A 652,478-nucleotide genomic window follows, 5' to 3' on the forward strand; every position below is an offset into this window, starting at 1 on the left:
CTTTTTTCGTGGTCCCACCTGGGCTCGAACCAGGGACCACCTGATTATGAGTCAGGTGCTCTAACCAACTGAGCTATAGGACCGCATTTTGCGGATGCAATATTAGTGTTTATTTTTCTACAGCGCAAGATTTTCCCGCTAGCCCTCTTTTATTTCTTGGCATAGCTCCACCAAAACGCCATTCGTACCCTTGGGGTGCAAAAAAGCCACCAGCTTGTTGTCAGCCCCTTTCTTGGGCGTTTCGTTCAAGACCACAAAGCCTTCACCCTTCAATCGCTCCAGTTCCGATACAATATCCTCCACCGCAAAAGCAATATGATGAATGCCTTCCCCTTTTTTCTCCACAAACTTGGCAATGGGGCTATCGGGTTTTGTGGCCTCCAACAATTCAATTTTATTGGGGCCCGATTTAAAGAAGGAAGTCTTTACCCCTTCCGAGGCCACTTCTTCCACTTTATAGTGCGGTACACCAAAAAGTTTGGCAAACAGGGCGTTGGAAGCCTCCAAATCCTTTACGGCGATTCCGATGTGTTCAATTTTGTCCATAGAAGTATCCATAGCTTTAAAATACGCAGCTTTTTTCAAAATTACGCACTGTAAATGGTTAATCCTGTGACGTTAGTCATTAATTCGCTTATTTTTGCAGTATGGAGGAAACACAAAGACAGAAAAAAATAGCGGGAATCATTCAAAAAGATTTGGCCGATATCCTGCAACGTGCCGCTACCGACGGTGGTCTTAAGGGAACTTTGATCTCTGTGTCCAAGGTTTCCGTCACCGTGGACTTGTCCTTGGCCAAAGTATATGTCAGCATTTTTCCGAACAAAGGCGCAAAGGAGCTGTTGGCAGGTATCAAAGAAAGCCAGGTGGCCATCCGTTATGAACTGGCGCAACGTACCAAACACCAATTACGGCGGGTGCCGGAACTGAATTTTTATCTGGACGATTCGCTGGAGTACATCGAAAAAATCGAGAAATCCCTGAAGCGAGAGGAAAACCCTATCGAGAACAGGGACCTGCTCGACAAACGCAAGAAATCCTAATTTTGAACTTTCCCCTGTATATCGCAAAGCGCTACTTGCGTTCCAAAAGCAGCCAGAATGCGGTGAACATCATCAATTTCATCACTTTTTTGGTAATTGTGATCGGTTCTGCGGCGCTTTTTATCGTGCTTTCCGCTTTTGCAGGGCTACGGACCTTCAGCCTTTCCTTTTCCAACACCTTTGATCCCGATTTAAAGGCTTCGCCGACCCTCGGGAAACATTTTACCGTGTCAGCGGATGAAGAATCGGCCCTTGCCAATATCGAGGGACTGTCCAATTATTCCAAAGAATTGGAAGAGCGGGCCTACCTTACCTATAAAGAGAAAAGTACCATTGCCTACATTAAAGGAGTGGATGAGCATTACCGAGCGGTTACCGGGGTCGACAGTACCCTGATTTTTGGGAATTGGGGTTCGGATGTCTATAATGGCGTCATCGGTATCGGTATCTATAATTTGCTGGGCGTTCCGATGAACAACCGAACCGCGATGGAGGTCCTGGTGCCCAAACCTGGCGAAGGGTCCTTTTCCCAACAAGGCCTCAATGCCAAACCGTATGATGATTTGGCCCTAGTGGTAAGCGGGGTGTATGCCGTGGAAGAAAGCTTGGATAAAAAGTATGTGTTTGCCCAACTCCCCATTGTGCAAGAGCTGCTGCAAAAGGACTCTACCGAGGTTTCCGGCATCAATTTTAAATTGATGGAAAAGGCCTCTGCGGATGATGTCCGAAGTGCCATAATGGAAGTCTTGGGCGATAAGGTGTCCGTTTTAACGCGTAGAGAGCAAAATACCTCACTATATCGGATGCTGAACACCGAAAATTTAGCTACCTATTTGATTTTTACCTTGGTGTTGATCATTGCCCTTTTTAATGTGGTCGGTGCCATTATAATGATGATTTTGGACAAACAACAGAACTCCAAAACACTGTACAGCTTGGGAACCACCATTAAAGAACTACGGCGCATCTATTTTATCCAAGGCATCTTGGTCACTTCCTTTGGTGGATTGATCGGGGTGTTGATCGGTATGTTGCTGATCGGTTCCCAATTGGCATTCGGATGGTTAAAGATTACACCTACCCTGGCTTATCCCGTAGAATTCAATATTATCAATATCTTGATTGTTATCGGAACGATTATGGTATTGGGCTTTATCTCCTCAAAAATCGCGAGCAGCCGAATCAACGAAAAATTGATTTCCGCTTAAGCGAACTGGAAATCGCCGAACTTCTCCTCTACCTCATCAAAAGCAGCGAAAACATCGGCAGCATCATCACTGGTCACCATTTTCATGCGGTATTCCTTAAAGTGTGGTATGCCCTTAAAATAATTGGTGTAGTGCCTACGGGTTTCAAAAACGCCTAGTTTTTCCCCTTTCCAGTCAATGGCCATCTGTAAGTGCCTACGGGCGGCATCCACCCTTTCCTGCATGGAGGGAGGTGCCAAATGCTCTCCTGTTTTAAAGTAGTGTTTCACCTCATTAAAGAACCATGGGTAACCGATACTTGCCCTGCCGATCATGGCTCCGTCCAGTCCAAATTCGTCCCGCATTTTCACTGCTGCTTCTGGCGTATCCACATCCCCGTTGCCAAATACTGGAATGTGCATACGTTGGTTGTTCTTCACCTCGGCAATGGGTTTCCAGTCGGCTTCGCCCTTGTACATCTGCACACGGGTACGTCCGTGAATGGAAATGGCCTGTATCCCAACGTCCTGTAAGCGCTCTGCGACCTCAACAATTTTAATGGAACTGTTGTCCCATCCCAATCGCGTTTTTACGGTAACGGGCAATTTGGTTCGCTTTACAATTTCTTCGGTGAGTTTGACCATCAAAGGAATGTCGCGCAAAATACCGGCCCCTGCATTTTTACAGACCACCTTTTTTACGGGACAGCCAAAATTGATGTCGATGATGTCGGGGTTTGATTTTTCCACAATATCCACCGCCTGAAGCATCGAATCCAATTCAGCACCAAAAATTTGGATACCTACCGGCCGCTCTTTTTCGTAAATGTCGAGCTTAATGACACTTTTGGCGGCGTCCCTGATCAATCCTTCCGAAGAGATAAACTCCGTATACACCACATCGGCACCCTGCTCCTTGCACAGTTTTCGAAAAGGAGGGTCGCTCACATCTTCCATGGGAGCTAGAAGAAGCGGAAAATCAGGTAGTTCTATGTTTCCAATTTTTGGCAAATCCTTTGTTTTTTGGACTGCAAAAGTACAAAATAGGCGGCAAATCCAAACTTAGTTCTGCGATTGCAGTCGGTCGCGTTCGTTTTTATCGATACCTCTTTGGTTATCCTCCAACCTAAAGTTCCCAAAATTATAGGTGAATCCAAAACGGATGAACTGTGTTTCGGGGCGTCTACGATAAAAATTGTCCTGATTCAGGTATTGCGAACGATAGGTGGGCACATACTGCTCCAAGATATCCTCTGCGGCAAGTGAAAGCACTATCTTATTGTCAAACAAGGTCTTGCGAAGGCCAAGCGTCAAATTAAACTGCTCATCGGACACGTAAGAGCCAAAGAGAAATTGCGATACATAGGTGGCGGCGACTTCCCCGGTAAAAGTTCCATCTTTGGAAAGGGTCAAGTAATTGCCCAAATAAGCGTAGACCCCATTCACCTCGTTGGTGAAGGGTACATTGCCGCTTTCCTCGGCCAAAAACGTTTCCTCTTCGTGAAACAACGAAGTATAGGCGTACAGGAACCACGGATTCAAAATGGACTTGCTCAAGGTAAAATCCAATCCGTAGGATTTACTTTCCAGTACGTTCTGTTTCAACTCTACCAAGGTTTGGTTCTCATTGTCCTGAAATACCAGATAGGCTATGTTCCGGCCATTATCGCGATAGTATACATCAAAGAAGTACTCACTGTTGAGCGTGTAGTTGAAATTGAAGTTATTGCTAAAACTTGGCCTCAAACCCGGATTTCCTTCCTCAAAGTCGTTCTCGTTGTAAAAAAATCGGAAAGGATTCAGGTCGTTGTACTTGGGTCGGTTAATATTTCTTCCATAATCAAAGGAAAAGCTATGCTTATCCGATGGCGAGTAAAGCACATACAAAGAAGGGAAGGGCTCAAAAAAGTCCTGCGTATTTACCTGATCTAAGGTCTCGGAAATACCTTCGGCCTGTGTCAACTCACCGCGCACACCCAATTTCATGGACCATTTTTCCCAGTTCTTCACAAAGCTCAAATACGCAGCGTAGACTTTCTCGTCGTAGGTATACTCATCGGAGAGGGAGGCATCCACCGTATTGCTAGAACCGTTGAAATTGAAAAAATCGAGCTTGTTTTCGGAATATATCGATGAATATTTCACTCCCGATTCAAAAGAGGCATTTCCGATGGGCGTAGCGTAGTCGATTTGACCTGTAAAAATTTGAATGTTTTGGTCGGTTTCCGAATCAAAACCAAAATCCCTTAAAAAAGTGCCATCAGCATCAAAATAATCGGAGGCCAATCGTTGGAACGTCTCCCCGTTAAAATAGGTGTAGTGACCGTTGGCCCGAATTTGCGCACCGGGCTTTTTGAGTTTGTGCACGTAAGTAAGGTCAAAAGCCAAGTTGGTGTTATCCATATTGGCGTTGTTTTGGGTGGTAAAGGTGGAATCCAACTCAGCCTGCGCATTGCTGATTTCGTTCCTGAGCAGGGTTTGTTGCTCTTGGTCCAGATTGAACAACAGGTTGGAGGTCAGATTGAGACTATTGCGGTCATCAAAATCATAATCGAGGATAAAACTGGCATTTTGCGACTGCGAGCGGTCCGTTTGATTGTAATCTGTGTCCCAAAAGGAGAAAATCGAATTGGTATCATCGATAAAATTGATGCCCTTTTTGGTTTTATTGACCTCTTTTTTGGGGTTGATGGTGTAATTGGCAAACAGATTGAGTTTATCTGTTTTGTAATAATGACTCGTTCCTATACTGTACTTTGGGAATACCGCCTGGGTGAAGGTTCCATTTACACTGCCCTTATAGCCGGGAACAATGTTTTTGCTAGTGACAATGTTCAAAATCGGTCCACCCTCGGCATCATAGCGGGCGGGTGGATTGGCTATCACTTCCACCGACTTGATGTTGGTTCCCGAAAGCCCTTGCAGCAGATCCTGTACCTCCTGACCTGATAGCTGCACCTTTCTATCGTTGAGGTAGACCGTGGCATTTTGGCCGCGTATCATCAAATTATCCTGATTGACGATAACACCCGGAGTATTTTTAAGGATATCCCATGAGGTTCCCTGCGAAACTACCGTGTTTTCCACCGTAAAGACCAGTCTGTCCGGCAATCGTTGGAGTTTGGGGCGCTGAGCCGTGACCACTACCTCATCCAATTCATTAGTCTCCATGGGAATGATCAAAGCGCCGAGGGATACGTCCTTTTTAATGTCCAATGCTCTGGGTTCGGAGCCCCTGCCCACATAACTCGCTTGCAGCAGATACAGGTTGGGCTCGACTTGCAAAAGCTCAAAAAAGCCTTCCTCATTGGCCGAACTTCCTTGAACAAAGGTGGAATCCGTAGCCTTTAACAGCAAAATATTGGCGTAAGGTATTACCTGGTTCTGCTCGTCCACCACCTTTCCGGTAATCTTAAAGGTTTGGCCATAAGCGCCACCTAAGGATAGGAGCACCCATATAAGTACGGTGGTGAGGTTCTTCATTAGAGGTTTGGGTTGAACCTCAAATCTAAGAAATTATTTTTGAGCGAAATAGCCCCTTATTTTCTTATTGATAAAAAACCCTTTATGGGTATGTAAAACAATTATATTTGCAGTTGATAAAATCCCTTTTTTAGGGTATCTTATTATTGTTATGGAGAAGATCAGGAATTTTTGCATCATTGCACATATTGACCACGGTAAAAGTACCTTGGCCGACCGTTTGTTGGATTTTACCGGCTCGGTGACCGAACGCGAGAAACAGGACCAATTGCTCGACAGCATGGACCTGGAACGCGAACGTGGAATAACCATTAAGAGCCACGCCATTCAAATGGATTACGAGCACAACGGTGAAAAGTATGTGCTCAACCTGATCGACACTCCCGGACACGTTGATTTCTCATACGAAGTGTCACGTTCCATTGCGGCCTGCGAAGGAGCGCTTTTGGTGGTAGATGCCGCCCAGAGTATTCAGGCTCAGACGATTTCCAACCTATATTTGGCGCTGGAAAACGACTTGGAGATTATCCCCGTACTCAATAAAGTGGACCTTCCCAGCGCAAACCCAGAGGAAGTTACCGATGATATTGTGGACCTTTTGGGCTGCAAGCCTGAAGAGGTGATTCCAGCCAGTGCCAAAACAGGGTTGGGTATTGAAGAAATATTAACTGCGATCATCGACCGTATTCCCCCACCAAAAGGGAACCGTGACGAGCCGTTGCAGGCCCTTGTTTTTGATTCCGTGTATAATCCTTTTAGAGGAGTGGAAACCTATTTTAGGGTAGTAAACGGAGAAATCACCAAAGGCCAAAAAATTAAATTCGTCGCTACAGGAAGATCCTACGAAGCGGACGAAATTGGTACCCTAAAACTGACCCAGCATCCCAAAAACAAGATTTCGACAGGGGATGTGGGCTATTTGATCACCGGTATAAAAGATGCACGCGAGGTAAAAGTGGGTGATACCATCACCGATTCGGCCAACCCCACCAAAAACCCCATCAGTGGTTTTGAGGATGTAAAGCCCATGGTTTTTGCTGGAATCTATCCAGTAGACACTGAAGATTTCGAGGATTTGCGGTCTTCCATGGAAAAATTACAGTTGAATGATGCTTCGCTGGTCTTTACCCCAGAAAGCAGTGCTGCTCTGGGCTTCGGTTTTCGTTGTGGATTCTTGGGCATGTTGCATATGGAGATCATCCAAGAGCGTTTGGAACGTGAGTTCGATATGACCGTGATCACTACGGTGCCCAACGTAAGCTACCACGCCTACACCACCAAAGGTGATGAAAAACCCATTATCGTTAACAATCCCTCCGATCTACCGGACCCATCGACCATTGACCGGGTAGAGGAGCCCTATATAAAGGCGACCATTATCACCAAGGCCGACTTTGTGGGCAATGTGATGTCACTTTGCATTGAAAAGCGTGGACAAATCGTTAACCAGACCTATTTGACCACAGAGCGTGTCGAGTTGATCTTTGATATGCCCTTGGCTGAAATCGTTTTTGATTTTTATGACCGCTTGAAGACCGTTTCCAAAGGATATGCTTCTTTTGACTATTCGCCCATTGGCATGCGCACCTCCAAATTGGTGCGGGTGGACATCCTGCTGAATGCGCAACCCGTCGACGCGCTTTCTGCATTGGTTCACTTTGACAATGCCTATCACATTGGTAAAAAGATGTGCGAAAAACTAAAGGAACTCATCCCAAGACAACAGTTCGATATTCCGATCCAGGCCGCCATCGGTTCCAAGATCATTTCAAGGGAAACCATCAAAGCCTTGAGAAAGGATGTAACGGCCAAGTGTTACGGTGGAGATATATCGCGTAAACGTAAGCTTTTGGAGAAGCAGAAAAAGGGTAAAAAGAGGATGCGCCAAGTAGGCAATGTGGAAATACCACAGCAAGCCTTTATGGCCGTTCTTAAATTGAACGATTAATCCTCCTCTGTAGGCTCTTCTGCCTCTTCTTCGTCATTTTCCAATATTTTGCCTAGGTACACCAGCTTGTAGCCTTCCCCTTTGGGTGTAAAGTCCTTGCTGTTTGCAGGGATAATCTCGATACTGCCATCAGGGGATTTGGTAAATAAGGGCACAATATCGCGGTCTTCGTACGTAATATCGATAAGCTTGTCGTAATGTTCTTTGTCCTCCAGTTCGATTTCGTGGATGGTAGGATGCTTGCGAACCGTGTCCATTAACTGGATAAAATCGTCCGTGTGGGAAAACAGTCCCTCCTTCGGATTGTTATCAGGATCGTTTACCTCCTCAGTGTTCACCAAGCGGAAAGCTCCATTTTCACCAAATTGCCTTTGGAATTTTTTGATGGCAAATTTGTTGATGTCCGAATTGCCGGTCAATGCCATCAAATAACCCATATCGTTCAGTTCGATGTTATCCGTTAGCGTATCGGAAAAAATATTGGCCGTTATGGCTTCCAAGCCCAGTTTTTTGGCCTTGTCCACATTGTTTTGGTTGTTGTCTATCAACACCACGTGCCTGTTGTTCTTTCTAAGGTAGTTCCCTATCAATCTCGAGAGTCTGGAAGCACCGATAATCAATATACCTTCGGACTTCTTCAGAAACACTCCCACTAATTTTGCGAATACACGGGCGGTGGTCGCATTCAACAGTACCGTTCCCAACACGATCATGAATACCAAAGGGGTAATATATTCGGCTCCGGGTTCGCCCCGTTGCATCAGTTTTGAACCAAAAAGGGAAGCAATACCGGCCGCAACGATTCCTCGAGGCCCTACCCAACCGATAAAGAGTTTTTCGTTGAACTTTAAATTGGACCCTTGCGAACTCAGGAACACCCCTATGGGCCTTATGAGAAAAACAATGACCGCAAAAAGGATGACTGTGTTCCAATTGTAGATCAACTCCATATCACTGATGTTGATATTGGCCGCCAGCAGGATAAAAAGGATGGAAATCAAAAGTACGCTCAATGATTCCTTAAAATAAAGCAATTCTTTTAGGTTCGGCAGGTTCATATTGCCCATCACCATACCCATGACCACAACGGCCAATAGTCCCGATTCGTGCGCAAACAGGTCCGATTCCACATACACCAATAGTACTGTTGACAGGGAAACCACGTTCAGCAAATAATGCGGAATAAAATCCCTTTTGATGGCAAAGGCCAACGCATGCGCAAAGGTGAATCCGAAGGTGGTCCCAAAAAGGATGATCTTTCCAAACTCCACCAAAGCGGTCTGGGTAAAGGCCTGCCCCTCTCCCACACTAATAAACTCAAAAACCAATACCGCAACCAACGCTCCGATAGGGTCGATTAGGATACCTTCCCACTTTAAAACGGCAGAGACATCCTTCTTTAAGGGAATGTTCCTTAAAATCGGGGTAATTACCGTCGGGCCGGTTACAATGATCAGACCGGAGAACAAAAAGGAAATCTGCCATGAGAGGCCAAAAATATAATGGGCCGCAACACCGGCGCCAAAAAAGGTAACGATGGTACCAACGGTAATCAGCTTGGTGATCACGGGCCCCACATTGGATATTTCAGCTCTCTTGAGCGTTAGGCCACCTTCAAAAAGGATGACGCTAATGGCCAACGAAACAAAGGAATAGAGCCCTTCCCCGGGAAACAGGCCTTTTTCACCGTTCCAGATAGGTTCTATCAATTTTGATCCGTCTTCGGTATATAGGGTGGCAATAGGCCCTACCAACAAACCAATCAATATCAAGGGCAAAATTGCGGGCAATTTAAATCGCCAGGCCACCCATTGTGCAATAATTCCAAGAATTATGATTCCTGCAAGTTCGAGCATGGTCTAAGTTTTGTGGAAATTTACTGTTTTTCTTTTAGATATGGCCACTTTACCCAACGCTCTACTGTTTCCCTTCACCAATCGCTTGATCGTTTTGGGAACGACATTCATTTTTGGCCTTTACTGGTCGCTTTTTTGTTAAATTACGGCCAATATATCTTTATTTTTTCGGCATTTGGGGCGTGCTTTTCTTATTTTGCAGCCCATTTTACTTTCAGAATGACAATTTATCCCATTGAGACCGGTAATTTTAAGTTGGATGGCGGAGCCATGTTCGGTGTGGTGCCCAAATCCATTTGGAACAGGACCAATCCTGCCGACCAAAACAATATGATCGATTTGGCCGCCCGCTGCCTTTTGATTGAGGATGGGGACCGACTTATTTTGATCGACAACGGTCTTGGGAACAAACAATCGGACAAGTTTTTTAGCTATTACTATCTCTGGGGAGATCATACATTGGACAGATCTTTGGAAAAAGCGGGCTTCCACCGTGATGATGTCACCGATGTTTTTTTGACCCACCTGCACTTTGACCACTGTGGGGGCAGTATCCAATGGAACAAAGACCGAACAGGCTACGAACCTGCTTTTAAAAATGCCAAGTTTTGGACCAACAAGGACCACTGGGAATGGGCCACCAAGCCCAACGCCCGTGAAAAGGCCTCTTTTTTAAAAGAGAACCTTTTGCCCATGCAAGAGAGCGGCCAGCTCCATTTTGTGGACCGAAATGATGGTTCATTCCTAGAAAAATCCGAACTTGGTTTTGGCATCCACTTTGTGGATGGGCATACCGATAAGCAAATGTTGCCCCACCTCCAATACCAAGGTAAAACCCTTGTGTTTGTCGCCGATTTGATTCCAACCGTCGGTCACATTCCCCTACCCTACGTCATGGGCTACGATACCCGGCCATTATTGACACTGGAGGAGAAAAGCCGTTTTTTGAATCAAGCTGTTGAAAATGACTGGTTGTTGCTTTTTGAGCACGATGCCCACAATCAAATCTGCTCCTTGCAGCAAACAGAAAAGGGGGCGCGCCTCGATCGGGTCTTTACTTATCAAGAATTATTCAATACACCATAACTCTTTTTTATTCCAAAACAATTTATGAATTGCACATATAACAAACTATCGTTCCTTTCGCTTTCTGCGGCCCTTGTTTTGATGGGTTGTGGATCAACCACATTGGTTTCCACCCCTGTGGAGAACATCGATGCCGTTCCTTTAAAGGTTTCAGAACTTACCGAAGCAGAAAAAAAGCATTGGGGACACCTAGACCTTATCCAAGACACCATTCCCGGAATGAGCGTGGACAGGGCCTACAATGAAATCATCAAAAACAAAAAAGGAAAAACCGTAGTGGTCGCCGTTCTGGATTCAGGGATGGATTTGGACCACGAAGATCTAAAGGGTGTGCTTTGGACCAATTCCGATGAAATTCCCAACAACGGGAAGGACGACGACGGCAATGGTTATGTGGACGATATTCACGGCTATAATTTTCTTGGGGATTCCTATAATGAGCAATTGGAATATGTGCGTATGCTTCGCCTGAACATTGGTGATGCCTCACAAAGAGCCGAAGCGAGGCTTCTTTTGGATAAGAAATACCCTGAAGCCCTTCAAAACAAGCAGCAATACGAACAAATTTTTCAAGTGGTCAAAGGGGCCGACCAACTCGTTCAAGACGAACTTGGTAAAGAAACCTATACCAAGGAAGATTTACTTTCCATTGAACCCAAGACCGCCCAAATGGAGCAAAGTGTTGCCGTGTTGACACAAATGTTTACCTATGGAGATAGTATTTCCGAAGTATTGGAAGAACTTGAGGAAGGAATTACCTATTTTACCGAGCAGGTCAACTATAATCTGAACAAGGACTTTAACGGTAGGGCTCCTGTGGGCGATGACCCTTACGACATTACCGATGTGCCCTATGGCAACGGAAACCCGGACAACCAAGTAGAAAGCGAAAGCCATGGTACGCATGTAGCGGGTATAATTGCCGCACAGCGAAACAACGGAATTGGTGTAAACGGCGTCGCCAAAAATGTGGAACTCATGAGTATTCGTGCGGTGCCAAACGGGGACGAATACGATAAGGATATCGCTTTGGGTATCCGATACGCGGTGGACAATGGAGCTTCCATCATCAATTGTAGTTTTGGAAAATCCTTCTCCCCAAAAGCAGAATGGGTCTATGAGGCCATCAAATATGCAGCCTCCAAGGACGTATTGATTGTTCATGCAGCTGGTAACGATGGAGAGGACCTGGAGCTTCCGGAAAACAGAAATTATCCCAATGATGACATGGACACCGAAACTGAGTTTGTGGACAATTTGATTACCGTAGGTGCCTTGACCAGTAGTTATGGTTCCGAAATGATCGCTTCTTTTTCCAATTATGGCAGTCAACGGGTGGACGTTTTTGCCCCTGGAGCAGAAATTTATTCCACCATGCCCAACAGTGCATACGAATTTCAAGGAGGGACTTCCATGGCAGCACCTGCCGTGGCAGGTGTCGCGGCGTTGATTCGCTCGTACTATCCCGACCTGTCGGCATCACAAGTAAAAAACATTATCATGGAATCCGGTCTAAGGACCAAAACCTCCGTAATTGTGTCCGGTGACGAAACCAAAGCCACCACTTTTGATAAAATTTCCAAATCGGGCAAAATGGTGAATGCCTACAATGCCTTAATTTTAGCAAACAACGTCTCAAACGGCAAAATGACCTTGGACAGTAATTCAAAATAATTTATGAAACGTTTACGAGTATTTCTTTTTTCAGCCCTTTTAGGGAGCAGTCTTTTTTTGAGTGCCCAAAATACGGGCTACTGGCAACAACATGTAGATTACACCATGGATGTGAACATGGATGTGGAAACCTATCAATACACCGGGAACCAAAAATTGGTCTACACCAATAACTCCCCTGATCAATTGGACCGTGTTTTCTATCATTTGTACTACAATGCCTTTCAGCCTGGTAGTGAAATGGACATTAGGCTGCAAAACATCAAAGATCCCGATAAAAGAATGATGGAAGATGGCAAAAGTAGAATTGCTTCGCTTTCCGAAAGTGAAATGGGCTACTTGCACGCTACATCCCTTACCCAAGATGGCCAGCCTGTTACTTTTACGGAAGAAGGGACGATTTTGGTAGTGAATTTGGCACAACCCATTCCTCCCGGTGGAAAAACCACTTTTGATATGACTTTTGAAGGTCAGGTTCCGCTGCAAATCAGACGTTCTGGAAGAAACAGCAGGGAAAACGTAGCGCTATCCATGAGCCAATGGTATCCCAAACTTTCCGAATATGATTTTGAGGGGTGGCATCCCAACCCATACATTGCTCGCGAGTTCCATGGGGTTTGGGGCGATTTTGATGTCAAAATTACTTTGGACAAGGACTACACGGTTGGAGGTTCTGGATATCTTCAGAATCCACAAGAAATCGGTCACGGGTACGAAGCGCCCGGCACCAAGGTGAAGACCAAAGGAAAAACATTGACCTGGCACTTTAAAGCGCCCAACGTCCATGACTTTATGTGGGCGGCCGACCCAGAGTACATTCACGACACGTACGAAATGGAAGATGGCCCAACTCTACATTTCTTTTACAAGGACAATCCAGAATTCAACGAAAACTGGAAAAAACTTCAGCCCAAAACAGCTGCGGCCATGAAATTTTTTAGCGACAACGTCGGGAAGTACCCCTACGAACAATATTCTGTGGTTCAAGGAGGCGATGGCGGTATGGAATATGCCATGAGCACCTTGATCACCGGTGAACGCGAATTTGGCAGCTTGGTCGGGGTAATGGTGCACGAAATGGCGCACTCTTGGTTCCAGCATGTACTGGCTACCAACGAATCTGAGCACGAATGGATGGATGAGGGTTTCACCTCTTTTATCAGCAGCTTGTGTATGAACCAGATTATGGAGCAGAACAAGGAGAACCCTTTTGAAGGCTCCTACAGAGGTTACTACGCTTTGGTAAATTCTGGCCTGGAAATGCCACAAGCGACCCACGCGGACAGGTATACCACCAACTTCGCTTACGGTGTTTCAGCCTACAGCAAAGGATCCATTTTTCTTTCGCAATTGGGCTATGTTATTGGGCAGGACAAGCTTATGGAAACCATTCAAAAGTACTTTGAGGATTTCAAGTTCAAGCACCCTGTGCCCAACGACATCAAAAGGACCGCAGAAAAAGTATCCGGAATGGAGCTTAACTGGTACCTTAAAGATTGGACCCAGACCACCAATACCATCGATTACGGAATCAAAAGTGTGGAGGCTGATGGAGAACACACCAAAGTGACCATGGAGCGCATTGGCGAAATGCCCATGCCCTTGGATATTTTGGTAGTGGGCAAGGACGGCACCCAACAAACCTATTACGTTCCCTTGCGCATGATGTTCGGGGAAAAAGACAACCCATACCCTAATTTAAAGCGCACTATTTTGGAGGATTGGCCTTGGGCGTATCCCACTTATGAATTTACCTTGGACATGCCGCTGGAGAACGTGCAGGCCATTATGATAGACCCATCCCAGTTGATGGCCGATGTTAATGGAGAAAACAACGTTTACCAAGCTGAGGAATAGCCCTCACGAATGGAAGAATCTTGAAGGGCGGCCATTGTGCCGCCCTTTTTTTATCTATCATGAACAACTGTCTCCTTGAGGGGACCTTAGGGGTGTTACTTGAACAATTATTCTTGATATATTTGGGTTCGTTCGTATGAAAAACAAGATTATTCCATATAATCCCAAGTTAAAAGAATTTGCAAGGCAACTGCGTAAAAACAGTACGCTCTCCGAGGTCCTTCTTTGGGAAAAACTAAAGCAACGTTCAATAGGGGTTCAATTTCATCGACAGGTTCCTTTACTTGAGTATATTGTTGATTTTTATTGCCACGAATTACAGCTTGCCATAGAAATTGACGGGGTATCGCATGATTTCAAATATGACAAGGATCAACAAAGAGAACATCAACTAGAAAAAGTCGGCGTACATTTGCTCAGGTGGCAGGATCAGGAAGTTAAAAGCAATATGTTCAGTGTTTTGATGAGCATAAAAGAAACGATAGCTCAAATGCAATACAAAGACCCTAATTTGAATGCAGAAAAAACACCCCTAAACTCCCCTCAAGGGGACAATTCCTTTCCAAAAAAGGAGAAGCTCACCCATAAAACCGTTTTTGAAAAGCTTTTTTCCAAAGGAAAAACACTAAAGGAGTTTCCAATCAAACTAATATACCTCAACACCTCTTTTCCTGATGCTGTCCCGGTGAAGGTGGCCGTGGTCGCCCCAAAGAAAAAGTTTAAAAAAGCCGTGGAACGCAACCGTATCAAACGGCTGTTACGGGAGGCATACAGGCTCAACAAACCCCTCATTTTTAACAACATTGAGGGAAATTATGCGTTCATATTTTTATACCTTGGCAAGAAAGACCCCGATTTTGAGCAGGTCGAAATTGCTATGAAAACGCTGTTAAAGGCATTTGTAAACAAAGAATTCCATGAAAAGATTGATTAAGAAGCAGCTGTTGATTCCCGTGTTGGCCGTAGTCGTTTTGGTGGGTGCCAGCAGTTTTAAGAGTGACTTTTTTGAGATTGCCAAGCAAATAGAAATTTTTACAACGCTCTTTAAAGAGCTGAACATGAACTATGTGGACGAGACCAATCCAGCTGCGCTGATGGATTCCGCCATAAAGAATATGCTGGAAGAGCTAGATCCCTATACCCAGTTTTTAAACGAACAGGATGTGGAATCCTACCGTATCAATAATGCTGGTGAATATTCCGGTATTGGGGCCTTGGTACGGACCAGTGACAGAAAATTGGTTATCGTTGAAACCTATCAAGGCTATGCAGCAGACAAGGCTGGGCTAAAAGCCGGGGATGAAATCATTAAAATTGGGGAGACCAACGTTGCTGATTTTGACGACAACGCCGGGGAACTGCTCAAGGGAGCCAACAACTCCACGGTCGATGTTACATTTCTAAGACAGGGAAAAACCCAAACCGCCACAATCACCCGCGAAGGGGTTGAGGTCGATGCCGTGCCGTTTTATGACATGATCGACGAAAAAACAGGGTACATTGTGCTTTCCCGTTTTAATCGCAAGGCGTCCAAACAAACCCAATCCGCCATGCAAGACCTCAAGGGCAAAGGGGCAGAACGTTTGATTTTGGACCTTAGGGGCAATCCCGGAGGCCTGCTTTCGGAAGCTATTAATGTGACCAATCTTTTTGTGCCCAAAGGCGAATTGATCGTCACCACAAAATCCAAAGTCAAAAAATTTAATCAGGAATACCGAACCAAAAACCAGCCAGAGGATGAGGAAATTCCGTTGGTGGTATTGGTGGATGGCAAAAGTGCCTCGGCCAGTGAAATTGTTTCCGGTGGATTACAGGACTTGGACCGCGCTGTAATCGTGGGTGCGCAGAGTTTTGGAAAGGGACTGGTGCAACGCCCGTTAAAATTGACTTATGGAACACAATTGAAAGTAACCATCTCCAGGTATTATACGCCATCAGGAAGGTGCATACAATCCTTGGATTATTGGAATCGAGATAAAGAGGGCAATGCGGTTCGAAATACCGAGTTCAATGAGTTTACTACCAGAAATGGCCGAAAGGTCTGGGATGGCGGAGGCATCATGCCCGATGTGACCATCGAATCCCTTAAAACCAATTCCCTGATTGATGCTCTTGAAGATAATCAACTGGTTTTTGATTTTGCTACGGATTATTTCTATGCCCACGATTTCAATTCGGTGGACAATTTCCGTTTCTCCGGTAGCGATTATTCCGAATTCAAACGCTTTGTAAAATCGGAAAACTTCACCTTTCAGACCGAAACAGAAAAGATTTTGGAAGAATCCATCAATACGGACGATACGTTATTGGGCTCCGAAGTCCAGGAAAAGTACAAAGATCTACTCATAGCGGTTAACCGTGGTAAAATTTCGGCCTTGGACAGCTATCAAAAGGAAATCACCAAAAAGCTGGAGGACGAGATCATCACCCGATATTTTTATCGCGAAGGCCTTTACAAATATTATCTGGACCACGACGATGCCATCTTGACGGCCAAAGAACTCTTGGCCGACTCCCAAAAATATGCCAGTATTTTGAGGTAGTTTTTGTGAGGTTTTTGATAGCCTGAATTTTTCATCCGTCAATTCAAAACCCCCATCCGTCAATTCAAAAGCATCAACCGTCAATTGGTGGGCCAAACTTTTCCTTTGGCGTCATATCTTAACTGAAAATTTTGCATATGACCTACACTGTGCTCACCTTGTCCCTGATCGGCCTTGTTCTTTTTTATTGGTTGTACAATTTGATGAGCAATTGTTTCTCAAGGGCGTTCTGCATTGTGCGTAATCGGAGAAGCGGATCCGTTACCAAAGAAGCCTCCATCATAACCGTAACTACCATTAAAGGCGGAAAAAAACCATTACTGGAGCTGTTGTTGCTGTTCGAGAATTTTTCCGGTCATCATATACACCGAAAAATTCGGGTATGGGACACCAAACCCCATTTACGACGGTTTGAAACCGATAAAACCATCGAAATTGGCCTTAATATTGCCCGAAAACCCAAAAATCCCATCTTCCTTTCCCAAAAACCTTGTCGGTTTTCATTTGTATTTGTCATCATCTGCAGCCTAAAAATCATTGTTTATGTGATAGGGAGCTATATCTTGATGGGCGAGGCTATGGAACGGATTTTCGCTGCACCGAATACCTATGAGCAACTCTTTAAAACGTCGTATACTTGGCAAATTGGGCTAACGCTCATTGTCGTGAGCATCTTCCTCTATCTGTTATTGCAAAAGATTGGGGTTTTGGTGGATAAAAAATCCTTGGAATACAACTGGAATCTCTTGTTCTATGGAATTGGGGCGACGGCAACAGTATCAGCTCGGAAAAATACGGGAACCTTGGTCAAGGCGGAACCTGTTTTTGATTTTTCCTATTTGTTTAGGTCCCAAAATGGGGAGAAAATCAAAGGAAATGATAAAAAAATAGCGGAAAATGCCCAGTCTGCTGAAGAAATGGACCATGTAGAGGTAATGTACCTCCCCGGAAATCCCGATGCTTCCAGAATCACCGAAAATTTGGAAAATCAGGATTTTTCGCGATTCTTGAATACCATCTTTATGGTCGTGGTCTTTATTTTTTCCGTTGTATTCCTGCTATCTTTTTACCAAACCGTCTTTGATTCATCCATTAATGGTTAAAAAAGAGGGAATAAATTCTATTTTTGGGCATGCAACAACTTAAAGTGTGTGAACTTTTTGCAGGGGTTGGCGGTTTTCGCCTTGGTCTGGAACGCACTAACCGTTTCGAAGTGGTCTGGAGCAACCAATGGGAGCCTTCCACCAAAATGCAGCACGCTTCCTTGGTCTACGAAGCTCGGTTTGGCAAGGAGAACCATTGCAATGCGAATATCGAGACTGTGAAAACCGAAGAAATCCCAGACCATGATATGTTGGTCGGAGGCTTTCCTTGTCAGGATTACTCGGTGGCCACTTCCCTGAAAAACTCCAAGGGGCTTATTGGTAAAAAGGGGGTTCTTTGGTGGTCCATTCACCGAATACTTTCCGAAAAGAAAAACAAGCCGAATTATCTGTTTTTGGAAAATGTGGACCGCCTTTTAAAATCGCCTTCCACACAACGTGGTCGGGATTTTGCAGTGATGTTGCGTAGCCTGTCGGATTTGGGCTATGCCGTGGAATGGCGCGTAATCAATGCGGCCGAGTATGGAATGCCTCAGCGCCGAAGGCGCGTTTTTTTTCTGGCGTATTTTAAGGGGTCCAAAATCCATCAAAAAATGAAAAATTCGCATCCAGAAGATTGGATGCTTCGCGATGGTATTTTCTCCGAAGCCTTTCCCGTCGCCCCAACCCATCAAAAACCGACTGTATTTGATTTGGATGAAGATTTGGTGGAACTATCCTCCAATTTCAACAGTGAAAAAGGACTATCTCCTTTCCTGAATACCGGAATCTGTGTAGATGGCAAGGTAACTACCTTAACCACCTCCGCTTCTTACGATGGAAATAGAACGATGTTATCGGATATTTTGGAGCAGGGTAACATTCCTTCCGAATATTATATTGATGAGGCCGATTTGCCCAAATGGGATTATTTAAAAGGCTCCAAAAAAGAAATACGCAAGACCAAAGCTGGTTTTGAATACCATTATAGCGAGGGAAGCATGGTCTTCCCTGATGCTCTTGATCAACCTTCCAGAACTATTATAACCGGTGAGGGCGGGAAATCCCCTTCGCGGTTTAAGCACGTGGTCCAAACCTCCAAGGGACTGCGAAGACTCTTACCTGTTGAATTGGAACGGTTGAACATGTTTCCGGACCATCATACCCAATTGGAGGGCATTTCGGATGCCAAACGCGCCTTTTTTATGGGCAACGCTTTAGTGGTGGGCATTGTGGAAAAGATTGGTGCTTCCCTGTTCCGGAAAATTGACCAACTTGAAAAGCAACTTCAAAACTGACTTATCCAAAGAACAACGATTAACCCCATTACTGGATACCTATTATCAAAAACACCTCAAAAATTATGAATTTGAGCGTGTTTCAAATCTTAAAAAACAACGGCAAGGAATCGATTTAATCCTTAAGGACAACCGATCGGGGAATACCTATTTTGTGGACGAAAAAGCCCAGTTGGACTACATTAACGAAAGTTTGCCCACTTTTGCCTTTGAGCTCTTTTACACGAAAAACGGGGTGCAAAAGCAGGGTTGGCTGTTCGATGTTTCCAAAAAGACCCATTTTTATGCATTGGTCACCAACATTTATTCGGATGAAGCGGATGTGTTCACCAGTTGCAACATCACTTTTGTGAATAGGGAAAAACTGATTTTGCGTTTACATGAACTGGGTCTAAATCAGTCTCTATTAGAGCAATTGGCCCTTAATCAAAAAGAGGTGAATGGAAAGTTGGTGCTGGAGCGTCTTGATCCCAAGAAAGAAGGCTATCTATATTTTTCCAGTACAAACAAAGTGGAAAAGCCCGTGAATCTTATTCTAAGACTAGAATTTTTGAATCGAATTGGAGTGGCGAAGAGGTTAATTTGAATTCACTTCTTCAACATTCTTCGATGCGGAATGCCATCTTCCAAATATTCTTCGCCAAAGGCAGAAAAACCAAGATCTGTATAAAACTTTAATAAATAGGATTGTGCGGAAATTTCGATGGGTTTGTTGGGAAAACGTTGATCAATAGCTGCCATCGTTGCCAACATAATCTGTTTGCCCAAGCCGTATTTTCTTTGGTCTTGACGTACCACCACCCTGCCGATACTTACATTATCAAAATAATCGCCTGGTTTAAAAACCCGGGTATAGGCAACCACTTCATCTTCTTTCAAGCCTATGACATGGTGTGCTTTTTGGTCCTTATTGTCCACATCTTGGTACACACAGTCCTGCTCCACCACAAAGACCTCACTGCGGAGGCGTAGAATTTGATAGAGCTCATGAATGGCCAGTTCATCAAATGTTTTTATGTATACTTGCATCAATCTTGGACTATTACACTTTTGGAATCACATTTATCAAACTCTGGCTGTATGTTAACATGGTTGATACCGTGCTTGTGGTACACATGTTCTTCTATTTTTTCGAGAATGGCATCAAATTCCGACAGTCGTATGTCTTCCTTAAAATCAATATGGGCTTCCATGTGCACTTCTTCCTCATTGAGCTGCCAAATATGGACATGGTGGACATTTTTCACAGGTTCAATGGTACAAATGGATTCCACGATATCTTGGATCACTACTGATTTCGGTGTAAATAACATCAATACTTTGGTGGATTCCTTCAACAAATCATAACCCATATAAATCAAATAGACCCCAATAATCATGGTGAGGATGGCATCTACCCAATATACCTGGAAATATTTCATCAGAATACCACCTATCAACACAGCCACGGAGGCCATCATATCGGTAAGCAAATGCAAATAGGCGGATTTCATGTTCATATTGTGGTTCGAATCCTTTTTAAGGAGCAATACGCTGAATCCATTTCCAACTATGGCTATCAGTGCCAACCAAATAACCAAGTTGGATTCAATTTCTTGTGGTTGCATCAACCGTTCCACAGCCTCTTTCATTAAAATAATGGCAACGACCACCAAAGTCGCCGCATTGATGAAAGCCGCCAAAATTTCCGCTCGCTTGTACCCGAAAGTTTTAAGGCTGGATGCTTGACGCTGCCCCAATCTACGGGCACCATAACTAATGACCAAGCTAAGTACATCGCTAAAATTATGCAGTGCATCGGACAGCAGTGCCAAACTTCCCGACAGCAATCCACCCACAATTTGAGCCAGGGTGATACCTATGTTCAAAAAGATGGAAATAAGCAGATTCCTTCCCTTTAAATCGGGATGTGCGTGGGAATGTGAATGTCCATGGTGGTGATGGTGACCCATAGGGTTTATCTACAAGGTATTTTTTCGATTCTACGCTCATGTCTGCCTCCTTGGAACTCGGTATTCAAAAAGGTCTGTACCATATCAAGGGCTTGTGGTAAAGCAATAAACCGAGCTGGCAGGCTTAAAATATTGGCGTCGTTATGTTCCCTGGCCAACTCTGTAATTTCTTTGTTCCAACAAAGCGCTCCGCGAACGCCTTGGTGTTTATTAATGGTCATGGTAGCGCCATTACCACTACCACAAATAACAATGCCAAAATCGACATTGCCTTCTTCCACATCTTGTGCAACGGGGTGCACAAAATCAGGATAATCCACACTATCGGTACCGTCGGTGCCGTAGTTAACAACTTCAATTCCTTTAGATTTGAGAAGACCTATAATCGCTAGTTTATAATCGGTACCAGCATGGTCATTTCCAATGGCTATTTTCATGGTGTTCATTTAAAAATGGGTATGTCACAAAGGTACGATTTCTTTTCCTGTTGGGCTGTTTATAAAATCATCCAGATTTCTGCATTTGACTAGAAAACAACTGCTTACCAAAAACAAGGTTTTGTTAATTAATTACAAAAAACTAATGGTAATGAAATTTTGTAATACCGAAAAAATAAACCATTAGGAAATATGATTTAATGTTGGGGTAATATTCCATTAAAAATTAATCAACCTAAATCAACGCTTTTTGGAAGGTAATTAACATTAAAAACACATCTACTTTTCAATAAATTGATGTTGATAACGGTTATTAAAATCGGTGTACAAAAAATCTAATCCATTGATTTTTAAATTTATTCTGTTCTGACAAATTGTGAACAAAATTTTTAATCGGTTCAAAGCAACTTTTTGGATAAAATTTTATTCCACATTTCAACGATCCATCATCATCATCATTTTTATAAATTTTAAAAAAGAAGAAAAGAGATAGTATTGATTATTGTTGATAAAGTTCACTTTGTTTTGGATTACTCTTCCTTTCTTTGTTGCTCAAGAATTATAATTCGTATTTTTCAAAAAAATAAGGACGTTAATGTCAAAGAAAAAGAAGAGGGCAAGCAGTCAGCGAAAGAACGAGATAACCAAGGGCATTTTCACCGTATTGGAAAAAGAACCTTCCAAGACCTTCAATTACAAGCAGATAGCTTCTAAATTAGGGATTACAGATACGCAGGATAGAAACTTATTGATCAAACGATTGGGACAGTTAAAGGCCAGTGACCGTATTGTGGAACCCGAAAGAGGCAAGTATCAAAAGAAACCATCGCTCCATACCTACTTTACCGGAAGGGTAGATCTTACCAGCAGTGGCAATGCCTATATTGTGGTCGATGAGCTGGAGGACGATATTTTTGTGTCCAATAACAACCTCAACAAAGCATTCCATGGCGATACGGTAGAGGTATTCATAAAACCGAGGCGCAAGAGCAAGAAAATGGAGGGTGAAATCTCCAAGGTAATCGATAGAAAGAAAACCTCCTACGTGGGTATTGTGGACAAGCAAAAACGTTTTGCTTTTGTTCGCCCCACCGATTCTAGAATGTACACGGATATTTTCATTCCGCCGGAAAAGCTGAAAAAGGCCAACGACGGAGACAAGGTTTTGGTCAATTTGGGCGATTGGCCGGATGATGCCGATTCCCCGTATGGTGAAATTGTGGAGGTGTTGGGGAGACCCGGCGAACATAATACCGAAATCCATTCCATTTTAGCGGAATATGGACTTCCCCATGAATTTCCTTATGAGGTGGAACAGTACGCCAAAACCTTGGATACCAGTATAAAGGAATCCGAAATCGCTAAGCGAAGGGATATGCGCGATGTATTGACCTTTACCATTGATCCCAAGGATGCCAAGGATTTTGATGATGCACTTTCTTTTCAAAAATTGGAAAATGGCAATTATGAAATAGGCATCCATATCGCGGATGTTTCCCATTATGTGCAGCCCGATACCATTTTGGAAGAAGAAGCTTACGATAGGGCTACATCGGTATATTTGGTGGACCGTGTGGTTCCCATGCTCCCGGAAGTGTTGTCCAACCAAGCCTGTTCTTTGCGTCCCAACGAGGAAAAATACACCTTTTCGGCCGTTTTTGAGATGAACGATAAGGCTCAGTTGGTCAAACAATGGTTTGGTAGAACGGCCATCAATTCCAACGAGCGTTTTGCTTATGAGGAAGCGCAGCACATTATTGAGACGAAACAGCATCAAATACCAAAAGAAATTTCCATTCGAGGAAAGGCATATTCTGTTTCGGATGAAATCGTTGAAGCCGTTCTCACTTTTGATCGATTGGCAAAGATCATGCGCAAGGCGCGTATGGATGCTGGTGCCATTTCTTTTGATAAGATTGAGGTGAAGTTCAACCTTTCGGAGGACAATGAACCCGTAGGTGTATTTTTCAAGGAGTCCAAGGACGCCAACAAATTGATCGAGGAATTTATGCTGCTGGCCAACAGAAAAGTGGCAGAGTTTATCGGGAAGCAGAAGAAAACCTTTGTGTACCGAGTGCATGATAAACCCGATGATGATAAATTAATGGCCCTGAACGGCGTTATTTCCAGATTTGGACATAGTATCAACCTAAAGGACCGAAAGACCATCAATCAATCCCTAAATAAGTTGTTGGAGGACGTTAAGGGCAAAAAAGAACAGAATTTGGTGGATACCTTGGCCATACGAAGTATGAGCAAGGCTATTTATACCACTGAAAATATTGGCCATTATGGTCTTGGGTTTGACTACTACACCCATTTTACGTCTCCCATTCGACGATATCCGGATGTGATGGTGCACCGATTGCTACAGCATTATCTGGATAAGGAAAAGACACCAAAAGCTACGTTTTACGAGGAAAAATGCAAGCATTCTTCCGATATGGAGCTATTGGCCGCGAATGCGGAAAGGGATTCCATCAAGTACATGCAGATCAAGTTTATGGAAGACCATAAGGACCAAGAGTTCTTAGGGGTGATTTCCGGGGTCACCGAGTGGGGCATCTATGTGGAAATTGTGGAGAACAAATGTGAGGGCATGGTACGGATCAGGGATATCAAAGATGATTATTATGTTTTTGACGAACGCCAATATGCCATTATTGGGGAACGGACCAAACGAATGTACCAATTGGGAGATGAAGTGTACGTGATGGTGAAGAGTACCGATTTGATCAAAAGACATTTGGACTTTTCCTTGATCGGTAAAAAGAAATAATACTATTTTGGAACAAAGTTTGTTATCCTATTGAGAACCAAATTTTTATAACATGAGAATATGTACGATTGTTATGTTGTTCCTTTCACTTCAATACAGTGAAGCCCAGGATGCTACCATTACCCAAAACCTACAAAAGTTTACCGAAGTCAAGGGATTTGATGGAATTTCCATTAATTTAATCAAGTCCAATGAAAATAAAGCGGTGATTACAGGAGCCAACACCAGTAATGTGGCCATTGTCAATAATGAAGGTGTGTTGAAAATTCGAATGGAAATCGTTAAAATATTCAGTGGGTATAGAACCTATGTTGATCTGTACCATTCGGAAGAATTGGTGGTGATCGATGTGAATGAAGATGCCAGGATATCATCCGATCACACCTATGTGCAAGATGTTTTGGAACTGAAGGCACAGGAGGGTGGTGAATTGGAAATCAACTGTGAGGTGGACCAATTATTGATCAAGTCCATATCTGGAGGTAAAATATTCGCTGCAGGATTTTCCAACAACCAAGATGTGATCATCAATACGGGAGGTACATACAACGGTCGAACCTTTAAAACCAAATTTACCACGATAAGTGTGAACGCAGGGGGACATGCCGAAATCCATGCAACCGATTATGTAAAGGCCAATGTAAAAGCTGGTGGCGAAGTGCTGGTGTATGGAGATCCAAAGACCATGGATGAACGAACCCTCTTTGGCGGAAAAATAAAAAGAGTAGATTAAAAAATGATTGACGACATCCAAGCTGCAATCCCTTTAGGGCTTCTGTTGAGCTTTATGATCGGTCCTGTTTTCTTTGTTTTATTGGAAACCAGTGCCACAAAGGGCTTTAGGGCAGGGGTAAGTTTGGATCTAGGGGTAATCTTGGCGGACATCGTTTTTTTATTGATAGCCTATTTCAGTAGTTTTCAATTGTTGGAGAATTTGAGCAACGAGCCCGGGCTGTTTGTGTTCGGTGGGATGATTCTGTTGGTCTACGGAATTTTTCTATTTGTGAAGAAGGCAAAAAAAAAGACGAATGTCAAAGCCACCAAAGGAACCTATTTGGGACTCTTCGTAAAAGGTTTTCTGTTGAACTTTATCAATATTGGGGTATTGGCCTTTTGGTTGGGCCTGATTATAGTGGTGGGGCCCAGTTTGGAAAACAACCCCAACAGAATGGTGGTCTTTTTTGGAACGGTATTAATGGTCTATTTCGGAATTGATGTACTTAAAATAGTGTTGGCCAAACAGTTGAAACGCTATTTGACCCAAGAACGGATCGTACTGATAAAAAAGGGATTGGGCATAGTGCTCATCATTTGCGGAATCGTATTGATTACCAAAGGATTTTTGCCCAAGGATAGATTTGATATACAGGAAGAAATCGAAAAAATAGAGAATCTATAAACAAAAAACCCAGCACATTGTACTGGGTTTTGAGGCATCGAGCGGATTCGAACCGCTGTACAAGCTTTTGCAGAGCTCTGCCTAGCCACTCGGCCACGATGCCAATTGGATCGCAAAGCTAAAAATATTTTGCGAATTTTTGTCCAGTATTCCTTTAAATAAACTTATCGGCTGGAACTTAGTTTTACGGATACACTTTCCACATCGCCACCGATGGGTGGATTAATCTTGGCTACTTCTACCTCGACCTCCGTTACTTCCTTGATTTCTTTAAATATGCGATCAATGATGCGTTTGGCCACATGTTCCAAAAGGTTGGAACGCACCGTCATCTCTTCTTTTATGATGTTGTTCAAGTGTACATAATCCACGGTTTCACTAAGCTGGTCGGAATTGGCTGGTTGGGATAGATCGGCAGAAATTTCCAAATCTACCCTATAATCGCTCCCAATGAGCATTTCTTCCTTCAAGCATCCGTGGTTGGAATGTATTCGAACGTTTTTTAACCTAATTTTTCCCAAAGCCTTTGATTAAGAAAGGGCAAAAGTACGGGAAATGAGTAGAATCTAGTACATACATCTACAGTTACTTATTCCTTGGAACAGATCCATACCAACGGTCAATACATGCGTTCCCGTGCTGTAGCCCAAAATTTCGTTGGTGATGACCTGATAGGAATAGCCAAAATAGAAGTTACTCTTTTTAAATCCTGCAATGGGTGCAATGTAAAGCGGCTTACCTAACTGATCGTTCAAAAAACGATAGGTTACCCCCAAATAATAATAGTCCTCAAAATCACGGAACCGGAATTTGGTGTTCAAATCGGTTACGGAACGCCCATCACTTTCAAACCATTGAAAGAATACGGAAGGCTCTATTTCCAGTTTGCTGTTCTTGCTTTTGGAAAAGCTATAACCCGAGTAAACATAATAGTTTCTAAGTTTATTGGGCTCAATGGTAATAACATCCGTATTAAAATTGGTCAGGTCTTTATTTAAAACGTTGCCTGCATTTAGACTGAAAAAGAATTTATCGTAACGATAGAGTACACCCAAATCAAAATTATGGTTGGTAGTGGCTTTATCATCAGCGGGAAGCTGTCCATTACGCTCCTCAAACTGCTCAACGTCGATTCGAAATTGGTTGAAGTTATAAGAGATTCCAAAGGAAAGGAAGATATCGTCATACCTATCCAAGGTCAAATGGTGGGCAAAGGACACTCTGGCTCCCCGTTGCCGGGTGAAACCATTACTATCATTGTACAATAACATGCCTACTCCCGACCTGTTTCCAATCCGTGCATCTGCGGCCAAGGTTTGGGTATCCGGTGCATCTTCGATACCCACCCATTGGGTAAGGCCATTGAGCCTTACCTTGATATGGTCACCTATTCCCGCATAGGTTGGGGACATCAAAAAGGGATTGTCCGCAATATACTGGGATAGTTGGGGTACAGTCAACTCTTGTGCTTTGGCAAAGCATGCCAACAGAACAAATAAGATGGTTGCGTATACTTTTTTGAACATGGGGTTAAAGTAGGTTAAGCGTTATTATCGGTATAGGGTAAAATGCCCTACAAATTCTCTGTTATCCTGTTCACCTTGTAATTGAACAACGTACCAGTAGTCACCAGTTGGCAATGGTTTGCCATCATAATTTCCATCCCAGCCCTTAACATTTCGGGCCATTACTTCCACTACTCTACCATAACGATCGTAAATCTTGATTAGTACGTCGGGGAAGCCCTCAATGTTGTCTGGCAGCCATAAATCGTTGCGACCGTCACCATCTGGGGTGAAGAAATTCGGGAATTCTACATCTATGAACTCCATAAAGATTTCTGCCGTGGCCTCACAACCATTTTCATCGACAACGGTTACCGTATAGGTATCTGTCCTATTGATAAAATAGGTATTGTCACTACCATTGTCCACTCCATTGAAATAGAATGTATAATCTTCCACACCACCTTCGGCCACGGCCGTAATCTGGTTGATGGTGTTGTTTTCCAACGTCAATGTCAAAGGTTCAAAGGAATCGATGGTAAAGTCGTAGGTTGTCATACATCCATTCGAATGTGCAATGGTAATGTAATGGTCTCCAGGTGCCATGTTGGTAAAGTTGGCCTCCAACTGCATATCTGCAGGATCGGTGGAATCCAAGGCGTACATCAAATCGTTGGCAATGGATTCATCTTCCATTACAATGTCCAAATAATTATCTGGGACATTACCGGTACATTCATACATTGGCGTAACTGTAGCGGCAAGGTTTACTCCCGGGTTTATTTCCACAATTACGTTTGTTTCACAACCTTGGGCATCCCTTACAAACACTACATGTGTTCCGGCAGGCATGTTTTGGAACAAGAACTGATCTTGTACAAAGTTGGAATCCGCAGTGGAATTTAAACTTGTTTCGTAAGGTGCTGTACCTCCAGAAACTTGGAGTTCGAAGGAGCCATCACCACTTTCAAAACAGACCTCATCCATAATGTTGATAGCTTCGGCCACCACAGGATCGGGTTGTGTAATTTCAAACTGGAACGTGATGAAACATCCGTTCACATCCTGTGCGATAACATCATAGATGCCGGGTTCTAGATCAGTAAAGGTGTTCATCGTATCAAACTGATCTAGATTAGGTGAAATAGCGTATAGAATTTCACCTGTTCCCCCCGACACTTCAACTGTAATGGTACCGTCGTTCTCTCCTGAGCAAGTGATATTTGTAAATTCTTCTCTCTCCACTACCAATGGTTCGGGGTCTACAATGGTAATCACTGGAGATACCTCAACACAATCGTCACTGGTAACCCTTACATAGTAATCACCTGCCATCAAACCACCAAAGGTTCCGCTGGGTTGTGGACCATTGATCAAGTTGGTCAAAGCTGCATCGCCGAACAATTCGTAGCTATAGTTACCGAGTCCACCTGTAGCTTGGGCAGTGATGGTCGCAGATGCCTCTCCCATACAATTGATCATCGCAGCAGAATCGTCAATGTTCAACGTAAGTGGTGGAACCGCGTCAACAGTAACTTGGTTGGAAATCAAAGCATCACAACCATTGGCATCCCTTACGTAATATTGATACGCTCCCGGACCTACATTGAACGTATGGGTATCACCACCGCTCATTGCTGTAAAGTTGATACCATCAGTACTGTAGAAATAAGGAGCAGTTCCTCCTACGGCACTCAACATAATCTCTGCATTATTGTTACAAGTCATGGCACTCACTTCAATAAGGCTGGCCATTACCTCGGTAGGTTCCGTAATGGTAACTTGAGGAGTTTCTATACCGCAATTCCATCCATCGGATACCGTGATACTGTAGATACCTGCACCCAATCCGTTAAAGGTATTGCTACTTTGCTCACCTGTTGTGAAAACGATATTGGCGCCTGTTGCGTCGTAATAGTTTAACTGATATACGTAAGAACCGCTTCCACCGGCAACATTATGTGCCCAAACTGACGCACTCTCTGCACCGTAGCACAATAAATCTATTGGAGCAGCATCAATGTCCGCAGTAATAGGAGTTGGTTCTATTAATGTAATCATCCTATCTTCAGTACAACCTCCATTATCCGTAACGCTTACCGTATAATCTCCTGCAGATAAACCTGTGAACACATAGCTGGCTACATTGTTCATGGTATACACTTGGGATGTGGTAGTATTGGTCAAAACAATATCATAAGGTGCGTAACCTCCTGTTGGGGCTATTAAAATTTCACCTTGATCATTGGTACAGGTTACATTGGCCACTTCTTGTGGGGTGTAATCCAGTGCAGAACTTGGGGAAACAATGGTTATTGTGCCTGATACTGCCGGACAGAAAGGGGCATTGGTTCCCACGATTTCCACATAATAGTTTCCACCGACCAAAGCAGCGGTCGGATCGGGAATCTGGAACGGATTGGTACTTGTATTGCCACTTCCGGTAACCCCTGTTGTTGTTCCATTTGCTTGGAATACTTCATAGTCGTACGCTCCAACGTAGCCTGAAACGTTGATTTCAATAGTTCCTGCATCACCAAAACAGATAGCAGGTGATGTTGCCGTAGCCACTACATCAATGGTATCGTAAGGTGCAATTGTATGCGTAGTTTCTACATAGCATCCAGTGGTGTCATTGGTGGCCCTAAAGGTATAACTACCGGGTTGGGTCAAATCAAAGGTAGCTGTTGTAGTTGTTGAAGCTGTCATTGATCCAAAAGGATTTCCAACAGGCAACAGTTCAAATGTATAGGTATCTCCACCAATACTTTCCGTAACGGTCAATGTTACCGTTTCTGGATTTGCACAAGTGATAGCCACATCTTGATTGATACCCAAGGTAAACGTGTTTAATGGCTGAACGATAATACTGTCCGGATATTCACAACCATTGGCATCTCGCACCACATAGTTGATGGTTTGGGCAGTTCCATTATCCACAATATCAAAAGCGGCACTGGATGTAAAACTGTTTCCATTGAAACTGTACGCGTACGGAGCGGTTCCACCTGCTGCCACAACGGTGATGGTCGATTCATTAACCGAGTTGCTTGGTGAACAAACAAATGGTGTTGCCGTTGCGTTTGCGTTTAGAACAGTTGGTTCATCTACAGTAGCATCGAAAGTGTCATCACATTCCCTAGATGATATTACCCTTACTCGGTAATCACCGGCTGGAAGGTTATCAAAAACCGGGCTCGATTGTGCAAATCGGTATGGATTTACCAAATCGGACATTTCGTAAAGCTCATAAGTGTATACAGGATCTACCACAGTTGCTGGATCTAGTACCACGGTCAAACTTCCATCAGACCCTCCAAAACAGTTGACATCATCTACCAAAACATTGTCAATGACGGGGTCAACTTTGTCATCAAGCTCTTGTGTTACGACATACGTACAAGGTGTTGCTGTATTGTTGTCGGTTACCGTAAAGGTGTATACCCCTGGTTGTGTAAGACCTGTAAATACTCCTGTTGTATTGGAATCAGTTGTTATTCCATCTGGGTAGACCACATCAAATGTTAGGTTGGAAGATCCTCCCGATACATTTACGGTGATTTCGCCCCCAGGGTTCAAGGTACAATCGATGGGTTTATCTACAGTGGTGGTTGCTGTCATGGCATCTGTAAGCACTACTGGCCCAACCGTTGTGGTACAAGACCACTGATCGGCTACAAGTACTTCGTAAGAACCAGCACCAAGACCGGAGAAAACAGTACTTGTTTGTGGAGAACCTACAGTAGCGCCGTTTCTGATCAATTGATAGGTGTAGTTGCTCCCTTGGCCACCAGCGGTTCCAACCACTTGGATTTCTCCTTGCAGGTTGGTACAGTTTTCCACATTGATCTGTAAAGTTGCTGTAATTGGAGTTGGATCTACCAGCACAGCGGTGTCCACCAATTGCTCACAGCCACTGGAATCGATGACCCAAGCTTCGTAGGTACCTGCACTCAATCCAGTGAAATTTGGGCTGGCGACATAATCTCCCGGGCCAGTTGGTGAAGTAATTCCTACATAGTAGGAGTATCCACCCCATCCACCGGCAACGTTGGTAATTTGAATGGCACCATCATTACCTAAACAGGTGATATCGGTTACCACAGTAGCTCCGGTAATGGCGGCAGCGGGGCCTGCAATCGTGAACGATTCACTATACAGACATGCTGATCCTGGAGGATTGGTGTCGGTTACTTCGATGTAATACGTACCAGCTGCCAATCCTGTGATGGTAAAGCTGCCATCGGCATCGGAACCTGTTGTCACAGTATCATCAGAAGTATCTGTAGGCGTGTTATTGGTATCGTAATAAAGTGTATAGCTAGTTGCACTGGCATAGGTAACAGAGGAGCTGTCTACCAAATTCAATTCAACAGCACCATTGGTATCACCAAAACAGGTGATATCCGTGGTGTTTACGATGTTTAAATCCAACACCTCTGGATCGGCCACTTCGTGGGATACGGTAATGATACATCCTGTTACCGTATTTCTAACTTCAAAATTGTGAGTGCCAACACTCAATCCAGTGAAACTTCCCGAAGCCTGGAAGGTACCTGAAGGCAACTCCCTGAACTCATAATTGGCTGGATGTGTATTGGAATTGGTGATGGAGCCAACTGCGGTAATCGTAATATCCTCACCGGTGACACAAGTGGCCACTGCATCTACGGTTACTGTTGCTGAGTCCAAACTATCGAATGGAGCAATTACAGCTGTTGTAGTTCCCAAACAACCATTGGAATCATACACATTGATGGTATAGTTTCCACCATTAATATCGGTTGAGGTATACACAGGATTGCTTCCGGATTGGACTACTACGGAACCTGCATCGTTGATAAATTCATAGCGCACATAGTTTCCACTACCCCCGGTTATGGAGGCTGTATCAACCGTAATGGTGGCATTGTTTGTATTGTTTCCTGCGGTACACGCAAATTCGACCACGCTAGGAGCTGGCACGGAAATGGGCGCAGGTTCGTCAATTACGATTCCTGTGATATCAAATGGACAGTTGTTTGACCCTACAGCACGAATGTCATAAGTTCCTGCCGGTAGGTTTTCAAAGGTGTTGCCATTCAATACGGCACCAACGGGCATTGGGGTAAGTGTGTAGGTCAACGGTAATATGCCATTGTCAGTAGCAGTCAAGGTTATGCTTCCATCATTTCCTCCAAAACAAGACACATCAACATGGGTCTCTGTAAAATCTGGAATTGGAGCATCAGGCACATTTATTGTAATGGTCTGCGGACAGTTTGGTGGTGCTGTTCCCATATCGAATACAATAACATCATAACTTCCAGCTGCGGCAGCACCAGTCCACGTAAACTGATTGGAAGCATCCAAGGTTAGCACACTTCTGGCCACATCATTGGAACCAGGACCATCAATCATGTATTCATAGTTACCTGAGCCTGATATAACTTCTATTAGTAATTCCGCATTGGCCGCAGCTCCCGGTTCACAGTCCAAGGCGACGGTTTGCGTTACCGTGAATTCGAGTGGTGGAGAAATATTGAAGGTATCTGTATCGGCACAACCGTTCAAATCTCTTACAGCAATGGTCTGACCGCTACCAGAGCTTAATCCAGAAACGGTGTATTGATTGCTTCCATTAAAGCTGAAGTTTTGGTATGCCGAGCCATTCACACTTATTTGGAATGGGGACATGGCCACCCCAGGATTATCCAAGGTAATCAAGACTTCGAACATACCTTCTTCTACACATTCATCCACAATGGATAGTGTGATTTCCGGTCTTGGGTCCTCATGAACGGTAATAGGTCTTTGGAAAATACATCCGTAAGCATCCATGACGTAGACAATGTAGTCACCTGCTTCCACGTTGGCAGAAGTATTGTTTGTCCACCCTGCACTTGCGGCAGTAGGTGCGGGATCAGTATCCAACAGGTATTGATACGTATAAGGCGCGGTACCGAACCTACCTGTTGCCGTAATTACTCCAGCATTGGGGTTACAATTATCGTTTTGTGGGCTAGCTACATCCAAATCAAGTGGATTGACGGATTCACGAATGGTAAACTCACCTCCGTTCACAGAACATCCGTTGATGGGGCCACCTACTTCTGTCAGAAGCAAGTAATACTCTCCAGGAGGTAGGGTGGCAAAATTGTTAACGGTCACCGTGGTAGGTGCGTTTACAGTAGCGGTTCCACTATGCCCTGTTGAGACATTGGATTGTCTATTGAATATTTCGTAATCTACAGCGGTTGCCCCCACATCAAACCCAGTGAAGGTAAATGAGATATTGCCATCAGCAGACCCTGTACAGCTCACATTGTTCACAGCATCCAAGGTAGCCGTCATCGCAGAAGGCGTATTAATGGGTGCTGCTGCTTCTTCAAAATAATAGCAGTTGGTGGTAAGGTCGTATACCACGAAGGTGTACGTGATACCAGGAGTAAGCCCGGTAAAGGTAGCGGTATCTCCACCAACCGTGTCAGGTGCTTGATAGGTGCTCGAATAAGGAGCAGTATAGTTTTCCAAAATGGCAAACTCGTAATTACCACTTCCTACAGCGGAACCCACAGTAACTATAGCTGTACCTCCGGAGACACAATCTGCGGTTGCGGTGCTCACATCAATATCCAAATCATTAGGTGGCGATGCAATAATCTCTGTGGTGAACGATGCGCATCCATTGGCATCCACTACGTCAATTTGATAGATTCCAAATTCCAGTACGGTGAAGGTATGGTCCCTTGCGCCAGAAGTGGTGGTATAGGTTTGTGGCGCAATACCATTATTGGCCGTAAGGATGTATGTATATTCTGCTGTTCCGCCAGAAACACCGGAAACAGTAATGGAACCTGGATTGGTGACTCCCGAACTTGAATCACAAGTAATCGGAACATCAGATGTGGTGTATGTAATCGGACTAGGTTCAGAGATTACAGCGGGAAATGGTGCTGAAACACAACCTTTGTCGTCAGTAATCGTAACTTCGTACGAACCAGCTGGCAATCCTGTTGTTTGGGTTCCATAAACAGTGCCACTGATGGTCTCCACTACATTAATGGTGTATGGCGGCACTCCAACAGAAGTGTCTATAGTAATATCCAAACTACCTGTGCTCTCTCCGTTACACAATATGTCGGTGGGAGTAACACTGCTGATAACAGGCGGCACTGCTGGAGTAATTATAATGCTATTGGTTATAACACTACAAGCTGGGGTGGAAGTATCAGTTACTCTGAACATATAGGTGCCATCCACATTGGTGTTGAATACATTGCCAGTAAATCCAGTTGAATTGTAGTTGGTTCCTCCATCATTGGACCATTCATACGTATATGAACCTGAACCTCCATTTGCATTGACGGTGACAGTAGCATCAGCCAAACAAGTCAAATCATTATTAAGGAAAGCAGATGCCGTCAACGCTGGATTGATGGTAACTGTGTCCTGCAACGAACAACCGTATTGGTCGCGCACATCTACGGTATAGGTTCCGGCCACCAGATTATTGAATGTGTAGGTGGTAGCTGTTGAAGGGGATGGTGTGATCCACGCTCCGCCGTTCAAGCTAAACTGATAATTGCCATTTCCAGCGGTAACATCCACCTGAATACTACCGTCGTTATTTCCGCTATAACATGCTGTTGGGGTTGCATCAAAGGCAAGAATTTCAAAAGGATCTACCGTAATAGGTGTTGTATCCTCACAAGCATTGGTGTCTCTTACTCTAATTACATAGTCACCATCGGTTAAGCCGGTAAATACATTGGACGATTGGTAAGGAGTAAGTATGGCGCCTAAGTTATCTTCCAATTGATATTGATACACTGGTGTTCCACCGATAGCCGTTGCCGTTATGGTTGCACCGCCATTGGTACAAGTGAGTTGGGTGGTAACCGAAGCAGTAACGTCAACCACATCTGGTTGTGATAAGGTTTGATTAAGTACCACTGAACATGCAGGGTCTCTCAAGTCAACAATTTCGATGGTATGTGCTCCTGCGGATAAACCGTTTACGGTTATAGGACTGGCAAATTGTGCCGCTGAAACAGCACCACCATCCACTTGATAGGTAAATCCGATGGCTGGATCAAAGTTTTCAGCCTCAAAAGTGATGGTGCCATCGGCAGCTCCGTTACAAGTCAGGTCGGTAAATGCCGTAATCGCACCGTCAAAGGCACGTCCGTCCTCCACATTCACATTAATGGTCAACGATTCCGTACACACTTCTGGGGTTTGGAAGGCTTCAATGTCATCTATGGCAATATCATTTCCTCCGGTTACTGCCGAATTGGTACGAATTACGATATCCAAATTGGTGTTTCCTCCCGGGTTAAGGGTCACGGAGTAATTCTGCCAATCGTTGGCCCCATTGTTTTTGGGAACGTTTCCTGTGGTTGTACTGGCAATTACGGTACCGCCGCCATCTACCAACTGAATGTCAATATCTGGGTCGGCTCCACCAGTTCCGTTTCTCAATAGGTTAAATGCCCAAAGTGAAATGGTAATATCCCTATTGGGAACTACCTCAATGCCTCTTTTGGCATAGATAATACCATTGGGCCCTACTGCACCACCAACGTTCATGGCCAAGAAGCGACCATTGGGCAAACCTGAGTGGTCATTTGGACTCAACCATGAACCATAAGGATTCACGATGTTTTGCGTCACAGAGTATTCCCCGTCTTGGATTCTGTTATTAATCGCCCATCCACAAGAATTTACGGTTCCGTTTTGAGGCTCGTAGCAGTATGCCGGGTCCACTTCGGGAATACTGGTGTTGGGTCCCGTTCCAAAGTTTTCGGTAAGTAGAATACTTGGGGAAGGGGCTATATTGCTGGTATAGTTAACCGTTATGGTGTGGTTTCCAACGGGCACATTGCTGAACACGTTGGAAGTGTTCGGTGTATTTGGGGTTCCGTTGATTTCATAGGTATAATCAAAATCCGTACTACTTGTTGTTACGGTAATCGTTCCTTCTCCATCACACTCATAATCTATGGTCGGTGTTGCCGTAGGAGGGGTTGGTTCCGGGTCAATGGTAACCGTCATTGGATAGGTACACAAATTGGCATCCCTAATGAAAAGGGTATGGGTTCCTGGCAATAGGTAGCCGATAGCACTTGCGCTATAATTGGAACCGCCATCAAAGCTATATTCGTAGGGAGCTGTGCCCCCAATTGCGTTGGTAATCCTTACCTCTGCACCCATACCGGGGTAACATTCGGCCAAAGCTGTAACTGCGGCGGATGCAGATAGCGTTAGAGGCTCGTTTATCGTATAGATTTCGGTTACTTCACAGTTGTTGGCATCCCTTACACGGATATTGTAGCTTCCCGCGGGAAGGTTTACAAAGGTGTTCGAGGTTTGATAGGTAGACCCATTGTTGATACTGTACGTATACGGTCCCTCTCCACCAGACGCCGCAATAGTAATTTGAGCTTGTGCTTCCCCACTACAAAGAATATCTGTATTGGTCACATTAATGGTCAATAGGGGATCTTGGGCAATGGTGATATCATAATTTGCCTCACAATAGCCTGAAGCTCCACCATTGTCGCGTACATATACATCGTAGTCTCCAGCACTTGTAACGGTAACAGGATTTGTAGTTGAAAAATCTCCAGTTGTTGGAGTGGCCCCATTGGCCACCACGGCATACACGTAGTTGCCGTCACCACCGGCAGCGGTGATGGTTATATCTGTATCTGTAGCACATGCAGTAATATTTGGAGCGGAAGCCACCACGCTCAGCTCGGGGTCTATGGTAATGGTTTCCGAGTCGGTACAGTCATTACCGTCCCTCACATCTATGGTATGGGTTCCAGGGCCCAAGCCTGTAAATACATTGCTGGTTACAAATGGACCTCCGTTAAGGCTGTATTCATAATTTCCATCCCCTCCAGAGATTACATTGGCCGTTAGGGTAAGACCTGTAGCATCATCATAGCAAATATCATTTGGAACAATGTCCAAAGCGGGTGCTACTGCTTCGTTAATGACAAAGTCATCTGTATATACGCATCCGTTGGCGTCGGTAACGGTAAAGGTATAGGTGCCGCCAATGTTCAAACCAGCAAACAAACCATTGGTCTGTGGTGCAGGAAGGGTATAGCCTGCTGGGCCCGAAGTGATTTCATACGTATAGCTTCCCCATCCTCCAGCAGCGGCAATGGAAACGGAGCCATTGGCCAAACAGGTGGGCTGAGTAATGGTAACGGGCGCTGTAATAGCTGCTGGGGGAGCAGCTACGGTAACGCTTGCCGTGTCGGTACAGTTGGTAAAGTTATCGGTTACAGTAATAGTATAGGTTCCTTCAGCCAATCCATTTAATGAAACGGTTCCGCTTGTCTCCCCTGTTCCAGAGAAGCTGGCGGGCCCTGTAACGGTATAATTGTAATCTGTGTTAAAGTTGTAAACCGTGTATTGGATCTCACCATCACTATCGCCCAAACAGGTAATGTTGCTAATCAGCTGACCAGTAACGGAGATTTCCGTTACAGGGGCTATGGTGTAGCTTTCATCATAGGTACACCCTGCATTGTCGGTTACACGGAAGAGGTATGTTCCGGGCAACAAACCTGTAAAAGTGTTGTTGTTGCCATTGTTAACGGCACTTCCTGCAGGAGAGATGATTTCATATACCAAATTTGGCTCGCCTCCGGTTACGGTTAGGGTTACATCGGAAGTAAAGGTTGGACAAAGTGGATTGGTAGCTGCAAAATCGATATCCGTTGGTGGATCTAGCGGGTCGATTGTGATAGGAGTCGTTGTGAAGACACATCCAACGGCATCACGAACGGTTACTGTGTAGGTTCCATCCGTAAGGTTGTTGAACGTTGAAGCACTTCCAAAATTCACCCCGTCAATGCTGTATTCATAAGGAGCGGTCCCTCCTGTTACATTTTGAACCTCAATGATGCCTTCTTGTAAACAGGTATAATCCTGTGTCAACACAGCATCGGCATCCAAAGCAAAGGATGGAGCTGAGATAGTGGAATACTCAAAATAATCACATGAGGCACTACCTTTACGTTGGTTAATCACCACCACGTAATCCCCATCGGTCAATCCTGGGAAATTCCCAGAAGTGTTTGTGGCCAAGGCATTATTTAGATCATAATTGTCCTCATCAAAACCCGTTGCATCAAACAAATAGTAGGTAAGTTGATATCCATTACTGCTGATGAGGTTAAAAGTTATGGAGCCAGTAGCATCACCATAGCAAAGTACATCGGTCACGGTGGTTGGATCAAAATCAGCGGCAGGTCGAAATTCGATAGTAACTGTATTCGAAATATCGTAGCAGTTGTTTCTGTCCACCACCACGAAAGTATATTGTCCGGGATCGTAAATGTCAAATATTTGACTGGTTTGATAGGCAGAAGCAGGGACGTCGTTTACAGATGGATAAGAAATTTGGGTAACCCCACTTTCATCCACAAAGGACCAAATAGCGTAGGTGTGCGGCGTTCTTCCTCCCGTGGACTCCATCAAAATATTACCTTCCCTACATGTAATATGCTGGGAAATCCTGGCGGTAAGTTCTAGGTCTGTAAGATCTTGTATGGTTACTTGTTCCGTATAGTCGCACCCGTCATCCGTGGTAACGGTTACGTCATAGATACCATCGTTAAGGTTTTCGAAGGTGTAATTGTTATCGTTGGTTGGGCCATGGGTATCGACTACGGTTCCTCCTTGGGATATTTCATAGTAATACTGCGCTTCTACATTAAGTACAGAGATTGCGATTTCGCCCAGACCGTTACAGTCTGTGTCCTGAGGAACTACATCCACTTGGAAATCCCTGTCTAGTATACCAATATTGTCCAACACAAAAACACAACCATCGGTTACGCCTTGTTGTCTCATCTCTACCATATAGGCGCCGTTGTTTTGAATTGTAAAACTTGGGCTAGACTGATAGGGCACAACAATGTTACCCGTGGCCTGGTTTACAAGTTGGAACTCATAGGTCAACGGCATATTGGTCACGGTAATGTTACCGGGTGTGTCACAAATAATATCGCTGGAAGTATACTGAGGGTCTAACGGGTTTTTATAAATATTGAAATAGAATCGACTAAAACAGCCATTTTGATAGTTAATGACCAGTCGATATTGGCCTGTGTTTTCGGCCAAAAAGTCGTTTCCAGTGTCCACGGTGTTCCAGGTACATCCCGTATTGGTGTTGGCACAACCATCTACGGAAGCACCACAGCTGGCCTCATCCAATTGCTCCCACACAATGCTCGTGGCATCGGGAATATTGATTTGGATAAGCTCCGCATCATTCAATCCACAAAGGAAAATCTCGGGAAGCTCGCTACCATCGTTGGGGCATATTTCAATATCACCATCAATGGTGTTCGAGGTGTCGTTGATCAAAGCAGTTATGGGGTTGGACTGTACAGATCCAAACAGTTCCACAACAATGATTTCTTGGAAATCTTTACATGGGTCGGCCACTTGTTTGTCCACAAGATATGTTCCGACTTCACTTACCAAAAGGGTACTCGGGTCGTTGTCCGCATCCCCATCAGTGATTACAGTGTCTGTACCAACATCAATAGTATTGTTCCCATTTTCATCGCGGTACCAAATGTAGTTGTCAAAGTTGTCCCCGGCATCAAGGAGTACGTCTTCACCACATAATTGTACGGTTCTGGTAAAATTACAGGCACTTAGATCGTCCAATAGAAAGTTGGTGGCTCCGGGCGTACCAAAACCACAATCATCAAAGTCATAAACGCTGGGGTCGTCCGTGATTTGGTTTGGATTTATAATTCCCTGATAGGTGGAATATGCCAAGTTTTGGATGACATCGGTACAGGCATCAATAAAGTCGAAACAGTTCTGGGCCACTTGTACCCGCATTCTTATTTGTGAAATAGGGTCGCCAATCTCAATAAGGTTGTCAGGAATACTGAACATCACTTCCCTAGTGGCTGCGTCGTAGGTATAGGTAACACCTGCTGGCATAGTGATGGAAGATTCGTCCAAACTAACGTTAACGGGCAATATGTCCCTAATGGTGTAATTGGTGGCGTCGTCGTTCCCTGTATTTTGGAAAGAAAGCACATAATCCAAGGTTTGACCAAGATTTACCCCGGCTCCGGTAATATCGTTCCCTCCAATGTCCTCGACTGTTTTTTCAAGGACAATGTTTGGTTCGATTACTTCGATACCAAAGGTCACCAAAAAAGCGCCATAGCCATCCCCTTGTGTGTAAAGACGCAAGGTGGCATCGGTTTCGCCATTGTCTATAATGCTGTTGGAGGGGTTGTTGATTTCAAAAATATCCGCATCGTAGCCAAGGGTGTTTGTCGCATATATGTTCCTGTTGGTAACATCTGCACCATCAATGGTAATGTTTGAATTAAAGAAGTTATTCGCAGGGTTGGAACCGTTGGATAGGTTGGTAAAACCGGGGTTCATTGGAGTTTGGATTCGGAACGCATCTCCTGTGATGCTTCTATCTCCCTCTACGACACTTGCCCCCAAACGGGCCCTTACTGGTCCGGATGGAATGGTATTGAATCCAGACACATTGATATCTGCACTTGAAGTACCGGAAACACCGGCGTATCCATCAAAAACAGAGATATATTTTCCAGAAAGCGTTGGGTTCTCGTAGATGACAACCAATGTCCATCCACCAGCGCCGCCAACACTTCTACCTCTGGTCGCCCTAACATTGGCCACCGTGTATTCCCCAGCAGGATTGGCCAAGGCTTGAAGCTGGTTCGTAACGTTGGCAAAACAGGTATAAGGGGAGTCCTTGAAGTTGACATCATCATGGATTACGGCATCTTCCTCTCCTACGGGGTCAGGGTTGTTATCGGCTACAATATCAATGTAACTTCCGCCAGGGACCTTGAATTTGATTTCTCTAAAATCCAGTCTTCTTGAATCGTTCGCAGGAAGGCTTGAGATTTGGCTGTTGTTCAGCACCTCTTGTTGGTAATTGGCCGACCAGTACAGTCCGGCCCAGTAGATTCTGGAGCAATCTGGCAAGGTTAGGGTAGAGCTACTGGAGCTAAAGGTTGTTGGGTCTCCATCAATATCAATATAATCCCTATGAAAACCATTATTGTTGTTGTTGCCATTATAGGGGTCGTTGGCCGTATTGCTACCATCCACTCTATTTATAATGGAGTTGGCCAAAAAGGTATAATCTCCCTTGATGTTTATATAGGAATTGTCCAACCTTGGGGTAAAAGGTACCTCCACTTGAGCATGAAGTGCAGAGCTAAGAAGCCCTATGCCCAGTAGGCAAACAATGGATTTGAATAAGACTTTGGTCATGGTTAGCTATTAGTGTTTGGTTTTATGCGCATGATCCACATATCGTCATCATACGAAGCGTTTAGTTTGGTGTAATAAGAGGTCAAAGCATTGTTCCAGGTTTCGTGCTTTTTTAAGTACACGTACCTGTTTTTGTCGGCGGGACTTACGAAGTAGCTCGCGTGCAATCCTTTGGAATTAAGTTCTTTAACAAAGGCTTTGGCACTGGCCGAATTGTCAAAAACATTGGCAATAATGTAATAGCCCTCTGGCAATCCGTCGCCGGATTGTGTTTGGAGCACTACATGCTTGTTGCCTTTTGCTAGGGTATTGTTTGCTACGTTTTTGGAAAGCACATTGTTGTTGTACTTGGACTTTGCGGCCAAAGTTCCGTCGTAGCCCGCAATGGGCGAACCGCCATTGTTCACGTTCATCACCCAAGCGTCACCTTGGTAGGTGCCGTTCATCTTGGTACGATAGGCTTCCAGAGCTTCAGTCTTGTTGTTAAAGTCTCCGATGTACACGTAGTTGAGACCATTCTTTGGGTTTTGGAAGTAATCGGCTTCAATACCTTGGGCACGAAGTTTTTCAATAAATGCGTTGAGGTTGTTGGTATCCCTGAACACATTGGCAATCAAATAGTGGCCGCTTTCCACATTGGGAACAGCATGGGATTTGAACCCTGTTGTCTTCTTGCTTTTTACCGACCTATAGGTGTTGTCCTTTTTTGAGGAGGTATTGGAAGCATAGGCAGCGCTGGTATTCGCTTTTGTTTCGTTGATTTTGATTACCTTTTTGGTGGACGTGCTGTTGGATAGCCCATGGTTGGCCAAAGGCTGTGTTTTGCGGGTAACAATATCCGCGCTGTCCATATCGGCAAAGTAGACCTCTTTAGCCCTTTGTTCCAATGCAGGGTTTTGCCCACGTGTTTCCCGCTGAACCATTTTCATTACGGTTTCGAAGCGTCGTTCAAGGTCTTTTTTTCGAGTAGTTTCAATCGAATCCTGGCGCATCAGCAATTCGTCCAAAATGGCATCGTTTTCAGCCAATTTGTCCTGCAGGCGGGCGATTTCCAAATCTTTATCAGTAATGCTCAAGCTATCTTGTGGTACATCTTCCTCATTGGAAACCAGTTCTTCGCCTTCTTTTTCCAACATAACCCTATCCTCGGTGAGGTTGGGCGTAAAGGAGTATGCCAAGGAGATTTCATGGGTTACCCCAAAGTTTTCAAATTGGTTGGACAAGCCTTTTTCCACGGTATATCCCAAGGAAATATTTTTTGTTAGGTTAAACCCAAGTCCGGCGGAAGCACCATAAAAGTCATCGTAACCAGCCTGTACCCAGCCCAGTTTGGGAAGGTCTAGGATAAGGTTTCCTCCTAGGGTAAGGTTTTCTTCGCCAACTTTACGGACCCTTGCCAAGGGCATCAAACGGGCCTTTTCCATGATTCCCGTTCCATTTTCAAACTGATGGGTATATTGCAAGTGACCAGAATAGGTCTTTTCATTGAAATCAGTGACAGACTCACTGGTTTTTAGGTTGTAGTCGAACAAGTTTTCTGCAAAACCTCCAATATCAAACTTACCAATAGAGAAGTTGAACCCAGGCTGAAAGCTCACCAAAGAACTGCTTTCCAAGGTGTTCAATAGCGGGTCAACCTCAACAGAATTTACCCTATCTTGATTAAAGGCACTTTGATAATAGCTTACGTTGGCACCAAAGGTGAAGGTGCTTTTTGGGCTCAAGCGAACGCCATAGGCGTAGTTGGCGTGAACACCGAAGTTATTGAAGAGGCCTTCTCGGTTAGTGAACAAACTAAGACCAACACCACTTCTATCGCTCACCCTACCACTATAGCTCAAGAAGTACACTTGGTTATTGTCATCAAAAGATACCGACTGGTTTCTATGAAATAGGTTTATGTACGATTTGTCTTCCCTTACCGTAGAAAAGGTAGGGTTGAGCAAGAACCTATTGAACTTCAAAAGGTTCTGTGATGGTACGTTATAGGGTACATAGGCTTCTTCCTCTTGTCCGCGGATTCCGGAAAGGGCAAGTAGCAAGAAGGCAAGTAAGAGTAGAGGTTTTTTGGTCTGCATTGCTGCTTATTTAATAACAGTGATGGTTCCTTGTTTCAGGCTTTTGCCACCACGGGTAATCTTGTAATAGAAAATCATGTTTTGTTTGTTGAAAGTTGTGGTGGACTGCGGCCAATTGTTTTCGTAGCCGGCTTGGCTAAACACTTGCTCCCCTCTTTCATTGAAGATGGTCACAAGTACGTTCGGATCTCTGGAATAGGTGTTGGGCAATACCCATAAATCGTTAATACCGTCGCCATTGGTGGTAATAACATTTGGTATATTGAACATATCCCTGTAGGTAACAGTAATGACTTTGCTCACGGTACAGGTTCCGAAATAGGCCACGAGTAGGTATTCCCCTTCCTCGGTAAAGTCGTAAAAACTTCCTGAGGAAATAAGGTTGTTCCCTGCATCGTACCACTCATAGGAATCTGCACCGCTAGCGGTAAGGGTTTGGGTTTCTCCCTCAATAATGATGAGGTCTTTGGGTTTATCAAGTACCAAAAGCGAATCGTCAAAAGCGCTAATGGTGATTTCGTTGGATACTAATGGACATTCGTTGGAAGTGATAACAAGTTGATAGACACCTGTTTCGCTCACCGTGAAAGCGTCGGATGAGGAATCAACAACAGCTCCGTCCTTTTTCCATTGGAAGGTTACATCGGTCAAATCTTTGGAAGTTTCCAGAACGATGGCCTCTTCTCCTTCACAAAGTACATTGCCGTTGGCTGTAATCTGTAAGGTTTCATTGGAAGACAATGTCACGGCCAAGCTGTTGGACAGGGCCTCAAAGGCATCAACGGAACCCAATAGGGTATATTCGCCGTTGTCTTCCTGATTGGATAGGGTAATGGTCTTTGATGTTTCCCCTGAAATGTTGGCTCCATTCAGTTTCCATTGATAATCAAATGAATTTTGTAGGTCTGCGGTCACATCCGTTTTGGCACCACTATCGCTTACTGCATTGATAGCGGTCAAGGTCAGCGTAGCATCAACACTTTCACAAGAAGTGTAATTGCCCACATAATCGACCACAAACTCAAAAGAGTCTGGAGATACTACCGTGGTGGTTGCAGAGGCAATGGGCTCGGGCGTACAAGGACCGCCATTTTCCGTGACTGCTACGTAATATTCGCCAACTTCGCTTATTACAAGGCTATTGCTGGTGGCGTCTGGAATGGCAGCACCATTTCTATACCATTGATAGCTGGCACTTGTGGCCGAGGTTGAGACGGATAAGTTTTTCGTCTGTGAAGGAAGCAAGACTATATTTTCGTTGTTGTTCAATGTAATGTCGAACGAACCGGTTCTGGAGATAGTGACAGGGGCCGATCTTTCGGTACAGACTCCTGTTCCAGAGATTTCAACCTCATAGGAACCCTCAAAGCCTGTTATGCTTGAGTTTACGTTAAATGTGTTGGCATCAACAGTAGGACCGTTTACGACGACTCCATCTTTGTACCAAGTATATTTTAGTCCCATACCGGAAATACTGGCCTCCAATACCTGGGATTCTCCAGGGCAAATGGCAATGCTGCTTGGGCCGTTGATGGCCAAGCCTGCACTGGTGCCAGTGGATATTTCAATGGTGTTGGATAGGGTGTTGGCAGACCCGGAACAATCCCCATAATCGAGTTCCACGTAGTACATGCCCGGTTCAGAAACGGTGATGCTTTCTGATTTTGTGGGCAATAATGTACCACTGCGGTACCAGTTATAGATATAGGTAGAGGCATTTGGAATGTTGTGCGGCTTTAGTGTGACCGCTCCACCACCACAAATTTGAATCAACCCCCCAGAAGGAATGGATCCGCTTCCGTTTTCACTGATCAGCAAGGGCGCATTGTAATCGATAAAATACATGGAAAAGGCATCAGAAGCAGGACTGGTCTTGGCCGGACTCGTGCTTCGAACCCGCATTTTATAGCTGCTACCACGCATTTCCGAAGGAAGTGCAAATTGAAACTCAAAGTCAAAAGTTGTGTTTTTATCACTGACTCGGGCCAGTTCTGTTGGATCGGAGAAAAAGCCGTTGGCATCCGATAGCTCTAGAACAAATTCGTTGTTGCTGTTCACCAAGGGCGGATCCCAGGTAAAGTTCACAAAATATTCGTTAAAGCCTGCGGAAGCACAGACAGCGGTCCAAGCGGAATTTCCAGCAAGGTTGGGGTTGTCGGCCGGTACGGGCTTGTGTAGAATCTGGGCTTGCGAAGTAAGGGTACCAAGTAGCACAAAAGCCAAGGCCAGAACAAGAACGCTATAGGTTGAATTACTTTTTCTCATCACCGTTAGTATTTAAGAGGTTATGGGCCATATAGCCCTGTTAGTTTGTGCCCCTTAATTGTAATAATCGTAATTCCTTCGGAGAGACGGTGTTCAGGCGTCTCCTTTTCATATAGTATTCCAATAACAAATATGTCGCTATTTTCGACGAACGGAAAGATAATGTTGTAGCCCATAGGAAATCTGTTGTGAAATGGCCTACTTTGTATACACGGAAGCAGGAAAAATAGCTATCAACATGGGATTTTACTACATTTGCGCATCAAATTACTGGTATGTCAGAAGAAGCTAGATCGCTCAACTTTATAGAACACATTATTGAGGAAGACCTTAAGAAGGATTATTCCAAAAATGACCTTAGGTTTCGTTTTCCACCTGAACCAAACGGCTATTTGCACATTGGTCACGCCAGCTCCATTTGTCTCAATTTTGGACTTGGACTACGGTATAATGCCCCGGTGAACCTTCGTTTCGACGATACCAACCCGGCCAAAGAGGAAAAGGAGTATGTGGAGGCCATCAAGGAAGATGTGCGCTGGCTCGGCTTTGAGTGGGCTTCGGAATGCTATGCATCGGATTATTTCCAACAATTGTACGATTGGGCGGTTGAGCTCATCAAAAATGGAAAAGCCTATGTGGACAGCCAATCTTCAGAAGAAATAGCGAGCCAAAAAGGGACTCCAACGGAACCAGGGAAGGAAAGCCCTTACCGGAATCGTTCCGTGGAAGAAAACTTACGCCTTTTTGACGGTATGAAAAATGGGGAGTTTAAGGATGGAGGCCATGTGCTTAGGGCCAAGATCAACATGGCTTCCTCGAACATGCTTATGCGTGATCCTGTCATGTATCGAATTTTGCACAAAGCACACCACCGCACAAATACCGATTGGTGTATTTACCCTATGTACGATTGGACTCATGGGGAAAGCGATTATATTGAACAGGTGTCCCACTCCCTTTGTACATTGGAGTTTTTACCGCACCGGGAGCTGTACGATTGGTTTTTGGACCAAGTGGTATCTTCGGATAAATTACGCCCGAAACAGCGAGAATTCGCTCGAAGAAACCTAAGTCACACCGTGGTTAGCAAGCGAAAGCTGCTACAGTTGGTTCAAAATGGAATTGTGACTGGGTGGGATGATCCCCGCATGCCCACCATTTCAGGGTTGCGAAGAAGGGGGTTTACGCCCGAATCCATCAGAAATTTTGCCGATACCATCGGAATTGCAAAGCGTGACAATGTGGTCGATGTGTCCTTGTTGGATTTTCACGTAAGGGAACATTTGAACAAAATTGCGCCGAGGGTGATGGCGGTACTGAATCCTTTAAAATTGGTCATTACCAATTACGAAGAAGGAAAAGAAGAATGGTTGGAAGCAGAGAACAATCCAGAAGATCCTTCAGCAGGAAGCCGAAAAGTACCTTTTTCACGAGAATTGTACATAGAGCAAGAGGACTTTCGAGAAGAGGCCAACCGTAAATTCTTTAGACTGAAACTTGGAGGAGAGGTCCGTTTAAAGAATGGATACATTATAAAGGCTGAAAGCTGCACCAAAGATTCAGAAGGAAACATTACCGAAGTACAGTGTACGTATGACCCCAAAAGCAAAAGTGGTTCAGGTACCGAGGAAAGTTTACGAAAGGTGAAAGGAACTTTACATTGGGTTTCCATTGCGCATGCCATTACTGCCGAAGTACGATTGTACGATAGATTGTTCACGGATGCCACACCTGATAGTCATAAAGACAAAGATTTTTTGGATTTCATAAATCCGGATTCGTTGCAAAAGGTAACCGGTTATTTGGAACCGAGTTTAAAAGACGCCAAGATTGGCGATCAAATGCAGTTCCAACGTCTCGGTTATTTTAATGTCGACAAAGATGCTACGTCCGACCAATTGGTGTTCAATAGAACTACGACCTTACGCGACACTTGGGCCAAATTGGAGCAAAAGGAGTAACATAATATTTTCTTATTAAACTTTGCCCCGCCATTGAATTGCCTTATTGAAAACGGCTTTTTTTGGCGGGTTTCTTTTGACTAATTTTTAAAGGCCGACTACAGGCATGGAAGTGAGCAAAAGATGGCTTGTAGCGCCTTATTTGCAATATTTCATCAAAATTTAGCTAAAGCGTTAACGTTTCCACCGTTTGAATTGATCCGTGCACTCGTGCACCATTACTTTTGGATAAATCCGATTCAGTAATCATTTAAATAGGTTACGATTCGGTATCACTGAAGTTTAATCAAAAATCAAAAAAATTATGTCAAATAACACAGGAAACGTATTAACCGCATTATTAACTGGAGCTGTTGTTGGAGCTGGAATTGGAATTTTGTATGCTCCGGATAAAGGAAAGAAAACCAGAAAGAAAATCAAAAAGAGTGCTGTAAAGGCCAAAGATGATATCACCCAGAGTCTAAGCAATGCCAAAGAAGAATTCACTAGAACGGCGGATGCCAAAAAAGTGGAATTCGAAGAAAAGCTGGAGGATACATTATCTACCATGAGCTATAAGGCAGATGATATTTTGGTTGCCTTGGAAAAGAAGCTCGAAGATTTGAGAAGTAAGAACGCCCAATTGCAGAAGTAATCCATGGCATTTGAAGAAATTAAAGAACAGATTGGCGATGTGGAGGATGGGGTAAAGTCCTATGTGAAGAATAGTTTGGACTTTTACCGCCTCCAAAGCTTTAAGTCCATGATGAAGGGAATCACCATGGCCACCAAAGTCTTGGTTATTGGCGGTGTGGTTTCCATGGCCCTTTTGTTCCTTTCCATAAGTTTGGCCTTCTGGTTTGCGATGTTGTTAAACAACACGGCCCAAGGATTTTTATTGGTTGGCGGTATTTATGTACTGATTGGTCTAATATTATGGTCTGTTCGCAAAAGGTTTGAAAAGCCATTATTGAAGAGTTTTTCTAAATTTTATTTTGACGAGATATGATACAAGGAACATATACATCATTTGACGAAATCGATCGGGACTTGAAAATTCTCAAATTGCAACGACAAATTGAGGAAGAAAAAGTGAAGCTTGCCGTTCAGAATACGAAGAACGAGCTCTATCCGACCAATATTTTGGGAGGATTGGCCCCCTTGCTTCAAAAAGTTGCTATATCCTTGGTCGCCAAAAAGATATTGAAGAAATTAGATTGAGGTCGCAAAGCATTGATTAAAAGAAAAAGGCTCCGTCTTCGGAGCCTTTTTGTATGGGGAACAGGTTTACGAATCGTTATCCGTACCTTTTTCGTTTTTCTTGCGCTTCATAGCTTCTCCAATTTGGTTACTTGCAGTAAAGGAGGCCACCATATTGTTTAGCATGTCGCTTCCGGCCTGCGGAGAGTTTGGCAACAAAATCAAGTTAGTATCGGTTTCTTCACCAATGGCTTGCAGGGTATCGTAGTGTTGGGTAACCACAATGAGGGCAGAGGCTTCTTGGGAATTGATGCCCACCTTGTTTAACACTTCTACGGATTCTTCGAGACCGCGGGCAATTTCCCTTCGCTGGTCGGCAATACCTTGACCTTGCAAACGCTTGCTTTCCGCCTCGGCCTTTGCTTTTTCCACAATCAGGATGCGCTGCGCGTCACCTTCAAATTGTGCCGCGATTTTTTCACGTTCTGAGGCGTTGATGCGGTTCATGGCGGCTTTAACCTGCGCGTCCGGGTCGATATCCGTCACTAGAGTCTTGATGATGTCAAAGCCATAGTCCAGCATCGCATCTTGCAGCTCTGCCTTTACTGCGATTGCGATGTCATCTTTTTTAACGAAGACATCGTCCAGTTTCATTTTAGGAACCTCGGCACGGACCACATCAAATACGTACGAAGTGATTTGATCGTGTGGATATTCGAGTTTGTAAAAGGCATCATAGACCTTGTCTTTTATGACAACGTACTGCACAGAAACTTTTAGCTTTACGAATACATCGTCTTTGGTTTTGGTCTCTACGATAACATCCAACTGTTGAATTTTCAGGCTCAATCGGCCTGCAATACGGTCCACAATCGGGATTTTCATTTGAAGCCCGGAGTTTCGGATGCTATGGAATTTTCCAAAGCGTTCCACAGCCACAGCGGTTTGTTGCTTCACAATAAAAAAGAACTTAAAAAGGATAATCAGCGCTATAAACGCAATCGGTATTAGATAATAGTTGCCCATAGTGTTTAGAATTTATGTTAGAAATGGAAATTACGAAACTTGACTACATTATTAGTAGTCAATTTTCAAATAATGTTACATTTCCAATAATCCTATAAGTGGGCGATGGCGGTCTGTATGCGGGAGATACTTTCTGCTTTGCCAATAAGCGTCATGATATCGAACAAATGCGGTCCTTTCATGTCACCAACGATTACCAAACGTAAAGGAGGCATCACTTTTCCGAAGGAAAGTTCCTGTTCGGAAATCCATGCTTTCACCTGTTGTTCGATATTTGTTGATGAAAAGTCGTTCAATTTTTCTAGTAGGGAAACTAGCTGTTCCATGATTTCAGGGGTATCTTCCTTCCATTGTTTTTTTACCGCTTTTTCGTTGTAGGAGTCGGGAGCTTGAAAGAAATAATCGGAAAGTTCCCAAAAATCGGTAACGAAGGAAGCTCTCTCCTTAATCGATGATACCACTTTCACAACATAATCCATTTCTGCAGTAATACCTTTTTGGGCAAGTTCCTTTGTGTATAGTTCTGCCAACTCGGCATCACTTTTTTTCTGTAGCCATTGTTGATTATACCAATTGTTTTTTTCGGGGTCAAAACGGGCTCCAGATTTATTGACCCGCTCCAAGGTAAAGCTTCCTACCAGCTCATCCAAGGTGAATATTTCTTGTTCTGTGCCGGGGTTCCAACCCAATAACGCCAAGAAATTAACAACCGCCTCGGGGAAAAAGCCGGCTTCACGGTAGCCTTCGGATTGGTTCCACGTGAGCGGAAATATGGGGAATCCCCCTTTTTCGCCATCTCTTTTGCTCAATTTTCCTTTCCCCACGGGCTTCATGATCAATGGAAGGTGTGCAAATTGTGGGGCATCCCAACCAAATGCGTCATATAGAAGTTGATGCAAAGCCAAGGAAGGCAGCCACTCTTCACCACGAATCACATGGGTAATTTGCATCAGATGGTCGTCCACAATGTTTGCCAAGTGATAGGTGGGCATACCATCGCTTTTAAACAATACCTTATCATCCAACACATTGGTATCGATGTGAATTTCTCCACGGATGATGTCTTTTAGAACAAGATTTTCATTTTCAGGGGACTTAAAACGGATGACATAGTCTTCGCCTGAATCTATTTTGGCCCGCACCTCTTCATTGGAAAGAGAGAGGGAATTGGTCAGTTTTAATCTGTTGTGCCAATTGTATATAAATGTTTTACCCTTGGCCTCATGGTCTTTTCGATGTTGGTCGAGGGCCTCTGCCGTATCAAAGGCATAGTAAGCCTTTCCTTTTTCTACCAATTCTTGTGCATAAGCTTGATACAATTGTTTACGCTCACTCTGACGGTATGGTCCAAAGTCTCCTTCTTTTCCCGGTCCTTCGTCAAAAGGAATCCCGCTCCAGTTAAGGGCCTCAATGATATATGCCTCGGCCCCTTCCACAAATCGGTTTTGATCGGTATCCTCTATTCGCAAAACGAAGTCACCATCATGTTTTTTGGCAAACAAATAGTTGAAAAGCGCCGTGCGCAATCCGCCAATGTGCAATGGACCGGTAGGACTGGGTGCAAATCGGACTCGTACTTTTTGACTCATAATCGACCTTGATTAGGCTGCAAAGATACATGGATGCGGTTGAACAGAAAAGGGTGCGTGCATCGGTTTAAACCAAGGTTTAACAAATTTTTTCTTTTCAATTGGTAAGGATCGGGTAATTTGGTAATAATTACTATTGATTTTGAGCACCTACGATACCATTCTGGAGAAACTGGAACGCTTTATCAACCGCTTTTATGTGAAGCAATTGGTAAAGGGAACATTCCTGTTTTTGACTTTAGGCACTATTTTTTGGATTGTCATTACCTATTTTGAATATGTACTTTGGATGAACGAGTCGTGGCGATTGACCATGTTTATCTTGTTTGTGGTTGTAGAATTGTTTCTGCTGTACAGGTATATCCTTATTCCGTTGCTTTTTCTTTTCAAGGTTCGTAAGGGGATCGACCACAAGTTTGCCTCTCGAATGATTGGGAAGCATTTCCCCAACGTTGATGATAGACTTCTTAATTTGTTGGAGCTTTCGGAAAATCCAAAAAAGTCTGATTTGCTCATGGCTAGCATAGAGCAGAGGGCAACGGATTTAAAAAACGTGTCCTTTGTGGATGCAGTGAATGTTCGGGAGAGTCTAAAATATTCGAGGTACGTCCTGATTCCATTGGGTATTTTAGCTGTTATTTGGGTAACCGGGGATGTGGTCTCGTTCTTCAATTCCCACAAAAGGGTTCTAAATTACGATATGGCTTATGAACGGCCTGCTCCTTTTGTGTTCGAGGTGCTGAACACCGATTTGGAGGTATTGGACAACGAAGCTTTGACCATTGAAGTGAGAACTATTGGAGAGGTTCGCCCGAGCGATGTTCAGATGGTTGTAGACAACGAACTTTTAGTGATGCAAGGGCGTAATGGGGTTTATGTGTATACGTTTCAACCACCTGTTGGCAACTTTAGTTTTTATTTAACGGCCAATGGATGGGATTCCAAAAGGTATCAAGTAAGCACATTTGAAACACCTACTTTGGTTGATTTTTCCTTGCAATTGGATTATCCTTCTTATTTGAAAAGAAGTTCTGAGGTACTATCTGGGACAGGTAATGCCGAGGTTCCGGAGGGTACGCGGATTACATGGAAAATTTCCGGGAGCAATGTTGAGGAGATTGATATGATTACCAAGGACACCTTACAATCCTTTCAACGGGAGGGTTCTGTGTTTAGTTATCAAATGCGACTATTTGATGAAGTAGAGTATGAGTTAACCACATCCAATAAAAAGGTACGTGACTTTGAAAGGCTTGCGTATCTCCTAGGTGTGATTAGTGATCAAAAGGCGACTGTGCAGGTGAACCAAATCATGGACTCACTCAATCCGAATGAGTCTTATTTTGCCGGACAAGCGGCCGATGATTATGGTTTAAGGGAGATTAGGGCCGTGGTTTATCCATCCGACGATAAACAAAGTGTGCAACGTCTTGTTTTGGATTCGCCAAAAGGCAATGTCACTCAGTTCTATTATACGTTCCCGTCCGGTTTAGCGATTGAAGCGGGTAAAAGCTATAAGATTTACTTTGAAGTGGTTGATAATGATGGTATTAGGGGCGGAAAGGTAACCCAAAGCGAGGTATTTGACGCTGTTCTTTATGATGATAATCAACTGAATAACAAGGAGTTGGAGTTTCAGAATACGACATTGAACAAACTTGGGGAATCCTTGAAGTACATGCAAGAACAGGAAGAGAAGCTTTCCGAAATCAATCAGCTGCAGAAGGAAGAGAAGGCCTTGAATTTTGAGGAGAAAAGTCAGATTAAAAATTTCCTGCAACAACAGCAAATGCAAGAGCAGTTAATGGAAAAGTTTAGCCAGGATTTAAATAAGAGCATTGACAAGAATGAGGAAGATTCCGAAATGAAGCGGATGATACAAGAGCGGTTGGAGCGACAAGAAGCAGAGGCTCGCAAAAATGCCAAACTGTTGGAAGAGTTGGAAAAGATTGCGGAGAAAATTGATAAGGAGGAGCTACAACAACGCCTTGAAGAGTTGGGTAAGAATCAAGGTAAAAATACACGCAACCTAGAGCAGATTTTAGAGTTGACGAAGCGTTACTACGTTACGGAAAAGGCATCACAAATAGCTAAGGAGCTGAAAGAATTGGCGCGAAAGCAAGAGACCTTATCAGAGTTAAAGTTGGGAGAGGATTTTAGTGACAAAGAGCAAAAAAAGCTTAATGAGGAATTTGAAAGTTTGGAAAATGAGATTCGGGATTTGGAGAAAGATAACCAAGAGTTAAAGAAACCCATCGAACTTGATACGGATGAAACGAAGACCGGAACCATAAAACAAGACCAGCAAGATGCTCTTGAGGAAATAAATAAGCATCAGGGAATGGAAGAGTCTTCACAATCCAAGGAAAAGGAGGATGCTGGCAATAATGCCACCAAAAAGCAAAAGTCTGCAGCGCAGAAGATGCGTGAAATGAGCGAATCATTAAAGTCAGGTGCTTCAGGGGGCGGACAGTCGGATGCTGAAGATGCTGAAATGCTCCGGCAGATATTGGACAATTTGGTCACATTTTCTTTCAAGCAGGAAAACCTTTTTGATAATATCCAAAGTGCTGATGTCGATATTTCCCAGTTTTCAAAAACCGTCAAAGGCCAGCAGGATCTTCGTAGATTGTTTGAGCATGTAGATGATAGTTTATTTGCCCTCTCACTTCGTAGGGCCGAATTGTCTGAGTTTGTGAATGAGCAAATCACAGAGGTGTATTATAACATAGATAAGTCTTTGGAAAGTATTGCCGATAATCAGATTTATCAAGGTGCCTCGTATCAACAATATGTGATCAATGCTACAAACGCTTTGGCAGATTTCTTGGCAAATGTTTTGGATAATATGCAGCAGAACATGAGTCCGGGCCAAGGCAGCGGAGAAGGGCAGGATTTTCAGTTACCGGACATCATCAAAGGCCAACAAGGGATACAGGAGAAAATGAATGGATCAGGAAAGCAGGGTCAGCAATCAGATGGTGAGGGCGAGCAAGACGGAAAGAATGAAGGTGGCAACAAGCAGGGCGAAGAAGGAAATACGGGTGAAGGTAAGAATGGCCAAAAAGGGCAAAGTGGAAAGACGGGAGAACAAAATGGCACATCTGAATCAAACGGGAATGGTTTAGGAGAAATGGACCTAAATGAAGTATATGAAATTTACAAAGAGCAACAGTTTTTAAGACAGAATTTAGAAAGGCAACTGGAGAACATGATTAACGAATCTGATAGGAATTTGGCAAAGAAACTGATGCAACAGATGGAAGACTTTGAAAATGACCTTTTGGAGAATGGGATTACAAATAGGACGCGGAGTAAAGCAAACAACATTCAGCACCAGTTGATGAAATTGGAAAATGCGTCACTAGAACAGGGTCAAAAAAAGGAACGGGAAAGCAAGAGTAATTTAAAACAATACTCCAATCCGATTACCACGAAACCGGAGTTGCTGGAAAGGTATCAGAACGATGTTGAAATATTAAATAGACAAGCCTTACCTTTGCGCAAAAATTACGAGCGCAAAGTAAAGGTATATTTCGACAATGATAGAGTTCCATTTCAAAAGTGATTTTTTGATAAGCAACACATCCGACTACTCCGATTGGGTAAATAGGATAGTGCATTCCGAAGGTTACATTTTAGGCCAGGTAGATTATATTTTCTGCACGGATGAATACTTGTTGGAACTTAACATGCAATATTTAAATCACGATACGCTTACCGATATTATCACCTTCGATTATACGGATGGCAACTGGATAGCTGCCGACATCTTTATTTCTACAGAGCGGGTCAAAGAAAACGCTGATGTATTCGGGGTGGATTTCGAAACGGAACTTAAACGGGTGATGAGTCACGGAATTTTACATCTTGCTGGATACGGCGACAAAAACGACGCTGAAAAGGAAGTGATGCGAAACAAAGAAGAAGAAAAGATTAAAATGTTCCACGTGGAACCATAGTTATGTTTGAAAAGGAATATGATGTTATTGTTGTAGGTGGGGGTCATGCAGGGGCAGAGGCAACAGCGGCTGCCGCAAACATGGGCTCTCGCACCTTATTAGTGACCATGAACCTGCAAACCATTGGCCAGATGTCGTGCAACCCGGCTATGGGAGGTATTGCAAAAGGACAAATTGTCCGTGAGATAGATGCTCTTGGCGGGTATAGCGGCATTATTACCGACAAGTCTGCCATACAATTTAAAATGCTGAATAAATCCAAGGGGCCTGCCATGTGGAGCCCGCGAGCGCAGAACGATAGAATGCGTTTTGCCGAGGAGTGGCGCATGGCTTTGGAGAATACCCCAAATGCCGATTTTTATCAGGAGATGGTGAATGGATTATTGATTGAGGGGGATAAGGTCGTAGGAGTTAGAACAAGCCTTGGTTTGGAAATTAGAGCCAAAGCCGTTGTACTTACTAATGGGACATTCCTAAATGGCTTGATCCATATTGGAGAAAAGCAGCTAGGTGGTGGAAGGGCTGGTGAAAAAGCGGCCACAGGAATTACTGAACAATTGGTTGAGCTGGGTTTCGATAGTGGGCGCATGAAAACCGGAACACCACCAAGAGTTGATGGAAGGTCTTTGGATTATTCCAAGATGATTCCACAACCAGGCGATGATCAACCTGAGAAATTTTCTTATTTGGATACCCCCATTTTGCAAACGCAGCGCGATTGCCATATGACGCATACGAGTAAATTGGTTCACGATTTGCTTAAGGAGGGTTTCGAAAGATCACCAATGTTCAATGGCAGAATTAAGAGTATAGGGCCGCGATATTGCCCATCCATTGAGGACAAGATCAATCGTTTTGCAGATAAGGATTCGCACCAAATATTTGTCGAACCAGAGGGTTGGAATACGGTGGAAGTTTACGTCAATGGATTCTCCACTTCCCTTCCTGAAGATGTTCAATATCGTGCTTTGAAGTCGGTAAAGGGATTTGAGCGCGTTAAGTTTTTTAGGCCAGGATATGCAATTGAATACGATTATTTTCCGCCGACGCAGTTAAAGCATACGCTGGAAACAAAATTGGTACAGAACCTATATTTTGCTGGACAGATTAATGGGACCACGGGATATGAGGAAGCAGCTTCCCAAGGTTTGATAGCCGGAATAAATGCCCACTTAAAAATCAATGAGAAGGAGCCATTTATACTCAAACGAGATGAGGCTTATATAGGTGTGTTAGTAGACGATTTGATTACCAAGGGCACTGAAGAGCCATATCGTATGTTTACATCAAGGGCAGAATATCGGACCTTGCTTCGACAGGATAATGCCGATCTGAGACTTACCCCCAAAGGCTATGAAATTGGTTTGGCCAAAGAGGAACGTTTGCGAAGGATGGAGGAGAAGATGAACAAGTCTGACAATTTTATTGACTTCTTTAAAAAGACAAGCTTCACCACGGAGGAAATAAACCCCATTTTGGAGTCCTTAAATTCGGCACAAGTAAAGCAATCCGATAAGTTGTTCAAGGTGTTTTCTAGACCAAAGGTTACCATGAAGCATATGCTCGAATTGGAGTCGGTTTCAGAATTTGTGAAGGAGCACCAATTGGATGCAGAGGTATTGGAGCAAGCCGAAATACAAGTGAAATATTCGGGGTATATCGAGAAGGAAAAAACAAATGCCGATAAGTTACAGCGGTTGGAGAATGTCCGTATCCCGGACAATTTTGATTACTCTAAGTTGAAATCACTATCCTATGAAGCGAGGGAGAAGCTGCAGTCCATTCAGCCCGTTACCATCTCACAAGCCTCGAGGATAAGCGGTGTTTCTCCCGCAGATATTAGTGTGTTGTTGGTGTATTTGGGGAGATAGTCGCCTGAACCGTTCCACGTGGAACATGAAATTTTGGGTTCTGATTCATCTAGAACGGCTCGATTTTTGATTCGCTATATCAAACACTAAGCCAGATGAAACGAATACTCTTAATCCTTATGTGTGGGTTGTTGTGCCAGTCTTGTATCCCTTTGCGCATTGCTCCAAACATTAAAGATTATAAAACTGCAAAAGGGAAACGCTTCAAAAAGGGCCTTCCCAAAAAGAATGTTTTCGTTTTTGAAGACCCTAAAGAGGCTGACGAGTTTTACCACTACGTCAACACAAAGTTTCAATTGAATGATTACTATGTAGACGTTCAGGTTCCTTTTTTGATTGAGGATACAACCTATTATTTTTCCTTTTACGAAGTAGAGATTCCAACAAAGACTATCAACCTTATTCCCTTGGCTTTGGATGTTGCCTTGAACAAGGCTACCGATATGGAACCCGTTTTTGATGATATCCATACCTCTAGAACAGGTAATTGGTATATTGCAATAGAAGTCTTTACTGATACAGAAAAGGACTGTTTGTCTGAAGAGTCGGTTTCGCAGCAAAAGGTTTTGTCCTATCTTCGGAACCTGAAAAAAGAATATTTGGCTACCGATAACTACAATGAACTTGTTTTTAAGAACTAAGGATTATGCTGTTTCTGGAGAGCAGTTTGAATTGCACCGGGATGAAAGTTTGGATATGCTCATAACCCAGCCCCAACCAGAAAAACTATCAAAGTACTACGATAGTGAGGATTATATTTCCCATACAGATGCCAAAACATCGTTTACAGAACGGCTATATCACTGGATTAAAGCTGTGAACCTTAAAAACAAGCTTCAAACTGTTGAAAATCAGATAGATAAACCTATAAACTTGTTGGATGTAGGTGCTGGAACGGGAGATTTTCTCATAACTGCTCAAGATGCTGGCTTTAAAGTCACCGGAGTTGAGCCAAATGATAAAGCAAGGGGCTTGGCAAAGGAAAAGGGCATGGAACTATGGCCTACCTTGGATAAACTTGCTGTCCAGAAGTTTCAGGCCATTACCTTATGGCACGTTTTGGAGCACTTGCCGAATTTACAGGAGCAGGTTTCCAACTTGGTTGAACTTTTAGAAGATGATGGAGTTTTGGTGATTGCCGTTCCCAATTTTAAATCTTGGGATGCCCAACACTATAAATCCTTCTGGGCTGCGTATGATGTTCCCAGACACCTTTGGCATTTTTCAAAAACAGCGATTTCTAAACTTTTTGCCCCCCATGGTCTGCAAGTAGTCCAGACCAAACCGATGTGGTTCGATGCATTTTATGTCTCTCTGCTTTCCGAAAAATACAAAGGAAACAGATTCTACTTCATCAAAGCTTTTTTCATCGGATTATGGTCCAACCTTAAAGCCGTTTTTACCAAGGAGCCCTCGTCCTTGATTTATATTCTCAAAAAGGGGAAATAAGTTGTTTTAAGGCTCTCTGGGTTGCGAACTCCGCCTTTTAAAGGGAATCGTATTGGCACAAAAAGATGCCGCGAGAAAAGCGGATTTTATGCCGTCTTAAAAATAATCAGAATCAATTGCCTCAGACTTTAAGGATAGATTTTGTTTATTTATCTTTTTTGAGGTCGATTAACATCACAAAAAGTTAATGATTGCCTTTCCGAAAGCTTTCCTATTTTTGCGCATCGATAAAAAGTAAATAATGAAAAAATTAGTAGTGCTTGCGATTGCCGTGACGGCCATGGCATGTCAGCAAAACAAAATCGGCTATGTGGACAGTGTAAAGATCATGGACGATTATCAAGAGAAAATAGATGTAGAAGCGAGGTTTAAGACCAAAGCTGATGCCATGGGCAGAAAAAGGGACAGTATTTCCCAAGCCTTTCAAATGGAACTGCAGCAGTTCCAGAGCAAAGCTCAGAGCATGTCACAGCAAAGCGCACAGGAAGAATATGCCCAATTACAACAACGTGGCCAACAAATTGGTCAGCGTCTTCAACAAGAAGAGCAACAGTTACAGCAGAATAGCCAGACCCAAATGGATAGTTTGGTGAAAAAGGTGAAAAAGGAAATCCGTGCTTATGGAAAAGCAAACGGATATACCTACATCCTTGGTGGAGGTGAAGGAGGTTCTGTAATATATGGCGACGATGCCAATGATGTGACGAACGAGATATTGAAGATATTGAACGATAAGTACGAAAACTAGTACTGTATCCACACAAATAAAAGAGACCCTCTAAAAAGCTTTACTATTGGAACGTTGTCAGGTTGAGCGCAGTCGAAACCTATTGACGTCCAACGCGTCTTAAGTTCTCGACTGCCTGTCTGCCGCAGGCAGGCGCTCGAAATGACATACAAATTGCTTTTTAGAGGGCCTCTTTTTTGTTTAAGGAGTTGTCAGGATAAGACAGCCCTTATTTCATGTTATTGAAAATCAATTTCTGGAAGCAGCTATGATTTAATTTCGATATTTAATTGTCTACCTTCCACTTCCGCTTTTTTGTCCATTCGGGCACCCATTGCCAGCCCGATGAACATCCCCACCGGCAGTCCGAGGCCTAATAATCCCATATTGCCCAAGCTAAGACCGAGCGCCGTTCCCATTGGGAGCCCAAAAACGGTCATGCCCAAAACAAACCATGTTTTTCGGTAATAATTAATGGGCACTATTTTCAGTTTTTCCGCTAAAAGACCAACAATCTTGGATTGTGTCTTTTGGATTTCAGACTTTAATGCCTTGTCGGTATCCGAGACTTGGTTCAATGTATCAATGCGATTATTGATGACCGTTACCAAATCACTTGGCAATTTCCTTTTCCGTATCTCCAAGATGAGATGCTGGAATTGGTCGTAATATCTTTGTGTTTTTTCGGGAAGCTGTGTTCTTTGTTTAGGTGCAGCAATCATGATTGAAAAGCGTTTGTCATTGCATCAAATACACCAAGAAAACGGTGGGGATAAGGTAAACCACTATGGTTTTGGCTCCCTCATAATCCATAGCAACTCGCTGCCCCAGCAACAACATCAACAACGTAACTGCGGAGGATATCGCACCGTAAAAGCCGATGGTACTTTCGCCATCAATGGCAAATTGAAAAATTCCGACCCCGCAAAGAATCCCGGATAACATCTCCATCACCAAGATAATGGCAAGCAGCAGAGGCACCGAGCCCTTAAAAAGAGATTTGGAAAAATGCCCTGTAAGCCAGCTTAGATTACCTTTCCAATGGAGCAGTTTATCGATGCCGCTCTGCAAAAAAACAATGGTCAAAAAAATCAGCAATAGGATTTCCGTGATGTTTGAAATTATATGGTTCATACGCTGTTTGGTTTAAGCGGCCTTGACGTGCAATAGCCGTGTCAGTTTAATGGACAAGTCCGTGAAAATCAATTTGGAATTACCATTCCGTTCCACGTGGAAAATGGCTTCTTCCAACTCTTTCACAATATCCAAAATATTGTTTTCATGTACAAAGGGAGCAAACTTGTTCAAATCAAAACCTTCCATATGCACTTTGGTGTAGACCAATTCCTTGGCCTTGTAGTTGAGAAGAAGTGCCTGCCGCATCATGGTGAGGCAATAGTTAAGGAATTTTTTTTGGACCTCGCGCCCGGTCTTGGAAACCTCATCGCTCCATAAAATCAGCTCCTGAATGGCACCTTTATTTCCTTTGGCTTTAAAGGCGCTCCGCACCCATTGAACAAACCATCGTTCAAAGACCAAGTCCTCCGAATCCTTGTTGAGCAGGTCCAACGCCTTGTTAAAATTGCCATTGGCTTCCAAGGCAATGGTAAGCGCCTCCGTTTGCGCAACGCCCCTGGCCAAAAGTTCGTCGGTAATCACTTGTTCCGCCAAAGGGGGAAAGTTCAGGATCTGGCAACGAGAACGTATGGTGTTGATAATCTGTTCTTCATCTTCGGCCAATAAGAGCAACACCGTTTTATTGGGAGGTTCTTCGATCAATTTCAAGAGCTTGTTGGCTGCTGAAACGTTCATCTTTTCGGCCATCCAAACAATGAGTACCTTATAACCGCCTTCGTAGGACTTCAAGGATAATTTTTTCACCATATCCTGTGCTTCGTCCACCCCAATCTGGCCCTGCTTTTTTTCAATACCTATAAGCCGGTACCAATCGAACAAATTACCATAAGGCTGCTCCGAAACAAACATCCGCCATTCTTCCAAATAATGGTCACTTACCGCATGCGACTTAACTTTGTCCGAATTGGAAACGGGAAAAGCAAAATGAAGGTCAGGATGCGTCAGCGAATTACATTTGGTATTGCACACCGTGTTTTCACCTTCGTTTTCCCCTCCAGTGTTTCCACAGAGAAGGTACTGCGCATAGGCAATGGCCATGGGCAACACCCCAGAGCCTTCTGGGCCCACAAATAACTGGGCGTGGGCCACCCTTCCGGTTTCCGCCGTGGTCACCAAATGACTTTTGATGTGTTCGAGCCCTAAAATGTGTTTAAAAAGCATGTCTCAAAGATACATTTTTTAACCGCTGAAGTTTCCCATGTGCTCCATTGGGACGCTTCTGGATGTAACATATAGTAACAAAAAGGTTAAAATCACCTTAACTTTTAAATATCGGGTCGCTGCGACAGCGGAAAAAGCAGGAAATCTTTACATTTGAAATTCTCAAAAAAGAACACAAAGATGAAAACGATAGACGATTTTAATTTCGAAGGCAAAAAAGCACTGATCAGGGTTGATTTTAATGTACCGTTGGATGGTGACTTCAAGGTAACCGACACCAGCCGAATCGAAGCAGCCAAGCCAACCATACTAAAGGTCTTGGAAGATGGCGGTTCTGCTGTACTGATGAGCCATTTGGGCAGGCCAAAGGGCAAGGCCAATCCAGATATGTCCCTTTCTCATATCGTCGATACAGTATCCGACATTATCGGGGTGCAGGTGAAATTTGCTGAAGATTCCGTTGGAGCAAAAGCAGATGATGCCGTGGCCAGTTTAAAGAACGGAGAGGTGCTACTGTTGGAAAATCTTCGTTTTCATTCTGAAGAGGAAGCAGGCGATGAGTCCTTTGCAGAAGCACTGTCCAAACACGGGGACATTTATGTGAACGATGCCTTTGGAACAGCGCACAGGGCGCACGCCTCTACGACCATCGTGGCCCAGTTTTTCCAAGAAAACAAATGCTTTGGCTACTTATTGGCCAAGGAAATCAAGGCCATTGACAAGGTTATGGAAACTGGCGAAAAACCTGTGACCGCTATTTTGGGCGGGGCAAAGGTGTCTTCCAAGATTACCATCATTGAGAATATATTGGATAAGGTTGATAACCTGATCATCGGCGGCGGGATGACCTACACCTTTGTAAAAGCCAAAGGGGGAAAAGTGGGTGATTCCATCTGCGAAGATGATAAAATGGAACTGGCATTGGATATCCTAAAACAGGCCGAAGCCAAAAATGTAAGCGTGTACTTGCCAGTCGACGTACTCGCCGCCAACGATTTTGACAACAGTGCCGAGACCCAGTTTGTCGACGTGGATAAAATTCCCGATGGCTGGCAAGGACTGGATGCAGGACCAAAAACCTTGGAAATCTTTAAACAAGTGATTCTGGCCTCTAAGACCATATTATGGAATGGACCCGTAGGCGTTTTTGAAATGGAAAACTTCGCCAAAGGAACCATTGCCCTGGGCAACTATATTGATGAAGCCACACAGGGCGGGGCATTTTCCCTTGTTGGCGGCGGGGATTCCGTTGCTGCCGTGAAGCAGTTTGGTTTCGAGGATAAAGTAAGCTATGTATCTACAGGAGGAGGAGCCATGTTGGAGAGTTTGGAAGGAAAAACCCTTCCGGGCATCGCTGCAATATTGAGCTAAGTTACACGTTGTGAGTTATTAGGGGAAAACGTTAAAAGACGGCAAATTTTGGTTGTGCACTTTAGTATGTCAGAAAAAAAAGCCAATTTAGTTAGCCCCAAAAAAATCAAACCGTTTCCAAATGAACCAAAGATTGAAAATAGCTGTATTTGCGGCCATGTTGTCCGTAGCGCCTTATTTGAGTGCGCAACAGGATGGTAAGCAAGAGGAGGAGAAGGATTCCATAATGCTTCAAGAAGAGGAAGAAGGGGTTGTTGCTGTATCCAACATTAAGATTGACGGGCAGCTCATGGCCTTGGAAACCCACGAAGATGGTAAGTTTAAGCTACGGGACCTTGAAGAGGCTTGGCGATACGACAGCCTTTGGCTGAACGAACTCCATAGCAATGCCGAGCTGTTCAGCGATATGCTTTTGGAGGTTCAAAACGGGCCGGGGCAAGATTCCATTTTTGTAGTGGACCTGCCAACCGATACCCTCAAGGCCAGATTGGCCAGAATGAACGAGAAAACACCGTTCAACATTACATATAATTCTTCTTTGGAAAGCGTTATCAAATCGTTTTTGACGCGCAGAAGGGATTTGATGCAACGGATGATGACGGCCAGCCAATTTTACTTTCCCTTGTTCGAGCAGGAACTGGACAATCAAAACATCCCATTGGAAATTAAATATTTGGCAATTGTTGAATCTGCCCTTAATCCAAAAGCCATGTCCAGAGTGGGAGCAAAGGGATTGTGGCAGTTTATGTACAGCACCGGAAAAATGTACGGTTTGGATGTAAGCAGTTATGTAGACGAGAGGCACGACCCGATTATGGCTACCAAAGCGGCCAGCAAATATCTAAGCAGATTGTATGATATTTTCGGAGATTGGGATTTGGCTTTGGCAGCCTATAATTCCGGACCCGGAAATGTGAACAAAGCCATCCGACGTTCGGGCGGTTACGAGAATTATTGGAACATTAGACCATTTCTTCCACGTGAAACAGCAGGATATCTTCCAGCGTTTTTGGCGACCATGTACATTTTTGAGTATGCCGAAGAGCATGGCCTGCAATACAAAAAGGCGGAGCGACCCTATTTTGAAACGGATACCATCCATGTCAAAAACTTGATCACTTTTGACCAAATCTCCAAATTGGTCGATATCAGTACAGAAGAATTGGAAATGTTGAACCCGGCCTACAAGCTCAACATCATACCCAAAGTGGAAGGGAAGAATTACGCCTTGCGACTGCCCACATCCAAAATTGGAAAGTTTGTGGCCAACGAGGAGGAAATTTATGCCTTCGTTAAAAAGGAACTGGACTCTTTGGAGAAGCCGTTACCGAGCATGATTACCGCACAGGACCAGATCAGATATCGCGTAAAAAGTGGTGATTATTTGGGCAAAATTGCAGAACGCTACGGGGTTGGAGTCAGCCAGATCAAACGGTGGAACGGTCTTAGAAGCAACAATTTGAGAGTAGGGCAGCGCTTGACCATCTTCCCGAGAAAACCCTATGTGGCCGAAACAAGCTCCAAGAGCAGTGCGTCCAAGTCTTCAAACACCGTTGCCAACGGGGCCAAGGTCCATACGGTGCAGTCTGGAGATTCACTTTGGACGATTTCCAAAAAATATCCAGGAGTTACCATAGAAAATTTACGGGAATGGAACGGTATTAGTGGTAATAACCTAAAACCGGGCACAAAACTTAAATTGTGTGATTGTTCTTCGTAAATTTAACACAAGATGAAAAAATTAGGAACACTACTGCTTGCCATCTCATTGGTGGCATTATCAGCCTGTAAGAACTCAGGCTCCAAAGAAAAATTTTTACCACCCTCTACCGGGGGAATCAACTCGCTGATGGTCATCATGGACACCGAGCTCTGGAGAGGGCCGGTCGGGGAAAAGATACGGGACGAATTTGCGGCACAGATTATCGGGTTGCCCCAAATAGAGCCATTGTTTACGCTCACCCAAGTGCCTCCAAAGGTTTTTAAGGGAACTACCACACATGCGAGATCCATTCTCTATGTGGAGCAGGATTCCACCTCTTTGGCCCATATTAAGGACGACGCCTATGCAAAGCCCCAAAAGGTAGCGGTGGTCACCGGCCCTACCGAAGAGGTCATGATCAGGAATTTGGATTCCCTGGCCGACAGAGCGATAAAGGAGTTCAAATCCAACGAAATTGCCGAGGCCCAGCGAAGGTTTGAGCGTTCCTTGAGTAAAGATGAGGCATTGGAAGAGGAGTTTGGCATAAAACTAAACGTGCCATCGTTGTATAAGGTTGGCAAAAGAGAAGATAATTTTGTGTGGATGGACATTCAGATTCCGAAGGGCACCATGAATGTAATTGCTTATGAAATGCCTTGGGATTACTTCAGTAACGATTCCACTTTTGTGGACGACATCGTTCGGATGAGGGATTCCATTGGCGAAAAATATATTCCAGGCCCGTACGAAAATACCTTTATGATTACCGAAAAGGCCTTTTCGCCCTATGTGTTTCCTGCGGAGATTGGCGGCAAAAAAGCGGCCGAGGTGAAAGGGGTTTGGGAAATAAGCGGTTATCCGATGGCGGGACCGTTTTTGACCTATATCATAAATGACAAGGAAAATGACAGAAAAATGGTCATCGAAGGGTTTACCTTTGCACCATCCGAAGCCAAAAGGGACTACATGTTCGAACTGGAGGCCATTTTAAAGACCATTGAGTTTTTACCATCAAAAGACACGTCCGATTAGATAACTAACAATAGGAAAAAACAAAAAGCCCCGAACCAATGGTTCGGGGCTTTTTTTTATGATGGATATGATTTAGTCAAATGCAAAGCCAGTGGCAATTCGATATACGAAGGCATAAAGTACCACAAAGAACATCACGAAACTAAACCAGGCGAATATCTTGAAATATTTCTCCACCAAAAAGTGGCCCAAGTTTCGGAAGCCTTCAATATATATTTCCTTAACGAGTAGTAATTTTTTCATAAGTATGTTTTTTAAGATTTAAGCTGAGACAAAGTTTTGTTTTTAAAGGGTGGATGAAAAAACTAAAGGGCAAAAAGTTGTTTTTGAACGACGAAAACCATACTCTTAAGTCGCTAATCCTTAAAGGAATGGGTTTGATCGACAAACTACATATTGCTGCCGATCGATGGAAGGCATGGATGACCGATAAACGGCACCTAGAGTGCGAAAATCAACTTGAAAATAGACATAAAAGGAGTCGTAGGAGCGATTATTCGGAAATCAGTATGAATTCCGACCTCCTGTTCAAACGGTGTTGTGTGGGAGAGCAGGGAACCCCATCGGAACAGGGGTTGAGCAACCTTTCTTCACCATATCCTACGGCACTTATAATTCTGGACGGGTCCACGCCTTGGGATACGATGTATTGTTTGGTAGATTTTGCCCTTCGGTCCGATAGAAGCCTGTTGTAGGCCGCAGGGCCTCTTGCGTCGGTATGGGAAGCTATCTTTAGGGAGAGACCTTCGTTTTCTTTGAGCACTGCAACCAGTTTATCCAGCTCTTCCGCTGAACGTGCAGTAATTTCCGAACTGTCAAATTCAAAATAAACATTGTTGGGTTCAAACATCTCCACAACGGTACTGGGCTCTGTTCGTTTCAATTGGCGCAAGTATTGCGAAACGGAAACACCTTCGTTTTCCTTGGTGCGTACTTGTAAACTATCGTTGATATAGCCCTCTTTTTGGGCCACCACGGTATAATCTGCATTGGAACTTAAGTTTTTAAAGCTATAACCGCCTGCGGTATCGGCCATGGTTTCAAAAAGCAGGGCGCCAGTAGCACTAAACAATGCAATATGTGCCCGCTCAAGAGCCTCCTCGGTCTCCGCTTCTGCAACAAAGCCCGTGATGGCGTTGAGGTTGGCTTCAAGAACAAAGGAATAAATGTCGTCGTCGCCCTTCCCTCCTTTTCTGTTGGAAGCAAAATATCCTTTTTCCCCGGCAGCATCAATAATATAGGAGAAATCATCCCTACTACTGTTAATGGGTTTGCCCAAATTGACCCCAATGCTAAACATATCGTCCACGCCCTCTGACTTATATATGTCTAGCCCTCCAAAGCCCATGGGCCTATTGGAGGAAAAATAAAGGGTGTTTTCGGTGACGTACGGGAACATTTCCTTTGCCGCGGTGTTGATGGTCCTACCCAAGTTTTTGGGCTCTGAAAAGCCGCCATCGGGATAGATGTTCACCACATAAATATCCGTTTCGCCAAAACCGCCAGGTCTATCGGAAACGAAATACATTTTAGTACCATCTGGACTAACGGTGGGGTGCCCAGTGGAATAGTCTTCGCTGTTAAACGGTAGCTCTTCGGCCTTGGACCACTCCCCGTTCACCAATCGGGAGCGATAAATCTTTAAGTGATTGATACCATTTTTCCCTCGCTTCAATCTTTTTCCGTAGTTGTTTCGTGTGAAATAAATGGTTTCGTTATCGGGAGAAAAGGCCATTGAAGCCTCATGGTATTTACTGTTGATGCTTTTGGAGAATTTCTTGGGTTGTGTCAGGTCTCCTTCATCATTCTTTCGCTTGGCCTCGTAAATATCCAAAAAGGGCTGGTTGGTCCATTTGTACCGGCGTGTGATAAAAATGGATGAATCTTTGGCAGAGGAGTAAACAATACCGTTGCCGTGGAACATGGGAGAAAAATCCGAATAGGGAGAGTTTATCCCCAAATTCTTGATTTTGACCGTGTAGGCATCCTCCCAATTGGAGTCGTTTTGTTTTTGGAGTTCCTTTAAGGGCTCTTCCCTCTTTTGGCGTAAAATCTTGGTGATTGCCGCCGCTCTTCGGTATTTGCCAGTTCCCTTTAAGGTTTGGGTGTATTTGAAAACAGTTTCGTCGGACACATCATCGGAAAACAATTGATAAAGTTCATTGTACCATTTGTAGGCCTTCTCAAGGTTCCCGATAAAATAATGAGAGTCACCGGCCTTTGATAGTAGGGATGAGGTGTGTTTTGCGTCCGTTTTTTCAAGTACCATATCATAAATGCGCGCCGACTCGGCATACCACATTTTGTCGTAGTACTCGTTAGCCTTTTCGATAAGTTTATCTGCAACACCACCCTTGCGAAGGTATTTGGCCAGCTTTTTGTCGCTTAGGCCATCTACGTGTTTCACAACATCTGCATTGTTGGCGTTAGATTCACTAATGCTGTTTGTATACAAAGGAATAGCTGCATCATTTGAAGACACAGCAAGGTCTTGGGCATATATTCCCAAACAACCGAGAAAGAAAAATAGCAAGGTCAGTTTTTTCATTACCACTCCATCTGCACAAATGAACGGTTGGGTCCATTTGGAGGTTAAGCATTGTGAGGGCTTAACAGTTTAGTTGAACCGCTAAAATAGGATATGGTAAGTGGGGTATTAAGTTTTTGTTGTGAAAGGTTGAATTTGCGACGTTGAATGCCTAAAAAATGTTGTTGTTGGTCGATGAACCATTAAAAAACAATAGGGTTCAAGGCTTAAATACTAAACTGTTTTAGGACTTGGATTCTTTGCTTTCGCCTTCCAACTTATCGTCTTCCTTGGTAGCGTCCTTGAATTCTTTAATCCCACTTCCCAAGCCTCTCATCAACTCTGGAATCTTTCTGCCTCCAAAAAGCAAAACCACCACGGCAACGATCAATACAATCTGCCAAGGGCCTAACATACCAAGAAATATTGTTTGAGCAATCATATCTACAAAAGCTTTAATTTAGAAATGTAAAAGTACTAAAAAGATGCGGAAGAGTGTGATCGATTAACTAAAATTAGCATTTGGGAATGATTTTTAGGAACTTAAGCAACCTAGCTTTTTAAAAAGCTTAACATCCATATTAAATTGTAAGACTATCTTTGTTGATTATGGCAAAGGACAAAAAGAAAAGAAAAGAGATCAGGCGTAAGCTGCTGCACAAGTACCGGTTGGTGATCTTGAATGAAAGCACCTTTGAGGAAAAGATATCCTTTAAGCTGAACCGGTTGAACGTTTTTGTGACCGGCACCCTTTTCATTATTGTACTGATTGGAGTCACCACATTGATCATTGCCTTTACCCCACTACGAGAATACATTCCAGGTTACTCATCCACCAAATTGAAGCGACAGGCCACGGAGCTTACCTATAAAACGGACTCTTTGGTCACTGTGCTCAATTATACCAACAGGTATTTGGATAACGTTCGGAAAGTATTACGAGGGGATATCGAAAACAATCAGACTAACCGAGACTCCCTTTTTGAACAATATAAGTTAGATCCAGCATCGGTAGATCTCACCCCAATACGGGAAGATCTGCTCTTAAGGGAAGAGGTGGAACTGGAAGACAAATACAATCTTTTTGAGCGAGACATCGAGAACTTGGGTACGCTTTTCTTTTCGCCGGTCAATGGCACCCTGTCCCAAGGGTTTGATCAAAAGACAAAGCATTATGCAGTGGATTTAGTGGCACCTAGGGACACTCCTGTCAAGGCAATCGCCGACGGTACCGTATTGTTTGCAGAGTGGACCACCGAAACAGGATATGTCATTATCATTGAGCACCAAGAAGGAATTACCTCCGTTTACAAACACAATGGCTCTTTGAGCAAGTCCCAAGGAGATTTAGTAAGAGCTGGAGAAGTGATTGCATCCATCGGAAATACGGGGGAACTCACCACAGGCCCACATCTTCACTTTGAACTCTGGAGAAAAGGCAAACCGGTAGATCCACAGAACTATATTGATTTTAACTAATGTCCTTAAAAGCATTTGCAGCCAAAATATTTGCCAACCGGATAGCGAAAAAGACGAACAAGTGGGTAAACCGCCCGGTGCACACCCAGCAGAAAGTCTTTAATGAATTGGTGGCCAAGGGAAAACAGACCCTTTTTGGCAAGGACCATCACTTTGATTCCATCAATTCACATCAGGACTTTGTGGAACGCGTCCCGATCAGGGATTACGAAGACCTGAAAGGGTATGTTCAACAGATCATAGATGGCAAGACAGATGTGCTTTGGCCGGGTAAGCCCATTTATTTTGCCAAAACATCTGGCACCACCTCCGGAGCCAAATACATTCCCATCACCAAACCGTCCATTAAGAATCAAGTAGAAGCCTCAAGGAATGCCATTTTGAATTATATCCATGAAACAGGGAACGCCGATTTTGTGGATGGGAGGATGATTTTTTTGCAGGGAAGTCCAGAGTTGGAGGAAAAAAACGGTATCAAATTGGGACGTCTTTCGGGCATCTCGGCCCATTATGTGCCCAACTACCTTCAAAAAAACCGATTGCCCAGCTGGGAAACCAATTGTATCGAAGATTGGGAGACCAAAGTGGAAAAAATTGTTGAGGAGACCCAAAACGAGAATATGACTGTAATCGCAGGCATTCCCTCTTGGGTACAGATGTATTTTGAAAAGCTGAACTCCAAGACGGGAAAAAAAGTAGGGGAGCTTTTTAAGGAATTCCAACTTTTTATTTATGGCGGGGTGAATTACGAGCCTTACCGGGCCAAGTTTGAAAACTTGATTGGAAGAAAAGTAGACAGTATCGAACTCTTTCCCGCAAGCGAAGGATTTTTTGCCTATCAAAATTCCCAAAAGGAAAAAGGGATGCTCTTGTTGCTCGATGCGGGTATTTTTTATGAGTTTGTAAGAGCCGACGAATTTTTTGATGAACAGCCCAAGAGACTGACCATTGCGGATGTGGAATTGGATGTGGATTATGCCATGGTGATTTCTACCAATGCAGGGCTATGGGCCTACAATCTGGGGGATACCGTTCGGTTTATTTCAAAAGACCCCTATAAAATTGTGGTTTCTGGACGTATCAAACACTTTATCTCTGCCTTCGGGGAGCACGTAATCGCCAAGGAAGTGGAAGAAGCCTTGCGGTTGGCCGTGGAGCAGACCGATGCCCTTGTAAATGAATTTACCGTTGCCCCACAAACCGACCCCGAGGAAGGAGAGCTGCCCTATCACGAATGGTTTATCGAATTTGAGAGGGAGCCATCTGACCAAGAAAAGTTTGCTTCCATTATCGAAGAAAGCATGAAACAGCAGAACAGTTATTATTTTGATTTGATTGACGGCCATATTCTTCAACCTTTGAAAATAAGAAGCATCAGCACCAACGGCTTTCAAGATTATATGAAATCCATTGGAAAGCTTGGAGGTCAGAATAAGGTACAGCGGCTTGCGAACGACCGAAAAGTGGCCGATGGACTTCAGCCATTTAAAATTAGTTAAGTTATAAGGGCTTATCTTTCATAGGAATTCACTTATTTTTGCCAGAAGTTATGATGGCAACAGAAGTAAAACAGACCACTAGGGCGCAGGAGTCCACCAACGCAATCGAACGGTTGTACATCACCATGCGCCATTTGCTCAACAGGGGATTCTACAAACCCTCCGGCGTTTCCGGTAATGCTTTGCGGACCGCTTTATTGTTGCTTAGGCCGGAAATTTATGGCACCATTGCCGACGATAAGGCAGAGTTGAACGGTTTGATTTACGTGTTGGAACGACTTCCCGAAGGCATCGAGGAATGTCGCTTCATCAACCTCACCTCCGATGAAGGTTTTGCCAAATCACATCTAAAACCAATTGTTCCTCCCAAACGGAGAAGGAATTGTTATCGTATTGATGACGAGCAGATGAACGTGGAGATTACCCGTGGGAGAAGTGATATTTATGATATTTTGACCCACTTGACCTTCTTGTTCATCGAATCCGGAAAAATATGCAGAAGGGTATTGGTAGACGATGGGACCTCGACCATAAGGGACTGGGACAAGCTTACGGAATTTGTGCTATCGGAAGAAAAGACCTCCGAACAACGTGAGGTGGCATTGATTCACTGCGCCAACATCTTGAGCAGGACCTTTGATGAGGTAGTGGAAATACAAAACAAACTAAAGACCCCGGAAGACCCCGACCGCTTTTTGAACGTTATCCATTGGTTGGGCAAATTGGCCATCGAGGAAGAGACCACGGGCAATAAAAGGACCATTACCTTCAGCCCCTTGTTGCGGGAGCGATTGGGGCACCATATCCATGGTGAAAAATGGGCAGATAGAATCAAGGCCACGCTGAAAAACCATAATCTGCTGCACAGGCCACTTCATATCATCAGTGCCAATATGCACAGTGTGATGAATTCCTTGTTTGCCAAAAAAGCATTGGCAGATGAATTCCCGGATAACGACTCCTTGGAAATTTATAAGGCACTGAGCTCGGATAAAAACAAGTCTCTCAATAAAAAGGTCAAAAACCATGCACTGAGCAATGGTATGATTATGTTGGAGGATGAATCCGGAGCGAATATCGATGTACAGATTTTTGACACGGCCAAGTTCGGAAACGGCAGCTGTTGTTACACACTCCCAAATGATATCGCAAAGGATGAAAAACCCGTTATCTTTGTGATGGACTATGCCTTTGGCGAGCAGGCTTATGAGACCATAGACGAACTTTTAAAGCCAATGGAAGAAGGCCAACAAAAAACATTTTTAAATGTGGATTCAGTTTCCATCATGGGAAAAGCCGGTATTTTGGAAGGGGGCAAGGGAGATATTATGATTCCCTCGGCGCATATTTTTGAAGGAACCGCCGACAATTATCCCTTCGAGAATGAACTGAAAGGTTCCGATTTTGAAGGACATGGATTAAAGGTAACGGAAGGAACTATGGTGACCGTTTTGGGAACATCCTTGCAAAACAGGGATATTCTCCAGTTTTTTCATGAGTCTACATGGAACGTTATCGGCTTGGAGATGGAAGGGGTGCATTACCAAAAGGCGATACAATCGGCATCCCAAATTCGAAAGAGCATTAAAAAGGAGGTTAAGGTAAGATACGCATACTATGCCTCGGACAATCCATTGGAGACAGGGAGCACATTGGCTTCAGGAGGTTTGGGAACAACAGGGGTGAAACCCACGTATTTGATTACGGACAAAATTTTACAACAAATATTCAATTCATAAGGCATGGCAGACCAACCGGTACAACAGAACAATTCGGATGAAATAGATTTGGGACAATTGTTCCAAATGATAGGAAGGGGCTTTCAAAAGTTCTTCAATTTCATCGCAAGTATATTCAAGAGCGTTTTCCACTTGATTATGTTGTTTCTATTATTTGTTCAAAAGAACATCATTGTAATCGGAGCAGCAATAATTATAGGTGGTGTTGGAGGCTTTATTCTGGATAAAATCACACCAGAAAAATATATTTCCCGAATGGTTGTGGAACCCAACTTCAACAGTGTCCAACAATTGTACAACAATATTGCCTTTTACAACGATTTGGCGAAGGCTCAAGATTCAGTTGCACTAGCCACGGCATTGAATATTACCGAACATGAGGCTGCCAGTATCAAAGAAATTTTCACGGATTCCTATTCGGACGAGAACCAGAAGATAAAACTTTTTGACCAATTCATAAAAGAGTTGGACACCACTACAATTAAAGCAATTGACTACGAAAATTATTTGCAGAACTTCAATTCCATGGATGCTAGGTTCCACCAGATATCATTGATTAGCACGGATAATAGAGTGGCCAAAAAAGCGCAACCGGCCATTATCAATTCGATTTCTGTAAACCAGTATTTTAAGTTACAAAAACGTATTAATGATGAAAACCTAGACCTTCAGGAAGAAATATATAGAAATCAGTTGGCCGAAATAGATTCACTACAAAGTTTGTACAGAACAGTTATGGTGAAGGAGGCTGATAAGCCAATGCAGGGTACCAACATCAATTTAGCAGAAACAGGAGAATCAAGGGGCCGAGAACTTGCCCTAGTGCAGGAAAAGGATGTGCTGAAGGAGAAGCTGGTAGAACTGAACGAGGAACGGGCCAACAAATCGACCATTATCAATGTAATTAGCGACTTCCCAACAAGGGGCGTGGAATTAAAGGGAATTTGGAACAGCTATAAATTTAAACTCCCAGCATTGTTGCTAATTTTGGTCCTTGGGGTTTTAGCTTTGCTTGAACTAAACAGATACCTTAAAACGTATAATCAAAAGTAAGGAGCAAAAGTGTTTTTTTGGTCACCAATAAAATGAGAGATAATGGTTAGCGTTTTAGTAACCGGTTCCAAAGGGCAACTCGGACTTACTTTTCAAGACCTAACCCTCGATTTCCCAGAAGTTTCCTTTGATTTCAAAGCTTCAAAAGAACTTGATATAACACAAAGAGACCAAATCGCTGAAGCTTTTAGAAAAGGAAACTACAACTTTTGTATCAACTGTGCTGCCTTTACCAACGTGGAGGCCGCGGAAAGTAACGCTGAAGAAGCTTTTAAGGTCAATGCGGAAGCTGTGGAAGATTTGGCTCAGATTTGTAAGCAGCATGGCGTGGTTTTGATCCATATATCAACCGACTATGTTTTTGATGGGGAAAAGAAGGATGCTTACACCGTGAAAGACAACCCCAATCCGATAAATGAGTATGGTAAATCCAAACTGGCGGGAGAAACATTGATTCAGGAATGGCACCCCGAACATTACATTGTCCGCACGTCTTGGTTGTACAGCAAAAGACATGGACACAACTTTTATAAAACCATCCTTAAAAAAGCGCAGGCGGGGGAGGAACTACATATCACAGATGCCCAAAGGGGCTGCCCAACCAATTCGGAGGCATTGGCCCATTTTATTTTGAACGAAATTGTATTGGGCAATAAGCCCTTTGGAATCTATCACTTCGCAGATGGTGACCCGATGACTTGGTATGCATTTGCAGAGCAGATACTTCAAGAAAATGGTTTGATTGAAACCGCCAAACTTGTTTTGGACACGAATTATCGTACTTTAGCAAAGAGACCTAAAAATAGTGTTCTCCGTTAACCTAACCATTAACAAAAAGATAAGGGGACTACTGGTATGGAAAAGCAGACTCCCAAAAAAATTTTAATCACAGGAGGGGCGGGATTTATTGGTTCCCATGTGGTGAGAAGATTTGTTTCCCGATATAATAACTACACGATTTATAATCTGGACGCACTCACATATGCGGGAAATTTAGAAAACCTAATAGATGTAGAGGACGCTCCCAACTACCAATTTATCAAGGGAGACATCACAGATTCCGAGTTCATCAACGAACTATTTTCCAAATATAAGTTTGATGGGGTGATTCATTTGGCAGCGGAATCCCATGTGGATCGGTCCATTTCCGACCCTATGTCCTTTGTACGCACAAACGTTTTGGGAACCGTCAATTTATTGAATGCCTCCCTGTCGTTGGCACGCAACAACAAGGACTTTCTATTTTATCATATCAGTACCGATGAGGTTTTCGGAAGTCTGGGAGAAAATGGCTTTTTTACGGAAGAAACGGCCTATGATCCAAATTCGCCCTATTCTGCATCCAAGGCGAGTTCTGATCATTTTGTAAGAGCATACGGCGAAACCTACGGACTGCCTTATGTGGTTTCCAATTGCTCCAACAATTACGGGCCCAATCAGTTCCCAGAAAAATTGATTCCCTTGTTCATTCACAATATCATACAGAATAAGACGTTGCCCGTGTATGGTGATGGAAATTATACCCGCGATTGGCTATTTGTAAAAGATCACGCTAGGGCCATCGACCTTATTTTTCATGGAGGAGAAAAAGGGGAAACCTACAATGTTGGAGGTTTTAATGAATGGAAAAATATAGATTTGACAAGATTGTTGTGCGGATTGCTGGACGAAAAATTGCACAGGGAGGAAGGAACATCGGCCAAATTGATAACCTTTGTCAAAGACCGCCCAGGTCATGATGTAAGGTATGCCATAGATGCCTCTAAAATCAATCGAAATTTAGGTTGGGAGCCCTCCGTCACCTTTGAGGAGGGGTTAAAAGAGACAATAGATTGGTATTTTGATAACCAACAATGGCTGGACCATGTGACATCCGGGGATTATCGAGAATATTACCAAAAACAATATCAAGAACACAACTCATGAAGGGAATCATCTTGGCAGGGGGAACGGGAAGTAGATTGCATCCACTGACTTTATCTGTGAGCAAGCAGTTGATGCCTATCTACGATAAGCCGATGATTTACTACCCATTGTCCACCTTAATGTATGCTGGCATTAGGGACATATTGATTATTTCCACTCCCAAAGACCTACCTTTATTCAAAGATTTATTGGGCGACGGCACCCAGTACGGGTGTTCGTTTGTTTATGAGGTTCAAGAGGCACCTAATGGGTTGGCGGAAGCTTTTATCATTGGAGAAGACTTTATAGGAACGGATGAGGTAGCCCTTGTTTTAGGGGACAACATTTTTTATGGGTCTGGGCTATCAGATCTGATGCAAAAAAACAATGACCCGGAGGGTGGCATCATCTACGCATACCGGGTAAATGACCCCGAGCGGTATGGAGTGGTGACTTTTGATGAAGAGGGCAAGGCCATCAGCATAGAGGAAAAACCCAAAGAACCCAAATCCAACTATGTGGTGCCCGGAATCTATTTTTACGACAATGAAGTCGTTTCCATAGCCAAAAACATACAACCGAGTACTAGGGGTGAGTTGGAGATTACCGATGTAAACCGTGCTTATTTGGAAAAGGGGAAGCTCAGAGTCAGTATTCTGGACAGGGGTACCGCTTGGTTGGATACAGGAACTTTCCAGGCACTCTTGCAAGCCTCCCAGTTTATCGAAGTAATCGAGGAGCGGCAAGGACTCGTTGTGGGCTCTATTGAAGCGGCAGCTTTTGAGATGGGATATATTGACAAAACCCAATTTAAAACGTTGGTGGAGCCTTTGATGAAAAGTGGTTATGGAATAAGATTAATGGGAATTTTGAATAAAAACCTATGATCAAGGCAACAGAAACAAAGCTTAAAGGATGTTTTGTGTTAGAACCACAAGTATTTGAAGATGAGCGTGGTTATTTTTTTGAAAGCTATAACCATAAAGCATTTTGTAAGGCCATAGGCGAAGAGGTACATTTTGTGCAGGACAACCGATCTTTTTCGAAAAAGGGGGTTTTAAGAGGACTCCATTTTCAAAAAGGGGAACATGCCCAAGCCAAGTTGGTTACGGTGCTCTCGGGAAGAATTCAGGATGTGGTGGTGGATTTGCGTAAAGATTCTCCTACCTTTGCCCAGCATTTTTCCATAGAACTGGATGCTGCAAGTAAAAAACAGCTTTTTGTTCCAAGAGGTTTTGCTCATGGTTTTTTAACGTTGAGCGAGTCAGCAGAGGTTTTTTATAAATGTGATAATTATTATAACAAAGAGGCTGAAGGGGGCATTAAGTATGATGATTCTGTGCTAAGTGTGAAATGGATTTTAAAAGAAGATGTAATATCCACCTCACCTAAAGACAAGACATTAAATACCTTTAGTAACAATATTATTCGATAAGCTCGGTAGCAATAAAACCTAGGTTTTATTGTTTTTTAAAATAAAAACTGTCTTTTAGACCGCAGTAAAACACTTATATTTAATACGATTGTAAACAAATCACAATTTAATGGATTTTGAAGGAAAATCAATTTTAATTACAGGAGGAACTGGTTCGCTTGGGAAAGCGTTAACCAAACATATTTTTGAAAAACATCCTGATGTTCGTAGACTAATAATTTTTTCAAGAGATGAGCAAAAGCAATTTCAAATGGCTCAGGAATATCCTCAAGAAAAATTTCCGCAGATACGATTTTTCATTGGGGATGTAAGGGACAAGGACAGGTTGATAAGAGCTTTCAAGGGAGTTGATTATGTAATACATGCAGCGGCCATGAAACACGTCCATCTGGCAGAATACAACCCAGAAGAATGTATCAAAACAAACATTGGAGGGGCACAAAATGTTGTGGACGCTTGTTTTGAAACCAATGTCCAACGGGTAGTTGCCTTGTCAACGGATAAAGCATGCGCACCTATTAACTTATATGGAGCAACAAAACTTACCTCCGATAAATTGTTTATCGCGGCAAACAACATTAAAGGTCACAATCCAATAAAGTTCTCTGTTGTAAGATATGGAAATGTCATGGGCTCTAATGGTTCGGTTATACCTTTCTTTATCAAAAAGAGAGATCAGGAGGGGGTTTTGCCCATCACAGACCCAGAGATGACGCGTTTCAATATTTCTTTAATGGGCGGCGTTGAAATGGTCATGCACGCCTTGGAGCATGCTTGGGGAGGAGAACTATTCGTCCCAAAAATACCTTCATACAGAATAATGGACGTTGCTGAGGCCATAGGACCCGATTGTGAGAAACCTATTGTGGGAATAAGACCGGGAGAAAAAGTTCATGAAGAAATGATAACTCCGTCTGATTCATTTTATACTTATGATTTGGGCAAGTACTACGCTATACTACCTTCAACTCCAAATTGGAGCATGGAAGAATTCATTGAATCGTTTAACGCCAAAAAGGTGCCAAAAGGTTTTAGTTACAACTCAGGGAACAATGAAGTTTGGGAAAGTGTCGAAACCTTAAGAGAGTTGATAAAAAATCATGTAGACCCAACATTTTCTGTATAGATGAAATCAATGGACCCAATACCCTATGGAAGACAGGACATATCCGAAGAGGATATTGAGGCTGTGGTCTCCACATTGAAAGCAGATTTTTTAACACAAGGACCAAAAGTACAGGAGTTTGAAGAAGCTTTTGCTAATTATGTGGGGTCTAAATATGCAGTTGCGGTAAATAATGCAACGTCGGGACTGCACCTTGCGGTTCTTTCTTTGGGCCTGAAAAAGGGCGACCGAATCATAACGACTCCAATAACTTTTGCTGCTTCCGCTAACTGTGCCAGATATGTAGGGGCGGAAGTATGGTTTGCGGACATTGACCCTGAAACTTATTTATTGTCCTTGGACAATACTAGAAAGCTACTGGAAAGTAAGCCAAAAGGGTTTTTTAAGGGGATAATTCCGGTGGATTTCGCAGGTTTACCAGTAGATGTTGAAGCATTTAGAGAACTTGCAGATGAGTTTGGCCTATGGATTGTTGAAGATGCGTGTCATGCTCCTGGAGGTTATTTCATAGATTCTTCTGGAAAACGGCAAATGTGTGGCAATTCAAACTATTCAGATGTATGCGTATTCTCTTTTCATCCCGTTAAGCATATAGCTTGTGGTGAAGGAGGAATGGTAACAACTAACGATGAAGAGATTTACAATAAGCTTTCTTTGTTGCGAACCCATGGCATAACCAAAGACAGAATGGAAGAAGATCATGGTGGGTGGTTTTATGAAATGCAACAATTGGGGTTCAACTACAGATTAACTGATATTCAGTCTGCACTAGGCATAACGCAACTGAGAAAAAACCCAGTTGGCGTGCATAAAAGAAATCAAATTGCGGAGCGTTATAAAGAGGCTTTTGAAGGAAAGATAAAATACCAGAAAGTTCCTCAAAATAGTTACAATGCGCATCATCTATTTGTAATTGAGGTAGAAGACCGAAAAGGCCTCTATGACTATTTAAGGCAGCACAACATATTTGCACAGATCCATTACATCCCAGTGCATAAACTGCCCTACTATAATCGAATTGGCTATAGTGACGCTGATTTGTCAAACGCAGAAACCTACTATTCAAGATGTATTAGCTTGCCTATGTATCCTACTTTGGAGGAAAAAGAGCAAGAATTTGTGATTGAAAAAGTACTTGATTTTTGTGATGAGTAACCTATGTATAATACCAGCAAGGGGTGGAAGTAAAAGAATACCACGTAAAAATATAAAGTCTTTTTTGGGAAAACCTATCATTGCATATTCTATTGAGGCTGCATTAATGAGCAATCTGTTCGATGAGGTTATGGTTTCTACGGATGATAAAGAAATTGCTTCAATTGCTGTCAAATATGGAGCAAAAGTTCCTTTTCTTCGCAGCAAAGAGAATTCGGATGATTTTGCGACTACATTCGATGTAATAAAAGAAAGTTTAGACAATTATAATAGACAGGGTAAGTTTTTTGAGCATGTATGTTGTCTTTACCCGTGCGCCCCTTTTGTTACTTCCAACAGCTTAAAAAATGCTCTTTTAAAATTAAATGACGAAAGTCAGGCCGTTATTCCGATTGTGAGGTTTTCATTTCCTGTTCAGAGGGCCTTTAAGATAAGAGGAACCTACTTAAAGTATATTTATCCTGAGTTTGAAAAATCAAGAAGCCAAGATTTAGAAGTAACCTACCACGACGCAGGTCAATACTATTTTTTTAAACCCCAAGCCATTTTAAATCAGAAAACCTTGATGCCAACAAACACAACTTTTATTGAACTGGATGAATTCCATGTCCAGGACATTGATACAGAGATGGATTGGAAATTGGCTGAATTAAAATATCAACTTAGTCAGAATGAAATTTCCTAATGCATACCCATTTCTAGAAAAAAGCAGCATCTTCTTTGAAGACTTTGCTTTAGTGCCGATTAGATACCAAGACAGGGTTAATATTATGAAGTGGCGAAATGAACAGATTTACCATTTAAGACAATCTGAACCACTAACCAAAAAAAATCAAGATAAGTATTTTAAATCCGTTGTCGCTAAACTGTTTATACAAGAAAAACCTGATCAAGTACTTTTCTCGTTTCTTAAAGATGATATTTGTATTGGTTATGGTGGGCTGGTCCACATAAATTGGATAGATAAACATGCAGAGATTTCGTTTATAATGGACACAAGTTTGGAGAAAATCGATTTTCACAAAAACTGGTCCATCTTTTTGTCTTTGATTGAAGAAGTGGCGTTTAAAGGATTATTTCTTCATAAGATTTTTGTTTATGCATTTGATTTGCGGCCACATTTGTATGAAACATTAAAAAAGAGCAATTATTTTTTGGACGCAAGATTAATTGAGCACTGCTATTTTGATGGTAGTTTTAAGGATGTTGTTATATATTCAAAATTATCGGGGCAATGAGGTTAGGGCTTTTGATTAGTGGAGGTTTGGGAAGCATTGTATTGAGCCAATTGCAAAGGTCGCACCAATTGATTTTTGTAATGACAGATAAAAGGTCTTCTGAGATTATCAACTTTTGCGAAAAATCAGGTATAAAAACCTATATAGGTAACCCAAGACGTGGAAATTGTTCAGAGTTTATTCGAAATGTCGACATCGACGTTTTGATATCCGTAAATTATTTGTTTCTTATAGAGGCGGACTTAATTAATTTACCTAAAAAATGTGCATTCAACATACATGGGTCTCTATTGCCCAAGTATAGGGGCAGAACGCCACATGTTTGGGCCATAATAAACGATGAGAAGTGGACTGGCATCACGGCCCACCTTATTGACGAGGGATGTGATACGGGAGAAATTCTTGAACAACATAGAATAAGAATTGAACCAAATGATACAGGTGCAAGCGTTTTGGAAAAATACGCTAACGCATATCCGGTTTTGCTTAACTCGGTTTTAGAGAGCATTAGTAAGAACCATTTGAAACCAAGACCCCAGAAGGTTGAGGAGGCTACTTATTTTGGAAAAAGAACTCCAGAAGATGGACTGATAAACTGGGATTGGCATAGAAAGAGAATCCATAATTGGATTCGCGCACAGTCACCGCCTTATCCTGGCGCCTTTAGTATTGTCAACAATAGGAGAATAGTTTTTGAATCAAGTACCTATAGTAACCTTGGATTTCATTATGAAACAAAAAACGGCACTATTTTATCAGTATCGCCTTTGATTGTTAAAACGCCCAATGGCGCATTAGAATTACATTTACATAAGAAGTCAGATGCTCAAATTCTTAAAGTGAATCAGCAATTTGAATGATAATACATAAAACATGAAAATAGATAATTTTGAAATAAATGAAACGTCCCCTTGCTTTATCATTGCTGAATTATCGGCTAACCATAATGGGGATATTGAGATAGCCAAGAAAACAATAATTGCGGCAAAAGAGGCAGGAGCTAACGCGATAAAGCTCCAAACATATACTCCTGACACATTAACAATCGATTGTGACAACGAGTACTTTCAAATTCATGAGGGAACTTTATGGGATGGAAAGACACTGTATGAGCTTTATGGTGAGGCCTATACACCTTGGGAGTGGCATGAAGAACTTTTTAAATTGGCAAAGAGTGAAGGAATGATTTGCTTCTCGTCTCCTTTTGATAAATCTGCGGTTGACTTTTTGGAAGAATTAAATGTTCCTGCATACAAAATTGCTTCTTTTGAGATCCAAGACATCCCGCTTATAGAATATGCTGCGTCAAAGAACAAACCAATGATTATGTCCACAGGAATTGCAAATTTAGAAGACATACAATTGGCAATTGACGCATGCCATAAAATGGGTAACCGTGAAATAATCTTGTTAAAGTGCACTTCTTCATATCCTGCTCCGTTAGAGTTAGCAAACCTTAAGACAATACCTGATTTAAAGGAAAGATTCAATGTTAAGGTTGGATTTAGTGATCATACTTATGGTAGCTTGGCCCCTACGGTAGCTGTTACCTTAGGAGCACGAGTCATTGAAAAACATTTCATTCTTGATAAATCCATTGGAGGTCCAGATGCAGACTTTTCATTGGATATGAATGAGTTCAAAGATATGGTTGATAAGGTTCGGGATACGGAAAGGTTATTAGGTACGGTTTCGTATGAAATTTCAGAAAAAGTCAGAAAAAACAGGAAATTCGCACGTTCTCTTTTTTTGGTTAGTGATGTAAAGGCGGGTGAAAGAATTACAGAGAACAATGTCCGGTCCATTAGGCCAGGTTATGGGATGCACCCAAAATTTTTGAATGAAGTACTGGGAAAAACATTTAGAGAAGATTATTTGAAAGGAACTCCTTTAAATGAGAAGATGATAAAATGAATATCTCGAGCTCAATCTGAGAACGGGAAGTTATTGTCTTTTTTCATATTTCCGACTTTGCTTGGTAAGGTCCTTTTTATTTTTAAAATAATGAAGCAAAAGATTGCAGTTGCGACGTTGAGAGGCCTATCCATGGGATTCAAATTTCTCTTGCTAATTTATCTTTCCAAAGAGTTGGCAGTGGACGAATATGGAACAATAAATCTTTTTTTTACTTCGATAACATTTTTCTTATTTATTGTAGGATTTGATTTTTACAATTATTCGCATAGAGAGATTTTGGAAAATGAAGAAGAACAGGTGGGCATGCTAATTAATCAATTGTTGTTCCATCTGTTTTGTTACGTCGCAATTGTTCCACTACTTTTTGTTTTGTTTTTAAATAATTTTATTCCTTTGGAGTATGGTATTCTTTTTTACCTAATATTGATTTTTGAGCATTTGTGTCAAGAAGCATTTAGGCTTTTTAATCTATTCAATAAATTCCATCATGCAAACTTTACTCTGTTTTTAAGAACAGCGGGTTGGATTGGCCCACTGGCCGTCCTGAACATTACGGGGTATTTGGGAGATTTAACCATCAAGAAAACATTGTTTTTTTGGCTGCTAGGTTCCGTTCTAAGTTTTATGTTCTGCGTTATTTATGTATTAGCTAAAAAAAAGCAGTACCTTATTCAAGGGCAAAAACTTTCAATTAGATGGAGATGGCTAAAAAAGGGAGTTAGAATCAGCACACCCTTTTTTATAGGTACTATTGCATATAAAGTGATCGAGTATTCTGATAGATTCGTAATAGATTATTTTTTAGGAAAAGAAAGCGTAGGTGTATACTCATTTTATGTGAATTTCGCTAACATCATCAATATAGTCGTTACTACTTTGACTTTCACCCTTTTGGTTCCTAATTTATTGAGGACAATTGCAGCAAAAAACGAAGTGGAAATCGAAGCAAAGATAAAGGCTTTGAAGAAGGAATTAACACGCACCACTTTGGTAGTAATTGCCATAGTAAGTATTAGTATTTTTCCGGTATTATCATGGTTGCAAAAACCAGAGTTCTTAGAAAGCTATCCTGTTTTTTTTATTACGGTTTTTAGTAACGGTATGCTAAACGCTTCCCTCTTTTACCATTATCTGCTTTATGGTTTTAAAAAGGATAAAGAAATATTTTACCCCATCTTAATAAGCTCTGTTCTTAATATTCTACTTAATTTATTGTTCATTAAAGCATTTGGAATATACGCGGCGGCAGGCTCTACTTTACTTAGTTATGGAGTCTTATGGTTTTTAAAAAGAAATAATTGGTTACATATAAGAAATAACTATGAGTAGTAAAATAAACAATGTTGCGGTCTTTATTGCTATTTCTCCAAGCCATATTAGCAGTTTTCAAAGTCTGATTAAATTTACCTTGAAAGAAACTCACCTTATCCTGCTAAATCCTGGCAATTTCAATTTTAATGAAAAACTATGGGATAAGGTTGTTCAGGGAGACTTAAATCTTAGGTACAGACCTAGGTCTTTTGTTAAAAAAGCGTTATTTCAGATAGAAAAGTTAAAAGGATATAAGAGATTTTATATCAAAGCTAAAAATATCATTGGGCAATCAAGCGTGAACCTATACTTCTGCCATTTTGAAGATGTTATCACAAATCATTTTGCCAATGAACTTTTAAAGAATAACCAAAATGAATTTTATGTGGTTGAAGACGGGATTCTAAATTACTACATGCCTAAAGTCAACTACAGGAGTTTGTTTTTTAAAAAGATACTTTGTTCGTTAATTGGATTAAAATTCAAAATATTCTACGATCATCCCACACAAATATTCAAGAGCTGGGTCAATGCACAATACGTTAGAATGCCAGAGAAAGCAATATGTCCGGATAAATCCATATTCTTACCTTTTGAGCCTATTGACTATCAACCCAATTCGGAAAACGTTTTAATTATTGGCCAAGATATTAGACAAGAGATTGATGGTAAAGAGGAGTATTCTCAAAAATTGGAAAAGCTCTTTAATCATGTTCTCGATAAAGTAGGAGACAGAAAAATTTATTACAAACCTCATAGAAATGGAGACGTTAAAACGGCAGAGAACCTTCTGAAAAAGGTTTTTGGCCAATACCTACTTTATGATGACCCTACTCCTGTTGAAGAGTGCTTGGGCCAATTGCTTCCCAAAAACATTTTCTCTTTTGAATCAACGGCAATCCTTAATATAAAACTGGCATTAAAGCGGGATAACGTTAACTTGTATGTGTTTCCTTATATGGATGATTTTCCTGAAATAGGAGAACTGTATAAAAACCTTGAAATTTCTATTTTGAATGACATTAGCCATTAATGTTACGGTCCTTATATGTTTAATTATCTTTTTGTATTATACAATAAAGACAAAGTGGAAGCTATTTTTCCTATATGGAATGTTGGTTTTCCAGGCGTTGACCATTATACCTTCATTAATTTATATCGAAGAAGGAATATATATAAGCGAGCAAGGGCGAGATAGCTTTTTTGTTGGTGCCACATTCTTCTACTTATTATATTTTGTTTTCACCTTTTTTTTTATATCACTTACTTTCAATAGCTTAAGGTCTTATGATATTTCGGCAATAAAGATTAAACTTGGCAAAACTAATATTGATTCAAAAGTTGTTCTCTTAGTTGCATTATTGTCCTTGTTCATATTATTGGTTAATGCTGCACAGTCCAAGCTTCCAATTTTTGATGATTCGGTGACACGATTCACGTATTGGAAAAATTCGCAATACCCATTCTTAAATAAAATTTTCGGAAACGTTTCGGTTTTTATTCCTTTTTGCCTAGGAATTGTTTTTAAGAAGCATAGGAAAACAGCTATTTTTCTTATGGTGGTGTACTTTGCTTATAATTTTACAATAGGGCAAAAGTTTTCTCCCATTGTTTCGGGACTTTATGCGTTTATTTTACCGAATGCGCTAACCTATGCGCCAGAAAAGGTAAATCTTAGAAAATTCATTAATATAAAGACGATAATCGCTGTAATCCTAATTTTTGGATCGTCATATTATGTCATCTACAAGCGATATGAAAATAATCCCCCGTACAGATATATAGGCATTAGCAATCCAAACGAAGCAATTGTTTATAGAGCATTTGGCCTTCAGGGACATTTATTTTGGGGAACCGTTGAAACCTACATGGTAAATTCCGGTGAGCACACATATGACCTAAGTGATTTGGAATATGGTATGCATGAATTAATGTATCAGTTCATGCCCAACAGGGAAGTCCTTGACGAGGCAAAACAGAAAGGGGCTAGCTATACAAATGGATATCCAAGTATACTATTGATGATTTACCCTGCTTGGCTTGCTTTACTAGTCCATATATTTTTTTCAATAACAATTTTAGGGTTGCTAGGTTGGTTGTTGTACAAGTTCATAATTAAAGAAGCATATATTGTATCAGTAATTACGTTTCAGTTTTTTAATTGGGCAATGTATGCCTTTACTATGGGGTATTTTTACAAACTAAAAATTCCGATACTGTTTATTCTGATTTACCTGTTTTTAGCGTTTATTCTTTTTCGTATTAAAAAGAAGGAAAATATAATTCCAACAAATTGATTTTGACGAAGAGCAAATAACGAATCGTAAGAACTAAAACACATGATAAATACCAATCGATTAGTTAGTTATTCTTTTATTCTTCTAATGGCCACGCTGCCTTTCCCGATGATTTTGGCCCCTCTTGCGCTTGCAATTTTCGTTTTGATGGTAATTCTTGATTTCAAAAGGGATGAATCACTCCAGGTGCCTAAGCACAACAGATTTTTTTATGTGTTTTACATATATTACTTATTGATTGTAGTTGGACTTTTTTACTCCTATGAGGAGGGCTTAAAATATAGTAGAATCGCCTCTCAACTACCAATGCTTGTATTGCCAATGACTATTTCAGTGGCTCGGCTATCAAGCAATCAAATACAATTGGCTAAAAGAATTTTCGTTTGGAGTTGTTTTCTTTTTTGTTTAGTGGCCTTTATAAGTTTGGGGTATAATTTTTATGTTAATCACGAACATAGATTGAACTACAATTTTGTGCAAAGATCAATGTATCACTTTCATTACCCATATGATGCATTGTATATCAATATTGCTTACGTTTTCCTGCTGACAGAGAGGAAGCTCAAACAATATATTGAGATAATGGCGTTAGTCTTTTTTATTTTCATTTTTCTTTCGGGTGTAAGAATAGGGGCCTTTAGTTTTTTGTTGATTAGTATTGTTTATTTTGGCAGAAATTGGAAAACGATAATAAAGCCAAGTTTTTTTTTGAAAATAGCTCTTTTACTAGTTGTTGCAGTTGTTGCTTTAAACTCATCTAAGTATGCTAAGGACAAGCTTTTTGACACCTTGTCCAACTTGGGATTTGGAACTGAAGAGTATGTTTCTGAAGTTGGAGAAGATTATCACAAAATGTCTCTTCGCACTAAACTTTGGAGTAGTTCAATTTCTTTAATCGAGGAAAAGCCTTTAATGGGATACGGACCCAATGGGTCTCAGCGTTTTTTGGATGAAAAATATATTGAGAATGGTTATGGGGACTTGAAAGGGCTTAATTCTCACAATCAATTTTTAACAACAACATTAAATCATGGAATATTGGGGTTAATAACTTTATTGTCCATTTTTTTGCTAACCTTAAAAATTGGAGTTAAACAAAAAAGTATGCAAACTATACTTTGTGTAATGGTGTTGTTTTTAGCTTTTATGACCGAATCTGTCTTGATAAGACAAAAAGGCGTATTCCTTTTTGCGATTATTATGAGTTTGATTCTGAAAACAAGAATGGAAGTTCATAAAACGTAAATCGAATTACTCCTTCTTTAATGAGACAGTAAAATAGAACAAATCAGCATCTTCGTTTTTTATGTGTGAACCCTGTTTTTCAGGGTCATGAATTTTTGCATCGGATATAATGTACAACCTCTTGTCCCTGGTCAAATCAATACTTTTTGGATATCCGTAGAACCAATGATCTGAGGGAATAGGGCGGGCAATAGAAGTGCTTAAGTCATAAGCTTTAGAATCCTTTAAGACCGCCTTAGCTGATTGAGTATATATTCTTATGCTGTTTTTCTCATTCTTGCTGGTTTGATATAAGTATCGAGAATTTCCCATAACCTCCAATATCTTGTCAGATTCAGAATAGGTTAGTGAAATAGGACTTCGAACTGAATATTCGAAATCATCAAAAATGTTGGTCGGTCCATCATATTTATAGTCAACCCCATTTTTTGAGCTGAACTGAAAAAAAGAGGGTTCACCTAAATCACCCTTACCGTTTCTACATAGAATTATACTTTGGTTATTGTCTAGCAAAACCTCAAAAGGTTCCTGCAGATTTTTGTCTGGAGCGTGGATTATTGTTTTCTCTGAGAGATTAACAACGAAATTGTCATTTGAATGGTATTTTTTTATGACACCGTTTTCAAACGCAATTAAAAATGAATTCGTTTTGCCACTTTGACCTATTGTTCCAAATGGTTGGTTAAATACACCCTCCGTATTACGTATTGGTTTGTAATTGCCCCAATCGAGGCCATTTTTACTTTTAATGTAGCCAGCATCTATGGTTTTTTGTCTTTGATCATCATATCTTCTAAAAACAACAATAACCTCTCCAGAAGCTAACTGACCCACCACAAGGTTTCGATCATCATATTTGCTATTGTAAACAGCAAATTCATCTCCCCAACTATTGCCGTTATCCTCGGATAGCTTACCCATTATTTCCCCAGAATTACTTACATGGGAAAAACTAGGGTCTTTTCTATACAATACCAAAATATTGCCATTAGGTAACCTTGCAAGTCCTCCTTCTGCAACATGCCCTTCAGAGGCCAAGATTTTAAGATCGCTTATTTTGTATTTTTCGGTGTTTTGTAATGCTTTATTATCTACCGTATGGCATGAAAAAAAAGTTGACACGAAAAAAATCACAAAAAAACTAGAATAATTCATTTAGGAATCTATTGCATTGGTATAAATTGCTTTTAAGCTCTCGAAATTTTTCTTTTGGTCAAACATCTGATTACACCGGTCCACTGAATTCTTCCCCATTTCCAATAAAACATTTTTTTGGTGACGAAGCAAGTTTAAATGCTTAACAAAACATAGTGAATCATCACATAAAAAGCCGTTATACCCATTTTCAACTGCATCTTTATTGCCAACTACATTTGTGGCGATAATTGGCTTGCCTAGCGCCATAGATTCAATTATGGTGAATGGCAATCCTTCCCACAGTGAAGTTTGAATATAAACGTCAAATGTGTTGACCAACTTCATGGCCTCATCATGAGTCTTCCAACCGGTTACATGTATATTTTTTGAAGTCAACTCAGTTTGTAATTGACCGGCACCAATCCATATGAACTCAATTTCTGGTAGTTTCTTGGCAATTTCATTAAAAAGCTTAGGGTTTTTCTGTGGGCTTAATCGCCCCATAGTACCCACCCTAAACTTGTTTTTTTCAATTACGGTATTATACTTTAACAATTTATTTGGTGAGACACCATTTCTTACCAATTTAGCCTTTCCAATTCTTTTAGCATGTTCATATTCGGTATCTCCACAGGCAATGGTTGTCCCTCCGAAAAATTTAGTAATCCACTTTTCAACTAGAAAGAAGAACCTTTTTTTACCTTTTCCGATATCTTGGCGTAAAAAGGAATACCCATTGGGAGTATAGTAAACTTTGGCTTTTCCATAAAAAACGGATGCTATCCTGCCTAAGATGCTTGCCTTTGAAGAATGAAGGTGAATAACATCAGGCTGTATTTTTCTAATCTCCTTAATAAGGGAAACAATGGCTTGGTAATCAGACTTGATATCTATTTCCCTAGACATGGGAACCTGCTTTAAAGTAGTGCGCTGGGAAAAATCCTTCTTTATTTTTTCAAAGTCTGTTCCATTTCTGTTCGGACTATATATTACATAACTTTCAAATCTGGATTCATCGTCAAAAAAGCTGCATATTTCCTTAACATAATTATAGACGCCCGCGGCAAAAGGTTCTGTTATATGTAAAACTCTAATTTTTTTCATACAGACAAAAATAAACTATTTTTAACCCGAAAAATTGAACATGAAAAGCAAAACGGCAATAATTATTGGAGGTTCTGGCTATATTGGAACAAATCTGCTTAAACATTTACTTGCGAACAACAGATTTGAGCACTACATCGTCATGGACATAAAACCTCTGAAAGGGTTTGAGGATGAAATTAGCTCTGGAAGATTGGAATACATGTTCGCCGATGTGCGAAAAGAACTACCGAACTTAGGGAGGGTTTTGGACGGCAAGAAGTCTTGGGTCTTCAATTTTGCAGCTGTTCATCGGGAACCTGGTCACGAATTTAGAGAATATTTTGACACCAACGTTCCTGGAGCAATTCATATAAATGCCTTTGCAGAAAGATTGGAGATAATGAATATCTTCTTTACCAGTAGTATAGCCCCTTATGGTAGGTCAATGAATCAAAGTACCGAAAAAACAAATCTGTATCCTGAAACAGGCTACGGGATTTCTAAGGCATTGGCCGAACAGACACATCAAAAATGGCTTGAACGTGACAAGCAGAATAGAAGGCTGATCATCGTTAGACCAAGTGTGATATATGGCCCGAATGACCCGGGGAATGTTTATAGAATGATTAAGGCGCTGAAAAGAGGGACTTTTATCTTACCTAATGGAGGAAAAGTGATTAAGGCATATGGTTATGTTCACGGCCTTATAGATAGTATGTTATTTACAATGGACACCATTGACGAGCCTCAAATTATTTATAATTATGCGGAAAACCCACTTGTGCCGTTAAAGGAAATGACAAAAATAGTTAAACGAAAACTGGGCTATTCAAAACCTACACTTTCGGTTTCAACTACTATTTTGGCTTTAATTGCCAGTGTTTATCAAATACTCGTAAAGCTAACGGGAAAAAAAACCGATATTCATCCAGTTAGGGTAAAAAAGGCTGGTTTTCCAACCAACATAAAGCCACAGTACTTAATCGATAATGGCTTTGAGTTTAAGTATGGCTTTGAAAAGTCTTTGGAGCATTGGAAAACAGTTGCGCCAGAGGATTTTTAATTATCCGTACTTCTAAGTGCCTTTACGTAGCATTGTTTACTATTATTGATATAAAACAACTTTTAATTTGTTCTTTAGCAACCATAGATATTCCGGACTTATAGTCCCTATTTCACTTATCATCGACTTGATGGTAATCAACCTATTGGCCTATTACTTACCACTTCAATTTAGGTACCCATTGCTTTTTCACTCATATGTAACAGTGGCATGGACGGTTATTGCATTCAAAGTTCAGTTTTATTCAATATATAGATATAGCAAGGTTACTCATGTTTTGGCGCTTTTGTTCCGTCAATTTTTCTTCTTCTTTTTAATTCAGTATGCGTTCATTGGTTTTTTTAAGCAACCCAATATGAGTCGTTTGGCCATAGCCGAGTACCTTTTGATTTCACTCGTTTTAGTTTCTACTATTAAGTTTTTGAACTATTACATATTGATGAAATATCGGGAACGAATAAAAGGCAATATTAGAAATGTGGTTGTCTTGGGTAAGAACAAAAAGACCGACCAACTGATTTCAGTATTTAAGGAACACCCCGAATATGGCTACAATTTTGTGAAACAGTTTTCCTTAAAAGATGAGGATTATAATGTTGAGACATGTTTTGAATTTATTCTGAACAATAAAATTGACGAAATATACTGCTCCGTGTCAGAAGTAAGTAATAGTCTTACAATAAAGATTATCAATTTTGCCGATAACAATTTAAGAACGGTTAAGTTCTTGCCCGACAATAAAAACATATTTTCCAAGAAACTAAAGTTCGAATATTACGATTATATCCCTGTACTTTCCTTAAGGGACATTCCTCTGGACAATCCCATAAATGCCTTTATTAAAAGAACCTTTGATATTGCTTTCTCCTTATTGGTCATTCTAGGCCTACTATCGTGGTTGACCCCAATTTTGGCACTACTGATCACACTGGAATCCAAAGGTCCTGTTTTTTTTAGGCAAACAAGAAACGGAATCGACAACAGAGAATTCTATTGTTATAAATTTAGGTCCATGGCGCCCAACAAAAACGCCGATGATATTCAAGCCACCAAAAATGATATGCGGGTCACCAAAATCGGCAGATTTATTCGAAAAACAAGTATAGATGAACTTCCCCAGTTTTATAATGTATTGTTCGGAACCATGTCCGTGGTAGGCCCGAGACCGCACATGGTAAAGCATACCAATGAATATGCCAGCAGTGTGGACAAATACATGGTTCGTCATTTTGTAAAGCCAGGTATTACGGGGTTGGCTCAGGTAAGAGGCTATAGGGGAGAAGTGGAGACTGAATCTGATATCCAAAACCGTATTAAATTTGATATATTCTATATAGAAAACTGGTCCATTTTCTTGGATTTAAAGATTATTGTACAAACCATTCTAAATGCCTTTAAAGGCGAAGAGAAAGCTTATTAAACCTGAAATTTTGAATACTTGACGATAAAACTTTTATCCCGTGTTTGTAAAGATTATGTTTGTAAAATAAAGAACCGTATTCAATTAAGATAAATGAAAAGAATCCTTATCACCGGTGCAGCAGGTTTTCTCGGCTCCCACCTTTGCGATCGATTTATTGCAGAGGGCTATGATGTTATCGCCATGGACAACCTTATCACCGGAGACCTCAAAAACATAGAACATCTGTTTCCGTTGGAGCGGTTTACTTTCTATAATCACGATGTAACCAATTTCGTGCATGTTCCCGGGAAACTGGATTATATCCTGCATTTTGCCTCGCCAGCCAGCCCAATCGACTACCTCAAGATACCCATTCAGACCCTAAAAGTTGGCGCATTGGGAACGCACAACCTTTTGGGGCTTGCCAAAGAGAAGAATGCTCGTTTTATGATCGCTTCCACCTCGGAAATATATGGCGATCCATTGGTACACCCACAAACGGAGGAATACTATGGGAATGTGAACACCATTGGCCCAAGGGGAGTGTACGATGAAGCCAAGCGCTTTCAGGAATCCATCACTATGGCATATCACCGTTTTCATGGGTTGGATACGCGCATCGTCCGTATTTTCAACACCTACGGCCCCAGAATGCGACTGAATGATGGACGTGTGATTCCAGCTTTTATGGGACAGGCACTTCGCGGTGAAGACTTGACCGTTTTTGGTGATGGTTCACAGACACGCTCTTTTTGTTATGTGGACGATGAGATAGAAGGTATTTACCGTTTGCTCATGAGCGATTATACCTTACCTGTCAATATCGGGAACCCGAACGAGATTACCATAAAGGATTTTGCCGAGGAAATCATCAAACTAACGGGAACCGATCAAAAAATTGTGTACAAACCTTTACCAAAGGACGACCCCATGCAGCGTCAACCTGATATTACCAAAGCCAAAGAGATTTTGGGATGGGAACCTAAAGTTGGTCGGGAAGAGGGTATGCGAAAGACCTTTGAATTCTTTAAAGGATTGTCCAAAGAAGATTTGGAAAAAACCGAGCACAGGGACTTTACCCATCACAACAAAAAGTAATTTCATTATCAAAAACATAAAAGGCCCGATAAACATCGGGCCTTGGTAATTTTGTGTATGATATATGGTATACTACCGCGCTGTAGTGACTTCGCAACAATTTGTGGGAACTGTTTCAGAAGTAAGCCTAAATCGCCCATAAATAAGACTTCAATTAAATTTGAATTACATTATTTTTGCCAAAACGACGAACCATGAACATTCTTGTCCTAGGGTCCGGTGGTCGCGAGCACGCCATATCCCTTAAAATTTCCCAAAGTCCCAAAACATCCAAACTTTTTGTAGCGCCAGGCAATGCGGGCACTGCACAGATTGCCACAAATGTGGAGGTGGGTGTCAACGATTTTGAGGGCATCAAAGCATTGGTGTTACAGGAAAACATCGAATTGGTGGTAGTGGGACCGGAAGATCCTTTGGTCAATGGAGTGCACGATTTTTTTCTAAATGATGCCGAGTTGAAATCCGTTCCAGTAATCGGACCGCAAAAAGCAGCCGCCGAATTGGAAGGCAGCAAAGAGTTCGCCAAGGAGTTCATGATGCGCCACAACATTCCAACGGCAGACTACCAAAGTTTTACAAGGGAGACCCTACAGGAAGGCCAAGCCTTCTTGGAGACACTACAACCTCCCTACGTGCTAAAGGCCGATGGTTTGGCCGCAGGCAAGGGTGTTTTGATTTTGAAAGATTTACAAGAAGCCAAAGACGAGCTCAAATCGATGCTGCTCGACTCCAAATTTGGAAACGCCAGTGCCACCGTTGTGATCGAGGAGTTTTTGGACGGTATAGAATTGAGCTGTTTTGTGCTCACCGACGGTACCAACTATAAAATCCTACCAACTGCCAAAGACTATAAAAGAATAGGTGAGGGCGATACCGGACTCAACACGGGCGGAATGGGGGCCATTTCCCCGGTTCCTTTTGCCGATACCGCCTTTACGGACAAGATAGAGCATCAAATAGTGAAACCGACCGTAGAAGGCCTAAAAATGGATAATTTGCCTTATGTGGGCTTTATCTTTATCGGTTTGATCAAAGTGGGAGACGAACCCAAGGTAATCGAGTACAACGTGCGCATGGGCGATCCGGAAACCGAGGTGGTCATCCCAAGGCTCCAGAGTGATTTGGTTGAAGTATTGCTAGCGATGGCCAAAGGAACACTGGACCAAATCGACCTAAATATTGATGAAAGAGCTGCAACCACCGTAATGGCGGTTTCTGGCGGATATCCCGAAGCCTATGAAAAAGGAAAGGAAATCACGGGAACGGAGAATATTAAAGATTCCCTCGTCTTTCACGCAGGAACCAAAATATCAGATGGAAAGGTTGTGACCAACGGCGGCCGTGTCATAGCTATTACTTCCTTCGGAAAAGATTTTAGGGAAGCGCTAAGAACATCCTATCAAAACATGGAAAAACTCCATTTTGATGGCATGTACTACCGAAAAGATCTAGGCTTCGATCTATAGATAAGAGTGTGAGCTGATGCTCTTATCTTCCTCACCGCTTTCGTTGAAAATTTTCAACTGGCCCATCCAATAGACCATGGCCACAAAGCCAATGATCATAAAGATCCAGTTAATGGTATTGGAGCCCCACCAGCTGTGCATAAAACGCAACGAATCCAGTGGTGCAAAAAGATAGTTTACAAATAAGTCCTCTATACCGTAAAAAAACTTGCTCATCTTGGCTATATTTACTTTACAAAAGTAGCAAAAGATAGGATGATTTCAAGCTTTTTCGGAAAAACTAAACCCATAAACTACATTGTTCTCGCCATCGTCCTGTTCCTTTTCTATTTTACCCACCTATTTTTCGCGCTTGGCGAACAAAAGATCAGCCAAGTCATAGGACGCGAGCTGGTCTTGTTTATCGGACTTTTACTGGCTGTTTTTATCGTCAATCAAATCGTACGCACCGAGAAAGCAACGGAGTCCAACTCGTATGCCATGCTGTTTTTCCTATTGCTGATTATAAGTTTTTCCGACGAGCTCGTTCTTGACCAGGTCATTTTTGCCAACTTTTTTCTACTTCTGGCTTTTTGGAGAATATTGTCCGTAAAATCAACTAGGAACGTAAAGCACAAAATATTCGATGCCTCATTGTTGATTTCATTGGCCAGTTTGTTCTACGATTGGGCGCTTGCCTTTATGCTGCTCGTTTTTTTTGTGATCGGAGTATATGACCGTAAAACGGTTAAAAACTGGTTGGTGCCTTTTTTGGGAATTTCCACCATATTTATGTTGACATTCACGGTGCTCAAAGTACATGGGTCTTTGGAGTTTTTTGAGGAGCACTACCAATTTTCCTTAGGGCTGTTTACTACCAAATCCTTTTTTCAGGTACTCAATGTAAAAACATTGATTTATTTAATTTTGACCATCTTGGTTTCCATGTTGGTTTTCGTAAGACTTCGAAACGTGAGTGGGGGAAAGCTGCTCCTACTACGGATTGTATTTCTCATTTTCATTTTGTCCACTGGGATTATGCTGTTCACACCGGCCGATGCATCCCCTGTTCTGATTACCTTTTTTCCCGCTGCCGTGTTCTTTACCAATTATTTTGAAGGCATCAAAAAAGAGAAGTTTCAAGAGATTGCACTTATGGGCAGCATTGTCTTGGCCTTCGCTCTTTTTGTCTTCCACCTGAACTAAATACGCCATAAAGCAATATCTTTGAACAAATTTTAGATTATGTTCAGCGATTTTGCCTTCAATATCTTTCAAGAAAGTATAGACACCTATCACATTAAGGACGATGTGAACCAGACATTCACCAATCCGTACCCAAAAGATCAAATAGAACATTTGCTTTACCGGAAAAACTGGATAGATACTGTACAATGGCATTATGAAGACATTATCCGAGACCCGGAGATTGAACCAAAAGCCGCTTTGGAGCTGAAACGGAAAATTGATGCGAGCAATCAGGATAGGACGGACTTGGTAGAGTATATTGATAGCTATTTTTTGAATAAATACCAATCAGTACAAGTAAAGGACAATGCAACCATCAACACGGAAAGTCCTGCTTGGGCCATAGACCGATTGTCCATTTTGGCATTGAAGATCTATCACATGCAAGAGGAGGTGAACCGTACCGATGCCTCCGCAGAGCACACCCAAAAGTGCAGTGAAAAGCTAGCGGTACTTTTGGAACAAAGAAAAGATCTTTCTACGGCCATAGATCAATTGTTGGCCGATATCGAGGCTGGAAATAAGTACATGAAAGTCTACAAACAGATGAAAATGTACAACGACGAAGAGCTAAACCCAGTACTCCGTGGACAAAAAGGGTAAATACACCCATATATTGATCATCCGCTTGTCGGCCATGGGCGATGTGGCCATGACGGTACCGGTAATCACAGCCCTCTTGCAACAATATCCCCATCTTAGGCTCACCTTGCTTACCAAAAGAACATTTGCCCCTATTTTTGATGGTCTGGATAACGTGCAAGTGTATGCAGCTGATGTGAAAAACAGACACAAAGGTCTAAAGGGCCTATGGCGATTGTACAAGGAACTGAAACCTTTGGAAATCGATGCCGTTGCAGATTTGCACAATGTACTGCGAAGCAGGGTACTTAAAAAGTATTTTGGCCTGGAACGCATCCCTTTTGTTCAAATTGACAAAGGCAGAAAGGAGAAAAAAGCACTTACAAGGACTAAAAACAAGGTTTTTGAGCAACTTAAAACCACTCATGAACGCTATGCCGAGGTGTTTTCAAAACTGGGTTATCCAATAGATTTAAGCTCCTCACCACCACTTGAAAGACTTCCGCTTTCCCCGAAAGTACTCGATTTGGTACAGCAGGATACAAAGAAATGGGTGGGAATTGCCCCATTTGCTGCCCACGATGGGAAGATGTATCCTTTAGAATCAATGGAAACGGTAATTCAAGAATTAAATAACACCAATAAGTATAAAATATTGCTCTTTGGAGGAGGCGAGAAGGAAGTCACAGTATTGGAAGATATGGCCAACTCCTTCAATAATGCACTTTGCATGGCAGGCAAGCTCCAATTGTCCGAAGAGCTTCAGCTTATTTCCAATTTGGATGTAATGTTGTCCATGGACAGTGGGAATGCGCATATGGCTGCGAATTATGGTATTCCTGTGGTGACGCTTTGGGGCGTTACCCACCCTTATGCAGGGTTTTATCCCTTTGGGCAGCCGATGGACAATGCTTTGACGGCCGACCGGGAAACCTACCCCTTGATTCCAACTTCCGTATACGGAAACAAGGTGCCCCAAGGCTATGAAAACGCTATGCAAACCATTGAACCCGCCGATGTGCTGAACAAGCTGTTTCAACTGTTGACAAAGGTTGATTAGAAATGAGATGCAAAGCATTGATTGAGAAATCCAGTGAAAAACTCAAGCATCAAGTTCATCAAAGGTCATTTCGAGATGAGGAGCGGAGTGACGATTGAGAAATCTGTTTGAAAACTCAAGTTCGAACTCAAAGGTCAAGTTCAAGTTTCAAGTTCAAAGTTTAAGGTTTAACCTCAAAAGGGTATTTCAAATGACAAAGAACCCTATTGGTGCTAATTCGTGAAATTAGTGTCAACGCCCAATTGACTTCTGACTTCTTATTGTCGCTTCGACTCATTTCGACTACGCTCAATGACCGCCGCTCAGCGACCACTGCCGACTGACTTCCGACTCCCGATTGATTTCTCACTTCGTTTCGAAATGACACCTTATCCAGCATTTTAGGTTTACTGCCCGCAGCCAATAACCAAGTCTATTTTCTATGGTCTTTTCTCCCCAGAGTCTTGATTCTTGGCTCTTGGCTCCTCACTGAACTAGGTTCTCGATACATTTTTTGTCTCTTTTTTGCAAAAACAGCCAAAAAACACTCGAACTGACATCTTAAACCAAAACCCGAAACCCCTAACCCTAAACTTCCGACCTCGGACTTCGGACTCCCACAAAGATTTCTCGACTTCCCTCGAAATGACATCATAACTCGCAACCTGAAACCCGAAACCCATAACTCGTAACTTACCACTCCCGACTCCCAAAATCCCATTCCCAACCCTTAAAATCCATCCCCCAAAAAAATCCGTCAGATCAAACAGGGCATCCGTCAGATCGCACCAAATTATTCTTCCCATTTGTGCCAACTTCTCCAAAATTCAGAAACAAAAGGAGGGTTTTCATATGGAAGAATTTCAACACATCATCATTACACGGTTCAATTTAAGGAACCATCAATGGACCAATCGAACCAAAAACGACACTCCCATTTTAACGGAGTCTTGGCTAGAGGATCGTTTTGATTTATTTGAGAACTTTTGTTTTCTCTCGGTCAGGAACCAAACCAACACCAATTTTCAATGGTGGGTGTTTTTTGATACCGAAACACCAATGCGTTTTAGGGACCGCATAAGCGAATTCGAACGGAGATTCCACCGCTTCACAGCGCTATTTGTGGATGGGATGGACGCTTTTTTGCCTGCGGTTCAACACAGGTTGGCGTTGTGTAAAGCGCCATACATTATGACCAGCAGATTGGACAACGATGATTGTTTGCACAAAGATTATGTTCAAAGTGGTGCAGCAACAGTTTGCCCATCAAACGTACTTGGCTTTGGATATTATTGACGGGTTTACCTTGCAAGTGCAGCCCGAAGTGAGGCTAGGGTACCGAAGACATTTGTACAATCCGTTCATTACGCTGATCGAGGAGAATGTGAATGCCAAATCGGTTTGGGATCGGACGCACAGTGACTGGAAAAAGGAAAAGCGCCTTAAACGTATCAAAGGGGAAAGGTTGTGGATGTCGGTAATCCATCATGACAATAAAGTGAACGAATATCATGGCTTTGGCACTCCCGATTTTGACGATACTTTAATGGATTTCGGCATTAGGGGCGCAAAGAAGAGCGAATTGCGAGAGCGCCTTACCCACTCCAAAAGGCTCAGTTTTAAATATTGGTGCGAGGCCATACTTTACAATGGATTCAAGGACTTCAAAAAAACAATAGGGCTATACTCTTACAAATAGTTTCATCACTATAATCCAAAACGCAAAGTCAAAAACTTAGTTTATGAATCCTAACAACCGTCAACGAATAACTAAAATTGGAAATATGCTCTTGGAAGGACCATCGTCCATCATCCACAAAACGAGTGGTGATTGGCTCAAAAAAGATTTCCAATTGATACTGCACCAGCCGAAATCTGGCACATTGAAATCCTATTCGATTTGGAGCGATGATACCTGGAACAAGGAAGCTGATTTTTTACCTCCCATGATACGAACGGTGGTCTGGGACAGACAAAAGGACATGGAACACCTTAGAAAATCTGAAGATTTAAACTTTCCAAGTATCGATGTGGCTTTGGGAACCATCAAAAGCGAAAAATTTAACGAGTTGAACAAAAAACTTGTCCAACTCCAGAACGCTATAGTAGATAATCACGGCTATCAGCCATTCAAAATAGCTACAGCAAGGGAAGCTGCTATCATTGATGTTGATTTTGACAAAGGATTTTTGGATTATGCCCTCTACCTCAACAATGGGAATCAAACTTTTGAACTGAAATCCAGTAGAAATTTAGACCAGCCTTTGGTGGTCGATTTGATGGACATAGCAACACAGCTGAGCGAATCCATGCAATTAATTGATCCTTCTCCTTGGAAAGAGCGATATACTGGAATCACAAAAGCATCATTGGATGATGATGGCCTGGATTGGAACTATCAAAATCGATTTTGAGGTTAACACCCAAAGCAGCTACGCAACCGTACCCTGACAACTGCTCCCAGCTCCAGCCGTACATCCATAGCAATGCTGTGAAATCACAATCTCACGGTCGTTCAACAGGTCATCGTTGTAATCTTTGATATGTTTGACCTTGCTCGCCACTTTAAGGTCCAGCATCTGATTGAAATCACAATCGTACAACCAGCCGTCCCAACTTACGGAAATGGTGTTGGTACACATCACATTTTCCACGGCGGCAGGATTGTAGGCTTCTACCAATGAGTACATATAATCTTCGTAATTGTCCGACGCAATAAGGTAGTCCAAAAAGCGCGAAATGGGCAAGTTGGTAATGGCGAACAGGTTGTGGAAGTCGATATCAAAATCTTCTTTTAAAGCCTTTTTAAAATCCCGCTCCATCGCCGCTTGGTCGGACGGCAAAAATGCCCCGGAAGGATTGTACACCAAGTCCAAACGCAAATCGCTATTAGGTTTGCCATAGCCCACCTCGTTGAGCATTTGGAGTGCTTTTATGGATTTGTCAAAAACCCCATCCCCCCGTTGCTTGTCGGTTTTTCCTCGGGTATAGTGCGGCATGGAAGAAACCACATGTACGTTGTGTTTTTTGAAGAACTCCGGCAAATCATGGTATTTTTTGTTCGCCAAAATAATGGTGAGATTGGACCGAACGATAAAGTCTTGGATGCCTGCTTTGGACGCTTCCTCCACGAACCACCTAAAATCGGGGTTCATTTCGGGGGCTCCTCCGGTCAAATCCAAGGTGTGTGCCCCAGTATTTCGAATCACCTCAAGACACTGTTCCATGGTTTCCCGGGTCATGATTTCCTTTCGGTCTGGCCCCGCATCCACATGACAGTGGGCACAAACCTGATTGCACATATACCCCACATTGATCTGGAGTACTTCCAACTTTTTGGGTTTTAGGGGAAATTGGCCCGATTCGGCAATCTTATCCTTAAAATAGGGCAGTTCACCACTCGAAAACAACTCCCCATTCAGCACTTCCAATTGCTTTTGGGTGTTCGCGAGCTCGTCTTCCCTGGCTTTAAGGGACTTTTTGGCTGCTTTTTTTATATCTGTGAGTATGCTTTGCGTCATGCTATAGGTTATCTAATCATTTTAGGAAAAGTTCATTTTCCTTCCGATACATTGATGTTCAATACTAGGGGACGTTCAATTATAAGCGAAGTAAGCCGAAACTACATCGAAAGCTTTTCGTACTTGTTCATCATTTGTACTCCATGAACGAGTGTCGCTCCGCTCTCAATGGCAGCCCCCGCATGAACGGCTTCCATCATTTCTTCTTTGGTAATGCCTCGCTGCAGCCCGTCTTTGGTGTAGGCATCAATGCAATATGGACATTTCACCACATGCGCTACCGCCAGGGCGATAAGTGATTTTTCGCGGGCACTCAATGCGCCTTCTTCAAAAACCTTTCCGTAGTAATCAAAAAACTTCTTGCCAAGTTCCTCGCTCCATTCTGTAATGTTTCCAAATTTTCTCAGGTCCGCTGGGTCATAATAGGAGTTCGCCATGTTTTTCTGGATTTGATGTTTTTACTTAAACATACAACAAATATCACTATTGAATTAGGTCGAAAGGATTTGCGAATGATTACACTTATCGGCATAAAATTGCCTCTAAGTCCATAAACAATTGTTTTGTAGTCGGTTATAAGGAATCAGAAGCAAAAAGAGCGGCAAATGCCGCTCTTTTCCTAACTCAAAAAATTAACAAAGATCTTTACTTACGGAAGCACAACAGTGTCCACAACATGGATCACACCATTAGATTGGTTGACATCTCCAATGGTCACGGTGGAAACATTTCCAGAACCGTCCTTGATCATGATCATGTCGTTTTCCATCATGGCAGTGAGCTTGGCTCCGTTTACTGTAGTAAGTTCGGCCATGCCTTTTCCTTTTTTGATCCATTTCATTAAATCCTTTGCACTGTATTTGCCAGCTACCACGTGATAGGTAAGCACTGCTTGCAATTTGGATTTGTTTTCTGGCTTCAACAGGGTGGCCACGGTTCCTTCGGGCAGTTTTTCAAAAGCGCTGTTGGTAGGGGCAAATACGGTAAAAGGCCCATCGCCTTGCAGGGTCTCCACCAATCCGGCCGCTTTAACGGCAGCGACCAAAGTTGTATGGTCTTTGGAGTTCACGGCATTGGAAACAATGTCCTTGCTCGGGTACATGGGCGCGCCACCAACCATTTTGGTCTGTGCGGATACATGGGTTACGGCCATCAAGCCAATACAAGAAAATAATAAGGTAATTGTTTTAAAAGATTTCATGTGATGTAATTTTTAGTTTATACACACACTTACGGAGTTTTGACGGGGGTGGTTTGGTTTTTTTTTGATGGGGATGTTGTTTTTAATCGAAATACAACGATAGGGCAACCTTGGCATTCCATCAAAATAGTACCTTTACACCTACAACCAATTGATTTAATAAACAGATGCTCAAGGATAAATCCATAGGATTGGTACTTTCTGGCGGTGGCGTTCGTGGAATGGCACATATTGGGCTTATCAAGGCCCTGCGGGAACACCAGATTGAAGCCAACGTAGTGGCCGGAACCAGTATTGGAGCCTTGGTTGGGGCGCTGTATGCCAATGATAACTCCGTGGAGGATATGCTCAAGTTCTTTAAGGAGACGCCGCTATTTCAGTACAGTTTTTTTGCCATCAACAAACCTGGTTTCATCGATACCGAACGATATTTCAGTATTTTCAAGGATTTTTTCCCCGATGATAGTTTCAAAAGTTTGAAATGCCCACTTTTTGTGGTGGCCACGGACCTGTTAAAAGGCAACGAAAAGGTATTCTACGACGGAGAGCTCATCAAACCATTATTGGCGTCGGCAGCATTACCACCTGTATTCAGTCCGGTTACCATTGATGATGTGCTTTATGCGGATGGTGGCATCATGAACAATTTCCCAAAGGAATATGTGGACAACCTTACGGATTTTATCATTGGAAGTAACGTTTCCATAACCGCTCCCTTGCAGAAAAAGGACCTCAGAAATTCATTTCAGCTTACGGCCAGGGTCACCAGTTTGATGATTCACGCCTCCAACCACGAAAAATTACGGCAATGCGACCTGTTTATAGAACCCAAAGAATTGGATACCATTGGGGTGCTCGATAAAAAGGGTATTGAGAACGCCTTTAAAATTGGGTATGACCAAGGCAGCAGGGCATTGGAAAAAATGATGTCCCAAACTTCTTAGTGTAATAATCCAGTTTTATACGTCGTCGTAATCGATTTTGATCTTGGCACTTATCGGGTGCGATTGACAGGTAAGCACAAACCCTTCTTCAATCTCGCTGTCCGTTAAGATCTGGTTTTTCACCATCTCCACTTTTCCTTCGGTAAGGCGAGCAATGCAGCTGCTACAAACACCACCTTGACATGAATACGGCGCATCGATATCCTGCTTTAATACCGCATCGAGTACCAGTTCCTTTTTGTCCATAACAAAGGTAAAGGTCTCATCGTCCACAAGTACTTCTACCTGTGTTTTACCTTCCAGTTCTTCGGCCAACTCATCTTCCGTATCCGAGCTAGTGAACAGTTCAAAATGGATTTTGTTCTCGGAAATGCCATTCTCTTTTAAGGTGTTAGACACCTGATTGATCATCTCCTCGGGTCCGCACAAGTAAAAGGCATCGAATGCAGTTTCTTTGAATTTGTTCTTTAAAACAAAGTTTACCGTTGATTTTTCGATACGTCCAAAAAGGGCGCCTTCTTCGCTGGACCTACTGAATACATATTGCACAAAAAGTCGGTCACCATAACGCTCCTTTAGGGATTGGATGGTTTTGAAGTACATGGTCTCCTCAGGCGTCTGGTTTCCGAATACGAGCACAAAGCGATTATCTGGATGGCTCTCCAAAACGGTTTGCGCAATGCTCATAATAGGAGTGATTCCGCTACCGGCAGCAAAGGCAGCTATGGTTTGTGGATCTTGGGAGTCGAACACAAAACGTCCCTCTGGCACCATGACTTCCAAGGTGTCCCCGGCCTTCAGTTGTTCGTTGGCATAAACAGAAAACGTTCCGCCTTCCATTTTTTTGATGCCGACCGTTAGTTTTCCCGATGAGGGCGCGGAAGAAATGGAGTAGGCCCTACGGAGTTCCTTTCCATTGACTTCGTGTTTTAGGGTAATATATTGTCCGGCTTTAAATGTAAATGCTTCTTTAAGGTGCTCCGGAATGTCAAAAGTGAGGGCTACGGCATTCGGGGTCAATTGGTCTACCGCAGTTATTTGTAAGGCATGAAATTGGCTCATGTATAAATTTTTGCTGCAAAATTAAGCATTACACTCCTTTTGTACAGCTATTTTTACAAAAAGCATTTCCACTGTGTAACAAATCCGATAAATTAGATACCAACAAAAAAAATACACCGACCATGATCAAACATTTTATTGGGCTCCAGTGGAAGTCATTTTTTAGATCGGCAACCTTCAAGACCGAAATATGGTTCAAGATCTTGATGGCTTTGGGGGCATTGTACTTCATCGCTCTGTTCTTGGGAATGGGTGTTGGGGCCTTTTTTATCATCGAGAAAATGGGAATCGGCGATCCGTTAAGGGTCATCAACCGTTTTATGATCTATTATTTGGCATTCGACCTCGTATTCCGGTACATGCTGCAAAAAATGCCGGTCACGAACATCAAACCCTTGTTGTATTTGCCCATCAGCAAAAGTAAAGTGGTCCATTTTTCCCTCGGAAAAACGGCCATTTCTTTCTTCAATGTGGCCCATGCCTTTTTCTTTGTACCGTTCAGTATTGTTTTGATCGCCCAAGGATACCCTGCAATACAGGTCATAGGATGGCACTTGGCGATGATGGCGTTGCTCTATTGCAACAACTTTATCAATGTGATGGTGAACAACCAGAACGTTGTTTTTTATGTGTTTGCGGCCCTCTTCATCCTGGCCGGTGCATCGCAATACTATCAATGGTTCGATATCACCTTCTACACCCAACCCATTTTCGACTTTTTCTACGATTTGCCATGGACGGCGATTATCCCTTGGATGGTTTTGGCAGGCTTGTACTATGGTGCCTTTGCCTATTTCAAAAAGCACATGTATTTGGATGGCGGACTGGCCAAAAAACATACCGAGGCTAAGACCGAAAACTTGGAATGGTTGGACCGCTTCGGGAATTTGGGCACTTTCCTCAAGAACGACATCAAACTGATCAAGCGGAACAAACGCTCACGCTCGGCGGTAATAGCAGGATTCTTCTTTATTTTTTACGGACTGCTCTTTTTTACCAATGCCATCGAAGTCTACGACGGGCCTTTCTGGAAAATCTTCGCAGGTATTTTTGTTACGGGAGGGTTCCTGTTCAGTTTTGGGCAGTACGTGCCCAGTTGGGACAGTAGCTACTATCCGCTGATGATGAGCCAAAACATCAAGTATCGGGAATACCTTTCCTCTAAATGGTATTTGGTGGTTATTGCGACTATTATCTCCACTTTTCTTGCCACGTTTTACCTCTACTTTGGATGGGAAGCCTACGCCGCAGTACTTGTGGGGGGCATCTATAACATTGGGATAAACAGTTACCTGGTGCTTTGGGGAGGGGCTTATGTAAAAACGCCCATTGAGCTTACCTCGAACAAGAAAGCCTTTGGCGACAAGCAGGCCTTTAATGCCAAGACATTGTTGCTCACCTTGCCCAAATTGGTGCTGCCCATAGCTATTTATGCCATTGGCCACTTTTTGATCAACCCCACGGCAGGGTACATCTTTGTAGCCGTGTTCGGCATACTCGGATTTGCTTTCAAAAACAAGGTATTTACCATGATCGAGGGCATTTACAAAAAGGAAAAGTACAAGACACTACAAGCATACAAACAGAAATAAAAAACCATTAACAGAAAAATACATGATCACAGTTCATAATTTGACCAAGACTTACGGAGACAAAACCGTTTTGAACATTGACCATTTAGAAATTCCCAAAGGACAGAGCTTTGGCCTTGTTGGCAACAACGGCGCCGGAAAAACAACCCTGTTCAGTATTTTGTTGGATTTGATACAGCCTTCTACCGGTCATATCATCAATAAAGACATACGGGTGGACGAGAGCGAAGCATGGAAGCCCTTTACCTCTGCATTTGTTGATGAGACCTTCTTGATCGGGTACCTTACTCCCGAAGAGTACTTTTACTTTATCGGCGAACTACGCGGAAGGAACAAAGCAGATGTGGATGCGTTATTGGCCAATTTTGATGACTTCTTCCATGGAGAAATCCTCAACCAGAAAAAATATCTCAGGGACCTTTCCAAAGGAAACCAAAAAAAGGTGGGCATCGTGGCCAGCTTTATTGGCAACCCCGAAGTGGTGATTTTGGACGAACCTTTTGCCAATTTGGACCCGACCACCCAAATTCGATTAAAAGGAATTATCAAAGATTTGGCAGCAAAAGAGGGCGTTACCGTACTGGTTTCTAGTCACGATTTGATCCACGTAACCGAAGTTTGCCAGCGTATCGTGGTGCTTAACAAAGGTGAAATTGTGAAAGATCTTCATACCTCTGCGGAAACCATGAAGGAATTGGAAGCTTTCTTTGCAGGTTGAGGCAATAAACAGGTTCAGCAGAATTCTTGCATTTTATCGATAAGCCTTATAATAATCCGCTCATTTTTGAGTTTAAGGTTACACAAGATTATTGATAATTTTGAAGCTTCATCACACATTTTTGGGCCTATTGGTTTTGGGAGGACTTGCATTTAATGCCTGTTCCACCCAAAAGGACAAGTTCATCAACCGAAATTGGCACGCCCTCAACACCGAGTACAACACTTTGTACAACGGAAATTTGGCCTTTCAAAAAGGGCTGGATGAAATCAATTCGACCTATCGGGATGATTATTGGGAAATACTGCCCGTAGAACGCCTAAAAGTGACCGATGAGGTAAAACTGGACTCCGAGGACAACAACCCCAACTTTCTTATTGCGGAGGAAAAGGCTACCAAGGCTATCCAAAAGCACAGCATGGACATTAAAGACGAGGAGCGAAACCCGCAAATTGATGAGGCCTTTTTGCTTTTGGGAAAATCCCGCTACTTTGACCAGCGCTATATCCCTGCTTTGGAATCCTTCAACTATATCCTGAGAAAATATAGCAAAAGCGACAAGCTGAACGAAGCGACCATCTGGCGAGAGAAAACAAATATGCGTTTGGATAATCCCGAGGTGGCCATCAAAAATCTAAAGCGACTTTTTAAGTACGAAAAACTCAAGGACCAGGAATATGCCGACGCCAACGCAGTTATGGCCCAATGCTATATCAACCTGAACGCCCCCGACACCGCCATTCAAAAATTGAAAATATCCCAGGCCTACACCAAAAAGAATCCGGAAAAGGGAAGGTATTTGTTCATCATAGGTCAGTTATACGACCAGTTGGGGCATAAGGACAGTGCCAACTACGCCTACAACAAAGTCATTGAACTCAACCGCAAATCCCCCAGGGTGTACATGATCAATGCGCATCTCAAAAAAATACAGAACATAGAACTTACCGAGGGCAACCGAGAGGAAATGTTGGAATACCTTACCGAACTCGAAGAGAATCGGGAGAATCGCCCCTTTTTGGACAAGATTTATCGCCAAGTGGCCGAATTTCATATGGCTTACGAAGAGGATAGTCTTGGATTGGCCTATTATAACAAATCCATTCAGGCAACCCAAGGCGAACGCAAGTTGAATGCCCTCAACTATCAAAGTCTGGCCGATTATTATTTTGACAAGGATGAATACCGAATGGCGGGTTCGTACTACGACAGCACTTTGACCAACTTGAACGAGAACACCCGCAAGCACCGAAACATTAAAAAGAAGCTGGACAACCTTGAGGATGTGATCAAATATGAGGACATTGTGCAGCATGCCGATAGCGTGATCACCTTATATCAAATGCCGATAGCTGACCGTACAGCTTATTTTGAGGACTACATAGCCGAAATGAAGCGAAAGGAAGAAGCGGCTGCCGAAAAAGAAAGAGAGCGCACCACCGCCGGCTTCGCTACTTTTGCCAACAGCAAAGGGGGCAAGGAGAACCAAGGCAAGTTCTACTTTTACAATATTACCAGTTTGGGCAATGGCAGAAACGATTTTAGGACACGATGGGGCACCCGGACTTTGGAAGACGATTGGCGATGGAGCAATAAAACCAAAATCTCCATTTCGGAGGCTACCGGGGAGGTGGTTGCCGCGAATGATGAGGTACTGACCGAAGACCAAAAATATTCTGTTGACTTTTACTTGGAGCAAGTTCCTACGGATGTTGCCGTAATAGATAGTTTAAAAGGCGAGCGCAACTTTGCCAACTATCAATTGGGTTTGATTTATAAGGAAAAGTTCAAGGACAACATGTTGGCCGCCGCCAAATTGGAGCGGGTGTTGTCGTCAAATCCCGAAGAGCGGTTGATTTTACCCTCCAAATACAATTTGTACAAGATTTATGAGGAAACGGGTAGTCCGCTGGCAGTGAACATGAAACAGAACATCATTGCCAATCATCCCGATACGCGCTACGCGGAAATTTTGTTGAACCCACAGGCGGTACTGGACGGGGATACGGACAGCCCCGATGCCCGATATGCAGCACTGTTCAAAAAGTACCAAGAACAGGAATTTTTGAACGTGATCACCCAGTCGGAGGAATACATCAATAAATTTACCGGCGATCCCATTGTACCCAAGTTTGAAATGCTGAAAGCGAACGCCATTGGACGTTTGCAAGGTTTTGAGCCGTTTAAGGAAGCCTTGAACTATGTGGCACTGACCTACCCCAACAACCCCGAAGGCAAAAAGGCCGAGCAGATGGTGGAGGAGCAGCTGCCCAAATTGGAAAACAAGGAGTTTTCCCCAGAAACCGGTTCTACGGGCGCGGGCAACTGGAAAGTAGTTTTTCCGTTCAAAATAAGAAATGATGAAAATGCCATCAAGCTCAAAAACCGTTTGGAAAAAGCCATCAAGGAGCTGAACTATAAAAACATTGTTTCCAAGGACATCTATAATTTGGAAGATGAATTTGTAGTGGTACACGGTTTCCCTTCGCAAGACTTTGCCTTGGGCTTCGCGGAGCTCATAAAAAACAATAGGGACTATCTGATTAAAGATGAGAATTTTGTAGTTTTATCGGATAATTATAAAATCATACAGGTCCACAAGAACTTAGAATCATACAAAGCGCAATTTTAACCCCAAAACCCTAGAACACAATGTTTTCTGACAACAAAAAACCCCGGCCTATGAATGAATTTGGCGGACAGCCCAACAGAATCGAGAAGAACACTAAAATTAAGGGTGACATCACCTCCGAGGCCGACTTCAGGATAGACGGTAAGTTGGAAGGCAATGTGACCACCTCTGGTAAAGTGGTCATTGGAAAGGATGGCTACATTAACGGTAAGGTAGAGTGCGTGAACGCAGATATCGAAGGAAGGTTTAACGGAGAACTTATGGTTAAGGACCTATTGTCGTTGAAATCCTCCGCAACGATTGAGGGTACGGTAACGGTAGCCAAATTGGCGGTAGAACCCGGTGCCACCTTTAATGCGGCGTGCACCATGGGCAAAGGTGCTTCGGCTACGCCCAAAATGCAGTCAACCAGCAAAAATGAGCCAGCAAAAGCCTCCTAAGAAAGACTACAACAAAACACTCAATACAGCCGCCCGTTTGTCTGGTTCCGCCATTCAAATGGGCGTTGTTATTTATTTGGGCGTTTGGGGCGGCAAATGGTTGGACGGGCATTTTGGGACTGAAAAAGTATTCTTGCCCATTTGTACCATTTTGGCCGTGGCGATTTCTATATATTTGGTCCTCCAACAAATCAAAAAAATCAACGATTGACGCAAAGGGCTTATCCAATTCTTTTTACCTTCATCCTCCTTTTGGGCCTATGGGGACTGTTCTTTCTCCAATCATGGGTTTTGGAAGACCGGGGATATGAGCTTTCGTCCCTACAGCTCACAAAAAGCTACGTGCTCAATGCCATTATGGCGCTCATTGTTTTTTTTGCGATTTACTTTTTCCGCAATAAATATCGCGACTTGTTGGGATTCTTTTTTCTAGGGGGAAGCCTTGTAAAGTTTACGCTTTTCTTCATTTTTCTATATCCCGCATTCCATCAAGATGGTGTCTTGGAGCAATTGGAGTTCCTTGTCTTTTTTGTCCCATATGGATTTGCACTGATATTGGAAACCTTCTTTTTGGTGAAACTGCTTAATACTGTGTGACAAAGCCCCAAAACAGACCTGAAAAATTCAATAAAAAAATAATACTGGAAAAAGCTTTTTTCTTTTGAAGGAGGAATGTATTTTTGCACCAATTTTTGAGGACCCATAGTTGGATCATATGCGATATTCTTTTTTCAGTAAAAAACTAGTTGCCGTAATTTTTTTGATTGCGGGATTTGTATCGGCCCAAAACCAAGAGGGAGAAGAAGTTGAAACCGGTGCCCATGATTTAAAGACACAGATTAAGGAATACATCGACCACCACCTTTTGGATTCGCATGATTTCAATCTTTTTTCCTATACCACCGAAGAGGGCGAGCACAAATATTTTGGGTTTCCACTTCCTGTGATTCTTTGGGACAATGGATTGAAGGTTTTTCTTTCTTCCGAGTTGGAGCATGGAGAGTCCGTGGCAGAAGTAGACGGTAATTACTACGCACTTTATCACAATAAAATATATAAGACGGATGCCGAAGGAACCATCAATTTTGGTGGACATCATGGCGAAGAAACCCATACCGAAGATGCTTTTGGGGAGAATTTGGTGGTAGATGATGCACATCCCACCAACGAAAAGCCCTTGGACTTTTCCATAACCAAGAATGTGGTCTTTATTATGGCCGTAGCCCTTTTAATGTTCTTGGTGTTCCGTTCCATGGCCAAGAGGTACCAAAAAAGCACCATGCCACGAGGTTTGGGAAGATTTTTGGAGCCATTGGTACTTTTTGTGCGTGACGAAATTGCCATACCAAACATTGGTGAGCATAAATACAAAAGGTATATGAGCTATCTGCTTACTGTATTCTTCTTTGTATGGGTCATCAACCTTTTGGGGTTGACACCGCTAGGAGTGAATGTCACCAACAACATTGCAGTGACTTTTGCCTTGGCCATGATCACCTATCTTATTACAACATTTACTGGGAACAAGAACTACTGGAAGCACATCTTTTGGATGCCAGGCGTGCCGGTTCCCATGAAAATTATATTGGCGCCCATTGAATTGTTGGGGACATTCATCAAACCATTTTCGTTGATGATCCGTTTGTATGCCAACATCACTGCGGGTCACGTAGTGTTAATGAGTATTATCGGGTTGATGTTCATATTTAAAAACTGGATCGGAAGCCCATTGTCCTTCTTGTTGGCATTTGCACTTTCTTTATTGGAATTGTTGGTGGCCGCATTGCAGGCATATATTTTCACCATGTTGTCCGCCCTGTATTTTGGTATGGCGGTAGAAGAAGATCATCATTAATTAAGAGTAGAACGTTTAATATTTAAATTCATATATCATGACAATTCCAAACATCGTAGGTGCTGGTTTGATCGTAATCGGAGCAGGATTGGGTATCGGTAGAATCGGTGGTCAGGCAATGGAAGCCATTGCTCGTCAACCTGAAGCTTCTGGTAAGATCCAAACAGCAATGTTGATTGCAGCAGCCCTTATTGAAGGTATCGGTTTCGCCGCTCTTTTTGCAGCTTAATAACCGTAACAGTATTGATGAAGGCCATGGCGGTTGGCTATGGCCCTTCATTGATTTTAAAGTGATATAGTTTAAAAGCATTAATATTTTAAGATAAATGGAAAAGTTAATAGAGGAATTTTCCTTTGGCTTGTTTTTCTGGCAGTTGCTCCTTTTCGTGGGCCTATTGTTGTTGTTGAGAAAATATGCCTGGAAGCCCATTCTTGGAGCGGTAGAAAAGCGCGAAGAAGGAATCAAAGATGCCCTTGAAGCTGCTGAGGCCGCGAAAAAGGAAATGCAGAACGTAACTGCCGATAGCGAAAGATTGTTACAAGAGGCCAGGGCAGAACGGGACGCGCTGTTAAAAGAAGCCCGCGACATCAAAGCCAACATTATCTCCGAAGCCAAAGAACAGGCTCAGGCTGAAGGCGACAAGATGATCAAGCAGGCCCAAGCTACTATTGAAAGTGAAAAGAAAGCTGCTGTGGCAGACATCAAGGCACAAGTAGCTAACCTTTCCGTGGAAATTGCGGAAAAGGTAATCAAGGAAGAACTGTCCGACAAAGGCAAACAACAGAAGTTGGTCGAGGACATGTTGGGAGATATTAAACTGAACTAAACGGACCATGAACCAAAATAGGGCAGCCATACGCTACGCAAAAGCAACCTTGGATTTCGCAGTCGAAAAGAAAGCGGCAGATGCCGTGGAAAAAGACATGCGGGGGATAGCTGCTACCATTTCCGAGAACGTGGAGCTTCAACGCATGTTGGAGAGCCCTATCATCAAATCGGAGGTAAAAAAAAGCAGTTTGTTGGAAATTTTTAAGGATGCCAACGAAATCACCAAAGGTCTTCTTCAAACCTTGATCAGTAATAAAAGAATTGCGATGTTGCAGGAAGTGGCCTTCAAATACATCATCCTTCACGAAAAATTGAAGGGCGAAGAAGTAGCTTACGTGACAACCGCCGTTCCATTGACTTCCGATTTGGAGAAGAAGATATTGGAAACGGTCACCAAGGCAACAGGAAACAAGGTAACCCTTGAGAATAAAATCGATGAGAGCATCATCGGAGGATTTGTACTACGGGTAGGAGATACCCAATACGATGCAAGCATCGCAAACAAATTGAACGGATTAAAAAGAGAATTTACAAATAGTCTATAAAAATGGCAGGAGTAAAAGCCGCTGAGGTATCAGCAATTTTGAAAAAACAGTTATCAGGTTTCGAAGCATCCGCTTCCTTGGATGAAGTAGGTACCGTATTGCAAGTGGGTGATGGTATTGCCCGTGTGTATGGACTTTCCAATGCCCAGTACGGGGAGTTGGTCGAGTTCGACGGCGGTATGCAAGGAATCGTTCTTAACCTGGAAGAAGACAACGTAGGTGTTGTATTGTTGGGCCCATCCAAAGAGGTTGTAGAAGGTGCAACCGTAAAAAGGACCGAGCGTATCGCTTCTATCAACGTTGGTGAAGGAATTGTTGGCCGGGTTATCGACACCTTGGGCAAGCCTATCGACGGTAAAGGTCCTATTTCGGGCGAAACCTATGAGATGCCTTTGGAACGTAAAGCTCCTGGTGTAATTTTTAGACAACCTGTAAATGAGCCATTGCAAACTGGTATCAAGGCTATCGACGCCATGATTCCCGTAGGACGTGGACAAAGGGAGTTGGTGATCGGTGATAAGCAGACTGGTAAAACAACCGTTTGTATCGACACCATCCTGAACCAGAAAGAATTTTACGATGCCGGTGAGCCCGTTTACTGTATCTACGTTGCCGTAGGTCAGAAAGCATCAACGGTGGCCGCTATCGCCAAAACTTTGGAAGAAAGAGGTGCATTGGCCTATACAACCATTGTTGCCGCCAACGCTTCCGATCCTGCACCGATGCAGGTATATGCACCTTTCGCTGGTGCCGCCATTGGAGAGTACTTTAGGGATACAGGGCGTCCGGCCTTGATTATCTATGATGACTTGTCCAAGCAAGCTGTAGCTTACCGTGAGGTGTCCTTGTTGTTGAGAAGACCTCCAGGACGTGAAGCATATCCTGGTGACGTTTTCTTCTTGCACTCCAGATTGTTGGAGCGTGCGGCTAAAGTGATTGCCGATGACGAGATTGCAAAGAACATGAACGACCTTCCAGAGTCCTTGAAGCCGATGGTAAAAGGAGGAGGATCGTTGACTGCACTTCCTATTATTGAAACACAAGCAGGTGACGTTTCTGCCTATATCCCAACCAACGTAATTTCCATTACCGATGGTCAGATATTCTTGGAGCAAGACTTGTTCAACCAAGGGGTGCGTCCTGCGATCAACGTAGGTATCTCCGTATCGCGTGTGGGTGGTTCCGCTCAGATCAAATCCATGAAAAAAGTAGCCGGTACCTTGAAATTGGACCAAGCCCAGTTCCGTGAACTGGAAGCTTTTGCCAAGTTCGGTTCCGATTTGGATGCCGCTACCTTGAACGTTATCGAGAAAGGACGTAGAAACGTAGAGATCTTAAAACAAGGTCAGAACGATCCATTTACTGTTGAAGACCAAGTAGCTATCATCTTTGCAGGTTCCAAGAACTTGTTGAGAAATGTGCCAGTGGACAAAGTAAAAGAATTCGAAAAAGATTACTTGGAGTTCTTGAACGCCAAGCACAGAGATGTTTTGGACACCCTTAAAGCGGGTAAATTGACCGATGAGGTTACCGAGACCTTGACTGCTGTTTGTAAAGATCTTTCAAGCAAGTACAAAGCATAACAATTGTCATTTCCAAGGTGCCCTTCGACTACGCTCAGGGCACTGTAGGAATCCATAACCAAAAAGATTTCGCATCAAGTGCGGAATGACAAAGTAGAATATGGCGAATCTAAAGGAAATACGTAACAGAATATCATCCATCTCATCAACGATGCAGATTACCAGTGCCATGAAAATGGTATCTGCCGCAAAGTTGAAGAAAGCTCAGGATGCTATTACGGCAATGCGTCCCTATTCCGATAAATTGACCGAGCTCCTGCAAGGGCTTAGCGCCAGTTTGGAAGGAGATGGTGGAAGCGAGTACGCCGACAAAAGGCCCGTAAACAAGGTTTTGGTGGTTGCCATAACGTCCAACAGGGGACTATGCGGTGGTTTCAACTCCAACATCATCAAGCAGAGCAACCATTTGGTCTCCAATATGTATCCGGGAAAGCAGGTGGATTTCTATACCATCGGTAAAAAGGGGCACGACATCCTTAGAAAAAGGCATACTATTTTGGGCGACCAAAGCAAGGTATACGATGATTTGACCTTTGACAATGTTGCAGAAATCGCTGAATTGTTGATGCGTTTGTTTACCAAGGGCGATTACGATAAAATCGAATTGGTATACAACAAGTTCAAAAATGCCGCTACCCAGATTGTGATGACCGAGCAGTTTCTGCCGATAGTAGGAACTGAAGGGGACAAAGCTATCGCTGCTGACTACATTTTTGAACCTTCCAAAGTGGAAATTGTAAAGGAGCTGATTCCAAAATCCTTGAAGACACAGTTGTTCAAGGCCGTTCGGGATTCCTTTGCCAGTGAGCACGGAGCGCGTATGACCGCAATGCATAAAGCGACGGATAATGCTGCCGAATTAAGAAACGAGTTAAAATTGACTTACAACAAAGCCCGTCAAGCAGCGATTACCAACGAAATCCTCGAGATTGTTGGTGGTGCAGAAGCGTTGAACAATTAAGGTTCCATAATAATACTATCAAAAGGCCACCGAATGGGTGGCCTTTTTGTTTTTCTTAGGATAATAAGGTTTAGGTAATTACGGCTTTTGCGTAACTTGTAGCCACCTAACTTGGGTCTTTAAAGAAGCAACACCTATTGAATCCACTAAAGCGGCTTTTTAAACAAACATTTATCTACGGTCTGGCCACGGTAATGCCAAGGGTCATCTCTTTCTTTTTGTTACCGTTGTATACCGCTGTATTTGAGAATGCTTCAGGTTACGGACAGTACACGAACATCTATGCCTGGATAGCTATTTTTAATGTGTTTTTGGCCTATGGTATGGAAACGGCATTTTTTCGGTTTTACCATAAAAGCGGGGATAAGGCCAAAGTGATATCTACTTCACTGATATCCTTACTGAGTTCTTCCATACTGTTTCTGATTCTTGCCCTGTCGCTTAGGGAATGGTTGTCCAGCGTAACCAATATCAACGCGGATTACCTTAAGTTCACCACCTATATTTTGGTTCTTGATGCCGTGGTCATTATTCCGTTTGCGCTGCTAAGAGCGAATGAAAAACCAATGCGCTATGCGGTCCTAAAGACCATTAATGTGGCCATAAACTTGGCTTTTAACATATTTTTTCTGTTGGTACTCCCAAAAATGGCACAGGAGGCGGACACTGGATTTTTCGTATCCCTTTACAAACCCAATTGGGAAATCCATTATGTTTTGATCTCTAATGTAATCGCCAGCGGAGTAACCTTATTGATTTTGTTGCCCACCTACCTAAAGGCATCGTACACGTTCGATTTGGGTGTTTGGAAACAAATGATGAAGTATGCAGGACCCATTCTTGTAGCTGGAATCGCTTTTACCATCAACGAGGTATTGGATAAAATTTTGCTTACCGAACTCCTTCCATCCAAAATTGCCGAAAGTGAAGTGGGCAAATATGGTGCCTGCTACAAACTGGCCCTGTTTATGACGCTGTTCGGGACCGCTTTTAGAATGGGGGTGGAACCCTTTTTCTTTAGTCATGCCAAGAGCGAAAAACCCCAGAAAACGTATGCGCAAATCACCAATTACTTTGTAATCCTTGGAAGCATAATCTTATTGGGAGTTATTGCTTTTATCGATGTACTGGGCAGACTGTTATTGCACAACCCTGTGTATTGGGAGGCTTTGGATGTGGTTCCTATAATTCTATTGGCAAGCTTCTGTCTGGGAATTTACCACAACCTCTCTGTTTGGTATAAAGTAACGGACAGAACCAAATTTGGCGCTTATATTTCTTCAGTTGGGGCCATCATCACTTTGGTCATTAATATAAGCTTGATTCCAAAAATAGGATACATGGCTTCGGCCTTGGCCACCTTGGCCGCCTATGGTAGTATGATGCTCCTCTCCTATCACTTTGGAAAAAAATACTACCCTGTACCCTACAATATGCGAAAGATTGTGTTTTACCTATCTGTATCGCTGGTGTTTTCCATACTTTCGTTCTATGTTTTTAATAGAAATTTAATAGCGGGCAGCCTACTGTTTTTGTTATTTTTGGGGCTGGTGTACAAGATGGAAGGAGATAAATTACGAAGCATATTTATAAAACGTGAAGATTAAGATCATCAACAAATCAGGCCATAAGCTGCCACATTACGAAACCCTTGCCTCCGCAGGAATGGATTTAAGGGCGGATTTGGAATCCCCCATTACCTTAAAACCACTGGAAAGGGCCATTGTCCCCACTGGACTATACATGGAGCTCCCTGTGGGCTATGAGGCCCAAGTACGGCCACGTAGCGGGTTGGCGGCCAAAAAAGGAATCACCGTGTTAAACGCCCCTGGAACGATTGACGCCGATTATCGTGGAAACGTTGGGGTAATACTGGTAAATCTTTCCAATGAAGATTTTACTGTGGAAAATGGTGAACGTATTGCCCAGATGGTCATCGCAAAGCACGAACGTGCCGAGTGGGTAGAAGTTGAGGCCCTTTCTGAAACGGACAGGGGCGGGGGCGGATTTGGGAGTACTGGAACTAAGTAAAATTCCTGCGAAGGCAGGAATCTCTTAGGGAAGGACACCTACAAAACCTTTTTAAGAAGGTTCGTCCAAATACTATTGAAATTATGAAATTTTGGAATGTTTACATAATGACTAATAGACCTGATGGAGTACTTTATGTAGGCGTTACCGATAATCTGGACGAAAGAGTAAAAGAACATAAATTAAAAGCTTTTCCACAGTCCTTTACCGCAAAATACAATTGTGACAAGTTGGTCTATTTTGAACAGTTTGAAAATGGAGAAGAAGCTGTAAAACGAGAAAAGCAAATGAAAAAGTGGAAGAGAGCGTGGAAAATCAATTTAATAAAAGAGTTTAACCCAAACTGGGTTGACATCAGTCTTAACTGGAAATTGAATTATAATAAACTAAGATAAACCTTGTTGAATCAAGGAGAAAGTATTAACTGCTAAAAAGGAGACACCTGCCTTCGCAGGTGTGTAACATATGAAAATAATCGTACCCATGGCAGGGAGGGGATCCCGCTTAAGACCACACACACTTACCGTTCCAAAACCGTTGATTCCTGTTGCAGGAAAACCCATAGTGCACCGTTTGGTCACCGATATTGCTAAAGTATTGGGCGAACCAATCGAGGAAGTTGCCTTTATTTTGGGTGATCCTGCCTTTTTTGGGGATGATGTGGTGGAAAGCTTAATGGCATTGGCGGACGAATTGGGCGCTAAAGGGTCCATTTATCGACAAGATCAACCGCTTGGAACTGGGCACGCCATCATGAGCGCCAAGGAATCCTTGAGCGGTCCTGCGGTAATCGCATACGCCGATACATTGATACGAGCCGATTTTGATTTGGATAAATCGGCCGATAGCGTGATTTGGGTGAAGCAAGTGGAGCGCCCCGAAGCGTACGGAGTGGTCCAGTTGAACGATGACCATCAAATCGTGGAATTGGTTGAAAAACCTCAAGAATATGTATCTGACCTCGCTGTAATCGGTATTTATTATTTCAAGGATGTTGGAGTGCTCAAAAATGAGCTGCAGCATGTTTTGGATCATGATATCACCCATGGTGGGGAATACCAAATCAATGACGGTATCAAAAGGATGATGGAAAAGGGCATGAAATTTGTTCCGGGTAAGGTGGATGAATGGATGGATTGCGGCAACAAAAACGTGACCGTGGAAACCAATCAGCGCATGTTGGCCTTCTTGGAAAAGGAGGGCGAAAACATGATTGCCGATTCCGTGACACAAGAAAATGCCAATATAGTCGAACCCTGTTTTATTGGAGAGAACGTAGTGCTCAAAAATACCACGATAGGGCCATATGTTTCGGTTGGCGCGAATACCGTTGTGGAGAATTCGACCATAAAAAACAGCCTCATCCAGAGCCATAGCAGGATTACCAATGCCAATTTGGATAATGCCATGATCGGGAACCATGTATTTTATAATGGTAATTTTGAGACCATTAGCATTGGAGATTATTCTGTTTTGGAATAACTTTAGAACACATTTTTGGTGGGATGGGGACTTAGGACGTTACTATGAAAAGGAAACTGCTGGTTTGGTTGATTGCGGGAGCATCAGTACTGATGCATAATCATACCTATGCCCAAGAAGAACAAGAAGGTGCCGATGTCTACCTCGAAGAATATACCGATGAGTTTCAAGAAAATTTCTTTGAAGCCCTCAAACAGAAAGGCATCCAAAACTACGATAGGGCGGTCGACCTTTTCTTGAAATGCAAGCAACTGGAACCCAACAACAGCGTAGTGGATTACGAATTGGGCAAAGCCTATATGCTCGATAAAAAGTACGTGCAGGCGCAAGATTATGCGATTGAGGCTCTACTATCGGAACCAGAGGACTATTGGTATTTGGACAATTTGCTCACCATTTTGGAGAAACAAGGAAGTCCCTTGGAGACTATCAAAGAACGAATTCCTTACAGTAATACAAAGCTTAGACAGAACATGGGGCTGTTCTACTTCAAAATGAAGCAGTACAAGGAAGCCACCGAGGTTTTGGAGGGCTTGCCAAGTTCTTCCCTAAAATCGGAGCTAAGCCGGAAGATTAAGGATTCACTCCAAAAAAGGGAAAGTATAGAAGAAGTCACGCCCATAGTGCAGAACGTTGAGGAAACCAAAAGTGACCCTATATCCCAATTGAAAAAAACAATGGAGGAATACATCGCAGCTTCCAATTATACTGCCTTGTTAACGGAATCCAAGGAGGCATTGGATACGTATCCTTTGCAGCCCTATTTTTATTATGCCTATGGAACAGCGTTGAACAACACCGGCAATGCCAGCAAGGGCGTTGAAGTGTTGGAGAGTGGACTTGATTATATATTGGATGACAGTACGCTTCAAAATAAGATGTACAAGCAATTATCCGAAGGGTATTCCAAGATTGGGAATGCACAAAAAGCCAATGAATATTTGAACAAGATCAATTCAGGATTGTAATGAACCTACATAAATATATATACAAAGCAAGCGTTGCCATTTTGATGTTGGCCACCCTAGGTTCTTGTAAAAGTACCAAGTCGATTACGGGGGGAGAGGCCAATTCAAGACTTTCCGCAAAAAACATCGTCAATGCCCATTACTCCAACCAACCCAAATTCCGAACCCTGAGGGGACGCGTTAAAATCGACTACACCAACGGGGACGATTCGCAAGGTGTCAACGTAAGCTTACGCATGGAAAAGGACAAAGTGATTTGGATGAGTGCACCACTCGGTGTTGTAAAGGCGCACATTACCCCCAAAAAAGTATCGTTTTACAACAAGCTGCAAAATGAGTATTTTGATGGAGACTTTAGCTATTTAAGCGAGTTGTTGGGTACAGAACTGGATTTTGAAAAAGTACAGAACCTACTTTTGGGAAACGCAGTGCTCGACCTCAGAAAAGAAAAACTCAATTCGGAAGTATACAACGGGAACTACCAATTAAAACCTAAGAAAGCCCAAGAACTTTTTAAGATTCTCTTTCAATTGGAACCCAAAAACTTTAAAATAGCCAGTCAGGAAATATCACAGCCCGTAAGCGCAAGACATTTATTGGCAAAATATACCTATCAAGATGTTTCTGGAAATGTGCTTCCGGAGGATATACAAATCGTGGCCGAAGAAAAAGGTGAATTGACTACGATTGACTTGAGTTTTCGTAACTTGGAGCTTAACAAACCCATGAGTTTTCCGTACAAAGTCCCCAAAGGCTATGATAAAATTACATTAAAGTAATATGAAAGGTAAAATTTCATATCTTATTTATTATACGATACTTACAGTGCTTACTTCGGTAACTTCATTTGCTCAAACCGGGGAACAGAAGGTGCTGGAGGCCAAACGGGAACGCTTGCAAGAGGAAATCAAGGAAATTAACCGTCTGCTGTTCGCCGAGCGCAAAGAAAAGGGTACCGTTTTGGACCAAATGGAAGCCTTGGACAATAAAATAAATGTTCGGCAAGAGCTGATTCGGGTTACCAATCAACAATCGAATTTGCTGAGTAGGCAAATCAACGTCAATATTAGAAGCATCAGCAAGCTTCGGGAAGATTTGGAAGTTCTTAAGGAAGATTATGCAGAACTAATCCAGAAAACCTATCAGAACAAGTCGCAGAACAATCGATTGATGTTCCTGTTGTCCGCAGAAAACTTTTTTCAGGCCTTAAAAAGGCTTCAGTACATGAAACAATATGCCAAATACAGAAAGAAGCAAGGGGAAGGCATCGTTCAAAAAACCGAGGAACTCAAAACCTTGAACCAAGACTTGGTGCGTCAACGAAAGGAAAAGGACCAATTGGTCGCGGAAAATCAGAAAGCGAAAGAAGAACTTAGCAAAGAAATTGAAGCGCAGCGCAGTCTTTTAACGAGCATTAAGCAGAACGAGGCCAAATACACGGCCGCCATTGCGGAAAAGCAGAAAGAGGCCCGTAGAATAGACAATGAAATTGAACGGATGATCAAAAGTGCGATTGCCAGCTCCAACAAAAGCTCGGGCAAATCCACAAGCAGTGCCACGTTTGCCCTTACTCCAGAAGCCAAGTTGTTGGCAGACAATTTCTCTTCCAACAAGGGAAGATTAATATGGCCGGTGGAAAAGGGAATTAAAAGTCAGGGCTATGGAGTTTATGCGGACAAGTTGTACCCCGGCATCAAGCACCGGAACAATGGCGTAACCATCACCACGGACAAAGGGAGCAAGGCGAGGGCCATTTTTGAGGGCGAGGTCATTGCCATTCTATCCGTTCCCGGAGGGAACAAAGGCGTTCAGATCAAACATGGAAATTACATCAGCACCTATTATAACCTTTCCAATCTCTATGTAAAAAAAGGGGATAAAGTCGCCGCCAAAGAAGTGCTGGGCGAAATAAATACCAATCGGTTGGACGGCACCACAAAGTTGAAATTTTACCTGTACAAGGATTCCGACCGCTTGAACCCCGAGGATTGGATCTATCAACTTTAACACTATGAAGAAAATAACTGATTTACAAGGCTTTTTTGAACTACACAATGGGGTCCAGATGCCCTATTTTGGATTGGGAGTGTATCAATCCGAAGATGGAAGCGAAGTCATAAATGCCGTAAAAGCAGCACTTGATCATGGCTACCGCCATATCGATACCGCTGCCATTTATCACAATGAAGAAGGCGTGGGTACTGGAATCCGCGAAAGCAGCGTAAGCCGTGAGGATGTTTTTTTGACCAGCAAGGTGTGGAACACCGATCAAGGCTATGACAGCACAATCAAGGCATTTGAGGCCAGTTTGGAGCGCTTGGGAACGGATTACCTGGATTTGTATTTGATTCATTGGCCCAAAGGGGACCTATCCAAAGAAACATGGAAAGCTTTGGAAAAACTCTACAAGGAAGAACGGGTTCGTGCCATTGGGGTCAGCAACTTTTTACAACACCATCTGGAGGATTTGTTGCCCTCGGTAGAGATTGTGCCCATGGTGAACCAAATGGAGTTCCACCCCTACTTGGTGCAGCAGGATTTGATTGATTTCTGTGCGTCCAAGGGCATTCAGTATGAGGCATGGTCACCTTTGATGCAGGGCCATATTTTTGAATTGGATGTGATGAAGGACTTGGCGGCGAAATACAACAAGACCATTGCACAGGTAGTACTGCGGTGGGATTTGCAAAAAGGGGTGATTACTATTCCAAAATCATCCAAACCAGAACGAATCAAGGCCAATGCTGACCTTTTTGATTTTGAATTGTTAGATGAAGACGTGCAATTATTGGATAGCTTGGAAAAGGACAAACGATTTGGACCAGACCCCAATAATTTTGATTTTTAATCAAATAATTGATGTAACTTTCAGCCAACCAAATCTTTACTTAAGTAATGAGAAGAAACCTACTTGTTTTCATTATAGGCATAATTATATGCTCATGTGAGTTGACCTATGAGGACAATACCCGCCTTTTGGTTGATGGCCAAGTGATTTCCTTTGAAAGTACAGTAATTCCGGAACTTCCCGTAGATGTTTATGCCTTAGGAACTTTCACTTCTTTTCCCTCAAGGAGGGAGCAAGTAGCTTTGATAGGCGAATCAAAATTAAGGTCAGATGGCCAATACCAAGTCATTACCATCTCACCGGAAAACAGTGATTTTATTTCAGTGGCAATCAATGATATCGGTAAAAATGGGCACAATGCATTCTGGCCAACATTAGAAATTAATGGGCTGCAACCATTTTCATTAGAAAACTTCAAATACCAAGTTCCTGACATTGCTATTGGACCTTTGGAAAATACAAGCGTATTAATCAATCGGGTGGCCAATATGCAAGACACGCTGTCCTATGGCATATCTTACAATTCTACCCTAAAAGAGGTCAATTTAAATTTCGGTGAGTTCGACGACGAAGTGTTCCAAAGGCAACTATTTGGGGAATTATACCCATCGGATATGACGAGGGAAATCCCATTAAGGATCATACAGGGAGACTCCATCAAAATCAGTTATTCATTGATCAATAACGGAATAGTTGGGCGAGGAGAAATCAAAATTCAATACAATACTGATGGGTATACTTTTGATTTTTAAAAGGATTGCATTGATTTCAATGCTCTTTCTGCCGCTATCCTTATTATTCGGGCAAGAAGAGCAAAAAGAATTGCAATGGGATATCTTAGGCGAGCTAAGTATTGCATATGGTATACCCTCCAGTTATGGGAATAATTTTTTGGCCGAAGGATATGACCTCAGAAATGCCACAAACATCACAGCAAATGTTTTGGAATCGCCAAAATGGTTGATTGGAGGGCAATGGAGCTTTTTTAAAGGAGATGTTGTTGATATTAGCAAAGTTGGAGGTATAGATAACTCTAGAATAACGCATTTGTATGTTACAGGTAGCTACTCCATATTGGAACACAAAAAAAGAATCATCCTAAGAACAGGTTTGGGCATAGGTTATGCCCTTTATAGACATGAGAAAGATGCTGCCAAGTTCAGGGATGATGGGTTTTCCATACTGGCCAAAATCGACCTTGGGTATAGAATAAGCAATTCGTTTGGCGTATTTCTTAAACTGGACCATTACTTGGATTTTTTAAGTATAGATACCGCTCCAGAAATAGAGAATTCCTTGAAACGAACCCAAACTTTTGTTCCCTTTGTGGGAATAAGACTCTACACTTTCTAGTTGTTCAAGAAAAGTGCCTTAAGCTCGGTGGCATCGGCAGGCTTCATTTTACCAGCCAGTACCAAGCTCAACTGTTTTCTTCGTAGGGCAGCAGCGTAGCGCTCCTTTTCCAGTTCCGTTTCAGGCTCCAAAGGCGGTACCTCGGTTGGTTTTCCTGTATCATCTACGGCAACAAAGGTATAAATGGCCTCATTGGCCTTGGTGCGCTCCCCAGTAAAACGATCCTCTATCCATACATCCAAGAAAATCTCCATCGAAGTGTTGAACGCCCGCGAAACCGATGCCTCTACGGTAACCACGCTCCCCAAAGGAACAGCACTATTGAATGCCACATGGTTCACCGAAGCGGTCACTGTAATACGGCGGCTGTGCCTCCGTGCCGAAATACTGGCCGCTCGATCCATTCTGGCCAAGAGCTCGCCTCCAAACAGGTTGTTCAAGGGGTTGGTTTCACTGGGCAATACCAAATCGGTCATTACCGTGCGGGATTCACTGGGTTTTTTAGCGCGCATACCTCTTTACATTTTGCGCAAAGATATTGAAGTAAGAAATGCTTTTTAAAGGAAAGTGGGATTATTTCTCAGAAAGCAACCAAGCATCTCGGGAATCCTCGGCTTTTACCTTTCTCAAAAATACTAGGGCCTCCTTGGGGTCCTCAAAGCTATCGTAAGCTACTTGGTGAAGACCATAGGCATTGGTGCCCAAATAAAAGGCATTGTACCCTTTTTCTTTGAGCTGGCTCACACGTTTTTCAGCGTTTTTTTCTTCCCTAAAGGCGCCAGCGATTACGTGATGTTTGCCTAATTGCTTTTTGGTCACCTTTATGTTGATGGCTGGGAGTTCCAAGGGTGCACTTTCAAAAAAAGTAGCCTCTTGGATAAGGCGGGAAACCTCTTGCTGGGCATCTTGTTGGGCGGCTACCTCCCTTTCCTGAAGGTCACCATAGGTTTTGTACGACGTAGCTCCCAAAGAAACGGCCAACAGAATCACGGCGGCGTACTTGAGCCAAGGTCGGAACGAGCTCTGCTCCCGTTTTTCCGGAGTGATCATAAACGGAATGCGCTCTTCCAACTCCTCCACTTCTTCCTTGATCACTTCACGCTGAATCGGAGTAGCGGTAAAAGCAGAGAGTCCAAAAGAAGCTGTCAAAAAATTGACTTTTTCTTCCGGTTGAAATTGGATACGTTGCTCGGAGTTATGCCACAAGGTCCCGATGCCAAAAAGCTCGATGCGCTCGCCTTGGGCCAATCTTTCTTTCCAATCTTGGGCCACGTTCTCCACTTCTTTCAACAGTTCTTCATATCCTAATTGCTTTTCTTTGGCAATATGGGATACCAAAAGACCGTCATTTTTGGAAAGTTGGGCATTAAAGGAGATGACTTTGCTGGGCGGTACCAAAGTGTTGGTGGCCCTATCGATTGCTGCGGATGTACCATGGGCCAAGAATGCCCCGAAACCGGGTACTACAACACAATTATAATCAAACAACAATTTTTCTATGTGTGCATCTATCCGCATAGCCACAAATATTGTAAAAAATGGGGGAGTACAAAATAAGCCGGATAACTTTTTATTAACATTTGAAAAGCTGTATTTTGTGGACAACTTTGACGCCCAAATCAAATGACTGAACCTGAAATTATTGCGGCTTTGCGGCTGCAAAACATTCCCAATATCGGGGATGTGACCGCAAAAAAATTAATTGCGCACTGCGGAAGTCCATCGGCCATTTTTGAGGACAAACCGCACCATCTCCTCAAAATTGACGGCATTGGTAAAGTGACCTTAAAAGGACTTCACGATACCCTATATTTGGATGAAGCCCAACAGGAGTTCGAATTTTTGTCCAAAGAGAACATTGAGGTTTCCTATTTTATGGAGGATACCTATCCTGAACGCCTTAAGCATTGCTTGGATGGTCCCATTCTTTTGTTTCAAAGGGGCAATATCGATTTGAAGCAGCAAAAAATTATCAGCGTGGTGGGCACGCGGAATGTGACCAGTTACGGGAGCTCCTTTGCCCAACAGTTTATAGCCGAATTGGCCCCGTTGAACCCCATTATCGTGAGTGGATTGGCTTATGGTGTCGACATAAAGGTGCAAAAAGCGGCGATGGACCACGGATTGCAGACGATTGCTTGTATGGCGCATGGCCTGAATCAGATTTACCCCAAAGCACACGCCAAATATCAATCCAAAATCGAGGCCAATGGTGGTTTTTTAACCGAATTCTGGAGCAGTAGTCAACCCAATCGAGAGAATTTCCTAAAGCGAAACCGAATCATTGCAGGAATCAGTGAAGCAACCATTGTCATAGAGTCTGCCGAAAAAGGGGGTAGTTTGGTGACCGCTGATTTGGCCCATGGCTATAATCGTGAGGTGTTTGCCGTTCCGGGCCGGGCCACCGACAAATGGAGCAAGGGCTGCAACGACCTTATCAAATACCAAAAGGCGCATTTATTGACCTCTGCCGCGGAGCTGATTTATCTCCTGGGATGGCAAATCGAGGAAGAAAAGCAGGAAAAAACGGTACAAAAACAGCTGTTCGTCGAGTTGGACGAAACAGAACAGTCAATCTACTCTTACCTGCAATTGAACGGGAAACAGTTGCTGGACACCGTGGCTTTGGAGTGTAAATTGCCCATTTTTAAGGTTTCGTCCACTTTGGTGCAAATGGAAATGAAAGGGGTCGTCCGTCCATTGCCCGGTAAACTGTTCGAAGCAGTGTAGGTTTAGTTGGTGTGAAGGAGTTAGGAGTCCGAAGTCCGAAGTCGGAAGTTTAGAGTTAGGGGTTTCAGGTTTCAGGTTAAGACGTCAGTTCGAGTGTTTTTTGATGAGTTTTTGAAAAAAGTAGACAAAAAATGTATCGAGAACCTTGTTCAGTGAGGAGCCAAGAGGCAGGAATCAAGAATCAGGAGAGGAAAGGCGATAGAAAATAGACTTGGTTTGGTGGGCAGTTGGAAGACCGAAGACCGAAAACCGAAGTCGGAAGTCGGGAGTTGTGAGCTTAGAGTTGCGTGTTTCGTGTTGCGAGTTAGGATGTCATTTCGAGCGCAGTCGAGAAATCTGTCGGAAGTCAGTCAGCAGTGGGCAGTCAGCAGTCGGCAGTTGGCAGTGGGCATCGGGCAGTTGAACTAATATCAGGAATTAACACGAATAAGGTTCTTTGTCATTTGAAATGACCTTTTGAAGTTAAACCGCAAACATTAAACCCTAAACCATTGAACCTTTAACCCTAAACCTTAAACTTTGAACTTGAAACTTGTACTTGCGTTTTCCCATTTGATTTCTCCATCGTTACTTCGTTCCTCATGTCGAAATGACCTCTTACCGTCACGCTGAACTTGTTTCAGCGTCTCACTCAGATGGGATTCCGTATCATGCTTCGACTACGCTCAGCAACCGCACGGAATGACATCCCGCCCGAAAGGATGAGATTCCGCATCATGCTTCGACTACGCTCAGCAACTGTGCGGAATGCAAAAACCACCGGAAACCCGAAGGCCGCCGGTGGCTCTGTTTGCCCTGTATGGGACGAGGGCTAATGTATAAAAAAGGTGTATTATGGGCAATTGGGGTCTACACCAGCGTCTTGGATGACCCATCCATTTTCTCCAATGAGAAAAGTGTTGCGCGCAAGTAAAGTTCCAATGTTACCACAATACGTGAGCTCAGTAGCTCCCAAGGTAATATTATTCGGAATGTTATCGGCACCCTTATTGCCCCATCCTGATAAAGTGGCACTATAGTTTTCCGGGCTCATCCCACAATTGTAGAGCATGTCAGTCATATTGGTGACACTACTGATGTCCCAAGCTCCCAAACTTTGGTCGAAAGCATGGGTTCCTCCCTCATTGTAGAACATAAAGGACATATCCGTTACATTACTGGTATCCCATGAACTTAAGTCTTGGTTAAAAGTATGAATTCCTCCTCCCTCATTGTAGAAAATAAAGGACATATCCGTTACATTACTCGTATCCCATGAACTTAGGTCTTGGTTGAAAGCATATTCTGCTCCCCCATTGTAGAACATAGAGGACATATCCGTTACATTACTGGTATTCCATCCGCCTTCGGTTTGGAACAAAGGTTGGTTAAAGGCATGGGCATCTTCAAACATTCCAGACATATTGGTTACATTGCCAGTATCCCAACCACCAATATCTCCGTTGAATATGTTGGAACCATGAAACATATCGTGCATATTTTTAGTCTCTGACAAATCAGGACTGTCAGTAGCGCTGAATTCAACCAGTTTTGTGCAAAATTTAAACGCATATTCCATATTCTGCCATTTTTGAGTGCCCCATTGAACCACGTCAATTATAAAAAGTCTTCCTGAAATCACGGGAAAATCGGGATCCCACATTTTAAATGCAGGAAAATTCCCTTTTATGGCCACAGTGTAGGTTCCAGCATTTTGATAAACGTGGGTTGGATAAAGATCATCCTGGGTCAACCCAGCTTCAACTGTTCCATCTCCCCAGTCTATGGTATAATTATATTCATAGGTATATGGATAGGTACCAATGTTCAATTCTTCTCCCGGAGTATCTATATCAAACTTTAGTATTAAGGAAGCAGGGTCCTCAAACAGGGTATCGATGACATTGGTCACTTTTACGGTCACTGTAAACTCCACGGGCTCGTTGGTGCCGTCGCTCACAGTAAGCGTTAACGTATGCTCGGTGGCGGTCTCAAAGTCAAGGTTCTTGCCCTCGGCCAAGGTAATTTCACCGTTCTCGGCCACTTGGAAGAGTTCGCTCTCGTCGGTCACCAGGGCAAAGGTCAGTTCGTCGTCCTCGGGGTCACTGCCTTCTACGGTGCCTACCACGGTCTGGTCCTCGGCCACTTCAATGCTCTGGTCTGCCGCGGTGGGCGCTTCGTTTACATCGGTCACGGTAAAGTCCTTGGCGCTTATGGCGGTATTCCCGCCTACGGTCACGGTCACCTTGGCCGTGATGGCACCTGTGGGCACGGTGGCCTTGAGCTGGGTGGCCGTAGCAGCGGTTACGGTAGCCGTAGCGGTGCCAATCTTTACGGTGTTGCTCGCCACCGTGGTGCTAAAGTTGGTACCGTTAATGGTAATTTCAGTGCCCACTGGCCCGGATTCGGGGGTGAAGTTGGCAATGGTCGGCGCAGCTGCCGGAGGTGCTGGGTCGTCGTCCTTTCCACAGGACCACATTACGGTAATGGCCAAAAGCGACCATAACAATTTTCTCAATGTCATAATACTAGATTTTTAGATAAATAAGGAGCAATATGCTTCATTTTGGGTTTACAAAAGGGTACGATCTGACGGATGGTGCTTCTGATCTGACGGATTTTTTTGGGAGGGTAGATTTTTGGGGTTGGAAATGAGATTTTAGAAGTTGGGAGTTAGGAGTTTAGAGTTACGTGTTTCGTGTTTCGTGTTGCGAGTTATGGGTAAAAAATCGGGAATCAGTGTGCAGTTTGCAGTACGCAGTTGAAATTGTTGGTTTTGTAAGAGGGTTTGTCAGTTCGAGTGTTTTTTGGCGGTTTTTGAAAAAAAGAGACAAAAAATGTATCGAGAACCTAGTTCAGTGAGGAGCCAAGAACCAAGAGCCAAGACCCAGGAGAGAAAAGACGATAGAAAATAGACGGGAATAGATGAGGAGTTATGGGATACGTGTTTCGGGTTGCACGATGTGATTCAAAGAGCAGTTGGCACTAATTTCACGAATTGGCACGAATAGGCTTCTTTGTCATTTCGAACGAATGTAAGAAATCTGTCGGGAGTCCGAAGACCGAAGTCGGGAGTTTTGAGTTGCGTGTTTCGTGTTGCGAGTTAGGATGTCATTTCGAGCGCAGTCGAGAAATCTATCGGGAGTCAGTCGGCAGTGGGCAGTTGGCAGTTGACACGAATTTCACGAATTGGTTCTTTGTCATTTGAAATACCCTTTTGACGTTAACCCTTAAACTTTGAACTTGAAACTTGAACTTGAAACTTGCACTTGACCTTTGAGTTTGAACTTGAGTTTTGCAAAGAGATTTCTCCATCGTCACTGCGTTCCTCATGTCGAAATGACAAGAAACAGCGCAGTTTTGAACTATTTCGAGGCCAGTTCAACCATAAAGACACAAACAGAACAGTCGCCCTGATTTTGGTTGTTGTTCATCGAAACTTTACCACGGTAAATCGAGGTTTAATCGGTCTTGGAAGAAAAATCAAGGGGTTTACAAGTATTTGTAGGGTTGCTGGTTTCCCCGTCGACGGCTCTAATTTAGGATGAACTGCTAATACCCCAACTTTTCACGTACCCTTGCCAGTACCCCATCGGCCACTTTACGTGCTTTTTCGGCGCCAAAGGCCAAGGCTTCGTCCACTTCGTTGGTGTGGGTCATGTAATACTCGAACTTTTCGCGGGGTTCTTCAAATTTTTCCAAGATCAGTTCGTACAAGGCTTGCTTGGCATGGCCATAACCGTAGTTTCCGGCCAAATAGTTGGCACTCATTTCTTCGATTTGCTCGGGAGCTGCCAAAAGCTTGTAGAGGGCAAAAACATTGTCCGTGCTAGGGTCCTTGGGGTCTTCCATGGGTGTACTATCGGTAACGATGCCCATGATCTGCTTGCGCAATTTTTTGTCGGGTTGGAACAGATTGATGAGGTTACCGCGGCTTTTGCTCATTTTTTCACCATCGGTCCCGGGAACGTACATGGTTTGTTCGTGCACCTTGGCTTCGGGCATCACAAAGGTTTCGCCCATTTGGTTGTGGAAGCGGGCAGCCACATCGCGGGTCATTTCCAGGTGCTGCAATTGGTCTTTCCCTACGGGAACTATGTCGGCATCGTACAGTAAGATATCGGCTGCCATCAACATCGGATAGGTAAACAGGCCTGCGTTTACATCTTCCAATCGATCGGCCTTATCTTTAAAGGAGTGTGCCAGCGTCAATCTTTGATACGGAAAAAAACAGCTCAGGTACCAGGCCAGTTCTGCGGTCTGTGGAATATCGCTCTGTCGGTAAAAAACGGTTTTTTCAATATCAAGGCCAAAAGCGAGCCATGCGGCGGCAATGGCGTAGGTGTTGTTGCGCAAAAGTTCCCCGTCCTTGATTTGGGTAAGGGAGTGCATATCGGCAATAAAGAGAAAGGAATCGTTCTTGGGGTCTTGGGCCATGTCAATAGCAGGCATAATGGCCCCTAAAATATTCCCCAAATGGGGTGTTCCTGTACTTTGTATCCCGGTCAGAATTCGCGCCATGCTTCCTTTTTTGCGCGTAAAAGTAAGCATCCCCTGCGTATTAAAAAAGTAGTAGTTTGTCTAAAAGATAGGCTATGTGCCGAATGAAAATTCCGAAATACTTTACATTTGGCCCCATGTTAGGTGTGGTGAGAAATGTGGGGCATGTTTTGTACCGGGTATGGTTCTATATCCTGGTTACCGTACCTATACTGTTGTTTTTTCCATTATTGCTGCTTTTTACGATTTCCGAAAAGACCTATCATCAATTTTTTTGGCTGGCACGTAACTTTTGGGCCGTGCCTATTTTGTACGGGATGGGCTGTTTTCCCAAAATTGAACGGCAACAGCGTATGGAACAGGGCAAAAGTTATATGTTGGTGGCCAACCACACCAGTATGCTCGATATTATGCTGATGCTCATCGTTAGCCGCAATCCCTTTGTGTTCGTGGGCAAAAAAGAACTGGTAAGTATTCCCATCTTCGGATTTTTCTATAAAAGGGTCTGTATTTTGGTGGACAGGGACAGCGTAAAGAGTAGAACGGGCGTGTACCGAAGGGCCCAAAAACGACTGAACCAAGGCTTGAGCATCTGTATTTTTCCCGAAGGCGGTGTCCCGGAAGAAGAAATTGTTCTGGACCAATTTAAGGATGGCGCTTTTAAAATGGCGATTGCCCATAAAATCCCAGTGGTACCCATCACCTTTCTGGACAATAAAAAGCGGTTCTCCTTTACCTTTTTGAGCGGTGGACCAGGAAGGATAAGGGCAAAGGTGCATCCATTCTTCGAAACGGGCATTTTGAGCGCGGAGGATACTTCCACGTTGCGCGAAGAGGTAAGAACCGTAATTTTGAAGGATTTGGCCTAAACCAAATTCGGGAGTTGTAACAAGATGCTTTTCTTGTACATTCCCTTGGCCTGCACACTGGATGTTTGGTGGGCGATGCTGTAGCCTTTGACCGTATTCAAAAGTCGAACTTGGTCTTTCCACTTTAGGATATCTTCCCGGTAATCCAGATTTTTTGGAACATGGGGATCCAAATTTTTACAATGATACTCCACCTTCAGGATCACGGATGTTGAGGTTGATTTAATATCGATATGGAAATGTTGGTCAATTTCTTGGTTGATGGATGATTGTTCCACAATGTTCTCAAAGAGCATCAAGATGATGAAAGATGGAATAATGGCCTCCTCGATATTGTGATTGTCCTTTTCTATGGAAATGGTGTAGGCAAAAGAGTCATCATACCTCAGCTTTTGAAGCTTTAGGTACCAGTGCAGCATATCGATTTCGTGATACAATGGCGTGGTGTCCTCTCCCAATTGTTTAAGGTAATATCGGACCAAACGGCTAAAGGTGGAAAAGTAATCCAAGGCCAGCTTGGTTTTTTGTGCAGTTATAAAATACTGGATGGCATTGAGCGAGTTGAAAATAAAATGGGGGTTCAACTGTGAATTCAGGGCTTTCAACTTTAGCTCCATCATTTCCTCCCGTATCTGAAAAAGCTTGTCCTGCTTTTCCAAAAGCTCCAGATTGGCGCGCACACTCTTAATTTTTATGGCGCAAATGGAGGCAATGGCGGATAACATCTTGAGGTGGCGCTCCGTAAAAAATCCTTTTTCGGGGTGCTCACAATCGATAACGCCGTAGAGTTGGTCCTCATAGGTAATGGGGACACAGATTTCGGAAAGCCGGTTGTCATCATCCTCGATATATCGGGGGTCTTGGGAAGTGTCCACAATCAATTCCGCTTGACGTGTTTTGGCCACCGCCCCAGTGATTCCGTGCCCAACGGGGATTTCCACCGGGTTGTGCAAGGTACGGTCTTTTGGGTTCTTGGGACCGTAGGCTGCCTTTTGAATAAGGACATTGTTGTGGTCGACCAAGTAGACCACGCAGTCCACAAAGCCCAGTTTGGCGATACAATTCTTGGCGACATCCCAAAGAATATCCTCTTCGTTTTCCTTTCCCATCAACGATTTGGAAAAGTACACAAGGATGTCCTCAAAATTCTCAGCGGTCACAGTATCAATCCTTTGGTTAGTGTTGATGTGGAAAAAGTAAGAAAAATATGCGAATGTTTTATAAAAAAAAGCGCCCTAAGGATAGAGCGCTCGAATGATTGCTTAAAGGAGCAATCTTCCTAACCAACGTCTTAGATGCTAGAACCTGAAACTAAATCCGCTGTACACACCAATGGAATATGGCCTAAAGTTGCCGGAAACATTGGAAAAGGTGTTCAATTGGTATTTGAACACAGGTTCTACATTGATCTGTATTTTGGGCGAAAACTTGTAGTTGAGCCCCATACCAAAATTGGCACTAAAATTCATCGAATTAATGTTGTTGGCTTCGCCCACTTCGGTGATGAGTTCATTGGATTCCAGCAATACGGCATTGTCTACCAAAAACAGGGAGCTTACCCCACCGATAAGATCAACTCCAAATCTTTTATCCACAACTGCGTAATTCAACTCCAAGGGAACTTCAATATAGCCCAGTTGTTGTACCATGGAACCATCAAAGGCGGCTGCTTCGTTCAGGGCAATTTCCTTGGAATTGACGGCCAGTGCATCTTTTGCATTGTTTTTACTCTCTACAACGATGGATAGGGCGTTTGGATCGTAATTGATGTTTTCGATCCTGTCGTTGGAGGCGGATCTCAAGGTAGAGGAAAACACAACATCATTGGTGTTGTATCCAAAGTTGACCCGATGCACCCCTGATCGTATTTTTAGCTTTTTTCCCACCTCGTAGGCCACGTTAACACCATAACTCAAGTTAACCTTTCCTGATTTGGAGTTGGATGCAAAACTGGGGTCTATGGGCGAGCCATCGCCTGAGGCGTCAAAGTATACAGTCGCCACCGAGGGCCCAACGGACCATTTGCCAGACTTGTTTTGGACGACGGCCTCCTCAATTTCGTTCTGCTCGGCTATGGCATCATAAATGGACTGCTTTTCAGTCACCTGCTGTTCCTCGTCAATCGCTGCCATTTCGGCTGCGGCTGAAGCCGTTTCATTGTTGGACTGATTTTTAGGACTTTCAGAAGACACAATACCTTCATTACCGTCCATAGCAGTTCCCTTAGTGGTCTGCCCATCATTTTCGCCCAAAGCATACCGATTGGTTTTATTATTGGCCTTTAAACGGTTTTCAAGCGTGTTCTGCTCGGCGTTCTGGGCCAAGGAGGCCTGGTTTTTATTTAAATTGTTGTTGGGCAGCGGCTTTTCTTTGTTGATAGTGGTTCCATCATCAGTATTGCTCACCAAACCCTCTTGATTTTCAGGAGTTGCTTTCGTGTTTGTCCCATCTTTGGTAATATCGGATTCCGACTTGTCCATGGTTTTGGGCGATGCAACGTTTTCCTTTTCAGAAATCACCTGTGGTTCTATGGTGTCTTCCGTAAAAGGGTTTGCTACCAGTAGCAACAAAACCAATGCAGCAGCAACGCCGCCAAGGCTCCACCAAATGGGAAAGGCGCGTTTCTTTCTTTTTTTCTGGTCCAAGGAAGCTTCGATGGAGGCCCAGACCTTCGGGTCGGGCGCCTCATGGAAATCGCTAAAGCGTTCCTTGAACAATTGCTCTAAATTCTTTTTCCCCATTGTCATTTCGTTTAAGCAATGTTTATTTTGGTTTTTTCTATTTTTTCCCTCAAAATCGCCTTGGCCCGAGCCAAATTTGATTTGGAAGTTCCGGTGGATGTCCCTAACATCTCACTTATTTCCTTGTGGCTATAACCGTCCAGCACATAAAGGTTGAAGGTGAGCCGATATTTGTGCGGCAGTTCCTGAATGTATCCCAGTAAAGTGGAGAGACTGATGTCGGTACCATCGGTGTCCACATCTTCCTCATCTTCGGTATTCTCGGAAACTACATTTAGGTGTTGGTCCTTTCTGTATTTTTGAAGAACGGTGTTTACCGTAATCCGTTTAATCCAGCCTTCAAAAGATCCTTTGAAACCGTATTGATCGATCTTGTCAAAAATGGTCATAAAACTATCGTGCAGATTGTCTTCTGCCTCCGTTTTGTTCCGAGAATACTTGAGGCACATCCCGAAAAGAATACCGGAATATCTCCGGTATAGTTCAGCTTGTGCCTGTCGGTTTCCCTTTTGACAATGATATATCAGTTCTTCAAGATCCAAATGTTGGTCAATGTTGGATTTTTGTTGTTATTGATTTGTGTTCTCCGTTTCTGCAATCGGGACGGTGTACTCCAAAAAGGTCGGGTTGCCGTCTTCATCATCGCCCGCATAAAATCGGAAGACATAGTCTTTGGTGTAAATTACATTAAATTTTAAGGTGGCCACAACTTCTTCTACAGCTTGCGTACATACAGTGTCCTCATCGGTGAGCACGGAGCCTACCACGACAACATCGCGACCGGTTTCTGCCGTTTGTGACACATTAAAGCCTTCAAAAAAGGTACAGCCATTTGGCCTTAGGTAGGTTACTTCAATATCGTAGGTTTCCCCAAACTCGAACGATTCGGGCATTTGGGCCTCGACCGTGGTCAGCGAGGTAAAGTAAAAATTGGGGGAATCATCGTCCACCTCACAGGAGATGAACCATGAGCATGCCACAATCAATAAGAAGGGCATCAGCACTTTTTTCATAATTAATCCTTTTTCCCTAAGATGTATGGTATACACAAGGGTTGCGTAGGATTTGAAAAGGCCAATGTCAATCTGCCAGAAAAATCGATAAAAAGATTACTGGTTTACTGCGGCAATGGCTTCCTTGATCTTGGCTTCCAATTCTTCTGCAAGCTCTGGATTGTCCAGCAAGAGCGATTTTACGGCATCCCGGCCTTGTCCAAGTTTTGTATCGCCATAACTGAACCAAGAACCGCTTTTCTTCACGATTTCGTAAGCTACTCCCAAATCGAGTATTTCCCCAATCTTGGAAATTCCTTCTCCGTACATGATGTCGAATTCAGCCGTTTTGAAGGGAGGTGCCACTTTGTTTTTGACCACCTTTACCCTAGTCTTGTTTCCTTGGACTTCGCCGTGCGTATCCTTAATCTGGGTAGACCTTCTAATATCCAATCGCACCGAAGCATAAAACTTTAGGGCGTTACCACCCGTGGTCGTTTCAGGGTTACCGAACATGACCCCGATTTTTTCCCGTAACTGGTTGATGAATATTACGGTACATTTTGTTTTGCTGATAGTGGAGGTAAGTTTTCTCAAAGCTTGCGACATGAGCCTCGCATGCAATCCCATTTTGGAATCCCCCATTTCCCCTTCGATTTCACTTTTTGGGGTCAAGGCAGCCACGGAATCCACAATAACAATGTCGATGGCCCCAGAACGGATCAGGTTGTCGGCAATTTCCAAAGCTTGTTCCCCATGATCGGGTTGGGATATGATCAAGTTGTCGATATCCACCCCTAATTTTTTGGCATAAAAACGGTCGAAAGCGTGTTCAGCATCAATAAAAGCGGCAATACCTCCTGCTTTTTGTGCTTCGGCAATGGCGTGTAAAGTCAGCGTAGTTTTACCCGAGGATTCAGGACCGTAGATTTCCACTACCCTTCCTTTGGGGTAACCGCCCACACCTAGGGCAATATCCAGTCCCAATGAGCCGGAAGGAATCACTTCAACATCTTCCACAACACTGTCCCCCATTTTCATGACAGCACCTTTACCGTAGGTTTTGTCCAACTTGTCCAGGGTTAGTTTAAGGGCTTTTAATTTTGCTTCTTTCTCGTTGCTCATGGTAAAAAATATTAGGAAGGCTAAAATACCATTTCTTTCCACATGAAAAAAAGGGCACGCAACCTTTTTAATAACATTACATCCTTAAAGTACTAACTCATCTCCATAGAGCCTTTTGGCTCGCAATTGCTATGAGAAAGAGAACGCTGCTATGAGAAAGTAGTAATGGATTAAAGGGGCCTTCGCGGCCCTTTTAGTTTGCTCTCCCTTAATTTTCTATCTTTGCCGCACATTTAAAAGAACCATTCTTAAAACTTAATCCGGTATAGCATGCAACTGTACAACACATTAAGTGCAAAGGAAAGGGAGGCGCTTATTGAGGAGGCCGGGAAAGATCGGCTTACCATCTCTTTCTACAAATATGCACACATAGGCAATCCACAGATTTTACGAAACCATCTTTTTTTGGCTTGGGACCAAATGGAAGTTCTCGGGCGCATTTATGTGGCCCACGAAGGAATCAATGCACAACTTTCGGTGCCAGCAGATAATTTCAATAGCTTCAAGGAGCATTTGGACAGCATCACCTTTTTGGAAAATGTAAGATTAAACATTGCCATTGAGCAGGACAACAAGTCCTTTTTGAAATTAAAGGTTAAGGTACGCGATAAAATCGTGGCCGATGGATTGAACGATGATACCTTTGACGTCACCAATAAGGGCATACACGTAGGTGCGGAACAGTTTAATCAGCTTATCGAAGATGAAAATACCGTTCTGGTAGATATGCGCAACCACTACGAAAGCGAGATAGGGCACTTTAAAAATGCCATTACCCCAGATGTGGATACCTTCCGCGATTCGTTGGACATCATCGAAAAGGATTTGGCCGCACACAAAGAGGACAAGAACCTCGTGATGTACTGCACCGGAGGCATCCGTTGCGAGAAGGCCAGTGCCTACTACAAGCACAAAGGCTTCAAAAACGTTTTTCAACTGGAAGGCGGCATTATCGAATATACCCGACAAGTGCGCGAAAAGCAATTGGAAAACAAATTCTTGGGCAAAAACTTTGTTTTTGACCATAGGCGCGGTGAACGCATCTCCGAAGATGTGATCGCACATTGCCATCAATGCGGAAAGCCTTGTGATACCCATGTCAACTGTGCAAACGAAGCATGCCATTTGTTGTTTATCCAATGTGATGATTGTGCCAAGGAAATGAACAATTGTTGTTCGGTGGATTGTATGGAAGTGCATGCACTGCCCTACGAGGAACAAAAACGTTTGCGTAAGGGCAAGGGAGCCAGCAACAAAATATTCAAAAAAGGACGCTCTCCCGTGTTGAAATACAAGAAGTAGCATTTCACTACTGCCACAAATTGTACTATATTTACATCAAGTAATTTTTTATGAACCCTATTGGGGCTGCTCAAACAGTGTAGCAAAACAGGTTCTTTCATCGGCGTGGTGGATGTATGGTTTGGATTTCCCTATGTAAGATGGACTTCCGGTCCGCGCTAGAACAGACAGTTTGCTTTTTTTGGCTCCCCAATCAAGATATTAAATATGGCGTGTAGCAGTTGTTCAACCGGCAAGGATGGACAACCGCGTGGGTGCAAGAACAATGGTACTTGCGGCACTGATGGTTGTAACAAGCTCACAGTCTTTGACTGGCTTTCCAATATGTCGTTGCCCAACGGTCAAAAACCTTTTGATTGCGTTGAGGTACGTTTTAAAAACAGCAGAAAGGAATTTTTCAGGAATACGGAGAACCTCACCTTGTCCATTGGTGATGTGGTGGCCACCCAGGCCAAATCCGGCCACGATGTTGGGGTAGTAACCCTTACCGGAGAGCTGGTTCGCATCCAGATGAAACGAAAAAAAGTTTCTCCGGACGATAAGAACCTTCCAAAAGTTTACAGAAAGGCCAGTCAACGGGACATTGATATTTGGCAAAAATGTAGGGACCGCGAAGAGGAAATCAAAAAGCGTTCGCGGGAGATTGCCATTTCCCTAAAACTTGAAATGAAACTGAGCGATGTGGAATTCCAAGGAGATGGTTCCAAGGCCACCTTTTACTATACTGCTGAGGACCGTGTGGATTTTCGACAATTGATCAAGGATATGGCGAAAGCCTTCGGTATCCGGATTGAAATGCGCCAGATAGGATATAGGCAAGAAGCCCAACGTTTGGGAGGCATCGGGTCCTGCGGTCGGGAGCTTTGCTGTTCCACTTGGTTGACCGATTTTAGGTCGGTGAGCACGGCATCCGCCCGGTACCAACAACTGGCCCTCAACCCACAGAAATTAGCGGGCCAATGCGGTAAATTAAAGTGCTGCCTCAATTACGAGCTCGATATGTATTTGGAAGCGCTCAAAAACTTCCCGCCGTCCGATTGTAAGTTAAAAACACAGAAGGGCATCGCATTTTGCCAAAAAGCCGATATTTTTAAAGAAACACTTTGGTTCTCTTACAAGGATGAACCTGCTACTTGGCATACGCTTTCCAAAGATCAGGTACTGGAGATTTTGGAACTCAACAAAAAGAACCAAAAAGTGGCCAGTCTCGAAGAATATGCCGCGGACAATGTTACCGAGGATAAAACCACTTTCGAAAATGTGGTCGGGCAAGACAGCCTTACCCGATTTGATCGGCCAAACAGAAAAAAGCGTAGAAAAAAGAAGCGCAGAAAACCAAAATCTAAAGCATCTCCAAATGCGAAATAAATTGCTGTTGCCACTGGTGCTGGTTCTTGCATTATCATCCTGCAATGAACTATTGGTCTACTCGGATTACCAACCCATCACCGACGGTAAATGGCAGATGGATCAAGGAGTTGATTTTCAATTCTCTGGACTGGACTCCACCCAAACCTATAATGTGTTCATCAATATTAGAAATGATGACACTTTTGCCTTTAGCAACCTATTTTTGATTACCGAACTGGAATATCCTAGCGGAAACACCGTTAAAGATACATTGGAGTACCGCATGGCCGAGCCGAGCGGCGAATGGCTGGGAAAAGGAATGGGAAGTATCAAGGAAAACAAACTTTGGTACAAGGAAAAGATCGATTTTCCGGATTCTGGCGTATATAAGGTGAGCATTTCCCACGCCATGCGCAAAAACGGCGATGTGGAAGGCCTTCACATTTTGGAAGGCGTAACAGATGTTGGTTTGGAAATAGAAAAAGCACCCAAATTATAATGGCAAAAAAGCGTCAAAAAAAACAGCAGCAAAACTTTCTCCCCTTTATCAAATGGTTTTGGATTTTGTTCGGATCAGGAGTATTGGCCGTGGTCCTTATCTTTTTATTGGCCTCATGGGGGGTGTTTGGCGAAATGCCAACCTTTGAGCGTTTGGAAAACCCGGAGACCAATTTGGCCACCGAGTTTATTTCTTCCGATGGCGAAACCTTGGGAAAACTCTATTTGGACGACAACCGTACGTGGGTGGATTATGAGACCCTGCCCCAAAATATAGTCGATGCTCTAGTAGCTACCGAAGATGCCCGTTATTATGACCATTCCGGAATAGATGCCAGAGGATTTGCCAGAGCTTTGGTGTATTTGGGAACCAAAGGAGGCGCCAGTACCATTTCCCAGCAGCTGGCCAGACAGCTTTTTGTTGGGGTCAGATCACGAAACTTATTTGAGGCAGTTACCCAGAAAATCAAGGAATGGGTGATAGCCACACGCTTGGAACGGAATTATACCAAGGAGGAAATCATAGCGATGTACTTGAACATTTATGATTTCAATTACAATGCCGATGGTATCCGTTCCGCTGCAAGAATTTATTTTGGAAAGGAACCCGCCGACCTAAGAACCGAAGAATCTGCGGTATTGGTGGGCATGCTGAAGAACTCATCCCTTTACAATCCCATCCGTAGAGAAGAACTTGTATTGAACCGCAGGAATACGGTATTGGGGCAAATGGCCAAATACGGTTATATCTCCGAAAAAGAAAAAGATTCCCTTCAAAGTTTGGAGATGAAAATCAATTTTAACCCTGAATCCCACAGGGAAGGTCTTGCCACCTATTTTAGGATGTACATGCAACGCTTCCTAAACCAATGGGTGGAAGAAAACCCCAAACCGGATGGTGAGAAATACAATATTTACCTCGATGGGTTAAAGGTCTACACTACCATAGATTCCAGAATGCAACGCAATGCGGAAGAAGCGGTTCAGGAGCACATGAAAAACCTTCAGGCCGAGTTTTTCCACCAAAATACCCCCGACCGAAATCCCACCGCACCCTTCTTGGATGTGAGTAGAGGAGCCATTGATACGATTATGCGCAGCGCCATGAGACGTTCTGCGAGATGGCGCCACCTTAAACGCGAAGGACTGTCCGAAAAAGATATCGAAGCCACCTTCCGGGAAAAAACGGAAATGACCGTTTTTGATTGGAACAGCGATTCTTTTGAAAAGGACACCATCATGACCCCAATGGATTCCATCCGATACTATAAAACTTTTCTACGTACCGCCATGATGTCAATGGAACCACAAACAGGTCACGTAAAGGCATGGGTAGGAGGAATCGATTACAAGCACTTTCAGTACGACAACGTAATTCAAGGATCTAGACAAGCGGGTTCATTATTTAAGCCCTTCGTCTACGCTGCGGCCATAGACCAATTACGCTATTCGCCATGTTATACCCTGCCCGATAACCAATATTGCATTGAACCCGGGAAACATGGGAATATGGCTGCGTGGTGCCCAAAAAATTCGGACGGAAAGTACTCCGGTGAGGATATGACCCTTAAAAGTGCATTGGCCAATTCTGTCAATACCATTACAGCCCAGCTTATTGATCGGGTTGGACCTGGGTCGGTGGCGTCCATCGCAAAAAGTATGGGGGTTACCAAAGAAATTCCCGAAGTGCCTTCCATCGCATTGGGTACGCCCGATGTGAGCGTCTATGAAATGGTCGGCGCATTTGGAACCTATGCCAATCAAGGCGTTTACGTGAAGCCTGTCATGGTGACCCGTATTGAGGACAAAAACGGAACGGTACTTTTTGAGTACACACCAGAGACGAAGGATGTATTGAGCAAAGATGTCGCTTACGCCATGGTGAACCTATTGGAAGGAGTTACCGAATATGGTTCGGGCGGAAGATTACGGCACACCTACGGAAAAAATCAAACCGTATACAAAGAGATTATCACTGGATATCCGTACGAACTCACCAATCCCATTGCAGGTAAAACCGGAACCACACAAAACCAGAGTGATGGCTGGTTTATGGGGATGGTGCCGAATCTGGTCACAGGTGTTTGGGTCGGCGGAGAAGACAGATCTATACACTTTAACCGTCTTTTGTACGGACAAGGGGCATCTATGGCATTGCCTATTTGGGCACTCTATATGAAGAAGAACTACGCCAACGAAGAACTGAATGTATCCAAGGAGGAGTTTGAAGCACCCGAAGAGCTGTCCATCAACATTGATTGCACAAAACAACAGGACGAAGAAGAAGATTTAATCGATACAGAAGACGATCTGGACGACTTGGATTTTTAAACAAGAACTTATTTCTTAACAAAGCCTCAAGCATATCTTAATTTGCTTGGGGCTTTTTTATTTAAATCGTAATTTCAGGGCAAATAAATACGAATTCTATGATCAATAAAACAGTTGCCAACGTTTCTGAGGCTTTGAAGGGGGTAGAAGATGGAATGACCTTCATGCTGGGGGGGTTTGGCCTATGTGGAATACCGGAAAATGCCATTGACGAATTGGTCCGTTTGGGCATCAAGGACATCACCTGCATCTCCAACAACGCAGGAGTGGATGATTTTGGCCTTGGACTCTTGTTGCAAAAGCGTCAGATCAAAAAAATGATATCATCCTATGTGGGCGAGAATGATGAGTTTGAACGACAAATGTTGAGCGGTGAACTGGAAGTGGAACTGACCCCACAGGGGACCTTGGCCGAAAAATGTAGGGCCGCCCAAGCTGGCTTCCCTGCTTTTTACACTCCTGCAGGCTACGGTACCGAAGTGGCCGAGGGCAAAGAGACAAGGGAGTTCGATGGAAAAATGTATGTACTGGAACCCGCCTTCAAAGCGGATTTTGCCTTTGTGAAAGCGTGGAAGGGCGATGAGGCCGGAAACTTGATCTTTAAGGGAACAGCAAGGAACTTTAACCCGTGCATGTGTGGCGCAGCGACCATTACCGTGGCTGAGGTGGAAGAACTGCTGCCCGCGGGGAGCTTGGACCCCAACCAGATCCATATTCCAGGAATATTTGTGCAGCGTATCTTCCAAGGTAAAAACTATGAGAAACGCATTGAGCAGCGAACCGTCCGTGAACGGAAATAGCAATTGTCCCTTTGAGAGGACTTTAGGGGTGTTTTACAAAAGAAAATAATATGTTAGATAAAAACGGAATAGCAAAACGAATTGCAAAAGAGGTCAAGGATGGTTACTACGTCAACCTCGGTATCGGAATACCCACCTTGGTGGCCAATTTTGTCAGGGACGACATCAGTGTGGAGTTCCAAAGTGAGAATGGGGTTTTGGGCATGGGTCCATTCCCGTTTGAAGGAGAGGAAGATGCCGATATTATCAATGCCGGAAAACAGACCATAACCACCTTGCCGGGAGCGTCCTTTTTTGACTCTGCCTTGAGTTTTGGCATGATTCGCGGGCAACATGTCCACCTCACCATTTTAGGGGCCATGGAAGTAGCGGAAAATGGTGATATCGCCAACTGGAAGATTCCCGGGAAGATGGTCAAGGGAATGGGAGGCGCCATGGACTTGGTAGCTTCGGCAGAAAACATTATCGTGGCCATGATGCATACCAACAGAGCGGGAGAATCCAAATTGTTGAAGCGCTGTACCTTGCCCTTGACAGGGGTCGGTTGCGTAACCAAGATAGTGACCAATCTGGCCGTGTTGGAGGTAACACCGGAGGGCTTTAAACTATTGGAGCGGGCACCGGGAGTTTCCATTGAAGAAATTCAAGCAGCTACCGAAGGTAAACTGGTCGTGGAAGGTGAAATTCCAGAAATGCAAATTTGATACTAAACGGCTTAATTTATACAACATAATATTGCCATTACACAACAATAGTTTTATATTGCCATTCAACGATTATATATTTGGTTATAACGAAATTGTTACCCAAATTAACCACAAACCGATTGAACCATGGCACTAAAATCTAACACTACGATGAACGAGAATGTTCAAGTTTACAGAAACGATTTTTTCACAGGTTTTATGCTTTTGATCAAAAAGCTGTTCATGCTTTAGGTCATCCAGTTTAAATCCCCCTGAAAAATATGGAGCCAACGTATTGTTCGGCTCTTTTTTTTGCGATAATTTTAGGCAAAACCAACCCTATGCACCTATCGCTTCGCAAATGTACCTTGACCGATCTGGATGATCTGGTGGAAATGTCCAAAACTACCTTTGCCGAAGCATTTGAAAAAGACAATAATCCAGAGGACTTTAAGGCATATCTTCAAAAAGCCTTCCACCCCCGGAAACTTGCCAAGGAATTGTCCAATATCTACACCCATTTTTATTTTGTACACAACTCATCCAAACGGGTAGCCTACATGAAACTCAATGTAGCTTCCGCCCAAACGGACGTGCATCATCCGCGAGCGATGGAAATAGAGCGCATTTACGTGGCCCGGGAATATCAAGGCATGCAAATTGGTGCCTGGATGTTAAATGAAATCGAGTCCATTGCAAAAAAATTCCATAAAGAATTCATTTGGCTAGGGGTTTGGGAGCATAATCCAAAGGCCATAGCCTTTTACAAACGCCATGGGTTTGTCAAATTTGGTGAGCATCCCTATTACATTGGAAACGACAAACAGACCGATTGGCTCCTGCGCTTAGACCTTAAGTAAGTTGCTCAAGAACATAATGTCCCCTTCGGCCTGCAATTTGTAGGCAAAGGAATTTTCAAAAGCCGCATGGATGAGCAAGGAAATCGCCATTGCGTTCACTTTGGTCAAGCTGTTGGTACGGTACACCACATCCCGAATGGTTGAAAAGCTTACATTGCTCTGAATAGCAATATTGGCAAAATCGTTTTTGGTTGCATTACGGCGGAGCACTTGGGACAGTCGCTCGCTGATCGGTTTTCCGTAATCCTCTTCCGTAAAAATGGAATCTTTTTCTAGAAATGGCCCTAGGCCTTTAATGGAACCCATATATAATTCGAGTTTAAATAATTATATGTTGGGGTCAAATCCTATTTTCTATATTTGGCCTGTAACCCAATTACAGAAAACTAGAGAAATTGCTGCGTTGAGCGCTTATTGCGTAACAATATTACACAATATAGAAATAAATGTATATAATTAAGCAATTAAGACGAAAAAATAATATTAGTCAATCGCAATTGGGTGAGGAAATTGGCGTGAGTTTACGCACGATTCAGCTCTACGAAAGAAAGGATGCCAACATTCCTATAAAAAATTTGACCAAGATTGCCGAATATTTTGGTCTTACCATCGCCGAGCTCTACATGCACGAGGTGAACGATATGGGAGAGGCCTATACCCGACGACAACCGTTTACCAAACATGGTAGTGTATTCTACCCCTTGGAGCATGGAAAATATTTGGTAATGGCTCCTTTGGTGCTGGTGGAGTGGCATCAAAAGTATATCAAATCATTAAAGACGGACAAATTCACCAATCCATTCCAAGGAGGGTTCATTATTGATTTCTTGACCGAGGAACCCCATCGTATTTTTGAAGTCTCCGGCGACTCCATGAACGACTCCAGCGCTGCATCCATTCCCAACAAGTCGTATGTCCTTGGATTGGAAGTGAAAAAAGAGTCCTTGGCCCGGAACAAGGAGACCTTTTGGAACGAATCTTACATACTTGTTTGTTTGGACCGGATTATCTGTAAGCGGCTTACAGGGTATAACAAGGACAAAAGGGCCTTGCTTTGCCATAACCTAAACACTTCGCCGGAATTTCAGGATTTTGAGTTGCCGTTGGACGATGTGTTGCAGGTGTTCAGGATTGTGAAAAAGCAGCTTTGACTTGATTGAGGTGGGTAAGCACCTCTTCGAGGCAATCGTCCAAGTTTTTCTTTACTTCCGTTTCCCAAAACCGAAACACCGTGTAACCCTTTTCTTTTAAGGCTTGATTTACCTCATGGTCACGCTGCATGTTCCGTTCGATTTTTGGAATCCAGAACTCCCGATTCGTTTTGATTTTCTCCCTGCGCTTCTCCCAATTATGGCCGTGCCAGTATTCCCCATCAATGAAAATGACGGTTTTATACTTTTTAAGGGCAATATCTGGCTTACCGATAAGCTTTTTATAATCGATGCGGTATCGGTAGCCCGATTGCCACAATGCTTTCCTAAAGGCGAGCTCCGGCTTGGTATTTTTACCACGAATTTTTCCCATAATCTTGGAGCGCTGAGGAGTGGTGTAAAAACCTGATTCCTCGTTGAAACGGGGTACTTTAATGCGTTCTTTTGGATACTCTTTGGACATACCATAATATAACAAAAAACCCAAACTCCTTTTGGAATTTGGGTTCTCTATAATAAAATATGATACGATTTATCCTTTCAACGTAGCGGATAAGTATTCGCGGTTCATACGTGCAATGTTCTCCAAAGAAATACCTTTAGGGCACTCTACTTCGCAAGCACCAGTATTGGTGCAGTTACCGAATCCTTCCAAATCCATTTGGCGCACCATGTTCTGAACGCGCTCTGCAGCTTCTACCTGTCCCTGTGGCAATAGGGCAAACTGGGATACTTTGGCTGAGGTAAACAACATGGCACTCGCATTTTTACAAGCGGCCACACAGGCACCACAACCAATACAAGTAGCGGCATTAAAGGAATCATCGGCATGCTCCTTTTCAATAGGAATGGCGTTGGCATCCACTGGTCGTCCCGAAGTGTTTACGGAAATATAACCACCAGCCTGTTGGATGCGGTCGAAAGCACTGCGATCTGTAATCAAATCCTTGATCACAGGAAACGCTTTGGCCCTCCAAGGTTCAATTACGATTTCGTCCCCATCATTAAAACTTCGCATGTGCAGCTGACAGGCCGTAATCAAAGAATCTGGACCGTGGGGACGTCCGTTGATCATCAACGAACATGTACCACAGATACCTTCGCGGCAATCGTGGTCGAATTCCACAGGCTCTTCACCCTTGGCGATCAAATCCTCGTTTAAAATATCCAACATCTCCAAGAAGGACATGTCCTTTTCTACCCCATCAAGGGTGTAGTCGACCATCGCTCCTTTGGAGTTCGCATCTTTTTGACGCCATATTTTTAAATATAATTTCATAGCAATTTTATTTATATGAACGTGTCTTTACTTTGATATTCTCGTATTCCAAATCTTCTTTGTGCAATTTGGCATCTTTGGGCTCGCCTGCGTATTCCCAAGCGGCCACGTATTTAAAGTTTTCGTCATCACGAAGGGCCTCGCCTTCTTCTGTTTGATACTCTTCACGGAAATGTCCTCCACAGGATTCATTTCTATGCAGGGCATCCTTCGCGAACAACTCGCCCAGTTCCAAGAAATCGGCCACACGACCTGCTTTTTCCAATTCTTGGTTCTTGGAATCCGGTGTTCCGGGAACTTTTACGTTTTCCCAGAAATCCTTGCGCAAGGCGGCGATTTCTTCAATGGCCTCTTTGAGCTCTTTTTCGTTTCGGGACATTCCACATTTGTTCCACATGATTTTACCCAATTTCTTATGGTAATAATCCACCGTGTGGATACCGCTACCCGACATCAATTTTTTGATGCGCTCACGAACATCGTTTTCCGCTGCATCAAATTCAGGAGAGTCCGTAGGAATGGGTCCAGTTCTAATATCATCAGACAAATAATCCCCGATGGTGTATGGAAGCACGAAATATCCATCGGCCAGACCTTGCATCAAAGCCGATGCACCCAAACGGTTGGCACCGTGGTCGCTAAAGTTGGCCTCTCCTGCGGCATAACACCCAGGAATGGTGGTTTGCAGGTTGTAATCCACCCAAAGACCTCCCATGGTGTAGTGCACCGCTGGATAGATCTTCATAGGAGTTTTGTATGGGTTTTCGTCCACAATCTTTTCGTACATCTGGAAGAGGTTACCATATTTCGCCTCCACTATTTTTTCACCGAGCTCGCGAATGGTTTTGTCGTCTGCATCCTTCATTCCAGAGGTCATTGCTTTTTCCCTTCCATAACGCATTATGGCCGAATCAAAATCGAGGTATACTGCCTCGCCAGTTTTGTTCACGCCGAATCCAGCATCGCATCGTTCCTTGGCAGCTCTTGAGGCAACGTCCCGTGGCACCAAGTTACCGAAGGCAGGATAACGTCTTTCCAAATAGTAATCCCTATCCTCTTCCGCCAATTCGGTAGGCTTTAGACGACCCTCGCGAATGGCTTGGGCATCTTCCAATTTTTTGGGCACCCAAATACGACCGTCGTTTCGCAGTGATTCGGACATCAAGGTCAATTTGGATTGATGGTCTCCCGAAACCGGAATACAGGTCGGGTGGATTTGTGTGTAACACGGGTTGGCGAAGAAAGCACCTTTTTTGTGTGTTCTCCAGGCAGCCATAACGTTGGCGCCCATACAATAGGTGGAAAGGTAAAACAAGTTTCCATATCCTCCGGAAGCGATGACAACGGCATGCGCAGAATGTCTTTCGATTTCACCGGTCACCAAGTTCCTGGCAATGATGCCTCGGGCCTTACCATCTACTAAAACCAAGTCCAACATCTCATGACGCGTGTACGATTTGATTTTACCTCGTTGGATTTGACGGTTCATGGCGGCGTAGGCACCCAACAATAACTGTTGACCGGTTTGCCCTTTGGCGTAGAAGGTCCTGGAAACCAAAACCCCTCCAAAGGAACGGTTGTCCAATAATCCCCCATATTCCCTTGCAAAGGGAACTCCTTGGGCAACACATTGGTCAATAATGTTGGTGGATACTTCCGCTAAACGGTACACGTTGGCCTCTCGGGAACGGTAGTCACCTCCTTTGATGGTGTCGTAGAAAAGACGGTAAACACTGTCGCCATCCCCTTGATAGTTCTTGGCTGCGTTCACGCCTCCTTGGGCCGCAATGGAGTGCGCCCTTCTAGGCGAATCTTGATAACAGAATGTTTTTACATTGTAGCCCAGCTCTGCCAAAGTGGCTGCAGCGGAGCCCCCGGCCAATCCAGTACCAACGACAATAATATCAATGTTTCGCTTGTTGGCGGGGTTGACTAGGTCAATTTCATTTTTATGCTTGGTCCATTTGTCCGCTAAGGGTCCAGATGGAACTTTGGAATTCAATATGCCCATACTTAATGTGTTATTGGGTTAAGGTGGTGGTAAACGGCGATGAATGCAAAGGCCAAGGGTACCACGACCGCGAATATTTTAGCAAATTTTTTAAATCCAGCAGTGTACTTGTTGTTTACACCCATGGATTGGAAAGAGGAGGCGAAGCCATGCCATAAATGAAGGGCCAGCAGCACAAAGGATACCGCATAAAGCACGGTTCTCCAAACTGGAGCGAACTTTTCAACGGTTTCGGCGTAGTAACGCGTTGGGTCCTGTGGGTTGGCCTCGATGTACTTGTAGGCCATCTCGTGCACCCAAAAATCGTAGAAGTGCAACGCCAAAAAGGCCAATACCACCAAACCTGAGTAAATCATGTTACGGGAAGCCCATGGTGCATTGGCAGCGCCATTATACTTTACATAGCCCACATCCCTAGCTTTTCTGTTCTGGATTTCCAACACAAAACCCATCACAAAGTGGATGATTACCCCAGCAATCAAAATGGGTTGAAGTACAAATTGCACCAATGGATTGTAGCCCATAAAATGGGACCAGGAGTTAAAGGTTTCCGGGTCAATGACCGAAGTAATGTTGATAGTAAGATGTTGCGTGAGAAAAACAACCAAAAAAAGACCCGATAGAGCCATTACGTACTTTCGGGCCAACGAAGATTTTATCAAACTCATTAGAAGTCAGTTTTTACACAAATTTACGGCACGAAGGAGTTTTTAACAAGCTTTCAACATCGTAAAGCAGGTTATTTAGATTCATTTTAAGCTAATGTGATTTAAACCCTCGATATCGCCATCCCGGAAATTTGACCGATATTACCAATGAATCCAAAATCAAACAAAAAAACATGGATGTTGCCATTTTATCCGTAAGCCTTAACGTGTATTCCACGGCTAGGATTGCTGAGGAGTTTGAGCGGGCCGGGCATTATGTGGAGCACGTGGACCATACCAAATGTTCGGTGCAGTTGGGCGGGGACCGTCCCGAGATTTATATAGGAACAGAGAACATCACCGACGAGTTTGATGCCATTGTACCACGAATTGGGACTACGGTAACTCGGCACGGATCGGCTATCGTAAAGCAGTTTGAGCTGAACCATGTGTTCACCACCGCCAAATCATTGGGCATTACCCGAGCACGGAACAAAGTCGCTACCCTACAGATGATGTCCCAAAAAGGCATTCCTGTCCCCAAAACGGTGTTTTCCATCAATCCCTACAATGTAGAGGACCAGATTGAGCTTTTGGGCGGAGCGCCGGTCATTATAAAACTGCAAGAGGGCACCCAAGGCAAGGGTGTTATTTTGGCGGAAAGCAAAAAGTCGGCAAAATCGGTAATCGATACCCTCTACAACATGAACACGAGTATTTTACTCCAAGAATATATTGCCGAGGCCAATGGGGAAGACCTTCGGATTATTGTAGTGGGCAAAAAAATTGTCGCCAGCATGAAACGTACCAGCGGCTTGGACGACTTTAGGTCCAATGTGCACCGAGGAGCCGCAGTGGAAGCCGTACAATTAACACCACGCGAAAAGTTCATAGCCATTAATGCAACCAAACACTTGGGATTGGGCGTAGCAGGTGTGGATTTGATTCGATCAAAAAATGGCCCTTTATTGATTGAGGTAAACGCGTCTCCGGGTCTTCAAGGGATAGAGGCCGCCACGGGTATCAACGTGGCTAAGCACATTGTACGTTATGTAGAAAAGCACGGAAGAAACAGTCGCAAATAATTTTAGATTCAGGCCGACATGTTCATTTTTTCACTGACCTTGGCCAAGCTCCATTGTACGGCATCTTCCAAATCGGAAAACTGCTTGATTTTGTTTCTGAAGAACATCTTTTCCAAAATAACACTGGCCAAACCGCTTTTATTATAGGCCACAATGGAGTAGAACTCTAGATGATGTCGGTTTTTGTAGAACTTGAGCCAGTCCGTGGGCACCACGGAGTAGTCATGGATTCGATTGCTGATGTAAGCCACAGGTTTATCCTTTCCTAAAATTTCGTAGGCCACGCTGATTATTTTTTCGGCCTTGTCCCAATCGAAAGTGGCACCTTCACTCATTTCGGAGATGACCAATCCATCAAAAAAGTAAAAGACACCGAATTCGTACTCCCGGACCTCCTTTATTTTTTTAAAAATTGCCAAATCCCTTACCTTTTGCATAATTGTTTACGTCTGATACATCTATAATGATGGATCAAAGGTACATGGGGCTAAAGGTATTTTTGGGCACCGATTGACCGATGCGCCTTCCGAATTGACGTATGGGCCTTTTCAATTGACGGATGCTATTTTGGGAGAAATGAAATACGTAAAATTCCTACACATCTGGTTGGAATCCCGTATTATTTCTCCATGTTTTTGAGCTGAATCCCCAAGGCTTTAGTGGAAAGTTGTACTTCTAGAAGGGAAAGGATCAAAGAAATCATCAAAAAAACCAGACTGATGCCAAAAATTACATTGGCCCAGACCCGCATTTCCACATAGATCAAGAACATGGTAACGGCGGCCAACAAAAAACTCACGATGGCAGTGGCCTGCATGTTCTTGATGATGCCCAATCGCGTCCGCAATTGGTTGATTTGTTGTTTTAGAGGTGGCGCCGAAGTTTCCTCAAACTGCTTGTGCAACTGGCGGATCAATGCAGCAATGGCCAAGTAACGTGCGTTGTAAGCCAACATGGTCAACGAAATGGCGGGAAAAAGCAGTGCGGGAATACTAAGGTTGAGCTCCATTTTTTCAATTTGATTGGGAAGGTAAGGATTTGTCTTCGGTAACGCAATTACCTACATTTGAGCAAATCAAATCACAACTATGAAATACACTCAGATAGACAGCAACCTTTTTATAAAGAACCGTAAAAAATTCGTGGCACAAATGCGGCCAAAGAGCATTGCGGTCTTCAATTCCAACGATATTTATCCCATTGGTGCGGATAGCACCTTGCCTTTTGAGCAGGACCGGGACCTTTTTTATCTGAGCGGTGCTGATCAAGAGGAAACGATTTTGCTGCTTTTTCCCGATGCCATGGATGCCAAGCACAGGGAAATTCTGTTTGTGCGGGAAACCAACGACCATATTGCCGTTTGGGAAGGAGCAAAACTCACCAAGGAAAAAGCAACGGAGGTTTCAGGCATTGAAACAGTGTATTGGCTTACCGAATTTGACAAGATATTTTTTGATTTGATGACGGAGGCGGATACCATCTACTTCAACACCAATGAACATTACCGCCAAGCAGTGGAGACCCAGACTAGGGAAGACCGCTTCATCGAAAAAGTAAAAAAGGAATACCCTGCCCACCAATGGGCCAAAAGCAATCCCATTTTGCAAAATATTCGCGGGGTAAAGGAACCAGAGGAAATCGAATTGATGCAAAGGGCCTGCGACATTACCGAAAAAGGGTTTAGAAGAGTGCTGGAATTTGTGAAGCCTGGCGTATGGGAACACGAAATTGAGGCCGAATATCTGCACGAATTTATTCGGAACCGCTCCAAAGGGTTTGCCTACAGTCCCATCATTGCATCGGGCAACAATGCGAACGTGCTCCACTATTTGGAAAACAACAAACAGGTGAAGGACGGCGATATGATCTTGATGGACCTTGCAGCTGAATACGCCAACTATTCCAGCGACATGACCCGTACCATTCCTGTGAACGGAAGATTCACGGCCAGACAGAAGGAAGTGTATAGCGCAGTACTTCGTGTAAAGGAGGAGGCAACCAAAATGTTGGTGCCCGGAACCCTGTGGGCCGAATATCATAAAGAGGTGGGAAAACTCATGACCTCCGAATTGATAGGACTTGGATTGTTGGACAAGGCCGATGTGCAAAATGAAAATCCAGACTGGCCTGCCTATAAAAAGTACTTCATGCACGGTACCAGCCACCACATCGGATTGAACACCCACGATTACGGGGAGTTGAAAAAACCGATGAAAGCCAATATGGTGTTCACCGTGGAGCCCGGTATTTACATTCCCGCCGAGGGAATGGGAATCCGTTTGGAAGATGATGTGGTCATCCAAGAAAAGGGAGAGCCCTTTAATTTGATGCGCAACATCCCCATAGAAATCGAGGAAATCGAGGAATTGATGAACAAATAGTCAGATTCTGATTTTAGAATTTAGAGAGACAAAAGAAGAATGCGAACGAGCCTAGTGTGGTTGATGCAACAATCGACCATCGAAAAAAAGATGGAAGAAGCCCCAGATAGTGCCTATGAAATCGGGGTGGTTATTGGGAGTTACCTGCCCTTTGTGGTACTGGCTGGCATTGCGTATGCCATTTATTACTACAATAAAAAGAAGCGAGACTCGGAGTAAGTTAGTCAGTTTGGTCGATCACCAAAAAGAAATGTTCCATCAAATGGCTTAATGTAACGGAATATGTCAAATCAGTACAAACTATACCGAACCGCCTTTGCGCTTGCCCTTTTTACCATTTTTTACAATGTGGCGGAAGGGATTATCTCTACCTATCTTGGGTTTGAGGATGAAAGTCTTGCGCTTTTTGGTTTTGGTACGGATAGTTTTATCGAGGTCATTTCAGGATTGGGTATTGCCCACATGATCCTGCGCATCCAACGAAACCCCGATAGCAACCGTGATAATTTTGAACGAACCGCCCTTCGAATCACAGGCGTAGCATTTTATTTGTTGGTCGTTGGATTGGTGGTTTCCAGTGTTTACAATATTTGGACAGGCCACAAACCCTTGACTACCTTTTGGGGCGTTGTCATTTCAACCATTTCCATACTGGTGATGTGGATTTTGGTCTGGTGGAAGCGAAAGGTGGGGCGCCAACTCAATTCAGCTCCTATTTTGGCCGATGCCAACTGTACCTTGGTTTGTGTGTACATGTCGATCATTTTATTGGTCAGTAGCGGTATCTATGAACTTTTTAAGATTCCATATATAGATAGTATAGGTACCTTGGGCTTGGCCTATTTCGCTTTTTCCGAAGGAAAGGAATGCTTTGAAAAGGCAAGGAGCAACAAACATTGTGCTTGCGATTAAACCTTAAAAATCACGTATTGAATAAAAAAGAACATTGGGAAACAGTTTATGGCACCAAAACGCCGGAGGAGGTCAGTTGGACACAAGAAGTGCCGAAAATTTCGTTGGACCTTATCCATTCCCTGTCCCTGAAAAAGAATTCAAAAATCATAGACGTGGGCGGAGGCGATAGCAAGTTGGTCGATTTTTTGCTGGATGAAGGTTTTGAGGATATTACCGTGTTGGACATTTCTGGAAAGGCATTGGAGCGCGCCAAAGAACGATTGGGCGAACACGCTAAAAAGGTAACATGGATAGAGGCCGATATCATCTCATTTCAACCAAAAGAGAACTACGATGTGTGGCATGACCGTGCTGCTTTTCATTTTTTGACAGAGCCAGAACAGATTCAATCCTATGTAGATTTAGTGAACGAATCGGTACAGGGTCATTTGATTATCGGTACCTTTTCTGAAAATGGCCCTGAAAAATGTAGTGGTCTTCCTATCAAACAATATAATGTGGGTCAAATGGAAGCTACTTTCCAAGAATTTGAAAAGGTGGAATGCCAAACCGAACATCACCAAACACCATTTGGGACAACACAGCATTTTCTCTTCTGCAGTTTTAAAAGAAGGTTGTAATTATTCTTGGACTATTGGTTTATTTCCAAAAATCAAGTTTGCCACTACAAAAGCAACCAAGGCGGGCAAAACCCATCCCATTTGATGTTCGCTTAGCGGAATCCAATCGACAACGGGAGCTATTTGTTCTCCCCATCCCAAACTTCCCAGAAAGTCGGGAACACTAAAAATGGCCGTGACCAGAACAACACTTCGAAACACCCTGGTCGAACTCCAGGCCGAAGGAGCGGCGTTCAACAAAATCAGCACAATGGTGATGGGATAGATGAACATGAGCGAGGGAACCGCCACCAATATGATGTACCCCACATTAAACTGACCAATGAGCACCCCAAGCACACAGCCTAAGAAGGCCGTAATGCGGTAGGCCCAGATGGAATCGTTAAACCGACCTTTTATAAAATCTGAGGTACCCGTAACAATACCGACGGCGGTGGTAAAGCAGGCCAAACTCACCAAAATACTCAGGAAAAGATTGGCAGTGCTTCCCAAGGTTGCCATACTAATGCTCCTTAAAAGCGTGGTTCTAGAGATATCGGCATCAAACGTATTTCCAAAAACGGATCCCGTAAGAATAAGTCCGCCGTAAACCAAAAACAGCCCAATGCCCGCCCAAAGTCCAGCTCTGCCAATGAGTCTTCGCTTTTCCTCGAACGATGCGGTTTTTTCCTTCAGGTTGATGGAAATAATGATTACCGCGCCTACCACTACGGCCCCAATGGCATCAAAGGTTTGATAGCCTTCCAATATGCCCGAACTAAATGGACGGTCCATCGTGGACGGGACCATTTCAAAATCAAAACCAAAGACGGCAGTGGCTATCATCAGCACCAAAATGATGAGGATTGCCGGCGTCAATAATTTGCCCAAGGCATCCAGCATTTTACTGCGATTGATGGCAAACACGAACACCAACAAAAAATATACCAGGCTCGTGAGCCAAGAGGGGGCATCCCAAAAGGGCTGAATGGCCATTTCGTGTGTTACCGAAGCGGTTCTGGGTGATGGCAATGCAATGGCGATGGCATAAATAAGGTAGCAGTAGATGATGCTAAAACGGGGCGATACCTTTTTGCCAAAATCGAACAAGGTGCCCTGCAGTTTGGCGTGTGCTACAATGCCCAAAATAGGAATGAGTACTCCCGAAATGCAAAACCCCAAGGTGACCAGCCACCATAAATTGCCCGACTTAAACCCCAAAAGTGGAGGTAAAACAAGGTTGCCCGCGCCAAAAAAGAGGGAAAAAAGGGCAAAAGCCGTAATCGTTAACGATTTTTTATTGATGGGTTGTTGATAATTTGTTTTCAATACGGTATCTTACAAAAGTGTTTTTGAGCGGAAAAAGACAGCTTTTCAACGATTTTATGGTATTTCATCGAAAAAAATGTTTTATCGAGATAAAGGTGAAATAAAAAGTTATCAACATCCGTTCCTATAAAAATAAACGTATTAAACTCATATTTCTATAACATAAAACTACGAACCAAATTAAGCATTTTTCGAAGCCCCATTTCGTAATCCAGTGCTTTTCTCCAAACAACACCAGCTAATGAAAACAACTACTATGCAACATGGCAACAAATTCACCTCCTTCTTCTGCAGTTTGTTCGGCCATCATTACGTGGTTTCCAAAAAGGTGACCCAACACATTAAGGAGTACAAATGCATCCACTGCCAAAAAGAGGTCACTACCGATGTAAGTGGCAAACTCTCTGCACTGACACCTCAAATGCAAGAGATCAACAGTACTTTGGAAGATATGTACAGAAAACGCAAAAACAGGGTGGTGCACCAAGTGGCATAGCCCTTTTTTGATTTAGGAAAAGGCCCAAATCTTATCCCGAAAACTTAAGTTATTACCTGCTGCTAATGGTTGCGTGCCCCAATGCCATGATGTAGGGAAGTCTTGATTTTCGGGATTTTTTTTATTTGTTGAACGAGTTCCAGCCCTGTGCGGTAATTGGAATCTTGGTATTGGCCCTGCTCACCAAATGGATGCCTTCGCTCTTTTCGGTCATGTGGCCGATAACCGTTAAATTGGGGTTGCCCTTGATTTTTGGGAAATCTGCCTGGTCGATGGTAAACAACAACTCGTAATCCTCTCCGCCGCTCAAGGCAATCATGGTGCTATCCATCTTAAACTCTTCCGAAGCGGAAATTACCGTAGGATCTAACGGGATTTTATCCTCAAAAACATTACAGCCTGTATTGCTATGCTTGCACAAATGTATGACTTCCGAAGAAAGACCATCGCTGATGTCGATCATGGAGGTAGGTTTTACTTCCAGTTTTTTGAGCAGTTCCACAATATCTTTTCTGGCTTCTGGCTTTAATTGCCGTTCCACGATGTAGGAATAAGGCTCAAGGTCGGGCTGGCTGTTGGGGTTGACCTTAAAAACTTCTTTCTCCCGCTCCAAAACCTGAAGTCCAAGGTAGGCACCGCCAATATCCCCGGTCACCACCAACAAATCGTTGGGCTTTGCCCCTTTACGGTAAACAATGTCATTCTCGTCTGCCGCGCCGATCGCCGTAACACTAATGATCATTCCCCGTGTGGAGGAAGTGGTATCTCCCCCTACCAAATCCACATGGTACAATTTGCACGCCAAGGCAACGCCTTCATAAAACTCTTCAAGTGCTTCCAAAGGAAATCTGTTGGAGATTGCCAAAGAAACCGTGACTTGTGTGGCCATGGCATTCATGGCATACACGTCCGACAGGTTCACCATCACCGACTTATAGCCCAGATGCTTTAGGGGCATATAGCTCAAATCAAAATGGACTCCTTCCACCAGCATGTCGGTGGTAACAATGGTTTTTTTGCCGTTATAATCCATTACGGCGGCATCGTCGCCTACGCCTATAATGGAGGAAGGCTGTTGGAGTTCAAAGTTTTTGGTAAGGTGTTCTATCAGGCCAAATTCGCCCAATTCTTCCAATGAAGTTCGTTCTTGATTCTTGTCTTCTAGCATTTTGCAAAAATAATGAGGATTATCGTAAATTTAGGTTTAGGGTGGAACATTAATTTTTTTGGCGTAACTAGGTCAAAATCACGAAAAAGCCTTGTGGAATCGCCATGTATGGGCGTAAGGTATGAATCTATGCGAATTTCCATAGGAAACGCCTATCGAATCATACGTTATAATAATGTTAGTTGCTATGGTAAAACCCTTCTTAAACAGTATATTTGTAGGCTATTTAGATTAAATACAAGTAAGATGATTAAGGTTTCGGAATCGGCCAAGCATAAAGTAGTGTCACTCATGACCGAGGAAGGTTTTGATGCGACCACCGATTTTGTGCGTGTTGGCGTAAAGAGCGGAGGGTGCAGTGGATTGTCTTATGAATTGAAATTTGACAAATCCGCAGCGGATACAGATAAGGTTTTTGAAGATAATGAGGTCAGAATCATTGTGGACAAAAAGAGTTTTCTGTATTTGGTAGGCACCACATTGGAATATTCCGGAGGTTTGAACGGTAAAGGTTTTGTGTTCAACAATCCCAATGCCCAAAGAACCTGCGGATGTGGAGAAAGTTTTTCACTATAAACATTGACTAAAGGCCTGTAATTGGCTAACTTAAAGATATATGGCTTATACAGAGGAAGAATTAAAGAAAGAACTGGAAACCAAGGAATACGAGTATGGTTTCTACACAGATATTGAATCGGATACGTTGCCCAAAGGGCTGAACGAGGACATCGTGATTGCCATTTCCAAAAAGAAGGAGGAACCCGATTGGATGACGGAGTGGCGATTAGAAGCCTTTCGTGCATGGCAGGAAATGGAGGAACCCGAATGGGCCAATGTGAAATACAAGAAACCTGATTTTCAGGATATTTCATATTATTCCGCCCCGAATAAAAAGCCGAAGTACAACAGCTTGGACGAAGTAGACCCTGAATTGCTGGAGACCTTCAAGAAGTTGGGCATTTCCGTTGACGAACAAAAGAAACTGGCTGGGGTTGCCGTGGATATAGTGATGGATTCCGTTTCCGTGGCCACCACCTTTAAAAAGACCTTGGCCGAGAAAGGAATCATTTTCTGCTCAATTTCCGAGGCCATCCAAGAACATCCGGAATTGGTAAAGAAGTATCTAGGTACTGTGGTGCCCAAAAAGGATAATTTTTATGCGGCCCTGAACTCTGCGGTATTCTCCGATGGGTCCTTCTGCTATATTCCTAAAGGGGTTAGATGTCCGATGGAGCTTTCCACCTATTTCCGTATCAATCAAGCGGGAACAGGACAGTTCGAACGAACTTTGGTGGTTGCCGAAGAAGGCAGTTATGTGAGTTATCTCGAAGGTTGTACGGCGCCCATGCGTGACGAAAACCAATTGCACGCTGCAGTGGTTGAGCTCATTGCGCTGGACAATGCAGAAATCAAATATTCCACGGTACAAAACTGGTACCCCGGTAACAACGAAGGTAAAGGGGGCGTTTTCAACTTTGTGACCAAACGTGGACTTTGCGAAAAGAACGCCAAGATTTCTTGGACACAAGTTGAGACCGGTTCAGCCGTGACCTGGAAATATCCATCCTGCATTTTGAAAGGGGACAACTCCATTGGGGAGTTCTATTCCATTGCGGTAACCAATAATTTTCAACAGGCCGATACAGGAACCAAGATGGTTCACTTAGGAAAAAACACCAAGAGTACCATAATCTCCAAGGGAATTTCCGCAGGCCAGTCACAAAACAGCTATCGAGGATTGGTACAGGTGAACAGCCGTGCCGAAAACGCCAGGAACTTCTCCCAGTGTGATTCCCTTTTGATGGGCAATCGCTGCGGAGCTCACACCTTCCCTTATATTGAAGCCAAAAACAAAACGGCACAGATAGAGCATGAGGCTACGACCAGTAAAATTGGTGAGGACCAAATTTTCTATTGCAACCAAAGGGGAATCGATACCGAAAAGGCCATTGCGTTGATCGTAAACGGATTTAGTAAGGAAGTGCTCAACAAACTTCCCATGGAATTTGCCGTGGAAGCCCAAAAACTATTGGAAATCAGTTTGGAAGGCTCCGTTGGGTAGCTTCTACTACGCTCAACCACCCAAAACCCGATTTGGCGATTGAGCGAAGTCGAAATCACAAATTTTAAGATAGAACATAATTTTTGAAGAAGAGAAATCATGCTAGAAATAAAAAATTTACACGCAAGCGTAGAGGACAAGGAAATCCTTAAGGGAATAGACCTGAAAGTAAATGCGGGAGAGGTGCACGCCATTATGGGCCCCAACGGCTCTGGGAAAAGCACCTTGGCCGAAGTAATTGCAGGTCAAGAAGAGTTTGAGGTGGGCGAAGGAACCATTCTCTTGGAAGGAGAAGATTTGGGAGAACTTTCACCAGAGGAAAGAGCGCACAAAGGAGTGTTCCTTTCCTTCCAATATCCAGTTGAAATCCCAGGGGTATCGGTGACCAACTTCATGAAGACCGCTATCAACGAATCCAGAAAAGCACAAGGCTTGGAAGATATGCCGGCCAACGAAATGCTGAAAAAGATTCGTGAAAAGTCCGAAATGTTGGAAATCGACAGGAAATTTCTTTCCCGTTCCTTGAACGAAGGCTTCTCTGGAGGTGAAAAGAAGCGTAACGAGATTTTCCAAATGGCGATGATGGAACCCAAATTGGCCATTTTGGACGAAACTGATTCCGGACTTGACATTGATGCCCTTCGTATCGTGGCGAACGGGGTAAACAAATTGCGCAGCAAGGATAACGCCATTATCGTAATTACCCACTACCAACGTTTGCTGGAATACATCGTGCCGGATTTTGTACATGTATTGCACAATGGAAAAATAGTGAAATCCGGAACCAAGGAATTGGCGTTGGAGTTGGAAGAGAAAGGTTACGATTGGCTGAAAGAGGATGCTGTAGTTTAGGAGTTTCACGTTTAATGTTGTTCCTAATCAATGGCTACCATAAAGAGATTTGAAGATTTAGAAATCTGGCAGGAAGCCAGAAAGCTATGCCAAGATATCATCCGTATCGCAAATGATACAGAATTAAAGAATCATTTTAGACTGAGGGATCAGATAAAGGCGTCATCGGGTTCTGTAATGGACAATATCACTGAGGGCTTTGAGAGGGATGGCAACTTGGAATTCAGACAATTTCTTTCTATTGCAAAAGGTTCTGCCGGTGAAGCAAGATCACAATTGTACCGAGTTTTTGATAATAATTATATCACCATTGATGAACTGCAAAAACTGACTTCGGAATACGAAATCCTAAGTCGGAAAATTGCAAACTTCATCAACTATTTGAATAAAAAGGATTTTAAAGGAGTAAAGTTTAAGGAGAATCAGCTTGAAACCTGAAACCTGAAACCTGAAATCCTTAACCTGAAACATTAAAAAAATGGATTTAAAGGAAAAATTAGTCTCCTCTTTTTTTGCTTTTGAGGACGGAATGGATTTAGATCATCCAGTTCACGAAGAACGTTCCCATGCCATCAAAAATTTTGAGACCAAGGGCTTTCCCACCAAAAAGGAGGAAGCTTGGAAATACACCTCGTTGAAAGGATTGCAGAAAGTGGATTTCAGCATCTTTCCAAAACACGAGACCTCGTTGGAGTACAAGGATGTCAAAAAATATTTCCTGCACGAGATTGACACCTATAAAATCGTATTTGTGGATGGGGTGTACAGCTCTTACCTATCAGAAACAACGCATGACGGGGTGGATGTCTGTTTGATGAGTTCGGCATTCAGCAAGCCGATGTATCAACCCATCATTGAAGTATATTTCAATAAAGCGGCCTCCAAGGATGAGTCGTTGACCTCCTTGAACACTGCCTTTTGTAAGGAAGGGGCATACATTTATATCCCCAAGAACAAAATGCCCAAAAAGCCCATCCAAATTCTACATTTGGCTACGGGCAAAGAGCCAGCCTTGATGTTGCAACCGCGTAATTTGATCGTGGCAGAGGACAACGCTGAGGTCCAGATTATTGAAAGGCACCAAAGTTTAACGGGAAATGAGGTGTTCACCAACTCCGTGACCGAAATTTTTGCCGGAAAAGATGCCATCATCGATTATTACAAGGTACAGAATGACGAGCCCACCGCTTCATTGGTGGACAATACCTATATTTCGCAAAAGGACAGTAGCGTAGTGCGGGTGCATACCTTCTCTTTGGGAGGTAAATTGATCCGCAACAACCTGAACTTTTATCAGAATGGCGAGCGGATAGACTCTACTTTGAAAGGGGTCACCATTTTGGGCGACAAACAGCATGTGGACCATCACACCTTGGTGCACCATGCACAGCCTAATTGTGAGAGCCACCAAGATTACAAAGGGATTTTCGGGGACAGTTCTACAGGGGTGTTCAATGGAAAAATCATTGTGGACAAGATTGCCCAAAAAACGGATGCCTTTCAGCAGAACAACAATATTTTGTTGAGCGATAAGTCGACCATCAACTCCAAACCACAATTGGAGATTTTTGCGGACGACGTAAAATGTTCCCATGGATGCACCATTGGCCAGTTGGATGAAGAAGCATTGTTTTACCTACGGTCAAGGGGAATACCCAAAAAAGAGGCCAAGGCCCTATTGATGTACGCTTTTGCCAACAACGTATTGGAAAGTGTACGAATTCCCGAACTAAAGGCGCGAATCAATAAGATTATCGCCGATAAATTGGGAGTGCGTATGGGATTTGACCTGTAAGCTCAATTTTTAGCCTTAACCTTACAATGATAGAGACAACTCTGGACATACTCGCCATTAGAAAGGATTTTCCCATCCTTCACAGGAAGGTGAACGGGCAGCCCTTGGTATATTTGGACAATGCGGCTACCTCGCAAACACCACAGCAGGTAATCGATGTGATTGTGGACTATTATCAGGGCTATAACGCCAACATTCACCGTGGGGTGCACACGCTGTCACAAGAAGCCACGGATGCCTACGAAGCTGCCCGTCAAAAAATCCAGAAGCATTTCAATATTGCGAAGGCACACGAGGTAATTTTTACTTCAGGAACCACGGATGCCATTAACTTAGTGGCCAATGGTTTTACATCGTTCTTGAAAAAAGGGGATGAAGTATTGGTTTCTGCCATGGAGCACCATTCCAACATTGTCCCTTGGCAGATGCTATGCGAACGCACGGGTGCCATTTTGAAAGTGATACCCATGAACACGAACGGGGAACTCGTCATGGAGGAATACCACAAGCTATTGTCAGAAAAGACCAAGTTGGTGTTCTGCAACCACGTATCCAATGCGTTGGGCACCATCAACCCCATAAAGAAAATTATTGATGCCGCCCACAAGGCAGGAGCCGCGGTTTTGATTGATGGAGCCCAGGCCGCACCGCACATCAAAGCTGATATGCAAGCCTTGAATGTAGATTTTTACACGGTATCTGCCCACAAAATGTGTGGCCCTACTGGTGTAGGAATGCTGTATGGAAAAGAAGAGTGGCTCAAAAAATTGCCCCCCTATCAAGGAGGAGGCGAAATGATTGCCGAGGTAACCTTTGAAAAGACCACCTATGCCGATCTGCCCCATAAATTTGAAGCCGGAACACCCAACATTTGCGGTGGAATCGCTTTTGGGGCCGCTTTGGACTATATGAACCATATCGGTTTTGATGCCATTGCCCAATATGAAAATGAATTGTTGCAGTATGCTACCGAGGAATTGCTTACAATCGATGGGTTGAAGATATACGGTACTGCGGCAAACAAAACTTCGGTCATCTCTTTTAATATAAAAGGGATTCACCCGTACGATATCGGTACCATTGTGGACAAACTGGGCATTGCCGTCCGCACTGGACACCACTGTGCGCAGCCCATCATGGACTTTTATAAGATTCCCGGTACGGTAAGGGCCAGTTTTAGTTTTTACAATACCAAGGAAGAAGTGGACCGATTGGTGGAAGGGGTAAAACGCGCCAAAAATATGTTGTTATAGCCAAAGAGAAGGCACAAACACTTGAATTGAAGTACACTGGGTTGTACTTTTGAACAAAACAATCGCATGACCATAAAAGAGATACAGGAAGAGATAGTAGACGAGTTTTCCATGTTCGACGACTGGATGCAGCGGTACGAATACATGATAGAGCTTGGAAAGTCACTTCCGTTGATAGAAGAAAAATATAAGACCGATGACAACATCATTAAAGGTTGTCAGAGCAAGGTGTGGGTACACGCCGAATTGGAAGGCGACAAATTGGTTTTTACGGCGGATAGCGATGCCATCATCACCAAGGGCATCATTGCCATACTGATCCGGGCTTTCAGTCATCAAAAACCACAGGACATTATCGATGCCAATGTGGATTTTATTGATGAAATAGGATTAAAGGAACATTTGTCTCCCACACGCGCCAATGGATTGGTGAGTATGATCAAGCAGCTCAAATTGTACGCAGTGGCTTATCAAACACAGTTAAAATAACTAAGAATGAGCGAAGAAACTACCATAGATACACAGGAACTGGGCGAAAAAATCGTAAAGGTGCTCAAGACCATTTACGACCCAGAGATTCCAGTAGACATTTACGAGCTGGGTCTAATTTACGACGTGTTCGTAAACGAGGATTACGAAGTAAAGATTTTGATGACCCTTACCTCGCCCAACTGTCCCGTGGCCGAAACCTTGCCCGTGGAAGTAGAGGAAAAAGTTAAATCCATCGATGTGTTGAAAGACGTAGAAGTGGAAATCACTTTCGACCCACCTTGGACGCAGGAATTGATGAGCGAAGAGGCCAAACTCGAACTCGGATTGTTGTAAACTGTCCAGAAATAATTCCAAAATCATAAATCATAATGTCAGAGGAATTAACGGTTAGGGAAATTGATAGAATTATTGAAATGGCCTGGGAAGACAGGACTCCTTTTGAAGCCATCGAATTTCAGTTTGGCTTAAAGGAGAACGATGTGCGCGAGGTGATGCGTACCCATTTGAAGCGTTCTTCTTTTGAACTGTGGCGCAAACGGGTAAAAGGCAGAAAAACAAAGCACCAAAAAACCTCTCCGGCCAATAGATTCCGATCGCAGAATCAAAAATTATAATGGATACAACGCCATATTGGTTTTGGCACTGAATGGATAATACTTGTAAACCAAACAACCACACGGACGCTGAGCGTAGCCGAAGCGTGTTATTGAAACCAAGTCAATTTGAAAAGGATTCCCGTTTTCATGGGAATGACAGTATGGAAGATGAAATTATAAACAGAGTAGCCCAAAGCAAGTTGATCACCTTCAACCTAGAGGATTACTATCCCGAAGGGGAGCGTAAGGTGTTGGACATTGCAGATTGGCTCTATGAAGGCTTTATTTTGCGTGAAAAGGAGTTTCGTGCCCACGTGGAGGCGCACGATTGGACAGCTTATCAAGACGCTTACGTAGCCTTACAATGTTCCTCGGACGCCATAGTGCCCGGTTGGGCCTTTATGCTTGTAGCTTCCAAATTGCAACCTTATGCCAAAAAAGTGGTCCAAGGTAGCCTGCAAGATTTGGAAACCGCACTTTACCAACCTATTTTGGAGCAATTGGACGTTACGGAATTTACCGATAAACCTGTTATCATTAAAGGGTGTTCCCACAAACCCGTTCCCGAGAATGCCTACCTCATGGCCGTTGCCCGCATCCAAGAAGTGGCCAAAAGCGTGATGTATGGCGAAGCTTGTTCCTCAGTGCCGCTTTTTAAACGAAAGAAATAGATTTCAGTGGTTCAGTAAGCAGTAGGCAGTAGTTCGGTACGCAGTTGAGAGGGATGTTAAACTGTCATTTCGAGCTGTCACCCCGAGCGTTGGTTATTGAGCGAAGTCGAAATGAGTCGAAGGGGCAGTCGAGAAATCTTTAGGGAGTCCGAAGTTGAGAGTTGCGTGTTTCGTTTTGCGAGTTAGGAACCAAGAACCAGGAAACAAGACCCAAGAGAGAAAAGACCACAGAAAATAGACTTGGTTTGGTGGGCAGACGTTCAGTGGATGGTTGACACTAATTTCACGAATTAACACCAATAGGGTTCTTTGTCATTTCGAACGAATGTGAGAAATCTATTGGAAATCGGAAGTCAGGCAGCAGTGGGCAGTAGACACAAATTACACGAATTGGCACGAATAGGGTTCTTTGTCATTTCGAGCTGTCACCCTGAGCGTTGGTCATTGAACGAAGTCGAAATGAGTCGAAGGGGCAGTCGAGAAATCTATCGGGAGTCGGAAGTCAGGTAGTAGTTAGTCTTGTAAGATAGTTTGTCAGTTCGAGTGTTTTTGACGGTTTTTGCAAAAAAACGAGGCAAAAATGTATCGAGAACTTAGTTCAGTGAGCAGCCAAGAGGCAGGAATTAAGAATCAGGAGAGGAAAGACGATAGAAAATAGACTTGGTTTGATGGGAAGTAGACGGTTTGCAGTCGGGAGTTAGGAGTTTAGAGTTGCGAGTTACGGGTAAAGAGTCGGTTGGCAGTTTGCAGTAGGCAGTTGAACTTGTCAGTTCGAGTGTTTTTTGGCGGTTTTTGTAAAAAAAGAGGCAAAAAATGTATCGAGAACTAGTTCAGTGAGCAGCCAAGAAACAGGAGACAAGAATCAAGACCCAAGAGGGCAGTTTTTTGAACTTGAACTTGAGTTTTTCAATCAGATTGCTCAATCGTCACTTCGTGCCTCATGTCGAAATGACCTTTTTTTGAGACACTATCCCAATAAGTGTGTAAGTTGAAAATAACGGGGGTTGGGCTTTTCTAGAGCCTGACCCTTTTTTCATAGATCGTAAGGAACTGGTTTAAAATGATGCCCCAGTTCCTGATGGGCATGGACCATTTCTTGGTGGCCTCCCTTGTTGCCAAATATACGGATTTCATCACCGCATCGTCGGTGGGGAAGGAAAGCTTGTTCTTGGTGTACTTCCTGATCTTCCCGTTCAGGTTCTCTATAAGGTTGGTGGTATAGATGATCTTTCGTATCTCGAGGGGGAACTCATAGAACACGGTGAGTTCGTCCCAGTTTTCCCTCCAGCTCCTTATGGCATAGGAGTACTTGCCCTCCCATTTTTGGGCGAAGTCCTCCAGGGCGGCCTTTGCGGCCTTTTCGTTGGGCGCGTTGTAGATGCCCTTCATGTCGGCGGTGAACGCTTTTTTGTCCTTCCATACCACGTAGCGACAGGCATTGCGTATCTGGTGCACCACGCATATCTGGGTTCTGGACTCGGGGAAGACGTTCCTGATGGTATCGGTGAACCCGTTCAGGTTGTCGGTGGCGGTGATCAGGATGTCCTCGGTGCCACGGGCCTTGATATCGGTAAGCACCGACATCCAGAAGGCCGCCGATTCGTTCTTGCCCAGCCAAAGGCCGAGCACTTCCTTTTTCCCGTCCCTGCGCAGGCCCACGGCCACGTACACGGTCTTGTTGATCACCTTGGAGGATTCCCTGACCTTGAAGACGATCCCGTCCATCCATACGATAAGATAGACCGGCTCCAAGGGTCGGTTCTGCCAGGCTACAATGTCCTCCGCCACCTTTTCGGTTATCCTTGATATGGTCGATGTGGATACCTCAAAACCATAGGCCTCATGTATCTGTTCCTCTATATCACTTACCGACATCCCCTTGGCATATAGCGATACGATGACATTTTCGATGCCGTCCACCATGTTGCCCCGCTTGGGGACGACCATGGGGTTGAAACTGGCATCCCTGTCCCTTGGGACGGATATCTCGGACTCCCCGAAGGAGGTACGCACCTTCTTTTTGGAGTGCCCGTTACGGGAGTTGCCGTCCTTGGACCTCTGGTGCCTTTCGTAATCCAGATGGCCGTCCAGTTCCCCCTCCAGCATCTTCTCGATACCGCGTTTCTGGAGTTCCTTGAGAAAACCGTTGAGCTCGTCTCCCGATTTGAACTGCTTCAGGAAATCGTCGTTGAACAATTCTTCTTTCTTCATAATGTGCAAATATTTAAAATTAGACAAAAAATTAGCGGGGGCATGCCCCCGCTAATTTTCTATTTACACACTTTATGAGATAGTCCTTTTTTTGAACCTATGTGTTGAACTTGACACTTGAGTTTAAGTTTTCCGGTTACTTCGCCAACATCAGTTTGGTAAGAATTCCCTAAAAGCACTTTTTTAACCTAAACCCTAAACCCTAAACCCTAAACCCTAAACCCTAAACCCTAAACCCCAAACCCATTTGTTTGTGAAGAAATAGCGGTTGCGAAGTGACATTTCTTATTTTTACGGTCTAAACAGTAAACTCCATACTATGAAAAAATTGTTATTCGCCCTTGTAGCCTGTTTTGCGCTGGCCAACGCCACGGCACAGACCGAAGAAGAACTAAAAGCCCAGATAGCTCCCAAAAAGGATTCCATTGCCGCCATTCAAAAGCGGGTGGATGCCCTACAGGCCAAACTCGATGCCTTGCCCGGCTGGAAAGTGGGCGCCTTTGGAACGATTGGCGGTAGCCTATCAGAATTCAATAATTGGTTTGCGCAGGGCATACCCAATAACTCCTCTGGCAACATCGGATTTACCGTAAATGCCTTTGCCAACCTGAAAGAAGAGAAGTTTTTTTGGAGAAATTCGGCCAATGTAAACCTAGCTTGGGTAAAGCTGGACGATAAGGACGACCCCACCGACGATGACAGTTTCCGACAGGCTACGGATGTCTTCAATATTTCTTCCCTGTACGGTAGAAAACTAAGCGAGAAGTTTGCGATTTCTGCCTTGGCGGAATACCGTACCACTTTATTGAGCAATTTTAACGACCCTGGTTACCTTGATTTGGGTGTGGGTGCTACGTGGACGCCCATTTCGGACCTGGTAGTGGTCATACATCCGCTCAACTACAACTTTGTGTTCAGTAGCGAGGATACCATTTTTGAATCGTCCATGGGTGCCAAGATCGTTGCAGACTATACCAAACAGATAGGGGCGGTGAGTTTTAAGAGTAACCTTTCCCTTTTTCAGAGTTATGAGAGCAGCAATTTGAGCAACTGGACCTGGATCAACTCATTTAGCTATACCCTTTGGAAAATGATCGGGGTGGGCTTTGATTTTGGTTTGAGGAACAACAAGCAGGAAACGCTCAATTATATTGTGAACAGTGCTCCAACACCAAATCCGGATGCCACTTTTGATACCATTGACAACGAACTGCAAACGTACTGGACCCTTGGGTTGAGCTACAAGTTTTGATGCGCAACCTTCGCATACAAAAAAAGCCCTCTTTGCGGAGGGCTTTTTTGTGGGGTGAAAAATGTTTTTCAAGTTTTTAAGACCATGGTCTAAGTAGGTTAAGATCCGTAAGATCTGTGCGTGACACTAAAATGACTTAAAAACAAGGTGAAAGTAGGTCATCTGTGGTCACGCCCTAAACTTTTGTTGTGAACAGGTCCAAAAATGTTGTGAAATAGGCAATAGGTTGCCGTTCATCGATAAAGTCTACCCCTCACTATATTCATCCAGATGCTCTGGATACAAAAAGTTGTTGTAAGGGAAACGGGTCACATGGATGTTCCTCACCGCGTCGTACACCCGATTGCGGAATTCGTCCATGTTTTCCTTGTTCAAAGCGGAGATAAAAAGTGCCTTATCGCCCATCTTGTTGAACCAGGTTTTTTTCCAATCCTCCAAGGTAAAGTGGGCCGTGTTTTTTTCCGTGACCAAGTCATCTTCATCGATGGTTTCGGGCTGGTACTGGTCAATCTTATTGAACACCATAATGCAAGGCTTGTCCGAACTATCGATTTCGTCCAAAATTTGGTTGACGGATGCGATGTGCTCTTCAAAATTGGGATGGGATATATCTACAACGTGCAATAAAAGGTCGGCCTCTCGAACTTCGTCCAAGGTACTTTTAAAACTCTCCACCAACTGGGTGGGCAGTTTTCGGATGAAACCAACGGTGTCGCTCAACAAAAAAGGGAGGTTGCCCAAAACCACTTTTCGAACGGTGGTGTCCAAGGTTGCAAAGAGTTTGTTCTCGGCAAATACATCACTTTTGCTGATTACGTTCATTAAGGTAGATTTACCCACATTGGTGTATCCTACCAAAGCTACACGAACCAAAGAACCCCGGTTGCCCCGTTGGGTTTCCATTTGTCGGTCGATTTTGGCCAATTTCTTTTTGAGAAGGGCAATGCGATCGCGGACAATACGTCTATCCGTTTCGATTTCCGTTTCACCCGGTCCGCGCATTCCGATACCACCCCTTTGTCGTTCCAAGTGCGTCCAAAGCCCGGTTAGTCGAGGTAAAAGATATTCGTACTGCGCCAATTCCACTTGGGTGCGGGCGTAACTCGTCTGTGCGCGCTGGGCAAAAATATCCAAGATAAGGCTAGTTCGGTCCAGCACCTTACAGCGGAGCAGTTTTTCAATATTGTTTTGCTGGGCAGGGGAGAGTTCATCATCAAAAATAACGGAACCGATTTCGTGTTCCTTCACATATTGACGCACCTCTTCCATTTTACCACTACCGATATAGGTTTTCGGGTTGGGTACATCGATGCGCTGCACAAATCGTTTCGCCACTTCGCCACCGGCCGTGTAGGTCAAAAACTCCAACTCATCCAAGTATTCCTTTACCTTGTCTTCATCCTGATGTTGGTTCAAAACACCGATCAATACCGCCTTTTCATATTCTATGGACTTCTTTTCTAGCATCAAATGGATTTAGGATACAAATTTACACAATGTTTGGCAGCTATTTTTGTGGTTGGCTATTGTAATCTTGGAGAGCTTATGTTTCAGCAAACTGAGGTAGGAATAAAGCTACACAACGTAAAAGTGAATTTTCACAACACAAATCGGTAAATCACTATGTATTTCATCGAATAAAGTAGGAATTTTATCGATAAAACTTACATATTCTCATATATTCGTAGTCCAAATCTTACCTAAACTTAAACTATTATGGACTACAGATTTCCTTTTTCGGCTAAGGGAGCAATCTTCTCCATTTTATTTTCGCTTTTGGGCGTGGGTTCCATCCTAGGACAAACACGAGATACCAAAGAGCAAGTTAGTTTCGATTATGAGTACGGAAATATGTCCACATTCATTTCCGAGATGGAAGCCGATTATGAGTCCAAATTAAGGCGAATAGGTGAGTTGGTCAAATCCAAGAATATTACAGTTACAGAAAAGAGAACCGATGGTACCGAAATTGCACTCGAAGACGTAGGTACAGATGGTACTCCTTTATTCTATACAACTTTAAATGACCCTGCATCCCAAACTTCAAGGGCCCATACCCTATATGAAAAAGGCCTTCTCAATTTGGGTCTATCAGGAACCCAAATGGAAGTGGGCGTATGGGATTCTGGTGTAGCACTATCTTCCCATCAAGAATTTGATGTTCGTGCCAAAAACGCGGATCAAGCCAATGAAGTAAGTCTGCACGCTACCTTAGTGACCGGAAATTTAATCTCTGCCGGCGTGGAGCCCAATGCTAGAGGAGTTGCCTACGGCGCGGAGGCTTTAACCCACGATTGGAGCCGAGACAAGATTGAAGTGGCCGAAGCTGCTGCCAACGGACTTTTGTTGAGCAACCATTCCTACGGAATACTTTCGGACCGGGTGCCGGATTGGTACTTTGGCGCTTACATTAAAGTTAGCCAAGATTGGGACCGAATTATGTATAACGCGCCACATTATTTGATGGTGACCGCTGCAGGCAATGCTCAAAAATCTTTTGATAATGATGCTCCCAACTTTGGGAAAACAGCTGATGGGTTCGACTTACTATTGGGCTTTACTACCACCAAAAACGGATTGACCGTGGCCGGTGCCAATACCGAAATTGATGGTAACGGCGATTTAAAAAAGGCATCCGTTGCTGGATACAGCAGTTTTGGACCCGTGGATGATGGTCGTGTAAAACCTGACTTGGCCGGGGATGGCGGAAACATTCTTTCCACCAGTTCAGCCACTAATAGCAGCTACCAGGTTTCTTCGGGAACGTCCATGGCGGCGCCAGGAGTGACAGGGTCCCTTTTGTTGTTGCAACAGTACCACGAAGAGCTTTTTGGTTCGTATATGAAAGCTGCCACCCTTAAGGGATTAGCCCTTCATACGGCTGATGATGTGGATGTCAAGGGACCCGATTACAAAATGGGCTGGGGCATTATGAACGCCAAAGCTGCTGCTGAGGTCCTTCAAAATAAAGGCTACACTACTTTGGTAAATGAGGAACGGTTGTCCAACGGGGAAACTTACACCATTACCGTAAACGCTATGGAAGGAGTTCCGTTGATGGCCTCGATTTCATGGACAGACCCAGCGTCGGAAAACATTAACCGAGGAGAATTAAATAGTACCGCTGCCGCTTTGGTCAATGATTTGGACATCCGTATCACTAAGGATGGACAAACGTATTTTCCTTGGAAATTGAATCCAGCCAAAGCAAACGATGCTGCCACCAAGGGCGATAACAAAGTTGATCCCTTTGAGCGCGTAGAAGTGGAGCAAGCAAGCGGAACCTATACCATCACCATTTCACATAAGGGAACATTGACCACAGGCCTTCAGGATTTTTCCCTGATCGTTACTGGAGCCCAAGTTTCTGAATGTTCGATTGAAATTCCTTCCAATCTAGATTTGGACAATGCTACGGAAGATGGAGCTGCCCTCTCTTGGAAAGAAGCTGAAGAAACCCTTTTCGAGATTCAGTATAAAAGTGTGGATTCGGACGAATGGAACAGTGAATTGACTTGGGAAAGCAGCGTTGAGCTTAAAGCCTTGGAAGTAGGCAAGGTGTACGAAGCGCGTGTGCGTTCCATCTGTACCGAAAATGTAGTGTCGGAGTTTTCGGAGCCTATCGAATTTGAGTTTAAGGGAGCTGAAACGGCATTGATTGAAAATGCGCCCATGTTTATTCCACAAGAGTTGACTATATCCGTTTACCCAAACCCCACAGTGGATTATTTAAATGTGAACGCTGAACTGTCAAAAGACGCTGAATTTTCCATTGTGACCACTTCTGGGAATGTAATCCAAAAGGGGAAAACCCAAGGCTCCATTAATGTATCCTCACTTTCCGCTGGACTATACGTTTTGGTGGTGCAAGATTACGCCGGAATTAAGAGTACTAAGTTTTATAAAAACTAATTAGTTGTTTAATTCCGAACGGTTGCTGAGCGGGGGTCATTGAGCGGAGTCGAAATGAGTCGAAGCGTGATGCGGTATCCATTTGAAAAATTCAAATTCAAACATCAAGTTCAAAAGATGACTGCCCTCTTGGGTCTTGCATCTTGATTCCTGTCTCTTGACTCTTATTTCTCGGCTCTTGTTTCAATTTTAATTTCTAAACTTTTTTGATTTCATCATCATGCAATAACTCCTCATTCTGCAGTCGCAGGAACACTTGGGCCGTGGTCACCACATCCAATTCGCAATAGTTGATGATGCGGTCGATGTCCTTTTCCTTATAGAACACATCCTTTACCATACTGCCGTCCATATCTTCTTTTGGAGATGGAATCCCTAGGACATAAGCAAGCAGTTTTAGGGAGGTGTAATGTTTGTAGTCGCCAAACTTCCAAAGCTCCATAGTGTCCAAATGGGGCACTTCCCAAGGCTTTTTTCCGAAAAGGTCCAATTTATAGGGAAGGTTAATGCCATTGATCACCATTCTACGAGCGATATAGGGGAAATCGAACTCCTTGCCATTGTGTGCGCATAAGAGGTGCTTGGTTTGACTAAAATGGTCTTGCAGTAGCTGCTTGAACTGTTTGAGGATTTCAATTTCATCGCCGTGAAAGGAGGTGACCCTAAAATTTCGATTTTCTCCCTTGTGCACAAAATAGCCCACGGAGATACAAACAATTTTACCGAATTCGGCCCAAATGCCCGCCCGATCGTAAAATTCTTCGGGTGTGTATTCGTCCTTGCGTTGGTACTGTGTTTTCTGTTCCCACAAAAGTTGGGCAGTTTCCTCCAAATCGGTGAAATTTGGGTGTTGTGGTACGGTCTCGATATCCAAAAAAAGGATATGCTCCAGGTTAAGTTTATAAAGCATGGCAATACATTAAAAAAGAGTCGTCTGCTTGGCAGGACTCTCGTGTTCCAATAACCATTTTTTTCTATGCAGTCCGCCTGCATATCCTGTGAGGTTTCCGTTGGTTCCGATTACACGGTGACAGGGAACCACAATCCAAAGTGGATTTTTGCCATTGGCCGAGGCTACTGCACGAATGGCCTTTGCGTCACCGAGTTGTTTGGAAAGTTCCAAATAAGAAATGGTTTTTCCAAAGGGAATTTGCAAAAGGGCTTCCCAAACCTTTTTTTGAAAATCTGTTCCCGAAGGATTGAGTTGAAGCTCAAATACCGTTCGGTTTCCTTCAAAATATTCTTGAAGCTGCTCAACGGCATCCTTTAAAACTGCTGGAATTGTACCTTTTGGTTTTTTACTCTCCAATACGGTAATCGAAGCCAGCCCATTTTCATCGCCCAATAGCTCTGCGATTCCGATAGGGGTCTGTACATAAGCATGTTCCATCACTCTATTTCATCTTCATCTTCAATAATTCCTAATCGCTTGGCACGTGCATGCCAGTTCTTTCTGGCGAGCTTCTGGAGGTCTTCCACGTTGTCACTTTCATCCATGATCTCGAATCCGAGCAAGGTTTCTATCACATCCTCCATAGTCACCAATCCGCTTACCGATCCATACTCGTCCACTACCAAAGAAATGTGTTCGCGTTTCTGCACGAATTTTTTGAAAAGGTCGTTGATGGACTTGCTTCGGTTGGTCACCAACAATTCCCTGCGGATGGTGGCCAAGGTTTCGTTCCCCTTTTTGTTTACGATGGCTTCCAACAATTCATCCTTAAGAAAGAAACCGGTAATGTTGTCCATCCGATCTTTGTACAAGGGTATGCGGGAAAACCGTAGGGGCCTATTTTTCTCAAAAAACTCCTTGATGGGCATATCCTCGGAGGCGACCTTCATTACCGTTCGTGGTGTCATGACATCCCGAGCCAGAATTTCATCAAAGTACAACAGATTTTTGATCATCTTGGACTCCGATTCCTTGAAGACGCCTTCCTCGTGCGCGATTTCTGTCATAGCGCTAAAATCTTCACGGCTCAACACGCTGCCGTGCTCGCCTTTGGCACCAACGAGTTTTGTGAAGAGTTGCAAAAGCCAAAGCAATCCGGTCCATTTTAAAACGAATACCATGATATTTAGTGCCTTACTGGTAAAGTTGGCCAGTTGTTTCCAAAAAGTCGCTCCAATGGTCTTTGGAATGATCTCTGAGGCCACCAGAATCAATATGGTCATCAAAGTGGAGACAATTCCGACCATCAAATCTTCCGTAAAGGCGAAACCAAAAAGGGTCCGCTCTGTGGTTCCATAGATTTCCGCATAAGCTACCTTCGCCTGTACCCCCACCAAAATGGCTCCCACGGTGTGGGCGATGGTGTTCAAGGTCAATATGGCAATAAGCGGTTTGTCCACATCCTTTTTAAGGGATTCCAAGGTGGCAGCATAATCTTTACCTTCTTGCTTCTTCAGATTGATAAAGGTAGGTGTGACACTGAGGAGCACTGCTTCCAAAATGGAGCATAAAAAGGAAAAGAAAATGGAAATAAGGGCGTAAAAAATGAGTAGTCCCATAGGATGGCCGAATCTTTTGTACCAAGATAGGGAATAGGAATCAATTTTGAATGGGTATCTGCATAGCTTTATAAAAAACATCCTGCAGCGCAGTTCGGATGTTCAGCTCATACAATTGGCGATGGCTACGTGACGGATAAACGCGGTTTGATAGAAAAATAAAGGTCAATCTGTTTTCAGGGTCGGCCCAGACGAAAGTCCCGGTAAATCCCGAATGGCCAAAACTTTTGGGGCTGGCCAAGGGGGAAGGGTAGGCTTCGCCCAAAGGAAGTTCTGAATTGTTCAGCAGTGGCTTGTCGAAACCCAATCCACGACGGTTGTCGTTTTCGGGATATTGCACTTCGGTAAATTCCTTTACGGTTTCGGCTGAAATCAATTGTTGGCCATCGACCTTGCCGTAATTCTGATAAAACAGCATCAACTTGGCGAGGTCGTCCGCTGTGCCAAACAGACCGGCATTGCCGGAAACACCGCCCTTAAGCGATGCATTTTCATCATGTACCCAACCTTGCACCACCGTTTTTCGAAACAAGGTGTCCATTTCGGTAGGCACAATGGCGTTTCCAAAATAACTTTCCTTTGGAAGGTATCCCAACGTATGGCAACCTAAAGGTTGATAGAAATTTTCATCCAAATAGGTTTGATAATCGGTTCCCGTAAGTTGTTCAATCAATTGGGGAAAAATCAAGAACGTAAGTCCCGAATACACATATTTCTTTTCGTCGGAGACCTTGGAGCGATTGATGATTCGGTTCATCTTTCGTTCAAAACGATGGTTGATGTACAGCCCATCGTACACTTGTGCCGTAAATCTTTTGCTGGATGAATGATGCAAAAACCGCTTTTTAAGGTTGCCATTCTTCTGTAACACTTTTTGCAAAAACACGATGTAGGGTACCAACCCTGCTTGATGCGCCAAGATTTCCCGAAGCGTAAGGTCTTTTTTATTCTTTCGGTGTCGCCAAGGCTTCCAATACCGGCTGAAAGGTTCATCCAAATCGAGCTTTCCTTCATCTGCCAACTTCATCAAAGCAGGCAACGGCCCCGAGATTTTGGTGACGGAGGCCAAATCGTACAGATCGTTCAAAGCTACCGGCTGAATGCTATCGTAGGTGTGAAAACCGTAGGCTTTGTGGAAAATAATGGTATCGTTCTTTGCCACCAAGAGCTGTGCCCCAGGAAAAGCCAGACTATCAATGCCCATTTCCATGATGGAGTCCACCTTTTGCTGAATGAAAGCCTCATCGAACCCTAATTGTTAGGGTAAGGCATGGATAAGCTCGCGTTGGGCGAACCCCAAGTGCATCACTAAAGTGAAGAAGAGTATCGAAGTGGTTCGTATTTTCATTTTGGCTGAGGTTTATCCCAAAGTTCGGATAAAATCCTTCGCAACCCTTCGACTGCGCTCAGGGCGACGAAAAAGAATTAACTTATTAAGGTTACTGCATCTTTAGCAAAATACGAAGCGATTATATCGGCACCTGCTCTTTTGATGGCCGTGAGCTGTTCCAGCATAACCGCATCGTGGTCCAACCAACCTTTTTCGGCAGCAGCTTTTACCATGGCGTACTCCCCAGAAACTTGGTAAACGGCTACCGGCACTTCCACCTCATTTTTGATTTCTCGAACAATGTCCAAATAGCACAAGCCTGGTTTCACCATAACGATATCAGCCCCCTCATCAATGTCCATTTGGGTTTCTTTGATGGCTTCATACCGATTGGCATAATCCATTTGATAGGATTTTTTGTCTTTGGGCACATTGGCGATATCCACTGGTGCGGAATCCAACGCATCTCGGAAGGGACCGTAAAAGGCACTTGCATATTTTGCGGAATAGGCCATAATCCCTGTATTGATGAATCCTTCATCTTCCAAAGCTTCGCGAATGGTCAAAATCCGGCCGTCCATCATATCGCTGGGTGCTACAAAATCGGCGCCCGCCTGGGCGTGGGATACGCTCATTTCGGCAAGTACTTCGGCAGTTTCATCATTTAAAATTTGCCCTTCTGCCACGATACCATCATGACCATAGGATGAAAAGGGATCAAGGGCAATATCCGTCATCACCAGCATTTGGGGACAGGCATTTTTTACGGTTTTTATGGCACGCTGCATCAAACCGTTGGGGTTTAGGGCTTCGGTGCCTTTGTTGTCCTTCAGTTTATCGTCCACTTTAACAAAAAGGAGCAAGGAACACAATCCCATGTTCCAAAGTTCCTTTACTTCCTTCTCCAACTGGTCCAAACTCAACCTAAAATAATTGGGCATGGATGGGATTTCTTCCCGGATTCCCTTTCCTTCGGTCACAAACAGCGGCACTAAAAAGTCATCAGGTGTCAGGGTGGTTTCCCGAACCAATCTCCGTATGGATTCGGAGGCACGGAGTCTTCTATTTCGTATAAATGGGTACATATGCTAAGTATTAAGTGTTGATCAAATGTCTATTTCCCCGGTCAAATAAAGCACGGCTTTGCCCGATATTTTTACGCGGTCGCCCAAATATTCACATACCAAATCGCCTCCCCTTTTGGAAAGTTGCTTGGCCGTCATTTTGGTTTTTTGAAGAACTTCCGTCCAATACGGAACTAAAGAGGTATGGGCCGAACCGGTTACGGGGTCTTCGGGAACACCGCAGGCCGGGGCGAAAAAACGGGAAACAAAGTCGACTTCGTCCCCAGGCGCCGTCACAATAACCCCACGAACATCCAATTGTGCCAACAAATGATGATTGGGTTCCAAGGCTTCAATCTCTTTTTGGGAGCGATACACCATTAAGTAATCGGTTTTGCCTTTTAAGGTTTTTATTGGACTTTGTCCTATAGCAGTGTCCAACTCGTCAACATTTTGAATGGCAATCAGGTGGTCTGTTGGGAAATCCAAGGTAAGCCAACCATTATCAGCCTTGTCAACGCTGAGGTTTCCACTGCGTGGTGAATAAAACTGAATGGTATTTTCGTCAAATTCATAAAAGTGAAACAGCACAAAAGCAGTCGCTAAAGTGGCATGTCCACAAAGGTCCACTTCCACTTCTGGGGTAAACCAGCGAATCTCATACTGTTCATCTTTTTTGACGGCAAAGGCGGTTTCAGCCAGATTATTCTCTTGGGCTATCTTTTGCATCAACTCTGGGCTCAGCCACGAATTTAGGATGCAAACGGCCGCCGGGTTACCTCCAAAAGTCCGGTTAGTGAAGGCATCGATTTGATATATTTTCTGTCTCATAAGCAAGGTTTGCTATCAAAACTACGGATTAAACCCAATTTTTCGGCTCTTTTAGCACTTCTATCAGTTTGGCTTCCTCACTTCCTTTCTCCGGATGATGGTCGTAGCGCCACTGTACTTGCGGAGGTAGACTCATCAGTATACTCTCGATACGGCCATTGGTTTTGAGCCCAAAAAGGGTGCCTTTGTCGTGTACCAAATTGAACTCCACGTAGCGGCCACGACGAATTTCTTGCCAGTCGCGTTGTTCTTTGTTGTAGGAGAGATTCTTTCTTTTTTCAACAATGGGTGCATAGGCTTCCAAGAAACTATCGCCAACCTCGGTGACGAAGTTGTACCAATCTTCCATGCTGGTCTCTTCAGTTGTTTTGCAATAATCGAAGAACAATCCACCTATGCCGCGAGCTTCGCTCCGATGTGAATTCCAGAAATATTCGTCGCATTTCTTTTTGTAGGTGGGATAAAACTCTGGATGATGTGCATCACAGGCCTTTTTGCACGTATGATGAAAATGAACGGCATCCTCATCAAACAAATAATAAGGGGTGAGATCCTGTCCGCCGCCAAACCATTGATCTACGATGTCCCCGTCTTTGTTGTACATCTCAAAATAGCGCCAGTTGGCATGTACGGTGGGAACCATTGGACTTTTGGGGTGAATTACCAAACTGAGGCCGCAAGCAAAGAAATCCACGTCTTCCACACCAAAGTAATTTTGCATGCTTTTGGGCAATGGACCGTGTACCTTGGAAATGTTGACACCGCCTTTTTCAAAAACAGCACCGTTTTCAATCACCCTAGTTCTGCCCCCTCCTCCTTCTTCACGCTCCCACAAATCCTGTTGAAATTTGGCCACGCCGTCCAATTCTTCCAATTTGGTGGTTATGGTATCTTGTAGTTGCTGAATGTACTCGTAAAATTTATCCTTCATTGTTCTAAAATATGTACCATTCGGTTTTTATATTCAGACAGGTCTGTGTCAGTGTCAATTTTAACGGATTCCGAAGTCATTTGCTTCATCAAGGCTACGATTTCCAGCTCTGATTTTAGGAGGTTTTGTGTAAAAACCAAACGACCAACTTCGTTATTGTGCAAATCCATGGCCCTTGGCAAGGGTTGGTTTGGAAATGAATCCTCGTGCCAATCCGTCACTTTTTTGGCCCAAGCTAAAACGGTCTCTTCGTTGCTGTGCCAATTAAAGCATCTTTTCGCAATCAAATAATTCCAAAAAGCATGTCTGAAGGCATTGGCGGGCCCATTTTTATGATGCAACTTTCCATAATTTTGGGTAGAGACGGCAATGCAGTCCTTCGTAGCCTTAACGGTGGGCAGCACCAGATGGGGTCGGCTCAAACCGATACCTATAACTTTCAGTATATTTTTAAAATCGACCCTTTTTAGTACTGCAACAAGGTTCACCCTTTGTATTCTTTTACGGCATCAATAAACGCCTTTGCATTTTCTACGGGAATGGTGGGCAATATGCCATGGCCCAAGTTCACAATGTATTTATCCTTGCCAAAATCACGAATCATTTGTGTGACCATTTCCTTTATCTTTTCTGGGGGCGAAAGCAAACGGGCGGGATCAAAATTCCCTTGAAGCGTAATATTTCCGCCGGTCAAATACCTCGCGTTTTGTGCGGAGCAGGTCCAATCTACCCCAACAGCCGAAGCGCCAGAGTTGGCCATTTCTTTGAGAGCAAACCAACATCCTTTTCCAAACACAATAACGGGAGCTTCATCTTTTAATGCATCAACAATCTGCTGAATATATTTCCACGAAAATTCTTGATAGTCCTGTGGTGAGAGCATGCCGCCCCATGAGTCAAAAACTTGCACAGCGTTTACCCCGGCCTTCACCTTGGCCTTGAGGTAAGCAATGGTGGTGTCGGTTATTTTTTGAAGCAATTCGTGTGCAGCTTCAGGCTGGGTAAAACAGAACCCTCGCGCCTTATCGAAACTTTTGCTACCCTGTCCCTCTACACAATAGCAGAGAATGGTCCAAGGTGAACCTGCAAACCCGATCAAAGGCACTTCGTCATTCAACTTTTCCTTGGTCATGGTAATCGCATCCATCACATACCCCAAAGAATCTTGGATATCGGGAACGATTACATTGTCCAAATCCGCTTGGGACCGGATAGGGTTGGGGAGGTAAGGTCCAAAATTGGGTTTCATCTGCACCTCAATGTCCATAGCCTGTGGAATTACCAAAATATCACTGAACAGAATGGCTGCATCCATACCGTAGCGGCGTATGGGCTGCACGGTAATTTCCGAAGCCAATTCAGGGGTCTGGCAACGGGTAAAGAAATCGTATTTTTTACGGAGTTCCATAAACTCGGGCAAATAGCGCCCTGCCTGTCGCATCATCCATACGGGTGGACGTTCAACGGTTTCACCTTTTAAAGCTTGAAGGAACAAGTCGTTTTTGATCATAAATTTTAATTTGTCATTCCTGTGCAGGCAGGAATCTTTTTATTGTTTTCGATGTTGAACGATGCTTCGACTTCCTGCCTGTCCACCAGGCGGGCGCTAGGCATCCGTTTATTTTGACATTTCTTTTATCGCCTGGACCAACACGTTTTCTACGGTCGGCTTATTGGCAACTATTATTTTGTTTGAATGTTTTTTTGCTTCAGAAGCAGTGGTTTCTCCGATACAGAATAGCGTGCTGTTTCCTACTGAGTTTTCCAAAAGATAGCTTTGGATGCCACTTGGGCTAAAGAACAAAATACCATCAAAATTGCGTTGAAACGCTTTGGAATTCAAATGAGTGCGATACACTTCCAATTCTTTATACTGAACGTTATTTTTTGTCAGTGTTTCAGGAAGTTCATCCCTCCGCTTGTTGCCGCAAAGAAACAAAAAGGATTTTTTTTGATACTTCTCTATGATGATTCTGGCCAAATCCAAGGCGTTTTGGGCCATCTCCAACACTTTCACCCCATTGGTTTCCAAAAGCCCCTTGGTTTTTTCTCCGACGCAAAAGGCAGCGAACCGCGATGCATCTGAATGTCTGGCTTGTTCCAAAAAAGCATTCACTGCGTTTTTGCTCGTAAAAATGTAGTTCACTTGGTCCAAAGGAATTCTCACATCAACCAGCTCGATTTTTAGGGCATCGTACTCCACTAATCCCAAACCGGAATTTAAAAAAAGCTCTTTTTGGGCCAAGCTCAACATTTTAGTGGACAGTATTGTTTTCATTTCTGATTTCCTGCATCAATTTATCACCACCTTTTTGCAATACCTCTTCCGCACTACGTTTACCTAGCCCTTGGGCTTCGGATAGTTTCACCTCTTTTTTGATATCGATTTTCTGCTTCCCATCTAACGAAAAAACAACCCCTTCAAAATAAACCTTTTGGTCTTTTATTTGGGCCAAAGCCCCAATGGGTGCGGTACAACCACCCTCCAAGGTCCGCAAAAATTCACGTTCGATGGTTGTGGATAATTCGGTTTCGGTATGGTTGAGTTGGGATACAGCTTCTTTGGTGAATGCATCTTTTTCCATGGCCACAACGAGCATGGCACCTTGCGCGGGTGCGGGAATCATCCAATCCAGTTGAATGGCATCTTTGGGCAACAATTTGATGCGTTCCAGTCCCGCCTGGGCAAAAATGGCCCCTTGCCAATCATTTTCAATCAATTTTAAGAGACGTGTATTCACATTGCCCCTAAGGTCTACCACGGTATGATGGGGATATTTGTTCAACCATTGGGCCTTTCTCCGCAAACTTCCGGTGGCGATGGTCGCAGGTTGGTCCTGTTCCAAAAAACCAGAACCTTTGTGCACCAATATGTCATGGGTTATGGCGCGCTCCAAAACGGCTACTTGCACAATCCCTTTGGGAAGTTGTGTAGGAACGTCTTTCATGGAATGGACGGCAATGTCAATATCGCCCTTGAGCATGGCCACATCCAAGGTTTTGGTAAATATTCCGGTAACCCCCAATTCGTAAAGCGGCTTGTCTAGCACTTGGTCCCCCATCGATTTGGTAGGCACCAAAATAGTGTCGTACCCGAGCGCTTCCAGTCTTTGTTGTACGGTGGTAGCTTGCCACAGCGCGAGTTCGCTGTCGCGGGTTCCAATGCGGATAATTTTGCTCATTTGGAATGTAGTTCTAGCTGAAAGACCTTTTGTATCAGTTCCAGGCTATCATCGGTATCGACCTCGTTGCTCTTTAGGTGGTTGGCAAACTGCTTGGTGATTTTTTGGATGATACGGTCGGAGATGATTTCCGCTTGTATTTGGTCGAATCCTTCAATTTTTTTGGTCTGAAAGTCGATTTCTTCGGCTTTCATGGTGTTGAGTTTGTCCTTGAGGGCATTGATGACCGGGGCAAATTTTCGGCTTTCCAACCATTTGAGGAAATCCTTTTTCACCTTTTCTATGATGGCTTCCGCTTTGGGAACATATTCTTTTCTCTTGGACAGGGTCTCGTCGGTAATTTGGGAAAGTTGGTCCAAATGCACCAAGGTCACATTGTCCAGTTCCCTTACATCGTCAGAAACGTTTTTGGGCACCGATAGGTCCAAAACCAGCAATGGTTTTTTGGGATGGATAATGGCCTTGGAAACAGTGGGCAATTGAGCCCCCGTGGCCACCACTAAAATATCGGTTTTTCGGATTTCCGTTTGAAGGTCGCCATAATCTTTTACCGTCAATTGGAACTTACCGGCAATGTCTTCCGCCTTCGCACGCGTTCTGTTGATCAAAGTGATATGGGAATTATTGGAGTGCTTCACCAAATTTTCACAGGTGTTCCGTCCAATCTTGCCTGTCCCGAACAATAAAATGTTTTTGTTGGAAATGTCGTCTACATTATCCAAGATATATTTAACCGAGGCAAAGGCAACCGAAGTGGCACCAGAGGAAATTTCTGTTTCGTTTTTGATTCGCTTGCTGGCTTGGATTACCGAATTGCACAAGCGTTCCAGGAAAGGATTGGCCATGTCCTGCTTTTTGGATCGGTAAAACCCTTGCTTTATTTGGCTGATGATTTCAAAGTCGCCCAGAATCTGACTGTCCAGACCAGTGCCCACTTTAAACATATGCGAAATGGCATCATGATTTTTATACACGTAGGCTACTTCCTGAAATTCTTCAACGGTACCAGGGGTTTCGTCGCAGAGCAATTTGATAAGTTGGTAAGGGTGTTGTGCAAAACCGTATAGTTCGGTTCTGTTGCATGTGGAAATAGCCAACAGGCCATCAATTCCAAATTCCTTTGCCTTGCCTAAAATACGGTCAATAGCAGGAACATCCAGACTGAACTTTCCTCTAACCTCTGCATCTGCCTTCTTGTAACTCAACCCAATGGCATAGAAGGAATTATGTTTTGAAATATGGTAGTCCCTCATAAAGGATATAAATCGCAGCACAAAAATAACAGGCTTGTAGGTCAAAAAATAACGCTAGCGGTACTATAAATGACCATCGCTGCCATTTTATGTTTTATTTTTGATAAAAATGATGCTAAGCACTGTTATTATTGATAAATTAGCTTAAGCAATATACAATTTAGAGCGATTCTAAATTAGTCGATAAACAAAATCAGACGAAGAATGAATGTGAAAAATATCGCTAGCGGTTCTTATGATGAAATTTTGGTGGAAGATGGCTTTTACATCCTTAAAATCCAAAACGATACCCAAGAACCAAAACTTATTGAACGGGACATCGACAGCACCTACATCCAGTTTCATTTCTGTTTGAAGGGCAAATCCAAGTTCAACTTCAATGAAGGGAATTACTATTTGGAAGTCAACGAGGAAAACTCGCTCTTGCTTTACAATACTCAGAAAGATTTGCCGCTTGACTTAGTGGTCTCGCCAGGGTCATGGTTGCTTTCCGTGGTGATGACCATTAGAAAGTTCCACGCCCTATTTTCCAACGAAGCGGATTACATTCCTTTTTTGAGCGAGGAAAACAAGGAAAAGAAATACTATTCCCAAGAAATGGTATCGCCTGCCACAGCCGTTGTACTGAGCCAATTGATGAACTACAACCTGCATCCATCGATAAAGAAACTATACCTTAAAGGGAAGGTGTATGAATTGATTTCTCTCTACTTCAACAAAACCGAGGATGCCGATTTGGAACAGTGCCCTTATTTGGCGGATGAAGATAATGTGCGCCGTATCCGGATGGCCAAGGAAATCATGATTTCCCGTATGGCCGAACCGCCGACCTTGGCCGAACTATCACAAGAAGTTGGCTTGAGCCTTAAAAAATTAAAGGAGGGTTTTAAACAGATTTATGGCGACTCCGTTTTTGGATTTTTGTTCGACTATAAAATGGATTATGCCCGAAAAATGCTGGAAACCGGCAAACATAACGTCAACGAAGTGGGATTGAAAGTCGGTTACAGTACTGCCAGTCATTTTATAGCCTCCTTCAAAAAGAAATTCGGCACCACGCCCAAAAAATATTTAACTTCAAACGTCTAAAGGTACCCTTATGAAATTCATATCACTTTTCTTGCTCGCTCTTTGTTTTACGCTTCCCATTATGGCTCAAGACGACCCAACGATGGAGGCAGAGGCGAAAAAAATGCCAGAATTGGTGCTGGTATTTACCAAAACGGAAGGCTACAGGCATAAATCTATTGAAAAAGGGGTCCAAACCTTAAGGGAATTGGGACGGCAAAATGGTTTTATTGCCTTGCAGACGGAGTCGGGTGAGGACTTTACGGTCCAAAATCTAGGTAACTACAAGCTTGTGGTGTTTCTGAATACCACTATGGATGTCTTGGATGCTACACAGCAACGGGCTTTTGAGTCTTACATAAAAAGTGGTGGCGCTTATATGGGTGTTCATGCTGCGGCAGATACCGAATATGACTGGTCTTGGTACGGAAAGTTGGTAGGGGGTTACTTCGATTCCCATCCTAGCAACCCCAATGTCCGAAAAGCGACCATCAATGTGGTCAACAAGTCGCATCCGGCTACGGAACATCTTTCAGATACTTGGATAAGAACCGATGAGTGGTACAATTACAAAACCCTAAGTTCGGAAACTACGGTGTTGCTCAATTTGGATGAAAGCAGCTACGAAGGTGGCACCAATGGCACCAACCATCCGATTGCATGGTATCAGGAATTCGATGGGGGCAGGGCTTTTTACACTGGTGGCGGCCATACCGATGATTCTTATGATGAACCCATGTTCCGTCAACACCTTTTGGGGGCCATCGAATGGTGTTTAAAGCGGAAGTAAGGTCGGTCTTGCAACTATAATTCCAATATTGCTTTTGATGTTTTTGAGGTAATCCGCCAAAGGCAATTCAGAAATTTCCACCTCCCCGTTTTTGCTGGAAGCATGCAATAAATGGAGTCTCCCGTCCGGTTGATGGATGGCAATGCCCGTATGCGTCACGTCCAAACCTTTTATGGAAGTGGTCAGTGCAATAATGTCACCCGATTTAATGAGCTGTTCCTTGCTTTCGATTTGGTCCTTGGGCAAGTAGCAAAGCTTTTCTTTGGCAAGCTCTTTTTCCACCGCAATCATGGCTTCAAAATTCGTATCGTTGGCCAAAAACGGATACAGATCACGATGGGTGCCCATAAAGTTGATGGGTTTTTCCAACGCAACACCACCCAATTCGGCAGTAATATCTTTCACCAAACCTTTTTTCTCGTTGTTCCGAATCCATTCCGTAAAGTAATGCAAACGAGAGGGATAACCTTTTAAATCCCCATTTCTGTACCGAACGGTCTCCAAGTTCTTGGTAAAACTTTCAAAATTGGTCTGTTGACGTTTCAGCATCAAACTAAACGCCATGACATTTTCCACAAAGGTGGTGCAGTCCAGTCCACCAAAATTGATTACCAAGGTTTCCGTATCCCCAACCTCAAGTGTTTTTTCCACATAAGGCGTTCCCAAAAAAGATTGTCCCACCAAGGCAATGGTATCTCCCAGACTCGATGCCCTTGTTTGCTTTAGATCGGCGATTTTATCCTCAAACAAGGATTTGTCCTCAGGAGAACAGGTGATGTGTTGGGCATTGGCGAAGCCTCCCAACATCAAAAGGGCTATGAAAATGCTATTTCTCATTAAAATCGTTTTTATGTTCAACCGATAATCGGGTGGTTCTGGCAATGCTCTCCGGATAGTTGTCCTGTAAATACACAATAAGTTTCTCGCGGAGATGGACCCGTAAATCCCAAGCTGTGGGAGAATCCTTGGCACTTACCAAACATCGGATCTCTACATAATTGGGTTTGGTATCGGTTACTTGTATTACATTCACATTGCCGTCCCACAGGTTGGTATCCTTCAAAATTCGTGTCTGTTCCTCGCGCAGTTGATCAAAAGGGACATTGTAATCTACATAAAGGAATACGGTCCCCATCAGCTCTGAAGAGGTTTTCGTCCAATTCTGAAAGGGTTGGTTGATAAAATAGGGCGTTGGTACGATCAAGCGCCTTTTGTCCCAAATGCTCACTACCACATAGGTCAGGGTAATCTCCTCAATGCGGCCCCATTCACCCTCCACAATGACCACATCATCCAGTTTTATGGGCTGTGCAATGGCAATTTGAATACCTGCTAGAATAGTCCCTATAAATTGCTGAGCAGAAAACCCAATAATGATTCCCGCTACACCTGCCGAGGCAAAAATGCTAATGCCCACTTCGCGGATTTCCTCAAAGCTCATCAGCATAAATCCTGTGGCCAAGAGGATAACAATAAAAATAAAGATCCGTTCCAAAATGGTAAACTGGGTGTAGACCTTTCTGGCCTTTAAATTATCAGCTTCTCCTATGTCGTAATTTTGGATGACCGCTTTTTTAATGATTTTAAGCAGGGCAATCATTACCCATGCCATGGCAAAAATGAAAAGAATGGTACTGATTTTTCTAAACCAGAAACCAGCCTCCGATAGATTTAGAATGTCCCGCAGTGCTTTCATGCGAAGCAAGACGGAGAGAAAAATGAGAATCAATGGAAATGCCAGCCGTTTAAAAGCTGTTTTGGGCAATAAATAGTTAGGGTTTTTTCCCAGTCGTTTCAGGACTACGGAAGTGACCCAATAAAGTATCACGAGCACAACAAGGGTCACACCTAAATAAATCAGGGATTCTTTGGAAACATTGTCGTAGAAAGACTCCATATCTCCAAAAATAAGATAGAATGGTCAAGAAAGGAAGAATGGTTAAACAAAATCGAGAAACATTATTTAGTCATAAGAAAGAATTTGGATGTGAAAAAGGTCAAGTCCACTTCGTGTTGTATTTTAGCGACCTAAACGAATAAGCCGTGAAAAAAGGAGTTTTATTGGTCAACTTGGGATCTCCGGATAGCCCAACCGCAAAGGATGTAAAGCCGTATTTGGATGAATTTTTGATGGATGAACGCGTCATCGATGTGAATCCTGTGTTGAGGAACATCATCGTGCGAGGCATCATTTTGAATTTCCGTCCCAAAAAATCGGCCGAGGCCTATTCCAAAATTTGGTGGGAAGAAGGTTCTCCCCTCATTATTCTGTCCAAACGTTTCACGGAAAAAGTACAAAAGCACACCGACCTTCCCATTGCACTGGGGATGCGCTATGGCTCCATGTCCATCAAGGAAGGATTGCAGGAATTGAAGGATAAGGGCGTTGATGAGGTTTTTTTGGTGCCATTGTATCCGCACTATGCCATGTCATCCTACGAAACCGTGGTGGTAAAGGCACTGGAGGTGCAACAAAAGGACTTTCCTGAGATGCACTTAACAACCCTTCCCGCTTTTTACAGCAACCCGGATTACATCAAAGTACTATCCAAAAGTATTGCTGAAGGCTTAAAGGATTTTGATTACGAACATATCTTGTTTTCGTATCACGGAATTCCCGAAAGGCATATCCGAAAATCGGACCCTACCAAGTTCCATTGTAAACTGGATGGCCAATGTTGCAAGACCAATTCCGTGGCTCACCATACCTGTTACCGTCACCAGTGCTACGATACTACCGAGTTGGTCATCAAAGAGCTTGGGCTTCCAAAAGATAAGGTCAGCACTTCGTTCCAATCCAGATTGGGGAGCGATCCATGGTTGCAACCCTTTACGGATAAAGAGTTTGAACGTTTGGGTCACGAAGGCATCAAAAAATTGGCAGTGATCACCCCTGCGTTTGTGAGTGATTGCTTGGAGACCTTGGAGGAAATCGCCATGGAAGGACAGGAGCAGTTCGAAGAAGCCGGTGGAGAACATTATAAACATGTTCCTTGTTTGAACGACCGCGACGATTGGGCCGAACTGATGGCCAACTGGATCAAGGATTGGGAAGAAAAAGGAGCATTGCCCGAAACCCATATCCGATAAATTCCGTAAGAAGAATAAAAGAATTGCTATGAAAATTGAAATCTTGGAGCAAGAACTCCAACCTCTTCGGGAACAACTCAAGAACCACCCGCTATACGCCCAATTGGAAACTATTGAGGACATCAAGACCTTTATGGAGAGCCACGTGTATGCCGTTTGGGATTTTATGTCACTTTTAAAGGCGCTTCAGAAGCACCTTACCTGTGTTGGTTTGCCTTGGCATCCCGCAACGGATACTGCTGTAGCCCGATTCATCAATGAGATTGTGTTGGAGGAGGAGAGCGACTTTAATGAAAAAGGAGAGGTCAAAAGTCATTTTGAAATGTACTTGGATGCCATGAAAGAAGTAGGTGCAGACACCCAAAAAGTGGAAGCAACAATTTCTTCGTTTACGCATTTGGCAACGATATCTGCCCAAATTGAGAAGGCTGACCTCAATGAAGCAGAAAGAGACTTTCTTCAGTTCACTTTTAAGGTCATCAATACCCAACAACCGCATATCATCGCAGCTGCTTTTACTTTTGGTCGCGAAGACTTGATTCCCGATATGTTTTTGGGCATTATCGAACAATCGGGCGAACAGGGCGCTAGCCAATACAAGAAACTGGAGTACTACCTGAAAAGGCACATCGAGTTGGATGGGGACGAGCATGGACCTTTAGCGCTACGCATGATCAAGGCGCTTTGTGGTTCCGATGACCAAAAATGGAACGATGTTCTGGAGTACAGCAAACAGGCATTGCACTATCGAATAGCGCTTTGGAACAGTATTGCTGAAAAACTGAAGGAGAACAAAGGTAATTTGGTGAATGCGTTGTAGTTTTGAAACAACTATAGCATTCACCTTATTGTAAACCCAAAGAATACCCGCTGGCATGGCCAAAATAACCTCCGATGAACTGGGACAGGAACCCATTGGAAAATTACTGATCAAACAAGCTGTACCCGCTTCCATCGGTATTTTGGTGATGTCCCTGAACGTGCTTGTGGATTCCATTTTTGTCGGAAATTGGATCGGGCCCATAGCCATCGCTGCTATCAATGTAGTGCTGCCGGTATCCTTTTTTATTGCCGCCCTTGGAATGGCCATCGGTATTGGAGGTTCCAGTATCATTTCCCGTGCACTTGGTGCCAACAACCGCGAAAAAGCCCTAAAAACCTTCGGTAACCAGATTACCTTGACCTTATTGGTAACCATTACCATGGTGGCCCTCGGGCTCTACTTTGTGGATAGCCTTATCCCGGCTTTTGGGGGTAAAGGTTCCATTTTTGGACCTGCGAAAATTTACTACACTATCATTTTGTACGGAGTTCCCTTCTTGGCGCTCTGTATGATGGGAAATTCGGTCATCCGTGCCGAGGGCAAACCTCGCTTTGCCATGATTGCCATGATCATCCCATCCGTTGGGAACCTGTTGATGGACTACATCTTTATTTATGTGTTCGATTGGGGCATGCACGGGGCCGCTTGGGCGACTACGGTGGGCTATTTGCTTTGTTTCTTTTACGTATTCTATTTTTTCCTGTCCGACAACTCCGAACTTAAGATAGATGTTTCCCATTTTGGATTGGACCGCCCCATCCTCCGTGAAATCGGTTCCTTGGGATTTGTGACCTTGGCCCGTCAAGCCGTGACCAGTATTGTCTATTTGTTGATGAACAATATATTGTTCAATCTGGGCGGGGAGGCCATGGTGGCGGTGTACGCCATTATCGGCAGGATGTTGATGTTTGCCCTGTTCCCCGTTTTTGGGGTCACTCAGGGGTTTTTGCCCATCGCGGGCTATAACTATGGTGCTGTCAAATACGATCGGGTGAAGGAATCCATCTACACCGCCATTAAATATGCGGCCTTGGTCGCAACCTTGGTCTTTATAGTGCTGATGGTCTTCCCGTCCGAAATCGCCTCCCTGTTTTTGAGCAATCGACCAGAATTGTCCGCAGAAGAAATCGCCACCAACAATTTTGTGCTTGCACATACACCTTTGGCCATGCGCTTGGTCTTTGCCGCAACCCCAATCATTGCCATTCAGTTGATCGGGGCAGCTTATTTTCAGGCCATTGGGAAAGCTACTCCCGCCCTATTATTGACCTTGACCCGTCAAGGCTTCTTTTTTATCCCTTTGATTTTGGTACTGCCCAAATTTATGGGTGAAATAGGCGTATGGCTTTCGTTTTGTATTGCAGATGTGCTATCGACCATCGTAACCGGCTTCTTTCTTCAAAAGGAAATCAAGAGCGAACTCTCCTAAACCCCTTAATTTTGATTTAGAATGTTTAATTTGGGTGGCCTAACTAAACATCCATGAAAAATAGTATTCTAGCGGGCTTAGTTGCTGTTTTAGCAATCGCTTGTGCAGAAAAACCTCAAGAAAAACCCATGTACACCCTATTTGTTGGCACCTATACCGATGGTGATAGTGAAGGCATTTATACGTATTCCTTTGATGCGAATACAGGGGAGCTTTCCAACCAAAAACTGGCGGCGAAGTTGACCAATCCCTCCTATTTGGCCATTTCGGAGGATAAAAAGAACCTTTACGCCGTTCAGGAAACTGCCGATTTTGATAGTTTGGGCGGAGGCGTTACCGCGTTTCGTTTGGAAAACGGAGCGCTAGAGCTTCAAAATAGCAGAGGAACCCAAGGGGCGCACCCCTGTCATGTGTCACTTTCGGGTGAGGGCCAATTGGCCGTAGCGAACTATACGGGAGGCAATGTTTCCATTTTCGCCCTCAATGAAGATGGCTCGCTGGCCGAGAATCCGCAAGTAATCGACCACAAGCCATTGGATTCCGTTAAGACATCACATGCGCATATGGCTCAATTCACTCCAGAAGGCCTGATGGTGACCGATTTAGGGCTGGATGCTGTTAAGCGCTATCAGAAAGAAGAGGACAAGTTTACTCCAGCTGAACAATTCTCCCTGACCTTTAAAGATGGGGCAGGCCCCCGCCATTTTACCTTTGGTAAAGGCGGACAATTGCTGTATGTCATCAACGAGTTGAACAGCACCATTTCCGTTTTTGAAAAGGATACTCAGGGTGATTATCAAGAAGTTCAAGTAGTGCCAACCTTGGCTGCGGATTTTGATGGGGAAAGCTTTTGTGCCGACATTCACCTCTCCCCGGATGGCAAGTTTTTGTATGGATCCAACCGAGGAGAAAATACCATAGTTATTTTTAAAGTGGATCAAGATTCAGGTCGATTGGATTTGGTTGGTAGGGAGTCGGTCCGCGGTGATTGGCCTCGAAACTTTTCCATGGACCCCACAGGCGAGTTTTTATTGGTAGCGAATAAAAAGACCAGCAATATTGTGGTGTTCAAAAGAGACTTGGAAATGGGTACGTTGACTTTTTTGAACGAAACCAGTCATCCCAATCCTGTTTGTTTGGTGTTTGAGTAAAGCTGGTCACATTGAGTGGAAAAGCGAAGCGTTTTTGAATCGAGATGCTGTTGTTTTAAGTTCTCGATATAATTTCCTTCGGAAATCACTCGAACTGACTCCTTATTATTTTTTAGAAAGCAACACAATCACACCAATTACGGCTATCACCGCTAGGACGGTAAAGAAAATTTTCCAAAAACTATAAGGTCGTGTGCCGGATATCTGTCCGTTCTCTCCATTAATGAAAAAATTGTACTCCTTACCACTATATCGATAAGCACTCACGTAAACCGGCAACAAAATATGCTTAAACGTTTCCTCGGACAGTTTCATGTCCATGGAAAGTACGCGTTGGGTGTCCCCGCCAATATCGCGCCTACACCAGGTTTCGGCAATATCTCTGGCCACTTCTTTGGATTGCAGGTGACCGTCATTGAGCGGGATGGTATATTTTTCGGTTACAAATCCTGATAAAAATCCACTGTTGAACGGTTGGAGCTTTTTCAAATCCCAAAAGGCGATTTTACTTGGGATTCTTCCCGCCTTTTGATGTGATGCTTTGATGAGCGTATCGTCCACAAAACCGGAAACCTGACCGGCTGCTGGATACCATCTTGTTTTCCGAACCCTTTTGGTTACCATTTTGCCATTGGAATCGCGAACCCTTTTGGTCTCATAATAATACTCTCCCCGTTGGCCGGTGTAGGAAGCGTAAAGCTGCGCATCAAAGGTCCAGTAGGGCAAATACAGACCTTTGGTGAATTGAGGGTCCAGTGCCGCCTTTTTTAGATTGTTGGGAGCGAACCACAATCCTTGTACCCATTTCTTAAAAATGGCAAAAGATTGCTTTTTGTCGATTTGGAAGGGAAGAACGGCGCCAGGTAAAATCCATTTTTCGGTATAGGCATCGGCAACTACCAAGGGTTGACCGCAATATACACAATGAAGGGACTTATAATTTTCCTCCACATGCTGATCGGCACCACAATTTTTGCAATGCAGCATGGAAATTTCCTCGCTGTGCCTTTGGGCGCCCATTTCCTTAAGGAAAGGGTACAGTTCCAATTCCTCGAACCCGTTGTCATCCAAGGCAATGGTCTCCATGTGGCCGCAATATTCGCAGCTTATCTGGGTAGTGCCAGGCTTGTATTTAAGCTCTGCACCACAATTGACACAGGCTTTTTTGAGTTCGGTCTTTTGGATTTTTTGCTCTTCCATAGATTCATTCCCGCGAAGGCGAAAATCTTGATTATTTTTTTGGATTCCTGTTTTCACAGGAATGACAAGGTAATTGGTACTTTTGTTGTCATTTCGAAGGAGTTCACGACTGAGAAATCTCAGTGTTCAATTGAGATTTCTCAGTCGTTGCTTTGCAACTCATTTCGAAATGCCAATAAAAAGATTACTCCGTTGGTAATGGTGGCGGCGTGTTGCCTCCCAAGAACGATTTCAATTCCTCAATCTCTTTCAAAGCGGTCCATGCGGACATTCCCTGTTTCCACACCAAACTATCGCGGTTGATGGTGCGAGAGGCAAACAAAGACTGCATCTGCTCAAAGGTAACAGGCCCATGCTGCACCCCATTGGAGGCATAGTAGTACATGGTGGGTGTTGGCATTGGAGGAGGAACAGCACCTCCCCTCGGTTGTGCAACCTGTTGTGGAGCGGCTTGTGCGTTTCCGCCCATCATGCCGCCCATTTGTTGGGCCAGCACAAATCCCATACCCATACCCATTCCGGCACCAGCGGTCCCGCCTTCGTTCTGTGCGGCAGCCTCGATGGCCTTCGCCGTCTTGAATTTGGTCAGTTTGTCCAAGTCCAATTTATCGATACGGCTGTACTCGAAGATTTCCTTTTTGAGGTCTTCGGGCATGGAAACGTTCTCGATATAGAATTTTTCCAAGGAAATGCCTACACTTTCGAACTCAGGCGACATCACCTCGCGACAAGTGTCCGAAAGCTCGGTGGTGTTTGCTGCATAAAGCTCGATGGGAAGATTGGCTTGGCCAACGGTATTGGTAAAACGGGTGGCGATCAAACTTTTGAGGTGCTCGTTGATTTCAAAATTGGTAAAGTTGCTGTCTGTACCAACGATATCCTTGATAAATTTTCCAGCATCGGAAATTTTGAAGGCATAGGTGCCAAAAGCCCTTATTTCCACTAGACCAAAGCGGTCATCACTCAAGGTGATTGGGCTCTTTGTCCCCCACTTTTCATCGGTAAAAAGATGGGTGTTCACAAAGTACACTTCGGCTTTGAACGGAGAGTTAAATCCATACTTCCACCCTTTTAGGGTCGCCAAGATAGGCAGGTTTTGTGTGGTGAGGTCGTAGGTGCCGGGCCCGAATACATCGGCCAATTGACCTTCGTTAATGAAAACGGCTGTCTGTCCCTCACGAACAATGAGCTTGGCCCCGTTCTTTATTTCATTCTGATATCGCTCGAAGCGATGGGCAATGGTGTCGTCGGTGTAATCCAACCACTCGACAATATCAATAAACTCGTTGCTGAGTTTTTCCTTTATTTTTCCAAAAATATCCATGGGTATAGTGTTTAGTTGTTATCTCCTTAAAACTATAAAAAATGATGAAAGCTTGTCATTCATTTGTAGAAAAAGTAACAATAATGTTACAAACTGCTCAACTTAAATTATTTTTAGGTCACTATGGATAAAAATGTACTTGGGACACCGTTAATCTCCTGCTGTTTGGAACCCAAAACGGGCTATTATCGGGATGGATTCTGTAATACAGGTATCGACGATACAGGAAAACACGTGGTGTGCGCCATTATGACGAACGAGTTTTTACAGTTCTCAAAAAGCAAAGGGAACGATTTGATAACACCCATGCCCTTTTATCAATTTCCAGGCTTGAAAGCTGGGGACAAATGGTGCCTCTGTGCCTCACGTTGGAAAGAGGCCTATTTGGAGGGAGTTGCGCCACCTGTGGTATTGGAAGCTACCCATGAGAAAGCGCTCAAATATGTTTCGTTCGAGTCGTTATTGGAGCATAAAGCGTAGGAGGAAGTCCTCTGGTATCCTAATTTTTATTCACCCGGTACGTGATGTTCCTGTTGGTGATTACGGTAGCTATCACCGTGAGGGAGACATCGGCTTCATCGCAAAGTACACTGTTGTCCACAAACTCCATGCTACAAAGTGAGGGTGTAGAGGACCCGGAGCCATCCATGCGTTCGCCGATAACAATATCTGTGGCCAAACTACTGTCCAAAGGAGAATTTGGAGGGGCTACGGCATATACTGTGGAACTTCCGTTGGCGGTGTAGGTTACTTCCCCGGTAGCTTCGTTATAAGCTACGGAATACGGATTGTTTCCGCTCAAAAAATTCCCAAAATCTTGGGTAAAGGTTTCGGTAAGGCTGGTTACGGAGTTGACCACGTCAATTTCCAATCCCATCTCATTGGGCCTAAAGTGATAGATTCTAAAATTACCTGCAGTAACAATATCAGCTTGACTTTCTTGATCTTGATATTCGAAAGAGACTTCAAAACTGGTAAAATTAAAAATACCTGCAGTATTGGGTACCACGATATCAAAACCGGTGGAACCTCCTGAACCAGTGGGGAAGTGAATTCCACAACCTGTTTGTGCTGCATTGGGGTTGACAGAGGTGGCGTTGGGGCCAATGGTAGCTGTGGTAATGGTCGGAGTATCAAAATCAAAGCGGGAAACTACTTCGCTGGGTGATCCATCGTCGCAAACCCGATAGGTAAAGCTATCTGTTCCAATAAAACCTGCATTTGGGGTGTAGTCAAAACTACCATCGCTGTTCAGGTTCAAAACACCATTGGCCACATTAGCCACGGGCGTAGTTTGCACACTCATGGTAGCATTTCCGTTAGCATCTGAGTCATTTTGGAGCAAACCGTTGGATGCTGCGACGTTCAAAGTGCTGTTAAGTCCTGCCGTGTAGCTATCATCCGCTGCAACTGGTGCCGCTTTTTGGGCATGAAGCATAGCTGGAGTTATAAAGAATATAGCTAAAAGGGCTACTTTAAATGAAAATTGATTGAGGTTTATACTTTCCATACCTTTTCGAAACTAGTCCATGGAAAAGGAGATGTGAAATTAATGTTGTGACTGTTAAAAAAACAGAGGTGACAGTACACTTTTTAGGTATTAATATCCCGCAAGCCCATTAATTTGTGGAGAAACGCTGTAAGAGAAGACTGTCAAAACCTTGTTGTTGTGGAAGCTAATGTGTCCCTTTTTAGCCTTATTTGAAGGTTCTGTTGGAGCTTCCATCAAGTTTGGTTCCCATCCACTTCGCGACCCAATTTTCCAAGATAGCTCCGAAGGCCCGATTATTGACCTTTTACAACGCTAACCGTCACTAACAACTGACCCACATGACGTTGGCTATGTTCGGAAGCATGGAAAAGCAATCCGATCAGCGTTGTGGGCAGCTTTTTGCGGCCCACAAAACGTTCGTCGGTCAGGGTGTTTTCTGGAATGGTCTTGAAATAGGCCAAAGCTTCATTCACTTTGTCCTCCAATGCCGAAATCAATTGTTCGCTGGTAGGTGCTCCTTCACCATTCCCTTCATTTTTCAGGAATTCGAACTGTTCCTCCGTCAAGGACTCTTGTTTGGCATAAGTTAGTAATCGGTCCAGTACCCCGGTCATGTGCCTAAGGTGGAATCCTACCGAAGCCCTGCCATAGGCTTTTTCCCAAAGTTGCTCTTCCGGGAACTCAGCCAAATATTCCTTTACTTCCCGCACGGACTGTAGCAAGGCATGTGCTGCTGGCTGTAAGAGTGCAGGGACATGGAGCACGGGACCGCTTAACCAATATTCCAAGGTGGAGGACATAGCAATTATTTAAAAGTCTCGATAATCTCCAGCCAAAAACTGATTGGCCTTCTCCTCTTTGAATTGCGCCGTTTCCGCATCCCAATGAAGCGTTTCTCCTGGGAAACGCCCTGCAATGGTTCCCAATAAAATAGTTTCCGTCAAACGGGCGGCATAATCAAAAGGCGCGGTTGTGGTATCCTTGCCCAAGCAGGCATCCACAAACTGGTGGTAGTGCTTTGGTCCTTCTGTGCCATAATTACGGATGGGTTCGCCCAAATTATGCTCCTCGGATACTTTTGCAATCTCCTTGGAAATGTCCACATATTTACCGCGCACGATCTTTTTGGGCAATTGCATAAAGTGGGGCAGCAACAATCGACCTTTGGTTCCCACGAACATAGCACCTTGTTCTGGCAGTTCGTTTTCTCCTGCGACTCCTGCGTCCAAGGAGATACTGTTACCGTCACTTTTTTTGGCAGCAGCGTTGTCCTTTTTCATTTCCATTCCGGGCAACATCAGGTCTTCGTGCATTTCTGGTGCACCCGGGCCATCGTACCAAATCCATTTTAAGGACTTTCCTGTGTACTTGGTGCCAGGGAATTCATAGGTGACCGTATTTTTTTCCGGGAAACCAAATCCGTTGGGAGGGCGGCATTCCGTCATAATGGTTCTGGGTACATCAAGCTCCAACGCATTATAAGGCGTATCAAAAATATGGACTCCCATATCGCCCAAGGTACCACAGCCGTAATCCATCAATTTTCTCCAGTTCCCTGGGTGGTACATATCCTTTTTATAAGGTCGTTTGGTGGAAGTGCCCAACCAAAGGTTCCAATCCAATTGCTCTGGAACGGGATCTTCGCCTTCGGGCAATGGTCCATCATACCCCCAATTTTTGGGCGACCATGCATGTACCGTATGAACTTTACCGATGATTCCGGACTGAATCAAAAGTGTGGCCAATTTATAATCGTAAAAGGAGTGCACCTGAATCCCCATTTGCGTCACCAAACCTTTCTCGGCGGCCACTCGTTTCATTTCCCTGGATTCGGAAACATAGTGGGTGAGTGGTTTTTGACAGTACACAGGCTTGTCCATGTTCATTGCCATCAACGAAGCGGGTGCATGCGTATGATCGGGTGTGGAGACAATAACCGCATCGATTTCATCTCCCATTTCTTCCAGCATGACACGGTAATCAAAAAAGATACGTGCCCCGGGATGCATTTTGTGTGCCGCTGATAGGTTGATGGCATCCACATCACAAAGAGCGATAACTTCAACCGCTTCATGGGAGGATACGGCCTTGAGGTCCTCCATGCCCATGTTTCCTACGCCAATATGTGCCGTTCTTAGTTTGTCTTTGGGGAATCCTGCCTTAAGAATGGAAGGCGCCAACATAATTCCCAGTGCTCCCACACTACTCTTTTTGATAAATTCTCTTTTGTTCATGGTCTGGAGGTTGTTATAGTTTTCTAATTTTTATGTTTCTGAACCAAATGGGGCTCGCGTGATCTTGTAGGGCAATGTAGCCCGTTTTGTATTTTCCATAATCGGGAGCGTTGTCCCATTTCCCTGAATTCTTTTTGGCTTTCCAGTCTTCGGACCAAGGCTCAAACTCCAATAGTTTTTTGCCGTTGAGCCAATGCTCTACTTTTTCTGGAGTGAACACAATTTTTGAGGAATTCCATTCCCCAACGGGGTTCAGTTGCTTTTGCGATTCGTCTGCCGTATGCATAGCGTAATCCGCTCCAGTTTTTTGCCAATCTTGAAGGAGTTCGGGATGTTCGGCGCCAAACTGTGAGTTGTACCCGGTTAGATCGTGGATATCGGCATAATTCTCATCATCGATGATCTGATATTCCGGCGATACCTCCGGCGGTCCATCGTAGCCTTCCTTAACGTGATAAAAAATACCGCTGTTGGCTCCTTCAGGAATTTTCCATTCCAGATAAAGCTCAAAATTGTCAAACTCTTCTGCGCCGTAGATAATATCCTTGCCACCGGTATAATCCTGTTCCAGGCCGAGTTCAGTGTCAAAAGTGAGTACACTGTCCTTAATGGTCCATCCGGGAGGTAGGGAGTCCATGTTGTACCCTCGCCAACCGTCTAGACTGGTGCCATCGAACAAATACACCCATTCGGGTTGTTCTGCGGTTGTTTCGGGAGGGGTTGATTGTTCTTTTTGTTTGGATTGGTCTTTGCAAGCGGCCAACGCCAAAAAGATGGCGGCAAGCCTCAAAAATTTAAGCATGGTTTAGGTTTTGATTTTTATATGCTGGGTTAAAGTACAAAATATTGGATAACTTTTTTGTTGCTTTTTATTACATTTAAGGCTGACTAACTCAACACTTTAAAAATGAAGATTTGCTTTTTCAAGATCGGTATGCTCTTGCTTACCGCAACACTGTTTATTTCACCGGTCCATTCCCAGCGTAGGAACAAAAAACAAAGTGGGCCACAATACCCCGAAGAACTTTATTCTAGTTTGGAATACCGATTGATCGGGCCTTTCCGTGGTGGACGTTCCGGAACCGTTGCTGGAGTACCAGGAAAACCTAACCTTTACTATTTCGGAGCCACAGGAGGTGGAGTTTGGCGAACTAAAGATGGTGGCGGCACCTGGGAAAATATCTCCGATGGTTATTTCGGAGGAAGTATTGGTGCCGTTGAAGTGGCCCAAAGCGACCCCAATGTCATTTATGTAGGTGGTGGAGAACAGACCGTTCGTGGTAATGTCTCCTCTGGTTACGGAGTCTGGAAGACGGTAGATGCTGGAAAAACATGGACATCGTTGGGATTGGATGAAAGCCGACATATTTCTAGAATGAGAATCCACCCAAAGGACCACAACATTGTTTACGCTGCGGTTATGGGCAATCTGTACAAGCCCACTACCGAAAGGGGAGTGTACAAAAGCACCAACGGAGGCGAAACATGGGAAAAAGTGCTGTATGCCAATGATATGGCGGGAGCCGTTGACCTTACCTTTGATCCGAACAACCCAAGGATTCTATATGCTTCCACATGGAGGATACAACGCACACCTTATAGCTTGAGCAGTGGTGGAGAAGGTTCCGCCCTTTGGAAGAGTACCGATAGTGGCGCAACGTGGACGGAGATTTCAAAAAATGAAGGCTTCGCGACCGATACGTTGGGGATTATAGGAGTGGCCGTAAGCCCAGTCAACAGCAATAGGGTGTGGGCTATGGTAGAAAACAAGGAAAAAGGAGGTCTCTACCGTTCCGATGATGCCGGTGCAACATGGACCTTGGTCAATAGCGATAGAAGTCTAAGGCAACGAGCGTGGTACTATACCCGTGTCTATGCCGATACCAATAATGAAGATGTAGTCTATGTGCTCAATGTGAGCTATCATAAAAGTACGGATGGAGGAAAGACCTTCAAATCCAATAATGCACCTCACGGAGATCACCATGATCTTTGGATTGCACCCGAAGATTCCAATCGTATGATTATGGCCGATGATGGCGGCGCCCAGGTAAGTTTTGATGGCGGGGAAACTTGGAGTACCTATCACAATCAACCTACCGCCCAATTTTATCGAGTAACTACGGATGATGCATTCCCATATCGAATTTATGTGGCGCAGCAGGATAACTCTACCATCAGGATCAATTACCGAAGTGATGATGGATCTATCGGAGAGGACGATTGGGAAGAAACAGCAGGAGGTGAATCCGCACATATTGCTGTGGACCCTGAGAACAACGATATTGTGTATGGCGGGAGCTACGGGGGCTTTTTGACCCGTGTGAACCATGCGAACAAAACCGTGAGGGCAGTAAACGTTTGGCCTGACAATCCAATGGGGCACGGTGCCGAAGGAATGAAGTACCGTTTTCAATGGAACTTCCCCATCATGTTCAGCAAGCACGACCCCAATAAACTGTACACCTTTTCCAACCATGTGCATATGACGACCAACGAAGGTCAAAGCTGGGAACTGTTGAGTGGTGATTTAACCCGAAACGACCCTACCAAACTGGTTTCCAGTGGTGGACCCATCACTCAAGATAATACCAGTGTGGAATACTACTGTACCATTTTTGCCGCCAATGAAAGCCCATTGAAGGAAGGTCTGCTTTGGGTAGGTAGTGATGATGGACTTATCCATGTGACCAAAGATGGCGGACAAACCTGGGAAAATGTAACACCTCCCAACATGCCCGAGTGGAACATGATCAATAGCATTGAGCCTTCTGCATTTGATGAAGGAACCTGCTACGTGGCCGCGACAAGGTATAAGTTGGGCGATTTTGCCCCTTATCTCTACAAGACCACCGATTACGGAAAAACATGGACCAAAATCACCGATGGGATTGAAGATGAACACTTCACAAGGGTGGTTCGGGAAGATCCAAAACGAAAAGGGCTGCTGTATGCGGGTACCGAGACCGGAATGTATATCTCGTTCAACGATGGAGCCCAATGGGAGAAGTTCCAATTGAATTTGCCCATTGTACCCATTACCGATTTGACCATCAAGGATGACAACCTGATCGTAGCGACACAAGGTAGAAGTATCTGGGTTATTGATGATCTTACGGTATTACATCAATTGGACAATACCAAAAAATCTGCTGATGCGATTTTGTACAAACCAAGGGACAGCTACAGAACCAAAGGCAGGGCTTCAAGAAGGCCATCAAAAACAGAAGGAGAGAACTTGGCCAGTGGGGTTATTACCCATTTTTACCTGAAAGATGTTTCCGAAAAGGACAGCATTGCGTTGACCTATACCAAAATGAACGGAGACACATTGGCCACCTACAGTACCTACGCCAAGGAAAAGGATAAAAAACTGGAAGCGAAGAAAGGCGGGAACACCTACGTTTGGGATACGCGAGGCAAGGGCGCCGAACGATTGGACGGAATGATTTTGTGGTGGGCCAACCTAAGCGGTCCAAAAGCGGTTCCAGGAACTTACAAGGTGCATTTGAACGTAAATGGAGAAACACAAAGTGAAAACTTTACCATTTTGCCAGACCCAAGGGCCGAAGTTACCGTTGCCGATATGCAAAAACAATACGATTTTATCACCGAGGTGAACGAGACTGTGGACAAGGCCCATCAATCCATAAAGAAGATTAGGGCAATCAACGGAAAGTTGGATGAATTCATCAAAAAATATAAGGATGAAGAAGCCACAAAAGCATTGGTGGAGAAAGCCAAAAGCTTAAAGGAAGAGTTTGGCTCCGTAGAAAAGGCACTCTATCAGACCCAAAACAGAAGTAATCAAGATCCTTTGAACTTCCCCATCAGGTTGACCAATAAATTGGCGCACTTGAACAGTTTGGTCTCTCTAGACGATTTCCCACCGACCGAACAGGATATTGCTGTCAAAAATGAAATGACACAAAAGATCAACGAGCAATTGAGGACATTCGATAATTTGATGGATAAAGAAATTGCTACCTTCAATGAAGAGTTCAACCAACTCAAATTGGATTATTTGAGCATAGAAGAATAAATAAACGAGCCCCTATGTTTTTGCATAGGGGCTTTTACATTACAGACATTCCAATACCAACCAACACTATGAAAAAAGGACTGCTTTTTTTGTTGAGTGCCATTTTTGGCACTCTGGCATTCGCACAGACGCCCAACGACTATTTTGAACCCATGATATTCAGGAACATCGGTCCGTTTAGGGGAGGACGTTCCGTGACCGCTAGCGGTGTAATTGGCGACCCGCTCACTTACTATATGGGAACCACTGGTGGTGGACTTTGGAAAACCACCAATGCAGGCGGACAATGGGAAAACATATCCGATGGATTTTTTGAAATGGGCTCCGTGGGTGCGGTTTCCGTATCGCCTTCCAATCCCAACATTCTCTATTGTGGTATGGGAGAGCATGCTCCAAGGGGAGTAATGACCTCCTACGGCGACGGTGTCTACCGATCCAATGATGCGGGAAAAACATGGATAAAACTGGGACTTGAAAAAACACAGCATATCTCGCGAATCATTATCCACCCCACCAACCCAGATGTGGTGTACGTAGCCGCCCAAGGTGCTTTATATGCCCCAAACCCGGAAAGAGGGGTGTACCGTTCCATTGATGGTGGGAAAAATTGGGAAAAAATATTGTATGTGGATGAAGGTACTGGAGCAGTAGAACTGTCCATGGACGCTAACAATCCCTTGGTGCTCTATGCCGCGATGTGGGAGCATCAGCGTAAACCCAATAAAGTAATCAGTGGAGGGCCAGGAAGCGGATTGTACAAATCCACCGATGGCGGCGACACTTGGAAAGAAATGACCAAAGGGCTGCCTGAAGAAAAGGGAAAAATGGCCGTTGCTGTGAGCCCTTCCAATTCTGAAAAAGTATACGCCTTGATCGAAAGTGATTCAGATTTAGATAAAGGAGGTCTCTTCGTCTCCAACAATGGGGGCGATAGTTGGCAGATGGTCAGTGGGGACAACCGATTGGTACAGCGTGCCTGGTATTATATCGAAGTATTTGTAGACCCCAATGATGAAGATACGGTATATGTGTTGAGTGCCTCCATGTTCCGTTCGGAAGATGGTGGTAAAACCTGGGAGACCATTTCCGTGCCCCATGGCGATACCCACGACTTGTGGATCAATCCGAACAACTCGAAAAATATGGTTTTGGCAGATGATGGTGGAGCTACCATTACCTTCGATTATGGTGAAAACTGGACCCTGCAGGATAATATGCCCACGGCACAGTTTTATCGTATCAGCACGGACAATTTGTTTCCCTACAACATTTATGGAGGTCAACAGGACAACACCTCGGTAAAGATCGCCAGTCTTTCCGTAGGTCGATGGAGCATCAATCAAGAAGATTGGCATTATTCCGCTGGGGGAGAGAGTGCCTTTTTGGGCTTCGACCCCGACAATCCACGCTATGTGATGGGAGGCAGTTATCTGGGTACCATTGAACTGTTGGATATGGAATCCAAAATATCCAGCAATGTCATGGCAGCCCCAATACAGTATTTAGGACGTGATGCTCGTGACATGAAATACCTATACAATTGGAATGCCCCCATTATTTGGTCCAAACACGAACCCGGAACTTTTTACCATGCGGCACAGTTGGTCCTTAGAACAAGGGATAATGGCGTAACCTGGGAAGAAGTATCACCGGACCTAACACGAGATCAAGATGAATTGCAAGGAAAGGGAGGAGGTCCCTACACCAATGAAGCCGTAGGTGCTGAAAACTACGGAACCATTTCTTATCTTTTGGAATCACCACACGAAGCTGGGGTATTGATTACTGGGAGTGATGATGGATTGGTACATATCACCAAAAACGGTGGCGCATCCTGGGAAGAGATAACCCCAAAGGGGTTAAAGGAGAGTTTGGTTAACGCCATTGAAGTTTCGCCACACGACCCAGCGACCCTCTACATTGCCACTACCCGATACAAGTTCAATGATTATACCCCTGCACTTTACAAAAGCAACGACTACGGAAAAAGTTGGACCAATATTAGCGAGGGCATTCCCTACGGAGCTTTTACGCGAGTGGTCCGAGAGGATGAGCAGCGGAAAGGATTGTTGTATGCAGGTACTGAAAAAGGACTGTATGTATCTTGGAATGACGGTAAAAAATGGGAGCCGCTGCAATTGAATTTACCCAAAACACCGATTACGGATCTAAAGGTGCACAAGGGCGATTTGATTGTGGCTACTTCTGGGAGGAGCTTCTGGATCTTGGACAATATCACAACCTTGGCCCAATACAAAGGAAATAGCGGTGAATTGAAATTGTATCAGCCGGAAGAAGCCATCCACGGTTATTGGGGAAGCCCATTGAGCAGAAATTCGTCCAATCTGTCCGGAACCAATCCATTTGAAGGGGTCAACCCTGCCAATGGGATGGTCATCTATTACCATCTTCCGGAAAAAATGGATTCCACCGAAGTCACTATGGAAATCAAAAATGCACAGGGTAAAGTGGTACGGACCTTTACCTCCAAGAAGGATGAGGATTATATCCCCCATAACGGAGGAGGAGCGCCCCCTGCACCTACTTTGGGGACATCCAAAGGATTGAACCGTTTTGTGTGGGATCTTAAAACCCCCATAATGCCAGGTGTACCAGGTGTATACATTGAAGCGGATTTCACAGGGCACAAAGTGCCGCCTGGATCATATACCATACAATTACGTGCAGGAGGAAATACCGTTACCACCCAAGGGATGATTGTGCCTACGCCCAACACCCATGTTTCGGAAGAGCGCTTTGCCGAGTACGATGCTATTATGACGGATTTTGAATCCAAGCTCACCGACATGCACAATAAGGTAAACACCTTGAAAAGCGTTCAAGATCAACTAGCAAAATTGCTAAAGGACTTGAAAGACGAGGAACTCAAAAAAGAAGGACAGTCATTGCTCGACAAACTCAAGGAGTGGGACGAAGAGATGGTGCAGCGCAAATCGCAAGCCTATGACGATGTGGAGAATTTCCCCAACAAGTTTACGGCCGAGTATCTTTTTGTTATGAACCACAGCAATAGTTCGTTGCCACAGATCAATCAGCCATCCGTGGACCGAAAGAAGGAACTGGATGCCCAATGGGTGGGATTAAAACAACGTGCGGAGACCTTAATGAAAACGGAAATCCCTAATTTTAACGCCAAACTCTGGGATAAGGGCATTGGAGCCATCCGGATGTAACTCATAAAAACGTAGCAATTGCTGTACCCATACATCAAATCGTTGCACCTCATATTCGTGGTCACTTGGTTCGCAGGTCTTTTCTATATACCGCGACTCTTTATTTACCATATCGAAGCATGGCAGAAACCATCACCCGATAAGGAAATCCTGAGCGACCAGCTCAAATTGATGACAAAACGATTATGGTATATCATTACATGGCCGTCGGCTGTGCTCTGCACGCTCACGGCCATTATTTTGCTTATTTTGATGCCGGGCTGGTTACAGCAACCCTGGATGCACGTTAAACTCGCATTTGTGCTGCTACTTTTTGTGTATCACGGGAAATGCCATCAGATTTTCAAGCAATTACAGCGGGATGAGGTCAAGTATACCTCAAAATTTATGCGTCTGTGGAACGAAGTGGCCACGATTATCCTTTTTGCGGTTGTCTTTTTAGTGGTGCTCAAAAGTGCTTTCAATTGGATCTACGGACTTGTAGGCATGTTTGCATTGATTATCCTTTTGATGCTGGGCATTCGTTGGTACAAAAAAGTGCGAGACAGAAATCCCAATGCTTGAAAACAAAAAGATTGAGCTTTCTTTCGTCTTGTTTTTGTGATTGAATCCCAATCCCGAAGCTGTTTGTTTGGCTCGATAATTGCTTAAATTTAACCATCAAATCAAGCGAGTTTGCTACGAAAACTATCCTTACGGTCGCGCATCTTTATTTCCATGATCACCTTGGTGGTATTGGCATCTGTGCTGATTGCCGGGGTAACTGTGTACCAATACAAGGAGCAGGGAAACGATTACCACAGGGAACGCTTGGAGCGTAAGGAAGAGCAGTTGATGAAGAGCATCGAATTTACGCTCAAGGAAACCACCTACCCCGTAGTCACCGAGAATCTTCACCTCATCTTTAGCGAAGAAATCTATGAGATTGCCAACATCCAAAATGTCAATTTCAACCTTTATGATCTGGAAGGAAACCTCATTAAAAGCTCTAGGCCCACTTTTGAATCCAACGCTATAGCCACCTGTTTGGATGCCGAAATACTTAATTTTTTGAGAGAAGGAGGGGAAAGCCGTTTTGTGGAAGAAAAAAGGGCGGCTGGCGATAACTATCAAGCAACGTATCGTTACATCTACGATCTTAAGTTTAAGCCCATCGGTATTTTGAACCTTCCCTATTTTGAGGACAACACCTTCAACAATATGGAACTTAAAGAGTTCCTTTTCCGATTGGGTATGGTTTATCTGTTAATGTTGGTCATAGCCATTATTCTGTCCTATTTCATTTCAAAATATATCACAAGGTCGTTACAAACAATTTCCGACAAAATTAACCGGACCAATCTCACCCATCAAAACGAAAAAATCTATTTGGAAAGCCCGGGAGAGGAAATTGCAAAGTTGGTGGACTCCTATAACCGCATGATCGATGAGCTGGAGGAGAGCGCCGTAAAATTGGCTCGTAGTGAACGTGAACAAGCATGGCGCGAGATGGCAAAACAGGTAGCCCATGAAATCAAAAACCCCTTGACGCCCCTAAGGCTTACTGTACAGAGTTTTGAACGGAAATTCGACCCCAATGACCCCGATATCCAAAAAAAGGTAAAGGAGTTTTCCAAAACCTTGATCCAGCAAATCGATACCATGAGCAATATTGCCACGGCCTTTTCGAGTTTTGCCGATATGCCCGCCCAGCAAAATGAGACCCTGAACGTGGTAAAAGTGGTAAAGCTGGCCTTGGAAATCTTTAATGAGGATTACATTCATTTTATAGCGGATGAGGAAGAGGTGGTCGCCAAGTTGGATCGTACACAATTGATACGAGTGATCACCAATTTGGTCAAAAATGCCATTCAGGCCATTCCCGAAGTGGAATCGCCACGGATTTTGGTGACCGTTGCATCGGTCGGGGATAGGGTAAAAATATCGGTTGCCGATAATGGTCTGGGAATCTCGGATGAGTACAAGCATCGTATTTTTGAACCAAAGTTCACCACAAAATCTAGTGGTACAGGCCTTGGATTGGGTATGGTAAAGAACATTGTGGAAAACTATGGCGGAACCATTAACTTTACATCTAAAGTTGGAAAAGGGACCGTGTTTACCATCGATTTTCCAAAGGAACAGAAAAAATAATGGCGGTTCAGCGTTGTGCCGCCCCAAACAGCAATCTTTATGGATTACGAAAACATCTACATTGAAGAAGAAAACCATTTGGCTACCATTACCATTGATCGGCCCAAGAAACTCAATGCACTCAACAAACGAACCATAGAAGAGCTGCACGTGGCCTTTAAGGAGTTGGATGAGGATTCCCAAACCAAGGTCATCATAATTACAGGAAGTGGGGACAAGGCCTTTGTTGCCGGTGCCGATATTTCCGAATTCGCGGATTTTTCGGTGAAGGAAGGCCGGCAATTGGCCGCTGCAGGTCAGCGCCAACTGTTCGATTTTGTTGAGAATCTCTCGACACCTGTTATCGCAGCCATCAATGGATTTGCTCTGGGCGGAGGATTGGAACTGGCCATGGCCTGCCATTTTAGGGTAGCCAGTAGCAATGCCCGAATGGGATTGCCCGAAGTTTCCTTGGGCGTGATTCCCGGATACGGCGGCACCCAACGCCTGCCACAGCTTGTGGGCAAGGGGCGTGCCATGGAAATGATTATGACAGCGGGCATGATCGATTCCGATAAGGCCTTTGGATATGGACTGGTGAACCACGTGGTCTCCAGCGAAGAACTACTTCCTTTTTGTAAAAAAATAGCGAGCAGGATATCGAATAATTCATCCGTCGCCATAAAACACGCAATAAAAGCGGTAAATGCTGGTTTTAAGTATGACGCTGATGGCTATTCGGTGGAAATTGATGCTTTTGGCACTTGCTTTGGAACCGATGACTTTAAGGAAGGTACTTCGGCCTTCCTCGAGAAAAGAAAAGCCGATTTCCCTGGATCATGACCATTGGCCTAACACAGCCAGATCATGAAAAACAACCTATTAGTACTTTGCCTACTGGTGTTCGGCAGTGTGTTGCTGAATGCACAAAAGATGCCCGTTTCCTACGAATTCGGAGACCAATATCGTGATCGCTATCGATACTCTAACCTAGTGGCCATTAATGAGGACGATTCCGGAGGCTATATTTTGGTGCGCGCCTATTACCAAGGATTGATCTTGAAGCCCAAGGGCTACCTGATCGAAAAGTACAACAGCAATCTAGAGTTGGTGTCGGAATACAACTATAAGTTGAAAGGGCTCGATTTTGTGGACGGCTTCCTCAAAAATGGTCAGCTGCACTTGTTGTTTCTCAATTACAACCTGGACCGGGGCGAATATGAATACTGGGTGCACAGTAGTCCCGTTATCGATTTTAACTTCAAAGAGAAAAAGTTGCTTTCCATCAGTTCGGAAGAGGTGAAAGATCCCGTTGGCAAAAACTATTACAACCGCGACTTTTCCAGAGGCTTTACCACAGCAATCTTGTTTGATGAAAACAAAAGAGGTTTTGTGATCAGCACGCATCATAAAAAGGGAAAGGACAACAAGCACATGATCCATATGTTCGATACCGCACTCAATAAAAAGTTTGAGTATGATTTCTCGGATGAAATCGAGGAAAAGAACTATGCCTTTGAAAATGTAACCTTTTCGGCCGATCTTCAAACGGCCTATATTGTGGGGAAGGCCTATTTTAAGAAGCGACGTTTTAGTGTAGATGAACGAAAGTTTCAGTACGAGTTGATCAAGGTGTCACAATCCGGTAACAAAACCCAATCGTTTGTAGATCCTGGGAAATATCCCGAAGCCTTGTATCCGATTTTCGTAAAGAACAAATTGGTCTGTGTGGGCTTTTATGCCGATAGAAAGGACAATAGATACAATGGCATCGCCTATTTTGATGTAGATCCGAATACATTGGACATCCGCTCCCAAAAATACAACCCCTTCTCACAACAGTTTATGGACGACAAGTTTGGTCGCGAAGAGGACAAGGATATCAAAAACCTGGTTTTTAAAGGGGTGGAAATCACTGAAGAAAATGAAATATTCTTCAACGCCGAGGAATATTTTGTCACCACCGGATTGGAAACCACTGGAGCGGGTCAGCGAATCAGGATTGAACGGTACCATCACAACGATATCGTCAGCGTAAAACTGGATGCCAATGGTAGTATGGAATGGGCGCGCAACATCAACAAGACCGAGGTAACCCAAGGTGATGGAGCCTATGCATCTTACAGCGCTTATTGCAAGGATGGTAATACCTACTTTTTTATCTGTACTGCTGCTGAAAATCCACAATTGATCAACAATGAGCGTTTGATCTTTAAGCAAGGTTTTAGTCGCAACCGGAATGTGTTCATGATTTCCTTGGACGAAAATGGGGTAATGGATTATGAAAAAATCATCGACCAGCAAGAAGCCCGATTGCCGTTAATGGTTTCCATGCCGTTAAAAGATGAATCCGACGACAAAATGCTGTTCTACGCCAAGCGCGGAAGCCGAAAGCAATTGGTAAAAGTGAGTTTTCAGTAATCCGACAGACCGTTAAATCTATTTTTGATTTGGGTTCTGAAGCCCAAAGTTTGGGATTCGCATGGGTCACTCTCGCAGGACCATCCTTCATAGCTGCATTCTTCAATGCTAAGGAAAGGAAACCCATATTTGTTGCTGTTTTCCAGTGAAAAGATTTGAAATCATCGAAAAAGGCAAACCCTCTACCATGTAGTGTGTTCCCTACAACCTCTTTTTAAGCTATAATTTCGTAGGAATAATCTTATTTCAATTTTCACAGATCAACCCAAAAGGGCCATCCGTCAGATCAGAAGGGGCATCCGTCAATTAGCCTAAAATGCTACCTATCCCCTAACCTATATTTGGCGGAGTATTAACTCTAATTTATAAAATTAACAATCATGAAAACATTAAAATTAGTATGTATGGCCATGTTGTGCATGGCAGTAAGTTTAGTTTCCTGTTCGGGGGAAGACGGTGAAACAGGGCCACAAGGACCCGCAGGGGCGGCTGGCGTAGCAGGTACAGATGGAGCGGATGGAGCCGATGGTATCAGCTGTTGGGATTTGAACGGTAATGGTGTAGGTGATGCCGAAGAGGACGTGAACAACGATGGTAATTTTGATGCCATGGATTGCCAGGGTGCAGATGGTGTTGATGGTGCAGATGGTGCAGATGGTGTTGATGGAGCAGATGGAGCAGATGGTGTTGACGGTAATGCGAATGTTCAGCAGTTGGTATTTGATATTTCTGATGAAGCAAATTATAGTTCGCTTGACTTTGATTTAACTACTTTACCGAATCCAGTAACAAATTATGCTTTTTTGTATTATATACAGCAGCCTAATGGATTAAGGTACTCTATACCAGGTGGCTTGAATGGAAATCAATTTTACACAAGGGTACTTTTAAATACAAATTCAGGAAGTGCATTTATCAACTTTCATAATGCATCAACTGATGCAGTAGCAGTTGTTCCCCAAGGATTATATTCACAAGTTATAATTGTTGCCATAGAACTAACCAATACAGGTAAAAACAGCGAAAACATCATGGCCGAGCTAAAAGCTGCCGGTGTGGACACCAGCGATTACAACCAAGTAGCTGCGTATTTTGGTCTAGAGTAATAGTCTCGTAAAAAAGCATTTAACCAAAAGCAAAAAGGCCGGGCATTCGCTCGGCTTTTTTATTTTGAGTTAGTAGTCCGAAGCTCGAAGTTATGGGTTAAGAGTTATGAGTTACGAGTTCCGTGTTACGGGTTGGTAGTCAGGAGTTATGAGTTAAGATGTCATTTTTGAGCTGTCACCCCGAGCGTTGGTCATTGAGCGAAGTCGAAATGAGTCGAGGGGGAAGTTGAGAAATCTATCGGAAGTCCGAAAGCGCTAAATCGGATATTTCGGTGTCATTCCGTTCGGTTGCTGATTGCCTGACTGGACGCGATGTAGGGATGGGTGTAGCCGATGCATTCGCGATAATCCGTGAAATTACTGTCAATCTTAAATACTTAAATATAGGAAATAATCCATATATTTGGAATAAATCCAATACATGAATCCCGAAAACTATATCAAAGGAAGAGGCGCACAGCAGAATACCGATAACCGGTTTTTGCAGCACTCTTTTGAACTTCGGGATGATTTTTTGGAATTCTGTCGGTTGGAGGGAGAAGAAGCGGAAAGCAACAAAACGACCTATATCCCCATTTTTCCCAAAACCATTGTCAACAAGGTGGAGAGTCCCGATGTGGGCATGCAGTATTCCATGAATCCCTATCAAGGCTGTGAACATGGGTGCGTGTACTGTTACGCTAGAAATACGCACGAGTATTGGGGCTATAGTGCTGGGTTGGATTTTGAACGGAAGATTTTGATTAAAAAATCGGCCCCGGAACTTTTGGAGGCCAAGATCAAACATAAAAATTGGAAGGCACAGACCATCGTACTTTCAGGCAATACGGATTGCTACCAACCAGCGGAACGGGAATACGAAATCACCCGAAAATGTTTGGAGGTGTTTTTAAAATATCGGCATCCCGTGGGCATCATTACCAAAAACGCCCTTGTTTTAAGGGATTTGGATGTGTTGAAAGAATTGAATCAGTATGGTTTGGTCGGGGTATATATTTCGGTCACTTCGCTGTCCGAAATAACAAGGCGTTTGCTCGAGCCACGAACGGCTTCCATCCAAAAGCGACTCAAAACCATCCAAACGCTATCCGAAAATGGCATCCCAGTAAACGCAATGTTGGCACCCATGATTCCTGGAATCAATTCGCATGAACTATTGCCATTGGCCAAGGCGGTGGCTGATCATGGCGCACGTTCGTTTGGACTCACGGTGGTTCGGCTTAATGGGACGATTGGGCAATTGTTTTCGGATTGGCTCAGAAAAGCAATGCCAGACAGGGCGGAAAAGGTACTGCACCAAATACAGGATTGCCACGGAGGAACGGTAAATGATTCCAGATTCGGAACCCGAACAAGGGGAGAGGGCAAAATTGCGGAGCAAATCCATCACATGGCACAGCTTGCTAAGAAAAAATATTTTCGGGATAAAAGCTTTCCTACCCTGAACACAGAACTTCATGAACAGTACAAAGATGGGCAGCTAAAGTTATTTTGAGTTTTGGTTAGCAGTTGGAAGTCCGAAGTCAGGAGTCCGAAGTTGGGAGTTACGAGTTATGGGTTTCGGGTTTCGTGTTGCGAGTTAGGATGTCAGTTCGAGTGTTTTTTGGCGGTTTTTGAAAAAAAGAGGCAAAAAATGTATCGAGAACCTGGTTTAGTGAGGAGCCAAGAGCCAGGAATCAAGACTCGGGAGCGAAAAAACCATGGAAAATAGACTTGGTTTGATGGGAAATAGTCAATAAGCAGTTGACACTAATGTCACGAATTAGCACCAATAGGATTCTTTGTCATTTCGAAACGAAGTGAGAAATCTATCCAGAGTCGGAAGACGGAATTTGGGAGTTTCGTGTTTCGTGTTTCGTATTGCGAGTTGCGAGTTGTGAGTGGGCAGTGGCCTCTTTGCAGTCGAGCCATCAAAAAATGGCCATACCGATTCGGCTTGCGGAAAATCCTCCAAAACTCATCTTTAACCCGTAACCCTAAACCTTGAACTTGAAATTTCTACTTGACCTTTGAGTTTGAACTATGCATTTGAATTTGAGTTTTCCCTTGGATTTCTCCATCGCTGCTTCACATCTTATGTCGAAATGACCTTTTTTGAATTTGGACTTGCCTTTTGAGTTTGAACTTGAAATCTGAACTTGAGTTTTTCTGTTGGATTTCTCAATCGATGCTTCGCATCTCATGTCGAAATGACTTCAAATATCCTTCTCTACCTGAGGCATTGACAACAAAAAATGGTCCGAAACGGACCATTTTATATATCAATTTTCTTAGTTTACTTATTCCAACTCCCAGCCTTCACGGTAATCGCGCGTTACCCATTCGTTGGCCTTCTCGTAATTGGTAATTCTCATGTTCTCGCCATCCCACATCAGTTTTCTGCGTCCTGGGGAGTTGTAGGGGTTCCAGTCCCGTGCTGTTTTGCCCGGTTGTAATTCTTTATACTGGTAGGCTTTTACGGCAAGGTTCCCCATCAATACGGTCTCTGTTAGTTTTCCAGCTTTTTCAAAATTGGAAGAAGTTGGTGTTCCGTTTTGGCAACCATCGACAAAGTTGGCAATATGGCCATTCATTCCGCCCGGTACCCGTGGATATTTGGCAGCAGGGGCTTTGTAGAGATCCATCATTTCGGAGGGCAATAAACGGGCGTTTCTGGAATAGGTGTCGCACACCAAAATTCCCTTATCGCCATAGATTACCGTTCCACCACCATTGTCACCAATGGTTTCGCCATCTTTTAATTCGTCTGGTAAATTTGGTTTCAAACCGCCATCGTACCAGTTTAGGGCAATATCGCCGTGCTCTTCGTGCTCAAACTTGAGGTGTATCTTGGAAGAAGGTGGACAGGAATGACTGTAATCCGCTTCCACAAAATCATCTACCCAAACGGTGGTACAACTGGCTTCGGCCTCCGTAGGATACCCGAGGTCCAGCACACTGAAGGGCGTTTCCATAATGTGACAACCCATATCGCCTAAAGCACCGGTTCCGAAATCCCAAAACCCTCTCCATTTAAAGGGAAGATAGGCATCATTGTAATCCCGCATTTTGGCCGGCCCTAACCACAGGTCCCAATCCAATCCTCTTGGGATACGGTCCTTTTGGGTAGGCATGGGCACTCCTTGGGGCCATACAGGTCGGTTGGTCCAACAATCGATGGTGTGTACCTTTCCAATAATACCGGATTCCACCCACTCGCGAGCTATACGGCTATCGTCGCTGGAAGCTCCTTGATTCCCCATTTGGGTGGTGATCCCATTTTCGCGGGCTACCTTGGTCATCAATCGGGCTTCTTGTATGTTGTGCGTGAGCGGTTTTTCCACATAGGCGTGCTTTTTCTCACGCATAAAAGGCAGCGCAATGCTGGCATGTGTATGGTCGGGAGTCGCCACCATAATGGCATCGATATCGCTCAAGCGTTCATCAAAAACCTTGCGGAAGTCTTTGTATCGTTTTACATCGGGAAACTGTTCGTAGGTTTCTTGGGCACGGCGGTCATCCACATCACAAAAGGCCACGAACTTAACGCGTCCCGTATCGTTGAGTCCATTGATAACGTTATTTCCCCTACCACCAACACCAAAGCCTGCCACATACAGGGTGTCGCTGGGGGGAACTTGGGTCTTGCCCAACACATGACTCGGAACAATGGAAAATGCAGCCGAAGCCGCTGCGGTATTTTTGATGAACTTTCTTCTTTGCATCTTGTTTAGTTTGATTTTTTATGTGAGTTCCCAAGATACAAAAAAGGGGAAAAAGAATTTCTAGGATTTATGCTGACCCATCCCATTCCTTGTAAAACTGTTCCAGATAATCCAACATGAACTCATGCCGATTTTCGGCCAGTTTTTTGCCGGTCGGAGTGCGCATCCCATCCTTGAGCAAGAGCAGTTTTTCATAGAAATGATTGATGGTGGGCGCTTTCGATTTTTTGTACTCCTCCTTGGTCATGTTCAGGTTAGGGGGCACCTTCGGGTTGTACAGTTCCCTATTTTTAAAGCCTCCGTAGTTAAAGGCCCTGGCAATGCCAATGGCACCAATGGCGTCCAATCGGTCAGCATCTTGAACAATGTCCATTTCTTTGGAAGTGAATGTCTCCCCATCCTGTTCCAGACTATTTTTAAAGGACATGTGGCGTATAATATTGACGACGTGCACTGTGGTTTCGTGTGAAACCTGCTGGGTCTCCAAGAAATCACGGGCGGTCTGTGGTCCTATCTGTTCGTTGCCATTGTGGAATTTTGGGTCTGCAATGTCGTGCAGCAAAGCGGCCAATTGCACCACAATGGAGTCACCTTCTTCATGCTGTAACAAAAGTTTGGAAGTATTGAAAACCCGTTGGATGTGGAACCAGTCATGGCCTCCTTCGGCATCGCTCAGTTCCCTTTTTACAAAGGCAATTGTATTTTGAATAAGTTGGTTCTCCATTATTATCCCGTTTTGACCCCAGAAACAATTAGGTTTTCAATTTGGGTGATGAGCTCATCAGGGTTTCCCGAATTTTCCAAGGGCGGATGCACATCGAAGGTAACGTGGGAGCCCAATCCCATAGGAAATTTGCCGTAACGGAGCAGTTTCCATGAATTATTAATGCTGATGGGCACGATTAGGGCCGATGGCGCATTTTTCATCATCACTTTTAGACCAGTGGTCCTAAAGGGCTTGGGCACCCCGTTTCGGCTTCGGGTGCCTTCAGGAAAAATCACGGCACTGCGGTTATTGGTTTCAATGTACTTGCCCAACTTTTGAAGCTCGGCAATGGATTGCTTAGGGTCTTTTCTGTTGATCAACGCAGAACCTCCATGGCGAAGGTTATAGGAAACACTTGGGATTCCTTTTCCTAATTCGATTTTGCTGACAAACTTTGGGTGGAACTTGCGCATGTACCAGATAATTGGGGGGATATCGTACATGCTTTGGTGATTGGTCACAATGATGAGGGGTCTATCCGTTGGAAGTTGCTGTTGGTTTCTGAAAGTATACCGGGTTCCCAAAACATTCGTGCACCGCATAATGAACCAATTGAGGACGGATACACTTTTTTTGTGAGCATTATATCCAATCAGATTGAGACACAACCATTGTATGGGATGAAAAATGACCAATACCAGACCAAACAACAGGAAAAAGAGAATGGTCAAAGGATAGGATAACAATTTTAGCACTATGATGGTTTTTAGGTTGCGTAAAAATAAAAAAACCACCTATTAAGGTGGCTATTTGTTATAGGATTTGCCCAATGTTAGCAATGCTCGTTGTAGGCTTCCATCAGGTTTTCCGCGATAAGCTCGGCAGGCCTGCCCTCGATGTGGTGTCTTTCTATCATGTGCACCAACTCCCCATCTTTGAACAAGGCCATGCTTGGTGAAGATGGAGGAAACGGAACCATATGGTTTCTTGCTGTTTGCACGGCATCCATGTCCACACCTGCAAAAACGGTCACCAAGTTGTCGGGTGTCTTACTATTTTGAAGGCTCAATTTGGCTGCAGGTCGGGCATTGGCCGCTGCACAGCCACAAACCGAATTTACTACGACCAATGTGGTGCCGCTCTTTTTTAAAGCATTTTCAACGGCTTCGCTTGTATGTAGTTCTTCAAACCCGGCTCCGGCCAAGTCTTCGCGCATAGGTTTTACCAATTCTTCTGGATACATAGACTTCGATTTAATTAGGATACAAAGATAAGGGATCGTTTGGTTTTTTTCATTACCCTTAACATTGCATAAAGCTTTGTTTGTCAATCAAACCCCTATCTTTGCCCTTTAAATTTTGATGCATGATCAAGTGGATAGCCGCCTTTCTCGGTTATTTTATGTTTAGGTTTCCCGGAGCTGTTTTGGGATTTATCGTAGGAACATTCTTGGACAATTTAGGCGGTTCAAGCAGTAGGTCGGGTTCCATTTTTGAGAATGTGACGCGGCAATCGGTTTCCCCGGCCGATTTTGAGCTGAACCTGCTTTCTTTGTGTTCCATCATTATTAAGGCCGATGGACAGGTAAATCAACGGGAGCTCGACTATGTGCGCCAATATTTTCTGAGCACCTACGGCAAGGAAAAGGCCAATGCCATTTTCAGGACGTTCAACGAGGTCATCAAAAAGCGGGAGATATCTACCCAACGAATTTGTAATTTTATGGTGCAGCGTACCCGTTACGAAGTACGGTTGCAGATGTTGCACTTTCTGTTCGGCATTGCCCAGTCCGATGGGCAGGTGAGCAAGGGCGAAGTGGAAAAGCTCCGTGAAATTGCCGGGTACTTTCGGTTGAGCCAACACGATTTTGAGAGTATCATGGCCATGTTCATCAAATCTGCTGATACGGCGTACAAAATTCTGGAAATCGAGAAGACCGCCACGGACGAAGAAGTCAAGAAGGCATACCGAACCATGGCCAAAAAGTACCATCCGGATAGGGTGGTGACAGAGAACGAAGCTATACGAAAGGGAGCGGAGGAGAAGTTCAAGGAAGTGCAAAAGGCTTACGAGACCATACAAAAAGAAAGAGGTATTTCTTAACCAATATATTATGCAAGAGTTTTTGTTCTACATCAAGTTGGGGCTGGACCACGTGCTGGATTTTGGCGCTTATGATCATATTTTGTTTTTATCAGCCTTGGCCGTACCCTTTACCTTTAGACATTGGAAACGGGTGCTCATATTGGCTACTATTTTTACCATAACGCATTGTCTCTCCTTGGCTTTGTCGGTTTATGAAGTCGCTACCGTTGACGTAAGTCTGATAGAATTTTTGATTCCTGTAACCATACTCCTTACGGCCCTGTTCAATTTTGCCTACGTGTACAAGGAAGCACTTGACGTTGGACTCTTCCTGCACGCATTGGCTACGGCTTTCTTCGGGTTGATCCATGGTTTCGGATTTTCCAATTACTTTAAAATGTTGATGGCCGAGGAGGAGGAAAAGATTACCCCTTTGTTGGGTTTTGCCACGGGAATCGAGCTGTCCCAGGTTACCATTATATTGATGGTTTTGGCCATCGCCTATGTAGTTTTGGACCTATTCAAGGTAAGGCGTTCCATTTTTATAGCAGTAGCATCAATTTTAATCATTGCCATTACAATACCCCTGCTCATTGCTACGTTCCCCAAGTAGGAACCTTCGTTAAATTTTATCGAATAAGGTTGTGAGGGTCTTGTAAAGCAGGTATATTTAGTTAAATATCAGCGTTTTTGGATTTATGAAGGCGAGCAAACAAGAAAAATACGATAAGGCCTACTTGCGGATGGCCCAAGAGTGGGGAAAACTATCGTATTGCAAAAGAAGGCAGGTCGGAGCCATTATCGTCAAGGATAGGATGATCATTTCCGATGGCTACAATGGAACACCCACTGGTTTTGAGAATTACTGTGAAGACGAAGAGGGCTACACCAAATGGTACGTGCTCCATGCTGAAGCCAATGCCATTCTCAAGGTAGCTTCATCCACACAATCCTGTGCAGGGGCCACTTTGTACATTACGTTGTCCCCGTGTAGAGAGTGTAGCAAGCTCGTTCACCAAGCTGGCATAAAACGTGTGGTATACCAGAAAGCGTACAAAGACGACTCTGGATTAAAATTTCTGGAAAGGGCAGGCGTAGAGATTGTGCATTTGCCTGTTTTGGAAGAAATGGTTTAAAACCATAATTGCTATATGAAAAAGATTAAAGGATATATTTGGCCCACGTTACTTGCTTTAGCGGTGGCCCTTGGCATATTTATCGGAGGCAAGCTCCATTTTAATGATTCGCCGGAGAAGCTCTTCTCCACCAATTCCAAAAAGGATAAACTCAATAGGCTTATTGACTACATCGACTATGAATATGTGGATGATGTGGATACCGATAGCATTGTGGACGTGACCGTCAACAATATTTTGGGCAAGTTAGACCCACACTCCGTGTACATTCCCAAAGATGAAATGAAGGACGTTGCGGAAAGCATGAAAGGGGATTTTGCTGGAATAGGAGTGAGTTTCTACATGTACCGCGATACCATTACCGTAATCAGAACCATTAAAAATGGTCCAAGCTACATAGGGGGCATCAAACCTGGCGACCGTATCCTTATGGCCGACAATGACACCCTTTTCGGACGTAGAATAGCCAACGACGATGTGGTTTCCACCTTAAAAGGCAAAATAGGGACCAAGGTCAATCTCAAGGTATATCGAAAGAGCGAAGATAAACTGATGGATGTTCCTGTGGTCCGTGATAGGGTGCCTATACGCAGTGTGGATGCCTACTACATGCTCACCAAGGATATGGGCTACATCAAAATCAATCGTTTTGCCGAGTCCACCTTTGATGAGTTCAAAGACGCGCTCAGAAAATTGAAGTTGCGCGGGGCCGAAAAGTTAACGCTCGACCTCAGGGACAACCCTGGCGGATATTTGGGCATTGCCGAGCAATTGGCCGATGAGTTTTTGGGTGAGGATAAATTGATTCTGTTCACCAAGAACAAAAAAGGGCGAATCAACAAGGCGTATGCCACCAAGAAAGGGGATTTTGAGGACAAACCCGTTTATGTGTTGATCAACGAACGTTCCGCATCTGCCAGTGAAATTATTGCAGGTGCTTTGCAAGACAACGATATTGGGACCATTGTGGGGCGCCGTTCATTTGGAAAGGGACTTGTGCAGCGCGAAATGGATTTGGGTGATGGCTCAGCGGTTCGGCTGACCGTTTCCCGATACTACACCCCAACCGGGCGTTCCATCCAAAAATCCTATAAGGATGGCAACTACGATTATTACCATAGGTTCATGGAGCGATACGAAAGCGGAGAACTGCTCTCTGCGGACAGTATCAAAGTAGCCGATTCCTTAAAGTTTGTTACCCCAAAAGGAAAGGTAGTCTATGGTGGTGGAGGAATTATTCCCGATGTATTTGTGCCTATTGGCAGTAATCAAGAGGAAGCCATTGAGAGTATGGATGAGACCTATCAATTCTTTGCAAGGTTTATTTTTGAGCACTTGGAGGAGGATCGGACCCGATATGAAGGGTACACCCAAAACGAGTTTTTGGATGAATTCCGAGTGGATGATATCCTTTTTGATAACTTTATCCAATTTGTGCTGGACCGCAAAATAAAGTTGGACTTCTACGCATACGAGGACAAGATAAAGGCTTATCTAAAGGCCAATATTGCGGAACAGTTGTTCTCGCCCAACTTATCCGCGCAGATCAAAGGAGATTACGACAGCATGTTGCAACGGGTCAAGGAGTTGGACAAGGCCGATATCGAAGCTTCACAACTTGGTTCGGTGGAAATGAAACCTTAGATCAATCCTTTAGTTTCTTGTCGATTTTTTTGGAGGTCATAAAAATCAACATCAACACAATGGCACACAATGAGGCCACTATCCCGATAAGGGCAATGGTGCTATCGCCCTGAAAAGGTTGTTCAAAATCGACCAAGGTGACGTTAAAGGCAATAAGGGCCAAAGCAAGTACGATTAAAATTACGGCGAAGGTCTTGTTCATAGCATTGTTTTAAGCAGCGTGCGACAATAACTCGTTTACATTGGTGGCAAAAAGTTTTACGGCAATGGCCATTAAGATGACCCCAAACACTTTTCGAATAATATTAAGTCCATTTTTGCCCAAAATCCGTTCGATCTTGGCACTGGACTTTAGCACGATGTATACAAAGATAACGTTTATAATAATGGCGACGATAATGTTCTCCACGTGGTATTCTGCCCGTAAGGAGAGAATAGATGTCAAGGTACCTGCACCAGCAATCAATGGAAAGGCGATGGGCACAATGGATGCCGTCTCAGGCTCATCATCCCGGTAAAGCGATATGCCTAAAATCATTTCAATAGCCAGGAAAAAGATGATAAAAGCCCCGGCCACGGCAAAGGAATTGACATCTATACCTATCAACTTTAGGATGCTTTCACCAACAAATAGGAAGGCAATCATGATACAGGTGGCCACAATGGAGGCCTTTTCGGACTGCACGTGCCCCACTTTACGGCGAAGCGATAAAATAATCGGGATACTTCCCAAAATATCGATTACGGCAAACAAGATCATTCCAGCGGTTGCTATTTCCTTTACGTTAAAATTCATGGCGTCATTTTTTTCGGACGGCAAATTTACGGGTAAAAAATACTTTTGGATCACATAAAATGTTTAGAAATCATCAATTTTTTGGTTTTAGATTACCTTTGCCAAAAAAGTAAGGGCAGACTATGTTCCAGATTGGAAAAACCATTGTATCCGAAGAGATTTTGGAGAATGATTTTGTATGCAACCTAACCGCATGCAAAGGTGCTTGTTGTGTAGGAGGAGAATACGGGGCGCCATTGGAAGATGCTGAAACCGATAAATTGGTGGACATCTACCATAAGGTGAAACCGTTTTTGCGTCCTGAAGGTATTGCTGCCATTGAAGAACAGGGTGCTTTTGTAAAAGGTGAAGATGGGGAATGGGAAACGCCTTTGGTGGACAACAATGAATGTGCTTATGTGATCTTTTCCGATAAGGGCATCGCCAAATGCGGTCTTGAGGCTGCCTACGAAGCGGGAGCTACCAAGTGGAAGAAACCTCTTTCTTGCTATTTATACCCTGTTCGCACACGGGAGTACAGCGAATTCACCGCGGTGAACTACCACAAATGGGAAATATGCGACCCTGCCTGTACGTTGGGGGCAGAACTAAAGGTGCCGATATACAAATTTGTAAAGGATGCCTTGATCAAAAAGTTTGGCAAAAAGTGGTATAGCGAACTGGAAGAGGTCGCGGCAGCAAGCGCTAAATCGTAGGGATGTCCAATACCACTTTGGTTCCGTTGGGATCCCCGTTCTCATCGAACAGGTCCAAAATATCCACATCAAATTTGTTCTGGTAGTCCTTGGCAAAATTGGCCAAGCGTTCCTTGGTGATGCGAATTCCAAGTGATTTGCGTTTCAATACCCGATTTTCCTTGTTTACCTCGGCCATGGTGCGCCCAATGCCATTGTCCACAATCTCTATGGAAACATGGCCCTTGTCCTTGTGTTTTACGTTGATCTGGATTTTTTTATCCCCTTCTTTTGGTGATAATCCGTGCCAGAGAGAGTTTTCCAAAAAGGGTTGCAGGGTGAGCGAAGGTATTTTGATGTTGTCTATATTGATATCTTCCTCTACCTCAATTTTAAAATCGATTTCATTGGAAAAGCGTATGTTTTCAATGTTCATGTAAAGTTCCATGGTCTCCAATTCCTCCGATAAGGGGATTTCCTTTTGTGAAGATGCCTCCAGAATCTTACGGACGAGTTTTGAAAACTTGTTTAGGTAGTGAACAGCGTTTTTCTGTTCGTTGTTGATGATATAAAGCTTGATGGAGTTCAAGGAATTAAATAGAAAATGGGGATTCATTTGGCTGCGCAGCATTTGCTGCTCCAAAGTGAGCACCCTTTTTTCGTTTTTGCTCTGGTATTGGCGGTAAAGAATATAAAGGATGGACGAAATCAGTCCTACGATCAAGGCACTGACCAAAAGCGTTGTCTGGTTTTTTTTAAGTCGTAACCGCACAATTTCATTCTCTTTGGCCAACACCGCGATCTGGTTGTTCTTTTTCTCATTTTCGTACCGAACGATGATGTCGTTCATGTACCTTAGATTGGTAGCGCTTGAAATCTGCTTTTCGGATTCGGATGCCTTTTTGTAGAACTCATATGCCATTTTGAAATTCCCCCTGGTTTGTTCTAAAAACGTCATTTTTTCGTATCCATAGAGGATATTGGTGGGAATATTTCGGTTTTGCGCCATTTTTAATCCCTCTTGGATAAAATCTTCTGCCACTTTGTAGTTCGCCAGTTTGGTATGGGCCCATCCTGTGTTGATGTAGACCAAGGAAGTAATGGAAAAGTCTCCGATTTTTTTGGCTTCTTCCTGCAAGGGTTCCAAGAGTACCAGGGCCAGATAGGGCATGTCCTGCTTCAAGTAGATTTGGGCCAAACTATTTTTGCAAATGACACGGCCGATATCCGAATCGATTTCCTCGTTATAGGCCAAGGACTTTCTGTAGTTTTCCAGTGCGCCCTCCAAATCGCCTTTTTCTTCCAAGCAATGTCCTATGTTCTGGTGATTGATGGCCAAGCCCAACTTATTGTTCAGCTCCTCTTCCAGTTTTAGGGCCCTTTTAAACTGCATAATGGCCAAATCGTACTGTTCCAAGGTTTGGTACAGGTTTCCGATTCCGTTCAGGGCCACATTGATACTGCGCTTGATGTGGTTGGATGGGTTCTCCACTTCTTCTGCCAACTCGAGTGCTTTTTGGTTGTAGTCCAAAGCGGTTTTAATGGCATCCGTGCGTCTATAGACCACCCCGAGCATATTAAGGCTCAAAATCTTAAAGTCGGTACTATTGCCCTCTTCTGCCGCCTCCAGTGCCTGTTCATGGAGGTTGACAGACTTTTCGTATTGGGAAAAGTTACGATATTTCATGCCCAATTGATTCAGCGCATAGGATTGTCCCACTGGATAATCGTTCGCTGCACTCAAGTCGGCAAAATATCGTAGAAGGGTGGTGTCCTTTTTTTCTTCATAAAGCTCTTGGTCCAGAACTTCATAGGTTTTTGGTTGTAACTGAACAAGGGTTTCCGCTTTTTCCTGAAATGCTTCTGGAATTTCTTGGGCTTCCAATCCCCCTAGAACCAAGAAAAAAAGGAAAGCCGTAACCGCCGACCTTTGTGCTCGATACAGGTTTTCGATGGGATGGAACTTTGATGTGGGCACGGGAATACGGGTATTAGAGCATATCCAAAAAGTCGGATTTTTTTTGCCGGGACACTGGGATTTTATGGTTGGATTCCAAGACTACGTAGCCGTCCGTTTTGAGGAACTCCTTTATTTTATTAAGATTGATGATGTATGAATTGTGTATGCGGAAGAAACAGTTTTCAGGAAGCAGGGAATTGACCTCCTTTAATTTTTTGGTGAGTAGGATCTTTTGGCCGTCCGTCAAAAAAATGGTACTGTAGTTACCGTCGGATTCTGCATAAAGAATATCGTCGCTGTGCAGGAAAACGAGCTTACCGTCGGTGTTGATGGTAATTTTTTTGCTCTGTGATTCTGAATTGAAGTTGAGCAATATTTTCTCCAATCGTTCTACCGTCAGGTTTTTGGCGTTGTATTTTTTGATTTTGGCCAGGGTTACTTCAAGATCATCGGAATCTATGGGTTTTAAAAGATAGTCGATGGCCTCGTTCTTCAGGGCCTGTAGCGCATATTGATTGTAAGCCGTGGTGATGACAACGGGAAAATCCTTGTTCTTTAGATTCTTGATGAACTGAAAACCGTCCATGGAGGGCATTTCGATATCGAGGAACAAACAATCGGGCGTGTTCTGTTCCAAATAGTTCAAGGCTTCGCGTGCATCTGTAAAGGATGCAATAATATCCACCTCATCGCTCAAATTGGTCAGCTCCCAACTCAAACTCTGAAGGGCCTTGATTTCATCATCGACGATTACGGCTTCTATCATAAAACTATATACCTAAATTCAAATTTAGAATTATTCTTCACATAGTGCTAAAATTATGTGTTAATGGATCAGCAGCACGTATAACTGGCATAAAAATCAAAATCAAGGGAAAAAGCCGCATTTTTTAAGAGTATCAAAATCAAAAAACAAGAAAAGGATTACAAACAGCGAAAAAATGGCAAAACCAATTATACATAAAATGATGCAATTTATACATAGAACCCCTATTGCATATTTGTTGTTAATTATCTTCGGCCTGACTAAAAACCAATAGATACTGGAGCCATGCGAAAATGCATTGTTTTGTTCTTGATTTTTGTTGTAGCCTTGTTCTTTGCCTCGGTGGCAGAAAAGAAAGAGACTAAATGGAACGAGGATTGGAAGGAAATGGTCGTGAAGAAATAGCTTAGGCTCCAAATGTTCTTTAAAATTTTGTATTACCAAAAAATTGTACGGCCACAGCAACCAATCATCTGATTGTATAAACCGCTTGCACAATTCATCTTTGATCAGGGTGTGATTCGGATTTGATTTTAGGTTTCGGGGGAACTACCTAGAACGAAAAGAATCTTTTAAACCAGGATTGAAGAGGCCGTACTCTTTGGTAATATATGGCTTTGGCCGGTTCATCATAAAAGTTTGACCAAGTAGGGATATTAATTCCCCACTTGGTCTTTTTTGTTTTATGTGGTTCTATTCCCATTGGTCAACTCGATTTCTTGCTTTCCTCTAGATGTCAACATTTTATGTTAAAAACTTTGTCGTTGTTTCTGGCGTAGCCACTTTAGAATTTGACCGTATTTTTCAATCTTTGTCCACGCAAACCAAGGCCTTCGTTTTCCATTAAAAATGGATGGAAAAAAAGAAAAAGTTAACTGGGCCGGTTAAGAATTTTGTTGCAGTGATGCCTATTTTTACCACCAGTTTTAGTGCTGGATTACAGTACGTGTGATAGTGTTTATTGATTTAATACCTCGGACAAGTTCACCCCCCAATAGAACATTCCGGGGTATTTTTGTTACTGTGGATAACTAAAAAAGCCTCCAAAACTGGAGGCTTTTCTGATTTGAGTGCTTTGCGATTTACAAAGACCAAGCTTTTCCGCCTGTCAATGTCTGCAGATCGCCGCAAGGGATGTACTCCCCTGGTATGGGTGCATAGGCCAGTACCTCTTCACCAATATATTCCGAGGATTTATAGGCCCAAGTGGCCAAGCCCCTTAAATCGTTGGCAAAGGAGAAGCGGACAACCTCATCATCCAGAACTCCTTCGCCGCCTTGCATAATAGCCTCCATATAGTTCATGATGGCTTCGGAGTGGGCTTCCTCTTCCTCTTTCGTCCTTTTTCTGAGGTACGTTTTCAAGGCTGGTTCGATGTCTGCTGGTTCTACGTCCATCAGCGTTTCTTTACCGGAATCGGTAAGAACCTTGTCGTAGAAATTGTTCATTTGCATCATTACAAACTCCCTTTGCTCCAACGGCATTACCTCATCCAAATACGCGTCAATGAACACATGTACGTTCATCTCGGTGGCAGAAGGTGTATCCGTTTTTGGCAGAATTACGTCCAGGGTCTGTGCCAAGGCGTAACCGTGTTCTTTGCTAAGGAAGCTTGGTGTCCATTCAGCAAATGCCGGCTTGTCCTTACAGCTCTGTAAAAGCGAGAGCAGGGTTGGGGTGGCTACGGCATATCCGAAAGCCAATCCCATATTTTTGAGTGCTGATCTTCTTTCCATTATATATTTCCTTTTTTAAGTTCTTGGGCGGCGTGGTTGGCTGCCCTTGCCGTAAATGCCATATAGGTCAACGATGGGTTCACGCAACTGGCAGAGGTCATAAACGCACCATCGGTTACGTATACGTTCTCACATCCATGTACTTGGTTGTTCCCGTTTACCACGGAGGTTTTTGGGTCGCTTCCCATACGGGCCGTTCCCATTTCGTGAATACCAAGACCAAGTGCGTAGGGTGCATCAAAAGGAGTAATATCCTTGGCACCGGCTTTCTCAAGCATCTGCACTGCTTGATCCTGCATGTCCTTACGCATGTTCAGTTCATTTTCCCGGATTTCCGCATCAAAGGTAACCGTAGGAAGTCCCCATTGATCTTTTTTATCGTAATCCAAGGTCATTTTGTTTTCGTGGTAAGGCAGTACCTCACCAAAAGCATTGATGCTAAAGTTCCAACCACCTGGGGTCAGCACGGCATCTTTATACTCTTTACCAAAGGACGCCTCGGCGACCAATTCTTCGTAATTTCCTCTACTGGCACCTCCTTGGTAGCCATAACCACGCTTAAAGGAGCTTACATCGGAGTCACCGCCCAAGTTTCTAAATCTTGGAATGTAGACACCGTTGGGCTTTCTGCCTTTGTAATATTTGTCCTCGAATCCATCAAACTTACCGGAAGCACCTACTTGGAAGTGGTGGTCCATCAAGTTATGGCCCAGCTCACCGGAATCGTTGCCCAATCCATTGGGGAATCGGTCCGATCTGGATTGCATCAAAATGGAAGTGGATGCAACCGCAGAAGCACAAAGGAAAATTACTTTGGCCTTGAACTCGTAGGCTTCTTTGGTTTCCCTATCGATAACTTTTACGCCCGTAGCTTTTTTGGTATTTGGGTCGTAAATGATTTCATGAACAATGGAGTCTGGCCTTAGGGTAAGGTTGCCTGTGCGCTCCGCAACCGGAAGCGTTGAGGAAACACTGCTAAAGTATGCTCCGAATGGACATCCTCTAATACAACGGTTCCTGAATTGGCAACGTACACGGCCATCGCCCTCAAATTGTTTGTCACTATTAATGTGGGCCACCCTTCCTGCAGTGATCACACGACCATTAAAGTGTTCGGCCACTTTGCCGCGCACCAAATCTTCTACACAGTTGAGCTCCATCATCGGCTCAAATTTGCCATCGGGTAATTGTGGCAAGCCCAGATTTTCACCGGAAACTCCAATAAAACTTTCCACTTTATCGTACCAAGGGGCTATATCCTTGTAGCGCACGGGCCAATCCACGGCAATGCCTTCGTTCTTGTTGGCCGTAAAATCGATATCGCTCCAGCGGTAGCTATGGCGACCCCACATAATGGAACGCCCACCTACATGGTAGCCACGCATCCAATCGAATCGCTTTACTTCGTTATACGGGTGGTCCAAATCGTTTACGAACCAATGTTTGGATGCAGCAGATGTGGTATACCCAGTTCTGGATTGTTTTTCCTGCTTCTTAATGTCTTCTCGGGTTGCCTGTCCTGCATGGGGAAAATCCCAAGGGTCTTTGTTGGCCGTTGGGTAATCGTCGCGGTGCTTCACCATGGGCCCACGCTCCAAGACCAAGGTCTTGAGACCGTTTTCGCACAATTCTTTGGCAGCCCAACCTCCACTGATGCCCGTTCCTACCACGATGGCATCATAGGATTCCTGCTCTTGATTGTAATAAAATTTACTCATTTATTCGGATTGTTTATTTGCTAAATGTATTAATTATTAAATTAATTTTCTACATTTAAACCCTATGTTTATTGAGAATTCAGCACTATAACGTTATAGTTTTTGGGTTCTCGAAGAAATTAACCAACGTAAAAATATGAACAAAAGTAGTTTAGCACAGAAAAGTATCGTCACGTTGATCGCAGTGGCTTTTTTGGGATTTTATTCCTGTAAACAGAATCCAAAGAAAGAAACGGCCGATGAAACCGCCACCGAAGAAGTGGCTGCCGAAGAGTCAAAACCAGATATTAAACTTTCCTTGGCCCAATGGTCGATGCACAAAATGATATTTGAGGAGGGCGTAGATCCTTACAGCTTTGCCGAGAAAGCCAGCGAGTGGGGTTTTGAAGGTCTGGAATATGTGAGCGGCCTGTACTACAAAGAACTTGAAGCGGCCGATTTTTCGGAAGAGGCCATGAACAACTGGGTAGAAAAAAGCAAGGCCGAAAGCGAAAAGTATGGATTAAAGAATTTGCTGATCATGGTCGATGGCCAAGGTGATATTGCCGTGCCGGACGAAGCAGATAGGTCAAAGGCTGTGGAAAACCATTACAAATGGGTAGATGCTGCCGCTGCATTGGGCTGTCACTCCATACGTGTTAACCTCAATGGAAGCATGGAGCCCGAAGTATGGATGCCAGCATCCGTTGCCGGACTTACCCAATTGGCCACCTATGCCAAGGACAAAAACATCAATATCATTGTAGAAAACCACGGAGGACCATCATCCAATGCGCAATTGTTGGCGGAAGTGATGGAAAAAGTAGGTATGGACAACTGCGGTACCTTGCCCGATTTTGGGAACTTCTGCATCAAAAGGGAAGCTGGCGACTACTATTCGTCCAAATGTTTGGAAGAATATGACCGCTACAAAGGAACCAAAGAGCTGATGCCTTATGCCAAAGGGGTAAGCGCCAAATCTTACAGTTTTGATGAGCAAGGAAATGAAACAAGGGTAGATTACCCAAGAATTATGGAGATAGTGCTCGATTCTGGATACGAAGGTTTTGTGGGAGTTGAGTACGAAGGCTCTGAATTGAGCGAAGAGGAAGGCATTTTGGCCACCAAAAGACTCTTGGAAAGAATATTGGAGTAATCCGACCAAAGATGAATGGGTAGATGAAGGGATTTTTTCAACAGCTCTTCGATTACAATTATTATTGTAACAAAAAAATGATTGATCAATGCAGTGGTCCGGACAAGGTTCCGGACAACTGCATTAGACTTTTTAGTCACATACTCAATGCCCATCATATTTGGAACCAAAGAATTTTAGGGAATACGTCTGATTATGGGGTCTGGGACCTGCACATGGTAGAACGGTGGGAAGATATCCATTACGATAACCAACGCACAACCTTTGAAATTCTTTCCGGTACGGATGCCTTGGAAAATCGGGTGGAATACACCAATAGTGCAGGAAAGGTATTTACCAACGAAGTGAAGGACATACTTTTTCATATCATCAATCATTCAACCCACCACCGGGGACAAATGATGAGGACCTTTCGCGATGAAGGTCTCACGCCCGAACCTTTGGATTACATTTTTTACAAAAGATAGAAACCACTAACGCATAGTTTACATGAATAGTAAGATCAAACTCCAGCTCTCCTTTATGATGTTCCTCGAATTTTTTATCTGGGGAGGTTGGTTTGTTACCTTAGGAATATATCTGCCGAATACCTTGGACGCCAGCGGCAGTGAAACGGCCCTTGCGTACTCTAGCCAATCGTGGGGAGCCATTATTGCCCCGTTCATCATCGGATTAATAGCAGATAGGTACTTTAACGCAGAGCGCATTTTGGGTGTGCTCCATTTAATAGGGGCCTTCCTTATGTACCAAATGGCATCGGCCGACGATATTTCCATATTTGTGCCCTATGTTTTTGGTTATATGATTGCCTACATGCCCACATTGGCCTTGGTCAACTCGGTTTCGTTCAACCAAATGAAGGACCCGTCCAAAGAGTTTGCCTTTATCCGTGTGTTCGGTACCATTGGTTGGATCATCGCCGGTTTGGTCTTTATCAGTTTGATATTTCAATGGGATTCACCTGAAAATATAGCCAACGGAGCACTTAGGAATACCTTTATCATGACAGCCATTGCGTCGGGTATTTTGGGAGTGTTCAGTTTTACCCTTCCAAAGACACCTCCAAAGGTGGACAAAGAAGAGAAAGTGTCCATTTCGGAAATATTGGGTCTCGATGCATTGAAACTTCTAAACGATAGGAACTATTTGATTTTCTTCATAGCCTCCGTTTTGATATGCATCCCGCTTGGGTTCTACTATCAACATGCGGGTCAATATCTAGGGGAGATAGGAGCCTCCATCAACCTGGCAGGGTCGGAAATAGGACCCGCCGGAATGATGACCATAGGGCAGATATCCGAGGTTCTCTTCATGCTGTTATTGCCCTTTTTCTTTAAAAAATTTGGATTTAAAAAAACCATTTTGGTGGGAATGATTGCTTGGCTTGTTCGATATGTACTGTTCGCCTACGGGAACACAGGTGAGTTTGTATTTATGCTCATTATCGGGATTGCCTTGCACGGTATCTGTTATGACTTTTTCTTTGTGTCCGGTCAAATTTATACCGATACCAAAGCAGGTGAAAAATATAAAAGTGCCGCACAAGGATTGATTACCCTGGCCACATATGGAGTGGGGATGCTGATCGGATTCTGGGTGGCAGGTCAAATTGTGGATACCTATCAACTGCCCGATAATACCCACGATTGGGTAAGCGTGTGGAGGTTCCCAGCTATCTTTGCCCTTGCGGTCGGAATCCTTTTTGCCGTACTTTTCAAAAATGAAAAAGTAGAATATAAATCTTAGGTGCAACCAAAACCAACTAACTCAAACATGAAAAATGTAAACAAGAACCAGCTTTTTATAGCGGCCTGTATTTCACTCGTCGTTACATCCATGACCTTTGCCATTCGGGCCGGTATTTTGACCCAGCTGGGGGAAGAATTTGAACTTTCCAACCAGCAATTGGGTTGGATCAACAGTATGGCCTTTTTTGGATTTCCGATCGCCATGATCTTCGGGGGTCTGCTCTATAATAAGGTTGGAGCCCGCAAACTGATGGTGGCCGCCTTTGTATGCCATTTATTGGGCTTGGTGCTCACTATTGTGGCCGGAGGTTTCTGGACACTTATTATTTCAACCTTCTTTATTGGTTTTGCCAATGGCTCTGTGGAAGCTGCCTGTAACCCTATGATAGCCGACATGTACACCAAAAACCGTACGGCGATGCTCAACAAATTCCACGTTTGGTTCCCTGGAGGTATCGTGATCGGTTCCTTGATCTCCAAGTTCATGACCGATTTTGGAATGGGCTGGCAATTGCAGATCGGGGTCATGTTGATTCCTACGTTCATTTACGGTTATATGTTCTTTAAACAACAATTTCCTGAAAGTGAACATATCGAAACAGATACTACAAAAAACATCAAAGGTCTTGCCGATCCTTTGTTCATCTTTATCCTGATTTGTATGACCCTTACGGCCATATCCGAATTTGGGCCACAGCAATGGGTGGAGCGTATCCTTGGAAACTCGGGGGCAAGCCCCATGTTGGTGCTTGCCATGGTAACGGGCATTATGGCTATTGGCCGATATTTTGCCGGGCCCATTGTACATCGCATCAATCCCATTGGTGTATTGCTTATGTCTGCCGTAGTGACTACCGCCGCGGTATATAGTATGAGCATTGCCGAAGGATCCATGATCTATTTGGCCGCCATTTTATTTGCTTTGGGAGTTTGTTATTTTTGGCCTACCATGATCGGGTTTACCTCCGAATATCTGCCCAAAACAGGTGCTTTGGGAATGTCGCTGGTAGGTGGAGCGGGCATGTTCGCCACCTCCATTTGGCAACCGGTGATCGGGGGCTGGCTGGACACCGCAAAAAATGAGGCGTTGGCCTCTGGTTTGGCCGATCAAGTGGCCGAACTTACCGCCGGAAAGGCGACCTTGGGGAAAATGATGTTTTTCCCGCTCGCGGTAGCCGTACTGTTCTTCATTTTATTCCTTTTACGAAAAAAGCTTGAAGAGCGAAGAGTGCCGCAAGGACATGCAACGGAAGAAATTGTTTAATAAATATAAAGATTAGAAAATGCCGAAAAAGATTAGACTAGGAATTCTTGGAGGAGGAGGGGATTCTCTTATCGGGGTGCTGCACAGGGTCGCATCCTTCATCAATGACAACTACGAAATTGTGGGAGCGGTCTTCAATCCAGATCACGAGGACAGCATCGCTTTTGCCAAGGAGATAGACATCCCTACCAACCGTATCTATAAAGATTTTGATACGCTGGTCGAGGAGGAAATGAAGTTGCCGGAAGATGAGCGTATTCAGGTATGCTCCATCCTTACACCCAACTTCCTTCATTTTCCCATGGCAAAGAAGCTGTTGGACCACGGGTTTCATGTCATTTGTGAAAAACCGATGACCACCACCTACGAAGAAGCCAAAATTTTACGGGATACCCTTAAAAAGGCCGGGACCGTTTTTGCGGTGACCCACACCTATACCGGTTATCCTATGGTGCGCCAAATGAGGGAGATGATCAAGGAAGGCGTTATTGGAAAAGTGCACAAGGTAGACGCCCAATATTATCAGGGTTGGATGAACCCCATTATCCACGACAAAGAAAAAAGAGGCAGTGTATGGAGGTTGGACCCCAAAAAAGCAGGTATCAGTTCCTGTATGGGAGATATCGGGGTACATGCCTTTAACCTGATCGAGTTCACCACAGGATTGCAAGTGCAATCCCTTTTGTGCGACTTCAATTATGTTTATGATGACAATGTGATGGACATGGATGGAACCGCTCTTATCCGTTTGGACAAGAATGTAAAAGGCGTCATTCGGGCGAGTCAAGTGGCCACTGGTGAAGAAAACAACCTTACTATTGCCATTTACGGTCAAAAAGGAGGCTTGAAATGGGAACAGGAAAACCCAAACTATTTGTACAAGCTGAACGACCCCGAACCATTACAGGTATATAAACCGGGACATCAATACAACTCAGCATTGTCATTGGACGGTACTAAACTGCCACCGGGGCACCCCGAAGGTATTTTTGATGCCATGGCCAATATTTATCTTGGCGTGGCAAAGGCCATTCGTGGCGAAGAGTACAATAGTGGCGAATTCCCTACCATGACGGACGGGGTTAGAGGCCTTAATTTTATTGAGAATACCGTGGCCTCCCACAAACAAGGAAATATTTGGGTAGACATGGATTGATTTCCGTTTACCTGAGCAATATGGTTGTTTGAAAAAAGAGTAGTAAACCTGAAAAAAGTTGAGGTTGAAGAACTTGTTTCAGGCAGCCATTACTTTTTAAAGAGCATTTCAAACTGTTCGAAAACGACGATCATACTCTCTTTGGGAGTCTTGTCGAATTGGGCAAGCTCACGCGTAAAGTTGTCCCAATGCACTTTTTTCCAGTGTTCGAGGCTTTTATCGCCAACACCTTCCAAACGTGCATGTTCCTCTCTTACGCTGAAGTACGGGAGCAGTTTAACTGCAGTGGTGCGAATCACGCACTTGGCCTTTCCTTCCCAATCGGTCACCACGGCAAAATCTCCAATTTTGGGGAGTGGTTTCCCTTTTAATTGTAAAACTTGTAAGGAATGGGACGTTGCTCTTTTGGTCTCTTTACAGACCAAATCGGCACATAGGTTGGCATCTTTCTCGTTGTCGCCAAAGTGAATGACTTTCGGGGCATCCTCGGAGGCAAATTCCAAATGGGCATCCAAAAAATCGCCCCACAGATTTCGGGCAGAAGCATTATCCATAAGTAGTGTTTAAAAAAAATGGTTAGCTGTTTTAATTGTTAACGAATTCCTATCTTTAGGTCTTAACCACATGAGACGTAAAAATAGCATAGTTTTTTTCTTAAATATAGAAGATAAATCCCAATTTGTTTGGGGTTATCGAATCCCTTAAAATTAATTTCAATGAAAACAATCAAAGGACCAGCAGTGTTCTTAGCGCAGTTCGTGGACAGTCAACCTCCGTTCAATACCTTGGACGGCATGTGTAAATGGGCCTCCGATTTAGGCTATAAAGGCATTCAGATTCCCACATGGGAATCGTTCCTCATAGATTTGGACAAGGCTGCCGAAAGTCAGGATTATTGCGATGAACTCAAAGGCAAGATTAATTCCTATGGATTGGAAATCACCGAGCTATCCACCCATTTGCAAGGGCAATTGGTTGCCGTTCATCCAGCATACGATATCATGTTCGATAATTTTGCTCCCAAGGAACTCCACGGAAAGCCCAAGGAACGTACCCAATGGGCCGTAGAAACTGTAAAAAAAGCAGCCACCGCCAGCCGCAGATTAGGGCTTAAGGCGCACGCTACCTTTTCTGGCTCCCTGCTCTGGCACACCGCACACCCATGGCCACAGCGTCCAGCAGGCTTGGTAGAAATGGGATTTGAGGAATTGGCGAAAAGATGGATGCCCATTTTGGACCATTTTGATAAAGAAGGCGTGGATGTTTGCTATGAAATTCATCCAGGCGAAGATCTTCACGATGGTGATACGTTTGAACGATTTTTGGAAGCGACTGGCAATCACAAGCGCGTTAATATTTTATACGACCCAAGTCACTTTGTGTTACAGCAACTGGATTATATCGCCTATATCGACCACTACCATGAGTTCATCAAATCCTTTCACGTAAAAGATTCCGAATTTAACCCAACTGGCAAGAAAGGTGCCTTTGGCGGTTACAATGATTGGGGGGACAGAGCGGGAAGGTACCGTTCTTTAGGTGATGGACAGATTGACTTTAAGACCATTTTTTCCAAACTGACGCAATATGGTTGCGATGTGTGGGCCGTAATGGAGTGGGAATGCTGTATCAAGAGCCCGGAACAAGGTGCTAGGGAAGGCGCTAAATTTATTCAAGATCATATCATAGAAGCCACAACCAAAACCTTTGATGATTTCGCGGGAGCGGACATCGATAAAGAAAAACTGAAAAACATACTGGGATTATGAAAAAACCATTGCTGTTCGTAGCCCTTGCCATTGCTGTTGCATGCAAGGATAAACCAAAGGAAAACAAAGAAGAAGTACAGGAAGAAATGACCGAGACCGTTGAAGAAAAAGAGTCAGAGTGGACCACACTTTTCGATGGTGAAAGTTTTGATGGCTGGCACATGTACAACGGGGGAGCCGTAACAGAACCTTGGAAATTGGAGGATGGCGCTATGGTGTTTTATCCACCCGAAGAAAGACCCGAAGGCACTAGTTACAACCTCGTTAGCGACCAAGAGTTTACCGACTTTGTGCTGACCTTGGACTGGAAGATTGCCGAAGGAGGAAACAGCGGCATTTTTTGGGCCGTAAAAGAAGACGAAAAATACGGTCAACCCTATCTCACCGGACCCGAAATACAAGTGTTGGACAACGAACGCCATCCCGATGCACAAAATGGTGATGATCGTTTGGCGGGAGCCCTTTATGATATGGTTTCACCTTCAAAAGATGTAACGAATCCTGCTGGTGAATGGAATACAGTTGAATTGATGATCAACCACAAGACCAATGAAGGACATGTAGTACTTAACGGAACCAAAATAGTGGAATTTCCCGTGCAAGGAACTGGGTGGGATGAATTGATCGCCGATTCAAAATTTGCCGATTGGGAAGATTTCGCCGCCTTCACTACAGGCAAGATTGGACTGCAGGACCATGGGGATATGGTCGCTTTTAGAAACATAAAAATTAAGGAGTTATAAGATGATGAAAACACAAAATCTTTTAATGATACTGGCCCTATTTGTTTTCGGATGGACCACAGCGCAAGAAAAGGAACCCACCACACCAGAGGAAACCGAAATATACGAACCTGTTCCTCCCAAGGTCACCCCAGGTGAAAATGGAGCCCCTCCAAGCGATGCCATTGTACTGTTTGATGGTACCTCCTTGGATAATTGGATCAGTTCCGTAGACAGCACGGCGGCAAAATGGATATTGAATGATGATGGAAGCATGACGGTGAAGGACCGCACAGGCGATATTCAGACCAAGCAAAATTTTGGGAGCGTACAGTTGCACATCGAATGGAAATCCCCGGCCGAAGTTCAGCGTGATGGGCAAAACAGAGGTAATAGCGGGGTATTTTTGAACAACTTGTATGAAGTACAGGTGTTGGACAACAACAACAACGACACTTATGTGAACGGTCAGGTGGGATCTATTTACAAGCAACATGTGCCCTTGGCCATGGCTTCGGTGCCTTCAGGCGAGTGGAACACCTATGACATCATTTACCATGCTCCCGAATTTGAAAAGGGTCAAAAGGTAAAATCAGGAACCCTTACCGTGATTCATAACGGAGTGTTGATACAGGACCATGTGGAGATCAAGGGTACCACCCCTTACATTGGATGGCCCAAAAACCCGCCGCACGGAAAAGGACCTCTGCGTTTGCAGGACCACGGAGACAACAGCAGGGTAAGCTACAGAAATATATGGGTAAGGGAGTTGGACTAGCTCCCTTAGTCCATTTTAGACGGTTATAATCAATAAGGGACCAAAACCTATTTTGGTTACCTTTGGCAAAATTTAGCAGATTTATATGATCCAGTCCATGACAGGCTACGGGAAGCACATCTTACAGCTTCCATCCAAAAAAATAACCATAGAGCTTAAATCGCTCAATAGCAAAAATCTGGACATCAATGCCAGACTCCCCCAGTTTTACCGGGAAAAGGAACTGGAATTGCGTAAAATGATCGCAGCTGCATTGGTACGGGGAAAGGTGGATTTTAACCTGTATGTTGAGATTACCGGGGAGGAAACCACGGCAGAGGTGAATCAAGGAGTGGTCAAAAACTACATGAACCAACTTTCCAGGATTGTGCAAGGCGACGAAATCAAGCTATTGGAAATGGCCCTGCGAATGCCCGACACCCTCAAAACAGAAAAAGATGCTATCGACGAAGAAGAATATAAATCGATTGTTGAAGCGATGAACGAAGCGCTTTCCAACATTGTGGAGTTCAGAAACGAAGAGGGAAAGGTGTTGGAAGAGGATTTTGTAACCAGGCTGAAGAACCTAAATGAACTGTTGGAAGCGGTTAAAGCGATGGATCCCGAACGCTTGGGTACAGTCCGCGAACGCTTGGAAAAAGCAGTTGCCGACCTAAAGGTAGAATTGGATGCCAACCGGTTTGAACAAGAACTCATCTATTATCTGGAGAAATACGACATCACGGAAGAAAAAGTACGTTTGGCCAATCACCTCAAATATTTTGAGACCACGCTGAATTCTAAGGAATCCAACGGAAAAAAATTGGGATTCATTTCTCAGGAAATCGGAAGGGAGATCAACACCATTGGCTCCAAGGCCAACTACGCCCCCATGCAGCAGTTGGTGGTGCAGATGAAGGATGAATTGGAAAAAATAAAGGAACAAATGCTCAATGTGCTATGACGGAAGGCGGTAAACTTATTATTTTCTCGGCACCTTCGGGCAGTGGCAAAACCACGATAGTACGGCATTTGCTGGACCAGCCCGAACTGAACCTGGCCTTTTCCATATCGGCCACCTCACGTCCGCGTAGGGGCAAGGAAAAAAATGGGGTCAACTATTATTTTATGTCTGTTTCCCAATTTAAACGACACATCAAGGACGGTGACTTTTTGGAATGGGAAGAGGTGTACCGCGATAATTTTTACGGTACCCTAAAAAGCGAAGTGGAGCGTCTTTGGGCAGAAGGGAAGAATGTCATCTTTGATATCGATGTTTCCGGTGGATTGCGCATCAAAAAGAAGTTTCCGGATAAAACCCTGGCCGTTTTTGTGAAACCACCCAGTGTGGACGAACTAAAAATCAGGCTGAAGAAGAGAAGTACGGAGAGTGATGATAAAATCAATATGAGAATAGCCAAAGCTTCCGTAGAGCTGGCCACGGCCCCACAATTTGATAAGATCATCAAGAACTACGATCTCGATGTCGCTTTGGATGAGGCCCATAAATTGGTTGCCGATTTTTTAGGGGTCGAGATTCCTTCTAAAGACAACTAGGCGATGAAGCAGGTAGGCCTCTTTTTTGGGACATTTAACCCCATACATATAGGCCATTTGGTGATTGCGAACCATTTGGTGGAGTTTTCCGATCTGGATGAGGTTTGGTTCGTTATCACACCACAAAGTCCATTTAAGGTGAAGCAATCGCTTTTGGACAACAACCATCGATATCAAATGGTGTACGAAGCGGTGCAGGATTATCCCAAGCTGAAACCGAGTAAAATTGAGTTCGACCTTCCACAGCCCAACTATACCACGAACACCTTGGCCCATTTGGATGATTCCTATGGCAAGGACCATCGTTTTTCACTTATCATGGGGGAAGATAACCTGAAAGGTTTCCACAAGTGGAAGAACTACGAGGTTATTTTAGAGCATTATTCCATTCATGTGTATCCGCGAATTTCCGAAGGAAAAATAGAACATCAGTTTGAGGGCCATCCGAAGATTATAAAAGTGGATGCCCCGATTATGGAAATTTCTTCGACCTTCATTCGCAAGGCGCACAAGGCCGGGAAAAACATCCGTCCCCTGCTGCCGGAAGCGGTTTGGACCTATATGGATGAGATGAATTTTTATCGCTAATATTCCAACAAACTTTTGCCGACGCCGAGTTTGGGCAACAAAAAACCCAACACAAAATCTATTGTGCTGGGTAAAAACTGAAATTATAAATCAAAAAAAAATAATCTTAAGTCCCGGAATAGGTAATCTGAATATTGTCAAAATTACGTTGCTTTAAATCTTCTGTAAGTATCCAGAAATGGATGTTGCCTTCTCCAAATTCATTTTCAAGTAATAATGTCCTTTCATAAGGATTGAACTCCAAATTCTCCTCATCCTCGTAATAGTACTCATCCTCACCTTGATAGAATGTTGCTTTCCCCGATATTTTAACATTTTGAACTCTAGTACCTACTGCAGTATAAATACCTGTAGTATTCGTGATTTTTTCTGCTATGGGTGCTAAAACCTTCGGCAGAATTGCGTTGGCATTGTAAAAATGGAATGTAAATCTATTGTAAAACTTGAAGGTCTCAGGAGTAGTTTTTATTTTTTTTGGATTTTCTTTTAAGACTAAGTCTTCCATTGGACCATTAAAATAAATAACTTTTCCAGTAAAGGAGTTCATATTATAAAAGAGATATAATACACCTGTATCGGGAAATATGTCTTCAGCATCATAAGTTTTTATCTCTCCAAAATTGAGCTGTGCATAAAAATCATATCCTTCTGGCCAATCCATTGTTTTAGGCAAATGTGGCCACCCAAAGAATTTGGAACTGCCTAAGGGTATTTTCCCCTCTTCTGAATTGCTGCTTTCTATTCCGATGTGATGTACAAGGCTTTTTGCTAGTTTTTGGGGTGTTACTTCAAAAGGTTGGTCGTACAATGCGCCATTAAAGATAAAACCATCCTCGGAGAGTTCATTTGAGCATTCACTCAGGGCCCCTTCAGGGTAATCGTAGTTCAGGACAATGTCCCTTGCCTGTTCAAGTTTGTTCATAAGTAGTTGTTTTAAAAGATTTGGGGGGTATGCTGCGCGGAAAGTCTAAATATATACCTTTTTTAAAAAAACCAATAAAAAAATTGGATGGAAAAATCCTTGATAATCATCCTTACATCTTATACAAGGTATCCGTACCCAAATACTTTTCCTCTTTATTCGTGTACCAAGCTCTTGTTTTGGGCATTTTGATGCCTTCGATTTCTTCCAAACCATCCAATAGGATGTATTCCCCATCGTTTTTGGACTCCTCATGGTAAAACTGATATACTTCCATAGCGTAGGAGGCAGGGTCAAAATAAAAGTACCAGGTATCCTTGCCCACTTCGGCATCGTAGGTCGCTTTTACAACAAGATATGCCTTGCCCTTAAAAGTTTTCCTTTCAACATTAGGGTCCAAATGAGTGCCCGGGTCGTTCAATTTCATGGGCAAACCGTACAGATATGTGTAGTAGTCTTTCATAAAATTGCCACGCTCGCAGGTCAATCTCATCTTTTCCTTATCCTCTTCCGAAAAATTTTCGCTATTGTTTAAGGTGATGACGCATGAGTTGGGGGTAATGTTGAAAAAAGAGGTGTTTTCGCCTTCCTCCACGGTTAACATAAAAAGCTGTTTTGGAAAATCGACCTGAATGGTGCTGGTTCGTTTTGGGCGGTTTGGAGTTTCCATAACCACTTTAAAGGATGTTTTTAATTGGTCCCATTTCCCATTTGGGTCGTGAAAGGCTATGGCCTTTTCCAGAACCTGTTCCGCAGATATGGATTGGGAATGTCCAGAGACAAATGATAACAGGCCAAGGCAAGCCCATATAAAACCGTATTTTTTCATCACAACTAAATTATGTGGATGAAAGATACCGCTTTTTATTTCTTCTCGATGGTGGCAGGGGAAACGGAACTGTCGTGTTCCGCGTAGTACTGCTCCAAAAGATTCATCATGGCGGTAATCAAATCCTTGCTCTCCAATAAAATGGAGAAATAAAGGGTAGTGTTCTTAGGGCTGGATTCCTCGGTTCTTGTTCGGGAAACCTGCTGATTGATTTTTTGGGAAACCATCGCATAGAGTTTCTCCTTGGACTTAAGAACATTGCCTATCTGTTCAAAGGAGCGATCTTCAAAAGCCTTCTGGGTGCTGTTAAAAGCCTTTTCCAAAGAGCTGTCTATTTCCTTAAGCTCCTTGATTTGGTTGTACTTGAGCTTTTTGTGATTGTTGTTTACGTGATCATAACTCACCTTTCCAATATACTCCAAGGATTGGGACATATCGGTAAGGTGTCCCATAATGTTGATGTAGAAGTTACTGGCTCCTACATGGGCCTCGTCCAGATTTTTAATAAAATAGAAGGTGTCATTTCGCAGACCATCGATTTCATTGGCCAATTTTTTACTTTGCTTTTTATTCTTTTTCAAAAAGTCAAGGTCGTGTTTGGACAATCCTTGAATACAGTTGGAGTAAATTCGATTGCTTCGTTTGACCACATTGGCAATATTGGCAGCGGTCTCTTCAATCACTCCCTGTATGGAACTGCTCTCTGCCCTACGCAGACTGTCTTCCGCCTTAATTTCCTTTGTTTTTTTGTTGTGGGAGATATAATTACGCAATAAAATGGCTGCTGCGGCGATGAGCATCAAAACAAGGGATATGAATTTACCAACGAAAAGCAGATAGGCTATTATGGCTGCTGCTACAAAGGCGCTTAGCGCTGTAAAGAACCAACCGCCGATGACGTTGAGTACTCCTGCAACCCTGTACACGGCACTTTCCGCTCCCCACGCCCTATCGGCCAAAGAAGTACCCATGGCCACCATAAAAGTGACATAGGTGGTGGATAATGGTAGTTTCATGGAAGTGGCAATGGAGATAAGCACACTGGCAACCATAAGGTTTACGGAAGCCCTTACCATATCAAAAGCTGGTTGTTCCTGGGTTTTGCTTTTGGGCACATATGTTTTGGGAAGCACAAACTGTTTGTCAATTCTAGATTGAATCGAATTGGGAACCACTTTGGAAACATTATCAAAGGCAGCAATACTGAACTTAACGATTTGCCGCGAAAGATAATTAGGCTGGAAACGCTCGTCCCCCTCGTCTTGTCGTGCCAAATCTACACTGGTTTTGACAACACCCTTTGCCTTGGAAGAAAACCAGAGAGTAATAATCATTACCGCTCCAGAGAGCAACAACAGCATGGTGGGCGTTTGGACGGCAGCGGACAACCCTTTCATATTGAATTGAGTTGGATCAATACCGGAAGCTTGCCAATCTTGGTAGGATTGCAATGCGGCAATAGGGACCCCGATAAAGTTGACCAAATCGTTCCCCGCAAAGGCCATTGCCAATGCAAAGGTTCCAAAACCGATAACGATGCGATAAATATTCCACTTGAAAAGACTGGCGGTAATGAAAGAAATCAAGGTCCAGAACACAAAATTACCTGCCAAAAAGGTTTGAGGTTGGGTGGCAACAAATTCTGATAGGGCTCCATCGAAAAGTGCTGCACTCTTCAAACCTTTCACCAGTATAAAATATACAATGGCAGTAATGGCCAAACCACCAAAAACGGCTTCTACCCATTTGGATTTCTTTTTGAAATTGAAAGAAATCAATGCCCTAGATATAAATTGTACGAAAGCTCCAATGGAAAAGGCAATAAAAACAGAAAGGAGAATGCCGAATATGATTTCAGCCGCCTTATCCGTATTGATGTAAGTCACAAGATCGGAAACACCGCCTTGGGTTTCGGCGATTTTAATCAAGGATATGGCCACAGATGCCCCCAAAAGCTCAAAAACAATGGAAACGGTGGTAGAGGTGGGCATGCCCAAAGTATTGAAGAAATCCAGCAATAGAATGTCCGTAATCATTACGGCCATGAATATGAACATGATTTCCTCGAAAACAAACTCACCGGGATTAAAAATTCCCTTTCGGGCGACCTCCATCATTCCGCTGGACGATATGGCCCCAAACGCTATACCAACGCTGGCCACAATCATTATGGTCCTAAACGAAATTGCTTTTGACCCAATGGCCGAGTTCAAAAAATTGACCGCATCGTTGCTTACTCCTACAACCAAATCGGTAATGGCCAAAATGCCAAGAGCCACAACCATGAAAATGTAAATATTCTCCCCCATTCTTTCAGAAATATGACAAAAATGATATTATAAATCGGCAATCAGGTTAACAAAATGTTACCAAATACGGAACTAAAAATATCAATATTTTCCCAGTGTTGGACATAGGTTCCCGTTTTGCCATATCTTCGTTGCAAATTACTGGCCAATGAACTGGGAGCAGCTACTCTCTTTAAAACGACATGGGGATACAGGAAAACGCCTCCGAAAGGAACAAAACGAGACCCGCCTAGGGTTTGAAGTGGATTACGACCGCATTATTTTTTCATCTGCCTTTAGAAGTCTGCAGGACAAAACACAGGTGTTTCCCATGCCCATCGCCGTGGGATCCCAAAAGAATTTCGTCCATACCCGTTTAACGCATAGTTTAGAGGTTTCCGTCGTGGGCCGTAGCCTTGGTCGTATCGCTGGACAAAAAGTATTGAACAAATATCCGTTTTTGGCCGAAGTGCACGGGCACCATTTCAACGATTTTGGAGCCATTGTTGCCGCAGCAGCGCTGGCCCACGATATTGGCAACCCTCCTTTTGGGCACAGTGGGGAGAAGGCCATTGGCAATTATTTTAAACAAGGACCGGGAAAGTTTTATGAGGATATCCTGACGCCGGAGGAATATCAAGACCTTATCGATTTTGAAGGGAATGCCAACGGGTTTAAACTGCTCACCGAGTCGCGGGAAGGGGTTCCGGGCGGTCTGCGACTGAGTTACGGTACCTTGGGCGCTTTTATCAAATACCCTAAAGGATCCTTGCCCAAAAAGCCTTCCAAGAACATTGCCGACAAAAAATTCGGTTTCTTTCAATCCGAGAAAGCTTTTTTTAATGAACTTGTGGAAGAACTTGGGCTTTTGCCCAATCCTTCGCATCCTGAAACGGGATTTTTAAGGCATCCGCTTACCTATTTGGTCGAAGCTGCGGACGATATCTGTTACACCATTATCGATTTTGAGGATGGCATCAACCTTGGTTTGATACCCGAGGAGTATGCCTTGGAATACCTGATCAATTTGGTGAAGGATAATATCAACACCAAAAAGTACAATGCCATGACCACTTCAAGCGACCGATTGAGCTATTTGAGGGCTCTGGCCATTAGTACCTTAATCGGGGATGCCGTGGATGTTTTTGTTCAGCATGAAGAAAAGATCCTTAAGGGGGAGTTCAATACTTCTTTGCTTGATAAGGGAAAGTATACCGCACAGGTGGACGATATCATCAAGTTGAGCGTGGAGAAGATCTATCAATCCACAGAGGTTATCGATAAGGAATTGGCAGGCTACCGAATCATTTCGGACCTATTGGACATGTACACTACGGCATTGATCAATATCAAGAAAGGTGAGGACACGAATTACGATCGATTGCTCATTAAAAGTCTACCCGAAAGCTACAGGAACACCTCGACCTCCATTTATAAAATATTGTTGGATACCAGTTGTTTTGTGGCCAGTCTGTCGGACAGTGCGGCTGTGCACATCCACGATAAATTGACCGGGCGCAAGGTTTAAAAGGAATAGAGCAATCCTACCCCGAGCAGCTGTTTGAACTGTATTCGGGCTATCCCAGGGTCTATGATGGTCCCATCCTCCGCAATTTCCTCATTAAATTTAATGTCGTCATCAAAAATGATATGGGTTCCGATATTGGCGTTGAGATATTCATTGACCTTTAGGTTAAAATTCAGTTCCCAATCCACATCAATGTTGCCAAAACTCCTAATGTAATCGGTGTAAAGATTCAGCCGATGGCTCATCAGCACATTTTGGCCTACCTCGGTTTCCCAAGTATTGGTAATCAAAAAACCAAGTTCCAAGAAGAGGTTTTTACCCTTTTCTACACCAAAAGCGCCCTGCTCGGAAAGCGTTTCGTCCAAAACAAAGGTCGATTTCATGGTGGCGGGCGAAATGTACAAGGTAAACTTATCCTTAGGAGGCAAGTAGGAGGAACCCATACCCACAAAAAGATATCCCGGAGCCATAAACCTTGAAATGGGGTTGTCGCGGTCGGGATACTTGTAACCGTTGGAGAATTGGGTCCTAATATTGGCCCTCACCGAATAGTACCAGTTGGTGATGGTATCCTTTCTAAAACTTAAGGTAGAGGCCATCCGAATCTGGTCGTCCGTTTTTCGTAGTTTCCTTCCTTCTTGGGCGTTAATACCATATCGAAACTGTGCTTCATTGTTCCAACTCAAATACCTGAACTTGTAATTTCGGGCAAAGTCGGCACTTGCCAAGGCCGTCACCGAATTGTCGCCCCCCGCGTTCCAGTTTACAAAGGCCACTTCGCTGATGTTGAGCCCAAATTTGTTCACCTTTTTCCAAAAGGAGGTAGGCTTGAATCGATTATACCATACTCGTAACGGTTTGATCCTATTCAGTACGGTACGTGGATCAGTAAGCTTGGCGCTACGGGTAAGGTACTTTAGTTTAACATCTTTGATGCGAACAATTTGAAAACCAGACTCCGTGCTGTCAATCTCAAAAGCTTTGATGCGGGTTACCTGTGCATGGGTAGATAGGAAAACAGTAAGGAAAAGAATGAAAAAGCAAGTTAATCGCATTGGTTTAAGGTTGATTGTATGTGTGAAAATAAGGTATCAAAATCTATACCAGCAAGTTGATGGGTCTCCGTCATTTCCCCATGTTCGATAAAAACGTCGGGAACCCCAAAAATGGAAATAGGGATGGATGCTCCGACTTCGTTCGCAAATTCCAACACTGAAGAGCCAAACCCACCCATTATCGTCCCGTCTTCCACCGTGATAATTTGGCTGTAGGCACTAAAAATGGTACGAAGCGTTTTTTTGTCCAACGGTTTTACAAAACGCATATCGTAGTGCCCAACTTTTTCCTGCCCATCCAGTTTTGATATGATTTCGGTAACGGTATTGCCCACATGCCCCACGGTTAGGATAGCTAGCTTACTTCCTTTCTTAAGACAACGTGCGGTTCCGATTTCAATTTGTTCAAACTTGTTCTTCCAATCCAAGTTTACGCCCCGTCCCCTTGGGTATCGGATGGCGATAGGAAGGTCAAGGCCGAATTGCGAGGTGTACATGATGTTCCGGAGCTCCATTTCGTTCATAGGTGCAAATAGGATAAGGTTGGGAATGCAGCGCAAAAAAGCGATATCAAAAACACCATGGTGCGTGGGACCATCCTGGCCTACCAGTCCCGCTCGGTCCAGACAGAAAATTACGGGAAGCTTTTGTAGGGCTACATCGTGAATAACCTGATCATACGCCCTTTGCAAAAAAGTAGAATACACATTGCAAAATGGAACCAATCCCTGCGTCGCCATACCCGCAGCCAAGGTGACGGCGTGCTGCTCGGCAATGCCCACGTCGAAAGCGCGTTCGGGCATTTTATCCATCATAAACTTTAAAGAACTGCCGCTGGGCATTGCAGGGGTGATTCCCACAATATTTGGGTTCTTTTCAGCCAGTTCTACCAAGGTATGCCCAAAAACATCTTGGTATTTTGGGGGTTGTAATTCGCCTGATTTTGGCAATCGTTCCCCAGTGATTTTGTCAAACTTGCCCGGGGCGTGGTATACTACTTGGTCCTCCTCAGCCTGTTTGAGCCCCTTTCCCTTTGTGGTGATGATGTGCAGCAGTTTGGGACCATCGAGCTGTTTCAATCGTTCCAGTTCATCGACCAGTTTTTTTAGGTCATGGCCATCAATGGGCCCGGAATAGTTGAGGTTGAGGCACTCAAAAATATTTTCGTCCTTGGCGGTACCGGCCTTTACATTGGTAAGGTATTTTTTGAGCGCACCCACGCTGGGGTCAATTCCGATGGCATTGTCATTCAACACAATCAACGCATTAACATCGGTCACCCCGAGATGGTTGAGACCCTCGAAGGCCATGCCACTGGCAATGGAGGCATCGCCGACCACGGCAATATGCTGTTTGGAATGGTCGCCTTTTAGTTTGGAGGCCATGGCCATTCCCAATATGGCGGAGATGGCTGTGGAACTGTGACCGGTTCCAAAGTCATCGTACTCACTTTCGCTGCGTTTTGGGAAACCGCTGATACCGCCCAATTGGCGATTGGTTTCAAAAATTTCTTTTCGACCCGTCAATATTTTATGCCCGTAGGCTTGATGGCCCACATCCCAAATAAGTTTATCGTGAGGGGCATTGAATACGTAGTGCAGGGCAATGGTGAGTTCTACAACGCCCAAACTGGCCCCCAAATGTCCTTCCTTGGTCGAAACAATATCAATAATGAACTCCCTCAGTTCTTGGGCAAGTTGGGGCAGCTCGTCCAAGGTCAATTTTTTGAGGTCGCTAGGGGAGTCGATATGTGGTAATAGCCTTTCCAATGAATAAAAAACAAAAGTATCGATTCTCCCCAAAATTATTTTATGTGTAGCTTAGCAATCTGATGAAATTGATGTAAAAATTGTGGAAAACCCGTTTGACGACACCTATTTTATGAAGAAGGCCCTTCAGGAGGCCGAGATGGCCTTTGAACGGGGGGAAGTGCCGGTCGGGGCGGTCATTGTGGTGAACAATAGAATCATAGGTAGGGCGCACAACCTTACGGAACGCCTAAAGGATGTTACCGCACATGCAGAAATGCAGGCCATTACCGCTGCGTCCAATTTTTTGGGCGGTAAATACCTTCAGGGCTGCACCTTGTATGTGACCTTGGAACCCTGCCAAATGTGCGCAGGGGCCTTGTACTGGAGCCAAATATCAAAGGTGGTGTATGGTGCGTCGGATTTGGAACGGGGCTTCAATGTGATGGGCGGGCATCTGCATCCCAAAACTGAGGTGGTCGGGGGGATACTGGAAAAGGAAGCCTCCGAGCTGTTAAAACGGTTTTTTATCCAGCGAAGGAATCTGAACTAAATAAAAAACCCCAGCACTGCCAGGGTTTCTAAATCAAATCAAAATAAAATATTATTATCCGATTACCTGCACTTTTGCAGCAACCACTCCTTTTCTTCCTTCTTCTTCTGTGTATTCTACTTTGTCGCCTTCGTTCAATTCCACCCCGTTCAATGCTGTAACATGAACAAAGATGTCTTTTCCTGTGTCGTCGTTTGTAATGAATCCATACCCTTTGGAATCATTGAAAAATTTTACTGTACCAGTCATTAAAAAATAAATAAAATGTTAAAACACGAAAGTAGTTTTTTTTATGACTGATTGGATGAAAAGAAGTTTAAATCTTATGAAAATTATTGATTTTCAGTGTTTTTACGTTCTTTTTCTTGCATTTTTATAATATTTTCCTTGGTTAACATGTAATCTTTCATGTTTTTAAACCTACTTTCCTTCCAAAGAAAAAGTGGCATGGCCACCAAAAAAAGTCCAACGGTTCCCCCACCGATGTACTTGGGTGCTTGGGGGTGCTTGTCTTCCAACGTAAGCCCATAGCCTATGGAGCCTAAGGATAACAGCATAATGATAAATATGATATGTTTCAGTCTGATTTTCATTGGGAATAATTGATCAATTTTCTGCGATAGGCCGTCAACATTTTCGATTTTGAAATGAAGCCTTCGTATTTTCCTTTTTTGATGACGGGCAAATTCCAGGCGCCACTGTCCTGAAACTTTTTCATGACCTGTTTCATATTGTCCGTCTCGTAAAAGATAACCTCTGGCGGGGCATGCATCAAATTTTTAACAAAAATGGTATCGTAGAGCTCCGTATCGAACATCATGGGGCGAATGTCGTCCAACACGATGATTCCGATGAGCTTTTTGTCATCGTCCAGCACGGGGAACAGGTTTCTTTTGGACTTGGAAACCGATTGGTGCAGCATTTCCCCCAAAGACATTTTAGGGTGGACGGGCTTAAAGTTTTTTTCGATTACATCGTCCATTTCCATCAGCCCAAGGACCATTTGGTCTTTATTGTGTGACAATAAGGCACCTATTTTGGCGAGTTCTTTGGTGTAAATGGTATAGTCGAGCGCGTTCTTGGTGATCAAATATGAAATGGCAGCAGTAATCATCAAGGGCACAAAAAGCTGATACCCTCCCGTAATTTCCGCAATAAGGAATATGGCCGTCAATGGTGCGTGGATCACCCCAGCGATGAGTCCCGACATGCCAATTAAGGTGAAGTTGCTTTCCGAAACCGAGAAACCAAGGCCTAAATTATTGATTACCTTGGCCACGACGTTGCCCAGTGCACTGCCCATGACCATGGTAGGAATAAAAACCCCTCCGGCACCACCGGCACCAATGGTAGTCGTCATGGCGATAGCCTTAAAAATAGTAATGCCGAACAGAAGGGCGATCACTACCCAAATATTATTGGTATAGGCATCAAAAGGGGTGGTGCCCAAAGCCTTGAGATGGTCTCCGTCCAAGAGATTGTTGATAAAGCCAAAACCTTCACCATAAAGTGGAGGAATGGCATAAAGCATAACCCCGATGGTAATGCCTCCGACCAATAGTTTGTATTTGGGGCTTTTCAGTTTTTTGAAAAGTGACAAGATGTAAAAGTACATTTTGGTGAAATAGATGGAGGCAAAACCAGTCCCCACACCCAACAGAATATAAAAGGGAGTATCGTTCAGTTGGAAGCCTTCGGAGAGGGAAAAACTGAACAGCACCTCGTTGCCCAGAAAAAAGTAGGACGTCAACACACCCGAAATAGAGGCAAGCAGCAGGGGCAGCATGGACAGCATCGTGAGGTCCAGCGTAAACACTTCCACTGCAAAAATGATGGCAGCAATGGGCGATTGAAAAATAGAGGCTATGGCCCCGGCTGAGGCACAGGCCACCAATAAGGTCCGGGTTTTGGCATCAATATGAAAAAGCCTGCTCAAGTTGGAACTCACCGCCGAACCTGATTTGACAGCCGGCCCCAACAAACCTACCGAACCACCAAATCCAACGGTAAGGGGAGCGGTTATCAACGGTGTATAGATGTCCTTTATCCGAAGCAATCCCCGTTTCTTGGATAGTGAAAATATGATGGATGAAACGGCATGCTGTAGCGGTTCCTTATGTACAAATTTGACATAGAGGTACACCAAGGTAAGCCCAATGGTAGGCAATATGAAGTATAGCTGGTTTTCTGAGAACACAATTCCCTTCTTTAGAAGGGACTCTATAAAATAGGTGGTGTTTTTTAAGGTCACTGCAACGGCTCCAGCGAGGAAACCCACCATCAGGCTCATCAATTGAATAAAGGTCCTGTTGGAGATGTTTCTATATCGCCATTTAAGAAATCGGGTAAACAGTTTTTTGTTGCTGTAAGGCATTGAGGTATATACTACTAATAAAAGTATTAAAAAATCCCGCAATGAGCGGGATTTTGATATATCACAAGTCCAATTTTAAATGGAGCTCCTTTAATTGCTCGTCGTCTATGTTGGCTGGCGCATCGATCATGACATCGCGTCCGCTGTTGTTTTTTGGGAAGGCAATATAGTCCCTGATGGTTTCTTGTCCGCCCAAAATGGCTACCAATCGGTCAAGACCAAAAGCAATACCTCCGTGTGGGGGGGCGCCGTACTGGAAGGCATCCATCAAGAATCCAAACTGTGCCTTTGCCTCTTCTGGGGTAAAGCCCAAATGTTTGAACATGGTGGCTTGGGTTTCCTTGTCATAAATCCGGATGGAACCACCCCCAATTTCGTTTCCGTTCAGCACCAAGTCGTAAGCGTTCGCTTTAACCTCTCCGGGATTGGTGTCCAACAATTCCAACTGACCAGGTTTTGGTGAGGTGAAAGGATGGTGCATGGCATGGTACTTTCCTGTTTCTTCGTCTAGTTCCAATAATGGAAAGTCCACGACCCATAGCGGAGCAAACTCATCTGGTTTTCTGAGGCCCAAGCGTGTCGCCAATTCCATACGAAGCGCACTTAGTTGGGTGCGTGTTTCGTTGGTGTTGCCCGAAAGTACGCAGATAAGGTCACCGGCTTTTGCCCCTGTTGCCTCGGCCCATTGTGCCAAATCATCCTGATCATAGAACTTGTCTACGGAAGATTTGTAAGTGCCGTCTTCATTGCACTTTACGTAGACCATTCCTTTGGCTCCCACTTGTGGACGCTTCACCCAGTCGATGAGGCCGTCTATTTCCTTTCTTGTGTAGGAGGCGGCACCTGGAACGGCAATCCCAACTACCAGTTCGGCCGAGTTGAATACATTAAAATCTTTGTGCTGCGCTACTGGGTTGAGTTCGCCAAATTGCATTCCAAAACGAATGTCCGGCTTATCGTTACCGTATAGTCGCATCGCATCGTCATAGGTCATTCTGGGAAAATCTGCTACGTCAACACCTTTGATTTCCTTTAACAGATGCTTGGTCAAACCCTCAAAAGTGTTGAGGATGTCTTCCTGTTCCACAAAAGCCATTTCACAGTCGATTTGCGTGAACTCTGGCTGTCTGTCCGCACGAAGATCTTCGTCCCTAAAGCATTTCACAATTTGGAAATACTTGTCCATACCACCTACCATCAACAGTTGCTTGAAGGTTTGTGGCGACTGGGGCAAGGCATAAAACTGTCCCTCGTTCATACGGCTGGGCACTAGAAAATCCCTTGCGCCTTCGGGTGTGGATTTGATCAAATAAGGGGTTTCAATATCGATAAAGCCTTGGTCCGATAGATATTTTCTTACCTCCATCGTTACCTTGTGCCTAAAGATAAGCTTGTTCTTTACCGGATTCCTGCGGATATCCAAATAGCGATACTTCATGCGGATGTCCTCGCCACCATCGGTTTCATCTTCTATGGTAAAAGGAGGGAGCAAAGAGGTATTCAGTATAGTAAGCTCTTTCACTAATACTTCAATCTCCCCGGTTGGAATATTGGGGTTTTTGGAAGCGCGCTCGATGACTTCGCCCTTGGCTTGTATCACGGTTTCACGACCCAGTTCCCTGGCTTTGTCCAGAAGCTCTTTTGAGGTGCGCTCCTCATCAAAGACCAATTGGGTAATGCCATAGCGGTCCCGAAGGTCCACCCAGGCCACAAAACCTTTGTCACGTAGCTTGTGCACCCATCCACTTAAAACCACCTCTGTTCCAATGTCCGATGCCCTAAGGGCACCACAAGTATTGCTTCTGTACATACTGCTTGTTATGAGAGCGCAAATTTAATAGGAATGTGTGTAATTTTTAGGGGATATGCCTTTTTTCTGTTTTGGACGCTTTTAGGTGGGTAATGAACGTTGGTGACAAATAATTACGTAACTTTAAATTAACATTAAGATTACATAATAATGGCTTTTGATACGATTAATGGTTAAAAAGTCGGGTAAAATATCTTCAGAAGTAAGTTTTACAATACATTTAACATACTGAAATACAATAACATAGATTTTTAATGTTAACTTAATGTAAACTAAATGTTACTTAAATGTGTTATTAATGTAAAATTTAAGTATCTTTGTTACGTTATCAATTAGGTATTAACAATATTAAATCCCATACAATATGAAAAAAGCAGTATTATTTTTGGCGGTGATGTTTGTGGTTGGGGTGTCTGCTCAAGATACTGAACCGACCTTTGAGAAAATGGGAAAAATGGTGAAAGCCACTTATTTTCATGACAACGGCGAAATTGCCCAAACCGGTTATATGTTGAACGGAAAGTTACATGGTGACTGGGTAATGTTCAATGTTGAAGGTAAAAAAATTGCCACTGGCCAATACGACAATGGCGTAAAGACCGGAAAATGGTTTTTCTGGCAAAATGATGAATTGAGCGAGGTGGATTATTCAGATAACCGCGTTGCACAAGTAAAAAATTGGAGCCAAGGCGATGCCGTTACGGTCAACCAATAGTTAAAATCAGTGTTTAAGAAAAAAGCCCCGACCAAATGGTCGGGGCTTTTTTCTTTCTGTATATCCTGATTTACTCCGTTACCACCTCTGGGGTTTCGTGTTTTGAGGTCCAACTACGGATTCTGATTTTTAACCTGTACGAAATATTGAACAATACCGGTACAATGATCAGTGTGAGGAATGTAGCCACCACCAGACCAAAAATCACGGTCCATGCTAAAGGTCCCCAGAAAATCACATTGTCACCTCCCATGTATATTTGAGGGTCAAAATCTGAAAAGAGGCTCACAAAGTTGATGTTCAGACCAATGGCCAACGGAATAAGGCCCAATACCGTTGTAATGGCCGTTAGCAATACAGGCCGTAAGCGCGCCTTTCCTCCGACAATTATGGCTTCTGTCACATCTTCTCGACTCAATAAATCGTCGTCAGAAATACCTAGTTTCACTTTTTTACGGTCGATTAAGATTTGGGTATAATCCAATAGCACCACACCATTGTTCACCACAATCCCGGCCAAGGAGATGATACCCATCATGGTCATCATGATCACAAAGGGCCAGCCCGTGATGATCAAACCACCGAATACTCCGATAAAACTGAGGAAAATGGCCATCATAATAATGGCTGGTTTGGAGATGCCACCAAACTGGAAAATCAAAAGCAACATAATCAATCCAAGTCCCAAAAAGAAGGCGCTCATTAAAAAGGCCATTTGTTTTTCTTGCTCCTCTATTTGTCCGGTGTAATCAATTTTGACTCCTTCGGGCAGTCCTTTGAACTCCTGCATTTCTTCCTGTATTTCCGCAACAATGGCCGCTGCATCGGTAAAGCCGGGTTTCAAGGCCGAGTATACGGTCACCACCCTTTTGGTGTCCACATGCTTGATGGCACTAAAGGAAGAGGTGTTCTTTTGGTCGGCCACGGCAGATACTGGAATTTCCTTGATCTGCCCGTTGGAAGGGTCCCTAAAGATTATTTTCTGGTTGAACAAGGCGCTGGTATTGTAGCGGATATCCTCATCAAACCTTACGTTGATGTTGTAATCCTCACCATCCTTTTTATAAATCCCAGCTTTGTCCCCAAAAATGGATCTACGTAGTTGCTGACCCACTTGACCCACGGACACTCCAAGTTCGCCGGCCTTTTCTCGGTTTACAACAACTTGCATTCCAGGCTTACCCTTGTTTACATCGACCTTAAGCTCCTCGATTCCAGCAATATTCTTGCTGTTGATGTAATTTCGCATGCGTTCGGCCGTATTGATGAGGGTGTCATAGTTTTGACCTTCAATTTCAATATTGATGGGGTATCCAGCAGGGGGTCCTACCGCATCTTTTTCTACCGAAATCGTAACCCCGGGATATACGCCGGTCAAGGTATCCTGAATCTGCTGCCTAAGCTCTTCCGTATCCAATCCGTTACGGTATTTGAATTCCCGCATGGACAAGGTAATCTTACCGCGATGCGGCATCTCTGCTGCGGAACCTCCCTCTGTAAAGGGGTTTTCTGCACCTTTACCTACCTGGGATACACTGGATTGCACCAAATAGTTAAAATCACCATCGTTGTATTTGCTGCGACCGGTTACCCCGTATACCCTACTTTCAATATCCTTTGTAATGGCATTGGTCTTATCGATATCGGTTCCTTGTGGATATTCGATGTACACGTAAATTTCATTCGGTGTATTGTCTGGAAAGAACTCCACTTTGGTACGTTGCGTTTGTAGCGACATCCCAAAGAACACAAAAGAAAGAACTAGAAGAAGGGAGGTAAGGCCAAAATACCAGTACACATTTCTTCCTCTAAGGGCCTTTTTCAATTGGTTTTCATAGAAGTTTTCCAATCGCACCAAACTCTTGGTCTGGAAACGACGGGCGGAAGGTTTAAGGAAATACTTATAGATCCAGAACATGGCGGCCACAACGATCATTAAGGTACCGAGTCCCCGAACTTGTCCGCCCACAAAGTAGATAAACAACCCAAATCCTCCCAAAATGATGCTCAATCGAATCAACTGTTTTCTGGTAAGCTCTTTTTCCCCAATCTGCATAAACTGGGAAACGAGCATAGAGTTCATAAAAATGGCCACGAATAAGGAGGAACCCAAAACCACAGACAGGGTGATCGGGAAGAAGATCATAAACTCTCCCATGATACCTGGCCATGTTCCGAGTGGCACAAAGGCCGCCACTGTGGTTGCCGTAGAAATAATGATCGGGATGGCGATTTCCCCAATCCCTTTTTTGGCAGCTTCCTTGCGGGACATGCCTTCTTGCTCCATGAGTCGATATACGTTCTCGACCACCACTACACCATTATCCACCAGCATACCTAGTCCCATGATCAAACCAAACAGAATCATGGTATTGAGCGTGTAGCCCATGGCAGACAAGATCATGAAGGACATGAACATGGACATGGGTATGGCGAAACCAACGAAAAGTGCATTGCGGAATCCTAAAAAGAACATGAGAACGGTCACCACGAGGATAATCCCGAAGATGATGTTGTTCACTAGGTCGTCAACTTGGTTCAAGGTCCTGCTGGACGAATCATTCGCAATAGTTACCGTAAGGTCCTTGGGATAGTAGTTTTCCCTAGCCTCATCAACAAGGTCACGGATGAGGTCCGAAGCCTCGATGGTATTTTTTCCAGAACGTTTTTTGATGTCCAACATCACTACGGGACTGCCATGCTCACGGGCATAGGTGGTTTTGTCTTCTTCCGAGAAAGTGACGGTAGCAATATCACGCAGATAGATGGCCCCGTTTTCAGATTTTACCACAAAGTTTTCCAGTTCCGATGGGTTTTCTATTTCACCCAAAATACGAATGGTCCTTCGCTGGCCGCTGGTAATCAAGTTACCTGCGGACATTGTCATGTTGCCATTGGCAATGGCTTGGATCACATCGTCAAAGCTTACACGGGATGCCATCATTTTGTACACATCCACGGCTACTTCGACTTCTTTTTCCTGTGCGCCCCTAATGTCAACCTCTTTGATCTGTGGGAGGTCTTCTATTTCGTCTTCCAGATACTCCGCGAACTCCTTTAGTTTTTCCACCGGATAATCCCCAGTAAGGTTCACGTTCATGATAGGAAACGACTCGGCAAGGTTGAGGTCGAATACGTTAGGTTCCACTTTGGCCCCATTGAAAATAGGCCAATCTTCACCGGCCTTTTCCGAGTCCACTTCGTCCTTTACTTTTTGCTTGGCGGTTTCCACGGCAATTTCTTCATCAAACTCAACAACGATCATAGAATAATCCTCTTGGGAGGTCGAGGTGATCTCGACCACATTACTGATATTTTTCAGCACATCTTCCAAAGGGTCGGTAATCAGTCGTTCCATATCCTCCGCCGTATTCCCCGGGTAAACGGTGCTTACGTAGATCTTCGTTTCTTCTACCTCGGGAAAATCTTCCCGCGGCATGGAAAAATAGGCAGATAGCCCTATGATGAAGAACAGACCGATCATCACATAGATCACAGACGGATTGTCTATGGCCCACGATGATAGGCGAAATTCCTTATTTGCGTTTTTTTCAGCTTTTTTCATTGTCCTGGATTAGTTTTTGGCTGTTGTAGTTGAATCGATCACCTGAACTTTTTGTCCATCTCGTACCCTACGGGCACCTTCTACAATGACCTGACTGCCGGATGAGATTCCTTCAAGTACTTCCAAATAATCACCTTGGGTTCTACCGGGAGTTATAATGGATTTTTTGGCCATCACCTCTCCGTTTTCCTCGCTAATCAGGTACACATATTGTTCTCCTTCCGCGTTTTCCGATACCACACTTTGTGGAATTAGAATCGCGTTCTCATTGGTGTAATCGTTGATTTTTACTTTGGCCGTCAAATTGGGCTTTACTTTTCCGTTCTTGTTGGGTACAGGAATCTCTACGCTAAAGGAACGGTTGCTGGGATTGATAAAGTTTCCCGTTTGACGCACCTGAGTGGTAATGCTCTCGCCCAATACGGGAAAATAGACCTCTGCCTCTTTGCCTGGAGTTACGTTGGGTAAGTGGCTTTCGGGTACTTCCACATCAATGTACATATCGGATAGATTGACAATTCGGAAAATCTCTGAACCAGGTCCTGGGCTTACCACGGTACCCTGATCTTTTATAATGTCGTCCACAATCCCTGAGAAAGGAGCACGGATAGAAGATTTCCCTACTTGGCTTTCCAATTGTTTCACGGCACTCTGTTGGGCCTCATACTGCGTTTTGGCCTGTAGGTACTGTATTTCCGAACCAATATTTTGTTCCCAAAGTCTCTTTTGACGCTCAAAAGTAGTCTTCGCCAGCTCGGCCTGGGTCCTTAACTGAGCCAATTGGCTGGAGAGTCCACCATCGTCAATGGAGGCCAGCAATTGCCCCTTTGATACACGTTGGCCTTCTTTTACATAAACACGGTAAAGGGTACCGGCCATTTCCGGGTATACCAAAACGTTTTGGTCGGTCATTACATCTCCTTGCAATTCCAAATAATGTTGAAATTGTTGTGGCTCTACGGTGAGTGCGGAAACCAACGGTAATTTTGTGTTGTCCTCGAGTTCACCGATGGCCTCGTCCAATTGTTTTACTTGTGATTCCAACGCCTTCAGTTCTTCAGTGACGGAATTTCGTTTGGCGCGTATGGCCTCTACATCCTTACTGGCGATTACACTTTCTACGGAATTACCGCTACCGCTGCCGCACGAAGCAAGGACCAAGGTGGTTATTGTGATATATATAGCTTTTTTCATGATGGAATGGTTTTCTCCTTTGTTTATTGATTTATAATGTTTTCCAGCGCCGTTTTCTTATTGATCACGTCGACCATGGATTGTAGATATTCTTGTTGACTGTTGTATAGCTGCGTCTGTGCCTGTCTCAATTCAAAACTGGTAGCCAGACCTTCGGAATATTTGATTTGGTTCTTTTTTTCGATGCGTTCGGCCAGGTCCAGATTGTCTTTGGAAGTGCCATATTGCTCAATGGCCAGAATATAATCGCTCTTGGCCGTTTCCAGTTGAAGACGAATACGTGATTGGGTTTCGGTGAACTGGGTTTTGGCTTTTTCCAAGGCAATCTTGGCACGCTGGGTGCTGGCGCTTCGTTGCAGGGAACTGAAGATAGGAATATTGAGGTCTACCCCTAAAATAGAGGAACCGAACCACTGCTGCCCGCTGCTAAAAAAATTGAAACGATCGCTAAAGGAGTTTCCTCCATAGTTGACAAAAGCGTTCAAGGTGGGAAGCGCTCTGCTCTTGGCCAATTTTAACTCAAGGAAACGTTGTTCGTTGAGGTTGGCAGCCATTTTAAAATCTACGTTGTTCTCTATGTCAAATTCGGAATCGATAAGGCCTAAATCAATTTGCTTTTGGGTAAGGTCATCCAGATTTTCGGTCAGAACCGTTGGGGCCTCAATAGGGAGTCCAAGCACCAGGTTCAACATTTGCCTTGTGATTTTCTCCATCCGCCGGGCGTTTTTAAGCTGATTTTCAACCGATGATAACGTAATCTGCAATTGGTCCACGCTCTCCTCATCTCCAAGTCCGTTCTCGTAAATACGTTTGGTTTCGTAGAGGTTCTCCTCCAAAGTGGCTTTGTTCTTTTCGGAAATCAGTACGCTTTCTTGGGCCAACAATACGTTGCCGTAGGCTTCTACCACCGATTTACGAACATCCAGTTCGGTTTTTTCCTTGTTGTTCTGACTATAATCCAAAAAGGTTTTGGTGGCTTGAACGCCCACGATGTACGATCCATCAAAAATCTGTTGGGTCAAGGTTGCAGTGGCGGCAATGGATTGCGGCTGTCCAAAGACCACTTCTTGAAAGGTACCTGGTTCTCCGCCAAAAAATTCAGCGGGAATCTGGGCCACAGGTTGCTTCAACTGGTTTTGGTAGCTTACCGCTCCATTGATCTGGGGCAGTCCCGATGCAATGGTCTCCCATTTTTGCTTTTGGGCATCAAGGATATCCCTTTCTGCATTTTGGGCAGTATAATTGTGCTCCAATGCATAGGTGATGGCCTGATCTAAGCTAAAACTCGGTATGGAGTCCTGCGCAGATGCCAACCAGGGCAATATAAATAGTAAGGTGATTAGTGTTTGTCGCATTTATTCTTGATTTGAATTGATGATTGAGTTGAGTATTTGTCTTCCTTTTGGGGTTACAATGCCCCTGAGGTGGTATTCCAGATAATAATCCAGCAGCTCCACTTTGTTGAAAATTTTGGTGGGAAAAAGGTTGTTGTCCTTAATGCTCATGACCCCGGAAAAATAAATTCTAGAAACAAATTCCACGTTGAGGTTGTCACGGTATATGCCCATTTGCATACCTCGTTTCACATTTTCGATGACACAGCCGTGCATGGAACTATACTGTCTCTCCTTAAGGGTGGCATGGACCTTGGGATAATACTTCTGTAATTGGTACAGGGGTGAGGATTTTTCATCTTTTAAATGCACCATCACAAATCTTTTGATTTCGTACAGTTCTTCAATTGGGTTTTTTTTCAGTTCTACGATGTTGTCTATTCCGCAAGTAATAAAGTCACACATGGTCATGGTCGACTCCTCCACCAGTTCCGTTTTGTTCTTAAAATGTGAATAGATGGTCTTTTTGGACATCCCCATCTCATGGGCCAAATCGTCCATGGTAACGCTCTTAAAGCCTAGGTTTAAGAACATTTCAGTTGCTTTTTGTATAATCGTCTCCCTCATAATCGGTGGCAAATGTAACCACGGAAACTTTAAAAACAAAAAAAGTTTCCGTGGTTTTACAATTTTTTAACGAAGGATTGATTTTTTGTTTTAACTGCGTTTTTTTCCGTGGACATATACGGGAACCACCGCTGTTTTTTGATGGGACTCATTTTCTTCGAGGGGACCCAACCTCCAAAAAAAAGGTCGGAATTGGCGCAGGTACTTTTTACTTCGGTTATGCTTCTTTGGATTCGTCATGATTATCGTTTTTGATTTTTTGAACATATGCTTTAAAGGCTTCTTCTCCCTCTTCCTTCCAAAATTGATCGTAGTGTTTCCACTCATCAAAATCCCGTCTCCAGGATCCACATTTGTTGGACGACTTCATCTTCTTTTTGTGACTGCTGCCCTTGCTTTTTCCGCCACCGCCGCCAAAACCGAACAGCAATTTGGCAAGAATGAACACTCCAAGTGCCTGCCAGTAGGTAACGGTTCCAACTCCGAACAAATCAGGCATGAGCCAGTTCCAGAGGCGCATCAGTAGATAATTGGCCAAAAGAAAGACCAAGATTCCCAAGACGACCATGGCAATGACTTTTACTACTTTTTTTACGGTGTTCTCCACCTTCTTTTCTACAGCTTTTTCAAATTCTTTTTTATGCTCCATGACTCATTTCTTTTAAGTTTTCCAATTTTTTTGATAGTTCAGACATGGCCCTATGTCTTCGTGACATGAGGGTCCCTGCCGGTATTCCTGTTTTTTCAGCTATTTGTTTGTAATGGTATCCTTCAAAATCTATGGCAATGACGATATCCCGGTAAGGCGCTTTTAAATCCTGCACGGCCTTTTTGAGGGCCTGTTCCATTTCCGGGGAGTAACTATTGTCCGCATCACCATAAAAGAACTCTGCGAATTCGCGCCATTGTTGGTCAATGTTCTCGCTGGGCACTTTTTTCTCTTTTCTCCCGCGCATAATGTCCACAATCCTGTTGCGAATGGCGTTGTACACAAATCCACCCACGTTATTTATGGGAATGGCATCTTCCGATCGGGAGAATATCCGTAGGGCAACATCCTGCACAATATCTTCGGCATCCCGTTCCGATGTGTCCCTGATCTTCGACTGCACATACGACCGCAACGATCCGTACTCCTCCGTGAAGAAGTTGGTTAGGTTGTTATGGTTATCGGTTTTGGCTGCCATTTGGTTACTTCGGGTTGCTCTTCACTAATAGAGACGGAGTAAAAGGATTCTATTGCACCTTTTTGGAAACTTTTTTTCAAAGGATTGACTTTTAGATGTTTGGTGTGGATAACAACTGATTTTAAAAGTAGCCCATCCTCAAATTCAATATTTGAATGTATTTTTGACTCCATGTCAGATATCGATATCATTAGTCAGTACAGAGCTCAGTTTGTTACGTACCTCGAACAAAGAACCCAATTAGGGGAACCCAAAAATCTGTACGAGCCCGTACAGTATATTTTGGGATTGGGAGGCAAACGCATGCGGCCTATACTCACCTTGATGACGGCCGAGGCCTTTGGCGGAAAGGTAGCGGATGCCATGGATGCGGCCTTGGCCGTGGAAATGTTCCACAATTTTTCCTTGGTACATGATGATATTATGGATGACGCTCCCTTGCGAAGAGGTAAGGTGACCGTTCATGAAAAATGGGATGTGAACACGGGAATTCTATCCGGCGACGCCATGTTGATTCTTTCCTATCAATGTTTTGAAAGCTACCCTCCTGAAATCTATGCGGAGCTGACCAAATTGTTCAGCAAGACCGCTTTGGAGGTTTGCGAAGGGCAGCAATATGATGTGGATTTTGAGACCCGGGACGATGTGACCATCCCCGAATACCTGAAAATGATTGAGTACAAAACCTCCGTTCTCGTGGCAGCTGCCATGAAGATGGGTGCGATTGTGGCAAAGGTCCCCGACAGGGATGCCAATGCCATTTATGAGTTTGGCCGAAATCTGGGCATTGCTTTTCAATTACAGGACGATTATTTGGATGCCTTTGGCGACCCCAAAACCTTTGGCAAGCAAGTGGGAGGTGATATTATGGAGAACAAAAAGACGTATCTGTACCTGAAATCCTTGGAAAATGCCTCCAAAGACAATCAAGAAGGGTTGTTGCACCTGTATTCCATCAAACCAGAAGATTCTACAGCTAAGGTCGCTGCGATAAAAGCAATTTTTAAGGAAAGTGGAGCAGTGGAGGCAACCAAAAAAGCGATACAAGACTTCACCCAAAGGGCCTTTGAAGCCTTGGCAGATACCAACCTGCCAGAGAACAAAAAAACTTTGCTAAAGCAGTTTGGAAAAAATTTGATGGAGCGTACCGTTTAGAACAGGCGATTGAGCAATGCGTTGACGAACGGCATGGGTTTGGGAGCGGTCACAATTTGAAGTTCTTCCCAAAGATTGGTCTCGTTTTCTAAGAATTTTAGGATCAAGGAAGCCTTTCTTCTTTTGAACATGGATTCAAAAATTTCGTGTCCCAAGTGATTGTTTTTGTACAAAATGTCCAATAATAACATATCGTAGAACAGAAACCGGCTCTTTTGATGAAATTGGATCAAGGGTTTGCCCGTTTTAAGATGTGCTACCAGTTTGGGCACTTCCCTGCTTGTATTGTAAAAAGTATAGCCCGTGCTGGGTTTGGCCCACCCACCGGCAATCCCAATATGGAACAATTTATTCGAATTATGTTGATAGAAGGGATAGCAAGTCATGGGAATACTTCCGAATTCGGTGTCTTGGATGGAGTAGGTTATATCACCGAGGTTTTTGCTGATGTAGGCTTTAATGGCTTCTTCGTATTCCTGTTTTTCCAACAGATGCTCGGAAAAGAGGGTGTATTCCAACAGGGCTTCGGTTTCCGAAAAGGGGAGGATGTACATAAATCGGGTATTGCCCTTTTGGGGTACGGAAAAATCCATGAATGTGGCCTCGTTCAGGTTAAAAACCAACCGGTCTGTTTTAATGTGCCACCCTACAAAATGTTGCTGTAAAACGGGGTAATCCTTTTGTTTTAGGGGTAGGGAAGCGTCGTACACACTAGAAAATACCGTTTGTCCGGTAAATTTTTGGCTAGGGGTGGTTACCACAACCTCATGTTCGTGCTCTTCGAATTGTTGCACTTCTTCCTGTATCCAAGTGATGTTGGGATAGGCTTTCACTCTTGGCACAAAATGATCGTAGAAATCAATCCCTCTCAACATTTTATAGGTATAGGGGGCAATGGAAGTGGATTTTTGAAGTGATTTCCCGCCCACATAAATGTGCTTCCATGTTTTATGGACCAGTTCATCAAATTGCCCTGCTCCTCGTTCCCAAAAGCACCACGTGCGGTCGTTTTTGGATTTATCGTCCTTGTCCAACACCAAAATGGATTTGGAAGCAAAGAAAGGGTCTTTTCCCAAGGTATCGGCCAAAAGCAGACCAGCGGCTCCCGCACCTATAATGATGTAGTCGTAGTTGGGCATGGTGTCAAAGATAGAAAAGGGTGCGGATAATTGATGGTAAAACTTTCAATAGCGCCTTCCGTAACAAATAAATCTGCGAGGGTTATAAAATCTAGATATTTCTTTTGCCCCTTTTTTTGACAAGTATCAAAATGCAATTAATGATAAATTTCCAGCAAGTAAATAGGACACGGGTACCCAAAGAACTGCAAAACCTACGGAAAACGTAAGAAGTTGGTTGAACAGTTTGTGCCGTTTCTTGGGATTCCTAAATTCTCCCACACCAAAATAGATTGTCAAGGGCAACGCAATTAGACCCATCCAAGTGATGGGCGTTCCCATCGGAATGGAACTTCCTTCATACAACGGGACGGTCAAAATGGAGGAGCCGGTAATCAAAAGTGACAGGACAAGGATGAAAATCAAAAGGCAGGCAAAAAAGTACAACGAAGGCTTGGTCATTTTTTAACTTTAAATGTTGGCAAGGTTATTTTTGTTCTTTTGTCAAAAGCCATACTGCCTAGGTTGAACCATTAATAACAGCTATCAACTAGGATACTTATTTTTTAGCACAGTCAACAGTTCAGGTAAATTTTCCTCAATAATGTGCCAAACTATTTCCAAATCAATCCCAAAATATTCATGCACAATACGATTTCGAAAACCCCTTAGATGGGACCATTCAATTTCTGGGTTATTGTTCTTGTAGTTCTCGGTCAATCGATTGGCCGCCTCTCCAATGTCAAAGTTTCTTATCACAGCATCCACAGTCTTACTATCGCTTTTAAATTGGTCAAACGACATATCCCGTGTATAAGTCATGATTTTTTGCACTGACTCAATCATATCATGGATCAAAAGGACATTATCTCTTTTAGACATAAATCAAGTCGGATAGGATGGTGTTAAGGTATTGTTCCTTTATTCCTTTTTTGGAAACCAAATCCACTTTTAGACCCAGGGCTTTTTCTAGTTCATTTGCCAAATCGATAAACTTGATACCAATTTTTCCATCAAACTCTACCATGATATCAACATCACTGCTAGCCGTCTGCTCATTGCGTGCGTATGAGCCAAATAAAGCCGGAAGCAATTGGATAGCGTTCTTTTAAACGCACCTTTAGCTGAGAGAGTTGATTCGTTATGTTTTGGGTTGTTTCCACACTCAAAGTTAATCAATCCACTCAAAATCCGTGCAGCATATTCAAAAGAACCAACGAATATATACGCAGTCACAAACGATTGGGTGCAAGGGTCAGGGTGTCTGCGCTTGAATTTAGACACAACGAAAAATAAATTTTGTTAAATAAAAATGTATTTTTGAAAAAACATTTTTGATGACCCGATCAGAGGAAAACTACTTAAAGGCCATATTTCATTTAGGTGGTGGGGATTCCAAATCCATTACTACCAATGCGATAGCGGAACAGATGGAAACCAAACCCTCGTCCGTCACGGATATGGCCAAGAAATTGGCCGAAAAAGGATTGGTGGATTATGTGCGCTACCAAGGGGTTTCGTTGACGGATGCCGGCGTTAAAACCGCATTGTCCATTATTCGTAAGCATCGGTTGTGGGAAGTCTTTTTGGTGAAAAAACTGGATTTTACTTGGGATGAGGTGCACGAAGTGGCCGAGCAGTTGGAGCACATCAAAAGTGAAAAATTGATAGACAAAATAGATGAGCTCTTGGATTTTCCCAAGTATGACCCCCATGGCGATCCCATTCCCACGAAAGATGGAAAGTTTCAGGAACGTGATGAGAAATTGCTCAGCGAAATGCCCATCAACTCCAAAGGGGTTTGTGTAGGAGTGAAGGATTCTTCGGTTCCCTTTTTGAAGTTTTTGGACAAGAACAACATCGCTTTGGGCAACACCATTCAGGTTTTGGATAAAGAGGATTTTGACAATTCCCTTCGGATTCGAATGGAGGGGAACGAAATGCGAATATCACATCAAATAGCATCAAACTTATTTGTGAAAAAGAATAGCTAATGGAAGCAGTAATCGACTATTTTGAAAGTATCGACCCGATTTTGGCGGCCCTTTACGCCACTCTATTCACTTGGGGATTGACCGCTGCCGGGGCGGGTCTTGTGTTTTTGTTCAAAAGTCCAAAGAGGGCCTTGATGGATGGCATGTTGGGCTTTACCGGTGGGGTTATGGTCGCCGCCAGTTTCTGGAGCCTATTGGCACCGGGTATTGAGATGAGTGAAGGGGAAGGCTTTGTCAAGGTCATTCCGGCTGCCGTAGGTTTCTTGATGGGCGCAGCCTTTATTTTTGGTTTGGATAAAATTTTGCCCCATGTCCATATCAATTTTAAAATAGATGAAGCGGAAGGGGTAAAAACCCCCTGGCATCGCACTACGCTCTTGGTTTTGGCCATTACCCTGCACAATATTCCCGAAGGGTTGGCAGTAGGTGTCCTCTTTGGAGGGGTGGCCTCTGGCTTTGAAGGCGCGACCATTGGTGGTGCCGTGGCCTTGGCTTTGGGTATTGGGCTGCAAAACTTTCCGGAAGGCTTTGCCGTTGCGGTGCCTATGCGCAGGCATGGACTCAGCCGTAGAAGAAGTTGGATGTACGGTCAGGCATCCGCCATTGTGGAACCTATTGCCGGTGTGCTTGGCGCTTGGGCCGTATTGACCTTTGAACCTATTTTGCCCTATGCCCTTGCATTTGCGGCCGGAGCCATGATCTTTGTGGTGGTCGAGGAGGTAATACCAGAAACGCAACAAGACAAATACACCGATATCGCCACAATGGGTTTTATCGGTGGATTTATTATTATGATGATATTGGATGTAGGATTGGGGTAAATTATCCCCCTATCAAATCAAATACTCCCTTGATCAAAAATTCGTCAGATTCGGTTAGTTGATCTGAAATGATTTCCGAATAACCATCATACGAATTTCCCTGGGCTACGGGGATGCGTTCAAAGGTATAGCCGTCTTGCTTGTTGATCAGTTTTAGCACGTAATGGTTTCCTTCCGATTCGATTACCGCCTCATCGGGTAATGCCCAGGTTTGTACCGTATCGGTCATGATCATGGCATCCACAAACATCCCAGGTAAAAAATTGGTGTTCTCTTCGTGCTCCAAATGTCCGTGCACCTTTATGGTTCGCTTATCGCTATCAATCGATGTCCCCACTAGGTATACCTCTGCATTGAAATTGGATTTGGCCGCCTCTGGAATCTTGAACAGGATCTTTTGTCCTTTCTTCACCTTTAAAATGTCTTTCTCAAAAACGGTAAGTTCTAGGTGGATGTGGTCATTGTTTACAATTTCCAATATTTCCGTAGCAGGTGACACATAACTTCCCTTGGCCACGTTCATTTTGGTGATACTGCCCGCAATAGGGGCATAAATGGCAGCCTGTGAAGAGATTTTGCCCTGCTCCACTTGGCTTGGGGAAATATTGAGCATTTGTAATTGTTCCCTCAAACCTTGATAGCGTGCTTTGGCTGTTTCATAATTGCTCTTGGCTTGAAGAAAATTCTTTTGTGAGGCGATTTTCTCCTTAAAAAGCGTCTGGTTTCGCTCAAACTCTGTCCTCAGGTAATCCAACTGGTTGAATACTTCGAGATAGTCCTGTTGCATCTGAACGAATTCTTGGTTTTCGAGTACTATCAAGAGTTGTCCTTTTTTGACCCGGTCACCCACCAAAAGGGAAGTCTGCTTCACAAAACCTCCCATAAATGCGGTGATACTGGCCCGGTTTTCCGGAGGAACGTCAATCATTCCAGAGGTCTCCACAATCTTGGGAAAGGTTCGTTTCTCCAAGCCTCCTATCATCAGATCATTGGTGTCGAATTGATTCTGTGTCACCACAATACCTGTTTCTTCTTGTTCTTGTTCGGTGGATGCTTGATTGTTCTTATTGCCGCAGCCCATCATTAGGAGGAAAACAGCGGTTATTTGAAGTATATGTTTCATGATTATAATGTTATGGTCAAATAATTAATGGCGATTACGGTTTGATTGTACTGGTTGAGCACATCCAAATAATTGAGTTGAATCTCGTAGGCATTTTCCAAGCTTTGGATATATTGGAAAAAGTCAATTTCCCCATTTTGAAAATTCCCGGAGGCTGCTTTCAAAATTTGATCGGAAAGTAGACCACCTTCGTCCTCATAATAGGAGAGCTCCTTGGCCTGTTGTTCCAATTGGCCCATTAGGGTTTTATAGCGCTGGTTCATGGCTATGCTGATCTCCGTATTTTCCATTTCCGTGATCTTGGTCTGTATTTTGGATGATTTCACCTTACTACTGTGGCCAAAGAAGAAAATGGGAACGCGAACGCCCACTTGAAGACCGTAAAGGGATGCGCCCAGACCGCTGTTGGTTCCTTGAAAATACTCAAGGTTGAGGTCGGGCAGCAATCGATTTTCCTCTAAGCTCTTCTGGGCATTGCTCAGCTGTTGGCGATGGTCCAAAAAAGAGGTCTCCGTTGGCATCATCCCTTGCAGATTGACCACGGTAAGCTTTTCTGGCATTTCGGTCACTATTTGTAGACTGTCTCCCGTCTGGACCAAACTTGCGATCTGACCGTAGGTGGTCAACAACTGCTGATTGATCTTGGCAAAGGTGTTCGCAATCTGTCGTTGCTTGGCCGTTGCCGTTACCTTTTCCAGATAATTGGTCTCGCCGAGTTCAAAACGTCTGTCGGCCGCGTGTGCAAACTTGCTATAAATACTGTCCAATGTCTTGTAAAGCTTTGCTTTTTGGTTCAAGGTCTGATATTGGTAGTACGCATTGCTCAGGGCTTGGTATAATTGCTTCTTTTGAATTTCAAAGGATGATTTTTGCAGCTCGTAGTTCGATTGTTGAAGCCTGTTCTTTGCTCCATAAACCGTAGGGAACTCAAATTGCTGCTGTACCCCAAAAACCCGTATGGGCTGATTGTTGATGGCCAAGTTGTTCTCATCATATTGATAGTAAATATCCGTTTTGTCAAACTCAAAAGCGGTTCCCTTTAGCGTTTCTGCTTGATCTACCATCATGGAACCTGCCTGGATACCTTTGTTATTTTCCAAGGATAAGGCCATAAGGTCCTCCAGGTTCAACTTTTCTTGGGAGAAACCTGAAAGGCTAACCATGAACAATAAAATGGTAAGCGCTTTCTTTTTCATTTTTCGCGCTCTTCGTCTTTTTCCCATTCCACGGAATTTTATGTGATGTGAATACGCATATAAAACGGGCAGTACAACCAATGTCAACATAGTTGCCGTTACCAGTCCGCCAATGACCACGGTGGCCAAGGGTCGCTGTACCTCGGCACCCGCATTGGTGGATACTGCCATGGGCAAAAAGCCCAATGCTGCCGCAGAAGCGGTCAATAAAACCGCACGAAGCCTGTCCTTGGTGCCCTGTTTGATCAAATCTTCCATGGAATCAAAGTCCTTTCCCTTGAGTTCCTTGAAATGTTCGATGAGTACGATGCCGTTGAGTACGGCAATACCAAAAAGGGCAATAAAGCCTACCCCGGCCGAAATACTGAAGGGCATATCGCGTAACCAGAGCAAGAGTACCCCACCTACCGCTGATAGCGGGATGGCGGAAAAAATAAGTAAAGCTTCCTTGACCGATCCAAAGGCAAAATAAAGCATAATAAAGATGAGCAACAAAGCAATGGGTACGGCTATCATCAACCGGGCCTTGGCATTTTGAAGGTTTTCGAACTGTCCACCATAGGTAATCAGATAGCCTGGGGGCAACGTGATGTTGTCCCTGACCAATAACTGGATATCATCGACCACAGATTGAAGATCCCGGTTCCTAACGTTGATGCCCACTACGATGCGTCTTTTGGTATCATCACGGGAGATTTTGGCGGCACCTTTTTGATAGGTAATCTCAGCCAGTTCGCTCATCGGGATTTTTCCTCCATTGGGAATATCCACATAAAGATTCCGAAGGTTGGAAATATCTTGGCGGTTCTCGGAATCCAAGCGGACGGCCAAATCAAATTGTCGTTCCCCCTCGAAAACGCTGCCAACGACCTTACCGGCAAAACCCATGGAAATCATTTCGTTCAGGTCCGCAATGTTGAGCCCATGACGTGCAATTTTGGCGCGGTCAAAAGCAACGTTCATTTGGGGAAGACCTTCCACCTTCTCTACGATAATGTCCGACGCACCTTCCACATCTTGGATAAGGTCCTTTATTTCATCGGCTTTTTTGCTCAGGGTTTCGAGGTTCTCACCAAATATTTTGATGGCTATATCGGCCCGTACCCCGGTAATCAACTCATTGAAACGCATTTCAATGGGTTGGGTGAACTCCACTTCCATGCCCGGGATCACGGAAAGGGCCTCTTTAAATTTATCGGCCAGTTCGTCCTTGGTTTCGGCAGAGGTCCATTCGCTTTTTGGTTTCAAGGAAATGATAACGTCACTTTCTTCCATCGACATAGGATCGGTGGGAACCTCGGCTGCGCCGATACGGCTTACTACCTGATTGACCTCTGGAAATTGCTCCATTAGGATTTTTTCAATTTTAGTGGTCGTTTCTACGGTTTTGGCCAAGGAAGTCCCTGTTTTCAGCACAGGTTGGATCACAAAGTCTCCTTCGTCCAAAGTCGGTACAAATTCACCCCCCATGGAGGAGAACAAAATTATGGCTCCTACCAATAGTGCAGCAGCTATGGAAAGCACGAGTTTTTTGCTTTTCATGGCCCATTCTATAACAGGTTCATATTGTTTATTGATCCAGTTCACCAAACGAGCGGAAATGTTTTTGGAGGACTCCTTGGATGGCTTTAAGAACAGAGCGGATGCCACTGGCACATAGGTGAAACAGAACAATATTGCTCCCAAAAGGGCAAAGCTGAATGTCAACGCCATTGGTTTGAACATTTTCCCTTCTACACCGCTCAGGGACAGGATTGGGATGAATACAATCAAAATGATTAGCTGGCCGAACACGGCGGAGTTCATCATTTTGGTAGCACCTTCAACCGTTATTTTATCCTTTATGGACTGTGTGGCGTCTTTGCCCAAGTCCACCAACTCTCCCTGCCTTCGTGTAATTTGAAATGCAATATATTCCACAATGATTACGGCACCATCAATGATGATTCCGAAGTCGATGGCACCCAAACTCAATAAATTGGCGTCCACACCAAAAATGTTCATTAAGGTAAGGGCAAACAATAGGCAGAGTGGAATAACCGAGGCGACCACAAGCCCTGAGCGCCAGTTGCCCAAGAGCAATACGACGACAAAAATTACGATGAGGCAACCCAGTACGAGGTTTTCCGTAACGGTAAAGGTTGTTCTTCCGATAAGTTCACTACGGTCCAAGAAGGGGTTGATGTACACCCCCTCTGGCAAGGATTTGGAGATTGCGGCGACTCGTTCCTTGACGGCTTCGATAACACGTTTGGAGTCAGCATCTTTGAGCATCATAATTTGACCGAGGACCTTTTCGCCCTCGCCATTTCCGGTGATCGCCCCAAAACGTGGCGCACTTCCAAATCCAACTTTGGCCACGTCTTTGATATAGATTGGAATTCCGTCCCTTGCGGTTACCACAATGTTTTCGATGTCCTTAAGGTTGCCCACCAAACCTTCCCCACGGATAAAATAGGCTTGGTTTACTTTTTCGATATAGCCACCGCCCGTAACACTGTTGTTTTTTTCCAAGGCGGTGAACACTTCTCTAGCGGTGATATTGAAAGCGTTCAACTTTTGGGTCTGAATGGCCACTTCGTATTGTTTGAGGTGCCCTCCCCACGTATTCACCTCCACCACTCCTGGAATTCCGGAAAGCTGCCGTCTTACGATCCAATCTTGGATGGTACGCAGCTCCGTGGAAGAATATTGGTCCCTGTATTTGGGCTTCACATCCAAAATATATTGGTAAATCTCTCCCAATCCCGTGGTAATTGGTCCCATCTCCGGGGTTCCAAAGCCTTCGGGTATTCGACTGGATGCAGATTTGATTTTTTCCGCAATGAGCTGTCGTGGCAGAAAGGTGCCCAGATCGTCCTCGAATACTATGGTAACCACGGAAAGACCGAACTTGGAAACGGACCGAATTTCCTTAACGCCAGGGAGATTTGCCATTTCCAACTCCACGGGATAGGTGACAAATTTTTCCATATCCTGGGTGGAGAGGCTCCTTGAGGTAGTGATGACCTGCACTTGATTGTTGGTGACATCGGGAACGGCCCCGATGGGTATTTGTGATAGTGAGTATAGCCCCACCAAGGCTATGGCTGCTGTAAAAAGAAGAACAATAAACTTGTTCTTTATACTAAAGTTGATAATTTTTGAAAACATGATTCATAGAAAATAATAGCATTATTAAAATGGAATAAAGCTTGTGAAAAGTGTTCAGCAAGGCTGAAGTACTATGAATTATGCCTGTTTGGGCGGCTGAAAAAGATTGTCCCCCCAAATGTGCGAATAGGATATCTGATAATGAAAATTACCCTTCGCCGCCAATGGAATTTCTGGATAGGAATTGATGAAGCTATCTTGTCCTAAAACAAACACTAAAGGTTGGGCACAGGGAGCTTGATGATGTTGGAACGGAAGTTTTTCGTGTTCTTTCCGCTCCTCTTGATGCTTTTCGCTATGGGAAGCTTTAAGATCTCCATAATGTTTGGATACAAACACCATAAAGTCATCACCATATTCCTCATTGTGGAATTGGTAATGCTCAACCAGTTGTCCAAGTTCCACCAAATCCTTCAAATGGATATTGGCACTTTGGAGTAAAATGAGCAACGATATGCCTGTGGTAACTATTTTGTTCATCCTGACACTCTAAAATTAAGTATAATAAGAAGGAGAGCATCAATTCAGACTTAATTTAGAATTAATCTGATTTTAAAACCATGAGGCCCTTATTGGGCCTCTATGGTTGAAATTCCGTTTTCAGCTAAAAAAGCATTTACCTTCGGAAGGTCGTTCTTCAATGCACTGTTTAGTTTGGCCATGTGGCCGTTCAACTCTTCTGTCAGTTCTTCGTATACCACGTAGGCGGCATCTGTTGGTCTTGCATCCCCGTTTTCAATGCTTCGTTGTAAAGCATTGAACCTATTGTTCAATTTGATGGGGAAATTCAATGGATCTTGTCCCGATTGGTTTTTGGTTTGATAGAGGTCCTCCTCGATTTCGGTCAAGGTTTCCATAAAATCTTCGGAGAGCTTTGTAAACTTTCTACTGGTGATTCCCTTGCCCAAACTATCCAATTGTTTGCGAATGCCTCTAATTTGAATGACCGCTTCATTGGCAATAGTGGCCTTTTGGGTGATTTTGGAAGCCAATTCGAACTGTTTTTGGAGATCTTCCGCAGTAATTCCCTTCAGGTTGGGGTCCATTTCAATCTCAAACGGATAGCTTTTGATGACCTCGGGACCAACTTTCATTTGCACAGTATAGGTGCCAAGCGGTGCTTTTGGGCCTACCTCGGCCGATGCTCCCCAAATAATGATACCATCAAAAGTAGTGGGACCGGGATAGCGCAAGTTCCATGTAAAGGTGTTGATGCCCTTTGCCGTTGTAGGTTTGGTGCTGCTGAAACGGCTCCACCACGAAGACTCCCCCGAATCCTCATATTTGGGTTGGTTGCCACCAAAAGATTCGATAAGGTTGTTGTTGGCATCAAAAATAGAAAAAGTGATAGTGTCCACCTCTTCTTCCAAGTAGTATTGGAAATTGGCATTGTAGATGCCCCTGATGGCATTGGTAGGCTTAAAAAGAACATTTTTTTGCTCTTTAAGGTCTTCGGAGTATTCCCTGAACGGCTGAATGTCGTCCAAAATCCAAAATCCACGACCGTGGGAGCCAAGCACCACGTCGTTGTCCTTGATCACCAAATCCCTGATCGGGGTATCGGGCAAGTTCAATTGAAGGGATTGCCACTCGGCACCATCGTTTATGGAAAAATACACTCCGTGTTCGGTGGCCAAGAACAATAGGCCTTCCCTGATATGGTCTTCGCGAATCGCTCTGGCAAAGTGACCGTCTTCTATTCCATTAATTATTTTCGTCCAGGTTTTTCCGTAATCGTGTGTTTTAAAAACGTAGGGGGCCCTGTCGTCCACTTGGTATCGGTTAGCGGCCACATATAAGGTGCCAGGATGGTGTATGGATTCCTCGATAATACTAACTCTGGAATATTTGGGAAGGTTCTCCGGCGTAATGTCCTCCCAGTTTTTGCCGCCATCTCGGGTGATGTGTATTTTACCATCGTCCGATCCGGCCCAAATAGTATTGATATCGTGATTGGAAGGTGCCAAGGCAAATACCGTGGCATAAATCTCGGGGCCGTTCATGTCCATGGTGATGACCCCACCCGTTTTGCCCAAGGTTTCTGGGTCGGCATAGGTCAAATCCGGACTGATTTTTTCCCAAGTCTGTCCATCGTTCGTAGTTTTCCAAACGTGTTGGGAGCAGGTATACATCACGTTCGGGTCTTTGGGAGCGAACATAATGGGGAAAGTCCATTGCCAACGTTCTGGAAGTGCACTTGCAGGTTCTCCCGAGAAAAATCTTGGATACACTTGAATGTCGCGTGTTTGTCCGTTGCTTCGGTCGTATCTAGTCAAGAGGGCTCCTTGGCTTCCTGCGTAAAAAATATCGGGGTTTGTCGGACTTTGCGTAATCCAACCACTTTCCCCGCCGCCCACGGCGTAGTACCATTCGGAGCTCGGTCCTCTCGCCTGCATAAAGTCCCAACCATCGCTGGGCATGGCCAAAGTAGAATTGTCCTGCTGGGCACCAGCTACATGATAAGGGACATCGCTGGTGGCCATCACATGATAAAATTGCGAGGTGGGATAATCCTGTTCGGTCCATGTTTTACCGCCGTTGATGCTCACCACGCCACCTCCGTCATTGGAGCTTATCATTCTATCTGGATTATTGGGGTCTATCCATAAATCATGGTTGTCGCTATGGGGCGTATTTATGCGTTCATCAAATGTTTTGCCACCATCGGTTGACTTGTAAAAACCTACATTTAGACCATATACCACATCCTTATCCTTGGGGTCGGCATAAATTCTGGAGTAGTAAAAGGCACGTTGCCGTAATTTCCGTTCGTTGTTGGTGAGTTCCCAAGTGTCACCTCCATCATCAGAGCGAAAAACACCACCTTCATTGGCTTCCACTATGGCCCAAACGCGATTGGAGTCGGCAGGGGAAACGGTCACCCCAATTTTACCAATGGGACCTTCGGGCATTCCAGGATTTTCGGTCAAATCGGTCCAAGTTTCCCCACCGTCGGTGGATTTCCATAACTTGCTATCTGGACCACCGCCCCACATTTTCCATGCCTTACGATAGACTTGCCACGTAGTGGCGTAGAGCGTATTGGGATTGTTTCGGTCTATGATTAGGTCGGCGGCACCTGCCTTATCGCTCACGTAAAGGACTTTTTTCCATGTTTTGCCTCCGTCCACGGATTTAAAAACACCGCGTTCCTCGTTTTCACCATAGGGATGGCCCAATGCGGCAACATAAACAATATTTTCATTGGTCGGGTCAATACGGACTCGGGAAATGGCTTGGGTTTCCTCCAGTCCAAGATGTGTCCAAGTTTCGCCGCCATCGGTTGATTTGTAGACGCCGTCTCCCTGTGTAATGCTGCCACGAAGTTGGGTTTCTCCCATCCCGATATACACCACGTCCGGATTGGTTTCCGCCACGGCCACAGCCCCAACGGAGGAGCTCGTTACTTGGCCATCGGTTACACATTTCCAAGTGTTTCCGCCGTCAATGGTTTTCCAAAGTCCTCCCCCGGTGGCACCAAAATAATATTCATTGGGTCTGGAGGGGCTTCCGGCGGCCCCCAAGGAACGTCCGCCCCGGTTTGGACCTATGTTCCGCCATTCAAAACCGCTGTAAAAGCTGGTGTCAACGATACTAGGGGATGCATTTTGTGCGTAAATAAATAGTGTTGAAAGGAACATGGAAAGTAGCGTCCATGTTTTCATAGAGGTTGTTGGCATTCTCATGATGTCAAAGGTTGGTTGTGAGTAGTTTGAATTAGTCTACAATGTACTCAAACTTTTTGACATGGCTGCTGGATGGACTAGAGTTCTGGATCATCAAAGTTGACCCCGGGAGGATTAAATAGACCCCAGCGGTCCAAAGTATAGTTCCATGGATCAAAAGTCTGTACCCATTCGGCAAACAAGATTCGGAATTCCTCAATTTCCTGCCGTAGCAACTCTAGATATTCCGTGTGTTTGAACCCCCACATTTCCAAACCTGAGCATCCCGTTTGGATCTCGCGGCCAGCTTTCCGAATGATGGTTGCATTCTCCATTCGGATGCCATACAGGTCACCTCCTTCGGCGCCTGCTATTTTCGGGCAAATGAGCATGGCATCATTGCGCAGTTGCTCTGCATGGTGCCGTAAGAGGCGCAACTCGGTTTCTGGAAGGGATGCATATTCTTCTTCGTCATTGGCCAGGGAGGCTATTTTATCGGCCAAATCGAAAATGACCCACCCTTTTTTGTAAAGGGGCATTTTTTCAAATTCATCCCTGTTTTTGTTTAGATCATCATCGTCTTCGAACATATTTCAATGATTTAACTGTTCCAAGATAACCCCATAATCATATTGTAGGTCCTCATGGAGCAGGGAAATTTTCTTTTTGATGTATTCCAATTGGCGATTGTACAAATTGGTGAGGGTAGTATTTCTGTGAATGGACGGTCGTAAGGATTTCATCCTCTCACAAAAGTGGAGCAACAGTTCCACTTCGGTGGCTTTGTTTCCAGAGTATCGGATGTATTTTTTAATGGTACGAAGTATTTTCCGAACGCTCTTTTTGATGTAGAAATAACTGCTGGTATTGATGTCTTCAAACATGGCATCGACCTCTTCTTTTACGGATTCAATATAGCTTTCCTCGCTATCGGATTCAAAAAGCAAATAGGTGAGCAATTCCTTATTCTCTTTTTTGAAGCGGGCCAAGCGAAGGCATAGCAGGAGGGTTTCCTCCTGTGATTTGAATTGGAGTTCTTTTTTGAGTTGTGCAATCGTAGCAGCCTTCATTCCTTAACTTCTTAGGTAAGATGCGCCATTTACATCAATGATCGTCCCTGAGGAATAAGCCGCCTCGGAAGATGCCAAAAAAAGAATGGCGTGCGCTACCTCTTCGGGTTGGGCCATGCGTTTAAAGGGTGATTCACGGAGCAGGTTTTCCCTTTCGGCAGGGGTCAGGGTTTCTTTGGCCATTTCGGTTTCGGTAAATCCAGGGGCGACCACTCCCACATAAATGTGATGTGGTGCCAGTTTTTTGGCCAGGGATTGGCTCATGGAGTTCAGTGCCGCTTTACTGGCTCCGTAGGCCGGTTTGGTGGGCTCGCCCCGGAAGGCACCTCGTGAGGACACGCTTACAATGTGTCCGCCTCCAGTTTTCATCATGGCCTTAGCCCCCCAATAGCACAAGTTGGCCACGGCAAATAGGTTGGTCTCGAACGTTTTTTCCCAAGCATGGGTCCAATGATCAAAATCCACTTGGTCTATCTCATGAAAAATGGAAATGCCCGCGTTGTTCACCAAAACGTCCAATTGACCATAATGATTCACAAAGTCCTCAATGAGGGATTGGGTCTCTTGTTTTTGGGAAATGTCCCTTTTAAAAAGTTGATGGCCTTCCCCGGGCAGCTCCGCCAATGTCTGTTTGGCTACTTCATCATTACTTCTATAATTGAGCCCTACCTTGGCCCCTTTTTTGGCGAAGGCCAATGCGGTTGCTTTGCCAATACCTCGCGAAGCACCGGTAACCAGTACATTTTTTCCTTTAAAATCCATAAAGTTGTGTTGCTGTTATTCTAAATTTTGATCAATTGTGCTAATCAGTTTATTGATGTCGGACAAAGTTTTGCCAAGAAAACTGTCCTGCATGGTCATAAGATAACTGATACCGTAAAGATCGGAAAGAAAAACGGGATTTTTGTGCAGCTCTACATCTTGGATGGATTTTAGTTCGGTTTCCAGATTCAGTTTGGCCTTTGCAAATTCCTTGGTAAAGAATTCCGGGAAGGCCTCATCTACCACTTTACGGTTCATTTGGACCAATCGTTCTTGAATTCCTTCGGAATAGGGGTATTCATAATAATTGGTCAATAGCTTTTTAAGACCATTGTCACGAATTACGGTAATGGTCTCTGCGGCCAACATGTTGTTGAAGGCGGTAGTGCTGGGTTCAAAAAGGCGATAGTCTACAAAAACATCCGTAGCAGCATCAAAAATGGCATAGCGTTGTTGGTTGTTCAAGGTGTCGGCAAAGATTCCCATCATATCGGAAATAGTCGCTTGTTTTTGCCGATTGTAGTCCAACACCACATGTATTGCCAAAGAGTCTTGAACCAGGCTCGATTTAATTTCCTGTAAATAGAATTGTTCCTTGTTGCGCTGTATCTTTTGATTGTTACAGGTGTTGATTTGCAAGGCCAATAGTATTCCAATGACGACCAGCACAATTTCCCCTGCGGCATAAAAAAGATACTTTGAGAATTTGTTCTCGGTCAAGAGGGATTTCCTGAGTTTTCTAAAAATGGTCGGCATGGTTAGTGGTTTGTTTAAAGATAATAAGTTAGCGCACAATATTCTACGGATTCCCATGTTGTTCTAATAATTACTTTTCTTTGTAGGAACTGTTGGTTCGTACACAGGAATTTTCGAGACATACTATGAAATCAAAAAAGAGACACTGGTTATGGAATCTGCTGATTGTCATTACCTTGATACTTTGCGTTCTTGCCTTTGTGGAGCACTACAAAAACTGGCATAAGATCGAGGAGGGACACCTTAAGATCTACTCGGGTATCTATTATCAAAACATACCTTTGACAGCATTGGACAGTGTGGTTTTTGTGGAAAAATTACCCGAGATGGAGCGTTCTAGTGGGTTTTCTTGGATGGAAAGGGAGAAAGGGGTGTTTAATGATTCCATAACCAACACCAAAGTCTATGTTTTTGTGGATGATCTCTACCAGCAAAAAATCAAATTGGTGCACCACGATTCCTTAAAAATGTATGTGAATTTGAGGGACAGTCTTAAAACTGCCGAATTATTTGCAATTTTGCAGACTGAATTGTTGAATAACATGGAAACTGAAAAAGAAGTCCAATAGGTATGAAGGCATTTCTCTTTTTTCTCTTATTGCCCATTGTGGGCTTCTCACAGAATACATTGAGCGTTCGGGTGAACAATGTGGCCACTCAAAAAGGAAGTGTCAATGTTGCAGTGTATGATTCTGACGAATCCTTTTTGTCTTTTGACCGTGTTTTGAAGACGGACAGTGTCGCCGCAAACGAAGGAAGCGTGGAATTCAATATTCCCGACCTTCCTCCTGGAGAATATGCCTTGGCCGTATTCCATGATGAAAACAACAATGGTAAACTCGATACCAATTGGTTGGGCATACCCAAGGAAAAAGTGGCATTCTCCAATGCCAAAATGAAGACCTTTGGTCCGCCCAAATATCACGAGTGCGCTTTTAAGATGATTTCGGATTACGAAATCCATATTGACCTTTAATCTAACAGCACTATGGGAACAATTTTTATGGCCCAACTTATGGGCGCTTTGTATGGTCTTTTGGCAGTGGTTTTTGGCGCATTTGGTGCCCACGCCCTTAAAAAGAAATTGACCCCCGAACTGCTACTAAGTTTTGAGACAGGGGTCAAATATCAAATGTACCATGCCATTATACTGTTGATCTTAGGCTTTAATCTTAATTTTGATAAGCCATTGGACTCTTGGATAGTCAACTGCTTTATTTTTGGTACCTTGTTGTTTTCCTTCAGTATTTATGCACTTTGTTTGGGTGCGGCAAAAGGCAGCAAACCTCGTTTTTTAGGCCCGGTGACCCCCATCGGGGGATTATTGCTGGTCGTTGGTTGGGCCCTTTTGCTTTATTCCTTTGTTGCCAATTTGATCTAGAGGCGCAGGTACATATTCCCATTAATCGTGTTGAGTTGTAGGCGGTGCGTGGCATTGTCAAACCTTCCTTCCACCTTTTGGCCCACGTAGCGATCACTCACAGTAAGGTTTAGGCCTTCATCCGCATAAATATTGCCATGGATGGTCTCGGCCACCAATCTGGAATCCTTCATCACCAGATCTATTTCGCCGTTAATGGTCTTAAGGTCCATATCGCCATTGTACTTTTTGATTTCGATATCGCCATTGATCAAATCTGCTGTAAAGTCTCCTTCAATATAATCCGAGGCAAGGTCACCGTTAATGCTGCTTACGGCGAAGGTGGCTCCCTTGGGTATGTAAAGCACATAGTTGAACTCGTAGCTGTCCCCTTCAAAATAATACCCCTTTTTATTTGGGCGTGTTTTCTCCCACTCGGCCTTAAAGGCGTCAAAAACATCCTTTACGTTGGAAGCGATACTGAGGGAACTGTTGCTTTCCGCAATGTCGAGTTTAAACTTGTCCAAGTACTTTCCATCCTCAATAGTAATGTCGGCCTTAAAATAGACGGTGTTTTTGTCCCATGTTTTTACTTCGATGTTGTTCGCAAATTTGACATCCAAATCTATGGACTGACCGGAGTAGTCAAAGTTTTTTTCGATGACTTTCTGTGCACTCAGGGTAAGTGTAACCAACCCTAAAAATGCGGTAATAATAATGTTTTTCATGACTGTTCGATTTTTGATTTTAAACGTTGATTGATGTTTATTTTTTTCTGAGATACATGTTTCCGTTTGTGGATTTCATGGAGATTTTGACGCCACCTCCGTTAATGGATGCCTTGATATCCCTTCCCAAAACGGACTTTAATCCATTTTTGTCCTCGGCTTTTACGTCAAAATCCGTGTACACATTTCCGTTGAGCGTACTCAAGGCAAGATTGGCCGGGGTGTTTGCTGGAAGGCTGACATCTACTGCACCATTGGTGGAATACAGGGAGATAGGGGAGTCTTGAGTGACTTTTCCAAAAACCACTTCCAGTTGCCCGTTCAAGGAGTTGGCGGTAACAGGGCCGTTTACGTTGGTGATGCGTACCCCTCCATTGAGTTGGGCATCGGCTTCAATTTCACCCGAAAAACCGTCGATTTCAATATCCCCGTTCCAAGTGCTTTTTACGGCAAGGTTCTGTGAAGCCGGTAAATAGATTTCGGCTCCCTTGTTTTTGCGCAGGTTGTACACGATTAGGGTATTCCCGTCCTGCACTACGGAGAATCCAACGTTGGTATTGTCCGTGCCGCCTTCACCCACCAATTTGAGTCCTTTGGCACGCTCTGGCGTTTTTATTTGAGGGCCGGATTTGATCAGCAATTCGTTGGTGTTGTGTGTTTTTACGACAATGTCCGTTTTCGATTCGATTTTTACCCATTGGATTCCGTTGAGGGATTTGGTGTAATCGTTTTGTGCTTTGGCCATAGCACCCATAAAAAGGGCCACAGCAATAATTGTGAATTTTCTCATGATATTCGCTTTTTTGATGTTTATGATATACTTGGCAATACTGCCCTGATTTGATCCTTGATAAAGGGTTGTGTGTCTTCTTTTTCTAATAATTTTTTCATGGGTTCGGCCGCTTTCTTTTCCTGAATCTGGACCAAGGCCTGAATAATGGCTACTTGTATGCTTGGGTTCTTTTCGTGCTCCAAGGCTTCGATAAAGGTGGTTTTTACGGTTTCTGATGCGGTAAATTTCACCAGTGCTTCAAAGGCGGTCATCCGTACATTATCGTTCTCATCGTACAACAATCGGTTGGCGAGTGCTTGGATGATGGCCTCGTCGGGCTCCTCAAATTCTTCGATATAGTTCACTCCCTGAATGCGTTTGCTCGCCGATTGGTTCTCCATTAACGACAGCATGGCCGTTTGTTTCATTTTATGGGTTTCATCTTTCAGTTGTGCAAGGTCCTGGTTCACTTTTCGTTGTTGAAAGAGGCTGCCCATCTGAAAGGCTACTACCAAAAGGGCAATGCTTGCCGCAATTTTTAATAGGTTCCCTGCCCAATTGGATGATTTTCCGCTCTCCACGCGAACCACTTTTCCCTGCTGCATCTTTTCTTGTTCAAGGGCCGCTTCAAATTTGGCTCTGAGCCTATCGGTGGGTGCGGACACCTCATTGTCAAACCCAGTGAAAAGAATTCTCATCTCCTCTACTTCTTTTTGACATTCAGCACATTGCTCCAAATGCTTTTCTAGCTTGGCAGTCTCCGTTTTGCTCAAATGACCATCCAGATACTCTGGTATTTGGTCAAAAACATGCTCTTTTTCCATGGTCAACTACGTTCTAAATAGATATTCTTCAATTTTTTCAAAATCCTGCACACTCTTGTTTTTACAGCTCCGGGGGTACTGCCCATAATTTCGGCAAGATCCTCGTAATTGATCTCTTGATATCGGTTTAAGATGACCAATTCCCGGTCGTACGGATCCAATTGGCTCAGGGCATATTGTAAGTGGGCATTGTTTTCCGACACCTCATTTTCCTCTTCCACCGCTTTGTAGGCCAAAACCTCGATATCGTCGTGGGCTTTATGGTTTCTGGTGTAATGGGTCTTGAGATTGTTCCTTGCAATGGTGAACATCCAAGACATAAACGACCCATTGTTGTAGGTACTCCTATACTTGATCAGTTTGTAAAAAACATCTTGTGTAAGATCTTCCGCCAACATTCGATCACCCGACATTTTGTACAGAAAATTGTACACGTGTTTATGATGCCGGTCAAAAAGTACCTTCAGCAGGTCTAGGTTTCCCTCAGATACCTTTTGCATGATCATCTCATCTGAAAGTGTTTCCAAATGCTGTTGTTTTAGTTGGCGTTTATCTTATATAGTCAAGAAATTGGGAAAGGTTACACGGAAAGTGATTTTTTTATTCTAAGAGTGATGCTTTATTGGAAAGTAGTGATTTTTATGACCCCGCTAGCACCTCTGGAACCATAGGATCCTGCATCGGAACCGCTCAGTGCTTCGATATCCTTCACGGTGGCACTGTCCACCAATTGATTTACCGATTCAAACGAATTGCCCAGTATATATCCGTTCAGGACGTACAATGGCTCGGTCGCCGTTCCCGTAATCTGATTGGCCGATTTCATAAAATAGGGGATACCGCCTCTGAGCGTTATTCCGGGCAAACGCCTGATTCTATCGATCAAGTCGATGGTTTTGTTGTTTTGTGTCTGGATTTCCTGGGCAGCGTACTTGCTATACGATGGATTTTTAGTTGAGGAACAACTTGCAAAAGGCATCAAGATGATGAGCAAGAAAATGGATGTGAGGTTTTTCATGGGAACAAAATGTCCCACAATCTATGGATTTTAATACAAATGAACCTAAAAACATTTTGTTCATCAACCACAACCGCAGTCATCGGAACCGCAGGAACCAGAATTGTTCTTGCCTTTTCCGAAGATTGATTTGGGGAGTAGAAATTTCCACACCAAATACCCTGCAGCAATCAATAAGGTGGCATAAACCAGGATTTGTTGGATCATAATGCGATTAAATTAGGATTTGGTAAGCGAGTAAAGCTATAATATAGGCAAAAACACTCATAAAGCCCAATTGGATCATGGGCCATTTCCATGAATTGGTCTCTCTTTTTACAATGGCGAGCGTGCTCATGCATTGCATGGCAAATGCGTAGAACAACATCAGTGATATTCCGGATGCGAGATTGAACAATGGTTTGCCATCTTCATCCAGTTCTGCCGCCATTCGCTTCTTAATGGTTTCTTCCTCGTCGCTTCCCACACTGTAAATGGTCGCCAAGGTGCCCACAAACACTTCCCGGGCGGCGAAGGAGGTCAATACAGCAATGCCGATCTTCCAATCGTAGCCCAAGGGTTTTACCAAGGGTTCAAAAGCTTTTCCGGCTTGGCCAATGTAGGAATGTTCCAATTTGTAACTGGCAATCTCCTGTGCAACCGCCCTCTCCGTGAGTTCTGCTGTCAACGTCCTTAGGGAATCTTGAATGGAGCTGGGGGCGATTCCTTTTGCCAAGGCGTTCTCCCTATGGGAAGCAATGTTGTTTTGAATGTAATTTTTGCTGTAGGTGCTCAATCCCTCGTTTTCTATTCTTTCGGTTACGATGGTCTCTGCATTTTGGAAATCATCCGAATACCCATTGGAGCCCAAAAACCATAGGACAATGGATATGGCCAAAATGATTTTACCCGCGCCCCAAACAAAGCTTTTTGTTTTTTCGATTACCGTGTACACCACATTTTTGAGCAATGGAAGCCGATAGGTTGGCATTTCAACCATAAAAATGGACCTGCTCTTTATCTTAAGGATTTTATTGAGCACCATGGCCGAAAACAGTGCCATTCCAAAGCCGATGAGGTACAGAAGCATCAATGTCAACGCTTGATAGCTCAAACCCAAAATGCTGCCCTCTGGAATCACCAAGGCGATTAGAATCAAATACACGGGCAATCTGGCGGAGCAGGTGGTAAATGGGGTTACCAGAATAGTGATGAGTCTTTCTTTCCAATTTTCAATGGTACGGGTGGCCATAATGGCCGGTATGGCACATGCGTTCCCCGAAATAAGGGGCACCACACTTTTTCCGCTCAATCCGAAGGGGCGCATCAATCGATCCATTAAAAAAACGACACGGCTCATATAGCCTGACTCTTCCAGAAGGGAGATAAACAAGAACAGAAAGGCAATTTGAGGAATAAAAATAACAATGCCCCCGATTCCTGCTACAATTCCTTCAGCAAGTAAATCCGTAAATACCCCGGGAGGCAAGGTGGTCTTTATCCATTCGGCCGCTAAGGCAAAATTTTCATCGATAAAGTCCATGGGGTAGGAGCTCCACTCAAAAATAGCCTGGAATATAAGCAATAGAATGGCAAAGAAAATCAGGTACCCAAATATTTTGTGCGTTAAGATCTTGTCCAACGAAGCTCGAAGGCCTTTTGCCGCCAAAAAATCGACCTTGTAGGTTTCCTTTAGAATGTTATTGATGAGTTGGTAGCGAAGTACCGTTTCCTTGTGCTGCAATTTTTTGAGCTCATCCTTCGACTTTGTGGAGAAGTCCGTAGCATCTTGGATACGCTTCTTTTCTATGGGCATAAAGTTCACATCTTGAGTGATGACGAGCCATAGTTTGTACACATCGTTTTGTGGGAATGCCTTTTTTAATCGTTCGAAGTATGCTGGGGAAATTCGGGTTGGATCTAATAGCGGTTTGGACGAGACATTTTTGTAATCGGCAATCAACTCCTTGATGCGTTCTATACCGGTGTTTTTTCGGGTGCTGACCAAGGCGATTTTGGTGTCCAACTTTTTCTCCATGGCCTCCACATCCAACGAAATCCCTTTTCGGTCCATCCTATCGGCCATGTTGATCACCAAAATGGTGGGAATCTTTAGATCCTTGATCTGGGTAAAGAGCAGTAGGTTCCGTTTGAGGTTTTCCACATCGCTAATGACTACGGCAACGTCGGGATAATCCTTGTCGTTTTTGTTGAGCAACAGTTCCACTACCAAACTCTCGTCGAGGGAGGTGGTGTTCAAACTATAGGTTCCCGGTAAATCGAGAATATGCGCTTTTACGCCTCTGGGAAGTTTGCAGATACCTTCCTTTTTCTCTACGGTAATCCCGGGATAGTTGCCTACTTTTTGCTTGAGACCTGTAAGTTGGTTGAATACTGATGTTTTTCCCGTATTGGGGTTCCCGATGAGGGCTACGTTGATGTTTTTGCTCATTTGGGCTGTGTTTCTTCAATGATTTCCAATTCAATGAGCTGCGCCAAGGATCGTCGTATGGCCAAGTGGCTGCCACTAAGGTTGATGTAAATGGGATCGTTCAGTGGGGCAATACGCAACAGTTCTACGCTGTTGCCGGGCAGGCATCCCAATTCCATTAACTTGATGGGGAGGTTGTTTTCCGTGAATCCTTTGATTATTCCCTTTTGTCCGTACCGTAAATCTGCTACTGTGGCCACTGTTTTTATTTAGAACAATTTTAAGTAAGGGCAAAAATAAGTAAAAATGGGGAACTACAGGAGGCAATCATGAAGAAAGAAGATTTGCGTTAATCGTTATAACTGGCTTTAAGGATTTCAATGTCCTTCAAAAGCTTATCGATTTCTTCACGGTTGGTGCCATCGTAAAAGCCACGAATCCTTTTTTCCTTATCCACCAGAATAAAATTTTCGGTATGGATCATATCGTACGGACCTCCGTCACCATCATTTTTAACGGCCAAATATGATTTTCGAGCAAGCTGGTAGATCTGTTTTTTATCACCTGTGACCAAATTCCATTTGCTATCGATAACGCCTTTTTCCCTTGCATACTTTTTTAGTTGGGCAACGCTATCAATATCCGGGGTAACGGAGTGGGAGAGCAACATAATGTTGGGATCGTCCTTCACCACTGCTTGCACCTCGGCCATATTTTTGGTCATGATCGGGCAAATCGTGGGGCAGGTGGTAAAAAAGAAATCGGCCACATATATTTTATCCTTGTAATTTTCTTGGGTAATGGTATCCCCGTTTTGGTTGACCAATGAAAAATCGGCAATCTTATGGTATTTTTTGGTGTAATGGAGGGTGCTGTCCACCAAGGACTTGTCCACCATGGAAGGCTGGTACACTGGAAGCATTTTCTCGGGCTGAAGGGCGTTGTAGAATAGATAGACAATGATGGCGGAAAGGACCAACATGACTATCCCGAACATTTTGTACTTGGCAAAGAATGACAGCATATATGCAAAATTACGGCCCAAACGGTTATCCATCAAAGAGAAAGGAAAGTTTTGATGCTAAATCTTTCTTAAATCCTGTTGTGATAAAATGGGGAGGTTTTTTTATCAATCCCTAAAAGGTTACTTTTGTTGGTTTTAACAAAACACGACGGATGACCCCTATAGTTATAAAGACCATACAATTCTTTTTGAGCTTATCGCTTTTGATCGTGCTGCACGAGCTGGGCCACTTTATCCCAGCGAAGCTTTTCAAGACCAGGGTGGAGAAGTTTTACCTCTTTTTTGATGTGAAATTTTCCCTCTTCAAAAAGAAGATCGGCGAAACGGTTTATGGTATTGGTTGGCTGCCTTTGGGCGGGTATGTAAAAATATCCGGTATGATCGATGAGAGCATGGACAAGGAGCAGATGAAACAAGAGCCCAAGCCATGGGAATTCCGAAGCAAGCCTGCTTGGCAACGTTTAATCATTATGCTGGGTGGGGTAACCGTGAACTTTGTTTTGGCAGTCGTTATTTATATTGGAATGGCCTATACCTACGGTGAACAATATATCCCCATGAACAGTCTAAAAGATGGCGTTTGGGTGCTCGAAAAGGAAATCGGTGACGAAGTGGGCATACAAACGGGTGACAAGATCATTGCTGTGGATGGTGAAGAGCTGAAATCGTTTAACAGTGTTTTTATTGAGTTGATCAATGGAAACCGAATTACCATTGAAAGGGATGGGGAACGAATAGAAAAGGAAATCCCAGTTGACTTTATCTCTACTCTAATAGAGGACGAGGATAAGGTTCGGTTTTTGTTTTATCGGACGCCATTTATGGTAAACAACGTTCCTGATACTTCGCATAACAAAAATGCAGGATTTAGACCAAAGGATGAGTTTTTGGCCATCAATGGGGAACCTGCCATTTATCGGGACCAAGTGATGGATCAATTGGAACAGAACAAAGGGAAGGATATCAATGTACTGGTTCGTCGGGAAGATGGTTCAGAGGGGCAAGTTACCGCATCGGTAAGCAGTGATGGTAAATTGGGCATTGTTACGGCACCCTTCACCATGGAAGAGATGGAACAAAGAGGGATTTTAAAGGTGGAGACAGAGACCTATTCGTTTTTGGAATCGATTCCAGCGGGTATCAACAAAGGAGTTTCTACACTTTCCAGTTACATGAAGCAGCTCAAGAAGATTTTTAACCCAGAGACAGGAGCCTATAAAGGTGTGGGAGGTTTTGCAGCCATTGGCGGTATGTTCCCAGATACGTGGAACTGGCCAGCTTTTTGGGCGACAACGGCCTTTATTTCCATTATTTTGGCCTTTATGAACATTTTGCCGATTCCTGCTTTGGATGGTGGACACGTAATGTTCCTGCTGTACGAAATGGTTACGGGCCGTAAACCGAGCGACAAGTTTTTGGAGTATGCCCAAATGGTCGGCTTCTTTTTATTGATTGCTTTGTTGCTGTTTGCCAATGGCAACGATTTGTATAAATGGTTGTTTAAATAGAAAACCAATTTTTTTGTTTGTGGTGTAAAAAAGAATCCATTATATTTGCACCCGCTTAAGGTAAAATATTCCTCCTTAGCTCAGTTGGTTAGAGCATCTGACTGTTAATCAGAGGGTCCTTGGTTCGAGCCCAAGAGGGGGAGCCCAGTAAATATAGGCCTTTCGAGAAATCGAAAGGCTTTCTTCATTTTGGTGGGTATCAGTTTGGGTACTTATTTTATCTTTATACTTTATTCCGTGAATGTCAGAGGTATATATCTACAAGAAGTTTAATGCTATCACAAAGGAGTATGTTCCTCAATGGGATAGCAAAAATGTTAATGACTTTGTTAGTTCAAAAAGGGCCATACTTATAAATTTTAGCAATGTTCCTGAAAAAATTGACTTCACGTTATTTGAAAGACCAATATTCAAATTCATTGTTGAGAGCCAATTCAAAGATGCTGTAGAGAAATTAAATCAAGACTTTTTTAACGGGCTATATTGTGATGAACTTTTGTTTATTATTCTAAATTCACAGGCCACATATGATTCACTTTCTTGGCCTGAGTTGAACTCTAGTCAGGGTTTGGACAAGGATTTGGCCACAGTTCAAAAAGAAAGACAAGAATTAATCGAAGTTATGATTAGGTGGGTTGAAAGGTATCAGCCAAAAGATGGAGTTAGGGGAATTAACAGTGCTAAAAGCGTAAAATCCCTTACTATTAAATTCGAGGATAAGACATTTGTTTTTAAAAATTTTCTTGTAATAGACAGCCTGATGTCAACTTATTTACAATCAATAGGATTTAGTTACGATTCTAGGGATTGGGTAAAGGGGATTAAAGAAATAATTCCTTATATGGATTTAAATTCATTAGCGTATCAGTTTAAGGTGACATTAACGAAAAAACTTCTGCATTGGTATAGGGATTTGGCCGATATTAAAGACCCATCGATTACAAACAAGCAACTAAGGTTTATAAATATAATTTTTTCCCTCGCCTCCATTCCTATTAATGAAACTACTATTCACTACAAAGCTTCAAGTAGTCTTGAGGACTATTCAAGTACTCAACAAATAAAAGTTTTAAGAAATTGGATAAATAGGTTTTAGTGCTTTCTACTGGTATTAAAATCCTAATTGGGAAGATGTGAAACACATTTTTCTGATTTCGATATTTCTCTGTTTCACTTATGGTTTTTAGTTCAGCGTATCATTGCATCGAATACGTGATTTTACGTATTGCAATTAAATATCATATTATGAACAACGATGATGAAAAGTTAGTCCAGGATCAGACCAATCCAAAAAATACTTCTGGTCAATTTTCCAAGGAGATTTTGAGTTTTAGAGAAGCACTTGTATTTCTAGATATTTCTGCTAGTATGCTATATAAACTAACCCATAAAAGGAGGATTAGTTTTTTTAAGCCTAATGGTAAGCTAATCTATTTTCATAGAAAGGATCTTATGACTTGGTTGATGCAAAATAAGCAATTGTCGATTGATGAAGCAGAAATGAAAATGGAACGTTTTTTAACAAAAAACTTTTAGGCATGGCAAATAAGTTTATTAAAGAAAGTGTATATGAATCTCTGCCTATAATTTTAAAACAGGGCATGGAGACCTTTGAGGGCAGAGAAAGAGATGTCATTCTGATGTCTTCTTTAGCTGTCTTGAGTGGCTGTCTCCCAAATATTACAGGAGTATATGATGACAAAAAATATTTCTCAAATCTCTATTTGTTGATACTGGCACCACCTGCGAGTGGAAAAGGGCGCATGAATATCGCTGCATTATTGGCGGAACGAATTCATGCCAAAATAAAATCGGATAGCCAAGCTGCTATAGACAAATATAAATCCGAAAACAAAGGTAATTTAAAAGGTTGCCCTAAGCTGGATGTTAAGATTGTACCCGGCAATGTGTCAAGTGCTAAATTATACACCCATCTAAAAGTAAGCAAAAATGGTATAGTCATGATAGAAAGTGAGGCTGATAGTATTTCTGCTATGCTAAAGCAAGAATGGGGTGATTTCTCGGATGTGTTGAGAAAAGCATATCATCATGAGAAAATTAGTCTAAGCAGAGAAACTGATGATAAATTTATTGAGGTTTTTAACCCCAAATTATCCTTGGTCCTATCAGGTACAAAAAATCAGTTAAAACCTTTGCTGCAGTCCCATGAAAATGGCCTTTTCTCTCGATTTTTGTATTACTATTTCAATGATGGGACTGAATGGAAAGACGTTGCACCAAGAAAGGAAGATAGTATTGATAGGATGCAAACGTTTCAACAGATAGGTGATTCAATTTATGATCTATATCAGACCTTAATAACCAACAACAGGACAATTTCATTTGAATTAACCAATAAACAATGGGATGAACTGAATAGCACCTTAGGATATGCAAATTATTTATTGAATAAAAATGGGAAAATATCCTTTTTGTCTAGTGTAAAAAGACACGGTTTGATGCTGTTTCGTTTAGCAATGATTCTCTCTACTCTTCGGAAACATAAGACAGTTTTTAATTCCGAGAAGCTAGTATGCGAAGATGTTGATTTTCAAATTGCCAAAAATATCGTCAAAACCTTGTTAGACCATGCTTTGACTGTTTTTGAACTATTTGAGAACAAAGCCTTAGGATTAACAATAAAGGATTATTCTACACTAGCTAATTTACCGTATCAATTTGAACGAGGGCAGGCTATTGCTATAGGAAGAGATTTGGATATACCTGAAAGGACAATGGATTATTTCTTAAATAGGATGTTGAATAAAAAAGTTTTAATCAGGATTAAACCTGGTTTTTACAGAAAAATAAAAAATTCTTGATTGTTGCAAAGTTTGCAAAGTTTGCGAACTAACTCACAATTAAATAAAATTGGATATTATGATAAGTATAATTTTAAAGTATAGAAAACTTGCTAATGGGGAATACCCAATAGTACTTCGAATAACTAAGGATAAATGCACCAAAATAATATCGTTGGGGGTTTCGTGTAAAAAGGAACATTGGGATGGAAATCAGATATCTAAAAGACACCCTGATTATACGCTTAAAAACAGATTACTTTTGAGGGCAAAGGAAAAAGCCCTAAGAATAGTCGATGAATTCAAGCTGCAAAACATTGATTTTACATTGGATGAATTCGAAACATCTTTCCGTGGCAAGAAGAGTATTAAGACTACGGTATCTGATTTCTGGTTGGAAAAGATTTCAGACTTAAATCAGGCTGGAAGAACAGGAAATGCGAGGGCTTACAAGGACTCTTATGTGTCCTTCTTTAAGTTTTGCAATCGAAAATCTCTTACTTTCAGGGAGATTACACCAAGCGAATTGGATAAGTATGAAACCTATCTTAGGGCTACAGGAAGTCATGATGGAGGAATTGGGGTTAGAATGAGAGCAATAAGGGCACTTTATAACGATGCAATAAAAAAAGGAGTTGTCGCAGAAAAGTACTATCCTTTCAAGGCCTACAAGGTTTCGAAATTAAAAGGAAAAGGATTTAAGACATTTTTGACAAAAGATGAAATAGAACGGATAATCAATCTAGATACCGACGAATATCCACATCTGTTAGATACTAAAAATTATGCGGTTTTCAGCTACTTTATGGGTGGTATTAATTTTGCTGATTTAATGCGATTGAAATGGGAGGATGTTCAAAACGATAGAGTTAACTATATCCGTTCAAAAACCAAAGGCAGATTTTCCATAAAAATATTAGCTCCAGCAGCTGAAATTTTAGAATATTATCGAAAATTGGATACAGGTACGGCTTTTATATTCCCAATTTTATTAAAGGATAAAATGACACCTTTGCAAATTGAGAACAGGAAGGCAAAATCACTTAGAAGGTATAATTCACAGCTTAAAGAGATAGCTTCAATTTTAAATATTAAAAAGAAGGTGACCAGCTATACGTTCAGACACAGCTTCGCAACCAACCTAAAATATTCTGGAATAAGTGCTGATGTAATAGGGCAAAGTATGGGGCATAGTGATGTAAGTGTTACTCAGGCTTATTTAAAGGAATTTGATGATAGTATTGTAGATGAGGCTATGAAAAAGCTGTTGGAAGAATCTTCAACTAAATATAAATTATTAAGTGAATAATCATGAAAAAAATGGCATTCGGTTACATAGATGAAAAATTGGCAACCAAAAGCAATTACAATATTCAGGAAGTTGCTGAAATTTTAGATATAAAAAATTTTGGCAGGAACAAATTATTTAAATGGCTTAGAGAACATGGATATTTTGATCAATACAATAGACCAATGACGATATTTATTGAAAATGGCCTTTTTCTATGTAAGGACAATATTTACAAAACTCCTTTGGTTACCAGTGAAGGTGTTGAGTTTTTGAAAAAGAAGTTAATTTTAAACTGAAAGACTTTTAAATAAAACATTAAAGAAAGGCCCTCATTCGAGGGTCTTTTTCATTTATATAATTAATTGTTTTTAAAATCTATTCTAAAAAAAATAATCAATCATGAATCTTAGAAAATCTGAACGAAAAAGCACCAAGATTAAAATGGCCATTCAGGGACCATCGGGTTCGGGCAAGTCCTATTCTGCACTTTTATTGGCTAAAGGACTAGCAGCAGGAGACATGTCCAAAGTGGTTGTTATAGACACTGAAAACGGCTCTGCCAACCTTTATGCACACCTTGGAGACTATCACGTTCTTCAACTGGAAAATCCCTTTTCTCCTGAAAGGTACATTCAAGCCATTACAGCTTGTGAAAATGCTGATATGAAAGTCATCATAATCGACAGTATAAGCCATTGCTGGGAGTTCTTGCTTCAATATCATTCCACCTTGGCAGGGAACAGTTTTACAAACTGGGGCAAGGTAACCCCACGACAAAAAGGGTTCATCGATAAAATCTTGCAGTCTAATTTTCATATCATAGCAACAATGAGAACCAAGCAAGGTTATGTCCTTAACCAAAAGGACGGTAAATATGTGCCTCAGAAAATAGGTTTAAAGGCTGTCCAACGGGATGGGGTTGACTATGAGTTTACCCTTGTGTTCGATATTGATATTAAACACCATGCAACGGCTTCAAAGGATAGGACTGGTCTTTTCGCAGATAAACATGAATTTGTGATAAACTCTGCAACAGGTAGAAAAATACTAGGTTGGTGTAATGGTACCTTGAGCCAAGAAGAACTTAAATTGAAGGTGGATGAATGTTCCACCATAGCCGAACTATATAAGCTATACAATACTCATGGAGAACTCTCCAAGTCTTTGGGGCAGCATTTTATCACAAAACGAAACCTCCTAAATAATCTGACAAATCCTAAAAACCATTCTATTAATGGGACTACACCCAATTACCCAAAATCGTAATGTACCTTTGAGAAAGAAGGTTTCCATTTCCTAAAAACAGAAGAGATACTTATAACGAAAGATAATTCTTTAGCTAAGGCCAACATAGTAATTGTTGGCCTTTTTTAATTATGAAATATTGTTCGTTCTGAAATTTTTATACATCCTTCGGGTTCTACTTAAAACAAAGAGCCGCCTACAAAAAGGATCTTAGTATATTTAGTATATTTCTGACAAATAACCATTAACCATTAAAAAACAGCAGATATGAGAACACCATTGCTAGCTTCAATTATGACAATCCTTTTCATAACAAGTTGTGCAACAACCAAGACAATTAAATTTACGGATAAACAACCTGACGTTTACACAACAGATAGCCTAAAGGATTTTTTGGAAAATACTAAAAAGCCAAAAGTTGTTTTAAGGGTGCCAGACGCATCAATCAACACAACTTCACAAGAGAACAAGGACTATTTGTACAATGCTATTGAAAATCAACTACTGTCAAGCGGTTTTATAGTTAGGGACAGGCAGCTTTTCAATCAAATTATAGAAAATGAGAGCAATAACGTGGACTATGAGCAACTAAGGGAAAAGTCGGATACAGATTTAATTATTGAACTGACCAAATTGGACCCTAGCATCTTATATGAAACCAATATTTTTTACGATAGTAATAATAGACAAAGAACACAATATCATGGGAGCTTTAAGAGGTATGGTGCTTCCGTAGAATTTAAAGTGGTTTCCATTGCCTCAAACGAATATTCGGGGATGTATAAGTTTAACTACACACCATGTGTTGATGGTTGTATTGTGGCTAAATCTTTAAAGGATGTAAGAAAAGAACAGCGAGAAATGAAAAAAGATGGCGATAAGCCTTATGAAGGCGTTGAAAAACAGGTGTTGGAAGAATTCATTAAGGATGCAACAAAAAAGCTGGTCGAGGAAATGAGATACTAGGCAGCCCCATGGCTTTTATTTTATAGTAAAGCCTATAAAGGAAGGAAGGGGGGCCTAACATTCAGATCATGCAGAAATTATATTATTAGGTGATACAGAAGCTATACCAAATTTTTAAGTTCTAATTTTAATTGGTTCAATTTGCTATTTAGCTCAACTTTTTGATTAAACTGCTTACTTCTATTTATTGCTGATTTGAGTTTGCTAATTTCCTTCTTCAAGCGATATACTTTTTGTTGATTCTTTAAAATTGAATCTAAGGATTGTTTACCTAATTCTGGTTTACCTGTGAGCTGAGCGAGTAAATCCTTGAATACAGTATCTAAATTACCTTTTAGATTTAGTGCATATCTGTTATCGGATTTATTGAACCAATCAGAAGTAAATGTCCAATCAATCACTGCAATGTCTTCATTGGTAGGGTGAGGGTGTTTTGAAGCAGTAGAAATATAAGCTTCTTGGTTATGTTCTACCCAAAATACAATGTGGTATGGAATGGACTTATTAATGATTTCAAGGGTTTTAAGGATATCGGATTTTTGCTTGAGTTCTACCTTGAAAACCTGTATTTCCTGAATATCCTTAGCATCTAAGTTTACAGTATCCGCTGAAAGCTTATGAGTCCATGTAATACGTAGAATACAATCTGTGAAAAGCTTCTTCTGCTTCGTGTTGGTGTACTCGTCAAATGCATTCTTGGGAACTACACGTCCAACTTTTGTTCTTGCAGGAAGGTTGAAGAAATTCATTAGCGAACAATTAAGAATGATACTAATTTGAAGTCTTCTATGCCTTTTATTTTCTCCTGAAGTGCTGTTGTGCCCCCTGATTTGAATAGACTCAGAACTTCCTTTTCTTCTTCCTTCTGTAAAATGGTACTAATCCCTTGTTTGAGCAGGGTTGAGTATTCATCCATTTGGTGGTAATCATCGGTTTCTTCTGTCAATGCTGCACACACATCTTCTATCGGTGCCGTTCTGCCTTTGGCAAGCATTCTCATAGCATCCAATATCTTCTTAGACTCTACATGGTTTAGGATTAATTCACCGTTCATCTTCATATAAACCAAGTAGTAAGGGTGCAATCTGTTCAGCTTATTGATATTGACGCTTGAGTTCACATTCTTGAGCACGAAGATTACACCGCTTTGAAGTATTGGGCTTGACTTGACCACTGCATGAAGTCCTTCAGGAATGTTTTTTAATTCACCGTACACTTTAATCATGTTGGATAAATCCACCCTAAAATCATTCAATCCAAGGTCTGTAATGCTCACGCCTTCTCTCAAATCTTCTAAGTCAATTACTTCTTCTTGTAGTCTCTGAAGCTGTATTTTCCTGTACTCTAAGTCTTTTTCTTCGGTATTTAGAATGTTATCGTCACCAGTACTTGCCATGTTGCTAATGAGCATCTTATTCTCAACACGCTGCTTTAGGTTGATATAATTATCGAGAGTAACATCAGGCCAAAAGTTGACCATTGTAATACTCTCGTTCTTGGAACCAATTCTATCTACCCGCCCAAATCGCTGAATGATACGCACAGGATTCCAATGAATGTCATAATTGATAAGGTAATCGCAGTCTTGTAGGTTCTGACCTTCTGAAATGCAATCTGTAGCAATTAGTAAATCAATAGAGTCTGAAATGCTGGGATATAACTGTGCTTTGTCTTTGGATCGGGGTGAGAAGCAAGTAAGAATAGCATTTAGATCTGCTGGTATCTTTTTAGTAGTACACAACCTTCTCGAACCTGTGATAATTGCTGTGTTCAAGCCATATTGCTCTTTCAGTTGCTCGTGAATGTTCTCGTATAGATAATTGGCTGTATCTGCAAAGGCTGTGAATACTATTGCTTTCTTGTTTCCTGGATTAAATGGTTCATTTACCTTCTTATCTAAAAGACTGATTAGGTGTTGAAGCTTGGTGTCTTTTTCGCCCCGTATATCAACGATATTGCTCCAAAGGTGATTGAGTACAGCAAGGTCTTCATTAAGGTCTTCACGCCATTTTGTGGTGTCCATATCGGCAATGTGTACCTTAATCTTTTTACCAATTACTTGCTCTTCATCTGCCCAATTGGATTCAAAGTCATAGTTCTCGTCACTCAGGATTTTATGGATTCCTTCATAGTCATCCGCATCACCTTTATCAATGGTTTTAATGGCGTTTTCAATCTGACCGATAATACCTTCCAAAGTAAGACGGAAAGAGTCTACAGAGCTCTCTAATCGCTTTAGCAAGTTGATTCGCATAAGAATACGCAAACTCAATTCTCTATCCACTTGCGATAGCTTACCTGAACCTGAACGTACTTCCTTATCATATAAATCCGCATACGCCTGAACTTTGCTTGGAAGAATGTAATTCAATGGCGTGTAAACAGATAAGTTGAGCAGGGTAAGCTTCTCAGCAATATCTACATAAGTAACATCATCAGAATCAGTTAGCGGACTTTGAATAGCTACGGGCTTGTTGCGCTCTGGGAATTTACCAATGGCTGTGGTATCGTAATAAGTAGTAATGTGTTTCCTAGACCTTGCTATGGTTAATGAGTCCAATATCTCAAAGAAGTCAAAGTCAAGCATATCCAAAAGCTTCTCAGTGGTACGCTCTGTAGTTTCATATCTGCTCCAAATATTGAATGCTTGCTGGGCTTTTCTGAAAATCTGATCTATGCCACTCTGAGTATCTAACTTTTGGTCAATATTCTCAGCATCACCTTCATAGGCTAAAGCCAATTGGTTACGTAAGTCGTTGAACCTATTATTTACAGGGGTTGCAGAAAGCATCATCACTTTAGTTTCAATGCCTTCCTGAATCACTTTCCGCATCAAAGTTTGATAGCGGTTCTCCTTACCAACTACTGTATTGTTATTCCTGAAATTATGAGATTCATCTATAACTATAAGACCATAATTTCCCCAATTGACATTGGCTAATTCACGTCCATTGCTGATACCACTTTCACGACTTAAATCTGTATGGAATAGTACATCATACCTGAATCTATCAGCAGCTAAAATGTTGTTCTTATCGTTATGGCGGTAAGTATTCCAATTTGCTTCCAACTTCTTGGGGCAAAGTACCAATACATCTTTATTTCGCATTTCATAATACTTGATAACACCTAAAGCTGAGAAGGTCTTACCCAAACCAACAGAATCTGCCAATATGCAGCCTTTGTACTTCTCCAACTTGTTGATAGCACCGATTACTGCATCCTGCTGAAAGTTGTAGAGCTTCTTCCAAACCAAGGTGTCTTTAAAACCAATATGCTCATTAGGTAAATTATCTAAAGAGAGGTCATCCAAGAAGTCATTGAATATGTTGTAAAGTGTAATAAAGTAGATAAACTCAGGGCTGTTTTCCTTATACGCGCTCTCAAAGTAGTCTTGCACTTTCTCCGTTACGTCCTTCAAGTCTTCTTCATTCTCCCACACTTGATTGAACCATTCTAAATAAGCTATACTATTGGGATATTCGGTCTTTTGAATAAGAGTAGGAAACCCTTTTTTATGTGTGATTCCCAAATCCGAAGTGGTGAAACCACTGATGTTTGAATATGCTTGTGCATTCTGATTGTCATGTTGCACGTGAATCATTCCGTTCAAGGGAAGGTTACTATGTTTATTTGATTTGAAAACAACCTTTTGTTTTACCCATTGCGAACACTCTTTGGCTATAGCTCTTTGGTTTAGTTGGTTCATCAATCTCAATTCAAACTCACCACCACACAATTCCGATTCTCGCACTATATGCGGTATGTAGAACTTTCTGCTCTCCTTCTGAAACTTCTCTTCAATAAATGTTGGGGAGCTAAAAATAAAACGTAGTTCATCAATCCTGCCCAATTCTTTTTTGAGCGCTTCAAAAGCATAAATAGAGAATGTAGAAGCGGCAATACTGAGTTTACTGCCTTTTCTTATCGTCTCCTTTAAGTCATCCCCCAAACGTGTATTTACATTGTCGATTAGCTTCATTTAACTGTCATAATGCTTTTGATTACCTTATATGCAATTCTTCCATTTCCTGCAATTGACACCAATTGCTAATGTTTTCATGTATTATTTTTTGCCATGCCTTTACGTTTTTTTCAACTCCAATGTAGATAACGCTGCATTCCTCATTGCTCAGATGCTTTGAATCCTGAGAGCTATGGTCATAATATTGCCCCGATTGGTTTCTGTTTTCTGCTCCCGGATATACTAGAGCTACTTTCTTTGCACCATAGTATTTCATGTATACAAACATTTGCCTCAAATCTTCCGGGGAAGGATTATAACCGTTCAAGTTTTTCCATTTAGTATCAAGCACTACACAATCTTCTGTGCCTTTGTTGACAACAATGTCGGGCTTCATTTTGCTTCGATAGCCTGATAATGGCTTCCAAAAATTCTTAGTGTTTTGAGCAGCAATACTCGTGGTACTTCCTTTATGCCTTCTTAAACTCACATATACAAATTGCTCCCAAAGCACATTCATATCAAACATAAGTGCCAATACATTATTGGTTCCTCGATTTACATCTGGGTGATAGTTGAGCAGAATGAGTTTAGCTATTTCTAGTGCATTTCTGTAAGGTTCTGTTTTGCGGTCAAGGGCAATTTTATCAAATAAGGCTTCTGTTATTTTTATGTCGTATAGCTCCGGAAAATCCAATAATAGGGCTCCCAGTCTGCTATTCAATTGTACATTGGTATTGATATAACTCAATAGCTTCAGGGCTTTATAAAGAATTGCATGTATGTCATGCTCTTTGTCGTAAGTGGTGTGCCTTACATAAAATCGTTCCTGGTGCACCAAATTCTGACTTATGTGCTTGGCAAACTGAATACTGCCTTTTAAAGCAGTTCTATTTCCTTCTGTTTTCCGGTATTTTTTTACCAAACCTCTATGCAGCAGATATTCAACTTCTTTGATAAAAAGCTCAAAATAAAGGTCGAGAATAGAATTTGAACGCAATCTTAAATTACTGTTGCTAGGGGCATGAATATCAAATATCCCAACCGCATACAGCATGTTAATCAACACGTTTCTCCACCTGTCGGTATCATTGGATTTATCAGCTTTTGGCAAGACTTCTATAACCGTTTTGCCAACTTGAATCACACCAACGTATTCATTGAAGCGAACGCCATGATGAATCAAAGAGTAATATGGAACCCCGTTTTCTCCATAGAACAATTGCAAAGCTTCTAACTGACCATTTGTGAGCCTTTGCTCACCTCGGTCTTTACGAAGGCTTTCGTGTTCAAATACGGTGATATGTTTATTCTCCTTACTCAATTACTTGTTTTTGCGTTGTAAGTCATTCAAAGCCTCAATAAACAGCTCTTCACTCATGTCTTCGATGTTTTTGAGGTGATAAACTTTTCTTTCTACCAAGGGGCTGCTATCATAATCTTCAAATGGAGCGAAGAAGTCTTCATCTACCTGATTGTCTTTGATGTCAAAGAACTTAGAACCAATTACCAACCCAATTTTACCATAATCACCAAAGAAGTATTCTTGTAGCAGAGGTACGATCTTGTTTTGGAAAGCTGATTTCAAGCCTTTTAACCCTTCAACTGATAGAAAGTAACTATGACCAATCATGTGGTCTTTGTCCAATAGCTTCTCAATTCGCTTATTTATCGTTTCCAATAGGGCCGAAAGCTCAATACTATTTACAACTCCATTTTCCACTTTACCCTCTGTGTTAATGAGTTCCGGTTTTGGAGGCATTTCAGTAAAGCTGAACCTTCTCCTAAGAGCTGTATCCAAAGCTTCTACACTTCGGTCTGCGGTATTCATGGTTCCAATAATGTGAACATTCGGAGGTACTCCAAACCAATCTTTGCTGTATGGCAATTGTACTTGAATTGCTTCCGGATTACCCAATCGCTTATCTTCCTCTATGAGGGTGATTAGCTCACCGAATATCTGTGATACATTTCCTCTGTTTATTTCGTCAATAATAAGTACAAACGGTTCTCCAGTTTTTCCTTTGTAGTCTTCCTTTTTCAAAGATTTTACTACTTGTACTTTATCGTCCCAAGAGTATTTTCTTGGAGTATCTCTTGAAGTCGGTTGGTTATTTGAATCTCTTATGGCTTTTAAAACAGCCCAATATGCCGATGAATTACTACCTCCAATTATTGCTCTAAATTCATCATTAATATTATTTACATCATCTAAATCCTCTATTCCTGATTGAAGCTTGGTTAAACGAGATTTAGATACGGTGTAATTTCTTGAACCTCCAACATGTTTGATAGCGATATTACCTTGCTGAGAAACACCATCAACAACTACTTTACCACCATTTTTGGTAGCTAACTCAATTGTTTCTTCTGAGGCTAATTTTTCTTCAATCTCCTGAACAAAGTTGTCGAAGGCTAATGAAAAGTCGAGTACGTTTTCAGTAGCTACCGATTCTTCCTCTTTGGCTAATGAAAAGGAGGCTTCAATACATAGCTTTCTAAAAATCCCTTCTTCCACACGATAAATCACCGGATCACCTTCTTTTTCAGGCTCAATGGGCTTAATCCCCTCTACAAAGTCTTCATAAGTCATGCTCTGATGAAAAGTGGTAAAAATGATTCTACCTTCATCTACCCTTTGCTCAAAACGAGCTTTGATATCCGAACGACTTAATCCGGTTAAATCTTCACCACAAAGCTCTAGAGCTTTATTAATAGTGTTGTATGTTTTCCCGGTTCCTGGAGGACCGAAAAGAATCTGATTGAGTTCATTAGCCATTTTTTGATCTTTTTTATATTCCTTTAGGAGATTGTCTATTTGGTAGATAACATCCGGTTGTGAGAGCTTATACACAGTAGTTCTTAAACCCTCAGAATTTTTAAGTGAAGGGGAAATTAATTTCCATTGTACCGGTTTGTAATGAGAAAATGTCTGCAATGAATCATAGCCATAATCTCCAATTACTACACCAATTCCTAATATCTCAGAGCCGTCTTGTGCAAGAATGATATCACCTTCTTGAATATCGTTGTAAAAGTTAAAAATCTCACCTGCTTTTCGGCTTCCAACTTTCTTGTCATTTGAATAATATCCTTGATTATCCAGTAATTGAATTACATCCTTCTTGTTTTGAACTTCTTGTTCGCTTAAATCACCAATTTCTGACCAACCAATTGAAATGTACTGATTGGCTTGCATGATATCCCAAAAATTGGTTTGTCCATCGCTTGTGCCAACTCGCCAATAGGTTCTTCCCAAACCTTTTTGTTGATCCAAAGTGGAGTAAAGGATATCCTGAGCATAAATTTTATGATTGTTGTCTTCGTAGCAATCATCAGTAAGCAATTCCTTTTTTAAGTCTAATAGTTCAGAATCTTCTAAAATATAGTTCTCGATAAATTCATCAAGAAGCGACAAATAATGAACAAGTTTCTTACCCTTCTTTTCAGGATTTATGCCAATAAGCTTACAATACTTTTGGTAGAACGAATCCTTGTAAAAAGCATATTTTGATGAATTATGAAAAGCTAAGTAAGTAGCCATTGTTCGTTCATCCTGGTGATGCGAGTAAGTGTTTGTAGGATCTATGTCACGATAAATCTTTAGTGTTTGTTCATCGAAGTATGAAACACGCTCGGATAGCTCTATCGTTTCATCAAATAAATGCTTAAATGCCTCCCGGAACTCTTCAGGCCGTTCTTTTACAATATGATGAATCACCGATATTCCTACTGGATAAATTAGGTTCCCGAAATTGATACTGGTGAGTTCTTGTGTGAAATCCGAAGCATTTGTGTTTGGTCTTCCTTTAAAAGTTTTAACCAATCGCCATTTATAAAGCTCGTCTTTTAATTGCGACTTTCGTGCATGCTCTTTATATCGCTCAATCAATTCAAGTACAGGATCAGCCTTATCTGATTTATCTATGATTTTAAAATCAAATTGCTTTAGCCATTTATTGGTTGCTTCGCCACCACCATAATGCCAAATAAACTCACCATTCATTTCTTGGTGGGCATATCGCATAATTTCTTTTGGAGGATAGTTCTCTCCATTTATAACCACATCCCATCGGGTAGAAGGTTTTAATTCAGGCTGTTCTTCCTGAATTTTAGCAACACCTTGTAGTATGTGATTCTTTGTAATATTTTTTGGTTCAAATGCCATTTATCAGGTTGAGTTGGTATGAAGTATTTCTCATTAAACAGTTTCTAACATACTTCGAAGAGAATCATAATTTGCAACCTGCTTGAACTGAACGTCCATGCCGCTTATTTCTTTAAAGTGTTCTGTAGCGCAATGGATTTTTAGTTTCTCTATTTCTCGTAAGTCCATAACCGAATCAGATCCTTTTGTCTCTGCTACAAAGTATATATGGCGCACTTTGTCCTTATCAAATACGATTGCCCAATCAGGACTGTAGTTGGCTACTGGTGTAGAAACATAGAAGCTTTTTGGAAGCTTAGCATAGACCACAACTTCGGTGCTGTTTTCTAATGCTGTAGCAAAGTCTGATTCAATCTTAGAGTCGGAAGTAAGGAAGTCGTAAATGTGCTTCTTGAGCAATTCAGACTTACGTAAGGCGAACTTATCGTTGGTAAACACGGTCTTGGCATCATGCCGTTCTTCGGTCTTGTGATAGACAATGTTGTTGATAATGAGGCTTGCTTTTACTTCATTAATCAGCTTGCTGCATTTGCCTATAAACTCTTCTGGATTTTTACGGATTAGCAAGAACTTCTCTTGCTTGATTTTCTTGAGTATCTCTACAATGGTTCTACGAGTGAGGTTGGTTTGTACTTCTATTTCACCTACAACATCATAAACCGTATTGGAATACAAATCATTCTTGAGCTTCATGTATTGGCGTTTGGACTCCCGTACCAAACTACCTTCCTTCATTTGCTCTGCATTTCCATCTTCTAATTCACCTGTCTTTACTTCATATACACGGTCCCCAATGTTGAGCTGTGCATCTATTTTGACTTTAGAATCCTGAATAAGCTGCTCCGTATCGAACTGTACTTCGTAAATGGTCTTTAGGTTAATCTTATCCCAAAGGGCTTGAAACTCTTTCTTAGCGAAGTTCTTGTTGGTATTGAGAATGACCGTTTGGCGTTCATCTTCTGGTTTAAACTCAGTACCTGTATATATTGTCTGCAACAGCTTGCATACCGATTCTTTAAAAGGTTCAAGCTTTTCTGGTAAGGGAACTTTACCTTGCTCAATCAGTTCTTTCCCTTTAGGAGTGATCTTGTAATCTTCATCAATGACTTCACCAACAATGAGTTTGAACTGAAGCTTCTTGGCATCATCTTCTGTAAGGCGTAATTCTTCGCCTTGCTCGTTGGTAACAAGTTTGCTTACAAAGTAATCTACTTCTGCTTTTTGTGGTCTGTCTTTAAGTGTTTCGGCTATCTCTTTCTGTAATCCCTTTGCAAAGGCTTCATAGCTCTCAGAAGCAATGACAGTAAGCTTATTCAATTCGTGTACCTGGTCGCCAACCAGCTCAAAATCCTGACGGACTCCACGCTTATCAACACACAAACGCATACCACGACCTACTTCCTGTCTGCGTCTGGTTAAACTGCCACTTTCAGCATGTTTTAAGGCACATATTTGGAAGACATTCGGGTTGTCCCAACCTTCTTTCAAAGCTGAGTGTGAAAAGATAAAACGTGTAGGTTCTTCAAAGCTCAGTAGCCTTTCCTTGTCTTTCATAATCAAGTCATAGGCTGAAACATCATCTGATTCTTCTGAACCACGTTTGGTAGTTGGGTCTATGGTTTTACCTTTTTTATCTATTGAGAAGTAGCCATTGTGTACCTGACTGGCATCATCCCTTTTAAGGTATTCTCCAAAGTTGGTAGGCATATAGCCTTTATGCACTTTGCTTGGGTCTGTATCCTTCAGAAAATCGTTGTATTCCTGCTGAAAAAGGTCTAAGAACTCGTTCTTGACCTTATCGTATTCTTCTTCAAATATCTGGGCGTATTCACCCAATTGTTGGTCTCCTAATTCATCATAGACACGGTATTTCTCTACTGTATCAATGAAAAATAGAGATAGGACTTTAATACCCTGACCAAAGAGCTGCTTTTCCTTTTGCAAGTGAGATAGGATACATTCCCGAATCTGTACTCTACGAAAGGCGTGTTCGTCTTTATCATTGAGAATGTCACCTGGATAGACATCCTGTCTACCAACTACTATTTTATTGAGGTAGCCATTTATTTCAGTTATCGTCTGATTCTTATAGGCAGGCATATTGCCTGACTGCTCATAGAGATTATAACCTTCGGCTACTTTAACTCGCTTTTTACTGATTGAACCTGAAGCGGTGCGTTTTTCATGCTCAATAACTGCATAAGGTGGCTTGGTGGTGCTGAGACTAATATTCTCCAAATAGAGGTAGCCATTGGTGCCTGTTGAGCCTTTTAGGTTGATACCCTTTACCTGTATCTTCTTGACCAAACGCTTGTTATAGGCATCTAAGGCATCTAAACGATAGACTTTATTGTATTCCACTTTATGCGTAGCTGAATAGCGTAGCGTGAATAGTGGATTAAAGTCTTGCATGCTCTCCAAGGTTCTTGCACCATCTACGGATTGTGGTTCATCTATGATTAAAATTGGGTTGGTTTGGGCAATTATCTCAATTGGTTTACGAGTACCAAATTGGTCTAACTCCTGATAGATACGTCTGGCATCTTTACCACGAGCATTGAATGCCTGGGTATTGATAATCATAACACTGATACGACTATCAGAAGCGAAATTCTCAATATCCTGTGGGCGACCTGAATTGTAAATGAATGGATTGATCTTATGCCCGTAGAGTTCTTGAAAGTGGTCTTGTGTTACCTGAAAGGATTTGTACACTCCTTCACGAATGGCAATGCTGGGTACAATTACAATGAATTTGCTCCAACCATACTTTTTATGCAGCTCATACATGGTACGGATATAGGTATAGGTTTTACCTGTACCTGTTTCCATTTCTATGGTTAGGTTGTAGCCCAACTTTACACCACGAGGGCGTTCTATCTGTTGACTTTCATGCAGGTCGTTTTTCTTTTGAACTTCCTGAATGTTCTTTAGCATCTGCGTTTCCATGAGCTGGATAGCAGAGTTACGGTAGCCTATTTCTTCTTCTAAGCCAAAATCTAAGCTTTGCTCTCCTGAAGCTGCTTGTTTGGCTTTGCGTATTAGTTCTTTGCTGCGTTCTAAAGTGAAGCGATTGGTTTTGAGGGGTTGCCCTTCAAAACAATCTACCACAGCCTGAACCGCATTGACCTGAAAGTCTTGTTCTTTAAACTGTAGCTTCATCCTATATTACTTTCATTTCAGTTTCTGGACTTAGCTGCTTCAGTAGCTGCTTTACATTGGTTTTGGCAGTATCGTTTTTGAAGCCACTGTCTTTGAACACAATGCGTAGCGGTTCATCTTTGGCAATGGCTTTAGCAAAGTCTTCATCAATGCCACTATCAAAACATGCATAGAGCGAGTTCTCAGCTACTTTAAAGACCTTCTTTCCTGATACTTCTACCTGCTCAATTTTAAGCGATAGGGGTAAGCCCCAATCCAACATTACTTGTGCCAATAAATCATCTGCGGTGCGGTCTGACTTTACATTGTCTGCAAAGAGGTCTAAGTTCCCTTGGTCATAGTCCTGCGGCTTGTAATAGACGTCCTGCATGTTGCTGCTGTCTAAGCGATAGACACGGAAACCATAATCTATATCTGCATTGGTTTCTTCTTTGATTTTTTTGGCTGCTCTGCGTATACGCTCTTTGCCTAAAGTGCATATCTCTTTGAACCCTGCATTATATGCTTCACTTCCTTCAAGTATTTCAGGAATCTGCACCATAATAAACTTTCGTTTTTCACCATCTTCACTATTTAGATTCAGTATGGAATGAGCTGTTGTAGCTGACCCTGAGAAAAAGTCTAAGATTATATCACCTGATTCTGAGTTGCAGATTTTGGCTAAATAGGATATAAGCCCTGTAGGTTTCGCAAATTCAAAAGGTATATCAATCGCCTTTAATTCTTTGGCACTGTGTCTGTTTTCGTATTTAGTAATTAGGTCATTCGGTAACTGTCCCGCATCTTGTCTGTCCTTTAACCAAATCTTTGTGTTCACGTTCCATTTAGACGGATTTCCATCGCTATCTACCAAAACACCCTTATTGGTTTCGGCAAACTCAACGTTTCCCTTTTCTTTCTCTTCTAAATACTTTGGATAAGTCCATCTCCAAACACCATCTTTTTGTGTCTGAGGCGCAATTTTGGAACCATCTTTCTTTTCAGAAGGGAAAATATTACCTGGCGGAATTACAAGGGTTCCATCGGGTGCTTCCACAAAATATCTTTGATTAACGCATCCACGCATTGGATCAAGAGAAGATTGATATAATCCCATGGCTCTATATTTTTCACCCTTCCTATCGCCATCTTTTTGAGTTTTTGTGTAGACCTTTTTTATCAATTCAGGATCCATCTCGTCCCTAAAGCCACTTGCATCATCATAATTTCTTGCAACTGCTATGACATATTCTATGTTTGGTGAAAAGAATTTCCCTTTGTTGCCACCTGACTTTGCAAGTCTCCCTACAACGCTAATTCTATTTACTTCACCAAATACATTATCAACGAGCTGAACCAAATTAGAAACTTCATCTTGCCCAATTGAAATGAATAAGACACCATCTTTTCGCAGAAGATTTCTCGCCAATTTTAACCTTGGAAACATCATTGTTAGCCAATCGGAATGATAGCGTCCCGCTGTATCAGGATTAGCTACTAAACGCTGGTTATACTCGTCCACTTGACCACTGTCTATCAATTCTTTATCTGATTCGATTTTAAAATTGTCTTTGTAAACGAAATCTCTACCCGTATTATATGGCGGGTCTATATAAATCATCTTAATCTTACCCAAATAGCTTTCTTGCAATAGCTTGAGCACTTCTAAGTTGTCGCCTTCTATGTAGAGGTTTTCAGTATTGTCAAAATCTACAGAATCTTCTCGAACAGGGCGTAGGGTTTTGGTAGTGGGTAGATTGGCGGTTACTATAGCTTCTCGCTTCCCTGGCCACTCCAAACGGTAACGTTCTTTATTGCCTTCTACCACGGCATGGCTTAGCTCTTGCTTGAGCAGGTCAAAGTCTATGGCTTTGCCTTCTGCGCTTTCCGTAACGCAGTTGGGGAAGAGGGCTGCCAACTTTTCAAAGTTTTCGTTCACTAAATCGGGAGAGGATAGGTCTAACTTATCTTTTGATACCATGTATTTGTACTTGTTTTAGTCAATGTTGGCACTTTGTATGTTTGTAGGGGGGTTACAATAGAAATCGACTGTTAAAATATAAAATTCTGGAAGTAATTAAGGAAAGTTAAGACGGAAACTTAATTATTGTTAAGGCTACAACTTAAATTTTTTTAAAATTTTTTGTGGGAGCCCTTTTGCAAACCTCCCCCTCACAAGACCCCCACTAATTTCAAGGAAGGGGATACCCCCCTGCCTGTTCATTTCAGCACATTTTTTTCAGGCGACAGTTTATACAAACAAGGTGATAGCTGTTTAAAGACTGTTGTCTTTAATGTGTTGGAACACTTCAAATGTTTAACTCTAAAATCTAATACTATGGTACGAATCATCGATTACAAACAGTACACCAATGAGGATGGTGAATCCTTTTTTGCATTGGAACTTCAAGGAGGCATTGAGATGGTTAAATCCCAAAAGACGGAAAGGTTCTATGCAACCGCAAGGAAAGTGACTATTCCCTCAACCTTTAATGAAGAAACCTGCAAGAGCCTTATCGGTACAGAAATGCCGGGTAGGATTGTAAAAGTGGAAACTGAACCTTATGAGTACACGCTTAAGGAAACAGGAGAGGTCATTGAACTTTCCCACAGGTATGAATACCAGCCTGAGATAGTGCAAGAGGCAAAGGTTGAGAAGTCCTCTTCAACTCTGGATGACTTTGTCAAATTTGAGAATCCCGTGGAACAATTCTCCACAAATGGGGTGATGTAAATAATAACAGGTCCAATTCTGCTGTAGGTCATTGACTTGCAAGCAGACTTGGACATTAATATGTAAACAATGAAAAATTTTATAAGGGAGATAGTGGTGTCCTATTCATCTGGGGATTCCAACAAGATAAAGATAACCTCTAGCCAAAAGGCATTCGAGAGCTTTCTTTCTTCTTGGAACTTTAATACAATTGAACTACAGGAGGAATTCAAGGTAATGGTTCTGAACCGTAACAACGAAGTATTGGGCATATGCCCATTGTCGAGGGGAGGGGTTTCCGGAACAATTGTAGATGCCAAATTGGTTTTTTCGATCGCGTTAAAATGCAACGCATCTTCCATAATTGTGGCCCATAACCACCCCAGTGGGAATTTAAAGCCAAGTGATGCGGATATCAAGTTGACCAAGAAGCTGAAACAAGCGGCAGCTTATTTGGATATTCAATTTTTGGATCACGTTATAGTAACAAAAAACGGATATACAAGCTTCTCTGATAAAGGTTTGATGTAAACCCGAAAACGCATGGCTGAATGAGTGCCCCTCATTTAGTAGCTTCTCAGGTTCTTGAGAAATTTGAACCCATATATTAATAGCGTTTTTTTAATTTACCTGTACCTTTAGGAACGAAATTAACCCATGTCCAAAAATCTGGAGGTCTATCAACTATGTTTAGCAGAGGTCTATCCTTTCAATGAAATTGAACTGGACTTTTTCAAAGATAAACTGGACTTCAAATATGTATCCGCTAATAGGTACATTAACTGGAGTTATGATTTGATAAAGGAATATGAGCCCCTGTGGGATTGGGACGTACTTGATAGTAATAGCTCCGTATTTGATAAGGTCACATTGGGGCTCCTATTTCCAGAAAGAGTAGCCTTACCACAATGCACTTGTTTTAGAATGGAAGATTTTTGCGAATATGCTGAATGTTTGGTCAATATAAAAAGGCTTTCCTTCAACTCTAGCCTGTATCAACAGTATGGAGATATCTATATCAAATTGGATATGTTGTGCGGTACAAGATTGATAGATCAAGAAATGTTGGTGGAAGTCTTGGTAAATAATCAAGCGTCCACTATTGAACAACTAATCGCAGCAACGTTCAAAAAATGCTAAAATTTAAAAAGTTCCTCAATTTTGACATCAAGAGCAATGGCTACCTTGTTGATTGTGGAAAGTGTGCAGTTCACTTTACCTGCTTCCAGTCTGGACATATTGGATTTCTCAAAATTACATTTAGCCGCTAAGTCCTGTTGGGAAAGGTTCTTTTGAACCCGTATTTCTCGAATTCTTTCACCAACTTTATACTGTAGCATTTTGGCCTGCATAGGGTTATCATATGATACAACCCAAAAATGCCCTATGTTTGTGCCTAGTTGGTTATCACAAATGATAACAGGTTAGTATAAAATGAGTGATTCTGTAAAGGGCTAGGTAAAATGAATGGTATCTTGAAAATTGTAAATAACCAAAAGCATAAAACCAATGAAAACATTTTTATTAACTCTCGTAGTACTTATGGTAAATACTGGTTTGGCTTCACAAGAAACTGAAGACAAATATCCTCTTAATGAGTTCTTCGATTTATATTTTGAAGGAAGGGGTCTTAATGTAATCCTGAAGTTTAATGATCCTGAGTCTGAATCCACAGTATATACTATCGATGGAATAAAAGAACTAAGTGGAATTGATACCAAATTACATGTTGTCCATGAAAGTTATCGTTTATTTGAAAAAGTGTCAATTCAAACCCGTTTTGCCATCGAAGAATTATGGTCTATAAAGGAAAGGTACGATTTGATTAATGAATGGGCCACACCTTCTTATCCGGCTAATATATTCTGGGACAAAAAAAGAAAGACTTTTGTTCTAACCGTATCAACAATTGTCTTCTCTAAATCAAAAACTGTTTCTGTAGCAAGAATAGATGACATGTACCTTGGATTTATTGCTGCATTGAAGGATTTGAATGATTCACAAACAATTAAATTCCAGCAATTATGAGAAGAATTGTCTTTGTATTATTAGTTATTTTAAATTGCGGTAGTTTAAATGCCCAAAGCAAAAGGGAAACGGAGTTATGGATATCTGAAAAGTATAACTATTATAAGTACAACAATAGACTTCACAAGAATAATTTTCTGCGTTTTGATTCTGAAAAAATTATTTTAATTAAATCATATGGTTCTTATTCTGGAATTTCATACCAGAATGTAGAGAGTATTAAAATAAGTCCATTTAAAGTTGACGACCGTGAAGGATTTACAATAAGTTTTTATTGTAACTCGGGAAATAAATGTATCGAAGAAGGGGAATATAAGAATCAGCATTTAATACCAGAGGAAAGGAAGCTCAACAATTATTTTTCGATTTATCTGGATAAAAAGTTTGAAGAGGATGATATGCCAAAAAGGATGGAGAAGGCACTTCTTCATTTAATAAAATTAAATGGAGGGGAAGCCATAATAAAAAAAGAGGCATTTTAATTTTTAATAGTTAAGCTTGTAAGAACTGCAACCTTTGCAACCTTTGCAAAATTTCCTTTGAGTTTCAAGTAATAATTATGGTACTAGTTTGGGTACTTGCTTGTGAAAGAATAAAATGAAAACAACTGAAAATTTTTGGCTCAAATTATATCCTACAGTGCTAATTTTCAAGTAATAATGTAATAAATGAAACCATAGGATAGATAATCCAAACTTTCTGTTAATCAGAGGGTCCTTGGTTCGAGCCCAAGAGGGGGAGCAGACACAGCAAGGCTTCAGAGAAAATCTTACTCTGGAGCCTTTTTTATTGGAAGACAGACAGGATATTTGGGAATCGTTTTTAAAGTCTAGCCCAAAAAAAATCTTCACCTCATAGGCGCATTCGTTTTTAAACTTGGCTCTGATCAATTTGTAATATCTTTATATTCCAGAATAGCAATTGATTGAAAAATGGAAGTGCAATTTCGTACCAAGAATGAATCCAATCAGGAGCAAGAAAGGAATTTCTTGGAGCTCACCCCCGTTGAGCGGATTTACCGTTTCTTAGATCTGATGCAGCGCATCAACCGATTTCCGACAAAGGCCAAAGACGATGGGAATAACTTCACCATTCAAATTACTACAGGTAAATGAGACAATGGAAAGAGGATATCGACCTTTTTTTGGAAATGACCCACAAACATGGGGTTCGGATGCTCATGGTAGGTGGTGGTGCCGTCAATTTTCACGGGCATCAAAGACATTCTGCCGACGTTGATTTCTGGATAGATTCCAAGGAAGAAAATTTTAAAAGGTTGATAAAAGTGTTCAATGAGATGGGATATGAGATTGAAGATTTCCCCAAGGAAGTGAAGGATGGACGCCAAAACATTTCCATTAAATTCTCACCAGCCGACCTCAACCTAGAACTTATCACCAATTTTTCCGTAATCAAAAGCTTCGACCAAGCTTATAAAGATGCTGAAGAGGCTTCGTTGGAAGACCAACCCCATCTTAAGTGGAAAGTGTTAAGTCTTGATGATTTGATTACAAGTAAGATAAAATCAGGAAGGCCCAAGGATTTGGCCGATGTCCAACAACTGAAGCGAATCAACAATAAAAGTAACTAGTAAAGCCCTGCTCTTCTTTTGAATCAAAGGTGGATTTATCTGCCTAATCTCTTTGCTCAATTCCTCATTTCATTTCTTCGCATGGGCATGGCATCTATGATGCTAAATAGCTCTTCTCGGGAAACGATATCATTTTTTCGAAGTTTGATTCCGCCGTCCAGGCCAATAAGGATGATCTCAAACGCTTCGTTTGCATTTAGCATGGGTTTGATTCCTTTTTCAGGAAGTTTTCCGGTGTAATTCTCCATGTTGTTGGTATAATCCGTAAAAGAGAATTCATCTTGCCGAATGGCATACAGCACCAGTTTTCGTTCCCTTAGTTCTTTATTCGAGTCCTTGAATTCCAATAGCTGGTCTGCGAATCTTTCGGAATGGTCAACAGCGGTTTTTATGATAAGGGTTCTATGTTTCCATTTATGATTGTCCAAGTTTTGGGCGGACATAGGTTTAGTAGCAAAAAGACTCATCAAAATGAGGATTTTTAATATCAGTGGATTTTTCATCGAATTCAATTTTTGGTATGTAGGGGCATTACTTCTATCGTGGATAACAACTATTCGGGATACCCCTTAAAAGTTAGTCATATTTTTTGAGGTAAGTGGTTTTGCACATCCCGTGTATGATTCAAAAAAAAAATACTTCATACAACTTGCCTTTACACAACAACTATAAGATAAGACACAACAAATTGTAAGATAATTCATAACAATTTGAAAGATGAGGACGTTGTAGGCATCGTAACATAAAAACCAAACTGTACTATGAAGTTATATAGAAAATTAGCAATCGCTGCCATGGTCACTGCATCCATTTGTTTACATTTTTCCTGTTCTGTTGAAGATGGGGCCGATGGTCTCATGGGACCTCAAGGCGAACAAGGCGAGGTAGGGCCTCAGGGTGATCCCGGGCCACAAGGACCTCAAGGGGAACAAGGAGATCCTGGCCCCCAAGGCGTACAGGGTCCTCAAGGTGAGCAGGGTCCGCAAGGTGAACAAGGTCCGCAAGGCGAGCAAGGGGTTCCAGGTACCGATGGGATTGATGGGGTTGATGGTCAAGATGGTAACATGAACGTAATTGCCAGCGATTGGTTACATGTGCCTGCTGTACTTGATTTATTCGAATACTCGGATAGTCACCCTTTACTGACCTATAATTGGGATGTTCCCCAATTAACAGAGGATATTGCCAATGGTGGCGTGGTGCTGGTTTATGCCCAGATCTACATTTATGGATCAAACGGGACGGAAACAGTGCCTAATACGGATAATATCGTTTCTCTGCCACAACAGGTCATCGTTTTTTATAATGAAGATGAAATTGGCAAAGACGTTTTTGATTATTCGTTCTCTCCAGGAAATATCTTGATATCCATTTATTCGGAATCGATCATCATGAACAACGAAGTGTTCAAGGGAGTTTCTATGGGGAAGGATGAGGAACTTGAAATAAGTCTCAGATATGTATTGGCCCCATCGGGTTCATTGGGCAAAGGCACCATCGAAAACCTAAAAAAGATGACCTATGAAGAGGCAGTAGCCTATCTGGGCATCAATCCTTAGCGTAGGAGCATACAAAAAGAAAGCCACCGAACTCGGTGGCTTTTATGTTTATACCAATAGTAGGACTATCGTCAGCAGAAAACCTGCCGCGGCAAAATACAGTCCCTTTTTATAAATGGGAGCGGAGGGCCTAAACATAAAAAATGCTGAAACCGCAAAAAATAGTAAGGCAATCCCGAAAAAGATACCCAACCAGAACAATGGATTTCCAGTGTGCATCTTGTGCAGTTTGTTCATGCTTTCCAAAATAGCGGGCAAACGTTTTTCCGTGTAGGATGCCTCACCTGTTTTCATATTGTAGGTGCCGCCATCAAAATATACCATATCGCCCTCGGTTTTGTCCACCTTAAAGCCTCTTTTGCGCAAAGCGGAGCCCAAAGCCTCTTCCTGCATATTGGGTTCCAATGTTTTTTCTACCTGATATTCGCTTTTCAAATAATCGGTGTTTCGGAACGTAAGTACAATGCCACTAATGGCGTAAACGGCCATAATTCCGGCCAAAAAGAACCCCAAATAGCGGTGGAATTCCCTAAACGTGTTTTCTGATTTTCTTCCCATGTTAAGTTTGTTGTAAATAAAGAAGAAAGGCCAATTGGCCTTTCTTGTTGCTAGGCTGTAAATTTCGGTTATTGTTGGGCCATTTCCAAGTGAATGGTCATGTCTACCTCGTTTCCTATGGAAGCCGACTCTTCCCCGACACCAAACTCCAATCGATTGATGGTTCCAGAAAGCTTTAATCCAGCCTTTAATTTATTGCTCCGTTGATTGGTGATGATACCGTTCACTGTTCCGTCCAAGGTCACCTTTTTGGTGGTTCCGTGTATGGTAAGGTCTCCCATGACCTTGAATGTCTTGTCTCCTGTTTTTTCAAAACTGGTGCTCTCAAAGGTGATGGAGGGATATGTTTCGGCATCAAAAAAGTCTGGGCTCTTCAAATGGTTGTCGCGTCTCTCATTGTCGGTGTCGATACTTGCCGTTTTAATGTCCACAGAGAATGTCGCATCATCAAAGGATTCGGTGGCCGTTGCTGTTACTTCAAAATCGCTAAAAAGTCCTTCAACTTGTGAAATCATAAGGTGGGTAATGCCAAAACCGACCTTGGAATGTGCTGGGTCCGATTTCCATGTAGATTGGGCACTGACCATTAAGCCGGTCAAAAATGCCATTGCAAGAAATAATTTTTTCATAATGTATGATTTTAGTGTTCGTAATGATGTTCACTTAGGGGAAGGATTACAACTTTCTCCTGTGATTTGGACTAAAGATGGAGAAACTGGTTCGAAAATCTAAATATTTTCTGCGAACAACGGGGCTTAACCCCCAATCAACCAATAAATTAAGAAATGTAATGGGAGAAATGTCGTTGACAGGCTAAAGTTGGTTGTTGATAAAACTGCTTTTCTTTTACCCGAGATTTATCTCTAGTTTTGGATTTACTAATTTAAGTGTATTGATTTCTCGCAAGGAGCTTCTTTTTCAAATTGTACTGCACATCTTGGTGCTGCTGTTCTTTTCGTTCAACAGAAATACGGGTGCCATTATGGTGCACAGGGCCATTTTTTTGACTTTTTACAGTCTGGCCACAGTCTCTGTCACCTACTATTTAATGCCCCATTTTCTGTACCGTAAAAAGTACTGGCAGTTTTTTGTAGGGGCCGCCATTGTGGTTGCCGTTGTTATTCTGATAGAGGAACTGGTGTTGGAACCTATTATATTTCCAGATTCCGAACGGGGAAGGACTTTTCCTGGCATCTATATCTCGCTGCTAGGGGTATTGCCGGTCATGTGTATTTTATCTGGCTTTAAGTTTGGGTGGGACGCCTTAAAAAAACAAGCCCAAATTGATGAATTGGAATCCACCATACAAGAAAGTGAGTTACAGTTTCTCCGTAGCCAAATCAATCCCCATTTTTTGTTCAACAACCTGAATAATCTGTATTCGTATGCGCTTCAGGAATCGCCAAAGACCCCCGAGATTATTCTGGAGATGAGCGGAGTCCTCAGATATATGCTCTACGAGTCCAAGGAAAAGCTGGTTCCGCTGAAAAAGGAGCTGGAGCAGTTGGGCAACTTTATCCGATTGTATAAACTACAGATCGAGGACAGGGGAGAGGTGCATTTTGATGTGGACGACATTAAAGGAGATTACAGGATAGCGCCTTTAATTTTGATCGTATTTATCGAAAATGCCTTTAAGCACAGCCAGTCAGGTCAGTCATCGGATATTAAAATCGACATTTCGGTAAAATTGAAAAATTCCTATTTGGAATTCCATTGCAGGAACAACTACGAACCTGGGTTTAGTTTGGACAGTGTGGCCAAGGGCATTGGCCTCAAGAATGTAAAAAAGCGATTGGAGCTGCTTTATCCAAAAAAGCATATTTTGCAGATTGAAGAAGCCGATAACAGCTACCATGTGTACCTGAAGCTGGAATTGGAAAAAGTGTAGGTTATGAGATGTATCATTGTTGAAGATCAGCCGCCGGCCCAGCGCATATTGCGAAAATTTATCCAAGATTTACCCACGCTGCAATTGGTAGAAGTCTTTTCCGATGGACTAAAGGCAATGGAGTTCCTGAACACCGAATCTGTGGATCTGATGTTCTTGGATATTCATCTGCCCAAGATCAATGGGCTGGATTTTCTAAAAAGCATTCCCAATCCGCCCAATGTTATTTTGACCACGGCATTTTCGGAGTATGCTTTGGAGGGATATGACCTTAATGTGGTGGACTATCTGTTAAAGCCTTTTTCTTTTCAACGCTTTTTGCAGGCCGTGAACAAGGTGAACGCCAAATACGAGCAAGAGGGGTCAAAGAGCGGGGGTGTTCCCCTTACGGAAATCTACGTGAAGTCCAGCCACGAACACATCAAGGTCCTGATAAACGATATTTATTCGATTACTTCGGATTCCGACTATACTGAGATTCATTTGGCCGACAAGAAAATACTTTCCAATGAATCCCTACGTCACTGGGTCGACGTCTTGGGAGGGAATCATTTTTACCAAATACATAAATCCCACATCATCAATACCCAAAAGATAGACCGTATCTCGGGAAATTTGGTATCGCTTACCAATGGCGCCAAAATCCCCATGGGCAGGGCGTACAAGGATAATTTTTTGAAAAGCATCTTACCATAAAAAAAGACCGGGTAGAACCCCGGCCTTTTTTAGTTAGCTTGTATATCTACCTTACTTGGCAAAATAAATATAGATCGCAATTACGATAAAAGCGATACATCCACTGGCCAATTTTACGTGTTTCCAAGGTTCTATGGAAACTTGTTTGGTGTATTCCAGTTGGAACGGCTCCTTTCTCGGATAGAACTTTCCAATAAGCAGCATAATGATGATGTTGGACACAAACAATATCGCCATTACGTGCAAATAATGGGGATATGCTCCAGCCTCGATCAAATTGAGCTCAGCTGGGTCTGTGATTCCATTGGCCTTTGCCTCGGCAAGTGCATTTGCCACCATTTTTGGCCCAATAATAAATTGGCTGATGATGTAAAGGGCAGACCCCGAAAGAATGCCAATTTTGGCGGCAATGGCAGGGACTCTTTTTGTGAGGTAACCCACTACGATAATGGTGAAAATCGGAATACTGTAAATTCCGTTGATTTCCTGTAGATAGTTGAACAAACTGCCAGCATTTGCGATCAGCGGAGCAATGAACATGGCTGCTAGGGCCAAACAAACGCCAAAGACCTTCCCGTATTTTACTACGGTCATTTCTGAAGCATCCTTGTTTAAATGTTGTTTATAGATGTCTATCCCGAAGAGCGTGACAGAACTGTTGAGTACACTATTGAATGAGCTCAAAATAGCCCCGAACAGCACAGCGGCGAAAAAGCCCATCAACGGTTTGGGCAATACGGCCCGGACCAGTTCCGGATATGCAAGGTCGCTACTGGCAAGTCCGCCCTCAAAATAGTAGTAGGCGATCATACCTGGCAGCACAAGGATGATGGGTCCCAAAATCTTTAGAAAAGCGGCCAGTAACAGTCCTTTTTGGCCCTCCGCTAGGTTTTTGGCGCCCAATCCACGTTGAATGATCTGTTGGTTGGTCCCCCAATAGAAGAGCTGTACCAGCATCATTCCGGTAAATATGGTAGAAAAAGGTACTTCTTGACCGGGATTTCCGGTGGAATCAAAACGCTCTGGATTTGCGTTCATCAAGGTTTCAAGTCCCCCAAAAACACTTCCGTCGCCAATGGCCATCAAACCAAAAATGGGAATCAATATACCTCCTACAATAAGACCGACAGCGTTGATACTATCCGATACCGCAACGGCTTTCAATCCTCCAAAAACCGCATAAATGGAACCTATGATGCCAATGCCCCAAATACAAATCACAAGGGCCGTGGAGTCCGAAACCCCAAGGAGTTGGGGAACATCGAACATTCCACTAATGGCGACCGAACCGGAGTACAATATCACAGGCAACAGTACCACTACGTAGCCGGTTAAGAACAAGCCGGATGTGATGGTCTTGGTGCTGACATCAAAACGCTTGGCCAAAAACTGCGGTACTGTGGTGAGTCCGCCCTTTAAATATCTTGGGAGCAAGAACAGGGCCGTGACCACGATGGCAAGTGCTGCCAAGGTTTCCCAGGCCATAACGGAAAGCCCATCTTTGTAGGCGCTCCCGTTGAGTCCAACGATTTGTTCCGTGGATAAATTGGTCAACAATAGCGATCCTGCAATAACTCCAGCGGTAAGGCTTCTGCCTCCTAAAAAATAACCGTCAGAAGATGATTCATCGGTTTTTCTAACGGACCACCACGAGATGATGCCCACCAAAAGAGTGAATCCCAAAAATGAAATAAGTGCCATAAATTAGATTTTGATGTCTTGGCATGGGCCAAAACGGTTTGTTTAGTTGGTTATAAAATCAAATATATTGATTGATGATATTTTCGAACATTTCTTGTTGTCCGCTTCTCTTTTTGATATCCTGATGCTCCAACGCATAGTGACGAAGGTCTTCCAATGAAAGTTTACCTTCTTCGAATGCCTTGCCAGAGCCAGTATCAAATGAAGCGTAGCGATTCTTGCGTAGGCTAAGATACTTGGAATTTTCCAAAATATCGTTTGCGGCCAATAAGGCCCTTGCAAAGGCGTCCATTCCCCCGATGTGCGCATGGAAAATATCCTCTAGGTCAGTGGAGTTCCTGCGTATTTTCGCATCAAAGTTGATGCCGCCACCTTGAAAACCTCCAGCTTGCAGGATGACCAACATGGCCTGTGTCAGTTCGTAGACGTCCACGGGAAATTGGTCGGTGTCCCAACCGTTCTGGTAATCCCCCCTGTTGGCATCGATGCTGCCCAGTAAGCCGTTGTCCGCCGCTACCTGAAGCTCATGCTCAAAGGTGTGTTGGGCCAAAGTGGCATGGTTCACCTCAATGTTGAGTTTAAAATCGTCCAAAAGATCATATTTGGTGAGGAAGCCGATTACCGTCGCCGCATCAAAATCATACTGGTGCTTGGTGGGCTCCATAGGTTTTGGTTCAACGAAGAAGGTCCCTTTAAAACCCTGTTTTCGGGCATAATCCTTGGCCATATGAAGAAAACGAGCCATGTGGTCCTGTTCACGTCCCATGTCGGTGTTCAAAAGGGACATGTAACCTTCCCTACCACCCCAAAATACATAGTTTTCGCCTCCCAGTTTGATGGTGGCATCAAGGGCATTTTTTACCTGGGCACCGGCAGCGGCCACGACATCAAAATCGGGATTGGTGGCAGCACCGTTCATATAGCGCGGATGACTGAAACAGTTGGCCGTGCCCCATAGTAATTTTACTCCGGAAGCTTTCATTTTCTCTTGGGCATAGTCGGTTATGATCTCCAATCTTTTTTCGGATTCCGCCAAGCTGGAACCTTCGTCTATCAAGTCAAAATCATGAAAACAGAAATAGGGTGCCCCAATCTTGGTGATGAACTCAAAAGCTGCGTCCATTTTGTCCTTGGCCTGTTGAATGGGATCAGTACTTTTGAGCCAGGGAAAATCCATGGTAGGCGCTCCAAAAGGGTCCCCTCCAACGCCCGTAAAGGTATGCCAGTAGGCGATGGCAAACCTAAAATGCTCCTTCATGGTCTTTGTGCCCACTTTTTTGTTCTCGTCATAGTACTTGAAGGCAAAGGGATTGTCCGAGGATTTTCCTTCGAACGCTACCTTGCCGATTCCCTTAAAGAATTCTTTATCTCCTGTTGTGATCATGATATGTTTGTTCAGTTGTTAATCCAAATATTCGTTCAGGGCCTCTTTCCAGATCTGATAGGCTTCCTGGTATTCATTGATATTGTTTTCGGGCTCGTAGGTCAGCTGCACGGCATCGGTGGCGGTGGCTTCGCCAATGCTGGCAAAGTCCCCATGGGCATAGGCTGCTGCCCTTGCAGCCCCCACTGCACCAGTGGTCTCCACTATATCGATCTTGCTTTGGGACAGGGTGGCCACGGTCTTGGAAAAGATACCGGCCCTAAAGAGATTGTCGTTGCCCGCCTTGATGGAGCCGATGTCCACACCATCTTTCTGTAGGATTTCCATGCCGTACACAAAGGCAAAGGCGATACCCTCCAAGGCTGCCCGGAACAGATGGGATTTTTTATGGATGTTGAAATTGAGGTTCAGGATGCGGGAACCTTTCCCACGATTTTCCAACATACGCTCCGCACCGTTGCCAAAGGGAAGTATGGAAAGGCCATCCGAACCGATAGTTACTTTTTCAGCCATTTGATTCATATCATTATAAGAAAGGCCATCGGTAAGCTCGTTTTTCATCCAACTGTACTGTATGCCTGTCCCATTAATGCATAGCAGTATACCTATTCGGGTAGCGTTTTTGGAATGGTTGACATGGGCAAAACTGTTGATGCGGGTATGTTCTTGGGTCCTTTGCTGGCCAGAGATGGCATAGACCACCCCGGAGGTGCCCCCCGTTGCGGCAATTTGGCCCGGTTCCATAACATTTAGTGCCAAAGCATTGTTGGGCTGGTCCCCAGCACGGTACATGATGGGAATGCCTTCGGGCAGTCCGGATTCCTCGGCGCCCTTTTTGCTGACCCTTCCCTGTTCGGAGAACGAGGGACGGATTTCAGGGACAAGGGAGGAATCGATTCCCGTTTCTTCCAGCAGCCATTTGGCGATTTGATGTTCCTTGAAATCCCACAGGATTCCCTCGGACAGTCCCGAGGGGGTAGTGGTACACTCTCCCGACAGTCGCAAAGCGATATAGTCCCCCGGGAGCATAAACTTGTATATGTTTTGATAGTTTTCGGGCTCGTTGTCCTTCACCCATTTGAGCTTGGATAGCGTAAAGTTACCGGGAGCATTCAAGAGATGGTCGATGCATTTTTCCTCACCAGCATTATGGAACAACTGCTCCCCGGTTTCTACTGCCCTACTATCGCACCAAATAATGGAGGGACGAATGGGTTCTAGCTTTTTGTCCACGATGACCAATCCGTGCATTTGATAAGATATGCCAATGCCTTTTATCTCGCTTTTGTTTATGTTACTTTTTGAAATCAGGTTTTGGGTTGTCTTGCAAAGATTTTGCCACCACCTTTGTGGGTCCTGTTCTGCCCAGCCAGATTGTGCGGAGGCGATGGACATCTCCTTTTCGGGGTATTGAACCATATCAATAGGGCTCCCGTTATCAGCATTGATCAATGCAGCTTTTATGGATGAACTGCCTATGTCGAAACCTATCCAATACATATTACCGTGGTAAACTCGCATTGAAAATAGCCAATTATTGTGAAGTGCATCTTAGTTATCAACATAATTCCATAAACTCCTTAGTTGGATTGCCCGTTGTACAGTTTCATTTTTCCTAAAATGGTTACCTTAGAGCAGCGTATTTTTACAACATGAAAGAAGAGCTTGCAGCCACATTTGGCAACTATTTTGAACAGCCCCTGATCGATGAAATTCTCGAAACGGGCAAACTCATGGAAGTTCCCGCGGGAGAAACGATTATGGATATTGGCCAATACATCAGGAGTATGCCATTATTGTTATCGGGTGCCATAAAGGTTTTGCGAGAGGACGAGGAAGGGGATGAATTGCTCCTGTACTATCTGGAACAAGGGGAAACCTGTTCGGTGACCATGGCTTGCTGCATGGGGCATACGAAAAGCGAAATCAGGGCCATTACTGAAACCGATACCCGACTGGTGATGGTTCCCGTTCAAAAAATGGAAGAATGGATGGCGAATTATAAAGGGTGGCGCAACTATGTTTTTGATAGCTATCAAAATCGGCTCAACGAGTTATTGCAGACTGTGGATAGCATTGCCTTTAAAAATTTGGACCAACGTTTGGTAGATTATCTTAAAAAGAAGGTTGAGGTCACCAACGATAACCGTATCCGAAATACGCACCAAGAAATCGCCTATGATTTGCATACTTCACGGGTGGTGATCTCCAGATTGTTGAAGAAGCTGGAGAAGATGAAAAAGCTGGTGCTCCACAGAAACTACATCCACGTAGTGGATTTGTAGGTTTGTGCCCTTTGTTACTGAGGATACCCAACAGGCATCCTATTTTTGTATAAAACCGATTGCATGCTCAAAAGGATTTTCCCTTTTTTAAACTGGATTACCCGCTATGACCGTTCAACCCTGTACGGTGACCTAGTGGCCGGATTTACCGTGGGCATTTTATTGATTCCACAAGGCATGGCCTATGCCATGATTGCGGGGATGCCACCCATCTATGGTCTGTACGCAGCCTTGGTGCCTCAATTGGTGTATGCGCTTACAGGAACTTCGAGGCAATTGGCTGTCGGTCCCGTGGCAATGGACTCCTTATTGGTGGCAGCAGGGATTGGGGCCATGCAGTTGGCCAACATTCAGGACTATATTGCAGCAGTCATCTTTTTGACGCTTCTCATTGGACTTTTTCAACTGCTGTTGGGTATTTTAAAAATGGGCTTCTTTGTCAATTTTTTGTCCAAACCTGTTATCAGCGGATTTACCTCTGCGGCCGCAATTTTAATCGGTCTGGGACAATTAAAGCACATTCTAGGCGTGGATTTGCCCCAATCGGGTAAAATTTATGTGCTTCTGGGAAGTATTTTTGGGAGTCTCACGGATATTCAGCCCCTGACCTTTGGCATAGGGATTTTGGTAATATTGATTATTGTTGGACTAAAAAAACTTAATAAAAAATTACCTGTACCCTTACTGGTCGTTGTTTTAGGAATAGCGTCGGTAGCTCTGTTGGGATTGGAGGCCAAGGGCATAAAAGTGGTCGGTGAAATACCACGGGGATTACCCAGTTTTCAACTACCCGGCATACAATGGGACGCGGTAGGACAGTTTTTGCCCATAGCCATTACCGTGGCACTATTTGGGTTTATGGAATCCATTTCAATAGCTAAAACTGTGGAGGAACGCCACCCAGAATATGAGTTGGACCCCAACCAAGAACTTCGGGCATTGGGACTATCCAACATTCTTGGTTCGTTCTTTCAGTCATTTTCTGTTTCAGGAAGCTTTTCAAGAACAGCCATTAACGACCACTCCGGGGCACGCACCGGCATGGCACTGATTTTCAGTGCGCTCTTGGTAGCCGGGGTTTTATTGTTTTTGACGCCGTTTTTCTACAATCTTCCTACCGTAGTGCTAGGGGCCATCATCATTGTTTCGGTGTTTGGACTTATCGATTTGAGGTACCCGCTGCAACTCTGGAAAAACCGGAAAGATGAGTTCCTATTGCTGATCGCCACCTTTTTGATGACTTTGTCCATTGGCCTTATCGAAGGAATCATCTTGGGAGTATTGCTCTCCCTTTTGTTGTTGGTCTACCGGATTTCCAACCCCCACATAGCGGTTTTGGGAAGAATCAAGGACACTACCTATTTTAAAAATGTGAACCGTTTTTCCGAAGATGTGGAAGTGTACGACGACAAGCTGATCATTCGCTTTGATGCACAACTGTATTTTGGGAACAAGGATTATTTCAAAAAGCAACTCTATCAACAAATTCAAAAGAAAGGCCCCCAGCTTAAGTTTATTATCCTGAACGCGGAGCCTATCAATTATATCGATAGCAGCGCTTCGGTAATGCTGGAACGAATTATTTTGGAACTTCGCGAGAAGGGAATCGAGTTTTTGATCGCTGGAGCCATTGGCCCGACTAGGGATATCCTGTATTCGAGTGGCATTATCGATATTTTGGGAGAGGAAAACTTATTTGCACAAACCTACGATGCCGTGGATTGCTGTAATAATCCTAAGGCATTGAGCAACATACAGAAAAAAGTGTCCCTACAATCAAAAACCAAGACTTTGTAACTTTGGTCACCGAAGTTTAGGACGTAGAATCGTATTTTTGATAAAAACCACAAGAGATGAAAATTGAACAGATTTATACAGGTTGCCTTGCACAAGGTGCCTACTACATAGAAAGCAATGGCGAAGCTGCCATAATTGATCCTTTACGAGAGGTGGACCCTTACATAAAAACCGCCAAGGAAAACGGGGCAAAGATCAAATACATTTTTGAGACCCACTTCCATGCCGATTTTGTAAGCGGCCACTTGACCCTATCCAAAGAAACGGGAGCACCCATAGTGTATGGTCCGACCGCGGAACCCTCTTTTGATGCCATTATTGCAGAAGATGGACAAGAGTTTCAGTTGGGCAATATTACCATTGTTGCGCTACATACACCGGGTCACACCATGGAAAGCACTACTTTTTTATTGCGGGACGAGCATGGGAAAGACCATGCCATATTTAGTGGCGACACTTTGTTCTTGGGTGATGTAGGTCGGCCAGATTTGGCACAAAAAGCGGCCCACATGACACAGGAAGAGTTGGCAGGTACACTGTTCGATAGCCTAAGAACCAAAATTATGCCCTTGGCCGATGACGTAATCGTTTATCCCGCCCACGGAGCCGGTTCCGCTTGCGGAAAAAATATGATGAAAGAAACGGTAGATACTCTGGGCAATCAGAAAAAAATGAATTATGCCCTGAGGGCAGACATGACCAGGGATGAATTCATCAAAGAGGTGACCGATGGATTGTTGCCACCGCCACAGTACTTCCCGCTCAATGTAAAAATGAACAAGGAAGGCTACGAGGATATCGACAAAATATTGGAAAGGGGAACCCAGGCCCTAACACCGGAAGCTTTTGAGGTGGCAGCGAACGAAACAGGAGCCATTGTGCTGGACGTCCGTCATCAGGACGATTTTGCCAAAGGACATGTGCCACGGTCCATTTTCATCGGGTTGGACGGTAGTTTTGCCCCATGGGTAGGCGCATTGGTCGCCGATGTAAAGCAGCCCATCCTTTTGGTAACACCAGAAGGAAGGGAAGAGGAGACCATCACCCGATTATCACGTGTTGGTTTTGACCACACCTTGGGTTACCTAAAGGGCGGAATCGATGCTTGGAAATCAGCCGGGAAGGAAGTGGACACCGTAGAAAGCGTTAGTGCCGAAGAGTTGAAAAAACGAATTGAAAACGGGGTACCGGTGTACGATGTGCGAAAAGAAACCGAATTCCAAGCCGAGCATGTGGAAAATGCCCACTTGACCCCCTTGGATTACATCAACGACCACTTATCGGAATTTCCGGAGAAAGAGACTTTTTATGTGCACTGCGCCGGGGGATATCGCAGTATGATTGCTTCCTCCATATTGAAGAGTAGGGGAATCCACAATTTAGTTGATGTTGCCGGTGGTTTTGCAGATATCAAAAAAGCGGGTATACCGGTTACCGATTATGTATGCCCTACAACTTTGAAATAAGGTGCTTACCTCGGAAATAATCTCAAAAAAGTTCGGGTTGTGTAACCATCGTTACTGACGGCATAGATTGTTTGGGATACTTTAGTGTCTCAAAATAAAGATACTATGTCAATATTCAGTTTTTTGTTTAAAGAACAAACCTTGCCAGATGAAATTAAGATTCTGGACCGCGAAGCATATAAAGAAGCCATTTCCAAAGGTAAAGTACAGCTGGTGGATGTGAGGACCAAAAGAGAGTTTGCGTCCGGCCACATTAAAGGAGCCAAGAACATCGATTTTTTCCAAGGTTCTGCTTTTGATGCTTCCGTTGCCGAAATGAAAAAGGATACTCCCCTTTATATCTATTGTCAATCTGGGAATAGAAGCCAAAGAGCTGCCAAAAGATTGGTGGAACTTGGTTTTTCAAAAATATATGATCTAAGGGGCGGCTATAGCGCTTGGAGTTATTAATCGGAACAAAAGCAGATGAGAACAACGTTTCAAGTGCAAAATCTAAAGTGTGGCGGATGTGCAAAGACCATATCCAACAAACTTTCAGGCATAAAAGAAATTAAAGAGGTGATTGTGGAGAAGGACAGCTCATCGGTTAGCTTTGACCATCAAAGCGCCGATGAGGCTTCCTTAGTTAAAGAGGCCCTCAAGCGCATGGGATATCCCACAATAGATGATGAAAACGGTTTTATGGACAAGGCAAAATCGTTTGTAAGCTGTGCTAGTGGTAAAATGTCCAACTCATGAGATTTTTCCTTGATTTCCATAACGGTCTTTTTACTCGTGCTGTCCTGCAAACAGGGACCAAAAACTTCGGACGGAGAAGTCTCTGAACCGATGGCCAAAACGCCTCTAAACTAGAGGAAGGGAAAGTATTGATGGAGAATCAATGTTACCTATGCCATAATCCGTCCGCACCCCAGAACGGACAACGTATTGGCCCCCCAATGGTAGCGATTAAGGCCCATTATTTGGAAAATTATAAGGAACGGGACGCTTTTGTGAAAGCCATTCAGGCCTTTGTGAAATCACCGTCTGAGGACAAGACACAAATGCGTGGTGCTGTCCGAAGGTTTGGATTGATGCCAGCCCAACAGTTTCCAGAAGATGAGGTAAGAAAGATTGCCGAGTACATGTTCGATTACCAAATTGAGGAACCTGAATGGTTCAAATCCCATTGGATGGACCGAGAAGGGGATTCCCTTTACAACCGAGGTAAAAAGCCGGAAACGTTCCAAGCCGAAACGGGCGCAAAGGAATTGGGAATGCATTATGCGATGGAGACCAAAAAAGTGCTTGGTAAAAATCTAATGGGTACCATTCAAAATGAGGGGGTAGAAGCAGCCTTGGCTTTTTGTAATGAAAGGGCCTACCCGCTGACCGATAGTATGTCTACCAACTTCCATGCGCGCATCAAAAGGGTATCGGATAAACCTCGAAATCCAAACAATCAAGCTAATGACATAGAATTGGCGCACATCGAAACGTTCAAAGCTCAGGTTTCAAAAGGTTTGTCGGTTGAACCCATTCTTAGGGAAGAGAACGGAAAAGTATTCTTCTATTATCCCATCGTAACCAACACCATGTGTTTAAACTGTCACGGAACCCCAGAACAACAAATAACTCCAAAAGTATACGAAAGCCTATCCGAACTGTATCCCCAAGATAAGGCCATAGGTTATGGGCCTGACGAAGTACGGGGTATCTGGAGTATTGTTTTTGATGCGCCGAAGAAGATGGATTAATGTCGCTTTTTTGGTTTTTTGAAACCATAGGTCAATTGGCCCCAGAACCCTTTGGGAAGAGTTTCATCTCCAGGGAACCCCAATTCGATTTGACCACCGCTTTCCGGAATATAATTGGTTCTGAAAATATAATCCCAGATGCTAAGACTGATGCCAAAATTTACCCCGTGAGAGCCTTTGGGAATGGTGTAGGCATGGTGATAGAGGTGCATCACCGGATTGTTCAAAATATATTTGAGCGGACCATAGGTAAGTTTTATGTTCGCATGGTTAAAATGTCCGATGGCGATGGCGGCAAAATGCACAATATAGGCCTGTTCGGGCTCAAAACCGCCCAGAACCATCACGCCCAAAGTTTTTAGTGGTTTGTAAAGGATATTTTCCATCCAATGAAAACGCAGATGGGCCGCGAACCCCATTTCCTTTACGCTATGGTGCACTTTGTGGAATTCCCATAAAACCGGGTACCTGTGCAACAAAACATGGGTGAACCACTGTACAAAATCGAGCACCACAAAAAAGAGGAGCAATTGCAACCACTGGGGCCAGTTTGCCATATCCACAACCGCCAAAGTTTGCGCATTGATGCCCATGTCGGAAAACAGAACACCCAATAGTTTGTAGACCCCACTGATAACGATGGCAAACACAAAAAAGTTAAAAAACATGTAAAAGGCATCCAGCCAAAAGTCTTTTCTGAAAATGGACTGTTGCTTGCGCCAAGGGAAAAGAATCTCCAATCCCCAGACCAACAAAGAGATAATGATCAATCCCCAGAAATAATTGGTGTACCAGGGAACATCAAAAATAATGGACCTCCAAGTCCAGTGAACCGTTCCTAAAAATCCATTGATAAGGGCATCCAAATAATCCAACATACTCCAAATTTGTCGAGCAAACAGCATCAAACTTATTCAATATCAAAAATACTTTAAAAATAATACCGTCTGTGTAACCAAGGTTACTATGGTTGATTCCATGAAACCTTATTTTTGAGGTAATCCTTTGATAATCAAAAAAAGGATATGCAAGCTGAGCCAATTTTTGGTAATTTGTATGGTACTAATCTTAAACTATCCATTATGAAAAAAAACATGGGCGGTGCAGACCGTACAATCCGGATTCTCCTTGCACTAGGTGTAGGGGCGTTGTATTACTTTAATGTGATAACAGGAACATTGGCCTATGTGCTATTAGCGTTGGCGGCCATATTTGTTTTAACAAGCTTTATTAGTTTTTGCCCGTTGTATACCCTGTTTGGGATTAATACGTGCAAGGTCAAGAACTAGGTTTTTTTGGTTGGTTGATAAAAGAAGCCGCTCCTAAAAGGGCGGCTTTTTTAGTAAACAGACCGCGGTCCATTCATTAATGCTCAAAAAGGTAAGCTTAGGTGTGGCAATTATGAGAATTATCATATTATCAAAAGGATGAAGCCTGTACATTTGAACCAAACTTAAAACCAATACATCGTGAAATCGTTAATCAATATTCCACTGGTATCCTGGGAAAACGGCATTTGGATGATAGGTGTGTTCGCACTGGTGGTCGTAGTTCTGGTAATTGCAGTTTTTGCCCTGATGAACAGCGACAAAAACAAACCGTCCTAAGGGTATCCATGTTTGTCCAAACCCATTATTAAATGGGGTTGAACCAGTTATTCTTCTGATAGTAAAAGAAATAGGGAGGCCATTGTGCCTCCTAATTTTATATATAAGCCAAGGTAACTAATGTTACTGTGAAAGCGGTGTTGCCACTCTAATTTTGCCTCAAAATAAAAAAACAATGAGGCATATATTCACATGTATTATTGCATTGGGTTTTATGCAGCTGACACTCGCTCAGGACCATATCAATATTTCTCTGGAAGACGTATTGGCCAAGGTACAGGAGTCCAACAGCAGCATAAAGGTTTCTGAGCAGGAAGCCCAAATGGCCAAATACGATTATAGGTTTTCCAATTCCATCTTTTTACCACAAATTGCTGTATCGCACACTGGATTGGCGACCACCAACCCTTTGATGGCCTTTGGTTCCAAACTCAACCAAGCCATATTGACGCAAGCAGATTTTAACCCTGTGCTTTTAAACGATCCCGATCAAGTAGAAAACTACGCCACCATAGTTTCGGTGGAACAGCCCTTGATCAATTTGGATGGCTTTTACCAGCGCAAAGCGGCAAAAACTACCATGGAGGCCAAAGAACTCCAAGCAGTTCGAACCCGCGACTATTTGGATTTTGAAGCTAGGAAGGCCTTTGGGCAATTACAATTGGCCCACAGAGCCGTAGCGGTTATGGAAAAAGCTTTTGAAGCTGCCAATGCCAACTTGAAGATGGCGCAGAACAGCTATGATCAAGGATTACTTCAAAAATCGGATTTGTTGGAGGTAAAAGTCCGGGTCACCGAGGTTGCCGACCAATTGAAAACAGCCAAGAGCAACGTGCAAAATGCGTCGGATTATCTAGCATTTTTGATGAACGAAGAAGGAACCGTGGTTTACGAACCATCCGAAGAACTGGTGCCGGACAGGCTAGGAGAAACCTTGGAAGGCTGTCTGGAAAACAGGGCAGATGTGAAAGCTATGGATTTGGTGTCAGAAGCCTACAAGGCCAACATGAAGGCGGACAACATGACCTTTCTACCGCGACTGAACGCTTTTGCCAGTTACGAAATGTACGATGATCAAATTTTTCAGGCCGATGCCAAAGGATACATTATTGGGGCAAGTTTGAGCTGGGATGTGTTTAAGGGATCCCAACGATTTGCCAAAGCAGGAAAGAGCAAAACAAGCTATGAAAAGGCGAAACAGGAATACGAACAGTACGTTGCCAAAAGTACTATGGAGCTTCAACGCACCAAACGGATGGTCGAAGATGCCGAGAGCCGCCTCCAGACCTCAAAATTGGCTATGGAGCAATCCGAAGAAGCACTGCGGATACGCACCAACAGATTCAAGGAAGGACTCGAGAAAACAACCGATTTATTGATGGCCGAAGCCACCTTTGCCGAAAAGCAATTGGCGTACTATCAAACCATTTTTGAATATAATCAAGCACAATACTTATTGACATTTTTAACCAAAGAATAATTCAAGATGAAAAACACTACGATATATAAAAGTTTACTGCTAACCGCATCCTTTGGCCTTTTTCTGGTAGGCTGTGGAAGCGATGAAAAACAGTCGGTCGACAATTCCGAAGCAGTACCGGTAACCGTTGCCGAAGTGGCCATGGACGATAGCTCCACCATTTTGGCCGGAAGTGGTCAGATTACGGCCGTGAACAGCGCCACCCTAAGTACCCGAATGATGGGTCATGTGGAATCCATTCCTGTAAAAATAGGTCAGAAAGTAAACAAGGGAGATGTACTGGTCTCCATCAACAACGTGGACCTACGGGCTAAAAAAGCACAGGTGGAAGCCTCCATTACGGAAGCACAGGTGGCTTTTAACAATGCCAAGAAGGATTATGAAAGGTTCCAAAATCTTTTTAAGGAAAACAGCGCTTCCCAAAAAGAGCTGGATGATATGACCGCGCGCTATGAAATGGCCAAGGCCAGATTGGAAGCAGCCAACCAAATGAAAAATGAGGTAAACTCCCAGTTTGCTTACGCCAACATTCGTGCGCCTTTCAGTGGAGTGGTGACCAATACCTACATCGATGAGGGTGATATGGCCAATCCGGGTGTTCCGCTGGTTTCCGTGGAATCCCCAGGTGGGTTTGAAGTTGAGGCCAAAGTGGCTGAGAACAACATTTCAGGAATAAGTGTGGGTACCAAAGCGCACATTCTGGTAAAAGCATTGGATACTACGATTACGGGTAAAGTATCCGAACTGAGTGCATCCGCACAAAATACCGGAGGGCAATATGTGATGAAGGTTTTATTGGACAAAACAGATGCCAAGATTTTGTCAGGTATGTTTGCCACCGTTAGGCTGGAGGCGGGCGAGGGGAGCAATGGTAAAACAGTTGTTACGGTTCCGTCAAAAGCCTTGGTGCATAAGGGACAATTGACCGGGGTGTATACACTCGGACAGGATAACGTGGCCTTATTGCGATGGTTGCGATTGGGCGATACCTATGGTGATGAGGTGGAAGTGTTGTCCGGTCTATCAGCGGGGGATCAATATATCATTTCGGCCGAAGGAAAATTGTACAACGGAGTTGAAGTAAGCATTCAATAACCCAAAAAAGCTAACAATGAAAGACGGACTTGCAGGTAAAATAGCCAAAGGGTTTATTAGCTCCAAGCTAACGGTGCTCCTCATGATTGTGTTTATGGTCATTGGGGTGTACAGTTCCTTCCTTATCCCAAGGGAAGAGGAACCCCAGATTGATGTTCCCATGGCGGATATCTTCGTAGGATATCCAGGGGCCAGCCCAACCGAGGTGGAATCCAGGATAACAAAACCTCTCGAAAAAATTATATCGAACATTAAAGGTGTAGAGTATGTGTACACCACCTCCATGCAAGAGCAGGGGATGGCCATTGTACAGTTTTATGTAGGGGAAGATATCGAAAGGTCGTTGGTACGCTTGTACGACGAGATCAACAAGCACATGGACCAAATGCCCGAAGGGGTTACCATGCCTTTGGTAAAAACCCGTGCCATTGACGATGTGCCCATGTTGGCCTTAACACTTTGGAGTGATACCTACGATGATTTTCAGTTGAGACAGATTTCGGGCGAGCTCATTAATGAAATCGAAAAAGTAAATGGTGTTTCGATCACCAAAAAGATAGGAGGGCGTAGTCCCCAGCTTCGTGTGGTGGTGGATAAGGATAAAATGGCAGAATCAGGCTTAGATATGTTGGCCGTTGCCCAAATGATCCAAGCCAATAACCAACAGATGGATTCTGGTAACTTCCTTTCCAACGATACCGAGTTCCACATCAGCACGGGAAACTTTTTGGAAACAAAAGAAGATCTGGAAAACCTGATTGTGGGCACCAAACAAGGTCAGCCCATCTATTTGAAGCAGGTAGCCACTGTTTTGGATGGTCCCGAGCTGCCCAAAAACTATGTTTCCCTTGGATTTGGGGCCGCTAGTGAAAAGTCAGAAGAATTTAAATCGGAATACCCGGCGATAACCATTTCCATTGCCAAACGTAAAGGGGCCGATGCCATGAAGATTGCCGATGTGGTCTTGGAAAAAGTGGACCACCTAAAAACTACCTTGATCCCTGACGAAGTTAAGGTGGAGATCACCCGTAACTATGGCGAAACCGCATCCCAAAAAGTATCTGAGCTATTAATGCACTTGATCGGTGCCATCATTGCCGTCACCTTTGTGGTGATGTTGGCCATGGGGTGGCGAGGTGGATTGGTCGTGTTCCTTTCCGTCCCGATTACCTTCGCCTTGACTTTGTTGAGCTATTATATGCTCGATTATACGTTGAACCGAATCACGCTGTTTGCTTTGGTTTTTGTAACGGGTATTGTGGTGGACGACTCCATCATTATAGCGGAGAACATGCACCGCCACTTTAAAATGAAACGATTGCCCTTCAAAGATGCTGCGATTTACGCCATTAACGAAGTAGGTAACCCTACCATTCTGGCCACATTTACGGTGATTGCCTCCGTATTGCCCATGGCTTTTGTATCTGGTTTGATGGGCCCCTATATGTCGCCCATGCCCATAGGAGCCTCGATAGCCATGTTGTTATCCTTGTTCGTAGCATTGACCATAACTCCGTATTTGGGGTACATCTTCCTAAGGGAGAAGGACAAAAAGAAGAAAAAAGAAAAAGAAGCCGTCGAAATCCAGGACACCTTTATTTATAAAGCTTACGAGCGATTTGAAAGACCTTTGATCGAGAGCGGCAAAAAGAGATGGATGTTCTTGGGTATCACCGTAGTGCTATTATTGGCCTCTGTTGCCATGTTCTTTACCAAATCCGTAGCGGTGAAAATGTTGCCTTTTGACAACAAGAACGAGTTTCAGGTGGTGATAGACCTTCCCGAGGGCACTACTTTGGAAAGAACGGCTGCAGTAACCAAGGAAATCGGAGCTTATTTGTCCACCCGACCCGAAGTGGTCAATTACCAAAGTTATGTGGGCACCTCCGCACCGATAACCTTCAATGGATTGGTGAGGCACTACGATCTTCGTGGAGGTAGCAATATGGCCGATATTCAGGTGAATCTGGTGGATAAGCACGATAGAAGTGCACAAAGTCACGATATCGCCAAATTACTTAGGCCCAAGATTCAGGAATTGGGTAAAAAATACCAGGCCAACATCAAGATTGTGGAGGTACCACCGGGACCTCCTGTACTTTCTACCATTGTAGCCGAGGTGTACGGTCCGGATTATGAAAAGCAAATTGTATTGGCCGATAAGGTAAAGGGCATCTTGAACAACACTACCGACGTAGTGGATGTAGATTGGATGGTCGAGGATGATCAAGTGGAGTACGATTTTGTGATTGACAAGGAAAAAGCGATGCTCTACGGTATCACTCCACAACAAATTGTTCAGGTGATGGCCATGGCTTTTCGCGAACAACCGGTATCCCATATTTATAGGGAAGATGCTTTTGACCAGATTGGAATTGTCCTTGCCGTAAGTGAGAAGGATAAATCCAGTTTGGAGGAAATCAAGCAATTGAAAATAGCATCCCAGCAGGGAAATATGGTTTCCGTTGGCGACTTGGTTCAGGTCAAGGAAGGTGTCAAAGCGAAGAGCATCTACAGAAAAAATCAAAAAAGAGTGGTATACGTAATGTCCGATATGGCAGGGCAATTGGAAAGTCCGGTATATGCCATTTTGGGAATGACGGACAAATTGAACCAATTGGAACTGCCCGAAGGTTATTCCATTAACGAACTCTACATGGAACAACCTCAATTTGAGGATGACTATACCGTGAAATGGGATGGCGAGTGGCAAGTAACCCTAGAGGTATTCCGTGATTTGGGGATTGCCTTTTTGGGCGTCATTGTGATTATCTACATGTTGATTGTAGGTTGGTTCCAAAACTTTAAGGCACCTATGGTGATGATGGTGGCCATACCCCTTTCCTTAATTGGAATCGTACTAGGACATTGGATGTTGGGAGCCTTTTTTACCGCAACTTCTTTTATCGGGATGATTGCCTTGGCAGGAATCATGGTACGGAACTCGGTATTGCTTATCGACTTTGTCAATCTAAGATTGGACGAAGGAGTTCCCCTTAAGCAAGCCGTTATCGAAGCTGGCGCCGTGCGTACCACCCCTATTCTGTTAACGGCTGGAACAGTTGTCATTGGAGCTTTTGTGATATTGTTCGACCCTATTTTCCAAGGATTGGCCATTTCATTGATGGGAGGAACCATAGTGTCCACAGTGTTGACGCTTCTGGTGGTGCCATTGGTGTATTATATGATTGAACGTAAAAATTACAACTAAAATGAAACCGAAACGACTAGCAGCATATTTTGACAAACAGGTCAGTGATTTTTTTAGTCGTCAAAGGTTACATGTGACCATTAAAAAACAATAAAAGTAAGCACATGAAAATGATCATTGTTACCACAGTTGAGGAATATAAGAGCGAGGTCTTTAAATTGTTCAAAAAGGCCGGCGTAGAGAGTTTCAGCGAGTCCGATATCGACGGATACAAAAGTGCAGCACCGTTGATGTACACCAGCAGCTGGTTCCCTAGCGAAAAGGGCGGCGCAGCATCCAATATGTTCTTCTCTTTTACCGAAGAAGAGAAGGTAACCGAATTGTTTGGATTGATCAAACAATTCAACACCGAAAGTGAGACCACCAACCCGATAAGGGCGGTGGAAATACCTATTGACAGAACCGTTTAAAAATCAAAAAAAATGAGAAATAGAATCGTTAGGGGTGTAGCGGGCAGTTTTGTGCTCATCAGCCTTATTTTGGCCGTATATGTCAACATCAACTGGTTGTGGTTTACCGCGTTTGTGGGGGCCAACCTGTTGCAATCCTCGTTGACCAAATGGTGTTTGTTGGAAGATATCCTAAAGAAATTCGGGGTCTCCGACTCGACCAACAACTGTAGCTAGGCTTTTATATTGTTTTTTATTTAAAGCATTTTCGTGACCTTTGTCTAAAACCTCACGAAAATGCTTTATCAACCTTGGCCTTGGTATGTAGCGGGCCCACTTATCGCTATCATCATGGCGCTGCTTATACTTATGGGCAAAAAATTTGGAATGTCCTCCAACTTGGAGACATTTTGCTCCATGGGCGGAGCTGGAAAATTCTCGGATTATTTTAAAGTAGATACCAAATCCAAACGTTGGAATCTCTTGGTCGTCCTCGGTTCCGTTATTGGTGGATTCATGGGAGCCCATTGGCTTTCTCCCAATCCTGCTGTGGATATATCGGAACTAACCGTAACCAAACTCCAAAATCTTGGTTTTGAAAGTGCTGGGGAAGCCTATTTGCCTACAGAACTTTTTAGCATGGAAGCCCTATCCAATCCTAAAGTGTGGATTATTCTTTTGGTTGCCGGTTTTCTGGTTGGTTTTGGAACCCGCTACGCAGGGGGGTGCACCTCTGGGCATGCCATTTCAGGGCTGAGTAACCTGCAACGGCCCTCTTTGATTGCGGTTATTGGCTTTTTTATTGGCGGACTGGCTATGGTTCACCTCTTGTTTCCCCTAATTTTTGAAGTATGAAGAATATAGTTTATATTTTATTGGGAACCTTTTTGGGAATTGTCCTATACAAGTCGGAAGCCGCTTCGTGGTTCCGGATTTATGAGATGTTCCAGTTCGATTCTTTTCATATGTACGGCATCATCGGTTCTGCTTTGGCAGTTGGTGTGGTTTTGGTCTTTTGGATTAAAAAATCCAAGATCAAATCATTTTCAGGGGAAATCATCCAAATACCCGACAAGGAAAAATCGTTTGCTCGATATATTTTGGGAGGTACGTTGTTCGGATTGGGTTGGGCCCTCGCGGGAGCCTGCCCCGGACCCATTTATATTTTGGTGGGAGCGGGCTATTGGCCCATCATTATCGTACTGGTCGGGGCCATTTTAGGTGCCTTTGTGTATGGCCTGGTGAGGGCCAGATTGCCCCATTAGGCGTGGATTGACGGTATATTTTGTCCACACAACGAAAATGGATGGTTTATTGAGGGCTTGCCTATAGCTTTGGATGTCCCAAACTTACGTAATAGACCCTACATGAAACTCACGACGTTTATTATAGACGATGACTTGGTGTCGCAGTTCGCGACCCGATACTGCATACAGCAATCCCACGGGAATTTTGATATCGTGACCTGCTCCAGTGGTGAGGAAGGAATACAAGCTTGCTTCGGATATATCGAGGAGCACGATAGATTGCCCGATATCATCTTTTTGGATTTGGTGATGGACGGGATGAACGGATGGGATTTTTTGGAAAACCTGAAGAATCTGTTTAAAGAACACAAACTCCCCAGTGTTTATGTCCTTTCGGCATTTACCAATGCTTCGGATAGGGCAATTGCCAAAAAAAATGGGATGATTTCGGGTTATGTGGACAAGCCGTTGTCCCGATCCTATTTGGAAAAAATCCTGAAGGAAGAAGAAGCAAGAAAGTCTTAGGGTAGTTCCAAAACCCACGTATAAATAGCAGAAAAGGGTTGCATAAGATGAGTCAAAAACCCTATTTTTGCAGTCCATTTTATGGAATGGCCCCGTAGTTCAATGGATAGAATAGAAGTTTCCTAAACTTTAGATGCAAGTTCGATTCTTGCCGGGGCTACTTTCTTCAATCATTTTCCAAGAGTTCCTTCCCAACCAGTTCTTTTATAGGAACACCATCAATCAGGACGTTCTTTAGTACTGCTTTTCCGTTTTTTACGTGGACCAGTGCGTAAGTGGTCTTTGTGGTGTCCCGTTGTGCGGTTTGATAGGTCACTTCTGCGGGTTGGGCCTTGGATTCCTCCATATAAAAACGATTAAAAGGATAACTAATGGTTACTTGGTTATCCCCATTTCGGGTTACGAACAGAATGGAGCCCTCAACGTATGCTTCGGTATGATCAGGTGCCCCATGGGAAATCGATGCTATTTTGGCAAATCCTTTTTGGTCCGTGGTCAGCTCAACGTAAACGGCTTGCCCATGCTCCCAGTCCATTTCATTGCCTACGTAGAATGAGGCCGCATCGTAGCTCAGTGTGATGTATTTTCCCCGAAAGGGGTCGTTCGGATCTACGGGAGCGGTTTTGAACTTATATTCGGTCCCGTGTTCCAATAGCCGTTCTTGCTGCCAGATCATGTTGGCGGGAATCGCCAGTTGTGCCAAGGCCAATATTACAAAAGCTATAATTTGGGTGTTCTTGCCGATCATTTTTCTTTTCGTTTTTGAATCATCCAATAATTGGCGAAGAAGAACCCAGCGCCAACCCCAACGAACAATAGCCCTCTTGCCACAAAACTCAGGTCGGTATCAAAGAACCGACAAATAATTAAGGCTGTAATGATGAGCAAGCCATAATTAAGCAGGCCCAAATGGTTTTTTCGTGACCCTTCCCGAATGGTAAAGACCCCAAGCAGGAATACCAACACATTTACCAAAACCACAGCTATGGTAGAAACTGTTCCGATGAAAAAAATGGGAATAAACACCAAAAAAGCTATAGAGAAAAGGGATAGGTTTCGGATTCCCTTCTGTTGGATGGTTCGGTATAGCAGTACGGATGCCGCCAAGGTTAGCAGCACAATCAAAACAAATTCCTGCGAAGCGAAGATTTCCGTAAGCTGCAGTTCCTTTTTGAACAGATGTTCCCAGAATTCATTAAAACTCAGAAACAACAGTAAAATTATGGTGCCCAAACTGCCTAGTATGGTATAGCCGTTTTTGGTATTTTCTTGAGGCATCCACGCACCCGTTCCCAAAAGATAAAGGAAGCCAAAAAGGGATATGTATGCTATAAACATGAACTCGTCCAAGGTAGCCGATAAGGTTCCCAAAACCGTAACGAGGGACAGGGGAACCAGCCAGTTATGGAAGCGAACAAAATTGCTCAAGGGATTCTTTCGAAAAAGCTGGTAATAAAAGGGAACCATAGCGGCCAACATGGCCCAGTACGGATAGGAATTTGACGTTGGGAATCCCCAATAACTGGTTTCACAGGCGTAGTAGGTGATTCCTACTAGGCAAAGCAGGGAGGTCATGGGCGATTGCACCACATAGATCAAGGGCAAGGTCAAAAGCATCCATGTTAACAGGTAACTGCCCAAATCTCCGGGAATGTTGTAAATCTGACTTACCAAAGCAATGCTGGCACCCACTGCAAAAAATAGGAATACAGAGCTGCTTTCCCTCCATGCCACATTGCCCCGCTTTTTTAAAAAGGCAAATGCACATAATGCTTGTCCAATAACTAGCGGTAGGAATGCAAAGACCGTTTTCAGGCCGCGTGAAAGTTCGTCCCAATTATGGGCAATGATGAGTATGATGCCCAAACCCACCAAAATGGCTCCCAAAATACCAAAAACCACAAAAAGTTTGTTCGTGGGAGATGCTTGCTTGCCTTGATAATACGAAGCAATATCCGCAGCGGTGTCTTCAGAAATCACTCCGGCCTTCACAAGCTCTGGCAGGTCATTTTGTAGGCTCATGGTCCTGTCCTTTATTGGTTTGGGATAGGTAAGATACATAATAATCAAATATCCTTTGCCGAATATGTATTCATCAAAGTGCAAGGTTCACTTCATAGCCCCATAATGATAGCTTAAGCTTGGCTTGATCTTTGGTCGATAAAATCGCCCCAATTTTGACAACCCAAGATTTTTTTTATAATTTCTACTTGTAATCACTTTTATTCTAAATTTAGCCACGGTACAAATCAATCCCATAAACATGGATAACCTCAAACGCGTAATTGTAGACTATAAAAAACTGACATCGGAAGTGCTCAAGCTTTTGGTGGAAAAATACCCTGACGGTTATGGGGACGACGATGTCATCCACTTCAAAAACCTCAAGGGGGAATACATTGAAGCCGTTGAAGTATCTACGGAGGATACCAAGTATCTGGTGAAGATAAGCTCCAAGCTCGAACGTACGATGGCGGATTTCGACGAGGATGACGATGACAATTTCGATTCAGAACCTTTTGAAAAGATTCCAGAAGATGAAGACGAAGAGTTTTCGGATTCCGATGATGGAGAGGAAGAATAAGGCCTTACTTCTTTTTTAAATTTTTGAGCATTTCCTTGGTAGTTTGGTCCAAATTGAACTTGGGCTGCCATCCCCACTGCTCCTTGGCCAGCGAATCATCTATGCTGCTGGGCCAGGAGTCTGCGATATCTTGTCTAAAATCGGGAGCATAACTGATTTTAAAATCGGGAATATGCTTGGTGATGCTCTGTGCCATTTGGGCCGGGGTAAAATTCATGCCAGCCAAATTGTATGAGGACCGCACCTTTATGTTCTCCGAAGGACTTTCCATAAGGCTAATCGTTGCCCTAATGGCATCGTCCATATACATCATCGGAAGCTCTGTATCGCTGGTTAAAAAACATTCATACGAACCTTTTTTAAGGGCTTCGTGGTAGATTTCAACCGCATAGTCGGTAGTCCCTCCGCCCGGCATGGTCTTCCAACTGATCAAACCGGGGTAACGGATGCTTCTTACGTCCACCCCATATTTTTTATGGTAATATTCGCACCAACGTTCACCGGACTGTTTACTGATTCCGTAAACGGTGCTGGGTTCCATGATGGTATTTTGCGGCGTGTATTGTTTTGGGGTGTTGGGCCCAAAAACGGCAATACTTGAGGGCCAGAACACTTTGGAAATCTTTTTCTCCTTGGCCAGATTCAGGACATTGAAAAGGGAGTTCATGTTCAGGTTCCAGGCACGCATGGGGAATTTTTCCGCCGTTGCGCTCAACATGGCAGCCATTAAATAGACCTCATCAATCTCGTAATGCATCACCACATCTTCAATGGCAGCGTAGTTGGTAGCATCCAATAGTTCAAATGGACCCGACTGCATCAGGGCATCACTGCCCTCACGAATGTCGCTGGCAATCACATTCTCAGCTCCGTACTTGTTTCGTAGTTCAAAGGTCAGTTCGGTTCCTATCTGGCCGCATGCGCCAATAATCAAAACGGGTTTGTGCATTAAAATTGAAGTTAATTTAGTTTGATGGCAAAGATACCCTTTATTAAAATTTGTACATTCGCCTATGCGAAAATTATTAGGCATATTGATTTTGCTGGTCTCGTTAGGGGCATGCAAAAAGTCCGAAAAAGCCGCTCCTGAAGTGGATACTACGGCACTGGAATTCAACTACCAAAAAATGCCGGATAAGGCAACCATAAACCCAGAGGCAAGTGCGATCGTGGAGCAATGGCAAGAGTTCAAGAATTTGAATGCAAGCGTCGATGTGCTCTACAAGGCCACCAACAATGAAGATTTGGCCCTCGCTATCGACGATCTTATCGAAAAGGAGAAAAAATTGGCCGAAGGAACCTATCCCGAGCCTTTCGATTCGTTTCAGTTAAAGAGCCGTCAAATGGTCATGCGTACCTTTTTGTACAAGACCAAGGCCAGTATACTCGACAACCAACCGACCACCGAATCAACCGTTAAAGTGCTGGAAGCGTATAACGCCATGCGCAGACAGTTGAATTTGATCATGAACAGCCAATTGGACAAAAAACTGATTTTAGATGAAGAAGCTTAACTCTCTATTTATTGCCTTTTTGATGGGTTCCATCACGATGTTTGCACAACAAAATGAAAAAGAGGCTATCAACAATGTTCTGGACGGTTGGCATAAGGATGCGGCCAATGCTGATTTTGAGTCCTACTTTGGGAAAATGACCGAGAATGGGGTGTTTTTGGGCACGGATGCAATGGAGAATTGGCAAAATGATGAGTTCCGGGCCTTTTCCAAGCCCTATTTTGATAGGGGCAAGGCATGGAGCTTTAACGCTGTGGAGCGCAATATTTATGTAGACGAATCAGGGGAATTTGCTTGGTTCGATGAGCTATTGGATACCCAAATGAAGATTTGTAGGGGGTCCGGCGTGCTCAAAAAAGTAAATGGGCAATGGAAAATTGCCCATTATATACTTTCAATTGCAGTGCCCAACGAATTCGTGGACGAACTTGTCCAGATCAAGGAAGAAAAGGACAATGCTTTGCTCCAAGAATTAAAAAATAAGCAATAACCTATTTTTCGCCTCCTTCGGCAGCTTGTTTTTTACGGGATTCCAAGGCCTGTTTGCTCAGGCTGGCCAAGTTAAAGTTCGGAGCAATTTTCAGGGCTTCATCAATGGAAACAATGGCTCCATCAATATTTTCTTTATCCATATTAAAGTCTGCCAAACCTTTCAAATGATAAAAAGCGGCCTTTAAAGGCACTTCGTAGGGTTGTTGCCGTTCGTAAAACGCATAGGTCATTTCATCTGTGGCATTGGCAATACCATATTCAATATTGGAAATCGCCCCGGGCATATCGCCGGTTTGTATTTTAAGGTCGGCCATTTCATAAGCGATATATGGAGAAGCCTCTCTTTTGTACAGCTCTTCAAAGTGTTCCAAGGCTCTTTTGGGCTGGTTCAGGGCTTTTAATGAAAAGGCCTTGATCTGTACGGCCAAATCGGAATCATCTGCATTCTTTTCCACACCAATAGTGTTCAGGGCCTGCATGTGCTGTCCATTGTTCATGTAAACAAAGGCCAAGGTGTCCCTGCGCCCTTGGGAAGGGTCTAAAACATTCAAGTGGGTCAGTGCGCCGATAACACCGACGACATCGCCTTGCAATCGCATTTCTTGGTAGTACGCCTTGTAGTGTTCCACAAGGGCGTTGTTGGTTTGGGAAATACCACTAAAGCCCACAAATAGGAGCAGTAAGAGTACGGTCTTTTTCATTGATCTTCAATTTAGTGCGCCAAAACTAACAAAATAATCCAAACCAAGCTGTTAAGAATTCAATAAGGCTAAGAAACTACCGATGTGGTAAAGCTATGGCCCTTGTTGAGGAAATTTGTGCTCCGAACCAGTTTGCCACTATTGGATGATGGTTCCCTTTGATAGGAAGGTGCGGGAAGCCCTCTTTTTTGTGCTTCCTCAAAATAATAGATTTGTTTTTCGGGATGATGGGGATACACTCCGTTGAAGGTTTCACCCCAGTAAGAATTGTTGAGAATGGTCCATATCATATGGATGCAATCTTCCAAATGAATGAGGTTGATGGGGTGGTGGCCGTTGTTCAGTCCTTCCCTGCCCGATAGCATGGTAACAGGATGGCGGTCGGGTCCGATGAGTCCGCCAAACCGGATGATGGTCACGGCGAATGCCTTGCTGTTTCGGAACAGGTTTTCACATGCTACCAATTGCCTTCCAGATTCGGTATTGGGCATTAAAGGAGCATCTTCCGTTAGCTCTCCATTGGCATTTCCATACACCGAGGTACTGCTTACGAATAGCACATGGGAGACATCACTCGTTGTAATAGCTTCGAGTAGATGCTCCATTTTACGAACATAGCGTTCGGAGGGGTTGCTTCGCAATCCTGGCGGAACGTTGATGATCAGCGTTTCCAGTCCTTCCAAAAATTCGTTGATGGGACCTTGAATTCCATTTTCGGACAAACTAATTTGAAATGGGGTGATGCCTTCATCTTGCAAATCTTGCATTTTGGAAGCTGAGGTAGTAGTTCCTTTGACGGTACATCCTTCGGTCACCAATCGCTGGGCCAAGGGAAAACCTAGCCAGCCACATCCCAATATGCCCATGGTTTTATTCAAATCGAACGGTTTTTATGGTCAATATGGCATCGTTCAACACAAAAGGCATAGGGATGCTGTTTTTAGGTCGTTCAGGAATACTGAAATCTGGATGAGTCAGCAAATCGTTGGAGGCTTCGTACAGCGTGAGTTCCAACACAGAATCCTTTGGAAACTCCAGTTGCAGTTCTGTAAAATCGTTGTTGGATATGTAATGTGTCAACAACCTACTTCTTCGGTTTTCCAAGTAGTAGGATGATAATGGAATGCGGTTCACCTTGGCAGCGCTAATGGCTACCGGATTGGTGAATACCTCCAATCGGTTCACGTTCCGTTTTGGGGTAATGCAAACCTCAATATGTCTTTTATCCCCTATAATGGTGTCCAAAACGGTGTCAATGTATGGTACGGGAATATTCTTCTTGGGCGCATCGGCCACATAATTCAGGTTGGTCCGGTACTTGCTCGAAATGGTCTCTGCCGTAGGTTTTCTTTTATCATCCCCCAAAAATTGTCCGTTCCAATCCATCAATACATGGTCGTAGGTGGCCCATAGGGTGGATTGTTTATCTGCATCGTACACATAGAGCAAACTGCTTGGTTTCGGACGTTCCTCATTAAAGTCGGATTGAACATGACTGGTAATCCCAAGGGCAAAAAACAGAAAAAGGAAAAGGTAAGCCAGTCTCACCTTGCTTTTTAACTGCCCGAAAAACGGGAGAATCAATACAAAAAGCAGTGTGGTGAGTACCGTTGCCGCAATCATCATCTTGAGTCCAAGTCCAACGGGAAACATTTTGATGAAGGGCGAATAGATCAATACGGCAGGCAGGGCAAGGAACACCATCAGGAACGGATTGGGTTCCTTTTGGTTGATGGTCACCAACAGTCCGGCCAACAATCCATACAAAGGGATGATGAAAAAGCTGGCACCCTTCAAATAATGCGCTACCAATCCACAAATGACCAGCCATAAAAAACTAGGGGCTATCAAAAGATTGGGTGTGCTGATTCTTCGGAATTTATGAAAGGTGTAAAAGCAAACGAACAAGGCAAAGGATACAAATACGGCAATATAGGTGTAACCATTGTAAGTGAAGCCGTGCAGCATATCCTTAAAGCCTGGGTACCACCAGGTGATGATGGACCAGCAAAAATAACCGGCCAGTACATTTATCACTAATGTGATGAGTAGGGGTAGAAAGCCTTTCAAAATCGGTTTGAATTCCAATTGCTTCTTTTTGAAGCCCCAGTACAAGAGCATTGCAAAGGCAAGCACCCCAAAAAAGAACATAGGCCATATCCATTCAAACGGATAGGAAACCAATTTGTAGAAGGGCAGATTGTAATACACTTCGTCATTCAGACTTTTTAGGTTGCCCAAATCGGCATCGCTGAAATAGGTGAGGAGCGGCATTAGATAGCTTCCTTGATGGGCCAGTGTGTTTCTATCTAAACGTTCATAGTTGTCCAATGCGGTGTGATAATCAAAATGGTCATCGATAAAGGCAAAATTGAAGCCTTCAATGTCCGCATCTTCCCGAAACACCGTAAGGTCGGTATCGTTGGGCAACATTTTGTAAATACTGTACACCAAAGAATTGGCCACGGGATACTTCGGATTGGCATTTTTGAACTCTTTTATCAAATTCCCGTTGCCCCTGTTGGTTTCGATAAGCATGTAACTGGGTCCGCCACTGCCCCGTGCCTCAAAATTTAGGACTAGCCCAACGTCCTTGACCCAAGGATGATTGTTTACAAAGAGGTCAGCACCGTTCAGCCCCAATTCCTCTGCATCGCTGATTAGGATGATAATATCGTTTTTTGGGACTCTATTTTCGCTCAAAAAAGCGCGTACTCCCTCCAAAATGGTGGCGACACCACTTCCTGCATCACTTGCACCATAAGAGGAATGCGGACTACTGTCGTAATGCGATAGTAGAAGAAGTGCTTTGCCCTCTTCGCTACCCCCGATTCGGGCCAAAATATTGCTTGCTTTGCTCAGATTGCCCCAATCGCCTGCTGTGTAGCCCTCTTGGACCAAGGTCTCCAGTCCCATTTTCTTCAGCTCCGAAATAATGTACTTTTTTGTGTCTTCATGACCGGGAAAGCCGACGGCATGGGGCACTTTGGATAATTGTTCCACGTGGCCAAGCGCCCTTTCAACGGAAAAGTTGGTGGCTGCATCATCCTTATCTGGTTTATAGGAGGGCATCAGGGAAACAAAACTCCAATAAACGGCAAGGAAAAGCAGTAAAAGGGCAAGGGTTCGGGAAAATTTCATGGCTTCATATTCTTAAAGACTAAATGTGACCCGTTGTGTGTTTATGATGTCTTTATGCCAAAGCCGTCAATTCGAGTAAAATTCCGAAGGAATTTTGCCTGCCTGCCGGCAAAGGCAGGTATCGAGAATAGGTTTTGGGATTGAAATTCTAGTTCTCGATACAATTTTTCTTTCGAAAAATCACTCGAACTGACAAATTTCAGCTAAAATACACAACGTGATAAATGTATGAAATTCTAAAAGGTTCTCATATTTAGATGACCAAAATTAGGATATTCGTTAAAAAAGGCTATATTTAATATTCAACTTTAAAATCTAACCCTATGGCAATCAAGAGTTTTCAAGGCGTACGTTCTAAGGAGGAATCCAAGAAAAAGTACAATGCCCCAATTTTGGTGGAGGACTACATGACCAAAAAATTGATCACCTTTTCTCCAGACCAGTCCATATTGGAAGTAATGGAGATTTTTGCCAAGCACCATATCTCTGGTGGGCCTGTGTTGGACAACAATGGTTTTTTGGTGGGGATTGTTTCCGAAGCCGATTGTATGAAGCAGATTTCGGAGAGCCGCTATTTTAACCAACCTATTTTGGATAAGAGCGTGGAGCGTTTTATGACCAAAAATGTAGAGACCATTCCTCACGATATGTCCATTTTTGATGCTGCGGGTGTTTTTGATCGCCACAACCGGCGCCGATTGCCCGTCATGAAAAACGGTATTTTGGTGGGTCAGATCAGCCGAAAGGATATTGTAGTGGCCGCACTCAAATTAAGCGGACAAAGCTGGAAATAACCTATTCTCTTTTTACAATCATATAATAATCGTTGTCGAGCGGCAAATAGCCAAGGTCGTACACGAAATAATACGTGCTGCCCTTTTTGGTGGTATAAAGGTTGGTGATGTACTCAAAATCGAAGCCTTTGTCCAACAGACGCATCTTCGTGGTCTTTGTTTTACCATCCTTTAACGGAAAACTGTCCAGTATTCGATAATTTTTACGGAGTTTGTTGTTGATGTTGCGCACCAAATTTTTACTGTCACGGTTGAGCAGGTTGTTGTAGGCATTTCTGCAATGGTCGGAACAGTATTTTTGATCGATACGGCCCAGTAGCTTTTCTCCACAGACCAAGCACTTTCTTTCGGACATAGGATAAGATTAGGTAACCACAATATCATACTTTTTTAATAAACCGATCAATCCTTCTTTGCTGAACCGCGTTTTCTTGAGGTGATTGATGGAGGGGTCGATGTTAAAGTTTAGGGCGCTGGTAAAATCAGCCCGTTCTAGATTGGTCTGGTCAAAGATGGCATTTTCAAAATCACAATTGGGAAATTTTCCCTCCTTCAGTTGGGTCTCCGTAAAATCGGTTTGATGCATCTTACAATCTTCAAATAGGGTACGTGGCAAGTCCATACCATGAAAAGACGCTACAGACAGATTACAACCTATAAAATGGAGCGACAATAACAGTGGGTTACAAGTTTCAAACTGGAGCCCTACCATTTTACAGTCGGTAAAGGTGACTTCGTTAAAAGTGGTATGGGCAATATTGGCATTGGTAAGGTCGCAGCCCACAAATGTGCAATCAATAAAATTCTGGTTGTCCAAATACCCCTCGGAGAACAGGCAGTCCACAAAACGGCAATTTTCATAATCGCCCTTTGGCAATTTTTGCTGGGTGTAATCCTGTTTTGTGAACTCCTGATCGTTCCAAAAGGTTTCGGCCATTATTCTTCTGTTAAAATAATGGCGGGAATATCCAATGCTTTGAACATGTCGTTGTATTCTTTCATGCCCGTGCCCACAATGGCGTTCTTTTCATTTTCAAAAGTCTTCCATTCGGCCATATTATCCCGGAAAAGCTCTTTTGCACCTTCGGTAACCTTGGGTTCGGCCACATCGATAAACCCTCTCAAATGCATGAAATCGGCATTGAGTTTACTGCTAAAGTTCACTACGTCCTGAAAGGTTTTTTGTTTGGGTTGGATGAGGTTCTCTTCCCAAGTATTGATGCGTTCCAGTAATGCATCTCCTTTCTCCAATAGCTCTTTGGCCTTTTCATTATCCTTGAGCAATTTCTTATAGGTGTTAAGTTGACTTTTGGCCGTGCGCATTTGGTTCACGGCCTTGTGCATGTTAACCAAGGTTTCATCGATTCGGGTCAAGTAGGATTGCTGTTCCGCATAGTCTGCAGCTGTAGCCTCGATCAAAGGATCTGGCAATATCGCTGCCTTGGTTTCCACGGTCTCGTTGCCCATGGTTAGCCGAAGGGTGTAGGTGCCGGGTGCCACACGGGAACTTCCATATCCATCAAACCCAAACACATTCTCAATGGCAGGGGAGGGTTCGCGGTAAAAATCCCAAGTAAACCGATTGTATCCCTTGGCCGAAGGCAGCACCTTCGGTTTGGAGGGTCCGCCTGCCCAACTTTTGAAATCTTTTGGCGCTTGGTTGGTGAAGGTTCGTATCACCTTTCCGCCAGAAAGTACCTCTAGCTTCAGTTCGATGGAATCCAACTTTTTCGGTAAATAATAATCGAAAGTGACGCCGGATTTTGGATTTTGTCCCAATCCTGGTACAAATTCATCGGAACTGCCATTGAAAATTCGGTAGGATGGTTTCGGAGTTACCATTTGAAGCGAATTCGCCTTGCTCAAGCTATGCTGAATCGCGCCTAAATCATCCAAAATCCAGAATGACCTTCCAGCTGTAGCCGCTACCAAATCATTATCCTGAATAATCAAATCGTTGATGGGGACCACGGGCAAATTCAATTGCAAGGGTTGCCAATGTTGCCCATCATCCAAAGAAACATATAGCCCGGTTTCGGTACCAGCATACAACAACCCTTTTTGCTTTTTATCCTCACGGACCACACGGGCAAAGGTATGTTCGCCATCAATACCATTGGTAATTTTGGTCCACGTTTGGCCGTAATCCGATGTTTTATAGATATAGGTGCCCAAATCCATGAACTTGTAGCGCATTAAGGTGATGTAAGCCGTAGCTGGATCGTGGGGAGATACCTCAATGCTGTTGATGATTCCTTCCTTGGTATTGGGAGGGGTAATGTTTTCCCAGCTCTGGCCTCCATTTTTGGTGATGTGGACCAATCCATCGTCAGTACCTGCATAAAGCACTCCTTGTTCATGGGGAGACTCCACCAAGTACATGATGGTGTTGTAGTTTTCCCCTCCAGCCGCTTCGTTGGTGTAGGGACCACTTCCCGGTCCTTGTTTCTCAATTTCGTTTCTGGTAAGGTCCGGACTGATCACATCCCAACTGTAACCGCCATCAGTGGTTCGGAACACCACATTTCCAGCATGATAAATGGTGTTACGGTCGTGTGGTGAACTAATGATGGGCGCATTCCAATTGTAACGGAACTTAAAGTCCTTTGGAATGTTTCCCAGACCCAATTCTGGGTATTCTTTGATAGGTTTAGCTTCACGGGAGGCTTTCACCCATTTTTCTATGATGCCTTGATAGCATCCGCCAAAAATCACTTCTGGATTGTCTGGGTCAAAGGCCAAATAGGCGCTCTCACAGCCAGCAACGGCATACCAATCCTTCCAATCAATACCGCCATCCCTTGTACGGCTGGCAATGGCTACGGATGTATTGTCCTGCTGTCCTCCGTACACATTGTAGGGGACTAGATTGTCCGTGATGACCCGATAGAATTGTGCCGTGGGCTGATTTTGTTGTGAACTCCAGCTAATCCCTCCGTTGTTGGATACATTGGCGCCACCATCGTTGGAATTGATCATGATCTGATTGTTCTTCGGATGAATCCAGAGGTCATGGTTATCGCCATGGGGCGTAGGTACGGGCGTGAAGGTCTTTCCGCCATCAATGGACTTGGTGACAGGTGCATTCAACACGTACACGATATTTTCGTCTTGGGTATCGGCAAAGATTTCCATGTAGTACCAAGATCGTGCAATATTGATTCGGTCTTTGTTGGTCTGTTTCCATGTTTTTCCAGCATCCACACTTTTATACACACCTCCTTTTTCACCTTCGGCCTCGATTACGGCATAGACTACATCGGCATTTGCCCTGGATACGGAAATGCCCGATTTACCGAATTCTTTGGGAAGACCTTTTTCCATTTTGTCCCAAGTGGTTCCTCCATCGGTAGATTTATAAAGCCCTGAATTGGCTCCTCCTGAGGTAATGGTCCATGGCGTTCGTTCGTGTTGCCACATGGCTGCGTACAGAATAAGGGGGTTGTTCATGTCCATGCTCAAGGATGATGCTCCAGTGATAGTGTCCACGTACAGCACTTTTTCCCAAGATTGTCCTCCATTGGTGGAGCGATAGATGCCCCTATCTTCGGAAGGGCCGTATTGAGCACCCTGGGCAGCAACGAAGAGGATATCGGGATTGGTAGGGTGGATGATGACATCTGAGATATGGCGCGTAAAGTCCAGACCTATGTGTTTCCAAGTTTTCCCGGCATCGGTAGATTTGTAAACACCATCGCCCATCGAAGTCATGACGCCTCTGGCCGCATGTTCCCCCATGCCGACGACCACGATATTAGGGTTGCTTTCGGAAACGGCAATATCGCCAACTGTTCCTGTTTTCAGGAATCCATCGGAAACGTTTTTCCAGGTAATGCCATCATCAGTGGTTTTCCAGATTCCACCGCCAGTAGTTCCCATGTAGTAAGTATGGGGCTGGCCCACTACTCCGGAGGAGGTGACACTTCGACCTCCGCGAAACGGCCCTATATTACGCCATTTCAACCCCGGAAAAAGGGAGTCGTTGACAATAATGGAGGGTTGGTCGGATTTTTTGTTTCTGCGTTGTGCATCCACAGGATGGAATGCCATCAGTATGGCACAAACTAAAAGTAAAGATTTTGATTTCACAGGAGTGTTGGTTTAGTTAGTCCGTTAAAGATACTAATTCAACCGTTTCCCGTGAAACCAAATCATTTTACCCTTTCGTATGCAAAAAGGATTTCCTCCGAACTTCCATGTTCTTCAATGAGCACCCAAACATTCATTTGGTCGTCGCTTATTTTTTCCATGGTCAGTCCTTCAAAGAAAACTTTGTTCGGCTCTAGTTTTACCAATTTAAAGTCAATGGTATCGTCCCGTTCTTCCCAACCCATCAGATTTCCATCAAAATGTTTTAGCTGAAGTATGAGGGAATCGTCCAATTGCTGGATATGGCCCGATTCGTAGAAGGAAACCATGCCATCGTTTACCAATCGGAACACGAACATCATGGAATTGCCCAAAGGGGCACTCCAGATTTCCTCCGCCGTGCCGCCAAAGGCTTCTCCTTGCCAATGACCTGCTATCCAAGCGACATCCGACAGGTTGGCCGGGGGAGATGCTTGTCCTTCGGACAACTGCAGCGTTTCTTGGGCAGAAACAAGTCCGACAGTAAAGAGAAAAAGTAAGACAGTTGTTTTCATATGGGTTTTGGTTCGAATGATACGACCCTGCCCGCTAATTGGACAGGGCAAATTTGACGTTGACATTGGTTTCTACCCGAATTTTTTCAAAATCAAGGTCCAATGGTTGTGCGCTGCCCATATCTGCAGACACGGCCTTCATTTCCATCATGGGTGCTTGGTTGTACCTTGGATAATATTGCGAATTGTCCACAATATGAATGGCCGCTCCTACTTTTTGACCTAAAGGTTTCGTAAGTGCTTCGGCCTTTTGAATGGCTTTTTTTACGGCCCTTGTTTTGAGCTCCAATTCGAGTTCGTCCATTTTAGAATATTCTGTTTTTTCGATGCTGGTGTTGGCAATTTCCAGTTGTTCCAAGGTCATCATCACATCGCCCAATTGCTTGCCCGAATAGACCAATAGGGAATATTGCTTGCTTTTGAGCACCTCTTTTTGCCGTAAAAAATATTTTTTGAAGTTGCTGCTCGCATCTTTGATCACCAATTGTTTATCTAGGTCAATTCCCATGTCCTTGAAGCGTTTGGCCATTTGATTTTCCTGCTCTTCCACGGAAACCCGGCCTTTGGTATCCTTTTCTTGGATAAAAATGTTGAGGTAAATCTTGTCCGGAGTGACCATGGTGTCCACCTGTGCTTGGGTCTCCAGATAGGGTGTGTCCAAAAAGTTTTTCGACTGGGCAAAAATTGCACCGCTGAACAGCACCGTAGCTATAAAAAAGATTGTTTTTTTCATGATGTAGTTTTATTAAAGGTAAATACTTCCCCCTTATGTTCAAAACCTGTGCCGTGTTCCATTTTGAAATGGAGTAGCTCAAATTATCTGGCTTAACTCGATTAACTTGAGTACATTGTGGATATGAAATTTATTTTGGCACCCGATAAATATAAAGGGTCACTTACAGGACGCGAATTTTGCGAAACCGTTGCCCGTGGCTTAACAAAAGTTTTTCCAAATGCAGAATTGATACATCGGCCTTTGGCCGATGGTGGGGACGGTACCATTGATGTGGTGGCGGATTATTTGAACGCATCAAAAGTTACCGTAACCGTAAAGGACCCGCTTTTTCGAAACACTGACTCGCATTACTTGCTGTCGGAGGATAAACAGACGGCTTTTATTGAAATGTCGGAAGCATCAGGTTATAAGCTACTTCAAAAGCAGGAAATGAACTGTATGGAAACCACCTCTTATGGCACGGGTGAACTCATTTTGGATGCTTTGGAAAAGGGAGCACGGAACATTGTGCTGGGGATAGGCGGTAGTGCTACCAATGATGGCGGTATGGGTATGGCCAAGGCACTTGGATACGTATTCTTGGATGTTAACGGAAATGAACTGGAACCCGTTGGGAAAAATTTAGGAAAGGTAAAGGAGATCCAAAAAAATGAAGTGAATTCCAAGTTGTTGGACGCCAAGATTCAGGTGGCTTGCGATGTGAACAATCCTTTTTATGGAGAAAACGGTGCTGCCAAGGTGTACGGAGCGCAAAAAGGAGCATCTGAGGAAGAAATTGTGTTATTGGACAAGGGATTGCAAACATTTGCCAAAGTGCTACGGTCCACTTTTGGGGTTGATGTGCAACAAATCGCGGGCGCTGGAGCTGCCGGCGGACTTGGCGGAGGAGCTGTGGTTTTTTTGAACGCAGAGCTGGCCTCTGGGGTTGATTTGGTCATGCAACTCGCCCATTTTGATGCTGTTTTGCAAGGTGCGGATTGGGTAATTACGGGCGAAGGGCAGTTGGATGGACAAACGCTTTCCGGAAAAACCATCAACGGTGTGGTTCGCTCAGCCAAAAAATATGATATCCCAATTGCAGCATTTTGTGGGTCGGTGGATATTTCAATTGAAGTGATGCAGGATATGGGGTTGGATTATGCGGTTTCCATTCTCAATCAAATAGGAAATTTGGAAGATGCCAAAGCCAAAACCATTGAAAACTTGGAACTGGCCAGTTATAATTTTGCCAACCTATTGTGTCTTGGAAAAGGTCAGCCCAAATAACTTCTGCCCATTTTGAATTCCAGTGCTGTTTTGACCGTTTTCCATTCGGTGTTCAAAATGGAATAGACCACCGTATCCCTCATATTGCCGTGTTCATCCACCCGATGGTTGCGTAAAATGCCATCTTGTTTGGCTCCTAAACGCAAAATGGCGTTTCGGGATGGGTGATTGTGAAAATGGGTACGGAACTCCACGGCAATGCAGTTTAAATTTTCAAAAGCATATTTGAGCAACAGGTATTTGCACTCGGTGTTGATGCCTGTACGCTGCACTTTCTTGGCATACCATGTAGCGCCGATTTCCAATCGTTTGTTTTTTGCATCCACATTCAAATAACGGGTACAGCCCACAATGGAATTGGTTTTTTTGTTGATGATGGCAAAGGGCAGTGCGTTGCCCTCGGCTTGTTGTGCCAAGGCCGTGTCCAGATAGGAGTCCATGGTCTTGGGAGATGGGACTGTGGTGTACCAAAGTTCCCAAAGCTTGCCGTCGGATGCAGCGAAGACCAGATCCACTTTTTGTGATTTCTGAAGCGGAACGAGCCTTACCGATTCACCTTCCAGTTGTATGGGACGTAGCCAAGGGTCCATAGGTTGAATTTAAGGTCCAAATATAAGTCTTAATCCGGCGATTTGAACAAAGAAAAAGCCAGGGAAAATCCCTGGCTTCTCATCAATCAAAAAACGAAATTATATCAACTATTTCGATTCAAATTCCTCAATGATAAAGAAGTTCTTACTCTTCTTATCTACGAGGTAATTGCTTTCCAATACATCATAGTGCATTGTTTTATCGTCTACATTGATATCAAATCCTTTCTCGGTCTGGACTACATCAAAATCATTGTTTACGGTACCCTTGTATTTCAGCACCATATAATCGTCGTAGTTCGGGTCGGAATCGCTATCAATGGCTACCAATTTGGTAACAAATGGTGATGATAGTTTCCTATCTTGATTGACCATTCCTCTATCTTTACGGTTCAATTCCATACCGTATTTTCTTCGTTCCATCACTTTTACGCTGTATTCCTTTTCTACACCGTCTTCAGAAACGGTAAAGGTCTTCATTTGCGTAGTTGCTTTCATGACTCCGGAATTTTGGCTTTGGCCATATCCCGCAAATGCGGTCAAGGTCGCGAATGATAGTATAGTGAGTATCTTTTTCATAGTATTGTTTTTAGTGATTAATAAATCAGTTCTTCGGCAAAAATGTTCGTTTCTTACTTTAGGTAGGAAGTGAACATCCAGTGCCTCTTCTCCAGCTCGGTCATAAATTCTGTCATCATGTTTTCAGTAACAACATCCCCGGTCTCCAATGATGCATTTACGGCGTCCAACATATTGTCGTGGAGAATTTCGTAATCGTTGAGTACTTCCCGTACCATTTCCAAAGCGGAGAAATTTTTATCTTTTTCCTCAATTTTGGAGAGTTCCATGGTCTTCTTCATGGTAAAGTTGGTTTTTACGCCAAACACTCGGATTCTTTCCGCTACGATGTCAATATTTTCCTTTACGGTATTGTATTCATTTTCGAATTCTTCATGGAGTTCAAAGAAATCTGGTCCTTCGATGTTCCAGTGAAAATTTCTTAGCTTATTGTAAAATACCTGGTAATTGGCCAGCAGTGTATTGAGGCTGACTACAATTTCTGCGGTCTCCAAATAGGTGAATCCTAATTTTTTAAATGTCTTATTCTGTGCTTTAATAGTTTCCATATAATAGGTTTTTGATTTATTCACTACTAAAGTACAGGAAGAGGGACGCTGGGATTGATGGGAATGATGTAATTCTTGATGCTATTGGTGTTTGGATGCCAAAAAGGCACAAAAAGTCCCATTTTAAGGGCAATATGCGCTATTTTCAATGTTGTTTCACACTTGTGAAGCTGAGTGCAATAACAAGGTAATCAAGTATTTAACAAAAATTAACGATTATTTGGAGTGGTTAGGGTCGAGTGAGCTTTGCTGCTCGTCGATAATGAAGCCTTTCCGTAGCGATAGGTATACATCGGATGAAATGTCGGTTACATATTCCTTTTCTCCATTAAAGACTTTTTGGGGCTCCATATTTACAGGGTCGTGTTCCTGAACGTAGATGGTGTCCAGTTTGTCGTATAATTTCTTTCCTAAACTAAACCGTTTGATCACGGTGTATTTGTTGATACTTCGTATGGGCATCACTAAGTGGTTTTGGTCATTTAGTTAGACACCGATTTGTATGTCAAGTCACTTTTAAACAGGTATAATTACTTACATACGTTTACAAACGAAAACAAATGATTACAAACCAAATGATGTGTTGAAGTGGCTCTAAGTTTGCCTCGTCGGACCAAGGAAGTTCGATAAATACGTGTTAAACTTAAATCTTACTATTATGAATTCACTTAGAAACAAAGTTCAGTTGATCGGTAATTTGGGAAACGATCCTGAAATCATCACTCTTGAAAATGGCACCAAATTGGCCAAGTTTTCCATCGCTACCAATGAAACCTATAAAAACGCCAAAGGGGAAAAAGTAACCGATACCCAATGGCACAACATTGTAGCTTGGGGTAAATTGGCCGAGATTGCCGAGGAGTTTCTTTCCAAAGGAAAGGAAATTATGGTAGAGGGTAAGCTCGTGAATCGCTCCTACGAAACCAACGAGGGTGAAAAAAGATATATCACCGAGATCAAATGCAATGAATTATTAATGTTGGGCAAGTAAGCTTTTCATTTGAATGCAGACTAAAGGGGTGTAACAGCCCCTTTTTTATTTTCTGTGGTAGGGTAAACCTGCTTTGAGTTGTTACATGACCAAACGCCAGAACTTTAGTAAATGAACTACGTATCCATTAACATCAAGAAAGATGAGATTACAAATTCACATCGCGATATGGTTTACTTTAGGTTTGGCGACCGCGAGTATGGCTCAACATAATGGCCTATCCTTTTATCAAGAACTGGCCCGGAAAGATGCCCTTCGTGAACAAACAATTGCTTTTTCGAACATAGAGGACGAAAAGGATTTTTGGAATGATCAGATTCAATTTGAAAATGATTTAAGGGTTCAAAATGTCGCAGCATATCAGGTTTACATGAATGAAAAAAGAATGGCATATTCCGAACATGCCGAAAAATGTAAAAACGACTGTATGCATAGCGACCTTTATTATAAGCAAGCGGGATTTTATTTTATTTATTCGGACGATATCATATACTCCAAAGAAGCATTGGGGACTGTAGTCCAAGTAGCTTCACCACGCATATTTTGAATGTGTTTTAGTTAGTTAGTCAAAAAAAGGTGCCCGATCGGGCACCTTTTTTATATCGGGTTGGGTATGGACTTAATTCTGACCGCCATCACGCTCGGGTGAACGCGGTGTGGGCCACTCCATTTGCTCCCCAGTTCTGCTGCTTACAGGTAAAACTGCTTTGTCCCTCGATGTTTTTTCAGGATGTTCACTGGCCATATACGCCAGAATGGCCGTAAGTATGGCGTTGTTCCGAACATCATCAAAAACAATCTTGTCGTAAGTATCCCTATTGGTATGCCAGGTGTAGTTCCAGTAGGCCCAGCTCAAAGAACTAAGACTAAAGGCAGGTGCTCCCGCAGCTTGAAAGGATGCATAGTCCGATCCCCCGCGCGCTGGGGTTCCGGGAAAGGTGGTTTCAATCTCATCGGTGATTTCCGATGGCACTTCGTGTAGCCACTTGCCGAGATAATCATACGAATTCAAAAAGCCGCCACCGGAAATACGGACTACCCGTCCGGTGCCATTATCTTGATTGAAAACGGCCTGTACACCGTCAACGATTTCAGGGTTGTCCTCCACAAAGGCCCTGGACCCGTTCAAACCCTGTTCCTCGCTTCCCCAATGGCCCACAAGAATGGTGCGCTTTGGATTTGGGTATACCTTTTTCAAAATCCGCATGGCTTCCATCATGACCAAGGTTCCTGTTCCATTGTCCGTTGCGCCCGTGGCACCGTCCCACGAATCAAAATGGGCAGAAAGTATGACATATTCATCGGGTTTTTCGGAACCCTTTATTTCGGCAATGGTGTTAAAAGTGGGCACCTTGCCCAATTCCTTGGATTCTGCGACCACATGCAGTTGTGGTTTTTGACCAGACTTCACCAAACGGTACAGCATGCCATAATCCTCCAGTTCCAAATCTACGGTTGGAATCTCTTTGGTGTAGGCACCAAAGATTTTGTTCACTCCAAAACCTCTGGACCAATAGGAAGCAACTATCCCGACTGCCCCTGCTTCCTCTAAAGCAACTGGAAGCGAACGTCTGTCCAAACCTATGTTGTCCATGTTCTTGTTCCAGGCTTCGGTCTGCTCTTCGCGTTCCTTTTTCATCTTTTCGAAGGACTTTTCGGTGGCAAACTCCTCCCAATTGTAATCAGGTCTGCCAGTAGGTTGCGGCATCGATATCATCACCAGTTTACCCTTCACGTTCGGTAACCAATTGGTAAACTCTGACGAATTTGATACGGTCGGTAAAACAACGAGCTCCGCCGTAACACCTTTTTTGGGCGTGCTAGGGCTCCAAGCCAATTGTGTTCCCCGTAGACTTTGAACCCTTGGAGAAACCATATCGATGTGGGTAATACCGCGCTCCCATCCCTTCCATTCGCCCCATTGCTCGTTACGGGCTGGAATGCCCCAACTCGCATATTTGGCAACGGCCCAGTCGTGCGCATTTTTCATTTGGGGTGTTCCTACCAATCGGGGGCCAATGCCATCCATAAGTTCGTGACCCAATGCTTCGAGTTGGGAATTTTCGTTGGCTTCCGTAATAATGGCTTCAATTACGGTTTCCTTGTCCTGTGCCAGCAGTGACATACCGCAGCTAAGGAGAAGGGCAAATAAAAAAGAGGTTTTTTTGATCATGGTTTCTAGTTTGCCTTAAAAATAGCACAAATAAAAAAACCATAGGTTGGGTGGGGGAGTGTAAGGTGCTTTTTTGATGAAGCTGATTAGGCCACTTTCTTGAGCAAATCAAAGCAAGGACATTTTTTACAACGCTTGCTTTCGCTCTTCTTGTATTTTTTGCAGCATTTGGATTTCACCTTACCTGTAGGAGGCAATTCCCGAAGCATGGCTTTTTTGAGTTTTTTCTTGTCTTTTTTCTTTCCCATTGCAGACAGAATAAGCGACAAAATTAATTGTTTTAAATCAATCTAAATAAAATTTAACAAAAAACTGGTCCCTAATCTTCTAGAAGTGAATGGAAACTCCCAAGGTATTCGGTCCGAAGGATAGGTTCCAGCTCACGTTCTTTGGTTTTAGGTCGTTATATTTTTCATTGTACTTGGAGTCCAAGTATTTGTCTATGGATTCCACTATAAAAATGCTCAGTACCGTACTAAAGGCTACGTCGGATACCCAATGGAAGTTATCGAGCACCCTTACCATGCCTGGAATCATTCCCACAGCATAAAGTCCACCCTTAATCCACGGGCTCTTAAATTGTTTCGCAATGGCGTAAGCGTTGCTAAAGGCCAGCATGGCATGTCCGGAAGGAAAAGAGTCGTAATCGTAGACCCTATCCAGATGTAGAGGGTCAAAAGTAGCGGAACCAGCGCCACTCTTTGGACGTGCACGCCCAATGATTCGTTTACTGACTTGTTGAAGAAAGCCTCCAGCTGTAGCCGATGAAATCAAAAGCACCCCGGTACGCCTGAGTTTTTCATTTTGTGTAAAGAGTCCGGCCAAGTACACCCCGCCGGTGAGCATATAGTTGTTTTCGGGAGCACCATATTTGTTTCCGTAGTCTTTGATGAAATCTGGAACGTCCTGTTCAAAACCATTTTTCCAATCGTTCAGTTCATCGTCTACGGTAAATAACAGCAAGGTTCCTCCGCTCAAGTAGCCAAAGTTTGCCCAGTCGTTACCTTTCCAGTGAAATGGTCTGGAATAAGCGTGACCTACTCCGCCGAAAATATTTCCGATATCGTAGGTAAAGTTGTTCCAAAGGTTTTTTTCTTCTTTTTGGGGTAATTCTTGACCAGTAAGGACAGTGGTCAACAAAAGCAATGCGAGATAGAGATAGGTTTTCATGATGGTGTAAAACAAAAGTAGTCGCTAAAATTCTTCATACATATCTTGGGCCAAGCGAAAAGTATTGGCATGTGCTTCCACAATCACCTTGATTTCTGGTGAATACCCGCCGCCCATGCTACATTGCACAGGAATTTGGGCATCAAAACAGCTTTGGAGTACAAAACGGTCGCGTTCCTTGCAACCATCCAAGGTCATGGAAAGGGTGCCCAATTTATCCGATTCGAGCACATCTATCCCACACAGGTAAAAGATAAAATCTGGCTGTACTTGCTTCAGTAATTCGGGCAAAGTGGTTTTTAGGATGGACAAATATTCCTCATCGGTAGTGCCTTTTTCCAAAGGAATGTCCAAGTCCGAGACCTCTTTTTTGAAGGGATAGTTGCCCTTGCCGTGCATGGAGAACGTAAAAACACTAGGGTCCGTCTGGAAAATTTCAGCCGTTCCATTGCCTTGGTGCACATCCAAATCCACAATCAGTATTTTTCGAGCTAAACCTTTGTTCAACAGGTAGCGTGCACCAATGGCCTGATCATTGAGCATGCAAAAAGCTTCACCGCGATTGGAATAGGCATGGTGCGTTCCCCCTGCAATATTCATGGCAATACCATTTTCGAGGGCGAAATGGCAACCTTTTATGGTGCCATCCGCAATAATGCGTTCCCGAAGCACCAGTTCCGCACTGAGGGGAAATCCAATTTTGCGAGAGGCACTCTTGGAAAGGTCCAACGCGACCAAATCTTTGTAGTAAGTGGCATCGTGCACAGCCAAAATGTCGTTGTCGTTGGGAAGTTCGGGTTCAAAAAAGTTGGCCGGTGTGCAGGTTCCTTCATGCAATAATTGTTGTGGTAACAACTCATATTTGATCATGGGAAAGCGATGCCCTTCGGGCAAGGGATGTTTGTAAATAGGATGATAAGCTATTTTCAGCATATTACGAACCCTGTTTATACAGCGCCAATTGAATACGTTTTCTTTGCACATCTACATCCAACACCTTAACCACCACTTGTTGATGCAGGCTCACATGTTCGTTCACATCTTTTACGAAGGTATCGGAGAGATTGGAAATATGGATAAGTCCACTTTCCTTGATGCCGATGTCCACAAAACATCCAAAATTGGTGATGTTGTTGACAATCCCGGGCAATAACTGTCCTTGACGTAAATCGGTGATTTCTTTGATGTTTTGGTTAAAAGTGAACACTTTGGCCTTTTCCCTAAGGTCCAAGCCTGGCTTTTCCAGTTCCTTCAAAATGTCCTGTAAAGTGGGCATTCCAATGGTATCCGTACAATACGATTTTAGGTCAATACCTTGAAGAGTCGCCTTGTTGCCAACAATTTCCTTTAATGAAACACCCTTATCCTTGGCCATTTGCGATACAATACCATAGCTTTCTGGGTGCACGGCTGAGTCATCCAAAGGATTCTCCCCATTTTTGATGCGCAAAAATCCAGCACTCTGTTCAAAGGCCTTTCCGCCCAAACGGGGCACATTTTTGATTTCCTCCCTGTTTTTAAAAGCGCCGTTTTCATTCCGATGAGCCACAATGTTTTCGGCAAGTTTGGGTCCAATGCCCGAAACATAGCTCAAAAGAGGGACACTGGCCGTGTTGATATTCACCCCTACGGAGTTCACACAACTTTCCACCACTGTGTCCAAGGAATTTTTTAATTGGGTCTGATCTACATCGTGCTGATACTGACCCACACCAATGGATTTGGCATCGATCTTCACCAATTCCGCCAAGGGGTCGGCCAATCGGCGACCGATGGAAACCGCACCACGAACGGTAACATCGTAATTTGGAAACTCCTCCCTTGCAATTTTTGAGGCGGAGTAAATGGAAGCCCCAGCTTCGCTGACCACAAAAACCTCCATAGGTTTTTTAAAGGGAATTCGCTTTACCAACTGTTCTGTCTCCCGCGATGCTGTCCCATTCCCAATGGCGATGGCCTCGATTTTATAGGCATCTACCAAAGAACTTATCTTTTTGATGGCACCGGAACTGTCCCGTTGTGGCGGATGGGGATAAATCGTTTCGTTGTGCTTTAAATCGCCCTGTTCATCCAAACAAACCAACTTACAGCCTGTTCGAAACCCCGGGTCGATGGCCAAGATTCGCTTTTCGCCCAACGGAGCACCGAGCAACAGTTGCTTGAGGTTTTTCGAAAATACCTGAATGGCAGCAGCATCTGCCTTTTCTTTGGCGTTTTTTAAAAGTTCGTTGGACAGTGAAGGTAGCAGAAGTCGTTTGTAGGCATCTGCAATGGCGAGTTCTATTTGTTCGGTGCAGGCATTATTGGATTTGATGAGGCGACGTTCCATGTTTTGAATGGCCCGCTCGTCATCAATTTCAATTTTTACCCGGATAAAACCTTCTTTTTCCGCACGCATGATAGCTAAAAACCGGTGTGATGGACAGCGGTTCAAAGGTTCGCTCCATTCAAAATAATCACGGAATTTTTGGGCTTTTTCATCATCCTTTTTGGTTTTGACCACCTTGGTGGTGATTAAAGCATAGCGTTCCAATTGGCCCCTTAATTGATTTCGGATGTCCGTTCTTTCGTTGATCCACTCAGAAATGATGTGTCTTGCCCCTTCCAAGGCCTCATCTTCGTTGGTGACCTCCTTGTTAAGGTATTTGGAAGCTGTAAACTCGATATCATCGTTCCTTTGGGCCATGATGATCTTGGCCAAAGTTTCCAGGCCATTTTTTCGGGCGGTCTCAGCCTTGGTCTTCTTGCTTTTTTTGAACGGGAGATACAGGTCTTCCAAACTGGTCAGGTCAGCACAATTCAAAAATTTTGCTTCCAGTTCAGGGGTAAGGGCATCTTGCTCTGCAACCGCTTTAATGATGGCCGCTTTTCGCTTTTCCAAAGCCTCGAACTGGTTTTTGAATTCGACGATTGACCCAATCTGCACCTCGTCCAGATTTCCGGTCAGCTCTTTTCTATACCGTGAAATAAAGGGAACAGTACAATCCTGATTCAACAAGGCGACCGTATTTTCCACACTTTTTTGTGATAGTTGGGTGTGTTGGACGATGTAGGGAACGAGTTGCATTGATGTTTTTTTAGTAGTTGTCACTTCGAGCGCCATCGAAAAGTTCTTCCGCTAAGGCAGGCTAGTGATTGAAGCGACAGTTTCTTCGGATATGAATTAATTTATTCCTTCCCCATTTCCAACCCCGTCTTCATCAGGATTTACGAAAACCAACTTTCCATCGGTGTTTTCGGTCATCAAGATCATCCCTTCGCTTTCAACTCCGCGTAATTTTCTGGGAGCCAAATTGACCAGGACAGTTACTTTTTTTCCCACAATGTCCTCGGGTTTAAAGCTATTGGCAATGCCCGATACAATGGTCCGGGTATCCAAACCGGTGTCCACTTTTAAGACCAAGAGTTTGTCTGCCTTTGGCATTTTTTCAGCTTCGACGATTGTTCCCACCCGCATGTCGAGTTTGGAGAAATCATCATAGGTAATGGTATCTTTTTGGGGTGTTATTTCCTTGTCCATATCACTTGAGTTGGTGGAGGTAGATGCGTTTGCTTTTTTAGTGGCTTCCAATTTGTCCAGTTGTTGTTGAATTTCGGAATCCTCGATTTTCCTAAAAAGTAGCTCGCTTGGGTTGAGTTGGTGCCCAGCAGGAAGCAGCACATCATTTGTTGCAATATCATCCCAATGGGATGCTGAATCAAGTTCGGCATGACGTAAAATTCCCTTTAGCTTATTCGAGGTAAACGGCAAAAAGGGCTCACTTAAAATAGCGAGTCCTGTGGCAATCTGGAGGGCAACATACATAATGGTCTGTACGCGCTTTTCGTCCGTTTTAATCAGTTTCCAAGGCTCTTGGTCGGCCAAATATTTGTTGCCCAAACGCGCCAAGTTCATCAATTGCTGACTTCCTTCCCGGAAACGGTAGCGCTCCAAGGATGAGGAAAGTGTTTCGGGAAATTCTTTTAAAACTTTCAGGGCCTCCTTGTCAACCTCCAAAAGTTCAGTGGGTGTTGGTACTTTGCCATCATAATATTTATGGGTCAAAACGGCCACACGGTTTACAAAGTTCCCAAAAATGGCTACCAGCTCATTATTGTTTCGGGACTGGAAATCCTTCCACGTAAAATCGTTGTCCTTGGTCTCTGGGGCGTTTGCTGTTAAAGCGTAGCGGAGGACATCTTGCATATCGGGAAATTCTTCCAGGTATTCGTGCAACCAGACTGCCCAGTTTTTTGAGGTGGAAAGTTTGTTGCCCTCAAGGTTCAAGAATTCATTGGCGGGTACGTTATCGGGTAGGATAAAGTCGCCATTCGCCTTTAACATACTTGGGAAGATAATACAGTGGAATACAATATTGTCCTTACCGATAAAGTGAACCAATTTGGTGTCCTTATCCTTCCAGTAGGGCTCCCAATCCTTGCCTTCGCGCTCGGCCCACTCCTTGGTGGAAGAAATATAGCCAATGGGTGCATCGAACCACACATAGAGCACTTTTCCTTCGCCGCCCTGAACGGGAACAGGAATGCCCCAGTCGAGATCGCGGGTAACGGCCCGTGGCTTCAAACCTTCATCGATCCACGATTTGCATTGTCCGTAGACATTGGGTTTCCAGTCCGATTTATGGTCTTCCAATATCCACTGTTTCAAAAAACCTTCGTACCGATCCAAGGGCAAAAACCAGTGTTTGGTCTTTTTTAAGGTAGGAACGGTTCCAGTAATAGTGGATTTTGGGTTGATTAAATCCGTGGCATTTAAGGAAGAGCCGCAATTTTCGCACTGGTCACCATAGGCTTCTTCGTGGCCGCAACGGGGACAGGTACCGATAACAAATCGGTCTGCCAAAAATTGGTTGGCCTCTTCGTCGTACAGTTGTTCGGTCTCCTCTTCGATAAAATCTCCTTGCCCGTACATTTTTTTGAAAAATTCCGATGCGGTTTTATGATGCACTTCTGCAGAAGTCCGAGAGTAGTTGTCAAAGGAAATTCCGAAATCGGCAAAGGATTTTTTGATGATGCCGTGGTATTTATCAATAATTTCGGTTGGGGTTACCCCTTCCTTTTTGGCCTTCATGGATATGGCCACACCGTGTTCGTCGCTCCCGCATACAAAGGCCACATCCTTGCCCTTTAACCGTAAATAGCGGGAATAGATATCTGCTGGAACGTAAACACCGGCCAAGTGCCCAATATGAATGGGACCGTTGGTGTAGGGGAGTGCCGCTGTGATGGTGTATCTGGAAGGAGAAGTATTTTGAGCCATGTAATTTTAATTAAGCCCCAAAAATACTGATTTTAACGGGATACGCACAAAAAACGAAAGCCCCGAAAATGCGACCCTATTTGGGGTGAGGGGTGCATTTCCGAAGGGCTTCCAAAAAATGAATGACTAAGTATAATCGTTAAGCAATCATCACGGATTTGCTCATTTTCTTATCTCCAACAGAGATTCGGTAAATATATTTTCCTGTGGACAAGCTGTCACGCATGCGTTGACGGATATTGATGTCCACAGCTCCTTCCAACATCATCTCGTTGAACAGTGTGCCCACCCGTTGTCCGAGAATATTGAACAATTCAATATCCACATGGGCCGAAACAGGCATTTCCAGATGGATGTAGGGATCTCTTGGTGAGGTCGCGGGATAGATTGCGGCGTGTTCTATCGTATCCAAAATATCGATGTTTGGATCCAAAGGGTCTTGGCTTGGCGGTGTTTCCGGTAAGGTCGGAGGATCATTGTCCATCGCAATATCGTCGAACACCTCTCCACTACAGTTGAACCCTAAGTCCACGGCTTGGTAGGGGTGTCCCAATAAATGCTGTTCCACCGTTTGTCTTGGAACACAGAGCCACTCCGCCAATACGGTGCCGTAAAGGTTTCGGAAGTCCATGGTGTAATCCAAGTTACCACGATTGTTGGGTTCGTCCAAGGATGGGTGGTCGCCCACAAAGGCGCTTCCGCTCAATCCTGAACCAAAGAAGAGGGTGGGGGCCGCTTTTCCGTGATCTGTACCGTTGGAACCATTTTCAAAGATCCTGCGGCCAAATTCGGAGAAGGTCATGCTCAACACCTTGTCGTCCTGTTCGGTAAAGGCCAAGTCTTCATAGAAGTTATTGATGGCTACGGATAGGTTGGACATCAAACGTTCGTGAACGATAGGCTGATTTCCATGTGTATCAAAACCTCCCAAGGAGATCATATACACTTTGGTGCCCAGGTTTCCTTTGATCAATCGCGCCAAGAGCGCCAATTGACGGGCGAAGCCGTTATCCTGATACTCCACTTGGTTCTGTCCCCTCATGTAGGCATCATGAATGGTGCCCGCATATTCGTAGGTGGTATTGGCGACTCCCCTTAAGAATCGAAGCTGGTCACCATACATACAATCGCCAAAAGGCGCATTTTCAATTTCGTAGAAGGAACCTGTTTCTGCAATTTGTTCCAATTGGTCCACATTATTGGTCACAAAGGCATAGTTGGTTTCTTCCCCTTGGAAGACCAAGTTGGCCAAGTTGCCAATTTGTATGGCTGCAGGGGCCGCTGGCGGATTAATGAGGTAATCGGGATACAGGTTTTCAAAGTGACGGCCCATCCAGCCTGTGTTTTCACCGGAAAATCCGGTTGTGGTCAAGTCTGTGTTGGCAAAAATATCCGATCCCGTAAAATGGGAAAGACTTTGGTTTTCGTACCCAACCCCGTGCACGGCCTTAAACTGGCCATCGCCCCAAAGTGATTCGAGTGCACTCATATAAGTAGGGATTCCAAAATCGTCGGTAAGCTTTAGGACCTTACTTTCCGGGATGTAGATATTGGGCCTAGCATTGGCGTAGGTATCATATTGTTGGATAGGAATAACGGTACTGAGACCGTCGTTCCCACCTGATAATCGAATCAATATCAAAATATTGTCCGTTTCTGCAGCCGCTACGGCAGCCGTTAACGGTGATGGTGAGGAAGCTGTTACAAAATGGCTTCCCAAAAACATGGATCCCGAACCTGCTATGCCCAAAGCTTGGATAAACGAGCGTCGGCTCCATTTTTTGTGTTCCAGATCGTGGCCTTCGTGTTCTAGGCCTTTGAAAGGGGAATTATCGTGGGTGTGGTGATTATCGCACATGGTGATGGGGTTATTTGAGTTGAAATTCGGGTTCGCGGGACAAATGGCGCAACAGGATATACACCTGTGTTGGAGTTTCTGCACTGATTTGCAGCATCCACTGGCTCGTACCTCCCGGATAGTAATCGGGAGAATAATATTCCTCGGGAACATCGTCAATCTTGAAGGCATCCATGGCCCGTTCAAAATCGGCATCCGTTAAAAGACCCTTGGGCGTGAACTTGTTGACCAAGGCCCTGACCACAATTTCAGGATTGCTGGTATTGCTATTGGCAGGTCCAACAGCAGCTACCGCTAAATCCCTAAACTCTTCTGGGTTATTTTGGAAAAATCGCTCCAAGAACACCTCCATGGTCAACCATCGACCAATGATGAAATTGGTATTGATCCAGGTTCGGTCGCGTTGCCAACCTTCCACTTCTGGAGGGTTGAAAAAGCGTTGACCGATCAGGGAACACGAATCCATCATATTCATAATGGTACCATCATCATAAGAGAAACCAGTCTCTTTCAAAAAATTGAAATAGAGATCTGCGGGGCTTTTTATAATGACTCCGATTGCGGTTTCATCAAAAAAGTGCTGGCTCTTGAACAGTTGTCGCAGTACGGGAGCAATCTCAAACCCACTGCTGATAAACGTTTGGGCCATCCCATCAATGATCTGTGGGGCAATGCCGTTTCCTTCGTCACCGGTAGAATCTGGGTGAACGAAGAATTCGTATAATTTTTTACAGATAAACCAACCGATTTCATTCGGACGTTCATTGAAAAGGATATCGATAACGTCATCGTAATCCCAATTTCCAGTCTGTCCAAAAATGGTCTTGTTGTCGGTGTTGAACTCCGTGGGGTCAAAAGTTACTTGGGTACATCCCTCTTCACCACGTTCGGTGTAACCGGATAGCGCCTTGGAGGTTTCAATGATATCTTCTTCGGTATAGTTGTTCCCTTCGCCCATGGTAAAGAGCTCATAAAGCTCACGGGCATAATTTTCGTTTGGATTGTTTCCCCGGTTGCGGACGCCATCCAAATAATAGAGCATGGCACTCGTTAAACCGATTTCACTGGTGAAGGTCTTAAAGTTGCCCAAGGCATTGCGCTGAAGGCAATTGATATAGTAATAAAGGAATCCGGGGCAATCGTAGATTTCCAATTGGGTCACAAAGTGATTGCTCCAAAAGAAACTCATCCTTTCGTGCAGTTCGTTATTGACCAAGGCATTTCCGTAGGCCGTGGTGAAATCTTCAATATGGGCCCTTCGCAGTTGGCGGGCAAGATCGTCGTCTTCCGGATAATTGGCGTTGTTCCAATCTGCCCATTCCGGTGCGGGAATGGCCGGGGTGGCGAGCGCCTGATCTACCAAATTGTCGATTAGGGTGCCTGCTGTTTGTCCAACAGCGGCGTTAATGGTCTGCACTGAGGCACTGAATCCGAGCCTTCGGTACAAGTGGGCCGCACGTAACTCGTCCAATGGAGTAGTGTACGGCGCCAAGGTTGAGGAATTACAATTGATAAAGTACTCCATAGCAATGTCTGGCGTTAATTAGGTACATAGTTTTGGGGCAACTATATGTTTATGCTAGTATTGGATGTGGTTCAATTGAGCCAACAAATTACAATCTTAACGTTCTAAAGTCCGTGAACTACCAAATTTTTCGATGAAATGCAGTAAATTTTTAGAATTTTACCAAATCTATGGGTGATCACAACACATTTGGCAAGCTTGGAGAGCAAAAAGCAATCGACTTTTTAAAAGCTTCGGGATATCAGATAGTAAGGCAAAACTACCGTTATCTCAAGGCCGAAATCGACATTATCGCAAGGCAAGGGGATATCTTAGTGATTATAGAGGTAAAGTCGAGAACCAGTGGTTTTTTGGAAGATATTTCCAATACTATCAATCCTAAAAAGATAAAGTTGTTGACCATGGCGGCCAATCACTTTGTGGAGGAAATGGAAGATGATGTGGAGGTGAGGTTTGACATTATCACCGTAATCAAATATGCTGACCGTTTTGATATTGAGCATATTGAAAATGCCTTCTATCATTTCTAACCATTTGTTTGTTTTATAACAATATGTTATTTTTGTTGAAAACCAAGCCAATCCATGAAAACAATATCAGCGGTAGTCGAGCATTACATCAAGAAAAAGCCCTTTTTGCAAACAGCTTTGGCGCAGGGAATCATTAACCTGACCTCTTTGTCACGTCAAATAAAACCTGAAATCGCCGAAGAGCTTGGAAAGGATGTAAAGGACGGCGCCATTGTGATGGCACTCAAACGCCTTTCGGATGATTTGGAGTTTAGGGCCACCCATAAAATTGTAAAGGTCCTTAAAAATATTGGGGAGATTACGGTACGTTCCAACCTAACGGATTATACCTTTTTGGCTTCGGACACGATATTGGAACAACAGGCAAGGCTATTGGAAGAGGTAAATGCCAATCAGGATGTGTTCTATACTTCATCGCGTGGCGTGAACGAAATCAATATTGTCATCAGCAATGTAATGGACGGGGTAGTGGAGAAATACTTCAAAATGGAACGCTGTACCCAAAAGGCCGAAGGACTTTCTTCCATTACGGTAAAGTTGCCTGCTGAAAACGTCTCGGTGCCTGGAATCTATTATTTCATTTTTCAGCGATTGGCGTGGGAGGGCATTGTGCTCTATGAGGTGATTTCCACGACCAACGAGTTTACCATTCTGGTGAACGACGAACAGGTGGATGTTGCCTTCAAGACCATCAAGGATTTAAAATCACTTTAAAATTAGTTTCCAGTTCGGTGGTCTAAACTAAAAAGAGATCTTCTTCGTTCTTGAAAAAGACGCTTTTTTGAAAAATGACCAAAAAAAGGATTTTGTTCGGTTTTTTGGGTCTGATCGTACTGTACCTGTGCTATCTGGCCTATATTTTTATTCTTTCCCCAAAGACCAATCTGCAGTCCATTTACCTGATTCCCAAAGATGCGGTTTTCATTATTGAATCGGAACAGCCCGTAGAGAGTTGGGAGCAGATCAGCAAGAGCGAAGGATGGCGCCACCTCAAGAAGAACGCCTATTTTTCGGACCTCACCGAGAATATTCAACGGGTAGATACGATTTTCAATAACAACCATAAACTGTTCGAGTTTTTCGATAATCGTTCCCTGTTCATCTCCATCCATATGATTTCGCCCAAGGACTATGGAATATTCTATGTACTGGACTTAAAGCGAATAGCCAAACTGCAACTGCTCAAAACCTATCTGAACACCTTGTTGGATGATGGTTACGTGTTGAGCAAGCGTACCTATCACGAACATGAGATTTTGGAAGTCCACGACAGGGAAAGCAAAGAGACCATGTATTTGGCCTTTATCAAAAACCAGTTGGTGGCATCGTATACCCATACTTTGGTGGAGGCTTCCATTGATCAGTATTCGGAACCGGTTTTGGGACGCAATCTAAATTTTTTGGAGATCAATCAAAAAGTGGGACATGAAGATCTCTTCAGAATGTATGTGCAATACCATTATTTTGATGATTACGTTCAAATGTACTCGGACCGCCCTTCGGATTGGGTAAAGCGGGTGAGTGAAAATTTCCTGTTCTCCGGTTTCTATTTTGATCTGGATGAGAACAGTACCCTCACTGCCAATGGATATACCAACATCAGCGGCGTGAACGAATATTATTTGGAAGCGTTGCAAAAATCTGGCACGGCCAAACGGTCTGTTCCCGAAGTGGCCCCTAACAGTACGGCCCTGTACATCAGTTATGGGTTTGATAGCTTCGCTGAGTTCTATAAGAATTTCGAAATTGTCCAACAGAACGACCCCGAGCAGTTCGAGAGTTACCAAACAAGTATTGCCAAGGTGGAGAAGTTCCTTAAAATCGATGTGAAGGAACGTTTTATAAGCTGGATTGGGGACGAAATTGCCGTGCTTCAGATTCAATCCCACATAAACAAGGGCAAGAACGACATGGCTTTGGTACTCAAGGCAAACGATGCCCAAGCTGCCAAGACCCATCTGGATTTTGTGGTAGAGCAGATCCGTAAAAAAACGCCTGTCAAGTTTAAGGCGGTCAATTATAAGGATTACGAAATCAATTTTCTCTCCATCAAAGGCTTTTTTAAGATGCTACTGGGCGGTAGGTTTGATGAGTTTGACAAACCCTACTTCACCCAAATTGACGATTTTGTGATCTTTAGTGATAGTCCCAATACCCTAAAGGGTATAATTGATAAAGTATCGGAAGGGGAAATCCTGGCAACTTCAAAAGAGTTCAAAAGTTTTGATGAAAAGTTCGATTCCGAATCCACGGTTTTGGTGTACAGTAACGTGCCTTTGCTTTTTGACAATATGTATGCCTTGGCCGATGCACCGACCAAACAAAAAATGCTGAAGAACAAGGATTTTATCATTTGCTTTCCACAGGTAGGGCTGCAACTGACTCCTGAGGATGACCTATTTGAAAGTCGACTGGTACTGAAGTATCAGGATGTGGGAGAAGTCAAGAAAGCCATGAAACAGGAAGGGTCCGTGGATATAACAACGGTAAAAAAGCCAGTTTCCGACTCAATGGAAATTACCGATGCCATTTTTGACCTTAAACCTATGTATCCAACCGATTTGAATGCCAAATCGTTCCGAAAGCAATATGCCAATGGGAACACTTGGTTTGAAGTGGATTTGAAAGATGGCCTAAAACATGGTCGCTACGAAGAATTCTATCCCGACGGTACCCGAAAAATAAGGGGTCGTTTTCGGGAGGATGAGCAGGTCGGCACTTGGCGATATTATGATAAAACCGGGGATCAGGTTCACAAAAAACGGTTTTAGATTTCTCGTTGCTTCGCTCTGTCGAAATGACCATTGAAGGGTGATGTCATTTCGAACGAAGTGAGAAATCTATTTTTGTCTGAGCTACATGCTAAAGCATGCCTGGAAAAGATGACTTTTTTAGATTTCTCGTCGCTTCGCTTTGTCGAAATGACCGTTGAGGGGTAATTGTCATTCCGTGCGGGTGCTGAGCGTAGTCCAAGTATGACACGGGATCCTATCGCTGTAGATGATTGGCAAAAGCTACACTAAGTCTTTTGAAAGACGATAAATTCCCCAACAATCACTACCTTTCTTACCCAAACCAAACCTCCGAAAAATGAAAAACTGTTTAGTGACAACAGCACTTCTGTTGGCCTTTGCCACAACCTTTATGGCCCACGGGCAAGAAATCAACTTTCCTCAACGCCACGAAACTTGGCAAACGGCAGAAAACGGACAATTCAAGTTTGACCAATCTGCATTGGACAAAGCCGTAGCATTTGCCAATGCCAATGAATATTCAGGGTCTCGGGACTTGCGGATTGCCATTTTGGAAGGTTTTAAACGAGAACCCTTCCATCAAATTTTGGGTCCGACCAAAAAACGAGGTGGTCCTGCCGGTATGATTATGAAGAACGGCTATGTTTTGGCCTCTTGGGGCGATACCAAACGTGTGGATATGACCTTTAGCGTCACCAAAAGTTTTTTATCCACCGTTGCCGGATTGGCTGAAGATCATGGTTTGATAAAGGATACTAAAGATAAAGTGGGCGATTATATTTGGGATGGCACTTTTGATGGAGAACATAATTCCAAGATTACATGGGAGCATTTGTTGCAACAGAATTCCGATTGGTCGGGTGAGCTCTGGGGTGGCAAGGATTGGGCGGACCGTCCACCCAGAGAAGGTGGATTGGACGATTGGAAGTTCCGCAAACTGAACGAACCGGGAACCGTGATGGAATACAACGACGTTCGTGTTAATGTTCTTGCCTATTCGCTTACCCATGTGTGGAGAAAACCTGTTCCCGTGGTCCTCAAAGAAGAATTGATGGACAAAATTGGGGCAACAACCTCTTGGCGTTGGTTTGGCTACGAGAACGCCTGGACTGTTGTTGATGGTATTAAAATGAAATCCGTGACCGGGGGAGGACATTCGGGTGCCGGACTTTTTATTTCCACAGAGGATATGGCCCGTTTTGGAACCTTGTTCTTGAACAACGGGAAATGGGAAAATGAGCAGCTCATCAGCGAAGATTGGATCAAAAAAGCCACTACACCTTCTATACCCAATGTTAATTATGGCTATATGTGGTGGCTCAACCAAAAAGGAGACCGCCATTGGGAGGGTGTTCCGGAGCATGTGTTCTACGCTGCAGGTTTTGGAGGCAACTTTATTGTGGTGGACCAAAAAAATGGGTTGGTCATTGTGACCCGTTGGTTGGAGCCATCAAAAATAGGGGAGTTTGTAAAGCAGGTGTATGAGGCTTTTTAAGGTCATTCTGTGCGGATGTTGAGTCCCCGCCTGCGACAGGCAGGAAGTCGAAGTATGCAGGGAATCTTGACTGCTTGAGATTTCTCGTCGCTTTGCTCTGTTGAAATGACTTTGGGTCTGTAAATGTCATTTCGAACGTAGTGAGAAATCTATTTTTGTCTGAGCTGGATGCTAAAGCATGTCTGGAAAGATGACTTTTTGAGATTTCTCGTCGCTTTGCTCTGTCGAAATGACTATAGTTGTATGAATGTCATTTCGAACGGATATGAGAAATCCATTCTATGCTGAAACATTCTCTTTTTGAGGTGTAAAAGGCTCCAAGACCCTCAAAGCCTTATCCACACTCGTAATCCTATCAAAAACCAACAACAAACGTAGACCATTTCGGGTCTGTTTTTCCTTGAGTTTTACCAGTTGCGGATGTGTTTGTGCATATTGCAACACTTGTGTAAACACCGCACTTTGGTAAAAACTGGATTGCTGATCGGCGATGAAGTACCCGATAAATTTGCCTTTTTTCATAATCACCTTTTCCAGACCAATATGCGTGGCAATCCATTTAATTCGAACGGAGTTCATCAAGTCAATAGCAGGTTCCGGTAACTCTCCAAAACGATCCACCAGCTGTGCCTCAAACTTTTGAAGGCCTTCTTCATCTTCTACTTCATTCAGTTGGGTGTAGAGGTTGAGTCGCTCCGTAATATTGTTGATGTAGTCATCAGGGAAAAGCAGTTCAAAATCGGTGTCCAACTGCATTTCTTTCACATATACCTTTTCCTTGTCGCCCTCGACTTCCTCATACAATTCCTTGAACTCGTTTTCCTTGAGCTCCTCAATGGCTTCGGACAATATTTTTTGATAGGTCTCAAACCCAATTTCATTAATGAACCCACTCTGTTCACCGCCTAATAGATCTCCGGCACCGCGAATTTCCAAATCCTTCATCGCAATATTGAAACCACTGCCCAGATCGGTGAACTGCTCCAAAGCCTCGATACGTTTGCGCGCTTCGGTGGTCATCACTTCGTAAGGCGGGGTAATGAAATAGCAGAAAGCCTTTTTATTGCTTCGACCCACACGTCCGCGCATCTGGTGCAGGTCGCTCAAACCGAAGTTGTTGGCGTTGTGAATGAAAATGGTATTGGCGTTGGTCACGTCCAAACCACTTTCAATGATGGTGGTCGAAACCAACACATCAAACTCGCCGTTCATAAAGGCGAGCATAAGGTTTTCCAATTTTTTGCCTTCCATTTGTCCATGGCCGATTCCAATTTTGGCATCAGGTACCAAGCGTTGAATCATCCCTGCTACCTCTTTGATGTTTTCAATTCTATTATGGATAAAGAAGACCTGTCCGCCCCGTTGGATTTCGTAAGAAATGGCATCCCGAATAATTTCTTCGTTCAACTGAATCACCTGACTCTCGATGGGATAGCGGTTCGGCGGTGGCGTATTGATAACGGATAGGTCACGGGCAGCCATCAAACTAAATTGAAGGGTCCTTGGAATAGGTGTGGCCGTTAAGGTGAGCACATCCACGTTTTCTTTGATGGAACGCAGTTTTTCTTTGACGGACACCCCAAATTTTTGCTCCTCGTCTACTATCAACAATCCTAAATCCTTGAATTTTACATTTTTGTTGACCAGTTGGTGTGTTCCAATAATGATATCCACTTTCCCACTTTCCAAATTCTCCAGGGTCTCCCTTTTCTCTTTTGCTGTCCTAAAACGGTTGAGGTAATCCACGGTTACGGGCATTTCTTTCAATCGTTCGGAAAATGTTCTATGGTGCTGAAAAGCCAAAATGGTGGTAGGAACCAAAACGGCCACCTGTTTGCCATTGTCCACGGCCTTGAATGCGGCACGGATGGCAACCTCTGTTTTTCCAAAGCCTACATCCCCACAGATGAGGCGGTCCATCGGACGTTCGCTCTCCATGTCCTTCTTGACGTCTTGGGTGCTTTTTTCTTGGTCCGGGGTGTCTTCGTAGAGGAAGGAAGCCTCCAATTCGTGCTGGAGATAGCTATCGGGCGCATACTGAAAACCCTTCTCAAGTCTTCGTTTGGCATATACCTTAATAAGGTCGAAGGCAATTTTTTTGACCCTTGCCTTGGTTTTTTGCTTCAGTTTTTTCCAAGCAGCGGAACCTAGCTTAAAGATTTTTGGAGGGGCACCGTCCTTGCCGTTGTATTTGGAAATTTTGTGCAGCGAGTGGATGCTCACGTATAGGATGTCCCGGTCACCATAAATTAGTTTGATGGCTTCCTGCTTTTTGCCCTCCACATCGATTTTTTGCAGTCCACCAAATTTCCCAATGCCATGATCGATATGGGTAACGTAATCACCAATCTCCAGTTTGTTGAGTTCCTTAAGGGTGATGGCCTGCTTTTTGGCGTAGCCATTCTTCAAATGGAACTTATGGTAGCGCTCAAAGATTTGATGGTCGGTATAGCAGGCTATTTTTAGATCTTGGTCCACAAAACCCTGGAACAGCGGAAAAATGATGGTTTGGTAGTGCACCGTTTCGTCCACTTCATCAAAAATGTCGTGAAAACGTTTCGCCTGTTGCTCCGTGGAACAGAAAATATAGTTACTGTAACCTGCATCCCGGTTGTCATTGAGATTTTCAATGAGCAAATCGAACTTTTTGTTGAACGAGGGCTGGGGTTTGGTATTAAATTGGATAATGGAAGCTGTCATCCCGAGCGCAGTTGAGGGAGATGCTTCTGTCTGCTTCTCGACGGAGCTTGTGCTGAGCGGAGTCGAAGCCCCAATTTCAACGAACAAGTAATCCTTCAACTGCTCTTTCAACAAAGCTGAATCCACAAAAAGTTCTTTGGGAGCCGCATGTTTGATCTCTTGGCTCAGTTTGGCAAAGCTTTCCTCAGCTTTTTCAAAAAAGGAATCGATACGGTCATAGATCAAGGCCGGGTTCTTGGCAAAGACCACCGTGTTGGCCGAAATATATTTGAGGAAGCTTTCCCGTGTTTCCTCGGTAAACTTGTTTTCCACATTGGGTATGATGGTAATTTTCTTCACCTTGTCCGTGGAAAGCTGGGTTTCCACATCAAAAGTTCGAATGCTGTCCACTTCATCCCCGAAGAACTCGATACGATAAGGTTCATCGTGAGAGAAGGAAAAGACATCCACAATACCCCCACGAACAGAGAATTCGCCCGGCTCGGTCACAAAATCCACCCGTTTAAACTGGTATTCGAACAGCACTTCGTTTAAAAAATCCAACGAGATTTCATCGCCCAATTTTATTTTCTGGGTGTTTTTGTCCAGTTCCTTTCTGGTCACCACTTTCTCAAAAAGGGCATCGGGATACGTAACGATTATTGCCGGTTTCTTTCTGGAATTGATACGGTTCAACACCTCTGCACGTAGGAGTACATTGGCATTGTCCGTTTCTTCAATTTGATACGGTCTTCGGTAGCTTCCCGGATAAAAAAGCACATCTTTTTCTCCGATCAACTGTTCCAAATCATTCAAAAGATAAGCAGCCTCTTCCTTGTCGTTCAAAATGAGCAAGAATGGCGATTCGGCAGACTTGAAAGCTTCAGCGATTACAAAGGAAAGGGAAGAACCGACTAGTCCTTTAATATTGATTTTTCGTGAAGCCGATGACTTCTCGACTGCCCCTTCGACAAGCTCAGGGTGACAGCTCGAAGTGACAGGTTGGGCAATAATCTCCCTCAGTTTCCCTAGTTGGGGAGACTGTTCAAAAAGTTGTGAAATCGGGGTTTTGGTCAATCCAAAAAACTTTGCGGCAAAGATAAACCGCGAAAAGGTTTACTGAAAATGTTTTTTTGGGTTTGTTTTGATGAGGTTGAACTTGTGTGAGCTTGGTGAGATTAGGATGTTACATCGAGTTTATGGAGCGAAGGTGGGGAGTTCGAAGTCAGAAGTCGGAAGTCAGGATTCAGTTGGCAGTATGCAGTTGACACTCATTTCACGAATTAGCACAAATAGTGTTCTTTGTCATTTCGAACGAATGTGAGAAATCTACGTTTAAAGATTTGGCACTGAATGAGATTTCTCCATCGTCACTTCGTTCCTCATGTCGAAATGACCAATTATCGTCATACTGTACCTGTCATTCCTGCGAACGCAGGAATCCACACATATTATCTGGATTCCGTGTCAAGCACGGAATGACGGCTCAGCAACCGCACGGAATGACATCTCGCCCGAAAGGATGAGATTCCGCAACAGGTGCGGAATGCAAAAACCACCGGAAACCCGAAGGCCGCCGGTGGCTCTGTTTACCCTGTATGGGACGAGGGCAAGATGGTATTTAGGTGGTTGTTATGGACAGTTTACAGCCCCAGCATGGTTGATGGTCCAACCATTGCCTCCATTTGCGACGGGGTTGGTTAAATTCGATATCGCGAATGACACAGCTACTCCACTACAGTATTCAAGGCCATGAGGACCTAGGCTGATGTAGTCTGGAATCTGGTCATCTGCTTTATTGCCCCAGCCAATTAAAGTGGCACTGTAGTTTTCCGGGCTCATTCCACTATTACTTAGCATATAACTCATATCCGTTACACTACCAATATCCCAAGCGGCCAAACTTTGGTCAAAAGCATGGGATCCTCCCTCATTGTAGAACATATAGATCATATCCGTAACATTACTAGTATCCCATGAACTTAAATCTTGGTTAAAAGCATGGGATCCACCAAAACTACTGAACATATAGGACATATCTGTCACATTGCTGGTATCCCATGAACTTAGGTCTTGGTTAAAAGTATGGGTTCCTCCCTCATTGTAGAACATAAAGGACATATTCGTTACCTTGCTGGTATTCCATCCTCCCTCAGTTTGGACCAAAGGTTGATTAAAGGCATGGGCATTTGCAAATATTCCATACATGTTTGTTACATTACCTGTGTCCCAATCACCAATATTTCCATTGAACAGAGTGGCTTCTGAAAACATACTGTTCATATCGACGACTTCCGATAAATCAGGCACATCTGTAGCACTGAAATCTATTAAGTTTGTACAAGATGCAAAGGCATTTGCCATACTCTGCCATACATTGGTGCCCCATTGGGCCACATCTACCAGAGCGCTTCTACTATCAATATCTGCAAATCCCATACGTAGTGCGGGAAAAACACCCTTTATAGCTATGGTGTAGGTGTCAGCATTATCATAGGTGTGGGTTGGGTTTTCATTGGTGGTATAATTTTCCTCCGTGCCATCGCCCCAGTTAATACTGTAGTTATACTCATATTGGTTGTTTAACCCAATCTTCAATTCCTGTCCAGCCGCTACATCAAACTCCATAATAAAGGATGCTGGGTCCTCAAACAGGGTGTCGATCACGTTGACCACTTTTACGGTCACGGTAAACTCCACGGGCTCGTTGGTGCCGTCGCTTACGCTAAGGGTCAGCGTATGCTCGGTGGCGGTCTCAAAGTCAAGGTTCTTGCCCTCGGCCAAGCTGATCTCGCCGTTCTCGGCCACTTGGAAGAGCTCGCTCTCGTCGGTCACCAGGGCAAAGGTCAGTTCGTCCCCTTCGGGGTCGCTGCCTTCCACAGAGCCAATCAAGCTCTCATCCTCCGCTACCTCAAAGCTTTGGTCTTCGGCTGTGGGAGCTTCGTTGGTGGGGTCGTCACCATTGGGGTCGTCGCCATTTGGATCATCACCATTTGGGTCATCTTCGTTAGGAACGGTCACGGTAAAGTCCTTGGTGCTTGTGGCGGTCTTTCCGCCCACGGTTACGGTCACCTTGGCCGTGGTTGCGCCTGTGGGCACTGTGGCCTTGAGCTGGGTGGCCGTAGCAGCGGTTACCGTTGCCGTAGCGGTACCGATTTTTACGGTGTTGCTCGCCACCGTGGTGCTAAAGTTGGTACCGTTAATGGTAATTTCAGTGCCCACTGGCCCGGATTCGGGGGTGAAGTTGGCAATGGTCGGCGCGGCTGCCGGAGGTTCTGGGTCGTCGTCCTTTCCACAGGACCACATTACGATGATGGCCAAAAGCGACCATAACAGATGTTTTACTTTCATAATAATTGTTTTAAAAATAAGGAGCAAGATGCGGTATTTTAAGTTCACAAATGGGCACGATCTGACGGATGCCCCTTTTGATCTGACGGATGGTGCTTCTGATCTGACGGATTTTTTTTGGGAGGGTAGATTTTAGATGGGAGATTTGAGATTTTAGAAGTTGGAAGTCGGGAGTTTAGAGTTACGTGTTTCGTGTTGCGAGTTACGGGTAAAGAGTCGGGAATCAGTGTGCAGTTTGCAGGAGGCAGTTGAACTTGACGGTTTTGTAAGATGGAGTGTCAGTTCGAGTGTTTTTTGGCGGTTTTTGTAAAAAAAGAGACAAAAAATGTATCGAGAACCTTGTTCAGTGGAGAGCCGAGAAATAGGAACCAAGAATCTAGAACCAAGACCCAAGAAGACAGTTTTTTGAACTTGGTGCTTGAATTTGAGTTTTTCCGTCAGATTTCTCAATCGTCACTTCGTGCCTCATGTCGAAATGACGTGAGACATTCAGGATGGTTAGCTGGCATCGGTTTGGTGAGAATTTCCCAAAAACTATTTTTTTACTTAAACCTTAAACCTTAAACCTTAAACCTTAAACCTTAAACCTTAAACCTTAAACTTTGAACTTGATACTTGAATTTGAACTTGAGTTTTTCAAACAGATTTCTCCATCGTCACTTCGTGCCTCATTTCGAAATGACGAAGCAAAGCTAAACCTTAATAATACTATCCTCAACAATGACAAAAACTTCATCCGAATCTTTGGGGTCAAGGGAATGGGTGCCCGTAAATTGACCGAAAGCAGGGAGAATCATTTGATTGTTGGACTTAAAAAAGCAGGGCAATTTGATGCGTTCCCTTCCAAAACCTTTGAGTTTAATGGAGGGATGAATATGACCGCAAAAGGTAAAATGGCCCTCACGTTCTTCGGGATGGTGGGTCAATAAAAAAGAGTCAATAACCAACTCCGGAAATATGGAAATTTTTAGTTTTTCGAACTTTTCGGGGGCAATAATGTCGTGGTTGCCTGCCACCAAAAGTATTTCGGCAGGTGTTTTGCCTACCCAATTCTCGAACAATTCCCATTCTTTGTTGAGCGATGAATGGAACAGATCGCCCAAAAAACAGATTTGAAAAGGCTGAAAATCCGAAACGATTTTATCCAAAAGCAGGAAGTTTTTGTGAATGGCCTTTCGGGGTACGGCGGCACCAAATTTTCTAAAATGGGATACCTTGCCCAGATGCACATCGCTGATCAACAATAACGACTTCTCTTCCCAGAATAGGCCACCCAAGGGGTGGAGGTGAAACTTCTTGCCTTGTATATGGATGTCCAAGATCATCTACAAATTTAGTTTAGAGGGGTCTTGCCTCGAATCCCAAACTAGATGAATCACAATTTCAGCCAAACGAATTTCATAAAAAATCTTGAAGTCACCCTTGATGAGGACCCGAATGTTTTCCATATCCGTCTTTAAACCAATAAAGGGGTATTTTGCCAATAGTTTAACAGTCTCATTTATTTCCTTGTTAAGTTTTCTGCTATACGTTTTGGAATGATTTCTTTGGCAGTAGAATTCAAGAATTTTGGTGAAGAGGTTGGTTGCTTTTGGAGTCCAAACTATTCCTTTAGCCATTCTTCATTTTTTTTAAAAACGGCATCATTGGAAATAGTATGAATCGATTTATACCCTGCAATGCTCTCGGATATAAAGTTCTTTTCAAATTTTGAAAGCTTGTACTCTTTTTTTAGGTCTTGGGAAGATAGTATCTCCTTAAAAAGCAAAAGCGTTTCTTTGTCTTTTATTGACAACACATTTTTGATAATGTCCGTCTGAAGATCAGCAATGCCCATAAACTCTTTTTATGTAAAGATAGTCATTTCATGGATCCTTCACTTCATCAGAAGTTTTGTCATCCGTTTGATACGGTCAGCCAATTTTTCGTTGGATAATTTTTCCCGCAACCTGTCCGTGATAATGGGAAATGAGAGGGGTGTAGGTTGTGAGCATTTTCGCCAAACGATTTCTTGTTCACCGATACGTTCCAAAGCCAATCGCAGTCGACCTTCTTCCAGCTGGTGTTCAAAGGTTTCGGTATAGGCTTGTTGGTAGAGCAGGTTGTCATCCTCAAAATCACGGAACACATCGAACAACAATTCCGAACTGCTTTGCAGATGCTTCATTTTGACACCTTTTTCCGGATAGCCCGTAAACACCATCCCGCTGATAACGGCAATATCACGGAACTTTCTACGTGCCATTTCGTTGGAATTCAAACTTTTTTGTAGGTCGGACAACATATACTCCGGCGTAAAAAGGTTGTTGTCCAAAATCTCCTGAATGTTGATTTCCCTGTCCGATAGCAACTCAAAACCATAATCGTTAAATGCGAGTGAGCAGGTTATCGGCGTCAATAAACTGATGCGATAGGCCAAGAGACTGCTCATCCCTTCGTGAATGGCTCTGCCCTCAAACGGATAGAACATATGATGGTAGCCATCACGGGTCTTGAAGGTTTCGATCAAAAACTGATGGGGCTGGGGTACAATGCTTTCCTCCCGTTGTTTGTTGAACATGGGCTGCAAAGCCTGTATCTCTTCCGATTGCTCGACAAATTCCAGTTCGGCGGTGTACAATTCTTGACGCAATAACTCGGACATCTTTGCAGAAAAGCTCAAACGTCCGCCCATCCAGCTAGGAACCTTGTTTGTCCGTTTGGAGGAATTTCGAACATGTGCGGCCATTCCCTTGATCCTTATGAATTCCAGATTTCGCCCTGCAAAGGTGAAAACATCGCCGGGGCTCAATTTGGAGATAAAATATTCCTCGATACTGCCAATATACCCTCCTTTTTGATAGCGAACCGAAATGGTGGCATCCCCAACAATGGTTCCTATTTGAAAACGGTGACGCATTGCTACCGCCCTGCTGTTTACTTTAAATTTGCCGTCTTCTTCTACCTCTACTTTTTTGTATTCATCATAGCTCTTGAGACTTTGGCTTCCCATTACCAAAAAATTGAGCAGCCATTGCCATTGCTCATCTGAAATACCCTGATAACAGAAGGTTTGTTTGATTTCTGGATAGATTTCATCAGGATAAAATCCATCCGAAACTGCCAGGGTTGTTAAATATTGAATAAGAACATCGAAACTGTTCAGATAGGGGATGCGGTCTTCGACTGCACTGTTCAGTACAGCTTTTTGCATGGCCGAAGCTTCGACCAGCTCTATGGCATGAGTGGGTAGAAAATGAATGACGCTTTCTTTACCAGGTCGGTGACCGCTACGTCCCGCGCGCTGCAAGAATCGGGCAACGCCTTTGGGCCCACCAATTTGGATAACGGTTTCCACAGGGGCAAAATCCACACCAAGGTCCAAACTGGATGTGCATACCACAGCCTTTAGGCTTTCGTTGCGAATGGCCTGCTCTACCCATAATCGGGTTTCTTTGTTGATGCTGCCGTGATGCATCGCCATTTCCCCAGCGAACTCAGGATATTTTTCCAATATTTTCTGAAACCATATTTCGCATTGGCTACGGGTATTGGTAAAAAGCAAGGTGGTTTTGCTATTGTTGATGATGGGCACCACCTGGTCCAAAAGATGCAGCCCCAAATGTCCGCGCCAAGGAAAGGTTTCCATTTGCTTCGGAATAATACTTTTGACGGTGATTTTCTTGTTGAGGTTGGCCTTGACCAAAACCGAATTTTCCAGTTCTGGGGAGGTGGGCCCCAACAGTACTTCCCGTGCTTGTTCCAAATTCCCAATGGTGGCCGATATGCCCCAAATACGTAAATCTTTGCAAATTGTTTTTAGGCGGGATAGCCCGAGTTCCATTTGAACGCCCCGTTTGGTGCCCAACAATTCGTGCCATTCGTCCACCACAATTGCCGAGCAATCCTTAAACGTTTTAGCATAATTTTTGGAGGATAGCAACAATTGTAAACTTTCGGGGGTAGTAATCAAAAGGTCGGGCATGTTGGTACGCATTTTGGCCCTTTCCTTAGTGGAGGTATCGCCTGTACGGATGCCCACTGTCATTTGCGTTTCCAAATCTTGGGTGATGCGTTCAGCGGATTGTTTGATTTCCTGTGAAAGTGCTCGCAATGGCGTGATCCAGATGGCTTTTAGTCCTTTTTTGTGCTTGGTCTTGTAATCAGGATTGTTTTTAATGTAGTTGAGCACGATGGGAAACCAAAGTGCATAGGTTTTTCCGCTACCCGTGGGAGCATTTAATAGGCCGTGTTTTCCATCCAAAAAAGCTTTCCAGCTCTCTTTTTGAAAAGGGAATGGCTTCCAATCTTGTTCTTGGAACCAATTTTCGGCGATATGGAAGAGGTCCTTTTGACTCATTTCTTATTGGATTCCTTCACTTTGCTCGGGATTAGTGCTTTTAACTCGTCCAATGTGTTGGCTTCTTCGATTTTCTTGTCCTTTCGCCATCTCAAAATTCTTGGAAAACGGGTAGCGACACCGCTTTTGTGGCGTTTGGAAGGAGCGATACCTTCAAAAGCGATTTCAAATACGTGCTGTGGGGTGACGCTTCGGACAGGGCCGAAACGGTCCAAGGTATTTTTCTTGATCCAGGCATCCACCTGTCTAAACTCTTTGTCGGTCAACCCGGAATATGCCTTGGCAAAGGTAACCAGTTCTTTTGCCCCTTGTTCGTTCGTGTCCCAAAGGGCAAAGGTATAGTCGGTAAAAAGATTGCTTCGACGACCATGTCCACGCATGGCATAAGTGAGCACGGCATCAATGGTGAGCGGGTCAACTTTCCATTTCCACCAATCCCCTTTTTTGCGCCCAACTTGATAGGTGGATTCGTTTCGTTTGAGCATAAGGCCCTCGCTGCGTTTTTCCCTTGACTTTTCCCTTTCTTTGGCCACCTCTTCCCAAGAATCGAATTGCATTCGTTCGGATAGGAGCAACGGTAATTGGTTACCAGATGAGTTGCTTCGACTCATTTCGACTTCCTGCCCGTCCGGCAGGCGGGCGCTCAATGACCAGCGCTCGGCGTCCTGATGATTGAGCGTAGTAGAAATCACAGACTCTAAAATTTTTCTTCGCTCCAGATAAGTTTTATTCCTGATGTCCTTCCCCTTCCATTCCAAAATATCATATACTTTCAATTTGACGGGAATCTTTTCTAAAAGTGATCTTGAAATATTTTTACGGCCGATGCGTGTCTGCAAATCTTTAAAAGTTCCGATTTCGCCCTTGGGATAGGGGAGCAGTTCACCATCCAATACTGTTCCGTTAGGGATAACGCCTACGAAGGCCTCAAATTCAGGGTATTTGTCTGTAACCAGTTCTTCCCCACGGCTCCAAACAAAGAGTTCATCATTTCGAAGAATCACTTGGCAGCGAATACCATCCCATTTGTGTTCTAGGGACCATTGGTTTACATCCCCCAAGTCGGAAACATCTTCTTCCACAGCATACGCCAAGTAAAAAGGATAGGGTTTGGATAGGTAATCGCTCTCCTTTTCTTCCAAAACAAGATCGTGAAATGAAATGTGGTTGGGGTCCCAATTGCCCATTAGTTTGTAGGCGAGAATGTCCTCCTCGATACCCGTAGCTTTGGAAAGTGCCCGGGTCATTAATTTTTGGCTTACCCCAATCCGGAAACCACCTGTAATCAATTTGGTGAAGACAAACCTTTCGTAGTAATCCAGCACGGACCAATTTTGAAATAGGTATTCTTTTTTTTCTGCTTCGGACTTTGGTTTTAGGGCAATCATCTCCTGTAAAAATGTGGTCAATGATTTTTTGGAGCCTTTTTCTGATGATGGTACTACCAAGGCAATGGTCTCTGCCAAATCTCCCACAATATGGTAACTTTCTTCGAACAGCCAAGCAGGGATGTTGGAGAGCTCCGCGGCCCATGTGCGCAGCAAAGTTGTGTTTACTGGTCGTGGAGGTCTTCGGTGGGAGAGAATCGCAATGGTCCAAACCTTATCCTTATCGGTCGCCTCTAAAAAATAGTTGGAAAGTGCCTGCACCTTTACATTGGTTTTGTTGGTGCCATCCAAGGTTTTTATGAGTTGGGCAAACTGTTTCATTCCACCTCCGATTTTTCCTGTTCAGTGGTATTATCTTCGGATAGCTCGCCTTCGTATTGCGTAGCCTCGGTTCGGGCGTCGTAGCCCAGTTCCTGTAAATATTTGGAGAAAATATCGGTGTAGCCATGGGTACAGATGATTTTTTCAGCACCGGTGGCCTCAACAGTTTTCAAAAGTCCGCTCCAATCGCAATGGTCGCTCAACACAAAGCCTTTATCAATGGCCCTGCGTCTTCGGGCACCCCGAAACGCCATCCATCCGCTTGCCGTAGCCGTTACATAGGGCACCATTTTGCGGATCCAAGTGCTACCGTGGGCACTAGGAGGTGCCACCACGATGTTGCCCAAAAGCTCGTCTTTTTTGGTGTCCTTGGTAATCAAATGGGTCGGGGGTAAATCGACCAAGGGCCGTAATACCTCTGTCATGTTCTCCACGGCTCCGTGTGTGTAAATTTTTCCGATGGAGGTGTCCAAATGTTTGAGCAAACGCTGTGCCTTGCCCAAGGAATAACCGAACAATACGGAGGTTTTTCCTTCCGATTTGTTCTGGGCCCACCACTGGTTGATGTCGTTGAAGACCTCTTGTTGCGGTCTCCATTGAAAGGCAGGCAACCCAAAGGTACATTCGGTGATGAAGGTGTGGCACTTTACCAATTCGAAGGGCGTGGTGAGACCGTCGTCCTCGATTTTGTAATCCCCCGTAAAGACCCAAACCTCCCCTTTGTGCTCTACCCGTATTTGGGAAGAACCCACAATATGTCCGGCTGGGTGCAAACTGAACTTTACATTGTTCAAGCTGAAGGTCTCGCCCCAATCCTTACCGTAAATGTTCACATCGCCTAGACGATGTTGTACAATGGGAACATTCTTGTGGTGGGTAATGTATTTTTGATGCCCCCATCTGCTGTGGTCGGCATGTCCGTGGGAAATGATGGCTTTATCCACAGGTCTCCATGGGTCCAAATACACATCCGCTTGTTCACAGTAGATTCCTTTGGGGGTAAATTGCAGCAAAGGTGTTTTCATAGCAGTCGTAAATTACAAATTTCTTTTGGTGCCCATTTTATATATTTTAATCTCTTTTAAAGATTTATATTTGTCCCACAAAATTTGAGATATGCCCATTTTAGATCTTTACGAGCACGGGGACCACAAGAAAAACTTGGCTCATTTTGCCACTTTGGCAAGTTTGGCAGCTGTTGATGGAGAAATCAACCCCAAGGAGATGGCCGTTTTGGAAAAGTTTGCCTTTAAATTGAACATCAGCGAGGAGGAATTTAAGGAGGTGATGAAAAAGGAGAACAAATATCCAATCGAGACTCCTCACAGTGGCGAGCAACGATATAAGAGGCTATTCGAATTTTTTCAGATTATTTTCTCAGACCATGATATTGACGAACAAGAGAGGCGCATAGTGGAGAAATATGCTATTGGCCTTGGCTTCTCACCGAAATCGGCAGCAGAACTCGTCGATAAATCCATCAAAATTTTTACAGGAAGAATTCCATTCGAGGATTATCACGAATTGGTAAGGCGCGAAAGCTAGTATTTCGCCATAAATTCCTCCGCTTTCTCTACCATTTTTTTGCTTCCGCAGAAAAAAGGAACCCTTTGGTGCAATTCGGTGGGCTGGATTTCCATGATTCGCTGAAAGCCATCGCTCGCCTTACCATTGGCCTGCTCGGCCAAAAACGCCATGGGGTTGCATTCGTACAGCAAACGAAGTTTTCCATTTTGCGCCTTGCTGGTTTTGGGATAGATGTAAATCCCCCCCTTGATCATGTTCCGATGAAAATCCGAGACCAGCGAACCGATATACCGTGAAGTATAGGGCCTATCTCCTTCCTCCATTTGACAGTATTTGATATAATCCTTTACCCCTTGGGGAAAATGCACATAGTTACCTTCATTTATGCTGTAGATATTCCCTGTTTCCGAAAATTCCATATTTGGATGGGATAGGTAAAAGGTGCCCAAGGCTGGATTAAGCGTGAAACCGTTTACCCCGTCCCCAGTGGTGTAGACCAGCATGGTCGATGTGCCGTAAATAATGTAACCCGCCGCAATCTGATTCTTTCCGGGCTGTAAAAAGTCTTCTAAGGTCACTGGCGTTCCTACCGGAGTGACCCTTCTGTAAATGGAAAAAATGGTCCCCACCGAAACGTTTACATCAATGTTGGATGAGCCGTCCAAAGGGTCTATCAAAACCACATATTTGTTTTGGTGCTGTTTGTCAAAACTGTTGATGCTGATAAAGTCATCTTCCTCTTCCGAAGCAATGCCACAAACAATTTCACGATTTTTAAGGGTCTGGATGAATTTTTCATTGGCCAGAACATCCAATTTTTGTTGGTTTTCCCCTTGAATGTTGGTATCTCCCGCAGCGCCGATAATGTCTACCAATCCCGCTTTGTTCACTTCGTGATTCACTACTTTTGCGGCCAAGCGAATCCCGTTGAGCAGTCGTGAAAGTTCCCCAGAAGTATATTGAAATGAATTTTGATTGGCGATGATGAATTCACCGAGCGTGCGATGTTGTTTTTCAAACATGGAAAGGCTGTTTTATTTGAGGACAAATATCGGGCATTTTGTTAAACTACAACGTTTTCGAAAGACTTTAATTATGTAATTTTATAACTTTGAGTTTTATTTGTAACAATTATGGAATATACGATCAGGGCGGCCCAACCCGAAGACATGGGGCAAGTTTTTCAACTGATTCAGGAATTGGCGCATTATGAAAAGGAGCCGGATGCTGTTGAGATTACCGAAGAGGATTTGGTTCAGCACGGTTTTGGCGACCAAAAGATGTTCCATTGCTTTGTTGCCGATACCACCGATGGAATCGCGGGCATTGCCTTGGTGTACCCAAGGTACTCCACATGGAAAGGACCTGCCGTCCATTTGGAGGATTTAATTGTTTCCGAGAAGATGCGGGGAAGTGGTTTGGGAACCGCTTTGCTGGATGAGGTCGTAAAATATGGACACAGTCTTGGGGTAAAACGGATATGTTGGGAAGTGCTCGATTGGAACGAGCCTGCTATCGAATTTTATGAAAAGAAAGGGGCCCATGTGCTAAGGGATTGGGACGTGGTGCAACTGGATGAAGAAGGAATAAAAAATTACATGGAGAGCCTTAATTAGGCCAACAATTTATAGAAGATAAGATACATGAGGGTATTTAAGTTTGGTGGAGCATCGGTGAAGGATGCCGACGCAGTGAGAAATGTGGTGAATGTGCTAAAGGAGGTGGGTTACCAAGACACTTTGGTCGTCATTTCGGCGATGGGGAAGATGACCAACGCCATGGAAAAGGTGGTGGAGTCCTATTTTAATGACAAGGCCAATTTACAGTCATCGCTACAAGAGGTGGTAGAGTATCATGATAACATTATTACCGACCTTTTTCAAAACCAAAACCACCCGGTTTATAACCGAGTAAAGATGCTCTTTGATGAAGTAAGAGGCTTTTTGGCGTGGAATAAGTCGCCCAAATATGGCTTTGTGTACGATCAGGTGGTCTGTTATGGCGAACTGTTGTCCAGTACCATCGTCAGTGCCTATTTGAACGAGGTTGGGATTTCCAATCAATGGTTGGATGTCCGAACCCTTATCAAGACCGATACGACAAACAGGGATGCGCAAGTACTTTGGGACCGTACCCAAGCAGAAGTACTTTCCCGTGTCGACGTTTCCAAATTGAACATTACCCAAGGCTTTTTGGGAAGTGACGACAACAACTTTACGACCACCTTGGGAAGGGAGGGTTCCGATTATTCTGCAGCAATTTTGGCCTATTGCCTCAATGCGGAATCCGTCACCATTTGGAAGGATGTTCCCGGAGTGTTGAACGCCGACCCCAGAAATTTTGAGAACGCCCAATTGTTGGACAAGATTTCATATCGCGAAGCAATCGAACTAGCATTTTATGGAGCTTCGGTAATCCATCCCAAAACCTTACAGCCGCTTCAGCGTAAGGAGATACCCCTTCATGTAAAATCCTTTGTGAATCCAAAGGATAAGGGTACTACTGTGGGCAAGGGCAACGGTATTGAGCCCAAGGTACCCTGCTTTATCGTAAAGAAGAACCAAGTGTTGCTCAAACTATCTTCACTGGATTTTTCATTTATCGTGGAGGATAACATCAGCGAAATCTTCAAGTTGTTCCATGACCACCGCTTAAAAGTGGATTTGATCCAAAATTCCGCCATCAGCTTTTCGGTCTGTTTGGACAATAAGTTTAGGGGTCTTCCGCCATTGCTGGAAGAGCTTAAACGCAAATTTAAGGTGGTTTGTCACGAAGATGTGTCGCTATACACCATTCGCCATTTTAACGACGATTCGGTCAAATCCCTTCAAAATGGAAAGTCGGTACTGGTGGAGCAGCGAGGCAAGGAAACGGTTCAATTGGTTGTGAAGTAATGATTTAGCCTTAATATTTGGGTAAAAAACCCTATAGGGTTTATTTTCTATCTTTACGCGTACCTAAATACGTTTTCTATGGGCTTGGTTTCTGCTAAAGAGGTGGCGAAGGTCATCCATCTGGACAAATATGGCTTTTTGGGCACGTTTGTAGGATGGCTTTTAATGGTGGCTACCCGAATTAGCACTATCAACAGGTTTTACGATAAGAACAAAGACCTTTCGGGTCCTGAGTTTCTGGATGCTATTCTAGAACATTATGAAATAGATTTTGAAATTCCCGAAGAAGATTTAAAACGACTCCCGAAATCGGGCCCCTATATTACTATTAGCAATCATCCCTTGGGCGGTATTGATGGCGTGCTGTTGCTTAAGTTATTATTGAACGAGCGGCCGGATTATAAAATCATTGCCAACTTTTTGTTGCACCGGATAGAGCCTTTGAAGCCCTACATTATGCCGGTGAACCCTTTTGAGAACCATAAGGATGCCAAGAGCAGCATCGTAGGGTTTAAAAATGCACTACAACATTTACGCGATGGGCATCCGCTCGGGATTTTCCCTGCGGGCGAGGTGTCTACCTATCGCGACGGAAAGTTGGTGGTGGACCGACCTTGGGAAGAGGCCGCCATAAAACTGATTCGAAAGGCCGAAGTGCCCGTAGTGCCCATTTATTTTCATGCCCGAAATAGTAGGTTGTTCTATCGCCTCTCTAAAATTGACGATGTATTCCGAACGGCCAAATTACCTTCGGAATTGACATCCCAAAGCCGTCGTCCCATCAAAGTGCGGATTGGTCAACCCATTTCCGTCCAAACCCAAAATGAGGAGGATACTTTAGAAGGATTTGCGGAACTGCTCCGAAAGAAAACCTATTTGTTGGCCAATGTTTTTGAAAAGGAACGCTTCTTGGACAAGGTGCCGACCTCCCTCAAAATCCCCAAGCCGCCCAAAAAAATTGCCTCCGCGATCAGTGCAAAGGTTTTGGAGGGCGAAATCGAAAAATTGCGCGAGAATGATTGCCGTATGCTCCAGAGCAAGAACTACGAAGTGTTCTTGGCCCAGGCCAAGGATATGCCCTTTTGTTTGAACGAAATCGGTCGCCAGCGTGAGGTCACGTTCAGGGAAGTGGGAGAAGGTACCAACAATGCCATCGATCTGGACAAGTTTGATTCCTATTACCACCATTTGTTCCTTTGGGATGACGACAGCAAGGCCATTGTTGGGGCTTACCGTATGGGATTGGGTTCCGAAATTTTTAGCAAGTACGGTATCGACGGTTTTTATTTGCAGGACTTGTTTCGATTTGAACCGGAGTTGTACGGAATGATGGAGAAATCCATTGAGATGGGGCGAGCCTATATTGTAAAGGAATACCAACAAAAACCGATGCCCTTGTTCCTGCTTTGGAAAGGAATCGTACATACGACCCTGAGACATCCAGAGCATAAATATTTAATCGGTGGGGTGAGTATCAGCAACCAATTCTCCAATTTCTCCAAATCCTTGATGATCGAATTCATGAAATCCAATTATTGGGATCCTTATGTGGCGCAATACATTCGTCCCAAAAAGGAATTCAAGGTGAAGTTGAAGGATGCCGATAAGGAGTTTGTTTTTGATGAGACCCAAGCTGACCTGAATAAATTTGATAAACTCATCAGCGAGGTGGAGCCGGGAAGTTTGCGTTTACCGGTATTGATCAAAAAGTACATCAAGCAAAATGCGAAGGTGGTGGCCTTTAATGTGGACCCGCTTTTTAATAATTCGGTGGACGGATTAATGTACATCCGGATAGCGGATTTACCGGAGAGTACCGTAAAACCCGTAATGGAAGAGTTTCAGGCGGAATTGGAGCGCAAAGTAGCGGAAGGGAACGGCCATTCTGAAGAGGATTAATCCACGCCAACAGTCGAGCTTCGTCTTTCGAACAGCAAATTATCTTTCCAGACCCCGTGGATCTTGCCCACGCGTTCCCGTTTTCCGATGTAGCGAAAACCCACCCTTTCATGTAATTTGATACTGGCCGTGTTCTCTGGAAAAATACCTGACTGAATAGTCCAAAATCCAGCTTTTTCACTTTCTCCGATCAAATGCTGCATCAATGCTTTCCCGACACCTTGGCCACGGCTCTGGGCCGAAATGTAAACACTGACCTCGGCTACACCGCCGTACACACATCGACTGGATACGGGAGAGAGCGCTGCCCAACCCATGATGATGCCATCTATCTCGGCGACCAAGCGGCACTCGCTCGTATGGGCTTTGTCCCAATCATTATAGGAGGGTGCTTGTGTCTCAAATGTGGCAAAACCGGTTGCGATGCCTTCCAAATAAATCTTCGCGACTGCTTCCCAATCTGAAGCTTGCATGGTTCTAATGACCATATGCTGTCTATTTATTGTAATATTACGATGAATAAGTTCTCAAAAAAAGCCAGATTTTATCTGGCTTTTAAATACTTTTTATAGGCTCTTGAACCAATTTTGGAAATACTCGCCCACCAAAAATACAGGTTTCTGATTTCCATTAATGGAACCTATTAAGCTAACAATCCAAAGAACTACGCCCAATAGCCACCCTACAAGATTTATCAACGGAATAAAGGAGGTGACAATCAAAAGAAGGAAAATCCCCAAGGTCTGCCTTATGTAAAAGGAACCTATTTCCGTTTTGTTGCTACTGTTCATAATAATAGCGATAATCCATCCAATGAAGGTCAAGTGAGCAATAATGGCTACGGTTTTTCCACTTTCCGGATTTGCTGGATCGAATGCCTTGTTTACATCCTCCTTAAAGTCTTTGGCTGCTTCTTCGGCTTTATCACCGAAGTCTTTTTTTTCTTCTGACATGTTTTTTATGTGTTGGTTAATGAGTTTTAAATGTAGCAAATAAATCCATATCTACAGAAAGGCTTTATCAACAGGCTCCCAAAGTTCCAATTTATTGCCCTCGGGATCCAAAATCCAGCCAAACTTACCGTATTCGTATTCTTCCATTTCACCCACCACCGTTACGCCTTCTTCCTTAAGGGCTTCGAGCAGCGCAACCAGGTTTTCCACCCGGAAGTTCATCATAAACTGCTTTTCACTAGGTTTAAAGTACTCCGTTTTTTCATCCATAGGGCTCCATTGTGTAGAACAGTCGTTTCCATCTTTGTCCTTCCACCAAAAGGTACATCCATACCGGTCTGTATTGAGGCCCAAATGATTTTTGTACCATTCTTTCATATGATCCGGATCCTTGCTTTTGAAGAAAAAGCCGCCCAATCCCGTTACTCTGTTTTTCATGATTTCTTAATGTTTTGTTCGTACAAACCGATCCATTGTTGTGGGGTCATTTTTTGGCACAATTCCGCAATCAGATTATACGGTATGTGTTTCACGTTTTTGAATCGGATACAGCTTTTGCCCATATCCAATTTGGTTTTTACATGCTTTGGATATTCGCCCACAAACCAGTCGTGGAGTTCTTGGTCTGCGTAGATGCCCGAATGGTAGAGTGCCACAAAGTTTTTCTGTGAGGCGATATTGATAAAGGGCAATGGCAATTTAGGATCACAGTGGTAACCCTCCGGGTAAATGGCATGCGGCACCACATAGCCAATCATTTTATAGTTGATGCATTCCTCAAAACCCTTGGGTAAATTGGATTTTACGGTTTCCCGTAATTTGGAGACCGCCTCTTTGCGGTCATCAGGAAGTTTTTCAATGTACTCGTCCGGTGTTAGGGCATCTATGGTCATAATGGGCTTATTTTCGTTGAAGAATAAGGGAGGACAGCAAGGAAATAATGAATCCAATAAGAAAAACAGTCATGCCCATAAAAATAAACGACAGTAAAGGATTGGAAAATTGTTCCCGTTGCGATTCCAATTCTGCCAGTTTGACTTGAAACTCCTCGGATGGGAGGTTAGTCCTCATTTCTTGAATCACTTCTTCATATTACGTATCCATAAATTCAGGGTTTAGCACTTCAGTGTACAAAACATCCAAAAGACCAAATGCCAAGGCGGTGATGATACTGATCAAAATACCGATGATAAGTGCTTTTTTAAAGCTTACCTTTCCTTCATTTTCCCTATCCCGAAAATGTTTGATGCCAAAAAATACAAAACTTAGGGAGACAATTATCGAGACATATCCCAATAGTTCCTGTACGGACATGGATAGATTGCCCAACGCATACCAACTGATTATAAATAGTACGCAGATGGTAAGTGCTCCGTACGCTCCATATCTTAAAACTGTTTGTTTCATCATTTCTAGTTTTATGGTTGGTTCAAAAGTAGGGTTGAGCTTGGTTTTTGGACTCATACTAAAGTACCAAAAACACTTCAGATGAAGTTGAAAATCTGCTAAATGGGGAGAATATGAAGACTTTTTGCCTTTTGAACAGCTTGGGTTCTTCGCTTGGCGTCCAATTTGATCAAAAGATTGGAAACATGGGTTTTTATGGTGCTCTCCGAAACAAAAAGAGCACTGGCAATCTCCTTGTTGGAAAGTCCTTTTGAAATATGCACCAAGACCTGATATTCCCTTTTACCGATACCCAATTGTTCAATTTTCTTTTGATCGACAACACTGGGCCTTTCTTTGTGGAGTGCTTTTTTATTGATATATATCCCGATGCCAAAAAAGACTATGGCGATAACAGCAATTATTATTTCAGCTGAAATATCCCCGGAGCGATAGACGTGGTTGCTTAACTTGAAGAGTGCCAACAAGGATACGATAAGTGCCGAGAAAACAAAAATGGTTTTTTTCACCCATTAAAATTAACAAAATCTTGCTTTGACTTTGTCAACAATCGTCTGCGCCAATTTTTCCTTGCTTTCCACGGTCCATCCTGCCACGTGGGGTGTTAGGAGCACGTTATTTGCCTTGCGAAGGTATTTGAAGGCTTTTGGTTTTTTGGTGAACATGTTCTCAAAGGACTTTTGTTCATATTCGAGCACATCCAGTCCAGCGCCAAGCACCTTGCCTGATTTTAGCCCTTCCACCAAGTCTTTGGTGACCACACATTTTCCGCGGGCGGTATTTAACAACCAAAACGGTTTATGGAATTTTTCTATGAATTCGGAGTTGACCATTCCAATGGTTTCCTCGGTCTGGGGAACGTGCAAGCTCACCACATCGGATTTTTGTTGGAATTCCATAATCCCCACCTGCCGGGCATTGTCATCACTTACACCGCCCACAATATCGTAACAGATGACCTCTACATCAAAACCTTGCAATTTTTTTGCAAAGGCCTTGCCCATGTTGCCATAGCCAATGATTCCAACTGTTTTGCCTTCCAGTTCAACTCCCCTGTTTTGTTCACGTTTCCATTTGCCTTTCCGCACTTGGCGGTCGGCCTTGCCCATCTGGTTCATCAAGGAGAGTAGCATGCCAAGGGTATGTTCGCCTACTGCATTTCGGTTGCCCTCAGGTGCCGAGGCCAAGAAAATGTCCTTGTATTTGGCATAGTCTACATCAATATTTTCCAAGCCGGCGCCGACCCTTCCAATAAATTTGAGGTTGGTGGCCTTTTCCAGAAATTGTTGGTCGATGGTAAACCTGCTTCGGATGATGATGCCGTCGTATAGATGTATTTTTTTCTCTACTTGCTCCTTGGTAGAGCTGTAGTCTTCATGATTTTCGAACCCGAGCTCGGCAAATTGTTCCAAGAGCAGGGGATGGTTGGTGTCGAGGTGGAGAACTTTCATGGGAGCAAATATACGACTCCTATATTTTTGGGTAATGGGTTTGAGTTTTTTCATGGAGCACATTGCCCGTATGGGCGGTGCTCAATTTTTCAAAAAGGAGTACGTGCACCTCTTCCCCGTTCTTGGTCATGGGATTATGTTCCACACCTTTGGGGACTATAATGATCTCGCCTTCGTTCACCACTTCGGTCCTATCCCTAAACTGCATATAAAGGGTTCCTTTGATAACCTGAAACAGTTCATCCTCGTTTTTGTGGGCGTGCCAAACAAATTCACCTTGGAGTTTGGCCAAAAGGACCTGCATATCGTCCACTACGGCAATTTGATGCGGATGCCACTGTTTGGTAAACTCGGCATGTTTTTCTTTTAGGTTGATGGATTTCATGGCAAGATTTAAATTCCCAAAATGATTTTTGCAATCCAGAAATAAATGAGGATTCCAAAAATATCATTGCTGGTGGTGATAAATGGACCCGTGGCAATGGCAGGGTCAATATTTCTTTTATGAAGGAAGAGCGGTACAAAGGTGCCTATAAATCCGGCCACCACAATCACCACGATCAGCGAAAGGGATATCGCCAATGCCGTGTTAAAGGCTCCTTTCCAGACCCAAGTGAAGAGCATCAATAAAATAGCAAGGATAAATCCGTTTAAAAGTGCTAAGAGCATCTCCTTAAATAAGTGGTTCCTAACACTTCCCTTAAGGTCGTCGTTGGCGAGACCTTGCACCACAATGGCGCTAGATTGTACACCAACGTTACCGGCCATCGCGGCAATCAACGGAGTGAAATAGAACAATACGGCATGCTTGGCAATCATATCCTCAAAAGTTCCCATAATGGCTGCAGCGCCGAGTCCACCAAAAAGCCCCAAGATCAACCATGGAATACGGGCACGGGTGAGGATCCAAATACTATCGCTCACTTCCACATCTTGTGATATACCTGCCGCCATTTGGTAATCCTTATCGGCTTCCTCACGGATTACATCTACGATGTCATCAATGGTTATTCGCCCCACCAAACGTCCTATCTCATCCACTACGGGAATGGCTTCCAAATCGTATTTGGACATCACCCTCGCGACTTCTTCGCCCTTTTCGTTTACGTTGACGGAATCCACTTTGGGAATGTATATTTCCCTGATATGGCTCTTGGCGGGAGCAGTAAGCAAATCCTTTAAGGATAGCCTGCCTTTTAGCTTGTCTTCATCATCCACCACATAAATGGAATGTACCCGGGTTACATTTTCAGCTTGGGCACGCATTTCCTTCACGCAAGTGGTAACGGTCCAATTCTCATTGACCTTTACCAACTCTTTTGCCATAAGACCACCAGCGGAATCCTCCTCATAGCGCAATAGGTCCACAATGTCCTTGGCGTGTTCTCTATCTTCGATTTCCGAGATAACCTCTTGTACCAGCTCCTTCGGAAGTTCGTTGATGATATCCGCCGCATCATCGGTATCGAGCTCCGCCAACTCCCCTGCAATTTCCTTGGCGGTAAGGTTTTTAAGGACCGCCTCACGGATGTCCTCATGCATTTCGGCAAGAATATCCGAGGTTTTCTCGCTATCGAGCAGTTTGATGAGATAGGTAGCCTCTTCCACCTCCAGTTCGTCCGCTATCTCCGCAATATCGGCATAGTGGAACTCCTTCATTATGGTTTGAAGCTCGGCATCTTTGCTTTCCGCAATCAGTTGCCTGATTTCTTCTAAAAGTTCGTCTGTGAGTTTAAACGGGGTCATTGGCTATCTTCTGTGTCAACGTTACAAAGTCAGCTACACTTAGCTGTTCCGGGCGTTGGTCAAAGATAGCATCTTCTTTGAGATTATCAGAAAGGTTGAAGGTTTTAAGACTGTTGCGTATTGTTTTTCTTCTTTGGTTGAAGGCGGTTTTCACCACTTTAAAAAAGAGGCGTTCGTCGCATGGCAAGGTGAGTTCCTTTTTTCGGGTTAACCGTAACACTCCCGAATCCACCTTTGGTGGTGGGTCAAAAACCCCGGGCGGTACGGTAAAAAGGTACTCTGCATCATAATACGCTTGGACCAACACGGAGAGGATACCGTACGTCTTGTTTCCAGGGCCTTCGCAAATACGTTTGGCCACTTCTTTCTGGAACATCCCCGAAAATTCAGGAATCTGATGGCGCATTTCCAGCATTTTAAAAACAATCTGACTGGAAATATTATAAGGGAAGTTTCCTGTAATGGCAAACTGTTCCTCCCCATATAGCTCGGTCAGGTCAAATCTTAGAAAATCTGCTTCGACAATGTTCAAGCGGTTGTTTTGTTTCAGGATAGCGGCATGTTCTAACGGAAAGCTGTGGTTAAGATAGACGATGGATTCATCGTCCAAGTCCATGGCTACAAGGTCTAGGTCACGTTGCAGTAAATGCTTGGTGAGCACTCCCATACCAGGCCCTATTTCGAGTACGTTTTGATAGCCTTCCAGCGAAAGGGTCTGTGCAATTTTTTGTGCTACGGATTCATCTTTGAGAAAGTGCTGGCCCAAATGTTTTTTGGCCTTTACCGCGCCCTCCTCCTGGACTGGTTTGTGATCATGCTGGGGATTATGGGAATACTTCTTTTTTTTCTTTTTGGACACGGGAGCATTTTTTGGCAAGTTAGTTGGAATTTTCGACATAGATCCATGCTTTGGCTCCTGATTCCAAGGTGAAGAGTTCCCTTTTGTAGGCTTCGGTCTCGTAGCGGTCTGCCTTTTTCAGGTCAACGGCACTCACTTCATATGCCATGCCCTTTACTTTGTGTTTTGGGTTTCCGGTATGAGCTACTATGGGGTAACGTCCATAAACGGCATTTTCCATTTTTTGAAACCCGACAACTGCGTCAGTTTTTCCGTTGAGCCAGCGGCCAAAAACAGATTCCTGAACCTGTGGGTCCTGTAGGGTTCCATAGGAAAACAGATACTCCAATTGCTATGGGATTTGTTGACTGATGACTTCTAGCTCCGTTCTAAAGGCAACGAATTTATTGGGGAACATCTGTTGCGCATCGGCACGCAGACGGTCGGCATCCTCCTTGTAATAGGCTTCCAAGGTGGCCCTGTCCTGTGTGGTATATTGAACGGAGTAGGTAATACCGCCCATATCCTCTTCTACCAAGACCTTTACCATTTTGGCGTGGGAGAATTTCCCTGTGGCCAGCATATCGGGTAAGTGTTTGTCCTTCATCCATTCCAACCATTGGTCGTGGACACTTTCATCGATGTTGATGGTTACGTTGTATATGAGCATTTACTTTATCTGTTTAAGGGTGGGCGAAGTTAGTGTAATTCTGAGAAACCTCTTATAGAGATTCTCGCCATCGCGGGAATGACAAGGTGACTAGTTGATGGCATCCCCTCGAAGACGCCTGAAATTTTTTCGGGCCTGTGGAAAATAATAACTATCCTGATAGTTGTAGATGATTTTCTCATAATGGGTCTTGGCCTTTTCGGGCTCGTTCAGCGTTTTTTCATAGAGTTCTCCCAAGGCAAAATGGGCATCATCGGCTAAAATGCCATCACCATAAAATTCTACGATTTTTTGGTAGTTGAACTCGGCACCTTCATAGTTTTGCTGTTCCACCAAAAGTTCTGCTTGCTTCAACAAGGCCTCATCCTCGATTTTTTCCCCTTTGTGATTTTCCAAAATATCCTCGAGCACTTCAACAGCCTCTTTGTCTTTGTTTTGATAGGCCAATAAGTCGGCACGGGCATATTTTTTCAAAGCGGTCTGGGTAGAGTCCTCCAAGGAGTTGTCCGAAATCAACAAACTTAACTGCATGGCATCGTTGGCGATGAGCTGGGAGGTAGAACCGCGCAATACCTTAAGTTGGGTGAGCGCCCAATCAAAATCGCCTTTGTAAAAACTGGTCTGCGCCACTTTAAACCGTGCATCTTGCCCCAGCACATCGTTCTTCATGCTTTTTTGCACTTGGGTAAATAAAATCAAAGCTTCGTTAAACCGCTGGTCAAAAACCAAAATATCCCCCAGTGCCAATTTTAAATACGCCATCGTCATTTGGCCCATGGGTAGTTCCAAACTTTGCTTGAGCATGGCTATGGCCGGTTCTGGCTCTTCTTTTTTAAAGGTCAGGAAATTGGCGTAGGCCACCTGTAGTTGAAGCGTCCTGCTCTGGTTTCCGTACATTTCTACCAAGTCCTCAAATTTTTTCTCAACCGTTTGCAACACTTTTTCCGTGGGGTTTTCCAGAACAATGTCGATCAAGCTGAGTTCTGCATTGAGCCTGGTATTCGGATTCTCCGTGTTTTCCACAACAAACTCGTAGATGGATGTGGCCGTTTCCAGGTCTTTTTCTTCCATAGCGATACGGCCCAAATTTTCCAAACGGTCTATGGATTGTCCTTCACTTCGTTTGTAAATGGCTTTTTCTTGGCCAAAGGCGCTATTGTATTGTTTTTGTTGGACAAACAACCAGCTCAGTAGTTCGTTCCAAAGAATGTCCGGTGCCTTTTGGGCATTTTGCAACAACACTTTGCGTAGCAGCACATTGTTTTCGTTGGATGGGTCTTCGGAAATAAAGTCCTCAATGTTGCGGAGCACGTTGGAGCGGGAAGTGCGCCCTTCCCAAATCAAATTGAGATAGGACTGATACATTTTGGCAATGTCGCCCTGTTCACCATAAATTCTAGCTAATTGAAAATCATAGTTGAGGTCCGGTTTTAGCTCCATGGCGCGGTTGTAGGCTTGGATGGCATAATCCAATAGGGCATAGGTCTGAAACCGATAGCCCACACTGTATCCGTAGTTGGGGTTGTCCTCTATTTTTTGGATGGCCTTGTCGTAATAGGCATTGGCCTTTTCAGGTTCGTTCTTTAGGGTATGGTTATAGCCCAACTCAATAAAAAAGGTGGGGAAGGCATAACTATCTTCTATTTTTTGAAGTAAGAATGCTTCGGCCTCATCATAACGTTCCAATTGCTGGTAGCAGGCTACCAATCCCTCTGCATAATCTGTGCGTCTGGGATTGGTCTCCACCAATTTTTCGTAGAAGACCAATGCTTTTTCATAATCCCCATCTTGAAAGTATTGTTTGGCCAAGAAATCTTCTTGTGCCGACAACACGGTGCATGTAATTGCGAATATGAAAAATAAAAGGCGATGCAATTGCTTGTTTTATTTCAAATATAACGCAGAAATACGGGGGATTCTGTTAAGCGAATCCAAATAAATGCCTGAAAACCTTAATCGATGGTATCAAAACCGCAGTACGGAACCAAAACTTCGGGGATTTTTATCCCGTCTTCGGTCTGATAGTTTTCCAAGATACCCGCCAATACCCGTGGCAATGCCAAGGCACTTCCATTTAAGGTGTGGGCCAGCTGACTTTTCCCGTTTTCGTCCTTAAAACGAAGTTTCAGGCGATTGGCCTGAAAGGTCTCAAAGTTGGACACGGAGCTGATTTCCAACCAACGGTCTTGCGCGGTGGAGAATACCTCAAAATCAAAGGTCAGGGCCGATGTAAAACCAAGGTCGCCACCACAGAGACGCAAGATGCGGTAGGGCAATTTGAGTTCGCGAAGAATGTTTTTAACATGCTCCACCATTTCATCCAGGGCCTGGTAAGAGTTGTTGGGGTGCTCCAAGCGCACAATTTCCACTTTGTCAAATTGGTGCAAACGGTTCAAACCACGGACATGTGCGCCATAACTGCCTGCCTCACGTCGGAAGCAAGGAGTGTAGCCTGTGTATTTGATAGGGAAATCACCCTCTGCCAAGATATCGCCTCGGTGCAAGTTGGTCACAGGCACTTCGGCCGTTGGGATAAGGTATAGGTCATCCGCCTGTACGTGGTACATTTGCCCTTCCTTGTCGGGCAATTGACCAGTTCCGTATCCCGAGTCTTCGTTGACCATGAGCGGTACTTGTATCTCGGTATACCCAGCTTCTGCATTTTTATCCAAGAAGTAGGCGATCAAGGCGCGTTGCAAACGGGCACCCTTTCCTTTGTACACTGGAAAACCTGCTCCCGTGATTTTCACCCCAAGCTCAAAATCGATGATGTCATATTTCTTGGCCAATTCCCAGTGGGGCAATGCGCCTTCCACCAAGGTTGGAATATCACCTTCCCGGAATACTTCCTCATTGTCCTCTTCGGAATTGCCCGCTGGAACCGATTCGTGCGGAACGTTCGGAATCAAATATAGTTGTTGCTGAAGTTCATCTGCGGTAAGGTTGAGGTCATCGCCCAACTTTTTTGACGCTTCTTTAAGTCCAGCGGTTTTTTCTTTTAGAACATTCGCTTCCTGTGCTTTTCCTGTTTTGAAAAGGATGCCGATTTCTTTGGAGATTTTGTTGGATTCGGCCAGAGTAGCATCCAATTCTGTTTGGATGGAGCGTCGTTTTTCATCGAGTTCCAAAACCTTCGCAATCATCGGTGCTGCATCGATATTTCGCTTTTTTAAAGCGGTGATGATACTTTCCTTGTTTTCCCTGATGTTCTGTAGTTGAAGCATGGCCTAGTTTTGAGCCGCAAATTTAATCGAATCTGAACAAGTGCCCAATTTTATTCTTTGTTCGAGGGGAGAATCCAATCGTTATGGGAAAAATGGTTCCACGGAACACTGACCAAGTCCACTTTGGGGTCGATAAAGGTTTTGTATGGCCCTTGGTTGATTTTGACCTTGTTGTCCACAAATACCTGAATGTCCTCTCCTTTTTGGGCATACTCCTTTTTGAGGTGTTGGGCAAATTGCCAGATAAAATCGGGATAGCATTCCACTCTTCTTTCCTGTTTGTTGGTCAGATATTCATTAAGGTTGATGATGGTGGTGTCCTTACTTTGGGTGTTCACTACTTTGTAGGTGATTCTGCCCGCTCGGCTGCGAAGCATCATCCGCCAGCTCAGTCGATGGCCCTCCTCTGTCCAAAGTACGTCATCTGGGAACAGATGGTGCCGAAGAGGCAACAGCAATTGAATGAGGAAATAGATGCCCAGCACCGAAAGAATGATGTTCTTGCTTTTGGGGACTACGATTTTGGTGTCCGGTATGAATTTTTTGGTTTTCAAAAAGAGATTTCGAATGGTCTGTGGTTCAAAAAAGAAGACCGTAAAGGCCAAAGAGAGGTAGGGGAATATCCCGATTTGGAACACAATACTGTTGAACAGATGGAAAACGATGGAAAATACAAAAGCAATTTTGCGCGTAGGTTTCCAAAGTAGGGCGGGAACAATCAAAAGGTCGAACACAATCCCGAAAATCCCGACTATTTGATGCACCCATTTTTCTTGGAGTAAATCCCCGATCAGATAATAATGCTTTTTGGATTCCATCAACAGTTCCACGATACTGAAATCCAGCCAATCCCCATATAGTTTAGCCACTGAGGCATAGGTGTATACAATGAACAATTGCAGTATGATGGTCCATCGAATCCAGTTGTACATGGTTTGGGAACGCAGCCCAGGGTTGAGTTTGGCATCCAAAGAAGCATCCCTGTTAGCGGGAAAAATGGCCATGATGTATGCCAATAGCATCAAAAGATAGTAGTGGTTGTTGTAGGATGTTTTTTGCATGAGGTACACGCCGGACCACATGATGGCGAAGGCCAAGGCGCTGAATCGGTATTTGTACCCGAGGGCAATCAAGAGGCCCAAAGTGCCCATAACGGCAAAATAGATGTACATGCCATTGCCGGGCAGGGGCTGTAACCATTCAAACCCAATAAAGGAAAAAGTGAACTTGGGCTCCACCATGGTTCTTCGAACCCAGCCCGTGGCGATGGCTCCGTAGCATTCCGCAGCGACCAATAAGCCGTAGAATATTCGGAAAACCACCAGTTGGGCGTTGTCAATTTTCCGAAATAGAAATTGGGTGAACATTTATTTGGAAATTAGGTCCAAAGAGTGGTTTTTATCTTTCTTCAACTGTTCCTTCAATTCTTCGATCGAGTTAAATTTATGCTCATCCCTAATACGGTGCAATAGTGCTACCTGTATTTTTTTCTCATAGAGATTTCCGTCAAATTCAAAAAAGTTGATTTCGATGCTTTTTTTGGAACCGTCTACCGTGGGGTTGAAGCCGATGTTCATCATGCCGTAATACTCCTTGCCATCCAAATGGCTCTTTACCACATAGGCTCCGTTTTTTGGAATGAGTTTGTACTCTTCGGCAATGTGGAGGTTTGCGGTGGGGAAACCAAAATCCCTTCCTAGTCCGCGTCCTTTTTTCACCGTGCCCGTGAGCATATAAGCGTAGTTTAAGTAGCTATTGGCAGTTTCTACATCGCCATCCAACAACGCTTTCCTGATTTTGGTGGAGCTCACCGAAACGTCTTCGATTTCTTGGGCAGGAATTTCCTCTACCTCAAAATCGAAGGTATTTCCAAAGGAAATCAAGTCTTTGATATTGGCATTTCGATTGCGACCGAACCTGTGATCGTACCCAATGATGATTCTTTTGGCCTTGATGTTGTTCACTAAAATGTCCCTTACAAAGTCGATGGCCGATAGTCTGGAAAACTGTTTGGTAAACGGATGGATGATCAAATAATCCAGTCCCAAACCTTCCAAAATCTGCTTTTTCTCTTCGAGGGTGTTCAGCAGTTTGATGTCCACATCTTTTTGCAATACCATCCTTGGATGCGGGAAAAAGGTGAGGACCGTGGATTTGAGTCCGGTGTTTTTGGCATTGTTTGTGATGCGTTCCAATATCTTACGGTGGCCCAAATGCACACCATCAAATGTGCCGATGGTCACCACAGTTTGATGCGGAACTTGCTTAAAATGAGAAATGTTTTGGATTGTTTCCAACTGATTTAGAAATAAAAAAAGGCTTACATTTGAAAATATACTATGCCCTAACCGTGTATGAAAGCTAAGTTACATCTTGTTTTTTCAATAACCATATTTTTTAGCTGCTTTTGCATTTACGGGCAGCAGGGGTATTGGAAAAACGTTCCGAACCGGTCCGGACTTCGCGCCAGTTCCCTGAAGGATATTTCGGATGCCAAAAAAGTGTTCACGTTGGACAAAAGTGGCTTATCCAAAACAATCAATTCCGTTTCGGTGGCCAAAAGTTCTGCAACCACGGTTTATCTGCCCAATGGGGAAGGGGATGTAGTTCCGTTTTACGTGAAGGAAACGGCCGTGCTCCATCCCAATCTTTCCAAGAAATACCCGGCTATCAAATCATTTACGGGAATCAGCGCCGATGGTAAATACAAGGTGAAGCTGAGCAGTTCGCACAAAGGTATCCAAACCATGATGGTGAGTTTGGAGGACAGCCGAATCGCATTCATGGAGCCAGCCTCGAACGATTCGGATACTTATGTTCTTTATGATAAGGAAGCAGGTCTTTCCTCAAAAATGGATTTTATCTGTACAACCAGCAAGGACCTATTTGGAAATGCTTCAAAGTCATCCAATTTAGCAGGAAAAACCATAGTCCCTTTGGTAGATGACCAAGTGCTCAGAACGTATCGGGTGGCGGTGTCCGCTTCGGGAGAATATACCCAATACATGGGCGGCACGGTAGAAGATGCGCTTGCTGGCATCAATGCAACTTTAACCCGGGTCAACGAAGTATTCGAGACCGATTTGGGCGTCACCTTGGAACTCATTCCCAATAACGACCTGCTTATTTTTACCAATGCCAATACCGATCCTTTCAACAATAGTTTGAATTCTCAGATACAGTCCACTATCACATCGATTATTGGAGAAGAAAATTATGATGTTGGGCATTTGTTCCATCAAGTAGGCGTGGGTTTGGACAATGGTAACGCTGGTTTTATCGCCTCGGTCTGTGTGGATAATCGAAAGGGTAGTGCCTTTTCCGCCGCCAACGTCCCCGAAGGGGATGTGTTCGATTTGGATTACGTAGCACACGAACTCGGTCATCAATTTGGCGCCAACCACACGTGGTCTTTCGAATCTGAGGGAACGGGAGTTCAAGCGGAACCTGCCAGTGGAAGCACCATTATGGGGTATGCGGGCATTGTAGAAGGGAACAATGTTGCGCTGCAGGGCGATGATTATTTCCATTACAATAGCATACTTCAGATTTCTACCTATTTGGAGACCACTTCCTGTGCCCAAACCGAGGCAATCAGCAATGCACCGCCAGTTTTGGTACCGGTGAATGATTACACCATACCTAGAGGAACCGCCTTTGTTTTGGAAGGCAATGCGACCGACCCCGATGCAGGGGATGTGCTGACCTATACTTGGGAACAAATTGATGACGGATTGGTAACAACGGCATCTTTTGGCTCCTTGAACCCGAGCGGGGCCAATTTTAGGTCGTTGCCACCTTCAACCGATCCCAAAAGATATTTTCCCAGACTTTCCGAAGTTGTCCAAGGTAATTTGACGCAGGTAAATCCAGCCACGGGAGACGCTTGGGAAACGGTTTCCGAGATAGAACGGAACTTGAGATTTGCCTGCACGGTCCGTGACAACGCTGCTGGAGGTGGGCAAGTAGTTTCGGATGTATTGGATGTTCGGGTCATCAAGGCCGCAGGGCCTTTTATCGTTACTTCCCAAACTTCCGAAGAAACCTACGTGGCCGGCTCGGTACAAGAAATTACATGGGATGTGTCAAACACGGACATAGCTCCCATAAATGCGCAACAGGTGGATATTTTCCTTTCTTTGGATGGTGGACTGACCTATCCCATAACCCTTTTGGAAAACACCTTGAACGATGGTGCTGAAGAAGTGCTTCTGCCAGGAAATGTGACCAATACGGGTCGAATTATGGTAAAAGCCAGTAACAATATCTTCTTCGCTGTGAACAGCACCGATTTTACCATTGAACCATCCCAAATGGTCCTTAATTTTGAAAACTTGGACTATGAGGTTTGCCAGCCCGATGATTTGGTGATACCTTTTGTATACGAAACCTATGATGGGTTCAACGAGAACGCTACTTTCTCGGCTAACGTTCCTGCAGGCATGTCTGCCAATTTTTCTCCAACGAACGCAACCGCAAACAGTACGGATGTAGACCTTACGCTGTCCAATACCAACAGCGTTGCCCCAGGAACCTACGATATTGTGGTCACTGCGACCTCGGCTTCGGTGACCAAGAACATTACGCTTACCCTTCTGGTGCAGGATGGCAATTTTGCCGATGTGGCATTGCTCGCGCCAAGTGATGGAGAGGCGGGTGTGGCATTGGAGGCCTTGCTCAATTGGCAAGCTGACCCATCCTATTCGAATTATGATGTGGAAGTGGCGACCGATTTGGCCTTTACCAATGTGGTAGAATCTGCATCTTTGCCCTTTACCACCTATAAAGCCACAAATCTAGAGGCTGAGACCGAATATTTTTGGAGAGTGAGACCCAACAATGGTTGTGGTTCGGGAACTTTTGGAACACCTTTCAGCTTTACCACATCACAGGTAAATTGCCGAAATAGAAACGCAACGGATTTACCCATTACCATTGCATCATCGGGAACACCAACCATTACTACCTCCATCCTGTTTGTGGAAGATTTGCCCATTTCGGATGTCAATGTAAACTTGCAGCTAGATCATACCTATTTGGAAGACCTGATCATTACCCTTATCTCTCCTTCGGGAACCGAAGTGACCCTATTATCAAATAATTGTGGAGCTGATAACGATTTGAATGCAGTTTTTGACGATGATGGGGACCCCATTGTTTGTGGAGAAAACCCTGCAATTTCGGGAACTGTTGCGCCGATAGGATTTTTATCATCCCTGAATGGCGAGTCCATATTGGGCGAGTGGGTTTTGGAAATAGAAGATACCGCTGCGAGTGATGGTGGTGCCTTGGTCGATTTTTCCCTGGATATCTGTGTTGAGGGTAGTTATCGACCCGATGCTGATGAGGATGGCGTTTTTGATGATGGTGACGACCTCTGCTTGGGCACGCCAAAAGGTGTTGAGGTGAATACGAATGGCTGCGCGGTATATCGATTTGCTTCCGATAATTTTGAAATTGAAGTGATAAGCGAAAGCTGCCGTAGCAATAATGATGGTTCCATAACCATTACACCTTTGGACACCGCTGTCAATTACACAGCTGTTTTGAACGGTGCCAGTGGTTCGGAATCTTTTGAATTTACCAATTCGCAAACGTTTAGTAATCTGCCTGCAGGAGAGTATTCTTTGTGCATAAGTGGAACGGATGGATTGATAACGTATGAGGAGGTGTGTTTCGATGCTATGCTGACCCAACCCGATGTGCTCGATGTATCAGCATTGTTGGATGCTGGGGTATTGAACCTTGACCTGAACGGGGCTTCGTTTTACAATGTGGAGCTCAATGGTCTGGTTACCCAAACAGAGGCTTCCAAAATTCAACTTCCTTTGGAAAATGGTATCAACACCTTAAAGGTTTTTACCAATTTGCCTTGCCAAGGAAGTTTTGAAAAGTCTTTCTTTTATTCGGAAAGGCCTATTTTGTCACCAAACCCAGTGTACACCACGACCCAAGTGTACATGGCCGGATTTGAAGGGATTGTGGGAATCCAACTGTTCACTGCCAATGGTAAGTTGGTCCGCACGGAACGCAGAAGGGTATTTGGTGAGGATTTGGAGTTGGATGTGTCCACCTTGCCCAAAGGGCTATATTATTTAGGTCTGGAAAAATCCGGTAAAAAGGAAATGTTTAAACTGATCAAGGAATGATTCGGAAGATAATTTATTTGAGCCTTTTGGCATTATTGGTTTCCTGTGGTGGGGACGATGGACCTCCCCCAGCACCTGAAGGTGCCACTTTGGTTTTCCCTGAAGAAAATTCAGAGTGTACCACGGGAACGGATATTAATGAGACCTCATCCCAGGTCACTTTTAGATGGAATGCGTCCAAAAATACAACTAGGTATACGCTTTCTGTCATCAATTTAAATACCAATTTGCCCCAGACCATTTCCACGGCTTCCACTTCAGCAAGTCTAACCATCACCAAGGGAACCCCTTATGCTTGGTCGGTCACCAGCCAAAACACCGAATCTGATCAAGTGGCTTCTAGCGAAACATGGCTTTTTTACAATGCTGGATCACAGACCACCTATGTTCCTTTTCCTGCACAATTGGAAAATCCTAGGTCGGGAGCAACGGTCCAGAAGGATATTGCCAACGAAGTAACCTTGGAGTGGGCAGGTGCCGATGTGGACAATGACATCGACTTCTTTGAAGTATTTTTCTCGGAAACCAACCCTCCGGAAACATCGGTCAGGGTAACCAATGCGTCTACCATGGAACTTCCCGTAGGTGTTGAGTCGGGTACGGTGTATTACTGGCAAGTGATCACTACCGATTTGGAAGGGAATGTTTCCAGTTCCAGTGTATTCGACTTTAAAGTTCTCTAACTTATTTGCCGTTGAATTGATTCATGGTGTTTTTGGCACCAGCGAAGACGAACGATCGCACGAGGTCCGCAGATTTTTGCAAACGTTCGGGCATGGATTTTTGTTGGTCATCATCCCATTTGCCCAACACATAATCCACTTGTTGTCCCTTTCCAAAATCCGAACCTACGCCAAATCTAAAACGGTTGTATGTGGTAGTCTGTAGCACATTTTGAATATCCTTCAAACCATTATGGCCGCCATCGCTACCCTTGCCCTTTAAACGAAGCGTTCCAAAAGGAAGGTTGATATCGTCGGTAATGACCAAGAGATTTTCCATAGGGACACTTTCCTTGTCCAGCCAATACTTCACAGCCTTACCGCTTAAGTTCATATAGGTGGACGGCTTTAGGCAGATAAGGCTTCTTCCCTTGTGCTTAAAAGTGCCCACGGCACCAAGTTTGGCACTTTCGAATGTGAAACTCTCCTGTTCGGCCAAAAAATCAAGGACTTTGAACCCGATATTGTGACGGGTGTCCTCGTATTCAGCACCTATGTTTCCAAGACCAACGATCAAAAATTTTTTCATGGGTTCTGTTTCTTGAAGCAGTTGTTTTGAAGAGCCAAAAAGCTGTTTGATAAAATGGAGCATCAGCCAAAATGGATTTGCCCAAAAATACAAAAGCATCCCAAATTTTTACCGAGGTAAAAGCGGGATGCTCTTGTGAAAATTTTTGAAGTGCTATTCTGCAGCTTCCGCTTCTGGAGCTTCGCCACCTTCGGTAGCTTCTCCTTCAGCACCTTCTACTCCTTCTTCATCTTCATCTTCAAGCTCTTCATCAACAGAAGTTCTAGAAGCTTTCACCTGAACGATAGCGGTACTATCTGGGTGCAAGAAAGTGTAATCGTCGTTCAAAATACTTTCTACTGCAATGGTCTGACCGATTCTCAGCTTGGAAATATCCACAGTGATAAAATCGGGAAGCAATGCAGGCAATGCACGGATGGATAGTTTACGCTTTCTGAAAAGCAAACGTCCACCGTTTCTCACACCAGGAGAGTTTCCTTCCAAACGAACAGGAATTCTCATGGTAATTGGTTTGTCCTCGAACAACTGGTAGAAATCTACGTGTAGGATGTTGTCGGTTACAGGGTGGAATTGAATATCCTGCAATACGGCGTCAAATTTTTGACCATCTTCCAATTCAATTACCGTGGTGTAGGCATTTGGGGTGTACACCAAGTCTTTGAATGCGATTTCATCAGCTGAAAAATGCACTGGTTTATCCCCTCCGTACAGCACGCAAGGGACCTTTCCAGCATTACGTAAGGCTTTGGTAGCAACCTTGCCCACGCTTTCTCTTTGGGATCCTTTGATTGTAATTGACTTCATAATCTGCTATTAATGTTTAATTTATGATAAAATTTATCTTCGAAGTGCTAGGCGTTGTCAGCCTGAGCGTAGTCGAAGGCTACATTAAAAATTTTGATGATATTGACGTATTGTGGTGAACCCTGTGCATCACATCGGCAAAGAGATCGGCACACGACAATATCTTTATTTTCTTTTGGCTTTGGTCCACAGGAATGGAATCGGTAACGATCAGTTCTGTTAATTTGGACTCTTGAATGCGCTCATACGCCTTGCCCGAAAGCAATCCATGTGTTGTAACGGCACGTACGCTTTCCGCTCCCCGTTCCATCATCAGGTCGGCCGCTTTGGTAAGTGTTCCGGCAGTATCGACCATATCATCAACCAAAACCACATTTTTACCTTGGACATCGCCAATAAGTTCCATGTGGGAAATAACATTTGCTTTCGCTCTTTGCTTGTAACAAATCACCACATCACATTCCAAAGCTTTGGAATAGGCGTATGCCCTTTTGGAACCGCCCATATCGGGGGATGCTATACAAAGATTGTCCAAGTGCAACCCCTTTAAATAAGGCAAGAAAAGTGTGGATGCAAATAAATGGTCCACGGGCTTTTCAAAAAACCCTTGTATCTGGTCTGCATGGAGATCCATGGTGATGATTCTGGTGGCACCGGCGGTTTCCAGCATTTTGGCGACCAATTTGGCGGCAATGGGAACACGCGGTTTGTCCTTACGGTCTTGTCTTGCCCAACCAAAATAGGGCATAACGGCGGTAATGTGCCGTGCCGAGGCCCTTTTGGCCGCATCGAGCATCAGCAACATTTCCATCAAGTTTTCGGAACTGGGGTTGGTGGAGCCGATAATAAAAATACGCGCTCCCCTAATGGACTCCTCAAAGGAGGGCTGGAACTCTCCATCGCTGTATCTGGAGAATTGAACTTTTCCCAATTCAGCTCCGTAGGAGGCAGCGATTTTGTTGCCCAGCTCAACACTTTGTGTGCAAGCAAATATTTTAGGTTCCGGGACTTGATATGCCATTACAATTTCTTGTTAGCTAGCGTTTTAACGTACTTATAAATAAGGAGGTGCAAATTTAAAAATTAAATTGGGTTGCTAAAGGATAAATCCAAGTATTTTTTGGCGATATATAAAATTATTTTTTTAGCTTTGCACTCGCATTTGAAAATGTGGTACCGATGCCTTGGTGGCGGAATTGGTAGACGCGCTGGATTCAAAATCCAGTTCCTTCGGGAGTGTGGGTTCGATTCCCACCCAAGGTACTGCAAAAAAACCCTTAAAATCATTGATTTTGAGGGTTTTTGCTTTTTAGGCTGCCAGCAATTCCTTCTCCAGCGCAATAAAATGCGTAAGCTCCTTTTGGGAATCGTAAAGGGGCAATATTTGAATTTTGCAGAGATAAGGCTCCCCGTTCTTTCGGTGGTTGATTACGGAACCACTATACGTGTTGGTTGCCTTTAGTTGTTCCCTAATTTCGTTGGTAGTGCTTTTTGGGGTTTCCTTGCCCTGAAGAAAACTGGGCCGTTTGCCGATAGCGAAATGTTTGGTGTAACCGGTCATTTGCGTGAAACCATCGTTTACCCAAACAATGTGTTGCTTGGGGCAGGTTACCACCAAGGTGTCGTAGTTTTCCTCCAATATCAGGTTTTGGATATGGGACCCAAGATTTCCGTTAAGCACTTCCCGAAGATGTTTTAGGTCCTCCTCCTTTTTTAAGGTCTTCACCAATCGATGGTAAGCCTCCAAGTAGAAATCAAAACTCAGTAACGGGGAAATGGCCCTGTTAGCCGTAATCAACATACTCAAAATGATTTACTTGGGTCAAAAATAAAAACATTATTGAATGCTGATGGACTTTCATCAAACATTTTTTGGTGAAGGGCCTGTATGGCTTGAAAAACGATTGCCTGTTTCCAAAGGATGTTTCCATCGTTAAAATGGGCCAATGTTCGGTGTTTACTGGGACGATGAACAAGCGACCTAAAAATTGTTAAAGAACTGTGAAAAAGTATTTGGAAAAAATCGGTTTTGGCGTCAATTTTTCGGAGCCCTTGATTTACGTTTGTTCCCATGGTTTTTTATCGGTGAAAAACCCAAATGTTGATAAAAGTGTTAAGAACCTAATCGGGTCAACTTAAAATTTAAGTAAAGAAAATAGGAATTTTACAGTCAAGCTATTTTTTTCAACTCCAAACCGTTTTCTTCATGCAGATTACTCAGATAACTAAAAGGGATTTTAGCACGCAAGATTTTGACTTGCACAAGATTACAAACGCAATCTTGAAGGCTATGACGGCCGTGGAACATGGCCAGATCAATGATGCGCAGACCATTGCCGACAACGTCAACCAAGTGTTGTTGGAACGTAAGAGAGAAGATGAACACTACGTACCCACTGTGGAGGAAGTGCAGGACGTGGTGGAGAACGAACTTATGGACAGTGAGTTCCACGATGCGGCAAAAGCCTACATTATTTACAGGAACAAAAGGGCCCAGATGCGTGAGTCGAATATCTTCGAAAAACGTATCAACCTAAAGCCCTATGAGTACCCGCAATTGTATGAATATGTACCTGCGATCAGACACTCGTATTGGATTCATACGGAATTCAATTTTACCAGCGATATCCAGGATTTTAAATCGGGGTTGACGGATGTGGAGCGCAGCGCCATCAAAAATACGATGTTGGCCATTTCCCAAATCGAGGTGGCCGTAAAAAGTTTCTGGGGCGATATCTACCACAGAATGCCCAAACCAGAAATCGGATCTGTTGGAGCCACCTTCGCCGAGAGTGAGGTGCGCCACCACGATGCCTATTCACACCTTTTGGAGATTTTGGGATTGAACAAGGAGTTCGAAAACTTGAAGAAAAAGCCGGTAATCATGAAACGGGTGCAGTATTTGGAGACTGCGCTCAAAAATGCCAAAAGTGAGAACGATAGGGAGTATGCCGAATCCATCTTGTTGTTCTCCCTATTTATCGAGCACGTTTCCCTGTTTTCCCAGTTCTTGATCATTATGGCGTTCAACAAACACAAAAATGTGTTGAAAGGAATTTCCAATGTAGTGGAGGCCACATCCAAGGAAGAACAGATTCATGGCGATTTTGGAATCGATGTGATCAATATCATCAAAAAAGAACACCCAGAGTGGTTCGATGATGAGTACAAGGAAATGATCCAGGATATCTGTGAGAAGGCATTTGATGCGGAGAGCAAAATAGTGGACTGGATCTTTGAAGAGGGCGAATTGGATTTCTTGCCCAAAAACTTGGTGAACGAGTTCATTAAGAACAGATTCAACAATTCGTTGGAGAGCATAGGAATCCCGAAAATATTCGACGTCGATCAAAAACTATTGGAACAGACCGAATGGTTCGACGACGAGATCATAGGAACAAAACACGGAGACTTTTTTGTAAAAAGATCCATCAACTATAGCAAAAGAACACAAAGTATAACTAGCGACGACCTTTTTTAATTATGGAGAAGAGAACACAAATAACCCCGACCGCAGACCAAAAGCAGGACAATAAAACACAAGAGCTTGTAAACGCAAGGAAAGACACCTTGTCTAAGCTAAAGAACGAAGAAAGCAAAGGCTTTGAATGGTTGAACGAATACAGCCGAAAATTTCTGGCATCCGGATATTTGACCGAAGGGGTGTCCCCAGAGGAACGAATCCGAGAAATCGGGGATAGGGCAGAGGAGATTTTGGGAATTCCGGGATACTCCGATAAGTTTTACGGCTATATGTCCGAAGGCTTTTTCTCTTTGGCCTCTCCAGTATGGTCCAATTTTGGAAAAAAGCGCGGGTTGCCCATCAGTTGCTTTGGTTCCCATATCGATGATGACATGGGGAACATCCTGTATACCCAGTCGGAGGTAGGGATGATGTCCAAACTTGGAGGAGGAACTTCGGGTTATTTTGGAAAAATAAGGCATAGGGGAGCACCCGTTAAAAATAACGGTCAAGCCTCCGGTGCCGTACATATTATGCAGTTGTTCGAGTCCATGGTAGATGTGGTAAGCCAGGGGTCGGTTCGTCGCGGTCGTTTTTCTCCATACCTGCCCATTGACCATAAGGACATCATGGAGTTTTTGGAAATCGGAACCGAAGGGAACCCAATCCAACAATTGACACATGGGGTTACCGTAACCAACCAATGGATGCAGGAAATGGTGGATGGAGATGCGGAAAAAAGAACCGTTTGGGCAAAAGTGTTGCAAAGAAGGGGAGAAATGGGATATCCTTATGTATTCTTCACCGACAACGCCAACGATGGTGCTGCCGATGTGTATAAGGACAAAAAGCACCGCATTCACGCCAGTAACCTGTGTACCGAGATCATGTTGCCTTCCAGTGATGATTGGTCCTTCGTGTGCGTACTTTCAAGCGTGAACTTGCTGCACTACGATAAGTGGAAAAAGACCGATGCCGTAGAGACCATGGTGCATTTCTTGGATGCCGTGATTACCGAATTTATTGAAAAATTGGAGGAATACAGGGATTCTTCGGATAGGGAAGACCAACAAACCTTCCTGTTTATGGAGCGTGCCTATAATTTCGCCAAGCAAAACCGTGCTTTGGGTCTAGGTGTATTGGGCTGGCACTCCTTGCTACAGTCTAAAAGATTGGCCTTTGATAGTCAGGAGGCTTACAACTTGAACAGTGAAATTTTTAGGGAAATTAAAGAGCGCTCCTACAAGGCATCAGAGCAGTTGGCAGAGCGTTTTGGCGAGCCCGATGTATTGAAAGGGTATGGAAGACGCAATGCTACCTTGAACGCCATTGCGCCGACCACTTCTTCCGCCTTTATTTTGGGACAGGTTTCACAAGGAATCGAGCCCATCTGGAGCAATTGTTACGTTAAGGATATTGCCAAGATCAAAGTGACCATTAAGAACCCATACCTCATGGACCTTTTGGAAGAAAAGGGTCAAAATACCCCAGAAGTATGGAAGAGCATCCGTGATATGGATGGTTCCGTGCAGCATTTGGATTTCTTGACCGAAGAGGAAAAGGCGGTCTTCAAAACCTATTCTGAGTTGGACCAATTGGATATCATTTACCAAGCGGCCAACAGACAGAATCATATCGATCAAGGGCAGTCGGTGAACATTATTGTACACCCCGATATGCCTACCAAGGAAATCAACAAAATCCACGTTACCGCATGGAAATTGGGATTGAAGTCCTTGTACTATCAGCACAGCATGAATGCCGCGCAAAAATTCAAACAAAAGAAAGATTGTGTGAGCTGCGAAGCATAACAATCCTATCAATTGAATACTTAAAAAGGGACCTGTTTCAGGTCCCTTTTTCATGTAAGGTCATCCATTTCGATTTCTTGTATCCGGAATCGCAGCCGTTTCAGCTTTCACCAAAAGGACAAAATGCCACAACGAATAGCGTGTTTCTCTCTTCATTTATCGGTGATTTCACAACAAAAGCCACTTGCCCTACAACATAACTTCCCATTTTAGGCCAGTTCTTGATAAGTTTGGGTAAGCCTTGCCAGATAAGGAAAACCTCATCAACCCAGCTATGATCAAACCTCAGTCACTGCCTGTTTTCAGGAACTTTTTTTTGACAGTTTTCCTCCTGTTGGCTGTTTTTCATCAAGGATATGCTCAAGACTGTGCGGTGAACGCAGGTCCAGACCTTACTTTTGACCAAGCCACCTCCGTCTTTTTGAATGCAGACACACCAGCTGTTGGTACGGGCACTTGGACACAATTATCCGGCCCCACCTTGGTCACCTTTGCAGATGCCAATAATCCCAGCACCCAGGTTTTCAACATGGGCTTGGGCATCTATATTTTTGAATGGACCGTCTCCGATATTAGTTGTAATACCGCATCCGACACTGTGGGGATAACCATAGAGGGGATTGACCTTGAAATGGAAATGTTAGCCAGTAATACATTGCCCACCATTGGTGAAGTGGTCAACTTTACCATACATCTGAGCAATTTTGGAGATGTGGATGCCACCAATGTGACCATAGCCAATTTGGTGCCCAATGGTTTTGATAATGTGACCGCCATAAATAATAGCGGAACCTTTAGCTTTTTAACGGATGAAGTCACTTGGACGGGATTGACCGTCCCAGTGGGAAACAATACGGTTACTTTAAGCTTTAATGCTACCGTACAGACCCCAACGGGGACGCTAGGTGAGTTCACTCACATCGGGGAAGTCGTTTTTGCCAATCAGTTGGATAGCGATAGTAGCCCCAATAACGATGATGGAGATCAAAGCGAAGATGATGAAGCTAATGTCACTGCAGCGCCTTTGCAGGCCGATCTTTCATTGACCAAATCGGTAGTGGGCGGTGATTTGTCCCCTTTTGTGGGGCAGCAGATTTCCTTTGAGATTTCGATTTCCAACGCTGGTCCACATGATGCAACGAATGTAAGGGTGGTAGACCAGTTGCTCTCCGGCTTCAATTTTGTTTCCTATGCAGCAACGACAGGAACTTACAGTCCCGTAAGCGGCTTTTGGGAGGTGGGAACCCTGCCCAACGGAGCTACGGAAACATTGACCATCGATGTGATGGTCAATCCCTCCGGCAATTACACCAACACTACCCAAGTCATCGCTTCCGATGCCTATGATATCGATTCCACTCCGTCCAATGGAGTGTCTTCAGAAGATGACCAGAGCGATGTAGTGGTCGCCCCAGCACCATTGATAGACCTTTCACTCACCAAAACAATCGATAAATCGCCCCCATTGGTTAGCGATAACGTCAGGTTCACCTTAACAGTGAGCAACGACGGCCCAAGTGATGCCACTTCGGTGGAGGTGACCGATTTGTTGCCTTCTGGCTACACTTATGTTTCTGACAATGGGGGAGGCGCCTACAACGACATTTCGGGTGTATGGGATATTGGTACCGTTGCCAACGGAAGTTCGGCCACTTTAAGCATACTGGCCACGGTCAATGCATCAGGAGATTACAATAACATAGCTGAAATTACCGCACATGATCAAAATGATGTGGATTCCAGCCCCAACAACAACATACCGGGCGAGGACGACCAAGATGGTGTTTCGGTGGTTCCAGAACCTTTGGTAGATATTTTCGTGACCAAAACTGTGGATGAACTGATTCCCGAAGTAGGTCAGGAGATTGTGTTTACGGTCACTGTGGGCAACGATGGACCAAGTGATGCCACCAATGTGGTAGTGACCGATATTTTGGCCTCTGGATACCAATTGGTAAATGCCGTTCCATCCACGGGAACCTATAATGCGACCAATGGTTCGTGGGTAGTAGGCAGTTTGCCCAATGGCAGCTCTGAAACCTTGGCTATTACCGTGGACGTATTACAGACAGGAAATTATATCAATACGGCTGAATTGACCAATGTGGCGGAGAACGATGTGGATTCCAGTCCAAATAATAACAATGAAGCCGAGGATGATCAGCAAACGGTGGAACCGATTGTGGTCCCCGTGGCAGATCTATTATTGCGGAAATCGGTCAACCAACTGAGCCCATTTGTTGGTCAGGATGTCATTTTCACCATAAATATTACCAATTTGGGTCCTAGCGATGCCACTGGGGTGGAGGTCTTGGACCTATTGCCGGATGGATATACCTATGTTTCCCATGGCACGACTGCTGGTTTGTATAGCGCAAGCTCTGGAATGTGGACACTCAACGGGACTCTCGCCGATGGAAGTACAGAAACATTGACCATCGTCGCCTCGGTAAATAATACCGGAGATTATTTTAATGTGACCGAAGTTTTTGCTTCCGATCAATTTGACCCCAATTCAATACCGAACAATAACAACATCTTTGAAAATGATCAAGACAGTGCTGGGACCACACCAGTTCCATCAGCCGACCTGAATGTAGCGATAAACGTGGACAATACAGTTCCCGATGTGGCCACTCAAATCACCTTTACCACAACATTGACCAACGAGGGCCCGAGCGATGCGATTGGAGTGCAAGTGACTCAAATTGTGCCAGATGGGTTCACCTATGTTTCCGACGATTCTGGAGGAGCATTTAACCCTTCCACCGGACTATGGAATCTGGGTAATGTTCCTTTGGAATCCCAAGCAGAGTTGAACGTTGTGGTTGAAGTAAATCCAACAGGCGACTATGTTTTTGGGGCAGAAGTGACCAATGCCATCCTGTTTGATGCAGATTCCACACCGGGCAACGGAGTGCTGTCCGAGGACGATCAGGATGAATTGGCTGTCACACCAAGGCATGTAACCGATGTGTCCGTATCGAAAGTGGTGAACAATTTGAATCCCGAGGTGGGTGATGAACTCCTCTTTACAATTCAAGTACAAAACGATGGCCCCAATGATGCTTCAGGATTGATCATTGAAGACGAATTGGAAGATGGCTATCAATTTGTTTCAGCAGTAACCTCAGCAGGTGTCTACGATGAAATTGCAGGGTCCTGGGAATTACCTTTTCTGGCCAATGGAGCATTACAAACCTTGGAAATTCGGGCCATTGTAAAATCAACAGGCAACTATAAGAACAAGGCAGAACTCATTGCATTGGACACGTATGATCCCGATTCCACACCCAATAATAACTTGGGTTCCGAGGATGATCAGGCAACGGTGGTTCCTGTTCCCGGTGGACTGGCCGATCTATCACTGACCAAAACAGTGGATAAAACGACACCCAATGTAGGGGAAGTGGTTCGTTTTGTGGTCAGTTTGACAAACAATGGTCCCTCCGATGCCAGAGATGTAGTGGTCACTGATATATTGCCTTCAGGGTATAGATATCAATCCCATACCACAACGGCGGGTATTTATGATGCAACTTCGGGAATCTGGAACCTGAACAGAAGGGTCCTGAGCCAGGATACGGAAAGTTTGGAAGTTTTAGCGATGGTAAATCCGCCAACAGGGTCGGAAGATGAGTATCGCAATGAGGCCTTTGTATCATCAAGTTTATATCCCGATCCCGATAGCGATCCATCCACTGTTATGGATGAGGATGATTTTATGGACGGTGTTGTGGATGACGACGAAGCAACTGCCTCTGTTGCACCACAGACCACCGATTTGGCCATCACAAAATCCGTAGATAATCCAGAGCCAAATATTGGGGATGAGGTGACTTTTGAAATCACTGTGACCAATTTAGGTGTTGATGATGCAACGCAGATTGGGGTACAGGAGGAATTGCCCTTGGGGTATCAATTTGTGAGTGCGGAAACTTCAACGGGAACTTATGATGCCGATGCTTCCTTTTGGGAAATCGAGTCCTTGCCCGTATCCGGAACCGCCACGCTATTGTTAACCGTTGAGGTTATGGATGTTGAGGACTATCAAAACATTGTGAATATCGCCTATGTGGATCAATGGGATATCAATGAGGACAATAATAGGGCAGAAGCTTCGGTTGCCCCCAGTTGTTTGGTCGTCTACAACGAGTTCTCTCCTAATGGCGATGGTGTGAACGACTTTTTTAAGATTGATTGTATTTCCCGTTACCCCAATAACTCATTGCAGATATATAATCGGTGGGGGAATATCGTCTATCAAACAAGATCCTATAAAAATGATTGGGACGGAACGCCAAATGGTCGTGCCATGGTCCAGCCCGAAGACCAACTCCCTGTGGGTACCTACTATTACATTTTGGATTTGGGCGACGGGTCGGAACCACGAACAGATTGGTTGTATTTAAACAGATAAGCATGGGGATTTCAAGGATACATATTACCAAGAAAATAAGGAGAATCTGTTTGATTATGCTCTACGCAACCCCTTTGGTCAGCTTTGCACAGCAGGACCCCCAGTTTACCCAGTACATGTACAATACCATGAGCGTGAACCCTGCCTTTGCAGGTTCCAATGGGCATTTGACCGCCCTATTGTTGCACCGCTCCCAATGGGTCGGTCTTAATGGGGCGCCAAACACACAAGTACTCGCTGTGGATACACCTATGGAACACAAATTGGGTCTCGGCGGAATCATTTCAAGGGATGCTCTTGGTCCTTCTTCTGAAATTTCGGTGGATGGAAACGTGTCTTACACCATTCAACTGGACAGTGCCAACAGAAAGCTATCCTTTGGGATGAAATTGGGCGGTCGCATTTTTGATGTGGATTTCTCCCGCGGACTTACGGATGATGCGGATGTGGCCTTTCAAAACAACATCAAAAGTAAATTTTTCCCCACCATAGGTGCCGGACTATACTACGATACCAAAAAGGGATATTTGGGATTTGCCATTCCCAATTTTTTCTCGCAAAAGCACTACGATGGGGAGGAGCAGGAAATAGCAGCGGAGCGTTTGCACTATTATTTTATTGGCGGAAAGGTAGTGGACTTAACGCCCGATGTTAAACTCAAGCCCGCTTTCTTTGTAAAATGGGTGCCCGGCGCACCGATTATTGCAGATGTTTCGGTGAACGCCATGCTCAAGGAAACTTTTCTATTTGGATTGGCTTATCGCTGGGACGACTCTTTCTCTACCTTGCTAGGGATGCAAATCGATGCCAATTTTAGCGCTGGTTATGCCTATGATCTTACCACCTCCAACTTGGCAAATTATAGCGGAGGCTCGCACGAGCTATTTGTTCGCTATGAGTTCAAATCATCAAAAAAGAAGCAAGAAGAACCGACTTTTTAGCCCTTGGCGAGTTAAATGGTTACTTTCGGCCGTAAATAGTCAGTATCTTTGAGGTATAGGAGGTTGAAAACCAATTTACAATGGAAAGGAACGAACTGTATCCAATTTTTTTAAAAGTGGCCAATTTGAACGTCCTAATTGTGGGCGGTGGCAATGTGGGACTGGAAAAATTGACCTTTTTACTGAAGTCCAGCCCAAACGCCAAAGTGCAGATGGTAGCTCCGGAATTTTTGCCCGCTACCTTGGAGTTGGCCCAAAAACATCAGGTGACGATTACAAAAGATGTGTACCGTACCGAATATTTGGATGGGAAGCACATGGTGGTGGCATGTACCGATAAGCCGGAGGTGAACGAGCAGGTGTACCACGAGTGCAGAGAACGAAGTACCTTAGTGAATGTGGCCGATAACCCTCCTTTTTGCGATTTTTATATGGGTGGAATCGTGACCAAGGGGAATGTAAAGGTGGCCATTTCCACCAATGGAAAGTCCCCGACCACTGCTAAACGCTTGCGTCAATTTTTTGAGGACGTGATTCCTGAAAATATCGATGATTTGGTGCAAAACCTAAACGAATATCGCAAAACCCTAAAGGGTGATTTCGAGGAAAAGGTGGAAGCCTTGAACGAGTTTACCAAAGGGTTGGTGAACAAGAAGGATTAATCCCTTACAGACGCTTCATCGCCTCAATGAGGTCATCCCTTTTTCTTGGCGAAATGTTTACCTGAAGGTCGTTTTCCATTATAAGATAACCTCCATCGGTCTTTACATATTTTTTCACTTTTCGCAAGTTGACAAGGTAGCTGTTGTGTACACGCATAAAGTTATACTCGGCAAGCATTTGTTCACATTCCTTTAAGTGCTTGCTTACCATGGGTATTTCCCCGCTGTCCATCATAAAACAGGTATAGGAACCATCAGCTTTACAGGCGATAACATCCTTGATTTCTATAAACTCCATACCCGTGGTGGTACCAATGGTGGTAAAGTTTTCTTGCAAGGCTTCGTCCAAATCTAGGCCATCAAAATTGTCCACATCTTGGGTAGCATTCAAATCATAGGTTTCTTCCTCGCCGTTTTCGTTGTTGATGCGACCTATATCAGTAATGGAAAGCCCTAATTTGAGCTTGTATTTATTTACCCCTCTGTTGGGTTTTGGATTGCCATTGGCATCCATTAGGGTGTATTTGGCATGGTCGGGGCGCCATTCGTAAACCAATCCTAGGTCAGCTCCAAAACCCGATGAGGAACTAAAACTCAAAAGGTCGTCCAATACATCACTGCCTTCCGAAAAATCCCTGCCCTGTGTTAACTGACCTGTGGTGGTTATTTGCCTTGGGGCTGCATTATAATCCAAGCTAATGTCCGAACCGTTGATGTAATTATGGCGTATGCCGGAAAGGTACTTAACGGTAAGACCCCCTTTAAAAAAGTGCTCTTCCCTGTCGGACAACACACGCGCATAAGTGGCACCTATTTCTGTCCAAAGGTTTAACTGACCGGAGATATTGCCCTCGTTTACAAAGAAATCCTCGTTCTCATTGAAACCACCTTCTTTATCGATAGTGTTTCCGTTGACATCATCAATGTTTAAAAAGATGCGTCCTCTGGTATAAACTGCTATGGAGTGTTTTTGCGACATGCTCAACATGGTCGCTGGTCCGAGGATATCCAAATTGGCGGCCAAGAAGTTATTGTTTTTTGGGGATTTGCTCGCTTCATCGAAGGTGTTTTCAAAATCCCGAAATAGGTCGCCTAAATTGGCACCTAGATAGTCGTTGCCAAAAAAGGCACTGACACCTGCAAGGTTCACGTCCAACTTTAGACGGGAGTCTGCAATGTTAGCAGGGTTGGAAAGAATTCCATGCACCCCGTTGTAATTGTCTTCCAAAAATCCCGAATAGGATTGGGATTGTGCTTTTTGCATTGTTAGTATCAAGAAAAGACCTGCTAATATCTTTCCTGAAAACATCATTTTATTTTTCATCGTTTATGTATTGCTATTGGTTTTCACCTTTTTAAAGGGAACAAAGAGAATACAAATAGCAATACGCAAAGGGCTCCAATTAACGGATGGGGGTTCTGATCTGACGGATGAGGCTTTTGATCTGACGGATGCAGATTTGGACAGGATTTTTCCTACTCTGATGATGTGGATAGGGAACAAACAAAAAAACCATTACAACCAAGGAATCTTTCGATTCCTTGGCGTAACGGAAACCTCAACTAAACTAAACACTTTTATGACTATCAGTCGTCAAAAGTGAATTGCTATATGTGCATGCGTTATATTGACCTTGCTTATGAATATGCACTAACGCTTAAATGCATGACAAACATACAATCGAAAGTTTGAAAAAATTGTGGCCAATTGACGAATGCCCCTTCTGATCTGACGGATGGCCCTTCTGATCTGACGGATGAAAAATAAGCACAAAAAAACAGCCCGATCGAGCTGTTTTTTGTGATGTAAAGTATGACTTTGTTTTTAGGAAACTTCTTCTACAGATGCATCGGGAGCATTTTTTTTCACAGAGGCAATACCATTTTCCATGGCAGATTCGCTGGAATACATTTCACTGTTTCCTATAACCTGACCGTTGGATGCTTTCAGGTTAAAGTAGGGACTTCCATCCTTTGCCTTGTTTCTTTCAAAATTATCGTCGTCCTGCGCATGTTTTTTCACAGAATCGATACCGTTTTCGCAAGCGGCTTTGGAAGAGTACCCTTGGCTGCTCAAAATTACCTGTCCGTTCCCGGCCTTCAAATTGAACCTGAACTTTCCGGATTTATCGGTTTTAATCTCAAATTTTCCCATACTTATTTGTTTTATGAACTAAATCTAGAGATTTTCTTAAAAAATGACCAATAAATACAATGAAAAATGATGATTGACCAAGCTTTTTCCCTTTTTGAGAATATTGATTCAGAGCAATCCATAAAAAAAGGAGGCAAATTGCCTCCTTTTACATCATTTTAGGTCGGGTTTACACCCTAATCTGTCCATCCCCAAATACATAGTATTTGTTGGTGACCAATTGCTTGAGACCCAATGGACCTCTGTGGTGCAATTTATCGGTGCTGATGGCCAATTCTGCCCCAACGCCCATTTGTCCCCCATCGGTGAATCGGGTGGAGGCGTTCTGGTACACAGCGGCACAGTCTATATTTTCCATGAAGGTTCTGGCCACTTCATTGTTCTCTGTCATAATGGAAGCGGAGTGTCCACCGGAATTTTTATTGATTTTAGCAATAGCCTCGTCAATATTGTCCACGGCACCGATAACACACTTCATGGCCAAAAATTCCTCTTGCCAAATAGCTTCATCGGTTATGGTGTCTTCGTTGGTCAACGTTTTTTTGACTTCATCATCTACCGTTATGGAAACATTGTTGGCAGTTAAGACCTTCTGTAGTTCTTTTAACTTATCTTCATACCCATCGATTTGGGTATCCATCAAAATTTTGTCCAATGCATTACAGGCAGAAATCTTGTGGGTCTTTGCGTTCAAGATCACTTTCAAACTTTTTTCCCAATCCGCTTCTTTGTGTACATAAAGGAAATTGTTCCCCCTTCCGCTAATCAGTACGGCGCACTTGGCGTGTTCTTTTACAAATGCGATCAAGCGTTCACCGCCACGGGGTACGATAAGGTCCAGATCTTGGTCTGGATTTCGTAAAAAATCTTGTGTTTGGGTCCTGTCCATTTCCAAGAACTGGATAAAATCCTTGGGCAAGCCATTCTCGGTGAGTGCTTGGTGCCAAAACTTGACCAAAGCCTTGTTGCTATGGTAGGCTTCCTTACCTCCTTTGAGTAAAATTTTGTTATTTGCCTTAAAGGCAAGTACGGCCGCTTCCACGGTCACATCGGGACGGGACTCATAAATGATCATGATGGTACCAAAGGGTGCCGTTCTGTTGATGATTTTAAGCCCGTTGTCCAATTCCCTTGTGGAAATTTCCTTGTTCACGGGGTCATCTTGCAGGCGCACCTCTTTCACGGCCTGAATCATTTGGTCTACCTTCTTTTGGTCCACTACCAAGCGATCGTACAAGGCTTGGTCGTCCCGATTAAAGGCGTCGAGGTCTTTTTTGTTGGCTTGGAGCAGTTCGTCCCGATTTTCATCGAGAATGCGCTCCATGTCCTGTAATACTTTATTTTTTAAATCTGTTTTTAATAATTTCATTACTGTTATTTTGAAACTTCTGTTCCTACGTTCTTTCCTTCGATTACATCCAAGATTACGTTTTCGCGTTTTCCGTTAACGATGTATGAAGGTATGTTGGCTGCTGCCGCTTTTTGGGCATAGTTCAATTTTGAACCCATGCCGCCACGGCCTTCACCTTCTTGCTTGTTTCCTTCTTCTATGTATTTGTCCAAATCTTCCTTGGGTTCGACTTTGTCGATTACCTTGGAATCTTCCTTTTCCGGATGTCCGTCGTAAAGCCCATCAATATCTGTCATAAGAATCAGTTTGTCGGCTTTCATCAACTGGGCCAACAAGGTGGCCAGCTCATCATTGTCCGAGAACATGGACATGGATACGGATACCGCATCGTCTTCATTGGCAATTGGGATTACACCTTCGGAGAGCAATCCTTCCAAGCAATTGATCATGTTGTCGCGATGCACACCAGGGTTAAAATCCCTTTTGGTGGGGAGTACTTGGGCACACTTCATTCCGTAATCCCCAAAGATGTTGTAATAATGTCTCATCATTCTGGGTTGGCCAATGGCAGAATATACCTGTCGTCGTTGGGTCTTATCCTTGATTTTGGCTTTTCCCAGCACCTCTTTACCGGCGATTACCGATCCAGAGGAAACCAAAATGGTCATAATGTCCCGCTCATATAGTTCGGCAATTTGTTGTACCAAACTGTTGAGCACTGGTCTTACGATTCTATTGTCTTTATTGGTCATCACATTGGTACCTACTTTAATGACCACTAGTTCTTTGTACATGGTTTAGTATTCTTCGCCAAGTTCCACAGCTCTACCGAATGCTGCGAAGGCGGCTTCTTTGATTAATTCGTTTACATTGTTGTCTTCCATGGAATCCAAGGCGGCCCGAGTGGTTCCTCCTTTGGAGGCGACCATCTCCATCCAGGTGTCGGGGTTTAGGTTGTTCTGGTTGAACAATTCCACCGCACCGGTAAAGGTTTGGCTCACCAAAACCTTGGAAACATTTTCTGAAAATCCCATTTGCAGGGCGGCCTCCATCATGCTCTGCATAAAATAGAATACGTAGGCCGGACCACTTCCGGAAATACCTGTAGAGGCATCAATGAACTTTTCATTTTTTACCCGAAGCGATTTTCCCGTGGTGTCCAACAATCCTTCGACCATAAAAAGCTCCAAACGGGAAACTTCTTCTGCGGACACGTAGCTGGTGAGACCCTTGCCTACCTGAGCGGGCAAATTGGGCATCGCACGGACCACTTTTTTGATTCCCAAGGCTTCTTGGATATAGTTAATGGTGACCCCTGCCATGATCGAAATGAACAATTGCTCGGGATTCACCAGTTTCTTCATGCGTTGGAAGAGTTCTTCGGCATGATAGGGTTTAACGGCCAAAAAAATGATGTCGGCCTGCGGTACACAGTCCTCAATCTTATCAATGGCATCGAAATAGGCAATTTTACCTACTTCTTCGAGTCTTTCTTTTGACTTGTCCAATACCATAATGTTGCGTTTCTTCAACAGTTTGGATTTAGACATACCTGTGGCATAGGTAAGCCCCATGTTACCTGCGCCAATAACCAATACTTTCATTGTTTTTATTAAAGGGTTATATAATAAATTAAAATGGTGTTATGCGAGTACGTTGCAATCCTTGCAATCCTTAATCTTTCCATAATACGTGGAACGATAGCGGTGCAAAGTGCGGACGGGAAGCCCCATAATATACCTTCTTATGTACGTGACACGGGTGGTAAGCTCCCCCATTTTAACGCTGTAGCGCTTTTCATATCTGGTTTCCCTTTTAATTCTTGAAAGTCTCATTTTGTTGTTGTTGATACTTTTTGTTTTTGATGTTATTGGTCTTCCTGTTCGTTCAGGAATTGTTCCTTGTATTGTGCCTTTTTCAATGTTTTTCGGCGTTCTACTGATTTTTTTGTGTATTCTTGACGGTCACGAATTTGGTCCAAACGCTTGGTGTTACGGTATTTCCGCTTATAGCGTTTGAGCGCTCGTTCGATACTTTCGCCTGGTTTTACTTCAATTTTTAACATATACTGATTTATCTGTTCAATCTCATTTCTAGATGGGTTGCTTTGAACCCCTTTTCTTCAAAAAATTCTTTATTGGGATACTGGTTTTCACCTGTAATGTGAACGGCAACATCCCCTTTGCAATATTGGAGCGTATAGTCCAATAGTTTTTTTTCGATATCGTTTTTGCGGTGGTCTCTGTGAATCACAAAGAACACCAAGAAATTTTCTGGGATATAATCGCCCATCCCTGTTTTGTTCACAACGGCCAAGCCCAAAATGTCATCTTTCTCTTCCATGGCAAAAACATACCCTCCCAATCCGGGAATGTCTTTGGTGGAATACTGGATAGCCTTTCTAATGGCTTTTTTGGTGGCTTTTTTTCCTTCTTGATGATCAAAAAGAAAATTGGCAAACCGGTCAGCTTCCATGGTAGAAAGTCTAGTATAGGCATCGTAGGTTTTGATTACCATGCTTTTGTTTTGAACGATGATGGATTAAGTTTTAGTTAATGGTTAAAATAGGGCCAACAGGAATTCCGGAAATATTGCTTTGCGGGCTTCCTTGGTTACAGAGCTACTTCCCAAATGGGAAGGTAATTATAGGGTAGGCGGAATGAATTTATCTGGCTGGTTTCGAAATACCAGATATTGAAAACTTAGAATCCTGCAATTTTTTCTCTCGTGGAGCTTGACGTTCATCGGGGCAAAGGTAAGCAATGCTGCCCTTAAATCCCAATAATACTGGGCTTTATGTTTTTTCTAACGTTCGTCATGCAGCGTTTAACGCCTATGCAAACGTTATAGTTGGCATTTACTTTTGTTTCACCCCTTTAATTTGAATGATGAACAAAATGGGTTCTCTTATACACAAAACCTTCCACGAAAATATTATTCAATCTTTCCTACCTTATTTCTTATAGATTTACAAAACCCTTTGTTTCCGATTCGGATGTCTCCTTTACGGAACCACTTTTTCCAATTTTGAAGAAAGAAACCAATTTGGCGTTTTCATGGTCCCAATAATAGGCGTTGTCCATATTCACACTGATCAGGGCCAAATCCTCATCATTCTTTCCCTTGAACCAATTTAGCAAATGGGAATTCCATAATTCTTCTCTCTTTTGCTTCGCGATGATATGTGTTGCATTGCCGAATATGGAAATATACTGGTCATCATCTTCATCTGCATACAAGAGTTGAACTCGGTTATCCTGCTCAATGTCGTTGAATAGGCCACTTTTCTTGGAAACAAAAAACCAAAGGTCACCCTTTTCATCCATCTGTTGTATGGTCATTGGGCAAACGGAAAAAGGTGTTTTGTCCAAGTCACTGGCCATCATTACCGTTTTTTGTTCGTCGATCATAGTCCTAATTTTTCTCAGGCCTTCTGGGTTGTTCATATAATTCTTCTTATCCATTATTTTGTATGTGTTGATTTCTATTTTCAGTTCAAGGAAATACTGCTACAAAACAAACTTTGCGGCTAGCAAATCCTTTTTCCTCATGGGAATATAGGGTGTTAACTCGGTTTAGCTTAGCTCAATAGCGAGGAAGGTTAACGGTATCCATTAATTTTTGATAGGAAAGTGAATAACGACAAAATAACAGGGGAAAGAAAAAGCTAAGTGATGGGGGCAAAAACCAAAAAAGCTCCGATTTCTCGGAGCTTTTTGCGGTCTGGACGGGACTCGAACCCGCGACCCCCTGCGTGACAGGCAGGTATTCTAACCAACTGAACTACCAGACCAATGATTTTATCTTTGTGGGACTCCTGCAACAGCGGGATTCAAATCTTGTTCAATGCTTTTTTAAAGCGAGTGCAAATATACATTCTCATTTCGGATATGGCAAAACATTTTTTCAAAAAAAGCATTAGCCAAATTTTTGCCGCTCTATCATAAAGGAATTCAACACTTGTGAGAAGTCGGAGCGAACATCCACACCCACATATTTTATTTGATATTGCGCGCATTTCATCTGGAGCTCCTTTTGGTATTCGGACACTTTTTCCGAGTAGGCCTTTTTAATGGAATCGGCATAAACATCGATGTGGGCACCCGTTTCCACATCCACAAAACGTTTGGGGGCATTGTCAAAATCAAATCGAAGCTCGTGTTGGTGGTCCAATAGGTGAAAAAGGACCACCGAATGCTTGTTGTATTTTAAATGGCGCAAGGCCTCAAAGAGTTTTTCTTCTTCCGTTTCTGTCTGGAACATGTCCGTGAACAGAAATAGTAGACTTCGTCGATGTATCTTTTCTGCTATCTGATGGAGAAAGGTGTAGGTTTTGGTGGTCTGGCTTTGGTTTTTATGGGCAACCACTTCATTCAATTTGGAATACAGCATTTGAAAGTGCCGCTCACTGTTCTTTTCCGAGGCATGGAACTCATAGCTATCCGAATAAATACTTAGGCCCACCGCATCACGTTGTTTTTTCAATACCTGCATCAACGCAGCAATGGATAGCACGCCAAAACCTATTTTGTTGAGGTTGTCCAGCGCATAATCCTTTACCTCGGGGTAATACATGGAAGTAGAGTTGTCCAAGATCATGTGGCAGCGCAGATTGGTCTCATCCTCAAAACGTTTGGTGTACAAACGGTCAGTTCGGGCGAACAGTTTCCAATCAATGTGTTTGGTGCTCTGTCCAGGATTGTAAATCTTGTGCTCCGCAAACTCGGCAGAAAAGCCATGGAAAGGACTTTTGTGGATACCACTGATAAAGCCCTCCACAATCTGATGAGCCAAAAGCTCCAAATTTTGGAAAAGATATGCTTTGCTAAGTTCCGACCGTACGTCCATAATTCATTTCAACAGCAATTGGTTTGATTTCGATTTAACATCAACGGTTGTCAGGTCGAGCTGTCACATCGAGCGCAGTCGAGATGCGAGACCTCGTTCATTACTAAAATACAATAGGCCTCTCGGCTGCGCTTGAAATGTCATTTGTTAACATCAAACGTAATAACCAATTCGTATGGTTTATGAACACAAGATAAAGTAAAAAAGGCTTGGCAAATGCCAAACCTTTTTTAAAATCTATTTATCCAAACAATTATTACAACGCTGCATCGATTGCATCCGTGTACACTTTCTTGGGAGATACGCCTACTTGACGGTTTACTACCTCACCATCTTTAAATACCAATACGGTAGGGATGTTACGAACACCGTATTTGGCTGCAAACTGTTGGTTTGCATCAACATCTACCTTACCTACAACAGCTTTGCCCTCGTATTCCTGTCCAACTTCTTCAATGATCGGACCTACCATTCTACAAGGCCCGCACCATGCTGCCCAAAAGTCAACTAGGACAGGCTTGTCACTTTTTAAAACTACTTCGTCAAAAGTTGCATCTGTTATTTCTAGTGCCATCTTATTTGTTTTAATATTATGCAAAGTTAGTCAAATAATGCCCACTTAACTTACATTGTGCACATTCGTTTTAATTATTGCGCTATTGGCATTCATTATAGGTCAGTTCAGCTTGTAATGGATTTCATGGGCCTCCAGTTCTGAAAGCAACTCACTATTGATCTTCACTTTCTGTTTTCGGCTCGACAATTTAAGCTTGATTTCTTCCTGCATTTCATAAATGATGAAACTTATCGGATGGTCTCCCTTGTGCATTCTCAAGGTGTCTTTTAAGGTTTGAATACGTTGCTCTTGCAAACGGTCTATGTTCAGTTTGATGGTCAGTTTCTTGGCAAAGGCATCCATCACGTCCTGAAGCTGCTTGAAATCGTTGAATTGAAGCCGAGGTTCACCCTTTTTGCCTGTTTCCCGGTTGACCCAACCTTCGCGAACAAAGGCTCTCACATGCACAAAGGAATTGATCATTAAAAAATGACGGAACTTTAAGTACTCTTCGCCGAAAATGCGCAATTCGTAGGAGTCGTTATAATCTTCCAAGGTGAAAAGTCCCCAACCTTTACCGTTTTTGGAGACCCGGTGCTGCACGTCGGTAATAACCCCGGCAACCGTAAGTTCACGGTTCACATGCTCCTCCAAACGTGAAAAATCCGATACCGTATTCTTGCAAAAGGCCTTGATTTCCTTTATGAAATCATCCAAGGGGTGGCCCGAAATATAGATACCGACCACTTCCTTTTCACGTCGTAATTTTTCCATAGTACCCCATTCCTCGCAAGGCGGTACAATGGGTTCGGGAATCTGCACCTCGCTGGCCTCTCCAAAAAGACTTACTTGCGATGAATTTTGGTTCTCCTGGAACTTGGAACCGTATTTTACCGCCTTTTCCAAGAAGGAAATACCATCGCCATCATCATGGAAGTACTGAGCCCGGTGTGTATCTCCGAAGGAATCGAACCCTCCGGCAAGGGCCAGGTTCTCAAACGCTTTTTTATTGGCGGCACGTAAGTCCACCCGCTTTGCCAAATCAAATATAGATCTGTAAGGACCGTCCTTTTTACGGTTTTCCACAATGGTCTCGACGGCCGAACGCCCCACACCTTTGATGGCGCCCATACCAAATCGCACCGCATTATCCTTGTTTACGGCGAATTTATAGTAGGATTCGTTCACGTCCGGACCCAAAACCTCAAGCCCCATACGTTTACATTCCTCCATAAAGAAGGTGACCTGCTTGATGTCGTTCATGTTGTTGGACAGCACGGCGGCCATGTATTCGGCAGGGTAGTGGGCCTTTAAATAGGCCGTTTGGTACGCGATATAGGCGTAGCAGGTAGAGTGACTCTTGTTGAAAGCATAGGAGGCAAAGGCTTCCCAGTCCTTCCAGATTTTTTCGAGCACATCACGTGGGTGGCCATTTTTTTCGCCGCCATCCAAGAACTGTGGCTTTAGTTTTTCCAGCAGGGCAAAAATCTTTTTACCCATGGCTTTTCGCAAAACATCGGCATCACCTTTGGAAAAACCTGCCAATTTTTGTGAAAGCAACATCACCTGCTCTTGGTAAACGGTAATCCCGTAGGTTTCCTTGAGGTACTCCTCCATTTCTGGAAGGTCGTAGGTGATTTCTTCCTCTCCGTGCTTCCGGGCAATAAAGCTGGGAATGTATTCCATGGGTCCCGGGCGGTACAGGGCATTCATGGCGATGAGGTCATCAAAAACCGTAGGCTTTAGGTTTTTCATGTGCTTTTGCATTCCGGGGGATTCGTATTGGAATATCCCTACCGTATCACCGCGTTGGAACAGTTCGTATGTTTTTTCATCATCCAACGGAAAATCATCGGGTACCAAATCAATTCCCGTACGTGCCTTCACAATCTTAACCGTGTCCTTGATGAGGGTCAAGGTTTTTAGGCCCAAGAAATCCATTTTCAACAGTCCCGCGCTTTCTACTACGGAGTTGTCGAATTGGGTAACGTACAGATCGGAATCCTTGGCTACGGATACGGGCACAAAATTGGTAATATCGTCCGGGGTGATGATTACCCCACAGGCGTGGATTCCTGTATTTCGCAACGAACCTTCGAGCACACGGGCCATTTTTACGGTCTGACCCTCCAAATCGTCGGTTTCTGCGATGTTGAGTAGCTCGTGGACTTTTTCCAGTTCTTCAGACCGGAATTTCTTCTTTAAATCTGCTTCGTCTACCCCAAAAATTTTATTGAGTTTGGACATGTTGGGAATCAACTTCGCAATACGGTCGGCATCACCTAAAGGCAGGTCCAAAACACGTGCAGTATCGCGAATGGACGATTTGGCCGCCATGGTACCGTACGTAATGATCTGCGCCACTTGGTTGGCTCCGTATTTGTTGATCACATAATCCATCACTCGACTACGGCCTTCATCATCAAAGTCAATATCGATATCGGGCATGGAAACCCTGTCCGGATTCAAGAACCGCTCAAAAAGTAGGTCATACTTCAAGGGGTCGATGTTGGTAATGGTCAAACAGTAGGCCACTACCGAACCTGCTGCGGACCCCCTTCCCGGACCAACGGATACGTCCATATTCCTAGCTTCGCGGATAAAATCCTCAACAATCAAAAAGTATCCCGGATATCCCGAATTTTTGATGATTTCCAATTCGAAGTCTATCCGTTCCCTGATTTCGTCCGTGATTTCACCATACCGCTTTTCGGCCCCTTTATAGGTAATATGCCTTAGATACGCGTTTTCTCCACGGTTGCCGCCATCAATGTCATCTTGAGGGTCTTTAAATTCCTCCGGAATACTGAATTTGGGTAGTAAGATATCGCTCGCTAGGTCATAGGGCTCCACCTTGTCCACAATTTCCTTGATGTTGAGAATGGCTTCTGGTAGGTCCTTGAAGAGTTCCTTCATCTCATCGGATGACTTAAAATAGTACTCTTGGTTGGGTAGTCCGTAACGGTAACCTCTTCCACGGCCGATGGGAGTGGATTGCTTTTCACCGTCCTTTACACAGAGTAGAATATCATGGGCCTCGGCATCTTTTTTATCACAATAATAGGTATTGTTGGTGGCCACTAGCTTAATGTTGTGGTCTTTGGCCATGCGCACCAGCACTTGGTTCACCCGGTCCTCGTCTTCCTGACCGTGGCGCATGATTTCGATGTAAAAATCATCCCCAAATTGCTCTTTCCACCACAAAAGGGCTTCTTCTGCCTGTTTTTCCCCAACATTGAGAATTTTGTTGGGTACTTCGCCATACAGGTTTCCGGTAAGTGCAATTACATCTTCCTTGTATTGTTCTATGACCTTTTTGTCGATTCTAGGTACATAATAAAAACCATTGGTATAGGCTATGGAGGACATTTTGGCCAAATTATGATATCCTTTTTTGTTTTTGGCCAATAACACGATCTGATGCCCGTAGTCCTTTACATTTTTATTGGTGTGGTCCTCACAAACGTAGAATTCGCAACCCACAATGGGCGTAATCTCTTTTTCGGTGGGCCGCTCGCCATTGGCAATAAGTTCTTCATTTTTGGCTTTTACCGCCTTGTTGTGCGCCATCACTTCTTTCACAAAGTGAAAGGCCCCCATCATATTGGCGTGGTCGGTAAGGGCAACGGCGGGCATGCCATGATTGGCCGTGGCCTTGACCAAATCTTTGATGTTGATGGTGGATTGGAGCACCGAGAATTGGGAGTGGTTGTGCAGATGAACAAAGGGTTCATCTTCCAATGTTTCCACATTTTCTTGGATTTCCTCGTCGGAAACGCCACCCGTATCCTCTGCCCAAAGGGCATCTGCAATTTCTTTTGATGCGGCCTTTAGGTTGATGTGCTTTAACCCGATGAGTTCTATTTCCTGCGGATTGGCCTCCGAGAATCGCTCAAAATAATCTGGCTGAACATCGAGTTCTTGGTGGGAGTACTGTTTTTTTCGGACCAACTCCAAAAAGCAACGGGTCGTCGCTTCCACGTCGGCCGTTGCATTATGCGCTTCGGCAAAGGGTTCCCCGAACAAAAACTCATGGAGTTCGGTAAGGGTCGGCAATTTGAATTTACCGCCACGTCCTCCGGGAATCTTACAGAGTTCCGCGGTATGTTCGGTACAGGTGTCCAAAACAGGAAGGGAAGTTAGTGGACTTTCCAATCCTTCGCGATGGAATTCACAACCCATAATATTAATGTCGAATCCCACATTTTGACCCACCACAAACTTAGTCTGCCGGAGCGCTTGATTGAAAGCTTCCAAAACCTCGTTTAAAGGGGTGCCCTTTTCTTCGGCCAAAGCGGTGGAAATACCATGTATCTGTTCTGATTCGTAGGGAATGTTGAACCCCTCGGGTTTCACCAAGAAGTCTTGGTGCTCAATTAAATTACCGAGTTCATCGTGCAACTGCCATGCTATTTGTACGCATCTTGGCCAGTTGTCAGTATCGGTAATGGGGGCATCCCAGCGTTTGGGCAAACCTGTGGTCTCCGTATCAAAGATCAAATACATAAGCTATCGGTCTCGGGTCAAAAAAAGAGTAGCTAAAATTACGGAAGAAGATAGATTTGGTAAAAAAGAGTTGTGAGGAGTTATTAACTAAAAAAAGCCGGGATGTTTCCCGACTTTTTCTTCTGTTGGTATCTATAGACTTTTGGAATTACGATACTGCTGTTTCAAATATGTTTGCCGTCTCCAAGGTCTCCCTGATGGCATTTCTATGACGCATCAGTAAACTTTCGGTGGATGGTGGCAACACAAAGTCTTTGTCGTGGAGAATATCGTTATAAGTGGCAATAGCCTCTTTCTCCCCGCGGTGCACTTCTTCCAGCATAGCTTCTTCATTGTTTTGCGTAAACAGCGATTTAAAATCTATCCAAGATCGGTGCAAAGTTCCTTTTGCGCTTCCGCCTTTTTCAGGAGCTTGTCCAAAGGAGCGTATTTCCGATTTTAGCTCTTGGCCAAAATTGTAACGCTGCTTGGCGCTATCCATGAAAAATTGTTTAATGGTTGTATTGTCTACCTTTTCGGCTGCTTGTTTAAATCCTTTTTCAGCATCATAGGTTCTTTCCAAAAGTTCGTTCAATTTGTTCGACATTTCTACAGTGTACTTCATAATCTATCTTCATTTTATTGGTTATCGGTCACCGACTCTCGATGACTTCCATATATAAACTACAGATTATCAATGAAATAACAAATCATAGACAGGGTTTATCAAAGGTTTAACGTGTTGGTGCCCAGTTGTTAAAGTCATTTAACTTTTTTTGTTTGAAACGCTGGGCTATAAACAAATAAGTGTATATTTGCACCCGCTTAAAGGATAAGCCGTAAAAAAAGAATTAATAACCAGGGTCGGGCACCCTACAAATTAATGTGATATGCCAGTTAAAATTAGACTTCAGAGACACGGTAAAAAAGGTAAACCATTCTATTGGGTAGTTGCCGCAGATGTAAGAGCCAAAAGAGATGGTAAGTACTTGGAAAAATTGGGAACTTACAATCCAAACACCAATCCAGCTACCATTAACCTAGATATCGACGGAACCGTAAAATGGTTACAAAATGGTGCACAGCCAACCGATACGGCCAGAGCCATTCTTTCTTACAAAGGTGTATTGTTGAAGCACCACTTGTTGGGAGGTGTTCGTAAAGGAGCATTGACCGAGGAGCAGGCTGAAGAAAAATTCAATGCTTGGGTAACCGAGAAAGAAAATGCTATTCAGGCCAAGAAAGATGGTTTGAGCAAAGCCGAAGCTGAAGCTAAGGCCAAAGCTTTGGAAGCTGAAAAAGAGGCAAACGAGAAGCGAATCGCTGCCGCGCAACCTGAAGAGGAAGTAGCAGAGGAAGCTGCCGAAGAAACTACGGAAGCTGCTGTAGAGGAAACTGCTGCTGAAGCACCTGCCGAAGAAGCTCCTGCTGCCGAGGAAGAGACTGCTAAAGAAGAATAGAAAGGTAAGACGATGCGCAAGGAAGACTGCTTCTACCTGGGCAAAGTCGTTTCAAAATATAGCTTTAAGGGCGAGGTATTGGTCAAATTGGATACCGACGAGCCCGAAATCTACGAGAATATGGAATCAGTGCTTGTTTCGTTGGGAAACAACCTGATTCCATTTTTTATTGATAGATGTCGATTGCACAAATCCAACCTGTTGCGTATCGATTTCGAAGAGGTGAAGGACGAGTCTTCGGCAGATAAGTTGATCGGGTCTGAACTGTACCTTCCCTTGACAATGTTGCCCAAACTTAGCGGCAACAAGTTTTATTACCATGAGGTCATTGGCTTTACGTTGATGGATGAGGTTCATGGAGATATCGGAGTTATTGATTCCGTAAACGACAATACTTCCCAGGACTTATTTGAAGTTAAAAAAGGGAACAAAGAACTTTTTATTCCCATCACCGATGAAATCATCACCAAAGTAGATCGGGAAAATAAAACTATCAATGTAAGGACACCCGAAGGTTTGGTGGAGTTGTATCTGAGCTAGAAAAAAGAAAGGAGGCAACTTGGCCTCCCCTCTTACAATCGAAAGCAATGAAAATTTACTTTTTCCACTTGCCGCCACCTAGGTAGAAACCAAGTGATATGCCCAGATAGGAGTTTTTAACTTCTGCGCCTTCTCCCAAGTCAGACTTGCCAATAAGATTATAGCTTGCAGCCAAACGCAATTTGCCAAGTTCAAAACCAGCACGAATTAATCCACCAAACTTTCCATCAAGCTCAAATTCTTCGCTATCCGGCCCTAGTTCATCAAAGCCAATATTAGCCAAAGAGCTATAACCTACACCTGCTCCCATAAAAGGAGCAAAGGATGAGCTTCCTGAGTTAAAATAGTAATCAAATGTTCCAGAGATGGTTCCACTTGCTGCCAAACTACCTTCAATGGAGAAACCATCTGAGGTTACATTCTTGGCCATTGCTGCGGATTCATACCTTAGACCAATACTCATATTGTCAGCGATATTGTACTTTGGTTCAATGGTAAGCAGTACTCCACCTCCACCATCGGGCATAGTGTAGCCCGCGTCAAGGCCTACTCGGAATTTGTTTTTTTCTTGTGCCTGTACCTGAACTACAGCTAGCATAAGTAGGAATGCAAAAATGATTTTCTTCATAATCAAAAGTTTAATAAAATTGGTAATGATTTTAAATGGGGCTTCTCCCCGGTTAATAATTCGGCAAGTAACTATAATCGCAAGAATAAATTTGCCCTCAATTGACGGATGCCCCTTCTGATCTGACGAATGCCCCTTCTGATCTGACGGATGCGATTTTTGGTCCAATCGATCAACGTATATTTGGGCACATGAAACCGTTCCAATTCAAACAATTTTCCATTCACCAAGACCGATGCGCCATGAAGGTGGGGACCGACGGCGTTTTGTTGGGAGCTTGGGCCTCTTTGGACCATCATCCCGCAACTATTTTGGATATAGGTGCCGGAACGGGACTTATTGCCCTGCAACTGGCCCAGCGTTCATTTGCTGGGACCATAGATGCCATAGAGTTGGATGATGATGCCTACGAGCAATGCGTTGCCAACTTTGAAGCTTCACCCTGGGCAGACAGACTGTTCTGTTACCATGCCGGATTTGATGAATTTGTGGATGAAATGGACGAGCCTTACGATTTGATCGTTTCCAATCCGCCATTTTATTCGGAAGATGTTGCCAGTGGCGATAAGGCTCGGGATAAAGCCCGCCAGAACAATTCGTTGCCGTTCGAGGAATTGGTGCAGGGTTCGGTCCAGTTGTTGACGGAGAAAGGGATCTTCGCTGTAATCATTCCTTTTAAGGAAGAACAGCGATTTACAAAATTGGCCCAAAAGGTTGGTTTGTTCCCAACTCGAATTACAAGAGTGAAGGGAAATCCAGAGACCGATTTTAAAAGAAGTTTGATGGAATTTAGCTTTAAAAATTCCGAACCTCAGATAGATTCCCTGATCATTGAAAACGACAGACACCAATATACCGAAGCATACATCAAATTGACCCAAGCATTTTATTTGAAAATGTAACAATGAGCCAATGAAATGTTATATTTACTAAAAATTGAATTGAGATGAAGCCCGACTTATTTGAAGCTCCAGATTACTACAACTTAGATGATTTACTTTCCGAGGAACATAAACTGGTCCGCGATTCTGCCCGCCAATGGGTAAAGCGCGATATATCCCCCATTATTGAGGACTATGCCCAAAGGGCGGAATTCCCCAAACAGATTATTGGTGGATTGGCCGAAATCGGGGCTTTTGGTCCCTATATCCCCGAAGAATATGGTGGAGCAGGTCTGGATCAAATCAGCTATGGATTGATCATGCAGGAAATAGAACGTGGCGATAGTGGGGTTCGTTCCACAGCTTCCGTGCAATCCTCATTGGTCATGTACCCCATATTTGCCTATGGTACCGAAGAACAACGAAAAAAATATTTGCCCAAGTTGGCAACAGGGGAATGGATGGGCTGTTTTGGCCTCACCGAACCCAACCATGGTTCCAATCCCGGGGGAATGGAAACCAAGTTTAAGGACGCTGGCGATCATTACGTGCTCAACGGTGCCAAACTTTGGATTTCCAATTCACCATTTGCCGATGTGGCCGTAGTATGGGCGAAGAATGAGGAAGGCCGGATTCATGGATTAATTGTGGAACGGGGAATGGAAGGTTTTTCAACACCGGAGACACATAATAAATGGTCGCTTCGTGCTTCTGCCACAGGCGAACTTATTTTTGACAATGTAAAAGTGCCCAAAGAAAATCTCTTGCCAGGTAAAAATGGTCTGGGAGCGCCGCTGGGCTGTTTGGACTCTGCTCGCTATGGCATTGCTTGGGGAGCGATTGGTGCCGCTATGGATTGCTATGATACGGCTTTGCGCTATGCCAAGGAACGCGAACAGTTCGGGAAACCGATTGCGGCGTATCAGCTTCAGCAAAAAAAATTGGCCGAAATGATTACCGAAATCACTAAAGCGCAATTATTGGCATTTCGTTTGGGACAGCTCAAAAACGAAGGCAGGGCAACCACAGCACAAATTTCTATGGCCAAACGGAACAATGTGGAAATGGCCATCAAAATTGCCCGTGAGGCAAGACAGGTTTTGGGTGGAATGGGCATCACCGGGGAGTACAGCATCATGCGCCACATGATGAACTTGGAAAGTGTGATTACCTACGAAGGTACCCACGATATCCATTTGTTGATCACAGGGGCGGATATTACGGGGATTCAAGCCTTCAAATAAGGAAGCAAATCAAGAAATTTTTTCTACCGTTACCCTTATGGACTTACTGATCGGTGTCTGACTTTTGTCCGCAAAATGGTTGTGGGGCACCAGCATATTGGTTTCAGGGAAATAGGCGGCCATGTTCCCTTTGGGAATGTTATAGGTCACTACCAAGAATTTCTCTGCGGTGCGCTGGATACCGTCATAATGGCTATGCAGATTTACCACATCCAATTGTGTCAATCCCTTTTCGGCCATATCTTCCTCATTCATAAAAATCACCCGGCGTTCGTTGTGGATGCCACGGTATCGGTCATTCAACCCATAAATCGTGGTATTGAATTGGTCATGGGAACGAATGGTCATCAATAATAACTCATTTGCTTGCAATTCGTGGTCTGGCAAGGGGGTAATGGACAATTGTGCCATGCCATTGGGAAGCATCCTAAAGTCCCGTTTACGGACATTGTTGGGCAAATAGTAGCCGAAACCCTTAGATCGTTCGCAGGTGTTATCAAATCCTTTTACGGTTTTGTCAATCAATTTTCGGATAAGGTTGTAATCCTGACCTAATTCATACCAGTTCATGGAATGATTGCCCCTAAAATAGGTGTGTGCCAAGAGCGCAATAATCTCTGGCTCACTTTTGATATGCTCCGAAGCAGGTTTTAACAGGCCCTTGCTCTGCCTAACTTTGCCCGTGCTGCTTTCCATGGTCAAAAATTGGAGCTCACCGTTTTTCTCATCTTTTTCAGAACGACCAAATGTGGGCAATACCAATGCGGTTTTGCCCGTAATTAAATGACTTCGGTTCAGTTTGGTGCTGATTTGTACCGTCAACTCACAATTTTGCACAGCCTCGGCAGTGTATTTGGTGTCCGAGGCGGCCATCACAAAATTACCGCCCAAACAGATAAATACCTTTGCTTTTTTTTCGTGCATTGCCTCGATGGCCTCCACAGTGTCATACCCTTTTTCGGTGGGAGGATCAAAGTTGAGATGTTCTTGGATTTTTTTGTTCAACCTCTTGTTAACGTAGTGCATGATGCCCACGGAGCGGTCCCCTTGCACATTGCTGTGCCCTCTCACGGGACAAGTTCCTGCAAAGGGTTTGCCCACGGCTCCTTTGAGCAGTAAAATGTTCACGTATTCCTTAATGCAGTCCACCGCATTCTTGTGCTGGGTGATTCCCATGGCCCAACAGATGACGATTTTGGAGTTTTCGGCCAACAGCTCCACTACCTTGTCAATTTTGTGCATATATACCCCACTCCTGCGTTGAAGGGTCTCCACATCGTAGCGATCCAAATCGTTCAACAACTCATCATATCCATCCACGTATTCCACGATAAATTCATGGTCAAGAACATTGTGGTTTTTGGCATCCAACGCCACCAGTTTTTTTAAGATCAATTTGGCCAATGCCACATCCTCATTGATTTTGACAGGTAAGTGAATGTCGGCAATGGGCTGTCCGTTGCCCAACATGTCGGAAACGCTTTGTGGATTTTTAAAGTTGACCAATCCTGTTTCGGCCAAGGGGTTGATGCTGATGACCTTGCCGCCATTCTTTTTGCATTTTTCCAAGGTGGATAGCATTCTCGGGTGATTGGTCCCAGGATTTTGCCCTACGACTAAAATCACCTCCGCACCATAGAGGTCGTCCAATGTTACCGAGCCCTTGCCAATGCCCAAGGTCTCAGAAAGTGCCACGCCAGATGATTCATGGCACATATTGGAGCAATCGGGCATGTTGTTGGTGCCAAAAGCGCGGGCAAACATGCCATAGAGGTAGGCAGCCTCATTGCTAGATCTGCCGGAGGTATAAAAAATCGCTTCGTTCGGGTCCTTGAGTTGATGGAGTTGCTCCGAAATCAATTCAAAGGCATCTTGCCATGAAATGGCCTCGTAATGGACACTATTTGGTCTTAAGACCATCGGTTCAACGATGCGTCCTAATTTGTTGAGTTCAAAATCGCTGAGTCGGGAAAGTTCCTCTACGGAATGTTCCGCAAAAAAGTCGGCGCCTATGTGTTCCCTTGTGGCTTCATCGGCCAGGGCTTTTGCCCCATTTTCACAATATTCCGCAATTTTTGAAGGATTTTCGGGAACGGGCCAGGCACAACTGGGGCAGCGAAAACCGTCCTCCTGGTTCATTTCCAACAAACTGCGCATGGAACGCACTATCCCCATTTCCTTAAATCCGTGGCGTAGGGCTTCCTTTACGCCCAGAAGTCCAGCTGAGGTCTCCATGGGTTCTTTGAGGCGGAGCCCAGTAAATTTAATGTCTCCGGTTAGGGAAATGTTCCGTTTTGTTTCGTTCTCCATGATGGTCAGTGTTGCAATTTTGGATTGGGATAGTTGTCCGATTGGTCTTCCGCCCGGTTCTCAAGACAAGTGAAGTCTTTTTCCAATAACAGATGCAGCTTTTTCCCTTTGGGAAGAGTCATTTCATGTTCAAAACCGACCGTATTTTCGTGGAACCAATTTTTTCCATCTGCTTCTGGTACCGTCATTACGATTTCATCATGGGAGTAAGAAGCCTCTAAATTTTTGATGGACGGTCTAAGCTTGACTTGGTAGTGAAAAGTGTTGGGGCCAAATTCGGTGGTTTCCCTTATCGAACCTGTTTCGGATAACTGTTTTACCTCACTTTGGGTCAATCTAAACCGTATGGAATTCCCTTTGATTCTGATTTTCATGTATTGGAATAATTCGTCCTCGTAAGTTACGGTATTCCGTTCACTTCTTCGAATCAAATAGCTTTTTGCTCATTCTCATATCGGCATATCTAGGGTCCTGTACGTAGTTTTCTTTTTTCATTTTGATGACCTCAATGCTCAGGAACCCAAATTCTTCCACGACTTTACCATAAAATCGGTAAATGCCCTTGCCCCTAAAATAGTATTTGGCGGCAACGGGCGGAAAGAGTACCGTATCGAAGACTTCGCCGTGCTGGTCTACCAAAGTGGCAAAGTGCATGCGTTTGCCGTGATGGGTGGAGGTGTTTTTTACCGTGACCAAATACCCATAAATATCGATGTACTTATTGAGGTGTCGCTCCAAATCTTTTTGTCCGTTGCTGTTTTTCGGTGGTTCTTCCAATAGTTCAAAAGGGCTGCAGAGACAGAAGCCCAAAAGTTCCCATTGTTCAAAGGCGGTCTCCAATGTTGTCGTGTTGAGCTGGGGCATCTGAAATTTTTGATGTCTTGGCGGAAAAAGCTTCGGGTGTTCCAATCGGTCGTTCTTGGAGAGCATCAAGTGAGCTTTCCAGAGCAGTTCGTGCTTGTTGATGCCCGTAAACCGAAACGCATCGATACGGATGAGGATGGAAAGTTGCTCCATTCGGATGAACACGCGATCCAAGAAGTCTTCCAAAGAGGAAAAACTTCCGTGGAGCATCCGCTCTTTTAGGATGCGTTCCATGACCCTGCTCTCCAGGTCACGGAGATACATCATTCCCAAATAAATGTGCTTGCCATAAATACGGTTGACAATCATGCTTTTGTTCACACAGGGCGGATGAATGGTCGCACCCATCATACGGGCATCGTGCACGTAGAATTCCGAACGGTAGAACCCACCTCCATTATTGAGCACGGCCACCATGTATTCCAAGGGAAAATAGGCTCTCAAAAATAGGCTTTGATAGCTCTCCACGGCATAGGATGCAGAGTGCCCTTTGGCAAAAGCATAGCCTGCAAAGCTGGCCACTTGGTTCCAAATTTCGGAGATGAGGGATTCCGCGTACCCTTTCTTCCTGCAATTGGAAATGAACTTGTCCTGTACCTTTTGGAACTCCTCCCGCGAACGAAACTTGCCGCTCATGCCCCTGCGGAGTACATCGGCCTCACCAAGGTCCAGACCGGCAAAATGATGGGCCACTTTGATCACATCTTCTTGGTAGACCATCACCCCGTAGGTGTCCGGCATAATCTCCAACATCACGGGATGAGCCTTTTCCTCAGTTCGGCCCTTATTGCGATGGCGCAGAATATATTCCCGCATCATCCCGCTTTTGGCCACACCGGGACGGATGATAGAACTGGCGGCCACCAAACCCAAATAGTTATCAACTTGAAGTTTTTTGAGCAGCATGCGCATGGCCGGCGATTCCACATAAAAACAGCCCATGCATTGTGCGGTCTTGATCAAGTTGTTGATCACAGGGTCTTTTTTAAACCCTTTGATGTCATGGATGTCGATATCGCCATATTTTTCAGGTTGATTGTAAGCAACAATCTCCAACGCTTCCTTGATTTTGCCCAAACCACGCTGCCCCAGAATATCAAACTTGTACAGGCCAACATCTTCGGCGATGACCATATCATATTGGGTAGTGGGAAATCCCTTTGGCGGTAAATGGGTAGCCGAAAACCAATGTAAAGGTTTGTCGCTGATCAAAATTCCGCCAGCGTGAATGCTCAAATAATTGGGTTTGCCCTTGAGCAAGCTGCCATATTTCAGTACGAGTTTGGACACATGGTCCAGTTGATCAAAATCATATCTTCCCGCCAGCAAAAAATCAATGTCCTGTGGCGGGAGTCCGAACACTTTGCCCAATTCGCGGATAACGCCCCGCTCCTTAAAAGTGACATAGGTGCCGAGCAGGGCCACGTGTTCAAAGCGCTCGAAGATGTATTCGGTCATGGCAGGGCGATCTTTCCACGAAAAATCAATGTCAAAGTCGGGCGGATTGGCCCGGTAGAGGTTGATGAATCGCTCAAAATACAGGTCGAGCTCCATAGGGTCCACGTCTGTGATGCGGAGCAAGTAAGCAACGATGCTGTTGGCACCACTGCCTCGGCCTACATAAAAGAAACCTCTTCGTCTTGCTTCGGAAACAATATCCCAATTGATCAAAAAGTAGGAAACAAAACCCATTTTTTTGATGAGTTCCAATTCCTTGTCCAAGCGACTTTTGATGGAGTCGTTGACTTCTTCATATCGATAGGGGAGTCCTTCGGCACAGAGTTGGTCCAAGAGTTGTTCATCTTCTTCCACGCTGCCCAAAAATGTTTTTAGGTTTTGGGGCTTTCTGTCTTTGGAAAAATCAAAATGGATGCTGCACTTGTTGAGTAGTTTTTCTGTGTTTTCCAGAATAAAAGGGAACTCGGAAAACGCAGCAGCCAGATTCTGGACGGGATACATTTTTTCTTCCTCGTGGGCCTCCTCTTCCTTTGGAAGTTTGCTCAGCAGTACGTTGTTGTCGATGGCCCTGAGCAATCGATGGGCATTAAAATCCTGTTTGTTCCGAAATGTAACTGGCTGCTGCACCACCAATTTATGGGTGAGCGATGCCAATTTGGAAAAGGGAAGCCTTCGCAAGTCCTTAATGGAGATACCCACAAACTCATGTTCCTGAAAAAGGTCGAGCTCATTGAGCAGCACCTGTTCAAACGGATATACCACAAACGCATTCTTAAAAGCTGGTGCCCGATCGGGAATCTTTGAACCATCATGAAGGTGTTGGGACAAAAAATCGTTCAGTTCCAGATACCCTTCGTTGTTTTTGGCAATCCCGATAAAGCAGGGGAGCACTCCATTCCTAAAATCGATACCCAGAATGGGTTTGATGCCAAATTCCGGTGCCTTCCGAACAAAATTCAATCCCGCTGAGGTATTGTTGATGTCCGTAAGCACCAGTTGGGTCACATGGTTCTGCTTTGCCAATTGCAATAGCTCCACCTCCGAGAAAGTCCCGAACCGTAAACTGTAATATGTGTGGCAGTTTAAATACAATTGTCAGTTATCAATTATCAATGTCCAATTATCAGGTTTGACTGTCATATCGAGCCTGCCTTTGTCGGCAGACAGGCGTAGTCGAGATACGAGACCGACTTGTAAAAACCTCTAGATTTAAACTTAGCTTGCATCCAGAGAGCCGTCTTGTATCTTGTGTCTGACAGCATAGCGGTCTCAAGTCTGATTACTGTTTTCGATGTGCCAAAACCACGGGCGGTTCCCCATTAAAAGGGTTGTGCATGCTCCCAATGGTCTTTGCGCCCATGGCAGACGCGCGAACCACGCTCCGGCATCCAAATCGGTTTCGAACATGATCCATGGCCTTGTATAGGCTCAGGGTTTCTTCGGTGTCCTCAAAAAGGTTGATTTGATAATTGCCCGAGACCAAATGACTGAATCGAATCCCGATGAGGCGGACCAGCATCCGTTTGTTGTACAGCGAGTCGAACAGCTCCAATATTTTTGGGATGAGCACATGATCCGCACTCGTGTACGGAATACGGGATTGCTTGGAATAGGTGTTGAAATCGGAATATCGAATCTTTACCGCGATACAGGCCGTTAATTTATCGCCCCTTCGCAGTTGGTAGGCCAGATTTTCGGTCATGGCAATCAAAATACCCCTTAGTTTGATGACGTCGATGGTGTCTCGGTCAAAAGTCCGTTCGTTGGAAATGGATTTTCTATCGTGGAATGGGATTACGGGGGTGTTGTCTATCCCATTGGCCCGTTTCCAGATGAGTCTACCGTTAGCACCCAATACCCTTTGCATAATGTCCATGGGCATATCTTGAATGGTCTTTACCTGCCGTATGCCCAAGTTTCGAAGGGTTTGATAGGTTTTATCGCCCACCATGGGTATTTTTTTGATGGAAAGTGGGGCCAAAAAAGGCTTTTCCAGACCAAAATCGATTTTGAGCTGATTGTTGGGTTTGGCTTCGTTGGTGGCCACTTTGGAAACCACTTTGTTCACCGATAACCCAAACGAAATGGGCAGTCCCGTTTCCCGAATGATTTTCTGGCGCATTTCCGTGGCGTATTTGTAGCAACCAAAAAAACGGTCCATCCCCGAGAGGTCGGCGTAAAACTCGTCAATGCTCGACTTTTCGAAAACGGGTACGTGTTCTTTGATAATCTCCGTGACCACATCCGAATATTTGCTGTAAGTACCTGCATTTCCACGAATGACCACGGCTTCGGGACAAAGCTCCTTGGCCATTTTCATGGGCATGCCGGAATGCACACCAAAACCACGGGTCTCGTAACTGCAAGCCGCCACTACGCCACGGTCGCTGGTGCCGCCCACCAATAAGGGCTTGTTTTTAAGCTCTGTATTGATGATGCGCTCCACGGACACATAAAAAGTATCCAAGTCAAGATGCAAAATCGTCTTTTCCATTGTTCAGTTGAAGGAAAGCTAAATTATGGAAATATTCCTATAAAATGGAAATATTCCAAAAAATAAATATCAACAACCCGTGCTGTTATTTTTTCCGAAAAATCATCCTATCTTTGTACCGTTGTGTTGGATTTCAGTCGCGACGATTGGAATCAGGTTGAAGCATCAAACCGATGCTCGCCAATGAAAGGCTTTCCTTTTGGAAGGCTTTTTTTGTTCGTGAGACCCAGTTTTGAACTTGTTCAAAATGCTAGGTCGAACAAATTCCGCTAAAAAGCAGAATCCTTTCCTAATGAATTGGGTGATAATGTCACTTCGGGCGCAGTCGAGAAGTCTCTTTGCCAAAGGTCTCGACTGCGCTCGACCTGACAAATAACAAAGCATTTTTGGTAATTTGTGCAATTTGTGTCAAACCACACTTTGTCGCCCTATAAGATTTTTTGCTTGGCTCGGAATGACCAATAAGTATCGTCAACTTCCCGAAACAGCATGCGCCACATGATGTACCAGCGAAGCGGCCAATTTTGCCGTTTGCCCATCGATATCATATTTCGGGTTCATCTCGGCAATATCCAGACTGATCAATTTTCCAGAGCCGATAATCGTTTTTAAACATTCCAAAACCATATATGGGCTAAAGCCCATGGGGGAAGGGGCACTAACCCCGGGTGCGTAGGCAGAAGAGAACCCATCCAAATCGATGGTCACATAAATATGGTCCACATTTTTGGCAAAAGCATTGATCCAAGTGGTAATTTCTTCCAATAAGGGAATTTGGAAGGTGTCGTTCATCACATAAATGACATCCAGATCTCTAGCCGTTTGAAAAAGACTTCTATCATTGGCATCTTTTCGGATGCCGAGGCAGAGGTAATTAAAATCAAGGCCTTCTTTTTCGCAGTCTTTCGCTATCTGATAAAACGGGGTACCCGAGTTACTTTGCTCCGTGTTTTTCCGCAAATCAAAATGTGCATCAAAATTGATGATGCCGATGGTCTGTCCTTCTTTTTTGGCGTCCAGATACTTTTTGATGCCGTTATAATGGCCATAGGCCATATCGTGTCCGCCCCCTAAAACAATAGGGAACTGTTTTTTCTCCAATAAGGTCTTGACAGCTTCGGTAAGCTGATTTTGGGCAGACTCCATGTCGCCATCGCTGCAAACCACCGAACCAACATCGTGCAAAAGCACATTGCTCCCCAAATGGTTGGGCATTTTGGACAAACTGCTTTTGATGACATCGGGCCCCTCAACAGCTCCGACACGACCTTGGTTTCGGCGTACGCCCTCGTCGCAGGCATAACCCAATAGGGCAATGGATTTTTTCTGTGCCTCTGGAAGCTCTTCCAAGGGGGTGCAATGCACTTTTTCGTGCAAATACAGCCACTTATTGGAGATTCTTCCGGTCCAAAGGTCTTTTTTCGGGGGAGTGTAGTGTTTCATCACATTAAAAAAGGTCGTCCAACATATCGGTCTCCACAAGATAGGGCAAAGTTACCTTTAAATTTGGGGTGCGTTCCATTTCTCGTTCAATGGCAAAACGGGCTTCTTTGTTCCTTGCCCAACTTCTTCGGGAAATCCCATTGTTCACATCAAAAAACAGCATTTTCTTTAATCGGTTTGATGCCTCTTTGGAACCATCGAGCACCATGCCAAATCCGCCATTGATCACTTCGCCCCATCCTACGCCGCCACCATTATGGATGGACACCCACGTGGCTCCCCTAAAGCTGTCGCCAATCACATTCTGAATGGCCATATCGGCGGTAAATTTGCTGCCATCGTAAATGTTGCTGGTTTCTCGAAAGGGCGAATCTGTCCCGCTTACATCGTGATGGTCGCGTCCCAAAACTACAGGAGCACTGATTTCCCCCTTGGCAATGGCCGTATTGAAGGCATCTGCAATCTTGCTTCGCCCCTCGGCATCGGCATAGAGGATTCGAGCTTGCGAACCTACCACCAATTTGTTCTGTTCCGCTTCCGAAATCCATTTGATATTGTCCTGCATTTGCTGTTGGATTTCTTCGGGCGCTTCGGATTTTATCTTTTTCATCACTTCAAGGGCAATGGCATCCGTTTTTTGAAGGTCTTCCGGATTGCCCGAAGTGCAGACCCATCGGAAGGGGCCAAATCCGTAATCAAAACACATGGGTCCCAAAATATCCTGAACGTAAGACGGATATCTGAAATCAATGTTGTTTTTGGCCATTACATCACCGCCCGCACGGGAAACTTCCAATAGAAAGGCATTGCCGTAATCAAAGAAGTAGGTGCCTTTGGCCGTGTGTTTGTTGATGGCATTGATCTGTCTTCGCAACGATTCCTGTACTTTCTCTTTGAACACTTTCGGATTTTCCACCATTAAGGCGTTGGATGCTTCAAAAGAGAGTCCTGCTGGGTAATAACCGCCTGCCCAAGGATTGTGCAAGGAGGTTTGGTCGGAACCCAGATGAACAAAAATATTTTCCTCATCAAACCGTTCCCAAACATCCACCACATTGCCAATGTAAGCCAAGGAAACCACTTCCTTATTTGCCACGGCCTCTTTGGTGCGAACAACCAACAGGTCCAAATCGGCCAATAATTCATCCACCCAACCTTGTTCGTGTCGTTTTTTGGCAGCTTCGGGGTTGACTTCGGCACAGATGGTGATGCCCCCGGCAATATTTCCTGCTTTGGGTTGTGCACCGCTCATTCCTCCAAGTCCAGCGGTCAAAAAAATCTTGCCTTCGGGCGATTCGTTTGGCTTCAATACTTTCCGAAAAGCGTTCATAACGGTGATAGCCGTTCCGTGAACAATGCCTTGTGGGCCAATGTACATGTAGGAACCTGCCGTCATCTGTCCGTATTGTGTCACACCAAGTGCATTGTATTTTTCCCAATCATCGGGTTGGGAGTAGTTGGGAATCATCATCCCGTTGGTGACCACGACCCTTGGCGCTTCCTTGGAGGATGGAAAAAGTCCCATCGGATGCCCGGAATACATGTGCAGGGTCTGTTCCTCGGTCATTTCCGCCAAATATTTCATGGTGAGCAGGTACTGTGCCCAATTTTGAAAAACTGCTCCATTGCCCCCATAAGTGATCAATTCTTCGGGATGCTGGGCCACAGCAGGGTCCAAATTGTTTTGGATCATGAGCATGATGGCTGCCGCCTGATGTGTTTTGGCAGGGTATTCCGAAATGGGCCGTGCATACATTTCATAATCGGGTTTGAACCGATGCATGTAGATGCGACCATAGGTTTTTAGCTCCTCCGAAAATTCTGGGGCCAGTTCCTTGTGCCAAGCCTCGGGAAAATAGCGTAGCGCATTCTGTACGGCCAATTTTTTCTCCTCTTTGGAAAGGATATCCTTCCGTTTTGGGGCAGGGTTGCCGTTTTTTGGATATGCCTTTCTAGGTGGAAGCTCTTCAGGTAGGCCTTGTGATATCTGTTGCTGAAATTCGGTCATAATTCAATTTTTAGTGGATGGGCGTTCCTTTTTTCCAAACTTCACTAGGCTTTAATTGCCCTTGGTGATAGGTGATTTCTTGATAATTAGCTGTCGGGAAGATTACAAAGTCAGCTACTGCTCCAGCCTCCAGTTTGCCCCGGTCTGTCAAACGCAGGGCCGCAGCAGCCCTGTATGTGATACCTGCCAAAACTTCGGTGTTCGAGAGTTTTTCAAAGGTGCCCAAAATACTGGCTTGGGTCAACAGGTCGCCCATAGGTGCGGACCCTGGATTGTGGTCACTGGCAATGGACAAAGCACCGCCTGCATCCAAAATTTTGCGGGCAGGGGTGTAAGCACATCCCAAACCGATGGACGCTCCGGGCAAGGCTGTGGCTATGGTATTGCTCTTGGCCAGCAATTGAATCTCTTTTTCGGTGCTGACCTCCAAATGGTCGGCGCTTACGGCATCAAAGTCCACAGCTACTTGACTACCTCCTGTGGTAAATTGGTCGGCGTGCACGGTAATGTCGAATCCCATTTCTTTCGCCTTTTGGAAATAAGGTCTGATTTCTTCAGGGGAAAAAGCACTTTCCTCCACAAAGGCATCCACCCGGCGAGCCAAGTTTTCTGCTTTGATCATCGGGAACAATTCATGAATGATAACGTCCAAATACTCCTTCTCCTGATGCCAATCTTTGGGTTTCATGTGGGCAGCCAAACAAGTTGGGATCAATGTAGCAGTTGAGGTTGCATTGGCCTGCTGGATAGCGCGGAGCATTTTCAATTCTTCATCCACGGAAAGGCCGTACCCGCTTTTTACTTCTATGGTGGTAACGCCGTTTTTGAGATGCTTTGCGCTTCTGGCAAGAATCCCTTCTACCAATTCTTGTTGTGATGCCTTTCGGGTCTGGGTCACCGTATCCCAGATACCGCCACCGGCCTTGGCAATCTCCCAATAGGTCTTTCCTGCATTTCGGTAAGCATAATCTCGGGCACGGGTTCCGCCAAAACAAATATGGGTGTGCGAGTCTACAAAGCCGGGCAAACAAACATGATCTCCTTCAATGTGGTGGATGTCGACATCATCGGATTTCAACTCGTCAAAAACACCGACTTTGCGTATTTTTCCTTCGGAAACCAAAATACCCCCACGTTCAATGATGGGCAGTTGCTCATCTTTGAGCGCTCCTTTTAAGGGGAGTCCTGTCATGGGAAGTAATTGGGCAAAGGGGCCTATCAATAGTGGTCTGTTCATGCTAGTATGTTTCAAATTCATCAAGGTGTGGCGTATTCCACTTCAGTTGTTTTTCATCCATCACACGGTCTACCAAATCAATGATTTCACCGTTTTGGATGATTTCGATTCCTTTTTCGATGTCATCGGCAAAGACACGGTCGTTTTCGGCAAAAGCCACCTTGGTTCTCAGGAAGGTATGGATTTCATCCAACAGAATGCCCGATTTTAAAGGTTTTCTGTATTCAAAGGCCTGTGCTGCCGTCAACAATTCAATGGCGAGGATTTTCTCTACATTCCCAATAATGTTGAGCGCTTTTCTACCGCTGATGGAACCCATGCTCACATGGTCTTCCTGTCCCAAAGAGGTTGGGATACTGTCCGCACTGGCAGGAAAGCAAAGGCTTTTGTTCTCGCTGGCCAAAGCAGCGGAGGTGTACTGCAAGATCATATAGCCCGAATTGATGCCCGTATCCTTCATCAATAATTTGGGAACACCAGGGCTATTGCCTTCCAGGGCCAAGTAGATGCGTCGGTCGGAGATGTTTCCGATTTCCGAAGCTGCCAAAGCTGCATAATCCAAGGCCATGGCCAAGGGCTGTCCGTGGAAATTGCCCCCGCTGATGGTCAATTCATCATTGACAATGACGGGATTGTCGGTGACCGAGTTGAGCTCGATTTCCAATAGCTCTTTCAGGTGAAGCCAAGCATTTCGCGAAGCGCCATGCACTTGAGGCATACAACGAAGGGAGTAGGGGTCTTGCACCCGTTCGCAATCGATATGGTCTTCCAAGATCTCGGAACCTTGGAGCAGGGTGCGTATCCTGCCTGCTACGTGCTGATTGCCTTTGAAGGGCCGTAGTTCATGCAATTCTTCAAAAAAAGGCTTCATGGAACCTTGCAGTCCTTCGAGCATCATGGCACCGACAATATCGGCTTGACGCAGACAGCGTTGCAATTTATGAAGGACCAACACCCCGTGGGCTGCGATAAATTGGGTGCCGTTGATCAAGGCGAGACCTTCTTTTGGACCCAATTCCAAGGGTTGCAACCCTGTTTGTTGAAATAATTCTTGTGTTGGGATGGTTTCACCTTGGTATTCCACCTTACCCAAACCAATTAATGGTAAAAACAAATGGGATAGGGGCGCCAAATCGCCAGAAGCCCCGACCGAACCTTGGGATGGCACCACGGGAATGGCATCGTTTTCCAAATGCCAAAGCATGCGTTGCAGGGTGGTTTCAGCGATGCCTGAATAGCCCTTGGCCAAGGCATGGATTTTTAGAATCAACATGATTTTGGCCAATTCCGTGGAAATGGGTTCCCCGACGCCTACGCTGTGACTTTTCAGTATATTGGATTGAAGGATTTTGGTGTCCGCTTTGGAAATTTTGGTGTTGCACAAAGGACCAAAACCTGTATTGATGCCGTACACCGTATCGCCTTTTTCCACGATACGTTGCACCCGTTGGTAACTTGCATTCACATTTTTGAGGCATTCCTTGGAGAAAACACCTTTTATGGTGCCATGGGCCAAGCCCAAAGCTATACTCGCGGTCAAATGGTCTTCGCCAAAGTGAAATGTTCGGTCTGTCGCCATATTTTTAGATTAGATTACTAACTGATTGTCCGCGATACTCCCATGAATTAAAAGATGTCAGGTCGAGCGCAGTCGAGACCTTTTTTAGGAATCTAAGTTCAATAACTTCTCGACTGCGCTCGAAGTGATATTGAGGCATGATTAATCGCGGTTATTCAAAAGTATCAATTAGGTTTAATAATTGCCAATACTTATTTTTGTAATAATCAATAAGTATGAATTATCAAATAGAGCTTCGACATTTCATCTATTTTTTGGCCGTGGCCGAAGAGCTTCACTATCGGAAAGCTGCCGAAAAGCTATTTATTTCTCAGCCTGGTTTGAGTACCCAAATCAAACAGATGGAGGAAATATTGGACACTCAACTGTTTGTAAGGGACAAGAAGAAAGTCAGCCTGACCCCAGCAGGTGAGTTTTTGAAAAAGGAGGTGGAATTCATCCTGAATCATCTGGAACAGACCAAAAAGCAAGTCAAACTCATTGGAGAGGGACAGTTAGGGGAAGTGCGAATCGGTTTTTTGGGTTCGGCCATGCAAAATGTTGTGCCGAATCTATTGCTTCAGTTAAAGGAAAAGTTTCCCACCGTGCACACTACTTTGGAGGAGCTTTCCAATCGGGCACAGATCAATGCTATTTTGGCTGACCGTTTGGATTTGGGCTTTGTCCGATTGTCGCGTGTCCCCAGAGGACTCGAGGTTAAACCTGTTTTTGAGGATACCTTTTCCTTGGTATTGCCGGAGAATCATCCTTTGGATGAATCCAATTTTATGGGTATCCATCAGGTGGCGGATGAGGATTTTATACTGTTTTCCCAAGATTATAGTCCCATGTACTATGATACGGTGCTCAGTATTTGCGAGGATAGCGGTTTTGTGCCCCGGGTTTCCCATAAATCGGTGCATGCGCAGACCATTTTTAAATTAGTGGAGAACAAACTGGGTATCGCCATTGTACCGACTACGCTTCAATATGGATTCCAAATGAAGGTAAAGTTTATCGAAATGGAAACTATAAAGCAAAGGGCCGTGTTGAGCATGGTCTGGAAAACGGATAATCGGAACCCTGCGCTCCAAAAATGTATGGACTTGCTCAATAAATTATGATGTGAATATTTTGGGGTGTAACTTTGGATTTGTCAATTCGAGTGATTTCTGGAGTGAAGCGAAGAAAATTGTATTGAGAATTAGCGTTTCAACTGCTAAGTAGTTCTCGACTGCGCTCGAACTGACGTTTTGTTTGCAATCAGCTTTTGAATAAATAAAAATCAATTTTTACAAGTATGATTTTTGAATTAATTAAGGAGCGAAGAAGTATTTTTCCTCCACAATACGTAGATAAGCCCATCGCTAAAGAGATCTTGGAAAAGATTTTGGAAGCGGCCAACTGGGCACCTACCCATAAAAAAACGGAACCTTGGCGCTTTAAGGTGTTAACCGGTACAAAGAAGGATGAAATGGGGGTATTCCTTTCCGAAAAGTATCAGGAAGTGGACCCAAAACCAAAACAGACCACTATAAACAAATTAAAAGAGAACCCTGCACGTTCCGCTGCAGTGATTGCCATTTGCATGCAACGTGACCCTAAGGAAAGCCTTCCAGAATGGGAGGAAATCGCCTCAACGGCCATGGCGGTGCAAAATATGTGGTTGTGTTGCACCGAATTGGGTATTGGCAGTTATTGGTCGTCGCCCGGACTCATTAAATACATGGATGAGTTTTTTGACCTAAATGAAGGCGAAAAGTGTTTAGGCTTTTTCTATATGGGTTATTTTGATGGAGAAGTGATTCCTTCTGCAAGAACACCCATCGCTGATAAAGTGGGGTGGTTTGACTAACTAAACGTAAACAGGTCGCCTGCGTATTTGATGGTGATGTATACGTAAAAAACAGCGTACAGGGCAGTTACCACAAACTTCATAAAAGTACCGGTCAAAAACCCTAAAAATGAACCGAAAGCCGCCTTCATGGCGGTTTTTTTATTGGCTTTGTTCAGTAATTCACCGACCAAAGCACCAATAAATGGCCAAATGATAATACCCAATGGACCAAATATGGGAACAACCAAGGCAACCAGAAGTCCTACAATCGTGCCCCACATCCCTGCTTTACTGCCACCAAAGCGTTTGGTGCCCATGGCGGGTATCACATAGTCCAAAACGGTAATGGCAATGGCGATCACAAAGGTTACTCCCAGAACCCACCAGTTATCCGGAACGGCTTTGGTCAAATAGAGCAGTAGTAGGCCCACCCAGCTAATGGGAGGTCCTGGCAATACGGGCAAAAAGCTACCCAGTATCCCCACCAGCATCAGCAGAAAGCCTAAAATAAGGAGAGCAATGTCCATGGTCGTGTTTTCATATTAGACAAATGTAGCCGACAATTGTTACAAACAAAATCAAAATAAAACCCTGTCCCTAATTTTTCCGTAGGTACATTTGAAACAGAATATAAAAGGTTGTGGAATCGAGAAACGCACATACGGAAAAAGGTTTGGTCCGAATAGGATGTACCCTAATGTGCCTGTTTTATTTATTGGGACTGTTTAATACTGTTGTATTGGAAACCCTTCACGAGGTTTCCCACGCGTTATCCCCTAGAACCCATCATCATAACTTTACTTCGGAACACAAAGCCATTGACTATTCTTCCTTGGAGGCCATGGCCGGACACTCGCACGAAGCTTTGGAGGCATTGAAGGAATTATTGCAAAACAGTCCATCCGATAAACAGGAAATGCCCGAAAATAAGAACCTAAAATTGGATAAACATTTTACCGTTGCAAGTCGTACCGAATCCAACCTACAGGAGCTTGAAGTTAAAAATGTGTGTTGGGGATATCAAGATGGTGCGCTTGCGTGGTATCAAACGGTAAACACGCCTCCTCCCCAGCATGATCAGCACCTAAACTAGACCACTTTATTATCAGTTTTATTTCCTATTGAAACTGGTCTAGTCCCTTATTGCCAAATTTTAATCACCACACAAATTTAATTACAACGACATGAAATATTTTATGGCGGCATTGTCCATGCTTTGCATGGGTACAATCGCTGCGCAAAACGTACAGGGACAACTTGTGAATCAAGTTGGTTCCCCAATAGAAGATGCCGGTATTTTCAACAAAACCAGCGGGCAACATAGCCATACCGATGGGACAGGCTATTTTGTTCTCAACAACACATCGGTAAACGATACCATTTACTTTTCCAGATTAGGATATGCCACACTCACTAAAGTGATAGATAAAGCAGATTTACAAAACCCATTGACCATTGTGATGGAAGAAAGTTCCATTTCATTGGACCAAGTGGTGTTGGTATCAGAGGTAGATGCCTTGAGTAGGGTTGTGGATGTGGATGTAAAGACAGATCCTGTAAAATCATCACAGGAAATCCTAAGAAAGGTGCCTGGCCTGATCATTGGACAACATGCTGGTGGCGGAAAGGCAGAGCAAATATTCCTGCGAGGTTTTGATGTGGACCACGGGACCGATGTGGCCATCAATGTGGACGGCATGCCAGTAAATATGGTATCGCACGCCCACGGACAGGGATATGCGGACCTCCATTTTGTGATACCAGAGACCATCGAAAACGTAAATTTTGGAAAAGGGCCCTACTATGCGGAACAAGGAAACTTTAATACCGCTGGCTATGTAGACCTAAAACTCAGAAAGAGTTTGGATAAAAGTATGATATCCACCGAAGTGGGACAGTTTGGCACGCGCAGATTTGTGGGCATGCTCAATCTCATGGACAACCAAAACAGCAACGCCTATGTGGCCTCGGAACTGTATCTGACGGACGGCCCGTTCGAATCACCGCAAAATTTTAATCGTATCAATGTTATGGGAAGGTATCGCTATGCGCTGCCAGGTGACCAAGAATTGCTGTTGACAGCTTCACATTTTTCGAGTAGATGGGATGCTTCGGGACAAATACCGCAACGTGCCGTGGACCAGGGATTGATAAGCCGATTTGGTGCTATTGACGATACCGAGGGCGGACAAACGAGCCGGACCAATTTCGTTTTGAACCACAGTAAAAATATGGGAATAGGAAAATCCTTAAACACTACGGCTTTTGTTTCCCATTACGATTTTGAACTTTACTCCAACTTCACCTTTTTCCTGGAAGATCCTGTGAACGGAGATCAGATTAGGCAATTTGAAGATAGGCTGATGGCAGGCGCCAAAACTGTTTTCCAGGATAATTCGGCCAATTTGGGTGGTATGGAATTTAAATACAATGCAGGAGTTGGTTTTAGGTATGACAATGTGGATGACAACCAATTGTCCCGAACGCTCAACCGTCAAGAACTATTGGAACGTTTGGCTTTTGGCGATATAGATGAAATGAATGGCTACGCCTTTGCGGGGGCCAGCTTCAAAACGGGAAAGTTTACATTGGAACCAGCCCTGCGCATGGATTATTTCCGATTCGATTACAACGACAAGACAAGCGAGCTTTACGATAGCCGAAGTGAAGAAAAAGTAGCGTTCAGCCCTAAATTCAACACGATTTATAGTCCGACAGCGAAAACACAGTTCTTTTTAAAAACCGGTATTGGTTTTCACTCCAACGATACTCGGGTGGTGGTAGCCAACGGAGGGGAAGATATCCTACCAGCCGCTTATGGAGTCGATTTTGGAACCATTTTGAAGCCAGCTGACAAATTGGTTTTAAATGCCACCTTGTGGAGCTTGTTTCTAGATCAGGAATTTGTGTACGTAGGGGATGCCGCCATTGTGGAACCCAGTGGAAAAACCCGTCGCATGGGGATTGAGGTAGGAGCAAGGTATCAACCTATGGATTGGCTTTACCTGTACACGGATGCCAATTACACCCACGCCCGCAGCACCGAGGAAGCCGATGGAGAAGACTTTATCCCTTTGGCGCCAGACTTTACCATGGTAGGAGGGTTGACCGTGGGAGGAAATCAAGGATTTTCTGGAGGAATAAACTACCGGTATATTGACGATAGACCTGCCAATGAAGATAATAGCATAGTGGCCGAAGGTTATTTTGTGACAGATGCCAATCTGAATTACAGCGTCGACAATTGGACTTTTGGATTGATTGTGGAGAACCTGTTCGACACCGAATGGAACGAGACACAGTTCGCAACCGAAAGCCGTTTGTTCAACGAGTCCAACTCTTTTGAAGAGATTCATTTTACACCAGGAACCCCTTTTTATCTTAGAGGAAAGGTTACTGTGACCTTTTAATATTTGATAGTGTAAAAAATTGTCACCTCGAGCGCAGTCGAGAGGTTATTTAGTTGGAGATTTATATCGGTGTCGCATCTCGACTGCGCTCCATATGACCGCGCCCCCTTAAACCGTTGATAAAGGGTAAAACAAGTACAGCGACTTACATAACTACCCGCCGGCATACCACGCTGGCGGATTTTTCACACATTTTACAACTAAAAAATTAGTTTAAACTAAATATTTAGTTATATTAGCGATGTCATTTCGAATTGTCAGACTGAGCGCAGTCGAAGTCAAGATGAGAAATCTGAACTAATGCTCAAGGATTTAGTTCGGATCATAAGGAATATGAATTGGATTCCCGATTGCTTGGGAATGACCACTAAAACGTATCGAATGAAACAACTCACCAAGGCAGAAGAAGAAGTAATGCAGCTCCTTTGGAAAATTAAAAAGGGCAATGTGGCCGCCATTTTGGAAGAATTACCGGAACCGCGGCCAGCCTACAACACGGTTTCCACTATTGTTCGGATTTTGGAGGACAAGGGTTTTGTGTCGCACGAAAAAGTAGGCAAGGGCCATGTGTACTTTCCCTTGGTTAAAAAAGAAGAGTATAGTAACCAACGATTGAATACTCTTATGGAAGGCTACTTTCAAGGGTCATTTTCCAGCATGGTGTCCTTTTTTATGAAAAAAAACGACATCAGTCTGAAGGAACTGGAAGCTATTATGAAGAACATTAAAGATAAAGAGCAATGATTACCTATATCCTAGAATCCTTAGCATTTCAATTGGTCTTTTTGTTGGCTTACGACCTTTTTCTAAAGAAAGAGACCTTTTTTCAATGGAACAGGACCTATCTATTAGGTACGTTTGCCCTATCCATTATTTTGCCCTGGGTGAAGGTCGAAGCCCTGACCACCCCGATGCCGGACGGTTTGCAAACCACTACGGTATTTTTGACCCAATTGAACGGAGTCGTACTTGGACCGGGCGCAGAAGAAACAAGTATCCTGCAACAAATCTCATGGCCTTATTTGGTGTTGGGTCTAGGGAGTTTATTCGCGACAATCTGGTTTGCTTATAAATTGGTACAAATAAAAAGACTTCGCCATAAAGGTGCAGTGGAGCATTATCGGGAATTTACCAAGGTGACCGTGCCCCAAAGCACGTCTGCTTTCTCCTTTTTCAGAAACATTTTTATGGGAGAAGAGATCCAAAAGGACAAAGAGGACAATATTTTGGCCCACGAACTGGTCCACGTAAAGCAATGGCATTCTTTGGACCTGCTCTTTTTTGAATTGGCAAGAATTGTTTTCTGGTTCAATCCTTTGGTGTACATCTACCAGAACAGGGTGGCCGAGCTCCATGAATTTATTGCCGATGAAAGGGCGGTCAAACATAACAAAGCGGACCATTTTGAGATGCTGTTGTCCCAAGCCTTTCATACGCAGAACATCAGTTTTGTGAATCAATTTTTCAATAGATCATTAATCAAAAAACGAATAGTCATGTTACAAAAAAAGAAATCCAAAGCCGTTTGGCAGTTAAAGTATGTATTGTTGTTGCCGTTGGTGCTGGGGATGTTGGTGTACACTTCTTGTGAAAGTGAAAAATCAAATACGGTATCAGACTCTGAGCGTCAACTCTCTTTGGAGGAGCGTCTGCAGATGTTGAACAATGAAATTGAGGGTAAGGACTCGCTAACGGAAAGCGAACGAAATCAAATCGCAAAAATGGCCCAAACAATGATTGATCAGACGAATAAGTCAGCTTCAGAAGTAAATGGTTGGACTGTAAAAGCAGGAATTAACCCTCCAGCCAGTGTGGAGAGGGATAGTACTGATGCCGTAGCTTTTGCTGTAATAGATGAAGTGCCAATCTTTCCCGGATGCGAAAATGCAGTGGATAAAAAGCAATGCTTTAATGAAAAGATTGTAGAGCACATCAAAAAACACTTCAGATATCCCGAAGCAGCAGAAAAACAAGGAATTCAGGGTCGTGTATCGATTTTGTTCACCATAGACACGAATGGCGAAATTTCTTCTATCAAAAAACGAGGTCCCAGTGAAATCTTGGAGAATGAGGCGGTACGAATCATTGAGCGATTGCCTAAAATGCAGCCAGGCAAACATAAAGGAGAAACAGTGAATGTGCCTTTTGCCATTCCAATTACATTTAAATTGAAGGATCAGGCCAAAGACGAAAACGAACAGACCAATTCCAACAAGGGGGAAATGAAGGTAGGCGGTATTTTGGCCAATAAAGACAATGCTTCACTTTTCATCGGTAAGGTAACCGATGAGGAATCCATGGGCATACCCGGGGTAACTATTTCGGTAGTGGGAAAAAATGAAGACGTTATTTCGGGCTTTGACGGACATTTCAAAATTGTGGTCAACGAAGGGGAAACGCTGAAGTTTCAATACATAGGTCTTCCCAACAAATTGGTTCGAGTGGACAAAAAGGAATTCTTAATAGGTCTATTGGAAAAAGCAAATGCCGAAAATAAAAGCTAGTTACATAGCATTGATTTTGTTCTCATTCCAAGCCGGTGCACAAACATCGGCTTTGGCCATTGCCGACAGTTTGTATGCCTTGGGTAACTATGCTTCGGCCATCAACGCTTATGCCAAGGTGGGGGACAAAAAGGCCAACCTGCAGATCGCACGGGCCTACAATGCCATCGGAAATTATGACAAAGCCATAGCCCAATACACCGATATTTTGGACAATGACCCTCAATTTGAGTTGGCCCGTTTTGAACTGGGCAAGTTGTTGTTGAAAACCAAAAATGTTGGACCAGCCATGGAAATGTTTCAGGTCTTGGTGTCATCGGAAGGGCAAAACCCCGAATATTTCTACTACCTGGGCAGGGTCTACGAGTCTATCGACAACACCGAAATGGCCAACTCATCCTACAAAACTGCTGTGGAAATGGACAGTACCCACCTACGGAGCCTTTACGCTTTGGGCAAACATTATGTGGGCAAAGAAATACGGGATTCCGCTTTGGTCTATATCGATCAAGGGCTTCGGTTTTATGAAAACGATGTGGCGATGATCAATTTAAAGGCCTTGGCATATTACAATAATGGTCAATTTTCATTGGCCATCCCCCATTTTGAGCGGTTGCTGGAGTTGGGCGAAGAAAAGGCCTTTGTGTACGAGAAATTGGCCTATTGCTATTTCCGAAACTGGGAGCCCGAGAAAGCATTGGAAACCTATCATAAACTGAAAGTTTTCCCAGATAAATTGGCTACTGCCTATTCAGGGTTGGGAGAAGTGTATTTTGAGGAAAAGGTATTGGACAGTGCACAGTACTATGTTGAAAAATCCATAGAGGAACGAAGGGTCTTTTTTCCCCAAGAATATGCCGATTTAGGCCGGATAGCGCGCCTCAAGGGACAGACCAAAAAGGCTATGGATTACTATGTAAAGGCGTGGGAAGAAAACAAAGAGAACTATTATAATTACTATCAGGTTTGTGTTTTGGCGGATGAATATTACAAGGACACCAAAACTCGACTGAACTATTATGAAAAGTTGCTGGAAATGTACCCTGATTTAGTTCCTTGGCTCGAGGAACGCGTCAAAAACAGAATCAGCGAGCTCAAGGAGGAAATCCATTTTGGCAGCAACTGATTTCTTCAAAATGTCGTAATTTCAGCCAAATTCTAGGGGCTGTCATGCAGAAGTTTGTTTTGTTAATCGTTTTTATGGGTTTGCTCGTATCCTGCGAGCTGTTCGAGTCCAAGGAGGACAAGACCCAAAAACTGGTCAATGAGGAACTTTGGGCCATCGATTGGAACGATGTGGACCAATACCCCCTTTTTGAGGATTGCGACGAAACTGCTCCCAAGGAGGCACAGCAAGAGTGTTTCCAAAACGTGATCACCGAATATTTCTCCGAAGCTTTGGCTGGATTGCAGTTTCAGGTGCGGAACGATATGAACGATACCGTCTATATTGATTTTTTGATTGATGAACACGGGTTTATATCCGTGTTGGGCGTTGAAGAAAAGACCTCCGTGCTCAATGAGATATCCGATTTCAACACCAAAATATCGGAACGCTTGAACGATTTGACCACCGTACGCCCCGCATTGAAGCGAGGCAACCCGGTAAGCCTGCGTTTTAGGCTTCCGCTGGTCCTAAACACCTATTGATTTGGCAACAGAAAAAATTATATTGGGCATAGACCCCGGCACCACGGTCATGGGGTTTGGCATTATTAAGGTCATCAATAAACAGATGCACTTTGTGCAAATGAACGAATTGATGCTCCGAAAATATGACGACCCCTACACCAAGCTCAAACTTATTTTTGAGCGGACCATAGAGCTCATCGATACCTATCACCCGGACGAAATTGCCATCGAAGCCCCCTTTTATGGCAAAAATGTACAGTCCATGCTCAAGTTGGGCAGGGCGCAAGGGGTGGCCATGGCAGCCGGACTTTCCCGCGAAATACCCATCACCGAGTACATGCCCAAAAAGATAAAAATGGCCATCACGGGCAATGGTAATGCCAGTAAGGAGCAGGTAGCCCGAATGCTTCAAAGCGTATTACAACTAAAATCCTTGCCCAAAAATTTGGACAGTACCGATGGGTTGGCCGCCGCCGTCTGTCATTTTTATAATGAGGGCAGGGTTGAGGTCGGAAAAAGCTATACCGGCTGGGAGGCATTTGTCAAACAGAACGAATCAAGAATCAAAAAATGAAAATTGTTCATTGCTAATTGTCTACTGTTAACTGACCACTGATTGAATGAGCGGTATTTACATCCATGTGCCATTTTGCAAGCAAGCTTGCCATTATTGTGATTTCCATTTTTCCACCCAAATGGGAAAAAAGGAAGCCATGGTCCGTGCTATTGCTAAAGAACTGGTATTGCGGAAATCGGAGGTACAGGATACTATTGAGACCATTTATTTCGGTGGAGGAACGCCATCCGTGCTTTCCCAAGGCGAGATGGAGACCTTGATTCAGGCAGTTTATGACAATTACAAGGTTGTGGATGACCCAGAAATCACCTTGGAAGCCAACCCAGATGATTTGGTGTCATCTCGAGCGCAGTCGAGAGATCTTTTCTCGACGTATAAAAATGTAGGGATTAACCGTCTCAGCATCGGCATCCAATCCTTTTTTGAACAGGACCTTAAACTGATGAACCGTGCCCACAACGCCCGTGAAGCCGAACAATGTATTTCGGAAGCCACGGAGCATTTTGATAACATCACCATCGATTTGATCTACGGGATTCCCGGAATGGACAACCAACGGTGGAGGGACAACATTCAAAAAGCGTTGGATTTTGGTCTGCCCCACATTTCCAGTTATGCCTTGACTGTGGAACCTAGAACGGCCCTTAAAAAATTTATAGAGAAAGAACTGATTCCCGATGTGGACGATGAACAGGCCCAAGAGCAATTCCACATTTTGGTGGATATGTTGGAAGCTGAAGGTTTTGTGAATTACGAAATATCCAATTTTGGCAAGCCCGGATTTTTCTCCCAAAACAATACCGCTTATTGGCTGGGAAAGACCTATATAGGGGTCGGTCCTTCGGCACATTCCTTTGATGGCAAACAGCGAAGCTGGAACATTCGGAACAATCCCATCTACCTCAAAAAAATCAACAAAGGCGAACTTCCTTTGGAAATTGAAACGCTTTCCACCACGGACAGGTACAACGAATATGTGATGACCGGACTACGCACCATTTGGGGCGTGGATTTGGATAAGGTAGCATCCGAATATGGTGAGAATTACTTAACCTACGTGAACCAACAAGCATCCAAATTTTTGGAACAGGGACTTTTGATGCTCGAAGATTGTAGACTGCTTACCACCAAAAAAGGCAAGTTTTTGGCGGATGGAATTGCTTCTGATCTTTTTATGCTTAACTTAAAATAGTAAATTGTCCGTCCTGTTTTGGCAGGAAGCGATGAAGTAGAATTGATTCCCAATAACCTGGGATTTTATAAAAAACAACCAAATTTGATAGCCTCTATAAAACACAACTCCCGCAACTACAAAATAGACCTGACCAAACCACTGGATATTTCCATACCGCTCAAGGGTGGCGACAAAAACGTGAACGCCTGGTATTTGGAACCTCCCAAAATTGCCCCACACGAACAGGATGGATTTATTGGCAAGGTATCCGAAGGAGCTTCCACCAATTTCAATGATATTTGGTTCAATCCGCATTCGCATGTAACCCATACCGAATGTTTGGGACATATTTCCGAGGAATTCAATTCCATCAACAAAAATCTCAAACGGTTTTTCTTTTTGGCCGAGTTGATTACGGTTGCCCCCGAACAGGTGGACGGGGATTTTATCATTTCCGAAAAGCAAATCAAATATGCACTGGGCAACAAAAAGCGCCAAGCAGTTGTGATTAGGACCCTGCCCAATTTGGGCGACAAACGTTCCAAGCAGTATTCCGATACCAATCCGCCCTATCTGATGGAGGCCGCGGCCAAGCATTTGGTTAAAAAGGGAGTGGAGCATTTGTTGATCGACCTTCCTTCGGTGGATAAGGAACGCGATGGTGGAGGACTTTTGGCACACAAGGCTTTTTGGAACATGTCGGGAAAACCCAGAACAAAAGCGACCATAACCGAATTTATCTATGTGCCCAACCCCGTAGAAGACGGCACCTACTTTTTAAATTTACAAGTGGCACCTTTTGAGAACGATGCCAGCCCCAGTAGGCCGGTACTGTACAAAATTGAAGACCAATAAATGAAAACAACCCTAAAATTGGAGGAGTTGCTGATGTTCGTTCTGGGCATATACCTGTTTAGCCTGTTGGATTATGCTTGGTGGTGGTTTTTAGTGTTGATTTTGACACCCGACATTGGAATGATCGGATATGCTTTTGGGAACCGAGCAGGTGCTTTTTCCTATAACCTTTTCCATCACAAAGGTGTGGCCTTGGTCATCTACCTAACGGGGGCGTACTTTTCCCTACCTTTATGCCAGTTGATAGGGTTGATTTTATTCTCCCATTCCGCGTTGGACAGGATGTTGGGTTACGGATTAAAATATGAAAAAGGATTCAAGTTTACCCATTTGGGTGAAATCGGAAAATAACCATGGGTGAGATTGTAGATATCATTTTAGGGCTGATTTTGGGAGCGATATTAATGTATTGGGTCTATTCCCTGTTCCGCAAAAAGAAGAGCAAGGAAATCACCCAACAACAGTCTACCGTTATCCTGAACAAGATTCGAAGTGTTTGTAAATTGGTGTCCGTTGAAGGGGATTTTGCCGAAATCTATCATTACGAAAACACCAAAGATCGTTTTATGAGCCTGTTCCGAAGCAAGAAAAAGGCATTGATCGTGATCAAGGCCAAGGCCCATATCGGATACGACCTGAACAAATTGAATATGCGGGCGGACAATGATCGAAAACGAATCATTCTAAGCCATTTTCCAGAACCGGAAGTGTTGTCCATTGAACCGGACCTGCAGTTTTACGACATCAAAAATGGAATTTTCAATAGCTTTTCGCCTACAGATTTGACCAACTTGAATCAAGAGGCCAAAGAGCACATCAAACAGAAAATACCGGAAAGCGGATTGATGGAAACGGCCAAAAATGAAGCCATGCAGGCTGTTTTGGTCGTGGAAAAAATAGTGGAAACCATCGGTTGGACCTTGGATTACTCCGCTTTGGAACTGCCCGTCACCGAACAACAATCTTTAGAACCCTAATTATGAAAACCAAAATGTTTACCCTACTTCTGGTAGGAATGATATCCATTATGAGCAACGCACAAGAATCCGATAAAACCACGTTTGACCACACTTTTGCGCACGTGGTCTATTTTTGGTTCAAGAATCCCGATAGTCAAGCCGCCCGGGATACCTTCGAGGCATCGTTGACCAAGTTTTTGAACAATTCCCAATATGCGAAGACCAAATTTATTGGCAGACCGCCAAAGGCGATCCGTGATGTAGTGGATGATTCGTTTACCTACTCGTTGATTCTTTCATTTGAATCTGCCGAAGACCAAGCTGCCTATCAAGAGGAACCACCGCACAAGGTGTTCATTGAGGAGTGCCAAGATCTTTGGGAAAAAGTGATCGTATACGACTCCCAGGGCATACCACAATGAATGTAGAAGAACTTCGCGAACTGTGTATCTCCAAAAAGGGAGTAACGGAGGAATTTCCCTTTGACGAAAGTACTTTGGTGTTTAAAGTGATGGGCAAAATGTTTGCGCTCGTGGCTTTGGAGCGGCTGCCACCCCAGTGCAATCTGAAGTGCGACCCCGAAAGGTCCGAGGAACTTCGCGAGACTTATGACGGCTCTATTGTGCCGGGCTATCACATGAGCAAAAAGCATTGGAACACTTTGTTTTTGGAACAACTCCCACCACAATTGATCAAGGATCTGGTCAACCACTCCTATGAGCTGGTCGTATCGGGATTGACCAAAAAGCTTCAACAAGAGCTTCACAATTTAGACTGATTGGGGATGCAGAATTTAAAAGATTTTTACACGTCGCGGCGGAAGCAACACCAGCAAGAACTTCAACAGGTAAAAAAGCAATTGGGCCTATTGGCCACTTTGCGATTATGCGTTTTTGTGGGTATGGGCCTTGGGGTGTATTTGCTTTGGGGAAATGTTTTCATTTTTGTGATGTTGCCTTTGGGCATAGCGCTCTTTTTGTATTTGGTGACCCGTTTTAGCAATGTAAAGCGGCACAAGGAATACCTGGAACGTCTTATAGCCATCAATAACACTGAATTGGATATTTTGGACCGCAAGTTTCATCACTTGCCGGACGGGAAGACCTTTTTACAGCTCGACCATCCCTATGCGCAAGATCTTGACCTATTTGGCAGGGGTTCCTTTTTTCAGTACGCTAACCGAACTGTTTTGGTGCAGGGCACGGCAGTATTTTCCCATCTATTATTGGACGGTCATCCAAAGGACTTGATCAAAAAGCAGGAGGCCATCAAAGAGTTGGCGCAATTGCCCGAGTGGCGACAACACTTCTCCGCTTTGGCAGGCGAGACCCGACCCAAAATCTCTCCCGATGTGGTTTCTGATTGGATGAAAAACCACCAACCTTTTATGCCCAAATGGGCAGGATTCGTGCCTCCAGTTTTTGTGCTGCTTTCCATTTTGGTGATTGCTTTGGCCGTTTTGGGCAAAGTGCCCGAAAGTTTGGTACTGTTCTGGTACCTTTTGGGTGTTGGCATGGTGGGTCGCTTTGCGAAGCGGATTTTGGGGTTCACGGCAAAGGCATCCGAGGCACAGGATACCATCCAGCAGCATCAACGGTTGATTTCCGAACTGGAAGACCGGTCATTTAAGTCAGAATTGCTAAAAGAACTTCAGCAAAGACTGGAAGTAAAGGGAGAACGGACGTCCAACATCTTAAAGCGTTTTTCGCAAAAGGTGACCATGCTGGAACAACAATTCAACCTGATCATCTCCATGTTTGCCCAAGGTCTTGGTATGTACAGTATCTATTATGCCTTTCAAGTGGAATCGTGGATAACAAAGTACGGCCACGAAGTGGAAGGTTGGTTTGCCGCCATTGCCCAGTTCGATGCCTACATCACCTTGGGTACCTATGCCTTTAACCATCCCGACCACACTTACCCGATTTTGGTGGAGAGAGAAACGGTTTTGAGCGGAAAACAGGTCGGTCATCCATTGGTGGACCCCAAAAAGAACGTTCTCAACGACTTTGACATCGGGAAGGGACGCTTTTGCATTGTAACCGGAGCCAATATGGCCGGAAAAAGTACTTTTTTACGTGCTGTAGGCCTACAGATTGTGATGGCCAACATGGGCTTGCCCGTTAAAGGGAAAGAAGTAAGGTACCATCCAGTTCGTTTGCTCACTAGTATGCGCTCGGCGGATTCGCTGGCCGATGAGACTTCTTATTTTTATGCCGAGCTCAAACGTCTAAAATATATTGTGGAAGAACTGGAGAAGGACAACTGCTTTGTGATTTTAGACGAAATCCTAAAGGGCACCAATAGTGTCGATAAGGCCGAAGGTTCCAAAAAGTTTGTGGAGCGCTTGGTGCGAAACGGGTCCACAGGGATGGTAGCCACCCATGATTTGAGTCTGTGCACCTTGGCCAACGACCTTCCAGAGGTGGAAAACCGCTATTTTGATGCTCAGATCGTAAACGGGGAACTGTTTTTTGATTATCAGTTCAAGGAAGGGGTTTGCCAAAACATGAACGCTTCCTTCTTGCTCAAAAATATGGGAATTGTGGATTAAAGCCCCTTCACCTGCACATTATGAAAGCTATCGGCCTGGAGACGCAACAGTTCCTCTGCCTTTTGCTTCTTGTAGTGGTACAGCTCTTCCTCATTTTTGATATCGGCATAGATTTGCTGGTTGATTTCCCCATCGGTGGACAACAATAGTTTACGCTGTTCCACTTTTTGGGTCACCCAGGTAGCGACGACACTTTCTTGTTCTTCAAACTTGTAATCGTACTCGCCTTTGGGCGCCAATAACTTGGCAATGATAGGCGCGGTTTCAATGGCCAAAAACAATAAAAAAATGAAAAAGGATGGAAACCAGGGCAATTTCCCAAGTGCATTGATACGCGCCATCAAACCATCAAACCCATCGATAATGGGTTGTGAATTGGCAACTGCGGTATCGTAATCGGTTTGCAGGGCCGCAATTTGGGCCTCAATGTTTTCAATTTTTTCACCGTTGGTCGTCTTCAAGGAATTGAGTTCAGCAAGGGCAGCGTCGTGCTTTTCCCGCTTTTCCTTATACACTGGGCCTTTTCCCAACAGACCCGTTCCAGCAGTGCCTTCGGCTTCGGAAATATAGGTATCGTAGAGTGCATTGGTCTCTGCTTCTTTGGTCGCAATTTCATTTTTGAGGTTGGCAATATCCTGATTCAGGCTTTCAATTTTAGGAGTGTACTGCAAGGCCAATTGTTCCTTGTTGTTCAAAGTCATGGCATTCTTCTCTTCCAATAAAACCTGATTGATTTCCTTTTCAAAAATCTTCATTTCCAACGGTTTGGAAATCACCACTGCAATAATCAAGGCCAGCACAATCCGAGGAGCTGCTTGAAGCAATTCTCCCTTAAAATTGTCCTGTTTTTTAATAGTTGAAACAATATATCGGTCTAAATTGAAAATGAGCAAGCCCCAAATTAACCCAAAGAAAATGGAAGTATATACATTGTCAAAAACCGTGTAAAGGGCGTAGCCTGAGGCAATAAAAGCCATAACGGCCGTAAAGAATACGGTGGCACCTATGCCTGCGTACTTGTTGCGTTCCCCGTTGGAACAAGAGTCTAAAATGTGGGTATCCGCTCCGGAGCAGAAAATGAAAAAGCGTTGTAACATATCGTGTTCTCTTTGATTGATAGGGTATTAGAACGTGATTTTGGGTAATTTGTTACATTAAAAGCCCCTAAATAGGGGCTTTTAACAGTTTTTATGTCGTGAGCTTAGTTATCGATGACTTAGGGTTCTGTGGATAGGTTTACAACAGGGTTGGCTCCATCGGCGTCCATGGTAAGCATGGATATAAATTGTTTTTTTTGAACCACTTCAAGGGCTTTTTTACTGGATATCTTTTTTCCGTTCAAGGTAAAGCTTGCCCCTTTGGCAACCATTTTCTTCACGTGCTCAATGGGTTTTGGTGGTGCTGGAGGAGCAGGAGGCATTGTTGGTGCCGGGGTTTCGGTCGCTTTTATGCTTTTAGGTGGCGCAGGAGGCGTTGGAGGAGTAGTAGCATCCGGCGCTGGTGGTGGCGGTGGGAAATTCGGGAAAGGTTCCGCATCCGCTCGTTGTTTTTTGGACATTTTGGTATAGATTTCCTTTAACCGCATCACTTCCTTCTTTTGGATCACCATGTGGTCACGGTCCATGTCATTGTATTTTTTGGCCAGAGCATTGTATTCCTTCATTTCTTCTCGCGTAGCACTTTGTTGCGTTTGCAATCCATGGTCTACCACCGTCATTTTTTTGGTATTCAACAGGCTCGTTGTTGAGGTCACCGGAACATGTTCTTTGAATTGGGCCTTGTCCGTAACCACCTCTTCCGCAGCGATTTCAATGGCGGTAATGCCCGTTGTTTTAATTGCTTTGGATAACTCCAATAACAAATCGTAATGTACAGGCTGAAGCGAATTGATTTCAACCTTCGTTTCTTGGGCATTGTGGTTTTGCAGATAGTCTTGGAGCAGGGTTTTTGGAACTTCATTTAAATGGACAGTTCTATTTCCCAAGCCTACCATGCCGTTTTCAAGAAGGTTTACTGTGATGATTTGCTCAAAGGTCCCTCCTTTTTCAATTTGACGATGTTCACTGAACCCGAATAACAATAGGGCCGTAAGTGGCAGAAGCAAAAAGCTTCGCAGTACAAATGATTTTTTTGATGTGTTTGTTTTCATGACTGTAAAACGTTTTTTGATTGATGAATAATTAATGGCATTTGCGATGCCGACCGACTGATGATGTTCAATGCCCTTGGATAAGTACGAAAGGATTGTTTTTTGATAGTGTGATTGGTCACGTGTCTTATGGATCACCGCTTGGTCAGCCAAAAACTCATGGTTCAGCTTAATGGATGATTTAAAAAAGTAAATCAGGGGATTGAACCAAAAGATGACTTGGGCGATTTCAACAAGAAGAATGTCCCAACTATGTCGCTGACGGGCGTGTGTCTCTTCGTGCAGCAATACTTCTTCTGGAATATTTTTGGCTTCGAATTGGTGTTGGTTCAAAAAAATGAAGTTCAAAAATGTATGCGGTGGAAGGGATTGATTCAAAAGCACCTTGGTCACAAAATTTTCCTTGAACTTAGGGTTCTTTTTGATACGTAAACGTATTTGAAACAGGTTTGCAATAAAGCGAAGTCCAAATCCAATAACTCCTAATCCATAAACAAGCCATAACAAAAGTTGCCAATCAAAAACTGAAGACTGAGGAATGGGCTGTGCCTTAAAACTATCAGAAATGGGGTCCGTGATTGGAGAAATTGCATTGGTTGCGGGTTCAACCGCATTAATATATTCGATAAATACCAAATTGGGAATTATAAAGGAAGTGATGAGCGCCCCCAACAAAAAGAACCGTTTAAATTGGTGTACGCTTTCCTTTTCCAGCAATACTTTGTAGAAAATCAGAAAAACGGTCAGGCAGGCCGTAGATTTTAAGATAAAGGTAAGCATCATTACTTCTTTTTGATTTCGTTGTCTATCAATTTTTTTAACTCCTCCAATTCTTCCTTGCTCAGATTGGTCTCTTGGGCGAAGAATGATGCAAATTGAGTGGCGCTATCATTAAAAAAGTTTTTGATGAGTCCGTTCACTTGCTTCGAAAAATAGTCTTTCTTCTTCACCAACGGGTAATATTCCCTGCTTCTACCAATACTGTTATAGGCAATAAAACCTTTGTCCGATATGCGCTTAAGAAGAGTGGCCACCGTTGTGGTCGCAGGTTTGGGCTCGGGGTAGGCGTCCAATATATCCTTCATGTAGGCCTTTTTAAGTTTCCAAACAATGTTCATTAGCTCTTCTTCGGATTTTGACAGCTGCATTTTGGTCTTTTTATCATTCGTTGTTCTACAAACATAGAACAAAAATTAATATTCTACAAATGTAGAGTTTATTTTGTTCGGTTTTGATGCTGTTATGTGCCTTAAGTTACTGACCAAGAGAGATTAGGGTGGTACATTTATAGTGTTAAATCAAGCAATCATGAAAACCACAGTAGTCATTGGCGGAAATTTTGCAGGAATGACCGCCGCATTGGAAATCAAAAGAAAAGGGAAAAAGGACCATAAGGTCTTGGTCATCGACAAATCGCCGTTGTTCCTGTTTGTTCCCTCGTTGATCTGGGTACCGTTTGGAAGACGGGAAATCAAAGATATTTCATTTAGAAAGGATACTATACTTGAAAAGAAAGGGGTTGATTTTGTGCAAGCCGAAGCACTACACGTAGACCCTGAGGCCCAAGTGGTGCACACCAGCAAAGGCGATTTTGCCTATGATCATTTGGTGATTGCCACTGGCCCCAAAGTAAAGTACGATGTTGCTCCTGGAGTTCAAGAACACGCACACTATATTGGCACGCCCAACGGCGCCATGAAAACAAGACAAGCGTTGGAGGAATTCAAGAAAAACCCCGGCCCCATTGTTATTGGTGCCACCCAAAATGCGGGTTGTATGGGAGCTGCCTATGAGTTTTTGTTCAATGTGGAAAAATGGTTGAGGGAACAAAAAATCAGAAAAAAGGTAGACCTGTATTGGATTACTCCTGAAACTTTCTTGGGTCACTTTGGTATTGATGGCATCACCGGAGGTGAGACCATGCTCAAATCCTTCATGAAAATGTTCCACATTCATTACAGAACAGAAGTAGGGGTGAAGGAGGTTACCGAAGACAGTGTGATATTAACTTCGGATGAGGTATTGCCCAGCAAGTTCACCATGTTGATGCCCCCATTTGTTGGTGTCGACTTTGTGGTCAATTCCCCAAAATTGGAAGCAACGGCTGCAGGATATCTCCCCGTAGGCGATGATTACCGACACTTGAAATATCCAAATATCTGGTCCGCAGGAATCGCTGTGGATGTAAAATTGCCCTTTAAACCCGGAAAGGTACCCTTTTCTGGTCCCAAAACCGGTTATCCATCCGATGAAACCGGTAAAATCGTGGCCGAGAACATCATCAGGGTCACTAAAGGCAAGGATAAGTTGAAGAAGAAAGCATGGGGTAAAATCCCGGGTATATGTGTGATGGATGCCGGTAAAAAGGAAGTAATCATTATCAGTGATCACTTGTTCAAGCCACGGAACTTTGCTATCATGATTCCCAACATATTTTATGACTTCAATAAGGTGTTGTTCGAGAAATATTTCCTTTGGAAAACCAAACATGGATATTCGCAATTACCTTAAAAAAGTAGACATACAATAAGCCTAGAGGCCTTCTAAAAAGTGGTACTATTTGAACTTTGTCAGGTTGAGCGCAGTCGAAACCCATTCATTATTAATGCGTCTTAAGTTCTCGACTGCGCTCGAACTGACAGGTAAACAGCTTTTTAGACGGCCTCTTGTACTAGTGGACGTTCAAAAACACTTCCACAGAAAAGTGATAAGTTTGCAGCCATTATAAAAATAACGGCCATGACGGTTTTGGAACAATTACAGGAGCGAAGCGGGAATACCTGCGAATTATGTGGGTCAACAGAAAAATTAATGATGTATGAAGTTCCTCCGGTATCCACGGGTGGCGTGGATGGGAGTCTTTTGGCCTGTAATACTTGTCTTCACCAAATAGACAACCCCGATGGTGTGGATCCCAATCATTGGCGTTGCCTTAACGATAGCATGTGGAGCGAACACGACGCCGTAAAAGTGGTTGCATGGCGCATGCTGAACCGTTTAAAGTCTGAAGGTTGGCCCCAAGACCTTTTGGGAATGATGTATTTGGATGATGCAACCTTGGAATGGGCCAAAGCTACTGGTGACGGACAGGATGAAAGCGAGAAAGTGGTCCACAGGGACGTGAATGGCAACATCCTTGAAAATGGGGACAGTGTTGTGTTGGTAAAGGACCTAAAAGTAAAAGGTTCCAGCATGGTCGCAAAACAGGGAACCGCCGTAAGACGGATTTCCCTGGATCACGAAAATGCCGAATATATTGAAGGCAAAGTAGATGGTCAGCACATTGTGCTTGTGACCAAATACGTAAAAAAGATCTAGGCCTTCATTTCTGTATAATATTTGTAGAAGTAGGGTATGGTCTCAATACCCTTTAAAAAGTTCCAAACACCAAAATGCTCATTGGGGGAGTGAATGGCATCGCTGTCCAATCCAAAGCCCAAAAGAATGGTCTTGCTGTCAAAAACGTTCTCAAACAATGCCACAATGGGAATGCTTCCACCGGTTCGTTGAGGAACGGGAGTTTTCCCAAAAGTGGTTTCCATGGCTTTAGACGCCGCTTGGTAACCATCACTTTCAATAGGAGTAACATAAGCCTGACCACCGTGATGCGGGGTCACTTTTACCTTCACACTCTTTGGGGCCAAGGATGTAAAATGCTTGGTGAACAAATCGGTAATCTCATGCCAATCTTGGTCCGGAACCAGACGCATGGAAATTTTGGCGTAGGCCTTGCTGGCAATGACCGTTTTTGCGCCTTCGCCAGTATAGCCTCCCCAGATACCGTTCACATCCAACGTAGGTCGGATGCCAAATCGTTCGGGTGTGGAAAATCCTTTTTCCCCGTGAACATCACTGATGTCCAAAGATTTTTTATAGGCTTCCAAGTCAAAGGGGGCTTTGGCCATTTCGGCGCGTTCCTCTTCGGAAATCACCTGTACCTTGTCATAAAAGCCGGGAATGGTGATATGATTGTTTTCATCATGTAGCTGTGCAATCATTTTGGCCAGCACGTTGATCGGGTTGGGTGCCGCCCCACCATAAATTCCGGAGTGCAGATCGCGGTTGGCCCCGGTCACTTCCACCTCCACGTAGCTCAAGCCACGTAGCCCGGTGGTGATGGAAGGCGTATCGTTGGCTATCATGCCGGTATCGGAAATCAGGATGATGTCATTTTTGAGCTTTTCACTGTTTTCCTTTAGGAAATCCCCCAAACTATCGCTGCCCACTTCTTCCTCGCCCTCGATCATAAACTTGACATTGCAAGGCAAAGTATTATTTTGAATCATATACTCCACCGCTTTCACGTGCATAAAAAATTGTCCTTTGTCATCACAGGCACCTCGGGCAAAAATGGCCCCATCGGGGTGCAGTTCGGTTTTTTTGATGACAGGCTCAAAAGGTGGGGAGTCCCACAGATGAATGGGGTCTGGGGGTTGCACGTCATAATGTCCGTACACGAGAACAGTGGGTAAATTGGGATCTATGATTTTATCACCATATACGACCGGATACCCTTTGGTCTCACATATCTCCGTATTGTCGCAACCTGCATCGTCCAATGATTTTTTTACCGCTTTGGCAGCTTCCAAAACATCATTTTTATAGGCTTTGTCGGCACTGATGGAGGGGATTTTTAGGAGTTCGATTAACTCATTGACAAATCTGTCCTTGTTGGTACTGATGTAATTTGTTATGTCTTTCATAAATGGTTTTAAAAGAACCCTAAAAGTACAAAAAACAAGTTTTTAAAGGGGGTGCGTTTGCAAATCGGAAAATTGATTTATATTTGCACTCCAATTCGCGGGTGTGGTGGAATTGGTAGACACGCTAGACTTAGGATCTAGTGCCGCAAGGCGTGGGGGTTCGACTCCCTTCACCCGCACAAAAAGCTCTTCAGGTACTGAGGAGCTTTTTTTGTTTGCATAATTTTGAATGCTCACCTTCAATTAGGAATGGCGCAAACCCTTGTGGTAGGATAGTAGCGCTTCCTGTTCCCTTATCAATCATATTCTTTAGTTAGTATTTGACATTGAATTCCTTACATCAATTTGGGATAGAAAAGGCTTATGGTGCAGGGTTGTTGTAAAGGTGGTTCGATTGATTGACAATTATCAAAAAAAGATAGGGCGGCTCTAAAATTATAAGCAGTATTTTGTTAAAATCCGAGAATATTACTAAATTCAATTCAGAAAGGTACAGAATACATCTAGGTTTTATGCTGAAATTTTTTGGCAACTGTTGTAAAGAATTTCTACAATAAAAATTTGCAATTTCAGTTTTACTAAAGACTAAATGTTGATATTTATCAATTTTTTGACAGTCACCTAAAACCACAACGAAACTAAAAACTTAATTGACCAACGGACTATGTACAAGGAAATATATCTGGTCGACGACGAAGACCTCGTGAATACAGTGAATGCGATTCATTTCAGACGAATGGGACTTGAGGAAAGGGTAAAGAGTTTTACCAATCCAGAATTAGCCTTGGATGACCTTCGCTACCGGGACAACCCCAACGTAAAAACACTTATCTTATTGGATATCAACATGCCGGAAATGAGCGGATTCGAATTTTTGGAATTTATGATGCTCGAGGATTTTCCGGAGACCAATGAGGTGCTCTTGGTGACTTCTTCCGAATCGGAAGCCGATAAGGAGGAAGCTGACAAATATGGAAAGTATGTGAAGGAGTTTATCACCAAACCCCTTCGCATTGAGCATTTGGAGGATTATCTCCAAAGTGCCAATAAATAGTTTCCCGATATTTTTCGGAAATAGGGCTGGTTTTTATTCTCAAAACAATTACCGTTGAAACAGAAGAACGCTTTTATTCAAAATAAAGTTGAAATTGTTGAGGATAGGGAGGACGTGGTATGGGCTATGGACAGGGACTACAGACTCACGGCTTTCAACACCTGTTTCAAAAATCAATTGAAAGAAAACGGCCTGAGCGATGCCCAAAGAGGTATGGACCTCAGGGAGGTGTACCGGGCCATTGATTTTTTTAATCCCTGCGAACAGGGTTGTCAACGTGCCCTTGATCGTTACGCTACCACCTCTAAACATACTTTTGATATAGATGGCAAAATTGTAGTGCATGAATTTGCCTTCCAGCCCTTTATGAACAGTGCTGGCGAAGTGGTCGGTTGTTCTATTTGGCAAAAGGACATCACCGAAGAAGTTGAGAACAATTACAGATTACGGGAAAGTGAACGCAAGTACCGAGAGGCCCAAGAAGTGGCCAATATAGGACATTGGTATTGGGATATGCGGGAGGACCAAATCGCTTGGTCCAACCAATTGTACCGAATTTTTGAACAGGAACCCGGAAAATTCGACGCTACTTTCGATGCCCTTTCGGAGATTATCCACCCGGATGACCGACAAGCTTTTGTTGATGATGTTGAGAATTGCATCAAGAACAATGAAATGCACGATATTACCCATAGGATTGTTGTGGGGGACGGTGAAGTCCGATATGTGCACCAAAAAGGAAGAGCCTACTATGATGAAAACGGCAAGCCCAAATCCATGTCAGGGACCACCCAAGATGTCACCAATGCGGTGTTGGCCAATCAACAGATAGTAGAGCAAAACCACGAACTCCAGAATTTTGTGCGGATTATTTCACATAATTTGCGCGGACCCATCTCCAACCTGCTCATGCTATCCAAAATATATGAGTGGGGCAAGGATGAAATGAATGATGACATTGTCCGGAAAATAGAACATACTACCGAAGCATTAGATCAAACCATCAAAGACCTTAACCTTTCATTGTCCTTGAAAGCGGCCGATAAGGAGCAGTTTAGGGAGGTGCCCCTTAGGGATGTAATGAAGGACGTGGATGGATTGCTATCTGAGGAAATTAGCAGGAGTAAAGCTTCCGTGGAAACGGATTTTTCCAACGTGAGCTCCATATTTGGTGCCAAGAGCTATGTGGTGAATATTTTTTACAATCTTATCCTCAACGCCATTCACTATGCCAAAGAACATGTTCCTCCCGTAATAAAAGTGACCACACAAAAAATTCCCGAAGGCATGGTTATCCAATTCTCCGATAATGGCATTGGAATGGAGCTTACCCAAGAGCGGGAACGCAAAATCTTTGATATGTATGGCAGGCTTAGCGGAGCCACCGAAGGCAAGGGCTTTGGGCTGTACTTGGTAAAGACCCAAGTGGAGGCCATGGAAGGCAAAATCAGTGTGGAAAGTGAAAAGGATGTGGGTACTACCTTTACAATCAGTTTCCCTTTACCATCTTGATGCCCTAAAAGGGCAAGCGGCTCAAATCTACATTTCCGCCGGAGATTATTATGCCTATTTCTTGGGCCTTGAATTTCTCCTTTTCGCGAAAAACCGCTGCCAATGCCACGGCACAGGAAGGTTCGCATACTATTTTAAGCCGTTCCCAAAGCAATCGCATGGATTGGATGATTTCATCCTCGGTCACCCTAATAATTTCTTCCACATGCTTTTGGATGACGGGAAAGTTCCTATCGCCCAGTTGTGTCTTAAGTCCATCAGCGATGGTATTGGTGGTGGAATTGGTCTCAATTTGTCCGCTTTGCAAGGACCGATAGGCATCATCCACTTCAAACGGTTCTCCGCCAACAGTTTTACATTGATTCCCGAAGTAATGGGCCGCAAGCGCAGTTCCGGCAATCAATCCGCCACCGCCAACAGGGGTGACCACATAATCTAGGTTCGGATGCAGTTCCAACAACTCCTTACAAGCTGTGCCTTGGCCTAAAATCACATGGTCATCATTCGAAGGATGGATAAAGGTGGCTCCATGTTTTTCTACGATTTCTTGCGAGGTACGTTCCCGAGCTTCCAAGGTCGATTCACATTCCACCAAAACCCCACCATACCCTTTTACGGCATCCTTTTTCACTTGGGGAGCGGAATCGGGCATCACAATATAGGCCGTTACGCCCAAGCTTTGGGCAGAAAGGGATAGGGCCTGTGCAAAGTTTCCCGAGGAGTGTGTTACCACGCCATTTTGTTTTTGTTCGTCCGAAAGCTGCATAATGGCATTGGCGGCCCCGCGCATTTTAAAGGCACCCATTCGTTGGAAGTTTTCACACTTAAAAAAAAGATGGGCACCTGCCAACTCGTTGATCAAGCGAGATGTGAGTACAGGGGTGTTGTGGATAAAGGGTTTTATCCGCTCGTGGCAGTCAATCAAATGTTGTTTGTCCATAGGTTACCTTTCGTTCTTTATGCAGGAAAACAGTTAAGAACGATAAAGATACTACAGTAAGCTTAATTGTGCGACTGCACCTCTTCCTCTTCTTCCTTGGCCTTGGCCGAAATGCCTTCCATGCCCAGTTCTGGAATCACCAACAAAGGAATTTGGGTGTGGAACGCCGTGCGCTTGACAATGGGCTCCCGGGTCATTTTCTCCATATAGCTGTGCTGGTAATTGAGCATGGCCAGGAGATGGATGCCCAATTCTTGGGAGAAGGTTTCCAAGGTATGGGAAACGGAATTGAGTTCGGAAACCGTGTGCACATAATGCTCTACACCGTTCAAATAGCGGCGCAGCATGTTCAGGTTGAATTGTTGCAGTTCCGTTAAGGCCTTAATGCCATATTGCACGTGGACAATTCTGATGGTAGCCTTGAACATTTTTGCCATTTCCAAAATGGGCTCCAATTCCGAAGAAGTATAGAATCGATTAAAATCGGTGGCAAATGCAATTTCGGAAGGGGTTACATATTCAAAGTGATAGGGAATGGCCAAAACGGGACATTTTTTGGTGGATTTTATGATCCGTACCGTATTGCTGCCCATAAAAACCTCGTCTACGCCCGAAGCGCCCTTGGTTCCCGTAATCACCATGTGGATGCCAAAGGTCTCCACAATATCCTTTACCTCCTCAACCAAAAGATTGAAGGAGGAAATGGTCTCAAAACTATGGTTGGGATTGCCGTATTTGGATTTGATTTTTTTTACTGTTTTATCCAAACCTCGTTCAGAATTCTCCCGTACCGCATCCACAATACGTACTCCGTCAATCATTTTCGCCATAAATCTGCTGCTCGGAATAACCGGGGTATAGGTGTTGAGCAGATAGAATGTACAACGCCTGTTACGGAACAATTGCATGGCATAATCAATGGCATTCCATGCATTTTCCGAAAAATCCGTAGGTATTAATATCTTTTGCATCTGACTAAGATTTACGATGCGATAAAATTAGACCTAAGGGACAGGGGATACTATGACAAAAGTCAGGTTTGGAAAAATGGTCTAAAAACCTTCGACCATTTCAAGAAGTTTTTGCTGGTTTTTGATACCTATTTTTTTGCCCGAAGTGTGTATGAGGCCTTTCTTTTTGAACTCAGAAATGATTCGGATGGCCGATTCGGTAGCGGTTCCAACCACATTGGAAATATCCTCTCTGGAAAGGGTAAGTGCCAAAAATCCATCCGCATCTTCGCCAAAATTGTTTTGAAGGTACAGAAAGGCTTCGGCCATACGCTGCTTTACGGTTTTTTGGGAGATATTGACGATAACATCGTCGGCCTCCTTTAGATCGTGGGCCATGTGTCGCAACACCTCTAGCGTAAAGTTTGGATTTTTTTGAAGGGTATTGTTAATGCTCTCCTTTGGGATAAAGCAAACCTCCATGTCTTCCACTGCAATGGCGGAAAGGTTGGCACTCTCTTCGGAGACTACCGACCGTTGGCCCAGGACTTCGCCCTTGCTGGCCAATTTTACGATCTGGTCCTTGCCGTTGGCACTGAGCTTGGAAAGTTTGGAAACCCCATTGCGAACGCAATAGACACCATTGAGTTTTTCGCCCTCTTCAAAAATGGGCTGTCCTTTTTTAATGGTCTTGGTCGTTTTGGAATCGGAGACCTGTTTCAACTCCTCTTTGCTCATGGCCCTGAGGGAGTTAAATTGTCGGATAATACAATTTTCACACCTGCTTTCCATACTGTTGGGTTTACCTGATGAGGCAAATTTAATGGACAAAGATTTATTGGTAACTGATAAATATCATATTTTTAAGAGGAAGAGTATTACAATTTTGCGTCAGGTAAAGCAAATGTGAAATGGCAGATTCGACCTGTTATCATTGTGGAGATCAATGCGGTAGCCGCAGCGTGCAGTTTGATGATAAGGATTTTTGTTGCAATGGTTGTAAAACCGTTTATGAAATCTTTACATCGAACGGCCTGTCCACCTTTTATGAAATTGAGAGCAAGGCGGGGACCACACCAAACGAGATCAGACAGAAATATGATTTTTTGGACAACCAAGAAATCGTAGAGCGATTGGTAGAGTTCAATGAAGAAGGGGTGCAGGTGGTAAGCCTTAGCATTCCCACCATTCATTGCAGTTCCTGTATTTGGGTGTTGGAGAACCTGAACAAACTGCATCCAGCCATATCCGTTTCACAAGTCGACTTTCCAAAAAAGACCATTCGGGTCACCTATAAAACAGCAGATTTTTCCTTGAAGGCGCTTGCGCTTTTATTGGGAAGCATCGGGTACGAGCCTTACATTTCTTTAGAGGAATACAATAAAAAAGGGAAAAAGGTCGATCGTTCCTTAATATATAAGTTGGGTGTGGCCGGATTTGCCTTTGGCAACGTGATGCTATTTTCCTTTCCCGAATATTTTGAGGTGGAGGAGTTTTGGTTGGACCAATACAAGCATGTGTTCCGCTGGTTGATGTTCGCCTTTTCCCTCCCCGTCGTTTTTTATGCATCTCAGGATTATTTTATTTCCGCCTATAAGGGCATTCGTTCCAAATTGTTGAATATTGACGTGCCCATCGCTTTGGGGATACTGGTACTTTTTTTAAGGAGTACCGCCGATATCATATTCGATTTGGGTTCCGGTTTTTTTGATAGCCTAACAGGACTGGTGTTCTTTTTGTTGCTGGGGAAATTTTTTCAGCAGAAGACCTACGCCTATCTGTCGTTTGAACGGGATTACAAATCCTATTTTCCCATTGCCGTAACCCGTTTGAAGAAGAATGGGGAAGAAGAAAATATCCAAATCTACAATATCGAGGTAGGTGACAGGGTGCTGATCCGTAGCCACGAGATCATTCCTGTGGATTGTATCCTGATCAAAGGAACGGCCGAAATCGATTACAGCTTCGTAACCGGAGAATCTGAACCTGTGTTTAAGGAATCGGGAGAGAAACTGTTCGCCGGTGGCAAGCAGCTTTCAGGTGTCTTGGAGGTGGAAGTGCTCAAATCGGTCTCCCAAAGTTATTTGACACAACTCTGGGGCAACTCTATATTCTCCAAGGATAAGGCCAGTCATTTCCAGACCCTTACCGATAGTATTGGCAAACGCTTTACCATTGCGGTGCTGAGCATCGCCACCTTGGCTACTATCTTCTGGTTGATTTTTGACCCAAGCCTGGCCTTAAACGTATTTACCTCGGTGTTGATTATCGCCTGTCCCTGTGCCATTGCATTGGCAGCCCCATTTACCTTGGGCAATATGCTTCGCATTTTTGGCAGATACAAGTTTTACCTGAAGAATACCAATGTAATTGAACGCTTGGCCAAAATTGATACAGCGATTTTTGATAAAACCGGAACACTTACCACCAACCAAAAGGATACCATACACTATGAAGGTATGGAACTCACAGAAGAGGAAACCGCACTTTTAAAAACGACCCTACGGGCATCCAACCATCCCCTGAGCCGATCGCTTTATAATATTCTAAAGTCCAATGCCATCATGACCTTGGAAGAGTTCCAAGAACATACCGGAAAAGGGATTGAGGGCAAATACAACCAACACTCCATCAAAGTAGGATCTGCATCTTATGTAGGAGAAAAAACATCAAACACCATAGCGAACACCTCGGTCTATATCAGTGCCGACGAAGATGTAAAGGGGCGGTTTGTGTTCAAAAACACCTATCGGGAGGGGATGAGCAACATATTTGCAGAACTGTCCAGCGATTTGGAACTGGGCATTCTTTCGGGGGATAATGACGGTGAAAGAGGACAATTGGAGAAAGTGTTGCCGACAAAAACAAGGATGCTATTTGACCAAAAGCCCGAGGATAAGTTGGAATACATCAAAACGCTACAAGAAAAACACAAAGTATTGATGGTAGGCGACGGCTTGAACGATGCCGGTGCGCTTGCCCAAAGCGATGTGGGCTTGGCAGTTTCAGAAAACATCAACGTGTTTTCGCCCGCTTGTGATGGAATTTTGGATGCCAGCCAATTGAGACTGCTTCCGAAGTTCTTGCAACTGTCCAGAAAGTCCATTCGGGTAATCAAATTGAGTTTTTTGCTCTCGCTCTGTTACAACGTGGTCGGCTTGTATTTTGCCGTAACCGGGCAGTTACAGCCAGTAATTGCGGCTATTTTAATGCCTTTGAGCTCCATTAGTATAGTGGTATTCACCACATTGGCCACCAATTATCTCGGTAAAGAATTAAAAAATCAAGAAAGCTGATATATGTCATTTTCTGAAGAATACCATCACAGTAGTTTTACACCTAAATTCAGGCAGGTATGAGTGTTATTTATGTGTTGTTGGCCATAAGCATAACGGTGGCCGTAGTCTTTTTTATAGCCTTTGTTTTTTCGGTAAAAAGCGGACAGTACGATGATACCTATACCCCATCGGTAAGAATGTTGTTTGAAGATGAGGTGATCAGGAACAAGGATAAATCAAACTCAAATAAAAAGGAAATCAAACAAACTAAAAGTACAAACCAATAAATATGGAAATACAACAGTTCCGTTACGATAACAAAATCGTACAAAAGTTCTTATACGCCACCATACTTTGGGGCGTGGTGGGTATGGCAGTAGGCCTTTTGCTGGCCTTTATGTTTTTGTTCCCTAATGTTACAGAAGGTATCTCTTGGTTGAGCTTTGGACGCTTGCGCCCATTGCACACCAATGCCGTGATCTTCGCATTTGTGGGGAATGCCATTTTTGCAGGGGTATATTACTCGCTGCAACGCTTGCTTAAAGCTAGAATGTTCAGTGATGTCCTGAGCAACATCAACTTCTGGGGTTGGCAATTGATCATTGTCGCCGCGGCGTTGACCTTGCCCTTGGGCTACACAACCTCCAAGGAATACGCCGAATTGGAATGGCCCATAGATTTGGCCATTGCAGTGGTATGGGTAGTTTTTGGTTGGAACATGATAGGTACCATCTTAAAAAGACGGCAAAGACACCTATACGTGGCAATTTGGTTCTACTTGGCCACCTTTGTTACGGTAGCGGTGTTGCACATCTTCAACAGTTTGGAGTTGCCGGTAACCGCTTTAAAAAGTTACTCGGTGTACGCTGGTGTTCAGGATGCGTTGGTACAATGGTGGTACGGACACAATGCGGTAGCATTTTTCTTGACCACGCCTTTCTTGGGGTTGATGTACTACTTCGTGCCCAAAGCGGCGAATCGTCCCATATATTCCTATAGATTATCCATCGTCCACTTCTGGTCGTTGATATTCATCTATATCTGGGCAGGTCCCCACCACTTGTTGTATTCCGCATTGCCCGATTGGGCTCAGAACCTTGGAGTGGTATTCTCCGTAATGTTGATCGCTCCATCTTGGGGTGGTATGATCAACGGTCTGTTGACCCTTCGCGGGGTATGGGACAAAGTGCGTACCGATGCTACGTTGAAATTTATGGTGGTGGCCATTACCGGTTATGGTATGGCAACCTTTGAGGGTCCCATGCTTTCCTTGAAAAACGTAAATGCCATTGCGCACTTTAGTGATTGGATTATTGCACACGTTCACGTGGGTGCCTTGGCCTGGAATGGGTTCTTGACCTTTGGTATGATCTATTGGTTGGTGCCCCGAATGTTCAAAACAGAATTGCACTCAAAAGGCTTGGCCAACTTCCATTTCTGGATCGGAACCTTGGGTATTGTATTGTATGCGCTGCCCATGTATGTGGCCGGATTTACCCAGGCACTTATGTGGAAAGAGTTCAACCCCGATGGCACCTTGGTATACGGTAACTTCTTGGAGACCGTAACCCAGATTATCCCCATGTACTGGATGAGGGCCATAGGAGGTTCCTTGTACATCTTGGGTATGTTCGTACTGTTGTACAACGTAGTTATGACGATCAGGGCAGGCAGCAAAGTTGAGGATGAAGCTGCAGAAGCCCCGGCTTTGGAGCGTGTCGCCAAGCGAAGAGTGGCTGGGGAGACCTTCCACAACTGGTTGGAAAGAAAACCGGTACAGTTGACCATTTTGGCCACCGTAGCGATTCTAATCGGAGGTATCGTTCAGATTATCCCAACTATCTTGGTGAAATCCAATATCCCGACCATTACCAGTGTGAAACCCTATACGCCTTTGGAGCTCGAAGGCCGAGACCTTTATATCAGGGAAGGTTGTGTGGGTTGCCACTCACAAATGATTCGTCCGTTCCGAAGCGAAGTGGAACGCTACGGCGAGTATGCCAAAGCAGGGGAATTCGTGTACGATCACCCATTCCTATGGGGTAGTAAGCGTACAGGCCCCGACTTGTTGCGGGTTGGAGGCAAATACTCCGATAGCTGGCACTTGAACCATATGTACGACCCACAAAGTACTTCGGCAGGTTCCATCATGCCATCCTATCAATGGTTGGTCACCGACGAGCACGATCGTAGCGATGTAGAGGCTAAAATGGAAGCCATGGTACAACTGGGGGTTCCCTATACCGAAGAGGACATCGCCAATGCCCAACAATCCATGGCCGAGCAGGCAGAGGAAATCGAAAAGAGTCTTTATACAGACCCAGAATTCGAAAGGACCTATGAGGCGGACAAAAAATACGCCCAAGAAAACGGATTGGATTTTGTGGAAATGCGAGACCGTGAAATCGTGGCCTTGATAGCTTACTTACAGCGATTGGGTACCGATATCAAAATTGAAGGAACAGAAGAAACTATATCTCAAAACAAATAACCATGTTGAAATTTGTAAAAGAACATATGGAAACCATCGATGGGATAGCCAACTATCCCATGGTTTCCCTGCTCATCTTCTTTGTATTTTTCGTTCTATTGTTCTGGTGGGTCTTCACGGCTACCAAAGAGCACATAAGGGAGATGTCCGAACTGCCACTGGAAAACGAAGATCAACCAAACAAACTATAATATTATGAGCACAAAAACACCTTGGTGGATAAGAGTCCCGTTCCTATTCTTCCTAATCTTCGGATTGATGGAATTCTTTATAGACTCAGGGGACAAACCAGCAATCATAGAATATCCCATCACACAGTTTTTTATGCTGTTGGTGTTGATGATCCTTATTGCGATCGAACTGATCTTGGCTTCCATTGAAAACATTATGTTCCAAACCCTTTCAGAAGAAGGCAAGGAACGTTATCTGGAAACCAAGAGCAAGAAATATGAATGGACATGGGCCAAAAACCTCATGGAAAGACTAACGCGTAGCCGCTCCATAGAGCGCGAGGGCGAAATTGTCCTCGACCATAATTACGATGGTATCCGCGAGTTGGACAATGTATTGCCTCCATGGTGGGTGTACCTGTTCTATGCGACCATAGTTTTTGGAGTGGTGTATTTGGTACGTTTCCATGTAATTGGTGATTACGACCAGAAATTGGAATATGAGCAAGAAGTAGCCGCAGCGCAACAGGCCATAGAGGAATACAAGAGAACGGCCAAGGACTTGGTCGACGCCAGCACCGTGGAGTTCCTTTCGAATGAGTCGGATTTGGCAGCGGGTGAGAAAATATTCGAGTCCAATTGTGTAGCCTGTCACATGGCAGATGGCGGCGGTGGAATCGGCCCCAACCTAACCGATAAATATTGGATTTTGGGCGGTGGTATCAAAAATATCTTTACCACCATTTCTGAAGGTGGACGCGATGGCAAGGGTATGGTCGCTTGGAAGCAGACCTTAAAGCCGGCCGAAATGGCCCAGGTTGCCAGTTATGTGATGACCTTGGGAGGAACAACACCTGCCAATCCAAAGGAACCTGAAGGAGAAATATGGGTAGACCCCAATGCTCCTGAAGATGCCAATGGTACCGAATCTGAAACCGAAGAAACTGCACCGGCAGAAATGGGGCAGGCCACAGATTCAACAGAAGTTGCCATGAACTAGTCCCGTTGGGACACCCGGCAACCAAATATTTATCCATAAACCACAAATGCAATGGAAGAGAATTTTAGGGATTCCATAGGCACAATCACACAAGAAGGTAAAAGGAACTGGATTTTTCCAAAGAAACCCAGCGGAAGGTACTATGATTACCGAAAGTATGTTAGTTACTTTCTGCTGATTTTCTTGATTGCAGCACCCTTTGTCAAAATCAATGGGCATCAATTTTTGCTGTTCAATGTGCTGGACCGACGGTTCAATATTTTTGGACTCCCGTTTTGGCCACAAGATTTTCATTTGGTGGTGGTGTCGATGATCATTGGAGTGATTTTCATCGCACTCTTTACCGTGGCCTATGGTCGTATTTTTTGTGGGTGGATGTGTCCCCAGACGATTTTTCTGGAAATGGTCTTCCGCCGGATAGAGTATTGGATCGATGGGGATAGGGGTGCTCAAATGCGATTGGCCAAGGCGCCTTGGACAGGCAAAAAGCTGAGGAAAAGACTGCTGAAGTGGTTCATCTTCTTTGTCATCTCCTTCTTTATAGCCAATATATTTTTGGCCTATTTGATCGGAAGCGACCAGTTGTTGGCCTACATTACCGATGGGCCCATGGCCCACTTGGGAACCATGATTCCCTTGTTGATTTTCACGGGAGTGTTCTATTTCATTTTTGCGTGGTTCAGAGAGCAGGTATGCATCATTGCATGTCCTTATGGACGATTACAGGGCGTGCTCTTGGATGATAAATCCATTGTTGTGGCCTACGACCACAAACGTGGAGAGGGTGAAAATGGCCGGAAAAAGTTCAGAAAAAATGAGGATAGGGAAGCACTTGGACATGGTGACTGTATTGATTGCCTGCAATGTGTAAATGTATGTCCCACGGGGATTGACATCCGCAACGGAACACAGTTGGAATGCGTAAACTGTACGGCCTGTATTGATGAGTGTGACCATATCATGGAGAGTATCGATAAACCCAAAGGGTTGATCAGATACGCCAGCGAGGACGAAATTACCAATAAGAACAAATTTAAGTTCACTGCCCGTATGAAGGGATACACTGCCGTGCTCGTGGTTTTGATAGGAGTTTTGGTCGGGATGTTGTTCATGCGGAACGAGGTCGAGGCAAACGTATTAAGGTTACCTGGACAGTTGTACGAGCGGAAGGCGGACAATATCATCAGCAATGTGTATACTTATAAATTGGTGAACAAAACCACCAAGGATATCGAAAATGTGTCCTTTAAGCTGATGTCGCACAATGGGGAAATCAAAATGGTGTCACAAGATACATTCACAGTCCCAGCTGAAGAACTTGCGGAGGGAACGCTCTTTATAGAGATTAACGCATCCGCACTCAATGGAGATAAAGATCAACTCGAAATTGGTGTTTACAGCGGAGAAAAACTCATAGAAACTACGGTGACACAGTTTTTGGCACCGAGAAGTTATAATTAAAAAAAGAGATCGATGAAAATCAATTGGGGAACCGGAATCGTATTGGCATTTATAGGCTTCATAGGCTTTATCCTATACTTTGTGGTACGGATGAGTACAGATGACAGGGCCAACCACGATTTGGTTACGGAAGAATATTATAAAAAAGAGCTGACCTATCAAAAACAGATAGACGCCTCAAAAACGGCGACCGAAATGGGTGCCAACCTTACCATTGAAAAAACGGACGAGGGTTTGGTCATTTCTTTTCCAGAACGTTTCGACCCCAAAAAAATAAGTGGAACAGTGTCCCTATACAGACCGTCTAACAAGCACTTGGATACTAACTTTCCTATAAGTTTGTCCAATACACATTTGCTCATACCTGACAATCGCTTGGTAGACGGTCGCTGGGACATTTCCATAGACTGGAATTACGAAGGTAACTCCTTTTTACATAAAGAAAAACTGGTATACTGATCATGTTGACCTCTGCTTTGGTTCTGGGACTTTTGGGAAGTCTGCACTGTTTGGGCATGTGCGGACCCATAGCCTTTATGTTGCCTTTGGACCATAGCAACACCATGAAAAAGACCACACAGCTCTCCATTTACCATTTGGGCAGATTGTTGGCCTACGGAATCATAGGGGTGCTATTTGGATTGTTGGGCAAGGGATTGGCCTTGTTCGGGATACAACAGAAGCTATCCATCGGGATAGGTCTGCTCATGATTGTCTTGGTATTGGTTCCTGCAAAATATCTGAACGGGCATAAGCTTTTAACGCCCATTTATTCGATAATTGGTAAGGTGAAATCCAGACTTGGAGCCGAATTGAAAAAGAAAACACCGGACACCTTTTTGACCATTGGATTCCTGAACGGGTTTTTGCCCTGTGGGTTGGTATATATGGCCCTTTTGGGAGCTGTAGCCATGGGCAACGCTATGGAGGGAGGGCTTTATATGATGATTTTCGGCCTTGGAACCGTGCCGTTAATGTCGGTCGTAGTCTATTCCAAAGGAATGATCAGAGGTGCCATAAAAGCTAAAATTCAAAAATTGATACCGGTATTTGTGGTGATCATAGGTATTTTGTTTATTATACGTGGACTTGGATTGGGAATCCCCTATGTTTCCCCCAAGGCGGCCCCTGCGGATGCAGTAACGGCGACCATAGAATGCCATCAACCCTAAAAAATCAAATCCATAATGAAAATAACATCAGCGGAAGAAGCGGTAGGAATTGTAAAATCAGGAGACCGGGTCTTTTTCCAAGGAGCGGCAATGACGCCCAACGAATTGATCGATGCACTCTGCGACCGTCACAAGGAATTGAAGGACGTGGAAATCATTTCCATTCATACCGAAGGAGATGCCAAATATACCAGGGAACCCTATTGTGAGGCCTTCACCCTGAACGCATGCTTTGTGGGCGGAAACGTTAGGAACTTCGTAAACTCGTATATGGGGGATTACATCCCTGTTTTTTTAAGTGAGATACCTTGGTTGTTTGCCGACGAGTATTTGCCGTTGGATGTGGCCTTTGTTCAAGTATCCCCTCCGGACAAGCATGGTTACTGTTCGTTGGGAGTATCGGTGGATGTGGCATTGCCGGCCATCCGAACTGCAAAAAAAATAGTGGCACAGATCAATCCGCAGGTGCCTAGAACCCATGGTACAGGTATTGTCCATGTCGATGAAATCGTGTTCGCCACAGAGGTAAACAGGCCCATTCATGCACATCTTCCTACCGAACCTTCCGGAGTGGAACACGCCATTGGCAAACACGTGGCATCGTTGATCGAGGATGGCGCAACCCTACAAATGGGAATCGGTAACATTCCCAATGCGGTCTTGTCCAACCTGGGCAACCACAAAAACCTGGGCATCCATACCGAAATGTTTTCGGATGGCGTGCTGCCCTTGTTGGAAAGTGGTGTGATCAATGGAAAGGAAAAGGCGGTAAAACGCGGTAAAATTGTGAGCTGCTTCGCTGTAGGCTCTCAAAAATTATATGATTTCATCGACGATAACCCCATTTGTGATTTTAGGGATTCCGGTTATACCAACGACACGGCCAGAATCCGAAGAAACCCCAAGGCAACGGCCATTAACAGTGCCATAGAGATCGATCTTACCGGTCAGGTTTGTGCCGATACCATTGGAGGGTACCAATTCTCCGGGGTAGGGGGTCAAATGGATTTTATGAGGGGAGCCTCGCTTTCCAAGGGAGGAAAGCCGATTATCGCCATGTCCGCTACTACCAAAAAAGGTGTTTCCAAAATAACCCCATTTTTGAAACAAGGAGCGGGTGTAACCACCACTAGGGCACACATGCACTATGTGGCTACCGAATATGGCGTGGTAAACTTGTTCGGTAAAAACCTAAAACAGCGAGCCAGCGCCTTAATTTCGATTGCCCACCCCGATCATAGGGAAGAGTTGGAAAGAGCGGCTTACGAAAGATTCCATGGTTAAGTGGAAAATAAAGACAGAAATAAAAAGGGGGCAATTTTAAAATTGCCCCCTTTTCGTTAGAATTACACGAAACCAATCAAAAATGTAATCCATTAAATCTTAAAGGTGATTACAGGTGCTTTGGCATGGTTGGCAATGTCCTCGCCAATACTTCCCATAAAAAAGTGGGACAACCCTCTTCTTCCGTGGGTAGGGATGCCAATAAGGTCTGCATCAACTTCATCACTATAATTGAGAACGCCCTTTTCAACCGTATAATCGTTGAAAATCTCTACGGTCAAATCTATATTGGCCTCCTTCAAAAAGGCATCGATCTTGCTTTGGGCATCAGTGGTGCTCAGGAACTCATCACCTGGAGTATTGATGTACACCATATGTAATTTTGAGCCAAGGATTTTTGCCATTTTTTGGGCATTTTTCAAAGCAGGGACACTTTCTTTCTCAAAATCACAGGCAAAAACGAAGTTTTTGGGGTCAAAATCCTCTGCCTCATTCCCTTTGATGACCAATACGGGTACATCCGAGGTGCGCACCACTCTTTCAGTATTGGAGCCTATAAAGATTTCTTCCAATCCATCAACACCATTGGAACCCATCACAATAAGGTCGGCGTCGTGTTTTTCGGCCACTTCCGCCACTTCACTGAATACCTTGTAGTGTTTGATAATGGGGGTGAGTTTTATTTCCTTGAGATAGGGTTGGTCCAAAAAGTCGGCAAATCGTTGTTCACCGAGTTTGATAAGGTGCACCACTTGTTCCTGTGAAATATATCCGGAATCTCCCATAATGGCGGGGGAGAGTTCTAGCATATGGAGCACAAAGAGCTCAGCTTTTTGCTGTTTTGCCAATGAAGCGGCCACTTTTAGGGCCTTTTCTGATTGATTTGAAAAATCAACCGGTACAATAATACTTTTCATCTTGTTGTTTTTTTTAGGTTAAACGGTCATGGAAAATATTCGGGTATCTGGTTTTTTTCTTTGCAGTTTAAGGTCAAAGGCCATACTGATGTTTCGTACAAATGGTCTTCCCTTATCGGTTACCTTAATCTGTTGGTTGTCCAGTGCTACCAATCCGTCCTTCTCCAGTTCGGAAAGGTTGTCCAATACCATATCAAAATCAACCGATTTTTCGTCCTCCTCGCTCCAGCTTGTCTCAAATCGGCACATGATATTGAGGATATGCCTTCTGAGGATTTCGTCCTCTTCATTAAGGATATGTCCTCTAAAAATAGGGATAACTCCATGCGAAACCAAATTCTGGTATTCCTCCACATTCTTCACATTTTGGGCAAAGCCATACCAGCTATCGCTGATGCTGGAAGCGCCCAAACCGACCATTAGTTTGGTCTTGGATGGGGTGTAGCCCATAAAGTTTCGGTGCAGTGTCCCATTTTCCAAGGCCTTGTACAGACTGTCCGTGGGCAATGCAAAATGGTCCATACCCACATCCTTGTACCCAAATTCGGAAAGCATTCGTTTGCCCATTTCGTACTGGGCTTTTTTTTCTACGGATGATGGTAAATCTTCCTCCTTGTAGCCACGTTGTCCGTTGCCCTTGAGCCATGGCACGTGCGCATAACTATAAAACGCAATCCTGTCGGGTTTGATGGCGTTGGTTTTAATGATGGTGTTCTCTACATCGTCACAGGTTTGGAACGGAAGTCCGTAAATGATATCGTGTCCCACCGAGGTATACCCAATTTCCCTGGCCCAATCGGTAACGTTCTTTACATTCTCAAAGGGTTGAATCCTGTTAATGGCACGTTGAACGGTGAGATTGTAGTCCTGTACTCCAAAACAGACCCTTCTGAACCCTACATCATAAAGGGCCTGTAAGTGTTCCCGTGTAGTATTGTTCGGATGTCCTTCAAAACTAAATTCGATATCATCGGTTTTGGTGCTCAGCCGAACAATTCCTTCAATCAATATTTTAAGGTTCTCGGGAGAGAAAAAAGTGGGGGTTCCACCGCCCAAATGAAGCTCTTTTATAACGGGTTTTGAGCCCAAAAGGTCAACATACAACTCCCACTCTTTCAAAACCGATATAATATAGGGTCGCTCCACTTCGTGGCGCTTGGTGATTCTTTTATGGCATCCACAAAACGTGCACATATGCTCGCAAAAGGGCAGGTGAATGTATACACTGATACCCTCTTCGGGATTTTCTTCGAATGCCCTGAGTACACTCGAATTCCATTTTTTGCCTGAAAAACTATTGATGTCCCAATAGGGCACAGTAGGATAACTCGTATATCGAGGGCCCGGAACATTGTATTTTTGTACTAATCCGCACATAAGCTGCATACCTTTTGATTATAGGCCAAAAATACCGTTGATGGCTCGCATAAAACATGATAATTGTCAGGATAACCGCCTAAAAAGCTGATAGGGTAAATGCTTGTACTGACGAGTATCATATTTTGCCCTTTATTGAAGCTGTACTTTTATAGGGAGGAGAAGTAGGCACAAACTTAGGTCCCATGGGAGAACATATTGCAAAAAGCGCTTTCAACGAGGAGGAACGGAAACTATTTGTACAGCAACTGATCGATGATATCCACGCCTTGGAAATCATGATCAAAGACGGCTTGATTGAAGATGATATTGTGCGAATAGGGGCCGAACAGGAAATGTGCCTCATCAAAGATGATTATAGGCCCGCTTCAAATTCCTTGGATATTCTGAAGGATTTGGACGACCCGCACTACACCACAGAATTTGCCACCTATAATATTGAGGCCAACCTTGATCCCATTACGCTGAAAAAGAATAGTTTCAGCTCTATGGAACATCAACTGACCGAACTGGTCGAAAAGGCAAAACAATCTGCTAAAAAGCAGGGTAGCCGGATTTTGTTGACCGGTATTTTACCCACCATCAGCAAAGATGAGTTGGGCATGGATTTTATGACCCCGATACCTAGGTATTTTAAGATAAACGAAGTCCTGAAAGCATGGCGCGGGGATGATTTCACCCTGCGCATAAAAGGCGTCGATGAGTTGTCGCTACACCATGATTCGGTCCTTTTTGAAGCTTGCAATACCAGTTTTCAGCTGCATCTTCAAATACCTCCCGAAGATTTTACCAAGAGTTACAATTGGGCACAGGCTATTTCCGGACCGGTATTGAGCATGTGCTGTAATTCACCTCTGTTATTGGGTAAGGAACTTTGGCGGGAAACACGGATTGCCCTTTTTCAGCAAAGCTTGGATACCCGGGTTTGGACCAAGGCCCTACGGGAGGAAGTGGCAAGGGTAGGTTTTGGGGAACGCTGGCAAAAGCACTCCGTTGCAGAAATCTTTAAGCAGGATATTTCCACCCATCGCATTCTATTGACCAAGCCGATTACCCAAAACTCATTGCACATGTTGGACAAGGGTGAAATACCAAAATTGGAAGCACTTAGTCTTTTCAATGGAACGGTGTATCGCTGGAACCGACCCTGTTATGGAGTTGGCAACGGTAAACCCCATCTGAGAATCGAGAACAGATACATTCCGGCTGGACCTACAGTTTTGGACGAAATGGCCAACTTTGCTTTCTGGGTCGGACTTATGGCCGGTAGACCCAAAAAATATGACGATATGCCCAGTCTAATGGACTTTAGGACCGCCAAGCTCAACTTTTTAAGGGCGGCCACAAGTGGTAGGAATGCCATGTTTTCCTGGATGGGAAAGGATATGACGGCTAAAAAATTGGTTAAGGAAGAATTTTTGCCCATGGCCTATGACGGCCTGAAAAAGTTTCATGTTGATGAAGAGGATATTGAACGACTTTTGGGAGTGATTGAAGCACGAATGAAAGGCAATACTGGTGCAGAGTGGCAGATCCATAACTTTAGGGAACTCCGCAAACAAATGAAACTGGACAGTGCCATCGTACAATTGACCCGATCTATGTACAAAAATCAGCAGACGAATATTCCCGTACACCAATGGAAGCCCATCGAGAATATGGGAGAGACCAAGGAATCCTTTAAGTGGGTCAACCAGATCATGTCCACCAAGCTTATGAAGCTTTATGAGGATGATTATGCCAATTTGGCCCTCTCCATCATGCAATGGAACAACATACATCATCTGCCCGTAGAAAATGGAAAAGGTGAGCTCGTTGGCCTACTTACTTGGAGCCATATCGAAAAGTTTGAGCAATTGGACAAAAAGGGGGCCAGGGTGGGTGATATCATGGTCAAGGATGTCATCACCATAACGCCCAAAACCGAGATAAGCAAAGCAAAGGAATTGATGAACGAGCACAATATCGGCTGTTTGCCCATTTGTGTGGACACCCACATTGTGGGAATCATCAGCAAAGTTGATTTGAAGTAGTATGGTATTGGTTCATAGCACGGCATTGGATGAGACCGTAAAAATTGATAGGGTCATTGATCATATTCGTGGAAAAAAGGGAGGCCCCACACTTGTTTTTTTTGGCGGGGTACATGGTAATGAAACAGCAGGTGTGTTCGCTTTGAAGGAAGTATTTGATGAACTTAAGTTGAACAACACCGCCATCAATGGAGAAATTTATGCGATTTCTGGAAACTTGGGCGCCCTTACAACAAGACAACGGTTCCAGGACGAAGACTTGAACAGGATCTGGTTTTCGGAACGAATCACAAGGATTGTCGAGAAAAAGGAGATTCACAATAAGGAAGAAAAGGAACTACATGATTTGTATGTCCTGATAGATTCCGTCCTCGAAACAGGAAACCCTCCATTCTATTTTTTAGACCTTCATACCACTTCGGGCGATACATCACCTTTTATGGTGCTCAACGATAGTTTGCTGAACCGTACCTATGCATCACATTACCCATTGCCCATTATATTGGGAATTGAGGAATACTTAAAAGGAGCCTTATTGAGCTACATCAATGAACTGGGCTATGTATCGCTGGGTTTTGAAAGCGGACAGCATGATGATGGCAAGGCGGTTCAAAGTTGTATTGAGTTTGTTCGGTATTCCTTGGCACTGACCGAATCAATGCCCGTTTCTTTTGAAAAACTTCAGGAATTGAAGGGGGCTGTCGCCGAATCCAGTAGACCCAGACACCGGTTTTTCGAGATTTATCATCAGCATGATATTGGTCCCGAGTCCACCTTTGAAATGTATCCCGGTTTTGTCAATTTTCAAGTGGTGCCCAAGGGGGTCAATTTGGCCTCGGTGGATGGTGTGGCCCTCAAAACCACAAAGACCCGGCAAATCTTTATGCCCCTTTATCAAAAACAGGGCAACGAAGGATTCTACTTTATTCGTCCAATTCCGCAATTTTTGTTATGGCTTTCCAAAAAGTTACGAAAGTTTAAAGTAGACCATATTTTGGTTAAGCTTCCTGGGGTATCGTGGGCGGATGAGAAAAAAGACACTTTGTTGATCAATCTTCGCATAGCCCGATTTTTTGCCAAGCCCTTTCTCCACCTGTTGGGGTATCGGGCCCGCAGGTACGATAGCGGTCACCTCATCGCCAAGAACAGGGAAAGCGCATCTAAATCGCAGGAGTACAGCGAAACAACTTGGTTCAAATCATAAAAAAAGGCCCAAGAACTGTCTTGGACCTTTAGGTATAGAGGATAGTTGGCTTAATTTCCTTTCATCACAAAGTTAATGGGAATGCTGTATTTAACACTTACGGCCTTGCCTCTCTGCTCACCGGGTTTCACTCTGGGCAAGGAAGCGATGATACGCTCAGCTTCTTTTTCCAAAAGTTTGTCAGGACCTCTTTTTTGGATGCCGGTAACCCTTCCTTTGGAATCGATCACAAATTGAAGGTATACCCTTCCGGTAATTCCCATCTCCAGTGCAGCGGGCGGATAGGTGAAATTTGCTTTGATGTGTTCCTGAACCTTTTCGTTAAAGCATGCTTTGCGTTCTTCTTGACTTTGAAGGTTTTCACAGCCCGGAAACACAGGTACATTTTCAATAACGGCAAAAGGTATTACTATGTCATCTTCGACCTCTTCCACATTTACATCCTCGATGCTTACCACGGCATCCTCGATAAAGGTCTCTTGGCTGCTTTCGGTACTTTCGATTATGGTCTCTTTTACATCTTCCACGTCCTCTACAATCTCAATAACATCGGGGGCCGATGGCGGAGGTGGTGGGGGCGCAGTGCGAATTACTTCTGTAATGGGTACATCTTCCTTAAGTTCGTCGGTTACCTGTACAACTTCTGAAACTTTGGATTCCTCGTCATAGAACTTTACTTCAAAGGATTGCCATGTCATGAACAATACCGAAGTAAGTCCTATCATAAAATAAAGACTGCTATTGCGTCCTATTTCTGCGTTTGGGTTCTTTTTTGGTTTCATGACTTCTACTATTTAACTCTGTTAAAGGTAGCTTTCTTCAATCATGCAGAATATGATAATAATCAGGTTTTGGGCTGAGGTAAGGTTTTTGTTGTCAAAAGGTTACGCAATTTAATCCGTCAATAGTGCCATGTCTTTTTTTGTAAGATCAATAGAGAATGAAATACTCAACCGCAGCATATGATCGCTGGAATCGCTGAACTTATGATTAAAGTAACCGATGTCTGCCTTGATCTCCTTGCTCATTTGACGGCCAAAACCAACAAATACCCGATTTTGATCAAATGTATCCCCATCAATGGCAAGGAACAGTTCATCAAAGGCCTTAAAATAGAAACCGTTTCGGATGGGCCGTACATATTGTAGCCGATATCGGATCCTATTGTTCACTTTTGTCGGCTCACCGCCAATGGAACGTCTATTCTCAAATCGTATTCGATGGGAAATGGAATTATCGTTGAATTTTGAATTTAAGGTGTACTCACCATACAGCCAGAGCTGATTGGTATTCGATACTGTAGTGGTTTCGGAATAAGAACTGGAGTTGAGCAGGGCAAGTCCACCGGTAAGTTCTGAGTTTTGACCAGTTTGATACGAAGCACCCGTCCTAAAGAAAAAGAACCCGTACCTATCCAGCATGTGGTGGTGCCGAATGATGCCTACAGCGGGTATGCTCCAATCCTCATGTACTTTGGCCGTTCCGCATAGCAGGAGCCATGAGCCATACTCGTTTTCTTCTGGATGCTGTGCAAAAAGGGATTGGGATAGCAGAATGGAACATATAAAGGAATAGATCCATCCACAATGGTACTTTGCAAACCCCATGGTCAATCGCTTTTGATTGTTGGAGTACAAAGGTTTTCATTAAATACCACGACAAAGTATGACGTTTGTCATAGACTGCCTTTTTCGGCAAAAAAAGATGGGTTAGGCTTGTTTTTTCTTTTCGTTTTCCCAAATAAGGGCCGCAGCACCGCAGATGGCAGCGGTTTTTCCTTCCATGCTGGAATGTAGGAGCTTCACCTTGCCCTTGTAAACATCAAGCAGAAACCCGTTGAAGTACTTCTCCAAAGGGGTCATGATCCATTTGCCACTGTTGGTGAGTCCACCCATTAAAATAAAGGCTTCCGGTTGGGTAAAAGCGGTAAAATTGGCCAGTGCTTGTGCCATGATGCGAGCGGTATAATCAAAGGCCTTTAGGGCAATTTCGTCCCCTTCCTCCGCTGCTTGGGTAATATCTTCCCCATGCAAATCATTGTAGGCGATATCCCTAAAACGGCTATCCACCAAATATTTGCTCTGCATGTACATTACTGTTCGCTTAAGGCCCGTGGCGGAAACATAGGCTTCCAATCCGCCTTTTACGCCAAGCCCCGTCAATCTGCCGTCTCCCATCGTCATGTCCACGTGGCCCAATTCGCCGGCAAAGCCGTCATAGCCATCGATCAATTGGCCATTGGCAACGATTCCGGCACCAAAACCGGTACCGAGGGTAATCACGATAAAATCGGTCATGTTTTTGGCACCGCCGAAGAGCATTTCCCCCAGTGCAGCTGCACTGGCATCGTTCATAATGCGCATGGGCATGGGCATGCGCTTCTTTAATTTTTCAATCAAGGGAACGGTACCCTTCCACAACAAATTACTGGCATTTTCAATGGTGCCATTTTTACTGGATGCATTGGGTGCCCCAATACCGCAACCGATTACATTGGCATCTTGTCCCAATTGGTCCAATAGCTCATCGGAGGTAGACTTTATTTTGTTCAGGTACTCTTCCAAATTGGGGAAATCCTTCGTTCTAAAAAAGGTTTGTTCGTGGCAAACACCCTGTTCATCAACAAGGCCGATCTTGGTTTTAGTGCCACCAATGTCTATCCCAATGACTAAATCCATAACTAAAGCGGTGTTGTTTTGCGGTTTCTAAATATAACCAAAAAGGTGGCAATAAAATAACCCTCTCGATTTTTATGACGGCCGTTTTTTTGCTAATATCATGGAAAAGTTGAAAACACTGACTTCTGTCATGTTATAGATCGTAGTCCGATTCTACTTTTGAAAACAAATACAACCAATTAACAATTTTAGGTATGAGCAGTTTAAAAAAAGTATTGATTCCATTTGATTTTTCAGAGGCGTCCGTAAACGCCCTGGAATATGTCGTCAGTTTTATAGGTACCCAAAGATCAATCGGCATTTTGGGGCTTTACGTAGGCACTATGCCCTTGAGCGAGGCTGATAACGAAAAACTTCGCAAAGAATTTTTGCAGTTGCTGGATTCATTCAAGACCAAATTAAAAGTGGACCCAGAGTTCACCACGGATACGGGAGAGGTGATCAGTACCATTCTTTCGGTACAGGAAAAGAGCAAGGCCGATTTGATCATGATGGGCACCATGGGCGATAAGATTACCGATGAGGCCATCACCAATACTTCAAAATTGGTCTTGAAGGCCGACTGCCCGGTTCTTGCCATTCCCTACGGCACTGGTATTAAGGAGCCCAAGAACATTGCGTTGGTCATGGGAGGTGAAAAAATTGAGGATAAAGCCGTGTTGGGAACCTTGTTGGACTTGGCCCGCTCTTTTGATGCCAGGGTCCATGTACTCACCATTTACAAAGAATCCGTATACGATGAGGAGGCTATAAAGGAATCCAACGAGAACCTTTTGGAGTACTATTTGGAGCATTTTTATGCGGACCACACTTTTATTAAAAGTGAAGATGTAGAGCAAGGGATATTGGACTACATCAAAAAGAAAAATATTGACATGTTGACCATATTGCCCCGTAACCATACCGAAAAAAGTACACCTTCGGAGGGCAGGCTCACCAAACTATTGACCTTGCACTCCGAGATTCCGGTGTTGGCACTGGACTAACCTTCTGAAATAACTAGCATGCTGCCACTGCTGATCATTCTTGGAATTACCATCATATTGTTTATATGGGGGAAATTCCCACCCGATGTTGTGGCCCTTATGGCCATGCTATCGCTCTTTTTGACCGGTATTTTGGATTTGGGTGAGACCTTGGCAGGTTTCAGCAACCCCACCGTGATCATGATCGCGGCCCTTTTTATTATTGGCGAAGGACTTTCCAGAACAGGATGGACCGCCATGGCCGGACAATTTTTTGTGAAATGGGCCCGTAGGAACGTTTCCCGACTTTTGGTAATTGTTACCTTGGGGTCCAGTCTTTTGTCAGGATTTGTGAGCAATACGGGAACCGTGGCAGCTTTGCTGCCAGTAACCGTCACCGCGGCTTGGAATGCAGGTACCCTGCCATCCAAGTTATTGATTCCGGTGGCTTTTGGCTCCAATACAGGTGGATTGTTGACCCTAACAGGGACGCCCCCCAATATTATTGTGAGCAATGCCTTGGCCCAAAATGGTCTTACAGGGTTTTCGTTCTTTGAATTTGGTTTGATAGGAGTGCCATTGCTCCTCATCTCCATCCTTTACTTTCGATATGTAGGACATAAACTGCTTCCCGAACATAGAACCAATAACAAGCCTATGGCGATTGATCAGGAAATGCACAAGTGGATTGAGAACTACAGTATTGGGGATAACCTATATCGCCTGCGCATTCGCTCCATGTCCCAATTGATCAATACCAAAATTGGGGATTGGAATTTTGAGTCGGAACACAAAGTGTCCGTGATGCGGCTTAAACGAAGACATCCCAACAAACTCCAAAGAATTCCGCAATTTGTGGAAATGCCGGGCTTGGATACCGAAATGCGCTATCATGATATCATAACAGTAAAGGGAGAGCCTGAAGATGTGGATAAGTTGGTGCTTAAGTTTCATTTGGGGGTGATTCCATTGAAACCAGAGAAGGATATGCTCAAAAAAGAGCTGATCAATCAGGAGGTGGGCATGGCAGAAATGATCATTACCCCAAAATCGGTTTTTGTTGGTAAAACGGTGCCCTTGGGACACTACCTCAAACAGGCGGGAGTCCAACTCTTGGCGGTTTCGAGAGATAACGTTCCCTTGATGGGGAAAATCAAGATCAAGGCTGGGGATGCCTTCGTGATCCGCGGACAGTGGGAAAACATTATTGCCTTGAAATCCGTGTACGAGAACTTGGTGATATCTGGAAGTCCGGAGGCGCTGTCCAAAAACGTGGATCAATTGACCACAAGGAGCTACATTGCCCTGGGTACATTGATATTGATGATTCTTTTGTTGGTTCTCAACATATTGCCAGGTGCCATGGCGGCCCTTATATGTGCAGGGATTATGATGTTGACAGGATGTGTGCCCATCTCCAAGGCATATCAAGGGATAAGTTGGACCAGCGTGGTAATGATTGCCGCAATGATTCCAATGGGACTGGCATTGCAAAAAACAGGAGTGGCACAATTGGCCGCAGAAAGTTTGGTGAGCAGTTTGGGAAGCATCCACCCAGTCGCTTTGTTGGCTGGCATATTCCTGTTGACCGCAGCCTTTAGTCAAACCATCAACAACTCGGCAACTGCGGTTTTGATGGCACCAATCGCCATCATTGCATCGACCACATTGGGAGTTTCGCCAAAGCCCTTCATGATTGCGGTCGCCGTGAGTGCATCTACGGCATTCTTGACCCCGGTGGGAACCACCACCAATGCCATGGTGATGGTGGCAGGAGGATATAAATTTATGGATTATGTAAAAGTGGGCGGCCCCTTGCTCCTGCTTTTCTTTATAGCAACATTAGTATTGGTTCCATGGATATGGAGCTTCTAACCATTAAAATCGAAAGATATGAGCACAAACAAAGATCTTGGTAAGTACGGATTAAAAAATGTCCAGGCGCAATGGAATCTGGACGCAGAAACATTACAGCGAATAACTGTTGAAAAAGGAATGGGTGTTGAAACCGAAAATGGTACCCTTAGCATCAATACCGGTAAATTTACCGGACGTTCTCCAAAAGACCGTTTTTTGGTGAAGGACGATTACACCAAGGATAAGGTATGGTGGGGCAGAATCAATAAGGCCGTTTCACCCGAAAACTTTGATAAATTATATGATGAGGTGGTCAACTATCTCAGCGGAAAGGAAGTTTTTGTCCGAGATGCTGCGGTATGCGCCGATCCCAAATATAAGATGAACGTAAGAACCATTACGGAATATCCATGGTCCAACTACTTCATCAAAAACATGTTTTTGCGATTGGACGACAGCGAATTGGAAAACTTTGAAGAAGAGTGGTTGGTGTTGTGCGCTCCCGGTTATGAGGCTGAAAATCCGGCCCAATATGGGATTTTGAGCGGAAACTTCTCTATCCTCAACTTTACCAAAAAAATAGCCTTGGTCGCGGGTTCTGCCTATACCGGAGAGATGAAAAAAGGTATTTTTTCCGCCCTTAACCTTATTCTTCCTACCGAAAAGGACGTTTTGCCAATGCACTGCTCGGCCAACGTTGGTGAAGCAGGAGATACCGCAATTTTCTTTGGGCTTTCCGGTACCGGAAAAACAACTTTGTCCGCTGACCCTGAGAGAAAACTTATCGGGGACGATGAGCATGGGTGGACCAAGGAGGACACTATATTCAATTTTGAAGGGGGCTGCTATGCGAAGGTGATTGACCTGACGGAAGAAAAGGAACCCGATATTTACAGGGCCATACGCCCAGGGGCACTCTTGGAAAACATAGTGTTCAAAGAAGGGACCAAAGAGGTGGATTATTTTGATAGTACCATTACCCAAAACACGAGGGTAAGCTATCCCATCTATCATATCGACAACATTCAGGAGCCATCTTATGCTTCTAACCCCAAAAATATCTTTTTCTTAACTTGTGATGCCTTTGGCGTTTTGCCACCTGTCGCTAAATTGACCCCAGGTCAAGCAGCGTACCATTTCATTTCTGGCTATACGGCCAAGGTGGCGGGAACGGAAGCAGGGATTACCGAGCCCGTGCCATCGTTCTCTGCCTGTTTTGGGGAGCCATTTATGCCTTTGCACCCAGCGGTATATGCCGAAATGTTGAGTGAAAAAATGAAAGCTTCCGGTGCAAATGTTTGGTTGATCAATACCGGGTGGAGCGGCGGACCCTACGGAGTGGGATCCAGGATCAAATTGAAATATACGCGGGCAATGATTTCCGCGATCTTGGAAGGTAAATTGGAAGATGTGGATTATGATACCCATCCCATTTTTGGTCTGCATATGCCAAAGTATTGCCCTGGGGTTCCAACGGAAATATTGGACCCCATGAATACCTGGCTTCAAAAAGGAGCCTATGTGAGCAAGGCAATCCAGTTGGCGCATTCGTTCCATATCAACTTTGATAAGTTTGCAAGTCAAGCTTCCGAAGAAATTATGAACGGGGGACCACTGATCGATTCGCACCATAGTTTGACAGAACATCTTTAAGATAAATTACAAGTGACCGATACAAATAGATTCCACATAGAAAGCCTAGGGGCGTCCAAGTACAGTTCGCCCCTACAATTGAGTACCGTTAAGGGCGACAACATCTTTAATTTCGTGAGCGACGCGGATCGGTTGATATTCGATCCGTCGATTTCCTATTTCAATCAATGCCTTGCGAATAAGGAGGAACCAGTCTGTCTGGAAAAAGCCGGTCCACGACAGGACCTCTTTTTTGATGCCCAAAACACGACGGCGGCCATAGTCACCTGCGGTGGCTTGTGCCCGGGCATCAACAATGTGATCCGAGGCTTGGTGATGGCACTACATTATTTCTATGGGGTCAAGAAAATTATCGGTATTCCATATGGTTACGAAGGGTTGAATCCAGATAAAGGCCATGAGCTAGTGGAGCTGACACCGGATAAAGTAAAGGATATCCATCAGTTTGGAGGTACCTTTTTGGGATCTTCACGCGGTGCACAGGATGTTTCGGTAATGGTGGATACCTTAGAAAACAATCAAGTGGACATGCTATTTGCCATTGGTGGCGATGGAACCTTAAAAGGGGTGAACGCCATTGGAGAGGAAATTGCGAAACGGAACGGAAAAATAAGTGTGGTCGGTATTCCAAAGACCATCGATAACGATATCGACCTCATTGATGAGTCTTTCGGATTTGAGACGGCTTTTGATGTGGCCAGTCCCATTTTGCGAGATGCCCACAACGAGGCTACGGGCGCTTTCAATGGAATTTCCATCATTAAATTAATGGGAAGGGATAGTGGATTTATAGCTGCTTCGGCAGCACTGGCCATGCCCGTGGTCAATTTTGTACTGATTCCCGAGATGGATTTTGTCTTGGAAGGGGAACATGGTTTTTTGAACATCCTCGAAGAACGGTTGAAGCATAAAAAGCATGCCGTAATTGTGGTGGCCGAAGGGGCCGGGCAACAATTGTTCACTAAAAAGGAAGAAGTAAAGGATGCTTCGGGGAATATCCAGCACCAGGACATTGGGGTTTTCCTAAAGGAAAAAATCGCGGCCTATTTTAAGGAGAAATGTCCGGTGACGATCAAGTACATTGATCCTAGCTATATTGTGAGATGTGCTCCGGCGAACTCCAGTGATAGTGTTTACTGCAGCCGATTGGCTTATCACGCCGTGCATGGAGCCATGGCAGGCAAAACCAAGTTCGTGGCCAGCAAGATCAATAACCGATACGTGTACATTCCTATTACGGAAGTGACCAAAAAGCGTAAAAAAATCGACTTGGAAGGAGAGTTTTGGTTCTCTGTGCTGCAAAGTACGGGACAGCCATTTTCGTTGGGGCAATAATCGGATTGAAACTGACAATTGTCATTAAATTTAAAATGAAAGGGTCATAGATTTGACCATAATCAAAACAATAATCATGGAAGTACATGTTCAATATCAAAAGATGATGACCAGCGATTCGCTAACCCAAATATTAATGAAAAAGTTAGAGGGGCTGGAGCAAAAATATAGTTGGTTGATCAAGGCCAATGTGTTGTTCAAAACGGAAAACGATAAAACCGGAGAGGGCAAAATCTGTGAAATAGAATTGAGTGCCCCTGGTCCACGAATTTTTGCAAAGTCCAATACCGACGATTTTGAGAAGTCCATGTCCAAAACCATAGACGACCTTAAGAGGCAATTGGAGAAAAGACAGGCTACTTTTAGTACGCACTGACAATAATTAGGTCCTTGCTGCGAACGAACCTTTAACCCTAAACAATGAAAGCGACATTAATCGGCATAAGTCTTCTGCTCCTCATGGGATGCTCTTCCACCAGATTGGTGGGTACATGGAAGAATCCAGATACAGTGATCTTTGATGCCTATCAGGTGTTGGTGGTCGGAATGACACAGGAAGATGCCACTCGGGTGGAATTTGAGACCAAATTTGCCGAAGCGCTCAAAAGTCAAGGTGTGGATGCCGTTCGCAGCATCGATCTTTTTGATGTGGAATTTACATCTGCCGAACGATCTGAGCAGGAATTGGCCCAGGTAGAGGAACAGCTGCTGGATAAAGGGTTCGATGCCATCCTTTTTACCAAACTTGTGGGTACCGAAAACAGAAGGACGTTTAAAGAACATCTTAATGATGTGGACAAGTTGTTCATGCGGTTCAGCACGGATTATCTAGAGCATCAAAATATATATTACGATCCTGAGTACTACGATACCTTTAATATCTATCACGCAGAAACCTCGCTCTATTGTATCTGTATAGGAAAAGAGATTGAACTGATCTGGAGAGGAGAGGTAAATGTCACCGAACCCCACAACATCAATAAGGCCATTGATTCCTATATCAAATTGGTGACCAAATCAATGGGAGAGGTGGATGTGATTTTTTAGGACGACATGCCAAGGGCCTCTAGAACCCCTAAAAAGTCCAAAATAATCAAAACCGGAATTGCGATCAGAATCACAATCAATATGAAGACCATGATCCGCAAAAAACCGACCATAAGTTTGTTTCCAAAGCTAATTTCATCTGGCATAATAGTGTAATTTCTTTCAATTTAAGGAATTATTTGCGCATTCCCTCTATGCTTCCGTGTACTATTCGACTAACGGGTGTATTTATGGCATGTGCTGTAAACCAATTATTTGGAGCGTTCGTTTTTGCGGCTGAGCAATTTGCCGAGTTCCTCAAGGCTGATGCCCTTGGTTTCTGGCATCATAAAAATGACCCATAACAATTGGAGCACCATCATACCGGCAAAGAAGATAAAAATGGGCCAAGGGTTGTCCTTGAAAATACCAATTTCAGCATCGAGAAAGGTGGGTGTGAGCAGGGTGATGAGAGCGGCAAATACCCAATGAGTGCCCGTTCCCCAAGACTGCCCGTAGGATCGCACCTTATTGGGGAATATCTCGGAAATGAACACCCATATCACAGCGCCTTGCCCCACGGCATGGGAAGCAATAAAAATTAAAATGAAGGTAAGCAGCAATACCGAACTTGCGCCCGAATAAAAGCACCAGCCTACCATGGCCAAGCTGATGATATATCCGATGGAACCAATATACATTAATTGCTTGCGCCCCAGTTTATCGATTAGGGAAATGCCCACGAAGGTGAATATCAGATTGATGACCCCAATGGAAATGGAACTAAAGAGTGATTCGCCCGAAGCAAGACCTGCCCGTTCCAAAATTTCCGGAGCGTAGTACAGCACAAAATTGATGCCGGACAGTTGATTGAAAAAGGCGATCAAGAAGGCAAGCATGAGTGGTTTGTTATATTTTCCTGAAAACAAACTGTCCCGTTGTTTTTCGGTGGTCTCCACCAAAGCAATTTTGATTTCTTCCAAATGGATGGATGCCCTATCCTTGGCAATGCCCAGCAGGGTGATGGATTCCATCACAATGGCATCGGCACGATTCTTCATGAGCAACCATCTGGGGCTGTTCGGTATTTTGAAGACCATTAGGGTGTAGATTAAGGCAGGGAGCCCTTCAATCCCCAACATCCAGCGCCAAGCAATGCTTTCATCAAAAATAATTCCGATGAGATAGTTGGAAATAAATGCGATCAGGATACCAAAAACAATATTGAACTGGTACATAGCCGTCAACCGGCCCCGGGTCTGCGCTGTTGAAATCTCTGAAATATAGACTGGGGCTGCCACGGAGGATGCCCCCACGCCAATACCACCAATAAACCGGAACAGGGAAAAACTGTAAGGTTCAGGCGCAAAGGCAGAGCCCACTGCCGACGCAAAGTACAATATCCCAATCCAGAACAAGGTTTTCTTGCGTCCCAACCTATCGGTAGGGATTCCGCCAAAAAGCGAGCCCAATACGGTTCCCCAAAGGGCCATGGACATGATAAAAATACCGTGGAACGTAAAAATGGAATCGCCCAAGAACCAGTTGGTCTGCCAAATTTCCTTTATGGGCTGGTTGGCACCGGAAATGACAACGGTGTCGAAACCAAACAAAAAGCCCGCTAGGGCCGCTGTCAACGAAATTCTGAAAATACGCTTGTCCATGTAGGTTGAATTTTGCTAAAGCTAACCAAATTTTACAAAACCTTGGAAATGTATTTCATGATCAAATCCGATGCCCCCTTGTTGGAGTTGATGTAATCCGAATTGATTTTCCCCTTGTTTTGTAGCGTGGTCGGATGAGTAAGGAAATCGTTCATCAGATTTGAAAAACTGTCTTTGCTGGATACCGGGACGATTCCCCCCTCACGGACCAAGTCTTCTGCTTCCTTAAAACCTTCAAATTGTGGCCCAATGATGATGGGCACCCCAAAAACTGCTGGCTCCATGGTATTGTGCAATCCTGTGGCAAAGCCACCGCCCACATAGGCGATATTGGCATAACTGTAGATTTTGGTCAATAACCCAATGGTGTCAATGATCATTACATCGATTTCCTTTAGGTTTTGGTCACCCAAGGCCGAATAACAGATGGAAGGTTTTTGGAGTGCAGCGGTAATTTTAGCAACATGTGCCGGTTTAATTTGGTGGGGGGCGATGACAAATTTCAAGCGTTCTTCAGTACGGTTGATGTAATCGATAAGAATGGACTCGTCCTCTGGCCAAGTGCTTCCCGCGACCAAACACAGTTGATTGTTCTTGAAACGGTCCATAAAATCCAAACAGTTGTTGCGTTCCAGAATTTCGGAAACACGGTCCAGACGGGTATCGCCTCCCACTTGCACCTTTGTAATGCCAATGGAGTCCAATAGTTTTTTGGAGTCATCGTCCTGTACAAAATAGGCATCGAATTTTTGAAGGCTTTTCCGCATAAATCCTCCATACGGCTTGAAATAGATCTGCCTCTTGGAAAAAATGGCCGATATCAAAATCGTAGGGGTGTTGCTCTTTTTTAACTGATGGAGATAATTGGGCCAAACCTCATACTTCACAAAAATGGCCAGTTCGGGATGAACGAGCTTTAAAAATCGTTTAGCGTTCGATAGACTGTCCATAGGCAGATACACCACCACATCGGCTGCTGTGGTATTCTTTTTAACCTCATAACCGGAAGGCGAGAAGAAGCTGAGTACCAATTTATGATTCGGATATGGGGCGCGTAAACGCTCCAAAATAGGTAGTCCCTGTTCAAATTCACCCAAGGAAGCCACATGCATCCAAATGGTTTTGTCCGTAGGGTTCAATTTGTCCTCCAAAATGCAAAAAGTCTGTTTCCGGCCCTGGACGAACAATTTGATCTTGGCATTAAAGAGTGCGACCACATGTAGGGCAAACCTGACAATGTTTAAAAGAATATGGTAGATAAAATGCAAAGGCTTCTTTTTTGCTAAAATACATTCTTTCGGTCAGAGGCCATTATGGCATCTTAATTTCTTAATTTTGAAGCATTAATTTATTCGGATGAAAAAAATTCAAATGGTTGACCTCAAAGGTCAGTATGAAGGTATAAAAACCGAGGTCAACGAAGCCATAGCGGAAATCTTGGATTCCTCCGCATTTATAAATGGACCGCATGTGCAAGCGTTCCAAAACGAATTGCAGGATTATTTAGGGGTAAAGCATGTGATTCCGTGCGCCAACGGAACCGACGCCCTCCAAATTTGCATGATGGGACTCGGTTTGAAACCTGGCGATGAGGTGATTACCGCTGATTTTACTTTCGCTGCAACTGTGGAGGTAATAGGTTTATTGCAATTGACGCCTGTTTTGGTGGACGTGCGTCAAGATACCTTTAATATTGATGTTGAAGCCATTGAAAGGGCCATTACACCGAAAACAAAGGCCATTGTTCCCGTACATCTGTTTGGGCAGTGTGCCGATATGGATGCCATTATGGAACTGGCTAAAAAGCATGACCTATACGTTATTGAAGATAACGCACAGGCCATAGGTGGGTCTTATTTCTCCAAGGATGGTTCCAAACAGAAAGCAGGAACCATAGGTCATATAGGAGCCACTTCTTTTTTTCCATCAAAGAACTTGGGCTGTTATGGGGACGGGGGTGCCATTTTTACCAATGATGATGATTTGGCACATACCATTCGTGGAATTGTAAACCACGGGATGTACAAAAGATATTATCACGATGTGGTCGGTGTCAATTCACGTTTGGACTCCATTCAGGCTGCGGTATTGCGCGCCAAGCTCCCGAAATTGGATTATTACAACCAAAAGCGCTGGGAGGCAGCATCAAAATATACCAAGGCGTTCCGTGGACAAGAGCATATTGTGCCACCGCGCATACCCTGTGACTGCGAAATTGGGAAAAGTCTTTGCGACTGTCATGTGTTCCATCAGTATACGCTTCGTATTTTGAACGGAAAACGGGACGGTCTTGTGCAACATTTAAACGATAACGACGTTCCTTGTGGTGTATATTATCCAGTACCGTTGCACAAGCAAAAGGCTTATGCCAATGAACGATACAATGAAGATGATTTCCCTGTGACCAATCAGTTGGTGAACGAGGTGATTTCGCTACCCATGCATACGGAGTTGGATGATGAGCAAATTGATTACATCACCAATTTGGTCATTGACTTTGTAAATACATAAACATGAAAATACTTGTAACCGGTGGTTTGGGCTTTATTGGTTCCCATACCGCAGTGGAACTACAGAATGAAGGCCATGAAGTGGTCATTGTGGACAATCTTTCCAACTCTTCCAAGGATGTTTTGGACGGCATAACCGCAATCACCGGGAAAACACCCATTTTTGAAGAATTTGACCTTCGGGAAAAAGCAAAGGTCCAAGATTTTTTCAAAAAGCATAGCGACATTGCAGGGGTAATTCATTTTGCGGCATCCAAAGCGGTAGGGGAAAGCGTGGAAAACCCATTGTTGTATTACGAGAACAATCTTGGGGTGTTGGTCTACATCCTTCAAGAGCTGAAGAAAAAAGGCGAAGCCAATTTTATTTTTAGTAGCTCTTGTACCGTTTATGGCCAAGCGGACCAAATGCCGATTACCGAATCCGCCCCGGTTAAACCAGCGGAATCCCCATACGGAAACACCAAACAGGTAGGCGAAGAGATCATTCGTGATGTGTGCAAGGTAACACCAGAACTCAAAGCGATTGCCCTCCGCTATTTTAATCCCATTGGTGCGCACCCTTCGGTTAAATTGGGTGAATTGCCCATCGGAGTGCCCCAAAATTTGGTTCCTTTCATTACCCAAACGGGAATAGGTTTGCGCAAAGAGCTTTCTGTATTCGGGGATGACTACCCCACCGAAGATGGTACTTGTATTCGGGATTACATTCACGTAGTGGATTTGGCAAAAGCGCACGTTGCTGCTCTTCAACGATTGTTGGAAAACAAGAACGAAAGCAACTACGAGGTCTTCAATCTAGGTACCGGAAAAGGCAGTTCTGTTTTGGAGGTAATACAGAGCTTTGAGCGTGTTTCAGGGGAAAAGTTGAACTACAAAATCGTGGGCAGACGTCCAGGGGATGTCATTCAGGCGTATGCCGATACCACCAAGGCCAACCAAGTATTGGGGTGGAAAGCGGAGTCCAGTTTGGACGATGCCATGAAATCGGCCTGGGAATGGGAGAAAAAGGTAAGAAATGCCACCTAAGTCGTCCTGAATCGCCTTTTTTATCGTAAATAGGGTATGCTATCCAACTTTACAAACAGTCTGGAGTTGCTGGAAGCGGTCCAGCAAGAGCAACTCTATCACAAATTGCTGCATCAGCTCAAAAAGGATTTTGAATTGGCCAATGTGCCCATCAATATTCCTTTGGACATCACTCCGGAAGAGCTCAAAAGTACCATTCATGAGAAAGTCTATTTTCTGATGGTAGAAAAGTTCCCGGAATACCTGAACTTGTTGTATGTAGTGGATATTTCAGAAAAAGAAGTCAAACAAATAGCTCCCGCCGATGTGGTCGACATTTCGGCGGAAGTATCCTTCTTGTTGTTGAAACGGGAATGGCAAAAAGTTTGGTACAAGGCCAAATATAGCGGCTGACCAAAGGTCAGACTTTTACATAAATGCCTTTCTTGTCCATAATATACCCTACCAGCCAACAGGTGAGCATCACCCATAGCGCAAATAGGAACGAGCCCACATAGCCGCCCGACCAAGAGATAAAAACGGTATCGGCTATCCAACTGTACAGCGATTGCCCGTTCATATCAATGGCGAACAAGGTGATGATGAACAGTTCCGATAAAAGGTAAATGAACAAGGTATTTTTGCCAAAAACCTCGAAAAAATAACTCCACCCCTTCATTTTTTTCATATCGAGGAAATAGATGAGAATGGCGATGACAAAAAGATCAATACCGCAGGTGAGCAACACAAAGGAACTTGTCCATAGCTTTTTATTAATGGGCAATAGAAGGTCCCAGGCCAGGCCTGCAAACACCAATGCAAAACCGACCATCATCAATTTAGCAACGGTTTCGAAGTTTTGGCCATTGTTTTGGATAAATCGTCCGGCCAAATACCCAATAATCACGTTGACGATGGCGGGCAGGGTGCTCAACAATCCTTCAGGGTCAAAAGGGATGCCTTCACCTTTATACATATGGTCGGTACCGATCAACCATTGGTCCAGTTGAAGCACGGCATTTCCGGTCAAGGTAAGATCCCCAAAGCCTATCAAGATCAAATGATAGCCCACCAAAAAGGCTACGCTGAGCCAAATGGCGGTTTTGGTCTTCACAAAGTGAAGAATGATCGAGGCGAACATGTAGCAGAGTGCGATTCGCTGTAAAACTCCAAAAATTCGTGTTTCGGAAAAAGGCTTTAGCTGTCCGTCGTCAAAAAATGGGTACCAGTACATTAAAAAGCCCAACAAAAAGATAATGGCCGTTCGCTTCAATATTTTTTTGAACACTGCCGATTGACCCATGCTTTCGTACTTCTTCATGCTAAAGCTCATGGAATTGCCCACTACGAACAAAAAGGTGGGGAAAACCAGGTCGGTCAATGTAAAACCGTTCCATTCGGCGTGCAATAATGGCGAAAAGGTCGTGGAATAGTTTCCGGGAGAATTTACAATGATCATCAAGGCGACATCCAATCCCCTAAAGACATCCAAGGAGAGGTATCGGTTTTTGAATAAGGACATATTGGTTTGATTAGTTGGCCCTCGAAGTTAAATTATTTTTAGTTTCCCCTGTTAATTTCAGTTAAAAATTTCATTTTTAGTGCTATCCTGTTTATTCTGTGATATAGTTGTAAATTTGAAGAAGAATTTATGGGCATTGCAAGCATATGAACGCTAAAACCCGTATTTTTGACAAAATTTTCCATAAAGTTTTGGAGAAACAGAAAGAATGGACAAATATTCATTTTTAAACGCTGCGCACACATCATTCTTTGCGGAGCAATACGATAAATACCTAACGAATCCAGATAACGTAGAGCCCAGTTGGAGGGCTTTTTTTCAGGGTTTTGATTTCGGTTTGGAAGGTTCCTTGGAGGATTTGGGCATCGACTCGGACAAGAGTGGCATGGTCGTGCTCACCAATGGAAGAAAGGTGGAAATGCCGGAAACCCTGCAAAAGGAGTTCCAGGTCATCCGCCTGATTGATGGGTACCGTTCCCGAGGGCACCTCTTTACCAAGACGAACCCCGTTAGAGAAAGACGCAAGTACGAGCCTACCTTGGATATCGACAACTTTGGCCTTACCCAAGAAGATTTGGATACCGTTTTTGATGCCGGTAAAATCCTGGGTATAGGACCAGCATCCTTAAAAGAGATCATCCGTCACTTGGAGAGTATTTACTGTGACGCCATTGGGGTGGAGTACATGTACATCCGGACCCCGGAGCGTATCCAGTGGATTCAGGATTGGCTCAATAAGAACGATAACCATCCCGATTATACCCCAGAGGAAAAGAAGAATATTCTACGGAAATTGAACGAGGCTGTATCCTTCGAAAGTTTCTTGCATACCAAATATGTAGGACAAAAGCGTTTTTCGCTTGAAGGGGGTGAATCTTTGATTCCTGCTTTGGACGTAATCATTGAAAAGGCTGCGGACCAAGGCGTAAAACAGTTTGTAGTGGGGATGGCCCACCGTGGACGTTTGAATGTACTTACCAATATCTTCGGAAAATCGCCTAAAGATATTTTCAGCGAGTTTGATGGTAAGGATTACGAGGAAACCATCTTCGATGGTGATGTGAAATATCACTTGGGATGGACATCCAAGCGCGAGACGGACTCCGGCAAAATGGTCAATATGAACATTGCTCCGAACCCGTCCCACTTGGAAACCGTCAACTCCATAGTTGAAGGTATCGCTAGGGCCAAACAAGATAGAGACCATGGCGACAATATTTCCGAGGTGCTCCCTATATTGATTCATGGAGACGCCGCCTTTGCAGGTCAGGGTGTGGTGTACGAAGTGATACAGATGGCCCGTTTGGAGGGATACACTACCGGGGGTACCATCCATATTGTGGTGAACAACCAAATTGGATTTACCACCAACTATTTGGATGCAAGATCATCAACGTACTGTACGGATGTGGGCAAAGTGACCCTTTCCCCAGTACTTCACGTTAATGCTGACGATGCAGAGGCCGTGGTGCATGCCACTACCTTTGCCTTGGAATATAGGATGCGTTACAAACGCGATATTTTCTTGGATCTACTGGGTTACCGTAAATATGGTCACAACGAGGGTGACGAACCCAAGTTTACGCAGCCCCTGTTGTACAAATCTATATCCAAGCACAAAAATCCAAGGGATATTTACGCGGAGAAGTTGATTGCCGAAGGCATTATCGACGAGAACTACGTAAAAGAACTCGAGGAAAAATACAAGAACGATTTGGAGGAGAATCTTATGGATTCCCGTAAAATCGAAAAGACGAGAATAACCCCTTTCATGCAGGATGAATGGGAAGGTTTTGAGCAGGTTACCGAAGAGGTGATGCTGAAACCAATGGATACCACGTACGATCTTAAAAAAATGGACGAAATTGCCAGGAGCATCACCAAACTTCCGGAGGATAAAAAATTCTTGAGGAAATTGGAGCGATTGGTGGAAGGCCGTCATCAAATGTATTTTGAGGACAACAAGCTGGATTGGGCCATGGGTGAGTTATTGGCCTATGGATCCCTGATCGAGGAAGGTTATGATGTTCGTATGACGGGGCAAGATGTGGAAAGGGGAACCTTTTCGCACAGGCATGCGGTCATCAAAACCGAAATGCACGAAGAAGAAGTGGTGTTGTTGAATGAGATGGGGGAGAACCAAAACGGGAAGTTCCATATCTTTAATTCATTGCTTTCGGAATATGCGGTGATGGGATTTGATTATGGTTATGCCATGGCAAGCCCAAAAACATTGACCATTTGGGAAGCACAGTTTGGGGATTTCAGTAACGGCGCCCAAATCATAATAGATCAATATTTGTCATCCGCAGAAGACAAATGGAAATTGCAAAATGGATTGGTACTTCTCTTGCCCCACGGATATGAAGGCCAAGGGGCAGAGCATTCATCAGCACGTATGGAAAGATACCTGCAATTATGTGCCAAGGACAATATGTTCGTGGCCGATGTGACCACCCCGGCCAACTTGTTCCATCTCTTCCGCAGACAAATGAAGGCCAACTTCCGTAAACCATTGGTCGTATTTACGCCAAAGAGTTTGTTGAGGCATCCCAAAGTGGTCTCGACAAAAGAGGAGATGGCCAACGGAAGTTTCCAAATGGTAATCGATGATGCAGATGTTAAGGCCAGCAAAGTGAAGACATTGGTATTCTGTACCGGTAAGTTCTACTACGATCTGTTGGAGAAAAGAGAGGAGCTTGGCCGCGAGGAAGATGTAGCCTTGGTTCGTTTGGAACAATTGTTCCCGTTACCGGCCAAAGAAATGCGAAGCATTATCAAAAAATACAAGAATGCGGACGACATTGTTTGGGCTCAAGAAGAGCCTCGTAACATGGGAGCTTGGAGCCATATGTTGATGCATTTGGACGAGGCCAAACAATTTAGGGTGGCTTCCCGAAGATTTTATGGTGCTCCTGCCGCAGGTAGTGCCGTACGCTCCAAAAGACGTCATGCCGAAGTGCTGGACTACGTTTTTGATAAGAGCAAGGACAATATGCAAATAAGATAATATCACGTATAAACGATAATAGAATGGTTTTAGAAATGAAAGTTCCCTCACCAGGGGAATCCATTACAGAGGTAGAGATCGCCGAGTGGTTGGTAGAGGATGGAGACTATGTGGAGAAGGACCAGGCCATAGCCGAGGTGGACTCGGACAAGGCAACATTGGAGCTTCCTGCAGAGGAGAGCGGAATTATTACCCTTAAGGCCGAAGTAGGTGACGCCGTAGCCGTTGGCGAAGTAGTATGCCTTATCGATACCAGTGCCAAAAAGCCTGAAGGTTCATCAGATGCTTTCGATAAAAAAGAAGAGCCTAAAAAGGAGGCGCCCAAGAAAGAGGAACCCAAAAAGGAAACCTACGCTTCTGGGACACCATCCCCAGCAGCCAAAAAAATATTGGATGAAAAAGGTATTGAACCTTCATCCGTTTCCGGTACCGGAAAAGATGGCCGTATCACCAAGGACGATGCCGTGAAGGCAAAGCCATCCATGGGTACGCCCACCGGAGGTAACCGTGGTGAGAGCCGATCCAAACTTTCCATGTTGCGCCGAAAGGTGGCTGAGCGATTGGTATCCGCCAAGAACGAAACAGCGATGTTGACCACCTTCAACGAAGTGGATATGTCTGCGATTTTCGAGTTGCGTAGCCAATACAAGGAAGAGTTCAAGGAAAAGCATGGGGTGAGTCTAGGATTTATGTCCTTCTTCACCAAGGCCGTGATCCGCGCCCTTCAAATGTATCCCGCCGTTAACTCCATGATCGATGGCAAGGAAATGATCACTTACGAGTTCTGCGATATCAGTATTGCAGTATCAGGACCTAAAGGGTTGATGGTTCCCGTTATCCGAAATGCGGAGAACTTGACCTTCAGAGGAATCGAATCCGAAGTAAAGCGATTGGCCATCCGTGCTAGGGAAGGAGAAATTACCGTGGATGAAATGACCGGAGGCACCTTTACCATTACCAACGGAGGTGTGTTCGGTTCCATGTTGTCCACCCCGATCATTAACCCGCCACAAAGCGGAATTTTGGGTATGCACAACATTGTGGAACGTGCCATTGTTCGAGATGGTGCCATTGCCATTGCTCCAGTAATGTACGTAGCGCTTTCTTATGATCACAGAATCATTGATGGTAAAGAGTCCGTTGGATTCTTGGTGGCTGTGAAAGAAGCATTGGAAAGTCCAGAAGAATTGCTGATGGACGGCGATGTTAAAAAAGCGTTGGAATTATAAGTGAATGTCATCTCGAGCGCAGTCTAACAATTTAGACGTGTGTCAATTCGAGTGATTTTTTAATGTATGACATTAAAAAAATGTATCGAGAATGGATAAGTGTATGCAGAAAACCATGTTCTCGATACTTTTTCCTTAAGGAAAAAACTCGAACTGACGGTTTGCTTCATAAATTTTAAAGTCAAAATAGGAAGATGCCTTTACTTTTTTAAGTAGAGGCATTTTTTATGGTAGTCAATCACCGCTTTTCCCTTATTCAGGAGGTCGGCGCCAATAATGCCATCAACCGGCAAGGCATTGTGGTTGACCAAGGCTTGGTTGACATGGGTAAGGTCAAAAAGAACCACTTTCTGTTTTTTCTTTTTCCAGTCGCCGATTTGGATTTTGTTTTTATTGGAAATCAAGGTTTCCATTTCCGCGGCGCCCGCTCCGGCAGCCTTAATATCGGTTGCTTCCGATAGCATTTCAAAAAACTCGATTTTGTCCATGCCTACGCAGGTGTTGGAGGCTCCCGTATCCAAGATGAACCTACCCTTTACACCATTAATGCTGGCCACTAGTTCAAAGTGGTTGGTTTCGGTCAATACCAAAGGTATTTTAAGGTAGTCTTTGGATTTGAGGAGTTTTTTGAGGGATGCCATATTGTTCATTTAAGGATGTCATGCTGAGCGCGGTCGAAGCATCTACGGTATAATTTAGAAACAAAGTTTTGGGACGTCTAAGATAAGCCTATTTTTGTGTTATGTGTAAATCTCATTTCAGTAAGGTTACCAGTCTTATTTTCATTTTGGCCATGATGATCTTTGTGTCTTGTAAATGGAAACACCATCAGGAAATTGACTCGATTGAAATTGCCGATGACTATATAGATGCGTTGAATGCATCGGATTACGATAAGCTGGTCGGGCTTTTTGTTGACAGTATTCGTTTTAATGAAATGGATTATATCCGAACCTTTAGTAGGGAAGAGTATCGCTCTTTGTTCCAGTGGGATTCTGTTTTTGCACCAACATATAGAATTTTGAACGTGAAAAAGGCAGGGGGAGAGCTTCATTTGAAAGTTTCAAAGGAATGTGAAAGAATTAATTTTTTGCATGAAAAGCCCTTTGTCACCAACGAAATCATGCAAATCAAAGACGGAGGCATCTATCAAATTGATGTTATCGAGTATGTTGATTTTAATGATTCCCTGTGGGTGGATAAAAGGGAAAAACTAGTGTCTTGGATTGAGAAGAATCATCCAGGGCTGAACGGATTTATTTATGACCAAACCAAAGAGGGAGCTGTCAAGTTTCGAAAGGCAATAGCCTTTTATAAGAACAGCAGAGATTTCAATAATCAGCAAGAAAATAACTAAATGGATTCCCGCCTTCGCGGGAATGACATAACAATTACTTATGATCATCACCGACACCCACACCCATTTATACAGCGAAGCTTTTGATGAGGACAGAGATGAAATGATGCAACGGGCCTTGGATGCCGGAGTGAAACGGTTTTTTGTTCCCGCCATTGATTCCACCTATACACAATCCATGTTGGATTTGGAAACCAATTATCCCGATAATGTGTTTTTGATGATGGGGCTGCACCCGACGCATGTCAAGGAAAATTATAAGGACGAGTTGTCCCACGTGGAAGAGTGGTTGTCCAAGAAAAAATTCTACGCCGTGGGCGAAATAGGGGTGGACCTGTATTGGGACAAAACCTTATTGAAGGAACAGCAAGATGCTTTTGCCTATCAGATTCGGTTGGCGAAGAAACATCAATTGCCCATTGTAATTCATTGTCGTGACGCCTTTGATGAGGTATTCGAGGTATTGGAACAGGAAAAAGGGGAGGGGCTTTTCGGGATTTTCCATTGTTTTACGGGAACCTTGGAGCAAGCACATCGTGCCCTTTCCTACAATATGAAGTTGGGTATTGGGGGGGTGGTCACCTTTAAAAATGGTAAAATCGACCAGTTTTTGAATGAAATTGACCTTAAACACATCGTTTTGGAAACGGATGCACCCTATTTGGCGCCGGTCCCCTATCGCGGCAAACGTAATGAAAGTGCCTATGTGGTTAAGGTATTGGAAAAACTATCATCCATTTATGGCATGCCGGAAGAAGACATCGCAGAAATCACCACAGCAAACTCAAAAGAGCTATTCGGAATCTGATTTATGAAAAAAAGGACCAACATATTGCTCATCTATACCGGAGGTACCATCGGTATGGTGAAGGATTATAAAACCGGAGCCTTAAAGGCGTTCAATTTTGAGGAGCTGGTGAAGAATATTCCAGAGTTGAAGCAATTGGATTGCAATCTTCGTGGCGTCCCTTTTGACGATCCTATTGATTCTTCCAACATGAATCCGCATTACTGGGCCGTAATTGCATCCATTATAGAGGAGCATTATGATGATAACGATGGTTTTGTGGTGCTCCATGGCAGCGATACCATGAGCTATTCTGCGTCGGCATTAAGCTTTATGCTGGAGAACTTGGAGAAGCCTGTTATCTTTACAGGGTCGCAATTGCCCATCGGGGATTTGCGTACCGATGCCAAGGAAAACCTGATTACCTCCATCGAAATTGCCGCGCTTCAGAAAAAAGGGAAGCCCGTGCTGCAGGAAGTTGGACTGTATTTTGAGTACAAGCTCTACAGGGGCAATCGCACCACCAAGATCAATGCGGAACACTTCGAGGCTTTTGACTCCTTGAATTATCCACCTTTGGTGGAATCTGGTGTGCATTTAAAGGTGCACCATAATTATCTGATCAAAAAAGTGACAAAAAACAAGTCGCTCCAAGTCCACAAAAAAATGGACAATCGGGTGGCAATACTCAAACTTTTTCCCGGAATCAACCAAAATGTGCTCCATGCAGTACTGAACATTCCAGATTTAAAGGCGTTGATTTTGGAAACCTATGGAGCAGGGAACGCGCCCATGGACGATTGGTTTTTGGAAGCCATCAAAAAATCGGTAGAAAATGGATTGCATATCATAAACGTCACACAATGCTCAGGAGGAAGTGTTTTTATGGGACACTATGAAACGAGCGAAAAGCTCAAGGAGATGCAACTGGTTAATGGCAAGGATATTACAACCGAAGCAGCTGTTACAAAAGCGATGTACCTATTGGGGACGGGGGTTCCCGACAAATTGTTCAAGACAATTTTTGAGACGCCGCTACGTGGCGAAATGGTGTAAAATTAACGCTCCAAATTTCTATAACTGATTATTTTTTTGTTTATTGGTCGCCCTAAATGAAACAATAGAGAGGTGGCCGAGTGGTCGAAGGCGCACGCCTGGAAAGTGTGTATACACCAAAAGTGTATCGAGGGTTCGAATCCCTTCCTCTCTGCAAGGTATTTTAGTTTTTCTATTATAAAATTTTTATATCTTTAACATTATTAACTAACTAAATTTAAGTTTAAGTAAAATGAAAAAAATATCCTTTACTCTGGCTGCTGCCGGAATGTTTGTGATGGGAACTACAACTGCGTCTGCAGCAATGTTGCAAGAAGAAGCTGAAGCCAGCAAAGGTTTCACCCAGGTATTGAAAGAGCAATTTATCCAAGGGGGACCTGCCTTCATGGGAATCGTATTGCTATGTTTGATCTTGGGATTGGCAGTTGCCATCGAAAGAATCATCTATTTGAATTTGGCCACTACCAATTCCACCAAATTGAAGCAACAAGTTGAGGATGCTTTGGCTTCAGGAGGTGTAGAAGCAGCCAAAGAAGTATGTAGAAACACTAAAGGACCTGTTGCGTCTATCTACTACCAAGGTTTGGATAGAGCTGACGAAGGATTGGAATCTGCTGAGAAAGCGGTTGTTTCCTACGGAGGTGTACAAATGGGCCAGTTGGAGAAAAACGTATCTTGGTTGTCCCTGTTTATCGCCATTGCTCCCATGCTTGGGTTCATGGGTACGGTAATCGGTATGATCCAGGCCTTCCAGAAAATTGCAGCTGTTGGTAACTTGAGTGCTTCCTTGATTGCAGGAGATATCCAGGTGGCGTTGTTGACAACCGTATTCGGTTTGATCACTGCGATTATCCTTCAGATTTTCTACAACTATATTATTGCTAAAATCGATAGTATCGTAAATGACATGGAAGACAGCTCCATCGCTTTGATCGACATGTTGGCTGCCCACAAGAAGTAATTACGAATTAAAAACTATCGAGAATCATGAATAAAATAGTTAAAATATTGCTCATCGTCATTGGATTGGTAGCTGCCGTACTTTGGTTCTCCCTTCCTTCTGCCGATGATCCAAGCGCCATCAACAGTGGAGCCATGAACTTTATGTTCGTAATTATGTACATCCTGTTGGCCATTGCCGTAATCACTACGGTAGTCTTCGGGTTTGCAAAATTGTTCTCTACTAAAGGAAGTTTAAAGAAGGCCCTTTTCGCCATCGGTGGATTGGCCATCGTAGTGGCCGTATCATACGGGCTTTCATCTGATAATATGGCTGTGGTCGAAGCAATGTCCGAAAGAGGCGTTGAGACTACGGAAGGAACTGTGAAAAACATTGGAATGGGATTGAACGTTTTCTTCATCCTTACCGCAATCGCGGTAGTTCTAATGGTAGTACCAGGTTTGAAAAGAATGTTTGTAAAGTAAAAAGTTGAATTATGCCTAGAAGAAAAGGAGCACCGGAAGTAAATGCCGGCTCCATGGCGGATATCGCGTTCCTCTTGCTTATCTTTTTCTTGGTGACCACCACCATTGAAACAGATGCAGGATTGGACAGGATGTTGCCGCCGATAGAGCCGCCAGATCAAGATGTTGTAATTAAGCAGAAGAACATTTTTACTGTGAACATCAACAAGAATGGACAGCTTTTGGTCGAGGATAATTTGATGGAAATGAAGGACCTTAGAAAGGCCGCCACCGCTTTCTTGGAGAACGGTGCAGACGGAACCTGCTCTTATTGCAAGGGTAAAAAGGACCCTTCCTCATCAGATAACCCGACAAAAGCCATTATCTCGTTGAAGAACGACAGGGAGACCAAGTATAGCACCTACATCACCGTTCAAAATGAATTGGTTGGTGCTTACAACGACTTGCGTAACCGTGAAGCTCAGCGTTTGTACGGTAAGGATTTTACCGATATGGAAGCGGATTATTTGGATCCTGAAACCCCATCGAGCGTTAGAGATGACTTGAAAGACAAAGTGAAACGTATCCAGGATATGTTCCCACAAAAGCTTTCAGAGGCAGAAACCACAACCAATTAATAACTATTTAATATGGCCAAGTTTAATAAAAAGAAGGATGGCGATTTGCCAGCGGTATCAACAGCCTCGTTGCCAGATATCGTTTTCATGCTACTGTTCTTCTTTATGACAGTAACCACAATGAAAGATAGTTCTCTAATGGTTGCCAACACTCTTCCCAATGCTTCTGAAATCAAGAAGTTGGAGAAGAAGGATCGCGTTATTTACATTTACGTAGGAACACCTACGCAAGAATATCAAAAGGTTTTTGGTTCAGAGCCAAAAATTCAATTGAACGATAAGTTTGCCAATGTGGACGAAGTAGGTTCATTTATCTTGGCAGAACGTGCAAAAAAACCGCAAGAACTTCAAAATGTATTGACTACCGCTTTGAAAGTGGATAAGGAAGCCAATATGGGCCTTATTACCGATATTAAGCAAGAATTGAGAAAAGTGAATGCCTTGAAAGTGAATTATACCACTTACGAGGGAGATGCTTTTAACAATCTACAGTAGGCAATAGCTTAGATTTAGTGGGAAACGCTCCAAATTTTTAATTTGGGGCGTTTTTTGTTTTAAATTCACCTATGATTCGTTTTCTATTTCAATTCGCTCTTTGCGGCTTTATCCTTTTCTCTGTATCTGCATGGGGACAGGAAGCAACGGATAGCATCCAAGCGTTGGACCAAAAGTATCTGGAGGACCAGTTTTATACAGGGGTAGCCTACAACGTGTTATTGGATACGCCCGACGAGATGGATCAGCGCAATTTTAGCTATAACCTTCAAGTGGGTTTTATCAAGGATATTCCTTTGAATAAGCGAAGAAACTTTGGTTTGGGCCTCGGTGTCGGTTACGCGGCCAATTCCTATTATTCGAATGTGGTGGCCTCCGAAGAAGAGAATGGTATTGCGTACAACGTAGCCGTAGATGCTGACTTCAACCGTAGCAAGTTGGAAACTCATGCCATTGAGTTTCCCTTGGAACTACGTTGGCGTACTTCCACAGCGGCCGATTATAAGTTTTGGCGTGTATATGCTGGCGTAAAATTGGGCTATGTGTTCTCGGGTCGATCTAAATTGGTGATGGATAGCAGCAATGAATCGTTTTCCAATCCTGATATTGAAACTTTTCAATATGGCCTCATGTTGAATTTTGGATACAACACATGGAACGTCCATGCCTATTACAGTTTAAACTCCGTGCTTGCGGATGGACCAACCTTGAACGGCACAGCTCTTGAATTGAATGTGCTGCGGATCGGGCTCATTTTTTATATCCTATAACCAGTATTTCAGAATAATCAACTGGGAACAGCTTCCCAGAAGAAACCCTATCAACAATTCGTTGGCGGTATGCGCCTTTAGATATAGGCGGGAAGTGGCCACCAGACCCGTACAAAGCGTAAACAAACTAATGGCGATGGTAATGTTAATCTCGAAATGGATGCTTAGGGCCACTAAGAAGGTCAAGATGCTTCCCATACCCAAAAGGTGCATGCTGGTCTTAAACTTAAAGAACAATAATATAAGTGTCGCAGACGTGGCCGTCAACAGTCCCGTAAAATAGTAAAAGAGCTCATGTACGTAATTATTGGGTATCACTTTGTACAATATCATTAAAAAAATGATACAACTAATATAAAGCGGGTATTTGCGCTCTTGAACAGTGGGAAGGAATATGGAATGGATAATCCCCAAGTTCTTTAGGATCAGGAAAAAGATGATGGGGATGATGACGGTCAAAATAAAGATGGGGAGAATGTTGCCACTTTGGGTTTCCAAGGTGCTGTATGGGGCCACCAAAAAATAAGCAATCGTACCTCCAATCGGTATAAACAACGGATGGAACAGGTACGATATAATGTGGAATAGGTGACGCATTAAATCTCTTTTCGTAGTCGGGCCACCGGAATGCCCAACTGTTCCCGATATTTGGCGACCGTTCGCCGGGCAATCGGATATCCCCTTTCCTTTAGGATTTTGGCGAGCTTTGCATCGGTGAGGGGCTTTTTCTTTTCCTCATCACGGATAACGGTCTCCAAGATTTTTTTGATCTCTTTGGTCGATACATCTTCGCCCTGCTCATTTTTCATTGCCTCGGAGAAGAAATCCTTGATCAATTTGGTGCCGTAGGGAGTGTCCACATATTTGCTATTGGCCACTCGCGACACCGTGGAAACATCCATGTCAATCCTATCGGCGATATCTTTCAAGATCATGGGGCGCAATTTCCGCTCGTCCCCGGTCATAAAATATTCCTTTTGATATTCCATGATGGTATTCATGGTAATGTACAAGGTCTGCTGTCGCTGGCGAATGGCATCAATGAACCATTTGGCCGCATCCAACTTCTGTTTGATGAACATGACCGTATCCTTTTGGGATTTGGACTTTTCCTTGGCGTTTTTATACCCTTCGAGCATGTTGCTGTATTCTTTGGATACATGAAGCTCTGGTGCATTTCTGCCATTTAGGGTAAGCTCTAGCTCTCCATCCACTATTTTAATGGAAAAATCGGGCACGATGTGCTCTATCATCCGGGTGTTGCCAGAGTAGGAGCCTCCTGGTTTGGGATTCAATTTTTCAATTTCCGAAATGGCCTCCTTAAGCTCTTCTTCGGAAACGTGATGTTTCTGGATGAGCTTGGTATAATGTTTCTTGGTAAAATGTTCAAAAGACCGTTCTAGGATATTAATGGCCAATTCTATTGAAGGTTTTGGCTCTTTGCGTTTGAGCTGGATGATCAAACATTCGTCCAATGAACGGGCAGCCACACCAGGGGGGTCGAGATCTTGTACAATACCAAGCACCTTTTTGATCTTATCCTCTTCCACATATATGTTCTGGGTGAAGGCCAAATCGTCCATAATGTCCGCGAGGGGTCTGCGGATATAGCCACTTTCGTCCACGCTGCCCACCAAAAACTCAGCTATGGCCCATTCTTCATCATCTAGATAGACGGTATTGAGCTGGTTGAGCAAATATTGGGTAAAGGATGTTCCCGCTGCGTAGGGGACCCGTTTGTCCTCGTCGTCCGCACTGTAATTGTTGGCTTGGGTGCGGTAATCGGGGATTTCATCATCACTGAGGTAATCGTCTATGTTGATTTCCTCGGTGTCGATGTTTTCATGGTCCTCCGATTCATCATAGGTATCCTCGTATATATCATCCAAGGTATCCGTTTCCTCTTTGCCGCTCTCCAATGCAGGATTTTCCTCCAGCTCTTGCTTCAATCGCTGTTCAAAGGCCTGTGTGGGCAATTGAATCAGTTTCATGAGCTGAATCTGCTGCGGAGACAGTTTTTGGGAAAGTTTAAACTGTAGATGTTGCTTCAGCATATGAATTGATGAATTGGAATCTTACCTTTTAAAATACTAAAATCAAATTAAAACTCCGCATTCTGCGGTGTCCTAGGGTAGGGGATTACATCTCGAATGTTGCCCATTCCCGTAGCGAACTGCACCATACGCTCAAACCCAAGGCCAAATCCACTATGCACTGCGGTGCCGAATTTTCGTAGGTCCAAATACCACCAAAGTTCCTTGGCGTCAATGTCCAGTTCCTTGATTTTCTGTTCCAGCACATCCAATCGCTCTTCCCTTTGCGAACCACCCACAATTTCGCCGATGCCCGGGAAAAGTACGTCCATGGCTCGAACCGTTTTGCCATCGTCGTTTAGGCGCATGTAAAACGCTTTGATGTTGGCCGGATAATCGAATAGAATTACGGGACATTTAAAATGCTTTTCCACCAAAAATCGCTCATGCTCACTTTGTAGGTCAGCACCCCATTCTTCAATAGGGAATTGGAATTTTTTCTTTTTGTTGGGTTTACTGTTCTTCAATATTTCAATAGCCTCCGTGTAGGATACCCTTTTGAAATTGTTTTCTACCACAAACCTCAATTTTTCGATGAGTGCCATTTCGGAGCGTTCGTTTTGGGGTTTGCTCTTTTCCTCATCCAACAATCGTTTTTCAAGAAACTCAAGGTCATCCTGGCAATGGTCCAGCACGTATTGAAGAATGTATTTGATGAAATCTTCGGCCAAATCCATGTTGGCATCCAGATCATAAAAGGCCATTTCGGGCTCTATCATCCAAAATTCTGCCAAGTGACGGGATGTGTTGGAGTTCTCTGCCCTAAACGTGGGGCCAAAGGTGTATACTTTGCCCAATCCCATGGCATATGTCTCTGCTTCCAACTGACCGGACACGGTCAAATTGGTTTCCTTTCCAAAAAAGTCCTCGGTGTAATCTACCTCCCCGGCATCGTTCAAAGGCGGATTCTTCTCATCCAAGGTGGTTACCCTGAACATTTCCCCAGCACCCTCGGCATCTGAGCCTGTGATGATAGGAGCGTGCATGTAGTAAAAACCATTTTGCTGAAAGTAACTGTGAACGGCAAAAGACAGTACCGAACGTATGCGCATGACTGCGGCAAAAGTATTGGTGCGCACCCTGAGATGTGCTTTTTCCCTTAAAAACTCCAAGGAATGCTTCTTGGGTTGAATAGGGTACGTCTCCGGGTCGGCGGTGCCGTGCACAAATATATCGGTAACTTGGATTTCCACGCTCTGTCCACGTCCTTGGCTTTCTTCCAAGGTTCCAGTGACCTTTAGTGCTGCTCCAGTCGATATTTGCTTTAAAAGAGCCTCGTCCAAATTTTCAAAATCCACCACACATTGCATATTGTGAATGGTGGAACCATCATTCAAGGCAATGAACCTGTTGCTTCTAAATGTTTTGACCCATCCATTTACTTCAACGGAATCTCCTACGGGTTGCTTCTCCAGCAATTCTTTTATGGAATAAGAAATCATTCTAAAACTATCTTTATTGAATCGGTAAAGATAGGTTTTTGATGAAAAATGATGGCAATGGAACAGCCTAATTTATGGGAGTTTCCGCTACTATTTGTCCTTGGGGCCGTCCTCGTCTTTGGGCAAAATATCGATTTGTGGTTTTTTGAGCACTTGTTTGTTGGCAATGCTCCTTTCCAAAGAAAGCAATAAGGATGGCAACAAGATTAAATTAGACAACATGGCGAAGAGTAGGGTTGCAGACACCAATCCTCCCAAGGCCTTGGTTCCACCAAAGCTGGAAACAATGAATACCGAGAACCCGAAGAAAAGCACGATTGAGGTATAGAACATACTCACTCCTGTTTCGCGAAGGGCCGCATACACCGAACGTTTGATGTGCCAACGGTTGGCCGCCAATTCTTGGCGATATTTCGCCAAAAAGTGGATGGTGTCGTCCACCGAAATACCAAAGGCGATACTAAATACCAAAATGGTGGATGGTTTGATGGGAACTCCCAAATAACCCATGACTCCCGCAGTGATGACCAAGGGCAGAAGGTTGGGTACCAACGAAATGATGACCATTTTATAAGACCGGAACAGATAGGCCATGAACAAGGAAATTAAACCGATGGCCAGCGCCAAGGAAAGCAGCAGGTTCTTTACCAAGTATTTTGTTCCTTTTAGGAACAGGAGTGCCTTTCCTGTCATGAAAACGTCAAAGCGATCCGCTGGAAATTGCTTGGTGATAGCTTCCTGTACATCTTTTTCGATTTCTTCCATGCGGTCAATCTTCACATCGCGCATGTAAGTGGTCAAACGGGCGGTTTGTCCGGTGCTGTCCACAAAACTTTGCAAAAGGTCCGTGCCTCCTGTGGATGACTTTTGCACAGCGTTCATGATAAAGGTGTTTTCCTGGCTGGTGGGCAGTTGATAGTACTTTGGGATGCCGTTATAAAATGCCTGCTTGGAATATTTTACCAAATCAACAATGGAAATAGGTCTTGATAGCTCTGGTATCTCGTCGATTACGGTACCCAATCGGTCCATGCGTTTGAGGGTAGCCGGTTTTACCACTCCGTTTTTTCGTTTGGTGTCCACCACAATTTCCATGGGCATAATGCCATCAAACTCCGCTTCAAAGAATTGGATGTCCTTATAAAAATGACTGTTTTTGGGCAAGTCCTCGATTCTACTCCCTGTAATGCGCATTTGATAGATGCCTACAATGCTCAATACCAAAACCGCTACGGTGGTGATGTAAACAGCAATACGATGGTTGCGGACCATGTTCTCCATCCAGTTCACAAAAAAGTCCATCCACTTTTTGTTCAGGTGCTTTAGGTGCTTCGTCTTTGGAAGTGGCATAAAGCTGTAAATGATGGGGATGATCAACAACGAAAGGATAAATATCCCAATAATGTTGATGGAGGCCACGATACCAAATTCCTTGAGCAGGTCGCTGTCCAATATGATGAAGGTGGCGAAACCCGACGCCGTGGTAATGTTGGTCATCAAGGTGGCGTTCCCGATTTTGGAAATTACCCGTTGCAGGGAAAGCGCTTGGTTTCCATGTTTTTTGACCTCTTGTTGGTATTTGTTGATGAGGAAAATACAATTGGGTATTCCAATAACGATAATCAGTGGGGGAATAAGGGCGGTAAGGATGGTAATCTCATATTTGAGTAGTCCTAAAATACCAAAAGCCCACATTACCCCGATGATAACTACGCACATGGATATAAATGTGGCCCTGAAACTTCGGAAGAAAAAGAAAAAGATGATAGAGGTCACCAACAGAGCACCAACGATAAAAATACCGATTTCGTCCACGATTGATTTGGTGTTCCATGTTCGAATATAGGGCATACCGGAAATGCGGACATCCAACTGGGTCTCTTGTTCAAAATTCTCTACCAAGTCACCCAGATCGTTTAGGATAAACTCGTTCCTCACTGCGGTATTCATGATGTCCTTATCCAAATACACCACCGTTTGGATGGTGCCACTCTTGGGGTTGTACACCAGATTATCGTAAAAAGGAAGTTCGTTGAAAAGGTGATTGGTAAGCGAGTCGATTTCTTGTTTGGTCTTCGGGGGCGACTCGATCAGAGGGGTCATCACAAAGGTTTGAGTCTCGGAGTCTTTCACCAGCTCCTTTAGGTTTTCCAAAGAAATCACGTAATCGACTTCGGGGAAAGCGTCTAACTGTTTGCTGAGCGTGTTCCACCGATTAAAATTTTTCGGTGTGAACAAAGCCGAATCCCGAATGGCCAAAACAATGGCGTTGCCCTCTTCGCCAAATATTTGGGTAAAGGACTTGTATTGAATGGTAGCGGGATGGTCGTCGGGAAGTATATTGGCCTCGGTATTGGAAAACTGCATGTTTTTCCATTGCAAGGCCAAGAATACGGTCATTCCAACGACGCCAAGTAGAATAAGAATCCTATTGCGGAGAATTATGCTTGCGACCTTAGGCCAAAATCCTTTAGTGAGCTTTGCTACCATGTGGGTTTTGTTGGGCGCAAAGGTAGAAAATGATATGTTGTGTTCCTAGGAATGGGCCCTACCAAAACCCAAGTTTTATACCTTCATGATTTCCGCTTCTTTTGACGATAGGATGTTATCAACCTTATCACTATAGGTGTTGGTCAATTCCTGAACGTCAACTTCGGCGTTGCTCAATAGGTCCTCGGAGATATCCAATGCCTTAAGTTCCTTATTGGCTTCCTGTCTGGCACTTCGGATACTTACCTTGGCATCCTCCGCTTCGGCCTTGGCTTGTTTTACCAATTGTTTTCTGCGTTCCTCGGTGAGTGGTGGTACGTTGATGATGACCATTTCTCCGTTGTTCATTGGGTTGAAGCCCAAATTGGCATTCATAATGGCAGTCTCAATATCGCCCAAGAGGTTTTTTTCCCATGGCTGCACAGATAGGGTGCGTGCATCTGGGGTATTGATGTTGGATACTTGTGAAAGTGGGGTTTGCGAACCATAATAATCCACCATCACGGTAGAGAGCATCATGGGGCTTGCCTTACCGGCCCTAATTTTGGTCAATGCTTTTTGCAAGTGGGCAATACTGGCCTCCATGCTTTCTTTGGTGCTGTCTAGAATAAATTTTACATCTTCGTCCATAACAATCAAATTTATAAAAATGAAACCAAATTGTGTGTCAGTTTACACATTGACCACGGTTCCTATATTTTCTCCAGATACTATTTTGTTCAGGTTGCCTTTAGTGTTCATATCGAAGACCACAATGGGCAATTCGTTTTCTTGGCTTAGGGTAAATGCCGTGGTATCCATCACCTTGAGTCCTTTGGAAAGTACTTCATTAAAGGAAATGGAATCAAATTTCGTGGCGTCTTTGTCTTTTTCTGGGTCGGCGGTGTAAATTCCATCAACACGGGTACCCTTCAATATCACATCTGCCTTGATTTCAATGGCACGTAGGACGGCTGCAGAATCGGTGGTGAAGTATGGGTTTCCTGTTCCACCTCCAAAAATCACCACACGTCCTTTCTCCAAATGGCGGATGGCCCTACGTCTGATAAAAGGCTCTGCCACTTCGTTGATTTTGATGGCGGATTGCAATCTGGTCTGAACACCTTTCAGCTCGAGTGCGCTCTGCAAGGCCAAGCCGTTGATCACGGTGGCCAACATTCCCATGTGGTCGCCTTGCACCCTGTCCATTCCTTGACTCGCACCTGCAAGACCCCTAAAAATGTTGCCTCCCCCGATTACGATGGCGACTTCAACACCTTTTTCGATTACCGATTTTATTTCATCGGCATATTCGTCCAATCGTTTGGCGTCTATACCGTATTGTTGTTCGCCCATGAGGGCTTCCCCGCTCAATTTTAATAAAATTCTTTTGTAATGCATTTAGAGTTTCTTGAAGTCCGGACAAAAATAATCAAAATTATTTATGGGATAGGAAGAATTGCAGGTTTGGTTTGGCCATAAAAAAACCGCTTCTTTTTGGGAAGCGGTTCGTGTATTTGTGCTTGTGGTGAACTAGCCCAATGCCACTCTTGTGAAACCAGTTACCTCCAAAGCGGAGTCTACTGATTTTACATATTGGGCAACACTTTGCTTGCTGTCTTTTATGAAATCTTGGTTCACCAAAGTATTGTCTTTAAAGAAACGCTTCAATTTTCCTTGAGCGATTTTGTCCAACATTTCCTCAGGTTTGCCTTCTTGACGCAATTGATCTTTTGCAATTTCGATTTCCTTGTCGATGATGGACTGGTCCACACCTTCTTCGTTCAATGCAACAGGATTCATCGCGGCAGCTTGCATGGCCACATCTTTGGCAGCTTCGGCAGCACCGTCAACGTTGGCGGACAGTCCAACCAAAGTAGCGATTTTGTTCCCTGCGTGGATGTATGACCCTACGAAAGGAGCGCTCAATCTTTCAAAGCTTCCGATTTCGATCTTCTCACCGATCACACCGGTTTGTTCGGTCAATTTTTCCGCAACGGTCATTCCATTGAAAGAAGCGGCTAGAAAGTCTTCCTTTTTGTCAAAACCTATTGCCAAATCGGCCAATTCGGTTGCAAGCTTTACAAAGCTATCGTTTTTGGCAACAAAGTCGGTTTCACAGTTTAGGGAGATAACCACTCCTTGTGTATTGTCATCGTTTACCTTTGCGATGGCAGCACCTTCGGATGAATCTCTGTCAGCTCTTTTTGCTGCAACTTTTTGACCTTTCTTTCTTAGGATTTCGATGGCTTGGTCAAAATCTCCATCAGCTTCGACCAAAGCTTTTTTACAATCCATCATTCCAGCTCCGGTAGCTTGTCTTAGTTTATTTACCTCTGCGGCAGTAATCTTTGCCATTTTTTCTTTCTTTTTTAAATTTTATGTAAAGTAAAACACTACGAAAGTGTTTTTGTTTAGGACAATGTTAAATCAACAGGTTTATTCAACTCCGCCTTTAACGCTGTCTTGCCATTCTTTTAGTTCGTCCCAGTTGCCTTCGGCAGCCATTTTGGCTTGTTTTGGCCAAGATGTTGGGTCCAAATGAGCTAAAGTTGAACTGGCTTCGGTCAAGATTTCCTTGATTTTTTCAGCGTCAGTGTCCGCTAGTGCAGCATAAGTGCTTAGGCCATTGGCAACCAATGCCTCGGCAGCTTTAGGTCCTATACCTTCGATTTTGGTAAGGTCTTCTGGCTTGGCTTCAGCCTCTTTTTTGGCAGGCTTTTCCTCAGCAGGCTTCTCTTCTTTAGTTGCTGCCGCCTCGGCTTTTTTAGCAGGCTTTTCTTCTGCGGCTTTTTCCTTTTTCTTTGGAGTTTCCTCTACCGCATCGGTAGTGTCATCTTCCTTATCTTTTCCGCTTCCTTTATCGTTTTTGCGCTCTTCCAAACCTTCAGCAACGGCTTTGGTTACGTGCTCTAAGATAATTTCAATGGATTTACCGGCATCGTCGTTGGATGGGATGGCGAAATCTACGTCACGAGGGTCGGAGTTCGTATCCACCATGGCGAAAATCGGGATGTTCAATTTTTGCGCTTCCTTAACAGCGATGTGCTCACGCATGGTGTCCACAATAAATAGGGCACCTGGCAAACGGGTCATATCTGCAATGGAGCCTAAGTTTTTCTCCAACTTGGCACGCAAACGGTCAACTTGCAATCTTTCTTTTTTGGAAAGGGTGTTGAACGTTCCATCTTTCTTCATGCGGTCGATAGCAGCCATTTTTTTGACAGCTTTACGAATGGTTACAAAGTTGGTCAACATACCACCGGGCCATCTTTCGGTGATGTACGGCATGTTCACTTTGGATACTTTGTCCGCTACAATGTCCTTAGCTTGTTTTTTGGTAGCTACAAAAAGGATTTTTCTTCCTGAAGCGGCAATTTTCTTAAGGGCTTCGTTCGCTTCCTCAAGCTTTGCAGCTGTTTTGTAGAGATTGATAACGTGAATTCCGTTACGCTCCATGTAGATGTAGGGAGCCATGTTGGGGTTCCACTTTCGTGTTAGGTGTCCAAAATGCACACCTGCTTCCAGTAAGTCTTTTACTTCAATTTTACTTGCCATTTTTTGTACTTAGTTTACGTTCCGTTGTAAGTAGCAATGCGCTGGTGGTCACAAAATTTTGTTCGCCCAGCCCATTTAGATGCTAAACTAGTTTCCAAAAAGTCGAAATGTATATTCCCTTTTGGAACAACGACAACTTGGTTAAAAATTTAACCCTGAAATGTGTACGCTTTCAGGGTTTTCAATGAACTTATATAGTTGGGCACGAGACCCAATGTATATTAACGCTTGGAGAATTGGAATTTCTTACGGGCTTTCTTCTGACCGAATTTCTTTCTTTCCACCATTCTTGGGTCCCTTGTCAACAGACCTTCTGGCTTAAGAATGCCTCTGTTTTCCGCATCGATTTCGCACATAGCTCTTGATAAAGCCAAACGTACGGCTTCTGCCTGACCTGTGATACCGCCTCCGTAAACGTTTACTTTTACATCGTAGTTACCTTCGGTTTCCGTTAGGGCAAAAGGTTGCTTTACTTTGTACTGCAATGTACCGGTAGTAAAGTAATCGTTAAGATCTCTCTTGTTTATGGTGATGTTTCCAGAACCTTCGGAAACATATACTCTGGCTACAGCAGTTTTTCTTCTACCTATCTTATGAACCACTTCCATTATTTGTAGTCGTTTAAGTTTATAGCTTTTGGTTTTTGTGCTTCTTGTCCGTGCTCGGCTCCTGCATACACCTTAAGGTTTCTGAAGAGGTCCGCACCCAACTTGTTTTTGGGAAGCATTCCTTTTACGGAACTTTCGATAATACGCTCTGGGTGTTTGGCCAATACGTCTTTAGCGGAAGCGGAACGTTGTCCACCTGGGTACCCAGTATACCTTTGGTATTCTTTCTCGTCCCATTTGTTACCGGTCATGTCGATTTTCTCCGCGTTGATAACAATAACATTATCTCCACAATCCACATGGGGGGTAAAGTTGGTCTTGTATTTCCCTCTAAGTATTTTGGCTACTTTAGACGCCAATCTTCCCAAGGTCTGTCCTTCAGCATCAACCAATAACCATTGTTTGTCAACAGTAGATTTATTGGCGGAAAGAGTTTTATAACTTAATGTATCCACTTCTCGAATATTATTGATTTAATAACCTTTCCCGAATAACGGGCTGCAAATGTACAATTATTAGATTGAATTACAAACGGTTGATTGGGAATATTTTTTCACTTTTTTCAATTTGGATAGGAGTGCAAAAATACTGCCCACAAGTCAATTCCGCAAAATGTTAAAAATACCTTAAAAATCCGTGATACTGTAACTCTACCTGATTTCGTGGGTCTTTAACGTATCAACCTAATCAAAAAACGAACAAGTGAAGTATGCAGTCCTCGCTTTCGCGACCCTTCTTTTTATTTCCAAAAGTCAAGCACAGGATACCACCGAGGTGGTCGTCAAAAAAACATATACGACACATGATTTGGGCGAACATGCAGCACCAACGATAAATGGTGTTCTAGAGGATGAGGCTTGGAACCTTGTAGAATGGGCCGGAGATTATATTGAATGGCAACCCGACGAAAACACACCGCCCAGTCATCAGACCAAATTTAAAATACTGTACGATAGCAAAAACCTATATATAGGTGTGCGCTGTTATGATGATGAACCGGACAAAATCGTAAAACGACTTTCCCGTAGGGATGGGTTTGATGGCGATTGGGTAGAATTCAACATTGACAGTTACTTCGATAAACGCACCGCATTTTCCTTTACGATTACAGCTGCTGGCGTAAAGGGAGACGAATTTATTTCCAACAACGGGAATAATTGGGACTCCAGTTGGAATCCCATCTGGTATGCCAAATCCCATGTGGACGATGAAGGCTGGACGGCAGAGCTGCGGATACCGTTGAGCCAGTTGAAATTTGGCAGCGCCGAGGAACAGGTATGGGGATTTCAGTCTACACGACGTTTTTTTAGAGACGAAGAACGTTCGCTGTGGCAGCGAAAACCTGTGGATCAGCCCGGTTGGGTAAGCGAATTTGGCGAACTCCATGGACTAAAGAACATCGAACCCCAGAAGCAACTGGAAATACAGCCCTACACGGTAACGAATACAGAAACTTACGAGGCAGAAGAAAACAATCCGTTTAGGGATGGGAGCGAAAACAACCTGACCGTAGGACTGGACGCTAAAATCGGTATTACCAATGACCTTACTTTGGATTTGACGGTAAACCCAGATTTTGGACAAGTGGATGCCGACCCGTCGGCCATTGCGTTGGATGGTTTTCAGATTTTCTTTCAAGAACGGCGGCCATTTTTTGTGGAGAACAAGAACATTTTTGATTTCAGTGTTTCCCAATCACAAGCAGGAAATACCTTTGGTTCAGATAATATCTTTTATTCCAGAAGAATTGGTAGAAGTCCTCAAGGCTATCCCAATACCTCGGACGGCGAATTTGTAAATCAACCGGACAACACCCCGATTATTGGAGCGGCCAAGTTTAGTGGAAAAACCAAGGACGGCTGGGCCATTGGTGTACTCGAGAGCGTAACGGCCCAGCGAACAGCGACCATTCTCAATGGCAACGGCGATACCAGAAAAGAGATGGTGGAGCCATTGACCAATTATTTTGTGGGGCGACTTCAAAAGGATTTCAATGAACGGAACTCTTATATAGGCGGTATTTTTACGGCCACGAACAGGGAGAATTTACCAGAACAGCTCAATTTTTTACACGATGCCGCTTACACAGGCGGACTGGACTTTAAACACCAATGGGCCAATCGGGATTGGTACGTGGGAGGCAACATCACTCTGAGCCATGTACGTGGGAGTGAGGAGGCCATAACCAATACCCAAGAATCCATTACGCATTTGTTCGGAAGGGTGGGGGCGGACCACGTAGCGGTCGATTCAACCAGAACATCTTTGACAGGGACAGGGGGAAACGTGCAGATAGGGAAGATTGGCAATGGCCATTGGCGGTTCGAGTCGGGGGCCACTTGGCGTTCGCCCGAACTGGAGCTCAATGATATTGGTTTTCAGCGTCAATCGGACGATGTGCGGCACTACACCTGGATAGGATACCAAACCCTAAAACCGGATAGCACCTTTAGGCGGGTGGGCATCAACTACAACCATTGGTCGGCATGGGATTTTCAAGGGAATCATAATTATATGCAGTTCAATACCAATAGTTGGCAAAATTGGAAGGGCAATTGGAATACCAATATCGGTTTCAACTATGCACCGATTCAATATTCGAACTTCGCCCTACGGGGTGGTCCAAGGCTTCGGCAATCCCCTTGGATGAGTTTTTGGAACAGCATCAACACCGACAACCGGAAAAAAATGCGATTTTCCTTTTTTCACAACGGAAGGAAAGCTTTGGACAACTCCATCAAGACCTATTATATGGAAGGGGGTTTTGTGTACCAGCCCATAAATGCGTTGCGGGTTTCCGTATTTCCAAGTTTACAGATCAATAATGATCAGTTGCAGTTCATCAATAATTTTGATGATGTCAATGGCTCGCCGCGCTACCTGAATGGAGAAATTGACCAACGCACTTTGAGCATGTCCGTTAGGTTAAACTATACCATTAATCCCAATTTGACCATCCAATATTGGGGACAGCCTTTTATTTCTCGCGGACGCTATTCCAATTTTAAGCATATCACGGACCCGGTTGCCAAGACTTTTGAGGATAGATTTGTGCAATATACTCCAGAACAAACCAGTTTGGCCGATGGTAGCTATGCCATCGATGAAGATTTGGATGGTGTTACCGATTTCAGTTTTGATGACCCGGATTTTTCCTTTGTCCAATTCCGTTCCAACTTGGTCATTCGATGGGAGTATATTCCGGGGTCGGAAATATTCTTGGTATGGTCCCAGGATGTATCTAGGAGCGGCGACCCAACCAATGGATTGCTTTCCAGTTTGGGGGATAACATTTTTGGACAAAAACCACAAAACATATTCTTATTGAAGGCTACCTATCGGTTTGTACTATAAATGTCATTGCTGCACTTCGGCTTTGCTCAGCATAAACTCTGGTAGGAATCCAATTGTCACTTCGAGTGGTTTTGGCAACGCCAAAATTGTATCGAGAAGTGTTTTATATTCAAATGAGATAAAAATAGTCCTAAGAACAAGAGTTCTCGATACTTTTTCCTTTGGAAAAAACTCGAACTGACTTCGCAGGAATGACAATTAGGATGTTGTGATTTTCTGAAGTGCCTTTACCAAAGCGGCATTCGCCTCTGCATCGCCTACCGTTATCCTCACCTTGCCTGGAGCGCCAAACTGGGAAACCGGGCGCACCATAATGCCTTCTTCCATCATTTTATCCGTAAACTCCATCTCGGGAAGTGGCGGGTCAATGATAAAAAAGTTGGCTTGACTGGGCCAGTATTTTATTCCGAGTTGGTCAAATGCCTTGGCAATATAAGTCCTGCCTTCCAAAACAGTCTTTACGGTTTTGTCAATGAACTCCTTGTCGTTCAAGGCTCCAATGGCAGCCTCGATGGAAGTTAACGGTAACAAAAAGGGCTTGTGAATCAAACGAACATAATTGGCAATGGTGGCGGTGGTGTAGCCATACCCAATGCGTTGCCCTGCCAAACCATAGGTTTTGGAAAAACTGTTCAGTCCAATCACATTATAACCTTCCAATACATACGGTAATGCTGTAACATAATCATCCGCATCCGCAAAATGGCGATAGACCTCATCAAATACCACCACAATATTCTTGGGAACACGCGCCATGAAATTGTCCATAACGGATTTTGGAATATAGGTGCCCGTAGGATTGTTGGGACTGGTTAAGAAAATCAACTTGGTCTTATGGGTGATGGCGTTCAAAATACCTTCCATATCCAAATCGTAATTCGGGGATAGAAGCGGTATGTCTACTTGTTTGGCACCGTACCACCTTGAAAAGACGGAATAGGGCAGGAAGCAGGGGTTGGAAAAAATCACTTCATCTCCCTCGTTGATGAACGCTCGGAGAACAATATCAATAACCTCCGACCCGCTATTCCCGCAAAGAAACTGGTCGGCGCTCAACTGGCCGTCAAAATCTTGGACCAAGGCTTCGCGCAAACGGATATCGGTTTGGTCGGGGTAAATATCGACTTTGTCCAATACAGCTTTCATGGCAGCTAGGGCCTTGGGCGATGCCCCCAGAGGATTCTCGTTGGAGGACAACTTGTAAATTTTTTTATGTGATGGCGGAATATTTTTTCCGCCTTTATAAACTTCTTTGGGCACCAAATGGGCCTTAAAAATCGATGTAATGTCTTTTTGCATTTAACTATCGGTTAAAAAATTTTTCAAATCCCTTCCTCCATACAATACCCGAACGATACGAACCCTATTCTTCATTTTTCTATAGAAGATGATATGGGAGTTGTAAGGAAAACTGAAAAGCCCATCTTTAATTTCATTTCTTTTCTTCCCAATGTCGGGGTTCTGTGCGATGGCTTCGAAGTGCTCGTTCAATCCGATCAAATATGAAATGGCTTGTGTGGAACCAAATTTAGTTTCCCCGTAGGCGAAAATAGCTTCAATGTCGTTATCCGCTTCTTGCGATAATACATACCGGTCAATCACCCTTTCTTCTTTGAAGCAATAATTTCCTCCATCGTTCTTGGACTATCCGGTCCGTTCCAACCTTTCTCGATTTCCCTTCTAAGGTCATCAATCACTTTTTCCCTGTAGATTTTGTGCAAGCGCAAGGCATCGCGTATCACTTCGCTATTATTCTGGTATTCGCCTGTTGCTACCTGTTGGGCAATATATTCTTCCTGTTTTTTTGTGAAACTGATATTCATAATACGCCTATTCTGTCCTCTCAAAATTATAGATTATGTCCAAAATTGTCAAATATGGACATCATAAGTTTTCCGCAAACAATAAATAAGCCATCGCCTTTTCCGTATCGCCCTCTTCCAACAATTGTTTGGCCAAGCTATGTAGTTCGGTTTTGGAGGTGCTTTGTACACCTTCCTTTTCAATAATTTTTTTAATATCCGCTGGGGATGGAATGCTTTCCAGATTCCCCAATCGGCCCAGATTGTTGCCGGTAAGAACATCGCTTTCGCGAATCCCCTTGGGCAATGCATCAACACCTATACCCTGACTGCGGATAGGCTTTGGAATCTCGAACAGGGACTCTTTAATCGCACGGATATACCAATTACCTCCCATACGACCCACCAAATCCAACTTTTCGGTGTCCAATACATCATCCGTTAAGTACTCATCGTTGATATGGATCATATCCACCTGAGCGATGATCAAATTTCCCGCTCCGGGGGTTTGTGCAATCTCCACCACTTCCAAAACCGTACATTCAAAGGATACGGGAGCCTCACCCACACGCGGGGGTTTTACCTTCACGCTGGGCACTTCGGTAAAGCCGGCTTTCACGAATTCGTTCACCCCTTTGTCGTAGGCCGTGCTGGAGAGCGACATTTGCTCCGCCATTTTGTGGTTCACTACATTGATGACCACTTGTGGCACTTCCACCACATTTTGATGTGTATGTTTTAAGGAATTGTCCCTACCGCTTCGCGTTGGCGAAAACACCATCACTGGCGGATTGGAACTAAAGACGTTAAAAAAACTGTACGGGCTCAGGTTGACGTTGCCTTCGGCATCCACGGTACTGGCAAAGCAAATCGGCCTTGGTGCCACTGCGGTGGACAAAATAGTGTACAGTTCCGGTTGGGGTATGGTAGTTGGGTCTAAGGTTTTGATCATATTTTCGTTTTCTATCATTTCCGCGAAGGCGAAAATCTCAATTCATTTTATATCTAGGAGACTGAGCGTAGTCGAAGTCACCATTCAGTGGCTCTGACTCCGCTCGGCCACCAAAATCATTTCGCAGGCAACACTTTGGCAGAAACTTCGCCAAATCCGACTCGAATATCGCCATTTTGGGCGTAACCTCGCATGGTCACTGTGTCACCATCTTCAATAAATTTACGTTCGCTTCCGTCTTTTAGTTTGATGGGTTTCGTTCCTCCCCAAGACAATTCGAGCATGGAACCAAAACTGTTTTCCTCTTTACCGGAGATGGTTCCAGAAGCCATCATATCACCGATATTGATGTTACAACCATTTACCGTATGGTGGGCCAATTGTTGGGCCATGTTCCAGTACATAAATTTGAAATTGCTTTGGCAAACCGTGGTTTCTTCGCCCTCTTCCGGTGTGATGCCCACTTCTAGGTGGATGTCGTAATTCTTTTCGCCCTCATATGTAAGGTAGGGCAATACTTCAGGTTCTTGTTTGGGCCCTGCCAACTTGAAAGGTTCCAAAGCTTCCAATGTCACTACCCAAGGTGAAATGGATGAAGCGAAGTTCTTGGCCAAAAAAGGCCCTAGCGGTACATATTCCCATTTTTGGATATCACGTGCCGACCAGTCGTTGAACAGCACCAGTCCGAAGATATAATCCTCCGCATTGGCGGTGGAAACGGATTCACCAAGCTTTGTCTCTTTTCCGCAGATAAATCCCATTTCCAGTTCAAAATCCAAGCGTTTGGTAGGTCCAAACACGGGCGAATCTGCTCCGTTGGGCATGGTCTGTCCTTTGGGACGATGAATGGGTTGTCCGCTCACAATAATGGAGCTGGCCCTGCCATGGTAACCCACGGGAATATGCTTCCAATTGGGCAAAAGGGCATTCTCAGGGTCGCGGAACATTTTCCCCACATTGGTAGCATGCTCCAAGCTGGAATAAAAATCGGTATAATCTCCAACCGCAACGGGCATGTGCATCTGGGCTTCGGACTGCTTCACAAAGAGTTCGGGCTTTCCCGCCAAAACAGAGTTGTCATCCTTGAGCCAATGCTGGATTTTTTTACGGACACGGGTGGTGATTTCTTTCCCGAGGGAAATAAAATCGTTTAGGGTGTCCTTTTCCAACAATGCGGTGTTGAAGTCAAATACATCCAGTTCGGCCACGGCCGCCAAATCCAAAATATGCTCTCCTATGGCCACACCAATGCGAGGGCTTCGGTCTTGGGTGGAAAAAATCCCAAAGGGGATATTGTGAATGGAAAAATCTGAATTTTCGGGTATATCTATAATCATCTGAGGGTAAATATGTCAGCTCGAGCACAGTTGAGAGCAATACTTAGGCCTTCTTTTCTCGACTGTGCTCAAAATGACAGAAGGCCTTAATGAATTTATGTTACTCCAACCACGATTTATAGTACTTGCCATCATCGATTTTAAGGGCGTTCTCCGTAACCTGCAAGGGTTTGAAGGTGTCTATCATCACTGCCAGTTCCTCCGTACCTTTTTTTCCAATACTTGCCTCGTAGGTACCAGGGTGTGGTCCGTGTGGAATACCCGCAGGGTGCAGGGAAATATATCCTGGTCCAATACCCGTCCGGCTCATAAAGTCACCATCAACATAATACAGCACTTCGTCCGAATCTATATTGGAGTGGTTATAGGGCGCCGGAATGGATTTTGGGTGATAATCGTATAGCCTTGGGCAGAACGAACAGACCACAAATGCACCGGTCTCAAAAGTCTGGTGTACAGGTGGCGGTTGATGAACGCGTCCCGTAATCGGTTCAAAATTATGGATGGAGAATCCGTAAGGGAAGTTGTAACCGTCCCATCCCACCACATCAAATGGATGCGTAGCATAGACCAGTTGGTGCAACATGCCCTGTTTTTTGATTTTCATCAAAAATTCTCCTTTTTCATCAAAGGTCTCGAGGTCCTGTGGCAATTTGTAGTCGCGCTCACAGAAAGGGGAGTGCTCCAATAATTGTCCAAACCAATTTCGATAGCGTTTTGGGGTATAAATAGGATGGAATGATTCCGCAAACAAAATTCGGTTGTCCTCGGTATCAAACTCTATCTGGTAAATCATCCCGCGTGGAATGATGAGGTAGTCCCCATATTCGAACGGAATATTGCCCAAAAAGGTCTTCAAAGTTCCCGACCCTTTGTGGATAAAGAGCATTTCATCGGCATCGGCATTTTTGTAAAAGTAGTCGGTCACCGATTTTCTGGGTGCTGCCAAGCCCACATGAACGTCATTGTTCACCAAAAGAGGTTCGCGCGCCTCCAAAAAGTCATCTTTGGGCGATACATCAAAACCGATGAACTTTCGGCTGGTGATGTTCTTTTCCACGGCAATTTTGGGACTGGCGTCCAACGCTTTTCCGATTTCCTTGACCTGCGTAGGCCTGTGGATGTGATAGGAAAGGGAGGACATCCCATCAAAACCGATAGTCCCAAAAAGCTGCTCGTAATATAGGCCGCCTTCGGGTTTCTCGAATTGGGTGTGCCGCTTTTGCGGAATTTTCCCGAGTTTATGATAAATAGGCATTTTTCTCGAATTTGAGTTTAAAGTTATGGGTTATAAACCTGAAATTCAACAGTTCATAACCCATTCCTTTTACTGTGATTAATGCAAGGTGCCGCGTAGCTCCTGCTCACGTTCGATGGCTTCGAACAGTGCTTTAAAGTTACCCTTTCCGAAGGATTGTGCGCCCTTTCTTTGGATAATTTCGAAGAACATGGTCGGTCTGGGTTCCACAGGTTTGGTGAAAATCTGCAGCAAATAGCCTTCATCATCGCGGTCTACCAAAATACCAAGCTCTTTTAAGGGAGCGATATCCTCATCGATTTCCCCAACACGGTCGGTTACTGCATCGTAGTAGGTAGCGGGCACCCGTAGGAATTCCACGCCTCGGCTTCTAAGGTCGCGAACGGTTTTAATGATATCGTCTGTGGCAACGGCAATGTGCTGTACCCCTTCATCCTCATAGAAATCTAGGTATTCTTCTACCTGTGATTTTTTCTTCCCTTCGGCAGGTTCATTGATCGGGAATTTGATACGACCGTTTCCATTGCTCATTACTTTACTCATCAAAGCCGTATAGTCGGTGGAGATATCCTTGTCATCAAAAGAAAGAATATTCTTGAATCCCAAAACGTCTTCATAGAATTTTACCCAATGGTTCATTTTGTTCCACCCCACGTTGCCCACCATGTGGTCCACAAACTTGAGACCGGTTGGCTCTGGATTGTAATCGGGTGTTTCCCATTTTTTGAAGCCGGGCAAAAAAGTTCCATTGTAGTCCTTACGTTCCACAAAAATATGAACAGTCTCCCCGTAGGTGTAAATTCCGGATCGTACCACTCTTCCGTCTTTGTCTTCCTCGACAGTAGGTTCCATGTAGGATGTAGCTCCACGTTCCATGGCATTGTTGTATGCTACTGTTGCATCGTCCACCCAAAGGGCCACCACTTTTACGCCATCGCCATGCTTGTCGATGTGCTTTCCGATTTCTGTTCCGCTCTTCAAAGGGGAGGTCAGTACCAAACGGATTTTATCTTGGACCACCACATAGCTTTCACGGTCCTTTAGTCCTGTTTCAAGTCCGGCTTGTGCATAGGATTGAAAGCCAAAAGCCGTTTTGTAGTAGTGTGCAGCTTGTTTGGAATTCCCTACGTAGAGTTCCACGTAGTCCGTGCCGTTTATCGGCATAAAATCCTCTGATGTATTTGCTCCTTTTGGAAGTGTTGATGTTTCCATGATTCGTTTATGTTTTTACGGTTTAGTCCTATTTTGTTGCATCAACAACAAAAATAATAAAATTGGAATAGGAAAGCGATTTTACAAACAGAAAATTGCGTTAAAATTCCAGTTGCCCATACCATGTGGACATACTGCTTCGGAATCCCTATTTTTGAAGCTATTATTAGATATATGCTCAGTCGGATAGATGAAATACAGGGGATGGGGTTCCATTTGGATTTGGTGCTCCGAAAAATTCAAAAAGCTTATTTGCGCAAGTTTGATGAACTTGGGGTGGATACGACCATTGAACAATGGGTGATTCTCTATCAAATCCATCAGTTGGGTGATGATGCCAGCCAGCGGGATATTGTGAATGAAAACTTCCGCAATCGGGCCACTACCTCCCGAGTTATCGGTGGTCTGGAGAAAAAAGGATGGATTTCCAAGACCCGTTTTGAAGGTGACCAAAAGCGATTTAAATTGGAATTGACCCCAAAAGGACAAGAAATCTTGGATTTGACCTTGCCCAGTGCCCTACAATTGCGAAAATTGGCACTTAAAGGTGTAGACCCTTCCGAATTTGAGATCTTTTTAAAGGTATTGGATCAAATGGGGGATAACTACGAGGCGGACATGGACCAATAGTCAAAAGCCAACTTGGTTATGGTGGCCAGTCCAATCAGCAAAATAAAAATCAAACTGAGCTTACGGAACCTTTCTTGGGGAATGTAATGCAGTATTCTTTTGCCCAGATAAGTACCAATTATACCAATGGCGAACAAAAATGGTAGGTACATCAGTTCTTGTTTACCAATATATCCATTGCCATAGTAGACAAAGGTCCGTGAAAAATCAATCATAAAATCGATAAATGCCGAAGTGGCAATAAAGGCGCTTTTTTCCAAATTAAAGGCTGCCATGGTAAGTCCGCGAATAGCTCCTCCCGTTCCCAAAAGTCCCGCAGAAAAACCCGATAGGGCCCCTCCGATGATAGAATTTTTTTTATTGGGAAGTATCACGATTTCGCTTTTGATCAGGAACAGTAGGCTAAAAACCACCAAGAATGCGCCCAGCACAATTTCAAGGATGGCGCTATCGGCGATTTTGGACAGGAATCCGCCAACAATCACAAAAAGTACGGACGGTATGCCAATATAGAGCAGCAGTTTTTTGTCCAGACCTTTTTTGAACAGGAAAATCTTGCTCACATTGCTGGAGAGGTGAAAAATGGCCGTCATTCCGAGCACCGAATAAAAATCAAAATAAAAGTTCCCCAAGGGCACGAAGAAGACGGAAGAACCAAAGCCTCCAATGGTCCCGATGATTTCGGCGACCAATGCCAACAACAGAAAAATATAGTTGATTTTCATACTGCAGAAAGATAGTGAGGTATTGCATATGGAAGACAGTTTTATGCCATTTTACCCTAATGAAATCTTAAAAAATGGATTTTAGGTTAATTCAGCACATAAACTGGATAATCTAATGGACGTAGGGCGTATAAAACCACCGCAACTTTGTACCCGTATAACTTATAGATATACAAAGCTATGAAGACAACAAATGTTTATCCAACTATATGGGCTACACCCTATTACACACCGAGTGTGATGGCGGGCTGGTACGAAAGGAGTACCCAAGTAGCTGAATTGATTTTGAAGAACGATGTCGTAAACGACCTCAAGGTTTCGGAAATGAACCTGAATATAACGCGATTCTCTGCCATTGATGAGCAGGGGAAAGAACATTTCATCTTGGATTTTCCAGGTCAGAACCCAGTGAACCTTAAGGGAGTTGCGTCAGGAAATTTCATTCATTCCAAAAGCGTGCTTTCCCTTCCTGAAGGCTCGTATAAGGCACTACGTTTTTATTTGGCGGACTGGGGCAACCACTTTATTTACGAAGATGGGATGGAAGAATCTGCCAATGCGTTCAACCGTTTGGATTTCCACATTGAGAACGGATTTGTGGTGGAGAACGGAAACAACCCAGAAGTAAAGTTATGGTTTGACTTTGCTCCCTACCAGTGGAAGCGACACTTTAAACCGCTTACGGATTTGTTTATGGGGAGCAAAAGTCAAAGACCACGATTGGCCAATAGTTTTGGCAATTGATCACCAAGTTATGAGAAAGAATGAAAAAGGCACCAATTGGTGCCTTTTTTAATTTGAAGTGTGCTTATAATTAGTTTCCTTCTTCATCATAGCCTGCGGGCCGCTTCCATCGCACTGGGGCATCCGGTTCGGGCTTCATTATAAATTCTTGGGTTTCCAAGAGTTTCAATGCTTCTTGTACCGCACGTTCCAATTGGGGGTCCTTTCCGGCAACCACTTCTTTTGGCGATTGGATCACTTCGATGTCCGGGGAAATCCCTTTTCCTTCCACATCCCATTCGCCATCATTGTTGTAAAAGCCACCTCGGGGAGCTACCATTCGTCCTCCATCAATAAAGGGCGGGGTGTCCCAGGTACCTACCAGTCCTCCCCAGGTTCGGGTTCCTACCAAAGGTCCCAATCCTTTTTCCTTGAACATATAGGGCAATAAATCCCCTCCAGAACCGGCACGTTCGTTGATGATCATCACCTTGGGTCCCCAAATACCTGCTATGGGACTGGTCCAAGGGCGGTTGTCATTGGCTTTACTGTTGAAATACCCAAAAGGTTCCCTGGCCATAATATCGATCATATAATCGGCTGCCGAACCGCCACCATTGTTTCGCTCATCCAAAATAACCCCTTTCCTATCCTGTTGGGAGAAGTAGTATTTGTTGAAACTACGGAAACCATTTCCGCTGGTGTTCGGAATGTACACATAGGCCAATTTTCCGTCCGACAGTTCGTCCACCTTCCTACGATTTTCCTCCACCCAGTCCATATACCGTAGTTGATACTCGTTGGCAACAGGCTTTACGGTGAGCATTCGCGAACCGTCCATACTTGGTTTGCTGTTTACTTGGATGTTGATGGTACGGTCTGCAGTCTGGGCCAATAATTCATACATATTCTTGTCGGCCGATAGTGCTTTGCCGTTAATGCCCACAAGGTAATCCCCTTCCTTCACATCCAAGCCTGGCATGGCCAAAGGAGCGCGCAACTCTTGATTCCAGTGTTCTCCAGTATATATTTTTTTGATTTGATAGTAGCCGTTGTCCAGTTCAAAATCTGCACCCAAAAGGCCTACCGGTACTCGTTCCACATCGGGCATATCCCCTCCAGAAACATAGGAATGGCCAATGGCCACCTCTCCACTCAGAATATCGACCACATAGTTAAGGTCGGTTCTGTGTTTTACATGTTTGATCCACGGTTGGTACCAGCTGTAAACTTTGTCCCAAGGTGCCCCGTGCACATTATCGACATAGAGAAAGTCCCTCATGTATCGCCAACCCTCCTTAAAAATTTGTGCGTACTCCGCTTGGGGGTCAATTTTTATTTGGGCATCGATGCTGAGTTTGTCCTCTGGTTTGGGTGGGGCTTTGGTATCGGTAATCATCCAACCGCCTGCATTTTTGACCAATGCATGAGCTCCATTCGTAGAGGTTCGCATAAAATTGACGCCTTCCGCAAAATCAGTGGCTTTTTCTTTGGCAACATCATAGGAATGTACTTTAAGCCCAGGGGTATTTGGAACCGATTCAGCCACAAAAATTTGTTTTTCGGGACCTGGCTGTAAAAACTGATAGTCTCTTGCAGGAAGTTCCAGTGCCACCACCCGATCTTGAATATTGGCAAAATCAATCACTACGGGCTTTGAAGCAGGCCCTTCTTCTTTTTTGTCCTCTTTTTTGGATTTACCACCTTTATCCGAGGTGTCTTTTTCCGGTTCGGAGCTTTCCTCGTCTGTTTTTGGAAGGTTCGGGGCCTTGCCAGATGCACTCAATACCAAAGCGTACAAACTTCGGGTGACTCTTGGATCATAGGAGCTCATATCCAACCAACCTGAAGCTAGGCCGTAATCGGTGCTGGCCAAAAAGTACAAGTATTCTCCGGATACATCCCAAATTGGACTTGTAGCATCAGCCGTTCCTTCCGTTACCTGAACCGTTTTTCCGGTTTGGGTGTCGTAAATAAAAATGGCCTTGAAATGACTGTCCTGTTGTTTTTCATAGGTAATCCAGCGGCTATCGGGCGACCAAACGGGATTCATGGTCCTGTTCGGGTGGGCATAACGGTCCGTATCAACCTTGACCACTTTTCCGGATTCAATATTCACATACCACATATTGTAATCCGTATCGGTATAGGCGATCAGTTTTCCGTTCGGGGACCAATCGGGCTGAAAGTAAAAGGTCGGATTTTCCAAAGGGTAGAATTTCTGGTCGTTCCCATATTGATCGGATACTACCAGTTGATATTCCCCGCTCCGGTCAGAAAACCAGGCTATTTTATCGCCTTTTGGCGACCAAACGGGATACCTGTCCGCAACCCCGGAGGATTGGGTTAGGTTTCTCCAGCTACCTTCTTCTTTCGGGAAGGTGAAAATATCGCCACGATGTTCAAAAATGGCCCTTTTTCCATTGGGAGAAATGTTGGCGTTTCGCACCGAATTCGCAGAGACCTCTTCCCATCGCTCACGGCTGAAGTTCAGATCGCCCTTCACGGTAATGGTCAAAGGATTGCTTTGCCTTGAGGTTAGGTCCATAAGGTGTAAGCGACCTCCTTGCTCATAGACCAATTGGTTGCCACGGACATCCAAATTCTTTACATCAAATTTTTTGTGAAATGTGATCTGTTCCTCGGTCTTGGTATTGATATCGAAGCTCCACACGTTGCTGGTATAGTCTCGTTCCGATAGATAGTACACCTTGTTGCCCGACCACACGGGGTACAAATGGCGTTCTTGGTCCAATTGGGGAGTGGTCATTAGTTCGTAGGTGTCCAAATTCACGATCCAAATGGGCATGGCCTGTCCACCACGGTAGTTTCGCCACTCGGGATCCCACGAAGTGATGGGAGTGTAGGCGATATGTGAACCATCCGCGGAAATATTGCCATAGGCCCCCCTGGGAATTTCCAAGGCTTTGGGCATTCCTCCGTTTGGTGAAACGGTAAAAAACTGACTGGTCATGGTCGGCCGTGCATTTCGGGTGGAACGAAACAGGATATTGCCTTCTGGTGTCCACCCTTGGACTTCGTCCATGGCAGGATGAAAGGTAATCCGTTTGGGTGTGCCCCCTTCCGAAGGTATCACGTACACATCGCTGTTGCCGTCGTATTCTGCGGTAAAAGCAATCCATTTTCCGTCCTTGGAAAAACGGGGATCGGATTCGTTGCCTACCCCGCTCGTAAGACGTTGGGCTTCGCCACCGCTAAGGGAGGCCTTCCAAAGGTCGTTGGCGTGCACAAACACCACGGAATTGTTGCTCAGGGTGGGCTCGCGCAACAATAACGTGCCTTCTTGGGACAGTAGTTGTGCCGTTGCCAATAATGCAATTCCTAAAATATATATTTTTCTCATGGGATTGGTTTGAGGTTACTAACTAATTATTGGGATACTTTCCTAGTGCCTTAAAAATACATAAAACGATGAAGGTATCCGACCAAAGTATAAATCTGATTTAAGACGATACGGCACTCAACCGTTTCAGTTTTTCCAATACTTCGTAGACCGAAAAGCTTCGCGCAAAGCGGTACATTTCCCTGCCATCGACCTTAATGATGACCACGGGAAGGGTAAACACCATGGACTGCCCGGTAAACTCCTCTTCCTCTTCCACATCCACCAAACGGATGCCCACTTTTGGGAAGTTTGCTTGAACCGCGTCAAGGAGTTTAGGCTTCAGGACCTTGCAAACCCCGCAGGTTTTACTGGTGAAAAAAATCAATTCCGTCATGTGATACCAGTTTTACCTAACTAATAATCGGAATACTCGGTAGGGTAGAGGAACCACATATCAATATGCGACATATTGTTCTTGTATTTGGGCATGGCAATGAGCTCTTTCCATTCGGGAGAGTTTACAAAGGCATCCCAATGTTGGTTTCTGGTATCCATATCGGCATGGGTGGTCATGTACATTAGATTGGGCATTTTGGGTCCGGAGAGCACTTCACCGTAAAACACAGCTTGAAAGTCCAATCGGTCAAAAAGTGGTATTTCGCCACCAGCATTGAACATATCCACCTTGTTCCAATAATATTTTTCCGTAGGAGATTCATAACTACGTAGTTCATAGACCCGTTCCGACCTTGGACTGTCCAAATTGGGTGTTTTCATTTGGGGCATATCGGGAAAGGCTCGCATCAGGATGGATTGGATACGATCATAAGGGGGATTATCGTAGTTCGCATCGATATATGTAATTCCAGCGCTTGCGTAGGTGCTGTCATTCATAATGTTTTCCTCCAACGCCCGAAATTGTTCCAAGTCTTCAAAAGGTAACAGCACAAAGGTTTTCTGTACCGTATCGGTTTCGGTTATACGTGATTTAAAAACCCCGACCTTGTCAATACCCTGTCTTTTTACAGCGGGCATAAAAGCGTTTTCTAGGTAATGGTCCACCGTGGCCTCTTGTTCTTCTGAGCTGAAGGTGTAGATTTTTAATTGATAGAATTCGCGTTGGTTTGATGCGGTCTCTGGAGATTGGGTAGTTTCTTCGGTTTCAGTTTTTGGGTTGCCACAGCTTGCTAGGATGAGGCAAGCCAATAGCAGTTTGATAGTCTTCATGTAGCCTAGTTTGGTTTTAAATGGATGCCCCAAGATACGGATTAATTCGATGAGGTTTTGTTGGTCTTGGTGTCGTTTCAGCCCTTTTTCTTCGAAACCAAAGCCATAAGTCCAAAAAGGGGACCTAGGGCCAAAACCATGTAAACCATGTTGGAGTTGGACCATATCCGCAGCTCGTTCACCAATTGAATGCTAACAATGGTAATGGCAAAGCCGATACAATTTACAATGGTCAGAGCGGTGCCTTTGATTTCTGCAGAAGCGTTTTGGGCCACCAAGGTGGAAAAGAGCGGAGAATCAGCTATCACCACCATGCCCCAGAACAGTAAAAAGCCAATGAACAAAGTAGCTGACCCTTGCATAAAAAGTAAGGGAGAAATCAAACAACATAGCCCGGAGAGGAGAAGAGCGATGGAAGCTACGCGTTTGGTTCCGGCCACTTGCGACAGATAACCGCCCAATACGCAGGCCAAGCCACCTACGGCAATAATGGCAAAGGACAATAAGGGAACGGGAAAGTGGGTATTTGGATGGACCAGCGCATAGGTTTGGAGCATGATCGGGACAAAGGCCCAAAAAGTGTACAACTCCCACATGTGCCCAAAATAGCCGAAGGCTGCGCAGCGGAAACTTCGGTTTTGGAACACTTGGATAAAGGCGGATAATTGAAACTGTTGGCTGCGTTTTCGGTAGGGACCATTGGGAACGAGCGTTATCATTAGGCTGCCGCCCAAAACGGCCAAGCCGGAAGTGGACACTAGCACGGTGTTCCACGGCAAGGTATGGGTCATTTCCTTGAGTAAATGAGGGAATGCGGTACCGACCACCAGTGCTCCCACCAAATAGCCGAGGGATTTGCCCAATCCTTTTTCGTAGTAATCGGCGGCTATCTTCATGCCTACGGGGTAGATGCCCGCGAGGAAAAAGCCAGTAAAAAAACGAAAGGATAAGATGCTCGCCAGTCCGTTACCATCCCAAACCACACCCAAATTAAAGAGTGCCCCCAAAACAGCACACCCAAAAAATACTTTGGAAGGAGAAAACCGATCAGCAATGGATAAAATGGCAAATACCAAAGTACCCACGATAAACCCAAACTGCACCGCTGAGGTCAAATGTCCCACAGCGCTTTCACTTAACCCAAATGTGGCGACCAAATCGCGCATGACCCCATTGCCCGCAAACCAAAGCGAGGTGCAGCAGAATTGCGACAACACGATAACGGGAAGGATGCGGTTGGAGGGTTTCATAAGGAGATAAGCGACTGTGAAGTGTTAACTTGGATATGTAGCTTCAAGCTCAGGCCAAAGAGTTTGGGCGTTATTTTCAAAATAGTCCATTTTCAGCTTTGAATAATCTTCTTTGCACTTATAAAATTCTTTATTTAACTGGTACAATTCATCTTGTAGTTCATTGTTTCCATAAAGCTCTGATAGATCAATTAACTCATACAATGTTTTGGAGTTGATTCTCTCATTTAAATCTTCAGCGCTCTCATTATGTTTGAGTAGGATATTCACAGCATTTTTTAACAATTGATGGTTGTAAGTAGCACCAATCAAATCCAAAGCTTCAAAGGTTTCATCCACATATTTACCTGAAGAATTGGTGAAAAATTGAAGATAACCTCCGTTGTTAACCTCCGCTTCCAGTTCGTTTATCAACCAAACAACTTGAAGTAATTTGGGCATTTGCCTAAAAGATGCATCACTGTAATTATCCGCCTGCCTTAATTTATTGGTGAAGTAATAAAGTAATTCTTGCTTTTCTTCTGGGGTAGCTTTGTCATATTTCTCCTTGTTTAGTTTGGCGAATTTTACGCGGTAGTGCCATTCGCTTTTAGGTTCAGATTTTTCCGGGGCTCCAAAATCAACCAATCTAGGAAGTAAAAATCTTAAGACAACAATAATGGCAATGAAAATGGTTAGTTTCATTTGATATAATTTAAATCAATGCGCCTCCAACCAATTCTCACCAATGCCCACTTCCACATCTAACGGTACGGAGAGTTTATAGGCATTCTCCATTTCCGATTTGATGAGTTGTTTCATTTCGTCCAGTTCCGGTTTGTAGCAATCGAACACCAATTCATCATGCACCTGCAACAACATTTTGGTCTTGTACTTTCCTTCGGAAAGCTTTTTATGGATGTTGATCATCGCAATTTTAATAATGTCCGCCGCACTCCCTTGAATGGGAGCGTTTACGGCGTTTCGCTCCGCAGCTCCGCGCACCACCTGGTTCCCCGCATTGATGTCCTTTAAATACCTGCGACGGCCCAACACCGTTTGCACATAGCCGTGCTCACGGGCAAAATCTACCTGCTCGCTGATGTAATTGCGCAATTTGGGATAGGTCTTGTAGTAGGTATCGATCAATTCCTTGGCTTCGGAACGGCTCAAATCCGTTTGGTTGCTCAACCCGAAGGCCGACACCCCATAAATAATCCCGAAGTTCACCGTTTTGGCGTTGCTACGCTGTTCGCGGGTCACCTCCTCAATCGGTACATTAAAAACTTTGGATGCGGTGGAAGCGTGAATATCCTCCCCATTTTTAAAGGCAGAGATCATGGTGTCCTCCTCGCTCAGGGCGGCAATAATGCGCAGCTCAATTTGGGAGTAATCCGCCGCCAAGAGCACGTAATTCTCGTCCCTTGGGATAAAGGCCTTGCGAACTTGCCGTCCACGTTCGGTACGGATGGGGATGTTTTGTAAGTTCGGGTTGTTGCTGCTCAAACGGCCCGTTGCGGCTACCGTTTGCATATAATCGGTATGCACCCGACCTGTTTTTTGCTGTACTTCGTTGGGCAGCGCATCCACGTAGGTGCTTTTTAGTTTTGCCAATCCGCGGTAGTCCAACACGTTTTTGATGATTTCGTGGTCCTTGGCCAAGTAGGACAGCACATCTTCCGAAGTGGAAAACTGACCTGTTTTGGTTTTTTTCGGTTTGTCCACCAATTTCAACTTACCAAAAAGGATGTCGCCCAACTGTTTGGGGGAGGCAATATTGAATTCTTCTCCGGCATCAGCATAGATTTTCTTTTCCAGTTCCGCAATGTCCTTATCCAATTGTTCCGAAAGGCCACCTAGATAATCCTTGTCCAGATTGATACCTTCCAGCTCCATATCCGCCAGCACGCGGAGCAACGGAATTTCAATCTCATCAAACAATTTATCCGTTTGGGCTTCCTTGAGTTCTGGAGTAAACTTTAGCGCCAGTTGAAACGTGATATCGGCGTCCTCCACAGCATATTCTGTTTGCTTTTCCAAAGGAACATCGCGCATACTGAGTTGGTTTTTGCCTTTTTTTCCAATGAGTTCGGTGATGGAAATGGGCGTATAGTTGAGGTAGGTCTCGGACAGCACATCCATGTTGTGACGCATATCGGGGTTGATGAGATAGTGGGCCAGCATGGTATCGAACAATTTTCCTTTGACCTCTACGCCATAATTTTGCATCACTTTGATGTCATATTTGAGGTTTTGCCCCACCTTTTCAATGGTTTCCGATTCAAAGAAGGGACGCAATTTTTCAATCAACGGTTGTGCATCATTTTGATTGTCCGGGAAGGGCACATAAAACCCTTTACCTGGCGACCAACTAAAGGCAATACCCACCAATTCGGCTTCCAGCGGATTCAAGGAAGTGGTCTCGGTATCAAAACAGACGGAGGGTTGCTTCATCAGCATTTCCAGAAAGAGTTCCATGCCCTTGCCATCCTGAACCTTCTGATAAAAATGGGGTACGTCGCCAATGGTCAATCGGCTGTTCACGTCCTTGATGGTGGCCGCGGCCTCCGAAGGGTCGCCACCAAATAGGGTAAACTGACCACTGCCTGCCACCTTGGCCTCTTCCTTGGCGGTTTGGGTGCTGGTCACCTGAGTGGACGCTTCCGCTTCTTCGGTAAATAATTTGATGAACTGGTCCTTTAGTCTTCGGAATTCGAGTTCCTCAAAAATCTCTTGGACCTTCTCGGCATCTGGCGGACACATTTCGTAGTCTTTGGCATGGAATTGTACGTCACAATCCGTTTTGATTTCGGCCAATTTTCGGGATAAACGGCCCAACTCGGCATGTTCCTCCACTTTTTCCTTCATCTTGCCCTTGAGCTTGTCTGTATTGCTCAGCAGTCCTTCCATGGAATCGAACTGTTCGATGAACTTTTTGGCCGTTTTGTCACCTACACCGGGCAGTCCGGGAATATTGTCACTGGCATCGCCCATCATTCCCAAATAATCAATGACCTGTTCGGGGCGCTTCACGCCAAAGCGTTTTTGCACTTCGGGGATGCCCCAAATTTCGATACCGTTGCCCATTCGAGCCGGACGGTACATAAAAATATTTTCGCTCACCAATTGCCCAAAATCCTTGTCAGGCGTCACCATAAACACCTTGTAGTTTTCTTTTTCGGCCTGTTTCGCCAAGGTGCCGATGAGGTCATCCGCCTCATAACCTTCCAATTCCACAACGGGAATCTTCATGGCCTTCAAAATCTGCTGAATATAGGGAACCGCAATTCGGATGGCATCAGGTGTTTCATCCCGATTTGCCTTGTAGTCTTCGAACATTTCGGTCCGCTCTACACTGCCTCCCTTGTCGAAGGCCACGGCCAAATGGTCTGGCTGTTCGCGCTTGATCACATCAAAAAGGGAGTTCATAAACCCCATAATGGCTGAGGTATCCATCCCTTTGGAGTTGATTCGTGGGTTCTTGATGAGGGCATAGTAGCCACGGAAAATTAGCGCGTAGGCGTCTAAAAGAAACAGTCTTTTTTGGTCAGACATTTTATTCAGATATCAATGTTCAATAAAAAATAATGGTCCCCAGAATAGGGTAGGGATTAAAAGTACGAATTGCTGTTTAAAAGATATGAGAATTGAGATATTAGATTTGTGAGGATTTGAATTTAGCCTTAAAAGACAAGAGACAAGAGACAAGAGACAAGAGACAGGATACAAGACGGATAACACCAGCCGTCGTGACTCTAGTATCTAAAAGCGCAGCGGTCTTGGTTCTGATATCTATTCGTAGAAGCTCACGACTTCTCGGTTCTCGTGTCCATTGGCAGAATATTCCCGATATGTAAACCCGGGATGCACGCAGTAACCGCCTGTTTCCCCATTTTTGTTAATGGCCAAAAACCCAATTTGGAAATCCTTTCGGCCTGCATTTTTTTTCATGATACGTTTCACGCCTTCCTCACAGGCTTCCTGCGGACTTTTGCCCTGTCGCATCAATTCCACGATCAAGAAACTGCCCACCGTTCGGATGACTTCCTCACCAACACCAGTCGCCGTTGCGCCTCCTACTTCGTTGTCGATAAAGAGTCCTGCCCCAATTATAGGAGAGTCGCCAACACGTCCTGCTACTTTGTAGGCCATGCCGCTTGTGGTACAGGCTCCGGCAATATCCCCATTTTCATCAATGGCAAGCATGCCAATGGTATCGTGGTTTTCAATATTGATGGTGGTCTTGTATTGGGAGGTTTTTAGCCACTCTTCGTACTGTTTTCGCGTGCTTTCGGTGAGCAAATCCTCTTTTGGGAAGCCCTGTTCGTAAGCAAATTTCTCTGCCCCTTTTCCTGCTAGGATGATGTGTGGAGTTTCTTCCATCACTTTTCTGGCCACGGAAACCGGATGCACAATATTTTGCATGCACACCACCGAACCACAATTCCCATCTTTGTCCATAATGCAGGCGTCCAAAGTCACGTTTCCGTCACGATCGGGACGGCCACCCTTGCCCACGGTCTCGTTGGTTTCGTCCGCTTCTTCCACCCTAACACCTTGCTCTACGGCATCTAGGGCATTTCCACCCGATTTTAGTACTTCCCAAGCTTTCTCGGTAGCGTTGAAAAAGTTCCAGGTACACACCACAATGGGTTTGATGGGATTGGGAGTTGGAATTGTTGTAACTGCTGCTACTTCGGGCTTTGTTTCGGTTTTACAAGCGACCAAATTGGAAGCGGCAACCAATCCGGCGGCGGAAAGGCTGGAATTTTTAAGGAATTTGCGTCGTTCCATGGGTTGGTATGTTTACTTTTATGGAGTTTAAAGATACAATATGCTGGTAGAAGTTTGCGCCAATTCGTTGGAATCGGCAAGGAATGCGGAAAGGGCAGGAGCGGACCGGATTGAACTTTGTTCGGAGCTTGGAGTGGGTGGTATAACGCCCTCTGCTGGTTTGATTCAATTGGTGAAAAAGGAGCTGACCATTCCTGTTCATGTGTTGATACGTCCCAGAGGTGGACATTTCACCTATTCCGATGCTGAGTTTGAGGTGATGAGGGCCGATATTTTGGCGTGCAAGGCGCTAGGAGTGCAGGGCATTGTTTCTGGGGTTTTGACGGAAGATTTTACCGTGGATGTAGAACGAATGAAGGTGTTGGTGGAACTTGCAAAGCCGTTGCACTTTACCTTTCACCGTTCATTCGATTGGGTAGCAGAGCCTATGGAGGCCATCAAGCAGTTGGAAGAATTGGGGGTACAAACGATTTTGACTTCCGGAGGTGAAACCACTGCAGCAGAAGGCATCAAAAATTTGGCGGCCTGGCAACAAAAAACCTCGATGACCTTAATGCCCGGGGGAGGGGTGTCGCCTCAAAACGCATCAAACTTCAAGGATATCGGACTCAAGGCTATCCATTGCTCCGGTACTTCTTTTGGGAAGGAATTGAAGCTGAGTGCAAAAATCAGCATGAATTCTTCCAAGCATTTGGTGGAACATCAGGTGGCCGTTTCCAATGTAGATACCCTAAAAGCCATCGTGCGTGCCGTTAAATAAATTTAAAAACCACTGTTTAATAGCAGATTAGCCCTAATTTTGTAAAAAAATTGTATGTCCCGATTTCTTGTTTTGGCAGTTCTTTATGTGGTGTTGGCCGTTTATGGCTTTCAGGCCTTCCGAACGCTTTTTAAAAGCCCTTTGATGCAATGGAGTTACATTGTGCTCTTTTTGGCTGCCTTGATTTTCTTGACCGTTAAGGTAATGACCTACGATCCCGGAGATGGCTTTAAGGGTACTGCTGCCATTGCGGGGACCATTTTTGCCGCTTTCTTTCTGTTGGCCTTGGTATTGGGTTTCTTTCTATTGTTGGAGGATGTGGTCCGTTTGATAGGCTACGGATACAACAAAATCGTTGGGATCTCGGATTCGGATACAGGTTACTTTCCTTCGCGAAGAAAGTTCATCAGTGGTATTGCACTAGGTTTGGCCGCATTGCCCTTTGGGGCTTTGCTATATGGCATGTACCGTGGCAAATACAACTATCAAGTATTGAAATACGAGCTGGAGTTTGATGACCTTCCGGATGCCTTCCATAATTATCAGATTACACAGATTTCCGATGTGCACAGCGGCAGTTTTGATGATTATAAAAAAGTGGAGTATGGGGTCAATCTGATCAACGAACAACAGAGTGATGTCATCTTTTTTACTGGGGATATTGTGAACAACCGCTCCACGGAGTTGGAGCCTTGGAAGGAGGTTTTTTCCCGTTTGGAGGCCAAGGATGGATTGTATTCCATTTTGGGCAATCACGATTATGGGGATTATGCTGTTTGGGATACCGAAGAGGAGAAAGCACAAAACTTGGAGGATTTAAAGGCCATGCAAAAGGAAATGGGTTTTGATCTCTTGTTGAACTCCAACCGTTTTTTGGAGAAAGATGGACAGAAAATTGCCTTGGTAGGAGTGGAGAATTGGGGCCGCGGTGGATTCAAAAAGGCTGGCGACCTTCAAAAGGCCAAGGAGGGCGTTTCCCCGGATGATTTCAAAATATTGTTGAGCCACGACCCATCCCATTGGGAAGATGTGGTGCTTCATGATGATTACCACTTTCATTTGACCTTAAGCGGACATACCCACGGCATGCAGTTTGGTGTGGAGATTCCAGGTTGGATCAAGTGGAGTCCGGTAAAATGGCGCTACAAATATTGGGCTGGTATCTACAAAGAGTTAGATCAATTTATCAATGTGAACCGAGGTTTTGGATTTATCGGTTATCCCGGTCGCTTTGGTATTTGGCCCGAGATTTCTGTAATCACTTTAAAAAAGAGGGGATTAACTTAAATGGATTCCCTACGGTTTTCTAAAGTCCACGGACTGTAAAAACATTCACATTTTTTCTTACATTTGACTGTAAACCTTAGAATACATGTCCAAATTCGGAGAACTCATAGATTTACAGGTCCCAGTTTTGTTAGACTTTTATGCAGAATGGAACGAGCAATCGACCGCCATGCACCCTGTGCTGAGCGATGTGGCCGCTGCCCTTGGTGATAAAGGCAAGGTTATTAAGATTGATGTGGACAAAAACAAGGAACTTTCCCAAGCCTTGCGGATTAAGGGGCTGCCCACTTTGATGATCTACAAAAAGGGGGAGATGGTATGGCGACAGAGCGGCGAGCAGGACGCCAATACGTTGATAGGAATCCTAAACGAATATATCAAATAAAAAAAGCGAGGTGTTGGCCTCGCTTTTTTTATGCTATTGTTCCTCATCCGGGATAATGGATTCCGGAATGGTATCGGGTGCATCCAATAGAACTGTGTCTTCCATATCTGGATCTATGGGGATGGGTTCATCCATTACATCCTCTTCTTCATCTACAAATTGGGAGAACATATCGATGTATTCATTGAAGATGATAGTTTCGGATTCGGCCAGTTCTTTGTCCCCGTTTTCAATGAGGATGTCGATGTTCCTTCGGTAGGCCTGCATATCGGACAGGATGTCGTCTATTTTATCGTATTGCTCATCCAAGGGAATGTTGGCGTAATATTCCAGATGTTCCTGATATACTTTCTTGAGTTTGCCGAACAGCTCACGGGCCTTTTCGGTTTCGCCCACTTTGTAATAGCCATCCACAAAAGGTTCCACAAAGGCATAGAAACCATAGTGGTCCACAGGCATATTGTCCATGGCAATATTGATGACGTCCTTCGCCTTGTCAATGTTGTTCTCGGCAATTAAGGTTTCCATCAATCGGGCCAAATTGCTTCGGAAGGACAGTCCTTGTGAGCGGGTCTGGGGGTCGTGGTAAATATCGTCACTGCCAGAGTTGCCCCAATCCCAATCTTTTACAATGTCGTACATCAACTCGGAGTCGATGCGTCCCATTTCGAAAGAATTGCGGTTCGGGGTTTTTATGGGTACCAGTTTATAAACAAGGCCATCCAGTTGAAGGTAGTCCTTCATCCAAATGTACTCTGCACTGTCAAAACTTCCGCCAGAGAAGTAAATGGGTCGTTTCCAATCGTTGTTGGCAATGAGGTCCAGCATCATGATCCTGTTTTTGGCCAAGGCGCTTTGCGGTAGGTCAATATCGATATAATCGACAATGAGGGCCGAATCTTTTTCCTTGACCAACCCACTTTCCAACACATTTTGCTTGTTGACCGGAATCCTGATTTTATTGGTAGGATAGTACACAATGTCCAGAGTGCTTTCAGAATATTGACTCAGATCGGCTCCTTGATTGGTCAAGATATGTCTGAATTTTGTCTGCGGCTTGTCGCTGCCTATCCAGTTGACAAAATCCTTGATATTCCACCTATTATCGGTGATGCCTTGATAGTAAACTGCATCTCGGGTTCCGTAGCTGTACTTGTCATGCGTCAATTGTGATGGGATGGGGTCGCTTTCATACGCCTTTCGTTTCATCTGGTCGATGTACCAGTCGGTAGCGAAAAGGCTTGTGTTGATGACACGGACATCTGTTCTGTAATTTTCAATTTCCTGCGCGTACCAAATGGGGAAGGTGTCGTTGTCGCCAATGGTAAACAAGATGGCACCTGCGTCCTCTTGGCAGGAATCCAAATAGGCTTTTGCGGTTGCCGGGGCGGTATATCTGCCAGAACGATCGTGATCGTCCCAGTTTTGGAAAGCCATCAACAACGGTACGGCCAACAGGCAAATCGTAGTGATGGCAGGTGCGGCAATTTTGGCCGATATCAACTTTCTAAATTCTTCAAAAAGACCATATACCCCTAAGCCGATCCAGATACAGAAGACATAAAACGAACCCACGAGGGAATAATCCCTTTCCCGTGGCTGGAAGATGTAGGGATTCGTATAAAATTGAATGGCAAGGCCCGTAAACATAAAGAACACAAAGAGGACCCAGAACTGTTTGGGGTTTCGTGATATTTGAAAGACAATACCCAAAATACCCAACAGCAAGGGCAAAAAGAAATAGGTGTTTCGCCCCTTGTTGTTTTTCCAATCGCTGGGAAGATTTTCTTGGCTTCCCAATCGGATGCTGTCCATAAAATTGATGCCGCTCAGCCAGTTTCCGTTTTCATCATATCTGCCCTGTACGTCGTTCTGTTTCCCAACAAAGTTCCACATAAAGTAGCGCATGTACATATAACTGAACTGGAAATCAAAAAGATACTCCAGGTTTTGGCCCAAAGTTGGGGGCTGTACCTCAATATATTCTCCAAACTCCCTTAAAAAGCGGATATATTGTTCGGTGTCCAGCTCTCCTTGGGAGTAGGCTGTTTTAAATTGGTTGACGGCTTCCCGCAGGTCGTTGTTGGAGATGTACTCCGATTTGATTCGGAAATCCAGTGCGCCAAAATATTTCATGTAGTTCTCGGCATGCTGATCGCTCCACATCCGTGGCAAAAAGCCCACATGTTTTTCGTTGGGTCCGGGTATGGCGCCTTTGTAATGGTTAACCACCACATATTTACCGAGCTCCAGGTCCTTTTCATATTTGGGGCTATCGTCCCGGTCCTCTCCCGAGGGTGCAAAGGCATCCGAATAATAGGCACCATACACTGGGCTGTCCACACCAGGATACTGTTCCCTATTGTAGTAGGCCAAAAGGGCACGTGCATCGGCCGGGTTGTTTTCGTTTACAACGGTTTTGGCATTTGCACGGATGGGAAGCATCAACCAAGAGGAAAACCCAAGGATGAGAAACATCAGGCATAATACCACAATATTGGCATTGTAATAGTTGTGCTTTCGGGTGTACTTCAATCCAAAATAGAAAGCGGCCACAAAGAGCAGTCCCATGATGATGGATCCCGAATTAAATGGCAGTCCAATCTCGTTGATAAAGAATACCTCGCTCCAGCCAAAGAGTTCCAATACGTAGGTCAAAGAGAATTTATAGACTAAAATCAAAATTCCGACCACGATGATGTTGGCCAGCAAAAAGTTTTTTACGGTCGTGGTCTTGTATCTTTTAAAGTAATAGAGCAATCCGATGGATGGAATGGCCAAAAAGCCCATAAACTGGATTCCGAAGGTAAGTCCTATAACAAAGCAAATGAGCATGAGCCAGCGGTGACTCCGAGGGTCGTCCAAGTTGTCCGTCCATTTAAGTCCCAGCCAAAGCAACAATGCCATGATCAAGCTGGCCATGGCGTATACTTCCGTTTCTACGGCATTGAACCAAAAACTATCTGAAAAGGTGAAGGCCAGTGCGCCGACCAATCCGCTCCCTAAAATGGCAATGGCCTTGCTGTTGGTGATTTCAGCTTTTTTACCGACCAATTTGCCCGCTAGGTTGGTTATGGTCCAAAAGGTGAACAGTACCGCAAAGGCACTGGAAACTATGGATACTGCATTGACCATGAGCGCAATCTTGGTTTCATCGCCAAAGGCGAACATGGCAAAGAATGCGCCGATCATTTGCAACAATGGAGCTCCCGGCGGGTGTCCAACCTGTAATTTGGCGGAGGTGGAAATATATTCCCCTGCATCCCAAAAACTTCCGGTGGGTTCTACCGTTAGGGTGTACACGATAAAGGCTATGGCGAAGGAAACCCACCCAAGGATGGTATCCCATTTTTTGAAGTCTTTTGCAAACATAGTAGTTGGTTGTTAACCGAATTGTGGCGAATTTAGTAAATCTCGAACAGAAGCCTAGCCCTTTTTGGAAAACCTTTAACACGGGAAAGAGATAAAAATCGCGTGTATTCTTTTCAAAAATATTTGTTGATACCAAAGTTTGTTTTAAATTTGCACGCTCAAAAGCTGATAGCATTTAGCTTTTATGGTACTGGCCTATGGTGTAATTGGTAACACAGCTGATTTTGGTTCAGTCGTTCAAGGTTCGAGTCCTTGTAGGCCAACGAAAAAGCCCCGCAAATGAAAGTTTGCGGGGCTTTTCTTTTGGGTGATACCCTTATTGACTATTCGCTATCGAAAAGCTCATCGATTTTGGCGATGGCATTTTCGTAGTGATACTTCGTCATCGTATTTACGTTTGCGTTTTTGGCCCTGTTCAGGGTCCTTTTTAGCGTAGTCAGTTCTCCGCGTACCAATGTTCGTACATCGGAAGTTTCCACATTGTAATTGGAAGCATCGTTATCCGTGAGCAAATCCGCCATATAGTCCAAATAGGTGTTCTGTAAATTTCTACGGTACAGTTCCACATTCCTGCTTCGATAGGCTTCGCTCCAAAGCCCTTTTCGCAAATCGCTCAACATTTCGTAGGCGCTGTAATTGTCGTCTTGGGTCGTTTCGGAATTGATCAACCTGCCCAAGGTTTCCAATCCCATCAACTGGTTGAGTTGCGAAGACTGTACCCTTCTCACATTTTCAAAGTATGCGGTATGGTCAATGTTCTGCAATACCGAAGTGTCCAAAAGCCATTCTGGGGTTTCAAAAATATTTTTGTGCAACCATTCCATCGATTTGCGCTGTTCCTCGGCACTCAGGGCGGTATAGACCGTACCCTCTTGTTCCGGGGTCTTGATGTTTTCATAAACGCCACCCACGTTTCGGGCCACATGCCGCACATATCGATTGAAAACTCCTAAAAGTTCCCCATAAAGTTCCTCCAAATCATCATAATCGTTGGTTTGGTCCGAGGTCCAAGAAGGGAGCTGGGTCATCACATATTTTAAATTTTTGATGCCGTAGGTACTCGCTTTTATGGGGTCGTCACCGATGCACTCTGTTTGCGACTGCGGATCAAAATAGCTGGACTGACGGCCATATTTGAACTTGGGGTCGTCCGCCTTTTCCAAAATCCATTGGTTCAAGGTTGCCTTTTCATCTTCAGGTTCTTGGATGTTGGGCAGCCATCTGTATCCCCAATTGACGGCATAGTGATCGTAGGGTCCCATTTGGCGAATGAAACGGATATTCTCATCCCCTGGCTGTGCCACATAATTGTATCGGGCGTAATCCATGATACTTGCGGCGATACCATTCTTTTGTGTGAAACTGCCACTACGGAGCGAGTCTACAGGATATGCATAGCTGGCCGCCATATTGTGCGGAAAACCCAATGCATGCCCCACTTCGTGGGCAATGACCATTCGCATCATTTCACCGATTTCCTCATCAGGTGTGTCCAAGGTACGTGCCGATGGGTTGGCGGCCCCGGTTTCCAACAAATATCGGTTACGGTAGCTGCGAAGGTGATTGTGGTACCAAATAATATCACTTTCAATAATTTCCCCACTTCTAGGGTCGGATACGCTGGGGCCAACCGCATTTCGCGTGGTGCTTGCCACATAACGTACCACGGAATAACGGATATCCTCCGGACTAAACTCTGGATCTTCCTCTGGGGTCGGGGCATCCTTGGCGATGATTGCATTTTTGAATCCGGCCGTTTCAAAGGGCTTTTGCCAGTCTTCAATGCCTTGCTTAATGTATTTTTGGAGGTTTTCGGGGGTTCCCGGGTCCAAATAGTAAACAATGGGTTTTACAGGCTCCACCAACTCCCCCCTAGCGTAGGCCTCGGGGTCCTTGGGCTCCAATCGCCAACGGCGGATATACCTTTTTTGGTCGGCCTTCAATTTAGGACTTCCATAATCGATTTGTGATACGGTGAAGAAACCTACCCTAGGGTCGTTCAACCTGGGTGTCATCGGTTCTTCGGGCAACAAAATCATGGATTGGTTCATTTGCAGGCTGATGGAGCCCGTGTCCGAAAAAGAAGGTGGTTCCGAAGCATCGTAAGTGAAGTCCTGTTTTACCTCTATGTTCTCTGGAAAACTTTTGATACTGTTGATGAAACTACGGGATTGGTCCAACTTTTTGACCTTGTAACGTTGTCTTAACCGTGATGATAAACCACTGATGGCTGCCACATCGGTGGTGAAGAGTTTATCCACTTGAATGACCGCGGCGGTGGAATCTGCATTGAAGGCTTTGATATCAAAAGCAAACAATATGGGTTCAAAATTGTTGACTTTCACCGAACTGCTAATGGCCTTAGTGCTGTCCGCGATGTTGGTGTACGATTTGACCCTAAGTAAAATCTTGTTTTGGTAGCGTTGCCAGTGGACCACTTGTTCATTGGTCTTGGAGCCGGCATTTACGTATCCTCCCCCGAGGTTGTCGGGAATCTGGGCTATCCGGCTTACCCAAAGCATGTCCTTTTCCAAGAGGTCGAAGGGAATTTCGTAAAAATAATCCTGTTCCATTTGGTGTACCTTGAACAGGCCGTCGTCGGTCACCGCATTTTCCGTGATGACATCACCGTATTTTTTGATGCCGTTTTTGTCTTTTTTAGGTTTTTCTGCAGTGGCTTCCTTTTTGTTTTTGTTCTTTTTCTTGCCAAAAAGTTGTGCTTGGGCGGTATGCGTCAATACAAGCGAAAAGAGTCCAAAAATCAGGAGTTTTTTAATCATGGTCGGTTTCAGTTTAAATTCCAAAAGGGACAAAGTAGGAAAAAGTAGGCGAACCTATTTTCTTTTTATGAAACATTAACAAGTACTGTCCGCAAACGTCTTTGCGAATTCAATTGAGGCCCGAGTTAAATCACAAATAGCTTAAAGGAAATATGATAGTGTTGAAACGAAAAGTACTCGGCTACCTAGACGCACTGTTTTTCTGAACTGGGGATGGGCCTATAGGTGTAGTATTGGAGCACTTCTTCCAAAGCCATTTTAAGCGCCTTGTTTATAGGCATCACTTTGGTTCCCAGTTGAAAATCTATTTGTCCCAATTGCATGTAGTAGTCCGTAAAAACAGGCACGTACATCCCTTCTGAAATGGCCTTTTGGGTGGCCAAGTAATTTTCCTCCTGATTTTCCTTGATGACCTTGCAGGTAGCCAACCGTAGGTTTCCATGCTTGTCGCGGTTGGCCGCATAGCCGAACAATCGGCAGATAAGCCCCCTATGACGGTAACTGCCGCAATGACCCTTTCCAATGATGGAAACCGGATTGAGGATAAAACAGGTCGCTCCGGGATTTTCGGTCAAACTGATCAAGGCATCTTCCGCCTTGCCGGATAAAAATAGATGGAAGGCCCAAGGCAAAAACTCCAAGGGCGAAGCATCGATATTGGGGTAGGTACAACATTTTCCACAACCCGAAACACAACCAATTCCCGAATTTTTTTGGAATTGTTCGGTTTCTTTCTCCAATTGATCGAACAACCGTTCGACCGATCGGACTTTCTGTTCCAGTGTCATTTTGCGGCACCGAAATTATATCATATTTCGATACGCGGTAAAAATATTTTTAATAAATCAAAGGCTGAAAATCAGGTCTAAAAAGTGCCATTGTTGTGGGCAAAAAGTTCAACCACTTCCTGTCTTCCTTCGAGTTCCATTTTTCCCAAGGATGTAAATGTAAGTGCATCTGATTTTGATAGTTTCCCCACAAGATCGCCAGAAACCAAAAGGTCCTGCTCAAGGGATTTGCACAACTTTTGGATACGTGCAGTAACGTTAAGTACATCGCCAGTAAAGAAAATTTCCTTTTTGAGCGCACCGATTTCACCCGTGGTCACTTTTCCCAAATGCAGGCCTGCCCGGAAAGATGGTACCATACTATACGTAGTGCTAAAATAATCCGATTTTTGTTGCAGACTGAGCTTCATGGCGGTGAAACAGCGAATGCAGTTTTGGTTGTGCAATCCATCCTTTTCCTTCCATGTGATTACGATTTCATCGCCCACATATTGGTACACTTCACCTCTGAATTGGATAATGGCATCTGACAGTTGGTTATAATAATCGCTCAAAAACCGGAAATAGGCCTTGTGTCCCAATTGCTCTGCAAGCGAGGTGGAGGATTTCATATCCAAGAACATAAAAACCCTGGATTCCTCCTTGGGCTTATGGTATTTTCCGGAGAAAAAATGGAGCAACACATTATGGCCAAGGTGTTCGCTGATTCCAGCATAAATGAGGGATACAAAAATGCTGAAGGACAAGGATACCATGGTGCTCAGAAAGGTAGTGCTGGAGATATAGTTGGCAAACTTTTCCCAGACTTGATGGTCGAGTAGGGAGCTATTGGACTCGATACTGGCGGCAATGGGGAAGGTAATCAGGTTGATGAGCAACATGAACAATACGTAGAATCCCATTTTATATAGGATTTTTTGTCCAAAGCTTTTGGATTTGAACCGTTTGCCCATCCAAAGGACTTCTACCGAACCCATCAAAATGCCAACCAGAAATACAGCCAAGGAAGCAAAGACAAACACACTCCAGGTTACCGTGATGTCGGTTTCAGGGCGTTGGTTTTCGTAGCCAGTGGCCATGGATTCTATGAGCAGGATAAACCAGCTCAGGACCAGCCAAATGATGCCGAAGGGCAAAATGCGCTTAAGGTGATGAAGGGTTTTCGGGTTTCGAAAGACATCCATCCGCTAAAGATAAGATGATTTTGGATTCCTAGTTCTTGTTTACCCGATAGGTAACGCCCCTGTTAGTGAGCACTCTGCCCGCTTTCATGGTCAATGTGGCCTCGTCGGAGGTCAACGGAGTACAACTCCCACTACTGTTGGAAACAAGTACCCTAAACAGGTATCCATCTTTATTGCTGTCGGGTGATAGTACCGTTAGTGTGGCCGTTTGGGTGCCCGAGTATTCGGACCCATCAATGATAGGTGAAAAGTTGCTTCCGCCGTCCGTGCTCACTTCCCATTGATAGGTGTCCACATTGCTTGCGGATACGTTGAAGCTACCATTGTTTCCAATGACCACGGTCTGGTTGGTGGGTTGGGTATCGATTGTGAAAGGAGCAACTGTAATGGTTTGTTCCACATCGAGGGAGTTGCCCGCTGCGTCGGTAATGCGATATGTTCTCGTGATGGTCTCTGGGTTGCTTCCGCCGTCACTAACGTCACTTACGAAGGTAACCGTTGGATTTGGGTCGCAATTGTCGGTTTCATCGGTAATTAAACTAATGTCTGCAATTGGAATGTCATCCGTACAATGTACCGTTACAGGTGCTGGGGCGCTGGCTGTAGGGGCAACAGATTCTACGGTAATGGTCGTGGTGGCGGCAAGGTCCGGGTAAGGCGGATCTCCGGGCATTCCTCCATATTCCACTAAGTAACCTTTAGGTTGATACACTCCGCTGTTGGCACCGGTATTGGAAAGGTCGTTCCAGGATCCAGGAAGTCCCACACCCGGTGCTGTTATATGTGCATAATCCTCATTTCCTGAGTTGTTGGGCTCTCCAGAGTTCCAGAATTCATAACCAAACGCAGTTCCGCCTGCGCCGCCTCTCCAGAATAATGTGCCTGCTTCAGGGCCTGTTACCCAATACCAATCGCCTTCGAGGGCAGCGTCACTGGCTCCAATCCATCCTGCCCCTGGTGCTTGCGATCCCAAAAGGTCTGATTCGTCTTGAACGGAAATGGTCGCCAAATAGCCCTGAAGTCCATAAAACGTGCGTAATGCTGCTGCATCCCTGGCGGCAGTCCAAGTAATGCCCTCGGAGGGTATGTACTCATAATAATGACCTGTAGATTCCAGATAATTGGCTTCGTTCATCACTATGGAGAAAGTTCTTGTTTCACCAGCGGTTACGGTTGCTGTCGTTTCAAACACCACTGCACTGATGGCCGCCTCAAATTCGGCCAAGGTTGCGGGTCCGTTGAGCAAAAGCCTTCCTTCGGAGGTGTCCCAAGTGGCTGAAATGTTCGGATGGGTACCCGTTAGGCTAAGGACATCCCCCGAAACATCGTAGTTCGAGGTCACTTGAACATATACCGCATCCAAGGTGCTGCTGTCCGGGTCAGTGATTTCCACACTTTCAACCACAGGAATGGTGTCGCCTGGGCAAAAGGTTTGATTTCCAGTAGCGGTGATGGATGGTGGTTCGTTGTCATCAAAGGTATCGTCCCTAAAGTCCAAATCGCCCCCTGAGGCAACATCCCCATCGGAATCTGGCAGCAATATTGAGCCTCCATTGGTGTTCAAAGGGTTATCAATGGTACCTCCTGGATCATCGTATCCTGTGGTGGCATCTGTCGCATTATCTAGTCCATCACCGTCACTATCGGAACCGGCTAAAGTTAAGGTTGCTTCGGTAGTGTCTGGTGTACCATCATTATCACTGTCGGTGTCCATAAAGTCGGGTGTGCCGTCCCCATCTGTATCAACTGGGGAAAGTCCGCTTCCCTCGTAGGCGTTATCGAGACCATTGCCATTGGAGTCACTGCCCGAAGGAGCTGTATACGCCAAAGATGTTTGGGCTTCCAAATTATCGGGAATCCCATCACCGTCACTGTCCAAGTCTTGGTAGTTAGGGATTCCATCGCCATCGGTATCCACTGTGGTGCAATCCACCGAACCGCCATAACTGGCGCCATAGACCCGAGCACCGACCTGCCAAGCAATTACCTTTATATATTGTAAGCTAGTTCCGTTAACGGTAAAGGTGACTTCACGAATGGAGCCTGGGGTAGTGCCATTGGCACCGGCCAGCCAGCCGTTATTTCCTCCACCTGCCGAAGAGCGTTGTATTTGCATATCGGTGCTGGACACTGCCGGGTCCGCCCCAAGAAAAACGCTTACGGAAGTTCCGACCGGAACAGGTTGTGCAAATTGTAAGAGTATTTCGGATTGTCCTTGGTAGGTCGAAACCGCATTGGCGGCAAAGGAAGTGCCAGGGTTACCTTCAGCATTGGACGGATTGGTAAAGAATTGCAGATTGGTGGCGTTTTGCACAAAATTTCCGCTGGCGCCTCCACATTCGTCAATATCCAAGATGCCATCGTTGTCATCATCCACATCCGTAACATCATCCACACCATCGCCATCGAGGTCCGCACTGCCAATACTACAAGTGGAATACAGTTTGGAAAATGGGATGTTTTGCTTGGAAATGGATGGTCCTTGGTACTGTACGGTAAGCGTCTCGCCACCGCTATTTTCAAAAAATAGGACGGTAATATCGTGCAGTCCTGCGGTTAAGGAAATAGTGCCCGACCGTTCCTGTGATCCATGAAGTCCATCATTGTCCACCACTTCTGTTCCGTTGATAAAGAGTTTGGAGCCATCGTCCGAAGTGGTGAAAAACGTATAAGTTCCGGGTGTATCTATTTGGATAAAGCCGCTGTACCGAATACTAAAAGTGTTGTTGTCGCCAGGGTCTTCTTGGTTTTGAAGGGCGTCCACATCAAAACTGGTATAGGTGCCCGAGCCCAAGAAACCTGAGGTTGGAATATTATCTACTGTGTTGCCAGAAGGAGTGCTATCGTAAAACTCGAAGTCAACTTCACCGTTGCATATTCCAGAAGTGCCTTCCACGAGAACATTGTCAATAAAGAATTGTTCGTCGTTATTGTCATTGTCCATCCGTACCCTCACTTCCAAATCGGAGTTTCCTGTGATAGGTATGATAAAGGAGTAGGATGGTGCCAAAGGATCGGAATCTGAACCCGAAGCGTTCACAAATTGCTGCCATGAGCCTCCGTCAACGCGGTATTCCCCAATCAAATAATCGTTACCATTGTCCATCTCGTCCTCATCGTCCACCCAGGTATCCATACTGAAGCTGATGACGTCGTATCCAGAAATGTTGATGGTGCTGGTCTGCCAGATACCTTCTGCATCTAAGTTCCGACCTCTCAGGGCATTGTTTCTGGTGGATAGCCTGTTGCCGCGATTTGTGCTCCAAGTGCTGCCGGATGCCCCAGTGGCTGCTCCGTTTTGGGTACCGTTGGAATAGCTGTTGAAGTTTTCACTCCAAAGCGTGGTCTGTGCAAAAGATAATGTGGTTCCTAAAAGAAAGAGCGCAAAAATGAGCATCCATCTTATGGGATAATGATTCTTCTTGTTAGTGAAGAAAGAGGTTGAGGCCATGTACTCCATTAATTAAGGTATAAATTTACGTTTCAACGATTCGATGGAAAATATTTGTTGTGAACTGTCCCAAATCGGGTGTTAAACATTTAAATGTATTGGTTGCCTAGATTTGGCCAAGAGATGAATCACGAAGCATGCAAATGGTAATACACTGAAAAATAGTGGGGTCGGCCTTATTTTTGTTTTGGAATGGGTTGCACGGGCGATATTATTTGTTGTATATTTGCAAAACTGAACGGATATAAAAGTATTCATGAGGGGACCTTGAGTCCCCTCTTTTATTACTTATTTCTCATTTATGTTGAAGGATAAAGTGGAATTGTTGCTGAACAAGGCGTTGCAGGAAAACCCGTCCTTGTTCTTGGTCAACCTCACCATAGGTGCGGACAACGGCATCAAGGTGGTTTTGGATGGCGATGAGGGTGTCAGTTTGCAGGACTGTATGGATGTAAGCCGTGCCATTGAGCACAATTTGGACCGTGAAGAGGAGGATTTCTCCTTGGAAGTGACCTCGGCAGGAGCTACATCGCCTTTATCGTTGCCGCGTCAGTACAACAAAAATATTGGAAGAAAGTTACAGGTGAGAACCACCTCCGGGGAGCTGGAGGGAACATTGGTGGAAGCCTCGGAAAATAGCATTATCCTGGAGTGGAAGGCACGTGAGCCGAAACCCGTGGGTAAAGGAAAAGTTACGGTACAGAAAAAGCAGGAAATCGCATTTTCTGATATTCAACAGGCAAAAGTTAAATTAAAATTTTAATTGTAGTAGAAAATGGAAAACCTAGCGCTCATCGAATCCTTTTCGGAATTTAAGGACGATAAGTTTATTGACAGGGTTACCCTTATGGCGATTTTGGAAGAAGTGTTCCGAAGTGCGCTCAAAAAGAAGTTTGGTTCTGACGACAATTTTGATATCATCATCAACCCGGACAAAGGGGATTTGGAGATTTGGAGAAACCGTGTGGTTGTTGAAGATGGTGAAGTGGAAGATCCGAACGAGGAGATTTCGTTGTCCGAAGCGCGTAAGATAGAGCCCGATTTTGAAGTGGGCGAAGATGTATCAGAAGAGGTGAAACTTATCGATTTGGGGAGAAGGGCCATTTTGGCATTGCGCCAAAACCTGATTTCCAAGATCCATGAGCACGATAATACCACCATCTACAAGCAATTCAAGGATTTGGAAGGTGAAATATATACGGCTGAGGTACATCATATCCGTCACCGTGCCGTAATTTTGTTGGATGATGAAGGAAACGAAATCATCCTTCCAAAAGAAAAACAAATACCATCGGACTTTTTCCGCAAGGGAGACAACGTCCGTGGGATCATTGAGAGCGTAGAGCTCAAAGGGAACAAACCGGCCATCATTATGTCGAGAACTTCCCCCAAATTCTTGGAACAATTGTTTTTCCAAGAAATCCCAGAGGTTTTTGATGGATTGATTACCATTAAAAAAGCGGTTCGTATCCCAGGAGAAAAGGCCAAAGTGGCCGTGGACTCCTACGATGACAGAATCGACCCCGTTGGTGCCTGTGTAGGTATGAAGGGATCACGGATTCATGGAATTGTCCGCGAATTGGGCAATGAGAACATCGATGTGATCAACTGGACCAACAACCCGCAATTGATGGTAACAAGGGCCTTGAGTCCGGCGCGTGTGTCCTCCGTTAAATTGAACGATGAGAAAAAAACCGCCCAAGTGTACCTTAAGCCAGAGGAAGTTTCCAAGGCTATCGGTAGGGGAGGTCATAATATAAGATTGGCTGGTCAATTGACTGGTTACGAAATAGATGTGTTCCGTGAAGGTGTTGAGGAAGATGTGGAGTTGACCGAGTTCTCGGACGAGATCGAAAGCTGGGTGATCGAAGAATTCAAGAAGATTGGATTGGATACCGCGCGCAGCGTTTTGGAACAAGATGTAAACGATTTGGTACAGCGTACCGATCTAGAAGAAGAAACAATCCAAGAGGTGGTTCGCATCCTCAAGGAAGAATTTGAAGATTAGGCTTATATTAGCAGCGAAAATTTAGGGCAAGTAAATTAATTTATGGCAGATAATCCAACAATACGACTTAATAAAGTTCTCAGAGAATTGAACATTTCACTGGATAGGGCGGTCGACTACCTGGCTTCGGAAGGGCATGAGGTAGAGGCTAGGCCTACCACCAAGATATCCAATGAGGTGTATCAGGTTCTGTTGGATGAGTTTCAAACAGATAAGAGCAAAAAGGTCGCTTCCAAGGAAGTGGGCGAGGAAAAGCGCAAGGAAAAGGAGGCTATCCGAATCCGAATGGAGAAAGAGCAGGAAGAGCGAAGGTTGGCCAAGGAGAAAAAGGAGGCCGAACAGCAAGTGGTTAAGGCCAAAGCAGAGCTTTCCGGACCAAAGACCGTAGGCAAAATCGACCTGGACAAAAAGCCAGAAAAGCCCAAAGCAGAAGCGCTTAAGGAAGAAGCTCCAAAAGCGGAGCCCGAAAAGACGGTGGAGGAAACTCCGGCGAAAGAGGTGAAGGAAGAAAAGCCAGCGGCCAAGGCGGAAGAACCCAAGGCTGAAGAGACTGCCGAAAGTGCGGAAGAGGCTCCATCAGACACCATAAAAACGAATTACCAAAAACTTTCTGGGCCCAAAATCACAGGGGATAAGATTGACCTATCCCAATTCAATAAGCCCAAAAAGAAGAAGGCAGAGGAAAAAACCTCAGGAAAAGGAGGGGCTTCCGATAGTGGTGAGCGCAAAAAGCGTAGAAAACGGATAGTTAAAAACGGTCCACAAGCTGGTGGTGGGCGAAATACCAGAGGCCCTGCAGGAAGGAAAGGACAACGTTCTTCTGCACCAAAAGTGGAGCCTACCGAAGAAGAAGTACAAAAACAAGTACGGGAAACCCTTGAAAAACTTCAAGGGAAATCCAGTAAGGGCCGTGGTGCCAAATACCGTAGGGAAAAACGAGATCAACACCGTCAGCAAACGGAAAAAGATCTTGAGCAACAAGAATTGGAGAGCAAGATTCTTAAGGTAACCGAATTTGTTACCGTGAACGAACTTGCCACCATGATGAACGTTTCTACAACTCAGATCATCTCCGCTTGTATGTCCTTGGGCATTATGGTGACGATGAACCAACGCTTGGATGCGGAGACCCTTTCCATAGTTGCCGATGAGTTTGGTTACGAAGTTGAATTTGTAACGGCTGAAATAGAGGAGACCATTGAAGAGGTCCAAGACAGTCCGGAAGATTTGAAGCCTCGTGCACCTATCGTTACCGTGATGGGGCACGTAGACCATGGTAAGACGTCTCTTTTGGATTATATCCGACAGGAAAATGTAATCGCCGGGGAAAGTGGAGGAATTACCCAGCACATTGGTGCTTATGGGGTTTCGTTGGAAGACGGACAAAAGATAACTTTCTTGGATACACCCGGTCACGAAGCGTTTACTGCGATGAGGGCCCGTGGTGCACAGGTTACCGATATTGCGATTATTGTAATCGCTGCTGACGATGATATTATGCCGCAGACCAAAGAGGCCATCAGCCACGCTCAGGCAGCTGGGGTGCCCATTGTATTTGCCATCAACAAAGTGGATAAGCCAACGGCCAACCCGGATAAAATCAAGGAAGGACTTGCTGGGATGAACTTGTTGGTAGAAGACTGGGGCGGTAAAGTACAGTCACACGATATTTCTGCCAAAACAGGTCAGGGCGTTAAGGAGCTTTTGGAAAAAGTGCTTTTGGAGGCCGAATTGTTGGAATTGCAAGCCAACCCAAAACGATTGGCCACAGGAACCGTAGTGGAAGCTTTCTTGGACAAAGGTAGAGGGTATGTTGCCACCATTTTGGTGCAGGCGGGTACCTTGAATATCGGAGATTACGTGTTGGCAGGGACTTGCAGTGGTAAGGTAAAGGCCATGCAGGATGAACGAGGTAAAAGCGTTCAGAGTGCAGGACCGTCTACCCCAATCTCAATCTTGGGATTGGATGGGGCGCCACAAGCTGGTGATAGGTTCCATGTACTCGAAGATGAGCGTGAAGCCAAACAGATTGCAGCCAAACGTTCGCAGTTGCAGCGTGAGCAGTCGGTACGTACACAGCGTCACATTACGTTGGACGAGATTGGACGTAGGATCGCTTTGGGCGACTTCCAAGAGCTGAATATTATCCTCAAGGGTGATGTGGATGGTTCTGTGGAGGCGTTGACCGATTCATTCCAAAAATTGTCAACTGACGAAATCCAAGTAAACATCATCCATAAAGGCGTAGGAGCCATTACCGAATCCGATGTATTGTTGGCCAGTGCCTCCGATGCAATTATTATCGGGTTTAACGTAAGGCCTATGGGCAATGCCCGATCTATCGCCGATAAGGAAGAAATCGATATCAGGACGTATTCCATCATCTACGATGCCATCAACGATTTGAAGGATGCGATGGAGGGAATGTTGTCCCCAGAAATGAAGGAAGAAATCACTGGAAATGCAGAGATCAGGGAAACCTTCAAGATTTCCAAGGTTGGAACCATTGCAGGTTGTATGGTCACCAGTGGTAAAATCTTCAGGAACTCACGTATCCGTTTGATTCGTGATGGAGTGGTCATCTACACCGGAGAGTTGGCATCCTTGAAACGATTTAAGGACGATGTGAAGGAAGTATCCAAAGGATATGACTGTGGATTACAGATCAAAAATTATAATGATATAAGGGAGGGTGATATTGTAGAAGCTTTCCAAGAAGTAGCAGTGAAGAAAAAGCTGTAACGTTCATAATTATCAGTTTTAAGAACCCGCTCATCGAGTGGGTTTTTTTATGCCTTTTGATTGTCATTTTTTCCAAAACCGATTGTGGGACATTTTTGAAAAATTAGAGGTCTTTTTTTAGGCAAAAAAATGCATCCGTCAGATCAAACGGGTCATCCGTCAATTGAAAAGGGCCATCCGTCAATTCACTGAAAATTCTTTCAGAAAATGAAAGTACTTTTTGGGTCTTAACCATTAATTCCCAAATCGACGGACCTATGAGAATGAAAAACCACTTTCCGTTTTTAGGGGCATTACTTGTAGTATTGCTCCAATCCTGTAACAAGGAGACCACCGAATTGTCAACAGATGTAAACAATCAACAGATTGAAAGCGACAGCGAGAAAATTGTGATGGGCGACACGCTCGACATTCCCTTTACCGTGGCCAATATGCAAACGGCCATGGACAATTTGCTGTTCAACCTGAAGAATGGTGCCAAAAAGAGCAAGCTGTCCAAAACTTTTAAGGCTGATGGAGAGATTGAAATTGTCCCTTCACACTTTTACTATCGCTTTTTGCCCAAAGACAGCACGGAGTACCACCAACTGACCAACGATACCATTTTGCAGGTATCCAACATCCCCTTGCACCTTAAGGTGGAGGAAGAAGGGGATTACTACGACGACCCTGATTATGAGGGCGATGAAAACCCGGGAGACCTTTCCTATCTCTATGCTGTAGTGCCCTATGACCATGCAGTGCCAGAGAGCATCCACAAGGAGCTGCTGGACAATTATTATTTTGCCCCGGAAACCACTAAAGAGGAGCTGGCCGAGGGAGAGGTAGCGGTAAAGCAGCCCGTGAACAAAACCACCAAGGACCTATTGACCGTGGACGAGAACGGAGAGGTGTTTGAGTATTTGGAGCTGGAAGCCCTAAAGCTTACCAATAACTTGGATGCGGACGAACTGGCCGTATTACGGTTTTACCTGCCCAACGATAGCTCGGGCACTACCTACGCCTTTGCCGAGGCTGCCGCGCTGGGCTATGAGCAAAAGGACTTGATCTTGGACCTGACCTCCATAGACGCCCTTTTGGAGCAGGAGGAATTGGCCAGCCGCCGCCGATGGAACCCCAGTGGAACAATCACCGTGCAGGAAGATGTGGTGAACCGTACCGTGGGCGTGGCCGGGGCCGAGGTAAAAGTGCGCAAATGGGGGCTTGTGGTGATACGGCGGGCCTACACCAATGGCCAAGGACAGTTCCGCACCAGCAGTACCCGTACCAAACGGGTGAAATATGCCGTATATTTCAATAATTCGTCTAGAAAATTTAGGATTATGGCAGGAACCATATTTTTGGAAGCAAGGCATAGGGGCACCAGAAGCTATAAACGACAGCCATGGAACCAGAATTTTTCTTATGGTAGAGGTAAGTTTTATGCCCAGGTGCACAATGCAGCTTTTGATTTTTACAATAGAGCCGTGGGTAAATTTGGACTTCACCATCCCAACCAAAGTTGGTTGCGGATAAGCGCAAAATATAACCGTGAAGCAGGAAATCATCTAGACCTCAACCCGGGTGGGCGGTTTAGTCTAATTCCACACTCCGAGATCCGGGTGGGCAGATTGAACAATGGAAGGATAATGGCCAGCGATGAAATTTACGCATTGGTAATCCATGAGATGACCCATGCCAGTCATTACAGAATGGATAGATCTTTTTTTATAAACCTAAGAGGTGCAGGTTGTACCTTACAGACCATGGCAGAAAGTTGGGCTGTTGGTGTAGAAACTGTTGTGACGAATGACAGGTATAAAATTTTAAGTTCAACCTATGTTGGGTCAAAAAGTATAGATCGTTTTAGCAGCGACCCAAATAAAAAACTTTATAACTCTGAAAAACAGTTGCAAATAATTAGTCATGGAAGTAATTATGAGTATACTCCCATTGTAATCGATTTGGTAGATAATTATAATCAGAATGTCAAGATTGCGAATAACAGGCCAATAGATCGAGTATGGGGTTATTCTTTAAAACAAATCCAAACTTCCCTAAACAGCTCTAGAGGCCCCCACACTTGGAAGGAACGGATAAAAAGTCAGCACAATAACCCCACAGAAAAATATGTAGATGAATTGTTTGGGGTATATATGTTCAATAGTTGTAAATAATTAAAAAAATATGAGGAAAACTATTGTGTTTTTAATTGTATGTATAATTTCTTCCTGTGGTATTATTGAAGATACCAGTGAGGAAACCTTTACTTACACCTTCATAGTGAAGAACGAAACTGGCGGTAGGGTGATAATAAAGGGAGATTATCCAGAAAGGGTAGAGGAGCTTTTAGATGGACAGTCTTTCATGTGTAGTTATGATAAGCCTTCAAATATTTTCAGTGGAATTTGTGAGAATTACTTGTTCCTTTTTTTTCCTGAAATCAACAAAGGTTATCGTTGTCATGGTACCGTTTCAAATGTAGAAGGCTTATGCTTTGAAGGTGGACAAGGTTTGTTCACCAGGTTAGAATCTGAAGGAACAATTTTCACTGAGATTGCTCCGCGAACTTATGAATATGTATTGACCCCAGAACTTTTGGAAGGGGCTTTTGAGTTGCCAGAGTAAAGGAGTAAAGATGAGATGAAGAAAATAGTGATGCTCTTTGGTGCATTAACCATAGTTTCCTGTGGTATAATCGAAGATACAACCGAAGAAACGTTTACCTATATTTTACAAAACAAAACTGGAATAGATTTACAGGTTACCAGTGATTTTGGAAGGGTGGAAATGATTCCAAATGGCGGTTCATTTCAATGTGAGACAATAGCTAATCCAGAATATATGGGAGGACTTTGTTCAGGTGAACTTGAAATTCGTATACCTGGGACAAATAAGGGGTATAAATGTGTTGGAAGCCCGCTTGCCTCACAAGGACTTTGCTTTGTTGAAGATGATAGGCTATTTACCATATCTGAGAACTCCATCTTAACAGAAATTGCTGCGCGAACCTATGAATATGTGTTGACCCCACAACTTTTAGAAGGGGCTTTTGAGTAGCCTTAGAATTTAATTGTATTGAAGCCTTCCAAGAAGTAGCAGTGAAGAAAAAGCTGTAACGATTATAACTCTAGTCAAATAAATCCCGCTTTTGGCGGGATTTATTTTTATGATTTGGTTGCCCTCTCCTCGGGTTTTAAGAGCATGGCATCCGGATATTTTTTTCGGACCTCCAAGTATTTTCGCTCTGCTTCCAGTTTGGTTTTAAATCTTCCCAGCCTTACTCTGTAGGTAGGTGATTCAAATTCTATTTTGGAGTACCAATCCGGGAAATCCACCTCTACTTGGTTCAATAGGTCCTGGGCCTTTTGATAATTGCCGAAACCCACTTGAATTTGGTAAAATCCCGTGTTTGCGTTCGCCTTGGTGTATAGCTTAACCAGCTCGTTTATTTTAGGGTCTTGTTGAATGGTCACTTGTCCGTCCTGTGCCAAAACCTGGGATGCCAGACCTAGTAAAATAACAGTAAATACAGCAGTTTTCATGTGGTTTTTGTATTGGATGATGAATGCTTGTTGCAAATGTAGATGATTAAAGATTAAACAAGTCGAACTTCAGTTATTTAGAATCTTTATAAATTATGAGTTATGAATACCTTAAGATTTCAAAAAATACCTTTATGTCTTACTTTTGTGCTCATTCTTGGCAGGGTAAAATGCTATTGCACTCAAACTCAATAGAAACAATCATGCCAAAGATTTCGATAGAAATTTCACGAATATGAAAAAGGTTTTATACCGTCACTTATTTTCTAAGGTTTTAGGCTTATCGCTCCTATTATTTTCATCATCGTTTTATGCACAGGAAGAAGCTGAGGCTTCTGCCGAACCAGCTACCGAACAAGCAGCTGAAGCTACTGGTGGGGACCCCGTTAAAGGGAAACAGCTCTTTAACCAGAACTGTGCTGCGTGCCACGCTTTGGACAGGAAAATGACCGGTCCCGCTTTGGCCAACGTAGAGACTCGATTGGCAGAGGAAGAAGGTTTGGATAAGGAATGGCTCTATTCTTGGATCAAGAACAGTGCTGGTATGATTGCTTCTGGCGATGCTTACGCGAACAAAATTTACGCGGAGTACAACCAAGCGGCAATGACGGCTTTCCCTACCTTGTCCAATGAGGATATCGACAATATTTTGGCCTATACCGCCGCTCCGCCACCGGCTCCTGCCCAAACAGCTGCGGCAACTCCTGCAGGAGGTGAGGGGGCAGGTGGTTCCGCTTCAGGAATCTCCAACGAGATGATTCTTGGTGCCTTGGCCTTGGTTTTCGGTCTGTTGGTGGTCATGTTGATTTTGGTGAACAAGACCCTGCGCAGAATTGCGGAAGCCAATGGTGTAGTGCTTGAAAAGGAAAAAGAAAAGCGATTGCCGCTGTGGAAGGCATTTGTTCAAAACCAGTTTTTGGTTTTGGTCAGCGTTGTTTTCCTATTGTTGGTAAGTGCTTATTTCGCATACGGTTGGATGATGCAGGTAGGTGTAGATCAAGGTTATGCCCCTGTGCAGCCGATACACTATTCCCACAAAATCCATGCAGGTGACAATAAAATTGAGTGTAAATACTGTCACTCATCCGCTAGGGTGTCCAAGCATTCTGGAATACCGTCCCTTAATGTTTGTATGAACTGTCACAAATCCATTTACGAATACACTGGAAACCCAGAAGGCCCATCTGCAGAAGATTTGGCCAATGGCTACACCAATGAGTTCTACACTGGTGAAATCAAAAAGTTGTACAAGGCCGTTGGATGGGATGAGGAAAACCAAAGCTATACTGGCGAGACCCAACCAGTGGAATGGGTGAGAATTCACAACTTGCCTGACTTTGCATATTTTAACCACTCCCAGCACGTGTCTGTGGCAGGTATTGAGTGTCAAACATGTCACGGTCCCGTAGAGGAGATGGAGATCATGTACCAGCATGCGCCATTGACCATGGGTTGGTGTATCAACTGTCACCGTGAAACCAATGTTAAGGTGGAGGGTAACGAGTATTATGAAGCAATTCATGAAGAATTGTCCAAAAAATATGGTGTGGAGGAACTTACCGCTGCTATGATGGGTGGTTTGGAATGTGGAAAATGTCACTATTAATTAAAAGAAGATAATCTCAGATATATCGTATGGCATCAAACAAAAAATATTGGAAAAGTGAAGCGGAGTTGAATCCGAACGATTCCATTGTTGAGGCGCTAAGAAACAACGAGTTTACTGAAGAGATTCCCGTTGATGATTTTTTGGGTGACAAGGAAACCTTGTCTGCCTCGAACACTTCCCGTAGGGATTTCTTAAAATATGTAGGTTTCAGTACCGCAGCAGCTACGGTTGCCGCTTGTGAAGGGCCTGTCAATAAGTCTATTCCTTACGTTGTTCAGCCCGATAGTATTATCCCTGGGGTGGCTAACTACTACGCCACTACCATCGCGGATGGTTTCGATTTTGCCAGTATTCTGGTAAAGACAAGGGAAGGAAGACCTATCAAAATCGAGAACAATACCGATGCCAAAGTCAACGGAGGTGCCAATGCAAGGGTGCAAGCTTCCGTATTGACCTTGTATGATAGCAAGAGGGTTCAAGGGCCGATGGCCAATGGCGAGCCTGTGGATTGGAATGTGTTGGACGCTACGGTAAAAGCCAAGTTGAATGCCTTAAAAGGTGCCGGCCAGCAAGTAGTGCTGTTGACGCAGACCTATGCAAGTCCTTCCACCACAAAATTGATTGCTGAATTCAAAGCGGCCTACGGAGATAATGTGAACCATGTGGTTTACGACGCCATTTCCGAAGATGCCGCACTCAATGCATATCAGAAAGCCTATGGCGAAAGAGCCTTGGCTGATTACGATTTTGAGAAAGCTGATTTGATCGTTTCCTTCGGAGCTGATTTCTTAGGAGATTGGCAAGGTGGTGGTTACGATTCAGGATACGCCAAAGGGCGTGTGCCAAAGAATGGGAAAATGTCCCGTCACATCCAAATGGAGTCGAACATGTCCTTGACCGGCGCCAATGCCGACAAGCGATATCCGATGACCCCGACCCAACAGAAAATTGCGCTGGCCAAATTGTATGGCAAATTGAACGGTAGCAATGTGGGCGGAGGAACTTCCGATGTAGATGAGGCTGTTGATAAAGTCGCTGCCGAAATCAAGAAAGCCGGTAGAAAAGCGGTTGTGGTGAGTGGTCTTAACGATGAAAACGCCCAAACGGTAGTGTTGGCTATCAACAAATTGTTGGCCAGCGAAGCTTTTGATCCTGAAAAACCAAAATACGTACGCCAAGGAGATGCTGCCAAAGTCAACAAATTGGTGGCGGATATGAACGCAGGGCGCGTAGGTGCTTTGATTATGGATGGAGTGAATCCAGCCTATACCTTGCCCAATGCAGAAGAATTCTTGGCCGGACTTGAAAAAGTTGATTTGTCAGTTGATTTTGCCTATACCAACGATGAGACTGCCCAAGCGTCGACTTATGTCGCTGCGGCTTCGCACTATTTGGAGTCTTGGGGCGATACACAGTTTAAGAAAGGGCATTATAGTTTAATGCAACCGGCTATCCGTGAGTTGTTTGATACAAAACAGTTTCAAACTGCACTTTTGACTTGGATGGGCGTCGAAAAAACATATTACGAGTATATCAAAGAAACATGGGCCAGCGACATTTTGCAAGGAGGTTCATGGAACAAAGCATTACAAGATGGTGTTTTTGAAGCACCAATGATGATGGACGCTTCTGCCGCCGCCGAACCTGCTGCTAATACAGAAAGCGAGGAGGTGCAACCGGAAATCGTTCCGATTGCCTCTGCTATCCGTGCTTTGGTAAATTCTACAAGTCCCGGTACCGAATTGGTGCTGTACTCGAAAGTTGGAATGGGTGATGGTCGTCAGGCCAACAACCCATGGTTGCAAGAGTTCCCTGATCCGATTTCAAGGGTCTCTTGGGACAACTACGTGACCGTGTCCAAAGCGGATGCTGAATCTTGGGGACTGGAAAACACTATTGTTGCCGATGGTGGACTTAATGGTAGCTACGCCAACTTGACTGTTGATGGTAAGGTGCTGGAAAATGTTCCTGTTATAGTTCAGCCAGGTCAGGCTGTCGGAACTATTGGCTTGTCGTTTGGATACGGCAAAAAAGCAGGTATGCAAGCAGAGATGGCGACTGGAGTAAATGCATACAAATTGTATTCAAACTTCTCCGATGTACAAGCTGTTTCCGTTGAAAAAGCTTCCGGAACTCACGAGTTTGCCTGTGTACAGTCCCAAAAGACCTTAATGGGAAGAGGGGACATCATCAAAGAAACTACACTCGAAATTTTCAATACCAAAGACCATGCGGAATGGAATCCAATGCCGCATGTATCGTTGAACCATCAGGAAATTCCTGTGACCTCACCGGATGCCGATCTTTGGGAAGAGTTTGATAGAAGTATAGGGCATCATTTTAATTTGTCCATCGACCTTAACGCCTGTACGGGATGTGGTGCCTGTGTGATCGCTTGTCACGCAGAAAACAACGTTCCAGTGGTCGGAAAAACCGAAATCCGTCGTTCAAGGGATATGCACTGGTTGCGTATTGACCGTTACTATTCTTCTGAAGATACCTTTGAGGGAGATAACGAGAAGAAAGAGGAAATGGACGGTCTTTGGGGAGACAAAGGATCTCTTGGAGGTTTCAGGGAGATGGAAGACCCATCTGCCAACCCACAAGTGGCCTTCCAGCCTGTAATGTGTCAGCACTGTAACCATGCTCCGTGTGAAACGGTATGTCCGGTAGCTGCTACATCACACAGTAGACAAGGTCAAAACCATATGGCTTACAACCGTTGTGTAGGTACAAGATACTGTGCCAACAACTGTCCGTATAAAGTTCGTAGGTTCAACTGGTTCTTGTACAACAACAATGACGAGTTCGACTTTAACATGAACAACGATTTGGGTAAAATGGTTCTTAACCCAGATGTTAACGTACGTTCTAGAGGTGTAATGGAAAAATGCTCCATGTGTATCCAAATGACCCAGAAAACCATCTTGGATGCCAAGAGGGACGGTAGGGTCATTAAGGACGGAGAGTTCCAAACAGCTTGTTCCGCAGCATGTAACAGTGGTGCCATGGTCTTCGGTGATATCAATGATCACGATAGCAAAGTGGCCGAACTTAAAGAGGACAAGAGAATGTACCACCTGTTGGAGCATGTGGGCACCAAACCGAACGTGTTCTATCATGTAAAAGTGAGAAACACCAACGAGGCTTAATCAATAAAAAAAGAAGTAACTAGAAGATAAATTATGGCGTCGCATTACGAAGCACCTATTCGAAAGCCCTTAGTGGTCGGAGACAAAGGATACCACGATGTAACAGTGGACATTGCCCGTCCGGTTGAGGGAAAGGCCAATAAGCAATGGTGGATAGTATTCTCCATTGCCTTGGTGGCATTCCTCTGGGGTCTAGGATGTATCATTTATACCATTTCTACAGGTATTGGGGTTTGGGGTCTTAACCGAACCGTAAACTGGGCCTGGGATATTACCAACTTCGTTTGGTGGGTAGGTATCGGTCACGCAGGTACCCTGATTTCAGCGGTATTATTGCTCTTCCGTCAAAAATGGAGAATGGCGATCAACCGCTCCGCTGAGGCGATGACCATTTTTTCCGTTGTTCAAGCCGGATTGTTCCCGATCATTCACATGGGACGGCCATGGTTGGCATATTGGGTGTTGCCCATTCCCAACCAATTTGGTTCACTATGGGTAAACTTTAACTCGCCCTTGCTTTGGGACGTGTTCGCGATTTCAACCTATCTTTCCGTATCCTTGGTGTTCTGGTGGACAGGTTTGTTGCCTGATTTTGCCATGATCCGCGATAGGGCCGTAAAACCGTTCCAAAAGAAAATATACAGTCTGTTGAGCTTCGGTTGGACAGGACGTGCAAAGGATTGGCAACGTTTTGAGGAAGTTTCCTTGGTATTGGCAGGTTTGGCCACGCCCTTGGTACTTTCCGTACACACCATTGTATCGTTTGACTTTGCTACCTCGGTAATTCCAGGATGGCACACCACCATCTTCCCGCCTTACTTTGTTGCGGGAGCGATTTTCTCTGGTTTTGCCATGGTAAACACTCTTTTGATCATCATGAGAAAGGTATGTAGCCTCGAAGCCTACATTACCGTACAGCATATCGAGTTGATGAACATCGTAATCATGATTACAGGTTCTATTGTTGGATGTGCCTACATTACCGAGCTCTTTATCGCATGGTATTCTGGTGTAGAGTACGAGCAATATGCCTTCTTGAACAGGGCGACAGGACCATACGCTTGGGCATACTGGGCCATGATGACCTGTAATGTGTTCTCGCCACAGTTTATGTGGTTCAAAAAATTGAGGACCAGCATCATGTTCTCATTCTTTATCTCCATTGTGGTGAACATAGGAATGTGGTTCGAGCGTTTCGTAATTATCGTAACCTCTTTGCATAGGGATTACTTGCCATCTTCATGGACCATGTTCTCCCCAACCTTTGTCGATATCGGAATATTTATTGGAACCATCGGATTCTTCTTCGTATTGTTCCTATTGTATTCAAGAACATTCCCGGTAATTGCACAGGCCGAGGTAAAATCCATTTTGAAGGCTTCTGGAGAGAAATACAAAAAATTAAGGGAGGCTGGTAAACCAATGTACGAAATGCCGCAAGGCGTGAACAGGGTGGTGAGTTACGATGAGCCCATTACGGATGACGTACTGATGGGGGAAGCAAAACCTACCGTTGGCGATAAGGTTGGTGTGTCTGAGTTGTTGAGTTCTATTGGAACCTTCGATGCGGCCACCGAAACCCCGGACGATTTAAAGAAAATTAAAGGAGTGGGCCCCGAGATGGAACGCACTTTGAACGAGATAGGTATTTTTACCTATGCACAGGTCGCTAGAATGACCGAAAAAGAGTATGATTTGTTGGACTCCATCACCGGAAGGTTCCCAGGACGTGCACAGCGTGACGATTGGGCGGGTCAGGCAAAGTTGTTAAACGATAAAAAATAATTATGGCATCAAAAGTTATACAAGCACTTTACAACGATGACGATGTGTTGATGCATGCTGTAAAAAAGGTTAGGGCAGAGCGACATCATATCGAAGAGGTGTACACTCCTTTTCCAGTTCACGGTCTAGATAAGGCCATGGGGTTGGAGGACACTCGAATCGCCATTACCTCTTTCCTTTACGGATGTTTGGGATTGACGGTCGCCATAGTTATGATGAACTATATCATGATAGAGGATTGGCCCCAAGACATTGGTGGTAAGCCAAGCTTTAGCTACTTGGAGAACATGCCTGCCTTTGTTCCGATTATGTTTGAGCTTACGGTTTTCTTTGCGGCCCACTTGATGGTGATCACGTTTTACCTCAGAAGTAAAATGTGGCCTTTCAAAAAAGCGGAGAACCCGGATAAGCGTACTACCGACGACCATTTCTTGATGGAGATTGGTGTACATGATAATGAAAAGGAACTTGCTGACCTGTTGTGGGAAACAGGAGCAGTGGAAGTAAAAGTTACAGAAAAGGAGTCTTAAGAATATGAAGCAATTAGGTAAAATAAGTGTTGTTTTGGTGTTGGTTTTGTTTGCAGCATCTTGCGCGGACAAGAACAGCCCAAACTACCAATACATGCCAAACATGTACGAACCCGTAGGATATGAAACCTACCAAGGTGTGGACAATGGATTGTTTCCTGATGGAACATCTGCCCTGTTGCCTGCCGAAGGAACCATTTCCAGAGGATACATGCCCTATGAGTTCGAAAACACTCCAGAAGGCAAAGAGCTCGCAAGGATGGACACCAGTCCATTGGATTCCCTTAACCAAGAAGAAAATTTGGCTCGGGGAGCGGAACTATATGCTATCTATTGTGCAATTTGCCATGGCGTAAAAGGTGATGGACAAGGCACCCTTGTAAAAAGAGAAAAAATATTAGGTGTTCCCAGCTACGCGGATGCAGCTAGAAACATTACTGTAGGATCAACTTACCACACCATTTACTATGGTCTGAACTCTATGGGCTCGTATGCTTCGCAGTTCGCCAATGAGGAAGAAATGTGGCAAGTATCCGAATACGTGATGAAGTTAAAGGAAGACCTAACAAAATAATAGGATAAGAAGAAACTATGTATACCTTTTCAAACAAACTTAGACTAGGATCTTTCATAGCCATGGGGCTTGGATTTATATTCCTTGTAATTGGTTTTATGTCTGCCCCATCAACTGTGGAAGAGGCCAAGGCCATGGTAGCAGTGCACGATGATGGCCATGGTGAAGGGCATGCAGAGGAAGCCGGTACAGGCCATGCCGAAGAGCAAGGACATGGTGAGGCCGCTCATGGTGAAGCCCACGATGCTTCCCACGATGAGCATTTGTTGCACCAATTGCAGAATAGACCTTGGTCCGCACTTTACGTAGCCGCCTTCTTTTTCTTTATGATTTCATTGGGCGTTTTGGCATTTTATGCCATCCAACGTGCCGCACAAGCGGGCTGGTCCCCATTGTTGTTCCGTGTCATGGAAGGTATAACCGCTTATTTGGTTCCAGGTGGAATCATTGTGTTTGTAATCTTGTTGCTTTCCGCATTGCACTTCAACCATATGTTTGTTTGGATGGATGCCGAAACTGTGGCACACGATGAATTGCTGCAAGGCAAAGCTGGTTATTTGAATCCGACCTTCTTTTTGATCAGGGCCGCCATTTTCTTGGGTGGATGGATTTTCTACCGTCAGTATTCAAGAAAACTGTCCTTGGCACAAGATGAAGCCGATGACAATAGCAACTTCGTAAAAAACTTTAGATGGTCTGCCGGTTTCTTGGTGTTCTACCTAGTGACCGAATCCATGATGTCATGGGATTGGATCATGAGTTTAGATCCACACTGGTTCAGTACCCTTTTCGGATGGTATGTATTTGCCAGTATGTTCGTATCCGGGATTACCGTGATTGCCATGGTGACCGTTTACTTGAAATCAAAAGGATATTTAGAGCAAGTCAATGATAGCCACATCCACGATTTGGCCAAGTTTATGTTCGGTATCAGTATTTTCTGGACCTATCTGTGGTTCTCACAGTTCATGCTGATTTGGTATGCCAATATCCCTGAAGAGGTAACCTACTACATCGCACGTTTTGAGGACTACAAACTGCCCTTTTTCGGAATGTTGGTGATGAACTTTGTGTTCCCATTGTTGGTATTGATGAACAGCGACTACAAAAGGGTCAACTGGTTTGTGATCATGACGGGTATCGTGGTGTTGTTTGGCCACTATTTGGATATATTCAATATGGTAATGCCTGCAACGGTAGGCGACCAGTGGTTCATTGGTCTTCCAGAGATTGGTGGTATCCTGTTCTTTGGTGGTTTGTTCGTTTTCTGGGTGTTCACCGCTTTGACCAAGGCACCATTGCAGCCCAAACGAAACCCATTTATTGAAGAGAGTAGACATTTTCATTATTAATAGAATACGATTTAAGTCTTAGATAGATATAAAGATGACTGCATTATTAACATTTACTGTTTTAGTTCTGGTTGCCATAGCCATTTGGCAAATGACCAAGATTTTTGAATTGTCGCAGACTAAGACAGAACGCGCTGAGATAGCTAACGATTCCGATAACAAAAACAATGGTTACCTGTTGTTTGCGTTCTTGATATTCATCTACGGAATCACCATTTTCAGTTTTGCCAAATATTCCAAGATGCTTTTGCCAGATGCTGCATCGGAACATGGTGGGGAATACGATCAGTTGATGTGGGTGTCCTTTGCCATCATTTTCTTTGTGCAGACCATTACGCAGGCACTATTGCACTATTTCGGCTATAAATACCGCGGACAAAAGGGAAGAAAAGCGCTCTTTTTCGCAGACAACGATAGATTGGAGTTCATCTGGACCATTATTCCAGTAATTGTTTTGGCAGGTTTGATTCTTTGGGGACTCTATACCTGGACCAATATTATGGATATCAACGAGGACGACGACCCATTGGTCATCGAACTCTATGCCCAACAGTTTAACTGGACCGCTAGATACGGAGGGGAGGACAATGTGCTTGGAGAGGCCAATGTTCGATTGATCGATATCAACAGAGCCAATGTTCTTGGATTGGACGAGTCCGATCCCAACGCCGAGGACGATATTATTGTTAAGGAATTGCATTTGCCCGTAGGAAGAAAGGTAAACTTTAAAATGAGGTCGCAGGATGTATTGCACTCCGCTTACATGCCACACTTTAGGGCTCAAATGAACTGTGTTCCCGGGATGATTACCCAATTTTCGTTCACGCCTACCGTGACCACGGAAGAAATGCGTTTGAATCCTGATGTGGTGGATAAGGTAAAAAGAACAAATGCTCTTAGGGCCGAATGGGCTGCCGAAGGCAGACCCAACAGCGAACCTTGGGAGTTCGATTATGTACTATTGTGCAATAAGATTTGCGGAAAGTCACATTATAACATGCAGATGAGGATTGTTGTAGAGACGGAGGAAGAGTACAACAAGTGGTTGGCCGAGCAGAAAACCTTCAAGGAAACCGTAATGGTGGACGATACTGAAGGAGCAGAGGTTGCTGAAACGGAACCCAATGCTGAGGAAATGGAAACCGCATCGGTAGAGTAAAAAACAAAAAAAAAGAAATAACGAAAAATTAATTGGATTATGTCTGAAGCTCATGAAAGTCACCATGATCATCACGATGATCACGGACATCACCATAAGGAAACCTTCATAACGAAATATATTTTCAGTCAGGACCATAAGATGATTGCCAAGCAATATCTTATCACGGGTCTTATTATGGGGTTCATCGGAATTGCAATGTCCCTATTGTTTCGAATGCAATTGGCATGGCCAGGGGAATCCTTCGCCATTTTTGAAGCAGTTTTGGGCAAATGGGCACCTGATGGCGTAATGGATGCTGATATTTATTTGGCATTGGTTACCATCCATGGAACGCTCATGGTATTCTTTGTGCTAACGGCCGGTTTGAGCGGTACGTTTAGTAACCTATTGATTCCATTGCAGATTGGAGCCAGGGATATGGCATCTGGATTCTTGAACATGGTGTCGTACTGGTTGTTTTTCATTTCGTCTGTGATTATGATTTGCAGCTTGTTCGTGGAAGCAGGACCTGCTGCCGCCGGATGGACTATTTATCCTCCATTGAGTGCATTGCCAATGGCGCAACCTGGTTCAGGTATGGGTATGACCCTTTGGTTGGTATCCATGGCCATCTTTATTGCATCCTCTTTGTTGGGGTCCTTAAACTATATCGTAACGGTAATCAACCTTAGGACCAAAGGAATGTCCATGACTCGTTTGCCGTTGACAATTTGGGCATTTTTCGTGACTGCCATTATTGGTGTGATTTCCTTCCCAGTATTGTTGTCCGCAGCGTTGCTGTTGATCATGGATAGAAGTTTTGGAACCTCCTTCTTCTTATCGGATATCTTTATTCAAGGAGAGGTATTACACTATCAAGGTGGATCGCCGGTACTTTACGAGCACTTGTTCTGGTTCTTGGGTCACCCAGAGGTATATATTGTATTGTTGCCTGCCTTGGGTATTACCTCGGAGGTAATGTCAACAAACGCAAGAAAACCGATTTTTGGATACAGGGCGATGGTAGCATCGATTCTTGCAATCGCTTTCTTGTCCACTATCGTATGGGGCCACCACATGTTCGTATCCGGTATGAACCCATTCTTGGGCTCGGTATTTACATTTACCACCCTATTGATTGCGATACCATCAGCCGTAAAAGCATTTAACTATATCACTACCCTTTGGAAAGGTAACCTGCAGCTGAACCCAGCGATGTTGTTTTCCATTGGTTTGGTTTCTACCTTCATTACGGGAGGTCTTACAGGGATTATCCTTGGGGATAGTACATTGGACATCAACGTGCACGATACCTACTTCGTAGTGGCTCACTTCCACTTGGTAATGGGTATATCGGCACTTTATGGACTTTTTGCCGGGGTATACCACTGGTTCCCTAAAATGTTCCAAGGCCGAATGATGAACAAGAACTTGGGTTATGTACACTTCTGGATTACCGCAGTATGTGCCTACGGGGTATTCTTCCCGATGCACTTTGTGGGTATGGCAGGGGTGCCACGTCGTTACTATGAGAACACCGCCTTCCCAATGTTCGATGAATTGACCAACGTACAGGTCTTGATGACCGTATTTGCGATCATAGCAGGTTTGGCACAATTGGTATTTGTATACAACTTTATCTCCAGTATTTTCTACGGAAAGCGAGGACCGGTCAACCCTTGGAGTTCCAATACGTTGGAGTGGACAACACCTCAGGAGCATATCCACGGAAACTGGCCTGGTGAAATCCCTCACGTATACCGTTGGGCATACGATTACAGTAAAACTTACGAAAATGGGGAGTACATCATTGCAGGGCAGGATTTTGTACCACAGAACGTACCGCTGCAGGCAAATGAGGAAGAACTCAACCATTAAGATATAGATTAATAGATTTTAAAAGGCCCGTTCCATATTGGACGGGCTTTTTTTGTGATGACATTCTTTGAGGTGAATTGTATATCTTTAAATACATTTCCCCCATAAATGAAACTAACTATCATGAAAAAGTTGCTTATTCTATTGTTGATAGCATCTCCACTTTGGATGCAGGCCCAGCGTAAACCCAAAATCAAGGGCAGCCGTATTGTCACCCAGGTCAGTGAGGAACTGCCGCCTTTTGATGCCATAGTACTGAACGACGACCTCAAAATCAATTTGAAAAAATCTTTGGGTACCGGGTTTCATCTTATTGCGGATGATAACCTTATCGATGTTCTCAAATTTGAAGTACAGGACGGTAAGCTGGTCATTAGTTCTTATTACAACATCACAGCCAAAAAGCAGCTGGAAATAACGGTAGATTATACCGAGCTGAAAGCTATCACCGTAAAAAATGGAACGATGGTTTCCAAGGATGTCATTGAATCCAATGAGCTGTTTGTGGATGGCTTTAACAATGCCAAAATGGATATTAAGGCCAATGCCGCCGTGATGGACATCAATTTGGAAGACACGAGCAGTGGTGATTTTCACACCGAGGTCGATTCTTTGAACATCAATTTGAACAAAAGGGCACGGGCCTACGTGTATGCACAGATCAATTCAGGAATAGTGGATCTGGAAGGCAATGCGTCTCTGGCCATGGAAGGTACTTCGGATAAGATACAGATCAATGCTATGGATTATGCCAAGTACAAGGGCGAAACGATGCAAATCAGTTCATGTCGTTTAGAGATTGCTGGAAACGCCGACGCCAGGGTGTACGCCTTTGGCGATATCAGCATCAAGTCATCCGGGGATTCGGGTATTCACTTATATGGAGCGCCAAAAATCACTATTGAAGAGTTTTTGGGAAGGTCCCAATTGATCAAAAAGGAAGACTAACCCTGTTGGGCAATGGGCGCGGTAAGGCAATGACTTGGAATGCCAAAGCCATCTACCAAAACTTCGATGTGTGGCCTCAATTCTGTGGATAATCGCTCCACGCGTTGGCGTATCGCCTTGGATTTAGTACTGCCAATATAACCTTGCTCCAGATACCATCGTGCATCCGAATTGATTTGATCCAAAGCATAAAGGCACCCGAGTTTCTCCAGTAGTCCGCCATACTTAACGTCCGTCACATTTTGATACCGTTCACAGTAGATACTATAGGCCAACTCTACACTGTACGCCTTGCCCAGCGCCAATAAATGGGTCTGTACCTTTAAAAATGCTTGGTAGGATGGAATCCCTTTTTTAATGTAATTGCGGATGCGCATGGCCAAGGTATAGGTCAATCTTCGGGTGCGATAGTCGAACGCATGCTTGTGGAACTTGGGATTGTACAGATGCTCGGCATCCACTTTATTGGAGTAGAGCGGGTTGATTGCTGTTAACTTGTCCGAAAGCTGGGTCTGTAACAGTTTAAGTACCGAAGCAAACCCTGCACTGTTGAATTCAGAACGAAAATCGGATAATATGCCTTTGGCGGCCAACTGAAGCAATACGGTGTTGTCCCCTTCAAAAGTGGTGAAGATATCCACATCCCCTTTTAAGTCCGCGATTCGGTTTTCCAAAAGGTAGCCCTTTCCTCCGCAGGCCTCGCGACATTCCTGAATGGTTTCGTTGGCAAACCAAGTGATAATGGACTTTAATCCTGCCACTTGTGTCTCGATAACCCGTTTGTCGGGTTGCGACTCATCACTGTAGCGCTCCATCATTTCATCCAAGGTAAAGTGGTACACATAGGCACCTGCAATAGCGGGCGTGAGTCTGATCTGATGGGTGGGGTAATCCATGATCAAATCTTCCTGCACTTTGACGTTATCGTTGAACTGCCGCCGGTTCAGAGCATGTTTTACGGCAATGGCAAGCGCCATTTTGCTACCTCCCAGGGCACCGCGAGCCACACAGATGCGTCCGCCGACCAAAGTGCCCAACATGGTAAAAAATCGTTTGTTCGGATTCTTGATGGATGAAAAGTAGGAACCATCTTCCTGTATCTCCCCGTACTTGTCCAGCAGGTTTTTCCTTGGGACCTTCACATTGTTGAACCATATTTTCCCATTGTCCACGCCGTTCAAGCCCAGTTTGTAGCCGTTGTCCTCAATGGTCACGCCTTCAAGCAACTCGTGTTTTTCATTTCGGAGCGGAACCAAGATGGCATGGACACCTTCATTTTTTCCATTCACGATCAATTGGGCAAAAACCGTGGCTATTTTGGAGTGCAGCGCATTGCCGATGTATTCCTTGTTATCATTTTTGCCCGGGGTTTGTATGATGATGCTATCTGATTCTTTTTCGTAGGTGGCCGTAGTTTTAATGCCTCGTACATTGGAACCGTGACCGGTTTCTGTCATGGCGAAGCACCCCAAAAGTTTAGTGCTGCCCGCATCCGTCAAGTAATGGTCGTGGTGCTTCTTTGTTCCCAGTTTTTGGATACTTCCGCCAAACAACCCAAATTGCACACCGAACTTAACGGCCAAACTGCCATCCACAAACATCAAGTGTTCAAAAATGGCTGCGTACGAAGGCATATCTCCCGTTCCGCCGTAAGCATTGGGGTAGGCCATGGCCCCATAACCAGCTTCGCCCAATAACTGGACTTGGTGCAAAACCCTTTTTCTGAAGTCGTCCTTATTCCTTATGATTTGCCATGTAAAATCGGGTTGGTCCAAAAAACGCCTAAATTCATCCACAACATTCGCATGAGTCCCTTTTAAAATACCATCCAACATATCGGGCTTGTATTCATCAGAAGTTTTTTCGTGCACGACCTCCACATCAAAAAGATGGTTGTAATGGTTGGGTTGTATTCCCAAATGAACCTCAATGTGCTTTAGTTGTTCGTTGATGTCCTTTGTGCCCACCAAACGTTGGCAAAGTGAAGTCAGCGGGTAGGTGTCACTTTCAATAAGTTTTACTTCCGAATGGTCAATGGTAAGCTTCCAATGCTTGATTTCATTGTCCTTCGGCGGCTTATCCTTGATCAACCACTTTTTCAACTGTTGCTTTTCCTTAGCGCTAATGGAAGCATCGCGCTCAATGGCATTCTGGACTACGGATACTTCTGAAGCTGAAAGCAGGTCGTCCGACCAAATGACATAAAAAAATGGGATGTATTGTAGAATTCCTTCGGAATAGGTAGTAGTCAACATAGTTGTAACTTGATAGATTTGTGCTTTTTCTAAGATAAGCCATAGAAACAAAAGAACCCACTGCCAGTGTATTTTTATCAGGATCGTTTCGGGTCGCTTTGTTTTCAATTATATTTGTTGAAGCATGAACGAGAATCTAGATCCATCCGCAGAAAACTTTTCGCCAGAAGAGCTCGATATTGAAAGAGCATTGCGTCCCGTCAGTTTTGATGATTTTACGGGACAGGCACAGGTATTGGAAAACCTAAAGGTTTTTGTGCAAGCGGCCAACTTAAGGGGAGAGGCTTTGGACCATACCCTATTTCATGGTCCCCCAGGGTTGGGAAAAACGACCTTGGCCCATATTTTGGCCAACGAGCTGGGCGTAAACATCAAAGTGACTTCTGGACCTGTACTGGATAAACCAGGGGATTTGGCTGGATTGTTGACCAATCTGGATGAGCGTGATGTGCTTTTTATTGATGAAATCCACAGATTAAGTCCCATTGTGGAGGAGTACCTGTACTCTGCCATGGAGGACTATAAGATTGATATCATGATCGAAACGGGCCCCAATGCTCGTTCTGTGCAAATCAACCTCAGTCCTTTTACCTTGATCGGGGCAACTACCCGTTCGGGCTTGCTTACCGCACCGATGAGGGCCCGTTTTGGCATTCAGAGCCGTTTGGAATATTACAACACCGAATTGTTATCTACCATTGTGGAGCGGAGTGCCGAAATATTAAAAGTACCCATCACCACCGATGCGGCCATTGAAATTGCAGGCCGTAGCCGCGGAACCCCCAGAATATGTAACGCCCTTTTGCGAAGGGTGCGCGACTTTGCACAAATTAAAGGGAACGGCAATATTGACCTCGAAATATCGCAGTTTGGTCTCAAAGCGCTCAATGTAGATGCCCATGGTCTGGATGAAATGGACAACAAGATACTTACCACCATCATTGATAAATTCAAAGGCGGCCCCGTAGGAATCACCACATTGGCCACAGCAGTATCCGAAAGTGCCGAGACCTTGGAAGAGGTATACGAACCATTTTTGATACAACAAGGCTTTATTATGCGCACGCCAAGGGGTAGGGAGGTCACCGAGCTTGCCTACAAACACTTGGGCAAGATGAAAGGTGGAACCCAAGGCGGATTGTTTTGACTTATCGCTTAACTTTTTTAAATCTTTTCGTAATTTTCTAGCTTGTTCGGTTTTACGGAGCGGTGCATTGGCATTCTCCAACAGTCGTACAGTTCCCAAACCTTAGCCTGCATGCCTGCCAACATGATTTGGAACAAACCATGCGAAACACTTCACATCCCGACCCGATGCATTCAGGTGCATTCAAGAGCACTACCAAGCAAATAAAGAAGTTGTGTTGGCAACTTGGCATTGGTATGTTTTTAATGCTAGGATTGGGATTTTCGATCGTGCTCTTTGGATTCGGGGGAATACTTGAAAGCAATAGATATGTGAAACTTCCCGACGACGTTTACTACTTGGACTATAATGTTTACAATCTTTCCAATTCCGACAAAAATCAAAAAATCAGGGAGGGCTTTGAAATATTCAGGAATACCTCGGCCCATATTGGCCCCAAACAGCTAGATTCCACCCAAAGATTTGCTGGGAACAATCTGGCATGTGCAAGTTGCCACTTAAATGGAGGTACAAAACCCTACGCCGCACCTTTGATAGGAGTGGTAAAAAGATTTCCACAATATCGAGGGCGCGAAAACACTATGGGAACCATCGAGGATCGCATCAATGGATGTTTGGAACGTAGCATGAACGGAAGGGTAATGCCCGAGGATAGTGATAAAATGACATCATTATTGGCCTATCTGGAATGGTTAGGCAGGGCGGTTCCAATCGATGGAAACATAAAGGGGCAAGGATTTTTAGCCATCGAAATACCCAATAGGGCGGTGGACTTGGACCATGGTGAAACTGTTTTTCAACACCATTGCGTGGAATGTCACGGTCTGGACGGGCAAGGACAGACCCAAGAGGACGGCAGCTATCTTTATCCTCCTTTATGGGGCAATGATTCGTACAACAACGGGGCGGGAATGACGAGAGTGATCACTGCGGCACAATTCATCAAAAGCAATATGCCCTACGGAACCACTTTTGACAATCCTGTTCTGACCGATGAAGAGGCATATGATGTTGCCGGATATATAAATCAAAAATTGCGGCCAACAAAACCCAATCGGGAAGTGGATTTCCCTGATTTGACCAAAAAACCCGTTTCTACTCCCTATGGTCCGTATACCGATAGCTTTAGTGAAGAACAACATCAGTTAGGGCCGTTCCAACCCATCATGGACTTTTACAAGGAGGAATATAACATTGTCAAAACCAAATAATTTTGGTTCGGGCAGCGTAAAACTATTCCTATCTTCGTGACGTGAGTATCCAAAAACATACCCAACTCATCAAAGCTGAGGCCAAGCGTCTCGGATTTTTGTCGTGCGGTATTTCCAAAGCAGGATTTTTGGAGGAGGAAGCGCCCCGTTTGGAAAAATGGCTCAACCAAAACATGCATGGCGAAATGCAGTATATGGAAAACCATTTTGATAAACGATTGGACCCCACCAAATTGGTCGAAGGTTCCAAATCCGTGATATCCCTTTTGCTGAACTACTTTCCATCCGAACAGCAAAATCCGGATTCCTATAAGATTTCCAAGTATGCCTACGGAATGGATTATCACTTTGTGATAAAGGATAAGTTGAAAAATCTTCTTCATTTCATTCAAGAAGAAATAGGGGAGGTGCACGGAAGGGCCTTTGTGGATTCAGCCCCGGTTTTGGACAAGGCTTGGGCAGCGAAAAGTGGTCTGGGGTGGATTGGGAAAAACAGTAACCTCCTTACCCAGCAGGTAGGCTCCTTTTATTTTGTCGCCGAACTCATCGTAGACCTGGAATTGGAATACGATGCTCCCGTTACCGACCATTGCGGAACCTGCACGGCCTGTATTGATGCTTGCCCTACCGAAGCCATTGTGCAGCCCTATGTGGTGGATGGCAGCAAGTGTATCTCCTACCTGACCATTGAGCTTAAAAATGAAATTCCTTCGGAATTTCAGAGTAAATTGGACGACTGGATGTTCGGTTGCGATGTGTGCCAGGATGTGTGTCCTTGGAACCGTTTTTCCAAATCGCACCGTGAACCTTTGTTTGACCCCAATCCCGAATTATTGTCCTTCACCAAAAAGGATTGGGAGGAAATTACGGAAGATGTTTTTAAAAAGGTGTTCCAGAAATCTGCAGTAAAGCGGACAAAGCTTTCTGGGCTTCGGCGAAACATCGACTTTCTCAAAGAATAACATTTCACGCCCAATCAAATTCAAAAACTAGGCTTTCTGCAAGATAAAAAATGCTATATTGAGCAATATTTTTGAAGGATTCACATTTTTTCAAAGCTGATATTGCAGACCAACTAAAGGGATAGTATGATCAAAATCAAGAAGCCCAAACTCAGTTTTTGGCAAATTTTCAATATGAATGTTGGGTTCCTTGGAATCCAGTACAGTTTCGGATTACAACAAAGTGCCATCAACCCTATCTTTCTTTTTTTGGGTGCCAAAGAGGAATTGTTACCCATTTTAAATATAGCCGGTCCAGTAACGGGTTTGATTGTACAGCCCATTATTGGTGCCATCTCGGATAAAACTTGGTCGCCAAAATGGGGAAGACGGAAACCGTTTTTCCTAATAGGTGCGATTATGGGCAGTTTATGTCTGTTCTTGTTTCCATTGAGTCCGGCCCTGTGGTTCGCCGTAGGATTATTATGGATTTTGGATGTGGGGAACAATATGGCCATGGAACCCTATCGAGCCTTTGTCGGTGATAAATTGCCGGAATCACAGTTCAGTATCGGATATCAAATGCAGAGCCTTTTTGTAGGTGCTGGTATTCTATTGGCCAATGCCTCTATCTTTTTGTTCCAAGATTGGTTTGGTGGAGGTCTAGAAGTGGAAGGTGCAGTGCCCAAATGGCTGTACTATTCATTCTTTATTGGTTCCTTCCTTTCCATAGCCACCATTTTATGGTCGGTCGCAAAAACACCGGAAATACCCCCAACCGATGAGGAGTTGGCAGATATCAATAAGCATAAGGCCCTGCCATTTGCGGAACGCTTTAAGGTGCCTTTTGTGGAAATAGCCCACGCCGTAAAGGATATGCCCAAGTTTATGTGGAAGCTCTCTGCTGTGTACCTTTTCCAATGGTACGCGTTATTTGTCTACTGGCAGTTTATTACTCCCTTGTTCAGGGTTTCATTAGGATATGACACCTCGGAAGCAGCAGCACAGGCCGCCAAAATGAGTACTACCTATAACGTGGTCACCGCTGTGGTCGCATTGGTATTGGTGCCATTGACGATGCGTTTTGGGGGCAAGAAAATTTACGCACTTAGTTTGTTCGGAACTGCAATCGCTCTTTTTGCCATACCCTACATCCAAGATCCGGTATATGTACTGTTTCCCATGGTGCTCTTCGGAATCGGTTGGGCGGCTATGATGGGTATACCTTACAGTATGGTCTCTAAAATTGTTCCACAAGAACGAAGGGGCGTTTATATGGGCATCTTAAATATGATGATCGTAATACCTATGGGTATACAGACCCTCTCTTTTGGGCCTATCTTTAAAAACTTGTTGGGAGCCAATTCGGTGAACGCCATGTTGTTCGCAGGAACCTGTTTTGTGATTGCCTCGGTTCTTGCCATGCGCCTCAACGTGAAAAAGGCGAAGGAGGAGTATCCGTTGGATGCTTGATTCGATGGATTGGTTTGACTTGGAACCAATTTCATAAATTTTTAGGGCCAGACTAAAATTGATATTGGGGATGTTCCTTTAAAACCATGGAATACCCTAACTTTACCTATTCATTTTTTGAATATATGAGCAAGGAAAAGCAAAGACGCGAAGCATTACTGTACCACGCAAAGCCACAACCCGGAAAAATAAAGATTGTACCCACCAAACCCTATTCCACCCAGCGGGATTTGGCACTGGCCTATTCTCCAGGAGTGGCGGAGCCTTGTTTGGAAATCGAAAAGAACAAGGACGATGTTTACAAGTATACCGCCAAAGGAAACATTGTAGCGGTCATCTCCAACGGAACTGCGGTTTTGGGACTCGGCAATATTGGTCCGGAGGCATCCAAGCCAGTGATGGAGGGGAAAAGTTTGCTTTTCAAGATTTTTGCGGATATTGATGGTATCGACATCGAGCTGGACACTACCGATGTGGAGCAATTTATTCAAACCGTAAAGACCATTGCGCCCACCTTTGGTGGCATCAACCTAGAGGATATAAAGGCACCGGAGGCTTTTGAAATCGAACGCCGTTTGAAGGAGGAGTTGGATATTCCCGTAATGCACGATGACCAACATGGAACCGCTATTATTTCGGCGGCAGCCTTGCTGAATGCATTGGAAATAGCCGACAAAAAAATGGAGGACGTCAAGATTGTGGTGAGCGGTGCGGGAGCAGCAGCTGTTTCGTGTACCCGTTTGTACAAATCCTTCGGGGCTAGAGCGGAAAATATTGTGATGTTGGACAGCAAGGGCGTCATTCGAAAGGATAGGGAAAATCTTTCCTTGGAAAAGGAAGAATTTGCCACAGACCGAAAAATAGACACCCTGGAGGAGGCCATGAAGGATTCGGATGTTTTCATCGGGCTTTCCATTGCAGATATTGTCACTCCAGAAATGCTGAACTCCATGGCGGAGAACCCAATCGTTTTTGCCATGGCCAACCCGAACCCGGAAATCGAATACAACTTGGCGATGGATACCCGAGAGGATATCATTATGGCCACAGGACGCTCCGATCATCCCAACCAAGTAAACAATGTTTTGGGCTTTCCCTTCATTTTTAGGGGAGCACTCGACGTGCGGGCGACCAAGATCAACGAAGAAATGAAGATGGCAGCAGTACGTGCCTTGGCCGATTTGACCCGAGAACCGGTGCCGGAACAGGTGAATATTGCGTATGACACCACCCGATTGACTTTTGGCAGGGACTATATTATTCCAAAGCCCTTTGACCCAAGGTTGATTACCCATGTGCCTCCTGCGGTTGCAAGGGCTGCCATGGAAAGCGGGGTGGCCCGACTTCCCATTCAGGATTGGGACCGATACGAAGAAGAATTGTACCAAAGATCGGGCAACGACAATAAGGTGGTCCGACTGCTCCACAACAGGGCCAAAGTCAATCCGAAGCGTATAGTTTTTGCCGAAGCAGAGCTCTTGGATGTGATGAAGGCCGCACAGATCGTGCACGATGAAGGTATTGCGACCCCGATTCTATTGGGGCACAAGCCTACCATTGAAAAACTCAAGGACGAATTGGAGTTCGATGCCGAAGTTCCGATCATTGACCCACGTTCCGACGAATTCAGTGAAATGCGCACCAAGTACGCGTTAAAATTGTGGGAGCTCCGTAAACGAAAGGGGGAGACCAAATACAGCGCTAGGGTGAACATGGGTAAGCGCAACTATTTTGGCGCCATGATGCTCAAGGAAGGTGATGCCGACGGGATGATTTCCGGTTATTCCCGATCATATCCCAAGGTGCTACGACCCGTTTTTGAAGTGCTGGGGAGGGCCAAGAATGTAAAAAATGCCAGTACGGTCAATATTATGATTACCGATCGGGGGCCCCTGTTTTTGGCAGACACCTCCATCAACATAGACCCGAATGCAGAGGAATTGGCAGAAATTGCCCAGATGACGGCCAATGTGGCCCAGACCTTTGGCTTTAATCCCGTAATGGCCTTGCTTTCCTACGCCAATTTTGGCTCATCGAGCCATCCCAACGCGCAAAAGGTGAAAGAAGCCGTTAGAATCCTGCATGAACGAAATCCAGATTTAGTGGTCGATGGTGAAATCCAGACTGATTTCGCCCTTGATCCGGAGATGAGCAGCAAGAACTTTCCGTTCTCCAAAATATCCGGCAAAAAGGTCAATACCTTGGTGTTTCCCAACTTGGAGTCTGCCAACATCACCTACAAATTGTTGAAAGGCCTCAACAATGCCGATTCCATTGGTCCGATTATGGTGGGTTTGACCCGTGCAGCGCATATTTTGCAATTGGGTGCCAGTGTGGACGAAATGGTGAACATGGCCGCAGTCGCGGCGATAGATGCCCAAGAACGAGAAAAAAGAAGGAAAGCAAAAATGCAAGGAGAATAACCATAACCAAATAAACCGCCCATGATTACCCACTTAAGAGGGAAGCTCGTAGAGAAGAATCCAACATATGCCATTGTGGAATGCAATGGAGTGGGGTATTTTTTGCATATTTCGTTGCATACCTTCTCCCTGCTCAAGGATGAGGAAAGCATATTTATCTATACCGATTTACTGGTGAAGGAAGACTCGCATACCTTGTTCGGTTTTGCCGAAAGGGCAGAGCGCGATGTGTTCCGTTTGCTGATATCCGTTTCGGGTGTCGGAGCAAGTACGGCACGTACTATGTTGTCCTCCCTGTCCCCATCCGAAGTAAGGGATGCCATAGCCAATGGCGATGTGCCCACAATCCAGTCCATAAAAGGGATTGGAGCCAAAACGGCCCAGCGTGTCATCTTAGACCTTAAGGACAAGATTTTGAAGGTGTACGACATGGGCGAAGTTTCACAACAATCAAACAATACAAATAAAGAAGAAGCGTTATCTGCATTAGAGGTTCTAGGTTTTACCAGAAAGCAATCCGAAAAGGTGGTCAACAAGGTAGTTTCCCAAGATGCCTCGCTAAGCGTAGAGAACATTATTAAACTGGCGCTGAAAAATTTGTAACTAGTTTGAAAAAAGGGGCAAAACCAATACTTAAACCAACACGTTTTAAGTACATTTTCTTTGTTGTTTGTTTGCTGTCCATTTCCACTTTGCTGGGACAGGAAACCAATGAACAAGCTCAGGATTCCACAAAAACTGGAGTTGAGCTTGGCCGCCTTATTTTGGAGAATCCGGACAGCATTGTTGCCAAGTATACCTACGACCCCAAGACCAATACCTATGTATACACGGAAAGTGTTGGTGATTTCAATGTAAATTACCCCGTAATCCTTACGCCAGAACAGTACTACGATTTGGTGGAAAAGGAGCAAATGAAAGCCTATTTTAAGCAAAAGGCCGATGCCTATTCCGGCAAAAAGGCGGGAAGTGATGAAGCACGTAAAAACTTGCTGCCCAATTTCTATGTCAACAATAACTTTTTTGAGACCATTTTTGGGGGCAATACCATCGAGGTGATTCCGCAAGGGTCCGTGGCCATGGACCTAGGGATCTTATGGCAAAAAAATGATAACCCGGCGCTTTCGCCCAGAAACCGAACCAACCTTTCTTTTGACTTTGATCAGCGCATCAGTTTGAGTTTGCTTGGGAAAGTGGGGGAACGGCTTCAGGTGACCGCCAATTACGACACAGAAGCCACATTCGATTTCCAGAATTTGGTAAAACTGGACTATACCCCAACGGAGGACGATATCCTTCGGAAAATTGAGGTCGGTAACGTGAACATGCCGCTCAACAGTTCCCTGATCACCGGGGCTCAGAGTCTTTTTGGGGTTAAAACACAACTTCAATTTGGAAAAACTACGGTTACGGCCGTCTTTTCCGAACAGCGTTCCCAAAACAATACCGTGGTAGCACAGGGCGGTGGCACTGTCAACGAATTTGCCCTGACCGCTTTGGATTATGACGAGGACCGTCACTTTTTCTTGGCACACTATTTTCGAGATAATTATGATAGGGCCTTGGAATTCTATCCCTTTATCCAGACCCAGGTGCAGATTACCCGCTTGGAGGTTTGGGTAACCAACCGAAACCAGCAGACACAGAATGTTAGAAATGTAGTGGCCATCCAAGATTTGGGAGAGGCCCTTTCCGATAATACCCGTATCGGTATCAACAACGGAGACCCAGCTGGCTTTTTCAATGGTTCGGCGGTAGCAACAGGACTTCCACAGAATGCGGCCAACGCGTATGATCCCAATCAAATTGGGAGCGGTGCCCTAACACCTGCCATACGGGATATCGCTACCGCAGCATCCGGTTTCAATGTTCCCGGGTACAGTGTAAACGAAGGATTTGATTATGCCATTCTGGAAAATGCCCGAAAGCTGGAACCCGGAAGGGATTATGAGTTCGATTCCCAATTGGGATATATTTCGCTTAGTCAAAGTTTGAGCAACGATGAGGTGTTGGGCGTTGCCTTTCAATACACCTTTGGTGGACAGGTGTTCCAAGTGGGGGAATTTGCCAATGGTGGAGTGGACGCCACCACCGTGCCGCCCAATTCCAATTTGATAGAAAACAATGCATTGGTATTGAAGTTGCTCAAAAGTAACATTACCAATGTTCAGGATCCCATTTGGGATTTGATGATGAAAAATATCTATTCCACAGGAGCCTATCAATTGAGCCAAGAAGATTTTAAACTCAACATCCTGTATTCCGATCCAACGCCAAGAAACTATATCACCCCTGTTGACCCCAACGCAGGTTGGCCATCCGGGTTGGAAGACCAAATTTTGCTCAACGTTTTCAATTTGGACCGTTTGAACATTTACAACGATGTGCAGGCTGGCGGGGACGGATTTTTTGATTATGTGGAAGGCATTACCGTGGATTCCCAATCGGGCCGGATCATTTTCACCAAAGTGGAACCGTTTGGGGAATACCTTTTTGAACGTTTGGGAGGTGGGGTCTACGATGTGGAAGAGGATCAAGGGTACAATCCGAACCAACGAAAATATGTGTTCCGTAATATGTATGCCAAGACCAAGGCGGCATCGTTACAGGATGCGGAAAAAAACCGATTCCAGATCAAGGGTCGGTACACCTCTCAATCCAATAACGGAATTCCCATTGGAGCGTTCAACGTGCCGCAGGGTTCCGTTACGGTTACGGCAGGTGGGCGTCAATTGCAGGAGGGTATCGATTATACCGTGAACTATCAGGCAGGAACGGTTCAGCTTTTGGATCCTAGTTTGGAGGCATCCAATACACCCATCAATATTTCTGTGGAGAACAATGCAGTGTTTGGTCAGCAGACCCGACGTTTTGCCGGGGTAAATGTGGAGCACAAGTTCAACGAGAACTTTGTTTTGGGCGGAACCCTTCTCAATTTGAACGAACGCCCATTGACCCAAAAATCAAACTATGGCATTGAGCCAGTCAACAATACCATTTTTGGACTGAATGGTAATTTTAGCACGGAAATACCATTTCTGACCCGATTGGCCAATAAATTACCGAACATTGATACCGATGTGCCCTCCAATTTATCCTTGAGGGGCGAAGTGGCTTTCTTGAGGCCCAATTCACCAAAAAATGCCGATTTTAGAGGTGAGACCACCACGTATTTGGATGATTTTGAAGGAGCCCAAGCACTGATTGATATCCGTTCTTCCTTGGGATGGAGCTTGGCGAGCCCGCCGGTGGAATTTATAAATGATAGAACTGGCATCGATGTGGGCTTTGAGCGGGCCAAAATGGCCTGGTACACCATTGACCCCATTTTTTACACGAACCAACGTCCCGCAGGAATGTCCGATAACGATATTTCCTCAAACGCTACGCGTCGCGTATTTATTGATGAGGTCTTTACCGAAACCGATATTGCCCAAGGGCAGACCCAGGTGCAGAGTACTTTGGATATTGTGTACTACCCTAATCAAAAAGGACCGTACAACGCCAACCCAAGTTTTGAAACCGAAACCCCTGATGCAAAATGGGGTGGAATCATGCGGCCTTTGAGCAGTACCAATTTTGAGCAATCCAACGTGGAATTTGTGCAGTTTTGGGTGTTGGATCCCTACATAGACGGGGAAACTACCGATGCCAACGTGGGTGAACTGGTGCTCAATTTGGGTAATATATCGGAGGACATCCTAAGGGATGGAAGGAAACAATACGAAAACGGTTTGCCCGCCAGCACCAATAATGAGATACCAAGGGAAACCATTTGGGGTCAAGTGCCCTCTACCCAATCCTTGGTGTATGCCTTTGATGCCGATGAAACCAACAGGGCCGCCCAAGACCTTGGTCTGGATGGGTATGATGACGCTGCCGAGGCCACCATCTACAATGGCCCAGCAGAAGACCCTGCCTTGGATAACTATCGCTACTATTTGAATAGGGAAGGTAGTATCTTGGAGCGGTATTTGGACTTCAACAATACAGAAGGTAACTCTCCTGTTGCCGTAACCAATACCAATCGGGGTTCCACTACCTTGCCCGATGTGGAGGATATTGACCGCGATTTGACCATGAATACCGTAAACAGTTATTACGAGTATCGCATCCAGATAAAACCCAATACCACGGTTGATGATAAGTACGTGACCGACATTCGCGAAGGTTTGACCCCAACATTGCCCAATGGGACCCAATTGAACCGCAGATGGATACAGTATAAAATCCCGCTGAGCGACTTCACCGATGCCGTAGGCGGAATCTCCGATTTTAGGTCCATCAGCTTCATGCGGATGTACCTTACCGGCTTTTCGGATGATGTAGTACTGCGATTTGCCACCTTGGATTTGGTTCGAGGTGATTGGAGGACATTCACCCGATCTTTGCAACCCGATGTGGACAACGACCCTTCCGATGATGCAACGGTAACCGATGTGAACACTGTCAATATAGAGGAAAATTTTGGTAGACAGCCTATTCCCTACGTATTGCCCCCAGGTGTTATCCGGGAACAATTGAACAACAACAATACCATCATCCGCCAGAACGAGCAGTCCCTTTCCTTTGTGGTGGAGAATTTGGAGTCCCAGGATTCCAGAGGGGTATTTAAAAATGTGAACATTGATGTCCGCCAGTATGAGCGCTTAAAAATGTTCATGCATGCCGAAAAAATATTCAATACGGATTATTCCGATAGCGATACGCCTTTGGTCGGTTTCTTACGAATAGGTACCGATTTCACGGAAAATTTTTATCAGATAGAGCTTCCGCTTCAGTTTACGCCCTTTGGTTCCACATCGGCCGAGGAAATTTGGCCCGATGTCAATGAGATAGATGTCGCCCTCAGCGATTTGAACAAGGTGAAGTCAAAGGGGATATCCGATCAAACTTTGGATGACATCAATTATTATGAAATTGTGGATGGTGAAGCCGTTCTGGTTGATGAATTTGCGCCCCGTACCTTGGGAAGAATCAGGATCGGGATTCGAGGTAATCCGTCGTTGGGAAGTATCCGGGGCATGATGGTAGGTGTCAAGAACATTGACGACCTTCCGGCCCGTGGCGAAGTCTGGTTCAACGAATTGCGTTTGGCCGGCCTTCAAAACAGTGGAGGTTGGGCCGCAACCGCTGCCTTGGACGCCAATATGGCCGATTTTGCCAACGTCACCGCAACCGGAAGCCGAAGCACTTCAGGTTTTGGCTCCATCGACCAAACCCCGATTGAACGTGCCTTGGAGGACGCCATTTCGTATGATGTAGTGACCAATGTAAACGTGGGCCAATTATTCCCCAAAAAGTGGAACCTGCAATTGCCCTTCAACTACGGGATTTCAGAAACCTTGATCACTCCGGAATTTGACCCGGTATACGATGATCTGCGTTTGGATGACAGAATTGCGGCAGCCGCAACGGCCGAAGAGGCCGAATCCATCAAAGAGCAGGCGGAGGATTATACCAAGCGGACCAGCATCAACCTTATCGGGGTAAGAAAAAATAGGGGAGAGGAAGCCGAGGAGAATTTCTTCGATGTGGAGAACTTCACTTTTAATTATTCCTACAACGAGACCGACCATCGAGATTTTGAGGTGGCCGAACTTAGGGACCAAAACGTGACCACTGGGTTTGTGTACAACCATAACTTTAAACCCGCACCTGTGGCGCCCTTTGCCAAAAAAGATTCTGTGCTCACGGGCAAGTACTGGCAATGGCTCAAAGATTTGAACTTTAATGCCTTGCCCACAAGTTTGTCCGTAAACGCCAATTACAACCGTTCCTTTAATCAACAGCGATACAGGGATGTATTGGAGCCAGGGGTTGAAGCGTTGGAACTGCCCTTATTGCAACAGCGTAATTATCTCTTCAATTGGCAATATGCCCTTAACTACAGTTTGACGAAATCCTTGCGGTTGAATTTAACCGCATCCAACAATAACATCGTCCGGAACTACTTTAATGTGGATGACGACCCTGATTCTGGAATCGACCAAACCCTAAATCTTTGGGATGGATTTTTTGATGTAGGTGAGCCCAACAGGCACGCCCAGCAGATGCAATTGAATTACGAACTGCCCTTTAGCAAAATACCGTTCCTCAATTTTATCAACGCACAATATACCTACACCAGTAATTTTGACTGGCAGCGTGGTGGTGATGCATTGCGCGAAGTGGCCAACGAGGACATCAATGTGGTGCAAAATGCAAGTACCCATAGCCTCACGGCCAACATGAGCATGCAGAGACTGTACGATTTCTTGGGACTTAAAAAGCGCGACGGGAAGGTAACCGCTACGCAAGCTGCAGTGAGAAGGGACAAAGCAGGAAATCCCGCCAACGGTGAGGATGACAATGCTCCCAAAAAGACCAGTAAAGGCTTCAATACCTTGGTGGATGTGCTTACTATGGTAAAGCGGGTCAATGTGAATTACAGTGAAAACCGCGGAACCGTATTGCCCGGATATACGCAATCCATCGGATTTATTGGTACCACGAGGCCTACCTTGGGCTTTGTTTTTGGAAGTCAGGCCGATGTAAGGTTCGAGGCGGCGCGTAATGGATGGTTGACCAATTACCCCGAATACAGCCGTCAGTTTATGCAAAATACCAACAAGCAGCTCAATATCACGGCAACCGCACAGCCTACTCAGGATTTGACCATCGATTTGAATGCGGATAGAAACTTTATGAGCTCCTTGCAGGAAAGTTATAGCCCCGGGGAATGGGCCAATGGACAAGATGGTCTGATCAACGAAATGGGCAACTTCAGTATTTCAACGGTCATGATCGGTACCGTATTCCGAAAGAGCGATGAGTTTGACTCTGAAACCTTTGAGCAATTCAAACAAAATAGAATAACCATAGCGAACCGATTGGTATCGGATAGGGGAGAAACACCTGGAACCTTGGATGAGGATGGTTTCCCAGAACGCTACGGCAAAACACAACAAGATGTATTATTGCCTGCATTCTTTGCAGCCTATACAGGTCAGGATGTAAACCGGGTAAATATGGATGCCTTTCGTGAAATCCCGATTCCAAACTGGAATGTAAAGTACACCGGTTTGATGAAGAACAGATGGTTCAAAAAGAAATTCAAGCGTTTTTCCTTGAGCCATGGGTATCGGGCTGCCTACAGTGTAAACTCTTTCCAGACCAATTTGGAAAGACAGAATACCACGTTTGACCCTGAAAATGGGGACTTGCTTCCAAAGACGCTCATCAACAATGTGGTGCTGACCGATGAGTTCAGTCCTTTGATTCGAGTGGATTTTGAAATGCAGAATTCCTTTAGCTTTTTGGGAGAGATTCGCACCAGCCGAACGTTGTCCTTAAGTTTCGACAATAATCTTCTAACGGAAATCAACGGTGACGAATACACCGTGGGATTAGGGTATCGTTTCAAGGATGTGAAATTCGTGACGAATATTGGAGGTGAAAAGACAAGGCTCAAAGGGGACCTTAACTTGAAGGCGGACGTTTCGCTTCGCGATAACATTACCATCATCCGCAATTTGGATATCGATAACAACCAGATTACTTCCGGACAACGGTTGATGTCCGTAAAGTTCACCGCGGACTACGCCTTGAGCAAAAGTTTGAATGCCCTTTTCTTTTACGATCATGCTTTCTCGGAATTTGCCGTTTCCACCGCATTTCCGCAGACCACGATCAATGCAGGCTTTACACTGCGGTACAACTTTGGCAACTAATTACCGGTAGAATCCATTTTTCTCGTATTTTGTCCACATGTTTGCTTGAAAAGCTTTCGGCAATCAGTTACATTTGCCCATCTACTAATTCAAAAATAGAGTAATGAACATACCATCAGAATTAAAGTACACCAAGGACCATGAGTGGGTCAAGATAGATGGAGATACCGCTACCGTAGGAATCACGGATTTTGCCCAAAGCGAATTGGGTGACATTGTTTATGTGGAAGTGGAGACTTTGGACGAAACCTTGGACAAAGAGGAAGTGTTTGGAACTGTGGAAGCCGTTAAAACTGTTTCCGATTTGTTTTTGCCCCTAAGTGGTGAAATCGTGGAGTTCAATGAGTCCTTGGAAGACGAACCAGAAAAGGTAAATACCGACCCTTATGGTGATGGATGGATGATCAAAATTAAAATAAGTGACCCTTCGGAGGTCGACGGTCTGATGAGTGCCGACGACTACAAGGAATTGATCGGTGCGTAAAACAATTGGATATACCTTATTATTTATAAGCTGGGTAGTGGTCATCACCATGCTCAGCTTATTTTCTTTCCCAGCCATGGACTTGGACCCGGGGAGTTTTAATGTTCCCTATGCCGATAAAATCACCCACTTTATATTCTACTTGGTGTTCGGCTTTGTAGGCTGCATGAGTGTAAGGGAAAGAACCATGGGAAACCTAGGTCTGGTCAAAACGACTAGGATTGTTTTGGTTTTGGCCATTATATATGGTATACTTATTGAGATCTTACAGTACACACTGACCACAGATCGTATGGCCGAGTTGGGCGATGTTTTTGCAAATACATTGGGAGCATTTGCAGGAATAGGACTAATTCGGTGGGTTTTTTCCAAGAAAAACCCGTTAAAATGGAAATTTTAATTGTTTATTTAACCAATTAATAATTAAATTAGCAAACACTAAATTTAGAAAAGGAGAAAAAGGATGGAACCAAAAAAGAACCCGAAAGCAGACGTAGGAAGAAACAGTACCCTGTACTTTGTTATAGGATTGGCTGCTGTTTTGGCATTGGTCTACGGAGCCATGGAGTGGAAAAAGTACGACAAGGCCAATAACTACGACATTTCGATGAATGTTGAAGATCAATTGGACGAAGAAGTGCCGATGACAGAGCAGATAAAGACTCCACCGCCACCACCGCCACCTGCTGCCCCCGAAGTTATCGAGGTTGTAGAGGATGAAGAAGAAGTGGAAGAGACCGTAATCGAGTCTACCGAAACAAGCCAAGAAGAAGAGGTTATAGAAATCGAAGAGGTTGAAGTGGAAGAAGTGGAAGAAGATATTTCCGTACCCTTCGCCGTAATTGAGGATGTGCCTGTTTTTCCAGGTTGTGAGAACGCCAAGGATAAAAAGGCATGTTTCCAAGAAATGATGCAGAACCACATTCGTAAAAACTTCCGCTACCCAGAAATCGCCCAAGAAATGGGAGTCCAAGGTAGGGTTAGTGTTATTTTTGTGATTCAAAAAGATGGAAGCATAGGTAACATTAGAATGCGTGGTCCAGATAAAAACTTGGAAGCCGAGGCAAGAAGAATCATTGAAAAATTGCCAAAGATGACCCCTGGAAAACAAAGAGGTCGTCCAGTTAAGGTGCCATTCAGTATTCCAATTACCTTTAAGTTGCAATAAAAATTTATAAATTCCTGTCGAGGCAGGAATGGAAAAAGCCCGAACAGCAAACTGTTTGGGCTTTTTTTTGTTCAATTGCTATAAGAATCATAAAACGTGAGCTTTGGTTGCAAAAGATAGGCTCTGGCGTTATCTTTGCCAGCCAATATAGTTGTGGATGAAGTCTGCCGTAGGTTCCGTAAAAAATAACACGCTTTCCTTACTATTTTCCGATTTTAAGGAGATTACCAAGGCCAAGTTGGCCGTTAGCGTGGTGTTCTCTTCCATTGCAGGATATCTCTTGGGGGCCTATCAGATTGATTTGTTGTCTCTCTTATTGCTGATGTTCGGAGGATATTGCATGGTAGGTGCATCCAACGCCTATAACCAAATTATAGAGCGGGATTTGGATGCCCTTATGAAACGCACCCGAAATAGGCCCATACCCTCTGGCCGAATGTCGGTACGGACCGCGTTGGTGGTTGCCATTTTAATGACGGTTCTCGGGGTGCTGTCCCTTTTGGCACTTAGTCCCAAGACAGCCATGTTCGGTGCCATATCGCTCTTTTTGTATACCAGTGTGTACACGCCCTTAAAAACGAAATCGCCTCTTGCGGTTTTTGTGGGAGCCTTTCCTGGAGCCATTCCCTTTATGTTGGGATGGGTGGCCGCCACGGACGATTTTGGCATAGAGCCCGGTACCCTGTTCATGATTCAATTTTTTTGGCAGTTTCCCCATTTCTGGGCATTGGGCTGGATGTTGGATGAGGACTACAAGCAGGCTGGATTTAAAATGTTGCCCACAGGGAACAAGGATAAAGGAACCGCATTGCAAATCATTCTATATACCATTTGGATGATCGTGATTTCCATTATCCCCGTTTTCGGATTCACGGGAAGATTGCACCTCTCCATACCAGCAGCAGTCATTGTATTGTTGTCGGGATTGGTCATGTTGTTCTTCGCTTTCAAACTATATGAAAAACGGGACAATACTTCCGCAAGAAAGTTGATGTTGGCAAGTGTCACCTACATATCATTGATTCAAGTAGTATACGTAATAGATAAGTTTATAAGTTAATAATGGATTTAACCCAAGGAACAGCAAAGGAAAAGAACAGAAGGGCAAAGAAAATGATGCTCTGGTTCGGTATTGTGAGTTTGATCATGGGCTTCGCTGGTTGGACCAGCGCCTATATTGTGAGCAGCAAGCGGGAAGATTGGGTAAGCGATTTGGATTTGCCAAGTGCCTTCTATATTAGTACGGCAATCATAGTTTTGAGCAGCATTACCTATTTATTGGCAAAAAAGGCTGTCGCAAAGGACAATCAAAAAATGGGAACCCTCTTCTTGGTGGTCACATTTGTCTTAGGGATTGCGTTTATATCCCTCCAGTTTGTCGGGTTTTCCCAGATGCTGGAAAATGGATATTATTTTACGGGTCCAACGAGCAATATTAAGATGTCCTACGTATTTTTGCTGGCAGCGGTGCACATTGCCCACGTAGTGGCAGGTCTCATATCACTTTCGGTGGTATTGGTGCAGCAACTCAGAAATAAGTATACCCCGGAAAATATGTTGGGATTGGAGCTTGGCGCCACCTTCTGGCATTTTTTGGATTTTATTTGGGTATATCTAATTCTATTTATGTATTTCGTGAAATAAAACTTGTTTGGAGCAGTTTTCACTCAAGTTTGTCTTTTACAATACATCAAAAAATGTAAATTTGTGAAAGTTTTAATAAAACGACCTTTTTTATGGATGCAACGGTAAGTACCGGTACAGAAGACAGCGTTTGGGGAGGCGGAAATCAGCCCCTAGGTGCTAGCTATGGAAAAATGATGATGTGGTTCTTTATCATGTCGGATGCCTTGACCTTTTCTGGGTTTTTGGTAGCGTATGGTTTCTCTAGATTTAAGTTCATTGAACAGTGGCCCATAGCCGATGAAGTGTTCACCCACTTTCCGTTCTTGCATGGTGTAGAAGCGCCCATGTACTACGTAGCCTTTATGACCTTTATCCTGATTATGTCTTCCGTAACCATGGTATTGGCTGTGGATGCAGGGCACAAGATGAAGCAAAAAAGTGTCATTCTTTATATGTTCCTGACCATTATTGGTGGTGCCATCTTCGTTGGTTCACAGGCTTGGGAATGGGCAACGTTTATCAAAGGGGATTACGGAGCGGTCGAGACCAACTCAGGTAGAATCCTTCAGTTTGTAAATGCCGAAACCGGTAAGAGAGCGGCTTTGGCGGATTTTGCAAAAACCTTACCAGAGGAAAGGGTAAAACATGAGGCCAGCGAGGGAATTTGGTATCAATCAGAAGGATATAGAACATCCTACTCCTTAAATGAAGTTGTGGAAGGATTCAAGGCAACGCCCAATATTCTGATCCGCACCGAAATATTGAACGAAGAAGGCGAAAAAACAGTTTTGGATAGAAAACAATCCTTGGCGAAAATATTGGAAGCCAATCAAGTGGTGGAAGGTGCCAATTTGATCCATAACGAATACGGACACCGACTGTTTGCCGATTTCTTTTTCTTTATCACCGGATTCCACGGCTTTCACGTATTCTCGGGCGTAGTGATCAACATCATCATCTTTTTTAATGTGATTTTGGGTACCTACGAACGCAGAGGTCACTATGAGATGGTGGAAAAGGTTGGACTGTACTGGCACTTTGTGGATTTGGTATGGGTATTCGTATTTACATTCTTTTACTTGGTATAAAAACATTGACAATACATGGCACACGAACATAAACTTGAGATTTTTAGAGGACTGGTAAAATTTAAGTCGAACACCCAAAAGATTTGGGGCGTACTTATCTTCCTTTCCATAGTGACCGCCATTGAGGTGGCATTGGGTATTGTTAAGCCAGCGTTTTTAACGGATAATTACTTCCTTGGGATGAAGTTGCTCAACTGGATTTTCATTATCCTCACTTTAGTGAAGGCCTATTACATCGCATGGGACTTTATGCACCTAAGAGACGAAAAAACTTCATTGAGAAGGGTAATTGTTTGGGTCCCTGTTTTCCTTATCTGTTATTTGATATTCATTTTGCTTTTCGAGGCGGATTATATCCATAACGTTTTCACGGAAGGATTCGTGACTTGGGACTTCTAAACAAGTATTTAACAAATTTAAAAGACGGTTTTCCAACCGTCTTTTTTTATTTTTGTAGGGCTGAAATACTATGAAAAAGAAAATAGTTTTAGGGATACTTTTTATACTCCCAGTGGTGGTTTATCTCTTTTTTGCTTCCGGAGTGAATAACTTTGGCCGCCTACCCACCCTTACCGAAAATGTGATGGATGTTTCCCAGATAGATCCTGCACGGCAATTGAAGGGCAAGATAACGGTTCTTGGTTTTTTTGGTACGGACATTGGAGCCATGCAAGGGAACGCCTTTAACCTGAACCAAAAAATTTATAAAAGATTTGGGGAGTTCAACGATTTTCAAATGGTGATGGTGGTGCCGGAAGGCAAACAGGAGCAAGTGGAAGAATTGAAAGCGGAATTGGGTAAACTCTCCAATGTGGATAAATGGTACTTCGCCTACGGTACAGAAGCGGAGATCAAGAGTCTTTTTAGCTCCTTGGACAGCAATATTGATTTGGACAACCAGTTGTCCACCCCCTATGTTTTTATTATCGACAAAGACCTAAAGCTAAGGGGTAGAACAGATGATGAGGATGAAGGGACCAAATATGGGTTCGACACCTCGTCCGTTGCGGAACTGAATAACAAAATGGTCGACGATGTCAAGATTATCTTGGCAGAATATCGTTTGGCCTTAAAAAAGAACAATGCCGACAGGATCAAATAGCAAGAAGAAGTATACGTATATCTGGGTATCCGCCATCATATTGATTTTCGGGACCTTTGCGGTGTACGAAATCACAAAACGGGTAAAAGGTGGTACAGTGGTCGAGAACGACCGTATGAGCAGTATTTCCAAGAACAAGGAAGTGGGTTTTGTGGTCAACCAAGGGGAAAAACGTAAGGTTCCCGATTTTGAGTTCTATAATCAAGACAGCGTTTTGATCAGCAATAAGGATTATCTTGGAAAAGTTTATGTAGTCGAGTTTTTCTTTACCACTTGCCCTACGATTTGCCCCATTATGACCAAGAACTTGGTAGAATTGCAGGAAACCTTCAAGGGCAGTGAAGATTTTGGCGTAGCCTCATTTACCATCAACCCAAGATATGACACGCCCACGGTACTGACCGCGTATGCCAACAAATACGGAATCACGGATAAGGACTGGCATTTGATGACTGGTGATAAGGACAAAATATATGAATTGGCCCAGCAAGGATTCTACATTTTTGCAAACGAGGACCAAGAGGCGCCAGGCGGCTTTGAGCACTCCGGGATGTTCGCATTGGTTGACAAAAATGGGTATATTCGTTCGCGGGAAGATGAATTTGGTAACCCATTGATCTATTATCGTGGAACCATAACCGAGGAGCAAGGAGTCAACTCTGATGGAGAGACCCAGCAGATAAGCATTTTGAAAGAGGACATTAAAAAACTATTGGCAGAATGACCGATGAACTTACCTTAAAGGAAAAACGGTTCAACAAATGGATTACCGTTATCTCCATTGCAATTCCCTTAGTGGTTGCCCTATTGTTCGGATATAAAATTCCCAATGCAGAACCCCTATCATTTCTTCCGCCGATCTACGCGAGCATAAATGGACTTACCGCCATTCTTTTAATTGTAGCGGTCATAGCCATAAAAAATGGTAAGAAAAGGACGCATCAAAAATTAATGACCACTTGCATTGTGCTTTCAGCCTTGTTTTTGGTGATGTACGTAGCCTATCACATGACATCGGAATCGACCGTTTTTGGTGGTGAGGGGCCCATCAAATACATCTACTATTTTATATTGATGACCCACATTGTGCTATCCATTGCCGTAATACCGTTAGTGCTCATCACCTATTCCAAAGTGTATTTGGATGATTTTGAAAGCCACAGGCAATGGGCAAAGTATACATTTCCTATTTGGCTCTATGTGGCGGTAACCGGGGTTTTGGTCTATCTGATGATTTCACCTTATTACCCCTATTGATTTGTTATGAAAACACGATTCTTCCTCATCATTATCCTTCTATTGGTACTCCCTACCGTTGCGGATGCCCAGTGTGCTATGTGTCGCGCAGTGGTGGAAAGTGAGGCCGATGGCAGAACGGCCGAAGGCATCAACAATGGTATCGTGTATTTGATGGCGGTGCCTTATGTGCTGGTAGCCGGACTTTTCTACTTCATTTACCGAAAAATGCGGGCCTAACCCGCTCTATTCCCATAAATTTCGACCAGAACTGTAACATTTTGCGACTTTGATTGTCTTATAGATATACGCTTAGGCGTTCATCAATCAAAATCGCTGACCTATGTTCGACTTGGAGCGGTGGCAAGAAATATTTGACACCATACGAAAGAACAAACTCCGTACCTTTTTGACCGGTCTCTCCGTAGCCTCCGGTATCTTTATTTTGGTCATTCTTTTGGGATTTGGGCAAGGCATGCGCAATGGTATCGAAAACGAATTCAAACAAGATGCCTCCACCAGTGTGTGGGTATGGCCGGGAGTTACCTCCAAAGAATACAAAGGACTCAATCCGGGAAGACGCATTCAATTGGTCAATGAAAATTATGACAAGGCTAGTACCATGTTCAATGAGGATATTGAGTACAGTTCTGGTAGGATATTTGTTCGGGGCGTCAGCGTGAACTATGGAAAGGAAGCCTTGATTTATGGAATTCAAGGGGTAGGCTCCGATTTTCAATTTATTGATAATGCCCAAATGGCCGAAGGAAGGTTCATTAATTACCAAGATGAAATTTCCAATGGAAAAGTGGCCGTCATCGGGAACAAAATAAAGAAGGATGTTTTTGGCAACGTCGAAACGCCCATCGGGGAGTTTATCGATATTTCGGGCATTCCTTTTAAAATCGTCGGAGTCTTTAAAGAAATGCGCGAACGGGAAGAAGAAAATATATTCATACCCATTTCTACGGCGCAACGCACTTTTAATGGAGGCAATAGAATCAACAATATGTCCTTTACCTTGCCCCCGGTAGATAATTTTGATGCTGCGGTGGCTCAGGCTGTAAATTTTAAGGATGACCTAAAACAATACCTACAGCAGACCCATACGGTGGCTCCAGACGATACAGGTGCCATTGAGGTATGGAGCGCCATGGAAGAGGCCAAACGCTACTATGGACTTACCAATAACATAAAACTGTTTTTCTGGTTCGTGGGCGTATGCACCATTATCGCTGGGGTGGTTGGGGTAAGCAATATTATGATGATTGTAGTGAAGGAGCGTACCCGCGAGATAGGAATTCGAAAAGCCTTGGGTGCCAAGCCATGGTCAATCATTGCCATGATTCTGCATGAGGCCATTTTTGTGACCGCAATTTCTGGCTTTGGTGGACTTATCTTCAGCATGGCATTGTTGGAACTTGTAGGTCCCCATATCGAAGTGGACTACATCATGAACCCTTCCGTAAATTTCAATGTGGCCTTCTCTACCGTAATTGTGCTCATCGTGGCTGGAACCTTGGCCGGTTTTGTGCCCGCGTACCGCGCTGCAAAAGTAAAAGTAATCGAATCCTTGAGGGACGAATAACCTAACCGATATGTTCAATAAAGATAGATGGCGTGAAATTATAGAGGTGCTCACTACCAATGTGTGGCGTACCATTTTTACGGCCTTTGGTGTTTGCTGGGGCATCTTTATCCTTATCGTACTGTTGGCGGCCGGCAAGGGTTTGGAAAATGGTATCAAACAGGATTTTGGGAACATTGCCACCAACACCATGTTTATGTGGACCCGTGCCACCACCAAGGGCCACGAGGGCTTGCCCAAGGGACGACGCTTTGAGTTTAAGATAGGCGATGTGCAGGCATTGCGGGACAATGTGCCCAACCTTAGGTTTATTTCCCCAAGAAATCAATTGGGTGGTTTTGGAGGCAACAACAATGTGGTGCGTGGTACCCGTACAGGAGCGTTCAATGTTTATGGCGATTATCCGGAAATTATCAATCAGGATCCCATGACAGTTACTTCGGGGCGTTTCCTCAATTATAACGACATCAAGGAAAAAAGAAAAGTGGCCATTATAGGTCAAGGGGTAAAGAACGACCTCTATGATAAGGACGAAGATGCATTGGGCACCTACATCAAGATACAGGGAGTCAACTTTATGGTCATCGGTACTTATAAAAAGAACACCAGTGATGGGGGCGAAGAGGGCCAAAAGGAGATTTTCGTGCCTTTTACCTCTTTTTCTCAGGCATTCAACCGCGGAGAGGATGTAGGGTGGATGGCCATTACGGCCAACGATGGTAGTTCCATCTCCCAGCTAAAGGATAAGATTGTGGATGTCATGAAAAAACGCCACAAAGTCCATCCGGAAGATACCCGAGCCGTCGGCTACTTTGATCTGTACGAACAATACAATCGTGTGGAGAGCCTCTTCGGGGCATTAAAAGGAGTCGCCTATATTGTAGGGATCATGGTGCTGCTGTCCGGAATTATCGGGGTAAGCAATATAATGCTCATCGTGGTAAAGGAGCGGACCAAGGAAATCGGTATCCGAAGGGCTTTGGGAGAACAGCCATGGTCCATTAAAAAGCAAATTTTAATGGAGTCCATTTTCCTGACCCTGATCTCGGGTATGGTAGGGATTATTTTTGGCTCGTTGGTCATTTTCGGAATCAACTCACTATTGGATAGCGTAGGGCCCGTAGATATGTTCATGAATCCAAGTGTAAGCGTGGGCGTGGTAACGGGTGCTCTCACCATCTTGATGGTGTCAGGGCTTCTTGCCGGGTTTATTCCTGCACAGAGCGCCATAAAGGTGCGGCCTATTGAAGCATTGCGAACAGAATAAAAAATAAGAATCAATCAATTAACAATACGTAAAATGAAAAAATCGGTAACCATTGTCATCTTGTTGCTCATCGTAATAGTGTTCGGTGGCTCCATGTACTATCTCTATCAAAAAAATGCGGAAGACCCTGTGGTGTACGAAACCGAAACACCGTCCAAACAGACTATTGTGAAAAAGGCCGTGGCCACGGGAAGCATCCTTCCTTTGGAAGAGGTGTTGATCAAACCTAATATTTCGGGTGTAATCGAGGAAATCTATGTGGAAGGTGGCGATTATGTCAAATCTGGTGATCTGTTGGCAAAAATCAAGGTAGTGCCAAATCTTTCTGCACTCAATGATGCCAAGAACGCCATTAATGAGGCCAAGATCAATTTGGACGATCAAAAACGGAACTACGAGCGCCAATCCAATCTATTTGGCAAGGGCGTTATCCCAAAAGCGGATTTGGAAAGGGCGGAAGTGTCCTACGACCAGGCCAAGCAGGCCTATGCAGCGGCCAATCAACGATATGATATTGTAAAGACGGGTACCACCAGCGGTTTGAGTAATTCGGCCAACACCTTGATACGTGCCACCGTAAGCGGAATGGTTTTGGAAGTGCCCGTGGAAGTGGGCAATCAGGTCATCGAAAGCAATACCTTTAATGAGGGTACCACGATTGCAGCCATAGCCGATGTTGACAAAATGATCTTCGAAGGAAAGGTAGACGAATCGGAGGTGGGGAAAATCAAGGAAGACCTTCCCTTGGAAATTACGGTAGGTGCCATTGAAAACCGAGTGTTCAACGCTGTGCTCGACTATATTGCTCCTAAAGGCAAGGAGGAAAATGGGGCCATTCAGTTTGAGATCAAAGGAACCCTCAGGAAGAATGATACCGTTTTTATTCGCGCTGGACTAAGTGCGAACGCTTCTATTATTTTGGCAAGGGCCGATAGCGTGTTGGCCGTAAAGGAGGCCTTGGTGCAATTTGATGATGAGACCAAAAAACCGTATGTTGAGGTGGAAACCGCCGACCAGCAATTCGAAAGAAAAGAGGTGGAGCTTGGCGTGAGCGATGGCATATTCGTAGAGGTCAAGTCAGGTTTGGGAGCCAGTGACAAGGTCAAGGTATGGAACGCATTGGCCAAGGAATAGGCATTAAAAACCACCCTTTCGAAAAAAAAGTAAAAAATCTTGTAACATTTTAACAACTTTAATGTCTTACTTGCAGAGGTAAACGTAAGATAGCTAACATCATCAATCATGATAGAAATCAAAGATCTTCATAAATCCTATAAAATGGGAAGCAATTCCCTTCATGTTTTAAAGGGAATCAATTTTAAAGTAGAGGAAGGCGAACTTGTGGCCATTATGGGATCTTCGGGATCAGGTAAATCCACCTTGTTGAACATTTTGGGAATGCTGGACGGAGCCGACTCAGGGGAGTACACCTTGGATGGCGTGCCAATCAAAAATCTGAGCGAGACCAAGGCAGCCCAATACCGAAACAAATTCTTGGGATTCATATTCCAGTCATTTAATCTAATCAACTATAAGAGCGCTTTGGAGAACGTTGCCCTTCCGTTGTATTACCAAAAGGTGCCAAGAAGGGAGCGACAAGAAAAAGCTATGCAATATTTGGAGCGCGTAGGACTAAAACCATGGGCAGGACATTTGCCCAGTGAGCTTTCCGGAGGACAAAAACAAAGGGTGGCCATTGCCCGTGCCATGGCTGCTGAACCCAAAGTCCTTTTGGCGGATGAGCCCACCGGTGCTTTGGACAGTAAAACGTCTTACGAAGTAATGGACCTTATCCAAAAAATTAACGACGACGGAAACACCATTTTGGTGGTAACCCACGAAGAAGATATTGCCCACATGTGCAAACGTATTGTGCACCTAAAGGATGGGGTAATTGTGGAAGATAAAAAAGTAGAACAAGTAAGAGCGGAACAGTATGTTTGATCGCGACGTTTGGCAGGAAATTTTCAACACGCTGAAGACCAATAAGCTGAGGACCTTTTTGACTGGTTTTTCAGTGGGGTGGGCCATCTTTATTCTGGTGATGCTGTTGGCCTCGGTAAATGGGATGCAGAATGGTTTTGTAGGGCAGTTCAATGACGATGCCACCAACTCCATCTTTGTTCGCCCTGGAACCACATCCAAGGCATATGGCGGTTTTGAAGCCGGCAGACGCATCCAGCTCAAGAATGATGATTTGGAGTACATCAAACAAAGCTTCCCAAACGATATAGAATACATCAGTGCAAGGTACTATGCCAATGCGACGGCAAGGTATAAAGCCGAAACAGGGTCCTACTCCGTACAGGCAGTACATCCCGATCATCAGGCCATAGAAAAAACCTTGGTAATGGAAGGTAGGTATATCAATGAGGCCGATATTGTGAATAAGGCCAAGGTGGCTGTTATCGGAAGAAAAGTAGCTGAAGATCTCTTTAAGGATGAAGACCCACTAGGGAAATTTGTCCAATTCAATGGATTACCGTTCAGGGTCATCGGAATCTTTACGGATGATGGGGACGACAACGCAGAACGAATGATTTATGCGCCAGTAAGTACGTACCAACGGATTTACAGTAACACCAACGACATCAATGCCATTGCCCTAACGTACAATCCCAATTACGACCTTTCGGAAGCCCTGGAGTTTTCGGAAAGATTGGAAATCCTAATGAAACGCAGGTATAAGATTTCACCCGAAGACCAAGCTGGACTCTATGTTTGGAATTATGCCGAGGCTTTTGACAATATCAGCAGTTTTACCGCGGTGCTCAAAGCTATTGGTATTGGTGTAGGTTTTTTGATCTTGGTTGCTGGAATCGTAGGAATCGGTAACATTATGGTATTTACGATCAAGGAACGAACCAAGGAAATCGGGGTGCGAAAAGCTTTGGGTGCCAGACCGCGCCAGATTATAAATTTGGTGTTGTTGGAATCTGTTTTTATCACGGCCATCTCTGGTTTTGTGGGATTGGCTTTTGCGTGGATGATTCTGGCTGCGGTAGGACCTGCAATCCAGACACCAGCCTTCAGCAATCCTTCCGTAAGCCTTTCCGTGGTGGTCACTGCGACCATCATATTGATCATTGCAGGAGTATTGGCTGGCTTGTTGCCGGCTATGAAGGCCGCAAACGTTAAACCCATTGTTGCACTAAGTGATAAATAGTTATGTGGTTATTTGATAAAGACTTGTGGATAGAAATATTTCATACTCTGGGCAAGAACATGTTCAGGACCTTTTTGACCATGTTGGGGGTTATCTTCGCTATGATCATCTTGGTATTGTTGTTAGGTTCTGCCAACGGGATGAGCAACGGGTTCAACAAACTTTTTGCAGGCACAGCTTCAAATAGCTTGTTTGTTTGGGGTCAATCCACCTCCGAACCCTATAAGGGCTTTGAGCGTGGAAGAAGAATCCGATACAAGTTGGAGGATGCGGACATCCTGAAAAGACAGATTCCTGAAATTGAAGTCCTTGCGCCACGTATTGAGTTGGCTAGCCATAGAGGTACCGTAAGCGTATACAGAAATGGACAGACAAGTGGTTCCTCCGTATATGGGGATTATCCTGAAATTGACAATATCACCAAAAAGAAGTTGGTGGAAGGCCGGTTTTTAAACCAGACTGATATTGAAGATTCCAAAAAAGTCTGTGTCATTGGGGAAGAAACCTATAAGCTCCTTTTTGAAAAAGGCGAAAAAGCGATTGGCGAGGAAATCCGTATCAATGGGGTATATTTTAGCGTAGTGGGAATCTATAAACCCAATAACAACATCAATATTGATGGTGAGAACGCGGTGTTCATCCCGTTCAGTACCTTTCAAAAAGCCTTTAATTCAGGTGATCGTATGGGATGGATGGCCATTGCCGTTGAAGAGAATACGCCTGTGCCGTTTGTGGAGGCTCAAATCAAAAGCATTTTAAAAGCCAAGTACGATATACATCCGGATGACGAACGTGCCATAGGCAGCTTCGATATGTCCGAAATATTCAACAATATTACCGGGTTTACCATGGTGCTCAAAGGGTTCTCCTTTTTTGTAGGGATTTTTACCCTGCTCGCGGGTGTCATCGCCATCAGTAATATCCTTTTGATCACGGTAAAGGAACGTACCCAGGAAATAGGCGTGCGTAGGGCACTTGGGGCAACCCCAGTCATTGTGAAGCGTCAGATTGTGGTAGAGGCCATCGTATTGACCGCATTTGCTGGCTTGGTCGGTTTTGCCATCGCAGTAGGGGTATTGTCGGCGTTGGACGCCATGTTTGGCAGCGGGGATGATTTCCCGTTCGTGAAACCCATGATCAGTGTGCCTCAGTTCATCGTATCATTTATTTTAATGGTAGGTCTGAGCGTGCTCATTGGCCTATTGCCAGCCAACCGTGCAGTAAAAATTAAACCCATAGACGCATTACGGGAAGAATAATCATCAATACAATTAAATAACGAAATCAAATAAGCAAGAATGAACAAGTATGTAAAGTACGGATTAATAGGGGTAGTGGTTATAGGTATTTTGGCCGCTGTAGTCTACTTTTTAAAGCAGAACAGTACTCCTGTAGAGCTGTATAAAACCGAAACAGCAGAAAAGAAGGACATTGTAAATAAAGTCATCGTAACCGGTAAAGTGATTCCCGAGGACGAGATCAACATCAAACCCCAAATTTCCGGAATCATTGATAAAATAATGCTGGAAGAAGGTGCCCAAGTAAAATCTGGAGACCTGATTGCCGTGATCAAGGTGGTTCCCAACGAACAATCCTTGAACCAAGCGGCCGGTAGGGTTCGTAATGCAGAGTTGGCACTGAACAATGCCAAATTGGAATATGACCGGAACAAAACTCTTTTTGACAAGGGTGTTATTTCCAATCAGGATTATAACAACTTAAAGCTGACTTACGAGCAAGCCTTGCAGGAGTTGAAAAACGCCCAGGCCGATTATCAAATTATTAGAAAAGGTTCTGCGGGAGGTTCGGCCAGTGCCAACACCAATATTAGGGCTACCGTATCCGGAACTATTTTGGAGATTCCGGTAAAAGAAGGGGATCAAGTAATCCAAAGTAACAACTTTAACGAAGGTACTACCATTGCTACCATAGCCGATATGTCCAAAATGATCTTTGAAGGAGAGGTGGACGAAGCCGAAGTAGGCAAGTTGAGCGTGGGCATGCCTTTGGAAATCAGTTTGGGAGCCTTGGAAGAGCAAAAGTTCGACGCCAAGTTAAAGTTCATCGCCCCAAAAGGTGTTGAGGAAGAAGGTGCCGTTCAATTTAAAATAGAAGGTGATCTTGATGTAACGCCTAGTGATAGCACCTCATACGTACGTGCCGGATATAGTGCCAATGCTTCCATTGTATTGGAAGAGCGGAAGGACGTACTGTCCATAAAAGAAGCATTGCTCCAGTTCGATAAGGAAACCGAGAAACCTTATGTGGAAGTACAGGTGGCCGAGAACGAGTTTGAACGCAGGGATTTGGAATTGGGTGTAAGCGACGGTATCGATGTAGAAATTGTATCGGGTATTACCGAGGATGACAAAATCAAGGTTTGGAACAAGTTGGAGAAGCGATCTGACGAAGAATAAGACAGGCCAACCAATATTAATGAGCAAAATCAAAAAACGAATGAAATCAAAAATTTCAATACTACTATTTTTTTGTGCCGTTTTTTCCGTAAGCGCACAGGTCAAGAAATGGACATTGGAAGAATGTGTCACCTATGCTGTTGAGAACAACCTCACCATTGAGCAGTTTGAGCTGGACTTGGAAAATGCGAAAATCGACAAATCCGATGCATTGGGAAATTTATTGCCCGATTTAAACGCCAATACCAACATTTCTGGAAACACGGGTCTTATTCTTGATCCTACGACCAACCAGTTGGTAACGGGGACCATTCTTTCCTCATCGGCCAATATAACTTCATCTGTCACACTTTTTGACGGTTTGCGAAACATCAACCGTTTAAATCGTGCCAAGTTGAATGCGATATCCAATCAATATCGTTTGGACGACCTTAAGGACGATATTCGATTGAACGTGGCAAACGCCTATTTACAGGTTATTAGCAATAAGGAGGCCCTTAAAGTTTCGGAAGCACAACTTAAGGTTACCGAGCAGGATATGAATCGAACCAAGGAGTTGGTGGAATCTGGAGTGGTGCCGAGGGGAGATTTGTTGGAAATCGAAGCAACCGCAGCGAGCCAAGAACAGCAGGTAATCAATAATGAGGCCTTGGTGACTATCTCCAGGATCAATTTGGCACAGCTACTGCAGATTACCGACTATGATAACTTCGATGTGGCCGATGAGTCTTTTGAAGTCCCACCTTCCGATATTTTGTCCAATTCCCCAAAATCCATCTTTGCAAAAGCCCTTGAATTCAGAAATGACATCAAATTGGCGGAGGCAAACATTGAGGTTGCGGAGAAGGATGTACAAATTGCGAAAGGGGCTTACTATCCAACGATTGGTGCGTTCTTTAACTACAATACAAGGTATTCCGATCAAAACAGGGATCCTCTAACAGGGGAGTTCATTGGATTTATTGATCAGTTATGGATCAACGATGGTATTTCGTATGGTGCACAGTTGAACGTACCCATTTTTAATGGATGGAGCACACGGAACAACGTGAAACGTGCTAAAATCGATTTGGACCGAGCCCAACTGCAAATGGAATCCACAAAATTGGAACTGGAAACCGCCATCAATCAAGCGTATGTGGATGTAAGGACATTTTCAAAAGCCTATGAGGCAGCCCAAAAGACCCTTGAGGCGCGTGAAGTGGCGTATCAATATTCCAAGGACCGATTCGATGTTGGACTTTTGAACGCTTTTGACTTTGGTCAGGCACAAGCCCGATTGGACGATGCGCGCGCCAATGTGATCCGTACCAAGTATGATTATATCTTCCGCTTGAAGATATTGGAGTTCTACTTTGGTATGCCAATCTCATTAAACTAGTATCTTTGTGGCCGCTATGGCCATACTATTACATTTAGAAACAGCGACCACCAATTGCTCCGTAGGCATTTCCAAGGATGACCAAGTTGTCGTCCTAAAAGAGAAAAACGCGGTGAACTATTCACATTCAGAGCAATTGCACGTATTCATAAAAGAAGCCTTGAAAGAGGCTTCTTTGTCATTTACGGACCTTGATGCCGTAGCGGTAAGCAAGGGACCGGGTTCCTATACCGGATTGCGCATTGGAGTATCCGCGGCCAAAGGCCTTTGTTTTTCTTTGGATGTTCCCCTGATTTCGACACCGACCCTACAAAACATGGCCCGTCAAGTAGATCTGAATCCGGGTGAATTGTTGATTCCTGTGCTGGATGCCAGGCGAATGGAAGTGTATTCCTGTGTGTATGACCATCGTTACCATGAAGTGCGGGAAACCCGTGCAGAGATTATCGATGAAGCTTCATTCGCCGATTATGTCAGCGAAAACAAGGTCCATATCGTGGGAAGTGGGGCGGAAAAATGTAGGGGTGTCTTGCAACACCCCAATTTTATCTTTAATCCTGATGTGGTACCATCTGCAAAGGAGATGGCCACTATTGCTTTCGAGAAGTTCAAGTCGCAACAATTTGAGGATGTGGCCTATTTTGAGCCATACTATCTCAAGGACTTTGTACTTCAGCAAAAGAAGAAAGGTTAATCCTCCATAGCTTTGTGCATCACCCGTTGCGGGAATGGAATTTCGATTCCTGCTGCATCAAAGCGCAGTTTTGTTTGTTCGATCACATCAAAATGTGCTGGCCAGAATACATCGTTGTTGGCCCAAAAACGTAGCGTTAGGTTTACCGAACTATCGGCCAATGCACCCACGTAAACTTCCGGTGCTGGCTCGGTATTGATGTTCGGGTTGTCCGCACAGATTTTCAATAATATTTCCTTGGCTTCCTTGATGTTGGACCCGTAACCAATACCCACGTCAATTTTGTCCCTGCGGGTATCTTCCATATTGTAGTTCACAATGTTTCCGTTGGAAAGCTGTCCGTTTGGAATGATGGCAATCTGGTTGCCGAAGGTGCTCAATTTGGTATTGAAAATGGAAATTTCCTTTACCGATCCGTCCACACCTTGGGCAGAAATCCAATCACCTACTTTAAATGGTTTAAAGATGAGTATGAGCACTCCTCCCGCAAAATTGGCCAAAGAGCCTTGAAGGGCCAAACCAATGGCCAAACCTGCTGCACCAACGATAGCGACCAAGGATGAGGTTTTAACGCCCAGTTGGGTAATGACCAGGACAAAGAGCAATGCCTTTAGAACAATGCTGATAAAGCTTTGTAAGAAAGACTCCAAGGTTTCATCGTAATCCTTTTTCGCGAAAAAGCGGCGGACCATCCGATTGAAAAATTTGATGACCCAAAGACCAATAAAAAAGGTGATGATGGCCGTAATGAGGCTCGGTAAAATGCTTATGGCCCATTCCATGGCCTGATCAATGTAATCTTGGTAATTTTCTAGTTCTTCCATAATGGTTTTTGTTTAAATGGCAACGTAATTAATATTCAAGTGAAATAAAAGAAAAGGTTTTTAAACAATTGTTAATGTTAAGCCCCTTTTATAATTGCTCCAAAGCCTCACCTGCACTATCTACGGGGAGTTTACAGGCTCCTTCGATACAGACATAAATGAGTGTTTTACCAGGTACTTCCCTGTTTTTCAACAATTCCAGATTCCCTTGGCTTTGGCTGCCCACCAAAATACTTTGGGGCACATAGGTTTGGGCAAGTTCACTTCCCATGGTCCTGTAGTCTTCACCAATTACTGCAATTTCGTAGAAATTATGATTCTGGTATAGCACCAAATGCAACCAATTCGAAAAGCTTTGGGCCCTGCGGTCAAAGTCCTTTTGAACGTTTTTCAGCATTTGTTCGGATAAGCTGCCGTAGCCTTCATCAGGGTAGAGTTTGTGAAGTTTGAACAGATTGATGGCCATCATGGAGTTGGACGAGGATATCACATTGTCGTCCACTTCGATGGTCCTTCGGATAAGGGATTGGTCTTCGTCAGAAGTATAAAAGAACATGCCCGAAGTTTTGTCAAAAAAGTGTTCCTTGGTATAGTCGAGCAATTGTTTGGCCAAACCAAGCCAGTGTTCGTCAAAAGTGACCTCGTACAAGGCCACATAGGCGTCGATTACCGTGGCGTAATCATCCAAAAAGGCGTTGATGCTACTTTTTCCTGCTTTGTGGTTCCTGAAAAGTGAATGGTTGTCCCTGATCATTTCCCGCTCAATGAAAGCTGCATTTTTTAGGGCAAGGTCCAAATAGGCCTCTTCCCCCAAATAACGATAAGCATCTACCAGTCCTTTCAGCATTAATCCGTTCCATGAGGTCAGGATTTTATCGTCTAGGCGGGGTTTTGAGCGTTTTTCCCTCTCCTTTTTTAAAACCGAAAGACTCTTTTTAATGGTTGTCTTTAATTCAGATATATTAATATTGAATTGCTCCGCAATTTCAATATCACTTTTGTCCCGTATCAAAACATAGTTGTCCGCTTCCCAATGCCCGTAGGAATTGATGTTGAAATATGCCTTGAAGAGGTCATAATTCTTGCCCAAAAGTTTGGTGAGTTCGGCTTCGGTCCAAACATAATAGGCGCCTTCCTCCAGATTGCCATGTTCATCGAGGCTGTCTGCGTCCAAGGAAGAATAAAATCCACCGCTATTGTCCAAAAGCTCCTCTTGCACAAATTCCAAGGTACCGGTCACCACATCCTTGTACAATGGGTTTTGGTTGGTGGCGTAGGCTTTGGCATACAAGCTTACTAGTTGGCCGTTGTCGTACAGCATTTTTTCAAAATGGGGTACGTGCCACTTTACATCCACGGCGTATCGGGAAAAACCACCGCCCACATGGTCATAAATGCCGCCATAGGCCATCCGCGTCAGGGTGGTGTCCACAAAGTCCATAATTTCCGGTTTTTGCGCAGTGGTGGCATAGTGCAATAAAAAGTCCCAATTATTGGGCATCATAAATTTGGGGGCACGTTTATGTCCGCCTAAAAAAGTGTCAAAATACTGGGTCCAATGTTGCACCGCAGCATCCAACTGTTCTTGGGAATACTGTTCACTATCCGTATCCGTTTCCACTAGGTTAATGGCATTCAGGCCATTGGCAAGGTCGGCCGCATATCCGGTTATTCTGGGTTTATCCGTTCTGTAAAGTTCCGCCAACTGCTCCAGGGATTTTATCCAATTCTCTTTGGGTACATAGGTGGCGCCCCAAAATGGCCTTCCATCGGGAAGCGCGACAATATTGAGCGGCCATCCGCCCTGACCTGATATCATCTGTATGGCATCCATGTAAATTTGGTCTACATCCGGGCGTTCTTCGCGATCTATCTTGATATTGATGAAGTGCTCGTTCATCACCTTGGCCACTTCCTCGTCCTCAAAACATTCCTTTTCCATCACATGGCACCAGTGGCAGGCCGCGTAGCCAATACTGATCAGCAATAATTTATCTTCTTCTTGGGCCCTGTTCAGAACATCTGGGTGCCATGCTTCCCAGTTGACGGGATTGTGCGCATGTTGCAGCAAATAGGGACTGGTCTCATGGATGAGGGCATTGGTATGTTTGTGGCTCACTTCTTCCGGTTTTTGTTTGCAGCTCAGTGCTGCAGTTACAAGGACTATGAAGAAAAGTACTTTTTTCATCATTTGGGCATTTTTGCGCATAAAAAAATGCGCCACTGAGGACGCATTTTTCTTGCTTCAATGCAATTATTGAACTTCAAAGGTGATTTTAACGTTCACCCTGTAGTCGTCAATCTTTCCATCCTTTACTGTAGCGCTTTGCTCATTAATGTAAATGGAACGGATGTTTTTGACTGATTTTGAGGCCTGCTCCAACGCTTTATTGGTTGCATCTTCCCAGCTTTTGCTGGAATTGGCCAATACTTCGATAACTTTTAAAACTGCCATGGTCAATGTAATTTTTAGATTCCCTTTAAGATAGGAAAAATTGAACGGACTACGGCAGTAATCGCGGGAAATTACCCGTTTAAGGCAACGACTTCCTTGATTTTTTCGCCCATCATGTTCTTTAGCATGGTTTCGATACCGTTTTTAAGGGTGAAGGTGGAAGATGGACAACCACTGCACGCCCCCTGAAGGATAACGCTGACCGTTCCACTTTGCTCCTCGTAGGATTGGAAAAGGATGTTTCCGCCATCGCTGGCCACGGCAGGCTTTACATATTCTTCCAAAATATCAATGATCTGCTGTGAGGTATCATCATACTGGGTCTGGGTGTTCTTTTGTTCTACCGTTTCCCTGCTTTTTTGAATGGCTTCGGCCGTCACTACTTCCTTGCCATCCGCCAAGTAATCACGGATGAACTCACGCAACTGCATATTGATTTCTTCCCAATCGGCCACTTCATATTTGGTGATGGAGACATAGTTTTCGTCCATAAATACCTCCTTCACAAAGGGCAGATGGAAAAGCTCTTTGGCCAACGGAGAGTCCTTGGCCTCATCAATATTTTTGAATTCGTAGGTTGAGGGAACAATACGCTTGTTGGAAACGAATTTCATCACCGCCGGGTTTGGCGTAACTTCGGCATACACTGTGATGGGTTGTTTTTTCTTTACATCCACCTCATTTACAATGGGTTCCCCCGCATTAAGGTATTCCACCAGCTGTTGGGCCACTTCGTCCTTAACATCATCCCACTCCACAATATCAAAACGTTCCAAGGCCACAAAATTGCTGGCTATGTAAACGGTTTTGACGAATGGTAGATAGAAAAGTTGCTGTGCCAAAGGCGAATCTTTGGCCTCATCGATGTTCTTATATTCGTAGTTGCCCTTCACCAAAAAATGGTTGGCTTCCATTTTGATGATCTTGGGGTTGTTGGTAGGGACAACCGTAATATTGTACTCTTTCATCTGTTATCTTTTATGCAAAAATACCAATAGTTGGAATGCGCAGCAAAATATTATAATAATGTACGGTGCTTTCCGTTATCTTATTGTTTTATTGTATTCAACAACTATTAGCCCCAGTCGTCACATGAGACGTATCTTAACCTCAATTATAATCATCCTTTGTTTTGGGTCTACCATAAAGGCACAGGAGGGAATTCCGGTATATTTCGACTATTTATCGGACAATTATTATCTGGTGTATCCTTCAATGGCCGGTATTGCCGAGGGTACCAAGATTCGTCTTACGGCAAGGAAGCAATGGTTCAATGTAGATGAGGCACCGAGCTTACAAACGTTAAACATCAATTCGAGGGTAGGGGAGCGCAGTGGTATTGGGGGCATTCTATTTAATGATTCCAACGGTTACCACTCCCAAACGGGGTTCAAGGCCACCTATGCGCATCATTTGCAGCTTGGAGGTGATTTTCGTACGCTCAACCAGTTGTCTTTTGGTTTGAGTGCTGGCGTGATATTAAGCAGTCTGGACGAGACCGAGTTTAGATCGGTAATCCCTGATCCAGTGGTGACCGGGGTGAAGAATACGGCCAGTTACTTTAACATGGACCTTGGGGTTTCCTATAATTTATTTGAGTTTTACGCCCACGCCGCAATTTTGAACGTTTTGGGCAGTGGACGCGACTTATATACCTTGGCCGAGTTCGATAATTTGCGACGCTATCTATTCTCCGTGGGCTATGTTTTTGGGAATACGACCCGAATAGAACCTTCCATATTGTTTCAGATGACTGAATTCACCCGTGAAAAAACGGTGGATTTCAATGCCAAGGTGTACCGGGATGTGAGCTTTGGTACCGTATGGGCAGGGCTATCGTACCGTCGCAGTTTTGATGGTGCCCAATTCCAGACCAACGGCACGTTCGGAGAACAGCGCTTACAGTTGTTCACACCGATTATCGGTGTCAATGTGAACCGATTTATGTTTTCTTACAACTATTCGTACCAGTCGGGTGATATCCGATTTGATAATGGCGGGTTCCATCAAATTACCTTGGGGTACGATTTTGGCCAGAGCGATCAAGGCAAGCGTTACGATTGCTATTGCCCTGCAGCCAATAATTAGAGAGTTATCGTTTAAAATCAGTAAAAGCACAGCCGAGAACTGCATAGGCACTCGACTGCGCCTGTCTGCCGACAAAGGCAGGCTTGATTTCAAAATTTTGATATGAGGGTTGCTCCTAATTTTCCCACCTATAATTTTTCTTGGAAGCTTGGGCCTTAATGGCAGATAGCATGGCATTTTCCAATTCTCCCGTCTCTTCTTTTTGATGTTCGGCGATATACGCTTCGCGTTTGGCATTGAGTTCCTGGATTTGTTTTTGGATGTCCTGCCGTTCCGCTTTCTTTTGATCGATGTAAGCCTTGATCTCCTTTTCGGATTTTCCTTGAAGTTCTGCTGGAAGCTCCTCATCCTCCAGTTCCGAAATAACGGTCGCATCCGCTTCGGCAGCATCTACCAAGTCCCATTGTGAGTTTTTGTACAATCGGGAACTCTTGCTCACCGCGCGTTTTACCACTACGACTTCTTCCAAGGCGGCGGCATTGGCATCCTGCACGGATTGAAGCTCTTTTTTCTGCCTGCCCATGGCTCCGTAGGAAACATAGGTATTGTTCAGTTTAGAGTTCAATCGGATGATCACATCATCGTATGGCGTTGCGATATGCACCACTTGGCGATTATGGTCTATGGCCATGTATTCCCCACCGGTTAGGGTAGCTCCTTGTTTCCACATGGTGGAAATGCCCTGCTCGTAATTACCGCAAAAAATGGTGTTCACGATAACATCCTTTTCCTTGGCATTGGCGGCCGCATCCTCAAAGTTGAGTTTTCCTTGGGTAAAAGGCTCATTGCCTGCAATAAAGACCATTTTAAGGTCATCGGCATTTTTGCCCCAATCCAATTGCTTTAGCGACGTATGGATAACTTGCCCGCAATATTCTTCCCCGCCGTTTGTGGTCAGTGAGAAGAGCTTTTCGGAGATTTCGTCCAAATCCTTGCTAAACCCTAGAACCTGCCTAATGTAGCCTTCTTGGGAAGAAAGATTGTCGTTGCCATACTCATACAATGCAATTTGTAACGATGGCCGCAGATCATTGCCGCATTTGGCATGGGTGAATTCGTTCACAATGTCCCACAGTTGGGCCTTTGCTTGGTTAATTAGTCCGTCCATACTGTTACTGGTATCCAGCAAAAGTGCGATTTTAACGTATTGTTCCTTGGGTTGTGCTTCCGCATACCTAGTGTTCAAAGTAGTGGTTTCTTGGGTATGTGCCTTTAGGTTACAACCATAAGTTGTTCCTGTCAAGAATACTAAAAAGGCTGAGCTTACAAACTGTTTAATATGTTTCATGATGCAATAATTTTAATGTTGGGGTAAATGTATCCGTATCATTTTCCAAATAAAATCGGGAATGAGCGAAGGTCCCCTTTAATTGAGGGAACGGGACCAGTGGTTTCGTAAGTAGGTAGAATTCGGCTCTTTTTAGATCAAAATCAGAAGTAACACATTTTTTAAAGTGCTTGGGAAGCAGTATGTTTACCTTAGTTATGCTTCGAAGAATTTACATATCCATTTTGGTATTGATGACAGCCCTTTCGGCTTGGTCACAGGCGAACAATACCCAAGGTCAGCTGCTCATTAAGGGTACTGTAAAGGGAATGGAAAATCGTGTCCCCATCCAAGGGGTTCAGGTTTCTACGGACAAGGGAGCTTACACCACGACCAATGGGTTAGGGGAGTTTAGCATCAGGGCCTCTGTGGGGGATATGCTTATTGTAGAAGGTTCCGAACTTGAAACGGTGCGCTATAGAATCAAATCTGGCGAAGACGTAGATATATTGGTCGAAGGATATGGTGGGGCCCTGGGACAAGCCCGTCAAAAACGTGAAACAGTCAGTTCCCGAACCAACCTTGCGGACCATCAACGGTTTCTAGATTCTGCGGAAGCCTACAAGAGAACCGATTTGGAAAAAAGCATCGATTTTATTGCCCGTTCCATGGAACCTCTGGGAAGCATGGGAAACAGAAAGGAATTTTCTTCCTCTCTTCGGACATTGGGCGAGATTTATATGTTTCACGAACAATATGATTTGGCCATTACCAATTTTAAGGATGCCTTGGAGGCCCAGGAATCCAACCGAACCAAAATATTGTTGGGCAAAGCCTATGTGCTCAATGGCAATTTTGAAAGTGCGGTTTCCATTTTGGAACCTTTGGTGGAGATGAAAAATATGGTGCCTTACCAGAGGATAGAACTTTTTGAGACCTTAGGCGATGCTCAAAAGGAATTGGGAAATCTAAAATTGGCACAGGAGTATTATCGACAAGGGCTGCTCATTGCCGAAAAAAATCAGATCTCTCCAAAGGAGATTGACCTTAATTCCAAATTAGCGGATGCCTTTGCGGTGGAAGATAGGACCTTGGAGGCCGAAGGCTTTTATCAAAATTCATTGGACCTGTCCAAGAAGATGGCACCGGAACGATTTGTACAAGAAAGCGAAAAAGTGGCCGATTTCTATAATCAAAAAAGTCGGTATGCCGACGAAATACAAATCCGAAAACGTAATCTGGACGAGCTCAAACAAATGCCAAGGTCCAGTGTGGCCTCTGCTGGTCAGGCCATCAGCACTAGGGATACCATTACTTCGCAGCGCATCAACTACAAAATTGCCAATGCTTACATCGCTCAGGATAAATTGGACGAGGCCATTCCCTATCTGGAGAAAAGTATTGTGGAAGCTGACAGGGACGATGATTTGGTCGTGCAAAAGGATGCTACACGAAAACTGTCCGAGGTATATAAATATAAGGGCGATTACACCAAGGCGCTGGAGTCGTATCAAGATTATGTGGCGGTGGTGGATAGCCTCTACGTGCGCAAGGAACAGGAAATATCAAGGGCGGCCCGTTTCAATCGGGAGATCGCCAATACCCAGAACCGTATCAGCAGTTTGGAACAGGAGCGTGAACTCAGCCAGAGCAAATACAGTCTCGCCGTAACGGAGCAACAGTTGTACGAGGAGACCAGCAAGCGACAAAAGTGGATCATTTATTCCTTGATCTTTGGTATCGCCTTAATGGCGCTTACGGCATTTTTATATTACCGAAGCAATCGGCAGCAAAAACTGGCCAACAATCTGTTGGCACTCAAATCGCTCCGGACACAGATGAACCCCCATTTTATTTTCAATGCGCTGAATTCGGTCAATACGTACATTGCCAAAAGCGATGAGCGCAGTGCCAATCGCTTTTTAAGCGAATTCTCCGTGTTGATGCGCAGCGTGCTAGAAAATTCCGAAGAGGATTTTATTCCCTTGTCCAAGGAATTGGAATTGTTGCGTTTGTACGTGAAGTTGGAGCACTCCAGATTTGCCGATAAGTTCGATTATGACATTGAAGTGGATAAGGAAGTGGATGTGGATGCTTTTCAAATTCCGCCGATGTTGTTGCAACCCTACATCGAGAATGCCATTTGGCATGGATTACGCTATAAGGAAGAAAAAGGGTCCCTTACAATAAAGGTGAAACAGGTCACCTCGGATATGCTCGAAATCTGTATCGAGGATGATGGTATCGGCAGAAAAAAATCCGCCGAACTAAAGACCAGCAATCAAAAAAAGCAGAATTCAAAGGGAATGGGGAACATCAAAAAAAGAATCCAGATCTTGAACGATATGTACAAAAACCGTGTTGAGGTCTCCATTTCCGATCTGTACAAGGACCAAACAGGCACGAGGGTATCGCTAAAACTCAAAAAACAATGATGGAACTAAAAGCGGTAATTGTGGAAGATGAGGCCAATAGCAGGGAAATCCTTCGGAGCTATTTGGCCAAGTATTGCGAAAATGTGACCCTGCTAGGTGAAGGAGCTACTATTGAAGAAGGTTTGGCCCAAATCAAAAAACACCGGCCCGATTTGGTGTTTTTGGATGTGGAAATGCCTTTTGGCAATGCCTTTGACCTGTTGGACCAACTTCCCGAACGTAGCTTTGAAACGGTTTTTGTGACTGCCTACAACCAATACGCCATGGATGCCCTGAACCACCATGCTGCCTATTATTTGATGAAACCCATCAATATTGATGAGTTGATCAAGGCGGTTGACTATGTAAGGGCCATCAAGGAAAAGGAAAATGCACTGGAAGGACAGGTTCTTCAAGCTAGATCGGTTAGGGCGGAAGGGAAAATCACCTTGCCGCAACAAGATGGTTTTCAAGTACTGGAAGTATCCGATATCTATTTTTGTAAGGCAGACGACAACTACACAGAGATTTATCTGGAAAAGAAGAAAATTGTAGTGAGCAAGACTTTGAAGTATTTTGAGGATGCCCTACAATCCTATTCCTTTGCCCGTATCCATAAATCCTATTTGGTGAATGTTTCCGAGGTAGTCAAATACAAGAAGGGAAAGGGTGGGAGTGTAGTCCTAAGCAATGGCAAGGAACTTTCGGTATCGGCATCCAAAAAGGCCGATTTATTATCGTATTTTCAATAAATTGTCACATCGAGCCTGCCTTTGTCGGCAGACAGGCGCAGTCGAGATGCGTTTCTTTGTTAAAGAGTAAAATTTATAATCAATGATCATCAAACCCGTGAGGGGAAAATCCCCACAGATAGGAAAAGACTGTTTTATTGCCGAAAATGCTGTCATTGTAGGCGAAGTGAGTATGGGCGACCAATGCAGTGTTTGGTTCAACGCCGTGGTGCGTGGCGATGTCCACTTTATCAAAATGGGAAACAAGGTCAATGTGCAGGATGGTGCGGTAATCCATTGCACTTACGAAAAATCCCCGACCACCATCGGGAACAATGTTTCCATAGGCCACAATGCCATTGTGCATGGCTGCACTATAAAGGATAATGTTCTGGTGGGCATGGGAAGCATTATTATGGACGATTGTGTGGTGGAAAGCAATTCCATCATCGCCGCTGGAGCGGTGGTTACCCAAGGGACCCATGTGGAAGCGGGAAGTATTTATGCCGGGATGCCCGCAAGGAAACTAAAGGATATCAGTCCAGAACTGTCCAAAGGCGAAATAGATAGGATTGCCAATAATTATGTGAAATATTCCAGTTGGTTCAAGGAAGATTGATGGTCAACTTGGATTTGGGAGGGAACAAACCATGGTCTCTTCGCAAAGAAGCATCAAAGAATATTCCCTATTTTTGTCCCACTCAAAAAACTAGATAACTATGAACGCATATATTTTTCCCGGACAGGGAGCACAATTCGTCGGAATGGGCTTGGACCTCTACGAAAATCACTCCCAAGCACAGGAATTGTTTGAAAGGGCCAATGAAATCTTGGGCTTTTCCATTACCGATATCATGTTCGAGGGTACCGATGAAGACCTGAAACAGACCAAGGTAACGCAACCTGCCATTTTTTTGCACTCTGTGATTTTGAGCAAGGTATTGGGTGATTCCTTTCAACCTGACATGGTGGCCGGACACTCTTTGGGCGAATTTTCCGCATTGGTGGCCAATGGCACCTTGAATTTCGAAGACGGCCTTAAACTGGTGTCCCAACGTGCCCTTGCTATGCAAAAGGCCTGTGAAATTCAGCCCAGTACCATGGCTGCGGTTTTGGGATTGGACGACGAGATAGTGGAGAAGATATGTGCCGAAGTAGAAGGCATCGTGGTTCCTGCCAACTATAACTGTCCCGGGCAATTGGTAATTTCCGGTGAGGTGGATGCGGTAAACGTAGCCTGCGAGAAAATGAAGGAAGCCGGAGCACGAAGAGCCCTGTTATTGCCCGTGGGCGGTGCGTTCCACTCACCGTTGATGGAACCTGCTCGCGAGGAATTGGCAGCTGCCATTGAATCCACGGAATTTAAGACGCCAAGCTGTCCCATTTATCAAAATGTGACGACCACCGCTGTGTCGGATGCCGAGGAAATCAAAAAGAATTTGATCTTACAATTAACGGCCCCCGTAAAATGGACGCAAAGCGTACAACAAATGGTAAACGACGGTGCCACTTCCTTTGTGGAAGTTGGACCGGGCAAGGTTTTGCAAGGTTTGGTAAAAAAAATCCATAGGGACGCCGAAACCAGTTCTGCGGTGGTTTCGTAAGTAGGGCAAAACAGTTCGTCCGAATAAATTGAGATTTAAACTAATAGGCGAGGCTTGTTCCTCGCCTTTTTTGTAATATTGATTCACCCAAACTACCAACTACACGCAGGCAAGAAGAACATAACTGAAACGCACGCAATACATAATGCAATCGCTGCTTAAAAAAACCTCATTGCTATCATGCTCCAATATGGGTCGTGGTCGCTTAATATTTTTCTTTTTCTTACTTCTCGGTACGGGTATCGGGTTTGGACAGTCAATTACGATTGAAGATGCTAGCGGAGCAGAAGATGGAGGGGCGATAACATTGACAGCAACTCTTAATGGTGGAACGGGTGGTGTTCCTTTTGATGTTGATGTAAGTACAAATGATGGAACCGCAACTATCGCAGATAGTGATTACACTTTAATAATAAATCAAACCATAAGCTTCAATGGAAATGCTGGAGAGACCCAAACTTTTGATGTAATTCCAACATCAGACACTACTATTGAGGGCGATGAAACCCTTACAATAACTATGGGTAATCCTGTTGGGCCAGCTGTAGATATTACGGATGAAGCGCTTGTTACTATCATTAATGACGACTTTTCCGGCATCAGCATCGATAGCCCCGCTTCGCAAGTGGAAGGGAATTCTGGCCAGAGCCAGATAGACTTTACGGTGAGCATCGACCAGTCGGACCCCGACAACAACATTACGGTCGATTACACGATAAGCGGTGGGAACGAGGATACCGATATAGGAACACTCACATTTTTGGCAGGCACGGCGACACTGTCCCAGACCGTGAGCGTGACGACCAACGGGGACACGGTCGTGGAATCGGACGAGGCTGTGAGCGTGACTTTGAGCAATGCGAGCGGCAATGCGGTCCTAGCCACGGCAGTTGGCACGAGTTCGTTCACGGATGACGACCAGGCCAGCATCAGCATCGACAGCCCTGCAGCTCAACTGGAGGGGAATTCGGGACCGAGCCAGATAGACTTTACGGTGAGCATCGACCAATCGGACCCTGACAACGCCATCACGGTTGACTACGCGATCAGCGGTGGCAACGAAGACACCGATACAGGAACACTCACATTTTTGGCGGGCACGGCGACACTGTCCCAGATGGTAAGCGTCACCACTACGGGCGACACGGTCGTGGAATCGGACGAGGCTGTGAGCGTGACTTTGAGCAATGCGAGCGGCAATGCGGTCCTAGCCACGGCATTGGGCACAAGTTCGTTCACGGACGACGACCAGGCGAGCATCAGTATCAACAGCCCTGCCCCGCAAGTGGAAGGGGATTCGGGCACGAGCCAGATAGACTTTACGGTGAGCATCGACCAATCGGACCCCGACAACAATATTACGGTCGATTACACGATAAGCGGCGGGAATGAGGACACCGATACCGGAACACTCACATTTTTGGCAGGCACGGTGGACCTGTCTCAGACGGTAAGCGTCACCACTACGGGCGACACGGTCGTGGAAGCCGACGAGGCGGTAAGCGTGACTTTGAGCAATGCAAGTGCCAATGCAGTCATAGCCACTGCTGTTGGGAATAGTTCTTTTACGGACGACGATACCGCTTCGCTAATCGTTGTCGAAACAGACGGAAACACCATAACGTCAGAAGACGCAACAACGGATACTTTTACCGTCGCTTTGGGAGCTCAACCAGCAAGTGATGTAGTGGTAAATATCGTTTCTAGTGATTTGGGCGAGGGTACTGTCAATACAAGCCAGTTGACCTTTACCAATGCGAATTGGAATACCCCACAGATTGTTACGGCTACTGGAGTGGACGATAATCTTATTGATGGCAGTGAACCGTATACCATCACTATTAGTGTGGTTGATGCACCAAGTGATGATGATTTTGATGGGCTTTCACAGGATGTAAATGCACAAAACACGGACAACGATATAGCAGGTATTACTATTACAGAAACTGATGGGAGCACTATCACATCTGAAGATGCAACTACAGATACCTTCAATGTGGTGCTGGATGCCCAACCTGCAACGGATGTTGTTTTGGATATCACATCTAATAATGTTGCTGAAGGCACGGTTTCACCAATAACCTTGACATTTACCACAGGGAATTGGGATAGCTCTCAAGAAGTTACCGTTACTGGGGTAGATGATGCCGTGATTGACGGGAACCAGTCTTTTGATGTGAATGTAACCGTGAATGATGGTGCTAGCGACGATGACTTTGACGGGCTTTTGGAAACCGTTCCGGTTACCAACAACGACAACGATTCTGCGAGCTTTACCATTGTGGAGACAGACGGGACTACTAACACCTCGGAAGATGGGGCAACGGATACGTTTTCTGTGGTTTTGGATGTACAGCCAACATCCAATGTAGTTTTTGATATTGTGTCCGGGGACACTGGCGAGGCTACCGTTTCCCCTTCACTTCTAACGTTTACCCCGGCCAATTGGGATACCCCACAAATTATAACGGTGACTGGGGAGGATGATTTTATTATAGATGATGCTCAAACTTTCGATATTGACATTACCGTAAACAATGGCGCTAGTGATAACGCTTTTGACAATTTAACCGATACAGTCTCGGTAACAAACTCGGATGATGATGTGGCCGGATTTACCATTGTGGAATCTGATGGGGATACATCCACTTCTGAAGATGGTAGCACGGACACCTTTACCGTGGTGCTTAATCGTAGAACCTTGATCAGTAATGTGGTTTTTAATATTACATCCAGCGATGTTACGGAGGGTACTGTTTCACCATCTACCTTAACATTTACCACAGCGAATTGGGATACACCACAAACCGTAACGGTAACAGGTGTGGACGACGCCATTGTGGACGGTATTCAAGCTTATGATGTTGATGTGAGCGTAGCTTTGGGAAGCGCAATTTCTTATTTAGGACTGAGTCAAACCGTTTCTGTGGAAAATATTGATGATGATAGCGCAGCAGTAACCATTTCCAATGCAAATGGTAACGAGGATGATGGACCCATAACTGTTTCTGCCACCTTAAACAATGAAGTTACGGGCGGATTTACGGTAGATGTATTATCATCCGATGGAACAGCCACGACAGCAAACTCCGATTATACAATCCTTAATGAAACCTTGACGTTTGCTGGTACAGCTGGAGAAATTCAGACATTTGAAGTAACACCAACCCCAGATACGCTCATTGAAGGTAACGAAACGCTTCAGGTTTCCATGGCCAATTTAGGAAATACGACATTGACTGTCGGTATCTCGGACACGGCTACGGTAACCATCAATAATGATGATGCTTGTGCCGCCGGGTCATCGGTACCCATCCTCAATGATTCTGGTGCTGAATTCTGTGTCGATATATTTAGCGATTTTAGCAAAGATTTGGATGATTATGTGGATGGAACTGGACCAGCTGGAACCCAGTTGGTTTGGAGCACCAATCCCGATTCCGGTCAAACTGGGGATTATTTGGGGTCCAGTGTCATAACGGGTACACAAGTGGTCAATCAGGATACCTACTATGGTTTTTATTACGATAGTTTGAATGATTGTGCCAGTCCAAATACAGTTACGGTAACATTGTCCGTAAACGAAGCCCCCAATGCGGGTACCACCACGGGAGGTAATGTGTGCAACACCACGGAAAGCGGTGGAAGTACGCTCATAGATTTGGATAGTCGTATTACAGGACAGGATTCTGGATCTTGGGCGTTGACCAGTTCACAAACAGGGTCTTCCATCACCATTAATCCAGATAATACTATAAATTTTGATGGTCAACCTTTGGGTAATTACGTATTTACTTATACCACCAATACCGCAGTAGCGCCTTGCGTAAATGATACCGTCGAGTTGACAATCACAGTAATCGATTGCTCCCTTCCCTGCAATGCAGGAGATACGGCACCCGTGTTCAACGGAAGTGATACCACCATCGAATTCTGTGATGATGTCAATACCGACTTGGATACCTACGTCAGTGGTACGGCCCCGGCAGGCACGGAGCTCACGTGGAGTACTAGCGATGTTCCTTCGGAAACAGCTGCCCATTTGCTCAGCAGCACGGTGGTGGAGCCTGGAACATATTATGGTTTTTATTATGATGAAACCAACGATTGCGGTAGTCCGGTACTGTCCATTACCTTGGTCCGCAACTTTACCCCGACCATCGATACCACCTCTGGAGATACCAGTTGTGGTTCGGCTGAGTTGACATTGTCGGCAACAGCTTCCGTTGCTGATGCCAGCACCATTACCTATACCTGGTACGATGCGCCGACTGGTGGCAATATTGTAGGAACCAGTGCCACTTATACCACTAATACACTATCGGAAACCACCTCTTTTTACGTCACAGCTAGGGCCAATGGTTGCGAATCGGAGCGTGTGGAAGTGGTGGCTACCATAACCGACTCACCCAGTGCAGGAACGCCTACAAATACAGCTGCGTGCAATGTAGCTGGAAATGGAGGTCCAAATGTGATTGATTTGGACAACACCTTGACGGGAGCCGACCCGGGAACATGGGCTTTGGTTACCGACCCATCCAACGGCACGCTCAGTATTGGGTCCGAAAACAATGTCGATTTTACGGGGCTACCCGTAGGCAACTATGTTTTTGAATACACAACAACTGCTGAAGCTCCGTGTACGCCTACTTCGGTACAAGTGACCATTTCGGTGAGCGATTGTACCGTGGATACCGATGGCGATGGACTCACGGATGGTGAAGAAACTAATCTGGGAACCAATCCCAATGATCCAGATACCGATGGCGATGGCCTTACCGATGGAGAGGAAGTTTTGGTCGTGGATGACCCGAACACCGAGGCCGTTCCAGAAAACGCCACCGACCCTTTGGATGCTTGTGATCCTTTCTTGACACCCGATTGTAACCCAGTAGATATCGATTTGGCCATTACAAAGGAGGTCAATAGAAATGAAGTATTGCTGAATGCTGAAGTAATCTTTACCATTACTGTTCAGAATACAACGATGGACAGGGTGTTGGATATTGTAGTAAACGATATTTTGGTTGCCGGATTCGAATACCGTTCCAGTACACCTTCCAAAGGAAGTTATGACGAGAATACGGGCGAATGGACGATTGACGAATTAACCGCAGAGGAGGAGGTTACGCTCGAAATCACAGTTAATACAGTGGAAGCCGGAAACTTGGAGAACACAGCCATATTGGCATCTTCGTTCCCTAATGACGGTGTCCCCGATAATAATTCGAGCACTGTATTGGTAACGGTGAACCGAAGTCAATGCGAGGACCCGGGAACCATCTGTAATATCTTTTCACCTAATGGTGATGGGGTAAACGATACCTTGACCTTGGTGCGTCATCAAGATTATCCAAACAATAGCTTCGAAGTGTTCGATCGCTACGGCAACAGTGTGTTCCAAATGGATGGTTACGATAGTTCTTGGGACGGAACAGGTAAGAACGGACAGTTGCCTAAGGGTACTTATTTCTATATTCTGGACCTCAATGGTGATGGTACCGATGTGGTGAAAGGATGGATTCAAATTGTAAGAGACAACTAAAATGCCAGATACAACAGCTTTGTCAAAATATATCATAGCTTTTGTGGCCTTTTTCATGGCCTTGGGTCAAACCTTTGCCCAAAAGGAACCACAGTATACCCAATACATGTACAATATTGGGAGTTTTAACCCAGCCTATGTGGGTACCGTGGAAAGTCCAGAGATCATTGGACTCTATCGAGCGCAATGGGTGGATATTCCCGGTGCACCGACCACCATTCGGGGAGGCGCCAATATTCCTTTCAGCAACGAGAAAATGGGATTGGGCATTAATATCGTAAATGATCAGCTAGGACCTTCGACCCAGACTTTTTTTGATATTGCCTATTCCTATCAGATTCAATTGTCCGATGAGACCAAACTTTCGTTCGGGCTGAACGCTGGAGGTTCCTCGCTCAACATAGACTATTCCAAAGGAACTTTTGAAAACCCTTCCGATGGGTCCATTTTGGGAGGGACTTTCAATAGCTTTTACCCAACGGTCGGTGCTGGACTTTTTATGTACCATGAAGAGGATTGGTACCTCGGGGTGTCCGTGCCCAACTTTTTGACCAACGCCCTATACAATAACGAAGTGGCGACCATCGTAGAGGACAATATGCAGGTGAATGCCATTGGAGGCTATGTGTTCGAATTGGGTGAACAGACGAAGTTTAAACCAGCATTTTTGGTAAATTACCTCCAAGGTTCCCCGGTTACCGTAAACCTATCGGCCAATTTCCAATTTATCGATGCATTGACCATAGGCGCATCCTACCGAATTGACAATGCCGTGAGCGGTTTGGCCGGTTTCCAGATTTCCAATGGTATGTTTATCGGATATGCCTACGACTACAATACCAATAGCTTGGGCGAATTCAGTGGAGGTTCCCACGAGGCCATTCTAAAATTTTATATTGGAAGGGGCGGTTTTGGCTCCGGAAACAATAAATCAAAAAACAAGAACTCAAAAAATAAAGGAAAACAGATTGATTCCCCTAGATTCTTCTAACATGAACGCGGCAAAAAACATACGACTGACACTTTGGGCCTTTGTACTGGGCATGCTTTTCAGCTTCGGTCAAAAAAAGAAGTCCCAGGGCGATGTTTTCTTTTTTCAGTACGAGTACCAAAAGGCAGTAGCGGCCTACGAAAAGCAGTTATCCGAAGGAACGTTGACCGAACAACAGTTTCTCAATCTTGCCGATGCCTATTTTGAAACGAACAATTATCAGAAGGCTGCAAACGCCTACCAGTCCATTTATGAAAAGGATTCGCTGATGGATGCGCATCATTACAACAAAATGCTGCAAAGCCTTTCCAAAACTCCCGAAGCCGATGGAACCAAGGATTTTTTAAGCCAGATTTCCTCGTCTTTCCCCAAAGAGCTGATGGAGAACATGGAGTTCAACAATCAACTGCTGCAAAATGGTTCCAACGAAGACCAATTGGACTACGAAATCTTCAATCTGGACGGTAATAGCCCCCAGACTGACTTTGCGCCAAGTTTCTTTTCGAATAAACTGTTGTTTTCCAGTGGTAGACAGGTCAACAAAAAATTGCGCTACGAACCCGGCAACGAGGGATATTTCAACATTTATGAATCCGAGATACAGCCAACGGGTCAAATCACCGATGTTCAATCTTTTAAAGCGCTGCAAGAAACCGACTATCACGAGGCCACACCGTCCTTTTCAGCGGAGCTAAACAGCGTGTTCTATGTATTGTCCAATACACAGGATGGCGAACTGGCTTTTGATGCCAACGGGAAAAATGCCTTGGCCATAGCCAAGCAAAATATTGGAGGCTCCTACCAATTGCTGCTGAAGGACCTGAGCACTTCGTTTTATTATCCATTTTATGATGATGCCAGTGGCCGACTCTTCTTTTCGGCGGATTTTGAAGATGGTTACGGAGGAACCGATATTTATTTTGTGTATACGAACAACGGACAGGTGATGTCGGCACCCATCAATTTGGGACCGCGCATCAACTCTTCCGGCAACGAGATTGCACCCTATATTTTTGAGAACAGCTTTTATTTTGCCTCTGACGTTTTTTACGGACTAGGGGGGATGGACATCTACAAATCCAATATCGAGGGCGAAGGTTTTGGTATCCCCATCAATTTGGGAGAGCCCATCAATTCGGAGTTTGATGACTTTGGCATGATCATTCGGAACGAAGGGGAAGGGCTCTTGGGCTATTTTGCATCCAATCGTCCGGGAGGGAAAGGAAAGGATGATATTTATGGTTTTAAGGTGGACGAGAAGCCGGGATTGAAGACCATAACGTTTAAAGGTACGGTGGTAAGTTCCAGCAAAGAAGGTCAAGTGGTTCCCAATGCTTCGGTGAGTCTATGGGATATGAACGGGGAAATGTTGGCGGCAACCACCTCGGATGCAGAAGGGCAATATCGGTTGGAAATTCCTTATGAGAGCGAGCTGGTTGTTGATGCATCCAGGGAACGCTATTCACGTTATATCAAAAAATTCGGGGAAGAGGAACTTGATGCTTTGGCCAACAGTACTTTTGATGTTCCCCTTGCCTTTTATGATGATTTGGTGGAAGAACGGGAAGGCCAAAAAGTGGTGAAACTGGACAATTTCTACTTTAACACCAGTTCCACACAGTTGACGGATGAAATCAAAAACGAGCTTAATAAAGTGGTGGAATTTGTGGAAGCCTTTCCAGAGGCCCAGCTCCGGATTGAAACCTATACGGATAGTCGTGGTGGAAGCAGTACCAATTTTAGACTGACCCAGGCACGTTCGGATAACATCAAAAAATATCTCGTGGAACAGGGAGTTCCCGCATCGACCATTCTCTATTCGATAGGCTACGGAGAGGACAACATTTTGAACAATTGCACCAATGGTGTGTTCTGTTTGGAATCCCTGCACAAAAAGAACCAACGTTCCCTTATCGTGGTCCTTAACGATAATGTGTTGTTCGATTAGGCAGGCTTACATCAAAAGCATCCAGCAATAGTACAGCGCAAAAAGGGATAGGAAAATCATACCACAGTAGGTAAGTACGCGCAGTCCCAATTTGGGTTTGTGTGCTATGGGCATATCTTTTCCGGTCACGGTTTTTAGGTTCATCCAACCAAGCAATGGCGCAAATACGAAGGATACAAAAGTGGCCAAGGCGACCAATTGGCCCATATTGGCACTGAACAGGCTAATAACGATCCAGTTGATCCACGCCATCACAAGCACCATCAAGGCAAACGCGTGTTTGGCATTATAGATATTTTTTTGGGGATACAGTTTTTGGAGCACGTCCAAACTAACTCTGGAAATGGCATCATGCGCCGTCATACAGGTGCTGAACATGGTCGCAAAGGCAGCAACGGCAATAAAGAAGTAGGCCCAATTCCCAATGTGTGTGGTAAACAGATTTACCAACTGATCGGCAAACACTACAGAGTTATTGCTCAATTCCGTACCCGTACCATAAAGGGTCATCCAACCAATGATCATAAAAAACACGGCCAAAACAGCGGTCAGGATATAACCTACGTTAAATTCTTGAAGGGCAAGTTTGAGCGATGGCTTTCGTTTCATCGTTTTTAGGTTCTCCATGCCCCATAAGCTCACCCAGCCCGAAGCTTCCACGGCTGTGGGCATCCATCCCACAAGCCCGATCAAAAAGAGAATGCCCACTTCGTTGAATATTTCTGGCCGTTGATAGGATTCGCTATTCGGGACCGGGCCCTTTTGCAAAACTAGGATGGTGGTGACCAGCAAGGCAATAAAGAGAATAGTAATGACCGCTTTGAGGGAATTTTCCAGAAAACGGTATTTCCCAATGATCAAAATCAAACTGATAAAAACGAACAGTCCCAACGAAATGGCCCCAGCGCCCACTGAGGTTACATCGAAAAGGTTCATGAATAGCCCAGCAGTAACTACATAAAGTGCTGCCAAAATGGTAAAGGTGGAAATCAAGGTGACAAAGGCATAGATCCATAAATAGGTTTTGCCCAGATTGGCATAGCCCTCGATCAAACTTTTTTCCGTAACCGTGGTATACCGAATACCAAACTCAAAAAAAGGGTATTTGAGCAAATTAGCCAGGATGATGGGAATGATCATGACCCATCCGTATTGTGCGCCGGCTTTTGTAGACAATACCAAGTGGGAAGTACCTATGGCCATACTGGCGAACAGTAGACCAGGTCCAAGTGCTTTGAGCAATGCCTTCATGCAGTTTGTTGGTTAATTTTTCAAAGCTGGAAGATATGTTTTTTTTACGAAAGTGTTCTGTTGTTTAATCAATTGCCACAAAGGGAACCGACCGGAAAATTCGAAAAAAGCCTGCTGTTTTATGTAGAGAAAAAGTATCTTTAAAACGAACTAGAAGAAACCTGAATCAGATGGTCTCATTTCCTTTTTGGGCAATCATTTGATTTACAAAAAATTAACTAAACCAAACAAAACCAATGCAGATAATTGAGAATTCGACGGTCTACGATGCCATTATTGTGGGGTCGGGTGCTGGTGGAGGAATGTCGGCCAAGGTACTCTCCGAGGCCGGTCTGAAAGTAGCTGTCGTTGAGGCAGGTCCGTTTTATGACCCTGCCATGCCCGAACATCAAACCCAATTGAAGTGGCCTTACGAAAGTCCTCGTCGGGGAAAAAGCACCCGTTTCCGTCCCTTTGGTGATTTCGATGCCGCCTATGGCGGATGGGACATCGAGGGCGAGCCTTATACGCAAAAGGATGGGACAAAATTCGAATGGTTCCGTTCGCGGATGCTGGGGGGCAGGACCAACCACTGGGGAAGGATCTCCCTACGCTTTGGTCCACAGGATTTCAAACACAAGGATGTGGACGGGCACGGGGACAACTGGCCCATAAGTTATGACGACGTAAAACCGTATTACGATAAGGTGGACAAACTGATTGGGGTATTCGGCACCAACGAAGGACTTCCCAACGACCCGGATGGCTTCTTTTTGCCACCCCCAAAACCAAGGTTGCATGAGCTGTTCTATATTAAGGGAGCTAGAAAAAGTAATATTCCTGTCTACCCTTCAAGAATGTCCATGCTCACCAAGAAAATCAATAACGAACGCGGGGTATGCTTCTACTGCGGACAGTGTAACCGTGCTTGCCAAGTATATGCCGACTTTTCTGCGGGAACTTGTCTAATCTTCCCGGCCCAGAAAAATGGTGGTCAAATTGATTTATTTGTAAACTGCATGGTGCGGGAAGTGACCACCAACGAAGAGGGCAAGGCCACGGGTGTGTCCTACATCAACAAAGAAGATAGAAAAGAATATAAACTCAAAGGAAAAGTGGTTGTACTAGGGGCCTCGGCCTGTAGTTCGGCCCGTATCCTTTTGAACTCCAAGAGCAAGCAACACCCCAACGGACTGGGTAACAGCAGCGATATCGTGGGCAAGTACCTGCACGACTCTACGGGGGCGGATAGGGCAGCCTTTATTCCAGACCTGATGAACCGCAAAGTGTCCTACAACGAAGATGGGGTAGGTGGTATGCACGTGTACTCTCCATGGTGGGGCGATAATTCCAAACTGGACTTCCCAAGAGGCTACCATATCGAGGTATGGGGCGGTATGGGCATGCCCAGTTATGGTTTTGGCTTTAATGTAAACGAGTTCAATAAGTTCTTCGGGACCAAGGTTGGTGGCTATGGCGATGTGCTGCGAAGTGATGCCAAAAAATACTATGGAGCCGTTGTGGGCATGGCAGGTCGTGGAGAATCCATTGCCCGAAAGGAGAATTACTGCGAAATCGACCCTACCACAGTGGACGAGTTTGGTATCCCGGTGCTTCGCTTTCATTATAAATGGAGTCAGTACGAGATCAACCAAGCCAAACACATGCAGGACACCTTTGAGGAAATCTTGATCAATATGGGGGGAGAACCTCTGGGCAAGAAGCCAGGAAAGGATACCAACTATGGACTGCACAACCCGGGGAACATCATCCACGAGGTGGGAACGACCCGGATGGGAGACGATCCCAAAACTTCGGTGACGAACAAATACCAACAGCTGCACGATGTGGACAACGTCTTTATCGTAGATGCTGGGCCCTTTGTGTCGCAGGCAGACAAGAACTGTACCTGGACGATACTGGCACTCTCGATGCGTGCCTCGGAGTACATTGTGGAACAACTCAAACAACAAAATATCTAACGGAATGGACAGAAGAAAGAGTTTAAAATCGATTGTATTGGGTTCTGTTGCCGGAGGATTGGCACTGCACGGATGCAAACCTTCCACGGAAGGCACAGAATTGGTAGAGGCACCTAAGATTACCTATCCGGGAAGGGTGCCGCAGGAGACCGAATTGATTAATGAACTGCAGGACGAACAATTTTTGAACGCGCACGAGATGGAAACGCTCACGATCCTTTGTGATTTGATACTGCCACCCTCGGATGAGTTTAAAGGTGCATCGGATGCGGATGTGGTGAGCTTTATTGAGTTTATGAGTAAGGACGAGGAGACCTTGCAGCCCGACTTGAGGGGTGGAATCATGTGGCTGGACCATAAGAGCAACACCGAATATGGAACGGAGTTCAAAAGTGCTTCGGAAGCACAGCAAAAGGAAATTTTAGATGGAATCGCTTACTACGACCCTGAAATTCCCAGTAATGAGCGACCTTTTGAGGTAAACTTCTTCTCCTTGGTGCGCAATTTGACCATGACCGGTTTTTACACAAGCAAAATAGGGATAGAGGAAATTGGGTACAAAGGCAACCAACCCAATGTGTGGGACGGTGTGCCACAAGATGTCTTGGACCAACATGGTGTATCGTATGATGAGGAATGGTTGGCCAAGTGTGTGGACCAAAGCAAGCGAGGTATCATCGCGGAATGGGACGAAGATGGTAATTTGTTGACCTAGATTTTTAGGCTAAAAACAAAGAGGCTGCCTAAAAAGCTATAATATTTGAACTCTGTCAGGTTGAGCGCAGTCCAACCCCATTGGTTATCAATGTGTCTTAAGTTCTCGACTACGCTCGAACTGACATGTAAATGTTTTTTAGAACAGCCTCTTTTATGAATTGGTTAACTTAACGAGGTGTTTAGGCCAAAATACAATTAGGGTTGGATCTGCTCCAACAAGAACACATCCACATCTCCGGATACGGTAAGCTCGTGACCGGAATCGTTGAATAATGCGTCTACCGTGAATGAAAAAGATAATGTTAGGTGATTGGTAGTTTCATCCCACACCAAGTCGGTGTATTCCAAATCTGAAATTCCAGGTTGGTCAAATGTCCATAAATCATCAATAACGAAGAATTTATTGTCTTCCCCTATTACGGAATAATATAATTGGGCGTTCGAGGGTTGAATAATGATTTCATCATCTGTTCCCAAGTTCTCTATATTTAAATAGAATCTAAAAAATGTTTCATTCACGTTTTGGTCAGGAGTGCTTAAAAACCTTCTTATTCTAAATTCGTGATAGGTATTATCACCTTCTTGACTAAAAGTGATACTATTGTGTCCCGCAATATTCTCAATACCAACAAATCTGAATGTATTGGAGTCTTCAAAAGCTTCCCCATCTGGGCGTGTTCCCTGAAGGGATACGTTAATATGCCCATATTGGGTGAGTTCATCAAATCCTTCACCATTGTCACCGTCTTGTCCGGCTTCCCCTTGTGGTCCTTGTTCGCCCTGAGGACCTTGAGGACCTTGTTCACCTTGAGGTCCAGGAAGACCATCCTTTCCATCTTCTGGGGAGCAGGAGGTCACTGAAAGGCATACGGCCAATAGCCCCATGCTAAGTAATCTCATTGTTTTCATAAAATTATTTTAAAGATTTAAGGTGTAAAGAAAGATAAATGCAGTATTTTTTTAGTACGCCAATTGACGGATGCCCCTTCCGATCTGACGAATGCCCCTTCTGATCTGACGGATGCATTTTTTGGGTATTGGAAATCGTATCCAATAGTCCGTATCTTACATTTTGAAAAACTAACCTGTGATTCTTGCCAATCATCATCCCCAACCCCCTTTGGATGCCCTTTTTAGGGAGTGCTACTACATCCATATGGGTGAAAGGTCGGGCCGGATTCCTATTATCGATGATTGCTGTTATGATTTTGTGTTCTTCAAGGAGGCCGACGGGTATTTTTATTACGGTCCGGACCAACAAGCCCAACCGATTGGAAGTACCATTTTTACTATCCATCAGCTCCAACCGCCTTATCGCATTGAAGCAGCCAACTCCCTAACTTTTTTTACCATTAAAGTGCAACCTTGGGCCAACGCCCATTTCTTTTCCGAAGTGAAAGCTAGTGGAATAGTCGATGTTTCTGGGTTACATCCTGGACTGATGCCCTTCTGTCAGGATATATTTAAGGCTAGGGAAGAAGAACGTTTTGCCATGGCCGAAGCTTGGATGCAGCAGGTGCTGACAACGCCTTCCCCTTCCATGGAACTGGTCCGTGCCATTTGTGAAACCATTTATGAAAAACGGGGAATGGTCACGGTGAACGAATTGAGCGAGCAGTTTCAGCGTTCGCGGCAGTATTTGGGCAAAGTATTTAAAAAGGAAGTGCTTTATAGCCTCAAAAAGTTCATTATTACAGTTCGAATCTTGGATTTGGTAAAGTACAGGGCCAAGCACGCTGAGGTTTCATTGACCGAACTCAGTTATGATTATGGGTATTTTGATCAGTCCCATTTTATCAACGACTTTAAAAAAGTCTGCGGCGTGGCTCCCTTGGAGTTTTTTAATCATCTTCCCGAGTTTTTGCTGCGTCATCAATGAAGGTTTCCATTTTTACAATTTTTGGAGCTTGGTTTTTTGGTTCTTTGCCCAAAATAAAAATAGTGATGAGATACATTTTGATGCTTTTTGGGATGATGGTGATGGTTGCCTGTGGCGAGCAAGCCGAGAAAGAAGGAGTTGTGATTTCTCCACAAATGGAGCGAGTTCGTGATTCGGTGGATACCTATTTTACAAAGTTGACGGAGTTGCAAAAATTCAACGGTGTGCTGTTGGTGTACAAAAACGATACGCTTTTGTTGAACAAAGCCTACAATTTGAATGAATCTCCGGAAAGCTCGTCCTATGTCACCCCGGACTTCCAGTTTGATATCCATTCCATTTCCAAACTCATGGCCCATTACCTGCTGGCGCAATTGGAACTGGAGGGCAAACTCTCCAAAAATCAGACCTTGAATCAGTTTATACCCGACTTTCCAAAAGGAGATAAGATTACGTTGAACATGTTGTTAGAGCACCGCTCTGGCCTCCCCAGGGAACTGGTAGGATTCGAGGGGCAAGAATACCAGTTAGAACCAGAGGATATTGTTGAATTGGCAAAACAGCAAACCTTATTATTTGAGCCGGGTACCGATGCGCAGTATTCTAATGTGGGGTACGAATTGGTATGCCATATCATTTCCCAAGCGTATGGCAAGCCCTTTGCGCAATGTTTGGTGGACGAAATCTTCAAGCCGTTGGGGATGGATTCCAGCGGAGCACATTTTTTCGTCAAGGAGCATAATGTCAGCCAAATGGCACAGAACCATACACTAAAGGATGGAGATTTGGTCACTGTGGACAACATTCAAAAGGATGAGTTCCGCACGGCACGCATCTTTTCGACGGCCGAAGATCTAAAGATCTTTCTGGATCATATCAAACAGGAGCCTATAGCTTCTTTCTTAACCAATGAAGAAGGTGTTATTGCCAAAGATGGCGGTTCCAAAGGTATTCGGGCACAGGTGTACACCGATCTGAGGAACCATTTTGATTTTGTTTTGCTGGCCAATTATGACGAAATGCCTTTTTTTGATGCTATCGACGACATGGCTAAGATGCTCAAATCGCAGCCTGTTGCCTTTCCAAAGGAAATCAACCGAAAAGCCATAGTGGTGGAACCAGAAGTACTGGAACCATATGCGGGTTTCTACACCTTTGCCGATTTTGATGGGCTGGTATTGGAGGTGAGGGTCGCTAATGGAAAGCTGGTATTATTTCAAGAGGGAGAACAAGTTGGGGAATTACAGGCGGAAAGCCCGACCGTGTTTTTTGAGGACCCAAAGGCGGCCGAATCTTTTGAATTTGTCCCCAATGATTCGGGCAGCTATAATGCCCTGATGGGGTGGAAGGGAATCGTGGTGGAAGGAAAACGGAACCCTTAAGCCAATTTATTCATCCAATTCATGGTAAGGCTCAAAATAGATATGGTACTTTTTGGCGTAGGTATAGGTAAACTGTGCCCCAAAAAAGAGAATAAGGCAGGAATAGGAGACCCACAGCAATACCAAAACAATGGTACCGGCCGCACCATAGGTAGAGCCGGGCTTTGCTTCGCCAAAGTAGAGTCCCAGTAAGAACTTCCCGATCACGAACAATACGGCAGTGATAAAGGCGCCGAACCAAACGGCCCGCCATTTGATCTTGGCATCGGGCAGGAATTTGAACATCAAGGCAAACATGACCGTAATAATGGCAATGGATGAAATAATATCTATGGTGTAGGCCAGATAAATAGCCGCTTCACTGATCAAGCTTTTTAGATAATCGTTGAGGGCAGCAATGGCAGCGGTGACGATAAAACTGATCAACAATAAAAAACCGATGACGAGGATAAAAGCAAAGCTTTTGGCCCGTTCGGTGACCAATTTCCAAAAGTTGAATCCCTTGGATACCCTGATACGCCATATCTCGTTCAGCGATATTTTTAACTGGTAAAAGACACCAGTGGCACCAAAGAGGAGGGTGGCAATACCGATGAGGGTGGAAATCAAGTTTTTATCCTTGTTTTGGGTGTCCTGTACAATTTCTTCAATGGTTTGGGCAGCGTTGGGTCCGAGCGCAACGGAAAATTCATCCGTCAATCGGCCCTGTACGATGTCCACGCCCCAAATGGCCCCCACAATGTTGATGATGATGACCAACAGCGCAGGCAATGAAAGTACGGCATAATAGGCCACCACTGCGCTCAAACGCCATGGGCGGGCCTTGCTCCACGCGGTATAGGTATCCCAAAGTAGGTAAGGGAAATCTTTGAGTCGAAATCGGTTGGCGTATGTGTGTGTTTTGGACAAAAGGAACCTCTTTGCACCTAAAGGTACGATTCGGATTTTGAAACGGAATGGAAATGATGGATAGGTTATTTATACCATTCGGCTGGTTGAATTTAAATTGCGACGTTCAGGGGTTGCCAAATTCTTTTTAGGATATAGGGGAGCGCACTGCGTGCGTGGTTTTGCGTTCCCGAAGGGATATTGCCATCAACGTGTTCGTATATGATTCCGTAGCGAGTGAATTCGGTTAGAATTCGGTCGTAGGAATCATTTAGATTTAAAGGTAGGGAATTTATTTAACCTTAACAGAATAGAGCTATGGATTATATACGTTGTTGTAACACGTTTTTATTCTTTTTCTTTTATGAACTTTAAAAGGTCAATTAAGTGTTGTTCTGAATGAGTTCTCATAGAAAATTCGAATTCCCAAAGAGCATCCATTTCACTTGTATTATCCATTTTCCATTTCACTACCAATAGTGTAGCCTTCCCTTTTTTAGGACATCGCTAAATTCATAAAATTATCATTAATGTCGTCTGTTTCGGGGAAGAATTCTTCCCCGAAACGGTTCTTG

The 652,478-nt window shown here is 44.1% G+C and carries 575 protein-coding genes and 9 tRNA genes; 322 read left to right on the forward strand and 262 right to left on the reverse strand.

Annotated elements, in window-relative coordinates; translation table 11 throughout:
- Positions 1-9 precede the first annotated feature (9 nt).
- Both GGE08_RS01830 and mce read right to left on the reverse strand, forming a co-directional pair.
- Positions 10-83, reverse strand: a tRNA-Ile gene (locus GGE08_RS01830).
- Between the two features lie 55 nt (positions 84-138).
- Positions 139-546, reverse strand: a complete 408-nt coding sequence (gene mce, locus GGE08_RS01835) for a methylmalonyl-CoA epimerase (protein ID WP_179383203.1) — start codon at positions 544-546, stop codon at positions 139-141.
- A gap of 101 nt (positions 547-647) precedes the next feature.
- Here mce and rbfA point away from each other — a divergent pair, with 101 nt between their 5' ends.
- Complete coding sequence (gene rbfA, locus GGE08_RS01840; protein ID WP_127140346.1) at positions 648-1,043, forward strand: 30S ribosome-binding factor RbfA; 396 nt, start codon at positions 648-650, stop codon at positions 1,041-1,043.
- Between the two features lie 2 nt (positions 1,044-1,045).
- On the forward strand, positions 1,046-2,251 hold the full coding sequence (locus GGE08_RS01845) for an ABC transporter permease (protein WP_179383204.1): 1,206 nt from the start codon (positions 1,046-1,048) through the stop codon (positions 2,249-2,251).
- Here GGE08_RS01845 and dusB read toward each other — a convergent pair.
- Together dusB and GGE08_RS01855 are read right to left on the reverse strand one after the other, a co-directional pair.
- Positions 2,248-3,240: a tRNA dihydrouridine synthase DusB gene (gene dusB, locus GGE08_RS01850; RefSeq protein WP_179383205.1), complete on the reverse strand. Its 993-nt coding sequence runs from the start codon at positions 3,238-3,240 to the stop codon at positions 2,248-2,250. The genes GGE08_RS01845 and dusB overlap by 4 nt on opposite strands.
- Before the next feature lie 51 nt (positions 3,241-3,291).
- A complete protein-coding gene (locus GGE08_RS01855) occupies positions 3,292-5,712 on the reverse strand; it encodes an outer membrane beta-barrel protein (protein ID WP_179383206.1) in 2,421 nt (806 codons plus the stop codon).
- Between the two features lie 151 nt (positions 5,713-5,863).
- Between GGE08_RS01855 and lepA the strand changes: the two genes are divergently transcribed.
- Entirely contained in the window at positions 5,864-7,660 is a 1,797-nt protein-coding gene (gene lepA, locus GGE08_RS01860) for a translation elongation factor 4 (RefSeq protein WP_179383207.1), read from the forward strand.
- Here the strand turns inward: lepA and GGE08_RS01865 are convergent.
- Positions 7,657-9,516: a sodium:proton antiporter gene (locus tag GGE08_RS01865; protein WP_179383208.1), complete on the reverse strand. Its 1,860-nt coding sequence runs from the start codon at positions 9,514-9,516 to the stop codon at positions 7,657-7,659. The genes lepA and GGE08_RS01865 overlap by 4 nt on opposite strands.
- Before the next feature lie 219 nt (positions 9,517-9,735).
- On the opposite strand from GGE08_RS01865, the gene GGE08_RS01870 reads away from it, so the two are divergent.
- From GGE08_RS01870 to GGE08_RS01905, 8 genes are all read left to right on the forward strand, one after another.
- A complete protein-coding gene (locus GGE08_RS01870) occupies positions 9,736-10,602 on the forward strand; it encodes an MBL fold metallo-hydrolase (protein ID WP_179383209.1) in 867 nt (288 codons plus the stop codon).
- A 24-nt stretch (positions 10,603-10,626) separates the two neighbouring features.
- Positions 10,627-12,276: a S8 family peptidase gene (locus GGE08_RS01875; protein WP_179383210.1), complete on the forward strand. Its 1,650-nt coding sequence runs from the start codon at positions 10,627-10,629 to the stop codon at positions 12,274-12,276.
- Between the two features lie 3 nt (positions 12,277-12,279).
- Positions 12,280-14,133 carry a M1 family metallopeptidase gene (locus tag GGE08_RS01880; protein WP_179383211.1) on the forward strand — a complete coding sequence of 618 codons (1,854 nt, stop codon included), beginning with the start codon at positions 12,280-12,282 and terminating at the stop codon, positions 14,131-14,133.
- Between the two features lie 136 nt (positions 14,134-14,269).
- Entirely contained in the window at positions 14,270-15,067 is a 798-nt protein-coding gene (rnpA, locus tag GGE08_RS16160; protein ID WP_179383212.1) for a ribonuclease P protein component, read from the forward strand.
- Positions 15,051-16,676: a S41 family peptidase gene (locus GGE08_RS01890; RefSeq protein ID WP_179383213.1), complete on the forward strand. Its 1,626-nt coding sequence runs from the start codon at positions 15,051-15,053 to the stop codon at positions 16,674-16,676. The genes rnpA and GGE08_RS01890 overlap by 17 nt, the downstream gene beginning before the upstream one ends.
- 137 nt (positions 16,677-16,813) lie before the next feature.
- Positions 16,814-17,779 (forward strand): hypothetical protein, encoded by a 966-nt coding sequence (locus tag GGE08_RS01895; protein WP_179383214.1) that lies wholly within the window; start codon positions 16,814-16,816, stop codon positions 17,777-17,779.
- Between the two features lie 29 nt (positions 17,780-17,808).
- Positions 17,809-19,056: a DNA (cytosine-5-)-methyltransferase gene (gene dcm, locus GGE08_RS01900; RefSeq protein WP_179383215.1), complete on the forward strand. Its 1,248-nt coding sequence runs from the start codon at positions 17,809-17,811 to the stop codon at positions 19,054-19,056.
- On the forward strand, positions 19,034-19,642 hold the full coding sequence (locus GGE08_RS01905) for a hypothetical protein (protein WP_179383216.1): 609 nt from the start codon (positions 19,034-19,036) through the stop codon (positions 19,640-19,642). The genes dcm and GGE08_RS01905 overlap by 23 nt, the downstream gene beginning before the upstream one ends.
- A gap of 2 nt (positions 19,643-19,644) precedes the next feature.
- Here GGE08_RS01905 and GGE08_RS01910 read toward each other — a convergent pair whose 3' ends face one another.
- From GGE08_RS01910 to rpiB, 3 genes are read right to left on the reverse strand one after another with little or no spacing between them, the layout of a single operon-like run.
- Positions 19,645-20,085, reverse strand: coding sequence for a GNAT family N-acetyltransferase (locus GGE08_RS01910; protein ID WP_179383217.1), 441 nt, complete (start codon positions 20,083-20,085; stop codon positions 19,645-19,647).
- Positions 20,085-21,008 carry a cation diffusion facilitator family transporter gene (locus GGE08_RS01915; protein ID WP_179383218.1) on the reverse strand — a complete coding sequence of 308 codons (924 nt, stop codon included), beginning with the start codon at positions 21,006-21,008 and terminating at the stop codon, positions 20,085-20,087. Before GGE08_RS01915 ends, GGE08_RS01910 begins: the two co-directional genes overlap by 1 nt.
- Positions 21,009-21,013: 5 nt before the next feature.
- Positions 21,014-21,445 carry a ribose 5-phosphate isomerase B gene (rpiB, locus tag GGE08_RS01920; protein ID WP_179383219.1) on the reverse strand — a complete coding sequence of 144 codons (432 nt, stop codon included), beginning with the start codon at positions 21,443-21,445 and terminating at the stop codon, positions 21,014-21,016.
- A 595-nt stretch (positions 21,446-22,040) separates the two neighbouring features.
- On the opposite strand from rpiB, the gene rnr reads away from it, so the two are divergent.
- The 3 genes from rnr to GGE08_RS01935 are packed head-to-tail and all read left to right on the forward strand — an operon-like array spanning position 22,041 to position 25,623.
- Positions 22,041-24,224, forward strand: a complete 2,184-nt coding sequence (rnr, locus tag GGE08_RS01925; protein ID WP_179383220.1) for a ribonuclease R — start codon at positions 22,041-22,043, stop codon at positions 24,222-24,224.
- Positions 24,225-24,276: 52 nt separating this feature from the next.
- A complete protein-coding gene (locus GGE08_RS01930; RefSeq protein ID WP_179383221.1) occupies positions 24,277-24,957 on the forward strand; it encodes a head GIN domain-containing protein in 681 nt (226 codons plus the stop codon).
- Positions 24,958-24,960: 3 nt separating this feature from the next.
- A complete protein-coding gene (locus GGE08_RS01935; protein ID WP_179383222.1) occupies positions 24,961-25,623 on the forward strand; it encodes a LysE family translocator in 663 nt (220 codons plus the stop codon).
- A 32-nt stretch (positions 25,624-25,655) separates the two neighbouring features.
- Here the strand turns inward: GGE08_RS01935 and GGE08_RS01940 are convergent.
- From GGE08_RS01940 to GGE08_RS01965, 6 genes are all read right to left on the reverse strand, one after another.
- Positions 25,656-25,726: transfer RNA gene (locus GGE08_RS01940), tRNA-Cys, on the reverse strand.
- A 61-nt stretch (positions 25,727-25,787) separates the two neighbouring features.
- Positions 25,788-26,144 carry a dihydroneopterin aldolase gene (folB, locus tag GGE08_RS01945; RefSeq protein WP_179383223.1) on the reverse strand — a complete coding sequence of 119 codons (357 nt, stop codon included), beginning with the start codon at positions 26,142-26,144 and terminating at the stop codon, positions 25,788-25,790.
- 45 nt (positions 26,145-26,189) lie between these two features.
- Complete coding sequence (locus GGE08_RS01950) at positions 26,190-27,149, reverse strand: type IX secretion system membrane protein PorP/SprF (RefSeq protein ID WP_179383224.1); 960 nt, start codon at positions 27,147-27,149, stop codon at positions 26,190-26,192.
- 24 nt (positions 27,150-27,173) lie between these two features.
- Positions 27,174-41,420 carry a T9SS type B sorting domain-containing protein gene (locus GGE08_RS01955; RefSeq protein WP_179383225.1) on the reverse strand — a complete coding sequence of 4,749 codons (14,247 nt, stop codon included), beginning with the start codon at positions 41,418-41,420 and terminating at the stop codon, positions 27,174-27,176.
- Between the two features lie 2 nt (positions 41,421-41,422).
- Complete coding sequence (locus GGE08_RS01960; RefSeq protein WP_179383226.1) at positions 41,423-43,498, reverse strand: PorP/SprF family type IX secretion system membrane protein; 2,076 nt, start codon at positions 43,496-43,498, stop codon at positions 41,423-41,425.
- A 6-nt stretch (positions 43,499-43,504) separates the two neighbouring features.
- Positions 43,505-45,763: a gliding motility-associated C-terminal domain-containing protein gene (locus GGE08_RS01965; protein WP_179383227.1), complete on the reverse strand. Its 2,259-nt coding sequence runs from the start codon at positions 45,761-45,763 to the stop codon at positions 43,505-43,507.
- 275 nt (positions 45,764-46,038) lie between these two features.
- Between GGE08_RS01965 and GGE08_RS01970 the strand changes: the two genes are divergently transcribed.
- The 4 genes from GGE08_RS01970 to GGE08_RS01985 all read left to right on the forward strand — a co-directional run bounded on the left by GGE08_RS01970 (position 46,039) and on the right by GGE08_RS01985 (position 48,924).
- The gene (locus GGE08_RS01970; RefSeq protein WP_179383228.1) at positions 46,039-47,724 is read left to right on the forward strand and encodes a glutamine--tRNA ligase/YqeY domain fusion protein; all 1,686 of its coding nucleotides are present in this window, start codon (positions 46,039-46,041) and stop codon (positions 47,722-47,724) included.
- A 304-nt stretch (positions 47,725-48,028) separates the two neighbouring features.
- The gene (locus GGE08_RS01975; RefSeq protein WP_179383229.1) at positions 48,029-48,358 is read left to right on the forward strand and encodes a YtxH domain-containing protein; all 330 of its coding nucleotides are present in this window, start codon (positions 48,029-48,031) and stop codon (positions 48,356-48,358) included.
- Between the two features lie 3 nt (positions 48,359-48,361).
- Positions 48,362-48,712: a phage holin family protein gene (locus tag GGE08_RS01980; protein WP_179383230.1), complete on the forward strand. Its 351-nt coding sequence runs from the start codon at positions 48,362-48,364 to the stop codon at positions 48,710-48,712.
- Positions 48,709-48,924, forward strand: coding sequence for a DUF6327 family protein (locus GGE08_RS01985; RefSeq protein ID WP_179383231.1), 216 nt, complete (start codon positions 48,709-48,711; stop codon positions 48,922-48,924). The genes GGE08_RS01980 and GGE08_RS01985 overlap by 4 nt, the downstream gene beginning before the upstream one ends.
- 66 nt (positions 48,925-48,990) lie before the next feature.
- Here GGE08_RS01985 and GGE08_RS01990 read toward each other — a convergent pair whose 3' ends face one another.
- Positions 48,991-49,929, reverse strand: coding sequence for an SPFH domain-containing protein (locus tag GGE08_RS01990; RefSeq protein WP_179383232.1), 939 nt, complete (start codon positions 49,927-49,929; stop codon positions 48,991-48,993).
- 92 nt (positions 49,930-50,021) lie between these two features.
- Positions 50,022-51,518 carry a glutamate--tRNA ligase gene (gltX, locus tag GGE08_RS01995; protein ID WP_179383233.1) on the reverse strand — a complete coding sequence of 499 codons (1,497 nt, stop codon included), beginning with the start codon at positions 51,516-51,518 and terminating at the stop codon, positions 50,022-50,024.
- Positions 51,519-51,660: 142 nt separating this feature from the next.
- Here gltX and GGE08_RS02000 point away from each other — a divergent pair, with 142 nt between their 5' ends.
- From GGE08_RS02000 to GGE08_RS02025, 6 genes are all read left to right on the forward strand, one after another.
- The gene (locus tag GGE08_RS02000; protein ID WP_179383234.1) at positions 51,661-55,086 is read left to right on the forward strand and encodes a DUF4175 family protein; all 3,426 of its coding nucleotides are present in this window, start codon (positions 51,661-51,663) and stop codon (positions 55,084-55,086) included.
- A complete protein-coding gene (ybeY, locus tag GGE08_RS02005; protein ID WP_179383235.1) occupies positions 55,061-55,480 on the forward strand; it encodes an rRNA maturation RNase YbeY in 420 nt (139 codons plus the stop codon). Before GGE08_RS02000 ends, ybeY begins: the two co-directional genes overlap by 26 nt.
- Positions 55,481-55,482: 2 nt before the next feature.
- Positions 55,483-57,351 (forward strand): tRNA uridine-5-carboxymethylaminomethyl(34) synthesis enzyme MnmG, encoded by a 1,869-nt coding sequence (gene mnmG, locus GGE08_RS02010; RefSeq protein WP_179383236.1) that lies wholly within the window; start codon positions 55,483-55,485, stop codon positions 57,349-57,351.
- Positions 57,352-57,446: 95 nt separating this feature from the next.
- Complete coding sequence (locus tag GGE08_RS02015; protein WP_179383237.1) at positions 57,447-57,992, forward strand: hypothetical protein; 546 nt, start codon at positions 57,447-57,449, stop codon at positions 57,990-57,992.
- Positions 57,970-58,800, forward strand: coding sequence for a bifunctional 2-polyprenyl-6-hydroxyphenol methylase/3-demethylubiquinol 3-O-methyltransferase UbiG (locus GGE08_RS02020; protein ID WP_179383238.1), 831 nt, complete (start codon positions 57,970-57,972; stop codon positions 58,798-58,800). The genes GGE08_RS02015 and GGE08_RS02020 overlap by 23 nt, the downstream gene beginning before the upstream one ends.
- A 241-nt stretch (positions 58,801-59,041) precedes the next feature.
- Positions 59,042-59,548: an OmpH family outer membrane protein gene (locus GGE08_RS02025; RefSeq protein ID WP_179383239.1), complete on the forward strand. Its 507-nt coding sequence runs from the start codon at positions 59,042-59,044 to the stop codon at positions 59,546-59,548.
- Between the two features lie 245 nt (positions 59,549-59,793).
- On the opposite strand, the gene GGE08_RS02030 is transcribed toward GGE08_RS02025, so the two are convergent.
- The 3 genes from GGE08_RS02030 to GGE08_RS02040 are packed head-to-tail and all read right to left on the reverse strand — an operon-like array spanning position 59,794 to position 61,825.
- A complete protein-coding gene (locus GGE08_RS02030) occupies positions 59,794-60,249 on the reverse strand; it encodes a hypothetical protein (RefSeq protein WP_218847488.1) in 456 nt (151 codons plus the stop codon).
- Between the two features lie 16 nt (positions 60,250-60,265).
- Positions 60,266-60,661 (reverse strand): DoxX family protein, encoded by a 396-nt coding sequence (locus GGE08_RS02035; protein ID WP_179383240.1) that lies wholly within the window; start codon positions 60,659-60,661, stop codon positions 60,266-60,268.
- Positions 60,662-60,673: 12 nt separating this feature from the next.
- Complete coding sequence (locus GGE08_RS02040; RefSeq protein WP_179383241.1) at positions 60,674-61,825, reverse strand: ATP-binding protein; 1,152 nt, start codon at positions 61,823-61,825, stop codon at positions 60,674-60,676.
- Between the two features lie 180 nt (positions 61,826-62,005).
- Between GGE08_RS02040 and GGE08_RS02045 the strand changes: the two genes are divergently transcribed.
- The 3 genes from GGE08_RS02045 (at position 62,006) to GGE08_RS02055 (ending at position 65,930) form a co-directional block, all read left to right on the forward strand.
- Positions 62,006-63,196 carry a phosphoglycerate kinase gene (locus GGE08_RS02045; RefSeq protein ID WP_179383242.1) on the forward strand — a complete coding sequence of 397 codons (1,191 nt, stop codon included), beginning with the start codon at positions 62,006-62,008 and terminating at the stop codon, positions 63,194-63,196.
- 121 nt (positions 63,197-63,317) lie between these two features.
- Positions 63,318-64,916, forward strand: a complete 1,599-nt coding sequence (locus GGE08_RS02050; protein ID WP_179383243.1) for a lytic transglycosylase domain-containing protein — start codon at positions 63,318-63,320, stop codon at positions 64,914-64,916.
- 12 nt (positions 64,917-64,928) lie between these two features.
- Positions 64,929-65,930, forward strand: coding sequence for a DUF4837 family protein (locus GGE08_RS02055; RefSeq protein ID WP_179383244.1), 1,002 nt, complete (start codon positions 64,929-64,931; stop codon positions 65,928-65,930).
- 72 nt (positions 65,931-66,002) lie between these two features.
- Here the strand turns inward: GGE08_RS02055 and GGE08_RS02060 are convergent, their stop codons facing one another.
- The 3 genes from GGE08_RS02060 to tatA form a co-directional block, all read right to left on the reverse strand.
- The gene (locus GGE08_RS02060) at positions 66,003-66,173 is read right to left on the reverse strand and encodes a DUF6747 family protein (protein ID WP_164732874.1); all 171 of its coding nucleotides are present in this window, start codon (positions 66,171-66,173) and stop codon (positions 66,003-66,005) included.
- Between the two features lie 250 nt (positions 66,174-66,423).
- Positions 66,424-68,478 (reverse strand): OmpA family protein, encoded by a 2,055-nt coding sequence (locus GGE08_RS02065; protein WP_179383245.1) that lies wholly within the window; start codon positions 68,476-68,478, stop codon positions 66,424-66,426.
- A 223-nt stretch (positions 68,479-68,701) separates the two neighbouring features.
- Complete coding sequence (gene tatA / locus GGE08_RS02070) at positions 68,702-68,899, reverse strand: twin-arginine translocase TatA/TatE family subunit (protein ID WP_179383246.1); 198 nt, start codon at positions 68,897-68,899, stop codon at positions 68,702-68,704.
- A 167-nt stretch (positions 68,900-69,066) separates the two neighbouring features.
- Here tatA and GGE08_RS02075 point away from each other — a divergent pair, with 167 nt between their 5' ends.
- From GGE08_RS02075 to GGE08_RS02160, 18 genes are all read left to right on the forward strand, one after another.
- Positions 69,067-69,936: a M23 family metallopeptidase gene (locus tag GGE08_RS02075; protein WP_179383247.1), complete on the forward strand. Its 870-nt coding sequence runs from the start codon at positions 69,067-69,069 to the stop codon at positions 69,934-69,936.
- Positions 69,936-71,435 carry a GH3 auxin-responsive promoter family protein gene (locus GGE08_RS02080; protein ID WP_179383248.1) on the forward strand — a complete coding sequence of 500 codons (1,500 nt, stop codon included), beginning with the start codon at positions 69,936-69,938 and terminating at the stop codon, positions 71,433-71,435. The genes GGE08_RS02075 and GGE08_RS02080 overlap by 1 nt, the downstream gene beginning before the upstream one ends.
- 50 nt (positions 71,436-71,485) lie before the next feature.
- Positions 71,486-73,174, forward strand: a complete 1,689-nt coding sequence (locus GGE08_RS02085) for a DUF6909 family protein (protein WP_179383249.1) — start codon at positions 71,486-71,488, stop codon at positions 73,172-73,174.
- A 3-nt stretch (positions 73,175-73,177) separates the two neighbouring features.
- Entirely contained in the window at positions 73,178-74,227 is a 1,050-nt protein-coding gene (locus tag GGE08_RS02090; RefSeq protein WP_179383250.1) for a hypothetical protein, read from the forward strand.
- 42 nt (positions 74,228-74,269) lie between these two features.
- Entirely contained in the window at positions 74,270-75,046 is a 777-nt protein-coding gene (gene rfbD, locus GGE08_RS02095) for a dTDP-4-dehydrorhamnose reductase (RefSeq protein ID WP_179383251.1), read from the forward strand.
- A 36-nt stretch (positions 75,047-75,082) separates the two neighbouring features.
- On the forward strand, positions 75,083-76,153 hold the full coding sequence (gene rfbB, locus GGE08_RS02100) for a dTDP-glucose 4,6-dehydratase (RefSeq protein WP_179383252.1): 1,071 nt from the start codon (positions 75,083-75,085) through the stop codon (positions 76,151-76,153).
- Positions 76,150-77,019, forward strand: coding sequence for a glucose-1-phosphate thymidylyltransferase RfbA (rfbA, locus tag GGE08_RS02105; protein WP_179383253.1), 870 nt, complete (start codon positions 76,150-76,152; stop codon positions 77,017-77,019). The genes rfbB and rfbA overlap by 4 nt, the downstream gene beginning before the upstream one ends.
- The gene (gene rfbC / locus GGE08_RS02110) at positions 77,019-77,567 is read left to right on the forward strand and encodes a dTDP-4-dehydrorhamnose 3,5-epimerase (RefSeq protein ID WP_409553423.1); all 549 of its coding nucleotides are present in this window, start codon (positions 77,019-77,021) and stop codon (positions 77,565-77,567) included. Before rfbA ends, rfbC begins: the two co-directional genes overlap by 1 nt.
- 109 nt (positions 77,568-77,676) lie before the next feature.
- Positions 77,677-78,693, forward strand: coding sequence for a UDP-N-acetylglucosamine 4,6-dehydratase (inverting) (gene pseB, locus GGE08_RS02115; protein WP_179383255.1), 1,017 nt, complete (start codon positions 77,677-77,679; stop codon positions 78,691-78,693).
- Positions 78,694-79,848, forward strand: coding sequence for a UDP-4-amino-4,6-dideoxy-N-acetyl-beta-L-altrosamine transaminase (gene pseC / locus GGE08_RS02120; RefSeq protein ID WP_257023934.1), 1,155 nt, complete (start codon positions 78,694-78,696; stop codon positions 79,846-79,848).
- Positions 79,817-80,533 carry a pseudaminic acid cytidylyltransferase gene (gene pseF, locus GGE08_RS02125; RefSeq protein ID WP_257023935.1) on the forward strand — a complete coding sequence of 239 codons (717 nt, stop codon included), beginning with the start codon at positions 79,817-79,819 and terminating at the stop codon, positions 80,531-80,533. Before pseC ends, pseF begins: the two co-directional genes overlap by 32 nt.
- Positions 80,520-81,086, forward strand: a complete 567-nt coding sequence (locus GGE08_RS02130; protein ID WP_179383256.1) for a GNAT family N-acetyltransferase — start codon at positions 80,520-80,522, stop codon at positions 81,084-81,086. The genes pseF and GGE08_RS02130 overlap by 14 nt, the downstream gene beginning before the upstream one ends.
- An 80-nt stretch (positions 81,087-81,166) precedes the next feature.
- Positions 81,167-81,946, forward strand: coding sequence for a methionyl-tRNA formyltransferase (locus GGE08_RS02135; protein WP_179383257.1), 780 nt, complete (start codon positions 81,167-81,169; stop codon positions 81,944-81,946).
- A 13-nt stretch (positions 81,947-81,959) separates the two neighbouring features.
- A complete protein-coding gene (gene pseI / locus GGE08_RS02140; RefSeq protein WP_179383258.1) occupies positions 81,960-83,000 on the forward strand; it encodes a pseudaminic acid synthase in 1,041 nt (346 codons plus the stop codon).
- Between the two features lie 90 nt (positions 83,001-83,090).
- Entirely contained in the window at positions 83,091-84,332 is a 1,242-nt protein-coding gene (locus GGE08_RS02145) for an oligosaccharide flippase family protein (RefSeq protein WP_179383259.1), read from the forward strand.
- Positions 84,325-85,347, forward strand: a complete 1,023-nt coding sequence (locus GGE08_RS02150; RefSeq protein WP_179383260.1) for a hypothetical protein — start codon at positions 84,325-84,327, stop codon at positions 85,345-85,347. The genes GGE08_RS02145 and GGE08_RS02150 overlap by 8 nt, the downstream gene beginning before the upstream one ends.
- Positions 85,331-86,611 (forward strand): DUF6418 domain-containing protein, encoded by a 1,281-nt coding sequence (locus tag GGE08_RS02155; protein ID WP_179383261.1) that lies wholly within the window; start codon positions 85,331-85,333, stop codon positions 86,609-86,611. The genes GGE08_RS02150 and GGE08_RS02155 overlap by 17 nt, the downstream gene beginning before the upstream one ends.
- Positions 86,612-86,653: 42 nt before the next feature.
- Positions 86,654-87,856 carry an O-antigen ligase gene (locus GGE08_RS02160; RefSeq protein WP_179383262.1) on the forward strand — a complete coding sequence of 401 codons (1,203 nt, stop codon included), beginning with the start codon at positions 86,654-86,656 and terminating at the stop codon, positions 87,854-87,856.
- Between the two features lie 6 nt (positions 87,857-87,862).
- Here GGE08_RS02160 and GGE08_RS02165 read toward each other — a convergent pair whose 3' ends face one another.
- Entirely contained in the window at positions 87,863-89,011 is a 1,149-nt protein-coding gene (locus GGE08_RS02165; protein ID WP_179383263.1) for a sialidase family protein, read from the reverse strand.
- Positions 89,012-90,097 (reverse strand): glycosyltransferase, encoded by a 1,086-nt coding sequence (locus GGE08_RS02170; protein WP_179383264.1) that lies wholly within the window; start codon positions 90,095-90,097, stop codon positions 89,012-89,014.
- A gap of 40 nt (positions 90,098-90,137) precedes the next feature.
- Here GGE08_RS02170 and GGE08_RS02175 point away from each other — a divergent pair, with 40 nt between their 5' ends.
- The 4 genes from GGE08_RS02175 (at position 90,138) to purD (ending at position 95,108) form a co-directional block, all read left to right on the forward strand.
- A complete protein-coding gene (locus GGE08_RS02175) occupies positions 90,138-91,142 on the forward strand; it encodes an NAD(P)-dependent oxidoreductase (protein WP_179383265.1) in 1,005 nt (334 codons plus the stop codon).
- A gap of 130 nt (positions 91,143-91,272) precedes the next feature.
- On the forward strand, positions 91,273-92,562 hold the full coding sequence (locus GGE08_RS02180) for an undecaprenyl-phosphate glucose phosphotransferase (RefSeq protein WP_179383741.1): 1,290 nt from the start codon (positions 91,273-91,275) through the stop codon (positions 92,560-92,562).
- Positions 92,563-92,655: 93 nt separating this feature from the next.
- Positions 92,656-93,642, forward strand: coding sequence for a UDP-glucuronic acid decarboxylase family protein (locus GGE08_RS02185; RefSeq protein ID WP_179383266.1), 987 nt, complete (start codon positions 92,656-92,658; stop codon positions 93,640-93,642).
- 194 nt (positions 93,643-93,836) lie between these two features.
- Positions 93,837-95,108: a phosphoribosylamine--glycine ligase gene (purD, locus tag GGE08_RS02190; protein ID WP_179383267.1), complete on the forward strand. Its 1,272-nt coding sequence runs from the start codon at positions 93,837-93,839 to the stop codon at positions 95,106-95,108.
- On the opposite strand, the gene GGE08_RS02195 is transcribed toward purD, so the two are convergent.
- Positions 95,103-95,324, reverse strand: coding sequence for a DUF6341 family protein (locus GGE08_RS02195; protein ID WP_179383268.1), 222 nt, complete (start codon positions 95,322-95,324; stop codon positions 95,103-95,105). The two genes, purD and GGE08_RS02195, sit on opposite strands and share 6 nt — an antisense overlap.
- Positions 95,325-95,363: 39 nt before the next feature.
- Here GGE08_RS02195 and GGE08_RS02200 point away from each other — a divergent pair, with 39 nt between their 5' ends.
- From GGE08_RS02200 to GGE08_RS02225, 6 genes are all read left to right on the forward strand, one after another.
- Positions 95,364-96,293: a DUF6427 family protein gene (locus GGE08_RS02200; protein ID WP_179383269.1), complete on the forward strand. Its 930-nt coding sequence runs from the start codon at positions 95,364-95,366 to the stop codon at positions 96,291-96,293.
- 39 nt (positions 96,294-96,332) lie between these two features.
- Positions 96,333-96,938 carry a DUF4254 domain-containing protein gene (locus GGE08_RS02205; RefSeq protein ID WP_179383270.1) on the forward strand — a complete coding sequence of 202 codons (606 nt, stop codon included), beginning with the start codon at positions 96,333-96,335 and terminating at the stop codon, positions 96,936-96,938.
- Complete coding sequence (locus GGE08_RS02210) at positions 96,922-97,977, forward strand: glycosyltransferase family 9 protein (RefSeq protein ID WP_313790880.1); 1,056 nt, start codon at positions 96,922-96,924, stop codon at positions 97,975-97,977. The genes GGE08_RS02205 and GGE08_RS02210 overlap by 17 nt, the downstream gene beginning before the upstream one ends.
- Positions 97,978-98,808: 831 nt before the next feature.
- Positions 98,809-99,252 (forward strand): glycosyltransferase, encoded by a 444-nt coding sequence (locus GGE08_RS02215; RefSeq protein ID WP_179383271.1) that lies wholly within the window; start codon positions 98,809-98,811, stop codon positions 99,250-99,252.
- Complete coding sequence (locus GGE08_RS02220) at positions 99,170-99,655, forward strand: hypothetical protein (RefSeq protein ID WP_179383272.1); 486 nt, start codon at positions 99,170-99,172, stop codon at positions 99,653-99,655. The genes GGE08_RS02215 and GGE08_RS02220 overlap by 83 nt, the downstream gene beginning before the upstream one ends.
- A 43-nt stretch (positions 99,656-99,698) precedes the next feature.
- Positions 99,699-100,370, forward strand: a complete 672-nt coding sequence (locus GGE08_RS02225; protein ID WP_179383273.1) for a hypothetical protein — start codon at positions 99,699-99,701, stop codon at positions 100,368-100,370.
- Positions 100,371-100,388: 18 nt separating this feature from the next.
- On the opposite strand, the gene arsS is transcribed toward GGE08_RS02225, so the two are convergent.
- From arsS to GGE08_RS02240, 3 genes are all read right to left on the reverse strand, one after another.
- Positions 100,389-101,477, reverse strand: a complete 1,089-nt coding sequence (gene arsS / locus GGE08_RS02230; protein ID WP_179383274.1) for an arsenosugar biosynthesis radical SAM (seleno)protein ArsS — start codon at positions 101,475-101,477, stop codon at positions 100,389-100,391.
- A 101-nt stretch (positions 101,478-101,578) separates the two neighbouring features.
- On the reverse strand, positions 101,579-101,914 hold the full coding sequence (locus GGE08_RS02235) for an arsenosugar biosynthesis-associated peroxidase-like protein (protein ID WP_179383275.1): 336 nt from the start codon (positions 101,912-101,914) through the stop codon (positions 101,579-101,581).
- A 212-nt stretch (positions 101,915-102,126) separates the two neighbouring features.
- Positions 102,127-102,678: a fasciclin domain-containing protein gene (locus GGE08_RS02240; RefSeq protein WP_179383276.1), complete on the reverse strand. Its 552-nt coding sequence runs from the start codon at positions 102,676-102,678 to the stop codon at positions 102,127-102,129.
- 167 nt (positions 102,679-102,845) lie between these two features.
- On the opposite strand from GGE08_RS02240, the gene GGE08_RS02245 reads away from it, so the two are divergent.
- On the forward strand, positions 102,846-103,622 hold the full coding sequence (locus GGE08_RS02245) for a patatin-like phospholipase family protein (RefSeq protein WP_179383277.1): 777 nt from the start codon (positions 102,846-102,848) through the stop codon (positions 103,620-103,622).
- A gap of 15 nt (positions 103,623-103,637) precedes the next feature.
- Here the strand turns inward: GGE08_RS02245 and GGE08_RS02250 are convergent, their stop codons facing one another.
- Positions 103,638-104,684 (reverse strand): ferredoxin--NADP reductase, encoded by a 1,047-nt coding sequence (locus tag GGE08_RS02250; protein WP_179383278.1) that lies wholly within the window; start codon positions 104,682-104,684, stop codon positions 103,638-103,640.
- A 122-nt stretch (positions 104,685-104,806) separates the two neighbouring features.
- Between GGE08_RS02250 and GGE08_RS02255 the strand changes: the two genes are divergently transcribed.
- The 22 genes from GGE08_RS02255 to GGE08_RS02360 all read left to right on the forward strand — a co-directional run bounded on the left by GGE08_RS02255 (position 104,807) and on the right by GGE08_RS02360 (position 124,521).
- Positions 104,807-106,276, forward strand: coding sequence for a DUF5687 family protein (locus GGE08_RS02255; protein ID WP_179383279.1), 1,470 nt, complete (start codon positions 104,807-104,809; stop codon positions 106,274-106,276).
- A 22-nt stretch (positions 106,277-106,298) separates the two neighbouring features.
- On the forward strand, positions 106,299-106,994 hold the full coding sequence (locus GGE08_RS02260; protein WP_179383280.1) for an ABC transporter ATP-binding protein: 696 nt from the start codon (positions 106,299-106,301) through the stop codon (positions 106,992-106,994).
- Positions 106,995-107,094: 100 nt separating this feature from the next.
- Complete coding sequence (locus GGE08_RS02265; RefSeq protein ID WP_257023937.1) at positions 107,095-109,626, forward strand: tetratricopeptide repeat protein; 2,532 nt, start codon at positions 107,095-107,097, stop codon at positions 109,624-109,626.
- Positions 109,627-109,646: 20 nt separating this feature from the next.
- On the forward strand, positions 109,647-110,066 hold the full coding sequence (locus GGE08_RS02270) for a polymer-forming cytoskeletal protein (protein WP_179383281.1): 420 nt from the start codon (positions 109,647-109,649) through the stop codon (positions 110,064-110,066).
- A complete protein-coding gene (locus tag GGE08_RS02275) occupies positions 110,044-110,277 on the forward strand; it encodes an AtpZ/AtpI family protein (RefSeq protein WP_179383282.1) in 234 nt (77 codons plus the stop codon). Before GGE08_RS02270 ends, GGE08_RS02275 begins: the two co-directional genes overlap by 23 nt.
- Positions 110,278-110,357: 80 nt before the next feature.
- The gene (locus GGE08_RS02280; protein ID WP_179383283.1) at positions 110,358-110,663 is read left to right on the forward strand and encodes a hypothetical protein; all 306 of its coding nucleotides are present in this window, start codon (positions 110,358-110,360) and stop codon (positions 110,661-110,663) included.
- A 118-nt stretch (positions 110,664-110,781) separates the two neighbouring features.
- Complete coding sequence (atpB, locus tag GGE08_RS02285; RefSeq protein WP_179383284.1) at positions 110,782-111,921, forward strand: F0F1 ATP synthase subunit A; 1,140 nt, start codon at positions 110,782-110,784, stop codon at positions 111,919-111,921.
- Positions 111,922-111,958: 37 nt separating this feature from the next.
- Positions 111,959-112,150, forward strand: a complete 192-nt coding sequence (gene atpE, locus GGE08_RS02290; RefSeq protein ID WP_053970734.1) for an ATP synthase F0 subunit C — start codon at positions 111,959-111,961, stop codon at positions 112,148-112,150.
- Between the two features lie 97 nt (positions 112,151-112,247).
- A complete protein-coding gene (locus tag GGE08_RS02295; protein WP_179383285.1) occupies positions 112,248-112,748 on the forward strand; it encodes a F0F1 ATP synthase subunit B in 501 nt (166 codons plus the stop codon).
- Between the two features lie 7 nt (positions 112,749-112,755).
- Positions 112,756-113,295 (forward strand): ATP synthase F1 subunit delta, encoded by a 540-nt coding sequence (gene atpH, locus GGE08_RS02300; protein ID WP_179383286.1) that lies wholly within the window; start codon positions 112,756-112,758, stop codon positions 113,293-113,295.
- A gap of 2 nt (positions 113,296-113,297) precedes the next feature.
- Positions 113,298-114,878: a F0F1 ATP synthase subunit alpha gene (atpA, locus tag GGE08_RS02305; protein ID WP_179383287.1), complete on the forward strand. Its 1,581-nt coding sequence runs from the start codon at positions 113,298-113,300 to the stop codon at positions 114,876-114,878.
- Positions 114,879-114,978: 100 nt separating this feature from the next.
- Complete coding sequence (gene atpG, locus GGE08_RS02310; RefSeq protein ID WP_179383288.1) at positions 114,979-115,839, forward strand: ATP synthase F1 subunit gamma; 861 nt, start codon at positions 114,979-114,981, stop codon at positions 115,837-115,839.
- A gap of 137 nt (positions 115,840-115,976) precedes the next feature.
- Positions 115,977-117,446 carry a lipopolysaccharide biosynthesis protein gene (locus GGE08_RS02315; protein ID WP_179383289.1) on the forward strand — a complete coding sequence of 490 codons (1,470 nt, stop codon included), beginning with the start codon at positions 115,977-115,979 and terminating at the stop codon, positions 117,444-117,446.
- Positions 117,436-117,870, forward strand: a complete 435-nt coding sequence (gene dut, locus GGE08_RS02320) for a dUTP diphosphatase (protein ID WP_179383290.1) — start codon at positions 117,436-117,438, stop codon at positions 117,868-117,870. The genes GGE08_RS02315 and dut overlap by 11 nt, the downstream gene beginning before the upstream one ends.
- Before the next feature lie 83 nt (positions 117,871-117,953).
- Positions 117,954-118,265 carry a GIY-YIG nuclease family protein gene (locus GGE08_RS02325; protein ID WP_179383291.1) on the forward strand — a complete coding sequence of 104 codons (312 nt, stop codon included), beginning with the start codon at positions 117,954-117,956 and terminating at the stop codon, positions 118,263-118,265.
- Positions 118,266-118,335: 70 nt separating this feature from the next.
- Positions 118,336-119,352, forward strand: coding sequence for a sugar phosphate nucleotidyltransferase (locus tag GGE08_RS02330; RefSeq protein WP_179383292.1), 1,017 nt, complete (start codon positions 118,336-118,338; stop codon positions 119,350-119,352).
- 44 nt (positions 119,353-119,396) lie between these two features.
- Entirely contained in the window at positions 119,397-120,320 is a 924-nt protein-coding gene (locus GGE08_RS02335) for a lipopolysaccharide assembly protein LapB (protein ID WP_179383293.1), read from the forward strand.
- On the forward strand, positions 120,320-121,099 hold the full coding sequence (locus tag GGE08_RS02340) for a DUF4292 domain-containing protein (protein WP_179383294.1): 780 nt from the start codon (positions 120,320-120,322) through the stop codon (positions 121,097-121,099). The genes GGE08_RS02335 and GGE08_RS02340 overlap by 1 nt, the downstream gene beginning before the upstream one ends.
- A 1-nt stretch (position 121,100) precedes the next feature.
- Complete coding sequence (locus tag GGE08_RS02345) at positions 121,101-122,327, forward strand: murein hydrolase activator EnvC family protein (protein WP_179383295.1); 1,227 nt, start codon at positions 121,101-121,103, stop codon at positions 122,325-122,327.
- 4 nt (positions 122,328-122,331) lie between these two features.
- Complete coding sequence (locus tag GGE08_RS02350; RefSeq protein WP_179383296.1) at positions 122,332-123,168, forward strand: aldo/keto reductase; 837 nt, start codon at positions 122,332-122,334, stop codon at positions 123,166-123,168.
- A 47-nt stretch (positions 123,169-123,215) separates the two neighbouring features.
- Entirely contained in the window at positions 123,216-123,920 is a 705-nt protein-coding gene (locus tag GGE08_RS02355) for a hypothetical protein (RefSeq protein WP_179383297.1), read from the forward strand.
- Positions 123,898-124,521, forward strand: coding sequence for a hypothetical protein (locus tag GGE08_RS02360; RefSeq protein WP_179383298.1), 624 nt, complete (start codon positions 123,898-123,900; stop codon positions 124,519-124,521). Before GGE08_RS02355 ends, GGE08_RS02360 begins: the two co-directional genes overlap by 23 nt.
- On the opposite strand, the gene GGE08_RS02365 is transcribed toward GGE08_RS02360, so the two are convergent.
- Together GGE08_RS02365 and GGE08_RS02370 are read right to left on the reverse strand one after the other, a co-directional pair.
- Positions 124,518-125,033 (reverse strand): acyl-CoA thioesterase, encoded by a 516-nt coding sequence (locus tag GGE08_RS02365; RefSeq protein WP_179383299.1) that lies wholly within the window; start codon positions 125,031-125,033, stop codon positions 124,518-124,520. The genes GGE08_RS02360 and GGE08_RS02365 overlap by 4 nt on opposite strands.
- A 61-nt stretch (positions 125,034-125,094) precedes the next feature.
- Complete coding sequence (locus tag GGE08_RS02370) at positions 125,095-126,039, reverse strand: SPOR domain-containing protein (RefSeq protein ID WP_179383300.1); 945 nt, start codon at positions 126,037-126,039, stop codon at positions 125,095-125,097.
- Between the two features lie 105 nt (positions 126,040-126,144).
- On the opposite strand from GGE08_RS02370, the gene dprA reads away from it, so the two are divergent.
- On the forward strand, positions 126,145-127,251 hold the full coding sequence (gene dprA, locus GGE08_RS02375) for a DNA-processing protein DprA (protein WP_179383301.1): 1,107 nt from the start codon (positions 126,145-126,147) through the stop codon (positions 127,249-127,251).
- Positions 127,252-128,083: 832 nt separating this feature from the next.
- On the opposite strand, the gene GGE08_RS02380 is transcribed toward dprA, so the two are convergent.
- Together GGE08_RS02380 and trpS are read right to left on the reverse strand one after the other, a co-directional pair.
- On the reverse strand, positions 128,084-129,754 hold the full coding sequence (locus GGE08_RS02380; protein ID WP_179383302.1) for a BspA family leucine-rich repeat surface protein: 1,671 nt from the start codon (positions 129,752-129,754) through the stop codon (positions 128,084-128,086).
- Between the two features lie 1,028 nt (positions 129,755-130,782).
- Positions 130,783-131,751: a tryptophan--tRNA ligase gene (gene trpS / locus GGE08_RS02385; protein ID WP_179383303.1), complete on the reverse strand. Its 969-nt coding sequence runs from the start codon at positions 131,749-131,751 to the stop codon at positions 130,783-130,785.
- 116 nt (positions 131,752-131,867) lie between these two features.
- Here trpS and GGE08_RS02390 point away from each other — a divergent pair, with 116 nt between their 5' ends.
- Complete coding sequence (locus GGE08_RS02390) at positions 131,868-132,599, forward strand: 1-acyl-sn-glycerol-3-phosphate acyltransferase (protein WP_179383744.1); 732 nt, start codon at positions 131,868-131,870, stop codon at positions 132,597-132,599.
- Here the strand turns inward: GGE08_RS02390 and GGE08_RS02395 are convergent.
- The 5 genes from GGE08_RS02395 to recA all read right to left on the reverse strand — a co-directional run bounded on the left by GGE08_RS02395 (position 132,596) and on the right by recA (position 137,457).
- Positions 132,596-133,759, reverse strand: a complete 1,164-nt coding sequence (locus tag GGE08_RS02395) for a histidine kinase (protein ID WP_313790881.1) — start codon at positions 133,757-133,759, stop codon at positions 132,596-132,598. The two genes, GGE08_RS02390 and GGE08_RS02395, sit on opposite strands and share 4 nt — an antisense overlap.
- Before the next feature lie 138 nt (positions 133,760-133,897).
- Positions 133,898-135,340 carry an outer membrane beta-barrel protein gene (locus GGE08_RS02400; protein WP_179383304.1) on the reverse strand — a complete coding sequence of 481 codons (1,443 nt, stop codon included), beginning with the start codon at positions 135,338-135,340 and terminating at the stop codon, positions 133,898-133,900.
- 11 nt (positions 135,341-135,351) lie between these two features.
- Positions 135,352-135,882: an RNA polymerase sigma factor gene (locus tag GGE08_RS02405; RefSeq protein WP_179383305.1), complete on the reverse strand. Its 531-nt coding sequence runs from the start codon at positions 135,880-135,882 to the stop codon at positions 135,352-135,354.
- A 27-nt stretch (positions 135,883-135,909) separates the two neighbouring features.
- Complete coding sequence (locus GGE08_RS02410; protein ID WP_179383306.1) at positions 135,910-136,353, reverse strand: hypothetical protein; 444 nt, start codon at positions 136,351-136,353, stop codon at positions 135,910-135,912.
- 96 nt (positions 136,354-136,449) lie between these two features.
- A complete protein-coding gene (gene recA, locus GGE08_RS02415) occupies positions 136,450-137,457 on the reverse strand; it encodes a recombinase RecA (protein ID WP_127140449.1) in 1,008 nt (335 codons plus the stop codon).
- A gap of 270 nt (positions 137,458-137,727) precedes the next feature.
- On the opposite strand from recA, the gene GGE08_RS02420 reads away from it, so the two are divergent.
- The 7 genes from GGE08_RS02420 (at position 137,728) to GGE08_RS02450 (ending at position 145,284) form a co-directional block, all read left to right on the forward strand.
- Positions 137,728-138,759: a rhodanese-related sulfurtransferase gene (locus GGE08_RS02420; protein ID WP_179383307.1), complete on the forward strand. Its 1,032-nt coding sequence runs from the start codon at positions 137,728-137,730 to the stop codon at positions 138,757-138,759.
- A gap of 207 nt (positions 138,760-138,966) precedes the next feature.
- Entirely contained in the window at positions 138,967-140,127 is a 1,161-nt protein-coding gene (locus GGE08_RS02425; protein ID WP_179383308.1) for a regulatory iron-sulfur-containing complex subunit RicT, read from the forward strand.
- Entirely contained in the window at positions 140,117-140,608 is a 492-nt protein-coding gene (locus tag GGE08_RS02430) for a gliding motility lipoprotein GldH (protein WP_179383309.1), read from the forward strand. The genes GGE08_RS02425 and GGE08_RS02430 overlap by 11 nt, the downstream gene beginning before the upstream one ends.
- A complete protein-coding gene (locus GGE08_RS02435) occupies positions 140,608-142,938 on the forward strand; it encodes a penicillin-binding protein 1A (protein WP_179383310.1) in 2,331 nt (776 codons plus the stop codon). Before GGE08_RS02430 ends, GGE08_RS02435 begins: the two co-directional genes overlap by 1 nt.
- Positions 142,939-143,036: 98 nt before the next feature.
- Complete coding sequence (locus GGE08_RS02440; RefSeq protein ID WP_179383311.1) at positions 143,037-143,738, forward strand: CoA transferase subunit A; 702 nt, start codon at positions 143,037-143,039, stop codon at positions 143,736-143,738.
- 50 nt (positions 143,739-143,788) lie between these two features.
- Positions 143,789-144,442: a CoA transferase subunit B gene (locus GGE08_RS02445; protein WP_179383312.1), complete on the forward strand. Its 654-nt coding sequence runs from the start codon at positions 143,789-143,791 to the stop codon at positions 144,440-144,442.
- A 323-nt stretch (positions 144,443-144,765) separates the two neighbouring features.
- Positions 144,766-145,284, forward strand: coding sequence for a GNAT family N-acetyltransferase (locus GGE08_RS02450; protein WP_179383313.1), 519 nt, complete (start codon positions 144,766-144,768; stop codon positions 145,282-145,284).
- Here GGE08_RS02450 and GGE08_RS02455 read toward each other — a convergent pair.
- Positions 145,270-145,590, reverse strand: a complete 321-nt coding sequence (locus GGE08_RS02455) for a hypothetical protein (RefSeq protein ID WP_179383314.1) — start codon at positions 145,588-145,590, stop codon at positions 145,270-145,272. The two genes, GGE08_RS02450 and GGE08_RS02455, sit on opposite strands and share 15 nt — an antisense overlap.
- 140 nt (positions 145,591-145,730) lie before the next feature.
- On the opposite strand from GGE08_RS02455, the gene GGE08_RS02460 reads away from it, so the two are divergent.
- The gene (locus tag GGE08_RS02460; protein ID WP_179383315.1) at positions 145,731-146,435 is read left to right on the forward strand and encodes a helix-turn-helix domain-containing protein; all 705 of its coding nucleotides are present in this window, start codon (positions 145,731-145,733) and stop codon (positions 146,433-146,435) included.
- Here GGE08_RS02460 and GGE08_RS02465 read toward each other — a convergent pair.
- From GGE08_RS02465 to GGE08_RS02480, 4 genes are read right to left on the reverse strand one after another with little or no spacing between them, the layout of a single operon-like run.
- Positions 146,410-146,922 (reverse strand): very short patch repair endonuclease, encoded by a 513-nt coding sequence (locus tag GGE08_RS02465; protein ID WP_306456976.1) that lies wholly within the window; start codon positions 146,920-146,922, stop codon positions 146,410-146,412. The genes GGE08_RS02460 and GGE08_RS02465 overlap by 26 nt on opposite strands.
- 45 nt (positions 146,923-146,967) lie before the next feature.
- Positions 146,968-147,714 (reverse strand): succinate dehydrogenase/fumarate reductase iron-sulfur subunit, encoded by a 747-nt coding sequence (locus GGE08_RS02470; RefSeq protein WP_179383316.1) that lies wholly within the window; start codon positions 147,712-147,714, stop codon positions 146,968-146,970.
- A gap of 7 nt (positions 147,715-147,721) precedes the next feature.
- Positions 147,722-149,725 carry a fumarate reductase/succinate dehydrogenase flavoprotein subunit gene (locus GGE08_RS02475; RefSeq protein WP_179383317.1) on the reverse strand — a complete coding sequence of 668 codons (2,004 nt, stop codon included), beginning with the start codon at positions 149,723-149,725 and terminating at the stop codon, positions 147,722-147,724.
- A 2-nt stretch (positions 149,726-149,727) separates the two neighbouring features.
- Positions 149,728-150,393: a succinate dehydrogenase cytochrome b subunit gene (locus tag GGE08_RS02480; RefSeq protein WP_179383318.1), complete on the reverse strand. Its 666-nt coding sequence runs from the start codon at positions 150,391-150,393 to the stop codon at positions 149,728-149,730.
- Positions 150,394-150,566: 173 nt separating this feature from the next.
- On the opposite strand from GGE08_RS02480, the gene GGE08_RS02485 reads away from it, so the two are divergent.
- Positions 150,567-151,457 (forward strand): RimK family alpha-L-glutamate ligase, encoded by an 891-nt coding sequence (locus tag GGE08_RS02485; RefSeq protein ID WP_179383319.1) that lies wholly within the window; start codon positions 150,567-150,569, stop codon positions 151,455-151,457.
- Between the two features lie 8 nt (positions 151,458-151,465).
- Here GGE08_RS02485 and GGE08_RS02490 read toward each other — a convergent pair whose 3' ends face one another.
- Both GGE08_RS02490 and GGE08_RS02495 read right to left on the reverse strand, forming a co-directional pair.
- Positions 151,466-151,894, reverse strand: a complete 429-nt coding sequence (locus GGE08_RS02490; RefSeq protein ID WP_179383320.1) for a hypothetical protein — start codon at positions 151,892-151,894, stop codon at positions 151,466-151,468.
- 182 nt (positions 151,895-152,076) lie between these two features.
- Positions 152,077-152,466: a DUF2721 domain-containing protein gene (locus tag GGE08_RS02495; protein ID WP_179383321.1), complete on the reverse strand. Its 390-nt coding sequence runs from the start codon at positions 152,464-152,466 to the stop codon at positions 152,077-152,079.
- A 79-nt stretch (positions 152,467-152,545) separates the two neighbouring features.
- On the opposite strand from GGE08_RS02495, the gene GGE08_RS02500 reads away from it, so the two are divergent.
- The 4 genes from GGE08_RS02500 (at position 152,546) to GGE08_RS02515 (ending at position 155,373) form a co-directional block, all read left to right on the forward strand.
- Positions 152,546-153,838, forward strand: a complete 1,293-nt coding sequence (locus GGE08_RS02500) for an aminopeptidase P family protein (protein WP_179383322.1) — start codon at positions 152,546-152,548, stop codon at positions 153,836-153,838.
- A 39-nt stretch (positions 153,839-153,877) separates the two neighbouring features.
- Positions 153,878-154,057: a hypothetical protein gene (locus tag GGE08_RS02505; RefSeq protein WP_179383323.1), complete on the forward strand. Its 180-nt coding sequence runs from the start codon at positions 153,878-153,880 to the stop codon at positions 154,055-154,057.
- Between the two features lie 63 nt (positions 154,058-154,120).
- Complete coding sequence (locus tag GGE08_RS02510; RefSeq protein WP_179383324.1) at positions 154,121-154,750, forward strand: cation transporter; 630 nt, start codon at positions 154,121-154,123, stop codon at positions 154,748-154,750.
- A 17-nt stretch (positions 154,751-154,767) separates the two neighbouring features.
- On the forward strand, positions 154,768-155,373 hold the full coding sequence (locus GGE08_RS02515) for a class I SAM-dependent methyltransferase (protein ID WP_179383325.1): 606 nt from the start codon (positions 154,768-154,770) through the stop codon (positions 155,371-155,373).
- Here GGE08_RS02515 and brnQ read toward each other — a convergent pair whose 3' ends face one another.
- Complete coding sequence (gene brnQ / locus GGE08_RS02520) at positions 155,374-156,681, reverse strand: branched-chain amino acid transport system II carrier protein (RefSeq protein ID WP_179383326.1); 1,308 nt, start codon at positions 156,679-156,681, stop codon at positions 155,374-155,376.
- A gap of 241 nt (positions 156,682-156,922) precedes the next feature.
- Between brnQ and GGE08_RS02525 the strand changes: the two genes are divergently transcribed.
- Entirely contained in the window at positions 156,923-157,177 is a 255-nt protein-coding gene (locus GGE08_RS02525) for a hypothetical protein (RefSeq protein ID WP_179383327.1), read from the forward strand.
- Positions 157,178-157,298: 121 nt separating this feature from the next.
- Here GGE08_RS02525 and thiL read toward each other — a convergent pair whose 3' ends face one another.
- A complete protein-coding gene (gene thiL, locus GGE08_RS02530) occupies positions 157,299-158,345 on the reverse strand; it encodes a thiamine-phosphate kinase (protein ID WP_179383328.1) in 1,047 nt (348 codons plus the stop codon).
- A 246-nt stretch (positions 158,346-158,591) separates the two neighbouring features.
- Between thiL and GGE08_RS02535 the strand changes: the two genes are divergently transcribed.
- The 10 genes from GGE08_RS02535 to GGE08_RS02580 all read left to right on the forward strand — a co-directional run bounded on the left by GGE08_RS02535 (position 158,592) and on the right by GGE08_RS02580 (position 166,066).
- Positions 158,592-158,921: an iron-sulfur cluster assembly accessory protein gene (locus GGE08_RS02535; RefSeq protein ID WP_179383329.1), complete on the forward strand. Its 330-nt coding sequence runs from the start codon at positions 158,592-158,594 to the stop codon at positions 158,919-158,921.
- Positions 158,922-158,961: 40 nt separating this feature from the next.
- Positions 158,962-160,407, forward strand: coding sequence for a Fe-S cluster assembly protein SufB (gene sufB, locus GGE08_RS02540; RefSeq protein WP_179383330.1), 1,446 nt, complete (start codon positions 158,962-158,964; stop codon positions 160,405-160,407).
- A 99-nt stretch (positions 160,408-160,506) separates the two neighbouring features.
- A complete protein-coding gene (sufC, locus tag GGE08_RS02545) occupies positions 160,507-161,259 on the forward strand; it encodes a Fe-S cluster assembly ATPase SufC (RefSeq protein ID WP_179383331.1) in 753 nt (250 codons plus the stop codon).
- A 30-nt stretch (positions 161,260-161,289) separates the two neighbouring features.
- Complete coding sequence (locus GGE08_RS02550) at positions 161,290-161,697, forward strand: four helix bundle protein (RefSeq protein ID WP_179383332.1); 408 nt, start codon at positions 161,290-161,292, stop codon at positions 161,695-161,697.
- Positions 161,698-161,737: 40 nt separating this feature from the next.
- Entirely contained in the window at positions 161,738-163,054 is a 1,317-nt protein-coding gene (gene sufD / locus GGE08_RS02555) for a Fe-S cluster assembly protein SufD (RefSeq protein WP_179383333.1), read from the forward strand.
- 26 nt (positions 163,055-163,080) lie between these two features.
- Positions 163,081-164,307, forward strand: coding sequence for an aminotransferase class V-fold PLP-dependent enzyme (locus GGE08_RS02560; RefSeq protein WP_306456977.1), 1,227 nt, complete (start codon positions 163,081-163,083; stop codon positions 164,305-164,307).
- Between the two features lie 66 nt (positions 164,308-164,373).
- On the forward strand, positions 164,374-164,796 hold the full coding sequence (locus GGE08_RS02565; RefSeq protein ID WP_179383334.1) for a SufE family protein: 423 nt from the start codon (positions 164,374-164,376) through the stop codon (positions 164,794-164,796).
- 6 nt (positions 164,797-164,802) lie between these two features.
- On the forward strand, positions 164,803-165,132 hold the full coding sequence (locus GGE08_RS02570; protein WP_179383335.1) for an iron-sulfur cluster assembly protein: 330 nt from the start codon (positions 164,803-164,805) through the stop codon (positions 165,130-165,132).
- 35 nt (positions 165,133-165,167) lie between these two features.
- Entirely contained in the window at positions 165,168-165,413 is a 246-nt protein-coding gene (locus GGE08_RS02575; protein ID WP_179383336.1) for a TIGR03643 family protein, read from the forward strand.
- A 143-nt stretch (positions 165,414-165,556) separates the two neighbouring features.
- On the forward strand, positions 165,557-166,066 hold the full coding sequence (locus GGE08_RS02580; RefSeq protein WP_179383748.1) for a DUF2480 family protein: 510 nt from the start codon (positions 165,557-165,559) through the stop codon (positions 166,064-166,066).
- 1,014 nt (positions 166,067-167,080) lie between these two features.
- Here the strand turns inward: GGE08_RS02580 and GGE08_RS02585 are convergent.
- Positions 167,081-168,277, reverse strand: coding sequence for an IS256 family transposase (locus tag GGE08_RS02585; protein WP_179383749.1), 1,197 nt, complete (start codon positions 168,275-168,277; stop codon positions 167,081-167,083).
- Positions 168,278-168,596: 319 nt separating this feature from the next.
- Here GGE08_RS02585 and GGE08_RS02590 point away from each other — a divergent pair, with 319 nt between their 5' ends.
- Positions 168,597-169,529 carry a DUF3078 domain-containing protein gene (locus GGE08_RS02590; protein ID WP_179383337.1) on the forward strand — a complete coding sequence of 311 codons (933 nt, stop codon included), beginning with the start codon at positions 168,597-168,599 and terminating at the stop codon, positions 169,527-169,529.
- A gap of 246 nt (positions 169,530-169,775) precedes the next feature.
- Here GGE08_RS02590 and hflX read toward each other — a convergent pair whose 3' ends face one another.
- Positions 169,776-170,996 carry a GTPase HflX gene (gene hflX / locus GGE08_RS02595; RefSeq protein WP_179383338.1) on the reverse strand — a complete coding sequence of 407 codons (1,221 nt, stop codon included), beginning with the start codon at positions 170,994-170,996 and terminating at the stop codon, positions 169,776-169,778.
- A gap of 249 nt (positions 170,997-171,245) precedes the next feature.
- Between hflX and GGE08_RS02600 the strand changes: the two genes are divergently transcribed.
- Positions 171,246-173,441, forward strand: coding sequence for a S8 family serine peptidase (locus GGE08_RS02600; protein ID WP_179383339.1), 2,196 nt, complete (start codon positions 171,246-171,248; stop codon positions 173,439-173,441).
- Positions 173,442-173,637: 196 nt separating this feature from the next.
- Here GGE08_RS02600 and GGE08_RS02605 read toward each other — a convergent pair whose 3' ends face one another.
- The 12 genes from GGE08_RS02605 to hemA form a co-directional block, all read right to left on the reverse strand.
- Positions 173,638-174,351 carry a 3'-5' exonuclease gene (locus tag GGE08_RS02605; RefSeq protein WP_179383340.1) on the reverse strand — a complete coding sequence of 238 codons (714 nt, stop codon included), beginning with the start codon at positions 174,349-174,351 and terminating at the stop codon, positions 173,638-173,640.
- A gap of 9 nt (positions 174,352-174,360) precedes the next feature.
- Positions 174,361-174,831 (reverse strand): methylated-DNA--[protein]-cysteine S-methyltransferase, encoded by a 471-nt coding sequence (locus GGE08_RS02610; protein WP_179383341.1) that lies wholly within the window; start codon positions 174,829-174,831, stop codon positions 174,361-174,363.
- Positions 174,831-175,952, reverse strand: a complete 1,122-nt coding sequence (locus GGE08_RS02615; RefSeq protein WP_179383342.1) for a CNNM domain-containing protein — start codon at positions 175,950-175,952, stop codon at positions 174,831-174,833. The genes GGE08_RS02610 and GGE08_RS02615 overlap by 1 nt, the downstream gene beginning before the upstream one ends.
- A gap of 40 nt (positions 175,953-175,992) precedes the next feature.
- On the reverse strand, positions 175,993-177,174 hold the full coding sequence (locus GGE08_RS02620) for a serine hydrolase domain-containing protein (protein ID WP_313790882.1): 1,182 nt from the start codon (positions 177,172-177,174) through the stop codon (positions 175,993-175,995).
- Between the two features lie 203 nt (positions 177,175-177,377).
- A complete protein-coding gene (gene hemB, locus GGE08_RS02625; protein ID WP_179383343.1) occupies positions 177,378-178,367 on the reverse strand; it encodes a porphobilinogen synthase in 990 nt (329 codons plus the stop codon).
- Positions 178,368-178,388: 21 nt separating this feature from the next.
- A complete protein-coding gene (locus GGE08_RS02630; RefSeq protein ID WP_179383344.1) occupies positions 178,389-179,177 on the reverse strand; it encodes a PhzF family phenazine biosynthesis protein in 789 nt (262 codons plus the stop codon).
- A gap of 28 nt (positions 179,178-179,205) precedes the next feature.
- Positions 179,206-180,108 (reverse strand): oxygen-dependent coproporphyrinogen oxidase, encoded by a 903-nt coding sequence (gene hemF / locus GGE08_RS02635; RefSeq protein WP_179383345.1) that lies wholly within the window; start codon positions 180,106-180,108, stop codon positions 179,206-179,208.
- On the reverse strand, positions 180,105-180,596 hold the full coding sequence (locus tag GGE08_RS02640; protein ID WP_179383346.1) for a DUF6973 domain-containing protein: 492 nt from the start codon (positions 180,594-180,596) through the stop codon (positions 180,105-180,107). Before GGE08_RS02640 ends, hemF begins: the two co-directional genes overlap by 4 nt.
- On the reverse strand, positions 180,593-181,618 hold the full coding sequence (gene hemE, locus GGE08_RS02645) for a uroporphyrinogen decarboxylase (RefSeq protein WP_179383347.1): 1,026 nt from the start codon (positions 181,616-181,618) through the stop codon (positions 180,593-180,595). Before hemE ends, GGE08_RS02640 begins: the two co-directional genes overlap by 4 nt.
- A gap of 108 nt (positions 181,619-181,726) precedes the next feature.
- The gene (locus GGE08_RS02650; RefSeq protein WP_179383348.1) at positions 181,727-182,386 is read right to left on the reverse strand and encodes a uroporphyrinogen-III synthase; all 660 of its coding nucleotides are present in this window, start codon (positions 182,384-182,386) and stop codon (positions 181,727-181,729) included.
- Positions 182,364-183,290, reverse strand: coding sequence for a hydroxymethylbilane synthase (gene hemC / locus GGE08_RS02655; RefSeq protein ID WP_179383349.1), 927 nt, complete (start codon positions 183,288-183,290; stop codon positions 182,364-182,366). Before hemC ends, GGE08_RS02650 begins: the two co-directional genes overlap by 23 nt.
- Entirely contained in the window at positions 183,287-184,543 is a 1,257-nt protein-coding gene (hemA, locus tag GGE08_RS02660) for a glutamyl-tRNA reductase (RefSeq protein ID WP_179383750.1), read from the reverse strand. Before hemA ends, hemC begins: the two co-directional genes overlap by 4 nt.
- Positions 184,544-184,747: 204 nt before the next feature.
- On the opposite strand from hemA, the gene GGE08_RS02665 reads away from it, so the two are divergent.
- A complete protein-coding gene (locus GGE08_RS02665; RefSeq protein ID WP_179383350.1) occupies positions 184,748-185,632 on the forward strand; it encodes an AraC family transcriptional regulator in 885 nt (294 codons plus the stop codon).
- Between the two features lie 10 nt (positions 185,633-185,642).
- Positions 185,643-186,401 (forward strand): ThuA domain-containing protein, encoded by a 759-nt coding sequence (locus GGE08_RS02670; protein ID WP_179383351.1) that lies wholly within the window; start codon positions 185,643-185,645, stop codon positions 186,399-186,401.
- On the opposite strand, the gene GGE08_RS02675 is transcribed toward GGE08_RS02670, so the two are convergent.
- Together GGE08_RS02675 and GGE08_RS02680 are read right to left on the reverse strand one after the other, a co-directional pair.
- Entirely contained in the window at positions 186,387-187,238 is an 852-nt protein-coding gene (locus GGE08_RS02675) for an N-acetylmuramoyl-L-alanine amidase-like domain-containing protein (protein ID WP_179383352.1), read from the reverse strand. The genes GGE08_RS02670 and GGE08_RS02675 overlap by 15 nt on opposite strands.
- The gene (locus GGE08_RS02680; protein ID WP_179383353.1) at positions 187,228-188,298 is read right to left on the reverse strand and encodes a mechanosensitive ion channel family protein; all 1,071 of its coding nucleotides are present in this window, start codon (positions 188,296-188,298) and stop codon (positions 187,228-187,230) included. The genes GGE08_RS02675 and GGE08_RS02680 overlap by 11 nt, the downstream gene beginning before the upstream one ends.
- 146 nt (positions 188,299-188,444) lie before the next feature.
- Here GGE08_RS02680 and hemH point away from each other — a divergent pair, with 146 nt between their 5' ends.
- The 4 genes from hemH to GGE08_RS02700 are packed head-to-tail and all read left to right on the forward strand — an operon-like array spanning position 188,445 to position 192,894.
- Positions 188,445-189,491: a ferrochelatase gene (gene hemH, locus GGE08_RS02685; RefSeq protein ID WP_179383354.1), complete on the forward strand. Its 1,047-nt coding sequence runs from the start codon at positions 188,445-188,447 to the stop codon at positions 189,489-189,491.
- 28 nt (positions 189,492-189,519) lie between these two features.
- Positions 189,520-190,311, forward strand: coding sequence for a DUF3050 domain-containing protein (locus tag GGE08_RS02690; protein ID WP_179383355.1), 792 nt, complete (start codon positions 189,520-189,522; stop codon positions 190,309-190,311).
- A 55-nt stretch (positions 190,312-190,366) separates the two neighbouring features.
- Positions 190,367-191,743, forward strand: coding sequence for an MATE family efflux transporter (locus GGE08_RS02695; protein ID WP_179383356.1), 1,377 nt, complete (start codon positions 190,367-190,369; stop codon positions 191,741-191,743).
- Between the two features lie 53 nt (positions 191,744-191,796).
- The gene (locus GGE08_RS02700; protein WP_179383357.1) at positions 191,797-192,894 is read left to right on the forward strand and encodes a lactonase family protein; all 1,098 of its coding nucleotides are present in this window, start codon (positions 191,797-191,799) and stop codon (positions 192,892-192,894) included.
- Positions 192,895-192,999: 105 nt separating this feature from the next.
- On the opposite strand, the gene GGE08_RS02705 is transcribed toward GGE08_RS02700, so the two are convergent.
- A complete protein-coding gene (locus GGE08_RS02705) occupies positions 193,000-194,094 on the reverse strand; it encodes a DNA helicase PriA (RefSeq protein ID WP_179383751.1) in 1,095 nt (364 codons plus the stop codon).
- A gap of 184 nt (positions 194,095-194,278) precedes the next feature.
- The gene (locus GGE08_RS02710; protein WP_179383358.1) at positions 194,279-195,418 is read right to left on the reverse strand and encodes an SPFH domain-containing protein; all 1,140 of its coding nucleotides are present in this window, start codon (positions 195,416-195,418) and stop codon (positions 194,279-194,281) included.
- A gap of 123 nt (positions 195,419-195,541) precedes the next feature.
- Here GGE08_RS02710 and GGE08_RS02715 point away from each other — a divergent pair, with 123 nt between their 5' ends.
- Complete coding sequence (locus GGE08_RS02715; RefSeq protein ID WP_179383359.1) at positions 195,542-195,898, forward strand: DUF2237 family protein; 357 nt, start codon at positions 195,542-195,544, stop codon at positions 195,896-195,898.
- A gap of 19 nt (positions 195,899-195,917) precedes the next feature.
- Here the strand turns inward: GGE08_RS02715 and GGE08_RS02720 are convergent, their stop codons facing one another.
- The 4 genes from GGE08_RS02720 to GGE08_RS02735 all read right to left on the reverse strand — a co-directional run bounded on the left by GGE08_RS02720 (position 195,918) and on the right by GGE08_RS02735 (position 199,946).
- Complete coding sequence (locus GGE08_RS02720; RefSeq protein WP_179383360.1) at positions 195,918-196,856, reverse strand: Ig-like domain-containing protein; 939 nt, start codon at positions 196,854-196,856, stop codon at positions 195,918-195,920.
- Positions 196,857-197,203: 347 nt separating this feature from the next.
- Positions 197,204-197,710, reverse strand: coding sequence for a DinB family protein (locus tag GGE08_RS02725; RefSeq protein WP_179383361.1), 507 nt, complete (start codon positions 197,708-197,710; stop codon positions 197,204-197,206).
- Between the two features lie 9 nt (positions 197,711-197,719).
- Positions 197,720-199,144, reverse strand: coding sequence for a Gfo/Idh/MocA family protein (locus tag GGE08_RS02730; RefSeq protein ID WP_179383362.1), 1,425 nt, complete (start codon positions 199,142-199,144; stop codon positions 197,720-197,722).
- Positions 199,145-199,157: 13 nt separating this feature from the next.
- Positions 199,158-199,946, reverse strand: coding sequence for a DUF1080 domain-containing protein (locus GGE08_RS02735; protein ID WP_179383363.1), 789 nt, complete (start codon positions 199,944-199,946; stop codon positions 199,158-199,160).
- Positions 199,947-200,051: 105 nt separating this feature from the next.
- On the opposite strand from GGE08_RS02735, the gene GGE08_RS02740 reads away from it, so the two are divergent.
- The 8 genes from GGE08_RS02740 to GGE08_RS02775 all read left to right on the forward strand — a co-directional run bounded on the left by GGE08_RS02740 (position 200,052) and on the right by GGE08_RS02775 (position 213,514).
- Entirely contained in the window at positions 200,052-203,186 is a 3,135-nt protein-coding gene (locus GGE08_RS02740; RefSeq protein WP_179383364.1) for a WD40/YVTN/BNR-like repeat-containing protein, read from the forward strand.
- A gap of 68 nt (positions 203,187-203,254) precedes the next feature.
- Positions 203,255-206,380: a VPS10 domain-containing protein gene (locus tag GGE08_RS02745; RefSeq protein ID WP_179383365.1), complete on the forward strand. Its 3,126-nt coding sequence runs from the start codon at positions 203,255-203,257 to the stop codon at positions 206,378-206,380.
- An 18-nt stretch (positions 206,381-206,398) separates the two neighbouring features.
- The gene (locus GGE08_RS02750) at positions 206,399-206,944 is read left to right on the forward strand and encodes a CopD family protein (protein ID WP_179383366.1); all 546 of its coding nucleotides are present in this window, start codon (positions 206,399-206,401) and stop codon (positions 206,942-206,944) included.
- A gap of 153 nt (positions 206,945-207,097) precedes the next feature.
- Positions 207,098-208,513, forward strand: coding sequence for an ATP-binding protein (locus GGE08_RS02755; protein ID WP_179383752.1), 1,416 nt, complete (start codon positions 207,098-207,100; stop codon positions 208,511-208,513).
- 39 nt (positions 208,514-208,552) lie between these two features.
- Entirely contained in the window at positions 208,553-209,335 is a 783-nt protein-coding gene (locus GGE08_RS02760) for an enoyl-CoA hydratase-related protein (protein WP_179383367.1), read from the forward strand.
- A 24-nt stretch (positions 209,336-209,359) separates the two neighbouring features.
- Complete coding sequence (locus tag GGE08_RS02765; protein ID WP_179383368.1) at positions 209,360-210,913, forward strand: hypothetical protein; 1,554 nt, start codon at positions 209,360-209,362, stop codon at positions 210,911-210,913.
- 380 nt (positions 210,914-211,293) lie between these two features.
- Positions 211,294-212,019 carry a hypothetical protein gene (locus tag GGE08_RS02770; RefSeq protein WP_179383369.1) on the forward strand — a complete coding sequence of 242 codons (726 nt, stop codon included), beginning with the start codon at positions 211,294-211,296 and terminating at the stop codon, positions 212,017-212,019.
- Positions 212,020-212,440: 421 nt separating this feature from the next.
- On the forward strand, positions 212,441-213,514 hold the full coding sequence (locus GGE08_RS02775; RefSeq protein ID WP_179383370.1) for a PA0069 family radical SAM protein: 1,074 nt from the start codon (positions 212,441-212,443) through the stop codon (positions 213,512-213,514).
- A gap of 784 nt (positions 213,515-214,298) precedes the next feature.
- On the opposite strand, the gene GGE08_RS02780 is transcribed toward GGE08_RS02775, so the two are convergent.
- The 4 genes from GGE08_RS02780 to GGE08_RS02795 all read right to left on the reverse strand — a co-directional run bounded on the left by GGE08_RS02780 (position 214,299) and on the right by GGE08_RS02795 (position 217,672).
- Positions 214,299-215,723, reverse strand: coding sequence for a Gfo/Idh/MocA family protein (locus GGE08_RS02780; RefSeq protein WP_179383371.1), 1,425 nt, complete (start codon positions 215,721-215,723; stop codon positions 214,299-214,301).
- Positions 215,724-215,790: 67 nt separating this feature from the next.
- Positions 215,791-216,447: an HD domain-containing protein gene (locus GGE08_RS02785; protein ID WP_218847489.1), complete on the reverse strand. Its 657-nt coding sequence runs from the start codon at positions 216,445-216,447 to the stop codon at positions 215,791-215,793.
- A 2-nt stretch (positions 216,448-216,449) separates the two neighbouring features.
- On the reverse strand, positions 216,450-217,184 hold the full coding sequence (locus tag GGE08_RS02790) for a lysophospholipid acyltransferase family protein (RefSeq protein ID WP_179383372.1): 735 nt from the start codon (positions 217,182-217,184) through the stop codon (positions 216,450-216,452).
- A gap of 77 nt (positions 217,185-217,261) precedes the next feature.
- Positions 217,262-217,672, reverse strand: a complete 411-nt coding sequence (locus GGE08_RS02795; RefSeq protein WP_179383373.1) for a BrxA/BrxB family bacilliredoxin — start codon at positions 217,670-217,672, stop codon at positions 217,262-217,264.
- Between the two features lie 122 nt (positions 217,673-217,794).
- Between GGE08_RS02795 and GGE08_RS02800 the strand changes: the two genes are divergently transcribed.
- The 4 genes from GGE08_RS02800 (at position 217,795) to GGE08_RS02815 (ending at position 221,294) form a co-directional block, all read left to right on the forward strand.
- Positions 217,795-218,532 (forward strand): TerB family tellurite resistance protein, encoded by a 738-nt coding sequence (locus GGE08_RS02800; protein ID WP_179383374.1) that lies wholly within the window; start codon positions 217,795-217,797, stop codon positions 218,530-218,532.
- A gap of 10 nt (positions 218,533-218,542) precedes the next feature.
- A complete protein-coding gene (locus GGE08_RS02805) occupies positions 218,543-219,127 on the forward strand; it encodes a HupE/UreJ family protein (protein WP_179383375.1) in 585 nt (194 codons plus the stop codon).
- A gap of 85 nt (positions 219,128-219,212) precedes the next feature.
- Positions 219,213-219,650, forward strand: coding sequence for a deoxycytidylate deaminase (locus GGE08_RS02810; RefSeq protein ID WP_179383376.1), 438 nt, complete (start codon positions 219,213-219,215; stop codon positions 219,648-219,650).
- Between the two features lie 15 nt (positions 219,651-219,665).
- The gene (locus tag GGE08_RS02815; protein WP_179383377.1) at positions 219,666-221,294 is read left to right on the forward strand and encodes a S41 family peptidase; all 1,629 of its coding nucleotides are present in this window, start codon (positions 219,666-219,668) and stop codon (positions 221,292-221,294) included.
- Position 221,295: 1 nt separating this feature from the next.
- Here GGE08_RS02815 and GGE08_RS02820 read toward each other — a convergent pair whose 3' ends face one another.
- Together GGE08_RS02820 and GGE08_RS02825 are read right to left on the reverse strand one after the other, a co-directional pair.
- A complete protein-coding gene (locus GGE08_RS02820; protein ID WP_179383378.1) occupies positions 221,296-221,496 on the reverse strand; it encodes a hypothetical protein in 201 nt (66 codons plus the stop codon).
- 9 nt (positions 221,497-221,505) lie between these two features.
- The gene (locus GGE08_RS02825; RefSeq protein WP_127140527.1) at positions 221,506-222,090 is read right to left on the reverse strand and encodes a MarC family protein; all 585 of its coding nucleotides are present in this window, start codon (positions 222,088-222,090) and stop codon (positions 221,506-221,508) included.
- 122 nt (positions 222,091-222,212) lie between these two features.
- On the opposite strand from GGE08_RS02825, the gene GGE08_RS02830 reads away from it, so the two are divergent.
- Positions 222,213-222,785 carry a DUF3109 family protein gene (locus tag GGE08_RS02830; protein ID WP_179383379.1) on the forward strand — a complete coding sequence of 191 codons (573 nt, stop codon included), beginning with the start codon at positions 222,213-222,215 and terminating at the stop codon, positions 222,783-222,785.
- On the opposite strand, the gene GGE08_RS02835 is transcribed toward GGE08_RS02830, so the two are convergent.
- From GGE08_RS02835 to GGE08_RS02850, 4 genes are all read right to left on the reverse strand, one after another.
- A complete protein-coding gene (locus GGE08_RS02835; RefSeq protein ID WP_179383380.1) occupies positions 222,775-224,742 on the reverse strand; it encodes a tetratricopeptide repeat protein in 1,968 nt (655 codons plus the stop codon). The two genes, GGE08_RS02830 and GGE08_RS02835, sit on opposite strands and share 11 nt — an antisense overlap.
- Positions 224,743-224,755: 13 nt before the next feature.
- Positions 224,756-225,490 carry a LytTR family DNA-binding domain-containing protein gene (locus GGE08_RS02840; RefSeq protein ID WP_179383381.1) on the reverse strand — a complete coding sequence of 245 codons (735 nt, stop codon included), beginning with the start codon at positions 225,488-225,490 and terminating at the stop codon, positions 224,756-224,758.
- Between the two features lie 1,082 nt (positions 225,491-226,572).
- Complete coding sequence (locus GGE08_RS02845) at positions 226,573-227,226, reverse strand: gluconate 2-dehydrogenase subunit 3 family protein (RefSeq protein ID WP_179383382.1); 654 nt, start codon at positions 227,224-227,226, stop codon at positions 226,573-226,575.
- Positions 227,226-228,944, reverse strand: coding sequence for a GMC oxidoreductase (locus GGE08_RS02850; protein WP_179383383.1), 1,719 nt, complete (start codon positions 228,942-228,944; stop codon positions 227,226-227,228). The genes GGE08_RS02845 and GGE08_RS02850 overlap by 1 nt, the downstream gene beginning before the upstream one ends.
- A 136-nt stretch (positions 228,945-229,080) precedes the next feature.
- On the opposite strand from GGE08_RS02850, the gene GGE08_RS02855 reads away from it, so the two are divergent.
- From GGE08_RS02855 to GGE08_RS02875, 5 genes are read left to right on the forward strand one after another with little or no spacing between them, the layout of a single operon-like run.
- A complete protein-coding gene (locus GGE08_RS02855) occupies positions 229,081-230,079 on the forward strand; it encodes a sugar phosphate isomerase/epimerase (protein ID WP_179383384.1) in 999 nt (332 codons plus the stop codon).
- 23 nt (positions 230,080-230,102) lie between these two features.
- Positions 230,103-230,546, forward strand: a complete 444-nt coding sequence (locus GGE08_RS02860) for a DinB family protein (RefSeq protein WP_179383385.1) — start codon at positions 230,103-230,105, stop codon at positions 230,544-230,546.
- Between the two features lie 22 nt (positions 230,547-230,568).
- Positions 230,569-231,825 (forward strand): MFS transporter, encoded by a 1,257-nt coding sequence (locus tag GGE08_RS02865; RefSeq protein ID WP_179383386.1) that lies wholly within the window; start codon positions 230,569-230,571, stop codon positions 231,823-231,825.
- Between the two features lie 27 nt (positions 231,826-231,852).
- Positions 231,853-233,091 (forward strand): sugar MFS transporter, encoded by a 1,239-nt coding sequence (locus GGE08_RS02870; protein ID WP_179383387.1) that lies wholly within the window; start codon positions 231,853-231,855, stop codon positions 233,089-233,091.
- Positions 233,092-233,110: 19 nt separating this feature from the next.
- Positions 233,111-234,247 (forward strand): Gfo/Idh/MocA family protein, encoded by a 1,137-nt coding sequence (locus GGE08_RS02875; protein ID WP_179383388.1) that lies wholly within the window; start codon positions 233,111-233,113, stop codon positions 234,245-234,247.
- 89 nt (positions 234,248-234,336) lie between these two features.
- Here GGE08_RS02875 and GGE08_RS02880 read toward each other — a convergent pair whose 3' ends face one another.
- Positions 234,337-234,801 carry an ASCH domain-containing protein gene (locus GGE08_RS02880; protein ID WP_179383389.1) on the reverse strand — a complete coding sequence of 155 codons (465 nt, stop codon included), beginning with the start codon at positions 234,799-234,801 and terminating at the stop codon, positions 234,337-234,339.
- A gap of 162 nt (positions 234,802-234,963) precedes the next feature.
- On the opposite strand from GGE08_RS02880, the gene GGE08_RS02885 reads away from it, so the two are divergent.
- From GGE08_RS02885 to nadD, 6 genes are all read left to right on the forward strand, one after another.
- Positions 234,964-236,016: a sugar phosphate isomerase/epimerase family protein gene (locus GGE08_RS02885; RefSeq protein ID WP_127140537.1), complete on the forward strand. Its 1,053-nt coding sequence runs from the start codon at positions 234,964-234,966 to the stop codon at positions 236,014-236,016.
- On the forward strand, positions 236,013-236,759 hold the full coding sequence (locus GGE08_RS02890) for a DUF1080 domain-containing protein (protein WP_179383390.1): 747 nt from the start codon (positions 236,013-236,015) through the stop codon (positions 236,757-236,759). The genes GGE08_RS02885 and GGE08_RS02890 overlap by 4 nt, the downstream gene beginning before the upstream one ends.
- A 25-nt stretch (positions 236,760-236,784) precedes the next feature.
- Positions 236,785-237,516, forward strand: a complete 732-nt coding sequence (locus tag GGE08_RS02895) for a DUF1080 domain-containing protein (RefSeq protein ID WP_257023955.1) — start codon at positions 236,785-236,787, stop codon at positions 237,514-237,516.
- Between the two features lie 85 nt (positions 237,517-237,601).
- The gene (locus tag GGE08_RS02900) at positions 237,602-238,459 is read left to right on the forward strand and encodes a YicC/YloC family endoribonuclease (protein ID WP_179383392.1); all 858 of its coding nucleotides are present in this window, start codon (positions 237,602-237,604) and stop codon (positions 238,457-238,459) included.
- Entirely contained in the window at positions 238,456-239,052 is a 597-nt protein-coding gene (gmk, locus tag GGE08_RS02905) for a guanylate kinase (RefSeq protein ID WP_179383393.1), read from the forward strand. Before GGE08_RS02900 ends, gmk begins: the two co-directional genes overlap by 4 nt.
- Positions 239,053-239,055: 3 nt before the next feature.
- Entirely contained in the window at positions 239,056-239,640 is a 585-nt protein-coding gene (nadD, locus tag GGE08_RS02910) for a nicotinate (nicotinamide) nucleotide adenylyltransferase (RefSeq protein ID WP_179383394.1), read from the forward strand.
- A 106-nt stretch (positions 239,641-239,746) separates the two neighbouring features.
- On the opposite strand, the gene GGE08_RS02915 is transcribed toward nadD, so the two are convergent.
- The 3 genes from GGE08_RS02915 to GGE08_RS02925 form a co-directional block, all read right to left on the reverse strand.
- Positions 239,747-240,562, reverse strand: a complete 816-nt coding sequence (locus GGE08_RS02915) for a DUF1963 domain-containing protein (protein ID WP_179383395.1) — start codon at positions 240,560-240,562, stop codon at positions 239,747-239,749.
- A gap of 112 nt (positions 240,563-240,674) precedes the next feature.
- The gene (locus GGE08_RS02920; RefSeq protein ID WP_179383396.1) at positions 240,675-241,391 is read right to left on the reverse strand and encodes a DUF6503 family protein; all 717 of its coding nucleotides are present in this window, start codon (positions 241,389-241,391) and stop codon (positions 240,675-240,677) included.
- 35 nt (positions 241,392-241,426) lie between these two features.
- Positions 241,427-243,700, reverse strand: coding sequence for an inorganic phosphate transporter (locus GGE08_RS02925; protein WP_179383397.1), 2,274 nt, complete (start codon positions 243,698-243,700; stop codon positions 241,427-241,429).
- Between the two features lie 148 nt (positions 243,701-243,848).
- Here GGE08_RS02925 and dgt point away from each other — a divergent pair, with 148 nt between their 5' ends.
- A complete protein-coding gene (gene dgt / locus GGE08_RS02930; protein ID WP_179383398.1) occupies positions 243,849-245,207 on the forward strand; it encodes a dGTP triphosphohydrolase in 1,359 nt (452 codons plus the stop codon).
- Here dgt and GGE08_RS02935 read toward each other — a convergent pair.
- Together GGE08_RS02935 and GGE08_RS02940 are read right to left on the reverse strand one after the other, a co-directional pair.
- Complete coding sequence (locus tag GGE08_RS02935) at positions 245,204-246,262, reverse strand: DUF3078 domain-containing protein (protein WP_179383399.1); 1,059 nt, start codon at positions 246,260-246,262, stop codon at positions 245,204-245,206. The genes dgt and GGE08_RS02935 overlap by 4 nt on opposite strands.
- On the reverse strand, positions 246,253-248,031 hold the full coding sequence (locus GGE08_RS02940) for a 1-deoxy-D-xylulose-5-phosphate synthase (RefSeq protein ID WP_179383400.1): 1,779 nt from the start codon (positions 248,029-248,031) through the stop codon (positions 246,253-246,255). The genes GGE08_RS02935 and GGE08_RS02940 overlap by 10 nt, the downstream gene beginning before the upstream one ends.
- Positions 248,032-248,113: 82 nt before the next feature.
- Between GGE08_RS02940 and GGE08_RS02945 the strand changes: the two genes are divergently transcribed.
- Positions 248,114-248,563, forward strand: a complete 450-nt coding sequence (locus tag GGE08_RS02945; protein WP_179383401.1) for a nucleoside deaminase — start codon at positions 248,114-248,116, stop codon at positions 248,561-248,563.
- A gap of 54 nt (positions 248,564-248,617) precedes the next feature.
- Here the strand turns inward: GGE08_RS02945 and GGE08_RS02950 are convergent, their stop codons facing one another.
- The 4 genes from GGE08_RS02950 to aspS all read right to left on the reverse strand — a co-directional run bounded on the left by GGE08_RS02950 (position 248,618) and on the right by aspS (position 252,747).
- Positions 248,618-248,812, reverse strand: a complete 195-nt coding sequence (locus GGE08_RS02950; RefSeq protein ID WP_127140550.1) for a cold-shock protein — start codon at positions 248,810-248,812, stop codon at positions 248,618-248,620.
- Between the two features lie 83 nt (positions 248,813-248,895).
- Positions 248,896-249,156, reverse strand: coding sequence for a hypothetical protein (locus GGE08_RS02955; RefSeq protein ID WP_179383402.1), 261 nt, complete (start codon positions 249,154-249,156; stop codon positions 248,896-248,898).
- Positions 249,153-250,937 (reverse strand): chloride channel protein, encoded by a 1,785-nt coding sequence (locus tag GGE08_RS02960; RefSeq protein WP_179383403.1) that lies wholly within the window; start codon positions 250,935-250,937, stop codon positions 249,153-249,155. The genes GGE08_RS02955 and GGE08_RS02960 overlap by 4 nt, the downstream gene beginning before the upstream one ends.
- A 61-nt stretch (positions 250,938-250,998) precedes the next feature.
- On the reverse strand, positions 250,999-252,747 hold the full coding sequence (gene aspS / locus GGE08_RS02965) for an aspartate--tRNA ligase (protein WP_179383404.1): 1,749 nt from the start codon (positions 252,745-252,747) through the stop codon (positions 250,999-251,001).
- A gap of 364 nt (positions 252,748-253,111) precedes the next feature.
- On the opposite strand from aspS, the gene GGE08_RS02970 reads away from it, so the two are divergent.
- A complete protein-coding gene (locus GGE08_RS02970) occupies positions 253,112-253,462 on the forward strand; it encodes a toxin-antitoxin system YwqK family antitoxin (RefSeq protein ID WP_179383405.1) in 351 nt (116 codons plus the stop codon).
- Positions 253,463-253,532: 70 nt separating this feature from the next.
- Here GGE08_RS02970 and GGE08_RS02975 read toward each other — a convergent pair whose 3' ends face one another.
- The 6 genes from GGE08_RS02975 to GGE08_RS03000 form a co-directional block, all read right to left on the reverse strand.
- Positions 253,533-257,027, reverse strand: coding sequence for an efflux RND transporter permease subunit (locus GGE08_RS02975; RefSeq protein WP_179383406.1), 3,495 nt, complete (start codon positions 257,025-257,027; stop codon positions 253,533-253,535).
- Positions 257,028-257,036: 9 nt separating this feature from the next.
- Entirely contained in the window at positions 257,037-258,221 is a 1,185-nt protein-coding gene (locus GGE08_RS02980; RefSeq protein ID WP_179383407.1) for an efflux RND transporter periplasmic adaptor subunit, read from the reverse strand.
- Positions 258,222-258,244: 23 nt separating this feature from the next.
- Entirely contained in the window at positions 258,245-259,576 is a 1,332-nt protein-coding gene (locus tag GGE08_RS02985; RefSeq protein ID WP_179383408.1) for a TolC family protein, read from the reverse strand.
- Positions 259,577-260,182 (reverse strand): TetR/AcrR family transcriptional regulator, encoded by a 606-nt coding sequence (locus tag GGE08_RS02990; protein ID WP_179383409.1) that lies wholly within the window; start codon positions 260,180-260,182, stop codon positions 259,577-259,579. It abuts the gene before it with no gap.
- 217 nt (positions 260,183-260,399) lie between these two features.
- Positions 260,400-260,831, reverse strand: coding sequence for a hypothetical protein (locus GGE08_RS02995; protein ID WP_179383410.1), 432 nt, complete (start codon positions 260,829-260,831; stop codon positions 260,400-260,402).
- On the reverse strand, positions 260,821-261,369 hold the full coding sequence (locus tag GGE08_RS03000; RefSeq protein WP_179383411.1) for an RNA polymerase sigma factor: 549 nt from the start codon (positions 261,367-261,369) through the stop codon (positions 260,821-260,823). The genes GGE08_RS02995 and GGE08_RS03000 overlap by 11 nt, the downstream gene beginning before the upstream one ends.
- 171 nt (positions 261,370-261,540) lie before the next feature.
- Between GGE08_RS03000 and GGE08_RS03005 the strand changes: the two genes are divergently transcribed.
- Positions 261,541-262,524, forward strand: a complete 984-nt coding sequence (locus tag GGE08_RS03005) for a polyprenyl synthetase family protein (RefSeq protein WP_179383412.1) — start codon at positions 261,541-261,543, stop codon at positions 262,522-262,524.
- Here GGE08_RS03005 and GGE08_RS03010 read toward each other — a convergent pair.
- The 4 genes from GGE08_RS03010 to GGE08_RS03025 form a co-directional block, all read right to left on the reverse strand.
- The gene (locus GGE08_RS03010) at positions 262,521-263,663 is read right to left on the reverse strand and encodes a lycopene cyclase family protein (protein WP_179383413.1); all 1,143 of its coding nucleotides are present in this window, start codon (positions 263,661-263,663) and stop codon (positions 262,521-262,523) included. The genes GGE08_RS03005 and GGE08_RS03010 overlap by 4 nt on opposite strands.
- 126 nt (positions 263,664-263,789) lie before the next feature.
- Positions 263,790-264,104, reverse strand: a complete 315-nt coding sequence (locus GGE08_RS03015) for a hypothetical protein (protein WP_179383414.1) — start codon at positions 264,102-264,104, stop codon at positions 263,790-263,792.
- An 84-nt stretch (positions 264,105-264,188) separates the two neighbouring features.
- Positions 264,189-264,524 (reverse strand): DUF86 domain-containing protein, encoded by a 336-nt coding sequence (locus GGE08_RS03020; RefSeq protein ID WP_179383415.1) that lies wholly within the window; start codon positions 264,522-264,524, stop codon positions 264,189-264,191.
- Positions 264,517-264,735, reverse strand: a complete 219-nt coding sequence (locus tag GGE08_RS03025; protein WP_257023938.1) for a nucleotidyltransferase family protein — start codon at positions 264,733-264,735, stop codon at positions 264,517-264,519. The genes GGE08_RS03020 and GGE08_RS03025 overlap by 8 nt, the downstream gene beginning before the upstream one ends.
- Positions 264,736-264,979: 244 nt before the next feature.
- Here GGE08_RS03025 and GGE08_RS03030 point away from each other — a divergent pair, with 244 nt between their 5' ends.
- Positions 264,980-265,636, forward strand: a complete 657-nt coding sequence (locus tag GGE08_RS03030; protein WP_179383416.1) for a metal-dependent transcriptional regulator — start codon at positions 264,980-264,982, stop codon at positions 265,634-265,636.
- Positions 265,636-266,457, forward strand: coding sequence for a ZIP family metal transporter (locus GGE08_RS03035; RefSeq protein ID WP_179383417.1), 822 nt, complete (start codon positions 265,636-265,638; stop codon positions 266,455-266,457). The genes GGE08_RS03030 and GGE08_RS03035 overlap by 1 nt, the downstream gene beginning before the upstream one ends.
- Before the next feature lies 1 nt (position 266,458).
- Here the strand turns inward: GGE08_RS03035 and GGE08_RS03040 are convergent, their stop codons facing one another.
- The 8 genes from GGE08_RS03040 to GGE08_RS03075 all read right to left on the reverse strand — a co-directional run bounded on the left by GGE08_RS03040 (position 266,459) and on the right by GGE08_RS03075 (position 278,182).
- The gene (locus GGE08_RS03040) at positions 266,459-267,580 is read right to left on the reverse strand and encodes an efflux RND transporter periplasmic adaptor subunit (protein WP_179383418.1); all 1,122 of its coding nucleotides are present in this window, start codon (positions 267,578-267,580) and stop codon (positions 266,459-266,461) included.
- A 2-nt stretch (positions 267,581-267,582) separates the two neighbouring features.
- Entirely contained in the window at positions 267,583-271,929 is a 4,347-nt protein-coding gene (locus GGE08_RS03045) for a CusA/CzcA family heavy metal efflux RND transporter (protein WP_179383419.1), read from the reverse strand.
- Positions 271,930-272,007: 78 nt separating this feature from the next.
- The gene (locus tag GGE08_RS03050) at positions 272,008-272,409 is read right to left on the reverse strand and encodes a hypothetical protein (protein WP_179383420.1); all 402 of its coding nucleotides are present in this window, start codon (positions 272,407-272,409) and stop codon (positions 272,008-272,010) included.
- A gap of 89 nt (positions 272,410-272,498) precedes the next feature.
- Entirely contained in the window at positions 272,499-275,615 is a 3,117-nt protein-coding gene (locus GGE08_RS03055; RefSeq protein WP_179383421.1) for a VPS10 domain-containing protein, read from the reverse strand.
- 77 nt (positions 275,616-275,692) lie between these two features.
- Positions 275,693-276,184, reverse strand: coding sequence for a hypothetical protein (locus GGE08_RS03060; RefSeq protein ID WP_179383422.1), 492 nt, complete (start codon positions 276,182-276,184; stop codon positions 275,693-275,695).
- Between the two features lie 3 nt (positions 276,185-276,187).
- Positions 276,188-276,664: a hypothetical protein gene (locus GGE08_RS03065; protein ID WP_179383423.1), complete on the reverse strand. Its 477-nt coding sequence runs from the start codon at positions 276,662-276,664 to the stop codon at positions 276,188-276,190.
- 3 nt (positions 276,665-276,667) lie between these two features.
- Positions 276,668-277,426 (reverse strand): SDR family NAD(P)-dependent oxidoreductase, encoded by a 759-nt coding sequence (locus tag GGE08_RS03070; protein ID WP_179383424.1) that lies wholly within the window; start codon positions 277,424-277,426, stop codon positions 276,668-276,670.
- 15 nt (positions 277,427-277,441) lie between these two features.
- A complete protein-coding gene (locus GGE08_RS03075; RefSeq protein WP_179383425.1) occupies positions 277,442-278,182 on the reverse strand; it encodes a DUF6090 family protein in 741 nt (246 codons plus the stop codon).
- Positions 278,183-278,307: 125 nt separating this feature from the next.
- Between GGE08_RS03075 and GGE08_RS03080 the strand changes: the two genes are divergently transcribed.
- The 3 genes from GGE08_RS03080 to GGE08_RS03090 are packed head-to-tail and all read left to right on the forward strand — an operon-like array spanning position 278,308 to position 279,563.
- Positions 278,308-278,751 (forward strand): hypothetical protein, encoded by a 444-nt coding sequence (locus GGE08_RS03080; RefSeq protein WP_179383426.1) that lies wholly within the window; start codon positions 278,308-278,310, stop codon positions 278,749-278,751.
- A gap of 2 nt (positions 278,752-278,753) precedes the next feature.
- Positions 278,754-279,158 (forward strand): DUF2141 domain-containing protein, encoded by a 405-nt coding sequence (locus GGE08_RS03085; RefSeq protein WP_179383427.1) that lies wholly within the window; start codon positions 278,754-278,756, stop codon positions 279,156-279,158.
- 12 nt (positions 279,159-279,170) lie between these two features.
- Positions 279,171-279,563: a DUF423 domain-containing protein gene (locus tag GGE08_RS03090; RefSeq protein WP_179383428.1), complete on the forward strand. Its 393-nt coding sequence runs from the start codon at positions 279,171-279,173 to the stop codon at positions 279,561-279,563.
- Here the strand turns inward: GGE08_RS03090 and GGE08_RS03095 are convergent.
- The 8 genes from GGE08_RS03095 to GGE08_RS03130 form a co-directional block, all read right to left on the reverse strand.
- Positions 279,560-280,270, reverse strand: a complete 711-nt coding sequence (locus GGE08_RS03095) for a hypothetical protein (RefSeq protein WP_179383429.1) — start codon at positions 280,268-280,270, stop codon at positions 279,560-279,562. The genes GGE08_RS03090 and GGE08_RS03095 overlap by 4 nt on opposite strands.
- A 37-nt stretch (positions 280,271-280,307) precedes the next feature.
- On the reverse strand, positions 280,308-281,060 hold the full coding sequence (locus GGE08_RS03100; protein ID WP_179383430.1) for a DUF4097 family beta strand repeat-containing protein: 753 nt from the start codon (positions 281,058-281,060) through the stop codon (positions 280,308-280,310).
- Between the two features lie 20 nt (positions 281,061-281,080).
- Positions 281,081-281,866, reverse strand: a complete 786-nt coding sequence (locus GGE08_RS03105; RefSeq protein WP_179383754.1) for a HEAT repeat domain-containing protein — start codon at positions 281,864-281,866, stop codon at positions 281,081-281,083.
- Positions 281,867-281,868: 2 nt separating this feature from the next.
- Entirely contained in the window at positions 281,869-282,393 is a 525-nt protein-coding gene (locus tag GGE08_RS03110; protein ID WP_179383431.1) for an RNA polymerase sigma factor, read from the reverse strand.
- 92 nt (positions 282,394-282,485) lie between these two features.
- Complete coding sequence (locus tag GGE08_RS03115; RefSeq protein ID WP_179383432.1) at positions 282,486-282,884, reverse strand: TonB-dependent receptor plug domain-containing protein; 399 nt, start codon at positions 282,882-282,884, stop codon at positions 282,486-282,488.
- A gap of 214 nt (positions 282,885-283,098) precedes the next feature.
- Positions 283,099-285,315 (reverse strand): ferrous iron transport protein B, encoded by a 2,217-nt coding sequence (feoB, locus tag GGE08_RS03120; RefSeq protein ID WP_179383433.1) that lies wholly within the window; start codon positions 285,313-285,315, stop codon positions 283,099-283,101.
- Positions 285,312-285,554 carry a ferrous iron transport protein A gene (locus tag GGE08_RS03125; RefSeq protein ID WP_179383434.1) on the reverse strand — a complete coding sequence of 81 codons (243 nt, stop codon included), beginning with the start codon at positions 285,552-285,554 and terminating at the stop codon, positions 285,312-285,314. The genes feoB and GGE08_RS03125 overlap by 4 nt, the downstream gene beginning before the upstream one ends.
- Before the next feature lie 89 nt (positions 285,555-285,643).
- On the reverse strand, positions 285,644-286,318 hold the full coding sequence (locus GGE08_RS03130; RefSeq protein ID WP_179383755.1) for an SCO family protein: 675 nt from the start codon (positions 286,316-286,318) through the stop codon (positions 285,644-285,646).
- 152 nt (positions 286,319-286,470) lie between these two features.
- On the opposite strand from GGE08_RS03130, the gene rseP reads away from it, so the two are divergent.
- The 9 genes from rseP (at position 286,471) to GGE08_RS03175 (ending at position 294,129) form a co-directional block, all read left to right on the forward strand.
- Positions 286,471-287,826 (forward strand): RIP metalloprotease RseP, encoded by a 1,356-nt coding sequence (rseP, locus tag GGE08_RS03135; protein WP_179383435.1) that lies wholly within the window; start codon positions 286,471-286,473, stop codon positions 287,824-287,826.
- A 69-nt stretch (positions 287,827-287,895) separates the two neighbouring features.
- A tRNA-Asn gene (locus GGE08_RS03140) sits at positions 287,896-287,969 on the forward strand.
- A 98-nt stretch (positions 287,970-288,067) separates the two neighbouring features.
- Positions 288,068-288,922 carry a hypothetical protein gene (locus tag GGE08_RS03145; RefSeq protein WP_179383436.1) on the forward strand — a complete coding sequence of 285 codons (855 nt, stop codon included), beginning with the start codon at positions 288,068-288,070 and terminating at the stop codon, positions 288,920-288,922.
- 149 nt (positions 288,923-289,071) lie between these two features.
- The gene (locus tag GGE08_RS03150; RefSeq protein ID WP_179383437.1) at positions 289,072-289,362 is read left to right on the forward strand and encodes a helix-turn-helix domain-containing protein; all 291 of its coding nucleotides are present in this window, start codon (positions 289,072-289,074) and stop codon (positions 289,360-289,362) included.
- A 2-nt stretch (positions 289,363-289,364) separates the two neighbouring features.
- A complete protein-coding gene (locus tag GGE08_RS03155; protein ID WP_179383438.1) occupies positions 289,365-290,648 on the forward strand; it encodes a DUF3987 domain-containing protein in 1,284 nt (427 codons plus the stop codon).
- 58 nt (positions 290,649-290,706) lie between these two features.
- Positions 290,707-291,936, forward strand: coding sequence for a site-specific integrase (locus tag GGE08_RS03160; RefSeq protein ID WP_179383439.1), 1,230 nt, complete (start codon positions 290,707-290,709; stop codon positions 291,934-291,936).
- Between the two features lie 2 nt (positions 291,937-291,938).
- A complete protein-coding gene (locus GGE08_RS03165; protein ID WP_179383440.1) occupies positions 291,939-292,214 on the forward strand; it encodes a phage antirepressor KilAC domain-containing protein in 276 nt (91 codons plus the stop codon).
- Positions 292,215-292,317: 103 nt separating this feature from the next.
- Entirely contained in the window at positions 292,318-293,184 is an 867-nt protein-coding gene (locus GGE08_RS03170) for an ATP-binding protein (protein WP_179383441.1), read from the forward strand.
- Positions 293,185-293,430: 246 nt separating this feature from the next.
- Positions 293,431-294,129 (forward strand): hypothetical protein, encoded by a 699-nt coding sequence (locus GGE08_RS03175; RefSeq protein WP_179383442.1) that lies wholly within the window; start codon positions 293,431-293,433, stop codon positions 294,127-294,129.
- Positions 294,130-294,230: 101 nt separating this feature from the next.
- Here GGE08_RS03175 and GGE08_RS03180 read toward each other — a convergent pair whose 3' ends face one another.
- The 6 genes from GGE08_RS03180 to GGE08_RS03205 are packed head-to-tail and all read right to left on the reverse strand — an operon-like array spanning position 294,231 to position 307,383.
- Positions 294,231-294,878 (reverse strand): DUF4391 domain-containing protein, encoded by a 648-nt coding sequence (locus GGE08_RS03180; protein ID WP_179383443.1) that lies wholly within the window; start codon positions 294,876-294,878, stop codon positions 294,231-294,233.
- The gene (locus GGE08_RS03185) at positions 294,878-298,111 is read right to left on the reverse strand and encodes a helicase-related protein (protein WP_179383444.1); all 3,234 of its coding nucleotides are present in this window, start codon (positions 298,109-298,111) and stop codon (positions 294,878-294,880) included. Before GGE08_RS03185 ends, GGE08_RS03180 begins: the two co-directional genes overlap by 1 nt.
- 22 nt (positions 298,112-298,133) lie before the next feature.
- Positions 298,134-299,417 carry an McrC family protein gene (locus tag GGE08_RS03190; RefSeq protein ID WP_179383445.1) on the reverse strand — a complete coding sequence of 428 codons (1,284 nt, stop codon included), beginning with the start codon at positions 299,415-299,417 and terminating at the stop codon, positions 298,134-298,136.
- On the reverse strand, positions 299,418-302,261 hold the full coding sequence (locus GGE08_RS16030; protein WP_218847490.1) for an AAA family ATPase: 2,844 nt from the start codon (positions 302,259-302,261) through the stop codon (positions 299,418-299,420).
- Between the two features lie 33 nt (positions 302,262-302,294).
- Complete coding sequence (locus GGE08_RS03200; RefSeq protein ID WP_179383446.1) at positions 302,295-305,423, reverse strand: type III restriction-modification system endonuclease; 3,129 nt, start codon at positions 305,421-305,423, stop codon at positions 302,295-302,297.
- A gap of 1 nt (position 305,424) precedes the next feature.
- Positions 305,425-307,383, reverse strand: coding sequence for a site-specific DNA-methyltransferase (locus GGE08_RS03205; protein ID WP_179383447.1), 1,959 nt, complete (start codon positions 307,381-307,383; stop codon positions 305,425-305,427).
- A gap of 357 nt (positions 307,384-307,740) precedes the next feature.
- Here GGE08_RS03205 and GGE08_RS03210 point away from each other — a divergent pair, with 357 nt between their 5' ends.
- The 3 genes from GGE08_RS03210 to GGE08_RS03220 all read left to right on the forward strand — a co-directional run bounded on the left by GGE08_RS03210 (position 307,741) and on the right by GGE08_RS03220 (position 309,255).
- Entirely contained in the window at positions 307,741-308,136 is a 396-nt protein-coding gene (locus tag GGE08_RS03210) for a hypothetical protein (RefSeq protein ID WP_179383448.1), read from the forward strand.
- Positions 308,137-308,205: 69 nt separating this feature from the next.
- Positions 308,206-308,646, forward strand: coding sequence for a RadC family protein (locus tag GGE08_RS03215; protein ID WP_179383449.1), 441 nt, complete (start codon positions 308,206-308,208; stop codon positions 308,644-308,646).
- Positions 308,647-308,772: 126 nt separating this feature from the next.
- Positions 308,773-309,255: a hypothetical protein gene (locus tag GGE08_RS03220; RefSeq protein WP_179383450.1), complete on the forward strand. Its 483-nt coding sequence runs from the start codon at positions 308,773-308,775 to the stop codon at positions 309,253-309,255.
- Here GGE08_RS03220 and GGE08_RS03225 read toward each other — a convergent pair.
- The gene (locus GGE08_RS03225; RefSeq protein WP_257023941.1) at positions 309,252-309,455 is read right to left on the reverse strand and encodes a helix-turn-helix domain-containing protein; all 204 of its coding nucleotides are present in this window, start codon (positions 309,453-309,455) and stop codon (positions 309,252-309,254) included. The two genes, GGE08_RS03220 and GGE08_RS03225, sit on opposite strands and share 4 nt — an antisense overlap.
- Positions 309,456-309,624: 169 nt before the next feature.
- Between GGE08_RS03225 and GGE08_RS03230 the strand changes: the two genes are divergently transcribed.
- The 4 genes from GGE08_RS03230 (at position 309,625) to GGE08_RS03245 (ending at position 311,734) form a co-directional block, all read left to right on the forward strand.
- A complete protein-coding gene (locus GGE08_RS03230) occupies positions 309,625-310,143 on the forward strand; it encodes a hypothetical protein (RefSeq protein ID WP_179383452.1) in 519 nt (172 codons plus the stop codon).
- Positions 310,140-310,625 (forward strand): hypothetical protein, encoded by a 486-nt coding sequence (locus GGE08_RS03235; protein ID WP_179383453.1) that lies wholly within the window; start codon positions 310,140-310,142, stop codon positions 310,623-310,625. Before GGE08_RS03230 ends, GGE08_RS03235 begins: the two co-directional genes overlap by 4 nt.
- Before the next feature lie 450 nt (positions 310,626-311,075).
- Complete coding sequence (locus tag GGE08_RS03240) at positions 311,076-311,258, forward strand: hypothetical protein (protein ID WP_179383454.1); 183 nt, start codon at positions 311,076-311,078, stop codon at positions 311,256-311,258.
- Positions 311,255-311,734, forward strand: a complete 480-nt coding sequence (locus GGE08_RS03245; RefSeq protein WP_179383455.1) for a nucleotidyl transferase AbiEii/AbiGii toxin family protein — start codon at positions 311,255-311,257, stop codon at positions 311,732-311,734. The genes GGE08_RS03240 and GGE08_RS03245 overlap by 4 nt, the downstream gene beginning before the upstream one ends.
- A 56-nt stretch (positions 311,735-311,790) precedes the next feature.
- On the opposite strand, the gene GGE08_RS03250 is transcribed toward GGE08_RS03245, so the two are convergent.
- Positions 311,791-312,237 (reverse strand): DUF4174 domain-containing protein, encoded by a 447-nt coding sequence (locus GGE08_RS03250; protein ID WP_179383456.1) that lies wholly within the window; start codon positions 312,235-312,237, stop codon positions 311,791-311,793.
- A 258-nt stretch (positions 312,238-312,495) separates the two neighbouring features.
- Between GGE08_RS03250 and GGE08_RS03255 the strand changes: the two genes are divergently transcribed.
- The gene (locus GGE08_RS03255) at positions 312,496-313,293 is read left to right on the forward strand and encodes a collagen-like protein (protein WP_179383457.1); all 798 of its coding nucleotides are present in this window, start codon (positions 312,496-312,498) and stop codon (positions 313,291-313,293) included.
- Positions 313,294-313,341: 48 nt separating this feature from the next.
- Here GGE08_RS03255 and GGE08_RS03260 read toward each other — a convergent pair whose 3' ends face one another.
- Positions 313,342-313,851 carry a PepSY-associated TM helix domain-containing protein gene (locus GGE08_RS03260; protein ID WP_179383458.1) on the reverse strand — a complete coding sequence of 170 codons (510 nt, stop codon included), beginning with the start codon at positions 313,849-313,851 and terminating at the stop codon, positions 313,342-313,344.
- A 68-nt stretch (positions 313,852-313,919) separates the two neighbouring features.
- Complete coding sequence (locus GGE08_RS03265; protein ID WP_179383459.1) at positions 313,920-314,480, reverse strand: YceI family protein; 561 nt, start codon at positions 314,478-314,480, stop codon at positions 313,920-313,922.
- A 263-nt stretch (positions 314,481-314,743) separates the two neighbouring features.
- Here GGE08_RS03265 and GGE08_RS03270 point away from each other — a divergent pair, with 263 nt between their 5' ends.
- Both GGE08_RS03270 and GGE08_RS03275 read left to right on the forward strand, forming a co-directional pair.
- Positions 314,744-315,742: a sensor histidine kinase gene (locus tag GGE08_RS03270; RefSeq protein WP_179383460.1), complete on the forward strand. Its 999-nt coding sequence runs from the start codon at positions 314,744-314,746 to the stop codon at positions 315,740-315,742.
- 3 nt (positions 315,743-315,745) lie between these two features.
- On the forward strand, positions 315,746-316,438 hold the full coding sequence (locus GGE08_RS03275; RefSeq protein WP_179383461.1) for a LytR/AlgR family response regulator transcription factor: 693 nt from the start codon (positions 315,746-315,748) through the stop codon (positions 316,436-316,438).
- Between the two features lie 51 nt (positions 316,439-316,489).
- Here the strand turns inward: GGE08_RS03275 and GGE08_RS03280 are convergent, their stop codons facing one another.
- The 3 genes from GGE08_RS03280 to GGE08_RS03290 are packed head-to-tail and all read right to left on the reverse strand — an operon-like array spanning position 316,490 to position 321,023.
- Positions 316,490-318,139, reverse strand: coding sequence for a solute:sodium symporter family transporter (locus tag GGE08_RS03280; protein ID WP_179383462.1), 1,650 nt, complete (start codon positions 318,137-318,139; stop codon positions 316,490-316,492).
- 58 nt (positions 318,140-318,197) lie between these two features.
- Positions 318,198-319,523: a xylose isomerase gene (gene xylA, locus GGE08_RS03285; protein WP_179383463.1), complete on the reverse strand. Its 1,326-nt coding sequence runs from the start codon at positions 319,521-319,523 to the stop codon at positions 318,198-318,200.
- Between the two features lie 18 nt (positions 319,524-319,541).
- Entirely contained in the window at positions 319,542-321,023 is a 1,482-nt protein-coding gene (locus GGE08_RS03290; protein WP_179383757.1) for an FGGY family carbohydrate kinase, read from the reverse strand.
- A 152-nt stretch (positions 321,024-321,175) separates the two neighbouring features.
- On the opposite strand from GGE08_RS03290, the gene GGE08_RS03295 reads away from it, so the two are divergent.
- The 6 genes from GGE08_RS03295 (at position 321,176) to GGE08_RS03320 (ending at position 326,807) form a co-directional block, all read left to right on the forward strand.
- On the forward strand, positions 321,176-321,808 hold the full coding sequence (locus tag GGE08_RS03295) for a Crp/Fnr family transcriptional regulator (RefSeq protein WP_179383464.1): 633 nt from the start codon (positions 321,176-321,178) through the stop codon (positions 321,806-321,808).
- A 63-nt stretch (positions 321,809-321,871) separates the two neighbouring features.
- Entirely contained in the window at positions 321,872-323,605 is a 1,734-nt protein-coding gene (locus GGE08_RS03300) for a SulP family inorganic anion transporter (RefSeq protein ID WP_179383465.1), read from the forward strand.
- Between the two features lie 56 nt (positions 323,606-323,661).
- A complete protein-coding gene (locus tag GGE08_RS03305; RefSeq protein WP_179383466.1) occupies positions 323,662-325,071 on the forward strand; it encodes an MBL fold metallo-hydrolase in 1,410 nt (469 codons plus the stop codon).
- 105 nt (positions 325,072-325,176) lie between these two features.
- The gene (locus GGE08_RS03310) at positions 325,177-325,521 is read left to right on the forward strand and encodes a rhodanese-like domain-containing protein (protein ID WP_179383467.1); all 345 of its coding nucleotides are present in this window, start codon (positions 325,177-325,179) and stop codon (positions 325,519-325,521) included.
- Positions 325,522-325,536: 15 nt separating this feature from the next.
- Positions 325,537-325,809 carry a heavy-metal-associated domain-containing protein gene (locus GGE08_RS03315; RefSeq protein ID WP_127140908.1) on the forward strand — a complete coding sequence of 91 codons (273 nt, stop codon included), beginning with the start codon at positions 325,537-325,539 and terminating at the stop codon, positions 325,807-325,809.
- A gap of 131 nt (positions 325,810-325,940) precedes the next feature.
- Positions 325,941-326,807: a DUF3365 domain-containing protein gene (locus tag GGE08_RS03320; RefSeq protein WP_179383468.1), complete on the forward strand. Its 867-nt coding sequence runs from the start codon at positions 325,941-325,943 to the stop codon at positions 326,805-326,807.
- Here GGE08_RS03320 and GGE08_RS03325 read toward each other — a convergent pair.
- Positions 326,804-327,685, reverse strand: coding sequence for a sterol desaturase family protein (locus GGE08_RS03325; protein ID WP_179383469.1), 882 nt, complete (start codon positions 327,683-327,685; stop codon positions 326,804-326,806). The two genes, GGE08_RS03320 and GGE08_RS03325, sit on opposite strands and share 4 nt — an antisense overlap.
- 204 nt (positions 327,686-327,889) lie before the next feature.
- On the opposite strand from GGE08_RS03325, the gene GGE08_RS03330 reads away from it, so the two are divergent.
- The 11 genes from GGE08_RS03330 (at position 327,890) to GGE08_RS03380 (ending at position 336,521) form a co-directional block, all read left to right on the forward strand.
- Complete coding sequence (locus GGE08_RS03330) at positions 327,890-328,096, forward strand: DUF2892 domain-containing protein (protein ID WP_179383470.1); 207 nt, start codon at positions 327,890-327,892, stop codon at positions 328,094-328,096.
- Positions 328,097-328,276: 180 nt separating this feature from the next.
- On the forward strand, positions 328,277-328,414 hold the full coding sequence (locus GGE08_RS03335; RefSeq protein WP_179383471.1) for a hypothetical protein: 138 nt from the start codon (positions 328,277-328,279) through the stop codon (positions 328,412-328,414).
- Positions 328,415-328,628: 214 nt separating this feature from the next.
- The gene (locus GGE08_RS03340; protein ID WP_257023942.1) at positions 328,629-329,894 is read left to right on the forward strand and encodes a TolC family protein; all 1,266 of its coding nucleotides are present in this window, start codon (positions 328,629-328,631) and stop codon (positions 329,892-329,894) included.
- Between the two features lie 6 nt (positions 329,895-329,900).
- Positions 329,901-330,989, forward strand: a complete 1,089-nt coding sequence (locus GGE08_RS03345; protein WP_179383473.1) for an efflux RND transporter periplasmic adaptor subunit — start codon at positions 329,901-329,903, stop codon at positions 330,987-330,989.
- Between the two features lie 16 nt (positions 330,990-331,005).
- Positions 331,006-334,200 (forward strand): efflux RND transporter permease subunit, encoded by a 3,195-nt coding sequence (locus GGE08_RS03350; RefSeq protein ID WP_179383474.1) that lies wholly within the window; start codon positions 331,006-331,008, stop codon positions 334,198-334,200.
- 104 nt (positions 334,201-334,304) lie between these two features.
- Positions 334,305-334,610, forward strand: a complete 306-nt coding sequence (locus GGE08_RS03355) for a hypothetical protein (protein WP_179383475.1) — start codon at positions 334,305-334,307, stop codon at positions 334,608-334,610.
- 12 nt (positions 334,611-334,622) lie between these two features.
- Positions 334,623-334,826: a DUF2892 domain-containing protein gene (locus tag GGE08_RS03360; protein WP_179383476.1), complete on the forward strand. Its 204-nt coding sequence runs from the start codon at positions 334,623-334,625 to the stop codon at positions 334,824-334,826.
- 60 nt (positions 334,827-334,886) lie between these two features.
- Positions 334,887-335,444: a YeeE/YedE family protein gene (locus tag GGE08_RS03365; protein ID WP_179383477.1), complete on the forward strand. Its 558-nt coding sequence runs from the start codon at positions 334,887-334,889 to the stop codon at positions 335,442-335,444.
- Positions 335,441-335,854, forward strand: coding sequence for a YeeE/YedE family protein (locus GGE08_RS03370; protein ID WP_179383478.1), 414 nt, complete (start codon positions 335,441-335,443; stop codon positions 335,852-335,854). Before GGE08_RS03365 ends, GGE08_RS03370 begins: the two co-directional genes overlap by 4 nt.
- Positions 335,855-335,956: 102 nt before the next feature.
- A complete protein-coding gene (locus GGE08_RS03375; RefSeq protein ID WP_179383479.1) occupies positions 335,957-336,361 on the forward strand; it encodes a response regulator in 405 nt (134 codons plus the stop codon).
- An 88-nt stretch (positions 336,362-336,449) separates the two neighbouring features.
- Positions 336,450-336,521, forward strand: a tRNA-Arg gene (locus tag GGE08_RS03380).
- Between the two features lie 6 nt (positions 336,522-336,527).
- On the opposite strand, the gene GGE08_RS03385 is transcribed toward GGE08_RS03380, so the two are convergent.
- Positions 336,528-337,109, reverse strand: a complete 582-nt coding sequence (locus GGE08_RS03385) for a GDYXXLXY domain-containing protein (protein WP_179383480.1) — start codon at positions 337,107-337,109, stop codon at positions 336,528-336,530.
- Positions 337,106-338,383, reverse strand: coding sequence for a DUF2157 domain-containing protein (locus GGE08_RS03390; protein ID WP_179383481.1), 1,278 nt, complete (start codon positions 338,381-338,383; stop codon positions 337,106-337,108). Before GGE08_RS03390 ends, GGE08_RS03385 begins: the two co-directional genes overlap by 4 nt.
- A 241-nt stretch (positions 338,384-338,624) precedes the next feature.
- Between GGE08_RS03390 and GGE08_RS03395 the strand changes: the two genes are divergently transcribed.
- Positions 338,625-338,945 carry a hypothetical protein gene (locus GGE08_RS03395; protein WP_179383482.1) on the forward strand — a complete coding sequence of 107 codons (321 nt, stop codon included), beginning with the start codon at positions 338,625-338,627 and terminating at the stop codon, positions 338,943-338,945.
- Between the two features lie 4 nt (positions 338,946-338,949).
- Here GGE08_RS03395 and GGE08_RS03400 read toward each other — a convergent pair whose 3' ends face one another.
- Positions 338,950-339,894, reverse strand: a complete 945-nt coding sequence (locus GGE08_RS03400; RefSeq protein WP_179383483.1) for an NAD-dependent epimerase/dehydratase family protein — start codon at positions 339,892-339,894, stop codon at positions 338,950-338,952.
- A 64-nt stretch (positions 339,895-339,958) separates the two neighbouring features.
- Between GGE08_RS03400 and GGE08_RS03405 the strand changes: the two genes are divergently transcribed.
- Positions 339,959-340,459: a hypothetical protein gene (locus tag GGE08_RS03405; RefSeq protein WP_179383484.1), complete on the forward strand. Its 501-nt coding sequence runs from the start codon at positions 339,959-339,961 to the stop codon at positions 340,457-340,459.
- Positions 340,446-340,949 (forward strand): nuclear transport factor 2 family protein, encoded by a 504-nt coding sequence (locus tag GGE08_RS03410; RefSeq protein WP_179383485.1) that lies wholly within the window; start codon positions 340,446-340,448, stop codon positions 340,947-340,949. Before GGE08_RS03405 ends, GGE08_RS03410 begins: the two co-directional genes overlap by 14 nt.
- 1 nt (position 340,950) lies before the next feature.
- On the opposite strand, the gene GGE08_RS03415 is transcribed toward GGE08_RS03410, so the two are convergent.
- The 3 genes from GGE08_RS03415 to GGE08_RS03425 form a co-directional block, all read right to left on the reverse strand.
- Positions 340,951-341,652, reverse strand: coding sequence for a hypothetical protein (locus tag GGE08_RS03415; RefSeq protein WP_179383486.1), 702 nt, complete (start codon positions 341,650-341,652; stop codon positions 340,951-340,953).
- A 68-nt stretch (positions 341,653-341,720) separates the two neighbouring features.
- Positions 341,721-342,530, reverse strand: a complete 810-nt coding sequence (locus tag GGE08_RS03420) for an SDR family oxidoreductase (protein ID WP_179383487.1) — start codon at positions 342,528-342,530, stop codon at positions 341,721-341,723.
- Complete coding sequence (locus GGE08_RS03425) at positions 342,523-344,793, reverse strand: M28 family peptidase (RefSeq protein ID WP_179383488.1); 2,271 nt, start codon at positions 344,791-344,793, stop codon at positions 342,523-342,525. Before GGE08_RS03425 ends, GGE08_RS03420 begins: the two co-directional genes overlap by 8 nt.
- Before the next feature lie 323 nt (positions 344,794-345,116).
- On the opposite strand from GGE08_RS03425, the gene GGE08_RS03430 reads away from it, so the two are divergent.
- Positions 345,117-345,587 carry a CBS domain-containing protein gene (locus GGE08_RS03430; protein ID WP_179383489.1) on the forward strand — a complete coding sequence of 157 codons (471 nt, stop codon included), beginning with the start codon at positions 345,117-345,119 and terminating at the stop codon, positions 345,585-345,587.
- 1 nt (position 345,588) lies between these two features.
- On the opposite strand, the gene GGE08_RS03435 is transcribed toward GGE08_RS03430, so the two are convergent.
- The 5 genes from GGE08_RS03435 to GGE08_RS03455 all read right to left on the reverse strand — a co-directional run bounded on the left by GGE08_RS03435 (position 345,589) and on the right by GGE08_RS03455 (position 350,963).
- Entirely contained in the window at positions 345,589-345,942 is a 354-nt protein-coding gene (locus GGE08_RS03435) for a hypothetical protein (protein WP_127140881.1), read from the reverse strand.
- 9 nt (positions 345,943-345,951) lie between these two features.
- Positions 345,952-346,524: a pentapeptide repeat-containing protein gene (locus GGE08_RS03440; protein ID WP_179383490.1), complete on the reverse strand. Its 573-nt coding sequence runs from the start codon at positions 346,522-346,524 to the stop codon at positions 345,952-345,954.
- Positions 346,524-349,637, reverse strand: a complete 3,114-nt coding sequence (locus tag GGE08_RS03445; RefSeq protein ID WP_218847505.1) for a VPS10 domain-containing protein — start codon at positions 349,635-349,637, stop codon at positions 346,524-346,526. The genes GGE08_RS03440 and GGE08_RS03445 overlap by 1 nt, the downstream gene beginning before the upstream one ends.
- Before the next feature lie 101 nt (positions 349,638-349,738).
- On the reverse strand, positions 349,739-350,230 hold the full coding sequence (locus GGE08_RS03450; RefSeq protein WP_179383492.1) for a DUF6265 family protein: 492 nt from the start codon (positions 350,228-350,230) through the stop codon (positions 349,739-349,741).
- A 34-nt stretch (positions 350,231-350,264) separates the two neighbouring features.
- On the reverse strand, positions 350,265-350,963 hold the full coding sequence (locus GGE08_RS03455) for an SIMPL domain-containing protein (protein ID WP_179383493.1): 699 nt from the start codon (positions 350,961-350,963) through the stop codon (positions 350,265-350,267).
- Between the two features lie 123 nt (positions 350,964-351,086).
- On the opposite strand from GGE08_RS03455, the gene GGE08_RS03460 reads away from it, so the two are divergent.
- Positions 351,087-352,232 carry a glycerate kinase gene (locus GGE08_RS03460; protein ID WP_179383494.1) on the forward strand — a complete coding sequence of 382 codons (1,146 nt, stop codon included), beginning with the start codon at positions 351,087-351,089 and terminating at the stop codon, positions 352,230-352,232.
- On the opposite strand, the gene GGE08_RS03465 is transcribed toward GGE08_RS03460, so the two are convergent.
- The 4 genes from GGE08_RS03465 to GGE08_RS03480 form a co-directional block, all read right to left on the reverse strand.
- Positions 352,220-352,822: a GNAT family N-acetyltransferase gene (locus GGE08_RS03465; protein WP_179383495.1), complete on the reverse strand. Its 603-nt coding sequence runs from the start codon at positions 352,820-352,822 to the stop codon at positions 352,220-352,222. The genes GGE08_RS03460 and GGE08_RS03465 overlap by 13 nt on opposite strands.
- A 108-nt stretch (positions 352,823-352,930) precedes the next feature.
- Positions 352,931-353,401 (reverse strand): hypothetical protein, encoded by a 471-nt coding sequence (locus GGE08_RS03470; protein ID WP_179383496.1) that lies wholly within the window; start codon positions 353,399-353,401, stop codon positions 352,931-352,933.
- Between the two features lie 53 nt (positions 353,402-353,454).
- Complete coding sequence (locus tag GGE08_RS03475) at positions 353,455-353,949, reverse strand: Dps family protein (RefSeq protein ID WP_179383497.1); 495 nt, start codon at positions 353,947-353,949, stop codon at positions 353,455-353,457.
- 216 nt (positions 353,950-354,165) lie between these two features.
- Positions 354,166-354,411: a hypothetical protein gene (locus GGE08_RS03480; protein WP_179383498.1), complete on the reverse strand. Its 246-nt coding sequence runs from the start codon at positions 354,409-354,411 to the stop codon at positions 354,166-354,168.
- A gap of 196 nt (positions 354,412-354,607) precedes the next feature.
- Between GGE08_RS03480 and GGE08_RS03485 the strand changes: the two genes are divergently transcribed.
- Positions 354,608-354,940, forward strand: a complete 333-nt coding sequence (locus GGE08_RS03485; protein WP_127140871.1) for a single-stranded DNA-binding protein — start codon at positions 354,608-354,610, stop codon at positions 354,938-354,940.
- A 142-nt stretch (positions 354,941-355,082) separates the two neighbouring features.
- A complete protein-coding gene (locus GGE08_RS03490; protein WP_179383499.1) occupies positions 355,083-355,487 on the forward strand; it encodes a hypothetical protein in 405 nt (134 codons plus the stop codon).
- Between the two features lie 72 nt (positions 355,488-355,559).
- Here the strand turns inward: GGE08_RS03490 and GGE08_RS03495 are convergent, their stop codons facing one another.
- From GGE08_RS03495 to GGE08_RS03530, 8 genes are all read right to left on the reverse strand, one after another.
- Complete coding sequence (locus tag GGE08_RS03495; RefSeq protein WP_179383500.1) at positions 355,560-357,113, reverse strand: M20/M25/M40 family metallo-hydrolase; 1,554 nt, start codon at positions 357,111-357,113, stop codon at positions 355,560-355,562.
- Between the two features lie 86 nt (positions 357,114-357,199).
- Entirely contained in the window at positions 357,200-357,361 is a 162-nt protein-coding gene (locus tag GGE08_RS03500) for a hypothetical protein (protein WP_179383501.1), read from the reverse strand.
- A 79-nt stretch (positions 357,362-357,440) separates the two neighbouring features.
- Positions 357,441-358,283 (reverse strand): phosphatase PAP2 family protein, encoded by an 843-nt coding sequence (locus GGE08_RS03505; RefSeq protein WP_179383502.1) that lies wholly within the window; start codon positions 358,281-358,283, stop codon positions 357,441-357,443.
- Between the two features lie 24 nt (positions 358,284-358,307).
- Entirely contained in the window at positions 358,308-359,216 is a 909-nt protein-coding gene (locus tag GGE08_RS03510; protein WP_179383503.1) for a histone deacetylase, read from the reverse strand.
- A 1-nt stretch (position 359,217) separates the two neighbouring features.
- Positions 359,218-361,350 carry a Tex family protein gene (locus tag GGE08_RS03515; RefSeq protein ID WP_179383504.1) on the reverse strand — a complete coding sequence of 711 codons (2,133 nt, stop codon included), beginning with the start codon at positions 361,348-361,350 and terminating at the stop codon, positions 359,218-359,220.
- Positions 361,351-361,446: 96 nt separating this feature from the next.
- Positions 361,447-363,543 carry a methionine--tRNA ligase gene (gene metG / locus GGE08_RS03520; protein WP_179383505.1) on the reverse strand — a complete coding sequence of 699 codons (2,097 nt, stop codon included), beginning with the start codon at positions 363,541-363,543 and terminating at the stop codon, positions 361,447-361,449.
- Between the two features lie 139 nt (positions 363,544-363,682).
- Entirely contained in the window at positions 363,683-365,401 is a 1,719-nt protein-coding gene (locus GGE08_RS03525; protein ID WP_179383506.1) for a DUF1501 domain-containing protein, read from the reverse strand.
- A 10-nt stretch (positions 365,402-365,411) separates the two neighbouring features.
- Positions 365,412-366,926, reverse strand: a complete 1,515-nt coding sequence (locus GGE08_RS03530; RefSeq protein ID WP_179383507.1) for a DUF1800 family protein — start codon at positions 366,924-366,926, stop codon at positions 365,412-365,414.
- A gap of 170 nt (positions 366,927-367,096) precedes the next feature.
- Here GGE08_RS03530 and GGE08_RS03535 point away from each other — a divergent pair, with 170 nt between their 5' ends.
- From GGE08_RS03535 to GGE08_RS03550, 4 genes are all read left to right on the forward strand, one after another.
- Positions 367,097-367,456: a YraN family protein gene (locus tag GGE08_RS03535; protein WP_179383508.1), complete on the forward strand. Its 360-nt coding sequence runs from the start codon at positions 367,097-367,099 to the stop codon at positions 367,454-367,456.
- Between the two features lie 54 nt (positions 367,457-367,510).
- Entirely contained in the window at positions 367,511-368,170 is a 660-nt protein-coding gene (locus GGE08_RS03540; RefSeq protein ID WP_179383509.1) for an aspartate kinase, read from the forward strand.
- 74 nt (positions 368,171-368,244) lie between these two features.
- A complete protein-coding gene (locus GGE08_RS03545) occupies positions 368,245-370,227 on the forward strand; it encodes a DUF3352 domain-containing protein (protein ID WP_179383510.1) in 1,983 nt (660 codons plus the stop codon).
- A 319-nt stretch (positions 370,228-370,546) separates the two neighbouring features.
- Positions 370,547-371,704: a serine hydrolase domain-containing protein gene (locus GGE08_RS03550; RefSeq protein ID WP_179383511.1), complete on the forward strand. Its 1,158-nt coding sequence runs from the start codon at positions 370,547-370,549 to the stop codon at positions 371,702-371,704.
- Positions 371,705-371,983: 279 nt separating this feature from the next.
- Here GGE08_RS03550 and mfd read toward each other — a convergent pair whose 3' ends face one another.
- The 8 genes from mfd to GGE08_RS03590 all read right to left on the reverse strand — a co-directional run bounded on the left by mfd (position 371,984) and on the right by GGE08_RS03590 (position 384,807).
- Positions 371,984-375,460 (reverse strand): transcription-repair coupling factor, encoded by a 3,477-nt coding sequence (gene mfd / locus GGE08_RS03555; RefSeq protein WP_179383512.1) that lies wholly within the window; start codon positions 375,458-375,460, stop codon positions 371,984-371,986.
- A 555-nt stretch (positions 375,461-376,015) separates the two neighbouring features.
- Positions 376,016-377,734 (reverse strand): BspA family leucine-rich repeat surface protein, encoded by a 1,719-nt coding sequence (locus tag GGE08_RS03560; protein WP_179383513.1) that lies wholly within the window; start codon positions 377,732-377,734, stop codon positions 376,016-376,018.
- Between the two features lie 692 nt (positions 377,735-378,426).
- The gene (gene pdeM, locus GGE08_RS03565; RefSeq protein ID WP_179383514.1) at positions 378,427-379,059 is read right to left on the reverse strand and encodes a ligase-associated DNA damage response endonuclease PdeM; all 633 of its coding nucleotides are present in this window, start codon (positions 379,057-379,059) and stop codon (positions 378,427-378,429) included.
- Positions 379,060-379,353, reverse strand: a complete 294-nt coding sequence (locus GGE08_RS16245) for a type II toxin-antitoxin system RelE/ParE family toxin (RefSeq protein WP_179383515.1) — start codon at positions 379,351-379,353, stop codon at positions 379,060-379,062. It lies immediately after the preceding gene.
- Positions 379,338-379,571, reverse strand: a complete 234-nt coding sequence (locus GGE08_RS03575) for a hypothetical protein (RefSeq protein ID WP_179383516.1) — start codon at positions 379,569-379,571, stop codon at positions 379,338-379,340. Before GGE08_RS03575 ends, GGE08_RS16245 begins: the two co-directional genes overlap by 16 nt.
- Positions 379,572-379,610: 39 nt before the next feature.
- Positions 379,611-382,073, reverse strand: a complete 2,463-nt coding sequence (locus GGE08_RS03580; RefSeq protein ID WP_179383517.1) for a ligase-associated DNA damage response DEXH box helicase — start codon at positions 382,071-382,073, stop codon at positions 379,611-379,613.
- Positions 382,070-383,782: an ATP-dependent DNA ligase gene (locus GGE08_RS03585; RefSeq protein WP_179383518.1), complete on the reverse strand. Its 1,713-nt coding sequence runs from the start codon at positions 383,780-383,782 to the stop codon at positions 382,070-382,072. Before GGE08_RS03585 ends, GGE08_RS03580 begins: the two co-directional genes overlap by 4 nt.
- Positions 383,779-384,807, reverse strand: coding sequence for a ligase-associated DNA damage response exonuclease (locus GGE08_RS03590; RefSeq protein ID WP_179383519.1), 1,029 nt, complete (start codon positions 384,805-384,807; stop codon positions 383,779-383,781). The genes GGE08_RS03585 and GGE08_RS03590 overlap by 4 nt, the downstream gene beginning before the upstream one ends.
- Positions 384,808-384,898: 91 nt before the next feature.
- On the opposite strand from GGE08_RS03590, the gene GGE08_RS03595 reads away from it, so the two are divergent.
- Entirely contained in the window at positions 384,899-385,327 is a 429-nt protein-coding gene (locus GGE08_RS03595; protein WP_179383520.1) for a TerB family tellurite resistance protein, read from the forward strand.
- Here the strand turns inward: GGE08_RS03595 and fbp are convergent.
- Positions 385,324-386,331, reverse strand: a complete 1,008-nt coding sequence (fbp, locus tag GGE08_RS03600) for a class 1 fructose-bisphosphatase (RefSeq protein ID WP_179383521.1) — start codon at positions 386,329-386,331, stop codon at positions 385,324-385,326. The two genes, GGE08_RS03595 and fbp, sit on opposite strands and share 4 nt — an antisense overlap.
- A 111-nt stretch (positions 386,332-386,442) precedes the next feature.
- Here fbp and GGE08_RS03605 point away from each other — a divergent pair, with 111 nt between their 5' ends.
- The 3 genes from GGE08_RS03605 to GGE08_RS03615 all read left to right on the forward strand — a co-directional run bounded on the left by GGE08_RS03605 (position 386,443) and on the right by GGE08_RS03615 (position 390,102).
- Positions 386,443-386,925: a GNAT family N-acetyltransferase gene (locus GGE08_RS03605; protein ID WP_179383522.1), complete on the forward strand. Its 483-nt coding sequence runs from the start codon at positions 386,443-386,445 to the stop codon at positions 386,923-386,925.
- Positions 386,926-386,952: 27 nt separating this feature from the next.
- Positions 386,953-388,203 (forward strand): aspartate kinase, encoded by a 1,251-nt coding sequence (locus GGE08_RS03610; protein ID WP_179383523.1) that lies wholly within the window; start codon positions 386,953-386,955, stop codon positions 388,201-388,203.
- 78 nt (positions 388,204-388,281) lie between these two features.
- Complete coding sequence (locus tag GGE08_RS03615; protein ID WP_179383524.1) at positions 388,282-390,102, forward strand: GNAT family N-acyltransferase; 1,821 nt, start codon at positions 388,282-388,284, stop codon at positions 390,100-390,102.
- Here the strand turns inward: GGE08_RS03615 and GGE08_RS03620 are convergent.
- The 17 genes from GGE08_RS03620 to GGE08_RS03700 form a co-directional block, all read right to left on the reverse strand.
- A complete protein-coding gene (locus GGE08_RS03620) occupies positions 390,099-390,590 on the reverse strand; it encodes a GNAT family N-acetyltransferase (protein WP_179383525.1) in 492 nt (163 codons plus the stop codon). The genes GGE08_RS03615 and GGE08_RS03620 overlap by 4 nt on opposite strands.
- A gap of 78 nt (positions 390,591-390,668) precedes the next feature.
- Positions 390,669-391,055 (reverse strand): YtxH domain-containing protein, encoded by a 387-nt coding sequence (locus GGE08_RS03625; RefSeq protein ID WP_164732892.1) that lies wholly within the window; start codon positions 391,053-391,055, stop codon positions 390,669-390,671.
- Between the two features lie 51 nt (positions 391,056-391,106).
- Positions 391,107-391,493, reverse strand: coding sequence for a VOC family protein (locus tag GGE08_RS03630; protein ID WP_179383526.1), 387 nt, complete (start codon positions 391,491-391,493; stop codon positions 391,107-391,109).
- Positions 391,490-391,948: a DUF1801 domain-containing protein gene (locus GGE08_RS03635; protein ID WP_179383527.1), complete on the reverse strand. Its 459-nt coding sequence runs from the start codon at positions 391,946-391,948 to the stop codon at positions 391,490-391,492. Before GGE08_RS03635 ends, GGE08_RS03630 begins: the two co-directional genes overlap by 4 nt.
- 7 nt (positions 391,949-391,955) lie before the next feature.
- Positions 391,956-392,126, reverse strand: a complete 171-nt coding sequence (locus GGE08_RS03640) for a hypothetical protein (protein ID WP_179383528.1) — start codon at positions 392,124-392,126, stop codon at positions 391,956-391,958.
- Between the two features lie 21 nt (positions 392,127-392,147).
- Positions 392,148-392,462: a DUF4199 domain-containing protein gene (locus GGE08_RS03645; RefSeq protein WP_179383529.1), complete on the reverse strand. Its 315-nt coding sequence runs from the start codon at positions 392,460-392,462 to the stop codon at positions 392,148-392,150.
- 98 nt (positions 392,463-392,560) lie between these two features.
- The gene (locus GGE08_RS16165; protein WP_179383530.1) at positions 392,561-392,971 is read right to left on the reverse strand and encodes a LuxR C-terminal-related transcriptional regulator; all 411 of its coding nucleotides are present in this window, start codon (positions 392,969-392,971) and stop codon (positions 392,561-392,563) included.
- Positions 392,972-392,980: 9 nt separating this feature from the next.
- Entirely contained in the window at positions 392,981-393,913 is a 933-nt protein-coding gene (locus GGE08_RS03655; protein WP_179383531.1) for a 2-hydroxyacid dehydrogenase, read from the reverse strand.
- Positions 393,914-393,932: 19 nt separating this feature from the next.
- Positions 393,933-394,298: a cupin domain-containing protein gene (locus tag GGE08_RS03660; RefSeq protein WP_179383532.1), complete on the reverse strand. Its 366-nt coding sequence runs from the start codon at positions 394,296-394,298 to the stop codon at positions 393,933-393,935.
- Positions 394,299-394,306: 8 nt separating this feature from the next.
- Positions 394,307-395,659 (reverse strand): magnesium transporter, encoded by a 1,353-nt coding sequence (gene mgtE / locus GGE08_RS03665; protein ID WP_179383533.1) that lies wholly within the window; start codon positions 395,657-395,659, stop codon positions 394,307-394,309.
- Positions 395,646-396,518 carry a 16S rRNA (adenine(1518)-N(6)/adenine(1519)-N(6))-dimethyltransferase RsmA gene (gene rsmA, locus GGE08_RS03670; protein WP_179383534.1) on the reverse strand — a complete coding sequence of 291 codons (873 nt, stop codon included), beginning with the start codon at positions 396,516-396,518 and terminating at the stop codon, positions 395,646-395,648. Before rsmA ends, mgtE begins: the two co-directional genes overlap by 14 nt.
- Positions 396,519-396,537: 19 nt before the next feature.
- A complete protein-coding gene (locus GGE08_RS03675; protein ID WP_179383535.1) occupies positions 396,538-396,846 on the reverse strand; it encodes a gamma-glutamylcyclotransferase family protein in 309 nt (102 codons plus the stop codon).
- Between the two features lie 3 nt (positions 396,847-396,849).
- Entirely contained in the window at positions 396,850-397,167 is a 318-nt protein-coding gene (locus tag GGE08_RS03680) for a DUF4286 family protein (protein WP_179383536.1), read from the reverse strand.
- 90 nt (positions 397,168-397,257) lie between these two features.
- Entirely contained in the window at positions 397,258-399,000 is a 1,743-nt protein-coding gene (locus GGE08_RS03685; protein WP_313790885.1) for a tetratricopeptide repeat protein, read from the reverse strand.
- Positions 399,001-399,119: 119 nt separating this feature from the next.
- Positions 399,120-400,391 (reverse strand): serine--tRNA ligase, encoded by a 1,272-nt coding sequence (gene serS / locus GGE08_RS03690; protein ID WP_179383537.1) that lies wholly within the window; start codon positions 400,389-400,391, stop codon positions 399,120-399,122.
- A 50-nt stretch (positions 400,392-400,441) separates the two neighbouring features.
- Positions 400,442-401,758, reverse strand: coding sequence for an HTTM domain-containing protein (locus GGE08_RS03695; protein WP_179383538.1), 1,317 nt, complete (start codon positions 401,756-401,758; stop codon positions 400,442-400,444).
- Positions 401,759-402,688 (reverse strand): bifunctional riboflavin kinase/FAD synthetase, encoded by a 930-nt coding sequence (locus GGE08_RS03700; RefSeq protein WP_179383539.1) that lies wholly within the window; start codon positions 402,686-402,688, stop codon positions 401,759-401,761.
- 57 nt (positions 402,689-402,745) lie between these two features.
- On the opposite strand from GGE08_RS03700, the gene GGE08_RS03705 reads away from it, so the two are divergent.
- Both GGE08_RS03705 and GGE08_RS03710 read left to right on the forward strand, forming a co-directional pair.
- The gene (locus tag GGE08_RS03705) at positions 402,746-406,540 is read left to right on the forward strand and encodes a reprolysin-like metallopeptidase (protein WP_179383540.1); all 3,795 of its coding nucleotides are present in this window, start codon (positions 402,746-402,748) and stop codon (positions 406,538-406,540) included.
- Complete coding sequence (locus GGE08_RS03710; RefSeq protein ID WP_179383541.1) at positions 406,537-407,223, forward strand: hypothetical protein; 687 nt, start codon at positions 406,537-406,539, stop codon at positions 407,221-407,223. Before GGE08_RS03705 ends, GGE08_RS03710 begins: the two co-directional genes overlap by 4 nt.
- 1 nt (position 407,224) lies before the next feature.
- Here GGE08_RS03710 and pth read toward each other — a convergent pair whose 3' ends face one another.
- From pth to GGE08_RS03725, 3 genes are all read right to left on the reverse strand, one after another.
- The gene (gene pth, locus GGE08_RS03715) at positions 407,225-407,854 is read right to left on the reverse strand and encodes an aminoacyl-tRNA hydrolase (protein ID WP_179383542.1); all 630 of its coding nucleotides are present in this window, start codon (positions 407,852-407,854) and stop codon (positions 407,225-407,227) included.
- 90 nt (positions 407,855-407,944) lie between these two features.
- A complete protein-coding gene (locus GGE08_RS03720; protein ID WP_179383543.1) occupies positions 407,945-408,595 on the reverse strand; it encodes a 50S ribosomal protein L25/general stress protein Ctc in 651 nt (216 codons plus the stop codon).
- A gap of 79 nt (positions 408,596-408,674) precedes the next feature.
- Entirely contained in the window at positions 408,675-409,616 is a 942-nt protein-coding gene (locus tag GGE08_RS03725; RefSeq protein ID WP_179383544.1) for a ribose-phosphate pyrophosphokinase, read from the reverse strand.
- 160 nt (positions 409,617-409,776) lie between these two features.
- Between GGE08_RS03725 and GGE08_RS03730 the strand changes: the two genes are divergently transcribed.
- Positions 409,777-409,858 (forward strand) — tRNA-Leu (locus tag GGE08_RS03730).
- A gap of 46 nt (positions 409,859-409,904) precedes the next feature.
- Here GGE08_RS03730 and GGE08_RS03735 read toward each other — a convergent pair.
- Positions 409,905-410,396 carry a PAS domain-containing protein gene (locus GGE08_RS03735; protein ID WP_179383545.1) on the reverse strand — a complete coding sequence of 164 codons (492 nt, stop codon included), beginning with the start codon at positions 410,394-410,396 and terminating at the stop codon, positions 409,905-409,907.
- A 405-nt stretch (positions 410,397-410,801) separates the two neighbouring features.
- On the opposite strand from GGE08_RS03735, the gene GGE08_RS03740 reads away from it, so the two are divergent.
- The 5 genes from GGE08_RS03740 (at position 410,802) to GGE08_RS03760 (ending at position 419,892) form a co-directional block, all read left to right on the forward strand.
- A complete protein-coding gene (locus GGE08_RS03740) occupies positions 410,802-412,076 on the forward strand; it encodes a ribonucleotide-diphosphate reductase subunit beta (RefSeq protein WP_179383546.1) in 1,275 nt (424 codons plus the stop codon).
- Between the two features lie 2 nt (positions 412,077-412,078).
- Positions 412,079-413,869 carry a ribonucleoside-diphosphate reductase subunit alpha gene (locus tag GGE08_RS03745; protein ID WP_179383547.1) on the forward strand — a complete coding sequence of 597 codons (1,791 nt, stop codon included), beginning with the start codon at positions 412,079-412,081 and terminating at the stop codon, positions 413,867-413,869.
- A 274-nt stretch (positions 413,870-414,143) separates the two neighbouring features.
- Positions 414,144-418,289, forward strand: coding sequence for a gliding motility-associated C-terminal domain-containing protein (locus GGE08_RS03750; RefSeq protein ID WP_179383548.1), 4,146 nt, complete (start codon positions 414,144-414,146; stop codon positions 418,287-418,289).
- Positions 418,290-418,291: 2 nt separating this feature from the next.
- Entirely contained in the window at positions 418,292-419,230 is a 939-nt protein-coding gene (locus GGE08_RS03755) for a type IX secretion system membrane protein PorP/SprF (RefSeq protein ID WP_179383549.1), read from the forward strand.
- 80 nt (positions 419,231-419,310) lie between these two features.
- Positions 419,311-419,892 (forward strand): bifunctional precorrin-2 dehydrogenase/sirohydrochlorin ferrochelatase, encoded by a 582-nt coding sequence (locus tag GGE08_RS03760; RefSeq protein WP_179383550.1) that lies wholly within the window; start codon positions 419,311-419,313, stop codon positions 419,890-419,892.
- Between the two features lie 4 nt (positions 419,893-419,896).
- Here GGE08_RS03760 and GGE08_RS16070 read toward each other — a convergent pair whose 3' ends face one another.
- From GGE08_RS16070 to GGE08_RS03830, 14 genes are all read right to left on the reverse strand, one after another.
- A complete protein-coding gene (locus GGE08_RS16070; RefSeq protein ID WP_257023944.1) occupies positions 419,897-421,156 on the reverse strand; it encodes a DUF5723 family protein in 1,260 nt (419 codons plus the stop codon).
- Positions 421,157-421,717: 561 nt separating this feature from the next.
- Positions 421,718-422,047, reverse strand: coding sequence for a YegP family protein (locus tag GGE08_RS03770; protein ID WP_179383551.1), 330 nt, complete (start codon positions 422,045-422,047; stop codon positions 421,718-421,720).
- A 169-nt stretch (positions 422,048-422,216) separates the two neighbouring features.
- Entirely contained in the window at positions 422,217-423,416 is a 1,200-nt protein-coding gene (locus tag GGE08_RS03775) for a glutamate-5-semialdehyde dehydrogenase (protein WP_179383552.1), read from the reverse strand.
- Positions 423,417-423,421: 5 nt separating this feature from the next.
- Positions 423,422-424,192 (reverse strand): glutamate 5-kinase, encoded by a 771-nt coding sequence (proB, locus tag GGE08_RS03780; RefSeq protein WP_179383553.1) that lies wholly within the window; start codon positions 424,190-424,192, stop codon positions 423,422-423,424.
- A 3-nt stretch (positions 424,193-424,195) separates the two neighbouring features.
- The gene (gene proC, locus GGE08_RS03785) at positions 424,196-425,002 is read right to left on the reverse strand and encodes a pyrroline-5-carboxylate reductase (RefSeq protein ID WP_179383554.1); all 807 of its coding nucleotides are present in this window, start codon (positions 425,000-425,002) and stop codon (positions 424,196-424,198) included.
- Positions 425,003-425,041: 39 nt separating this feature from the next.
- On the reverse strand, positions 425,042-425,233 hold the full coding sequence (locus GGE08_RS03790) for a hypothetical protein (protein ID WP_179383555.1): 192 nt from the start codon (positions 425,231-425,233) through the stop codon (positions 425,042-425,044).
- 32 nt (positions 425,234-425,265) lie between these two features.
- On the reverse strand, positions 425,266-425,463 hold the full coding sequence (rpsU, locus tag GGE08_RS03795) for a 30S ribosomal protein S21 (RefSeq protein WP_127140807.1): 198 nt from the start codon (positions 425,461-425,463) through the stop codon (positions 425,266-425,268).
- 8 nt (positions 425,464-425,471) lie between these two features.
- Positions 425,472-425,915, reverse strand: a complete 444-nt coding sequence (locus tag GGE08_RS03800) for a GNAT family N-acetyltransferase (RefSeq protein ID WP_179383556.1) — start codon at positions 425,913-425,915, stop codon at positions 425,472-425,474.
- Between the two features lie 443 nt (positions 425,916-426,358).
- The gene (locus GGE08_RS03805; protein WP_179383557.1) at positions 426,359-426,862 is read right to left on the reverse strand and encodes a pyridoxamine 5'-phosphate oxidase family protein; all 504 of its coding nucleotides are present in this window, start codon (positions 426,860-426,862) and stop codon (positions 426,359-426,361) included.
- Positions 426,863-427,117: 255 nt separating this feature from the next.
- Positions 427,118-427,191, reverse strand: a tRNA-Asp gene (locus GGE08_RS03810).
- A 125-nt stretch (positions 427,192-427,316) separates the two neighbouring features.
- The gene (locus GGE08_RS03815) at positions 427,317-428,246 is read right to left on the reverse strand and encodes a DUF58 domain-containing protein (RefSeq protein ID WP_179383558.1); all 930 of its coding nucleotides are present in this window, start codon (positions 428,244-428,246) and stop codon (positions 427,317-427,319) included.
- Positions 428,247-428,502: 256 nt separating this feature from the next.
- A complete protein-coding gene (trxA, locus tag GGE08_RS03820; protein ID WP_127142161.1) occupies positions 428,503-428,820 on the reverse strand; it encodes a thioredoxin in 318 nt (105 codons plus the stop codon).
- Positions 428,821-428,922: 102 nt separating this feature from the next.
- Entirely contained in the window at positions 428,923-433,308 is a 4,386-nt protein-coding gene (gene dnaE, locus GGE08_RS03825) for a DNA polymerase III subunit alpha (RefSeq protein ID WP_179383559.1), read from the reverse strand.
- A 148-nt stretch (positions 433,309-433,456) separates the two neighbouring features.
- Positions 433,457-433,912 carry a ferritin-like domain-containing protein gene (locus GGE08_RS03830; RefSeq protein WP_179383560.1) on the reverse strand — a complete coding sequence of 152 codons (456 nt, stop codon included), beginning with the start codon at positions 433,910-433,912 and terminating at the stop codon, positions 433,457-433,459.
- A 265-nt stretch (positions 433,913-434,177) separates the two neighbouring features.
- On the opposite strand from GGE08_RS03830, the gene GGE08_RS03835 reads away from it, so the two are divergent.
- Both GGE08_RS03835 and rimM read left to right on the forward strand, forming a co-directional pair.
- Positions 434,178-434,747, forward strand: coding sequence for a 30S ribosomal protein S16 (locus tag GGE08_RS03835; protein WP_179383561.1), 570 nt, complete (start codon positions 434,178-434,180; stop codon positions 434,745-434,747).
- A gap of 12 nt (positions 434,748-434,759) precedes the next feature.
- Positions 434,760-435,287, forward strand: coding sequence for a ribosome maturation factor RimM (rimM, locus tag GGE08_RS03840; protein WP_179383562.1), 528 nt, complete (start codon positions 434,760-434,762; stop codon positions 435,285-435,287).
- A gap of 55 nt (positions 435,288-435,342) precedes the next feature.
- Here the strand turns inward: rimM and GGE08_RS03845 are convergent, their stop codons facing one another.
- On the reverse strand, positions 435,343-435,915 hold the full coding sequence (locus GGE08_RS03845; protein ID WP_179383563.1) for an outer membrane beta-barrel protein: 573 nt from the start codon (positions 435,913-435,915) through the stop codon (positions 435,343-435,345).
- A 191-nt stretch (positions 435,916-436,106) separates the two neighbouring features.
- Between GGE08_RS03845 and GGE08_RS03850 the strand changes: the two genes are divergently transcribed.
- Both GGE08_RS03850 and GGE08_RS03855 read left to right on the forward strand, forming a co-directional pair.
- Complete coding sequence (locus tag GGE08_RS03850; protein WP_179383564.1) at positions 436,107-436,817, forward strand: tRNA1(Val) (adenine(37)-N6)-methyltransferase; 711 nt, start codon at positions 436,107-436,109, stop codon at positions 436,815-436,817.
- Positions 436,818-436,861: 44 nt separating this feature from the next.
- Positions 436,862-438,040, forward strand: coding sequence for an acyl-CoA dehydrogenase family protein (locus GGE08_RS03855; RefSeq protein ID WP_179383565.1), 1,179 nt, complete (start codon positions 436,862-436,864; stop codon positions 438,038-438,040).
- Positions 438,041-438,049: 9 nt separating this feature from the next.
- On the opposite strand, the gene GGE08_RS03860 is transcribed toward GGE08_RS03855, so the two are convergent.
- The 8 genes from GGE08_RS03860 to hutH form a co-directional block, all read right to left on the reverse strand.
- On the reverse strand, positions 438,050-440,350 hold the full coding sequence (locus GGE08_RS03860) for an FdhF/YdeP family oxidoreductase (RefSeq protein WP_179383566.1): 2,301 nt from the start codon (positions 440,348-440,350) through the stop codon (positions 438,050-438,052).
- Positions 440,351-440,355: 5 nt separating this feature from the next.
- Entirely contained in the window at positions 440,356-440,781 is a 426-nt protein-coding gene (locus GGE08_RS03865) for a DUF7009 family protein (protein WP_257023945.1), read from the reverse strand.
- Positions 440,765-443,764: a DNA polymerase III subunit alpha gene (locus tag GGE08_RS03870; protein WP_179383567.1), complete on the reverse strand. Its 3,000-nt coding sequence runs from the start codon at positions 443,762-443,764 to the stop codon at positions 440,765-440,767. The genes GGE08_RS03865 and GGE08_RS03870 overlap by 17 nt, the downstream gene beginning before the upstream one ends.
- Positions 443,765-443,951: 187 nt before the next feature.
- Positions 443,952-445,166, reverse strand: a complete 1,215-nt coding sequence (dinB, locus tag GGE08_RS03875; protein WP_179383568.1) for a DNA polymerase IV — start codon at positions 445,164-445,166, stop codon at positions 443,952-443,954.
- 471 nt (positions 445,167-445,637) lie between these two features.
- A complete protein-coding gene (hutG, locus tag GGE08_RS03880) occupies positions 445,638-446,609 on the reverse strand; it encodes a formimidoylglutamase (RefSeq protein ID WP_179383569.1) in 972 nt (323 codons plus the stop codon).
- A gap of 4 nt (positions 446,610-446,613) precedes the next feature.
- On the reverse strand, positions 446,614-448,617 hold the full coding sequence (locus GGE08_RS03885) for a urocanate hydratase (protein WP_179383570.1): 2,004 nt from the start codon (positions 448,615-448,617) through the stop codon (positions 446,614-446,616).
- Between the two features lie 10 nt (positions 448,618-448,627).
- Positions 448,628-449,854, reverse strand: a complete 1,227-nt coding sequence (hutI, locus tag GGE08_RS03890; protein WP_179383571.1) for an imidazolonepropionase — start codon at positions 449,852-449,854, stop codon at positions 448,628-448,630.
- A 1-nt stretch (position 449,855) separates the two neighbouring features.
- The gene (gene hutH, locus GGE08_RS03895) at positions 449,856-451,433 is read right to left on the reverse strand and encodes a histidine ammonia-lyase (protein WP_179383572.1); all 1,578 of its coding nucleotides are present in this window, start codon (positions 451,431-451,433) and stop codon (positions 449,856-449,858) included.
- Positions 451,434-451,648: 215 nt separating this feature from the next.
- Between hutH and GGE08_RS03900 the strand changes: the two genes are divergently transcribed.
- On the forward strand, positions 451,649-452,536 hold the full coding sequence (locus GGE08_RS03900; RefSeq protein ID WP_179383573.1) for a LysR substrate-binding domain-containing protein: 888 nt from the start codon (positions 451,649-451,651) through the stop codon (positions 452,534-452,536).
- A 176-nt stretch (positions 452,537-452,712) separates the two neighbouring features.
- Complete coding sequence (locus tag GGE08_RS03905; protein WP_179383574.1) at positions 452,713-453,267, forward strand: nitroreductase; 555 nt, start codon at positions 452,713-452,715, stop codon at positions 453,265-453,267.
- Here GGE08_RS03905 and GGE08_RS03910 read toward each other — a convergent pair.
- On the reverse strand, positions 453,264-453,776 hold the full coding sequence (locus tag GGE08_RS03910; RefSeq protein ID WP_179383575.1) for a DUF456 domain-containing protein: 513 nt from the start codon (positions 453,774-453,776) through the stop codon (positions 453,264-453,266). The two genes, GGE08_RS03905 and GGE08_RS03910, sit on opposite strands and share 4 nt — an antisense overlap.
- A gap of 113 nt (positions 453,777-453,889) precedes the next feature.
- On the opposite strand from GGE08_RS03910, the gene GGE08_RS03915 reads away from it, so the two are divergent.
- The 14 genes from GGE08_RS03915 (at position 453,890) to GGE08_RS03980 (ending at position 466,914) form a co-directional block, all read left to right on the forward strand.
- Positions 453,890-454,342: a hypothetical protein gene (locus GGE08_RS03915; RefSeq protein WP_179383576.1), complete on the forward strand. Its 453-nt coding sequence runs from the start codon at positions 453,890-453,892 to the stop codon at positions 454,340-454,342.
- A 91-nt stretch (positions 454,343-454,433) separates the two neighbouring features.
- On the forward strand, positions 454,434-456,659 hold the full coding sequence (locus tag GGE08_RS03920; RefSeq protein WP_179383577.1) for a TonB-dependent receptor plug domain-containing protein: 2,226 nt from the start codon (positions 454,434-454,436) through the stop codon (positions 456,657-456,659).
- Between the two features lie 381 nt (positions 456,660-457,040).
- Positions 457,041-457,403: a BlaI/MecI/CopY family transcriptional regulator gene (locus GGE08_RS03925; protein ID WP_179383761.1), complete on the forward strand. Its 363-nt coding sequence runs from the start codon at positions 457,041-457,043 to the stop codon at positions 457,401-457,403.
- Positions 457,400-459,163, forward strand: a complete 1,764-nt coding sequence (locus GGE08_RS16075) for a M56 family metallopeptidase (RefSeq protein ID WP_257023946.1) — start codon at positions 457,400-457,402, stop codon at positions 459,161-459,163. Before GGE08_RS03925 ends, GGE08_RS16075 begins: the two co-directional genes overlap by 4 nt.
- Positions 459,144-460,289 (forward strand): tetratricopeptide repeat protein, encoded by a 1,146-nt coding sequence (locus GGE08_RS03935; protein WP_179383578.1) that lies wholly within the window; start codon positions 459,144-459,146, stop codon positions 460,287-460,289. The genes GGE08_RS16075 and GGE08_RS03935 overlap by 20 nt, the downstream gene beginning before the upstream one ends.
- Before the next feature lie 44 nt (positions 460,290-460,333).
- Complete coding sequence (locus tag GGE08_RS03940) at positions 460,334-460,813, forward strand: hypothetical protein (RefSeq protein WP_179383579.1); 480 nt, start codon at positions 460,334-460,336, stop codon at positions 460,811-460,813.
- A gap of 1 nt (position 460,814) precedes the next feature.
- Positions 460,815-461,369 (forward strand): crossover junction endodeoxyribonuclease RuvC, encoded by a 555-nt coding sequence (gene ruvC / locus GGE08_RS03945; RefSeq protein WP_127142183.1) that lies wholly within the window; start codon positions 460,815-460,817, stop codon positions 461,367-461,369.
- 46 nt (positions 461,370-461,415) lie between these two features.
- Positions 461,416-462,564 (forward strand): radical SAM family heme chaperone HemW, encoded by a 1,149-nt coding sequence (hemW, locus tag GGE08_RS03950; protein WP_179383580.1) that lies wholly within the window; start codon positions 461,416-461,418, stop codon positions 462,562-462,564.
- An 84-nt stretch (positions 462,565-462,648) separates the two neighbouring features.
- On the forward strand, positions 462,649-463,401 hold the full coding sequence (locus tag GGE08_RS03955; RefSeq protein ID WP_179383581.1) for a cyclase family protein: 753 nt from the start codon (positions 462,649-462,651) through the stop codon (positions 463,399-463,401).
- Positions 463,402-463,752 (forward strand): DUF4260 domain-containing protein, encoded by a 351-nt coding sequence (locus tag GGE08_RS03960; RefSeq protein ID WP_179383582.1) that lies wholly within the window; start codon positions 463,402-463,404, stop codon positions 463,750-463,752. It abuts the gene before it with no gap.
- 2 nt (positions 463,753-463,754) lie between these two features.
- Positions 463,755-464,378 (forward strand): DUF4230 domain-containing protein, encoded by a 624-nt coding sequence (locus GGE08_RS03965; protein ID WP_179383583.1) that lies wholly within the window; start codon positions 463,755-463,757, stop codon positions 464,376-464,378.
- Positions 464,379-464,380: 2 nt separating this feature from the next.
- The gene (locus tag GGE08_RS03970; RefSeq protein WP_179383584.1) at positions 464,381-464,782 is read left to right on the forward strand and encodes a Dabb family protein; all 402 of its coding nucleotides are present in this window, start codon (positions 464,381-464,383) and stop codon (positions 464,780-464,782) included.
- Entirely contained in the window at positions 464,779-465,138 is a 360-nt protein-coding gene (locus GGE08_RS03975; protein ID WP_179383585.1) for an MmcQ/YjbR family DNA-binding protein, read from the forward strand. The genes GGE08_RS03970 and GGE08_RS03975 overlap by 4 nt, the downstream gene beginning before the upstream one ends.
- Before the next feature lie 6 nt (positions 465,139-465,144).
- On the forward strand, positions 465,145-466,914 hold the full coding sequence (locus GGE08_RS03980) for a MutS-related protein (protein WP_179383586.1): 1,770 nt from the start codon (positions 465,145-465,147) through the stop codon (positions 466,912-466,914).
- Here GGE08_RS03980 and GGE08_RS03985 read toward each other — a convergent pair.
- The 3 genes from GGE08_RS03985 to GGE08_RS03995 form a co-directional block, all read right to left on the reverse strand.
- Positions 466,911-468,011 carry a DUF4407 domain-containing protein gene (locus GGE08_RS03985; RefSeq protein ID WP_179383587.1) on the reverse strand — a complete coding sequence of 367 codons (1,101 nt, stop codon included), beginning with the start codon at positions 468,009-468,011 and terminating at the stop codon, positions 466,911-466,913. The two genes, GGE08_RS03980 and GGE08_RS03985, sit on opposite strands and share 4 nt — an antisense overlap.
- A 119-nt stretch (positions 468,012-468,130) precedes the next feature.
- Positions 468,131-469,846 carry a M56 family metallopeptidase gene (locus GGE08_RS03990; protein WP_179383588.1) on the reverse strand — a complete coding sequence of 572 codons (1,716 nt, stop codon included), beginning with the start codon at positions 469,844-469,846 and terminating at the stop codon, positions 468,131-468,133.
- On the reverse strand, positions 469,846-470,211 hold the full coding sequence (locus GGE08_RS03995) for a BlaI/MecI/CopY family transcriptional regulator (RefSeq protein WP_179383589.1): 366 nt from the start codon (positions 470,209-470,211) through the stop codon (positions 469,846-469,848). The genes GGE08_RS03990 and GGE08_RS03995 overlap by 1 nt, the downstream gene beginning before the upstream one ends.
- A gap of 160 nt (positions 470,212-470,371) precedes the next feature.
- Here GGE08_RS03995 and GGE08_RS04000 point away from each other — a divergent pair, with 160 nt between their 5' ends.
- The gene (locus GGE08_RS04000) at positions 470,372-471,574 is read left to right on the forward strand and encodes an NAD(P)/FAD-dependent oxidoreductase (RefSeq protein ID WP_179383590.1); all 1,203 of its coding nucleotides are present in this window, start codon (positions 470,372-470,374) and stop codon (positions 471,572-471,574) included.
- A gap of 228 nt (positions 471,575-471,802) precedes the next feature.
- A complete protein-coding gene (locus GGE08_RS04005) occupies positions 471,803-472,381 on the forward strand; it encodes a PhnA domain-containing protein (protein WP_179383591.1) in 579 nt (192 codons plus the stop codon).
- Here the strand turns inward: GGE08_RS04005 and GGE08_RS04010 are convergent.
- Entirely contained in the window at positions 472,378-473,766 is a 1,389-nt protein-coding gene (locus GGE08_RS04010) for a dipeptidase (protein WP_179383592.1), read from the reverse strand. The two genes, GGE08_RS04005 and GGE08_RS04010, sit on opposite strands and share 4 nt — an antisense overlap.
- Positions 473,767-473,863: 97 nt before the next feature.
- Between GGE08_RS04010 and GGE08_RS04015 the strand changes: the two genes are divergently transcribed.
- The 3 genes from GGE08_RS04015 to GGE08_RS04025 all read left to right on the forward strand — a co-directional run bounded on the left by GGE08_RS04015 (position 473,864) and on the right by GGE08_RS04025 (position 476,332).
- Positions 473,864-473,945: transfer RNA gene (locus GGE08_RS04015), tRNA-Leu, on the forward strand.
- Positions 473,946-474,430: 485 nt separating this feature from the next.
- Positions 474,431-474,820, forward strand: a complete 390-nt coding sequence (locus GGE08_RS04020; RefSeq protein ID WP_179383593.1) for a response regulator — start codon at positions 474,431-474,433, stop codon at positions 474,818-474,820.
- Between the two features lie 54 nt (positions 474,821-474,874).
- The gene (locus GGE08_RS04025) at positions 474,875-476,332 is read left to right on the forward strand and encodes a sensor histidine kinase (RefSeq protein ID WP_179383594.1); all 1,458 of its coding nucleotides are present in this window, start codon (positions 474,875-474,877) and stop codon (positions 476,330-476,332) included.
- Between the two features lie 4 nt (positions 476,333-476,336).
- On the opposite strand, the gene GGE08_RS04030 is transcribed toward GGE08_RS04025, so the two are convergent.
- From GGE08_RS04030 to GGE08_RS04040, 3 genes are all read right to left on the reverse strand, one after another.
- Positions 476,337-477,272: a pyridoxal-phosphate dependent enzyme gene (locus GGE08_RS04030; RefSeq protein ID WP_179383595.1), complete on the reverse strand. Its 936-nt coding sequence runs from the start codon at positions 477,270-477,272 to the stop codon at positions 476,337-476,339.
- A gap of 62 nt (positions 477,273-477,334) precedes the next feature.
- Entirely contained in the window at positions 477,335-478,243 is a 909-nt protein-coding gene (locus GGE08_RS04035) for a universal stress protein (protein ID WP_179383596.1), read from the reverse strand.
- A gap of 81 nt (positions 478,244-478,324) precedes the next feature.
- Positions 478,325-479,014, reverse strand: coding sequence for a Crp/Fnr family transcriptional regulator (locus tag GGE08_RS04040; RefSeq protein WP_179383597.1), 690 nt, complete (start codon positions 479,012-479,014; stop codon positions 478,325-478,327).
- 119 nt (positions 479,015-479,133) lie between these two features.
- Between GGE08_RS04040 and GGE08_RS04045 the strand changes: the two genes are divergently transcribed.
- From GGE08_RS04045 to GGE08_RS04085, 9 genes are read left to right on the forward strand one after another with little or no spacing between them, the layout of a single operon-like run.
- Positions 479,134-481,518 carry a heavy metal translocating P-type ATPase metal-binding domain-containing protein gene (locus GGE08_RS04045; RefSeq protein ID WP_179383598.1) on the forward strand — a complete coding sequence of 795 codons (2,385 nt, stop codon included), beginning with the start codon at positions 479,134-479,136 and terminating at the stop codon, positions 481,516-481,518.
- A 59-nt stretch (positions 481,519-481,577) separates the two neighbouring features.
- Entirely contained in the window at positions 481,578-481,787 is a 210-nt protein-coding gene (gene ccoS / locus GGE08_RS04050; protein WP_179383599.1) for a cbb3-type cytochrome oxidase assembly protein CcoS, read from the forward strand.
- Between the two features lie 2 nt (positions 481,788-481,789).
- Positions 481,790-483,991 (forward strand): cytochrome-c oxidase, cbb3-type subunit I, encoded by a 2,202-nt coding sequence (gene ccoN, locus GGE08_RS04055; protein WP_179383600.1) that lies wholly within the window; start codon positions 481,790-481,792, stop codon positions 483,989-483,991.
- 2 nt (positions 483,992-483,993) lie between these two features.
- Positions 483,994-484,182, forward strand: coding sequence for a CcoQ/FixQ family Cbb3-type cytochrome c oxidase assembly chaperone (locus tag GGE08_RS04060; RefSeq protein WP_179383601.1), 189 nt, complete (start codon positions 483,994-483,996; stop codon positions 484,180-484,182).
- 4 nt (positions 484,183-484,186) lie between these two features.
- Positions 484,187-485,161, forward strand: a complete 975-nt coding sequence (locus GGE08_RS04065) for a cbb3-type cytochrome c oxidase N-terminal domain-containing protein (RefSeq protein ID WP_179383602.1) — start codon at positions 484,187-484,189, stop codon at positions 485,159-485,161.
- Between the two features lie 51 nt (positions 485,162-485,212).
- Entirely contained in the window at positions 485,213-486,622 is a 1,410-nt protein-coding gene (ccoG, locus tag GGE08_RS04070) for a cytochrome c oxidase accessory protein CcoG (RefSeq protein WP_179383603.1), read from the forward strand.
- 12 nt (positions 486,623-486,634) lie between these two features.
- Positions 486,635-487,081, forward strand: coding sequence for a FixH family protein (locus GGE08_RS04075; protein ID WP_179383604.1), 447 nt, complete (start codon positions 486,635-486,637; stop codon positions 487,079-487,081).
- A 2-nt stretch (positions 487,082-487,083) separates the two neighbouring features.
- Positions 487,084-487,794 carry a sulfite exporter TauE/SafE family protein gene (locus GGE08_RS04080; RefSeq protein ID WP_179383605.1) on the forward strand — a complete coding sequence of 237 codons (711 nt, stop codon included), beginning with the start codon at positions 487,084-487,086 and terminating at the stop codon, positions 487,792-487,794.
- Positions 487,795-487,809: 15 nt separating this feature from the next.
- Positions 487,810-489,078: an acetyl-CoA hydrolase/transferase family protein gene (locus tag GGE08_RS04085; protein WP_179383606.1), complete on the forward strand. Its 1,269-nt coding sequence runs from the start codon at positions 487,810-487,812 to the stop codon at positions 489,076-489,078.
- A gap of 92 nt (positions 489,079-489,170) precedes the next feature.
- On the opposite strand, the gene GGE08_RS04090 is transcribed toward GGE08_RS04085, so the two are convergent.
- Positions 489,171-489,995: a universal stress protein gene (locus tag GGE08_RS04090; RefSeq protein ID WP_179383607.1), complete on the reverse strand. Its 825-nt coding sequence runs from the start codon at positions 489,993-489,995 to the stop codon at positions 489,171-489,173.
- Positions 489,996-490,013: 18 nt separating this feature from the next.
- Entirely contained in the window at positions 490,014-491,372 is a 1,359-nt protein-coding gene (gene hemN, locus GGE08_RS04095; protein ID WP_179383608.1) for an oxygen-independent coproporphyrinogen III oxidase, read from the reverse strand.
- Positions 491,373-491,557: 185 nt separating this feature from the next.
- Between hemN and GGE08_RS04100 the strand changes: the two genes are divergently transcribed.
- Positions 491,558-493,405 (forward strand): CBS domain-containing protein, encoded by a 1,848-nt coding sequence (locus GGE08_RS04100; RefSeq protein ID WP_179383609.1) that lies wholly within the window; start codon positions 491,558-491,560, stop codon positions 493,403-493,405.
- A 1-nt stretch (position 493,406) separates the two neighbouring features.
- The gene (locus GGE08_RS04105; protein ID WP_179383610.1) at positions 493,407-494,609 is read left to right on the forward strand and encodes a succinylglutamate desuccinylase/aspartoacylase family protein; all 1,203 of its coding nucleotides are present in this window, start codon (positions 493,407-493,409) and stop codon (positions 494,607-494,609) included.
- A gap of 50 nt (positions 494,610-494,659) precedes the next feature.
- Here GGE08_RS04105 and GGE08_RS04110 read toward each other — a convergent pair whose 3' ends face one another.
- The 3 genes from GGE08_RS04110 to GGE08_RS04120 form a co-directional block, all read right to left on the reverse strand.
- Positions 494,660-495,391, reverse strand: coding sequence for an energy transducer TonB (locus GGE08_RS04110; protein ID WP_179383611.1), 732 nt, complete (start codon positions 495,389-495,391; stop codon positions 494,660-494,662).
- 111 nt (positions 495,392-495,502) lie between these two features.
- The gene (locus GGE08_RS04115; RefSeq protein ID WP_179383612.1) at positions 495,503-496,216 is read right to left on the reverse strand and encodes a DUF2490 domain-containing protein; all 714 of its coding nucleotides are present in this window, start codon (positions 496,214-496,216) and stop codon (positions 495,503-495,505) included.
- A gap of 102 nt (positions 496,217-496,318) precedes the next feature.
- Positions 496,319-497,287, reverse strand: a complete 969-nt coding sequence (locus GGE08_RS04120; protein WP_179383613.1) for an ROK family protein — start codon at positions 497,285-497,287, stop codon at positions 496,319-496,321.
- 194 nt (positions 497,288-497,481) lie between these two features.
- Here GGE08_RS04120 and GGE08_RS04125 point away from each other — a divergent pair, with 194 nt between their 5' ends.
- From GGE08_RS04125 to GGE08_RS04150, 6 genes are all read left to right on the forward strand, one after another.
- Positions 497,482-498,273, forward strand: coding sequence for a universal stress protein (locus GGE08_RS04125; RefSeq protein WP_179383614.1), 792 nt, complete (start codon positions 497,482-497,484; stop codon positions 498,271-498,273).
- 18 nt (positions 498,274-498,291) lie between these two features.
- Complete coding sequence (locus GGE08_RS04130; protein WP_179383615.1) at positions 498,292-500,127, forward strand: SLC13 family permease; 1,836 nt, start codon at positions 498,292-498,294, stop codon at positions 500,125-500,127.
- Positions 500,128-500,145: 18 nt separating this feature from the next.
- The gene (gene pckA / locus GGE08_RS04135) at positions 500,146-501,762 is read left to right on the forward strand and encodes a phosphoenolpyruvate carboxykinase (ATP) (RefSeq protein WP_179383616.1); all 1,617 of its coding nucleotides are present in this window, start codon (positions 500,146-500,148) and stop codon (positions 501,760-501,762) included.
- Between the two features lie 12 nt (positions 501,763-501,774).
- A complete protein-coding gene (locus tag GGE08_RS04140) occupies positions 501,775-503,097 on the forward strand; it encodes an ATP-dependent 6-phosphofructokinase (RefSeq protein ID WP_179383617.1) in 1,323 nt (440 codons plus the stop codon).
- A 76-nt stretch (positions 503,098-503,173) separates the two neighbouring features.
- Positions 503,174-503,473, forward strand: a complete 300-nt coding sequence (locus GGE08_RS04145; protein WP_179383618.1) for an HPF/RaiA family ribosome-associated protein — start codon at positions 503,174-503,176, stop codon at positions 503,471-503,473.
- Positions 503,474-503,517: 44 nt separating this feature from the next.
- Positions 503,518-504,144, forward strand: coding sequence for a hypothetical protein (locus tag GGE08_RS04150; RefSeq protein WP_179383619.1), 627 nt, complete (start codon positions 503,518-503,520; stop codon positions 504,142-504,144).
- A gap of 251 nt (positions 504,145-504,395) precedes the next feature.
- Here the strand turns inward: GGE08_RS04150 and GGE08_RS04155 are convergent, their stop codons facing one another.
- Together GGE08_RS04155 and GGE08_RS04160 are read right to left on the reverse strand one after the other, a co-directional pair.
- Complete coding sequence (locus tag GGE08_RS04155; protein WP_179383620.1) at positions 504,396-505,787, reverse strand: sugar porter family MFS transporter; 1,392 nt, start codon at positions 505,785-505,787, stop codon at positions 504,396-504,398.
- A 32-nt stretch (positions 505,788-505,819) separates the two neighbouring features.
- Entirely contained in the window at positions 505,820-507,055 is a 1,236-nt protein-coding gene (locus GGE08_RS04160) for a 3-deoxy-D-manno-octulosonic acid transferase (protein WP_179383621.1), read from the reverse strand.
- Between the two features lie 88 nt (positions 507,056-507,143).
- Between GGE08_RS04160 and GGE08_RS04165 the strand changes: the two genes are divergently transcribed.
- From GGE08_RS04165 to GGE08_RS04175, 3 genes are read left to right on the forward strand one after another with little or no spacing between them, the layout of a single operon-like run.
- The gene (locus GGE08_RS04165) at positions 507,144-508,298 is read left to right on the forward strand and encodes a DegT/DnrJ/EryC1/StrS aminotransferase family protein (protein WP_179383622.1); all 1,155 of its coding nucleotides are present in this window, start codon (positions 507,144-507,146) and stop codon (positions 508,296-508,298) included.
- 2 nt (positions 508,299-508,300) lie between these two features.
- Positions 508,301-509,323, forward strand: coding sequence for a UDP-glucose 4-epimerase GalE (gene galE, locus GGE08_RS04170; RefSeq protein WP_179383623.1), 1,023 nt, complete (start codon positions 508,301-508,303; stop codon positions 509,321-509,323).
- Positions 509,324-509,359: 36 nt separating this feature from the next.
- Positions 509,360-509,716 carry a hypothetical protein gene (locus GGE08_RS04175; RefSeq protein WP_179383624.1) on the forward strand — a complete coding sequence of 119 codons (357 nt, stop codon included), beginning with the start codon at positions 509,360-509,362 and terminating at the stop codon, positions 509,714-509,716.
- A 7-nt stretch (positions 509,717-509,723) separates the two neighbouring features.
- On the opposite strand, the gene GGE08_RS04180 is transcribed toward GGE08_RS04175, so the two are convergent.
- A complete protein-coding gene (locus GGE08_RS04180; protein ID WP_179383625.1) occupies positions 509,724-510,824 on the reverse strand; it encodes an acyltransferase family protein in 1,101 nt (366 codons plus the stop codon).
- A 208-nt stretch (positions 510,825-511,032) separates the two neighbouring features.
- Between GGE08_RS04180 and GGE08_RS04185 the strand changes: the two genes are divergently transcribed.
- Positions 511,033-513,834 carry a 2-oxoglutarate dehydrogenase E1 component gene (locus GGE08_RS04185; protein WP_179383626.1) on the forward strand — a complete coding sequence of 934 codons (2,802 nt, stop codon included), beginning with the start codon at positions 511,033-511,035 and terminating at the stop codon, positions 513,832-513,834.
- 23 nt (positions 513,835-513,857) lie between these two features.
- Positions 513,858-515,063, forward strand: coding sequence for a 2-oxoglutarate dehydrogenase complex dihydrolipoyllysine-residue succinyltransferase (gene odhB, locus GGE08_RS04190; protein WP_179383627.1), 1,206 nt, complete (start codon positions 513,858-513,860; stop codon positions 515,061-515,063).
- 200 nt (positions 515,064-515,263) lie between these two features.
- On the opposite strand, the gene GGE08_RS04195 is transcribed toward odhB, so the two are convergent.
- Positions 515,264-515,704 (reverse strand): retropepsin-like aspartic protease, encoded by a 441-nt coding sequence (locus tag GGE08_RS04195; RefSeq protein ID WP_179383628.1) that lies wholly within the window; start codon positions 515,702-515,704, stop codon positions 515,264-515,266.
- Positions 515,705-515,805: 101 nt separating this feature from the next.
- Here GGE08_RS04195 and GGE08_RS04200 point away from each other — a divergent pair, with 101 nt between their 5' ends.
- The 9 genes from GGE08_RS04200 (at position 515,806) to GGE08_RS04240 (ending at position 521,570) form a co-directional block, all read left to right on the forward strand.
- Positions 515,806-516,420, forward strand: a complete 615-nt coding sequence (locus tag GGE08_RS04200; RefSeq protein ID WP_179383629.1) for a hypothetical protein — start codon at positions 515,806-515,808, stop codon at positions 516,418-516,420.
- A 40-nt stretch (positions 516,421-516,460) separates the two neighbouring features.
- Positions 516,461-517,228 carry a TatD family hydrolase gene (locus GGE08_RS04205; protein ID WP_179383630.1) on the forward strand — a complete coding sequence of 256 codons (768 nt, stop codon included), beginning with the start codon at positions 516,461-516,463 and terminating at the stop codon, positions 517,226-517,228.
- A gap of 3 nt (positions 517,229-517,231) precedes the next feature.
- The gene (locus GGE08_RS04210; RefSeq protein WP_179383631.1) at positions 517,232-518,263 is read left to right on the forward strand and encodes an asparaginase; all 1,032 of its coding nucleotides are present in this window, start codon (positions 517,232-517,234) and stop codon (positions 518,261-518,263) included.
- Positions 518,264-518,329: 66 nt separating this feature from the next.
- Positions 518,330-518,417 (forward strand) — tRNA-Ser (locus GGE08_RS04215).
- 78 nt (positions 518,418-518,495) lie between these two features.
- The gene (locus tag GGE08_RS04220; RefSeq protein ID WP_127142235.1) at positions 518,496-519,224 is read left to right on the forward strand and encodes a MotA/TolQ/ExbB proton channel family protein; all 729 of its coding nucleotides are present in this window, start codon (positions 518,496-518,498) and stop codon (positions 519,222-519,224) included.
- Between the two features lie 26 nt (positions 519,225-519,250).
- The gene (locus GGE08_RS04225; RefSeq protein WP_179383632.1) at positions 519,251-519,688 is read left to right on the forward strand and encodes a hypothetical protein; all 438 of its coding nucleotides are present in this window, start codon (positions 519,251-519,253) and stop codon (positions 519,686-519,688) included.
- An 11-nt stretch (positions 519,689-519,699) separates the two neighbouring features.
- Positions 519,700-520,305 carry a biopolymer transporter ExbD gene (locus GGE08_RS04230; protein ID WP_179383633.1) on the forward strand — a complete coding sequence of 202 codons (606 nt, stop codon included), beginning with the start codon at positions 519,700-519,702 and terminating at the stop codon, positions 520,303-520,305.
- 12 nt (positions 520,306-520,317) lie between these two features.
- Positions 520,318-520,800, forward strand: coding sequence for a biopolymer transporter ExbD (locus GGE08_RS04235; RefSeq protein ID WP_179383634.1), 483 nt, complete (start codon positions 520,318-520,320; stop codon positions 520,798-520,800).
- 71 nt (positions 520,801-520,871) lie between these two features.
- On the forward strand, positions 520,872-521,570 hold the full coding sequence (locus GGE08_RS04240; RefSeq protein ID WP_179383635.1) for a porin family protein: 699 nt from the start codon (positions 520,872-520,874) through the stop codon (positions 521,568-521,570).
- Here the strand turns inward: GGE08_RS04240 and GGE08_RS04245 are convergent.
- The 10 genes from GGE08_RS04245 to rplM form a co-directional block, all read right to left on the reverse strand.
- Positions 521,565-522,167 carry a hypothetical protein gene (locus tag GGE08_RS04245; RefSeq protein WP_179383636.1) on the reverse strand — a complete coding sequence of 201 codons (603 nt, stop codon included), beginning with the start codon at positions 522,165-522,167 and terminating at the stop codon, positions 521,565-521,567. The two genes, GGE08_RS04240 and GGE08_RS04245, sit on opposite strands and share 6 nt — an antisense overlap.
- Positions 522,167-523,624 (reverse strand): RNA polymerase factor sigma-54, encoded by a 1,458-nt coding sequence (gene rpoN / locus GGE08_RS04250; protein ID WP_179383637.1) that lies wholly within the window; start codon positions 523,622-523,624, stop codon positions 522,167-522,169. The genes GGE08_RS04245 and rpoN overlap by 1 nt, the downstream gene beginning before the upstream one ends.
- Positions 523,625-523,671: 47 nt before the next feature.
- Positions 523,672-525,105 (reverse strand): asparagine--tRNA ligase, encoded by a 1,434-nt coding sequence (gene asnS, locus GGE08_RS04255; RefSeq protein ID WP_179383638.1) that lies wholly within the window; start codon positions 525,103-525,105, stop codon positions 523,672-523,674.
- Positions 525,106-525,195: 90 nt separating this feature from the next.
- On the reverse strand, positions 525,196-527,595 hold the full coding sequence (locus GGE08_RS04260; RefSeq protein WP_179383639.1) for an RND family transporter: 2,400 nt from the start codon (positions 527,593-527,595) through the stop codon (positions 525,196-525,198).
- A 75-nt stretch (positions 527,596-527,670) separates the two neighbouring features.
- A complete protein-coding gene (frr, locus tag GGE08_RS04265; protein WP_179383640.1) occupies positions 527,671-528,225 on the reverse strand; it encodes a ribosome recycling factor in 555 nt (184 codons plus the stop codon).
- A gap of 42 nt (positions 528,226-528,267) precedes the next feature.
- Positions 528,268-528,975 (reverse strand): UMP kinase, encoded by a 708-nt coding sequence (pyrH, locus tag GGE08_RS04270; RefSeq protein WP_179383641.1) that lies wholly within the window; start codon positions 528,973-528,975, stop codon positions 528,268-528,270.
- Between the two features lie 132 nt (positions 528,976-529,107).
- Positions 529,108-529,932, reverse strand: a complete 825-nt coding sequence (gene tsf, locus GGE08_RS04275) for a translation elongation factor Ts (RefSeq protein WP_179383642.1) — start codon at positions 529,930-529,932, stop codon at positions 529,108-529,110.
- 81 nt (positions 529,933-530,013) lie between these two features.
- Positions 530,014-531,132 (reverse strand): 30S ribosomal protein S2, encoded by a 1,119-nt coding sequence (gene rpsB / locus GGE08_RS04280; protein WP_179383643.1) that lies wholly within the window; start codon positions 531,130-531,132, stop codon positions 530,014-530,016.
- A gap of 221 nt (positions 531,133-531,353) precedes the next feature.
- Positions 531,354-531,740, reverse strand: a complete 387-nt coding sequence (gene rpsI, locus GGE08_RS04285) for a 30S ribosomal protein S9 (protein ID WP_127142248.1) — start codon at positions 531,738-531,740, stop codon at positions 531,354-531,356.
- Positions 531,740-532,195 carry a 50S ribosomal protein L13 gene (rplM, locus tag GGE08_RS04290; RefSeq protein ID WP_179383644.1) on the reverse strand — a complete coding sequence of 152 codons (456 nt, stop codon included), beginning with the start codon at positions 532,193-532,195 and terminating at the stop codon, positions 531,740-531,742. Before rplM ends, rpsI begins: the two co-directional genes overlap by 1 nt.
- A gap of 247 nt (positions 532,196-532,442) precedes the next feature.
- On the opposite strand from rplM, the gene GGE08_RS04295 reads away from it, so the two are divergent.
- Positions 532,443-535,094, forward strand: a complete 2,652-nt coding sequence (locus GGE08_RS04295) for a DUF5916 domain-containing protein (protein WP_179383645.1) — start codon at positions 532,443-532,445, stop codon at positions 535,092-535,094.
- A gap of 198 nt (positions 535,095-535,292) precedes the next feature.
- On the opposite strand, the gene GGE08_RS04300 is transcribed toward GGE08_RS04295, so the two are convergent.
- From GGE08_RS04300 to hppD, 7 genes are all read right to left on the reverse strand, one after another.
- A complete protein-coding gene (locus GGE08_RS04300) occupies positions 535,293-536,393 on the reverse strand; it encodes a histidinol-phosphate transaminase (RefSeq protein ID WP_179383646.1) in 1,101 nt (366 codons plus the stop codon).
- Positions 536,394-536,696, reverse strand: a complete 303-nt coding sequence (locus tag GGE08_RS04305; protein WP_179383647.1) for a type II toxin-antitoxin system RelE/ParE family toxin — start codon at positions 536,694-536,696, stop codon at positions 536,394-536,396.
- Positions 536,693-536,917 (reverse strand): type II toxin-antitoxin system ParD family antitoxin, encoded by a 225-nt coding sequence (locus tag GGE08_RS04310; RefSeq protein WP_179383648.1) that lies wholly within the window; start codon positions 536,915-536,917, stop codon positions 536,693-536,695. Before GGE08_RS04310 ends, GGE08_RS04305 begins: the two co-directional genes overlap by 4 nt.
- Before the next feature lie 61 nt (positions 536,918-536,978).
- Positions 536,979-537,848 carry a flavin reductase family protein gene (locus tag GGE08_RS04315; protein ID WP_179383649.1) on the reverse strand — a complete coding sequence of 290 codons (870 nt, stop codon included), beginning with the start codon at positions 537,846-537,848 and terminating at the stop codon, positions 536,979-536,981.
- Positions 537,849-537,964: 116 nt separating this feature from the next.
- Positions 537,965-539,185, reverse strand: a complete 1,221-nt coding sequence (gene fahA / locus GGE08_RS04320) for a fumarylacetoacetase (protein WP_179383650.1) — start codon at positions 539,183-539,185, stop codon at positions 537,965-537,967.
- Between the two features lie 100 nt (positions 539,186-539,285).
- Positions 539,286-540,443: a homogentisate 1,2-dioxygenase gene (locus tag GGE08_RS04325; protein WP_179383651.1), complete on the reverse strand. Its 1,158-nt coding sequence runs from the start codon at positions 540,441-540,443 to the stop codon at positions 539,286-539,288.
- Between the two features lie 78 nt (positions 540,444-540,521).
- A complete protein-coding gene (hppD, locus tag GGE08_RS04330) occupies positions 540,522-541,655 on the reverse strand; it encodes a 4-hydroxyphenylpyruvate dioxygenase (RefSeq protein WP_179383652.1) in 1,134 nt (377 codons plus the stop codon).
- Between the two features lie 123 nt (positions 541,656-541,778).
- Between hppD and GGE08_RS04335 the strand changes: the two genes are divergently transcribed.
- Positions 541,779-542,285 carry a MarR family winged helix-turn-helix transcriptional regulator gene (locus GGE08_RS04335; protein WP_257023947.1) on the forward strand — a complete coding sequence of 169 codons (507 nt, stop codon included), beginning with the start codon at positions 541,779-541,781 and terminating at the stop codon, positions 542,283-542,285.
- Here GGE08_RS04335 and GGE08_RS04340 read toward each other — a convergent pair.
- Positions 542,261-543,010 (reverse strand): sulfite exporter TauE/SafE family protein, encoded by a 750-nt coding sequence (locus GGE08_RS04340; protein ID WP_179383653.1) that lies wholly within the window; start codon positions 543,008-543,010, stop codon positions 542,261-542,263. The genes GGE08_RS04335 and GGE08_RS04340 overlap by 25 nt on opposite strands.
- A 180-nt stretch (positions 543,011-543,190) precedes the next feature.
- Between GGE08_RS04340 and GGE08_RS04345 the strand changes: the two genes are divergently transcribed.
- Positions 543,191-543,754, forward strand: coding sequence for a hypothetical protein (locus GGE08_RS04345; protein WP_179383654.1), 564 nt, complete (start codon positions 543,191-543,193; stop codon positions 543,752-543,754).
- Positions 543,755-543,824: 70 nt separating this feature from the next.
- Here GGE08_RS04345 and GGE08_RS04350 read toward each other — a convergent pair whose 3' ends face one another.
- The 7 genes from GGE08_RS04350 to GGE08_RS04380 all read right to left on the reverse strand — a co-directional run bounded on the left by GGE08_RS04350 (position 543,825) and on the right by GGE08_RS04380 (position 554,329).
- Positions 543,825-547,097, reverse strand: a complete 3,273-nt coding sequence (locus GGE08_RS04350; RefSeq protein WP_179383655.1) for a S41 family peptidase — start codon at positions 547,095-547,097, stop codon at positions 543,825-543,827.
- Between the two features lie 100 nt (positions 547,098-547,197).
- Positions 547,198-547,473: a co-chaperone YbbN gene (locus GGE08_RS04355; RefSeq protein ID WP_179383656.1), complete on the reverse strand. Its 276-nt coding sequence runs from the start codon at positions 547,471-547,473 to the stop codon at positions 547,198-547,200.
- Between the two features lie 20 nt (positions 547,474-547,493).
- A complete protein-coding gene (locus GGE08_RS04360) occupies positions 547,494-548,306 on the reverse strand; it encodes an NIPSNAP family protein (protein ID WP_179383657.1) in 813 nt (270 codons plus the stop codon).
- 77 nt (positions 548,307-548,383) lie between these two features.
- Positions 548,384-549,556: an MFS transporter gene (locus tag GGE08_RS04365; RefSeq protein WP_179383658.1), complete on the reverse strand. Its 1,173-nt coding sequence runs from the start codon at positions 549,554-549,556 to the stop codon at positions 548,384-548,386.
- Between the two features lie 24 nt (positions 549,557-549,580).
- Entirely contained in the window at positions 549,581-550,240 is a 660-nt protein-coding gene (locus tag GGE08_RS04370; protein ID WP_179383659.1) for a DUF4375 domain-containing protein, read from the reverse strand.
- 15 nt (positions 550,241-550,255) lie between these two features.
- Positions 550,256-553,090 (reverse strand): DNA polymerase I, encoded by a 2,835-nt coding sequence (gene polA / locus GGE08_RS04375; RefSeq protein WP_179383660.1) that lies wholly within the window; start codon positions 553,088-553,090, stop codon positions 550,256-550,258.
- A 237-nt stretch (positions 553,091-553,327) separates the two neighbouring features.
- The gene (locus GGE08_RS04380; RefSeq protein WP_179383661.1) at positions 553,328-554,329 is read right to left on the reverse strand and encodes an isoaspartyl peptidase/L-asparaginase family protein; all 1,002 of its coding nucleotides are present in this window, start codon (positions 554,327-554,329) and stop codon (positions 553,328-553,330) included.
- A 40-nt stretch (positions 554,330-554,369) separates the two neighbouring features.
- Here GGE08_RS04380 and GGE08_RS04385 point away from each other — a divergent pair, with 40 nt between their 5' ends.
- The 3 genes from GGE08_RS04385 (at position 554,370) to GGE08_RS04395 (ending at position 556,761) form a co-directional block, all read left to right on the forward strand.
- A complete protein-coding gene (locus tag GGE08_RS04385) occupies positions 554,370-555,089 on the forward strand; it encodes a copper homeostasis protein CutC (protein WP_179383662.1) in 720 nt (239 codons plus the stop codon).
- 54 nt (positions 555,090-555,143) lie between these two features.
- The gene (locus GGE08_RS04390) at positions 555,144-556,376 is read left to right on the forward strand and encodes a metallophosphoesterase (protein ID WP_179383663.1); all 1,233 of its coding nucleotides are present in this window, start codon (positions 555,144-555,146) and stop codon (positions 556,374-556,376) included.
- An 85-nt stretch (positions 556,377-556,461) separates the two neighbouring features.
- A complete protein-coding gene (locus tag GGE08_RS04395; protein WP_127142270.1) occupies positions 556,462-556,761 on the forward strand; it encodes a thioredoxin family protein in 300 nt (99 codons plus the stop codon).
- 33 nt (positions 556,762-556,794) lie between these two features.
- On the opposite strand, the gene GGE08_RS04400 is transcribed toward GGE08_RS04395, so the two are convergent.
- Positions 556,795-560,133: a DUF2723 domain-containing protein gene (locus GGE08_RS04400; RefSeq protein WP_179383664.1), complete on the reverse strand. Its 3,339-nt coding sequence runs from the start codon at positions 560,131-560,133 to the stop codon at positions 556,795-556,797.
- Between the two features lie 191 nt (positions 560,134-560,324).
- Here GGE08_RS04400 and GGE08_RS04405 point away from each other — a divergent pair.
- Positions 560,325-560,396, forward strand: a tRNA-Gln gene (locus GGE08_RS04405).
- A gap of 60 nt (positions 560,397-560,456) precedes the next feature.
- On the opposite strand, the gene GGE08_RS04410 is transcribed toward GGE08_RS04405, so the two are convergent.
- The 4 genes from GGE08_RS04410 to GGE08_RS16040 all read right to left on the reverse strand — a co-directional run bounded on the left by GGE08_RS04410 (position 560,457) and on the right by GGE08_RS16040 (position 568,336).
- A complete protein-coding gene (locus GGE08_RS04410; protein WP_179383665.1) occupies positions 560,457-562,913 on the reverse strand; it encodes a zinc-dependent metalloprotease in 2,457 nt (818 codons plus the stop codon).
- A gap of 185 nt (positions 562,914-563,098) precedes the next feature.
- The gene (locus GGE08_RS04415) at positions 563,099-563,701 is read right to left on the reverse strand and encodes a YkgJ family cysteine cluster protein (protein WP_179383666.1); all 603 of its coding nucleotides are present in this window, start codon (positions 563,699-563,701) and stop codon (positions 563,099-563,101) included.
- A 77-nt stretch (positions 563,702-563,778) separates the two neighbouring features.
- A complete protein-coding gene (locus GGE08_RS04420) occupies positions 563,779-564,885 on the reverse strand; it encodes an adenylate/guanylate cyclase domain-containing protein (RefSeq protein WP_218847493.1) in 1,107 nt (368 codons plus the stop codon).
- A 28-nt stretch (positions 564,886-564,913) separates the two neighbouring features.
- Entirely contained in the window at positions 564,914-568,336 is a 3,423-nt protein-coding gene (locus GGE08_RS16040; protein ID WP_218847494.1) for a PA14 domain-containing protein, read from the reverse strand.
- A 301-nt stretch (positions 568,337-568,637) separates the two neighbouring features.
- Between GGE08_RS16040 and rimP the strand changes: the two genes are divergently transcribed.
- The 6 genes from rimP to GGE08_RS04455 all read left to right on the forward strand — a co-directional run bounded on the left by rimP (position 568,638) and on the right by GGE08_RS04455 (position 576,125).
- The gene (gene rimP, locus GGE08_RS04430; RefSeq protein ID WP_179383667.1) at positions 568,638-569,099 is read left to right on the forward strand and encodes a ribosome assembly cofactor RimP; all 462 of its coding nucleotides are present in this window, start codon (positions 568,638-568,640) and stop codon (positions 569,097-569,099) included.
- Between the two features lie 12 nt (positions 569,100-569,111).
- Entirely contained in the window at positions 569,112-570,344 is a 1,233-nt protein-coding gene (gene nusA, locus GGE08_RS04435) for a transcription termination factor NusA (RefSeq protein WP_127142276.1), read from the forward strand.
- A 42-nt stretch (positions 570,345-570,386) separates the two neighbouring features.
- Complete coding sequence (gene infB / locus GGE08_RS04440; RefSeq protein WP_179383668.1) at positions 570,387-573,086, forward strand: translation initiation factor IF-2; 2,700 nt, start codon at positions 570,387-570,389, stop codon at positions 573,084-573,086.
- 257 nt (positions 573,087-573,343) lie between these two features.
- Complete coding sequence (locus tag GGE08_RS04445; protein ID WP_179383669.1) at positions 573,344-575,242, forward strand: hypothetical protein; 1,899 nt, start codon at positions 573,344-573,346, stop codon at positions 575,240-575,242.
- Positions 575,243-575,252: 10 nt separating this feature from the next.
- On the forward strand, positions 575,253-575,693 hold the full coding sequence (locus tag GGE08_RS04450) for a hypothetical protein (protein ID WP_179383670.1): 441 nt from the start codon (positions 575,253-575,255) through the stop codon (positions 575,691-575,693).
- Positions 575,694-575,708: 15 nt separating this feature from the next.
- Positions 575,709-576,125, forward strand: coding sequence for a hypothetical protein (locus GGE08_RS04455; protein ID WP_179383671.1), 417 nt, complete (start codon positions 575,709-575,711; stop codon positions 576,123-576,125).
- A gap of 107 nt (positions 576,126-576,232) precedes the next feature.
- Here GGE08_RS04455 and GGE08_RS04460 read toward each other — a convergent pair whose 3' ends face one another.
- Positions 576,233-576,610: an SPOR domain-containing protein gene (locus GGE08_RS04460; RefSeq protein WP_179383672.1), complete on the reverse strand. Its 378-nt coding sequence runs from the start codon at positions 576,608-576,610 to the stop codon at positions 576,233-576,235.
- 235 nt (positions 576,611-576,845) lie between these two features.
- Here GGE08_RS04460 and GGE08_RS04465 point away from each other — a divergent pair, with 235 nt between their 5' ends.
- The 9 genes from GGE08_RS04465 (at position 576,846) to GGE08_RS04505 (ending at position 589,579) form a co-directional block, all read left to right on the forward strand.
- Positions 576,846-578,216, forward strand: coding sequence for a c-type cytochrome (locus GGE08_RS04465; protein ID WP_179383673.1), 1,371 nt, complete (start codon positions 576,846-576,848; stop codon positions 578,214-578,216).
- 29 nt (positions 578,217-578,245) lie between these two features.
- Complete coding sequence (locus tag GGE08_RS04470) at positions 578,246-581,371, forward strand: TAT-variant-translocated molybdopterin oxidoreductase (protein WP_179383674.1); 3,126 nt, start codon at positions 578,246-578,248, stop codon at positions 581,369-581,371.
- 33 nt (positions 581,372-581,404) lie between these two features.
- Positions 581,405-583,156, forward strand: coding sequence for an NrfD/PsrC family molybdoenzyme membrane anchor subunit (gene nrfD, locus GGE08_RS04475; protein WP_179383675.1), 1,752 nt, complete (start codon positions 581,405-581,407; stop codon positions 583,154-583,156).
- A 2-nt stretch (positions 583,157-583,158) separates the two neighbouring features.
- The gene (locus GGE08_RS04480) at positions 583,159-583,686 is read left to right on the forward strand and encodes a DUF3341 domain-containing protein (RefSeq protein WP_179383676.1); all 528 of its coding nucleotides are present in this window, start codon (positions 583,159-583,161) and stop codon (positions 583,684-583,686) included.
- Between the two features lie 4 nt (positions 583,687-583,690).
- A complete protein-coding gene (locus GGE08_RS04485; RefSeq protein WP_179383677.1) occupies positions 583,691-584,260 on the forward strand; it encodes a c-type cytochrome in 570 nt (189 codons plus the stop codon).
- Between the two features lie 17 nt (positions 584,261-584,277).
- Positions 584,278-585,612, forward strand: a complete 1,335-nt coding sequence (locus tag GGE08_RS04490) for a quinol:cytochrome C oxidoreductase (protein WP_179383678.1) — start codon at positions 584,278-584,280, stop codon at positions 585,610-585,612.
- Between the two features lie 34 nt (positions 585,613-585,646).
- On the forward strand, positions 585,647-586,771 hold the full coding sequence (locus tag GGE08_RS04495; RefSeq protein ID WP_179383679.1) for a cytochrome c oxidase subunit II: 1,125 nt from the start codon (positions 585,647-585,649) through the stop codon (positions 586,769-586,771).
- 39 nt (positions 586,772-586,810) lie between these two features.
- Complete coding sequence (locus GGE08_RS04500) at positions 586,811-588,631, forward strand: cbb3-type cytochrome c oxidase subunit I (protein WP_179383680.1); 1,821 nt, start codon at positions 586,811-586,813, stop codon at positions 588,629-588,631.
- Between the two features lie 123 nt (positions 588,632-588,754).
- Positions 588,755-589,579: a GIN domain-containing protein gene (locus tag GGE08_RS04505; RefSeq protein ID WP_179383681.1), complete on the forward strand. Its 825-nt coding sequence runs from the start codon at positions 588,755-588,757 to the stop codon at positions 589,577-589,579.
- Here the strand turns inward: GGE08_RS04505 and GGE08_RS04510 are convergent.
- On the reverse strand, positions 589,576-591,834 hold the full coding sequence (locus GGE08_RS04510; protein WP_179383682.1) for an acyl-CoA dehydrogenase: 2,259 nt from the start codon (positions 591,832-591,834) through the stop codon (positions 589,576-589,578). The two genes, GGE08_RS04505 and GGE08_RS04510, sit on opposite strands and share 4 nt — an antisense overlap.
- A gap of 124 nt (positions 591,835-591,958) precedes the next feature.
- Here GGE08_RS04510 and ruvB point away from each other — a divergent pair, with 124 nt between their 5' ends.
- The 27 genes from ruvB (at position 591,959) to tsaB (ending at position 623,958) form a co-directional block, all read left to right on the forward strand.
- Positions 591,959-592,981, forward strand: coding sequence for a Holliday junction branch migration DNA helicase RuvB (gene ruvB / locus GGE08_RS04515; RefSeq protein WP_179383683.1), 1,023 nt, complete (start codon positions 591,959-591,961; stop codon positions 592,979-592,981).
- Positions 592,982-593,121: 140 nt separating this feature from the next.
- Positions 593,122-594,192, forward strand: a complete 1,071-nt coding sequence (locus tag GGE08_RS04520) for a c-type cytochrome (protein ID WP_257023948.1) — start codon at positions 593,122-593,124, stop codon at positions 594,190-594,192.
- Between the two features lie 41 nt (positions 594,193-594,233).
- Positions 594,234-595,154 carry a tRNA epoxyqueuosine(34) reductase QueG gene (gene queG, locus GGE08_RS04525; RefSeq protein ID WP_179383684.1) on the forward strand — a complete coding sequence of 307 codons (921 nt, stop codon included), beginning with the start codon at positions 594,234-594,236 and terminating at the stop codon, positions 595,152-595,154.
- Between the two features lie 126 nt (positions 595,155-595,280).
- On the forward strand, positions 595,281-596,606 hold the full coding sequence (locus GGE08_RS04530; protein ID WP_218847495.1) for an MFS transporter: 1,326 nt from the start codon (positions 595,281-595,283) through the stop codon (positions 596,604-596,606).
- A 125-nt stretch (positions 596,607-596,731) separates the two neighbouring features.
- Complete coding sequence (locus GGE08_RS04535) at positions 596,732-599,029, forward strand: NADP-dependent malic enzyme (RefSeq protein WP_179383766.1); 2,298 nt, start codon at positions 596,732-596,734, stop codon at positions 599,027-599,029.
- Between the two features lie 21 nt (positions 599,030-599,050).
- Positions 599,051-599,632 (forward strand): Holliday junction branch migration protein RuvA, encoded by a 582-nt coding sequence (ruvA, locus tag GGE08_RS04540; RefSeq protein WP_179383685.1) that lies wholly within the window; start codon positions 599,051-599,053, stop codon positions 599,630-599,632.
- Positions 599,633-599,637: 5 nt separating this feature from the next.
- The gene (gene sprA, locus GGE08_RS04545; RefSeq protein ID WP_179383686.1) at positions 599,638-606,741 is read left to right on the forward strand and encodes a cell surface protein SprA; all 7,104 of its coding nucleotides are present in this window, start codon (positions 599,638-599,640) and stop codon (positions 606,739-606,741) included.
- Positions 606,742-606,844: 103 nt separating this feature from the next.
- Positions 606,845-607,225: a glycine cleavage system protein GcvH gene (gene gcvH / locus GGE08_RS04550; RefSeq protein ID WP_127142292.1), complete on the forward strand. Its 381-nt coding sequence runs from the start codon at positions 606,845-606,847 to the stop codon at positions 607,223-607,225.
- Positions 607,218-607,625, forward strand: coding sequence for a VanZ family protein (locus GGE08_RS04555; RefSeq protein ID WP_179383687.1), 408 nt, complete (start codon positions 607,218-607,220; stop codon positions 607,623-607,625). Before gcvH ends, GGE08_RS04555 begins: the two co-directional genes overlap by 8 nt.
- 63 nt (positions 607,626-607,688) lie before the next feature.
- Complete coding sequence (locus GGE08_RS04560) at positions 607,689-608,393, forward strand: energy transducer TonB (RefSeq protein WP_127142294.1); 705 nt, start codon at positions 607,689-607,691, stop codon at positions 608,391-608,393.
- Positions 608,394-608,550: 157 nt separating this feature from the next.
- Positions 608,551-609,453 (forward strand): heme o synthase, encoded by a 903-nt coding sequence (gene cyoE / locus GGE08_RS04565; RefSeq protein ID WP_179383688.1) that lies wholly within the window; start codon positions 608,551-608,553, stop codon positions 609,451-609,453.
- Between the two features lie 2 nt (positions 609,454-609,455).
- A complete protein-coding gene (locus tag GGE08_RS04570; RefSeq protein WP_179383689.1) occupies positions 609,456-610,037 on the forward strand; it encodes a heme-copper oxidase subunit III in 582 nt (193 codons plus the stop codon).
- A 92-nt stretch (positions 610,038-610,129) separates the two neighbouring features.
- The gene (locus GGE08_RS04575) at positions 610,130-611,107 is read left to right on the forward strand and encodes a cytochrome c oxidase subunit 3 (RefSeq protein ID WP_179383690.1); all 978 of its coding nucleotides are present in this window, start codon (positions 610,130-610,132) and stop codon (positions 611,105-611,107) included.
- 15 nt (positions 611,108-611,122) lie between these two features.
- On the forward strand, positions 611,123-611,506 hold the full coding sequence (locus tag GGE08_RS04580) for a cytochrome C oxidase subunit IV family protein (RefSeq protein WP_179383691.1): 384 nt from the start codon (positions 611,123-611,125) through the stop codon (positions 611,504-611,506).
- A 70-nt stretch (positions 611,507-611,576) separates the two neighbouring features.
- Positions 611,577-612,209: a hypothetical protein gene (locus GGE08_RS04585; protein WP_179383692.1), complete on the forward strand. Its 633-nt coding sequence runs from the start codon at positions 611,577-611,579 to the stop codon at positions 612,207-612,209.
- Complete coding sequence (locus tag GGE08_RS04590; protein WP_179383693.1) at positions 612,190-612,933, forward strand: SCO family protein; 744 nt, start codon at positions 612,190-612,192, stop codon at positions 612,931-612,933. Before GGE08_RS04585 ends, GGE08_RS04590 begins: the two co-directional genes overlap by 20 nt.
- On the forward strand, positions 612,930-613,466 hold the full coding sequence (locus GGE08_RS04595) for a DUF420 domain-containing protein (RefSeq protein WP_179383694.1): 537 nt from the start codon (positions 612,930-612,932) through the stop codon (positions 613,464-613,466). Before GGE08_RS04590 ends, GGE08_RS04595 begins: the two co-directional genes overlap by 4 nt.
- A 6-nt stretch (positions 613,467-613,472) precedes the next feature.
- Positions 613,473-613,685 (forward strand): hypothetical protein, encoded by a 213-nt coding sequence (locus GGE08_RS04600; protein WP_179383695.1) that lies wholly within the window; start codon positions 613,473-613,475, stop codon positions 613,683-613,685.
- Between the two features lie 103 nt (positions 613,686-613,788).
- Positions 613,789-615,033, forward strand: a complete 1,245-nt coding sequence (locus GGE08_RS04605) for an ABC transporter permease (protein WP_179383696.1) — start codon at positions 613,789-613,791, stop codon at positions 615,031-615,033.
- A gap of 10 nt (positions 615,034-615,043) precedes the next feature.
- Entirely contained in the window at positions 615,044-616,300 is a 1,257-nt protein-coding gene (locus tag GGE08_RS04610) for an ABC transporter permease (protein ID WP_179383697.1), read from the forward strand.
- Between the two features lie 33 nt (positions 616,301-616,333).
- Positions 616,334-617,434: an efflux RND transporter periplasmic adaptor subunit gene (locus tag GGE08_RS04615; RefSeq protein ID WP_179383698.1), complete on the forward strand. Its 1,101-nt coding sequence runs from the start codon at positions 616,334-616,336 to the stop codon at positions 617,432-617,434.
- 108 nt (positions 617,435-617,542) lie between these two features.
- On the forward strand, positions 617,543-618,244 hold the full coding sequence (locus GGE08_RS04620; RefSeq protein WP_179383699.1) for an ABC transporter ATP-binding protein: 702 nt from the start codon (positions 617,543-617,545) through the stop codon (positions 618,242-618,244).
- Positions 618,237-619,466, forward strand: a complete 1,230-nt coding sequence (locus tag GGE08_RS04625) for an ABC transporter permease (protein WP_179383700.1) — start codon at positions 618,237-618,239, stop codon at positions 619,464-619,466. The genes GGE08_RS04620 and GGE08_RS04625 overlap by 8 nt, the downstream gene beginning before the upstream one ends.
- Positions 619,467-619,525: 59 nt before the next feature.
- Positions 619,526-620,725 carry an ABC transporter permease gene (locus tag GGE08_RS04630; RefSeq protein ID WP_257023949.1) on the forward strand — a complete coding sequence of 400 codons (1,200 nt, stop codon included), beginning with the start codon at positions 619,526-619,528 and terminating at the stop codon, positions 620,723-620,725.
- 39 nt (positions 620,726-620,764) lie between these two features.
- On the forward strand, positions 620,765-621,883 hold the full coding sequence (locus GGE08_RS04635; RefSeq protein WP_179383702.1) for an efflux RND transporter periplasmic adaptor subunit: 1,119 nt from the start codon (positions 620,765-620,767) through the stop codon (positions 621,881-621,883).
- Between the two features lie 40 nt (positions 621,884-621,923).
- A complete protein-coding gene (locus GGE08_RS04640; protein WP_179383767.1) occupies positions 621,924-623,264 on the forward strand; it encodes a TolC family protein in 1,341 nt (446 codons plus the stop codon).
- Between the two features lie 16 nt (positions 623,265-623,280).
- The gene (gene tsaB, locus GGE08_RS04645; RefSeq protein ID WP_179383703.1) at positions 623,281-623,958 is read left to right on the forward strand and encodes a tRNA (adenosine(37)-N6)-threonylcarbamoyltransferase complex dimerization subunit type 1 TsaB; all 678 of its coding nucleotides are present in this window, start codon (positions 623,281-623,283) and stop codon (positions 623,956-623,958) included.
- Here tsaB and GGE08_RS04650 read toward each other — a convergent pair.
- The 4 genes from GGE08_RS04650 to GGE08_RS04665 all read right to left on the reverse strand — a co-directional run bounded on the left by GGE08_RS04650 (position 623,955) and on the right by GGE08_RS04665 (position 628,205).
- The gene (locus GGE08_RS04650; protein ID WP_179383704.1) at positions 623,955-624,782 is read right to left on the reverse strand and encodes a mechanosensitive ion channel family protein; all 828 of its coding nucleotides are present in this window, start codon (positions 624,780-624,782) and stop codon (positions 623,955-623,957) included. The two genes, tsaB and GGE08_RS04650, sit on opposite strands and share 4 nt — an antisense overlap.
- A gap of 88 nt (positions 624,783-624,870) precedes the next feature.
- A complete protein-coding gene (locus tag GGE08_RS04655; RefSeq protein WP_179383705.1) occupies positions 624,871-626,970 on the reverse strand; it encodes a thioredoxin domain-containing protein in 2,100 nt (699 codons plus the stop codon).
- A 66-nt stretch (positions 626,971-627,036) separates the two neighbouring features.
- On the reverse strand, positions 627,037-627,237 hold the full coding sequence (locus GGE08_RS04660) for a dodecin family protein (RefSeq protein WP_127136558.1): 201 nt from the start codon (positions 627,235-627,237) through the stop codon (positions 627,037-627,039).
- Between the two features lie 71 nt (positions 627,238-627,308).
- On the reverse strand, positions 627,309-628,205 hold the full coding sequence (locus GGE08_RS04665; protein ID WP_179383706.1) for a NifU family protein: 897 nt from the start codon (positions 628,203-628,205) through the stop codon (positions 627,309-627,311).
- Between the two features lie 124 nt (positions 628,206-628,329).
- On the opposite strand from GGE08_RS04665, the gene GGE08_RS04670 reads away from it, so the two are divergent.
- On the forward strand, positions 628,330-629,325 hold the full coding sequence (locus GGE08_RS04670) for a type IX secretion system membrane protein PorP/SprF (RefSeq protein ID WP_179383707.1): 996 nt from the start codon (positions 628,330-628,332) through the stop codon (positions 629,323-629,325).
- 115 nt (positions 629,326-629,440) lie between these two features.
- Here the strand turns inward: GGE08_RS04670 and GGE08_RS04675 are convergent, their stop codons facing one another.
- Positions 629,441-630,613, reverse strand: a complete 1,173-nt coding sequence (locus tag GGE08_RS04675) for a vWA domain-containing protein (protein ID WP_179383708.1) — start codon at positions 630,611-630,613, stop codon at positions 629,441-629,443.
- 197 nt (positions 630,614-630,810) lie between these two features.
- Between GGE08_RS04675 and GGE08_RS04680 the strand changes: the two genes are divergently transcribed.
- From GGE08_RS04680 to GGE08_RS04710, 7 genes are all read left to right on the forward strand, one after another.
- Entirely contained in the window at positions 630,811-633,027 is a 2,217-nt protein-coding gene (locus tag GGE08_RS04680) for a histidine kinase (protein WP_179383709.1), read from the forward strand.
- Positions 633,027-633,758: a LytTR family DNA-binding domain-containing protein gene (locus tag GGE08_RS04685; protein ID WP_179383768.1), complete on the forward strand. Its 732-nt coding sequence runs from the start codon at positions 633,027-633,029 to the stop codon at positions 633,756-633,758. The genes GGE08_RS04680 and GGE08_RS04685 overlap by 1 nt, the downstream gene beginning before the upstream one ends.
- 82 nt (positions 633,759-633,840) lie before the next feature.
- A complete protein-coding gene (locus GGE08_RS04690; protein ID WP_179383710.1) occupies positions 633,841-634,356 on the forward strand; it encodes a gamma carbonic anhydrase family protein in 516 nt (171 codons plus the stop codon).
- A 100-nt stretch (positions 634,357-634,456) separates the two neighbouring features.
- Positions 634,457-635,341 carry an ACP S-malonyltransferase gene (gene fabD, locus GGE08_RS04695; protein WP_179383711.1) on the forward strand — a complete coding sequence of 295 codons (885 nt, stop codon included), beginning with the start codon at positions 634,457-634,459 and terminating at the stop codon, positions 635,339-635,341.
- Between the two features lie 172 nt (positions 635,342-635,513).
- The gene (locus tag GGE08_RS04700) at positions 635,514-640,886 is read left to right on the forward strand and encodes a gliding motility-associated C-terminal domain-containing protein (protein ID WP_179383712.1); all 5,373 of its coding nucleotides are present in this window, start codon (positions 635,514-635,516) and stop codon (positions 640,884-640,886) included.
- A 1-nt stretch (position 640,887) separates the two neighbouring features.
- On the forward strand, positions 640,888-641,877 hold the full coding sequence (locus GGE08_RS04705; RefSeq protein WP_179383713.1) for a type IX secretion system membrane protein PorP/SprF: 990 nt from the start codon (positions 640,888-640,890) through the stop codon (positions 641,875-641,877).
- Between the two features lies 1 nt (position 641,878).
- Positions 641,879-643,825 carry an OmpA family protein gene (locus GGE08_RS04710; RefSeq protein WP_179383714.1) on the forward strand — a complete coding sequence of 649 codons (1,947 nt, stop codon included), beginning with the start codon at positions 641,879-641,881 and terminating at the stop codon, positions 643,823-643,825.
- Between the two features lie 6 nt (positions 643,826-643,831).
- Here the strand turns inward: GGE08_RS04710 and GGE08_RS04715 are convergent, their stop codons facing one another.
- A complete protein-coding gene (locus GGE08_RS04715) occupies positions 643,832-645,076 on the reverse strand; it encodes an NRAMP family divalent metal transporter (RefSeq protein WP_179383715.1) in 1,245 nt (414 codons plus the stop codon).
- 236 nt (positions 645,077-645,312) lie between these two features.
- Here GGE08_RS04715 and GGE08_RS04720 point away from each other — a divergent pair, with 236 nt between their 5' ends.
- Entirely contained in the window at positions 645,313-647,037 is a 1,725-nt protein-coding gene (locus GGE08_RS04720; RefSeq protein ID WP_179383716.1) for a GMC oxidoreductase, read from the forward strand.
- A 4-nt stretch (positions 647,038-647,041) separates the two neighbouring features.
- Positions 647,042-647,752 carry a gluconate 2-dehydrogenase subunit 3 family protein gene (locus GGE08_RS04725; protein WP_179383717.1) on the forward strand — a complete coding sequence of 237 codons (711 nt, stop codon included), beginning with the start codon at positions 647,042-647,044 and terminating at the stop codon, positions 647,750-647,752.
- 197 nt (positions 647,753-647,949) lie between these two features.
- Here GGE08_RS04725 and GGE08_RS04730 read toward each other — a convergent pair whose 3' ends face one another.
- Positions 647,950-648,663 (reverse strand): collagen-like protein, encoded by a 714-nt coding sequence (locus GGE08_RS04730; protein WP_179382869.1) that lies wholly within the window; start codon positions 648,661-648,663, stop codon positions 647,950-647,952.
- Between the two features lie 178 nt (positions 648,664-648,841).
- On the opposite strand from GGE08_RS04730, the gene GGE08_RS16220 reads away from it, so the two are divergent.
- Positions 648,842-649,633 carry a helix-turn-helix domain-containing protein gene (locus tag GGE08_RS16220; protein ID WP_179383718.1) on the forward strand — a complete coding sequence of 264 codons (792 nt, stop codon included), beginning with the start codon at positions 648,842-648,844 and terminating at the stop codon, positions 649,631-649,633.
- A 65-nt stretch (positions 649,634-649,698) separates the two neighbouring features.
- Complete coding sequence (locus GGE08_RS04740) at positions 649,699-651,015, forward strand: serine hydrolase domain-containing protein (RefSeq protein WP_179383719.1); 1,317 nt, start codon at positions 649,699-649,701, stop codon at positions 651,013-651,015.
- Between the two features lie 6 nt (positions 651,016-651,021).
- Here the strand turns inward: GGE08_RS04740 and GGE08_RS04745 are convergent, their stop codons facing one another.
- Positions 651,022-651,924 (reverse strand): YihY/virulence factor BrkB family protein, encoded by a 903-nt coding sequence (locus GGE08_RS04745; RefSeq protein ID WP_179383720.1) that lies wholly within the window; start codon positions 651,922-651,924, stop codon positions 651,022-651,024.
- Positions 651,925-652,478 lie beyond the last annotated feature (554 nt).

The sequence above is a fragment of the Allomuricauda sp. ARW1Y1 genome, from assembly GCF_013407935.1.
Taxonomy (GTDB): domain Bacteria; phylum Bacteroidota; class Bacteroidia; order Flavobacteriales; family Flavobacteriaceae; genus Flagellimonas.

What these genes read in the sequence shown, in the direction of transcription:
- mce (WP_179383203.1), bottom strand. Translation starts at nt 546, where the DNA reads ATGGACAAAATTGAACACATCGGAATCGCCGTAAAGGATTTGGAGGCT.
- rbfA (WP_127140346.1), top strand. Translation starts at nt 648, where the DNA reads ATGGAGGAAACACAAAGACAGAAAAAAATAGCGGGAATCATTCAAAAA.
- GGE08_RS01855 (WP_179383206.1), bottom strand. Translation starts at nt 5,712, where the DNA reads ATGAAGAACCTCACCACCGTACTTATATGGGTGCTCCTATCCTTAGGT.
- lepA (WP_179383207.1), top strand. Translation starts at nt 5,864, where the DNA reads ATGGAGAAGATCAGGAATTTTTGCATCATTGCACATATTGACCACGGT.
- GGE08_RS01865 (WP_179383208.1), bottom strand. Translation starts at nt 9,516, where the DNA reads ATGCTCGAACTTGCAGGAATCATAATTCTTGGAATTATTGCACAATGG.
- GGE08_RS01870 (WP_179383209.1), top strand. Translation starts at nt 9,736, where the DNA reads ATGACAATTTATCCCATTGAGACCGGTAATTTTAAGTTGGATGGCGGA.
- GGE08_RS01875 (WP_179383210.1), top strand. Translation starts at nt 10,627, where the DNA reads ATGAATTGCACATATAACAAACTATCGTTCCTTTCGCTTTCTGCGGCC.
- GGE08_RS01880 (WP_179383211.1), top strand. Translation starts at nt 12,280, where the DNA reads ATGAAACGTTTACGAGTATTTCTTTTTTCAGCCCTTTTAGGGAGCAGT.
- rnpA (WP_179383212.1), top strand. Translation starts at nt 14,270, where the DNA reads ATGAAAAACAAGATTATTCCATATAATCCCAAGTTAAAAGAATTTGCA.
- GGE08_RS01890 (WP_179383213.1), top strand. Translation starts at nt 15,051, where the DNA reads ATGAAAAGATTGATTAAGAAGCAGCTGTTGATTCCCGTGTTGGCCGTA.
- GGE08_RS01895 (WP_179383214.1), top strand. Translation starts at nt 16,814, where the DNA reads ATGACCTACACTGTGCTCACCTTGTCCCTGATCGGCCTTGTTCTTTTT.
- dcm (WP_179383215.1), top strand. Translation starts at nt 17,809, where the DNA reads ATGCAACAACTTAAAGTGTGTGAACTTTTTGCAGGGGTTGGCGGTTTT.
- GGE08_RS01910 (WP_179383217.1), bottom strand. Translation starts at nt 20,085, where the DNA reads ATGCAAGTATACATAAAAACATTTGATGAACTGGCCATTCATGAGCTC.
- GGE08_RS01915 (WP_179383218.1), bottom strand. Translation starts at nt 21,008, where the DNA reads ATGGGTCACCATCACCACCATGGACATTCACATTCCCACGCACATCCC.
- rpiB (WP_179383219.1), bottom strand. Translation starts at nt 21,445, where the DNA reads ATGAAAATAGCCATTGGAAATGACCATGCTGGTACCGATTATAAACTA.
- rnr (WP_179383220.1), top strand. Translation starts at nt 22,041, where the DNA reads ATGTCAAAGAAAAAGAAGAGGGCAAGCAGTCAGCGAAAGAACGAGATA.
- GGE08_RS01930 (WP_179383221.1), top strand. Translation starts at nt 24,277, where the DNA reads ATGAGAATATGTACGATTGTTATGTTGTTCCTTTCACTTCAATACAGT.
- GGE08_RS01935 (WP_179383222.1), top strand. Translation starts at nt 24,961, where the DNA reads ATGATTGACGACATCCAAGCTGCAATCCCTTTAGGGCTTCTGTTGAGC.
- GGE08_RS01950 (WP_179383224.1), bottom strand. Translation starts at nt 27,149, where the DNA reads ATGTTCAAAAAAGTATACGCAACCATCTTATTTGTTCTGTTGGCATGC.
- GGE08_RS01955 (WP_179383225.1), bottom strand. Translation starts at nt 41,420, where the DNA reads ATGACCAAAGTCTTATTCAAATCCATTGTTTGCCTACTGGGCATAGGG.
- GGE08_RS01960 (WP_179383226.1), bottom strand. Translation starts at nt 43,498, where the DNA reads ATGCAGACCAAAAAACCTCTACTCTTACTTGCCTTCTTGCTACTTGCC.
- GGE08_RS01965 (WP_179383227.1), bottom strand. Translation starts at nt 45,763, where the DNA reads ATGAGAAAAAGTAATTCAACCTATAGCGTTCTTGTTCTGGCCTTGGCT.
- GGE08_RS01970 (WP_179383228.1), top strand. Translation starts at nt 46,039, where the DNA reads ATGTCAGAAGAAGCTAGATCGCTCAACTTTATAGAACACATTATTGAG.
- GGE08_RS01975 (WP_179383229.1), top strand. Translation starts at nt 48,029, where the DNA reads ATGTCAAATAACACAGGAAACGTATTAACCGCATTATTAACTGGAGCT.
- GGE08_RS01980 (WP_179383230.1), top strand. Translation starts at nt 48,362, where the DNA reads ATGGCATTTGAAGAAATTAAAGAACAGATTGGCGATGTGGAGGATGGG.
- GGE08_RS01985 (WP_179383231.1), top strand. Translation starts at nt 48,709, where the DNA reads ATGATACAAGGAACATATACATCATTTGACGAAATCGATCGGGACTTG.
- GGE08_RS01990 (WP_179383232.1), bottom strand. Translation starts at nt 49,929, where the DNA reads ATGGGCAACTATTATCTAATACCGATTGCGTTTATAGCGCTGATTATC.
- gltX (WP_179383233.1), bottom strand. Translation starts at nt 51,518, where the DNA reads ATGAGTCAAAAAGTACGAGTCCGATTTGCACCCAGTCCTACCGGTCCA.
- ybeY (WP_179383235.1), top strand. Translation starts at nt 55,061, where the DNA reads ATGATAGAGTTCCATTTCAAAAGTGATTTTTTGATAAGCAACACATCC.
- mnmG (WP_179383236.1), top strand. Translation starts at nt 55,483, where the DNA reads ATGTTTGAAAAGGAATATGATGTTATTGTTGTAGGTGGGGGTCATGCA.
- GGE08_RS02015 (WP_179383237.1), top strand. Translation starts at nt 57,447, where the DNA reads ATGAAACGAATACTCTTAATCCTTATGTGTGGGTTGTTGTGCCAGTCT.
- GGE08_RS02020 (WP_179383238.1), top strand. Translation starts at nt 57,970, where the DNA reads ATGAACTTGTTTTTAAGAACTAAGGATTATGCTGTTTCTGGAGAGCAG.
- GGE08_RS02025 (WP_179383239.1), top strand. Translation starts at nt 59,042, where the DNA reads ATGAAAAAATTAGTAGTGCTTGCGATTGCCGTGACGGCCATGGCATGT.
- GGE08_RS02030 (WP_218847488.1), bottom strand. Translation starts at nt 60,249, where the DNA reads ATGATTGCTGCACCTAAACAAAGAACACAGCTTCCCGAAAAAACACAA.
- GGE08_RS02035 (WP_179383240.1), bottom strand. Translation starts at nt 60,661, where the DNA reads ATGAACCATATAATTTCAAACATCACGGAAATCCTATTGCTGATTTTT.
- GGE08_RS02040 (WP_179383241.1), bottom strand. Translation starts at nt 61,825, where the DNA reads ATGCTTTTTAAACACATTTTAGGGCTCGAACACATCAAAAGTCATTTG.
- GGE08_RS02045 (WP_179383242.1), top strand. Translation starts at nt 62,006, where the DNA reads ATGAAAACGATAGACGATTTTAATTTCGAAGGCAAAAAAGCACTGATC.
- GGE08_RS02050 (WP_179383243.1), top strand. Translation starts at nt 63,318, where the DNA reads ATGAACCAAAGATTGAAAATAGCTGTATTTGCGGCCATGTTGTCCGTA.
- GGE08_RS02055 (WP_179383244.1), top strand. Translation starts at nt 64,929, where the DNA reads ATGAAAAAATTAGGAACACTACTGCTTGCCATCTCATTGGTGGCATTA.
- GGE08_RS02060 (WP_164732874.1), bottom strand. Translation starts at nt 66,173, where the DNA reads ATGAAAAAATTACTACTCGTTAAGGAAATATATATTGAAGGCTTCCGA.
- GGE08_RS02065 (WP_179383245.1), bottom strand. Translation starts at nt 68,478, where the DNA reads ATGAAAAAACTGACCTTGCTATTTTTCTTTCTCGGTTGTTTGGGAATA.
- tatA (WP_179383246.1), bottom strand. Translation starts at nt 68,899, where the DNA reads ATGATTGCTCAAACAATATTTCTTGGTATGTTAGGCCCTTGGCAGATT.
- GGE08_RS02075 (WP_179383247.1), top strand. Translation starts at nt 69,067, where the DNA reads ATGGCAAAGGACAAAAAGAAAAGAAAAGAGATCAGGCGTAAGCTGCTG.
- GGE08_RS02080 (WP_179383248.1), top strand. Translation starts at nt 69,936, where the DNA reads ATGTCCTTAAAAGCATTTGCAGCCAAAATATTTGCCAACCGGATAGCG.
- GGE08_RS02085 (WP_179383249.1), top strand. Translation starts at nt 71,486, where the DNA reads ATGATGGCAACAGAAGTAAAACAGACCACTAGGGCGCAGGAGTCCACC.
- GGE08_RS02090 (WP_179383250.1), top strand. Translation starts at nt 73,178, where the DNA reads ATGGCAGACCAACCGGTACAACAGAACAATTCGGATGAAATAGATTTG.
- rfbD (WP_179383251.1), top strand. Translation starts at nt 74,270, where the DNA reads ATGGTTAGCGTTTTAGTAACCGGTTCCAAAGGGCAACTCGGACTTACT.
- rfbB (WP_179383252.1), top strand. Translation starts at nt 75,083, where the DNA reads ATGGAAAAGCAGACTCCCAAAAAAATTTTAATCACAGGAGGGGCGGGA.
- rfbA (WP_179383253.1), top strand. Translation starts at nt 76,150, where the DNA reads ATGAAGGGAATCATCTTGGCAGGGGGAACGGGAAGTAGATTGCATCCA.
- pseB (WP_179383255.1), top strand. Translation starts at nt 77,677, where the DNA reads ATGGATTTTGAAGGAAAATCAATTTTAATTACAGGAGGAACTGGTTCG.
- pseC (WP_257023934.1), top strand. Translation starts at nt 78,694, where the DNA reads ATGAAATCAATGGACCCAATACCCTATGGAAGACAGGACATATCCGAA.
- GGE08_RS02130 (WP_179383256.1), top strand. Translation starts at nt 80,520, where the DNA reads ATGAAATTTCCTAATGCATACCCATTTCTAGAAAAAAGCAGCATCTTC.
- GGE08_RS02135 (WP_179383257.1), top strand. Translation starts at nt 81,167, where the DNA reads ATGACAGATAAAAGGTCTTCTGAGATTATCAACTTTTGCGAAAAATCA.
- pseI (WP_179383258.1), top strand. Translation starts at nt 81,960, where the DNA reads ATGAAAATAGATAATTTTGAAATAAATGAAACGTCCCCTTGCTTTATC.
- GGE08_RS02145 (WP_179383259.1), top strand. Translation starts at nt 83,091, where the DNA reads ATGAAGCAAAAGATTGCAGTTGCGACGTTGAGAGGCCTATCCATGGGA.
- GGE08_RS02150 (WP_179383260.1), top strand. Translation starts at nt 84,325, where the DNA reads ATGAGTAGTAAAATAAACAATGTTGCGGTCTTTATTGCTATTTCTCCA.
- GGE08_RS02155 (WP_179383261.1), top strand. Translation starts at nt 85,331, where the DNA reads ATGACATTAGCCATTAATGTTACGGTCCTTATATGTTTAATTATCTTT.
- GGE08_RS02160 (WP_179383262.1), top strand. Translation starts at nt 86,654, where the DNA reads ATGATAAATACCAATCGATTAGTTAGTTATTCTTTTATTCTTCTAATG.
- GGE08_RS02165 (WP_179383263.1), bottom strand. Translation starts at nt 89,011, where the DNA reads ATGAATTATTCTAGTTTTTTTGTGATTTTTTTCGTGTCAACTTTTTTT.
- GGE08_RS02170 (WP_179383264.1), bottom strand. Translation starts at nt 90,097, where the DNA reads ATGAAAAAAATTAGAGTTTTACATATAACAGAACCTTTTGCCGCGGGC.
- GGE08_RS02175 (WP_179383265.1), top strand. Translation starts at nt 90,138, where the DNA reads ATGAAAAGCAAAACGGCAATAATTATTGGAGGTTCTGGCTATATTGGA.
- GGE08_RS02180 (WP_179383741.1), top strand. Translation starts at nt 91,273, where the DNA reads ATGGTAATCAACCTATTGGCCTATTACTTACCACTTCAATTTAGGTAC.
- GGE08_RS02185 (WP_179383266.1), top strand. Translation starts at nt 92,656, where the DNA reads ATGAAAAGAATCCTTATCACCGGTGCAGCAGGTTTTCTCGGCTCCCAC.
- purD (WP_179383267.1), top strand. Translation starts at nt 93,837, where the DNA reads ATGAACATTCTTGTCCTAGGGTCCGGTGGTCGCGAGCACGCCATATCC.
- GGE08_RS02195 (WP_179383268.1), bottom strand. Translation starts at nt 95,324, where the DNA reads ATGAGCAAGTTTTTTTACGGTATAGAGGACTTATTTGTAAACTATCTT.
- GGE08_RS02200 (WP_179383269.1), top strand. Translation starts at nt 95,364, where the DNA reads ATGATTTCAAGCTTTTTCGGAAAAACTAAACCCATAAACTACATTGTT.
- GGE08_RS02205 (WP_179383270.1), top strand. Translation starts at nt 96,333, where the DNA reads ATGTTCAGCGATTTTGCCTTCAATATCTTTCAAGAAAGTATAGACACC.
- GGE08_RS02215 (WP_179383271.1), top strand. Translation starts at nt 98,809, where the DNA reads ATGGAAGAATTTCAACACATCATCATTACACGGTTCAATTTAAGGAAC.
- GGE08_RS02220 (WP_179383272.1), top strand. Translation starts at nt 99,170, where the DNA reads ATGATTGTTTGCACAAAGATTATGTTCAAAGTGGTGCAGCAACAGTTT.
- GGE08_RS02225 (WP_179383273.1), top strand. Translation starts at nt 99,699, where the DNA reads ATGAATCCTAACAACCGTCAACGAATAACTAAAATTGGAAATATGCTC.
- arsS (WP_179383274.1), bottom strand. Translation starts at nt 101,477, where the DNA reads ATGACGCAAAGCATACTCACAGATATAAAAAAAGCAGCCAAAAAGTCC.
- GGE08_RS02235 (WP_179383275.1), bottom strand. Translation starts at nt 101,914, where the DNA reads ATGGCGAACTCCTATTATGACCCAGCGGACCTGAGAAAATTTGGAAAC.
- GGE08_RS02240 (WP_179383276.1), bottom strand. Translation starts at nt 102,678, where the DNA reads ATGAAATCTTTTAAAACAATTACCTTATTATTTTCTTGTATTGGCTTG.
- GGE08_RS02245 (WP_179383277.1), top strand. Translation starts at nt 102,846, where the DNA reads ATGCTCAAGGATAAATCCATAGGATTGGTACTTTCTGGCGGTGGCGTT.
- GGE08_RS02250 (WP_179383278.1), bottom strand. Translation starts at nt 104,684, where the DNA reads ATGAGCCAATTTCATGCCTTACAAATAACTGCGGTAGACCAATTGACC.
- GGE08_RS02255 (WP_179383279.1), top strand. Translation starts at nt 104,807, where the DNA reads ATGATCAAACATTTTATTGGGCTCCAGTGGAAGTCATTTTTTAGATCG.
- GGE08_RS02260 (WP_179383280.1), top strand. Translation starts at nt 106,299, where the DNA reads ATGATCACAGTTCATAATTTGACCAAGACTTACGGAGACAAAACCGTT.
- GGE08_RS02270 (WP_179383281.1), top strand. Translation starts at nt 109,647, where the DNA reads ATGTTTTCTGACAACAAAAAACCCCGGCCTATGAATGAATTTGGCGGA.
- GGE08_RS02275 (WP_179383282.1), top strand. Translation starts at nt 110,044, where the DNA reads ATGAGCCAGCAAAAGCCTCCTAAGAAAGACTACAACAAAACACTCAAT.
- atpB (WP_179383284.1), top strand. Translation starts at nt 110,782, where the DNA reads ATGCGATATTCTTTTTTCAGTAAAAAACTAGTTGCCGTAATTTTTTTG.
- atpE (WP_053970734.1), top strand. Translation starts at nt 111,959, where the DNA reads ATGACAATTCCAAACATCGTAGGTGCTGGTTTGATCGTAATCGGAGCA.
- GGE08_RS02295 (WP_179383285.1), top strand. Translation starts at nt 112,248, where the DNA reads ATGGAAAAGTTAATAGAGGAATTTTCCTTTGGCTTGTTTTTCTGGCAG.
- atpH (WP_179383286.1), top strand. Translation starts at nt 112,756, where the DNA reads ATGAACCAAAATAGGGCAGCCATACGCTACGCAAAAGCAACCTTGGAT.
- atpA (WP_179383287.1), top strand. Translation starts at nt 113,298, where the DNA reads ATGGCAGGAGTAAAAGCCGCTGAGGTATCAGCAATTTTGAAAAAACAG.
- atpG (WP_179383288.1), top strand. Translation starts at nt 114,979, where the DNA reads ATGGCGAATCTAAAGGAAATACGTAACAGAATATCATCCATCTCATCA.
- GGE08_RS02325 (WP_179383291.1), top strand. Translation starts at nt 117,954, where the DNA reads ATGAAATTTTGGAATGTTTACATAATGACTAATAGACCTGATGGAGTA.
- GGE08_RS02330 (WP_179383292.1), top strand. Translation starts at nt 118,336, where the DNA reads ATGAAAATAATCGTACCCATGGCAGGGAGGGGATCCCGCTTAAGACCA.
- GGE08_RS02335 (WP_179383293.1), top strand. Translation starts at nt 119,397, where the DNA reads ATGAAAAGGAAACTGCTGGTTTGGTTGATTGCGGGAGCATCAGTACTG.
- GGE08_RS02340 (WP_179383294.1), top strand. Translation starts at nt 120,320, where the DNA reads ATGAACCTACATAAATATATATACAAAGCAAGCGTTGCCATTTTGATG.
- GGE08_RS02345 (WP_179383295.1), top strand. Translation starts at nt 121,101, where the DNA reads ATGAAAGGTAAAATTTCATATCTTATTTATTATACGATACTTACAGTG.
- GGE08_RS02350 (WP_179383296.1), top strand. Translation starts at nt 122,332, where the DNA reads ATGAAGAAAATAACTGATTTACAAGGCTTTTTTGAACTACACAATGGG.
- GGE08_RS02355 (WP_179383297.1), top strand. Translation starts at nt 123,216, where the DNA reads ATGAGAAGAAACCTACTTGTTTTCATTATAGGCATAATTATATGCTCA.
- GGE08_RS02360 (WP_179383298.1), top strand. Translation starts at nt 123,898, where the DNA reads ATGGGTATACTTTTGATTTTTAAAAGGATTGCATTGATTTCAATGCTC.
- GGE08_RS02365 (WP_179383299.1), bottom strand. Translation starts at nt 125,033, where the DNA reads ATGCGCGCTAAAAAACCCAGTGAATCCCGCACGGTAATGACCGATTTG.
- GGE08_RS02370 (WP_179383300.1), bottom strand. Translation starts at nt 126,039, where the DNA reads ATGCGGATAGATGCACACATAGAAAAATTGTTGTTTGATTATAATTGT.
- dprA (WP_179383301.1), top strand. Translation starts at nt 126,145, where the DNA reads ATGACTGAACCTGAAATTATTGCGGCTTTGCGGCTGCAAAACATTCCC.
- GGE08_RS02380 (WP_179383302.1), bottom strand. Translation starts at nt 129,754, where the DNA reads ATGACATTGAGAAAATTGTTATGGTCGCTTTTGGCCATTACCGTAATG.
- trpS (WP_179383303.1), bottom strand. Translation starts at nt 131,751, where the DNA reads ATGGCGCGAATTCTGACCGGGATACAAAGTACAGGAACACCCCATTTG.
- GGE08_RS02390 (WP_179383744.1), top strand. Translation starts at nt 131,868, where the DNA reads ATGTTAGGTGTGGTGAGAAATGTGGGGCATGTTTTGTACCGGGTATGG.
- GGE08_RS02400 (WP_179383304.1), bottom strand. Translation starts at nt 135,340, where the DNA reads ATGGGGAAAAAGAATTTAGAGCAATTGTTCAAGGAACGCTTTAGCGAT.
- GGE08_RS02410 (WP_179383306.1), bottom strand. Translation starts at nt 136,353, where the DNA reads ATGAAAAAAGTGCTGATGCCCTTCTTATTGATTGTGGCATGCTCATGG.
- recA (WP_127140449.1), bottom strand. Translation starts at nt 137,457, where the DNA reads ATGAGCAACGAGAAAGAAGCAAAATTAAAAGCCCTTAAACTAACCCTG.
- GGE08_RS02420 (WP_179383307.1), top strand. Translation starts at nt 137,728, where the DNA reads ATGCAACTGTACAACACATTAAGTGCAAAGGAAAGGGAGGCGCTTATT.
- GGE08_RS02425 (WP_179383308.1), top strand. Translation starts at nt 138,967, where the DNA reads ATGGCGTGTAGCAGTTGTTCAACCGGCAAGGATGGACAACCGCGTGGG.
- GGE08_RS02430 (WP_179383309.1), top strand. Translation starts at nt 140,117, where the DNA reads ATGCGAAATAAATTGCTGTTGCCACTGGTGCTGGTTCTTGCATTATCA.
- GGE08_RS02435 (WP_179383310.1), top strand. Translation starts at nt 140,608, where the DNA reads ATGGCAAAAAAGCGTCAAAAAAAACAGCAGCAAAACTTTCTCCCCTTT.
- GGE08_RS02440 (WP_179383311.1), top strand. Translation starts at nt 143,037, where the DNA reads ATGATCAATAAAACAGTTGCCAACGTTTCTGAGGCTTTGAAGGGGGTA.
- GGE08_RS02445 (WP_179383312.1), top strand. Translation starts at nt 143,789, where the DNA reads ATGTTAGATAAAAACGGAATAGCAAAACGAATTGCAAAAGAGGTCAAG.
- GGE08_RS02450 (WP_179383313.1), top strand. Translation starts at nt 144,766, where the DNA reads ATGCACCTATCGCTTCGCAAATGTACCTTGACCGATCTGGATGATCTG.
- GGE08_RS02455 (WP_179383314.1), bottom strand. Translation starts at nt 145,590, where the DNA reads ATGGGTTCCATTAAAGGCCTAGGGCCATTTCTAGAAAAAGATTCCATT.
- GGE08_RS02460 (WP_179383315.1), top strand. Translation starts at nt 145,731, where the DNA reads ATGTATATAATTAAGCAATTAAGACGAAAAAATAATATTAGTCAATCG.
- GGE08_RS02470 (WP_179383316.1), bottom strand. Translation starts at nt 147,714, where the DNA reads ATGAAATTATATTTAAAAATATGGCGTCAAAAAGATGCGAACTCCAAA.
- GGE08_RS02475 (WP_179383317.1), bottom strand. Translation starts at nt 149,725, where the DNA reads ATGGGCATATTGAATTCCAAAGTTCCATCTGGACCCTTAGCGGACAAA.
- GGE08_RS02480 (WP_179383318.1), bottom strand. Translation starts at nt 150,393, where the DNA reads ATGAGTTTGATAAAATCTTCGTTGGCCCGAAAGTACGTAATGGCTCTA.
- GGE08_RS02485 (WP_179383319.1), top strand. Translation starts at nt 150,567, where the DNA reads ATGGATGTTGCCATTTTATCCGTAAGCCTTAACGTGTATTCCACGGCT.
- GGE08_RS02490 (WP_179383320.1), bottom strand. Translation starts at nt 151,894, where the DNA reads ATGCAAAAGGTAAGGGATTTGGCAATTTTTAAAAAAATAAAGGAGGTC.
- GGE08_RS02495 (WP_179383321.1), bottom strand. Translation starts at nt 152,466, where the DNA reads ATGGAGCTCAACCTTAGTATTCCCGCACTGCTTTTTCCCGCCATTTCG.
- GGE08_RS02500 (WP_179383322.1), top strand. Translation starts at nt 152,546, where the DNA reads ATGAAATACACTCAGATAGACAGCAACCTTTTTATAAAGAACCGTAAA.
- GGE08_RS02505 (WP_179383323.1), top strand. Translation starts at nt 153,878, where the DNA reads ATGCGAACGAGCCTAGTGTGGTTGATGCAACAATCGACCATCGAAAAA.
- GGE08_RS02510 (WP_179383324.1), top strand. Translation starts at nt 154,121, where the DNA reads ATGTCAAATCAGTACAAACTATACCGAACCGCCTTTGCGCTTGCCCTT.
- GGE08_RS02525 (WP_179383327.1), top strand. Translation starts at nt 156,923, where the DNA reads ATGAAAACAACTACTATGCAACATGGCAACAAATTCACCTCCTTCTTC.
- thiL (WP_179383328.1), bottom strand. Translation starts at nt 158,345, where the DNA reads ATGCTAGAAGACAAGAATCAAGAACGAACTTCATTGGAAGAATTGGGC.
- GGE08_RS02535 (WP_179383329.1), top strand. Translation starts at nt 158,592, where the DNA reads ATGATTAAGGTTTCGGAATCGGCCAAGCATAAAGTAGTGTCACTCATG.
- sufB (WP_179383330.1), top strand. Translation starts at nt 158,962, where the DNA reads ATGGCTTATACAGAGGAAGAATTAAAGAAAGAACTGGAAACCAAGGAA.
- sufC (WP_179383331.1), top strand. Translation starts at nt 160,507, where the DNA reads ATGCTAGAAATAAAAAATTTACACGCAAGCGTAGAGGACAAGGAAATC.
- GGE08_RS02550 (WP_179383332.1), top strand. Translation starts at nt 161,290, where the DNA reads ATGGCTACCATAAAGAGATTTGAAGATTTAGAAATCTGGCAGGAAGCC.
- sufD (WP_179383333.1), top strand. Translation starts at nt 161,738, where the DNA reads ATGGATTTAAAGGAAAAATTAGTCTCCTCTTTTTTTGCTTTTGAGGAC.
- GGE08_RS02560 (WP_306456977.1), top strand. Translation starts at nt 163,081, where the DNA reads ATGATAGAGACAACTCTGGACATACTCGCCATTAGAAAGGATTTTCCC.
- GGE08_RS02565 (WP_179383334.1), top strand. Translation starts at nt 164,374, where the DNA reads ATGACCATAAAAGAGATACAGGAAGAGATAGTAGACGAGTTTTCCATG.
- GGE08_RS02570 (WP_179383335.1), top strand. Translation starts at nt 164,803, where the DNA reads ATGAGCGAAGAAACTACCATAGATACACAGGAACTGGGCGAAAAAATC.
- GGE08_RS02575 (WP_179383336.1), top strand. Translation starts at nt 165,168, where the DNA reads ATGTCAGAGGAATTAACGGTTAGGGAAATTGATAGAATTATTGAAATG.
- GGE08_RS02580 (WP_179383748.1), top strand. Translation starts at nt 165,557, where the DNA reads ATGGAAGATGAAATTATAAACAGAGTAGCCCAAAGCAAGTTGATCACC.
- GGE08_RS02585 (WP_179383749.1), bottom strand. Translation starts at nt 168,277, where the DNA reads ATGAAGAAAGAAGAATTGTTCAACGACGATTTCCTGAAGCAGTTCAAA.
- GGE08_RS02590 (WP_179383337.1), top strand. Translation starts at nt 168,597, where the DNA reads ATGAAAAAATTGTTATTCGCCCTTGTAGCCTGTTTTGCGCTGGCCAAC.
- hflX (WP_179383338.1), bottom strand. Translation starts at nt 170,996, where the DNA reads ATGCTAGAAAAGAAGTCCATAGAATATGAAAAGGCGGTATTGATCGGT.
- GGE08_RS02600 (WP_179383339.1), top strand. Translation starts at nt 171,246, where the DNA reads ATGGACTACAGATTTCCTTTTTCGGCTAAGGGAGCAATCTTCTCCATT.
- GGE08_RS02605 (WP_179383340.1), bottom strand. Translation starts at nt 174,351, where the DNA reads ATGCTTTATAAACTTAACCTGGAGCATATCCTTTTTTTGGATATCGAG.
- GGE08_RS02610 (WP_179383341.1), bottom strand. Translation starts at nt 174,831, where the DNA reads ATGGAACATGCTTATGTACAGACCCCTATCGGAATCGCAGAGCTATTG.
- GGE08_RS02615 (WP_179383342.1), bottom strand. Translation starts at nt 175,952, where the DNA reads ATGGGACTACTCATTTTTTACGCCCTTATTTCCATTTTCTTTTCCTTT.
- hemB (WP_179383343.1), bottom strand. Translation starts at nt 178,367, where the DNA reads ATGTACCCATTTATACGAAATAGAAGACTCCGTGCCTCCGAATCCATA.
- GGE08_RS02630 (WP_179383344.1), bottom strand. Translation starts at nt 179,177, where the DNA reads ATGAGACAGAAAATATATCAAATCGATGCCTTCACTAACCGGACTTTT.
- hemF (WP_179383345.1), bottom strand. Translation starts at nt 180,108, where the DNA reads ATGAAGGATAAATTTTACGAGTACATTCAGCAACTACAAGATACCATA.
- hemE (WP_179383347.1), bottom strand. Translation starts at nt 181,618, where the DNA reads ATGATCAAAAACGACTTGTTCCTTCAAGCTTTAAAAGGTGAAACCGTT.
- GGE08_RS02650 (WP_179383348.1), bottom strand. Translation starts at nt 182,386, where the DNA reads ATGAAAACAATACTGTCCACTAAAATGTTGAGCTTGGCCCAAAAAGAG.
- hemC (WP_179383349.1), bottom strand. Translation starts at nt 183,290, where the DNA reads ATGAGCAAAATTATCCGCATTGGAACCCGCGACAGCGAACTCGCGCTG.
- hemA (WP_179383750.1), bottom strand. Translation starts at nt 184,543, where the DNA reads ATGAGGGACTACCATATTTCAAAACATAATTCCTTCTATGCCATTGGG.
- GGE08_RS02665 (WP_179383350.1), top strand. Translation starts at nt 184,748, where the DNA reads ATGAATGTGAAAAATATCGCTAGCGGTTCTTATGATGAAATTTTGGTG.
- GGE08_RS02670 (WP_179383351.1), top strand. Translation starts at nt 185,643, where the DNA reads ATGAAATTCATATCACTTTTCTTGCTCGCTCTTTGTTTTACGCTTCCC.
- GGE08_RS02675 (WP_179383352.1), bottom strand. Translation starts at nt 187,238, where the DNA reads ATGAGAAATAGCATTTTCATAGCCCTTTTGATGTTGGGAGGCTTCGCC.
- GGE08_RS02680 (WP_179383353.1), bottom strand. Translation starts at nt 188,298, where the DNA reads ATGGAGTCTTTCTACGACAATGTTTCCAAAGAATCCCTGATTTATTTA.
- GGE08_RS02690 (WP_179383355.1), top strand. Translation starts at nt 189,520, where the DNA reads ATGAAAATTGAAATCTTGGAGCAAGAACTCCAACCTCTTCGGGAACAA.
- GGE08_RS02695 (WP_179383356.1), top strand. Translation starts at nt 190,367, where the DNA reads ATGGCCAAAATAACCTCCGATGAACTGGGACAGGAACCCATTGGAAAA.
- GGE08_RS02700 (WP_179383357.1), top strand. Translation starts at nt 191,797, where the DNA reads ATGAAAAATAGTATTCTAGCGGGCTTAGTTGCTGTTTTAGCAATCGCT.
- GGE08_RS02705 (WP_179383751.1), bottom strand. Translation starts at nt 194,094, where the DNA reads ATGGAAGAGCAAAAAATCCAAAAGACCGAACTCAAAAAAGCCTGTGTC.
- GGE08_RS02710 (WP_179383358.1), bottom strand. Translation starts at nt 195,418, where the DNA reads ATGGATATTTTTGGAAAAATAAAGGAAAAACTCAGCAACGAGTTTATT.
- GGE08_RS02715 (WP_179383359.1), top strand. Translation starts at nt 195,542, where the DNA reads ATGGATAAAAATGTACTTGGGACACCGTTAATCTCCTGCTGTTTGGAA.
- GGE08_RS02720 (WP_179383360.1), bottom strand. Translation starts at nt 196,856, where the DNA reads ATGCTTCATGCCCAAAAAGCGGCACCAGTTGCAGCGGATGATAGCTAC.
- GGE08_RS02725 (WP_179383361.1), bottom strand. Translation starts at nt 197,710, where the DNA reads ATGTCCTCCACCTTGGAATATTGGTTAAGCGGTCCCGTGCTCCATGTC.
- GGE08_RS02730 (WP_179383362.1), bottom strand. Translation starts at nt 199,144, where the DNA reads ATGAACAAAAGAGAATTTATCAAAAAGAGTAGTGTGGGAGCACTGGGA.
- GGE08_RS02735 (WP_179383363.1), bottom strand. Translation starts at nt 199,946, where the DNA reads ATGCTTAAATTTTTGAGGCTTGCCGCCATCTTTTTGGCGTTGGCCGCT.
- GGE08_RS02740 (WP_179383364.1), top strand. Translation starts at nt 200,052, where the DNA reads ATGAAGATTTGCTTTTTCAAGATCGGTATGCTCTTGCTTACCGCAACA.
- GGE08_RS02745 (WP_179383365.1), top strand. Translation starts at nt 203,255, where the DNA reads ATGAAAAAAGGACTGCTTTTTTTGTTGAGTGCCATTTTTGGCACTCTG.
- GGE08_RS02755 (WP_179383752.1), top strand. Translation starts at nt 207,098, where the DNA reads ATGATCACCTTGGTGGTATTGGCATCTGTGCTGATTGCCGGGGTAACT.
- GGE08_RS02760 (WP_179383367.1), top strand. Translation starts at nt 208,553, where the DNA reads ATGGATTACGAAAACATCTACATTGAAGAAGAAAACCATTTGGCTACC.
- GGE08_RS02765 (WP_179383368.1), top strand. Translation starts at nt 209,360, where the DNA reads ATGAAAAACAACCTATTAGTACTTTGCCTACTGGTGTTCGGCAGTGTG.
- GGE08_RS02770 (WP_179383369.1), top strand. Translation starts at nt 211,294, where the DNA reads ATGAAAACATTAAAATTAGTATGTATGGCCATGTTGTGCATGGCAGTA.
- GGE08_RS02775 (WP_179383370.1), top strand. Translation starts at nt 212,441, where the DNA reads ATGAATCCCGAAAACTATATCAAAGGAAGAGGCGCACAGCAGAATACC.
- GGE08_RS02780 (WP_179383371.1), bottom strand. Translation starts at nt 215,723, where the DNA reads ATGCAAAGAAGAAAGTTCATCAAAAATACCGCAGCGGCTTCGGCTGCA.
- GGE08_RS02785 (WP_218847489.1), bottom strand. Translation starts at nt 216,447, where the DNA reads ATGGAGAACCAACTTATTCAAAATACAATTGCCTTTGTAAAAAGGGAA.
- GGE08_RS02795 (WP_179383373.1), bottom strand. Translation starts at nt 217,672, where the DNA reads ATGTATCCAGAAGAATTGGTAAAACCTATGCGCGAAGACTTGGCCGGA.
- GGE08_RS02800 (WP_179383374.1), top strand. Translation starts at nt 217,795, where the DNA reads ATGATCAAGTGGATAGCCGCCTTTCTCGGTTATTTTATGTTTAGGTTT.
- GGE08_RS02805 (WP_179383375.1), top strand. Translation starts at nt 218,543, where the DNA reads ATGCAAGAGTTTTTGTTCTACATCAAGTTGGGGCTGGACCACGTGCTG.
- GGE08_RS02810 (WP_179383376.1), top strand. Translation starts at nt 219,213, where the DNA reads ATGAAGGCGAGCAAACAAGAAAAATACGATAAGGCCTACTTGCGGATG.
- GGE08_RS02815 (WP_179383377.1), top strand. Translation starts at nt 219,666, where the DNA reads ATGAAAAAGATTAAAGGATATATTTGGCCCACGTTACTTGCTTTAGCG.
- GGE08_RS02820 (WP_179383378.1), bottom strand. Translation starts at nt 221,496, where the DNA reads ATGAACAAGACCTTCGCCGTAATTTTAATCGTACTTGCTTTGGCCCTT.
- GGE08_RS02825 (WP_127140527.1), bottom strand. Translation starts at nt 222,090, where the DNA reads ATGAATTTTAACGTAAAGGAAATAGCAACCGCTGGAATGATCTTGTTT.
- GGE08_RS02830 (WP_179383379.1), top strand. Translation starts at nt 222,213, where the DNA reads ATGTTCCAGATTGGAAAAACCATTGTATCCGAAGAGATTTTGGAGAAT.
- GGE08_RS02840 (WP_179383381.1), bottom strand. Translation starts at nt 225,490, where the DNA reads ATGATAGAAGCCGTAATCGTCGATGATGAAATCAAGGCCCTTCAGAGT.
- GGE08_RS02845 (WP_179383382.1), bottom strand. Translation starts at nt 227,226, where the DNA reads ATGGAAAGAAGATCAGCACTCAAAAATATGGGATTGGCTTTCGGATAT.
- GGE08_RS02850 (WP_179383383.1), bottom strand. Translation starts at nt 228,944, where the DNA reads ATGAGTAAATTTTATTACAATCAAGAGCAGGAATCCTATGATGCCATC.
- GGE08_RS02855 (WP_179383384.1), top strand. Translation starts at nt 229,081, where the DNA reads ATGAACAAAAGTAGTTTAGCACAGAAAAGTATCGTCACGTTGATCGCA.
- GGE08_RS02860 (WP_179383385.1), top strand. Translation starts at nt 230,103, where the DNA reads ATGAAGGGATTTTTTCAACAGCTCTTCGATTACAATTATTATTGTAAC.
- GGE08_RS02865 (WP_179383386.1), top strand. Translation starts at nt 230,569, where the DNA reads ATGAATAGTAAGATCAAACTCCAGCTCTCCTTTATGATGTTCCTCGAA.
- GGE08_RS02870 (WP_179383387.1), top strand. Translation starts at nt 231,853, where the DNA reads ATGAAAAATGTAAACAAGAACCAGCTTTTTATAGCGGCCTGTATTTCA.
- GGE08_RS02875 (WP_179383388.1), top strand. Translation starts at nt 233,111, where the DNA reads ATGCCGAAAAAGATTAGACTAGGAATTCTTGGAGGAGGAGGGGATTCT.
- GGE08_RS02880 (WP_179383389.1), bottom strand. Translation starts at nt 234,801, where the DNA reads ATGGATAATGCTTCTGCCCGAAATCTGTGGGGCGATTTTTTGGATGCC.
- GGE08_RS02885 (WP_127140537.1), top strand. Translation starts at nt 234,964, where the DNA reads ATGAAAACAATCAAAGGACCAGCAGTGTTCTTAGCGCAGTTCGTGGAC.
- GGE08_RS02890 (WP_179383390.1), top strand. Translation starts at nt 236,013, where the DNA reads ATGAAAAAACCATTGCTGTTCGTAGCCCTTGCCATTGCTGTTGCATGC.
- GGE08_RS02895 (WP_257023955.1), top strand. Translation starts at nt 236,785, where the DNA reads ATGATACTGGCCCTATTTGTTTTCGGATGGACCACAGCGCAAGAAAAG.
- GGE08_RS02900 (WP_179383392.1), top strand. Translation starts at nt 237,602, where the DNA reads ATGATCCAGTCCATGACAGGCTACGGGAAGCACATCTTACAGCTTCCA.
- gmk (WP_179383393.1), top strand. Translation starts at nt 238,456, where the DNA reads ATGACGGAAGGCGGTAAACTTATTATTTTCTCGGCACCTTCGGGCAGT.
- nadD (WP_179383394.1), top strand. Translation starts at nt 239,056, where the DNA reads ATGAAGCAGGTAGGCCTCTTTTTTGGGACATTTAACCCCATACATATA.
- GGE08_RS02915 (WP_179383395.1), bottom strand. Translation starts at nt 240,562, where the DNA reads ATGAACAAACTTGAACAGGCAAGGGACATTGTCCTGAACTACGATTAC.
- GGE08_RS02920 (WP_179383396.1), bottom strand. Translation starts at nt 241,391, where the DNA reads ATGAAAAAATACGGTTTTATATGGGCTTGCCTTGGCCTGTTATCATTT.
- GGE08_RS02925 (WP_179383397.1), bottom strand. Translation starts at nt 243,700, where the DNA reads ATGGGGGAGAATATTTACATTTTCATGGTTGTGGCTCTTGGCATTTTG.
- dgt (WP_179383398.1), top strand. Translation starts at nt 243,849, where the DNA reads ATGAACTGGGAGCAGCTACTCTCTTTAAAACGACATGGGGATACAGGA.
- GGE08_RS02935 (WP_179383399.1), bottom strand. Translation starts at nt 246,262, where the DNA reads ATGCGATTAACTTGCTTTTTCATTCTTTTCCTTACTGTTTTCCTATCT.
- GGE08_RS02950 (WP_127140550.1), bottom strand. Translation starts at nt 248,812, where the DNA reads ATGACTGGTACAGTAAAATTTTTCAATGATTCCAAAGGGTATGGATTC.
- GGE08_RS02955 (WP_179383402.1), bottom strand. Translation starts at nt 249,156, where the DNA reads ATGAAAATCAGACTGAAACATATCATATTTATCATTATGCTGTTATCC.
- GGE08_RS02960 (WP_179383403.1), bottom strand. Translation starts at nt 250,937, where the DNA reads ATGCCTTACAGCAACAAAAAACTGTTTACCCGATTTCTTAAATGGCGA.
- aspS (WP_179383404.1), bottom strand. Translation starts at nt 252,747, where the DNA reads ATGTACAGAAGCAATACTTGTGGTGCCCTTAGGGCATCGGACATTGGA.
- GGE08_RS02970 (WP_179383405.1), top strand. Translation starts at nt 253,112, where the DNA reads ATGAAAAAAGCAGTATTATTTTTGGCGGTGATGTTTGTGGTTGGGGTG.
- GGE08_RS02975 (WP_179383406.1), bottom strand. Translation starts at nt 257,027, where the DNA reads ATGAAAAAAGCTGAAAAAAACGCAAATAAGGAATTTCGCCTATCATCG.
- GGE08_RS02980 (WP_179383407.1), bottom strand. Translation starts at nt 258,221, where the DNA reads ATGAAAAAAGCTATATATATCACAATAACCACCTTGGTCCTTGCTTCG.
- GGE08_RS02985 (WP_179383408.1), bottom strand. Translation starts at nt 259,576, where the DNA reads ATGCGACAAACACTAATCACCTTACTATTTATATTGCCCTGGTTGGCA.
- GGE08_RS02990 (WP_179383409.1), bottom strand. Translation starts at nt 260,182, where the DNA reads ATGAGGGAGACGATTATACAAAAAGCAACTGAAATGTTCTTAAACCTA.
- GGE08_RS02995 (WP_179383410.1), bottom strand. Translation starts at nt 260,831, where the DNA reads ATGGAGCATAAAAAAGAATTTGAAAAAGCTGTAGAAAAGAAGGTGGAG.
- GGE08_RS03000 (WP_179383411.1), bottom strand. Translation starts at nt 261,369, where the DNA reads ATGGCAGCCAAAACCGATAACCATAACAACCTAACCAACTTCTTCACG.
- GGE08_RS03005 (WP_179383412.1), top strand. Translation starts at nt 261,541, where the DNA reads ATGTCAGATATCGATATCATTAGTCAGTACAGAGCTCAGTTTGTTACG.
- GGE08_RS03010 (WP_179383413.1), bottom strand. Translation starts at nt 263,663, where the DNA reads ATGCCCAACTACGACTACATCATTATAGGTGCGGGAGCCGCTGGTCTG.
- GGE08_RS03015 (WP_179383414.1), bottom strand. Translation starts at nt 264,104, where the DNA reads ATGACCAAGCCTTCGTTGTACTTTTTTGCCTGCCTTTTGATTTTCATC.
- GGE08_RS03020 (WP_179383415.1), bottom strand. Translation starts at nt 264,524, where the DNA reads ATGTCTAAAAGAGATAATGTCCTTTTGATCCATGATATGATTGAGTCA.
- GGE08_RS03030 (WP_179383416.1), top strand. Translation starts at nt 264,980, where the DNA reads ATGACCCGATCAGAGGAAAACTACTTAAAGGCCATATTTCATTTAGGT.
- GGE08_RS03035 (WP_179383417.1), top strand. Translation starts at nt 265,636, where the DNA reads ATGGAAGCAGTAATCGACTATTTTGAAAGTATCGACCCGATTTTGGCG.
- GGE08_RS03040 (WP_179383418.1), bottom strand. Translation starts at nt 267,580, where the DNA reads ATGAAACATATACTTCAAATAACCGCTGTTTTCCTCCTAATGATGGGC.
- GGE08_RS03045 (WP_179383419.1), bottom strand. Translation starts at nt 271,929, where the DNA reads ATGTTTTCAAAAATTATCAACTTTAGTATAAAGAACAAGTTTATTGTT.
- GGE08_RS03050 (WP_179383420.1), bottom strand. Translation starts at nt 272,409, where the DNA reads ATGAACAAAATAGTTACCACAGGCATATCGTTGCTCATTTTACTCCAA.
- GGE08_RS03055 (WP_179383421.1), bottom strand. Translation starts at nt 275,615, where the DNA reads ATGAGAATGCCAACAACCTCTATGAAAACATGGACGCTACTTTCCATG.
- GGE08_RS03060 (WP_179383422.1), bottom strand. Translation starts at nt 276,184, where the DNA reads ATGTTCGAAGACGATGATGATCTAAACAAAAACAGGGATGAATTTGAA.
- GGE08_RS03065 (WP_179383423.1), bottom strand. Translation starts at nt 276,664, where the DNA reads ATGAAGGCTGCTACGATTGCACAACTCAAAAAAGAACTCCAATTCAAA.
- GGE08_RS03070 (WP_179383424.1), bottom strand. Translation starts at nt 277,426, where the DNA reads ATGGATTTTAAAGGAAAAAATGTACTGGTTACCGGTGCTTCGCGAGGT.
- GGE08_RS03075 (WP_179383425.1), bottom strand. Translation starts at nt 278,182, where the DNA reads ATGCCGACCATTTTTAGAAAACTCAGGAAATCCCTCTTGACCGAGAAC.
- GGE08_RS03080 (WP_179383426.1), top strand. Translation starts at nt 278,308, where the DNA reads ATGAAATCAAAAAAGAGACACTGGTTATGGAATCTGCTGATTGTCATT.
- GGE08_RS03085 (WP_179383427.1), top strand. Translation starts at nt 278,754, where the DNA reads ATGAAGGCATTTCTCTTTTTTCTCTTATTGCCCATTGTGGGCTTCTCA.
- GGE08_RS03090 (WP_179383428.1), top strand. Translation starts at nt 279,171, where the DNA reads ATGGGAACAATTTTTATGGCCCAACTTATGGGCGCTTTGTATGGTCTT.
- GGE08_RS03095 (WP_179383429.1), bottom strand. Translation starts at nt 280,270, where the DNA reads ATGAAAAACATTATTATTACCGCATTTTTAGGGTTGGTTACACTTACC.
- GGE08_RS03100 (WP_179383430.1), bottom strand. Translation starts at nt 281,060, where the DNA reads ATGAGAAAATTCACAATTATTGCTGTGGCCCTTTTTATGGGTGCTATG.
- GGE08_RS03105 (WP_179383754.1), bottom strand. Translation starts at nt 281,866, where the DNA reads ATGGAAAAAGAGCATGTTTTTGACCAAATACCAGAGTATCTGGATGGT.
- GGE08_RS03115 (WP_179383432.1), bottom strand. Translation starts at nt 282,884, where the DNA reads ATGAAAAACCTCACATCCATTTTCTTGCTCATCATCTTGATGCCTTTT.
- feoB (WP_179383433.1), bottom strand. Translation starts at nt 285,315, where the DNA reads ATGAGCAAAAACATCAACGTAGCCCTCATCGGGAACCCCAATACGGGA.
- GGE08_RS03130 (WP_179383755.1), bottom strand. Translation starts at nt 286,318, where the DNA reads ATGCTGTCATTCTTTGCCAAGTACAAAATGTTCGGGATAGTCATGTTG.
- rseP (WP_179383435.1), top strand. Translation starts at nt 286,471, where the DNA reads ATGACCCCTATAGTTATAAAGACCATACAATTCTTTTTGAGCTTATCG.
- GGE08_RS03145 (WP_179383436.1), top strand. Translation starts at nt 288,068, where the DNA reads ATGTCAGAGGTATATATCTACAAGAAGTTTAATGCTATCACAAAGGAG.
- GGE08_RS03150 (WP_179383437.1), top strand. Translation starts at nt 289,072, where the DNA reads ATGAACAACGATGATGAAAAGTTAGTCCAGGATCAGACCAATCCAAAA.
- GGE08_RS03155 (WP_179383438.1), top strand. Translation starts at nt 289,365, where the DNA reads ATGGCAAATAAGTTTATTAAAGAAAGTGTATATGAATCTCTGCCTATA.
- GGE08_RS03160 (WP_179383439.1), top strand. Translation starts at nt 290,707, where the DNA reads ATGATAAGTATAATTTTAAAGTATAGAAAACTTGCTAATGGGGAATAC.
- GGE08_RS03165 (WP_179383440.1), top strand. Translation starts at nt 291,939, where the DNA reads ATGAAAAAAATGGCATTCGGTTACATAGATGAAAAATTGGCAACCAAA.
- GGE08_RS03170 (WP_179383441.1), top strand. Translation starts at nt 292,318, where the DNA reads ATGAATCTTAGAAAATCTGAACGAAAAAGCACCAAGATTAAAATGGCC.
- GGE08_RS03175 (WP_179383442.1), top strand. Translation starts at nt 293,431, where the DNA reads ATGAGAACACCATTGCTAGCTTCAATTATGACAATCCTTTTCATAACA.
- GGE08_RS03180 (WP_179383443.1), bottom strand. Translation starts at nt 294,878, where the DNA reads ATGAATTTCTTCAACCTTCCTGCAAGAACAAAAGTTGGACGTGTAGTT.
- GGE08_RS03185 (WP_179383444.1), bottom strand. Translation starts at nt 298,111, where the DNA reads ATGAAGCTAATCGACAATGTAAATACACGTTTGGGGGATGACTTAAAG.
- GGE08_RS16030 (WP_218847490.1), bottom strand. Translation starts at nt 302,261, where the DNA reads ATGGCATTTGAACCAAAAAATATTACAAAGAATCACATACTACAAGGT.
- GGE08_RS03200 (WP_179383446.1), bottom strand. Translation starts at nt 305,423, where the DNA reads ATGAAGCTACAGTTTAAAGAACAAGACTTTCAGGTCAATGCGGTTCAG.
- GGE08_RS03205 (WP_179383447.1), bottom strand. Translation starts at nt 307,383, where the DNA reads ATGGTATCAAAAGATAAGTTAGACCTATCCTCTCCCGATTTAGTGAAC.
- GGE08_RS03210 (WP_179383448.1), top strand. Translation starts at nt 307,741, where the DNA reads ATGGTACGAATCATCGATTACAAACAGTACACCAATGAGGATGGTGAA.
- GGE08_RS03215 (WP_179383449.1), top strand. Translation starts at nt 308,206, where the DNA reads ATGAAAAATTTTATAAGGGAGATAGTGGTGTCCTATTCATCTGGGGAT.
- GGE08_RS03220 (WP_179383450.1), top strand. Translation starts at nt 308,773, where the DNA reads ATGTCCAAAAATCTGGAGGTCTATCAACTATGTTTAGCAGAGGTCTAT.
- GGE08_RS03225 (WP_257023941.1), bottom strand. Translation starts at nt 309,455, where the DNA reads ATGCTACAGTATAAAGTTGGTGAAAGAATTCGAGAAATACGGGTTCAA.
- GGE08_RS03230 (WP_179383452.1), top strand. Translation starts at nt 309,625, where the DNA reads ATGAAAACATTTTTATTAACTCTCGTAGTACTTATGGTAAATACTGGT.
- GGE08_RS03235 (WP_179383453.1), top strand. Translation starts at nt 310,140, where the DNA reads ATGAGAAGAATTGTCTTTGTATTATTAGTTATTTTAAATTGCGGTAGT.
- GGE08_RS03240 (WP_179383454.1), top strand. Translation starts at nt 311,076, where the DNA reads ATGGAAGTGCAATTTCGTACCAAGAATGAATCCAATCAGGAGCAAGAA.
- GGE08_RS03245 (WP_179383455.1), top strand. Translation starts at nt 311,255, where the DNA reads ATGAGACAATGGAAAGAGGATATCGACCTTTTTTTGGAAATGACCCAC.
- GGE08_RS03250 (WP_179383456.1), bottom strand. Translation starts at nt 312,237, where the DNA reads ATGAAAAATCCACTGATATTAAAAATCCTCATTTTGATGAGTCTTTTT.
- GGE08_RS03255 (WP_179383457.1), top strand. Translation starts at nt 312,496, where the DNA reads ATGAAGTTATATAGAAAATTAGCAATCGCTGCCATGGTCACTGCATCC.
- GGE08_RS03260 (WP_179383458.1), bottom strand. Translation starts at nt 313,851, where the DNA reads ATGGGAAGAAAATCAGAAAACACGTTTAGGGAATTCCACCGCTATTTG.
- GGE08_RS03265 (WP_179383459.1), bottom strand. Translation starts at nt 314,480, where the DNA reads ATGAAAAAATTATTTCTTGCAATGGCATTTTTGACCGGCTTAATGGTC.
- GGE08_RS03275 (WP_179383461.1), top strand. Translation starts at nt 315,746, where the DNA reads ATGAGATGTATCATTGTTGAAGATCAGCCGCCGGCCCAGCGCATATTG.
- GGE08_RS03280 (WP_179383462.1), bottom strand. Translation starts at nt 318,139, where the DNA reads ATGGCACTTATTTCATTTTTGGGATTCACTCTTTTGGTGGGCATCATC.
- xylA (WP_179383463.1), bottom strand. Translation starts at nt 319,523, where the DNA reads ATGATCACAACAGGAGATAAAGAATTCTTTAAGGGAATCGGCAAGGTA.
- GGE08_RS03290 (WP_179383757.1), bottom strand. Translation starts at nt 321,023, where the DNA reads ATGTATTGGATAGGTTTCGACATAGGCAGTTCATCCATAAAAGCTGCA.
- GGE08_RS03295 (WP_179383464.1), top strand. Translation starts at nt 321,176, where the DNA reads ATGAAAGAAGAGCTTGCAGCCACATTTGGCAACTATTTTGAACAGCCC.
- GGE08_RS03300 (WP_179383465.1), top strand. Translation starts at nt 321,872, where the DNA reads ATGCTCAAAAGGATTTTCCCTTTTTTAAACTGGATTACCCGCTATGAC.
- GGE08_RS03305 (WP_179383466.1), top strand. Translation starts at nt 323,662, where the DNA reads ATGAAAATTGAACAGATTTATACAGGTTGCCTTGCACAAGGTGCCTAC.
- GGE08_RS03310 (WP_179383467.1), top strand. Translation starts at nt 325,177, where the DNA reads ATGTCAATATTCAGTTTTTTGTTTAAAGAACAAACCTTGCCAGATGAA.
- GGE08_RS03315 (WP_127140908.1), top strand. Translation starts at nt 325,537, where the DNA reads ATGAGAACAACGTTTCAAGTGCAAAATCTAAAGTGTGGCGGATGTGCA.
- GGE08_RS03320 (WP_179383468.1), top strand. Translation starts at nt 325,941, where the DNA reads ATGGAGAATCAATGTTACCTATGCCATAATCCGTCCGCACCCCAGAAC.
- GGE08_RS03325 (WP_179383469.1), bottom strand. Translation starts at nt 327,685, where the DNA reads ATGTTGGATTATTTGGATGCCCTTATCAATGGATTTTTAGGAACGGTT.
- GGE08_RS03330 (WP_179383470.1), top strand. Translation starts at nt 327,890, where the DNA reads ATGAAAAAAAACATGGGCGGTGCAGACCGTACAATCCGGATTCTCCTT.
- GGE08_RS03340 (WP_257023942.1), top strand. Translation starts at nt 328,629, where the DNA reads ATGCAGCTGACACTCGCTCAGGACCATATCAATATTTCTCTGGAAGAC.
- GGE08_RS03345 (WP_179383473.1), top strand. Translation starts at nt 329,901, where the DNA reads ATGAAAAACACTACGATATATAAAAGTTTACTGCTAACCGCATCCTTT.
- GGE08_RS03350 (WP_179383474.1), top strand. Translation starts at nt 331,006, where the DNA reads ATGAAAGACGGACTTGCAGGTAAAATAGCCAAAGGGTTTATTAGCTCC.
- GGE08_RS03355 (WP_179383475.1), top strand. Translation starts at nt 334,305, where the DNA reads ATGAAAATGATCATTGTTACCACAGTTGAGGAATATAAGAGCGAGGTC.
- GGE08_RS03360 (WP_179383476.1), top strand. Translation starts at nt 334,623, where the DNA reads ATGAGAAATAGAATCGTTAGGGGTGTAGCGGGCAGTTTTGTGCTCATC.
- GGE08_RS03365 (WP_179383477.1), top strand. Translation starts at nt 334,887, where the DNA reads ATGCTTTATCAACCTTGGCCTTGGTATGTAGCGGGCCCACTTATCGCT.
- GGE08_RS03370 (WP_179383478.1), top strand. Translation starts at nt 335,441, where the DNA reads ATGAAGAATATAGTTTATATTTTATTGGGAACCTTTTTGGGAATTGTC.
- GGE08_RS03375 (WP_179383479.1), top strand. Translation starts at nt 335,957, where the DNA reads ATGAAACTCACGACGTTTATTATAGACGATGACTTGGTGTCGCAGTTC.
- GGE08_RS03385 (WP_179383480.1), bottom strand. Translation starts at nt 337,109, where the DNA reads ATGATCGGCAAGAACACCCAAATTATAGCTTTTGTAATATTGGCCTTG.
- GGE08_RS03390 (WP_179383481.1), bottom strand. Translation starts at nt 338,383, where the DNA reads ATGAGCCTACAAAATGACCTGCCAGAGCTTGTGAAGGCCGGAGTGATT.
- GGE08_RS03395 (WP_179383482.1), top strand. Translation starts at nt 338,625, where the DNA reads ATGGATAACCTCAAACGCGTAATTGTAGACTATAAAAAACTGACATCG.
- GGE08_RS03400 (WP_179383483.1), bottom strand. Translation starts at nt 339,894, where the DNA reads ATGCACAAACCCGTTTTGATTATTGGCGCATGCGGCCAGATAGGAACC.
- GGE08_RS03405 (WP_179383484.1), top strand. Translation starts at nt 339,959, where the DNA reads ATGCGAAAATTATTAGGCATATTGATTTTGCTGGTCTCGTTAGGGGCA.
- GGE08_RS03410 (WP_179383485.1), top strand. Translation starts at nt 340,446, where the DNA reads ATGAAGAAGCTTAACTCTCTATTTATTGCCTTTTTGATGGGTTCCATC.
- GGE08_RS03415 (WP_179383486.1), bottom strand. Translation starts at nt 341,652, where the DNA reads ATGAAAAAGACCGTACTCTTACTGCTCCTATTTGTGGGCTTTAGTGGT.
- GGE08_RS03425 (WP_179383488.1), bottom strand. Translation starts at nt 344,793, where the DNA reads ATGAAATTTTCCCGAACCCTTGCCCTTTTACTGCTTTTCCTTGCCGTT.
- GGE08_RS03430 (WP_179383489.1), top strand. Translation starts at nt 345,117, where the DNA reads ATGGCAATCAAGAGTTTTCAAGGCGTACGTTCTAAGGAGGAATCCAAG.
- GGE08_RS03435 (WP_127140881.1), bottom strand. Translation starts at nt 345,942, where the DNA reads ATGTCCGAAAGAAAGTGCTTGGTCTGTGGAGAAAAGCTACTGGGCCGT.
- GGE08_RS03440 (WP_179383490.1), bottom strand. Translation starts at nt 346,524, where the DNA reads ATGGCCGAAACCTTTTGGAACGATCAGGAGTTCACAAAACAGGATTAC.
- GGE08_RS03445 (WP_218847505.1), bottom strand. Translation starts at nt 349,637, where the DNA reads ATGGCATTCCATCCTGTGGATGCACAACGCAGAAACAAAAAATCCGAC.
- GGE08_RS03450 (WP_179383492.1), bottom strand. Translation starts at nt 350,230, where the DNA reads ATGAAAACAACTGTCTTACTTTTTCTCTTTACTGTCGGACTTGTTTCT.
- GGE08_RS03455 (WP_179383493.1), bottom strand. Translation starts at nt 350,963, where the DNA reads ATGAAAAAAACAATCTTTTTTATAGCTACGGTGCTGTTCAGCGGTGCA.
- GGE08_RS03460 (WP_179383494.1), top strand. Translation starts at nt 351,087, where the DNA reads ATGAAATTTATTTTGGCACCCGATAAATATAAAGGGTCACTTACAGGA.
- GGE08_RS03465 (WP_179383495.1), bottom strand. Translation starts at nt 352,822, where the DNA reads ATGGACCCTTGGCTACGTCCCATACAACTGGAAGGTGAATCGGTAAGG.
- GGE08_RS03470 (WP_179383496.1), bottom strand. Translation starts at nt 353,401, where the DNA reads ATGAAAAAGATACTCACTATACTATCATTCGCGACCTTGACCGCATTT.
- GGE08_RS03475 (WP_179383497.1), bottom strand. Translation starts at nt 353,949, where the DNA reads ATGGAAACTATTAAAGCACAGAATAAGACATTTAAAAAATTAGGATTC.
- GGE08_RS03480 (WP_179383498.1), bottom strand. Translation starts at nt 354,411, where the DNA reads ATGCCCATACGAAGTATCAACAAATACACCGTGATCAAACGGTTTAGT.
- GGE08_RS03485 (WP_127140871.1), top strand. Translation starts at nt 354,608, where the DNA reads ATGAATTCACTTAGAAACAAAGTTCAGTTGATCGGTAATTTGGGAAAC.
- GGE08_RS03490 (WP_179383499.1), top strand. Translation starts at nt 355,083, where the DNA reads ATGAGATTACAAATTCACATCGCGATATGGTTTACTTTAGGTTTGGCG.
- GGE08_RS03495 (WP_179383500.1), bottom strand. Translation starts at nt 357,113, where the DNA reads ATGATCAAAAAAACCTCTTTTTTATTTGCCCTTCTCCTTAGCTGCGGT.
- GGE08_RS03500 (WP_179383501.1), bottom strand. Translation starts at nt 357,361, where the DNA reads ATGGGAAAGAAAAAAGACAAGAAAAAACTCAAAAAAGCCATGCTTCGG.
- GGE08_RS03505 (WP_179383502.1), bottom strand. Translation starts at nt 358,283, where the DNA reads ATGAAAACCTATCTCTATCTCGCATTGCTTTTGTTGACCACTGTCCTT.
- GGE08_RS03510 (WP_179383503.1), bottom strand. Translation starts at nt 359,216, where the DNA reads ATGCTGAAAATAGCTTATCATCCTATTTACAAACATCCCTTGCCCGAA.
- GGE08_RS03515 (WP_179383504.1), bottom strand. Translation starts at nt 361,350, where the DNA reads ATGCAACTCGTTCCCTACATCGTCCAACACACCCAACTATCACAAAAA.
- metG (WP_179383505.1), bottom strand. Translation starts at nt 363,543, where the DNA reads ATGGCTCAAAATACTTCTCCTTCCAGATACACCATCACAGCGGCACTC.
- GGE08_RS03525 (WP_179383506.1), bottom strand. Translation starts at nt 365,401, where the DNA reads ATGTGCGATAATCACCACACCCACGATAATTCCCCTTTCAAAGGCCTA.
- GGE08_RS03530 (WP_179383507.1), bottom strand. Translation starts at nt 366,926, where the DNA reads ATGGAGTACTTTATCAATTGTAATTCCTCAACCTTGGCGCCGTACACT.
- GGE08_RS03535 (WP_179383508.1), top strand. Translation starts at nt 367,097, where the DNA reads ATGGGTGATCACAACACATTTGGCAAGCTTGGAGAGCAAAAAGCAATC.
- GGE08_RS03540 (WP_179383509.1), top strand. Translation starts at nt 367,511, where the DNA reads ATGAAAACAATATCAGCGGTAGTCGAGCATTACATCAAGAAAAAGCCC.
- GGE08_RS03545 (WP_179383510.1), top strand. Translation starts at nt 368,245, where the DNA reads ATGACCAAAAAAAGGATTTTGTTCGGTTTTTTGGGTCTGATCGTACTG.
- GGE08_RS03550 (WP_179383511.1), top strand. Translation starts at nt 370,547, where the DNA reads ATGAAAAACTGTTTAGTGACAACAGCACTTCTGTTGGCCTTTGCCACA.
- GGE08_RS03560 (WP_179383513.1), bottom strand. Translation starts at nt 377,734, where the DNA reads ATGAAAGTAAAACATCTGTTATGGTCGCTTTTGGCCATCATCGTAATG.
- pdeM (WP_179383514.1), bottom strand. Translation starts at nt 379,059, where the DNA reads ATGATCTTGGACATCCATATACAAGGCAAGAAGTTTCACCTCCACCCC.
- GGE08_RS16245 (WP_179383515.1), bottom strand. Translation starts at nt 379,353, where the DNA reads ATGGCTAAAGGAATAGTTTGGACTCCAAAAGCAACCAACCTCTTCACC.
- GGE08_RS03575 (WP_179383516.1), bottom strand. Translation starts at nt 379,571, where the DNA reads ATGGGCATTGCTGATCTTCAGACGGACATTATCAAAAATGTGTTGTCA.
- GGE08_RS03580 (WP_179383517.1), bottom strand. Translation starts at nt 382,073, where the DNA reads ATGAGTCAAAAGGACCTCTTCCATATCGCCGAAAATTGGTTCCAAGAA.
- GGE08_RS03585 (WP_179383518.1), bottom strand. Translation starts at nt 383,782, where the DNA reads ATGAAACAGTTTGCCCAACTCATAAAAACCTTGGATGGCACCAACAAA.
- GGE08_RS03590 (WP_179383519.1), bottom strand. Translation starts at nt 384,807, where the DNA reads ATGAAAACACCTTTGCTGCAATTTACCCCCAAAGGAATCTACTGTGAA.
- GGE08_RS03595 (WP_179383520.1), top strand. Translation starts at nt 384,899, where the DNA reads ATGCCCATTTTAGATCTTTACGAGCACGGGGACCACAAGAAAAACTTG.
- fbp (WP_179383521.1), bottom strand. Translation starts at nt 386,331, where the DNA reads ATGTTTGAAAAACAACATCGCACGCTCGGTGAATTCATCATCGCCAAT.
- GGE08_RS03605 (WP_179383522.1), top strand. Translation starts at nt 386,443, where the DNA reads ATGGAATATACGATCAGGGCGGCCCAACCCGAAGACATGGGGCAAGTT.
- GGE08_RS03610 (WP_179383523.1), top strand. Translation starts at nt 386,953, where the DNA reads ATGAGGGTATTTAAGTTTGGTGGAGCATCGGTGAAGGATGCCGACGCA.
- GGE08_RS03615 (WP_179383524.1), top strand. Translation starts at nt 388,282, where the DNA reads ATGGGCTTGGTTTCTGCTAAAGAGGTGGCGAAGGTCATCCATCTGGAC.
- GGE08_RS03620 (WP_179383525.1), bottom strand. Translation starts at nt 390,590, where the DNA reads ATGGTCATTAGAACCATGCAAGCTTCAGATTGGGAAGCAGTCGCGAAG.
- GGE08_RS03625 (WP_164732892.1), bottom strand. Translation starts at nt 391,055, where the DNA reads ATGTCAGAAGAAAAAAAAGACTTCGGTGATAAAGCCGAAGAAGCAGCC.
- GGE08_RS03630 (WP_179383526.1), bottom strand. Translation starts at nt 391,493, where the DNA reads ATGAAAAACAGAGTAACGGGATTGGGCGGCTTTTTCTTCAAAAGCAAG.
- GGE08_RS03635 (WP_179383527.1), bottom strand. Translation starts at nt 391,948, where the DNA reads ATGACCATAGATGCCCTAACACCGGACGAGTACATTGAAAAACTTCCT.
- GGE08_RS03640 (WP_179383528.1), bottom strand. Translation starts at nt 392,126, where the DNA reads ATGAGGACTAACCTCCCATCCGAGGAGTTTCAAGTCAAACTGGCAGAA.
- GGE08_RS03645 (WP_179383529.1), bottom strand. Translation starts at nt 392,462, where the DNA reads ATGAAACAAACAGTTTTAAGATATGGAGCGTACGGAGCACTTACCATC.
- GGE08_RS03655 (WP_179383531.1), bottom strand. Translation starts at nt 393,913, where the DNA reads ATGAAAGTTCTCCACCTCGACACCAACCATCCCCTGCTCTTGGAACAA.
- GGE08_RS03660 (WP_179383532.1), bottom strand. Translation starts at nt 394,298, where the DNA reads ATGAAATCCATCAACCTAAAAGAAAAACATGCCGAGTTTACCAAACAG.
- mgtE (WP_179383533.1), bottom strand. Translation starts at nt 395,659, where the DNA reads ATGACCCCGTTTAAACTCACAGACGAACTTTTAGAAGAAATCAGGCAA.
- GGE08_RS03680 (WP_179383536.1), bottom strand. Translation starts at nt 397,167, where the DNA reads ATGCTCATATACAACGTAACCATCAACATCGATGAAAGTGTCCACGAC.
- serS (WP_179383537.1), bottom strand. Translation starts at nt 400,391, where the DNA reads ATGCTTCAACTACAGAACATCAGGGAAAACAAGGAAAGTATCATCACC.
- GGE08_RS03695 (WP_179383538.1), bottom strand. Translation starts at nt 401,758, where the DNA reads ATGTTCACCCAATTTCTATTTCGGAAAATTGACAACGCCCAACTGGTG.
- GGE08_RS03705 (WP_179383540.1), top strand. Translation starts at nt 402,746, where the DNA reads ATGAAAGCTAAGTTACATCTTGTTTTTTCAATAACCATATTTTTTAGC.
- GGE08_RS03710 (WP_179383541.1), top strand. Translation starts at nt 406,537, where the DNA reads ATGATTCGGAAGATAATTTATTTGAGCCTTTTGGCATTATTGGTTTCC.
- pth (WP_179383542.1), bottom strand. Translation starts at nt 407,854, where the DNA reads ATGCTCCATTTTATCAAACAGCTTTTTGGCTCTTCAAAACAACTGCTT.
- GGE08_RS03720 (WP_179383543.1), bottom strand. Translation starts at nt 408,595, where the DNA reads ATGAAGTCAATTACAATCAAAGGATCCCAAAGAGAAAGCGTGGGCAAG.
- GGE08_RS03725 (WP_179383544.1), bottom strand. Translation starts at nt 409,616, where the DNA reads ATGGCATATCAAGTCCCGGAACCTAAAATATTTGCTTGCACACAAAGT.
- GGE08_RS03735 (WP_179383545.1), bottom strand. Translation starts at nt 410,396, where the DNA reads ATGTTGATTACGGCTAACAGGGCCATTTCCCCGTTACTGAGTTTTGAT.
- GGE08_RS03740 (WP_179383546.1), top strand. Translation starts at nt 410,802, where the DNA reads ATGCAGATTACTCAGATAACTAAAAGGGATTTTAGCACGCAAGATTTT.
- GGE08_RS03745 (WP_179383547.1), top strand. Translation starts at nt 412,079, where the DNA reads ATGGAGAAGAGAACACAAATAACCCCGACCGCAGACCAAAAGCAGGAC.
- GGE08_RS03750 (WP_179383548.1), top strand. Translation starts at nt 414,144, where the DNA reads ATGATCAAACCTCAGTCACTGCCTGTTTTCAGGAACTTTTTTTTGACA.
- GGE08_RS03755 (WP_179383549.1), top strand. Translation starts at nt 418,292, where the DNA reads ATGGGGATTTCAAGGATACATATTACCAAGAAAATAAGGAGAATCTGT.
- GGE08_RS03760 (WP_179383550.1), top strand. Translation starts at nt 419,311, where the DNA reads ATGGAAAGGAACGAACTGTATCCAATTTTTTTAAAAGTGGCCAATTTG.
- GGE08_RS16070 (WP_257023944.1), bottom strand. Translation starts at nt 421,156, where the DNA reads ATGCAAAAAGCACAATCCCAATCCTATTCGGGATTTTTGGAAGACAAT.
- GGE08_RS03770 (WP_179383551.1), bottom strand. Translation starts at nt 422,047, where the DNA reads ATGGGAAAATTTGAGATTAAAACCGATAAATCCGGAAAGTTCAGGTTC.
- GGE08_RS03775 (WP_179383552.1), bottom strand. Translation starts at nt 423,416, where the DNA reads ATGAAATTATTAAAAACAGATTTAAAAAATAAAGTATTACAGGACATG.
- proB (WP_179383553.1), bottom strand. Translation starts at nt 424,192, where the DNA reads ATGTACAAAGAACTAGTGGTCATTAAAGTAGGTACCAATGTGATGACC.
- proC (WP_179383554.1), bottom strand. Translation starts at nt 425,002, where the DNA reads ATGAAAGTATTGGTTATTGGCGCAGGTAACATGGGGCTTACCTATGCC.
- GGE08_RS03790 (WP_179383555.1), bottom strand. Translation starts at nt 425,233, where the DNA reads ATGAGACTTTCAAGAATTAAAAGGGAAACCAGATATGAAAAGCGCTAC.
- rpsU (WP_127140807.1), bottom strand. Translation starts at nt 425,463, where the DNA reads ATGTTAAAAATTGAAGTAAAACCAGGCGAAAGTATCGAACGAGCGCTC.
- GGE08_RS03800 (WP_179383556.1), bottom strand. Translation starts at nt 425,915, where the DNA reads ATGGTAATCAAAACCTACGATGCCTATACTAGACTTTCTACCATGGAA.
- GGE08_RS03805 (WP_179383557.1), bottom strand. Translation starts at nt 426,862, where the DNA reads ATGGATAAGAAGAATTATATGAACAACCCAGAAGGCCTGAGAAAAATT.
- GGE08_RS03815 (WP_179383558.1), bottom strand. Translation starts at nt 428,246, where the DNA reads ATGGACGTACGGTCGGAACTTAGCAAAGCATATCTTTTCCAAAATTTG.
- trxA (WP_127142161.1), bottom strand. Translation starts at nt 428,820, where the DNA reads ATGGCACTAGAAATAACAGATGCAACTTTTGACGAAGTAGTTTTAAAA.
- dnaE (WP_179383559.1), bottom strand. Translation starts at nt 433,308, where the DNA reads ATGTATTTGATCTTTGATACGGAGACCACAGGTTTGCCCAAACGCTGG.
- GGE08_RS03830 (WP_179383560.1), bottom strand. Translation starts at nt 433,912, where the DNA reads ATGAAGTACACTGTAGAAATGTCGAACAAATTGAACGAACTTTTGGAA.
- GGE08_RS03835 (WP_179383561.1), top strand. Translation starts at nt 434,178, where the DNA reads ATGCCAGTTAAAATTAGACTTCAGAGACACGGTAAAAAAGGTAAACCA.
- rimM (WP_179383562.1), top strand. Translation starts at nt 434,760, where the DNA reads ATGCGCAAGGAAGACTGCTTCTACCTGGGCAAAGTCGTTTCAAAATAT.
- GGE08_RS03845 (WP_179383563.1), bottom strand. Translation starts at nt 435,915, where the DNA reads ATGAAGAAAATCATTTTTGCATTCCTACTTATGCTAGCTGTAGTTCAG.
- GGE08_RS03850 (WP_179383564.1), top strand. Translation starts at nt 436,107, where the DNA reads ATGAAACCGTTCCAATTCAAACAATTTTCCATTCACCAAGACCGATGC.
- GGE08_RS03855 (WP_179383565.1), top strand. Translation starts at nt 436,862, where the DNA reads ATGAAGCCCGACTTATTTGAAGCTCCAGATTACTACAACTTAGATGAT.
- GGE08_RS03860 (WP_179383566.1), bottom strand. Translation starts at nt 440,350, where the DNA reads ATGGAGAACGAAACAAAACGGAACATTTCCCTAACCGGAGACATTAAA.
- dinB (WP_179383568.1), bottom strand. Translation starts at nt 445,166, where the DNA reads ATGGAAAAGACGATTTTGCATCTTGACTTGGATACTTTTTATGTGTCC.
- hutG (WP_179383569.1), bottom strand. Translation starts at nt 446,609, where the DNA reads ATGAAACACTACACTCCCCCGAAAAAAGACCTTTGGACCGGAAGAATC.
- GGE08_RS03885 (WP_179383570.1), bottom strand. Translation starts at nt 448,617, where the DNA reads ATGACCGAATTTCAGCAACAGATATCACAAGGCCTACCTGAAGAGCTT.
- hutI (WP_179383571.1), bottom strand. Translation starts at nt 449,854, where the DNA reads ATGAACAGACCACTATTGATAGGCCCCTTTGCCCAATTACTTCCCATG.
- hutH (WP_179383572.1), bottom strand. Translation starts at nt 451,433, where the DNA reads ATGGCGACAGACCGAACATTTCACTTTGGCGAAGACCATTTGACCGCG.
- GGE08_RS03900 (WP_179383573.1), top strand. Translation starts at nt 451,649, where the DNA reads ATGAATTATCAAATAGAGCTTCGACATTTCATCTATTTTTTGGCCGTG.
- GGE08_RS03905 (WP_179383574.1), top strand. Translation starts at nt 452,713, where the DNA reads ATGATTTTTGAATTAATTAAGGAGCGAAGAAGTATTTTTCCTCCACAA.
- GGE08_RS03910 (WP_179383575.1), bottom strand. Translation starts at nt 453,776, where the DNA reads ATGGACATTGCTCTCCTTATTTTAGGCTTTCTGCTGATGCTGGTGGGG.
- GGE08_RS03920 (WP_179383577.1), top strand. Translation starts at nt 454,434, where the DNA reads ATGAAATATTTTATGGCGGCATTGTCCATGCTTTGCATGGGTACAATC.
- GGE08_RS03925 (WP_179383761.1), top strand. Translation starts at nt 457,041, where the DNA reads ATGAAACAACTCACCAAGGCAGAAGAAGAAGTAATGCAGCTCCTTTGG.
- GGE08_RS16075 (WP_257023946.1), top strand. Translation starts at nt 457,400, where the DNA reads ATGATTACCTATATCCTAGAATCCTTAGCATTTCAATTGGTCTTTTTG.
- GGE08_RS03935 (WP_179383578.1), top strand. Translation starts at nt 459,144, where the DNA reads ATGCCGAAAATAAAAGCTAGTTACATAGCATTGATTTTGTTCTCATTC.
- GGE08_RS03940 (WP_179383579.1), top strand. Translation starts at nt 460,334, where the DNA reads ATGCAGAAGTTTGTTTTGTTAATCGTTTTTATGGGTTTGCTCGTATCC.
- hemW (WP_179383580.1), top strand. Translation starts at nt 461,416, where the DNA reads ATGAGCGGTATTTACATCCATGTGCCATTTTGCAAGCAAGCTTGCCAT.
- GGE08_RS03960 (WP_179383582.1), top strand. Translation starts at nt 463,402, where the DNA reads ATGAAAACAACCCTAAAATTGGAGGAGTTGCTGATGTTCGTTCTGGGC.
- GGE08_RS03965 (WP_179383583.1), top strand. Translation starts at nt 463,755, where the DNA reads ATGGGTGAGATTGTAGATATCATTTTAGGGCTGATTTTGGGAGCGATA.
- GGE08_RS03970 (WP_179383584.1), top strand. Translation starts at nt 464,381, where the DNA reads ATGAAAACCAAAATGTTTACCCTACTTCTGGTAGGAATGATATCCATT.
- GGE08_RS03975 (WP_179383585.1), top strand. Translation starts at nt 464,779, where the DNA reads ATGAATGTAGAAGAACTTCGCGAACTGTGTATCTCCAAAAAGGGAGTA.
- GGE08_RS03980 (WP_179383586.1), top strand. Translation starts at nt 465,145, where the DNA reads ATGCAGAATTTAAAAGATTTTTACACGTCGCGGCGGAAGCAACACCAG.
- GGE08_RS03985 (WP_179383587.1), bottom strand. Translation starts at nt 468,011, where the DNA reads ATGTTACAACGCTTTTTCATTTTCTGCTCCGGAGCGGATACCCACATT.
- GGE08_RS03990 (WP_179383588.1), bottom strand. Translation starts at nt 469,846, where the DNA reads ATGATGCTTACCTTTATCTTAAAATCTACGGCCTGCCTGACCGTTTTT.
- GGE08_RS03995 (WP_179383589.1), bottom strand. Translation starts at nt 470,211, where the DNA reads ATGCAGCTGTCAAAATCCGAAGAAGAGCTAATGAACATTGTTTGGAAA.
- GGE08_RS04000 (WP_179383590.1), top strand. Translation starts at nt 470,372, where the DNA reads ATGAAAACCACAGTAGTCATTGGCGGAAATTTTGCAGGAATGACCGCC.
- GGE08_RS04005 (WP_179383591.1), top strand. Translation starts at nt 471,803, where the DNA reads ATGACGGTTTTGGAACAATTACAGGAGCGAAGCGGGAATACCTGCGAA.
- GGE08_RS04010 (WP_179383592.1), bottom strand. Translation starts at nt 473,766, where the DNA reads ATGAAAGACATAACAAATTACATCAGTACCAACAAGGACAGATTTGTC.
- GGE08_RS04020 (WP_179383593.1), top strand. Translation starts at nt 474,431, where the DNA reads ATGTACAAGGAAATATATCTGGTCGACGACGAAGACCTCGTGAATACA.
- GGE08_RS04030 (WP_179383595.1), bottom strand. Translation starts at nt 477,272, where the DNA reads ATGGACAAACAACATTTGATTGACTGCCACGAGCGGATAAAACCCTTT.
- GGE08_RS04035 (WP_179383596.1), bottom strand. Translation starts at nt 478,243, where the DNA reads ATGCAAAAGATATTAATACCTACGGATTTTTCGGAAAATGCATGGAAT.
- GGE08_RS04040 (WP_179383597.1), bottom strand. Translation starts at nt 479,014, where the DNA reads ATGGAAAGCAGGTGTGAAAATTGTATTATCCGACAATTTAACTCCCTC.
- GGE08_RS04045 (WP_179383598.1), top strand. Translation starts at nt 479,134, where the DNA reads ATGGCAGATTCGACCTGTTATCATTGTGGAGATCAATGCGGTAGCCGC.
- ccoS (WP_179383599.1), top strand. Translation starts at nt 481,578, where the DNA reads ATGAGTGTTATTTATGTGTTGTTGGCCATAAGCATAACGGTGGCCGTA.
- ccoN (WP_179383600.1), top strand. Translation starts at nt 481,790, where the DNA reads ATGGAAATACAACAGTTCCGTTACGATAACAAAATCGTACAAAAGTTC.
- GGE08_RS04060 (WP_179383601.1), top strand. Translation starts at nt 483,994, where the DNA reads ATGTTGAAATTTGTAAAAGAACATATGGAAACCATCGATGGGATAGCC.
- GGE08_RS04065 (WP_179383602.1), top strand. Translation starts at nt 484,187, where the DNA reads ATGAGCACAAAAACACCTTGGTGGATAAGAGTCCCGTTCCTATTCTTC.
- ccoG (WP_179383603.1), top strand. Translation starts at nt 485,213, where the DNA reads ATGGAAGAGAATTTTAGGGATTCCATAGGCACAATCACACAAGAAGGT.
- GGE08_RS04075 (WP_179383604.1), top strand. Translation starts at nt 486,635, where the DNA reads ATGAAAATCAATTGGGGAACCGGAATCGTATTGGCATTTATAGGCTTC.
- GGE08_RS04080 (WP_179383605.1), top strand. Translation starts at nt 487,084, where the DNA reads ATGTTGACCTCTGCTTTGGTTCTGGGACTTTTGGGAAGTCTGCACTGT.
- GGE08_RS04085 (WP_179383606.1), top strand. Translation starts at nt 487,810, where the DNA reads ATGAAAATAACATCAGCGGAAGAAGCGGTAGGAATTGTAAAATCAGGA.
- GGE08_RS04090 (WP_179383607.1), bottom strand. Translation starts at nt 489,995, where the DNA reads ATGAAAAGTATTATTGTACCGGTTGATTTTTCAAATCAATCAGAAAAG.
- hemN (WP_179383608.1), bottom strand. Translation starts at nt 491,372, where the DNA reads ATGTGCGGATTAGTACAAAAATACAATGTTCCGGGCCCTCGATATACG.
- GGE08_RS04100 (WP_179383609.1), top strand. Translation starts at nt 491,558, where the DNA reads ATGGGAGAACATATTGCAAAAAGCGCTTTCAACGAGGAGGAACGGAAA.
- GGE08_RS04105 (WP_179383610.1), top strand. Translation starts at nt 493,407, where the DNA reads ATGGTATTGGTTCATAGCACGGCATTGGATGAGACCGTAAAAATTGAT.
- GGE08_RS04110 (WP_179383611.1), bottom strand. Translation starts at nt 495,391, where the DNA reads ATGAAACCAAAAAAGAACCCAAACGCAGAAATAGGACGCAATAGCAGT.
- GGE08_RS04115 (WP_179383612.1), bottom strand. Translation starts at nt 496,216, where the DNA reads ATGGGGTTTGCAAAGTACCATTGTGGATGGATCTATTCCTTTATATGT.
- GGE08_RS04120 (WP_179383613.1), bottom strand. Translation starts at nt 497,287, where the DNA reads ATGGATTTAGTCATTGGGATAGACATTGGTGGCACTAAAACCAAGATC.
- GGE08_RS04125 (WP_179383614.1), top strand. Translation starts at nt 497,482, where the DNA reads ATGAGCAGTTTAAAAAAAGTATTGATTCCATTTGATTTTTCAGAGGCG.
- GGE08_RS04130 (WP_179383615.1), top strand. Translation starts at nt 498,292, where the DNA reads ATGCTGCCACTGCTGATCATTCTTGGAATTACCATCATATTGTTTATA.
- pckA (WP_179383616.1), top strand. Translation starts at nt 500,146, where the DNA reads ATGAGCACAAACAAAGATCTTGGTAAGTACGGATTAAAAAATGTCCAG.
- GGE08_RS04145 (WP_179383618.1), top strand. Translation starts at nt 503,174, where the DNA reads ATGGAAGTACATGTTCAATATCAAAAGATGATGACCAGCGATTCGCTA.
- GGE08_RS04150 (WP_179383619.1), top strand. Translation starts at nt 503,518, where the DNA reads ATGAAAGCGACATTAATCGGCATAAGTCTTCTGCTCCTCATGGGATGC.
- GGE08_RS04155 (WP_179383620.1), bottom strand. Translation starts at nt 505,787, where the DNA reads ATGGACAAGCGTATTTTCAGAATTTCGTTGACAGCGGCCCTAGCGGGC.
- GGE08_RS04165 (WP_179383622.1), top strand. Translation starts at nt 507,144, where the DNA reads ATGAAAAAAATTCAAATGGTTGACCTCAAAGGTCAGTATGAAGGTATA.
- galE (WP_179383623.1), top strand. Translation starts at nt 508,301, where the DNA reads ATGAAAATACTTGTAACCGGTGGTTTGGGCTTTATTGGTTCCCATACC.
- GGE08_RS04175 (WP_179383624.1), top strand. Translation starts at nt 509,360, where the DNA reads ATGCTATCCAACTTTACAAACAGTCTGGAGTTGCTGGAAGCGGTCCAG.
- GGE08_RS04180 (WP_179383625.1), bottom strand. Translation starts at nt 510,824, where the DNA reads ATGTCCTTATTCAAAAACCGATACCTCTCCTTGGATGTCTTTAGGGGA.
- GGE08_RS04185 (WP_179383626.1), top strand. Translation starts at nt 511,033, where the DNA reads ATGGACAAATATTCATTTTTAAACGCTGCGCACACATCATTCTTTGCG.
- odhB (WP_179383627.1), top strand. Translation starts at nt 513,858, where the DNA reads ATGGTTTTAGAAATGAAAGTTCCCTCACCAGGGGAATCCATTACAGAG.
- GGE08_RS04195 (WP_179383628.1), bottom strand. Translation starts at nt 515,704, where the DNA reads ATGGCATCCCTCAAAAAACTCCTCAAATCCAAAGACTACCTTAAAATA.
- GGE08_RS04200 (WP_179383629.1), top strand. Translation starts at nt 515,806, where the DNA reads ATGTGTAAATCTCATTTCAGTAAGGTTACCAGTCTTATTTTCATTTTG.
- GGE08_RS04205 (WP_179383630.1), top strand. Translation starts at nt 516,461, where the DNA reads ATGATCATCACCGACACCCACACCCATTTATACAGCGAAGCTTTTGAT.
- GGE08_RS04210 (WP_179383631.1), top strand. Translation starts at nt 517,232, where the DNA reads ATGAAAAAAAGGACCAACATATTGCTCATCTATACCGGAGGTACCATC.
- GGE08_RS04220 (WP_127142235.1), top strand. Translation starts at nt 518,496, where the DNA reads ATGAAAAAAATATCCTTTACTCTGGCTGCTGCCGGAATGTTTGTGATG.
- GGE08_RS04225 (WP_179383632.1), top strand. Translation starts at nt 519,251, where the DNA reads ATGAATAAAATAGTTAAAATATTGCTCATCGTCATTGGATTGGTAGCT.
- GGE08_RS04230 (WP_179383633.1), top strand. Translation starts at nt 519,700, where the DNA reads ATGCCTAGAAGAAAAGGAGCACCGGAAGTAAATGCCGGCTCCATGGCG.
- GGE08_RS04235 (WP_179383634.1), top strand. Translation starts at nt 520,318, where the DNA reads ATGGCCAAGTTTAATAAAAAGAAGGATGGCGATTTGCCAGCGGTATCA.
- GGE08_RS04240 (WP_179383635.1), top strand. Translation starts at nt 520,872, where the DNA reads ATGATTCGTTTTCTATTTCAATTCGCTCTTTGCGGCTTTATCCTTTTC.
- GGE08_RS04245 (WP_179383636.1), bottom strand. Translation starts at nt 522,167, where the DNA reads ATGCGTCACCTATTCCACATTATATCGTACCTGTTCCATCCGTTGTTT.
- rpoN (WP_179383637.1), bottom strand. Translation starts at nt 523,624, where the DNA reads ATGCTGAAGCAACATCTACAGTTTAAACTTTCCCAAAAACTGTCTCCG.
- asnS (WP_179383638.1), bottom strand. Translation starts at nt 525,105, where the DNA reads ATGATTTCTTATTCCATAAAAGAATTGCTGGAGAAGCAACCCGTAGGA.
- GGE08_RS04260 (WP_179383639.1), bottom strand. Translation starts at nt 527,595, where the DNA reads ATGGTAGCAAAGCTCACTAAAGGATTTTGGCCTAAGGTCGCAAGCATA.
- frr (WP_179383640.1), bottom strand. Translation starts at nt 528,225, where the DNA reads ATGGACGAAGATGTAAAATTTATTCTAGACAGCACCAAAGAAAGCATG.
- pyrH (WP_179383641.1), bottom strand. Translation starts at nt 528,975, where the DNA reads ATGCATTACAAAAGAATTTTATTAAAATTGAGCGGGGAAGCCCTCATG.
- tsf (WP_179383642.1), bottom strand. Translation starts at nt 529,932, where the DNA reads ATGGCAAAGATTACTGCCGCAGAGGTAAATAAACTAAGACAAGCTACC.
- rpsB (WP_179383643.1), bottom strand. Translation starts at nt 531,132, where the DNA reads ATGGCAAGTAAAATTGAAGTAAAAGACTTACTGGAAGCAGGTGTGCAT.
- rpsI (WP_127142248.1), bottom strand. Translation starts at nt 531,740, where the DNA reads ATGGAAGTGGTTCATAAGATAGGTAGAAGAAAAACTGCTGTAGCCAGA.
- GGE08_RS04300 (WP_179383646.1), bottom strand. Translation starts at nt 536,393, where the DNA reads ATGCAAAAAGACATTACATCGATTTTTAAGGCCCATTTGGTGCCCAAA.
- GGE08_RS04310 (WP_179383648.1), bottom strand. Translation starts at nt 536,917, where the DNA reads ATGAATATCAGTTTCACAAAAAAACAGGAAGAATATATTGCCCAACAG.
- GGE08_RS04315 (WP_179383649.1), bottom strand. Translation starts at nt 537,848, where the DNA reads ATGATCAAAACCTTAGACCCAACTACCATACCCCAACCGGAACTGTAC.
- fahA (WP_179383650.1), bottom strand. Translation starts at nt 539,185, where the DNA reads ATGATTATAGATATACCCGAAAATTCAGATTTTTCCATTCACAATATC.
- GGE08_RS04325 (WP_179383651.1), bottom strand. Translation starts at nt 540,443, where the DNA reads ATGCCTATTTATCATAAACTCGGGAAAATTCCGCAAAAGCGGCACACC.
- hppD (WP_179383652.1), bottom strand. Translation starts at nt 541,655, where the DNA reads ATGGAAACATCAACACTTCCAAAAGGAGCAAATACATCAGAGGATTTT.
- GGE08_RS04335 (WP_257023947.1), top strand. Translation starts at nt 541,779, where the DNA reads ATGTGGACATACTGCTTCGGAATCCCTATTTTTGAAGCTATTATTAGA.
- GGE08_RS04340 (WP_179383653.1), bottom strand. Translation starts at nt 543,010, where the DNA reads ATGAAAATCAACTATATTTTTCTGTTGTTGGCATTGGTCGCCGAAATC.
- GGE08_RS04345 (WP_179383654.1), top strand. Translation starts at nt 543,191, where the DNA reads ATGAAGACAACAAATGTTTATCCAACTATATGGGCTACACCCTATTAC.
- GGE08_RS04350 (WP_179383655.1), bottom strand. Translation starts at nt 547,097, where the DNA reads ATGAGAAAAATATATATTTTAGGAATTGCATTATTGGCAACGGCACAA.
- GGE08_RS04355 (WP_179383656.1), bottom strand. Translation starts at nt 547,473, where the DNA reads ATGACGGAATTGATTTTTTTCACCAGTAAAACCTGCGGGGTTTGCAAG.
- GGE08_RS04360 (WP_179383657.1), bottom strand. Translation starts at nt 548,306, where the DNA reads ATGAAGACTATCAAACTGCTATTGGCTTGCCTCATCCTAGCAAGCTGT.
- GGE08_RS04365 (WP_179383658.1), bottom strand. Translation starts at nt 549,556, where the DNA reads ATGAAACCCTCCAACCGCATCCTTCCCGTTATCGTGTTGTCGCAATTC.
- GGE08_RS04370 (WP_179383659.1), bottom strand. Translation starts at nt 550,240, where the DNA reads ATGAAACTAACCATTTTCATTGCCATTATTGTTGTCTTAAGATTTTTA.
- polA (WP_179383660.1), bottom strand. Translation starts at nt 553,090, where the DNA reads ATGTCTGACCAAAAAAGACTGTTTCTTTTAGACGCCTACGCGCTAATT.
- GGE08_RS04380 (WP_179383661.1), bottom strand. Translation starts at nt 554,329, where the DNA reads ATGGAACGACGCAAATTCCTTAAAAATTCCAGCCTTTCCGCCGCCGGA.
- GGE08_RS04385 (WP_179383662.1), top strand. Translation starts at nt 554,370, where the DNA reads ATGCTGGTAGAAGTTTGCGCCAATTCGTTGGAATCGGCAAGGAATGCG.
- GGE08_RS04390 (WP_179383663.1), top strand. Translation starts at nt 555,144, where the DNA reads ATGTCCCGATTTCTTGTTTTGGCAGTTCTTTATGTGGTGTTGGCCGTT.
- GGE08_RS04395 (WP_127142270.1), top strand. Translation starts at nt 556,462, where the DNA reads ATGTCCAAATTCGGAGAACTCATAGATTTACAGGTCCCAGTTTTGTTA.
- GGE08_RS04400 (WP_179383664.1), bottom strand. Translation starts at nt 560,133, where the DNA reads ATGTTTGCAAAAGACTTCAAAAAATGGGATACCATCCTTGGGTGGGTT.
- GGE08_RS04410 (WP_179383665.1), bottom strand. Translation starts at nt 562,913, where the DNA reads ATGATTAAAAAACTCCTGATTTTTGGACTCTTTTCGCTTGTATTGACG.
- GGE08_RS04415 (WP_179383666.1), bottom strand. Translation starts at nt 563,701, where the DNA reads ATGACACTGGAACAGAAAGTCCGATCGGTCGAACGGTTGTTCGATCAA.
- GGE08_RS04420 (WP_218847493.1), bottom strand. Translation starts at nt 564,885, where the DNA reads ATGGATGTCTTTCGAAACCCGAAAACCCTTCATCACCTTAAGCGCATT.
- GGE08_RS16040 (WP_218847494.1), bottom strand. Translation starts at nt 568,336, where the DNA reads ATGGCCTCAACCTCTTTCTTCACTAACAAGAAGAATCATTATCCCATA.
- rimP (WP_179383667.1), top strand. Translation starts at nt 568,638, where the DNA reads ATGTTGAAGGATAAAGTGGAATTGTTGCTGAACAAGGCGTTGCAGGAA.
- nusA (WP_127142276.1), top strand. Translation starts at nt 569,112, where the DNA reads ATGGAAAACCTAGCGCTCATCGAATCCTTTTCGGAATTTAAGGACGAT.
- infB (WP_179383668.1), top strand. Translation starts at nt 570,387, where the DNA reads ATGGCAGATAATCCAACAATACGACTTAATAAAGTTCTCAGAGAATTG.
- GGE08_RS04445 (WP_179383669.1), top strand. Translation starts at nt 573,344, where the DNA reads ATGAGAATGAAAAACCACTTTCCGTTTTTAGGGGCATTACTTGTAGTA.
- GGE08_RS04450 (WP_179383670.1), top strand. Translation starts at nt 575,253, where the DNA reads ATGAGGAAAACTATTGTGTTTTTAATTGTATGTATAATTTCTTCCTGT.
- GGE08_RS04455 (WP_179383671.1), top strand. Translation starts at nt 575,709, where the DNA reads ATGAAGAAAATAGTGATGCTCTTTGGTGCATTAACCATAGTTTCCTGT.
- GGE08_RS04460 (WP_179383672.1), bottom strand. Translation starts at nt 576,610, where the DNA reads ATGAAAACTGCTGTATTTACTGTTATTTTACTAGGTCTGGCATCCCAG.
- GGE08_RS04465 (WP_179383673.1), top strand. Translation starts at nt 576,846, where the DNA reads ATGAAAAAGGTTTTATACCGTCACTTATTTTCTAAGGTTTTAGGCTTA.
- GGE08_RS04470 (WP_179383674.1), top strand. Translation starts at nt 578,246, where the DNA reads ATGGCATCAAACAAAAAATATTGGAAAAGTGAAGCGGAGTTGAATCCG.
- nrfD (WP_179383675.1), top strand. Translation starts at nt 581,405, where the DNA reads ATGGCGTCGCATTACGAAGCACCTATTCGAAAGCCCTTAGTGGTCGGA.
- GGE08_RS04480 (WP_179383676.1), top strand. Translation starts at nt 583,159, where the DNA reads ATGGCATCAAAAGTTATACAAGCACTTTACAACGATGACGATGTGTTG.
- GGE08_RS04485 (WP_179383677.1), top strand. Translation starts at nt 583,691, where the DNA reads ATGAAGCAATTAGGTAAAATAAGTGTTGTTTTGGTGTTGGTTTTGTTT.
- GGE08_RS04490 (WP_179383678.1), top strand. Translation starts at nt 584,278, where the DNA reads ATGTATACCTTTTCAAACAAACTTAGACTAGGATCTTTCATAGCCATG.
- GGE08_RS04495 (WP_179383679.1), top strand. Translation starts at nt 585,647, where the DNA reads ATGACTGCATTATTAACATTTACTGTTTTAGTTCTGGTTGCCATAGCC.
- GGE08_RS04500 (WP_179383680.1), top strand. Translation starts at nt 586,811, where the DNA reads ATGTCTGAAGCTCATGAAAGTCACCATGATCATCACGATGATCACGGA.
- GGE08_RS04505 (WP_179383681.1), top strand. Translation starts at nt 588,755, where the DNA reads ATGAAAAAGTTGCTTATTCTATTGTTGATAGCATCTCCACTTTGGATG.
- GGE08_RS04510 (WP_179383682.1), bottom strand. Translation starts at nt 591,834, where the DNA reads ATGTTGACTACTACCTATTCCGAAGGAATTCTACAATACATCCCATTT.
- ruvB (WP_179383683.1), top strand. Translation starts at nt 591,959, where the DNA reads ATGAACGAGAATCTAGATCCATCCGCAGAAAACTTTTCGCCAGAAGAG.
- GGE08_RS04520 (WP_257023948.1), top strand. Translation starts at nt 593,122, where the DNA reads ATGCGAAACACTTCACATCCCGACCCGATGCATTCAGGTGCATTCAAG.
- GGE08_RS04530 (WP_218847495.1), top strand. Translation starts at nt 595,281, where the DNA reads ATGATCAAAATCAAGAAGCCCAAACTCAGTTTTTGGCAAATTTTCAAT.
- GGE08_RS04535 (WP_179383766.1), top strand. Translation starts at nt 596,732, where the DNA reads ATGAGCAAGGAAAAGCAAAGACGCGAAGCATTACTGTACCACGCAAAG.
- ruvA (WP_179383685.1), top strand. Translation starts at nt 599,051, where the DNA reads ATGATTACCCACTTAAGAGGGAAGCTCGTAGAGAAGAATCCAACATAT.
- gcvH (WP_127142292.1), top strand. Translation starts at nt 606,845, where the DNA reads ATGAACATACCATCAGAATTAAAGTACACCAAGGACCATGAGTGGGTC.
- GGE08_RS04560 (WP_127142294.1), top strand. Translation starts at nt 607,689, where the DNA reads ATGGAACCAAAAAAGAACCCGAAAGCAGACGTAGGAAGAAACAGTACC.
- cyoE (WP_179383688.1), top strand. Translation starts at nt 608,551, where the DNA reads ATGAAGTCTGCCGTAGGTTCCGTAAAAAATAACACGCTTTCCTTACTA.
- GGE08_RS04570 (WP_179383689.1), top strand. Translation starts at nt 609,456, where the DNA reads ATGGATTTAACCCAAGGAACAGCAAAGGAAAAGAACAGAAGGGCAAAG.
- GGE08_RS04575 (WP_179383690.1), top strand. Translation starts at nt 610,130, where the DNA reads ATGGATGCAACGGTAAGTACCGGTACAGAAGACAGCGTTTGGGGAGGC.
- GGE08_RS04580 (WP_179383691.1), top strand. Translation starts at nt 611,123, where the DNA reads ATGGCACACGAACATAAACTTGAGATTTTTAGAGGACTGGTAAAATTT.
- GGE08_RS04585 (WP_179383692.1), top strand. Translation starts at nt 611,577, where the DNA reads ATGAAAAAGAAAATAGTTTTAGGGATACTTTTTATACTCCCAGTGGTG.
- GGE08_RS04590 (WP_179383693.1), top strand. Translation starts at nt 612,190, where the DNA reads ATGCCGACAGGATCAAATAGCAAGAAGAAGTATACGTATATCTGGGTA.
- GGE08_RS04595 (WP_179383694.1), top strand. Translation starts at nt 612,930, where the DNA reads ATGACCGATGAACTTACCTTAAAGGAAAAACGGTTCAACAAATGGATT.
- GGE08_RS04600 (WP_179383695.1), top strand. Translation starts at nt 613,473, where the DNA reads ATGAAAACACGATTCTTCCTCATCATTATCCTTCTATTGGTACTCCCT.
- GGE08_RS04605 (WP_179383696.1), top strand. Translation starts at nt 613,789, where the DNA reads ATGTTCGACTTGGAGCGGTGGCAAGAAATATTTGACACCATACGAAAG.
- GGE08_RS04610 (WP_179383697.1), top strand. Translation starts at nt 615,044, where the DNA reads ATGTTCAATAAAGATAGATGGCGTGAAATTATAGAGGTGCTCACTACC.
- GGE08_RS04615 (WP_179383698.1), top strand. Translation starts at nt 616,334, where the DNA reads ATGAAAAAATCGGTAACCATTGTCATCTTGTTGCTCATCGTAATAGTG.
- GGE08_RS04620 (WP_179383699.1), top strand. Translation starts at nt 617,543, where the DNA reads ATGATAGAAATCAAAGATCTTCATAAATCCTATAAAATGGGAAGCAAT.
- GGE08_RS04625 (WP_179383700.1), top strand. Translation starts at nt 618,237, where the DNA reads ATGTTTGATCGCGACGTTTGGCAGGAAATTTTCAACACGCTGAAGACC.
- GGE08_RS04630 (WP_257023949.1), top strand. Translation starts at nt 619,526, where the DNA reads ATGTTCAGGACCTTTTTGACCATGTTGGGGGTTATCTTCGCTATGATC.
- GGE08_RS04635 (WP_179383702.1), top strand. Translation starts at nt 620,765, where the DNA reads ATGAACAAGTATGTAAAGTACGGATTAATAGGGGTAGTGGTTATAGGT.
- GGE08_RS04640 (WP_179383767.1), top strand. Translation starts at nt 621,924, where the DNA reads ATGAAATCAAAAATTTCAATACTACTATTTTTTTGTGCCGTTTTTTCC.
- tsaB (WP_179383703.1), top strand. Translation starts at nt 623,281, where the DNA reads ATGGCCATACTATTACATTTAGAAACAGCGACCACCAATTGCTCCGTA.
- GGE08_RS04650 (WP_179383704.1), bottom strand. Translation starts at nt 624,782, where the DNA reads ATGGAAGAACTAGAAAATTACCAAGATTACATTGATCAGGCCATGGAA.
- GGE08_RS04655 (WP_179383705.1), bottom strand. Translation starts at nt 626,970, where the DNA reads ATGAAAAAAGTACTTTTCTTCATAGTCCTTGTAACTGCAGCACTGAGC.
- GGE08_RS04660 (WP_127136558.1), bottom strand. Translation starts at nt 627,237, where the DNA reads ATGGCAGTTTTAAAAGTTATCGAAGTATTGGCCAATTCCAGCAAAAGC.
- GGE08_RS04665 (WP_179383706.1), bottom strand. Translation starts at nt 628,205, where the DNA reads ATGAAAGAGTACAATATTACGGTTGTCCCTACCAACAACCCCAAGATC.
- GGE08_RS04670 (WP_179383707.1), top strand. Translation starts at nt 628,330, where the DNA reads ATGAGACGTATCTTAACCTCAATTATAATCATCCTTTGTTTTGGGTCT.
- GGE08_RS04675 (WP_179383708.1), bottom strand. Translation starts at nt 630,613, where the DNA reads ATGAAACATATTAAACAGTTTGTAAGCTCAGCCTTTTTAGTATTCTTG.
- GGE08_RS04680 (WP_179383709.1), top strand. Translation starts at nt 630,811, where the DNA reads ATGCTTCGAAGAATTTACATATCCATTTTGGTATTGATGACAGCCCTT.
- GGE08_RS04685 (WP_179383768.1), top strand. Translation starts at nt 633,027, where the DNA reads ATGGAACTAAAAGCGGTAATTGTGGAAGATGAGGCCAATAGCAGGGAA.
- GGE08_RS04690 (WP_179383710.1), top strand. Translation starts at nt 633,841, where the DNA reads ATGATCATCAAACCCGTGAGGGGAAAATCCCCACAGATAGGAAAAGAC.
- fabD (WP_179383711.1), top strand. Translation starts at nt 634,457, where the DNA reads ATGAACGCATATATTTTTCCCGGACAGGGAGCACAATTCGTCGGAATG.
- GGE08_RS04705 (WP_179383713.1), top strand. Translation starts at nt 640,888, where the DNA reads ATGCCAGATACAACAGCTTTGTCAAAATATATCATAGCTTTTGTGGCC.
- GGE08_RS04710 (WP_179383714.1), top strand. Translation starts at nt 641,879, where the DNA reads ATGAACGCGGCAAAAAACATACGACTGACACTTTGGGCCTTTGTACTG.
- GGE08_RS04715 (WP_179383715.1), bottom strand. Translation starts at nt 645,076, where the DNA reads ATGAAGGCATTGCTCAAAGCACTTGGACCTGGTCTACTGTTCGCCAGT.
- GGE08_RS04720 (WP_179383716.1), top strand. Translation starts at nt 645,313, where the DNA reads ATGCAGATAATTGAGAATTCGACGGTCTACGATGCCATTATTGTGGGG.
- GGE08_RS04725 (WP_179383717.1), top strand. Translation starts at nt 647,042, where the DNA reads ATGGACAGAAGAAAGAGTTTAAAATCGATTGTATTGGGTTCTGTTGCC.
- GGE08_RS04730 (WP_179382869.1), bottom strand. Translation starts at nt 648,663, where the DNA reads ATGAAAACAATGAGATTACTTAGCATGGGGCTATTGGCCGTATGCCTT.
- GGE08_RS04740 (WP_179383719.1), top strand. Translation starts at nt 649,699, where the DNA reads ATGAGATACATTTTGATGCTTTTTGGGATGATGGTGATGGTTGCCTGT.